Annotated in this window: 601 protein-coding genes, 5 tRNA genes, 2 rRNA genes, 2 other RNA genes, 3 pseudogenes and 3 riboswitches (1 of these 616 only partly in view); of the genes and pseudogenes, 345 read left to right on the forward strand and 268 right to left on the reverse strand. The window is 45.5% G+C overall.

From position 1 onward, the window contains the following. The 3 genes from BC343_RS01230 to BC343_RS01240 all read left to right on the forward strand — a co-directional run. Positions 1-285 carry the end of a hypothetical protein gene (locus BC343_RS01230; RefSeq protein WP_078345898.1) on the forward strand. The gene continues 366 nt to the left of window position 1, outside the view, so only the last 285 of its 651 coding nucleotides appear in the window; the start codon falls outside the window, past its left edge; it ends in the stop codon at positions 283-285. Positions 286-438: 153 nt separating this feature from the next. Then, a complete protein-coding gene (locus tag BC343_RS01235; RefSeq protein ID WP_078345899.1) occupies positions 439-1650 on the forward strand; it encodes an MFS transporter in 1212 nt (403 codons plus the stop codon). A 9-nt stretch (positions 1651-1659) separates the two neighbouring features. Beyond that, on the forward strand, positions 1660-2244 hold the full coding sequence (locus tag BC343_RS01240) for a Crp/Fnr family transcriptional regulator (protein ID WP_078345900.1): 585 nt from the start codon (positions 1660-1662) through the stop codon (positions 2242-2244). Between the two features lie 47 nt (positions 2245-2291). Here BC343_RS01240 and BC343_RS01245 read toward each other — a convergent pair whose 3' ends face one another. Beyond that, the gene (locus BC343_RS01245; protein ID WP_162276799.1) at positions 2292-3620 is read right to left on the reverse strand and encodes a L,D-transpeptidase; all 1329 of its coding nucleotides are present in this window, start codon (positions 3618-3620) and stop codon (positions 2292-2294) included. A gap of 455 nt (positions 3621-4075) precedes the next feature. On the opposite strand from BC343_RS01245, the gene BC343_RS30915 reads away from it, so the two are divergent. From BC343_RS30915 to BC343_RS01280, 8 genes are all read left to right on the forward strand, one after another. After that, positions 4076-4213, forward strand: a complete 138-nt coding sequence (locus tag BC343_RS30915) for a hypothetical protein (protein WP_156088731.1) — start codon at positions 4076-4078, stop codon at positions 4211-4213. Positions 4214-4219: 6 nt separating this feature from the next. Next, positions 4220-4297 (forward strand): potassium-transporting ATPase subunit F, encoded by a 78-nt coding sequence (locus BC343_RS31925; RefSeq protein WP_078346467.1) that lies wholly within the window; start codon positions 4220-4222, stop codon positions 4295-4297. A 15-nt stretch (positions 4298-4312) separates the two neighbouring features. Continuing rightward, the gene (kdpA, locus tag BC343_RS01255; RefSeq protein WP_078345902.1) at positions 4313-6031 is read left to right on the forward strand and encodes a potassium-transporting ATPase subunit KdpA; all 1719 of its coding nucleotides are present in this window, start codon (positions 4313-4315) and stop codon (positions 6029-6031) included. Positions 6032-6134: 103 nt separating this feature from the next. Continuing rightward, a complete protein-coding gene (gene kdpB / locus BC343_RS01260; protein ID WP_078345903.1) occupies positions 6135-8168 on the forward strand; it encodes a potassium-transporting ATPase subunit KdpB in 2034 nt (677 codons plus the stop codon). 12 nt (positions 8169-8180) lie between these two features. Continuing rightward, entirely contained in the window at positions 8181-8753 is a 573-nt protein-coding gene (locus tag BC343_RS01265) for a K(+)-transporting ATPase subunit C (RefSeq protein ID WP_078345904.1), read from the forward strand. A 173-nt stretch (positions 8754-8926) separates the two neighbouring features. Next, entirely contained in the window at positions 8927-9976 is a 1050-nt protein-coding gene (locus tag BC343_RS01270) for a porin (RefSeq protein WP_078345905.1), read from the forward strand. Between the two features lie 243 nt (positions 9977-10219). Next, positions 10220-11350 carry a histidine kinase gene (locus BC343_RS01275; protein WP_078346468.1) on the forward strand — a complete coding sequence of 377 codons (1131 nt, stop codon included), beginning with the start codon at positions 10220-10222 and terminating at the stop codon, positions 11348-11350. Next, entirely contained in the window at positions 11347-13083 is a 1737-nt protein-coding gene (locus tag BC343_RS01280; RefSeq protein WP_078345906.1) for a HAMP domain-containing sensor histidine kinase, read from the forward strand. The genes BC343_RS01275 and BC343_RS01280 overlap by 4 nt, the downstream gene beginning before the upstream one ends. A gap of 629 nt (positions 13084-13712) precedes the next feature. Here the strand turns inward: BC343_RS01280 and BC343_RS01290 are convergent. Beyond that, positions 13713-14636, reverse strand: a complete 924-nt coding sequence (locus BC343_RS01290) for a hydroxypyruvate isomerase family protein (protein WP_078345908.1) — start codon at positions 14634-14636, stop codon at positions 13713-13715. Positions 14637-14783: 147 nt separating this feature from the next. Continuing rightward, entirely contained in the window at positions 14784-15374 is a 591-nt protein-coding gene (locus BC343_RS01295) for a C40 family peptidase (RefSeq protein WP_078345909.1), read from the reverse strand. 260 nt (positions 15375-15634) lie between these two features. Between BC343_RS01295 and BC343_RS01300 the strand changes: the two genes are divergently transcribed. From BC343_RS01300 to BC343_RS01310, 3 genes are read left to right on the forward strand one after another with little or no spacing between them, the layout of a single operon-like run. Continuing rightward, on the forward strand, positions 15635-15964 hold the full coding sequence (locus BC343_RS01300) for an L-rhamnose mutarotase (RefSeq protein ID WP_078346469.1): 330 nt from the start codon (positions 15635-15637) through the stop codon (positions 15962-15964). 3 nt (positions 15965-15967) lie between these two features. After that, positions 15968-16795, forward strand: coding sequence for an amidohydrolase family protein (locus BC343_RS01305; protein ID WP_078345910.1), 828 nt, complete (start codon positions 15968-15970; stop codon positions 16793-16795). A 4-nt stretch (positions 16796-16799) separates the two neighbouring features. Continuing rightward, positions 16800-17585, forward strand: a complete 786-nt coding sequence (locus tag BC343_RS01310; protein ID WP_078345911.1) for an SDR family oxidoreductase — start codon at positions 16800-16802, stop codon at positions 17583-17585. Here BC343_RS01310 and BC343_RS01315 read toward each other — a convergent pair. Both BC343_RS01315 and BC343_RS01320 read right to left on the reverse strand, forming a co-directional pair. Continuing rightward, positions 17575-18222: an HAD family hydrolase gene (locus BC343_RS01315; protein WP_078345912.1), complete on the reverse strand. Its 648-nt coding sequence runs from the start codon at positions 18220-18222 to the stop codon at positions 17575-17577. The two genes, BC343_RS01310 and BC343_RS01315, sit on opposite strands and share 11 nt — an antisense overlap. Before the next feature lie 51 nt (positions 18223-18273). Further along, positions 18274-18753: a hypothetical protein gene (locus tag BC343_RS01320; RefSeq protein WP_078345913.1), complete on the reverse strand. Its 480-nt coding sequence runs from the start codon at positions 18751-18753 to the stop codon at positions 18274-18276. 503 nt (positions 18754-19256) lie between these two features. On the opposite strand from BC343_RS01320, the gene BC343_RS01325 reads away from it, so the two are divergent. Continuing rightward, on the forward strand, positions 19257-20213 hold the full coding sequence (locus BC343_RS01325) for a PD40 domain-containing protein (protein WP_078345914.1): 957 nt from the start codon (positions 19257-19259) through the stop codon (positions 20211-20213). A gap of 10 nt (positions 20214-20223) precedes the next feature. Here BC343_RS01325 and pdxR read toward each other — a convergent pair whose 3' ends face one another. Beyond that, positions 20224-21717, reverse strand: a complete 1494-nt coding sequence (pdxR, locus tag BC343_RS01330; RefSeq protein ID WP_078345915.1) for a MocR-like pyridoxine biosynthesis transcription factor PdxR — start codon at positions 21715-21717, stop codon at positions 20224-20226. Positions 21718-21800: 83 nt separating this feature from the next. Between pdxR and BC343_RS01335 the strand changes: the two genes are divergently transcribed. From BC343_RS01335 to BC343_RS01360, 6 genes are all read left to right on the forward strand, one after another. Continuing rightward, entirely contained in the window at positions 21801-22301 is a 501-nt protein-coding gene (locus tag BC343_RS01335; RefSeq protein WP_078345916.1) for a DoxX family protein, read from the forward strand. 132 nt (positions 22302-22433) lie between these two features. Then, the gene (locus tag BC343_RS01340) at positions 22434-23450 is read left to right on the forward strand and encodes an EamA family transporter (RefSeq protein ID WP_078346470.1); all 1017 of its coding nucleotides are present in this window, start codon (positions 22434-22436) and stop codon (positions 23448-23450) included. Positions 23451-23550: 100 nt separating this feature from the next. Beyond that, on the forward strand, positions 23551-24186 hold the full coding sequence (locus BC343_RS01345; RefSeq protein WP_078345917.1) for a hypothetical protein: 636 nt from the start codon (positions 23551-23553) through the stop codon (positions 24184-24186). A 110-nt stretch (positions 24187-24296) separates the two neighbouring features. Further along, entirely contained in the window at positions 24297-24677 is a 381-nt protein-coding gene (locus BC343_RS01350) for a hypothetical protein (protein WP_143822028.1), read from the forward strand. 84 nt (positions 24678-24761) lie between these two features. After that, positions 24762-29117 carry a CusA/CzcA family heavy metal efflux RND transporter gene (locus BC343_RS01355; RefSeq protein WP_078345919.1) on the forward strand — a complete coding sequence of 1452 codons (4356 nt, stop codon included), beginning with the start codon at positions 24762-24764 and terminating at the stop codon, positions 29115-29117. Positions 29118-29130: 13 nt separating this feature from the next. Beyond that, positions 29131-30273 carry an efflux RND transporter periplasmic adaptor subunit gene (locus BC343_RS01360; RefSeq protein ID WP_078345920.1) on the forward strand — a complete coding sequence of 381 codons (1143 nt, stop codon included), beginning with the start codon at positions 29131-29133 and terminating at the stop codon, positions 30271-30273. A gap of 70 nt (positions 30274-30343) precedes the next feature. Here the strand turns inward: BC343_RS01360 and BC343_RS01365 are convergent, their stop codons facing one another. Then, complete coding sequence (locus BC343_RS01365) at positions 30344-31003, reverse strand: hypothetical protein (RefSeq protein ID WP_143822029.1); 660 nt, start codon at positions 31001-31003, stop codon at positions 30344-30346. Between the two features lie 109 nt (positions 31004-31112). Then, a complete protein-coding gene (locus BC343_RS01370) occupies positions 31113-31862 on the reverse strand; it encodes a DeoR/GlpR family DNA-binding transcription regulator (RefSeq protein ID WP_078345922.1) in 750 nt (249 codons plus the stop codon). A 91-nt stretch (positions 31863-31953) separates the two neighbouring features. Here BC343_RS01370 and BC343_RS01375 point away from each other — a divergent pair, with 91 nt between their 5' ends. Further along, positions 31954-32499 carry a 5' nucleotidase, NT5C type gene (locus tag BC343_RS01375; protein ID WP_078345923.1) on the forward strand — a complete coding sequence of 182 codons (546 nt, stop codon included), beginning with the start codon at positions 31954-31956 and terminating at the stop codon, positions 32497-32499. Positions 32500-32510: 11 nt separating this feature from the next. Here BC343_RS01375 and BC343_RS01380 read toward each other — a convergent pair whose 3' ends face one another. Then, on the reverse strand, positions 32511-33215 hold the full coding sequence (locus BC343_RS01380) for a DUF4253 domain-containing protein (protein WP_078345924.1): 705 nt from the start codon (positions 33213-33215) through the stop codon (positions 32511-32513). A 116-nt stretch (positions 33216-33331) separates the two neighbouring features. Here BC343_RS01380 and BC343_RS01385 point away from each other — a divergent pair, with 116 nt between their 5' ends. Together BC343_RS01385 and BC343_RS01390 are read left to right on the forward strand one after the other, a co-directional pair. Further along, positions 33332-33658 (forward strand): metalloregulator ArsR/SmtB family transcription factor, encoded by a 327-nt coding sequence (locus BC343_RS01385; protein ID WP_078345925.1) that lies wholly within the window; start codon positions 33332-33334, stop codon positions 33656-33658. 4 nt (positions 33659-33662) lie between these two features. Beyond that, positions 33663-34109: an SRPBCC family protein gene (locus tag BC343_RS01390; RefSeq protein ID WP_078345926.1), complete on the forward strand. Its 447-nt coding sequence runs from the start codon at positions 33663-33665 to the stop codon at positions 34107-34109. A 128-nt stretch (positions 34110-34237) separates the two neighbouring features. Here BC343_RS01390 and BC343_RS01395 read toward each other — a convergent pair whose 3' ends face one another. After that, entirely contained in the window at positions 34238-35380 is a 1143-nt protein-coding gene (locus BC343_RS01395; protein ID WP_078345927.1) for a zinc finger domain-containing protein, read from the reverse strand. Next, positions 35381-36499, reverse strand: coding sequence for an SPFH domain-containing protein (locus BC343_RS01400; RefSeq protein WP_078345928.1), 1119 nt, complete (start codon positions 36497-36499; stop codon positions 35381-35383). A gap of 346 nt (positions 36500-36845) precedes the next feature. Between BC343_RS01400 and BC343_RS01405 the strand changes: the two genes are divergently transcribed. Then, entirely contained in the window at positions 36846-39122 is a 2277-nt protein-coding gene (locus tag BC343_RS01405; protein WP_078345929.1) for a PAS domain-containing sensor histidine kinase, read from the forward strand. Between the two features lie 218 nt (positions 39123-39340). Here BC343_RS01405 and BC343_RS01410 read toward each other — a convergent pair whose 3' ends face one another. From BC343_RS01410 to BC343_RS01430, 5 genes are all read right to left on the reverse strand, one after another. Continuing rightward, positions 39341-40039 carry a head GIN domain-containing protein gene (locus tag BC343_RS01410; protein ID WP_078345930.1) on the reverse strand — a complete coding sequence of 233 codons (699 nt, stop codon included), beginning with the start codon at positions 40037-40039 and terminating at the stop codon, positions 39341-39343. 191 nt (positions 40040-40230) lie between these two features. Then, positions 40231-42651 carry a TonB-dependent receptor gene (locus BC343_RS01415; protein ID WP_078345931.1) on the reverse strand — a complete coding sequence of 807 codons (2421 nt, stop codon included), beginning with the start codon at positions 42649-42651 and terminating at the stop codon, positions 40231-40233. After that, positions 42648-43982 (reverse strand): HTTM domain-containing protein, encoded by a 1335-nt coding sequence (locus BC343_RS01420; protein ID WP_078345932.1) that lies wholly within the window; start codon positions 43980-43982, stop codon positions 42648-42650. The genes BC343_RS01415 and BC343_RS01420 overlap by 4 nt, the downstream gene beginning before the upstream one ends. A gap of 3 nt (positions 43983-43985) precedes the next feature. Beyond that, complete coding sequence (locus BC343_RS01425; RefSeq protein ID WP_078345933.1) at positions 43986-45083, reverse strand: imelysin family protein; 1098 nt, start codon at positions 45081-45083, stop codon at positions 43986-43988. A 90-nt stretch (positions 45084-45173) separates the two neighbouring features. Next, positions 45174-46280 (reverse strand): DUF4856 domain-containing protein, encoded by a 1107-nt coding sequence (locus tag BC343_RS01430; protein WP_078345934.1) that lies wholly within the window; start codon positions 46278-46280, stop codon positions 45174-45176. Positions 46281-46504: 224 nt separating this feature from the next. Here BC343_RS01430 and BC343_RS31290 point away from each other — a divergent pair, with 224 nt between their 5' ends. Continuing rightward, complete coding sequence (locus tag BC343_RS31290; RefSeq protein ID WP_202909707.1) at positions 46505-46678, forward strand: hypothetical protein; 174 nt, start codon at positions 46505-46507, stop codon at positions 46676-46678. Positions 46679-46681: 3 nt separating this feature from the next. Here the strand turns inward: BC343_RS31290 and BC343_RS01435 are convergent, their stop codons facing one another. Next, the gene (locus BC343_RS01435; protein ID WP_078345935.1) at positions 46682-48370 is read right to left on the reverse strand and encodes a serine/threonine protein kinase; all 1689 of its coding nucleotides are present in this window, start codon (positions 48368-48370) and stop codon (positions 46682-46684) included. A 246-nt stretch (positions 48371-48616) separates the two neighbouring features. Between BC343_RS01435 and BC343_RS01440 the strand changes: the two genes are divergently transcribed. Both BC343_RS01440 and BC343_RS01445 read left to right on the forward strand, forming a co-directional pair. Then, positions 48617-49078, forward strand: a complete 462-nt coding sequence (locus BC343_RS01440; RefSeq protein ID WP_078345936.1) for a DUF1569 domain-containing protein — start codon at positions 48617-48619, stop codon at positions 49076-49078. Beyond that, positions 49075-49284: a helix-hairpin-helix domain-containing protein gene (locus tag BC343_RS01445; RefSeq protein WP_078345937.1), complete on the forward strand. Its 210-nt coding sequence runs from the start codon at positions 49075-49077 to the stop codon at positions 49282-49284. The genes BC343_RS01440 and BC343_RS01445 overlap by 4 nt, the downstream gene beginning before the upstream one ends. A gap of 15 nt (positions 49285-49299) precedes the next feature. Here the strand turns inward: BC343_RS01445 and BC343_RS01450 are convergent, their stop codons facing one another. Continuing rightward, complete coding sequence (locus tag BC343_RS01450) at positions 49300-49779, reverse strand: DUF4112 domain-containing protein (RefSeq protein WP_078345938.1); 480 nt, start codon at positions 49777-49779, stop codon at positions 49300-49302. Positions 49780-49898: 119 nt separating this feature from the next. On the opposite strand from BC343_RS01450, the gene BC343_RS01455 reads away from it, so the two are divergent. Next, positions 49899-50078 carry a hypothetical protein gene (locus BC343_RS01455; protein ID WP_078345939.1) on the forward strand — a complete coding sequence of 60 codons (180 nt, stop codon included), beginning with the start codon at positions 49899-49901 and terminating at the stop codon, positions 50076-50078. 228 nt (positions 50079-50306) lie between these two features. Further along, positions 50307-51014 (forward strand): DUF92 domain-containing protein, encoded by a 708-nt coding sequence (locus tag BC343_RS01460; protein WP_143822030.1) that lies wholly within the window; start codon positions 50307-50309, stop codon positions 51012-51014. Here the strand turns inward: BC343_RS01460 and BC343_RS01465 are convergent. The 4 genes from BC343_RS01465 to BC343_RS01480 form a co-directional block, all read right to left on the reverse strand. After that, the gene (locus BC343_RS01465) at positions 51007-52263 is read right to left on the reverse strand and encodes an aspartate kinase (RefSeq protein WP_078345941.1); all 1257 of its coding nucleotides are present in this window, start codon (positions 52261-52263) and stop codon (positions 51007-51009) included. The genes BC343_RS01460 and BC343_RS01465 overlap by 8 nt on opposite strands. Then, on the reverse strand, positions 52250-53080 hold the full coding sequence (locus tag BC343_RS01470; RefSeq protein ID WP_078345942.1) for a DUF3298 and DUF4163 domain-containing protein: 831 nt from the start codon (positions 53078-53080) through the stop codon (positions 52250-52252). Before BC343_RS01470 ends, BC343_RS01465 begins: the two co-directional genes overlap by 14 nt. Beyond that, on the reverse strand, positions 53080-53616 hold the full coding sequence (locus BC343_RS01475; protein ID WP_078345943.1) for a GNAT family N-acetyltransferase: 537 nt from the start codon (positions 53614-53616) through the stop codon (positions 53080-53082). Before BC343_RS01475 ends, BC343_RS01470 begins: the two co-directional genes overlap by 1 nt. Before the next feature lie 150 nt (positions 53617-53766). Further along, positions 53767-54462 (reverse strand): YggS family pyridoxal phosphate-dependent enzyme, encoded by a 696-nt coding sequence (locus tag BC343_RS01480; protein WP_078345944.1) that lies wholly within the window; start codon positions 54460-54462, stop codon positions 53767-53769. Between the two features lie 42 nt (positions 54463-54504). Here BC343_RS01480 and BC343_RS01485 point away from each other — a divergent pair, with 42 nt between their 5' ends. The 4 genes from BC343_RS01485 to BC343_RS01500 all read left to right on the forward strand — a co-directional run bounded on the left by BC343_RS01485 (position 54505) and on the right by BC343_RS01500 (position 59511). Further along, positions 54505-54891 carry a DUF4296 domain-containing protein gene (locus tag BC343_RS01485; protein ID WP_078345945.1) on the forward strand — a complete coding sequence of 129 codons (387 nt, stop codon included), beginning with the start codon at positions 54505-54507 and terminating at the stop codon, positions 54889-54891. Continuing rightward, positions 54872-57235, forward strand: coding sequence for an endonuclease MutS2 (locus BC343_RS01490; protein WP_078345946.1), 2364 nt, complete (start codon positions 54872-54874; stop codon positions 57233-57235). Before BC343_RS01485 ends, BC343_RS01490 begins: the two co-directional genes overlap by 20 nt. 62 nt (positions 57236-57297) lie before the next feature. Continuing rightward, positions 57298-58380, forward strand: coding sequence for an SGNH/GDSL hydrolase family protein (locus tag BC343_RS01495; RefSeq protein ID WP_078345947.1), 1083 nt, complete (start codon positions 57298-57300; stop codon positions 58378-58380). Positions 58381-58425: 45 nt separating this feature from the next. Beyond that, positions 58426-59511 (forward strand): SGNH/GDSL hydrolase family protein, encoded by a 1086-nt coding sequence (locus tag BC343_RS01500; RefSeq protein ID WP_078345948.1) that lies wholly within the window; start codon positions 58426-58428, stop codon positions 59509-59511. Between the two features lie 85 nt (positions 59512-59596). Here BC343_RS01500 and BC343_RS01505 read toward each other — a convergent pair whose 3' ends face one another. After that, positions 59597-60097 (reverse strand): hypothetical protein, encoded by a 501-nt coding sequence (locus BC343_RS01505; RefSeq protein WP_078345949.1) that lies wholly within the window; start codon positions 60095-60097, stop codon positions 59597-59599. 340 nt (positions 60098-60437) lie between these two features. On the opposite strand from BC343_RS01505, the gene BC343_RS01510 reads away from it, so the two are divergent. The 6 genes from BC343_RS01510 (at position 60438) to BC343_RS01535 (ending at position 66339) form a co-directional block, all read left to right on the forward strand. Next, on the forward strand, positions 60438-61136 hold the full coding sequence (locus tag BC343_RS01510; protein WP_078345950.1) for a CoA transferase subunit A: 699 nt from the start codon (positions 60438-60440) through the stop codon (positions 61134-61136). Positions 61137-61236: 100 nt separating this feature from the next. Beyond that, complete coding sequence (locus tag BC343_RS01515; protein ID WP_078345951.1) at positions 61237-61893, forward strand: 3-oxoacid CoA-transferase subunit B; 657 nt, start codon at positions 61237-61239, stop codon at positions 61891-61893. Positions 61894-61949: 56 nt separating this feature from the next. Further along, positions 61950-63242 (forward strand): glycosyltransferase, encoded by a 1293-nt coding sequence (locus BC343_RS01520; RefSeq protein ID WP_078345952.1) that lies wholly within the window; start codon positions 61950-61952, stop codon positions 63240-63242. A gap of 181 nt (positions 63243-63423) precedes the next feature. Then, the gene (rpe, locus tag BC343_RS01525) at positions 63424-64080 is read left to right on the forward strand and encodes a ribulose-phosphate 3-epimerase (protein ID WP_078345953.1); all 657 of its coding nucleotides are present in this window, start codon (positions 63424-63426) and stop codon (positions 64078-64080) included. A 150-nt stretch (positions 64081-64230) separates the two neighbouring features. Beyond that, positions 64231-65298: a 3-phosphoserine/phosphohydroxythreonine transaminase gene (gene serC, locus BC343_RS01530; RefSeq protein ID WP_078345954.1), complete on the forward strand. Its 1068-nt coding sequence runs from the start codon at positions 64231-64233 to the stop codon at positions 65296-65298. A gap of 90 nt (positions 65299-65388) precedes the next feature. Further along, positions 65389-66339 carry a D-2-hydroxyacid dehydrogenase gene (locus tag BC343_RS01535; RefSeq protein ID WP_202909708.1) on the forward strand — a complete coding sequence of 317 codons (951 nt, stop codon included), beginning with the start codon at positions 65389-65391 and terminating at the stop codon, positions 66337-66339. 96 nt (positions 66340-66435) lie between these two features. Here the strand turns inward: BC343_RS01535 and BC343_RS01540 are convergent, their stop codons facing one another. The 3 genes from BC343_RS01540 to BC343_RS01550 form a co-directional block, all read right to left on the reverse strand. Continuing rightward, positions 66436-67191, reverse strand: a complete 756-nt coding sequence (locus tag BC343_RS01540; RefSeq protein WP_078345955.1) for an HNH endonuclease — start codon at positions 67189-67191, stop codon at positions 66436-66438. A gap of 9 nt (positions 67192-67200) precedes the next feature. After that, positions 67201-67494, reverse strand: a complete 294-nt coding sequence (locus BC343_RS01545; protein ID WP_078345956.1) for a helix-turn-helix domain-containing protein — start codon at positions 67492-67494, stop codon at positions 67201-67203. Between the two features lie 136 nt (positions 67495-67630). After that, positions 67631-70444, reverse strand: coding sequence for an alpha/beta hydrolase family protein (locus BC343_RS01550; RefSeq protein WP_078345957.1), 2814 nt, complete (start codon positions 70442-70444; stop codon positions 67631-67633). Between the two features lie 143 nt (positions 70445-70587). Here BC343_RS01550 and BC343_RS01555 point away from each other — a divergent pair, with 143 nt between their 5' ends. Next, positions 70588-72153, forward strand: a complete 1566-nt coding sequence (locus BC343_RS01555; RefSeq protein ID WP_078345958.1) for a PAS domain-containing sensor histidine kinase — start codon at positions 70588-70590, stop codon at positions 72151-72153. Positions 72154-72180: 27 nt separating this feature from the next. Here the strand turns inward: BC343_RS01555 and BC343_RS01560 are convergent, their stop codons facing one another. Continuing rightward, positions 72181-72534 carry a hypothetical protein gene (locus tag BC343_RS01560; protein WP_078345959.1) on the reverse strand — a complete coding sequence of 118 codons (354 nt, stop codon included), beginning with the start codon at positions 72532-72534 and terminating at the stop codon, positions 72181-72183. Between the two features lie 66 nt (positions 72535-72600). Between BC343_RS01560 and BC343_RS01565 the strand changes: the two genes are divergently transcribed. The 4 genes from BC343_RS01565 (at position 72601) to BC343_RS01580 (ending at position 75500) form a co-directional block, all read left to right on the forward strand. Further along, positions 72601-73536, forward strand: a complete 936-nt coding sequence (locus BC343_RS01565; protein ID WP_078345960.1) for a cation diffusion facilitator family transporter — start codon at positions 72601-72603, stop codon at positions 73534-73536. Between the two features lie 50 nt (positions 73537-73586). Further along, the gene (locus BC343_RS01570) at positions 73587-74459 is read left to right on the forward strand and encodes an alpha/beta fold hydrolase (protein WP_078345961.1); all 873 of its coding nucleotides are present in this window, start codon (positions 73587-73589) and stop codon (positions 74457-74459) included. An 8-nt stretch (positions 74460-74467) separates the two neighbouring features. Beyond that, positions 74468-74896: a helix-turn-helix domain-containing protein gene (locus tag BC343_RS01575; RefSeq protein ID WP_078345962.1), complete on the forward strand. Its 429-nt coding sequence runs from the start codon at positions 74468-74470 to the stop codon at positions 74894-74896. Positions 74897-75086: 190 nt separating this feature from the next. Then, positions 75087-75500, forward strand: a complete 414-nt coding sequence (locus BC343_RS01580; protein ID WP_078345963.1) for a VOC family protein — start codon at positions 75087-75089, stop codon at positions 75498-75500. A gap of 108 nt (positions 75501-75608) precedes the next feature. On the opposite strand, the gene BC343_RS01585 is transcribed toward BC343_RS01580, so the two are convergent. Together BC343_RS01585 and BC343_RS01590 are read right to left on the reverse strand one after the other, a co-directional pair. Further along, positions 75609-77513 carry an OmpA family protein gene (locus tag BC343_RS01585; RefSeq protein ID WP_078345964.1) on the reverse strand — a complete coding sequence of 635 codons (1905 nt, stop codon included), beginning with the start codon at positions 77511-77513 and terminating at the stop codon, positions 75609-75611. A 40-nt stretch (positions 77514-77553) separates the two neighbouring features. Continuing rightward, the gene (locus BC343_RS01590; RefSeq protein ID WP_078345965.1) at positions 77554-78177 is read right to left on the reverse strand and encodes a 7-carboxy-7-deazaguanine synthase QueE; all 624 of its coding nucleotides are present in this window, start codon (positions 78175-78177) and stop codon (positions 77554-77556) included. A gap of 173 nt (positions 78178-78350) precedes the next feature. On the opposite strand from BC343_RS01590, the gene BC343_RS01595 reads away from it, so the two are divergent. From BC343_RS01595 to BC343_RS01605, 3 genes are read left to right on the forward strand one after another with little or no spacing between them, the layout of a single operon-like run. Beyond that, positions 78351-79112 carry a hypothetical protein gene (locus BC343_RS01595; RefSeq protein WP_078345966.1) on the forward strand — a complete coding sequence of 254 codons (762 nt, stop codon included), beginning with the start codon at positions 78351-78353 and terminating at the stop codon, positions 79110-79112. Positions 79113-79121: 9 nt separating this feature from the next. After that, the gene (locus BC343_RS01600) at positions 79122-79832 is read left to right on the forward strand and encodes a hypothetical protein (protein WP_078345967.1); all 711 of its coding nucleotides are present in this window, start codon (positions 79122-79124) and stop codon (positions 79830-79832) included. A gap of 3 nt (positions 79833-79835) precedes the next feature. Beyond that, a complete protein-coding gene (locus BC343_RS01605) occupies positions 79836-80174 on the forward strand; it encodes a Rieske (2Fe-2S) protein (protein ID WP_078345968.1) in 339 nt (112 codons plus the stop codon). A gap of 100 nt (positions 80175-80274) precedes the next feature. Here BC343_RS01605 and BC343_RS01610 read toward each other — a convergent pair whose 3' ends face one another. Genes BC343_RS01610 through BC343_RS01620 form a run of 3 tightly spaced genes read right to left on the reverse strand, consistent with a single transcriptional unit; the run spans position 80275 to position 85742 of the window. Continuing rightward, the gene (locus BC343_RS01610; protein ID WP_078346472.1) at positions 80275-83508 is read right to left on the reverse strand and encodes an error-prone DNA polymerase; all 3234 of its coding nucleotides are present in this window, start codon (positions 83506-83508) and stop codon (positions 80275-80277) included. Between the two features lie 13 nt (positions 83509-83521). Then, positions 83522-85018 (reverse strand): Y-family DNA polymerase, encoded by a 1497-nt coding sequence (locus BC343_RS01615; protein WP_078345969.1) that lies wholly within the window; start codon positions 85016-85018, stop codon positions 83522-83524. A 1-nt stretch (position 85019) separates the two neighbouring features. Next, the gene (locus BC343_RS01620) at positions 85020-85742 is read right to left on the reverse strand and encodes an ImuA family protein (RefSeq protein ID WP_078345970.1); all 723 of its coding nucleotides are present in this window, start codon (positions 85740-85742) and stop codon (positions 85020-85022) included. Between the two features lie 342 nt (positions 85743-86084). Here BC343_RS01620 and BC343_RS01625 point away from each other — a divergent pair, with 342 nt between their 5' ends. The 5 genes from BC343_RS01625 (at position 86085) to BC343_RS01645 (ending at position 91777) form a co-directional block, all read left to right on the forward strand. Further along, positions 86085-87419, forward strand: coding sequence for a sigma-54-dependent transcriptional regulator (locus BC343_RS01625; RefSeq protein ID WP_078345971.1), 1335 nt, complete (start codon positions 86085-86087; stop codon positions 87417-87419). A gap of 164 nt (positions 87420-87583) precedes the next feature. Beyond that, positions 87584-88486 carry a helix-turn-helix domain-containing protein gene (locus BC343_RS01630; protein ID WP_078345972.1) on the forward strand — a complete coding sequence of 301 codons (903 nt, stop codon included), beginning with the start codon at positions 87584-87586 and terminating at the stop codon, positions 88484-88486. Positions 88487-88567: 81 nt separating this feature from the next. Next, positions 88568-89404: an SDR family NAD(P)-dependent oxidoreductase gene (locus tag BC343_RS01635; protein WP_078345973.1), complete on the forward strand. Its 837-nt coding sequence runs from the start codon at positions 88568-88570 to the stop codon at positions 89402-89404. 72 nt (positions 89405-89476) lie between these two features. Beyond that, the gene (locus BC343_RS01640) at positions 89477-90325 is read left to right on the forward strand and encodes an SDR family NAD(P)-dependent oxidoreductase (protein WP_078345974.1); all 849 of its coding nucleotides are present in this window, start codon (positions 89477-89479) and stop codon (positions 90323-90325) included. Between the two features lie 210 nt (positions 90326-90535). Then, the gene (locus BC343_RS01645) at positions 90536-91777 is read left to right on the forward strand and encodes a sensor histidine kinase (protein ID WP_078345975.1); all 1242 of its coding nucleotides are present in this window, start codon (positions 90536-90538) and stop codon (positions 91775-91777) included. Positions 91778-91927: 150 nt separating this feature from the next. Here BC343_RS01645 and BC343_RS01650 read toward each other — a convergent pair whose 3' ends face one another. After that, the gene (locus BC343_RS01650; protein WP_078345976.1) at positions 91928-92806 is read right to left on the reverse strand and encodes an alpha/beta fold hydrolase; all 879 of its coding nucleotides are present in this window, start codon (positions 92804-92806) and stop codon (positions 91928-91930) included. Positions 92807-92925: 119 nt separating this feature from the next. On the opposite strand from BC343_RS01650, the gene BC343_RS01655 reads away from it, so the two are divergent. Beyond that, positions 92926-94140, forward strand: a complete 1215-nt coding sequence (locus BC343_RS01655) for an acyltransferase family protein (protein ID WP_202909709.1) — start codon at positions 92926-92928, stop codon at positions 94138-94140. 203 nt (positions 94141-94343) lie between these two features. On the opposite strand, the gene BC343_RS01660 is transcribed toward BC343_RS01655, so the two are convergent. Then, positions 94344-96491: an FUSC family protein gene (locus BC343_RS01660; RefSeq protein ID WP_078346474.1), complete on the reverse strand. Its 2148-nt coding sequence runs from the start codon at positions 96489-96491 to the stop codon at positions 94344-94346. 217 nt (positions 96492-96708) lie between these two features. Between BC343_RS01660 and BC343_RS01665 the strand changes: the two genes are divergently transcribed. Together BC343_RS01665 and BC343_RS01670 are read left to right on the forward strand one after the other, a co-directional pair. Further along, positions 96709-99282: a phosphoenolpyruvate carboxylase gene (locus BC343_RS01665; protein WP_078345977.1), complete on the forward strand. Its 2574-nt coding sequence runs from the start codon at positions 96709-96711 to the stop codon at positions 99280-99282. A 366-nt stretch (positions 99283-99648) separates the two neighbouring features. Next, the gene (locus tag BC343_RS01670) at positions 99649-100173 is read left to right on the forward strand and encodes a DUF4142 domain-containing protein (RefSeq protein WP_078345978.1); all 525 of its coding nucleotides are present in this window, start codon (positions 99649-99651) and stop codon (positions 100171-100173) included. A 150-nt stretch (positions 100174-100323) separates the two neighbouring features. Here the strand turns inward: BC343_RS01670 and BC343_RS01675 are convergent, their stop codons facing one another. Next, the gene (locus tag BC343_RS01675; protein ID WP_078345979.1) at positions 100324-100779 is read right to left on the reverse strand and encodes a DUF4268 domain-containing protein; all 456 of its coding nucleotides are present in this window, start codon (positions 100777-100779) and stop codon (positions 100324-100326) included. A 111-nt stretch (positions 100780-100890) separates the two neighbouring features. Between BC343_RS01675 and BC343_RS01680 the strand changes: the two genes are divergently transcribed. Both BC343_RS01680 and BC343_RS01685 read left to right on the forward strand, forming a co-directional pair. Next, entirely contained in the window at positions 100891-102366 is a 1476-nt protein-coding gene (locus BC343_RS01680; protein ID WP_078345980.1) for an alpha-L-fucosidase, read from the forward strand. Between the two features lies 1 nt (position 102367). Beyond that, positions 102368-103258 (forward strand): SMP-30/gluconolactonase/LRE family protein, encoded by an 891-nt coding sequence (locus BC343_RS01685; RefSeq protein WP_078345981.1) that lies wholly within the window; start codon positions 102368-102370, stop codon positions 103256-103258. Between the two features lie 52 nt (positions 103259-103310). On the opposite strand, the gene BC343_RS01690 is transcribed toward BC343_RS01685, so the two are convergent. After that, the gene (locus BC343_RS01690; RefSeq protein ID WP_078345982.1) at positions 103311-104486 is read right to left on the reverse strand and encodes a glycosyltransferase family 2 protein; all 1176 of its coding nucleotides are present in this window, start codon (positions 104484-104486) and stop codon (positions 103311-103313) included. Next, on the reverse strand, positions 104483-105406 hold the full coding sequence (locus tag BC343_RS01695) for a glycosyltransferase family 2 protein (RefSeq protein WP_078345983.1): 924 nt from the start codon (positions 105404-105406) through the stop codon (positions 104483-104485). The genes BC343_RS01690 and BC343_RS01695 overlap by 4 nt, the downstream gene beginning before the upstream one ends. A 72-nt stretch (positions 105407-105478) precedes the next feature. On the opposite strand from BC343_RS01695, the gene BC343_RS01700 reads away from it, so the two are divergent. From BC343_RS01700 to BC343_RS01735, 8 genes are all read left to right on the forward strand, one after another. Next, the gene (locus tag BC343_RS01700) at positions 105479-105979 is read left to right on the forward strand and encodes a hypothetical protein (RefSeq protein ID WP_078345984.1); all 501 of its coding nucleotides are present in this window, start codon (positions 105479-105481) and stop codon (positions 105977-105979) included. Between the two features lie 9 nt (positions 105980-105988). Further along, complete coding sequence (locus tag BC343_RS01705) at positions 105989-107119, forward strand: fused response regulator/phosphatase (protein ID WP_078345985.1); 1131 nt, start codon at positions 105989-105991, stop codon at positions 107117-107119. Then, positions 107119-107457: an STAS domain-containing protein gene (locus tag BC343_RS01710; RefSeq protein WP_078345986.1), complete on the forward strand. Its 339-nt coding sequence runs from the start codon at positions 107119-107121 to the stop codon at positions 107455-107457. Before BC343_RS01705 ends, BC343_RS01710 begins: the two co-directional genes overlap by 1 nt. A 6-nt stretch (positions 107458-107463) precedes the next feature. Next, positions 107464-108000, forward strand: coding sequence for an ATP-binding protein (locus BC343_RS01715; protein WP_078345987.1), 537 nt, complete (start codon positions 107464-107466; stop codon positions 107998-108000). A 29-nt stretch (positions 108001-108029) separates the two neighbouring features. Further along, on the forward strand, positions 108030-109184 hold the full coding sequence (locus BC343_RS01720) for an acyltransferase family protein (protein ID WP_078345988.1): 1155 nt from the start codon (positions 108030-108032) through the stop codon (positions 109182-109184). 60 nt (positions 109185-109244) lie between these two features. Next, a complete protein-coding gene (locus BC343_RS31860; RefSeq protein ID WP_078345989.1) occupies positions 109245-109709 on the forward strand; it encodes a response regulator transcription factor in 465 nt (154 codons plus the stop codon). A 297-nt stretch (positions 109710-110006) separates the two neighbouring features. Next, entirely contained in the window at positions 110007-110546 is a 540-nt protein-coding gene (locus tag BC343_RS01730; protein ID WP_078346475.1) for a DUF4199 domain-containing protein, read from the forward strand. Positions 110547-110555: 9 nt separating this feature from the next. Continuing rightward, on the forward strand, positions 110556-110945 hold the full coding sequence (locus BC343_RS01735) for a VOC family protein (RefSeq protein ID WP_078345990.1): 390 nt from the start codon (positions 110556-110558) through the stop codon (positions 110943-110945). Positions 110946-111119: 174 nt separating this feature from the next. Here BC343_RS01735 and rseP read toward each other — a convergent pair whose 3' ends face one another. From rseP to BC343_RS01770, 7 genes are all read right to left on the reverse strand, one after another. Beyond that, a complete protein-coding gene (gene rseP / locus BC343_RS01740) occupies positions 111120-112460 on the reverse strand; it encodes an RIP metalloprotease RseP (RefSeq protein ID WP_078345991.1) in 1341 nt (446 codons plus the stop codon). A gap of 15 nt (positions 112461-112475) precedes the next feature. Continuing rightward, the gene (locus BC343_RS01745) at positions 112476-113651 is read right to left on the reverse strand and encodes a 1-deoxy-D-xylulose-5-phosphate reductoisomerase (protein WP_202909726.1); all 1176 of its coding nucleotides are present in this window, start codon (positions 113649-113651) and stop codon (positions 112476-112478) included. 30 nt (positions 113652-113681) lie between these two features. Next, complete coding sequence (locus BC343_RS01750) at positions 113682-114203, reverse strand: hypothetical protein (RefSeq protein ID WP_078345993.1); 522 nt, start codon at positions 114201-114203, stop codon at positions 113682-113684. Positions 114204-114208: 5 nt separating this feature from the next. Further along, positions 114209-115711 (reverse strand): GH3 auxin-responsive promoter family protein, encoded by a 1503-nt coding sequence (locus BC343_RS01755; protein WP_078345994.1) that lies wholly within the window; start codon positions 115709-115711, stop codon positions 114209-114211. 2 nt (positions 115712-115713) lie between these two features. Continuing rightward, the gene (locus tag BC343_RS01760; protein WP_078345995.1) at positions 115714-116415 is read right to left on the reverse strand and encodes a hypothetical protein; all 702 of its coding nucleotides are present in this window, start codon (positions 116413-116415) and stop codon (positions 115714-115716) included. A 6-nt stretch (positions 116416-116421) separates the two neighbouring features. Next, on the reverse strand, positions 116422-117390 hold the full coding sequence (locus BC343_RS01765) for a glycosyltransferase (RefSeq protein ID WP_078345996.1): 969 nt from the start codon (positions 117388-117390) through the stop codon (positions 116422-116424). Between the two features lie 113 nt (positions 117391-117503). After that, positions 117504-118454, reverse strand: a complete 951-nt coding sequence (locus tag BC343_RS01770) for a glycosyltransferase family 2 protein (protein WP_078345997.1) — start codon at positions 118452-118454, stop codon at positions 117504-117506. Between the two features lie 149 nt (positions 118455-118603). Between BC343_RS01770 and BC343_RS01775 the strand changes: the two genes are divergently transcribed. The 4 genes from BC343_RS01775 to BC343_RS01790 all read left to right on the forward strand — a co-directional run bounded on the left by BC343_RS01775 (position 118604) and on the right by BC343_RS01790 (position 124355). Then, positions 118604-121204 (forward strand): M1 family metallopeptidase, encoded by a 2601-nt coding sequence (locus BC343_RS01775; RefSeq protein WP_162276800.1) that lies wholly within the window; start codon positions 118604-118606, stop codon positions 121202-121204. Positions 121205-121419: 215 nt separating this feature from the next. Further along, positions 121420-122274: an energy transducer TonB gene (locus BC343_RS01780; protein WP_162276801.1), complete on the forward strand. Its 855-nt coding sequence runs from the start codon at positions 121420-121422 to the stop codon at positions 122272-122274. 91 nt (positions 122275-122365) lie between these two features. Then, complete coding sequence (locus BC343_RS01785) at positions 122366-123325, forward strand: energy transducer TonB (RefSeq protein WP_078345999.1); 960 nt, start codon at positions 122366-122368, stop codon at positions 123323-123325. Between the two features lie 70 nt (positions 123326-123395). After that, complete coding sequence (locus BC343_RS01790) at positions 123396-124355, forward strand: energy transducer TonB (RefSeq protein WP_162276802.1); 960 nt, start codon at positions 123396-123398, stop codon at positions 124353-124355. A 26-nt stretch (positions 124356-124381) separates the two neighbouring features. Here the strand turns inward: BC343_RS01790 and BC343_RS01795 are convergent, their stop codons facing one another. Further along, positions 124382-125881 (reverse strand): malate:quinone oxidoreductase, encoded by a 1500-nt coding sequence (locus BC343_RS01795; protein WP_078346476.1) that lies wholly within the window; start codon positions 125879-125881, stop codon positions 124382-124384. 283 nt (positions 125882-126164) lie between these two features. Between BC343_RS01795 and BC343_RS01800 the strand changes: the two genes are divergently transcribed. Both BC343_RS01800 and BC343_RS01805 read left to right on the forward strand, forming a co-directional pair. Continuing rightward, a complete protein-coding gene (locus BC343_RS01800) occupies positions 126165-126674 on the forward strand; it encodes a hypothetical protein (protein WP_078346001.1) in 510 nt (169 codons plus the stop codon). Between the two features lie 286 nt (positions 126675-126960). Continuing rightward, complete coding sequence (locus BC343_RS01805; RefSeq protein ID WP_078346002.1) at positions 126961-127971, forward strand: glutamine synthetase beta-grasp domain-containing protein; 1011 nt, start codon at positions 126961-126963, stop codon at positions 127969-127971. A 59-nt stretch (positions 127972-128030) separates the two neighbouring features. Here BC343_RS01805 and BC343_RS01810 read toward each other — a convergent pair whose 3' ends face one another. The 3 genes from BC343_RS01810 to BC343_RS01820 form a co-directional block, all read right to left on the reverse strand. Next, on the reverse strand, positions 128031-128474 hold the full coding sequence (locus BC343_RS01810; protein WP_162276803.1) for a gamma-glutamylcyclotransferase family protein: 444 nt from the start codon (positions 128472-128474) through the stop codon (positions 128031-128033). After that, positions 128471-128872, reverse strand: a complete 402-nt coding sequence (locus BC343_RS01815; RefSeq protein WP_078346004.1) for a GxxExxY protein — start codon at positions 128870-128872, stop codon at positions 128471-128473. The genes BC343_RS01810 and BC343_RS01815 overlap by 4 nt, the downstream gene beginning before the upstream one ends. Before the next feature lie 128 nt (positions 128873-129000). Next, a complete protein-coding gene (locus BC343_RS01820; protein WP_078346005.1) occupies positions 129001-130359 on the reverse strand; it encodes a glutamine synthetase family protein in 1359 nt (452 codons plus the stop codon). Between the two features lie 184 nt (positions 130360-130543). On the opposite strand from BC343_RS01820, the gene BC343_RS01825 reads away from it, so the two are divergent. The 9 genes from BC343_RS01825 (at position 130544) to BC343_RS01865 (ending at position 140376) form a co-directional block, all read left to right on the forward strand. Further along, positions 130544-131587, forward strand: coding sequence for an aminoglycoside phosphotransferase/kinase family protein (locus BC343_RS01825; RefSeq protein ID WP_078346006.1), 1044 nt, complete (start codon positions 130544-130546; stop codon positions 131585-131587). Between the two features lie 305 nt (positions 131588-131892). Next, the gene (locus tag BC343_RS01830; RefSeq protein WP_078346007.1) at positions 131893-132744 is read left to right on the forward strand and encodes an HAD-IIA family hydrolase; all 852 of its coding nucleotides are present in this window, start codon (positions 131893-131895) and stop codon (positions 132742-132744) included. 11 nt (positions 132745-132755) lie between these two features. Continuing rightward, positions 132756-133811, forward strand: a complete 1056-nt coding sequence (locus BC343_RS01835; RefSeq protein WP_078346008.1) for a glycoside hydrolase family 43 protein — start codon at positions 132756-132758, stop codon at positions 133809-133811. A gap of 24 nt (positions 133812-133835) precedes the next feature. Next, positions 133836-135023: an aldose epimerase family protein gene (locus tag BC343_RS01840; protein ID WP_078346009.1), complete on the forward strand. Its 1188-nt coding sequence runs from the start codon at positions 133836-133838 to the stop codon at positions 135021-135023. A 388-nt stretch (positions 135024-135411) separates the two neighbouring features. Then, positions 135412-136401: a GTP 3',8-cyclase MoaA gene (gene moaA, locus BC343_RS01845; RefSeq protein ID WP_078346010.1), complete on the forward strand. Its 990-nt coding sequence runs from the start codon at positions 135412-135414 to the stop codon at positions 136399-136401. A gap of 7 nt (positions 136402-136408) precedes the next feature. Further along, positions 136409-137602, forward strand: a complete 1194-nt coding sequence (locus BC343_RS01850) for a molybdopterin molybdotransferase MoeA (protein ID WP_078346011.1) — start codon at positions 136409-136411, stop codon at positions 137600-137602. A gap of 93 nt (positions 137603-137695) precedes the next feature. Continuing rightward, positions 137696-138184, forward strand: a complete 489-nt coding sequence (gene moaC, locus BC343_RS01855) for a cyclic pyranopterin monophosphate synthase MoaC (protein WP_078346012.1) — start codon at positions 137696-137698, stop codon at positions 138182-138184. A 13-nt stretch (positions 138185-138197) separates the two neighbouring features. Next, a complete protein-coding gene (locus BC343_RS01860) occupies positions 138198-139346 on the forward strand; it encodes an NTP transferase domain-containing protein (RefSeq protein WP_078346013.1) in 1149 nt (382 codons plus the stop codon). Then, on the forward strand, positions 139336-140376 hold the full coding sequence (locus BC343_RS01865; RefSeq protein WP_078346014.1) for a HesA/MoeB/ThiF family protein: 1041 nt from the start codon (positions 139336-139338) through the stop codon (positions 140374-140376). The genes BC343_RS01860 and BC343_RS01865 overlap by 11 nt, the downstream gene beginning before the upstream one ends. Positions 140377-140415: 39 nt before the next feature. Here the strand turns inward: BC343_RS01865 and BC343_RS01870 are convergent, their stop codons facing one another. Together BC343_RS01870 and BC343_RS01875 are read right to left on the reverse strand one after the other, a co-directional pair. Further along, positions 140416-141777, reverse strand: a complete 1362-nt coding sequence (locus BC343_RS01870; RefSeq protein WP_078346015.1) for a sensor histidine kinase — start codon at positions 141775-141777, stop codon at positions 140416-140418. Next, the gene (locus BC343_RS01875; protein WP_078346016.1) at positions 141767-143125 is read right to left on the reverse strand and encodes a sigma-54-dependent transcriptional regulator; all 1359 of its coding nucleotides are present in this window, start codon (positions 143123-143125) and stop codon (positions 141767-141769) included. Before BC343_RS01875 ends, BC343_RS01870 begins: the two co-directional genes overlap by 11 nt. A 313-nt stretch (positions 143126-143438) precedes the next feature. Between BC343_RS01875 and BC343_RS01880 the strand changes: the two genes are divergently transcribed. The 13 genes from BC343_RS01880 to BC343_RS01940 all read left to right on the forward strand — a co-directional run bounded on the left by BC343_RS01880 (position 143439) and on the right by BC343_RS01940 (position 172145). After that, a complete protein-coding gene (locus tag BC343_RS01880; protein ID WP_078346477.1) occupies positions 143439-144701 on the forward strand; it encodes an efflux RND transporter periplasmic adaptor subunit in 1263 nt (420 codons plus the stop codon). A 132-nt stretch (positions 144702-144833) separates the two neighbouring features. Further along, a complete protein-coding gene (locus tag BC343_RS01885) occupies positions 144834-145511 on the forward strand; it encodes an ABC transporter ATP-binding protein (protein WP_078346017.1) in 678 nt (225 codons plus the stop codon). A 223-nt stretch (positions 145512-145734) separates the two neighbouring features. Continuing rightward, positions 145735-148092 carry an ABC transporter permease gene (locus tag BC343_RS01890; protein WP_078346018.1) on the forward strand — a complete coding sequence of 786 codons (2358 nt, stop codon included), beginning with the start codon at positions 145735-145737 and terminating at the stop codon, positions 148090-148092. Between the two features lie 110 nt (positions 148093-148202). Then, positions 148203-150578, forward strand: coding sequence for an ABC transporter permease (locus BC343_RS01895; protein ID WP_078346019.1), 2376 nt, complete (start codon positions 148203-148205; stop codon positions 150576-150578). Positions 150579-150716: 138 nt separating this feature from the next. Next, entirely contained in the window at positions 150717-153146 is a 2430-nt protein-coding gene (locus tag BC343_RS01900) for an ABC transporter permease (RefSeq protein WP_078346020.1), read from the forward strand. A gap of 136 nt (positions 153147-153282) precedes the next feature. After that, positions 153283-155679 (forward strand): ABC transporter permease, encoded by a 2397-nt coding sequence (locus BC343_RS01905; protein WP_078346021.1) that lies wholly within the window; start codon positions 153283-153285, stop codon positions 155677-155679. Between the two features lie 136 nt (positions 155680-155815). Next, the gene (locus BC343_RS01910) at positions 155816-158170 is read left to right on the forward strand and encodes an ABC transporter permease (protein WP_078346022.1); all 2355 of its coding nucleotides are present in this window, start codon (positions 155816-155818) and stop codon (positions 158168-158170) included. 123 nt (positions 158171-158293) lie between these two features. After that, entirely contained in the window at positions 158294-160690 is a 2397-nt protein-coding gene (locus BC343_RS01915) for an ABC transporter permease (protein ID WP_078346023.1), read from the forward strand. Between the two features lie 113 nt (positions 160691-160803). Then, positions 160804-163227 (forward strand): ABC transporter permease, encoded by a 2424-nt coding sequence (locus BC343_RS01920; RefSeq protein WP_078346024.1) that lies wholly within the window; start codon positions 160804-160806, stop codon positions 163225-163227. Between the two features lie 153 nt (positions 163228-163380). Beyond that, entirely contained in the window at positions 163381-165774 is a 2394-nt protein-coding gene (locus BC343_RS01925; RefSeq protein WP_078346025.1) for an ABC transporter permease, read from the forward strand. 298 nt (positions 165775-166072) lie between these two features. Then, entirely contained in the window at positions 166073-168460 is a 2388-nt protein-coding gene (locus BC343_RS01930; protein ID WP_078346478.1) for an ABC transporter permease, read from the forward strand. Positions 168461-168617: 157 nt separating this feature from the next. Then, a complete protein-coding gene (locus BC343_RS01935) occupies positions 168618-169637 on the forward strand; it encodes a DUF4097 family beta strand repeat-containing protein (protein ID WP_078346026.1) in 1020 nt (339 codons plus the stop codon). A 138-nt stretch (positions 169638-169775) separates the two neighbouring features. Then, on the forward strand, positions 169776-172145 hold the full coding sequence (locus BC343_RS01940; RefSeq protein WP_078346027.1) for an ABC transporter permease: 2370 nt from the start codon (positions 169776-169778) through the stop codon (positions 172143-172145). Between the two features lie 62 nt (positions 172146-172207). Here BC343_RS01940 and BC343_RS01945 read toward each other — a convergent pair whose 3' ends face one another. Further along, positions 172208-172498 (reverse strand): type II toxin-antitoxin system RelE/ParE family toxin, encoded by a 291-nt coding sequence (locus BC343_RS01945; protein WP_078346028.1) that lies wholly within the window; start codon positions 172496-172498, stop codon positions 172208-172210. Next, on the reverse strand, positions 172492-172743 hold the full coding sequence (locus BC343_RS01950; protein ID WP_238381685.1) for a hypothetical protein: 252 nt from the start codon (positions 172741-172743) through the stop codon (positions 172492-172494). The genes BC343_RS01945 and BC343_RS01950 overlap by 7 nt, the downstream gene beginning before the upstream one ends. Positions 172744-172977: 234 nt before the next feature. On the opposite strand from BC343_RS01950, the gene BC343_RS01955 reads away from it, so the two are divergent. The 8 genes from BC343_RS01955 (at position 172978) to BC343_RS01990 (ending at position 188253) form a co-directional block, all read left to right on the forward strand. Continuing rightward, positions 172978-175389 (forward strand): ABC transporter permease, encoded by a 2412-nt coding sequence (locus tag BC343_RS01955; RefSeq protein ID WP_078346029.1) that lies wholly within the window; start codon positions 172978-172980, stop codon positions 175387-175389. Positions 175390-175533: 144 nt separating this feature from the next. After that, complete coding sequence (locus tag BC343_RS01960; RefSeq protein ID WP_078346030.1) at positions 175534-177960, forward strand: ABC transporter permease; 2427 nt, start codon at positions 175534-175536, stop codon at positions 177958-177960. A 291-nt stretch (positions 177961-178251) separates the two neighbouring features. Next, a complete protein-coding gene (locus tag BC343_RS01965; RefSeq protein ID WP_078346031.1) occupies positions 178252-180618 on the forward strand; it encodes an ABC transporter permease in 2367 nt (788 codons plus the stop codon). 132 nt (positions 180619-180750) lie between these two features. Beyond that, a complete protein-coding gene (locus BC343_RS01970) occupies positions 180751-183219 on the forward strand; it encodes an ABC transporter permease (protein WP_078346032.1) in 2469 nt (822 codons plus the stop codon). Between the two features lie 206 nt (positions 183220-183425). Beyond that, positions 183426-185792 carry an ABC transporter permease gene (locus BC343_RS01975; RefSeq protein WP_078346033.1) on the forward strand — a complete coding sequence of 789 codons (2367 nt, stop codon included), beginning with the start codon at positions 183426-183428 and terminating at the stop codon, positions 185790-185792. A 204-nt stretch (positions 185793-185996) separates the two neighbouring features. Continuing rightward, positions 185997-186611 carry a recombination mediator RecR gene (gene recR, locus BC343_RS01980; protein ID WP_078346034.1) on the forward strand — a complete coding sequence of 205 codons (615 nt, stop codon included), beginning with the start codon at positions 185997-185999 and terminating at the stop codon, positions 186609-186611. 6 nt (positions 186612-186617) lie between these two features. Continuing rightward, a complete protein-coding gene (locus BC343_RS01985) occupies positions 186618-187454 on the forward strand; it encodes a glycosyltransferase family 2 protein (RefSeq protein WP_078346035.1) in 837 nt (278 codons plus the stop codon). Then, positions 187438-188253, forward strand: a complete 816-nt coding sequence (locus BC343_RS01990; RefSeq protein WP_078346036.1) for an SDR family oxidoreductase — start codon at positions 187438-187440, stop codon at positions 188251-188253. Before BC343_RS01985 ends, BC343_RS01990 begins: the two co-directional genes overlap by 17 nt. 206 nt (positions 188254-188459) lie before the next feature. Here BC343_RS01990 and BC343_RS01995 read toward each other — a convergent pair whose 3' ends face one another. Then, the gene (locus BC343_RS01995) at positions 188460-189341 is read right to left on the reverse strand and encodes a bifunctional 5,10-methylenetetrahydrofolate dehydrogenase/5,10-methenyltetrahydrofolate cyclohydrolase (protein ID WP_078346037.1); all 882 of its coding nucleotides are present in this window, start codon (positions 189339-189341) and stop codon (positions 188460-188462) included. A gap of 97 nt (positions 189342-189438) precedes the next feature. Continuing rightward, a complete protein-coding gene (gene lepA / locus BC343_RS02000) occupies positions 189439-191226 on the reverse strand; it encodes a translation elongation factor 4 (RefSeq protein ID WP_078346038.1) in 1788 nt (595 codons plus the stop codon). An 87-nt stretch (positions 191227-191313) separates the two neighbouring features. On the opposite strand from lepA, the pseudogene BC343_RS31930 reads away from it, so the two are divergent. After that, positions 191314-192175 (forward strand): annotated as a pseudogene (locus BC343_RS31930) (fructosamine kinase family protein). A 34-nt stretch (positions 192176-192209) separates the two neighbouring features. On the opposite strand, the gene BC343_RS02015 reads toward BC343_RS31930, so the two are convergent. The 3 genes from BC343_RS02015 to BC343_RS02025 are packed head-to-tail and all read right to left on the reverse strand — an operon-like array spanning position 192210 to position 193867. Next, on the reverse strand, positions 192210-192800 hold the full coding sequence (locus BC343_RS02015) for a hypothetical protein (RefSeq protein WP_078346041.1): 591 nt from the start codon (positions 192798-192800) through the stop codon (positions 192210-192212). Then, a complete protein-coding gene (locus BC343_RS02020) occupies positions 192787-193287 on the reverse strand; it encodes an RNA polymerase sigma factor (protein WP_078346042.1) in 501 nt (166 codons plus the stop codon). Before BC343_RS02020 ends, BC343_RS02015 begins: the two co-directional genes overlap by 14 nt. A 52-nt stretch (positions 193288-193339) precedes the next feature. Further along, the gene (locus BC343_RS02025) at positions 193340-193867 is read right to left on the reverse strand and encodes a hypothetical protein (protein ID WP_078346043.1); all 528 of its coding nucleotides are present in this window, start codon (positions 193865-193867) and stop codon (positions 193340-193342) included. 60 nt (positions 193868-193927) lie between these two features. Between BC343_RS02025 and BC343_RS02030 the strand changes: the two genes are divergently transcribed. The 4 genes from BC343_RS02030 to rpmA all read left to right on the forward strand — a co-directional run bounded on the left by BC343_RS02030 (position 193928) and on the right by rpmA (position 196889). Beyond that, the gene (locus tag BC343_RS02030; protein ID WP_078346044.1) at positions 193928-195328 is read left to right on the forward strand and encodes a dicarboxylate/amino acid:cation symporter; all 1401 of its coding nucleotides are present in this window, start codon (positions 193928-193930) and stop codon (positions 195326-195328) included. A gap of 65 nt (positions 195329-195393) precedes the next feature. Continuing rightward, positions 195394-195885 carry a hypothetical protein gene (locus tag BC343_RS02035; protein WP_078346045.1) on the forward strand — a complete coding sequence of 164 codons (492 nt, stop codon included), beginning with the start codon at positions 195394-195396 and terminating at the stop codon, positions 195883-195885. A 254-nt stretch (positions 195886-196139) separates the two neighbouring features. After that, entirely contained in the window at positions 196140-196448 is a 309-nt protein-coding gene (rplU, locus tag BC343_RS02040) for a 50S ribosomal protein L21 (protein WP_078346046.1), read from the forward strand. A 45-nt stretch (positions 196449-196493) separates the two neighbouring features. After that, the gene (rpmA, locus tag BC343_RS02045; protein WP_078346047.1) at positions 196494-196889 is read left to right on the forward strand and encodes a 50S ribosomal protein L27; all 396 of its coding nucleotides are present in this window, start codon (positions 196494-196496) and stop codon (positions 196887-196889) included. Positions 196890-197023: 134 nt separating this feature from the next. Here the strand turns inward: rpmA and BC343_RS02050 are convergent, their stop codons facing one another. From BC343_RS02050 to rnr, 7 genes are all read right to left on the reverse strand, one after another. After that, entirely contained in the window at positions 197024-199882 is a 2859-nt protein-coding gene (locus tag BC343_RS02050) for a glycosyl hydrolase (RefSeq protein ID WP_078346048.1), read from the reverse strand. A 207-nt stretch (positions 199883-200089) separates the two neighbouring features. Next, positions 200090-200527, reverse strand: a complete 438-nt coding sequence (locus tag BC343_RS02055; RefSeq protein WP_078346049.1) for an energy transducer TonB — start codon at positions 200525-200527, stop codon at positions 200090-200092. Positions 200528-200544: 17 nt separating this feature from the next. Beyond that, a complete protein-coding gene (locus BC343_RS02060; protein ID WP_078346050.1) occupies positions 200545-202143 on the reverse strand; it encodes a M1 family metallopeptidase in 1599 nt (532 codons plus the stop codon). Between the two features lie 54 nt (positions 202144-202197). Next, positions 202198-202620 (reverse strand): energy transducer TonB, encoded by a 423-nt coding sequence (locus BC343_RS02065; protein WP_078346051.1) that lies wholly within the window; start codon positions 202618-202620, stop codon positions 202198-202200. A 3-nt stretch (positions 202621-202623) separates the two neighbouring features. After that, entirely contained in the window at positions 202624-203043 is a 420-nt protein-coding gene (locus BC343_RS02070) for an energy transducer TonB (RefSeq protein ID WP_078346052.1), read from the reverse strand. Between the two features lie 189 nt (positions 203044-203232). Further along, the gene (locus BC343_RS02075) at positions 203233-204207 is read right to left on the reverse strand and encodes a polyprenyl synthetase family protein (RefSeq protein ID WP_078346053.1); all 975 of its coding nucleotides are present in this window, start codon (positions 204205-204207) and stop codon (positions 203233-203235) included. A gap of 82 nt (positions 204208-204289) precedes the next feature. After that, positions 204290-206431: a ribonuclease R gene (gene rnr, locus BC343_RS02080; RefSeq protein ID WP_078346054.1), complete on the reverse strand. Its 2142-nt coding sequence runs from the start codon at positions 206429-206431 to the stop codon at positions 204290-204292. Between the two features lie 299 nt (positions 206432-206730). Here rnr and trpA point away from each other — a divergent pair, with 299 nt between their 5' ends. Then, complete coding sequence (trpA, locus tag BC343_RS02085) at positions 206731-207501, forward strand: tryptophan synthase subunit alpha (protein ID WP_078346480.1); 771 nt, start codon at positions 206731-206733, stop codon at positions 207499-207501. Here trpA and nhaA read toward each other — a convergent pair. The 7 genes from nhaA to sucC all read right to left on the reverse strand — a co-directional run bounded on the left by nhaA (position 207491) and on the right by sucC (position 213860). Then, positions 207491-208660, reverse strand: coding sequence for a Na+/H+ antiporter NhaA (gene nhaA, locus BC343_RS02090; RefSeq protein ID WP_078346055.1), 1170 nt, complete (start codon positions 208658-208660; stop codon positions 207491-207493). The two genes, trpA and nhaA, sit on opposite strands and share 11 nt — an antisense overlap. A gap of 11 nt (positions 208661-208671) precedes the next feature. Next, positions 208672-209001 carry a DMT family transporter gene (locus tag BC343_RS02095; protein ID WP_078346056.1) on the reverse strand — a complete coding sequence of 110 codons (330 nt, stop codon included), beginning with the start codon at positions 208999-209001 and terminating at the stop codon, positions 208672-208674. Next, the gene (locus BC343_RS02100) at positions 208998-210176 is read right to left on the reverse strand and encodes a M50 family metallopeptidase (protein WP_078346057.1); all 1179 of its coding nucleotides are present in this window, start codon (positions 210174-210176) and stop codon (positions 208998-209000) included. The genes BC343_RS02095 and BC343_RS02100 overlap by 4 nt, the downstream gene beginning before the upstream one ends. 33 nt (positions 210177-210209) lie before the next feature. After that, the gene (locus BC343_RS02105; RefSeq protein WP_078346058.1) at positions 210210-210830 is read right to left on the reverse strand and encodes an L-threonylcarbamoyladenylate synthase; all 621 of its coding nucleotides are present in this window, start codon (positions 210828-210830) and stop codon (positions 210210-210212) included. A 160-nt stretch (positions 210831-210990) separates the two neighbouring features. Further along, positions 210991-211779, reverse strand: coding sequence for a hypothetical protein (locus tag BC343_RS02110; RefSeq protein WP_143822033.1), 789 nt, complete (start codon positions 211777-211779; stop codon positions 210991-210993). A gap of 147 nt (positions 211780-211926) precedes the next feature. Continuing rightward, complete coding sequence (locus tag BC343_RS02115) at positions 211927-212463, reverse strand: YceI family protein (RefSeq protein WP_078346060.1); 537 nt, start codon at positions 212461-212463, stop codon at positions 211927-211929. A 203-nt stretch (positions 212464-212666) separates the two neighbouring features. Further along, on the reverse strand, positions 212667-213860 hold the full coding sequence (sucC, locus tag BC343_RS02120) for an ADP-forming succinate--CoA ligase subunit beta (protein WP_078346061.1): 1194 nt from the start codon (positions 213858-213860) through the stop codon (positions 212667-212669). Positions 213861-214114: 254 nt separating this feature from the next. On the opposite strand from sucC, the gene BC343_RS02125 reads away from it, so the two are divergent. The 4 genes from BC343_RS02125 to BC343_RS02140 all read left to right on the forward strand — a co-directional run bounded on the left by BC343_RS02125 (position 214115) and on the right by BC343_RS02140 (position 217331). Continuing rightward, on the forward strand, positions 214115-214780 hold the full coding sequence (locus BC343_RS02125) for an ABC transporter ATP-binding protein (RefSeq protein WP_078346062.1): 666 nt from the start codon (positions 214115-214117) through the stop codon (positions 214778-214780). Continuing rightward, on the forward strand, positions 214777-215085 hold the full coding sequence (locus tag BC343_RS02130; RefSeq protein WP_078346063.1) for a hypothetical protein: 309 nt from the start codon (positions 214777-214779) through the stop codon (positions 215083-215085). The genes BC343_RS02125 and BC343_RS02130 overlap by 4 nt, the downstream gene beginning before the upstream one ends. Beyond that, on the forward strand, positions 215066-215683 hold the full coding sequence (locus tag BC343_RS02135) for an HAD family hydrolase (RefSeq protein WP_078346064.1): 618 nt from the start codon (positions 215066-215068) through the stop codon (positions 215681-215683). Before BC343_RS02130 ends, BC343_RS02135 begins: the two co-directional genes overlap by 20 nt. A 61-nt stretch (positions 215684-215744) precedes the next feature. Continuing rightward, positions 215745-217331, forward strand: a complete 1587-nt coding sequence (locus BC343_RS02140) for a S41 family peptidase (RefSeq protein WP_078346065.1) — start codon at positions 215745-215747, stop codon at positions 217329-217331. 84 nt (positions 217332-217415) lie between these two features. On the opposite strand, the gene BC343_RS02145 is transcribed toward BC343_RS02140, so the two are convergent. Continuing rightward, the gene (locus BC343_RS02145) at positions 217416-218009 is read right to left on the reverse strand and encodes a hypothetical protein (protein ID WP_078346066.1); all 594 of its coding nucleotides are present in this window, start codon (positions 218007-218009) and stop codon (positions 217416-217418) included. A gap of 278 nt (positions 218010-218287) precedes the next feature. On the opposite strand from BC343_RS02145, the gene BC343_RS02150 reads away from it, so the two are divergent. The 4 genes from BC343_RS02150 (at position 218288) to trxB (ending at position 223356) form a co-directional block, all read left to right on the forward strand. Then, positions 218288-219916: an acyl-CoA carboxylase subunit beta gene (locus BC343_RS02150; RefSeq protein WP_078346067.1), complete on the forward strand. Its 1629-nt coding sequence runs from the start codon at positions 218288-218290 to the stop codon at positions 219914-219916. A 263-nt stretch (positions 219917-220179) separates the two neighbouring features. Further along, positions 220180-221355 (forward strand): dipeptidase, encoded by a 1176-nt coding sequence (locus BC343_RS02155; RefSeq protein ID WP_078346068.1) that lies wholly within the window; start codon positions 220180-220182, stop codon positions 221353-221355. Positions 221356-221379: 24 nt separating this feature from the next. Continuing rightward, a complete protein-coding gene (locus BC343_RS02160) occupies positions 221380-222321 on the forward strand; it encodes a hypothetical protein (protein WP_078346069.1) in 942 nt (313 codons plus the stop codon). Between the two features lie 78 nt (positions 222322-222399). Beyond that, the gene (gene trxB, locus BC343_RS02165; RefSeq protein WP_078346070.1) at positions 222400-223356 is read left to right on the forward strand and encodes a thioredoxin-disulfide reductase; all 957 of its coding nucleotides are present in this window, start codon (positions 222400-222402) and stop codon (positions 223354-223356) included. A 130-nt stretch (positions 223357-223486) separates the two neighbouring features. Here the strand turns inward: trxB and purE are convergent, their stop codons facing one another. The 4 genes from purE to BC343_RS02185 all read right to left on the reverse strand — a co-directional run bounded on the left by purE (position 223487) and on the right by BC343_RS02185 (position 226922). After that, positions 223487-223978 carry a 5-(carboxyamino)imidazole ribonucleotide mutase gene (purE, locus tag BC343_RS02170; protein ID WP_078346481.1) on the reverse strand — a complete coding sequence of 164 codons (492 nt, stop codon included), beginning with the start codon at positions 223976-223978 and terminating at the stop codon, positions 223487-223489. Between the two features lie 147 nt (positions 223979-224125). Next, positions 224126-224971: a TlpA family protein disulfide reductase gene (locus BC343_RS02175; RefSeq protein WP_078346071.1), complete on the reverse strand. Its 846-nt coding sequence runs from the start codon at positions 224969-224971 to the stop codon at positions 224126-224128. A 110-nt stretch (positions 224972-225081) separates the two neighbouring features. Continuing rightward, a complete protein-coding gene (locus tag BC343_RS02180; protein WP_078346072.1) occupies positions 225082-225771 on the reverse strand; it encodes a hypothetical protein in 690 nt (229 codons plus the stop codon). 11 nt (positions 225772-225782) lie between these two features. Further along, entirely contained in the window at positions 225783-226922 is a 1140-nt protein-coding gene (locus tag BC343_RS02185) for a 5-(carboxyamino)imidazole ribonucleotide synthase (protein ID WP_078346073.1), read from the reverse strand. A 386-nt stretch (positions 226923-227308) separates the two neighbouring features. Between BC343_RS02185 and BC343_RS02190 the strand changes: the two genes are divergently transcribed. Further along, entirely contained in the window at positions 227309-228763 is a 1455-nt protein-coding gene (locus BC343_RS02190; protein ID WP_078346074.1) for an NADP-dependent isocitrate dehydrogenase, read from the forward strand. Between the two features lie 131 nt (positions 228764-228894). Here the strand turns inward: BC343_RS02190 and proC are convergent, their stop codons facing one another. From proC to BC343_RS02210, 4 genes are all read right to left on the reverse strand, one after another. Further along, positions 228895-229707, reverse strand: coding sequence for a pyrroline-5-carboxylate reductase (proC, locus tag BC343_RS02195; RefSeq protein ID WP_078346075.1), 813 nt, complete (start codon positions 229705-229707; stop codon positions 228895-228897). Between the two features lie 5 nt (positions 229708-229712). Then, on the reverse strand, positions 229713-230504 hold the full coding sequence (argB, locus tag BC343_RS02200) for an acetylglutamate kinase (protein ID WP_078346076.1): 792 nt from the start codon (positions 230502-230504) through the stop codon (positions 229713-229715). Between the two features lie 260 nt (positions 230505-230764). Beyond that, complete coding sequence (locus BC343_RS02205) at positions 230765-231139, reverse strand: hypothetical protein (protein WP_078346077.1); 375 nt, start codon at positions 231137-231139, stop codon at positions 230765-230767. 491 nt (positions 231140-231630) lie between these two features. Continuing rightward, a complete protein-coding gene (locus BC343_RS02210; RefSeq protein WP_078346078.1) occupies positions 231631-232503 on the reverse strand; it encodes a YitT family protein in 873 nt (290 codons plus the stop codon). Positions 232504-232753: 250 nt separating this feature from the next. Between BC343_RS02210 and BC343_RS02215 the strand changes: the two genes are divergently transcribed. From BC343_RS02215 to BC343_RS02240, 6 genes are all read left to right on the forward strand, one after another. Continuing rightward, positions 232754-236296, forward strand: coding sequence for a two-component regulator propeller domain-containing protein (locus tag BC343_RS02215; protein WP_078346079.1), 3543 nt, complete (start codon positions 232754-232756; stop codon positions 236294-236296). 160 nt (positions 236297-236456) lie between these two features. Next, positions 236457-237806, forward strand: a complete 1350-nt coding sequence (gene mgtE, locus BC343_RS02220) for a magnesium transporter (protein ID WP_078346080.1) — start codon at positions 236457-236459, stop codon at positions 237804-237806. Between the two features lie 138 nt (positions 237807-237944). Next, positions 237945-238961 (forward strand): biotin synthase BioB, encoded by a 1017-nt coding sequence (gene bioB / locus BC343_RS02225; RefSeq protein ID WP_078346081.1) that lies wholly within the window; start codon positions 237945-237947, stop codon positions 238959-238961. A gap of 4 nt (positions 238962-238965) precedes the next feature. Further along, a complete protein-coding gene (locus tag BC343_RS02230; RefSeq protein ID WP_078346082.1) occupies positions 238966-239646 on the forward strand; it encodes a DUF6624 domain-containing protein in 681 nt (226 codons plus the stop codon). Positions 239647-239794: 148 nt separating this feature from the next. Then, complete coding sequence (locus tag BC343_RS02235) at positions 239795-240694, forward strand: SAM hydrolase/SAM-dependent halogenase family protein (RefSeq protein ID WP_078346083.1); 900 nt, start codon at positions 239795-239797, stop codon at positions 240692-240694. A 295-nt stretch (positions 240695-240989) separates the two neighbouring features. Then, positions 240990-242597 carry a hypothetical protein gene (locus tag BC343_RS02240; protein ID WP_202909710.1) on the forward strand — a complete coding sequence of 536 codons (1608 nt, stop codon included), beginning with the start codon at positions 240990-240992 and terminating at the stop codon, positions 242595-242597. Between the two features lie 87 nt (positions 242598-242684). Here the strand turns inward: BC343_RS02240 and BC343_RS02245 are convergent, their stop codons facing one another. After that, on the reverse strand, positions 242685-243488 hold the full coding sequence (locus BC343_RS02245) for a hypothetical protein (protein WP_078346084.1): 804 nt from the start codon (positions 243486-243488) through the stop codon (positions 242685-242687). A 113-nt stretch (positions 243489-243601) separates the two neighbouring features. Between BC343_RS02245 and BC343_RS02250 the strand changes: the two genes are divergently transcribed. Continuing rightward, the gene (locus BC343_RS02250) at positions 243602-243946 is read left to right on the forward strand and encodes a phosphoribosylpyrophosphate synthetase (protein ID WP_078346483.1); all 345 of its coding nucleotides are present in this window, start codon (positions 243602-243604) and stop codon (positions 243944-243946) included. Between the two features lie 83 nt (positions 243947-244029). Here BC343_RS02250 and BC343_RS02255 read toward each other — a convergent pair whose 3' ends face one another. Continuing rightward, entirely contained in the window at positions 244030-244590 is a 561-nt protein-coding gene (locus BC343_RS02255) for a hypothetical protein (protein ID WP_078346085.1), read from the reverse strand. Between the two features lie 167 nt (positions 244591-244757). Here BC343_RS02255 and BC343_RS02260 point away from each other — a divergent pair, with 167 nt between their 5' ends. Beyond that, complete coding sequence (locus BC343_RS02260) at positions 244758-246020, forward strand: M16 family metallopeptidase (protein WP_078346086.1); 1263 nt, start codon at positions 244758-244760, stop codon at positions 246018-246020. 84 nt (positions 246021-246104) lie between these two features. Continuing rightward, on the forward strand, positions 246105-247388 hold the full coding sequence (locus BC343_RS02265) for a M16 family metallopeptidase (RefSeq protein ID WP_078346087.1): 1284 nt from the start codon (positions 246105-246107) through the stop codon (positions 247386-247388). An 83-nt stretch (positions 247389-247471) separates the two neighbouring features. Here the strand turns inward: BC343_RS02265 and BC343_RS02270 are convergent, their stop codons facing one another. Together BC343_RS02270 and BC343_RS02275 are read right to left on the reverse strand one after the other, a co-directional pair. Next, positions 247472-247894 (reverse strand): DUF4267 domain-containing protein, encoded by a 423-nt coding sequence (locus BC343_RS02270; RefSeq protein ID WP_078346088.1) that lies wholly within the window; start codon positions 247892-247894, stop codon positions 247472-247474. Between the two features lie 84 nt (positions 247895-247978). Then, positions 247979-248554 (reverse strand): Crp/Fnr family transcriptional regulator, encoded by a 576-nt coding sequence (locus BC343_RS02275; protein ID WP_078346089.1) that lies wholly within the window; start codon positions 248552-248554, stop codon positions 247979-247981. Positions 248555-248711: 157 nt separating this feature from the next. On the opposite strand from BC343_RS02275, the gene BC343_RS02280 reads away from it, so the two are divergent. After that, positions 248712-249365, forward strand: a complete 654-nt coding sequence (locus tag BC343_RS02280) for a hypothetical protein (protein ID WP_078346090.1) — start codon at positions 248712-248714, stop codon at positions 249363-249365. A gap of 22 nt (positions 249366-249387) precedes the next feature. Here BC343_RS02280 and BC343_RS02285 read toward each other — a convergent pair whose 3' ends face one another. Continuing rightward, a complete protein-coding gene (locus BC343_RS02285) occupies positions 249388-250950 on the reverse strand; it encodes a family 43 glycosylhydrolase (protein ID WP_078346091.1) in 1563 nt (520 codons plus the stop codon). A gap of 167 nt (positions 250951-251117) precedes the next feature. Here BC343_RS02285 and BC343_RS02290 point away from each other — a divergent pair, with 167 nt between their 5' ends. After that, on the forward strand, positions 251118-252749 hold the full coding sequence (locus BC343_RS02290) for an ABC-F family ATP-binding cassette domain-containing protein (RefSeq protein ID WP_078346484.1): 1632 nt from the start codon (positions 251118-251120) through the stop codon (positions 252747-252749). A gap of 254 nt (positions 252750-253003) precedes the next feature. Here BC343_RS02290 and BC343_RS02295 read toward each other — a convergent pair whose 3' ends face one another. From BC343_RS02295 to BC343_RS02325, 7 genes are all read right to left on the reverse strand, one after another. Continuing rightward, a complete protein-coding gene (locus BC343_RS02295; RefSeq protein WP_078346092.1) occupies positions 253004-253942 on the reverse strand; it encodes a hypothetical protein in 939 nt (312 codons plus the stop codon). A gap of 44 nt (positions 253943-253986) precedes the next feature. After that, positions 253987-254634, reverse strand: a complete 648-nt coding sequence (locus BC343_RS02300) for a DUF2971 domain-containing protein (RefSeq protein ID WP_143822034.1) — start codon at positions 254632-254634, stop codon at positions 253987-253989. Positions 254635-254637: 3 nt separating this feature from the next. Next, positions 254638-255444, reverse strand: a complete 807-nt coding sequence (locus BC343_RS02305) for an SIR2 family protein (RefSeq protein WP_078346094.1) — start codon at positions 255442-255444, stop codon at positions 254638-254640. 475 nt (positions 255445-255919) lie between these two features. After that, positions 255920-257104: an FAD-dependent oxidoreductase gene (locus tag BC343_RS02310; protein WP_078346095.1), complete on the reverse strand. Its 1185-nt coding sequence runs from the start codon at positions 257102-257104 to the stop codon at positions 255920-255922. A gap of 77 nt (positions 257105-257181) precedes the next feature. Beyond that, positions 257182-258039, reverse strand: coding sequence for a helix-turn-helix domain-containing protein (locus BC343_RS02315; RefSeq protein ID WP_078346096.1), 858 nt, complete (start codon positions 258037-258039; stop codon positions 257182-257184). A gap of 34 nt (positions 258040-258073) precedes the next feature. Then, positions 258074-258520, reverse strand: a complete 447-nt coding sequence (locus BC343_RS02320; RefSeq protein WP_078346097.1) for a GNAT family N-acetyltransferase — start codon at positions 258518-258520, stop codon at positions 258074-258076. A 115-nt stretch (positions 258521-258635) separates the two neighbouring features. Next, a complete protein-coding gene (locus BC343_RS02325; protein WP_078346098.1) occupies positions 258636-259007 on the reverse strand; it encodes a hypothetical protein in 372 nt (123 codons plus the stop codon). A 281-nt stretch (positions 259008-259288) separates the two neighbouring features. Here BC343_RS02325 and BC343_RS02330 point away from each other — a divergent pair. The 4 genes from BC343_RS02330 to BC343_RS02345 all read left to right on the forward strand — a co-directional run bounded on the left by BC343_RS02330 (position 259289) and on the right by BC343_RS02345 (position 263897). Then, positions 259289-259362: transfer RNA gene (locus BC343_RS02330), tRNA-Ile, on the forward strand. Between the two features lie 292 nt (positions 259363-259654). Continuing rightward, the gene (locus BC343_RS02335; protein WP_078346099.1) at positions 259655-260878 is read left to right on the forward strand and encodes a site-specific integrase; all 1224 of its coding nucleotides are present in this window, start codon (positions 259655-259657) and stop codon (positions 260876-260878) included. 127 nt (positions 260879-261005) lie between these two features. Continuing rightward, positions 261006-262397, forward strand: coding sequence for a Shedu anti-phage system protein SduA domain-containing protein (locus BC343_RS02340; protein WP_162276805.1), 1392 nt, complete (start codon positions 261006-261008; stop codon positions 262395-262397). Positions 262398-262685: 288 nt separating this feature from the next. Then, positions 262686-263897, forward strand: a complete 1212-nt coding sequence (locus BC343_RS02345; RefSeq protein WP_078346101.1) for a putative phage abortive infection protein — start codon at positions 262686-262688, stop codon at positions 263895-263897. Positions 263898-263913: 16 nt separating this feature from the next. Here the strand turns inward: BC343_RS02345 and BC343_RS02350 are convergent, their stop codons facing one another. From BC343_RS02350 to BC343_RS02370, 5 genes are read right to left on the reverse strand one after another with little or no spacing between them, the layout of a single operon-like run. Beyond that, positions 263914-264966: a carbohydrate kinase family protein gene (locus BC343_RS02350; protein ID WP_078346102.1), complete on the reverse strand. Its 1053-nt coding sequence runs from the start codon at positions 264964-264966 to the stop codon at positions 263914-263916. After that, positions 264959-266095, reverse strand: coding sequence for a hypothetical protein (locus BC343_RS02355; RefSeq protein ID WP_078346103.1), 1137 nt, complete (start codon positions 266093-266095; stop codon positions 264959-264961). Before BC343_RS02355 ends, BC343_RS02350 begins: the two co-directional genes overlap by 8 nt. Before the next feature lies 1 nt (position 266096). Further along, entirely contained in the window at positions 266097-268025 is a 1929-nt protein-coding gene (locus BC343_RS02360; protein ID WP_078346104.1) for an ORC-CDC6 family AAA ATPase, read from the reverse strand. Beyond that, positions 268022-269152: a phosphoribosyltransferase-like protein gene (locus tag BC343_RS02365; protein ID WP_078346105.1), complete on the reverse strand. Its 1131-nt coding sequence runs from the start codon at positions 269150-269152 to the stop codon at positions 268022-268024. Before BC343_RS02365 ends, BC343_RS02360 begins: the two co-directional genes overlap by 4 nt. Beyond that, the gene (locus BC343_RS02370) at positions 269149-271041 is read right to left on the reverse strand and encodes an HAD hydrolase family protein (RefSeq protein WP_078346106.1); all 1893 of its coding nucleotides are present in this window, start codon (positions 271039-271041) and stop codon (positions 269149-269151) included. Before BC343_RS02370 ends, BC343_RS02365 begins: the two co-directional genes overlap by 4 nt. A 319-nt stretch (positions 271042-271360) precedes the next feature. On the opposite strand from BC343_RS02370, the gene BC343_RS02375 reads away from it, so the two are divergent. From BC343_RS02375 to BC343_RS30675, 8 genes are all read left to right on the forward strand, one after another. Then, positions 271361-271690 (forward strand): helix-turn-helix domain-containing protein, encoded by a 330-nt coding sequence (locus BC343_RS02375; RefSeq protein WP_078346107.1) that lies wholly within the window; start codon positions 271361-271363, stop codon positions 271688-271690. Continuing rightward, positions 271687-272016: a hypothetical protein gene (locus BC343_RS02380; protein ID WP_078346108.1), complete on the forward strand. Its 330-nt coding sequence runs from the start codon at positions 271687-271689 to the stop codon at positions 272014-272016. The genes BC343_RS02375 and BC343_RS02380 overlap by 4 nt, the downstream gene beginning before the upstream one ends. Positions 272017-272183: 167 nt before the next feature. Then, positions 272184-272606, forward strand: coding sequence for a plasmid mobilization protein (locus BC343_RS02385; RefSeq protein WP_078346109.1), 423 nt, complete (start codon positions 272184-272186; stop codon positions 272604-272606). Further along, on the forward strand, positions 272561-273808 hold the full coding sequence (locus BC343_RS02390; RefSeq protein WP_162276806.1) for a relaxase/mobilization nuclease domain-containing protein: 1248 nt from the start codon (positions 272561-272563) through the stop codon (positions 273806-273808). The genes BC343_RS02385 and BC343_RS02390 overlap by 46 nt, the downstream gene beginning before the upstream one ends. A gap of 11 nt (positions 273809-273819) precedes the next feature. Then, the gene (gene mobC / locus BC343_RS02395; RefSeq protein WP_078346111.1) at positions 273820-275763 is read left to right on the forward strand and encodes a conjugal transfer protein MobC; all 1944 of its coding nucleotides are present in this window, start codon (positions 273820-273822) and stop codon (positions 275761-275763) included. A 39-nt stretch (positions 275764-275802) separates the two neighbouring features. Then, the gene (locus tag BC343_RS02400; protein ID WP_078346112.1) at positions 275803-276840 is read left to right on the forward strand and encodes a PDDEXK nuclease domain-containing protein; all 1038 of its coding nucleotides are present in this window, start codon (positions 275803-275805) and stop codon (positions 276838-276840) included. Between the two features lie 257 nt (positions 276841-277097). Further along, on the forward strand, positions 277098-277559 hold the full coding sequence (locus BC343_RS02405) for a MauE/DoxX family redox-associated membrane protein (RefSeq protein WP_143822035.1): 462 nt from the start codon (positions 277098-277100) through the stop codon (positions 277557-277559). A gap of 141 nt (positions 277560-277700) precedes the next feature. Continuing rightward, complete coding sequence (locus BC343_RS30675; RefSeq protein ID WP_143822036.1) at positions 277701-278000, forward strand: DUF6520 family protein; 300 nt, start codon at positions 277701-277703, stop codon at positions 277998-278000. A gap of 40 nt (positions 278001-278040) precedes the next feature. On the opposite strand, the gene BC343_RS02415 is transcribed toward BC343_RS30675, so the two are convergent. The 3 genes from BC343_RS02415 to BC343_RS02425 are packed head-to-tail and all read right to left on the reverse strand — an operon-like array spanning position 278041 to position 283964. Further along, positions 278041-279411 (reverse strand): RagB/SusD family nutrient uptake outer membrane protein, encoded by a 1371-nt coding sequence (locus BC343_RS02415; protein WP_078346115.1) that lies wholly within the window; start codon positions 279409-279411, stop codon positions 278041-278043. Positions 279412-279421: 10 nt separating this feature from the next. Then, positions 279422-282637: a SusC/RagA family TonB-linked outer membrane protein gene (locus tag BC343_RS02420; RefSeq protein ID WP_143822037.1), complete on the reverse strand. Its 3216-nt coding sequence runs from the start codon at positions 282635-282637 to the stop codon at positions 279422-279424. Between the two features lie 22 nt (positions 282638-282659). After that, complete coding sequence (locus BC343_RS02425) at positions 282660-283964, reverse strand: TlpA family protein disulfide reductase (RefSeq protein WP_078346117.1); 1305 nt, start codon at positions 283962-283964, stop codon at positions 282660-282662. Between the two features lie 539 nt (positions 283965-284503). Between BC343_RS02425 and BC343_RS02430 the strand changes: the two genes are divergently transcribed. Together BC343_RS02430 and BC343_RS02435 are read left to right on the forward strand one after the other, a co-directional pair. Continuing rightward, positions 284504-285025: a helix-turn-helix domain-containing protein gene (locus tag BC343_RS02430; RefSeq protein ID WP_078346118.1), complete on the forward strand. Its 522-nt coding sequence runs from the start codon at positions 284504-284506 to the stop codon at positions 285023-285025. A 17-nt stretch (positions 285026-285042) separates the two neighbouring features. After that, the gene (locus BC343_RS02435; RefSeq protein ID WP_078346119.1) at positions 285043-288090 is read left to right on the forward strand and encodes a lantibiotic dehydratase; all 3048 of its coding nucleotides are present in this window, start codon (positions 285043-285045) and stop codon (positions 288088-288090) included. On the opposite strand, the gene BC343_RS02440 is transcribed toward BC343_RS02435, so the two are convergent. Both BC343_RS02440 and BC343_RS02445 read right to left on the reverse strand, forming a co-directional pair. After that, on the reverse strand, positions 288087-288809 hold the full coding sequence (locus BC343_RS02440) for a LytR/AlgR family response regulator transcription factor (RefSeq protein WP_078346120.1): 723 nt from the start codon (positions 288807-288809) through the stop codon (positions 288087-288089). The genes BC343_RS02435 and BC343_RS02440 overlap by 4 nt on opposite strands. Then, on the reverse strand, positions 288803-289891 hold the full coding sequence (locus BC343_RS02445; protein WP_078346121.1) for a sensor histidine kinase: 1089 nt from the start codon (positions 289889-289891) through the stop codon (positions 288803-288805). Before BC343_RS02445 ends, BC343_RS02440 begins: the two co-directional genes overlap by 7 nt. 101 nt (positions 289892-289992) lie before the next feature. Here BC343_RS02445 and BC343_RS30680 point away from each other — a divergent pair, with 101 nt between their 5' ends. The 34 genes and pseudogenes from BC343_RS30680 to BC343_RS02605 all read left to right on the forward strand — a co-directional run bounded on the left by BC343_RS30680 (position 289993) and on the right by BC343_RS02605 (position 320506). Then, on the forward strand, positions 289993-290184 hold the full coding sequence (locus tag BC343_RS30680) for a hypothetical protein (RefSeq protein ID WP_143822038.1): 192 nt from the start codon (positions 289993-289995) through the stop codon (positions 290182-290184). Between the two features lie 16 nt (positions 290185-290200). Further along, positions 290201-291319 (forward strand): hypothetical protein, encoded by a 1119-nt coding sequence (locus tag BC343_RS02450; RefSeq protein ID WP_078346122.1) that lies wholly within the window; start codon positions 290201-290203, stop codon positions 291317-291319. Positions 291320-291323: 4 nt separating this feature from the next. Next, positions 291324-292190, forward strand: coding sequence for an RteC domain-containing protein (locus tag BC343_RS02455; protein ID WP_078346123.1), 867 nt, complete (start codon positions 291324-291326; stop codon positions 292188-292190). A 79-nt stretch (positions 292191-292269) separates the two neighbouring features. Beyond that, positions 292270-292875, forward strand: a complete 606-nt coding sequence (locus tag BC343_RS02460; protein WP_078346124.1) for a hypothetical protein — start codon at positions 292270-292272, stop codon at positions 292873-292875. A gap of 85 nt (positions 292876-292960) precedes the next feature. Beyond that, entirely contained in the window at positions 292961-293251 is a 291-nt protein-coding gene (locus BC343_RS02465; RefSeq protein ID WP_143822055.1) for a DUF4134 domain-containing protein, read from the forward strand. A gap of 11 nt (positions 293252-293262) precedes the next feature. Further along, positions 293263-293577, forward strand: a complete 315-nt coding sequence (locus BC343_RS02470; RefSeq protein WP_078346126.1) for a DUF4133 domain-containing protein — start codon at positions 293263-293265, stop codon at positions 293575-293577. Positions 293578-293579: 2 nt separating this feature from the next. Continuing rightward, positions 293580-296069: a TraG family conjugative transposon ATPase gene (locus tag BC343_RS02475; RefSeq protein WP_078346485.1), complete on the forward strand. Its 2490-nt coding sequence runs from the start codon at positions 293580-293582 to the stop codon at positions 296067-296069. 16 nt (positions 296070-296085) lie between these two features. Further along, positions 296086-296460, forward strand: a complete 375-nt coding sequence (locus BC343_RS02480; RefSeq protein WP_078346127.1) for a hypothetical protein — start codon at positions 296086-296088, stop codon at positions 296458-296460. 57 nt (positions 296461-296517) lie between these two features. Further along, entirely contained in the window at positions 296518-297201 is a 684-nt protein-coding gene (locus BC343_RS02485; protein WP_078346128.1) for a conjugal transfer protein TraI, read from the forward strand. Between the two features lie 4 nt (positions 297202-297205). Then, complete coding sequence (locus BC343_RS02490; protein WP_162276808.1) at positions 297206-297883, forward strand: hypothetical protein; 678 nt, start codon at positions 297206-297208, stop codon at positions 297881-297883. A gap of 10 nt (positions 297884-297893) precedes the next feature. Further along, positions 297894-298541 carry a hypothetical protein gene (locus tag BC343_RS02495; RefSeq protein ID WP_078346130.1) on the forward strand — a complete coding sequence of 216 codons (648 nt, stop codon included), beginning with the start codon at positions 297894-297896 and terminating at the stop codon, positions 298539-298541. 11 nt (positions 298542-298552) lie between these two features. Next, positions 298553-299764, forward strand: coding sequence for a conjugative transposon protein TraJ (traJ, locus tag BC343_RS02500; RefSeq protein ID WP_078346131.1), 1212 nt, complete (start codon positions 298553-298555; stop codon positions 299762-299764). A gap of 18 nt (positions 299765-299782) precedes the next feature. Next, complete coding sequence (gene traK / locus BC343_RS02505; RefSeq protein WP_078346132.1) at positions 299783-300400, forward strand: conjugative transposon protein TraK; 618 nt, start codon at positions 299783-299785, stop codon at positions 300398-300400. 2 nt (positions 300401-300402) lie between these two features. Then, on the forward strand, positions 300403-300744 hold the full coding sequence (locus tag BC343_RS02510; protein ID WP_078346133.1) for a hypothetical protein: 342 nt from the start codon (positions 300403-300405) through the stop codon (positions 300742-300744). A 6-nt stretch (positions 300745-300750) separates the two neighbouring features. Continuing rightward, on the forward strand, positions 300751-301881 hold the full coding sequence (gene traM, locus BC343_RS02515) for a conjugative transposon protein TraM (protein WP_078346134.1): 1131 nt from the start codon (positions 300751-300753) through the stop codon (positions 301879-301881). A gap of 111 nt (positions 301882-301992) precedes the next feature. Further along, positions 301993-302763, forward strand: a complete 771-nt coding sequence (locus tag BC343_RS02520) for a hypothetical protein (protein WP_143822039.1) — start codon at positions 301993-301995, stop codon at positions 302761-302763. An 865-nt stretch (positions 302764-303628) separates the two neighbouring features. Further along, a complete protein-coding gene (locus BC343_RS02525; RefSeq protein ID WP_078346136.1) occupies positions 303629-304237 on the forward strand; it encodes a hypothetical protein in 609 nt (202 codons plus the stop codon). A 194-nt stretch (positions 304238-304431) separates the two neighbouring features. Further along, the gene (locus BC343_RS31295; protein ID WP_202909712.1) at positions 304432-304605 is read left to right on the forward strand and encodes a hypothetical protein; all 174 of its coding nucleotides are present in this window, start codon (positions 304432-304434) and stop codon (positions 304603-304605) included. Between the two features lie 4 nt (positions 304606-304609). Beyond that, a complete protein-coding gene (locus BC343_RS02530) occupies positions 304610-305677 on the forward strand; it encodes a DUF932 domain-containing protein (RefSeq protein ID WP_078346137.1) in 1068 nt (355 codons plus the stop codon). Positions 305678-305990: 313 nt separating this feature from the next. Continuing rightward, a riboswitch (Fluoride riboswitch) is annotated at positions 305991-306056 on the forward strand. A gap of 177 nt (positions 306057-306233) precedes the next feature. Next, positions 306234-307511 carry a phosphopyruvate hydratase gene (eno, locus tag BC343_RS02535; RefSeq protein ID WP_078346138.1) on the forward strand — a complete coding sequence of 426 codons (1278 nt, stop codon included), beginning with the start codon at positions 306234-306236 and terminating at the stop codon, positions 307509-307511. Beyond that, complete coding sequence (locus BC343_RS02540) at positions 307508-308920, forward strand: voltage-gated chloride channel family protein (RefSeq protein ID WP_238381686.1); 1413 nt, start codon at positions 307508-307510, stop codon at positions 308918-308920. The genes eno and BC343_RS02540 overlap by 4 nt, the downstream gene beginning before the upstream one ends. After that, the gene (locus tag BC343_RS02545) at positions 308913-309278 is read left to right on the forward strand and encodes a DUF190 domain-containing protein (protein WP_078346139.1); all 366 of its coding nucleotides are present in this window, start codon (positions 308913-308915) and stop codon (positions 309276-309278) included. The genes BC343_RS02540 and BC343_RS02545 overlap by 8 nt, the downstream gene beginning before the upstream one ends. A 5-nt stretch (positions 309279-309283) precedes the next feature. Continuing rightward, complete coding sequence (gene crcB / locus BC343_RS02550; RefSeq protein ID WP_078346140.1) at positions 309284-309658, forward strand: fluoride efflux transporter CrcB; 375 nt, start codon at positions 309284-309286, stop codon at positions 309656-309658. An 11-nt stretch (positions 309659-309669) separates the two neighbouring features. Beyond that, positions 309670-310110 (forward strand): universal stress protein, encoded by a 441-nt coding sequence (locus BC343_RS02555; protein WP_078346141.1) that lies wholly within the window; start codon positions 309670-309672, stop codon positions 310108-310110. A 58-nt stretch (positions 310111-310168) separates the two neighbouring features. Next, complete coding sequence (locus BC343_RS02560; protein ID WP_078346142.1) at positions 310169-310858, forward strand: response regulator transcription factor; 690 nt, start codon at positions 310169-310171, stop codon at positions 310856-310858. Further along, on the forward strand, positions 310842-312101 hold the full coding sequence (locus BC343_RS02565) for a sensor histidine kinase (RefSeq protein WP_078346143.1): 1260 nt from the start codon (positions 310842-310844) through the stop codon (positions 312099-312101). The genes BC343_RS02560 and BC343_RS02565 overlap by 17 nt, the downstream gene beginning before the upstream one ends. A gap of 56 nt (positions 312102-312157) precedes the next feature. Next, positions 312158-313129 (forward strand): YncE family protein, encoded by a 972-nt coding sequence (locus BC343_RS02570; protein ID WP_078346144.1) that lies wholly within the window; start codon positions 312158-312160, stop codon positions 313127-313129. A gap of 5 nt (positions 313130-313134) precedes the next feature. Beyond that, entirely contained in the window at positions 313135-314418 is a 1284-nt protein-coding gene (locus BC343_RS02575) for a TolC family protein (RefSeq protein ID WP_162276809.1), read from the forward strand. Between the two features lie 5 nt (positions 314419-314423). Continuing rightward, positions 314424-315338: an efflux RND transporter periplasmic adaptor subunit gene (locus BC343_RS02580; protein ID WP_078346487.1), complete on the forward strand. Its 915-nt coding sequence runs from the start codon at positions 314424-314426 to the stop codon at positions 315336-315338. A 6-nt stretch (positions 315339-315344) separates the two neighbouring features. Continuing rightward, positions 315345-318464, forward strand: a complete 3120-nt coding sequence (locus BC343_RS02585; RefSeq protein ID WP_078346146.1) for an efflux RND transporter permease subunit — start codon at positions 315345-315347, stop codon at positions 318462-318464. An 11-nt stretch (positions 318465-318475) separates the two neighbouring features. Beyond that, on the forward strand, positions 318476-319093 hold the full coding sequence (locus BC343_RS02590; protein WP_078346147.1) for a phosphatase PAP2 family protein: 618 nt from the start codon (positions 318476-318478) through the stop codon (positions 319091-319093). 1 nt (position 319094) lies between these two features. After that, positions 319095-319508: an EamA family transporter gene (locus tag BC343_RS02595; RefSeq protein WP_078346148.1), complete on the forward strand. Its 414-nt coding sequence runs from the start codon at positions 319095-319097 to the stop codon at positions 319506-319508. A gap of 2 nt (positions 319509-319510) precedes the next feature. Further along, positions 319511-320146 carry a phosphatase PAP2 family protein gene (locus tag BC343_RS02600; protein WP_078346149.1) on the forward strand — a complete coding sequence of 212 codons (636 nt, stop codon included), beginning with the start codon at positions 319511-319513 and terminating at the stop codon, positions 320144-320146. A 27-nt stretch (positions 320147-320173) separates the two neighbouring features. Beyond that, a pseudogene (locus BC343_RS02605) lies at positions 320174-320506 on the forward strand (YnfA family protein). Positions 320507-320552: 46 nt separating this feature from the next. On the opposite strand, the gene BC343_RS02610 reads toward BC343_RS02605, so the two are convergent. Beyond that, on the reverse strand, positions 320553-321245 hold the full coding sequence (locus tag BC343_RS02610; RefSeq protein WP_078346150.1) for a VIT1/CCC1 transporter family protein: 693 nt from the start codon (positions 321243-321245) through the stop codon (positions 320553-320555). 101 nt (positions 321246-321346) lie between these two features. On the opposite strand from BC343_RS02610, the gene BC343_RS02615 reads away from it, so the two are divergent. The 29 genes from BC343_RS02615 (at position 321347) to BC343_RS02750 (ending at position 342994) form a co-directional block, all read left to right on the forward strand. Beyond that, positions 321347-321736 carry a YidH family protein gene (locus tag BC343_RS02615; protein WP_078346151.1) on the forward strand — a complete coding sequence of 130 codons (390 nt, stop codon included), beginning with the start codon at positions 321347-321349 and terminating at the stop codon, positions 321734-321736. Between the two features lie 46 nt (positions 321737-321782). Beyond that, positions 321783-322010, forward strand: coding sequence for a hypothetical protein (locus BC343_RS02620; protein ID WP_078346152.1), 228 nt, complete (start codon positions 321783-321785; stop codon positions 322008-322010). Between the two features lie 188 nt (positions 322011-322198). Then, entirely contained in the window at positions 322199-322723 is a 525-nt protein-coding gene (locus tag BC343_RS02625) for an NUDIX domain-containing protein (RefSeq protein WP_078346153.1), read from the forward strand. A 94-nt stretch (positions 322724-322817) separates the two neighbouring features. Continuing rightward, complete coding sequence (locus BC343_RS02630) at positions 322818-323924, forward strand: c-type cytochrome (RefSeq protein WP_078346154.1); 1107 nt, start codon at positions 322818-322820, stop codon at positions 323922-323924. Between the two features lie 13 nt (positions 323925-323937). Beyond that, a complete protein-coding gene (locus BC343_RS02635) occupies positions 323938-324396 on the forward strand; it encodes a DsrE family protein (RefSeq protein WP_078346155.1) in 459 nt (152 codons plus the stop codon). 32 nt (positions 324397-324428) lie between these two features. After that, positions 324429-325355 carry a molybdate ABC transporter substrate-binding protein gene (locus BC343_RS02640; protein WP_078346156.1) on the forward strand — a complete coding sequence of 309 codons (927 nt, stop codon included), beginning with the start codon at positions 324429-324431 and terminating at the stop codon, positions 325353-325355. A gap of 11 nt (positions 325356-325366) precedes the next feature. Further along, positions 325367-326005, forward strand: a complete 639-nt coding sequence (locus BC343_RS02645) for a peroxiredoxin (protein ID WP_078346157.1) — start codon at positions 325367-325369, stop codon at positions 326003-326005. Continuing rightward, positions 326002-326742, forward strand: coding sequence for a substrate-binding domain-containing protein (locus BC343_RS02650; protein WP_078346158.1), 741 nt, complete (start codon positions 326002-326004; stop codon positions 326740-326742). Before BC343_RS02645 ends, BC343_RS02650 begins: the two co-directional genes overlap by 4 nt. 171 nt (positions 326743-326913) lie before the next feature. Then, on the forward strand, positions 326914-327060 hold the full coding sequence (locus BC343_RS30920; RefSeq protein ID WP_156088732.1) for a hypothetical protein: 147 nt from the start codon (positions 326914-326916) through the stop codon (positions 327058-327060). A 17-nt stretch (positions 327061-327077) separates the two neighbouring features. After that, positions 327078-327752 (forward strand): MarC family protein, encoded by a 675-nt coding sequence (locus BC343_RS02655; RefSeq protein WP_078346159.1) that lies wholly within the window; start codon positions 327078-327080, stop codon positions 327750-327752. 10 nt (positions 327753-327762) lie between these two features. Then, a complete protein-coding gene (locus BC343_RS02660) occupies positions 327763-328656 on the forward strand; it encodes a LysR substrate-binding domain-containing protein (RefSeq protein ID WP_078346160.1) in 894 nt (297 codons plus the stop codon). 9 nt (positions 328657-328665) lie between these two features. Beyond that, a complete protein-coding gene (locus BC343_RS02665; protein WP_078346161.1) occupies positions 328666-329127 on the forward strand; it encodes a hypothetical protein in 462 nt (153 codons plus the stop codon). Positions 329128-329201: 74 nt separating this feature from the next. Then, positions 329202-329573 carry a hypothetical protein gene (locus BC343_RS02670; protein ID WP_078346162.1) on the forward strand — a complete coding sequence of 124 codons (372 nt, stop codon included), beginning with the start codon at positions 329202-329204 and terminating at the stop codon, positions 329571-329573. Positions 329574-329611: 38 nt separating this feature from the next. After that, a complete protein-coding gene (locus BC343_RS02675) occupies positions 329612-330277 on the forward strand; it encodes an FAD-binding oxidoreductase (protein WP_078346163.1) in 666 nt (221 codons plus the stop codon). A 74-nt stretch (positions 330278-330351) separates the two neighbouring features. Beyond that, positions 330352-330960: a Crp/Fnr family transcriptional regulator gene (locus tag BC343_RS02680; protein WP_078346164.1), complete on the forward strand. Its 609-nt coding sequence runs from the start codon at positions 330352-330354 to the stop codon at positions 330958-330960. A 59-nt stretch (positions 330961-331019) separates the two neighbouring features. Further along, entirely contained in the window at positions 331020-331823 is an 804-nt protein-coding gene (locus tag BC343_RS02685) for a sulfite exporter TauE/SafE family protein (RefSeq protein ID WP_078346165.1), read from the forward strand. Next, positions 331810-332370 carry a YeeE/YedE family protein gene (locus BC343_RS02690; protein WP_078346488.1) on the forward strand — a complete coding sequence of 187 codons (561 nt, stop codon included), beginning with the start codon at positions 331810-331812 and terminating at the stop codon, positions 332368-332370. Before BC343_RS02685 ends, BC343_RS02690 begins: the two co-directional genes overlap by 14 nt. After that, positions 332367-332777, forward strand: a complete 411-nt coding sequence (locus BC343_RS02695) for a DUF6691 family protein (RefSeq protein WP_202909713.1) — start codon at positions 332367-332369, stop codon at positions 332775-332777. Before BC343_RS02690 ends, BC343_RS02695 begins: the two co-directional genes overlap by 4 nt. A gap of 1 nt (position 332778) precedes the next feature. Continuing rightward, positions 332779-334116 (forward strand): MBL fold metallo-hydrolase, encoded by a 1338-nt coding sequence (locus BC343_RS02700; RefSeq protein ID WP_078346167.1) that lies wholly within the window; start codon positions 332779-332781, stop codon positions 334114-334116. Between the two features lie 2 nt (positions 334117-334118). Next, positions 334119-334736 (forward strand): class I SAM-dependent methyltransferase, encoded by a 618-nt coding sequence (locus tag BC343_RS02705; RefSeq protein ID WP_078346168.1) that lies wholly within the window; start codon positions 334119-334121, stop codon positions 334734-334736. Positions 334737-334818: 82 nt separating this feature from the next. Beyond that, entirely contained in the window at positions 334819-335790 is a 972-nt protein-coding gene (locus BC343_RS02710; RefSeq protein WP_078346489.1) for a YeiH family protein, read from the forward strand. Positions 335791-336080: 290 nt separating this feature from the next. Beyond that, positions 336081-337184, forward strand: coding sequence for a permease (locus BC343_RS02715; protein WP_078346169.1), 1104 nt, complete (start codon positions 336081-336083; stop codon positions 337182-337184). Positions 337185-337247: 63 nt separating this feature from the next. Beyond that, positions 337248-337691 (forward strand): hypothetical protein, encoded by a 444-nt coding sequence (locus tag BC343_RS02720; protein WP_078346170.1) that lies wholly within the window; start codon positions 337248-337250, stop codon positions 337689-337691. A gap of 82 nt (positions 337692-337773) precedes the next feature. After that, positions 337774-338316: a helix-turn-helix domain-containing protein gene (locus BC343_RS02725; protein ID WP_238381687.1), complete on the forward strand. Its 543-nt coding sequence runs from the start codon at positions 337774-337776 to the stop codon at positions 338314-338316. 11 nt (positions 338317-338327) lie between these two features. Then, positions 338328-338780: a DUF305 domain-containing protein gene (locus tag BC343_RS02730; RefSeq protein WP_078346172.1), complete on the forward strand. Its 453-nt coding sequence runs from the start codon at positions 338328-338330 to the stop codon at positions 338778-338780. A 25-nt stretch (positions 338781-338805) separates the two neighbouring features. Further along, positions 338806-339285, forward strand: coding sequence for a DUF3347 domain-containing protein (locus BC343_RS02735; protein WP_078346173.1), 480 nt, complete (start codon positions 338806-338808; stop codon positions 339283-339285). A 60-nt stretch (positions 339286-339345) separates the two neighbouring features. Beyond that, positions 339346-339915 carry a DUF3347 domain-containing protein gene (locus BC343_RS02740; RefSeq protein ID WP_078346174.1) on the forward strand — a complete coding sequence of 190 codons (570 nt, stop codon included), beginning with the start codon at positions 339346-339348 and terminating at the stop codon, positions 339913-339915. 5 nt (positions 339916-339920) lie between these two features. Then, positions 339921-340388 carry a heme-binding domain-containing protein gene (locus tag BC343_RS02745; RefSeq protein WP_078346175.1) on the forward strand — a complete coding sequence of 156 codons (468 nt, stop codon included), beginning with the start codon at positions 339921-339923 and terminating at the stop codon, positions 340386-340388. 2 nt (positions 340389-340390) lie between these two features. Then, positions 340391-342994, forward strand: a complete 2604-nt coding sequence (locus BC343_RS02750) for a multicopper oxidase domain-containing protein (RefSeq protein WP_078346176.1) — start codon at positions 340391-340393, stop codon at positions 342992-342994. A 25-nt stretch (positions 342995-343019) separates the two neighbouring features. On the opposite strand, the gene arsB is transcribed toward BC343_RS02750, so the two are convergent. The 6 genes from arsB to BC343_RS02780 all read right to left on the reverse strand — a co-directional run bounded on the left by arsB (position 343020) and on the right by BC343_RS02780 (position 347168). Then, entirely contained in the window at positions 343020-344090 is a 1071-nt protein-coding gene (gene arsB / locus BC343_RS02755) for an ACR3 family arsenite efflux transporter (protein ID WP_078346177.1), read from the reverse strand. After that, positions 344090-344509, reverse strand: coding sequence for an arsenate reductase ArsC (locus BC343_RS02760; RefSeq protein WP_078346178.1), 420 nt, complete (start codon positions 344507-344509; stop codon positions 344090-344092). Before BC343_RS02760 ends, arsB begins: the two co-directional genes overlap by 1 nt. Beyond that, positions 344510-344944, reverse strand: a complete 435-nt coding sequence (gene arsN2 / locus BC343_RS02765; RefSeq protein WP_078346179.1) for an arsenic resistance N-acetyltransferase ArsN2 — start codon at positions 344942-344944, stop codon at positions 344510-344512. Between the two features lie 11 nt (positions 344945-344955). Beyond that, the gene (locus BC343_RS02770) at positions 344956-345540 is read right to left on the reverse strand and encodes a DUF6428 family protein (protein WP_238381688.1); all 585 of its coding nucleotides are present in this window, start codon (positions 345538-345540) and stop codon (positions 344956-344958) included. Positions 345541-345576: 36 nt separating this feature from the next. Continuing rightward, entirely contained in the window at positions 345577-345909 is a 333-nt protein-coding gene (locus BC343_RS02775; protein ID WP_078346180.1) for an ArsR/SmtB family transcription factor, read from the reverse strand. Between the two features lie 314 nt (positions 345910-346223). Then, on the reverse strand, positions 346224-347168 hold the full coding sequence (locus tag BC343_RS02780; RefSeq protein WP_078346181.1) for an ion channel: 945 nt from the start codon (positions 347166-347168) through the stop codon (positions 346224-346226). 376 nt (positions 347169-347544) lie between these two features. Between BC343_RS02780 and trpD the strand changes: the two genes are divergently transcribed. From trpD to trpB, 3 genes are read left to right on the forward strand one after another with little or no spacing between them, the layout of a single operon-like run. After that, on the forward strand, positions 347545-348534 hold the full coding sequence (gene trpD, locus BC343_RS02785) for an anthranilate phosphoribosyltransferase (RefSeq protein ID WP_078346182.1): 990 nt from the start codon (positions 347545-347547) through the stop codon (positions 348532-348534). Positions 348535-348536: 2 nt separating this feature from the next. Continuing rightward, positions 348537-349163: a phosphoribosylanthranilate isomerase gene (locus tag BC343_RS02790; RefSeq protein WP_078346183.1), complete on the forward strand. Its 627-nt coding sequence runs from the start codon at positions 348537-348539 to the stop codon at positions 349161-349163. Further along, complete coding sequence (gene trpB, locus BC343_RS02795) at positions 349163-350344, forward strand: tryptophan synthase subunit beta (protein ID WP_202909714.1); 1182 nt, start codon at positions 349163-349165, stop codon at positions 350342-350344. Before BC343_RS02790 ends, trpB begins: the two co-directional genes overlap by 1 nt. A gap of 92 nt (positions 350345-350436) precedes the next feature. Here the strand turns inward: trpB and BC343_RS02800 are convergent, their stop codons facing one another. Then, complete coding sequence (locus tag BC343_RS02800) at positions 350437-351282, reverse strand: helix-turn-helix domain-containing protein (protein WP_078346185.1); 846 nt, start codon at positions 351280-351282, stop codon at positions 350437-350439. Positions 351283-351410: 128 nt separating this feature from the next. Between BC343_RS02800 and BC343_RS02805 the strand changes: the two genes are divergently transcribed. Continuing rightward, a complete protein-coding gene (locus tag BC343_RS02805; RefSeq protein WP_078346186.1) occupies positions 351411-352394 on the forward strand; it encodes a phytanoyl-CoA dioxygenase family protein in 984 nt (327 codons plus the stop codon). Between the two features lie 116 nt (positions 352395-352510). Here the strand turns inward: BC343_RS02805 and BC343_RS02810 are convergent, their stop codons facing one another. Continuing rightward, the gene (locus BC343_RS02810; protein ID WP_078346187.1) at positions 352511-354550 is read right to left on the reverse strand and encodes a tetratricopeptide repeat-containing sensor histidine kinase; all 2040 of its coding nucleotides are present in this window, start codon (positions 354548-354550) and stop codon (positions 352511-352513) included. Positions 354551-354853: 303 nt separating this feature from the next. Between BC343_RS02810 and BC343_RS02815 the strand changes: the two genes are divergently transcribed. Next, positions 354854-355090, forward strand: a complete 237-nt coding sequence (locus tag BC343_RS02815; RefSeq protein ID WP_078346188.1) for a hypothetical protein — start codon at positions 354854-354856, stop codon at positions 355088-355090. Positions 355091-355200: 110 nt separating this feature from the next. Here the strand turns inward: BC343_RS02815 and BC343_RS02820 are convergent, their stop codons facing one another. From BC343_RS02820 to lepB, 9 genes are all read right to left on the reverse strand, one after another. Beyond that, positions 355201-356262 carry a serine hydrolase domain-containing protein gene (locus BC343_RS02820; protein WP_078346189.1) on the reverse strand — a complete coding sequence of 354 codons (1062 nt, stop codon included), beginning with the start codon at positions 356260-356262 and terminating at the stop codon, positions 355201-355203. A 159-nt stretch (positions 356263-356421) separates the two neighbouring features. Next, the gene (locus BC343_RS02825) at positions 356422-356829 is read right to left on the reverse strand and encodes a hypothetical protein (protein WP_078346190.1); all 408 of its coding nucleotides are present in this window, start codon (positions 356827-356829) and stop codon (positions 356422-356424) included. A gap of 17 nt (positions 356830-356846) precedes the next feature. Next, on the reverse strand, positions 356847-357590 hold the full coding sequence (locus BC343_RS02830; RefSeq protein WP_078346191.1) for a hypothetical protein: 744 nt from the start codon (positions 357588-357590) through the stop codon (positions 356847-356849). Positions 357591-357634: 44 nt separating this feature from the next. Further along, complete coding sequence (locus tag BC343_RS02835) at positions 357635-357862, reverse strand: hypothetical protein (RefSeq protein ID WP_078346192.1); 228 nt, start codon at positions 357860-357862, stop codon at positions 357635-357637. 48 nt (positions 357863-357910) lie between these two features. After that, positions 357911-358735, reverse strand: coding sequence for a sterol desaturase family protein (locus BC343_RS02840; RefSeq protein ID WP_078346193.1), 825 nt, complete (start codon positions 358733-358735; stop codon positions 357911-357913). Between the two features lie 173 nt (positions 358736-358908). Further along, complete coding sequence (locus BC343_RS02845) at positions 358909-359688, reverse strand: LytR/AlgR family response regulator transcription factor (protein ID WP_078346194.1); 780 nt, start codon at positions 359686-359688, stop codon at positions 358909-358911. Beyond that, positions 359681-360697, reverse strand: a complete 1017-nt coding sequence (locus BC343_RS02850) for a sensor histidine kinase (RefSeq protein ID WP_078346195.1) — start codon at positions 360695-360697, stop codon at positions 359681-359683. The genes BC343_RS02845 and BC343_RS02850 overlap by 8 nt, the downstream gene beginning before the upstream one ends. 220 nt (positions 360698-360917) lie before the next feature. Then, complete coding sequence (locus BC343_RS02855) at positions 360918-361262, reverse strand: DUF1801 domain-containing protein (RefSeq protein WP_078346196.1); 345 nt, start codon at positions 361260-361262, stop codon at positions 360918-360920. A 3-nt stretch (positions 361263-361265) separates the two neighbouring features. Continuing rightward, positions 361266-362375 carry a signal peptidase I gene (gene lepB, locus BC343_RS02860; RefSeq protein ID WP_078346197.1) on the reverse strand — a complete coding sequence of 370 codons (1110 nt, stop codon included), beginning with the start codon at positions 362373-362375 and terminating at the stop codon, positions 361266-361268. A 126-nt stretch (positions 362376-362501) separates the two neighbouring features. Between lepB and BC343_RS02865 the strand changes: the two genes are divergently transcribed. Next, positions 362502-364136 carry an alpha-amylase family protein gene (locus tag BC343_RS02865; RefSeq protein WP_078346198.1) on the forward strand — a complete coding sequence of 545 codons (1635 nt, stop codon included), beginning with the start codon at positions 362502-362504 and terminating at the stop codon, positions 364134-364136. 157 nt (positions 364137-364293) lie between these two features. Here the strand turns inward: BC343_RS02865 and BC343_RS02870 are convergent, their stop codons facing one another. Beyond that, positions 364294-365037 carry a heavy-metal-associated domain-containing protein gene (locus BC343_RS02870; protein ID WP_078346199.1) on the reverse strand — a complete coding sequence of 248 codons (744 nt, stop codon included), beginning with the start codon at positions 365035-365037 and terminating at the stop codon, positions 364294-364296. 82 nt (positions 365038-365119) lie between these two features. Continuing rightward, positions 365120-365680: a helix-turn-helix domain-containing protein gene (locus BC343_RS02875; RefSeq protein ID WP_078346200.1), complete on the reverse strand. Its 561-nt coding sequence runs from the start codon at positions 365678-365680 to the stop codon at positions 365120-365122. A gap of 72 nt (positions 365681-365752) precedes the next feature. Between BC343_RS02875 and BC343_RS02880 the strand changes: the two genes are divergently transcribed. Then, positions 365753-366598 (forward strand): phytanoyl-CoA dioxygenase family protein, encoded by an 846-nt coding sequence (locus BC343_RS02880; RefSeq protein ID WP_078346201.1) that lies wholly within the window; start codon positions 365753-365755, stop codon positions 366596-366598. Between the two features lie 125 nt (positions 366599-366723). On the opposite strand, the gene BC343_RS02885 is transcribed toward BC343_RS02880, so the two are convergent. From BC343_RS02885 to BC343_RS02895, 3 genes are all read right to left on the reverse strand, one after another. Beyond that, positions 366724-367245 carry a GNAT family N-acetyltransferase gene (locus BC343_RS02885; protein ID WP_078346202.1) on the reverse strand — a complete coding sequence of 174 codons (522 nt, stop codon included), beginning with the start codon at positions 367243-367245 and terminating at the stop codon, positions 366724-366726. Between the two features lie 13 nt (positions 367246-367258). Continuing rightward, complete coding sequence (locus tag BC343_RS02890) at positions 367259-368896, reverse strand: hypothetical protein (RefSeq protein WP_078346203.1); 1638 nt, start codon at positions 368894-368896, stop codon at positions 367259-367261. A gap of 129 nt (positions 368897-369025) precedes the next feature. Then, a complete protein-coding gene (locus tag BC343_RS02895; RefSeq protein ID WP_078346204.1) occupies positions 369026-369559 on the reverse strand; it encodes a DinB family protein in 534 nt (177 codons plus the stop codon). A gap of 318 nt (positions 369560-369877) precedes the next feature. Here BC343_RS02895 and BC343_RS02900 point away from each other — a divergent pair, with 318 nt between their 5' ends. Further along, positions 369878-370666 (forward strand): SDR family NAD(P)-dependent oxidoreductase, encoded by a 789-nt coding sequence (locus BC343_RS02900; RefSeq protein WP_078346205.1) that lies wholly within the window; start codon positions 369878-369880, stop codon positions 370664-370666. A 135-nt stretch (positions 370667-370801) separates the two neighbouring features. Here the strand turns inward: BC343_RS02900 and BC343_RS02905 are convergent, their stop codons facing one another. The 3 genes from BC343_RS02905 to BC343_RS02915 all read right to left on the reverse strand — a co-directional run bounded on the left by BC343_RS02905 (position 370802) and on the right by BC343_RS02915 (position 373372). Further along, complete coding sequence (locus BC343_RS02905; RefSeq protein ID WP_078346206.1) at positions 370802-372103, reverse strand: DEAD/DEAH box helicase; 1302 nt, start codon at positions 372101-372103, stop codon at positions 370802-370804. A gap of 55 nt (positions 372104-372158) precedes the next feature. After that, positions 372159-372542: an SRPBCC domain-containing protein gene (locus BC343_RS02910; RefSeq protein ID WP_078346207.1), complete on the reverse strand. Its 384-nt coding sequence runs from the start codon at positions 372540-372542 to the stop codon at positions 372159-372161. 236 nt (positions 372543-372778) lie between these two features. After that, complete coding sequence (locus tag BC343_RS02915) at positions 372779-373372, reverse strand: acetate uptake transporter (protein WP_078346208.1); 594 nt, start codon at positions 373370-373372, stop codon at positions 372779-372781. Between the two features lie 108 nt (positions 373373-373480). Here BC343_RS02915 and gpmA point away from each other — a divergent pair, with 108 nt between their 5' ends. Both gpmA and BC343_RS02925 read left to right on the forward strand, forming a co-directional pair. Next, positions 373481-374170, forward strand: coding sequence for a 2,3-diphosphoglycerate-dependent phosphoglycerate mutase (gpmA, locus tag BC343_RS02920; RefSeq protein WP_078346491.1), 690 nt, complete (start codon positions 373481-373483; stop codon positions 374168-374170). 124 nt (positions 374171-374294) lie between these two features. Further along, positions 374295-374828 carry a DinB family protein gene (locus BC343_RS02925; protein WP_078346209.1) on the forward strand — a complete coding sequence of 178 codons (534 nt, stop codon included), beginning with the start codon at positions 374295-374297 and terminating at the stop codon, positions 374826-374828. Between the two features lie 280 nt (positions 374829-375108). Here the strand turns inward: BC343_RS02925 and BC343_RS02930 are convergent, their stop codons facing one another. The 4 genes from BC343_RS02930 to BC343_RS02950 form a co-directional block, all read right to left on the reverse strand. Continuing rightward, positions 375109-376503, reverse strand: a complete 1395-nt coding sequence (locus BC343_RS02930; protein WP_078346210.1) for an MBL fold metallo-hydrolase — start codon at positions 376501-376503, stop codon at positions 375109-375111. 187 nt (positions 376504-376690) lie between these two features. Further along, positions 376691-378523 carry an ABC transporter ATP-binding protein gene (locus BC343_RS02935; RefSeq protein WP_078346211.1) on the reverse strand — a complete coding sequence of 611 codons (1833 nt, stop codon included), beginning with the start codon at positions 378521-378523 and terminating at the stop codon, positions 376691-376693. Between the two features lie 579 nt (positions 378524-379102). Continuing rightward, a complete protein-coding gene (locus BC343_RS02945) occupies positions 379103-379495 on the reverse strand; it encodes a hypothetical protein (protein ID WP_078346213.1) in 393 nt (130 codons plus the stop codon). Positions 379496-379556: 61 nt separating this feature from the next. Next, positions 379557-380336 carry an SAM hydrolase/SAM-dependent halogenase family protein gene (locus tag BC343_RS02950; protein ID WP_078346214.1) on the reverse strand — a complete coding sequence of 260 codons (780 nt, stop codon included), beginning with the start codon at positions 380334-380336 and terminating at the stop codon, positions 379557-379559. 103 nt (positions 380337-380439) lie between these two features. Between BC343_RS02950 and BC343_RS02955 the strand changes: the two genes are divergently transcribed. From BC343_RS02955 to BC343_RS02970, 4 genes are all read left to right on the forward strand, one after another. Continuing rightward, on the forward strand, positions 380440-381405 hold the full coding sequence (locus tag BC343_RS02955; protein ID WP_078346215.1) for a PhoH family protein: 966 nt from the start codon (positions 380440-380442) through the stop codon (positions 381403-381405). 81 nt (positions 381406-381486) lie between these two features. Then, positions 381487-382431 (forward strand): phosphoribosylaminoimidazolesuccinocarboxamide synthase, encoded by a 945-nt coding sequence (locus BC343_RS02960; protein WP_078346216.1) that lies wholly within the window; start codon positions 381487-381489, stop codon positions 382429-382431. 155 nt (positions 382432-382586) lie between these two features. Continuing rightward, positions 382587-382964: an STAS domain-containing protein gene (locus BC343_RS02965; protein ID WP_078346217.1), complete on the forward strand. Its 378-nt coding sequence runs from the start codon at positions 382587-382589 to the stop codon at positions 382962-382964. Positions 382965-382982: 18 nt separating this feature from the next. After that, positions 382983-383900: a ribonuclease Z gene (locus tag BC343_RS02970; protein ID WP_078346218.1), complete on the forward strand. Its 918-nt coding sequence runs from the start codon at positions 382983-382985 to the stop codon at positions 383898-383900. A 120-nt stretch (positions 383901-384020) separates the two neighbouring features. On the opposite strand, the gene BC343_RS02975 is transcribed toward BC343_RS02970, so the two are convergent. Further along, a complete protein-coding gene (locus BC343_RS02975; protein WP_078346219.1) occupies positions 384021-384350 on the reverse strand; it encodes a hypothetical protein in 330 nt (109 codons plus the stop codon). Between the two features lie 239 nt (positions 384351-384589). Then, positions 384590-385222, reverse strand: a complete 633-nt coding sequence (locus BC343_RS02980) for a 2'-5' RNA ligase family protein (protein ID WP_078346220.1) — start codon at positions 385220-385222, stop codon at positions 384590-384592. 257 nt (positions 385223-385479) lie between these two features. On the opposite strand from BC343_RS02980, the gene dinB reads away from it, so the two are divergent. Beyond that, positions 385480-386664 (forward strand): DNA polymerase IV, encoded by a 1185-nt coding sequence (gene dinB, locus BC343_RS02985; protein ID WP_078346221.1) that lies wholly within the window; start codon positions 385480-385482, stop codon positions 386662-386664. A 37-nt stretch (positions 386665-386701) separates the two neighbouring features. Here the strand turns inward: dinB and BC343_RS02990 are convergent, their stop codons facing one another. The 7 genes from BC343_RS02990 to BC343_RS03020 form a co-directional block, all read right to left on the reverse strand. After that, positions 386702-387319 carry an FMN-binding negative transcriptional regulator gene (locus tag BC343_RS02990; protein ID WP_202909715.1) on the reverse strand — a complete coding sequence of 206 codons (618 nt, stop codon included), beginning with the start codon at positions 387317-387319 and terminating at the stop codon, positions 386702-386704. 43 nt (positions 387320-387362) lie between these two features. Then, positions 387363-388310, reverse strand: a complete 948-nt coding sequence (locus BC343_RS02995) for a Rossmann-fold NAD(P)-binding domain-containing protein (RefSeq protein ID WP_078346222.1) — start codon at positions 388308-388310, stop codon at positions 387363-387365. A 56-nt stretch (positions 388311-388366) separates the two neighbouring features. Next, positions 388367-389497 (reverse strand): aspartate aminotransferase family protein, encoded by a 1131-nt coding sequence (locus BC343_RS03000; RefSeq protein WP_078346223.1) that lies wholly within the window; start codon positions 389495-389497, stop codon positions 388367-388369. A 77-nt stretch (positions 389498-389574) separates the two neighbouring features. Beyond that, on the reverse strand, positions 389575-390624 hold the full coding sequence (gene argC / locus BC343_RS03005) for an N-acetyl-gamma-glutamyl-phosphate reductase (protein WP_078346224.1): 1050 nt from the start codon (positions 390622-390624) through the stop codon (positions 389575-389577). Between the two features lie 40 nt (positions 390625-390664). Beyond that, positions 390665-391015 carry a cupin domain-containing protein gene (locus tag BC343_RS03010; RefSeq protein ID WP_078346225.1) on the reverse strand — a complete coding sequence of 117 codons (351 nt, stop codon included), beginning with the start codon at positions 391013-391015 and terminating at the stop codon, positions 390665-390667. Then, positions 391008-392207, reverse strand: coding sequence for an argininosuccinate synthase (gene argG, locus BC343_RS03015; protein WP_078346226.1), 1200 nt, complete (start codon positions 392205-392207; stop codon positions 391008-391010). Before argG ends, BC343_RS03010 begins: the two co-directional genes overlap by 8 nt. Positions 392208-392304: 97 nt before the next feature. Further along, the gene (locus BC343_RS03020) at positions 392305-392958 is read right to left on the reverse strand and encodes an N-acetyltransferase (protein WP_078346227.1); all 654 of its coding nucleotides are present in this window, start codon (positions 392956-392958) and stop codon (positions 392305-392307) included. Positions 392959-393301: 343 nt separating this feature from the next. Here BC343_RS03020 and BC343_RS03025 point away from each other — a divergent pair, with 343 nt between their 5' ends. From BC343_RS03025 to BC343_RS03035, 3 genes are all read left to right on the forward strand, one after another. Next, complete coding sequence (locus tag BC343_RS03025) at positions 393302-393820, forward strand: 2'-5' RNA ligase family protein (RefSeq protein WP_078346228.1); 519 nt, start codon at positions 393302-393304, stop codon at positions 393818-393820. 94 nt (positions 393821-393914) lie between these two features. Continuing rightward, positions 393915-394013: signal recognition particle sRNA small type (ffs, locus tag BC343_RS03030), an RNA gene on the forward strand. A 109-nt stretch (positions 394014-394122) separates the two neighbouring features. Further along, positions 394123-395085 carry a YpdA family putative bacillithiol disulfide reductase gene (locus tag BC343_RS03035; RefSeq protein ID WP_078346229.1) on the forward strand — a complete coding sequence of 321 codons (963 nt, stop codon included), beginning with the start codon at positions 394123-394125 and terminating at the stop codon, positions 395083-395085. Positions 395086-395128: 43 nt separating this feature from the next. Here BC343_RS03035 and BC343_RS03040 read toward each other — a convergent pair whose 3' ends face one another. From BC343_RS03040 to BC343_RS03055, 4 genes are all read right to left on the reverse strand, one after another. Further along, a complete protein-coding gene (locus BC343_RS03040; RefSeq protein ID WP_078346230.1) occupies positions 395129-395548 on the reverse strand; it encodes a molybdenum cofactor biosynthesis protein MoaE in 420 nt (139 codons plus the stop codon). 3 nt (positions 395549-395551) lie between these two features. Further along, complete coding sequence (locus tag BC343_RS03045; protein WP_078346231.1) at positions 395552-395794, reverse strand: MoaD/ThiS family protein; 243 nt, start codon at positions 395792-395794, stop codon at positions 395552-395554. Positions 395795-395848: 54 nt separating this feature from the next. After that, a complete protein-coding gene (locus tag BC343_RS03050) occupies positions 395849-396271 on the reverse strand; it encodes a secondary thiamine-phosphate synthase enzyme YjbQ (protein WP_078346232.1) in 423 nt (140 codons plus the stop codon). A gap of 252 nt (positions 396272-396523) precedes the next feature. After that, positions 396524-397264, reverse strand: coding sequence for a DUF5020 family protein (locus BC343_RS03055; RefSeq protein ID WP_078346233.1), 741 nt, complete (start codon positions 397262-397264; stop codon positions 396524-396526). 113 nt (positions 397265-397377) lie between these two features. Here BC343_RS03055 and BC343_RS03060 point away from each other — a divergent pair, with 113 nt between their 5' ends. Beyond that, entirely contained in the window at positions 397378-398529 is a 1152-nt protein-coding gene (locus tag BC343_RS03060) for a hypothetical protein (RefSeq protein ID WP_078346234.1), read from the forward strand. A gap of 188 nt (positions 398530-398717) precedes the next feature. Next, on the forward strand, positions 398718-400085 hold the full coding sequence (locus BC343_RS03065; protein ID WP_078346235.1) for an APC family permease: 1368 nt from the start codon (positions 398718-398720) through the stop codon (positions 400083-400085). 13 nt (positions 400086-400098) lie between these two features. On the opposite strand, the gene BC343_RS03070 is transcribed toward BC343_RS03065, so the two are convergent. After that, a complete protein-coding gene (locus tag BC343_RS03070; protein ID WP_078346236.1) occupies positions 400099-401763 on the reverse strand; it encodes an ATP-binding protein in 1665 nt (554 codons plus the stop codon). 205 nt (positions 401764-401968) lie between these two features. Between BC343_RS03070 and BC343_RS03075 the strand changes: the two genes are divergently transcribed. Continuing rightward, positions 401969-402244, forward strand: coding sequence for a hypothetical protein (locus tag BC343_RS03075; RefSeq protein ID WP_143822041.1), 276 nt, complete (start codon positions 401969-401971; stop codon positions 402242-402244). Between the two features lie 147 nt (positions 402245-402391). Here BC343_RS03075 and BC343_RS03080 read toward each other — a convergent pair whose 3' ends face one another. Next, positions 402392-402748 (reverse strand): nuclear transport factor 2 family protein, encoded by a 357-nt coding sequence (locus BC343_RS03080; RefSeq protein ID WP_078346238.1) that lies wholly within the window; start codon positions 402746-402748, stop codon positions 402392-402394. 162 nt (positions 402749-402910) lie between these two features. Between BC343_RS03080 and BC343_RS03085 the strand changes: the two genes are divergently transcribed. After that, the gene (locus BC343_RS03085) at positions 402911-403303 is read left to right on the forward strand and encodes a BLUF domain-containing protein (RefSeq protein ID WP_078346239.1); all 393 of its coding nucleotides are present in this window, start codon (positions 402911-402913) and stop codon (positions 403301-403303) included. Between the two features lie 66 nt (positions 403304-403369). On the opposite strand, the gene BC343_RS03090 is transcribed toward BC343_RS03085, so the two are convergent. Further along, entirely contained in the window at positions 403370-403744 is a 375-nt protein-coding gene (locus tag BC343_RS03090) for a DUF779 domain-containing protein (RefSeq protein ID WP_078346240.1), read from the reverse strand. A gap of 194 nt (positions 403745-403938) precedes the next feature. Continuing rightward, positions 403939-405441, reverse strand: coding sequence for an aldehyde dehydrogenase family protein (locus BC343_RS03100; RefSeq protein WP_078346242.1), 1503 nt, complete (start codon positions 405439-405441; stop codon positions 403939-403941). Between the two features lie 165 nt (positions 405442-405606). Here BC343_RS03100 and BC343_RS03105 point away from each other — a divergent pair, with 165 nt between their 5' ends. The 8 genes from BC343_RS03105 (at position 405607) to BC343_RS03140 (ending at position 419905) form a co-directional block, all read left to right on the forward strand. Continuing rightward, on the forward strand, positions 405607-406539 hold the full coding sequence (locus tag BC343_RS03105; RefSeq protein WP_078346243.1) for an AraC family transcriptional regulator: 933 nt from the start codon (positions 405607-405609) through the stop codon (positions 406537-406539). A 168-nt stretch (positions 406540-406707) separates the two neighbouring features. After that, positions 406708-409134, forward strand: coding sequence for an ABC transporter permease (locus BC343_RS03110; RefSeq protein WP_078346244.1), 2427 nt, complete (start codon positions 406708-406710; stop codon positions 409132-409134). Positions 409135-409274: 140 nt separating this feature from the next. Further along, positions 409275-411680 (forward strand): ABC transporter permease, encoded by a 2406-nt coding sequence (locus BC343_RS03115; protein WP_078346245.1) that lies wholly within the window; start codon positions 409275-409277, stop codon positions 411678-411680. A 119-nt stretch (positions 411681-411799) separates the two neighbouring features. Further along, entirely contained in the window at positions 411800-414196 is a 2397-nt protein-coding gene (locus BC343_RS03120) for an ABC transporter permease (RefSeq protein ID WP_078346246.1), read from the forward strand. Between the two features lie 131 nt (positions 414197-414327). Next, positions 414328-416742 (forward strand): FtsX-like permease family protein, encoded by a 2415-nt coding sequence (locus tag BC343_RS03125; RefSeq protein WP_078346247.1) that lies wholly within the window; start codon positions 414328-414330, stop codon positions 416740-416742. A 342-nt stretch (positions 416743-417084) separates the two neighbouring features. After that, positions 417085-417762, forward strand: a complete 678-nt coding sequence (locus BC343_RS03130; RefSeq protein ID WP_078346248.1) for an ABC transporter ATP-binding protein — start codon at positions 417085-417087, stop codon at positions 417760-417762. A gap of 13 nt (positions 417763-417775) precedes the next feature. After that, positions 417776-419119, forward strand: coding sequence for a TolC family protein (locus BC343_RS03135; RefSeq protein ID WP_078346249.1), 1344 nt, complete (start codon positions 417776-417778; stop codon positions 419117-419119). A gap of 183 nt (positions 419120-419302) precedes the next feature. Beyond that, complete coding sequence (locus BC343_RS03140) at positions 419303-419905, forward strand: porin family protein (protein WP_078346250.1); 603 nt, start codon at positions 419303-419305, stop codon at positions 419903-419905. 139 nt (positions 419906-420044) lie between these two features. On the opposite strand, the gene BC343_RS03145 is transcribed toward BC343_RS03140, so the two are convergent. The 5 genes from BC343_RS03145 to BC343_RS03165 form a co-directional block, all read right to left on the reverse strand. Continuing rightward, the gene (locus BC343_RS03145; protein ID WP_078346251.1) at positions 420045-421169 is read right to left on the reverse strand and encodes a DUF3667 domain-containing protein; all 1125 of its coding nucleotides are present in this window, start codon (positions 421167-421169) and stop codon (positions 420045-420047) included. An 85-nt stretch (positions 421170-421254) separates the two neighbouring features. After that, the gene (locus BC343_RS03150) at positions 421255-422514 is read right to left on the reverse strand and encodes a nucleoside permease (protein ID WP_078346252.1); all 1260 of its coding nucleotides are present in this window, start codon (positions 422512-422514) and stop codon (positions 421255-421257) included. Between the two features lie 152 nt (positions 422515-422666). Then, complete coding sequence (locus BC343_RS03155) at positions 422667-423269, reverse strand: bifunctional nuclease family protein (protein WP_078346493.1); 603 nt, start codon at positions 423267-423269, stop codon at positions 422667-422669. A 27-nt stretch (positions 423270-423296) separates the two neighbouring features. Continuing rightward, positions 423297-424274, reverse strand: coding sequence for an electron transfer flavoprotein subunit alpha/FixB family protein (locus BC343_RS03160; RefSeq protein ID WP_078346253.1), 978 nt, complete (start codon positions 424272-424274; stop codon positions 423297-423299). A 30-nt stretch (positions 424275-424304) separates the two neighbouring features. Then, positions 424305-425045: an electron transfer flavoprotein subunit beta/FixA family protein gene (locus BC343_RS03165; protein WP_078346254.1), complete on the reverse strand. Its 741-nt coding sequence runs from the start codon at positions 425043-425045 to the stop codon at positions 424305-424307. Positions 425046-425120: 75 nt separating this feature from the next. Here BC343_RS03165 and BC343_RS03170 point away from each other — a divergent pair, with 75 nt between their 5' ends. Together BC343_RS03170 and chrA are read left to right on the forward strand one after the other, a co-directional pair. Beyond that, positions 425121-425465 carry a tetratricopeptide repeat protein gene (locus BC343_RS03170; protein ID WP_078346255.1) on the forward strand — a complete coding sequence of 115 codons (345 nt, stop codon included), beginning with the start codon at positions 425121-425123 and terminating at the stop codon, positions 425463-425465. 10 nt (positions 425466-425475) lie between these two features. Next, complete coding sequence (gene chrA, locus BC343_RS03175) at positions 425476-426675, forward strand: chromate efflux transporter (protein ID WP_078346256.1); 1200 nt, start codon at positions 425476-425478, stop codon at positions 426673-426675. A gap of 95 nt (positions 426676-426770) precedes the next feature. On the opposite strand, the gene dnaB is transcribed toward chrA, so the two are convergent. Continuing rightward, on the reverse strand, positions 426771-428324 hold the full coding sequence (dnaB, locus tag BC343_RS03180) for a replicative DNA helicase (RefSeq protein WP_078346257.1): 1554 nt from the start codon (positions 428322-428324) through the stop codon (positions 426771-426773). 301 nt (positions 428325-428625) lie between these two features. On the opposite strand from dnaB, the gene rlmB reads away from it, so the two are divergent. Beyond that, on the forward strand, positions 428626-429399 hold the full coding sequence (rlmB, locus tag BC343_RS03185; protein ID WP_078346258.1) for a 23S rRNA (guanosine(2251)-2'-O)-methyltransferase RlmB: 774 nt from the start codon (positions 428626-428628) through the stop codon (positions 429397-429399). Positions 429400-429523: 124 nt separating this feature from the next. On the opposite strand, the gene BC343_RS03190 is transcribed toward rlmB, so the two are convergent. Further along, positions 429524-430609, reverse strand: coding sequence for a mannose-1-phosphate guanylyltransferase (locus BC343_RS03190; protein WP_078346259.1), 1086 nt, complete (start codon positions 430607-430609; stop codon positions 429524-429526). A gap of 243 nt (positions 430610-430852) precedes the next feature. Here BC343_RS03190 and recQ point away from each other — a divergent pair, with 243 nt between their 5' ends. Together recQ and BC343_RS03200 are read left to right on the forward strand one after the other, a co-directional pair. Continuing rightward, on the forward strand, positions 430853-433048 hold the full coding sequence (gene recQ / locus BC343_RS03195) for a DNA helicase RecQ (RefSeq protein ID WP_078346494.1): 2196 nt from the start codon (positions 430853-430855) through the stop codon (positions 433046-433048). Between the two features lie 261 nt (positions 433049-433309). Then, complete coding sequence (locus tag BC343_RS03200; RefSeq protein WP_143822042.1) at positions 433310-433972, forward strand: autotransporter outer membrane beta-barrel domain-containing protein; 663 nt, start codon at positions 433310-433312, stop codon at positions 433970-433972. A gap of 59 nt (positions 433973-434031) precedes the next feature. Here the strand turns inward: BC343_RS03200 and BC343_RS30685 are convergent, their stop codons facing one another. The 3 genes from BC343_RS30685 to BC343_RS03220 are packed head-to-tail and all read right to left on the reverse strand — an operon-like array spanning position 434032 to position 435958. Continuing rightward, a complete protein-coding gene (locus BC343_RS30685) occupies positions 434032-434742 on the reverse strand; it encodes a hypothetical protein (protein ID WP_143822043.1) in 711 nt (236 codons plus the stop codon). A 25-nt stretch (positions 434743-434767) separates the two neighbouring features. Beyond that, positions 434768-435550, reverse strand: a complete 783-nt coding sequence (locus BC343_RS03215; protein WP_143822044.1) for a hypothetical protein — start codon at positions 435548-435550, stop codon at positions 434768-434770. Between the two features lie 18 nt (positions 435551-435568). Further along, positions 435569-435958 (reverse strand): hypothetical protein, encoded by a 390-nt coding sequence (locus BC343_RS03220; RefSeq protein ID WP_078346264.1) that lies wholly within the window; start codon positions 435956-435958, stop codon positions 435569-435571. Between the two features lie 219 nt (positions 435959-436177). Between BC343_RS03220 and BC343_RS03225 the strand changes: the two genes are divergently transcribed. The 3 genes from BC343_RS03225 (at position 436178) to BC343_RS03235 (ending at position 439513) form a co-directional block, all read left to right on the forward strand. After that, on the forward strand, positions 436178-437182 hold the full coding sequence (locus BC343_RS03225; protein ID WP_317043633.1) for a threonine aldolase family protein: 1005 nt from the start codon (positions 436178-436180) through the stop codon (positions 437180-437182). 149 nt (positions 437183-437331) lie between these two features. After that, positions 437332-438417 carry a DNA topoisomerase IB gene (locus tag BC343_RS03230; RefSeq protein ID WP_078346266.1) on the forward strand — a complete coding sequence of 362 codons (1086 nt, stop codon included), beginning with the start codon at positions 437332-437334 and terminating at the stop codon, positions 438415-438417. Between the two features lie 163 nt (positions 438418-438580). Continuing rightward, positions 438581-439513, forward strand: coding sequence for a sugar phosphate isomerase/epimerase family protein (locus BC343_RS03235; RefSeq protein ID WP_078346267.1), 933 nt, complete (start codon positions 438581-438583; stop codon positions 439511-439513). A gap of 78 nt (positions 439514-439591) precedes the next feature. Here BC343_RS03235 and BC343_RS03240 read toward each other — a convergent pair whose 3' ends face one another. The 9 genes from BC343_RS03240 to BC343_RS03275 all read right to left on the reverse strand — a co-directional run bounded on the left by BC343_RS03240 (position 439592) and on the right by BC343_RS03275 (position 445789). Beyond that, positions 439592-439873 (reverse strand): hypothetical protein, encoded by a 282-nt coding sequence (locus BC343_RS03240; RefSeq protein WP_078346268.1) that lies wholly within the window; start codon positions 439871-439873, stop codon positions 439592-439594. Positions 439874-439876: 3 nt separating this feature from the next. After that, positions 439877-440440, reverse strand: coding sequence for a DUF4251 domain-containing protein (locus tag BC343_RS03245; RefSeq protein ID WP_078346269.1), 564 nt, complete (start codon positions 440438-440440; stop codon positions 439877-439879). Between the two features lie 10 nt (positions 440441-440450). Beyond that, the gene (locus tag BC343_RS30925) at positions 440451-440603 is read right to left on the reverse strand and encodes a hypothetical protein (RefSeq protein WP_156088733.1); all 153 of its coding nucleotides are present in this window, start codon (positions 440601-440603) and stop codon (positions 440451-440453) included. A gap of 124 nt (positions 440604-440727) precedes the next feature. Continuing rightward, on the reverse strand, positions 440728-442611 hold the full coding sequence (gene htpG / locus BC343_RS03250) for a molecular chaperone HtpG (protein WP_078346270.1): 1884 nt from the start codon (positions 442609-442611) through the stop codon (positions 440728-440730). Positions 442612-442709: 98 nt separating this feature from the next. Further along, positions 442710-442955: a hypothetical protein gene (locus BC343_RS03255; protein WP_078346271.1), complete on the reverse strand. Its 246-nt coding sequence runs from the start codon at positions 442953-442955 to the stop codon at positions 442710-442712. After that, positions 442956-443177, reverse strand: a complete 222-nt coding sequence (locus tag BC343_RS03260) for a DUF2147 domain-containing protein (RefSeq protein ID WP_078346272.1) — start codon at positions 443175-443177, stop codon at positions 442956-442958. 46 nt (positions 443178-443223) lie between these two features. Beyond that, positions 443224-443769: an NADPH-dependent FMN reductase gene (locus BC343_RS03265; RefSeq protein WP_078346273.1), complete on the reverse strand. Its 546-nt coding sequence runs from the start codon at positions 443767-443769 to the stop codon at positions 443224-443226. 121 nt (positions 443770-443890) lie between these two features. After that, the gene (locus BC343_RS03270; RefSeq protein WP_078346274.1) at positions 443891-444835 is read right to left on the reverse strand and encodes an MlaD family protein; all 945 of its coding nucleotides are present in this window, start codon (positions 444833-444835) and stop codon (positions 443891-443893) included. A gap of 36 nt (positions 444836-444871) precedes the next feature. After that, entirely contained in the window at positions 444872-445789 is a 918-nt protein-coding gene (locus BC343_RS03275; protein WP_078346275.1) for an N-acetylmuramoyl-L-alanine amidase family protein, read from the reverse strand. Between the two features lie 52 nt (positions 445790-445841). Between BC343_RS03275 and BC343_RS03280 the strand changes: the two genes are divergently transcribed. The 3 genes from BC343_RS03280 to BC343_RS03290 are packed head-to-tail and all read left to right on the forward strand — an operon-like array spanning position 445842 to position 451556. Next, positions 445842-448556 carry a putative LPS assembly protein LptD gene (locus BC343_RS03280; protein WP_078346276.1) on the forward strand — a complete coding sequence of 905 codons (2715 nt, stop codon included), beginning with the start codon at positions 445842-445844 and terminating at the stop codon, positions 448554-448556. A 1-nt stretch (position 448557) separates the two neighbouring features. Next, the gene (locus BC343_RS03285) at positions 448558-449805 is read left to right on the forward strand and encodes a competence/damage-inducible protein A (RefSeq protein ID WP_078346277.1); all 1248 of its coding nucleotides are present in this window, start codon (positions 448558-448560) and stop codon (positions 449803-449805) included. Between the two features lie 44 nt (positions 449806-449849). Next, entirely contained in the window at positions 449850-451556 is a 1707-nt protein-coding gene (locus BC343_RS03290) for a dihydrolipoamide acetyltransferase family protein (RefSeq protein ID WP_078346278.1), read from the forward strand. 73 nt (positions 451557-451629) lie between these two features. Here BC343_RS03290 and BC343_RS03295 read toward each other — a convergent pair whose 3' ends face one another. From BC343_RS03295 to BC343_RS03315, 4 genes are all read right to left on the reverse strand, one after another. After that, the gene (locus BC343_RS03295; RefSeq protein ID WP_078346279.1) at positions 451630-452865 is read right to left on the reverse strand and encodes a homoserine dehydrogenase; all 1236 of its coding nucleotides are present in this window, start codon (positions 452863-452865) and stop codon (positions 451630-451632) included. After that, complete coding sequence (locus BC343_RS03300) at positions 452865-453920, reverse strand: homoserine O-acetyltransferase family protein (protein WP_078346280.1); 1056 nt, start codon at positions 453918-453920, stop codon at positions 452865-452867. The genes BC343_RS03295 and BC343_RS03300 overlap by 1 nt, the downstream gene beginning before the upstream one ends. 84 nt (positions 453921-454004) lie before the next feature. Then, the gene (locus tag BC343_RS03305; protein ID WP_078346281.1) at positions 454005-455318 is read right to left on the reverse strand and encodes an O-acetylhomoserine aminocarboxypropyltransferase/cysteine synthase family protein; all 1314 of its coding nucleotides are present in this window, start codon (positions 455316-455318) and stop codon (positions 454005-454007) included. 236 nt (positions 455319-455554) lie between these two features. Beyond that, positions 455555-455666, reverse strand: a riboswitch (SAM riboswitch). A 302-nt stretch (positions 455667-455968) separates the two neighbouring features. Then, complete coding sequence (locus BC343_RS03315) at positions 455969-457084, reverse strand: trans-sulfuration enzyme family protein (RefSeq protein ID WP_078346283.1); 1116 nt, start codon at positions 457082-457084, stop codon at positions 455969-455971. A 103-nt stretch (positions 457085-457187) separates the two neighbouring features. On the opposite strand from BC343_RS03315, the gene BC343_RS03320 reads away from it, so the two are divergent. The 5 genes from BC343_RS03320 (at position 457188) to BC343_RS03340 (ending at position 461263) form a co-directional block, all read left to right on the forward strand. Continuing rightward, a complete protein-coding gene (locus BC343_RS03320; protein ID WP_143822045.1) occupies positions 457188-457709 on the forward strand; it encodes a hypothetical protein in 522 nt (173 codons plus the stop codon). A gap of 120 nt (positions 457710-457829) precedes the next feature. Continuing rightward, positions 457830-459023, forward strand: a complete 1194-nt coding sequence (gene mqnE, locus BC343_RS03325) for an aminofutalosine synthase MqnE (protein ID WP_078346285.1) — start codon at positions 457830-457832, stop codon at positions 459021-459023. An 85-nt stretch (positions 459024-459108) separates the two neighbouring features. Beyond that, positions 459109-459759, forward strand: coding sequence for a histidine phosphatase family protein (locus BC343_RS03330; RefSeq protein WP_078346286.1), 651 nt, complete (start codon positions 459109-459111; stop codon positions 459757-459759). Further along, on the forward strand, positions 459731-460474 hold the full coding sequence (locus BC343_RS03335; protein WP_078346287.1) for a menaquinone biosynthetic enzyme MqnA/MqnD family protein: 744 nt from the start codon (positions 459731-459733) through the stop codon (positions 460472-460474). The genes BC343_RS03330 and BC343_RS03335 overlap by 29 nt, the downstream gene beginning before the upstream one ends. Before the next feature lie 108 nt (positions 460475-460582). After that, the gene (locus BC343_RS03340) at positions 460583-461263 is read left to right on the forward strand and encodes an SIR2 family NAD-dependent protein deacylase (RefSeq protein ID WP_078346288.1); all 681 of its coding nucleotides are present in this window, start codon (positions 460583-460585) and stop codon (positions 461261-461263) included. Positions 461264-461605: 342 nt separating this feature from the next. On the opposite strand, the gene BC343_RS03345 is transcribed toward BC343_RS03340, so the two are convergent. Continuing rightward, complete coding sequence (locus tag BC343_RS03345) at positions 461606-461854, reverse strand: hypothetical protein (protein WP_078346495.1); 249 nt, start codon at positions 461852-461854, stop codon at positions 461606-461608. 85 nt (positions 461855-461939) lie between these two features. Further along, entirely contained in the window at positions 461940-462647 is a 708-nt protein-coding gene (locus BC343_RS03350; protein ID WP_078346289.1) for a DUF3291 domain-containing protein, read from the reverse strand. Between the two features lie 73 nt (positions 462648-462720). On the opposite strand from BC343_RS03350, the gene BC343_RS03355 reads away from it, so the two are divergent. The 7 genes from BC343_RS03355 to BC343_RS03385 all read left to right on the forward strand — a co-directional run bounded on the left by BC343_RS03355 (position 462721) and on the right by BC343_RS03385 (position 468181). Beyond that, on the forward strand, positions 462721-463197 hold the full coding sequence (locus tag BC343_RS03355) for a GAF domain-containing protein (protein WP_078346290.1): 477 nt from the start codon (positions 462721-462723) through the stop codon (positions 463195-463197). Beyond that, positions 463197-463853 (forward strand): alpha/beta fold hydrolase, encoded by a 657-nt coding sequence (locus BC343_RS03360; RefSeq protein WP_078346291.1) that lies wholly within the window; start codon positions 463197-463199, stop codon positions 463851-463853. Before BC343_RS03355 ends, BC343_RS03360 begins: the two co-directional genes overlap by 1 nt. Then, a complete protein-coding gene (locus tag BC343_RS03365) occupies positions 463850-464452 on the forward strand; it encodes a DNA-3-methyladenine glycosylase (RefSeq protein ID WP_078346292.1) in 603 nt (200 codons plus the stop codon). The genes BC343_RS03360 and BC343_RS03365 overlap by 4 nt, the downstream gene beginning before the upstream one ends. Before the next feature lie 40 nt (positions 464453-464492). Then, complete coding sequence (locus BC343_RS03370; RefSeq protein WP_078346293.1) at positions 464493-464990, forward strand: pyridoxamine 5'-phosphate oxidase family protein; 498 nt, start codon at positions 464493-464495, stop codon at positions 464988-464990. 131 nt (positions 464991-465121) lie between these two features. Next, entirely contained in the window at positions 465122-466411 is a 1290-nt protein-coding gene (gene kynU / locus BC343_RS03375; protein WP_078346294.1) for a kynureninase, read from the forward strand. A 3-nt stretch (positions 466412-466414) separates the two neighbouring features. Then, entirely contained in the window at positions 466415-467272 is an 858-nt protein-coding gene (locus BC343_RS03380) for a bestrophin family protein (RefSeq protein WP_078346295.1), read from the forward strand. Positions 467273-467278: 6 nt separating this feature from the next. After that, the gene (locus tag BC343_RS03385) at positions 467279-468181 is read left to right on the forward strand and encodes a histone deacetylase family protein (RefSeq protein WP_078346296.1); all 903 of its coding nucleotides are present in this window, start codon (positions 467279-467281) and stop codon (positions 468179-468181) included. 253 nt (positions 468182-468434) lie between these two features. Here BC343_RS03385 and BC343_RS03390 read toward each other — a convergent pair whose 3' ends face one another. From BC343_RS03390 to BC343_RS03405, 4 genes are all read right to left on the reverse strand, one after another. Then, the gene (locus BC343_RS03390; protein ID WP_078346297.1) at positions 468435-469799 is read right to left on the reverse strand and encodes an MATE family efflux transporter; all 1365 of its coding nucleotides are present in this window, start codon (positions 469797-469799) and stop codon (positions 468435-468437) included. Positions 469800-469937: 138 nt separating this feature from the next. Continuing rightward, positions 469938-470561, reverse strand: coding sequence for an AlbA family DNA-binding domain-containing protein (locus tag BC343_RS03395; RefSeq protein WP_078346298.1), 624 nt, complete (start codon positions 470559-470561; stop codon positions 469938-469940). 13 nt (positions 470562-470574) lie between these two features. Next, positions 470575-471027 carry a GNAT family N-acetyltransferase gene (locus tag BC343_RS03400; protein WP_078346299.1) on the reverse strand — a complete coding sequence of 151 codons (453 nt, stop codon included), beginning with the start codon at positions 471025-471027 and terminating at the stop codon, positions 470575-470577. Between the two features lie 4 nt (positions 471028-471031). Beyond that, positions 471032-471511, reverse strand: coding sequence for a DUF4442 domain-containing protein (locus BC343_RS03405; protein ID WP_078346300.1), 480 nt, complete (start codon positions 471509-471511; stop codon positions 471032-471034). A gap of 175 nt (positions 471512-471686) precedes the next feature. On the opposite strand from BC343_RS03405, the gene BC343_RS30690 reads away from it, so the two are divergent. Next, positions 471687-471896, forward strand: coding sequence for a hypothetical protein (locus BC343_RS30690; RefSeq protein WP_143822046.1), 210 nt, complete (start codon positions 471687-471689; stop codon positions 471894-471896). 73 nt (positions 471897-471969) lie between these two features. On the opposite strand, the gene BC343_RS03415 is transcribed toward BC343_RS30690, so the two are convergent. The 3 genes from BC343_RS03415 to BC343_RS03425 all read right to left on the reverse strand — a co-directional run bounded on the left by BC343_RS03415 (position 471970) and on the right by BC343_RS03425 (position 474705). Beyond that, positions 471970-472764, reverse strand: a complete 795-nt coding sequence (locus BC343_RS03415; RefSeq protein ID WP_078346302.1) for an SDR family NAD(P)-dependent oxidoreductase — start codon at positions 472762-472764, stop codon at positions 471970-471972. 95 nt (positions 472765-472859) lie between these two features. Continuing rightward, positions 472860-473945: an acyltransferase family protein gene (locus tag BC343_RS03420; RefSeq protein ID WP_078346303.1), complete on the reverse strand. Its 1086-nt coding sequence runs from the start codon at positions 473943-473945 to the stop codon at positions 472860-472862. 235 nt (positions 473946-474180) lie between these two features. Then, a complete protein-coding gene (locus BC343_RS03425) occupies positions 474181-474705 on the reverse strand; it encodes a DUF6680 family protein (protein ID WP_078346304.1) in 525 nt (174 codons plus the stop codon). Positions 474706-474739: 34 nt separating this feature from the next. Here BC343_RS03425 and BC343_RS03430 point away from each other — a divergent pair, with 34 nt between their 5' ends. After that, a complete protein-coding gene (locus BC343_RS03430; RefSeq protein WP_078346305.1) occupies positions 474740-475618 on the forward strand; it encodes an IS1595 family transposase in 879 nt (292 codons plus the stop codon). Here the strand turns inward: BC343_RS03430 and BC343_RS31785 are convergent. From BC343_RS31785 to BC343_RS03440, 3 genes are read right to left on the reverse strand one after another with little or no spacing between them, the layout of a single operon-like run. Then, positions 475593-475715, reverse strand: a complete 123-nt coding sequence (locus BC343_RS31785) for a hypothetical protein (RefSeq protein WP_262493359.1) — start codon at positions 475713-475715, stop codon at positions 475593-475595. The genes BC343_RS03430 and BC343_RS31785 overlap by 26 nt on opposite strands. A gap of 24 nt (positions 475716-475739) precedes the next feature. After that, positions 475740-475976: a hypothetical protein gene (locus BC343_RS03435; RefSeq protein ID WP_078346306.1), complete on the reverse strand. Its 237-nt coding sequence runs from the start codon at positions 475974-475976 to the stop codon at positions 475740-475742. Positions 475977-476000: 24 nt separating this feature from the next. Next, complete coding sequence (locus BC343_RS03440; RefSeq protein WP_078346307.1) at positions 476001-476333, reverse strand: hypothetical protein; 333 nt, start codon at positions 476331-476333, stop codon at positions 476001-476003. A gap of 220 nt (positions 476334-476553) precedes the next feature. On the opposite strand from BC343_RS03440, the gene BC343_RS31790 reads away from it, so the two are divergent. Next, complete coding sequence (locus BC343_RS31790) at positions 476554-476676, forward strand: hypothetical protein (protein ID WP_262493360.1); 123 nt, start codon at positions 476554-476556, stop codon at positions 476674-476676. Positions 476677-476683: 7 nt separating this feature from the next. Further along, positions 476684-476908: a hypothetical protein gene (locus BC343_RS03445; RefSeq protein WP_078346308.1), complete on the forward strand. Its 225-nt coding sequence runs from the start codon at positions 476684-476686 to the stop codon at positions 476906-476908. A gap of 201 nt (positions 476909-477109) precedes the next feature. Here the strand turns inward: BC343_RS03445 and BC343_RS03450 are convergent, their stop codons facing one another. The 12 genes from BC343_RS03450 to BC343_RS03505 all read right to left on the reverse strand — a co-directional run bounded on the left by BC343_RS03450 (position 477110) and on the right by BC343_RS03505 (position 491056). After that, the gene (locus BC343_RS03450) at positions 477110-478357 is read right to left on the reverse strand and encodes a tetratricopeptide repeat protein (RefSeq protein WP_078346309.1); all 1248 of its coding nucleotides are present in this window, start codon (positions 478355-478357) and stop codon (positions 477110-477112) included. 60 nt (positions 478358-478417) lie between these two features. Beyond that, positions 478418-479527 carry a tetratricopeptide repeat protein gene (locus BC343_RS03455; protein ID WP_078346310.1) on the reverse strand — a complete coding sequence of 370 codons (1110 nt, stop codon included), beginning with the start codon at positions 479525-479527 and terminating at the stop codon, positions 478418-478420. Between the two features lie 2 nt (positions 479528-479529). Beyond that, a complete protein-coding gene (gene gyrA / locus BC343_RS03460; RefSeq protein WP_078346311.1) occupies positions 479530-482148 on the reverse strand; it encodes a DNA gyrase subunit A in 2619 nt (872 codons plus the stop codon). Positions 482149-482319: 171 nt separating this feature from the next. Continuing rightward, a complete protein-coding gene (locus BC343_RS03465; protein ID WP_078346312.1) occupies positions 482320-482727 on the reverse strand; it encodes a hypothetical protein in 408 nt (135 codons plus the stop codon). Positions 482728-482729: 2 nt separating this feature from the next. Next, complete coding sequence (hemF, locus tag BC343_RS03470) at positions 482730-483638, reverse strand: oxygen-dependent coproporphyrinogen oxidase (protein WP_078346313.1); 909 nt, start codon at positions 483636-483638, stop codon at positions 482730-482732. Between the two features lie 93 nt (positions 483639-483731). After that, positions 483732-484979 (reverse strand): MFS transporter, encoded by a 1248-nt coding sequence (locus tag BC343_RS03475; RefSeq protein WP_078346314.1) that lies wholly within the window; start codon positions 484977-484979, stop codon positions 483732-483734. A gap of 120 nt (positions 484980-485099) precedes the next feature. Beyond that, entirely contained in the window at positions 485100-485297 is a 198-nt protein-coding gene (locus BC343_RS03480) for a cold-shock protein (RefSeq protein WP_078346315.1), read from the reverse strand. A gap of 249 nt (positions 485298-485546) precedes the next feature. Continuing rightward, positions 485547-486017: a hypothetical protein gene (locus BC343_RS03485; protein WP_078346316.1), complete on the reverse strand. Its 471-nt coding sequence runs from the start codon at positions 486015-486017 to the stop codon at positions 485547-485549. Positions 486018-486308: 291 nt separating this feature from the next. After that, the gene (locus BC343_RS03490) at positions 486309-487118 is read right to left on the reverse strand and encodes an SDR family oxidoreductase (RefSeq protein ID WP_078346317.1); all 810 of its coding nucleotides are present in this window, start codon (positions 487116-487118) and stop codon (positions 486309-486311) included. Between the two features lie 205 nt (positions 487119-487323). Beyond that, a complete protein-coding gene (locus tag BC343_RS03495; protein ID WP_078346318.1) occupies positions 487324-487890 on the reverse strand; it encodes a DUF6580 family putative transport protein in 567 nt (188 codons plus the stop codon). A 49-nt stretch (positions 487891-487939) separates the two neighbouring features. Beyond that, positions 487940-489025 carry a YncE family protein gene (locus tag BC343_RS03500; protein WP_078346319.1) on the reverse strand — a complete coding sequence of 362 codons (1086 nt, stop codon included), beginning with the start codon at positions 489023-489025 and terminating at the stop codon, positions 487940-487942. A 9-nt stretch (positions 489026-489034) separates the two neighbouring features. Further along, entirely contained in the window at positions 489035-491056 is a 2022-nt protein-coding gene (locus BC343_RS03505; protein WP_078346320.1) for a TonB-dependent receptor plug domain-containing protein, read from the reverse strand. A gap of 103 nt (positions 491057-491159) precedes the next feature. Further along, positions 491160-491361, reverse strand: a riboswitch (cobalamin riboswitch). A gap of 44 nt (positions 491362-491405) precedes the next feature. On the opposite strand from BC343_RS03505, the gene BC343_RS03510 reads away from it, so the two are divergent. Further along, on the forward strand, positions 491406-492653 hold the full coding sequence (locus tag BC343_RS03510; RefSeq protein WP_078346321.1) for a serine hydrolase: 1248 nt from the start codon (positions 491406-491408) through the stop codon (positions 492651-492653). A gap of 70 nt (positions 492654-492723) precedes the next feature. Then, positions 492724-493584 (forward strand): SRPBCC family protein, encoded by an 861-nt coding sequence (locus BC343_RS03515; RefSeq protein WP_078346322.1) that lies wholly within the window; start codon positions 492724-492726, stop codon positions 493582-493584. A 255-nt stretch (positions 493585-493839) separates the two neighbouring features. Here BC343_RS03515 and rplT read toward each other — a convergent pair whose 3' ends face one another. The 5 genes from rplT to BC343_RS03540 form a co-directional block, all read right to left on the reverse strand. Next, the gene (gene rplT / locus BC343_RS03520; RefSeq protein ID WP_078346323.1) at positions 493840-494184 is read right to left on the reverse strand and encodes a 50S ribosomal protein L20; all 345 of its coding nucleotides are present in this window, start codon (positions 494182-494184) and stop codon (positions 493840-493842) included. Between the two features lie 76 nt (positions 494185-494260). Further along, positions 494261-494461, reverse strand: coding sequence for a 50S ribosomal protein L35 (rpmI, locus tag BC343_RS03525; RefSeq protein WP_078346324.1), 201 nt, complete (start codon positions 494459-494461; stop codon positions 494261-494263). A 105-nt stretch (positions 494462-494566) separates the two neighbouring features. Beyond that, entirely contained in the window at positions 494567-495133 is a 567-nt protein-coding gene (gene infC / locus BC343_RS03530) for a translation initiation factor IF-3 (RefSeq protein ID WP_078346325.1), read from the reverse strand. Positions 495134-495139: 6 nt separating this feature from the next. Beyond that, positions 495140-497065: a threonine--tRNA ligase gene (gene thrS, locus BC343_RS03535; RefSeq protein WP_078346326.1), complete on the reverse strand. Its 1926-nt coding sequence runs from the start codon at positions 497063-497065 to the stop codon at positions 495140-495142. 147 nt (positions 497066-497212) lie between these two features. Continuing rightward, positions 497213-497683, reverse strand: coding sequence for a hypothetical protein (locus BC343_RS03540; protein WP_143822048.1), 471 nt, complete (start codon positions 497681-497683; stop codon positions 497213-497215). Positions 497684-497825: 142 nt separating this feature from the next. On the opposite strand from BC343_RS03540, the gene BC343_RS03545 reads away from it, so the two are divergent. Next, positions 497826-498422 carry a hypothetical protein gene (locus BC343_RS03545; protein ID WP_078346328.1) on the forward strand — a complete coding sequence of 199 codons (597 nt, stop codon included), beginning with the start codon at positions 497826-497828 and terminating at the stop codon, positions 498420-498422. 40 nt (positions 498423-498462) lie between these two features. Here the strand turns inward: BC343_RS03545 and BC343_RS03550 are convergent, their stop codons facing one another. The 3 genes from BC343_RS03550 to BC343_RS03560 form a co-directional block, all read right to left on the reverse strand. Next, positions 498463-502098, reverse strand: a complete 3636-nt coding sequence (locus BC343_RS03550; RefSeq protein WP_162276810.1) for a carboxypeptidase-like regulatory domain-containing protein — start codon at positions 502096-502098, stop codon at positions 498463-498465. A gap of 155 nt (positions 502099-502253) precedes the next feature. Continuing rightward, positions 502254-502982, reverse strand: coding sequence for a (Fe-S)-binding protein (locus BC343_RS03555; protein WP_078346330.1), 729 nt, complete (start codon positions 502980-502982; stop codon positions 502254-502256). Positions 502983-502996: 14 nt separating this feature from the next. Next, positions 502997-504319, reverse strand: coding sequence for an MFS transporter (locus BC343_RS03560; RefSeq protein WP_078346331.1), 1323 nt, complete (start codon positions 504317-504319; stop codon positions 502997-502999). 267 nt (positions 504320-504586) lie between these two features. Here BC343_RS03560 and BC343_RS03565 point away from each other — a divergent pair, with 267 nt between their 5' ends. The 3 genes from BC343_RS03565 to BC343_RS03575 all read left to right on the forward strand — a co-directional run bounded on the left by BC343_RS03565 (position 504587) and on the right by BC343_RS03575 (position 506137). Further along, positions 504587-504862: a hypothetical protein gene (locus BC343_RS03565; protein ID WP_078346332.1), complete on the forward strand. Its 276-nt coding sequence runs from the start codon at positions 504587-504589 to the stop codon at positions 504860-504862. Between the two features lie 136 nt (positions 504863-504998). Then, positions 504999-505385, forward strand: coding sequence for a hypothetical protein (locus tag BC343_RS03570; RefSeq protein ID WP_078346333.1), 387 nt, complete (start codon positions 504999-505001; stop codon positions 505383-505385). A gap of 71 nt (positions 505386-505456) precedes the next feature. Next, the gene (locus BC343_RS03575) at positions 505457-506137 is read left to right on the forward strand and encodes a hypothetical protein (RefSeq protein ID WP_078346334.1); all 681 of its coding nucleotides are present in this window, start codon (positions 505457-505459) and stop codon (positions 506135-506137) included. Between the two features lie 87 nt (positions 506138-506224). Here the strand turns inward: BC343_RS03575 and BC343_RS03580 are convergent, their stop codons facing one another. From BC343_RS03580 to BC343_RS03610, 7 genes are all read right to left on the reverse strand, one after another. Beyond that, on the reverse strand, positions 506225-507592 hold the full coding sequence (locus tag BC343_RS03580) for a serine/threonine protein kinase (protein ID WP_078346335.1): 1368 nt from the start codon (positions 507590-507592) through the stop codon (positions 506225-506227). Then, positions 507593-508378 (reverse strand): FHA domain-containing protein, encoded by a 786-nt coding sequence (locus BC343_RS03585; protein ID WP_078346336.1) that lies wholly within the window; start codon positions 508376-508378, stop codon positions 507593-507595. Positions 508379-508441: 63 nt separating this feature from the next. Further along, positions 508442-512515 (reverse strand): FtsW/RodA/SpoVE family cell cycle protein, encoded by a 4074-nt coding sequence (locus BC343_RS03590; protein WP_078346337.1) that lies wholly within the window; start codon positions 512513-512515, stop codon positions 508442-508444. Beyond that, positions 512502-513977 (reverse strand): PP2C family protein-serine/threonine phosphatase, encoded by a 1476-nt coding sequence (locus BC343_RS03595; RefSeq protein WP_078346338.1) that lies wholly within the window; start codon positions 513975-513977, stop codon positions 512502-512504. Before BC343_RS03595 ends, BC343_RS03590 begins: the two co-directional genes overlap by 14 nt. 97 nt (positions 513978-514074) lie before the next feature. Then, positions 514075-515037, reverse strand: coding sequence for a hypothetical protein (locus BC343_RS03600; RefSeq protein WP_078346339.1), 963 nt, complete (start codon positions 515035-515037; stop codon positions 514075-514077). Between the two features lie 87 nt (positions 515038-515124). Continuing rightward, entirely contained in the window at positions 515125-516543 is a 1419-nt protein-coding gene (locus BC343_RS03605) for a serine/threonine protein kinase (RefSeq protein WP_078346340.1), read from the reverse strand. Between the two features lie 162 nt (positions 516544-516705). Next, positions 516706-518094 (reverse strand): serine/threonine protein kinase, encoded by a 1389-nt coding sequence (locus BC343_RS03610; RefSeq protein ID WP_078346341.1) that lies wholly within the window; start codon positions 518092-518094, stop codon positions 516706-516708. Positions 518095-518376: 282 nt separating this feature from the next. On the opposite strand from BC343_RS03610, the gene BC343_RS03615 reads away from it, so the two are divergent. From BC343_RS03615 to BC343_RS03630, 4 genes are all read left to right on the forward strand, one after another. Then, complete coding sequence (locus tag BC343_RS03615; protein ID WP_078346342.1) at positions 518377-519060, forward strand: response regulator transcription factor; 684 nt, start codon at positions 518377-518379, stop codon at positions 519058-519060. After that, positions 519057-520418 carry a HAMP domain-containing sensor histidine kinase gene (locus BC343_RS03620; protein WP_078346343.1) on the forward strand — a complete coding sequence of 454 codons (1362 nt, stop codon included), beginning with the start codon at positions 519057-519059 and terminating at the stop codon, positions 520416-520418. Before BC343_RS03615 ends, BC343_RS03620 begins: the two co-directional genes overlap by 4 nt. A gap of 258 nt (positions 520419-520676) precedes the next feature. Further along, positions 520677-521177: a hypothetical protein gene (locus tag BC343_RS03625; RefSeq protein ID WP_078346344.1), complete on the forward strand. Its 501-nt coding sequence runs from the start codon at positions 520677-520679 to the stop codon at positions 521175-521177. Positions 521178-521209: 32 nt separating this feature from the next. After that, the gene (locus BC343_RS03630; RefSeq protein ID WP_078346345.1) at positions 521210-522136 is read left to right on the forward strand and encodes a bestrophin family protein; all 927 of its coding nucleotides are present in this window, start codon (positions 521210-521212) and stop codon (positions 522134-522136) included. Between the two features lie 558 nt (positions 522137-522694). Here BC343_RS03630 and budA read toward each other — a convergent pair. Next, entirely contained in the window at positions 522695-523474 is a 780-nt protein-coding gene (gene budA, locus BC343_RS03635) for an acetolactate decarboxylase (RefSeq protein WP_078346346.1), read from the reverse strand. 112 nt (positions 523475-523586) lie between these two features. On the opposite strand from budA, the gene BC343_RS03640 reads away from it, so the two are divergent. Further along, the gene (locus BC343_RS03640) at positions 523587-524672 is read left to right on the forward strand and encodes an AI-2E family transporter (RefSeq protein ID WP_078346347.1); all 1086 of its coding nucleotides are present in this window, start codon (positions 523587-523589) and stop codon (positions 524670-524672) included. A gap of 99 nt (positions 524673-524771) precedes the next feature. Here the strand turns inward: BC343_RS03640 and BC343_RS03645 are convergent, their stop codons facing one another. From BC343_RS03645 to ribD, 7 genes are all read right to left on the reverse strand, one after another. Then, complete coding sequence (locus tag BC343_RS03645; RefSeq protein WP_202909716.1) at positions 524772-525815, reverse strand: adenylate/guanylate cyclase domain-containing protein; 1044 nt, start codon at positions 525813-525815, stop codon at positions 524772-524774. After that, the gene (locus BC343_RS03650; protein ID WP_078346349.1) at positions 525815-526198 is read right to left on the reverse strand and encodes a response regulator; all 384 of its coding nucleotides are present in this window, start codon (positions 526196-526198) and stop codon (positions 525815-525817) included. Before BC343_RS03650 ends, BC343_RS03645 begins: the two co-directional genes overlap by 1 nt. A 22-nt stretch (positions 526199-526220) precedes the next feature. Further along, positions 526221-528398 (reverse strand): sensor histidine kinase, encoded by a 2178-nt coding sequence (locus BC343_RS03655; protein WP_078346350.1) that lies wholly within the window; start codon positions 528396-528398, stop codon positions 526221-526223. Positions 528399-528408: 10 nt separating this feature from the next. Continuing rightward, positions 528409-529710: a sensor histidine kinase gene (locus tag BC343_RS03660; protein WP_078346351.1), complete on the reverse strand. Its 1302-nt coding sequence runs from the start codon at positions 529708-529710 to the stop codon at positions 528409-528411. Positions 529711-529953: 243 nt separating this feature from the next. After that, entirely contained in the window at positions 529954-530568 is a 615-nt protein-coding gene (locus tag BC343_RS03665) for an IMPACT family protein (RefSeq protein ID WP_078346352.1), read from the reverse strand. Continuing rightward, the gene (locus tag BC343_RS03670) at positions 530569-531441 is read right to left on the reverse strand and encodes a DMT family transporter (protein WP_078346353.1); all 873 of its coding nucleotides are present in this window, start codon (positions 531439-531441) and stop codon (positions 530569-530571) included. A 5-nt stretch (positions 531442-531446) separates the two neighbouring features. Further along, positions 531447-532496, reverse strand: a complete 1050-nt coding sequence (ribD, locus tag BC343_RS03675) for a bifunctional diaminohydroxyphosphoribosylaminopyrimidine deaminase/5-amino-6-(5-phosphoribosylamino)uracil reductase RibD (RefSeq protein ID WP_078346354.1) — start codon at positions 532494-532496, stop codon at positions 531447-531449. Positions 532497-532529: 33 nt separating this feature from the next. On the opposite strand from ribD, the gene prmC reads away from it, so the two are divergent. After that, the gene (prmC, locus tag BC343_RS03680) at positions 532530-533396 is read left to right on the forward strand and encodes a peptide chain release factor N(5)-glutamine methyltransferase (protein ID WP_202909717.1); all 867 of its coding nucleotides are present in this window, start codon (positions 532530-532532) and stop codon (positions 533394-533396) included. Positions 533397-533818: 422 nt separating this feature from the next. On the opposite strand, the gene BC343_RS03685 is transcribed toward prmC, so the two are convergent. Continuing rightward, positions 533819-534718 carry a site-specific tyrosine recombinase gene (locus BC343_RS03685; RefSeq protein ID WP_078346355.1) on the reverse strand — a complete coding sequence of 300 codons (900 nt, stop codon included), beginning with the start codon at positions 534716-534718 and terminating at the stop codon, positions 533819-533821. Positions 534719-534759: 41 nt separating this feature from the next. On the opposite strand from BC343_RS03685, the gene aroQ reads away from it, so the two are divergent. Beyond that, positions 534760-535176, forward strand: coding sequence for a type II 3-dehydroquinate dehydratase (gene aroQ, locus BC343_RS03690; protein ID WP_078346497.1), 417 nt, complete (start codon positions 534760-534762; stop codon positions 535174-535176). A gap of 137 nt (positions 535177-535313) precedes the next feature. Beyond that, positions 535314-537836 carry a mechanosensitive ion channel family protein gene (locus BC343_RS03695; RefSeq protein ID WP_162276811.1) on the forward strand — a complete coding sequence of 841 codons (2523 nt, stop codon included), beginning with the start codon at positions 535314-535316 and terminating at the stop codon, positions 537834-537836. A gap of 185 nt (positions 537837-538021) precedes the next feature. On the opposite strand, the gene BC343_RS03700 is transcribed toward BC343_RS03695, so the two are convergent. Both BC343_RS03700 and BC343_RS03705 read right to left on the reverse strand, forming a co-directional pair. Next, positions 538022-539062, reverse strand: a complete 1041-nt coding sequence (locus tag BC343_RS03700; protein WP_078346357.1) for a glycosyltransferase family 2 protein — start codon at positions 539060-539062, stop codon at positions 538022-538024. Further along, positions 539059-539973, reverse strand: a complete 915-nt coding sequence (locus BC343_RS03705) for a lysophospholipid acyltransferase family protein (protein WP_317043634.1) — start codon at positions 539971-539973, stop codon at positions 539059-539061. The genes BC343_RS03700 and BC343_RS03705 overlap by 4 nt, the downstream gene beginning before the upstream one ends. Before the next feature lie 11 nt (positions 539974-539984). Between BC343_RS03705 and BC343_RS03710 the strand changes: the two genes are divergently transcribed. Further along, positions 539985-540596 carry a WbqC family protein gene (locus BC343_RS03710; RefSeq protein WP_078346358.1) on the forward strand — a complete coding sequence of 204 codons (612 nt, stop codon included), beginning with the start codon at positions 539985-539987 and terminating at the stop codon, positions 540594-540596. Next, the gene (gene corA, locus BC343_RS03715; RefSeq protein WP_078346359.1) at positions 540597-541721 is read left to right on the forward strand and encodes a magnesium/cobalt transporter CorA; all 1125 of its coding nucleotides are present in this window, start codon (positions 540597-540599) and stop codon (positions 541719-541721) included. 15 nt (positions 541722-541736) lie between these two features. On the opposite strand, the gene BC343_RS03720 is transcribed toward corA, so the two are convergent. Together BC343_RS03720 and BC343_RS03725 are read right to left on the reverse strand one after the other, a co-directional pair. After that, a complete protein-coding gene (locus tag BC343_RS03720) occupies positions 541737-542105 on the reverse strand; it encodes a hypothetical protein (protein WP_078346360.1) in 369 nt (122 codons plus the stop codon). Positions 542106-542139: 34 nt separating this feature from the next. Then, positions 542140-543246, reverse strand: a pseudogene (locus BC343_RS03725) (acyltransferase family protein). Between the two features lie 290 nt (positions 543247-543536). Between BC343_RS03725 and BC343_RS03730 the strand changes: the two are divergent. From BC343_RS03730 to BC343_RS31305, 11 genes are all read left to right on the forward strand, one after another. Next, a complete protein-coding gene (locus tag BC343_RS03730) occupies positions 543537-543983 on the forward strand; it encodes a type II toxin-antitoxin system RatA family toxin (RefSeq protein ID WP_078346361.1) in 447 nt (148 codons plus the stop codon). A 112-nt stretch (positions 543984-544095) separates the two neighbouring features. Continuing rightward, positions 544096-545037 carry an MBL fold metallo-hydrolase gene (locus BC343_RS03735; RefSeq protein ID WP_078346362.1) on the forward strand — a complete coding sequence of 314 codons (942 nt, stop codon included), beginning with the start codon at positions 544096-544098 and terminating at the stop codon, positions 545035-545037. Between the two features lie 38 nt (positions 545038-545075). Continuing rightward, a complete protein-coding gene (locus tag BC343_RS03740; protein WP_078346363.1) occupies positions 545076-545300 on the forward strand; it encodes a DUF3820 family protein in 225 nt (74 codons plus the stop codon). Positions 545301-545430: 130 nt separating this feature from the next. Further along, complete coding sequence (msrA, locus tag BC343_RS03745; protein WP_078346364.1) at positions 545431-546078, forward strand: peptide-methionine (S)-S-oxide reductase MsrA; 648 nt, start codon at positions 545431-545433, stop codon at positions 546076-546078. 98 nt (positions 546079-546176) lie between these two features. Further along, positions 546177-546557: RNase P RNA component class A (gene rnpB / locus BC343_RS03750), an RNA gene on the forward strand. 217 nt (positions 546558-546774) lie between these two features. Further along, on the forward strand, positions 546775-548163 hold the full coding sequence (locus BC343_RS03755; protein WP_078346365.1) for a sigma-54-dependent transcriptional regulator: 1389 nt from the start codon (positions 546775-546777) through the stop codon (positions 548161-548163). A gap of 144 nt (positions 548164-548307) precedes the next feature. Beyond that, on the forward strand, positions 548308-548475 hold the full coding sequence (locus BC343_RS30930) for a hypothetical protein (protein WP_156088734.1): 168 nt from the start codon (positions 548308-548310) through the stop codon (positions 548473-548475). A 3-nt stretch (positions 548476-548478) separates the two neighbouring features. Then, positions 548479-548952, forward strand: coding sequence for a hypothetical protein (locus BC343_RS03765; RefSeq protein WP_078346367.1), 474 nt, complete (start codon positions 548479-548481; stop codon positions 548950-548952). 135 nt (positions 548953-549087) lie between these two features. Continuing rightward, positions 549088-550416: a BamA/TamA family outer membrane protein gene (locus BC343_RS03770; protein ID WP_238381690.1), complete on the forward strand. Its 1329-nt coding sequence runs from the start codon at positions 549088-549090 to the stop codon at positions 550414-550416. A gap of 137 nt (positions 550417-550553) precedes the next feature. Beyond that, positions 550554-550772, forward strand: coding sequence for a hypothetical protein (locus BC343_RS31300; protein WP_202909718.1), 219 nt, complete (start codon positions 550554-550556; stop codon positions 550770-550772). A 24-nt stretch (positions 550773-550796) separates the two neighbouring features. Continuing rightward, positions 550797-551006 carry a hypothetical protein gene (locus tag BC343_RS31305; protein WP_202909719.1) on the forward strand — a complete coding sequence of 70 codons (210 nt, stop codon included), beginning with the start codon at positions 550797-550799 and terminating at the stop codon, positions 551004-551006. 112 nt (positions 551007-551118) lie between these two features. Here the strand turns inward: BC343_RS31305 and BC343_RS03780 are convergent, their stop codons facing one another. The 4 genes from BC343_RS03780 to BC343_RS03795 all read right to left on the reverse strand — a co-directional run bounded on the left by BC343_RS03780 (position 551119) and on the right by BC343_RS03795 (position 555276). Beyond that, entirely contained in the window at positions 551119-552480 is a 1362-nt protein-coding gene (locus tag BC343_RS03780; RefSeq protein WP_078346368.1) for an OmpA family protein, read from the reverse strand. Positions 552481-552799: 319 nt separating this feature from the next. Further along, entirely contained in the window at positions 552800-553633 is an 834-nt protein-coding gene (locus tag BC343_RS03785; protein WP_078346369.1) for a maleylpyruvate isomerase N-terminal domain-containing protein, read from the reverse strand. A gap of 10 nt (positions 553634-553643) precedes the next feature. Continuing rightward, a complete protein-coding gene (locus tag BC343_RS03790) occupies positions 553644-554825 on the reverse strand; it encodes a trans-sulfuration enzyme family protein (RefSeq protein ID WP_078346370.1) in 1182 nt (393 codons plus the stop codon). A 22-nt stretch (positions 554826-554847) separates the two neighbouring features. Next, positions 554848-555276 carry an OsmC family protein gene (locus BC343_RS03795; RefSeq protein WP_078346371.1) on the reverse strand — a complete coding sequence of 143 codons (429 nt, stop codon included), beginning with the start codon at positions 555274-555276 and terminating at the stop codon, positions 554848-554850. 377 nt (positions 555277-555653) lie between these two features. On the opposite strand from BC343_RS03795, the gene BC343_RS03800 reads away from it, so the two are divergent. Next, complete coding sequence (locus tag BC343_RS03800; protein WP_078346372.1) at positions 555654-556130, forward strand: hypothetical protein; 477 nt, start codon at positions 555654-555656, stop codon at positions 556128-556130. On the opposite strand, the gene BC343_RS03805 is transcribed toward BC343_RS03800, so the two are convergent. Continuing rightward, positions 556131-557516: a hypothetical protein gene (locus BC343_RS03805; RefSeq protein WP_078346373.1), complete on the reverse strand. Its 1386-nt coding sequence runs from the start codon at positions 557514-557516 to the stop codon at positions 556131-556133. 328 nt (positions 557517-557844) lie between these two features. Here BC343_RS03805 and BC343_RS03810 point away from each other — a divergent pair, with 328 nt between their 5' ends. The 4 genes from BC343_RS03810 (at position 557845) to BC343_RS03825 (ending at position 562982) form a co-directional block, all read left to right on the forward strand. Continuing rightward, complete coding sequence (locus BC343_RS03810; RefSeq protein WP_078346374.1) at positions 557845-559353, forward strand: sodium:solute symporter; 1509 nt, start codon at positions 557845-557847, stop codon at positions 559351-559353. A gap of 117 nt (positions 559354-559470) precedes the next feature. Then, a complete protein-coding gene (locus BC343_RS03815; protein WP_078346375.1) occupies positions 559471-560178 on the forward strand; it encodes an LOG family protein in 708 nt (235 codons plus the stop codon). Between the two features lie 214 nt (positions 560179-560392). Continuing rightward, positions 560393-561655, forward strand: a complete 1263-nt coding sequence (locus tag BC343_RS03820; RefSeq protein ID WP_078346376.1) for a TCR/Tet family MFS transporter — start codon at positions 560393-560395, stop codon at positions 561653-561655. 52 nt (positions 561656-561707) lie between these two features. Beyond that, on the forward strand, positions 561708-562982 hold the full coding sequence (locus BC343_RS03825; protein ID WP_078346377.1) for a TCR/Tet family MFS transporter: 1275 nt from the start codon (positions 561708-561710) through the stop codon (positions 562980-562982). On the opposite strand, the gene BC343_RS03830 is transcribed toward BC343_RS03825, so the two are convergent. Both BC343_RS03830 and BC343_RS03835 read right to left on the reverse strand, forming a co-directional pair. Continuing rightward, positions 562966-563559: a DUF502 domain-containing protein gene (locus tag BC343_RS03830; protein ID WP_078346378.1), complete on the reverse strand. Its 594-nt coding sequence runs from the start codon at positions 563557-563559 to the stop codon at positions 562966-562968. The two genes, BC343_RS03825 and BC343_RS03830, sit on opposite strands and share 17 nt — an antisense overlap. Before the next feature lie 14 nt (positions 563560-563573). Further along, complete coding sequence (locus BC343_RS03835; protein WP_078346500.1) at positions 563574-566036, reverse strand: bifunctional UDP-N-acetylmuramoyl-tripeptide:D-alanyl-D-alanine ligase/alanine racemase; 2463 nt, start codon at positions 566034-566036, stop codon at positions 563574-563576. Between the two features lie 55 nt (positions 566037-566091). Between BC343_RS03835 and BC343_RS03840 the strand changes: the two genes are divergently transcribed. The 3 genes from BC343_RS03840 to BC343_RS03850 all read left to right on the forward strand — a co-directional run bounded on the left by BC343_RS03840 (position 566092) and on the right by BC343_RS03850 (position 566931). Next, entirely contained in the window at positions 566092-566574 is a 483-nt protein-coding gene (locus BC343_RS03840; protein WP_078346379.1) for a regulatory protein RecX, read from the forward strand. Positions 566575-566697: 123 nt separating this feature from the next. Further along, a tRNA-Gly gene (locus BC343_RS03845) sits at positions 566698-566770 on the forward strand. Positions 566771-566846: 76 nt separating this feature from the next. After that, positions 566847-566931 (forward strand) — tRNA-Leu (locus tag BC343_RS03850). Between the two features lie 118 nt (positions 566932-567049). On the opposite strand, the gene BC343_RS03855 is transcribed toward BC343_RS03850, so the two are convergent. Then, complete coding sequence (locus BC343_RS03855; protein WP_143822049.1) at positions 567050-567529, reverse strand: hypothetical protein; 480 nt, start codon at positions 567527-567529, stop codon at positions 567050-567052. Positions 567530-567615: 86 nt separating this feature from the next. Beyond that, positions 567616-568482, reverse strand: a complete 867-nt coding sequence (locus BC343_RS03860) for an ATP-dependent nuclease (RefSeq protein WP_078346381.1) — start codon at positions 568480-568482, stop codon at positions 567616-567618. Positions 568483-568737: 255 nt separating this feature from the next. On the opposite strand from BC343_RS03860, the gene BC343_RS03865 reads away from it, so the two are divergent. From BC343_RS03865 to BC343_RS03895, 7 genes are all read left to right on the forward strand, one after another. Continuing rightward, positions 568738-569007, forward strand: coding sequence for a DNA-binding protein (locus BC343_RS03865; RefSeq protein ID WP_078346382.1), 270 nt, complete (start codon positions 568738-568740; stop codon positions 569005-569007). A gap of 3 nt (positions 569008-569010) precedes the next feature. Beyond that, positions 569011-569421 (forward strand): hypothetical protein, encoded by a 411-nt coding sequence (locus BC343_RS03870; protein ID WP_078346383.1) that lies wholly within the window; start codon positions 569011-569013, stop codon positions 569419-569421. A 76-nt stretch (positions 569422-569497) separates the two neighbouring features. Next, positions 569498-570658, forward strand: a complete 1161-nt coding sequence (locus tag BC343_RS03875) for a hypothetical protein (protein WP_078346384.1) — start codon at positions 569498-569500, stop codon at positions 570656-570658. Positions 570659-571038: 380 nt separating this feature from the next. Then, positions 571039-572379 carry a tyrosine-type recombinase/integrase gene (locus BC343_RS03880; protein WP_078346385.1) on the forward strand — a complete coding sequence of 447 codons (1341 nt, stop codon included), beginning with the start codon at positions 571039-571041 and terminating at the stop codon, positions 572377-572379. 390 nt (positions 572380-572769) lie between these two features. After that, the gene (locus BC343_RS03885; protein WP_078346386.1) at positions 572770-573021 is read left to right on the forward strand and encodes a hypothetical protein; all 252 of its coding nucleotides are present in this window, start codon (positions 572770-572772) and stop codon (positions 573019-573021) included. Positions 573022-573215: 194 nt separating this feature from the next. Beyond that, positions 573216-574142 (forward strand): ArdC-like ssDNA-binding domain-containing protein, encoded by a 927-nt coding sequence (locus BC343_RS03890; RefSeq protein WP_078346387.1) that lies wholly within the window; start codon positions 573216-573218, stop codon positions 574140-574142. Between the two features lie 24 nt (positions 574143-574166). Then, positions 574167-575138 carry a toprim domain-containing protein gene (locus BC343_RS03895; protein WP_078346388.1) on the forward strand — a complete coding sequence of 324 codons (972 nt, stop codon included), beginning with the start codon at positions 574167-574169 and terminating at the stop codon, positions 575136-575138. A gap of 13 nt (positions 575139-575151) precedes the next feature. On the opposite strand, the gene BC343_RS03900 is transcribed toward BC343_RS03895, so the two are convergent. The 3 genes from BC343_RS03900 to BC343_RS03910 are packed head-to-tail and all read right to left on the reverse strand — an operon-like array spanning position 575152 to position 578705. Beyond that, positions 575152-576201 (reverse strand): hypothetical protein, encoded by a 1050-nt coding sequence (locus tag BC343_RS03900; RefSeq protein ID WP_078346389.1) that lies wholly within the window; start codon positions 576199-576201, stop codon positions 575152-575154. A 10-nt stretch (positions 576202-576211) separates the two neighbouring features. After that, on the reverse strand, positions 576212-576727 hold the full coding sequence (locus tag BC343_RS03905; protein WP_078346390.1) for a hypothetical protein: 516 nt from the start codon (positions 576725-576727) through the stop codon (positions 576212-576214). Between the two features lie 55 nt (positions 576728-576782). Then, complete coding sequence (locus tag BC343_RS03910) at positions 576783-578705, reverse strand: type IV secretory system conjugative DNA transfer family protein (RefSeq protein WP_078346391.1); 1923 nt, start codon at positions 578703-578705, stop codon at positions 576783-576785. Positions 578706-578837: 132 nt separating this feature from the next. Here BC343_RS03910 and BC343_RS03915 point away from each other — a divergent pair, with 132 nt between their 5' ends. The 3 genes from BC343_RS03915 to BC343_RS03925 all read left to right on the forward strand — a co-directional run bounded on the left by BC343_RS03915 (position 578838) and on the right by BC343_RS03925 (position 580741). Further along, a complete protein-coding gene (locus BC343_RS03915) occupies positions 578838-579086 on the forward strand; it encodes a hypothetical protein (protein ID WP_078346392.1) in 249 nt (82 codons plus the stop codon). 270 nt (positions 579087-579356) lie between these two features. After that, entirely contained in the window at positions 579357-579725 is a 369-nt protein-coding gene (locus BC343_RS03920; RefSeq protein WP_078346393.1) for a plasmid mobilization protein, read from the forward strand. 53 nt (positions 579726-579778) lie between these two features. Continuing rightward, on the forward strand, positions 579779-580741 hold the full coding sequence (locus BC343_RS03925) for a relaxase/mobilization nuclease domain-containing protein (protein WP_162276812.1): 963 nt from the start codon (positions 579779-579781) through the stop codon (positions 580739-580741). 452 nt (positions 580742-581193) lie between these two features. Here BC343_RS03925 and BC343_RS03930 read toward each other — a convergent pair whose 3' ends face one another. Further along, positions 581194-581694: a hypothetical protein gene (locus BC343_RS03930; RefSeq protein WP_238381691.1), complete on the reverse strand. Its 501-nt coding sequence runs from the start codon at positions 581692-581694 to the stop codon at positions 581194-581196. Positions 581695-581886: 192 nt separating this feature from the next. Here BC343_RS03930 and BC343_RS03935 point away from each other — a divergent pair, with 192 nt between their 5' ends. Genes BC343_RS03935 through BC343_RS03940 form a run of 3 tightly spaced genes read left to right on the forward strand, consistent with a single transcriptional unit; the run spans position 581887 to position 584108 of the window. Next, positions 581887-582561: a recombinase family protein gene (locus BC343_RS03935; RefSeq protein WP_078346395.1), complete on the forward strand. Its 675-nt coding sequence runs from the start codon at positions 581887-581889 to the stop codon at positions 582559-582561. Between the two features lie 13 nt (positions 582562-582574). Beyond that, on the forward strand, positions 582575-582769 hold the full coding sequence (locus tag BC343_RS30695; RefSeq protein WP_143822050.1) for a hypothetical protein: 195 nt from the start codon (positions 582575-582577) through the stop codon (positions 582767-582769). Position 582770: 1 nt separating this feature from the next. Continuing rightward, positions 582771-584108, forward strand: coding sequence for a radical SAM/SPASM domain-containing protein (locus BC343_RS03940; protein ID WP_238381692.1), 1338 nt, complete (start codon positions 582771-582773; stop codon positions 584106-584108). A 34-nt stretch (positions 584109-584142) separates the two neighbouring features. Here BC343_RS03940 and BC343_RS03945 read toward each other — a convergent pair whose 3' ends face one another. Further along, positions 584143-584478, reverse strand: a complete 336-nt coding sequence (locus BC343_RS03945; protein ID WP_078346397.1) for a hypothetical protein — start codon at positions 584476-584478, stop codon at positions 584143-584145. Positions 584479-584530: 52 nt separating this feature from the next. Between BC343_RS03945 and BC343_RS03950 the strand changes: the two genes are divergently transcribed. From BC343_RS03950 to BC343_RS03965, 3 genes are all read left to right on the forward strand, one after another. Beyond that, on the forward strand, positions 584531-584761 hold the full coding sequence (locus tag BC343_RS03950; protein WP_078346398.1) for a helix-turn-helix domain-containing protein: 231 nt from the start codon (positions 584531-584533) through the stop codon (positions 584759-584761). 447 nt (positions 584762-585208) lie between these two features. After that, positions 585209-585709 (forward strand): JAB domain-containing protein, encoded by a 501-nt coding sequence (locus BC343_RS03960; protein ID WP_078346400.1) that lies wholly within the window; start codon positions 585209-585211, stop codon positions 585707-585709. A gap of 120 nt (positions 585710-585829) precedes the next feature. Beyond that, positions 585830-586267 (forward strand): JAB domain-containing protein, encoded by a 438-nt coding sequence (locus tag BC343_RS03965; RefSeq protein ID WP_238381693.1) that lies wholly within the window; start codon positions 585830-585832, stop codon positions 586265-586267. Between the two features lie 12 nt (positions 586268-586279). On the opposite strand, the gene BC343_RS03970 is transcribed toward BC343_RS03965, so the two are convergent. From BC343_RS03970 to BC343_RS03980, 3 genes are all read right to left on the reverse strand, one after another. Continuing rightward, positions 586280-586858: a hypothetical protein gene (locus BC343_RS03970; RefSeq protein ID WP_143822051.1), complete on the reverse strand. Its 579-nt coding sequence runs from the start codon at positions 586856-586858 to the stop codon at positions 586280-586282. A gap of 214 nt (positions 586859-587072) precedes the next feature. Then, on the reverse strand, positions 587073-587906 hold the full coding sequence (locus BC343_RS03975) for an abortive infection family protein (RefSeq protein WP_078346403.1): 834 nt from the start codon (positions 587904-587906) through the stop codon (positions 587073-587075). Positions 587907-587926: 20 nt separating this feature from the next. Then, positions 587927-589132: a site-specific integrase gene (locus BC343_RS03980; RefSeq protein ID WP_078346404.1), complete on the reverse strand. Its 1206-nt coding sequence runs from the start codon at positions 589130-589132 to the stop codon at positions 587927-587929. A gap of 617 nt (positions 589133-589749) precedes the next feature. On the opposite strand from BC343_RS03980, the gene BC343_RS03985 reads away from it, so the two are divergent. Genes BC343_RS03985 through BC343_RS03995 form a run of 3 tightly spaced genes read left to right on the forward strand, consistent with a single transcriptional unit; the run spans position 589750 to position 591991 of the window. Continuing rightward, positions 589750-590580 carry a hypothetical protein gene (locus BC343_RS03985; RefSeq protein ID WP_078346405.1) on the forward strand — a complete coding sequence of 277 codons (831 nt, stop codon included), beginning with the start codon at positions 589750-589752 and terminating at the stop codon, positions 590578-590580. A 20-nt stretch (positions 590581-590600) separates the two neighbouring features. Further along, on the forward strand, positions 590601-590957 hold the full coding sequence (locus BC343_RS03990) for a hypothetical protein (RefSeq protein WP_078346406.1): 357 nt from the start codon (positions 590601-590603) through the stop codon (positions 590955-590957). A gap of 50 nt (positions 590958-591007) precedes the next feature. Beyond that, entirely contained in the window at positions 591008-591991 is a 984-nt protein-coding gene (locus tag BC343_RS03995) for a protein-glutamine glutaminase family protein (protein ID WP_078346407.1), read from the forward strand. 79 nt (positions 591992-592070) lie between these two features. Here BC343_RS03995 and BC343_RS04000 read toward each other — a convergent pair whose 3' ends face one another. Continuing rightward, positions 592071-592973 carry a helix-turn-helix domain-containing protein gene (locus tag BC343_RS04000; protein ID WP_078346408.1) on the reverse strand — a complete coding sequence of 301 codons (903 nt, stop codon included), beginning with the start codon at positions 592971-592973 and terminating at the stop codon, positions 592071-592073. 140 nt (positions 592974-593113) lie between these two features. Between BC343_RS04000 and BC343_RS04005 the strand changes: the two genes are divergently transcribed. Continuing rightward, positions 593114-594673, forward strand: coding sequence for a DHA2 family efflux MFS transporter permease subunit (locus tag BC343_RS04005; protein WP_078346409.1), 1560 nt, complete (start codon positions 593114-593116; stop codon positions 594671-594673). Between the two features lie 152 nt (positions 594674-594825). Then, positions 594826-596010 (forward strand): DUF1624 domain-containing protein, encoded by a 1185-nt coding sequence (locus BC343_RS04010; RefSeq protein ID WP_078346410.1) that lies wholly within the window; start codon positions 594826-594828, stop codon positions 596008-596010. An 8-nt stretch (positions 596011-596018) separates the two neighbouring features. On the opposite strand, the gene BC343_RS04015 is transcribed toward BC343_RS04010, so the two are convergent. Next, positions 596019-597146 carry an XdhC family protein gene (locus tag BC343_RS04015; protein WP_078346411.1) on the reverse strand — a complete coding sequence of 376 codons (1128 nt, stop codon included), beginning with the start codon at positions 597144-597146 and terminating at the stop codon, positions 596019-596021. Between the two features lie 261 nt (positions 597147-597407). Here BC343_RS04015 and BC343_RS04020 point away from each other — a divergent pair, with 261 nt between their 5' ends. From BC343_RS04020 to BC343_RS04050, 7 genes are all read left to right on the forward strand, one after another. Continuing rightward, positions 597408-598301 carry a helix-turn-helix domain-containing protein gene (locus BC343_RS04020; RefSeq protein WP_078346412.1) on the forward strand — a complete coding sequence of 298 codons (894 nt, stop codon included), beginning with the start codon at positions 597408-597410 and terminating at the stop codon, positions 598299-598301. A gap of 150 nt (positions 598302-598451) precedes the next feature. Then, positions 598452-598524 (forward strand) — tRNA-Gly (locus BC343_RS04025). Positions 598525-598723: 199 nt separating this feature from the next. Next, on the forward strand, positions 598724-601585 hold the full coding sequence (locus BC343_RS04030; protein ID WP_078346413.1) for a sensor histidine kinase: 2862 nt from the start codon (positions 598724-598726) through the stop codon (positions 601583-601585). Positions 601586-601637: 52 nt separating this feature from the next. Next, positions 601638-602270 (forward strand): response regulator, encoded by a 633-nt coding sequence (locus BC343_RS04035; RefSeq protein WP_078346414.1) that lies wholly within the window; start codon positions 601638-601640, stop codon positions 602268-602270. Positions 602271-602587: 317 nt separating this feature from the next. Then, complete coding sequence (locus BC343_RS04040; protein WP_078346415.1) at positions 602588-603160, forward strand: peptidylprolyl isomerase; 573 nt, start codon at positions 602588-602590, stop codon at positions 603158-603160. 130 nt (positions 603161-603290) lie between these two features. After that, entirely contained in the window at positions 603291-604535 is a 1245-nt protein-coding gene (locus tag BC343_RS04045) for a hypothetical protein (protein WP_078346416.1), read from the forward strand. Positions 604536-604652: 117 nt separating this feature from the next. Further along, complete coding sequence (locus BC343_RS04050) at positions 604653-605993, forward strand: FAD-binding protein (RefSeq protein ID WP_078346502.1); 1341 nt, start codon at positions 604653-604655, stop codon at positions 605991-605993. 88 nt (positions 605994-606081) lie between these two features. Here BC343_RS04050 and BC343_RS04055 read toward each other — a convergent pair whose 3' ends face one another. Next, positions 606082-608040 (reverse strand): glycoside hydrolase, encoded by a 1959-nt coding sequence (locus BC343_RS04055; protein WP_078346417.1) that lies wholly within the window; start codon positions 608038-608040, stop codon positions 606082-606084. Positions 608041-608133: 93 nt separating this feature from the next. Beyond that, the gene (locus tag BC343_RS04060) at positions 608134-608328 is read right to left on the reverse strand and encodes a hypothetical protein (protein ID WP_078346418.1); all 195 of its coding nucleotides are present in this window, start codon (positions 608326-608328) and stop codon (positions 608134-608136) included. Between the two features lie 259 nt (positions 608329-608587). On the opposite strand from BC343_RS04060, the gene BC343_RS04065 reads away from it, so the two are divergent. Further along, the gene (locus BC343_RS04065; protein ID WP_078346419.1) at positions 608588-608908 is read left to right on the forward strand and encodes a hypothetical protein; all 321 of its coding nucleotides are present in this window, start codon (positions 608588-608590) and stop codon (positions 608906-608908) included. A gap of 8 nt (positions 608909-608916) precedes the next feature. On the opposite strand, the gene BC343_RS04070 is transcribed toward BC343_RS04065, so the two are convergent. The 12 genes from BC343_RS04070 to BC343_RS04125 form a co-directional block, all read right to left on the reverse strand. Further along, complete coding sequence (locus BC343_RS04070; protein WP_078346420.1) at positions 608917-611514, reverse strand: MGH1-like glycoside hydrolase domain-containing protein; 2598 nt, start codon at positions 611512-611514, stop codon at positions 608917-608919. Between the two features lie 10 nt (positions 611515-611524). Then, a complete protein-coding gene (locus BC343_RS04075; RefSeq protein WP_078346421.1) occupies positions 611525-611935 on the reverse strand; it encodes a hypothetical protein in 411 nt (136 codons plus the stop codon). 12 nt (positions 611936-611947) lie between these two features. Beyond that, entirely contained in the window at positions 611948-613018 is a 1071-nt protein-coding gene (locus BC343_RS04080) for a dipeptidase (protein ID WP_078346422.1), read from the reverse strand. 96 nt (positions 613019-613114) lie between these two features. Continuing rightward, the gene (locus tag BC343_RS04085; RefSeq protein WP_078346423.1) at positions 613115-614224 is read right to left on the reverse strand and encodes a D-TA family PLP-dependent enzyme; all 1110 of its coding nucleotides are present in this window, start codon (positions 614222-614224) and stop codon (positions 613115-613117) included. An 8-nt stretch (positions 614225-614232) separates the two neighbouring features. After that, the gene (locus BC343_RS04090) at positions 614233-614703 is read right to left on the reverse strand and encodes a RidA family protein (protein ID WP_078346424.1); all 471 of its coding nucleotides are present in this window, start codon (positions 614701-614703) and stop codon (positions 614233-614235) included. Between the two features lie 165 nt (positions 614704-614868). Beyond that, a complete protein-coding gene (locus BC343_RS04095; protein ID WP_078346425.1) occupies positions 614869-615969 on the reverse strand; it encodes a hypothetical protein in 1101 nt (366 codons plus the stop codon). Between the two features lie 97 nt (positions 615970-616066). Further along, complete coding sequence (locus BC343_RS04100; protein ID WP_078346426.1) at positions 616067-616870, reverse strand: hypothetical protein; 804 nt, start codon at positions 616868-616870, stop codon at positions 616067-616069. A gap of 39 nt (positions 616871-616909) precedes the next feature. Then, a complete protein-coding gene (locus tag BC343_RS04105) occupies positions 616910-618457 on the reverse strand; it encodes a phosphatase PAP2 family protein (RefSeq protein ID WP_078346427.1) in 1548 nt (515 codons plus the stop codon). 15 nt (positions 618458-618472) lie between these two features. Further along, entirely contained in the window at positions 618473-619408 is a 936-nt protein-coding gene (locus tag BC343_RS04110; RefSeq protein WP_078346428.1) for a hypothetical protein, read from the reverse strand. A gap of 175 nt (positions 619409-619583) precedes the next feature. After that, positions 619584-620135 (reverse strand): hypothetical protein, encoded by a 552-nt coding sequence (locus BC343_RS04115; protein WP_078346429.1) that lies wholly within the window; start codon positions 620133-620135, stop codon positions 619584-619586. A gap of 255 nt (positions 620136-620390) precedes the next feature. After that, positions 620391-621506 (reverse strand): glycoside hydrolase family 130 protein, encoded by a 1116-nt coding sequence (locus tag BC343_RS04120; RefSeq protein ID WP_078346430.1) that lies wholly within the window; start codon positions 621504-621506, stop codon positions 620391-620393. Positions 621507-621623: 117 nt separating this feature from the next. Then, a complete protein-coding gene (locus BC343_RS04125) occupies positions 621624-622313 on the reverse strand; it encodes a class I SAM-dependent methyltransferase (RefSeq protein ID WP_078346431.1) in 690 nt (229 codons plus the stop codon). Between the two features lie 311 nt (positions 622314-622624). Between BC343_RS04125 and BC343_RS04130 the strand changes: the two genes are divergently transcribed. The 5 genes from BC343_RS04130 to BC343_RS04150 all read left to right on the forward strand — a co-directional run bounded on the left by BC343_RS04130 (position 622625) and on the right by BC343_RS04150 (position 628084). After that, positions 622625-623863 (forward strand): glycosyltransferase family 87 protein, encoded by a 1239-nt coding sequence (locus BC343_RS04130; RefSeq protein ID WP_143822052.1) that lies wholly within the window; start codon positions 622625-622627, stop codon positions 623861-623863. Next, positions 623860-624867 (forward strand): glycosyltransferase family 2 protein, encoded by a 1008-nt coding sequence (locus tag BC343_RS04135; protein WP_078346433.1) that lies wholly within the window; start codon positions 623860-623862, stop codon positions 624865-624867. Before BC343_RS04130 ends, BC343_RS04135 begins: the two co-directional genes overlap by 4 nt. After that, positions 624848-625639 carry a polysaccharide deacetylase family protein gene (locus tag BC343_RS04140; RefSeq protein WP_078346434.1) on the forward strand — a complete coding sequence of 264 codons (792 nt, stop codon included), beginning with the start codon at positions 624848-624850 and terminating at the stop codon, positions 625637-625639. The genes BC343_RS04135 and BC343_RS04140 overlap by 20 nt, the downstream gene beginning before the upstream one ends. A gap of 80 nt (positions 625640-625719) precedes the next feature. After that, positions 625720-626676, forward strand: coding sequence for an amidohydrolase family protein (locus BC343_RS04145; RefSeq protein WP_078346435.1), 957 nt, complete (start codon positions 625720-625722; stop codon positions 626674-626676). Between the two features lie 268 nt (positions 626677-626944). Next, positions 626945-628084, forward strand: a complete 1140-nt coding sequence (locus BC343_RS04150; RefSeq protein ID WP_078346436.1) for a DUF1624 domain-containing protein — start codon at positions 626945-626947, stop codon at positions 628082-628084. 282 nt (positions 628085-628366) lie between these two features. Here BC343_RS04150 and BC343_RS04155 read toward each other — a convergent pair whose 3' ends face one another. The 4 genes from BC343_RS04155 to BC343_RS04170 form a co-directional block, all read right to left on the reverse strand. Continuing rightward, positions 628367-629659 (reverse strand): carboxypeptidase-like regulatory domain-containing protein, encoded by a 1293-nt coding sequence (locus BC343_RS04155; RefSeq protein ID WP_162276813.1) that lies wholly within the window; start codon positions 629657-629659, stop codon positions 628367-628369. Between the two features lie 25 nt (positions 629660-629684). Further along, positions 629685-632174, reverse strand: coding sequence for a TonB-dependent receptor plug domain-containing protein (locus BC343_RS04160; RefSeq protein ID WP_078346438.1), 2490 nt, complete (start codon positions 632172-632174; stop codon positions 629685-629687). Positions 632175-632362: 188 nt separating this feature from the next. Then, on the reverse strand, positions 632363-632812 hold the full coding sequence (locus BC343_RS04165) for a hypothetical protein (protein WP_078346439.1): 450 nt from the start codon (positions 632810-632812) through the stop codon (positions 632363-632365). 91 nt (positions 632813-632903) lie between these two features. Then, the gene (locus tag BC343_RS04170) at positions 632904-633368 is read right to left on the reverse strand and encodes a DoxX family protein (protein ID WP_078346440.1); all 465 of its coding nucleotides are present in this window, start codon (positions 633366-633368) and stop codon (positions 632904-632906) included. A gap of 178 nt (positions 633369-633546) precedes the next feature. Between BC343_RS04170 and BC343_RS04180 the strand changes: the two genes are divergently transcribed. Then, a complete protein-coding gene (locus BC343_RS04180; RefSeq protein WP_143822053.1) occupies positions 633547-635424 on the forward strand; it encodes a PAS domain S-box protein in 1878 nt (625 codons plus the stop codon). 8 nt (positions 635425-635432) lie between these two features. On the opposite strand, the gene BC343_RS04185 is transcribed toward BC343_RS04180, so the two are convergent. Beyond that, a complete protein-coding gene (locus BC343_RS04185; protein ID WP_078346443.1) occupies positions 635433-635864 on the reverse strand; it encodes a CBS domain-containing protein in 432 nt (143 codons plus the stop codon). 189 nt (positions 635865-636053) lie between these two features. On the opposite strand from BC343_RS04185, the gene BC343_RS04190 reads away from it, so the two are divergent. Continuing rightward, positions 636054-637253 (forward strand): MFS transporter, encoded by a 1200-nt coding sequence (locus tag BC343_RS04190; protein ID WP_078346444.1) that lies wholly within the window; start codon positions 636054-636056, stop codon positions 637251-637253. A 288-nt stretch (positions 637254-637541) separates the two neighbouring features. On the opposite strand, the gene clpB is transcribed toward BC343_RS04190, so the two are convergent. Continuing rightward, entirely contained in the window at positions 637542-640133 is a 2592-nt protein-coding gene (clpB, locus tag BC343_RS04195; protein ID WP_078346445.1) for an ATP-dependent chaperone ClpB, read from the reverse strand. A 187-nt stretch (positions 640134-640320) separates the two neighbouring features. Between clpB and BC343_RS04200 the strand changes: the two genes are divergently transcribed. Beyond that, positions 640321-641652 (forward strand): sensor histidine kinase, encoded by a 1332-nt coding sequence (locus BC343_RS04200; protein WP_078346446.1) that lies wholly within the window; start codon positions 640321-640323, stop codon positions 641650-641652. Positions 641653-641750: 98 nt separating this feature from the next. Here BC343_RS04200 and BC343_RS04205 read toward each other — a convergent pair whose 3' ends face one another. After that, positions 641751-643160, reverse strand: coding sequence for an ATP-dependent DNA helicase (locus BC343_RS04205; protein ID WP_143822054.1), 1410 nt, complete (start codon positions 643158-643160; stop codon positions 641751-641753). 69 nt (positions 643161-643229) lie between these two features. On the opposite strand from BC343_RS04205, the gene BC343_RS04210 reads away from it, so the two are divergent. The 3 genes from BC343_RS04210 to BC343_RS04220 all read left to right on the forward strand — a co-directional run bounded on the left by BC343_RS04210 (position 643230) and on the right by BC343_RS04220 (position 647112). Continuing rightward, positions 643230-644042 carry a DUF3822 family protein gene (locus tag BC343_RS04210; protein ID WP_078346448.1) on the forward strand — a complete coding sequence of 271 codons (813 nt, stop codon included), beginning with the start codon at positions 643230-643232 and terminating at the stop codon, positions 644040-644042. Then, a complete protein-coding gene (rsmD, locus tag BC343_RS04215) occupies positions 644018-644563 on the forward strand; it encodes a 16S rRNA (guanine(966)-N(2))-methyltransferase RsmD (protein WP_078346449.1) in 546 nt (181 codons plus the stop codon). Before BC343_RS04210 ends, rsmD begins: the two co-directional genes overlap by 25 nt. A 200-nt stretch (positions 644564-644763) precedes the next feature. Further along, the gene (locus BC343_RS04220; RefSeq protein ID WP_078346450.1) at positions 644764-647112 is read left to right on the forward strand and encodes an alpha-L-rhamnosidase-related protein; all 2349 of its coding nucleotides are present in this window, start codon (positions 644764-644766) and stop codon (positions 647110-647112) included. 3 nt (positions 647113-647115) lie between these two features. Here the strand turns inward: BC343_RS04220 and BC343_RS04225 are convergent, their stop codons facing one another. Next, a complete protein-coding gene (locus BC343_RS04225; RefSeq protein ID WP_078346451.1) occupies positions 647116-647862 on the reverse strand; it encodes a DeoR/GlpR family DNA-binding transcription regulator in 747 nt (248 codons plus the stop codon). A 59-nt stretch (positions 647863-647921) separates the two neighbouring features. On the opposite strand from BC343_RS04225, the gene nudK reads away from it, so the two are divergent. The 3 genes from nudK (at position 647922) to coaD (ending at position 649411) form a co-directional block, all read left to right on the forward strand. Continuing rightward, entirely contained in the window at positions 647922-648500 is a 579-nt protein-coding gene (nudK, locus tag BC343_RS04230) for a GDP-mannose pyrophosphatase NudK (protein ID WP_078346452.1), read from the forward strand. After that, positions 648497-648871 (forward strand): DUF4406 domain-containing protein, encoded by a 375-nt coding sequence (locus BC343_RS04235; RefSeq protein WP_238381694.1) that lies wholly within the window; start codon positions 648497-648499, stop codon positions 648869-648871. The genes nudK and BC343_RS04235 overlap by 4 nt, the downstream gene beginning before the upstream one ends. A 78-nt stretch (positions 648872-648949) precedes the next feature. Then, positions 648950-649411 carry a pantetheine-phosphate adenylyltransferase gene (gene coaD, locus BC343_RS04240; RefSeq protein ID WP_078346453.1) on the forward strand — a complete coding sequence of 154 codons (462 nt, stop codon included), beginning with the start codon at positions 648950-648952 and terminating at the stop codon, positions 649409-649411. On the opposite strand, the gene BC343_RS04245 is transcribed toward coaD, so the two are convergent. Then, entirely contained in the window at positions 649386-649910 is a 525-nt protein-coding gene (locus BC343_RS04245) for an NUDIX hydrolase (protein WP_238381695.1), read from the reverse strand. The two genes, coaD and BC343_RS04245, sit on opposite strands and share 26 nt — an antisense overlap. A gap of 106 nt (positions 649911-650016) precedes the next feature. On the opposite strand from BC343_RS04245, the gene pyrE reads away from it, so the two are divergent. The 5 genes from pyrE (at position 650017) to BC343_RS04270 (ending at position 654247) form a co-directional block, all read left to right on the forward strand. After that, entirely contained in the window at positions 650017-650658 is a 642-nt protein-coding gene (gene pyrE / locus BC343_RS04250; protein WP_078346455.1) for an orotate phosphoribosyltransferase, read from the forward strand. Between the two features lie 3 nt (positions 650659-650661). After that, a complete protein-coding gene (locus BC343_RS04255; protein ID WP_078346456.1) occupies positions 650662-651057 on the forward strand; it encodes an orotate phosphoribosyltransferase in 396 nt (131 codons plus the stop codon). A gap of 503 nt (positions 651058-651560) precedes the next feature. Next, entirely contained in the window at positions 651561-653183 is a 1623-nt protein-coding gene (locus tag BC343_RS04260) for an ABC-F family ATP-binding cassette domain-containing protein (RefSeq protein WP_078346457.1), read from the forward strand. 112 nt (positions 653184-653295) lie between these two features. Further along, a complete protein-coding gene (locus tag BC343_RS04265; RefSeq protein ID WP_078346458.1) occupies positions 653296-654111 on the forward strand; it encodes a carboxypeptidase-like regulatory domain-containing protein in 816 nt (271 codons plus the stop codon). Between the two features lie 63 nt (positions 654112-654174). Next, a tRNA-Lys gene (locus BC343_RS04270) sits at positions 654175-654247 on the forward strand. A gap of 364 nt (positions 654248-654611) precedes the next feature. Here the strand turns inward: BC343_RS04270 and rrf are convergent. Then, positions 654612-654723 (reverse strand): 5S ribosomal RNA (gene rrf, locus BC343_RS04275). 180 nt (positions 654724-654903) lie between these two features. Further along, positions 654904-657780: ribosomal RNA gene (locus tag BC343_RS04280) — 23S ribosomal RNA — on the reverse strand. Positions 657781-658034: the final 254 nt, after the last annotated feature.

Genomic DNA, 658034 nt, shown 5'->3' on the forward strand with positions numbered 1-658034 from the left:
GATTTAGCACACATGTACTGGAATAACAAATTTATATCAGGCCACTATCATAAAATGATAGTTTTTGACACGCTTAAAGCCATTGCCCATGAAGAGGATGTTTATAAACTCGACTCTTTAAAGGGTAAAGAAAGATCTATTGAAATAATAACGCAATATGCACGGGATGGCAGAAGCGATTCGATATTTTATAGATATTATCAGACAGGCAGCGATATGCAAATTATAACCCATCAAAAGGCAGATAGCCTTTTAGATGCAGAAAAATTATCAAGGGATTATTAGTTATAGCTATCAGCAAGGCTTATTTTATATAGCCAAGCGTTCCCCATTATCACCCTCAAACGAAGCCTTATTTATTGACCTGTATCAATGGTTAAGCCTCGCGGTTATGTTACCTTTGCGGCAATATTTTTCGTTTACATATCTTTCAACTGAATGCCGGTAACTGCAACTACTCATACACCAACTACTCCGTTAACTAAAAACCTGTTCATCATTTTCACCATCGTATTCGGCGAGTTCCTTATCATGGGTATTTCGCTGGGTACATTACCTGCTTACGTGCACGATGCGTTAGGTGGTAGTAATGTTATAGTTGGCGTGGTTGTTGGCCTGCAATATTTAGCAACGCTGTTAACCCGGCATTTGGCAGGCCAATCTGCCGATGGGCGGGGCGGTAAGGTAACGGTTGCAGTTGGTTTAACGTTATCGGCTGTTTCGGGGTTGTTTTGTTTGCTATCGTTGTTTTTTAAAACCAATATCCTTGCTAGCCTTGTTTTGTTGTGCGCAGGCAGGATATTGCTCGGTGTTGGCGAAAGCTATCTGGTTATAGGCATTTTTGCCTGGGGGTTTGTGTTGGTTGGCCCTACTAATACAGGTAAGGTAATGGTATGGAACGGATTGGGTATGCACGCGGGCATGGCACTGGGGGCTCCGTTAGGTATTTTTCTGCAGAGCCATTTTGGGCTTGCTACGGCGTTCTCTGGTATTGTAATGATGCCGCTTCTTAGTTTTTTAGCGACAAATATGCTCCCTAATATACCGCTGCCTAAGTTGGAGAAACGTTTGCCGTTTTATAAAGCTATAAAACTGGTATGGCGCTCGGGTACGGGTTTGGCGTTGGCCAGTATTGGCTTCAGTGGTATTGCCTCATTCATCACCCTTTTCTTTTTACAACGCGGCTGGGCAAATGCATCGCTGGCCATCAGCGCCTTTGGGGCGGGGTACATTGTTATGCGTTTGTTTTTTGCCCACTATCCCGATAAGTTCGGCGGTGCGCGCGTTGCCATGGTTTGCCTGGTTGCCGAAGCTACCGGCCAATTGCTGATATGGCAGGCACCCGGCGGGTTTTACGCTATTGCGGGTGCGGTGCTAACAGGCTGCGGCATGTCGCTGGTGTTTCCTTCGTTCGGGCAGTTGGCCATTAAAAATGTATCGGTAGCCAACCGGGGTATGGCCATGGCGGCCTACAATGCCTTTTTTGATCTGGGGATGGGCATTACTGCACCCATAGCAGGGCTTATAGCTGGTGGTACTCATTACGAATACATTTATTTGCTGGGCGGTATAGCTGCCATAACCGGGCTGTTATTGGCCGTGCGCGAATATTTGGCGGCTAAAAAAACAAGCGTCCCGCTTAATGCGTAGTTTTGTGCCGTGAGCACAAAGCCAAAGCAGCAACTTGCCGAATATATTCAAAACGTTATACAACTAACCGATGAGCAACTGGACCTGGTGCTGAGTTATTTTAAACCGGTGCGCCATGCCCGCAACGAACTGTTGCTGAACATAGGGCAGGTAAACCGTTACATGAATTTTATTGAAGAAGGCTGCGTGCGCTTCTACTTTGTACGTGATGACGGGCAGGATACCACCCGCCATATAGCTTTCGAAAACCAGTTCGCTACAGGTTTGGCCAGTTTTATTTCGCAGCGCCCATCAATGGAGGCGCTGCAAGCCATGGAAGATACCAGCCTGTTGCGTATAAGCCGTGATGATTTTTACCATTTACTTGATGTGATCCCCACTTGGGAGAAATTCTTCAGGAGCTATCTGGAATATGCTTACATGAACAACCTGAGCATTTATCAACGCGAGATAATGAAGGATGCCGCCGATCGCTACCGCGAATTATTGAGCAACAACCCCGAAGTGGTAAAGCGGCTGCCCAACAAGATAGTAGCCTCGTACCTCAATATGTCGCCCGAAACCTTGAGCCGACTGAAGTCTAAAAACAAATAAGGCGAAGAGTAGCCCTTCACCTTATTTGTTAAGCCTGATATTTAAGCTTATTTCGTTGTTTCGCCTGTATTTAAGTTCACCGGCGCTGGGTAACCTTTACCTTGGAGCGCGGCAATAGGCACCGCAATTTCTGTTTCGCCTTTTATGGTACGGGTTACCTTGCCTTCTTTAGAGCGGGCCACTTTACTTGCTGCAACGCCATCTTTGGCAGGAGCAAGGCTGTCGGCGGCAATAGCATTGCCGCGCGGGTCGCGGTTCATTTCATCAAGGGCATTGCTCAAAGCTGTTTTCTCAGGCTCGGTCAGGCTGTTATAGTCGATGCCGTAGGTGCTCAGCAGTTGTTTGGCATTATCCAAAGTATTAGTGCCGCGTTCGTACACATCCCTGTAGATATGCAGCGCGCCGCCTTCAGCTACAATAGTTTCGTACCGCAAGTCAACAGGTATCGAATTTTTAAGCTTTACCGACTGCGTTTTGCTGCCTTTTTTGGCTTTGATGCCATCAGCGGTAATGTCAAGCCCACCCAATTGGGCAACCGTAGCGGTAAAATCCTGCACCTGTTTATTAGTAAGCCCCACACAGCCGTGTGAAGCGAAGTTGCCTATTTTTTCCAAGTCTTTACCGCCATGTATCAGCGAAGGCATACCTATTGGGATCTTTATCACGCCTAACGGGTTATCCTCATTAGCCCCCGAAACTTTTACGCCCGGCTGAAATTTACCACGAACCCAAGGTTCATCAGGCGGTGTCCAACTCGGGTTAAATATGATAGTGTCGGCACGGCGCATACCTGTTGGCAACGGGAACTCGGGATAGCCGATGCCAACTTTGTAGCTTTTGGTCAATTTACCATCCTGAAATACATCCATACGGAAAGCAGGGGCATTTACAACGATGCGCGTATCAGCGGGGACAAAGTTTGGTTTGGTAGGGGCTAAGCCTTCAAGCCCTTTGCTATAGCGTTCGTTCACCAATTGCTCTAATTGCTGTGCTCTATCGTCGCCAATAATTTCTTTCAGTTTTTCGCGGTATTGTTGCGATGCTTCGCGAGCCGAACGGGCATCGGGGCCATCTTCGGTAAGGTCGGCAACAGAAGTATGCGCCGCGGCTTTAAGCTTGGTTATTTGCTCGGCAGTTAGCCCAAGTTGTTCTTTTAGCGAAGTCGAAAAATCTTTCTCGTAAAAAAGCGCATCCAATGCAGGTAAGGTAAGGCTCGCCTGCGATGGAGCGGGTGTTTTCTTAGCGATAGTATCTTCCGTTGTTGTTTCGGTTTTATCTTTCTTCTGCCCGTCGCCGCAGCCGGTTATCAAGGCTGCTGCTATCAATGCAGGTAATGCCAGCAACAGGGTATTCTTTTTTATTTGGTAGATATTCATGTATAGGCAACAGGAGGAGATACCGAATTGTTTAAAGCACATTCATTTGTGAATAGCCATGAGCGACTCAAATTGCCTGTTATTTCGGTTAATTTTATCACGCAAAAACGCTAAGCCGCAAAGAAAAAGTGAAAAAAAACTCTTACCAGTTTGCAATGCTCTCTGTGTTCTTTGCGCTCGCCGTCTCGCTAATTCTTTGCGTCCTTTGCGTTAAAAAATCTACGCCAAGCTGGAAAGAAAATATCAGCAGATTGTTACAGTCCGTTCTGCAAACTCTCTAACCACATGCAAAGCTCTCCGCGAACCTCCGTGTAACCTCTGCGAACTCCGCGGTTAAATAACCACCAAATCAAACCACTCCACATTGATAACCAACCCTTCCAAAATGAAAGGGTTTTTTACCGCCATGTAATTCTTGCAATAAATCAAATATTTAATTATCAATTAGTTAAATAATGAACTTCAAAGTTGGTACCTCAATTGGCATACCCGGTGAAAATAATATTGAAATGATCACCATCATCCTATTCCTCGCCCTCCTCATCACCAGCTGGGTAATTTTTAAATCTATCGACTGGTTCGAAAAAATCTAACACACCATGATAGCATTATTCATCATCTCCATCGCAGTTTTCCTATACATGGTATACGTACTGCTTAAACCCGAAAACTTTTAATCCCCTAGCAACACCATGAACACAGAACTATTTGGGATCGGTGCCTCGTTTTTGCTGATGCTCATCATTGGCATACCACTGGGCAAATACCTGGCAAAAATGTTTGCCGGCGAAAAGGTATGGACCGATTTTATGAAACCCCTCGAAAACGGCATCTACAAACTATCGGGCATAAACCCTAACGAGGGTATGGACTGGAAACAGTTTTTAAAAGCCATGATGAGCATCAATATCGTTTGGCTGGCCTATGGCTTTTTTGTATTGATGTATCAGGACAAGCTGCCCCTAAACCCCGACGGCAACCCCGGCATGACGGCCGATTTAGCCTTTAACACTATCATAAGCTTTGTAGTGAACTGTAACCTGCAGCACTACAGTGGCGAAAGCGGTGCCAGCTATTTGATACAGCACTTTATATTCATGTTTTTGCACTTTGTAAGTGCGGCTACGGGTATTGCCTGCGCAGTGGCCTTCTTTAAAGCCTTCCGCGATAAAACAACTACCAACCTGGGTAACTTCTGGAACTATTTTGTAAAGGCCATTACCCGTTTACTATTGCCTTTATCTGTTGTAGTTGCCCTGATATTAACTTTCAATGGTACGCCAAGCAGCTACGCAGGTAAAGATCAATTCATATCCCTGCAAGGCGATACCGTAAACGTTTCGCGCGGGCCGGCTGCACAAATGATCGCCATTAAACACCTGGGTACTAACGGCGGTGGGTGGTTCGGTGCCAACTCGGCGCACCCGCTGGAAAACCCTAACTATTTAACCAACATCACCGAGATCGTTTCGCAAATGATCATCCCGATAGCGATGGTGCTTTGCTTTGGTTATTTCATCGGCCGTAAAAAGATCGGTTGGGTAATATTCGGGGTGATGATGATAGGTGCTTTAATGCTCCTCATTCCGAGTATCAGTAGTGAAACGGGTGGCAACCCTGCCATTGCCAAAATGGGTATAGCTCAGCCAACCGGCGCTATGGAAGGTAAAGAAGTGCGCATTGGCCCAACCGCCACTGCTTACTGGAGCACGCTTACTACCATTGTATCAACAGGGTCGGTAAATGGTATGCACGATAGTACCATGGCACTTACCGGTTTATGGCAATTGCTTGGCATGATGATCAACGGCTTCTTTGGCGGTTGCGGTGTGGGTGTGCTCAACTACTTTATCTACCTTATTATAGCCGTGTTTATTTCAGGCTTGATGGTAGGGCGTACGCCTGAGTTTTTAGGACATAAAGTGGAGGCCCGCGAGGTTAAGATAGCCGCTTTGATCACTTTGCTTAGTCCGTTTTTAATTATGGCGGGTACTGCATTGGCTGCTTATGTTTTCACCAGCCACGGCAATGCCGATTGGGCCATAAAGCCTTCTGCCTGGTTAAACAACCCCAGTTACCACGGCTTCAGTGAAATGTTGTACGAAATGACTTCTGCCAACGCCAATAACGGTTCGGGCTTTGAAGGTTTGGGCGATAACAACATCTTCTGGAACGTAAGTACCGGCGTGCTGATGATCTTAGGCAGGTTCCTGCCCATTATTGGCCCGGTAGCCATTGCCGGTTTATTGGCCAAAAAGAAATTCATCCCTGAATCTGCCGGTACCTTAAAAACCGATACCGTAACCTTTGGGCTAATGACCTTTGCGGTAATACTGGTACTGAACGCATTATCATACTTCCCTGCGCTGGCCCTTGGCCCAATTGCAGAATATTTTTCAATGATAAAATAAATAAACACGCCAGCCCGCCAAGCTGTATCCGCTGCTTAGAGGAAAGGTTTTAAAAGTCTCCCCCTTCAGGGGGAGATTTAGAGGGGGCTAATACTTTACTATCATGACAACCAGATCAAATAAATTATTCGAAGCGGCTTTAGTGCAATCGGCACTACGCGAGTCGTTCACCAAACTTAACCCTAAGGTTATGCTGCGCAACCCGGTAATGTTTACCGTGGAAGTGGGTACCGCCATAATGGCCTACATGTGTTACTATAGCTTTACACATACCGGGCAGGGTTCGTTCGCTTATAACCTGTTCATTTTTATTGTGCTGTTTTTAACTCTGCTGTTCGCCAACTTTGCCGAGGCCATTGCCGAAGCACGAGGTAAAGCACAGGCAGACAGCCTGCGCAAAACCCGCGAGGAAACCCCGGCCAAAGTATTGTTAAAGGATGGCAGCGTTGTGAGCAAATCATCTAACGAGCTACGCAAAGGTGATGTGTTTGTTTGCGAGGCAGGCGATACTATCCCAACCGACGGCGAGATCATCGAAGGACTGGCTACGATTGATGAATCGGCCATTACCGGCGAATCTGCTCCCGTTATCCGCGAGGCAGGTGGCGATAAATCATCCGTAACAGGTGGTACCAAGGTACTGTCGGACAATATTAAAGTAGTTGTAACCACCGAGCCGGGCGAAAGCTTTCTGGATAAAATGATCGCACTGGTAGAAGGTGCATCGCGCCAAAAAACGCCTAACGAAATAGCCTTGACTATTTTGCTGGCCAGCTTTACGCTCATCTTCATTATTGTGTGCGTTACGCTGAAACCCTTTGCCGATTATGCAAATACCCCCATCACTATAGCTGCGTTAATATCGCTTTTCGTTTGTTTAATTCCTACAACTATCGGTGGCCTGTTATCGGCCATCGGTATTGCGGGGATGGACAGGGCCTTGCGTGCTAACGTAATAACCAAATCGGGCAAGGCTGTAGAAACCGCAGGCGATATAGACGTATTGTTGCTGGATAAAACCGGCACCATCACCATTGGTAACCGTAAAGCCACACAGTTTTGGCCAGCCCCCGGCGTGTTACCTGCCGACCTGGTGAAAGCTGCCGTACTTTCTTCATTGGCAGATGAAACGCCTGAGGGTAAATCTATCATAGAATTGGCACAGCATGGTGATATGAAAGTATCGCTTGCAACGCCTAAAGATGCCGAGTTCATCAAGTTTACTGCCGAAACCCGTGCAAGCGGTATTAACACTCCCGACGGACTGCGCATTCGCAAAGGTGCTTTTGATTCTATCAGGAATATGTCGGTAAAAGCCGGTAACCAGTTCCCTGCCGATGTGGAAGAACGCGTTAAGGCCATTGCATCAAACGGTGGTACCCCGTTGGTGGTGGCCCAAAACGAAAAAGTATTGGGAACTATCGAGCTGCAGGATATTATAAAACCCGGCATTGCCGAACGTTTTGAGCGCCTGCGCAAAATGGGTATAAAAACCGTAATGGTAACCGGCGATAACCCTCTTACTGCCAAATTTATAGCTCAAAAAGCCGGTGTGGACGATTTTATTGCCGAGGCTAAGCCCGAAGATAAAATGAACTACATTAAACACGAGCAGCAAAACGGCCGACTGGTAGCCATGATGGGCGACGGTACAAACGATGCCCCCGCACTGGCACAGGCCGATGTTGGCGTAGCCATGAACAGCGGTACACAAGCTGCCAAAGAGGCCGGCAATATGGTTGACCTGGATAACGACCCAACCAAACTAATCGAGGTGGTTGAAATTGGCAAGCAATTGCTGATTACTCGCGGTACGCTAACCACTTTCTCGATAGCTAATGATGTGGCCAAGTACTTCGCCATTGTGCCCGCGCTATTCATTGCATCTATACCGGCGTTGCAGGCCATAAATATTATGCATCTGCACAGCCCGGAGAGTGCTATACTGTCGGCAGTGATATTTAATGCCATCATTATCCCGTTGCTGATACCGTTGGCGCTTAAAGGTGTGGAGTACAAACCTATTGGTGCCAGTGCCTTGCTTCGCCGCAACTTGCTCATATACGGTTTGGGTGGTGTTATAGCGCCTTTCATAGGCATCAAATTAATTGACCTTGTTATTTCCCTGTTCTTCTAATTAATTAAGAAAATGAAAAATTTAATGACATCTATACGCTTAACGCTGGTACTTGTAGTACTGCTGTGCGTAGTATATCCAATAGTAATTGCTTCTGCCGGTAAACTTTCAAAAGGCAAAGGTGATGGCGAAACCGTGTCTGTAAATGGTAAAGTAGTAGGCTATGCCAACGAGGGGCAAAGCTTTACCCAACAAAAATATTTTTGGGGCAGGCCATCGGCAGTTGGTTACAACGCGGCGGGTTCGGCAGGCTCTAACAAAGGCCCAAGCAACCCCGACTACCTTAAAGATGTGGCTGGCCGTATAGATACTTTATTAAAGTACCACCCATACCTGAAACGCAGCGATATCCCTGCCGAGATGGTAACCGCAAGCGGTAGCGGTTTAGACCCGGATATTTCGCCCGAAGCTGCCAAAATTCAAATAAAGCGTATTGCCGAAGTACGCGGCCTAAGCGTAGAGCAGGTTACCAAATTGGTTGATGCTCATACCGAAGCACCTTTATTGGGCATGTTTGGCCCGGCTAAAGTGAATGTGTTGAAATTGAATGTGGGTTTGGATGAATTAGCAAAACCTGCGAAGTAACTAACTGAAAAATTTTACCGCAAAGAGCACAAAGAAAAAACGCAAAGAGCGCAAAGCCTGTATTATGGTTATTGTTTAAGCTAAAACTTACTATTCAGTTTGCAAAGCTTTGCGATTCTTTGCGCTAACCACGATGCAAATCTCTGCGCCCTTTGCGGTTAATCGAACTATAGATGAAAAAACTAATATTACCGGCAATACTTCTTGCCTCCCTAACTGTAAAGGCTCAGGACACTACTAAAACCGACCCGCCATTAACCATATTCGGCTCGGTTGATACTTATTATAAATACGACTTCTCAGGCCACCGCAATGCAGCGGGTTATGGCAATATCCCTACCAGTTTTGCTTCCGATCAAAATTCGGTGTCGTTGGGTATGATAGACCTGGGTGTGAAAAAGAAAGTTGGTAAAGCCTCGTTCGTGGGCGAAATGTCTTTCGGCCCAAGGGGGCAAGCACAATCTATACCCGATGGGGGCAGCAACGGCCAATCGTACCATATCCAAAATTTATATGTAGGGTATGATGTTACCGATAAATTGAACTTAACTGCCGGTTATATGGCAACATTCGTAGGGTACGAAGTAGTATCGCCTGTAGGTAATTTCAACTACTCTACATCGTACCTGTTCACCAATGGCCCGTTCCAAAACGCGGGTATTAAAGCTACCTACTCCTTCAGTAGCAAAGTAAGCCTGATGGCCGGTATTTTTAACGATACATGGAACAACTACCAGTCGAGCCGCGATGTATCAACCTTTGGTGCACAATTATTTATAAGCCCTGTGAACGGCTGGACAGCCTACTTTAACATACTGAGCGGAAAAACATCGGGTACAATATTCGACCTTACCACCGCTTACCAAATTACCAATGCCTTTAAATTAGGTTTGAACGGTGCCACCTTTTCGGCACCTGATGCCATTGGCGGTGGTTTTGAAGGTGTAGCTTTGTACCCGCAGCTGGCTGTAGCTAAAGATGTTGTTTTAGGCTTGCGCGGCGAGTATTTTAAAACCAAAAACGGTGGTTATACACCTGCCGGCCCGGCAGCGCGGAAGTCGGTAATGGCGTATACGCTTACGGCTAACTTGAAAGCCGGCCCGCTTACGCTGATACCCGAGGTTAGGTTAGATAACGGCAAACAGGCACAATTTATAAACAGCAATGGCGGCCCAACAAAAACTGCATCGCAATTTTTAGTGGCGGCGGTATATGTATTTTAATAAACACGAATTTCACGAATTGAATCGAATTTCACATATCGTTTTGGCGAATTAACCACAGAGAACACAGAGAGAAAAGCACGGAGGTTCACAGAGAGCTTTGCAAACTGATCAAGAGTTTTTGATTCTTACTTTGCGGCTTAGCGTCTTTGCGTGAAGTAAAATATTGCGTAGAAAAAACTCTGCGAACCTTCGCGTAACCTCTGCGAACTCCGCGGTTAAATAACCACCATGCAAATAAAGATGGAACCAGATCAAAAAGACACCTCCGTAAAAGACTTCATCGAACTGGTGAAGAAAAGCAGGCGCGGCAAGCTGAAGATATACATTGGCATGAGCGCCGGTGTGGGCAAAACTTACCGTATGCTGCAGGAGGCGCACGCTTTGCTGAAAAACGGTATCGACATACAGATAGGTTACATTGAAACCCACAACCGGGCCGAAACGCATGCTTTGCTGGCAGGTATACCGGTTATCTCGCGCCGCAAAACCTTTTACAAAGGCCGCGAACTGGAAGAAATGGACCTGCAAGCCATTATTAACCGCCACCCCGAGGTAGCTATTGTTGACGAACTGGCCCACAGTAATATCGAAGGCAGCAAAAACAGCAAGCGCTGGCAGGATGTAATGGATATACTGGAGGCGGGCATCAGCGTGATAACTGCCATTAACATCCAACACCTCGAGAGCCTGAACGAAGAAATAGAAGATATTACCGGAATCCCCATTACCGAACGCGTACCGGATAAGATACTGGAGGTGGCCGACGAGATCGTGAACATCGACCTTACAGCAGATGAATTGATAGCCCGCTTGAAAGAAGGCAAGATATACGATAAGGCCAAGGTAGAAACGGCGCTGCAAAACTTCTTCCGGAACGAGAAGATACTGCAGCTGCGCGAGATAGCGCTAAAAGAAGTTGCCCACCATTTGGAGCGGAAGATAGATATTGAGGTGCCGAAGCAAATAAAGCTGCGGCCCGAAAGATTTTTGGCCTGTATATCATCCAATTCCGAAACGGCCAAGATCGTCATCCGCAAAACGGCAAGGCTGGCATCATACTATCGTTCGCCTTGGATAGTATTGTATGTGCAAAGCAGCAGCGAGAGTTTAGAGCGCATTAAACTGGATAAACAGCGGCACCTCATCAATAATTTTAAGCTGGCAACGGAATTGGGTGCCGAACTCATCAAAATAAAAAGCGACGAGATAACCAAAACCATTATGAAAGTAGCAGAAGAAAAAGAAGTAACCACCATTTGCATAGGCAAGCCACACTTAAATTTGTGGCAGGTGATACTAAGAACGGCTATATTTAACGAGTTACTAAACAAAATTGCAGCAACAGAAACCGACCTGGTAATACTATCATGAAAATAAAAACTAAACTCCGCCTGGGCTTCGGCTTTTTATTTGCCGTGGTGATGCTTTTTGGCGCAACTGCGTTGTTTTACCTGCGCGATGTTTCGGAGAGTTCTAAGATCATCCTGAAGGACAATTATAAAACGTTAGGCTTTGTACGTGAGATGCGCACAGTGCTGGACGATAATACGCTTCCGCTAAATGGTAAAGCCGTGAAAATTTTTGAGAACAACCTGGCAGCGCAGGAGAACAATGTTACCGAACCCGGCGAAAAGCAGTACACCCAAGACCTGCGAAAGGCATATACTGAGTTGAAAACCGCCACGGATGGTGCCGTTGCTACAAAGAAAGTAAGGCATTTCCTTGCCGAGATCGAGCGCGTAAACATGCAGGCGATAGTACATAAGGACGATGTGGCCCGCAAAAAAGTTGATAACGCCACCTTTATATTGGGTTTGGTCGCCAGTTTCTCGTTCCTCGTGCTCTTTAGTTTCAGTGTGAATTTTCCGGGTTTTATTGCTAACCCATTGAGGGCACTTGTTGATGGTATAAGGGAAATAGGCGAGAAGAATTATAATAAACGCCTGCACTTTGCCCATAACGACGAATTTGCCGAAGTGGCAATTGCTTTTAATAACATGGCCGAGAAGCTGAATGAGTGGGAAACAAGTAATCTGGCTACCGTAGTATCCGAAAAGCGCCGCATCGAGGCTATCATTGAGCAGATGCAGGATGCTATTATAGGGGTCGACGAAACGCGGGAAGTGCTTTTTATAAACGATGCCGCCCGCAAGGCCCTCAATATAACTGATGAAAAAGCCGTAGGCAAAACAACAGATGCCTTGCTAAAAGGTAACGATCTGTTGCGCTTTATCCTTCAGGACGATGCTACGGCCAAACCGATCAAGATAGTATTAGACGGACGCGAATTGTATTTTCAACTGCAAAGTAGCAGCATTGTAGTACCCAGCCTGAACGAACCTGCCGAAGTGTTGCGTATAGCCAACCGAAGCGCGGGTAAGGTTTACATATTAAAGAACATCACGGAGTTTAAAGAACGCGACGAGGCTAAGACTAACTTTATTGCTACCATATCGCACGAGTTGAAAACGCCTATCTCATCTATAAAAATGAGCCTTAAACTGCTAAACGATGAGCGCATTGGTATTATCAACCCCGAGCAGCAGCAATTGGTTGAGCATATTAAAGATGACAGCGACCGCCTGCTGAAAATAACCAGCGAATTGCTGGAGCTGTCGCAGGTAGAAACGGGTAATATTCAATTGAATTTTGTGCCTGTAGAACCGATGAAGATAGTGGACTATGCCATCACCTCCATCAAATTCCAGGCAGAGCAGAAGAAAGTGGAACTGCAGGTAATTAGTGCCGATAAACTGCCCGAAGTGCACGTGGATATCGAGAAAACGGCTTGGGTACTGGTCAACTTCCTGTCGAATGCTTTACGCTATAGTGCAGAAAAGTCGAGGATAGTGATACAAGTATCAGCACAAAAGAATGAAGTGGAGTTTTCGGTAAAAGATTTTGGTAAGGGGATAGAAGAAGCCTACCAAAAACGCCTGTTCGACCGTTACTTTCAGGTACCAACTGATGGGCAAAACAAATCAGGCTCGGGCCTCGGCTTGGCCATCTCTAAAGATTTCATAGGCGCACAAGGCGGCACCATAGGCGTGGAAAGCGAAATAGGCGCAGGCAGCAGGTTTTATTTTAGATTGCCGGTAGGGTAGTAGTCCATAGTCGATAGCCCATGGTCCATAGCCAAAGTGTTATTCAAGGTCACGTCATGCAGAATTTATTTCGGCACAGCACACGGCAGGTAACGGTTATGCAAAGCGGCTTAGCATTGTGGCTTGTATGATGGGGTTCTGAAACAAGTTCAGAATGACGTTGAGCGATGGGAAATCACCGCAGGGTCTCTTGAAAAGGCCCCCTGAGGTGACGAACTATCTGTATTTACCCTGAGCTTTTTTATCCAATTGCATATTGTAATGTTTGCGCGGCCTGCAAAATACTTTTTCTATGTGTTGGGCCGGCGTAAGGTCGCCGTCAAGTATATTTACATCTGCTAAAAGGCGAAAGGTTTTTATTTTCTTAAGCGAGTTCAAAAAACTGATTGAATCTATTTTGCCGCAATCCGTAAGTTTCAGTTCCTCTAAATTTACAAGTGCACTTAAAACCTGGTAGTTTTTTATAGCGCGGCAGGTATCAATATTAAGCGATCTAAGGTTAACCAAGTGAGATATATCCTCTATCGATGCCAGTAAGTAGCATGCACCTACGTCACCGCAGGGTCTCTTGAAAAGGACCCTGCGGCAACGGAATTTTTTTGGAAACGGAATCATCCGATTCCCATCGTTTACATAAAACTATCCGCTTCCCTGTACGCTTTTATCAGCGCCAGTTCGCCTTCTTTGCCTTTGCCGGCGTTGCCATGTTCCATACCTACCACGCCTTTATAGCCTTTATTGTAAATGTGCTTGAATATGTTTTTGTAATTAATTTCGCCGGTGCCGGGTTCGTTACGACCGGGGTTGTCGCCCACCTGGTAGTAGCCAATTTCACTGATGCAGAGGTTTAACGTTGGGATGATATTGCCCTGGTTACGTTGTATGTGGTACATATCGTACAGTGTTTTGCAGCTTGGGCTGCCTACGGCTTTGCAAATAGCGTAGCTTTGGTCGGCCGTGCGGAGGAACAAGTTAGGGTTATCGCTTAGTGGCTCCAAAACCATCATAATTCCGTGCGGCTCTAATATGGCTGTCCCTTTTTTAATGGCTTCTATTACATTGCCGGTTTGTACGCCAATAGGCAGGTTACGGTCGAAATCGCCCGGTACTACGGTTACCAGCTTGCTGTTGATGCGTTTGGCAACCTCTACCGCCTGTTGGCACGATTTGATGAAATTATCGATATGTTCCTGCTTGCCCGAAGCCAGCATATTGCCATCATTACTCAAGCCCGGCTGTACAAATACGCCCATGGCCATACCCAGTTTAGCTAATGTTTCGCCAATTTTGCTTTGCTGATCCACCGGGCGGCCGCTCATGCCGTTATCTTCAATAGCGCGGAAGCCCTGCTCGTAGGCAAATTTTATCTGGTCTATAAAATCGGGCCCGGCGTGGTTTTTAAACATGCCATCGTGTATGCCATAATTTAGGTTGAAGGGTTTGCCAGAGAGGGATGAATAGTCGTTATCGGAAGTAGCTGCTTTAGCAATACCGCCGCTTAGCAAAGCGCTGCCCGCTACCAACGAGCTTTGTACAAAATTTCTGCGTTTCATTAGGTTGCTTTATTTGGAGGAAGCAAGATAGGGGAAATGAACGGAATGGCAAACTGAGATGTTTTGAATGTCGAACACCGAATTTCGAATAATGAATGTCAAATTTTAAAACTTCATCATTCGAAATTGGGCATTCGATGTTCGATATTATTTCCCAACCTCAAACACCCTTACCGTTTTTACATACCGGCTTTTGTAATAGCTGTTCATGGGCGTTTCGGTAACGCCAAGGTTATCGTGGCCCGAGGTGGAGTGTATAAAACGCATTTCTTGCCCGGGCGTAGCTAAAACAATACCCATGTGCCCAACAACCCGTAACGTACTATCGGTGCCTGTAAAGAGGATCAGGTCGCCGGTTTGGGCATCTTTCAGGTCAACTTCGTGGTGCATGTAAGTAAAATCTACCGACGTACGCGGCACGGCAATACCGAAGTGGTTGAATACGTAGCTGATAAATCCCGAGCAATCGAAACCCTCGTTAGGGTCTACCGAGCCGTATTTGTAGGGTATGCCATTTAGTGTTTGTGCAAAGGCAGCCAGTTCGGTTGGCGTGGTTTGGCCGGTTACAATACGTGTGGTATGCCCGGCACTATCTGGCGTTGGCGGCTGTATAATGCCATACTTTGTTTTCTTTACCGTATCGCCCTCGCCGGTTATGATATAGGTAGGCTCTTTAGGCCCGTTGCAGGCGCAAAAAGCAAGTAAAAATAAAATAATATGCCAGTGCTTTATTTGCATAAGTAGTTGAATACAAATAATAAGCCAATAATTTTGAGCCGAGGTTGGTCGAGTCCGTTTTAAAATTCCCCTCTTGAGAGGGGGCGGGTGGGGAAGTGCGATTGCAGGGGGGGTAGGGAGCTTGTAAACGACGTAAATATTTATAAAAGGTATAGCTCAACGGCCATTACGCTGAACTTTTTGCCATAATAACAGAACTTATTTTTGCATAAAACCCAACGAAAATTCTTTAATTGCAGCCCGTTTACCAATTAAAAACCATGAAACGTTATTGCCTCACGCTCGACCTGCACGACGACCCTTTGCTTATTGCCGAATACGAGGCTTACCACCAAGCCGTTTGGCCCGAAATTTTGCAAAGCATCAGCGGTAGCGGCATCCACAACATGGAAATATACCGCTACAGCAACCGCCTGTTCATGATCATGGAGGTTGATGAATCGTTCAGTTTTGAGGCCAAAGGTGCGGCTGATGCCGCCAACCCAAAGGTGCAGGAATGGGAAGAATTGATGTGGAAATACCAGAAGCCGCTGCCAGGCGCCAAACCCGGAGAAAAGTGGATGTTGATGGATAAGATATTTCAGCTATAAGGTATGCTTAAGATAGATTCGCACCAGCATTTTTGGAAGTACCACCCGGTAAAGGATGCCTGGATAACCGATGATATGGCCGTTATACAGCGCGATTTTTATCCCGGAGATCTGCAGCCGGTTCTGAAGGAACACGGCATAGATGGCTGCATAGCCGTACAAGCCGACCAAAGCGAAGCAGAAACCGACTTCCTCGTCGGCCTGGCATGCAATAACCCCTTTGTAAAAGGTGTGGTAGGTTGGGTGGATTTGCGTGCAGACAATTTGGATGAGCGCTTAAAGTATTACAAAACGCAGGAACCTGTAAAAGGCTTCCGCCATATTTTGCAAGCAGAGCCCGGTGAATTTATGCTTGAGGAAAAGTTTATGCGGGGCATAGGTAAACTAAACGAGTACGGCTTTACTTACGATGTACTTATAACACACGAGCAATTGCCTTACGCCGAAAAACTGGTAGCGGCTTTGCAACAGCAAAAATTCGTGATAGACCATTTAGCCAAACCGCCTATAAAAGCGCAGGAGGTAGAAACTTGGGCGCAGGATATAGAAGCCGTGGCCAAGCACCCCAATGTGTATTGTAAAGTAAGCGGTTTTTGTACCGAGGCGGATTGGGATAATTGGCAGCTTAAAGATATCGAACCATACCTTGACGTGGTTTTTAATGCCTTCGGTATCAACAGGGTAATGTTCGGGAGCGATTGGCCTGTGAGTTTGCTGGCAGGCGGCTACAGCAAAACGGTTGAATGTTTAAAGGAATACCTGGATCCGTATACATCGGCAGAGAAAGATAAGTTTTGGGGTGGCAACGCCATATCATTTTATAATTTATAGAGAGATGGATCTTCAGTTAAAAGATAAAGTAATTATAGTAACAGGTGGCGCACGCGGTATAGGCAAAGGCATAGCGGTAGCATTGGCAGCAGAGGGCGCAATACCATTTATAGTAAGCCGTACCGAAGCCGAGAACCTGAAAACCGTTACGGAAATTGAGCAAGCAGGCGGCAAAGCTTACCATACCGTTGCCGAACTAAGTAACCCCGAAACATGTGAACTTGCCGTTGCCGAAGTATTGAAACAGGCAGGCCGTATAGATGGCTTAGTAAATAACGCCGGCGAGAACGACGGCGTAGGGCTGCAAAGTGGCAATTACGAACGCTTTATGCAATCGCTCCATAAAAACCTGGTGCATTACTATTTGGTAGCACACCATGCCCTGCCCGAACTGATAAAAAATCAGGGTAGTATAGTGAACATCACCTCTAAGGTTGCCGATACCGGGCAGGGGGGAACCTCGGCTTACGCGGCATCAAACGGTGGCCGTAACGCCATGACGCGCGAGTGGGCCGTTGAACTGCTACCGCACAACATTCGTGTAAATGCCGTAGCCGTAGCCGAGTGCTACACGCCGCTATACGACCGCTGGATAAAAACCCTACCCAACCCCGAAGAAATGCTGGCAACCATTATCGCGCGCATCCCTTTGGGCAAACGCATGACCACGGTGGAAGAGATAGCGCATGCAACAATATTTCTGCTATCGCCATTATCCGGCCATACCACGGGGCAAATAGTTTATGTTGATGGTGGCTACACGCATCTGGATAGGTCTATCAATAACTAATTTTACCGGCCAGCCAGGCTTTAAATTCTGAGACGGTATAAAAAAGCCAGTCGGGGTTTAGTGGTTTTAGTTGTTCAGCATCGGTGGTGCTTGCCCAGGCCGCAGCGGCAATAGGTATGCCTACCTGTTTGCAATAGGTAATATCGCTCGGGGCATCGCCTACGTACAGGCATTCGGCAGCATTCAACTCCAGCCTTTTTAACACATTACGAATGCCATTCACTTTGTTTGGCCCCTCGGGAGAGCCGGTTTCCAATACCTCAAAATACCTTTCGAGCCCGAATTGTTTTAACGATAAGTGGGTGCTGTGTATACCCTTACCGGTAACCATGGCTAATAATACGCCCGTACTTTCTAAATATTCTAACAGATCTTTAATACCATCAAAGGGCACAGGGCAGGTGTGGTGCAGGGCTTCGTAGTGTTGCAAATAGGCTTGCACTCCGGCTTGCTCGTGCTCGGGTATCAATTTGCGTATGGTGCCTTCTTCAGACGGGCCGAAGGTGGCGATAACCTCTGCTTCGCTTATTTCTTTCTTCAGTAGTGGTTCAACACTTTGTTTAAAGGCTGCTATACATAATGGTAGGGTATCGGCAATGGTGCCGTCGAGGTCGAAGATGATGGCTTTGAATTTCATAAGGCTCGCAAGTAACAAATTTTTGCCTCGCTATACAAGATAAATCAGCACCTACGCTGCCGTCCGCGTTTCGTACCAGCGCCTTGCCAATACAATAGGCAAGGCCACGCAAACAATAAGTGTGGCAATGCCGGCAAGCGCGCCGCCTAAACGGAACTGGTTAATATCTATTTTTAATTTAGATACCGGCAGTACCAGCAGGTTCATCACCGTCCATATTAATATGCCGTAAATGAAAGACACCGGCAAGGCGTTTTTCCTTAATACTTGTTCGCGGCCATAAAACACAAAAAAGACGACTGTAAAAAAGGCTGTGATAAGGTAGTGAAGGAATATGCCTACAAGAGTAGCACGCCCGCCATTTATTGAAGCCACATCGCGCCCAACAAGCCCCGCGGCAATATATCGAAACACCGCGTCAATGTGCCCGCCAGCAAATATGTAAATTGCTGCAAGTGCATCAAGCGTGCCGGCTATTAATGTGGCAACAATCCCGGTGAGCCATAAACCGGCAGTAGTGTTTTTTTGCATGTAGGTGGTATTATAAAGGTTAGGTAAATATGCGTATTTATTATAGTATTAAAAGGCCTAAAATAAACAAAGCCCCCGCACACTCGCTGTTTGGGGGCTTTAACCTAAACCTTATCACAATAGTGGCGGACGCCACCAGTAATAGATACGCCGAAAGTATTAAATAGTATTGACATATTTTTGACAAACAATCTTTTTATTGAAAATTTAACAGTGGTTAAAAAAAGTTTTTCGTTAAAGTAGTTTACTTTTCGTTAAAGTTGTGTTAACATAACGCAATAACATGCGGCTGCTCAAAAATGCCCCAAATGGGCGTTTAAACGTCTATTTTACGGTTAAACGTTGTAGTTGTAGCCTTTTTAGGCTGATTATTCCTGCACGGTTTAGAGCCGATGAATTGCAGGATATTTTTGATAAATATTATTTGGAAACATAAGCCGGATATAAATAGATGCGGTGCCTAATACTGTATTTTTATAAAGTATATCAATTAAATTTACAAGATGAGAAACCTTGCCGTTTTGCTTTTTTTATCATTAACCGGGCTTAACTACACCTTTGCCCAGCTGCATTACCCTGACGGAACTCCTCCGGCAGATACACCTAAGCTTTTTGCACGAGGCTTAATAAGTGATGGGCTGAGTAACCGAGATCTTACCATTTCGCCCGCCGGGGATGAGGTCTTCTTTACTATTCAACATCCTAAGTTTATTGCCAGCGTAATTATCCGCGTAGCTATAGTAAATGGCAAGTGGGGCAAGCCCGAGGTTGCGCCATTCTCGGGTATTAACCGCGATTTGGAAGCCAGCTTCTCGCCCGATGGGAAAACACTATACTTTAGTAGCGACCGCCCACTGGCTGACGGCAAACCGAAGCGCGATTTTGATATTTGGAAAGTAAGCAAAAAGCCGGACGGTAAATGGGGCACGCCCGAAAACCTTGGGCCGGTGGTAAACACCGGCAAAAACGAATTTTATCCGAGCGTAGCTAAAAACGGCAACCTTTATTTTACGGTAGAAGCAGCTTATGGCAAAGGCAGCGAAGATATTGTGCTGTGCAAATACACGCCAAAAGGCTACGAAGCACCTGTGAGCCTGCCCGAAGATATCAATACCAAATTTGATGAGTTTAATGCCTTTATAGATCCCGATGAGCGGTTTATCCTCTTCTCCTGCCAGGGCCGCGCCGACGATATGGGTAAAGGCGACTTATACCTCGCGCGAAAAGACGCAACAGGCAGCTGGCAACCTGCCGAGCATCTTCCAGCCGGCATTAACAGCTCCGCGCTTGATTATTGCCCTTACATAACACCCGATAAAAAATACCTTATCTTCAGCAGCAACCGGTTAAGTAAAAGCTGGTATGATGATAAGGCTGTTAACTATAAAACGTTGAAGGCCTTATTAAGCGATCCCGGCAATGGATTGGATGATTTGTATTGGGTGAAATGGGGGAAGTGAGAAAGTCATCTCATCCTCCCGCCAACACCTTCTTCACCGCCCTTGCTAAAATATCTACCGCTTCTTCCAGTTCTTTAGGGTTCATGGATGCAAAGCCGAGGCGTACAAAGTTGTGGCGCTGCAATGGGTCGTGGTAGTGCTCGCAGCCGCTGCCAATGGTTAGGCCCATTTCGGCGGCTTTTTCGGTTACCTTCAGTCGGTCTATGCCGTTTTTATATTCCATCCAAACGGCAAAGCCACCATTGGGTATGGTAAAGCTTACATTATCGCCCAGTTTTTCTTTCAGCAGGCGGCACAGTACATCGCGGCGTTCGTGGTAAAGTTTGTTGGCTTTTTTTAAGTGGCGGCCTATGTCGCCGTTCTTTAGCAGGTTGGCCATAGCCTCTTCCAGTAATTGTTCGCCTTGCCTGTCAATAAGGCGGCGCAGGCGTGTAGCTTGCAGAATGAGATTTTGCGGGGCTATCATAAAGCCGATGCGCAAGCCCGAAGCAATGGTTTTACAAAACGAGCCTACATATATAACACTGCCATGGTCGTCGGCACTGGCTAAGGGCAAAATAGGGCTGCTGGCATAGTGGAAATCGTAATCGTAATCATCCTCTACAATAGCAAATTTGTAAATACGCGCCAATTCCAGCAGGCGCATGCGCCTTTCGCTGCATAGGGTAACCGTTGTGGGTTGGTGGTGATGCGGTATCACAAATAGCATCCGTATCTTTTGCTTTTTGCATAGCGCTTCTACAGCATCTAGGCAAATACCAAATTCATCTACCGGTACCGGGGCAATGTTGGCACCGGCCTGCATAAAAACCTCGTTGGCCATGCTGTAACCCGGGTCGCCCACTATTACGGTATCACCTTTACTAAGCAGTACCATGCTTACCAGGTAGAGCGCCAGTTGCACCCCTTTTGTAATGATGATGTTGTCGGCGCTTACATGCATGCCCCGCGTTTCCGAAAAGAATTTTGCCAGCTCTATCCGCAGGTTTTCCGAACCTTGTTCGGGCCCGTAGGCCAGGTATTTGGTATTGAATTTTTGTGAGGCCAGGCGGCGGTATTCGCGTATCATCAGCTCCAGCGGGGCGAGGCGCGTATCGGGCGAACCGTTATTAAACACAAGGTTACCATCCGGAGGAGCCACAAACATGTCCTGGCAAATAACGCCCGTATCATCAACCTTGTAAAGCGTTTCTTTGGCGAAGCCGCGCGGTTGCTGCGCATTGGTAATAGAACGGGCGGCAACCGTGGGCAGGTTTTTAGCTACAAATATGCCTTTACGCGGTAGCACATCAACCCAGCTTTGTGCATAAAGCTCATCGTAAGCGGCCACAACTGTTTTGCGGTGCACGTTTAACGAGTGGGCCAGCACCCGGCTGCCGGGCAAAGCAACGCCCGGTTTCAGGATGCCTTTGCGTATAGAACATATCACTTCGTTGGCCACCTGCAGGTACACCGGCACGGGCAGGTTTTTATCAATGCAAACAAGGCTTTCCAATAATTCCATCTGGACTATCTGTATTGTTATTTCTGGACTATATGTATAGTCCACCAAGTACGTAATTTTATATCAATAAAACAAACCACGCCATGCAACTCGCCGGAAACTTTAAAGCACCATCTGTTTTTTTAAGGATAACACTTGCCGCAAGTTATTTGTGGGCATCTGCAGATAGGCTGGGCTTTATTGGCGCGCATGGCCAGCCGCACGTAGGCTGGGGCGATTGGCAACATTTTATGGACTATTGCCACCAGGTAATGGGCTTTCTGCCCGATGCTATGGTGCAACCACTGGCCGTAATAGCCACCACCGCCGAATTACTTATAGGGCTAATGCTGCTGGCTGGCGCATATACACGTATTGCAGCGGTTGCGAGCGCCTTATTAAGCATAAGTTTCGCCTTATCAATGGCTATCTCTTTCGGTATAGATGCGCCGCTGAATTACTCGGTATTTACCGTCTGCGGGGCCAGCCTGGTGTTGGCAACTGCACCTTTTTACGTTTATAGCGTAGATAATCTGAAACTTCTGCCCGTTTGCAGGCGTAATGGCTACTACGAAGGCGATGAACTGATCGATATAATTAGGTAGGTGCCTCACCCGCATCTTGCCTCTTTAAAGGGAACGGCCTCAACGGGTCAGGGCACCTTAAACAAGTTCATCTATCAATTTTTCTTTGCTTCCCGGTAGAAGCAAGGCTCACATGTATTTTATATGATCACAATGGAAACTAAATTAACCAATAAACCATCCACCTTATTAGTAGTGATAGCGTTTGCTGCGGTATACGTGGTTTGGGGTTCTACATACTTTTTTATACAAATGGCGCTACAGGGCGTACCGCCAATGATAATGGGCACTATGCGCTTTATTGCGGCAGGCATTTTATTGCTTGGCTGGTGCTACATAAAAGGCGACAAAATATTCGATAAACAAACCATCAAAACCTCGGCCATTGCAGGTTTATTCACGCTGTTTGTTGCTAATGGGATAGTGATATGGGTTGAGAAATTTCTGCCCAGCGCTATGGTGGCCATTATGGTATCTGCCAACCCAATTTGGTTTGTGATATTGGATAAAGCCAACTGGAGGCTGAACTTCAAAAGCCGCAACATTCTTTTGGGGCTTTTCATCGGCTTTGGCGGGGTAGTATTGTTATTTGGCGAAGCGTTCAGCAGATCTGTAGCAGGAGGGTTGGATACACAGCATTTAGTAGGCTTGGGGCTGTTAATACTCGGCCCGATAGGCTGGGCAGGCGGTTCGCTGTATTCTAAAAAAGCTGCTACGGGGGCACCGGCACGGGTAAACACCGGTTGGCAAATGATGGCAGCGGGGCTGGCCTTTTTACCCGCAGGTTTCATTAACCACGAGTATGCGGCTTTTGATATCACCGCCGTGCCCCTACAAGCCTGGCTGGCCGTGTTGTACCTCATCTTTTTTGGTTCGATAGCGGCCTTTAGTGCCTACGTATGGCTGCTACAGGTAAGGCCCGCTACACAGGTAAGCACACACTCGTACGTAAACCCGGTTATTGCCGTATTGCTGGGTGTGTTGTTTGCAGGCGAAGTGATAAGCGGCTTGCAGATAGTAGGCTTGGTTATCATCCTGCTAAGTGTATTGCTGCTTAATTTAGATAAATACGCTGCCGGTAAACCGCAAATGCTTAAGCCCGCCAAACCCGCCATTCCAAGCCGCGAAGAAGTAGTTATGACCGACAAGCTTTGCAGCGCAAATTCGTAAGATCAGTTAAATTAAATAGTGTGCGCTTGCAGCGCAAAGCCTTTGGTTGAAAAACCGAGGGCTTTTTTGATTTCATCGATTTGTGTTACTTTTATAAGACATGATTCCGAACGAAGATATACAGGCCATTTTATTTAAACCTATTGTTAATATTCAGGAGCTTATTGACTTCGCCGATGGCTGGGGACTTAATGCCGATGGTGATTTTAAGGAAATAGATTGGTTAAATACTCCCGGCCCTATTTATACAACATTTACTGATAACTGCGGTACCGGGCAGGTAGAGGCTATGAATAACGTTGGAGCAGATGAAGGTTATCACGAGGTTATATTTAAGCAGCCGATGAACGACTATGAGTTAAAAGAAACTTTAGTCGCAGCATTTGTTGACCCTTTCGGCGCATATTATTTTGATGGCAGTCGACATTGGAACATTAATTTGATTATTGAATGGTGGGAGAAAAGTGATGAGCGATTAAAATATATCCTCGAACGTTATCTTGACGAATTAAACCTGCCGAAGATTCTCAATAGGCCATTGTATGGGCCCAGGAGCCCAATTCCGGAGAATTATAAAAACTGGCTCGACTTCTACCAAAACGGTATGAAGGAGTATTTGGAATGGTATATCTTCAAGTTAAGTAAACAGGAATTGGTTTTAAAAAATCTTGATTTTGACTGGACGCGAAAGAAAGAACTGGACGAAATCTTAGCTTCTCGGTCGACAGGCTTTTAGCAATTTGTAATAGGGCATCGAGATTATCATCAATCACTCCCAACACAAAAGTTACAAACCTCCCAAACCCGCCTCTTGCTATTCCCCGCACTTTCTCTATTTTTGCAATATTGAAGAAGATAGGTATATACTTAATGCTGTTGTTGCTTACCAGCGATGTAGACGAACTGCATCAGCTGTTTAAGCTGCCTGTCCTTTTCGAGCACTTTTCGGAGCACAAGCAGCGCAGCAATGGCCGTGTTAGTTTTGTGGATTTCCTGGAGATGCACTACTGGGGCGACGATATGGACGATAATGATAACGACCGCGATATGGCGCTTCCGTTTAAAAAAGCCGATGCACATATCGTTCAAAACATCATTCTGCCGCCTGTACAGTTCACTAATATCACCGAATTTGTTTTGCCTGTAGAGCAGGTGTTCTCTAAATACACCCATCAATTCTGCCCGGATAGGGCATTGTCAGCCCCCTTTAGGCCACCCTGTGCCTGAATTGCACCCCTAAATTTTCTTAATTAATTGCCCGCGCTGCCCTAATTGGCGGTGTGGCATTTTGCAATTCATTTAACAGCAATTATGCTTAACAAGATCATTAGGTTCTCGGTAGAGAACAAACTGGTGGTTGGGTTATTTATAGGCCTTTGGATCATATACGGCATATTCCAGGTCACCCGGCTACCTATTGATGCCGTACCCGATATTACCAACAACCAGGTACAAATTATAACAACAGCGCCCGCGCTGGGCGCACAGGATGTGGAGCGGCTAATCACTTTCCCCATTGAGCAGGCCATCAGTAACATCCCCGGCATAAAAGAGAGCCGCAGTATGTCGCGCTTCGGGCTATCGCTTATTAGCGTGGTGGTAGATGATGATGCCGATATTTATTGGGCACGCCAGCAGGTTACCGAAAGGCTTGCCCAGGTAGAGATAGACGAGAACGCCAACAAGCCCGAATTGGCACCCGTAACCACAGGGCTTGGCGAAATTTATCAATATGTATTGAGGCCTAAAAAGGGCTTCGAACAAAAATATTCGCTGGCCGATTTGCGTACTATACAGGATTGGCTGGTGCGCCGCCAATTGCTGGGCACCAAAGGTGTTGCCGATGTATCAACATTCGGCGGCGAATTAAAGCAGTACGAGGTAGCAGTGGATCCTGCTCAACTAAAGGCCATGAACCTAACCATTGCCGATGTATTTGATGCCCTGCACAACAACAACCAAAACACAGGCGGTGCTTACATCGAAAAAGGGCCAACGGTGCTTTATATCCGCAGCGAGGGCTTGGCGGGTAATATCGATGATATCAACAATATTGTCGTGAAGAACTCGCCGGGCGGCACACCTATATTGATACGCAACGTGGCTAACGTAAAAATTGGCGCGGCAACCCGGTACGGGGCACTCAACTACGCCCCAATAGGCGAGGTAACCGGCGCTATAGTAATGATGTTGAAGGGCGAAAACTCATCGGCGGTTATTAAAAACGTTAAAGAGCGCATTGCCGAAATACAAAAAACACTCCCCGAAGGATTAGTGATAGAGCCTTTCCTCGACCGTACAAAAATGGTGAACAATGCCATTGGTACGGTAGAAAGTAACCTGCTGGAAGGAGCGCTTATCGTTGTATTTGTACTCGTTATCTTTTTGGGTAACCTGCGTGCGGGGCTTATTGTGGCTTCGGTAATTCCGTTGGCCATGTTGTTCGCCATTATTATGATGAACACTTTTGGCGTGAGCGGTAACCTGATGAGCCTTGGTGCGCTGGATTTTGGTTTGATAGTAGATGGTGCCGTAATTATTGTGGAAGCCATTTTGCATCACCTGCATTTCTCGCGCAAGTACGAAGACGTAAATGAGCTTTCGCAAGATGATTTGAATAAAGAAGTTACCGGCTCTGCATCGCGAATGATGAACGCCGCGGTTTTCGGGCAGATCATTATCCTGATTGTTTACCTGCCTATTTTGTCGCTCTCGGGTATCGAGGGTAAAATGTTCAAGCCCATGGCCCAAACGGTGGCTTTTGCCATTTTGGGTGCGTTCATTTTGTCGCTTACTTATGTGCCGATGGTGAGCTCCATGTTCATCAGCAAAAAGATATCGCACAAGCCAAATCTTTCGGATAGGGTGATGGACCGCATAGAGCGTGTATACCAGCGCTGGCTGGCCAAAGCTTTGCAGGCGCGCAAAACCATGGTGGCCGTAGCTTTCGGTCTGTTTGCTGTAGCGGTAGCTATTTTCGGCAGGATGGGCGGAGAGTTTATCCCGCAGTTGGAAGAGGGCGATTTTGCGGTAGAAACACGCCTGCTGGTGGGTACTAACCTGAGTACCACTATCGGCACTATTCAGCAGATATCAGCCTTGCTTAAAAATAAATTCCCCGAAGTTGAAAAGATCGTATCGCGTATTGGCAGCGCCGAAATACCTACCGACCCCATGCCCATAGAAGGTGGGGATATGATTATCGTACTTAAAGATAAGGCCGAATGGACGAGTGCCAAAAGCTTCCCCGAGATGGCCTCAAAGATGTCGGCCACCGTGCAGGAGGCTGTGCCGGGTGTAACGATGGGCTTCCAGTTCCCGGTGCAGATGCGTTTTAACGAGTTGATGACAGGTGCCAAGCAGGATGTGGTTTGCAAAGTGTTCGGCGAAGACCTGAACCAGTTGGCCCGCTATGCCGAGCAGATAGGCAACATCAGCAAAACGGTTGATGGCACCGCCGACCTGTATGTAGAAAAGGTAACCGGCATGCCCCAGGTAGTAATCAAATACAACCGCGCGGAAATTGCCAAATACGGGTTAAACATAGCCGACATTAACCGCACCGTAAAAACAGCATTCGCCGGTGCCGCCGCTGGCAAGGTTTACGAGGGCGAAAAACGTTTCGACCTGGTGGTGCGTGCCGGCAACGAAGGCCGCCGCAATTTGGCCGATGTACAAAACCTGCTGATAGCCGCACCTAACGGACAAGCCATCCCGCTTTACCAGGTAGCCAGTGTTGACGAGGTGGAAGGCCCTAACCAAATACAGCGCGAGAACGCCCGCAGGCGGATCACCGTTGGCTTTAACATCAGGGGTAGGGATGTACAATCGATAGTGGAAGAATTGCAGCAGAAGATAGAAGCTAAAATGAAGCTGGCTCCGGGCTATACCATTACCTATGGAGGCGCATTTGAGAACTTGCAACAGGCCAAAAAACGCCTGAGCATTGCGGTGCCGGTGGCGCTGCTGCTCATTTTTGTGATGCTGTATTTTGCGTTCTCGTCGGTAAAAGAGGGGGCTTTGATATTTACGGCCATTCCGCTTTCGGCTATTGGCGGTGTATTCGCGCTGGCTATGCGGGGTATGCCTTTTAGTATATCGGCAGGGGTGGGCTTTATCGCCCTGTTCGGCGTGGCGGTGTTGAATGGCATTGTACTCATCTCCGAGTTTAACCGCATAAAGCAGGAAGGCAAAATAACTGATGCGCTGCAACTGGTGATGCAGGGCACACGTAACCGCCTGCGCCCTGTACTCATGACGGCTGCAGTAGCTTCGCTTGGCTTCCTGCCTATGGCGCTTAGCAATGGTGCCGGTGCCGAGGTACAGCGACCGCTGGCTACGGTGGTTATAGGCGGATTGATCACCGCTACATTCCTTACGTTGTTCGTATTACCGGCGCTTTACCTTTTGTTCGATAAAAAGATGAAATTGAAACCCAATGCTACTGTTTTAGTTGCAGGTATGCTGTTGACCGGCGGGGTGAACGCCAACGCGCAATCGGTGCCGGTTAGTGCAGAGAATGCTATCAACATTGCCTTGAAGAACAACCTGCAAATGAAGGGCGCGCGGTTAGGCGAGCAGGCAGATAATATCCGCCAAAAAACTTACTTCGATATACCCAAAACCGAACTAAGTGCCGATTACGGGCAGATAAACACCGGGATAAATGATACCCGCTTTGGCGTAACTCAATCATTCAATTTCCCAACGGTTTACAGTAATCAAAAGAAGGCTTTGCAGGCAAGTTACCTGGCATCGCGCGCGCAAACGCAACTGGTGCAGCAGGATATCAGGGCGGAAGTAAGGCGGCTCTATTACGAGCTGGTTTGGCTGAACGAAAAACGGAAGCTACTGCAATATGCCGATAGTATTTACCGTCTTTTCGAGAACAAAACCAACCTGCGCTTTAAAGTAGGCGAGGCCAATGTACTGGAGAAAACCACGGCCCAAAACCGGCACCTGCAAATAAATAACCAACTGAACATGGTGCAAGCAGACGAGGAAATGGCCTTAACGCAGTTCAACGCCTTGTTGCAGGATTCGGTGCAGTACAGGCCTTTGCTGGATAGCGTAAAGATAAACGCGGGGTACGTAACCGTGGCGGATAGCACTACAGGGCTACCGCAAGTGCAGCTTTTTGCGCAGCAATCAGAAGCGGCGCGTTTCCGCTGGAAAACGGAGAAAGCCCGCCTGCTGCCCGATTTTTTTGTGGGCTACAATAACCAGAGCCTGGCAGGCCCGCAGATAATTAACGGGCAAGAAACCTATATAGGCACCAACCGCAGGTTCAATTACGTTGCGGCTGGCATCAGTATACCTTTGTTTGCCGGGGCGCAATCTGCAAAAGCATCTGCCGCCCGTGCCGATTGGCAGGCCGCGGAAGCGCGTACCAACCTTGCGGCAGTGCAAATGCGTACACGCATCAGCAATTCGCAGAAACATGTACTCAAATATGCGTCGGGATTAAACTACTATGAAAAACAAGGACTGAAAAATGCCGATGTTATCATTGGTACGGCCAACAAGCAGTTTACCGGCGGCGATATAGATTACCTGCAATGGGTGATACTGGTAGACCAGGCCGTGAACATCCGCAACGAGTATTTGGATATGGTGCACCAATACAACCAATCCATCATCGAACTACAAAAATTGAATAACCAATAGACCATCATATCTCATGAAAATATACAATATAGTTTTTTGTGCCGCGCTAATGCTGGCCGCCTGCGGCGATAAGAAGGCCAAAGAAGAGGATACAGCAGACAAAGCAATCGTTGCCGACACCACGCTTGTAAGCCTTACACCCGCACAGATGAAAAATGCCGGGATAAGCGTAGGGGCTCCCGTTTTAGGCAAAATATCGGGCACGCTTAAATTGCAGGGTGCTATTGATGTACCGCCGCAAAGCACCGTAAGCGTAAGCTTCCCGCTGGGCGGATACCTGAAACGTACCGACCTGCTGCCCGGTGTGCATGTGCGCAAGGGACAGGTACTGGGCGTGCTGGAAGATATGCAGTTCATCCAGTTGCAGCAAGATTACCTATCGGCAAAAGAGAAGTTTATTTATGCCGAAGCAGAGTTTAAACGCCAGCAGGAGTTGAATGCCAGCAAAGCCAGTAGCGATAAAGTTTACCAGCAGGCCCGTGCCGAAATGCAAACCCAGCGCGTGCTGATGCTGTCGCTGGCGCAAAAGTTGGAGTTGATAGGCATTAACCCGGCACGCCTTAGCGCAGGTAATATCTCTAAAAGCGTGAACATCATTTCGCCGATAGATGGCTTTGTATCAAAGGTGAATATCAATATTGGTAAGTACACTTCGCCTACGGATGTATTGTTCGAACTGGTGAACCCTAAGGATATACACCTGGCGCTTGATGTTTTTGAGAAGGATGTGGATAAGCTATCTATAGGCCAAAAGGTGATCACTTACACCAATAACCATCCTGAAGAAAAACACGAGGCGGAGATCATCCTCATCAGCAAAAACCTGAACGAAGACCGAATGGCCAGCGTGCACTGCCATTTTGAAGATTTTGATGCTAAACTGCTGCCCGGCATGTTCATGAATGCCGAAGTAGAGGTGAATAACGCCACTGCGCTTACCGTGCCCGAAGATGCCGTTGTGCGCTGGCAAAACAAGTATTACCTGTACGTGCAAACCGGCGGCAATAGCTTTAAAATGACGGAGGTAACACCCGGCAATAAACACGATGGTACCCTGCAAATAAGCGGCGCCGGTGTTAACGATAAGACCCCGGTTGTTACTAAAAACGCTTATGCTTTATTGATGAAAATGAAGAATAGCGGGGATGAGGAATAGTCTTTAGAGATAATATAGAGTTTTTAAAAGCGCCCTTCATGAGAGTGGGAGGCGCTTTTTTGTTAACGCACTAATTAACCCCGTTGTAGTTTTCTATCAGTTTATCAAAATCGGTATCGTCAGTTTGCAAATGCCCCGGCACTCCCATCTTTTTCATGTAATTCCATTTAGCTTTTTTATTTATAACTAATGGCTTTACAAGAGCGCTTAGCGGATAAATTTGTCTACCTATGAGCTTGTAGAAACGGTCCTCATAAACGTCAAATTCCAGGCACGGGAACTTGCCTCGCAAATTGTATTCATAATCCCAAAAGTATAGCAGTCTATTATCTGTAAGTTCTATAATAAACAGGTTGCCCTCGTCGTCATATTCCTTTGCGAGGGCAATTCGTTTAGCACTTACAAATGAAGTTGCTACTATCCCGCTTTCAATAAAATGATCTAATTCGTTTGTTATACCACGGGTTTTTCTACGTGCTTTAAAGATCTCGAACGGAACGAATACTATAAAACCAATGGCAAGAACAGCTATCGTGCCGAAAGGAAGTACCCAAAAACTTTTGGATGTTAAAGTAGCAAAGTAGGTAAAGGCGGCGCCGATACCAGCAGCTATCAAAAAGTGGTAATATTTGATCTGGTTAAGGCTTTGTTTCCCGATCGTGCTTTTAAGGCTTTTTAGAAGCCTTATTTCCTCGGGATGAAACTTTCTCGATCTAAATTCAATATCCATTATACCAATGCGTTTATCAAGAAGCGGCGGTTTCTTACTTACATGCTGGCCACAAAAAGACCAGCTTATCCGTACCCTAAATATAGCAATTGTTAGCGAAGCCATTTATTTAGACCACCGCAATCCCTAACTTCCTATACGCCACTAACCGCTCATCCACCGGCTCAACATCGGTTACAATTACATCAATATCAGTCATCGGGCTTATGTAGTAGCTCTCGGCAGTGTTTAATTTATCAATGGTGGATAGTGCGATGTTTTGGCCTGCCATTTCCATCATGGTGCGTTTTACCTGAGCCTCCTCGTGCTCTACGGTAGTTAAGCCCATGGTAGGGTGTATGCTGCAAACGCTGAATAGGCACAAGTCCGCGCGGAAGTTTTTGAAGGTTTGGATGGTTTCGTAACCTGTGGTGGTGAAGGCCAGTTTTGATAAGCGGCCACCTGCAAATATCACTTCGGCATTGGGGTGGTCTTCCAAAACGCTTACTACCGGGAAGCTGTGGGTAACTACGGTTATCTTCATTTCGGGCGGGATGATCTCCGCAAGAGCTTGAATAGATGTACCGCCATCCAAAAATATCACCTGCCCATCCTGTATAAATTGCAAAGCTTTTGCAGCCACAATGCGCTTTTGTGCCATATCGTGCTTTTCCCTTGCACGGTAGTGATGAGGAATGGGGGAGTGCGCTACCGCCCCGCCACGCACGGCCTTTAGTTGCCCTTTATCAGCTAATATCTTGATATCCCGCCTGATGGTATCTTCGGATACATTTAGTGCAGTGCTTAATTCGGTAAGCGACACGCTGCGTTGGCGGGTAACATGCTCTAATATTTGTTCGAGGCGTTCGTCTTTTATCATGCTTCTTTTTGCAATGTGTTGCAAATATAAAAAATAAAGTTTGCAATATATTGCAATAAATCATTTCCTTTGCATCAAATTATTGCAGATTATGAAAAGAAAAACTATAGCTATTGACATGGACGGCGTAATGGCCGACACCGAACCCCATTTTTTCGATTATTACGAACAGGAAACCGGCATCCGATTGACCCGGCAGGATATTGCAGGCAAAAGTGAGCACGATGCATTTAACGGCATTGGCCACCAAATGGTGAACAAGCCCGGCTTTTTCCGCACGCTGCCGCTGATGGATGGGGCAGTAGAGGCCGTGAAGTCGCTGATGGAAGACTTTGATGTTTACATCGTATCGGCAGCCATGGAGTTCCCGCTATCGTTGCCGGAGAAATACGATTGGCTGAAAGAGCATTTCCCTTTTATCAACTGGCGCAACATTGTTTTTTGCGGCGATAAAAGCATCATCAAAACTGATTTCTTGATAGATGACCACTGCAAAAACCTCGACTTCTGCCACGGTAAACCCATCATGTTCGATGCCTTCCACAATACCGAATTACACCACCACCAAAGGGTAAATAATTGGAAAGAAGTGCTGGAGTTGATGGAACCGTACAGGAGCGAAAAAGCTGAAGCTTAACTGAGTGGGCGCTAATCCCACCAAAGGTAAAGCCTTTTGGTTTTCTGCATTTCGCCGGCCATAGCTTCAACGCTTTCTGCGCCCTGGTCAACTACGTCGGGGCATACGGCGTATACGTCTTTAGCAAAGGCAAGCCAGTCCTTTGGCTCGTTGTGGATTACAAACTCGCACCAGTCGCCTGAGGCGGCAATGAGTTCGAGCGAATACCTTTTGTCGAATTTATGGATAATGGTTATCAGGCAGTCGTTTGTAATGTTATAATTAATACCATCGGTACCAATTTGCTTCAAAATAGCGTACTTATCTGTTGTCTTCAACACAGCAATGCGGTCGGGCTTTTTACCGATATTGAAATTAGTTTCTAATAGAAATATAGAGTAGCCCTGCCGCCGAAAACTGTCTTTCAAGTCAAAAACAAGTTTGTATGATTTGGGGCCTTGTTCGTCGAATACAAGGCCTTTTAAGTGAATAGGGTCAACTTCGGTTTCCTTTCCGTCGTCATAAAGCCGACCAAGCGAATAGTGGAAATCTTCAATTTTGGAATGGTTTAGCTTCTTGATATCTTTTACAATACCGGTATCTATCTGCAAGCTGTCGAAGAGTTTACGCTCTGCGGTAGTAAGCCCATGTGCGGCGTTTTTTACATTGCTTTCACAAGCAGAAAGTAGGCAAGGTATATAAGCCCAAAACAACCATTTATAATAATTTGCTTTCATAAAAAAATCCCGGGCTACTAAAATATGGTTCGTAGAAATGGATTTATGAATTAAACTCAAAAAATGTTTTGTCGTTATATGGCGACGTATTATATTTGTCGTTATATAACGACACGATGATATTACGCCGCGATATTTTTCAGGCCCTTGCCGACCCAACCCGCCGGACTATATTGGTGTTGTTGGCATCGCAAACCATTACAGCGGGTGCCATAGCTGGCCATTTTGAAGGTGCACGGTCTACCATATCCAAGCATATTGCCATACTCACCGAATGTGGTTTGGTAGAAGCCAAAGAGCAGGGGCGCGAGATCTATTACGCGTTGAAGATGGAAAAAATGGCAGAAGTAGATCTGTGGATGAACGAACTGCGGCAAATATGGGAGCAGCGTTTCGACAGGCTGGAGCAATACCTCGATAAAATTCAAAACCAACAAAAATAAACTTATGGAAGACATGGAATTGCGCACTATGCGTATTACCCGCATCTTTAAAGCACCTGTGGCCCTGCTATGGGAAGTTTGGACTAACCCCGAACACATCGTAAACTGGTGGGGGCCTAATGGTTTTACCAACACTATACAAACTATGGATGTAAGCGAAGGAGGCGAATGGCGCTTAACCATGCACGGCCCTGATGGTACCGACTATGCCAACCGCAGCGTATTTTTAGAACTTGTGCCGATGCAAAAGATAGTTTACGAGCATTTTAACCCGCATTTTATTACTACCGTTTTATTTGAAGCACGCGGAAACGAAACTTATATGGACTGGAGTATGCTGTTTGATACGGCTGAGATGCGCGATATAGTTGTGAAGGCTCACAAAGCGGAGGAGGGATTGAAACAGAATGTGGAGAAATTGGAGGAATATCTTCGGGCAAAGCAGATTTGATAATTTCTCACGCAACGGCGCAAAGCCGCAAAGAAATAAGCGCACTGTTTTGCGATATTTCGAGCGATATATCTACGTTATTGCAAAACTTTGCGTCTTCGCGTCTTTGCGTGAATATTTTAAGTTTGCTAATTCTTCTGTTGCATAAAAAAGAAAACCGCCGCTGCTATCAGCATCAACCCAATTAACACCGTCAATACAATTTTTATTACACTGTAAGGCCGTTGCCCTATTACCTCGCCCGTACTGGCGTTCACCGTAAACTGGTAAACTTTGCTGCCATAGTTATAAGCACTCACCCACACAGGCAGCATCAGGTATTTAATGCCTTTATTGCGATAGTTAGTGGCGGTATTGTCAACACGTTGTTCATCGCCGCCAATGTCTTCGCGTATCGCCGTATCTATATCGCGGCCCATTATATCTTTCGCTTTTTCTAACCCGTCTTGCGGCGGCAACTGGTAGGTTTCGGACCGGAAGCCGCTGAGGTACCGCTCATCAAACTTGGCCAGCATCTCCAGTTTCCAGGGCGTAAGCTGGTTCATTGTTTTCTCGGGTAAAGATTTGCTGGCTGATACCAGCACATCGCGGAAACGGCAATGCACCGTACCCGATGTGTACGACCAGCGGGTATGCCTTACCTGCCGTGTGCGCGTTTGGGTTTTTCCATCAACCGTTTCTGTATAGGTTTCTGTAGTGTAGTAATAGTCGCCCCGTTCGCCGGTATAGTCGGTAACGGTATTGGCATCGTAAGCCCAATGCGGTAGGTAAACGCCTTGCAAAATACTTCGCGTACCGCCAACCTTGCGCGCTAAATCATTAGGGGCAAACCAAAGCCCTTTTAGCCATTGCTGGAAATATTCAATGCCTTGTTTCTGTGTCACCTCAAAAGGCAGCACATAATGCGGTGGCAGGTAATTGTTGCCGGCCTGCTGGTTCAATACCAGTGGCGATGTACAAAAGGGGCAGCTATCTGATGTTACCGAAGCATTCAGCACCGTTTGCGAACCGCAGTTGCGGCAGTCTACTACCTTAATGTTATCCGTCGCGCGTGTTTCATCAATATTGGCTATAAAATTATCATAGTCAATGGGGGCGATATTGTTCGCTTCATCAGTAGTGGCAATTGCATTGCTTTGCCCGCAATAGCTGCATTGCAGGCTGCGCGTGCCCGGCGCAAATTGCAGCAAAGCACCGCAGCCTTCGCATTTAAGCGAATTGCCAATATTATCTGCCGGCTTTGGTAGCGGGCTCGTTTGTTGGGGCGGCATTTAGGCTAATGGTAGGGGCGGGGGCTCGTTATCAAACATCTCGGCAAGGTCGTGCGCCGTAGCAGCACTGGCCCAGCCTGGCATACCTTTTTTCCATACCAGGGTATCTTTTGTAAGTGTTTTTGCGCTTACCATATCCTTAATAGCGTCTAAAGCAAAAGGACCTTCGGCCTTACCGTTCACCGCTACATGGTATTGTATGGCCGGGAATGTTGGAGGTGCTGTTTCGCCGGAAGGGTTATTGCCATCAAAGTTAGCTTCGCGGAAAATGTTGCCGGTTTGCTTTGCTATACCTGCCGCAACACCGAGCCCCATACCCAGCGAAGCCATATTGCCGCCAGCTGTATTTTCGGCTGCTTTCACCATAGCTTCGGTGCCCTGCAGTTGAGCATAGGCGCCCAGGTTGCCCAATACGCTCATCTGGCTGCGTTTATCAAGCATTTCTTCTACCTCGGGCGGTAGCGATATATTCTCTACCAGTAATTTTGTAACCAGCAGGCCTATGCCTTTAAAATCGCCGTTCACGCTATCCTGTATTACTTTGCCCATTTCGCTGTAGTTGGCGGCAAGTTCGAGTATTGGTAGTTTCGATTCAGCTACTGCATCCATACCGTTAGTAACTACATTATCGCGTAGTTGGCTGCTCACATCTTCTACCGTATAGTAGGGGTTGGTGCCCGATACCTGCTGTATAAAAAGCTTAGGGTCATCTACCTTAAAGTTAAACGAGCCGAATGCCCGCAGCCTCAGGGGCCCAAACTCTTTATCGCGCAGCATCACCGGGTTTTTGGTCCCCCATTTTTGGTTCAGGAACTGGCGGGTGCTCACGTAATATACTTCGGCCTTAAAAGGGCTATTGAAGTTATGCGGCAAGTTGCGGAGGTTGGTTAGTATAGGTATGTTTTTGGTGGTTAGTTCATAGGTGCCGGGATAAAACACATCGGCTACCCGGCCTTCATCCATAAAAATAGCCACTTGCGATTCGCGCACCACCAACTGAGCGCCATTTTTTATCTCATCGTTATAACGCGGGAATTTCCAAACAATCGTGTCGGGGGTATCGTCGCGCCATTCAATTATATCAATAAACTGGTCAAAAAATGCATCTAATATTCCCATAGGTATGTTGGTTACGTTGGTTTTAAAGATGGCAAAAAAAATCCAATTGCTAAACGCGTATTCCTCTCATGCAATGCGTTGTAGGTTAGGGCTGTAAATTCTGTTCATTTTGTTCATTTTTTATTCAGAGCAAACAGTTGTGGCGCCTTTCATTTAATTAAAAGGTTATTAACTGTGAGGTATTCTTAAAGAAATATCGCGATTTTTTAAACTATGAATTTGTGTGGGTGATGTTTTATTTACTCGCAGGTTAAGCACCTTGTTGCCTGGTTGAATATTTGCCCTTAACTTAATATATTGCCTATTGTTAACCAATGCCCCTGTTTAACCCCTAAGCCGATTTGCTATGCCCAAGCCCGCACTAATACAAAACGAATTTGATGAGAGGCTGCTTCAGTTGCTCATCTCCCGTATAGAAGATTATGCGATTTATATGCTCGACCCTAACGGGTACATCCTGAGCTGGAACCAGGGCGGGCAAAACATAAAAGGCTACACTACTGATGAAGTGGTGGGCAGGCACATCTCCATGTTTTATACCACGCAGGATCGTCGTAAAAACCTGCCCAACGAAGAACTGGCCTCTGCCCTTAAAAACAATATACACGAAAGCCAGGGCTGGCGCGTACGTAAAGATGGTTCGGTTTTTTGGGCTGATGTGGTGATGACCACCTTGTACGATGATGACGGTTATTTAAAAGGTTTTGCTAAAATAACCCGCGATATTACCGAAAGGAAAAAACGCGAAGACCAAAAAACACTGGTAAATGCTGAGCTGGAGCGCCGCGTGAAAGCCAATACCGAAAAAATAATTGCCCGCGAGCGCCGTTTCCGGGCGCTCATAGAAAATAGTTACGATGGCATATCCCTGTTAGACCGTTATTGGAATGTGCTTTATCGCAGCAAATCCGCAGCGCGTATAAATGGCTGGAGTAATGAGGAACGCGCCGCCGAAAAATTTGAACACCTGATACACCCCGATGACCTGGGTATTGTGCGCGACCTATTTAGGCGTGTATTGGCGCAACCCGATAAACCGTTTGTGGGTACTTACCGCACCTTGCACAAACTTGGCCACTATATTTGGATAGAGTGCCAGCTGAATAATTTATTGAACGACCCCGATGTGGAGGCCATTGTTTGCAACTTCCGCGATGTAACGGGCCGCATATTGGCCGACGAACAGATACGCGAGAAAACCGGGCAGATAAGCAATATACTCGAAAGCATTACCGATGGCTTTATAGCGCTTGATAAAAACTACTGCTACACTTATGCCAACCACCGTGTAGGGGAAATGATAGGTATTGACGCTGCTAACATGATTGGCAAATGCGTTTGGGAGATGTTCCCCGATGCGGTGAACTCTGATACGTTTAAGGCTTTTAAACGAGCCATGGAAAACCAGGAATATGTAACCAATGAAGATTATTACGCACCGCTGGGCCTGTGGCAAGAAAACCATATTTATCCCTCGCCGGATGGCCTTTCGGTGTTTATTCGGGATGTAACCGAGAGTAAATTGGCGCAGGCATCTATGCAGCAATCAGAATCTAACCTGCGTTCGGTGTTCGAGAATACCGATCTTGCCATTGTGCTGTTTGATACAGAGACGCGTTTGTTATCGTTCAATAATAACGCGCGTAGCCTGGCCGACAAGTATTTTAAAACGGAATTGCGCATAGGCGAATCGGCGTTTTATTATTGCCTGCCCGAACGTGTGGATGATGTGCAACGTATTTTCAGGAAACTACGCCGCAAATCGCCTATTGTTTACGAGGTTTCTTATCCTTCGGCGCCCGGGCAGTTGCAATGGTTTGAGGTGCGTTGGGTAAATGTGCTCAACAGGCAAAACCAGCCCATAGGCGTTATACTCACCTTAAAAGATATCACCGAGAAGAAACAGGCAGATTTTGAACGCGACCATATTACTACCGATCTGATACAACGTAATAAAGATCTGGAGCAGTTTACCTACATCGTATCGCACAACCTGCGGCAGCCGGTGGCCAATATTAAGGGGCTGTCGGATATCCTATCGGACGAGATGGCCGCCGATGACCCTAACGCACCGGCATTGCAGGCACTTGGTATTTCGGTAAGTAACCTGGATAAGGTTATTATTGACCTGAACCATATTTTGCAGGTAAACAGCCAGGCTAACGATACGCTGGAAATGGTATCATTACCCGAACTTATTGAGGAAGTAAAAGCAGGTAACAGCCAGTTGATAGCCAAGCATCACGCCAAAATACACTGCGATTTTGATGCCGCAAGTAAGCTGAATAACCTGAAAACCTACCTTTACAGCATCTTCCAAAACCTTATTGTAAACAGCATAAAATACCGCCGGCCAGGTGTAGATCCGGTTATAAATATCAGCAGTAAAATAGCTGCAAACAAGGCCTGCCTGTATTTTGAAGATAATGGCAAAGGGATAGACCTGCAGCGCAACGGACATCAGCTATTCGGCCTCTACAAACGCTTCGATTTGAGTGTAGAGGGTAAAGGTATGGGCCTGTTTATGGTAAAAACGCAGGTAGAACGCCTCGGCGGGAAGATATCTGTAGAAAGCGAAGTGAATAAGGGGAGTACGTTTAAACTGGAATTTCCACTGAAATAAGAAATATAAACGAACGCTATACCATCATGTCATCCCGAACAAGCGGCGTAGGGTTGAGTGGTAGGGGCGAGGAGGGAACCTGTACGATTTGCAAGTCGCCGGGGCATTGTGGTTAGCTTTGCATGCGTGCCACAAGGGAGGACCCTTGCGGCAGCGGGAAAAAACAGAAGCGCCGTTTGAATAAGTTCAAACTGCGCTTCTGATAAATATTTTTTAACTCAATCAACCTTATTAACCCTACCCGAACCTGAAACATGGGTTTCAGTTACCCGTGCGCTGCCCGAATAATCGACACCGCCGCTGCCTGATATACTTGCCGAAACAGTTTTATTAGCCGTGATATTAACGCTGCCACTGCCCGAAATGCGTGCCGCAAGGTTTTGTGTTGTTACCCGTTTGGCATTTATTTCGCCCGAGCCTGAAATGCGAGCTTCGGTATCATTAGCCGAACCGCTAACGTTTATACCCCCCGAACCGCTAAGCGCCAGTTCCAGATTTTGTGCTTTTACGGCCGCTTGTAAGTTGCCCGAGCCACTGAGTGCTACTTTGGCATCGTTGCCGGTTATGGTACCTTCCAATACGGTGTTGCCTGAACCGCCATTACCCAAATAGCTTAACTGTTTAGCGGTAACGTAAATATTGCCGCGCTTAATGTTGCGGTGCTTCCACCAGCTGTTCTTCAGGTTTATTTTTAAAACGCCGCCGTCAACTTCGGTTTTAATATCGTTTGCCACATCGGCATCCACATCCAGTTTAAGGGTTTCGGTGCCATCAATTTTTACTTTAACGTTGAAAGGCCCATTACACTCGATACCGGTATAGCCCGATACATTGCGTGTTACAGTTTGTGCCGATGCGCTAAATGCAGCAAAAGTTGCCGCTATGGCCAAAGAGCAGAATATTGTTAGTTTTTTCATAATGGAGGTTTTTATATAGGACGCGCGGGAAAAGATTCCGTTACAGGGAAATTTGCATTAAAACTCAAATCCTCATAAGAAGTTTGTCATGCTGAACGAGAGCGAAGCATCTAATAGTCGATCTGCAATGTGGCGAAAACATTGTGGCCAATAGATGCTTCGTGCCTCAGCATGACAAAAAGGAACCTGAGTTAATACTTCACCTGTAAAGTCATGTAATACGCCCTGGGGTCCGACGGTAAAATGCCCGGACCGGGGTAGCCATCGGCGCGGCGGGTAAAGTACTTGGCGTTGGCCAAATTGTTTACACTGCCCGATAGCGTGAACCATTTCCAGTTATAGCTGGCGCTCAGGTCCATTACTTTATAGGCCGGTACCACGCCATCTATCGCCCTCGGCGAAAACTCAGCATTAGTAGCATCCGAATATTGCTTGCCCACATACGAGAATTGGTAGCTTACATCGAATCTTTTATTGCCAAATGACAAACCTGTTCGGAACAGTACCGGCGGAACAAATTCCACCAAATTATCGGGTTTTACCGAAGCGTCCTGGCTGTTGATGTATCTGGCATCTATCAGCGCGAAGTTGGTGTATACCGATAGCTTGTATTTGCTGGTGCCTTGCGATATGGCTTTTAATATATCCGCTTCCACCAAGCTCTCCAAACCTATATTGCGGCTGTCGCCAATGTTTTTGCGTAGGCGGTAGGTCTCTAAACCGTCGGGGCTCTTTACGTTTACTGACCCTATGCGTTTGTTGTATTTGAGGTAGAACACGCTCACATCGTAACGCATAAAGCTGTTCACATTGCCGCGCACGCCGCCATCAATGGTGTAGCCGCGCTCGTCGGTTAGTAAAGAATCTACACGGGCGTTGCGGTTAAGTACGCGGATATCGTTAAAGTTTACCGAACGATAGTTTTGCGATATGTTGCCGTATATCTCCACACCATTCACAGGCTTGTACGATGTACCCACACCGAAGAATACGAATGAACGGTTGTTCACCTTGTTCTCGTAATTCTGGATATAATAAAAATCGGGGTAGGGGCTGCTGCGGGTGGTGTAGTAACCATTTGCCTTGGTAGAGATGAACTCGAACCTTGCACCGGGTGTAACGCTCCACTTATCAGTCAGCTGGAAAATGTTTTCTGTAAATACTGCTACATTAGTACCGGGGAAGGTATAGTTGGAACTGCTGGGGAAAGCGCCTGTAAAATTAAAATCGGGGCCGCTTCCTGCATCCGATGCGCCTTGCGAGCGCAAGGTTTTGCCTTTGTAAACACGCACACCTGTAAGTAAACTATTAGTTTGCGTGCCGCCCAAATTGTATTGGTGCAACAGGCGTAGTTCCGAGCCGTAGTTGCTGTAGTGGTCGCTTAGCTGGTCGCGCGGGCCACCCGGATCGGGGCGGTCAATGTAATCTAATATGCCCAGTGCTTTGCGGCCGGCATCTAAATGGTAGCTGCGCCAGTTAATTTTGGTTTTCTCGCCCAGGCGGTAATCAAAACTGATGCTGGCAAGGTTCCAGTTCACTTTGAACCAGTTGCGGTCGCGCACGCTTTGGCTTGGGTCCGCGGCAAAATCGGCATCGGTTAGGCCGCCGGGCAGTTTGGCCAGGTAATACATGTAGGTGTATTCGCCGGTAATTTTCAGCCTGTCGGTAAGCGCATAATCTAAGTGGATGTAAGCACCGTCCTGCGTAAAATGGCTATTGGGGCGCCAGCCATCACCTCGTTTATGCTGATAATAGGCGTAATAATTCAGTTTTTTAACCGTACCGCCTATGCTATTGAAGGTATTGAAGAAGCCGAACGAGCCAGCGGTTTGCCTGCTTGTAATTTCAAGCGGCTTGTTGGCGGGACCCTTCTTCATCTGGAAGTTTATCAACCCGCCGAACTGTGTGCCGTATTGCAGGCTTGCCGCACCACGAATGATCTCGATACGGTCGACCGCCTCGGTAGTAGGCGTATAATAACTTTCGGGATAGCCGAGGGCATCGGCGCTGATATCGTACCCGTTTTGGCGGGTATTGAAGTTGGATACACGGCTGGGGTTTAACCCGCGGCCGCCAATGCCTAACTGTAAACCGCCACCATCGTACTCGATGATGTTGATGCCCGCAGCGCGGCTGTATATCTGGCGAGTGTTGTTGGTGGCAAGGTTAGCGTTAAGGTTGGCCACGTTTATTACTTCGGTTTTCTTCCCGGCATAAATAGCAGTTCCTTCTACTTGGCGCAGGTTGCCCGAGGCTTGTTTAAAGGCTGTATCCTGCACGGTAACTTCAGCCAGTTCGCGTGCGCTTTTTTCCTTAAGACCTATTGCTAAAAATGTATTAGCATCGAGTTTTATCTTTTTGCGGTAGGTTTCAAAACCCATCAGTTCTGCCTGTAGCTCATAATTACCAGGGTTGAGCAATGCGAATGCGAAGGCGCCGCTCGCATCGCTAATGGTTTTTAAATTGCCGGGCTGTAGGGTTATAGTAGCCCCTGCAACGGGCCCGCCATTGCCTTTAAGCGTACCGCTAAGCTGCAGGTTCTGCGCGAAGGCGTCGCAGGCAGTAAGGGTAAAAAGAACAGTGATTATAAATTGAAAAATTTTAGTTTTCATGGTTTGGAATAAGGTAAAACCCAACTGTAGTGCCGCCAGTTAAGCGGCTGCGCAGCCATGTTAACGGTAGTATCTACAAAAGGCCTGGAGCGTTCGCCATTGAGGGCAACATAAACCTGGGCATAAACGGCGGGCTCTTTTATCCCGCGTTGGGCGTAAACATCGGCCAGGTGATGGGCGTAGCGCAATATCATATCGGGCTGGGTGCTCATCATTTTATCTTGCAGGGGCGTTAAAAATTCGCGGTTATCTACTTCGTAGCTTTTACCTGTGGATGGTTCTTTAACGGTAAAAAAGGTATTGCCCGATTTTTCCATCAGCATTACCCGCCACGAGAAGCGGTAACCTTCTTCGTACCAAAACAAATGGCCGGGGTAGGCCAAGTACCGCATTGGCACGGCTATCTGCACCAAAAAGTAAAGTCCGAAAATGAGCGGTAGTACCATCTCTAGCTGCATAGGATAATGGTAAATAAGCCTGCGCCCGATGCCTGTATTGCCGGTAAAGTAGTTGAGTAGTTTTTGATGATACGTAGAACTGAAGAAAGCAAAGCTGCACACCATCATTACGTAAGGGAACATCCCTATGCCCGGGAAAAATATAGCAGTAGAAATATGGAAACCCAGTACAAAAATATAGTAGGCTATCGGGCGTGTTTTACGGTTGATAAGAAAAAATGCAATAAACAGATCGTATACCGCACCGAACCAACTGAACAGGTAAGCCACCCATGTTTTGTACATTAGCGCGCCCACAATAGGCAAATGGCTTTTAGCAGGCAACCATATTTTCATGGGGATGGCCTGCAGTAGCCAGTCAGGGTTAAGTTTGGCAATGCCTGCAAAAAAGTAAACAATGCCCACCTGTAAACGAATGATGCCAATAGTCCACAAAGGCACCTGCGTGCGTTTCAGCTTTGGCCAGATGCGCACATCGAGTGATAAATACCTATTTGCGGGCAACCATATCAGCAGGAAACTTACCAGGCTGATAAAGTAATAGTGGTTGAGGTAGTTGGTAACGTCTATCAGTTCTACGTAGGTAAAGGCAACAAAAAATAACATGGTTGCCAGCCTGTAAAAAAGCCCGAGGATGATCAGTGCAGTACATAGCGCAATAAGCCCGAAAATTACGTGCATACCCATTGCCCCGAACGGGTGAACCCATTCGAAACCCATATAGGTGAAGTAGAATTTCGGTGCTACGTATTGCTGAGTTATCCAGCCGTTGGCCCAAAAACGGATAGTGCCTGCAAGCATCATCAACCCAAAAAGTATCCGGAAAGTTACTAATGGGGCAATGGATACAGGGCGCTGCAATTGTTTAAACATCCTTTAGTCGCCGTCGGTATCCTGGTAAGTAATGCGTACGCCTGTTGCTGATGCTACGTCGGTTTTAATCAGCGTAAGCAATATCTGTATCTCGCGGTAAGCGGCTTCTATCTCAGGCTTTTTTGTTGTCATTGAGGTGGTGTACGGATCAGGTACTGCACGCAGGGCGCTCAATGCTTTATCAAACTGCGCCATTACATCGCTGTTCAGCGTCTGTTTGCTCAGCGATACCACATAATCAGACATGCCTTTGCCGCTACCGCCGCCGTTGTACATATTTTTAAGGGCTGTAAGGTTCTCTGTTGCCAGTGCTACCGATATACCTGTGTTAAAACCTTCGGTATTGTTGGGGTACTGCGTACCGCCCGATTGCTTGCCAAATGGCCAGCCAATGCGTGGGCCTTTCAGTTGATCCATCTCGAAAGCGAACTGGTTGATGAGGAAAGCAATAGGGCTGCCTGAATCTGACCGTGTGTTGGCAATAAACGTAGCACGGTAAGTGTTTTTCCAGCCGTTTAAAACGGTGCTTACCCTGGTTTTCATTGCGCTTACAATGTCCTGTACATATTTTTTGCGATTGGTAGCGGTTGTGCCTGTAAAATCGGTAACTGCATGCGGGTTAAACAGCAGGTAATCTAAAGCAGGCAGGCCTTGCTGCGATATACTAGCATTCGCACTCAAGTCGTAAGTGCCGCGTAATATATTACCTTCTATAACCGCCGAATCAGTAGGGAAGGTGTTGACAAAGTTATTGAACAAGGCCGTTTCTGCCGGGCCGAACTGATCTACCGATACATCTTCAAAACGCAGGTAGGTATCTTTAAAAACGGTTTTTAATGCTGCCTGTGTGGTGGCATTTGGCGTAGCCAAAAAGGTGTTTACAGAGGTTTCTAGCGCTGTCGCCTGGGTTTGCAGGTTGGTATATGCCGGTATGATGAGGGCATCGGCATAGTTGGTAAGCATTGCCGTTTTATCGAAACCCGTTGGGTTAGTAGGCTCGGGTGTGCCGCCACCGCCACCTTTTGAACATGCAATAACGAATGTAGCTACTGCTAATACCGTAGCTGCCGCGGCAGCCATTTTACGGTTCAATTTGATCATGATTGAAGGAGTTTTTTATGAACAAACAAGCTCTTTGGCGGATAATTACCACCAAAGAGCCCGAAAATTTAGAAGATATGCGTTTGTTGATTACAAACCGTAAGTAGCCTTTAATATAGTTTGCGCCTGCACCAATTTGGTAAAGCCCGCCTCATTAATTAAAGTGTAGAAGTTTGTATCAAAAATTGCTTTCAGGGTAGCGTAATCAGCAGCGTTTAATTTACTGCGGGTAGAGCGGTATTTAAGCGAGTGGATGAAACCAAAACCTTCTGACAAAGCGTGGAACTGTGTGGCAAAATTGCCAACATTCACCGAGTTGGTAGGGATGGTAGAGTACTCTAAAGCCGCAGCAGCGTTCAGTTGCTCCCATTTATCCTGAATGATCTCGGCCTGTGCTTTTACAACTGCATAGTCGCGGCTGCCAATAGCAGCACGGCCTTTCAGGAACGCGCCGAAGATGATCTCGCCTGCTTGTATAGCTTTTCCACGCTCGGCCAGGTACCCCCCCCACAGTAACGGACGGTTAGCGTCGGTATTAGCGTAAGTTTTATTGAAATCGTAATCGATAGGTACGCCTAAGTTACCAAATGCTTCGTCCCAGGCACGGGTCATGGCGGTACCACCATCAGCTACGGTTTTGTTATCAAGGGTAGATACGTTGGTTAACAAAGTCATTGCTTCTTTAAAGTATAAAGCGCCCATCATGCCTTTTGCAACCGCCTGGTTAGATTCTAAACCGGTTGCGCCCACAAGCCTTTTAGTAGTTCCGCTGGTATAAATACCTGCAGTACCGTTTGTTGCTGCAACGGTATTGCTGTTACTGTTGGTAGCTTGAGTAGCAAAGTGGCCGCGGAAGTAATCTGCTTCTGCAGTTTTCTCAACCAAAGTAACACCTGATGTATTCAGTGTAGCATCTGCAAAAACGTTGTTCTTGTTGTCGAGCATATCATTCGCTTTTTGCGCGGTGATAACAGTGTTGTTAGCCGTACCCAGGAAGCTGTTTAGCTCGGCACCCATTCTTACGCGCTGGTTAGCTTTTAGGTAGGCTGCGCCGGTAAAGTTGTAGGTAGTAGGTACAGTGTAAGGCAAAATAGTTTCGCCTTCGGGCGTGGTGTTTTTGTCTTTTTTGCAAGCCGTTAGTGCCAGTAATGAGCCTGTTAGTGAGAATAAAAAGGCTTTGGTAAATACTTTCTTCATTTGTTCGATGTTTGTTTTTGTAATTGTGCTGTTTGTTGTTTTTAATTAATTTGATTCTAAACACAGGGGCAAATCTATAAAAATAAGTCTTATTTAGACTAATTATTGATAATTACTGTCGTTGCGTTTCAGAAAAGTGTAGGGTTGCTTGTTGCAGGAAAAATATTTTCAACCTCAAACTATTGGAGGTGAGCGGCGTTTGCTCTACATATCAACCTTAGACTATGAATAACTTTTTCAGGGGAATTATTGCTGCATACGGCGCAAAGAAACTTGGTGGCGGCTGCTTTTCAACCGTTATTATCTTTATTATCATTTGGGTATTGCTGGGCAAATGCAATAACGAATCGCGCGCAAGCACACAACCTGTGCACCCAACAGTGGTGGTTGGCAAATAATAGCTATTGCCCTATTACGATCAGGTCTTTTTTACTGAGCCAACCCCGGCTTGTTTCGCCATTTTTATTGGTGAACACTACGTAAATAAAGCCATCGCGCTCTTCCAGTGCACGCAGTCGGGCGTTGTCCCATTGGGTAATGTAGGCGTTGCGCTTGGTGCCGGCATCGGGCTTGTTGTAAAAGTAGGCGTAGGTAGTGAATAGAGAATATACTTTACCGGTACCGCTGCTTTTGGCCGGTTCCGATGGTGTTGCAGGTGGGGTAGGCTTTGGTTTGGCAGGTGTTTTTACCGCTACCTTTTTTGCGGTGTCCTTCTTTGGTTTTTTGTGCACCGCCAAAGTTTCGGGTTTTGTTTCGGGTTTCTTCACCACCGCTTCCGAATCTTTTTTCGGCTCGACTACAGGTTTATCTTCAACTTCTGTATCCCTGTCGGGTTTTATTTCAGCCTGCTTATCAGGCTTGGTTTTATAGCCCGATGTGGTATCCGTTGCAGGTTGCGATACCCCCGCAACTTTGGGTTTAAACAGGTAGCGCCCTGCCAAGCCGCCTACGATAAGCATCAGTAAAGCAATTACCAATATGGGGGCTTTGGATGTTTTCCTGTCAGTTGCTGATGGAGGAACGAATGCTGGCGTTGCTGGCTTTGCCTGTGCAGCGGCAGTCCGTTTTAATTCCTCCACCTGCGATGATAAACTGCTATTCTTTTCCTGCTCGGCTTTTAGCAGGCCTTTCAGATTGGCGTTCTCATTCTCCAATATCAGTGTGCCTTCGGTATTGGTTTTTACCGTTAGCACGCTGTTTTGTATGGCCTGCCGTAGTTCGGTGCCATCGGTGAAGCGCTCGGCTGGGTTCTTTTGCAGGCATTTGTAAATAATAGTAAGCAGCCATTCGGGTACCTGCATTTCGCGTTGGCGCTGTTCGTCGGGCCAATTCAGAGGCATGTTTTTTTCGCGTAGTGCCAGCAGGTTGGGTGGTTCCTGCTCCAAATGCTCTATCATTACCGTGTTGCGGGCAGTTTGGCTGTCGCTGTTCAGTTTAAAGGGAACGGTGCCTGCCAGCAATTCGTACAGAATGATACCGTAACTGTACACATCGCTTTGGGGCAGTAAGTTCCCTTCGCTTTGTTCGGGTGCCATAAACTCTACGGCACCGGCTTGCCGCAGGCTGCTGCGGCGCTGCTCGTCGGTCATGATGGCGAGGCCGAAATCCAGCAATACGTAGTTACCCGTATTGGTATTAAATTTTACGTTGTTGCTTTTGATGTCGCCGTGTTTTACACCTACTTTGTGGCAATGGCTCAGCGCATTGGCTAATTGGTAGGCAACTTTTATAGCTTCGGGGACGGTAAAAACGGGCGTATCTTTTTCGGTGAGCAGTTCGGCAAGGTCGGGGCCTTCAATAAACTCCATTTCGATATAGGGGAGCGAGCCGCTTTCGGTAATGCCACTGCTAAGTATCTTCACCACGTTAGGGTTCGATACTTGATTCACTTTTTTCAGCTTCTCTACCTCATTCATAAAATCGTGGTAGTGCTTGTCGTCGTCGCTCTCGGCAGCAATAGGGGTGGGCAGCAGCTTCACGGCCACATATATCTCGCCAATACGCTTGCCCTTGTATACCGAACCCTGGCCACCGGTGTGCAGCGCCCCCATGTTCTCGAGCCCTTTTGTTATCGTAAAAACTTTCCCCATGTAGTATGCCTTAGCCTGAAAATACGCTCCTAAATATATCCAACTGAAAACTTAGCTGCAAGCAAATAGTTTGCCTGCGAATATAATATTAGAGCAGGGGCAGGGCTACGAGGTTTAACAGCCGATGTGGTTATTTATGAGTTGCAATTACATAACATCGCAAATACAGCAGGCTAACAAAAAAATGCTACCTTTTGCAGTGTAATTTTAAATGCATTTATATCCCGAAAGCAAATACAAAACACAATGGCATTACCCAATATCTTCACCAAACCGGTAGCGGATGGCGTTATTGAACGCATTAACAAACTAACGCCTCAGAGCACGCCACAATGGGGAAAAATGAGCGTATCGCAAATGATGGCGCATTGCTGTGTGGCCTACGAACTGGTTTACGAAGCCGAAAAGCACCCTACACCCAATGCTTTTATGAAATTAATACTGAAGCTTTTTGTAAAAGATGTGGTAGTGAGCGAAAAGCCTTATAAACATAACAGCCCAACGGCGCCCGCGTTCATTATTAAAGATGAGAAGAACTTTGAAGCGGAAAAAGCACGACTGATTGCCTATATCACTAAAACACAGGAATTGGGCGAAGCAGCTTTTGATAACCGTATGTCGCACTCGTTCGGCAGGTTAAGTATTAATGAGTGGAACAATATGTTCTATAAACATTTTGATCATCATTTAACTCAATTTGGCGTATGAGCGCTAAAACAACCGAAAGTCCCTTTGGCAAGATAGGGGCGCCAGCCACACGGGCATTGGCGAGCATAGGGGTAACATCGCTTGAACAGGTTACTCAATTTACCGAAGCACATTTTTTAAGCCTGCATGGGTTTGGCCCTAAAGCCATGCGGATATTAAAGGAAAAAATGGTAGCCAATAAACTGGAGTTTAATACAGGCGAGTAGTTCTTAATAACCTTGCTACCCCAAATTAAGCAGCCATTTCAATAAGATATAAGATACGTATATAGTGGCGGCCAGCGATATCAGCAGCAAAATGGTTATGAAAATGATGATGCCCTTACCATCGCCTTGGTGTTTACCTTCCTGGTAATGCTCCTTTAATAATTTGATGTTGCGCGTGTTGGCCTTAAAGTAGAAATCGGTTATTTGGCCAAGAACAGGAATGGCACCGATAATAGCATCTACAGAAATATTCAGGGCCATTAAGATCAATACCTTCCGGCTTACGCTGCCATTTTTAGCTATGATATAAAGCAACATTGCTGCAACCACAAAGCCCGATGCATCGCCCAAAAATGGAATGAAATTAAGAATAGGATCAAGCCCGAAACGGAATTGAGTACCGGGTACGCGAAATTTGTCGTCCATTACAGAAGCTATCTGCTCTACCCATTTTAGTTGGCCGGTAAGCGCGGTGTTTTTATTAGGCTGTTTCATTGCTATCAGGTTAAGCAATAACAGGAGTATTTGTTTTGCCGATGCCGGTGTTATTCGGTATGGTTATTGTTTTATCATGGCGGGCCGCAAGGCCAATTTTATAAACTAATACATTTGTTATGAAAAGCCATGATCTGAAGAACAACAACAGCGGGCAAGGGCACACCACCAGCGACCGCGCGTTCAACAACCAAAACGAAAAACTGAAAGAGCGGGGCATCAGCAATGCAGGCGGGCAACGGTCCGACCAAACCTCGAGCCGCGATAGTGCCCACAAACAAGAGCATAAGAAAGACTAACAAGAACATTAGTGATAAAAGAGCGCCCCGATAAGGGGCGTTTTTATTTAGGAAGAATTTTAACAGGATGACATGATGGGGAGGATGTGCAGGATTTCATTTTTTTCATTCCACTGATCTTATTTTTTGGGATTCCACTGATTTTAAATTGATTCCACCGATTATAGAATAGCATTTTTGTAGAGTGGCAAAATGTTGTCTCGCCTTGATGTTAACACACTTTAATTATTGACATTTGTTTTGATGTTCACGCCCGACTTGATATTTACCGCTGTACTTCTTATTGTACTGTTTTTAGTTTACAACCTGCGTAAGCTCACCATGTCGGGTACTATAGTTGCCGGGATGGTGGCGGTTTGTATTTTTAAGGGAAGCGGCTTTTTGGGGATATTAATGCTGGCGGTATTTTTTGTGCTGGCAACCGTGGCTACTTCGGTTGGGAAGAGTTTTAAAGGTAAAACCCATCAGGAAAGGCGCAACGCCGCGCAGGTGGTTGCCAATGGTGGCATGGCGGCACTAATAGGGTTGGTAATGTGGATTAACCATGCGCCGGGATATCCGCTTATCTTCTTCTTGGCGGCATCCTTATCGTCTGCTACGGCTGATACCTTATCATCAGAACTGGGGACGGTTTACGGGCGGCGCTTTTTCAATATCATCACGTTCCGGCGCGATGAGCGGGGCAGGGACGGGGTTATCAGCCTGGAAGGTACGCTTGCCGGCTTATTTGGCTCTGCCATAATAGGCGTTATTTACCTTTTGCTTATCGGCGGCAGCGGCGGCTTTTGGCTGATAATTATAGCGGGCACCGCCGGTAACCTGTTCGACTCGGTGCTTGGCGCTACGCTCGAGCGCAAAGGCATTATTCAGAATAATACCGTCAATTTCCTGAATACCGCTTTTGCCGTATTAATTGCCTGGCTGTTTACTATTTAAGCACTACCTGGGCCGTGTTACGGTTGGTTTGCTTCATCAGTACGGTTTTGCCTACAGTTATTTCGTTCAGCGCTTCATCGTTATAATGCCTTAAGGTTACCAGCGTAAGGTTATCGTTATATTTTACCTTGAAACCCGTTTTAAGCGATGCCAATAGTTTTTCAAAACGTTCGGGTACCAGATCGATACAGGCGGTAAAGCTCAGCGCCGAAGTCTGCATCACGTTCACTTTCACATGGTTTTTAGCGAACAGCCCGAATATTTCGCTGAGGTGGCTTTCTGAGATGAAAGAATAATCAGTTGCTGAAATGGATAATAGTACCTGTTTTTCTTTTACGATGATAACCGGTTTGGCAAAGTTGATGGTAACGCCATCCTTAATAACAGTTCCCGGCGCATCCGGCTGCATAAAGGGTTTTACCAGCAGGGGGATATTGGCGTTTTGTAGCGGCTTTATGGTTTTGGGGTGAATAACGCTGGCGCCATAATAGGTCATCTCTATAGCTTCCTGGTAACTCAGCTCATCAAACTTAATGGTATCGGCAAAGCGTTTTGGGTCGGCATTCAGTATACCGGGTACATCTTTCCAGGTAGTTACCGATTCGGCACCAAGGCAGGAGGCAATAATAGATGCGGTGTAATCAGACCCCTCGCGGCCCAGCGTAGTAGTGAAGTTCTCTGAGGTACCACCCAAAAAGCCTTGCGTTACTACAACGCTCTTCTGCAACAGGGTAGGGATATCCTTTTGAATGCTTTCGCGGGTTTTATCCCAATCTACCACGCCTTCGCGGTAGGTATTGTCGGTATGTATGTAGCTGCGCACATCAAGCCATTTGCTGCTGATACCCTCGTTGCCGAACCATGCGTTTACAATGCGGGTTGATACCAGTTCGCCAATGGAAACTATCTGGTCGTAAATAAAATCGTAGTCGTCGTGCGGCTCGTCTTCTATCATCCAGTCTATTTCTACAAAAGTGTTGGCCACTTCGTCGAAAACCGGGTCGTAAGGTTCAAAAAGCTCCGATAGAATATGGTAATGGTATTCTTTTATTTCCTCGAATATTTCGTGCACATCGCCTTCGCCGTTTACGTAGGCATTGGTTAGTTTTTCGAGCGCATTGGTAGTTTTGCCCATAGCCGATACCACTACCAGCAACTGTTGCCCTGTATAAAGGCTAACCACTTTGGCTAAATTTTTTACGCCTTCTGCATCTTTTACCGATGCGCCTCCGAATTTAAATACCAGCATTTTTTATTAAATAATGTGCAACCACCGAAGTGGGTTTTAGTAATGTTTTTAGTTCTGCCCAGGGGATAACCAGTTCGGTTTGCCCGGCAGCGTAGGGTTTTATTTCGTACTCGTTGTACAAAAACTTAATTCCTACCGGAGTGAACAGGTAATTTTCATTCAGCACGAATTTGGCATCCTCAAAAAAGTAATCCTGCTCCAACGATGCGGTATCTTTCAGGTTTTCGTTTTTACGGAAAATACGCTCGCCAATTTTGTTGAGTTGTTTTTGGGTATTGGGCTGCAATACATCTTCCAGGTAAAGCGCCTTTTTTGTTTTAGGGTCCCAGTTTAAAAAGCCCGTGAAGCTGGAGCCATGCGCACCTCCCTGGTAGGTGTAACCACCATATTCAATAGCAACCAACGCACTATCCTGGCTTACCACCTTGGCATACTCGGTAAGTTCGAAGAACATATCCTTACGCTCATCGTCCTTTTTAAACTCGTCATACTTGGTTAAGTAAGTAGCTACCATTGCTGATAGGGAAGAATCGGGTTTCTCGTCGCCGTTTACATACAGGTTTATCAACCTGCTTTGTAAGGTATCGTTCAGCGCATCCTGCCCTTTAAAAAGCGGATAGTTTATTGTTGCAGTGGTACAGGTGCTATCCGGGCGAGTTCCGCAATCTTTCGCCCGGTCGTGTATGGTTTTCATCTCATACCCAACCGTGTCGGTAAAACTATCCGGTTCTACCTTTTTTGCCGGTTTACCAAACTCGCAGCCCGCTAAAGCTATCAGCGTAACACACCCTAACCATATTCCCCTCATACCCGTCATCACTTAAAATTTATAACCTGTTCTTTTGATAAAGCCGCATTCAGCCAGCCCGCTTCAATATTAGCTTCGTATTTTTTGTAAAATTTAATAGCCGGTTCGTTCCAATCAAGCACCTGCCAAACCATACCCGAGAAACCCAGTTCGCGGGTTTCCTGTATCAATCTATCGAACAACAGCTTACCCAAGCCTTTACCACGGTAAGCTTCGGTTATCACTAAATCCTCGAGGTAAAGGCGCTGCCCTTTCCAGGTAGAGTAGCGTATGTAGTAAAGCGCAAAGCCTACTACAATGCCGTTATCTTCCACCACAAAAGCTTTCCAAACCGGTTTAGGCCCGAAGCCTGCTGCTTCAAATTCTTCTAAAGTAACCGTAACCGCATCCGGCTCTCGCTCAAATATGGCCAGTTCAATAATGAGTTCTAAAAGGCGCGGGCAATCAGACAAAGTGGCTACGCGGAGTACGGTCCCGAGCCCCGAAGCCCCCCCCGCCCCCTGAAGGGGGAGCTTTTGATCAGCAGTAGTGCTATTGTTATCCATTTATGCTGTAAATTCTTAAAATTCGTTTTACTCGAGTTCAGACAAAGGTGGAATCGGTGGAATCAATCTCAAAATCGGTGAAATCCCGAAAGCAAAAAATCCTGCCTAATCCTTCAATCCCTAATCCTGTCAAAAAACTTTGCAAGCCAATTAGTTCGTGTTATTTTTCCAGTGCTTAATAACTCGTGTGCCGAAAATAGTACTACCCAACCTCACCATATTGCTACCTTGCTCAATAGCCAGTTGATAATCTGCCGACATGCCCATCGATACCGTATCGAACGACTCCTCCTTACGGAAGAAGCTGGTTTTTATACCGTCGAAAAAGGTTTTTAGCTCGTAATATTCTTCTTTTATCTGTTTCTCGTTATCGGTATTGGTGGCAATACCCATTAAGCCGCGTATGCGTATATTTTTTAATTCGGCATACTCGGGGTTGCGCAATAGCTCAATGGCCTCGTCGAAACCTAAACCATATTTGGTGTCTTCATCAGCAATGTATATCTGCAGCAGGCAATCAATAGTGCGGTTGTTTTTTAGTGCGTGTTTATTTATTTCCTGCAACAGTTTAAGGCTATCAACCGATTGTATCATGGCAATAAATGGCGCAATGTATTTCACCTTGTTGGTTTGCAGGTGGCCTATCAGGTGCCATTGTATATCTTTTGGCAGGGTTTCTTGTTTTTCTACCAGCTCCTGCACCATATTTTCGCCAAATAAGCGTTGTCCTGCATCATAGGCTTCCATCAGGTCGGCAGCAGGTTTGGTTTTAGATACCGCAATCAGGGTAACGCCAATGCCGCCGGTTTCCTTTTTTAGGTTATTGATGTTATCTGCTATGCTCATTTATCCGTAAATTTGTAATTGTAAACGCCGCTAAATTAAGTAATGCGCAACTATATTATCTTGTTTTTTTCTGCTTTGGTTATTTTAACTGCCTGCAAAAGCAAAGTGCCGCCGGGTGTTATCCCGCAGGAGCAAATGGTAAGCCTGCTTACCGATGTGCATTTAACCGATGGCGGTATGTATAGCATACCCCAGGTGCCCGATAGTTTATACAGATACGGCAAAGCGCGGTATATAGCACTTTTTAAGCGGCACAAAACTACCAGTAAGGCTTTAGAAACCAGCCTTAAATATTATTCAACGCAGCCTCCGGAATTAATGGCTATCTACGAGCAAGTATCAAAAAATATACAGGCCAAGATAGATTCGTTAAATAAGGCCGGGAGCCCTGCCAAACCATCTAAACCTAATGCTGTACCCCCTCAATAGTGCCGATAAACTCGGCTTTACCGAAATAAAAGAACTGATAAAAGCACACTGCCTAAGTGTTATGGGCCAGCAAATGGTTGATAAGATACAGGTAATGAGCAATTACGACCTGATAGCCAAATTCCTGAACCAGGCGCACGAGTTCAAGAACATCCTGCAGAACGACGATGCCCTGCCCATTAATCATTTTTATGATATAAAAACACTGGCCAATAAGGCGAGGATAGAAGGCGCTTTCCTGTCGGAAGAAGAATTTTTCCAGGTGCTTACCTCGTTAACTACGGTTTTTGCTGTTATAGCCTACTTTAACGAGCGTAAGGATGTTTACCCCAACCTGGAGGCGCTTTTCGAGCACCTGCCGATAGAGAAGGCCATCATCAAAAAGATAGATATGGTGATAGACCCGAAAGGGAAGATACGCCATAATGCATCGCGTGAGCTGATGGAGATTACCACCGGCATTGCCAAAGCCGAGCAGGAGGCCCGTAAAAAAATAGACCAGATATTTAAGGCCGCCAGTGCCAGCAACTGGACGGCCGATGGCTCGCTTACCGTGCGCGACGGGCGCCTGTGTATACCATTACTGGCCGAGAACAAACGGAAGATAAAAGGCTTCATTCATGATGAATCAGCCTCGGGGCAAACGGTTTACCTCGAACCTGAGGAAGTGTTTACACTCAACAACCGCATCCGCGATTTAGAGTTTGATCGCCGCCGCGAGATCATCAAAATACTTACCGCTCTTACCGATGAGTTGAGGCCGTATGTGCCGCTGCTGCTATCGTACCACGGGCTGCTTACCAAGCTCGATTTTGTGCGCGCCAAGGCGCTTTTCGCTATCGAGATAGAAGCGGAGATGCCTAAAGTGGTAAACGAGGGGCGTTTTACGTTTTACAACGCACGCCATCCGCTTTTGTACCTCAATTTTAAAAAAGAGCAGAAAACGGTTGTGCCGCTGAATGTTTCTATTGACGATAGCACACGCATCATTGTGGTATCGGGGCCAAATGCCGGCGGTAAATCGGTTTGTATGAAAACCGTTGGGCTGCTGCAAATGATGGTGCAAGCCGGTTTGCTGATACCCGCCAGTGCCGATAGCGTTGCAGGGGTATTTAAGCAATTGTTTGTTGATATTGGCGATGATCAATCCATAGAAAGCGACCTGAGTACCTACAGTGCGCACCTATCAAAAATGAAATACTTTGTAGAAGGCGCCAACGGAAAAACGCTGATATTGATTGATGAGTTTGGTACCGGTACCGATCCGCAATTTGGTGGCCCCATTGCCGAGGCCGTGTTGGAAGCTCTGAACCACAAAAAGGTGCGCGGTATGGTTACCACGCACTATAGTAACCTTAAAATATTTGCCAGCAATACCGAAGGGATAGAAAATGCATCGATGTTGTTCAATAACACCGCCATGCAGCCGCTTTACATGCTGGAGGTGGGCAAACCCGGTAGTTCGTATGCTTTTGAGATAGCGCAAAAAATAGGCCTGCCGCAGAACGTATTAAACCTTGCACGTAACAAAGTAAGCGCCGGGCAAAAGCGGGTGGATAGCTTGCTGGTTGATTTGGAGCGCGAGAAGAAGGAAATATTTGATACCAAACAAAAGCTGGATAAGCAGCAGCGCCATGTAAACCTGTTGTTGAAGGAAAACGAGGAACTGAAAAGCTTTTTAGACGAGAACCGTAAGAACTTAATGCGCGAGGCCAAGCAGGAGGCTAAAAACATCATCCTGAATGCCAATAAGCTGGTAGAAAACACCATTGCCGAAATAAAAAGCAGCAATGCCGATAAGGAAGTTACCAAAACCCTGCGCGATAACCTCACCGCCGAGGTAAAAAAGAATACCATTAAAACCGAAGCCCCGAAACCTGCAGCCAAAACCGATGAGGAAATAAAAGCCGGCGATTGGGTGAAGCTGATAGATGGCGATACTACAGGCCAGGTGATGGAAATTATAAAAGACAACGTGGTAATTGCCATGGGCGAGCTGCGCACCGTAGTGAAACGCAAACGCGTAGAGAAGGTAAGCCGCGCGGAGGTACCTAAAGAGATACGCCGCAGTAATATTGGGCAAACCAACGATGTGGCGAGCTTTAGCCCCGAGATTGACGTACGCGGTATGCGTACCGAAGATGCGCTGTTTGCGATTGAAAAACTGTTCGATAGGGCATTGATGATGGGGTTCGGTACCCTGAAAATTTTGCACGGAAAAGGCGATGGCATATTGCGTAAAATGATACGCCAGTACTTGAAGAAGTATGAGCAGGTGGATAGGATGGAAGATGAGCACGCCGACAGGGGCGGGGCAGGGATAACTTATGTGTATCTGAAGTAGCATTTCACGAATTGAGTTAACACTAATTGTTTCGAATTGAATCGAATTTCACGAATTGAAAAATGAATAGAATTAAGGCTTTAGGTTTATTTACTGCGTTTTCCTTTTTTGTTGGGATAAGTTGCGTTGCCCAAACCGTTATTCCTTACAATGATCCCAACATCCACTATATGGGGCGTATTGGCGAAAAAGAGGGCGCGGCAGAATTAACCTGGACGGCATCATCTGCCATTATTAATTTCGAGGGTACAGGTGCAAAGGCTACGCTGGAGGATAATACCGGGTTCGATTTTGTGACCGTGGTGGTTGATGGTAAGGTGGTAAACAGCATACAGGTAAAAAACTACAAAACCGATTATGTATTAGCTACGGGCTTACCCGCAGGCCCGCATAAACTGGAGCTTTTTAAACGTACCGAGTACGAAATGGGCAAGTTGTTATTCTATAAGTTCACGCTGGAGGGCAATGGTAAAATATTGCCGCCGCCGGTTTATAAACACCGCATTGAGTTTTATGGTAACTCCATTACTTGCGGCTATGCGATAGAAGACCTGGAAGGGAAGGATAGGGGCACCTACCAGTTCGAGAATGGTTATAAAAGCTACGCCAACATAACTGCGCGCCATTTTGATGCCGATTATTATTGCATTGGAAAAAGCGGTATAGGTATTACAGTAAGCTGGTTCAATTACGTTATGCCCGAAATATATAACCGGGTATACGCCATGGATTCTACCAAACTATGGGACTTTAAAAAGTATACGCCAGAAGTGGTGGTGGTAAACCTTTTCCAAAACGACTCGTGGATAGTAACACATCCCGATAATCCAAACTTCCAGGCCCGCTTTGGCGATACCCCGCCAACGCCGGAGTTTATCATTAATGCTTACCAAAACTTTATAGCTAAAATACGGGCGCAATACCCCGATGCTAAGATTATTTGCGCCTTGGGTGCTATGGACGCCACTCGTAAAGGCTCGGCATGGCCGGGGTATATTGAGAAAGCGGTAGATAACCTGCGCGATAAGAAAATTTACACTCACTTTTTCCCTTATAAAGATACGCCGGGGCACCCTATCGAGCAGGAGCACAAAGTTATGGCAGCGAGCCTGATAAAATTTATAGAAAAGAAGATGAAATGGTAGTTGGCAAAAGCGGGAGGCTTTAGTATATTGCAGTGCCCCCTAATTATGTCAATAAAAGCTTTATTCTCCGTATTGTTGGCCTGCGTGCTTTTTGCTGCGTGCAAGCCTTCCACCGTCGTTAATTTTGACAATCCTAATATTCACTACAGTGGGCGCGTCGGCATAAAAAAAGATGCTGCGGAATTGATATGGACGGCTTCATCCGTAGTGGTAAATTTTGAAGGCACCGGGGCCGATGCAGTGTTAAGCGATAGCAAGGGTGCCGACATGATAACCGTGGTGGCGGATGGTAAGGTGGTACAAACCCTTAAGCCTAAAAAAAATAAGCAGAAAACTTACGAACTGGTTAGCGGTTTGCAGCCAGGAAAACACCGCCTGGAGTTGTTTAAACGTACCGAATACCAGGTAGGTACCCTATCTTTCTACGGGTTGAAACTTCATGACGAAGGAAAAATACTTCCCCCTCCCGTTTACAAACACCGTATAGAGTTCTATGCCAACTCCATCACCTGCGGCTTTGCGCTGGAAGATACAACGGGTAAAGACCGCGACGAGGGTTTTCAAAATGGCTATCGGTCATACGCCAATATAACTGCCCGGCATTTTAATGCACAATACCATTGCATAGCCAAAAGCGGCATAGGTGTGGTACTGAGCTGGTTGCCATATATTATGCCCGAAATATATGATAGAACATATCCCATGGACCCAAAAAGTAAATGGGATTTCTCGAAGTTTACCCCAGAGATTGTAATAGTGAACCTCTTCCAAAACGATTACCACACGCTAAGCAGTCCCACTCATCCCCAATTTAAAGCGAGGTTCGGTACTACGCGGCCATCGGCAGAAACAATCATTGCCAAATACCAGGATTTTATAAAAAGCATTAGAAACAAATACCCGGATGCCAAAATAATTTGTGCCCTGGGTAGCATGGATTCCGTCGAGCCGGGCTCACCTTTTCCGGGATACGTCGAAAAGGCTGTTGCTACACTTGGCGATAAAAATGTTTATAGCCAGATATTCCCATACCTGGGTGCCCATCGCCATCCCAACGCCCGCGAGCACGAGGCAATGGCCAAACAATTAATAAGCTTCATCGAAACAAAATTCGGCTGGAAAGGAGAATAGTGGATACGATTTCAGATTTGACAACTTTTAAAAAGTTGTCAAATCTGAAATCGTCGTGTGAATCGATAAATTCCTAAATCGTGTTCTATTCACCCACCTTCTGTTGCTCAGATACTTCATTTGGCCCCGGAATGTTTACTTCTTCCTCGTCAAGTGTTTCGCCTTCACCGTAATTTACTTCGGGTACTTCTTTGTCGCCCTCAGCATCTGCAACATCCGGGTCTTCTTTTGCCGGACCTGTATTTTCGGTGTCCGACTGCCCCGTTTTGGTGGCATCTGCCGCTGTTGTGTAATTAGGTTGTCCGAGCTGGTTAGGGTCTTTAAAGTTAATGTTTTCGGTAAACTCGTCAGATGGTTCGTTACGGCTTAGGTAGGCGTTGTTGTAGCCCACGTATTTCGACGGGTTGTTTTTATCGTCGCCGGCTGGCGTATTGTTTTCTTTGCCAAACTTATGCCCGCCCATAGGCTCGCCTTCCCGTACAGGCTTCGTAGCGTTACTATTGCGTGTCAGTTCCTTTTCCGACAGGTTTTTATCGTCCTTCACCTCATAGGCGTTGGGCGTATTTTCGTTTTCTCTGAGTTCCATTTTGTTTATAGTTTGATCTTTATATTAAAGGTTCCTGATTTCTAATTGTTTGCTTTTTTTTCTTATAAGTTAACTTTGTTATTTAACCACAGAGGGCGCAGAGATTTACACAGAGAGGCACAGAGCTTTTATTGCTGATAATTTATGGCATATGCCCTCCATAGTCAAATGGACATTATAAAAACTCTTTAACCGATTGCAAAGCTCTGCGAACCTCCGCGCAACCTCAGCGAACTCCGTGGTTAAATTAACCGTCATGCAAATCAATTCGTGAAATTCGAATCAATTAGCACCAATTCGTGTTTATTAATTTACTTTTACACTACCAATTATTTACCGAATGAACAAAGTAGTTAGCGGTGCCGACGAGGCCATCCGCGATATAAAAGACGGCATGACGCTGATGCTTGGCGGCTTCGGCATGTGCGGTCTGCCCGAGAAATGCATATTAGCCTTAGTGAAAAAAGGCGTTAAAGATCTTACCTGTATATCCAACAATGCCGGGGTTGACGATTTTGGCATAGGCCTGCTGCTGCACCAGCGACAGGTAAAAAAGATGATCGCATCATACGTAGGCGAGAACGCCATCTTCGAGAGCCAACTGCTTAGCGGCGAACTGGAAGTAGAGCTTATTCCGCAAGGTACATTAGCCACGCGCTGTATGGCTGCAGGTTATGGTATGCCCGCCATTTTTACCCCTGCCGGTATTGGTACCGAAGTAGCCATAGGCAAAGAAGTACGTAATTTTAACGGGAAAGATTACCTGATGGAAATGGCTTTTGATGCTGATTTTGCCATAGTAAAGGCCTGGAAGGGGGATAGGATGGGTAACCTCGTCTACCGTTCTACGGCTCGCAACTTTAACCCCGTTATGGCCATGGCGGGGAAGATAACCATTGCCGAAGTAGAGGAACTGGTAGAGCCGGGAGAACTGGACCCGGATCATATTCATACACCGGGGATTTATGTGCATCGGATTTTTCAGGGAGAGAATTACGAGAAACGGATTGAACAAAGAACCGTTCGTAAAAAGGAATAATTAATAAACAATTGCGAGCGATAACGAAGCAATCTCATAGCGTGCCCTACGATAATACAATCCCACGCTGCTCGTCGCAATAACAAAAAAATAGAATATCATGCTCGACAAAACAGGCATCGCAAAACGCATCGCGAAAGAAATAAAAGACGGTTATTACGTTAACCTTGGTATAGGTATACCCACACTGGTAGCCAACTATATACCCGATACCATGGATGTAGTACTGCAATCAGAGAACGGTTTGCTGGGTATGGGGCCATTCCCGTACGAAGGGGAGGAGGACCCGGATGTAATTAATGCAGGTAAGCAAACTATTACCATGCTGCCGGGCTCTGCCGTGTTCGATTCAGCCATGAGTTTTGGGATGATACGCTCTAAGAAAGTAAACCTCACTATACTCGGTGCTATGGAAGTATCCGAGAACGGCGATATTGCCAACTGGAAAATTCCGGGTAAAATGGTAAAAGGTATGGGCGGCGCCATGGACTTGGTGGCCTCGGCCGAAAATATTATCGTAGCCATGCAGCATGTAAATAAAGCGGGCGAGTCGAAGCTTTTGCCTCAATGTACGCTACCACTAACCGGCATTCACTGCGTAAAAAAAATAGTGACCGAACTGGCTGTATTGGATGTATTACCCGAAGGTGGTTTTAAACTGCTGGAGCGCGCGCCGGGTATATCCGTAGAAGAAATAAAGGCCGCGACTGCAGGGAAGCTTATTATTGATGGCGAGGTTCCGGAGATGGTTATTTAGCATAATAGTCTTTTTGTTATTTTTACAACCATTAGCTATTAAACCTTGCAATTATAATGCACTACGCCATTTGCACTTATGGTACACGGGGCGATGTACAACCCTACATAGCGCTATGCCTCGGGCTTAAGGACAGGGGGCATACCGTTACCTTATTAGCCCCCGAAAATTTTAAGGATCTGGTCGGAAGTTTTGGTGTTAACTTTTACCCGCTTCACGGAGATGCCGAAGCTATCCTGCAGTCAGACGAAGGGCAGCGTGTTTTAAAGAAAGGCAATATTGTTGCCATATTAAAATACATGCAAAAGGCAGGCCGCGAGGTGCAGCCCATTGTAAATCGCGACTTACTTGAGGGTTGCGCCGGGGCAGATGTTTTGATTGCCAGCGTACTAACCCTGATATGGGTACGCACCATTGCCGAAAAGCTGGAAAAGAAGTGGGGGATAGTGCAGCTTAATCCGCCATCGGCATCCACAAGCGAATTTCCGTTCGCGGGGATGGCGTTCATTAACTGGGGACCATACAATAAGTTCACTTATTGGCTGTTGGAAAAAATATATTGGAGGTTCAATAGTAAAGAGCTGAATAAATTTCGCGCTTCGCTTGGGCTGAGGGCTGTAACTATGGCCGATATCAGTAACGATGCGGCAGCCAATCATCTAAATCTCTACGCATTTAGTCCGCAGCTGATCAGGCAACCGGCCGACTGGAGTAGTAATACCCGTATAACAGGTTTCCTTACCCTGCCGCCAAAAGTCCGCGAAGCCAATGAAGCGGAAGCCTTGCCCGCCGGACTGAAAGAGTGGATGCAACACCCGCAGCAACCTGTTTATATAGGCTTTGGCAGTATGCCTGTGCCCGATGTGGATAAGGTTAGGGCTATTTTGCAGGAAATAATACGAGCAACCGATAAGCGGATCTTGTTTTGCAAGGGCTGGTCGCAGATACCCGATCTGCCGGAGCACCCCAGGCTGTTCGTAGTAGATAAAGTGAACCACCAATGGCTGCTGCCGCAATGCCAAACTGCTGTGATACATGGCGGTGCGGGCACGTTAGCGGCGGTGCTGAAAGCAAAGATACCGATAATTATAGCCTCGGTATTTGGCGACCAGGTTTGGTGGGGCGATATTATTCAAAAGAAAAACCTTGGCTTCCATATCCCGTTCGTAAAACTAACGGCCGCCAAGTTAATCACAGCAATTGACGGAACACAGTCGGCAGATACCAGGCAAAACGCATCAGCATGCGGAGAAGCAATGAATAAGGAAGATGGGCTTACAACTGCGTTAGATGCTTTTGACGAATATTTTGAAGCGCCGGTGCGTGTAGGAGATAGAATTGAGATATAATACCGAATAATGAATTTCGAATATCCAATATCGAAGTTTCTTCATTCATTATTCGGTATTCAGCATTCGGTGTTCGATATTAAAAAGGCAACTTTTCAAACTTTTATTACCTTTTCAAACCCTTCCAACCTTTTATAACTTTTCCCAACCTTTCCCATCAACAACCCCTATCTTTACCGCCATGAACCACCTCATAGCACCTTCAATTTTAGCTGCCGATTTTGCTAACCTGCAGCGCGATGTTGAAATGATGAATAATAGCACTGCCGACTGGATGCACTTTGATGTGATGGACGGCATGTTTGTGCCCAATATCTCCTTCGGTTTCCCGGTTTTAAAGGCAGTTAAGCAGTATGCCACCAAGCCTATCGATGTCCATCTGATGATCGTAGACCCCGACCGCTACCTGAAAGCTTTTGCCGATGGCGGTGCTTACAGCATTACCGTGCATTACGAAGCTTGCCCGCATTTGCACCGTACTGTACAAGCCATAAAAGAGTTGGGCTGCAAAGCCGCTGTGGCTATTAACCCGCATACGCCAGCCTTATTACTGAAAGATATTATTGCCGATCTGGATATGGTTTTGGTGATGAGCGTTAACCCGGGCTTTGGTGCCCAAAAGTTCATACCGCATAGTTATACCAAAATTGCCGAGGTGCGTGCCCTTGCAAATGAGTTTAACCCAAACCTGTTGATAGAGGTTGATGGGGGAGTAGATATTGGCAACGCTGCTAAACTGATAGCTGCAGGCGCTAATGTTTTGGTGGCCGGTAATTCGGTATTCTCGGCGCAAAACCCTACCGAAACTATTGCTGCACTTAAAAACGTAACCATTTAATAACGTTGTATTCATAGGGCGGACTTGCCTTATGTCAACTATTTTTAAAAAATGTAAAATTTGTCTACAGACTTTGTAGGAATTACTAACTTCGGCACTTCAAAATACAAAGTTGATAATTAACACATCAGCATTTTAAACCAACATAATATGAAACACAATTTCGGTGCCGGCCCCGGCATACTACCACACGAAGTTTTAAAACAAGCTGCCGCAGCAGTTATTGATTTTAATGGAACAGGTTTGTCACTGCTTGAGATATCGCACCGATCGCCGGAGTTTGAAGCAGTATTGAACGAAGCTGTTAAGTTGGTAAAAGAACTTTTCGAAGTTCCTGAGGGCTATTCTGTATTATTTTTACAGGGCGGCGCCAGCACTCAATTTGCATTAGCACCATTCAACTTGTTGCCTGAAGGCGGCAAGGCTGCTTATGTAGAAAGCGGCGTTTGGGCAAATAAAGCACTAAAAGAAGCTAAGTTTTTTGGCGACGTACAAGTTGTTGCAACTTCTAAAGAAGCCAACTTTACTTACATCCCTAAGGATTACGAGATCCCAGCCGATGCTGCTTACCTGCACTTAACATCAAACAATACCATTTACGGTACACAGTTACACGAGTTCCCTAAATCGCCAATACCGGTGGTTTGCGATATGTCGTCAGATATCTTCAGCCGCAAAGTAAATGTTGCCGATTTCGGTTTGATCTATGCCGGCGCACAGAAGAACATGGGCCCTGCCGGGGTTACTTTGGTAATTGTTAAAGATAGCCTGTTGGGCAAAACCGGCCGTAAAATTCCGGCTATGTTCAACTACGAAGTACAGATAGATGGCGGCTCGATGTATAACACGCCTCCTTGCTTCGCTATCTACGTATCAATGCTTACCCTTAACTGGCTGAAAGCAAAAGGTGGTGTTGAAGCTATCGAAAAAGAGAATGCTGCTAAAGCAAAAGTACTTTACGAAGAAATTGAGCGTAATCCGCTGTTCAAAGCTGTTGCTGTGCCAGAAGACCGCTCGCACATGAACGTTTGCTTTGTTGCCGAAAACCCTGAGCACGAAAAACCATTCCTGAAACTGTGCGACGAAAAAGGCATCGTAGGCTTGAAAGGCCACCGCAGCGTAGGTGGTTTCCGCGCTTCAATTTACAACGCATTGCCTATCACCAGTGTTTACGTGCTGATAGACGCTATGCGCGAGTTTGCTGAGAAAAATAAATAATTGTAAATGGTTGATTAAGTGAGTGGTGAGTGGTTAATGTCCGCTTTAAAACTATTCACTTAATCAACCACTTAACCTAATTAACCAACAATGATCAAAATATTAGCCAATGACGGCATCGACCCGATAGGCAAAAAAATGTTAGAAGACGCGGGCTTTTTTGTTGATACCAACAACATTCCGCAAGACGAATTACCTGCACGTTTAGGCGAGTACGACGCTATAACCGTTCGTAGCGCTACCAAAGTACGCAAAGCCCTTATCGACGCTGTACCAAGCCTTAAACTGATAGGTCGCGGCGGTGTGGGTGTTGACAACATCGACGTAGATTACGCAAAAGAAAAAGGCATTGGCGTGTACAACACCCCGGCCTCTTCTTCTTTATCAGTTGCCGAGTTAGTGTTCGCGCACCTGTTTGGTGGCGTACGTTTCCTGGCCGATAGCAACCGCAAAATGCCGGTAGAAGGTACCACCAAATTCAACGACCTGAAAAAAGCTTATGCAAAAGGCATCGAGTTGCGCGGCAAAACTTTAGGTATCCTTGGCTTTGGCCGTATAGGCCGCGAGGTAGCTAAAATAGCTATCGGTGTAGGTATGGATGTATTAGCGTTCGACGTATTCCCTTTCAACCCAGAGGTTGAAGTAGTATTAGGCGGTGGCTTTGTTGCTAAAGTAACCGTTAAAGCCGCTACTAAAGAAGAAATTATTGCTAACGCAGATTTCATTTCGTTACACACTCCATTTGTTGACAAACCTTTAATTGGTGCCGAAGAATTTGCCGCAATGAAAAAAGGCGTGGGCCTGGTGAACTGCTCACGCGGTGGTTTGATCAACGAAACTGACCTCATCGCTGCTTTGGATAGCGGTAAAGTAGCCTTTGCAGCACTGGATGTTTTCGACAACGAACCAACTCCACGTGCCGACATCTTAGCTCATCCAAAAATTTCGCTTACCCCGCACATCGGTGCCGCCACCAACGAAGCGCAGGAGCGTATAGGCGTTGAATTGGCAAGCTTAATTATTCAGCATTTTAAAGGATAATTCCTTTTTTGATATTAGCAGAACGAGCCCTTTACTGATGAAGTGAAGGGCTCGTTTTTGGTAGAATACTTACAATTAATTCATCATAAAGCATATTTAGGGTGACATTTTCTTATCTATTTTGAATTGCACGGCATTATCAATTACGTGTGTTAAGGTTGGAGCATTCTTATAAATTAAATGATTTTGAAATTGAAAGTCAACTCCAACTTTCTTCCATAATAATTTTCGGTCTACTTCCGTTATTCCTTCGTGACAGAGATTACATAAAGTAATAAGATTCGACGGCTCCGTTATTCCTCCTTCTTCCCATGGCTTAATATGATGGACTTCAAGTGTTAAATATCGCTCATCATCTGGGGATTTTCCGCAAACGCGGCAGCATAAACCATCCCTGGTCATAATCTCCATTCTTAGTTTACCTTTTGCGAACCTTGCCAACTGAGGCTTTGCAACGATATTATAATCTATAATTCCATGACTGTATGATTGGATAATTATTTTAGGTGCGAGTATTTCACTCCAATTTTCTTTCATAACGTCATCTTCAATTAGAAAGTGACCTCCAATATATAAAGAAGCTGTCAATTCTTTTTTATTGTCAATAATAGCAACCTGTTCCCCTGCACCTTTAAAATTACGCCTAATAATCTCTGGATCAACAGAACAGATTCTTCTCTCACTAAAACTTATGTTAGGTTTTATATCTTCACGATATCTAATCCAAAGGCTGAAAAACGCAGCATAGGTAATATCTTCTGATTGAGGCTTTACAGAAACAAAATAATATTCTCTACCATGAGCTTTTTTGTCAAATGCTGAAATATATAGTTCTAAAAATTCGTTTGTCACTATTTGGTGTTAAATTAATGGGTTTTCGTTAGAATATTTTATACACTTTTCAAGTTTCACTGCTGCATCGGTAAGCTTGGCGATATCTGAAGCTGTCATGCTTTTGTTAGCCAGCGCATCTGTAATTCGCCGTTGAATTTCTATACGTTGCTCAATATACCAAACAGAAGGTAGCGTTTTTTTCCAAACACCAGCAGTTTTTTCAGTTATGCCAATAATCAATGCGGCCTCTTTCTGCGTTTTGCCTGAACTCAACAACAACGCAAACTGGCGGCGCTGTTCAAGTGTTTTACTGTTTCCCATAAACTAATGTAATAACAATCCTGCAACAGTTTAGTTGCTTTATTATTTGTCCACAGTTATCTTAGAGCACATAAGGACTTGCAATTAGACAGAGCCGCACGGCGAATAGTATGAAAAGATTAATCTTTTGCCGCTACTACTGCCCATTCACTTCCAATCCCCAATCTTTCCCCTTATCCACAGCAGGCACCCCTTTGCTCATCCAAACAGGCATGGGGTCGCCTTTTAGGTAATGGCCGAAGAACTGCGCTTCGCGGATGCTGATGTCTTTGCGGTTTTGGCGTTTTACCAGGTTGTGTGCCTCGTCGTTGTATTGCAGCAGCCAAACCGGTTTGTTCAGTCGGCGCAGGGCGGTAAACATTTCTATACCCTGGTACCATGGTACGGCACCGTCGGCATCGTTACTCATTACCACTACAGGCGTTTGTACTTTCGGGAACTGGAATAGCGGGGAGTTCTCAATGTAGAGTTCCGGCTTTTCCCATAGCGTGGCGCCAATACGGCTTTGTGTTTTCTCGTACTGAAACTGGCGGTTCACGCCGCTTTCCCAGCGAATGCCGCCGTAGGCCGAGGTCATATTGGCAACGGGTGCACCTGCCCATGCTGCTGCGTACATGTTGGTTTGGGTAATGAGGTAGGCCACCTGGTAGCCGCCCCAGCTTTGCCCTTGTATGCCTATGTGCGCACCATCAACCCAAGGGTTCTTCTTCAAAGCTTCCACACCCGAGTTTACAAACTCTACCGCCGAAGCACCCGGATGCCCTTTGATGTAGCTGATATCCGGAGCGAAAACCAAATACCCATTACTCACGAACAACGAGATAGGCAGGCGCGATGGGGTAGGTGCCGGTGGAACGTAAGCATACAGCCCATCGCTCAGTTTCTCGTAGAAGTAAGCTATCATGGGATATTTCTTATTCGGGTCGAAGTCCTCGGGTTTGTAAAGGATGCCTTTTGATTTGTAGCCTCTCGGCGTTGTCCATTGCACCAGTTCGGCGGTGCCCCAGTTATATTCGGCCTGCTGCAGGTTTATGCTGCTTAGCTTGGTCTCCTTTTTCAAGTCGGCAGAAATGTACAGATCAGGCGATTGTGTGTAGCTCGATTTGGTATAGACGAAAGCCTCTGCATTTTTTGCCTTCAATAGGCCGCTATAGCTCATTGGTGCTACCACAACCTTCAGCGGGTCGCCATCTGTACCCAGGGTTTTGGTGTAATAACCCCATTGTTTGTTTTCGTCGTTTTGTGCTATCAGCCAAAGCTTCTTCTTAGGGTCTATAAATTTATCCTCAGGGTCGGTGGCATTATAGCGAAACTCTATTTTATTTTGCCTGCCATAGCGGTTAGTAAAGTTGGTGGCTCGGCCGGTTCCCGGATCAATGGCCCAGATGTCGTAGCGGTCGTATATCAGGACTGTTTTATCGTCTTTTTCCCAACCGCCCAGGCCATAAGCGCCCGGGTCATCGGGTACATCGTTTAGCTCATCGCCCAATTTTACACCCAGCGAGGCGGTCAGGTTCAGCTTTTTGCCTGTGGTAATGGCATAACAGTACCAGTTCTGGGTCTTCGCATCGAACCACACCACGTAGTTACCACCCGGCGAAATACGGTAGCTGGCTTTAGCGCGGGCATTGATGCGCTGGCGTTCGCCTGTTTTTACATTGATCAGGAAAGCTTCCTGCTGGCCGCCGCCTTCCCACTGGGTTTGTATGCGTGCGCCGGTATCGCTCAGTCCCAAAACATAGCCGCCATCGTTATTATCGGGCACCATTACTTCGCGGATGTTCTCGTCGCCCAGTTGTATAACTTTCTCTTCGGCGTACGACGGACGCACTACAGCGAGGTAGCTGCGCTTAAGCTCGCGCTGCAGGTTTTTTAGCTGGTAGGGTTGCAGGTAATCGTCCTGGTAATTCCATATATCGAGTTTGGCGTGTTCAAATTCCACCAGCGTGGTATCCGCAGGTTTGGGGATAGGGGCGGTGCCGAAGAACAGGTTGTTGCCATTCTTGCTGAAGTAAACGCGCCCGTCGCCGCTGGCGGCCCAATGGCGGCGCATACCCGCTGTGCCCTCTGCGGCAAGTACTATGGCGCTGTCTTTATCTGTATTATAGTAATAAAGCTTAAAAGGTTTCACCAGGGCTTTCTCGGGGTTCTTCTCGGCCGTGAAGGCCAGTTGCTTTCCCGCATCATCAAACGTAAGGTTGCGGTAATTGCCACGCCCGGTACTCACGGCTTTTAGGCTATCCTTTTCAATATCATAAACGAACAAGCCCGAAACCACGTTCTTCGACTTCTTTGGAGCCGTTACCGAGAAGGCCAGCAGTTTGCCGTTCTTACTCAATATGTAATCGCTCACGTTTTTAAACGTGCGCTGCTTACCGTTCGTTAATTGCTTAAGTGTAAGTTCGGCACCTTCTTTTACAGGTGGAGCTATTGTATTGGCAACTGCTTTTTTAGAAGTATCACCCGCTGCCGGTGTTTTTACACTATCAGCAGGGGAGAGGTAAGCAATTACCGAAGCCTTTTCTGCGATTTTGAACGACCGCACGGCCGGCACTTTCTCCACTGCTTTGCGGGCAAGCGTAACGATACCTAAAGTATCTTTAGGAAACTCCGCCGGCTTTTTCTTTTTAATTTTTGCCTGGCGGATGTCTTTATAAAATGGGCGTATCAGCATCACGGCATATTTTGAATCTGAAGTGAGCCTTGCCGTATCTGCCCGCGGGATGGTGAAGGGGCTTTTATTCTTCGCATCGGTAATTACTAGGTCTGCATCGCCTTCCTGCGGTTTTACTACGTAAAGCACCCATTTGCCATCGTTACTGATGCTTTGGTTGGCTATGTTCTGCCACCCATCGTAAACCGATTGATCGAGCGGTTTTTTGGATGTTTTTTGAGCGAATGCGGTAGAAAATGAAAACAGGAATATTGTCGGCAGCAGTAATTTTTTCATAGCGGGGTGGTAAACCTTAAAGATGCTAAAATTTGCTGCCGATAAGGGTTTGAAATGAAAAAGTTACAGGATAATTAAACTGCGTAGGGCTTTGCAACATTATAATATCTATCTTTATTCGCTTTAATTTTTAATTAAATTTCATGACTGATAATTCGTCCTCACAACGTTATGCCATGCACTTGCAAGGCGGCGGCGAGATGGGGAAATTGATACGCGAATTTGACTGGGCATCAACCTCTTTAGGTAGCCCCGACAAATGGCCGCAAAGCCTTTTAACTACCGTTAGCACAATTCTTAGGTCTAAATTCCCCATGTTTTTATGGTGGGGCCCCGAACTTATACAATTTTATAACGATGCTTACCGCCCAAGCCTGGGTGTGAACGGCAAGCACCCTACAGCGCTTGGGCAGGCCGGTGCCAAATGCTGGCCCGAGATATGGCCGGTTATTGGCCCTGTGGTTACCGGGATAATGGAGGGCGGCGAAAGTACCTGGGAGCAGGACAGCCTGGTGCCTATTTACCGCAACAACCGCATTGAGGAATGCTATTGGACCTTTAGTTACAGCCCTGTGATTGGCGAAGATGGCACACCGGCGGGCGTACTTTCGATATGCTTTGAAACTACAGACAAGGTACAAAGCCACAAGCAGGTTATAGATGCTAAAAAGGAACTGGAGTTTGCGGTAGAGGCCGGCGAACTGGCCACCTGGGACCTTAACCCCCGCACTAACCGCTTTGTGGGCAATGCGCGCATAAAAGAATGGTTCGGGCTGGATGCCCACGAGGAAATTGAATTGCCCCTTGCCATAAACGTAATGGCCGAGGAAGACCGCGAGCGTGTAAACAATGCGATAGCCCAGGCTCTAAAGAGAGGCTCGGACGGGAATTATAATGCCGAATATGCCATCATCAACCCGAAAACAAACGTGCGCCGCAGGGTAAAGGCTATTGGCAAGGCCGTATTCGATGACGAGGGTAATGCCTTGCGCCTGAGCGGTACCTTGCAGGATATTACTGAAGAGCACGGGCTGCAGCAACGTAAGGATGAGTTTATCAGCGTGGCCAGCCACGAGTTGAAAACGCCTATTACCTCGCTAAATGCGTCGATGCAAATATTGCAGAAGCTGATAAAGACCGAGGAGGTTAGCGATAAAATAAAGCTGTTTGTAGGGAAGGCCGGCAATAACCTTAGCAAACTGGTGCACTTGCTCGACGACCTGCTGAATGTGACCAAACTGCAGCAGGGCCAACTGGCGCTCAACAAAACCCGCTTTAACCTGGGCGACCTGATAACCGACAGTTGCGAACACCTCAGCCAAACCGACGACCATAAAATAAATATCAGCGGCGAGCAAGACGTAATGGTTTATGCCGATTACCGCCGTATAGACCAGGTGCTGGTGAACCTGGTGAACAATGCCATAAAATATTCGCCACAGGCCAACGAGGTGGATGTTACCTTTGGCCGCGAAAATGGTAAGGCCGTAGTACACATTCAGGATTATGGCATTGGCATCCATCCCGAAAAACTACCGCATTTGTTTGATAGGTATTACCGTGTTGATGGTTTGGGGCACCAGTTTTCGGGCCTGGGCTTAGGCTTATACATCAGTGCCGAAATTATCCAGCGCCATGATGGGGAGATAAGCGTAGAGAGTGAGCGGGGTAGCGGTAGTATATTTACGTTTACGCTTCCGCTGGATTAAGGCCTTTTTGTTTAAAAAATATTTAGATCACATAGGGCTGAACAGCGCTAATAATATAAATGCCAGCATTATCAACAGGCATATTTGTATAAACAAAAGGGCGGCAAAGTAGTACCAGCGGTATTTATTAGCAGGCTCTTTACTGCGCATACTTTTGATGATATAAATTAACCCAACCGGTACAGCAATGAATACTACCAGCCCCAATAAGGAGATAAGTATGTTGCGCGCCGTTTCGGCTGCATCTGTATCTGGTAGATAAGTAAATACCACCGACAGAAGCATTATTGCCACAAAGCTATAGGAACCAATATGGTAAAAACGCCTTCCCCTGTTATACAATGGGGTGGTGTGGTTATCTAAAGTGCCCTTTTCTTGCATGGGGCTAATATATAATTTTTAATTCCCTCCAAACAAACCGCTGCTTAGCTTATTATAGGCTATAGCATGGCAGCATCATCCCACAAAACCATATACGCGGCACTGGCGGCCAATTTATTAATAGCCGTTACCAAATTTATTGCAGGCGCTATAAGTAACAGCGCGGCAATGATAGCCGAGGGCGTGCATTCGCTGGTTGATACCGTTAACGAGCTTTTGCTACTGTTAGGCTTACACCGCAGTAAAAAGAAACCCGATGCCTCGCATCCCTTCGGTTATGGTAAGGAGCTTTACTTTTGGTCGTTCATTGTATCTATCATGATATTCGGTTTGGGCGGGGGGATATCTATTTACCAGGGAATAGCACACATTATTAAACCCGAAGAAATGGGCGACCCGACTGTAAATTACATCGTGCTTGGGTTATCTATCATCTTCGAGGGTACCTCGCTTATCATCGCCATCAAACAATTTAACCAGGTACGCGGCACCACGCCCTTTTGGGAGGCGGTTGTTAAAAGTAAAGATCCATCGAGCTTTTTGGTTCTGTTTGAAGATGCCGCCGCCGTGGCGGGATTGTTTATTGTAATGATATTCGTATACCTCAGTCACGCTTTTAATAAGCCTTACCTTGATGGCGTTGCCTCGTTATTGGTTGGTTTGATATTGGTGGTAGTATCGGCAATTTTGGCAAGAGAGAGCCGCAGTTTGCTGATGGGTGAGGGCGTTTCTTCTACCACCCGCGATAAAATATGCCATTTGGTAGAGGGTAACGAGCAGGTTATCAAAGTGCAACACATACTGTCTACTTATCAATCGCCAACCGAAGTACTGATGATGCTCATTGTTGCCTTTAAGGAAGATATGGACACTGGTGAGCTGAACGTGGCTATCGACCGCATACGCGACCAGGTGAAGGCGGAGTTTGAGTTTGTGCGCTTTATTATGATACAGCCCGAAAGCGTAGAACACCACATGCTCTGGAACGACGATAGCCATTGATGTTGCAACGTTTTGTTTAGCTTTGCCATACCCAACACGGGCATCGCCTCATGAAAAAACTCAAACAAATTATAGCCAATGTAAAGTCGGCCGATGAAGATACGGAAGGCTACAACGACTTGCTTTGGCAACTGATATGTTACTCGCCCAAAATGCCCCTGCGTTTGCAGCAGCAACAATTGCTTGATGATGCCGAAAGGTTTACCTTGCAGGCTTGCGATGAGCATTTTACCCATACCAACCTCAACTTCAATGGTTTTAAATGGGGGAGCGGGGCACGCAAAATATTCATCACCCATGGCTGGGGTTCTAAAGCTGCCGACTTTATTGACCTGATCACCGCCCTACGCGATATCCCCAACACCACTATTATTACCTATGATGTGCCGGGCAACGGGAGTTCGGAGGGAGAATTATCTAACGGAGCCTTGTTTATGGAGGCAGTTAAAGCTGTAATTGCCGAATACGGCACGCCCGATGTTTTGATCGGCCACTCGATAGGGGCCATGGCCAACGTAATGGCTTTGAATGCTGTGGGCGCTGTACCGAATTTGCTGGTGAGCATTACCCCGTTGATGCGCTTGAAAGAGAACTTTGAGATCAGTATGAATGCAGTGGGTGTACCTGCCGAAAAGCAGTTGGCTTACTTCGATGGTTTTGCAGCGCTGGTTGGCAACCCGGCATCGTTTTACGATACCGATAAGTTTTACAAATTTGATGATGGCTTGAAGCACCTACTGCTTTATGACGAAGCAGATACGGTTTCGCCTTTCGTTTTCATGAAGGCTTTTATAGATACCAGGCCCTTCATAAGTACATTAAACCACACAGGTGCCGGGCATGCGGGCATTTTAAAGTCGCCCCGGGCCGTTGCGGATATTGTTGCGGAGGTGCGACAAGCATTGAATGGCATAAATGCTTAAATTTGTGTATGCCCGATAGCTTAGCTGCACAATATCCAAAAATATACCTCTACCGCAGGGTGGTGCAGGCCAAGCTTTTTATAGATGAGCATCACGCCCAATCGCTCAACCTCGGCAACATTGCCAACGAGGCCTATTTCTCAAAATTCCATTTTATTCGGCTGTTCAAAGCTACTTATGGCAAAACCCCGCATCAATATTTAATGGCAGTGCGCATTAACCGTGCACAGGTATTGCTTAAGCAGGGGATGCCGGTAACAGAAGTTTGTTACGCCATCGGTTTCGATAGTATCAGTTCGTTCTCAGCCCTATTTAAGCGCATCACTAAATTATCACCATCTGCCTGGCAGCAAAAAGAATTGCAGCGAGATGCAGAGATGAAAAGCAAGCCAAGGAATTTTATACCGAATTGCTTTGCGGAGATGAATGGGTGGTAGGGAATGTCCCCGATAAAACTAATTGCCTAATGCAAGACGGTAATACTTAGCCGGGGATTGCCACGCCGCTCTTTCGCGCTTTTTCCTTCCCGCCGCGGCTCGCAATGACCGGGGGGGATATTTTCGCAATTTCCAACAACTCCATTCCGTTCTCAAATCCGACCTTTACCTTCATCAAAACAAAAACAATATGATCACCAAATTAAACCACGTCAGCATATTTGTGCTGGATCAGGACAGCGCCTACGATTTTTATGTGAATAAGCTCGGCTTTAAAGTACATACAGATGCCAGTATGGGACCAGGAATGCGCTGGCTTACGGTAACCCCACCCGAGCAACCCGAACTGGAAATAAGCCTGATGGCCATTGCCGAGGGCATGATGTTCAAAGCCGAAGCTGCCGAGCAAATGCGCAATTTGGTGAGTAAAGGTACTTTCGGTTTTGGCGTGTTCGAATGCAACGACCTGCTGGCTACCTACGAAGAGCTAAAAGCAAAAGGCGTGGAATTTACTAAAGAACCAACCCGGGAGTTTTACGGCTTCGAGGCCTTGTTTAAAGACGATTCCGGCAACTGGTTTTCACTGGGCGAAAAAGCTAAATAGTAAATAGGCGAGTGTCTGTAAAAAATAGTGGCTATAAAAGTATTTTCTTTGCGGTCTTTGCGCTTGTCACCATGCACATACTTTGCGCGCTTTGCGGTTAATTAACGCCTATTTCGCTATGATCTTAAACTCAGTGCGGCGATTCTTGGCGCGGTTATCGTCGGATGTATTTGGCACTATCGGGTCGGCTTTGCCGTAGCCTTTGTATACCAAGCGCGATGCATTGATGTTGCTTCCTGCAAGGTACTGGTAAACGGCCTTGGCCCGGTTTTCGGAAAGTAGCTGGTTGGCCTGGTCGTTACCTATATCATCTGTATAGCCCGATATCTCGATGCGTACGGTAGGGTTCAGCGTTAAAAACTCGATCAGCTTTTGCAGCTCAGATTTCGATTCTACCTTCAAATCGAATTTGTTGGTATCGAAGAAGATATTCTTTAAGATAACCTTGCCGCCAACTTCGATAGGGGAAAGCAGAACCGAAATATTGAAGGCCGTTTTTGGCGCATGCCCCACCAGCGAGAAGTTATCCGAATAAAATAAATAACCCTGCCGCGATATATTCAGCCCGTAGTTTTTGCCCGCTGCCAGCGTGGCCAAAAACTCGCCGGCATCTTCGCTGCTGTAATCCTGGTATACGGGCATGTTCTTTTCCAGGTCCATTATCTCTACAATAGCCTCCAGCGGTGCTTTGGTTTTTATGTCTTTAATATCGCCCTTTACATAGGTAACCACGTTAGGCCGCAGGCTTACGGGCAGCTCGAACGTGTAAATATCATAGCCGCCAAAGCCGTTCAAGTTATCCGAAGCAAAAAAGGCGTAGGCCCCGTTTGCGGTAAGCGTAAGCCCGTTCTCATCGCCGGCAGAATTTATGGGCGAGCCCAGGTTTACCGGCTTTTGCCATTTGCCATCTTTTGCTTTGCGGGTGATGAACAGGTCTTTATTTCCCATACCGGGCCAGCCGTTACTGCAAAAGTAAAAGGTGCTATCATCGGGGTGGATAAAGGGCGATTGCTCATCGTAAATGGTATTTACGTTTGGCCCCATATTCTCGGGTTCGCCCCAGCCCTTATCCGTTAATTGCGATTTCCATATATCGTAGCCTCCGTAGCCGCCTTTTCGGTTGCTTACAAAATAAATAGTACGGCCATCGGCACTGATCGAGGGTTGTGCTTCCCAACCGGTAGTGTTTAAAGGTGCTGCCAGGCTAAAGGGTTTTTCCCAGCCATCGCCTTTCTTCTGCGCTATATAAATATCGCAACGGCCCTGTCCATCGGGCCGGTTACAGCCGGTGAAGAACAGGTATTTGCCATCCTGTGATATCGACTGTGCGCCCTCGTTATAGCTGGGCGTATTGATGGCATCGCTCAGGTAAACCGCTTTTTTCCATTTGCCGTCCGCTTTATCGCTTTTATAAAAATCTTCGTTATTGTTTATTTTGCGGGTGAATATCAGTGTGCTTTCGTCGGCTGTAGCTACAGGCAGATACTCATCGAACGGGGTGTTGATCTCGGGGCCCATATTAACCGGCGTAAAGGGCACGGGGTGTTTCAATGCCTCGATACTAAACTCGCAATCGCGCAGCAATTTACGGGCAAAGGCCTCATTTTGCGCGGTCAGGTTAGGGTAGGTAATATATTTTTCGAGGTGAAGTTTGGCGGGTGCGTACTGTGCATCGGTAATTTCGGCCTCGCCCACTTTAAGGTATATGGCGCGGTTATGCTCCGGTTCCAGCTCAATAACCTTCAGGTAATGAGGGATGGCCTCTTTGCTGCGTCGTTTCAAGCGCAATACATCGGCTAACAGGGCATGCGCCTCCACAAATTTTTTATCGGCGCTTACGGCTTTCTCCAGTTGCATAATGGCATCGTCATACAAATGCTCATCAACACTTTCATTGGCCAGCGCAAAATTTTTAATGGCCTCCCTGTCCGTAGTAGAATACTGCCTTTGCTGGGCAATTAAACTTGCGGGGAAAAGTAAAACAATTAAAACGAGGGAATAAAAAAAGCGCATTAGGTAACTGATACGTTAAACCATACGCTAAGTTACACAATTAGGGAATATTTAGGTACTTATGTGTTTGTAAAGAAATTTCCCATTGCGGGTTGTTCATTACGTACTCTACAATAAGTGGCGACATCTCCTTATGCTTGCTCCACTCGGGCTGTAAAAATAGCTTGCAATCGGGCGCTACCAGTTTGGCATTGTGCTCGGCAAATTCAAAATCCGATTTATTGAATATGATCACCTTCAACTCGTGCGCTTTATCGGCCACGTTCTGCATGGGCGATTTGAATTTTTTTGGCGAAAGGCATATCCAGTCCCAATCGCCCGAAAGCGGGTAAGCGCCGGATGTTTCGATGAAGGTTTTAATACCTTCTTCGTGCAGTTTGGCCGTCAGATAGTCGAGGTTGTAAATAAGTGGTTCGCCGCCGGTTACTACCACCGCTTTTGATGGGTGCTTTTTGGCATTTTCCACTATGGTGTCAGCATGGGTGAGCGGGTGCATTTCGGCATCCCAACTTTCCTTAACGTCGCACCAATGGCAACCCACATCGCAGCCGCCAAGGCGGATAAAATACGCGGCCTTACCTGTATTGTAGCCTTCGCCCTGTATCGTATAAAACTCTTCCATTAAAGGAAGCAATGTGCCATCTTCCGGAACCTGGTGTGCCATAATTAAGGGTGCAAAAGTACGCTTTTAAGCCGAAAGCTTAAAGTGCAAAGCCAAAAGTGATATTGAGGTGATGAAAGAATATTTAAAACAAAGAAACATAATTACTTACGCCTCTTTTAAATATCATAAATAGCTTTTAGCTTTATATTGTCAGCTTTAACCATAAAAGGCCTATGAAGAAATTATACATCCCGTTTATTTTCTTGCTGTTAATGTGCTTTTCGTCGTGCGTGGATATTGAAGAACGTTACGATTTTAAGCCCGACGGTGCCTGCAACGTGGTTTATGGCTTCGATATGAGCAAGGCGGTATCGGTATTGACCAACCTGCTAACAGATTCGGTACGCGATACGCCGCAGTTCAGCCTCGCTAAAGATACCGTGCTAAATTATTACACCGCCCTGCCCGACAGTGTTACCCAAAAGATGAATGCCGACGAAGCCAAAATGGCACAGGGCAGCGAGCTTGGCGTAAAAATGGACCTGAAGAACAGCGTAATGAAGGTGAGCATTATGCACGATGCCAAAAACGCTGCCGACCTGCAATACTACCTGCAACATATCAACAGCCTATCGATGAACGGCGAACTTCGGCGCGTTACCAACTCTAAAGAAACCGCCAATTTTGACGCGCAGCCGCTATTGGCCGGCCAGGGTTATTACAATTATGAAATAACGCCGCACAAATTCTACCGCATTATTGATAAGGATAAATTCAACGCCTTCCTGAAAAAGGTGGGCAGTAAATTTGCCATGGCCAAAGCTATGCTGATAGATATGCCCTACAAGGTGGTTTTAAACTTTGCCAAACCCGTAAAGAAGGTAGATAATTCTAAAGCGGTACTATCTGCCGATAGAAAAAGCGTTACCCTGGTAACCAGCATGGATGAGGTGATGAAAAACCCCGCGCTGATGAATTTGAAGATAGATTTTTAGCTAAAAGTTTTGAAATCGGACCTCGACCTTATTATTGAATTTTACGAAGAAGAAAAACGGGCACTGGAGCAGGGGATAAAGGAAGCTCTTGCAGAGCGTGACTACGAAGAAGTTTATTATCGTGGTGAGGCTTTAAACAGCGTGGAGGGGCAACTCCATCGTATGAATTCGTTGAAGGATCCTTTGTACGAGAAAAAAATGCAAATCTCAAGACTAACCGAATCTGCGGAAGGCATGGGAATTGATGATCGTCTAAAAGAATATTTCATGGAAGCGATCATGCAAACCATAGCTAATAAAGAGCGGTCATTAGAAGAACTATTAGAGCGTAAGGCTGAGTTAATAGACACACAGGAGTTAGATGATGCCTTATTCTGGCTTTATGAGCAAAAATGCAGAGCCTTCGGGTTTTGCTTTCCTCATCGAGATGGTAGTTTATGCCTGTTATTTGAGTTAACAGCGCAGAAAGTTCTTTTGATATCTGTAGATGTAAAAGATATCACATCAGACTATGATCCTGAAGACCTGGAAGAAAAACAAATACACCTTTTTGAAAATTTAGGTTTCCGTTACGATCATCAAAAGGGCTCGTTGGTATATAAATATGACATGAACAATTTCAAAGGAGCTTGGGATATAAAGATCATGCTGAGCCGCATAGTTTATGATATTGGATATTTTGGGCAAGATAAACAAGGCACCATTGAGTTTTACGATTAGTGTATGAAGTGGCATTCCATTGAAGGCATCGTACCTAATTGCGAGCCATTTATAAAGAAAGTAAAGGTTGACGGCAAAAGTATTTGCCTGGTAGGGTATGAGGGGGAGGTGTTTGCCTTAGGTTCGGTATGCCCGCATGCGCGGGAAGACTTGAGCCGCGGCTGGTGTGCCGATGGTAAACTGGTTTGCCCCGTGCACCGTTTTTCGTACGACCTCCATACCGGCAGAGGTAGTCCGGGCCAGAACGATTACGTGGACAGTTACCCCGTTAAAATTAAAGGCGAGGTAGTTTATGTGGGTGTCGAATCCTTTTTTGATAAGCTAAAGCAAGCCTTTAAATAACGGAAATCAATGCTGCAATACGCGGCGATATTGCATTGTAATTGAAATACTTGTGCGAAGCGTGACGCTAATTAAAGGTTGATGCATTGGTTTTACCACATCAATGAAAATTCCTACCCTTATGGAATGCCCCTTCGGTTGATACAGCAGGCGAGCTGGAGCGCATATCGTATGGATGCGGTTTACTTGTTTCATCGGCGCGGGCAAGGGTTTGGGGGAGTATAGGTTCGCCGGTTTCGGTGAGGCTGCGCAGGAGGGAGGTAAGATTAAAACATTTCTGTACCACCAAATGCGTTACGCCATTGGCAATTTGCAGCTTCCCGGCCACCATCAACAGGCGCGATTGTACGATCTCTTTGCGGTATTTATCGAACAGTTTTTGCCATACCACCAAATTTGCAGCCCCGGTTTCATCTTCCAAAGTCATGAACAGTACGCCCTTTGCGGTGCCCGGGCGCTGGCGAACGGTTATCAGGCCGGCAATGCATACGTGGTCGCCATCTTTTTTACGGGCAATATCGCTTACGCGGATGTTGCGCATTTGGGTAAGCCGGGCGCGCAGCAAACCTACAGGATGGTCTTTAAGCGACAGCCCGGTAGAAATATAATCCTGTACCACGTGTTCGCCTCGTGTCATGGCAGGCAGATCGGGCAGGGTTTCTAAAGCTGTTTCCGATAACTGCCCGTCGAACAAACCAATTGGCCTATCCGCCAATGCGGATACTTCCCACAGCGCCATGCGGCGGTCGGCACCAAGGGAACGGAAGGCATCGGCATCCGCCAGTTTTTCTAATGCGGCTTCGGGTATGCCTGCGCTGCGCAGTTGGTCTATATGGGTATATTCAGGGTTGCGCATGGCTACAAGCAGCGTCATATCATCCTCTTTTAAACCTTTCACTTGCCTAAAGCCCAGGCGTACGGCGTGTTGTTTGCCATTGCCTTTTGTTTCGAGGGTATTATCCCAATCGGAGTAATTTACATCTACCGGCAATACCTGTACGTTATGTTCGCGGGCATCGCGTACTATTTGGGCAGGCTGGTAAAAGCCCATAGGCTGGCTGTTGAGCAGGGCAGCACAAAACACATCGGGATAATGGTATTTTAACCAAGAGGATATGTACACCAGCAACGCGAATGATGCTGCATGGCTTTCGGGGAAACCATAACCTTCAAAACCTTGTAGTTGCTTAAACACCCGGCGTGAAAAGTCCTCGTCATAGCCACGAGCCGTCATGCCGCTTACCATTTTATCTTCGTAGTGCTTTAGCTTACCATTAGCTTTAAAAGAAGCCATGCTGCGCCGTAATTGGTCGGCTTCTGCATCGGTAAATCCGGCCGCTTTAATAGCTATCTCCATAGCCTGCTCCTGGAATAGCGGAACACCCTTTGTGCGTCCCAATATTTCTTCCAGTTCGTCAGAAGGATAAACCACAGGTTCTTCACCGTTCCTTCTCCGTAGGTAGGGGTGCACCATATCACCCTGTATGGGTCCGGGGCGTACAATTGCCACTTCTATCACCAGGTCATAAAACTCGCGGGGCTTTAACCGTGGCAACATGCTCATCTGCGCACGGCTCTCTATCTGGAAAACGCCGATGGTATCTGCCCGGCATATCATATCATAAACTTCAGAATCGTTTTGAGGAACGTTTGCTAAGGTCAGTTTCTTGCCGTAATGCTTTAGCACCATATCAAAAGCCTTGCGTATCATGGTAAGCATGCCCAGCCCAAGAACATCTATTTTCAGGATGCCGAGGTCCTCCAGGTCGTCTTTATTCCACTCTACCTGGGTGCGGTTTTCCATACGGGCATTCAGTATGGGGCAAAAGTTGGATAGCTGCCCTTCGGTTATTACAAAGCCACCCGTATGCTGCCCTAATTGACGGGGGAAACCCATCAGTTCACAGGTGAGTTGCAGTACTTTTAATATCAGCGGGTCGTGCGGATTCAGGCCCTGGTCGCGCAGGCGTTTCTCGTCGAAACCTTCTTCCTGAAAATCCCAAATAGTAGCGCCAATACGTTTAATGGTATCTTCGGATACGCCCATGGCTTTGCCAATATCGCGTATGGCGCCTTTGTGCCTTTCCTGTGTTACGGTTGCTACAATGGCCGCCCGGTCGCGCCCGTAATCTTCATAGATGAACTGTATTATTTCTTCGCGGCGTTCGTGTTCATAATCCACATCAATATCCGGCCATTCGTCCCGCGCGTCCGACATAAAGCGCGAGAACAACAAGCGCGATTCATCGGGGTTAACGGCCGTTATTCCCAAACAATAGCAAACTGTAGAGTTTGCCGCCGAACCGCGCCCCTGGTGTAAAATACCCAGTTCTTCGGCCTTTTGTGTTTTTTTATGCACCCGCAAAAAATACCATGCCAGTTTGCGCCTTTCAATAAAGCCAAGTTCAAATTCGATTTGCTTGCGATGCTTTTCGGGTATAGTGTCGCCAAATTTGTGTTTTGCACCGGCCCAGGTAAGGTTCTCCAATCGCTGTTGGCGGGTAAGCCCATCTACCAACTCTTCGGGGGGAGCGAGGTACTTCAGTTCATCCAACGAGAACTTACAGGCGGCAGCAATTTCATTGGCATTATCTATGGCTTGCGGATATTTGCCGAATAGGCGTTCTATCTCTTCGCGTTCCTTCAAAAAGCGTTCTGCATTGCTGTGCAACTTAAAACCGGCGGTATGTATGGTGCATTTCTCGCGGATGCAGGTGAGTACGTCCTGCAGTTCGCGCCGTGCGGGTTCGTGATAATATACATCTCCGGTAGCTACCAAAGGTACCCCTGTTCGCGCCAGGCGGAAAAGGCGCTTATCGTCCTGCCCCTGGTAGTTAAATGAGGCGGCCAAATAAAGCGAGTTGCCAAAGTGCTGCTTGTATTCCTTTAAGTCGGTTAAAAACTGTTCATCAAACTCAAAACGGCTGTTCAGTTTATCCGGGGCAATAGCAATAAACAATATGCCCTCGCTATGCGCATATACATCGGCCTTGTACAATTCGCATTGGCCTTTTTCGGTACGCAGGTTACCTTTGGTGAGCAGGGCTGATAACCGCCCGTAGGCCTCAATATCAGTAGGGTAGGCCAGCAGGCTGTGCCCGTCCATTAGATCGAGCCGGCAAGCGGGGATGAATTGGATCTTCTTGCTTTCGTCTTTCTTTTGCAGGTCCTTTGCTGCCATATGGCCGCGTACGATCCCCGCCAACGAGTTACGGTCGGTAATGGCAATGGCCGAGTAGCCTAATTCGATGGCTTGTTCTACCAGTTCGTGCGGGTGTGAGCCGCCGCGCAGGAAGCTGAAATTAGATGTGGCCTGTAATTCTGCGTATTCCATCAAAATATCCTCCTTAAGCAAAATAGCCATGCAGGTACCATTGTGCATCCCCGCCATCGTAATACCCCGAACGGAATACCCAATAGCGCTGCCCTTCGGTATCTTCTACCACATAATAGTCGCGGTGCTCGCCGCTGTCGCGCCACCATTCGCGTCCTATGCGTTCGGGGCCGTCGGCTTTGTCAATGTTGTGGCGTTTGTTTTTGTGGACGAAAAACTTTGGTGGGTTATCGGGTACCAAGGCCATTACCTCTATCAGTTCGGGCGGGTTTAACAGGCGCATGGGGCGCAGTTGAGCAGGCCAGGCTGTGGTTGGTTCTTCTGTGATGCTGGCGGCTACCTTTACCGAACGTTCGGGCCAGTAATGCTCGGCAGGCAGGTAGCGCTTTATTACCTGCGGGCCAATTTTACCGGCCACGCGGTCCAACAGCTCGGCGAGGGTATTATCGGCAAGCCCTTTATCAAAAGCCCATAGTTGCTCTTGCGGGGCTTCCATTTCTTCTACGCGGGGCACTTCCAGCACAAACAGTTCGATACCCAAAGCCGGCTCTATTTTAGCGATCTGCAGTTCGAAAAGTTTTAAAAGATGCGATACGCTATGTGATCCCCGATTGGTAGTTATGCCCGTCTGCACCGTGCGCCCATCTATCCTGAAGCATTTCAATATCGCTTTGCGTGCCCCTTTGCCCTCGGCCTGCAGGCGTATACACAGGGCAGCTAATAATTTTTCGATAGCAATGGCAATACCCGGCGCGTTGCGTATAGGTTCCAGGCAGGGAAGGCGCTCTACGTAGGGGACGGGTACGGTTAACAGTTCGGGATGTTCTTCTATGGTGCCTAAGGCTTGGCCTAACCTTAATAACAGGTCGCTGCCGAAACGCCGCCTTAAAGCCTGCGGAGGCATAGCCAGTAAAGGGCCAATGCTACGGAAGCCCAGTTTTTTTAGCCTTTCCAGTATCTCATCGTTCAGCCTTAAAGCTGCAGGCGGCAAGCCCGAGATAGCTTTGCTTTGCTCGCCGGGTTTTACAATGGGGTTTGTGCGGGCATAATGTGCTACGGCCCAGGCAGCGCCAATGGTATCAGCAATGGCGGCGCGGGCATCAAAGCCGGCCTTGCGTAGTTTTAATACTATCTCTTTTAAATAGCCGCTTTCGCCACCCCAAAGGTGGGTGCAGCCGCTTATATCCAACAACAAACAGTCGGGCATATCTACGGCTACAATGGGGGTGTAGCGTATGCAGCCTAAGCCCAATAAACGCAATAGTTTGGCGGCTTTGCCGGGTACATCGTCAACTACTACCAGTTCGGCCACGGCTGCGCGGGCGTCGGCTACGGCCATACCGGTAAAGGCGCCTTGTTGCTCGGCAGCGGGGCTGGCGGCCGTAATAATAACGCGGTTTTTCACCGGCGCTGCCAGCACAAATTGCGCTTCCTTCAATTCAGGGCGGCGAAGCGCGAGTGCGTCCGTCAGTAAATGACGGAAAACAATGGCCATATAACGCTTTGCCATATCAACCCACCTGCCTTTCTTCGGTAACTGCAATTTCTTCTATCGGTATAAAGCGCCCTTGCTGCCACTCTAAAACCCAACTACCCGTTTGCCCGTTGCGCACTTTTAGCAGGTCTACCTGCCAGCGCATATAGCCTATACCGGGCAGCCCATCGGGAGGAGCGCTGGGTAAGGACCGTACTTGCCAGCGCGCCGCACATGAAGTAGAGCCCAGTTTATCGGCCGCATTGCGCAGTACAAACCCGGTTACCCGGCTTTGCTCAACGGCCAGTTGCAAGCGGCGCGATTGCTTAAAATCCATTTCCCGCAGTTCGCACACTACGGCTTTTAGTCCGGGGCATTTCAGGGCTTCCTCCATTACCCACAGGGCATCTTTGTCTTTATTCAGGCTGATGAATATTACCCGGTGCGGCTCCACGCCAAAAACGGCCAGTGCCGGGGCGAACAATTGTTTGGCTCGGCCTATCCAAACACAAACCCCGCCTTGCTGCATCAAAACCGAAAGGATGCCCGTAACTAATCCGCCCGAAGCAGCGGCTTGCTCGCTGCTGCTGCAAACCAACTCGTGAATAGCGCCTACCGGGAAAACGCCATTCGGAAAAGCGGCCTCCACCATTCCCAACCCAACTAAATTGCGTATGCCCACAGGCGGAGGCCTGTAACCTTCCCATTGCAGAATGTTTTTCTGCAGCCTCTCTATCATCTCTCTCTTTTCAACGGGCATGGCTACGGCTTTAATGATGTAAAATTATGCTAATATTTTTAGCATTGCAAATGTTTTTTAAATCTGATCGATGCCGTATTTATTATCGTTAATTGTTTATAGCAACCTCGTTAGAGGTTAAAGCTTTGTAGAAAAGGCAGTAATAAATAATACAACGCCGTTAGGTGTTGAACTCCATTTTGTTGAGTACCTACGGCACTCGAAGCTTTGGATGGTATATTTGCTACAAAGCTTTTAGCCCTACGGGCTAATAAAGCCGTTTACCCCATGTGTCAAGCAAGGGCTCTTTAAAAAAGAGCCCTTCGGTACCCAAAATTCCTGGCATCATCATACCTTTGTACCATGCAACAAAACATCCTCATTATTGATGACGAGAAAAAGCTGAACGGTTTGCTCACCCGCATTATCGAGTTGGAAGGCTATAAAGTTTTCCAGGCCTATACGGGTAAGGAAGGGCTGAAGCTGTTGGCGCAGGAGGATGTGCAGGTAGTAATAAGTGATGTAAAACTGCCCGACGCGAACGGTGTAGAGCTGGTGAAACAGATAAAGGAGAAAAAACCTTATGTAGAGGTAATAAACCTCACGGCATTTGGCACCATAGCTGATGGCGTGCTCGCCATTAAAAACGGTGCGTTCGACTACATTACTAAGGGCGACGATAACGACAAGATACTCCCCATGCTTGCCCGCGCTATGGATAAAGCTCAGTTGCAGCGCCAAGTGTTTAACCTGCAAAGCAAAGTGGTAAAGCGGTTTACTTTCGAGGGAATCATAGGGCAGTCGAAACCTGTTAAGGCAGCTATCGACCTCGCCAAAAAAGTTTCTGTTACCGATACCACCGTGCTGTTGCTGGGCGAAACGGGCACGGGCAAAGAGGTTTTTGCTAACGCGATACATTATAATAGCCGCCGCAATACGGCCAATTTTGTAGCGGTAAACTGCAGCTCGTTTAGTAAAGAGTTGCTGGAGAGCGAACTGTTCGGCCACAAAGCCGGGGCTTTTACAGGGGCTTTGAAAGATAAAAAAGGCCTGTTTGAGGAAGCCGACGGCGGTACCATGTTTTTGGATGAGATTGGCGAAATGGATATTAACCTGCAAGCCAAAATACTACGGGTGATAGAGCAGGGCGAGTTCATTAAAATTGGCGATACCAAAACCTCTAAAGTAAATGTGCGCATTATTGCTGCCACCAACCGTAAACTGGAGGGCGAGATAGCCAAGGGCAATTTTAGGGAGGACCTGTTTTACCGCTTATCGGTTTTCCAAATAAACCTGCCATCGCTAAACGAGCGCCGCGACGATATTCCGCTGCTGGCCAAATATTATTTGGCCGAATATACCCGCAAAGTAGGGCAGAAGCTCGATGGCATGAGCCCCGAGTTTTTAGCTGCGCTCGAAAAACATAACTGGAAAGGTAATATCCGCGAGCTGAAGAACGTGATCGAGCGCTCAGTAATTATTGCTGATGGGCCAATGCTCAGTACCGAGCAGTTGCCTATAGATTTTTATGATGCTTACGATAACTCTACACCGGCATCTTTCAGCCTGTCATCTATCGAAAAGCATCACATCCAAAAAATACTCCACTACACCAAAGGCAACAAAACCGAGACTGCAAGGCTATTAGGCATAGGTTTAACTACGCTATACCGTAAAATAGAGGAGTACGAGTTGTAGAAATAGAATCAGGTTAAAAGACCTTTCGAATCCTCATTTTATTGCTTCGTTTTTTCATCGCCCTAACGAAAATTGCGTTATTCAAACAATACGCTTCACTGTCTGTTATAATCGCGCAAAACAAGCACTTGCATCTTTTGGTTTGATTTGTGTAACTTTGCATTATGGCACATACCGAAACACTCGAGGATTTTTACAAAGAAAAGTTTAACTGGATGCCCGAGAAGCTGGGGCAGGAGATGGGGCACTTTAATGTTTTCCGTACCGAGGACTGCTATAAGCCCGATGCCAAGCCTGTGTTGTATACCCGCCGCGATTTTTACAAAGTAAGCCTTTTCCGCGGGAAAGGGGTGGTGCACTATGCCGATAAAAGTATTGAGATGGATGGAAGCGCACTGGTGTTCTTCAACCCCAATGTTCCTTACACCTTCGAGAATATGAATACTGAGCACTCGGGCAGGTTTTGTATCTATAAAGATTCTTTTTTGACTGAAATGCTTCGCGCCAGCATATTGGAACTGCCTATGTTCGCACCCGGGGCTAACCCGGTGTATGTATTAAACCAGGAGCAGGATGCTTACGTGTTCGCCCTGTTCGAAAAAATGTTGGCCGAGCTAAATTCTGACTACAAGTTTAAATACGACCTGCTGCGCAACTACGTTACCGAACTGATACATTACGCCATGAAGATACAGCCATCAGACAGGTTGTACCAGCATCCCGATGCTAATTCGCGCATTACGGCTGTATTCACTGAGTTGCTGGAGCGCCAGTTTCCTATAGAAGTGCCTTCGCAACGCTTCGAACTGCGTTCTGCTAAAGATTTTGCCGATCAGTTATCTGTGCACGTGAACCATCTTAACCGCGCCATACGCCATACTACGGGTAAAACCACAACCGAGCATATTATGGACCGTTTGGTGAGCGAAGCCAAGGCTTTATTGCGCCACACCAATTGGAACGTATCTGAAATTAGTTACTGCTTGGGCTTTGAGGAGCCCGCCCATTTCAATAATTTTTTCAAAAAACAAACCGCTGTTACCCCATCCGCTTTTCGTATTGTTTGAATTTTGCAATTAATGGTTTGATTAACGCAAACGCTTGCCCCGTGTTTGGCCATACCTTTGTTTCATCAAAGCAAACAATTTATGGAAAACAAAACATGGTTCATTACGGGCGCATCCAAAGGTTTTGGGTTAAGCCTGGTAAAACAATTACTAAGCGCGGGGCAAAAGGTTGCCGCAACCTCGCGTAACCTCGACGAATTGGTGAAAGCCGTTGGCGTAACAAGCCCCAACTTTTTACCTATACAAGTTGAGTTGGGCAACGAAGACAGCGTTGGCTGCGCTATCCATCAAACAAAAGCCGCTTTCAACAGCATCGATGTAGTTATCAATAACGCCGGCTATGGCATTGGCGGCAGCATTGAAGAACTTACCGACCGCGAAACCCGCGACAGTTTTGAGGTAAATGTGTTCGGTACGTTAAATGTTATCCGCATGGTGATGCCTTATATGCGTTACCAGCAGTCGGGCCACATTATCAACATCTCATCAATTGCAGGTATTACCGCAACCACTGGCTGGTCGGTTTATGCGGCTACCAAATTTTCGGTGGTGGGCTTATCGGAAGTATTGGCGCAGGATGTGGCAGAGTTTGGGGTAAAGGTTACGGTAGTAGCTCCCGGCGCGTTCCGCACCAGCTTTTTAACGCCCGAATCTGTCAATATTGCTAAGCATACCATTCCTGAATACACCGGGTTGCACACTGCCCAAGCTGCAATGCTGCAAAAAGACGGCCAGCAAGCCGGCGACCCCGAAAAAGCTGCCGCAGCAATAATTGAAGTAGCGCAAATGGAAAACCCGCCGCTGTATTTGCTGCTTGGCGAGGATGCCTACGACAGGGCAATGGCCAAACTTGACCGCCTGAAAAAGGAATACCAGCTTAACGAAGAAATTTCCAAATCGATGGCTTACCACGGTTAAGCCTCAAATGAATTCATCCCCTGAAGGGGAAATATTAACAAGTATCTATCTAAAATAAATAATAATAAAACAATGAGCACTCAAAAAACATGGTACGTTACCGGCGCCTCTAAAGGTTTAGGGTTTAGCCTGGTAAAAACATTATTAAATAAAGGATATAACGTAGCTGCCACAAGCCGCAGCCTTAACGATTTAACTGCTGTTGTTGGCGAACACGAGAACTTTCTGCCGCTTGCCGTTAATATTAAGGACGAAGGCAGCGTGAAGGCATCTATAGATGCAACCATTGCCCGCTTCGGTAAAGTTGATGTGGTGGTAAATAATGCGGGCTACGGATTGACCGGCGCTTTAGAAGAGCTGAGCGATGCCGAAGCCCGCGAGAATTTTGATGTGAATGTATTTGGTTCGCTAAACGTGATACGCGCGGTAATGCCTTACCTGCGTGCACAGCAGTCGGGCCATATCTTCAATGTATCATCAATAGGTGGCTTTAGCGGCAATTACCCCGGCTTTGGTATATACTGCGCCACCAAATTTGCGGTGCAGGGCTTTACCGAATCGCTTGGTGCCGAAGGAAAGGCCTTCAATATAAAAGCCACTATCGTTTCTCCGGGTTATTTTCGCACTAACTTCCTGGCTCCCGATTCGTTAAGCACCCCTAAGAACGAGATACAGGAATACAAAACTGTGCGCGAAGTACAGGCAGCCCACCAAAACGACATCAACGGCAACCAGGCAGGCGACCCCGACAAAGCATCGGAAGTGATGATAGCAGCCGCCGAAGCTGCCGAAGCGCCAATGCACCTTTTCCTGGGTGCCGACGCTTATGGCGTGGCCGCACAGAAAATAGCTGATGTACAAGCCGATATGGAAGCATGGCGCGAGCTTGCTACCGCTACCGGTTTTGAAGTAGAGGCTTAATATTTAGGGGTTTGCATTTGATAAAGGGCGGGTGAGCACATCACCCGCCTTTTTTGTGCGTTTATTTTTGAAGGTATTCCTGTGTTGGAATATTCTTTTAAGGGGTGCGATTTTTCGTATGCGGAAAGTAATTTTCGTTTGGATAGATTTGGCTGAAATGGTAAAACTGCTATATTTACCCTTATTTTTCGCATCTAAACTAATACCCGCTTGAGTAACCTGTCTTACCCTGTACCCGCCAACGAGGAGGAGCGCTTAGATTCGCTCGACTCATACGACATTTTAGATACCATGCCCGAAAACGATTTTGATGAGCTTACTCATCTCGCTTCGGAAATTTGCCAAACCTCTATTTCGGCCATCAGCCTGATAGATGACAAGAGGCAGTGGTTTAAGTCGATAGTTGGCTTGTCATCAACTCAAACACCAAGGGAACAGGCCTTTTGCGCCCATACCATATTAAAACCCGGTGAAATAATGGTTATACCCGATGCCAGGCAGGATAGCCGCTTTGCATCTAACCCATTAGTTACCGGTAACCCCAATATTGTTTTTTATGCAGGCGTACCATTGGTTAACGAAGATGGTTTTGCACTGGGTTCGCTCTGCGTGATAGATACCATGCCTAAACAACTTACGCCGCGCCAGCTAAAGTCGCTGCGTATTTTAGGTAAACAGGTAATCACCCAGATGGAACTTCGCCGCAAGCTTGCCCGTTTAGAGCGCAGCAACCAGGACCTGCTGGAAACGAATTCGTTCATCCAAAAATTTGCGTCTACAGCAGCGCACGATATTAAAAATCCACTAAGTAGTATGCTGCTTACCTCGCAGGCACTGCAACAACGCCTGGGCAAGGCGGCCGACGAAAAAAGCAAAGGCTTGTTGGAACTCAACGTTACCTCAGTAAAACGCCTTTTAACTTTGGTTGATGAGATGCTGGAGTATTCATCAAAACCGTCATCGCTGCTTACCAACCAGCAGTCGTTCGAGCTTGTTGCTTTGCTGAAGAATGTGGTAAATCTTATCGAAGTGCCTTATGGCATGAAGATAAACTTCCCACCGTTAGATCATGCGCTGATGTGCTCGGCAGTTGCTCTCGAACAGATATTCCTGAACCTGCTTACCAATGCCGTGCGCTATAATGATAAAGAGCAGGGCGTAATAAGCGTACAGTTCCGCGAGGATGCCGACCATTACTATTTTAAAGTAGTTGATAACGGGATGGGCATTGCCGAAAAGAACCTCGAAAAGATATTTTACAAAGAAGTTACCCTGAACGTGATAGACCGCTTTAACCAAAAAGGCACAGGCCTTGGCCTTTACACAGTAAAAGGACTGGTAGAAAAATTGAAAGGCACCATCCGAGCCGAATCACAAATAGGCTCAGGTTCAACTTTCAGCTTTTCGGTTAAGAAGAATGCCGGGGTTGATGAGGAGGATGACCTGTTGTAGGGGGGATTCGCGTCACTATTTAACTCACCCCGACGGCCCGCCATTCGCGGGCGTCGACCCTCTTTAACGAAGTTAGAGAGGGTCGGGCAGCGATAGCGAACCCGGGGTGAGTCAACTCGCCGAGCGGATATTCCACAAGGCACAAACATCTTATTTCAAATCCCGCAACACCACTTCCATCTGCTTATTAAATTCATCCGGCGCTTCCACCATTGGGAAATGGCCCACTTGCGGTACGATCAGTAGTTTGTAGGGTATCTTATTTTTTACCAGCCAGGTTATATCATTGGCTTGATAATCGCTGTTTATTAAATACAGTTTCTTTTTCCATTTCAGCAAGGCGGGTACATCATCGTAGGCTTGCTGTTCCATCGAACCTATGGCTGCTGCGGTATCGGAATGGACCACATCATTCAGTATGCGCTCGCGGATGGGCTTGCTTGTAGTTTTGTAGAACAGCCCCTCGTTGAACCATTGCGAAGCTACCTTTACAAAATCTTTCCGCATAGCACCAATAGCTTCAGCTATATCTTTCTTCTGAGCCTCGGTGGGGAGGGTGCCTTGTCCTTTAAAATTATCAACGCCAACAAGTCCAATCACCTTATCGGGCTGGTTTATGGCCGCCTGCAATACAATAGTGCCCGACATGGAATGCCCCACCAATACCACGTTCTTTAGATTTAACTGATCGATGGCCGCGTTCACATCCGTTGCGAAGGTTTTTACGTCCCATTGTTTACGGTTCTTACCCGAGTCGCCGTAGCCCGGCAGGTCGATAGCTACTACGCGGTACTTGTTGGCAAAGTGCTTGGCTTGGGATGCCCAGTAGCTTTTATTGATGCACCAGCCATGTACGAACAGCAGCGTAGTGTCGCCTTTACCGGTATCGGTATAAGCGATATTTAAGGCATTATTTTCGATGTGTGCGCGCACATTGTTGTTTTTATCCTTATCTTCACGCTGCGGGTTGCCACAGGCGAACCATAAAGTGCATAGCGCGAACAAGGTAGGGAGGCGGAGATTTTTCATGCGTTTTAGGTTTACCGGGTGCAAATTAGGTTTAAAAACGATAACGTCGAATTTGCCGCAGATGTTTAACTTTATTTAACAACCCGGCACTAACCATGCCACCCCTAAATTATAAACCATTGAAAACCAAAACCGACCCGAACGATGCCCCGGCAATTGCGCCCGTGGCAACTACCCGCCTCAATTCGCTTGATGCCTACCGCGGCTTTGTAATGCTGCTGATGATGGGCGAAGTGCTTTCGTTTCAGCATGTATCGGCTTCGTTGCCCGGCAATTCCTTTTGGAACTTCCTCGCTTTCAATCAAAGCCATGTGGCCTGGGCGGGTTGCTCACTGCACGATCTGATACAGCCTTCGTTCTCTTTTATGGTAGGCGTGGCCTTGCCATTTTCCATAGCAAGCAGGCTATCGCGCGGCTGCAAGTTTTGGGATCTGCTGAAACATGCGATAATAAGGTCGGTAATACTCATAGCACTGGGCATTTTCCTGCGGTCGATGTGGAGCGATCAAACTTATTTTACTTTCGAAGATACGCTGAGCCAGATAGGTATGGGGTATACTTTCCTGTTCCTGCTGGGTTTTTGTAAACCGCGTACACAGTTGATCGCCCTTGTAGTAATACTGGTTGGCTATTGGGCGGCCTTTGCACTATACCCGCTGCCCGGCCCTGATTTCGACTATGCATCGGCAGGCGTGACGGCCGACTGGGCGGGCAATTTTAAAGGCTTTGCCGCGCATTGGAACAAAAATACCAACCTTGCCTGGGGGGTAGATAAATGGTTTTTGAACCTTTTCCCGCGCGAACATTATTTTAATTTTAACGAGGGCGGCTACAGTACGCTTAGCTTTATCCCTACATTAGGCACCATGATTATTGGGTTACTTGCCGGCAATATGTTACGTTCAGGCAAGGCGCCATTTGTACTGGTTAGGCGCTTTGTTACCATAGGTATAGGTTTGTTAGCCTTGTCTGCGCTACTGCATTTCACCGGCATAGCCCCGGTAGTAAAACGTATCTGGACACCCGGCTGGGTTATCTTCAGCGGTGGTTGCTGCTTTTTGCTACTGGCATTGTTCTACGGCTTTATGGATGCCGGCGAGTATAAACGCAAGGCGCTGTTGTTGATGGTTATAGGTACCAATTCTATAGCTGCATACATACTGGCGGATGGTTTCGGCTCTTTTATCACCAAATCGCTTTATACCCACTTTGGCCATTACGATCAGATTTTTGGTGATGCTTATAGTACATTGGTTAAGGGCATCGTTGTATTAACTATTGATTGGCTGATACTCCACTGGATGTACAGGAAGAAAGTGTTCATCAAAGTTTAACACAATTTAGGGATGGAGCGATTGACACGATTTTTTAACAGGATGTCAGGACAGGAGGAGGATTAGCAGGATTTTTTTTCAAGGATTGTATTGATTTTTAGATTTCACAGATTAAATCAATCTGTGAAATCTAATTTAATCGGTGTAATCCTCTAAAAAAATAATCCTGTCAATCTTTTAATCCTGTCATCCTGTTAAAAAGACTACCTAAGTATTGTCTCCGTAACCTTGGCTATATCTACAGTTATCTTGTTAATGAAGCCTAATTGCTCCTTCATCAGGGCATCATCTGCACTGAGCAGGGTGGATGGTGTTTCTGCGGTTTTTACGCCTTCGGCGGGTTTTGCGGGGGCATCGCTTATTTCTCCGCTTATTTTTTTATTGGTTTCCTTTAAAACGGCCATGCTGCGTTTTACCAGTTTCAGCAGGTCGGCATGCGGGAATTGCGGTGCGGTGCGGATAAGTGTGGATGCAATATTTGCTGTGTATGAGGTGAGGATATGATTGAGCACCACAAACTTATGGATGTCTTTAATATTTCGCTGCTTGCTCTTAGGCTCGCTGGTCATGCGCTCGAAGGTGGCCGATAAGTTGGCCGATTGCACATATACATCCTTGCGGGCCAGCTTATAATCTGTTATTGCAACGGGCTTGCCGGCAATACTTTCTGATACCTTTTGCAGGTAGGCAATATTGGCAGTTATTACAGCCTTCAAATCATGCTGTATCTGCTCAAACTCCCATGTAGGGAAAATAAGGTAGCTGGCTATAAGGGCAATGGTAGAACCAATAAGGGTATCGATAATACGCTCCTGCACCACATTGCCTACCGATAGGAATTTGAACAGAATGAGTACAAAGGGCGTCATAAACGTTACGCTCACTACATAATTCAGCCTCAGGAAACTGTAGGTACCCATCATTAGCACTACTAAAAACACAAATTGAACGGTAGCGTTAGGAATGTACGTTAGTATTAATATACCAATAGCACCACCGGCAATAGTACCTATAAGCCTTTGGTAATTACGCTGTTTAGATAAGCTGAAGCCCGGCTTTAGTATCACAATAATGGTAAGCAGCACCCAATAACTATGCTGCCCCGGCGCAATAAACTTAGCCGTAACAAAGCCCACCAAACAAACTAAGCATACCCGCAGTGCGTGTTTGAATGTTGCTGAGCTAAGCGTAAAGTTATCCCAGAAAATATGCGGGGCAAAATCCTGGTGGGTTACAAATTTAGAGTACTCTACCTCGCGCGTATCGTTCATCAGCAGGTCTGATGCTTTGGAGTGGTAATACTTATAAATATTGCTTACGCTTTTTGATACATCGCGCAGGTTGATCAGTATCTTTTTGAGCACAAGGTTACTGGTACCCGGAAACTTTATGTCCACCTCATCAATCTTTTGCTTCAGTAGCTCCAGTTTTGCGTTAAGCCCGCTAAGCTTTTCGGGGCGGGTGTTGGCCAATACGGCAAAGCCAATATTATCCAGGTCGTCGGCCAGGGTGTATAAAAAGTCGGCTATTTCTTCTAATACGCCTGTATGCGCATATTTTTCGCGGATGTGGCGGTAATCATAGTGCGTGGCCATTATCTGCTCGAACATATCCACCAGGCCGATAAACGTAAGCACCAAAATGCGGCTGGCACCGGTCGATTCCTTTACCATCAAACGGCTTTTAAAGAGCATTTCGCGCACGGCGTCCTGGTGGTTGCTTACCGATATTTGTTGCAGTACCAATCGGCGGTAATTATCGTCTATATCGGTTTCTACCCGGTAAAAATCTGCCTTCAAGCGGAGGAAACGGGCAACATCGGCCACGTTTTCGCCAAGGGTTTGCTGGGCGGCACGATAGGGGCGTATACCAAAAAATATCAGGCTGAATATCATGTACCACAACCCGCCCATTAATATGGTAGCGCAGAAGATGGGCAATTCAGGCGGGGGCACGGCCTTATCCATCATAAATATCATGATGAGCAGGGCAGAAGTGCCTACCGATGCAGCACGGTTACCATACACGGTAAGCATGCTGAACAAGAAAGAGAATACTGTTATTTCGAGCCCGAGGGTAAATACGTTGAGCCTGGCAAAGCCGGTGATGAGCGATACAGCGAACAATAATCCGTTGGCAATGGCCATGGCATTACGTTTATGCTGTACCGGCCCGGGGCTATCTATGGTGCAGATACACAGCGCTCCCAGTGACATGGTCAGGCCTAACTCGAAATCGCCAAGCTGTAATGCCACCAGCGATGGGGTTAAAATACCGGCTGTAATGCGCAGTCCGTCAGAAAAATACTGGCTGTAAAAAAAGCTTTTTATTTCCCGTTGGTGGCTGTTCATGAGGTGGTTCTGTGGCAAATATTTTACCATCGCAAATTTAAACAAATAATATGGTTGCTGGTTGTAATAACCATAATTGCATCAAATAGCATTATCTGTTATTAATTATTCATATTTTAGTGTAAATTGGTTTTAGATAATTAAATTCACGCCGAAATAACGGCCAGCAATCTATATTCGGCCGATATACTATAAATTTTGCCAAACCTGTTTTATTATGCCATCAAACCAAAGGCTCAGTCAGAGAGAAACAACATTTAACCAGGAAGTTGTAACCCGTTTCGAGTTATATAACAGTTTGTTTCAAACGCTGCCTTTTTACCAGGTGAAAGATACTGGTATCCTGCTGCCATTCTTCAGCTCGCATTGCGAGAAGGGGGCACAGGCTGAATCATCACCCACCGAAATTATCGAGTCGTTCTTTAAAAACTACGTGCCGGGTATTGATAACCGCGAGCAGATCAACCGTATGTTCCGCTTTATACAATACATTGAGCGGCAGGTCGTATTGTTCGATGCTATTGAAGACTCCTCATTTGGTACCCTTAGCCGTACAGATGATACCGGCCCGCTGCAAAGCATGGTGCAGCAGGCTACATCTAACGAGAGTGCCCGCAAGCAAATAAGCAAACAGCTCGAAGATTTTTCGCTCCGATTGGTGCTTACTGCTCACCCTACCCAGTTTTACCCGGGCAGCGTGTTGGGTATTATGAACGACCTGATTGATGCGCTGAAGACCAACGATGTACCGGAGATAAACACCTTGTTGCAACAATTAGGTAAAACTCCTTTCTTTAATAAAACCTCGCCAACGCCTGTAGATGAGGCTGTTAGTTTGGTTTGGTTCCTCGAGAATGTGTTTTACCATGCCCTTGCCGGTATACAAGCCAAGCTGGAAGAAGAGTTTGAGCCGGAAAGCAAGCGCCCTGTTTTAGAGCTTGGCTTTTGGCCCGGCGGCGACCGCGATGGTAACCCTAACGTAACTACGCAAGGCACTAAAGAAGTAGCCACACTTTTGCGGAAGCACATATTCCGCAGCTACTATCGCGATTTCAGGATCTTAAAACGCCGCATCACCTTCCGTGGTTTTGTTGATAACATCGCCAAGTTGGAGAAGCTGCTTTATGATAACGCCTTTAGCGAACCTGAGAAACCGAAAGACCTGCAGGGCGAAATGCTGGAGATATTGACCTCGATGCACGAAACGCTGGTTAAAGACCACGACAGCCTTTTTGTGGATATTGTAGATAACCTTACGCAGAAAGTACGCCTGTTTGGTTCGTACTTTGCCACGTTAGATATCAGGCAAGATAGCCGCGTACTGCGCAGCGTATTTGATTACGGTACCAAGAAGATATACACCGGCGTGCCAAAAGGCTATATGGAAATGGACGAACAGGCAAAACTAAAAACGCTGCCGTTTACCGAAGCAGATTTTGTTTGCCCAGAGGACGCCGACCCGCTTACCCGCGATACGCTGGATACTATACGTTTGGTAAAGCAAATACAGGAAAGCAATGGCGTAAACGGTTGCCACAGGTTCATCATCAGTAACTGCCAGCAGGCATCGGACATTTTGCAGCTGATAGACCTGTTCTTATGGAGCGGTTGGAAAAAGGATAACCTTACCATCGATTTTATGCCACTATTCGAGACGGTGAACGACTTGAAACACGCCAGCGATGTGATGGAAACGCTTTACACACATCCATTCTATAAAAAGCACCTGAAGAGCCGGGGTAACAAGCAAACTATTATGCTTGGCTTTAGCGATAGTACCAAAGATGGTGGCTACCTGATGGCCAACTGGAGTATTTACAAAGCCAAGGTAGAATTAACCGCCATGGCCCGTAAATACGAAATAGACCTGGCCTTCTTTGATGGCAGGGGCGGTCCACCGGCACGCGGCGGCGGTAAAACGCACCGTTTCTATGCTTCGATGGGTAAGGAGATAGCTAACGACCATATACAGCTCACCATACAGGGCCAAACCATTAGTTCGCAGTATGGTTCGGTAGAAACAGCAAGGTTCAATACCGAGCAGTTGATAAATGCCGGTATCGTATCGGCGCTAAACCCTAACCATAAGGATCTGTTGGATGATAGCCATAAAGCCCTTATAGCCGAAATGGCCGAAGCAAGCCACGGCATGTTCCTGGCACTGCGCGAGCATCCGTTGTTCGTGGAGTATTTGGAGAAATTCAGTCCGCTGAAATTACTTTCTCAGATCAATATCAGTAGCCGCCCGACAAAGCGTAACGCTTCGGCCAAGCTAAAACTGGAAGATCTGCGTGCCATTAGCTTCGTAACCTCGTGGAGCCAGCTGAAACAGAGCATCCCGGGCTTTTACGGTGTAGGTACATCGTTAAAGAAAATGAAGGATAGTGGCCAGTGGGAAAAGGTGCAGGAATTGTACCGCAATTCGGGTTTCTTTAAAACCATGTTGGATAACTGTATGATGTCGATGTCGAAATCAGATTTCCGGGTAACGGCTTATCTCGAGAAGGATAAAAAGTTCGGTAAATTCTGGTTGGGTTTAAAGGCAGAATACGAACTCACCAAAGCCATGCTGTTGGAACTCACCGGCATGACGGTGTTGATGGAAGAGTCGCCGGTTGAACGCCGTTCTATCGCCATCCGCGAAAAGATCGTATTGCCTTTGGTTATCATTCAGCACTATGCCCTGCAATGCCTCAACCAGGAACACGACGAAGAACTGACCAGCGTATACAATAAACTGGTTATACGCACAGTATACGGTATTGTGAATGCCGGCCGTAATCTCGCATAAACGTTAAATAATATTTCACGCAAAGACGCTAAACCGCAAAGGTTAGCGTCTTTTTTTTGCCATACCAATCTGCCCGGTTCATTTTCAGGACCGCCGTTGTTGTGTGTTATCACCAACAACTCCAATGTTTGTATTTACGTGAGGCCGGTATAGTTACTCACCTCTAGTTTACATTAAGGTTTTCCATTTATATCGTATCTATAAATTCTGCGTTGCCTTGTTGGTGATAACACCAAACAAGGGCTGAATCGGTGAAATCAAATATAATCGGTGTAATCCCAAACACCAATCGGTGTAATCCCCCAATAAAAAAATAAACAGGAATAGCTTATGTTTGTTAACCCATTACACACTTAACCAATTATAATGAAATTATTCCCCGGCATAGTGATAGGCTTTGCCTTTCTTTTCAGTATTTGCGCTTGTAATAATAGGAAAGGCCGTAACTACAATAATGTAGTTGACGCCGAGGTGCAAAATTTTGTTACCAAAGGCATAGAAGGCGGTAATGCCGAAATACAGCTATCGCAACTGGCACTAAAGGTTTCGAAGAACAAGGCCATTACAGATTATGCTAACGCCATGATAGCGGCACATACCGATGCAGGCACCAAACTAAAACAGATAGCCACAGAGCAGAAAGCCGCCATACCTGATACACTAACCAAAGTGCATACCCTGGCTATTGAAACGCTGAGTAAAGATACAGGAAGCGCTTTTGACAGAGCCTACATACAAGCCATGGTGCAGGATTACGAACAAAGCATTGCGCTCTACAAAACTGTAACGGGTAACTCAAACAAAAAAATAACCGAATTTGCGGGGAAAGCTTTGCCGAAACTGAAAGAACACCTGGAGCAGGCGAATGCACTTTGTGCGCGATTACAATAGTTGATGATTTCACCGATTTTTAAAAGATTCCACTGATAGGACACGATTTAGGGATTCAGCGATTTACACGAAACCCTGATTGGAACTTCAAAAATCTGTGGAATCTGTCTTGATTAGGGTAATCAAACAATAATCGGTGGAATCCCAAAATCAGGCTTCGAACATCGGTTTCACGATGCTCCAAAATTCATCTAAAGCAATAATGCGGGGTTTAAAAAAGGAGATCAGTTTGGGCCAATCGTCTTTTTGAAAAACGCTGGCGGGGCGTAGTTCGGTGTAAATGCGGCTTATGGTTTTGCCATAATCGTCGGTGGTGTGTAGTGCCCAGTCCCAGTCTTCTTCCAAAGTGCTGTGGAGCATAGCTTTGTAAGTGGTAAACTGCTCGAAGAAGAGTTCCTGCAGTTCTACATCCGGGTGTGCTATCTCTATGGCTATGCTTGCTTTTTTGCCATCGGCCTGCATTTTAAAAAAGATGTGCTTTACGCCGGTTTTGTAGTTTACCCAGTTGGTGCGCAGGCCTTCGGCACTCAGCACGGGACCCATGTACTGCCCAAAGGCGGTCCAGAATGCTTGCTTTAGTTGAGTTGCCTGGTCTTTTGAATACATTTTTGTTGGTTGCCTATACTGCAAAATTGCCGGGTTGCAAAAATAGCTTATTATTTGGCCCGCCAAAACCCTGCCGAATGATTAAATTAGCCAACCATACATTCACCAGCTATGAAATATCTATCGTTGCTATTATTGTTGCCCTTCGCGGCCTTTGCTCAAAAAGCTCCCAAACCTTATGGGCCACTACCCACTAAAGGCCAACTGCAGTGGCAGGAAACAGGTATGTACTGCATTATCCATTTCGGGCCAACTACCTACATGAACAAGGAGTGGGGTTACGGTAACGAAGGTGCCGCCGTGGTAAACCCAACCGAGTTTAGCGCTATGCAAATAGTTGGAGCAGCAAAGGCAGGTGGTTTTAAAGGTATTGTGGTAGTGGCCAAACACCACGATGGCTTTTGCCTTTGGCCAACCAAAACAACAGATTATAATATTTCTAAAAGCCCTTACAAAAACGGCAAAGGCGACATAGTAGGCGAGTATCGCGCTGCCTGCAATAAACTGGGCATGAAGATGGGCGTATACTGCTCGCCCTGGGACCGTAACAGCGCGCTATACGGCTCGCCTGATTATGTAACCAAAGTTTACCGTGCCCAACTGAAAGAGTTGTACACCAAATACGGCCCGCTGTTTATGTCGTGGCACGACGGGGCCAACGGTGGCGATGGCTATTACGGCGGTGCCAACGAGGTACGCAAGATAGATCGCTCTACCTATTACGGTTGGGAGCAAACCTGGGGCATTACCCGCAAACTGCAACCCAATGCGGCCATATTTGGCGATGTTGGCCCCGATGTGCGCTGGGTGGGTAACGAGCGTGGCCAGGCGGGTGAAACCTGCTGGGCAACCTACACCCCTCATGCTCCCGAAGAAGGCAAAAAGCCCGGCAACGGTTATGTAAAAGACCAGGAAGGCACCGAGGGCCACCGCGATGGCAAATACTGGATGCCTGCTGAATGCGATGTATCGCTGCGCCCGGGATGGTTTTACCACCCTACGCAGGATGATTCGGTGAAAACGCCGGCTACCTTACTCAACTTATATTACCAAAGCGTTGGCCGCGGGGCATCGTTAGACCTTGGGCTTTCGCCGGATAAACGTGGTTTGCTTAACGACCATGATGTTGCCTCGCTGAAAGCCTTCGGCGATGTGGTTAAAAATACCTTCGCTGTTAACCTTGCCAAAGGCGCAAAGCTAACCGCAAGCAATACCCGCAGTGGCGATAAGGTAAAGTTTACGGCAGCCAACCTGCTGGATAACGACCGCTACAGCTATTGGGCTACCGACGATAAAGTTAAAACACCCGAGTTACTCATCAGCTTGCCTAAAGCCAAAACCTTTAACGTGATACGCCTGCGCGAAAATACTAAGCTGGGACAAAGGGTAGAGGAAGTTCAGTTTGATGCCTGGGTAGACGGGCAATGGAAGCAAATTGCCATGGCCACCAGCATCGGCGGTAACAGGCTGATACGCCTGCCCGAGGATGTCACCACCACAAAAGTGCGCCTGCGTGTAACTAAATCGCCGGTATGCGTGGCGCTTAGCGATCTTGGTTTGTTTAAAGAAGCACCCTTAGCCAATTAATATGAAACGAATTTGCTTTTTACTACTGGTGCTCGCTTCTGCATTTGGAAGAGCCGCCGCACAGGAACTTGCTTTATACGATACCACCGAAAAGCCTAAACTTATCTCTAAACAATTTGCCTTTACCGAAGGCCCCGCTGTAGATAAGAAAGGGAATATTTACTTTACCGACCAGCCCAATAATAAAATATGGAAGTATGACACCGAGGGTAAGTTATCGCTCTACATGGATAGTGCAGGCCGCGCTAACGGTACTTATATGGACAGAAAGGGCAACCTGATCGTTTGCGCCGATGAACATGACGAGTTGTGGCTGGTGAAGAACGGCAAAAAGCAAAAGGTACTCCTTGGCGACTATAAAGGAAAATTGTTGAACGGCCCTAACGACCTATGGATACACCCCAACGGTAATATCTACTTTACCGACCCATACTACCAGCGCCCCTGGTGGAGCCGCACCAAACCCGACCAGGACGGGCAGAAGGTGTATTACCTCCCCAAAGGGAAAGCCGAGGCGATAATGCTGGAAGACGGCTTGAAACAACCTAACGGCATAGTAGGCTCGCCCGACGGAAAGCTGCTTTACGTGGCAGATATAGGAGGAGGGAAGATTTATTTATTCGATATCAAAGCAGACGGCACGCTAACCGGCAATCGGGTATTTGCCAATAAAGGTGCCGACGGCATTACGCTGGACGAGCATGGTAACCTGTACCTTGCCGGCAATGGCATAACGGTGTTCAATCCCGAAGGCAAGCAAATAGCTCATATAGATGTGCCCGAACCATGGACGGCCAACCTTTGTTTTGGCGGCAAAAACAAGGATGTGCTTTTTATAACAGCATCAAAAGCTATTTATACTTTACAAATGAAGGTAAGAGGAGTGGAATAAGTCTGTAGTCGTAAGTCCTAAGCCTTAAGACTTAAAACTTCTGGCTTCGAACTTAACTCTTCCTCTGCGCTTTCTCCCATACCGCGCTTTGCTTTTTGGTGAAGTAGCGGATAATGCCTGCTAACACCGCATAGTTCATCACGCAGAAATAATAGGGCACAAATAGTGCTTTTATACGCACCTGCCTTTTTTCCATTATAAAGCCCAGGAAGGCAAGCAGGTAAAAGAATACCTGCCCGGCAAATAGTAGTTGGTATACCCATCCCATTTCGGCAAAGGCCAGGGCAAGGTTGGTGATGAATGCCAGTATCAGGAAGAAGGGCGTAACCGTCCAGCGTAATACGCGGTGGCTCACGTATTGAAAAGATAACAGCGGGTATTTGAAGGATAACAACAGCGGCACCAATCGCAGTATGGATTGCATACCACCCGCAGCAATGCGTATTTTGCGTTTCAGTTCTTCGCTTACATTTTCAGATGCTGTTTCCAGCGCATAAGCTTCAGGTTCGTATACAATGCGGTAACCTTTGGCGGCTATCAGCATCGATATCATAAAATCATCCAACACGGTATCGGGCGGAACATCCTGGTACAAATTGCGGCGTACGCTGAACAACTCGCCTGCAGCACCCACAACCGAATACAGTTCCGAATCCCATTTCTTTAAAGCCGATTCATACTTCCAGTAAAAGCCTTCGCCTGCTGCGCTGGCATCGGCATTTGCGTCTATCTGCACACGCTTTTCGCCCGCAACGCAGCCCACGGTTGGATCAGCATAGTGGCGGCAAATGCGTATCATGGCATCTTCGTTCAAAAAAGTATTGGCATCGGTAAACACCACGGCTTCCGTGGTAACATATTCCATAGCGCGGTGTACGGCGGCAATTTTACCGGCACGCTCGGGGCGGTGCAGTAGTTGAATTTGCGGGTATTGGCTAATAACGTCCATAGTGCCGTCGTTAGAGCCGTCGGTCACAAAAACGAACTTTAATTTACCCGCCGGATACTTTAACGCCAGGCAGTTGGCAATTTTATCGGCCATGTAGCGCTCCTCGTTATAGGCAGCTACAACAAGGGTACATTCGGGCAATAACTCTTCTGCTACATCGGCAATAATTTTACGGCCCTTTACAGCACGTTTTATTTTAATGATGATAAACAGCAATATGCCATAGCCAACAAAGGTGTAGAAGGCAATAAAAAGGCTGAACCAGAATGCAATTTTCATGAAACTTTATTTACTACCCAACCTAACTCTTCGCTTGTTTTTTTATGGGTGATGTTCCACCACACTGCGCGGAAAAGGATGCTTATGAAGTTGTATTTCTTTTCCTTAATGTAGTTGACAATATTACGCGGCACCACCATCAACACAAAGTAAATGTAGAATACAAATGCCTTAAAAGCAGGCGCATTATGGCGGATGAACAGGATGCGGTTACGGTTCATGAAGTACTCTTTAAACGGGCTGTTCTTGCCTACCGTCATCGATTCTTTGTGGTAAATGACGGCATCGCCACGTACCCATGCCTGGTAGCCCGATTTATTGATGCGCTCGCCCCAATCAACCTCTTCGTAATAAATAAAGAAGTTGTCGGCCATCAGCCCGGCTTTTTCGCAGGTTTCGCGTTTCACCATCATGGCGCCGCCGTGGCAGTAGCCGGTTTGGCCAAGCAGGTTATCGTATTGGCCGGTATCTTTCTCGCCTTTACCAACGGCGCGGTTGCGGCATGTATAATAATCTACCTGCGTAAAGCCTACATATTGTATAATGCTGCGGTCGAAATCGTAAACTAATTTTGGCGATATAATGCCCACTTCGGGGTGGGTATCTAATATATCAACCAGTTTTTGTACCAGTCCGGGGCTAAACTCAGTATCGTTATTTACCAAAAAGTAATAATCGCCGGTGGCGGGTTTTATTCCTAAATTGTTTCCTCCGGAGAAACCTAAATTATGTTCGGACCGTATAAACTTAACATTGGGGTATTTGGGTGCCCATTTGGGTACCGGGTTCACGGTGCTGCCATTATCAACTACTATAACCTCCAGGTTTTCGTAGGTGTTGGTTGCGGCAATCGAATCTAAAAGTTCTTCGGTTATCTTATCCTGGTTAAAGTTGATGGTAACTACGGAAACTCTTTTCATGCAAATAAAGTTGTTGACTGTTTTACGCTATAATATTAGCAAAAGTTAGGCATTTATAAGTAAATAATCGTTTTGAATACAGCAGAAGTTACCGACGAAGCCGCGCTTTTAGAATTAAAGGCCGATGAATTAGTGGTACTACTCCGTAAAGGAGTGGCCGAGCCCGGGCGTGTACGCGCTATTCAGCAAAAACTAATGCATGCTTTGGATGAAGCTTCGCTGCCCGAAAAAGTGGAAGCCTTCCGCGAAGTGAATGTTGAACAGGATAGGTTAGATATGCTCAATAGCTTCGAACAGCTACTGTCGCAGCATCAACTGGATAGCGAAACGGCCAAGAAGTATGTAACCCGCGAGCGTGTCCGCAAAACTTCGGTACTGATCATTGGTTTGGTGATGATAACCCTTGGCCTTGCCATGATCATTATGCCCGCGCCGCCTTACTTCGAAATGTTTACCATCTTTTATTTCAACGCTAACGATGGCATCACTATAATGGATATTATTTCGGTGCTTATCGTGTCAACAGGTATATATTTGTTCCTGAGTTCTATTTTAAAACGACAACAAATATAGGCCCTGTAAATGGCTGCTTCTGAGAAAATCTTACTGGTTGACGATAATCCCCTGGTGCTGGAGATGATGGGCCGTGCGCTTACCAAAGAGGGTTTCGAGTGTATGAAAGCGGGCTCGGCGGCAGATGCCCAGGCACTGCTGAAACAACAACGGCCGGATATCATCCTGTCGGACTACCACATGCCTGAAGTAAATGGTTTCGAATTCCGGCAGCAATTGATGGCAACTGATTTGAAGGACATCCCCTTTATGTTCCTGACCAGCGAGGTAGATAGTGGGGTAATGTTGGAGGGCATAAACCTGGAGGCGGTTGATTACATTTTGAAAGACACCCCCGTTGCGGTGGTGGTAAGTAAGATAAACAACTTTTTGAGTACCGTGCGCGAGCAGCACGAACGTGCTTTAAAAGAACTGAGCAAGGCCGCAATGGCACTTAACCTGCATTCGGTGCCCAAGCAATTACCTGCTATACAAGGTTTCGAGGCCGATATTTGGCATCAACCCTTTCAGAATTACCCCGGGGGAGATTTTATCGATTTTATAAAAATTGATGATCGATATACGTTTATAGTGCTGGGCGATGTGATGGGCAAGAAGTGGGCGGCGTGGTATTTCTCGTTCGGGTTTTTGAGTTATATACGGGCGGCGGTGCGTATTTGTATTGCGGAAGGTAATTTTTCTACCCAAAGCATCCTGCAAAAAATAAACTCGGTGGTTTATCACGACCCGGTGGTTGCTGATGTACTCTCGAGCTTGTCGTTGCTTTTGATAGATTCGGAACAGGGCAGTGTGATATACTCGGGTGCGGGTGATTTGCCCTTGTTGTATTATAAACATAGCACCGGCGAAACAGAACAAATACGTTCCGCAGGTATGCTGCTTGGGTTGATGCCCGATGGCGACTATGATGAGATAACTATGCAACTGCAAACCGGCGACCAGCTCTATATACTCACCGATGGTATTATTGATGCGGAAGGAGCAGATGGTAAGAGAACCGACTACCAAACTTTTGCCGATGCAGTAGCACCATTTTTAGGCAAACCATTCGGCGATTTTAAAAAGAGCGCCTTTATAGAGGAAAAAAAGCAAACGCATATTGACGATTGCAGCTTAATATTTTTACAAAAAACAACCTGATGATAGTACAAACCAAGCCCGAGGGTGCCGCTATTGTAGCCACCATACAGGTAAAAGAAGCAAATTTAACCGTAGCCGATGCTTTCAAGGCCGAACTGCTTGCCGTGATAGACGGCGGCACCAAATACCTTGTAGTTGATTTTGGCGAAGTGCTTTACGTAGATAGCTCATTTTTGGGCGCGCTGGTAGCATCGCTAAAGCATGCAATAGCCAACAAAGCCGAAGTGGTAGTTGCCGCACTTAATAAGGATATACTGGGGCTGTTTCAGTTGATAAGGCTTGATAAGGCCTTTAAAATATACCCTTCGGCAAGTGAGGCTGTAACAGCAAAACCCTGAGATGGTATGAGTACCGACGCGAAACAATTTCAATTCAACAACACGGCAGAAGAACTTTACCCGCTTACTATTGCCGTTGTTGAATTTTTGAAACAGCAAGGTGCCGGTGAGGATGCCATACGCACCATAAAGCTGGTGCTGATGGAATTGCTTACCAATTCGTTAAAGCATTGTGGTGGGGAACAAACTATTGTTGATGTTACCATTGCGGAGGGGAGCATAACTTTAATTAGGCATGATAAGGGCAACCCTATGGCTATCAACATTGATGGGCACCGCATGGAATGGCCATTAGCCGGAAACCACCAGGGGGGGCGTACCATTAACATCTACAGCGACCATATCGGTTTGTTACGCGGTGCGTTGGCGAATAACCGGCAAATAAAATTCTTTGTTGAAGAAATTGAACCTGAAGAAACCGACATGCTGCAACTGCCCGAGCATTTTGGTTTAATGATCATCACCCGCGCCTGCCGTAGTTTCGATTACGAGTTTGACATAGATACCTGCACCAATAAGTTTACAGCGGCAATAGCTTTTTAAAGCCGCTAATTTTTGTTAGGTTTGGTAACATGGGCGATAAAACTGCACAGGTTGCTAAAAAGGCATATTTGTATTTCGCCAATTTAGATGGCATCAGGGCTATTGCTGCCCTTATGGTAGTTGTATCGCACATACAATACCATAAACAGGTGCTGGGCCTGCAGCACCACGACTATATCAACCTCAAAAATTTTGGCAAAATAGGCGTTACTATATTTTTTACGCTGAGTGGTTTCCTCATTAGCTACCTGTTGCTCGAAGAAAAGAAGCGCTTCCAAAAAGTATCGCTAAAAGATTTTTACATCCGCCGCATCCTGCGTATATGGCCATTGTATTTCCTGCTCATTATTGTGGGTTTCTTTATCTATCCCGCCAAAGGGTCTATGCAGGCGCTTTGGTTAAGCCTTTTCCTGATGCCCAACGTTGCTTTCTGCTTAAAACTGCTGCCCGATATGTTCGACCCGATATGGTCGATAGGGGTAGAGGAGCAGTTCTATATTTTCCATCCGCATATCTTCCGGCAAAAAAAGGTGGAGCATATTTTTTATACCCTGTTAGGCTTATTGGCTTTTTTAGTAACTCTGAACCTGGTGGTTAGACACTACCAATATCAAAATCCCTTTCTGCTGCAGTTAGATAGTTTTTTGTACTTCAGCCGTTTTGATGATATGATGATTGGGGCGGTAATGGCCTTGCTGTACTTCAATTCCAAAAATCATGTGTTCCTGTTCAGGTTTCAGCGCCTTTTTAACTATTTGTTCAATAGCTATGTGCAATTAGTTATCGCTATTGCCTTCATCGCTTTCATCGCTGTTTTTCTGCATCGCGAGATAGGGCAGGGCGATCTGGTTATCTCGGTATGCTCGGCATGCCTCATGGTTTATCTCTGCGAACCCAAAGCCGCCAATTTGTTTTTAGGCAATAAAGTGCTTGGCTATTGCGGCAAAATATCCTACGGCATATACCTGTTGCATAAATACCCGCTGTTTTTAATGCTTTATTTAGTGCGGACTTATATCCCTCCCGCCAACACGTTTTTGCAGGTAGTTGTGTTGTACGCCGGAACCCTAATATTGGTTGTAGCGCTGGCATCCCTGTCTTACTATGGCTTCGAAAGGTATTTTCTTCGGTTGAAAACCCGTTTCCAAAAAATTACCCAAAGTAAAACAGAAGCGGCAGGTTAAAGCCACTTTTATATCAGCACCTATTTTTATAATTTTAAAACTTCAACAGCTAATTACGCTATGCCCCAAGGCTTTTTTGGTAAATACCACTCTATTATTTTGTACGGCTTGTCGTTAGGTGCCTTGCTGGTACTGATGAAATGGCTGGAGTGGCGGTTTATTATTATCGATTACGCTTTTGAGATATATGCCGGGCTCATCGCCTTACTATTTACCGGCCTGGGTATTTGGCTGGCGCTTAAACTGGCCCAGCCCAAAACTATCACTATTGAAAAACAAGTATTGGTTGCCAATACCGAATTTGTATTTGACGAAAACTGCCTGAACCAATTGGGCATGAGCCGCCGCGAACTGGAGGTACTGCAACTAATGGCCGATGGTTTAAGCAACCAGCAAATAGCCGAGAAACTTTTTGTATCGCTCAATACCATCAAAACGCATTCATCAAAAGTGTTCGAGAAACTGGAAGTACAACGCCGCACGCAGGCCGTAGAGAAGGCAAAGCGATTGAGTTTGATACCCTGAGAGAGTGCCGCGTGGGTTGGATGGGTGTGCATCAAACGTTCCGATGGAACGTGAAACCGGTGTTTGATTTTTTCTACCAACGAATCGTTCCTATGGAACGATCGTGTTTTCATCCCTTAGGGATGTATGGTTGGTAGAAAAATACATACACATACTGGGCGTTCCATCGGAACGCATGGTGTTTTAACACTCATTCTTTTGGGTGAAACGTGCTTTGAAAACCAAAATCACCCTAAAGTATGAGGGCTTTTATTTGCCGGATACACACCTTTGAACCATAAAATTAAAACGAACGAAATGAAAAAGAATGTACTTGTTTTCGGGTTGATCAGCGGCTTGCTGATATCTACCTTTATGGTTTTCGCCATGACCTCGTGCTATAAGTCGGGCACGTACGAGGGCAACATGATCATGGGCTTCTCGGCCATGATACTCGCGCTATCGCTAATGTTTGTAGCCGTGAAGAACTATCGCGATAAATACAACGGCGGTGTTATCAGTTTTGGAAAGGCTTTCCAGATTGGCTTTTTGGTAGCACTTATTGCCTCAACCATGTACATGCTTACCTGGGCGGTAGATTACCATTACTTTTTACCCGGCTGGATGGATGGTTACACCGCCCACATGGTAAAAGAACTGCAAAGCAGCGGCAAAAGCGCAGCCGAAATTGCCAAAGAAACCAAGAACCTGCAGGATATGAAGGAGGCTTATAAAAACCCGCTGGTATTTGCTGCTTATACTTACTTAGAGATATTACCGGTAGGCATCATTGTGGCCTTAATAACTGCACTGATACTGAAAAGAAAAAACGCACCGGCCGATTTCGCAACTGCATAAGTATATCCCATGAAAATAACCGTAACAAGCATACTGGTCGACGACCAGGAGAAGGCCCTGCAATTTTACACCGAAAATCTGGGCTTCATCAAGAAACAGGATATCCCAATGGGAAAACACCGATGGCTATCGGTAGTATCGCCTGAGGCTACGGATGGTGTAGAGCTGGTTTTGGAACCTGATGAGAACCCTGCATCAAAAGCATTTAAAAGCGCCTTATTGGAGCAGGGGATACCCTACACCATGTTCGAAGTAAAGGATATGAAAACCGAGTATGAGCGGTTAGTTTCACTTGGCGTAGAGTTTAAAACTAAACCGGATATGAACTCGCCGTTCATCATCGCCATATTTTATGATACTTGTGGTAATTTGATACAGATATATCAAATGCCGGGGTAGGGCTTGGCTTAGTCTCTTTTTAACCACAGAGGCCGCAGAGTTTTACACAGAGAGGCACAGAGCCTGTAAACGCTTTAAAACCACAGAGGCCGCAAAGTAAAAACTCTGCGGCCTCTGTGGTTTTCTCTCTGTGCCCTCTGTGGTTAAATCACCACTATGCAAAGAGCAAAAACTTTATTTATGCCTTGTAAATATCTTCACAATATCGTTCCCGAAGGCAAATACCATTAGTGATATTAACAGTACAAAACCTACTATCTGCGCGCGTTCCAAAAACTTGTCGCTTAGTGGTTTACCTTTTATCATTTCGATAAGCAGGAATACCGTATGGCCACCATCAAGCCCCGGGATAGGGAGGAGGTTGGTTAATGCCAACACCATAGATAGGAAACCCACCAAGCTCCAGAAACGGATCCAGTTTACGGTGCCGCCAAATTTTTGCGCTATACCCAATGGGCTCGATATAGCTTTATTAGCTTTTACCTGGCCGGTAAAAATCTTTTTAATACCCTTGGCATTGCTTACAAACATATCCCAGGCTTTATCGGCACCTACCGGGAATGCTGCAAAAACGCCGTATTCGATGGTCTTTTGTGTCGCCATCAGGTCTTTCTCCGAACGGAAGAAACCGATCTTTCCGTTGCTATCTACTTTTGCAGTAAGGGTAACGGTTGTATCGGGGCGCTTTACCGATAGCTGCACACTTTTATTTTTATTGGCTTGTACTGCTTCCTGAAACAGATCGAAGAAAGGTACGGGTTTGTTATTTACCGCCACTATACTATCACCTTTGCGCAGGCCGGCTGCTTTTGATGCACCATAAACCGAATCAACGCTGAATTTATTACGCGGGAAGTGGTTGATGAACTGCTCTATACCATCATCATAATCGGCAATATCGTTCAGGATGGTTGGCGGTATTTTCAGGTCGATGGTTTGCGAATCGCGTTTAATGGTAAGCACGGTATTATCCAGTAATACATTAGAGCTGCTCAGTTCTTCAAAGCGTTCAAATGGTTTGCCGTTGATGGCAGTAACCTTATCACCCGCTTTTAAGCCTATCTTTTTACCGATAACACCCGGTACTATACCGTACTTGGCATTAGCGTTTGGCGTGTAGGTTTCGCCGTAGCGTATAACCAGCACCCAAAATATCAGTATACCTACAATAATGTTAACGATGATACCGCCCAGCATTACAATAAGGCGTTGCCATGCCGGTTTAGCACGGAACTCCCAGGGCTGCGGCGGACCAGCCAATTGCTCGGTATCCATAGATTCATCTATCATACCGGCAATTTTCACATAGCCGCCAAGTGGCAACCAGCCTATGCCGTATTCTACACCTTTGTAATTGAATTTAAACAGGCTGAAATTCCAGGCGTCAAAAAACAGGTAAAACTTCTCTACTTTTATTCCGAAAGCGCGGGCCGCTATAAAGTGCCCGAACTCGTGCAGTATCACTAAAATTGAAAGGCCCAGTATTAATTGGCCTGCCATGATCAATATATCCATCAGTACTTATTTCGCTTAAATATGGTATGCCTTTAACGGCATTTGCTTTATTAAATTTTGCGCAAATATGCGCGTTTCTTTATCAGTATTCAAATAGTCGGCAAGTGTGGGCTGCTCCATGTATGGCAGGCTTTCCATGCAGCCTTCAATAATATCGCTCATCGCCAAAAAGCCCGTTTCGTCTTTCAAGAACGCTGCAACCGCCACTTCGTTGGCTGCGTTCACTATGCAGGCCATATTTCCTTTGCGGTTCAGTGCATCATAAGCAAATTGCAGGTTGCGGAAGGTACCCATATCCGGTTTCTCGAACGAGAGGTTAGGGTAGGCCGTAAAATCGAACCGTTTAAAATTGTTTTTGATACGGTTGGGGTACGATAGCGCGTATTGTATCGGCAGCTTCATATCAGGCAAGCCCATTTGCGCTTTGATAGAGCCATCCTCAAATTGCACCATAGAGTGGATGATAGATTGCGGATGCACAATAACATCTATCTGATCAGCCTCCAGGCCGAACAGCCATTTGGCCTCTATCACTTCCAGCCCCTTGTTCATTAACGATGCCGAATCGATAGTGATTTTGGCGCCCATTACCCAGTTAGGGTGTTTAAGGGCATGCTCGCGGGTAGCGCCTGCCAAAAAATCGCGGGTTTTACCACGGAAAGGCCCGCCTGAAGCCGTAAGGATAATCTTCTCTATCTTATTTTGCTCTTCGCCGGCCAGGCATTGAAATATGGCCGAGTGCTCGCTATCAACAGGTAATATTTTTACGTTGTGCTCTTTAGCCAATGCGGTAACCAGTTCGCCGGCAACAACCAGCGTCTCTTTGTTTGCTAACGCGATATCCTTGCCTGCCTTAATGGCATTAATGGTTGGTTCCAGCCCTGCAAAGCCTACCATGGCGGTTAGCACCACATCAATATCCGGGTGCGTAACCATCTCTTTAATGGCGCTATAACCGGCATGTACCTCAATGGGCAGGTGGACTAATGCTTGTTTTACCTCGGCATACTTATCCTCGTCGCAGATAATTACGTATCTCGGCACAAATTCAAGAGCCTGCTGAATAAGCAGGGAAGCGTTAGAGTGCCCGGTTAGCATAAACGCACTAAAAAGCGTGGGGTTATCTTTAATAACGTCCAACGTTTGAGTGCCTACACTACCGGTGGAGCCTAAAATGGCTACGTTTTTAATGTTGTTCAAAATCTGTTAGTACAAATAATTTTATTTCATCACCAGCTGTGCACCCTTAAATACATTGCTCCATTTGGTAGCGAATGCACCGGGTAACCATGCTGTTTTTTGTGCTACAAAGCTTACGTACAAAGTTTTATCGCCCTGCGTAGCATAATACAATTGCGATTCGGGCCTGGGCACGGTTGTAAAAGCCGGTGCTTCTATTTTAAATATCGTCCACTGCCTGCCATTTTTTGTACCGCTTTCCAGTACCGCCAGCCTTGCTTTGGGAGCGGTTTTTTTCATGTTGGCCAACAACATAGGCTGTACCTCGGCTATGTTGGCAACGCGTTTGTTTTTGTAAGATACCATGGTGGCCATTATGCTCCAATTGTTTAGCGTTTCGGCACCGGGTATCAGTTCTACCAGGTTCATGGCAGCGTTCGACTGGTTGCTCACCACTTTCCATTTATACTCGCCTGGCCAGGCTATCTGCAGGTTTTCTTGCTGAGCAAATACCCCAAAGCATGCCGTAAAGCATGCTACACACGTTAACATTAACTTTTTCATAGTATTTAGTTTTGTGTGTATGCTTTCAATTCATCGGCAATCTTCCTGTCGTTTGATAATCGTGGTACTTTGTTTTGCCCGCCGAGCTTGCCCTGGCTGCGCATGTAATTTATAAATGTATCCTTTTTTAAACTATTGACAATTAAAGGCTGCAAAATGTTACCCTCAATAAGGTCGAAATAGTAAATATTTTTTTTCTGTAAGACCTTATCAACCTTTAACGCAAACGCTGCCAAATCGTTCGGCTCTTTGCCAAATTCTATAAACCACTCGTGGTAAGGTAATTGCCCTTCGGCAGGGTTTACTTGCGGTGCTACGGTAAATTCTACAATATCTATGCCTTCCTCGTTGGCTACGCCCATTAGCGCCTGTTCTACTTCTTCGCCAATAACATGCTCGCCAAAGGCAGATATATAGTGTTTGATGCGGCCGGTAACAGCTATTTTGTACGGATTTTTAGATACAAACTTTATAGTATCGCCCAAACTATATCCCCAAAGCCCGGCGCTGGTATTCATAATAAGTGCGTAGTTACGCTCCAGTTCCACATCCTTCAGATTTATGCGGGTTGGGTTTTCGTTAAAGTACTCTTCGCTGGGGATAAACTCATAAAAAATACCTGCATCCACCATCAGCAGCAAGCCTTTTTCTTTCTGCGAATCCTGGAAAGCGATAAATCCCTCTGATGCAGGATATGTTTCTATCGAATCTATTTTGAAACCAATGGCTTCTTCCATGCGTGCACGATAAGGCTCGTAATTTACCCCGCCATGCACGAAAAGCTTAAAGTTGGGGAATATGTCCTTCACCTTTTTACCGCCTGATACGGCAGAAAGCCTGTCGAAATACATTTGGCACCAGGGCGGTATGCCCGATATCAGGCGCATATCTTCTTTAGCAGTTTCGCCTACAATGGCATCAACCTTTTCTTCCCAGTCCTCAATACAATTTGTCTCGTAGGAGGGAAGCCTGTTTTTTTGCAGATAACCGGGCACATGGTGTGCCACAATGCCCGAGAGGCGGCCGGTAGATATGCCAGCCTTTTCGCTCAGCACTGGGCTGCCTTGCAGGAATATCATTTTGCCATCTACAAAATCGGCTTTGCCGGTTTCGTGGATGTAGCTGAGCAGGGCGTTACGCGCAGCCTTAATGTGCTCGGGCATGCTCTCTTTGCTAATGGGGATATACTTAACGCCCGATGTAGTGCCCGATGTTTTAGCCAGATAGGCGGGTTTACCCGGCCACATTACGTCGGCTTCGCCATGGGTAACGCGTTCTATATAGGGGCGCAGCTCCTCATAATCGCGTACGGGGACAAGGCGCTTAAAATCTTCGTAGTTGTTTATAGAAGCAAATTTGTGGTCTTTACCAAAGGCTGTGTCCTTTGCGGCATGTACCAAGTCGGTAAAGGCTTTTTGCTGCAGGGTTACGGCGTTTTGGCGGATATTATCTAATTGCCGGTTAACAAAATATGCAAAAACCTTGCTCAGTGTTGCTTTAATGCCCATGCTTAGTTGGTTTCGGCAATATCATCGTCAATATCCTGGTGGCTGTAAACCAGTTTGCGGTAGGTCATGGCCAGGATGATGTTTACGATAGGGATAATAAGTATAAAACCCACAATGGTTAACGAGGCAATAACTATAAGCGCCTCTACCACAACAAAAAGCATAAAGTACTTAATGATGTTGCCTTTGATAAGGCCGAAGCTTTGCGATATCGATTCAAAGGGGCCCGATTGGTCGTCAACGATGTAGCAGGTACAAAGAGGGAAGTAAAACAACAGGAAGAACTGCGATACGTAACCCACAGCTATACCTAAAAAGTATTGCAGGTAGCTTTCGTCCATTTTTTCGATGGCCTTGCTAAGGAAAACGCTAAGTGCACTGATGGTGAGCAGCAAAGCAAGGTAGCTGGCCACCATTTTAACGGTTGGTACAATCTCGCTTAAGCTTACCTCGTGGTAGGCACTATCCATTAGCCTGAAAATAAGTTTATTAAATGCCAGGAAGTTGTAGCTGATAATGATGAGCAAGGCAAATACGCCCGCTACGCCAATTAAAGAATCATCGCGAAACACGTAAACCGCAAACGCAAAGATGCCCATCACCAGCAATGAAATAATAGAGTAAACAACAATGGTTGCGAGGTTCTTCACCAGGAAATCCCATGAGGATTTCAAGGTCTCGGCAACAGAAAATGGATGGTACATACGTTCTTAAGATCTTTTTAACACCACACGCTTCCAAAAATCCTGCATAAATCCTAACCCGTAGGCAGTCAGTTGAGTGAAGGCAGCAATTATGCTCAAAAATGCGATTTTTGCTGATTTGTTTTCCCACAGCGAATGAAAAAATATCAACAAAGTATACAGCGCAACTCCAAAATTACACAAAATAGCTATACCCCAGCCAAACAAATTAGCTATAATGGTAAATAGCACACCCAGCGTAAATACGGCAGGAAAAAAGTGTACGGCCTTAAGTTGGGCAGGGAAAAACTTGTAGATGTTGATACGCGCCCTGCCAAAAAAATGCAGCTGCTTATAAAACTTCAAAAAATCGGTACGGCGTTTATGGTATACAATAGCCTCGGGGATAAGGCCAATGGTATAGCCTAGGGAGTGGATGCGGATGCTGTATTCAATATCCTCGCCCAAACGGGTGATGATAAAGCCGCCTGCGTTTTCCCACACTTTGCGCGATATACCCATATTAAAGCTGCGCGGATGGAATTGCCCTATACCGTTTTTATTACCGCGTATACCGCCGGTAGTAAAAGGGGAGGTCATGCTGTAGCTAATGGCCTTTTGAATAGGGGTGAAAGATTCATGCGCACCATCGGGGCCTCCATATGCATCCAGCCAGTTCTTATTTAACGAATCATTAACTATTTGCAGGTAGTCTGCCGGTATTAAACAATCCGAATCGAAAACGATAAAGTAATCGCCTTTGGCGCGGGCAAAGCCGAAGTTACGGGTAAAGCCCTGGCCTTCGTTGGGTTTTTCGTAATAGGTTATGTCGAGTTTATCAGCATAACTTTTAACAATATCCTCGGCACGGCTGGTAGAGCCATCCTCAATCACCATCACATCAAAAGCCTTATACGTTTGCAGCGTAAGGCTACCCAACAGTTCGTTTATCTCTTGCGGGCGGTTGTATAAAGGTATGATGATGGAGAAGTGCATTCGCTTTTAGATGTGAGATTTTAGATATGAGATTTGAGAAAGCATAAAAACGAAAGAGAACAGAGGCAGACGGATAATTTTCTGTCTCATATCTAACGTCTCAAATCTCATATCTAAATTGAATCTTCTATTTGATAATGATTCCTGTCTGAAGAATTGCGCGAAACTAATTCGGCAACAAAGCCGGTTAAGAATAATTGCGAACCTAACACTATAGCCACCAGTGCGAGGTAAAAAAGCGGGTTGTCTGTAATATCCCTGTAGTGTTCGCCGTGTGCTATCAAATACAGTTTTTCACTAATTATCCATACAGCAATAACTAAACCCGTTAAGAAACTCAGTGTGCCCATAGTACCGAAAAAGTGCATGGGCCGCTTGCCAAATTTGCCTACGAAGAATATCGAAAGCAGATCTAAAAAACCATTTACAAACCTGCTCCAGCCGAATTTGGTTTTGCCGTATTTGCGGGCGCGGTGCTCTACCACCTGTTCGCCAATTTTGGTGAAGCCGGCCCATTTAGCCAGCACGGGTATGTAGCGGTGCATTTCGCCATATACCTCTATGTTTTTCACTACAGTGCTACGGTAGGCTTTTAGTCCGCAATTAAAATCGTGCAGGTTATTTATGCCGCTCATTTTGCGTGTGGCGGCGTTGAATAATTTGGTAGGGATGGTTTTACTCAGCGGATCGTAACGCTTGGCCTTCCAGCCCGATATAAGGTCGTATTTTTCTTCTTTTATGCGGCGGTAAAGCTCGGGTATCTCGTCGGGGCTATCCTGCAGGTCGGCATCCATGGTAATTACCACATCGCCTTTGGTAGCGGCAAAGCCTGTATTCAACGCGGCAGATTTACCGTAATTGCGGCGGAATTTGATGCCGTGGATATGTGGATTGCTTTCTTTGAGCTTCACGATCATGTCCCACGATCCATCGCGGCTGCCATCGTCAACTAATATTATTTCATAAGTAAAACGGTTCTCGCTCATCACCCGGGCTATCCATGAGGTAAGCTCGGGTAACGATTCTACTTCGTCATACAGTGGTACTACTACAGATATATCCATTTATCGGGAAAAGGTTGTGCCGTGTATAAAAGCCACCGGCACATTGGCGCAAAAATATAAAAAATAGGCGATGCTTTTTGGCAACGCAGCCATTACAACGCGGGTTTGGTAAAAAACAATATATTCGCCTTTAAATCATACCGCAAAAAATGAGAAATTACCAAAAAGCCCTTTTGTTGCTGCTTTCGGTTGGTACTTATGCGGCAAAGGCACAGGATGCCCCGCCCGCCTCTAAGTACGATCAGCATAAAGTTTTCAGCCCATTGTTTTATCCCGAAAAAGGCAACCTGTTCCGCTCGGCATCGGGCACGCCCGGGCCAAGATACTGGCAAAACCGCGCCGATTATAAAATTGATGTGGCGCTTGATACGTTGAAACACCGCTTGACAGGCAGTGTAACTATCACCTACACCAACAATAGCCCCGATAACCTCGACTTTTTATGGCTGCAGTTAGACCAGAATATTATCCGCCGGGATTCTCGCGGGCAGGCTACCTCGGTAGTAGAAGGCGGGCGCTTCGCTAATGTTGGATTTACTAATGGTTTTGAATTAAAGGGCGTCACAGTAATTAATAAAGGCAAAGCCGAAAAAGCCAATTATTTGGTGAACGATACCCGCATGCAGATACGGTTGAAAGATACCCTGCGTACCGGCGGTGCTAAACTGCAACTAAAAATAGATTATGCCTACGATGTAGCCGAATACGGTACCGACCGCACCGGCCGCCTCAAAACCCCGCAAGGCTGGATATACGACATAGCCCAATGGTACCCCCGTATGGAGGTTTACGATGATGTAAGCGGCTGGAATACTATCCCGTATATGGGCGCATCGGAGTTTTATCTGGAGTACGGCAATTTCGATTATACCATTACCGCCCCGGCAAGCCTGGTAGTAGTAGGCTCTGGCGAATTGCTTAACCCAACCGAAGTGCTTACGCCAACGGCCCTGAAACGCCTTGCCGCAGCACGCGCCAGCGATAAAACCGTGATGATAAAAGATTCGGCTGAGGTATTGGCCGGTAACGCTTACCTGAAAAAGCCAACGCTTACCTGGCACTTTGCCTGCAAAAACTCGCGCGATGTGGCCTGGGCGGCATCCAAAGCTTTTGTTTGGGATGCGGCACGCATTAACCTGAGCAACGGCAAAAAGGCCTTGGCACAATCGGTTTACCCTATTACCAGCGGCGGAGTGCGCGCCTGGGGCAGGTCTACCGAGTATGTGAAGGCATCTATTGAATTGTATTCGGGCAAATGGTTCGAGTATACTTACCCCGTAGCTACCAACGTAGGCGGCCCGGTTAGCGGTATGGAGTACCCCGGCATTGTATTCTGCAGCCACCAAAGCGTTGGCGGCGACCTGTGGAACGTTACCAACCACGAGTTTGGCCATAACTGGTTCCCGATGATAGTGGGCTCAAACGAGCGTAAATACGCCTGGATGGACGAGGGCTTTAACACCTTTATTAATAAGGTTGATACCAAGGTATTCAACAAAGGCGAATATTATACTAAAGATGATGTGCAGGGCGGCGCAGCATACATGTTTAGCCCTAATGCCGATGCGATTATGAATACGCCCGATGTTATCCAGAACGATTATTTGGGTAACGCAGCTTACGAGAAACCTGCACAAGGCCTAATGATACTGCGCGAGCAGATATTGGGCGAAGAGCGTTTCGACTATGCTTTTAAAAAGTATATAAAACGCTGGGCGTTTAAGCACCCTACACCATGGGACTTTTTCCATAGCATGGATAATGCAGCAGGAGAGGACCTGAGCTGGTTCTGGAACCAATGGTTTTTGCAAACCTGGAAGCTTGACCAAGGGGTAAAAGAAATAGGCTACCCTGATAACGACCCAAGCAAAGGATCGCTGATAACCATTGAGAATTTAGAGGAAATGGCCATGCCGGTTACTGCATTAATTGTAGAGGAAAACGGCAAAAGCAGCACCATAAAACTACCTGCCGAAATTTGGCAGCGTGGCGGCACCTGGACCTTCGCCTACAAATCAACCTCGAGGATATCATATGTAACCTTAGACCCCGAAGGCGTACTGCCGGATATTAACCCCGATAATAACTCGCTGAGCGGGCAGCCGGTACAGCAGGGCACCACCGCAAAAAGCGTGATAGATGCTTACCTGAATGCGGTTGGCACCGAGGCACGCTTAAAAGATGTGAGCGACCTTACGGTTAAATCAGACGGTACTTTCCAGGGCGTAGGCGTAAAGCTGGAGATGAAATACAAAACTCCTGATAAGTTTTACGAGAACATGATAGCGCCAAGCTATAACAACTTTGTGATAACCGGGTTAGTTATAAACGGCGACAGCGTGAGGATGAAGCAATATAATGCCGATGCAAAAGTAAGCGCCGATACTAAAAAGAGCATTATAAACCGCTACAAACTTTTCCCTGAATTGGATTATGGCAAAACGGGCTACAAGCTGGAACTTGCTCCCGATATGCAGGTAGTAAATGGTAAACTGGCCTACCTTGTAACCGTAACTACGCCAAACGGCATCCGCGTTAAACAATGGTACGACCCTAAAACCGGCTACAAGCTAAAACGCGTAACCGATAGCCCGGGTGCAACCCCAACCGAGTATGGCGATTACCAAACCATAAACACCGGCATAAAAATACCGTACTCCGAAAAAATATTTGTTGCCGGCGGCCTGGTAGAATTTAAAGTTACCGAAGCTACCGTGAACAAAGGATTGACTAACGAGGATTTTAAATAGGTTCCGCTTTTTAACAGTATTGAAAAAGCCGGGTGCAATACGCATCCGGCTTTTTTTTGGTGCATTACGCAGCCGAATATTTTGGCTATATTAGCACGCTAAACTCTTATCGCATGAGAATAAATTTACTTGCTGCCATATTTTGCTGTCTTATTAGTGCGGTGTGTTTCTCACAATCAAAAAAAGCCCGCCAACCCGACTCAGTTGCATATTATATGGCCAACAGTTACGATATGGCCAATGATGAGGGCAGTGCAAAGTTCTTGCGGTTAATTATCAAAGCCGATTCGGGGATGTTCGTGGTGCAGGATTATTACCTTGATGGTACGCTTAAACTTTTAGCGAGGTCTATCAACCAGGAAATGAATTTCGAAAGTTCTGCACATGGCATCTGTATGGATTATTATCCGAACGGTAAAAAGAAGGAAGTGAAGCATTTTTACAAGGGTAAGATAGTGGGGCCCGATACAACTTTTTTCTCCAATACCAACGCATATAACGTTACGCTGTATACCCAAGATGGCGAACGTTTAAACACATGCACGGACACTACAGGTAAAAAACTGGCCGAGAACGGCAACGGAACCTGGATAGAGTATGGCGAGCAAAACGATACTTTTATAGGGCAAATAGTAAATGGCCAAAAAGAGGGCGTTTGGATACGGCGCTACCCCGACGATAATACCCAATACAAAGCGGAATTTAAAAATGGCGTAGAACAACCCGGGACTCAACGCCGTAAAGAAGACGAGGTTTTAACGGCCGTAAATCAGCAACCCAGATTTGGCGGCAGCGAAAATGCTTTAAATTATTTTTTGGCCAGAAATGTTAGGTATCCCGATCACGCCCGTAAAAACAAGATAACCGGAAAGGTAATATTAGGCTTTGTGGTCGAAAAAAATGGCATGTTATCAAACTTTAAAGTATTGAGTTCGCCGGATGAAAGCCTGAGCCAGGAGGCCCTCAGGGTTACAAAACTTTTACCGGTTTGGATACCGGGAATGGTAAATGGTAAACCGGTGCGCGTAAACTTTACTATACCGGTGGCGTTCGCCTTGGCAGAAGACTGAAAACACCTCTGCTGATGCACCGGGTGGATTTTTTCGCTATTTTGATTAGACATAATATATAATACTTACCCCATTTTAAACAAGTTTACACATGGCAAAGCCTTTGTTTTTTTGGATATTTCTTTTTTCGGTAACATTGTCGTACGCGCAAAAGAAAGATACTACCACGTATTATATGCGTAATAGTGGTGGCTTAGCTTTAAACATCAACGTGGCGGACTTTATAAGGATTTTGTACCCGCCTGATTCCAGCATAACAGATAGAGAACTAATTGCAGTGAAGGACGTTTTTATGAATGGCAAGGTGAAAGCCACGGCATACACATACAGAACTACATGGGACGTGCAGTACGGATTAAACGGCCCTTATCTTGAGTATTTTCCGAATGGACGGCGTAAGTATTTTCGCAATTATCAAAATGGCAAACCGATTGGTGAGTGGTTAAGCTATTATTCGAACGGACAGCTTTATACTGTAGTAAAGTATAGTGATGAGTATAACGCAAGACTTGTGCAGTGCAACGATTCTACCGGAAAACTGATGGCTGAAAATGGCAATGGAAGGTGGATAAAGTATTCCGATGATCTTAAAAGGTATATTAGTGGCAACGTTGTGAATGGCCAGGAGGATGGCGAGTGGCAAGGCTTTGTTAACGACACTACCACCTGTACCAATATTTTCCGTAACGGCAATTTCTTATCCGGTGTTATACATTATAAAAACGGAAAAGAATTTCGTTTTACCGAAGCTAATATCGCCCCGACCTATCCGGCAGGCAATGCAGTGTTAGGACGAACTTTAGCAAGTAAGATAAGGTATCCTGAAGCGGCCCGGCAAAGCAATACAACGGGAAGGGTGATCGTATCATTTTATGTGGACGAAAATGGCCACTCATCAGATATACACGTTAGTCGCGGTATAGGTAGTGGGTGCGATGAAGAAGCCATCAGAGTTGTAAAAACGTTGCCAAATAAATGGACCATAGGGATACAAAATGGCATGCCGGTAGCTTCTATGTTGTCAATACCTATTCAATTCAGCCAAAATTAAACCCGCCGCGTTACCTTGCCTTTTTAGCATCAATATGTTTATTGATTTTTATAATACTAAAGTTTGTGAGATGAAGAGTACTTTACTTTTTCTTTTTTTTGTACTATCCGTAACCTTTGCCAGTGCGCAAAAGAAAGATACGTCGGCATATTACATGCTTAACAACGGGCAAGTGGCGGAAAACGCAGAAACTGCAGATTTTATCAGAATATTGCACCCGGCGGATTCAGAACTAAACGGAAAAGTACTTACTGCCGTAAATGATGTATTTAAAGATGGAACCCGAAGGCTCACCGCCTATACCTACCTTAATACGCCCCTGGCCGAAAATGGCTTTGAGGGGCCGTACATCGAATATTTCCGAAATGGAAAACGGAAACACTTCAGAACGTACGCTAATGGTAAAATTACCGGCCAAAGCATGAGCTACTACCCCAACGGAAAATTATACAGTATCACCGAATATAAAAGCGACGGCACAATAGCCTTGTTACAATGCAACGATTCTACCGGGAATGTTTTAACCGAAAACGGTAACGGTAAATGGATAAAATATAGTGGGATGTTCGCGAGAAGTGTTACCGGCAGCGTAGCAAATGGCAAAGAAGAAGGCGAGTGGGTCGGTTCGGCCGGTGATTCAGTATCATATAAAAACAACTATCAGCACGGCGTTTTCATTTCCGGCGATGCGCATTACAAGTCGGGTAAAAATATTCATTATACGCAGTTGGATACTGTGCCTGGTTTTGTTGGAGGGCAGAAAGAGGTTGGCAGGTATTTAGGCAAAGGATTAAGATACCCGGCAATTGCCCGCGAAAACAATATACAGGGAACTGTAGTAATTTCGTGTGTAATAGAATATGATGGTGCCGTATCGGATGTGAAATTAATAAGCGGAATAGGTGGTGGCTGCGACCAGGAAGCTATACGGGTGGTGCAAAATTCGCCGCAATGGAATCCCGGTATTGAAAATGGCATACCGATTAGGATGCAATTTTCATTACCTATTTCTTTTGCACTTGCAGATTAAGGCCGTGGTGTCGCCCGCCGTCGAAATTAAGCCAACCCCAACACCTTACTTGTTCTCGCCCTTGTGGCATCGGCCAAAGCTTCGTCTTTAGCCAACGATTGCCCGTAAGAAGGTATCATTTGCTTCAGTTTAGCTTGCCATTCAGGAGTTTTGGCTTTGTCTTTAAAGCAGCGCTCTATCAGCTCCACCATAATAGGTACCGATGTTGATGCACCTGGCGATGCGCCCAATAGAGCAGATATGCTGCCATCGGCAGCGGTAACTACTTCGGTACCAAATTGTAGTACGCCGGTAGTTTTAGGGTCTTTTTTGATTACTTGTACGCGCTGGCCGGCAATTTCTAAATGCCAGTCGGCCGCTTCAGCTTCAGGGAAGTATTCTTTCAGCGCGTTAAGCCTGTCGGTAGGTGATTGCATTACCTGGCCAATAAGGTATTTGGTCAAATCCCAGTTATCGCGGCCAACGGCCAGCAAAGGCAGCAGGTTATTGGCTTTTATCGAACCAAAAAGATCAAGCAACGAACCTTTTTTGAGGAAACGGGTAGAGAAACCGGCATAAGGGCCAAAAAGCAATGCTTTTTTACCGTCTATCATGCGGGTATCCAGATGCGGTACCGACATTGGCGGCGCACCAACCGATGCTTTACCGTATACTTTAGCATTATGCTTGGCAACAACCGCAGGGTTATTACACACCAGCCACTGCCCGCTAACAGGGAAACCACCAAAGCCTTTGCTCTCGGCAATGCCCGATTTTTGCAATAGGGGTAAAGCGCCGCCACCTGCACCTACGAATACAAATTTTGCGTTCAGTTTGCGTTTTTGGCCGCTGGCATTATCTTTTACTTTAATGCCCCAGGTGTTGTCTTTATTACGTTTTATATCTGCAACGTCGTGGTTCAGGCTTAGGTTAACATTGGGTTGTTTGGCCAGCCAATCAAATAAGGTGCGGGTTAGCGCGCCAAAGTTTACATCGGTACCAATATCCATGTAGTTACCCGCTACGCTTTGGTTGGCATCGCGGCCTTCCATTACCAGGGGCATCCATTTTTTTAATTGCTCATGGTTTTCAGAGTACTCCATGGCCTTAAAAAAGTGGTGCTTGCTCATGGCCTCGTAGCGCTTTTTCAGGTAGCTAACATTGTCATCACCCCAAACAAAACTAATATGCGGCACTTTGCTGATGAAGCCTTGCGGCGCCTCAACAAAACCACGCTCAACCAGGTGAGCCCAAAATTCTTTGCTTATTTCAAATTGCTCGGCAATTTGTACGGCTTTGTCGGCAGATACGGTGCCATCTTTCTTTTGTGGGGTGTAATTAAGCTCGCAAAAGGCAGAGTGGCCGGTGCCGGCGTTGTTCATGGCATCAGAGCTTTCGGCGGCAATGGTATCCAGCCTTTCAAATATGTCTATCGAAAGATCGGGTTGCAGCTCTTTAAGCATTACCCCAAGTGTTGCGCTCATTATGCCTGCGCCAACTAAAACTACATCAACCGTTGAATTTGAAACTGTATTGCCGTTACTCATGATAGTATTGAATGCTAAAGGTACATTCAATTGAATTATTTACCGGATAAAAACTCTGTTACCTATTAATAAATGATATAAATTTTACACGATGCAGCAGCTTTTTGAAATATCTGCAATGGGTAAGGCGTGTAAATATAAATCAGGCAATTTTAATAATTTTTGCCGAAAAAACCGCCATTAAAACGTTTAAACAAGTATTTTATTCCACTTTTTGGCAACGGGTGTGTATTTACCACACAAAACAAAATGCAGATGGTTAGTTATTAAAACTATACCAATTATGAACACCCGAATATTCATCATCCCGGCTATATTAGCGATAGCCCTATTCGCCTGCAAAGGCAATAAACCCCAACCTGTATCCGATAGTGGTAAAACCGCAGTTTTGGTCGATGGTAAAAAAGATAGCGTAATAAATAATCCCAATAAGAATTATGGTAACGCCACCATTGCCGAGCCTTGCGTAAAATGCGTTATTGAAACCGTTAAAGCCGACGAGCACTATAAAAAGGCTATAGTGTCAGAAAAGGATATAAAATTTGTGATCAACTATGTAAAAACGCTTGAACCGCAGGATACGGTAAGCGAAGTGAAGTCCACCAATGCATTAAGGGTAGATGTTATTGATAAAATGCCTGCTCCGCACAAAATATCATCATATATATACGATAATAACCTCGCAAAACTCTATTTTGTTAATGCAAATACTAAAACACAGCTAAAAACCGACTCTGTTTCTTTAAAAAAGATACGAAATAGCTGCTATTGGGGCGTTGCCTCGGGTAATTGAAGTTAAATTGTACTTATTTTATATGTGTAAAAGGGCAAATACTATGCGCACATAGTATTTGCCCTTTTGTTTTTACATTATATATAAATTAGTTATCTATTACTATAGAATTGATAGTTATTTAATTGATTTAGGAATTAAAAGCGGTGTTTGTTAAAATATTTTATATTTTTTGTAAAATTTACTATGATAATTATAAAAATGATTTAAATTCGCAATGTCTTAAATGGTTAAAGCCTCAATAAGAACTATAATTTAAACTCAAAAACTACAAAATTCACTTAAAATGGCAACTAAACTCGAGTACATTTGGCTTGACGGTTACAAACCAACACAAAGCTTACGTAGCAAAACTAAAATTGTTAAGTCTTTCAGCGGTAAAGTTGAAGACCTGGATAACTGGAGCTTTGATGGTTCATCAACTGAGCAAGCACCAGGCGGTTCTTCAGACTGTATCCTGAAACCGGTATTCACCGTTCCTGATCCGCAGCGTAAAGACGCTTACCTGGTAATGTGCGAAGTATTAGATTCAACCGGTGCTCCTCACGAGTCTAACGGCCGTGCGCTTATCCAGGATGATGATAACGATTTCTGGTTCGGTTTTGAGCAGGAGTACTTCCTGTGGGATCCAGCAACCAACAAACCGCTTGGTTTCCCGGCAGGTGGCTACCCAGGCCCGCAAGGCCCTTACTACTGCTCGGTAGGTGCTAACAACGCTTACGGCCGCGAAATTGTTGAAGAACACTTAGATGCTTGTTTAGAAGCCGGCCTTAACGTTGAAGGTATCAACGCTGAGGTTGCTGCTGGCCAATGGGAGTTCCAGATATTTGCAAAAGGCGCTAAAGAAGCCGGTGACCAGATCTGGGTTGCTCGTTACTTATTAGAGCGTATTGGCGAGAAATTTGGTGTTGCTGTTAATTGGCATTGCAAACCGTTAGGTCAATTAGACTGGAACGGTAGCGGTATGCACGCTAACTTCTCTAACACTACTTTACGTACCGCTAACAGCAAAGCTACTTTCGAAGCTATTTGCGAGGCTTTCCGCCCTGCAGTTGCTGAATGTATAGCTGTTTACGGTGCTGATAACGATCAGCGTTTAACAGGTAAACACGAAACTGCTTCTATCCACGACTTTAGCTACGGTGTATCTGACCGTGGTGCTTCTATCCGTATCCCTCTGTATGCTGTTGAGCACAACTGGAGCGGTTACCTGGAAGATCGTCGCCCTAACTCGGCTGCCGATCCGTACAAAGTTGCTGCAGTTATCATAAAAACTGTAAAAACAGCTAAGGTATAATATACCCCTCTCTAAACTATTAACTGATCTTATCCCCGGAGTAACTAACCGGGGATTTTTTATGCCTTAAATTTTAGGTATTCGGCATAATTACCCGAAGCTATAACGGGTAAACGATCTATCGGGCGATTGTAAACATATACCCATGCCTGCATGCTACCGCTATCGGTTTCAATAGGCAGGCTAAGCCTTAGATATAAATTAGGTTGTTCTTCATCCGGGCCCACGCCTTCGTAGATGTCTAATTCTTTTAAAACATCTTCTTTATCTATCTGGTAAATGTTGCCGAAAACGTAGCCGGTGGTATCATTCAATATTAAACCCGGGTATTCGCCAATATCATATAGAATGCCCTTGAGTTTACCACGGGTGATGAACTTGCAATGCTGGTTGAGGTAATCGGCAAATTCATTACCGGGTTGTAGGAGGGTGCCGTAAACGAAGAGGAGATGAGGAGGTGTTTTTTTAACCACGGAGGTATCGGAGGTTACGCGGAGGTTCACAGAGATTTTTTTAGTGGAGTAGGATCACTGTTTACCACTCGCCTGATTCCATCTTTCAGTATAAGCTCATTGAAGTTTATAAGAAGGCCCACTTTATAATTGCCGAGTTTTAAGTAGGTAAGTATTTGGGCTAAATGAATGTCATTTAAGGCCTCGACTGTTTTAGTTTCTATAACGATCTTATTTTCAACCAACAGATCCATCCTGTAACCACAATCCAATTTAACTTCTTCAAAAATTAAAGGGAGGGCTTTCTCTTTTTCTACATGCAGGCCGGATTTTACCAATTTGTAATGTAGGCATTCTTTGTATGCGCTTTCCAGCAAGCCTGGCCCCAAAACTCTGTGCACCTCAATGGCCGCGCCAATAATACTACCCGTAATTTCACTTTCTATCATAATCGATATGGTTAGGTTAAAAAACTTATAAATCTCTTAGTGCTTTCTGCTGAAAATTAAGTTATAAAAGTCTCCGCGAACCTCCGCGTAACCTCTGCTATCTCCGCGGTTAAAAAGACTCAGAAACCTCAAATTACCTCGAAATACCTCTTCAACTCCCAATCACTCACACTCTTCGCATATTGCCTATGCTCCCAAATACGGGTTTGCGTAAAGTGCTCCACAAATTCTTCACCGAATAATTCCTTAGCTACCGAAGACTTTTGCATAGCTGTTGCAGCATCAAATAAGTTGGCATGCAAGCTGCCGTTGCTTTTGTTTTCGTATCCGTTGCCAACGGTAGGGGCAACATCAAGCTTTAGTTTGTTTTTAATGCCATACAGGCCCGATGCAAGGGCGGCCGCAATAGCGAGGTAAGGGTTGGTGTCCGAACCGGGGATGCGGGTTTCTAAACGGGTGTAGTTTATGGCGGTATTAATAACACGCAGGGCAGTGGTGCGGTTATCTACGCCCCAGGTAATGGTGGTTGGTGCCCAGGCGCCTTCTACAAGGCGTTTGTAACTGTTTATGGTTGGCGCATACATAGGCAGCAGGTGTGGCATGCAGTAGAGTTGTCCTGCAAGGTATTGCTTATGCAGTTCGCTCATTTTATTGGCTTCGGTGCCGTCGTAAAACAGGTTTTCGGTTTGGCCTTCGTCCCACAGGCTTTGGTGTATATGGCCGCTGCAGCCGGGTAGGTTTTGGTTCCACTTGGCCATAAAGGTGGCGGTGATGCCGTGCATGCTGGCAATTTCTTTTACAGCGGTTTTCAGCAAGGCGGCTTTATCAGCAGCGGCCAATGCATCGCAATGCTCAATGGCAGCTTCGTACACGCCGGGGCCGGTTTCGGTGTGCAGTCCTTCTATGGGGATGTTGAATTTAGTAAGTAAATTGAACAGGTCGTAATAAAAGCCGCTGTTTTGCGAGGTGCGGAGTATCGAATAACCGAACATCCCCGGTGTAAGCGGCGTCATGTTGGCAAAGCCTTTATCCTGCAGGGTTTGCGGCGTTTCTTTAAAGTTGAACCACTCAAATTCCTGTGCAAATTCGGCATGGTAACCCATGGCTTTGCATTCGGCAACTATCTTTTTCAGCAGGCTGCGTGGGTCGGCGGGCACGGTATTGCCATGGGGGCCGCTGTAATCTGCCAAAAAGAAAGGGATATCATCTTGCCATGGCACATTACGGAAAGTCGACAAATCAATATAGCAGAGCCTGTCGGGGTAGCCGGTGTGCCAGCCGGTAAGTTGTACGTTGTCGTAGCAAACATCATTACTGTCCCATCCAAAAACCACATCGCAAAAGCCGTAGCCCGTTTTTAGCCCCTCCAAAAACTTTTTTGTACTGATCACTTTTCCCCGCATTACGCCGTCAATATCGGCAAAGGCAAATTTTACTTTAGGGATGTTGTTCTCTTTAATATAGTTGATGATGTTTTCGTGCTCCATGGGTATAAGGTATAAAACGCCAATTTAAGCAACATAAACTAAATGCAGCATAAATGGTTTTATTTTAGGGTAGATGCGGGGTATTGTAAAAAATCCGTTCCCAAACGCGTTAAACAATTAAATGCTTAAAAAATTTGTAACTATGCACCACCAATTATAACCCTCAGTGGTTAAGTATTAAAATATGAACTCGCCATTTTCTACCATCATAACAAAAGCATGGGAGGGGTATGATGCCTCCAAAACCATCAAAAGCATCGAGGATATCAGTGCAATGGTGTCAACCAACCATGTTTATCGCATCACTTTTGATGATGAGGACATCATCATCGCCAAACTATCGTTGTTCGGCACCTTCGAGCATTTTAAAGAGGATCACCGCATCATCCATTCGCTTAGCAATAACCTGCTGTACCCCTTCGAGAATTTACTGGCCAAATCGTTGCTGAAAAATAACCGGGTATACATTTATCATTATAAACATGCCGGTACCGATGCCTGGGTGGTGTTTTACAATCCAACCCGCATACTGGAGCGTTTGCCGCGCCGGCTTGATGATAACCTCATAAAAAAATTGGGACAACAATTGGGCAAGTTCCATAAAGCATGCAGCAGGGTGAAGAATGTACTGCCCAAATCATCAAAAACCCTGCGTACCGATATTTATGCCCTGCAGCAGCAGTTAGATAAAAACGAAGCAGATTTTGGTACCCACATGCAGGTAGATTTCCTGAAATACCATTGCGAGCAGTTTCTAAAGAACCGCTCTAAGTACAATATGTCATCTTTCGATATAATTCCGGTTTTTATCGACTGGAACATCGGGAATTTTTCGGTAACACCACAACATGAGCTATATTCACGCTGGGATTACGATTGGTTCAGGATGAGCTACCGCGTGCTGGATTTTTACTTCTTCAGCCGCGTGGTATCTGATATTGGCGATCGCACCGTGTTCAGCTACGTGATAGGCCCTATGATGGAGGATCGCTTTATTACTTTCCTGAAAGAGTACCATAAAGTATACCCGCTAACGGCCGATGAGGTTCGGTTTATGAAAGAGGCCTACCGTTTCTTTATCCTGAACTATGTGATAAAAGATGGCAAGCACTTTTTTAACGAGCAATACGCCAAAAAACTGCAGGCCGAAGCATTTGATGTGTACCTGCCATCGGTAGACCGCGATTTTGATGCCGAGAAAATAGTGGCGGCGCTGAAACTGAAATAGGTTTTGCAATGTTGGAGATGATGAGTATTTATTTAAAGTAGAGGAGTACTGTTTGGCGAGGTTTAAAAGGTTAAAAAAATATCAAAACATGTCATTAGCGTTAAAATTTGAGGCTCAATTTAACGGGAACTTTATGCCATGCACCTTTTTAACCTTTGCCCGGCCGAGATTGCCTTTCTCAACATCTCCAACCTTAACGGGCGCGCCAACTTTCTCCAACGCCTCTCAACTTTTCTCCAGTTTCTATCAACTTTATTTAACAGCAGCTAATTTTAATAACTTCTTTATAACCTTGACAAACCAATATGAGGCGCATTGACGATTTCCGCGAGATCATTGATAATTATGAGGTGGTATTTTTTGATGCGTTCGGCGTACTGAAAAATTACGGGGGGCTGGTGCCGGGTATCGAGCGTACGTTCGCCTATCTCGAAGAATCGGGTAAGGAGTACTACATTGTTACCAATGATGCATCGCGCAGCCCCACGCAACTGGCCGAATCGTATCACCGTAAGGGGCTAACCGCCATAACTGCCGATAGGGTAATATCAAGCGGGATGCTTACCAAAGAATACCTCGACCTGAAAGTGGACGATGGCATTGTAGCTTACCTGGGTACCGAAGATTCGGCGCATTACATCGAAAGCGAAGGCTTGCATACCTTACCGGTAAGCGCCATAAACGAGGAGAACTTCGATAAGGTAAATGCGCTGGTGTTTTTAGACGACGAGGGCTTCGACTGGTGTAACGACCTGAACAAGGCCGTGAACCTGCTGCGCCGCCGTACCATACCGGCTATTGTGGCCAATACCGATTTTGCTTACCCCGTAACGGTGAACGAAATAGCGGTAGCGATAGGGGGGATTGCCGCCATGTTGGAAACCATTGTAGGCAAAAAGTTCATCCGTTTTGGCAAGCCCGATTCGCAGATGTTCATGTTTGCTTACGACCTGATACGCGAGTACCGACCCATAACCAAACCCGAAATAGTGATGGTGGGCGACACTTTGCAAACGGATATATTGGGTGGTAACAAATTCGGGTTAGATACGGTGCTGGTGCTATCGGGCAATACGCTGCCTGCCGATGCACACAACCGCATGGTATCTACCGGGATAGTACCAACTTATATATGCGATTCGGCAGTAATTAAGTAAAATAGAGAATAATGAAGTTATTAAAGTTTGTTTTAGCGCTTGGCTTGTCGGTTGTGGTTTCCCAATCGATTGTTGCTCAGTCGCAGTCCGCGAAAACGTTTACCAACCCTTTGTTACCCTCGGGTGCCGACCCATGGGTGATATACCATAAAGGGTTTTACTATTACACCAATTCGCTGCAAAACAAACTGAATATTTGGAAGGTGAAAAACCTTGCCGACCTTGCCAAAGCCGAAAAGAAAACCGTTTGGATGCCGCCGCCAAACACCAATTACTCTAAAGAGCTTTGGGCACCCGAACTGCACTACCTTGATGGTAAATGGTATATGTATTTTGCTGCCGATAACGGCGATAACAATAATCACCGCATGTACGTGCTCGAAAATGCCTCGCAGGACCCAATGAAGGGCGAGTTTGTTTTTAAGGGCCAAATAGGCGATGTTACCAATAAGTGGGCCATTGATGGTTCGATATTTACGCACAAGGGGAAGCATTACATGATATGGTCGGGCTGGGAAGGCGACCAGAACGGGCAACAGGATATCTACATTGCCAAAATGAAGAACCCATACACTATTGAAGGCCCGCGCGTAAAACTGTCATCATCGCTTTATGATTGGGAAAAGTATGGCGACCTTGGCGATAAAAGTAACCCGCCCCACGTGAACGTTAACGAAGGCCCTGAGGTGTTACAGCATGGCGATAAACTGTTCCTGATATATTCGGCAAGCGGCTGCTGGACTGATTTTTATGCTCTGGGTATGCTTACGGCATCGGCCAATAGCGATATTATTGACCCTAAATCGTGGGTGAAATCAGACAAGCCGGTATTTAAAAAATCAGAAGAGAATGGCGTTTACGCGCCGGGGCATAATTCGTTCTTTAAATCTGCCGATGGCACCGAGGACTGGATAATTTACCACGCCAACTCTAAACCGGGGCAGGGCTGTGGCGGCTTCCGTTCTCCGCGCATGCAAAAGTTCACCTGGAATAAGGATGGTTCGCCAAACTTCGGTATCCCGGTTAAAGAAAATACCCCGCTGGCTATACCATCAGAAAGTAAATAAAACAACCAATTACCATAAAAAATTATGCGAAACACCTTTAAAAACCCAACTTTGGCACTGGCACTTGCCGGCAGCGTACTTATGGCTGCCTGTAACCAGTCTGCCCCAAAAAGCAACACCATGACCGACACTACCGCTACTGCTGCAACTACCGTAACCCTGCCGCCCGATTCGGCCTTTGCCAAAACAATTGATGGTAAAGAAACTAAACTTTTTACCCTGAAAAATAAAAACGGTATGATAGCCACGGTTACCAATTACGGTGGCCGTTTGGTGAGCCTGTTCGTACCGGATAAGGATGGTAAGCTTACCGACGTAGTGCTTGGTTTTGATAATGTAGATGGTTTTGTAAATTCTAAAGAGCCTTACTATGGCGCAACCATTGGCCGTTTTGGCAACCGCATTGCCAAAGGTAAATTTACACTTGATGGTAAGGAATATACCCTGGTAACCAACAATGGCCCTAACACGCTGCACGGCGGTAAGCCGGGCTTCCAGAGCGTGGTTTGGGATGGCAAACAGGTAGATAGCACTACATTAGAGCTTACCTATTTGGCTAAGGATATGGAAGGCGGTTTCCCAGGCAACCTGAATGTAAAGGTAGTTTATAGCCTTACCGATGATAACGCCATGAAAATTACTTACGAGGCTACTACTGATAAAGCTACCGTAGTTAACCTAACCAACCACGCCTTTTATAACCTGAACGGCGAAGGCAGCGGTACAACCGTATTGGGCCACAAAGTGCAGATAGATGCCGATGGTTACACCCCGGTAGATGCTACCCTTATCCCGACAGGAAAAGTAGAGCCTGTAAAAGGCACACCATTCGATTTCAATACTGCTACTACTATTGGCGAGCGCATTGGCGTAGAGAACGAGCAGTTGAAGAACGGTAAAGGTTACGACCATAACTGGGTATTGAACAAGCACGACCTGACCACCCCGATAGCTACTGTAGTGGGCGATAAAACCGGCATCAAAATGCAAATATTTACAGAAGAGCCTGCTATGCAGTTCTACAGCGGTAACTTTATGGCAGGCGCCAACGCCATGAAAGGCGGCAAAAAAGACGAGTTCCGTACTTCATTTGCTATGGAAACACAGCACTACCCTGATTCTCCGAACCAGCCAAGTTTCCCATCAACCGTGTTGAAGCCTGGCCAAACTTATAAAACGCAATCGCTTTACAAGTTTTCGGTAGAGAAATAAATTAGACATGAATTCTTCTAATTGATTCGAATTTCACAAATTTTGAAAAGGACTTCCGCTAATGGGAGTCCTTTTTTTGTTATATAGAAGTTTATTTAACCACAGAGTTCGCGGAGGTTTACACAGAGGTTCGCAGAGTTTGTTTTGTGGTAATTGATTTACTTATAGTATGTTATGATGGGGTAGGAAGATTAGCTATTTCCTCGTCCGGATTTCCGGCATTTTTTAAACTCTTTACCCATTTGCAAAGCTCTGTGCCTCTCCGTGTTCTTTCCTCTGTGTCCTCTGTGGTAAAATAGCGAATTCACCAACCATCGCTCCAAAATCTACATTCCCCAAACAATCTAAACCTTATATTTGCTATGCATCACCAATAATTAAAACGCACTTGCTGATAGATAACCACGGCCGACGAATTACTTACCTGCGCCTGGCGGTAACCGACAGGTGCAATCTGCGTTGTTTTTATTGCATGCCCGAAGATGGCCTTAACTGGCTCAGCCGTTCGGAGTTGATGACCTACGAGGAAATGCTGCGCGTGTGTACCTTGCTGGTGCGCATGGGAATTGAAAAGATACGCATAACCGGTGGCGAGCCTTTTGTAAGGCGCGATATGATGAAGCTTTTAACTGCCTTGTCAAAAATAGAGGGCTTAAAAGAGCTGAGTGTTACCACCAACGGGGTTTTAACGGCGCCTTATGTAGGGCAACTGAAAAGCATAGGCGTACGGTCGGTTAACCTGAGTTTAGATACATTGGATGCCGGGCGTTTCTTCGCCATCACCCGCCGCGATGAATTTAGTGCTGTGATGGAAACCATGCAGGCACTGCTGCAGCACGATATGGATGTAAAGGTAAATGCGGTAGTAATGGATGGCAAAAACACGCAGGACATTATCCCGATGGTGGAATTAACCAAAGAGCTGCCGGTAAGCATCCGCTTTATTGAGGAGATGCCATTTAATGGCGATGGGCATGGTTACAGCGGCATAGCCTGGGATCATGTGCGCATACTTGAAGAAATAAGATCGGCATATCCTAATATCCAAAAACTGCCCGACCCGCTGTATTCCACTGCGTACAATTACCATGTACCGGGCCATTTGGGTAATGTGGGTATTATTGCTGCTTATTCGCGTACCTTCTGCGGCACCTGTAACCGTATACGCATTACGCCCGATGGTATGCTGAAGAATTGCCTTTATGACGATGGCGTACTGAATATTAAAGATCTGATGCGTGCAGGAAATACCAACACCGCCATTGCCGATACCTTGCGCGATACTTTTAATAAGCGTGAAATAGATGGTTGGGCGGCAGAACGCAGTCGTGCCGAAAACCCGGGCTTCCGCGAATCGATGGCCACAATAGGAGGATAAGACAAACATGGTAACCGTAGCACAAGCCGAAAAAATAGTAATGGCCCAGCTAAAAAGCTACGGGCACGAATTGGTTCCGTTTCAAAATGCGCTTAACCGCGTACTTTCCGAAGATATAGTAACCGACCGCGACCTGCCGCCGTTTAACCGTGCTACTATGGATGGTATCGCTGTTTCGCATAAGGCGATAGCGGACGGAATCTTCACATTCCATATCAAAGCTACCCAAACCGCCGGCGATGAGCCCGTTGGTGTAGACGATGCTGATATTTGCATCGAGATAATGACCGGAGCTGCCCTGCATCCATCGGTAGATACCGTTATACCTTACGAAGCGTTGGAGATACGCAATAAGCTGGCGGCTATAACGGCAGATGGTACCAGGAAGGGGCAGAATATCCATTACAAGGGGGCGGACAAACGCCAAGGCGACATAGTTGCCGCGGCAGGCCAAACGGTAACGCCGGCTATTATGGGTTTGGCAGCATCGGTAGGAAAAGCTGAGTTGTTGGTTCAAAAACTTCCCCGTGTTGTGGTGATATCATCAGGCGATGAACTGGTTGATGTGGTAGATACGCCTGAGCCATACCAAATCAGACGCTCGAATAATTACACGGTGAAAGCGGCGCTGGCGAACCATGGCATAAAGGCAGATATGCTGCATATACCCGATGAAGCAGCAATAACGGAAATACAGATAGGCCAATGCCTGCAAAATTATGATGTTATACTGCTCAGTGGAGGCATCAGTATGGGCAAGTTCGACTATATACCAAAGGCGCTGGAGGCTTTGGGGGTAGAGAAGCTGTTCCATAAAGTTTTGCAGCGCCCCGGCAAGCCGTTTTGGTTCGGCAGGCATGCCGAAGGGCCGCTGGTGTTCGCATTTCCCGGTAACCCGGTGGCTACGTTTATGTGCCTGCATAGGTACTTTTTACTATGGCTGGATGCTGCACTTGGCTTGCCCGCTAAAAAGCCGGTATATGCCGCTTTAGGTACTGATTTTAAATTTCAGCCCGCGCTGCAATACTTTTTACAGGTAACTTTGAACTTTGATGAGCAGGGGCGGCAAATTGCAACGCCAATAGAAGGCAACGGCTCGGGCGATTTTGCTAACTTAGCCGATACCGAAGCTTTTATAGAATTACCCATGGAACGGTCGGATTTTAAAAAAGGAGAGGTGTTCAGAGTTTGGAAGTTCTAACAACACATCCTGAGAATCATTTAATCAGGAAAATCACGGTTCAGAAAATTAATCGGTGAAATCAATCCAATCGGTGTAATCGGTGAAAACACAATGGAATCCAATCAAAATAAATTAACTCATATAGACGGTAACGGCAAAGCCACCATGGTAGATGTATCTGCCAAGCAGCCAACACACCGTACGGCTACTGCCCAAAGTATTGTGGTATTACCGCATGAGGTGCTTGCCTATTTGGTAGATGGCGAACTGCAAACCAAAAAAGGCGCGGTGTTTCAAACAGCTATTATTGCCGGTATTATGGCCGCCAAAAAAACAGGGGAACTGATACCGCTTTGCCACCCCATAGGTATGGATAACTGCCAGGTAAATATCGGACTAAATGAAAATAATGAAGTATTGGTAGAATGCACAGCCAGCATAACCGCCAAAACCGGCGTAGAAATGGAGGCACTGGTTGGTGCCTCTATGGCGGCATTAACCGTGTACGATATGTGCAAGGCCATGAGCCACGATATAGTAATTAAAGAGACAAAACTGATCTCGAAAACAGGAGGGAAGCGTGACTTCAAACGAGCATAAAAAACATACCCATATGGTGCGGCCAATTGCGGGCAAATTCGGGCGTAACGAATGGGCTATTGTAGGCGGAACCTGTACTGCCATTAAATTACTTGCCGACAAAGTTATTGCCGCCCTGGCCATTGAATATAACTGTGCCTATGCCGATACCTCGCACAATGATGATATGATGAAGCCACCGGGCAGGCTTACATCCGGCGCGGCACTTGAGTATACCGACCAGATAAACTTTAGCCAGTTAAACTATAAAGCGCCCCTAACGCTATTTAAACAACGCGAGCTTTTTGCACAGGCAGATATAGTGTTAGTAAATGGCAACCATCAGCAAGCACAAGCCCAGGTGGTAATTGTGGATATCAATAAACGTTCTTCGTTAGAGCGCCGTGTGGGGCAACTCACCAATGTGCGGATGATCTTACTGGCCGATAATGTTACCGAACCTTTCGATTTTCTGAAAAAGGCCGTACCCAACTGGCATAGCCTGCCCATTTTTAGGTTGAACGATGGCTTGCCTCATATCATCAATTTCTTCAGGCACGAGTTACTGCAAAATGAGCCACAACTAAACGGATTGGTGCTTGCGGGTGGCAAAAGTACCCGTATGGGCATTGATAAGGGCACGGTAAATTGGCGTGGTAAAGAGCAACGCTATTACATGGCCGACCTGCTGAAAGAGTTCTGTAAAGATGTTTTCATTTCTTGCCGGGATGTTGCACAGCAGGAAGAGATAGACCCGCAGTACAATACCCTAACGGATACTTTTACCGGGCTCGGCCCTTATGGCGGTATACTGTCTGCTTTCCGCCAAAACCCTAACGCTGCATGGCTGGTAATTGCCTGCGACCTGCCCTTGGTTGACGAACAATTGCTGCATCACCTTACCGATCACCGCAGTGTAAAACACGTGGCCACGGCCTATCATAGCAAAGCAACGGATTTTCCGGAACCATTGATAACTATTTGGGAACCAAAAGCTTATCCTGTTATACTTCAATTTTTATCGCAAGGTTATTCTTGTCCGCGCAAGGTGCTCATTAATTCGGATATCAGCTTACTGCAAGTGCCCAACGCCGAATCATTGAGTAACGTGAATACACCCGAAGAGATGGATAGGGTGAAGCGTATCATCCACCATAAATTGGCACAAAGCGATGCATCCTGACCTGCAACGATACGCCTGCCAGGTGGCGCTCCCCGGTTTTGGTGAAGCGGCCCAGAAACAGTTGAAAGATGCTCGTGTGCTCATCATTGGTGCAGGCGGCTTAGGCTGCCCGGCGGCACAATACCTTGCAGCGAGCGGCGTAGGCGTATTGGGCATTGCCGACTATGACACCGTATCGCTCAGTAATCTGCACCGCCAAATATTATACGACCCGGACGACGTCGGTAAAATGAAGGCGCTGATAGCTTCCGAGCGTTTGCTGCGTCAAAACCCCGAGATAGAATTAATACCTCATGTAGATAAAATTACTTCGGATAACGTAGTGCAAGTTATTGAGGATTATGACATTATAATTGACGGTACCGATAACTTTGAAACCCGTTATTTAGTTAATGATGCCTGCGTATTGGCAGGTAAGCCACTGGTTTACGGTGCTATTTACCAATACGAGGGGCAGGCGGCGGTTTTTAACTTGCCCAATGCCGATGGTAGCCGTGGCCCCAACTACCGCGACCTGTATCCCCAAGTTGACGCCACGCAAATACCCAATTGCTCGGTAGGTGGGGTAATACCTACGCTGGCGGGTATTATTGGTACTATAATGGCCAACGAGGTCATCAAGTACATTACTCAGACCGGCGAACTACTCAGCGGTAAGGTATTGGTGTTTGATGCTCAAAGCCTGCAAAGCCGCGTCATCAGGATTGGTAATACATCTAAAACCAATATTACCACCCTGCAGCCCACGTTCGAAACTTCCACAATTACTCAAACAGAGCTGCAACAATTATTAGAAAATAACGATGTGCAACTTATAGATGTACGCACCATACAAGAGCGTGACTTGCACGACATTGGCGGCGAGCACATCCCGTTAGATGAACTGGAGGAAAACATAGGAACATTAGATGCCGATAAAACCGTAGTGTTTTATTGCGCCACGGGCAAACGCAGCGGCGAAGCAGTTAAGCTGGCAAAAAAGCTTATGCCTGAAGTCAAAGCGTTTTCATTAGCAGGTGGTATCGGGTAGCTTACCCTGCATATTTTCTTTTAATAAAAACCTCTCTGTTTAAGAACCTACGGGGCTAAACGTTAAAATAAATGCCGAACCTTTTCCTTCTGCCGATTGTACCTGGATGTTTCCCTTATGCAACAGCATGATCTGTTTACACAAACTCAAACCAATACCGCTGCCGGTTTTGCGGGTACTGAAGAAGGGGATAAATATCTTATCAAGCAATTCGTGCGGCATACCAACGCCGTTATCCATCACTTTTACGATGATCTTACTGCTTTGTACTTCGGCGGCGAGGGTTATTGTTGGTTCGGGACGGTCTTTTACGGCCTCTATGGCGTTTACCAGCAGGTTTATCATCACCTGATCGAGCAGGTTGATGTCAGCCTCTATGGCCAGTGCGGGATCGCGCAGGATGATGTCCAGTTCGATGTTCTTTTTCTCCAATGTAGGGCGCATCAGGCTGGCCAGATTCTCGAACATGTTGCGCACCAGTATTTTGTTCAGATCCAGGTGCGTAATTTTGTTGAGGCTGCGGTAACTTTCAGTAAACTTCAGCAGGCCTTCGCTCCGGCGTTTAATGGTATCAATACCCAGCTCAATATCCTCGAGGTCCGATGGGTCCAAGCCTTCGGTTATCTCCGGGCTTTGCAGGCGGTTCTTTAAGGTATCGGCTAATGAAGATATCGGCGCAACGGAGTTCATGATCTCGTGCGTCATTACATTCAACAGTTTCGACCATGCTTTCGATTCCGTTTCGTCCAGCGCCTCGCTCACGTTTTGGAAGGCCACCAATTTGTACAGCTTTTCGTCGCTGCGCATCAAACTTGCCGATACCAGCATTTTTACCTGCTGCTGGTTACGGGTTACGCTGAACACCTGCGCATCGCCGGGTTTTAGTTTGATGATGTTAGCGTATAGTTCCGGTTCGCGTTTCTCCAGCGAGTGGATGGTTTTCAGGTAGGGGACACCTATCAAATTTTTAAAAGCCTCGTTTATCCAGCCCGTTTCACCGGTTTCCTGTTCGTAGCTCATCAGGCCGGTATCAACCAATTCCAATATCTTTTGCAGGTAGTGGTATTGCGTTTCACGCTCGCGGCTAATGAGTTTAAAGGTGGAGTTGATCTCGTTAAAACCCTTACGCAGTGGCTTTAGTTCATTCGGTGCGCGGCGTACATCAAAGTGACGGCTAAAATCGCGGTAGTGAATAGATTCTACAAACTGGTTCACCTCATCCTGCGCCTTACGCTGAAAACGTATCAGATCCAATACCGAATAAACCACCATAGGTATGGTAATAACCCCGTAGATGTAGGCAGTACGACCGGCAACCACCACCATTGATGTAGCCGTAATAGCAATGAACAAGAAAACTATGCGCAGCAACAGCCGCCATTCGTAACGGTTAAATGTCATACTTGCTCAGTCTGCGGTAAAGGGCGGTGCGGGTTAGGCCAAGTTCCTTGGCGGCGCGGGTAATGTTGCCGTTATGTTTTTCTATTACACGCAAAATGGCGTTCTTTTCCATCGCGCTCAATGGGATGTTGCTATCGTCTTCGCTAACGGTTTCGCCGGGTGTTTCAAGTATCGAGAACAACAGGTCATCGGCAGTCAGGGTAGCATCGTCGGCCATAATAACCGCGCGTTCTATGGTATACTGCAACTCGCGCACGTTACCCGGGAAGTGGTACGATTTCAGTTTGTTGAGGGCAGTATTATCAAAATCTACCGTTGGTTTCAGGTATTTAGTAGCATACATTTTTGCAAAATGGCGAGCCAGCAATACAATGTCCTCTGCGCGGCGGCGTAGGGGCGGCATGTTTATTTCAACGGTGTTTATACGGTAAATTAAGTCCTTACGAAATTTGTTCTCATTTGCCAATTCGGATAGCGGTACGTTGGTAGCGCATATCAGGCGGATGTTCACGTCAACAGGCTTGTTGGTACCTAAACGCGTTACCTGCCTGTTTTGCAATATGGTAAGCAGTTTAGCTTGCTGTTGTAGGCTAATGTTGCCTATCTCATCCAAAAACAAGGTGCCTCCCTCGGCTTCTTCAAAGCGGCCCATACGGTCTTCCCGGGCATCGGTAAAGGCACCCTTTTTATGACCGAACAGTTCGCTCTCGAAGAGGCTATCGGTAAGTGCGCCTACGTCTACCTTAACAAAAGGCTTATTGGCACGCAGCGAACGCTCATGAATGGCCTTCGCCATCAGGTCTTTACCGGTACCGTTTTCACCCAATATCAAAATATTGGCATCGGTAGGGGCTATTTTATTCACCTTATGGAAGATATCCTCCATTACTTCCGAATCGCCGAGGATAGATGTACCCGTACCGCTTTTAGCAGCGGGTTTGCTGCTCTTGGTGCCACCATCTTTTTTATCCAGCAGGTCTTTTATGGTTTCTATCAACTTTTCGTTATGCCATGGCTTCACTACAAAATCGTTAGCGCCTTCTTTCAACGAACGCACGGCGAGGTCGATATGGCCATAGGCAGTTATCATGATCACGCAAACATTAGGCTTCCATTCTTTTATTTTGCGCAGCCAGTATATACCCTCGTTACCGGTGTTTATTGCGCTGTTAAAGTTCATGTCCAACAGTACCAAGTCAACCTGGTGCTTCTGCAACAGCCAGTTCAGGTTCTCGGGGTTCTTTTCGGTAATAATTTCCTGAGTTTCTGTTTTAAGCAATAACTTAACGGCCGTAAGTACATCCGGGTCGTCGTCAACAATTAAAACGGTCGCTTTTTTCAGTATCATATTGTGGTTTGGTAGTTCAATGGTTCATTAGTTCATTGGTACAAGTGTACGCAGAAAACAACCATGCAATTTAGTATTTGCACGCTAAATATCATACCATTAATATAGTAAAAGGTATAGTATTGATAATCAGTTATGAACCATAAACTATCATTTGCGTACACCAAAAAGCTATTGTATCAATACCGAACACATGCTGTAACAATAGCGTACGGTGTTTTTTAGTTAAATAGCTTTAATGTGCTGTAAAACAGTGTTTTAATTTATGGCATGTGTTTTTGTATCTATCAACCAAATATTAAGAAATACACAAGTGGACAGAGTTATACAAAAAAAGACGTGGGGTACCAAAAGGTTGTTAACCATAAGCGGTATTACAGCAGCAGTTTTATTTGGCGGTTGGATGATCATCAGCACCGCATCGAGCAAAAGCAAACTAAACGTAGATACCGAACGCATAACCATTAGCGAGATAAAAAAGGGTCCGTTCCAGGAGTTTATCCCGGTTAATGGTGTGGTAATGCCATATACTACTATTTACCTGGATGCTGTAGAAGGCGGCCGTGTTGAAGAGAAATATGAGGAAGACGGTGCCAACCTAAAAAAAGGCGACCCGATCATCAAACTCGCCAATACAGATCTTGAGCTGAACCTTGCTAACCAGGAAACTGCGGTGTACGCAGCGCAAACGCAAATGCAGATATCGCACAACAGCGCTCAGCAAAACACCATTACTAAGCTAAACCAAATGGCCGAAGTTGATAATGCTTACAAAGAGGCAGAGCGTGTTTACATACTTGATAAGAAACTGTTAGACCAAAAAGCTATAGGCTTGCAGGAATTTAAAGCAGCGGAAAATGCATACAACTACCAGGTAAGGCGCAAAAAGCTTACTACCCAAATATTAAAACAGGATACCGCGCTAATTCGGCAGGAAGACCTTCAGGCACGTGAGCAATACGCACACATGAAAAGCACCCTGGAACTAATGCGCAAAAAAGTGGCCGACCTAACTGTACGTGCACCTATAGATGGGCAATTAACATCGATGGATGCCGAAGTCGGCCAGAACAAAAACAAAGGCGAACACCTCGGCCAAATAGATGCGCAAAGCGGCTTTAAAGTACGTGTAGATATTGAGGAGCACTATTTATCGCGCATATTTACAGGTTTGATGGGAGATTTCTCCTTCGCAGGCAAGACCTATAAACTGGTTATTAAAAAGGTGTTTACTTCGATAGAGAAAACAGGCCGTTTCCAGGTAGATATGCAGTTTGTTGGCGAAGTGCCAAAAGGCATACGTAAAGGCCAAACTTTACAAATACGCCTGGCCCTTAGCGACGAAACAACCGCAACGCTTGTACCTAAAGGTGGTTTTTACCAGCAAACCGGCGGTAACTGGATATTTAAAGTAGCCGACGATGGCAAAACGGCTTACAAAGTTGATATACAAATTGGCCGCCAAAACCCTGATTACTATGAAGTATTGCAAGGCCTGAAACCGGGCGACAAAGTAGTAACATCGAGCTACGAGAACTATACCGATATACAGGAACTGGTGCTGAAGAAACCTTAAGCCCCACCCGGCCTCTCCTGAAGGGGAGGAGAAAAAATAAAAGAAGAAATAACTAATTTAAAATATAACGAATCACAATTAAATCAAAACAGCCCTTCCGCTTTAACCGGCGGGAGGGTTTAAGGAGGCACAATGATAAAGATTACAAACCTTGAGAAATTTTACCGCACAGAAGAGGTAGAAACTATTGCATTGAACAAATTATCTATGGAGGTGAACACCGGCGAATTTGTGGCTATTATGGGCCCATCGGGTTGCGGTAAATCAACCTTGCTGAACATTTTGGGTATGCTTGACGACCCGGATGCAGGCAGCTATGTGTTCAACGGCACCGAGATTGCGCATTTTAACGAGCGCAAACGCGCCGACCTGCGTAAACACAACATTGGCTTTGTATTCCAGAGCTTTAACCTGATAGATGAGCTTACCGTTTTCGAAAACGTGGAGCTGCCATTAATATACACCGGCGTAAGCAGTGCCGACCGTGTAAAACGTGTAGAGGAAGTGCTTGATAAAATGCAAATTATGCACCGCCGTAACCACTACCCGCAACAACTATCGGGTGGCCAGCAACAACGTGTGGCCATTGCCCGCGCGGTTGTTAACAAACCAAAATTAATTTTAGCGGATGAGCCTACCGGTAACCTGGACAGCAGCAACGGTAACGAAGTAATGGAACTGCTTACCGACCTGAACGAACAGGGTACTACCATCATCATGGTGACGCACTCGGAGCACGATGCCCGTTACAGCCACCGCATTATCCGCCTGCTGGATGGCCAAACCGTAATGGAAAACATTATGGTATAAGCCACTGAGCTATAGCCTTCTTTTGATCAGTTTATAAGTTTAAGTGTGCCTCCGGCATCACCCACCGCCAGTGCGAAATGGCGGTGGGGATGCTTGAGTATTGACTAAATTTTTGGTGTGTGGTGAGCAGTGAATGGTGAGTAGTTTGAAAAAATAATCGGTGGAATCGGTGCTAAAAATCGGTGAAATTACAAAAAATCTATCGGTGTAATCCTAAATTATCATGTTTAAAAATTATCTAAAAGTAACCTGGCGTAACCTGTTAAAAAACAAGGGTTTTACTGCTATAAATATTGCGGGGTTAGCGGTTGGTATGGCCAGCGCTGCCCTTATTTTGTTTTGGGTGCAAAACGAGGTAAGCTACGATCAGTTTCATGAGAAAAAGGACCGCCTGTACCAAATGTACAACCGCTCGGTATTCGACGGTAAACTATGGTGCTGGGGTACCACGCCTAAGGTTATGCGCAGCAGCCTGAAGCAAGATTACCCGCAGGTAGAGCAAGTGGCCCGTACCACTAATGCCAACTTTTTGTTCACCATAGGCGATAAACACCTCACATTGGCCGGTAACCATACCGACCCGGACTTTTTAACCATGTTCAGTTTTCCGCTGGTGAAAGGCAATGCCAAAACCGCGTTGAACGATATGAAGAACATTGTGCTTACCGAAAAAACGGCCAAGAAGCTTTTCGGTGACCAGGACCCAATGGGTAAAACCATTAAGATAGACAGTACCGATTACTTTACGGTTACTGCCGTAATGAAGGACCTGCCAAATAACACCCGTTTCGATTTTGAGTATTTAATGCCCTGGTCGTATTTAGAGAAGACCGACAATTATGTAGATAAAAATTGGGGCAATAATTCGGTACAAACCTGGGCCTTACTAAAACCCGGTGTTACCGAAGCAGCCGTGAATAGGCAGGTGAAAAACATCACCCGCTCGCATTCCGACATTAAAGACATTGATGTATTTATGCATCCCGCCACCAAATGGCACCTCTATTCAAAATTCGAGAATGGTAAAATTGTAGGCGGTAAAATAGAAGCCGTGCGATTATTTAGCATTATTGCCGGTTTCATTCTGCTGATAGCCTGCATCAACTTCATGAACCTGAGCACCGCCCGCAGCGAGAAACGCGCCAAAGAGGTTGGCATACGCAAGGTAGTTGGCGCATCAAAAACCAGCCTCATCAGCCAGTTTTTGGGCGAAAGCATTATGATATCTCTCATAGCGGGTGTGCTCGCGCTGGTTATCGTACAGGTATCTTTACCCGGCTTTAACAACCTTACCGATAAGAAGTTATTCATCCCATGGGAAAGCACCACTTTTTGGCTGCTGTGCCTATCGTTCATCATATTTACCGGTGTTCTGTCGGGCAGTTACCCTGCTTTATACCTGTCAGCCTTTAGGCCGGTTAAAGTGCTTAAGGGGACTTTTAAGGCAGCAAATGCTGCTATATCTCCACGCAAGGTGCTGGTGGTTACGCAGTTCACTTTCGCCATCGTGCTTATTATATCAACCATTATTGTGCGCGAGCAACTGGAGTACGCCCAAAACCGCGATACCGGTTATAAAAAGAACAACCTGGTGTACACCTTTATGTCGGGTAATATCGGCAAGAATTACGCGCTTATCCGTAACGAGCTGCTTACAAGCGGCGCAGCTACAGCCGTAAGCAAAACCAGCGCGCCCATGACGGAAGGCTGGAGCGATACCTGGGGCTTTAGCTGGGAGGGAAAAAACGAGAACGAAAAACTCGATTTTAACGTCTACAACACCGATGGCTCTTTCACCAAAACCATGGGGTTGAAAGTTATAGAAGGCCGTGATATTGATGCCGATAAATACCCTTCGGATTCGTTGGCCATATTGCTTAATGAGGCTTCGGTGAAAGTAATGGGCTTTAAACAACCTATTGGCCAGATAGTAAAGAACGGCGATACCAAACTTACCGTGGTAGGGGTGGTGAAAGATTTTATTTTGCAATCGCCCTACGAGCCTGTTAGGCCAATGGTGATACAGGGGCCAAAATCGTGGTTCAATGTTATCCATTACAAACTGAACGAGAAAAACACTACCGCCGCCAACCTTAAATTGGCAGAAGCTGTGTTCAAAAAATTCAATTCGGAATACCCATTCGATTACCACTTTGTTGACGACGAATACGCCAAGAAATTTAAAGACGAGCAGCGCACCGGTACCTTAGCCAGCCTGTTCGCCGGCTTAACCATTTTTATATCCTGCCTGGGTTTATTCGGCCTGGCTACGTACATGGCGCAAAACCGCATCAAAGAAATTGGCGTACGCAAGGTATTAGGTGCCAGCGTAATGGGCGTAACCTCTATGCTATCCAAAGACTTTTTAAAACTGGTAGGCTTTGCATTTTTAATAGCCACGCCGCTGGCCTGGTACTTTATGCACAGCTGGCTGCAGGGCTATACCTACCGCGTACCAATAAGCATTTGGGTGTTTGTTAGTGCAGCATTAGTAACAACCATCATATCCATCGTCACTGTTAGTTTCCAGGCCGTAAAAGCAGCACTGACTAATCCGGTGAAGAGCCTTCGTTCGGAATGATGTGCAGATTTCAGATGTGCAGATGAAAAATAGATATCAAAATTGATTGGTGAAATCAGAGTAAAATCGGTGGAATCACAAAAAATAAAATCGGTGTAATCCTAAATATCATGATAAAAAATTATATCAAAATAGCCTGGCGTAACTTGTATAAAAGCAAGATGTTTTCGCTGATACACGTGTTTGGCCTTACTATAGGCATTACGGTATGTATGATGATATTCGTTTACATCATGAACGAGTTCAGCATGGATAATTTCCATAAAAAGGGTAAGCAGATCTACCGCGTAATGCGCGCGTTCCCTGATATGAAAGAGGGCATTCCATACCTTTCCGGCCCATACGCGCTGGCCTTGCTGAACGATTTCCCCGGCGATATCAAACGCGCCGTACGCGTGCAGGGCAGCCAGGGGCTTATTTCATTTGGCGATCAGTCTTTTGTAGAAAAAAAATTATATAACGCTGATGCCGATTTCTTTAACCTGTTTTCCTTTAAGCTTTTAAAAGGCGATGCATCGCAGGTGTTAAAGGATCCATCGAACATCGTACTAAGCGAAACTACCGCCAAAAAATACTTCGGTAGTATTGATAAAGCCATGGGCCAAACGCTTACGCTGAATAAGCAAAAGCAAATGAAGGTTACAGGTATTTCGCGGGACGTACCCGCTAATTCGCATTTAAATTTTGATGTAGTGGTACCTATATCCAACTACACTAAGGAGGATTACTTTAATGTGTGGATAAACAATGCCATGTACACCTATGTGCAGCTGGATGAGCATAGCAACGCAGCCCAACTGGAAAAGAAATTCCCGCAGTTTGTTAAAAAATACATGGGCGAGGATATGGCCAAGTTCGGCTTTAAATTCACGCTTACGCTTACACCGCTGAAGGATATCTACTTCGAACCATCATCTGCTTTTGATGGCGTTAAGCACGGCGATAAAACGGTGGTTTATATATTCATTTCCATTGCGGCGCTCATCCTGCTTATTGCCTGCATCAACTTTACCAACCTATCAACCATACGCGCGGTAGAACGCTCTAAAGAAGTGGGCTTGCGTAAAGTGCTGGGTGCTTTGAAGAATCATTTGGTTTTGCAGTTCATAGGTGAGAGTATGCTGCTCACCATTATTTCCTGCGCATTATCAGTTGGGATATTGATGGCCGCCATGCCCTGGTACCGCGAATTGCTGGGTTACCATGTATCTGTAAGCTGGAATTCTGCGCCTATTTACCTGTTTTTGATTGGTGTGATATTGGTTATCGGCTTTTTGGCTGGTAGCTATCCTGCATTTTTCTTGTCGGCATTTTCGCCTATACAGGCGCTTAAGGGTAAGCTTCGTTTGGGGAAGAGTGGTGCGTTTTTCAGGCAGTCGCTGGTGGTGGTGCAGTTTAGTATAACGGTGTTGCTTATCATCGGTACCATTGTAATTATGAAGCAAATGAGCTTTGTAAAAGGCAAGGAGCTGGGCTACGATAAAGAGCAGGTGGTAATTGTGCCGATAGATAACGACGACATCTACAACCATATGGGTGTTTTCAAAAAGGAACTGGAGAATAAAGCTGGTGTAGCATCAGTATCGTTGATGTCGGGCGAACCGGGTGGATATTACGACAGGCATTTGTTCGACGTTGAGGGGCAGCACGATAGATTTCCGTCGCGTACCGAGTTTGCTGATTTTGAATTTGTTAAAACCCTTGGCTTGAAGATAGTTGCCGGCCGCGATTTTTCGCCCCAATTTGTAAGCGATAGCGCCGAGGCGGTACTGATCAACGAAACCGCCGCCAAAAAACTTGGCTTTACAGCGCAGCAAGCCATCGGCAAACAAATAAAAAACACTGTACGCGATGATAAGCCCCGCCGCGTGGTTGGCGTAGTTAAGGATTATAATTTCCTGTCGTTGAAAGAGAACCTGGACGCGCTCATCATATCACCCGCCATGGACAGGAGGGTAGCTGTTATCAAGCTAAAAGCAGGCGACCTGAAAAACTCCTTGGCTACCATAAAAGATGTTTACAGCGAAGTAGCGCCGGTTTACCCCTTCAACTATAGCTTCCTCGACCAGAAATTTGATACTACTTACAAAACGGATATCCGCCAGCAAACCATGCTGGCCATATTCTCGGGCCTGGCCATCTTTATTGCCTGCCTGGGGCTGTTCGGTTTAGCATCATTTACGGCGGTGAAACGTACCAAAGAGATTGGCGTTCGCAAGGTGTTAGGTTCATCGGTACCGAATATCCTGTTGCTGCTATCGGGCGATTTGTTGAAGCCAGTGGCCGTTGCTACGGCAATAGCCATCCCCTTAGGATATTATTTTATGAATGCCTGGTTGCAAAACTTTGCCTATAAAACGCCATTGCAATGGTGGGTATTTGCCGCAGCTGCGTTAATCACTTTTGGGATAGCATTGCTAACCATAAGTGTAAAATCGCTAAATGCCGCACTGGCGAATCCGGTGAGGAGTTTGAGGAGTGAATAGTCCATAGTCCATAGTCGATAGAAAAAAGTAACTATCGTCTATAAACAATCGACCATAGATTAAAAATAATCGGTGGAATCAGAGAAAATCTGTGAAATCCCGCAAAAATCGGTGTAATCAAAATTAATCGGTGAAATCATGTTTAAAAACTACATAAAAACAGCATTCCGTAGCCTCTTGAAGAACAAGGGCTTTACGGCTATAAATATATTGGGGCTCGCTCTGGGGCTTTGCGCCTGCTTACTCATCGTTTTCTACGTGGTAGATGAGTTGAGTTACGACCGCTACAACACTAAACACGACCGCATCTTCCGTGTAAATTCCGACTTAAAGCTGGGCGAGAACCGCAAGGATTACGCTGTTATCATGCCGCCGCTGGCCAAAACGCTGATAGCAGAATTTCCTTACGTAGAAGATGCTGTACGCGTTAAGAACGCTTATACCATTCATGTGAAAAAAGGCGATGTAAATATGGTAGAGAGCAAAGCTGCCTTTGCCGATCCTTCCTTGTTTCACGTGTTCACGCTGCCCATGCTTACCGGCGACGCCAAAACTGCCCTTGCCGAACCAAATTCGTTGGTGTTAACAGAAAGCACGGCTGTTAGGTACTTTGGCAAAACCGATGTGGTAGGTACCACCATGACGCTGAATGAGAACCAAAACTTTAAGGTTACCGGCGTAATAAAGGACCTGCCTAAAACCTCGCACTTTAATTTCGACTTCTTTTTATCGATGGCCACTTGGGAGGATAGCCGCTCGAACGCCTGGTTGCGCAACGACTATACCACCTACGTATTGCTGAAAGATAAAGCTGATGCCAAAAAGCTGTCGGCGAGTTTAAACCCCTTCCTGTACAAAGTGAGTGGCGACCAAATGAAAAAGGAAATAGGCATGAGCTACAACGATTTTGAGAAAAGTGGCAGCTATTTCCGCATGGACCTTATTCCGCTTACGGATATACACCTGAAATCTAACCGCATCGGAGAATTGGGCGCCAATAGTACCATTCAATACGTTTACATTTTTTCGGCCATTGCCATTTTTATATTACTGATAGCCTGCGTAAACTTTATGAACCTTTCTACAGCGCGCTCGGCCAACCGTGCACGCGAGGTTGGGGTACGTAAGGTGCTTGGCTCGTCACGTAGTTTTTTAGTAGCGCAGTTCCTGTCCGAATCTATCATGGTGACTTTTTTCGCCACCATCATAGCCCTGGTATTCGCCGTAGGGTTGTTACCGCAATTCAACCAATTAGCAGGTAAGGAGATGGCAGTTACCAGCTCTACGCTGATATGGCTGATACCTGCCGCTGTATTTACGGTACTTTTTGTTGGTGCACTGGCGGGCTCGTACCCGGCATTCTTCCTGTCGGCTTTCCAACCTATAGAGGTATTGAAAGGCAAATTATCTGCCGGCTTTAAGGGCGGCGGCTTGCGCAGCTTTTTAGTCGTGTTCCAGTTCGGTATATCGGTATTCCTTATTATGGGTACATTGGTTATTAAAAACCAGCTCAACTTTATACAAACCACCAACCTCGGCTTTAACCGCGACCAGGTGCTGGTGATACAAAATGCCTACGAGCTTAACAAAGAGACAAAAACCTTCAAGAACGAACTGACGCAGCTACCCGGTGTAACCAGCGCTACCATGACGGATTTCCTGCCGGTATCGGTAAACCGCCGCAGTACATCCATCTTTTTTAAAGATGCCACGCTCGATCAAAAGAACTCTATTTTCCCGCAGTCGTGGGAAGTAGATACCGAGTGGATACCTACGCTGGATATCAAAATGGCGGCCGGGCGCAACTTTGCAGCGGATAGGGTGAGCGATTCGTCTGCCATTATTATCAACGAGGCTGCCGCCAAATTCCTGGGTTATAAAAATGCCTTGGGGCAAACCCTGTACAAATCTAACGGCGGCAAAACCGAACTGAGCAATACTGTAAAGTACGAGGTAATAGGGGTAATGAAGGATTTTCATTACAGCTCGATGCACGAAAAGATAGAGCCACTGATCATCCGCCTTGCTGAAAATAACGGTTCTATCAGCCTGCGTGTGAATGCTTCGAACTTACCTGCGCTGATGTCGCAGATAAAAACCAAATGGGCCGGTTTCTCGCCGGTACAAATGAACTATTCTTTTATGGATCAGGATTTTGATGCCAGCTACCGCTCTGAGCAGCGCGTAGGTACCATCTTCATCATATTCACTACGTTGGCCATCATCATTGCCTGCTTGGGCTTGTTCGGTTTGGCGGCTTATGCGGCGGAACAGCGTACCAAAGAGATAGGCATACGCAAGGTATTGGGTGCCAGTGTAAGCGCTATTGTGGGTATGCTCTCTAAAGATTTTGTAAAACTGGTGGTAATATCCATTGTGTTTGCCGTGCCATTGGCCTGGTACTGCATGACGCTGTGGCTGCAGGATTTTGCCTACCGCGTAAACATACAATGGTGGGTAGTAGCAGTAGCGGGCTTAGCGGCCATTGCCATTGCGGTAATAACGGTAAGCTTCCAATCGGTAAAAGCCGCGCTGGCTAACCCGGTGAAGAGTTTGAAAAATGAGTGATGGGGAAGTCCATAGTCCATGGTCGATAGGCAATAGTAAAAACGTTTTCGGCTATGGTCTATGGACTATTGACCATGGACAAAATAATCGGTGAAATCATAAAAATCGATGCAATCGGTGATATAAAAAGATAATCATGATAAAAAATTATTTAAAAACGGCCTGGCGCAACATCTTAGGGAATAAGTTTTACGCCTCTATTAATGTGGCCGGCCTTACTGTGGGGCTGGTGGTTGGTTTGTTTATGTTGCTTTGGGTGCAGGACGAATTGAGTTATGACCGCTTTAACACCAAAGCCGACAAGATATATAAAATAGGTATTGTAGGCGGTACGGGCATCAGCAAGCAGATATTCAATAATATTATTGCGCCGGTGGCTACCTATGCCAAAGCTGAGATTCCTGATGTGCAGGATGCCGTACGCGTGATGAACATAGGCAGCGCACCTTTCCGCTATAAAGACAAAGTTTTTTACGAAGACAATTTTGCCTTTACCGATCCGTCGTATTTCAGCGTGTTCGATTTCAATTTGATCGATGGAGATAAACGGCACCCCTTTGCCGACAACAACTCGGTAGTGATAACTAAAGAAATAGCCGCCAAATATTTTGGAAAGGAAGATCCTATAGGTAAGGTAGTTACCCTGGGGCAGGACGAGCAATTGAAGGTAACCGGCGTAATACCCGATTACCCCGCAAACTCCAGCCTTAAATACCGCATCCTGCTGCCGCTTTCGCGCTTTAACGATCTGGCTTACATCAAAAACAAAAAGACCTACGATAACAAAACCTTCATCTCTACGATGGATGCCGATTGGAGCATGTTCGGTTTCCAAACCTTCCTGTTGCTGAAACCTAATGCCACCATGAGCGTAGCGGCGCTGGAAAAAAGATTGCAGGCCATACACGAGCGTAATAAACCCGAAGATGCTCCGGTGCCGTACCTGTCGCAACCCTTACCGCAAATGCACCTGTACCAGGCCGATGGTACCGATGGTGGTATGTCTACCGTGCGCACTTTTGGTATTGTGGCTATTATGATATTGGTTATCGCCTGCATCAACTATGTAAACCTCTCTACTGCCCGCAGTATGCTTCGCGCTAAAGAGGTGAGCATGCGCAAAATAATAGGGGCGGGTAAGTTCCAGTTGTTCCTGCAGTTTATGGCAGAAACTACTATGCTGTTCGTGATAGCCGCCGTGTTTGCTTTTGCGCTGATGTTTGTGCTGCTGCCATACTATAACCAGTTCTCGGGCAAGCAAATTACCCTGAGCCTCTCCAACTATAATATGTGGTTATGTATTGGCGTAACCTTGCTGGGGACGCTTACTGCATCAAGTATCTATCCTGCCTTATTGCTTTCGTCGTTTGAGCCTTTAAAAGCGCTGAAAGGCAAGGTCACCATCGGCATTGGCAATGCTGCTTTCCGCAGAATACTGGTGGTGTTGCAATTTGCGGTATCGGTAGTGCTTATTATCGGTACACTTATTATCGGCAAGCAACTGAAATTCATTCGCGAGAAGAACCTTGGCTACGATAAAGAGAACGTAATCGGTTTTACCATGCGAGGCGATATGGTATCTAAGTATGACGTTATTAAGAACGAGCTGGCCAAGAACCCGTCTGTTGTAAGCGTTACCCGTGCGGGGCGCGATTTGGTTACCGGTGGTAACTCTACCGGCGATAACGACTGGGACGGCAAACCCGCGAACTCTAATATGTGGTTCAACCAGATATATGCCGATAAAGATATACTGAGTTTCTTTAAAATGAAGCTGGCAGACGGCGCAGGCTTCACAGGCGCTGTGGCCGATTCGGCACACTTCCTTATCAACGAAACTGCGGTGAAAGAGATGGGTTTGAAGAACCCGATAGGCGCCAGGCTGCGTGTACAGACCGTTAACGGCACTATTATAGGTGTGGTGAAAGATTTCCACTTCAACACCATGCACCGCAAAATTGAGCCTGCAGTGTTCCAGTACAAACCTAACGACTGCTGGAAACTATACATTAAAACCACCGGCCGTGGTGCGCAAAGCGCCATTGCATCGGCAGAACAAGTATGGAAGCAATACAACGGCGATATACCTTTCAACTACGTTTTCCTTGATGATAGCTTCAAAAAACTTTATTCCGACGACCGGCGCACCGGCTCGCTGTTCAACATCTTCTCGGGCATAGCCATTATTATTTCATGCCTTGGGTTGTTCGGTTTGGCCACTTATTCAGCACAGGTAAAAACAAGGGAGATAGGCATACGCAAAGTATTAGGTGCAAGTGTGGCACGCATTATAGGCTTGCTGGCCACCGAGTTTATGGTATTGATAGTAATTGCTATTGTAATAGCCGTACCTATTGGCTGGTACGCCATGAACGCCTGGCTACAGGACTTTGCCTACAAGGTTAGCGTTACCTGGACGGTGTTTGTACTGGCAGGCTGCGGCGCAACATTAATTGCATTAGCCACCATCAGCATACAATCGGTAAAAGCTGCATTGGCCAACCCGGTGAGGAGCTTGAAGAATGGGGAATGAGGAAGTCCATAGTCGATGGTCAATAGTTCATAGCCAGAAAAGAGCCCATGATAGTAGCTTCTATGGACTATCGACCATGGCCTATGGACTAATTAATCGGTGAAATCAAAGCTAATCGGTGAAATCTAAATAAATCATGATAAAGAACTATTTTAAAATTGCCTGGCGGAACCTTGTTCGGAACAAGGGCTTTTCGCTAACCAACATCCTGGGGCTTACCATTGGGATGGTGTGCACTATCTTCATTTTTTTATGGGTGAAGGATGAGTTGCAGTTTGATAAGTTTCACCAAAACCACGACAACATTTACCAGGTAATGGCTACGCGCGATTTTAAGCCGACCATTTTCACCGACCCTAACATGGTGTTGCCGCTGGCCAAAACGCTTGAAGGGGGCAACCCGCAGGTATTGCGAACAGTGGTTACCACGCACCAGGAATCGCACCTGTTCCAGTACAATAACACCAAACTGAAAAAAACTTCGTACGATGTAAGCGATCAGTTCTTTAACATCTTCACGTTCAAATTTATTAAAGGCAATGCCAAAAGCGTTCTGAGCGATCTGCACTCTGTTGCCATTACCGAAAGCGCCGCCAAAGCCTTCTTCGGCAACGACGACCCGATGGATAAGGTATTAAAGGTGGATAACCAGCAGAACTATAAAGTGGCTGCCGTACTGGCCGACCCGCCTAACAATTCTACCTTCCAGTTCGATTTTATTGCACCTTTTGATGAATCGGCAGAGTGGTTCAAAAACCGCATGAAGGAATGGACAGGCTCTTCGCACAGCGTATTCATACAAACTACACCGAACGCCAATATGGCTGCGGTTGATAAGTACATCGACAAGGTAAAACACGAGCACGATCCGAAAGATAAGATAAGCACGTACTGGACCTTCCCGATGAACAAATGGCACCTTTACAGCGAATTTAAGGATGGCAAAAACGTTGGTGGGATGATAGAGTATGTGCGCATGTTTACCGTTATCGCTATCATTATTTTGCTGATAGCCTGCGTGAACTTCATGAACCTTTCTACCGCACGGTCGGAGAAACGGGCCAAAGAGGTAGGTATCCGTAAAACATTAGGCTCGGATAAAAAGCAACTTATTCTGCAATTCTTTTTCGAATCGGTAATACTGGCGCTGATTGCATTTGTGCTGGCTGTAGGTGTTGTTTATGTGCTGATGCCATCGTTTAACCTGCTGGTGAGCAAGCAGCTTAAACTGAGCATTATTGAGCCTTTCTTCCTTATCGGTGCGCTCATTATTATCTTATTCACAGGCGTAGTTGCCGGTAGTTATCCTGCGCTTTACCTTTCATCGTTCAACCCGGTGAAGGTATTGAAAGGCACTTTTGCCGCCGGCAAAAGTGCTGTGTTGCCAAGGCGCATTTTGGTGGTTGGGCAATTTGTAATGTCGATATTGCTGATATCGGCCACCATTATCGTGTACCAGCAGATACAGCATATTAAGGATAAAAGCATTGGTTATAACCCGAACAACCTTATCATGGTTCCGTCTTCGGACGATATCAATAAGAATTATGCTGCTATAAAACAGGATCTGGAGAATACCGGGCTGATAGCCGCCACTACGCGCACCTCATCGCCCATAACTGAGATCTGGTGGAAATCGGGTTCGCCTGATTATGATGGCAAAACAGCCAATGGTGACATCATTTTCTCGGGCTTGCAGGCAGATGTAGACCTCACTAAAACCATGGGCATAAAAGTATTGCAGGGCCGCGACTTCAACAAAACACCCGGCGATAGCGCAGTAATGCTGCTGAACAAAGCCGCTGTAGAGGCCATGAAGCTGAAGAACCCTATAGGGATGGAAATGCGTTACGGCCGTAAGTATACCGTTGCCGGCGTTATTGATAACGTGGTAATGGCCTCACCTTACGACCCTGTTGAACCGCTGATGATCTATTACTCCCCCAACAACTCCAGTGTAATAAACGTTCGCCTAAAAGCAGGCGTGCAACCGCAAACCGCTGTTACCGCGCTTGAAACCATCTTTAAAAAATATGATCCGCAGAACCTGTTCGAGTACAAATTTGTGGATCAGGAGTTCGGCAAGAAATTCGTGACCGAGGAACTCATCAGCCGAATCACCAACATATTTGCCGGCCTGGCCATTTTCATCTGCTGTATTGGTTTGGCCGGTTTGGCATCGTTCACCATCGAAAAACGCTTCCGCGAGATTGGCGTGCGCAAGGTAATGGGCGCATCGGTAAGGCAACTGTTGATGCTGATAGCCACTGAGTTTTTAAAGTTGGTAGCCATAGCCTTTGTAATAGCCGTGCCCGTAACCTGGTACCTCATGAGCAACTGGCTTAAAAAATATACTTACCATATCGATGTAAATGCCTGGGTATTTGCCACGGTAGGCATATTGATACTCATGCTAACCATGATCGTAGTAAGCCTCAACACCATGAAAGCCGCATTGGCCAACCCGGTGAAGAGTTTGCGGAGCGAGTAGTCAATAGTCCATGGTCGATAGTCCATAGCAAGAAGCTTTTTTTACTATGGTCTATGGACTATCAACCATGGACTAACTAATCGGTGGAATCAAAAGAATCTGTGTAATCGGTGAAACAATAAGATGATAAAGAACTATATCAAGATCGCCTTTCGCAACCTGTCGAGGCAGAAAATGTACAGCCTGATCAATATCAGTGGTTTGGCCGTGGGGCTGGCCGTTTGCATGACCATTCTGATGTATGTTTCGCATGAGATGACGTACGACAGTTTCCATAAAAACGGTGATCGTACCTACGGCATACACGCTACGCTGAACATAGGCGGCAACCAAATGAACATGGCATACATGAGTTATGCCACCGGCCCCATTGCCAAACAAACGCAGCCCGGGGTAGATGGCTACCTGCGCACCATGACCTATACTAAACCGCTGCTGGTAAACAACCCGGCCACGCCCGATAGAAAGCTTGCGGATGAGGGCCTGCTATATGCCGACGCCAATTTCTTCGATTTCTTTTCCTTCAAACTGAAAACGGGTAGTACGGCAGATGTGCTTACCAAGCCATACTCGGTAGTGCTTTCGCAGGAGATGGCGGATAAGTATTTTGCGGGGCAAGACCCTGTGGGTAAAACCATCGCCATAAAAACCGATAGCACCTATACTTACCAGGTTACCGGCGTTGCCGAGAATAGCCCTAGTAATTCATCTATTAAATACAACTTCATCGCATCTAACGCCAGCCTTGCCGCCATGAAAGAAGGTGCGAAATATACCGAAGGACAGGGCGTGGGCCCCGGCAGGTTCGATGTGTACCTGACGCTGAAGAGGGCTGCCGATACCGCCAAAGTAAAAGCAGGGATGGAGCAACTGGCTAAAAATGATAAGGACGCTTTCGATAATATCAAATTCAGCCTTTCGCCACTGGCAGATATGCACCTGAAAAGCAATTTCGGCGATGCCTCTAATACTAAATACCTGAAGATATTCCCGCTGGTGGCGGTGCTGATATTGCTGCTGGCATTGGTGAATTACATGAGCCTTTCTACCGCCCGCTCTACACTGCGCGCTAAAGAAGTAGGCGTGCGCAAAGTATCGGGCGCGGGGCGAAAAACTATTGCCATGCAGTTTTATGTAGAGTCGGGCATATTTACGCTGTTATCTTTTGTATTGGGCTACATACTTTGCTACGCTTTTAAGCCATGGTTTACCAACGTGCTGCAAATGAATATAGATAATTCGTTTTTATACAGTCCGCTGGTGCTTTTATTGCTGCTTGCATTATTTGTTATAACTGTTTTAATTGCAGGTAGTTATCCGTCATTAGTTCTGTCGGCATTTAAACCCATTGCTACGCTGAAAGGCAAAATGAGCAAACAAACCGGCGGCGTTGCCGTGCGTAAAGTGTTTACTACTTTGCAGTTCGCTATATCGGTCGGGCTCATCATCTGCGGCATCATCATCGACCGGCAGCTGTACTTTTTCCGCCATACCGATACGGGTATGGACCGCGAGAATATTGTAATGATACCCGTTGGCAATAGCTTCGGCAGCAATTACCCCGCCTTTAAGCAGGATATTGCCTCTTTGGGAGGAATAGCTAACACAGCTACCTCGCACTATGCCATGTTCAAAGGCTATGATATGAATTTTGTAGACGGTAAAACCAAAGGTGAAAGTGTTGCTTTGGCTGCATTATCGGTTGATAACCATTATATTAATACACTAAACCTGAAGTGGAAGATATCCCCGGTCTCTGAAGCCAGCATGATAGGCCCCGACAAGATGGTGATCAACGAGGAAGCAATTGAGAAGCTGCATTTAAAGCCCAACCCGGTAGGCAGCTACATACAGGCAGGCGACCAAATGTTTGAAGTAACCGGCGTGGTGAAGAACTTTAACTTCAGTTCGATGCAGTCGACCATTGAGCCTTTAGGCTTGTTCATCGCACCCGATACCACTACGGTTTGGGCAAAGTTGGGCTGCAGCCTTTTCGCCAAAATAAAACCGAATACCAATTTGCCAACCCTATTGGGCAATATGGAGGGCATCTACAAAAAATACAGCAACGGCACGCCATTCAGCTATACCTTTATGGATGATGCCTTTAACGAGCAATATAAGGCAGAAGACAGGCTATCATCTATCTTCAGCATATTCACCGGCATTACCATTTTACTGGCTACGATGGGGCTTTTCGGCTTAACCGCATTCACAATAGAGCAGCGCGCCAAAGAGATAGGCATACGCAAAGTATTAGGCGCGAGCCTGAGCGCCATTACGTCTTTATTAACTATCGATTTTGTAAAGCTTGTGACCATATCGGCAGTGATAGCCTCGCCGATAGCCTGGTGGGCCATGCACAACTGGCTGCAAAACTTTGCCTACCGCATAGCTATACCTTGGTGGGTATTTGCAGCGGCAGGTATAGTAGCGGTGATAACTGCGATCGTAACCATCAGCTATCACGCATTAAGAGCAGCAGTAGCAAACCCGGTGAAGAGCCTACGGTCGGAATGATATGCAGATGTGCAAATTTCAGATGTGCAGATGAAGGAAAAAATGGTGTAATCAAAAGAATCGGTTGAATCGGAGAAAATCTGTGAAATCGGTGCCAATAAATCGGTGTAATCATGATAAAAAATTATTTAAAAAGTGCCTTGCGTAATATTACCCGGCACAAATTCATCTCGTTCATCAATATCTTCGGGCTTACCGTGGGGCTTGCCTGCTGTTTGCTGATATTGACGTATATCATCAACGAGAATAGCTACGATAACTACAATACCAATGCCGATGATACCTACCGCGTAACGCGCACCTTTTATTCGCAGCCTGGGGTAGAGAGTTTGCATTTGAGTGCCGTTGCGCCACCGTTCGGTCCGCTGCTGCAAACGGCATTCCCGGATATTAAACAGATAACGCGGGTTATCCCAACCGGCACAAGTGCACTGCACTACAAAGAGAAACTGTTTAACGAGAAAGGCACCTTTGTGGCCGATGAGCATTTCTTTGATGTATTCGATGTAGCGTTAACCAAAGGCGATGCAAAAACCGCACTGGTTGACCCATATAGCATTATGCTGAGCGAAACTATTGCTAAAAAATACTTTGGCGACGAAGACCCAATGAACAAAGGTCTGCGCCTCGACGATAACAAACACGAGTTTAAAGTTACCGGAGTATTCAAAGCCTTCCCGCAAAATGCACACCTGCATCCGGAAATGCTGTTCTCATTCAATACCCTAAAAGATAGCACTATTTTCGGTAAGATAGACTTGGAGCACGATTTCGGTGGCAATTTTATTTATACCTATTTGCTTTTCCAAAAAGGTTATAATACCGCCCGCATAGAAGCGCAACTGCCCGACTTCTTGGATAAATACGTGAACCTGGGCGGTACGGTGAAAACACACCTGCAAACCAAGATCGACTTCCAAAAGCTGACCGATATACACCTGCGCTCGCATTTGGATGATGAGATAGAGCAGAACGGCGATATTAAACGCGTATACATATTCTCGGCCATAGCGCTGTTTATCCTGCTTATTGCCTGCATCAATTACATGAATTTGGCTACTGCAAGGTCAGTGCTGCGTGCGAAAGAGATAGGTATCCGCAAAGTGATCGGTGCACAAAGGGGCGAGATCATCTCCCAGTTCCTCAGCGAATCAGTATTGATCACCTGCGTGGCGCTGGTATTGGCCATTGCACTAACGGTGGTGTTGCTGCCATGGATAAACAGTATGTCGGAACTTAACCTATCATTTGGCAGCTTGTTAAATGCCAAAGTATTGTTGCCTGTACTGGCGCTGCCTTTTGTTATCGGGCTCATAAGCGGTATTTACCCGGCATTGTTCATGTCTTCGTTCATCCCGGCAAAGGTGCTGAAAGGTATATTAAAAGTTGGCTCGGGTAATGTATCGTTCAGGCAGGTGCTGGTGGTGCTGCAGTTTTCTATCTCTATTATTTTGATCGTAGCTACGGCGGTGGTTTTTCAGCAGTTGCAGTTTATCCAAAACAAAGCTTTGGGCTTTAATAAAGAGCATATCATCACCATGGGGTACGAAAGAGGGCTTACCCCGCAATATGAGGCCTTTAAGGATGACCTGCTGAAAAGCGGGCAAGTGAAGGAAGTGGGCCGCTCCTCACGCATACCATCCGGCAGGCTGCTCGATTCGCAAGGAGCTTCGCTGATTGAAGGCGGCAGCGAACAACCCGTAAAATTTGACTTAAAGTACCTTCACACCGACTATGGCTTTATACCTACCTACGGTATGCAGATGGCCGCCGGGCGTAACTTTTCGGTAGCTTTCCCTACAGATACCAATAACACCATCATTAACGAAGCAGCAGTACGCGCCTTCGGGTGGAAAAATAACGATGCTGCCATAGGTAAAGACCTGAGGTATGGCGGCATCAATGGCAAGGTAATAGGCGTGGTGAAAGATTTCCACTTCGAATCGTTACATCAAAAGATCATTCCGTTGGTGTTCCAGTTGCCTGCAGAAAGAGGCAATTTCGGAAGGATGTCCATCAAAATAAACGGAGCTAACCCTAAAGCAGCCATTGCCGCAGTAGAAAACATTTGGCGCAAATACCTGCCCGAAACGCCATTCGATTACACTTTTCTGGATGAACGCTTTGGCAAGTTATACAGCGCCGAGCAGCAGCAGGGGAAACTGTTCACCACGTTCTCTGTAATTGCCATATTCATAGCTTGCCTTGGGTTATTTGGTTTATCAGCATTTACCATTACCCAGCGTGTAAAAGAAATTGGTGTGCGCAAGGTATTGGGTGCAAGCGTGCCGCAAATAGTGGGCGTATTATCGCGCGATTTCCTGAAATTGGTGATAGTCGCGGCCATTATAGCTATACCCGCAGCCTGGTATTTTATGAACCAATGGCTGCTCGATTTCGAGTTCCGCATCAGTATCAGTTGGTGGGTGTTAGCTTCAGCAGGTGTAGTGGCACTGATCGTTGCATTTGCCACCATCAGTTTCCAATCCATCAAAGCAGCACTGGCCAATCCGGTGAAGAGTTTGCGGAGCGAGTAAGGAGAAGTCCATAGTCCATGGTCGATAGTCCATAGTAAAAATTATTTCCGACTATGGTCTATGGACTATCGACCATGGACTAACTAATCGGTGGAATCGGAGAGAATCTGTGGAATCGGTATTAAATAATCGGTGAAATCTTAAAAATAGAATATGATAAAATCAGCATGGCGCAGTTTGCGCAGCCACAAGGCAACCAGCATTATTAATATCGGCGGCTTATCTGTTGGGATGGCTGCGGCAGTGCTCATTTTTATTTGGGTGCAAAACGAGTTCTCGTTCGATAAGAACCAGGACGATGCGGCGAACATATACCGCGTAAAAAACTACCTGGCAGTTGATAAAACCTCGACCTGGATATGGGAGAATTCGCCATACGTTTTAGGCGAAGCAATGAAAAAGGAGATACCCGAGGTGGAGAATGTTACCCGTATTTCGCCGAATAAATACCGCTCGATGTACTTAAACATCAATGGCGAGTTTTTCAGCGAGAAAACAACCGCTTATGTAGATAACGAGTGGTTCAACGTTTTTAAATATGATTTTGTACGGGGTAATGCGGCGGCGTTTACGCACAACCCTTTCAGCCTGATACTATCCGAAACTAAAGCCAAAAAGTATTTTAATACCCTTGATGCCGTCGGCAAAACCATCAAGATAGATTCGACTAATTACCAGGTGCAGGCCGTTATGAAAGATGTGCCGGCAAACAGCAGCTTTCAATTCGATATTCTGATACCTGTTGCTGCCAAACAAATCAACAAGAGCAACAAGGATAACGATCTGCAATGGGGCAATTTTAACTACCTCACATTTGTGAAGGTCCGCCCGAACGTTCGTATGAAGCCGGTCTCAGAAAAGATCAAGCAGATATTATTCAAAAACCGTAAAGAGGCAAACCTCAATATAGGGCTTACGCCATTGGCTGCCCTGCATTTTGAGAACGACCTTCAAAACTCAGCCCTGCAACATGGTGATAAAAAGGTTGCCTACATTTTTGTTGCCCTCGGTGTTTTGCTTTTGCTGATCGCCTGTATCAACTATGTTAACCTAACCACTGCGCGGGCAAGCCTGCGTGCCAAAGAGGTAAGCGTTAAAAAGATAGTAGGAGCGGGCCGGGGGCAGCTGTTCATGCAGTTTATTGCCGAATCGGCTTTGGTAAGTGTTTTGGCTTTAATATTAACTTTGCTTATCATATGGGCAAGCCTGCCTGCTTTTAACCAATTCACAGGCCGCAACTTTTCGCTTATTGCTGGTTCCGGTTATGTTGGGTTGATATTGGTAGGTACTTTGCTCGCCGCCATAGCGCTCAACAGTATTTACCCTGCGCTGTTACTATCATCGTTCAAGCCTATGAGCATTTTCCGAGGCAGCAGTGTGCTTAAAATGAAAGACAGCTCCTTACGTAAAGGGCTTGTAGTAGTGCAGTTTACGTTCTCTATCTTTCTCATCATCGGCGTTATTATTATTTATCGCCAGCTTAATTTTATCAATTCGCAAAACCCGGGGTATAAGCGCGAGCAGGTACTTACAGTTTCGGTACCCATGAGTGTGTTTTATAAATACAAAGGCGATGCGCGTACAAGTTTGTGCATAAGCATTAAACAGTCGCTGCTGTCGCAGGCAGGTATCAATGGCGTATCAATGATGGGTACGCATTCGATACAGGATAACCAAAACCTGTCATCGGGCGGCACCGATTGGGATGGCCGCGCAAAGGATTTCGATCCATCGATAGCCTTTTTCAATGTGGACCCCGATTACACCAAAATTGTAAAACTTAATATGCTGGACGGCCGCTGGTTCAATAGCGGTGATAAGGCCGACGAGAAGAATGCAGTACTGAACGAAACAGCCGCTAAGGAGCTGCACCTGCATAAGCCCTACGTTGGCCAGCGTTTTGTATCACGTGGCGATACCGGGCAGGTAATTGGTGTGGTGAAGGATTTTAACTACCGCAGCATGCACGAAAAAATAAACCCGGCCATTTTCAAGAACAGCCAGGATTGGGTGAACACCTTTTTGATAGGCATTGCGCCGGGCAAACAGGATGATGCCATTAAAAAGATATCCGCCGTGTGGGGCCAATACTTCAGCGGTGAGCCGTTGGAGTACAGTTTCCTCGATCAGGAATTTGATAAGCTTTATAAAGACGATGCCAAATCATCGGGCCTGATGTCGGTATTTGCCGTAGTAGCAATAATGATATCTTCGCTGGGTTTATTTGGTTTAGCTGCTTTTACAGCAGAGCAACGTGGTAAAGAGATAGGTATCCGTAAAGTGTTGGGTGCAACCGTATCGGGATTGGTGACTTTACTATCCCGAGATTTTATTATGCTGGTGCTTGTCGCGTTGTTGATAGCCGCACCGCTTTCGGGCTGGCTAATGGGCAAATGGCTTGAAGATTTTGCCTACCGCATCAACATCAGCTGGTGGGTATACGCCGCCGCAGGTATCATAGCTGTGGTAATTGCGTTCATCACCATCAGCTTCCAGGCCGTAAAAGCGGCAATGGCTAACCCGGTGCGTCGCTTACGCTCGGAGTGAGTAGTTGATTAAGGGAGTAGTGAGTAGTTGAGCGTGTGGTAAATGGTTGATCCGTGAATGGTGAGTAGCTAGAAAATTGATTTTGGCTACTCATCATGCTATTTGAACGCGACGATAAAAACAACCATTCACCACTCTCTATTCACCACTCACCGCGGCCCAAGATGTATCATTACCGAACACCGCGCTGTAACACAGGCGTACACGCATAATTTATTAAAACTACTTAATTGGCTTATAAACAGCATTTTGTATGTTTGGTATATCTTTTACTATGAATATACCAAACCAATACATCATGCTTAGGAATTACTTTAAAATAGCCTGGAGGAACTTGCAGAAGCACAAAGCCTTCTCGTTCATCAATATATTTGGCCTGGCGGTAGGTATAGCTGCTTTTTGGCTGATAGCCTTGTATGTAACCGATGAGTTGAGCTACGACCGCTACAATACCAAAGCCGACCGTATCTTCCGCGTTGCACAACACGCCACCTGGAGCAGTGGTAAGTATGATTTTGCTATCACATCAGCACCATACGCCGCTGCGTTGAAGGCCGATTTCCCGCAGGTAGAAGAAACTGCCCGTATAGATGCCGAGGGCGGAGGTAAAATTACTATTGGCGATAAAACCATCAATGAGGGCAACATGCTGCTTGCAGATAATGCCATCTTCAAAATATTCAGCTACCAGTTTTTACAGGGTGATGCGCAAACCGCACTAAGCAAACCGCAAAGCATTGTACTCACCAAAACCTTTGCCGAAAACCTTTTTGGCGATGCAGAGAATGCCCTGAATAAAACCATATCGGTAGACGGGCAGGCAACTAATGTAACCGGCGTTATTGCCGATGTGCCTGTAAACTCGCACTTTACCTTTAAAGCGCTGCGCTCGTTACGTGAAGGTTTTACCAGCAGCTGGGATGATTCGGGTATATACACTTACCTGCTTCTTAAAAATGCCGATAGCAAAAATGCCATCGAAGCAGCAAGTGGCGCCTTCTACAACAAATACTTAAAAAACGGGCTGGGCGATTTGAAATTCAATTTAGAGCTGCAGCCGCTTACATCTATTCACCTGCACTCTAACCTGGGGTACGAATTAGGTGCTAACGGCAATATCACTTATGTATACGTGTTCACTATTACCGCGCTGCTGATACTTATTATTGCGGTTATCAATTATGTGAACCTGGCTACCGCGCGTTCATCTGTCCGCCTGAAAGAGATAGGCGTACGCAAGGTTATCGGGTCAGACAGGGCTCAGCTCATCGCCATGTTCTTTGCCGAATCGGTTCTGTTGACGTTTATCGCTACACTTATTGCGGCTACCATCATCCAATTTGCCTTGCCATATTTTAATCAATTATCCGGCAAAAACCTGGTATTGTTGCAGTTTGGTACTGTGCCTACAGTGGTTTTGTTTGCCGGCTTCTCTTTATTTACCGGGTTGCTTAGTGGGGCATATCCTGCCATGTTCTTGTCGGGTTTTGGTACCATCAGTGCCATAAAAGGGCAACTGGGCAACCAGATGGCAACTATTTTCTTTCGCAAGTCGCTGGTGGTGTTTCAGTTCGTTATCACTATCGTGATGATCGTTGGTTCATGTATTATTTACCAGCAACTGCGCTTTGCTATGGATAAAGACCTTGGCTTCAACAAAGCACAAACGCTTACCTTCCATATTAGCCAGGGCGTAAGGCCCAAGGCAGATGCTTTGAGGCAACAGCTTTTACAAAACCCCAATATTGAAGATGCGTCTACTGCAGGCAACCCTATTGGCAATAATAACCTGAATAGCGGTGGTTTCAACGTAGGCAGCGATGGCAAGTCAACAGCTGAATCTTTTATGGTGCAGCGCCTTTCGGTTGACGAAGATTTTATACCTACCATGCAAATTAAAATGAGCAAGGGGCGCAATTTCTCTAAGGATGTTACCAGCGATGTTGACGATGCCATTGTTGTGAACCAAACCCTAATAAACAAATTAGGACGGAAAAACCCGATAGGCCGCCGTGTAAATATCGGTACCGATAACGACGGAAAACTAATTGTGCGCACCATTATAGGTGTGGTGAAAGATTTTAATACCTACTCGCTTCAGCATAAAATAATGCCGTTGTTCATGTACCTGCCTAAGGAGGTGAATGATAAAGACAATGTGTACGTGCGCATTGGTAAAAACAACATCCGGGAGTCGTTGGCTTATATTGGTAAAGTTTACGGGCAGTTCGATATAGAAAATAAACCGGAGTTCCATTTCCTCGATCAAAACTTTGCCGCCCAATACCAAACCGAGCAAAAGCAAGGCAACATCCTGTTGATATTTACTATACTGGCTATCAGCATTGCGTGTTTAGGGTTATTTGGTCTGGTAACCTTCACCGCAGAGCAACGTATTAAAGAGATCGGCATACGCAAAGTACTAGGTGCCAGCGTCACCAGCATTGTAAGCCTACTGGGTACGGACCTGATGAAACTGGTTTTCGTTGCAACGATCATTGCCTGCCCGATAGCCTATTTTGCTATGGATAAATGGCTGCAGGATTTTGAATATAAAATAAACATCCACTGGTGGGTATTTCTGCTGGCCGGTGCAGGCGCAAGCGTAGTGGCCCTGGCAACTATTAGCATACAGTCGGTAAAAGCAGCGCTTGCTAACCCGGTGAAGAGTTTAAAAAGCGAATAGGGGACGGAGGGGGATTCAAGAGATGAGAGTCAAGAATCAAGACGCAAAAAAGCGTACGGCTTCTTAATTCTTGATTCTTGCCTCTTGGTTCTAAATTCTTTTCCCATGAGTGCAACTATTTAACAACAACAAGCATCTTATTATAAAACTAAGCAACATGAAAAAACTATTATTCTTTTTAGCACTGGCTTCGGTTACAGGCGTAGCATCGGCACAGGATTGGAAAACGCCATATATGACCAAATCGTTATCGGCAGATAACATCAAAAGCGTGTTTGTGAATACCAGCGGTGGCAGCATTTCGGTAAAAGGCGGCGAGGAGCCTCGCATTGAGGTTTACGTGGTTGGCAACAACAACCAAAACCTGAGTAAGGAGGAAATTGCCAAACGCCTGGAAGAAGATTACACCCTTGATGTTAAAGTAAGCGGCGGCGAATTGCACGCTACAGCTAAACAAAAACACAATATTACCAACTGGAGAAAAAGCTTGAGCATTGGCTTCCGTGTGTTTGTAAACAAAGCTACCGAAACCAACCTGAACACCAGCGGCGGCAGCATCAGCATTGCTAACTTAACAGGCAACCAAAACTTTGAGACCAGCGGCGGCAGCCTAAGCATCAGCGGTGTTGCAGGTGTTATAAAAGGCGAAACCAGCGGCGGTAGCATCAGCGTAGCTAACTCAAGCAAAGAGATAGACCTGACTACCAGCGGTGGCAGCATTAACGCCAGCAACTGCAGCGGCCGCATGAAACTGGAAACCAGTGGTGGCTCATTAAAACTGCAAGGCCTGAAAGGTTTTGTAAAAGCTGAAACAAGCGGCGGCTCGGTTAATGGTAACGGTATCGATGGCGAGCTGATCACCACCACCAGCGGCGGCAGCGTTAGCCTGAGCGAAATTGCAGGTAGCGTAGATGCATCTACCAGCGCAGGCAGCATACACGTGCAAATGACCCGCGTAGATAAATACGTAAAAATTGACGGTAACTCGGGCCATGTTGACCTGCAACTGCCATCGAACAAAGGCTTAGACCTTGATGTACGCGGCGACCGTGTTACCGTTGCCATGAACGGCAAATTTGAAGGCCAAAAAGAAAAAGAACGCGTTGTAGGCAAAGTGAACGGCGGCGGCTCGCTGGTAACTGTTCGCGGCGACGGCAGTGTTAATGTTTCGTTATAATAATTAGTTCATAGATGATAGTGCATGGTTCATGGCAGGCTTGCTGTTATGAACCATGACTTTGTAAATAACGGTTCGTAGGCAATCTATTGGTTTCTTACCATCAACTATGAACCATTATCCATCAACCCAAACCCTATGTTTAAAAATTACCTTAAAGTAGCCTGGAGAAGCATTGTAAAACACAAGGGCTTTTCGTTGTTAAATGCCGGTGGCTTAGCCCTCGGCATTGCCAGTTGTTTATTGTTAGTGCTGTATGTGGCCTACCATTTGGGCTACGATAAGCAATTTAACAACATCGAAAATATTTACCTGGTAGAGAATAACCAGCCCGGCGATGGTAAAATTTACACCTTTTCGGCTACTCCAAGGCAGGCGGCAGAGGCTATAAAAACCGAAGTGCCGGGTGTGGTACGTTCGGTCAGGATGATCAATTATACCGCCGAGGGTTTGCTGAGCTATAAGGATAACACCTTTAAAAAGCAGGGCATGTTCGCCGATGATGGTTTCTTTGATATTTTTTCATACAAGTTTATACAGGGTAATGCGGCGAGTGCCCTTAAACTGCCTAACTCGCTTATCATCACTAAATCGTTAGCTACCACATTATTTGGTAAGGAAGACCCGATGAACAAGATCGTTAAACGCAATAACCAATTGCCATTAACGGTTACGGGGGTAATTGAGGATCTGCCCGCAAACGCTACCTTTCAATTTGAATTTGTGATGCCCTGGGTAATGTTCGAAGATTCTAACCCCTGGGCTAAAGACTCGGGCTGGGGAAGTAACTATGCCCGCACGGTGGTGCAGTTGAAGGACAGTAAAAGCTTAGCCCGCGCCAATAATATTATGAAAGGCATGGTGGGCCGCCATAACGATGGCAACAAGAATGCTCTTTTTTTATACCCGTTTGCGAAACTGCATCTGTACGGAAAGTTTGAAGATGGCAAAGCTGTAGGTGGCATGATAGACCAGATACAACTCTTCATCACCCTGGCCATTTGTATTTTACTGATAGCCTGCGTAAACTTCATGAATCTTTCTACGGCACGGTCGGAAGAGCGTGCAAAAGAGGTGGGTATCCGCAAGGCCATTGGCTCGGGCAGGGGTTCGCTTATCGGGCAGTTCATTACCGAGTCAGTTATCCTTTCGGTGCTTTCTACTATAATAGGGGTTATCATCGTTGTTTTAAGCCTGCCTTATTTTAACCAATTACTCGGTATTACCTTAAAATTGCCCTACAGTGAAGGCTACGCTTGGGCCTTTATATTAGGTGTAGGGCTGGTGAGCGGCTTATTAGCGGGCAGTTATCCTGCTTTTTACCTCTCGTCGTTCGAACCGATAAAGGTTTTGAAAGGGATGTTCAAGGGTGGTAGTTCTGCATTGCCGTTGCGGAAGATCTTGGTGGTGTTGCAATTTGCCATAGCGGTATTCCTGATAAGTGCTACCATTATCATATACAGGCAGATCAAGTATGTGCAGGATATGCCTATCGGTTTCGATAAGAACAACCTTGTGGAGATACCTATGGAAGGCGATCTGCAGAAGAACGCACAGGTTTTTGTCAACGATCTGAAGAATAGTGGCGCTATTACCGGCGGTGCCATTATGTCGGCAAGTATTACTTCATCCGGCAGTAATACCTGGGGAGTAAGCTGGCCCGGTAAGCGCGACGATCAGCAGGTATTGATCGATATATTTTCGGTAGGCGAGGGTTTCACCAAAACTGCCGGTGTAAAACTTTTAGAAGGACGCGAATTTTCGAACAGTAATGCTTTAGACACAGCGCACAAAACCGTGCTGATAAATGAGAGCGCCGCCAAAATAATGAACCTTAAAACCCCCGTTGGAACAATTATCAAAAACGGCGATCAGCCGGTTACCATAGTAGGTGTTTACAAGGATTTTGTTTGGGGTTCGCCTTACGAAAAGACAAGGCCGATGCTTACCCAATTTTCGGGCAACTATGGTTCGGTAATTGGTTTGCGCCTAAACCCATCGCGCAGTATTTCTGCTAATGTGGATGCGATAACCAAATCGTTAAAGGCCATAAACCCATTCTTCCCGCCAACCATTAATTTTGTAGACGGCGATTTTGAGAAGAAATTCCAGAACGAAAAACTCATGGCAACATTGGCAAACCTGTTCGGCGGATTGGCTATCATTATTTCTTGCCTGGGTCTGTTCGGTTTAGCGGCCTATGCAGCCGAGCAGCGTGTAAAAGAAATAGGGGTACGCAAAGTATTGGGTGCAACTGTGTTTAACCTCACTACCTTATTATCAAAAGACTTTTTAATATTGGTTGCTATCGCGATAGTAGTAGCCACACCGGTATCGATATGGGGTATGGATAAATGGCTGCAAAACTACCAAACCCGTATCCCCCTAAGCTGGTGGATGTTCGTAGCAGCGGCAATGGTAACCGTTATTATCGCCTTAGCTACGGTAAGCTACCAGGCGGTGAAAGCTGCGTTGGCAAATCCGGTGAAGAGTTTGCGTTCGGAGTAAAGAGATCAGAGGTTAAAGAATAGAGGTTAGTTTCGAAAAGAGGCTAACCTTTTTTATAAAAATTAAAATTTGAGTGGCGACATTTTTGTGTGCCTTATCCGAACGATAATAATTTCGTCTCCCATTACACGATACGAAATGCGATACTTGTATTTTTCAAATGCTCGCCAAGTTCCGTCATTGTTTTTCTTGAATTTATCAAAGGTGTATTTTTCAGGATTTGCCGATAATTCGAAAGTGCAATCAATTAGCGTGTTTAACACTATTGTTGCATTTTGTAACGAAGTAAGCGCGATATATTTATAGGCTTTTTTCAAATCGGCTTTTGCTTCGTCACTCCAAACTACTACCACTTGGCTGCTTCTATTTTTAGGTCTTCAACAGTTGTGAATTCACCACGTTGAACTTGAGCATATCCTCTCTCTAAATCCTCGTTATATTCATCAAGCGTCTGCCGTTTTTCTTGGGTATCAAAACCGATACGCATTAACTTCAAAGAGTTTATAAGCCATTCTCTTTTAGAAGCATCCTTTATCTTATCAAGGTCTATCACAAGTTCCATAGCATCATATTTTATTACGAATTTACCGATAATCATAATAGAAAACAAAACTGTAGTTTAATAAGAAGAAGCGCTTTTTATTCGCAAACTCTTTCTGTAACCGAACACCCAACCGTCCGATTACGAACATCTTCGTTTATTGGTTTGATTCTTAAGTTGTTGATTTGTAATTTATTACAAAAGTGGCACAAATCTTATTTATCAAACTATAGCATCATCGGTGAAATCGGTGGAATCGGTGTAGCTAATCGGTGAAATCACAATAAAATAATGATAAAAAACTATTTAACCATCGCCTGGAGAAGCCTTACCAAAAACAAGGTATTCTCTTTTATCAATATGTTCGGGCTGGCCGTGGGGCTGGCTTGCTGCATGCTTATTAGCGGTTATGTTTACCAGGAGCTTACCTTCGATACCTATTCGGTAAACGCCAAACAACTGTACCGGGTCAACCTTGGTACGGTATCTAATGGGGGGACGGATACTTATCCCATTGTTGATATAGCCGTAGGTGAGGGGATGAAAAGCGCCGTACCGGGTATTGAAGCTTTTACGCGCCTGCAAAACAACCCGCAGGTATTTGTAAAGTATAACAACCTGCAATTTAAAGAAACCAATATCGCCCGGATAGATTCTAATTTCCTGCAATTATTTTCTATTCCGTTGCTGGAGGGCGATAGCAAAAATGCGCTGGTAGAACCCAATAGCATGGTGGTGACCAAAGCCTTCGCTAAAAAATACTTCGGCGACGAATCTGCTATGGGTAAGCTGTTAACATTTGGCGACAGGGCAGTAAAGATAACCGGAGTGATAGACCGTGTGCCCGAGAATTCGCATTTCCACGCTGATGCCTTTATCAGCCTGACCTCTTTTGTAGAAGGCCGCCGCAAAACCTGGAGCAACGTGGGTTTTTACACCTACCTGTTGCTTAATAAAAATGCCGACCCACGCAAGCTCGAAGCGCAGTTCCCCGCATTGGTAGAGAAATTTGTGGTACCCGAGGTGCAGGAGGATATGGGCGTAAGCCTGGCCGAAGCCCGCAAATCCGTAGGTACATTCCTGTTTACATTGATGCCGCTGGCCGATATCCACCTGCATTCGCACACCAAATTCGAGCGAGAGGCCAATGGTAATATCCAATACGTATACATCTTTGCTGCGTTGGCCATCTTCATTTTGCTATTGGCTTGCATCAACTTCATGAACCTTTCTACCGCAGCTTCAGCTAAACGCGCTAAAGAGGTAGGCATCCGCAAAGTAATGGGTTCGCTTAAAGGTAACCTGGTTACGCAGTTCCTCGCCGAATCTACCATGCTGACCATACTGGCCACCGGCATAGCACTACTTATGGTTTACTTGTTATTGCCATATTTTAACGATGTAGCGGGGAAACAGTTGGATATGACGTTCTACCTCAATTACAAAGCGTTAATTGTAGAAGTATGCCTGGCGCTGGTGGTAGGTGTTGCCGCGGGTATTTACCCGGCATTCTTCCTGTCGTCGTTCCAGGTGATAAAGGTTTTGAAGGGTAATAATAATACCCAAAACAACCGTAGTTTACTGCGCAGCGGGCTTATTGTATTCCAATTCGCTATATCTACCGCATTTATTGTGGCCACTTTTGTGGTATACCAGCAGTTACATTATATGCAGAATAAAAAACTGGGGTACGATAAAGAGCAGGTACTGGTAATAAACGATGCCTACACGCTGGGAAATAACCTGGATGCCTTTAAACAGCAGCTTTTGCAGGATAAACGCGTAATGAACGCCACCATCACCAGCGATGTGCCCGTTGCCTTTGCCGATGGTACCCAGGTTTACGTAAAACCGGAGAAAGAAACCGACGGCAGGCAGGAGGTACACGCCAATATTTACCACATAGACGAAAGCTATTTACCCACCATGGGCATGAGTATGGCCAAAGGCCGTAATTTTCTGGCAGCATACCCGGCAGATTCGGCATCGGTATTGGTGAATGAGGCGATGGTGCGCGACTTGGGTTTGGGTAAGTCGGACCCTATTGGGCGTACCATAGTGCGTTCGGGCCAGCGCGAATTTAAAATAGTAGGGGTGGTGAAAGATTTCCACTACTCATCTGCCAAAGAAAAAATTGCCCCGCTAATGATGCTTTACGGTCACAGCAACGGCTCCGTAATAATAAAAGCCAAAACCGCCGACTTGAGCGGCCTTATAGAAGTAGCTAAAAACCAATGGAACGAATACAAAGCCGAAGGCCCATTCAGCTACACCTTCCTCGATGATCAGTTTGCCAAATTATACGTTGCCGAGCAGCGTACCGGTAAAATATTTACAGGCTTTGCCGTTATCGCGGTTATTATCGCCAGCCTTGGCTTGTTCGGTTTGGCTGCCTTCAGCATACGCCAGCGGGTGAAAGAGATAGGTATACGTAAAGTGTTGGGCGCGTCATCGGGCACTATCACCGGCATGCTGTCTACGGAGTTTTTAAAACTGGTTATTATTGCCATTGTGGTATCGGTACCGGTAACCTGGTATGCTATGCATAAGTGGCTGCAGGATTTTGCCTATCGCATTGATATTTCGCCTTGGGTGTTTGTAATGGCGGGGATTATTGCGGTTGTGGTGGCTTTTGTTACGGTAAGTTTCCAGTCGGTAAAAGCGGCATTGGCCAACCCTATAAAAAGTTTGCGAAGCGAGTAACCTGGTAGCGAAAACAGGCGTCGAATATTTATCATTTATCCCGGTTTTTAAATAGGGGTAAACGTGCAACAAATTGTATCAAGTTAAACGGCAGCGCGGGCTGCCGTTCATTCAATTTATAAAGTACTTAAATTTCATCACGCTATGTTTAAAAACTACTTCAAAACGGCTTTCCGCAGCCTTAAAAAGAATAAGGGCTTTACAGCCATAAACGTATTGGGTTTGGCCCTTGGCCTTTGCGTTTGCATGCTCATTGTATTTTATGTGATAGATGAGCTGGGCTACGATACCTACAACAGCAAAGCCGACCGCATTTACCGCGTAAACAACGATATCAAATTCGGCGGCAAAACAACCCAGTATGCAGTTTCGCCGGCGCCATTGGCTCAAACCTTCCTGAACGATTTCCCGGAGGTAGAGCAAACCGTGCGTTTTAGGGAGCGCGGCGGCTTCAATGTGCGCAAAGACGGGCAGAATGTGCAGGAGGATCGTATGGTGTATGTAGATTCGACGCTATTTGATGTTTTTACTTTGCCGATGATACAAGGCGACCCCAAAACCGCCTTAACCGAACCGCGCACCGTGGTAATAAACGAAACCACCGCTCTAAAATACTTCAATGCGACCAATGTGGTGGGTAAAACGCTCACCTTTAACGATTCGATACCCTACAAAGTAACGGGCGTTATTAAAGATATCCCCAAGCAATCGCACTTTAGGTTCGATTTCTTTTTGGCGATGACCGCGCTTGACGAAAGCAAGGAAGATGCCTGGTTGAGCAACAACTTCAGCACCTACATTGTACTAAAAAAAGGTGCCGACCCTAAAGTGCTCCAAGCCAAAATACCGGCCATGATAGAGAAATATGTTGGCGGGCAACTGCAGGCGGCAACCAAAATGAGCTATGCAGACTTTGAGAAAGACGGCAACTATTTTAAAATGACGCTGATGCCTTTGCTGGATATCCACCTGCGCTCGAACGTTAACGACGAGCTGGGCCGCAATGGCAACATCCAATACGTGTACATATTTTCGGCAGTGGCGGTATTTATTTTGCTGATAGCTTGTGTAAACTTCATGAACCTGAGCACCGCACGTTCATCAAATCGCGCCCGCGAGGTTGGGGTGCGCAAGGCATTAGGTTCGCCGCGTAGTGCGCTTATCGCGCAGTTTCTGTCGGAGTCGGTATTGGTTACTTTCGCGGCAACTATTATAGCTATCATAAGCGCCTGGTTGCTGTTGCCGGTGTTCAATCAAATGGCAGATAAGCAACTGGCATTTACCGCGCAAACCGTGCTTTGGCTGCTGCCTGCGCTGTTGTTTATTGTAATAGTAATTGGCTGTTTGGCCGGTTCGTACCCGGCGTTCTTCCTGTCGGCATTTCAACCGGTTGATGTATTGAAAGGGAAACTTTCAACCGGTTTTAAAGGAAGCAACCTGCGCAGCTTTTTGGTGGTGTTCCAGTTCTCTATATCTATATTCCTCATCATCGGTACGCTGGTTATCTATCACCAACTAAAATATATACAGGCTAAAGACCTTGGCTACAACCGCGATCAGGTACTTATTGTGAATAACACAGGCGTATTAGGCCCGCAGGCAAAAGCCTTTAAAGAAGAAGTAAAACGCATGACGGGTGTGGTAAACGCCACCATGACAGGCTACCTCCCAACAGGAGGCTGGAATAACAATACAACCTTGTTTGAAAGCCCTACGCTGGATACTAAACACGCCGTGAACACCGCCATTTGGGACATAGACGAAGATTACGTGAGCACATTGGGCATGAAGATAAAATACGGCCGCAATTTCTCCGCCGAAATGAAAACCGATTCTACTGCCGTTATCCTGAATGAAGCTGCCGTAAAGGTATTGGGCTATAAAGATGCTTTGAATAAAGAGCTTTACCTGCCGCTGGATAACATGGCCAAGAAGCTGCAAAAACTGCATGTAATAGGCGTGGTGAGGGATTTTAACTTCAGTTCGCTGCGCGAAAATATCAGCTCGCTCGTGTTCATTCTCGACCGCAATTCGGGTGCGTTAAGCGTTCGCCTCACGCCCGCAAATGCTACTGCAGTGCTGGCACAGATAAAAGATAAATGGCACACCTTTGCACCTAACCAACAGTTCAATTACTCGTTTATGGACGAGAATTTTGAGAACGCCTACCGCACCGAGCAACGCATCGGCAGTATCTTCATCGCCTTTACCTCCATGGCCATCATTATTGCCTGCCTCGGCCTGTTTGGCTTAGCGGCTTATGCTGCCGAGCAACGTACCAAGGAGATAGGCATACGCAAAGTATTGGGCGCAAGTGTGGGCATTATTGTGGGCATGCTCTCAAAAGATTTTATAAAGCTGGTGGTGCTTTCCATCATCATCGCATCGCCGCTGGCCTGGTTCAGTATGCAGCACTGGTTCCTCTCGGGTTTTGCATATCGCGATACCATTAAATGGTGGATAGTGGCTGCAGCCGGCGGTGGGGCAGTGGTAATTGCCTTTATCACCATCAGCTTCCAATCCGTAAAAGCCGCGCTGGCCAACCCGGTGAGGAGCCTTCGTTCGGAATAGTTTTAAGTCTGAAGTCGAAAGTATTAAGTCCGAAATGGTGCGTGCCCTTCGGACTTTTTATTTTTGAAACTTAGGCTCCCGACTTAAACCTTAAGACTTTTGACTTCGCAAGGTGTATCATAACCGAACAATCGCTGTTACGCAGGCGTACAGTAAGTTATTATTGAAATCTATTTAAATATCTAACAATCAATGATTTGTAATTTTGGTATCGATTTTACTTGTTTCTAAATATCTGAACCTGAATTTTAGAATTTAGCGTTTCGATCTTAGGATTTAACTTCTACCATCATGTTAAAGAATTACTTCAAAATCGCCTGGCGCAACATCTACAAAAACAAATTATACAGCGCTATTAATATAGGCGGGCTGGGCGTGGGCATGGCTGTAAGCTTTATGCTGATGCTGTATGTTTATAACGAACTCACTTACGATAAACAATATAAAAACGATGAGCGCATATTTACGGTAATGCGCCATCAGCCGGCCAACGGCGAAATACAAAGCGGCAGCAGCACATCGGTACCTATGGCAGCGGCTATGCTGAAAGATTACCCTGAAATTGAGAAAGCCGCCCGTATGAACTGGGCTTTCGATAAACTCTATACCTACCAGGATAAATCTGTTAACATTAATACCGCCTCGGTAGATCCCTCGTTCCTCGATATCTTCTCCATCGAATTTGTAAAGGGTAGCGGGGCAACTGCCTTTTCAGAACTATCATCTATCGTTTTAACAGAATCGGGCGCCAAATCTTTATTCGGCACTGAGGACGCGATGGGCAAAATTGTGAAGATAAACAAAGAACGCAGCGCCAAGGTTACCGGCGTTATTAAAGATTTTGCAAGCAATGCTTCCTTTAAATTTAATGCAGTTGGCTCATGGGCCATGCTGGAGGCCGACCAACCCTGGCTGAAAACTTCGGGCTGGGGCAATTACTCGTTTAAAACGTATGTGTTGGTTAAGCCCGGTACCAATATGGCAAACCTTAATGCCAAAATATCAGGCTTCATCGCCAAAAACGACCCAAATAGTAAATCGACTAAAGTAAGCCTGTTTCAATATTCGCAATTGCACCTGCACAGCAAATTTGTAAACGGCAAAAGCGTTGGCGGCAGCATTGAGTATGTGCAACTATTTATGATACTGGCTATTGTGATATTGCTGATAGCCTGCATCAACTTTATGAACTTGTCTACAGCACGATCAGAAAACCGAGCTAAGGAAGTTGGCGTGCGCAAGGCAGTAGGCGCAGGGCGTTTCTCGCTGATCAAGCAGTTTATGGGCGAGTCGCTGCTGATGTCGGCGCTGGCATTTGTGCTCGCCATGATCTTAGTGAACAGGCTATTGCCTTATTTCAACGGCGTTATCGGCAAAAACCTCGAGGCGCCTTATGGCTCCGTTAATTTTTGGCTTATCGGTTTAGGTACCATACTTATTACCGGGCTAATAGCGGGTAGCTACCCGGCGTTGTTCCTGTCGTCTTTCAGGCCCGTGAAAGTGCTTAAAGGTGTTAATAAGGCAGGTAAAGCAGCTATGCTGCCAAGAAAGATTTTGGTTGTGGTGCAATTCGTTATCGCAACTGCGTTTATCTTATCATCGATATTGATCTATAAGCAACTGATGTTCATCAAATCGTTGCCGGCTGGTTACGATAAGAATAATTTGGTGGAGCTTTCGTTAGATGGCCGGCTTTATAACGATTTCGAGCTTTTCCGCAGGGATGCTATAGAGACCGGAGCTATTAGCGATGGGGTAAGTACATCGAGCAGTATTTCGAATACCAATAGTTCATCGTGGGGCATCACATGGCCGGGGCAACTGCCGGGCGAAGATAAAATACCTATAGACCAGTTGGTGACCACCTACCATTTTGTAAGCACCTTTAATGTGAAGCTGATAGAAGGGCGCGATTTTGATATGGGGCGCCCATCAGATTCTACCGCGATTATGCTAAACCAGGCAGCCGTGAAACTGATGCGCATGAAAGAACCGCTTGGTACCCAGGTATACTGGCAAGGCGCAAAACGAACCGTAGTGGGCGTAATGCAGGACTTTATACTTGGCGACCCAACAAGGCCTGTAGACCCGGTAATAGTAGGTTTTATGAAAGGCTGGGCCGGTACTGCAACTATTCGTCTGAATAACAAGCTTTCGGTATCCGATGCTATAGCTAAACTTAATACGGTTTACAAAAAGTATAAACCCGAGTACCCGTTCGATTATAAGTTTGTAGATGAACAATACGCGCAAAAATACAGTACCGAACAATTATTAGGCACATTGGCAAACTGGTTCACCATACTGGCTATTGTAATATCCTGCCTGGGCTTATTCGGGTTGGCATCCTTCTCGGCCGAACAGCGCCGTAAAGAGATCGGTATCCGTAAAGTATTAGGCGCATCCATCGCCAACCTATGGTTTAACCTTTCTAAAGAGTTTGTGCAGTTGGTGGTAATTGCCTTTGTTATAGGCGGGGCGCTTAGCTGGTACTTTATGAACCAGTGGCTGCAGAAGTATATTTTCCATACCAGCATTAGTGCATGGGTATTCGTAGCTACTATTATTATCAGCCTGGCGGTTACCCTGCTAACGATAAGCTGGCAAGCCATCAAAGCTGCGCTAACTAATCCGGTGAAGAATTTACGTTCGGAATGATGTGCAGATGGGGGATAGGGGTGCGGATGTGCAAATTTTAAATATGCAGATAGATATAAATTAAGTAACTAATAAATCGGTGAAATCTGAGCTAATCGGTGGAATCGGTGCCAATAAAATCGGTGTAATCATATGCTTAAAAACTACTTCAAAATTGCCTTGCGCGGGTTTCGCAGGCATAAGCTGTTTACGTTCATCAATATTATCGGGCTGTCTATTGGTATCAGTGCGGCATTGGTGATATACCTTATCGTGCATTTCGATTTTACATTCAACCAGTTCGATGGCAACACCAAAAGCATTTACCGTGTGGTATCTAACTACACCTTTGCCGGCGAGCCTGCTTACAATAGCGGGGTTTGCGCGCCTTTAACATTGGCCATTAAAAACGAGGTGCCCGGCGTAGAAAAGTCGGCACCGTTTTTTACGCTGTTCGAAAGCCGCGTGCTGGTGCCGGGTAAAGGCAATGCCGAAACCAAACTGAAAAAGGAAACCGGTATTATGCTGGCCGATGCGCGTTATTTTGATCTGTTCCCTTATAAATGGCTGGCGGGTAATGCCAAAACTTCGCTAAATACGCCGTACCAAGTGGTTCTTACCTCGGAGCGTGCCGAAAAATACTTCCCTAAAATGCCCTACGCCAACATTTTAGGCAAAGAGATAGTTTATGAAGATTCTATCCGCACCACCGTAACAGGCATTGTAGAAACCCCAAAACAGAACACCGATTTTGTATTTACCGATTTCGTCAGCTACAGTACAGGCTTGGCCAGTAACCAGCTGAAAGATAATTTCCAGATGACGCAGTGGGGTAACACCACCTCAGCATCACAACTGTTTATAAAACTAAAGGATGGTGCATCTGAAGCAGGCATCACCAAATTACTAACCGGTTTAATAAAAAAATATAACCCGCCTAAACCCGAAGACAAAGGCAGCACCCACGAGTTCGGCCTGCAAAAACTGGACGATATCCACTTCGATCAGCGTTACTACGCCTTCGATGGCGCACGCACGGCCAACCGCAGTACGCTGTATGGCCTGTTGGTTATCGCTGCCTTTCTGTTGTTATTAGGTTGTATCAATTTCATTAACCTAACCACTGCACAGGCATCGCAACGTGCAAAAGAAATTGGCATACGTAAAACCATGGGCAGCAAACGCGGGCAGCTGATAGCCCAGTTCATGAGCGAAACCTTTTTGGTAACACTATTCGCCGTTATTATTTCGGTAGCGCTGGCGCCGCTGATCCTGAAGCTGTTTAAAGATTTTATACCGGCGGGCATTACTATTGATCTGCTGGCACAACCCAATCTTATCCTGTTCCTAATTCTCTTAACTGTTTTAGTAAGTGTATTATCGGGCTTTTATCCGGCTTTGGTACTCTCGGATTATAAGCCGGTTACTGTACTTAAAAACCAGGCAGCCAGCAACAGCAGCAAAACCCGCAATTCCTGGCTGCGTAAATCGCTAACGGTTACACAGTTTGTTATTGCGCAGTTCTTTATTATGGCTACAATTTTGGTTAGCAAACAGATATACTACGCGTTGCATAAGGACTTGGGCTTTAAAAAGGATGCCATTGTGAACATCAGCACGCCATTTAAAAGTTTAAGTACCGATAAACAGCAGGTGTTTTTGAACCGCGTGAGGCAGGTACCGCAAATACAGCTGATAAGCGTTGGGGGCGCAGCGCCATCATCGGGTAATACCAATTCATCAACCATGGAGTACATTGATGGTAAAAAAGAGGTAAAAACCGAGGTGGAACTAAAATTTGGCGACGAAAACTACATCAAGGTTTATAACATAAAACTATTGGCAGGCCGCAACATCGCACCTGCAGATACCGGCCGTGCCTTTATCATCAATAATACTTACGCTAAAGTATTGGGCTTTAATAACCCCAATGCGGCCATTAGCAAACAGCTGAAGTACAACGATAAACTGTACGAGATAGTAGGCGTAGCGGCCGATTTTCATCAAAAATCGTTAAAGGCAGCCATTAAGCCGCTCAGCATTATGCAGCCCTACAAAAACAAATGGAACAACCGCACTTTCCATATTCAATTAAAACCGCAAACCGCAGGCGGAAACGAGTGGAAAGCGGCCATCGCCTCTTTCGAAACAATATGGAAAGATATTTACACCGAAGACGATTTTGAATACAACTTCTTTGATGAAAATATTGCTAAGTTCTACACCGCCGAGCAGCACACTTCGCAACTGCTTACCTGGGCAACAGGTTTATCTATATTCATCAGCTGCCTTGGTTTGTTGGGATTAGCCATTTACACTACCGGCCAGCGTACTAAGGAGATAGGCGTACGCAAAGTGTTAGGCGCATCGGTAGCGCAAATAGTCACCCTGCTTTCTACCGAACTGATATGGCTTATTGTATTGGCCTTTGTGCTGGTAACACCATTAGCTTACTACGCCATGAACAAATGGATGGAAGATTTTGCCGACCGAACCACCATCAGCTGGTGGATATTTGCCCTCAGCGGCGGAGCCATGCTGACGGCAGCGCTTTGCACCCTAAGCTTCCAAACCGTAAAAGCCGCTATTGCCAATCCGGTGAGGAGTTTACGTTCGGAGTAGTCCATAGAAGGAAGTCCATAGTAGGTAGTCCATGGTCGATAGTCCATAGTCCATAGAAAAACCATCTCGCTATGGTCTATGGACTATCGACCATGGACAAATAATCTGTGAAATCAAGCCCCATCGGTGGAATCGGTGTTAAGTAATGTTAAATCCCTTTGAACTCTTTATCATAGTGCTGATATTGTAGCTAATTACAAAAGCCTATGATAAAGAATTACTTAAAGGTTGCCTGGCGCGGAATAGCCAACAATAAAATATCATCCATTATAAACATTGGCGGGTTGGCGCTTGGTATGGCGGTTAGCTTTATGCTGATGCTGTACGTTTATAACGAGTACAGCTATGATAAATTCCACACAAACAGCGAGCGGCTTTACCAGGTATTTAAAAACCAGCCCACCAACGGCGAAATACGCACCAAGCCACTAACGCAGCAACTGCTTGCAGGAACCATCAAAAAAGATCTCCCGGAGGTTGAAGAAGTAGCACGGATCAACGAATCAAAAGATGCCTTGATAGCTTTAAAAGGGCAGGGGATAAAGGTGAATACAGTTGCTGCCGATCAGTCGCTGTTTAACCTTTTCGATTTTGAGTTTGTATGGGGTAATAAGCGCACCGCACTTACAGATCCTACCGGCATTGTTATTTCGGAGTCGACGGCTATTGCCATCTTTGGTAACCGTAACCCGATGGGAGAGATGCTGAAGTACGAAAACCAATTCCCCATGAAGGTGAGCGCGGTGATAAAAGACAATCCGCAAAACTCGAGCTTTACCTTCAAAGCCATTATTCCATGGGAAGCATTTCTAACGCAAAACCCATGGCTGAAGGGCGAAGGTTGGGACAACTACGCGTATTTTACTTACCTCCGTTTAAAACCCGGCGCATCTGCCGATGTACTTAACAGTAAGCTGAAAGATCTGATAGGCCGGCATTTTGCGAAAGATGCAGCAGTGAAATTGTTTATGTTCCCCTATGCCAAACTGCATTTATATGGCGAATTTAAAAATGGCGTAAGCGTTGGTGGCCGTATAGAGTATGTGCGCCTGTTCCTGTTGCTGGCTGTTGGCATATTGCTCATCGCCTGCATTAACTTCATGAATCTTTCTACCGCACGGTCGGAGAAGAGGGCACGCGAGGTGGGTATACGGAAAGCCATTGGAGCGCGGCGTGGTGCCCTCATTGCACAATTTATGGGCGAATCCCTGGTGATGGCCTTTCTATCCTTTCTGTTGGCAGTGGTATTGATGATGGTGTTGCTGCCCGTTTTCCGGAATATCATCAATATCAATTTAAGCCTGCCGTACGCTAACCCGGCCGCATGGGGCTTAGCATTGGCGGTAACTATTATTACAGGCTTAATTGCAGGTAGCTATCCGGCTTTATTTCTTTCATCATTTAAGCCGGTTAAAGTTTTAAAAGGGCAAATAGTGAGCAGTAATAATATCATCCGCCCGCGGCAGGTGCTGGTGGTGCTGCAGTTCACCTTCGCAACTTCTTTGATCATATTCAGCATATTCATTTATCGGCAGATCAATTTTATAAAAGACCGCCCCATAGGCTACGACCGCGACGGTTTGGTAGAGATAGCTGCCGATGGCCGCATGTACGATCAATTTAACCTTTTCCGCCGCGATATACTGGCCTCCGGCGCGGTTACCGACGCTGCCCTAATATCCGACCCCATCAATAATGCAACAGGTGCCACCTGGAATAACACCTGGCCGGGACAGCTCCCCGGCGAAGAGAGTATTTCCATAGATTGCCTTGCAGCCACGTATCATTTTATTGATACCTACCGCCTCAAGATACTCGAAGGGCGCGATTTTTCCTCCAGTCGCCCGTCGGATTCTACGGCTGTTATTTTGAACGAGGCTGCCGTGAACCTCATGCGTATGAAAGAGCCCGTTGGCCAGCAAATAACCTGGATGGGAGGCAAGCGAACGGTAATAGGCGTGGTGAAGAATTTTGTATTGGCATCTCCCTACGAACCTGTAAAGCCTGTAATAATAGGATTTATGCAAGGCTGGGCAACAAGTATAGGCATGCGCCTTAATCCTAATAAACCGGTATCCGCAAGCCTGGCGCAATTGCAAAGCATCTATAACAAGTACAACCCGAGTTACCCTTTCGAATATAAGTTTACCGACGATACCTACGCCACAAAGTTCCGCAACGAGAAGCTGCTGGGGGCAATGGCAGTACTATTTACAGGCCTCGCCATTGTACTTTCAGCACTTGGTTTATTCGGACTGGCGGCGTTCTCTGCCGAGCGCAGGCGCCGCGAGATAAGCATACGCAAAGTATTGGGCGCCGGAACCGCTGCCCTATGGCTAAAACTTTCGCAGGAGTTTGTGCTGTTGGTTTTAATATCCTTTGTAATAGGCTCGTTAATAAGCTGGTATAATATCAGCCAATGGCTGGCTAAATACACATACCATACCACCATAACCGTTTGGGTATTTGCCGCAACGCTGTTGCTTAGCATGGTTATCTGCCTCGCTGCGGTAAGCTGGCAGGCCATAAAAGCCGCGTTGGTTAATCCGGTGAAGAATCTTAGGAGTGAATAGGATGGTGAGTGGTTGATTAAGTGAGTGGTGAGTGGTTATGGTATTTGCTGCATTAGAATAAGTAGCGATGGGTTTGAAACCCATCGCTACGGTTTAAGGTATGCACAAAGTATTTTCGCCATCCTTACAAATATTACATTTCCCAACCATTCACCACTTAACTACTCACCACTTAACCATCCCAAAAATCCGTACCTTTGCACCATGAATTTTTCCTCGAAATTACTGGAGAGTGCTGTTGCGGAGTTTGCCAAATTACCGGGCGTTGGGCAAAAAACGGCCCTGCGTTTGGTGCTGCATTTGCTTAACCAGGATAAGGAGGAGGTAGCGCAATTCAGCAGCGCCATTAGCCGCCTGCGTAACGAAATTCAGTTTTGTGGTACCTGCCACAACATATCTGATAGCGCAACCTGTGAGATATGCAGTTCCCCAAAGCGCGACCATTCCATCATTTGCGTGGTAGAAGATACCCGCGATGTAATGGCCATTGAGAACACCAACCAGTATAATGGCGTATACCACGTGCTTGGCGGTTTAATTTCGCCGATGGACGGCGTAGGCCCAAGTGACCTGCAGGTTGATACACTTGTTGAAAGGTTAAAAGAGGGCGGTGCTAAAGAAATAATTTTTGCCTTAAGCGCAACAATGGAAGGCGATACCACTATTTTCTATCTGCATAAGCGTTTAAAGCAATTTAGCATAAATATATCAACCATTGCCCGTGGCATAGCTTTTGGTGGAGAGTTAGAGTACGTAGACGAAATTACCTTAGGCCGATCTATTGTAACCCGTGTGCCGTACCAACACTCATTATCCTGATAGCTTATGAAACTCTCTGTAATTGTAGTTAATTACAATATGTGCACCTTGTTAAAGCAGTCGGTTGGCTCTTTAATTAAAGCTTGTAAACATGTTGACTATGAGTTGATTGTAGTAGATGATAACTCTACTGATAAATCGGTTAAAATGCTGCGCACAGAGTTCCCAAAAGTAAAGGTTATCCGCAACGAAAAATCGTTGGGTATGGCGAAATGCCGTAACCTTGCATTGGAAAAAGCTACAGGCCAGTATGTTTTACTGGCCAATGCGGATACAATAACAGCCAGTAACGCACTGGAGGGGACACTAAGTTTTATGGATAACCACGGCAAGGCCGGCGCGGTTGGCATCAGGATGCTTACGCCGCAGGGCAGGTTCTTGCAGGTATCGCGCAGGGGCTTTAACCTTGCCTGGGAGTCGTTCTTCAAACTCACAGGTATGGCAAAACACTTCGTTAAATCGAGGCTGTATAAACGTAAAGATGAGAAGTGGGTGGATGAATTTGAAACCGCCGAAGTTGATGTGGTGAATGGAGCGTTTATGCTGCTGCGCAAGTCGGTACTGAACGAGGTGGGTGTGCTGGATGAGCGTTTCACCATGTTCGGGCATGATATCGACCTGTCGTACCGCATACGCCTTGCGGGCTACAAAAATTACTATTACCCCAAAACTTATATACTCAATTTCAGGAAGCAGCAGAGTGCTAAATTTACGTGGGCTTACATCAAGCACTTTTATGGTGCGATGATTATATTCGCGGCGAAATATATGTTCCGCATGCCGGAGATCAAGATCCCGGAAGTGGCGCCAATGTTTGCCCCTAAATATGAACTTGAAAAATAAAGTTGTCGTCATCACCGGTGCCTCCTCGGGCATTGGTAAATCCCTCGCTATAGAATTTGCAAACCGCGGTGCTAACCTCGTGTTGGGCGCACGCCAATTCGTAAACCTGTGCACCATTGCCCAAAATATTGAAACGCATCAAAAAGTGCGTGCCGTAGCCGTTCAGTGCGATGTTACTGTTGAAGAGGATTGCCGTATGCTCATTAAACAGGCTATGCTTACCTTCGGCAGGATAGATGTGCTCATCAACAATGCCGGCATCAGCATGCGTGCGCTATTCAAAGATGTTGACCTGAAAGTTTTAAAAGACTTGATGGACGTAAACTTTTGGGGCGCGGTTTATTGCACTAAATATGCCCTGCCCGAGATCATCAAAACCAAAGGCAGCATTGTAGGCGTATCATCTATTGCAGGTTATAAAGGGCTTCCCGGCCGTGCAGGCTATTCGGCCAGTAAATATGCCATGAACGGTTTTATGGATGCACTGCGTGTAGAGAACTTAAAAACCGGTGTACACGTAATGGTAGCATGCCCGGGTTTCACGGCATCAAACATCCGCAACACCGCATTAGATAAACATGGCAAGCAACAAGGCGAAAGCACGCTGGAAGAAAATAAAATGATGACCTCAGAAAAGGTGGCTACCCTAATAGCAAACGGCATAGAAAACCGCAGCCGCACCCTCATCATGACCGGCCAGGGTAAACTTACCGTGTTCCTCAGCAAGTTCTTTCCCGCATTTTTAGATACGCAGGTGTATAAAGTATTTGCCAGGGAGCGCGATCCGTTGCTTCGGTAGTTCATTGGTTCACAGGTTCAATAGTTCATTGGTGGGTTTGACATTAGCTGTTAGCGCGAATACTAACCATAATGTCATCCCGAACGAAACGGGGCGAGGAGGGAACTTGTACGGTATGCAAGGCAGATGCGCAAGCCTAAAAAAGCAAATCGGCATGGCGAAAAACGCCATGCCGATTTATATATCTTTAAGAAATTAGCTATTCTTTACGAATAAACCTCTTTATTAGCCGAAGCCAAGGTGTTTTTCAATAAGCCTACAATAGTCATCAAACCAACGCCACCGGGTACCGGGGTTATCCATGATGATTTTGGAGCAACGCCATCAAAATCAACATCGCCATACAGTTTGTAGCCCGATTTAGTGGTGGTTGATGTTTCGCGGTTCATGCCTACGTCAACTATTACCACGCCATCCTTCACCATATCGGCAGTAATGAAATTCTTTTTGCCGATGGCTACGATCAGGATATCGGCATCGAGCGTAAATTTTTTGATATCTGGTGTTCTGCTGTGGCAGATGGTAACAGTGCAATTACCGGGCTGGGTGTTACGAGCCATCAATATGCTCATAGGCGAACCTACGATGTTGCTACGTCCAACTACCACACAGTGTTTACCTGCGGTTTCGATACCGTACTCTTTCAGCATCAGCGTAATACCGTAAGGCGTTGCGGGGATGAACGATGGCAGGTTGCGCTGCATACGGCCCAAGTTTACGGGGTGGAAACCATCTACATCTTTACGGTGGTCTATGCGTTCGGTAACTTTCTCCGGGTCGATGTGTTTGGGTAGGGGGAGTTGAACAATGATACCGTCGATATCAGCATCAGCATTCAGTTCGGCTACTTTAGCAAGCAGTTCTTCTTCGGTTACGGTATCTTCATAACGCACCAAAGTTGATTTGAAGCCAACTTTTTCGCAGTTCTTCATTTTGCTGGCCACATAAGTTTCGCTGCCACCATCGTGGCCAACCAATACGGCTACCAAATGCGGCTTGCGGCCGGTGCGCTCCAATATTTTAGCCGCTTCTTCGGCTATCTCTACCTTAAGTTTTTCTGATACGTATTTTCCGTCGAGTAATTGCATAATCTCCAGCCCCCTAACCCCCTAAAGGGGGAACAATAATTTTATAATAAAGCCCTCCATGCTTTTAAAAAGCTCCCCCTTCAGGGGGCTGGGGGGCTTAGTCCAGTTTCAGCACCGCCATAAATGCGCTTTGTGGTATCTCTACGTTACCAACCTGGCGCATGCGTTTTTTACCGGCTTTTTGTTTTTCTAACAGTTTACGTTTACGCGATATATCACCGCCGTAACATTTGGCGGTTACATCCTTACGCATTGCTTTCACGGTTTCGCGGGCGATGATCTTAGCGCCGATAGAGGCCTGTATAATGATCTCGAACTGCTGGCGCGGTAAAAGCTCTTTTAGTTTTTCGCATATTTTCTTGCCAAAATCGTAAGAGTTGCTGCGGTGTATCAATGATGATAAGGCATCCACGGGTTCGCTGTTCAGGCGGATATCCAGTTTCACCAGGTCAGATTGGCGGTAGCCTATCTGGTGGTAATCGAAAGAGGCGTAACCTTTAGAGATGGTTTTCAGTTTATCATAGAAGTCGAATACGATCTCGCCCATCGGCATTTCGAATACCAACTCCACACGATCGGATGTTAGGTAAGATTGGTTTACGATCATACCACGCTTTTGTATACAAAGCGACATTACCGGGCCAACAAAGTCTGATTTAGTAATGATGGTAGCCTTAATAAAAGGCTCTTCCACAAAGTCGATCTTGCTTGGATCGGGCAGGTCTGATGGGTTGTTTACCGCGAAGGCAACGCCCTTGGTATCGTGCGCAATGTACGAAACGTTGGGAACGGTAGTAATAACCGTCATATTGAACTCGCGCTCCAAACGCTCCTGGATGATCTCCATGTGCAACATCCCCAGGAAACCGCATCGGAAGCCGAAGCCTAATGCTGCAGATGATTCCGGTTCGAAAACCAAAGAAGCATCGTTCAACTGCAGTTTCGCCATCGATTCGCGCAGCTCTTCGTAATCTTCGGTATCAACCGGGTAAATACCGGCAAATACCATTGGCTTTACCTCTTCAAAACCTTGTATACCTTCGGCGCAAGGGCGGTCTACCTTGGTAATAGTATCACCCACTTTTACCTCGCGGGCTTCTTTTATACCCGATATGATGTAACCCACGTCGCCGGTTTTTATCACATCCTTAGGTAATTGCTTTAATTTTAGCGTACCTACTTCATCAGCAAGGTATTCTTTTTCAGTCGCAACAAATTTTACTTTATCACCTTTGCGTATCTCGCCGTTGGTTACCTTAAAATAAGCGATGATACCGCGGAAAGAGTTGAATACCGAGTCGAAGATCAAGGCCTGCAGCGGAGCCTCAGGGTCGCCAACAGGGGCGGGTACGCGCTCTACAATGGCGCGTAAAATATCGTGAACGCCCAAGCCGGTTTTGCCGGATGCAGCTAATATCTCTTCGCGTTTGCAACCAATCAGGTCAACTATCTGGTCTTTCACCTCCTCGGGCATAGCGCCGGGCAGGTCCATTTTGTTGAGTACCGGGATAATTTCCAGGTCGTTCTCGAGTGCCAAATAAAGGTTAGATATGGTTTGCGCCTGTATGCCCTGCGCGGCATCTACAATAAGCAGAGCGCCTTCGCAAGCAGCAATAGAGCGCGAAACTTCGTAAGAAAAGTCTACGTGCCCGGGAGTGTCTATCAGGTTCAGGACGTATTTTTGACCGTCCAGTTCATAATCCATCTGTATAGCGTGGCTCTTGATGGTGATACCGCGCTCGCGCTCAAGGTCCATATCGTCAAGCAATTGCGCTTGCGATTCGCGCTGGGTGATGGTGTTGGTGTACTCTAACAACCTATCGGCAAGGGTACTTTTGCCGTGGTCGATATGTGCTATGATACAAAAATTACGTATGTGCTTCATTCAACCGCAAAAATAACTTTTTAAGCGGATAAATTGGCATGGTTTGATTGATTTGCTAACTTACTGAAAGCTAACTCATAATACCTGATGATAGATAAAGCTGTTACCGCCGCGGTAGAAGATATATTATTCGAAAAAATAATAAAGGCACAATCCGTCTCCGGCGGCGATATTAACGAAGCTTATTGTTTGCAAACTTCTGATAATAAATACTTCATCAAAGTAAATTCTGCGAAGCGCTTCCCCAATATGTTCGAACGGGAAGCAGAAGGCTTAAAGCGCATTGCCCAAACGGCGGCTATTAATGTACCGCTGGGAATTGCCTGCGGAGAAGCAGATGGCTACAGTTATTTTTTGATGGAATGGGTTAATGCCGCCAGGCCCGATGATAAAAGCTTTGCAAGTTTGGGAGAGGGGCTGGCAAGTTTACACCGCGCCACTTCTGAATTATTTGGATTTGATACGGATAACTATCGGCTCCCTGCATCAAAGCAATAGGCAACACAAAAGCTGGGCAGATTTTTACGCGGAAGAACGCTTGCAGCCTTTAGTGAAGATGGCCGTCGATAGCAGAGAGCTTGGCAAAAGCGATATACAGCAGTTCGATAAACTCTACGCAAAATTGCCGGAGCTATTCGATCTCGAACCACCAGCACTCATCCATGGCGACCTTTGGAGCGGTAATTTCCTAATTGATATAAAAGGCATACCCTTCTTAATTGATCCGGCAGTTTACCTCGGCCACCGCGAAATGGACCTGGCCTTGACTACTCTCTTCGGTGGTTTTGGCGCAACGTTTTACGAGGCTTACCAGCAACACTACCCGCTAAGCCCCGGCTTTCAGCAACGCATAAAACTGTGGTGCCTGTATCCGTTATTGGTGCATGTTAACCTGTTCGGCGGCGGGTATTCCAACCAGTTGCGTAGTCATTTAAATGCTTACCTGTGATTTTTTACTGAACCGAAATCGGTTTAGCATTAAATTAATCAAACTGGTTTTGTAACCTCACCAACCTGTCTATCATCAGGCTCAGTTTCTCTTGCTCACTGGCAAATATGCGGTTCTTTAAATAAAAGGTACAGAACAATAGCCATGCAGCGGTAAGCCCATATGCCAGGCATTTAAATGTAGCCGATGCGCTCTGCAACACTTCATAAAAATATAAGGCCAAACCTGTGCTCAACAGCAATACATACAGGTAGTACAACCAACCATAAATAGTAGCACGGCTGCGCTGGTATTCTTTAAGGCTTTCCAGATACAAGGTTGGGTTTATGGTAAGGTCCTGCTTATTAATAAGGCGGTAATCACGCATCATCATCAGCACATAAATTATCATGGTTGATAGGATGATAATGATACCCGCATATGTCACCCACGATTGAAATACGAAGAACAGGGTTACCAGGCCTACGCCAATAAGCGCCACAAGCATACCCGTTATACTCCAAAACAGGTTAGTAGTGAGGCTTCGCATCCCTTTCTTTATCTGTTTCAGCACCTCGTCTACCGCAGCCGGTTCCAGTTTTGGCTGTTTTTGCCAAACCATCATTAAATGATCAAAGTCTTTCATAATGGTTATATAGTTCTGTTAGTTTTTGTTTAATACGGTGTATCTTCACTCTCAAATTTCCTTCCGATATACCCGAAACATCTGCAATTTCCGGGTAGGGTACTTCGTCGAGCACCAGGGTTATTATAATTCTTTCCGATTCTTCCAGCTTCGATATACATTTATAAAGCAAAGCCACCTGTTCGTTCTTTTCAGAGAACTCCTCGCGTTTGGTTTCGGCAATTGCCGGGGTCAACTCATCTTTCGCCTGCCTTTTTTCCGATCGCAGGTACGTTAAACACGTATTTACCGCTATACGGTATATCCAGGTAGATATCAGTGCCTGGTTGCGGAACTTGTGCAGGTTTTGCCAAACCTTTAAAAAGGTTTCCTGCAAAAGGTCGTTAGCGGCATCATCGTCGCCGGTGTAACCGTAGCACAAATGGAAAATTTTCTTCGAATTGGCTTCGTATACCTTCCGGAAAGCTTCTTCTTTATTGTCGGCCACCTGTTAATAGTTTAGTAGATTTTACGTGTTTGACGAAAGTACACACTCATTGTTACAACATGTAACTTTTTTTATCGAACCATGGCAATTTACCCGCTGCTGTTTCTAAAACCGCCTCGTATTCCTGCCCGTAGTCGAACTGCAGGTCTTCGTGTAGTTTGACTATGGCCGTCTTAATTTTATCCAGCTGCCGTGTTAGTATCAGCCTGATGGGTTTATGCGATGCCTGGCGCACAACGTACTGTAAATAGTTTTGGCAAAAGCTGAGCAACAGTTCAATTTCGGCAGGTTTGCTGCCGATAAATTTGGTGTATTTACTAAGTAGTTTTAAAATTTTGCGTAATGCCTTTGCCGCAAAATAGGGCTGTACCGGCAACTGGCTAAACATAAAACCGGCTTCGGCTTTTATGCTTTCTATAAACTCCTGTTCGTTATTGGCATCAAAAAGCAGGTAGCCAAGCAAGTCCTTGTTTTCTTTTTTGTAGCGGATAAGGCGCAGGGTTAATTCGGCAAGCTGCTCGGCCGGCAGGTGCTGTAATTCTTTTTTTATTTGTTGTAAGCTGTAGGTAGCTATGCTCATATTTAAAATTGGGCAAACGGGGGTAAATTTCGTAGTTTAGCGGCAACTGATCTTACTCAAATGCCAAAAAACAAACTTACGCTATATATTTTTTTAGCGCTTGTGCTGGGTGTAATTGCCGGCTATATTTATAATGCCACGGTTATTAACGCCATTAATACCAAAATGAGCGCAGCCGAAGCGCAAATAAAAACTATCGACCAGCAAATCCTCACTATAAAAGATACCACCACAGCTGATTATAAAGCGCTAAAAACACAACGCACAGAGCAGGTAAAAGTTCGCAAAGAGAGCGATTCGGCACGCGAAGATAAATTGGTTGGCTTTACTGTGCTGAGCGATATATTCCTGAGGCTTATCAAAATGATAGTAGCTCCGCTTGTATTCAGTACATTAGTGGTGGGTGTTGCCAAGGTGGGCGATATTAAATCTGTCGGCCGAATAGGAGGGAAGACCCTGCTTTGGTTCTTGAGTGCTACGCTTGTATCGCTATTGCTGGGTATGGTACTGGTAAACTTTTTCCGCCCCGGCGAAACTATGCATTTACCCTTGCCGGATAGCCATTTGAGTACAGGCATCCAAAAAACGGCCCTTTCCTTGCGCGATTTTATTGGCCACGTGTTCCCGAAGAGTTTTATAGAGGCTATGGCCAATAACGAGATATTGCAGATCGTGGTGTTCTCGTTGTTCTTCGGCGTGGCTACTGCTGCCATAGGCGAGCAAGGTTACATTGTGATAAAAGCCCTTGATGCGGTAGCGCATGTTATATTAAAGATAACCGGTTACGTAATGCAACTGGCGCCATTGGCAGTGTTTGGCGCTATTACGGCTATTATAGCTAAACAGGGCTTAGGCATACTTTCTACTTATGCCATATTTATAGGCGAGTTTTATTTTTCATTACTGATACTGTGGCTGGTAATTGTGCTGGCGGGTTTTGCCGTTTTGCAGAAGAAGGCCTTCAATTTGGTTAGCCGTATAAAAGATGCTATGCTGATTGCCTTCAGTACATCTACCAGCGAAGCGGCTTACCCTAAAGTACTGCTTGAACTGGAGCGCTTTGGCTGTAACAACAAGATCGTAAGCTTTGTGCTTCCGCTGGGCTACTCTTTCAACCTCGATGGCTCGATGATGTACATGACCTTCGCTTCGCTTTTCCTGGCGCAGTCATACGGTATACACCTAAGCTTTAGCCAACAACTTTCTATGCTTTTGGTACTGATGCTTACCAGTAAAGGTATTGCCGGCGTGCCGCGTGCATCGTTGGTAGTTATTGCGGGCACCATATCGTTATTTAATATTCCCGAAGCCGGGCTGGCGCTATTGATAGGTATCGATCCATTATTGGATATGGGCCGCTCGGCAACTAACGTATTAGGCAATGCTATGGCAACTGCGGTAGTAAGCAAATGGGAAAGTGAACTAAAGGGTGCGCCAATTGATGACGACCTAAAAGATTAAACTTCTGTGTTAATCATTTAAAATTAAATATCCACTTTTGCGCCTTTAACAAATACTAAGTACTGATGTCTTCTGTTCGTTCTAAAAAGCTTTTCTTTATCTTCAGCGTTGCTATTCCTTTTTTGCTTTACTGTTTTTACTATTATGGTATGATGGTGAAGAACGCTCCGTATAAGTTTTCTGAATTTAATTACGTTTCTTTAGAGTTTGGCTACCGCGATAGCCTGTTGAATAAATATAACTCGCAAACCGGCGAATACCAATACGTTAACAAGAAAGACTCGGTAATAAAAATGCATATGCGTTTAAACGAAGCCGACTTGTTGTACCTGCACCGCAAAGCCGCCGACCTGGGTTTTTGGGATTTCCCCACTAACGAACTGGGCAGCGACAGTGCCAAGCATGTTGCACGCTACATTATTACCTTTAGCTATAAACGCAAAACCAAGAAAGTAACTTTTGATGCTAATTACGATGGCCCCGAAAAATTGGTTGATGCCAACGAACGCCTGATAAAAGAAATTCAGAAGAAGCTGGACGAAGCGGAGAAGAGGTAATAAATACGAATTGAGTGAACACTAATTTCACCGAATTAAGCTAATTTCACGAATCTTAGCTTCTGCTTTGCTTGCTAATACTTGCTATAAATTAGCCAAAATGATTTGTGAAATTCGCCTCTTTCGTATAATTCGCGTTCACTCAACAAAAGTATAGGCTTGGTATTCAAATAATATTCCTTCGCATTAATTGCTTTTGAAAAATATTAACTCTATATTTGCACCTCAAAATTTAAAACAATAATTAATCAACAATGTACGCAATAGTAAGTATAGCCGGGCAACAGTTTAAAGTTGCGAAAGACCAGCAGCTCTTTGTACACCGCTTACAGGGAGATGAAGGCGCTAATATTGAATTTGACAATGTGTTGTTAGCAGAGAACGAAGGTAGCTTTAAACTGGGTGCAGACCTGGCTGGCGCTAAAGTATCGGCTAAGATCGTGTCTCATTTAAAAGGTGATAAAGTAATCGTTTTCAAAAAGAAAAGAAGAAAAGGTTACAAAAAGAAAAATGGCCACCGCCAGCAATTTACCAAGATAGAGATCACCGGTATCACATTATAATTAAATTTTAACCGGGGTTTTATATCCCATAAAAAGAATTAAGAAATGGCACATAAAAAAGGGGCCGGTAGTTCAAGAAACGGCCGCGAATCACATAGCAAACGTTTAGGTATCAAAATTTTCGGTGGCCAGCCTGCAATTGCCGGTAACATCATCGTTCGTCAGCGTGGTACTCAACACAACCCTGGTTTAAACGTAGGTATTGGTAAAGACCATACTTTGTTTGCTTTGGTTGCCGGTAACGTAGTATTCAAAAAGAAAGCTGATAACCGCTCATACGTTTCGGTTATTCCTTTCGAAGCTGCACCTGTAGCTGAAGACTTAGCGCCTAAAGCAGCTGTTGCTGTTGAAGCTAAAGCCGAAGAAGCACCTAAAGCTGCAAAAGCACCAAAAGCTAAAAAAGAAGCTGCTGCTGATGCTGAAGAAGTAGCTGCTGAGTAATTCTCAATAGAGCTTTACAATATAGAAAGCCCTGTATCGAAATGATACGGGGCTTTTTTGTTTTGGATAACGTCGCGATTATTGATAAAGCTTGCCTGCCCGGCGCTGTATGGCCGGGACAGGGCGGCATATCCTTAATGATAAAGCCTTACCGGCCCCAATAACCCCGAGGGCAATATGGGGGTTTCAACATTGAGCATATCAAACCGGAAACTCTCATGGGTTTTAGTAAGGCGTTGCGAAACAGGCAGGCTAAGATCGTGTACCACACGGTTTGCCCACAGGTTAGTAACGGCTATTTCCAGCTTATTATCGCCAATCTTTAGCGCATCGCTTATTTCTATGCGCCATGGAGCGCACCATAGCACACCTAATTTTTTACCGTTCAGCTTAATCTCGGCTACGTTTTTGACATCGCCAAGGTCGAGGTAGAGGCGTTCTTTTTTTGCCACGCGGAAGGTTTTGTGATAGACCGCTGTACCCGAGTAATATTTTATACCTTCTTCTTTGTGTTCGGTCCAGCTATTCAGCGCTTTGAAGCTGGTACTTGCGGGGCCACCCCACTCAGGATCAAATGATATGAGCCATGGGCCGGCCAGTTCTGCTGTTTGGGTTAATTGCGGGAAATTGGTTGTTGCGCGGGATTTTCCTTCGGGAGCAGGTTTTCTGAAGATGATGAAGTACGAGCCGAACGGCGAAAACTCCAGCGGTACTTTTACCGAACCTTTGCTTACCTCATAAGCCTTGGCATCGACGATCTTACCGGTGTTTGCATCCCATATCTCTGGTTGTTTGCCCGCTACGCGGAATGTAAATTCGCTTGCCTGCTCCTTTTCTGTACGGTTTATCACAAAATAAATATCAGTGTCGGCAGTGCGGCGATGGATGTAGTCGAATCTCTCCGGGTCTTCATTTTGAGCCGCGAAAGTAAAGCCAGGGATGGTGCCGATTTGGGCCAATACCTTTCTGGCTGTTTTTCCCCAAATAAGCTTGCCTTTACCCAATTTACGTTCGGTACGGTTCGTGCCGTCTAAATCGCCCCATAACTCTGCGGCTATCTTTCTCACTTCAGCATCCTGTGCAGGGTAATTATCCAATAGGCCTGCATTCTCGGGGGGCGCACCTATCACGGTAGCACCCGCATAGATCATCTCTTTTAATTTTTTGATAACCGGTAGCGACATGGATTTTGAAGCCTCAGTCGGCACCGTTAATTGCTGGTAAGATCCTAGTGCCTTTGCTATATCCGGCACAGGCGATACACAGTTTTGTAATACCAATAAGCGGTAGCTCATGCCATCAGGCAACATAATGCGCCCGTTTTTAACGCTCATGCGGTTGAGTAAAACATCGGGGTTGGCGTAATCGCAATCGTAACCAGGGCCAAGGGTGGGGATGTTATATTTGGGCGGAGCCAGTAGCGGCGGCCTTTCGCCAAGGTAAAAACAAACATCGGCAACAAATTTGCCCTGCTGCAGCATATACTGGCAACGGTTGAGGTAATTAAAAAATGCGGGGGATTGTTCCCACCAGGTAATGTTTGGCGTAAAATGCGTACCCGCGCAATATTCATAGCCCGGCTTGCCATCTGATGGGGGCTGGCTGGTAGCCGAGTGCAGCATTAAGCGGTTTATACCCTCGCAGAAAGCATCGTTCGCGTAAGGTTTCAGGTCAGATGGCCCCAGCGTCCAGTGTGTAGCATCATGTTCCTGTTCGGTAAAGGCCTCGGCTTCTGCTTCAACTTTACCGTAAACATGCGCAGCGGTGGCAGTTTGTTTGAGGTTAAGGCGCGACATGCGGTTTTTATTATACCCGCCCGGCGCGTTACGGTGCCCGTTAACCCAAAACTCGCCGGCAATAATATCGGCTGTGCTGAAGTTTTTTAATACGTCCATGGGCGGGATGTCATTAGGGCCACCGGCTTCGGTACCCACGCGCATGCCATTTTTGTGGCAAAGTTCTGCAAAATGTCCGTAGCAGTTTTCGGCAATGAGGTCTTGAATGGTGCGGTCGAAATCCTCTTTAAATCTTTGAGAAACGTCTTTAGTTTGTACAGTGTAACCCGCCAATGCCGGGAAAAAGGGGAGGACATCATACCCGCGCAGTTTGCGGAACTGCTGGGCCATATCCTGAGTCCAGGTTAGTTTGCCGCATTCCCAGCTATCGCACCATAAGTAATCTATATGCGCCCCGGCCTTTTTAGCTTCGGCGATTACCGTTTTGCCCAGGTGATCAAAGTAATTATCCAGCGCACGCTTGCTTAGATAGTCTATTTCATAACCTTCGCCGCCTTTAAAAGTATCGCCTTCCGGGTATGCTTTCCACTTACTCCAGGGATGGCCCGTTAGCGTATAACCACTACGCATGATCACCCATTTACCTGCGGGCACATCCCAGTTAAGGGTGCCATCGTGGCTAAGCTTACTGCTAATATCGGTTAATGTGCCCGGTATAACTGTGCTATCTGCCGATAACTGAAAGGCCTGCACAATAATATCGTGGTAATAGCCTTCCACTGTTTCTGGGACAGGAAGTTTCGAGGAGGATTTTTTACCTCCATCGACGGTTAATTTCGACCATACAACCTTTTTCATGGCATCATCTTGTGTTACCGATGGGCCCATCAGCGTCCAGCCGCCTGCGAGATTAAAGCCAAATTCGATGTGCAAGCGGTTGGCTTCCTTCACGGCAAAACGGAACAGTTCGCGCCATTCTTTGCTTAAGAAATCCACTCCGGGAAGCGGCTCTTTCCCGGCATAGCCACCGTTGCAGATCATGTTTACGCCGCTGATACCCTTGGCTTTAAATTCGCGCAAATCGCGGGCGATGCTCTCTTTTGTAACGCGGTTGTATATCCAAAACCAATAAACCCTTGATTGGGTCTGTGGAGGCGGGGCATTAAAAAGCGCTCTTGATTGGGCTGATGCCGCAATGGGATTTAACAGAAAGGGTAATAAGATGCAAAGGAGGGCGAGAAGTTTACGTAAGCTCATGCGGGCGGTGTGATAGAACGCCCTAATATCGAAAGCATGCGGACAGGAACCATCCTGTACTGTCGGGGGTACGGAGAACTGTTTGCCTCGCTGAACTTAGTAATAGTACAAGAGGGGCTTTTGCCTATCTTGTGCTATACTTATGACGATAATATTTAGTAAATAGCGCTATGCTATAATATGGTGCTGTTTAAAACGAGCGGCCGATTATTTTGCACTGAAATTTATAGGCACGTTATACATTACCCTAACAGGTTTGTCGTTTTGAATAGCTGGCAACCATTTCGGAGAGGCTTTCACCACTCTCATGGCTTCTTCATCCAATTCTTTATCAACGCTTCTCAAAACCTTTACTTCAGCAACGCTTCCATCGGTCTCTACAATCATGGTTAATATTACGGTACCGCCTATTTTATTTTTGGCGGCATTTTTAGGATATTTAATGTTTGCTGCCAGGTATTGGCCAAACGCAGCATTGCCTCCGGGAAACTGCGGGTTGCGCTGCACAGCGGTAAAAACTTCGCCGCGTTGTGCTGCTTTTAACAAAGAATCGGGATGTAATTCTCTACCTGCGGGTGCCGGGCTTGTTTGGGCAAAACCTGTATAATTCATCAAAATAAAAGCAATAGATACTATAAGTTTCATAACGCGAATATGTGGTTTTATTCGTATATCACGCGCTTCAAATACCACCCGTCCGCATCAACCACCGGCATAGTTTTGCTGGTAATAGTAACTCCTTTGCTATCAACAACAAGGCGTTTAGTGCCTGCATCGGTGGTTACATCCAGCGGTAGCGGCATATCCATATTGTTCAGCTTTACCAGGTATTTATTGTCGCCACGTGTGGGGATAACGCTTATCTCCAGTTTGTTTACTGTAAGCAGGTACATATCGAACAACGGCTTCAGGCTTTTGCCGTAAGCTTTGCTGAAATATTGTTCTACGCCCTCGCTGTTGTTCAGGTTATCGTAGGTGTGCTCCGGCGATGTGGCAAAACCTTTCAGCGTGGCAAAGAAAAGGCTGTCGCCCATTACATAGTGCAACGTGTGCATAAAAAAGCCGCCTTTGCCGTATATGTCGCCATTGTAGGCGCTTTCCTCGTCGATATCTTTACCCAGCACCAACGGCAGTTTGTTTTGGAAGCCTTTTGCCGACTTTTTGAAATTATCTATATACGCCTGCCTGCCCGCAAATTCGAGCGTGAATAATGCATCTGAATAAGTATCGATACCCTCATGTATCCAGTAGTCGGCCCAGTCTATAGCCGTTACTTTATTGCCCCACCATTCGTGGCCGAACTCGTGGTGCAGCAGCCAGTCGTAATCCTGCGAGCCAACTTTAACGTATTTGAATTTATTGCCATAGGCTACCATGCTTTGGTGCTCCATACCCAGGTGCGGTGTTTCTACCAAACCTACTTTCTCTTTAGCCCATGGGTACTCACCAAAGTATTTTTCCTTTTCGTGGATGGTAACCTCGAAAATATCCATCAGCTTATCGGCCTTGTCGGCATGCTCGTTCAATACATAGAACCAGATAGGCACCGTATTGCCTGCAACACTTTTATAGCTGCGTTTTACCAATTTGTAATCGCCCACATTGAACAGGATGCTGTAGTTGTTGATAGTGTATTTGGTGCGCCAATGGAAAGTGCTCTTATTGCCTTTGTCCGACTGCTTAACCAATAAGCCCGGTCCGGCAACTACCAAACCTTTGGGTACAGTGATGATGAGGTCGGCACCTTCGTTAGGTTCATCGGATGGATGGTCTTTACAAGGGTAATATATTTTACCACCGGTACCTTCGGCAGTAACTGACAACCATGGGTGGCCGGTACTATCGCGGGTGAACGTAAACCCGTCGTCCCATGGCGGGCGAACGGCGATGTGAGGTTTGCCACCATAAACCACTTTTACGCTGGCCTTACCTGCGGGCAGCTCTTTCACCGTGTTTATGGTGATCATGTTGTTTTTATAAGTAAACGGCTCTTTTTTACCGTTCACTAAAACGTTGCTCACGTTCAGCGAATCAAGCAAGTCGAACAACAACACATGCGTTGGTTTGGCCGTGATGATATCTATGGTAGCATAACCATCAATGGTTTTCTGCTCCATGTTTACATCAAGCGCAATGGTGTAGTGCCTTACATCCATATTGGCTTGTTCGGGTTTGAGCTTGCCACCCGATGTGGTTTTTGTTTGGGCAGAGGCAGTGATAGCAACGGCCGTTAGAAATATGAGGGAGTATATCTTTTTCATTGGCTTGAATATAGCGAGGAGCGGGGGGATAGGCAAGTAAAAATTTTGTGTCAGTTAGTCATCGTATTTACTTGCCCAATGGAAGTGAATTGGAACTGAATATTCGCATCTAACGTAATATCCTTCATGTATAGCCGGTTGCTGCCACTTAGGTGCTGCTTTAAGCATATCTACGAATGCTTTCTCAAATCGGGTATTTTTAGGCCGAAGCACTTTTATATGCGAAACTGAGCCATCTTTTTCCACTATAAAGCTGGCGATAACACGCCACTGCAGTTCTTCTGTAGTATCTGGTTGGAAGTTAAGGTTCTTAACTATATACTTATTAAAGGCGTTCTCATCTATGCCAAACTGCGGCTGCTGGTCTACCGCCGAATATACCGTAGTGTCCTTAGGATTGATTTTAGGCAACTTTTGCTGTGCAGTGGCGAAATAGCCAAAACAAATTAATCCAACGAGAATAATTACTCTTTGCATTGTTTATTCCTCAACGTGAAATCTTATTGGAACAGTAGATCTGGATGCCACAGGCTTCCCGTTTAATTTTGCCGGTATCCAACGGGGTGATAATTTCATCACCCGCAACGCTTCCGCAGCAAATTCGGGATTTACTTCCCTATAAATTTTATAATCTGTCAATCGCCCGTTCTTCTGCACGACAAATCCTAAGATAACTGTGCCCTCACTTTCCATTTGTATTTCCGGCCAGCGTAAATTCTTTCCAATGAATTTTCTAAAAGCGGTATCGCCTCCCGGGAACTTGGGTTGGTTTTCTGCAACACTTAAAAATTGCGCCTTACCTGTGGTTACTATTTCTTGATTTGGTTTTGTTTGAGCGAATGCCGACCCGAAAATTAGGCTAAAATAAAAGGTTAATATATTAAGGATTAGGCGCTTCATAGTCTAAAGGTAAAATATATTTTCCCTTAAATCAATGATGTCGCTTTTTAATGTTTAATGGCAGAGCTGTAATGCTTAACTACAAGGTTGCCGCGCTATCGCTCATGAGTATTGGCAAAAAAAGCACTGCAGGCTCGATAATTCAAACTTTAGACTTACAACTCCAGACTTAAGACTTACAACTTCCCCCTAATATTCCCTCACCAGCAATCCATCAGCAAAATCGCGGAGGTATTGTTTACTGTCTTCGGGCAAGTTTATCTTTTCAAGCGCAGCGAAGGCTTTCTCGGCGTAGGTTTGCATTTCGGCTTCAGCGTAGGTGCGTACATCGGCACTGTTGTAAATTTGGGTTACAGCAGTTACTTTTTCGGCAGCGTCGAACTGTGTTTTACTTAGCCATCCCGCCAGTTCTTCGGCATTGGTGCCGGTGGCTAATTGCTGTGCTTTTAGCAGCAGGTAGGTTTTTTTATTCGAAATAATATCGCCGCCAACTTGTTTGCCAAATTTAAGCGGATCGCCGTATACGTCTAAAATATCATCCTGCAGTTGGAAGGCTATGCCCAGATTCACGCCAAAATCTGATAACAGATCGGCATCAGTTTCGCTGGCTTCGCCTATTAACGCACCAATTTTTAGTGCTCCACCCAATACCACAGCGGTTTTCAGGCGTATCATGTTAATGTAGTCGGCAATGTTGATATCGGTACTCGTCTCGAAGGTCATGTCCAGTTGTTGGCCTTCGCATACGCCAACTGCGGTTTCGTTAAAAATATCCAGCACGCGGCGTAGTATGTTATCGCGCACCTGCATCATCAGCTTGTAGCCTTCTATTAGCATTACATCGCCGCTTAGGATAGCCACATTTTGGTTCCATTTTTCGTGCACGGTGGCGCGGCCGCGGCGTAGGGGGGCCACGTCCATAATATCATCGTGCATCAGCGTAAAGTTGTGGAACACCTCAATGGCCAGCGCAGGGGGCAGGGCAGCTTCCACATCGCCACCGAAGAGGTCGCAGGCCATCAATAGCAGAGCAGGCCGCATGCGTTTACCGCCTATAGATAAAATGTAAGTGATAGGCTCGTATAATTCGGCCGGGTAAAGCGGGAATTTCAGCTGTTCTACCGAGGTAGCAATAAGCGCTTGCAGGTCTTCGAGTTTTCTCATGGGGTGGTTATTGGAGAGTGGTTGATTAAGAGAAATGGTTAACGCAACCACTCACCATTCAACCATTCACCACTCACTAAAGCTAATTCTGTACTAAAGTAAAATCTATTTGTTTCTTGGTCAGGTCCACATTTTTCACGCGGATGCTCACTTCATCGCCAAGTTGGTAAACCTTCTTTTTACGTTGGCCAATAATGGCGTAATTCTTTTCATCCAGGGTATAAAAATCGTCGGTAATATCGCGCAGGCGTATCATGCCCTCGCATTTGTTCTCGATGATCTCAACATACATACCCCATTCGGTAACGCCCGAAATAATGCCCGTAAACACATTGCCCACCTGGTCTTTCAGGTATTCGGCCTGTTTGTATTTAACTGACGAACGCTCAGCATCTGCCGCCTTTTTCTCCATGGCCGAGCTGTGCTTGCACAATTCTTCGTAGTGGTCGGCATTGGCGCTTTGCCCACCGTTTAGGTAGTGGAACAGCAAACGGTGCACCATCACATCGGGGTAACGGCGTATGGGCGAAGTAAAGTGGGTATAGTGGTCGAAGGCCAGGCCATAGTGGCTGCTGGTTTTGGTGGTGTAAATTGCCTTGGCCATACTGCGGATGGCCAAATGCGTAAGCACGTTCTGCTCTTTTTTACCCTCTACATCGTCCATTAAAAAGTTGAGCGATTTAGCAATTTCTTTATCGCTCTTGGTATTTATTTTATAGCCAAAACGTGCCGCGAATTGCGCAAAGTTGGCCAGTGCATCTGGCTTAGGGGAATCGTGAGCGCGGTAAACAAAGGTGTACTTGTGTTTGCCTTTGCCCATTTTGCTTACATGTTCGGCCACTTTTTTATTGGCCAGCAACATAAAGTCTTCAATCAGTTTATGAGCATCTTTACGCTCCTTTACATAAACGCCAATTGGTTTGCCTGTTTCATCAAGCTTGAATTTAACCTCGGTAGCCTCGAAACTGATGGCGCCTGCCTTAAATTTACGTTCGCGCAGTTTGTAGGCAAGGGCGTTAAGCTTCTCGATCTCTTCTACGTAGTCGCCGGTTTTGGTTTCTATTACGTCCTGCACTTCCTCGTAGGTAAAGCGCCTGTCGCTATGGATAACCGTTTTGCCGAACCATTGCTCTACCACATTGGCATTTTCGTCCATCTCAAAAACGGCAGCAAAACAAAGCTTATCCTCGTGCGGACGAAGCGAGCATAGCCCGTTCGATAGCCTTTCGGGCAGCATGGGTATCACCCTGTCTACTAAATAAACTGAGGTTCCGCGTTCGTAGGCCTCTTTATCCAAAGCCGAATCGGGGATGATGTAGTGCGACACATCGGCAATGTGCACACCAACTTCATAATGCCCGTTATCAAGCTTTTTAAACGATATAGCATCGTCAAAATCCTTGGCATCAAATGGGTCGATAGTGAAGGTGAGTGTATTGCGGAAATCCTTGCGTTTGGCAATTTCTTCGGCCGATATTTCTGCAGGTATCTCCTCTGCATCTTTTTCCACTTCCGCAGGGAAGGAGAGCGGGAAACCATACTCGGCCAAAATGGCGTTCATTTCGGTATCGTTCTCGCCCTGGTTACCCAATACGTGTTTGATGCGGCCGATGGGGTTTTTAGCGCCGGCGGGCCAGTCGGTAATTTCGGCAACGGCTTTTATACCGTTCTTGGCACCATTCAGGTCCGTAATAGGGATGAAAATATCGTGCATCATCTTGCGGTCGTCGGGGATGAAGAAGGCAAAACGTTCTGATAATTTCACCACACCGGTAAACTCCATTTTGTGGCGTTGTAATATCTCTATCACTTCGCCTTCCTGGCGTTTGCCCTTGCTTTTGGCGTATACGTAAACCTTTACGCGGTCTCCGTTGAGAGCGTTGCGCAGTTTGCGAGGAGCTATAAAAATATCGGTTTCGGTAGGATCGTCGGTAACAATAAAGGCCGAGCCATCATTGGTGAGATCTACTTTACCTTCCACAAAAGTTTTCAGTTCCAGTAATTGGAATTTACCCGCCGAGATCTCTTTTAAAACACCTTTAAATGTTTCTTCCTGCAGAATATCGAATATCACATCGCGGGCATCAGGGTCGCGCACGTTCAGTTTGGCCGATACCTGTTTATAGTTGAGCGGCGTATTGCCGTTTTGTTCAAATATATCCAACACCATTTGGGTGAGTACCTGGTTGATGGTGGAGTTTCCTTTTTTCTTCTTTTTTGACATAGGTAATATGTAACGCTGCTAAGATACGGAAAGAAGTGTTCTGTTTAGTGATTTCACCGATTGTGTTCGATTCCACCGATTATAAATTTTCTTTGAGCGAACACGAATTGATCGAATGTAACAAATCACAACCAAATGCAACTATGAATGAGTAGTATCAAAAATGGTATCCCACAAGAAAAAACTTTGCGCTATTTGCGAAAACTTTGCGGGCTTTGCGGTTAAATTAACCACCAAATCAATATAAAAACGGTACTTTTACCGCTTAGTATTATACAATGGCCGCCACAAGTACTCCCATGAACCGCTTAAACCAACTCTTCGCCAAAAAAAAGGAGAATTTATTATCTATATACTTCACCGCGGGGTATCCTACGCTCAACACTACTGTTGATGTTGCCGAAGCATTGGAAAAAGCCGGTGCCGATTTTTTGGAAATAGGTTTCCCTTACAGCGACCCTGTTGCCGATGGTCCCACCATTCAGCATAGCTCGGAGCAAGCCCTGGAAAACGGCATGACGCTTACCGTTTTGTTCGAACAGTTGAAAAACCTGCGCCAGTGTGTAAGCGTCCCTATTTTACTGATGGGCTACGTAAACCCTATTGTGCAATACGGTATAGAGCGTTTTTGCAAAGACGCTGCAGCGGTAGGGGTAGACGGCGTTATAGTGCCCGACCTGCCCATGTACGAGTACGAAATGCTGTACAGCAATTACTTTGAAGATAACAACCTCAGCAATATCTTCCTGGTTACGCCACAAACATCTGAAGAACGCATCCGCAAGATCGATGAACTGAGCAACAGCTTTATTTACCTGCTATCCTCGTCATCTATCACCGGTGGCAGTCTGAAACTTACTGACAGCATTGAAAGCTATTACAACCGCGTAAAAGCTATGGAGTTGAAGAACCCGGCCATTATTGGTTTCGGTATATCGGATAATGCATCGTTCAGCAAGGCTTGCCAATACGCTAATGGCGCTATAGTAGGCAGCGCCTTTGTAAAACTGTTAGGTACCGAAGGTTATATGGAAAAAATACCGGGCTTTATACAGGGCATTAAGGGGTAGTTGTTTTTCGCGTTAGCATAAAATAACCTAATGCCGCGGCGGACAGTGATGCTATCAGGATGCTGAATTTAGCCATGCTTTGTAAGCCGGCATCGGCAAAAGATAACAGTGCCATAAATACCGACATGGTAAACCCGATGCCTGCCAGTTGAGCTACGCCCCAAACCTGTGCCCAGCGCACCTTATTTGCCAGTTTAGATAACTTTAGTTTAACCGCAAGCCAGCTAAAGAGGGTAATGCCAATGGGCTTGCCTAATAATAGCCCAAACAATATACCGGCAGTAAGCGGGTTGAAAATATTCCCCGCCGCCAGGCTTTCGCCTATATTAATATTGGAGTTTGCCAACGCAAAAACCGGCACTATAATAAAGTTCACGGGGTTCTCCAGCAAGTGCATCAGTTTTTTTAGCGGCGATTGTTTGCTTTTCTTAATGGTGTTTGGTATAGCCAGCGCCGTTAATACACCTGCAACCGTGGCATGTATGCCGGTATGGTGAATAAAATACCACATAAAAATACCGGGGATAAGGTAAGCCCATATGTATTTTATATTGAGGTAATTGAATATCAGCTGCATGCCAAACATGCCAATTGCAAATAGCAGGTATTTAATATCCAGCCCGGCAGAGTAAAAGATGGCGATAACCAGTATAGCACCCAAATCATCTACTATGGCCAAAGCCTTTATAAACACTTGCAAAGCCTGCGGAACCCGCGAGCTTATAAGGCTTATTACAGCCACCACAAAGGCAATATCTGTAGCCATGGGTATTCCCCAACCCGTAATGGTAGGCGTATTGTAGTTGATGCAGGCATAAATTACAGCGGGCACAAGCATGCCGCCTAATGCTGCGAATACCGGCAAACTGGCCGACCGGATATCAGACAATGCACCTTCCGCTAACTCATATTTAATTTCGAGCCCCACCAGCAGGAAGAATATAGCCATTAATCCGTCGTTTATCCACTCCAGCATGGTGTATTGCAGGTGTATATTTTTAACTGAGCCGCCCAGCTGCGTTTCTAACAAATTATTAAAAGAATGATGCAGGCCGGTGTTGGCAATTAACAACGATAATACAACGCAGGCAACCAGCACAATGCCCGATGTAATATGGGTTTGTATAGTCTCTTTAAATAAGTCGATTTTTCTTTTCAATATATCCTGTTTTACTTTTCTACGGTGGAATAAAGGTTTACCAAAACCACACCAACAACAATAAATGCTAATCCAATAATTACCGGTACGCTGGGTATCTGTTTAAAAAATACCGCGCCAATAATGGTGATGCACACAATACCTATTGCCGACCAAATGGCATAAGCCACGCCAACGGGTATATGCTTTATAGCAATGCTTAAAAAATAAAAGGCAGCAACCATGGCTACCACCACGATGATAGATGGTACCAGTTTGCTAAACCCTTCCGAACGTTTTAAGAATGTGGTGCCCGTTAGCTCGCAGGCTATGGCTATTAACAAGTAAATGTAAGGCCTCATAAGCGGGCAATTTTTTCTTTTGCTAAGGTAATATACTCGTCAACCAAAACGGTGGTGTTGTTTAGCTTCTTAGCGGTTTCAAAATTAATTAATGCCGATGCCGGGTCGCCGGTTTCCAGTTGGTACATGCCTTGCACCAGGTATATGTACGAGTTGCCGTCGTTCAGTTCCATGGATGTATCGATATCCGTCAACGCTTCATCCAATTGCCCCAGTTTTAAATTGGCATATGCACGGTTCGTTACTGCGTAAGCCGATCTCGGGTCGAGCGCAACGGCTTTATCCAGGTCGGCCTTCGCTTCGGCATAATTGCCCAACAGGTTGTTTACAAAGCCGCGGTTGTTTAAAGCGTAATAATCCTCGTTCAGTTCAATGGCGCGGTTCAGCAGCACCAACGCTTCCTCGTATTCTTTCAGCTGGATGTTGGCGAACGATAGGTTGATGCAATTGTAGGAGGTAAGCGTAGCCAGCAAATGCGGCGTCATGAAATTATGCCTGAAAGCCGTAAGCAAGGCGTATTGCTTCAACTCAACATAGCTTTGAATGTACAAACTGCAGATATACTCGTTTAGGTACGCCTTATCAATTTTATCCAGTTCGGTTAACGTGGCTGCGAAGTCGTCATTATCGAAAAGTGAGGCGGCTTTAAAAAGATACTTGTTTATGTTGCGGTGCTTAATAATATCCAATAGCTGCTTCCCATCCGAATAGATAGTAGAATCATCGTCAAGCTTTCGCGGGTATAAGTTATTAATGAGGTTAAGCAAGGCAGCAATAAAGAAAATAGCGGCTACGCTTCTCATCAAATCCTGCAAAGTATCTCCGGCAACCAGGGCGAGTAATACAATTGCCAGGCATAAGGTAAACACCGGGCCGGCAAGCAGGATAACAACGTTTTGAAATACAGATGGCACGGCTTTATAGGTACATAAACCACCCGCCCGCAAATAAGAGAGGCGTGGTTTTATAGTTACGGTTAATTTACCTATGCTGAATTTTGGCCCAACATCTTCCCCGTACGAGCCGATATAAATAGTTGCAGGTTCCTTGCTGAACCACATTGCAGGCAAGGCATGGCTCAATTCGTGCAGGAAAATGATAACGAAGCTTACTACATTAAGGATGAGCAGCCCAAAAACGGCAAATAAGAATAGAAGCAGCCAATCGTGGTTCATGGGCGGCAAAGTAAAGCTTTTCTGCTTAAGATGCTACAAATAATCTTCCAGCACGCCTTTACCTTCGCGGATAATCTCGAAGTCGCCGCCTGTGCAGTCCACTACGGTAGAGGGGATATTTTCGCCGTAGCCGCCATCTATAACAATATCCACCAGGTCCTCATACTTCTCGTGGATGAGTTCCGGGTCGGTAGAGTATTCCAGTATATCATCTTCATCGCGGATGGAGGTGGATAGGATAGGGTTGCCCAGCACCTTTACAATTTCGCGGGCTATGTTATTATCTGGTACACGTATACCAACCGTCTTTTTATTAGAGCTTAATAACTTAGGCACCGCATGGCTGGCGTTGAATATGAAGGTGAACGGGCCTGGCAGCGCTTTCTTCAATACACGAAAAGTAGTGTTATCTATCGGTTTAATATAGTCGGAAATATGACTAAGGTCGTAGCAGATGAACGAGAAGTTATTCTTCTCGGGTTTGATGCCGCGTATCTTGCAAATGGCTTCGATGGCGCGATGGTTGGTAATATCGCAGCCAAGCCCGTAAACGGTATCGGTAGGGTAGATGATGAGCCCGCCCTTGCGTAACACTTCGGCAACCTGCTCAATAGCTTTTGGGTTAGGGTTCTCAGGATATATTTTTATTAACATAGTTTCGGATGTCGGAATTGGGATGTTCGATCTCGGATTTTCTTTCCCTGTTCCTGATGGTACAAGTATAAATACAAAAATGCCGGATAATTGTTATACCCGGCATTTTATGTACGTTAAGATTTGACAACTTTTAAAAAGTTGTCAAATCTGTCGCTCATCAGTCGGAGTACTGAAATGCCATTGCCCGTTCCAGGTAGAAGTAGTCAGTTATTAAACTGTTTATCTCGCTTACTATTTTTAACATCTCCTGTTTTTCGCTTTCCAAAACTTCGTTGTTCTTGTAGCATTCATCTATAATGTATTGCTTTAACGATCTAATGTAAAGCGCCTTTTGTTTGCTAATATCATACTTCTTTTTGTAGCGTCCCCAGTCACCGTCGTTGGCATATAATTGGATCGAGTATTCCGCCACGCCCATCGCCCTAAGGTAATTATGGTTGGGGATACTTCCGCCGTTCTCCATTTTAATAAAGGTACTTACCAGGTCCATATACAACTTCATTAGTTTATCACGGCGTTGGCGATATTTTTCCTGTCCGTTTTTCAGGCTTAAAAAATAGGCGTATAGCGTAAAATACGAATCCTGCCCGGCTTCGCTTCCAAAGTCGTCAATATGGTCTTTCTGTACCTTCATATTTCTTTTAGCATAGGCAGTATAGGGCGGATCCATATATTCTTCATTCAATTCCGGGTGGTATTTTAACGCCCAGGCAATATTTCCTTTTGTAGAAAATAAAGGTTCTTCGGGCATCGTGGAAATATTCACCCGGGTAGTATCAGCATACAGAGCGCTGTCGGCTGTTGATGTTTTGGGTTGAGCAGGAGTAGCCTTCGAAACCAGAGTATCCGGCTTCGGCGCAATTTTTTGTTCAACAGTGTTATTTTTTGGCGTGCTCTCGCAGGCTGCGATAGCTAAAATAAGGAGTAATAAGGCAGGTGTTTTCATGATCGATGGTTCACCATAAATATACATGTATTATTCTCCGAAAACCTTCGAAAAAATAAAACGCCGCCCGTTTTTAGGGGCAGCGTTCTTTAATATCAAGCCCCGCCAAACTCTAAGCAGTTGGCGGGGCTCGTCAGGAAGCAAAAATTATTTCTGTTTTGCGAATTGTACGTTGGCTATCAGTTTAATGTCTTCGCCAACTACTATCGAACCGGCTTCGGTTACGCCATCCCAGGTAAGGCCGAATTCTTTACGGTTAATTTTGCCGCTCACTTCAAAACCGGCTTTGGTGTTGCCGTAGAAATCGTCGGTGCTGCCGCCAAATTCTGCATCAAGGGTAACTGATTTAGTGATGCCTTTAATGGTAAGGTCGCCAACCAGTTTATATTCGTCGTCGCCTGTGCTTTTTATCGAAGTTGATTTGAAGGTAATTTTTGGATAAGTAGCTGCATCAAAAAACTCAGCGCTTTTCAGGTGGTCGTCGCGCATGGTTTGGGTAGTATCAATGCTATCTACATCAAGCGAGAAGCTGATGCTTGCATCTTCAAAATTATCGTCAGCGGTTTCCAGTTCGCCTTCAAAAGTTTTGAAAGAACCGGTAACGGTTGATATTACTAAGTGTTTTACTTTAAATTGTACTTCAGAGTGCATTGGGTCTAAAACCCATTTGGTTGCTGTTGCCATGATGTTTTATGTTTTATTGTTTGTTTCTCAATTAATTATGGCACAAATATAATAATAGATGTTTAAACATGTATTATTATATCGTTCATTTTACAATAGGTAGACAAATAAGAGTTGTAACGCTTATTCGTGTGTAATGTTTCCACAAATAAGCAACAAAAAAGGGGCACAAGGCCCCTTTCATACTTTATTAAAATGTTAAATTATAATGCTAACACTTCTTTAACGCGTTCTGCAGCTTCTTTCAGCAGGATAGCCGAGTAAACTTTCAGGCCCGAGTTATCGATCAGTTCTTTTGCTTCAGCAGCGTTTGTGCCTTGTAAACGAACGATGATAGGAACAGGGATGTTGCCGATTTCTTTGTAGGCATCAATAACGCCTTGTGCAACACGGTCGCAACGTACTATACCACCAAAGATGTTGATGAGGATAGCTTTAACGTTAGGATCCGACAGGATGATGTTGAAACCGGCTTTAACAGTTTGTGCGTTGGCAGTACCGCCCACGTCTAAAAAGTTAGCAGGCTCGCCGCCGGCCAGTTTAATAATATCCATGGTTGCCATAGCTAAGCCGGCACCGTTTACCATACAACCTACGTTGCCATCAAGTTTTACGTAGTTAAGGTTGCTTTTGCTTGCTTCAACCTCGGTTGGGTCTTCCTCATCGGTATCGCGCATTGCTGCGTAATCCGGGTGGCGGTAAAGGGCGTTATCGTCAAGGTTTACCTTAGCATCAACGGCCAATATTTTGTTATCAGATGTTTTTAAAACAGGGTTTATCTCAAACTGAGAAGAATCGGTAGCATCATAAGCTTTGTACAAAGCTGTAATGAATTTCACCATATCTTTAAAGGCATCGCCGCTTACGCCCAGGTTGAAAGCAATTTTGCGCGCCTGGAAGCCTTGTAAACCAACTTTAGGGTCAATTTCTTCTTTAAAGATAAGCTCGGGAGTGCTGTGTGCAACTTCTTCGATATCCATACCGCCTTCGGTAGAATACATGATAATGTTGCGGCCTTTAGCACGATCCAACAAAACGCTCATGTAAAACTCTTTGGTTTCGCTTTCGCCCGGGTAGTACACATCCTGTGCTACCAAAACCTTTTTAACCAACTTGCCTTCGGGGCCGGTTTGCGGGGTTACCAATTGCATGCCTAAAATTTTGCCTGCAATTTCTTTAACCTGCTCGTGGTTTTTAGCCAACTTAACGCCACCGCCTTTACCGCGCCCACCTGCGTGTATCTGTGCTTTAATAACCGTCCAGTCCGACCCAAAGTCTTCCTTCATTTTCTGTGCAGCTGCAACAGCCTCTTCGGGGGTGTCGGCAACTATGCCTTCCTGTACTCTAACGCCAAAGCTTTTTAATATCGCTTTGCCCTGATATTCGTGAATATTCATGTTGTTTGAAAGATTTGCGGTAAAGCTACACTTTTGTTTCTTTTTATAGTTGCGAAATGTTGGAAAGGTTGAGAAAAGTTTAAAAGCTTACTCAAGATGATAAATAAGTTACAAAACTCACGAGTCTTTGAACCTTATATATAGCACGTTTATCTTCAACCTCTTTAACGTCTCTAACCTTTCTAACTTTTCCAACATCTCCAACCTTTTTAACTTCTCCAACTTTTCCCAACCCAAATCACTACTTTTACCCCATGCTAAAAGCTACATCTATCCATAAATCGTACGGGCAGCTGCATATCCTGAAAGGAGTGGGGCTGGAAGTAAACCGTGGCGAAATTGTTGCCATTGTAGGTGCATCCGGTGCGGGTAAAAGCTCGTTGCTCAATATATTGGGCACGTTGGATAAAGCCGACTCGGGCCAATTGTTTATCGATAACATTGAAGTAAGTAAGCTGGACAATAAACACCTAAGCGATTTCCGTAACCGTAAGATCGGTTTTATCTTCCAGTTTCATCACTTATTGGTAGAGTTTAATGCGCTGGAGAATGTATGTATGCCAGCTTTCATAGCCGGCGTTCCGCGTGCTGACGCTGAGAAACGAGCTAAAGAGTTATTAGAAATGCTGGGCCTGGGCCACCGCATTACGCACAAACCTGCCGAACTTTCGGGCGGCGAGCAACAACGTGTTGCCGTTGCCCGCGCCTTGATCAATAAGCCTGCACTGATATTTGCGGATGAACCCTCGGGTAACCTCGACTCGAAGAATGCTTTAGAACTGCACGAGCTTTTTGTGCGCCTGCGCGATGAATTTAAACAAACCTTTGTTATTGTAACCCATAACGAAGAACTTGCCGCTATGGCCGACCGCACTATATTAATGAAAGATGGTTTAATAGTAGATACTTTAATAAGTTGACCGTATTGATAACCGCCGCTGCATCGGCAGGGGCACATAAACTGAAAAATAAGCTGAATGCCTGGCAGATATTGCTTGGCGACCATGCCGACCTGCCCGACTTTATGGTAAAGAATATGGGCCTGCTAAAACTGCCCAACCCCTCATCAGCCAGTTACCAGCACGAGATGCTTACCCTTTGCCTGGATAGGGGCATAGAGGCTGTTTACGCACTCAACACACAGGAATTTGAACAGTTGCGCCAGTCGGAACTGCTTTTTAAAGAATACAACATCGATATTATAGATGGCCAAACTCAATTATAGCGATATAGACCCGCGCAAAAAAGCCTTTATTTTTGAGCTGGATAACGTACTATTCCCCGAAAAAGATTACCTCTTCCAGATATACTACCAGTTTACCGCCATGCTGGAGTATGTTGAGCTGATAGATGCGAAACAAGCAACCAAATTGATGGTTGATACGTATATAAGCAAAGGGCACGATGCTGTGTTTGATGAATTGGTTACTGCGATGGGGGTTGATGCAAAATACCGCGAAAACTTCGACAGGCTGCTGGATACCGGCAAAGTGCATTTGAAGCTTTTGCTGTACCAGGGAATGCTGGAGTTTATGCAGGAGGCCGTTACCGATAGGAAGAAACTGTTTATAGTAACTAACGGCAACCCGCAGCGGCAGCTCAATAAAATAAAGCACATGGAGTGGCACGGGCTGCAACCTTATTTAACAGGTTATTTTGCCGATGAAAGCACTCCTAAGCCCGAGCCTGATGTGCTGCATTTGCTGATGAAAGAGCACAATTTGGAGCGAAGGGACCTGCTGATGATAGAAAATTCGGAAACGGATGTATTGTGCGCACAAACAACCGGTGTAGACTATTTAAATGTAAATGAGTTTTTGTAATTTAAGCGCTGTAATATTATATCATTATAGCCGTTAACCTCAATATTAAGTACCCCGTAACATGCGAAAAATATTTTACCTTCTTATAATCCCGGCTGTTGTATTATCGGCCTGCAAAAAAAGTAACACTCCCACACCGGGCGGCGGCGATGAAACCGGCCCATCAAAAACCGGTACCACGCTCGACCTAATACGCGACTCGGTTTTCTTGTATGCCAAAGAGGCCTATTATTGGAATGACGGCTTACCCGATTATGCTACATTTAAACCACGCAGCTTTACCGGCAGCGATGATATAACGGCCCTGCAAAACGAGGTGAACGCAATATCGCAATATAAAATAAACCCAAGTACCAGCAGGCCTTATGAGTACTATGCATCAGCACCCGGCGAAGCCAAGTATTCTTTTATTGATGATGGTAGCGTATCAGCAGAGTTGAATGGTATAAGCGGCGATTTTGGTTTTGCACCTATTTATAATGATAATAACGATTTGCGCGTGCGGTATGTATATCCTAATTCGCCGGCAGATTTGGCGGGCATAAAACGCGGATACCAAATTACCAGCATTAACGGGCGCACTAACCTTACCTATGATGGCAACGGCGGCTCGGGCACAAACCTTAACTTTGTAATAAATGCCTACGCCAACAGTAATACCATTACTATGGTGCTTAAAAAGCCCGATGCTACCACCATGAATGTTACGCTTAATGTAGCTACGTATACTATAAACCCGGTAATTGTGCATAAGGTAATTACCGATGCAACTACGGGGAAAAAGGTGGGCTATATGGTGTTTAACAGCTTTACTTCGCTGGCTAATGCAAAACCTAAAATAGATGAGGCCTTTGCTGAGTTTAATACACAAAATATTACTGATTTGGTGATAGACCTACGCTATAATGGTGGCGGCTATGTCGCAACAGCCGAATACTTGAGTAACTTAATCGCACCAGCATCTAAAAACGGATCGTTGATGTATAGTACCTATTTCAATAGTACATTAACTGGGCTTAATACAACAGAAAAACGTAATGCAAGCATACTGAAAAACCAGGTTCGTAAAGATGAGAGCAGCGGCGAGGTCTATAACTATTCCCAGTTCGACTATTCGGTATCGGGCAATGCAGTAAACTTTTCTAAAACAGGTGTGCCGTATTCGCTAACGCTAAGCCATGTGTTTTTCATTGTTACGGGCTCTACCGCATCGGCGAGCGAATTAACTATCAATAATTTACGCCCTGTAATGGATGTGCAGTTAATTGGCACCACCAGCTATGGCAAACCTGTAGGTTTCTTTGATATCGATATTAACAAATACCAAATGTACGTGCCCAATTTTGAAACAAAGAATTCAGCAAACCAGGGCGGGTATTATTCAGGCATGACGCCGGGTAGTACTGATTATCCGGGTAAAAGAGATATCGACGACGTGACTAAAGATTTTGGCGACCCAACCGAAGGCCTATTAGCCCATGCGCTCACTTACGTTAAAACCGGTACTTTCACTGTTGCAGGGCAAGTAATACAAAGCGTAGGTGGTAAAACCAGGACAATGTCTATCGATGAAAGCCACGATGCGGGCATAGCTGTAGACGGCGAGAAATTCCGTGGAATGGTGTATAACAAAAAACCAAAGCACTAATAGCTTTTACCATAATTGATAATGGCGTTTCGGGAAACCGGGACGCCATTTTTATTGAGCCATTAACACCAATTAGGTATAAAATTAGCGCGGTGCCGAGTAAATATACATCCTTACCCTATGGGTTGGCATAATGCTTACAATGCCGTTGGTTTCTTGCTTGTTTGATAATACAATGTACATTTCTACCGATGCGCCATCTTTTTCAAAATTATCCTTCCGTTTAAACCTGCCATTTTCAATCAGCGAAACATCGCTTACCGATCCCTCTGTTTCCGGTTTCCCGAAGACCGCTTCCGCCTGTTTTTCCACCAACACATATCTATCTATATAAGGTTGCAGCACAGATAGTGGCTTTTTAATAGCATCGCGGTTTTTGCTGAAGTTGGTTTCGTCCCATTCGTACAGGATGTAGTTGATGGTAGAATCTTTTGTGTTGGGGAAATAATACACCAGCAGATCGGGCAGAGATGTTTCCTTTCTGCGGAATATCTCGGGCTGGCCAATACCCTCGCCGCTTAAGTATTCGCTTGCTGGTTCAATAATAGTGCTTTTAGCGGCTTTCTCTACACCACGGGCATAGGCCATGGTTTTGCCTTTTATATCAAAGGTGTATTGCGCGAAAGCGTGTGCCGTAAATCCGACAGTTAGTATAAGTAGTAAAGCTGTTCTTTTCATATCAAAAACTCGTACATGAGTAAACGCTAAATTGTGCTTATTATGCCAATTCCTCCAATTAAAAAATCATTTGAGCTCAATAAATTCGCTTTATTGGCTTGCTTCATGAAATTAGTGTTCACTCAAGAAACTCTTGTGACGTTGCAAAGCTCTCTGTGAACCTCTGCGTGACCTCCGCGAACTCTGTGGTTAAATAATCGCAATGTTCAATCAATTTACTATGCATGCATATTATTGCATTTATTTTCCTAAACTTACCCAACCTATTATAAATACATATGGACTTGGAATTTAATAAGAATGAGGATGTTAACAAACAGCTCGTTTACCAATTCAATACCAAACTGCAAAAGATATTCCTTGGCGGCGGCGAAAAGGCGGCTGCCAAGCAAAAAGAAAAGGGTAAAATGCTTGCCCGCGAACGCATAGCTTACCTGATAGACGATGATAAACCATGGCTGGAGGTTGGCGCTTTTGTGGCGGACGGCATGTATGCCGAGCACGGTGGCTGCCCAAGCGGGGGCGTAGTTTGTGGTATTGGCTACATAAGCGGCAGGCAATGTGTTGTAGTGGCTAACGATGCTACGGTTAAGGCGGGTGCATGGTTCCCTATTACCGCTAAAAAGAACCTGCGCGCGCAGGAAATAGCTATGGAGAATCGGCTGCCTATAATTTACCTGGTAGATTCGGCAGGGGTGTACCTGCCCTTACAGGATGAAATTTTCCCTGATAAAGAGCACTTTGGCCGCATATTCCGCAACAATGCGCAGATGAGCAGTTTGGGTATTATACAGATAGCGGCTATTATGGGTTCCTGTGTTGCCGGTGGCGCTTATCTGCCCATCATGAGCGATGAGGCCATGATAGTAGAAGGTACAGGTTCGGTTTTTTTAGCGGGGTCGTATCTTGTAAAATCTGCCATTGGAGAGGATGTGGATAACGAAACCCTCGGCGGAGCAACCACCCAATGCGAAATAAGCGGCGTTACCGATTATAAACATCACAACGATAAAGCCTGTCTCGATTCTATCAAAAACATTATGAGCAAGGTAGGCGACTATAATAAAGCCGGTTTCGACCGTGTAAAGCCATCGGCACCTAAGCTAAACGAAAAGGATATATACGGCATACTGCCCGATAACCGCGAAAAGGCTTACGACATGCGCGAGATTATACTACGTCTGCTCGACGATTCGGACCTTGAAGAATACAAGGCAGGCTACGGTCAATCGATCATTTGCGGATTGGGGCGCATAGACGGATGGGCAGTGGGTATTGTGGCTAATCAGCGCAAAGTAGTGAAATCGAAAAAAGGGGAGATGCAGTTCGGCGGGGTGATCTATTCCGACAGTGCTGACAAAGCCACGCGCTTTATCATGAATTGTAACCAAAAGAAAATTCCGCTGGTGTTTTTGCAGGATGTTACCGGTTTTATGGTTGGCAGCCGCAGCGAACATGGGGGTATTATAAAAGATGGTGCAAAAATGGTGAACGCTGTTGCTAATTCTGTTGTGCCTAAGTTTACCATTGTGGTTGGTAACTCCTACGGTGCCGGCAATTACGCTATGTGCGGCAAGGCCTACGATCCAAGGTTGATATACGCCTGGCCATCGGCAAAAATTGCGGTGATGGGCGGCGCACAGGCTGCAAAGGTATTGGTGCAAATGCAATCGGCCGGCCTGAAAGCAAAAGGTGAGGAGGTAGACGAAGCCAAAGAAGCCGAATTGCTAAAGCAAACTACCGATAGGTATAACGCCCAAACCACGCCTTACTATGCTGCGGCGCGGCTATGGGTTGATGGTATTATAGACCCGCTGGAAACCAGAAAGGTGATATCTTTAGGTATTGAAGCGGCCAACCACGCGCCAATTGAGAAGGCATTTAATGTGGGGGTGATACAAACCTAACTTGGCTTCATTTTAACCGCAAAGCACGCAAAGAATTTGCAAATTCATTAGCGCAAAGAGCACAAAGACAAAGAAATAGTTGATCATGTCACGGGGAACACCCTCTAAGGCGCGCTGCAGAAACGAAACTTTGTAAAATCTTTGCGCCCTTTGCGCTGAATCGAAGCCCTCTATTAAGCTTCAGTTAAAAATCTTTGCGCTCTTTGCGTTTCTTCTTTGTGGACTTTGCGGTTAAAAAGCCAACTTATTCCTATCTTCCATCCATGAAGAAAATTCTAACCGCATTTTTGCTGCTATCTGCCTTAAAACTTTCCGCACAGGATGTACAAAAGCTCCATCAAAAAGCCATTTTAATAGATACCCATAACGACTTCATCTCCAATGAACTCATCACGGGGAATGATGCAGGGAAGCTTTTATCCACCGGTAACTTCGATTTGGTGCGTGCCAAACAAGGCGGATTGGATGTACAGGTATTTTCGATCTGGTGCGGCGACCAATATGGCAACGGAACTGCCTTTGCTTACGCTAACCGCGAGATAGATTCACTGCAGGTCCTTATCAAGCGCAACCCAGATAGGATGATGCTGGTTACCAACGCCAAGCAACTAAAGAAGGCAGTAAAACAACATAAGCTCGCCGCTATGGTAGGCGTAGAAGGCGGCCACATGATAGAGGACAGGCTGGATTATGTTGACAGCCTGATAAAACGCGGCATGTGCTACCTTACGCTCACCTGGAATAATAGTACAAGTTGGGCAACATCGGCGCGTGATGAAACCCTGCATGGTGATACGCTAAAACACAAGGGCCTAACCGATTTGGGCAAACAGATCGTAAAAAAATTGAACGACGAGGGCGTTATGATAGACTTATCGCACCCCGGCGAACAAACCTTTAAGGATGTAATGGCAATTACCAAAAAGCCGGTTATAGCTTCGCATAGTTGCGCCTACGCGCTCAACCCGCACCGCCGCAACCTGAAAGATTATCAGCTAAAAGCCATTGCAGATAACGGTGGCGTGGTGTTCCTGAATTTCTATAGTGGCTTTATTGATAGCACTTACGAAACAAAACATGCAGCTTTTATGGAAAGGCACAAACCCCAGTTCGATTCGTTGCGCGTGGTTTATAACGATTACGATCTCGCCAGCATCCGCCTTAACGAACTCAACAAAGCCGAAGCCGACCAATTGCGCCCGCCGCTGAGCATGCTCATCAAGCATATAGATTACATGGTAAAAATAATGGGTGCAGACCACGTGGGTATCGGCTCTGATTTCGACGGGGCAGAATCATATCCCTTGGGTTTGGATAGTGTAACTGATTATTATAAGATTACTGAAGAACTGGTGAAGATTGGCTATTCTGACAAGGATATCAAAAAGATACTGGGCGAAAATTTTATCAGGGTTTTGAAGGCGAATAAGGGAAAGTAGTATCTTTAGCGAAACCTTATCAAAATGAAATACCTGATTTTTATTCTGCTTTTTTGCTGCCTCAATGTCTCTGCGCAGGTTTCTAAGTATTACATTGCCGCAAACGGGCAACAAACTACTAAACCTAATAAAGCAACATCCTACCTTCTTATTGAAAAACTTGATCAGGATTCCGCATATCTGGTAACACAATATGATATGCTTGATACTATAATGTTTAAAGGTACCTACAAAGACAGTACAATGAAAATTCCTCACGGAAAATTTACAACGTATGCTAAATTTAGGATCCCGGCAGATTATAATGTATTTAAATCAACAACAGATACTAACACCTATGTATCAAGTTCGGGGTACTATTTAAACGGGCTTAAGTCAGGAGCCTGGGTAACTTATTACAAACGGGGAAAAAAATCGGACATTAGCTATTACCAGGATGGGAAGTTAAATGGTTTATTTCAGGCTTTTACTAAACCTGATGAAGATTTGATCACTGAAGGCTATATGGTAAACGATAAGCGAGAGGGTATTTGGCATATGCTTGAAAAAGGTGCTTATTACGAAGCTGTATTCGAGAACGATAAATTGAAGAAAAAGACTTTAGTTGAACAAAACGCTTATCCTGAAAACGACTTTTTAGAGTACGTTTTGGATAAGATGCGTCGTTTCCGCCAGGCTGGCCAACAGCAAGAGTTTTATTTTGAGGCAACTATCAATAGTAAAGGAGAAGTAAAAGATCCGAAGGTATTAAGCGAACCCTCGCCGGATGCGGACAAAACCTTGCGTATTGCTCTTTTACATGCACCCAGGTTTACTGCAGCGGTAAAGGACAGAGTTAAGGTAGAACAAAATGTAAAATTACGTATTACGTTTATACCCCCTACTTCAAAAACCGGACGAATGTTCATAACACAAACACTTAACGAGAGCGTTAAATTGCCACACGTGGACAGCCCGGCTAATTAAGTTAATAAGTTTTACTGGTAGTTGACCCTGCGGCCTGCACTTTTTATTAGATTTGCACCATAATTTCTAAAGAACAAAATGTCACAAGATATAGAACACGTAAAATGCCTTATTATAGGCTCGGGCCCTGCCGGTTATACTGCTGCTATTTATGCTTCGCGCGCCGACCTTAAGCCTGTTATGTATACCGGTATGCTGGCCGGCGGCCAACTTACCCAAACTACCGATGTAGAAAACTTCCCCGGTTACCCAAATGGCATTATGGGCCCCGAAATGATGGAAGATTTTCGTAAACAAGCTGAGCGCCTGGGTACCGATATCCGCTTTGGTTATGTAAGCTCTGTTGATTTTTCGTCGCTGCCGCATAAAGTGGTGGTTGATGAGGTTAAAACCATTTTGGCCGATACCGTTATTGTTTCTACAGGTGCATCTGCAAAATGGCTGGGTTTAGAGTCGGAGCAAAAATACAGCGGCTTTGGCGTATCTGCCTGTGCTGTGTGCGACGGTTTCTTTTTTAAGGGGCAGGATGTAGCCATTGTTGGGGCAGGAGATACCGCTGCCGAAGAAGCTACCTACCTGGCCAAATTGGCCCGCAAGGTTTACATGATCGTTCGCCGCGACGAGTTCCGCGCTTCAAAAGCCATGGTACACCGCGTACTGAATACCCCGAACATAGAGATATTATACAATACCGAAACTACCGAAATACTGGGCGACGGACAAAGCGTTACCGGCGTAAAGGTTTGCAATAATGTTACTAACGAAACCACCCAGTTAGATGTAACAGGTTTCTTTGTGGCTATTGGCCATAAACCAAATACCGATATTTTCCAGGGTTGGTTAAATATGGATTCTACGGGCTACATCATTACCCGTCCGGGCTCTACCGAAACAAACGTAGAAGGCGTATTTTGCTGCGGCGATGCGCAAGACCATATCTACCGCCAGGCCGTAACCGCTGCAGGCACAGGCTGTATGGCCGCTATTGATGCTGAGCGTTACTTGGCCGCTAAAGAACATGTGGTAACGGCATAAGCCTTAAGCCCAAAGTTAAAAGTCTAAAGTAGAAAGTCCGAAGCCTTGAGGTCATATTGATTCGAGGCTTCGGACTTTTGTGTTAAATTGATAACTCTTAACTTAAGGCTTTGGACTTTCGACTCGCGACTTAAGACTCCATTTCCTTTGCAGACTCGATCACTTTATTTGCCAATTCTTCTTTAAAGGCTTTCAAATTAGCTACGATATGCTCATCGGCTGTAGAAAGTATTTGTGCAGCTAATATACCTGCGTTTTTTGCAGCGTTGAGTGCAACAGTAGCTACAGGTATACCGTTCGGCATTTGCAAAATACTTAGGATAGAATCCCAACCATCTATAGAATTGCTCGATTTTACAGGAACGCCAATTACAGGCAAATGGGTTAGTGATGCTACCATGCCGGGCAAATGCGCAGCGCCACCGGCGCCGGCTATAATTACTTTTATACCACGGTCAGCAGCGGCACGGGCGTAGCTGAACATGCGGTCGGGCGTGCGGTGTGCCGATACCACTGTAATTTCATATTCAACACCCAGTTCTTTTAAAACATCCGCAGCATCCTGCATAATTACCAGGTCTGATTTGCTGCCCATAATAATGGCTATTTTAGCTTGGCTCATATCGTTTTTGATAGTTTTTTGCACGTCATGCCGAATTTATTTCGGCACCCCACATGCAAAGTTCTTGACTGTACATATTGGCTACCTGCCGTGTGGGGTGCTGAAACAGGTTCAGCATGACGTTACTTTTAATAAGCCGCAAAAATGCTAATTTTTATTCAAAGCCAAATATTTATCAAGCAGGTTATATATCACCTCTACATCGCTGGGGCGTGGGGCATTGTTATCGGCCACTTTTCCCGTTTTATCCATAATCAAATACCTGGGCATGGCTACCACTGTATCGCGGCTGCCGCGTATGGCCTGCTTAAACAGGTTTCGGTAATCGGTTTCGTTAAGAAATATGTGGCTGCCCTCAATATCGTATTTGGCTAACTGCTGGCGCCAAACAGATTCGTGCCCGCCGCACACGTAGAGATAAGCAATATCATTCCGGTTTTTGTACTTGGCTTTTAGTTGCTTGGTAAAGTTGCGGAACTCGGCCAGGCAGGGGCCGCAGGTGGTTCCCCAGAAATCTACATACACCACCTTGCCTTTAAAGTTTCGGTTATATATGCTCTGCAATGTAGTATCGGCACCCGATCGGCTGATGAGTTTTATTTTTTCGTTCCCCGTAAAACTATACCACGAAAATACCTTTAAGGCAATGCTTACCGCTACTAACAATATCACCGTGCCCGATGCCTGCCAAAACTCGAATGAGGGCTGCCTTTTGTACCGGCTGAACAGGTAAATGCCGGCGCACAAAAGTATCAGGCTCAGGAAGCTTTTAATATACATCATGGCCATCAGGTAATTATTAGCCGTCAAAATATGATCCAACACCTGCGTTTTCTGCGCTTGCGAAAGGTTGTAACTATTGTAAACCGTTTCGATGGTTTCGTCGTGCACCTCGCGGACCCAATCGATGTAATGTTTAGGGATATCCAGTACAATGAGGGGGATAAGCGCCAGCAGAATAGAGGCTGCCCAAAAGAGTTTAGATTTGATCATTTGTTGCGTTGTTTAGTATTTGCAACAATGTTACGGCACGGCTAACGCTTAGCTAAATGGATGGGACAAAACCGGCTATTTGTGTGACGAATGCAATAACCTCCCGCGTATTACTTAAAGTCTTCCTCGCCCCATTGCTTTTTACGCTTGCGGGTACTAAGTTTCACTATCAGGAAAACTATACCACCAAGTACAATTATTACAATTGCCACGCCGGTAAATTTGCCAATGATTTGCCCCGTTTTGAAAGCTACCTGTTCGTCGGCATCCTGAGATATTTCGTCGGCCTTTGCGTTCAACTTAAACGATGTGAAAAACTCCCGTATATTTTTATCATCCGGCTTTAGTTCTTTTGGCGAAACAACAGCATAGGTAAACAAGGTGTCGTTTAAAAACACCACCTGCTGGTAACCATAAAAATCTTCTTTGGAGGCAGGGGTTACACCCTTGTAAGAAAATTGGAGCCCTTTAAGCTTTTCTATCGGCACCTCTTTTTTATAGATCAGCTTGCCACTGGTGCTGTTGAGGTTGCCTTCTATAAAATCATCGTATAAGGCTTCAAGAGAGTTTCCGCTAATGGCATTCTTTAAACCGGAATTAGCCGGAGAGATGGCCGCAACGTAGGCAATTCCGCCGTGGGTTAATGTATACGCACTCATGCCCTGTGCGGGTGTGCTATACGATGGCGTATCCGGAAATTGTATTTGCGCAAGCCTGCTCAGTTGCTGCTGGTAACTAAGCTGTGCAAAAGACTGTACGGTAACTATTAAAAACGATAAGGCAAGGAGTACTTTTTTCATTGATGCCTAATTTAGGCAATAACTTTTAAAGTTTGCTGCACAAAGCGAGCCTTTTCAATAGCGCGCTCGCGGTCGTTATCTACAATAGTTACGTGCCCCATTTTGCGGAAGGGTTTAGTTAGGGCCTTGCCATAAAGGTGTACGTACACGCCGGCGCATTTCAATATCTTCTCTATTCCCTGGTAAACTGCGGGGCCTTCGTAACCTGGCTCGCCTAATACATTTACCATAATGGCATTGCTTAGGCAGGCAGTATCGCCAAGAGGCTGATTAAATATGGCGCGCAAATGCTGCTCGAACTGAGATACCACGTTACCCTCAATACTTTGGTGGCCACTGTTATGCGGGCGTGGCGCCAACTCGTTCACCAGTATTTTGCCGTTCTTGTCTAAAAACATCTCTACCGCCAGCAAACCAACAATATTTAATGTTTCGGCAATTTTCTTGGCGATGTTTTCGGCCTCCTGCTGTATCTCGAAAGAGAAAGTAGATGGCGATATCAGGAACTCTACCAAATTAGCTTCTGGGTTAAATTCCATCTCTACCAGTGGGAAGGTTTTTACTTCGCCGCTCTCGTTACGGGCAACTATTACGGCTATCTCTTTCTCAAAATCTACCATACGCTCCACCAGGCTTGGTTCGGTGAAGGCACCGGCCAGGTAACTTTCGTCAACTACTTTATAAACGCCTTTGCCATCGTAACCATCGCGACGGAGTTTTTGAATGTATGGAAAGGGGATATGCGTATCTTTTAACTGCTGCGCCGATGATATGATCTGGAATTCGGCAGTTGGTATTTCGTTCTCTTTAAAGAATTGCTTCTGCAGGCCTTTATCCTGTATCAAACGGATAATGCGCGATTGCGGGTAAACCACAACGCCCTCTTTCTCCAGTTGCTCCAGCGCATCTACGTTCACCTTCTCTATCTCTATGGTGAGCAGGTCGACCTTTTTACCAAAGTTGTAAACGGTTTCGTAATCGCTCAACGAGCCTACCACAAATTCGTTGCAGAGGCGGCGGCAGGGTGCCTCGCGGTCAGGGTCTAATATTTTAACGGTTACGTTGTAATTAATGGCTTGCTGTATGAGCATGCGGCCCAGTTGGCCACCACCCAAAATACCTAATCGAAGATCGCCGTAGAATGCTTTCATAGTTTAAAGGGCAAATTTAACCTAAATCTTCGGAAAATACGGTCACACAGACGTACAAATTGCGTTCGCGAAAAGGTGGCACCTAACGGAGCCATGGATTTTCGTTCAATTTTCTACAAACACGGGGCTACCCTGTAGCCTCAATTATCCTCCCATATATTTACACCATTCCAGACGCTCCGGTAGGAGCATCGTGTTTGTAGAATAGCTAAAAATGAATGTACGGCTCCGTTAGGTGCCACCTTTTGTGGTTTTTATTATCACAATTCGCTGAATAATTTGTTAACAGACATGGCTGACTTAGGTAACAATAAGCTATGCATACATAGATAAAAGCCCTCAAAACCGTACCTTTGCGCCGTTTTTTACTATTTTATATATTTTCTATGAGAACTAAAATTGCTGTTGCAAAGGGAGACGGAATTGGCCCCGAAATAATGGCCGCCGTGCTCCGTATTTTTGATGCCGCTGATGTACAACTCGATTATGAGTACGTGGAGATGGGCAAATCGTACTTCGATGCGGGCCACTCTACCGGGATGACCGCCGCCGCCAAAGAAACTATCGAACGCCTTGGCCTTTTGTTTAAAGGCCCAATGGAAACACCTAAAGGCAAAGGTGTAAAAAGCATAAACGTTACCGCCCGTAAGGTATGGAACACCTATGCCAACCAGCGCGATTTCCGCTCATTGAACGGCGTGGACACCGTTTTTTCAAAAGCCGGCATCCCTATTAACCTAACTATCGTTCGCGAAAATATTGAAGATACTTACGGAGGCATAGAGCACCTGCTTACCAGCGATGTTGCCGTTGGCCGCCGCATTATCACCCGCCCCGGTTCGGCGCAGGTGATACGTTATGCTTTTGAAATGGCGCGCCGCAAAGGCTATACTAAACTGGCTTGCGGCCATAAGGCCAACATCATGAAACTTACTGATGGTTTGTTCCTGGAAACGTTTTACGAAATAGCTAAAGAATACCCGGAGATAGAATCATCAGACATTATTGTTGACGACCTGTGCATGAAACTGGTTTCGCGCCCCGAAATGTTCCAGGCCATTGTGTTAACCAACCTGCAGGGCGATATCGTATCAGACCTTTGCGCCGGTTTGGTTGGCGGTTTGGGCTTTGCGCCATCGGCTAACATTGGCGATAATATTTCCATCTTCGAGGCTGTGCATGGTACCGCACCCGATATTGCCGGCCGTGGCGTAGCTAACCCAACGGCGTTATTGTTATCAGGTATTTTGATGCTGCGTTATTTAGGCGCTACCACAGCTGCCGCCAGCATAGAAAATGCTTTATTGTACACCTTAGAGCAAGGCATCCACACCGGCGATTTTGGCGACCGCAGCACACCATCGGCCAATACCAACGAATTTGCCGATGCCATTATAGCTAACCTTGGTCAGTTGCCACAAAAAGGCGTAGTAATTCCTCAGCCAGATTTTGAGTACAAAGCCAACCACGATCATCCATCAAAAAACAAACTAACCGTAAGCAGTAATGTAGAGGAAGAAATGGTAGGGGTGGATGTTTTCGTAGAATCGAACAAGCAGCCCGCGGAGCTTGCCGAAATAGCCAAAACCAAAACAACGGATAACCTGCAGTTGGTGATGATATCTAACCGCGGTACGCAGGTATGGCCGACTGGCTCCATTTTTACCGAACTGGTGAATGAGTACCGTATCCGTTTCGAGAAAAAAGACGGCACCAGGATTAGCCAGAAAGAGATACTCCATATAGCCGGCGAACTATCCGACGACTTTAAAGTATGCTCGGTAGAGTTCCTGATGAAATTTGGCGGAAAGATAGGCTATACCCTGGCGCAGGGACAGTAAAGAAGTCTTTAGTCTGAAGTCGGTAAGTCCGAAAGAAGATAAAAAGTCCATAGTCGATAGGCCATAGTCCATAGCAAAAGCAATTTCTGCTATGGACTATCGACCATGGACTTAAAACTTAGAACTTAAGACTACTCCTTATACAACACTCCCGCTTTCTCGGCAGAAGTTTTAATGCCTTTGATGAGCGCCGAGCTGAAGCCGTTATGCTCCATTTCGTTTAGGCCGGCAATGGTGCAGCCTTTTGGCGAAGTTACTTTATCAATTTCTTGCTCTGGGTGCGAAGCTAATTGCAGCAGCAGGTCGGCAGCGCCTTTGGCGGTTTGGGCGGCCATTTTCAACGCATCATGCGCGTGGAAGCCGATTTCGGTGCCACCTTGCGATGCTGCACGGATAGAGCGCAGGAAGAAAGCTATACCGCAGGCACAAAGCGCGGTTGCGCTGGTCATCAATTCTTCGTTTATCTGGATGGTAACACCTACTGTATCGAACATCGACTTTACCAGGCTCATATTTTCAGCAGATGCATTGTCGGTGGCAATACAAGTCATGCTATGGCCAATGGCAATGGCAGTGTTAGGCATGGCGCGTATCACCTGCACCTTCATGGCCAGTTGGTTACGTACATCGGCACAGCTCACGCCCGATACTACCGATATCAGCACATGTTTGCTTTCCTCGGTAGCGGGTTTTATTTCGTCTAACAGTTTGTTGAGTTGCTGAGGCAGTATGGCCAATACTACAATATCGGCGTTGCTCACGGCATCGGCATTGTTGGCAGTTACATTGTATCCTTCGGCAGCTAATGGGGCAAGGGCGGTTGTGTTGCGGCGGGTTAACGTAATTTGCTGGGGCGTGTAAATGCCTGCTTTTACTAATCCTTTGGCCAGCGCCAAACCAATGTTACCACTGCCCAAAATGGCAATATGTTGTTGTGTGCTCATGTATATTATTTGCTTAAGCGGGTACCAAAACCCTGTTCGTTCTTTAAATTACCCAAGTCGTCCGAGTGGCCTATGATTACTGCTTTCACCCCGCAACTAATGGCTGTAAAGGCATTATCCAATTTGGGCAACATACCGCTGTGGATTATCTTTTCGGCTTTTAACTGCTCGTAGCGCTCAGGATTTATCTCGCGGATGAGCGAGTCATCATCGTCCACATCCATCAGCACGCCTTTTTTCTCGAAGCAATAAACCAGCGTAGTTTCGTACAAGCCCGATAGTGCTAACGCAAGGGCAGAGGCAATGGTATCGGCATTGGTATTCAGCATCTGACCCTCACCATCGTGCGTTAAGGCACAAAAAACAGGGCTAAAACCTGCATCTATCAGTTTGCTGATATTGGCGGGGTTAATGGAATCATCATTGATATCGCCTACGAAACCATAATCTATCGTTTTAACGGGGCGTTTTTTAGCGCGGATAAAATCACCGTCGGCACCAGTAAGGCCAATGGCATTGGTGCCGTAGCACTGCAGTTGTGCAACTATGTTTTTATTGATAAGCCCGGCGTAAACCATGGTAACAATGCGCAGGGTATCAATATCGGTAATGCGCCGGCCATCTACCATTTGTGCTTCAATACCCATGCTTTCGCCAATTTGGGTGGCCACTTTGCCGCCGCCATGTACCAGTATTTTTGCACCTTCTAAAGCTGTAAAGTCTTTCAGGAAGCGGTGGAGATTTTCGGAGTTATCAATTACGTTGCCGCCAATTTTGATGATGTGCAGGGCTTGCATACAATTCTATATAAGTTCGATGGCAATTATAGGCATTTTTATCGGGTTTTATACTGGTGGCTAATTAACCACAGAGAATCGCAGAGGTTTACACAGAGATGCGCAGAGAAAAGAAAGTACGCCTTGCTACAAGTATTTGTTTGATATAAAGTATATTATACGATCTGTAGTGGTTTTAGTATTAAGGTCTAAGGTTTATTTTAAACAGTAAGGCCTCCCTGTTTTGCGGGGAGGCCTTCACTAATCACACTCACTACTGTTTACTGTAAAAACACATATGTTTTTTTACCAAACTCTTTGTAAACCTGTATTTGTTTGGTAATTACTTGTTTGTTCGATGCCACGGCCATGGTGTAAGTTCCATAAGGCAGTTCGGCAAGGTTGTATACTTTCTCTACCGAAGCATTTTTGGGCAGAAAATCGGTCATCACCTGGTTGTGGTTGTTATCGTAAAAGGTAACGTATGCGCGGCCGGCGGTTTCTTTTTGTATAGATACACCCACAAGCAAGTTTTTGGCAGATGATTGTACGGTTATTTCATCCTTTGCAGGCTCGGTAGTTTTTGCGGGAGTTGCAGCGAAAACGCCGGTAGTTGCTAACATTAAAAGGGCTGCTAATTTGATTGAATTTTTCATGATATCTTTAATTTTTGATTGTTAAATAATTGTTTTTGTTTGTTTCAATACCCAAAACAACAACATATTATTCAGCCCCAAAAACGTAATAGACAGCCACCGCTAATAAATAGACGTACGGGCTTTTTCAATCGTTAAAGCCTAATTATCAGTATTTAATGGCAAAAACAGGGTTTCGTCGATGGTTTTTACTGATCCATAGAACCATGTAGCGGGCTCCGTCGGGAATAATGGCAAATTCATCGGGAAAGTGTATTATAACACTGACGGAAGATCTCGAACTAAGTCCGCACCAGGGATTGAAAGGGGAAGCCGCGGCGGGGAGGGTAAAGCGCGCCGGAAACGTGGCCGTAGCAAAGCGCAGCCCGCCAAAGCCCGGCCGAAGGGGGTGCCACAAAAAAAATAATATCGAACACTGAATATTGAATAATGAATTTCGAAGGACTTCATCATTCGATGTTCGAAATTCATTATTCGATATTCAACATCTTTTAGTGCCTTGCTCTTTTCTTCAGTACACCACCGGCGGCTTCTTTAATAGTGCTGGTGAAGATGAAGGCTTTTGGATCTATATCATGCACCAGGTTACGCAGGCGGCGCACCTCGAGGCGGGTAACTACGGTGAACACGATATCTACCGGGTGGCTTACATCAAAGCTTTCTTTCAGGAAGCCGCGCTCGCCTTTATAAACGGTTATACCGCGGCCAAGGTCCATTACCAAGCGTTCTTTTATCAGTTCGTTTTGCGAGGATATAATGGTAACGCCGGTGTACTCCTCCAAGCCCTCTATTACAAAACTGATGGTTTTGGAGGCCGTGTAATAGGTCATGATAGAATATAATGCAGAAGGCAAGCCAAGTTCTACGGCTGCTATCAAGAAGATGATGATGTTTATTCCGAGAATAATTTCGCTGATGGTGAAGCTGATACGTTTGCCGGTGTAAAGTGCCAATACTTCTATACCATCCAAAGCGCAGCCACCACGAATGGCAAGGCCAACACCGATCCCCATAAACACCCCGCCGAAGATAGATACCAGTAGTTTATCTTCAGTAATCTTATCAGGATAGTGTACAAATTGAAGGCAAAGCCCAAGTAGTATGATAGCCACCAGTGTTTTTACGGCAAACATTTTGTTTACCTGGAAAGCCCCCATGATGATGAACGGGATGTTGAGCAGTACGATAACCACTGCAATGTTGAAGTGAGTAAGCTCGTGTACCAAAAGGCTCATCCCGGTAACGCCGCCATCAAAAAAAGAGTTGGGTATTAAAAAGCTTTTAAGGGCAAAACCGCAAAATAGTATGCCGGCTATAGTGTAGCCAATATCGGTTAACCAATGTTCTATCTTTCTTTTTTCCATTCAGTGCGCTGGTTTCCAGTGGGTTTAGCCACTAATATTTAAAGTAATACTGCAAAGGTAGTTTAGCCGGGGCGTGCTAAAACTTGTATGGGCTAAGATATTAAATGTTTGCTTGTTTGCTTTGTTAAGTTTGCAGTTTTAGCGAAATAGAAAAATATGGGTTGAATTGCAGCTATTTACGTTTTCGGGATTTGATAATTACCATATTAATTAGTTAATTAACCCAATTAAATTAATCCCTCGCTTTACGATGAAGAGAATTTTATTGCCGGCCCTGCTGCTTTTTGCCTGCTTATATAGTTCTGCACAAACCAGCCATGTATATTTTGAACGGCTTGATATAAAAGCCGGCCTGCCCGAATCTTACGTGCGCACCATGGTGCAGGATAGCGAGGGCTATATGTGGATAGCCACGCAGAACGGGTTGGTACGTTACGATGGCTATAACTATAAAATTTATAACCTGGGCAGCGATAAAATGAACCTCAAGGCGGTAACCAGTGTTGCAGGCATCATAAAAGGCGACGATAAAAGCCTTTGGGTAAGCGTAATAGGGAATGGCTTATTCAGGTACAAGCGTAATACCGATACCTTTGAGCAGTTTATACTGCCGGCTAAATATGCAAGTTCGATATTTGGGATAAGGCTGGTTGATAATAGTGGCAATGTTTGGGGATATGTAGACAATAATGGCCCCAAGGTTTTCAAATTTGACCCGTTGACAAAAAAGTACGAGTACTTTGGCAACAGCGAAAAAGGAAGCAATTATATTAATGCCGACATTATTATGTCGTTGCAGAAAACTGCCGACGGTAAAATATGGATAGGTACCGATAATGGGCTGTATAATTATACCGGAAATGGCAGGCCTCTAAAAGGTTACCTGGTTGCTACTGATAGCACCAAGAACATAGGTGTAAATCCCTTGTACGAAGCACCATCGCAACCAGGCTTGTTTTGGGTGAACCTATTCCACGGTAATAACCAGGACCTGCGTGTGGCCTGCCTTGATGCTAAAACAGGCAAAGTTGTTAAAGAGTACAGCCCATCGCGCAACCTGGATAGTATTTACAATGCCGCGGTGTATGATATATACGAAGATAAAAAGCAGCGCCTTTGGTTTGCTACCGAAACCGGGCTGGCCAAACTTGACAGGCAAAGCGGTAAGTTTACCAATTACCTCACCAATGATACTGCAGCAACACTGCTGAGCGATATTTTAGAAGATAAGAATGGCAAACTGTGGCTATCGCCCAAAAGTGGCTTGCTATACTTCGACCCCGAAAGTGGCCATTTTGAATATTATAAACGCAACCCCGATCAGCCGGGTGGTTTAAAATCTAACAGCATCAGCGTAAAATTGCTTGATAATAGCAATAACCTTTGGCTGGGGCTTGATTATGGCGGCATTAACAAAATAAGTAAAACCAAAAGCGCCTTTGAGGTCATCAACCAAAGTATAGATGGTTACAGCACGTATCCCGGTGGTACCAGTCATGTGGTATCATCATCTGCAACGCGCAGCAAAATAATAAACGCTAAAGGGCTGTTCCTGTGGGATGTTCCCAATCAACGCTTTACCCGTTTCTACGCAGAAGTACCCGGGCAGGTAATAAATGATGCCTGGGAAGATGGCGACATGCTTTACATTGGCACCAGCGATGGTTTTGTGGTTTACAACGTGGCCACGGGTGCCAAAAACACCTATCGCACAAATGTTAATGACGAAACCAGCATAGGTGGCAACCACGTTACCAAAGTTTATAAAGACCACACCGGCACCGTGTGGCTTGCCATTGGCGATGCACCGGGCAGGGGTATCTGCTCGTTCGACCCGGGGACTAAAAAGTTTACCCGTTACCCATACCATGGTGGTATGCGCACGCCGTTTACCGCTAATGATGGTTCGTTGGATGATGCACGCGTTATTACCATATACGAGGATATGCAGAATACCATTTGGGTAGGTACCAACTTGGGCGGGTTGAATAAATTCGACCGTAAAACGGGCAAATTCTTCTCGTACCTGCCGCAAAACCCTAAAATGACGTGTGTATCGGCCATTTATGAAGACCGCAGCGGCCGCTTTTGGGTTGGCACTTATCAGTTGGGCCTATTTGAGTTCGACCGTAAGAAAGGCGTTTATACTCACCAGTTGAATGAGCGTAATGGCTTACTTTACAACGGCGTGGTAGGTATAAAAGAAGATGCCGCGGGTAAAGTGTGGGTGGGTACAGATCGTGGCTTAACCCGTATTGATGCCAAAAATATGTCGTTCCGTAATTATAGGGTAGATGATATTTTGCCCGGTGCCGATATGTACAGCCTTGAAGGGATTACCATGGCCGACGGGCGTTTTGCGCTATCTATCAGTAACGGATTAGCCTTATTTAACCCTAAAGATGTTGACGACGACCAGTACGAGCCGCAGGTACACATAGAAAGCATTCGCTACAACAGCCCCGGCGCAAACGACAGCTTAGCGACTACGCAATTAGCCTATGGTCTAAATACCCTTGAGATAAGCTACGGTCAAAACAGTGTACAGTTCAATTATATTGGGCTGCAATACGAAGACCCGGGCAACAACACCTATGCCTATATGCTGGTAGGCTACGATAAGCAATGGGTACAGGCGGGTACCAACCGTTCGGTAACGTATAATAACCTGCCTGCTGGCACCTATACTTTTAAAGTGAAAGCGGCCAATAGCAGCGGCGTGTGGAGCGAAAAGATAGCCAGTATTGTGGTAGTGGTGAACCCGCCATGGTGGTTTACCTGGTGGGCATGGATACTTTGGGTAGTTATATTTAGCGGTTTGGTTTATAGTTATGTACGTTACCGCTCGCAAAAGCTTACTTATGAAAACCAGTTACTGGAAGAAAAAGTAGAAGAGCGCACCAACGAGTTGCAGGATGCCAACAAAGAGCTGAACGATAAACAACTGGAAATAACATCGCAACGCGATAGGCTGGCATCAACCGTTACCGAACTGAAAGCAGCGCAGAAGCAATTGATACAATCGGAGAAACTGGCATCGCTGGGCGAGCTTACAGCAGGCATTGCCCACGAGATACAAAACCCGCTGAACTTTGTGAACAACTTTAGCGAGGTAAGCATCGAGCTGGCCGTAGAGATGAAGCAGGAATTACGCAGCGGCAGTAAAAAAGAGGCTATTTCGCTGGCGGATGACATTGTACTGAACCTTGAAAAAATTATACTTCACGGCAAACGCGCCGACGGTATCGTAAAAAACATGCTGCAGCATAGCCGCACAAGTTCGGGCGAGAAACACCTGACGGATATGAATGCGCTGGTTGATGAGTACCTGCGCCTGAGCTATCATGGGCTACGTGCTAAGAACAAGAATTTTAACGCCGATATGGTACTGGACCTTGACCCCGATCTGCCAAAAATTATGGTGATACCGCCGGATATGGGCCGCGTAATGCTGAACCTTTTCAATAATGCCTTCTATGCAGTTCAGCAAAAGAAGAAGCCTGGACGCAGCAAATACAAACCATTGGTAGAGGTATCAACCAGTTTGTTCACCCCGCCAAATGGTAAGGCCGAGATACGTATTTATGTGAAGGATAACGGTATTGGTATAGCCGATGCCAACAAAGAGAAAATTATGCAGCCCTTCTTCACTACCAAACCAACCGGCGAGGGCACGGGTTTAGGCTTATCCTTAAGTTACGACATTGTGACCAAAGGGCACGGCGGCAAAATGGATATGAGCAGCAAAGAAGGCGAGTATACCGAGTTTACGATACAGTTGCCGGTTGGTTAGGCGGTTTAGGTACAGGGGATCATGGGAGATAACTACAATGTCTATTGTAGCTGCAGATTGTAATGTTGTGTAAAAAGCATTGAATTCAGCTCCGCTAAAACCTTTCTAAATTGCCTTTCAAGAACCTGTATCCCGGCAATTTTGCCTAATTTGCAAGCGTATGCAGTCTTTCGAAATAGATAAAAGCGACTTACAGCGCATTAAAACTGCGCTTGAGGGTGACGACGCCGGCTTAGAGGTGGTACTTCAGGAGTACCATGCTTCTGAGATAGCTATTCTATTCGAAAAATTACCGCAGGAGGATAAAGAGCGCATTATTAACCTGCTGCCGGTTGATGAAGCTTCGGAAGTGCTCTCGGAAATGACCGAGGAAGCGCACCCCGAAGAACTACTGCTGAACCTCGACCCCGAAAAACGTTCGGACATTGTTGAAGAACTCGATTACGATGATGCTACCGACATTCTTTCGCAACTGGAAGAGCACGAGCAGCATGAGATATTGCAGGACATTGACCAGGAGGATGCCCACAATATACGCGCACTTTTAAAGTACGACGAAGATACCGCCGGTGGTATCATGAACTCCGAGATCATTAAGGTGAATATCAACCTTAATAAAATGCAGGCACTGGACGAAGTTATCCGCCAGTCGGAAGAGATGGAGGAGTTTTATACCATTTACGTAGTAGACGACGCAGATATTTTACAGGGTATTGTTTCAATCAAATCCATCATCAAAGCCCGCCACGATGCCCGCGTAAGTGATCTGGTGATTCGTGATTTTGTATACGTGAAAGCCGAACTCGACCAGGAAGACGTGGCCAGCCTGATATCGCAATACAACCTTACTACTATACCTGTTGTAGATGATAACATGAAGCTGCTGGGCCGTGTTACGGTAGATGATATTATTGACGTAATGGAGCAGGAGAGCACCGAGGATATATTGAAAATATCGGGTGTATCGGAAGATGAGGAACTGAGCGGTAACTGGAAAGAGGCCGTTAAAAGCCGCCTGCCCTGGCTCATTGTCAACTTGGGTACGGCTTTCCTTGCCGCATCTGTTATCAGGCATTTTAGCGATGTAGAAGAACGCCTGCCCGTAATAGTTGCTTACCTGAGTATTATAGGCGGTATGGGCGGCAACGCAGCAACACAGGCACTGGCAGTAACCGTTCGCCGTATATCGCTGAGCGATTTGAGTGACAGGCAGGCTTACACCACGGTTTTTAAAGAGTTTTTGGTAGGGCTTATCAATGGCGCTTTCAACGGGCTTATTGTATTGGTATTTGCCTGTTTGTACGACGAAAACCCCTTACTGGGTGTTGTATTATTTCTGGCTATGACCGGTAACCTTGTAGTTGCCGGCTTAACCGGTGCCGGTATCCCGTTAATATTAAAAAGAGTAGGGATAGACCCTGCGGTGGCATCATCCATCATCATTACCACCTTTACCGATTGTATTGGCTTTTTACTGCCGCTGTGGCTGGCGAGTAGTTTATTGTTGTAGCTGGGCAAAAAAGGTGTTAACTTAACTCTTTGCGCCTTAGCGCCTTTGCGTGAAAATTTTTACCAGATAACAGAAATAGAAAATAATCTTTGAATATTTGTATTTTATCGCCTTGGCGAGATATAAAAACAAACACCCATGACTGAAGTACGACACAACTGGACACAGGACGAAATAGCCGAAATATACCACTCACCACTGCTCGACTTGGTTTACAGGGCAGCAACCATTCACCGCGAAAATAAAGATTACTCGGAGGTACAGATCAGCTCGCTGATATCTATTAAAACCGGCGGTTGCCCCGAAGATTGCGCCTATTGCCCGCAAGCAGCGCGTTACAATACTGGGGTTGATGTGCATGCAATTATGCCTAAAGAACAGGTATTGGCAGCTGCGCAAAAAGCTAAGAACGGTGGTGCAAGCCGCTTATGCATGGGTGCCGCATGGCGCGAAGTACGCGATAACCGCGACTTTGATAAGGTAATAGAAATGGTGCAGGCCGTAAACTCACTGGATATGGAGGTTTGCTGCACGCTGGGTATGCTTACTGAATCGCAGGCGCAAAGGTTGGCCGATGCCGGTTTGTATGCGTATAACCACAATCTCGATACTTCGGAAGATGATTACAAGCGCATCATCACCACCCGTACTTACGATGACCGCCTGCAAACTTTAGAGCATGTGCGCAAAGCAAAAATATCGGTATGCAGCGGCGGCATCATAGGCTTGGGCGAAACTGAGGCCGACAGGATATCGATGCTGAAGACATTATCGAACTTACCTAAGCACCCCGAAAGCGTACCAATTAACGCCCTGGTGCCTGTAAAAGGTACGCCATTGGCAGATCAGCCACGTGTATCGGTTTGGGAAATGGTGAGGATGATAGCAACTGCCCGCATTGTTATGCCAAAAACCGTTGTAAGGCTTTCAGCAGGCCGTACCGAAATGACCACTTTGGAGCAAGCGTTCTGCTTTATGGCTGGTGCTAACTCTATCTTCGCCGGCGAGAAATTACTGACCACACCAAACCCTTCATTTGATGATGATATGGCGATGTTCGAGTTGTTGGGTTTAACGCCGCGCAAAGCCTTCAAAAATGGCCGCCCTAACATTCCGAAGGAATTGAAGGAAATGAGCATTAACGAAGTAATATAAATTGATGAAACGGGTTGTTTGGCTCTTTTTATTCGCGTTGTTGGCAGTTGGCGCTCAGGCGCAGATAAACAAACCACTCAAACGCGAATTAGATAGCCTTTACGCCCTCGACCAAAAATATAGGGCGCTAACCTCGGGTAAACGGGATAGCGCCCTTACCGATTCTCTGGCGAAGGTTTACCATGTTTCGCCAACCGATGTTTCTGCCCATCTCTGGAAACTACAGAACGAGGCTGACTCGGCAAGCCTGAAAAGGGTAGAGGCCATTATTAAACAATATGGCTACCCCGGCAAAACTTTAGTAGGCGAGCCTACCAACCAGGCAGCCTTTTTTATTTTGCAGCACTCCAATAAAATAGGGCAATATATTGATGTGGTAAAAACCGCTGCCGAAAAGCATGAGCTCCCTTTTGCCCGCTATGCCATGATGCAGGACCGCTGGCTGATGTATAACAACGAGCCGCAAGTATACGGTACGCAGCTTAAGGGCATGAACATCAAGAACCCCGAAACCGGCAAGGTTGCCTGGAAATTCTTTATTTGGCCAATAGCCGATCCGCAGAATGTAAACCAACGCAGGCAGCAAGCGGGTATAGAAAAAACAATAGAGGAATATGCCAGGGGGGTAGGGCTAACTTACAAAGCTTACACGCTTGATGATGTGAAAAGTGGTAAGATAGAATAGTATTTCCTCAGCGCCTTAGCTTGGAAAGCTAACCACATTGCGACCCTCTGTGTACCTCTGTGTTTTTCTCTCTGTGCCCTTTGTGTTAAAAATAACTACGCGTGTTATCAATGCGATCATGTAAATTGCTTCACCGTAATCTACAACAATGCGCGCATTAAAATACTTTCTGCCACTTTTCCTGCTATTCAGCTTCAATAGAGCCATTGCCCAAAACAATATCGTAGTCCTCCAAACCGATTTTGGCTTAAAGGATGGCGCGGTTTCTGCTATGAAGGGTGTTGCTATGGGCGTATCGCCAAACGTCAAACTTTTCGACCTTACACACGAGATACCCAACTACAACATTTGGGAAGCATCCTACCGCCTGTATCAAACCATTAATTATTGGCCAAAGGGGACGGTGTTTGTTTCGGTGGTTGACCCAGGCGTTGGTACATCCCGCAAATCGGTAGTAGTAAAAACCAAAACGGGGCAGTTTATTGTAACGCCTGATAATGGTACACTTACGCATGTTGCCGAAGCTTTTGGCATCGCCGAAGTACGCGAGATAGACGAAGCCATAAATCGCCGTAAAGAATCGGGTAAATCATATACCTTCCACGGGCGCGATGTTTACGTATACACCGCATCCCGGTTAGCGGCCGGCGTTATTACTTATGAGCAGGTAGGGAAGGCCTTGCCCGCAAAAGTAGTAACCATCCCTTACCAGCACTCAGTTTTGGAGGCTGGTACTTTAAAAGGAACCATTGCCATACTCGATATACAATATGGCAACGTATGGACGGACATCAGCGACGAGATGTTTGCCAAACTTAACGTCAAATTCGGCGACGTACTCCACCTAAAAATATTCAACAAAGGCACCAAGGTTTACGAAGGCGATGTACCCTATAGCAAAACCTTCGGCGATGTTGCGGAAGGGCAACCTTTGGCTTACCTTAACAGCCTGCTGCAGCTTTCATTCGCCCTAAACATGGGCAACTTTGCCGAAACCCACAAAATAGGCAGCGGTGCCGATTGGAGTGTGGAAGTAACAAAGAAGTAAGAAATATCACTTTAATCAGACAGCCGCCCGAAAAGAGCGGCTTTTTTATTTACATCGATCCCAAAGCAGCGTGATCATCTCCCGCCAAAAATCAAATTGGTGAAATCACCCATTTGCATCGGTGTAATCACCCATTTGCATCGGTGTAATCACCCATTCAAATCGGTGTAATCCCCCTAAAGCAATATCTTAACAATAAGTTAATTAAATGTGTGTAGTTTAGTGAAACTTAACTCACATTTTTGTTCGTATAAACTTATAAACAAATTTTACTTAATCTACTTAACAAACACTTATGAATTATTTCTCTAAAAAGAAGTACACGCTGCTGCTTTTGGCAACAGCAGGCTTAATGGCAAGCAGCTGCCAAAAAAATGAAAGCCTTAAAACCGATGCGCCGGCTGTTGAAGCCGCTTCATCTTTGCAAACCGCTGCAGTAAGCCTTACCCAGGGCTTTGAAGTAGGTTCCACCAGCCCCAAAACGGCTTATGATGTGTCGCCAACTGGCTCATCAAGCGGCGACAATGTAACGCTGTCTGGCAATTCGTGGAATATGTATGATGCGCTTATCGGCAACTTGTCGGGTGATAAAAAGGCAGGCTCATGGTCGGCACGTATCCGCAATACCGGTAAAATTACCATGCTGTACAATTTAAGCACCGGCATCAGCAGCGTAACTATCAAACATGCTACCTATACAGGCGACGGCAACAGCACCTGGGGCTTGTTCTATTCTACCAATAGTGGTAGCAGCTGGACACAGGCGGGCAGCAATGTTACCACAAGCAGCACGCTTACCACACAAACCTTTACCTTTACGGTAAGTGGTACCGTGCGTTTAGAGATACGTAAACTGAGCGGCGGCTCCGACCGTATCAATATCGACGATATTACCGTTAACGATAACGCTGGCGGCGGCACCGGTGGCGGCACTGTTATAGCAGGCAAAAAATTCCTGTTCGATGCCAGCCATTTGGAAAATGCAGGTAGCGCCGATTGGCAGATAGATGCCGACGGTACCGAAGCTGTGCCAATCTATACAGGCGGTACTACTACCGAATTAAAAGCACAGCGCATACCTACGCCATCATACACCGGTATCACGGCCTCAACTCCTGAAACCTACTGGAAAGGCGCTATGTCGGCCTGGGCAGTTGAACTCGTGAAAAAAGGCGAACTGGTGGAAACCTTGCCCGTTGGTACGGCGCTTACTTACGGCAACTCATCAAACCCGCAAGATCTTAGCAATTACGATGTTTATGTGGTGATAGAGCCTAACCGCTTGTTCACTGCAGCCGAAAAAACCGCTATCATGAACTTCGTATCTGCCGGTGGCGGCCTTATTATGGTGGCCGACCATACCGCCGCAACAACTGCCGGTACCGATGCTAACGGTTACAACCCATCCGACCGTGATGGTGATGGTTACGATTCGCCACGCGTGTGGAACGATTTAATGACAAATAATGGAATTAATAACAACAATCCGTTCGGTTTTACCGTAAACTATGTTGATATCAGCGAAGGACCTTCAACAAACGTTTACACAGGCACTAATGCCGATGCTGTTAAAGTTTTAGGCGGCGCTGCCGGTACGGCCTCTAAGCTGGCATTTTACAATGGCTCTACCGCTACACTTACTCCGGGTACCAATTCAACGGTACAAGGCTTGTTCTGGAGGAATAGCGCTACCAATGGCGGCAACAGCAATGTAATGGCGCTGTTAGCAACTTACGGCAGCGGCCGTGTGTTCTTTATAGGCGATAGCTCGCCATCTGATGATGGTACCGGCGATACAGGCGATAACCTGTTCAACGGCTGGAGCGGCGACTCGCCATCAGGCTTTACATCGCACCCTGCCCTGCACCTTAATGCATCGTATTGGGTGGCTAAAGCGCAATAAATAAGCAGTTTTAGTTTTCGTTTATAGTTCCATAAAAAAAGCGGCGGGCATTAAAACCTGCCGCTTTTGTTGTTTATGTTGTATAAATTATTTTGCTTTAATGTAAGTGTATGTAATGGTAGAGGTGCTGGTGAAACCACCCGTTGTAGAAGCTTGTACCGAGATAGGATAGTTGTTGCTATCATATGTATTGGTGTAAGCGGTTACAGACCCGGTACCGGCGTTATTCACAGATGAGCTTTCTATCAATTCGTTTTTGTTAGCGTAGGGCATATCTGGTAACATCCATTTATAACCACTATATAAATAAGGGTTTTTCTTGCTGCCATACTCGCGGTTGAAATTCGCGAAAAAATCTTTAACGCCCGAACTGGTAAAATGAGAATTATTCTCAGCAGTATTGTTGCCTTTTGCATACTCCCACACCACAGTGGCTTTCCCTTCTGATGGCACAGTTGTTATTACATGGTTGGTAACTACCCCGTTTGCAGTAGTAATGGCAAGGCTATGAAAGTCGGATGCGTTGGCCGGCATAGTGTAAGCTACCGAGAACGGGGCACCGTCTTTGTAGGTGTAATCAAAAATCGATACTGTGCCTTCGCGGTTGATGGTAGATCTGGTAAGATTACCCTGCCCGTCATAAGTGTAAACATGGTCGGAGTTAGGGCCGGCGTGGTCGTCATACCTTTCATGTAAGGCGGTCATTCTGTTGCTGTTGTCGTATTCGTAAGTTAACACTGTACGGGTAGATTTGCCGGCGCTGGTCTCAACAGTGGTTACCGACTGAACAAGCTGTTTATCTTCTTCCTGAACAGGGGCGGGCTCATTGCTACCGCTTTGGCAGCTAAATAATGCAATAGAAATTAATGCGGATAATAACGTTTTCTTCATGTGATAAGGTTAAAAGTGTTGCAAAGTAGTAATAATTTACTTGGCCCGCCGAAACAAACTGTGGTTATTAAAGGTTGATGAAGAAGAAATACATCGCACCAAATAAAACCGTTATGAAAAACTTTGAAACATTAGTGGATGCCACTAACGACCTCACCAAACGCGGATACGAAGCCAACCTTAGCCTGGAAGGCGACACCATAGATGATAAAGAAAAAGGCATACACATGACTGCCGAAGACTTCGAGATAGATGAGTTTTACCGTTTCGAAGGGCAAAGCAATCCTTCAGATATGTCTATCGTATACGCCATCAGTTCATCAAAATATAACCTGAAGGGGATATTAATAAATGCCTACGGTACTTATGCAGATGATAGCTCTTCTGCCATAGAAGCAAAGTTGCACCATCACCAGGTAAGCCACAACTTGCACGGTAGTGATAGGCCGGTGGAATAGGTTTTAAGTCCGGAGTCTTAAGTCGGAAGTTGATCGGCTGGTCGCAAATTAAGACTCCTGACTTAGAATTTAAGACTTTCGACTTAAGACTTCTTCAACGCTGCCATTAATTTCTCTCCGCGGGATGTGATGAAAGGCTGCCCACTGCGCATCAATATCTCTGTTTGCAGGGCAAGTTCTTCGGCTACCCAATCGTATCGGCCGCTTAAGTTGTATAGGGTATCGGCCGCAAATATCTTTACGGCTATTTTTACTTTTGGGTCTATTATCCAATCGAAGAACTGCTCTACGGTAGGTTCCAGATCTATTTTTTGCAGAGCTGCTTTTACAGTATCGGGTGCTTTTGCATCCGTCATAAACATCATAATGCGTGCATAGTGCCGTTTGCAACTTTCATTGGTAACCTCTTTTACACGTGATAAAAAATATCCGAGATAGGCCGAGTAGCGTTCGAGGTCGCTCAACATCACACTGTCCAATAACCAAATAGCGCGAAAGCCAATGGTTTTATCGGCATTAAAGGTGAGGTCGATGAGTTGTTTTATATCAAACCCCTGCTCGTTTATTGCAGCCGTTAATTGGGCAACCTTTGTTTTGCTGTAGTTATTAAAAAAGTGTTTTATCAGTTCGTTTTGGCTCAGCATAGTGTGTTAAATATACGCCTCAAAGTTTATTCGTCAAAACCAATGCGGTGGTTCAAACCAATGTAATTGCGCTATCACAATTAGCTGTAATGAACCAAAATCGGTAGAATCAATTCACAAACCTCAACAAAAACAATACATTTGTCGGGTTAAACATTTGTTATTGCATGGTTAATTTCAACCGGTTCACGCTGGACAATGGCCTTAGGGTGCTTGTCCACGAAGATAGTACCACCCCAATGGCGGTGCTCAACATCCTTTACGATGTGGGCGCGCGCGACGAAGACCCCGAGCAAACCGGCTTTGCCCATCTTTTTGAGCACCTGATGTTCGGCGGATCTATAAACATTCCTAACTACGATGGCCCTTTGCAAAGGGTGGGCGGCGAAAATAACGCCTTCACCAGCAATGATATCACTAACTATTATATCACCCTGCCTTCGGCAAATATCGAAACCGCCTTTTGGCTGGAGAGCGACCGCATGCTTAGCCTCGCCTTCAGCAAAAAAAGCCTGGAGGTGCAGCGTAACGTGGTGATAGAAGAGTTTAAGCAGCGCTACCTTAACCAGCCTTACGGTGATGTTTGGCTGAAACTGCGCCCGCTGGTTTACAAGCAGCATCCGTACCGCTGGGCTACCATCGGTAAAACCATCAAACATATTGAGGATGCGCGGATAGAGGATGTAAAGGCCTTCTTTAAAAAGCACTACAACCCGCAAAACGCTATTATGGTAGTGGGCGGTGATGTAAAAACCGAAGATGTAAAAGCTTTGGCCGAAAAATGGTTTGGCGCTATACCGGCAGGAGAGAAGTACACCCGCGAGTTACCTGTAGAGCCTGAGCAGCACGAGGAACGCCGTGAAATAACCACCGGCAAAGTGCCGTTGAACGACCTGTACATCGCTTTCCAGATGCAGGGCAGATTGGACGAGAGTTTCCACACGGTGGACTTGATGTCGGATATCTTGTCGCGCGGTAATTCATCTCGCCTGTATAAAACCTTGGTGAAGGATAAGCAATTATTCAGCGAAATACATGCCTACAATACGGAAGCCTTGGATAAGGGCATGTTCGTTGTTCAGGGCAAACCCGTGGCCGGTGTAAGTACCGAAGATGCCGAGGCTGCCATTTGGGAACAACTGGAATTACTGAAAAACGAAGAGGTTTTTGCTGATGAACTTACCAAGGTGAAGAATAAAACCGAATCGACCATGGCTTTCTCTGAAATGTCGTTACTGGATAAGGCCATGAACCTTGCCTTTTACGAACTGATGGGCGATGCTGATAACCTTAACCACGAAACTCTGAAGTATCTGGCAGTAACGCCTGCGGCCATAAAAGAGCAGGCCAACAAGTTATTCAGGAAAGATAATTCGTCAACGCTGGTTTATTTGGCGGGGAAAACTGAAGAAGTTACAGAAGCTGTCTGAACTCGAATTTTAAGCAATTTAAAGAAATAACGGAATTTTCATTTTGCATTACGCTTAGTAATGACTCAATGCCCCAATGACTCAATGACAGCATTAAACAGAAAACAAGCGCCCCAGTTCAACGGGGTTGAGAATATAACTTTACTAAGGCCCGAACATAAAAAGCTGGCCAATGGCTGCAATGTGTATGCCTTCAACTCGGGCGGGCAGGATTTGGTGCGCATCGAATGGATATTCGGCAACCTGCGTTTTAACCCTACCAAGCCTTTGCTGAACGTAGCGGTAAACACCATGCTTACCGATGGTACCACTACTATGAACGCCGCACAAATTGCCGATACCATTGATTTTTATGGTGCCTTTTTGCAGGTCGATTATGGGTACGATAACTCGCAGGTTACTTTATACACGCTTACCAAACACTTGGCAAGCACGCTGCCGGTGATAAGAGATATTATGAGTAATTCGGTATTCCCGGAGAAGGAACTGGAAACTTATGTGCGTAACCAGCAGCAAAAGCTACAAGTGAGCCTGCAAAAGAACGATTTTGTGGCCCGCCGTGTTTTTAACCGCGCCTTGAACGGCGATACCATTTACGGACTTGCTGCCACGCCCGAAGATTTTAAAAGCCTGAAACGCGAAGACCTGCAACAGCATTTTAAAGAAATGTACCAGCCGGCAAACTGCACCATGATAGTAGCCGGTAAAATTGACGATGAAGCACTTGCTTTATTGACCGATACCTTCGAGACGGGTTGGGAAAACCAGTCGGTACCTGCAGATACCACGCAACCCGAACTTGTGCCAAGCGCCGAGCGTTTCTTCTATACCGAAAAACCCGAAGCATTGCAATCTGCTATTCGTTTGGGTATGCCTTTCATCAACCGTACGCACCCCGATTTTCCTGGTATGCAGGTGTTGAATACCGTACTGGGCGGTTATTTTGGTTCGAGGCTGATGGCTAACATCCGCGAGGATAAAGGTTATACCTACGGCATTGGCTCGGGTATGGGGACGTTTAAGCATGGCGGTTCGTTCTTCATCGCGTCAGAGGTCGGGGCCGATGTTTGCCGCAGTGCCGTGAGTGAGGTAGAAAAAGAAGTGAACCTGCTGAAGGCCGAGGTTATCCCCGACGAAGAACTTTCGCTGGTTCGCAACTTTATGCTGGGCTCGCTGCTGGGCAGTTTGGAGAACGTTTTTTCGCATGCCGATAAATTCAAAAACCTGCACTTTGCCGGTTTAGGGTACGATTACTACGACCGCTACACTACCACCGTAAAAAGCATCACTGCCGAAGAACTAAAGGCCCTGGCCAATAAGTATTGGGACTTTGATAACTTTTACAAGGTGATAGTAGGGAAATATTAATAAATGTGCAGATGAAGGTATATCGAAGATTTGAAAAATGCTTTTAGTTCATTTCCAAATCTTCTATTTCTTTTCACCCGGGCTTAGCTTTTAGCATCAACGGGCATCCTGAATAGCAGAACGCTGTTTACCATCATCACCAAAGCAGTAATGCCGTGTATCATCAGGTGCGCCATATCTCCGGCACCATTGGCGGCCAGCACGTTAAAGAAATCTCCAAGAGGCACCACAATAGTACTTGTGAATACCCATGCGGTGGCTTTGCGCATCCGCATGGCCAATAGGGGTATTAATACTATGCCCGAGAAAATATCTCTTATCCCTTTTATCTTGCCGTACGCAGCATCGCGCATATCGTTAAAAACAATGCCATAGCCCGTGGCACCAACCTGCGGAAATAAAATAAAACGTATGCCGATAAAGATGATGCCTAAGGCCAGCAGGAGGGTTAGCCAGTACGATACCGAGCGCCGGCCCCATGTTTGTTGTTTGATCTGTGTTTCCATTATTGTAAATATTTAATGGTACAAATCTCCCAAACCTAAGGCCCTATCTCGTTCACCCGGGTTAACTAATGCAGCAGGGGGAATTTATTTTTCGTTAGCCAACCGTTTACGAATACGGCTTAGCGATTGTGGTTTTATCCCCACGTACGAGGCTATGTAATATTGTGGTATGCGTTGTGCAAGGCCGGCGTAGGAGTGCAGGAACTGCTTATAACGCTCGGCCGGCGAATCTTTATAGAATGATTTTAGCTGCTGCATGCTGCTTAAAAACACGTCCTCAATGGCAACCCTGCCCAGTTTTTCGCCCTCGGTTAATTCGGCATACATGCGCTGCAGGTCGGTTTGTCTGATCACCTGCAGGTGGGTATCTTCAATTGCCTGTATGCTCATATCTGATGCCGTGCGGGGCAAAAAGCTTTGGTAGTTGCTTACAAATTCGCCCTCCCTACTAAAATAAAGCGTTTTTTGGTTGCCGTTATCATTCATGTAATAGCGCACCAGCCCCTCTTCAATAAGGCCAACATAGCGGCATAGTTGGCCTTCCTCCAAAAAATATTCGCCGGCTTTTAAATGGAGCGGTTTAAACAAGGTGCCAAGTAGTGCCTCGTCTTCGGCATTAAGCCGGATGAGATGTTTTACCGTTGGAATAAGCAGGCTCATAGCATTAATTTGAAAACGAAATATCGGCATTTATAAACCTTGAAGCCACCTCGTTACCATATTTTCTCTGGAACAGGGTTTTGATGTTTTTTTACACTTCAGAACAAAAACAACTTGCCGGGGTTTGAAAACTATAGCTTGCCATTAGCCGTATATCATGAAAAACCTTTACTGCCTCTTGTTCTGTTTAAGCCTGCTGGCTTGTAACTCGTCTCCGCAAAGTAATTCGGTAAAGAAGCCCGGGCATACCGGCCCGTTCGATCTTGCAAAATTATCATTGACCGAGCACATGCCTGATATATTGGCAATTGAGCACTTCGCCGTACAAGCCAAAGATACCACAGACGGCACCATGTTAGGTTACGAGTTGTTTAAAACGGGCGATAAGAAAGCCCTTAATTTTGGAGGTGCCTTCCTTTCGGGCCATAACGCACACGTGAGCTTTCATTACGAAGAAAAAAGCGGGCAACTTGCCGGTTACGAGTTAAAACTTTACAGCCAGCCACAAAGCGATACGCTCATCAGGCTGCTCGGCAATAACGCCACCCCAATTTTCAAACGCACCAAAATGCCTAAGGGCGAAATAGAGATCGACGTGAACGGTAACGAAGTAAAGCCCGGAAACAGCGTGCGGCAAACCTATCGGGTATGGGAGAATAGCGCTAAAGGCATAACTTATTACCTAACCGAAGATGGCACAGAGCCCAAACTAACCACCACACTTATCGCTTTGAAAAAAAATACCCCATTTAGTAAGGACATGACATCTCTTAAGCAACTCGACTGGTATAAAAATGAGAAGAGCGAATAGCGCCTATCCGCTCTTATTATCGCTACTTCCCGAAAACTTTTATCTCAAATATACTGAGTGCGTTATCGGCATCTTCGGGGTCTAACCTGTCGGCGCTTTTCGGTAGGTCTACTGCACCGGTTATGGTCAGCTTTACGTAACGCGCGGATGGTTTTAGTTTACTCTTATCGGTTACGGGAGACTGGGCAGCGCCATCGGTTGTGCGGTCGGTGTATAGCTTCCAGTCCGTTTGTTTAGCCGCCTTAGCCAAACCGGTGGCTTTGCTTTGCGGTAGGTACTCCAGTTTATATTTGTAAGTGCGGCTGGTGAATTCGAACATGGTTTCTATGCTATCTATCTGATGGTTTTTACCCAGGTCCACAATGATCCAGGGCGATTCGGCACCAAGGCCGGCATCCCAACGGGTGCTATAGTTATCGTCTACAGCGTATTTGCCTTCATACTTAAAATCGATACTCTCGGTACGGTAGCGTTTGGGATTATGCCCGCTTTGGTAAACGCGTGCTGACGATACCAGCGTAGGTTTGCCCAAAGCAAGGTTCTTAGCCATCGGTTTTGCTTTACCCAGGCTTACGCCACGATGTGTGGATATAACCTTTTTGATGCTGCCATCTGTATTAAAAAACACCTCGTCGATACAGGTTCGGCGCTTGCTGTCTACAAAAGGGTAGTGCTGCCTGTGGTAGGCAATATAGGTATGGCCTTTATAGTCGAATAGCGAATGATGGCCGGGGCCGAGGATGTGCTTACTGTCATCGCGCACCAAGATAGGTTCCGTCATGGAAGTACCTAGTTCGCGGTAGGGGCCGGCAACGTTCTCCGAAACAGCATAGCGCACGTTGTAATTCTCGCTGCCCTCGAAAGACCACATCAGGTAATAAAGCCCTTTGCGTTTATAAATGAACGAGGCCTCGAAGGTGTTTTTTAGCCCCGTGATCTGTACATAATTGTAATTCCCCGCAAATTCGGTAGAAGCCGTTTTGTTAAATCGCGCATCATCGTTATCAAAAAACAATTTACCATCCGCCCCGAACCTGAATTTCATGATCTTGAACTCCCGCGAATCAAAGCTGAAATACAGCTTTTGGTCGTCATCTAAAAAGAATTGCCCGTCGTACCCACGGTAAAACATTTTGCCGGGTGCCGCGCCATTGGCATCTTCCCAAGGGCCAAGCGGGCTGCCACTCATGGCTATGAATACCTTCGAATCTATACTGTACATCAAATAGTATTTTTTGGTGCCCGGGTAGTATACCACGCTTGGTGCCCAAACGTATTTCTCGCCGGCATAGTCGGTCCATGTTTGGGGCAGGTCTATCTGTTTGTTCTTCCAGTCCTTGCCATCTTTTGAATACCACATTTGCGCCGGGAAAACGTTCTCGCCGCTCGCGCCATCGTTAGTGCCGAATGCATAAAAAGCATCGGTGTTCTTATCATAAAATACTGATGCATCGGCAAGGTAGGCGGGGATAATAGGGTTACCGGTACCTTGTGCGAATACGTCAAGATCTTTAACGGTTTGCGCCTTTGTATACAGGCAGTTGATGGCCAGCAGGAGTATGGCGATGATTTGGAATTTTTTCACAGGATGTGGTTGTTATTGGCTCAATGCCAAATTAACGGCAATTGAAAAACAGACGCTCCACACAGGGCATCAAAAGGTATACAAATTGTATCAAAATGGGGGAGGCTGCTGTGCTTGCGATAGGGGATATTCGCTTATCTTTGCGCCCGAATCAAAATGCGCATACTGTGATCAATGTAAATAATATTTCGGTGTCGTTCGGCGGCACCACCTTGTTTAGCGATGTTACTTTCTCTATCAATGAGAACGATAAGATAGCCCTCATGGGCAAAAATGGGGCGGGTAAATCTACCATCCTCAAAATAATTGCCGGCGAGGCCAAGCCTACTACCGGTAACGTTACCGGTCCTAAAGAGGCCGTTATAGCCTACTTGCCCCAGCACTTGCTTACCGAAGATAAAGCCACCGTTTTTGAAGAGGTAATGAAAGCCTTTGCCGAGGCCAACCAAATGGAAAAGGAACTGGAGGAACTGAACGAGCAGCTGAATATCCGTACCGATTACGAGAGCGACGATTACATGAAGCTGATCGAGCGGGTATCTGAACTGAGCGAGAAGGTTTACACCGTTGAAGATACCAACTACGATGCCGAAGCCGAAAAAGTACTGAAAGGCCTTGGCTTTGAGCGCGAAGATTTTAATCGCCCAACATCTGAGTTCTCGGGCGGCTGGCGCATGCGTATTGAGCTGGCCAAGATACTGCTGAAAAAGCCCGACCTGATCCTGCTGGATGAGCCTACCAACCACATGGATATTGAGAGTATACAGTGGCTGGAAGATTTCCTCATCAATTCGGCCAAGGCGGTGATGGTGATATCGCACGACAGGGCTTTTGTGGATAACATTACCAACCGCACCATTGAGGTTACCATGGGCCGCATTTACGATTACAAGGCCAAATACACCCATTACCTGCAACTGCGTGCCGACCGCCGCCTGCACCAGTTAAAGGCCTACGAAGAGCAGCAACGTTTTATTGCCGATAACCAGGAGTTTATAGACCGTTTCCGCGGCACCTACTCTAAAACCCTGCAGGTACAAAGCCGCGTAAAAATGCTGGAGAAACTGGAGGTGATAGAGATAGATGAGGTAGATACTTCTGCCTTGCGCCTCAAATTCCCGCCATCGCCGCGCTCGGGCGCTTACCCGGTGATGGTAGAGGACCTGAGCAAAAGCTACGGCGACCACGTGGTGTTCAAAAATGCATCGATGGTGATAGAGCGCGGCGAAAAAGTGGCCTTTGTGGGCAAGAACGGCGAAGGTAAATCTACCATGATCAAAGCCATCATGAACGAGATCGACTTCGATGGCAGCATGAAGATAGGCCACAACGCCAAAATAGGCTACTTTGCGCAAGACCAGGCCGCCAAATTGGATGGCAACCTAACCGTTTTTGAAACCATTGACCAGATACCCCTAACCGACAATACCCTCAAAATACGCGACCTGCTGGGCGCTTTCATGTTCAGCGGCGACGATACCACTAAGAAGGTAAAAGTGCTATCGGGCGGCGAGAAAACCCGCCTGGCCATGATCAAACTCCTGCTGGAACCCGTGAACCTGCTGATACTGGATGAGCCCACCAACCACCTCGACATGAAAACCAAGGACATCATTAAAGATGCCCTCAAAGATTTCGACGGCACCCTCATCCTCGTATCCCACGACCGCGACTTCCTCGACGGCCTGGTAAAAAAAGTATTCGAATTTGGCAACAAACGCGTAAGGGAACACTTTGAGGATATCAAAGGGTTTTTGGCTTATAAGAAGATGGATAGTTTGAAAGAGATAGAGAAGTAATCGATTTCGCTTTGGAATTAAAAGAGCCGTTTCCTGATGAGGGGAGCGGCTTTTTTGGTTAGGGCGCCCACTTGGGTTCGCAACTATTTATCAGGTTAACTGATTTTTAGTTCATTACAAACTTATTCTTATGGTAATTACATAGCTAAAAGGTAATTACATAGCTAATGTGCCCTATAGACTACATAAAAGTAAATGATTAAAATGAATTCAATAAATATTTTCTTTAAAAATGATAGTTGAATCCTTCCTGATTAGATATGTAACTTCCGCTTAATAGTTTTTCTAAAAATGTTATAGGTGTCGTTAAGAGCATTAATGTTGACTTTCATCTGCTCAAATAATTCCTCCCATTCTCTGCGTTGTTCCATTGTTGGATTTACATAGCCGTTATGCCTTAAATAATGAGGCTTTAATTGAATACTGTAATTTTCAATATCTTGTTGATAAGGCCATAAATCGAAATGACAATCAATTATATCTTTTAGCGCAGGAATCGTTGCAATAAAATTCTCCTTGGCTTCATTGATTTCTTCATCTATAAATCCGTTCTCTGCTCTAGAAAAATGCGTTAAAACGTTATCTAACCGGTCAGAATCAAATTTTCTACAAGAGGCATCTCCTAATAAATCCTCTCGAAGTTTTACCCATTGTTCATTATTCAACACTTTTTCAGAAAGCCGAAAGTTCTCAATGTCATGTTCTTTAATCGGGTCTCTTTGGTTTTCAGTATTGGAAGTAATATTTACAACTTGAGCAATTATCCCCCCACGTTGACCATAGCTACTGACAGCAATAGCTGAAGTATCTGTTTTTGATTTATTAAGATTCTCCAAAACCCAGTTCTTATGTTGTGTTTTCCAATCGAACAACACTTCTTTCTTGTAATCGATTCCTTTATTTTTATCAATAAGATCTGCACAGTTAGAGCACAAAAAAATCGCGTTATTGATATTTGTTCGTTCAGCTTCGCTATAACTACTATCATATCTTGGCCCTCCTGGCGAAGCTGCTGTAATATGAGCCACTTTGCCCATATACTGAACTTTATTTTCATCTGTGAGTGATGGCGCTATTGTCAATTTGCGACAATCGGGATTAGAGCAAATATATGCAGCCTGTGTTTTAACTATATTTATAACGGTTGTCTCGAAATCATCCCGACCTTTTTTTTCAGTAGTATTTTGATCCATATCGTATCAGTTCAGGTTTAAAAAAGCAGTATGAATTAGATAGCTCAATCTGTTTTGAACCGATTGATCCAACGTTTATTCTCATATAAGGTAGATCGGTTAATTCTACTTTTGGGGTCACCACGTAATCCCTTGAGGTGATTTTTGAGCGTTGCGTATATTGGCTCGGGCATGTGCTGACTTATGGTGATCCGCTTGATTACATCAAGAGGTATATCAATTTCAAAAAAAGTTTCGTCTGTGTTCGATTCAACAATTATTCGATATTCTTCCTCACACCGGTAAGGCCAACGTTTAGTAAACGGCATCTTATCAACGTCAATTGGGGAATCTGCCTTTTCTACATCAGAAAGTTTCCTATAAATAACTTTGCCATGCTTCAAATTATCGACCTTATCAATGATTTCAAATAGCTTTTCAGCATTAAATTCGATTAGGCACCCACTTGTCCCATCGGAAAATGTTTTCCAATGGTGAATGGTTTCGTCGCCATGTGAAAGGCAGACCGCGAATAAATTTTTTATGTTTTTCTTTTCCTTGTAAGCAAGGATAACCTCAGAGTCGTTTTTATCATCCCATAATTTAGGGTTGAGCAAAGTAAGCTTTTTGCGTTGCAGCAAATCAAGGAGCACAGGCAACGTGGTAAACCTGTTCAATCTTTTTATTTTCCTTGTGCGTGATGTATTTTTCATGGCTTAATAGTGGACCGGTGTATCCAAGTCAGCGGGATGATATCCAACAATCTTTACTGGATACCTGTCATCTGTTAAGAACTTCACCCGATTGGCTACTTTAGCATGATCCGGGTCAATGATGATTATTTCTCGTATGTTGGGTGATGACCAACCAGCGGTCAATGTTTGTGATAATTCGGCATCCAGCGGATCAAGTGAAAGGCCGTACAGGACCGAGATATTACATTCCTCCAAGGTTCGCCAAATAGAACTATGAAGAGATCCCATTTTTTCATTCTCGCTTTTTGTTCTGTAGGCTTCAGCTACAATTTCAGATGGTAGATACATTTCTTGCGGTTCATCAAAATCGCCATGAATATGATAAGTTTGAATATCGCTTCCCGAATATGGATAGTTGCTTTCGCCCAGTTCATTGATTTTATGATCTATGACCTTATCCCAATTGGTAGTTATGAGTATAGCCTGATGATGTTCTGAAAATATGAACTTGTATAAGATGTCTTTAAATTCTTTTCTGGTCCTAAGCAATCCCGACCTCTGTGCGATTTTTAGTTCTCTGGCCATTGCCTGTTTTAATTTATTAAAGTAGGCAACAGCTTCTATTGCCCGTTCTTTTGCACCATCGTAAGTATTCGTTGCGCTGAAGCGAACTAAATAAACTAATCTTGCTAAGAAACAATAAGCCGCGTCACCATTCAGCTCCTGCTTATAAAATGGCTGAAGTGCTTTAATGATTGGTAACCAGGCGTTTTCAACTGCTCCTGCACCGACAATAAATGCTATTTTATCAGATTTTGGTTGCTTCATTTATAAATCAAAGGTTTAGATTTCTAATTAGCGAACGTAATTTTAAGCACAATTCGTCAATAATCATATATTACTATGCGAAATCAGGTTAAGAATTTTCAGGGATAATGAAATCCTGTGTTTAAAGAGAAGTTCCTTAATACTTGCTGTCGGGGACCTTCAACTTAAACCTTATAACAATTGACCAGCAAATAGCTGAATAGGTCTCGCTTTATTGAAGATTACAAGCAGGAAAATAATAACTATTGATTTATTGCAGCTCTTTCCCAGGTGATCTTTGCAGTTTTTAATTCACCGTTAAACATCATTGGTCCGTCTGTTTGTAAATTGAGGTTGTCCAGCATGGCGCGAGTATGCAGCATCGGGCAATATGCAGCGTACTGGTGACTAATCTCAACCAAAAAGCCGTTCTCTCACATTCGGAAACGGCTTTTTGGTTGTCAGTAAGCCTGATATACCTTATATTAGAAAATATTTATTCATCCCCCGCCAACATCCTAATCAACTCCTCCACCGATTCCTCATTTGGCGATGCAAAATCTGCTATCCCTTCAATTGTTTCGCGGCATAGGTCGGCGGAACGTTCGAACATGATTTTTTCGTAAGCTGATATTGCTTCCTGAAGTTCGCTGAATTTTGGATCGGTAAGGCATTCGCTTAGGTCTAAAGCATCCAGCATGGCTAAATTCACGCCCTCGCCGTTAGGGGGCATCAAATGTGCGGCGTCGCCGATCAGGGTTAGGTTGGCTTTTGTTTCCCAGCGTTGGTCGATCGGGAAATAGTTGAGCGGGCGTAGTACAAATTGCCCGCAGGCCTCGAGGAGTGAAAAAAACACGGGGCTCCAGTCTTTAAAGCGATCGGCCAGGTAACTGTGGACCGCTTCGGCATCATTGAAATCAATGCCGCTTGTTGCTCCCCAGTTCTCAGGATACATCGAGGCAACGTAAAAAGTTAAGCCACCATCGCCGCGCGGCTGCACAGCAATAGTTGCCCCGGCGCCCATCGCCATCAGGTTCGCCTGGTCAACCAGTTCATACATTTCCGGGCATGCGGTTTCGGGATGATCTATTTCTCCCTGGATGATGGTTGCGCCGGAATATTTTGCCTTCACATCCGTAACATAAGGGCGTATCTGCGAACGGTACCCGTCCGAGCCGATAACGATATCTGCGGTCGCGATCGTTCCGTTTTTAAAGTGCAGTTCCCATCCTTGGCCCACCTGTTGCATGGTTAAAAACTGGCTATCCCATATCACCGTATCAGGATAAAGCGCGGCGATCAAAATATCCCGCAGCGCGCCGCGGTCTATCTCGGGCCTGAACTTTTCGTCGCCAAAACTTGTCGCTCCGCTTTGGTTTCCATCGTCTAAAAGAATGTTCCCCTTAGGGTCAAGCAAGCGGTATTTATCAGCACCCCGCATATAGTTTGCTTTAAATTCTTCCAGTAATCCCGCTGCTTCGATCACTTTAAGCCCCGAATCGAAATGCAGGTCAATTATGGCTCCCTGCACGCGTGATGCCTGACTGAAGTCGCGTTCGTATACTTTTACGTCGACACCTTTAAGCTGCAAAAGCCGGGCAAGCGTTAAACCGCCCGGGCCACCGCCTACAATGGCGATCTTTTTATGATGTAGTAAATTTATTGCTGTTGATGTTTCCATTTGATATCTTTTTATGATAAAGCAAAGGAACAGGGAACGCGCAGGGCAAACAATGGCAGGAGGGAGCAAGTGTAGGACTATTCGCGGTTTTTATCCCGGAAAGCTATCGGCGTGCTACCGGCAACTTTTACAAATAGCCTTATGAAATAGGAGTGGTCGTGATAACCTAACTCGCCGGCTATCTCCTTTACCGACCGGCTGGAATGGAACAGCAAGCGCTTAGCTTCGAGCATAACACGTTGCTGGATGTGGGCGGACACCGACCTGCCTGTAGTGGCTTTTACACACTCATTCAAATAGGATGTGGAGATGTTCAGCAGCTCGGCGTAGGCTGCAGGTTCCTTTATTTTCCGGAAGTTTTTTTCTAATGAAGTTTTGAACGACCGGGTGATGATCTCGAACCTTGTAAAGTGCTCCGATGGTTGTGACTTTCCCAGGTATTGGGAGACGACCATCGCGACCAGCGTATTGCAACTTTCCTTTAAAATGGAATGGTATAATTTCTCCTCCTTCTGTTCCGAAAGCTTCAGGCATAAGGCAGCGGCTTGCGAAAGCGTGGCTAAAGTCCCCGGCTCAACAGCCAGTGGCTTCACGGGGGAAAGATTTTGCAGCGAATTCAGGTATTCCGACCGCAGGTCTTCCTCTGTAATGATCCAGGTGCTTATAGCAGCATGCTCAAATTTGATGAGGCGGTGCACCTGGTCGGGTTTTATAAAAACGATAGCCGGCGCCTGGATGCAATAGGTTTGAAAATCGATCTCGATGTGCGTGTTGCCTTCTTCCTGAATAATGAACGTATATCCGCCGTCGCGATGCGATCGCTCCACTTCATATGAATTGGGCGAACCGTCGAACGAGTCCCTCATCATCATGATGCCATGGTAGGCTCCCTCGGGCAGCTTATTAACGGGTATCTGCCGGCTCTTTTTGCTCATTTTAGTTATACATCTGTAGCTTATCGGTCTACGTTTATCCCCTCACCATCTCTATATGCTCTATCCCGTCTTCATCATAAGTTTCCCCATCTTCAACAAAACCTAACGATTTGTAAAACGGTAAGGCATAGGTTTGTGCACCAATTCGAATAGTTTGTTTGCCGAACAACTCCTCGCAGCCTTGTATAGCAAGCTCCATTAGTTTTCTGCCCAAGCCGGTGCCCCTGGCGGCGGGGCAGGTGATAACCCGGCCGATTGATATTTCTGCGTATGATAACCCTGCGGGTACCAGGCGGGCGTACGCTGCCAGTTTATCGTTGGTATATAACAGCAAGTGATGGCATTTTTGGTCTTTGTTGTCCTGGTCTAAAAACACGCAGTTTTGTTCTACTACAAAAACTTCGCTGCGCAGGCGTAGCAGGTCGTATAGCTCATCCACGGTAAGTTGGGCAAAGGGTTTTATTTGATGTGTAAGGGGCATGGGATATAGTTATTGCACAAACTTAATTATATCTGCTGCTGGAAGGAAGTATTGCATTATTTTATCGCTGTACTTTTTTATAACCTGGTATAAGTATGCTGGGCTGCGTAGCGTGTTAATTCAAGGTAGGGGTGCGAAATACAGGTACAAACAAACCCATGTAGGCCGTGAGGTGTACAATCATGTGGCGGCTAATGGCTTCGCCTACGGCTTGTATAGCCTGCGCGGTAAGCGGGCTTTGGTAATAAGGGTCGGTGGGTTCGGCATCGGGCGGGCGCGGGTAATCGTCATCGGGTAGGCGAGCGCTGCGGTCATACCAATGGCCGTCTTCCAGTTGCAGGGTTAGCGTTATAAACTCATTCCCATCGCGAAACTCGATAATGAACTGCGGCGTGTACGGCATATCCCATTGTTCGGGCGGTACCTCGTCCACCTGTATCCGGGTAAGCCCCCGGCTTAATTCCACGTCGATATAAAATTCTTCCATGCCAATTCCAAATACAATAATACTAATATTTTTAGTAATTTATATTGATGTGGGAAAATTCCCGAAAGAATAAATATCATGTTTCCACGGTAGTGAAACGCATGTAGCTGCATTTACCACTAAACTGTGGACGCACTTCAGCAAATGGTTGTCCGCTTTTGCCAGTTTAACTAAAAATAATTCGGCTATAAAACAGGCGATTATGGCTATATTGGAAAAAGTGAGACGATTTTTTGTAAATGCCGCTCTATTTTTACATATTTGCAACCTCAAAAATAACCGCGCCTATAGCTCAGTCGGTTAGAGTAGAAGACTCATAATCTTTTGGTCCCTGGTTCGAGCCCAGGTGGGCGCACAAAGTAGACCAGTTCTACACCTCGAAACCCTCTAAATAGCTTATTTAGAGGGTTTTTTCATTAATTATACCCTTCCTAACCCCAAAGAAAGCCAAACTTCTGAACACCTAACTGACTACCTGAGATTAGTTTTTACCTTAGGTGTTCAAAAGTTACTTAACGAGCTGATAAGTAATCTGTTAAGTGAACTAAAACTCACAAAACGAAAATTCCGTGGGCACCTTTTGAACACCTGAAAGCGAAGCTGAAACAGGATGCAACTAATTCATTAATCATTAAAAATGTTATTGTATGAAAACATCGCAGTCATTCCGCATTTACTTTACGATCAAAAGTGATAAGGAGAAGGATGGCAAAGCACCACTATATGTAGTGGTTACTATCAACAAGGAAAAATGCTTTATCGCCTTAAAGCAAAAAATGGTTGATATTAGTATTTGGGATTTCGGAAAAGGAGCCGCAAAAGGCACCAAGAATGAAATTAAAGAGTTGAATGCCTATCTGGAAGAGGTTAGGCTTAAGTTAGGTAACTGCTATAAGGAGTTGCAATTAAAAGGGAAGCTGATCAATACAAAATCGATCAAAAGTCTTTTCCTTGGTGAAAAAGAAGAAGCGTTTACGTTGAGCAGCCTAATGAGCTACCATAACGAAACGGCTAACAAGGATTTAAAGTGGAGTACGCTTAAGCATTATTATGTTACCCAGCGCTACTTAAAAAAGTTTTTGGAACAACACTATAATGCTACTGATATATACCTGCGAGAACTGAATTATAAGTTCGTGAAAGACTTTGAAGTCTTCTTGCGTAACCACAAACCGAAAGATCATCAAAAGCCGCTTAACAATAACGGCGTGATGAAACATATTATTCGGTTAAAGAAAATGACCAACCTGGCCTTAAATCTACATTGGATAGATGCGGATCCTTTTGCAACTTATAAACTTAAAATTCAAAAGGTCAATCGGGAGCAGCTGTCAGAAGTCGAATTGAAAGCTATTGAAGAGAAGAAATTTGGTATTGAGCGATTAGAAATGGTGAGAGACATGTTCGTCTTTTGCTGCTATACAGGCCTATCTTACGTTGATGTTAGCAACCTGGAGCCAGAACATATTGTGACTGGTGCGGATGGCGGCCGTTGGATTAGGACATGCAGAGAAAAGACGCTTATACCTGTGATAGTGCCGTTACTGCCTAAAGCATTAGCCATTCTTGATAAGTATAAAGACAATGAGCGCGCTTTATACGATGGCCGTGTATTTCCGAAGATATCTAACCAAAAAGTTAATAGCTACCTAAAAGAAATTGCTGATCGCTGCGATATTACAAAGAACGTCACTTTTCATATCGCCAGACATACATTTGCTACCACGGTCACATTATCTAATGGAGTACCAATTGAAACTGTAAGCAAGATTTTAGGGCATACTAAGATCACGACTACTCAAATTTATGCTAAAGTGGTTGAACGAAAATTAAAAGAGGATATGGATAGACTTCGGATGCGCCTCAAATAAGTTTGAAATTCAAAAGCCCGCATTACATAGCGGGCTTCCCCTTGGCTAGTCAATCTTCAAGAAAGGCGCTCCGTTCGCCAAATTTATGTGTTATTTTCTATCTTCAATCAAAAGAATGTCCACTTCAATGAATAAACCAAACCGAACTCAATTAGGGCTTTACCAAAACCATGCACTGACCACTATTTTGAACCACTATGACTCTAGCCGCGATGTCACTGTGGCGCTACCTGCCGGCTCAGGAAAAACTCTGCTTGCAATCTATGCAATGGAAGAATTAGGTAAGCGTCAAGAAGTTAATCGAATGCTGTATGTATCTCACTTCAATGCAGCCGTTGACAATTTTGCACGATTAATTGAACAAGATGATACCAGTGGTAAAGTTGATGTGATGACGTTTAATGCCCTCAACCGAATATTAAGTGAACATCAAATCAAACCCAATCATTATCAAGTGATAATTTTCGATGACATTGACCTCCGGCTTCAAGAAGTAAGTAATTTATTCCATCAAGTTGGAGGGTTCAAAATAAATTTTGTCCGAACAGAAGACGGAGATGTGGACAAGAAATTTGTTTATAGTGATTTATACATTTACACGTTAAATCAAGCGTTCAATGACGGTTATTTGGTCAAGTCGCAGGAGCTAGACCTTTCGCAACAAATTGACCTGCTAAAAGAAGAGGTCGCCAAAATTACCACCGGAACTGATTGGTCACAAGCGATTAGTGATACAATTGTCAGGCAAATTGACCAGCTCAAAAAGAAAAATACAGAATATTTCAAGGCCCAAGAATTATTGTTGTCAGGTAAGATCCAACATGACGAAATCATAGAAATGTCTTATAGAAAGGAGCAACTCCTTGAATTTAAGAAGCTGCTTGATGATAAAAGCTACTTTGACCGTCAGGTAGTTGATGGCAGTGCTACGGAATCTGTTTGGCAAAAGTATTTTGAGCGAAATCATTGGATTTTCGGTTTTGGACTAAATTATGTCTTTAACACAGCTTTGGAAGGAGGTGGCTTAGAGCGAGCCGTGTCTGGATTCAGCGTAACGGGACACGGCAAACGCAGCGACGCTTTACTTAGTACTACAGGTATCATCCGTTCACTTTGCTTTGGCGAGATCAAGACTCACAGAAAAGAAATCTTGAAAAAAGTTAATATTCCCTACCGGTCGGAATCTTGGAGTATTTCCGACGAACTTGCCGGAGGAATTGCACAGGTACAACGTACAATTCAAAAATCACTAATGAATATTGCCGAAGCACTGAATTTAAAAGATGCAAACGGTTATAGCACCAAGGAATCGATCTATTTGTTTAAACCAAAATCATTTCTAATTATTGGTTCATTGAATGAGTTTAAAAATGCTGAAGGGCAAGTACAGGAAGACAAGTTTAGCTCATTTGAGCTTTTCCGTCGATCCATTTCAGATTTAGAGATTATTACGTTCGATGAGCTTTATCAAAGGGCTGACGCTATTGTAAATAGGAAATGGAACATTTCAAATTCTTAGACGATTACAGAGCACCGAGGACGTCATCAATGATGATTGACTTTTTTTAAAACTGATTTGATACTAAGCAACTTTTGCGGTAAAAGCTACGCAATTACAATGGCGACTGAAATTCTGTATTTAACCAGATTACTTATAAATGTTTGCCTGAATTCGATCCACGTAATGTTGCTTGATTTCCTTTTTAAATAACCTAATCGAAAATTACATTTATACGTACTGTGAAAATAAATATTATTATCGCAGTTATTATATCGATTTCATTAAATTCGAGTATAACTTATCACAATGACAATATTCGTTTTATTGGTAACTTTTACCCTAATCGGCCTTCTAATAACAGTTGCATGGTTAGTATTTAGTAGAGTTACAGCCACAAAAAGCGGCATAATACCGATTGGCCATACTAGTAATGTTGGAGGCCTGAGTTGGAAAGTATATGTTTGCTTAATATTAGCAGGTCTAATTATAATAGGCAGTTTTTGGGCGCCCTTTCTCCTTACGAGGAAAGCCATTAATGAAGATTTTAATTTTAGTAACACCGGTCAAATTGGTGATACAATCGGAGGTTTAATGAATCCCTTTATTGCTATAGCTGGTGTAATTGTTACAGGGCTGGCTTTTTACATTCAATATAAGGCAAACGAACAACAAAGGGCACTATTTTTGGCGGAACAAGACGAAAATAAAGCACAGTTACAATTACAAATAGACGTTCAGAATCGGCAAAATGAATTAGCTCAGTTCGAATCGCAATTTTATGAGATGTTGAAATTGCACAGGGAAAATATATCTGAAATGGATGTTAGCGGTTATGATTTCAACGAGGTTGGGTCAACACTTGTCAGATTCGAAAAAACAACGTCCGGAAGAAAGATATTCGTGACTATGCAAAAAGAGTTAGAATGCATATTTGGGATTTATAAGCTTGTATCGGGAACCCTCACAAAAGATGGTTTAGACCATTCTTATCAAATCTTTTTCGAAGGGTTGGACGAATTTTCCAAAAAACACCCTGAACAAAAGCTTTTCGTCGACAAGTTGAATGAAGCTAGAAGAAGGCACCGTTATCCGGATGATTCAATAACGACCAATCAATCTCGAAAAGATTTTGGAAATGACATAAAGATGAATTTTAATTTCAAACCATTTTCAGGACACGCGTCGCGTTTAGGACATTACTTTCGCCATTTGTATTTAGCGGTTAAATCTATAGCCACTAGTGACATAGTTACAGATTATGATGATAGGATGAAGTACTTAAAGCTACTCCGAGCGCAGCTCTCTAATCACGAACAAATATTACTTTTTTACAACTGGCTAGCTGGATATGGTACTGATTGGGAAAATAACGAGCAACCTTTTTTTACTGAATATAAAATGATTCACAATTTATGGTATGATCGATTACCTAAGGATGAAATAATACAGCAAAATGTGAATTTTCTAAGAACTAAAAATGTAGAACATCGACAAGGGAAAATGTTTGAAATTGATTAAAAAGTTGCATCGTTCATCAACTTGCCGCGAATAGCGAGGAAATTTTTAAGTCATATTGTTTGATTTCATATTTGGTGTCTGGCTTGTTATGAATAATAGAAGATTGTGAATCAATTATATGTTCCACATACAACATCAATTCGGTCTTGGTGACGTTATACATGAGGCCTCTAGCACCTTCAAATGTACAATTTAGGGCACTTAGTGCTTGAGAGAACCTTAACGATTTCGCAACTATATTTTTCGTTAGATTTTCCAAGTCTTTTTGCTCACGATGCAAATACCAAAGCATGCCAGCGGTACACCAGTCACCGGCCCCCGCTGCATCGATAACATTCTCTATTTCATATCCCTCAAGAAAAGTCCAAGAAGATTCGCCTTTACACCTGAAGTGTAAACCTCCGCTACCTAATGTCTGTACCTCCAATTGGGCTAGGCAAACTGGATAATGATCATCGTAGCCTGATATACGATCAGACGAAAATTTAATAATATCGGCAATCTCAACGCATTGTCGAAATCCTTTTTCGTCTTTCATGTTAGACGGTTCAAAGACAACTAGCGTTTTTCTTTCCTTATAATATTTCGCTAAATCAATTGAAGACCTGTTTATTCGATCGAAGAAATAAACCACAGGGACAGGGGCTTTTCTAACAACGTCAGGAACATTTTTCGCCAAACAGGGCTTGTATCCCGGTAGATAAGTGCCATCTTCTGGATTTCTAAACTCATATCGATGTTTTGCTGCACCTTTATTATCTTTTAAAATTCTGTGAATAATAATTGGTGTGCTTCCATCAGCAGTATATGATATCAATTCTCTTTGAACATTCCATTTAGACAAATCCTCGTTAATCAGTTGAGAAGCCATGTTATTAGATAACCTAGCAACGGGAAATGCAGCCCAACCTAAATATGATAAAATGGTTAGCACATTCCCGCAAGAACCACCCGCCAGGAATTGGCTGGGCGTCGATGGGGTACTGCTAATAACCACGTCAAGGGCTAGTAACCCCGCACCAATTACTGCCGGTTTGTTATCGATTTTATATAGGTTTCGTCTAATCATTGTATGGTTCGCCGGTCAGCCAAATTTCGAACATTTTGTTGTGTTTATCAATGCTTATTTTCTCGTCATCGTAAGTCGGATCTAAATCATGGCCTAATGATTCGACATGCATTATTCCGATATTCGTGTTCTCGCTTTTCTTCTCAAAGACTGCTAAAAAAGTTCCCATCGTCAGAAGTTTACTGGACAGTGCTGATACAATTATTTTACAACCTTTAAGCAGGGCAAATGAATCATTATATCGCTTTATTGTTTGGCTTACCAATCTATAAACCTGAAATGGGTTCGATTCGTCAACGTATACAATGTTTTTAGCTTCGAAATCAGAGCCATTAAATAATCTATCTTGATATTCGACAATGAGGTTGTCGCCTCTACGAAGATTTTCAGAAGGAAATGGCAGGACAGGACATATTTCAACAGGGTTGAGTTTACCTCTAATTTTGTCGAATTGACCAAGCTGTTTTTCACCGAGAATAGGAATCCAAACCTCTTTCTGCTCATCTGTAAGTGCAATCTGTTTGAGATAAAATCCGTGAATGAAGGATGATTCTTCATCGGTTCCTCTGTCATTGATAATCGAGTCCAGTTTCGAATTTTCCGACACAACTATATGAAGATTTTTGCGTTGAGCATTTGATTTGTTATATCTATCGATAAGAGTCAAGGCCTTGTTAATTACAGGAATAAACACGCTCCTCGGCATTGCGCTAATATCAATTACAACATCGCTGTAACCATCAAAAAAACTTTCATTGGTTATAATATTCGTTGACTTTACCGATGCGATACTTTTATCATCGTCTGATCTCATCACCAATTTTTTTATGGTGAAATTGCTGTGTCCGTTTGTTTTTAAAAATGCACCGAGTCGTTCCAAATGTTTTGCAACAGATGGCTTGGGTGCTTCCTCCGTCTCTTCTTCATTTTTAAAGTATCGTATAACGACGGTGTCTCGTTTCTTACTTGTTTTAAAACTAAAAATTTCTTCAATAGCCATTAAAGTTCTAGGATCAAAACCAACACCCATTATAAAAAGTATATCAGGCTGGACGTCGTGTTGATAGCTTTTCCAAAATTTTCCGAAGTCATCACCAGACTTCAAGAAATAATTTTCCCATCGAAGCATATTATACTTTTAATTTTTTTTGGAAATTGACACCGCTATTTAACCACACCAGAAGGTCTTTTAACTTTCGCTCTTTGAATTTGCCATTGTTTAACGGTAATTGATATTTAACACAATAAATTCTATTGATATACAAAATCATCCATTCTTTGCCTTTGCATTTATAGTTGAGCTTAAAATCCAGTAAATTGTAAGCAATGCATATTGCCAAACATTTCGATAATTTATAATATGGATGGTTTTTGTCTTTTAGATACGAATCCTTTATCTCTTTTCTCTCGGCCATTGTGATTGCGATTCCATTGATTCCAGGGGAGTTCCAAGCGTTTGGAACATAAGTTTCACTAGAGCAATAAGTACCGATGGCGTCTAATAACTTCTTGACATCTTCAAATTGTGGGACGCTTGTGTTTAACTCCTTCCATTTTTTGTTTACAATCCGTTTTATCACCTCTTCCTGTTTATCAGGCGAGAGCATTAGTTCGTGATTTGCGTTAACAACATGCTTTACCCAGTTTTCTAATACAATGTCAAATAATTCGCCTGCGATGTTTAGAAACTGCTCTATATTGGAAGACGCCAGCCTACATAATGTAGATATGCCGAAGTAAAATGGTATCTTAAATTCTTCATTTAAAAATAATTGAGCAGCAATTTTAACATCGCTGCCATCCTGCAGCTCGACTGCTTCTGTTTCTAGGTCAGCGAAAGCTAGTGTAGTTTGGCTTTTATTCTTATCCCGAAATAGCAATATTTCTAATGTACGCCACTCAACTAATCGTTCGTAACCTTCTTCTGTCGACTCTTCACGGACTTTAATTTCTGCCTGATATTTTGTTATACTTCCGTACTTCTGTTTAACACGACTTGACACAGTTCCTATTGCATCTTCAATTATTCCGGTGTACTTATTGGACATCTTTGTAGGAAGAAATCTAGCAAATTCCTTTTTAGCGTCAAATGCAATTTCTACACGTAAGTTCGCCACTGATCGGGCAAACTTTTCAAATTGACTGTGTCGTTTAGCCCAGAAGTTTTCCAGAACTATGAAATTTATGTCACGTCCGGCCTTTGAGCCCTCAGACAACAATTCATCCATAGTTAACGCTTTTAGCCTTTCTGATATCCAAGTGTTTACATGTGGACGCTTATCTACAATTGTTTTAACAAGGAAGTCGCGTTGCCTAACGGACAAATTGTGTACGTCATCGAGCATAACAACGACTTTTACATCAAATGGCTTGTCATCGATTTTTAGATTATTTTGCGAAAAAAAATCTAAGGCATACAATGTGTCCCCGCCTTTTAGGTTAGGGTTTATTTCTGGATATATGCTGTCAATTTGATCACATATTTTTTCTTCTTCGGCCGTCGCCCATTCGTAAAGCTCATTAGCGGACTTTAGCTGTCGCAAGTTGATAGGTATATCTAAGCTATCCTCCTGATTTATCGATACTCTACGCAAATCACGCGGGAACCCTAGCTCTTTTATTTCGCATATGGCTTTAAGTGAGGATAAAATTATTCGAATGTTCAGCAAGGAGCAGAATAACCGAATTTTTTGAGTTTCATTTAAATCTAAGTATTCGAGGGTTGTGTATTGTGTGTTAAACGCTGTAAGTCCTGCGGCAATAATTGGTTGACCTTTTTTATCAAATATATCAAGGCTTTGTAACGCTCCAAATAGTTCCTTCGCATGATCATCATGACTCCTTGAAACTTTTATAGCATTTAAGACCTTCGGTGTAAAAATTTTAAATAGCGTCGTCTTTCCACCACCAGGTGAGCTTCTCAGAACATTAACAGCGTTCCAAATCGGGTATTCCTTGAAAATCTGAAGAATCTCTGAACTAAAAAGCTTAATAAAGCGATCCTCGGTGTCAATGTTGTCCGAAGCGCGAGTATAAAAAGGATTTACGTCAACTCTCATATCTCTTTGTGCCTTGGAATACGAGGGAACAGTCCCTTAAATTTTCTTGAAGTGTCATAAGACCATAGTAATGGAACAGCATTATTAGGTGTATTATGTGCTAAGACCAATGGTAGTGCACATTGCCCAAATCCAAGCTTAACATCCTTTCCTCCTTTTTTGATATGTTCATCTTCAATCTCTGCCGCATCGTAATATTGGTCATTGTTGCAAAGGTCAATTACCGCAGAATCATTGACACCATTCAATTTGTCGGTATTTGGTATAATGTGCATACAAATGAGTTCCGGCTTATTCTGATACTCCTTTTGTAATTCATTGAATTGAGACTCAATTTGGTTTTTCGCTTGTTCTGTACATAAGTAAATTACCACATAAACCTTAAGATTTGCAATGTCAAATACCTTTTGAAAATTTTCACCCTTGAATATACTCTTGTACAACGCAGCTATTTTGCCCTTAAGGGTCTTTTCCTCTTCACTGAACTTAAGATAAGAAGTACCACTTGCAGAAAAGTCATCCAATAAAAATATTCTTTTGAACTTTTGGTCCTGCTCAGGAAATGCTTCCTTACCAGTTAATTTCTTAAGATCTTTTAAAAGCTCCTCTTGCATTTTGCCAGCTCGAACGTCCGACAGTTCATAGGTTTGATATATTTGTTCGTGCGTTATAACTCCCGCGTTCGCTCTTCGGAATACTTCCATTTTGGCACCATCGCTCATTCCACAAAATAAAGACTGTCGTACCAGCATTCTATATTCGTTGGAACCCGTAATTGCAGTAACGGCATAAGCAGGTTTGTTCAACGCCATGGAAATATCTTCGATCAGGAATTCTCGGAGCAAATCAGGAAATACTGATGATATTAGCAAATTCATTTCGGCTTGAGAAACAAACACCAATTTCTCTCTAATGAATTTTAATGCCTGGGGCTTATCAGCGTCCGTAAATTGATTGAGCCAAAGAGCTAATCTTTCTATAAAACGCATGCCAGGCGAAAATTGTTGGTAGTCGTCGTATTTATAACGAGCCATCGTTTGGAAGTACTTTCTGCTTTCATCTACAACCTCAGGTGGCGAATTTTGCATTACGCTGAACAGAAAGGCTTGTGCTATTTCATTCTTCATAATTGGATTTGAAAGTACTTTTCGCTAAACTTGAGGGCCGACATGTAGCCAAGCATAGCGTCGGTATTTTTGATACTCGCTTGAGATAAATTCCAGCAGCTATCTGTTAGTGCTGTAACTTCGTCAACACTCAACGAATAACAAGTAGACAGCAACTGGTGATCGTTACCAGGCCACTTGCCTTTATCGCCAAAACAAATTACTTCTGGCATTAATCCATGTTTCTTGGCCAATGTCAGACAGTATTCCACGATATTCAGTTTATTTGTCTCTGCCTGATCAATGATATCCATTGAATGACTAGACTCGAGGATTTGAATGTTTGGAACATCTAAACGAATTACGAGCTGAATTATGCTTTGACGAACTTTTGCCCACTGACTTTTATCCTTGATCTCTATTACTAATTGGTTCGCTTTGAGTTCGGGGAAAATCTCAAATGGGAATTTGTACAGTTTTAATTGTTCATAAATGTAAATCAAACTTTGGTTTGCAACTTTTTTCTTATCTGGCAAAGTATTATCCGACAATAGGCCAATTTCTCCACAGTTGTAATAGCCCACAAGAACTCGCGGCCAAAACTTTTCATCGATAGCTTTCTGTAAATCTTCTCTCGCAGATTTGCCTCGGCCGGTTGCAATACCTATTATGAATCCTTTTTCAAGAATGATATTTAAACCACTAGCAATTTTTTCATCCACTCCAATAAACCTGTTAGAAGCTGAACATAATGTTCCGTCATAATCGAAAATTGCTGCGCCGAAATTTGCATCCTGGAGTTTTCGCACAAAGGCATCATACGCATTAGACCAATATGTTTGTTCAATGGGCGTCAGTGCATCAAACGATTGAACATCGGCCTTTCGTGTTATAGCAGTTTTTTTGAGAGTTTGGTCATTGACATTATATAACTTTTGGTAGCTAAGATGGTAAAGTTTACGACCATACTCCGGAACGCCGGGTCTGCCTGGGTCAATTCCTTGAAGCGTACCTAATTTTTCAACGAAGTAAAATGTTTTAATTAGCAGTTCAATGCTTGCGCTTGGTCCTTCTATATCGGTGGTTATGTGCAATACAGATATTCCCTTTGGTAATAGTGCAAGTGTTTTGTCGGCAAGCTGTTTTTCTTGAGGGGTTGTTATTGAAATGATAGCGGATGTTCCTCCTCTCTTATCAAACCAATGATGGCGCCCGTGTCCGAAGTTTCGCCAGTCAGCAATCAAAACATTACCTAGCGCTGCCTCTGCAAGTTTAGATTCAATATCGACAGCGACGGAGGTTCCCCAACCAGCGTGCAATACTAAAAATGTGTGATCACTAGAAACCTGCTCTAAAAAATGGTCAACATCTTGTTGGAATTCGAAACTATTAAAAGAGACCTTTTGGTGAGTGCCGGAAAAGATTCGGTTACTTAACGTAAAGAATGCAATCAAGCTGTTGGTCGCCAAAAAGCCATCCTTTCCACTAGGAAGGTTGAAATCGAAATGTTTCGAAATTGAAACTTTTGTAGCAAGCTTAGAGAGTGGCGTATTCCGCTTCATACATATGCTGTAAATTTTATTGGGCTCGTAAGCAATTGCTACTTTGTAACCGAATAAAATGTCAGTGTTTTTTCCGCTCGCGCTTACAAATAACACGTTTGAATCTCGAAGAGCGTGCCTTGAATAGTATAGCTCCAATGGTGTGACTGCCTTTGCCATCATGCCGTTAGATTGATAAAGCGCAGCTATGTGATGACAAACGCTTAATGAACCGCCAGAACCTACAATATAAAGAGGCTTTTTTATATTGTGCAGCAGATCTGACCTAATTTCGTCGACCTGTTGGTGAAGTGCCCAGTCATAGGTCTCCCATACTTGTTCAAGTTCGCTGTGAAAAGGTTTTCCCATAACTATGTAAATGTAAGATTAAACAACACAAAATAAACACTTATTTAAAACGGAAATATAATAATTTTACTAATTAAATTAGCTAATCGTGTCGGAACGAAGATGTTTGCAACAATATCTACCGGCGATGTTTATTCGCAGACTGTAAGCAGTTGAACCATAGCATAAGATAAGCACCTGGATTTTTTCCCGGGTGACAATTCGATTTACGCGTTACATCACGTGCCATGTCTTCTATAAAAAACGTCCTACCTTGTACATGAGGTGTGATAAATTTATTTTTCACTTCTTCACCTTTGCTGTTGCTAAATTTTAAGCTATGGCAAATCATAATGAAATCCAACATGACTTTCCTAAAGTAAACCGTGATCAGCTCATCACGGTTCAGGACTTGCTCGACTTCAAGCAACAGCTTATGGTTGACATCAAAAAGTTGTTTAAAGAACAATCCGGCCAGCCGGGCCACCAGTGGCTAAAGGCTTTCGAGATCAAAAAGATGCTTCGGCTATCTGAAAGCAAATTGCAATATCTCCGGGATAAGGGTCTGATACCTTTTAAAAAATTAGGTGGTATCACTTACTACAATTCAGAGGAAATTGAAAAACTGATGGCCTCCGGCAAGTTGAACGATCAGATGAAGATGGCATGAAACGCAAGGCCAAACGCACTGTTCCAAGACAGCCAAAGGAGGTTAGGAAAATCAGCACGAATACCATGCATAATCACGACGGCTTGGGGACGACCATGCCACCCGACAAAGACGTTTTGCTGATTTACTTTGACCAAAAAGGCGAAGTTGAATTGGCTGACAAGTTCTTCAATGAGCATGACGCCCGCCGATGGAAGACGCCGACCGGCGGCACGATTTACAACTGGAAGGTATGTGCAGCTGAATATATCTATAATTATCGGCAGGACGTGAAGCGGAGGTTTAGGCAGTCTCCTTTTTACAGTGAATCCCTAGTCAGTGATTGATGTTGGACAAATTTAAATCGAGGACTTTGCAAAAGGACGAGATTGCATTTTTGAGCAATCAGCAAGATAAACCGTTGTCCGACAACGGGATCTTGCCCTCCCTTCCAAAGTCAGTCCGGGGGCATGTTCAAAATCCTCCGAAGTCGGATTTTTAGATGATGTGAGTTATGGAAAATGAAGAGGAAAACAGATTACGAAAGATTACCACGAGGTTTAAACCTGGTGAATATTCGTTGATCGACGGGCGTTTCAAAAAGACACGGTTTCGCAAAATGAGCGAGTACATCAGGTGTGTTCTTTTGAAAAAACCGATTACGATTAATTACCGTGACAAGTCGATGGACGAGATGCTGGAAGAGCTCTCCTTGCTACGCCGGGAGCTCAATGCCATCGGGAATAATTTGAACCAGGCAGTCCGTCAGATTAATGCTGCGCATGGCTCCGCAGACAACCGGTTATGGCTGTCACTGATGTCCATCATCGGCACCAAAGTGGACCCGGCCATCGCGCAGATCAAAGACCGCATGCAAAAATTTTCAGAATTATGGTCGCAAAAATCAAAACCGGACGAAGCATCCTCGGCGCAATAAATTACAACGAGCATAAAGTTCGTTTGGGAAAGGCAGAATTGATCCTGGCACAGGGTTATTTAAAGGATCCGTCTGACCTGTCGTTCAGTGACAAGTTACACCGATTGACCGATCTTACAAAACGGAACGAGCGCACGCTGGTCAATGCACTGCACGTTTCGTTGAATTTCGCGGTCGGCGAAAATTTGGAAAAGGATACGCTTCAGCAAATAGCTGATGAGTACATGGACGGTTTAGGATTTGGTAGGCAACCTTACCTCGTCTACCAGCATCACGATGCCGGGCATCCACACCTCCATTTAGTATCCACCAACATTAAGCATGATGGTGAGCGGATCAGTTTTCACTTATTGGCTAACAGGGCGTCAGAGCACTCCCGAAAAAATGTAGAGATCAACTACGGATTAGTAAAAGCAGAAGATCAGCGGCAAGCTGAAAAAATTACGGGTAAGCTAATATTGGAACCGATCGTTTATGGAAAGTCGGAGACTAAAAGGGCGATCACCAACGTCATCAACGGACTAATAAAAACATATAAGTTTACCAGCATGGCAGAATTTAACGCGGTGCTCAACCTATATAATGTGCTAGCGGACCGTGGTGCCAAAGACACGCGGATCTATAACAAAAACGGGTTGGTTTATTGGGCACTCGATGCTAGTGGTAATAAGGCCGGTGTACCTATCAAAGCCAGCAGTATTTATGGTAAGCCGACGCTTAAAACGCTTTCGGATAAATTTCGACTGAACGAGGCCATGCGCAAGCCATTGAAAGCTTCGCTTATTAAAGCTCTTGAACACGCTTTACAAGATCAGCCTGGACAGTTACGATTTAAACATCTGCTCAGAGGGAAGGGAATCGATGCCGTGATCCGTAAAAATACCCGAGGATTGATCTATGGGGTAACTTTCATTGACCACAACACCGGAGGGGTATTTAAAGGCAGCGACCTCGGTAAAAAATATAGCGCAGCAAATCTGGGCACTATTTTCAGCCTGCCAGGCCATGCGCCAACCCAAAGATCATCTTTTTCTACTCAGTCGAAGTTTACAAATGATCAATTATCAGCACCGGCGCCAGGTAATAGTGCCGATTACGGCCTACTAGAAATACTTTATAAGGATGAATACACAGATTTTGGCGCGTTAGGCATGCTTAAACAAAATAAGCGAAGAAAGAAACGACGCGGCCGTTCACTTTAAAATTTATGGTTATGCAAACTGGAGAGAATGAACAAGCACTTAGAAAGATCATTGATTTTACCAGAATGATAAGTTTGGTGATTCTGATCATTCATTTTTATTTATTCTGTTATGCGGGATTTAAAAACTTCCATGTCACCATGCCGTTGGTTGACCGTATACTAGTGCCGGTCGCACAGCTTGGACTTTTCAGTCATACAATTTATGCTAAGGGTGCTGTGTTATTATTATTGGTCGTTTCACTGGTGGGCAGCAAAGGAAAAAAGGATGATAAGATAAGACTTCGTACCGCGGCCACATACATATTGCTTGGTTCATTACTATATAGCACCAGTTCATTTTTGCGTTTTGTTGTTGTTGATCTGGTATCTATCACCTTTGTTTATGTTATAATGACTACAGTTGGATACCTGTTGATCCTTTCCGGTGGTAGTATGATGATGCGGAAGTTGCGGCTCAAGCTGGATCAGGACATCTTCAACAAAGACAATGAGTCTTTCCCGCAGGAAGAACGGTTGCTCGAAAATGAGTATTCCTTTAATCTTCCGGCTAAGTATCAGATCCGGGGCAAGAACCGCAACAGTTGGATCAATATTATTAACCCCTTCCGTGGTACACTGGTCGCCGGTAGTCCGGGCGCTGGTAAGTCTTATTTTGTTATCCGGCACCTGATCACCCAGCATATCCAAAAAGGCTTTACGATGCTTGTGTACGATTTTAAATATGATGACCTGACCCGTATCGTTTATAACGCTTTACTGAGGTACGGCCACTTGTATCCCGTTAAGCCAGTTCAATATATTATCAACCTGGATCACGTTATGCACCGTGCTAATCCCCTAGAGCCGCAGACCATGACAGACATTACGGACGCTATTGATTCCAGCCGGACCATTATGCTGGGTCTTAACAGGGAATGGATCAAAAAACAGGGCGACTTTTTTGTGGAATCACCGATCAATTTTGTTACTGCCATAATCTGGTTCCTGAAAAAGTACGAGGATGGCCGGTACTGCACCTTGCCGCATGTGATCGAACTGGCACAGATCGACTACAAAGAACTGTTCGCGGTTTTATTACAAGAGCCAGAGGTCGAGGTACTGATCAATCCGTTCATCTCTGCCTGGAGAAATGAAGCTTACGAACAGTTGGAAGGCCAGGTGGCTAGCGCCAAGATCAGTTTGGCGCGGCTGTCTTCACCTCAGCTCTATTATGTGCTTAGTGGCGACGACTTTTCTTTGGATATCAATAATCCTAACGAACCCAAGATCGTTTGCCTGGCCAACAATCCGCAAAAGTCGCAGGTAAACGGTGCCGTACTTTCACTTTATGTGAATCGCATCAACAAACTGGTTAACCGTAGAGGTCAGCAAAAGTGTAGTATGATCTTTGATGAGTTTCCGACCATTTACTTCAACGGCATTGATAATTTGATCGCTACAGCAAGGTCTAATAAGGTTGCTGTTACCTTAGCGGTTCAGGACTATAGTCAGCTTAAAAAGGATTATGGCCGGGAACAGGCAGAAGTGATCATGAATATTGTAGGTAACGTGATCTGTGGGCAGGTGACCGGTGATACGGCAAAGCAATTGTCTGAACGGATCGGCAAGATCAATCAGCAAAAAGAAAACGTATCTATTAACAGCGCGGACACCTCCATCAGCAAATCGACCCATTTAGATTTTGCTGTACCTGCCTCAAAGATCGCCGCTCTTTCCTCTGGTGAATTTGTGGGGATGGTGGCAGATAACCCCGACGTTCCCATATCACTCAAATCGTTCCATTGCGCTATTCAAAACGACCATCAGGCTATCCAGAAAGAAGAGCTTACTTATCAGGATTTACCTTTGGTAAGAAGTGTAACCAGTGATGAGATTCAATACCAATACCAACAGGTCAAACTAGACGTCAGAAAACTCGTTGCCAAGATCAGCGTGTCCCAGCAATTGGATTAACTTTGTACCGCATCTACAGTCATCTTAATCAACACCCTTATGTCGATAGTGCCATCGAATTACCAGCTCACCCTAACCGATCTTAAGCAACGCATTAGTCAGGCGCGGTACCGAAGCTTGCTTGCTGTCAACCGTGAACTCATCGGACTATATCTGTACATGGGTGAAGTATTGTCAGTCAGGACGCAAAGCGGATGGGGTGACGGCATCATCGATACTTTGTCGAAAGATCTGCAGGCCGAGTATCCGGGTGTGAAGGGCTTTTCTTCCCGTAATCTCAGACGGATGCGTCTGGTTTATGAGCAGACAGCTGGCAATGAGATTTGGACACAGGCTGTGGCCAAAATTCCCTGGGGGCATACCAACACGATCTTTGCCAAAGTAAAAGAGCCCGAACAGCGTGGGTTTTACCTCCAGCAGTGCTTCGAGCGCGGATGGAGCCGGGGAATTTTGGAAGAAGAAATTAAATACGACCGCTACCATAAACAGCTTGATTTTCAGAATAACTTTTCACAAACGATCGACGAGACCCGCTTAAGTATCCACCGGCAGGAATTTCAGGATGAATACAATCTTTCCTTCCTGGGCTTGGATGACCAGCATACTGAGCGTGAACTGGAAAACGCCATTGTTCAGAATATCTCCAAGACACTTGGCCAATTAGGTAACGATTTTGCTTTCATGGGTCGTCAATTTCGCCTGGAGCTGGATGACAAAGAATATTTCATCGACCTGTTGTTTTACCATCGCAAGCTGAGATGTATGATCGCGCTGGAATTAAAGGCTTCGGAATTTAAGCCGGAACATAGTCAACAACTCAACTGGTATTTGCATCTGCTGGATAAAACCGTTCGCTATCCGGAAGATAATCCCAGTATCGGCATACTACTCTGCAAAAGTAAAAGTAAGCTGACCGTAGAATATGCATTGGAACTAATCAACAAGCCTATGGGTGTGGCAACTTACCATTATCGCCAGCTACCGGAAGACATTGCGCGCTATTTACCTACCGAGGATGATTTCAGTCGTATCATAAATGGTGCAGGTACTGCTGGTACCGATCAGGAACAGGATTAATGAATTTGGACACAGCCTGTGTCCAAATTGGCCAGCCTGGCCATGATCAATAAAATCTTTCATCCTGCTGGTGTAGTAAAAAAGTTGCCGGGAACAGATTCGAAAAGTGTTGGTCTGTCTTTGACATATTCCAGTTCATTAGCTGAGGCTTTCGATTTACGATCAATACCTGTCTTTCATGGCATTGTATAGACACTACCGTTTTACTACTGTTTTGCTATAGATGACCATCGTTCTTTTGTGTCGAGCATTATCCTATGAGAATCGATACAATACCTGCTTCACGAAACCATGAATGGCTGATGACGGCGATCAGTGCCTTATTGATCGTACTTTATACTTATACAGCGTTCAGTAAGCTGCTTGCCTTCGATATATTCAAACAGCAGATGTACAATCAAACCCTTCCAAAATGGGCAGCTGGGATCATCATCTGGACACTGCCGGGCGTTGAACTCGTAACAGCATTCCTGATCTTCAAAAATCGCAGCCGGCTATATGGGTACATTGCATCATCCATACTCATGACATTATTCACCGGCTATGTAGCCTTGGTACTGGCAGGTTACTTTGGCTGGATGCCTTGCTCATGTGGGGGCGTGATTCAATCGATGGACTGGAAAACGCACCTGCTGTTCAACATTTTTTTCTTGCTGTTAAGTTTGACCGGTATATACATCATTAACAGGGAAAGGAGATCGCTTGGCAGGAAGGATTAAACCAAATAGCGTTCTTGGATCAATATAGCCAGGTTCGCACAGGAGGTGCCGAAAACCCGACAAAAGAGTAGGCAAAAATCAAAGATCATTTTAATTAAAGTTTTTCTGAACGCTTTTTGATGTAATAAAGCGTTCGTCACCATGAGAAAGATCAAGTCAAATCTTACCCTGTTCGCCATGTTATTAGGAATCAGTGCAGCTTTCGCCTTTAAGACACCGGAGCCTAAAAAGTTCGCCAGCGTATGGCGCCGGATCGCTACTTCATCCACCCGCGAGACCAGTAATTCGTGGATGCAGGGAAGCGGTAGCGGCAACTGCGTGTCTGCCACCAAGATCTGTACCGCCTCCTTCGCCGATGGTTATGACCCTAACCAGCACACGTTGCAGGAAAACACTGACAATGCGGAAGGCACGGTCAACCTGGGCTACAAAGCTAACTAATACAACAAGAAAGCCGTATGATCCTCATACGGCTTTCTTGTTAGCGGTCATTCTGTTCTATTCCGCTTCGGGTGATCTCATCCATAGGGATAGGAAACGTGTAGCGCTTATCTTCGGGTGCCAGCGTTAAGGTCTTCCCTTCATAATTCCTGGTCAGCGTGGTCGCGAATCTAGGGTCCTGATTTAATCGACGAAGGTCGGTCCAGCGCAGGCCTCTGCCGACCAGTTCTTTCCGTCGTTCAATCAATATGATCTCCAACAATTTTTCTGCTTCGCTGATAGTGACCGGTCGATACGTACCGGCTTTCCATCTTTTGACCAGTAGTGCGTTCAGGTCTTTAAGCGCTTGCACCATGTTGCCTAACCTTGCCGAACATTCGGAACGAATAAGATAGAGTTCATCTGTCGCAGGGCCACCAAAAAGCGTGGCATAGGTACCGGAATAACTACCAATATAATTAAAGCCACCATTACCCTGGTCCGCGAAATAACAGGTTTTGCGAAGGTCATTGTCTGCATAACTCTGATACAATTGAGGGTCGATCACCACCAATGGTTCCAGAAAGAAAGAATAACCGACCAGATTATTGTAGCCTAACACCTCTTCGTTGCCAAAAGGCAGGATCATGGGGAATGGACTATCGGAGCCTGTAGGTGTTAGCGTATTATAATCGATCAAGGTGCCATTTTGGTGCAAGGCCTGATCGGCATAATCAAATGCTTCTGCGTAACGGCCCATGGTGATCGACACTCTCGCCAGCATGCCCAATGCGGCAATATTGGTAGGCCTTATCTTTACGTTCACATTTGCAGGTAACAGTCGAGCCGCCTCTTGCAGGTCAGCTAAGATACGGTCATAAGATTGCTGCAAAGTACCTCTGCTCACGATCTGGTTAACATCAGGATCGGTACGGATCGGGATGCCAGGCAAAATTGTGGCTGCCGCAGCATTATAAGGTACAGCGAACATTTGAGCAAGGCTGTAAAATGATTCTGCACGATAATAAAGTGCAGTTCCTTTGATCGCATTGTATTGCGACGCATTGATCTTCTCATCCAGTTTTTGCAAGCCGGAAAGTACGACATTACTGACAAAGACCTCCTGGTAAAGAAAGTTCCAGTCATTTACCGAATTGCCTTCGTAGATATCCTGAGACCAGAGATAGCTATTTCTTTCGATCACATCCAGCGAGCGTAACGTTGCTTCGTCCGCTTGAAAATTATCAGCAGCGATCTCGTTCAGGCCGGTGATTGTATTCAGGTTGGCCTCAAAGCTGGCGTCGAGTAGTTTTTGGAAATCATCAAGAGTTTCCGGCACTAACAATGCTTTATTCGGCCGTTTCTCCAGGTATTCTTTAGTGCAACCAGTGGACAATAGCAGTAATATGATTATAATGTATATATTTTTCATGATCTGAGATTTAAAGGTCAGCTTTGAGTCCCAAGGCAATGTTCTTAGTTAACGGTAGCGTATCGCCGTTCACGGCATCGGGGTCCAGGTCACCTTTCATCGCTTTCCACAGGATACCGAGATTATTAGCATAGCCGTAAATGCGCAAAGTTTTGAAAGGAAGTTTCCGCCAATGCTTCCGTGTCAGTTCATAAGATGCGGTGATATCCTGTAAACGGATATGGTCTCCCTTCGCTACAAGTGCTGAAGAATAGGTATAAAAATTATCGCGGTTAGTGTTGATCACTGAAGGCATCGACGGGATCTGCGTTCGTTGTTCATCGCCGGGTCGTTGCCAGCGGTCACTATAGTCCCCATGTCCGCCAAGTCCTGACAGCACCGTAGCATATTGAATGGAAGACCGGCGCACAAAATAGCCCAGTCGATAAGTGATATTGGCTGAGACGGAAAAATTACGCCAAGCAAAGGTATTACGCAATGCACCGTAAGTGACCGGGCGAGCCGAGCCATGGTACGTGATATTGTCCTTCGTTGAGGCTGCAATGATTCCACCATAGTCTTTACTTACCACGCCGTTCAGATATCCCTGCGGGTCTCCGGTCGACGGATCAAGACCGGCCCATGGATAACTGTAAACACCGTAAAGGGGCTTGCCTTCGGTCGGCATCGTACTGTAGAGGCCTGAAAGATAATCACGCGAGGTGTTCGTCGATCCAAGCAGGTATTTACTGACGATATCTTTGGACCAAGTGAACAGGTAAGTGGTATGCCATTTGAAAGCACCATCCAGATTCTTAGCCGTTAGCGTAAGATCGACACCTTTCCCTTGGGTATTCGCCGTATTTCCTTTGAACTGGGCCACACCGGTCTGCGGTGCCAGCGGTGCATTGCCGATCAGGTCCTTGCCCGCTTTGGTGTAGTACTCGACCGCACCGGTTATCCTAGCGTTCAGTGCTTCGAAATCAAGACCTAAGTTGGCGATATTCACTCTTTCCCAACGCAGTTCCGGATTAGGTGGATTAGCGATCACTGCATAAGGCAAATTGAGGTACGAATTGCTTGCGTTGTAATAGAATGCCGTCGTGTAAGCCGAAAGTGTGCGGTCGACATTCCCGTTGCTGCCATAGGTAAAACGCAGGCGAAGCGATGGTAGCCAGGTCACTTTATAGAACGGTTCATCGCTGATATTCCAGCTCAATCCTGCCGAATAAAGCGGGGTACCTTTTTGATTGGCCGACACGCCGAACAGATTACTCTGATCGAGCCGAATACTGCCCGTCAGAATATAGCGTTGCTGGTAGGTATACGAACCGTTGGCATAATAGGAAACAAAGCGGTCGGTCAGATCGGTCAACGCATCGTTGTTCTGTATCTTGTTACTTTTGGATGCCGGATTGACGAATGAAGTGAACGTACTGATGTAGTCGACAGGCTGGCTGCTGGCATGCTCATTATCATAGCCGTAATAACGGTAACTGCTTCCGGCGGCGTGAACATCACGTACCTCAGCCCCGGCAAGCAGGTTGAGCTGATGCGCAGATGTCCAGTTCCGGTAGTAATCCGTTTGAAAGCGGAGGTTATGGCTGTTGGTAGTACTGTGCCTGATGTCCAGGATCCCCCCTAAGGGAACGGGCCGGGTTATACTGCCGTCACTGTTCAGGATCGAAAGCCTGTTGATCTGATCGCGGGTATACCAGCTGGCTACAGATTGTAGATTCCGGTAATTCGAGTTAAGTTGATCGAACTGATATAGTAGTTGAGCACTCAAGCCTGTCGCTAAATTGTATTTCAGATTGATATTTGTTCGGATGTTCTGAAGACCCGTACGCAGATCTGCTACGGAGAGTTCTTCTAATGGTTTGTATTGCCAGTCCAGTAAACCGTTCGCATTTGCGGATCGCAGGAAGGCATCACGGTAAGTATGTGTGACCGCTAATCCGTTGCCTTGTTCATCGGCCAGGCTTGCATACGGGTAAAGTGATTTTCCGGTAGCATAGTTTAATGCGGAAAGAGCAAGGCCGTTTTGAGGAGTGTTGCTGTAGGAAATGAACACACCGGAATTGATCGTCAGTTTTTTATTGGCCAATAAGTAACTGTGATTAGCATCCAGGGTCATCCGTTCATAGCCGTTGCCAACGGTGCTGTTCCGGTTATGATCGTAGCCGGCAGACAAATAAAACTTCTGTCCGGCGGAACCACCGTTGATACTTAAGCTGTATTGTTGGTTGATGGATGGCTGATACAGGTATCGTTCGTAGTCGTTCCGGACATCTTTTGACCTTAACGCCTCTATGGCTGCATCCGTTTGAACGGCGCTCATCTTTCCATCACGCTTAGCGATCAGTAGTTCTACAACTGGGGTCAATGCGATCTTATTGGCATTGCGTTCCTGATTATTGTAATATCCTTTGGAAAACAGCGTTTTTTCAGTTTCTATGAAATCTGACACACTCATCACCGGCGAATAAAAGGCATCCGATCTTTGACCGACGGTCACGTTGCTGTTGAATGAGACATTGGTCGCCTGGTTATACCGGCCTTTTTTGGTCGTGATCACAATGACGCCGTTGCCCGCCCTGGCCCCCCATATGGAGGCGGCGGCAGCATCTTTGAGTATCGTGACACCTTCTATATCATTCGGATTGATATTATTAATATCTCCGTCATATGGATAATTGTCTAATATGATCAGCGGAGATGTTTGCGCAAAAAGAGTGCTTTGTCCCCTGATGGAAATGGCAGTCTGCTCCGATACCTTATTGCCTACTTTGTTAAAGGTCAGGCCCGGTACCACATCTGCCAGGCGATCGATCACGCTGGTACTGACGCTACGGTTGAGTAATGGCTGGTCTACCTGTACGAATGAGCCGGTCGCACGCTCTTTGGGCAATTCCTGGTAGCCGGTTGAAATGACGACTTCCTTTAGTTGTGCCGGGTCAGGTTGCAGGAGAAAGATCAGGTTATGGTCTTGACCGGAACGTACGACATATTCCAAGGGTTTAAACCCGAGATAACTGATCAGGAGCCTGCTTGACACTGGCGCATTGATCATGAATGCACCAGCATTATTGGTCACCGTACCCGCGCCTGTTGGCAGGACCTTGATCGTTGCACCGGTGAGTACGGTACTGTCGGGACCGCCGAGTACTTTACCGTTGATGATATGCTGTGCCTGAAGGGCGATGCTCCAGGATACGAAAATGATAGAAAATAGTATATATTTCATGTGAGTAAGGTTGATCAAGTAGTTAGCGATCTTCAACGATCAATAAGGGTACGGTTCGTGTACCTGCGATCAGCTGAAGTCCATAGCTCCGAAGTTCTTGGTTCAATACTTTGGTATCTTTGAAGCCGTTGCTGATCTTCAGGTCTATCCGGTCTTTTAATCCGGATCTGTCAAGTATGGGCAGTGTGGTCAACCGTTGAACATTGACCTGATCGACCCATTGTTTGAGATAGGCATTGTTGAGATCTGCACCGAAAGCGTCCACTGAAACGCGAGATTCACCGCCCTTAGAGCGGGACATAACGCCGGGGTCGATCTGCTGTAGGATAAGACAGGCTTCCGTCTTGCTTTGCATGGAAGGTGCATAGGCAGGGAATAATTTTTCCATTTCCTTTCTCATGATGGCGAAAGCATCTTTTTTAAGCGCCGCCGGGACGATAAGTTCGTAGCAATAGCCGTTACCCGACTGTAACCATTGGTCATAGGCCATGCCTATCGCATTGGAGGTGAGTTTTTGAGGGTCACGAACTTTTAGTTTGATATTGTCCAGGTTGAATAGATAATCCTTGCCTTGATCGGCGTAAGCTGTGGCCAGCAGTTGAAGCACGTTTAAATTCTTGCACAATATTTTGTAGCCGCCGTTCGGTTCTTTTTGTATCACGCGTTGCAGCGGCAAGCCGCTATTATATCCCGTCATTACGGAATGGTAAATCAATCCCTGTCCATCGCCGCCGTTACCATTCACGAGCAATGGCTTATCATTTTGATAGGCGATCGCGGGCTGATCTTCCTTCTCCTGTACATCGATCTGATTGGTTTCCAGGAAGGTCTGGATATGCGATGCTGTAATCTCATTGAATTCCGTGATCGCCCTGACGGTTGAAGATCCATCAATCCAGACATAATGCGGAAGGGTGCGGTGCGGAAACATTTCATCCAGTTGGCTGTCAGCAACGACCTGTACAGGCTTCAGGGCGGAGGATCGCTGGCGGTTGAACTTCTGGTAAAAGTTTTGAACGGTTTCTTTGCTTTGTGTGGTCACCGGTAGAAAGGATAACTTTCCCGCGAATTGCTTTTGTAAGCTATCCATTCTAGGGATCATGGCTACACATGGGGAACACCATGTAGCCCAAAAGTCGATGATCAATAACTGACCGCGATAATCAGAAAGTCGTAATGTTGATCCTTTGGCGTTGAGGACATTTTTGATCGTGATATCTGGTATGCGGTCACCTATCTTATAAGTAGGCGCTTTTAATTGTTGAGCTGAGGACTCAAAATTTAGGCAAAGCGCGGCCATGGCTATAATCAATATAGTTTTTTTCATGTGTGAGTAGCGTTGAGTGAGAATTTGATCAGTTAAAAACGGCAACTCAGCGGTGAACTATTAACTGATTAGAGTTGCCGTTCTAGTGAGGTCACTCGGGTGCCTTAAAAAGATTACGATAGAAGAATTTGGAACAGAGAAAGGGAAAATAATAAGCATGAACGATCTCTAACCATCGCTGGCGATCAACAAGTACTGGAAGATGGAGATCAACTGGTTTCATGCTCGTATGAAATACGAGTCTTGGGTGGTTTGCTAGATTAATAAATGTGAGGGCGGCAAACCATGGTCGCAATAAAGTTTCTGACGCCTTAAATGACATGGAATTACAGCAGCCCCCACATCTATCTCGACATACAAATATATGTATATCTACACATAGACATGGGTATCAACTGCTGTCTCACGTCACGGCGTCAGAATATGCGACCGCAAGACTCTTATTAATACCTTGTTACAAAATCAAATATAATAAAAATTATCTCATTAGTATAATTTTCGTAGTCAAATAGAAATGATATGCATTTTTCTATTTGTCCATGAAAGAAGTTTCAAGGACAATTATAGGAAGGAATGTAAAAGCTATTAGATTATCGTTGGGTTTGTCTTTGCTGAAATTCTCATTGGCAACCGGGATATCGAAAGCGAGTTTAGTGAATGTCGAAAGTGGGAAAAATGGATACAACCTAAATCTATTAGATAACATCCTCAAATTCACAAACTTCACATTGACCAAATTAACTAATGAAACATTTAAGCCTAACAAAAATTTAAGAGAAGAACTCCTTGAAAAGCATAAATTCAATAAAGACGTTCAGTCATATTTTTTCGACCAAGCTCCAGAGATCGTATATGCTATCAAGCATAAGCTTTTGTCAAGTGATTTTTTTCAGTCTCCGAGAGAGATAAGAGAAGTCAGAGCCTATTTCGATTCCCTTGGTTGGCATTACAAAGGCACTTCAATCTCAAATGCATTAAAGCGTCTTAATACGCAAGTACTTATTACCGCGCACCCTGTCAAGAAAAACACCTTCCTCTATAAGTCAAAACAAATCATGTAAAAGAAACAAAGTAGACGATGTATCAATACAATGTTTATCCAAAAATATTCATCAGAACCCCAACTCATGATTACAAAGGGTATAAACTGTCAACGGATATATCTCGGAAGCACGATTCTCATTTGCTAGTAGCATTCGCATTGGCAAATCCAATATTTTTTACTTTACGAAGTGACCAGCCAATCGATACAACATCTCCAAAAGAATTACTGAGTTATAATAAATATATCAATAGGTTAACCTTTAGGCCAACACCGTTTGGGGCTTTCGCATCCTTCTCAGTGGGTTCATGGGGTAAAGATAAGTCGATCGAATTAGTAAGCTTAGAACAAGCGCAACTGCATCTGAATTTAGACCAGCAGGTCGCTTTACAACTGGGCGCGAAGTTGCTACAGGAGCGATCAGTCGACGATCAGCGATTCAGTGTGAATCCGACCTTGTACAGGATGGGCAAGGAATACCGGTTTCTGACCACCAGACAGGTTTTCGGCAGTAGTAAGTTACTCTTTGAGCTGGACTCTTTCCAAGTAGATAAGCTGGTCGATCGGGTTGTTGAACTTTGTGTTCAAATTAGTCCTAAAGGTTCCGCGATCATCAAGCTGATCACCGACACGATCCAGTGTGATCTGGTTATGGCACAAGAGTATTTGAGCTTCTTGACCAATGCACAGATCTTGGTCAACTTAGATCGGCCTTATCTGGTCGGTCCGGATCATCTGACCACACTACTCGATAACAATACAATTCCCGGATCGCCTTTGAGGTCCAATTTAAAGGATCTGATAGATAGAATGAAGGATCTGACCATTGTTGATTTTAATCGCTTGCAGGATCTGAATCAGGAACTTCAAAAATTACGGGATAGCGAGATCTCCTATAAAAATTATTTTTATGCAGGTTTGGAGCGGCGGGTGATCAGCGGCAGCCTTGATCACCGATACCAGGACCAGATCAAAGCTTCTCTGGACGCGCTTCGTGTATTGAGTATCCCTTCAAGCCCGGAAAGACTGAACGATTTTATTCGGCAGTTCGAGGCCCGTTATGAGCGCCGCAAGGTGCCGTTACTGACCGCCCTTGACCCGGAGTCCGGGATCAATTATACCGATTCGGGTATACAACTGACCGGAGATGAACTGCTCAATGAGATCGTTTTCGAAAGTTCTGCAACCGGTCTGGTCACCCTCCAGTGGACGGCGGTACACCGGCTGTTGCTTCGAAAGTGGAATGCTTTGACGGACGGTGATCGTATCATCCGCATCACACCCGATGATATCACGGAACTGAATGAAGGACTCAGTGACACACTCCCTACACCCACCTCAATGTCGGTGATGTTCAGGATTTTAGATGACTACCTCTATATTGAAAGTGCCGGCGGCATTTCAGCCACCGCACTGATCGGACGCTTTACCCTATGGAACCCGGAGGTGCATCAGATTGCTCAGGAGATAGCTGCCCTTGAGCAGAAGTCGAACCCGGAGATGATCTTTGCGGAGTTAGGACAATTGTCAGATACGCATGCCGATAACATCAACCGTCGCCTGCCGGTCTATCCGTACGAGATACTTATCAATGCTGCTTCGGTTCTACCACAGGAGAATCAACTGCCGCTTTCTGACCTTTTGCTTTCGGTCGTGAATGGCCGCTTGGTTCTGGAATCCAGAAGCCTGGGCCGGCAGATCATACCGCGATTATCTTCCGCTTACAACTATAACCGCAATGAGTTCGCACCGTTTCAATTGCTCTGCGACCTACAGTATCAAGGCCTTCATAGTAACTTTGATCTGGACATGGCGCGATACTTTCCGGGGATGGGTCATTATCCACGGGTAATATTCGGCGATACTATATTTTATCCGGCCACCTGGACACTATCCACTGATGATATCCGGCAACTCACCACCGGCCAGGAAGATGCGACATTGCTATTGTTCGATCGATATCGCCAGGAACGGCATTGGCCCGCCGTGATCTCGTTAAGGCGGCATGACCAGTATCTGGTCTTTCATCTGGACAGAAGCAAGGAGGTTCTATTCTTACGGGAGTGTTTAAAAGGTTCCGCATCGGCGGTCATACAAGAGTTCTTTCTTCCGGTAAAACCGGTCGTAACAGCAGATGGTAAAGGTCTGGTAGATCAGTTCGTCACTTTCTTATACCGTTCTGACCAAATTTATCATCCGGTTCGAACGCCTTCGGAAGCCAGCAAACCAACTGTGGTTCGTAACTATTTACCGGGAAGTAAGTGGTTGTATCTGAAACTCTATTGTCAGCCGTCCTTAGCTAATGATCTACTCGCCCAAAAGATATCACCTCTATTGAAGAAGGTCCATGCGGGTCGACCGACCAACTGGTTCTTTGTACGGTACCGGGATAGCCAGTATCATATCCGTCTCCGCATCAAAGTTGACGAAGGTGACCTGGGTCGGGTATTGACCCTCTTCCAAAAAGCTCTTGCCGGAGACGTAGGACAACACCTGATACGCGAATACCAGGCAGATACCTATAGACGGGAACTGGAGCGGTATGGTGCCGATATGATAAATGAGGTCGAAGTTTTTTCCGGCTTGAGCAGTGCGCTGATCTTAAAGTACATTCACCAGTTGCAACAGAAACGCACGGAGGCCAGTTATCACAGCTTAGCTTTCTCCAGCGTGGAGAACTTGCTTGGAATATTTCTCCCCGACCTGAAAGACAGGGTCGGCTTTTGTGAAAAGATGTCGTTGGCCTTTCAGTCGGAATTCTCTGGTCAGAGATCACTGCGTGTAGACCTGGACCGCAAATACCGGGAACTGAGAACGGAGATAACGCAGGTCTTGTCGTCGCCTGATCACTACGCGAAACTTGGATTGCTTCAAGAACAACAAGAGCTGACAGATGGTGCACGTCGGTTCAGCAAAAAGATCAGACGCTTTGGACACGAACGTCGGATAGGCCTGATCGCTGACCTTGTACATATGCACCTGAACCGTTTATTTGTGGATGATCAGCGGCGTCAGGAATTGGTGGTCTATCATTGCTTATACAAACATTCGCTTTCCAGGTTAGCAAGGGGCCGTTCCGCTTAGTACTTACGTCTGGAGATGAGCAGATCGCCTTTGATCTTCTTCAGATAAGCATCTTTATAGTATCGGCCGATGTTCAGGGAATGATCATTGACCAAAATCACACGGCCTGGCTCTACGGCCTTGACGAATTCGTTATTTACGATAAAAGATTGATGGATCCTGGCAAATTGTGTTGAGGGTAAGTATTCCTCGATCTCATTGATCGTCAGGTAAGGCATCATGTTCCCCGTGGTCATGTGTATCTTGATGTAGTTCTGGGCACCTTCCACATAGATGATATTCTTGATCGCGACTTTGACCATCTTTCCCCGCACATCTGACTTTACGAAAAAGAACTCTCGCTGCTGCGAGGTGATCTTTTTTTCTTGTTCCCGTTGGATCCGGCTTATTGATTGCCGGAAACGCGCATAGCTGATCGGTTTCGGCAGGAAATCGAATGCCTCTTTCTCGAACGCCTCCACGGCGAATTCACGGAAGGAAGTAGTAAAGATCACCGTGGTATAAGGCTTTACCAAACCGGCCACTTCCATCCCCGAAAGTTCAGGCATCTCAACGTCCAGGAAGGTCACGTCCGGCGGGTGCACGCCGGTAATGTCGTTCAGCGCGGTCAGCGGATTCGTCGCATACCCTGCCAGTTCCAGCCCCGGCGTTTGCGCAATGTAACTGATCAATATTTCAACAGAGTGGTATTCATCATCAATGATATAGCATCTTAGCATAAGTGTACGGTCAAGTGTAATTCATAAGTATCTTCTCGGTTATTTATGGTTAGTTGGTATTGGTCGGGATAATAATGATCAAGCCGCTTGATGACATTGTCAATGCCCAGCGACCGCAGGCGCTTGACCGCACTTTGCTGACGTTTGATATTCCAGGTCCGGAAATGCAGCGTATGATCAGCGTCTATGGAAAGGTGGATCGTGGCGGGATGTTGCTGGTCTTTCAGGTAAGCATGCTTGAATACGTTCTCGGTCAGCGTAAGCAGGATGAGCGGGATCAGGCGGTTACGGTGAAGGTCACCATCGGTGGTGAACCGCAGGTTCAGCGTGTGGTCATACCGTACCTGGTTGAGTTCGATAAAATTGACGATCTGTTCTGCTTCATGGCTGACCAGGATCTTACCGTCCTTATCCTGATCTTCCAGTGCAAAGCGAAGTATCTCCGCCAGGAGTACGATACACTCCGACGCCTCTCTGGCGGTCTTGTAATAAGTGTTATGTATGAAGTTCAAGGTGTTGAAAAGGAAGTGCGGGTTGATCTGTAATCGTAAATGTGCGTTCTGTGCTTCGATGAGATCGCGTTCGAGTTCTGCTTTGTCTTTGAGCACTTTGAGTTTTTCGGTCTCGCTGATATGAGCGATCCGGATAAATCGGATCATCCTGCGGATCGCCCAATACAATGTGGCTATTCCCGAGATATAAATTCCCCTGAAAGTATTATAGACCAGAAAACGCTTGATGGCCAAGTACGAACTCCGGTCAGTGATGGATGGTTCCGAAAGCCATCGGTCAAGCTGATTCTTGATCAGCAGGTAGATCAGAAGTTCCGCCAGGATCAGCATAGGTAACAACAGATAAGGCCTCCTGCTAGCTATGCCCGTTGGCATGATCAATAGCGCATGGACATAGAATAAAGTGATATTCAAAGCATAGTAAACGACCAGCTCTTTCAATGCCAGTTGCGTTTGGGTAGACAAACTGATGAAACCTATTTCATAAGCGATAAACAGCAACCAGCCTCCCATGTGTATGAACAACAGAGAGGACCTATCCTGATCCGATTTAGGTAAGTTGAACATCATAAGCGGTTGTGTTTACCGGTGATCCCGTCGTTCGTGTAACAGATTCTCTATACCTTCTTTGTACTGGTAATTTAAGCTAAAAGTTAGCTAAATATTAAATTATGAACAAGTTATCAGCGAAATTCTTAAAAAAGAGAACACAAAAGGTCTATCGGTATGGCCATGCGGCCGGTCATGGTCAGGCACCATCTACTTTTGAGACCGATCCGACCAATACGACTATCACGGTACTAACCACCGTCAGCGGCAGCACTCATTTTCATTTACCGGGATCACTTCAAAAGAACAGGTAGAATAGCAGCTAAGATCATGATCATTAACGATGAACTCAAAGCGTTGCGCCTCTTGATAGCGGAGTCTCCCGCAGGCCCGGATCTTTTAAGAAAGATCTCTGAAGAGGTGGAGCGGATCAAAAGGGCCTGGCTTTCCCGCCTGGGTGACCAGGCGAAAGACCACATCATCAAGCGCTACACCGCTTATCAGCAGCGTTTGCTCCTGGAACTTTCAGACGGTCTCTATCGAACCTTCGATACGGCGAACCGACAGGAGCCCGAAGATGAGCTTGCTGTGCTGGACGTGTTGTTAGCGTTGGGACAGTATCAGATCCATCATTTTTCCAGGTACATGGATGAACAGGGAAAGATCCCGGATGCCATGACCGGTAAGATCCGCGCTAAACTCTCAGATGATGCTGACCGGCTGAGCGCGGCCTTGCAGCAGGTCGAATTGGAACCGGGACTTAAGACCGTTTTGCTTGACTTTCTTGGGACGATGGTCAGTTCTTCTCTTTCCAAAAAAATGATCTATGGACAGATGGAATACCTGTATCAATGGTTCGAAATGATGGAGGTCACGATCAGCTTTAACGACGATCGGGATCTGACCTACAGCGTTATTGAAGCGCTGTTCCAGTTGAATTTTAATTACGGCGGATTCTGTTATTGGTATGAACAGCGCATCGTGCAAAACACCGCACATACAGATCCGATAGGAAGACATGCGGCATTGCAGCAACAATCATTGATTATTCATTCTTTGCCGGTACGCAGGGATGTGCGCTACGATAATTCGCTGGCCTCGGTCGATGAACTGATCGGCGTCTGGCTGGAACAGTTCATGCGTACGGATACCGTCTCAAAGAATGATGATGAGTCGGACCGGTATGTCAAGACCGAACTTAAACTTACGGTTGCGCAACTGGCGCTATTGCTTCGGTTACTCTACGAGGAAGATGTTTTTGCCGTCAAGAATATCGCATCCCTCTTGAGGTTCTTTACCCGGCATTTCCGCAGCAAGTACCAGGAAAGGATCTCATATGGTAGTATGAATAAATTGTATTATGCAACTGACCAGTTCACGGCTGCGGCCATCAAAGATCTGCTGCAGCGAATGATCGACCGCCTCAATAAGATGTTTTTCCCAACCTAGGATCATGAAAATATTTGCTGAACGCCTATTCGGTGCCCTGGACAGGGAGCTGAATGAAGTGCCCCTGAACGTCCATACCACAGAAGAACAATATCGCGCGTCGATAATGTTATGTAAAAAGGCAATGGCTAAATTGAAAAATTATATTTCCAGCTACGCTTTTGAGGACAAAACAGAGGAAATGAACTTTTTCAAAGTGATCAAACCTCAGTTTTACAGCAAATACATCTTTTTTATAAACGTCTATAATTTCATCATGCAGAAACCGCTTGGCGGCGATGAGATCGTCAAAGATTATATCACCTACGAGCTGGCCGACCTCAAACGCTTCTTTGACCATAACCAGGCTTTTTATCAATATTACCGATCAGGATCGTCGCAAATGGACGAGATCTACTTTACACGTGGGGGCTTTGACGTACAAGCAGAACTCGAAGATTTTGAAGAAGATGAAATGTACTCCACCAGCCACGATTATAAACTTTCCAAGATCATTGCTAACGAAAAATATCAGGATTATTTAAATCTTGAATTGCAAAGGATCATCCTCCATGACGAGCAACCCCAGGAGCCGGCTTTCGAATCCCAATTGACCTGGACAGCCAACAAAACTGATCTGGTAGAATTGATCTACGCTTTGGTAGCGTTGGGGGTATTCAACAATGGTAATGCAGAGATCAAAACCGCAGTAAGTTTTTTCCAGGCCGCATTCCACGTTGACCTCGGTGCTTACTACCATAAATACACGGATATTACCCGCCGCAAAAAGGAACTTACCTCCTTTTTGGATAAATTAAAACTGGCGTTACTCCGGCGGATCGATGAGAAAATGGACGAAGATTTCTCTCTCCAACAAAAGATAAGGTTCTAAACCTACCCAATCATTTCTTGTGATTTAGGTATAAAACGCCAGTTTTAAAGAAAAAAAACACCTACCTCATGTACGAGGGGTGAAAAAGAAATTCAGGGTACTTCAACCTTTGCTTAAGAGATCGCCGCATGGTGCGGCGATCATTAAAACAAAGCTTATGTTGTCTTCAATATCCTGGCAGCAATTCCTCGCTGCCCTTGTCATCATTACCCTCGTTTACTATTTCTATATCGGATTACGGTACTATCAAAAAGACCTTCGGGCCATCGCCAACCGAAAGAAGGTCTCCGGGCTTAACCAAAGCGGAACCGATGGAACATCTTATCAGGTCATGGGAGTCGCTAAGCAGGAACATGGTGTATCTGTTTCCGATGCTGATCACTTGCATTTCGCTATCGATGACGAACCGGAAACGGAGGCCATTGCAAATGACGTTCACCCGGTCGTGAACACAACTGATCGAGGGCCGACAGAGGCATTACTAAATGATGTATCCCAATTGGTAAATGCTTTTAAGGAGGTTGACGACAAGGCTGAATTCCTTTCGCTGCTTCGTATCCAATATGATTCCTATCAAGCAGATGGTGATGCGATCGACTGGCCTGCTGTCAAGCAGCAAACGTTACAGCTATCCGATGAAAAGCTTCCTTTTTCAGTCTCCGAGGTAGACGTGCAACTCAGTTAGTAAAGGATCTCATTATAAACACTTTAAAAATTAAGTCATGAAAAATCAACAAGTAAAAATCGCTACGGATTGGAAATCAGTATCAATGCGCATGATCATGCTTTTTAGCGCATTGTTTCTAGGCTTGCCGCTCTATGCTCAGGATGGAAATGCGGGTATTCAGGAAGCTACTACACAGGTCAAAAGCTACTTCGAGACGGGAACCAGCTTGATGTATGCGATCGGCGCTATCGTAGGACTGGTAGGTGCGATCAAAGTTTACAAAAAATGGAACGATGGTGAACATGACACCGGTAAAGTAGCTTCCAGTTGGTTCGGCAGCTGTATCTTCTTGGTGGTCGTAGCCACGGTTTTAAAATCATTTTTTGGCGTTTAAAACTATCGGCCATGGCAATCTATCAGATCAATAAAGGCATTAATAAGCCGATTGAATTTAAGGGTTTGAAAGCGCAGTATATCGGCTATCTGGCCGGTGGCCTGGTCATCTTACTGGTTGTCTTCGCCGCCATGTACATTATGGGCGTACCAGTCAGTATTTGTCTGATTATTACTGCGGTTTTAGGTAGTCTGCTCTTTTATCAGGTATTTAAACTAAGCCATAAATATGGTGAATACGGCCTGATGAAAATTGCGGCTAAACGCTACCTGCCAAACCACCTTAAATTCAGTTCCCGGAAAATTTTCTTACGGTTAAAACGATGATCATGATCTCACACAGCAAAGCGGAACAAGTTTTCCCCATTTATAAGATCGAGCACAACTGTTTGATCTCAGCGCAGGGCGATATGACGCTTGGTTTCAAAGTGAAGCTCCCCGAGATCTTCACCTTGTCGAACGATGAATACCATGCTTTCCACGAGGTATGGATCAAAGCGCTCAGGCTCCTGCCAAAGAACAGTATTTTCCATAAGCAGGATTGGTTCATAGGCGACCGCTATCAGGCGGCATTTGCAAAGGATGGTAAAACGGTGTCAGATACATTCCTTTCCCATTCCAGCGAAGGCTACTTTAATGAGCGGGCCTATCTGCATCACCATTGCCATATCTACCTGACGAAAAAGCCGGATAAGTTTAAACACTATACCAGTGCGGTCAGTACCTTAATGCGTAAACGCATCGTACCGGTACAAACTACCTGTGATGAGCTGTTTTATGACTTTCAGGATAGTGCCGGGCAATTTTTAAAGGTGTTGGAAGATAGCGGGTTGATCTCACTGACCCGTTTAAATGATGACCAGTTAGCAGGTACGGCGAAACAAACAGGTTCTTTAGAACAATATTGCTTCCTGTTGAACGAACATCAGCCTCCGGTTTTGAAAGACCTGCATATCCAGGACGAGATCCGTATTGGTGATGACCACTGCCAGCTTTATACGCTGAGTGATGCCGAAGACCTCCCGCCTTTATGCGGGCCGAGGATCACTTACGATAAATACAGTACTGATAAAACAAAATTCAGTACCGGATTCGCCACACCGATCGGTGGGTTGCTGAACTGCAACCATTTGTATAACCAGTACATCTTTATCGAAGACAGCCAGCAAACTTTGAAAAAACTGGAGGCTAAAAAATTGCGCCTACAATCGCTATCCGCCTACTCGCGGGAAAATGCGATCGGCCGGGATGCCACGCATGACTTTTTGAATGAAGCCATCAGCCAGCAGCGTTTACCGGTAAAAGCTCATTTTAATATCCTGGCCTGGACAGATGACCCTGCCGATCTAAAGAACCTGAAAAACAAGGTCAGTTCATCCTTAGCGCAAATGGATGCACAGCCCAAACAGGAAACAGACGGTGCTGCACAGATCTGGTGGGCCGGGTTGCCGGGCAATGAAGCAACTTTCCCTATGAATGATTCCTTTGATACATTCGTCGAACAAGCCTCTTGTTTTCTTAATCTGGAAACGAACTACCGCTCAAGTTTAAGTCCTTGTGGATTGCGGTTAGGTGATCGACTTTCAGGTAATCCGGTTCATGTGGACATCAGCGATGACCCGATGAGCAAAGGGATCACCACAAATCGTAATAAGTTTATTTTAGGTCCGTCGGGCAGCGGCAAGTCATTTTTTACCAATCACTTGTTGCGTAGTTACTTTGAGCAGGGCGCGCACATCGTTTTAGTGGATGTGGGTCATAGCTATCAGGGTTTATGTGAGTTCGTTGGCGGATACTATTTTACTTACACAGAACAGAATCCGATCAGCTTCAACCCCTTCTATATTCCGGAAGGCGATTACCTGGATACCGAAAAAAAGGAAAGCATCAAAGCGATGATCCTTGCCCTCTGGAAAAAAGAGGACGAAGGTGTGCAGCGTTCAGAATATGTAGCTATCTCTGATGCTTTGTATCACTATTACGAAAAGTTAAAGGAGCAGCCTGATACATTCCCATGTTTCGACACTTTCTACGAGTTTTTGGCGGGTGATTTCTACGAGACGATGAAGCGATCCAAAGTAAAAGACCATCGTTTTGATATCGATAACCTGCTCTTTGTGCTGAAACCGTTTTTCAAAGGTGGCGAATACGCTTACCTGCTGAATGCGAAGGAGAATTTAAACCTCCTGCAAAAACGTTTTATTGTTTTTGAACTGGATAACATCAAAGACCATCCCATCTTATTTCCGGTCGTAACGCTCATCATCATGGAAACGTTCGTCTCTAAAATGCGAAAGCTTGATAAAGCCACCAGGAAGATGATCCTGATCGAAGAAGCCTGGAAAGCCATCGCGCGCGAAGGAATGGCCGAGTATATCAAGTATCTATTCAAAACAGTACGGAAATATTTTGGGGAGGCGCTGGTGGTCACGCAAGACATCGAAGATATCATTAGCTCTCCCGTGGTAAAGCAAGCGATCATAAACAACAGTGACTGTAAGATCCTACTTGACCAGCGTAAATACCAAAATGACTTTCCCAAAATACAACAGCTCTTAGGTATAACGGACAAGGAAACCGCGCTGATCATGAGTATGAACAGGAACAATGATGAGAACTTAAAATACAAGGAGGTTTTTATCAGTCTGAATGGCCAGCTTTCTAAAGTTTACCGAACTGAGGTGAGCCGGGAAGAATATTGGACCTATACCACCGAATCTTCGGAAAAAGCAAAAGTACACGCCTACGCGAAAAAATATGGAAGTATAAAGCGCGGTATTGCGGCTATCGTACGGGAAGAATTAGAACAGGCAGCATAAATAAAAAATTCTTGATATGAAAATAGCATCGATCGTAGCCATGTTTCTTGCTTTTTTACTCAGCCATTGCAGCAATACAAATCATACAGGAGGGGTTAGTGGAACTTACGTAAATCAATCGGAAAATGAATACACCAAAAGCTTTGACAATTTAGTTGTTACGCCTTTCGGATCCAATAGCACAACCTTCATTGTACTATCCAAAACGGGATATCAAAAAATAATAAACGGCGTGATACAACCCAAACTGTATAAACAGCACGTGTGGAGAACCCAATGGGATGCGCCGGCTAAAATTCTTTCTGAAGGAGAATTAGGACGAAAGTTCTATTACAATTCAGATAAAAATTCATTAACGATCCAGGGTTACGAATATTTTAAAATTAAGTGATCACGATATAAGCATTAAACATTTCATCGGCACTTATGCCGGAAGATTGGAGGTATTATGAGATACAGGAAAATGATCATTGCATTTTTTTTGATCGCCGGGTTTTTAACAACAACGGCTTATGAAACTAAAGCACAATTTGTCGTGACCGAGGTGATCAAGATAACGGTCACAAAGGTTATTAAAGCGATCGATCTGAAAGTTCAGCGAATGCAGAATAAAACCATTTGGCTGCAAAATGCCCAAAAGGTGATCGAGAACCAGCTTTCCAAATTGAAGCTTACTGAAATTTCGGGTTGGACGGATCAGCAGAAAAAGCTTTACAGTGAGTATTACACCGAACTCTGGAAGATCAAATCGACCATTGCTTACTACCAGCGGATCAAGGACGTAACACTCAAACAGGCCTCATTGGTCCGGCAGTACCACCGCGCCTGGACCTTGTTGAAACAGGATAAGCATTTTAGGCCGGAAGAATTGAGTTACATGGAAAATGTGTACAGTGGGATCCTGAAAGCCAGTATGCAAAACCTCGATCAGATCTTAATGGTCATCAATGGCTTTAAAACGCAGATGACAGATGAGCAACGCCTCGAACTGATCGAACAGGCCAGTGACCAGCTGGACGGCAACTATAATGATCTAAAGCAATTCAATAACCAAAACATTAGTATCAGCTTACAACGCGGTCGCGACTTAGCAGATACTAGATCGATCAAACAATGGTATGGGATCAATTAAAAAAATGAAGCATAAGGCCGATCAGATCAGCCTTAAGAGCAAGGTTTTGCTAACCTATACATTACTCACTTCAGCAGCAGCCTTGCTGTCCGCTCATGCGGATGCGCAAACATTTGCCGAATGGTTCTCGCAAAAGAAGACCCAGAAAAAATATCTTTTGGAACAGATCGCTGCATTACATATGTATTCCAGTTATGTCAAACAGGGTTACAACATTGCGCACAACGGCTTAGGCACGATCACCGGTGCGTTGGAACAAGAATTTGGGCTGCACAACGAGTATTACCTCAGGCGCAGTACCGTTAACCCCGTGGTCAAAAATAGCCCGCAAGTGAATCAGATCGTGACCTGGCAGAGTGAGATGTTAAGCAGGTTTGCCCGGATAGATCAAAACGGTGGGCTTACACTCGAACAAAAGGTTTACCTCGAAAAGGTCAAAAAGGCACTGTTAGCTGATTGTGAACACCAGCTAACCTTATTGCATGACCTGCTCAAAGATGGGAAACTGCAAATGAATGATGAGGAACGGATCAGCAGGCTTAACCAAGTCCATGCCGCCATGCAGGATAACTACCGTTTCACTTTCAGTTTTATTGGCCAATTACAAAGATACAGCCTCCAACACCAACAGGCTGATCGGGATAATAAAACGATCAAGGTACTTTATAGCGATCATTATTAAACTGAGCATTATGAAAAAGCACATCATCAAATTAGCCACCACGGTTTTGCTGTTTATTTCGATCAGCTTTTCGAGAACGGCCAATGCGCAGGGTCAGGAAATGCAGCAGTTATTACTGAATATAGAAAAGCTGACCCAGCTTAAAAGTATTCTAGCCGACATGAAGACCGGTTACCAGATCTATGAGCAGGGCTATGGTACAGTATCTTCTTTAGCTAAAGGCAACTTTAGCCTGCACAGCGTCTACCTGAACGGACTTTTAGAGGTCAGTCCGGTGGTCCGGAACTATGGACGGGTGGCGGAAATAATAAGCCAGCAAGCCAGTTTACTCCATGAATATAAGAGCGCCTTTGCCAAATTCAAGAGAAGCGGGAGTTTCAATGCAAAAGAACTGGACTACATGAGCAGCGTTTATTCTCATTTGGTCAAACAAAGCCTTAATGATCTAAGTGATCTGGCCAACGTCCTCACGGCGACCAAGCTGCGGATGAGCGATGATGAACGGATCAAAGCCATTGATCGGATATATACCGGCAGTAATGATAAACTGCAATTCATTCGCCATTTCAACTGCCAAGGCACCCTGCTCAGTTTACAACGGACCAAAGAAATGGGCCAGGTCAAAATGTTGAAACAACTTTACGGGATAAACAACTAATCTAAGTCTATATGAAAAAGAAACATTGGATAGCCGCGATGATCGCGGTTACGGCTATTGCTTTGCCCGGACTTTCCCAAGCCGAGGGTTTGGCGGGCGACATACAGGGTCTACAAGGCACGCTTAACGAGGTTTATAACGACATGCTGCCGATGTGCAGCCAACTGGTCGGTGTCGGAAGGGCTATCGCCGGATTTGGTGCCTTAGGTTATATAGGCAGTCGTGTATGGCGGCAGATCGCCAGTGCAGAGCCTGTTGACTTTTACCCGCTTTTAAGGCCTTTCGGTTTGGGTTTAGCCATTTTATTATTTCCGACAGTGATCGCGGTGGTGAACGGCATCATGCAACCCACCGTAAATGCCACCGGCAATATGGTCAAAAATTCGGATGCGGCCATTGCAGCACTGTTGAAAGCCAAGCAGGATGCGGTGGAAAAGACGGATACCTGGCAAATGTATGTAGGAACTGATGGAGATGGTGATCGGGATAAGTGGTATAAGTACACACATCCCGATGATAAGACCGGAGACGGCGAAGGCATGCTCTCTAGCATTGGTAATGATGTAAAATTTGCAATGGCGAAGGCGTCCTATAATTTTCGCAATACCGTCAAGCAATGGTTGAGCGAAGTTTTGCAGGTGCTCTTTGAAGCAGCAGCACTTTGTATCAATACCATCCGAACGTTTTACCTGATCATTCTGGCCATTTTAGGCCCGATCGTTTTTGGCCTCGCTGTCTTTGATGGATTTCAGCATACATTAACGGTTTGGCTGGCCAAATACATTAACGTCTTCTTATGGTTACCGGTGTCCAATATCTTCGGGGCTATCATCGGCAAAGTACAGGAAAATATGCTTAGACTGGATATTTCGCAGGTACAAACTGCGGGTGATACCTTCTTCAGTTCGACCGACACGGCTTACCTCATCTTCCTGATCATCGGTATCATCGGCTATTTCACAGTACCCAGCGTAGCCAACTACATTGTGAATGCGGGTGGCGGCAATGGCTTACTGCAAAAGGTCAATTCGATGGTCAGCATGGCATCCCATACTTCTGTGCAGGCTGGATCAGCTATAGGTAACCGGATGGCAAACGGAGCTATCAATCTGATCAATGCTCCGGGAAACTTTGCAGAGGGTTATTATAGTGCTGGTCAAAATGGCTCACCGAAAGCGAATGACATCCAGTCGCAGCGCATCACTGGTAGACAGGACTCATAAATTCAAATATCAAAGATCATGTTCACACATCTTAAAAACATCGAAACGGCTTTTAAGCATGTCAAAATGTTTACCTACCTGCTGATCGCAGCCTGTATGGTGATCTCTTGTTTTGCCGTGTACAAAAGCTACCAGGCCGCCGATATGGCTGGCCGGCATATCTACATTCTCGCCAACGGGAAAGCGCTGGAAGCGTTTGCTGCGGACAGGAAAGACAATATTCCGGTAGAGGCCAAAGATCACATCAGCATGTTCCATCATTACTTTTTTACGCTCGACCCGGATGAAAAAGTGATCAACGCCAACATCAGTAAAGCGCTCTACCTGGCTGACGAAAGTGCAAAGAACCAGTATAATGACCTGAAAGAAAAAAGCTATTACAATAATCTGATCTCTGGTAATATCTCTCAGCAGGTCATTGTCGACAGTGTTCGCCTGGACATTAACCAGTACCCTTACTATTTCAAATGTTATGCGACCCAAAAACTGATCCGGTCCACGTCTACTGTGAACCGCAGCCTGATCACTCAAGGGTATTTGAGGAACGTTACCCGTTCCGATAACAACCCGCACGGGTTCCTGATCCAGCACTGGGAAACGATAGCGAACAAGGACACGACCATTCAACGACCATAGCCATGAAGTTCTTTAAAGATAAACATACGTGTGTTTCCGAAAACCAGGCATCAGACCGGGCGGCAATGGCTATTGCTCATGGCATCCTTTGTTTGCAAAAGCGTTTGGCAACGGCGGTCAACCTATGGTTCAATGGATTCTCCCACAGGCAGCAAAAATGCATTCTAGGCTTGATCGGAGTGGCCTTAGCGACCTGGTTATTGACCACCATTAACGGACCGTTCAATGCTTTTTCGAAACAAAGTAAAGTACCGTATAGTGCGGTTCACATCGGGCAGCCCTCAGATCTGCCTAAACCGAAACACGGCCAAAAACAATTCACAGATTCGTTAACGATCAAATAAAAGATCATGGAAACAACAGTAAAAAGCGGCCAGCTGCCGCAACATAACCCCGATTTCTTAAAAGAACGGAAGTTCATGGTAATGATACCGGTACTCATTATTCCCTTTCTCCTGATGGCATTCTGGGCTTTAGGTGGTGGCCGTCACCATGATGATCCCAACGCAAATAAATCGGCGAACGGATTGAATACCACCTTACCGCAGGCGCAGTTCAAAGACGAGAAAGAAAAAGATAAAATGGGTATTTATCAAAACGCTAAAAAGGATTCCGTGGGTTTAAATGCCGATGGCGTAAGTCCTGCGTTCACTCAGGCTTTAGGGTTTGATGGCACCGATCCTGCCTCAAAAGATCCATCCTTGAAACTCAATGGCAATGTGTCAACGGATGGGTCTGCCAACAGTGCCGAAGCCAATGAAGTGCAGATCAGGGCAAAACTTGCACAGATCAACAGGCAGATCGATCAGCCGGAACCGGCACGATATGCGGGCGGCAGTTCCCTGGCTCAGGAGAATAATTCAGATGTCAAACGGCTGTCCAGGATGATGAAAAGTATGAACAGTGCGGGCGCGGAAGCTGATCCCGATATGAAACAGCTGAGCAAGATGCTGACGCAGATCCAAAATATTCAAAATCCTGAACGCGCTACGGAAAAGAAAAGCGCGATCAAATTGGAAAAACCATTTAAAGCCATTGCAGCTACTATCGATGGCAAACAAAAGGTGCGTGACGGCGGCGCGGTCCGGTTGAAACTGACTGATAGCGTTACGCTGAAAGGTCAGCATTTTCCAATAGGACAAGAAGTTTATGGGACCGGCCAGGTCACCAATCAGAGACTGGTGGTTCGCATCAGTAATATTCGTATCGATCAGCAGATCGTACCGGTAGACCTGATCGTTTACAGCCTGGACGGCATGCCTGGCATACCCGCACCTGAAGCAGAATTAGGTGCAGAGGTCGGCTCCAATGCCAATACGGCGTTACAGAACATGCAGATCCTAAGCATGGATCAATCCATAGCTTCGCAGGCCGCCGCCGGTGGGATCAATGCTGCCAAAGGCTTGTTCAGCAAAAAGATTAGGAAGATCAAGGTAAAACTGGATGACCGGTTTCCGGTCCTGCTCAAGATCAATAAGTAAATACCCTGCTTCGCTTAGTTGACAGTAGGGGATCATACCATAGCGCTTATTTTCAACCACCTTCATCGCATAGGATAAATGTTCGATTACTTAACATTAAACTCATTAAAGATGAACACACAAAATGCTGATTTTTTAAAGAAAAGCTTGCTGAACCTGGGGTTTGGCGAAAGCCTGAACGCGGAGCTGGACAAACAGATCGCCGCAAGGTCCCCGGAATTCAATTTGCAGACCCGGCATGAATTCAACCAAAAGGCTATTGACTACACGCTGCACTTTAAAGCCGGGAATGAGCAGGATATGTATTTTTTTAACAGATACGATGCCAAGATCCCGCATGAGAATGACCCAGCCAAAGATCTGAAACAGAGTTTCTTCATTAATAAAGGCAGCGGTATAACCGCGAAAGAAGCTTTTAACTTGATGGAGGGTCGTGCAGTTCACAAACAGCTTTATAATCTGGAAGGTCAGAAGTATCAGGCTTGGATCACGCTGGACAAAGATAATCTGACCGATAAGGGCAACATGAAACTCAAACACTACCATGAGAATTATGGCTATGATCTGAAGAAGGTGATCTCTGGTGTGGGCATCAAGGAAATGGATAACGTGCAAGGCCAGGAAAATTTGTTGCGCTCCTTAAAGAAAGGGAACGCACAGCAAGTGACGGTCACCCAGGATGGGAACGATACCAAATATTACATCGCAGCCAATCCGCAGTTCAAAACCATAGATTTTTACGATAGTAACTTGAAGAAGATCAAACGGGAGGCTTTGCTGGAACCTGAAATAAAGACGAATGATCGGCTAAAAATTTCGGAGCAGCATAAGGAGGATGTGCTTGAAAAAAAGCCGCGCAAAAATGCGAAGTTGAAAGTTTAAATCCTTACCATTGCAGTTCAACGAGGGAAACTTTCCCTCAATTGTGATAAGGTTTAGGTTGAATGCCTTCTACAGCGAGTGTGGAAGGCATTTATTTTTTCAGGACGCTTTGGCTGATCAGAACGTCATTCCCTTCCTCTGTATAAATACTTGTAATATAACGGTCGCTCTCTACTTACAAATTTTCAGATAGACCTTCCTGCCTGCCATGGTCAGGCATCTTTGGATCTTAGTAACAGGTACTGTAGTTTGTTGCTATCCTGATCCTCTTTGTCAAAGCTTGTCTAATAAAATCTTATTCGCACCCGAACCATTTCTGGTGACCTGTGGGCTGAATGATATTGCACTTTGTTCTATTTGCGATATGAGGCGTTCATCGCTTTCCTATACCTCTCCGCTATTAGACATCACTTAAAATATATTCGAGAACTTTATTTCCGCCTTTGAATTTTCGCTGCGCTGCAAACCCATCGGCTCTCATCATGAATTCTTCAATGTCCGATCAATAGCATCGCTCAGGACATCACTGGTTTACCCGCTGCATTGCATTTCGCAGGGAAAAGCTACGCTCGCCTTCGCTTTGCACTTGATCAACAAAGTAAGGCAAGGACCTTAGATACTATTTTCCAACGAAAACGGACAAAAGCGGCGTCAAGCTCGGTCAGCCGTCACGTACGAACGCATAATGTCCTCCGCTTTGCTGCGACCACCCTCCGGGACTTATAGTTCTCCCGCTCTGGCTCACGACCGCTTTTTTGACTTTCTTTTTTACCGTTTTTTCTTTTGGAAAATAGCTTTTAAGGGAAGTCTTCGGGAAAAGAGGGAAACGAAAAACAAATTTTTTAACCCTTTAAAATTCATTCAGATGAAAACAGCAGAAAAAAATGCGAACGATGTACAAGGTACAGCAGCAAAAGCGAATAGAACCGCGAACCGCCCCAGTTTAACAGGCAAAGAAGCTAAACAAGATGGAAACCGAGCCGATGAAAAACCAGCCCAAACTCCGCAGGCTGCGGAAGTTGCGCCTGTCGAGGTTAAGACCGATAGCACCGCTACAGTGGATGACCAACCCGCTCACCCTGCGAGCATACCAGCCACCGAAGAAGTGAGAACCGAAGCACAGTCCGAACCCGCTAAAACGGAAGAAGTAAAATTTGAGCCTAAAAAATTTGCGCTGAACTTAGAGCAAACCCTCAGATCAGTGAACGATCTGCACCGCTTGTCTATCCAGCGGTTAGCCCTGATCGCTCGTATCCAAACTTTAGAGGATTTCGAGGTCAAGCTGCAGGAAGAGAACGACGAGCTCGAAAGTAACCCTTACCAAGGCTGCAAATTGATCATTCAGGATGATAAACGCCGTGAATTCGTGACCAATACCCCGAATTTGATCCGCATGGTATCGCAGTTCATATTTGATGCTTGCCACGAAAAACTGGCCGACATCGAGGCCAACATCGTTTTTCCGAACGCCTGAACAGGTATTGCTCCCGGCATTTAGCCGGGGGCTTTTTGAAATTTTATAAAACACATTTCCTATGTACGAGCAATTTATAGCACTGACCAACCAATTCTTTTGGGAAGGTTACGTCGAACAGTTGGCGAAGGATAACCCCGGAAAATTTCAAAGGGAACTAAGCGATTTTTTGAACACCTATCAATGTTAAGGCAATGGACGACATGATCTTTTTACTGGTGAAGGTGAGCATTAAGACCACACACCCTATCATACACGATGCTATTGCAGAACTACAAAATAGTGACATAAAAATTACCAGCACTGAAAATGTACAGGTGCTGCGTACCGAGATCATTCCACTGAATACGAGAACTTCTAAAAATTAACTCAATGGCACATCAACTCAATTTCGATCAGAGAACAGGTAAACACAGCTTTATGAGCGTGAAGGAAAAGGCCTGGCACGGTTTAGGGCACATCATTGACCGTTACCCGACCAGCAGCGAAGCGATACAACATGCAGGTTTGGACTACATTGTAGAGAAACGCCCCTTGTTCACTTATGATACGGCAAACCATTTAAGCGAGGGTAGCGATGATGTCTTCATACCTGAAATATCAGTACCTAATTTTTTTGCAACCGTCAGAGCAGATACCGAGCAGATTTTAGGGGTGGTCGGCAATGATTACGAAGTGGTGCAGAACCGTGATGCATTTTCGTTCTTTGATGCGATCGTCGGTGGTGGTGATGGTATCTTGTATGAGACCGCAGGCGCATTGGGCAACGGTGAACGGGTTTTTATCACCGCTAAGTTACCCGATTATATCAGAGTTGGTGTCAAGGACTGGATAGAGCAATATTTGTTTTTGACCACATCCCATGACGGTTTAGGTAGTATAACCGCAGCATTCACACCTATAAGAATTTGCTGCAACAATACGCTCAATGCTGCCATGCGTGATCATTCAGGCGCTATCAAAATACGACATACCGCCTCTGCAGTCGAACGGCTGAAACAAGCACACACTTTAATGGGTATCAGCAGGGTTTTAAGCCATGAAATGGAAGGCTTGTTTAACCAGTGGTCAAAGGTGCGTATCACTGATGTAGAAGTGAAGAGATTGATACAGATCGCCATGGCACCTAACAAAGAAGTATTAGACCATTTATCCAGAGGAAAATTTGACCAGCTATCTACGCACTACACTAATATGGTAGACAGCGTTTATGAATACGCTTTAGCGAGTCCAACGCAGCAAATGGATACAACGGCCGGAACGGTGTTTGGTGCGTACAACGCAGTTACAGGTTTTTTTCAAAATGTACGAACTTTCAAAAGTGAGGAAGCAAAATTTAGATCTATCATGGGTGGTGTATCAAAGCAAAGAGCGCAAACCGCATTTGATTTGTGCAAAGATTTTGCAGCGAACGGAGCAGATGCATTGATATTTAAGTAAAAGGTCAAGGGGGATCATTCCCCCTTTTTTCGAAAATTGCCGGACGGCGGGCTATCGCCCGCCCATTTTAGGACGCCCCCTGTTTTCGTATTGTCGATGTTATGCGTTGAAAACAGGGGGCGCTAGATTTGGAAATTCATGCATATATCCCCTAATGAACAACTGTTCAGACCTTACCAGATCAATTTCCAAACTGAATACAAAACTGTGTCCGATTTGAAATCGCCCAATTACCGGGAGCTAAATAACGCTTTACTACAACATGCGATAGCATAAATATTTTTTAAAAACAAATCGCTGTTTATTTGTTTATGATTTAAACGGAAATGGTGTCTTCCGTTCAAAATAACCGCCTCGTGCTGATGACGCCTACAATTATAGCATAGATAAAACCTTGCAGGTCTTGTCGTGAACATTATTGTAGGTGAATGATCAGCGGTACACTAATCCCTTTTCTATTCCGTCTCGCATTTAGTCAGGTCACCTCCCTGCTCATTGTTCCGGCATCAGTTCATGGTTTTATCCATACGATTTAAACTTTTAAAAACAACATAAAATGAAAATCAAGAACATTATGGCCAGGGAAGTTTTGGACTCAAGAGGCAACCCGACCGTTGAAGCCGAGATCACTCTAGAAGATGGATCCACAGCAAGAGGGATCTCACCATCGGGTGCCAGCACTGGTGAGAAAGAAGCGGTGGAACTACGCGATGGCGACCAAAGCCGTTATCAGGGCAAGGGCGTTGAAAAAGCAGTGGCTGGAATCAATCAGGAAGTTAAGCGCACGGTTATCGGCTCTGCATTTGCGGATCAGGTAGCCTTTGACCAAGTGCTGATCGACTTGGACGGAACACCCAATAAGGCTCGGTTAGGCGCTAACGCCATTCTGGCCGCTTCGATCGCCTTTGCGCGGGTGAACGCTGTGTCCAAAAAGATCCCGCTTTACCGTCAGCTTATCGAACGCGATACGTATGTGATGCCGGTCCCGTGCATGAATGTGATTAACGGTGGACGTCATGCAGACAATAACTTGGATTTTCAGGAATTCATGATCGCTCCGCACAACGCGCCGTCCTTTAAGGAAAGCATCCGTATGGGCGAAGAAGTATTCCATAGCTTGCGCGGCTTGCTTAAAAGCAAAGGTTATTATACCGGTGTAGGCGATGAAGGCGGCTTCGCTCCAAATTTAAAATCTAACGAAGAGGCAATGGAGGTGATACTGGAAGCTATTCAAAAAGCGGGGTACAAACCGGGTGCGGATATCTCCATCTGCCTTGACCCCGCCACCAGCGAAATGTGGCAAGACGGTAAATACCTGTTTTATAAAAGCGATCAGCGCCAGCTTAGTACCGAAGAGTTGATTACGTTGTGGGATAAATGGATCAAACAGTATCCGATAGTATTATTAGAAGATGGATTGGGCGAGAATGACTGGAAAGGCTGGAAACAAATGACAGCCGCTTTGGGCAATAAAGTTGAACTGGTTGGTGACGATATTTTCTGCACTAATCCTGCTATCATTGCCGAAGGAATCAGGGAAGGTATTGGTAACAGTGTATTGATCAAATTAAATCAGATTGGCACCATTACGGAAACATTGGAGGCTGTGAAACTGGCCCAAGCTAATAATTACAACTGCTTTATCTCTCATAGGAGCGGTGAAACTGAAGACACTACCATCGCCGACTTGGTTGTTGCTACTAACGCCGGGCACATCAAAACCGGCAGCGGATGCCGATCCGAACGCATTTCCAAATTCAATCAGTTACTACGTATAGAAGAAGAATTAGGCGCTAAAGCGTCGTTTGCTGGCATAAAAACCTTTAAAATATGATCGGGAAAATGGATGACAATGCGATAAACCTGAAGGAACATTACGCCATCTTAAAACACCTGTTTAAATGGACGGTTTTGGTAATTCCTATAGCGCTGGTGATCGGCAGTATGATCGCTTTCTTTTTATGGATTTTGGGCGCCGCTATTCATTTCCGCTTCGCGCATTTCTGGCTGCTTTTTCTGCTGCCATTAGCGGGTGTACTTATTCATTTTATATATCAATCAGTTGGCAAATCTTCCGAAAAGGGAAATAATTTGATTATGGAGCAGATCCACGAAGCTGGTGGCGGTGTGCCTAAACGCATGGCTCCTATCATTTTGATTACAACGGTAATAACTCATTTATTCGGCGGCTCTGCCGGCCGTGAAGGCACGGCAGTGCAAATTGGCGGTAGTATCGCTTCTATGTTTGGTAACTGGTTCAGATTGAAAGGCCCGGATATGCGCATGGTATTAACCGCTGGCGTAGCCGCAGGTTTTGGGGCTGTCTTCGGCACTCCGGTTACCGGTGCAATATTCGCGATGGAAGTACTCACTATCGGGAAGATACAATATGACGCCTTAATTCCCGCTTTGATCGCCGCAGTTATCGGCGACATGACGGTGTCTGCCTGGCATATTACACATGTGCATTATCATATCGACACCTTACCGGCCTATGCGCCGCTTATGGTGTCCGATCTATTTCATTTTGATCTGTTATTGTTATTAAAGGTTATTGTAGCATCGGCAGCGTTCGGGTTAGCCAGTTATCTTTTTGCCGGTATGGTGCATGAGATCAAAACGATATGCGGTAAGCTTTTTAAGCATAAATGGATGATCCCGGTTTTTGGAGGCCTGCTCATTATCGGGTTTTATTTTATTAACGGCAAGCCCGATTATTTAAGTTTAGGTGTTGATGCGGAGCATGCAGGGGCAGTAACTATACCCTCAGCTTTTCACGCTGGCGGATCAGATACCTGGAGTTGGCTCTGGAAAACCATCTACACCACGGTAACATTAGGCACCGGGTTTAAGGGCGGCGAGGTAACACCATTGTTTTATATCGGCGCAACGCTGGGCAATACACTCTCTGTAATGATGAATGCCCCTGTAAGCCTTTTTGCCGCGTTGGGATTTACTGCAGTATTTGCCGGTGCTACAAATACACCTCTTGCCTGTACGTTTATGGGCATCGAGCTTTTTGGCGGCGAACATGCGCTATTATTTGCCGTGGCTTGTTTTACCGCTTATTTCTTTAGTGGGCATTCCGGCATATATAGTTCGCAACGGATTGCAGTCCCAAAGATATTTGAAGACGAGTATGCGGATGAGGCTACACTTTCAGAATCTATGAAGCGAAGAGGATATTTACATCAAAAGTTAAGTAAATACCACATCTCTTTAAAAAGTAAAAATCATGAATAAGGCAAGCATTGTTGAACAGACTTATGGCAAACTGCAGATATACGTGCAGCCAAAAGAAAAAGTACAGCCAATGGGATTTATGCACAGATTGCGATCCAGGCAATTGTACCGCGAACTGGTAAAATATGCAAAGGATGACCAATTAATGAATGCATCCGTTTACCAAACCCATCATGGATATTCCATGCATGGTAAGATAAGCAGTCATCATGTGGAACTGGCAAATGAGGAAGTGACTATGTGCGTGGAAATGATAGATGAAAAAGAAAAACTGGAGGAATTTTGCATTAAACATGCAGATCTTTTAAAAGGAAAAATGATCGTTTTCAAACCAGTGGAATTTTGGCAAATTAAGTAACGTAGATGAGGGCAGCACTATTAGTATTTTTAGGAGGGGGCTTTGGCAGTTTAGGGCGCTACTTTGTTAATCGTTGGATAGTCGGGCTGATTACCTCTGCCTTTCCCTACGGAACTTTCCTCGTCAATGTCACGGGTTGTTTCTTAATTGGTTTCTTTGTTTTTGCAGCTGATAAGGGAGATGTCAATTCGCAATACTGGCGGTTGTTCCTGGTTACAGGGTTATGTGGCGGCTATACAACATTTTCGTCTTTCTCTTTCGAAAATGTTCAATTAGTGAGTAATCATCAGTTGTTTATCATGCTCGTTTACACTATGGGTAGCATTCTGCTTGGCTTTGTTGCTACTTACATAGGAATATTATTGGCACGAAATATTTAAAATATCAGATAATGAATTATCATAGAATCTTGATCGTAACAGAAGATAACCCCTCAGCGCTGAAGGCTGCGCGGTGTGGTTATGAATTAGCTATGCAATTAAAGGCAAAGGTTGCTTTAGTTGGCGTGGTAGAACAAGGCCTTTTGGAAGGTGATGTTGATGCCGGGATATTTCCCGCGCAAGGAGCCCAATCTTTAAAAAAGGACATGGAAGTGTTTTTGGAGAAAATTGAAAAAGACTACAGCCAGGGTACAGATACCGAGCGTTTCGCACCGGCGGGCGAAATACAAGCCACCATTCTTCAATTGGCCAAAGAATGGGAAGCTGATCTGATTGTGGCAGGAACACATGGCCGCAAAGGACTAAACCGGCTGTTAATGGGGAGTATGGCTGAGGGTATCCTACGCGAATCCACCATCCCGGTATTTATTGTGCCTATGGATAAGGCTTGATGCATTTTTGTTCTTTAGGTAGCTTTCGGTTACTAATAATAATAAGATACTATTAATTATGAAAATATTGATCGTTGAAGATGAGCCGGAACTTTTGCAAAGCATGCGTTTGTTCCTAAATAGCCAGGGCTATCGTTGTGAAGTAGCGGAAACCTACGAAACCGCCAGTGAAAAGATCATAGATGATATTTTTGATTGTATCATACTTGATATCTCACTGCCTGGCGGTAATGGTTTTGATTTGGTAAAACTGGTCAAAAAGCTTAAAAAAGATGATGGTGTGATCATTGTTTCAGCCTTCAATGAATTGGATAATAAATTAAACGGTCTGAAGCTCGGCGCCGATGATTATTTGGCTAAACCTTTCCATCTAGCAGAGTTAAGCGCCAGGCTACATGCGATTATTCGCCGCCGGAATTTTAGTGGTGCCGAAGTTTTTGAGCATAACGAACTGCGCGTTCAAGTTGAAGATAAAATGGTATTTGTGCATAACAAAGCACTTTTATTAAACAAGAAGGAATTAGACCTGCTGTTGTTTCTGATCGCCAACAAGAAACGTGTCATCTCAAAATCCGCCATTTCACAACATCTTTCCCAAAATGAAAGTGGCTATTACCGTGGTTATGATGTGATATATGCTCATATGAAAAATTTGAAGAAGAAACTGACCGATGCAGGGTGCCGCGATTATATTAAAACCATTTATGGCGTAGGATATAAACTTGACTGTGATGAGGCTACTGACTAAAACCTCCAGGTTACTGCTGGGTTATGCGATTGTTGTACTATTGGTAAGTATCCCACTTTTTTATTTTGTAATTGAGCAATTGTATTATCAGGACATAGATGATGCATTAAGGTTACGGAAAGAGGAGTTGACCATCAGGACTAAAGAGTTAAAAAGCGATCGGGATGTTGCCCTATGGTTGGCAATGGATAATGATGTTAAGATCAGTTCATCTGCTCCACCACTCCGCGATTCTATTTACCCTAAACTGTATCAGGACACCTTAGCGCATGAAATGGAGCCTTACCGGGAGCTGGCTACAGCGCTGCAAGTGAATCACAAAATATATCATGCGACCATTCGCCGGTCCTTGGTTGAAAGCCAGGACCTCATTGTTGGCATTGCTGAAGTACAAGGAATTTTGCTAATCATCCTTTTCATCGGATGGCTGCTGATCAACAGGAATATATCTAAAAAAATATGGAAACCATTTGACCGGATCATTGACTGGCTGCAAAACTATCAGGTTGATAAAGAACAATCCTTAATCTATCCAAATTCCGGGATCGTAGAGTTTGACCAGTTGAATAGGGTAGTGAACGACTTGGTCAGTAAAAATAAAAAGACCTATTTAGATCAAAAGAACTTTATTGAAAACGCCTCGCACGAAATGCAAACACCTGTGGCCATTTTGCAGTCTAAACTTGATCTGCTGCTTCAATCTCAAGGTCTGACTGCAGAACAAGCGCATCACCTGCAATCATCGTATGAGGTAATTGAGCGTTTAACTCATTTAAATCAGAGTTTGTTATTGTTATCCAGGATTGAAAATCAGCAATTCCCTGATCTGGTTGAGATAAGTGTAAAAGCGACCGTTGCAAAAGTACTTAAACATCTTGAGGCGTTGATAGACGACAAACCAGTCAGCCTAAATGTCGAATTACATGGAGACAAAATGCTTCATGGGCATCCGGTCTTGATAGAAATATTACTCTCCAACCTCATCACCAATGCCGTTCATCATACGTCTGCGAACGGATATATCCATATTTCTAATACCGATCACTGTTTTTTGATCGAAAATTCCGGCACACCGCTTCCGTTTGATCAAAGCAAGCTATTTTCCCGGTTCGGAAAACAGAACATAAACCGCCATGGTGTTGGTTTGGGTTTGGCCATAGCGTACGAGATAAGCCAGCTTTACCGACTGAAATTAAATTATCAGTTTAAAAAACATATGCATCAATTTTCAATCAATTTTTAGCATTTCAGAAACTTTTCAGAATGTCCGGCCACATTTGAGGTGGTTAAAGCGACATCATGAAGAGATTAATATTACTTCCGGCTTTTTTATTATCAGTATATACAGGAATTGCGCAAGAAAAACTCAAATTAATCAATACCGTCCCCCTTCCGGCGGTTAGAGGAAGTTTTGACCTGATGGCCTGTGATATTGGTGGTCATCGCCTATTTCTTTCAGCTCAAGACGATCATTCAGTGCAAGTGATCGATTGGCAAAAAGGTAAATTGATCAGAAGTCTGCCTGGCTTTAACGAACCCAAGTGGTGCTTTTACGACCCCGAAACAGCCTTTCTTTATGTGGCAACAGGTAAAGACGGTAAGATTACTGCCCTTAATAGCCATAATTTTCAAATCGTAAAAACTTACACTTTCCGGGAAAAATGCAACAATCTAAGGTACGACGCGCAAACACGTCAGCTTTTTGTAGGCATTGGCGATACTTTCGGCTCTATCGGGATCATCGACCTGCGGCGGCAAAAGATCATTGGACAGATCCCACTGGCAGGTTACCCCAAACAGTTTGAATTAACCAGCCAGCGCATCTATGCTAATGTTCCGGGCGAAGGGCTGGTGCAGGTGATCGACCGCAAAACGTCAAGGATAGTCGCCAGCTGGAAGATATCGCCATCAAATGACAATGTGCCTATGGCGCTTGACCGCGAACATCAGCTACTCTACATTGGATGCACTGGTGGCCGTTTGGTAGTATACGATGTTTCATGCGGAAAACAAGCAGACGCGATATCCATAAATAAAGATGCAGATGGCATTTATTTAGACCCAAAGCGCCAACGGCTGTATGTGTCTTGTGGCGAAGGATTGATAGATATCGTTGGAATAGAAAAACAACGTTTGGCTAACATTGGCCAGGTAACAACGCGAGTTGGCGCAGGCACGTCTTTATTCATCCACCAACTTGACCGATATGTGCTCGCTTTGCCTCAGACGAGCGATCAGCCTGCGGCGATCCAGATCTATCAACCGATGTAATGGCCATGAGATATCTATTGATCTTTTTTATATTGATGTGCCTGTGCTCAGGATCACTGAAGGCGCAGTCGAAACTGGATGATTTCCTTGAACTGAGTTACACCAATAGCCCACTGCTCAATGATGCCAGGAATCAGCAGGTGGTCAATCAGGCAGAAGCAGAACGGATACGCGCATTAACCACCAAATCACAATTAAGCCTTAATGCCAATTATCTCTTTGCACCGGTATATGTTACCGACGCCGGACATAAGGGCTTTGATATTAATTCCGGCGGCGCTACCAATTATTACGGATACGACCTCGGTGCGACAAATGGCGGAAGCTTGCAAGGATTACTGGTGGCTAACCAACCTTTGTTCGCCGGCTGGCGGGCCGATATTTTAGCAGCACAATCGCTGGTTAACGCACAGATCAATCAAAACACCGCCAAGTTAACCCGTCACGATCTTGAAAAGGCCATTACCGACCAGTATATGTTCTGCCTGCTCGACAAAAAGCAGATTGGTAACTCCATGGCCAATATGAAGATCATCGATCAGCAGCGCTTGATCGTCAAAAAACTTGTGAATGCCAGTTTGCTTAAAAACTCCGACCTCATCCTATTAAATATCGAATACGAATACAACCAGAATATTTTACTGGCCTATCGGGCAGCTTATCACAAGGACCTGTTGGAGCTGAGGGTAATGAGCGGCAGCCGCGATACAGCGGAGGTGGAATTGGAGCCCTTGGAAATAAAGTTAAAAACGCGGGTTGACCGATCCGCCTACCTGGAAAAATTCAGACTGGACAGCCTTGGTTTAGTTGCAACCCAAAATGCTTTTGAAACCAAATACCGACCGCAGATAAGTGTTTTCGGCAATACGGGGCTTAATGCCACACATTTCAATAATCTTTATGATCGCTTCGGGTTGGGCGCAGGTTTAAGCCTGACATGGAGCATTCTGGATGGACATCAGAAAGAGATTACCCGTCGTAAAACAATGCTACAGCTGCAAACGGTTGCTTTTAATAAAAGTACCGCGCAACTGCAAAACGATCTTCGCAAAAAGCAGGCGCTGGATGAACTTATGTCCTACGATGGCAGGGTAAAAAACCAGCAAAAACAGCTGAGTGATTACGAGTCATTATTGAGCAGTTACCGCACACAGATCATCCAGGCCCAGCTGTCGGTGATCGATTTTATTAATGTTCTGAAGAACCGCACAACTGCACAGCGAGATCTGCTGCAACTGGAAACCAACCGAAACTTATTGATCAACGCCTATAACTACTGGAACTGGTAATGCTTATGAAAAATTATATCCTTCTTTTATGCGCTTTGCTGGCACTCGCCGCCTGCCACAGCAATAACACTACTCCGACTAATGAAGCCAAGCCAAAAACCGCTGTTCAGATAACCCAGATCGGCGTTGGTACCATAAGTGATGACCTAGTGCTTTCCGGCACTTCGGTTTACCTTAAAAGGAATCTGGTGACCTCCTCCATCGCCGCATTTATTACACACGTCTACGTTAAATTAGGTGATCACGTGCGGAAAGGGCAGCGGCTTTATTTATTGGAATCCAAGGAGCGCAAAGCATTGGGTAATGATATCACTAAGGTAGACCCTTCACTAAAAAGCTTCGGACTGATCACCGTCTCCGCGCCCGCCTCGGGTATCATTACCACGTTTGATAAGCAGCAAACTGGGGAGTACGTGCTGGAGGGCACCCAACTTTGCACTATAGCCGCAAGTAACGATCTGGCTTTCCAGGTCAACGTCCCCTATGAATATGCCGGTCTGGTTAAACCGGGGAAGAAATGTCTAATCACCCTTCCCGATAACACGGTACATAAAGCTACCATTACCACGCCGCTGGCTACCATGAACGTGACCGAACAAACCCAGGTGTTGCTGGCCCGGCCCGATCAGGATCTTTTCCTGCCCGAAAATTTGCTGGCGAAGGTTTCTTTTGATCGCTCTGCACCGGGAAATCAACAAGTACTCCCCAAGTCTTGCGTGGTTAGCGATGAGCTACTGAAAGATTTTTGGGTAATGAAACTGGTTAATGACAGCACGGCTATAAAAGTTCCGGTAAAGATCGGTAACAATAACAATACGTCTATTGAGATACTTTCCCCCACGTTTCAAAAAGGCGATAAGATCCTGATCACTGGTAATTATGGTTTAGCCGACACTGCCCTCGTAACCGTTACTAAATAACCGGACATGACAGAAAAGAAAAATTATTTCCGGAAGTTTTCCCGCCCGATCTTATTTGTTGGTGCCATATTGTTGGCTGCGGGCGTCTATTTCTATACGCATATGCAGACCAACCTCTTTCCCGAGGTGCTGTTCCCACGTGTGTCCATCATTGCCGAGGCTGGCCAGTTGCCCATTGACCGTATGATGCTGACGGTGACCAAGCCGTTAGAAAGCGCTGTCAAAAAAGTCCGGGGTGTAACTATCGTAAAAAGCAGTACCAGCCGGGGCAGCGTAACCATAGATGTGTATTTTGACTGGGGCCTGGATACCTATGCGCAAAAAACACAGATAGAAAGCCGGGTGAATGAGATCAAAAACTTTTTACCACCCGGTATAAATATGTCCATCGAAGCGATGAACCAATCGCTTTTCCCGGTTTATGGCTATACGCTGTCCAGCAAAACCCATGGGCAGGTGGCTTTGAAAGACCAGGCCTACCTAACCTTGCGTCCAATATTTTCCAGGATCAAGGGCATTGCTAATGTGGTGACAAGAGGCGGACGTTCCAAAGAGTTCGTCATCATACCCGATGCCGTTAAAATGTCTGCATTGGGTGTCACACCATCAGAAGTTAAAACAGCATTTGCCAACAATAATTACGTCCTTTCCAATGGTAACCTGGCTGATTTTAACCGGATGTACCTAACCCTCACGGATACCCGTGTAATGGACGTAGACGGCCTTTCTAATCTGACCATTCGCAACGATGGCGCAAGACTGATCAAACTTCGTGATTTTGCGACTGTAGACGTGCAGGAGCAGCAGGAATTTGTTATTGTCAACGCTAACGGAAAGAACGCCATTCAGATAGACCTGGTTAAGCAGCCCGGAGTAAACCTTATTGACTTTGCAAAAGATGCGGCTGCAAAAGCCGACGAAGTACGTAAAGCTTTACCCGACGATTATGAACTTACGCCATATTACGACCAAAGCGCTTTTGTAGGCGATAGTATTCACAGCGTGATCAAAACGATCTACGAGGGATTGATCCTTGCCGTTATTGTCATGATCTTCTTTTTAAGATCTTGGAGGTCAAGTTTGGCGGTGATGCTGTCCATACCTGTTACGTTGGGCTTTACCATCACGGTACTTTACCTGGCTGGGATCACCATCAATATTATGTCTTTGGGTGCCATCGCTGCCTCGGTGGGGCTGATCATTGATGATGCCATCGTTATAATTGAACAGATACATCGGGAACATGAAGAATATCCTGAAAAAAATATTTTTGATGTGGTGATAGATGCGATCAGGGCGTTGTTGCCCGCCATGATCGGCTCTTCACTCGCAACCATCGTCATCTTCTTCCCTTTCAGGCTAATGAGTGGGCTGGCCGGCAGCTTTTTTAAGGAACTGTCCGATACCATGCAGATCACTTTGGTTTGCTCTTTCCTGGTTACCTGGCTTCTTTTGCCGGTCTTGCACATTGTGGTAGGTTATCGTCCTCATGAAAGCAGTGAACGTCAGCATAATGACTTCACGAACGATAAGCTTTCCTGGCTAACACGCACCTTTAAAAAGCCGGTGTTTGCTTTGTTGTTTATTGCATTGCTGGGGCTGTCTGCTTACATCGCGTCCGCTAAACTGGAAACCGGTTTTTTACCGAACCTGGATGAAGGTACCATCGTGCTGGACTATTTTTCGCCCGCAGGCACTTCGTTAGAAGAAACAGACCGGTTATGCCGGCAGATGGAAAAGATAGTTACGGCACAGCCCGAAGTGGAAACCTATTCCCGTCGTACAGGTGTTAAGATGGCTTTTAAAACTACGCAGCCCAACTTTGGCGACTATTCTATTCAGCTTAAGAAAGATAGAAATAAAACTACAGACGAAGTGATCAGCGAGCTTCGGGATAAAATAGGTGCACATGTGCCGCTGATGCACATCTCATTTGGCCAGCGTATTTCCGACCTGCTTGGCGACCTGATGAGCACACCTGCACCGATCGAGATCAAGATATTCGGTGATGATTACACCAAACTTCAGGAACTGGATAAACAAGCAACTGGTATTTTGCAAAAGATCAACGGTGTAGCCGACCTTGATGACGGCTTGATCCCTGCCGGGCCCTCGCTGGAATTCGTTCCTGATCAGGACAAACTGGACTTGTTCAAGATTTCCCTCACCGACTTCCAAATGCAATTATCGGCATATACCGGGGGCGTGCCCTTGGGTATGAACGCTGCCATTGCCGAACCATCGGCTTCGCAGGCCGCCCTGACCGGGGGTATACAGATCGGTGATCTGCAGGATGGGCAGCAGATGCGCAAGGTATTGTTGCGCTTTACCAATTTTAAGGACAATGACCTTGAACACTTAAAAAAGCAGCTCATCTTTTTACCAAATGGACAAACCCGGCCATTGTCTTTTTTCTGCACAGTAAATGTCTTACCGGGCGAGGTACAGCAAACCCGGGAAGACCTTAAATCAAACATCATTTTAACTGCCCGGCTGGACGGCCGTGACCTCGGCAGCGCCATTGCAGAGATACAGCATAAACTTTCTGCCGGATTGAATTTACCTAAAGGTTATTTTATAAGCTATGGCGGCGCATACTCCGAGCAGCAGCAATCTTTTAATGAACTGCTACTGATCCTTGGGCTCGCGGTGGTATTGGTGTTTGCCGTTTTACTATTTCTTTTTAGAGACTGGTTTTTGGCAGCGCTCGTCATCCTGATCTCAGTACTTGGAATATGCGGCAGCATTTTAGCTCTTTACCTGGTCAATATTCCTTTAAATGTAAGTAGCTATACGGGCATTATCATGATCGTCGGCATTATTGCCGAGAACGCCATTTTTACGCTTAACCAATTCCGGTTCACTTTGGCAGATTCCGACAACGTAGACACTTCCATAAATTATGCGATTAGCCTGCGTATACGCCCTAAGTTAATGACGGCTATCGGCGCCATTCTGGCATTGATGCCGTTAGCCCTGGGAATTGGCTTAGGTGCACAGATGCAGCAGCCCTTAGCAGTTGCGGTTATTGGTGGATTTTTAGCAGCGCTGCCTTTATTGCTTTTTGTATTCCCTTCGTTGATCAGGCTTGGCTACCGTAAGCATCTTGAAACTAACAAAATTTAAAATCACCTGATATGATAAAAATACTGTTGTTAAATAGGATATGGCTTTCTCTTTTATTGTTGCTATCCGTAAGTTGTGCCCGTGCGCAAAGTCTTGACCTTCGTTTACTGGAAAGCATTAATGGCCCCGTAAACCCAGGGCCAGACGCCACTTGGCGCGCAGTGACCAATAGTGCGCTACCCATCGCAATTGCTACCCCTGTAACCCTTTTTGTGGCGGGGCAGATCGGTCATGATAAAAGCCTTAAAGAGCAATCATATGTCGCGCTGGGAGCCCTGGCTGGTTCGGCGATATTGAGCACTACAATCAAGGCTATAACTCATCGTGACCGGCCATTTGTAAACCATAGCGATGTGATTTTTGCCAAACAGCTCCCTTCAGACTATAGCATGCCATCTGGCCATACCACGGTTGCCTTTTCTACGGCTACCACCTTAAGTCTTTCATTCCCCAAGTGGTATGTAATTGTTCCTGCTTACAGTTATGCGGCAGCGGTGGGCTATTCGCGTATGTATCTTGGCGTGCATTACCCTAGTGATGTACTAGGCGGTGCGTTATTGGGATCCGCTTCAGCATACATAACTTACAAGGCCAATAAATGGTTAAGAAAACATAAAAAGATCAATTAAAATGTGGTGGATATACGCTTTATTATCAGCATTTTTTGCTTCCCTAACGGCCATCTTTGCCAAGATCGGCGTAAAAGATGTTAACTCGGACCTGGCAACTGCTATCCGTACGATAGTGATACTTTTTGTTGCTTGGGGGATAGCATTGGCGCGTGGCGAAGTCAAAGGCATGGCCGAACTATCTAAAAATACCTGGATATTCCTCGGGCTATCCGGGCTGGCAACTGGCCTGTCGTGGATTTTTTATTACAAGGCACTGCAGATGGGAAAGGTTTCTCAGGTTGCTCCCGTAGATAAATTGAGCGTGGCGCTAACCATTATCCTCTCGGTTATCTTCCTTAAAGAAACCGTATCCCTAAAAGCGGCCTTGGGTGCAGGCCTGATCATCTGCGGAACATTAGTGCTGATCTTTTAATCATGATCTCTCAAAATAAAATTTCCCTTAAAATTGTCGCATTGTTGTGCCTGTTCTGCGTCAGTTTATCCATTGTACTCGCCACCTTATTTTACAACGAGGATAAAACGATTGTGCTATCTTTAAATAACCTTCGTAGACCGGCAAGAGACTTATTTTGGCTAACTACCACCAACACAGCCGGTATAATTGCCTACGGAATAAGTTTCATCGCGCTGATTGTTTCCCAGTTTACTAAGGCAAAAGAGCTAAAATATAAATGTATGGTAATTGTGGCCGCCGCTGTCTTCTCTGCTACTGCATCTACCGTACTAAAATTCATCATTCAAAAACCAAGGCCTGTCCACATGCTGACAACCATTCATGTATTAGGCCCGGCTGGCGGGTGGTCATATCCTTCCGGACACACCTGCGACGCTTTTTTCCTAGCAATGGCTTTAGCTTTAACATTGCCGCAGTATAAGAAAACGATTTTCCTATTCTACACATGGGCAATACTTGTGGCCTTCAGCCGCCTTTATTTAGGTGCACATTATCTTTCCGATGTGCTTGGTGGTATTGGCATTGGGAGTGCGATGAGTTTATTAGCATATCTATTGGCTCAATTCGTGGCAAAAAAGCACCATATGCCACTATAGTTGTATAATCGTTATCTTTAAACGATGATGAATGTGCTTAAATCCATTACTGTATTTTTGCTCGCCGGCCTGTTCGAGATCGGCGGCGGCTATCTTGTTTGGCAATGCTTAAAAGAGGGCAAACCTATTTGGTATGGCGTGGCAGGCGCATTAATACTGGCCATGTATGGCGTTGTCGCAACCTGGCAAACAGTAAGCTTTGGTCGGGCTTATGCCTCATACGGAGGCATTTTTATATTAATGTCACTTATCTAGGCCTGGAAGGCCGACGGATTTAAGCCTGATCGGTGGGACATGATAGGTGCCCTGATAGCGTTAATTGGCGCACGTATGAATATTTATATGCCGCGAAACTGGTAATGCAATTTGTTGATCAAGGGACATCGTTTATATTCCTTTATGTTCTTTAATGATTATTATTAATAGCTCTTGCCAATAAAAAGGCCGCTCCGGCAGCTAACGCCCCGATAACAACAACTTTAATAGCACCGCTAACTGGTGGCTGCCCGGTTAGCTTACTTTTGAAGTACCCGAAAATAAATAAAGCGATCAGCGTTATTATGCATGAGCCGCTTAACGCTTCGGTAGCGTCATGGATAAAGATATATGGTGACAGTGGTATAATACCGCCGACGATGTACGATGCCCCTATAGTCAACGCACTCTTCTTAGCCCGTTTTGGATCAGGCCTTTCTAAACCAAGTTCGTAGCGCATCATAAATTCTATCCACTTATCCTTGTCTTTCGACATTTCATTCGCGATCTGCTGCTGTAGATCAGTTGACAGGCCAAATTCGGCAAATATCTGCTTAACTTCCTCTTGTTCCTGTTCAGGCAGGCGTTCTACTTCATCATATTCCCGTTTAAGTTCGGAGTGATAATGATCTAAGTCCGTCTTCCCGGCTAAAAAGCCGCCGAGGCCCATCGCAATTGAACCTGCCACAATTTCGGCCATACCTGCGGTAACGACGATGTCGGAAGCATTTACGGCACCGCTTAAACCTGCTGCTAAAGCAAAGGGTACAGTCAATCCGTCAGACATACCAATCACGATATCCCGTATAGTTTCTGAGCTGTTAACATGGTGTTCCTGATGCATTTTCAAAAATACCCATCATAGTATAAAAGCTTTATAATCATTGCAATTTATGATTGGTCTTAATACGCCGAACAAATTACACAAGCACTAGTTATTGAAGAATGAAGCCTGACGACATAGCAACCAAAACAATCAACCCCGGTGATCATCTGGCCAATGAACGCACCTTTTTGGCTTGGATAAGAACCAGCATAGCATTGATGGGTTTTGGCTTTGTAGTGGTAAAATTCAGTTTGTTCGTCAAGCAACTGTCTTTGGTCATCACAGACAAAGTCGTTCTCCCCGGCAAAGGTTTTTCCGCAACCATCGGGATCCTACTCGTTGCTATCGGTGCCCTGATGGCTTTATTAAGTTATTTAAGGTATCGGCGTATTGAAAAACAATTACTTAGAAATACCTACTTTCCTTCGTTCGCCTTGTCGCTTTTGCTGACCGTTGCGATAGTACTCGTCAGCGGGCTGCTGCTTTGGTATCTGTTACCCAATACCTGATCAAACTTTCGTCTGAACAATTGCAATAGTTTAAAGTTAATAGATCATGGGAGGCACACAATTTAATATAACAGCTACATTGGAAGGCGGATCCGAAATGCAATATAACGTAACGCACCAGGACGAGACATTTGTCGTGCAGACCGGCGCCGGAACGATCACGCTGATCAATAACGGTGATAATTCATGGAGCATTGTTAACGGCGAAATCTCGCAAGAGCTTGCCAATACTATTGGGCAGGCCATTGAAGACCACTATAATAGAAATTCTTAATAGATGTCTATTTAGTATGATAACAAGTATTTCATTTTCCCACCAGCATAATAGATCATAACCTTTAATAGTTGGTAGCTAAATTGAGACACACCTGATAGCGCACCCAATGAGGTCAGGTAGGTATTCTTAAAATTGAGTAACGCTGATTCAAAAATCGGCGCATATAGCTTTTAGCACCTTGTCATATGATCACAGCCCCTGAAGAATATTACAAAGGACTTCCGCGAAAAACAATAGCCGCCTGTGTATTGATCCCGCACAACGATCTCTATTTGATCATTAGAAAAAGATCAACTCAACAATGGACCTTACCCGGAGGAATTGTAGAATCTGGAGAAAGCCCAATGGCCGGTGCTATTCGTGAATGCTTGGAGGAAACCGGTATTAGGCCAAGTATTGAAGGCTTATACCATGTATATTATTCGGAGCCTGTAATAGGTGAAAAGATCAGCTATGGTGATAGCATACATCTGATATTCAAAGCTAAGCCCATAACCGCCGACCAGCTTGACCAAATTTGCTTTCCTGATCAGGAAGCAGATGAATATCAATGGGTAGCATTGGATGAGGTCGCGTCTTTTGTACAAAGTAATTTAGGCAAGGCAATCATCAGCGCTTCTGGCGGGAATTTATATTCTGTTTGGAAAAGAACTTTAGATTCCCTAATGAATGAAGATGAATATTACCGATCAAAAAAAGATAGCCTGTAAACTATCGATAACCACAGATTATCGATCATCATATTTTGTAATATAATTTCAGCCTTTTTCGCTTGTACTTTTGATGTATCAACCATCAAACAAAATGAAACAGGAAGACGAAAATAGAGAAGTCACGAAAGCTTTGGTCAAGGTATCAAAGGCCTTAATAACCGTAAGTGTTTTGTTTGCGGTTTGTATAATAGCAGTGATCGTGACATTGGTAGTGCCAACTGATCATAAACCGGGTGAAGTTTCCCAACAGGTATATGGAAGGTCTGATCAGCCTGCTACCATTCCATCTACCGAAGCCTCTGCCGGCACTACACCACGCCCTATTCCGGCTGATGCCTGGAAAGCCCCTGATGAAAATACCATACCTACCGGTAAAGATGGCGAGATGATCAAATATGGCAGGGAGCTGGTCGCACATACCGCCAAATATTTTGGTCCTCAAGGCAGCATCGCGAAGATAACGAACGGGATGAATTGTCAGAACTGCCACCTTGATGCCGGATCACGCCTTTTCGGTAATAATTATGCCAGCTTTATTGCCAGTTACCCAAAACTGAGCAACAGGAGTGGCCGGGTGGAGCAGCCCGAAGAACGTATCGCTGAATGCTTCGAGCGTAGTTTGGCCGGTAAAGTGCCTAACCCTTCAAGTAAAGAGATCCAGGCCATGCTGGCCTATATGAAATGGGTCGGTAAGGACGTAAAGAAAGGTCAGAAACTATTCGGAAATGCAACAGAAAAGCTGGCATTTATGGATCAGGCAGCAGACCCGGCCAAGGGTAAGGAAGTGTTTATGATGAAATGCCAAAGCTGCCACGGTGCTAACGGCGAGGGCTTGCTGAATGCTGATAAAAAAACCTACGCCAACCCGCCGTTATGGGGAAAGCATAGTTACAATGATGGTGCAGGTATGTACAGGCTGACCAATTTTGCAGGATTTGTGAAAAACAATATGCCATACGGCGCTTCTTATCATAGTCCGCAATTAACTGATGAAGAAGCATGGAACGTCGGTGCCTTCGTTAACTCCCAGCCGCGCCCTCATAAGGATCAACATAACGATTGGAAAGACCTGAAGAAGAAACCGATAGATTTTCCGTTCGGGCCTTATGCCGACCGGTTCAGCGAGAAGCAGCATAAATACGGGCCATTCAAACCCATAAAAGACGCTCAAAAAGAATTAACCAGTAAAAAATCATAAACAAATAGAAAACATGAAAAAGTACATCATCATTTTAGTAGCCTTTGCGCTCACTGCTTTTGCAAAAAATGTCAAAGCGCAACAAACCGATCCCGCCGCCTTCACCGGCGCAACCGCAAAGCTCAAGCATTACAACGCGCTTTATATCATCAATTCCGGCGATGATAAAAAGATCAAGGGGACATTAAGAAACATCAATAATGCGCTGGAAGACACAAGACTGAAAGGTAAACTCCATGTTGAGCTGATCGCTTTTGGCGATGGTGTGGCTGTTTACATGAAAAGTAGTACTTATGAGCAAACTTTAAAGGACCTTCAGGCAAAAGGAGTGGTATTGGCACAATGTGATAATACCATTAAGGAAAGGAAGATCGATAAAGCTGACCTGTTCCCATTTATCTCTTATGTGCCGAGCGGCAACGGTGAGATCATCATCCGCCAGTACGAAGGCTGGGCCACCGTGCATCCTTAATCAGTACCCTCATTCAATTTATATAAAACATCATGAAATATCTTCAGAAAATAACATTCGCAATAACAGCAATAATAGCTTTAGGAAGCCAGGCAAAAGCACAGGATCATCGTTTCGATCCGCCATGGAATACCCCACCTGAAAGTAAAGTACAGTTTACCGTCCCAGGAGTGGACAATGTACCCGACCTGTTCGGCGACATTAACGATCCGCAACTGGTGGTCTTCTTTGCCGGGAACCAGTTCATGTGTATCGATGACCTGATGTCCGCCTTCAAAAAACAATACCCGCAATACCAGCGTGTATTTGCCGAAACCCTGCCACCGGGCATATTGGCTAAACAGATCATGGGGGGTAGCATCGTTATCGGAAATATGCGTATTACGCTTAAGCCGGATGTTTACACCGCAGGAAAAAGTCGTATCGATCAGATGCCGGAATATTTCAGCAAGACCGCACCTTATGCTTACAACCGCTTAGCTATTATGGTGCAAAAGGGTAACCCCCAAAAGGTGAAAGGATTAAAAGACCTGGGACGTACTGATGTGCGTGTCAGCATGCCCAACCCGGAATGGGAAGGTATCGGTAAGCGTATCGAAGAGGCTTATGTCAAAGCTGGTGGTGAAACTCTGAAAAAGGAGATCATGGACACCAAGGTTAAAAACGGCAAAACCTTTCTTACGCAAATACACCATCGCCAAACGCCAATGCGTATTATGTACAAACAAAGCGATGCTGCGCCGGTGTGGTTTACCGAAGCCTATTATCAAAAAATGATCGGCCACCCGACAGATATGGTAGAAATACCAGACGGTGAAAATATCAGCGCGACTTATGTGGCCGGGCAACTAAAAACCGCACCACACGCACAGGCTGCGCAGGATTTTATGGACTTTTTGGTGAGCCCGACCGCAAAAGCCATCTATAAAAAATACGGGTTCATTACAAAAAACGACTAATAATTAAAGATATGTCATTACACTTAGGGGACCTTGCTCCCAATTTTACCGCACAAACAACTATCGGAGAGATCGATCTTTACGAATACCTTGGCGACAGCTGGGGAGTATTATTCTCTCACCCGGCAGATTATACACCTGTTTGCACAACCGAACTCGGAAGAACGGCTTTATTAAAAAGCGAGTTTGATAAAAGAAATGTTAAGGCGCTGGCTTTAAGCATTGATCCGCTTGATAAGCACTTGTCATGGATAAACGATATCAATGAAACTCAAAACTGTAATGTTGACTTCCCGCTGATCGCCGACGAGGATCGAAAAGTTTCGGAATTATACGACATGATCCACCCGAACGCATCAGCGACAGCTACCGTCCGTTCTCTGTTTATCATCGGGCCTGATAAAAAAGTTAAATTGATGATAACTTATCCGGCATCCACCGGCCGCAACTTTAACGAAGTGTTGAGGGTGATCGATTCTCTTCAGTTGACGGATGAATTCAGTGTGGCGACCCCAGCGAATTGGCAAGCAGGCGAGGATGTGATTATTGGTCTCGGTGTTAAAACAGAAGACATTGAATCAAAATTTCCTGAAGGATACCGCATTGTAAAACCCTATTTACGCTATACGCCTCAACCTGCCAAAAAATGAAACTTTTGATCACCACTATAATTGTTTTAAAGGCCATTGTATCATTTGGACAAACAAAGGATACCTTGCATATTTATGGCCCCGGCGGCCCCTTGTCGGCCATGCAGGATTGTGCAAAGGCATTCATCGCTAAAACAGGCATCCCGGTAAAAGTGACTGGTGGCCCGGAACCGAAGTGGCTTTCACAAGCGCAGAAAAACGGCGATGTGATCTACGGCGGGGCGGAATATATGCTTACGCAGTTCATGCAAACCCATCCAGGGATGGTTGATGCAGTTACACGTGTCGAACTTTTTAAAAGGCGTGCGGCTATTCTCGTCCGACCGGGTAACCCTAAGCATATTATGGCTTTAAAGGATCTAGCCAAAACCGGCGTTAAAGTGCTTGATGTAAATGGGGCCGGTCAGTTGGGCTTGTGGGAAGACATTGCCGGTAAGGAAAACCTGATCGGGGGCATTCAGAAAAATGTCGGCGACTCATTCGCCAATACCGCGCTGGGCATCGATGCCTGGAAGAAAGACCAAAGCTATGATGCCTGGATCACCTATGCATCTTGGCATGAAAACCTGAAAGATGTTACGCAGTTGGTGGAATTGCCTTTGCCATTGCGCTTGTATCGAGGTACACCGGTAGCACTGACATCCAATACCAAACACGCTGCGCAAGCCAAACAGTTCATTCAGTTCTTACAAAGTGCTGATGCCCATGCGATATTTAAAAAATGGGGATGGGAATAAAACGTTTAATTGCATGTTTTTAATTTTTGAACAGGCCGGTTATACTGGCCTGTTTGCGTTAGATACTTGAAATAAAAAAGTTATTTATAACTTTAAACTATCAACCATGTAGGTTAATGATAAAAAAGGCTTGGTTTTATAATTGATCTTTGAAGTATAAACACAAAGATCATGAACTCAATTCAACGCTTAGTAAAACATCAATTTACAGATAAAACAGTAATTACCGGCAATAAAATCATCGAAATCGCAGCAGTTATTACTGCATTAGGGAGTGCTGTATTTCCATTTCTACTGCTGCTTATCAGATTAAGTTAACACAGATACCATTACATATGCCTAAATTATATCACTCATTTGTTAATCTTATTTTCATAGGCATTATCGCCTTGTTTCCGGTTGTTAATCCTATTGGCTCAGCTTTCATCGTAAGTTCATATTTCAACGGGTTAAGTTCCGTAGAAAAAAGACGAGCCGTCGGTAAGATTACCTTATACGCTTTCCTGATTTGTACCGTATCACTTTTTGCAGGCCATTGGATATTGCAGTTATTTGGTCTTTCCATTCCCGTGATTCAGGTTGCCGGCGGCATTATGATCTGTAAAATGGGTTGGGAATTTCTGTCAAGCGACAAAGCTTCTGATGAGGAAAAAGAAAATACCCGACAAAGCGTGCAGCCATCGGGCTTCGATCATATTGCTAACAAACTGTTTTATCCCATTACCTTTCCAGTAACTACTGGTGCCGGTACTATATCCGTATTGTTTACACTCAGTGCGCATAGCGAATCATTCAGCCGGACAGATTACTATATGAATATCCTGGCCATATTGGTTTCCATTTCAGTGATGTGTGTGCTGATCTACATCTTTTACCTGAATACCAAGACTATCATACATTTTCTCGGCATCAATGGAGAGAACATTGTAAACCGGATCTCCGCGTTCCTTATTTTTTGCGTCGGCCTGCAGATAGCACTCACCGGCCTAAAGGTTATCTTTAAACTTTAACAACACGATCATGTTCGATTTCCGTCTACAGGTTTTTCATACGGTGGCCAAAAGGCTGAATTTTACCAAGGCTTCCACGGAACTTTTTATCAGCCAGCCTGCGGTGACCAAGCATATTAAAGAATTGGAGGAACAGTTCAAAACGACGCTGATAGAACGCAGTGGCAATAAAAAAATATCGCTTACACCAGCTGGTGAATTGTTAGTTGCCTATGCAGATAAGCTGGCCGCCATCTACAACGAGCTGGATTTTGATATGAACCTGCTGATCAAAAAACATTCGGGTACGTTGCGTATTGGTGGCAGTAATACGGTTGCGCAATATGTGATACCGCCGGTATTGGCCCGTTTTCACGAAAAGTTTAAAGACGTGCAGGTGAACTTGGTACCCGGCAATACCGAGCAGGTGGAACAGGCGTTGTTGAACAAAGAGGTCGATCTGGGTATCGTGGAAGGCATCCTGCGCAATCCGCAACTCAGCTATCAGGAATTTTTGAGTGATGAATTGGTACTGATCTGTAGTGCCTCGAATACTTTTAAAAAAGACAGCATTAAGCCGGAAGAATTAATAGAATTGCCTTTATTGCTCCGTGAACCCGGTTCGGGAACGTTGGACGTTATTACTCACGCTTTAAAGCCTTTCAATATCAAATTATCAGATCTGAAGATAGAAATGCAGTTAGGCGGCACGGAAAGTATAAAGTCTTATTTGCTACACAGCAAATGTTTTGCATTTGTATCGGTGCAGTCGATCTTGAAAGAGCTGAAGTATAACGAATGCCGGATCATCGACATTAAAGACCTAACTATTGAGCGGCCATTTTATTTTATCCTGCCACACGGTCAACCTTCATCATTAGCAGAAATATTTATGCGATTCGCTAAAAGCTATAAGAGCCTATAAGCATCTGATATGACTGAAAAGAAGAAAAAAGTCATTATCATGTTTATTGCCGAAGCACCTGGCTCTACCAACAACCATTTTTATTTAAAAAACACCAATTTATTCCGGGCAATGCGCGCGGCCTTTGAACAGGCTTTTGGTAAATTTAGTTCTGCTGACGATTTTCTTGATTTTTTTAACAAGTCCGGCAGCGTCCTGGATCATCTATATCCTCTGGGTAAAGAAACATCAGTTAACTTAACGCCTTATGCTGCCGAACAGTTAGCAGATCGTATGCGTTTGATTCAACCTAAACACGTTATCATTTTAATGAAGCGAATTGCTCCCAATGTCAGGAAAGCAGCTATCGATGCCGGTGTCTCTCCATCTGAAATTTTGACCACCGCATATCCCGCAGGAAGTGAAAAGAACAGGCAAGTCTTTATTCACGATATATCAACATGGTTAAGACACATACTCGATAATTTTTAGTTATCGTCAAGTTGGATTCGTGATAAAAATCAGCCCAAAAAGCTATCGATATTTGAATAACAAAATCAAATATCATGAAAACGTATCAATTGGTCATCGACCCCAAATTCAAAGAAAACGGCAAGGAATGTAAATTCGATCACAGCCCTAAAAATGCTGTGGAACACACCGCAGTAGAAGATACACCTGTGATCGGTGTCAAAACAAAGAAAGGCTGGTTCGACAAAGATGCCCCTCAAAATCTTACCAGTAAGGAAGCTATGATCAGGGGAATTTTGGTAGTAACCATGCCAGCACTCAGCGCCATAGATTGGTATTGCGGCACCCATACCATATATATTCTCGCTCCGGTGTTGTTTTATTTGGAGGTAACTGCACTAACCATGACATGCCCTATTAAATCAATATTTAGTAAATACAGACATACAAATTTGCCTGAATTGTAATTTAAAGTTAAATTCCATCACACTTAGTTTAACACATCATGAAACATACGGTTGAAATAATTTCTGTTAAACAGATCACTCACGATGTTAAAAGGTTCAGGCTAACAAAGCCCGCCGGTTATCGGTTTAACCCGGGACAAGCCACCGAACTTTCGATCAACAGACCGGAATGGACAGATGTCCTCCGCCCGTTTACCTTTACAAGTTTAAACTCAGAGAACTTTCTTGAATTTACCATCAAGATCTATCCGGATCATCATGGTATGACCGAACAATTAGACAAATTGGGAAAAGGTGATGAGTTGATCATTAATGACCCGCGGGGGGCAATTGAATATAAAGGCCCCGGATATTTTATTGCGGGTGGCGCAGGGATCACGCCTTTTTTAGCCATTTTAAAACAACTTCATCAATTTGGCCAGTTAAATGGGAACACTTTGTTCTTTGCGAATAAGTCAAAGGGTGATATTATTCTTGAGGATGATCTTAAAGATATGTTGTGCAGCAAAGTGACATTTCTTATTAGCGGGCAAACAGAAGATCCATATTTGAATGAAAGGATCGGGTATGCATTTCTCAAAGAAAACTTCAATGACCTTAAGCAATATTTTTATATATGCGGGCCGGAGCAAATGGTGAACGATGTAAACGACATCTTATTAAGTATGGGCGTATCGCCGGATAGATTGGTTTACGAGAAGTAAACATGGTGTATTCAACAGTAATACACAACTCTCTAAGATTTTATAATGCGCCGCAAGCCTGCTAAATTTACCGCATGATACAGTTTGGCCCAGCATTGCAATCAGCGTTAGAAGAGAACAGCCAGCGGAAGCAATTACCGGCCGGCACGGTGCTGATGTCATCCAACAGTTATGTGCGATCATTGCCGGTGCTTTTATCCGGCAGTATGCGGGTTATGCGGCAGGATGAGGACGGCCGCGAGATCCTTTTATATTATATCAAACCCGGCGAAAGCTGTATCATGTCATTCCTGGCCGGGATACATGAGGATACCTCGAAAGTACGCCTGGAGGTAGAAGAAGATGCCGACGTCTTAATGCTGCCCATTACCAAAGCCAGCGAATGGGTAAAAAGCTATCCCGAATGGGCCGACTTTATTTTTAAACTTTACCACCAGCGTTTCGAAGAATTGCTTACTGTGATCAATGAAGTTGCCTTTCAAAAATTGGATGACCGTATTGTAGAGTTGCTAAAAAAGAAAGCCGCGGTATTTAATTCACATGAGTTTCAGGTCACTCACCAGCAACTGGCAGAAGAGTTGGGCACTACGCGCGAAGTCATATCACGCCTGCTTAAGCAAATGGAAAAGAAGGAAATGATTACTCTTTCCCGCAATAAGATAACTTTAAATTTCCCTGTGTAACATAAGTCACCAATAACCAGGCCGAAAGCAAATAGCTTTGTTCCATCAATCATCAGGTTTTGGAAATAGCAGGTTACGCAGCTTCGGTTTTAATTGGTTTGTCCCTCGGTTTAATTGGCGGCGGTGGATCTATTCTCACCGTACCTATTCTCGTTTATTTTTTTGCTATCGATCCGGTGTTAGCGACCACTTACTCTTTATTTGTAGTTGGACTAACCAGTACCGCAGGCGCGGCCAGCCATTACCTAAAAGGCAATGTGGATGTTAAGACCGCGTTGATCTTTGGTTTACCATCCTTGGCCGCCGTATTTATCATGCGGAGATGGGTAATGCCAGTGATACCAATTCACTTATTTACGCTCGGACACTGGACTGTTGCCAAAAGCATGCTGCTGATGCTGGTTTTTGCCGGTTTGATGCTGGCAGCATCCCTTTCCATGATCCGGAATAAAAAGGAAGATCTTGGTAGTTCCCTAGAGCTTAGTTATCCAAGATTAATTTTCCAGGCCATAGCTGTTGGCCTTATCACTGGTTTTGTAGGTGTTGGCGGTGGTTTTCTTATTATTCCATCGCTGGTATTGCTCGCAGGTTTACCGATGAAAAAAGCAGTGGGTACTTCGCTTATGGTAATGACCATTAGCTCGCTGCTGGGTGTATTGGGTGATATCACCGGGCATGTAGTAATAAATTATGCGTTTTTAGCTGTCTTTTCGGGTTTTGCCATTGCCGGTATCATCCTTGGCAGTTACCTCACGCGGTTCATTAGCGATACTCGCCTGAAGCCTGCCTTTGGCTGGTTTGTATTGGCTATGGGTATCTTTGTTTTAATAAGCACTTTAACTAACTCACATGGACATCATTAAACAACCGTGGCCCTGGTATGTAGCCGGGCCTTTAATAGGCCTCATCGTACCGGCGCTATTAATATTAGGTAACAAAACATTCGGTATCTCATCAACCTTACGGCAGATCTGCGCGGCTTGTATCCCGGCAAATATTTCCTTTTTTAAATACGACTGGAAGAAGGACACATGGAATTTGTTTTTTATTGCAGGCATCGTTATAGGCGGATTCATCGCCGCGCATTTATTGTCTAATCCCGGGCCGGTGGGCATCAATCCTAAAACCATTGTTGCCTTGCAGCAGCAGGGCATTAAAGATTTCAGCGGTTTACTGCCACAGGATATTTTTAGTTTCAAGGCGCTTACCACTTTAAAAGGGTTTGTATTTATGGTAATTGGCGGTTTGCTGGTCGGCTTTGGTACGCGCTATGCCGGCGGCTGTACTTCCGGCCATGCCATTATGGGGATCTCTTCTTTACAATGGCCTTCCCTGGTAGCTACCTGCTGCTTTATGATTGGCGGCTTCGTCATGACCTGGCTGATCTTACCTTATTTATTACAGCTATGAAGAATCTGAAGTTTTTACTGGTAGGGATATGTTTCGGTATCATCCTGATCAAATCCGAGGTGATCTCATGGTTCCGCATACAGGAAATGTTCCGTTTGCAATCCTTTCATATGTATGGCATCATCGGCAGCGCCATTGTAGTGGCCATGATCGCTATAGTATTGATCAAGCGCTTTAATATCAAAACGATCTATCAGGAACCTATTGTTATCCCGGACAAGAAATTTAACTGGGGATACGTTTATGGCGGATTGATCTTTGGATTAGGCTGGGCGCTTACCGGCGCGTGCCCCGGTCCGCTGTTTGCGCAGATCGGCAGCGGTATTTTGGTTACAACTGTAACGCTGCTGAGCGCTCTTGCAGGAACCTGGGTTTATGGTTTATTACGTGAAAAACTCCCTCATTGATATGAAGATCGAACAATTTGAAGATAAAGGCCTGTCGCATTATTCCTATGCGATATTAAGCGAATGCGAAAAAAAGATCGTGCTGATCGATCCATCAAGGGATATTACCTCATACCTCTCTTATACAAAAGCGCACGATGCAACAATAATTGGTGTGATCGAAACCCATCCGCACGCCGATTTTGTGAGCGGGCACCTGGAATTGCAACAGGTTACTGGAGCGGTCATTTATTGCTCTAAACTATTGGGCGCTGAATATGCCCATCAAACATTTGACGATGGCGATGAGCTCTCATTCGGCAAAATAAAACTCAAAGCCCTGAACACACCAGGGCATTCGCCGGATAGCATCAGCATTGTTTTAGCACATAATGGCCAGGATAAAGCCGTGTTTACCGGCGATACACTGTTCATTGGTGATTGCGGTAGGCCTGATCTGCGTGAGCAGGCCGGAAACCTCACTGCGAGGCGTGAGGAATTAGCCAAACAGATGTATCATTCACTCCGCGACAAATTGTTGGTGTTGGACGATGCGGTTTGGGTTTACCCGGCACATGGCGCAGGTACCTTATGCGGTAAAGCGCTAAGCGATGCTAATCGCAGCACTATCGGCGCAGAAAGAGCGGGCAACTGGTCGTTACAGGAAATGAGCGAAACTGAATTTGTGCAGACCTTGCTGGGAGATCAGCCATTCATACCAAAATACTTTGCTTATGATGTTGCCTTGAATAAGCATGGCGCACCACCATTACAACCAGCATTAGCTGGCGTTCCGGCCAAAAAACCGGTCGAGCTGAACAGCGAAATGTTTATTATCGACGCCCGCCCTGAACAGGAATTTAAAAAAGGACATTTGCCAGGATCGATCAATATTCAGGATGGCGGCAAATTTGAAACCTGGCTGGGCAGCATCATTGCTCCCAAAGAAGCTTTTTGTTTAGTAGCTGAAAACGAGGAGAATTTAAATCAATTGATCAGCAAAACCGCTAAAATCGGTTACGAAGCTTTTTTAGAAGCCGCATTTGTGATTGACGGAGGCCACGAACAAATGGCAGAACTGAATTTTGCTCATTTTGCTGCGCACCCGGAGCAATACACGATAGTCGATATCCGAAACGAAGCTGAAGTAAAAGCGCAGCCGGTTTTCCGGAATGCTCTTCCTATTCCACTATATGAATTGCGGGAGCGTTTAGCGGAAATTCCTTTCAGTAAACCTATTGTGGTGCATTGCGCCGGAGGCTACCGCAGTGCTGCCGGCAGCAGTATTGTTGCTAACGCATTTGATTCGAAAACCAACGTGTTCGATCTTAGTGAAGCGATCAAAAAGTTTATATCTTAACAATGGCTGATAAAAAAGAACACTGGGAAAACGTTTATGCTCATAAAAAGCTGACCGAAGTAAGCTGGTACGAAGAAAAGCCGGAAACCTCGTTAAGCATCATCAACAGTTTTGATCTTCCCAAGGATGCCGCCATTATCGACATTGGTGGCGGAGACAGCTTACTGGCCGATCATCTGTTGGAATTGGGTTACTCCAACATTACCGTATTGGATATTTCTGCCAAGGCTATTGACAGGGCGAAGTTACGGTTGGGTGATAGAGCTTATGAAATTAAATGGAGTGTAAGTGATGTGCTGGATATTTCAACAGACAAACAATATGACCTTTGGCATGACCGGGCAGCTTTTCATTTTTTGACCGATTCAAAAGAGCAAATCAAATATGTGGCGGCGGCAGCTAAATATTTAAGCGCTAACGGAAAGCTTATCATCGGGACTTTCGGAGTAAATGGCCCTGAAAGATGCAGCGGATTAGCTGTTGAACGTCAATCCCCAGCTTCGTTATCGAATATTTTCCAGCAGCAGTTTCAATTAACCGGCAGCATAGAACATATTCATCATACACCTTTTGATACTGACCAGGTATTTAATTACAGTTGGTTTCAAAAACTACCATAACCTGTGGTTATCGTTCATCGCGGTTTATGATAAAAATCTTTACTGAATAAGGATGAATTTTGGGGTATCAAAACAAAGGATCATGAACACCCAACATCAGTTAACTAAGTCCGCAACTTTTTTTCACCTGAACGAAAACACTCGTAAGATCATATTTATACTTTGTGTGGCCTTATGCCTCACACCGTTCGTTAGTCCAGCTATAGCCTTAATGTTAGGTTTGGCGGTCGCTCAACTGTCCGGTCATCCTTACCTGCATTTAAACCATAAAGCAACCCATTTGCTATTACAGGTTTCGGTTGTGGGCTTGGGCTTTGGCATGAACGTACATAGCGCTATGCAGGCTGGTAAAGAAGGCGTATTGTTTACCATCGCGTCTATCGCAAGCACATTAGTTTTCGGTTTTCTGATCGGCAAATGGCTGAAAATTGAAAAGAAAACCTCATACCTCATATCAAACGGAACAGCTATTTGTGGAGGCAGTGCCATAGCGGCCATCTCCCCGGTGATCAAAGCGGAAGAAAAACAAATTTCTGTTGCGTTAGGCTGTGTGTTTATTTTGAACTCTGTCGCGCTGTTCGTGTTCCCGGTTGTCGGGCATTACTTCAACCTGTCGCAAACACAATTCGGTTTATGGTGCGCCATTGCCATTCACGATACCAGTTCAGTGGTTGGCGCTGCCAGCAAATATGGCACACATGCCTTAGAGGTCGCCACTACAGTGAAATTGGCCAGGGCGCTTTGGATCGTACCGATCGCTTTCCTTTCAACTTTCCTGTTCAAGAATAATTCTAAAAAAGTAGCTATCCCTTATTTTATCGGTTTATTCATCCTGGCTATGATCGCCAATACTTATCTGCCGATGGTTAAACTGATCAGCCCCTATATGGTAATGGTCGCTAAAGCGGGACTTACTTTGACTCTGTTCCTGATCGGCGCAGGTTTATCTCGTCAGGTATTGGCCTCGGTTGGAATCAAACCTTTGTTGCAGGGCGTGGCCTTATGGATACTGATCTCGGTGAGCGCTTTATACGCTATCATGCACTTGGCATAATTTCATAAAATAATCGCATAATCCCGTAAATAGCAAAATAGCTTTACAAGCTATTTTGCATTTAACCATTTCGGGTAAGTTTCCCCGCCATGGATTAGTCTCGGTCTTAATGACTTGGAGAGAACCAACAAATAGAAAGTAAAAAACTGCTGGCCTGCAAAAAAAATATTTAAATAATTGGCCGAAAGCACAGAAGCAGAACTAGCGACCGAAGCATTAAATGAAGGTTATAACGGGGAATTGCCTGATCTCAAACAAAGCTGGGGCATTCAAGCTTTAATGATTGATATATGATACATACTATCACACAGATCCTTACAGAATTTTTCCTCATGATGTGGGACATCGCTTGGGGGCTGTTGTTCGGCTTCCTGCTATCCGCAATTATCCGGGCTTTTATCTCAACAGAAACTATATCGTCGCGGCTGGGTAAAGACACTGCGGGGACCGTCGGGCTTTCTACATTTTTTGGAGCAATATCTTCATCTTGCTCTTACGCGGCAGCCTCTATGGCCCGTACATTACTCATAAAAGGGGCTACTTGGGCAAATTCTGTGTCGTTTATGATATCGAGCACTAATCTTGTTTTTGAAATATTTATTGTGATCGTTACGCTGTTGGGCTGGCCATTTTTTGGCGGTGAAGTGATCGGCGGTTTGTTATTTATCCTGATATCAGCCTTGCTGATCAAGCTCTTTTTTTCAAAGTCTCTGAGTAAAGTCGCAGATACATCACATCATAACGATGATCACGCTCACCATCACGGGCATGACCATTCAAATCAAAAGTTAGGTTTTCTTGATAAAATTAAAGCAGCCACAGGCCATTTTTATATGGATGTGATGATGGTTGGTAAAGATATTATCATAGGTGTGGCGCTCTCTGCTGTGTTAATGGTTTTAGTACCCGAAAGTTTTTGGAAAAGCCTTTTTCTCACCGGACAAAGCCATTTGCCGCATTTGTTGGTCTTAGCCTGGAACGCCATTGTTGGCATTCTGATCGCTGTTTTTGCGTTCGTTTGTTCGGTTGGCAACATCGTGCTGGCGGCGTTGCTTTGGCATGGTGGCATTTCTTTTGGCGGAGTAGTCGCCTTTATCTTGTCCGACCTCGTGACCATCCCGATGCTGATGGTTTACCGGCGCTATTTCGGATGGAAAAGGATGTGGCTTTTGTTGCTTATTTTATCAACCGGCATTTTCATTACTGCAATAAGCGTCGATTACCTGTTTGAAGCACTGAACTGGCTGCCGAAAACACATGGGCAACCCATGCAAATGGCACAGGCGCACTTTAAATGGGATTATGGTACCTGGCTTAACCTCCTATTTATACCATTGGGATTGTTTTGCTTTTTCTACGGAAAAAAGCAAATAGGTAAAGGGAATGATATGTAATTTTATAACATTTAATCAAAATTCTATAAATCAACTATTGTATTATATATTATTTTTGATATAATGAAGAGGACCGCTGTCATTGGCTTTGCTGCATTCTACCTGATGTTGACCACAGGTATGTTCGTTTGCATTGTCCATTGCCTGGCGCGCGATGTTTTCAAGGTAGTGGCAAATGCAGCTCAGCACCAAAGCCATAGCAAACCGAATATGGCTATAGCCCACTTGGGCAAGCAACAGGATCATCACAAAAAGGAGCCTTGCACAAGCGGGAAGGACTGCAAATGCTGCGACCAGCATGGCTCTTACGTGGTGAAAGAAAACATCAAGCCTTCTCTTGATCCTGTAAAATTTCAGTTGACCGCTTTAAAGCCCTCATCAATTTACCAGTTATCTGTCTTTCAAACTAACTACCATCTGGCGACAAATTTATGGACCGATAGCCATGCGCCACCCGGCCCGGCCGGAATTACCTATCTTATCCAGATCCGTACCCTTCTCATCTGATTCAAGCATTGCTGCAAAAGCGGCCCGGCATTTTATTGTCCATTAATTAGCTTGAATTAAAATGATATTACATATTAAAAATATGGTATGCGATCGCTGCATCATGGTCGTTCGCCAGCAATTTATTAGCCTTGGCCTCACCGCAGAAACAATTGTTCTGGGCCAGGCCACTATTCACCCCGATATAGATACTGAACAGCTGAATCAAATAGGTGCCGTTCTGAAAGTGCTGGGTTTTGAGCTGATCGACAGTGAAAAAGACCGTCTGATCGAACGCATCAAAAACCTGGTGATCGAAAAAGTGCACTACGGCGATCTAACCAATACCCATATCAACTTCTCCAATTACTTGTCTGATAAATTAAATAAGGAGTATACTTATTTAAGCCGTGCGTTCTCTGACGCCGAAGATATCACGATCGAGAAATTCATCATCCAGCAAAAGATTGAGAAAGTTAAAGAGTTGCTGTCCTACGGTGAGCTTAACCTTAATGAGGTCGCCTTTAAAATGGGCTACAGTAGCAGCGCACACCTTTCAGCGCAATTCAAGCAAACTACCGGAATGACACCGAGTCAATTTAAAGCCAGTGCATCCGTAGACAGGAAATCTATAAATAAAATATAAAAATCAAACAAATGGAAAAGAACAATTACCGGTCGTTCGCAATAATGCTGACGCTGTCTTTTATAATCATGTATGCGGTCATGTATCTCAATGTGGATCAGCCGGATCATATTTATCTCAACCTGACCCGTTTTTACATGACACTTTTGATGATATGCCCGATGGCGCTGCTGATGCTGGGCGGCATGCGGATGATGTATCAAAATAAAAAGCTGAACAGGGTTATCACTATAACCAGCATTGCTGTATTCGGGTTGGCGCTGGCAGCCGTCCGGACCCAGACACCAATCGGAGATGTACAATACATGAAGGGCATGATCCCGCATCATTCTATCGCGCTCATGACCAGCAAAAATGCTAACCTCAAAGACCCGGAAGTTAAAAAGCTTGCACAGGGAATTATTCAGGCCCAGGAGAAAGAAATTGCTGAAATGAAGCGCATTCTGGCCAGAATGGACAAGTAATAATTATAACAAACTATTAAGGAACATGAAAAAGATCGTTAAATCCATCCTATTCTCAATAAGCCTGTTCGCCGCCGCATTGGCTGCAAAAGCGCAGGCTACACCTCCAACTGTGTTAACCAGTTATTATGCGTTAAAAGACGCTTTGGTAGCGGATAACAGCACAGAAGCACAGGCTAAAGCCAAAGCGCTGCTTGTTGCCCTAAACAATATTCCGGCTGACCAGCAAAAGAATTGGAAATCCTATACCGATAAACTACAGTTTGACAGCCGCCATATCAGTGAAACTACGTCGATCGACCATCAGCGAGAACATTTTACCAGCCTTTCTAAAAATATGCTCGAATCCATAAAAGCTTTAAAACTTAACACCGACCCGGTTTATGCGCAGTATTGCCCGATGAAGAAAGCAACCTGGCTGAGCGACAGCGCCGACATCAAAAACCCTTATTACGGTAAACAGATGCTGACCTGCGGCAAAGTAACGGAGACTCTGAATAGATAATCAATCCCCACAGTTCAAGGTAGTCAACCGCCTTGAACTGTTAAAAACAATTTTAAGACCATGAAGAAACCGTTCATCATATTCCCCCTGGCCGTTACCGTGTTCGCTATTGCCGCCTGTAACCTGAGCGGCAGATCCGCTGATTCGGTAGCTGGCAATGATACTGCAAAAACGTCCGCAGCCGGTATTACCCCGTCAACAACAGCGAAGATACTGGTCGCACATTATTTAAATCTAAAGAATGCACTTGCTAAAGACAACAGCAATGCCGCGGCGACCGCGGGCAAATCGTTGGCTGATGGATTCGCCAAATTTGACCGTTCAACGCTAAACGAAGTACAAAAAAAAAATTTTGCGGATATCGCCGACGATGCGCAGCAAATGGCTAAGCATATTGGTGAAAGCGCCGGCAAATTGCCTCATCAGCGCGAACATTTTGATATGCTGAGTAAAGACATGTACGATATGGTCAAGCTGTTTGGGGCCAGCCAGCCACTATATGTCGACCGCTGCCCTATGTATAATGATAAAAAAGGTGCGATCTGGCTAAGTGAAACTAAAGCGATCAGTAACCCTTACTTCGGCACGGATATGCCAACTTGCGGAACTATCAAGGAAGAATTAAAGTAAATCAGATGAAAAGGCCATTAAAGATATCGTTCATTGCCTTATTGGCTCTATTCATTATTATTCAATTCATCCCACGGGGGCACAATGAAGGAATCGCACGCGGAGGTAATGATATTTCAAAGGCGACTATTTTTCCGGCGGATGTTAACATAATTTTACAAAGGTCGTGTTATGATTGTCATAGCAATCATACGGAGTATCCTTGGTATTCAAAAATTCAGCCTGTCCGGTACATACTGGATGATCATATTCGTAATGGTAAGAAAGAATTGAATTTTACGGAGTTCGCCAGTTATACCAAAAGGCGGCAAAGAAGCCGGCTGAGGGCGATCAGACAAAGCCTTTCCGAGGGCTCGATGCCATTGTCCTCTTATATTCTTATTCACCGCAATGCGATACTTTCCGAAAAAGAAAAACAGCGGCTCCAGCAATGGGCTAAAACTGCAGGTGATAGCCTGTCCTTAAAAAATTAGACATGAGAAAAATAATATATGCGATGCTGCTATTAGTAAGCCAACTTGCAGTAGCACAGGCTCAAATGAATGATATGCAGGATATGCAAAAAACGCAACCCATTACCTATACCTGCCCAATGCACCCGGAGATTCATTCCGGCAAACCAGGAAATTGCCCAAAATGCGGCATGAAACTGGTTAAAGAAAAAACAAAGGCCATGAGTAAAAAGCCGGTAAAAAAAGCGTCCGAAAAAGCCGGGATGCCAATGGATACGGCAAAGAAAACTGCAAAGCAAATGCCCGGAATGGATATGAATAGCAGCATGGATAAAGCTAAGGAAATGCCCGGGATGCAAATGGATAAAATGGGCGCTGAAATGATGAAGGAGGCCAAAGCCGATCTGGGGCCTATAAAAACTCTTCCGCCTGATGGTCCACCCAGGACAGTAAAATACAATCTTTTTGTTGCCGATACTACAGTCACCTTTGGTAAAAAAAAGAAACACGCTATTGCGGTGAACGGGCAAATTCCTATGCCGACCTTAACATTTACGGAAGGCGATACTGCAGAGATAGTGGTACATAATAACCTTGACGAACCTACATCTTTGCACTGGCATGGTTTGTTCCTGCCGAATAAAGAAGACGGGGTTGCTTATTTAACGCAAATGCCCATTCCGGCGCACAGTACTTACACTTACCGTTTCCCGATTGTTCAACATGGAACGCACTGGTATCACAGTCACTATGGCTTACAGGAGCAGATCGGCATGTATGGCAGCTTTATATTAAAAAAGCGAAGAGAATGGGATATCCCAACTATCCCGTTGGTGATCAGTGAATGGACGGACGTAAAACCTAAAGAGGTGGACCGTAGGTTGCATGCTGCTTCCGACTGGTTCGCGGTGCAAAAAGGCAGTACACAAAGCTATTCCGAAGCGATAAAACACGGGGCGTTCGGTACAAAGTTGGCCAACGAATGGAAACGGATGAACGCAATGGACCTGTCTGACGTGTATTACGATAATTTTTTACTAAATGGTAAAAATCAGTTGGAGGCCGCTCGGTTCAAAGCCGGAGATAAAGTAAGGTTGAGGATATCCAATAGCGGGGCATCCGATTATTTTTGGTTGTCCTATGCCGGCGGAAAGATAACCGTGGTAGCCAATGATGGTAATGATGTGGTACCGGTGGAAGTTGACCGCCTTATCATCGCAGTTTCTGAAACTTACGATGTAGTAGTTACTATTCCTGATAATAAAAGCTACGAGTTTTTGGTAACACCAGAAGACCGCAGTAAATATGCATCACTATGGTTAGGAAGCGGCACCAGGGTTTCTGCAAAGAAGATGGATCGCCCTAAATATTTTGCCGGAATGAAGATGATGAACGATATGATGGATATGAACGGCAATATGAAGGAGATGGAAGGTATGAAAATGCAGAATCAGGTCATGGATATGAACACGGTGATGTATCCCGAGATCACCGGTCCGGAAAAAAAGCCTATGCCAAAAGCCGATAATGGTAGTAAGAATACGGGCATGGGTGACATGAAGATGGGAGGCATGGACATGAGTGGGAACCATGATCTGGTAACCCTCAATTATGGCATGCTCCGCGCTCCACAAAAAACCAACTTGCCGAAAGGCCCCTGGCGCGAGTTAAAGTTCGATCTGACGGGTAATATGAACCGTTACGTTTGGACGCTGGATAACAAAACTATTTCGGAAACTGATAAGATATTGATCAAAAAAGGCGAGAATCTCCGGCTGATCCTATACAACAACAGCATGATGCGTCACCCCATGCACCTGCATGGTCATGATTTCCGGGTACTAAATGGACAAGGAGACTATGCACCGCTCAAGAACGTGCTTGACATACTGCCTATGGAGCGTGATACCCTGGAGTTTGCTGCCAGCGAACCGGGGGGCGACTGGTTCTTCCATTGCCATATCCTTTATCATATGATGAGTGGTATGGGCCGGATATTCAGCTATGAAAACTCGCCGCCAAACCCTGCTTTGCCTGACCCTAAGCTTGCCCAGCGTAAACTTTTTGGAGATGACCGCATGTTCCACCTAATGGGGCAGGCCAGTTTGGAAAGTAACGGTAGCGACGGGCAGTTTATGTACGCTAATACCAGGTGGCAGATCAGTACACTTTGGCATTTAGGCTTTGATGCACAAATGGGTTACGAAAGCGAAACGATGGTAGGAAGATATATTGGCCGTATGCAGTGGCTATTACCTTATGTCGGTTTTGACTATCATTATAAAAGGCCTGGCAAGCACGAGAAGAACATCTTTGGCGATGATTCCCGGAATATGTTCGGGCAGACGAGTAACAAAGAACAAAGGCGCACGGTGGTAGCAGGTTTAGCCTATACTTTACCGATGCTGTTTGTGGCCGATATGCGGGTGGACGGCAATGGCAAATTGCGCTTTCAGTTAGGGCGTGAAGATATTCCTGTTACATCGCGATTACGTTTTAGCCTGATGGTAAATACCGACAAGGAATATATGACAGGTTTCCGATATCTCTGTACCAAATATCTTGCTCTCTCAACACATTATGATAGCGATATGGGATTGGGTGCCGGATTAGCGTTTAACTATTAATGAAACAAGCATTATTGGCCACTTTCTATTTAGAGAGTGGCCAATATTTTTTTCTAAACCAAAACGCCAAATTCACTAACCCAATAAGCGCGGGAACTTCAACCAACGGACCAATCACCCCGGCAAATGCCTCACCTGAATTAATGCCAAAAACGCCGATGGCAATAGCGATAGCCAGCTCAAAGTTATTGCCGGTTGCCGTAAAGGCAATAGAAGTCGATCTTGAATAATCGGCTCCAAAGGATTTGCCGATAAAAAAGCTGGCAATAAACATGACGGTGAAATAAATCACTAAAGGGATTGCGATGCGCACTACATCAAAAGGAATCCGCACGATCAACTGACCTTTCAGGCAAAACATCACTATTATGGTAAATAATAAGGCAATTAATGTAATGGGCGATATGAATGGTACATACTTAGCATTAAACCAGGTTTCACCTTTCATTTTAATCAATGCATATCGGCTGATGACTCCTGCGGCAAATGGAACGCCCAAATAGATGCCTACCGATTTGGCGATCTCTCCAATGGTAATATTTATGGCTAACCCCTTTAAACCGAATAATGGTGGCAGGAATGTGATAAATACATAAGCGTAAACGCTGTATAGAAGCACCTGGAATATGCTATTCAGCGCTATCAAACCTGCTGCATATTCACGGTTACCTTCGGCCAGCTCATTCCAGACTACAACCATTGCGATACAACGGGCAAGACCAATGAGTATCAGACCGACCATATAATCGGTATGATCGCGTAGCAAAGTAATTGCTAATACGAACATTAGTATCGGGCCTACTATCCAGTTGAGAATGAGCGAAGCGCTCAATACCTTAGTATTGCGGAATACTTCGCCCATATTATCGTATTTAACTTTGGCCAGTGGCGGGTACATCATCAGGATCAGTCCAATGGCCAGCGGAATATTGGTTGTCCCGCTTGAAAAGGAATTGATAAAAGTGGCTGTTGAGGGGGAATAATAACCCAAGCCTACACCGATAGACATCGCAAGGAAAATCCATAGCGTAAGATAACGGTCTATAAAACCTAATCGCCGTCTTTCATGGGTCGGTGCGCAGTGATCGATACTCATTAGTCCTTTAGGTTTTCATTAACAAAATTCCTTGCGTATTTCCTGATCATTTCCCGCACTTCGCGAAACTGCTCCATAATTTGTTCGTCCGTGCCTGTAGCTTTGGCTGGGTCAGGAAAGTTTTGATGCAGTTTAATGGCCTTAGTTGGGAAATAAGGGCAATTCTCTTTCGCATTGTCGCAAACTGTGATCACGTAATCGAAAGGGATATCAGCATACTCATCTACATTATTTGATGTATGGTTTGAAATATCTAAACCATCCCGTTTCATGATCTCGATGGCTCTGGGATTAACGCCATGTGTTTCGATGCCGGCGCTATAAACAGTTGCTTTGTCGCCTGCAAAATAACGCAGGTAACCTTCTGCTATCTGGCTGCGGCAACTGTTTCCTGTACAGAGCACTAATATGTTTTTCATTTATAATTTAATTAGTGGTTTTGACATAACGACTGCCGAAACCGGGCAGACATGGGAAAATTCGGATGAAGCTTTTAACGGTTCGGGCACTTCTTCCCGGCTGATGCGTTTAAAGCCATGGTTTTCAAAATGACCAGGAGCTGTTTCTGTCAGCAGAAAAAGCTTGGTCATGTTTTGATCTAAGGCTGTAGCTTCAATTTTTTGCAAGAGTTGAGCGGCGATGCTTTGTTTTCGGAAATTGGGGTGAATGACCACCGAACGCAATAGGCCATTACTGCCGTAGATCTCCACTCCGGCGGCCCCGATGACTTCGCCATCGTTAATGGCGACAAAGAAATTGTTCAGTGTCTCCGGCAGATCTGCATAAGGTAGTTTGGCCAAACTTAAAAGTTCAACTACTTCTGCTTTGTAAGGTTGCGCAGCTTTGATCTCCATGATGAAGTTGTTTAACAGCAGCCCCCGCCCGGTGTGCAGCAGGCTTCAGCGGGTGCAGCCAAGTTCACTAATTGTACTTTTGGTTTTTCAACGACCGCAGGCGCACAACATTCCTCACCCTTATCATTCGTGCCGCAATTGCCGCCGCGACCAATAGCCTTGCATTGCACCGCATCCGGGCGCAGGTCAACGGTTAAAGCATTTTCACTCACGATCATTTCATTGGGGAACATTTGGCGGGTATCAAATTCAGAGTTACCGAACTCGATTTTTACTGTACCGTTGGGGTTCAGTGGCAGCATTTTCTCGACGATATCTACGATAGATAAAGCTTTGCCTACTTTCATCGATTGCTCTTGCTGTTCGCCCTCCGGCACCCAAAGCTGTACGATAATTTCTGTCCAGGCATTCATTACGCCGCCGCAATCCACGGAAGTGATCGGCGCTTGTTTGATCTCGGTGATATGGTAAGCTGGATCTACCAGTTTGCCTTCTGCATATTGGAATTGCAGGTCAAGGTCCGAATGCTGTAATAAGGTATCCTTAAAGGTTTTCCAGTCGATTGCTTCTATTTTATTCATGGCTGCATGCTTCATTTATTGCAATATTACGATAGATTAACTCAAAAAATTTTAACAGCAATTGTCTTGCTTTTCTTTGTAAGAACCAAACAGTACATTTAGTTCCAGTTGTAGTGCTTTCCAGGCTTTCGGCTCAATGCAGTAACAAACGCTAACACCCTCTATAGTGCCTTGTATAAGCCCGGCGTTTTTTAGCTCTTTCAAATGTTGTGAAATAGTTGCCTGCGCAAGCCCGAGTTCTTCAACCAAATCACCACATATACAAGCATTCGCTGCGATAATATGCTGCAAAATAGCAATACGTGCAGGATGCGCAATAGCTTTTAACTGCACTGCCAGCTCGTTTTGCTGCTTGTTGAATATGTCCGTTTTGGTGATGCCCATAATTAATATCGCAATATTACGATATAACAACAAATTTTCCAAATTTTATCATTTTACGTATATTTGAATAGTCAATAAAGTGGGCACCTAACTAAGCACCTGAAGATTGACTTTCTTTGTAATAAGCTGATAATAAGCACATTTTAGAAATAGGTTCGAGCCCAGGTGGGCGCACAAAAAAGTAAAAAGCCGTTCCTGATAAAGGGAACGGCTTTTTTGTTGGGATATATTTGGCGCAAATACACCGCGCTACTTTCAGAGAATTGACATGTAGGCTGAACCGCCTTGCACCAACGAACTAATGAACCAGTGAACTATTGAACTGGCAAAAACTCGTTTATCTTACTCATATCCAAAACTATCCTTCCTTCTTCATCGCGCTCAAACATCGGCACAAATTTGGCGTCCCAAACCATATCGGTGTAGGTGTATGAGGTGCGTGAATGTACCGTTTGAGAGAAGGTGTCGTCGAACGCTTTCATGAGTACCGAGAAGGAGGCCTGGGTGCGCTCGAGTTCATCCGGGGTGATATCGGCTAAAGGGCTGTTGCCGTCCAGCGGGTGTACTATCGTCCAATTGAGGGTGAGGATGCTTACTTTGCTGCGTTCCAGTTCGAGCGGGAAAAATCTTCGGATGGCTTTGCCATCAACAATTTCGTTGTAGGAGAACACTACTTCTACATCCAGATCTATCAGCACATTGCGGCGCAGGTTAGATATCCGGAACATCAGCCCTTTGCCATCTTCTTTATACGGGCTCACCAGCATGTTATGGCTATAAACTATCTTGGCCGATGGTTTAGAAAAACGCCCGTAAAGCAAACCGGTAGCCAAAGCAAATGCCAGTAAACCTATCATCGATTCGATTGCCGCCACGCTGTTAGCCACAATACCACGCGGACTGATATGCCCGTAACCCACGGTAGATATAGTTTGTGCCGAAAAGAAAAAGGCATCCAAAAAATGCTGAAAGGTATTGGTGCCGGTTGCGCCGTCGAGGCTGTCCATACCTATCAGTACGTAAACTGTTGCAAAGAACAAGTTGGCTACGAGATAGCCGCTAAGTACCACCACCCAAAACTTTGCCCAGCTCATGGTAATAAGCGTGTGGTAGTTATCAGCCGTATTGAAGAACGAAAGCCCCTTGCGCCGCACATTCACTGAGCCATCCTTATTAATTAGCGGCTGGCTTTTTATAACCGGCTGCGGGCCAAAGCCAAGGTCGTTCTCGGGGTTTACTTTTTGTTCTTTTATAGCCACCTGTTTATAGAGTGAATGAGTGAGTAGGGGGAATGAGTGAATGTATGCGAAGTTATGAAATAGCGGGGAGGTATTTTATGGTGTACCTTCTTCGATCATTAAATTTTCTTTCTCCTTGTATTTAGCAAAAAGTATTTCCATATTTGCCACAACGAATGAAAACTAACGCATTAAACAATAACTGGTGGTGGCTTAACGTAAACGCGTAAGGCAGCCTCATTTTTTGTTTTTGTTATACAGATATACAGAAGGGTTGCCGCAAGGTAACCCTTTTTTGTTATCGCCCCCAGCCCCCTGAAGGGGGAGCAGAAATTGGGGGAAGAGTATAGAAATTAAATAACGCTTAAAAAATTCCCCCTTTAGGGGGGTAGGGGGCATGAAACAGATACTTAACCATCTATTCGAACACAAAACATTCAGCAGGGCACAGTCGAAAGAGATTTTGACCAATATTGCTTTGGGTAAATACAATAACTCGCAAATGGCGGCCTTCATGACGGCCTATTGCATGCGCAGCATCACGGTTGAAGAACTGGAAGGTTTCCGCGATGCGATGCTGGAGCTTTGCCTGCCTATCGACCTGCAGAGCGGCCAACTCATCGACCTTTGCGGCACCGGCGGCGATGGTAAGGACACCTTTAATATTTCTACCCTTGCTTCGTTTGTAGTGGCTGGTGCTGGGTATAAGGTAGCTAAGCATGGCAACTATGGCGTATCGTCGGGTTGCGGCTCGTCAAACGTAATGGAGCATTTGGGGTATACCTTTACCAACGATACCGATAAACTGAAAAGCAGTATCGATAAAGCTAATATCTGTTTTCTGCATGCGCCGCTGTTCCACCCGGCCATGAAAACCGTGGCACCTATCCGTCGCGAATTGGGTGTAAAAACTTTCTTCAATATGTTAGGTCCCATGGTAAATCCTGCAAAACCGGGCAACCAGTTGGTGGGGGTATTCAACCTCGAACTGGCAAGGGTTTATGCATACCTTTACCAAAAATCGGGCATTAAATACACCATTCTGAATGCGCTTGATGGCTACGACGAGATATCCCTCACCTGCGATTTTAAAACCTTTTCGGCCGAGGGCGAGAAGATAAACAGCATAGAAGCGTTGGGTTTTGAAAAACTAAGCGAAAGCGAAATTACGGGCGGGCATACCGTAGCCGAATCGGCAGATATATTTATGAAGGTGCTGAATGATGAAGCAACAAGCGCACAAACCAATGTAGTATTGAGCAACGCTGCTTTGGCCATAAAAACCATAGCGCCAACTAAAAGCTTTGCCGATTGTTTTTATGAGGCTGAAGAGTCGCTTATCAGTAAGAAAGCGCTCATTAGCTTTAAAACACTCATAGCCAACTAACCATGAGAATAAAAGTTTGCGGTTTAAAATACCCGGACAATATAGCAGATGTAGCAGCACTATCGCCCGACTATATGGGCTTTATTTACTATAGCCGTTCGCCGCGTTTTATTGGTGAGCTGGATGAAGATGTGCTGGAAACCCTGCCCGACCATATCCTGAAAACCGGCGTTTTTGTAAATGCATCGGTAGAGCGGGTAAGCAAAACCATGAACAAATATGGCTTTGATGCCCTGCAGTTTCACGGAACCGAAACGCCCGACTACTGCGCATTGTTTCGCCCCAAAGTGCAGGTACTGAAAGCCTTTGGTGTGGATGAAGATTTTGATTTCGGACGGTTAGAGGCGTACGAAAATAAGGTAGACTACTTTCTGTTCGATACCAAAACGGCTGCGCATGGCGGTTCGGGGCAAACTTTTAATTGGAGCGTATTAAACAAGTATACCGGCAGCGTGCCTTTTTTCCTTTCGGGCGGGCTGAGCCTGGAGAACTTGGCAGAAGTGGGCAACATTAATCACCCGATGCTGTACGGGGTAGACCTGAACAGCAGGTTTGAATCGGCACCGGCAGAAAAAGATATAAACAAGCTTAAAGAGGCATTTAATATTATAAAAACATTTAGCAAATAATGAAGTACGGAGTTAACGAACAGGGCTATTACGGCGATTTTGGCGGGGCATACATCCCCGAGATGCTTTACCCAAATGTAGAAGAGCTACGCCGGGAATATAACAAAGTACTTGATGACCCTGCCTTTAAAGCCGAGTTTGAGCAATTGCTTCGCGATTATGTGGGCCGCCCTTCGCCGCTTTACCATGCCAAACGCTATTCGGAAAAATATGGTGCCAACATCTTCTTCAAACGCGAGGACTTAAACCACACGGGCTCGCACAAAATAAACAACGCTATTGGGCAAATATTGCTGGCGCAACGCCTCGGTAAAAAACGCATTATAGCCGAAACCGGTGCAGGCCAGCACGGCGTGGCCACGGCTACCGTTTGTGCCTTAAAAGGTATTGAGTGCGTAGTATACATGGGCGAGATTGATATGGAGCGCCAGGCACCCAACGTGGCCCGTATGAAAATGCTGGGCGCTACGGTAGTGCCGGCAACATCGGGCAGTAAAACATTGAAAGATGCTACTAACGAGGCCTTGCGCGATTGGATAGCTAACCCCGTTGATACCCACTACATCATTGGCTCGGTTGTAGGCCCATACCCATACCCGGATATGGTGGCCCAGTTTCAATCGATAATTTCGTTAGAAGCCAAAAAACAACTGCTGGAGCAAACCGGTAGCGAATTGCCGCAATACGTTATGGCCTGTGTGGGCGGTGGCAGTAATGCTATGGGCATGTTTTACCATTTTTTGGATGATGAGAATGTGCAGCTTGTAGCGGTGGAAGCAGCAGGTAAGGGTGTTGAAAGCGGGCATTCTGCAGCAACCACATCCCTGGGTAAAGAAGGCGTACTCCACGGCAGCCGCACCATACTCATGCAAACCGACGATGGCCAAGTAGTAGAACCTTATTCTATTTCGGCTGGGTTAGATTACCCCGGCATTGGCCCGCAACACGCACACCTTTACAAAGTAAACCGCGCTAAATATGTAAGCATTACCGATGATGAGTCGCTACAGGCTGGCTTGCTTTGTTGCCAGTTAGAGGGGATTATCCCTGCTATAGAAACAGCGCATGCCTTGGCACAATTAGAGAAAATGTCATTCAAAAAAGATGATAACGTAGTTATCTGCTTATCGGGAAGGGGAGATAAAGACTTGAATACTTACATAAAGCATTTTGGGTTTTAAGTAACCATTACCGTCTATTTAAACAAACGGTATATATAAGGAAGGGCGAAAAGAAATTTTCGCCTTTCTGCGTTATACAAACAAATAGCCGCTCACAACAACCTATTCTTTTTAAACTCTGAAGGGTTTTCGCCAACCACCTTGTTAAACAGTTTATTGAAGTAAGATAAGCTTTCAAATCCCACCGCATAGCAGGTTTCGGTTACGTTCTTATCCTGCATCAGCAGATTTTTCGCAATATCTATGCGGTATTGATTCACAAAATCCGTAAAGGTAATATTGGTTTGGCGTTTAAAGTAGCGGCAAAAGGCGGCTGTGGTTAAATTCACTTTGCCCGCTACCACATTTACATCGGGTTTACTGCTGTAGTTAGCACCGATGTATTCGTAAATGGCGCCCATGCGTATTTTATCTTTCAGGAAAAATTGGAGGCTGATATCATCGCCGTTCAGGATGGTATATTCTTCTGAGCGTGCAAGGATATCGAATACATTCATCAACTGCATCAATTGCTCAAAAGAGCTTAGCGCCGCCATACCTTTTAGCTTTTCGGTAACCACAGCTTTGGTTTCGCCATGGAAGGCAATGCCGTAAGCTGCTTTTTTGAACAGTTGGTTAATAACAGCGAATTCGGGCGAGATGCCAATGGCGGTGCCCATAAAATCCTCGCGAAGCTGGATCACGATCTGGTGGTAATCGCTACGGAGGCGATAATCAAAATTAAGATGAGGGAGGTTGCTACCGATGAAAACCAGGTCGCTTTGTGTGTAGCCTGATATATGCGAACCTACGTGCCTGATGCCGGCATCGGCCTCCACATACACCAGCTCAAATTCGGGATGATAATGCCACAGGAAGGTATTGCGCAAGCGTGGCGAAAACAGCTTGAATGATTTGCCCGGTTCAAAATCTACCCGCTCTAATTGTATCTCATTCATCCTTCATTGGCTTGTTAGTAGGTGTGAATTTAATACAAATGTCAATACAGAGCAAATTCTGGTCATTGTGCAGAATATTGGCCTTGCTAAGCCAACCTAACTTTGAATTATCAAAACCAATAGAAACCATGATAGCAGAACAAAAAACTATGGCACCTACCATGATGGCACCCGGACCGCAAAATGCACATAAAGAAATACCGGGCAACCCATCTACCGCAAAATCAAGCCAGCTGAAACTGAACGACCGCAGCAACGGAAAGCGCCTGCAGGTGCTGAGTGAAGACGACTGGAAATTCTGGATAGAGAACGGCTATGTAATAGTAAAACAAGCCGTAAGGCGCGAGCAAGCACTGGCTTTAGCTGATTACCTGTGGGAGTATGAAGGCAAGGACCCCAACGATATGGAGAGTTGGTATAAAAAGCCTAACGCCCAAATGCAGATGAAGGAACTCAACAACACCGGCATGGTAGAGATATACAACCACCAGTTGATGTGGGATAACCGCCAAACCCCGCGTGTACACCAGGCCTTTGCCGATATTTGGGGAACCGAAAAACTTTGGGCAACTATTGACCGTGCTAACCTCAACTTTCCGCTGCGTCCGGGTTTCGAATATAAAGGCTTCATCCACTGGGATTACGACCCCGAAACAAAACCGCAGAACGTGCAAGGAGTATTGGCCCTTGCCGACCAAACCGACGAAACCATGGGCGGTTTCCAGTGCATACCCGAACTTTATCGCACTTACGACACCTGGAAACTAACCCAACCCGAAGACCGCGACCACTACAAACCCGATACCACAGGTTTTAATATAGAAAAGGTAAAACTGGAAGCCGGCGACCTGCTGATATTTAACAGCCTGCAGCCACATGGCATACGCGCCAATACCAGCGGCAATAAAGTGCGCGTGGCCCAATATATTGCCATGATGCCCGCACAGGAGGATAACGAAGAATTGGTGAACTGGCGCATAAACAGCTGGCAAAGCCGCGAGGCCATGCAAGGCTATGCTTTCCCCGGCGACCCTTTGGAGCGCGAAAAACAAAACCCGGTTGCGGAATTGACGGACTTGGGTAAGAAGTTGTTAGGGTTGGAGAAGTGGTAAAATATTTGTTGTACTGAACGCAGTGAAGTACCTGAATCGTCGATTTGCAAGTTCGCCTTGCATCGTGTTCAATAGATCCTTCGCTGCGCTCAAGGATGACAAATTGTTTAAAATATTTACCCCGGCAGTTCTACAAAAAACACGGTACCCTCGCCGGTTTTGCTATCGAACCAGATGCGGCCACCGTGGGCCTCTATGATCTTTTTAGAGATAGATAACCCAAGCCCGAAAGGCTGCTCACCGTGTGTCCCGGCTTTTTTTGCGGACGTGAACATCTCGAATACATTGTCTTTATCCTTATCCGGTATGCCGATGCCATTATCAGCTACTGAGATAAGGATATTTTTTTCGTGCAGGGTAATGCCAACTTTTATAACGCCACCTTCGTGGCTGAATTTAATGGCGTTGATGATAAGGTTGTTGAATACACGCCAGATGTTCTCGTAATTCACGTTAGCCATAATGCTCTCGTCGATGCTGTTGAATACGATCTCCTGTTGCTTATCTTTTGCCTTAAATTGCAGCAGTTCTACCGAATCAAAAAGCAACGCACGTAGGTCATGCGGTTCTTTTTCCATGGGCTGGCTATCGTTGGTCAGTCCCGATTCCAACAGTTCGTTTATCATCTCCAGCGAACTGTTACTCGTGCTTTCGATGATCTTCAGCAGGTGGCGGTTCTCTTCGCTCAGGCTGCTTTCTTCTTCAAGCACCATGGCAGCTATACCCATAATGCCCGATAACGGGTTACGCAAGTCGTGCGCCATTACGCGCATTACGCGGATGTAGTTTTTATTCAGTGTTTCCAGTTCGGATAGTGCTGCCTGTAGTTGCTGGTTTTGCAAAACAGTGCCTTTGTTAATGGCCTTGGTGCGTTTTAAATTGCGGTTCACCAAAATAATGATGATCACAAACAGCACCACAATAACCACACTGCCTTCCAGGTATAGCTGCTTTACATCGTTCTTCTGCATCAGCTCGCCCAGCGACTGCTCTTGCTGCAAGGTATTCATCTCGCGCTCCACATCCAACCTGAATAATTCGGCAGACGTATTGTCGGACGAATCCTTTGTTGCTATGTACGCGTTTTGGTATTTATAAGCTTCGGCGTGCTTACCTGTCAGATCCAGGTATCGCGCCTGCAGCTTAATCCAGTTAAGTTGCGAAGCAGGGTTTTGTTTATAGTACTTGTTTAAATTGGCCCGGCCCTCGGCAAGGCTTTTTGCAGCTTTTGGATAGTCGCCTTTGATCAGATATACCTCGGCAAGTTTCAATAATGGGGGGATGCGTGCCCCGTCTGTTATGGTTGGGGGCAACAGGGCGAGGCTTTTGTTAAGATATTCTTCAGCTATAGCGATGTTTCCCCGTTTTAGGTACAGCCCGCCAAGGTTATCATATATCACGGCATAGGCACCGGGGAGATACAATTTGGCTACCAGGTTAAGGCTATCGGTTCTTTTGATCAGGTTAAGGTCGGCTATATAATAAATTGAGGCGCTATCCAACATGCCGGCGCGCTCGTATGAGAAACCCGCATTATTAAGCGCTCCTTGTTTTAAAAAGAAAAGCTTTTGCTGGTTTATCTCTTTACCGCATTGGCTGAGCCCTTTGTAGCTCTCGGCCCAATAGCGCGCGGCCAAAACAAATTTGCGCTGGTCGTAATAAATGCCGCCTATTTTGCTGGCGAGGTCGCCGTTATCGCAGTCGCCGCCGGGCAATACTTCGCGCGCCTGGTAGTAATAACGCAATGCGAGGGTGTATTTTTGCAGCTTTACACAAGCATCGCCTTTGGCAAGTAAAGCTTTAAAATAGTAGTTGGGGTAAGTGGTTTTGCGTTCGTCGCTTTTAAAAAAAGCCAGGGCACTATCGGCATAAACCGTCATCCCGGCTCCATTGTTAAAATAGTCCAATTCGCGTAAACCGTAGTAAGTTGTTATAAGAGGGTCGGTATTTTTTATCTGTGGGCGTAGTTTTATGAGCAATTTCTGCCCCTCTTGTCCGCGCCCGGCGTAGTAAAGGCTATCTGCCAAAACCAGTTGAGCTTTTATTTTGCTGCTATCCTGTTTAGGCTGCGTGCACGATGTTAAGCCGAATAGCAACACCACAAACAGCCAGAAGCCCGCTTTTAAACAATACAGGAATATGAAACGATGCAACATATCAGGGTGAGCAGATAACAATGCCAAAAGATAGAGCAAGTATTTTATATAAACAACATAAATATCAACTTGAAAGGCCGGCGTCGCGAACCAAAATTAACATCATGCCGATGTCAGAAAAAGCTTCGTAAAATAGTGGTATAACTTCAAAAGCTCTGAACAGCGCTGAAAGTCAATAATATGCTTTAAAGTGTTGCAAACGCGGTTTTTAACACAAATGTTAAATATCTTCCCGACGGCAATAATGCGTTTATGTGCACGTATAAATATCATATCTACACAAAAAACTACTGACCCCAAACTATGGAATACAAGATAAAACTCGCCGATGGCAAGGCCCACATTATTAATATAACCAGTGCTTATTTTAAATCGTGGCAGGTATGGCACGTTAAGTTTACCGACGGTAAAGTGGCCATGCTATTTAAAATGGGCAGCGAATGGATGCAGCGTAACGAAGATTTTTTAGAGGCCGAGGTGCTGGAGATATTGGGGCGTGCAATAGATAAGATCATTCATAAGCGAAACATAGCCTTCTGAATGATCATGAAATGTTCTAATTCTTGCGAATTTTACGAATTGGTGTAGTGCCATAATAGATTTGACAACTTTTTGAAAGTTGTCAAATCTAAAGGGAAGATATCGGGTCGCTATTTAAGCGCATCCTGCAACAGTCCCGTTAACTCTTTATAGCGCTCGCCGCGGCCATCGTTTTTGATGTAGTAGCATAGCAGGAAGGCGGTGTATTTTCCCTTGTTATCCACCATGGGGAAGCTGCCGAAAAGGCCGGGGCTGCTTACCACCGTTGGTCCCATAACCCACTCACCATAACCATAACCCATACTGCCGGCTTCGGCAGGAGAGTAGCCAACCTTTACATCGGCAGTTACACGGTTTATCTGCATTTCGGCAATGCTTTTTTCGCTCAGGATGCGCTTGCCCTTATAAGTGCCTTTGTTTAATATCATTACCAAAAAGTTGGTATAGTCATTAGCGGTGCTGTTGGCTCCGCCCGCGGGGAGGGCAACTTTGCTGGTGCCAAAATCGCTGTTCTTCATTTCCAACGGACCGGCAATACGTTCGGCAAAAAGGGTATGGAAATCCTTTCCGCTTATCTTTTCGATAATAGCCCCTGCTATCTGCAATCCTACATTACTGTAATGGAATACCGTACCGGGCTTGCCTTCCATCGGCATGGCGGCAATATCGGCAATGGCTTCGTCCATGGTGTTTACGCCGCGCATTTCCTGCAGGCTTTCTTTTAACGATGGAGAGAGGACGCCCGTAGTATGCGACAGGCACTGGCTAACCGTAATTCCGCCCTTGCCATGCTGCGAAAGCACCGGTAGGTATTTGCCAACGGTATCGGTAAGTTTTAGTTTGCCTTCGTCAACAAAGGTCATCACCAGGGCGGCGCTCAGCCATTTGCTACAACTGGCAATAGGCATTTTACTATCGGTGGTAAAGTCGTCGAGGTTGGCGGTTTTGTTTTGCCGCTTGGCCAAAAACTTATTCACCATTTTCTGCCTGCGCGATAGCTCGTTAACGGCATTGCTGTAAATCACCTTGCCATCTTTATAAACCACCAGCACACTACGCCCACCCATAGCAGGCGTATTATCGTTAAGCCAGTTATCTACCTTAGAAAAGTTTTGTGCATGAGCCCTGAAAATAAAAAGCAGGGCAAACGCGAGGAGGATATATTTTTTCATGATATTTTTTCTGAACCTTGATTCGCTTGATTTTAGGATTCTCAGGATAGGCTATCGGTGAAATCAATATTAGATAGGTGGAATCACTGCAAAAAAATCCTGTAATAATCTTGCCCATCCCTAAATCCTGTCAAAAATTTCAACCGACTTCATCGTGTTTTAGTCCATTATCACCTTCTTCAATTCCTGTCCCTTTTCCTTCACTATTTTCTTGTAGGTTTCGTACTGCTCGTCGCTCAGTATGTCTTGTAGCTTGGCATCCTTCTCTTTCATCAGCGAGCGGGCTTTCATGCCTTTGCTGAATTTGCTATCGGTAGAGGTGAGCAGCGGCTGCATTTTTTGGGCATATTCCAGGTTCAGTTTGCTTACCTGCTGGTATTGGGCATCGGTAAGTTTCAGGTCCTCCTTCATCATTTTGTTTTGCCAGTCGGCGCGTTGTTGCGGTGTCGATTTTTTCAAGGCCGCAGCATCCATGGTTTGCGCTTTGGCGGGTGCCGAAAACAAAATAGGTAACAGGAGCAGGATAGGGGCCAACCCGTATCCTGCTTTAGAGAGTATATTTTTCATAGCTGCAATTTAGCGTTTTACCATTGTACATTAAAGGTGGTGCCCGTGCTTAAAACAATGGTTGCTTTTTGGCCGCCAAGGAAGGTAATGGTGCCGCTAAAGCTGAACGATTCGCCGGTGGAAGCGGTGCCCGTTACGGCAATAGTGCCGGTGCCCGATGTTATCTGCTGGCTTACTTTACTAACCTTTACGTTGGTGGTAGTTATGTTTACCGTGCTGGTAAAATTACGATTGTTGCGCACCTTTGACTGTTGGGTGCCGTTGCGGGTGTAAGTTTGGTTTACGATGTATTCGCTGCTGGCCAATTCTAAGCCCGTAACGGTAAATGCACCCGTTGAGTTATCGTTGGATGACATTCTGGGCGCCACATAAGTGCTTGCGCCGGTGAACGAGAAATCGAGTTTAGAAGGAATACTGCCCGTGCCGCAGGTAAGCAGGCGGTGCCAGTTGAGGTTATAGGTGTAGCTGCGTGTTGAAGTGCCGCCCGAGCCGGTAATGGTGCTATCCTTTGCAATACCACATTTGCTGCTGCCGCTGCTGGTAACGGTAATAGTTGTTGCAGCGGTGGTCTGCAGTGCAAGCCCTCCGCTTGCCGGGTCTATCGATTGTACCATAATTTCTGCGGCTTCGTCTTCGGTTACGGCTGCTGTTGTAGTGCTGTCTTTTTTGCACGATGAAACAGTAAGCGCCAAACCAAGGGCGGGGACTAACATAGATTTAATAACGCGGGTTCCGTATGCGGTAATGGTTTTTGTTTTCATGGTTGTTTTATGTTGTGTGTTTTTGAATGATCTTGAATGTGTGTTTAGTGTACCACTACTACGCGGCGAACGGGCCTTGCCACTACTACGGGGCGCGCTACCACCACCGGCCTGACTACAGCTATGGGGCGGGCCACTACTACGGGTGCTATAACGGCGGGGCGTACAACGGCTACCGTACGGTGCGGGCGATGCCTTACTACTACCCTGGTTTGTGCCTGCGCAACTACTGCGCTAAAGGCTATCAGTAAACTTAAAATGATGGTTTTCATGTTCGTATTGTTTTATTTGGTGTTTGTTAATACTAATTTGATGGTATTTTATGAGGATGGTTGTTCAAAACCGGGCGAAGCTGCAATATCAGGGGGTGAAGTGTTGCCCGCTTTGTGACTGCGATTTCCTGAACAGATTGATGAGCCATAGAGCACCAGTTTAAATGGGTTGTGGCTGATAAAACCCGTTGTGATGCCGTATTTTACTTTGACAGTTTCGGCTTGGTAGGTTTTAAAAAGCCTGTCCCAGATGATGAACACGCCGCCGAAGTTTTTATCGATATACTCGGGGTTGCAGCCGTGATGAACGCGGTGGGCCGATGGGGTATCTATATAACCCTCCAATACGCCCAGTTTTCCAATTGCCTCGGTATGCAGGAAGAATTGGTAAACGAGGTTAAGCACGTACGATATAATGATAAAATCAACCGGAAAACCCAGTAGCGCCATCGGCACAAAAAATAAAGGGCTTACCAAAGCGCTAAACCAGTTCAATCGGTAAGCCGTGGTCAAATTCATGAATAGTCCTGAGTGATGGATGAGGTGGAAGGCCCAAAGCGGTTCCCAATAATGCGATGCGCGGTGGAACCAATAGTAAACAAAGTCGGCAGCAACAAAGGTGATGGCAAAGCCCCACCAGGTGTGCGGGATATTCCAAAGAGCAAAGGCTGCCGCAAAGTTCATGATGGCCAACTGGTAGCCGGCAAACACGAATTTAGATAGCTGGAAACCCGCCAAGATGGCCAGGTTACTAAAGGTTTCTTTCACCTGGTAAGCGTGTTTATCGTTCCGCCAGCTCCATATAATTTCGGCCAAAACCAGTGCGCCTACAAAGAGCGCTACCCACGGCCGGAGTTGATGTGCATGTTCCATAACGTAATTTTTTGTTGGAACAAAGGTGGGGAAGGGGCAGCGGGACGGTGGCGGAAATATGGGTGAAGCTGCGAAATTAGGGGGCGAGTTTTAAGTCGGAAGTCTTAGGTCAAAAGTCTGAAGGTTAGGAGTGGCTGACTTTCGACTTAATACTCACGACTTAGGGCTTCAACTCACCTGTTCATCCACCCCTTAAACTCGGGCACCCGGGCTTTGCTGATGAGGATGCGTTCGGTGGGTTCGGGTTTTACTTTTAGGGAAAGGCGGCCGTTGAAATAAAAATCGACCTCGCTGATGGCTGTACGGTTAACAATGAACTGCCGGTTAGCGCGGAAGAACTGCTCAGGGTTCAGTTGTTGCTCCAGTTGCTCCATGGTAAAGTCCATAATGTATTGCTGGTCCGCAATGGTACGGGCATAGACGATCTCGTTGGCAGTGTAAAACCAGGCGATCTTTGCGGCCTCTACAGGTATCAGCTTCTCGCGGAAATGTACCAAAAACGATCGTTTGTAAGGCGTGCTTAACTTTTGTAATTGTGCCAACAGGTTTTCTACCTCTAAAGCAGGGGTTAGTGGGGATGGAACGGCAGCAGTAAGGGTTTTGTATTTATTCAGCGCCGCGCCTATTTCTTCTTCGTCGAAAGGTTTCAGGATGTAATCGATGCCGTTATTCTTGAAGGCCGTGAGCGCATGCTCGTTATAGGCGGTTACAAAAATAACCGGGCGGGTTATTTTTACCTGTTTAAATATCTCGAAGCTCATGCCATCCGCCAGGCTGATGTCCATGAAAATAAGGCCGTAGCCAGTGTTGCTATTAAACCAAGCAACAGCTTCCTGTACCGAGGGCAGAGTACTTACAACTACTATATGCTCATCGATGTTTTGCAGGGTATAAGCAAGGTTGCGCGCTGTTGCTGCCTCATCTTCAACTATCACTATCCTTAATTCACTCATAGCGCAGGGGGAGTTTAACTTCGAAGGTATCAGTTGTTCGGTTGATGCTTATTTCTCTGCCCATCAGTATCCTGAAGCGTTCGTTCAGGTTGGCAAGTCCTATGCCGCTGCTTTCAGCCGCAACGGGTTGCAGGTTATTGCTTACGACTAAGTCGTCGCCCTCAATGTAAATGGTAACTTTTAGTGGTTTGGCAAAGGTTGCTGCATTATGTTTGGCTGCATTCTCTAACAAAGGCTGTAACGACAGGTGCGGCAGTTGCTGGCTCATATAATGTTTGCCCACATCCACCATCAACACAAAAGCATCTTCCAGCCGCATTTTCAATAATTCTGCAAAGGAGTTTACCATTTCTAACTCATCGGCAAGGGTAACTAAATTGCTGTTGGGTTTCACCATGCTATAACGGAATACTTTAGAAAGATGCTTGATATACTGTTGTGCCAGCGTTGGGTTCTCGCGTACCACACCCGATAAGCTGCTGAGCGAGTTGAACAGGAAATGCGGGTTCAATTGTTCTTTCAATAATTCCAGTTCGGCAACGGTATAGGCGTTTTTCAGGCGTTCGTTCTCCTGTATATGCTGCTTGGCTTCGCGCAGCAAAAGGATAATTTTTATCAGAATGCCCGATAATATTACCGCCAGCCCGAAGCGCGCCATATATGTGGCCCAGTAAATGTTTTTGAAATTGGTATCAATAAAAACCCTGCGCTGCAGCCCGCCGAAGAAGAACATAAAAACTAAACCCAACAGCAGGTTTATACTGATGTAGGGCAGATATTTGCTTTGCGCGCGCCAAACCGTAAGGCGATTGTGCCGAAGGTTGAGGTAGAAGACGAGGTGACAAAACACGAACTGCACCAGCACCTGGTAAATAAACTCGGCGGTGTTGAAGTGCCAGTATCGCGCCAGGATGCCGTTATCGCGCAGAGCGAGCAGTTTGCCCGCGTTCAGCAACAAAGCCAGCAGGGCCGAACTGTAAAGGCATATCTGTTTCTCGGTTTTATCCATTGGGTAAATGTACCCTAAAATACAAAGCCTTCAACAAAATAAGGGGCGAAGCTGAAAAATGTGGGGGTGAGTTTTTGGATGTGCACATGTGCGGATTTCAGATGTGCAGATGAACCTGGCCAATTTGTCATGCTGAGGGACGAAGCATCTATTCGCGGATTTGCATAGCGTTTATTGCATTGTGGCTATCAGATTCTTCGCTTCGCTCAGAATGACAAGGCTATTTGTAGAACTCCAACGCAGCTCTCAATATCTCGTCTACCTTTTCCACGGGTATATCCGCTTCTGCATCTATCAGCAGTATTTTCATTCTTGCGCGTTTCTCTTGCAGCAGATCGGGGTGGTTCAGGCGGCCGCCTTCTACTATTCCAATATAGGGTTGCTTGTATTTTTTATGAACCCACAGGTAGCAAAACATCTTACCCTTAAGGCAATACATAGGCATGCTGTATTTCCATTCTTCGGTAAGGCGGCTATCCAGTGCTAAAATGTGGTTACGCAAAAAAGCCAGAGCACTTTTATGGGGCTCCGGCTGATTTGAAAAGTATTGGTCGATGGGGCGCAAAGGTTATTGCTCCACGCTATGTATCGGGCGGAAAACCCTGCTCCAGCGTATTTTGCTCAGGAATGATTTGGTGCTATCAATGCTCATCCAGGTGATAACCGCTTTGCCTACTATATGGTCTTCGGGTACAAAACCCCAAAAGCGCGAATCTTCTGAATTGTGGCGGTTGTCGCCCATCATCCAGTAGTAATCCATTTTAAAGGTATAGCTGTCGGCTTTTTTATCGTTAACGTAAACGTCCTTACCTTTTAACTCAATTTTGTTGTGCTCGTATTTCTCAATAGCTACATGGTATTTTGCAAATGTGCTATCGTTCAGCTTTACCGTAAGTCCTTTTTTAGGAATTAGCAACGGGCCAAAGTTATCCTCATTCCATTTAAAGCGGGTAGTATCACTTGGGAACACACGGGGATCAGCTTCGCCGGGTTTTTGATTAGCGGGAACGACCGATTTAACGTTCGAGAATGTTTTCAACTGCGCAACGCCATCGGTAGGTAATATCATTTCATAAGTAACGCCGTCGTAGCCGCGTACCTCCGCATGCATTTCGTCTAACACATCCGGATTGATGGCTGTTCCATTTGTTGTAACCAGGTAGGAAGTTTGTGCCTGCGGTGCATTCTTAACCGCTTTACCATCGGTGAAAACTTGTCCGTTCACAATAGTTACGGTTTCGCCGGGCAGGCCAACGCAGCGTTTAATGTAGTGTACGCGCATATCAACCGGGCGTTCAACAAGTTCGGCAGGGTAGTTAAAAACCACGGCGTCTCCTTTTTTCACTTCGCCAAGCCCGGGCAAACGATGGTAGCCCAGTTGCCAGCCGTCATAATAAGTTTTGGTATCGCCCCAAATGGTCGATTCGAGGAAGGGGATAGAAAGCGGCGTCATGGGCATGCGCGCGCCGTATGATAGTTTGCTCACGAACAGGTAATCGCCCGTCATCAAACTGCCTTCCATAGAGGCCGAGGGGATGGCAAATGCCGAAAATAATAGCCCCCTGATAATAGTGGAGGCCACCAGGGCGAATAAAATGGCATCAACCCATTCGCGGGTTTTGCTTTTTTTAGGTTTAGGCGTATCGTTTTTTGTGCGCGAGAAGAATTTCCAATTCATAGCTGTTGCGGTATAATTTTATTATTCCTTGTGTTTTAGATTGCTGTGGTAATAATTTGTTACACTAAGCGGCTATAATTATACGGGTAATTATTAGTTTTATCGCAGCTATTTTATATCAAACCTATGTTACGCAGAAATTTTATTAAACTATCCGCCGCCAGCATGGCAGCGGTAATGTATAGCAGGCTCACTTTTGCCGATGCTTTTGGCAATGCCTTGATAAACCACCCCGACGAGGCATGGACCGAGATCAACGGACAATGGGTAAAATTATCACCTTCGGGTGCTTCGGCCTATACGCATAAAGATGTGAGGGTAGAGCTGAAGACCGCGGGCAACGCGCAGTCGGTTTATGTTTCATCGCCAAAAGATGAGCTGATGGGCGTACGCCTGAAATGGAAATACGAAAGCAAAAAATATTCGAAAGTATTGGGCGACCACTGGGAGCGTACCTACGGTGATCTGGGCTGGAAAACCGCCGATGCCAATGCACGTAACCCTTGGTATGTGCTGCTGCACGATGCCAAACAAACAGCGGCCTTCGGCGTAAAAACCGGCTGTAATACCATTTGTTACTGGAATGTTAGCCCCGATAGTTTAGAGCTGACGATGGATACCCACTCGGGCGGCTCGGGCGTAAAACTTGGCCAGCGCAAACTGCATGCGGCGGATATAGTAACCACATTGAGTAAGACAGGAGAGAACCCTTATGCTACGCTTACCCGTTTTTGTAAAGTAATGTGCCCAAAACCACGCCTGCCCAAACAGCCTGTTTACGGTATAAACGATTGGTATGTGGTTTACGGCAACAACTCGTACGAAACTATTAAAGCACAAACCACGCTGATGAGCACGCTGGTGAGCGATACCACTAACCGCCCGTTCTCGGTTATCGACGATGGCTGGCAGCAACCCGACGACTTTTCGATAGTGAACAACAAGTTTAAGGATATGCACAAAATGGCCGGAGAGATAAAAGCTTTGGGTATGCGCCCCGGTTTGTGGACGCGACCGCTGATAGCCCGTTTAGATGATAAAACCAGCCTGCTTGCCCCAAAGATCGCCGGCCGCGATGATGCTAAAACACCCATACTCGACCCCACCATCCCCGAAACTCTGGAACGCGTAAAACGCAACATGAAGCTTTACCAGCAATGGGGCTACGATATGGTGAAGCACGATTACAGCACCTATGATATCTTCGGCCGCTGGGGCTTTAAAATGACGGATGGCTTCACCGCACCGGGCTGGAAATATTACGACCAGACCAAAACCAACGCCGAGATCATCAACACGCTTTATGCTGCCATCCGCCAGTCGGCAGGGGAGATGTATATTATCGGCTGTAATACCATGAGCCACCTATCGGCAGGTGTATTTGAACTTAACCGCACCGGCGATGATACCAGCGGCAAGGAGTGGGACCGCACCAAAAAAATGGGCGTGAACACTTTAGGTTTCCGCCTGCCGCACCACAATACTTTTTACGCTGCCGATGGCGATTGCGTGGGCCTTACCAAAGATGTGCCTTGGGATAAAAACCGCCAATGGCTGCAACTATTGGCAGAAAGCGGCGCGCCGCTGTTCATCTCGGCCGAACTGGATATTTTGGATGCCGATAAAAAAGCCGCCATTAAAACAGCCTTCGCCCATGCCGCCAAAGTACAGCCCACAGGCGAACCGCTTGATTGGTTGACAGACCAATGGCCGGCCAAATGGAAACTGAATAACAGGGTGGTAGATTTTAATTGGGGATAAGTAAAATTCCCTCCTTGGGGAGGGGCGCGCAGGGAATGAGCGCAAATGCAGGGAGGGGTTAGTACGCATGCTAAAAGAATTTGCATGGGCACTAACCCCTTCCTCCTCCTTCCCCAAGGAAGGAATCGCACATTTCCGGCGCTTTTTTAATTATCCTTTATACTATCAACCCCAGCATTACCCCGCTCATCGCTATCATAAGCGCATCTTCAATAATGGTAACAGTGCTCATCGGCAGGTTGAAAACCGCACCAAGGCAGGCGCAGCGTATTTTGCGTTTGTTGAGTACGCTCTGCAAAACGCCAATTAGGCTGATACTCATTACCGCGAATGTAATGGCGTTGGTTACCACAGGCATAAAGTTTAACGCGAAAGCTATCCCCAACGCTAATTCGATAAAGGCATAAACAAATCCCCATGCTCGGAATTTTTTGGCAACAATATCATAAGTTGAATAGCTATCGGCAAAACCATTCAGATCCAGCATCTTAAAAAAGGAAAATACCAGGAAAAAGCCACTCATGAATACCCGCATGGCAAGCATGCCGTTGAATGTACCCGATAAGCTTGCTATTAACAGGGATAACAGCCCGACGTAGCCGAATATCAGCAGCACCGGTTTGTAAGTCGTTAAAAATGACTTTGCTTCTTCCGCATCATCAAGCATCGAGCTTATGGCGTGGTGCTGATGCGGCAACTCACTCAATTGATATTTGGGGTAGGCGGCCAGCGCAGCTTGTAATTCGCTTGTTGCAACGTGTTTGCTCATGCTGATAGCTGCTGTGCCATTGGGCAGGTCGATATCTAATTTGGTGATATTTTCTACCCCGCTAAGCAGGCTTTGTACTTTGGCCAGGCAGCCGGTGCAGGTCATGCCGGTAATTTTATAGGTATGTGTCATTGTGTTTGATGTTTTGATAACACAAAAGTACCCCGGCCACCGGCCCCGGGCTTTACACATTTATAGGATAGTTTTATGAGATTTACAGGTCCTCTATGTTTTGGCGCTTTTTATCCTTTAGTGATTTGTAGAAGGAGGGTGTCAGTCCCGTTTGCTTTTTAAATTGTGCCGATAGGTAGGCCACGCTGCTGTAGCCCATTTGGTTGGCAATTTCGGATAAGGTAAGCTCATCGTACATCATCAGTTCTTTTACCCGCTCTATTTTTTGGCTGATGGCGTATTTTTCGATGGTGCTGCCTTCTACTTCTGAGAATAAACTGCTGAGGTAGCCGTATTCGTAATTGAGTTTGGCCGCCAGGTAGTCAGACAGGTTGGTGTTGGGGTGTTCTTGTTGATGGTGAATGAGGTTAATAACCGCAGTTTTTATCTGCTCGATGATGCGGCTTTTGCGGTTATCAATAATTTCGAAACCGAGTTTGCGCAAGTTAGCGCCGAAGGTTTCCATGGTGGCTTTATCGGGTTCGACATCTAAATCCAGTTCGCCCAATTCAACCGTAGTGGGGTGCAGGGCCAGTTTTTCTGCTTCGGCCTTTACCACCATTTTGCAGCGGCTGCATACCATGTTTTTTATATACAGTTTCATCGGGCCAAATTAAATATTCTGTTTAAATTTACTTTCCCTGCCAACCACAGGATAAACCTACAGCTAAATTTTATGGAAAGCAAAGCACTAAGCCCCGAGCAGATGGCGCAGTACCATCGCGACGGTTATTTGGTACTGAAACAATTTTGCAGCGAAGCCGAAGTTGAAAAACTTTACAGCACTGCGCTGAACGACGATGCCATGCGCAAACATGCGCTCGACCTTAACGACCAAACAGGCAAAAAAACGCGCCTGTCGTTATGGTTTACCCCCGGGAACGATGTGTTCGGCTATCTCACCCGCAGCGAGAAGATGATAGCGCCCGTAGCCCAACTATTGGGCGAGCATTCGCCGGTTTGCCATTTTCACTCTAAACTGATGCAAAAGGAGCCTAAGGTGGGCGGCGCATGGGAGTGGCACCAGGATTACGGTTATTGGTATAAAAACCAGTTTATGTTCCCCGATGAAATGATGAGTGTAATGGTTGCCCTTACGCCCGCTAATAAACAGAACGGCTGCCTGCAGGTAATAACAGGTTCGCACAAACTCGGCAGGGTGAACCACGGCTTTTCGGGCGAGCAGGTAGGGGCAGATATGGTAATGGTAGAGAACGCCCTGAAAACAATGGAACTTGTTTATTGCGAACTGGGTGCCGGCGACGCTTTGTTATTTCACAGCAATCTGCTGCACCGTTCGGAAGCTAACCTGAGCGATAGCCCAAGATGGTCTATCATCAGTTGCTATAATTTACAGTCGAATATAGCTTACAACGAAACCTCCACCTCGTGGAAGGTTCCTGTAGAAATAGTGCCCGATGAAGCTATTTTAGAATGGGAAGCAGGCTCGTTATCCGATAGCGATTTCCTGGCCAAAGAGAACGACCCGGCTTTGAAGGATACGGGGTGGGAAGGGAAATAGATGTGCAGATATCAGATTTCAGATATGCAGATGCCGGGGTTAAGTGGCGACAATAACTATCAGGATTAGGAGCCTTGTGGACTCACAAATCAGCAGCTTCATCTGCACATTTGAAATCTGAACATCTAAACCAGCTCTTTCCTCATCAGCAGGTCGGTTTGCTTATCATTACCTACCATAAAAGCGTGGCTGCTGAATACCTCGAATCCTTGGCTGCGGTAGAAGCTGATGGCGCCGGCATTGTGCTCCCATACGCCAAGCCATACATAGCTAAACCCGGCGTCAAGAGCGGTTTGGATGGCAAAATCGATTAGTTGTTTGCCTATTTGCTTACCCTGGTGTTGTTGCAAAACGTAAATACGCTCAATTTCGAGAGCATCTTCATCCCGAAATTCGGTTTGGGCATCGCGGTAGTTTAATTTTATATATCCGGCCGGTGCGCCATCTATCATGGCATAATAAAATCGCGAATCTGGGTGGTTAAGTTGTTCCTGAAAAGTTTCCACGGTAAATGCTTTTGCAGCAAATGCAGCAAAGTCATCTGGGTTGTTTTGGTGTTCAAACGCATCGTAAAAGGTACGGCGGCTTAGTTCCATCAACCGCAGATAGTCATGGGCTTCAACAGGGAGAATATCAATAACAGTCATTTTGAAAATTAAATTACTCGCCCACCTGCAAAAACTGCGGCGTTTCGCTCAGCTGCAGCGTGAGTTTGCCATTTATTGCTTGCACGGTACTTTGGGCCATGTTATCGGCACCGGGTTTGGGTTTGTAAACCACAATGGGTGTTTCGGTACCAAAATCTAAGGTGTAGGTACGCACCTGACCTGTTTGCTCGGGTATAGTAAGAGCGTATACCACTTTGCCATCTTTCTCAAATTTATCGATCAGCGGGTTTTGGCCAATGGTGCCTTTGTATTGGTAGCCACGCAAAAGCTTCGTGGTTTGCAGTATATAATCGGCAGCGGGGCGGCGTTTTGGGCTTTGGGCCAACCCGGATGTTGCATATTGCTCTGCCTTACCCGGAAAAGCATCGAACAATTGATAAAAAAACAGCCTTTTAACCCCATGCCTAAGGTAAAGTAACGAACTGCGCAATATCCAATCGCCCTGCGTTTGCCTGGGGCCTTTGGTGCCTATTTCAGGTGCGCGTTGGTAGCTGCCGGGGTTTAGGTCGTACCCAACCTCGGTAACCCAAACTTCTGGTTTGCCGGGCAGGCTGTTGGCATATTTCACAAAGCCATCTGCAACAGCGCCCGATGCTGATAACTCGGGGGCAACACCCGTAGTGGCTTTTTTATGGCTGAAGATATCGCCATCGTTAGCATAAAAATGGTAATTGATCACATCGAAACATAGGTTTATACTTCCATCGGGCTTTAAACCGCGGTTGGTTTTGCACCAGGCAACCATACGTTTCAGGTAAGCGGTATCGGCAGTGGCCAGGCCGGTCATTACTACTAACATGGTAGAGTCGGCGGTTTTTACGCCTGCGTTTTTACCGAGGGTGCCTTTATGCCCATCGTAAAAAGCAGATAAATTTGCAGCATATTGCTCGGCTGTTTGGTTGGCCTTTTCGCCTTTCCACCAGCGGTCGTTCTCGTTGCCGCATTCTATGTACTTTACTAAACCCAGCCCTATTTTCTTTTCATTAGTTTTGGCACCAACCGGGTGCGGGTCAACCTTTACCAATGAGGTATCAACTGCCGTGTTATAACCATATCGCGCAGCAAACTGAAAGGCAGTGCGAGCCTGTATAACGTAGGATGCCGGGGTATTAAGGTCCGATAGGTATGGCGCGGGCACATTCTCATCATCGCGCTCGGTAGAGGGGTAGGTTTCCATCATCCAAACGGGCAGGTTTTTGAGGCAGGCCAATACCAAAATGCTATCCTGTTTGCAGCGCGTGTACATCAGGTCGTAATCCCAATTGCCATTGCGGGTAGGGTTAAAGGTGTAATTGCCTTGTGTGTATTCCAGTTTGTTCCAGTTGAGGTAATGCCGCATAGCACTAAAGGTTTTTATTAGCGCCATATTTGGCTCGTAAATACCCTTGCGTTCGTCTTTAGCTGCGGGATTCTCTTCAAAATTCCACTCGTAACTATTTATGCCGAACATATCCGTCAGCTGTGCCGGGTTAGGGGCATAAGCCAGTTGGCTGGTATCGGCAAGGTTTATGGTATCGCCTTCGGCCAGCGCATCGGTACTGGGGTGTGCCGAGGGGTTATAGCATTGGCTGAATAATACGGCAACACCTGATAGCAGGACGATAATTTTTATGGAACGGAATATATTCATGTATCTTCTGATAAAAATAATTTTGCTGGTAAAGCATTTAGCTATGGCTGATGACCCTCACATTACCCCTAAACAAAAATGCCGCCCTATGTTTGTTAGGACGGCATAATTATACGCTTAAATATTTTGTTAGAACAACATTTCCTGCGGAGGTGTAACACCTTTTAGGCGCAGGTATGGAGTTGTTTGGCCGCGGTGGTGGGTTTGGTGCTCAAATGCTTTAAACAACATTGCGCCGCGGGTAGTTTTCAGTTCTTTGCCCATGTTCATGGTTATGGTTTCGCTAAGCTGTGCGTCGGTCATGCCTTTTACGGCTTCTATTGCAAAGTCGTAGCTGTCCATTACTGCTTTAGTAACGGCCTCTTTGGTTGGCGCAACGGTTTTCTCTACCGAAACGTTTTTTCCCAGCGGGCTTTCTTTACCGGTAGCCATGCCTACTAAAAAGTAGCCGCCATCTGCCAGGTGAAGCATTTGCTGTGCAAAGCTGCGCATTTCGGGTGTTGGTTTAAAAGCATAACCATCGGCAGGCATAGCATCTAAATAGGCTTTGGTGTAAGCTTTAGCGCGTGTCCACTCAGCTATCGATTGTTCGCGGGTTATTTGTGCAAAGGCGGCAGTGCAGGTAAATGCAACTACCGTAAACAGTAGTACTAATTTTTTCATGATCGGTTCAATTTAGTTTGCTGCTAAGATAGGTTTAATTAGATAAAAAGCTGCGGATAGGTACGTTAAGGAAGTATTATTTATTCAGCTTGCCCGAGGCTCCAAAAAAAATGTAAAATAATTTATGGAATTGGTGTGGACGCTGCATCCTATGGTCGAACTTCAAACAAGTTCGGCCTAAACCATATCACCATACAGTGAACCATTCGGGCCCGGCCGCCAATATACGCGGCGGCCGGTATCCCGAATTTGCGTTTTGCATACCTGTTTTCCCAGCGGAATTGCCTACTATTACCAACTCATCATAACCAATTTTAAATGGCAAAGCTTTCTGGTAAAACGGCGCTGGTAACCGGTGCCGAATCGGGCATTGGGCAAGGTATCGCTATCGAATTTGCACTTAATGGAGCTAACGTAATTATCACTTACCTGCAGGATGAAATAGCTGCACAGCAAACTTTAGCCAAAGTGGAGGCAATAGGTAGTAAAGGCATAATTGTAAAGGTGGATGTTGGCGATGAACAGCAGGCATCGGCGATGTTCAGGGAAGTGTTAGGACACTTCCCCCAAATAGATATTTTGGTGAATAGCGCGGGCTTGCGCAGCGTGGATAAATACATTCATGAAATGAGCTTTGCCGAATACGAGAAAACCGTTCGTGTGAATTTATTCGGCACCTTTTTGTGCTGCCAAAATTTCGTGAAGCACCGTTTGCAGCATGGCGGTAATGGGCGCATAATCAATATCACCTCGGTACATGAGGAAGTGGTGAGCCCCGGAAAGATCGATTATTGTTCGTCTAAAGCTGCTCTGCGCGGGTTATGCCGCGCCCTGGCGATGGAAGTGGCTGATAAAAAGATAACCGTAAATAACATCGCGCCCGGCATGATACTCACACCAATGAACCAACAAGCAGTAAATGATTTGGAATACCGAAAGCAACTGGAACAACGTATCCCCGCCAAAACATCGGGCACGGTGCAGGATGTTGCTAAACTGGCTGTATTTTTATCATCTGACGATGCAGCTTATATTACGGGCACCACACAATTTATTGATGGCGGATTGATGCTGAGCAGGGCAAAAGGGGCGAAGTGGTCTAAATAAAACCCTTATCAAACCATTTATTGTTCATTATATACCGTTCGGTATGGTGTATTGATGCTTGGTTAAATATAATACCAATTGGTATTATATGATTGTTCGGACATTGATTTACGGATTCAACACGGCTGCAACACATTACCTCGATACCTCTATCTTGATTTTCTTTCCCTTCAACTTTTCATTCTTCAGTAAAGCCACTACATGCTCCGCCTTTTCGCGTTTAATGGCGGCATAAGCCGAAAAATCTAATACCTCAATCAAACCCACTTCGTCTTTTTCCAGTCCGCCTTTTTTGAGCAGCAGGCCCACAATATCAACTTTATTCACTTTGTCTTTTTTACCTGCGGCGAGGTAAATAGTGAGCCATGGCGAAGGTTGCGGAATGATAATTTCTCCCGACAGGTCTTCAACTTCCGGCATCTCTGCAATGTATGTTGGCTTCTCGCCCGGCGATAGCATCAGGTAGGAAGTGCCCGAGGCGTGCATCCTTGCTGTGCGGCCGTTACGATGCGTGAAGGCTTCTTCGGTATGAGGGAGCTGGTAATGTATAACGTGTTCTATTTCCGGGATATCAAGCCCGCGCGATGCTAAATCGGTAGTGATGAGGATACGGTGGCTGCCGTTGCGGAATTTGATTAAAGCGCGCTCGCGGTCTTCCTGTTCCATACCGCCGTGGAAAACATCGTTAGGTAGGCCGTTGTCCCAAAGCACATCACTAATACGTTCTACCGCATCGCGATGGTTGCAGAAAACAAGGGTAGGGGTATCGCCAATTTTACAGATGAGGGCAAATAGGGCTTCTAGTTTATCGGCAGGTTCGGCTACTACTACCTTCTGTTTCAGATTGGCAGTTGGCTCGGTATCGCTTAAATAATTTAGTTTAATAGGTTTGTATATGCCCGTAAAGCCCGGTATCTCGTCCATTTGTGTAGCCGAAGTGAGGATACGCTTACGAATACTGCGCAATTGCCCAATGATATAAGCCATATCTTCCTGGAAACCAAACTCCAGCGATTTGTCGAACTCATCCAGCACCAAAGTAGTAACGTTATTTGTATCGAAACTTTCGCGGCGCAGGTGGTGCCCAATGCGGCCGGGCGTACCTATTAGCAGCGCTGGTGGCTGCGATAGGTTTTTCATCTCCACCCTAACGGGATGCCCGCCATAGCAGCAGTTCACCTTAAAACCCGTACCCATGCTGCGGAATACCTGCTCTATCTGCAAGGCTAATTCGCGCGATGGTACTAAAACTAAAGCTTGTACGCCATCTATATCTGCGCGCAATAAATTCAGTACAGGTAGCAGGAACCCCAGCGTTTTACCCGATCCGGTTGGCGAAAGCAATATCAGGTCGCTTTTTTCAGCAGCGCTGATAGCAGCCTCCTGCATGGGATTTAATTTTTCAATGTTGAGTTTTTGGAGCGCCTGCTGTATCATGCCCCAAAGATAGCAGTTTGCAGTGGGCTGTTTGCAGTTAAAAGCCTTGCAAGTTTTAGCCTTCCGAGAAGAAATCGATCAAGCTACCTACATAGGCGTCGTTCCAACCTTCGGTTATATCGGTGTAGGCTTCGTCGGGGATGTTGGTGTGCTTCAGTTCGAATGAAGTGCCCTGCTTATCTTTATGCAATTTAATGGTAACGATAGATTCTTCGGGCTGCCCGTCGAAATACCATTGTTGCACTATCTTTTTGTTTTCTTCAAACTCCAGGTTTTTACCCACAATGCTGCCTTCCCACATCGAAAACTCGGTGCCGGGCGTGGTAGACATTTCGGCTTCTTCGCCCGTCCATAACCTGATGGTGATGGGGTTGGTAAGCGCCATATAAATTTCTTCGGGCGTAGCCGGGATGAGGTAGTATTTTTTAAGGTCTTTCACGGCTGCAAAGGTAGAGAATTTGACAGGATTTGCAGGAATTTAATGATTAGCAGGATTCGTCGGCTGCACTAAATATTACCCCCAAAGATCGGTCAAAATAATGAGTTCCTAACTTAGCTGTGCAATTGTAGTGTAGGGCATACCACTGCGTCGGTTAAAACCGACGGCAATGAAAGTGGGGTGCTGATATTTTGATCAATCCACCTTCATTGCCGTCTCATTTATAACACGGAGCGTTATTTACTCTCCACCGGGCCAACAGGCATTACAACTCGGCCGTAAACTTCGTTCATTACGCCGGCGATGCCGGTATAAACAGCCGAAAGCCCGCACACGATGCCTTCATAGCCCGCAAAGGTGGTGATGCTTTTATTGCCTGTAGCATCGCCAATAGCAAGCAGGGCGAACAGTATGGTGAGCGATGCAAATACAAATTGCAATGCACGGTTTAGCTTCAGCGTACCGAAGAACAGGCAGAAGGTAAAAAAGCCCCAAATGCCTAAATAAGCTACCATAGCACCCTCGGTAGGTTTGGTACCCCAACCCAGTTTTGGCATTACAATAAGCCCCACCAGCGATAGCCAGAAAAAGCCGTAGGAGGTAAATGCCGTAAGCCCGAAGGTATTATTCTTTTTTGCTTCGATAACGCCGGCAATTACCTGCGCCAGCCCGCCGTAGAATATACCCATACCCAATATCATGGTGTTGAGTTCGTAGAAGCCGGCATTGTGGATGTTAAGCAAAACGGTTGTTAAACCGAAGGCGCATAGGCCAAGGGGTGCAGGGTTGGCAATGCCATCCTTCACCGCTACTGGTGTAGTGGGGATCATTTGCTAAAAGGTTTTATAAATGGTTTATGCCTGCAATCTAAATTAAAAACCCATCAAAAGCAAGTATATTTAAACCGAATTGTGCCGCTCACGTTAATACTACTATCTATGCAGAAACTCGTTTTACTTCGCCACGGCGAAAGTGTTTATAATAAAGAGAACCGCTTTACCGGCTGGGCGGACGTTGACCTATCCGAAGAAGGCTTTAAACAAGCACGCCGGGCAGGGCAGGTGCTTGCCAAAAATGGTTACACCTTTGATATGGGCTTTACCTCGGTACTTAAACGCTCCATAAAAACTATGCACTTTGTGTTGGAAGAACTGGAGCACCTTTGGATACCCGTAGGCAAATCGTGGCGGCTGAATGAACGCTTTTATGGTGCCCTGCAAGGTTTAAACAAAGACGAAACCGTTGCCCAATACGGCGAAGAACAAGTACACAAATGGCGGCGCGACCCGCACGAACACCCGCCAGCCATAACTGAAAGTGATGAGCGCTTCCCCGGCCATTACCTGCGCTATAGCGATCTTACTTACCGCGAGCTACCCTTTACGGAAAACCTGAGCGAAACCATGACGCGTGTTTTACCCTTTTGGCACGAGCATATTGTACCCGCCATCCGCGAAGATAAAAAGGTGATCATATGCGCCCATGGCAACAGCTTGCGCGCGCTGATACAATACATAGAAAACCTGAGCGACGAGGAAGTAACCAAACTGGATATCCCAACCGCCACACCATGGGTTTATGAGTTGGACGACAGGCTGAACAGCATCCGCCATTATTATTTGGAGTAGGAGTGGATAGTGTTAGGAGCGATTCAATATTTGAAAACTTTTAAAAAGTTGTCAAATCTATTCGGTAATTCTTTTGGCAACGTTAATGGCATTGTTTATCTTGCAATTAACCTATTGAAAACCAATGAGAATTATACCAGCCCCTCAACCCGGAGAATACCCCGCTAACACTGCCGAATATTTAAAACTGATACCCACCGATGGTACGGTGCTGAAGTGCCTGCAGAATAATATTTTCAGGATAAAAGACCTGGTTTATTCGCTGCCCGAAGAAAAGCTGCTCTTCCGCTATGCGCCCGGCAAATGGAGCATAAAAGAAACCCTTGTACATATTATGGATGATGAGCGCATTTACGCTTATCGCGCTTTATGCTTCGCCCGTAAAGAAAAGCAGGGACTTCCGGGGTTCGACCAAAATGTTTACGCCAAGTACTCCGGTGCTGATAAGCGAACGCTCGATAGCATTTTTGAAGAATACGAAGCTGTGCGCAAAGCCACTATTACGCTTTTTAATGGATTGCCCGATGACGCTTTAGAACGTAAAGGCATCGGTACTGGCAGCTTCGATGGTGGTTCAGTACGTGCATTGGCTTACCACATAGCCGGGCACGAGATGCACCATTACTTTGTTATAAAGAATAAGTATTTGGTGATGTGATAGAAAAAACTCCCTCCCACGTGGGAGGGGCGCGGAGGTGACGAGCGCAAAGGCGGGGAGGGGTCGCGGTCGTAACGCTTCACCGATATGCGATAACTCTTTGTCAGAACCCTGATTCGCTTGATTTGAGGATTCTCTGATGCTATTCAATTCACGTCATGCTGCAACTTGTTTCAGCACCCCACACGGCAGGTAGCCACAGCATTAGCCATCTGCAAATTCGCAAGCTTGTATGATGGGTTCTTGAAACAAGTAATCAAGATGACGGTTGAGGTATTACCTACAACTCGTAAGCCACACCTTTCTCCGGTATCGTCACCTTATATCCATCAGGTTCCAAAGCATCGGCTAAAGCCTGCATGCTGGTTTCCTCGCCATGCACTAAAAAAACGCCTTTCAGTTTAGCTGCATCCTGTGTTTTTATGTTGTTCAGCAGGTCTTCGTGGTCGCCATGAGCGCTGAGTACGTCGGTTTGCTTAATAGTGGCGTAAACGGCCAGGTCGCGGTCTTTTACGTGTACAATAGGGTCGCCGCGCAGCAGGCGGTAACCTAAGGTGCCTTTGGCGCAATAGCCGATGAATAGTATAGTACAGTAATAATTCTGGATGTTGTAAAAAAGGTGGTCTTGTATACGCCCGCCTTCCAGCATGCCCGCCGATGAAATGATGATACAAGGCTCGTAGTAATTAGATACCTGCCTGCTATCCTTCAGCGTTTCCACATAAGTGAGGTTCTCAAATTCGAACTCATCGCCCTGGCGGTTGTAAAATTCCTGCGCTTCGGGGTTCACCTGGCTGTGATGCTTGCGGAATATCTCAGTAGCGCGCGTAGCCATTGGGCTATCAACAAAAATGGCCACAGGCGGCAGCAAACCATTGCTGAATATTTTGTTCAGTGCAAACACCAACGATTGTGTGCGACCGATACTAAATGCCGGGATAATCAAACGCCCTTGTTCTTTAACGCAAACCTTATCAATAATCTCCACCAAGGTTTCCTCCACCGATTTGCCTTTGGTATGCATACGCCCGCCGTAGGTGGCCTCGCTAACGATATAATCCACCGGAGGTAGCGCCTCAGGGTCGTTCAATACCGGGTAGTTCTTGCGGCCAATATCACCGGTAAAAGCTATCGACTTTTCTTCGCCGTTCTCAATCACCTTAAATACAGCTGCCGCTGCGCCCAGTAAATGCCCTGCAGGAACAAAGGTAAGCTCGATATCGCCATTGATGCGAAAAGGACGGTTAAAGCCAATGGTTACGAACCTGTCTACCGTATCCATCACATGTTTTTGCAGGTACAAAGGCTGCGGACCGCCACCGCGTTTGTGGCGTTTGCGGCTGTGCTTGCCTTTATCGGCCTTGCTCAGGAAGATATTCACTGAGTCGATAAGCAATAGTTCGGTAAGGTCTGCAGTGGGTGGAGTGCAAAGTATTTGTCCTTCAAACCCCATGCGCACTAAAGTTGGCAAGTTGCCCGAATGGTCGATATGCGCGTGGGTAAGTACCACAACATCAATATCTTCGGGGTTAAAGCCAAAGTCTTCGTTCACCTGTATATTGTGCTCTTTCTCGTAATCGAGCCCGCAATCTATCAGTATCTTATATTGGCCAACCTGCAATAAATGCATGCTGCCGGTTACCTGCCGGGCCGCCCCGTGTATGGTTAATTTCATTCGTTAGTTCGTTGGTTCATTAGTTCACCGGTTCATTTGTGTAAGGGTGGTTACCTTGGAAATGACCGTTGAACTAAGAACGATCTGTTGGTCACAAAATAGGGAAATGTTCAATATTGTTTGTTCGGTTTCAAAGAAATCATCAGCTATCCAACCAATGACCAATGAACCGGTGAACAAATGAACACTACTGTACTTCGTATTGCAATTGGCTCAGGTATCGGTACAGGCCCTGCTCGTTAGCAACCAGTTCCTGGTGGGTGCCGCTTTCTATTATATTGCCTTTCTCCAAAACGATGATCTTATCAGCCTCGCGGATGGTGGATAGGCGGTGGGCAATGATGATAGAGGTGCGCCCTTTCATCAGTTCCTCCAAAGCCTCCTGTACCAAACGCTCCGATTCCGAATCGAGCGAAGACGTGGCTTCATCCAGGATCAATATAGCAGGATTTTTTAACAATGCACGTGCAATAGCTATGCGCTGCCTTTGTCCGCCCGAAAGTTTTACGCCGCGCTCGCCCACAACGGTTTCATAACCTTCGGGGAACGAGGTGATGAACTGGTCGGCATTGGCGCGTTTAGCGGCCTGTATAATTTCTTCTTTAGTGGCGCTCAATTTACCATAAGCAATGTTTTCCATAATAGTGCCGCCGAACAGCATTACATCCTGCGGCACAATAGCTACCTGGTTGCGTATGTCGGTTAACGCATATTTATCAGCCGACTTGCCATCAAATAGTATCGTTCCGCTTTGCGGATGGTAGAATTGCAGAATCAAAGCAGCAGTGGTGGATTTACCTGACCCACTCGGCCCAACTATAGCTATCTTTTGCCCTGCAGGTGCATCAAAAGAAACACCATTTAAAACAGTTAGTTCCGGGCGGGAAGGATAAGCGAAAACCACATCCGAGAACGATAAGTTACCCTGTATTTTCTGTTTAACCTCGTTATCAACCGCATTGATGGATACGTCTTCACCTTTTTCGTCCAATATTTCCAGTACTCGTTCTGTAGCACCGATGGCTTTTTGCAAGTTGGCATATAAATCAGGCAGGCTTCCCATGGCAGCACTAATGAATGCTGCGTAAACAATAAAATTGGTAAGTTGGCCAAACGTTAAGCCATTATCATGTATCGACAGCAAATAAGAGCCATACCATATTTCGCAAAAAACGGTACCAAAAAGGCAGAACACAATGAACGCACCAAACATGCCACGATACTTAGCACCCTTCACGGCAATACCAACCACGCGCTGTAGTGTTTTATCGTAGCGGCCGGCTTCAAAAGCTTCGTTCACAAAAGCTTTTACGTTGGCTATACCCTGTAGGGTTTCTTCTACAATTGTGTTCGATTCGGCCAGTTGGTCTTGTGCTTGTCTTGATAATTTCCTGATAAATTTCCCAAACACGATGGCGATCAAAATTAAAACCGGCAGTACTACCAGCAAAGCTATTGTCAGTTTCCATGAAATAACAATAAGTAGGGTAATACCACCTACAAGAATAATTATCTGGCGTATAAATTCAGCAAAGGTTGTTGTAAGTACTTCCTGTATTTGCGAAAGGTCGGCGGATATTCGACTGTTTAGTTCACCAACCCTGCGGTTAGCGAAAAAGTCCATTTGGAGGGTGATAAGCTTAAAATAGGTATCGCGGCGCAAAGCAGCAAGGGCGTTTTCTGCCACCTGTACGAACCATGTGATGCGGAAGAACGAAACAAAACCTTGTACAAATAATACCACGATGGCGATCTTACCTATCTGCGATAGGTCGGCCGGGAAAAATTTATTGTGCTGAACACCTTTTGCCGCATCTATTAATGCACCAAAAAAGCCAGGGAAAGCCAAGCCAACCAAACTGGATAGTATAAGGAAAAGCAAGCCACCAATAAACTTGATCCGGTAAGGTTTTATATATTTTAAAAGCTTGCCTACGTTGCGCAAACTTTGCTTATTTATTTTCGCTTTAGGTAATTCAGCTTCCGCTTTCGCGCCACTGTTCAATCGTCCTCTTGCCATGTATCAGTATATGCTTATCAACCTGCAAAACTAAGGGTTTACAGTGGCGCTTGCACTATATGTGGGAAAATTGACTTTGGAGTGAAGGGGGAGGAGGTTTTTCACGCAAAAGGAAAATTATTGGAACTTTAAAGAATTCAAATATTGTGCTCAAATAGGTTTCGGGTGGTTATTTCTGCAACTGGTTTTAAATTATAGTAAAACGAACATCGAAATCGAACGGTTGTTATCTAAAAAGTTCCAATTTTTAATATGATATTTTTGAAATCATCGACAATTATATGATACCCAATAGTCGGTTCACCACCAATGTCAGGGGCAATGAAGCGGTTCCATACCCATTCTTTTTAAGAAAATAGTCCAATTGCTGGCTGAATTTCACGGCGTTAGTGGTGTTGTCATTTTTTATCACAATGAATTTTTTATTCGCATCAATGCCATTCACAGACTTCGCAGAATCTATAGATTTTAAAATGCGTATTCCGTCTATAGGAGTGAACGTTTTGGAGACTACCATTGTGTTTTGGTCTCCTACTTGTTGATTGCCATAATTTGGAGCGGTCACTACGTTTTTAGCTGTTACAGGCGTTGTGGTATTCTTCGAGTATTCTTGGCTGTAGTCCTTTCTAACAGTGTTCTACGGTCTTTAAATGATTTCTTTGGAATCTTTTTGTAGAGTTCGTCAGTATCAGTAGTGTCTTTAATGGGGATTACTGCGCTGTGTTGTAATTTCGATTTTTTTTCGACGATAATAGTATCGTGCTTTGCTGCTGGCATATCTCCGTAATGTAATTTGCTCCAAGGAAATAACAATATAAACGTGAATATTATGGAAATTGTCAAAATACCACATTCTGGAGTGTGTATAGCTTCTTTGAAAGTTTTCCCTTTAACCATATCATAAATTATCTTAATAAGCGAGTATATTCCGCCTATACAAGATATAATTAACAGGATTATTTCAACAGACATGATAATAGATTTAGACTCCTAATATAAGAATCTTTTATTTTGAGGTAAAGCGAGATGTTCCCTACCGCTGAAAATCAATAATAACACTATCCCCAACATTTAAGCCCAGCAACCCGCTGGCGTTGCCTTTGTTTATGGCTATTTCCAGGTGGTCGCTGATGCCGAAGAGGCAGAGTTTTTCGCCTTCGGGTACTTCGTTGTAGTGCCAGCTGAGGTGGGTAATGGTTTCGTTACGCTTAAAGTATAACGTAAAACGGCGGCCCTGCTGTACGCGGTTAAAAAACTCCTTGGTAACGTTCGTGATCACGTTCTGGAACGAATCGATATAGATCACCGCCCCGCGGATAAGGTTGCCATCCATTACCGGTTGCAGGTTCATTTTGTGCTCCACCTCGGTAACGGGCAGGCCGATATCTGCCAATGAACCACCATTAGCTAAATGGCATGCCGCCTTCACAAAAATATCCGCCAGCGGGAAGTGCAGGAATTTAAGGTCCTGCATAATGTTTATTTCCACCATCTCATCGGGCTGGCTGTTAAACATCAGCGAAAAGATGCCGTTATCGGCCCCAACAAAATAATGGTTTTTGTGGCGCACGGCCAGGTAGCGGGTAGCATTATTGTAAACGGTATCAATACCAATTAAATGCACCGTATTATCGGGGAAGTAGTAGTAGCTGTTTTTGAGGATGAATGCCGCCTGCTGCACATTGAAGGCCTGCACATTGTTAGTAATATCTACAATATTTACGGTGGGCAGCAGCTTTAAAATACTACCTTTAAGGGCGGCCTGATAAATATCCTTATCGCCCAGGTCGGTAGTTAAAGTTATAATTGCCATTAATTTTGTAAATATTTATTACTAACCTTGTATGAGTATTTAAAGGTGCAAATATTCAATTTTTAATTCATAAAAATCTGCCAACTGAAAAAATCAATTAGTATTGAACGAGCTAAAATTATCAATTGAACATGTTAACCCCGCCGTTTTGTGGGGTCCCAACAACGATCATTTCGAGATACTGAAAAAGCAATATCCTAAGCTTAAAATAGTTGCGCGCGGCAGCGAGGTTAAAGTGTTAGGCGACGAGGCCGAGTTGAAAACTTTCGAAGAAAAATTTGGCCGCTTAGTTGAACACCTCGAAAAGTACGAAAGCCTTAATTCTATTGACGTAGAACGTATACTTGGCGCCAAGCCTACGCCGGCATCATCTACCGGCGAACCAGCTGCTGCCGATAAATTTGCCAGCGGCGAGGTTATTGTTTACGGGCCTAACGGCATTATGGTACGTGCACGCACTACCAACCAGCGCCGTATGGTGGATAGCATCCAGAAGAGCGATATCCTTTTCGCCATTGGCCCCGCCGGTACCGGTAAAACGTATACCGCTGTAGCACTGGCTGTTCGTGCGCTAAAGAACAAAGAGATAAAACGCATCATACTTACGCGCCCGGCGGTAGAAGCAGGGGAGAACCTGGGCTTTTTACCGGGCGATTTAAAGGAAAAAATAGACCCGTACCTGCGCCCGCTATATGATGCGCTGGACGATATGATACCTGCCGAAAAGCTGAAGACTTACCTGGAGAACCGCACCATAGAAATAGCCCCATTAGCCTTTATGCGCGGCCGTACGCTGGATAACTGCTTTGTGATATTGGACGAGGCGCAAAACGCTACCGATATGCAGCTAAAGATGTTCCTGACGCGTATGGGCCCGTCGGCAAAATTCATTGTAACCGGCGACGTAACACAGATAGACTTACCTAAAAAACAACAGTCGGGCTTGTACACTGCGCTGCGCATCCTCACCGATATAAAAGGTATAGACATTGTATACCTAAGCGGCGAAGACGTAGTAAGGCACAAACTGGTACGCAGGATATTGGAAGCCTACGGAGACATTCAATAAGTAATTAGTCTAAAGTCTTTAGTCTGGAGTTATTTCATATTTCGACTTTAGACTATAAGCTTTCGACTTAAGACTCAACACATGGACGCTATAAAAGAAACACATTTCGAATTTCCGGCGCAGACGGCTTTTTACAAAGGCAAGGTGCGCGATGTTTATACTATCGATAATAAATACCTGGCTATGGTAGTTACCGACCGCATTTCTGCGTTCGACGTAGTACTGCCCGAGCCTATTCCATACAAAGGGCAGGTGCTTAACCAAATTGCTGCAAAATTTTTAAAGGCTACTGAAGACATTGTACCTAACTGGGTGATCAGCGTACCTGACCCAAGTGTTACCATTGGCCGCATTTGCGAGCCGTTTAAGGTAGAGATGGTGATACGCGGCTATTTGGCCGGCCATGCGGCCCGCGAGTATGCTTTGGGTAAACGCCAGGTTTGTGGCGTTACACTGCCCAAAGGTTTAAAAGAGAACGATAAACTGCCCGAGCCCATCATCACCCCAACTACCAAAGCATCGGTAGGGCACGATGAGGATATATCGCGCGAGGATATTTTAGCACGCGGTATTGTAAGCGAAGATGATTACATCAAGCTTGAAAATTACACGCGCCAGCTTTTTGCCCGGGGCACCGAAATTGCGGCAGGGCAGGGGCTGATATTGGTTGATACCAAATACGAGTTTGGCAAAGTGGGCGATACCATTTATTTGATAGATGAGATACACACGCCCGATTCGTCGCGCTATTTCTATAGCGATGGCTATCACGAGCGCCAGGAAAACAACGAGCCGCAAAAACAGTTATCTAAAGAGTTTGTTCGCCGTTGGCTGATAGAGAATGGTTTCCAGGGTAAAGACGGGCAAGTGGTACCGGAAATGGACCGCGAGCGCGTTCTGTCGATATCAGAGAGATACATTGAACTTTACCAGCAAATTACGGGCGAAGCCTTTGTAAAACCGGGTGAAGAGGACGTATTGCAGCGCGTAGAACGCAATATTAAAACCGCTTTGGCAGAGCTTTAATAAAAGCGCGCAAGGGCAGGTGCGGTTCCCCTCTTGAGAGGGGCGAAGGGGTGTGTTGGAGACTAATATCCGAAACACGATTTACTTTCACACGAGCTGTAAAATTTTTAATTAAACATAAATAAGTTATATCTTAGCTTTCTAAATATCCCAAAATGAAATATACGGTTGATAAGCACGAGAAATACATCCTTATTAAGCTTAACGAATCGAAACTGAATTCGCTGATAACACCACAGCTGAAATCAGAACTGATCCTGATCAATACCGAAGGCCAGCGCAATATTGTGTTGGATCTGTCGCAGGTAAAGTTTGCAGATTCGTCGGGCTTAAGCAGCTTATTGGTTGGGCATCGCCTTTGCAAAAATGCGAATGGCTCCTTCATTTTAGCGGGACTGAATGATGCTGTAGCACGTTTAGTTACTATTTCGCAGTTAGATAATGTACTTTCAGTTGTTCCCTCTTGCGAAGAGGCTATCGACCTTATTTTTATGGAGGAGATAGAGAAAGAACTGAAAAGAGAAATGAAATAATAAGGCTGTTTTCCCGGTATGAAATTCGAAGTAACTATACTGGGCAGCAGTTCTGCAACACCCATATTTAACCGCAACCCAACCGCACAGGTGCTCAATATAAACGAGAAACTGTATTTGGTTGATTGCGCCGAAGGAACGCAGCAGCAAATGCTGCGTTTCGACGTTAAGGCCAGTCGTATCGACTATATCTTTATCAGCCACCTGCATGGCGACCATTACCTTGGCCTGGTTGGTTTATTATCATCTATGCACCTCAACGGCCGCAAAAAGCCCTTGCAGTTGTTTTGCCCGCCGCAGTTGAAAGAGATCATAGACCTTCAACTGAAGTACTCCGAAACCACGCTGCATTACCCCATCGAGTATGTATTTACTTCGGATGAAAAGCGCACAGTGATACTGGATAACCAGGATATTGTGGTAGAAACCATCCCGCTGGATCACCGCATACCCACAACCGGCTTTTTGTTTACGCAGAAGAAGCGCCTGCGCAAACTCATTAAAGAGCGCATAGAAGAACTGAATATCCCTGTAGCATTTTATAGCGCGTTAAAGAAAGGACGCGATTACGAAGCGCCGGATGGCACCATTTACAAAAACGATACGCTGAGCATAGATTCTGATGCGCCTAAAAGCTATGCCTATTGCTCGGATACTATTTATACCGAAAAGTATTTCGAGCAAATATATGGTGCCGACCTGCTATACCACGAGGCTACCTTTTTGCATGATATGCTCGACAGGGCAAACCAAACCCACCATACCACTGCATGGCAAGCCGGCGATGTGGCTTTAAAGAACAATATAGGTAAACTCATTATCGGGCATTTCTCTGCCCGTTATAAAACCCTTAACGAACTGCTGGACGAAGCCCAAAGCGTATTCCCAAATACCGAATTGGCCGTTGAGGGGAAAACGTTTGTGATATCGGAGTAATTGTCTGAATCAGAATTTCCAGAATATACAAATAAAATTCGCTGCCGCGAGATTAGCGAAGCGTATCTCGTGGTGTAGCATCAAGTAAGCTTCCAGCTTACGGTATAGAAATGCTAAAATTTAGCAATCAGATTTTGAAAAAGCTATTTTCCTAAATGGTAACATCGGACAGTAGTAATCACTTATCTCTTGCTCAAGTATATCTAAATGGTCCATGATAAAACGATCGTTATACTCAAGCTTTTGAAAATATGGCCATAATATATTGAAGGATTCAATAGGAATATCTCTTGCAATCGTAATATGTGGGCGGTTTATCTTTTTACCGGGGGCAAGGATATTCATTACTTCATTAAACCACCCTTTTGTTTCTGCGTCGAGCTTTAATGCCGCGCAAATTGAACGTTTATTTTTACCATGAGTAAGAAATTCGAAGTCAGTTATCTCCATGGTGATGGGCTTAATTTGCGTTAGGCAATTCTCAATATATTGGTAATAAACATCAACGTCGGATATTTTATTATGCTTTAAGCCGGAGGATAGAGGTTTGCAATTAAACGATATATGCCCCTCTGATTTCTGGCTTGGAAACTTTCCGATATGTTTGAAACAAGCTCTTTTATAGCGGCTTATCTCGATTAATATGTTCGGGAACAGTGATTCTATTGTAGTACAGCCTAATATTCATTTTAAAATAATTTTATTTGTTTCCTATCTGCTATGTCTGCTTTAGCCTGTTGCGCAGTTTTCCAATCCGCTTTACCTGCAAGTGCTTCGGTGTTTTTAAATGGTATGGTTTTATAAGGCTCCCATTTGCCGGAAGTGGTGCCGAAAGTTTCTCGCTGTAATACTTTTAGTTCGTGTATCCAAAAGGGCTCCAGCAGTTTTTTGTGGTGGAAGTGCGGCCACAGCTTTTTAAAGTCGACCTCGGGGATGTTTCGTACCACAGTGATGTGTGGCACTAACGCTTTTTTGATTTTCAGGTTTTTGCGTAACAGGGCAAACCAATCTTCCATGGCCGGTGTGCTGCGGATGTAGCCATAAATGGTATGTTTACCGTGCAGGTGCTCAAAGTATTTAAAGCCATCCAGGTGGAGCAATATGGGAGGCATTGCCTGCAATATATTTTCGACACGTTCAAAGGCAGTATCCATCATAAATGGCTTTTGCCGCTCTAACTGGTTAATAGTGATATGGGCGGGAGAGTTCATACCGCCAAATTCGCCAATGTGCTTTACCGAGGCCTTTTTATAGCGCGCTACCTCGTGCCTGATGTTCTCGGGCGGCGAAAGCAGGAAAAGGTAGTCGGCGTAGCCTGTCATTTTGTTTTTAGTTAAGGTGGCTCCTACGGAGCCGGAAAAATTGATATTATGTTTTCTATAAACACGGGGCTACGCTGTAGCCAAAACAAGAGCTGACTATTAAATCTGCTTTGCGCATACGCTCCGGCAGGAGCACCGTGTTTGTAGAAAGTGCCAAGGCTGTAAAATGGCTGCAGCGTAGCCTCCTTCAACCATATTTATAACACAAAATTTGCTAATTATTTTAGCATTTCAAATTATATTTTCATATTTGTGATATGGATTCGCCAAGACATATCGTGCATATCGACCTCGATTCGTTCTTCGTTTCGGTGGAACGTAAGTTCAATCCCGAACTTATTGGCAAGGCCGTTATAATAGGCGGTTCGGCGGACAGGGGCGTGGTATCATCCTGTAGTTACGAGGCACGGGCCTACGGCGTTCGGTCGGCAATGCCTACAAGGCAGGCATTAAAGCTATGCCCGCACGCTATTGTAATACACGGCACACACGGGCGTTACGGCGAGGCATCGCGCGAGGTTACCGAGATCATCCATAAATCGGTACCGCTCTATCAAAAAACGTCGGTCGACGAGTTTTACATAGATCTGTCGGGGATGGAACGTTTCCATAACCCATATCAATTGGCAACCGACCTGCGGCAGCGCGTTATCCGCGAAACCGGGCTGCCCATTTCCTTTGGCATGGCGAGTAGCCGAACAGTTGCTAAAATGGCTACCAACCAGGCGAAACCCAATGGCCAATTGTGGGTGAAAGCAGGAGAGGAGAAAGATTTTTTGGCGCCGCTTAACATCCGCAAAATACCGGGAATGGGCGAGCACACCTGCCAAAAACTATATCAATATGGCATCGAAAAAATAGGCGACCTGCAAAAGGTAAACATCAAGTTTTTGCAGGCTGTATTTGGCAAGGCGGGTGCTTACATCTACAACAAAGCACATGGGATTGATGAAAGAGAAATAGTTGAACATACGGGCCGCAAATCAATCTCTACCGAAACTACCTTCCATAACGATGTGAAAGATATCCGCACGCTGGAAAATATGCTGGTAAGCATGACGGAGGAACTCGCCGGCAAATTGCGCCGTGAAAATAAAGTAAGCAGTTGCCTGGCCATAAAACTGCGCTACGCCAATTTTGAAACGCACACCCTGCAACAAAAAATACCGCTTACAGCAGCAGAACACATCCTTATACCGGGTGTGAAAAACCTGCTTAAAAAAGCCTGGAACCAGCACCGGCCCATCAGGCTTATTGGTGTAAGGCTAAGTGACCTGTGTGCCGGCAGCTACCAGATAAATTTGTTCGAAGATAACGAAGAACGTATTCGCCTTTACCAGGCCATGGATACCATAAACTTTAAATTTGGCGAGAAAACGGTTTGCCGGGCCGCCGGTATGGAAATAGGCGCGAGGACTTTTAACCCGTTTATGAAGGGCTAATGAGTTGAGGTGTGTATGCTAAAGCTTATAATTGCGTTTAACCCTTCATATACCCCGCAATATCGCGCTCGTTTTGGTCGGCAGAGTTAGTAAACGACTTGATGATATTCTCCCTTTCCAGCTCGCTGCGGTTTTGGCTGAGTTTCTTTTTACCCTGCAAGTCGGTTACTTCAATCTCGAAAGCCACGATGCCATTCATCATCTTAAACTTATAATCATCAGGCAATTGCGCCCATTGTTTTAAGTAAGCGGCTTCGTAAAAACCTATCATTTTTTCCAACAATTTGGCAACTTCGGCCTTGTCATCTATCAGTGTGGCTTTACCATAGGCATGCACAGCAAGATAATTCCAGGTGGGTACGTTAAGGGCTTTTTCGTAATGTGCGGGGGAGATGTAGGCGTGCGGCTCCGTAAATATCACCAGCGATGTTTGGTTGAATATCGCGCTTGCCTGCGGATTGGCTTTTGCGAAATGCGATACCAGCATTAACTTATCGCCCCTTTGCTCAACTATAAAAGGCAGGTGCGTAGCCTCGGGTACGCCATTAATATTGGTAACAATAGTGGCGAAGCTATACTTTTGCATAAAGCTGATAACTTCATCATTATCTGTTAGTTGAAAATACTTTGGCGTATACATAAAGCGCAGAGTCAAGAAGTTAGAATCAAGAAACAAGACATTAAAACTACGCGCTTTGTTACAATGCTTCCAGCATTTGTTTTAGCACGGCTTGTGCTGCCCAAACGCGGTTACCGGCCTCGTGTATCACTACTGATCTGTCGCTGTCCAGTATCTCCGAAGAAAGCTCCAGATCGCGCCTTACGGGCAGGCAGTGCATTACTTTGGCGTTCGGTGCATCTTTCAGCTTGTCGAAAGTTAGCATCCAATCTTCGTTGCCGGGTAGTACTTTACCATAGGGCTCGTAGGCGCTCCAGTTTTTTACGTAGATGAAATCCGCGTCCTTTAACGCTTCATCCTGATCGTGTGTGATGGTAGCACCTTGCGTAAACTCTTCAGAAAGCTCGTATCCTGCCGGTTGAGCAATCACAAAGTCTACGTCACCCTTGCACATCCATTCGGCAAAAGAGTTGGGTACAGCCTGCGGCAGAGGCTTTATATGCGGCGCCCAGGTGAGTACTACCTTAGGGCGTGCTTTTGTTTTTAGTTCTTCAATGGTCACCAGGTCGGCAAGGCTTTGCAGAGGGTGGCGCGTAGCCGATTCGAGGCTTACGATAGGCACTTTACAAAACTCAACGAATTTGTTGAATATCAATTCGCTATAGTCTTCATCGCGGTTCTTCAAGCCCGGGAACGAGCGCACACCGATGATGTCCGAATATTCGCCCATAACGGCGGCTGCTTCGCGGATGTGTTCTACGGTAGTACCGTTCATTACCACGCCATCGTTTAGTTCAAGCGCCCAGCCTTCTTTATCAATGTTGAGCACAATTACGTTCATGCCCAAATTTTGCCCGGCCTTTTGGGTGCTAATGCGGGTACGCAAGCTTGGATTTAAAAAAACGAGGCACAGGGTTTTATTCTCGCCCAAATGCTTGTGCGCAAAAGGAGTTTGTTTTAGCGTTAATGCCTCGGCAACCAGCGCCGCAACATCCGTAACATCATTAACAGAAGTAAATAATTTCATGGCCTCGTTTTTTCCCCTGTCCCGCCATGTAGCGGGGTAGAGTTCGTATTTTTATGTTATGAATTTTTTAAAGTAGTATCAAATGCTTGCAGGAATTTATCGGCATAAGCTTTTGTTAAGTTAAGTGCCGGTAAAAGCCTCACTACGTTCGGTTTTGCTTCGCCGGTAAATATCTGGTGCTTAAACAGCAGGTCCTTTTTTACGTTAGATAATTCGGCAGGCAGGTCGATGCCTATCATCAGGCCCCGGCCACGTACTTCGGTAACCTTGTCGAACTTTTTCAGTTCGCTGATCAGGTATTCGCCTACTTCGGCAGCGTTCGCCATCAGGTTATCCTGCTCAATGGTTTCCAATACCGCTAAAGCGGCAGCGCAAGCCAAATGGTTACCGCCAAAAGTGGTGCCCAGTTCGCCGTACCATGGTTTTATTTTTGGCGATATGCTAATGGCACCTACCGGGAAGCCATTGCCCATGCCTTTTGCCATGGAGTAGATATCGGCATCGATACCCGCAAAATCGTGCGAGTAGAATTTACCGGTACGCCCGTAACCACATTGTACGCTATCTGCAATAAACACTGCATTGTGCTCATCACATAACGTACGTATTTTTTGCAGGAAAAGGATGGGAGCCACCTGTATACCCCCCACCCCCTGTATACCTTCGATGATCACTGAAGATATTTCGTTATCGGCAAATGCCTGCTCTAACGCAGCTTCGTCCGCCCATGGCAGAAAAATAGCGTTCTCTGTTTCGTTTACCGGCGCTACGATCTTAGGGTTATCGGTAACCGCAACTGCCAGCGACGTACGCCCGTGAAAAGCATTTTTAAAGGCGATAACCTTCTTTTTGCCATTGTAGAACGATGCCAGCTTCAGCGCGTTCTCGTTGGCCTCGGCACCCGAGTTGCACAGGAAAAGCTGGTAGTCTTCTTTACCAGATACCTGGCCCAGTTTTTCAGCCAGTTGTTTTTGCAGGGGAATCTCTATAGAATTGGAGTAAAAACCTATCTGATGCAATTGGTCTTCTAAACGCTTTACGTAATGCGGATGGGTGTGCCCGATAGAGATTACTGCGTGGCCGCCATAAAGGTCGAGGTATTCGGTGCCTTTGTCGTCATACACAAGGCTGCCAATGCCTTTAACAATATTGATTGGATTGATTGGATATACGTCGAATAAATTCATATGCCCCAAACCCCTAAAGGGGCTTTTAAAAGTTAAAAATTTTGTTAATTCTGCTCCCCCTTTAGGGGGCTGGGGGGCTAAAAAGCTACCCCCTTAAGTCGTAATCCTGCGCGCTCATCCAGTCCAAACATCAGGTTCATGTTCTGAACCGCCTGGCCCGAGGCGCCTTTCAATAAATTATCCATAATACTGATAATGAATATCTTATTATCATGTTTCTTCACCTGCACAAAGCATTTATTAGTGTTCACTATCTGTTTCAGGTCGATATCCTTGCTGGTAACATGCGTGAAAGCGTGGCCAGCGTAATAGTGTTTGTAAAGTTGCAAAGCTTCCGCTTCCGACAGGTCGCTTTCGGTGTAAATAGAAGCAATGATACCGCGGGTAAAGTGGCCACGGTAAGGCACAAAGTTTACGGCCTCGGCAAAAGCGGGCTGCAATTGCCTAAGCGATTGGCCTATCTCGTTCAAGTGCTGATGGCTAAATGCCTTGTAAACAGATAGGTTATCGTTCCTCCAGGTGAAGTGCGTGGTAGGCGATAAGCTTTGCCCCGCACCGGTAGAACCTGTAGTAGCGGTAATGTGTACCTCATGAGTAAGCAAACCTTTGCTTGCCAACGGCAACAGGCCCAGTTGCAAGCAGGTAGCAAAGCAACCCGGATTAGCAATATTATCAGCGGTTTTAATAGCCTCTCTATTTAGCTCAGGCAAACCGTAGACGAAGTTCTTAGTCTTAAGTTTTGAGTTCTGAGTCAGGCGGAAGTCTTGGCTCAGGTCTATAACCTTTACGCTATCAGGTATTTCATTAGCCTCTAAAAACTTTTTGGCATCGCCGTGGCCAACGCAAAGAAACATTACGTCGATAGCGTTAGACAATTCCGAAGCAAATTGCAGGTCGGTATCGCCAAACAAGTCGGTATGTACTTCGTATACGTGTTTACCCGCGCTGCTGGTGCTATGCACAAATACGATATCCACGTTGGGGTGGTTGATGAGTATCCGCAGCATTTCGCCGCCGGTATAGCCCGCACCGCCAACAATACCTACCCTGATGGTATCTCCGGCCCCCCGGCCCCCTGAAGGGGGAGTAGAAGTTGAATTATTTTGATCTATATTTTCAATACTCATGATATTCAAGTTATTGTTCCCCCTTCAGGGGGTTAGGGGGCTATACGTTAACCCTATCCTGTTTTGTAGATGGTGCAGAGTATAAAATAAATTCCAAGTCCGAGCTTTCTTTGTTTGCAATGAAATGCTTTTGACCGGGTTTTATCTCGATGCCCTGCTCTGGTTTTAAAACATAAGTTTCGCCGTCGATGTTGAATGTTGCCCTGCCTTTCAGTATGAAAAAGAATTGCGAGGCACTTTCGTGATAGTGCAGCTGTTCGGCAGTATCGGGCGGCATTAGTTCCTGTTTTATCGATAGCGCGTCGGTATCCACGTAGTTCCAGCCGTAGCAATCGTCGCCCCAGCGGTAGTGGCTCAAACATTCGCTCCGCGAAAAAACGGGATTACTCATTGCTGCCGTTCACTTTATGATATATCATCACCTGGTTGCCGAATATCTTCGAGAAGCCTTTTACATCTTCGCCGCTCCATGCGTTGTTCATTTCGCCGTAGCTGCCAAATTTGTTCGACATCAAATCATGATCCGATTCGATACCCACTACCTGGAAACGGTATGGGTTAAGCTGAACGAACACTTTACCGCTAACCTGTTTCTGCGTATCGGTCAAAAAGGCCTCGATGTTGCGCATAATAGGGTCGTGGAACTGCCCTTCGTGCAACCAGTTACCGTAGAACATCGATAGCTGGTCTTTCCACGATAATTGCCATTTGGTCAATACGTGTTTTTCAAGCGTGTGGTGTGCTTTGATGATGATCATTGGGGCAGCCGCCTCAAAACCAACACGGCCTTTAATGCCTATGATAGTATCACCAACGTGTATATCGCGGCCTACGCCGTAGGGCTGTGCAATGGCCTGCAATGCCTGAATGGCTTTGGCAGGGTGATCGTATTTTTCACCATCGATAGCAACCAGTTCGCCTTGTTCAAAAACAAGCTCCAGGTCGCGGGTGCCGGTTTCGGTAACTTGGGTTGGCCAAGCATCTTCGGGTAAACCAAGGTGCGATGTAAGGGTTTCTTTACCACCTACCGACGTACCCCAAATACCTTTATTGATAGAGTACTTCGCTTTCTCGAAGTTCATCTCTACACCGTGTTTCTTCAGGTATTCGATCTCCTCTTCGCGGCTCAGTTTCAAGTCGCGAATAGGCGTGATGATCTGCACATCCGGTACCAGGATATTGAATATCATGTCGAAACGAACCTGGTCGTTACCGGCGCCGGTGCTGCCGTGAGCAACAAATTCGGCACCGATCTCTTTGGCATAGTTAGCAATAGCAGTTGCCTGGCTTACACGCTCGGCACTAACCGATAACGGGTAAGTGTTATTCTTCAATACGTTTCCGTAGATGAGGAAACGCACGCAAGTGTTATAGAAGTTCTCAGTTTCGTCAACCACGTGGTGGCTGGTTACGCCCATTTGGTAAGCGCGTTGCTCAACGCCTTTCAGCTCTTCATCGCTAAAACCGCCGGTGTTCACAATTACCGAGTGTACTTCGTAACCCAGATCGCGGGTTAAATAAATGCAGCAAAATGAGGTATCTAAACCGCCGCTGTATGCTAAAACTACTTTTTTCTTTGCCATTTTTTATTGTGTATCGGGTAAAAGACGGGAAGTATCGCGTCTCTACGTGTCGTTTATTTTAATTGCAGAGACGCGATACTTCGCGTCTCCTATAACGTTAATGGAACGCGATAACGTGCTCGAGTCGCTTTTTAATAGCCGCCTCAATTCGCTCTAATAGCGTCGCTTTGTGCGTTATCTTCTTCATTTTCTCTTCGTACTGTTTCTGCACTTCGGCCGGATCGAACAGCATGGCGGTGCACATGCAATTTTTGCGGCCTTTAGCGGTAAGGATGTCGAAGTTTACGCAGCTGGTGCAGCCTTTCCAGAAGGCCTCGTCCTGTGTCAGTTCCGAATAGGTCACCGGTTCGTAGCCCAATTCAGAGTTTATCTTCATCACGGCAAGGCCCGTAGTTAAACCGAATATTTTTGCATCGGGATATTTTTGGCGCGATAACTGGAATATTTTATGCTTAATAGCTTTGGCTAAACCCGCCTTGCGGTAAATAGGGTTTACAATAAGGCCCGAGTTGGCCACAAAGTCGCCGTGGCTCCAGGTTTCTATATAGCAAAAGCCTGCCCAGGTGCCGTCTTTATGCAAAGCGATAACCGCTTTGCCTTCCAGCATTTTATTGGCAACATATTCGGGCGAGCGCTGGGCAATGCCGGTGCCGCGCGCTTTAGCAGATTCTGCCATTTCCTCACATATCATGGCTGCAAAATCTGCATGTTGTGCAGTAGCTACCTGTATGTCAAAATCTTGTATGGTCATTATAGTAGAAAAATTACCGTTAAATTATTGGCGGTTAAGCCATTAATAATTAGAGTGGGTTTGGGTAAAGAAGTTTAAAGGCTCCTTTGAGGGCGCGGGAACTAAAACCTAATTCAAACGCGTGGGATAAAAACCCGTCGTCGGCAGGGAAGAGATAGCAAAACAAACGAAACTAAAGCAGCAGCAACCGGGGCAAATATTGCCTTGGCTACCGTCATGTTTGAGTTTTTTGTATTCATTTTTTGATGAATTTTACTTGCTTTTAAAATTTGTGCAAAGTATCGCATAATAATTTATTTATGCAAGAAAAAACTTTGATTATGAGATTAAGGTTAGGAAATAAATGGCCATAGAAAATCCGTTACTTTTAACACTTAGTTTAGATGCCGAAGCGAAGCTGTATTTCAATAAGTTACGTAAAAAGTATTTCCCTGCCGAAAGGAACTTTTTAGATGCTCATTTGATGCTGTTTCATCAGATACCGGCCGGTGAGGAAACTATCATTGAAAATATCGCCTCTGCGGCATCAAAATTTGGGCCGATGGACTTACAAATAACGCAGGTGGTTTGCATAGGTAGGGGAGTGGCCTACAAGGTTGAATGTGCAGCATTAATGCAATTGCATAAACACCTGCAACAGCAATGGCAACATTGGCTCATCCCGCAGGATAAACAAAAGCTTTGGCCGCATATAACGGTACAAAACAAAGTAGAGCCTGCGGTTGCCAAACAACTTTCCGCAGAACTTTCGGCAAGCTTTTCGCCGTTTACGGCGTGCGGAACAGGCTTAACTTTGTGGGAATACCTTGGCGGCCCATGGCAATTTGTACAGCAATTCGACTTTACAGGGGCTGCGCAGTAAATTTTTCCTCTTGATAATCAAGCCGTAGGCGCGATAATTGCCAATTTTAACAATTTGTTAATTGTAAACACATCATTTTTCTATCTTTGCGCCGGGGTAAGTCTTTTACGGCCAGCTCCTCTTGAACTCCCCCAGGGTGGGAACACAGCAAGGGTAGAGAGTTGAGCGGCGCGATAAAAGTAGCTTACCCTTTTTTATTTTCTTATTTTTCCAAATCATTTCTTTCCTTCATCATTTGACATTCGAAATTCATTATTCGATATTCATTTACCGTTGCACGCTTGTTTCCCTATCTTCGCACTATGCTCGATATACTCATTATTGGTGCCGGCCCTATTGGTTTGGCTTGCGGACTGGCAGCGCAAAAAGCAGGGCTTAGCTTTGTTATAGTAGAAAAAGGCTGCCTGGTAAATTCGCTTTACAATTACCCCGCTACCATGACCTTCTTCTCTACCAGCGAACGGCTGGAGATAGGCGGCGTTCCCTTCATCAGCGTAAACAAACAACCCAACCGTAACGAAGCATTGGAGTATTACCGCCGTGTCGCATTGGATAACAAGCTGCCTATAAATTTATTTGAGGAAATTACCGGTATCAGGCACGACGGCGAAGCTTACACCATCACCAGCGCCAAGCGAACCTACCGTGCAAAAAGAGTGATACTTTCTACGGGCTTTTACGATATAGCCGTTAACCTTGATATCCCCGGCGAGAATCTGCCTAAGGTAAAACACTACTATAAAGACCCGCATTATTACGCCATGCAAAACGTAGTGGTGGTAGGCAGCAGCAACTCGGCTATTGATGTGGCTTTAGAAACCTACCGCAAGGGCGCTAATGTAAGCCTCGTTATCCGCGGCGAAGATGTAAGCCACCGCGTAAAATATTGGGTTAGGCCGGATATTATTAACCGCATAAAGGAGGGAAGCATTAAAGCCTATTTTAATTCGAACCTGGCCGCTATACGCGAAAGCGAAGTAGATATACAGACGCCCGAGGGCTTAGTAACTATCCCTAACGATTTTGTAATGGCCATGACGGGTTACAAACCCAATTTCGATTTCCTGGCCAAACTGGGTATCAACCTTACCGAAGATAAATTTATCCCTCAATACAATCCCGAAACCATGGAGACCAACTTACCCGGTATGTATCTGGCGGGTGTAGTTTGTGGCGGGCTGGATACGCACTTGTGGTTCATCGAAAATTCGCGCATACATGCCGAGATGATCATTGGCGATATTGTGAGTAAAGAGCAACGATAAGTAACGAAGCATTTTTACACTACAAAAGGGTTACTTGTTGCTGTTAGGGATGAGCAGCCACCCAAACCTCGCCGTCGTCGAACACCTCTTTTTTCCAGATGGGGACGGTTTGTTTAAGGGTATCTATAATATAACGGCATGCCTCAAAAGCTGCTGCACGGTGCGCTGCCGACACCGCAATAACTACTGCTACTTCGCCAATTTGCAACACGCCGGTGCGGTGATGGACCAATACTTTTTGCACGGGCCATTGGGCAAAAACTTGCTGTGTAATTTTATTGAGTTCGCTAATGGCCATTGGTTCATAGGCTTCAAACTCTAAGCGCTGTACCGTTTTACCTTGAGTTGCATTTCGTACGGTGCCTATAAATACATCAATACCACCCGATTCGGGCGACATTACCCAATCGATGCAGGCTTGCACGTTTAGCGCTTCGGTATGTAATTCTATTTGGGTATTCATGGCTTATCCTCCACTTACTGGTGGAATAATAGCAATTTCATCGCGTTCCGATAATGGCAAAGTATCATTGGCATATTCGTTGTTCACGGCAACCATATAGCTTGCCAATTGTTTCAGTCGAGGGTAGGCGGTTTCTAAAGTGCTTTTTAAGTTCGCTGTGGTATCATCCCCGGTGAGTTCAACAGCAATGCTGCTGCCGCCGAAGATATCTTTGGCAATGCCAAATGCAAGTACATTAACTTTCATAAGCTTTACTACAAATATGCAGATTTATAGGATCAATAAAGGCTTACTTATTGGTTATTCGCCCCAGGCGGTTATCATAATGCTGCGCTGTCCGCCGTGGTTGCGGTGTTCGCAAAGGTAAATGCCCTGCCAGGTTCCCAATGCCAACCGGCCGTTACGAATGGGTATGGTTATCGAACAGCCCAGCATAGCTGCTTTAAGGTGCGCTGGCATATCATCGCTGCCTTCGTAATCATGTATGTAATCGGGGTCGTTTTCGGGCACGGCCTTGTTGAAGTACATTTCAAAATCCTGCCGAACGGTTGGGTCGGCGTTTTCGTTAATGCAAAGCGAAGCAGACGTATGCTGAATAAATACCTGACATATCCCCATCCTTATCTCGGCCAATTGCGGCAAGGCATGTTCAACTTCATGGGTAATAATATGGAAACCGCGCCTGCGTGCCTGTAAGCGAAGCCCCTGCTGGAATATCTTCATAAGCTGATAACTACCGAACCGGATAGAAGTTCGGACTTGCAGGCAATATTAGTAAAGGCGGGGAAATATATTTGCAAAATATCAATCAGAAAAAACAGCCGGCCAACAAGCAATTTACTCACTTAACCCAATGTTGAGCACCTTACCCAAGGCACGCTTTTGCTACCACTTAACAAATAGCAAAGGCACCGGCTGCTTTATATTCCCATTGACGGATGTTTTTGCGGCAGTGTTACACCTGCCTGCAAATAATTATAGTTTTATTTTCATGGCAATGGTGGGGTAGGCTTCCACCACGTTATCGGGTGTGTTTACATGGTAGTAGATGTTCAGTTTGCTACCTGCGTACAGCCCTCCGCTTAAGCGGTACCAAAACTGCGGCTTGGCAAACACCGAAAAACGCTTACCCTGCAGCCCCGCGGTTGCATCGTCGCCATGGTTTTTATTCTCCGTCCAGCCCGATAGGCTGCCTGCCAATTCTGCCCGGTAGTTTAAAAAGCCTCGGTAAAAATACAGGGTATATAAAAAATCTTTGCTGGGTTTAATGTAGGGGGTATAGCGGTAGTTGAGTACGCTGCTCAAAAAGGCGTTTCCCAATTTAAACGGGTAGCTAAGGCCAATGCAAAAGGTATTGTTAATGTAGTAACTGTATTGTCTTGGTTCGGTAATGCCCAAGCCACCGCTGTATTGCAGGTTGATGTATATTTTAGGTTTCCAAAACCTTACCTCCTGCGATACCTGCATGTAGTATTTACCCATATTACCATTTTTGCCCAACATGTCGGCCTGTAGTTTTAGCAGGAAGCTTCCGGGCTTAACAAAGGCTCGCCCGCTATCCGGCTGCTTAAAATATTCGAAGTAAAGGGTAGGGTAATTTTTGCTGTAACGGCCCGGGTTTAAGCTATGCCGCACATCATAATGTAGTTGCAGTTGTTGCGCATTTGCCCTGTTGGCGAGAACTATGGTGATAAATAAAAAAAACAAATATTTCATGTTTGATAAAGTGGATGAGAATGCGATATTGCGCTACCAAAGGTCAGCTAAGGCACCGTTTTTAAGCGGTAGCGGAGCGGAAACCTAACGGAATTGTATTTGCCGACACGATCATGGAGAATGCCGACCTGCAAGTTTTTTGTTTACTATACCGGGAAGCCTATTCCCGCTGTTTTGGCGGCCCACTTACACAACCATTAACCGAAACAGAAGGCAAGCTTTTTCAGCAACAACTGCTGGACCATACAGGGCTCACCGTAGGTTGGCGGTCATTAAAAAATTACTCGATATTTATTTTAAACGATAACGGGCAGGAAAACCCCTCTGTGGCATCTATGGATACCCTTGCGCGTTATGTACTTAAAGCACCCTATACCAACGAGATACAGCGCAAGGATACCGAAAGCCATCACCCATATTGGTTTTTATACCGCGAACGGCACCTTGCCGCCCCCGTTTTGCCCGAGGAACCCAAAAAAGGCAAGAGCCTGGTATGGGCTTTCCTGGTGGCTTTACTGTTACTTGTTGCCGGTTACAGTTCATTTAAATGGCGTAATTATATATCCGTTCACGAAGATTTTAAAGATGTTAGTGAGCAGGTGCTATTGAGGGAATGGCAAGTTTTAAACAAGCAAGAACAATACTGGGCCCGCCGTAACGATGTACCCGGCCTGCTTACCATGTTTACCTTAAACGGCGATAATTGGCCTGATAGTAGTTCAGCATTACCTAAAATAAGCAACCTGTTAGTACGTAACCTCCCGGCCGGCTGCTTTATGGCCGAGCTATATATGGAGGACTTTATACCTATGGCCGAATGGCAGCAAGCCGGTATTTTGTTGCTGGAGGATACCACGCTTACCAGTAAAGCCATTAGGGTATCCTTAGCGTATAACGATTTTTTTGGCGGCTATAAGCGCCCGAAAGAGATATTGGTGCAAGGTATAACCACCAGCGGAAGTAATAAACCCGAAGAGTTTGTGCACAACACGGTGCTTACTTTAGATAGCCTGGCCAATAAGGACATTATTGCGCAAAACATGAAGCGTACGGCGCTGCGTATAGAAAAGCAAGGCAGCCATTTCCGCTTGTTGTATGCCGGTGGTGCCGGTGCCAATGCTGCCTATAAAGAGATAGGGGTAAAGGAACTAAACATTGAACCTCGGTTTATTGCCCTTTTTGCCCTGAAAGGAAACATAGACAGCACACCCGTGGTGCCCGTTAAAATGAAGAAATTTAAGTTGGAAAGTATAGAGTGTGAGTAGTTGAGTCTGAAGACCGGAAGTCCGCAAGACAGGAAGTCCGAAAGTCCGAAAGTTGGTAGTTTGATCTGATAAACACAATGCAACTTTCGGACTTGCCGACTCACCGACTTTCGGACTACATCAACATTTACAAACTGCTGACCCAATAAATTTTAGCGCGTGCCCGCGTACATTTATTTTTGCAGGCTATGGCTGAAGAAACACTCGCGCGCCGCCTTACCCTTACACAGGCAACAGCCATTAACATGACCGATATGGTAGGCATTGGGCCTTTTATAACCCTGCCTATGGTTATTGCCACCATGAACGGCCCCTGGTTTTTATATGCCTGGCTTGCAGGGGCGCTGCTATCAATGGTTGATGCCATGATTTGGAGCGAACTCGGCGCAGCATTCCCCATGGCCGGCGGGTCATACAATTTCCTGAAAGAAACTTACGGCAAAACCAAACTGGGCAAGCTGATGAGCTTTTTGTTTGTTTGGCAAACCATGATACAGGCGCCATTGGTAATAGCCTCAGCGGCCATAGGCTTCGCCGATTACTTTTCGTACCTGATGCCATTATCATACATCGAAGGTAAAATAATGAGCGGTGCCGTAGTGGTGCTTATTGTAATACTACTTTATCGTAAAATAGAGGCCATTGGTAAAATAAGTATGGTGCTTTGGGTAGGGGTACTGGTTACTATGCTCTGGATAATATTTGGTGGTATAGCCCACGGCAATTTCTTTCACCCAATTGCGCATATTAATGATGGTATTAACCTCAATTATGGCTTTGTGGCGGCTATCGGCTTTGCCAGTGTAAAAAGTGTTTACAGCTACCTCGGTTACTACAATGTTTGCCATTTGGGTGGCGAAATTATTAACCCCTCGCGCAACATTCCGCGCAGTATGTTTTTCTCAATAGTGGGTATTGCTCTGTTATACATGCTGATGAATGTAAGCGTGGTAAGCGTTATACCCTGGCAGCAGGCTATGGGCAGTAAATTTGTTATCAGCGAATTTATGAACATGCTAATGGGGCCCGTTGCTGCAAAAGTGGTTACCTGCCTGATACTGCTGGTAGCCTTTTCCTCAGTATTCTCGGCAACTTTGGGTTACAGCCGTATACCTTATGCCGCCGCGGCCGATGGCGCTTTTTTTAAAGTATTTGCGCGACTGCACCCCACAAAAAACTTCCCATATGTGTCGCTATTGGCACTGGGCGGTATTGCCTTTGTGTTTAGCCTGCGTTTAAAATTGGTAGATGTAATACACGCAATTTTAGCTATGCGTATACTTACCCAATTTATAGCCCAGGCAATAGGTTTATTATTATTGCGGAAACAGCGCAAAACAAATCTTTTCCCGTACAAAATGCCTTGGTTCCCGGTGCCGGTTTATGTGGCTATTGCAATGTGGTTTGCCATATTGGTATCTACCGGGCTCGAAATGGTTTCCGGGGGATTAATTGCTATTGCTGCCGGCTGTGTGGTTTATTTCATCAAAGCCAAAATAAATAAGGAGTGGCCATTCAAGCCTTCTGCAGCGGCCGTTACCAAACTAAAGAATTAAGCAAGGCCGCCTCTTATTCCAAAGGCAAACTGAAGTAAAAGGTAGAGCCTTTGCCAATTTCGCTTTCTGCCCAAATTTTGCCATCGTGGCGTTGGATGATTTCGCCGCTGAGGTATAACCCTATCCCAAAGCCGCTTATATGCTGGGTATGTTTAGTTTCTACACGGTAAAAACGGTCGAACAACCTGTCCAGGTGTTCGGGTTTTATACCCATACCTTCATCGCGAACGCTCACTACAACCTTTCTACCTTCAGTTTTGCATTCCACTTCTATAATGTTGCCACGAGGGGAATATTTGATTGAATTACTGAGCAGGTTGCTAACTACACTGCCTATTTTATCGCGGTCGGCCACAATACTTATTTGTTCGCCCGGCAGTAAGGTGATGGTGTGGTGTGCTGTGGTAACCCTGGCTTCCTGAATCATTTCTTCAAGCAAAAGGTTCAGTACAAATTCTTGTTTTTCCAGTTGTATTTTACCCGAATCTAAACGCGATACATTCAGGAATGCGTTTATCATGCCCGTCATTTTTTTTACCTGCGCTCCAACTTTATCTAAAGCATTATTGGTAAAATCATCGGCATTGTTTTGTGCGCGGCCGCGCAGCATTTGTATATAGGCGCTAAGGGTTGTAAGGGGCGTTTTAAGTTCGTGGCTCACCATGCCTATAAAGTCGTTCTTGCGCAGGTCGTCGAGCTTGCGTTCGGTGATATCCATGAACAAGCCCGAATATTCCATAGGCTTACCGTCTGCTGTGCTGAATACCCGCCCAGTAGCGCGCACCCATTTTGTTTCGCCTGTTTGCTGGTTGGTGATGCTGTATTCGGTATCGCTGCTTTCGCCTTTAGCAATAGCGTTGCTTAATACGGTTGTAAGCATTTGGTGGTATTCCGGATGGATCGCATTCATTATTTTCTCCATCGAAACGTTTTCGTCCAACGGAAAACCGAACATTTCTTTAATAAACCCCGAGATGGTAACCTCATAGGTCTCCGGGTTAATGCTCCATGTACCCATGTGGCCGGTTTCTATAGCTTGCTTCAGGCGTTCCTCACTATCCATTAGCTTGCTTATCACGTTTTCGAGGTGCCCCTGTATCAGGTTCAGCTCGTCGTTGGCGCTCTCCAAATCGCGGTTAAGCTGTTCACTTACTTCTACGTTCCTGCGCTCGGTAAGCAAGTTTTCTTCAGAAGCAGAGAGTTGATCGGATGCGGAAAGGTGGAAGGCTATCAATTCGGCAAACAACGTAAACATGCCGGTTGTCTGCGGCGTCTTCAGAATGTTGGGCTTGGGGTCTATAGCGCAGAGCGTACCAAAAAAGGCACCATTCTTTAAAAAGATAGGTACCGAAATATAGCTTTGGAAGCCATACATAGCGGGGGTATGGTGTTGGGCGAAGGCAGGGTCGAGTGCCACATGGTCTATAATAACGGCTTCACCGCTTTGCCTTATTTCGTTACAAATGGTGGTTTCGAGTTTTAATTCGCCACCCGGTACCAGTCCGAAGTTGATCTCGTCGCGCACGCTGCAGGCTATCCAGCGGTCTTCCGTAACGCGCGCCACTGCCGAAAAGCCCATACCCGTACTGCGGCAAACCACCTCCAGTATCGATTGTACGATGGGTATCCGGCTTACGGCTTCAATATCGGCCTTTATGTTTTCAGGCAGTTCGCTCATTTTTGGGTGGCTTAGCGTTGTTGTACAAATTACTAATATTTCATTTATATTGAAAAAATAAATTAGGATCTGGGTTGGTGGCTATTTAACCGCGGAGAACGCGGAGGTTACACGGAGGTTCGCAGAGGGGTTTGCAAGTTTGTTAGAGATTTTTATGATGTTGAGTTTATTTTATGCGTACTTTTATAACATAAAACCTACCTGTATGCGCTTGATATTGATAACCTTACTGCTGATACCGGCTTTGTGCTTTGCCCAGCGCGACCCTGCCGAGCCTGATATGAGTAAACTGAGCTGGCTGATTGGCAAATGGATACGTACCAATGCCCGTGCAGGCACATCGGGCTATGAGCAATGGGAGCAGAAAAGCCTTACCGAATTAAAAGGTTTTGGCGCGCGCATAAGAGGTACCGATACCACCATTACCGAACGCACAACTTTGTTGATAAAGGATAAGGCCATTTTAAACTTACCCAAATAAGCGACAATAGCTTTACCTGCGAAAACCCCGAGCACGATTTTCCTAAAAAGATAGAGTACGTACTAACAGGCGACAAACTAAAAGCCACGATATCTGCTGATGGGAAGGCCATCGATTACCTTTTTGTAAAAGCGGAGAAGTAAGAAGCTATTCCTTTATTTCGATGATGTAGCTATCCATGGTTTGCACCTTGCCATTTACAAATTTATATACGTCGCAAAAGCGGCCTTTGTACGGGCTGCCATCGGGGTTTTTCATTTCCATACTGCCGGTGCAGGCGGCGTTGTTGCCATCAACCACGATTACGTCTTCGTGTAAAATAGGTTCGCAACCGGCGGGGGCATCTTTCATAAAATCGAGGATGGCTTGTTTGCCGTTCAATAACACGTGCCCTATCATATTCCAAACCACATCATCGGCGCAGTGGCCTACAAACTTATCCATCTCGTTGGTTTCGAATGCCTTGTTAATGCTTTTTACAATATCTCTAATGCTTTCCATCATTATTTATGTTTTGGTTGGATGTAAAGATGGGGGCTTCTTGTTAAGTTGCGCACGAGTAAATACGCCAATACCGCAGTGCTTTTGCGGCATGTTTATTAATTACCTTAACCCAATAAGGAATAACGAGCCTAAAGCTGGCACGTGGTTGGTATATTAGTACTAATGTATTATCTAATTTACAGTAGTTACGCCAGTATTCCGTTTACCGATGAGGATTTAACAGAATTGCTTGTACCATCGCGACAGCGGAATTTATTTATGGGGGTAACCGGTGTTCTGTTTTATTTCGATGGCAAATTTGTGCAGTTGATAGAGGGTAAAGAAGCTAACGTAAAACTTTTGCACGAAAAATTATGCCGCGACGAGCGCCATAATGATCTGCAGTTGCATAAAGAGGGCGAATTGAAAAAACGGTTGTTCCCTAACTGGTCGATGGCTTTTAAACCAATTGCTATAGAAAACATTAAAGGGGTGCATGGCTTTAACGATATGACTTTACCCAATGCGGTAAATATCGATTCGGTGATGACTTTATACCGGGCACTGGGAAAATAAAAAAAGAAACCCGGCGCTTAAAGCAACCGGGCTCCCATCATTAAAATATAAACCTGAGTAAAAAGCCTAATCTTCAATAAAGCTAACGGGTTCTAAATCGGCCAGCTCGTCGTCAGTAAACATACGCGATTGTATCATGAACCTGTAGCCGGTAGGTATCTCGATAGAGAAACTGGAGCCGCGGCCCTTTACAATGGTAACGGTAAGCTGAGTATGTTGCCAGTATTCAAATTGGTCCTTACTCATCCAAAACTCGCAGCCGTCTATCTCGCCCAGTTTTACATCGGCACCGCCCAGCTTAAAATCGCCCTTCTCAAAACACATCGGCGACGAGCCATCACAGCAACCACCACTTTGGTGGAACATCAACTCACCGAAGCGGGTTTTTAGCTCGGCTATCAGGGTGGATGCTTCGGGGGATACTAATACGCGCTTTACCATATGTTACGTTGTTGCTTTAACGGCGATTTTTTTACCGCAAAGTTCGCAGAGTATCTGCATGTCGGTTAACGCAAAGGGCGCAAAGATTTTTTTATCGCTTTCAACCAACTTTCTCTTAAAACCTCCGCGTCCTTTGCGCTCGTCAATTTGCAAATCCTCTGTGCACTTTGCGGTTAAATAGCCACTAACATCCATTAAAAGAACCCTAATTTATTCTTATTATACGATATCAGCATGTTTTTATGCTGGCGGTAATGATCAAGCATCATTTTGTGGTTCTCGCGGCCAAAGCCCGATTTTTTGTACCCGCCAAATGGTGCGTGGGCAGGGTAGGCGTGGTAATTATTTACCCACACCCGCCCGGCCTGTATAGCGCGGGGCACCTGGTAAACTTCGTGTGCGTCGCGGGTCCACACGCCGGCACCCAGGCCATACATGGTATCGTTGGCAATAGCAATAGCTTCTTCGGTTGTTTTAAAGGTGGTAACGCAGGCAACCGGGCCAAATATCTCTTCCTGGAAAATCCGCATCTTGTTATTGCCCTTAAACAGCGTAGGTTGAATATAGTAGCCGCCTTCCAGTTCGCCATCCAGTTTGTTTACATCGCCACCGCAAAGCACCTCGGCGCCTTCTTCTTTACCAATTTTAAGGTACGATTGTATTTTTTCGTACTGGTCGTTACTCGCTTGCGCGCCCATCATGGTACTATCGTCAAGCGGGTGCCCCATTTTAATGGCTTTAGTACGCTCAATAACGCGGGCCATAAATTTATCGTAAATGTTCTCGTGCACCAATATCCTCGATGGGCAGGTACAAACCTCACCCTGGTTCAGGGCGAACAACACGGCGCCCTCAATGGCTTTATCAAAAAACTCATCATCAGCATCAGCAACCGATTCGAAGAAGATGTTTGGCGATTTACCTCCCAGTTCTATAGTAACAGGGATCAGGTTTTCTGACGCATACTGCATAATTAAACGCCCGGTGGTTGTTTCGCCGGTGAACGATACCTTGGCAATACGAGGAGACGATGCCAATGGTTTACCCGCCTCGGGGCCAAAACCTGTTACGATGTTTAGTACGCCCGCGGGCAATACATCTTTTATCAGGTCCATCAGCACCATAATGGATGTTGGTGTCTGCTCGGCCGGTTTTACTACGCAGCAGTTACCGGCTGCAAGTGCAGGGGCTATCTTCCATGTGGCCATTAGCAGCGGGAAGTTCCACGGAATGATCTGGCCAACAACGCCCAGCGGTTCGTTGATTACTATAGAAACGGTGTATTCGTCGTGCTCGGATATGCTGCCTTCTTCGGCGCGTATAACACCGGCGAAGTAACGGAAATGGTCTATCACCAACGGCAGGTCGGCATTTTTGGTTTCGCGAATGGCTTTGCCGTTATCAATAGCTTCTACCGTTGCCAGGTAGTCTAAGTTGGTTTCAATGATATCGGCTATCTTATTTAATAAGCCGGCACGGTACGCGGCCGATGTTTTGCCCCAGGTTTTGAAGGCCTCGTGTGCGGCATCTAAAGCCAGCTCAATATCCTCTTTGGTAGAGCGGGCAGCTTTGGTAAACACTTTGCCATCAATGGGCGATACGTTATCGAAATATTCTCCTTTAACGGGGGCAACAAATTTGCCGCCAATAAAATTGTCGTACTTCTCCTGAAAAGAAGGTTTTGAATTAGTGCTCATGATAATTAGTTTTTTGTTTCGAATTGGTAAAGGCTAAGGTAGGCGGGGGCATCATCGGGCATTTGCACGATGTTATCAATTGATAGCACAATGGTGTCAAAAAATATTTGGCGTTTGCAGATGCTTTAAAATACCCCTACTTTTAATTTACCAAATTATAAGCCCATGACAAACGGGAATTTATTGTCGCCGCTCAACCTTTCCACCGGGAAAGAACTTAACACACTGGTAGAAAACCGCAAAGCCTACACGCTTAACCATTGCGAACTGAATGTTTTTGAAACTTATCAGCGTAGCGAACTGGTGCCGCTTACTTTTACGGACCTGGTGATAACCAGCATGCTACGCGGTAAAAAGGTGATGCATTTGTTTGATAAGCCCGGCTTTGATTACCTGCCCGGCGAAACGGTGATTGTACCGCCCAACATCACCATGAAGATAGATTTCCCCGAAGCCACCGCTAATCAACCTTCGCAATGCACCGCGCTGGCTATCAACCAGCAGGAGATATTGAATACACTTGATTTTTTGAACGAAAACTATCCGCGCGAAGACAAGCACGACTGGCGGCTGAACTATAATCAGTTCCACTTCTTCAATAATTACGAACTGGCGCAGCTTATTAATAAGCTCATCCGCATTAGCACCGGCGATGCGCTAACCAAGGACGTATTGGCCAATCTGACGCTGAAGGAATTGCTCATCCGCATTATGCAGATGCAGAATTTTAACGAGCTGAAGGATAGCGCACACGAACTCAGCGGCAATAACCGCTTCGCTTATGTGCTGGAATACATCAAAAACAACCTGACCAGCAAACTTAGCATCGATGCCCTTTGCCGTATGGCCTTTATGAGCAAGGCGAGTTTTTTTCGCGCCTTTAAGCACGAGTTGGGCATATCGCCGGTGGATTATATCATTAAGGAGCGCCTGCAATTCGCCAAACAACTGATGAATAACCCATACAACAGTATATCCGAAGCTTGCTTTAAAGCAGGGTTTAACAATCTCAACTACTTCAGCCGTGCCTTCAGGAAGATAGAGGGCATTACGCCAAGCCAGTATAAAATGCGGGTGAAGCATACAGGGTTAAATTGAGAGCCACTATTTTCTCGTTGTTTACTATCGCCACTGTATCGTAACCGAACACCCACTGTTACACATGCGTACATTCCGAACAACTTGTTAAATAAATAAAATATTAATAATGAGGCATTTGTGAATATGGTATAGCTTTTAACTACGTTAGGTACAAAAGATCTTACCATGTTAAAAAACTACTTCAAGATAGCCTGGCGTAATATCATTCGCCATAAAGGTTATTCTGCTATAAATATTTCGGGCTTAAGTGTGGGCATTGCTGCCTCGTTGCTCATTTTCGTTATCCTGCAGTTCGAGCTAAGCTTTAACACTAATTTTAGCAATTACAAAAACATTTACCATGTGGTAACCCAGCAAATGGGCGAGGATGGTACTACCTATAACCCGGGCGTGTCTGTCCCCGGGCTGGATGCTTTGCGCATCGATTTTCCGCAGGTAAAATTTGCGGCGTTAAACTCCAGTTATGGTAGCCAGTTAACCGTACCCGGTAACGACCCGACCAACGCCGTTAACGATAAAAAATTTTCCGAACCTCTGGGGGTGGTTTTTATAGAACCGCAATTCTTCGATATTTTTCAATGGGATTGGCTGGCCGGCGACAAAAAAGCCCTATTGCAACCTAATATGGTGGTGATAGATAAAAGTACCGCTACCAAATACTTTGGCGATTGGACAACTGCCATGGGCAGAACGCTAAAAATGGATAACGTTTTAACGTTAAAAATTGCCGGTGTAACAGCTGATGCACCGGGCAACAGCGATTTTCCTTTTAAAGTGATGGTATCTTACATCACCTGGAAACAACACCCCAACGATTATGATTACTCGAACGTATGGGGATCGTTAAGCAGCAACCACCAGATATTTGCCGAATTACCCGCAAATATGTCAGCCGCAAACATGGATAAACAGTTGGTTGGCTTCACTGCTAAGTACTCAGAAGATAAAACGAAAGTAACCCGTGCACACTTTTTGCAAGCCCTTAAAGATCTGCACTTTGATACCCGTTTCGGCAATACCCTCGGCGATCATAGCACCAGCATGGCAACGCTGCGTATTTTAGGGCTTATTGCAGTGCTCATCATCGTTATGGCATCTATCAACTTTATCAATCTTTCTACAGCACAGTCGGTAGGGCGTTCAAAAGAAGTGGGTATACGCAAAGTGTTGGGTAGCAGCCGTAAACAACTTATATTGCAGGTAATTGGCGAAACAACATTGATAGTATTATTCTCGGTTATAATAGCCATCGCCATAGGCCTGGTAGCGCTTCCTCATTTAAAAAACATTGCCAGCGTACCCGAAAATATGGGTTTGTTTAATTGGGGTACCGTTGCATTTTTATCGCTCACAGTAGTTGCGGTTATTCTGTTATCGGGTATTTATCCGGCGCTTATCGTATCGGGCTTTAAACCTATACTGGCCATCAAAAATAAAATTACCGCTGCATCTGTTGGCGGCATACCCTTGCGCCGGGCGCTGGTAGTTGGGCAGTTTGTTATTGCGCAATTACTCATCATAGGCACATTGGTAGCCGTAAAACAAATGAATTATGTAAACGAAGCCGATTTAGGTTTCAATAAAAGTGCGGTGTTAATACTGCCCGGTTATACCGACAGCATTAGCCTGAGCAAAATAGAAACCTTTAAACAGCAATTGCTTCAAAACCCTCAGGTAAAATCGGTAAGCTTTGCTTCAGATGCGCCATCGTCAGAAAACAACTGGGCCTCGAACTTTTATTATAACAACGACCCTAAAGGTGCCACCTTCGCCACCTTCCTGAAATATGGCGATGCGGATTATTTTAAAACCTTCGGGTTTAAATTTGCAGCCGGCAAAGGGTACGACCCAAGCGATACAGTCCGCCAGGTAGTGGTTAACGAAACATTGATACACAAACTGGGGGTTAACAAAGCCGAAGATGCTATTGGCAAAACACTGAAAGTTGGCGGTGCCAAAACCTGGGCAACTATTACCGGCGTGGTTAAAGATTTTAAAACAAATTCTTTGCGCGATGCCGTTAAGCCTATTACCATCTCGCCCCGCAAACAATTTGAAAGCCTGGCAGCAGTGAAGATAGAAACAGCACACCTTGCCCAAACCACCGCAGCTATTAAATCACTATGGGAACAAACCTATCAGGAGTACGCTTATAATGGGTACTTCCTCGACGATAACATTGCTAAATTTTATGAGCAGGAAAACAAGCTGGCACTGGTTTACAAAATATTTGCAGGCATAGCCATCTTTATTTCTTGCCTGGGCTTGTATGGGCTGGTATCGTATATGGCGGTGCAGCGTACCAAAGAAGTAGGTGTGCGCAAGGTATTGGGCGCTTCGGTGGCAAACATCGTGTTCATGTTCTCTAAAGAGTTTTTACTGCTGATAGGGGTAGCCTTTATGATAGCTATGCCGATAGCCTGGTATGTAATGTCGGAATGGCTGCAAAACTTTGCTTACCGCATACCGCTTACAGCTGGTGTATTCATTATGGCAATAGTAGGCTCAATGGGTATCGCCTGGCTAACTGTAAGCTATAAAGCCATTAAAGCTGCATTGGTAAACCCGGTGAAGAGCCTGAGGAGCGAGTAAGTTCATAGATGATGGTTCATGGCAGTTAATTGCGTGCAGCTACCATGAACTATCATCCATCAACTATTAACCAATAGAATCGGTGAAATCAGAGAAATCTGTGGAATCGGTGCAAAAATAAATCGGTGTAATCCCAGAAAATGAATAACATAAAAATAGCCTGGCGGAGCATATGGAAACATAAAGCTTATTCGCTTATTAACATTATAGGTTTAACCACCGGGCTTACCGCCTGTTTAATTGTTGCCGCGGTTGTTATCGACGAACTATCGTACGATAAACAATGGAGCAAGGGCGACGATATTTACAGAGTAATATCCATCAACTCGGCCGTTAAAGGTGAGGAGCGGCAGGCTGTTACTTTTTCTGGTCTGGGGCCATCGCTAAAAAAAGACCTGCCCGAGGTGGCTGATTATTGCCGCATATCCGTTGTGAAAAATCGGCTTAGGCTCGGCGAAGCCAAAGATGGAGTAGCCTTTGAAAGCATGCGTGCCGAACCGACGCTTTGGAACGTGCTCGACCTTAACATAGTACAGGGCAACCCCAGGAAGTTTGTAAAAGGCTATACCAACCTCATCATCACCCAAAAAATACAACAACAATACTTTCCCGGCCAAAGCCCGATAGGTAAAGTAGTATACACCGTGCCTGATTTTGGCGAAAAAAAGGCATGCCTTATTACCGGCGTTGTAGATAAGATACCTCAAAACACACACCTGCGGTCGGACATTATTACGCTCGACGAGTTGCCGCCAAGCTATGATGAGATGCCTAAACCCGACGGCGCTTTTACATTTATGGCACAATACATTTTGTTGAAACCCGGCACATCGGCTTCTGCTTTTACCACCAAGGTAAATAACTGGTATAAAGCAAAGGTTACACCTAAAAAACCTGATTACCTGTTTCAATTTCAGCCCATAAAAGATGTTTATTTAAGATCTGATCTGGCGGGCGGACAAAGAGTACAGGGCAGCATGCAAAACGTGTACATTTTTGGTGCAGTTGCTGTTTTTCTGTTGCTTATTGCCTGTATTAATTTCATCAATCTTACTATATCAAGGGTATTTACACGTGCAAAAGAAACAGGCGTACGCAAGGTGCTTGGAGCAGGTACCGGCCAACTCATGATGCGCTTTTTGTCGGAGTCGGTTTTGTTTTTTGCCATATCGTTTACCCTCGCTATTGTACTTTACCAGTTTTTAATAAAACCGGTAGAAAGCTATTTGGGGCATGCCTTAACCGTTAGTTTGTACGATTCTGTATTTCTGTTGGTAGCAATAGTAGTTGTATTGGTGGTAAGCATCGGTACGGGTATTTATCCGGCCTGGTTTTTATCGCGCCCGCAACCAAGCGTTATATTCAGGGGGAAAGCTTCCGGACATATCCAGCTTAATTTCCTGAAGAAGGCATTGGTTGTTGGCCAGTTTGCCATATCGGTTGCCATTATATTGGTTACGCTGATTGTGCATAACCAACTCGATTTTATTGGGACAAAGGACTTAGGTTTCGATAAAAATAACCTCATAAGTATAGCTTTTACCGACTGGGGCAAAACCGGGCAGGTATTTAAACAAGCGGTAAAGCAATTACCGGGTGTAGAAAATGCAAGCATCAGCAATTGGTACCCAACAGGGGGAGCGGGCAATATGTCTACAACCATAGAGGTGAAGGGCGAAAAGGTAAACGTATTTTTTATACAGGCGGATGCCGATTTGAGTGATGTGTTAAAGCTTCAGCTTAAATCGGGCAGGTTGCTTGACGCAGGCACACCATCAGACGTTATCAATGCAGATTCAGCAATGTGGGGGAGTAGTAAAGAAACAAAAGATAAAGCTGCGATACAGCCCCTGGTAATCACTTCTTACACGGCCGGTTTCCTGAACGCAAAACTGAATGTACCTGTAAACTTTAAAGGCATGCCGGTGGGCATAGTAAAAGATTTTTACAGCGAATCGTTACGCACCAAAATCAAGCCCACGTTAATTATGGGGCTGGATAATCCGCAATATGGTTATATGCTGATAAGAGTTATACCGGGTGCCGAAAAGCAGGTACTTACGGCAATGAGCAAACTTTATAAACAGTTTTATCCCGAGAGAGCCTTCGATTATAACTGGATAAACGACCAGGTGGACGAGCAATATAAAGCAGAATTTAAGCTTCAGCAATTGTTCACTTGTTTTAGCGTGTTCATCATTTTCCTGGCATGCCTTGGGCTTTTTGGCTTGGTTAGTTTTACGGTAGAGCAGCGCGTAAAAGAGATTGGTATACGTAAGGTGCTTGGTGCAGGCGTAAGCAGTATTGTTACCCTGATAGCTAAAGATTACCTATGGCTCATCATCGTAGCGGTAGTAATTGCTTCGCCGGTGGCCTGGTACGCCATGGATAAATGGTTGCAGGATTTTGCTTACCATATAACTATACAGTGGTGGGTATTTGCCCTTGCAGGTGGCTCTGCTGCGCTAATTGCATTTGCTACCATTAGTATGCAATCGGTAAAAGCTGCATTGGTAAATCCGGTGAAGAGCCTTCGTTCCGAATGATGTGCAGATGAGGAAAAAAAATCGGTGAAATCATAGAATAAAATCTGTGAAATCGGTGAAATAGAATCGGTGAAATCAAAAGAAATCTGTGAAAACAGTGCAATAAAATCGGTGTAATCATGATAAAGAACTACTTTAAAATCGCCTGGCGTAACTTGTGGAAGAACAAGGTATCTTCTGTAATTAACATTGTAGGGCTGGCTGTGGGTATGGCGGCCTGCATCGTTATCCTGCTGTTTGTATCGTACGAGAAAAGCTTTGATAGCTTCCACGGCGAGGATATTGTAAGGCTAAACGAGGTGCAAAAATTCCCTGGTATGGCGGCATCGCAAAAGGTAGCGCTATCTATGTACCCTATGGCACCCGCACTAAAGGCCGATTTCCCCGAGGTGAAAGATTATACCCGCGTTAAATGGGACGATAAATACCAGCTTACCTACAACGAGAAAAGAATTTTTGTACCGCAGGTACTCGCGGTGGATTCATCGTTCTTTAACATCTTCAATTTCAAGGTAGTTAAGGGCGATGCGCTGGCGGCAATACAAAAACCTAACAGCGTTGCCATTACCGAAGAAACTGCGGAAAAGCTTTTTGGCAAGGAAGACCCTATAGGCAAGATCATTAACCACTACGGTGGCGATACAGTTAAGTTCACCGTAACAGCCGTAATGGCTAATGCACCAAAAAATTCGCAATTGCAATTTGATGCGTTATACTCTTTAGCCGGTATCCATCAAAAATGGATGGATAACTGGGGCGGCAACTGGCTGAACACCTACCTAAAATTGACACCGGGTACCAACCTGAAAGCGTTTAACGGCAAAATGGAGGGTTTCCTGAAAAAGCATTTACCCCGCGACAATTGGAAGTATTACGAGGTGTTTTACCTGCCGCTGAAAGATGTGCACGCGGGCTCTACCGATATCGGGTTGGATTACCTCAACTTCCAGAAGTTCGACCAAAAGTCTACCAATCTTTTCGCTATCATAGCCATTATCGTACTGGTGATAGCCTGCGTAAACTTCATGAACCTATCTACCGCTCGCTCGGCAGATAGGGCAAAAGAGGTGGGTATTCGCAAATCTATCGGAGCCAACAGGCCGCAGCTGGCTTTGCAATTTTTAGGCGAAACCATTTTGCTATCGTTATTGGCATTGGTATTTGCTATTGTGTTGGTAGAGGTTGGTTTGCCATACGTAAACAACCTTAGCCTGCGCGATATATCGTTACCGGTTTTCAGCAAGCCATTATTCTTGCCGCTTATCCTTTTGGGTACTATTGCAGTTGGCTTTGTATCGGGTATTTACCCGGCTTTGTTCCTGTCATCTTTCCAGCCGGTTAAGGTTTTGAAAGGTTCGATAGAGACAGGAAAAAACAAAGGTACGCTGCGCAACGTGTTGGTTGTTGGCCAATTTACAAGTGCGGTTTTTCTGATGATAGCTACCGTATTTGTAGTAAAACAGCTCGATTTTATGCAGAAGAAAGACCCGGGTTTCACCCGCGAGCAAATGGTTACCATTCCGCTCGACAGGATATCCGGCCAAAAATACCAATTGTTTAAGCAGCAGTTATTGAATAATACACTTGTTGCCGGGGTAACCGCCTCGCAAGATCAGTTGGGCAGCCATTTAGACCAATCTGGCGTGAATTTTAAGTATAAAGATTCGCCAGAGAGAAATATGGCAGCTACGCAACTTATTGTTGATAACGATTATTTAAAGGTTTATAACATTAAGATGTCTGAGGGGAAAAACTTTTCAACTGAAAAATCGCAAAATGGCCGCGAGTATATTGTAAATGAGGCTATGGCCGACGAGTTGTTAAAAGACCACAAGGGCGCTACACGTGCCTCATTGATAGGTCAACGTTTTGGATACGATTCGTTAGGCGTAATAACCGGCATCTCTAAAAATTTCAATTTCAATTCGATGCATTATAAGGTGGAAAACCTGTTCATCGTAAACCAAAGCGAATGGGGCTTCCGTACAGTTTCGGTGAAGATAAAAGCCGGTAGTTCAAAAGAGGCTATCGAGTTTATAAAAGCCACCTGGAAACAGGTTAACCCCGACCATCCATTTGAATACGAGTTTTTAGACGACCACTTTGCCGAAGTTTACCGTGCCGATAATCAGGTAAGTAAAATTGTGGGCATACTGGCGGGCTTAGCCATCCTGATATCTTGCCTTGGCTTGTTCGGGCTCGCATCGTTCTCTGCTGAAAAACGCATCAAAGAAATAGGCGTACGCAAAGTTTTGGGCGCATCGGTACAAAATATCGTGGTGCTGTTATCAACCCATTTTATAAAATTGGTTTTGATAGCCAACCTGATAGCCTGGCCGCTTGCCTGGTATGCCATGAATTTATGGCTGAAGGATTTTGCCTTCCATATAGATATAACCTTAGGCACATTTATATTCGTAGCAGCGCTGTCAGTGATTATCGCATTGCTAACCATCAGCTTCCAGTCCGTAAAAGCAGCAATTGCAAACCCGGTGAAGAGCCTTAAAACGGAGTAGTTGGAAATTCTAAAAACTAAGATCTAAATTCTAAAAGAGAATAAGGTTATAAGAACAGCGACCCACAGAATCCAAAAACAAAATCAATCGGTGGAATCGAGCTAATCGGTGAAATCGGTGCAAATAAAATTATGATAAAGAACTACCTAAAAACCGCGTGGCGAAACATTGTACAAAACAAAGCCACCTCCTTAATAAGCGTTGCCGGGCTGGCAGTGGGCATTTGCTGCTTTTTGCTATTGGGCACATACCTGATAAACGAACTCCGGTACGACCGCTTTCATGAAAAGGCCGATCGCATTAGCAGGCTTACGCTAAGCTATAAATCGAGTGGCGACCCTGAGCCGGTTAAAACTCCTGTAACCCCAACTGCGCCGGTTCCTGTTTTTAAACAGCAAATTGCCGGGATAGAAGATGGCGTACGCATTTACAATTACACCGGCGGCAGGCCTGCTGCAGTGCAATATGGCGACAAGTTGTTTTCGGAACAGAATATGCTGGTTGCAGATGCCTCTTTCTTTAAAATATTCACTTTTAAATTTGTAAAAGGCGATGCAAATTCTGCACTGTCCGGTCCATCATCAATCGTAATAAGCCAAACTACCGCTAAAAAGTATTTTGGCGACGAGGACCCCATAGGCAAAATATTAAAGGTGAACCAAACCCGCAACTTACTGGTGAGCGGTGTTATAGCCGATATACCGGAGTATTCGCAAATAAAGTTCGACATGATGGGTAACTACGCCATGCTTGATAGGTCGAAAACCAATGCCTGGGATTCAGCGAACGATTTTTCGTACTTCCTGCTAAAACCGGGTGTTGATGCAGCGGCAGTTCAAAGCAAGATAGATGCGTTTACCAAAGACCTTTTTAAGAGTGCTAACAACAGCGATGGCGGCGTTCACTTTACTTTGGAGCCGCTTACCGGCGTGCATTTATACTCCGAGGTTGGCGGTGGTTTAGAGCCATCGGGCAATATCAAATACATTTACATTCTGGGCGTTGTTGCATTTATTTTGCTTACGCTGGCTTGCGTCAACTTCCTGAATTTGGTTACCGCGCGTTCGTCTGAAAGGGCAAAAGAGATAGGCGTACGTAAAGTAATGGGGGCTCAGCGCAACCAATTGTTCTTCCAGTTTATTACCGAAGCTGGCATTATTACACTGGTATCGCTACTGGCGGGTGTTGCCTTTACCGGGCTCTTGTTCCCATCGTTTAGCAATTTTAGTGGACAGCACTTAAATTTTAATACCTGGAATATCACATGGCTTTCGGGCGCGTTGGTAGCTTTATTTGTGCTGGTTACCTTATTGGCAGGCACTTACCCGTCGCTATACTTATCCGCTTTTAAACCTATCCATACACTTAAAAGCAATAGCAGCGCCGGGCAAGCAGGGGGGAATACCTTGCGTAAATCTTTAGTGGTGTTCCAGTTTGTGGTTTCAGTTTTCTTCATCATCAGCACGCTGATAGCCGGAAACCAACTGAACTATATGCAAACGCTTAACACCGGTATGAACCGCCAGCAGGTGATGGTGCTTAGCGTGGGCGGCATTCCTTACGAACAACTTGGTGCTTTTAAAAACGAACTTAGCCAACAAGCGGGCATAACAGGTGCCACAGCTTCTTATAACTCGCCGGTTAACATCACCGGTGGCTACTCTATAAATAGCGCCGACGGTAAATCTGCAGACTTCAGCTTATCGGTAACCGCTATGCCGGTAGAACGTAGCTTCATAAAAACCATGGGCATAAAACTAATAGCCGGCCGCGACCTGGAACTTAGCGACGAGCAACAGGTAATGAGGCCCGATAGCTTGCGCAAGTTCAGCTTTATTTTAAATGAAACTGCGGTTGCCGCAATGGGATGGAAGCCCGAGGAAGCCATTGGTAAAAACATAGGCATTAACGGGCGCATGGGCACTGTTAAGGCAGTAGCTAAGGATTTCAACTTTGCATCAATGCACGAGAAAATAACGCCTATTGCTATTTTCCCGGAGTATGATTGGTTTGGTAAACTATTGGTGAAAACCGACGGCAAAAACACGGCGAACGCCATTAAAGCCGTACAAGCCAAATGGCACGACTTTTACCCGAACACGCCTTTCGAGTACCACTTCCTGGATCAGGAATTTGAAGATATGTACAAAACCGACCAGCGCACAGGCTCTATTTTACAGGCATTCACCTTTGTTACCATATTTATCTCTTGCCTTGGCTTATTCGGCTTAGCAGTATTTAGTACTCGCCAGCGTGTAAAAGAGATAGGTATACGCAAAGTATTAGGCGCAAATGTGATGAGCATAGTAGGCCTTATCTCGTCAGATTTTCTGAAACTGGTTGTAATTGCCGTGATAATATCATCGCCATTAGCTTACTACGCCATGAGCCGCTGGCTGGAAGATTTTGCCTTCCGTGTAGATATATCATGGTGGGTATTTGCCATGGCTGGTGTGGCGGCTGTTGTGATAGCTTTTGTTACGGTAGGCTACCAATCGTTCAAAGCGGCACTTAGTAATCCGGTGAAGAGTCTTCGTTCGGAATAGTTTTAAGTCGTAAGTCTTAAGTTCAAAGCCTTAAGTCGCGAAGCTGTTTTTCAGCTTTGGGGCTTAGGGCTTTTTCATTATTCAAACACGTTCAACAGACGATGCTTTTAAAGCCCAAAACTCCGTCTTCGGACTTCCGACCAAAGACTTCCGACTTCCCCCACTGTATCATTACCGAACGCCCAGCTGTACATAAGCGTACAGTAAAACAATTGATTTTAATTATAAAATACTGTATTTCAATTGATTAAAACTTTGGTATGTTATTGATACTTTAATGCCAAAATCAAATTAAGAAATTGCAGCCAGTAAACAATTATTCATTGATCTTAAACCATTAAAATGTTATCACTACAGCATATTTCGAAGTACTACCAGGTTGGGGGCAACAAAAATTACGTTATCAACGATATCAGCCTCGATGTTGACCAGGGCGAATTTGTATCTATCATGGGCCCATCGGGTTCGGGTAAATCTACCTTGCTCAATATCATTGGTATGCTTGATGAGCCATCTACCGGATTCCATTACTTCGCCGACCAGGCCGTGCATCAGTTAAAAGAAAAACAGCGTTCGGCTTTGTACAAACAGTACATCGGCTTCGTTTTCCAGGCGTACCACCTTATTGATGAGCTTACCGTTTACGAAAACATCGAAACCCCATTGATCTATCAGGATGTGAAAGGCAGCGAACGCAAAGCTATGGTGGCCGATATGCTCGATCGTTTTAACATCGTTGGTAAAAAAGACCTTTTCCCGGCGCAGCTTTCGGGCGGGCAGCAGCAATTGGTGGGTATAGCCCGCGCGCTGATAGCCAAACCAAAACTGATATTGGCCGATGAGCCTACCGGTAACCTTAACAGTAAACAAGGTGAAGAGATAATGGAATTGTTCCGCAAATTGAACAAAGAGGACGGTGTTACCATCATCCAGGTAACACACTCCGAAAAAAATGCAGAATACGGCTCGCGTATTATTAACCTGTTGGATGGAAGGGTAGAATCTTCAAAAAAATTCTGAACCATAACTCAAAATGCGATACTTTAAATACTTAGTTTTTAGCTTAGCCCTAACTATACCCGCGTTGGCAAATGCCCAAAGCGCCGATACCACGCTTTCGTTGCAGCAGTGCATTGATATTGCTATAAAAAACAACCTCGATGTAAAAAAGAGCGAACTTGCCTTGCAAACCGCACAGGTAAACTCTAACCAGGCCAAAGAATACATGCTGCCCACCATTAACGGGCAGGTTGACCATAGCATCAGCAGCGGCCGCGGTATCGACCCATCTACCAATACATACGTAAACCAGTCGTTCCGCTCGGGTAACTACAATTTAAATAGCAACCTAACCCTGTTCAGTGGTTTACAAAACCTAAATAGCATTAAGCAAACTTCGCTGGCTTACCAGGCCGGTAAAATGGACCTGCAACAGGCTAAAGACCTGGTTACCATCAATGTTATTACTGCCTACCTCTCGGTATTAAACAATACCGAACTGCTTAACCAGGTAAAGAACCAGCTGGAGGTATCGAGGCAACAGGTAGACCGCCTTACCGTACTGGAAAAAGAGGGAGCCAACAAGCTACCATCAGACTTATACGACTTGAAAGGTACCTATGGTGATAATCAACTGAACGTGGTAAACACCGCCGCCACCCTTAAAACTTCAAAACTGAGTTTATTGCAGATACTCAACATTCCATACAAGGAAAGCATTACGCTGCAACCTATTACCAATGCAGAAGAATTGGGCAAACAAACCGGCGATTCCGCAGATGAGGTGTACAACACAGCGCTTGCTCAATTGGCTTACGTAAAAGCTGCTACTTTAAGGCGCCAGAGTTCAGAAAAAGGGGTGAGCGTAGCCCGTGGTTCGTTAATGCCTACCATATCGTTATATGGCGGTTTAAGTACCAACATTTCCAGCTCGGCAAAGTTTAACGGGCAAAGCATTCCGTATTGGGATCAGTTTAAAAATAACTACGGTAAAGCTGCCGGTATCAGCCTGCGTATCCCGCTGTTGAACTACATGCAAAACCGCAACAAGGTGGCGCTGGCCAAAATTCAATTGCAGAACGATATTTATGTAGAGCAAACAACCAAAGTGCAATTGAAGCAAAATGTAGAGCAGGCCTACCTAAACATGACCTCTGCCTACGAGAAATATAATGTATTGATAGAGCAAGTAAAAGCCTATGCCGAATCGTTCCGCACGGCCGAGATAAGGTTTAATGCAGGCGTGCTTACCTCGGTAGATTTCGTAGTGGCTAAAAACAACCTCGACCGCACAAAAATAGGCCTGATCAACGCTACTTACAGTGTTTACATTTATAACAAAATTTTAGATTACTACCAGGGTAAATTATCATTATAATAAAATTTGCATTATTAAATGTAATTATATTACATTTATCGCAGAAATCACCCGGTACCCGGTACACCATTGTCAACGGTGTACCGGGTATTCCCAATTTAGGGGCTTTGTATTTTTCTCCGCATAAAATTTCCAAACACAAAAGCTTAGCTTTGTTGTTAAATCCTAAAATTTTAAAACCTTATGAAAAAGTTAATACTTGTACTTTCTGTTTTTTTAACGGGTGCTTTAGCTGCGCAGGCACAGGTTATCCCCAGCGTTCAGTTCGGCCTTAAAGGCGGTGTAAATTTAACCAGCCTGTCTACGGGTGGCAGCTCGCTTAGTGCCGATAACCGCGCCGGTTACCTTGGTGGTTTTTATGCACGCTTTGGTGCATTGGGTTTCAATTTTCAACCGGAAATATACCTCACCAGCAAAAATGTAGACATTAACACCGGTGCCTCAACCAAAGGCAGCGCAAAATTTACCAGTATTGATGTACCGTTGTTATTGGGTGCAAAAGTTGGTGCATTAGGCATTGGCGGCAGGTTCTACGGCGGCCCATTGTTGTCGTTCGCAGTTAATAAAGATAAAAGCGTATTTAATGCGATAGGCAGCGCATCAAGGTTCGATTATAAAGACTCTAACGTAGCCTTCCAGGTAGGTGCGGGTTTAGACATCCAGCGCTTGGGTATAGATCTTCGTTACGAAGCAGGCCTTACCAAACAAACCTATTTTGATGGCAGCAGCGAATATAAAACCCGCGTAAGTTTATTTAATTTAAGCCTGGCTTACAGGTTGTTCTAACCTTTAGAGAGTACGGCTAAGTGGCTATTTAACCGCAAAGGACTCGGAAATTTAACAGAGGTTAACAGAAAAGAATTTAGAAACAACAAAGCCGCAGAGGAAACTTTGCGGCTTTACTGTTTTGCTTGGTTTTATAATTTTATACAGAAGTAAGCGCAATAATAATAAGGAACACAAAAAAGCAGGCAACCGAGGTGATGAGGTACATTATTGATACCCCGATCATTTTGCTAACCGTGCGCCAGCGGCTACGTTGGTAAAATACCCTGAATGACCGGTAAACGTACCATATTATGCCTATAAAAGTTAGCAGCTGCACCCAATCCATTACCGGTTTCTCCCAACTTTGTGGCAAAATAAGCGCTAATAGTAGGGTAGCAGTTAAAAACAAAAACACAAAGCAGTGCAGATGTATGGAGTAAATAATATGTTCCACATACAGCTTATGGTTTTTTCGGAAAGCCACCTTTAGTATCAACGCGAACAACGGCAATATTACAAACATAATTTTGGGCGAATTATGCGTAACCGCTTCCTTCACAATTTCCTGCGGATGGCCTTGTTTGTTCCAGTCGTACCCTTTTTTAATAATGTAGCGCATCAGGAAGCCGTTGCGTTCAGCCACCGGTAATTTAGCTTGTTCAACCAAATATTCTTCGTAGGTTTTGGCTTTGGTATCGCCGCCTACAAAGTTGAAGTTGCCGCGTTCTTCGCCTTCCTCACTATCAGCATTGGCTTCTCCGTGTTGAGCTTTTGCGCTGGTGTCTTTAACTGTTTTTTCACCTGCGCCGGGAAGATAATTGGTTACCAGTCCTTTTAGTTTCTTTTTCTCCTCGGCATTCAGGCTGCCATCGTTATTAATGTCGGTAAGCAGGTTGTGTTGTAAAGTGTCTTTTAATTTTACACCGTGTTCAGCTTTCTTTTTGCCCTCGTCTACCTTCACCACATGGTTACCGTTCACTTTAAAAAACAGCACAAAGAAAACTAACGAAATAAAAATGTACATTTTAACCGGATGCAGGTATTGCGCACGGCGGCCGGCAAGGTAATCAACCGTAAGTTTGCCGGGTTGGGTAAACAGCGGTTTTAAGGTATGGAAGAACTGGTAATCGAAGTGAAAGTAATCGCTAACGGCATGGTTAAGCATGTGGCCGAAGCTTTCCTTCATCTCCAGGTTTTCCTGCCCGCAGTTATGGCAAAAGTTGCCCTGCAGGTCGGTACCGCAATTGAGGCAATTCTTCTCGTGCCTGTAATGTTTCTTCATAGCTTGTTGGTAAGGTAGGGTTTTGTTAAGCTATTGCGTTTTGATCTTATTCCTGATTCTTAACTCTTAAATCTTGACTCTAAACCTAAGCGTGCTGTATAGCGTGCTCCAGTGCCTTATTATGCTTATACCTGAAAACGAACGGGAAGATGATGGCAATAACCAAAGCATAGCCGGCAAAGCATAGCCAGATGCCGGTCCAGTTTTTTGTTTGATCGGGCAGGGTGAAGTACTTATCTATCAGCCAGCCGCTTATGTTACTGCCAAAAAAGGCTCCGAAGCCGTTCACCATCATCATGAACATACCCTGCGCACTGCCGCGAATTTCGGGCGAGGCCTGTGTTTCTACGAACAGCGATCCGGAGATGTTAAAGAAATCGAATGCCATGCCGTAAACAATGCACGATAGGATGATCATCCAAAGCCCATCGGCCGGGTTACCGAACGCGAACAAGCCAAAGCGAAGCACCCAGGCCAGCATACTGAACAGCATTACATACTTGATACCGAATTTACGTAAGAAGAATGGAATGGCAAGGATGAATAAAGTCTCGGATATTTGCGAGATAGACATAATGATGGCCGGATATTGCACCACCTTTAAATCCTTGTATTGCGGCATAGTAGCAAAATCGTGCAGGTAGGTATCGCCATAGGCATTCGTTAGCTGTAAGGCAGCGCCAAGCAACAAAGAGAATGCAAAAAATATGGCAAATTTAGATTGCTTGAACAATGCAAAAGCATCTAAACCTAACAGGGTATAGAAGGATTTATTACCGGTGCGTACCGCGAATGGACGGCATTTGGGCAATGTAAATGAATACAGCCCCAGTATCAATGAAATGAATGATGCAATGTAGAACTGATTGGCAGATGTTTCGTTATGTGTTAGGCTTACTACCCACAGTGCCACTATAAAACCTACCGTTCCCCAGGTGCGGATAGGCGGGTATTCTTTTACAACATCTATATTCTGATTTTTTAGTGCCGAATAAGCTACTGTAATGGATAGCGAAAGTGTTGGCATATAGAAAGCCATGTTAAGAAGGATAACCCAAAAAAAGGTGCCCGGATCCTGAACCATGGGCAGGCAGAACAATACACAGGCCCCGCAAATGTGCATTATGCCGTAGAGTTTTTCCGCGTTAATAAGCCTGTCGGCAATAATACCGGTAATGGTGGGCATAAAAATAGAAGCTATGCCCATGGTGGAGAAGATTACCCCGAACTGCGCACCCGACCAATGTTTGTTTTGAAACCAATATGCACCTATCGTAAGCAGCCAGGCTCCCCAGATAAAAAATTGCATAAAATTCATCAGTATTAAGCGGAACTTAATATTCATACAGCACAGTTTAAGATCAGTATTAGAAACGTGTTAAAAAAACTCCTGAAAGTAGGGAAATTAATTTAAAGCATGCTGCTGAAAATCAAAAAAGCCCGAATTTCATTCGGAAATTCGGGCTTTAAATGCAATTATCTTGTGGCAAGTAATCGTTACGATGCCTTCCGCTTATTTAGTTCGTCGCGAATTTTGGCCGCCTTCTCATAAGCTTCTTCAGAAAGTGCTTGCTGCAGGCGTGTTTTCAATTCATCATCACTTAATGAGTTGAATGAACCGGATGGGGTAGAAGGCGTACTTTTCTCTTCGGCGGTTTCGTTAATGTTTTCAAGGTAAACAAAATCGTTACCCTCTATCACGATGCCTGCTGTTGAAAGAATAAACTCGTAAGTATAAATAGGGCAATCGAACCTTACCGATACGGCAATAGCATCCGATGTGCGGGCATCTATCTCTACGGTCTTTTTGCCATCGAAACATACCAGTTTGGCATAAAAAATACCATCAACCAGGTTGTAAATTATAATCTCCTGTACCGAAATGTTGAAGGCCTGTCCGAGGCTTTTGAATAGGTCGTGGGTAAGGGGGCGGCTCGGGGTCATTTTCTCTATCTCGATAGCAATGGCCTGCGCCTCAAAACTGCCTATGATGATAGGCAAACGGCGGCGGCCGCTTACTTCGCCCAAAACCAATGCATACGCGCCGGACTGTGTTTGGCTGTAGGACAGGCCTACAATATCCAGCTTTATCTTTTTCATATCATTACCCATCACAACAAAATAGTTTTATGCCGAAGCTTTATATGCCTTTACGGCAGCAATTAATTTAGGGAGCACTTCAAAAGCGTCGCCAACAATACCGTAATCTGCCACCTTAAAGAACGGCGCATCGGCATCTTTGTTGATAACCACAATAACTTTCGACGAGCTAACGCCCGCCAGGTGCTGTATAGCCCCCGAAATTCCTATGGCAATATACAAATTTGGGCTGACAGCTATACCCGTTTGACCAACGTGTTCACTATGTGGGCGCCAACCGGCGTCTGATACCGGTTTTGAGCAGGCTGTAGCTGCGCCAAGCAGTTCGGCAAGCTCTTCCACCAATCCCCAATTCTCCGGGCCTTTTAAGCCACGTCCACCCGATACCACTATTTCGGCATCAGGCAACGATACCTTATCGGCAGAGCGAACGATATCTTTTATCATCGCCTTAAAATCCGATTCTTTAGTTTCTACTGCAAAGTCTTCCACTGCGGCATCGGCACCGCCGTCAACCACTTTGTAAGAGTTAGGTGTGAGCGACACTACTTTAATGGCCGATGTTAACTCAACCGTAGCAAAAGCCTTGCCCGAAAAGGCGGTCTTCTTTACAGTGAACTTGCCACCCTCAATTGATGGAAGCGCAACTGCACCGTCGGCAACCCCTGCCTGTAGTTTCACGCCAATACGCGGCGCTAAACCACGCCCGCTGAATGAGTTGGATAATACTACAATATCGGCACCTTCGGCTTTTGCGGCTTCGGCAATAACCGAGGCGTAGGCCTGGTTCACAAAGTTCTTTAATTTATCGTTGGCTACGTTTAGCACCTTTTCGGCGCCGTAGTTACCTAATGCAGCTAAGTCGGCTGCGGCTACATCGCCTATTGATATTGCGGTAAGGCCGGTGTTTGTGGCATCGGCAATGGCCTTTGCATAACTAACCGCCTCGAAAGTTGATTTTTTGAATTTGCCGCCGGCATTTTCGGCGTATACTAAAACTGGCATAATTTTCTTCTTCTCAGGTAAACCAAATAATTAAATAACCCTTGCTTGTGTGTGCAGCAATTCTACCAATTGGGCAGGGTCGCCGGCATCAACCAGTTTAACCTGGCCACGTGGGGCCGGAGTTTCATAACTCAGCACTTCAGAAAAGGTTTTTACTTCGGCAGGTTCAACCACTGTAAGCGGTTTGGTGCGCGCCCCCATGATGCCACGCATGTTGGGTATTTTGGGTTCGGCAACACCTTCGGCAGTACCGGCAACAAAAGGCATTGGTATGCTTAGTACTTCTTTACCGCCTTCAATTTCGCGCTCAACGGTAGCCGTCGAGCCATCAAGGTCAAGCTTTTTTATGATAGATACTGATGGAATGTCCAGCAGTTCGCCCAGCATACCGGCAACTTTAGAGCCGTTGTAATCGATAGATTCGCGGCCGGTCAATATCAGGTCGAAAGGGTTTGCTTTAACGTACTCAGCTATCTGATAAGCTACGTACCATGCATCGTGAGGTTTGGCGTTAATGCGTACGGCATCGGTAGCGCCAATGGCCAGCGCCTTGCGGATGGTAGCATCGGTAGCGGCCTCGCCAACGTTTATAACTGTAACGCTGCCTTTGCCGCCGTCGGTAAGTTCGATGGCGCGGGCCAGGGCTATCTCATCGTAAGGGTTCAGGATGAACTGAACGCCATTTGTATTAAATTGGGTGTTGTTATCTGTAAAGGTTATTTTTGTTGTCGTATCCGGAACATTGCTGATACATACCAGGATCTTCGTCATAAAAGATGGGTTAATTCACAGGTTTTGTTATGTAATGGTAGGGGCAAATTTAGTTAAATAAAGAGAGAGTTTAAAATGGAGACAAGCAGATTAGATAAGCTGTTGGCATTTCTGCAGAACGAACCAGACGATGAGTTTTTGAAATATGCGCTGGCTACTGAGTACCTGCGGCTTAACGATACCGAAAAGGCGTTAAGCTATTACGAGGACCTGGTTACCAACCACCCCGGCTATACAGGTACCTATTACCACCTGGGTAAGCTATACGAGGCACTTAACCGTAAGGATGATGCCATACGCACCTACGAAACGGGGCTTAGGATAACCAAGGAGAAGCGCGATAACCACGCCTATAGCGAACTGCAGGGCGTATACATGGCCGCTAAGGGTTATGACGATGATGACGACGACGATTATTAGTTGATAAGCAATGCGCCGGCGCGAGCTTTTATTCCTGAGGGATGTTTTCCTTTATACGTTTACGGCTTTCGGTGGCCCGCAGGCGCATATTGCCGTTTTGCTACGCGAATTTGTGCAGAAGCGCGGCTACATCACCGAGGAGGAATTGATGGAGCTGAACGCCCTCTCTCAGATAATGCCGGGCCCGTCGTCCACCCAAACACTGGTTGGTATTGCCTGGAAGGTGGGCGGTTTGCGGCTGGCCATTATTACCTTTTTGATTTGGATATTGCCCTCGGCCGCATTAATGTGCATGGCGGCCATCAGCTATAAATTATTTGCCGATAGGGCGCGTTTTACCGCCATCCTGAAATTTGTACAACCTATGGCTGTAGGCATTGTGGGGTATGCAACTTACACTTTCGCAACCAAATTTCTGCGCACAAAAGTAACCATTATGCTGGCGGCCGCCTCGCTGGTTGCCACGCTAATACTGCAAAACCCGTATGCCTTCCCATTGCTTATACTCATGGGGGGCATTATATCCTCGGCACTGGAAACGCAGCCGCAGGAGAACGAGTTGCGCGTGAAACTATTCAGCAACGTTAACCCCAACAAAATGGCATACTTTATCGGCATATTACTGTTTTTTGCTGCGTTGGGTGCCATTATTAACCGTACGTCGCCATTTAGTTTGCCCATACGTTTATTCGAAAACTTTTACCGTAATGGTATTTTGATATTTGGTGGAGGGCAAGTGCTGGTACCACTGATGTATACCGAGTTTGTGGAGCTGAAGCATTACCTGAGCAGTTCCGAATTTTTGAGTGGCTACGCATTGCAGCAGGCCTTGCCGGGGCCAACTTTTTCGTTCACTTCGTTCGTTGGCGGCATGGCCATGGGCGATAAGGGCTACGGCATTGCCGGCCAAATAGTAGGCAGCCTGGTAGCGGTAATAGGCATCAATTTGCCGGGACTGATACTGATCCTCTTCATCGTCCCCTTCTGGAACGACCTGAAAAAGATAACCCGCATTAAAAACTCGCTAAGCGGCATCAACGCGGTTGCGGTAGGTTTTATGGCTACAGCATTTATTATGCTGATGAAACCATTCAGCTTAAACCCGCTGGCTTATGGGTTAATGGTGGGTACCTTCCTGCTGCTACAATTCACCAAGATAAAAGCGCCGCTGGTGATATTGATAGGGGTGGTGTTGGGGCTTGCTTTATAGTAAAGGAAAAATACAAAATGTAAAAAAGCCCGAATAGATCAACTCCATTCGGGCTTTTTCTTGACTCTTGATTCTTAAATTCTTGATTCTCCGATTTAAAACGGTGCCTCATCATCCATATCATCCATCCTTGATGGGCGGATGATGAAGTTACTTTGCTTCTCAAAATCTTGCGATGGTGCTAAGCCTGTAAAGGCATTGCCGGCAGGAGGGAAACCATCCATGCTCGTCTCCAAATCCTGGAACTTCACGTATTTACCAACGAATTTCAGCCTCACGCGGCCCGTTTCACCGTTACGGTGCTTAGCTATGATTACCTCGCCCACGCCTTGTGTTGGGTTATTATCCTCATCCACATCCAAACCGTAGTATTCGGGGCGGTATAGGAACAGTACCATATCCGCATCCTGCTCAATCGAACCCGATTCACGCAAATCCGAAAGCATTGGCCTTTTAGAACCACCGGGGCGGCTCTCCACCGCACGGCTCAACTGCGATAGGGCAATTACCGGTACGCTTAATTCTTTTGCAACGGTTTTCAGCGCACGCGATATACTACCAATTTCCTGCTCGCGGTTACCACCCTTACCGTCGGATTTACCGTGCATCAACTGCAGGTAGTCAATGATGATAAGTTGTATGTCGTGCTGCGATTTCAAGCGGCGGCATTTAGCGCGGAACTCGAATATATTCAGTGATGGGGTGTCATCTATAATTAATGGAGCTTGCTCCAGGCGGCCTATCTTAGAGTGTATCTGCTGCCATTCCCACTCTTCCAAAGTTCCCTTACGTATCTTCTCCTGCTCAATTTCGGTTTCGCCGGATATCAAACGATTAACCAACTGTACCGAGGACATCTCTAAGGAGAATACTACCACCGGCTTGTTAAAGTCAACCGCAGCGTTACGCGCGCAACTTAGTACGAAGGCCGTTTTACCCATCGCCGGACGTGCCGCAATAATAACCAAGTCGGATTTTTGCCAGCCCGAGGTCATGCGGTCGAGCTCGGTAAAGCCCGAGGCAACACCCGTTAAACCATCCTTTTTATCTTTCAGTGCCTCGATATCTTTCAGGGCTTCGTGCACCAGGTCATCCATCAGTCGCGAATCGCGGCGGAGGTTGTTCTGTGCTATTTCGAATAAGTTCTTCTCTGCTTTATCCAGCAAGTCGAACACATCGCTGGTATCTTCGTAGGCCGAGTTAACAATATCAGTAGAGATACGGATCAGCTCGCGCTGGATGTATTTTTGGATGATGATACGCGCGTGGTATTCAATGTTCGCCGCTGATGCTACACGATTGGTTAATTCGGTAATGTAGTATGCGCCGCCTATCATCTCCAATTCGCCGGTTTGGCGTAATTGGGAAACTACAGTAAGGATATCTACCGGAGATGTTTTCTCGAACAGTACCGCAATGGCATTAAATATTTTCTGATGCCTGGTCTCATAAAAAACCTCAGGTTTCAGCACGTCAATAACTGATGAAAGAGCATCTTTCTCCAGCATTAAAGCGCCCAATACGGCTTCTTCAAGGTCGGTAGCTTGTGGTGGTAATTTGCCCATCCCGGCGTAGGGGTTGGGGTTGCTAATACGGCTGCGGCGGTCGGTATTTGGCTTAAAGTTGGTAGAATCGTTATCGAACATCATAGCCTACAAAAGTATACAAATAATTTTCGCATTATCACCATAATCGCTAACATAAAAATTTAAAACTTAATCAAATCGTTATCAGCGATATAAATTTCGGGCTTGGTTATCAACGCCACTTGTTAATAACGTGTTAGTTACTTTATAAGTACCTAATTTACAACAATGTTAATAAATGTTGATAAAACTTCGGTGGTGTTAATTTCACAACAAGCCATTTTTTAAAATACCGTTTCGCCAAATAGTTCAATATGCCTTAAATCGGTTAATATGGTTACTTTTGCATCATATTTTTAAGAGAATGACATACGATAAGAAGCCCGCACGCGAGGGGAACCAAATGGTATTTGGCATAAGGGCGGTAATAGAAGCCATACGTGCAGGTAAGGATATTGAATCGCTTTACACCCAACGCGGGCTTGGCGGCGGCTTACTGAATGAGTTGCGCGACGTAATGAACGAGTTTGGCATTATTGCTCAGCAGGTGCCGGTTGAAAAGCTGAACCGCATTACCATGAAGAACCACCAGGGGGTAATAGCCTTTATTTCGCCTATTACTTACCAAAAGGTAGAGAACATAATACCCGAGATATTTGAAAGGGGAGAAGTGCCGCTGATATTGGTACTTGATGGCGTTACTGATGTGCGCAATATGGGTGCCATTGCCCGCACAGCCGAGTGCGCAGGCGTACATGCCATTGTTATACCGGCAAAGGGTTCAGCGCAAATAAACCCCGATGCTATAAAAACATCGGCAGGCGCATTATACAAAATACCTGTTTGCCGTCACGATAATTTTATGCAGACCGTAAAATTTTTGCAAGAGTCGGGCCTGCAACTGGTAAGCTGTACCGAAAAAACCAACGACTATATTTATGCGCCCGATTATACGGTTCCTACAGCCATTGTAATGGGCTCGGAAGAAGATGGCATCCGCAACGATATCATCCGCATATCCGACCATCTGGCCAAAATACCCATGTTCGGCGAAATAGAATCCTTGAACGTATCGGTATCAACAGCGGTTATTATTTATGAGGCGATAAGACAACGATCAGCCCCCCCCGCCCCCTGAAGGGGGAGCCTTTGATTTGCGGAACCGCAAATGTTATAAACACAAAACGCCGCGCAGTAGCGCGGCGTTTTGTGTTTAGCTTTCAAAAGTTCCCCCTTCAGGGGGCGGAGGGGGCTCGGGCTTACTATATATATTTCGCTCCAAACTTGTTCTTCACATCGGCCACAACTTGTTTCACGTTTTGCTCCTGGTCGCGTGGGCAAACGAGTAGGGTATTGTTGCTTTCTACTACAATATAATCGTGCAGGCCTTGCAATATCACCAGCTTTTCGCCGGGCACGTTCACCATGCAATTGCTGCTATCGTACATAATTACCTTTTCTGACGGGATAACCGCGTTACCTACGTAATCTTTATCGGCTAATTGATAAATAGATGCCCAGGTGCCCAAATCGCTCCATCCAAACTCTGACGGCAATACGTACACGTTAGATGCCTTTTCCATAATACCGTAGTCGATAGAGATATTGATGCAGCGCTGGTATATTTTGTGCACAAAAGTTTTTTCTTCGTCGGTGTTGTAAACCGACCGTGCCTCGGCAAATATCTCGTGCATCTCGGGCAGGTAGTTGTTAAAGGCATTTACAATAGCTTTTGCCGACCATACAAATATCCCCGCATTCCACAAAAAGTCGCCGCTTTGTATAAAGGTTTTGGCAATATCAAGGCTTGGCTTCTCGGTAAAGGTTTTTACTTTATGAAAATCCTCGTTAATGGTTTGGTCGGTGTATTGTATGTAGCCATAACCGGTATCCGGGCGCGATGGTTTAATACCCAAGGTAACCAGGCATTGCTTTTCGGAAGCTGTTACGAGGGATTTTTCTATTGCTGTTATAAATGCAGCCTCGTCCAATATCAGGTGGTCTGATGGGGCTACCACAATGGCAGCGTCGGGGTTGATACTTTCTATCTTAAAGCAGCCGTAAGCAACACAGGGTGCGGTATTGCGCATTACGGGCTCGGTCAATATCTGTGAATCGGCCATGGCTGGTAGTTGTTCTTTCACCAGGCCGGTGTAAATTTCGTTTGTAACTACAAAAATGTTTTCGGGCGGGCAAACCTTCAGGAAACGGTCGTAAGTGTTTTGGATAAGCGTTTTGCCGGTTCCTAAGATGTCGATAAATTGTTTAGGGTGCGAAGTTCTGCTTATTGGCCAAAAACGACTGCCAATACCGCCTGCCATTATTATGGCGTAGTAGTTTTTATTCATGCTTAGGGTAAAGAATTTTTATTTGGTAAACATTGGTTTAAATGTGTACATTAATTTGTAAATTTAGTATTAAATGAAACTAAATATTTCAGCACCAAAATTACACTCTTTTAAAGCGATAAATAAACAAATTGTTTTTAGAACAATGATCATTTTTGTATAAAATTTTATACTAAACCCGTCGTTTATTTATAAAATTTTGTTATTTTGAACCATATTTTTAAAACGTATTAAGTACTGATGATAGAAGCTAAAAAGTCGCTTTTTGACAATCTGCAAAATTTCTTTGGGTTCGATAACTTCAAGGGTGAGCAGGAAGCGATAATTACGAACATTTTAGCAGGCAACGACACATTTGTAATTATGCCCACCGGTGGCGGCAAATCTATGTGTTACCAATTGCCTGCATTAATGAGCGAAGGCACAGCGATTGTGATCTCTCCGCTTATAGCATTAATGAAAAACCAGGTAGACCAGTTGAGAGCCTTCGGCGGGTCGGACAGCATAGCACATTTTTTAAACTCCTCGTTAACAAAAGCAGAAATTTTAAGGGTAAAAGACGATGTACTCAGCGGCAAAACCAAATTGCTGTACGTTGCACCCGAATCATTAACCAAGCAGGAAAACGTCGACTTTTTACGCCTTAACCACGTATCATTTGTAGCGGTTGACGAAGCGCACTGTATATCTGAATGGGGGCACGATTTCCGCCCCGAGTACCGCAAAATACGCCAGGTAATAAGCAATATTGGCGAAGGTATCCCTATCATCGCCTTAACGGCAACGGCAACACCGAAAGTACAGCAGGATATCCAAAAGAACCTGCACATGAACAACGCTACGGTTTTTAAATCGTCGTTTAACCGTTCAAACCTGTTTTATGAGGTTCGCGCTAAGCGCACCGCTATAAAAGAGATCGTAAAATTTGTAAAACAAAACCAGGGTAAATCGGGCATTGTATATTGCCTTAGCCGCAAAAAGGTAGAGGAGGTTGCCGAGGCGCTTAACCTCAACGGCGTACGTGCCTTGCCATACCATGCAGGCTTAGACCCCAAGGTACGTGCTGATACACAAGATAAATTCCTGATGGAAGATGTGGAAGTTATTGTAGCTACCATAGCCTTCGGGATGGGTATTGATAAACCCGATGTGCGCTACGTAATACACCACGACATGCCAAAAAGCATGGAAGGTTATTACCAGGAAACCGGCCGTGCGGGGCGCGATGGTGGCGAAGGCGTTTGCGTTGCTTTTTACAGCGGCAAGGATATTGATAAACTGCAGAAGTTTATGAAGGATAAGCCTGTTGCCGAGCGCGAAATCGGTACGCAGATACTGAAAGAGGTTATCGATTACGCCGAATCGTCAGTATGCCGCCGTAAACAGCTGCTGCATTATTTTGGCGAGAACTTTAACGAAGCAGGCTGCAACTGCATGTGCGATAACTGCGCAGCGCCTAAAACACATTTTGATGCCGAGGCACAGCTGCATAAAGCATTGAGCCTGATAAAACTCATCGGTGAGAAATTCGACGATTGCCACATCATCAACATCCTGATGGGGAAAGATGATGCTCAGGTTAAAAACTACGAGCACGATAAGCTTACGGATTACTTTGGCACAGGTATAGAAGACGGCGAGAACCTTTGGAATTCGCTGATGCGCCAGGCGCTGCTGAACAACTTCCTGTCGAAAGATATCGACCATTACGGCCTTCTTCACCTTACCAAAAGTGGCAATGCCTTTATAGAGAACCCATATAGCATCCGTTTCATCCTGAACCGCGAAATGGGCCCAACCGATGATGACGAGGCAGAAGACGGCCCCAAACAAGCCGGAGGTGCCTTAGATACCGAATTGCTGCAGATGCTGAAAGACCTGCGCAAGAAGTTGGCCAAGCAAAAGGGTTTGCCACCGTTCGTGATATTCCAGGATCCGTCGTTAGAGGAGATGTGTACACATTACCCTATCAATAACGAAGAACTGAAACAGATATCGGGTGTGGGTGCAGGTAAGGCGTTAAAATTTGGTAAGCCGTTTACCGATCTGATACAAAAATATGTTGAGGATAACGATATTGACCGCCCGGTTGATATGGTGATCAAAAGCGCGGCCAACAAGTCGGCATTGAAGGTATTCATTATCCAAAATATCGACCGTCACCTTAACCTTGACGATATTGCAGCCTCTAAAGGCCTTACTTATGAGGAGATACTGAAAGAGGTAGAAACGATAGTAAACTCTGGTACTAAATTGAACCTGAATTACTACATCGACGAGATCATAGACGAAGACAAGCAGGAAGAGGTTTACGATTACTTTAAAACTGCCGAAATAGACTCGATAGACCACGCCTTGATGGACCTTGGCCCGGATGATTACACCCGCGAAGAAGTGCAATTAATGCGCATTAAATTCATGTCGGAAGTAGGGAATTAAGTTGAAGCCCTAAGTCTGAAGCTAAAAGCCTAAAGCCCCGACGAGTTGAAACTTGTTGGGGCTTTTCTTTTGGTTCAAATTTAAGATTTGCCAAGTTGATTTTCTGTCACGGAAAAACCAACTAAAACGCCGTTTTTAATGTTGTAGTACGTTTTTTTGCATTTAGTTTAAAGCATTTAACATATATGTTAAATATGCCCATCCTGCGAAATATCGGGTGTTTTTCCCCGTTCAAAGGGCTTAATCTAAACACCAAAAAACATGAAAAAAATCGTCGTAATGGCAGCACTGTTAATCGCTACCCAGTTTGCCAAAGCCCAAACCGAAAAAGGTAACCAAACGCTCGGCCTGAACTTTCAATTTCAGCGCTCAACAAACACCTCCAGCTACATCGATCCGGTGAGCAACGCGTTTAGCGTACAGGATCAGAAATTCACCAATTTTTACATCGGCCCCATCTACAGCTATTTTATTGCTGATAATTTAGATTTGGGTGCCTCTGCACAGTACGGTTCAACCCGCAGTACCATAGGGGCACTGGCCGGCGAACAAAAACAAGTTAACGAAGGTTTTAGCGGTACTGTATTTCTTCGGAAGTATTTTATGTATCAAAACAAATTCGGGTTGCGTGCAGGCCCTTATGCTTTCTACGGGCATTCAAAATCCGACTTCACACAGTCAAACAATTCGGTGTATGACCAAAAAACTACAGGCAATAGTTATGGCGGAGGGATTAATGCAGAGCTTTTGTTCTATCCTTCAAAACAACTTGGGGTATCGCTAAGCCTGGCAAATTTGAATTACACCCACTCTGATAGCAAAAATAACAACGGAGCAACAGGCAAGAGCAGTGGCGATTCGTTCAATGCATCGTTTATAAACAGTGGGTTGGGCTTATCAGTTTTTTATACAATCGGCCATTAAACATAACAATCAACAAAAAAGAAAGCCCGGCTGCTATTTTAGCGCCGGGCTTTCTTTTGCTATTTGTGCGAAGCCTTTAATTTATTAAAGTATTCAACCAGCTTATCTATATTACCTAAGGCATAATGCCCGGCGCGCAGGTGCTCTACAATTTCGGGCTCATCGCCCATTACCTCGGTCATTACATCTACAAAGTTTTCTTCGGTGAGGTGCTGCATGGTGGCTGTATTTTCGCCGTAGTAATAATACATTTTGCCTTTATCTACCTTGCCACTGCCGCCTCCGCCGCCAATGGATACACCCAAACCGCCCCCAATCCCGCCGCCATATCCGCCACCGCCGGTGCTTAGCCCAACAGCGGGAGAGAAGCGAACTTTACTGCCACCCATGCCACTGCCGCTGCCTGCGCCGCGTGTAGCGTATATTTTGGTTTCCTCGTTTACCACCACGCGCACAAAATCAAATTCGTTTTTGGCCCAGGTTTCGTTGCCGGGTGCGTGCGCAACCACAAAACTGTCCTTGCCCACTACGTAACTCTGCAAATCGCTTGTGCTGAGTTTATAGGGCTCGGCTTTTTCAGCATCCTTAAATTCAATAAAGCCCTCGTTTTTTATGGGGCCGCTGCCGCCGGGATTAGGTATTATAAAACCATCGTAACGCACGCCTTTCACGTCAATAAAATGTCCTGGAGTCCATTTCTGCGCATGGGCTGCGGGCGCCATCAAACAAAGGCAGCCCGCAAGTAAAGTGTATCTTTTAATATCAAGCATTGTTTTTATATCCTTACAAAGGCTATTAATTGCTCTTTGCTTTTTCTTTGTTAAAATACGCAATAAGCTCTTCAATATTATCCAGCCCAAAGCGATTACCGATGATATAGTCGGCAACTTTTGGGCTGGCCTGCATGGTAGCCTTTATAGCGTCATTAAAATTCTCGTCGGTGATGTAGGTAAGATCATTTGGCCCGATGCCATAATAATACGATTTTTTGTAATTACTGCCCCTGTTAGTTGGGCCTGTTTTGTATGTGGTAGGGGCTGTAGGTACCGTATAGTTTGGCGCATTCTTAACAAGTCCATCTTTGGTTAGGGTGGGGTTTTGTGCTATCGCGCTGTTTGGGTCGGCCCTGTACCCGCCAAGCAGCAGCCGCGCCGTGTTAGAGATCTTGTGCGTTTTGCCGCTGCCCTTGTAAGACGCGGGCGATCCATCGGCTACGCGTAAGGAATAAAGTTTTACTTCTTCGTTCATTACAACCCGTACAAAATCGGTTTGCAGTTTGCTCCATTTGCCCCCGGCAGGGGCTTTAGCCACTACAAAACTATCCTGCCCAACTACGAACGACCGCAAATCGCTTGTGCTGAGTGGAATAACTTCACCTTTTTCCGAATCTTTAAATTCGATGTACCCTTCGCCTTCGAATGGCCCCTTACCGCCGGGAGAAGAGCGAATGATACCGGCATATTGCTTCCCCTGCGCATCGGTATAGTGGCCGGGCGCCCAGGTTTGAGCTTTTGTAACCAACGGAATTGACAGGTAGACGATAATTGCAACAAAGGCAAAGTTTAGGTTCTTTGGCATATTAATTAGGTTTAGGTTTTATTGCTGAGTATCTGTAGCAGCCCACCACTCTTCGTAATGCACATAATAAGATACCAGGTCGGCCATCTCACCAAACGCCCAGTGTTTGTTATTTATTTTCGCCAACACTTTTGGCTTATCTGCCATTAGCTTATTTAAAACCTCAATGTAATTCTTCTTGGTGAACTTGGTTAACATATCCGGGTTTGATCCATAATACCATTTATCTTTATAATAGTGTTGATAGATGTTGCTGGTGTCCTTATGTAAAGCCACGCGGAGAAAAGGTTCGGAACTTAGTGCTTTGTTTTTTGATACTACAAAACTATCAGCTTCTAACGAGAACGACAGGAAGTCGGCTGGCTTAAGTTTGGTTTTATCAGCACTTTTAGTCGGCTTGTAAAACAATTTATCTCCTCAGTTTTGTATAAGTCCAATGTGTTTTGTGCCGTTCAGGTCTTCATAACTTCCCGAGACCCATAAAGGGGGCGGTGGGATATTATTAGTAGTAAACCCGAAACTGACATTTTGTGCTTTGGCTGCTATTGTAATACTTAAAATACAAAGCAAGAGTAGTGTTTTGCGCATAAGATTTAGATATTTGGCACTCAAATATAATAGATTTTTATGATGACTGTTGACTTGCGCAGCGATACCGTAACCAAACCTACCCCCGGTATGCTCGAAGCTATGTGGAGCGCCAAAGTAGGTGACGATGTTTTTGGCGAAGACGAAACTGTAAACGCCCTGGAGGAAAAAGCAGCCGCTATGTTTGGTATGGAAGCTGGTATTTACTGCCCATCCGGCACCATGACCAACCAGATAGCCATTAAATGCTTTACCCAACCTTTGGACGAATTGATAGCCGACCAAACCGCACACGTTTACCGTTACGAGGGTGGGGGCATTGCGTTTAACTCCGGCGTATCTACCCGTTTGCTCAATGGTTACCGCGGCATCATCACCGCCGAAATGGTAGAGCCGGAAATAAATGCCGAAAACATTCATTACCCGCGCACCAGCCTGGTGGTTTTAGAGAACACCGTGAACAAGGGCGGCGGTAGCTGCTATACTTTAGCAGATATAAAACCTATTGCCGATTTATGCTGCGCAAAAGGGCTTAAATTACATTTAGATGGCGCCCGTATATTCAACGCCCTTGCTCATACAGGGGATAAGGCGGTTGATTACGGAGCATACTTTAACGGCGTTTCGGTTTGCTTATCTAAAGGATTAGGTGCGCCGGTAGGTTCAGTTTTACTGGCCGATAAAGAAACTATTAAGTACGCCCGCCGTATACGCAAAGTTTTAGGCGGAGGCATGCGCCAGGCAGGCTTTTTGGCAGCGGCAGCAATCTACGCGCTCGACCACCATGTAGAGCGCTTGAAAATAGACCACAAACACGCGCAAATATTAGCCGAAGAACTGGCAAAAAAAGATTGGGTAACCAATGTATTGCCCGCCGAAACCAATATTGTGCTTTTTGATACCTTAGAACCTGCCGAAACAGTATTGGCCAAACTGGAAGCCAAAGGTATTAAAGCAATGAGCACAGGCAGCCATCGCATAAGGTTTGTGTTACATTTAGATGTGCATGCCGAGCAGGTGGAGTACGTGGTAGCTTCTTTATAGTCCGAAAGTCGGGGAAGTCCGATAAGTCCGAAAGATGGAGGAACTGGTTGTATGCCATACCGATCAATCCTTCGTCTTTCGGACTTATCGGTCTTCAGACTTTCCGACTCCAACAAAAACTTATCTTAAAAAGGCGTGTTCTATCTTTCATGAACCGCCTCTTAAAAAAACTTCAGAAGATAGGCCGCGACCCTAAAGTGACTGCAAAAGCAGTGGGGCTGCGGTATGTATCCGACTCGTCGCCGGGTTATACGCGCAAAAAATCGGGCAAAGGCTGGAGTTTTTATAACGCTGATGGAGAACTCGTTAAGGATAAAGCTCTCATAAAACGCTTTATGGCTTTAGTGATACCGCCGGCCTATACCAACGTTTGGATATCGCCACATGAGAACGGGCATTTGCAGTTTACCGGCACCGATGCTGCCGGGCGCAAACAGTACCGCTACCACCCATACTGGAACAAAATACGCAACCAAAGCAAATACCACCGCATGCAAACCTTTGCAGCCCATTTGCCCGCGATACGTGAACAGGTTGACCATGATCTGGCCCGCCGAAACCTCGGTCATGAAAAAGTAGTAGCCTTGGTTGTACGCCTGATGGAATTAACCAGCATTAGGGTAGGGAACGAATCGTACAAGAAGCTGTACGGCTCTTTCGGTTTAACTACTTTGATGAATAAGCACGTAAAGATAGAGGGCACCAAAATAAACTTCGAGTTTAAAGGTAAAAAAGGTGTGTTCCATAAAGTGGCCCTGCAAAGCCGTAAGCTGGCTAACCTGGTAAAGCAATGCCGCGATATACCGGGGAAAGACCTGTTTCAGTATTATAACGAAGATGGTACCCGTTGTACTATTGGTTCGGGCGATATTAACGATTACCTGAAAGAGATAACCGGCGAAGATTTTACCGCTAAAGATTTCCGTACCTGGGCAGGCAGCGTGAGCGCTTTGTATGCCTTTAAGGAAGCGGGCGAGTTCCACAACGTTACCGAATGCCGCAAAAAAATAGTGAGTGTTTTGGATGAAGTAGCCATAAACTTAGGTAACACCCGCACGGTTTGTAAAAAGTATTATGTGCACCCAACCGTTATTAAAAGTTACGAGGAGGGTACCATCTTCAAGTACATCAGCGCATTGGATGAGAAACAAGATGTAAAATCGGTAGAGCTAAACATTGCCGAGAAAGCCTTGCTAAAATTACTTGAGAACGAGAAGCTTGCCGAAGCGAGTTAAAATGAAGCAAGATCTTACATCGGCACTATTCGACCATCATTCTTGTCTAATATCTCATGTTTCAAATCCAATATCTGGCTTAATGCGTTAAAAAGACACAATAAATTTGCTTTAATTCATTTTATTGGTTTAGATTTACTTACCAACTAAAACCAATAAAATTATGACGATTAACAACAGGCGTAATTTCCTAAAAACTGCCGGCACTTTGGCCATTGGCGGTATCGCCTTATCAAGCAAGGCGGTTTCCCTATTAAACTTCAAACCCAAACATGCGGTAGGCATACAGCTGTTCACGTTTTTTAATGTGATGGATGCCGATGTTAAAGGTACGCTTACCAAAGTTTCGGCAGCGGGTTATAAAGAAATTGAATCAGCTTTCAGCACAAAAGGCGGTTATTATGGGCTAAAACCAAAAGAATTTAAAGCACTGGTAAACGGCGAAGGCCTTGCCTGGAAAAGCCATCACGTGTTGGGCGCACCCTTCAAATTGCCTCCCGGGTCTAAAATGCCTGCGGGTGCCGATGGCAAACCTATTACTATACCGCCCATGCTAAACCTGCGCGACAATGCTCAACAACTGGTTGACGAGGCTGCGGAAGGTGGGGTAACTTACCTGGTTTGCGCCAATACACCTATTGGCAGTTTAGATGAGATAAAACAATCGATAGAAACACTGAATAAAAGCGCCGAACTGGCCACCAAAGCCGGTCTGCAGTTTTGTTACCATAACCACGATGCGGAGTTTAAAGCTGTAGAAGGTAAAATACCTTACGATTTGATGCTTGCCGAAACAGATCCGAAGCATACCAAATTCGAGTTGGATTTAGCCTGGGCAATAAAAGCAGGCAAAGATCCTGTGGAGATGTTTAAGCAACACCCCGGCCGCTTCCCGCTTTGGCATGTGAAGGATTTGGATGCGGCCCGCGAAACCATTTTACCGGTAGGTAGTGGCACTATCAACTTCAAACCCATATTTGCGGCAGCGGCATCGTCGGGCATGCAACACTTTTTTGTGGAACACGATATGCCTAAAAACCCTTATGCAAGTATGGCGAGCAGCATTGCGTATATTGACAAAAAATTATTGGCTTAATAAAGCGGTATAGCCAACTACCAACAAAGGGTTTAAATCACACGATTTAAACCCTTTGTTTCGCTATAGCAAACTTGATTACTCGCCTGCGTCTATAAAAGCCTGTACAAAGGCATCTTCGGTAATCGCTGTGATCAATGCCGTTATGACATCTTTTCCCGGCGATTCGTCATCCAAATCATCAGCATGCTCTTCAAGTTTATCCAAGTAGGCAACCGCTTGTTCCTCGTCGTCAAACAGTAATACAACATCTTCATTTATTTCTGTGTTTGTTCCGTTTGGCGGCTTTGGGATATTGTAGTCGACAAACATGTCTTTGTTGATCAGCGCCGAACTTTGCGGGATGTCTATTCGTAGCATAGTTTATTTATTTGCGTTCATTTTGGGCTTCTCGGGTTTTTCTATAAAACCGTAAAACCTGATCGATTGCCTGTTGGCACTTATTACAGATAAATCACCGGTACCATTGGCGGTTATCGTAAGAATCATTTGATTGGTATATTTAGCATCCTTCAACCTGAGGGTAACAATTGAGCTACCATTTTTCTTTGCAGTTGTGACATACTCAAAATTGGTAGATGTAAATTTTATGCCGTTATCACTTGGCGAATTATACCCAACAGCAAAGTAGGCTTCGCCAAAATAGGGTAGGTAAGATGTAACGGTATCCGGCGTAACAGTTAGGTCGTAATTGCTGTTTAAATAGCGCGGATTAGTAGACCCCGGGTTGTTCAATAATTGTATTGCAGTGTTGTTTATCGGAAAAACGTACTGCGCCTTAAAAACAAAGTTTTTTGATTGAATAAGTTGTTTTATTTCAGCTTCCTGCGCGGCTTTTTTCTCGGCTTTGCTATTTTGCGCCATTACCGGCTGCAGCGCAGCACACGATAAAATAGCGGCAAATAATATTTTGGCTAAAGTTTTCATTGCTAAAGTATTATGGTATAAATATAACGCTTGTTTGTTGTATAACCGTATAGTTATCTATCAGTTTAAATAGTATTGGGGCGTGTATCTGTTTAGACACTTTTGCCGCCCCTTGGTTTAAAGGTATTGGCCCATAAACTTTGTTGGTGATCGTTCTTTTCATGCTTTCTGTTGTTTGTAGTTAGGATGCAAAACGCGAACAGATTCCATAAAGCAATTGAAAAAATGCAAATAAAAAAGCCGCTCGTTTGCACGGCGGCTTCTTTTCTTTAAATCCGAAATCCGAATTAAATAAGGCTTACGCTTCTGTTTACAAACTCTGTTAACTCTGCACCTGTTAACAAGCCTTGCGAAAGCAATGCCAGGTCGAACGCTTGTTTAGCTAATTGAGCTTGTGCGTCGGTGTTATCGTCTGCCAATATTTTAGAGATAAGCTTGTGGTTTCCGTTTACAATTACATTGTAATTATCGGGCATGTTGCCGTAGAAGCTCATGCCGCCGCCCATAGCTGCCATATCTTTCATACGGCGCATAAACTCGTCCATGGTAACGGTTACCGGTAACTCATCCGGGCTAAGGCTTTCCAGTTTTACTTTGTAAGCCGGTTTATTAATAGCCGCATCGAATATCTCTTTTATTTTGGTTGATTGCTCTTCCGTTAAAACAGATTCAGGGTTCTCGTCCTTTTTGATCAGTTTATCGGCAACATCGGCATCAACGCGTTTCAGTTGAGTTTTCTCCAGTTTCTGCTCCAACTGGCTCACAAAGTGGGTATCAATAGGCGAGTTCATTACCAATACATCGTAACCTTTTTTACCTGCCGACTGGATGAAAGCATCCTGTTTGTCGGGGTCGTTGGTGTAAATGTATACAAGGTTACCGTCTTTATCGGTTTGTGTCGGCTCAACTTTATCTTTGTATTCGGCTAAAGTGAAGTTCTCTTTTTTGGTGTTGGTAACCAAAACGAAATCTTTTGCCTTATCGTAGAATTTGTCTTCGCTGATCATGCCGTATTTCACAAACAGGCCAATATCGCCCCATTTTTCTTCGAAGCCTTTGCGGTCGGCTTTAAACAGGTCTGATAATTTATCAGCTACTTTTTTTGTGATGTAAGTGTTTATTTTCTTCACGTTCCCATCGGCCTGCAGGAAGCTACGCGATACGTTCAGCGGGATGTCCGGTGAATCGATAACGCCGTGCAACAGCATCAAAAACTCAGGGACGATATCTTTCACCTCATCGGTAATAAACACCTGGCGGCTGAAGAGTTTGATCTTGTTTTTGCTCATCTCAAAATCGTTCTTCAGCTTAGGGAAGTACAATACACCGGTAAGGTTGAAAGGGTAATCAACATTCAGGTGTATCCAGAACAGCGGGTCTTCGCTGTATGGGTAAAGCTCTTTGTAGAATTTCAGGTAATCTTCGTCCTTCAGTTCGCTTGGTGCTTTTGTCCAGATAGGGGTGGTATCGTTAATAATGTTATCAGTTTCTACCGATACATATTTTGGTTTGCCTTCTTCGTCAACTCCATCTTCTTCCTCTTGGGTAGTAGTGCCAAATTTGATAGGTACGGGCAGGAATTTGCAGTACTTATCCAGAATCTCCTGCAATTTGTGCTTGCTCAAAAACTCTTCGCTTTCGGCGTTGATGTGCAGGGTAATTTCGGTACCGCGTTCTTCCAGGCTGCCTTCGCTAATTTCAAATTCGGTGCTGCCATCGCAAGTCCAGCGGGCAGGTTCGGCACCGTCCTGATAGCTTAAGGTTTCAATATCCACACGGTCGGCCACCATAAATGCCGAGTAGAAACCTAAACCGAAGCGGCCGATGATCTCGTTGGCATCTTTAGCTTCCTTAAATTTCTCTACGAATTCGGTAGCGCCTGAGAAGGCTATCTGGTTGATGTATTTTTTTATTTCCTCGGCCGTCATACCCAAGCCATTGTCGGATATGGTGATGGTCTTTTTGTCTGCATCAAAAGCTACTTCAACACGCAGGTCGCCAAGTTCGCCGTTATACTGGCCTAAAGAAGATAAGCGCTTGATCTTTTGCGTCGCATCAACGGCGTTAGAAACCAGCTCGCGCAGAAATATCTCGTTATCAGAGTATAAAAACTTTTTAATGATAGGGAAAATGTTTTCGGTGTGTATCGAAATAGATCCTTTTTCTTGCATCGTTTTATGATTTTATAATGATTTACAATTTATGGTAAACCAATGAACAAGCGGCGTTCCAAAAGGGGAGGAGGTGACGAATTGGCAGGGAGGAGAACTCAATGGTCAGCTTTTTTCACAAAGGTGGTTCTGCGGCCTTCCCGTTCCGTAATAGTTAACTTATCGGACGTTAACTCAATCACTTCCGTTGTTACTATTTCGTAATAATCGCCATTTTTATCCTTTTTAGCATGTCCGGTGTTGATAAGGTATTGAGCGGCGACGCTATAGGGCTTGTTGTAATACAAAAGATGAATGATCGCATTTTTTTTTGTTGTCGAAATACCATTTGCCGTTATCGGCATTTACTTGCGTAAACTGTTTTGTATATGTACCATCGTTTCGATAAGTGGTGAGAGCCCTGTGGCTATCTCAAATCCGAAAGGATGCTTGATTGTGTCTATCTTTTTACCGTTGCTATCCATCATAGCAGAAAACTCCCACGTTCCAACAAGTTCTGGCTTTATTTGCGCAAAAAGAGAGGCCGATACGAACAAAAATATACTTATTAAAAATAGCTTTTTCATGATAATTGTTTAGGTTGAAGTTCAAAGGTATTATTTATCGTTGATGTTATTGTTCTGATAGCGTTCCCAGTTTGTTTATTATTTCATTCACTGATTTTATGACCTCACTTTTTGTCTCCTCATCCGTAATCTCCCCATCAGCCCCAACCTTCGACCTCACAAACTTTACCAGCAAAGTAGCCTCAGGTATCAAAGTAGCATTAATAGCCCCCAATATCAGCTGCATAGCTGCATGGCAAGCCTCGCCGCCTAATGATGCAGTTATTAGCGCGGTAGGCTTTTCTACAAAACTGCCGCTGCTTACCGTCCAATCCAGCGCGTTCTTTAATTGGCCGGGTACGCCAAAGGCATATTCGGGCGTGCAAAAAATTACCACATCGGCATTTTTAATGAAGCTGCGAAACTCGGCTACATTTTCATCAACATGCTCGTGATCATTCCCCGGGTCGAAGGGAGGGATGACCGCAAGGCGATCGTAAATAAAGTAGTTTACATCTGGCGGTAATAATGTGCCTATGAATTTCAGGATGTGATGATTGCTCGAACCCGAGCGAAGGCTGCCCGGGATAGCGAAGATGGTTTTGTTTTTCACTATTAAAAAATAAACCCGGCACCTGTGTTTGATGCCGGGAGTTTTATCTGTTGAAATTCGTTGTGTTAAAGTGTCAGATTATAAAACCAATCTCTAACCTCAGTCCTCTAACCTCTAAAGCCTAATTCCCTTTCTTCCCAAATATAGAGAAGTGTACGTAACGGCTTGGATGAGCCTTCAGGTCGATCATCAGGTTATCCAGGTTTTTTGATGCATTGTTCAGGTTATCGTAAAGCTTGGTATCATTCATCAATAAACCTATCGAACCATCGGTACTGTTTACTTTAGCCATGGTAGCTTGCAAATCGGCAACGGCTTTGTTGGCGTTCTCCAAGGTTTGCTTGATGTTTGAGTTAGCCAAATCGCCGCTAAACTTGTTAAAGTTGCCGGCAATGCCATCCAGCTTAGCAGTGCTGTTTTTTAGATTGGCCGATGTTACTTCGGCGTTTGCCATTATTTGGTTTACGTGGCCGGTTTGCGCGGCCAGCAGGGCATCAAGCTTTTTAGTAGTGCCTTGCAAAGTTTCCAGAGAAACCGCTATGGCAGCAAAGCTGCGGTCAACATTCTTCTGGAAGTTAGGGTTCAGTATTTGGTTAATAGCTCCCATTGCCGAGTCTACCTTTGTCATTAATACCTCTGCCTTGCGCTGTATAGGTTGCAGGCTTTCTGCCAGGCTGCCCTGTATATCGGCACGCAGGGTATCCTGGTCTTCGGCAAGTTTCGGGCTGTTGCCCAGTTCAAATACGATTGCTTTACCACCAAGCAGGTCGGTGCTTTCCAGTTTGGCAAGGGTGTTATCGGGCACCGCGTACTTAGAGTTTACTTTAAACTCTACTATACTGCGCCCGTCGGGCTGTAGTTCCATTTTAGATACAAGCCCAATCTGGAAGCCATTTACCAATACGGGTTTAGATACGGTTAAGCCTTCTACACTGCGGTACACAGCGTAAAACTTGTTTGATCCCGAAAAAACGTCGTTACCTTTTAAAAAGCTGTAGGCAAGTATAAGTATAGTGATGGATATGGCCGTAAGGGCCCCGATCTTGGTTTCGTTTGATATTTTCAAGGTAGGTATATGTTTTTGTTATAGATGTATGCTTTGTTAGTTTGTTGTAACGCCTTCTATCTGGCTTTTGTAACTCTTAATAGCGCGCACAATAGAATTTACAATATCATTTTGCCCTTCTTCCGAGTTAAGGTATTCCTCTTCTTCGGGGTTATTAATGTAACCTGTTTCTACCAGTACCGATGGCATTGCTGCGTGGCAAAGCACATAAAGCCCCTGCTCGCGTAAGCCCTCGGTGCGCCTTCCATCGTTCTGAACAAGTTCATCGTTAATAAAGTTTGCAATATTCACACTTTGTTTACGGAATTTGCGCTTATACTCGTTGGTAAGGATGATAACTACCGGGTCGTCAGGGTCTAAGGCCGCACCATTCATTTCCGAATCTTCCTCTACCTGGTTGTTTTTAATAGCATTCTCTTCCTCACGCGAGCGGTGCAAACCGTATATCAGCATCAGCACGCCTTTGCCTGAACGATCGGGAACACGCACGCTTTTATAAACTGCTTTGCCGCGTTTGGTGCCTACGCGTTCGCGTACTACCCTGTCGGCAAGAGAGTTGCAGTGAAGCGAAATAAACAGTTGCCCCTTATTTTCATTGGCTATTTGCGCGCGCCTTTCCCAGGATACATCGTCGGCTGTAGAGCGGGTTAAAACCGCTTTCACGCCATTAATATCTTTTTCAATTGCTTTCTGCAATTTAAGGCCAAGGGCCAGCGTTACATTCCTTTCTGAAGAAAAAGAACCATCGGCGCCGCGCGAATAATGCCCCGGAGGAGAACCCTCAGCTTTGGCACCGTGACCGGGGTCGATAATGACGGTTTTTAGCTTGAATGAGTTTACTATGGTATCTTTTTTAGTAGAAGCTTCTAACTTTAATGAAAACAACGATAAGCACATAAACAATGCCGCCGGACCCGAAATCAATTTCAACCTGTTCAATATTTTATTTTTCATTATGTTTGAACGCTGTTAACTGTACCTGCAAAAATACTATTCATAATCAATTTTGAAATTAGTTAGCCTCTTTTTTCTGTTTGCAATCGCCCTAACAGCAAGCTTAGCAGCCCATGCTTTTAGCGCGCCGGGCAAAACTCCTGTTAAAGATACAATTATAAAACTCAATGCAGCGCGCGACAGTAAACTCCTTAAAATAAAGAAACCCGCCAACGCTCCATTGGGTGCCGGTTACAAGGCCGGACAGGATACAACGCCAAAATCGGGCATAAAGTCTATCATCAAGGCCACTGCCGAAGATTCGTCGTATACTGATAGGGTGAATAAAATGTCGTACCTGTATGGCCGTGCCCGCGTGGTTTACGAGGATTTTCAGTTGGATGCCGATTATATACGTATTGACGAAAAGAACCACCTTATTTTTGCCCGCGGACGTATCGACCCTAAAAAGCGCTATAAAGAGGGTAGGCCTATATCGAAATCTAAGGATGAAAAACCGGTAGAGTCCGACTCGCTTTTATTTAATTATGACACAAAAAAGGGAAAGATATGGAACCCCGCCACCACGCAGGATGGTAACTACATATCAGGCGGGCAGGCTAAAGTGCTGCCGCACGATGAAGTAGCCTACCGTAACGTAATATTCAGTACCTGCGATCTGCCATTCCCGGAAACACACTTTGGTATAGTAATAACCAAGGGTATCGGGCAAAAGAAACGCATTATATCCGGCCCGGCTTACCTCGAAATAGAGGGGGTGCCGCTGCCTTTTGCTATACCTTTCGGCTTTTTCCCGAAGCCAAACTCGCGTACATCGGGGGTAATATTACCCACTTTTGGTGAGGATAACCGCCTTGGCTTTTACCTGCGCAACCTGGGTTACTACATTGGCCTTAACGATAATATGGACGTTACGTTCAACACCTCGTTATACTCAAAAGGTTCGTATGAGATAAGCGCCAACTCGCGTTATTTAAAAAGGTATAAATACGGCGGCAACCTAACGCTTAGCTATGGCTCGCACAACTACGGGCTGGTTGGTGACCCGCCGCGGAAGGATTTTAATATCACCTGGTCGCACTCGCAAGACCCTAACGCGCACCCGGGTACAACATTTAGTGCTTCCGTAAATGCCGGTACATCAAGTTATTATCAAAACAGCCCCGGGCTTAACAATTACAACCTTGAGGCCTTAACGCAAAACAACCTCCGTTCGAGTATCAACTACGGCCGCACCTGGGCGGGTACACCGTTTAACTTAAACGTGAGTTTAGGCCACTCGCAGGACCTTACCAAGAAAACCGTTACGCTGGAACTACCTACCGTAAGCTTCAACATGGCTACCATAAGCCCGTTTGACCGGGCCGACCGCGTAGGCGAGCAAAAATGGTATCAGAAAATAAACGTGGGCTACAGCATGGTGGCTACAAATAAGGTAAACGCTGTGCCCGAGTCGCAACTTTTCACCAGCGAAACGCTTACCAAAAGGCTGCAGAATGGTATGCAACATACCATCCCTGTATCTATGAACATGAACCTGCTGAAATATTTTCAGTTTAGCACAGGTGGTACTTATATAGAGCGTTGGTATTTGCAAACTATAAAAAAGAGTTACGATAGGGGGAGCATCAGTGGCTCGCTTACACCAATTACCGATACCATACCAGGTTTTAAACGTGCCGGCGAGTATAGCTTAAATGCCAGCATGTCTACCAAGGTTTACAGTACTATCCAATTTAAAAAGGGAAACCTTACGGCCATACGTGCAACAACTACACCGCAGTTAAGCTTTAGCTACCGCCCCGATTTTGGCGACCCAAGCTACGGTTACTGGCAAACTGCTGTGAGCACCGCCAGTGTGCCTTATCCTTATACGTCGTTACCTTACTCCATCTTTGAGCAGGCTGTTTATGGCGGGCCATCGCGCGGTAAGCAGGCGGGTATAGGTTTCTCGCTCGATAATACTATAGAGGCAAAATTGAAACCGAAAAGCACAGATACATCTGGCGTGCCGCGCAAGGTGCCGATTTTACAGGGGCTTTCCATATCGTCGTTCTATAACTTCGCAGCTGACTCTATGAGGCTTGCCAACATTAGCATGTCGGGCCATACCTCTATCCTTAATCAAAAGGTTAACATCAACTTTTCCGGCACTTTCGACCCTTATTTGACACTCATCCGCGACTCGATATCAGGAGGCGTAAAGCAAAATTATATCCGCAGGATAAACAAGTTAAGCTTTAGCGAGGGTAAGTTTCCGTTGCTGCAAAACTTCAGCCTTTCGATGAGTGCGGCGCTAAATCCGTCAACCTTTAGGCCCAAGCAGCAGCAAAATGTAAACGGCGCTACACTGGCCGCCATGACGCCCGACCAGCAACAACGCCTGGCATTAATTAACAGCGACCCAAGTGCCTATGTTGACTTTAATGTACCATGGAACCTCTCGCTGAATTATAGCTTCAGTTATTCTAACAATATAATTAACAGTAACTCGAGCAATACCATGATGCTTAGCGGCGACGTAAGCATCACCAAAAAATGGAAGGTACAGTATAATACTACATACGATTTAAAGGCACAGAAACTGAGTAGCGCAACATCGTTTGCTATTTACCGCGATTTGCACTGCTGGGACCTTTCGATACAGTGGCTGCCTTTCGGGTTTTACAAATCGTACAATGTTACGCTGAAGGTGAAGGCCTCGATATTACAGGATTTGAAGCTGAGCAAACGTAACGACTACACCAACAACCAATCATTTCAATAACATGCTTGCAGAGATAATAACTATTGGCGACGAAATATTGATAGGGCAGATAGTTGATACCAACTCTGCCTGGATGGCCGAAAAGCTAAACCATGCCGGTATCCGCATCAAACAAATATCATCGGTATCAGATAACCGCGAACATATATTAACCGCACTTGCAGAAGCTGCGGGCCGCGCCGATATTATTTTGATAACAGGCGGGTTGGGGCCAACTAAAGACGATATTACTAAGAAAACGCTGGCTGAATATTTTGGCGTAGGCATGGTAATGAACGATGCAGCGTTGGAAAATGTTAGCCGGATATTTAAAAAATACAACCGTCCTTTATTAGAGGTAAACCGCCTGCAAGCGCAGGTACCCGAAAATTGCGAGGTGATATTGAACAAAAACGGCACAGCACCGGGCATGTGGTTTAATCATGAGGGGAAAGTATATGTATCTATGCCGGGCGTACCCTTCGAGATGAAGTATATGGTAGAGGAGGAGGTGATCCCCAAACTACAGGCAACCTTCAAATTGCCCGTTATTATCCATAACACTATACTTACGGCAGGCGAGGGAGAATCATTCCTGGCAGAAAAGATAGCCGATATTGAGGATTCGCTGCCTGCGCACATAAAACTTGCTTACCTGCCAAAGCTTGGGCAAGTACGTTTACGCCTGAGCGCCTTTGGCGATGACGCTGAAAAACTGCAAGCCGAGGTAAATATTTATGCCGATAAAATTGCCGAACGTGCAAGCTACGCTGTAATGGCCCGCGAAGATATTCCGCTGGAAAAAGTGCTGTTGAACACCATGGCCGAACGCGGGCTGACCTTATCAGCCGCCGAAAGCTGTACAGGTGGGTATTTATCGCATATGTTAACCCAGCATGCAGGCTCGTCTAAGGTATTTTTGGGTGGGGTGGTATCGTATGCTAACCAGTTGAAACAGGATATTTTGGGCGTGAATCCGGCTACTATTTCGGTCTTTGGCACGGTAAGCGGCGAAACGGTGACGGAGATGGTTGAGGGGGCATTAAGGAGATTTAAATCGGATTATGCGGTGGCCTTAACCGGAATTGCCGGCCCCGACGGTGGTACTGCCGAGAAACCGGTGGGCACTGTGTGGATTGCGGCGGCAAATGCAAATAAAACGGTTATAAAGAAATTCACATTTGGGGAAAAGCGCCTGCAAAACATCGAAAGGAGCGCTGTAGGGGCATTTTTTATGTTAATTACTTTACTTCGCGAAAACGGAAATTAACATCCGAAATCAATAATTTTGACCAAACCAACTGATACTTGTGTATGGCCAAATACCAATTGTTACTGCCGAAGATGGGGGAAAGTGTTGCAGAGGCAACAGTAATTAAATGGACGAAAGCTCCGGGTGATTACATCGAAATTGACGAGGCGGTGATGGAAATTGCGACCGACAAGGTAGACTCTGAAGTTCCTTCCCCGGTTGCTGGTAAACTAATAGAACAACTTTACAAAGAGAACGACGTAGTACAGGTAGGTGCACCTATAGCTATTATAGAAACCGAACCTGATAAAGCAGAAGCTCCGGCGCCAACGCCGCCGCCTGTTGCTACTTATACACCACCATCATTCGCGCCTGCTACGCCAACACCGGCACCGCCGCCTGTTGCAACGTATACGCCACCATCTTTTGCTAATACGCCGCCGCCAACACCTGCGCCTATTGTACCGCCGCCTGCTCCTGAGTATGTAGCGCCGCCAATACAAGCACCGGTAGTGCCGCCTTATACGCCGCCGCCTGTTGTTGAGCAGCCACCGGTGCCTCCTGTTCAGGATATCCCGGGAATCAGCCAATTGCAACAGCGCCCGGCTTATGGCAGTGTTAAATTTGACAACCGTTTTTACTCGCCGCTGGTTAAGAGCATTGCTGTTCAGGAAGGCATTAGTAATGACGAACTTGACTATATACCGGGTACCGGGGCAGATGGCCGTTTAACAAAAGACGACCTGCTTGATTATATCAAAAACCGCCCTGCAAAGGTGGAAGTTGCGCCGGCACCACAACCGGAGCCTGTTGCGCCTGTTGCCGAGCCGCAAAAGCACGAAGAGCCTGCTATTACTTATACCGCAGCTATCCCGCCGCCATATACGCCACCACCTGCACCGGTTGAAGAGCCTGTAGCAGCGGTAGCCGAGGAAGCGGAAGTAGAGGATGAGCCAGTGGCTGAAGCTTCTGCACCAGAACCGGTTGCTGAAGCATCCAAAACTGCACCTGCACCCGAAGCACCTAAGGCCACGCCGAAACCTGCTACATCGGTATCGGGCGGTGACGAAATTATAGAGATGGACCGTATGCGCAGGTTGATTGCCGACCACATGGTTTACAGCAAGCACACCTCGCCGCACGTAACATCGTTTGTTGAAGCAGACGTTACCGACCTGGTAAACTGGCGCGAAGCTGTAAAAGGGCCATTTGAAAAACGCGAAGGGCAAAAGTTGACCTTTACGCCGATATTCATCGAGGCGGTTATCAAAGCTATTATCGAGCTGCCAATGATAAACGTATCGGTATCGGGTACGCAGATCATCAAAAAGAAAAACATTAACATTAGCATGGCAACCGCCTTGCCGAATGGTAACCTGATAGTACCGGTAATTAAAAAAGCCGACGATTTGAGCCTTACCGGTATAGCCAAAGCAGTGAATGATCTGGCACACCGCGCACGCATTGGCAAATTACTGCCCGATGATGTGAAGGATGGTACGTTCACTATAACCAACGTAGGCTCGTTTGGTAACGTAATGGGTACACCTATTATTAACCAGCCTCAGGTAGCTATTTTAGCAGTGGGTGCAATTAAGAAGAAACCTGCTGTTGTAGAAACACCGCAAGGAGATGCTATAGGTATAAGGCACATGATGTTCCTGTCGTTATCTTACGACCATAGGGTAGTAGATGGCGCATTGGGTGGAACATTTGTACGCAAGGTGGCCGATTACCTCGAAAACTGGGACGTTAGCCGTAATATATAGTTAATTAAATGTGAATTTCTACAAAAAACAAAAGGCCCGAAAGGGCCTTCTGTTTTTGCTGCCAAAGAATCTACTATAAAACTTCGGCGTTCAGTATTTTTGCCGGGGCTAAACTGACCCCTGTTAGCTGATCGGCAAAGGCTACGAATGCCTTGTTATCTGATATACGCTGCTTGTTGTCGATCAGTTTTTGCAGATTAATCTTTCCGATAACAAATTTATACTCCCCTGAGTAGTAACGTTCCTTTATCGACTCAAAGCCAAGTGCTTCCACCAGTGCTTCGTCTTCATAACGCAGGTAAATATTTATTTCTATATCGTTGGTAAAGTTCAGTCCTTTTACGGCTTTGGCTTTTTTGTATTCGTAGCCGTAATCGTAACGCAGGGCGGCAATGTCTGATAATACTGCCGAGCCGGTAGGGTGGCCACCGGCACCTTTCCCGAAGAAGAATTGCTGGTCTGCAAAGGCGGCTTGTACAGTTACGCCATTGTATTCGTACTCTACGTTGTATAAAAATTCGCTTTCGGTAACAAATTTTGGCAGCACAAACATGGCCATGTTGCGGGCATCAAGTTCTTTGGCAACCGGTACCAGTTTTATTTTCAGGTTCTTTTCGCGGGCGTATTGCAAATCATTAGCGCTCAGGTTTTGTATACCAATATTCAGCACTTCTTGCGGGTCAATGATCACACCGTAAGCATGTGTTGCAGCAATAATGAGTTTGTATTTGGCATCGTAGCCACCAACATCCATAGTAGGGTCGGTTTCGGCGAAGCCCAGGTCCTGCGCTTGTTTAAGTGCGCTGGCGTAATCCAAATTCTCTAAAAATCCTTTCGAGAGGATGTAGTTTGATGAACCATTGAATATACCGCTGATAGAATGCAATAGCTCGTTATCATAGTATTCTTCCAGGTTACGGATGATAGGGATACTGCCACAAACCGCGCCTTCATATAACAACGAGGTACCGTGTTTCTCCTGCAGCTCTATCAACTCATTCAGGTAGGTGGCTATCATTTTCTTGCTGGCCGATACTACGTTTTTGCCCGAAGCCAGCGCACGCGAAACAATTTCGAATGCAGCCTCGGTATCGTTTATCAGTTCAACAATGGTATTTATCTCGGGGTTGTTCAATAGCTCATCGCGGTCGGTAGTAAAAAGCTCCTGCGGCAGCGTGCGTAGCTTGCCCGGGTTTTTAATGGCTATTTTCTTTATTTCGAGGTTGAGGTTTTTAGTGCGGATAATATCATAAAGTCCCTGGCCTACTACTCCGAACCCGAATAGGCCTATATTCAATTTCTTACTCATTAAGCTATTTTTTGCAATTCTATAATTTTTCCCTTTACGTCTGTTTTAAAAAAGGATTTGATAATATTTGTTAAATCTTGTGTTTCAATTAAAAAGCCGTCGTGTCCGTAAAACGAATCCAGTTCGGCAAAGGCAGCTTTGGGTATATGCCTGAACAGGTATTGCTGCTCTTCAATAGGGAACAATACATCCGATTTGATGCCAATAACCAGCGTGCGAGCTTTCACCTGGGCAAGCGCTTTATCTACACTGCCGCGGCCACGGCCCACATTATGCGAATCCATAGCTTTGGTTAAATAATAGTAGCTGTAGGCATTGTACCTGTTCACTAATTTCTGTCCCTGGTAGTTTTGGTAGCTCGATGCTTTGAAGTTGCCGGTAAGGTCGTTACCGTCTTCCTGCTGGGTAATATCGTAGGTTTTGTAGGTGCGGTAAGATAATAGTGCAATGCTGCGCGCGGCCTTTAAGCCATTGCTGCCGCCATCCGGCGTGTTGCTAAAAAAGGTAGGATCGGCAGCCAGGGCCAGACGCTGCGATTCGTTAAAGGCAATGCCCCATGGCGAATGTTTAGCATTCGTTGCTATCAGTATCAGGTTTTTGATACGCTGCGGGTCTACGATACTCCATTCTAATGCCTGTTGTCCGCCAAGTGAACCACCAAGCAGCATTTCTATTTGATCGATCTTTAAGTGGTCGGCCAGCAATTGATGAGCCTTCACCATATCGCGTATGGTAACCTCGGGGAACGAAAGATAGTATGGTTGCCCGGTAGTAGGATTAGTATCCAGCGGACTAAGCGTACCATAAGGCGATGCCAGCACATTAGCGCAAATAACAAAATGCTCTTCGGGGTTAAAATGGTCGGTAGCGCCAAAAAGGCCTTTCCACCAATCAAAAACATCCGAATTGGCGGTGAGTGCATGGCATACCCAAATCACGTTATCGCGGTTGGCATTTAAGGTGCCGTATGTATTATAGCCTATTTGCAGCCCCTGTAATTTGGTGCCGTTCTCCAGTTCGAAAGTACCTGTATACGTAAAAGTTTGTAAACTCATTTGTGTCCTTTTGTTATTTCGGGAGCGGTAACCTACAACCGCTCCCTGATAACATCACTTAAAAAAACTAAAAAATAAAGATCGTTATGTTAGTTCCAACTCGGCCACCTTGGCAAATGCCTGGGCAAAGTCGGCTTTAATATCATCAATATGTTCAATACCTACAGCAACGCGCAGCAGGGCAGGGGTAACACCGGCGCTTAATTGCTCGGCATCACTCAGTTGTTGATGCGTAGTTGCCGATGGCTGAATGATCAGCGTTTTGGCATCGCCCACGTTAGCCAAATGGCTTACCAGTTTAAGGTTATCTATCACTGCCGATGCCAGTTCTTTATCGCCATTTAGTTCAAAAGACAGTACTGCACCAAAGCCATTTTTTAAATACTTTTTGGCAAGCGTATGCTGCGGCGATGATTCGAGCCCCGGGTAATTTACTTTGGTCACTTGCGGATGCTGCTCCAGCCATTTGGCCAGTTCAAGCGCATTATCTACATGGCGCTGTACGCGTAACGACAGCGTTTCTAATCCCTGTATATTCAACCACGAATTGAATGGCGATTGCGAAGGGCCTAAGTCGCGCAAACCTTCTACACGGGCACGTATAATGAACTGTATATTACCAAAAGGACCGTTAACGCCAAATACATCGGCAAAAACCAAACCGTGGTAACCTTCGGATGGTTCGGTAAATTGCGGGTATTTACCGTTGCCCCAGTTGTAATTACCACCATCAACAATAACACCGCCAATGCTGGTGCCATGGCCGTTTATCCATTTGGTGGTAGATTCTACCACAACGTGCGCACCATGTTGCAGCGGGCGGAACAAATAACCGCCTGCAGCAAAGGTATTATCTACTATAAGCGGCAGGTCGTGCTTGTTGGCCAGGGCTGCCAGCTTTTCAAAATCAGGGATATTGAAACCGGGGTTGCCAATGGTTTCTACATAAATAGCCTTTGTTTTATCGTCTATATGTTGCTCAATGCTTTCGGCCATATCATCGGCAGCAAAGCGCACATCTATACCCAGGCGTTTAAAGGCAACCTTGAATTGATTGTAGGTGCCGCCGTACAGATAGGGTGAGGTAACAAAGTTATCGCCGGCCTGTAAAATATTGTTTAATGCGATGAATTGCGCCGCCTGGCCCGATGATGTTGCCAAAGCTGCCACGCCACCTTCGAGCGCAGCAATGCGTTTCTCAAAAACATCAGTAGTGGGGTTCATCAAACGGGTATATATATTGCCAAATTCTTTCAGGGCGAACAGGTTGGCGCCGTGCTCGGCGTTATGAAATACATATGAAGTTGTTTGATACAATGGCACAGCGCGTGCGCCTGTAGTGGCATCAACTTCCTGGCCTGCGTGTAGTTGTAGTGTTTCGAATTTTAAGTTTGACATGATGTGTAGATCTAAAAGGTTTTGTGATTTGAAAATGTGTAATTACGACAGGATACTGCTATCCCTGAGGGTACCACGCGTTTTTCGGGAAATGGAAAAAGAGGACGTGTACGGGGATCAACAGCAGCAACACATGCAAATACAGCCAATAATTTGGTTGTATGTAGCAGTTTGGCCCGGGTAGGGTTGCTGTAAAGACTGTTGAGATACGTAAGCTGTAATTTTCATGATCTTAAAATTTATATCCCCCGGGTATACTTTTTCCGGGACAGGAATTGGCACCTTCTCCACTTTGGAGGGTTGCCAGCGGGTTTTCGAGCCTGATCTCTCGCCGCTTCTTTATAAATCAAAATCCTTTTGAAGGGAATTGATTATGGAATGATCTACCGATCAACAGGGGCAAATATATGCGAATGCAGTTTTATTATGCAAATTATATTTTAATTTTATTGTAAAGATGCAACAGTGCAGTGTTTTTTTCACGCAAAGACGCAGAGGCGCAAAGAAGGGAAGGGGATTATATTTTCGCTGCCGCGAGATTAGCGAAGCTTATCTCGTGGTACCGCATTGAGGAAGCTTTCAGCTGATGGAAGCTGAAAGCTGACTTTATGCGACACCACGAGTTGAAAACTCGTGGCAGCAAAGAAGAATTACCCCAACGCCCTCTCCATATCCGCTATCAGATCATCAATATGCTCCAACCCAACCGATACCCGCAATAAGTTAAAAGGCGTTTTAGTATCCGGTCCTTCAACGGAAGCGCGGTGTTCTATCAAACTTTCCACTCCGCCCAGGCTTGTTGCTTGTGTAAACAATTGTCCTGCATTAACCACACGCTTGGCTTCTGCCTCGCCGCCTTTTAGTTGGAAGGATAATACTGCACCAAAACCGGCCATCTGCGCTTTGGCAATGGCGTGTTGCGGATGCGAGGGTAAACCGGGGTACATTACCCTTTCAACTTTGGGATGTGCCTCTAAATATTCGGCCAATAGCTGCGCGTTGTTCATATGCCCGCGCATACGATAAGGTAGCGTTTTTATACTGCGGGTAAGGTAATAGCAATCAGTGGGCGAGGGTACTGCGCCGCCCATGGTTTGTACGGTACGCACCTTCTCCCAAAAAGCATCCTTTTTGGCCGTGATAAGCGCACCACCCAGCAGGTCACTGTGCCCGCCGAAGTATTTGGTGGTGGAGTGCATTATCATATCGGCACCCAAAGCCAATGGCTGCTGGCAAAGCGGGGTAGCAAAAGTATTATCGCAAACTACCCTGATACCGTGGTTGGCTGAAATGGCAACCACTTGTTTAATGTCGGTTATTTTCAGGAGGGGATTGGATGGCGTTTCCAGCCATATCAGCTTAGTGTTAGGGCGAATGTGTGCCTGTAGCACTTCACTATCGTTCACATCAATAAAATCGACCTCCAGTATACCCGCGAACAGCAGCTTAAGTTGGTTGCGCAAGCCGTGGTACATATCATCAGGCGCAATAATATGGCTGCCCGGCTCCAAAGCCTGGAAAACCGACATACCCGCTGCATTGCCTGACGAAAATGCCGCAGCATCTTCACCACCCTCCAGTTTGGCCAGCAGTTGTTCTAACGAAGTACGGTTGGGGTTTGATGCACGTGTATAAATATGCCCGCCGGGGAAGCCGCCGTCTTCGCCACGCTGAAAGGTAGTAGCTGTTATAATGGGTTGCACAACGGCGCGGGTGCCCGCATCTATATGGTTTCCGGCGTGTATAGCAATAGTTTCTATTTTCATAATGAGAGAGAGGCTTGGTGTTGTTGCCAAATTAAATGGAATTTTTTCGTATTTGCTGTAGCGTATGCGTAATTGCCTGCGTAATAAGTTAAAATCACAATTAATGAGAAACCTATCCTTACTAATAATTATAGTGGCACTGGGCTTATCTGCCTGCAAAAAAGAAGAAGTAGTTACCGGGTATGATGATAGCTACGCTGCCTGGCAATCATTTAAAAAATCGTCAAATAACTCTTATAGCTATGTTACCTACTATGGTTCGTGGACAGGTATTTATGCAGAATCGAAGATAACGGTGCTGAACGGCAAAGTGGTAGGGCGCGATTTTTTCCGTACGCGTACAACTGCGGTGCCTATGGTTGCAGATACAATAACAAAATGGACGGAAAGCGGCGTAACTTTGAATACGCACGATGATGGCTTTGAAACGCTCACGCTCGACCAAATATATACCAAAGCAAAAACCGAATTGCTTAACGTAAGCAGAGCCCAAAATGAAGTGGTTTTCCGTGCTGATAATAATGGTATAGTTTCGGCCGCCGGCTTTATCCCTAACAACTGCGCCGATGATTGCTTTACCGGCGTTTATATAAAAAACGTGAAAGTGTACGTAAAATCTATCTGATAGTGGGCTCGCCTTACACTGTAAAGCCACGGTCATTTTAGGTGTTTAAACACCGGTAGCAAAATACAGCCCTGCATAATTGCTGCATTTTGCTACCTTTGCCGAAACTATTTTTCTAAAATGGAAGTATCAGAAAATTTCGGGATGTTGTTGAACAACCCGCAGCTTTTGCCTGAACTTAAAGCCATCGCCCAAAAGGTACTCCATAACCAGCGTATAACTTTTGACGAAGGCGTTCTGCTTTACGAGAAGGCCGAACTGGGTTACTTGGGCGTGCTGGCTAACTACATCCGCGAACAAAAACACGGCGATAAAACTTACTTCAACCGTAATTTCCATATCGAGCCCACCAACCTGTGTGTGTATGATTGTAAATTCTGTTCCTACTCGCGCCTGATTAAACAGCGCAGCGAAGGGTGGGAGTACACCATGGAAGATATGCTGAACATGGTGAAAAAGTACGACGGGCAGCCTGTTACAGAAGTGCATATCGTCGGCGGTGTATTGCCGCAATACGATCTGCCTTTTTATACCGAACTTTTCAGCAGCATCAAGCGACATCGCCCCGACTTGCACGTAAAGGCACTTACGCCAGTAGAGTATCATTACATCTTCAAGAAGGCTAAAATTGATTACGCCACGGGCATGCAACTGATGAAAGATGCAGGCCTGGAATCGATGCCGGGCGGTGGTGCCGAGATATTCCACCCCGAGGTGCGCGACCAGATAGCTAAAGACAAATGTACCGGCGACCAATGGTTGGCCATACACGAAGAATGGCATAAAATAGGTATGCGATCTAACGCTACCATGCTTTATGGCCACATAGAACAATTTTGGCATAGGGTTGACCACATGGAACAACTGCGCCAATTGCAGGACCGTACCGGTGGTTTCCAAACATTTATCCCGCTGAAATTCCGCAACCAGGATAATCAGATGAGTAACGTGCCCGAGTCTACCGTGGTAGAGGATCTGCGCAACTACGCCATAGCCCGTATATATCTGGATAACTTCGACCACGTAAAAGCCTATTGGGCCATGATAAGCCGCACCACAGCGCAACTATCGTTAAACTTTGGTGTGGATGATATTGACGGCACGCTCGACGATACCACCAAAATATACTCTATGGCAGGTGCCGAAGAACAGCACCCCGCCATGAGCACCAAGCAATTGGTAGAACTCATTAAAAACGCTGGCCGCCACCCCATAGAGCGCGATACGCTTTACAATGTGGTAACCGACTACAAGGACTACCAGTTCGAGGAAACAGAAAAGCCAAAGTACTATAAGTTGCCGGTAATAAATTAGGTCATTTTATCATTGGGTCATTGAGTCATTATTTTGTTTGGCGCAATAACCCGATATGCCGATGACTCAATGACCCAATGACTCAATGAATAAAACTCTATACATCGTCCGCCACGGGCAAACCGAACTGAATAAGCTGGGCATTATACAAGGCCGCGGTAAAAACACCGATCTGAATGATGAGGGCCGTGTGCAAGCTGCGCAGTTTTATAACGCGTATAAAGATGTGCCGTTTGATAAAATATACATTTCAGCTCTGAAGCGTACGCAGCAAAGTATACAGCCTTTTATTGATACAGGCATTCCCTTTGAGAAATTACCGGGTTTAGATGAGTTAGCCTGGGGCATTCACGAAGGGCAGGCATCATCGCCCGAACTGAAGGCTGAGTTTTTGCACGTAATGCGCGAATGGGTGGCCGGCAACCTTGATGTTAAATTTGAAGGCGGCGAAAGCCCTAACGAAGTTAAGGTACGCCAACTGGAGGCCATGGATGTGATCATGAGCCACCCCGAAGAAAAAACCGTATTGGTATGTATGCATGGCCGTGCGTTGCGCTTGTTGCTTTGCATCCTTACCGAAAAACCACTATCCGAAATGGATACCTTTCCGCACCAAAACCTGGTGCTTTATAAGCTCACTTACGATGGCAGCAAGTTTACTATTGTTGATTTCAACAATGCCGACCATCTAAAAACACCCGAAGATTTTGAACAAGATCAGAATATCCGCCGTTAGTTATACCAATACCAAGCCCTTTTTATACGGACTACAAGATTCAGCAATAATGGACAAGATCGAGCTAAGCCTCGATATGCCCTCAGACTGCGCACAAAAACTGATAGATGATAAGGCCGACATTGGCCTGATACCCGTTGCGGCCACGCTAAGCTTGCCTCACTGGGAAATAGTATCTAATTACTGCATTGGCACTTTAGGTGCTGTTAACTCTGTTTTCATTTTCAGCAATTGCGATATTAAGGATGTAAAAACTGTGCAGTTAGATCCGCAATCGCGTAGTTCTAATAACCTGGCCAAAGTACTGATGAAGAACTTTTGGCAGGTACAGCCAGAATTAATTGTTGGTGCCGAAGATTATTCCACATCAACTGACCCGAACACCGCCTTTGTACAGATCGGTGACCGCACTTTTGGTAAAGCCGAGGCTTACCCCTTTGTTTACGACCTATCTGCCGAGTGGCTAAAATTCACCGGCTTGCCATTTGTATTTGCTGCCTGGATAGCCAACAAACCTATCCCTGCCGATTTTATGCAGGAGTTTGATAATGCCCTACGCCATGGGCTTGCCCACCGCCACGAGTTACTGAAAGAGTTACCCCAACGCGCAGACTTCGACCTGGAAGATTACCTGATGCATAAACTGGATTTTGACTTGACAGAGGAGAAGAAGAAAGCACTTTATTTATTTCTGGATTATATAAAGGCGTTATAGTTCTTATTGGCTATTTAACCAAAAGCTCTGCATTCTTTGCGCTAATAAACAAGCCAATCCTTTGCTTTCTTTGCGGTAAAATATTAAGTTCGTTTAATCATTATCACAATGAAGAAGATAGTTATCCTAACCGGTGCCGGCATTAGTGCCGAGAGTGGCTTGAAAACATTCCGCGACAGCGACGGGCTGTGGGAGGGCTACGATATTGAAGACGTAGCCACGCCCGAGGCCTGGCGCCGCAACCCCGCACTGGTGCAGCAATTTTACAACGAACGCCGCAAAACCGTCTTAGAAGCACAGCCCAACGCTGCCCATTTTGCATTGGCCCGACTGCAGGAAAAATACGACGTACGCATCATCACCCAAAATATCGACGACCTGCACGAGCGTGCCGGCTCTGCCAATGTTATGCACCTGCATGGCATTATTACCCGCTCACAATCGAGCATGAATCCGCGGCTTACTTACCCTATTGACGGTTGGGAAATAAAGATGGGCGAGAAGTGCGAACTGGGCTCGCAACTGCGCGCGCATGTAGTATGGTTCGGCGAGGCAGTGCCGATGATAGAACCGGCCGCGAGGCTATGTGGCGAGGCCGATATCTTTATTTTAGTAGGCACATCGCTGGCAGTGTACCCCGCAGCCGGGCTTATTGACTATGTACCCCGCGAAGTAACCCGCTACATCATTGATCCTAATATTCCTGTATCTCCGGGCAGCAGGGTAGTGGCTATGCCATTTAAAGCTACGGTAGGGGTTCCGATGTTAGTTGACGAATTGATGAGCTAACCCTGTTATATTTAGAAACAGAAAATGCCATCCATGATTGGGTGGCATTTTTTGTTTTGAATCAAACACGTCGCGTTAATTTCTTATCCTTAACTTAGTACCTCCACCCATGAAAACTGCGCCTATTGCTTCCGACTTCTCATTAATTTGGTAGTTTCAACCACAGAATATAATTTTTCCTATTGCCTTAATTTACATGATTATCAGATTGTTGTATTAAAATAGAGGCTTTTTTAGTTCGCTGCGATCCTTTTTATAGGCTAAAACAGCGCTGTTTTGCCAAATATAATTCTGATGTTGAATTGATTTGAAATTAACTATCTATTTATCAGTATATTATAATTAGTAATTGTAGCGATAGTACGCATCTTTGTAATCTTTACCCATTTGTGTAAAGCGCTCCGAAACGGTTTTTAAAAATGCTTCATCAAGTATCTCGAATACGCTGTTTACGCCGTCGGTAAGGTCCATTTCGGGGATCTTGAAACTTTGTTCGAGAGTGCCTTTCTCCATCTTCACAATAAACTTTTGGTTCATGCTCAGGATAGATATTTTAAAATCAGGGTGGGGTAGCTCTGCTATTATTCTCATGGTATGTATTTGTTTAATGTCGAACATCGAATGTTAAATATCGAATGATGAAGGATGCTCAACTTCGATATTCGTTATTCGAAATTCATGATTCGTTATTCCAAATTCCCTCCAGTGGGTTCTTCCCGTTTATTGTTCCGTGGCTCTCCATAATGGCGAAACGCGCAAAAAGTTCTTCGCTGTACCAGCCTTCGCTACGCGTTTTTTTGATCACCTCGGCATGTTGCTTACTGCCGTAGGCGAAAGATTTCATGTGCTCCATGCTTTCCCAAACCGAAAACGTGGCTTGCCGGTAAACAGGCGCTTCGCCAATACCTATAGATGTAATGTAGCCTGGTGCTTTAGACATGAGTTCGGCTACTTCATCCACATGGCTCCAGAAGTTTTTAAGTCGGCTCATTTTAATGGTGGCGCGGGTGAGTACCGCAACAGGGCCTTCGGCTATCTTGCCTTCGGGTTTACCAAAAGGTTCTTTTCCATCCCATTTACCATGGCTGGCTATGGGGTGGCATAGTACCGTCCATTCCTCTTTCGCAAGCAAACGCCACCATTTGCTCACTGCCGATTTCTGACTGAAGGCATCGTAGTCCTCCCGGCTTTCCCAAACAGCTAATAGCCCCCATTGCTGCCAGTCGGGCTGCAGGTCGAAGGTGCCATTACGGCCGCTGCCCAGCAGTTTCCAAAAGGTGCAGCCTTGCTGCAGCCACATAGGTAGCCGATGCAGTGCCATAGCAAGCAGGGCGAACGGGACAAATGCCTTACGGTAACGAACGATGGTGAGGCTAATGATCATCAATTGCGAAGTAAAATATTAAATATGATATTCGTCTTATTTAGTTTTGCACCTTCATCACTACTTTTACACCATGGCAGAAGACCTGAAAATAATAACCTCGGTAGATAAGGCCGAACAATACACATCACTCATACCGCAAATAGAGGCTTTGCTATACGGTGAACCCGACTTGGTGGCTAACCTGGCCAACGTGGCTGCAGCGTTAAAAGAGCAATTTAAATGGTTTTGGGTGGGTTTTTATTTGGTTAAGGATGGCGAGTTGGTATTGGGCCCTTTCCAGGGGCCGGTGGCTTGTACACGTATTGGCAAAGGCAAAGGCGTTTGTGGTGCCGCATGGGAGCAGGCTAAAACACTTGTAGTGCCTGATGTGGAAGAGTTTCCGGGGCATATTGCCTGTAGCTCGCTATCCCGCTCGGAAATTGTGCTGCCATTGTTTAAGGATGGTGAAGTAGTAGGGGTATTGGATGTGGATAGCAGCGAGCTGGCGGAGTTCGACGAAACGGATGCACAGTATTTAGGCGACATCATTAAACTCATCAAATTTTAATGACGAAGGTTTTTTTACTGCCCGGCCTGGGTGCCGATAGCCGAATCTACAAGAAGATAAAACTGCCCGAGAATTACGAATGCACAAAGGTTGAATGGGTGCTACCCGATGCGGAGGATACTTTAACCACCTACGCGCAAAAGCTTATAAAACAATACAATATACAGGATGGGGCAATAGCCATTGGCAACTCGCTGGGTGGTATGTTAAGTGTGGAAATTGCCAAACAAGTAAAGTTGCAAAAGGTGATACTTATATCGAGCATTAAAACAGCCGATGAAGCGCCATGGTATTTCAGCGTTTTTCAGAAGGTGCCGGTTTATAAACCTATCCCGGCTGACATCATGACTAAAGTAGGCTTTATGGCGAGGCCGTTCTTCGGTGCTATGGAGCCTGATGACCTGGCGGATTTCCAAAGCATGCTGGCTAACTCATCGCCTGTATTTCTAAAATGGGCCATGCACGCAGTATTGTATTTCAACAACACCGAACCAATTGCCAACCTTTATCACATTATAGGCGACAAGGATACTGTTTTCCCCTGGAAAAATATAAAGAACCCAACAGCCATTATCAAAGGCGGTACGCACATTATGATATACGATAGGGCAGATGAAGTAAATGCCCTGCTTGCCGATATACTGCAAAAGCCATGAAACTACCCGAAAGCTATTACCTCGGCAGCGATGTGGTCGCCCTCAGTCGTGACCTCATTGGCAAATACCTGTTCACTAAAATAGATGGTGTAGTTACCGGTGGATATATTGTTGAAACAGAGGCTTACAACGGCATTGTAGATAAAGCATCGCACTCGTATGGTAACCGTATTACGCCCCGCACCAAAACCATGTTCGCGCAGGGCGGCATTGCATATGTTTACCTGTGTTATGGCATTCACGAGATGTTCAATATCGTTACTTCTGTTGAAGGGCAGCCGCATGCCATCCTTATCCGCGCTGTGGTACCTACTGATGGTGTGGATGTAATAATGGCCCGCCGCAATATGGAAACACTGAAACCCAACATCACCAAAGGGCCTGGTTCGGTGGCTAAAGCTTTGGGTATCTCGCGTGCCATAAATGCCTTTAGCCTTCAAAGCGATACCATTTGGGTGGAAGACAGGGGGCTGAGTTTCCCGGACGAAGAAGTAGCGACCGGTCCTCGAATTGGTGTTGATTATGCAGGCGAGGATGCTCTATTGCCGTACCGATTTTATGTGCGCGGCAATAAATTTGTGAGCAAGCCAAACAAATAAAATTCGCGTCCGTTAAAATTCATCTAAAGCTCCTAAAAAGATGAGTGGACACCCAACTACCGAAAGCCTGAAATTCTTCAGGGATGAAATAAACGAAGTAAAAACCGCCATGCTTACCACCTATACTGCCGACAAGGGTTTCAGCAGCCGCCCTATGGGGACTGCCGAGGTTGATGAGCAGGGCGATATCTGGTTCTTTACCAGCGAACATTCTGAAAAAGCAAGTGATATATCGGTCGAGAACACCGTATCGTTAACCTACAGCGACCCCAAGAACCATACCTACCTCAGCATAATGGGCGAGGCCGAACTGGTGAACGATAAAGCCAAAATGCAACAGCTTTGGAATCCGTTCGTAAAAGCCTTCTTCCCCGAGGGATTGGAGGATCCAAAACTAACCCTGCTAAAAATCACCCCGACAGATGCCGAATACTGGGACGGCAATAGCAGCAGCATGGTGGTGTTGTTCAACGTGCTAAAAGCTGCCGTAACGGGCAAGAAGTATGATGCGGGCAGGCACGGGAAGATAGCATTTTGATATACGGAGACGCGAAGTATCGCGTCTCTACAAAAAAAACCCTGTGAACCTCCGCGGAAGCTCTGCGTTCTCCGTGGTTGAATCGCCACAAAGAATAATGAACTTTGCCTCAAAATATTTATTATTGGCTGATGATCTACCAAAACACATTAGCCTTTGCGTTGGAGCAGGACGAGCATGACCCGCTGAAGAGTTTCCGGCAAGAGTTTCTTATCCCGCAGCATAATGGTAAAGATGCCATATACCTTTGCGGCAACTCGCTTGGGTTGCAGCCACGTTCAGCAAAACAACACCTGAAGGCACAATTGGATGCCTGGGAAACACATGCCGTAGAAGGCTGGTTCACCGGCGATGCGCCATGGTTGAGCTATCATAAACAGCTTATCCCAACATTGGCAGACATCCTCGGCGCAAAACCTGCCGAGGTAACCATCATGAATTCGCTTACAGTGAACCTTCATTTATTGATGGTAAGCTTCTATAAACCAACTACTAAACGATATAAAATACTAATGGAAGCAGGAGCTTTTCCGTCCGATCAGTATGCGGTGGAAAGCCAGGTAAAGTTTCATGGCTATTCGGTGGAGGATGCCGTGATAGAAGTAAAACCCCGCGAAGGCGAAGTAACTTTACGTACCGAAGATATCCTGAGACAGATCAATGATAATGCCGGTGAGTTAGCGTTGGTGCTGTTCAGCGGTATCAATTATTACACTGGTCAGTTTTTTGATCTGGAGGCCATCGCCAAAGCCGGGCATGAAGCAGGCGCTTACGTTGGGTTCGACCTGGCGCATGCGGCGGGTAATGTACCGTTGGAGTTGCATAACTGGGGTGCCGATTTTGCCAGCTGGTGTTCCTACAAATACATGAACTCCGGGCCGGGCGGTATCAGCGGGGCCTTTGTGCACGAAAAGTATTTCGCAGATGATGCGCTGAGCCGTTTTGCAGGCTGGTGGGGTTACCGGCAGGATAAACGCTTTTTGATGGCACCGGGCTTTCAGCCGGAGATCGGCGCAGAGGGCTGGAACGTGAGCACAGCGCCCATTTTACTCCTTGCGCTGCACAAAGCCTCGTTGGAAATTTTTGAACGCGCAGGAGGGCTTAAAACGCTTCGTGCAAAAAGCGAGCGATTGACAGGATATTTCGAATACCTTGTCAATGGTATCAACCAAAAAGCAGGCACCGAGGTGTATAAGATCATCACCCCGGCAAATGCCGCAGACCGTGGTGCACAGCTTTCGGTAGTTTGCAAAAACAATGCGCGCGCTATTTTTAATTACCTGGAACAAAATGGCGTTATGGGCGATTGGCGCGAGCCGGATGTGATACGCCTGAGCGCTGTACCGCTCTACAACAGCTTCACCGATGTGTACAACGCCGCTGAATGCCTTTTTAAAGCCCTTGAAGCAACAAACTCTTAACCGATGATATACTACAACCCCAGGCAGTGGTTCTCGCTTATATTCCGGTTTAGCCGGGCCGATACCCTGCGCGAGCTTTTACCGCTAATGACTTGCGTTGCCCTTTATGCCGGCGCGGTTACTTTTTTTTTGATAGACGTACTGAAGGTGCCCGATACAAGCCTCTTACGCAAAGTGAGTTACATACATCAAACTATTGGTTTTGTATTCTCTTTATTGCTGGCCTTCCGTATCAATTCGGCATACGACCGCTGGTGGGAAGGGCGAAAAATTTGGGGCAATATGGTAAACAACAGCCGCAACCTGGCCATTAAACTCAGGCACCTGGTAAACGAAAAGGATTTTGCTTTCTTCAGTTATGTGATCCCGCTTTATTCGCGCTGCCTGCGCGACCACCTGCGCGATACCTATCGTTCGGAAGAGCAAAGCTTTGTGGCCATTGACCCATTAAAGCACGTGCCCAACCAAATCGCCTCAGACATGATCAAACGGATATACGAACTAAACCGCGAAGGGCAAATAAATCCGGAGCAATTAATTAGCATAACCACCGAAATAACTTCATTTACAGATAATTGTGGTGCATGTGAGCGTATCCGAAAAACGCCTATACCGTTCTCTTACAGCGTATTCATCAAAAAATTTATCTTCACTTACATCATGACGCTGCCCTTTACCTGGGCATTCGATCTGAAGTATTTCATCATCCCGATAATAGCTTTTGTACTGTTCGTATTCGTGAGCATAGAGCTTATAGCGGAAGAGATAGAGGACCCGTTCGGTTACGACCCTAATGATCTGCCGCTGGATAACATTTGCGAGAACATTCAAAAACACGTGGGCGAGATATTTGCCCGCTAAGTACTGATGCTGAAAATAGCTTACGATCCTATCTACGCGCATCCCTTGCCGGCGGGCCATCGATTTCCTATGCTGAAGTATGAGCTGATACCCGCGCAGCTTTTGCACGAGGGGCTGATAAATGAGGAGAATCTGTTCTCGCCCACAGAATTGGACGAAGAAACTATCCTATTTACCCATAATAAAACTTACTGGGAACAATTGCGAGATCTAACCTTACCGCCTAAGGAGCAGCGCCGCACAGGTTTCCCGCTCTCGGCACGATTGGTGGAGCGGGAAATACGCATCGCCAAAGGTACTATTGATGGCTGCCATTACGCTTTAGAGCACGGCATTGCCTTCAACGTAGCGGGCGGCACTCATCATGCCGGCAGCAATTGGGGCGAAGGTTTCTGCTTATTGAATGATCAGGCTATAGCTGCTAACTGCCTGTTAAATAAAGGTATATCATCATCTATCTTAATAATAGATCTGGATGTGCACCAGGGTAATGGCACCGCCGAAATATTTCAGCAGGAGCCAAGGGTATTCACTTTTTCGATGCACGGCGATAAGAACTTCCCGTTCCGCAAGGAGCGCTCTGATTTGGATATTCCCTTAGATGATGGTGTGGAAGATGAAGAGTACCTGCGCATTTTATATGACACACTTCCCCGCTTAATTGAGCAGCAAAAACCTGACTTTATCTTTTACTTGTCCGGGGTAGATATCCTGGCTACAGATAAACTTGGTAAACTATCCCTTACCAAAGAGGCTTGCAAAGCCCGCGATCGCTTCGTATTGGAGCAGTGCAAATCCAGGGGGATACCGGTGCAAGTTAGCATGGGCGGCGGTTACTCACCCGATATTAAGGATATTGTGGATGCCCATTGCAATACATTTAGGGTGGCAGATGAGTTGTATTTTTAAATGTTAGCGGCTATTTAACCACAGAGGGCGCGGAGTTTTACACAAAGGTTCACAGAGTTGGATCGTGGTTATTTTGGCACGCAAAGGCGCAAAGCCGCAGAGAAAAGATCGGGATTATCAGTTATACTTTCTGCCCTTCGAGGCTTAAAGAGAAATTCTATTCGGCCAGATCTTACTTTTTAGATCGCATGCAAAGCTCTCTGTGAACCTCTGCGTTTTTCTCTCTGTGTGCTCTGTGGTAAAAAATAACGGCCTATACTGTCACCTTCAAGTTATTCTTTTTACTAATTGCCTGAAATCTCAAAAACAACATCACCGAAGCAGAGGCCAAACCCGCCACCAGCCCGAACCAAACCCCGGTTACGCCATATTGCAGGTGTTTACCGAGGATGTAACCGATGGGTAGACCAATTACCCAGTAAGATATAAAAGTGATAATTGTTGGGATCTTTACATCGCTCATGCCACGCAAAATACCCAGGCCCACAACCTGCGTACCATCAAACAGTTGGAAGAATGCAGCTACGATAAGTAACTGTGCTGCAATGGATATCACCTGCTTGTCGGAAGTATAAATGTAGGGCATCCACTGGTTAAAGGCCGTGAATATGAATGCAGTAATGCACATAAATGCGATAACAATGTGGTAATTAGAAATGGCCGAGAGCCGCAGTTGATGATGATCGTTAGCGCCAAAGTGGTTACCCGACCGGATGGCCGCTGCCGACGACATGCCCGCTGCCATCATGTAAGTCATGCTCGCCAGGTTTAATGCGATCTGGTGAGCCGCCTGTGGCACCGCGCCAATGGTGCCGATAATGATAGACGCTCCGCCAAAAGCGCTTACCTCAAAAGTGGCCTGCATAGCAACCGGCATACCAATTTTTAAAAGCTGAGCGATGCGTTGCCGTTCTATGTTTTTAAAGGCGAAATCGGTAAGGTATTTTTTAAAATGGGGTGAGCGGAACACATAAATACTCATGGCAACGGCCATCAGGCAGCGGTCGATAAGTGTGCTATAGCCAACACCTTTTATGCCCATAGGAGGGATGCCGAACATTCCTTTTACCAACACAATGCCCACCAATATATTCAGCACGTTGCCGGCAATAGTAATGTACATGGCCTGCCGGGTAAGGCCGAGCCCTTCGGCAAATTGCTTAAAGGTGTTGAATACCATTAATGGCACTAACGATGAAACCAACAACGTAAGAAAGGGCTTTGCCTGCACAACCACCTCTGGCGATTGGTTAAGCTTACCGATAAAAAACACGATTCCAAAGTAAAATACCACGAACAGCGCTATGCCCGAAAGTACATTCAGGAACAAACTATTGCTAAGCAACCTGCCGCACTCTGCGTAGTTTTTACGACCGTTGTGCTGGGCTATCAACGGCGTAATACCGTAGCTGATGCCCATGGCCATAACAAAGGGAACTATAAAAAGGCTGATAGAAAGTGCCACGGCCGCTAAAGCAACAGTACCCGCAAAATGCCCGATGATAATGGTATCTGAAAAGTGTACGAGTGTATGCCCGATCTGTGAAAGCACGATGGGTATAGCCAGCTTAAGGCTGTCGTTGTAGTAGTATCGGTATTTTAAAAAGATGGCTTTCATTACAATTGGCGGGCAAAAGTAATGAGTTTAAATGAGGGGGACTATATCGTCAGAGATAAGTTGACATAAGATAAGTCCGAAAGATGAATATGAGCGAATCTTTCTTCCGGACTTTCCGACTGCGGACTTCAGGCTTTACTAACTCGCCGTGTAAAACTCTTCCTTCTCTGTAGTATGCACCCTAATTACACCGCTTAGTACCAGGTTTACCAGTATGCGCTGGGCACGGCGGCGGCCAATGTTGAGCAGTTCGCAAAACTGTTTTATGGTGATGCGTTCGGTTTTATCCAGGTGCTCCAGCAGGGCTTTTTCTTTTGACGAATATTCTATCAGCACGCCTTGATCGCTTGATGATTGCTTCAGTACATCCACCACAATTTTGCTGGCCAGTACGCTTTTATCTTTTACGCGGATGTAAACCCACCATTTGCCATCTTCGGCAAGTGAGTAATGCGGCTTCTCGTCACTTGCCGGAATGTCTACAGCGAGCACCAGTTTATCGTCCCAATAGATCTCTTCGAAAATGGGTTCGAGGGCGGGGCGGCAATAAAAGTGTGCCGCCTTGGTTATCATGTAGCGCTCTTCTTCTTCTTCCTTTACGCCTTTGATGGTGCCGTCATCTAAAACGCCTATCAGCAGCCTTCCGCCAACATTATTGGCGAAGGACACCATGGTTTTAGCTATTTTCTCGCAGCTTGTAATGGTTTTCTTGAAGTCGAGCGAAACGCCTTCCCCTTCAAGTATCTGTCGTTTTAAGTTCATGCCGCAAGGTTATTTAATCGGCTTTATAAGGCCTGTGTATCTGCATCCAGTTCTCCGGTTTATTAATTGGCTCAAAGCCAAACTGGCTATATAGCCCATGTGCATCGGCAGTGGCCAGGCTCCAGCGGCGCAACCCCTGCAATTCAGGATGTGCCAGTATGGTTTGCATCATCCATTTTGATAGCCCTATGCCACGGTGCGCATCCAGTACGTAAACATCGCACAGATAGGCGAATGTAGCTTTATCACTTACCACTCTCGCCAGCCCAACCTGCGCACCGTTATGGTACAATCCAAAGCACATCGAGTTTTCTAAAGCGGCCTTCAACTTTTCCACAGGCATGCCTTTTGCCCAGTAAGTTGTGTTAAGATAACCATAAATGGCATCAAAATCAAGCTTTGCTTTGTCTAAAGATATTTCGTAGCCTTTTTTAAGGAAGGCGGCATCATTCATAAAAACGGCCATAGGTTCATATCAGGGTTTTAGGCAGGTCCAGGTCGCGAACGTAAACTTCGTTCAACAGCGAAGCGCAAACTTCGCCTGCTTTATTATAAATATCAATGGGAAAAAGCTTCTCATATTTCCCTGTTACAATTAACGTTTCGTTGGCTTCGGCAATATCAGCTTCGGTAAGTTTTATTTCGAAGAAGAGGTTGCCAAGCGCGGGTTTTAAAAAATCAATTTTAGCCGATTTAGACCATATTGCCAAACGTCTTTTGCCATCTGCATTTAATATTTGATGAAAAAGCACAGGGTAGAAGGGGTCGGCAGCGGCGAAAATGGTACCGCCGAAGATGGAGCCATTGTAGTTTTTATTAAGCCAGCTTTTGCTCACTTTAACCTTTACACCGGCAAAACCTTTGTGGAAACCGAGCACCCAAATTCGCTGTAAAAGGAGAGGGGGGTAAAAACGCATTACCCATTTCAGCGCATTTTCTGATAGTACCATGGTGGTTAAATATCAGAAAAATATTGCGGAGAATGTTGTATCTACAGCACGAATTTTACTGTTTGAACAACTTTTTAAGTATAAATTATACTTTCATACAAAACAACTTATAGGTTAGGCGGTTATAATATTCGAATACGAGGTAAAATTCATCAACACAAAACTTATATCTATTATGAAAAAGCAGATCTTGAGCTTCGCGTTAGTCGCGACAATTGTTGGAGCCGTTGCAGCGGGTTGTGGTTCAGAGAAAAAAGCAGGTGATGGTACCGACACCACCAAAACCGATTCGGCAGCTGTAATGAGCACACCATCTACCACGCCGGCAGATACCATGAAAAAAGACACCATGACCAGGGACACTACTAAAAAAGTGCCTCAATAACGGTTCAATTTAAGACATAAAAAATGCCGGGTGCTATTGCGCCCGGCATTTTTTATTTAGAGATGATTACTTGTTAAAAGGCTGTTTTGATAACGCCACCATCAACTCTAAGGGTAGCGCCGTTAGTGGCTGCCGAGAGCGGACTGGCCAAATAAGTTACCATGTTGGCAATCTCCTCGGTAGTAATAAAGCGCTTAAGCAGCGATGTGCCGCGCATACTCTTGAAAAATTCTTTCTCCATTTCGGCAGGGGTGATGCCTTGTTGATCGGCAACGGCTTGCACAAAACCGGTAACACCTTCTGATGCTGTTGGGCCCGGTAATACGGTATTTACCGTAACGCCGGTGTTTACGGTTAGTTCGGCCAAGCCACGCGCTACGGATATTTGAGCTGTTTTGGTAACGCCGTAGTGTATCATTTCGGCAGGTATTTGTACGCCCGATTCGCTGGAAACGAAGATGATGCGACCCCAGTTTTTCGCCAGCATATTACCAAAATACGCCCTTGATAAACGCACGCCGCTCATTACATTCACCTCGAAGAATTTAAACCATTCCTCGTCGGGAATATCCTTAAATTCCTTCGGGTCGAAAATGCCGATGTTGTTTACTAATATATCAACCTCGGGTAGTTCTTTTATCAAATTATTTACCTGGTCAACATCGGCAAAGTCTGCTGCAATGCCTTTTATATTGCTATTGCCTGTTTCGGCTTTTATTTTCTCAACCGCTTCGGTTACGCGTTCAGCCCCACGGCCATTTACAATTACGCTTGCGCCTTCGGCGGCCAATAGTTTGGCAATGGCGTAACCAATACCCGCAGTAGAGCCGGTTACCAGCGCTGTTTTGTTTTTAAGTTGAAGATCCATAGTATGTGATGTTTTTAATGAGGCAAGTGTAGATATTCTACAAATCATCTCCTAAAACATCCTCATAATATGGTGCTTAACTGACATTTAATATACTATTGCACAATCCATTTACGCTTTAGGTATTTGCGGATGGGCTCATCAATGTAAACCAATATCAACCAGGCCATTATTATTAATATGATTGTGCTGATTGCCATGATCAGCATCATCTCGTTATGCATTGGCTTTTTTGCTTCCACATAGCTTTGAAATAACCAGATGATAGGGTAGTGGATCATGTAAAGCGGGTAGGAGATATCCCCCGAAAATTTGCAAAGCGGGCGCAAACCATTGCGTAAAGTTGCCCCCGCGCCCAAGGCTACCAATACAGGGAATATAAATATGGCGATGAAAGGGTCTACAAAAGGATTTGTTTTTTCGTTAAACGGTATCATGAATATCAGCAATAACAGTGCAGCGAAAGGCAAAAAGCCTATGCGCGATTTGATGATCCATTTAGAACGATACGCCAAAATACCGGCTAAAAACGAATAAAATACCCTATAAGCACCGCCCGCAACGTTATCTCCGCCCCAGCCAACGCCTAAAAACCCAGAACGGTGCGCCTCCATAGCAAGTAAAACGGCTGCAACAGCAACCAATATCCATAATACCTTATTCGGAATTTTTACAAGTATAAACGCATAAACCACATTGGCTATGTATTCCCAAAACAACGACCATGTGGGCGGATTAAGGTGAAACAGGTTAAAATAACGCTCGTGTACCAAAGGATACGGCACCATAAAACACGATGCTAAAAACATGAGCAAAGAATTGCCCGAGTATTTGGTGAATAGATCGGTCAGCGGATCAAACGCGAATGCCAGCAGCCCGATAACCGATCCAATAATCACCAAGGGATGCAATCTTATCAACCGTAACTTAAAGAAATTCCATAAGCCGATACCTTTGAGTTTTTCATCGTAAGCATAAGCAATTACAAAGCCCGATAAACAAAAAAAGAAATCGACCGACAAGTACGCATGTGCGATAAAACTCTCGGGGTATTTAGGCACTGCAACTTCCATGAAATGAAAAATCACAACTGATATGGCGGCGACGCCACGCAGCCCGTCTAAAATTTGAAAATGTTGTTTGGTTTGAATTTTTGGTGCTGAAATGTTCGCGTCGGGCATTATATAAGAATATCGTGGATGTTAAAAGTTTTACAGCATCGTTGATTGAAGCTGTATTGCGTTGTAATAATTGGTGCAGCGAATATGACTGTTTTATGCTTATCATGGTTCCTGATATTGTATTAATCACTCTACGTTTCTTCTCATTCTTATTTTTCTCATAATTAACATTATGTTAAGTAAAGAGGCATATATCCCCACACCACAGTTAGGTTATCATGGGGATGTGATTATGTTATGCCTTTAACTGTTTTTTCTTCATTCTCTTTTTATACTCTTTCTTTGAAAATCCCTCGGCATTGCTTTTTGAATGCTGTAGCACCCTTAGTAATTCCTGCGAAATCACATTTTGATTTACAATCTGGTTTTCAAAGAAAACAGGTTGATAAAACCTGTCTATCTCGGTTTGCTTCAAATTCTTATACCCCAAAGAAATTGCTATCTCTGAAAGTAAGTCCAATAAGAAAGTATTTGCAGTTGCTTGGTGTTGTGAATGCGGGTGCAATGCATCAAACAAAGCCCTCCACGCGGTTCTTACCTTATTGTCATCTTGAAATACCACATCGATTTGATTTAACGCATCAGCCATTTCAACGGATGGAGGGTATTTCTTTCTGTCAGCCATCAGCCTCAAAAAAAGGTCAACTTTCTCTTTCCTCTTTGAATACCGTATTTGGAACTGTACTCCCAACACCCAAATAAAGATTGGTATTAATGTTACAGAAATCAATTCTCCGTAATCCTTTAAAAATTGTTGCATAAAATTTAAGTTTTTCTAAATCTACAAATCTCACATGAAATATACTATTAACCAATTCCGCAAAGATTACCCGAACGACGATGTTTGTTTAGATATGATATTTAAGATGCGGTATGCAAAGCAACCGTGCTGCCCGCAATGCTCACAGGCAACCACGTTTAAACGTATTACAGGGCGCAGGGCTTATCAATGCTCTGATAAGGATTGCCAGTATCAGTTATACCCTACTGCAGGTACAGTATTTGAGAAAACTAAAACATCGTTGGTTGATTGGTTCTATGTTATCTATTTGATGACAAGTACACGCAATGGCGTAAGCGGTAAAGAGATACAAAGGCAATTAGGTGTTACTTATAAATGTGCGTGGCGTATGGGGCATCAGATACGTAAGATAATGGCATCAGGCGGCGATTTGCTTACAGGTGTTGTAGAGGTTGATGAGACGTATATTGGAGGGCTTGACAAGAATAAGCACGCTAAGGACTTAAAGCCTGAAAACATGGGGCGTGGCAAGGCTAAACAGCCTGTTATATCCATTGTACAGCGTGGTGGCGAGGTTAGGACATTTGTGGTTGATAACGTTGGCTCAGGCAATATTTACAGCCTTATTACAGGCAATGTAGAGAAACGTAGCAAGCTTATTACAGATGGCTTTAATAGCTATAAATGGGTTGGTAAACAGTATGACCATGTGCCTGTAAAGCACAACAATAACAGGGTTACGCATGGCGAAAAACATACTAATACCGTTGAGGGCTTCTTTAGCCACTTGAAGCGTACAATAAGTGGTACACACATTCATGTAAGCCCTAAACACCTGCAAAAGTATGCCGATGAATGTTCATTCAGGTATTCGCACCGTGATAAGGGGCAATTAATGTTTCACACTATTTTGAACCGTGTTGTTGTTTAGGCTGTAATGCTTTCGATAATAGTTTCAGAAAATCTTCTTTGTGGTTTGGGTTAGGCTGTTCTTTCGGCTTAACCTCTTTTTGTTTCTTTGCTGCCATACTACAAAGTTAGGTATATTTTACCTATCTCGGTTCAGGTTCTTCAACAGGTAGCGGATCATAATATTGGCTATCTATTTTAACCTTAAAAACATACGTAGTGTCGTTGGCGTATATACTGTACTTTCCGCTCTTTCTAACAGATTTTAAAAATCGTTGATCTTCTACTTGTGGTTGAAAAAATACCCACCAAGCAACCATCATTAGGAAAGCTACAAACCAAAAATAGGTGTATAGTTGTTGTTTATCCTTACTGCTCATAGTACAACACAATAAAAATACCCCTTACTTAACAAGTATGTTAGAAAACTGCTCTGTTAAATACTTCATCATTGACATGGCAATTAACGCCAATATCCAAAGCAGTATTTTTACAGTTTTGGTTTCTCTTTGTGGGCCCTGGTTTGTTTTTATTTTAGACTTTAAATCGTTGAAGCCACTATTTGCCACATCGATTTCATGTTGAGACACGCCACGGCTTATTAAAATATCTTGCATGGCTGAGACTGCTAAGGGGTTGTAATCGTCCTGAGAAAACGATAGAATATCGAGCAACCTATCTGTGCTCAATTTTTCCAAATTGCCCCTTACGAGGTTTAGGTCAATAGAACTGTTCATTGTGTGGTAATTGAGGATAAATAAAATAAGCGTGACTGCCTTAATCTTCGCTATCCTCGGCTTACCACAGCCTTACACACAAAGAGACACAGCCACGCTTTATCAGCGTACCATAATCTCGGTGTGTGCATACTATTTGTGGTAATTCAGGATAGCACTCCGATTTTGTACAATAACTTTAACAGCACTAATGTAAGGAAAGAATTATTATTTTTAGAAGATGGAAACAGAAATAACAGAAAACGGGACAGTATACCCGTATGTGTCTTTTTTAGAAATAGGAGGCAATAAAACCCTCTTATTAACTTATCAAGATAAAGAAACCGCTGAATTTGAGTTATGAACGGTTCATGTCTTATGTTGATGTAGATTTGTTGTCTAATGATGAGGGCTTTAGAATAATAATAATGTTAAGTGGTGGTTATGATTTTAAAATTAAACTCGTTAAACCGATAATTGAGTATAAAAATATAGATTGGATTACTGGAAAAAGCTTAACACATATCACAACGGGTTTTCAAGGCTATGGCGCACTGGATAAAACCCCTCTAATGCTTCCCGTTCATAAATCTTAGCCCACAGCCTTTTAGCATGCTCAGGAGAGGGCGCGCCATTTTCATCAAAATCAGGTTGCTTTTTTTCAGGTTCTACGCTTAACTGTTCTAAGGGTACATTTGCCAGTAAAGAAATCAAAACACATAATGTGACAGCTTATACAATGCAAAAAGCCACCCCTTTTGAGGATGGCCTTTTGATATGCATTTAGCGGCACTAAATTAATCTTCTTTAGCGCTGGCAAGCAGTTTGGTGTATTTATCTACATTAGGCTGATCGCGTTTTGCAATGTAATATGTTTTCAAGTTTTCCAATGCGGTTCTTGATGTTGGTTTCAACTCAGCAGCTTTTACCAGGTATGGTTTTGCTGCATCAAATAAAGCATCAGATTTTGCAAGCGCTTCGTTGTATTGTTTTTGAGTTGCGTTTGCAGGCAGGTTACGTACGCTGTTATAAGCTTCAGTAGCCGGAGCTAACAAAACGTAGCCCATGTTCATGTTAGCCTCAAAATAATTAGGATCTATCTCCAGGCCTTTTTTGTACATGTCTTTTGCTTTGGCCAGGTTCTCATCGCGTTGAGTTTTTAAAGTAGCTTTTGCAGGGGCTGCTTTGGTTTTTGCCATTTTTGCGGTAAGGGCATCGGCAGTTTGTGAGTAAACTAAACCTGCATAGTAATACAGCGTTTTGTTTTTGCTGTCTTTTTCAATAGCAGCGGTAATTTTCGACAAAACTTCATCTGATTTGCCTGTTTGTAAAGCTATTTCAATTTCTTTCCTGCGCAAGCCATTGTTGTTCGGGTATTTTGCAAGCCCCTCTCCTATAGATTTTAAAGCACCTACAGTATCTTTATTCATTAGGTACATGCCCGAAAGATCGTCGTAAGCAGCTTCTGCACCCGAATATTTGGTGGCAACAAGTTTGTTATAGGTTTCAATAGCGGCAGGGTAGTTTTTAGAGTTGTAAGCTGATATACCGGCATTAAGCAAGCCTGTAGTATCGCCCGGAATTATAGCATTGTAGTTGCTGAATGCTTTGTAGGCAACATCATATTTACCTGCCTGGTAGGCTTTCACACCGGCGTTCATTTGGTATTGAGCCAATGTTAGGCCGGCTTCTTCAATTTGCTTTTTAAATTCGCCTTTGGTATCAAGTTCTTTAGCTTTAGTAAGTGCCTCGCTTGCAGTAGCAAAAGCCTGTGCCGAAGCCTGTGTGGTATCTGTAACGGCAAGGCCGCCATAAATAAAACCTTTATATACAAAAGTTTCCGCTAATACACTGGTTTTAGCGTCAGCCGCAGCTTTATCAATAGCTATTTTAGCATTTGCCAGGCCAGTAACTGCTAATGGGCCCTGCCTGATAGCAGCATATTTCTCATACTCGGATTTTGCCGTGCTCAACTCCTTTTTTTGTGCAAACGTTGTTGCAGAAGTAAGGGCCAACAGGCCAGCCATCAAAAATTTAATTTTCATTTTAAATAGTTTTTGTATTTAAGTGTAATGAACCTGCCACCATCCGGGCGGCTATTCATATTAGTTTGTTACTTGCAAAAGTTTATTGGTTACCCTATCCAATTGGCTTTGGTTCCCTGTTTTTTTATAGGCTAACTGCAATAACGCCAAACAGTTTTTATCGCGCGGCGACATTTCATTAGCTTTCTCGAGCCATAAAATAGCGTTGGTGATATTTTTTTCGTCGTTATCTTTTTGCGCGCTGCTTTTCAAATATAGCAAACCAAGGTTAAACACCGGCTCGTAGGCAGAACCATTCAATTCAATGGCCCTAAGGTATAACGATTCCGCTTTGTCGTGCTGGTTTAAATTATCGTAGCAATTTGCGGCTATAAAGGCTATATCAGCATTGTTGGGGTTATTATCTATCAGTTGCCCAAGCAATGGTTCTAACGATTTATAATCCCTTTTGTTATTATAAATATTAGCCTCATCCTGCAGTAATTGTTTATCGGCGGGTAAAATTTTGCGGGCGCGCTTTAAAACTTGCAAGGCTTTTGCGGTATCGCCCATTGATTTGTAAATGGATGATGCTGTTTGAAAGTACTCTATCTTAGTACTATCGGTATTGATCAGGTTGCTGAAGTTTTTGGCTGCCTCCTGCAAATTGCCCTGCTTGTTGTTAGCAAAAGCCATGTATGCACTAACCGGTTTAAAGGTTGGTGCATAAAGCCGCGCTTTTCCAAAAGCATCAGCTGCTTTTACAAAATCGTTGGCGGTAGCTGCGGCAAAGCCTTTACGTATATAAGCGTTGGCCAAACAACGCTTGGCATAATCTAACTCGGCCTGGAAATTAAAAGCCTTTTGTTTAGCAGAAAGCTTCTCGTACAAAGCGGCAGAAACGTCGGCAAAGTTCTCGGGTTGGCCAAGTTTATTTAGCGTATCTGTATTCAATATGCTTGAGTAAACAATTAAACGGTACATATTTTTGGTCAGGTCGCTGGAATCAGACTTGGTGACGATCAAACTGTCTGCCGATTTTTTGGCGCGGGCCAAATACGCGATATCATTTTTTTGCTTATAAAAAGCAAGGTTGTTTACCACTGCCTTTAACGCTTCTGATTGACCAAAAGCTAAAGATGTAGTAAACAACCCTAAAACCAGTAATATTAACTTACGGTTATGCTGCATGCTTATTCTGTTTTATCGTCAGCTTCAGGCTCCTCCCCTTCCGCATCAGTATTATTATCAGTTGGTTCTGTAGTTTCTGTTGATGTTTCCGTTGCAGGAGCGGTTTCGGTGCCCGCATCAGCAGCAACTGCCGAGCTGTCAACTTCTTCGTCCTCATCGTGGTCTACCTGTGCTACCGAAGCTATCTCATCATTACCTTTTAGTGTGATAAGCCTTACCCCTTGCGTAGCGCGGCCCATAGTGCGCAGCTCGCTTATGGCTATACGGATAACAATGCCCGATTTATTAATGATCATCAGGTCTTCTTTATCTGTAACACCTTTTATAGCTACAAGGTTTCCGGTTTTTTCGGTAATATTTAAGGTTTTTACGCCTTTACCGCCACGATTGGTAACACGGTAATCGTCGATGTCGGTACGCTTGCCGTAGCCTTTTTCCGATACCACTAACACAGTAGTTTCTTTATCGTCAACGGCTATCATACCTACCACCACGTCGTTATCGCTATCCAGGCTTATGCCGCGCACACCGGTTGCGGTGCGGCCCATTGGCCTAACGGTAGATTCGTTGAAGCGGATGGCACGGCCACTTTGCAGCGCCATTACAATTTCGCTGCTGCCGGTAGTTAATGTTGCCTCTAACAGCGAGTCGCCTTCGTTGATGTTGATGGCGTTGATACCATTTGCACGCGGGCGTGAATATGCCTCTAAAGATGTTTTTTTGATAACACCTTTTTTGGTACACATAATAATGAAGTTGTTCTCGAGGTATTCTTTATCCTTAAGCGATTTCAGCTTGATGTAAGCCTTAATGTTCTCTTCCTTAGGGATATTGATGATGTTTTGGATAGCGCGGCCTTTTGAAGTACGCGTACCTTCCGGAATTTCGAACACCCTTAGCCAGAAGCACTGCCCGCTTTCGGTGAAGAAGAGCATGTAATTGTGGTTAGAGGCTATCAGCAGGTGCTCAATGAAATCCGCATCGCGGCTGTTGCTGCCTATGCTGCCTTTGCCACCTCTGCCCTGCCTCCGGTACTCGGTAAGCGAAGTACGCTTGATGTAACCCTCGCGCGAGATGGTGATAACCACATCCTCATCCTCAATAAAGTCTTCGGTTTGCATTTCTGCAGATGAGTGTACGATCTCGGTTTTACGTGCGTCGCCGTATTTTTCTTTTATTTCGGTAAGCTCATCTTTAATGATTTGCATACGCATGCCTTCATCCGCCAAAATAGCTTTTAAGTGCTCTATGGTTTTCATCAAAGCATCGTACTCGTCGCGTATTTTGTCGCGCTCCAGTCCGGTTAACCTCCTTAAGGTCATATCCAGAATAGCGCGTGCTTGGATGTCGCTCAAACCGAAGGTAGTTATTAAGCCTTCACGAGCTTCATCTGGCGATGCAGAGGCACGTATCAGGCGGATAACTTCTTCTATATGGTCTAAGGCGATCAATAAACCCTCGAGGATATGGGCGCGTTTTTCAGCCTCGGCCAATTCGAACTTGGTACGGCGGATAACCACCTCGTGCCTGTGCTCCACAAAGTGGTGTATCAGGTCCTTCAGGTTTAGCAGCATTGGGCGGCCGTTAACCAACGCAATGTTGTTTACACTGAAGGAAGTTTGCAGTGAGGTGTATTTATACAGGTTATTCAGTACGATAGCAGCGTTGGCATCGCGCTTTATCTCGTAAACCACGCGTATGCCTTCGCGGTTACTTTCGTCGCGAATGGCAGTAATGCCTTCAATTTTCTTTTCGTTAACCAATTCGGCAGTACGCTCTATCATCAGCGCTTTGTTTACCTGGTAAGGTACTTCGCTCACAATAATACGTTCGCGTTCGCCATTGTAGGTTTCAATTTCAGCGCGGGCACGTATAACCACTCGGCCACGGCCTGTTTCCAATGCCTGGCGCGGGCCTTCGTAACCGTAAATAATAGCGCCGGTAGGGAAATCGGGGCCTTTTACGTGCTGCATCAATTCAGTTATCTCAATGCTGCGGTTGTCTATGTAAGCAACTGTAGCATCAACAATTTCCGATAGGTTGTGCGGGGCCATATTGGTGGCCATACCTACCGCAATACCACTGGCACCGTTAACCAAAAGGTTAGGGAATTTTGCCGGTAACACGGTTGGTTCTTCCAGCGAGTCGTCGAAGTTCAGTTGGAAATCGATGGTATCTTTATTGATATCTGCCAACATCTCTTCGGCAATTTTCTCCAGCCTGGCTTCTGTATAACGCATGGCCGCGGGTTGGTCGCCGTCTATAGATCCGTAGTTGCCCTGGCCCTCTACAAAGGGGTAACGCAGGCTCCAGTCTTGCGCCATACGTACCATGGCATCGTATACCGAAGTATCACCATGCGGGTGGTATTTACCAAGAACCTCGCCCACTATACGGGCCGATTTTTTATAGGGTTTGTTGTTGCTCAAACCAAGATCGAGCATACCGTAAAGCACGCGCCTGTGTACTGGTTTTAAACCATCGCGCACATCGGGCAATGCCCTCGATACAATAACCGACATCGAATAATCGATATAGGCAGATCGCATCTCCTCGTCAATATTTATCGGAATTATTCTGTCTTCTTTGTGAGAGTTTTCGTTTTCTGTCTCTTCAGCCATCTGTTTTTCTTAATGGAAAGGTATGATCTGTGTTGCGTGTAAAATTGGTTTTTATACGATTTGCGAAGTTAAGCATTTATATGCCAACAGGGTAATTTTTTACTAACAATTGCCCTGTTTTTCCACCTTTTGCGCACAAAAACGAGCAAAAAAGCTGTTACAACAAATATCCTATTTGCTTACTTTTTTCCAGTATTCCTGCACGGTTGTGCCATTGGGTAAAACGCCGCTAAATACAAGCGTATCGTGCTGTAGTTTGTACTTGTAGGCAACCGTAATATTTAGCGTTTTTGAAGGCTGCTTGCTATAGGTTTGGGTTTCCAGGCAGGTGGTGTCGGTTGGTAGCTTGTATTTGCCTTGCTCGTACACGATGGTATCCTGCCCGGGCTCAATAAAAGTCGACTCGTATTCTTCGTCGTTATAGCGGCGCTGTAAGGTATAATCTTTCGATGCGGCTTCGGCTTTGTTATTGTAGATGCCGCCCGTGTAGATGTAAGTGCCTTCGAGCGATGAAATATAGGTGAATGACATCAAACCCGCGAAAAGAAGCGCGGCGGGTATAAACAACTTCCTGGCCATAGTTACACCCAATTTACACCCTTCTTTAACAAACTCATAGTACGCTCTTCCTCGCTGCCGGGTTGGGCATGATAATCGTACACCCATTTGGCTGTTGGCGGCAGGCTCATCAATATAGATTCGATGCGGCCATTGGTTTCCAGCCCGAAGCGGGTACCGGCATCGTACACCAGATTAAACTCGGTGTAACGGCTGCGGCGCTGATATTGCCATTGCTGCTGCTCGGGCGTAAATATTTTATAGCGGTTACGGTTAACCAGTTCGGTATAGGTAGGGATGAACGAGCGGCCCAACACTTTCGAAAACTCAAATATCATCTCCCAATTCATCTCGTCGGTAGCTGCCAGGCGGTCGTAAAAAATGCCGCCTATGCCACGCGTTTCGTTACGGTGTTTAATGAAGAAGTAATCATCGGCCCAGGTTTTAAAACGGTGGTAAAATCCATCGTTAAAATGGTCGCATACGTTCTTTAATTGCTGGTGGAAGAAACGGGCGTCTTCATCAACCACATAGTGCGGTGTAAGGTCTATCCCTCCGCCGAACCAATGTACCGGTGTTTCACCTTTATCATTCGGCATCTCAAAATACCGGATGTTCATGTGGATGATGGGCACCAGCGGATGGTTGGGGTGGATCACGATAGATACGCCGGTAGCGAAGAAATCTTCCTGCTCTACATTCAGCGCCTTTTTCATGGTATGGGGCAACTTGCCGTGTACGGCAGAAAAGTTAACGCCCCCCTTCTCAAATATATTTCCGTTTTGGATAATGCGGGTGCGGCCACCGCCTCCACCCTCGCGTTCCCAAAGTTCTTCTTCAAATTTGGCCTGCCCGTCGCACTGCTCCAGCGCGGCACATATCTCATCCTGTATTTGGCGGTACCCGGCGGCTATTTGTTCTTTACTGATCATCGCGACAAAAGTAATGAATGCTTAATAATGTTAATACGTGCCCGCTTGTTTTAACGTTGCGTTAATATTAAACCAAGCAAAATTTGGACTTGATTAGCTTATCCCGGCTTCTTCTTCTACGTAGTTGAGGTCTTTCCCGAAAGTTTCTTTTAGCTGGCTTAGAGAAATTAAAGATATTAAGGTAAGTATCCCCATCATAATATAGCCACTGGTAAGCACACCGTAGTGAGCTTTAAACGTATTAAAAGCGGCTACAATAGGGATGAGTGCCCCGCGCACAAAGTTGGGTACTGTTGTGGTAACGGTTGATCGGATATTTGTGCCAAATTGTTCTGAAGCGATGGTTACAAATGTAGCCCAATACCCAACCGAACACCCCATTACAAAGCAAACTAAGAAGAAATGCTGAACAGTAAGACCTTTGGCATTAAGGTAATAAGCAACACATGCAGCCGAGAAAACAAGGAATACGGCCATTGTAAGTTTACGCGACTTGGTTATTTGTGCCAATAAGCCTGCAAAAATATCACCAACAGAAATCCCTATATAAGTGTAAAATACACCTTCGGCAGGATTTAACAATGCCGGGGAACCTAAGGCAACACCAAATTGATCGGAAAAGGAAACTAACACACCCACTACATACCAAAGCGGCGCGCCAATTAATATGCAAAACAGATATTTTTTGAAACGGCTAAAACTGGTGAACAGCATAAAGAAATTACCCTTAGACACCTTGCTTTGCTCAACATTTTTAAACATGCCCGATTCGAAAGTGCCTATCCGTAGGAATAACAACAGTATACCAAGCCCGCCGCCCACAAAATAAGCATTGCGCCAGCCAAATTTGGCTACCCCAAAAGCGGCTGCCGCACCCAATAAGCCAATAACCGCAACCATCATGGTACCGTATCCGCGTTTTTCTTTACTCAAGGTTTCACTAACCAAAGTAATTCCTGCTCCAAGTTCACCGGCAAGCCCAAGGCCTGCAATAAAGCGAATAATGGCGTAGGTGTTTACATCATTTACGAAACCATTGGCAAAATTTGCTATAGAATATAGAAGTATCGACCCGAACAATACCTTTATACGCCCTAACTTATCGCCTATCACGCCCCACAGTATCCCACCGAATAACAAACCTGCCATTTGTAGATTCAGGATATCCTGACCATGTTTTGTTACCATAACCGGGTCGGTAATGCCTATTTCTTTGAGGCTTTTTAGCCTTACAATGGAGAATACCAATAGGTCGTATATATCAACAAAGTAACCCAGCGAGGCTACTATCACTAAAAAAACAGCGTTCTTAGAAAGCTTTTGGGGGGCGGCGGCGGTCATGTTATATTGATAGTTTAAAATTGGATGGGCTAATGTAGATAAAGCCAATAATGTTGCCTAATTTTTTTAAACAAAAAACCCCTGTTTTTGCAGGGGTTTATAGGGTAGGCAACAGTGCGCTTATACTTTTTTTACATTAACTGCTTGAGGGCCTTTCCGGCCATCTTCTACTTCGTATTCTACGTTGTCGTTATCTTTTATAGCGTTTACACCGCCCTGCACATCTTTAAAGTGCACAAACAGGTCTTTCCCTTCTTCGGTAACAATAAAGCCGTAGCCTTTTTGAGTGTTAAACCATTTTACTTTTCCAGTCTTCATAATTGTTGGTAATAATCGTATTAAAATTGGGTTTTGCCGATCAGTAAGTAATTCAACTGAATATATAATGGTTTAATAATCAAGTATGAAATGTACAACTATCTATCCAAATATATAAAATTATTAATATCCAAATAAAATTATTTATATGACTGAAAAATGTAAAATGTGTGTTTAAACACAAAAGCCCACCCGCTTATCAGCAGATGAGCTTTTACAAAGAAGCAGGCATTAAAACCTGCGCCGTAATTATTTTACGTTTTGGAAGAAGTAAACACCTGCACCAGGAGTTACGCGTACCAAAAGTTCTTTACCGTCTTTAGCAAGGTCAACAAAGTAAACAGTGTTGTCGAAGCTATCTTCGCCGGTTTCTAATTTGATAACTTCTTTAGCGAAGTAACCTTCGTATTTAGCAGCAATTTCTTTACGTGCTTTTTCAGGCAAAGCGTTGAATTGTACATTTTGGGTTACGCCCATAACTTCGCCACGCAGGTTGTAGAAAGCCGACATTTTGGTACCATCCAAAGTGAAAGTTACTTTTTGGAAGTTGTTGCTTACTTTCCAGCTAACGTTTTCAGCACCGGCGTAATCGTTGTTAAATTTAGTAAGAGCAGCGTAAGAAACATTTTCTGTACCGTCTTCTGCTTTAAAAGTAGCAGCATATGTGTTAACAGTTAATAAACTGGCAGCAAGGGCGATGGTTAAAAATATCTTTTTCATGGGGTTTTAATTTTAATATTTTGTACTGTGTTGTTTTAAATTTTACATAACAAAAGTACGTTAGTATTGAATATATTCAAAATAATAGCCAATTTTTATGAATATTTAATAATTAAAGCAGCCAAAATGATAAAATGTAAAAATTACGGTTAATACTTAGTGTATAATTTACATTATCTCAATGAAATGCTGAATATCTTATTGTAAAAAGTACACTAAGTAATTTTCAAATAGAAAAATCCATTGTTTGTGACATTGGCCTGACAAAAGGCAAGGATTTAGCTTTGTTTTTTAACCATTATCGGCAAAGCCGGGATATAATGCCATGCCACCATCAATAAAAACGGTATGCCCGGTAATGTAATCTGCATCATCGGAAGCAAGCCAGGTGGCCAGTTTACCTATATCTTCGGGTTGGCCTATGCGGTTATAGGGAATTAGCTCTAACAGTTTGTTTAACGCTGCGGGCGTTTCCCAAGCGGGCTTGTTTATAGGCGTTTGTATAGCACCGGGCGCTATGCCTACTACTCTTATTTTGTGCGGGGCAAGTTCCTGCGCCAGGGTTTTCATCATCATGCTTATACCGCCCTTACTGGCTGCATAGTTTACATGCCCTGCCCATGGGATAACCTCGTGCACGCTGCTCATGCAAATAATTTTACCGGCGGCAGTACTGCGCTTTTTAACTACTCCCCTTTTTATGAACTCGCGTGCAGCCTCGCGCGAGCACAGGAACTGCCCGGTAAGGTTTATGCTGATCACTTTGTTCCACTGTTCCAAAGTCATGTCAACCAATGCCGCATCTTCCTGCAGGCCGGCATTGTTCACCAAAATATCTATACTGCCGTACTTTTTTATGATGGCCGCAAACATGGCTTTCACTTCATCCTCTTTACTTACATCGGCATGAAACTCAAATGCTTTACCGCCGGCTTTGGTGATCTCATCAACTACTTTATCGGCTTTATCGTGCTGACCAATGTGGTTTATCAGCACCTTAGCACCTGCCGCTGCTAACGCAATGGCCACGGCCTTACCAATGCCACTATCGGCACCGGTAACAATGGCAGCCTGGCCTTTAAGTTTTTGGGGAGTTTTCATTATAGATGAATTATATATTTGCTATTAACCACAGAGCACACAGAGGTTACACGGAGGTTCACGGAGCCATGCATCCGTCCAATGAGCTTCTCTCGAATGGAAAGAATAATTTTAAGCAAAAGTTTTCGGTACTTGGCATTGGGCAAATAAAAAGCGGTTCCGTTTATTCAGAACCGCTTTCAAAAAATATCAAAACAGGCTATAGTTACAGTGCCAGTTGTTTTTTCCCTTGCAAGGCCACGTATTTGGTTTTAGCCAGTTCGAAACCTCCGAAAAGGATGGCGCCATATAAGGCATCACTTATCAGCATATTGGTTTCGAAGGGGTAAATGGCACGCATCAGCAGCATGCTGTAATTATCCCAGGTAGTTGGCAAGCCGTATACAATTGGCAGATCCATTACCAGCCAGTGTATAAGCACCGTTACTACCGATGCGGTTGCCAGGCTGGCAACGCTAACTCTTTTAATTAGCGTGCCTACAAAGGCCATCAGCACAAAGCAGCCGTACATCCACAGCGAGCTTGCAAAAAAAGTAATGCTTGAGGTGTAAATGTAATTGATCACCAAATCGCTGATGAACAGCGCAACAAGTGGCACCAAAAATGCTTCCCACTTACGCGTAAAATAAACACCGCCGAACAATGCAACCGCACCTACCGGCGTAAAGTTGCTTAAAGCAGGCACTTGTGTGTTAACAATGCGCATGGCAATAGCGCCAAGCACCATTAAAACGAGTACAATAAAACGGCTGTTATTTTTTTCCTGTGGCATAGTTATGTCTGTTGAGCAAATTTATTAAATAATCGTTGCAATAGAAAACCTATTTATTTACGAAGGCTATCGAACCCGGGTTAATACCTACCGTAAACGAATATTCCTTTTTACCGGTTTTGTCGAATGCATAGAGTGCGCCATTAGAGCCGTAACTTACAGCATCGGTCACAAATAATTCGCCGGTGGTACTATCAATGGCCAAGGCATAAGGTAAAACCAAAGCTGTACCATCACTTATAAAGTTCTCCTTGGATACCACATCGGTTTTTACATCATAAACCTTCACTTTACCGGCATCTGTTATGTAATAAGCCAAATCTCCATTCACCACAAAATCAGCTGCGTAACCGGCATCAATACTTGCGCTGCTTTTTACCACATCGGTTGAATTGTTGATAATAGTCAGGACAGGTTTTGCAGGATAATCAGTTCCGTAGGATATCACGTAAACATCACCATAGGCATCCGCTGCTATATTGATAGGATTAAGCCCCACTTCTATTTTTTTCGTTTCGGTAAGCGTGGCTAAGTCTATAACCGATACTGTTTTATCAGGGCCTATTGCGGTAAAGGAATCCAGTCCGCCTGAATTGGCAACATACAGCTTACCGTTTGCTATCACCATCTGCTCGGGGTTGCGGCCCACGTTAATGAATTTCTCGACAGCCAGGCTTGCTGTGTCCAACACGGCAACCTTACCATCGTAGGTGCTAATAAAAGCTTTGTTTTTATTGAATACTATAATTCGGGGTTGTCGTCCAACACCTGCATCACGCAGTTCTATCTGTTTGATGGACTTAGCAGTTTTAGGATTAACCACCTCAATTGTACTTGAATAATTTACAACGATGTACATTTTAGAGCCGTAAACCTGAACATCGTTGCCGGTATCCCCCAATTCTGCACCCGCATTGGTGACAGAAAAGATATTTGGTATGATTGCTTTGGATGCAAAATCGTAGTAAGTAAGCGTACTGTTATTTGAACGAAAACCACCTTCGTTAAGCACGTAAATACCGGCTCTTTCTGCAGCGGGTATTTCCGGCGTTGGGGTTTTGTCTTTACTGCACGATGCCAATATAGCAGTTAACGTTGTTGCAACCAAAAGGGCTTTTAAGTTGAATTGTTTCATGTTGATTTTTTAGATGGATATTTGAATGGATAGCCTGTACGAGCGCCCCGGCATAGGGAAGCTGCGCACCACGGCGTAGTTTTTATTATAAAGGTTGTTTATCTCGGCAGCGGCTTGTACCGGCAGGCGGTTAAGTTTGAAAGTGTAAGTGGCTGAAACATCGCTGATACTATAACCAGGCACCAGGTATTCAGGCTGGTTATTCACCGTGTAATACCTGTCCGACGATAGAATATAATTGTAATACAGCCCGAGTTTATTATAGCTGATACCTGTATTTGCTGCTACGGTATGCTTAGGCGTATAGGGTATTTGATTGAGATATGATGAAGACGAGGGGTTAGTTACATCCTGCGCCTGTTGGTAGGTATAGTTGGCCGTAAGGTATCCCGTAAAACCGTTGACGGTTTGGGTTTGCGTTTTAATCCCTATATCAATCCCCTTAATATTCACCTTGCCGAGGTTACTATATGAAAAAACAACCGGGTTTTGATTAGGGATGGCAATGATCTTATTACTTACATTGTTATAATAGGCATCAATATTTAAAACGATGTATTCCAGCAAGTTACTTAGATTCTTATTCCAGGTAAGCCCAAGGTTATATTGCTTCGCCGATTCGGGCTTTATCGTTCTTGGCACGAAGGCAAAAAAATAAAGTTCATCTAACGTTGGCATCCTGAAAACGCTTTTATAAAATGCCCGTAGTTTAAAATTCGCGCTACCAAACGGACTTACCGAAGCCATGAGCGTCGGCGTAAGTACCGATTGCCCTTTTGATGCTGTGCCCGTTTCTACGCTTTCGTAGATGTTGCTTTGCAGCAGGTTTCCGTCAAACTCCCAGTTGCCGGTGGTGAACTTACTTGCCAGTACATTCAGTAAGGTGGTTCGGCTCGGGTAGGCGTAGTTGTATATATCGGCATCCACTTTGGCAATGGAAACATCTGCCGAATAGGATACTTGCCAATTATCCATTAATTGATAAGCAACCGCTGCCGACTGGTAAAACTCTCGTTGCTTATAATGCTGATCCAGCTTGCCCTGCGCATTCAGGAAGTTGGGGTCGAGGTAGTGGGTTTTCAGTTGCGATGCTTTGGTGTTGACTAATATAGAAAGGCTGCTTGCCCATATCTTTTGATAAGTAGCTTGCGCAAATATGTCGTCATTCTCCAACCGCTGACCGGTTTGCGGATTATAGTAGATCACCGCGCCCGGCAGGCCGCGGTCGGCATTATAATAATTTATGCGTGCAGTAAACTTATTGCTGTCGGTTTTTGCCCAGTAAATGGCAGCATCCGTTTGTACCGACTTTACATCGCTATTTCGGCGGATAGCTAACGTATCAGAGCGGTCGCCATCTACTTTATATTTATAGCACCCATTAGCGTTAATGTAATTGGCGTTCACAACTGCGTCCCAATTATTACTAATGCGTTGCTGCCATTGCAGTGTGGGGTTTACCAGCCCGAAGCTCCCTCCTTTTACGCCGAGGGTAATTTTATAGGGCTTATCTAAAGTAAGTTCGGGCTTAACCGAGCGGATATCCAGCACACTCGCCGAAGCGAATGCACGAGCGGGTTGCAGCAATGCGGACGGCTGCCCGTTGTATAACGTAATTTGCTGCACATTGGCCAGGTTGAATTTGCTAAGATCAATCTGCCCGGCTTGCGCATCGTTAACCTGGATACCATCAAACATTACGGCCGTGTGTGCCGCGCCCAGGCTGCGTACCGAAACGGTTTTGAGGCCACCAATACCGCCGTAGTCTTTAATATTTACCCCGGCAAAATTGCGTACTGCATCGGCAACATTAAAGGCGCTGTAGCGGGCAATATCTTTTGCGTTGAATTGCTGGGCAGGTGTAATAGTTTGCAATCCGGGGGCTACGGTTGCTTTTATATCTACCTGTTTTAATTTTTTTGTGGTATCGGATTGGGCATGTGCCTTCATGCAAAACGTAAGCGGCAACAGCAGGCAGGCCCTTTTTGCAAAGGAACTGATATTGTAAAATACCGGGTAAAGTTTCTGCATGCCTTAAACCAAAAGCATAGCTGCAGGGAATGTAAAAGAATGAGAAACACAGCGCCTATGGCGAAGGGTGGTCACATCCAGGCTTCAATCCGCGAAAGCTATGAATAATTATAATGCCGAGGCAGGTATTCTGACTTGCTCCCCTCTGCCCTGCCTTCCCACCCCGACTTTACGTCGGGACAGTGGCCAAAAGAATGGGCATTGGTTTAACGGAACTTACAGCTGCGGGACAGTTACAGATTTACACTGCATTCCCTTTTAATCCCGATGGCAAGCACCAGGAACCTTAAGCGCTGTAAAAGTACAACAACGTTTACCATCCGCCAACAAAAGCTTATATATTTATCCTATGGCAAGTCGCATATTTCTCTTTTTGATGCTGATAACGGGCATGGCAACAGCCCAGCAAACCGATACTACCTTTTTAAAGAAGCTATTAGCCTCCCATCCCGAACTTTTCAGTGGCATCCTCAACCACCCGACCCAAAACGAGGTACAGATATTGTATACCCGGATAGATCGCGATAAAAACAATGTACCGCACTTCAGCAGCTACAGTTACCGGCTAAATGCCAACCGCTACTTCTACCCTGCCAGTACTGTAAAATTGCCAACAGCCATTTTTGCGTTGGAGAAAATAAATGAAATAGGCCTTAAGAAAATGAAGTCGGCAACTATGATAACCGACAGTGCATTCGCGGGGCAGAGCAAAGTGCTAAAGGATACGTCTTCGCAAAACGGGCTACCCTCAGTTGAAAACTACATCAAGAAGATATTGCTTGTGAGCGATAATGATGCTTACAACCGCCTGTATGAGTTTATTGGGCGCGAAGAAATTAATAAAAAGCTAAAGAAGTACGGCTTGAATAACACCCGCATAGTTGGCAGGCTTGCCGTTGGCGATGGCGGCGAGAGCGCCCGAAATACTAACCCCGTGAGTTTTTACAATGGCAATAAACTGCTCTACAGCAAACCCGCCATACGCGATAGCGCCGACTACCCCATGGTGCTGGATAATATGGTACAAGGCAAAGGCTACCTGGACCGTAAGGACAGCCTTATTATGCAACCCTTCAGTTTTGCAAACCTGAATGTTTACACCATCGAAGATCAGCAAATGGTGTTGCGCCGCTTGCTCTTCCCCGAAACCTTCCCCAAAGAACAACGCTTTAACCTAACTGCCGACGACTATAAGTTCATTTACAAATACATGAGCATGTACCCAACCGAAAGCAACAAACCCACCTATCAATCGCCCGAATACTCACCTGCCTACTGCAAGTTTTTATACTATGGTGCCGATAGCCTGGCTGTGATGAACCCCGATGTACGGATCTTCAATAAAATTGGTGATTCGTACGGGTATGATATCGATAATGCCTACATAGTTGACTTTGCGCACAAGGTGGAGTTTATGCTGACTGCTGTTGTCAAATCTAACGAGGACGGCATACTGAACGATAATAAATACGAGTACAAAACCGTTTGCCTGCCTTTTATGAAGAACCTTGGGCAGGTAATTATGCAATACGAATTAAGCCGCAAGAACAAGCATGTGCCCAACCTCGCTAAGTTTAAATTTATTTACAAAAACTAAATTTTGTTTAATTAAAAGCAAACCACAGGCTACCCATGCTGTTAAATAAGGTAAACAATTATTAACCTATATGGCAACAGTAGCAATAAACAGATATAAGGGCCCGGCGCAATACCAGGGCGATAGCATCAATTTATCGGGTGTAGAACGCACCATTTCTATAGCCGGCGGTGTTAAACTGGCATTATCAGGCTTAAAGGGGATTTTTAAAAGCCCCTTTGCCAGCATCATTAAATTAGGCGCAAGCGGTTACCTCATCAACCGTGGGCTAACCGGGCACTGCGACCTGTACTCGGCCATTGGCCGCAACTCTACCGAACCGGTTAACGTTAATATCCGTTCGAGCTATTTCATCAACAAACCAAGGCACGAGATATACGATTTTTGGCGCAAGCTTGATAACCTGCCGCTGTTTATGAAGCACTTGAAGAGTGTAGAAATAATAGACAGCAAACGCTCGCATTGGGTACTGCAATTGGCCAACGGCACGCCAACCATCAGTTGGGATGCCGAGATAGTGCACGACGAACCGGGCTATATGATAGGCTGGAGTTCGTTACCTAACTCGCTCATTGATAATGCAGGCAAGGTACGCTTTCAGGACGGGCCAGATGGTGAGGGAACCCTGGTCGATATCACCATTTCTTATCTGCCACCGGCGGGCGGGTTCGGCGGCAGCATAGCGCACATCCTTAACCCGGTTTTCAAAAATATGGTTGATAATGATGTACGCAACTTTAAACAGTACATGGACTTATCCGACGGGTATACCCATTACGACGAACCGGATGCCTACGTGGTTGAAGGTATTGTTATTGAAGAAGTAGAACCCAGCTACCAGGAGCAAGCTGAGCAAACCGAACAACCTGCAGCCCAACAAGAGGATAACACAGAAAGAAGGAATTGGGAGAATGTTGGGAGTAATGTTTAGTACACCTTACCGCCGTTATGTCATTTCGACGAACAGCGTGTAGGGAAAGTGTGGGTGCGTGAGGAGAAATCCTGTTCATTATGCAAAGCCGTTATGCAAAGCGCTCGTGTCGTATCCAACAAGATTTCTCACCCTCTTCCGCCCTCCCCCTCGCTTCAGGGTTCGAAATGACATGGGGACTAAAGAAATAAACTTCACAAACAAAAACGGCCCCGAATTTTCGGGGCCGTTTTCTATATAAGAACCTTTGGTTTCTTATTTCACAGCATCAATAACAGCTTTGAAAGCGTCAGGATGGTTCATGGCTAAGTCAGCTAATACTTTACGGTTCAAACCGATTTCTTTAGCGGCTAATTTGCCAATTAATTGTGAGTAAGAAATGCCGTGCTGGCGTGCACCTGCGTTGATACGTTGTATCCACAAAGCGCGGAATTCTCTTTTTTTGGTTTTACGGTCGCGGTAAGCGTACTGTAAACCTTTTTCTACTGTGTTTTTAGCAATGGTGTAAACCTTGCTGCGCGAACCCCAATAACCTTTGGCGAGGTTCATGATCCTTTTGCGGCGGCGTCTTGATGCTACTGCATTTACTGAACGTGGCATGTGTTGTTGTTTTTGGTAGTGAGTGTCCCTTTACGGAAGCTTGTTACTCTAATACCTGGTTAAAAAAATTGTTTAATTACTTTCCGATACAAAGCATACGTTTTACGTTACCAAGGTCAGCAACAGACACTAAGCTGGTGTGGCCTAAGTTACGCTTACGTTTGGTCGACATCTTGGTTAAGATGTGGCTTTTGTATGCGTTTTTACGGGCAATTTTACCGGTTCCAGTAAGCTTAAAGCGCTTTTTGGCACTGGAATTGGTTTTCATTTTTGGCATAACTCTCTATTTGTTTGTTTTTTAGATATTCACGTTTCTCAACGTTTTATTTTAAACTGCCTTTTTCATCTGCACATTTGCACATCTGAAACCTGCACATCTATTTTACTTCTTCGCTGCCTTAGGCGCTACGGTCAGGAACATTCTCTTCCCTTCCAGCTTTGGCAATTGTTCTACCTTGCCTACTTCTTCCAAAGCTTGTGCAAAACGCAGCAGCAATATCTCGCCCTGCTCTTTGTACACAATGGCACGGCCTTTAAAGTGTACGTATGCCCTTACCTTTTCGCCTGCTTCCAAAAAGTTGGTAGCGTGTTTCAGCTTAAAGTTAAAGTCGTGGTCGTCGGTGTTCGGCCCGAAGCGTATCTCCTTAATAACCGTTTGCTTGGCGTTGCTTTTTATCTCTTTTAGCTTCTTCTTTTGCTCGTAAATAAACTTATTGTAATCAGTTACTTTACAAACCGGTGGGTTAGCGTTGGGAGATATCTCAACAAGGTCGAGTTCCAGCTCATTGGCAATGGCAAGTGCATCCCTTAAAGAATACACACCCTGCTCAATGTTATCACCCACAAGGCGAACTTCCTGAGCTCTGATGAACTGGTTGATGTTATGTTCGGCTTCTTTTTTCTTAAAGGGGAGCCTGGGTCCTCTGTTGAAAGGTTTGTTTAATGCCAAGTTATGTTATACTGTTATTTCTTTAATTATCTGTTGTTTCAGTTCCTCAATGCTCATGCTGCCCAAATCGCCCTGGCCATGTTTACGAACCGAAACCTGCCCTTCAGCCTCTTCCTTTTCGCCCACAATAAGCATGTAAGGGATCTTTTTAACTTCAGCGTCGCGTATTTTACGCCCGATTTTCTCGTCCCTGAAATCAATTAGCCCGCAAATATCGGAATTTTTCAATTCATCTGAAAGTTTTTTCGCATAATCTTCATATTTTTCAGATATAGGCAAAATAATGAATTGCTCCGGAGATAACCACAGCGGGAAATTACCCGCGCAGTGTTCTATCAACACCGCAATAAAGCGCTCCATTGACCCAAACGGCGCACGGTGGATCATTACCGGGCGGTGCTTCATGTTATCGCTGCCGGTGTATTCCAATTCGAAACGCTCCGGCAGATTATAATCTACCTGTATGGTACCCAATTGCCATTTACGGCCAAGGGCATCTTTCACCATAAAGTCGAGCTTCGGGCCGTAAAATGCAGCTTCGCCAGTCTCAACAACAGTAGTTAAACCTTTTTCGGCTGCCGATTCTATTATTGCCGCTTCGGCAAGCGCCCAGTTTTCGTCGGTACCAATGTATTTGGTTTTGTTCTCCGGGTCGCGTAAGGATACCTGTGCAGTATAGTTCTCAAAGCCAAGGGCGTTGAATACGTATAACACCAGATCTATCACCTTCTTAAACTCTTCCTTCACCTGGTCGGGGCGGCAGAATAAGTGGGCATCATCCTGCGTAAAGCCACGTACGCGGGTTAAACCATGTAACTCGCCGCTTTGCTCGTAACGGTAAACTGTACCAAACTCAGCAAAACGAACCGGAAGGTCCTTATACGAGCGTGGTTTTGTTTTATATATCTCGCAGTGGTGCGGGCAGTTCATGGGTTTCAGCAGAAACTCCTCCCCTTCCTGCGGGGTACGTATCGGCTGGAACGAATCGGCACCATACTTTTCGTAGTGGCCCGAAGTTACATACAGGTTTTTGTGGCCAATATGCGGAGTTATCACCTGCTCGTAACCTGCTTTTACCTGTGCACGTTGCAGGAAATTTTGCAAGCGCTCGCGCAACGCAGTACCTTTTGGCAACCACAATGGTAAGCCCATGCCTACCTTTTCACTGAAAGCAAAAAGCTCCAGCTCTTTACCTAATTTACGGTGGTCGCGTTTTTTAGCTTCCTCAATTAAAGTAAGGTACTCGGTAAGTTCGCTTGCTTTAGGGAAGGTTACGCCATAAATACGGGTAAGCTGCTTGCGGCTTTCGTCGCCACGCCAGTAAGCACCGGCAAGGCTCATCAGCTTAGCAGCCTTTATAAAACCTGTGTTAGGGATATGCGGACCGCGGCACAGGTCGGTGAAATTACCCTGGGTATAAAAAGTTATAGCGCCATCGGGCAGGTCTTTTATCAGGTCGAGTTTGTACTCGTCGTTCTTTTCGGTAAAGTACTCTATCGCATCAGCTTTACTCACCGGCTTGCGGATGTATTCGCTTTTGGTTTTGGCCAGCTCGATCATCTTATCTTCGATCTTTTTAAAATCGTCGGACGAGAGGGTTTTGTCGCCAAAATCTACATCGTAATAAAAACCTGTTTCAATAGCAGGGCCGATACCGAATTTAGTACCCGGATACAATGCCTCCAGCGCCTCGGCCAATAAGTGGGCCGACGAGTGCCAGTAGGTAGATTTACCTTTAGGGTCGTTCCAGGTTAATAATTTAACGGCAGAATCTTCTTCTATCGGGCGGCTTGCATCCCATACTTCGCCGTTTACTTCGGCGGCTAAAACGTTACGGGCCAAACCTTCGGAGATAGACTGCGCTATCTGCATGGGAGTGATTCCCTTGTCGTACTGACGAACGGAACCATCAGGGAGAGTAATACTAATCATCTACAACTATGATCTAAAAGTTTATAAAAATGAACCATCGAAAATCGCATACTAACGCGATTTAACATTTGCGCAAATGTAGGAAAATTTATGTGGAGGGAAAGTAAATTGTGGGATTTGAGCAACGAGAGAAAGATTGATAGTTTATCATTCGAAAATGATCATATTTTTACTTTGGCGATAATCCAATTTACCATTATCGACATTATCGAAAACAATGTACCGACCTCGTGAGGTATTTATTATGAACTCCTGTTTTCTATTATTAAAATTTAATTCCACATAAACAATTTCAGATTTGATCTTAATGTTCTTGATCGTTTTACTTTCAGATGTATGCACAAAATATCTGCCTTTTTTTTTCGAGATGAGTATTTCTGGCTGTGCAAGCCCAATTATCGAGCTTGTTAATTGCGCTCCTTTAAAAATGAGGGAATCATTAATGGACACATCTACTGTGTCGTTTTTAAACCAGTCTCCAAACAAAACATTAAGATACAGGCTATCGGGTGGTTGCCTATGCGATTGAGCCTGGCAAGTACCGCTCCAATACAAAGGCAAGATCAACATGGCGATAAAAACAGCCAGAGCCCGGTAATTAGAGTATCTGTTAATCATATTTATATATGTTGATTATGGGCGTTGGGCATTAATCAAATTTAACCCATAAATTAAAACTTAACAAAAAGATAATTACCCATTTCATTCTTTTCCTTACTTTCACCACAACCAAATCGCACAAAAGCCCTCATTAAAAACCATGATCATTTACGGTACCAAAGCCAAAGTTTTATTAACCGAAGCAGTGAACGATAGCTGCCCCAACTGTAATACACATAACCTGTATATGAATGTGCTGCAGAAATGGGCGCATATTTTTTGGATACCCACCTTCCCTATTGGCAAAACGGGTGTTTCGCAATGCACGCATTGCCAGCAAACGTTGCAGTTGAAGCAAATGCCGCCATCATTAAAATTGAGCTACGATAACCTGAAACTGCAAACCAAAACCCCGGTGTGGACGTTCTCCGGCATTGTTGTGATAGCGGGCATTTTCATATTTGCCACTATACACGGTAAGCAAAATGCTGAGCGTATAACCAAGCTTATCCCGGCCTTGCAAAAGAATGATGTGCTGCATTTAAAATTGACCGATAACGCCTACAGCCTATCAAAAGTTACCCGTATAAACCGAGACACGGTATTTTTTGTGAACAACAAATATCAAACCGACCGCGCAAGTGGGCTGAACGACCTAAAAACAAAGGAATACGATACCGAGGAACGCTTTCTTACAGTTGCCGACTTAAAGGCCATGAACAGTAAAGATGAAGTTTTAGATATCGACAGGGATTAACCTGCTACGGCTTATGTAATACAGCTGGTCTTCCAGCTTTTTATTTAACGGTATACCTATAAACCTGCCGGCCAATGTTTCCGTCGGCATCTATACCTTCTATCACCACACGGTAGGTACCTTTACCATCTGCATTGAAATACTCCAGCGTGGCGTTGCCCCGTGTGTCGGTTGTTAACTCGGGTTGCCAATAAATGGTGCTGCGCAAATCGGCCATGGTACTATTGGTAGTTGCGGCTTCGTATTTAGGTGCGTAAAACTCGCGTGCTTTATAAAATCCTGTGGCCGTATAAGTAACAATACCCGGGGCATAGCCGGTGTATAAATTATTTCCACGGGCAGTTTTGGTAGTTACAATTACAACGCCGCCCTTTGCTCGCGGCCCGTAGGCGGCACCATAAGCTGTACCCAGCCCTACTTCTACACTTTCCACATTCTCTACCTGTAGTTGGGTTAAAAACTGCGGATAGTCATCCATGGTAATGCCATCCACAACGATCAGCATATTGTCCTTTGCAGCATCAATTTTGCTTATCCCTGCGCGTCGTGATACCATAACGTTATTCATAAACTGAACGCCAACCACCTTTGCCCGTAACGCGTCATACAAATTTGCATAGCCTTGAAGTTTTTCCAGATCTTTAGGGCCAACAACCTGGTCGGCATTGCCGGGGCCATTCAAATTTTGCGAGTGTATTAATCCTGCAGCGGGGTCTTTCTTTTCTTTTATAGTTACAGTTTTTAGCGCATTTACCTTGTTAAAACCAAATTTACCTTGCTCCTCAGTGTATTGTTTATTGTTTTGCAGGTAAGCTTGCATATCCTTCCCCGCAAAAATTGCATCATCGGTTTTAAGCCCGGCCAATGGCAAAAGTACTGGCGCGGTGGGCTTATCCAGCTCTATCTTAACATTACTGCCGTTGGTCGCCGTGCGCGCTTTTACCACAAACCTTACGGTATCTGCAAAACTCAAACGGTCGAAAACGAACCTGCCGTTGGCATCGGTAAGTGTGTCCAGCATCATCAATCCGTTTATTTTTCCCAGTAACGATACTTTCCCATTGGCTACAGGCTTACCGCTGTTAGTGGTTACCCGGCCGGATATTTGCAGGCCTTCTTCGGGCGTCTGCGCATTTGTTGGATAGCCATTATTGAGCAACTTTTTCCATTCGAACCGCCTGTAACCGTGCGTAAGCATCACCAGGTCAAGGTCTGCTGCGGTTTTATCATTGGGGTCGGTAAAATAATAGTTCGGTTGCTCTATGTGGCCTTTAAGGTCGGAAGTAAGCAAAAGATCGGTCAGGATTGTAGCTTCGTTATTTTCGTCAACTTTAACAACATCCTCGTTTATTACTGATGCTGAAAAGTGGCCCTGCGCTACTTCACCTTTACCATTCACCACATTCATGCTGATGGTTATTTTTTCGCGCGGCTGGTAGTCCTGCTGGCTGCGGGTTAAGTTAAGCTTCAGTTGGTCGTCGTTTTGCACAAATGCTAAACGCTCGCAAAGCGGCTCGCCGGTTGCTGTAAAAAGGGTAATAGTGGCCACACCTGTGCGTAACTCGTTCTTTATTACCTCCAGGGTCAACTCGGGTTTGTCTAACTTACATACATAGCTGGTTAACTCGCCGCCCGACACTACCATCAGCCTGAATATTTTATCCCTATTGTCTTTGTAGAAGGCCTTGTTAGCGTTAATTTTTACCGTGAACGCCCGAGTAACATCGCCTACGTTAATAGCTATTCCTTTTTCGGTGCTTTTGGGCAACTGCAGCGTATCAACATTACCATTAGCAAAAGTTACAACCGCTTTGTAGGAAGCCCCCTCTTTAGCATCCAACATAAAATAGCCCATTCCTAAATGGGTGGTGCTAAAGCTGCCTGCTTCTTTATTTTTATCATCAAATACTACGCCTTTAGCGCCGGCACCTAAGCCGTCCGGGGCGAGGGCCTTAAATGCTACTTTAGATTTTATCCCGGCCACAATGCTTCCGCCTTCCGGGAAAAACTGAATAACCGGCCTTGCTTTTTTAACAAGCCGGTTTGCAGAATTTGCAGCAGGCAGACTATTGTTTGCCGATACTATCGGGATAACCCTGTCGAAGGCATATTCGGGAGCGTTACTTTGGGTTAGCTGCGTGTAAGCATGCAGGCGATAGTTGCCTTGTTGTAATGTAGCCGGTAAAGCAATATCGCCGCGGGCCATACAATTACTAAGCTGTAATTTTATGGAGGTGATAGTTTTGTTAGAGGCATCGGCCAGGTCAACATACAATACGCCGCTTAACTGCGATGGCCGGTGTGTTTCGGCTTGTGTTACGTAGGCTTTAAAATATAAGGTATCGTTGGCGGCATAATAAGGTTTATCGCAATGCAGGTAAATTTTTTCTACAACATTGGTATCTGTAAGCTTTTTTAGTTTCGAAGTTAAATTATTCACCAGGCTGCTGTCGCCATCAGCTATTGCCGAACCAGCGGGCTCATAATCTACAGGTAACAAGCCGGCCAGCCTGTTTTTTAGCCACGCCCCATCAAAGGAAAGGCTCCGCGGATTGTAAACAGAACCATTACTGTCAAAAAATGCTTCGGGATCATTAAACGTTACTACAGTAGTGCTTTTATTGGCTGCCTCTGAGAGCCTGCCCATCCCTACACGATCAAAGTGGCGGTGTTTGTTATAGGTGATGTACAATGCGTCGTTACTGCACTCGAGCGAGAATTTCCCCCGCTGCGCGGTGTTATTAACGATATCTGCCTTGTTTAACTGAAATTCGATCAGTGTAGGGTAAAACCTTGGCATTTTTTGCCGTCCTAACCATACCGATAACGAATCTTTGTACTTCTTATCATCTTTTTTAAGGATGTTGTAAACCCGTATCTTCTCGTTGATGATGCTATCGGCCGGGCGCTTCATGTTAGCCGCCAGGCGCCAAACCCTAAACCCATCCTCCTCTATGCGGTTGTTTAGTGCCGAGCGTAAAAAATGCATTTGCGAGCCTTCGTAAACTTCTTGCCTGCGTTGCTTCCATTGCTCCTGCTGCTCGGCGGTACCGGCCATATTCTCAAACAACACCGTGCCCGAATAGGCAAAGCTCTTATCGTTCGGGTCGGCATTATTCAATACAAAATTGGTGAGCAGGTATTTCAGGCGGTAGCCTAAAGCATTGTTCTCAATGGTTAAAAAATCAACTGATGAAGCAGTAAGTGTGCCGGTTTTAACATCATAGTCAAGGTCGAGCAATTCCGGATTAATTATTTTGCACTCTGCTGCAAGTTTGGTGTTTCCTAAAAACTCCGCCTTAAACATATCGTAATTACGCTGCCGTTCGTAATCCACTTTGGGTGCTCTTACGGTTACCTCGTTCAAGCCAATGGCTTTAGGGAAAATAGTAATATCAGGCACCTGGATATTCTCGTTCGAAACTACTATCACCCTCTTTTCTATATCATACCCTAGGGCCGAAACAACCAGCTCGTATTTACCGGGTTTAACATTATTTAGGGTAAAACGGCCCTCGGCGTTAGTGTTATCGCCTATGGTGGCGTTGCTTAAAAATACGCTAACATTAGGTACAGGCTTTGTTGTAGGCTGGTTTAATATGCGGCCGGTGATAGTAACCTGCGAGAATGCGCATATTGGGAATAGCAGGAGTGCAACAATAAACGATAGTTTCATGAATAAGGGGCTTGCTTTAATAGTAGCCGTAAGGTAGTTAATAGGCACTAACAGCGCAAACCGGCAAACGCGGCAAAGCCTTAATTCGGCTTTTATAACTTAAATGTTACGGTATTATAAAGACTGGCACTAAAAAGAATGATGATGTAAGTCAATTACACATTACCCCAACCATGCGCCAGTACATCGGCAATGTGCAGGGTTTGTATGGGGAGGCTATTTTTGTCGATATAACTTTGCAGGTGCAGCAGGCACGAAGCATCGGTAGATATGATATAGTCGGCTTTAGCGTCAATAGCATGGTTCACCTTTTGCTGTGCCATGGCCGAAGATATGGCATCGAACTTAACAGAGAACGTACCGCCAAAACCGCAGCAGGTTTCTCCGTCTTTCAGGTCTACAACATCAAGGCCGTGTACTTTGGATAATAATGCACGGGGTTCATCCTTTATTTTGCATTCGCGCAGGCCGGCGCAGCTATCGTGGTAAACAGCGCGGCCATCCAATTCGGCACCAAAGTAGTCTACCTGCAATATGTTCACCAAAAAATCGCTCAGCTCGTAAATGTTGCTTTGAATGTTGCGGCACTTGTTGTGGGCGGTGGTATTGGTGAACAGGTCGTTATAGTAGTTGCGCACCATACCCGTGCACGATGCTGATGGCGAGACGATAACGCTATCTTCCTTAAAATCGTTCAGGAATTTGCTGCCTACGGTTTTGGCATCATCCCAAAAACCGGCGTTGAAAGCAGGCTGTCCGCAGCAAGTTTGTTCGGGATTGTATTTCACCGTGCATCCGGCTTTTTCCAATACTTTTACAGTATTAAAAGCAGTTTCGGGGTACAATTGGTCAATAAAACACGGAATAAACAACTCAACGGTCATTAGCACACAGGTATTTAAGCCGGGCTAAATTCCGAATTTTTATTTACTTTCTTATCCGTATTGAGCAACAAAAACAAAAACACCAGCCCTATCACAAAGAAAACACATAGCGCAAGTGTAGAATTACGCATGCTACCGGTAAGTTCTTCTATAAAAGCAAAGATGAACAGCCCCCCTACTATCGAAAGCTTTTCGGTAACATCGTAAAAGCTGAAGAACGATGCTGTATCGGGAATATTTTGCGGCAGGTATTTAGAGTAAGTAGAGCGCGAGAGCGATTGAATGCCTCCCATTACCAGCCCTACAATTACAGCCAGAATGTAAAACTCGGTAACGGTGGTGGTGAAATAAGCGGCTATACAAACCACTACCCATATACCAACCGTTAGTATAAGTACTTTGGCGTTGCCGTATTTGCCCGATAAACGCGACATGAGCGTAGCGCCGACGATGGCTATTACCTGTATAATTAATATAATGGTGATGAGTTCCGTAGTGGTCATATTCAATTCCTTGGCACCAAATTCGGTAGCCACCAACATGATTGTTTGCACACCCATGGAATAGAAAAAGAAGGCAGGCAAAAATCTCCTGAGTACCGGCATGCCTTTTACTTTCTTCCATACTTTCCCAAGCTCTATAAACCCGCCACGTATAATATCCTGGTTATGAGATTTTGCATTGGGGCTGCCTTTGGGTAGTACTTTAAACGGTATCATGGCAAAACCAATCCACCAAACACCAACTAACAGGAATGATAGCCTCGAGGCTCCGCCTGTAGTCATGCCAAATTTCTCAGGCATCAATACAAATACAAAACATATCAATTGCAATAATACGCTGCCTACGTAGCCGTAAGTGAAACCCTTAGCACTTACGGTATCCTGCATATTCACCGTAGCAATTTCGGGAAGATAAGAGTTGTAGAATACAAAGCCGCCGCTGTAACCTATAGCGGCTATTGCGAAGCAAATTATTCCACGCTCGATGTGCTGCGGGCCTTCAAAGAAGAATAGGCCGCAACATGCCAGCGAACCTAATGCAGTAAAAAACTGCATAAATACTTTCTTATTCCCCCTATAATCGGCAATGGAGCTGAGTATCGGCAGCAAGATTACCATAATCAGGTATGCGAATGATAAGGAATAGTTTTGCAGCGCAGTATTAATAAAATTGTGTCCAAAAAAACTCACCATATCGCCGGTGTCCTTATTCTCTGTAATGGCAACATAATAGGCCGGAAAAATAGTGGTGGTGATAACCAGGTTATAGGCCGAGTTTGCCCAATCGAACATGGCCCAGGCGTGGATGGTTTTCTCGTTGTTTTTAATTTGCATGGCGCTTAAAAGTATGCAATTTTTAGGGTTTATAACTACAACCTACGGTCCTGATTTAAAAAACAGGTGCGGCTACTATCAGATAGAGGGCTATTTTATCAAATGTAGCTAAGGTTTGTGTTAGAGGTAAAAGTAGGCAATAAATAGATGTGAAGGATGCCGTTGCTACAGTTTTTTGATTAAAAATTCTGATGTTAAAAACCGCTGGGCGGGGATATAATGCCTGCATTAATTGTATATTTACCCAAACATAAACCATCACATATCATGAAATTAAAAAGATTAGTATTACCCGCACTGTCATTATTAATTTTCCTGTCTGCATGCAGCAGCCCGCTCGACAAAAAATACAGCGAAGCCACTTTAAAGGAAGATATGGTAGCCATACGCGAAAGCAATAAGCTTGACACCACGGAGATTGCTGCCATGGCCCTCTATGTTGTTGGCGCTAAATTTACAGGGAAGAACCTTGAGGGGAAAACGTATAAAGAGATTTTAGACAGCGCAAAAGTAATGAGGGATAATTTGAAGAATGCCAAATAATTTGATCTAAATACCCTCAAAGACTTAAACGATATCGTTACAGCAATCCCCAACGGCAAAAATGCCTTGGGGATTTTTGATACAATATTTAAACCAATGGCTTATAGGTTGGTTATACCTCCAAAATTATTCTGTTATGAGAACCTTTGTTAGCCTGCTTTTCCTACTCACAACTACCGCTGCAACCAGTCTTGCACAGGTACCTCCCGCCTCCAAACCCGAACTTTGCATTTTAGATATAAAAGCTGCAACTGCCCTCGTTGGCAAGCATGCCAGGATCAGCAGTGCCGGCAGCGTATATTCTACCTTCAATGATAGCGACAGCCAAAGCTGGCCCAGCACCGAAATGAAAAAACTTGGCGGACGAAGCGGCTGGAAAAAATATGTGCCCGCAGCAGGCGATGCAGGAACCATTGTACATGTTTTTATGAGCAAAGGCAGCAAACCACAGCCGATATATTTATTAAAGGTAGCTGATAAGTACGTGCCGGTGGCTTGCAGCGGAATAGAAATAATGCCATAAGCGATCTATGTTACTCATCCTTTTAACTTGAATAAGTTTTTATATATTTATAAGGTCTTAAACCTAACACAATGAATATTAAAAAACTCTCGATCTTATCCATCGCACTGGCTATCTTTTTATCTTCGTGCAGTAACCCTTTAAACAGAAAATACAGTGATGCTACTATGATAGATGATGTAAAGGCAATAAGGGAAAGCAACAAGCTTGACACAGCCGAACTCTCTGCAATGGCATTATATGTAGTGGGCGCCAAATTTACCGGCGAAAACCTCGAAGGGAAAACTTACCAGGAGATATTGGACAGCGCTCGCGAAGCCAAAAAGAAAAGGGACAAACAGGAAGCCGAGGAGAAAGCCTTAGCCGCTAAAGCCGAAGCGGAGGAAAAGGCAAAAGCCGAGCAATTCAATAAAATATTAACCGTTGCGGTGTACGATAAGGGCTACGAGGAGGCCGATTATGAGGACTATATCACCTACAAAATATCCTTTCAAAATAAAGGCAGTAAAGATATAAGGGCATTTAAAGGCTCGCTTACCGTAACCGACTTGTTTGACAGCGAGATAAAATCATTTAATATGACAATGGATGATGGTGTGAAGGCCGGTGCAACCTTTAGCGACACCTACACCACAAAGTACAACCAGTTTATGGATGAAGATGTGCGCCTTAAAAACAAAGATTTTAAAGACTTGAAATTCTCCTTTAAACCCCTGAAAGTAATTTTTGCAGATGGTACCACTTTGGAATAGCCACACTACCTGTATTAGTAAAAAACAAGGCAGCCGTACTACACGGCTGCCTTGTTTTTTTGGTAAAATCCAGCAATATTACGCGGACTAAAATATCCCCAAAAACTTCTTCCTCTTTTTCTTCGGCTTTTCGGTAGGTTGAACTGTAGCCAGCGAATCTGCTTTCTTTTTTATGGCCCGCATTTTGGCTTTTGCTATCGAATCGGCTTTGAGGCGAAGCAATTGCTGCTGCCTTGCGCGGCGAGCGCTATCTGCGTTGTACGAATTAATAAACAGTACCGACTTGTAGGGTTTCAAATTCGCTTCTGCCGCTACCGGGTCGTATGGTGCGGATGAGCTATGTGTTAGGCTTGCCCAGGCGAACAGGCCCATAAACAGCACCACTAAAACCAGTAGCCCGCCAAACACAGTTTTGTGCATGTGCACTACGCCGCTATCCATTTTCAGGATGCCAACCTTTTCGGGGTCGGTAGTGTTTTGGAGTTGGGTTTGCAGTTTTTCGTTCTCGCTGAGCAAGGTGGCGGGGCCAATGCCTTTGCCTTCGCTATCACCAAGGCTGCCGTTCACTATGGCATTGTGCAAGGCATCGCCATCGGCAAAGCGGTTCTCCGGCTTTTTCTCCAGGCATTTGTCTATTAGGTTGAGTAGCCATGCCGGTACCTGCATTTCTAAGGCACGCTTATCTGCGTCCCAGTTCTCGGGCAGGTTGGCTTTGCGCAGTTTCATCGCATCGGGTAAGGGACCTTCGGTATGGCCAAGCATTACGTTGTTGCGCCCGGTGTCGCCATCGCCCTGTAAGGGGAAAGGTACCTGCCCGGTAAGCAATTCGTACAAGATAACGCCATAGCTGTACACATCGGTCTGCATCAGCATTTTACCTTCGTGCTGTTCTGGTGCCATAAACTCAATGGCGCCCGCGTTGCGTATGCTACTGCGGCGCTGCTCTTCACTCATAATGGCCAGCCCAAAATCGAGCAGTACGTAATTGCCTGTATTGACATTGTGCTTTACATTATTGCTTTTTACATCGCCATGCTTTACCCCTACTTTATGGCAATGTGCCAGAGCACAGGCGAGCTGGTCGGCTACTTTTAGCAACTCCTTCAGCGTAAATATTTTATCGTGCGGCGGATGCAACAGTTCGCTCAGGTCGGGCCCCTCAATGTACTCCATCTCAATGTAAGGGAACGAGCCGCTCTCGGTGATACCGAAACTGAGTATTTTTACAACGTTGGGGTTCGGTATCTCGTTAACTTTCTGAAGCTTGGCAACTTCACTTTGGAAGTTTCGGTAGTTTTTATCGTCGCCGCTTTCGGAGTATACGGGCGTGGGCAATAGTTTCACGGCGGAGTATATCACACCCGTTCGCCGGCCTTTGTATACCGAACCCTGGCCGCCCGTACGCAGGGCACCCAAATTCTCTAATCCATCGGCTATGGTAAAAACTTTACTCATTTAGTTTTCGGGTTGATAGCTAAACTCCAGCACTGCCGACTCGCCCAGTATCACCTGGTCGCCTTCCTGCAGCGGGTGGCCAATACTCAGCGAATGCAGTTTGATCACATTCTCGCTTTTATCGGCACGTATCTTTATCTTATTGCGTGGCGGCAGGCCCCCTTCATCGGCAAAAAGTATAAACTTTTGCGCTTCTACATTCCAAATAATATGGGCATGCTGGCGGCTTACGTATTTATTGGCTGCATCGCCACTCTCCGAGGGGAAGGCGATATGGTTGGTGCGGAAAAAGCCATCATCGGCCTGTGCTTTTTTATCACGGCCAATGTTCACCTTATCAGGACCCGAAGTAAGGGTATATTCTTTCTGTTCGGTCTCTCCGCTTAGTACGCGCACGTAAGCTGTTGCTTTTTGTTGGATAAAGTGCTTGCTGGTTTTTATGAAGAAAGCTGCATCCAGGTTCGGCATTTTGGCGGCCTCGTCCGGCACTTCGGCATCGAACAGCACATCCAGTGTCCAGCGGTCGGGCAGGCCAAGGTCAAAGTCGTCGGCTATACGTTGTACTTCATCCTTAAACAACTCGGGCTGTTCGGCATACACTGCCGATTCGTACATATGCCTGTCGGCGGCGCTGCAATTAAGGTAAAGGGTAAGGCCTTTTATATTGGCACCTTCTCCCCCCTCGGCTTTCTGGAGTTCCTGTTTTATAAATTGAAGCAAAGTATGGCGCACACCCTTCACATCGTCGGGGCGGTTAGCTTCGCTGCTGAACAAATTAAATAACATCCTATTTGCGATAATTTTTATGTATTAATGCGCTGCGGAAGCGCTAATTTTCTAACCCAGCCATTATTGATTTGTTTGCTCAACAATGTTTTTAATATAACCCTTTTTCAACAGAAAAGGTATTACGTGCTTACCGGCCAATTTAACGGCATCTGATGAACCTTTTGTGGACTCGATACGCACGCAAACCACAATATTGCCGCTGCCTTTTTGCTTCGGCGCGAAGAATACGTACCAGCCATCGTTTATCTGCTGTTTCTTCCAGATACGTTCTGGCGTACCGGTTTTACCGGCTACCGACATGCCGAGCGTGTAAACCTTTGGTGCGCTTTGCTCTATCATATAATGGCGCATCAGTGCAGCGTATTTAGGGTCGTTAGCGAGCTTAATACCCGGCTTAACCGAAGTAGCAGAATCGCTGAATTTAAGTACATAGCGGTTAGTTGGCATCGTGCCCGCATTGGCAATACCCGCGGCCACCCTTGCCACAGCGGCAGGCGTGGCTATCAGCTCGCCCTGCCCCCAGGACATACCCGAGATGCCCTTAGCGCGCGTGCGGCGGATATTATTCGGGTCGTACCGGGGCTTGGTGTTGAACTCGGTTTTGCGCCACAATTCGCGCCATTTTTCTTCCTGCGCGGCATTTTCCTGCTGCCTGCCATAATAATAACCTCCCACGCCATGTAAAAACATACCGGTTTTTAGGTACAGCGTAGCCATTTCTTCCTGTAAATGCTCCTCGTTGGCCAGTTTGATAAAGTAAACGTTGTTGGATTTAGCTACCGCAGCTTCCAGCGTAATAGTACCTGTTTCATCCGGCTCGATGCCTTTGGTACGGATACGTTCGCCTTCGCTTACGTGGAAAGTACGTTTTTCTGCCGCCATGCCTAATTTATTGAACGACGCCAGCGAAGTAACCAATTTAGCGGTAGAACCCGGCTGCGTTGCCAGGGTAAAGCCCAAGTCCGTTGTAGTCATCCAATTGGCCAACTGGTTTTGCTCGTAGGTGCTCATGGTTAGTTTTTCCCAATCGTGTATAGGCGGCAGCGGGTACATAGATGATGCCAGCACATCGCCGGTGTTCGATTCCATCACTACTACTGATACACGGTTGTCCAGCAGCGAGGTATCGGTTTCCATCGACTTTTGAATACTGGTTTGTAAGCCCGCGTCCATGGTCAACTGCACATCGCGGTTACGGTTCTTGAAGGAATCTACGGCGGTGCTATTTAATCCTGCTAATAACAAAGGCGACAACGCGCTGTAATCGCGTTTTACCACCGTCATTTCTTTTACGCCGCGAGCCAAAAAGCGGTCCTCGCGGTATCGGTTAGCGGTTACATTGTAATTGGTTGTGGGCAGTTTAAAGCCCCGCAATTCGGCGGCATGCTCGTATTCCGCAAAGTAGCCGTTAGGGCTGCCGTTGAACACGCCGGAGTTATCATCTCCCGTCCAAAAGAACATTTGCTCTTCGAAGGGGTAATAGCGGCTCAGCCTTTTGTGCATCGCCGAATCGATATTGTAATTGCCCACACCTGCCGTTTCCAGTTTTGCCATTTGTTTTTTCACCAGTTCAGGTTTGCTGGTAGCCAGCAAAACACCATCACGGTCGTAAATAGAACCAGCCTGCAGCCTGTTCATCAAGATAGCGATACGTGGGTTATAGCTGAACATACGTGCACCGCTTTTATCGGCAACCAAAGCCGGCTGCACCACCCACTTTTTGTTATTGAACAAGTAGCGGGATACGCTTACTGTAAGCAATGTAACACCCATTATGGCTGCTATCAAAGCTGGTACAAGGTTTTTATCCTGCTGATTAGAGATATATTTCATTTGCACGGGCGTACCGCGGACTAAGGATGCCGAGAGCAAAAAGCCTGACGCCAAAAGGTTAGCCACCAACGACGAACCACCATAGCTTTGAAATGGCAATGATACCCCCGACAAAGGCAATGCCCCTGTAGAGCCACCAGCAATAAGCAGGAACTGTACAAAGGTTGATACCCCCACCCCTGCGCATAAATAAAACAGGAACGGCGTGCCCGTGCGCCGCCCAATGATGATGGAGCGGTGCAGGTAAAGCAGGAACAGCAGGAAGATACAAACAATACCCGTCCAACCGAACTCCTCGCCCATAGAGGGCAATATCATATCCGTATGTGCCTCGGGTATGGTTTTGGCGAAACCTTCGCCTACACCCTGGCCGGATACGCCGCCGCTGCTCATGGCCCATAATCCGTTGGCTACCTGGTCGCCGCCGTACACTTCGTTATTCCATGGGTCGGTCCAGATGGCTTTACGGTCAACCAAACGCTGCACGGGGCCGGGGAATAGTTTTCCTAAGTATGGTATTTGGTCGATAGTTAAGAACGCAGCCATAATAACCAGCACCATAATGGCCGATTCGCTGAGTTTGCGGCGCTGAAATATCATCAACAAGGCAACAATTCCCGCGGTAACCAAAGCCGATAGCCAAACATTCTTTAATATCCAAGAGCATAGTACGTATATCACCACCGCTATGGCCATGAACATAAAATCGCCACGCGAGAACGAGAACAGGGCGATGAAGGTAAAACATACCACCATTGCCGGCCCAAGGTCACCCAGCAGCAGGAAAAGCATGAGTGTTACCAAAATGGCTATCAGCGCAAAGGCGAAGAACGAGCCGCGTTTTGTCCAGGTGGTATATTCGCTTATCATCTTCTCGTTGGCAGCAAAAAATCCCGCCAGGAAAAGGATGATGAGGTATTTAACAATTTCGCTGGGCTGAAAACCGAAGAGGTTAACCTTCACCCCGCTCCCCTCAGGACCGGTACCGAATACGATGGTGAGCGCCAGCAAGCCAGCGGCTATTACCACCCATGGCCAGCCATTTGCAGCACGCTGGTTGTTTTTGAAGATAACCAAACGGTACAACCAGGAATCGACAGTAAAGCGGCGCATCTTGAAGAACAGCATTACCAGTAACGCGCCTAATCCGATGCCTAAATATGTTAAGGAATCCTTAGCCAGGAAGCGGTCGCGCAGTGGGTCTTGAAGGCTTAGCAGGGTAATAAAAGATAACCCCGTGAGTATCATCACTACGGGCAGAACTATCTGGTCGGCAGCAGGGAAACGCCATGAGAGTATCAAATGCACGAATAGGAAAGCTGCAATAAAGCTGCCTGCGATGATCCAAAACCAGGTATTAAACTCGGCAGGTGTACGGATGATGAGCGATTTCTCTTTCTTCAGGATATTAAAATCGCGGGTAGAGAACAACCGGATAGTATGCGGGGCCTGCGAGAAGTTAAATACAGCATCCTCATCCAAATTCTCTGTTCCTTGAGATGTACCGAACTGGAAACCCGGCTGCAAGGGCAATACTTTGAATGCTTTGCCGGCAGGCAAATGGTTAAAGTGGTAAGTACCCGAGCCGTCGGTACGGGCGTAAGATGTAAGCTCCTGTAGTTTTTTGCCCGTGATATCAGTAAAGAAAGTTTTGCGGAAACCTTCGCCCTGCTCGGTTTTGGTTTTTACCTCGTCGGTTTCTTCATCCGTGTAAATGCTATCTTGCGGCAATATCATATCCAACCGAACCAATACGCCGGGTACGGGCTCCTTTTTGTTGAATATGCTGCCGCTAATGTTCAGCTCACCCAGGCCAAGGTCGGTTTGCGCGGGCAGATGCATGGCGGTATTACGTTCGCTTACAAATAGCAACGAATCTTCGCCGGTATAGCCCAGCAGCGAGCGAGAGGCTGTTACACGTTTCTTGAAAGACTCGCCCCCTGCTTCAAAAGCATCATCGGCAACTACGTAGTATTTCTTTTTATTCAGCTCGCCAATGTTGTCAATTTTATCGCCTGTGCCGATGTTATCGCCTACGGTTTTGGTGATCAGGTCTATGTCTTTTTTATCGTCGAAGTAATAGCCGCGGGTTAGCAGTTTATGGATATTGCCGGCAGGGTCTTTATCGTTCAGGTTCACCATGGTGCCATCGGCAAGACGTTTTTCTACATCCGCAAAGCGCAATTGCAATACGGTATGCAGCCTGAAAAACAATGCACCAAAAAATATGGCTACGAGTAATAAAAATACCCGCTCTTTGCCGCGGCCGGGCTTAATTTCTTGCGGCTTACCTTGTTCCATTGGCGGGTTTGGGGGCTTTACTTACAGAATCGGCATACAGCACCGTAATAGGGAAACCTTCGGTAACGGGTTTATTTGAAGGCAAAATGAATGAGCGCAACACGGGCGTAACACAATCTACGAACTGCACATTACGCAGGTGAAAGTCGGTGTTATAAGTGCTTATACCCACGTTGAAGCCTTGCAGTTTAACATTCTCTAAACCAATAGCTTTTGCGCTTTTATTTACAGCAAATGCGGGGCCATGGTAAGCCGTATCGCATTGTAGGGTAAGGCCGCTTTTGCCTTTCACTTTAATGAATACACGCGGTTTGCTAATGTCCAACGTATCGCTAATAATAACGGGTTGTTTAAACAAGGTATCTACTAAGGTGACAGTATCGCCCTTAGCCATATTTATGGCGTTCTGAATTTTTATCTCCTGCTCGTTACGTGACTGTTTTTCGGGCTTTATGGCTACAGTGTTGTCTACGACGGGTTGCTTATCCAGTTCTTTTTGCCATTGCATGTAGTAGTACAGCGCTGCGCCTGAAAAAGCAAGGCACAAAATGGTGATGAAAACACTGTACAAACTGCTTCTTTTTTGGGGCATAGCTTTTTGTTTATCAGTCTCAATAGCGGCTTTTGCTGCCTTGTATTCTTTCTTTACCTCGGCTACCGGTTCAGTGTTTTTTTTTATGTCGACCGTTGGGGCAACCTGCGGGCGGTTTTGCGATGCCTTGTCGTTATACACCAATACCACGGTAACATTATCGTGCCCGCCGTTTTTATTGGCGGCATTTATGAGTTGTGTAGCCTTTTCTTCCAAAGACGTATTCTGCGTGATAATTGCAGTAATATCAGCCTTGTTCACCATATCTGTTAGCCCGTCGCTGCAAAGCAATAGCATGTCACCGGGCAAAAAAGGCGACTGGCCGGTTTCTATAAAACTCTCATCTGCATCTATTTGCGTAGTAAAACCTAAAGCCTTATTTATCTCATTCCGCTTAGGGTGGTCCATCGCCTCTTTCTCCGTCAGCCTACCCGAATCTTCCAGAAAACCCACGAAGGAATGGTCTTTAGATATCTTCACCAGCGTGGTATCGCGCAGCAAATACAAACGGGTATCACCTACATGAGCGTAGTAGAACAAGTTGTTCTGGATATCAACCACCGCCATAGTAGCCACGCAGGCCATGCCATCCAACTCCTTCACCTCCGCTTTTTTTGCCGAAATAGCGTTATTGGCCAGCTTGAAGGAATCTATCATGGCCGGGATAACCTGCGTATGGTTCTCGTTCAGGTAATCTATCATTTGCTGGCGGGCGATGGCCGCTGCGACTTCGCCCCCGTTATAGCCGCCAACGCCATCAATTACTGCGGCTAATGTTAGCTGCCCGCTGAGGCGCTGCGCAATAAAGGTATCCTCGTTATTGCTGCGTACCTTGCCGGTATCGGTCAGTCCAAAAAAGTTTTCAGCCATTTGTTTTACCGGAGTTTTTAATATCGATAAAATGTGTTGCCAGCAGGCAAACCACCATTACCAATAAGCCTATGGATAATATTTGCGACATACCTTTTTACGCTTTAAACAGGTTTAAACCAATAATGCCGTTCAGTAATATGCGCGAGTTTACGGGCAACTCTACCCATTTTGGTGCGTTGATATCGCTGGTGGGTACCGCCATCTCGTTCAATGTGGTCATCTCGCCAAAGGATGCTAAATAAAATTTACCATCCGCTTTGTTGTAGCGCACCTGTAAATGCGGAGTGTTCACCCATTCGCTGGGTACTTTAAAAATGCTTTGCTCTTCGCGGGTTTCGTCGCTGCCCGATACAATCATGTCGTCATCCTTCATCAAATATTCCACCTTTTTACCGGCGAATTGCTTATCGGGTATAATGGTTTCGAAACGGGCGATGCTTTTGCTTTCGGGTTTGATGGCTTCCTTCTCGCTGTATTCCAAGTCTTCCTGGTAAGGTATTTCAAAGTAGCCCTCGCTGTAATAGATAAAGCCTTTCAGTATATCCTGGTTCACATCAAAAGTTTGGGCTATACCGGTTTGGCGGGGAATGAAGGTTACTCTTAAATTCTCTTCCTTTTTGGCGGGCTGGTTATTGTTACCGGGCAGCAGTTTGCCCATAAAGCCTTTATCACCGCGCTGGTAATCGGGGTGCGATACGAGGCGGAAAACCCATTTAGAGCCCGATGGCTCTACCTTTTTGCCGGCTGTTCGGTATTCCTGCAATATCTCGTAAAACTTCTTTACGGTTTCCTGCACGATCAACCCGAAAAGCCCCTGCTTATTCTCGATGAACTCTTTGTAGTCCTCGGCATTAAAACTGATGATGAACTCGTGGTAAAATACCACGCGGTCGGCAAAAGAAAGGTCCTTTATCGAGTCGCGGAATTTCTCTACAATGTAGGTGTAAACACTATCGGGCGTAAGGGGCGGTATTTTGCCGTTAACGCCTGTGCTCTCTTTGGTTAAAAACCAATCCTGTATACCAATACGCTGCCAAAAACTTGGTTTCGCTTCCATTTATTGCTTTAAGATTCGAATATGGTTACTGAACATACACCCCAACCAGATGTTTTGATGCTGCCCGGCTATAATTTTAAACGTTTATTACTGGTTGCCCGATGTATCTATCGTTGCACTATCTTTTGCTGCCTGTGCAGCCCTTGCTGCGCGCGCCGTACTATCAATGGATGCTTTTATCAAACTATCGCGTACATGCTTCAACGAATCGGCGCGGCGCTGGCGTTCTTCGTAAAAACCATTCGCCGGCATATCTCCCTGCGGGTTCTCCATACGGGCGGTATCGCCGGTGTTTTGCTGCGTTGTATCCTGCTGGGTAGCGTTATTTGGTAAACGGGCATCCTTTTTATAAAATGCAGCATACACCGAAAAGCCCACGAACAGCACCAACAGAGCCACTAGCCCATTGAAAGCCAGTTTTGATATCAACATTTTTGATGGGTCGGCAGGTACGGATTCTGCTGAAATAACTTCCGTTGAGACTTCTGCCGATTGTAACTCCAATACCTGTTCCTGCAAGCGTTTATTCTCTGCCTTTAACGCGTCAATATTTGCTTTTGATATACCTGCAATGCCCGTACCAACCGTGCCCTGCGCTGCCGATATACTACCGCTTATAATGGCATCGTGCAATTCCTGCCCGTCGGCATAGCGGTCTTCGGGTTTCTTTTGCAGGCATTTGCTTATCAGGTTAAGCAACCATGCCGGCACCTGCATTTCCTGGCGCATCTTCTGCTCGGGCCATTCTTCGGGCAGGGCAAGCTTGCGGGCTTTTATAGGGTCGGGCACCTCGCCTTCCATGTGGCCCAGCATTACGGCATTGCGGCCAGTATCACCCTCGCCGGTTAGCGGGAATGGTACGTCGCCGGTAAGTAATTCGTAAAGGATAACGCCGTAACTGTACACATCGGTTTGCATCAGCATTTTGCCTTCGTGCTGCTCGGGTGCCATAAACTCGGCAGCTCCTGCATGGCGTATGCTGGTGCGACGCTGTTCCTCGCTCATGATGGCCAAACCAAAATCGAGCAGTACGTAATTACCAGTATGGATATTATACTTTACGTTGTTGCTTTTAATATCGCCATGCTTTACCCCTACATTATGGCAATGCGCTAAAGCACAGCTCAATTGGTCGGCTACTTTAAGTAATTCTTTTATGGCGAATATTTTATCATGAGGCGGGGCCAGCAACTCGTTAAGGTCGGGCCCATCGATATACTCCATCTCGATATAGGGGAAAGAGCCGCTCTCGGTAACGCCCGAGCTTAATATTTTTACGATGTTGGGGTTAGGTATCTCGTTTACCTTTTGCAGTTTGGCAACCTCGTTCTGAAAATTGCGGTAGTTTTTATCGTCGCCGCTTTCGGTATGTATGGGGGTTGGTATCAGCTTCACGGCCGAGTAGATGGTACCCGTTCGCTTACCTTTATATACCGAACCCTGGCCGCCTGTGCGCAGTGCGCCAAGGTTTTCTAAACCCTCTGCTATTGTAAATACTTTACTCATGTATGCTGTTAAAATAACCGTTGCCCGTATAACGGTATACCTGCTATGAAATTACAATAAAGCGGGCCGATTGTTGTGTGTAATTCAAAAAATGTTGCAGTGAATATAAGCTTTGCCTGCTTGAGAGACGGCAAAAAGTGAAAGTACCCACGCTTTTGAAAACTATTTTTTCGAGCCGAAAATGCTTTTTGCTATGGTTAAAAACAGATTCATCAGTTTTATGGCGGTGGCATTGTGGCGGTATACTTCCCATAAAAATATTGTGGTAAAAAGCAGTGCACCCAAAGCGGTGAGCAGCGCATAAAGCGTAGTTTTGGGTATGTATAGTTTAGATGGATGCGCCAGTAACTCGGTTTCCTGTATTTTATCCAACGCTGCTTGTATATCTTTATCGCGGCCATATTCGTCCTTACCGTTTTCGCGTAGCAATTCGTTCAGGCGGCTGTGGTGAAGTTTCACCTGGTCGTTAAGGTAATAGGCCTTATTCTCGTCGGCAAGGTTGGCGGCGGGTTGGGCGTTGTACAGCAATATCATTTCAGATATCAGCCTGTCCTGCAGTTGGTTTTTTATGAGTTGCAGCTTCAGGCTCCACTCTATTTCGGCATATTGCTTATCGCTCTCTACCACGGGGGCGATAGGCTCCATTCGGGTTTGGTGTACCGACAATGCATCGTACAGCTCCAAAGCATCGGCAAAGCGGTCGGCCGGGTTTTTCTCCAGGCATTTGGCCACAACCTTCAGCATCCAGTCGGGCACCTTCAGTTCTGCGGCCATTTTATCCTTTGCCCAGTTATCCGGCAAATTGGTTTTGCGCTTTTCCAATAAGTCGGGCACAGGGCTTTCCATCTGCTTTAGCATTAACGCATTTCGGGCAGCTTCGTTATTGGCTTTTAACACAAACGGCACTTCGCCTGCCAACAGTTCGTAAAGGATAATGCCGTAACTGTAGATATCGCTTTGGGGCAGCATCTTGCCATCGTACTGTTCCGGCGCCATAAACTCCACCGCGCCTGCGTTGCGCATACTGCTGCGGCGCTGTTCTTCGGTCATGATGGCCAGTCCGAAATCGAGCAGTACATAGTTGCCGGTATGGAGGTTATATTTTACGTTGTTGCTTTTCAGGTCGCCATGTTTTACGCCCAGGCGGTGGCAATGGGCTAAGGCACTGGCCAGTTGGTCGGCAACTTTTAGGGCTTCTTTCAGGGTGAATACCTTATCGTGAGGGGGCAATAGTAGTTCGCTCAGGTCGGGCCCGTCAATAAACTCCATCTCAATGAAGGGGAACGAGCCACTCTCGGTAAGTCCGGAGCTTATTATTTTTACGATATTGGGATTGGGTACCTCGTTTACCTTTTGTAGTTTGGCTACCTCGTTCTCGAAGTTGCGGTAGTTTTTATCGTCGCTGTTCTCGGTATAAATGGGCGTGGGTATCAGTTTCACTGCCGAGTATATTGGCCCCATGCGCCGCCCCTTATAAACCGAACCCTGGCCGCCGCTGCGCAGCGCACCCAAATTCTCCAGCCCCTCTGCAATGGTAAAAACTTTGCTCATTTATTGTGCTAATATAATTAACCGACGGGAATATAGACTATGGCGGAGGGAGAATGTAAAAGCATCAACAAGTATTATTGCACTGATTTTAGATAAGCACGTCATGCCGAAATTTTTTCGGTACCCCACACGGCAGGTAGCGTTCATGCAAAGCGGCTTAGCATTGTGGCTTGTATGATGGGGTGCTGAAATAGGTTCAGCATGACGTTTTTATACAATTAACTCCGCTGCAAAATTCAGGCACCTATTTTTTCTTCAGCCTGTTAACATATATTTGCCCAAATGAAGATACTCCTGGTAGAAGACGAAGCAAAGCTGGTTTCCATTATTCAGCGCGACCTTACCGCCGAAGGGCATGAGCTAAGCGTTGCTTTGGATGGCACCACGGGCCTGCAAATGGGGCTTAAGGGCGACTTTCAAGTCATCATACTGGATGTTATGCTACCCGGCATCAACGGAATAGAAGTTTGCCGGCGGTTGCGGCAATCTGAAGTAACGGCCTCTATATTGATGCTTACCGCGCTGGGGACTACCGAAAACGTGGTATCGGGTCTGGATAGCGGTGCTGATGATTACATGGTAAAGCCCTTTAGCCTGGCCGAACTGAATGCACGCCTGCGCAGTTTCGCACGCCGCAGCGGCATAGGTGCCCCCACTCCCAACCTGCTGCAGGTTGCCGATCTTTCCATCAATACCGATGAGCGTGTTGTAAAACGTAGTGGCAAAATCATCGCCCTGTCGGCCACCGAATACCGCCTGTTGGAGTTTTTACTACGTAACCGCAATAAAATGCTCTCGCGTATTGAGATATTGGAGAATGTTTGGAATATCGACTTCAATATGGGTACCAATGTGGTGGATGTATACATCAATTACCTGCGCAAAAAAGTGGATAAGGATTTTGAACCAAAACTAATACACACTGTAGTGGGCATGGGTTACATCTTTAAAATCCAGGAAGGATGAGCATACAGCGAAAGGTTGCCTTGATGTTTTTGGGGCTTACAGTATCTATCATCCTGATGCTCAGCAGCGCTATTTTCTATTTCGCTCACCAATTTGCTTTCGACGACTTTTATAAAAGACTGGAGGCCAGGGTTAATATAGCTTCGGAAATATACCACAGCGATGATAAAGATAGCGTTAGTATGGTAAAAGGTATACGCCAACGCTATCTGGAGGTGCTATCTTCCGAAAAGGAATACACCATAAAACCGGCCGATTACAAAAAGTCGCATATACATGGCGTGCCACAGGAATTGGCCAACAGCATCATGGCCGATGGGCGTACAAGGTTCAAGAAAGATAATGTTTTTTATGCCGGTAATATTTTCCGTGTAGGCGATGATGAGGTAATGATCATAGTATCGGCAAGGGACCCATACGGCTTGAACGAGTTGAATAACCTGGAGCAGGTGCTTATTATCGGTTTCCTGGCATCTATCCTGTTGGCTTATTTTGTTGGTACGCGATTCTCTTATCATACTTTTCAGCCGGTACGCAAGATCATCAAAAAAGTAAACGGCATTACCGCAAGCAACCTGCACATGCGGCTGGAACTTTACGCGGGCAAAGATGAAATTGCCGAGCTTACCCAAACCTTTAATGATATGCTCGACAGGCTGGAGACCGCCTTCGAAACACAGAACAATTTTGTGAGCAATGCCTCGCACGAATTACGCACCCCACTTGCTGTAATAAAAGGCGAAGCCGAACTTGCGCTAAAGCAGTTGAACACACCCGGTGCCGATGCTAAAAAAACCCTGAACGAGATATTAATTGGTGCACAAAGCCTGCAGGATATTCTAACCAGTTTATTAGGGTTAGCTCAAACCGGGTTCGATGGTAAAAAACAAAGCTGGGAGCAAATACGTGCCGACGAGTTGGTTTGGATGATCAAAGAATCGGCAGATAACATTATCCCCGAGAATAATATAAATATCGATCTGGCAGCATTGCCCGAGGATGAAAACCGCCTGGTTATTATGGGTAATATTAACCTGCTGCGGTTGGCGCTTAGCAACATAGCCTTAAATGCCTGCAAGTATTCGGATAATAAACCTGTAACCATCTCTATATTTGCCGAGAATAAAAGTGTTATTATCAGCATTAAAGACGAAGGTATTGGCATACCCGAGGGCGATGTGCAGCATATCTTCGAACCATTCTTCCGGGCATCTAACACCGGCAAGTTTGAAGGGCATGGTGTTGGGCTGCCACTGGCGCTAAATATTGTAAGGCTCCACAAAGGGAGTATAGCTATTGCATCTAAAGTGGATAAGGGGACTACTATAAGGGTGATGTTGCCGGTGTACGCAGGGTAGTTTGATCTATATAAAATTTGCTTGTCATCCTGAGCGATAGCGAAGGATCTGTTAGCCACAATGCATTAACCAATTTGCAAATCGGCGATCAGATGCTTCGTCCCTCAGCATGACAAAGGCCCGATATTTCCAGCACCTTTTACAATATTCCTAATTGGTTTACAGATATTTAAAACTCTAATCAGTTTCTAATCTTCCTCTTATATCGTTCTAATGGCCGGTGCCGAATATTGTATCAAACAATAAATAAGCATTACCATGAAAACAACAAACATCCTAATCCCAACCGATTTTAGCTTAGAGTCGTTACAGGCTGTACCAGCATTGATACAGCAGCAACCGGGGCAGAAGTTTAACATCACAATGGTAAATTTCCTTGGTTTGTCTGATTCTATTTCCGACTTGCTGATGCTATCGCGCCGCAGCCGCGAATACGAATATGTTACACAAGAGTTTTTAGACGAGCTTACTCGCCTAAGCCGCGAATACGGCGAATACATTGAAAGCCTGCAAACGGAGTTTTTTTACGGCAACACCGTGGCGCTTTTCAAAAACTACCTGGAGGCAAGGGATATAAACCAAATTGCACGCCTTAAACAGTTTAGCTACATTAAGCTTACACCAATGAGCAACGAGCCGGACGCGTTTTTAGACCGTGCCAAATGCCCGATAGTTGACCTGATACCTTACATTACGGTACAGCCAACAAAAATTAAAGCGCTGCACAGCACCGACCAGTTAGAGCTTGAGCAGGTGTAAGCTATTGTTGCACATCTTTAAACATTACACCTATGTTACTCAAAGATAATATCCCTGTAAAATACGTGGTAGGCAAAATAAAAGGCGAGTTGTTGCTGGTGGCCGCATACGCTGTATTAATAGCTGCGTTCCACCATTATTTCCCAACGCTGCGTATATCCATACCCATAGCGGTGCCTTCTATACTGGCAACTATTATATCGTTGCTGCTGGCCTTCCGCTCTAACCAGGCGTATGACCGTTGGTGGGAAGCCCGTGGCATTTGGGGGGCCATTGTTAACGATTCGCGTTCGCTTACCCGCCAGCTTATCACTTTTTTGGATAGCGGTAACGAAGAAGCCGAGCATTTTAAAAACCGATTTGTTAAAAGGCAAATAGCCTGGTGCTACGCGCTAAGCCAATCGTTAAGGGGGCAAAATGCTTACGTACGCAGTGCCGAGCTGTTGGTAGACGAAGAAGTGAAATTTACACGCAGGTACTCTAATATGCCCAACAGCCTGATGAAGTTACATGGCTTGGATACCCGCTTGGCTTACAAAAATGGATGGCTTACCGATTACCAGCAGGTGGAAGTTGACCGTACGCTAACCCGCCTTTGCGATGCCATGGGTAAATGCGAACGCATCAAAAACACGGTGTTTCCGTCTACCTATAGTTTGTACATCCATTTTTGCTTGTACTTATTTATTATGCTGTTGCCATTTGGGTTGATAGAGTATTTCGGCCTGTTTGAGGTACCGCTGATCATTGCTATAGCTGCTGCATTTTTACTTGTAGAGAAAATGGCGATCCATTTGCAGGATCCATTTGAGAATAAACCAAGCGATACGCCCACAACAGCCATATCGCAAACCATTGAACGCGACCTGAAACAAATGTTAAACGACAGTAACCTGGAGGCCGTGTCTCTCCCCAACAAAACAGTGAGAGACGAGGCTAAAGTGTTTTACATCCTTTAACTCGGTTTTAATTTCAATGTAAAGGCCTTCCTTGGGGGCTTGGAAGGCCTTTTTTTAAACTTAATTGAATGCGCTACCGGAAGCAAAAGTTAAACGATAGTACCCCGGCGGCCGTGTCTCTTTCTCCTTACAAAGCGGAGAGAGACGAGGCTAAGGTGTACATACTTTAACTCGGTATTTAAATTCAATGTAAGGCCTTCCTTGGGGGCTTGGAAGGCCTTTTTTAAACTCTTAATTGAGTTGCCCCGCAGACTTGAAAAATGTACGGTAGTACTGTCGCCGTGTCCTTCGCCCAAAATATTAGCGCGAGAGACGAGGCTAAGGTATTAAGTACTTTAACTCGGTCTTAATTTCAATACAAAGGCGTTCTCAGGGGGCTGGAACGCCTTTTTTAAACTCTTAATTGAGTTTGCCCCACGATCGGAAAAGTACGGTAGCACCGTCGCCGTGTCTTTCGCCCTAAATATTATGGCGAGAGACGAGGCTAAGGTATTACGTACTTTAACTCGGTCTTTAAATTCAATACAAAGGCGTTCTCAGGGGGCTGGAACGCCTTTTTTATTTTATCTGCGTTTCTGCTTTTATAGCATCGCCCTTTTTAACAGTGCTAAAATCAAAGTTTTGATAGTATTTATCCTGCGGAATTTCGATGTTCATACCCGTAAGGTTAGCTATCTCTACCATTACTTTTGCAACCTTCACATCAGTAACATGCCCGCCTTTGCTTTTATCTGCACTCAGGAAGTGAAAATGAAAATAGGCAATGGTAACGCTGCTTAAATACGCGGGCAGTTTAAAACCCATTAGCGTGCCCTTTACATTCTCCGTAGTAAAGAATTTCTGTTTGTCCAGCATGCTCGCCAGTGGTAAAAACGGTTCCGTAGTTACCGGCGGAAAGGCACGTGTTTTCACCAAAGCAAATTCACCGGTGATGCGTACGGCATAAAGGCCATTGGCTTTGGTTAGATATTGGTTTATCTGCGCGAAGGCATCTTTTTTATCGGCAGGCGTGTTAATGTAAAAAACGGTATCTGCTTTAAAGTTAGTTGATAATACCAATGGCACTTTAGCGGTATCGGCCATAACGGTGGTTTGGCCTGTAGAGCGGCTTTGGTAGGCTTTACCATCCAGTATCATTAATTCGCCGTCAAGCATATCCGGAGCGCCAAGGCCAAAATCGCCATGCGGTTTCATATCCTTTACGGTAAGCGTACCATGGTAAAGCCCGGCTAAAAAGGCATCGGCAATGCCGTACTGGTAAAATTGGTTGTACTGTTTCTTTTGGGCGCTGAGTTGCAGGCTTAGCAAACACAGCAGGCACGCGAATAAGGTTTTCATGAGGGATGTAAAATATTGCGTAAGTTATTCATAAAACACACTTTACACAACAAATTTACCGCGCCCCAAACATTTGTTAACAAACATTGTCCTTTACACTTTAAAGGAATATATGGATACAGCTACACCCAAACCGGCGCCACGCCCCAAACGCGAGTTAAATTATATACAAAAAGTATGGTATACCGTAGGTATAGTGGCCCTGCTGGTTATTGTGGTTTTAATAGCCCGGGTGGCCTTTAATGTATTGTTGATGGTGCTCTCAGCAACGCTTATCTCCACATACTTTCATGGTTTGGGTAATATAATCCAACGCAAATTAAAATGCGGGCGCAAAGCGGCCATGATACATTCGGTAGGCGGTTCGTTCACTATCATTGGTGTGCTTTTATGGTTTATGGGTACCAAATTACAGGCGCAGGTTGCGCAATTGAGCCATTCGTTGCCCGGCACTATTAATTCGGCACGGGCCAAACTTGCTGAAACACCCATAGGCCAGCAGGTGCTAACTTACCTTGATGATAATTCGGGCAAAATATTTATCACCGCCCAACACTTCTTCAGTACCAGTTTTGGTGTGCTGGGCAACATTTATATCATCTTATTCCTGGGGATATTCTTTACCGTAAGCCCGTCTGTGTACAAAGACGGCTTTATGATCATCATCCCGCCTGAAAAAAAGGAGCTTTGGGCCTGCATTATGGACCGCATCAACTTTTCGCTTAAAGGATGGCTTAAAGGCATGCTGTTATCAATGGTGCTGATATTTATTATGCTCACCATCGGGCTTACCATTATGGATATACCTGCTGTGTTGGTGCTGGCGCTTTTTGCAGGTATGCTGAAGATCATCCCCAACTTCGGGTCAATGGTAGCTATGATACCGGGCGTGTTGCTGGCGCTTACTGTGAGCACCAATACCGCCATTATTGTAGCGCTCATTTACATGGTATCGCAAACCATTGTAAGCAATATTGTAACACCAATTATCCAAAATAAGATCATCAACCTCCCTCCCGCTTTAACCATCATCAGCCAGGTAATAATGGGGACGCTATCGGGGGCATTAGGCATTATTTTGGCCGTGCCGCTATTGGCTATAGTAGTAATATTAGCCGACGAACTTTATGTTAAAAAAATAAACGAAGGCAACCCAAAACCGGAGATAGATGCGAAGCATGTGCCACTGGCGGATTAATTGGAAGTCCGAAAGTCTGAAGTCCGCAGTCCAAAGAAGAAAAGATTGATAAGAATGTTCGTCTTCTGACTTTCCGACCTCGGACTTCCGACTTAAAACCTACTCCACCACCTCGTAAATGGTAACCATATTGGCTTTGTTCTTCAGCTTTACTTCGCCTATTTTTTGGCAATTGAACGATTCTTTTGCTTTCTCGTAAGTAGCTTCAGAAATAATGATTTGCCCGCCTTTTGCTGCCGATTGCAGGCGCTGTGCCATGTTCACGGCATCGCCTATTACGGTGTAATCCAAGCGTTTTAAAGAAGCAGAACCAATATTGCCCGATACCACTTCGCCTGAATTAATACCGATGGCTACCTGTGGTTGGTATGTTTTATCGCCCGCAGTAACAGGCTGCATTTCGGCTATGTGAGAGCGGGCGGCTAATGCAGCATCAATTGCCCTATCTAAATGGTATTCGCCACGGAAAACAGCCATTACGGCATCGCCCATAAATTTATCAACCAAACCGCCCTGGGCCACTATCTCTTTTACAATTTTATCGAATATGTTGTTGATGAGCGTAACCACTGTATTAGCCGGAACGTTCTCAGTAATAGCGGTAAAACCACATACGTCAACAAACATCATGGTAGCCTCCAGCACCTCGTTTTTTAGCAGGCTGGTTTCAAACTCTTTATGCGTCATAAAGTTGAGAACGTTCTCGTCAACGTACATCTTCAGTATGTCGTTCTCTTTAATGGCTTTAATGGTTTCCTGCAGTTGCCTTACATGCTGTATGGTTTTTTCCATGGTAAGGTCAAGGTCCTCAAAGTCAACGGGCTTGGTCACAAAATCAAATGCGCCGCGGTTCATGGCCACGCGGATGTTTTGCAGGTCACCATATGCCGAAACCACTACTGCCTTCAGCATAGGGTTAGCTTCGGGCAGGCGGCTAAGCAGGGTAAGCCCATCCATTACGGGCATGTTTATATCGCTCAGGATAATATCCAGGTCGGGGTGCTCTTTTACTTTCTCGAGGGCTTCTTCGCCATTCTGGGCAAAAACAAATTCGTAAACGTTCTCCCGTATCTTCTTGCGGAACTTCTGTTTTACCAGCAGTTCCAGGTCAGCCTCATCATCTACTACTAATATCTTGGCCATTATTGCTCCGTAAAGGTTTTAAGTTTTTCTTTTAACAGGTTAAAATCAAGCGGCTTGGTCAAAAAGTCGTCGGCGCCTTTCTCCATGGCCTGGCGATGGTTCTCTTCGTCGCCATAGGCAGTTATCATCATTACTACAGGTGGCGGCGGGGTATCAAAATCTTCACGAATGTGCGTAAGCAATTCCAACCCGCTCATGCCCGGCATGTTAATGTCACTAAGAATGAGTACTACTTCTGATTGTTTATCGTGCAGGAAAGTAAGCGCTGCCTCGCCCGACTGGGCAAAATTAAATTCTATCTCGTTGTTGCGTATCTCTTTACGGAAACGCTGTAAAAAAAGCGGTTGTACATCCGCCTCATCATCTACTACCAGTATTTTCATAAGCTGTGTAAATATAATTCTTTTAGGTTGTGGCGGGGATAGAAATTGTAAATTCGGTGTATTCGCCCTCCACACTGTCTATCTCAATTTTGCCATTGTGCGCCTTTACCACAATATCGTAACTTAATGATAAGCCCAATCCGGTACCCTCGCCTGTGGGTTTGGTGGTAAAAAAGGGCTGTAATATTTTATCGCGAATGGCTTCTGGAATACCTGTGCCGTTATCACGGACAGAAGCCCCCCAGCCCCCTGAAGGGGGAGTAAAAGTTTTTATGATAAGGATTGGCTTGTACCCGGCTCCCGCTGTTTTCTGCTTTTGCTGCATGGCGTAAAAGGCATTGGTGAACAGGTTGAGCAGTACCCGGCCTATGTCTTGAGGCACCACTTTTACCAATGGCAAACTATCGCCAAATTTGGTTATCAGTTCCGCATTGAAGCTTTTGTCTTTTGCGCGCAGGCCATGATAGGCCAGGCGCAAGTACTCATCCGTAAGTTGGTTAAGGTTTGTGGGCTCTTTGGCGCTACTGCTGGCACGGCTATGCTGTAGCATGCCTTTTACAATGCCATCGGCGCGTTTACCATGATGCAATATCTTTTCCAGGTTTTGTTTTACATCGCCGGCTATTGCAATGGCTTCTTCTTTATCGCCATTGGTAAGTTCTATCTCCAGTTCATCTAACAGCTCGGCGCTTACTTCCGAGAAATTGTTAACGAAGTTTAGCGGGTTTTGTATCTCGTGCGCAATGCCGGCGGTTAACTCACCCAGCGATGCCATTTTTTCGGACTGGATCAATTGTGCCTGCGTTTGTTTCAGCTCATTTAACGACTGATGCAATTCGGCGGTACGTTCGGCCACCTGGTGCTCCAATACTTCTTTTTGCGATGCGATAAGTTGCAGGCGTTCTGCCTCAGCCTCCCTTTCGATGCGTTCTTTCTCCAGCGCTTCTTGCAGTACCTGTTTTTGCAGGGTTTGAAAACGTTGAATCATCTTCCACAAAAACAGTATCACCAACCAGTAAAAGCAAAGCAAGGTAATATCCGACCCACTGTCGTGAATAAACATCACGAACCAGTTGCGCGATGCGCCGCTGCCATAAGCAATATCGGCCACCAAATAAATAAGGCCAATAACAAGAAATGGCAGCGCGGTAACCAGCTTAAACATTTTATCCTGCCTGCTGCGGAAGAGGCTGAATGACAATACGGCCAATGAGTTGAGGATAAATACCGATACTATCGTTGATGTAATAATGGATACCCAGGCCATACCTATCCTTTGCGGCCATAGCATGATCAGGAAAGCGGGGAAGATGCAATAACTAAGGTAATTGCTCCACTTATGCCATCGAGGAAAAAGGGCTGCCGAATCATAAAAATCTGACAAGAACTTCCATAAAAAGAAACCGGCGAACATAGCCAATTCGGCATTGTAACGTGCCAATTCGGGCATCTCCCTTAAAAACACATCGGCTATAGGGAAGTTACCTGCCAGCAAGGTATAGCACAGGCCGAACAAGGCAAAGTACAGGTAAACCTTTTCGCGGCTTACAAAAAAGAAGAAAACATTCACCAGCGACGCCAATATCAGTATCCCGCATAAAAACGCAATAATGCTTATATCAACAAGATGCCCCTCATAAAAATCGATGGCATCCTGCGCTTCGTTATGTAACAGTTTAAACACCGGCTGAGTACTGGTACGCCTTTCGAGCCGGAAGTTGATGTATTGCCTTTCGTAGAACGTGAGTTCTTCCCCCGGAGCCAAGGTGAATACCGCCCGCCGGAAGCGTTTAAGCCCCGAACGTTGCGAGAACGGTACATTGTACCCGGTGGTTTTTTGTGTAACTCGCCCGGCACTGTCTATTGCAAAAACGTCGAAACGCGATATCGAGCTACCGATGGCCACATTAAGCGGTTTCGCCATGGAATTTTTGATGCGGTAATTGAGCCAGTAAACATTTATCGAAAAATCCTTCATACGGAAGAATTCTTCCTTCAACTGCGGGAAGGCCATTGCCCTTACCTGCTTTAAGGTAAGTTTTTCAGATGGGTCGGGCAGGATCTTATAGTACGGGCTATCGAGCCAATAGATGGATGCCGTGTCGGTTTTTATTTCGTAAACAGGTGGTTGCCCTGTTTGCGCATGGGCACCGGCAGAAAGCAAGATGAAAAGTAAACAGAAATGTAAAAATATCTTCATCAACCTTGGTTTACAGTGGTAATTTAACAATAAAAACGGTGTATTCGCCTTCTTTAGAGTCGATGTCTATTTGCCCGTTATGGGCTTTTACAATGATATCGTAACTTAATGATAACCCAAGGCCTGTACCCTCACCCGTTGGCTTAGTGGTGAAAAAGGGCTGTAATATTTTATCCTTTATTTCGTCGGGGATACCGGTGCCGTTGTCTTTTACGCGTATCTCCAGCCATTTATCAACCTTTTGGGTGCTTACTTCGATAGTTGGTTTATACCCGGCCAGCCCGCTTTTCTGCTTTTGTTGTACGGCATAAAAGGCATTGTTGAACATATTGAGCAGCACACGGCCAACATCCTGCGGAACGATGTTCACCACAGGCAGGGCATCGTCAAAATGCGTAACCATTTCGGCGTTGAACGATTTATCTTTTGCACGCAAGCCGTGATAGGCCAGGCGCAGGTATTCGTCGGCCAAATTATTTACATTAGTAGGTTCTTGCACGTCGCTGCTGGCACGGCTATGCTGCAGCATGCCCTTTACAATACCATCGGCGCGTTTGCCATGATGGCGTATCTTCTCCAGATTCTGTTTTATATCATTAGCAATGGCCATGGCCTCTTCGGCATCGCCTTTTTCCAGCTCCTCGCCCATCTCGTCTATCAATTCCATACTTACCTCGCTGAAGTTGTTAACGAAGTTTAGCGGGTTTTGTATCTCGTGTGCAATGCCGGCGGTTAATTCACCCAGCGAAGCCAATTTTTCTGATTGGATGAGTTGTTGTTGGGTGGTTTGCAGCAATTTTACGGTTTCCTGCAATTCGTCGCGTTGTTTTTGAAGCTCAGCGGTGCGTTCGGCTACCAGTTTATCGAGAACGATGTTTTGCTGGTTAACAAGTTTAAATTCTTCCTCCTGCTTTTTTGATGAGGCCCAACGGGCAAATATCCATGTAAAACCTACTAATATGGCTAACTCGAAATAGTCATCGTTCTCGCTGTAAAATTTGGATGAAACAAGTTCTACCAAGCCCGAAATAGCAGTAATACCAACAAGCGGGTAGTGCGCTATTATATAGGGCCTTACTAATTTAAAGTCGGGCTCTTGCAGGAAGTAATAAAGAATACCGCCTAATAACGCTGCCGACACCAAGGCATCCAAGCCATCGGGCAGTTTGCTAAGTGCAATAAAAAGCACCCAAATTATGCCGCTCGCAATATTGAGTATACTACCCCATTTAACGTGTAGCGGAGTAAGCTTTACGGTTTTAATAATACGCCGCAATAACAAAAAGCCGGCGAGGTAAATAAAAAAATACATAGGCAGAAAATAGCTTTATGGCATTAAAGATAATATTTTATGGGGATGGTTGTGCAATGCCGCCTCAAAATGAATAATGAGGCACCCCTTTAGAAAAGTCGAACTATTGAAACAATTTGGTGGAATGAAAAACCACTGACCTAATCCCCAAACAAAAATCTGTGAAATCAAAAGAGCATCAGTGGAATCCACAAAAGAAATCCTGTCTTAATCCGTCAATCCTTTAATCCTGTTAAAAAGGCTTTACCCAGAATAGTTATATGCCGTTTGAATCTTGTCCAGCTTACCCATCTTGTACATTACCTGCTCCACCTGCGTTTTGCGGATAGATAGTTTAATGCTGCAGTTCAACTCGGATGTTTGCTCCAATACCTCCAGTTGCTCATCCTTAATAATGCGCATTACATCATTCATTTGCGGGTATTCAAAGGTGATGGTGTAAACATCGTTCACTGTTTTATGAATCAATTCGGCTTGTTCAAGCGCTGCTTCAGTAGATAACTTGTAGGCATTGATAAGCCCCGGCACCCCCAGCAAAGTACCGCCGAAATAGCGTACTACCACTACCAACACATTGGTAATGTCTTTAGAGAGCAGCGTGTTTAATATAGGGCGGCCGGCAGTTCCCGAGGGTTCGCCGTCATCGTTCACGCGGAAAACAGAGCGGTCTATCCCCAGCCTGATGGCCCAGCAATGGTGGTTGGCCTTGGGGTGTTCTGCTTTAAGTTTGGCTATGATAGGTTTTATATCATTATCGGAGGTAACGGGATAAGCGTAGCCCAGGAATTTGCTGCCACGGTCGCGGAAGATGCCCTCCGCGGGGCGGGCAATGGTTTTATAAGTATCGTCGAACAGCATTTAGTTTTGCGAAAGGGTGAGCACTATAATGGCAGCAATGGCCAGTACGATGCCAATTTTGTTAAGCAGGGTAAGTTTTTCTTTAAATACCACCAGGCCGACTAAAGCGCCGGCGGTAATTACACCGATATTCATGGCCGAAAACACTGTTGATGGATTGGCCGAAAGTTGCCTGTGGGCTTTGAGGTAGAATAGGATGTTACCGAAATTTGCCACGCCAATTATCCAGCCGAACATAATATGAGGCCAGGAGATGCGCGTGCCTTTGGTTACTACCCTGAAAATTAAACCGATAAGTGCTATTATGAAAGCCAGTATAAATATCAAAAACAGCGATGTAGTGTAGGCAACTTCTTTATGTGTGGCTACTTGTTTGAACAGGATATCAATAGCGCCAAAGCCAAAGAAAACTACCAGCAAATAAAACCAGGCATTGCTAAGCACCTTGCGATTAGCCGTTTGTTTTTGCCATGGTATGGAGCAAATGATGGCCGCAAACCCTATAGCTATACCAACGGCCTTCATAGCGGTAAGCGGCTCGTTAAGCAGCCAAAAGGCGGCGCTAAGCGAAACCAGCAGCGACAGGCGCTGCGCAACATCGGTACGCACAATACCAGCTACCCTTACTGCTGAAGCCATCACCATAAAAACAACCGGCAATAATATACCCACTGCAAAATAGATAGCCGGCAGATGGAAGGTTTCGATAGAAGTAAGATCTACTACCGGCCTGAAAAAGAACCAGGTAAGGAGTATGGCGATGGAGTAGTTCCAGGTAATGGCCTGCGAAATATCAATACTGTAGCGGCGGGCCAGTTTCAATAAAACCGACACGATTACGCTGCAGCAAACACTGAGGAAAACGTATAACATTAGTTTTAGGTAGATCTATAATAAAGTTGTAATTGGTCGTTCCCAACGGCATAACTGCCGCCATTTTGGCCGCTTATTTTAGGGGCTGCAATGCCGCTGCCCAAAACACTTTGGCCGGTAAAAATACGCGCTTCGTCCCACAAGCCATTCTGTATAAATGCATTCAGGGTCTTGGCGCCACCCTCCACTATAACCGATTGAATATCTTGCATATACAACTGATACATAATGTACTGAGGCACATAGCGCTCAAAGTCTTCCAGGGCGATGTACTTTATATTTCCGTCAATATCGGTTTTTATTTCGTTAAATATCAAGGTTTCAACCTTCCGGTTGTAAATATGCATATCGGCTGACAATTCCAGCCTCCTGTCGATAATAACACGTTTGGGCGACTTGCCCTCTGCATACCGGTTATCCAGTTGCGGGTTGTCGGCCAATACGGTGTTCTTGCCCACCAAAATGGCGTCTTCCTCTGCCCGCCATTGGTGTACCAGTTTGCGCGCTTCTGTACCGGTTATCCAATGCTGGCTGCCGTCTGCAGGGGCAAAAAAGCCATCGGCAGTTTGTGCCCATTTCAGGATAATGTAGGGGCGGTGCTGTTGCACGTGGGTAAAAAATCGGCGGTTCAGCCAACGGCATTCTTCTTCCAGCACACCAACTTCTACCTCTACGCCGGCGGCTCGCAGCTTCTCAATGCCTTTGCCATCTACCTGCGCAAATGGGTCGCGGCAGCCTACTACAGCTTTGGGTATACGGTGTTTAATGATCAGGTCGGCACAGGGCGGGGTTTTGCCGTAATGGGCGCAGGGTTCCAGTGAAACGTAGATGGTGGCTTGCTGCAATAGTTCGGCGTAGTTAACATAATTGTTTACCACCATGTTAACTGCATTTACCTCGGCATGTGCTTCGCCGTGTTTACGGTGGTAGCCCTCGCCTATTATTTTATCGTTATGTACAATTACCGCGCCTACCATAGGGTTCGGGCTTACCGATCCTGCGCCTAAAGCGGCAAGTTCCAGGCAGCGCTGCATATATATTTGGTGTTGGGGCATGGCACAAAAGTAGGTTTTATGTTACTTTGTTGCATGAAAACTATCAAGGAGGTTTTCCTCAATTTTCACAACGCGCTTGACGGACTTTACGGTCCACAGGAGGCAGAAGCCATAACCCTTATGGTGCTCAGCGAGATAAGCGAATTATCGCGTGCAAAAATAAAAGCCTTCCCGGATGATGATGTACCTGCTGAAGCTTTGGAAAATCTGCCCGCCATACTTACCGAGCTAAAAACCGGCAAACCCGTACAGTACATTTTGGGCAGCATCGAGTTTTACGGACTAGCCTTTTTGGTTAACCCAAGCACGCTAATACCCCGCCCTGAAACGGAGGAATTGGTGGAATGGGTTTTATCAAGTCAAAAGTCAAAAGTTGAAAGTCAAAAAAACGTTTCGATACTGGATATTGGCACGGGGAGCGGGTGTATCGCTATCAGCCTGAAGAAGAATTTGCCCGCCGCCACGGTTACGGCTGTTGATATTTCTGTGGATGCCTTAAAAACAGCAAAACAGAATGCGGTTATAAATGAGACGAACGTGGAGTTCGTTGAGATGGATATTTTGCACCCTAACCACTCACTACTCACCCCTCACTATTCACTCATTATCAGCAATCCTCCTTACGTTACCCTGCACGATAAAATACAGATGCATACCAATGTAACGGATTTTGAGCCGCATTCGGCGTTGTTCGTACCCGAGGATGAGCCGCTGTTGTTCTACAAAGCTATTACCGATTTCGCCGTTACGCATCTTAGTCCCGGCGGTATGCTTTTCTTCGAGATAAACGAAGCCTTTGGGCAAGAAACAGTTGAACTATTGGCTGATAAAGGATTTAAAGACACTGAGTTAAGGAAGGATATGAGCGGCAGGGACAGGATGGTGAAAGGGGTAAAATAGCCCCATTTGTCATTGCGAGGAGCACGCGGGAAGGCTTGGCGCGATAGGGCGACGTGGCAATTTCGTCGCAAAGCATTAACGCCATCTTTGCATAGTTGCCTGTCCTATGAGATTGCCGCGTCGCGCCCCCGCACCGTCCAGCCCTGCTGCTCCTCGCAATGACAAATCGTTTATTTACTCAGTTACGCGGGTGATAACTAATAATCAGTGACAAGGATAGGATGGTGAAGGGAATAAAATAGAGAACTTGTCATTGCGAGGAGCACGCGGGAAGGCTTGGCGCGATAGGGCGACGTGGCAATCTCGTCGCAAAGCATTACCGCCATCTTTGCATACTTGACTGTCCTATGAGATTGCCGCGTCGCGCCCCTGCACACTGTCCAGCCCTTCTGCTCCTCGCAAATGACAAATCGTTTATTTACTCAGTTACGCGGGTGATAGCTTATTATCGTACTCCGCAAAAACTCTCTGTCCAAATGCGTGTATATCTCCGTTGTGGTTATACTCTCGTGCCCCAGCATTTCTTGTACGGCGCGCAGGTCGGCGCCGCCTTCTACCAGGTGGGTAGCAAAGGAATGGCGGAAAGTGTGGGGACTTATCTTTTTTTGTAAACCTATCGTGGCTGCCAAATCCTTTATCATCATAAACACATACACCCGGCTTAGCCTGCTACCACGGCGGTTCAAAAAAACCAGGTCTTCCTCTCCTTTTTTAATGGGGTTGTGCACCCGCACAAGTTCTATCCAAATCTTTAACGCCTTTATAGCCTCGCCACCAATAGGTATCAAGCGTTCTTTGCTGCCTTTGCCGGTTACTTTAATAAACTCTATTTCGGGGAAGAGGTTGGATAGCCTCAATTCGGTTAATTCAGACACACGCAGGCCGCAGCCATAGAGTACCTCCAGCATGGCCTTGTTGCGCGGGCCTTCGGGTTTGCTGAGGTCAATGGCACCAATAATTTTGTTGATATCTTCCACACTCAGCGTATCGGGCAGCTTGCGTTGTATGCGCGGCGTTTCCAGTAATTCGGATGGATCGGCGGCAATATAGTCTTCCATCATCAGGAATTTATAAAAGGCTTTGATGCCCGAAATAATGCGCGATTGGGTGGAAGGTATCATGCCCAATTCGTTCACCCAAGCTATAAAAGCCCGCAGATCTTGTAAAGAAAAATCTTTAGGTGATTTTTTATCTATCAGTGAATCAGCGTATTGATAAAGTTTATTCAAATCATCGCTATATGCTTCTATAGAATTTACTGACAGCCCCCTCTCCAGCCGCAGATACCCTTTAAAACCTTTTATTGCCGTTGCCCAATTCAACCAATTTTACTTTTGATGATTTATACCTAAGTTTGAAACAAATGAATATACAAATTATAAACGGCCCAAATTTAAACCTGCTCGGCGTTCGCGAAAAGTCGATCTACGGCGATAGCAGTTTTGAAACTTATTTAACTGAATTGCAAAAGCATTTTGCCGGTGTAAATATCAGCTATTACCAAAGCAATGTGGAGGGCGAAATTATCAACAAACTGCACGAAGTTGGTTTCAGCGCCGATGGTATAGTACTTAACGCCGGTGCCTACACGCATACCTCTATTGCCATTGCTGATGCAATTGCAGCGATTACCACGCCGGTTATCGAGGTACATATCTCTAATGTGCATAAGCGCGAGGCCTTCAGGCATAAATCAATGATAGCAGCAAGCTGTAAAGGGGTTATTGCCGGGTTCGGGATGCATTCTTACAGGTTAGCTATAGAAAGCTATCTTCTTTAAATTCTAATTGCTAAACACTAAATTCTAAAGGGGAGCGGGCTTTCTATTGTTAAATCGAAAACAATAAAAACAATATGGGGCGAACAGGGTTAAGGCAACAAATCCGAAGTCGAACATCCGAAATCCGAAATTCGCGCATGAAGCCCCTAAAAATAGCCACTCCTCTCCTGTTCATCATTTGCTTATTTACAGTGAGCGCTTTTGCGCAATCCGGTAAAAAGCACCTGAGTGTGCGCGATTCATTGCGGCAAACCATCCTCAGGCGCGATTCGATGATGCGGAGCTTTAAACGCTCAGATACCTCCATCAACAGCCTGCTGCAAAAGATCGAGTATTACACATCTTCCTTCAACCAAATAAAAACCAGCCTTTCGCGCAATATCGATACGGTGGATATCAGCCTGAAGCTTCCCCGTTACGAGAAGAGCGTAAGCCTGATAAAAACCCTGATAGACAACGACCGCAGCAGTACCCTGCGCTATCTGTACGCCATTCGCGATATTATCACCCGCAGCGATAAACAATTGGACATTTGGCAGGACAGGCTTGCGGTGATCAACTCCAAACTGGTACAAAACCAAAACGAGTTATCGTCCATGGGCAGCGACCAATCGCTGAAGATACTCCCTTCTGATACCAGCCTGGCGCGGCAATACATAGCCCAAAAAATGGCTATAGATGCCAAGTATAAACGACTGGATACCACCAATAAAAAGCTACTGCTTAAAGTAGGCGCAATGCAAAACCGGGTAACATCGGTGTACATTGCCCTGATAGACCTGCGTGACCAGATAGACCTCAAAATACGCGAGTTCAGCATATCTGCCCTCTCCGACGAAGATAATAGCATTTGGGAGATGGATAAGAATACCGACAGCACGTTTGGCACCGCCCTCAGCAAAAGCTGGACGATGAACACCAAATTGCTCACCTTCTTTTTAACCCGCGATCCGCTCATCCATTTCGCAGGATTCCTGGTTTTGGGCTTGTTCTATTTCTGGATATTCAGCACGCACCGCAAACTGCGCCGCATAAAAGAGTCGCCGGAAACAGTACTTACACACGCACGGTTCGCGGCATACTACCCTATCGTATCAACGTTTATTGTGGCATTTGCCATTGTCCCCAATTTTTATGATCACCCGCCGGTGGTGGTATTAGAGATATTTTTCACGGCGCTTATAGCCTCCATCCTTTACCTGGTTCATAAAACAGGGCCGCAGCCGCTATTCAAGTTTTTGGCAACGCTGTTCGGGCTTACCATGGTTTATAGCTTCAGCAACCTTTTTGTTGAGGTAAGCAATACCGATAGGGTTATTGTGCTGCTGTTGGCTATTGTAACCGGCATAATCAGCCGCCACTTCTATAAGGTGGTAAAACAAAACCCTACCGACTACCTACCGCATACCAAAACCGTTTTGCGGGTTTTTATTATACTGCTTATCGTATCGGCGTTGTTCAATATTTTCGGACGGGTAACGCTATCCAAGATCATTGGTGTAACAGCAGTTTACAACCTGTGGCTGGCGTTGGGTATGTACTACCTGGTGCAAATTGTAATGCAAAGCCTGTTTATGCAGTTGGAGGCCAATAAAGATAGCAACACCTTCACCTCGTTCATCGATTTTAAAATGCTGCAAACCAAATTCCGCAGTATTTTAACCGTATTGGCGGGGCTGCTTTGGTTGGTTATGCTCACGCAGAATTTGAGTGTGGAGGATGTGGTTTTCACAGCAATTAAAAACTTCCTGACCGAGAGCCGCAGCATTGGTGGTACCAGTACGCAGTTCACCTTTCAAAGCATCATTATATTTATTGCTGTAATATGGCTATCATCGGTAGCGGCCAAAATTATCAGTTATTTGTACGATGTGGCGGGCAAAAGCAGTACCGACATTAGCGTACTTAAAAAGAAGAACCGAACCTCTACCCTGCTCATTAAACTGGCGGTATTTGCCATAGGCTTCCTGCTGGCGGTGACGGCTTCTGGCTTCCCGCTGGATAAAATTACCATCATCATTAGCGCCTTTGGTATCGGTATCGGTTTCGGCTTGCAGAACATCGTGAACAACCTGGTATCGGGCTTGATACTGGCCTTTGAGAAACCGGTACAGATAGGCGATATTATTGAGGTAGACACCCGCAGCGGCACCATCATGGAGATAGGCATCCGAAGCAGCAAAATAGCCACTGCCGATGGCGCCGAGGTAATTATCCCCAACGGCGACCTGATAGCCCGCCACGTAATTAACTGGACGCTGAGCAATAACAACCGCCGCATCGAACTCATTATTGGCGTGGCCTACGGCTCGGACATAGACAAGGTAAAAACCCTGCTTACTAACCTGCTCTGCAACCGTAAGGATATTATGGATAACCCCGCCCCGCTGATATTTGTGCACAACCTCAGCGCAAGTTCGGTAGATTTCAGGCTATTGTTCTGGGCGGCAGATATCAGCACCTGGTTATCGCTCAAAAGCCATGTACTATCTGATATTTACACCATCTTCGCCAAAGAAGGCATCGAGATACCATTCCCTCAGCAGGATATTCACGTAAAGGTAGATAACGTAGTGGCAGAAACAGCCAAGAAAAACACCAAGCCACCGGGCGAAGAAGCACAACCAACAGATACGGATGTGACGGATACGAAGGAGTAGTGTGGCAACAGATTCCCTCCCTCGGGAGGGGTGAGGCTGACAAGTGCAAAGGCAGGGAGGGGTTAGGGACTATGCTAAGCGGATTTGCATTTTCGCAAACCCCTACCTCCTCCTTCCCTCCATCGGAGTCCTCCGCCGGACCAAGGAAGGAATCGCACGCGCCCCTCGCTTCTATTTTACCTGCTCTATCTCAACGCCTTCTTATCCAACTCGCTGAACTTCCTCTTCTTCCCCACAAAAAAATCCCACACAATGCTGCGCGAGTAATAACCGGTTAGGTTTTGCCAGGCAATGCCTTTTACCTTTAAGCTATTGGGCTTTGTTTTCCAAAACAACCGGCGTACAAAGTTTTGGTGTGCTCGGCTAATGGCCCAGGCATTTTTACCTTTCCCTTCAGCCAGGAATTTCGCAAGTGCCAGCAGGTCCAGCCAGAAGCGGATGCCTATTACCCATAATGCGCGCCAAAAGCTAAGGTTATTCTTCAGCATCAGCAGGTTGTTGCGGAAGTTGAGGTAAGTTTTAAAAGGGCTTTCGGCATTGAGGGTACCGCCGCCCACGTGATAAACTACCGAATGGGGACAATACATTACTTTGTAACCCATATTCTTCAATCGCCAGCAAAGGTCAATCTCCTCCATGTGGGCAAAAAAGGTTTCATCGAGCCCACCGGCAGCATGCCATAAATCTTTGCGGATAAATAGTGCTGCGCCCGATACCCAAAATACTTCCTGCTGTGTGTCGTATTGCCCTTTGTCCTCTTCCAATTCATCAAATATGCGGCCGCGGCAAAACAGGTAACCAAATTGGTCCATAAAACCACCTGCGGCACCTGCGTATTCAAAATGCGTTTGCTGCGCGAATGATTTTAGCTTCGGCCCTGCCGCGCCTATCTTCGCATCGCTTTCCATCAGGGCAATAACCGGCTCTATCCAGTTAGGCGTAACTTCCACATCGGTATTCAGCAGTACGTAGTAATCTGCCTCCACCTGTGTAAGTATGCGGTTATAGCCACCTGTAAAGCCGTAATTTTCGTTATTTTCTATTATCCGCACCAATGGGTAGCGCGATTGTACAAATGCCACAGAGCCGTCTGTAGAGGCATTATCAGCCACTACAATGTCCAAGTTGGTGTAGGTTGATGCCAATACACTGGGCAAAAACTGCTCGAGGTGTTTAATGCCGTTCCAGTTGAGTATTACAACGGCAACTTTGGGGGCAGTACTCATTTCTTGTAATCCTCCGGCTTAAACTTCCAGCGCCTGTGGCTCCAAAGCCAGTATTGCGGGGTTTCCTGTATCTGCTTTTCCAAATAAGCTACGTGGGTGTTAGTAATTTCGTATTGGGCGGTTTCTTTCGGGTTATCTATCAGAGGCACCAGTTCATAGGTATAATGGCCGCGTTTAACGCATTCAATACGGTAGAACATAACGGCGGCATCTGTCATTTTCGCTATTTTCTCAATCCCTAAAAAAACCGCTGTTGGTTGGTTTAAAAATTGGGTAAAATAAGTCACCTCGTTCACGCCCGGCGTTTGGTCGGACGCCAGCACGCTTACCGTAAGCTCATCCTTCAGTGATATCATGGTGCGCAGGGTTTGCTTCATGGTTACCAGCATAGAGCCGAAACGCGCGCGTTGCTTATTCAAAAACGCATCGAAATTGGGGTTATTCAATGGCTTGTATACAATAATGGTTTTCTTATCGGTAAGCATGCCAAAGGCCAGGGCCGACATTTCCCAGTTACCATAATGCCCCGCTGCAGCAATAATGCTTCTCCCTTTTTTGAAGTATTCTTCCACAATTTCGGGGTTCTTCATGTGCATGCGTTTGCGCAGCTCTTTTTCCGAAATGCTTATCATTTTCACCGTTTCTACCAGCAAATCGGCCATGTAATGGAAGTATTGCTTCTCTATTTTAAGGCGTTCGGCATCGCTTTTTTCGGGGAAGGCATTTTGCAAATTGGTGCGCACTACATGGCGGCGGTACTTAATGCCATGGTACAGCAACAGGTAAATACCGTCGGCCAATAAATACATAAACCAAAAGGGCAATAGCGAAAATAGGTACCAAAAAAATATCCCTATGTTGTCCGCCGCTTTTTTTAACATTATTTTAACCAATTTTGCCGGCACAAACATAAAAAATATATATGATTGAGAATGGTGCTGTTTTCCCCCTCTTCTACCTGCCGCCGGTTGAGTACTTTAGCCGCCTAACGCAGTTTAAACCCAATGTGCTGATAGAAAAGGAAGAACATTTCCCCAAGCAAACTTACCGCAACCGCGCTACCATCTATTCGCCCGATGGCCCGCTTGACCTTACCGTGCCGGTAATAAAGGGTGCCAAAAACCACACCAAACTAAAGGATGTGCGCATCAGTTACGATTTTAGGTGGCAACGCCTGCACTGGATGAGCCTGCAGGGATGCTACCGCCGCTCGGCCTATTTTGAATATTATGAAAGCGATTTTGCCCTGTTCTACGAAAAGCAATTCGACTTTCTGCTCGAATACAATACCCAACTCCTCGAGCTATTACTGCGCCTGCTGAAGATAAAAATGCCCCTGCAGTTTACCGAAACCTACGAGGCCGAATACCCTACCCTTACCGACCTGCGTAGCGCCATGAGCGCAAAAACTCCTTCGGCGGTGGAACAAAAGCCCTACTTTCAGGTTTTTGAGGAGCGTGGAGGCTTTATAAAAAATCTGAGCATTGCCGACCTGCTGTTTAACCAGGGGCCGCAAGCCATAAACTATCTGTAAATGGGCAACTTTAACCGGAGGGTACACTTAAAACGGCATAAAGAGAAATTTGAAGTGGGCGCCCGCCCGGGTACTATTGCTATACCCGAAGGTGCGCTAAAACCGCAGATCATCATCTATTCGTTTAACGAAACCGACCTGCAAACCACTAAAAACTGCGATATGAAAGACATAACGCAGCAAATAAAAAAGTGCAGTAACCACACCCACTGGATAAAGATAAATGGCCTTGGCGATGCTAAACTGATCGAAGATATTGGCACCTTTTTGGGCATAAACCAACTGGTGCTGGAAGATATTGTAAATACCCACCAGCGCCCCAAATTTGATGAGTATGAGGGCTACGTTTTTGGCACCAGCCGCATTATCTACTTTAACGATGATGGCGAATTGGTGAACTGCCAATTTAGCGGCATAGTAAAGGACAACATAGTGATCAGCTTTGAGGAAAGCCATCTTGATTACTTTGAGCCGATAAAGATTCGGCTGAAGGCCGGTAAAGGCAGCATCCGCACGGCCGGGCCTGGCTATATATTTTATGCCCTTACCGATACCATACTGGACAATTACTTTGTAGTACTATCTGAACTGGGCGACCGCATAGACCAAACCGAAGATAAGCTTTACGAGCGCCCCGATAAGAGCATTATGTTTGATGCGCAGCAACTGAAGCGTACACTCATCATCATCCGCCGAAGCTGCTGGCCCGAGCGCGATAAGATAAACGATATGATACGCAGCGAAAGCGAACTCATCACCAAAGATGTAAAGCTTTACCTGCGCGATGCTTACGACCATTGTATACAGGCCATGGATATGGTAGAGAGCTACAAAGAGGTAACCAGCAGCATTATAGACCTTTACCTGAGCATGGTAAGCAACCGCATGAACGAGATCATGAAAGTGCTCACCATCATTTCGGTAGTGTTTATCCCGCTAACCTTTATTGCCGGAATCTACGGAATGAACTTTAGCCGTACCGATGATAAAGGGCACCTAATACCTGATAATATGCCGGAGTTATACTGGCCACACGGTTATATCTACGCGCTCATCCTGATGTTCGGCATCGGCTTTGGCTTGCTTTTCGTTTTCTGGAAAAAAGGGTGGTTTAATAAGTTGTAAAAGATACTTTTAGAATCAATCAGAAACTATTGGGAACATTACTGGTATTGCGAATGTCAGTTTATTATTCACTGATGTATTGACTTCATTTTTCCCACCTGCTCCGATACCAACAACACCAGCCATTACTTTCAATCGACCACCTATTTCTGATTTTTCATTTGCATCAATAATCAAGTCGAATTTTAGAACAGAGACTGTCCCGCTATTTTGTCCTCCGGAATCGATTTTATATGTTATTCCGTCAGGTGCGCCTATCGTTTGAATTATTTTCGGATTAACTATGCATCCTTTATCCGCATTCAAACTTTGAGCTTGAATTATCCCCTCCGTTATCTGAGTTATAGCCTCTGATATAAAGTCTTTTAAATTAATGCTACCCATACTTGTTTGTCAAAATTTATTAACACAAAAGACATTACGCCCACTTCTCCTTCAACCACTTCCTTACCGGCTCATCGTACAACTTCAGCGCAGCATAGGCCAACACAAAAAAGAATACGAACAGCCCAATAGCTACAGGTATAACCACTGATGCTTCGGGTTTGGCTTTGGCTATCCAGAACGTGTAAACGTAGATGAAAGGATAATGTACGATGTAGATGGGGTATGAAATATCGCCGGAGAATTTGCAGAGCTTTGCCCAGCGTCCCTCTATAGTCCCCCCAGCCCCTGCCGCTACAATGATAGGGAAAACAATAATGATACAAAGCGCATCGTAGTAACCGTTCCAGCTATATCACGGGAAAAAGAACGCCGCTGCCAATAACAATGAGCAAACGGTATAAGCCATAGGCACACGTATCATTTTACCGGTGCGGTACAACAGCAAACCGGCAAAGAACGGAAACATCATGCGCACCGGTGCTATGAAAATATTGGGGTACCCCGTTGCGCCCTCGCCCTTGAACCATTTGGCAATAAAAGCCGACTGTACATCGCCATAGCCCCAGCCGGTACCAACATCGCCATGATCTACCGATACTACCAACAGCACTACACCACTGATAAATACCAAAGCCCACAAGGCAGTTTTCTTTAATTTACGGCCTATGATGGCGTAGAGGATATTGGCCAAATACTCCTGCATCAGGCTCCAGCACGGGCCGTCAAGCGGGTGGCTTTCGCCCCAGCCGCGTACATCCGTGGGTGCCGGCAGCAGTGTAAGCCCGAAGAGTATTACTATGGCGAACTTACCAATATCGACCACCTGCATATCCTTATAAGGGTCGAACCAGAAAACTATCGCCCCTATCACAGTGCCCAATATCACCAGCGGATGCAAGCGCATTACCCTTATTTTAAAGAATTGCCCAATGGTCATACCTTTTGCCCAACGGTCGTCGTAAGCGTAGCCTACCACAAAGCCCGATAACAGGTAGAAAAAATCTACCGCCAGGTAGCCGTGGTGCATAGGGTGTTTGGGTAATTCGGGGAAAAAGCCCTCCAGCAAATGGAAAGCAACAACTAAAATAGCAGCAGTGCCGCGCAGCCCATCCAGGATGGGGTAATGGGGTTTACTCACAAAAGTTTAATAAATGGTTTATAGGCGGAAGATACTATTCGATGTGCAGATGTGCAAACTAATCGATGTGCAAATGTGCAGATTTCACATGTGCAGATGAAGTTGCTATGAACGATGAACTATCATCCACGAATCACTCCCATCGGTGAAATCAAAATAAATCAGTGGAATCGGTGAAAAGAGAATCGGTGGAATCTAATAAAATAATATCGTTCAAGTTAATTTTATCTAACTCGTTAAAATTCAGCCATAATAGTAATATCTTTACCGAAACCCTACACAATTCCCCTATGGCCGCCTTTCACTTCTCTGAAAAGATAATTATTAATAAATCCGCCGAAACAGTATTCGATTATAGCCAGGATTATAACAAACGTTTAGAATGGGATACTTTCCTGAAAAAAGCCGAATTGGTTAACGGAGCTACGGAGGTCGACAAAGGTGTAAAGGCATGGTGCGTATCAAAAAACGGCATAGGTATGGAAACCCGCTATGTAACCTACAGCCGCCCATGGACAACCGCTATTAAAATGACCAAAGGCCCCTACATGTTCAAAACCTTCGCCGGCTCGTGGACGTTCAGGAACACCGAAGATGGAAAATCAAAAGTCACCTTCTTTTACAACTACAGGCTGCGGTTCCCGTTTACCATTATCGGCCCGTTTATAAAAAACAACCTGCGCAGTAACGTGCGCGAACGCCTGCGCGGCCTCAAAAAATGCGTAGAAGCGGCGTAACATCGTTGCTACCATTTTTCAATCGGTGAAATCATATAACATCGGTGAAATCGGTGCCAATAAAACTATTTAACCGCGTCGCCTGTTACCATAGCAACCATTATAACAAAATATGTTTGCTACAAAAGATCATCAATATTTCCAGGTTTCGCAGGGTGTATGGGGGCTTAGGCTACTGTATGTAAATGTGTATATGATAGCCAACCGCCGCGGCGCGGGTAAAGGCTGGGTTTTGGTAGACACCGGCCCCAAAGGTTCCGAAGAAAAGATCATAGATATGGCCGAAGCTTTATTCGGTCCCGGTACGCGCCCATCCGCCATAGTGCTTACTCACGGGCACGCCGACCATGCCGGCTCTGTTACCGAACTGCTGAAAGTTTGGCGGGTGCCGGTATACGCCCACCCGATGGAAACTCCCTATTTAACAGGAAGGTCAGAATACCCACCTGTTGACCCACGGGCAGGTGGCGGGTTAATGACCTATTTATCGGTATTATTCTCTACCAAACCTATCAACATCAGCCGCAGCCTGGTAGAGATAGACCCATACGACGGCATCCCCGAACTACCCGAGTGGAAAGTGATACACACGCCGGGCCATACCCCGGGGCATATATCGCTGTTTATGCCGCTGAATACAACGCTTATAGCCGGCGATGCCTTTACCACCACGCAAGCCGAATCAGCCTGGCATTTGGCGCTTTACAAAAAGAAACTGAGCGGCCCGCCAAAATATATTACTACCGATTGGATAGCCGCGGGTAAATCGGTACGTAAACTCGCTTCGCTACAACCACGAATAGCGGCAACAGGTCACGGCCCCGTAATGCGCGGGCGCGAATTAACTACAGAACTTAGCCTGCTGGCCAATCGTTTTGAAGAACTTGCCGTACCCAGCGAAGGGCGTTATGTGGGCCGCGCTGCCGTAAGTGATGCACGAGGTGTGCGCTTTATTCCGCCTGCACCAAACAGTAAACGCACCAAAGCAGCATTGGGTATTGCCGCGGCGTTATTCGGCTTTTTAGTGGTAAGCAAAGCGGTAAAATTGTGGTAGCCCCGCGGTAATTTGGCTATGTTTGCCCCGTGGAAAACATGATGCCCGATCCGCAGGTGCTTGTGGATATTGTAAAAACGAAAATGCCTTTTGGCAAATACAAAGATACGCTGATATGCGACATGCCTATCAGTTACCTGGAATGGATGAACCGCAAAGGCTTCCCTCCCGGCAAACTGGGCATGCTGATGAGCACCGCTTACGAGATAAAACTGAACGGGCTGGATAAGTTGCTGTGGATGATAAAAAATAAGTTGAAGTGAGTGGTGAGTAGAGAATAGTGGATGGTTGTTTTATCCTATTATCAAACCACTCACCATTCTCTTATTCAACCATTCTCCAACCCACTGTAAGGTTTCTTCGTTTATTACGACAAAGGGATAAAACGATAATATGAGAAACTTAATGATATGCCTGGCCGCCATGCTGTTATTTGCAGGTTGCGCCGAAGGGCAGCCGAAAGGCATGGCGGTATTACCAAAACCTGCCACAGGCGAAGCCATAGCTACCTTTGGTGGGGGCTGTTTTTGGGCCATGCAAGAAGCCCTGAGCGAGCTAAAGGGCGTTAATAAAGTAATATCGGGCTATGCCGGCGGTAACACTGCCAACCCAACCTACGAGGAGGTAAGCAGCCGCACCACCAACCACGCCGAAACCGTACAGGTTTATTACGACCCAAAGGTAATAAGCTACGCAACTTTATCCGAAGCTTTCCTGAGCGCGCACGACCCTACCCAACTTAACCGCCAGGGACCGGATGTGGGCACCGATTACCGCTCGATAGCCTTTTACCGAAACGACGCGGAAAAGGCCGCGCTGGAAGATGCTATTAAAAAAGTAAATGTCTCTAAGCATTACGCTAACCCTGTGGTTACCCAAGTGGTGCCCTTTAAGATATTCTACCCTGCTGAACAATACCACCAGGGCTACTACCGCAGCCACAAAGACAGCAACCCTTACATCGCATCGGTATCTAAACCCAAAGTGATGAAAATGCGCAAAGCAATGGCGGCGTATTTGAAGCCGGAGTTTATGAAATAGTTCATAGCTGATAGATGATAGTTCACAGTAAAAGAAGCGCATTGAAAGTTTTCTATGAACTATGAACCATCATCTATGAACCAAAAGCTTACCTTTGCATCGCAAAACGTTCTATCGCTGCCACGATACGTCGGGGCGGAGGAAAGTCCGGGCAACATAGAGCATCCTGCTTCCTAACGGGAAGGCGCCCGCAGCGGGCGACAGCAAGTGCCACAGAGAATATACCGCCGGTTTTACAACTGGTAAGGGTGAAAACGTGAGGTAAGAGCTCACGGCCTTCGTAGGCGACTGCGATTGCGGTAAACCTCAGGAGTTGAAAAACCAAATAGGTCCTGAAAGCGGAGTTGCTCGCTCCCTCCTCTTCACAGGGGTGTCAGGATGGGTAGGTTGCTTGAACCTGCCGGCAACGGCAGGGCCAGATCAATGATAGAAGTTTCGGAAACGGAATACAGAACCCGGCTTACAGGTTTGCAGCTGACGAATCCCCTCTTAGGAGGGGATTTTTTGTGAATAGTTGATTAGGTTGCCTGGTGAATGGTTTTTATATAGACTACCCCATTTAGACCAAGCGAAGCATTCACTACATAACTGCTCACAACTCACCAATCACTACTCACCAAAAAAATGTTTATTTTTCTATACATTTTTTAAATTGCGCGCAAACATATCTACCTCAATTCCGTTTTAAGAACACACATGGCAAAAATTTTAATAATTGACGACGAGCGTGCTATCCGTAACACGCTGCGCGAAATACTGGAATACGAAGACTACGTTGTTGAAGATATTGACAATGGCGTAGATGGCCTCGAACTTATCCGCAAAAATGATTACGATCTGGTACTATGCGACATTAAAATGAACCGCATGGATGGCATGGAAGTGCTTACTGAAGGCCTTAATATAAAACCCGACCTGCCCTTTATCATGATATCGGGCCATGGCACGGTAGAAACAGCCATCGAGGCCAGCAAAAAAGGAGCGTTCGACTTCATTTCTAAACCACCTGACCTTAACCGCCTGCTGATAACCGTACGCAACGCGTTAGACCGCGGTAGCTTGGTTGTTGAAACCAAAGTATTAAAACGCAAGGCATCAAAGGTTCGCCCTATCCTCGGCGAATCGCAGGCCATTGTGAAAATAAAAGAAACGATAGATCGCGTAGGCCCTACCGATGCCCGCGTACTGGTTACCGGCGCCAATGGTGCGGGTAAAGAACTGGTGGCCCGCTGGCTGCACGAAAAATCGAACCGAAACAATGGGCCTATCATCGAGGTGAACTGCGCGGCAATTCCGTCAGAACTCATCGAGAGTGAATTATTTGGCCACGAGAAGGGTTCTTTTACCTCGGCTATTAAGCAACGTATAGGTAAGTTCGAATCGGCAAGCGGCGGCACGCTTTTCCTTGATGAGATTGGCGATATGAGCCAAAGCGCCCAGGCCAAAGTATTGCGCGCCCTGCAGGAAAGCAAAATTACCCGTGTTGGCGGCGAAAAAGAGATCGATGTAGATGTACGCGTAGTAGCGGCAACTAACAAAGACCTGCTGAAAGAGATAGAGGTCGGTAACTTCCGCATGGACTTGTACCACCGCCTCAGCGTTATATTGATACACGTACCGCCATTGGTGGAGCGCCGCGATGATATCCCGCTGCTTACCCAATCATTTTTAGAGGAAATATGCAACGAGTATGGCATGCCTACCAAGAAGATATCTGAAGCGGCGCTGGAGGCATTGAAAGCCCTACCGTGGACAGGTAACATACGCGAGTTGCGAAACATGGTGGAGCGTTTGATTATCCTGAGCGACAAGATCATTACCGATGGCGATGTGCGCGCCTTTGCTAACCCGAGTGCGCCTGTAGCAGTGGGTGCCGCAACAGCCGCCGCTGCCCCTGCCCCGCAAACAGATTTCGACCAGTTCACCAATTTCCAGGAGTACAAGGATTTTGCCGAACGCGAGTACATCAAATTCAAACTCGAAAAAAACAATTGGAACGTATCAAAAACTGCCGACGATATCGACATCCAGCGCAGCCACTTGTATAGCAAGATAGAGAAGTTTGGATTGAAGCGAGGGGAGTAAAGTTTCAATGCTCAAATTATAAAAACAACAAAGGCCGCCGAACATTCAGTGGCCTTTGTTGTTGAGTTGAATATTAACCCGCTGTTCAAATACCATTCAGCATATGATGCATTTTACTTAATTTTGGATATAACTCTGAGTACTATGGATAATGAAAAAATGCCATCGTTAAGCGAAAGTGAGATTCAATATCTGAAAGAGGGGTTGAAAAGAACCTACAAAGAGCGCTTTGAATTTGCTACAAGTTTGTATAAGACCCATTTAACCATGAAAAAAGCGGTAATTACGCACAAGCCCGCTACCAAAAAATAACAAGTGGATATCTTTGACGACTACATTCTTGACCTCTGGAAAGCACTTGAAGAATTCAAAGTGAGGTACATATTAGTTGGCGGTTATGCAGTTACATTACATGGTTATCAGCGTTTTACCGGCGACATGGATATTTGGCTTGACGACACACCCTCTAACAGGAAGGCATTGAGAAAAGCTTTTTCGAAATGCGATATGGGTGACTATCCCATGATAGAGACGATGCAATTCGTGCCCGGCTGGACCGATTTTCATTTGAACAATGGCTTCACCGTAGACATTTTGATCGGGATGAAAGGCCTGGAGGGGTTTACGTTCACTGAATCTTTAGAAATGGCATCTATTGCTGATATTGAGGGTACCCCCGTACCTTTTTTACACATAGATCAACTTATCGAAAATAAAAAAACGGTAAATAGGCTTAAAGACCAACTTGATGTACAAATGCTCGAAGAATTAAAAAAACTACGCAACTAGGAATAAGCATCCCTGCTATATTAATTATTGTTACTTATTCCTCGCCTGCCTCTTTACTCATCCCAAACATTTCTCCCCCAAATTAAGTTATAGAACTGACCTACTGAATTAAGTAGTCGATTTATAACAGAAGTTTTGAAGAAGATACAGCACTACTACAAGGCGGCCGCAATGGTAGCCGGGATATTTTTGAGCACAGGATATGCGTTCGGGCAGGTTGCGCCTACACCTGCCGATACTGTAAAAGGAAAAAAAGCCGAGCGTTTAGAAATTAAACAGCAGAAAGGCCAAGCAGATGAGTTTGCCGGCCAGTATGATGTAGGCGATTTATTTAAAGCGATATTCCACCCACACCGCAAGCCCGATACCGTATTTAAAAAACCTTCCGGCATAACTATTATACCGAATGTGGCATCAAACCCTACCATCGGTTCGCAGATTGGTATAAAGGCCGTAGCGGGGCGCAAACTGGGTAACGACCCGAATACGCTTTTATCGGTAGCGGCCACTTCGGCATCTATCACCACAAAGGGCATCATATACTTTTATCTGAACCACAACATTTACACGCCGGGTAACGATTGGAATTTCCAGGGAAGTTTGGTGGTGGCCAAAATGGTTTCGCCCGATTATGGTTTAGGTATTGGTCGGGGCAACAATGGCAGCACCGAAGACCAAATATTGGCTAACGCTGCGCGAAAAGGCCGGGCTCTCCACTCCTACTATTACAACCTGCGCGAGAAAGTTTATAAAGAGGTGCAAAAGAACCTCTTCGTTGGTGCGGGCGTATCATTTGATATGCGCAGCCACATTGAGGACCGCAATTCTACCACGCTTACACCTTACGAGATATATAACGATCGACACGGTTTCAGCAATGGCAGTTACCAGGCCAATGGTTTGTTGTTCAACGTGCAATATACTAGCCGCGATAACCAAAACCGCGCCTACAAAGGGATTTATGTAGATGCCGGTTTCCGTGTAAATCAGGAATGGATGGGCAGTTCGCGCAACGCGCTACAATTCACGACTGATTTCAGGAAGTACATCAGCTTATCCAGCACTCACCCCGAGCATGTTATAGCGTTCTGGAACTGGGGTTCGTACCTGCTGGCGGGTAATGTGCCTTACCTCGAATTGCCGGGTACCGCACGCGATGGTAGTTTCCGTAGCGGGCGTGGTTATGTGGGGCAATACTTTAAAGGCACCAACTACAACTATTCGGAAGCGGAATACCGCTTCCCCATCACCCGCAATAAATTCCTGAGTGGCGTGGCCTTCTTCAACCTGCAAACAGCTAACGACGAAGCAGGAACTAAGTTATTCGAAGTTTGGCAACCCGGTTACGGCGGCGGTTTGCGCGTATTGTTCAATAAGGCAACCCGCACCAACCTCTGTTTGGACTATGCATGGGGTAAGTATGGTGCACGCGGTTTCTTTTTGGGGTTAAATGAAGCGTTTTAAGCAACTCACAAACAAACACTTATATTTTATTTAAAGCACGGCGCTTTTAGACATTTGTCTATCAGCGCCTTTTTTTCATTGGGGAGATTTGCATCGTCAAAAACAAATAAACAACACGACGATAAAATAACCTCATCATGAAAAAATTACTATTAGCAGCACTTTTACTCATCACAGGCGGCGCCTTCGCGCAATCAAAATTCAACGGGCAAGAATTTAGCCTCAACGGTTTCCGCAGCCACTCTATCGGTTTAGAGTACCGTTACCATGCCGTTTCGGTACACGCGGGATATTACATCACCGCATTTAAAGCCGGCGAAACTACCGAGTTTTTTAAAGTGGGCATTACCACCTGATTTTGGCCCGTTGGCGATAAACCGGTGCCCTCTTCCTTCTACAGCAGCACATCATATGCCCGCGGCCTTACGCGCGATTACAAAAACAAAAACGCGCTAATGAGCGAAATTGGCTTCCGCTGGATGGCCTACAAAGGACTAAACCTTCGTTTAGGCATTACCACCACAGCAGCCAAAGGCCAATCATTTAAAGTAAACCCGGCGCCCGGCATCAGTTATGGTTTCTTCTTTTAACAGCATGCACCTCACCGTATAAAAGCAAAGCGCCCCGACCATAACAGCCGGAGCGCTTCTACTGAAGTTTAAGACAACTAACCTCTAATTGTTAGCCTCTAAACTCTGATTATTAATACAGCGTAAATTCAACCCTGCGGTTAGCCTGACGGCCTGCTGCAGTGGCGTTAGTTGCTATTGGCTGGCTTTCGCCGTAACCGGTAGCTTCTATACGCGATGGGTTTGCGCCTTTACTCACTAAGTATGATTTGATCGACTCGGCACGGTCTTTTGATAACCTCAGGTTCAACGCATCGGAACCGGTATTATCTGTGTGGCCGGCTAATTTCAAGCTGAAGTTTTTATCGGTAAGCAATCTTGCTACTCTATCTAAACTTGGGAACGATTTAGGGCGAATAGTTGCTTTACCCAAATCAAATTCAAGGTTGTTGATAGCATCTTTCACAACGCGTTTATCCTCCTCGGTGACAATAACAACCGGTTTGGCCAATGGGCAGCCTGAGCCATCTACCTTAGTACCGGCAGGCGTGTTAGGGCATTTGTCGTACAGATCGGGTACGCCGTCGCCGTCGCTATCCGCAGTAAATTTGGCTAAATTAGCGTTGGTAGCATCCAAATCGGCGCGCAGTTTGGCGTTAGCCGCGTTCTGTGCATCAATTTGCGCCTGTAAGGCTTCTTTAGTTTGTTGGTTTTGCCACAGGTACTCGGTACGCATGCTGTTAACCGGGTTATGTGTAGCTAACTGTGGTTTTTTGCTTTTGCCCAGGGCAAACTCTAAACCAATGTGGCCGTAAGAAAATTTATCGCTTCCGCCACCGTAATTGTAACCATCAAAGTTATCCGAGGCAACAAAGCCAACGGTGTAACCCATATCCAGGTTGACACCACTGCCCAAATTGAATTTTAAACCGGCACCTACCGGGATATAAAACTCGCGTATACTTTCGTCATTTGCTTTAAAATTTTGCGAAACACCCGCCGTGTTAGTTACAACAGGCTTGTAATTTAATATACCACCACCAAAGGTTACATAAGGCTGTATCACACCCTTTTTGTGGCGCCAGTTAATGTTGGCCAGGGTAAGGTTACCACTTAAGGCTGCCGACCATTGCATTTTGGTTTCGAAGCTGCTTAAACCGGCACCTGCCTGGGCGTCTTTACCTTTCACTTTACCGGCCAGGAAATCGGCCTGTAAGCCAAACGATGGAAGGATTTGTTTTTTGATGTAGCCACCGTAACCGAACTCGGCTTGCGGTGTGCGGAAATCTTGCTGACCTTTTGTACCGAAAATGGTGTACGGTGTTAAAACGCCGCCATGAACGCCTATTGACCAGGTACGGAACGAATCGCCGCCTGAGAATGGTTGTACGTAATCTTTTGTAGTACCGGTTGTGTCGGGGGTTTGGGCAAACAATTTACTGCCAACCATTAGCCCGGTGAGCAGCATTGATGCTTTTTTTAAATTTGTTTTCATGTCGAATGATTTTGGTATCGCCCATTATAAAGTACAACGGACTTACACCCCTGCTTTCAACATTGGTGCCAAGGAGCAAATTACAGGCGACAAAAAACGTGTTACAACACAGGTGTGTGGGCGCGCACAAAAGTAGCGCACTATTAATCAATAGTTTATAAAATTACCAATGCAAATCCGGCGCAAATAACTTTGAGCACATTTCTACATTGCCAAGTTTTAAATTATGAATTTAATAGTGGACGTTTTTTTATGAAAATGGCAAAAAATTAGCAATTTGAATACATATTCCCACACAGGAATATTGGGTGGCGCGGTACTAAGCCATTACGGTAACCATACTAAAGAATGGCTCAATGAGGCGTGCATCGCCCGCTATTGTTGCAGATTTGCGGGCATCATCGGCAGTAATAGCTTTGGTAAAAAGCTTCCAGGCAACGTCGGGCGTTATACTTACAGAAGCATTTGCATCATTTAGGCACTTAGCTAATTCCCATTTACCTGATGTACGTGTTAAAAACCAATCGCCCCCGGCCTCGGTACTCACGGTAAATTTAATAACCGTACCGTCCCCTGCCTCAGCGTTAAGATAAGTATGCGGCAGCGCATACATAAAAGTATCTATTAGCGGATAAAACAATTCAGGAGTCAGCAAGCCGGGTTTACCAACAGCATCGCGTATTTGTTGCTGGTGATGCCATTTCTCAGTGTACTCGCGAGCAATGTGGAACCAATTGAGCGATGTATCTTCTCCTGCCCATGCAACAGAATACATGGCCGGTGCGAATGGATCAAGCGTTTGCAGGTATTCGGTGTATTGTTTACCCGTAGCCTCCAACTGCGCCATCAGCAATTGCGGGCTTACGCGCATCATGGCCTTAACCCAAACGGCATTCAACTCGTTCAGGTAATTTACCAAATCGCGGTAGCTGTTTATTTGGGGTAACGGCTCGTTGCTTTGATAGCCGTTGAGGGCAGCTATGGCGCGTATGTTACCATCCAGCAGGTGGGCGGCAACGTCTTTTACATCCCAAAGTTTAGCAACGGTAGGTTTGTGCCATTCTTCGGGAGATAAGGAAGCGAGTAATTCCAGCAACATTTTATCAAGCACCGGGAAAAGGTGCAGGGTTGGTACCGGAATTACTCGTTCCATGGTTTACTATTTATACAAGGCTTTTTTCTAAAGCCTGTACAATGTCGTTTATTACGTCTTCGGCTTTCTCTAAACCGGCAGATATGCGTATCAGGCCGGGAGTTATACCTACTGATGCGCGCTCTTCGTCGGTTAGTTTGCTGTGCGTAGTGCTTGCCGGATGCGATGCAATGCTGCGGCTATCGCCCAAATTGGCAGTTACCGAAAGCAGCTCCAGCGCATCCAAAAACTTACGGCCAGCAACAACGCCGCCTTTTATCTCAAAGCATAATACACCGCCACCGGCTTTCATTTGCTTTTTGGCGATATCAAACTGCGAGTGCCCTTCCAAGAACGGATATTTTACCCAGCTTACGTTAGGATTGCTTTGCAATGTTTTGGCAATCTTGAGGGCATTGGCACAGTGGCGCTCCATGCGTACATCCAAAGTCTCCAGGCTTTTGCTCAATACCCAGGCGTTGAATGGCGACATGGCCGGCCCGGTGTTGCGACAGAACATGTAGATCTCTTTGATCAGGTCCTTACGGCCAACAATAATACCACCCAAAACGCGGCCTTGTCCGTCTATCCATTTAGTTGCCGAGTGCACAATAATGTCTGCGCCAAAATCTACCGGGCGTTGCAACAGTGGCGTAGCAAAGCAATTATCTACATTGAATATCAGGTTATGCTTTTTGCAGAACTGCCCTGCCCATTCCAGATCTATAACTTCCAACTGCGGGTTGGTAGGCGTTTCCAGGTAAAGCATTTTGGTGTTTGGCTGTACGGCGGCTTCCCATGCTTCTTTATCATTAGCAGGCACCAAGGTGCAGGTGATACCGTAGCGTGGCAGGTATTTGTTTACGATAGTAAATGTGCTGCCGAAAACAGAGCTGCTGCATAACAGGTGGTCGCCGCTTTTCAGCAGGCCCATAAAGGTGCTGAAGATGGCGCTCATGCCGGTTGAAGTGGCAAAGCCATCGTCGCAGCCTTCCAGTGCACACATTTTAGCAACAAATTCATCAACTGTTGGGTTGCTGAAACGGCTGTAAATGTTTTCGTCGTTCTCGTCGGCAAAAGCCGCGCGCATGGTTTCGGCCTCATCAAAGGTGAAGCTGCTGGTTAAATATAATGGTGAAGAGTGCTCGTTCTGTAAAGTTTTTGGCGCTCTTATGCGTATGGCCTGGGTTATCGGGTCTAATTCCTGTGACATTATTATATTGTAGTAGTATAAATTATTTAGCAGGATGTATAAACACCTGCCATTTGATATCGGCTTCGGCCTTGTACAAAGTAGCCGCTACCGAACAGTATTTACCAAGCGAGAGTTCAACGGCTTTTTTGGCTTTATCCTCGTCAACCTCGCCATATAAATGAAACTCTAAAGTAATGCTTTGCCAAAGCGATGGCTCTTTGCCGGCTTCGCGTTCGCCGCTGATCACCATTTCGTAATCAACAACGTTTTGGCGCTGTTTGCGCAGTATAGCAATAACATCAATGGCCGAGCAGCCGCCCAGGCCCATCAGCAGCATTTGCATGGGGCGTACACCAAAATTCTCGCCGCCGCTTTCGGGGCTGCTATCCATCCGCACGGTGTGCCCATACTCGTCGTGGGCCTCAAAGCCGTATTCGCCGCTTACGCGGGCTAATTTAATTGTAGGCATGGTAGTAAAAATATAATTGCGCTAAGGTAGTAATAATACTACCAATGCGGTAGTATTTAGCAGGAATGACATTTTAATGAGCCGCGTGGTATTTGAGTGAACACTAATTTTCTCGAATGGAATCGAATTTCACGAATTTTTATTTGCGATGCGGCTTGGTATCTCTCGCAAAGACGCCAAGGCGCAAAGATTTTTTAACTGCGGCACTAAGTCGTTAATGCATTGGCAACTATAGAGCCTGCTGTCTTTTTCTTCTTTGCGTCTCTGCGCCTTTGCGTGAAAATAACAGCGATGCTGTAATAATTCTGTGGCTATAATATTTAACCATTTTAATTTGTGAAATTCGTTTCATTCGAAATCATTCGTGTTCACTCAAAATGAAGAAGCTGTTTTTAACCGTCATATTATTCTTATCAACCATCACCTGTTTCGCCCAAAGCAACCTGGTATCGTACGACGACCTCAGTTACCTCCTGCGCAACAACATCAACCATGCCGATACCTTTTTTATATCGAAAGGTTATACGTTGGCTGAGAAGAATATCAAAAAGAATACACGCAAATACACCCTCGCTATCCCCGGAGGCACGTATAATAATGTGAATGTGCGGATAGATGGCAGGCGCCTCTTTATAGAGATAGAAACCAACGAATTACAGCAATACAACCTTATTTATAACTCCATTGCCGATTACCTTAACAAGGCCGGCAGTACCGCTGATGTGCAAACCTATGTTGTAAAGGACTTGGGTAGCATCTATATAATGGTGAATGATGCCGTACCTTACAACCCACTACGCCGGGTTTATGATATACAGATAGTATCTGACAGGGTGGTAACCGCGTATAATTAGTTACTCCCCTTTCGCCTCTTCCTCCACATGCGTAATAATAGAACGTATGGCGGTATCCAATTCCCCGCCGGCCTGTTCGAGTTTACTGAGAGCATCTTTATCTATTTCTTTGTCAGACAGTTTTATAACACTGATCAGCCCCAGTATAGATGCCAGTGGCTTACGCAACTCGTGCGATTGGATGAAGGCGATCTGTTCCAGCGCCCTGTCTTTACGTTTGTTGCTTAAAATACGCAATTGGTTATCGCGCCTAATGATGCGGTATTGTAGCAGCAGGATGATGGTAAACACAATAAACAGTACGCAACCGGCCACAGTTACTATCAGCTGCCGTTTTTGCCTTGCCTGCCGTTCGTTCATTTCGGCAAGTTCTTTATCCTTGCGGGCGGTTTCGTACTTTATTTGCAGTTCGCTCAGTTTCACTTCGTTTACCCGCACCCGTACCGAGTCGCGCATTTCTTTGGCTTTGCTCAGCAGCCCGATGGCGGTTTTGTAGTCGCCCGCAAAAAGGTAGCAATCGTACATATGCTCGTACATTTCCATTTCGCGGTAGGGCTCTTTAATTTCTTTGGTTATGGCCAGCGCTTTGTTAAGGTACTCCATCCCGCGCTCTCGCTGCCCGGTATAAAACAAGGCTTGCCCTAACCAGCAATAACCATATGTAAGCGAGCGCTTGCGGCCATTCTTTTCGGCAAGTGCCACACCCTTGCCTGCGTACTCAATAGCTCGGGAGTAATCTCCGGTATCTAAATAGAATTGCCCCACATTATCGTAAAGCGGTATACGCATTAACTCATACTTCGGGCTGGCCTGGGCTACCTTCAGCGCCCGAAGTTGAACGTTTATGGAGGTATCGGGCATCGAAGTATCAGCCCCTGCCCCCTTGCGGTAACTATGTATAAACATCGCCTTCAAGCTAAGCATGTTAATAATAGCGGCAGTATCTTTATTGGTACGAGCCCATTCAAGTGCCTTTTGCTGGGCCTCGAAGGCCATCTTAAAATTGGTGCTTTCTTTATGCAGGTTGGCTATCAGCCCGTATATTTCGGGATAGGCCTCTTTTACGCCATACTTCTCTATATCTGCCAAACATTTCACAGCCGCCGCCATCGATTCTTCGTGCCGCGACGACATCCACAAATAATGCGCAGTAAAGAGGCCACTGTATACGATACCCGTTTTATCGCCTGTTTTTCTTAGCTGTTCGGAAATTACAGGCAAGGAATCGATATGCGCATTTTGCAACCGCTTGCCCTGTGTTATCAATTGCTGTACATCGGGGTTATTTGCTTTAGCGGCAGGTTTTTCGGCAACTTTCTCGCGGCACGATAAAAGGCAGCCCACCACGCAAAAAAAGAAAATTATAAGTTTTGCGATAGCGGCCATAGGTGATGTATTTTGCACACCAAATTAAGCAAATATGTTCGTATTAATTAATGGGCGGGAATGCTTTGATTTTAATTTTACAGCAGAGAACACAGAGAGAAAAACGCGGAGGTGCGCAGAGCTCTGCAATCGCACTATTCGAGTGAACACTAATTTTATCGGATGAGGGCGAATTTCACGAATTTGAATGACCAATATTAACTCCACCTCAAAAACCTCTGTGCACCTCCGCGTAACCTCTGTTATCTCCGTGGTTAAATAACCACCAGTAATTCAATTTTGTTTATAACCCTCAAACCCCTACATTCGGTAAAATACATCGCAAACTATGTCGTCGGGAATATTGCTCACATTTATAATAGGTTACTTTTTGGTGCTGATGGTTATCTCGTACCTCACCTCAAAAAACTCTGCCAACAACGATACCTTTTTTGTGGCCAACCGCAATTCCAAATGGTACCTAGTGGCCTTCGGGATGATAGGCACGGCATTGAGTGGCGTAACCTTTATATCGGTGCCCGGCAAAGTAGGCGCCCCAAGTGGCGACCAGTTCGCGTACTTCCAGTTCGTACTGGGCAACGCTGCAGGTTTTATCATTATTGCTACTGTATTGCTGCCCTTATACTACCGCATGAAGCTTACTTCTATATATAGCTACATAGAACATGCTTTAGGTACCTGGAGCTATAAAACGGCAGCCGCTATTTTCCTGCTTAGCCGTACCATCGGATCGTCATTCAGATTGTATTTGGTGGTTATAGTGTTGCAGAAATTTATCTTCGATACCTATAATGTACCGTTTGCGGTAACCGTGCTGATATGCCTGGCATTGATATGGAGCTACACGTTTAAAGGTGGCTTAAAAACCATCATTATTACCGATAGCCTGCAAACTTTCTTTTTGGTAACATCGGTTTTCCTCTCGATATTTTTCATTTGCCGAAGCCTCGATTACAACCTTTTCGAAGCTGCCGAAGCCATCAAGAACAGCAGTTACTCTAAAATATTTTTCCTCGACGACTTTTTGGGCAGCAAGTTTCATTTGACAAAACAATTTTTAGGAGGCGTGTTTATCACAATTGGCATGACCGGCCTCGACCAGGACCTGATGCAGAAGAACCTGAGCCTCAAAAATATCAAAGAGGCGCAAAAGAATATGTTCAGCTTTACCGGGGTGTTCGTGGTGATCAATATCTTCTTCCTCAGCGTGGGTGCCTTACTGTATATGTACGCCGCCAAATACGGTATCACCGTAGAAAAAACCGATTACCTCTTCCCTACCATTGCCCTAAAATATTTAGGGGTAATACCAGCCATGGTATTTATGCTGGGCTTAACGGCAGCAACGTTTGCTACTACCGATTCGGCATTAACCGCGCTCACTACTTCGTTTTGTGTAGATTTTCTGGGCTTCAACAAAAAGAACGACCTTAACAGCAAAAAGAATGTTGCCACCCGCCATTGGGTGCATATCGCCTTTTCGGGGCTGATGTTTTTAACTATCATTATTTTCAATGCTATTAATAACGATGCTGTGGTGGGCGCTATTTTCAAAGTAGCCTCTTATACTTACGGCCCGCTTTTGGGCTTGTATTCGTTCGGCTTGTTTGTAAGTAACAGGCAGGTGCGCGATAAGTTGGTGCCCTTTATTTGTTTGATATCGCCTGCGGTTTGCTTCTTTTTGAGTACCGAAAGCAAGGCCTTATTAGGCGGCTACGTTTTCGATAACGAGTTGATCATCGTGAACGGGCTGATAACCTTTATTGGGTTGTGGGCTACTTCGAGTGCGAAGTCGGAAAGTCCGGAAGTCGGAAAGACAGAGGTGGTAGCTGCTTAGCATATTAATAGTTTAATATTGGCGTTAAAACTTAAGCAACTAATTATTGTAATATTTGCACATCATTTTACTCTTTCGGAATCCCGTCTTACGGACTTCCGGACCAAATAAACATCTATGACAAGTGAGGATAAAATAAGACAGGCATTCGAGAACAAGAACTGGCAGGAAATAAAGGTTACCGATTCGTGGCAGATATTTAAAATAATGGCCGAGTTTGTGGACGGCTTCGAGAAGCTGGCCAAAATTGGCCCATGCGTTTCCATCTTCGGTTCGGCACGTACCAAAAACGATAACAAATTTTACAAACTGGCCGAAGATACCGCCCGCCTGCTTACCGAGCGCGGTTATGGTGTAATATCGGGTGGTGGCCCGGGCATTATGGAGGCTGCCAACAAAGGCGCCTACGAGGCCGGTGGTAAATCGGTAGGCTTGAACATCGAGCTACCCTTCGAGCAGTTCCACAATAAATATATCGACAGGGATAAGATACTCGAGTTCGATTACTTCTTCATCCGTAAGGTAATGTTTATGAAGTATTCGCAGGGCTTTATCATCCTGCCCGGCGGTTTTGGTACTATGGACGAATCCTTCGAGGCCATCACACTGATACAGACCGGTAAAATTGCCCGCTTCCCTATCGTATTTGTGGGGCTTGATTACTGGGGCGGACTATTTAAATGGGTAGAAGAGCGTATGCTGGCCGAAGAGCACAACATTAGCCCCGACGACCTTAACCTGTACCGCCTGGTAGATACGGCAGAAGAAGCCGCGGAGCACATCTTCCGTTTCTATGACAAGTATGTGTTGAAACCGAACTTCTAAGGGTTGCCTTTGTGTTTAATTAACCGCAAAGTGCGCAAAGATTTGCAGCTCAACTAACGCAAAGAACACAAAGCTTAAATAAACAATTTGCAAAGCTTTGCGCTCTTTGCGTTTTTTCTTTGCGCACTTTGCGGTAAAATGTGCCAACAATTCGACCTACCTGTGAAATTCGATTTAATTCGTGCAATTCGTGTTAATTTCACATCTTTACGGTATGGACGCTTCAGCCCAAACCAAAAAACCTGCAGCCTTAGGCTTTATTTTTGTTACGCTGCTTATTGATATCACCGGCTTTGGTATCATTATACCGGTATTCCCAAAACTGATAGAAAACCTGATTCACGGCGATCTGAGTGCCGCCGCGCAATGGAGCGGTTGGCTGCTGTTCGCCTACTCAGTAATGCAGTTTCTGTTCGCCCCGGTGTTGGGTAACCTGAGCGACCGCTACGGCCGCCGCCCGGTTCTGCTTGGCTCGTTGCTGGGCTTCGCTATCGATTACGCTTTTTTGGCCTTTGCTCCTACCATTTGGTGGCTGTTTTTGGGTCGTATTATTGCAGGTATTACCGGTGCCAGTTTCACTACGGCTTCAGCTTACATTGCTGATGTTAGTCCGCCCGAAAAGCGTGCGCAAAACTTTGGTATAATTGGTGCAGCATTTGGGCTTGGGTTTATTATAGGCCCGGTTTTGGGTGGTGTATTAGGCCAATACAGCACTAAACTACCCTTCCTTACCGCAGGCGCATTGGCGTTGATCAACGCTGCGTATGGTTACTTCGTACTCCCCGAATCGTTAGATAAAGCCCACCGCCGCCCATTTGAATGGCGCAGGGCAAACCCGGTAGGTTCGCTAATGCAATTAAAAAAATACCCATCAGTAAGCGGGCTTATTGCATCGCTGATACTCATATACCTTGCTGCCCACGCCGTACAAAGCACCTGGACTTTCTTTACTATGCAACGCTTCCAATGGACCGAATCGCTTGTGGGTTACTCGCTTGGTTTGGTTGGTGTACTGTCGGGTTTGGTACAGGGGCTACTCATTAGGGTAACTATTCCAAAACTTGGGCAAAAGAAAAGTATTATTTACGGCCTGCTGCTTTACACACTGGGCTTATTCCTGTTCGCATTTGCAGATAAAAGCTGGATGATGTTTGCCATACTGGTAGTATACTGCCTCGGTGGTATAGCCGGACCAGCATTACAGGGTCTCATCAGCGGACAAATACCAGCTAACGAACAAGGCGAACTACAGGGCGGGCTTACGAGCTTGATGAGCGTTACTTCTATCTTCGGGCCAATTATGATGACTAACCTGTTCTCGTATTTCACGGGGCAAACCGCTCCCGTGCATTTCCCCGGTGCTGCATTTTTTGCTGGTGCTTTGCTTATGTTGTTGAGCACCATATTAGCCGTTTTGAGTTTTAAACGTGCTAAAGAGAGTAAAAACGCTGCCCCTATTGATGTTGTTGCCCATTAATTATAGCCCGATGGTAAAACTTTCCGCCAATTATCTGTTCTAAGCAATATACATGGCAGATACAAAGCAGCAAGCGCAAAAACGGCCGGGCGCGTTAGGGTTCATATTCGTTACGGTACTGATAGATACCATGGGGCTGGGCATCATCATACCCATACTCCCTACCCTTTTGGAGCAATTGGGCCATGTGGGCGTGAGCATGGCCAGCCAGTATAGCGGCTACCTCACCTTTACCTACGCCACCATGCAATTTGTTTGCGCGCCCATATTGGGCAACCTGAGCGACCGCTACGGTCGCCGGCCTGTGCTGCTTATCTCGCTGGTGGGTTTCGGTATCGATTATTTGTTCATGGGCTTTGCCCCCTCTATATTCTGGCTGTTCATCGGGCGCTTTATTGCCGGCGTGGCAGGCGCCAGTACTACCACGGCTACAGCTTACATTTCTGATGTTAGTAGCGGCGATAAACGTGCCGCCAACTTCGGGCTGATCGGTGCTGCGACAGGGCTTGGTTTTATTTTAGGCATTGGACTGGGTGGTTTTTTGGGTGGCGTATTCATTCGTCTACCCTTCTTTGTAGCGGGCGGGCTTGCCTTCATCAATGCCATTTACGGCTACTTTGTATTACCCGAATCGTTGAGCGTTGAAAACAGGCGAAAATTCGAGTTCGAGAGGGCCAATCCCGTTGGCTCTTTGCTGCGGTTGCGGCATTATTCCCTTGCCGTGAGTACTTTGATAACCGCTTATACTATTGTATACATTGGCCAAAAAGCAGTGGAGAGTGTGCTGCCCTTTTATGTAGTGGAGAAATTTCACTGGAGCGAATCGAGCATCGGGGCGCTGGGGATATTCCTGGGTCTGCTTATCGTTGGCGTGCAAGGCGGTTTAGTAAGATGGACGATACCCAAATTCGGCCTGCGGAAGAATATCCTCGCCGGCATTGCCTTTTACGGCATTGGATTGGTGCTGATATCTTTCAATAATATCCCCTGGATGATGTATTTGGTAATGATACCTTATTGCATGGGCGGTATTGGCGGCACGGCATTGCAGGGCTTTATATCTGAGCACGTATCGCCCAAAGAACAAGGCGAACTACAGGGCGCTTTAACAAGTTTGGTGAGCGTAACCACCATCATAGGACCGCTGATGATGACCTCCATCTTCCACCGTTTCACCAGCCCGGATGCAAAAGTTCATTTCCCCGGCGCGCCTTTTTTATTAGGGGCAATAATGATGGGGCTGGCTATTATCCTCACTATCCGCAGCTTTAAAAAGAAGGATCCGAAATTACTGACGGAAAAGGCGGGGACTATTCCAAACCACTAACCCCACCCGAAATAACGAATTTCATTACATCGGCAGCGCTTTTATCAATAGGTTTTACTTTATCCGCAGCTACAATAACCACCTGGCCGGCAAAGGAGTACGACCATGGAAAATACACAGCAACATCGCCGGGCAAGCCGATGGATGCCATATCCTTCTGCACCATAAAGCCTATCTTTTTCAAGCCGTAAGCGTTCATTTCTACCAGTACGGGTTCGTTGAATTTCTTTTCGTCGCCTACCAGGGCTTCGGTAAGGTCTTTTATAGACGAGTACAGGAATTTGAAAATAGGCAGCCTGTTCAGCCAGCGGTGGAACCAGCCTTTTATCGGGTCGGTTATAACATTGGTAACCAAAATACCTGCTACCAAAATGATGACGATAACATTGAGGATACCCAAACCGGGGATGTAGATGGGTTTACCATCCTTATCTACCCAAAGTTCGGCACTGAGGTTAAGCGCGTTATCAACCGTAGATACCGCCCAAAATATCAGGAAAAACGCGGCACCCAGCGGCACCACAATAAGCATCCCCTTGATGAAATAATTTAGCAGGACGCGGAACAACCTTTTCATGCCGCAAATATACGCTATTCGTAAAAGTACACCCGCTTTACCCGCTGCGAAATATTTGTTAAAATTTCATACGGGATGGTGCCTATCTGCTTTGCCAGTTCTTCTATCCGCAGTACATCGTTAAAAACGATAACCTCATCGCCCTCGCGTAGGTTGGGTACATCGGTAACATCAATGGCGCACATATCCATAGAGATATTGCCCACGGTAGGCACTTGTACGCCGTTCACCAGCATACGACCAACGCCATTACCAAAGGCGCGCAGGTAGCCATCGGCATAGCCAATACGTACCGTAGCAATTACACCGTCGCGCTTTAAACTGCCGTTGCGGTTGTAGCCAATGGTATCGTTAGCGGGCACCTTGCGTACTTGCGATACGGTGGTTTTCAAGGTAGCAACGGGTTGCAGCCCGGCATCGTCGGCAGGTACGGCAGCATCTACCCCGTAGAGGCCAATGCCTAAACGCACCATATCATACTGTGCATTAGGCCAGCGGGTTATGCCCGATGTATTACTGATATGCTTTAATACTTTATAACCAACGGCTTGCTCTATTTGCGCAGCGGCTTTGTCGAAAACGCCTATCTGGTGCAGGGTAAACAGATCGTGTTGGGCGGCATCGCTGGCGGCCAAATGCGAGAACACCGAGGCTACTTTTACATACTTGTTTACCTCCAGCATATCGCAAAGGGTGTCCACATCCTGCGGCTCAAAACCCAGGCGGTGCATGCCGGTATCTATCTTAACGTGTATGGGGTAATTGCTTACATCGTTCTCCTGCGCAAACTGCACAAACTCATCCAGCAGCCCGAAGCTGTATATCTCCGGTTCTAAACGATAAGCTACCAATTTATCATAAGCCAACGGTTCGGGGTTCAGCACTACGATGGGCAGGCTAATGCCGCCCTCGCGCAGCGCAATACCCTCGTCGGTATAGGCCACGGCCAAATAATCCACCTTATTGTATTGCAGCATGTTTGCCACCTCGAAGGTGCCGCTGCCGTACGAGAATGCCTTCACCATAGCCATCAGCTTAACGCCCGGCTGTAGTTTAGCCTTATAATAGTTGAGGTTGCTCAGCAGCGTATTCAGGTTTATTTCTAAAATGGTTTCGTGCGCCTTTTGGCTCAGTACGCGGCTCACCCGTTCAAATTCAAAACTACGCGAACCTTTTATCAAAATAGTTTCTTCGCGGAAATGCAGCTTGCCAATATCCTGCAGCAAAGCCATAGTATCGGCATAAAAATGCACCTCGGGCACGCGGAAATATTGCTGATGGGCTACCAGTGCCGCACCAACGCCGATAAAGCGCTCAATACGTTTATCGCTTATCAATTGAGCCACCTGTTTGTACAAGGCTTCTTCCGACAACCCCGACTGGTAGATATCCGACAGGATGACCGTCTTCTTACTGTGCTGATTCTGCTGCCCCAAAAAGTTCAACGCTATCTCCAGCGACTGTACATCGGAGTTGTACGAATCATCAATAATAGAGCAATCGTTTATGCCATGCTTCAGTTCCAGCCGCATACTTACGGGGCTAAGGCGCTCAATGCGGTCGTCGGCATTAGCGGGGCTGTAGCCCATGGCCAGCATGGTGGCCCAGCAAACAATGGCATTCTCTATCGAAGCATCATCGCGGAAAGGCACCAGGCACTCTATCTCCTGCCCTTTGTATTTGCCGCGCAGGTAATATTTATCGGCAATGGTAGTTTCGCTGAATACGTACAGGTCGGCAATTTTGAATTTGCGGCTCCAGGTGAAGCACTCGGTGGTGCTTAGAGCGGCTTCATGATCGAGCAGTACCTCGTAGTTATAAACCAGCAGGCGGCAGTTCTTAAACAGCTTCAGCTTTTCCTCCAGCTTGGCGGCGGGCGATGAGAAGCCTTCATCATGCGCGGTGCCCATGTGGGTAAGCACGCCTACCGAGGGCTGTATAATAGCCTCCAGCCGCTCCATTTCGCCGGGGGCAGATATACCTGCCTCGAAGATACCGAGGTTATGCCCCTCGTTGAGCTGCCAAACCGACAGCGGCACCCCTATTTGCGAGTTATAGCTTTTAGGGTTGCGTACAATGTTTTTCTCGGGGCAGAACAGTTGGTACAGCCACTCCTTCACAATGGTTTTGCCATTGCTGCCCGTTACCCCTATCACCTCCAAATTAAACTGCCTGCGGTGATGTGCGGCTAATTGTTGCAGGGCGGCCAGTACATTGGGTACTACCAAAAAGCTGGCATCGGGCATTACGGTATCGGGCTGTGCGTTCACCACAAAGCTGCGCACGCTGGCAGTATAGGCATCGGCAATAAACTCGTGCCCGTTGCGGCGGGCGCTCAGCGCAAAGAAAAGCGACGATGCCGGGTAGGTAATGCGGCGGCTATCCGTCAGCAAAACGCTGATGGCGCTATCGTCTGCAAGGTTACCTTCGGCACCAATAATGCCCTTTATTTCGCTTAACCGGTAGATGTTCTGCATGGCACGAATTTGCTTATATTTCTGCGAATAGAAGAATTTTAACGAATTTTGGTTGATGGATAACCCCCAAAAACCGAAGATAACCGACCCGGCCACGGGCCTTAAAAAAGCCGAACACTACTGCGCCTACCAGGAACGCTCGCAGCAGGAAGTGCGCGACAAACTGTATGAATGGGGCCTGTACACCACCGCCGTAGAGAACATTATTACACAACTGATAGAAAGCAACTTTTTGAACGAGGAACGCTTTGCCAAGGCCTATACAAGCGGCAAATTCAACCAGAAGCATTGGGGGCGCATTAAAATAAAGCAGGGGCTAAAGCAAAAGAACGTATCACCGATACTCATAAAAAAGGCACTGCAAACCCTCGACCTCGACGATTATATAGCCACCCTCACCCGCTTGATTACCAAAAAAGCCGGCACCGTGGCCGAAAGCAATACTGCCAAACGCAATTATAAACTGCAGCAATACGCCCTGAGCCGTGGTTTTGAACCCGAGCTTACCATGGAGGTTTTGAAAAACAGCGGTTTATAAAAAACTTTAAAAAAAGTTAAATTTTTACTTGCAGAGCACCTAATTCTGTCTATATTTGCACTCCCGCAAACGAGATAGGCAAACGGACAAAAACGGAAGCCGAAGTTTAAAGGAAATACCAACGCGAAAGTAGCTCAGTTGGTAGAGCACGACCTTGCCAAGGTCGGGGTCGCGAGTTCGAATCTCGTCTTTCGCTCAAATCCCTTCCCTCAACCCGAAGGGATTTATTTTTGAAAGGTTAATTTCCCGCACAAGGCCGGGAAAACCTCCAGGCTCAGATGGTGGAACTGGTAGACACGCAGGACTTAAAATCCTGTTCCCGTTAACGGAGTGCGGGTTCGATTCCCGCTCTGAGTACTTGAAAATGAGGCAGTTACGCGAAAAAGCGCTAACTGCCTTTTTGCTTGGTCGAACATTGGCGGAACATTTCATGTGATGCGCCTTGTTACGGCAAAATTTGTACTTCTTAAGTATTTTAATGCAATTCTGAACCGATAATTGAAACCAGTTCTGCGAAAAATCCTTCTCCTTTGGTTCTGATATATTCGACAATTGCTTGGTTTTCTAAAACTTCTTTAGGGCAATGGGCTTTTAAGGAAAGGTACTCTGAATATTTATGATGGTCTAAATCGGCAACCGATAATATTTCTCTAACGTCGATATTATATTTAGATCCTAATTCGTTTTGTACCTCTGATGTCAAAAACACTTCCTTTTCAGGTGGAAGGGTGCCAGGAAACTTAAAAAGTTTGGTAGATTTATTTTCGCCTTGGTCCGCATCTCTGATTGCTATAGCTCTATGTCCAGCGTCAATCAAATACTCTGTCAATTGTCGAACAGCGGTAGCATCACCAACAGGATGTATTCCGATCGAGGAAATCAGTTCTGGAAACCGTTGCCTTAAAATTTCCGTCAATAAAGATTTTGCAAATTTATCTTCGACTAATATTTCCATGGCATGTTCACGCCCGTCGCTTAACAATGACTTGGCTCTATAGGCACTCACGCGATCTATTACCTTCACGCCCGACCTATTTCTTATTAAAAACTTCGTAATGCTTCAAGCATTGTACTTGAATGCGTTGATAAAATAACCTGATGCCCTTTTCTAATACAGATATCCATTAAGTACTTAATAAATTTATATTGGGCATCACCATGGAGTGAAGTTTCAGGCTCTTCGAATACAAATAAGCTATTGTTTGGTTCATTCTCTAAAAGATCTATCATATACAATAATCGACCTTCACCAAAACCCATGTTATTTTCCGAATAAGTGTAGCCATAGCGAGAAAGCATTCCAATCTCGTTGGTTTTACCATCGGCTTGCATACCTTGAAACCAAACTTCGTCATAATCTGAATTCAAGATTTGTTTTACGTGTAAATGAATTTCAGGCGTTATAACTCGTTTGGCGGTAAGAACCATTCTTTCATTTTTATAAATTTTATTACCTCTACTTTCAATCTTAGGTATATATGCTGCAAATCCCACGTAGAAACAATGTCGTTCAGGTTGTCTTTTGTACCCAGACCATTCAACTCTTTGACGTGATACCGTCAGATTTTGAAGAGTAGAAGTATTTGTAGAATATTTATAAATGACTTTCGCATTCGAGATAAATGGTGCTGGATCTAAGCTTGCTGATTGAGGAAAGAAATCCTTTATGTACTTTCTTTTGTAAATCCTATCCGTGCTTGGGGTCTTATAAGCACAAACGGCAATTTGCCCGATAGTACTTTTACCAGCGCCGTTAAATCCACTTATTGCAGTAATTGGGAATTCAAAGTTTATCGTTTCAGTTATACCTCTAAAACCTTCAATAGTTATTTCTTTTAAAAATGCTCCAAAATTCCGATAAATACTGCTATTGAATTTACTGAGTAGCGCGCTTCTGACGTCCGACATATTAGTTTCTCTTAGTTAAATACAATGAACAAATTTTTTATTACTCATCCCAATAAGGATAAATGTAGATATTTTTCCTTTAGGCATGATCTGTATATTATTCTATATTTTTAGCAGAATACTTGATTATCTCTTAAATATCAACAAATCTTGTTAATTCTTGGGGACATTTATTACCATATAATCGCGTAGTTCTACGTATTTTTTCAAACACCTCTATTTTTTATTTTGCTGGTCTAAATCATCACAATAAGCATGGAGGTTATTTGCCTTGAAGAACCCGCATTCTATCAACTGATCGAAAAAGTTGTCGCTCGCATCCAGGACGAAAAATATATCAAAGAGGAACTTTGGCTGACAGGCGAACAAGCCATGAAAAAACTTGGCATCTCCAGTAAAACCACATTGTTTAAAATCCGCGATAGCGGGCAAATAAGGTTCGTCTACGCATCTCCGCGTGTAATCCTGTATGAAACCGCCTCAATTAATGAGTATCTCTCTAACAACGCAAAAGACACCTTTTAAGCCATGGCAGCAAGTGAAGAAGAAAAACGTATCGCCCGTGCATATAATGTTGGTACAATCCTAAGCATCTATGAACCTAAATTGCTGGAGCAAATCATTCGGAACAACAAAAATAACGCGTTTGTCCGGACGATGGCGATTGCCAAAGATCACAACGAGTTTAGTCAAGGCATCCCTCGCAAAGACTTTAACACTGAATACAAAAACGGTTTCAATAATGCTCATGCCCTTTCCAAACAAGACCCAAAACTGCTTGATAAAATGTTATCATCAAAAGAACTGCACAATGATTTTAAAAGGGGTTTGGCGGACGGCAAACACGAATACAAAATACGTGAGAGCATGAACCGCATGAAAGAGGAACGCGAAGCAAAGCAGAGGAATATCGATAAAGATTATGGGATCGGTTATTAGTTTATCCGTGTATTGCATTTAGTATATTCGCTTCAAGTCAGTCTAAAAACGACAGATAATCTCGCGACCATCCTTTATGAATACAAAAGAATTATTTGACCATCCAATATTCGATTTCCCATCGAAAACTAAATCTTCATTTCAAAGTCATCTGATTGCATCATTTGAAACGTATTTAGGGTTACTCAAATTAGTCGACGACGACTATTCATCGTTAATTGCACAGGATTTAGATAAAATAATAGAAGCCTGCAACTTGCTCGAAGAAGTGGTGGATAGTTATTTGCATGGAAAACTGGCAAGTGCGTATCACATTTTTGCCAAGTTGATGGAGAACATGCCTGATTATCTGATCCCACCTAATAAAAACCTACATATTGACACACATGATAATTTTTTATTTAAGGCTCGCCAGGAATTTACAAAAGACTTAGGCATTAAGGAAATGTTTCACATTCCTTTCGAAAAAAGGCATATCGTTAAAACCAATAGATTTAGCTTGAGTGGCTTGCCATGCATATATCTATCCAATTCGGTTCATACGTGTTGGGAAGAATTAGATCGACCTGTATTCTCTCAAATGGCTGTATCTCGATTTAAAACAAATCATTTCAAATACCTTGACCTATCCGTTAACTATAAATTTCTAAAGATGTATTTTGTTCCTAAATGGAAAGAACAAGAAAAAATAATTAGTGATGGTGTTGCAGGAGCTCACAAACTTGCCTTTGTTAAATTTATAAACCTATTTCCTTTGTATATAGCTTGTTATACAAAAGTTCGATACGGAGATGCCACTTTTAAACCGGAATATATAATCCCTCAAATGCTCATGCAGTGGGTCGCTGAAACATCTGAATTTCAAGGCGTAGTTTATAATTCTACAAAAACTAAGGCGATTAATAATGACGAGCTGTTCAACAACCAATTTTTAAATTACGCCATTCCTGTAAAAACGAGCATGAACGAAGGTTTTTGCGAATATCTTTCCAAGAATGTTTATTTAACTAGTCCGATAAGTTGGGAAATGTTAAACATTAGCGAGCCAAAATTCACGATCGAAGACTTAGACTTTACTAAGGAGATCCTCGGCAAAGTAATGCCCCCTCCACCAATTTTACATCTCAATTTGATCGATACCCAGCGTCAGTTATACTGGAATACTGCTTTTGGTAAATTAGAACAGTTTCTATTCAAAATGTCTTTGAAGAATGTGGAAGGGCATCCTATAAGCTAAAATCAAACTTGCTTGTTATTGCGTTATGCTTATTTTATTGGTATTGTGGGAAACGTTCCACGGTTGGTGCCTAAATTAAAGGGGACACAAACGGGGGGACCAAGCCGAACCAGCAACCAAATTTCTGCAACCAAATTAAGAGTATAATTTATGTCTAACCTCTCCCGCAAGGGGAGCAATCCTAAAGACCAAGGAAGCACAAAAGCGAATGAAAGTCATGTTTTCGTTCAAAATATTGCCTACTTGACAATTAGGAATAAATGCCTATACTCGGGTACAATCAGCAGTTTTGGGGGAACAAATCGCGATAGCTATGCAGCTATCGGGCGCGTTCTTGCTGTTTCTTTTTTTAACCAACAATTCGAAAAGGAACAAGAGCAATGCCTCTTAACGATCTGCAATGCCGCAACGCCAAGCCACAACCTAATAAATACCGCCTCTATGACGATGGAGGACTCTACCTCGAAGTCATGCCCAATGGCAGCAAATACTGGCGGTACAAGTACCGTATCGATGGCAAGGAGAAACGCCTGGCGTTAGGCATCTATCCTGAGGTGCCGCTGATGCAAGCCCGTAACCTGCAAGAGGTTGCAAAGAAACAAAAACAGAAAGGCTTTGATCCGGTGTTTTTAAAGCTGGCAGACAAGCAACGCGCAAAGGACGACCGCAGCCAAACACTGGAAGTATTAGGGCGCGAATGGTACGAACTGAACCGCGCAAAATGGAAACCCGGATTTGCGCGCGAGGTACTGAAACGTTTAGAAAACCACCTGTTCCCCAAACTGGGTAGGTTTCCAATGCGCCAGCTAACGACCGGCGAATTATACGATTGCATCAAAGGTATTGAACAAAAAGCGCCGCATATGGCGAAACGTTGCCGCCAGTACCTGAGCCAGATATTTTGCTTTGGCGTACAGACAGACCGCGCTGAGCGAGATATCACGATTGAGCTTAAAGGCGCTATTACCACCCCAAAGGTAAAGCATCGCCGTTCGATGGATATTGACGAGCTGCCGGCGTTTTTAAAGGTGCTTGAAAGCCGCAAAGACGAAATATCCCCTGTCGCTTATTACGCCGTGCGCATCATGCTTAAAACGTTTGTACGGCGTACAGAATTAATGACTGCCGGTTGGTGTGAGTTTGATTTTGATAACGCGATGTGGACGGTGACGGCATTGCGTATGAAAATGCAGCGCGAGCATCTGGTGCCATTATCGAGGCAGGTTATTGCCGATTTAAAGGCTTTACACGCACTTACTGGACATACGCCGTATTTGTTCCCGAGCCTTATTGCACGTGGAGAATTCACCAGTATGAGCCTTATCCAGGAAAGCCTTATTACACTGGACTATGGCGATAAAATGAGTTGCCACGGGTTCAGGGCGCTTGCCATGGGCGTGTGCAAGGAAAAGCTCAAATACCAGCATGAGATTCCCGACCGCCAACTGGCACACGTTCCGCAGAGTGAGATCGACCGGGCGTATGATCGGGCGAAGTACCTCGACGAACGTACAGAGATGATGCAGCGCTATGCTGATTATCTCGACCAACAATTAAGAACAACCCCATCCCCTACCGATACACAACAAAGGACTATTTATCACCATGACTACCGACCACAACAACCAACCTATGCAACCATCCAATACGCAAGCCAACCCGCCTCATTTAGGGTACTGGCAGCTTCCTTCGATCCTCAAATTCCTGGACAATCTGGGTAAGACTACATTTGAGGCGGAAGTGAAAGCCGGGCGTTATCCGAAGCCCTTTAAGCTGAGCAAGCGCATTAATGGCTGGCGTATCGCCGATATTATCAAAGGCGTGGAAAGCCCCGGAAAAATTGAGTAACCAAGCTTTCACGTGCCGATGAAGCCCTGCACCTCGCATGTGGGGCTTTCAGTTTTCAGCCGGTGCATCAGTCATATTTGTTTCTACCTGTTAAGATCGAGCCGACGGTTTCAATACAGGGTCTTAGCCGAAGCCACTCACGTCACTAACTATTAATTTTCTCTGCTTCGCATTCACAGCCCAACCAAATTAACAGCCGTTCGCTCGCTAAGGCTCCAGCTTATCCATCCCCTGTAACCATCAACTCTTACAGGAGAAAACAAATGAACAACTTTTACACCAAAAATCTATCAGACTTTGGAGACCGCGAAATCGCAATGCTTTACGACACGCTTGCAGCATGGGAACAACAGGGCTTGCCAAACGGCTTTGAAAATTCCGGTGTAAAGCCTGCCATGAATTTGAGTAGCGGTTATGTATTCCTTGTTAACGATGAATACCAGGTTGCCATGCTCAACAATCAGGACTGGAAATTTTCCACACGCTGCCTTACAGCGGCAAGGAAGGATTTTTAATTGAATTGATTGATGAGAATGCGCCGGACGCACTGCATAAAGATGATCTCGAATATCTCCTGAATGTCCTACAAACCACCGACATCGAACTTCACGGTGACTGGTTCGACCTGAAATACGACCTATAACTCGCCACCGTATGATATTAACCAGTGCCGTAGCGAAAGCTGCGGCATTTTTCTTAGGAGAACGCCTTGAATAAACCTAATTCCACCGGCAGGCAGCCTGGCACCGCTATTACTGACGAAATTGAAACCATTGTCATCGTCATTGATAACCAAATCAAAAAAGGCGTTTCTCCTTTAGATGAAACATATACAAACTTCAACAAGCCGTTCATTCGCTTTGCGCGGCATGCTTCTTCGGGAAAGTTGTACCAGGGAACGAACCACCTGCTTTTGACGAAAATAGCCAGCAATAATTTTTATATGCTCGAAGATTGGGCAAGCGCAAAAGAATGGCAAACGCTTGGTGAAACGGTACGCGCAGGAGAAAAGCCACATCTTGCGTTACAAAGGCAATATCGTTCGACGGGTTCGACGGGCACGTTTAAAACCGTTCCAATGATGACGACCGTTGAGGTATTCAACCGTTGCCAGCTATCAAGCTATCAGCGCCCGGAATATTTCCCTTGGCAGATACCGCCCACGACATTCGAGCGGCTTGCCATCATTGATACATTCGTGGAAAACACCAAAGCCGTATTTGAATATGGCGAGTTTTGTCCGAACTACAGCACCCGTATCGATACCATCAGAATGCCATCAGCGGCAATGTTCATCGACACTGAGCAGGCAAGTTCCCGGGAGAATTTTTACGCCATGCAGTTTCAGCAGCTTGCTAAATGGGCGATGTATCAATTGCGTCTCGTCCAACAAACCACCATGGGCAATGTGCATGCAAATATTGCTGCTGAACTGTGTGCAGCGCTACTGTGTGAACGTTTCCACCTGAATACGCTTGATACGGCAAGGCATGCCGCATTTATTGGCGAGATCACTTCCACTTTAAATGAAAACGAATTCGACGTTACGCAATGTAAGATCTTGGCTGAAAGTGCTATGAGGCATCTTTATTCGATGCAGCCTTTTGATTGTTCATACTCAGTTGATTTCCCGTAAATTGCACTCAGAAAGACCTAAACCATGAAAATTATCGAAGCTAAATCCATCCCGTTAAAGCACATCGTCGAATACCTTAAAGGCAGATTTCATGAAACCGACCGAAAGGGTGATGATTGGTATTTTTCTCCATTCCGCCCGGAAGAAAAAACGGCATCGTTCAAGGTCAACACCAAACTTAATACCTGGCATGATTTCGGAACCTGCAACAGCGGCGTTAACAGCCGACACGGTAGCGGTGGCGATGGTTTAGATCTATGGTGTGACTATCATTTCAACGACAGGCGCAGCGGTATCCCCGATGCATTGGAGGGGCTGGAAGCCTTAAGCCAATTTGCTCAGCGTGGGGAAGATTACGGCACGGTTAGGAGTAAAGAAAAACCAACGTTACAAGTACCAAGTGCCACCTTTAAAATATTGAAGATCTCAGACCGGATTACGCATTACGGTTTATTAGATGAACTGCAACGCAGGAAAATATCGTTAGAGCTGGCTAGTCTGTATTTAAAGCAGGGGCACATCCTCAATACGGTTTCCAATAAACAATATTATGGGTTCCTGTTTGCCAATGATCGGGGCGGTTATGAGTTAAGCATCCCAAACCCAAACAAAGGCACCAGCTTTAAAACTTGCATTGGGACCAAAGCAATTTCTTATGTGCCACCAGCAAAAGAAAAGCACAGCGCGGATATTTTCGAAGGGTTCTTTGATTTTTTGTCGTGGCTTGAGATCAAGAAAATCAAGCAGCCTATGCATCACAGTTATATTCTGAATTCAAATTCACTTGCAGGCGAAGCAAACGGACGGCTGATCGAAATGAAAGATAGAATTGGGTATGTTTTTCTTTTCTTGGACAATGACGAAAGCGGGTGTCAAACATCGCACTCAATCGCCTTGGCATTGGAGCCGGAGGGTTTTCAGATGGCGGGAATGGAGGGGTTTTATAAGGGGTTTAAAGATCTTAGTGCATATATTAAACAACATTTTACAATTTAAAAACTGCCTCATGCTACAAAGGAGGCAACAAACCAATACGTTTAAAGAAAATTATTAAAATTTCTATTTCCCGAAAGTCAATTTGTTTTAGTTCCTTATGTTTTAAGTCTTCCTTCAATCTTTCCTGATTTTTCAAATTTGGTTTCTTATCAATTAACCAAGGCGTGACTTTAATACAATCGATATAGTTTGAGGATAGTCTGTTTTCTAAAGTTTTAAACTCAGCAAAAATATCGTTATCGCGAATTTTATAAATAGCAATCACTGCAGATACAATTCGCCGAAATATTTTTTTCCCTTCATGTTTGGATAAGTATTCATTTAAAAAAACATCGCCATTATATTCGCAAAAAAAACCTAAGACTTCTATAACAAGTTCATTTAAAAACTTACTAAGTTTCATTTTATCAAACTTGATTTGATCAATAAGTTTGGTATTTAAAATATTTTCAATTAATGTGAAAAAATCTACGGGATATATATTAAAATCAGACTTACATATATGCCACCTACCGGAGATGTTTTCGACTACAGCGGTTAACTCATCGTTGACCATTCTTGTTTTATAGGTGAAAACATCAAAAACGGATTTTAAATATGGCACTCTTAGTTTATCACAAAGAACCTCTATAGAATCGACGTATTTGGCACCCAAAAAATGTCGAAAATCCCGAGTGGATAAAACTACAGTTAGCTTGTTATTTTTCTTTCTCCAAAGTAGGGTTTCTTCAACAATTGTTATATATCTTTCAAAATCGTTACTTTCAAAATCAAGACAAACCAACAAATCTGGAGTTGTCAAAAATTTTGCCTGGAAGTCTTGTTTGTTTTCCAGATAATAAAAATCTGTTATTTCGCAAATCGTTTCAGTACTGCCTTTAGTATCTCTTGTGAAAAAGTATTTTTTATTTTTTAACGAACGATTATAACGAGTCGAAGTTTCAGAATCCTTTTTGTCAAAGTCACAAATATAAGTATCCCAGCTTTCTGATTTAGAAAACTCAGGTATTACAACCCCTAAACCTATTGATGAAACTCCTATATTTAGTAAACTTGGCCTCATGAAATAAATATTATTGGCCGTAGATATATTTCAACTTTTCAATATTTGCCTGGCATTTTTTACAAAATTCTAAATGTTCTTGAATTTCGCTTAAGTCACTTCTCATAAGTGTATCCGCATTATAAAGAAAGTTGTATAAATCACCAGCGAGGGGGTGATCTCCATTTGCTTGCTTACTGCTTAATAACTCTAACTCAAGTTGTGATTCAAAATTTACTACCATTTTATCACTCTCAATCCTATCAAGCTTTTTTTGACGTTGCTCTTTTTTGCCCTTTATTACTTCTGCAAGTTCTTCATAATTTATAATGTAAGTTTGATTATCTCTTAGCACAAAAACTGAAGGCAGTAAATCGTGCAACGCCTCAAATACCTTCAATGTGAAAAACTTTTCAGACGGAAGCTTAACCAAATCACTTACAAAACGAGGCAGATAGGCCCTATTTGTTGAGAGAAGTTTATATAGATTTTCTTTATTGTCGAAATACTTACCCTTAATATTCAACAACATCTTAATCTTACTCATAATTAACGGCAACACGACGTTGCATAGGTCTAAAATAGTTATTTTTGACTAAAAATTAAATATTTAGGTATGGATTGTTTTTTGCCCTATCATTCAATTCATTCGCTTGATAGTAAGGCTTTTTCTCCAGCACCGCCGGCGGCAAATCATCAATAAACGTAAATATCGCCTTGCCTGATTCGATGCGTACCTCATCGGGGTTCATCAAATCGCGGCGGCTTGCAAAATCTTCACGTTCGTTATTCCTGCCCTTAACTGTAGTTATGTGCGATGTCTTGCCGATGGCTTTGCTTACGTATTCGGCATCGTTATTATTGTGGATGCCGAAAAAATGCCGCACGGCTGAACTGCCGATAAATATTTCCCAATTCCTGTTGTACAGGTTTTGCAATTGCACAAGGGACTGCAGGATTGGCCAGACGGTTACATTAAAGCCCGCATAGGCACCGATAGCGGTTTCTATTTCCGGCAGATAACCCAGGGCTGCAAATTCATCGAGAGCGAACACAACCCGTTTATTGGGCTTGCGGATCACGGCACGCATGCAGGACGTAATTACAAGCCGCAGCCAGCGTGAATGGCTGTTCAGTTTATCGGCAGGGATAATCACATAGACGGTCGTATTCTTTTGCGAAAGAACGCGGGGATCGAACCCCGATTGCAGCGATTGTTGCAGCGCAGGCGACTTTAAAAACTCTGTTGCCTGTAGAGCAGTTGATAAAATGCTGCCCCAAGTATTTTCGCCGGACTTTGCCAGCTTTTGGATTTCACTGGAGGCGTAAACGAGATTTTCAGCATTGGGATCCTCGTAATCGCTATTTGTTTCAGCTTCGCTATCGCTGGCATCTTCACTGTGCTTGCCGTTCCAGTTTTCCATCTGCGCAAGCAGCCTGTCCCATTCGTTTTGGGGGTAACGCAGCATCTTCCACAGGGTTTTAAGGCTGCGCTCCTCTCCTTCCTTATCGACAGCGATAAACAGGATAAGTCCGACCACAATCGTCCGCGCAGAATCGGAGAAAAACTTATTCCGGTCATTCTGGACAGGCACCAGCATTTCTGCCAGCATATAGCAATCATCGACTAAATGCTGGCTTGCGGCATCCAGTATATCCATCGGGTTAAAGCGCTGCGCATCGCCCACATGCGCATGCAGTAAATCCCAGGGATTGAGCAGCACCACATTCTGCCCGCTTTTGCGCTGATAATCGCCCGTCACGGCGGCGATCTCGCCTTTAGGATCAACCACCACCCAAGAGCCATCAATATTGCCCCAGCCTAACAGATTAGGTGCAATCAGGTTGGTAAACTTCCCCGAGCGGCTACCCGCCACCGTAAGGATATGCCCTTGCTTGGAATAATTGTAATCGCCACCGATAAATATGCCCTGTTTGTGGTGGTAAGGCATTAGTTCGTCTGAAGTCGCAAATCGGGCGGTTCCGTATTTCTGCGCCTCCTGTTGCGTTTTAAATAGCCGCCAGCGCCATATCTGAAAACTTGCAAAGGCTATCAGCGAGATAGTGGTATTGACGAACAGATACGCCCAAAACTTGGGCGAACCTTCTTTCAGCAAACTGAAAAACGGCGTACCAATCGCCAGTATTAAAATCACTGCACCCCATGCGGCGATCACGCCAAGCACCATCGCCAGCCGCAGGATCGGTGACAACGGGTGAAACAACGGCAGCCTGTTGGCTGGACGGAGGAAACGGTTAAAGCCCCGGATATAGCCGAGGATTGCTCCCACCAGGGTAATCGGGGTCAGGATAACGCCGCTAAGAAATAGCCAAACCTGATTGCGGGTTTCATGGTTGGCATAGAATTGCACCAAATGGTCGAATTCGTCTTGCGTTACACCAAAGCGGTCTAACAGCTCATTGCCTGATGGCGACTGTAAATGTTGTTTTGCAGGTGCCTGGGGATTGTTTGTTGTCGGATTGTGAGATTGTTTGCTTGCTGTATTATTCGTTTCCTCTGCCATCGTGATAAAGTAAGGTTTGGCTGTAAGGTCAGAAAACGCCGCATAAGCTGCAATACGTAGAACTACCTGATTTTCATTTATTTTCGTTTGGCGAAATTTTTGCGTTGTACCTTGTAATAATACTTATGAGAGATGGACGGGAAAACACCGGAACAACAGCAAAAGGCTGAAAACGGTTTAGAGCGCCGATCAGCCAGGGAACATGCAGATGAGCAAATCGCAAAAATAAACCAGCGTTTCGCCGACGAAGAAAAACGCATGACGCGATTTGTAACGTTCCTGTTTTTATTCTTGCTGGCGATTATGCTGATCTCTCTTGCCTGGTATTATTTTTCCGGAGGCAAGTTCCCTGTGCAATCTGAAATGTATAAGCTGCCATAGTTTTTGCCTGTAATTTTTTCTTTTCATGGCAATTATTTTTCTGTGCGTTACTGGTGCCAGCCGATAGCTGTTGTGCGCAGGCGGGTATTGCCGGTAAGTACCTGGTATGATTGACTTATTATGTGTTTTTGATATAGTGGTCATGGAGTTGCAAGACGTGGCTTGTCCGGACAAAAACGCTATCGCTGTTTGTCCGGACAAGCCGTCTTGCAAGGGGGCGTTGCCCCCGCTTGACCCCCCAAAAGTAAACCTACAACCCATGACCACAATATGCCGAGACCCCAAAAACAGGGCGAGGATAAACGCGACTACTCTATCGAGATCCGCGTAACCTTCGCAGAAAAAACCGCCATACAGATTGCTGCCAAAGACAGCCGCTTGACTGTAAGCGACTTTGCGCGTGCGCGTCTTATCGAAGCCAAGCCCCTGCGCCATGTTCCGAATGCCGACCGGGAACTGCTGCTAAAGCACCTTGCCGAAACCAACAAACAGGGCAGCAACCTGAACCAGATCGCCCGGGTGTTGAACATGGAGGGCAACAGCAAGGTCGTTTCACAACAACTGATGAAGTCTATCGAAACCGCCATCGCCAAATATGAGGAAGCGCACAACACCCTAATGGAATTGCTCGTATGGTAATACGGGGCGGCACACGCGGCAATGGTCGGCAGCTATCAGAATATCTGCTAACGATGGCTGAAAACGAAAACATCCAGATCCTGGAAGTTGCCGGGCGCAGAAACGCGGAAGAACAGTATTTGCACCAAACCATCCACAGCATGGATTTAATGTCCGAACTCACCAAGAGCGAGAAAGGCATGTACCACGCCCAGATCAATCCCGCCTATGGCGAGGATAAAAATATAGATTGGTTCAAAGCCGCCGATATGCTTGGCACCGAACTTGGCTTGGAACACCAGCGCCGTGTGATTGTCTTGCACGAGAAGAAAGGTCGCACACATGCCCATGTCGTTTGGGAACGTTATGACTACGAAACCGGTACCATGAAATCAGACAGCTTCAGCCGCCTTGCACAAGATCGGGCAAGGCAGAACATGGAAGTTGCGTTCGGTCACAAACAAACGCCGCGCCGCAACCAGCACAAGCCTGAACTGAAAGCATCCCTTACACAACTTTGGAACCAAACGGGCACGGGAGCGCAGTTTATCACCGCCTGCAAGAATAATGATTATATGATTGCCCAGGGATCGGGGCGAAATCCGTTTATCGTCGTCGATCTAAACGGGCATTCGTTCGACCTGACGCGCCAGCTTAAAGGCGTGCGGTTAAAAGACGTTCGCCAGCGCTTACGCAACGAAACGCTAATCACGGAAAAAGAAGCCATCGTTATCATGCGCAATAAGAAATCCGAACGTGACGCAGGCGGCAGGGAAAAACAAAAGGCGCAGTTCAATGCGACGATGAAAGATGTGGCAAAAAACATCCGGCACGAGTTTTCGGCAAGCGGTGCTGAAGCGACCAAAGAGAAACAGCCTGCCTCCATCCCGAGCGAAAAACCGATTGCTACGCAGTTCGCAGAAAACAGGCAGGAAACCGAATTACAACGCATGCGCAGGGCGTTGGCGGAACAGCGCAAGAGCGATGCGCAAAAACAACATGACCGCAGTCGCGATAAAGGTATGGATTACGGTTAAAAACAAAGCCCCGTTACACTCGCTGTATTGGGGCTTTAACCTAAACCTTATCACAATAGTGGCGGAGGCCACCAGTAATAGAAGCTGCGAAGGTAATATTTTCTTTTTAATTTAATTCTTTCACTTCGCCCAAAACCATTTTTTCCTGTCGCAGACGTAGCATTGATAGTATTTAAGAGGTAGCCAAAATAGTAGCGCTTTAAATAATATTGGCCGGGGTGTTCGTATCCAATGTGTGTTTCCACAAACACAAGGGCGTTTTTGAATGGTCAGTTTGGGGGAATTTGCCATGAAAACTTTTTGTTTAAGTTCCCACAATATTGGCGTTAATCGGTACTCAAATATAGCAAACTAAAACTTTGGATTAAATTAAAAGTTAAATTAATGAGGCATATTATTTCAAGAACTTTAGATTGCAAAACAGCGCTACTAACCAGATATAAATTCTCGCATTATCCGTTTTTACTATGCCGTGCAAACCATGCAAGGCTTTTTTCGATCGAAATTTTGTTGTCGTAAATATCGCGCCCCTCGACTTGCAAATGCACCGCAGAAAGCTGTTGCCGGAATAAAGCGATCATTTCTTGGTTATCGCTTGGATCGAGTTGTTCAGAAAAGACTAATAAAAACCCGCCTGGGATAATTACTTTCTTATTCGTATCGGTAACTTCTACGTGGTGGTATCTTTCAGGAGCTATATCTAAACAATCCTGTATTCTGTGCGATTTACCCCCGTTTTTGCTAAACGTCAATTTATCAACGGTCATTGGACCGACACCATTGTTTTGCACATGGACGAACAACAGCCCATCGCGGTCCATCAAATCGATCTGCGGCAGAGGCTTGACAGATTTTTGGTTATGGACGCGCTGTTGGCGCGCCTGGTCAAATGTAGCCAGTAGTGCAAGGAAAGAAATGACGAGCGGAAAATCCAAAACCATTGCGGTCTCCATAAATAAATATTCGCTTCGATTTGCTTATTAGCAAACCATCCTCAACGCATGAGTAAAAAGCCCCAATATTTCAAAAATCGAAAATTAAAAATTGCTGGGCTACAACGCTTTAAAAACTTGCCTTAAGCGATATTTAATCATTTTCTACTCAAATATAAACGATGGTTTAGTAGTGAGCAAAAGAGGGCGCATATGGAACAGGCAGTTGCATATTACAGGGTATCAACTGGCAGGCAAGGCAGGAGCGGCTTAGGTTTAGAAGCGCAACAATACGCAGTCGAACAATATTGCCGAAATAACGGCTACGTATTGTTGGCGCAGATAATCGAAGTGAAATCAACCCGCAAGGAGCGTACAGGTTTATTCGAAGCACTCGACCTGTGTAAGCGTAACAAGGCAACGTTAGTGGTTGCTAAACTTGACCGTTTGGGAAGGGATGTTGAACAAATCGCCGGGTTGTTTAACCAGAGATCGAAAGTTGAGGTTAAGGTAGCTGATAATCCGCATGCGAATAAGTTCACCATCCATATCCTTGCAGCGGTTGCAGAAGAACAAAGGCAACGAATTAGCGATACGACGAGAGAAGCACTAAAGGCTGCAAAGCATCGCGGCGTAGAACTTGGCAAAAATGGCAAAAAATTCTTATCGGTTGCTAATAAACAAGCAGCCGAAGACTTTGCCCTTAAAATGTCCCCTGTCATCCAGCGATTGAATAAACGCGGGATATTCACCGAGCGGGCGGTTTGCAATGAATTGAATAAAAAAGCTGTGCCTACATTTTACGCCACCGGAAAATGGCATCCAAGCTCGGTGCATTCATTACTGACAAGAATAAATAAACAGAAAAACGAAGTACAAATTAATTAAACTCAATTTTATCATGGCAACAGTACAAAACAACGACATTCTATTTGACGATTTAGCAGCGATCCGTTCAGTGGGCAATTCAAACGCATCTGCCGATCATTCTATCTCTTACGGAGATTGCAGCAATAGGTTTGAGATACAGACCGGCAATACCAATAGCACAAGCTATTCGGGAACAGCACTTAGCTACGGTGATTGCAGCAATTAACATGTGCACGTCGAATAATACCACACTCATGCGCCATGTGCCGAGCAAATCGCCTGATCTATTGCTTCGCCCTGTTGGCGATGGTTTTGCCTATGCAGTGAATTGTAGTTACCCCAACTCGTTCCGCTTGCTGAACCAGCGCCAGCAGGAGATTTTACAGGCGGTAAATGGTATAGATGATATGCAAGCTATCGCAGGCAAGCTATCTATCCCTCCCGAAACATTGGAGCAATTTCTTTCGATGCTTGGCAGGACGGAGATCGTCAGTTTTGATAAGTTTTCCATGCCGGAAAAACCAGCCGTGCCAAAGTCGCTGAACTTTTGGATTCACACCACCAATGCCTGTAACCTGGGCTGCAGCTATTGCTATATCTCAACGCTGAATACTGGCAAAGGCATGGCGGAAGCCGTCAGGCGGCAATTGCTTCATAAGATGGTGGAGGCAGCGCAAAAAGACGGCATACGGCACATCCGGTTGCGGCTTGCAGGCGGTGAACCGTTAGGGCAGTTCAGTAGCTGGAAAATATTCATCCCGCAGGCAAAGCAAGCTTTGGTCGCCGTTGGCTGCAAATTCGATGCAGGGTTTGTTACAAACCTAACCATGCTTAATGATGAAATTATCGCCTTTGCCAAAGAATACGGCATTGGCTTTGGCGTGTCACTCGACGGCGTGAAAGCCATGCACGATGCAACACGCAGTTTCCGGTCGGGCTGTGGTTCATTCGGCATCGTAGATACTAATTTACGCAGGCTAATTGCCGAAGGCATCTCAGTATCAATAAATACTGTTGTAACAAATTTAAACCTTACAGGCTTACCGGATTTAACGCGGTATCTTATCGCGTTGGACATTCCGTTTCGCTATTCTATCGTAAAGGGCGAAAAAATACACGCCGAATTACTGGATGAATATTTATCGGCATCTTATGCTATCATGCAGGAAGCTATTGAATGCGGATGGCAGTTTTCCAAACGCTTCCAGTTTTGCGACCTAAAACCGAATGAACTCGCTTTCCAAACCTGCGCATCGGGGTTTTCGGGTGGTGCGATCTACACCGATGGCACCTTAAAATATTGCCATGTGCAATTCGGCGATGATAAATCGCAAGGCATGTCGATATTCAATGAAGAATTAAGCCTTGTGGATATGATTGCAAGCGGCGAACACCACGAAGATAATAGGTCCGACGATTGCAAGAAATGCCGCTACCGTTCGATATGTACCAGCGGCTGCCCCGTTTACCGCGTTGATGGCAAAGACCCGCAATGTAGCTTGTATCATCGGTATATTCCTAAATATTACGAGTTGCAGGCAATAGAGCGGTTGCGCCTATTGTAGAATAATTTAGCGTTACAGCACTGTATCGATTATCTTAACGGTAAGCGAAGCGGTTATGCTGTTTATTGTGTTTTGGACAATCCCTTCTGATACGCTTACGTTCGATCTCCGAAGCCAAAGACCGCTGTTTTGCGTCGTCATATTCGCAGTAGTCAAATTTCAAACCATTCCTTTCATGTTCGCACAGCCTTTCGTCTAATCGATATTCAAAGGTTATGCCGTGATAGACGAGTTTTCGCTTATAATATAGTTTGTAGTTTACCGTGTTGTCTGGCTCATTCAGCGAACCGATTGCTTTTATCACAAACCAAGCTAATCCGCCTACGATCAAGGCTTTTTCAAGGTTAATTTGATTGGGTTGTTGTTCCATAGGTTTGGTTGATTTTAATTCTAATGTAGGGAATAATTTTCACTTTTGCAGAATGGAAATTAATCAAAATACAGCCAATAAAGCTTTGGGTGACCGTGTTTATACCTTGCGCGCTGCAAAAGGCATGACGAAAGGCGACCTTGCTAAAGCCGCAGGCCTTTCATTATTCGAAATAAAAGAAATTGAAAACGGCAAGGGTAATCCCTTTATTGAGCAGCTTATTTCATTGGTTGGTGCGCTTGATACTACCATGTCGGTATTTTTTGAAGATTTCCCCTCTTGACGATAGAGATGGCTTGATAGCTGTCCGTATGCGTCTTTAGATTGCTAATTTATTTAGCAATTCGGTTCTCTTTTATAAATTTGCCTAACACAAATTTATAGTATGGCAGCCCGGACAAAGCGTTTTTTTAGTGAGCTTGATAAAAGGGAATTGTTGAACGATTTAAAACTTTGCCGGGATGCTTGCATTCGAACATTAGCCAAGGCACCTATACAGGGTAATGTTTACAAAGGCGCACACAGACTTATTAACGAGGTTGATACGATGGCAGAATGCTTAACGGGTGACAGGAAGCATTTGCACCAGAAACAGCATTCGACGTAAAGCCATAAGACTGGCAGCGCCTACATACAACGGCATGCGTTTTGTTCTCTTTCCGGCTTTAGGCGTATTGACAATACGCTCCTTTCATATTAGGAATATATACCTATATAAACCGGAGGGAATATGAGCGCATACGAAATTACCGAGATCGAAATTGTTTATAAAAACCCGGTAGCGCCGCAAGATATGGCGCAGGTTAAGCATTCGGGCGGTGCATTCAATGTGTTTATAGATGAATGGAACCTGGATAGGCTCCACCTGTTTGCCGAAGCAAAATTACTTTGCCTTACTGGTGCCGGGCGGGTATTAGGAATAGCCAACTTACCCAGCGGCGGGGCAAGTGGTCATGTGGTCGATACCCGTGTTGCATTTATGACCGCATTAAAAGCCAATGCCACCTCTATCTATATTGCTCATAACCACCCATCGAATAATCTAAAGCCGAATGATGCAGACAAGCAAATGTACCTGCAATTAAGCGAAGCAGCTAAGCTTCTTAATATCCAGTTATTAGATTACCTCATCCTCGACTATAACGGCTTTTATTCGTTTGCGGACGATGAGTTGATCGCCCGTGTCATCCATAACGATGATTACTATTTTGAAAAAATGTTGCCGTTTTAGATTTTTTCACCATGAAAAGAAAAAATACCACCCTTTGCCTTTTTCGAGGTTCAAATGCCTAACCCTTATTGCGTTAATGAAATTCAGGTCAGTTATAAATCCCATATGCCGCTGCGGGATATGGTGTCGATTAGTACCTCGGAAACGGCATATAAATTACTGCACAGTGTTTGGGATCAGAACCGTATCGAACTGGTGGAGGATTTTAAAGTGCTGCTGTTAAACCGCGCTTGCAAAGTCCTCGGCGTTTTTAACGTCGGCAGCGGCAGCACTACAGCATGCGTTGTGGACACCAAACTGATATTTGTTGCCGCATTGAAAACAAATGCTGCAAGCATTATCCTGGCGCATAACCACCCATCCGGCAACCTTAAGCCAAGCAGGCAGGATACCCACTTAACAAGCAAAATGCAGGCAGCAGGGGAAATTCTGGATATTGCCGTAAGCGACCACATCATCGTTACTAATGACGGGTATTATTCTTTCGGCGAAGGCATGGCGTATGAGAAAGTGAAATACGGCGACAGGATTTATTTTGAAGCCCAAGTGCCTTTTTAATAACTATAAGGTTTAATTTGCCCTGCTTGTCCTTATTTCTTCATAGTCCAAGAACTCACTAAACTTTTCAGAGTTTAAAAACAAATTTATATCCTTCTGCCGAGATACTGTGTTGTACAGTTTGTATTCGTTGCTGGTTAAGTTTCCAAAAAGAATTTCGCCAATGAATTCTTTTTTTGATAGTGGTTTGGTGTCTGTAATTTCGCACGACTCCTTATATTCACTATAGTCAATAAGTTTAAAATCTTGGTAAAGTATATCGCCGTAATTTTCAAGATTATCAAACGTAAGATATTTCGATGTACCTTCTTCGTGTATAATAAAAAAATACGGATTATTGCCTTCAAAATACTCACCCAATTTTAGGGTAAACACATCTTCTTTATATTTAAATGAACCCACTACTATATTTTGCACTCGTTTAAAGCAATACTCATCGTAAGGTGTTGTTTCCTGTCCTTCACCCAATCCGCATACCTGCGCGTAGTTTATGAATACAACAGTTAAATCTTTGGGCTGATAAGAATAATCTACCGTGATATTTACACGAACTTCCTGTTTGCTTTGAGTGTTAGTTAATAGCAAATTCATAAATGTATACTGTGTTATTTTTACTTGCTGTTTGGGGATTTGTCGTCTTAATCGGAATTGATATTTAAAAATATCGCTGTATCTATTATATCTAATATTGGACTACAAACATTAGCTAATATAATTCATATTAAATATCAAAAAATGGATGTTGAAAACTAAAACAATGTACCCCAACCGCCTCCAGCGAATTAATCAGTAGATAGATAAATACTTAAGCAGTCTCCATTTGATCAAATCCTCCCCAATTTGGTTCAGCTTCCGCAACAGCCTGATTTTCATGTTTAGCTTCTAACGCCATTATAAATTTCACCATAGCTGTAACATTACTAAATATTAGTACACTTTCATCGTAATTCAGCACAGGATTGTCGTGGGCGAAGCTATTATTGTTCCTTATATCGTTAAAGGCTTGCATGATTTGATGACTAAATTGTACGATTTTAAGAGTCATCTGCGACGCTAAGAAACCTTTAGCTTCAATTGCTTTTATATATTTACCATACAATCCATTAACAGTTTCTTCTTTCTTAAATTCTACTCCGTGAGACGAACAGAGTTCTTTAAGAAATTTAATCATGTAAACATGCAAACGATCTAAAGCTGCCTCGGGCTCTTTTTTTTCAATGCTCTCCCGTATCAACTTCGCCAAGGAGTGAAAATCTTTATCTTCATTAATGGCTTGTATCGCATCTATGTGTTCAACTATGCTACCGCCGTTCAATAACCGTTGATATATTTGGACGTAAGGCTGATACTTCGCAACAGAATTAACTTTGCCGCGGCGTTTGTGATATTCTACTATTTCATCATGAAATGCCTCCAACAACCTTCCGATTGTGTAGTCTGGTTCCAAAGCAATGAACTGCATCAAAGGTTGTCCTTTGGAGCCTGAATTATTTTCAGAGTATTTTCGGTTTTCGATATCTAAATCCGTTACTTGGGCGACAAACTCTTGAAACGATCTGTTCCCAAAATCTAATACATAGCCACCTTGGATTAAATAATCTGAAATGATTCTTTTTTCTTTGAATGAAATTTCTGCCATGTTCTAAGATATAACATAATTTAAAATCCAACAATATTGTCTAATGCCTCATCCTCTTTATCATGGATGAAATTAGCTTGGTAACCCATCGTCGTGGTGATCGATGTATGGCGATAAAATTTCTGCAGCATTTGCACCGGTATTTTACTGCCGGAGATATTACCGAAGCTGTGACGGGCAATGTGCATGGTGACGGTTTTTGTTATACCGGCTTTTTCCAACACCTTTTGCAGTTGCTCGTTATTCTTACGCACGCGCGTTTTGATGCGGGTTTGTACTTCGATATCGTCGTCTAAATCCTTTAATGACTCCAGGTCAGGAAATACCAAATCATGGATTGGCTTTTCGCGGCGGTATTGTTCAATGATTGCCAGGGCTTTTTCTGGTACTTTCAATGAGTCGGCTTTGGCGTTCTTGCCCATCTTGTAATATAGCCGCCCGTTGTGGAAATCAGACCATTTCAGGCGCATCACATCTGATATGCGCATCCCGGCAAGGTAAAACGAGAACAGCCACAAATTACGCGCATGATGTGGCTTCTCTCCTACCTGCGCCAGTTCAATCGCTTTCACATCGCCAGCGCTTAAGCCGATTTTCAGCGATTCAGGGAATTTGATTTTTATCTTCCCTTTGCCGAACGGGTAATGCTTGCGGTCGACAAGATTATTTTCGATGGCTTGGTTGTAAATCGTGCGGATAACCACCAGATGATTTACAATGGTACGCTCTGTAACATCACGCGTGCCTTTCAGGTACGATTGGAATTTCTTTAAAAGCGGTACATCGATTTCAGAGAAATTAATATCCGATCCGCCCAGGAACTCTTTGAAGCGTTCCACGCGGGAAGTGTCGGCAGAAAGCTGATTGCCTTTGCCGTTATCTTTTAAGCGCTTCAGGTAAAGGGCGGCTTGCTTTAAAAACGTACTCTCTTTTGTCGCTTTAAAAGCCCGGCTGATTACCCTGGACGAGGTGTCGGTGTTATTCGTCTCAAGCTCAATTAGTTTGTCGGTTGCTTCGCTGATTTTCTTTGCGATCAGGTTATTTAGCCACGCAGAATTCGGGTGAGATTTTTTAACCCGCTGCAGCTTTTCGTCCCATTCTTTCAAAAAAATGTTGTGCCCAAGGGTAATAATGGATTTTTTTCTATCTTTGGTTATTTGAATGAAGATAGAATGTTTGTTCTCTGATGTCGCACGTTTGCGTAAGCAAGCCCTAATTGAAGCCATGATTTCGATGATTTATTGATATAAATATACGAAATTTTGGTCGAACATTGGTCGAACAAATGATGTTTTTTGATAATTTTTGTTGTATCCTAATAAAACAAAAATGCGGTTTAAAGCACATTAGGGCACATTTTGGTTTCAAATGGTGCCATGATGGTAAGACTTAAAATCCTGTTCCCGTAAACGGAGTGCGGGTTCGATTCCCGCTCTGAGTACAAAATCCCGCTGCAAACGCAGCGGGATTTTTTTTGTGACAAAATATTAAGGTTATCTGCCCTGAAGATTCTATCAACTGACCGAAATAATCTTCACCCGAATAAAATATAGAGATTTTGTTGAATGCGACTACCTATTCCCAATTAAACTGAATCACGCCGCCTCCCGTTTTAGATTTTTCCCTTTTTGTAGCCAAAAACGGAACTATTCTGATTAAAGTCTCACACTGCAGATATTTTTTTTCAACTCTTTGACAATTTACAAAGGTTATTTCACACTCATAATATCACTCTTATAGTCCGAAACATTCAGTTTCCTAATAATATTTATATTATTGTTGTTATTTTAATATATATTATTTTTTTTTCACATATATTAGCATAAAACTAAATCTTAACGCAATGAAAAATAATATAATTGCCATAATTGGTCTGCTTCTTCTCATTAATGTAAAATGTGTTATGGGGCAAACGCTGCCTACACAACAATCAGTAACGGATTCCGCGACGATAAAAAACCTAATTAAAGAAGTCAGCGATTTAAAAAGTCGAACTGAACGCAACTCCACAAGTATAGATATTATATTGGCTAGCAAAGTGCTCGACTCAAAAAATCAGTATGGCATATTAAAAGTAAACATAGTGGAAAGTATCGGAAGCTATCAAATGCTACACGAAAAAGTTGCTGCTTTTATAGCACGGAATTCGTCAGATAAATTAGATGCTTTTATTAAGGACTTAAACAATCCACAGAGTAATAAACTAGGTTTTAAATTAGATGAAGAAATTATAAAAATAGTTAACAACAGAATAGCACCAAAAGAGAAAAATGTGGCGAAAAAAATCATTGAAAATATTGCTAGCATTTCTTCCAGTCCGCTTATTAATAGTATACCCGCCATATCTCCAGCTCTTAGCATTACAAACTCCGTTATCGGTCTGCTTAGAAGCACGAGTATAATGAAAGATAAGATAGATCAAGTAGCGATTACAGGCTTTGAAACAGATTTGAATAAATTCACGAAATACTATGAAATCTTAAACGAGGCAAATGCTGGTTTAAGGTATAACATAAAAAATCGAGACCAAAGCCTGTCAGTCTTACAGCAAAGAATTGCCGATGCAATTGGATATCAAGCTAAAACGTTGGGTGTTTCAATTCCCACGAGAGGGCCTAACGAGGAATTAACCAACTACTTAATAGTGTGTTCTCTGTCTTTAATAAAAATTTAATTCAAAGAAAGTTAACAGAATTGGAACAAGCTAATACTCAGAATAGCACTATAAACTATGCCTCTATTTTAATTGCCAATAATGGGAACTTAAAGGATTCAAATAATCATTTAGATGAACTTTCCGATTTGATCAACGCGTTAGTTGTGTATCATGACGACTACTTTAACATATCGTCTTTCTACTATTCGAAAGTAACAGAGGCTTTAGTGTTAGCTAAAGATAGCGGTATTGCTACGGCTTCTACCGTAGAAAGTCAAGCGATAGAATTTAAGAAACTATCAAATGACGCTAACAATGCTTTTAAGGCTGCAATAAACTTGCCTGGACTGATTGATTCCAAACAGTTGATAAGATTTTCGGCCAAAGTACTTTAATAGATCACCGGATATCAACTACTATTGAATAAACCTAAATCATTCCAATCATGAAATTAAAAGTTACCTTAGTAATCTTTCTTTTAATCAATTCCCTCGCATCACATTCCCAATCATTCATTAAAATTGATGCCAAGAAAATAATGCAAAGCAATAATCTTGACGCTGCACGTCCTAAATTCAATTATGATAATTACAAAATTGAGGACTATGAGAAAATAAAACAAGAGTTCAAATTTCTTCGCGAAGAAACGCAAATACAATTTAATTATCCACAAGGAAATTGTCATAATCGTGCGGAACTAATGAGTATGTATCTCAAAAAACACCATATTTCCCATTTTAAGATATGGAATTTCGCTCCTTCAAAATTTTCATTGCTTAATGCGTTGATGTTGGAGGTAAAGGATAATAACGATTTTGCTCCAACAGGGGTAATAAAATGGGGATATCACGTAGCCCCAACTGTTTTGACGAAAATACATGGGAAACTTGATACTGTTGTTTTGGACCCCTCCTTGTTTGCAGAACCGGTTAATTTCAAAAAGTGGCTAGCCGTGCAAAATTGTAAAGAATCTTTTTACACTTTTTTGAATCCTGATTGGTATTTATTTTATACCATGAACGGCTTGACGGTAAGTGACTATGAAGATTATGACTTGAATTGCAAAAAAGATATTGATATGCAATTGCCTGGATATTTACCTAAGTTGATGACTGGCGATTTTTATTCGTACAATCCAACGAGTAAATGGCTTGAAAAGGGCATGGCTATAAACGAAATGGCATATAAATTTTATCTAAACGAATTACTCCCGTTAAAAAAAGACCCCACCAAGCAAGACTTAATAAAAGAATACAAAACGCTTTTTGGGAGTGTCAATAATATTGAGTCTATCATGCTCGGTTATGAATCTTATTGTAAAATAGATAAAATGCTTCTTGAAAAACACAAAGCACTGATAGAAAAATATCGAAAAATTTTTGAAGACGAAACAAATAAATGGCTGGAAAGAACTAAAGACCTCTATTAAATTGCGTATTTTACAATTATCGCGCGAGTATATGAGTTAGGGTAAACGGTGTACTGTTTGCACGTAAATCGTCCCCGTCCTACCTCCCCCTCACCCCACCCGGCGCTACCCCGGTCAGCTTCTTAAAAAAGTTTGTAAAATACGCAGGTTCGTCAAAGCCGAGGCCGGTGGCTATTTGGGCTATGCTCCAGTCGGTGTGTTTGAGGAGGGCCTGGGCTTCGCGGAGGATGCGTTCGGAGATGAGGCGGCTGGTGGTGTGGCCCGTTATAGTTTTTACGGAGCGATTGAGGTGGTTGGTGTGCACGGCCAGGCTTTCGGCAAATTCGGCGGGGCTGCGCAGCCCAAAGGATTGCTCGGGCGAATCTATGGGGAATTGTTCTTCCAGTTTGTTCAGGAATAGCGCCGTAATGCGGGCAGCAGCACCGGCGTGGCTTTCGGCCATCAACACGGGCGACATCATCAGCGCTTCGTGCATCAGTACACGCAGGTAGCTGCGCAGCATATCGTATTTAACGCGATAGTCGGAGGCTATTACATCGCGCATGCGGTCCATAATGCCCGATATCAGCGCCAGTTGGGTGTCGTCCAGTTCCAGCACATGCCGCTCGCCGGGTTGGAATAAAGGGAAGTCCGGCAATCGGCCTTTGTATTCGCCGGCTTCTATAAATGCCTGGGTAAACAAACAAAAACAACCCGTTTGCGGCCCCGGGCCCGATTCCCATGCCGAGGGCACCGCCGGACTGGAGAATACCAACGCAGGGCGGTTGATGGGTACCTCGCGGTCCTCATATATCATTTTGCCTTTGCCGATGATAAGCGTCACCTTATAAAAATCGCGCCTCCCAAATGGCGAACGCTGCAAACAAGGCTGGCGCAAGAAAACGTTGAAGTGCCCCTGCCCCGTGTTGTTCTCGGCAAATTCGGTTTGGTTGTTTACCGGGTGGCGGCGGTAAAAATCGGCAAGTGTTTCTATGGGTTGCATATAGCAAAGTTAAACAGTATTTGATTATTATAATCTTTGTGACAAATTTATGATGATAAAACAACACAATGTTTGATTATTATAAATTCCTGCTTGAAAACTATAAAGGCCCTGCGCAAGCACCCCGCTAATTTTGCGGCATGGAAACCGGATTCAGAAAGTGGATCATCGTTATCACGATCATCACCTCAACAATAATAGAACTCATCGATACCACCATCGTTAACGTATCGATAAACACCATGAGCGGCAATTTGGGAGCCTCGCTGGAAGATACCGCCTGGGTGATCACCTCCTACGCCATCGCCAATGTGATTATCATCCCCATGACCAGCTTTCTGGCCGAAAAGATAGGCCGCAAGCAATACTACATCGGGTCGATACTGCTGTTCACGCTCACTTCCGCCCTGTGCGGCTTCTCCACTAATTTATGGGAGTTGGTAGCTTTCAGGTTTTTGCAAGGCGTAGGCGGCGGTGCGCTGTTATCAACCTCGCAGGCCATCCTGTTCGAAACGTTCCCGCCAAAAGAGCGCGGACTGGCAAGCGGTATCTTCAGCCTGGGTATCATCATTGGTCCCTCAATAGGGCCGGTAATGGGCGGCTACATTGTAGATAACCTCAGCTGGCAATGGATATTTTACGTGAACATCCCCATCGGGCTCATGGCGGCGCTGCTATCGTACATGTACCTGCGCCCCAGCGAAGGCTCTAAGGATAACCGTCGAATAGACTGGCTGGGGATTTTCTTACTAACCGTGGGCGTTGGTGCATTACAAATAGTACTGGAACGCGGCGAAACCGACGACTGGTTCGCGGCCAATTACATCATCGTGCTAAGCATTGTATCGGCTATAGCCCTCTCTGCTTTAGTTTGGTGGGAACTGACTACCGAGCATCCCGTGATCAATTTCCGGGTATTAAAAAGCGCTACGCTATCCATATCCGCTATCATGACCTTTGTATTGGGCTTCGGCTTGTTCAGCGCGGTGTTCGTGTTTCCGCTTTATGCTCAGCGCATTATTGGCTACTCGGCATTCCAAACAGGTACCATGCTGCTGCCGGGCACGCTGATGGCGGCAATGGTATCGCCGTTTTTGGGGCGCATGTTGCAGAGCGGGTTACGTCCTCAATACCTCATTATTGCCGGCTTCCTGTTCTCGGCCATCTTCGGCTTCTTCATGTCCAGATCCAACCTCGAAACAGGGAATGCTTACTTTTTCATCCCTCTTATCTTCCGTGGTTTGGGTGCTGCATTGCTCATTGTACCATTAACTGCACTTGCCGTTTCGGAACTGAAACCACAGGATATTCCGCAGGGAGCGGCACTAAACAACATGATGAGGCAAATGGGCGGCTCGTTCGGTATAGCGCTTATCAACACCTATATTGCTAACCGAGCCGCCGCTAACCGCACGGCACTCATAAGCCATGTAACCGCAAGCGACCCGGCCACGCAAACAAGGCTGGATGGTTTTGTGCGCAACCTGATGGCGCACGGGGCTACCTACCTTAATGCACTAAAGCAAGCCATTGGCGGGTTGGAGAATACCGTTGTAAGGCAAACCTACCTATTGAGTTATATGGATGCCTTCCTGCTGCTGGCCATGATGAACGCCTTGTGCATTCCGCTGGTAATCATTACTATTAAAAAGCGCAAGGCCAACCAACCTCAACAAAAGGTGGTAGTGTCGGATCATTAATAACTGAAAAGGAAGCCCCGCAAAGGCTTCCTTTTCAGTTAGCCCCTCCTGCTAACTGGCCTATTTAATTTATTATTTGTGGACTACACTAATAGTCCAACCCGGCGCGTAACTTTGTGGCTGTTAGCAACATCACAATTACGCCCCCTACCATGAGTACCATCACTAAAAACCGTATTACCGCTATCGACCTGTTACGCGGCACCATTATGATCATTATGGCGCTGGATCACGTTCGGGATTACCTCTATTCAGGCTCCTTCCTGTTCGATCCGCTTGATCTTACCCAAACCAACGGTACGCTGTTCTTCACTCGCTGGATAACACATTTTTGCGCGCCCATATTTATGCTGCTGGCAGGTACCTCTGCATATTTGATCGGGCAAAAGAAAAGTAAAAGGGAGCTGTCGGTGTTTTTAATGAAGCGTGGTTTATGGCTCATCTTTTTAGAGATGGTGGTAGTTAACCTGGGCTGGAATTTCAACCTCACGTTCCCCATGTTTTTGTTCATTACCATTTGGGCGCTTGGGGTAAGCATGATTCTGTTGGCTGCCTTTATTCATTTGCCTGTTAAAGCTATTTTTATAGGAAGCATAGTCATCATAGCCGGGCATAACCTGCTGGATGGCGTGCATGCGCCGGGCAATACCTTACCGGCCTTCGGTTGGGCCTTGGTGCACGATCAGCAATTCTTTTTATGGCAGGGCAAGCAATTTTTAGTGGGCTACCCCATTGTACCGCTTATGGCCGTTATGCCGCTTGGGTATTGCCTGGGCACCTGGTATAAAGCAGGGTACGATATACAGAAGCGGCAAAAGAATTTATTGCTATCAGGCGGGCTGGCATTAGCGTTTTTTGTTGTACTGCGCTACGCCAACGTATACGGCGACCCTTCGAAATGGGCGGTACAGAAAGATGGCTTTCTCACTTTCTTATCCTTCCTAAACGTGAGTAAATACCCTCCATCCTTATTATACCTGTTGCTCACTTTAGGTGCGGCTTGCGTATTCCTCTCCGTTACCGAAAAGCTACAAGGGAAACTGGTGGATGTAGTTTCAGTATACGGCAGGGTACCCATGTTTTATTACCTCATCCACATTTATATTATCCATGCTATCGCGATGGCAGCTTCGGCACTTACACCGGGGCAAGATTGGCACAGATGGATCCTCAGCGAACCCATTTGGTTTACCCGCGGGCTTAAAGGTTATGGCTTCTCGCTGCCGGTTGCCTATTTAGTGTGGGTGGCCATTGTGGTGGGACTTTACCCGCTATGCAAATGGTACGATGCTTATAAGCAAGCCAATAAAAGCAAGTGGTGGTTGAGCTATTTGTAAGTACCGCTTCAAACCACACCCCGCTCATGGATATAGCCTTTCTCGCGAAGTGGCTGGGCATCCTTATTGTTCATCACGCCCTGTATCTGCGCAATAATAGATAAGGCAATTTCTCCCGCGTCCTCAGAACCCAGGTTAAGCCCGGCAGGCCCGTAAACGTTAGCAGGAATGGCTATTTCATCTTCTGCCTCAACTCCCGCCAGTTCTGCCAGCATGCGACTCAGGCGTTTTTTAGGGCCGAGGATGCCGATGTATTTAACGGCGAGAGGCAACAGGTTTTTCAGCAGTGACATATCGTAATTGAAGTTATGCGTCATTAGCATAAATACGGTGCGGGCATCAATAGTAAGCTGTGGCAGCAGTTCATCGGGGCGGGCGGTGATCAGTGTATCTGCCGAAGGGAAACGGGCGGCAGTAACATAATTCGCCCTGCCATCGGCAAGGGTAACATGCCAGCCCAGCACTTTGGCCATTTGTATAAGCGGCAGGGCATCGTTACCCGCACCTGCTATCACCAGCGCAATTGCAGGCTGCAGCAGTTCTATAAAGCAGGTATAGCCATTGGCGTTGCGGTAAATTTTGTTATACTGATCGCCAAATTGCAACACCTGCAAGGCGTAAACGGCCAGCTCATCGGTAACTATACCCTGCGGACGGTTGCCGGTGTAGGTGCCATTAGCGTTTACCAGCATACAGGTGCCGTATTGGCGCTGCTGGCGGTCGTTCATATTAAAAACGGTTATCACTACAGCATTTTCGCGGTTAGCTAAAATGGGGCGCAGCAACGCGATGGGGTTATTACTGTCTTCAGGGTTAATTGGCTCTATCAATATTTGGATGATGCCATTGCAGCCCAGCCCTACGCCCAGTTTGGCATCGTCATCGTCGGTGGTATCATAAGTAACCAGCATGGGCTTTTGCTCGGCCATTACCAGCCGGGCCTTGCGCAGGGCATCGCCTTCCAGGCAGCCGCCGCTAATAGCGCCTGTAAGTTGCCCGTCGTCGGTAACCAGCATACGTGCCCCTGCCCTGCGGTACGATGATCCTTCTACATGCACCACCGTTGCCAATGCGGTTTGCTTGCCATGGGCCTGTGCTGCGTCAAATGCGTTTATTATTTCCTGTAGTTCTTTCAAGATAGATGTACAATTGCTGGTTTACGATACCGTCCATACCCGACGTATTTGGCAATCGCTATGTTACCAAATTTGCATAAAATAATGCTCAAAACAGCCCAAATACGCCTTATTTGCTATTGAACGCTAAAATAGCCCCCGGGTTTTTCCTGTAAGTTATACATATTACGGTTTTGCTTACCAATTTTACTGAAAGCGTTATCTGTATTTAAAGAGAGGCATTTAAAAAACTAAATTTGATAAAAGTAAATTTAATGCCCCATGGAAAACCTCGTTAGGTTTGATAATGTAAACCAGTATAACCAGTACAACAAAAACGAAACTTTACACCCGCTCATTAATGTGGTGGACCTTTCTAAAGCCGACCCGCGCACGCACCGCAGGCAGTACTTTGGCCTATATACCATCTTCCTGAAAGAGATAAAATGCGGCGACCTGCGTTACGGCTGCAATTATTACGATTACGAGGAAGGCACACTGGTATTTTTAGCCCCGGGGCAGATCATCGGTATCGAAAACCCCGAAAAGTTTCAGCCACAGGGTACGGCACTGGTCTTTCATCCCGATTTTATACGCGGTACCTCATTGGGCAGGCATATACAAGAGTATAATTTCTTTTCGTACGAAGTGCACGAAGCATTACACTTATCGCAAGCGGAGCGTGAGTTGATACGCGATTGCCTGAACAAAATACAACAGGAACTGCAGCACGCTATTGATAAGCACAGTAAAACACTTATTGTAAACAACATCGAACTGATGCTGAACTACTGCACCCGTTTTTACGACAGGCAATTCATTACCCGCGAAACAGCCAATAAAGGTATACTGGAGCGCTTTGAGGCACTGCTGAACGGCTACTTCGAATCGGATAAGCCGCGAACCGAAGGCTTGCCTACCGTGGCTTACTGTGCGGAGCAATTGCACCTGTCGCCCAATTATTTTGGCGACCTGATAAAAAAGGAAACCGGCCGCACCGCGCTGGAGCACATACAAGCGAAAGTGATGGATATGGCTAAGGAACGCATATTTGAACCCGGCAAATCGCTCAGCGAAATTGCTTACGGCCTCGGGTTTAAATACCCGCAGCATTTTACGCGTCTGTTTAAGCAGCGCACCGGCCAAACGCCGCAGGAATACCGGTCTTTGAATTAACGGCAAAAAATAAATTGGCTTGTTAACAAGGCTTTAAGAAAATAATAAGATAAATATTACCATAAGGCTTTACATATATATGCCTAAATACTATCTTTGTACCACAAAACCGATGCAGCTTTGCACCGGTTTTTAAATTAAAAAGCCAACGCGAAAGTAGCTCAGTTGGTAGAGCACGACCTTGCCAAGGTCGGGGTCGCGAGTTCGAATCTCGTCTTTCGCTCATCAAAAAATCCTGCCCGTTTTCGGGTGGGATTTTTTATTTCCCCCGAATATTCTATTCCGCCTTCTCCCTTGCCTTTTCCTGTAATTCCTTATTAAAATATCTATTTATTAGCATTTTTAAAACGCTTTTTGCTGCTTAACTTAGGAGGCATAACATAACGCAGCTATAATACGCCGCCCCATACCTTAACCCTTTAATGCGCCATCGTTTTTTTGTTAGTTTTTTACTGGGTTGCCTGTTTTGTTGCAGGGCTAATGATACAATTGCCCAACAGCAACCTTATCAGCACATTGCTTTAACCAATTACAGCCTGCCGCAAGGTTTGCCAAGCACTCTTGTTTATTATTTATACCAGGATTCAAAAGGATTTATTTGGATTGCTACCGACCGTGGCGTAAGCCGTTTTGATGGCCGGCAGTTTCAAAATTTCACATCGGCCGAGGGGCTCGAAAGTAACGAGGTTTTCCGCATTGCCGAAGACCGCTACCATCGCATATTTTTTTACTGCGATAACTACCGTGTTTGCTATTACGAGAATGGGCGCATAAACCGGCTTGCCTCGCGCGATAAAATACTTTGGCCACCAACGGCATCTATGTGCTTTAATCGCTACAATGAGCTTTGCGTAATTTACGGCCTGCGTCCCATCATTTACCGCTTCCCCGAACTAAATGTAAAACCACACAACATGCGCGATACCGCAAACACAGTTTATGGTGCCAATAACGAGGCCGTAACACTAACCGGGCGTGACGATAAAATGATAAGGGAAACACTGGCTGCCGATAGCTTCCCCGCTTCACCTAATTACATCAAGCCTTACCGCTTGGAAGTTAAAGGCAAGTATGTTCTGCTGATCTGTAAAAAATGGGTTCAGGTATACTACAGCACCGCGTCGGGGTTAAAACCACTGCACCGTTACGATATTGAAGGAGAGGTAAATGCCGTGAATCTTATAGGCGGCAATAAATTTTGTGTATCCACATTTAAAAAAGGGCTGTATGTTTTCGATTTTGAGAAGCATACGCGGGTTAATTACCTCAACGGCAGCATCACTACACATGCATTAACCGATAGCGAAGGCAACCTGTGGATGGGCACCTTCGATAAAGGGTTATATCTTGGCGTAAACCCCGGGGTGCAATTACTCGATGCGTCATCAGGGCTTGCCAATGATCATATATTGAGACTTGCAGTACTTAACAACCGCCTTTTTGCAGGCCATATACTTACGGGCGTAAGCATCATCCAAGCTACAGGGCCGCAAACCTACGCCATAGACACACTCAACCTGAAACAAGGGAGGTCGGACTTTAATCGCATAACTTCTTTTTTGCCCGTGAAAAACAAATTCATGGTAATAGGTACCGATAATGGTATTTGGAAGTTAGATGCATCAAAGACCTCCTCGCCGGCATGGCCGCGGTTAATGTACACCTTAGGCCCGGTAAAAGATATCATCGAACATAACGATACAGTATCCTACATCAACCATAACGCCATCAGGGTGATATCCGACTGGAACAAGATGTTCGGGTGGTACTTTGTTGAGGGCTTGCGGCCAACCTCCTTTGCCCTGTATCGAAACTATAAACTGGTGGGCACTATGTACGGGCTTTACCGTGTAGATTACCATAAAGGCAACGATAACTCTACCCGTACGCGCCTGTTCGAAAAGGATGGCGTGAGAGCGGTGCGCTCGCTTGCCGTCAACGGAGCGCGCTATGCCATCGCCACCGAAGATAACGGACTATTTATTTTCGACGGGTCGGAGTTGCAGCATATCAACACCCCAACCCTACCTTCTTCCGATGTACGCCGTGTAGTGTGGACGGATGCAAACACCTTATGGGCCTGCACTTCATCCGGCGCGGTTATGCTTCGCTTCAGGGCCGATGGTGCTTTACAAAAGCATTTAACTTTTAATACCAGTTTAGGCCTGCCCTCAGACAACGTTGCCGATATTGCCAAAACGAATGGCCACTATTTTTTGGCCACCGACCAAGGTATAGCCGTTGTTCCCGAAAACCTGGAGCCGAGCAAATTATCGCCCATACTTATTGCCGAATCGAAAAAAGAAAACGATCAATATCATTTCGGCGAGGCTATAAAGCTGCAGTACTATGCCATCTCCTACAAAAGCCTTGGTACTGTTAGTTTCCGGTACCGCTTAAAAGGAGTTGACACCAATTGGACAGCCAGCACATCGGGCGAGAAAGAGTTTATCAGGCTTAGCCCGGGTAGTTACCAGTTAGAGGTGGTTGCAATAGACAGGTTTAACCACTACAGCCCTCCTATTATTACACGTTTCGCGGTGCTTCCCGCATGGTACCAGTACGTGTGGTTACAGGCGCTTGCGGCACTGGCTATGCTGTTTTTGCTTTTTGTGCTGGTGCGCCGCTACTACCTATCGGTGATAAGGCTGCAACGGCAGGACTTTGAACGCGAAATGGCCCTGCAGGCCGAACGCCAGCGTATAAGTACCGAAGTGCATGACGACCTTGGCGCAAGCATTTCGGGCATTAAACTGCAAACCGAGTTGTTAACCCATAAAGCGGCCGACAAAGATGTGCAGTTGGAAATAGCCGCTATATACGAGGCTATTACCGATATATCTACGCAGGTGCGCCTTATTATCTGGAGCCTGGATATGGAAAACGACGACGTGAGCAGCCTCATTATATTCATTCGGAATCAGGCCAAGAAACTGTTCGCCCATAAAAACATCCGGCTGGAAGAGCAAATTACTGATGAAAGCAGCGGTTTAGTTTTGCGGGGCGAGTTGCGGCGGCAGGTTTTCCTTTTCGTGAAAGAAGCGTTCAACAATATTATCAAGCATGCCAATGCCGATGAGGTAAACCTGCAAATTTCGGTGATCAAACGGACGTTTACCATCACCATCCGCGATAACGGGCAGGGTTTTGAAGTGGCAGCCGCGCGCTCTGCCGCAAATACCGGGTTGCGTAATATGCGGTCGCGCGCTGCAGGATTAAAGGCCACATTCAAAATCAGCTCTGATAGCAAGGGCACCACCATTGTATTGAAAGTGCCGCTTTAAATCATCCTTAATAGGTATTTTTAATATCCCGCCAAAATCACACTTTAGCCCTATGTTACGCATCGCTTTGGTTGAAGACAATATTTATTTCCGGCAGGGCCTGGAGAAGATCATTGCGGCCATGCCCGAGGCAACGCTCGAAGCATCGTTCCGCAATGCCGAGGCCGCTTTGGCCGATATTGGTAAGATAAACCCGGATGTATTTATTGTAGATATCAATTTAGGCGGGCTAACCGGTATCGAATTCATCAGGCAGGCAAAAGGCATACTTAAAACCACCGAATTTCTCATCTGCACTATACACGATGATAACCCCACCATTATTGATGCTTTAAAAAGCGGGGCCACGGGTTATTTACTGAAAGAATCTACCGCCGAAGAAATGCGCGCGGCCATTACCGAAATAAAAGGCGGCGGCTCGCCCATGAGCCCCTATATATCGCGCAAAGTGATATCGTTATTCAACCAAAGCCAACCACCCGCTGCCGGCGCAACCGACTACCGCCTTTCGCGCCGCGAAAAAGAAATACTCGACCTGCTTGCCCAAGGGCTCATTTACAAAGAAATAGCCGAAAAACTCTTCGTGGCCGAAGGAACCATCAAAAAACACTTCCGTAATATTTACGAAAAACTACAGGTACAAAATAAGGTAGAGGCGCTGAATAAGTATAGGGGGATAAGGTGATGTTGCAAAGGCACCTTCCCAGCTAACAGGTACTCTCAGCACGGAAGTCACTTTTAAATTGCTTCCGCTTCAAATTTGGCTGAAGCCGCCTTTATTAGTTCATAGGCCGTTGGCTGAAGCCGAACGGCAATAAATTTCAGTTTTTAAATCCTCATTGCCGTCCCATTTATGGAACGGTTTGGTATTGAAATTGCAAAGGCCTTAGCCAAAATTCAGTGTATGTTTCAAAAGCAGATCTCCCCGGCTCTGTTAACAGTAAATACTTGCTTTGAGAGAAATTCATTACCTTCCGTGATATTTTCTTCACAACGCCTGCAATGAAAAAGTTTCTCGCCCTATGTTTGTTTTCGGTCATAGCTTCTTCGGCTTTTGCTGCCCCTCCTATTCGCTGCATTATTAAAACATCCCTTGGCGATATAGCTATTGAACTTTATCCCGATAAGGCTCCCGTTACCGTAGCTAATTTTATGCGTTATGTAGATAAGCAAGCTTACAAAGGCAGTAGCTTTTTCAGGGTTTGTACGCCTGCTAACGAAGCCGACCGGAAAGTAAAGATACAGGTGATACAAGGCGGTAACGTACCCGATAGCCTTGCGCTGGATAACATCCCCATGGAAAGCACCAAACAAACCGGGCTGAAACACCTCGATGGCACCCTATCAATGGCGCGCAGCGGACCTAACTCAGCAACTTGCGAGTTCTTCATCTGTGTAAACAAGCAACCGGCATTAGACTTCGGTGGAGCCCGCAATCCCGACGGGCAGGGCTTCGCTGCCTTTGGTAAGGTTACCGATGGTATGGATGTGGTGAGGGAAATACAGGCCCAGAAAGATAAGGACCAATATCTACTCAAGCCGGTCATTATCAATAATATCACAAGGCTTCAATAGCTCTTTTCTTACCTATATTCTAACTATTAAACCCTTCAAAAAATATTTCAAAATAAAACTTTGAAATACAAAGTACTTTATATTAACTTTGTATCACAAAGAACTTTTGAGCAATTATAAATTTTAAATCATGATGGAGCAGATATTAGAAAACCAAAACCGGCCTGCGGTGCTCGAGAAGCTTTACCGCAGCAACAAAGCGCTCTTTAAACGCGATTTTGCCACCCTTTACCCCCAACTACAGGGCAGCCCCTCTGCAGAATTTTGGCACGAACGCCTCAACTACGAAAGCGAAGAGATCAGCTGGGGCAGCGCCCGCGAAATTGGCTTGGTTGTAATAGCGGCTTTATTTGCCGGCTTGTTGGCTAAACTGCCAACCATCTTTAATATAGATCAGGATATTTTTTATCCGCGCAACTTAGGCTTCATTGTCCTACCATTGCTGACCGCTTACTTCGGCTGGAAAAGCAATTTGTCGGTAGGTAAAATAGCTTTCGCGGCCATTGCGTTGCTGGCAGGTTTGGTTTATATTAACGCTATGCCTTTTGCTGCCAAAGCAGATACGTTGATCCTATCGTGCATTCACCTCGTTATTTTTGAGGGTTGCATTTTGGGTTTCGCCTATGCAGGTGGAGCAGGCTTTAACGAAGAACGTCGCCTTGGTTTCCTCAAATACATTGCCGACCTGGTGATCATGACGGGGCTTATCCTGCTTGCAGGCGCGCTTACATCGGTTATCACCGTCGGGCTTTTCGAGCTCATTGGCTTCAACATCAAAGATTTTTACTTCGATAACATAGCTGTAATGGGGCTTGCGGCAGCACCTATTTTAGGTACTTACCTTACCCAAACCAACCCGCAATTAGTAGGGAAAATATCGCCGGTTATAGCTAAAATATTTACGCCGCTTGTGGTGGTAATGCTTTCGGCCTATTTGGTTGCTATGATCTATTCGCGCAATAATCCTTATAACAACCGCGAGTTCCTGCTCATGTTTAACGTATTACTGGTGGGCGTAATGGCACTGATATTTTTCTCGGTGGCCGAGGGAAATAAAGGTAAAGCAAGCGGGCTGCAAACCTGGTTGTTGTTTACCTTATCGGTACTTACCATTATTGTAAACAGCATCGCGCTATCGGCCATCCTGTTCAGGATAACCACCGGGGGCTTTACGGCTAATCGCACGGCTGTTTTGGGCGGCAATTTGGTGATACTGGCCAATTTACTTACGGTTGCATTTCAGTTATTCAGGGCGGCAACCAAACGCGGCGACATTGCAGGCGTGGGTAAAGTAATAGCAGCGTATCTGCCGGTTTATTTTGTATGGGCCATCATTGTAGCTTTCCTGTTCCCGCTCGTATTCGGGGTCAAATAAATGTGTGTTTTAAAGTTTAGTTTTTTGTTTAGGAACCCCGGGCTGTTTGCGCCGGGGTTTTCTTTTTTAAAAAACTTTAACATTATATTGCATTCACCAATTACCCGATGCCAATTTATGAAAAGAAAAACCTTTATACAGCTGGGCGGTACTTTTGCTGCCGCTTCTGCATTATCGCCAATAACAGCGTGGGCGCAAGCGCCACGTTTGCAAAACTGGGCAGGCAACGTTACTTATAGTACCGGCAATGTGCAATACCCAAAATCGGTTGCCGAGGTGCAGTCCCTTGTGAAAAAATACCCCAAACTAAAAACGCTGGGTACCCGCCACTGCTTTAATACCATTGCCGATAGTAAAGACGACCTGCTATCCACCCGAGACCTCAATAAGGTAGTTGCTATAGACCGCAAAGCAAAAATCGTTACCGTTGAGGCCGGCATTAAATACGGTGAGCTTGCCCCCTATCTGCATCAACAAGGTTTTGCGTTGCCCAACCTGGCCTCGCTGCCGCATATTTCGGTAGGAGGTTCTATCACCACCGCCACGCATGGTTCGGGCGTAAAAAATGGCAATTTGGCTACTTCGGTAAGCGGATTAGAGGTAGTAGTTGCAGATGGTTCCGTAGTACATTTTTCTAAACAAACAGATGCTTCCAAACTTAATTCGGTAGTAGTGGGTTTGGGCGCTATAGGAGTTATCACCAAAGTAACGCTGGATATTATCCCTACCTTCCAGATAAGGCAGCGCGTGTTCACCAATATGCCGCTGGCCCAGGTGAAACAAAATTTTGATAAGATAGTATCGGCAGGTTATAGCGTTAGCCTGTTTACCAACTGGGCAAGCGATACCGTTAGCGAAGTTTGGATAAAAAGCCGTTTAGACGAAAAGGACCATACCGAAGCTGAGTTTTACGGCGCAAAGGCCGCTACTAAAAACCTGCACCCGGTAATAGCCCAATCTGCCGAGAAATGTACCGACCAAATGGGCGTGCCCGGAGTATGGTACGAGCGCCTGCCGCATTTTAAGATGGGCTTTACGCCCAGCACCGGGAAAGAATTACAGTCGGAGTTTTTTATACCGATGAAACATGCTGTGGAAGCTATATCGGCTATCTCGAAACTGGGCAAGCAAATAAGCCCGCACCTCTTCATCACTGAAATACGCACCATTGCGGCCGACGAATTATGGATGAGCCCTTGCTACCACCAACAATCGATAACCATCCATTTTACCTGGAAGCCCGAAACGGAAGCCGTAATGCGCCTACTCCCCATTATTGAAAAAGAACTGGCACCCTACAACGCCAAACCACATTGGGGCAAAATATTTACCATCGCACCAAAAGCATTAGCGTCGCGTTACGAAAAACTGGCCGGCTTTAAAAAGGTTGTTGCCCAATACGACCCCAAAGGCAAATTCAGGAATACCTTCTTAAGCCATAATATTTACGGGGTTTAAAAACTATCATGCAGATTTGACAACTTTTTGAAAGTTGTCAAATCTCTTTTATCGTGAACATCGCTCCATCGCTAAATTGCGTCTCTGTCTACTTAGTCATCAAGCTCACAAAGCTTACCGCCGGAAGCTTAAATTTGGCAACGCCATCCTTCACCTCAACGTCCTCTTCTTTCATATTCATCTTAGTATTGGTGATATAATAGCGCAGGTGTGTAATGCTGGCGGGCAATCCGCTTAGCACCACATCGCGGGTGCTGCCGTTGTTTACCAGATGCAGGGCATAGGTAGTAGTACCATTATCGCCCATGGCGGCAGCGGAAATACCCGGCCTATCTGCACTTACCGGCATAGCAAACAAACCCTTAGGCGTGGTAGCCAGTTGTTTTAGGTTCCAGAAACGCTGACCGGGGTGTAAAGGTTCATTGTTACCAAAAATGCCTCCACCTATCAGTGGTGAATAATCTGCAGTAAGTTGCCATTGTAGTATGGTTTCGGGTTGGCAAATGGCCAGCATGCGGGCATACAGGTTTATTTCTTCTAAGGCATAAGTTGTTTCCTGGAAAATACCGGGGTAGTTCCATGCAGCAGCATCAATACTGCCCTCGCCTACTATTAGTGGCAAGTTTAGTTGCGTGGCGGCATCAGCCCATTTTTGCAGCGTTTCGGTTTCCCAGCCTCTCCACGAATGGAAGGAAATAGCGCCGATATATTTCCTCGCTTCAGGGTCGGCCATGGCGGGATAGATAAAGTTATAGGTGGTCGCGTCCGAATTATCGCCTAGCATAACCTTGGTTCGTAAACCTTTGGAAGCCATGTATGCGCCCAGCCCTTTTATAAAATTGCGGTGCTCTTCGGCCGTTTGGCGGATGTTTATACCCAAGTCCGACTCGTTGAACGAAAACATTTTCACCTCGAAGCCGAAGTGGCTTTTCATATACAATATATAGTCGGTAATAGATTTGTAGATCGCCTCATCATTGTCGTGGTTCAGCGGGTTACCCCAAACGCCTTCGGGCGTAGGCTGAAAACGCGGCTCGCCTACTACGGCCCATGCCGGTGGTGCCCATGCCGAAAGGATAATAGGCATGCCCGCGCTATCCAGCCTTTTGGCCATCTGCATAGATTTTAACACGAAGGGGGTTAGCTCGCCACCCGCAGGGTTTACATCCTTATTGGGCTGCCAAAAGCGCCATGGCAACTCAACCCTACCCCATGCAACGCGCAGGTTTTGCAGGCTGTAGTCAATCACTTGCGGGTCGGTTTTGGGGTTTTGCAGGCGGAAGTTACCGCCAAGACCCGCAAAGGCACGGCCCCGTTGGGTGGTATTAATGGCGATGTTTACAGGCTGCTCATCTACATCGCCCTGTGCTTTAATAGTAAACTCTTTGCGCAGGGTGTCACCGCGGTGTACCATTCCCATAGCCAATGGGATGTATAGTTCGATATCGCCCGATGCATCAACACGCGCGACAATACGTTGAAGTGATTCGAAGTCAACATTCAGCTTTCGCGTGGCAGCAACAGCTTCTACAGCTTTAGCATCGGTATTGATAAATGTATTGGGAAGTACAGATGTACCCTGGTTCAGCTCATCACTTTTGGTGCCCGATAACAGCACGGTGGCACCGGTGTACTCGGCAGCAGGCAGCGTAATACAAAAGAAAAGGCCTTGCAGAGTGGTATCCTGTTTTACAATTGTCTCTACTTTAACCTTCGCTTTTCCGGGCCCGGCCTCGGTAATGGTTTGTTTAAAAAACAGGCTATCTATACGGGTAACTACGCTTTGCGCATCGCCAAGGCGGCTATACTTTGGCGACTGCTTTTCTTTAGCAGTAAAGGCTTTGTGCTTACCATCGGCACCAAACACCCGCAGGCTGCTGCCAAAAGTATATAACTGGCCTTTGTTACGTATGCCCACCATATTGCCCCAGGGCTGCACTTCTGCCTGCGCATGGGCGTTGTGGGTGAATAAAACACCGGATATTAATAATAAGGTGCAGACAACTAAACGCAGTGCATTACTAAAAAAAGTAGGGTAAGCTTTCAAAATGAAGGTATGGTTTATAGCCGCCTAAATTACTGCGCAAAAAGCTATCTGCTGCAAGCAAATGTTAACATCTATACAAAAAATGTAAATACGTTACCTGCCGGCCACAGGCATAGCCGAACCTTTAGCCGCCATAGCATCCTGCTCACAAAAATGGCGCAGTTGTGCCTTGAAACGGAAATACCGCTGTTTCTCGAATAAGGCCAGTTTAGGTTTCAGATCATCGAGCATATCTACCGCTTCGGCAAGGTATTGCCTCAGCTGCTGTGTTTCCTGCATGTTTTCCATAACCGTTGAATTTGATGTTCAAAGTTAAGTATAAAGCTTTTAAATTACTAAATATTTTAGCAATAAATATTCTTACATTAGTAATTCCGACTTCCTAAACCAGTATTCTAAAAGCCTCTCTTCCCTATTCCAAAACCGAACACCCCACTGTATCACTACAGCACACTGAACAATTTTACACCATCACAAAATACTAAAAATCAACGCCTTAAAAGCATGGCATTTAATTTGACGCATAAAAGGCATATTGGGTCATGATATGAAAACTAACCGGCCATTGATCAGGCGTACTTTCAGCCAGGAGCGCTTTGAAATATTGATTAAGAAACAGCTAAACGGCGATGCCAACTTTAACGACCTTACCGAACTGGACGAAATTGTTAACCGCGACCCAAGTATCCGCGAAAGCATTTTGGAGGAAATGCAGGAACACAATTCCCCCACCCAAGGCCCAAAACAGGAAGAATTGGTAATAGCCGAAAAGCCAAAACAACAAAGCCTGCTGGAGCATTTGAAGTCCTTTATCAGCAGGCTATTCAGTACAGGTGCATCGGGCTTAGAAACGCCGGCGTTAACTTAAAGCGATTATTAATGATATAGGCAATTGGCTATCAGCCCAGTCCAGCCGGTTTGGTGGGCTGCGCCTTTACCGCTGCCATTATCGCCATCGAAATATTCGTAATACAATATATGGTTGCTAAACTCGGGGTCGGTTTGTAGTTTTTCATAACTTCCGTACACGGCCCTTCTACCCTTTTCGTCTTTCAGGAAAATGCGCGAAATGCGGGTATAAAGCTCATTGGCCACTTCTTTCAGGTTCATCATGTTGCCGCTGCCTACGGGGCACTCTACCTTAAAATCGTCGCCATAATATTCGTAATACGTATTCAGGCTTTCAATAATGAGGTAATTCATAGGTATCCAAACGGGCCCACGCCAGTTGCTGTTGCCGCCAAATACACCACTATCGCTTTCGGCAGGGATATATTTAATACTGAAGTTATTGCCGTAAAGGTTTACGCTGTACGGATGCTCGAGATGGTATTTTGATAGCGAGCGTACGCCGTAAGGGCTTAAAAACTCCTTCTCATCAAGCATGTAGCGCAGCAGGCTCTTCATACGGTAACCACGCAGCAGGCTAATAAGGTGCATGCCTGTACCGCTTTTTTCGCCCCAGCGCGATACCAGCGAGGCCAGGTCGGGCCGGTTGGCCGCAAACCAGTTCATGCGGTTACTGAAGATGGTATTGTTGTTAATAGCATCGTCATCCAACACTTCCACAGCAAACAGCGGTATCAACCCTACCATGCTGCGCACACGCATTTTTTCGGCGTGCCCGTTGGGCAGGCGCAGTTGGTCGTAAAAAAAGCCGTCGGCATCGTCCCAAAGGCCAACGTTATCGGTACCGAGCGTGTGCATAGCACCGGCTATATAAATAAAGTGCTCGAAGAATTTAGAAGCAATATCGCGGTAGGCGCTATTGGTTTCGGCCAGTTCGGTGGCAATGCGCATGAGGTTTAGTGAGTACATGGCCATCCAACTGGTGCCGTCTACCTGCTCCAGGTGCGTACCATCGCCAAAGCGTGTGTTGCGGTCGAACACGCCAATATTATCCAGCCCCAAAAAACCGCCTTCGAAAATGTTGTTGCCTGCCTCGTCCTTGCGGTTTACCCACCAGGTAAAGTTTAGCATCAACTTATGGAAGATGCGTTCGAGGAAATAGGTATCGCCCTGCCCCTGGTTATTCTTTTTATCCATCAGGTATATCTTCCAGGTGGCCATGGCATGTACGGGCGGGTTGGTATCGCTAAAATCCCATTCATAGGCGGGCAGTTGCCCGTTCGGGTGCATATACCAATCCTGCACCAATAAAGTAAGCTGGCGTTTAGCGAAGGCCATATCCACACTGGCTAATGGTATACAATGGAAAGCCAGATCCCAAGAAGCAAACCATGGGAATTCCCATTTATCGGGCATTGAAATAATATCGCCACGATTATTAAACTGCGGCCATTTGCTGTTGCGGGCGTGCAGGCGTTGGGCGGGCGGCACGGGTTGGGCCGGGTCGCCTTTTAGCCATTGGTGTATATCGTAGTAATAAAACTGCTTGTTCCACAGCATACCGGCAAATGCCTGCCTTTGTATCATGCCCCTATCGGCATTATTACCAGATTGCAGCCCTTTATAAAATTCGTCGGCTTCGGCCTTGCGGGTAGCAAAAACCTCATCGAAGCCATTTAGATCCGCTTGTTGGTTATCAGATAAGCGCAAACGAATAACATACTCACCACCTGCAGGGATGGTAATATCATAATTAGCAGCAGCTTTGGTGCCTCTCTTATCGGGATTAACGCTATCAGCACCGTTTACAATGTGGTTGTTTATACCATCCTTATAAAAACGCTTGCCGCTATCGTAATTATTAAAACGAATAGTATTGGTTTCGTTGTTACAGAAAAGGAGTTCGGGTTTGCCATCGGCAATCAGATACTGTTCGCCCAGTTCGTGATGCTGCAGTTTAAGTTGGTTGACCGATGCTGAGCTTATAGAAGGCACCAAATTGTCGTAGCCCAACGCCCAGGTATTGCGGTACCACAAGGTAGGCAGCACGTTCAGGCTTGCCGCTGTGTTGCTTCGGTTGTGGATGGTTATTTTTATGGCAACGTCGTCCTGATCCCGCTTCGCATATTCTACAAAAACATCAAAATATTGGTTGTTATCGAAAATGCCGGTATCTACCAGTTCAAACTCCGGGTCCTGGCGGTTGCGGCGCCTGTTCTCTTCTACCAACGCGGCGTACGGAAACTCCTGTTGCGGATATTTGTACAGCATTTTCATGTACGAGTGCGTAGGCGTACTATCCAAATAATAGTAAAGTTCTTTTACGTCCTCGCCGTGGTTACCTTCGTTATTACTCAGCCCGAAGTAGCGCTCTTTCAGTATAGGGTCTTTTTTATTCCACAGAGCAATGCCGAAGCAGAGGTATTGGTTGCGGTCGCAAATTCCGGCAATGCCTTCTTCGCCCCAGCGGTAGGCCTTGCTGCGGGCCATATCGTGCGTGGTGTAGTTCCAGGCATCGCCGTTGGCGCTATAATCTTCGCGTACGGTACCCCATTGGCGGTCGCTTACATACGGCCCCCACTTTTTCCAGGCCGCATCTTTTAAGCGTTCCTTCTCTTCGTTCATATCTGCTTGTTTATTGCCCCCAGCTGTGGTAAAGCGACATACGCTTATGGTCGTCGCTGATGAGGATGTAGCCATAAGCTATCTTATCCTTACCATCCACCTCGGTTGTCCATTCCGAATTAAAAATGTACAGCTTGCCGGGATACTTTATCCATTTGTCCATCTCAACGGCCGGGTCTATCACGTTGCGGGTGTTCAGTAATATCCACTCATTCTCATGGGCAAACTTCAGCATATCGGTATCTTTTATACCGGCTTTGTTTTCCCAATAAATTGTGCGGTTACCGCCCCATGGGCCCTGGTCGCTATTTTTATCTGTAATGTGGGGGCTGTCAAAATCTGTCCAAAAACCTGCAGGCGGCAACTTCTTGCATCCCGTCAGGCAAACCATTAACAATATAAACAGGTGTTTATGTTTCAATTTTGGTAAATATTATTTCCAGGCGTTTCGCAAAAAACGGAGCCAGTTGCCGTGCATCATGTTGGTGATATCTTCGTCGGTATAACCGCGTTTCATCAATAATTCGGGCACTTTCTGCAGATCGGCAATGGTTTCCAAATCGTAAGGGCATTGCTCTTTACCAAAAGCGCCATCTAAATCGGTACCCATACCTACATGTAAGGCATTGCCGGCAATCTGGCATATATGGTCAATATGGTCAACCATTACCTCCATATTGCAATTGGTTCCTTTCGGGGTCGATTGGCCTCTCACCCATCCGGGCACCATCATCCAGGCATCAAGCGCAACGCCAATAACGGCTCCGCGTTCTACAAGGGCCTTTATCATTTCATCGCTATACTGGCGGTTATGATCTACCAGAACGCGGCAATTGTTGTGGCTTGCCCAAATGTGGCCATTAAAATTATCCAACGCCTGCCAAAATGCATCGTCGCACAGGTGGGTGGCATCCAGTATTATGTTCAGGCGCTCCATTTCTTTCAGCAACGCAATACCGTTCGGCCCCATTTGGCCGGTGGCATCGGTGCCATTGGCATAACGGCCGGGACCGTAGTGCGCTGGACCCAAAGCACGCAAACCGTAATTATAAGCGCGTTGCAGGTAGCTTACATCAACAATAGAATCAGCCCCCTCTAAACTTAAAATATAACCAACGGGATTTTTGCTGCTATCTGCACCGTCATTCCAAAGGGCCAGGTGTTGCTCTAACGAGGCAAGATCATTTACCTGCACCATCTCCCCGGCATCTTCCATGGCTTTGTACCAGGCCAGTTGCCCCTGTGTTTGTGCCCATGCCTGTTGCGGCGAATGCCAACCCGGCAAATTGTTATCGGGCGCTACGTAGCGGCCAATTTGCGTAGCTACTACCAGGCCGATGTTGCCTTTACGCAGCTCGGGCAAGGCTACTACGCCAAGGCCACGGTCGGGTTTATCTGTTAGGCCGGCCTCGCGTGCATTAATTGCTGCAATGGGCTGCGTAAGGTCGCGGTTCCATTCCAGGGCGTTCATACTAAGGTCGAGATGGGCATCTACTATAAACATATTTATCTTGGATTACACCGATGGGGTGTGATTCCACCGATTTTATTAACACAGATTACATCGATTGAAAATGATTTAATCGATGAAATACAGGTTTTATATAGTTATTTTTCTGTCTCTCGCCGTGTTTAGCCATTCGCCGTTAACTTCATGGTTATCAATAACTATTGCTCGTTCATATAAAGCTATGGTTGGGCAAATATGGTATGGCAGGCCGTATAAAATATCGCCCACCTGGTACTGATGGCCCGCCCCTGCATCAGCAACTAAATGTTCTTCGCTGTGGCCTTTAAACACCAGTTCGGGGGCGTTTAAAAAGTAAATGCGTTTACTCAATTCGTTCTCGGCCGACACCGATTTATGGCCAACATCAATACATAGTTTGGTTTCATCGGGCAGCGATATTACCCTTGCCATAATCAAAGCCGCTGTTTGGAAGGGCTGCTCTTCATAGGCCAACTCGTAGCCCCTATCCCAATAAGCAAACGTACCGGGGCTGCATTCTAAATTTTCGCGTGCCGCGATGATAGGGAACGTTGGTGAGCCGCCCGCAATAATTATTGGTGCAGGATAGCCTTCGTCGTAAATGGCTTCGGCAAGTTCCAGCACAGGCTCTATCGACTCGTCCGACCGCATTTGCCTCACGGCGTAGTCGGCATCATGAATATGCCCATCATAGGCATGCAGGCCTTTTATGGTAATGCCTGTTTTCTCGGCGCAGGCCAGGTAAAGCTCCAGTGCATCCGAGGGCGCAATGCCGGTACGGTTCATGCCGATGTTCAGGTCGATATAAACCGGGATGATGATACCCTTTTCCGAAGCCGCTTCGGCTATAGCATCGGCCGTTGCTTGGTTATCGATCAAACACGAAAATTCGGTATCAGGATAAACCCCGATAAGCTTTATAAACCGGTTAAGCTTCGGCGCATTTGGCTGGTAGGCCAGCAACACATCAGGTGCTTTGGCCATACCCAGCATTTCTGCCTCGGCAATGGTGGCACACTTATATTTACTTATACCCGCCCCCAACATCAGTTTGCTAACCTCGGGGCTTTTATGCGTTTTTACATGCGGGCGCAGGCGGCTAACATCATCAACCATGGTTTTAACCAAAGCGATGTTATATTTTACCCTATCGGGATAAACTACTAAAGCCGGTGTATCCAGCTTGTCGACATCTTTGATGATATACCAGTCTTGCAGCATGCTAATAGTTATTCGTCTTCTAATTCAAATAAGGCCTCTATCTCAACAGGGATATTGTCCGGTAACGATCCCATGCCTACCGCACTGCGTACGCCAATGCCATTCTCTTCGCCCCAAACGGCAGCGAACAACTCGCTTGCACCATTAATGATGAAAGGGTGTTTCTCAAAATCGGGTGTGCAGTTCACCATACCCAATACTTTTATTACGCGCTTAATTTTATTTAAGCTGCCAATATTAGCTTTAATAGTGGCCAACATTGCTAAACCTACCTGGCGGGCAGCAAGCTTGCCTTCTTCGGGTGTCATATCGGCACCAATACGGCCAATAATAAGGCTTCCATCGCTTTTAACGGTACCGTGGCCAGATAGGTAAAGGTACTTTCCGTCAACCAAACAAGGCTTGTACACGCCCAGCGGTTTTGGTGCCGGCGGTAATATTAAGCGTAATGCTGTGAAGTTTTGTTCTGCGTTATTCATGCTGTAAAACTATTAAAGAGTTGGCAATAATTTTATGAATACTGCAAATAAAGACATTGCCGGGACATGAAATTTTTAAAGTTTAACACTGAGCATATTTTTAATTAATAAAGGCCGGGGTCACTACGCCCGGCCTTAACCAATTAATTAAACACGTATAGAAAATTATAATTTGAATGATACGCCAAGGTTTACCGAGTAATCTGCAAAGGCAGCATCGCCATGTGCATTTACGCCGGTTAATTGGGTAGTAATTTTATCAGAAATGCTTTGGGTACGGTTACGCGCAATAGCTACCGGTACAAATGTGTAAATGCTGAACTTGTGCACGCGGTAAGAAACTCCCGGCTCGATAGAGCTGATATAACCCGGCCTGCGGAAACCGTTGCTACCGCCAACCAAATCTTTTACAGGAAGGCACTCGTAGCGGATACCGGCCGACAGGTCGAATTTACCAACGCCGTAGTTGGCGCCCATACGCACCATCATTTGGTCGGGCACGCTCATAATATCACTGCCATTGGCAACCGCTTTTGCACTTGGGGTGCCGCCACGGGCGCTCGATACACCGTTAAGCTCGCGCGGGCTTATCATGTAGTAAAAGGTACCGTAAAGGCCAAAACGGTGTGAGAAGTTGTAGTAGGTATTGATCTCGGTAATAATGCCTGTACCGCCATCACCCAATTGAATAGATTGGTCTACCGGGCCTAAAGTTTTGGCGCCATTAGCGCCTGTGTTGTAAAAATAATCGGTATAAGTATAACTACCTGTAGGCAATTTAAGGCCTAAACCAGCCTGGATATTACCTTTTTTAGCTTTAGCAGGGTTTAATAACCAGGCATATGCCCTAAGGCTAACATCGCCGAGGCCATTAGAATGTGTTAAACGGCGCTCTTTGCCACCATGTTCGTACAACGATGAACGGCTGTTTACCAAATACGGCACATCGATAGAGAACGACCAGCGGTTATTGAAAATGCGGGTAAGGGTAAGATCCTGCGCGTACGAGTGATTAATTACGTTGGTACCTAATTCGATACGCTCGTGCTGCTCTTGGTTGCCCACAAAGTGTTTGTAAGAGCGGTAGTAACGGCTGTTGCTATTAAATAGCCAGCCACCATCAGAAGTTACGCTATCAGGGTGTTCGGCCATACTGCACAGGCCACCTGTACTGCGGATGGCTACACAACCTTGAGCATTTGCATTAGTTTGTGCCAGAAAAAAGCAAATAGCTGTCCCGGCAAGGAATTTCAGGGTGAATTTCATTGTAATTTGAGGGCTTAAAATGGTAAATGTAAAATACTGCCGGCCAACGCTTTGGCCGGCAATAACCCGCATTTTTTTTGCGGGGTTTATGATTGGTTTAGTTTAGTGCGTTTTTATTTGTTTTAAAGAGAGATGTTATACTAAATGTTGATGGCACCTGTTTAAGTGCCGCCCATAATGCCAATATAGCGCCATAGCTACCGCCGCGCTCTATCCACTCGAATAGCTCCCATTTTGGGTAAAACAGTTCAGTAGCTATTTTCCAGGCGAAGAACACCAGCAGTATGGCGCGAATGGGTTTTATGAGTACTATAAAAGCCGCCGTTATTTCGAAAACGCCCACCATTATCGCGGTTTTGCCCGGCTGCGAAAAGCCAAGCGAAGCGTACTGGTTTAACAAGCCCTTTTTCTCGATAACGTTTAGCCAGCCATGCCCTATCAGCAGTAAAAAAACAACCATTTGCAAACAGTGGCTTACCGTTTCCATCGTTTTTTGGCTCACTTGTACTGAAGGATCTATCGGCACAAAAAATTGTTTCCAGTTTTTCACCTTGCCCGATAGCAGTAACAAAGCCAACGGAGCACCAAAATTGCCGGCACGTTCTATTACCTCCGCAACGGGCTCGCCTGATAAAGGGCGTAACAATGCTGTAAACACGCCCCATACCACCAGCCATAAGGCAATGGCGCGTACCGGTAAAAACAGCATAACAACACCCATCAAAATATCAAAGGCACCAACCCAGGGCATTAATGTGTAAGCCGTTGCTTTGCCAATACCAAATACGGCAAAATAGTTGCACCATACCTCTTTGGTAATAATACCAAAAGCACCATGCCCAATAAAACACATGGCTACGGCTATGCGTAAAATATAGTGCACTGTTTTAGAAGTATTCATTAGTATATCCTCTCTCCTCTTATCCTTTTATAAAATTTATTAGTTAGCGCCGTCGGTTTTGCCGCGGTTTACAGCGTAGGTACCTACCTTAACGCCTGTTGCTAAACCAACAGTACAGTCGTTACGGTAGTGTATACCGCCATACAGCCTTGACATACCCGCCTCATTGGCCATAGCCATAAACTCTGTGGCGCGCTCCGGCACAAGATACCCTAAAACCGTGGCAGCCGCGCCGCTAAATGTAGCATGGCCCGATATGTACGAAGGGAAATTTGGTATACCGGTCAAGGTTTTTATGCCCGCTACCATTTGTGTTGGGCGTGGGTTAAAATAAAAGTACTTGGTATCCCAGCATACAATAGCGGCATCCATTTCGGCCATGTTCAATAGGGCCAAGTTGCGTGCCCAGCGTACTTCGCTCCAATTGTGTTTCACAAACTCTTCGGCAGCTATGCTGTTCCAGTGGCCCGGAGGCGTTACTGTACCCACACCATCGGCCCAAAATGCTACAATGCGCTCGTGCTCGCGGTCGTGGTTATCGCTCATAGCCATTACCTCTGTCATGTCCTTTTCGTACTCAGCGCTACCTTCTTTAAAAGGTGCAGCCGGGCGCACGGCAACCACATCGGCAGCAGGCATTAAAATGGGGTTAACATTGGGGAACAAAGGCAACATTGGCGGGCGGCGTGGCAATTCAAGGCTTATCCATGGTGTTCTGCCTGCTGCTTTTGCATCGGTTTCAAACTTGTCCCAAACATCCTTATTACCTGCTGCTGCACCTGCCCTATCGGCACGGGCACGCGCTAAAAACACGTTAGCAACTTGCTTGCCCAAGCTTTCGCCGGCATCCCAATCGCTACGGGTGTTGGCGCCCGACATTAAACGATACAGTTTTTCTTCGGCAACTTTCTTTTGGATAAAGTCCAGATCGCCGGGGAATAACAATATCATCATTTGCGCGGTAGCGCCTGCAACGGCGGCATTTTCGCTTGGATAAGAAGGCAATGCCGATCTTGGTATCAAAGCCTGCACATTTGCATCATCAACATAAGGCGCTTTCCGTCGGTAGGCCGCGTTATACTTATATTTAAATGTTTGCACTAATGCATCATACTGGGCAGCGCTAACATACGCATAAGCACGGGCAGCATATGGTGGGTTTGAGAACGGAAACAGCGGGTATGCCAAAGGATTAGCCGCGTTCGGGAATGGGTAAGTACCATCATCATTTTGGTACGGTGGCAGGTTATGTTTGGAAACCAATTCGCGTAGTATCTCGTTCCAGCGCAACACCGAGCCTGCGCTCCAATATTTAATAATTTCCTTTTGTTCGCTGGTTAGGTTTTTTTGGTAGCTTTTTATCTCATTAATATCGGCCACATAATTAGGCGAGGTTTTGGCTTCCGGCAAGGCAACAGTAAAAGTTGACGAACCTGTTAATATAGGGGTCCAGCTGCCTGCGGTAGAATCAGGGTTTGCCGGAGTTAAAGCCGGTAACTCCTGGTTACGCTCGGTGATATCTTTTTTACACGATGACGCAAAAAGCGCCACCGCCATTAATGAAGTATATAATATCCTTGTTTTCATGATCTCTCTTCTTGCTTAATTCTTTTCCTTTTTTACCGAAAAAACATAATCGATACCGCCCATGAGCTGGGTGTTTTGGCCAACGTTCCGGCCCGATGTTACATAGCTGCCGCCGATAGTGAACTCGAGGCCTTTTATTTGCTGCGGCATGTATTTTATTAAACCGCCAACAGCTGTAGCATTCATGCGGTTACTTGGGAAAGGCATATTATTGCGGGTGATATCGAAACCGCCCAAAGTAGTGTATTTTGTGGCGATAGCTTCAACATTGAGCAACAAGCTACGGAAACCGGCGCTAACTAAAAAGTTGGTAGCGTTTGGCAAAGCCACCTGGTTGGTGTAATGCATTTCGGTAGTGTAGTACGAATCGCGATCGATAGTAATATTGCTTCTGCGGATATATTGGCCTGCACCGGCAACAAAAAACCTGCCGTACTGGTAGTTAATTAAACCACGCAGGGCAACGCTTTTGCTGCGGCTACCTAAAGCAAACGGCAGGTAATCGCCCTGGTAATTGCCAACCGGGATAGAACCAGTGGCAATTGCATGTACGCTTAATATACCGGTACCTATTTGCTCGCGCACGGCCATCCATTTAAAGGCCAGGTTTACATCCTGAAAACCACGCTGCCCGCGCAGCGTACCTGCACTTGCCTTGGTAGTTATATAAGGCACAAAAGCCGAAACGTTAATGGTATTGCTTAAACCGTATACTACACCGGCGTTGTAAACATTGCTGCTGATGGTACCCAGGTTAAGGTTCTCGCGCTTTAGCGTACCTTCCCAATAGTGGTCCCAGCTGTTATGGGCATACATACCGGCCACGCAGACGAAGTTTTTTGGAATCATGATAGCATCGCTCTCTGTTTGCGCACAAACTGTTTGTGACAAGGCAACAAAAGCAGCAACACCAACACAATACCTGTAGGCATTTTGTAGAAAGTGTTTCATAAAAGAAATTAAAGTGAAGATTTAAATTGGTTAAAACGTTTATAGGTGCTTTTTAGAAACTGCATCAAATATTAGGTACATATAAACTATCCATTAAACCCCAAGCACGAGATCAAAACAGCTTGCAGGAAAAGGTAATAGAATTGTACGCAATAAGTAAGATGAAGTACTTTAATTAAGCGCCGAAATTGGGCGGTTTGCCCGGAGATTCGATATAAGGATGGGTTAACTTTGTAGATATAGGGTTTGAGTATCCTTTTAAAGTTGTAGAAAAAGCAACATAGCTGTAGTTTGATGCGGGCAACTGGTATTCATAGCCGGCTGCGGCTTTTTTAACCTGTGCATCTGCACCCTTTTTGTTCAGCGGCACATCGCTCATGTTTTTGGCAACAATAAGGTTAGCACTCACCAATCGAGCTTTAAGGCTATTGGCCACACACACCAGGTACATGGTGTCCTTAGTCATTTTTACGCCAACGTAATTGTAATAACCGCCCTTAAGCTGTACCTGCCCTTCAAGTTTTTTGTAATCGGCCCAGTTTTGCCCGTTTTTATTTTTTACAGGAACTTTTATTTGTACCAGTTGCGTAGCATCTACCTTGTTTTCGTAGATCTGCTTTACTATTTGGCTTTCGGACTGTTTGATGAAATATTGGAAGAAAAGGCTATACCCCCCTGTGTAAAACAGGTGAACACTTAATAAAAGTATTGCAAACAGCCTCTTCACTAAATTTATTCCAATCAGGGGTATATAATCTCGCTTGTAAAAATATATTAATTAATTGTATTTGCAAACATTTCGTCGCAATTATTGTATTGGCACTAAATTGTTACGGAGAGATCAAATGTGCAGATTTTCTTTCCTGAATCTTGATTCGCTTGATTTTAGGATCCTTGGATTCGCATCTCTTGGATGTTCAAATCCTATATGTGCATCCTTTAGCATCATCTGCACATCTAAAATATGCACATTTGCACATCATCAGGGCTTAAAAATTGCCACCGCTACCTTAGAATCTGCACAGCCGTAGTATAAAAACCATTGGCTTTTAAAATATACCAGGCCTTCCATAAACACCGTACCTGCCGGGTATTGCCCGCTTTTTTCGAAGGGTTCCTTCGGCACAAAAAATGGCTTATCTAAACGACCGATGGCTTTGGTTGGGTCGGTAGTCGAAAACATTACCTGCCCGCCGCAGTACGAATTTGCTGTGTAGTTTTTATCGCCATAGGTTGGGTTATTTTTGCCGTTATATAAAAGCACAATACCATTTTTGGTAATAACCGCCGGCGGGCCGCATTCGGTAAGGTCGCTGTCAAAGAAGTTTTTACGGGGCGATATCAGAGCTCGCAAGGTGCTGTCTTTATTTATTAGCGGCTTCCAGTTCACCAGGTCGGTTGATGTGGCGGCATAAACACCGGTTTCGCCCCAATATATCCAATATTTGCCATTTATTTTGGCTATAACCTGCTTACCGTTTACCAGTTTGGTAATGATGGATGCCGATTTACTGGCTATCTTATGGAATTTGCCATTATAGGCTTTTTGAAATATCGGCCCGTGCTTTACCCATGTTTTCAAATCTTTAGAGGTGGCAACGCCAAGGCGGGGCAGCTCGTGATTCCATTGCGTATAGAAAACTACGTAAGTGCCATTGGCTGTCATGGCTACACGCGGGTCTTCGCAGCCGCCTGTCCATTCAAAGTGCTTTTGGCTGTCGTTAGCCGGGTATAATACCGGCACCGGCGAACGCTTTACCGATAGGCCATCGCTGCTTTCGGCAAGGCCCAAACGCGAGGTGCGCCCCCCTATCCCCACACCCGATTTATCTTCGGCGCGGTAGAGGATATATATTTTGCCGTTTTTTATAGTGGCCCCGGGGTTGAAGGTATCGTTGCTCTCCCAATCAACACTACGTTTATACATAGGGTCGTTAAAACGAGTGGTGGTATCGGGGCTTATCAATGGGTTTACACCGGCGGGGCGCACAAAGGGGCCAAATGCCCAGTTGGGCAATTTGGTTTGTGCTTGTAAAGTGCCCGTGGTAAAAACCAGCAGGCAAAGGGTTTGTAAGGTTTTATAAATGGTGGTTCTCATAATTAATCCATAAAAAGCGAATGCTTGCAAAGCCGGCTAACACACGCCTGCAGCCGCACAGTCCTACCCGCCCCCTCTCAAGATGGGAATTTTTAGCTCCCGCTATCCACTCCTCACTTATTCGGTCACCATAAGCCTGGCCAAATAGCCATCCATTCCATCTTCATCCAATATCTCAATGGCCCAGCCTTCTTCGGCGGCAATTTGCATCAGCGTGTCAGCATCAATGTACAACCATTGGAACCAATCGGTTTTTTGGCCCTTGTAGCCATACTGGTACCATACCTCGCCATAATAATGACCCTGCGGCAGGTTGCCCTGGTACAAATAAGCAATATCAGATGAATCGAATAATAATTGGCCGCCCGGTTTCAGGAGCATTTTGGCATGCTGTAAAAATACGCGTAATTGTTCAATATTCCCACAAAGCCCTATCCCATTCATTAACAATAAAAGGGTATCGTACTTTTCTCCATTGTAGGTAAATATATTATGCACTATTGCCTGCGTTACACCACGCTCGCGCATAACATCTACCGCGCCGGCCGATATATCCATCGCTGTAACATCTAAACCACGCTGTTGCAGTAACAAAGCATGCCCGCCTGCCCCTGCGCCAATATCCAGCACGCGGCCATAGCATCTGCTCAGGGCCAAGAGTTCAGCATCGGGCATAGCATCGCCGCTACGGAAGTAAACCTCAACAGGCATTTCCTCCTTAGGCCCGTATTTATTGTAGATAAAAAGCTTGGCAGGGCGGTTATTTTTATAATGATCCCAAAGGGCGGCACCGAAAACGTCTTTCACAAATAGTTAGAATTTTATCCGCCAAAGAAAGCAATTAAACTAAAGAAAATAAAGCCTTAGGCGCGCGTTAGCTATTTCGGGCATATCAAGAAGCGGCAGCCATCAGTCCTAAGACTACTCTGCGCATAATTCTCGCACACAGAAGCTTTTACATAGTAAATACCCAACTGTTAAACAACCTGAGTCGTCGCATTTTTTTGTAACAATTAAAATACAAATCACAAAAAAAAGTTAATTTTGTGGTGTAACTAATTTAAACTATTGTTAAAACCCCTGTTTCATTCTGCCGGAACGTTCCGTATAGGGTGAAATTGAACAACAGTACACTAATGGCCAACGGGCAGCAAAACGTTTTTTACAAGGTTATTGGCTCCAAATATTTCACCCTATCCGCATGGGTGCTTATCGCCGTCTTTTTTACTTATAAGTTTATTGGCTACCACGCCATCAACAATTACCTCATTTTTAAATACACTTATTTTAATGCCCGCTTGGGGCAAAATTTGTATTTACAATACCCGCAATACTACGGCGACAGCAACCACTACGGCCCCATATTCTCGGTAATAATGGCGCCCTTTGCGCTGCTGGGGACTTTTGGTATTTACCTGTGGCAGGTTTGCAATGTTGTGTTCCTGTTTTTGGCTATCAGGCAGTTGCCATTAACCAGCCTCCAAAAAAATCTCATCTGCATTATTTGTACCGAAGAACTTATTCTCTCGCTCAAAGAGTTTCAAACCAATGGTGCTATTGCCGCCCTACTAATATTTACCTGGGTGCTGGTTGAAAAACGGAAAGATTTTTGGGCCACACTTTTCATCATGCTCGGCCTGTTTATTAAGCTTTACGGCGTTATAGGCGTGGTTTTCTTTTTGCTTTCTAAACAAAAGAAACAATTTATAGCCGGTATGGCGGTTTGGGCCGCGGTGCTGTTTGTGCTGCCCATGCTGTTCTTCGGCCCGCTGTTTGTGGTAAACAGTTATGCCGATTGGTACCACTCGCTGGTGGCTAAAAACGCTGAAAACACCGGCATGGGTGCCCCCAATCAAGATATATCTGTTATGGGGATGATGCGCCGCATTGTTGGGCACCCGATAAATATATTACCGCTGCTGCTTGCCGGGCTGGGGCTGTTCGGCATATCAAACCTTAAAAATTATATGGCTCCCGACGTACGCACGAGGTTGCTGATGCTGGCATCGTGCCTGTTATTTGTGGTGCTTTTCAGCACCGGGTCTGAGCAGTGTACTTATATTATTGCTTTTGCGGGCGTTGCCATATGGTTTATTTCGGCTCCAAGGCCTTATGCCACATGGCAGATCGTACTATTTGTGTTTGCCTTATATTTCGGCAGCTTGTTCCGCACCGATATTTTCCCGGGCTATATTAAAACTAATTTTATGTTGCCCTATGCCCTTAAAGCGCTGCCCTGCCTGCTGGTATGGCTCGCCATTACAGGTCAATTGCTGGTTAAAAAGACCGCCAACCAACTACTATCGCCGCAAAGTGTGGCTGCCCCTAACGTGAATCCTACCCACCAAACTATATGAGATACCCCCACCAACGCAAAACCGCAGCGGCCAACCTTCAAAAAAAGGTTTCGATTGTTGTGCCTGCGTTTAACGAAGAAAAAAACCTGCCCGTTTTAATACAAGGGCTGCGCCGGGTGTTTGATACCCAACCCTACGATTACGAATTTATTTTTGTGGACGATGGTAGTAAAGACGATACCGCCCGTGTACTGAAAACCCTGAACGCACAGGACGGCCGCATCCACTACATAAAACTGAGCCGCAACTTTGGCCACCAAAACGCCTTGAAAGCCGGCTTAGACTTTGCCGACGGCCATTGCGTTATTTGCATGGACGGCGATATGCAACACCCGCCCGAACTGATTCCCGCCTTTTTATCTAAATGGGAAGAAGGATACGATATTGTTTACAGCCGCCGCACTTCTACCGATGACAGCTCGTTTTTTAAACGCACTACCTCTAATATGTTTTACGCGCTGGCCAACCGCCTCAGCGAAATAAATATGGAACCCGGCACCGCCGATTTCCGCCTGATAGACCGTAAAGTTGCCGATGCGCTGCTGCAGTTTAAGGAGATAGATCCTTTTCTACGCGGCATTATCAAATGGCTGGGCTTTTCGCAATACGGCATCAACTACACTGCCGACCCGCGCTTCTCGGGCAAAAGCAAATATTCGTTTGTGAAGATGATCAAGTTTGCTTTTCAGGGTATTACTTCGTTCAGCATACGCCCGCTTTACTTTGCGGTTTATTTGGGCTTTGCTTTCTCTACCCTTACGGGTATATGCCTGCCTTATGTATTGTATAGCTACTACATGGGTAATGCAATTGTGGGGTATGCTTCGGCGGGCTGGGCGTCTATCCTCATGTCGGTATTCTTTTTAGGGGGCTTGCAGCTTATTATTATGGGTATTATTGGTATTTACGTGGGTAAAATATTCCTGCAGACCAAGTTAAGGCCAAATTATGTAGTAGAAAGCAGCAGCATCAACCAGCGCCAGTATGATCTTGTTGAGTTTTGATGTTGAGGAATTTGATATGCCGTTTGAATACGGCAAACAAATTTCATTCGACGACCAGATAAGTATATCCACTACGGGTACGGAGATTATTTTGGATATGCTGCAACGGCACCAGGTAAAGGCTACCTTTTTCTGTACGGCCACCTTTGCTATTGCCCGGCCTGACATCATCAAACGCATGGTAACCGAAGGCCACGAAGTGGCCTCGCACGGCTATTACCATTCGGATTTTCAGCCCGAGCATTTGCTCAGCTCTAAACTGGCACTGGAAGCTATTACCGGCCAACCCGTAACCGGCTACCGCATGGCCCGCATGATGCCCGTTGACGAAAAAGAAATACACAAAGCAGGCTATTACTACAACAGCTCGATAAACCCCACCTACCTGCCCGGCCGCTACAACAACCTGAAGGTATCGCGCACCACATTTTGGAAAGATGGCGTACTGCAAATTCCCGCATCGGTAAGCCCCATGCTGCGCCTGCCCCTGTTTTGGCTGGCCCTGCACAACTTCCCCATGTGGCTGTACAAACACCTATGCCACCGCACTTACAAAACCGACGGCTACCTGAACCTATACTACCACCCCTGGGAATTCACCGACTTGCACGATAAGGAGCGCTTTGGCTTTCCGGGATATGTGAGTAAGAATAGTGGTAAAGCGATGTTGGAAAGGATGGAGAGTTTGATTGTTGGGTTTAAGCGGAAAGGATTGGTGTTTGGGGGGATTGGAGAATGGGTGGAGCAGGGTGCCAAAACACTGCATCAATAGCGCCCGTTAATAGTATATAAGCGCCCAACTTATGCCAACTCTTCACAACTCTTTTCACGCGAAATAACTATTTTGCATTAATGAAGCGCATTATAATCCTTCTTATATCACTTGCATTCGGCGAAATAAGTCTACACGCCCAAACATACACCGACCACCACATCCACCTCCAGGATTCCGAAACTGTACAATTAGGTTTCCGGATGTTGAAGGCTTTTAAGGAAACGCCTAAGCATATCGATTCGCTGGTTTTGAATGCGGATACCGTTATTAAGCGGTTGGATGGGGCAAAGTTTCAGTCGGCCTGGATATTGTCTAATGCTTATTGGTTTGGTTCGCCGATGACGCCGGTGGAGGATGAATACACCGTGGTAAAACGGCAGAACGACTGGATAGCTGCCGAGGCGAAGCGCTACCCTACCCGGTTGAAGGCTTTTATGAGCATTAACCCGCTGAAGCCTTACGCGCTGGAGGAGATAAAACGCTGCGGGGAAAGCAAACGCTTTGCGGGACTAAAAATGCACTTTGCCAATAGCAAGGTAAACCTGCAGAATAAGGCAGATGTAGCGAAACTAAAACAGGTTTTCGCGGCTGCAAGCCAATACCATTTGATGCTGTTGGTGCACTTCCGCAGTGCGAAAAAATGGAGCGGTACTACTAATACCACGGTGCTGCTGAACGATTTGATGCCCTACGCAAAAAACACCAAAGTAATTATAGCGCACATGGCAGGCTGGGGCGGGTACGATAGGCCAACCAACGCCGCCCTAAAACTCATTGCCCAATGGCTAAAGCAAAGCCCGACCCATCGCAAAAACCTGTACTTGGAACTAAGTGCAGTTTTGGAAGCAAAAGCAAGTAAGGATGATTTGCCTATTGCCGTGCTAAAAAAACGTATAAGTGAAATTGGCACCGGCAATATCCTCTTCGGTACCGATTACCCGCTGATAGATATAAAGCCTTATGTGAGTTTATTAGAGCAGAAATTGGGGAAACCTCTCGTGCAGCAAGTATTAAATAACCCTTCACCCGAGTAGCAGAACGTATTCGACAACTTACACCAGACGTTCCTATGGAACGTAAAAAACGATGTGTTCATTTTTCCTACCAACCAATCGTTCCTATGGAACGAAGCATTTTTCATCCCTTCGGGACGCATGAAAAATTTAACGTCCAGGCGGCGTTCCATAGGAACGCATGGTGATGGAGAGTTATACGGCACTACTATTACCCTGACCCGTGCTTTTTTTTTTACAGAGTTACTATTTTTCAAAGCAATTAACTTTCTCTATCTTAATCGCTTAAATGAAAAACCGTATCCACTCCATTGATATTGTTCGCGGGCTCATCATGATCATCATGACGCTGGACCATGTGCGCGATTTTTTGCATACGCCATCGCAGCCAACCAATATGCAAACCACCACGGTGGTGCTGTTTTTCACGCGGTGGATCACCCACTTTTGCGCGCCTACCTTTGTGTTTCTCAGTGGCGTTTCGGCATATTTAGCCGGGCAAAGGCGCAGTAAGGGCGAGCTAAGTGCTTTCCTGCTCAAACGGGGGCTGTGGCTGGTAGTGTCGGACCTCGTTTTTATTACGTTGTTGTTCAGTTTCAACCCCAAATTTCAGTTCATTACACTGGAAGTATTGGCGGCTATTGGCGTGGGGATGATATTGCTGGCGGCATTAATACGCTTACCTGTATGGCTCATTGGCACTATTGGGTTCGTTATCATCTTCGGACACAACCTTGCAGAAACCCTTTTACCCGATAACCCCGTTACGGGCATTTTGTTAAAGGCACGCCCGGCGGTTATACCGCTAAGCAGTACACATACCATATTCGAGCTTTATGCCTTTATCCCCTGGGCGGGCCCGTTATTGCTTGGCTATGCATTCGGGCAGTTATATGCTAATGGCTTCAATGGCATCAAACGCCGAAAGATATTGTTACTAAGCGGACTTGCCGCAACCTTGCTGTTCATCGCCTTACGCTATATTAACCAATACGGCGACCCTGCACCATGGGCCGTTCAGCGCAATGCCGCCCATACCCTACTTTCTTTTTTAAACACCACCAAACAAACACCATCGCTGTTATACCTGCTCATGACATTAGGCCCGGTAATGGTTTTGCTATCGCTTACCGAGAATATCAGCAACCGCTTTTCGGCCATTTGCGAGGTGTTTGGCAATGTGCCATACGCCTATTTCATAGGGCATATGGCTTTTATCCGCCTCATTAATGTGCTTTTGATCTTCATCGACGATATACCCTTCAAATCAACCGGTTTCCCGCTGGTTTGGCAGGCCGATGGTTTTGGGCACCCGCTGTGGCAGGTTTATTTGCTATGGCTGTTTGTATTAATTGTGTTGTACTTCCCGGCACGATGGTATGGTAATTACAAGCGCGGGCATAAGCAATGGTGGCTGTCGTATTTATAAGATTAGAAACGCGAATCAGGAAACCCGATAGATTTGGTGCGAGAATTTCTGTTGAGCTTCGTTAGGTGAGGCAGCAGCTTATGTAAGCTTGTGGATGTTACTTTTCTTTGGCAGCAAAGAAAAGTAACCAAAAGAAACTGCCGGCTGCGCCCTGTTCTTTGAAAGGTAATGCTTTAGCAAATGTAGTGGCTGCCGAACAGGCCAATGCCGGTTTTTGAGCGCAATATCAGGTTCGGCGCAGTATATGTATTATAAAGTTCTCTTTTAAAAATGCCGGCGAACTTAATCCGGGTAATATTCATAAGGCAATTTGGTAGCTATTTTCTCCCACCAACCCCAAAAACCATGTATATACAGGTTGGTGTTGTTTATGCGTCCGTTCTCTTTTATATCTACCGGGGTACCGTTGGTGAGCCACATTTCGGTAAAGGGGTATAGCTTGGGTGGCAACAAGGCCTGGCTGGTATTCATGCCGTTGCCGCCTACGCTTACTATTTGAATGTTTTTTAAAGATTGGGTACGGTAAGTGTAATACTCCTCAGGCTCACGTATCTTTTTATAAACTACCTGTAGGGCATCTTTAAAATTGAGCGACAAATTACCTTCTGTTTTAGCCGAAATATCGGGCTGTTTAAGAGGAGCGCTCATTTTAATATCTTCTACCTGCTTGGCCAGCATCTTTCTATAATACGCCAACGAATCCGCGCCGTAATGCTTTTCTACCAACATTGTAACTTGTTCTTCGGTATTCTCTTTATCCTTCAAGTAGTCGGCATTTTTTATGCGTTCATCAGCAAATATTTTTGTTACGCGCTCTTTTTCGCGGATGTCTTTCATTGAGAAGCGGCGCACCTCGTAACCTTCTTCTTTCAGCTTATTAGCGTACAGTGCCCGACTAAAATGCATCATAGATAATGCATAGGCCTTGCGCCTGTTTTGCTCCCAAAGCTTTTGTTGGGCAGCATCACCCTTCATTTCCTCAAAGAGATAATAAGCCTGGTAATCAACATCATTATCGGGGGTGTACAAAACAAAATCTACCAGGTTTATGGTAATGAGGTAGCCCAGGCTTTCGTTTTTTATTTTAAGGGGTACCGAGGTGTAGGCGTTTAGTACTTGCTCATCATTATCATACTTAAAGCCTATTTCGCGGTAGTTCTCAATAGTGCAGTTTTTTGCAAAAGCCGAGTTACCAATAAAGGCGGCTAAAAAGGCGGCGCCCCAATGTTTCCAGTCATCATTAGCGCGCGAGCTGACTATCACATCCTTCAACTGCTTACTAACGGGTTTCAGCATAAACAAAAGCGTAGAATCGGCCGCATCTGCTGATATGGCCTTCACCTGCGCTTCGTAGCCTACGTGTGATACAACCAATTTGAGGTTACCGCCGCCGGGAGATGTCAGCACAAAATTCCCCAGCGAATCGGTAGCTGTACCATGTTTAGATTCTGATATAAATACGGATGTACCGGGGAGCGCCATGCCATTCAAGTCGGTTACACGCCCATGCAGGCGATGCTGGCAAAAGGCCCGGCCGCAAACAAAAAGCAATATAAAGGTCAACAGTTTTCTCATACAATTTTCCAATTTGCGTTGGCAATTAGTTTTGATGGCTGTATACGTAGCCGGTTTTACCTTCATCAGAAAGCCCCTCTACAATAATGGCCAGCTTTTTTGTACCGGGAGCCGTCGCAAATTCAAAAGATGCTTTGCCATCATCGTCGGTTTTTACGCGGGCGTTCCAATAAATGGTTTCGCGGGGTTTCACTTTCTGCGGTGGCTGAGCGTTTACCGGCGGGTTATAAAACTCGCGGCTGGTATGGTAACCCGGGTAAGTATATACGGCAAAGTTAGTTACCGTAGGGTCGCGGCGGCGGCCATAACGGTCAACAGCGCCATAATCTATCCCGCCTTGCTTAGTAGTAATTATCAGGGCGCCGCCACTTGCATTCATGCCATACATAACCAATTTGGCGCCTGTGCGCAGCACTTCTATAGTTTGCACATTACTGGCCGGGATATTATTCAACCGCAACTCGTTTGGAGGCACTACGGGTACACCGTCGAGCACTATCAACATACGTTTGCCCATACCGCCTGTTGCGTACGGGATCTTTTTAAACTCGTTACTATTTTTATCTACCTCGGTTTTAAAATAAACGCCCGTAAGTTTACCCTCCAGGCAGGTTTCCAGCAGGTTACAATTCTCCAGATCGTGATAATCCACCACCTGATCGGCGTTACCCGGCCCGTTAAGGTTGCTGGATGCTTCCAGGGCTTTCTCTCTTGGGGTAGGTTGTTTCGCTTTAATTTCCACCACTTTCAGTTGCCTTACGTTTGGCGGCAGGCGCAAACCATCCTTAATGTATTGCTTACTGGTAGTTAGGTAGTTGCTAAGGCGGTTTGCGATACCTACATCGCTAAAGCCGGGAACAACACTTTTTTCGTACTCCGGGTCTTGCGCATCGGGCAAAATCCTCACCAAATTACTTCCAGATGCCGAGTTACCGATGATAGAGAACTTTCTTTCGGCCAGGGTAACAGGCAAATCAAACACAAAGCGGCCCATACTATCGGCAACGGTAGTAATGGTATAAGCAGAATCGCCCTTGGCAACCAGCATTACCTTGCCGTTGGGCAGTGGTTTACCCTTGGTTGATAACAGCACCCCGGATATAACCTGGTTTTTCTCAGCCGAATGCAGGGCCTGCGGATATTTGCGCGACAGCACATCTGCCCATTTAAAACGGCGCCAGCCCTGGGTAAGCATCAGGTTATCAAGCGAGGCTGCCGCATCTGCTGCACCTTCGTTAAAATAATGGTTTGGGTTTTCTATGGTACCTTTAAGGTCGGATGTTAACAGCAGATCGGCCATTATCGATGGCATGCTTAAACTATCGGCATACCGGCTTTGGTCTACTACCGACACCGAAAACTCGCCTTTTACCGGGTTCAACAAGGCATCAGTGGCTTCCAGTGTTACCTTATGGCTGCCGTTTGTTGCTGCGTCGGCTACGTTCAGCTTTAGTTGATCGTTGCGGTTAACAAAAATTAAACGCTCTGCCAATGGCGCACCCGAAGCCGCAAACAATGTTAGCTGCACCACTCCCGTAGGGAAATCGCGGCGTTTTAACGCTACCGAAGCCGAATTACCCGCAAGCGTGGCTGTGGCCGATGTAATGTATTTGTTATTGGCCTGCGCCACCAACAAAACAGGCTGGGTTGCAGCGGGGCCGCTATAGCTAATGCCTACTTTTATTTGCTGTTTATCGGTATTATCAACTGCCAACACATAGCCGGTTGCCAGCGCGGCAGGCAATGGCACCTTGGTTTCGGCACCGCCATTTAGCTTAATAAGTGCAAAATATTTATGTGCACTTTCGGGCTTAAGGTTCAGCCTGCCCATCCCCGCAAAACCGGTTTGGAAAGTGGTGATGCTTTTACCGCTTTCGTCAACTATACTGCCTGATGCAGCTATACCTTTCCCATTGGCATCAATGGCCTTTACCCCAACTACCGAAGTCAATTTTTCTACCAGGCTCCCTCCTTCCGGAAAGAAATAAATATGCGGCGTGCCGGTGGTTTTTTTTTGCGGCGCGGTATTGGTGCCGTTTAGCAGGCCAACACTTATAGTAGCATGATAAAAAAAGCCCTCGCCAAAATTCTTCATCCAACCGGTGTAGGCGGTAAGGTTATAATTGCCCGCCTTCAGGCTATCGGGCAGCTCAAGTGTACCTGCCACGGTGCCCCCTTCCAGGGGGTATTGCAGTGTGGTGCTGTACCCGGCGGTGGTATCGGCAAGCGTTATATAAAGCACACGGCTGGTGTCTGATAAATGGTTATCCGCCGCGGTAACTACATAGGCTTTAAAATTAAGGGTATCGCCGGCGGCAAAATAATTCCTGTCGAGGTGTAAGTGTACCTTTTCCTGCGGGAATTTTGCGGAATAATCGGCCAGCAGCGTAGCTATTTTATCACCAGGATCGACACGCCAAACAAATGCAAAACATAATAAAAGCATAGCAGGAATAATAGCCGCACGGAATTTCCGCAGCCGGCGTAGCACAGCAGGTACAACCTCGTTTTTCATTGGGCAGAACAGGTTAAGGTTAGTAAACAGGCACAGGCGGCAAGGCGGCCGGCGCAATGCTATAAACTAATGTTGGTTATAAACAATTGGTTGCTTATTGAAGCGCCGTAAATATCCGCTTGCTTATTGGTTAATTTATATCATTATTTAGCGCTTTTGTATCAGTTTTATCGTAATACATTAAACGGCTATGGCTTTACTGCTCGCCAGTCGGTCAATTTCTCATCTGCCTGCAACTCAAACAACATGCGCTTAAGGGTATCTGCATATATCCAGCTATCGGTAACAAAACGCCGGCCGTCGGTATCTGCCACATCGTGCCCAACCTGGTACACATAATAGTTGGCAGTATCGGCATGCAATTCCTGGTCGAACAGCCACTCCTCTTTTAGGTTTTTATCGGCAATGGCTGTGCGCACCAAAGGATTATTGGTATTGGCATTATAAACTACCACCATGGAATCGAACCATCGCGACACGGCGGGTGATACACCACTTTGCAGCGTGTCGGAACCGGCCGATTTAACAGCTTGTTTTTTGACAGTTATTGGCGCAGCTTTAACAACACCAGGCTTGTGCGGTTGGCGGCAAGCCAAAATGAATAATGATAAAAGAATTATGTATGACGATGTTTTCATATTTAGGCAGCATAGGTTTGGTGCGCCCAATATAAAAACAAAAACCCGCATCGCAGCCACGATACGGGTTCTCAATATAGATCAGTTAATGTTAATGCTGTTTATGCTGGTGGTCGTTGTTTATCCTGATCCAGTTATCGGCCGAGAACCTGCCCGAACCTACTATCCAAAATAATACCAGTAGTAAAAACACAACTACCGATAGCCATAGCTCGGTATTGAGGAATGTTAGCCCGCGTGTGCTGTTAACAAAAAATATAGCGCCCAATAGTATGGGCATCTGCATTACAGCAACCATGCGGGTAAGCAGGCCGGCAGCTATCATCATGCCACCTATTACATGCACAAAGGCAATAACGTGGATAAGCACAACGGCCAACAACCCAAGCCCGTCGAACGTTCGGTTCTGGAATATCCAATCTTGCTGCACGCTTGTGCTGCTGATGAAGATAAGGCCTTTACTAAAAATGATCAACCCTAATACAATGCGCACCATATCCAGCCACCGCGGGTGATGAAGATCGCCCCAGTGCTCTACTTTTTGCACCATGTTCATATTACCTCCTGTTTTTAATGTTTATAATTGGTACTAATGAAGTTACGCATAAATAAATTGAAAAACGCAAATAAAAACGCTTGATTTTTAACCGTAGAAATACCTGTTTTTGCGTTTGGCTTTTACAATTGTTTTTACGTAGTATTGTGTAACAACCTTAGCCGATACCCTATAAGCCGTGAGTTCAGCAATCAGGATATTGCATATTGTAAAAGCCGATGGCCCTACGCCATCGCCGGGCCGCCTTTTTGAAGATGCCGGGCTTTTTTGCGATATAAAAACGGTTGCTGATAAGCCGGCTTTCCTCACCGCATTGCAAAACTTTTCACCGCAGGTAATACTGGCTTCCGAAGCTGCCGAATTAAGACCTGCCGACGCACTTTTGCTGCTCACCGAAAGCAGTATGCCCCTGCCCTTAATTGTTTTGGGCGATATACCCGCTATAAACCCTGCACCCGCCATTGTTGCGGCAATTAAACAGGGCGCGTACGATTTTATCCCGATGGCTCATATTGCCGAAAGCCTGCCTGCTGCTGTTAGGGCTGCCATTGGGCCACAAAAACAAACCGGCGACAAACACTTCGCGCTATCGGGACAGAACTACAGGCAGATCGTAGAAACCGCGCAGGAAGGCATCTGGATAATTGACGAGAACTTTGTAACCACTTTTGTAAACCGCAAAACCTGTGAGTTACTGGGCTACCCTGCCGAAGAAATAATTGGTAGGCGTAATGTAGATTTCAGAGAGGATAAAAACCCTTTTTACACCATTGCCCGCGCCGAAGAGCGCAAAACCGGCATCACCGAAACGCACGAAAGCACTTTTGTAAAAAAGAACGGCGATCTGATACACCTTATAGTAGCCACTAACGGACTTTTTGATACAGATGGCAAGTATATTGGCACTTTGGCCATGCTTACGGATATTACCGAACGTAAGGCTCACGAAAACGCTTTAAAACACTCGGAAGCTAACCTATCGGCCATTATTGAAAACACTACCGACCTGGTATACTCGCTTGACCGCGACCTGAAGGTGATTACCTACAACCAGCTATTCAAAAACACCATTAAGCATGTTTATGGCTTTGATGTGGAGACAGGTGTGAGTACGCTTGACCTTATCACCGGCTTTGATGCCGAAATGGGTAATAAGTGGAAAAACATTTACCGCCGCGCCCTGGATGGCGAAGCCCAGCAATTTATAAATGAGTACACCTTTGGGCCGGGGCGTGTTTTCCTGAGTTATTCTATTAACCCTATTATTGAGGCGGGTAGGGTGATAGGCCTCTCCTGCTTCTCGCGCGATATCACTAAACAAAAGCTGGACGAACTGGAGCGCGAACGCATCACTGCCGACCTGCTGCAACGTAACAAGGCATTGGAGCAGTTCACCTATATCATATCGCACAACCTACGTGCACCGGTGGCCAATATTATCGGGCTATCGTCGCTGTTATCGGTTATGGGCAGCGAGGATGAAGACACCCTGCAAATAACCAACAGTATCAGCCACTCGGCAGGTAAACTGGATGAGATCATTTCTGATTTGAACCAGGTGCTGCAAATTACCCAAACCGCTAATGAAAACATCGAGGCCATATCGCTATCGCAGATAGTGAAGGATATCACCTTCAGCATAGGGCATTTAATGGAAAAAGAGCAGGTGAATGTTACTACCTTTTTTGAAACAGATGAAATATTCTCCCTGAAGAGTTTTATTCACAGCATTTTATACAACCTTATCGTCAATAGCATAAAGTACCGCAACCCGGGCGCTACACCTGCTGTGATCATTAGTACTGAGATAACGGATGGTAAACTTGCCATCACCTACCGCGATAACGGGCGGGGCATTGATACTTCTAAGTATGGGGAAGAAATATTCGGGCTTTATAAACGCTTTGATACCAGCGTAGAAGGTAAAGGCATGGGCCTGTTTATGATAAAAACCCAGGTGGAAAGCCTTGGCGGAACCATTGCGGTAAACAGCATTTTAGGCGAGGGTACCGAGTTTTTGATACTGTTGCCTCAAATGCTGCTTACCAAACAATAGTTTAAGTTTTATTGATGAATATAGCTATGTAGCTGGTCTATCTGTTCGCGCTGCGAGTGGATGGTTTCGTACACCACATCGTTAATGGATACGATGCCGCAGAGGTGATCGGTATCGTCAAATACGGGCAGGTAGCGGATGTTATTCTCGCTCATTAACAGCATACAATCATCCACAGATGTTTTTGGCGTGATATGGGGCAGATCGTTGCTGATAATGTCGCCGGCAGTGGTATCGTCGGAGTGCCTTCCCATCAGTATTATTTTACGGGCATAATCGCGTTCGGTAACCAGGCCAAGGTAGTTGCCATCTTCGGTAACCACTACCGACCCGATGTTTTTTTCGGCCATTAATTGCAGCACATTAAATACTGTGGTAGTTGCGGGCACGGCAATAACCGCACTCCCCTTACGGGCTAAGATGTGTTTTACGCTCTTCATAAAATATAAAAGGTTTATAATTGGGTTTATGAAGTTACAAATAACTATTTAGAAAACAATAGCTTATACCTCATAAATAAAAATAATATTGGAGGTTACAACACTCAATATCCGAAATTGGGAGAGAACACCTTGCGTTAATTAGTACAGAAGTTTTAACTTGCGCGCCATTAAATCCCTCCCGCGCTCATGACAAAACCCGCCACCTCTATCTATAATGTTCAATTCGGGTTGGTGTGCCTAAGTTCGCTGTTGTTCTCGGCAAGTTATAATATGCTGATACCGGAGTTGCCCGCCTACCTCAGCAGCATGGGCGGCGGCGAATATAAAGGGCTTATTATTGCCTTATTTACGCTTACGGCCGGTATATCGCGCCCATTCAGTGGCAGGCTTACTGATAGATTAGGGCGCGTGCCCGTAATGGCCGTAGGCTCGATAGTTTGTTTCATTTGCGGCTTTTTATACCCTTTGCTCAGTACTGTTGCAGGCTTTTTGTTCCTGCGGTTGATACACGGCTTCTCTACCGGCTTTAAACCTACAGCAACTTCGGCTTACGTAGCCGACCTGGTACCTAAAGAACGCTGGGGCGAGGCATTGGGAATGCACGGTTTATTCTTCAGCACCGGCATGGCGGTTGGGCCCGCAATTGGCAGTGCTATACGAATGTCGCACTCGCTTAATACGTTGTTTTACTCGTCCTCTGTATTCGCATTGCTTTCGATAGTGATACTAATGAATATGCGAGAAACATTGCAAAACCGCGAACGCCTCAATATTGATATGTTTAAAATATCGCGTAAGGATATTATTGCGGTTGAAGTGTTGCCGGCGGCCATTGTTACACTGTTATCTTACCTTTCCTATGGCGCTATGCTCACCTTAATACCCGACTGGAGCCAGCACCTGGGAATTGCCAATAAAGGCTTGTTCTTTATGGTGTTCACCAGTGCTTCGCTCATCATTAGGTTTGTGGCGGGCAAGGTTTCTGATAAATACGGGCGCATACTGGTTATAAAAGTTGGCCTGGGCTTATTGGTTTTGGCATTGCTGGTGGTTGCGTATGCACACTCTGTGCCCGGGCTAATGATTGGTGCGGTATGCTATGGTGTATCGCAGGGTATCCTCTCTCCCGCCCTCAACGCCTGGACGATAGATATGAGCCAGCCAAGCCATCGCGGTAAGGCAGTGGCCACCATGTATATTTCACTGGAAGCGGGTATTGGTTTAGGCGCATTGTTTGCCGGCTGGTATTATAAAGATGTGCTGGTGCACGTGCCCACCATCATCTACGCTACTGCAGCAGTTACCGTAATAGCCATTGCTTACATGTTTATGCGCCGCGAACCTGTGAAGAAGGAAGAAGCTGTGGAGAATGAGGTGTTGGCGTAAGAAGATATTTCCGCTGCCGCACAATTGAACCCACGTCTTGCCGAATTAATTTCGGCACCCCACACGGCAGGTTACTGTAATGCATTGCAGCAATGCTTTGTGGCTCGTATGATGGGTTCCTGAAACAAGTTCAGGATGACGTTTCGGGCAGGACATCAAACAAAAAAAGCCACCCGTAAAAACGGGCGGCTCTCATTCTGAACTATATTCTAAACTTTGGTTTATGCGGCTAAAGGGTTTTCCTGCTCACAAAACGCGTTCACTAACCTTCAACCTCTCATCACTAACTCACGAATTCATAAACACAAAGTTGTTATCAAACATATCCAGTTTTATCTTGCTGTCGCGGTCTACTTTGCCGGCCAGTATTTGTTTAGATAATTCGTTCATTATCTTTTTCTGTATCACACGTTTTAGCGGGCGTGCACCAAATTGCGGATCGTAACCCAATTGAGCCAGCCAGTCTAATGCTTCTTCCGATGCTTCGATAGTGATACCCAAGTCGGCCAGTGTGGCTTGCAACTGTTTAAATTGCAGTTTCACAATATCGGTTATTTCATCGCGGCTTAACGGGGTGAACATGATGATCTCGTCTATCCGGTTCAAAAACTCTGGGCGGATGGTTTGCCTCAACAGGTTGAACAGTTCGTTCTTGGTTTTGGCTATCACCTGCTCTTTGTTGCTGTCTTCAAAATCCTGGAAGTTCTCCTGGATAATGTTGGAGCCAATGTTCGAAGTCATGATAATGATGGTATTTTTAAAGTTCACCACACGGCCTTTGTTATCGGTAAGGTGCCCGTCGTCCAACACCTGCAGCAATATGTTGAATACATCCGGGTGAGCTTTTTCTATCTCATCCAGCAGCACCACGCTATAAGGTTTGCGGCGCACGGCTTCGGTTAACTGGCCGCCTTCATCGTACCCCACATAGCCCGGAGGCGCTCCTATCAGCCTGGATACCGCATGGCGTTCCTGGTACTCGCTCATATCTATACGCACCATCGAGTTCTCGTCGTTGAACAAGTATTCGGCCAATGCCTTGGCCAACTCTGTTTTACCAACGCCTGTAGTACCCAAAAAGATGAACGAACCTATTGGTTTACGTTTATCTTGCAAACCTGCACGGCTGCGGCGTATAGCATCGCTAATGGCTTCAATAGCTTCCTGTTGGCCGGCTACACGGTTGTGCAGCTCTTCTTCCAAATGAAGCAATTTTTCGCGTTCGCTTTGCACCATTTTGCTTACGGGGATGCCTGTCCAGCGGCTTACCACACCGGCAATATCGTCTGCAGTAACCTCCTCTTTCAGCATGCGGCTATCGTCCTTATTTTCGGCAAGGGCAGCTTTTAGTCGTTCAACCTCCTGCTGAGCCTGTACAATGGTACCGTAGCGCAATTCGGCTACTTTACCGTAATCGCCGGCACGCTCGGCCTGCTCGGCTTCCAGTTTGTAGTTCTCTATCTGCTCAACCTTTTGGTTTATGCCATCAACAATATCTTTTTCGCCCTGCCATTTAGCACGTAACGAATCGCGCTCGCCGGCCAGGTTGGCAATTTCTTCGCTTAACTCGGCAACCCTGCGCTCATCTTTTTCGCGCTTAATAGCCTCACGCTCAATTTCCAGCTGCATAATACGGCGCTCCAGCTCATCAACCGCTTCGGGTACCGAATCCATTTCGATGCGTAGTTTTGAAGCTGCTTCATCCATTAGGTCTATCGCCTTATCAGGCAAAAACCTGTCGGAAATATAACGCTGGCTCATTTCTACCGAAGCAATAATTGCCTCATCTTTAATACGCACCTTGTGGTGTGCTTCGTAACGCTCCTTCAATCCACGCAGGATAGATATCGCATCGGCGGTATCCGGCTCATCCACCATTACCTTTTGGAAACGGCGTTCGAGTGCTTTATCTTTCTCAATATATTTTTGGTATTCGTTCAGGGTAGTAGCGCCTATCGAGCGCAGTTCGCCACGTGCAAGGGCAGGTTTCAGGATGTTTGCGGCATCCATGGCTCCTTCGCCACCGCCGGCACCAACCAAGGTGTGTATCTCATCGATGAAGAGGATGATCTCACCATCGCTTTGGGTAACTTCCTTTATGACCGCTTTCAGGCGTTCTTCAAACTCGCCTTTGTATTTGGCACCGGCTACCAGTGCACCCATATCCAACGAGAAAACGGTTTTAGTTTTCAGGCTTTCGGGAACATCGCCTTTAATAATACGGAAGGCTATACCTTCGGCAATAGCGGTTTTACCTACTCCGGGCTCACCAACCAATATCGGGTTGTTTTTGGTGCGGCGCGATAGTATTTGTATCACACGGCGAATCTCTTCGTCGCGGCCAATAACCGGGTCAAGCTTACCGCTTTCGGCGTACTCATTAAGGTCGCGGGCGTATTTGTTTAAGGCATTGTAAGTTGCCTCGGCGTTTTGGTCGGTAACTTTGTTATCGCCACGAAGTTCTATAATGGCTTTTTTCAGGTCTTTCCCGTTCACGCCGAAGTCTTTCAGCGCACTTGAGGTTTTATCGCCGGCGGCTAAAATGCCCAACAGCAAATGCTCAACCGAAACAAACTCGTCTTTAAATTCTTTGAGGTAGCCCTGCGCTTTTTGCAGAGCGCTATTTAGCGACGACGACAGGTACACATTGCTGCCACTCACCTTAGGGTAAGAAGCTATCTGCGTATCCAGCGTATCGTTAAGCCTGTTTATGTTAACATTCAGTTTTTTTAACAGGTAGCTTATTACGTTTTCATCAACCAAAAGCAATGCCTTTAGCAGGTGCGCAGTTTCTATGGCCTGCTGCTGGTTGCCGGTTGCTATTTCGGAAGCCTTTTGCACGGCCTCCTGTGCTTTTATGGTAAAGTTGTTAAAATTCATAGTACTCAGTTATAATCAAATCTGTTGCCATGTACCGATACAGGAAATATTGACATTTAGTTTTGCTGCGAACAGCCAAATTGACAAGTAAAATTGTTGCTTTCAGCCATTTTGTACCGCTTTAACTCAAAAGCTGTTTTTTTTAATTGCTAAATGTTATTTTTGGTGAACCCTTACTGATTGAACCTTGGATACGCATTATTTCTCTAAACTCCCGCCAAAGTATAGCAATGCTTACCGCAATTACTATACATACCAAAACCTGCTTGGCGTGCGCACGGCCAGCGGCATTTTCCTGCTGTTGAATGTGATCATCAGGATATTGTACCACATTTTCCCGGAGAGTTTAACCAAGGCCCAAAACTTTCCCGAATTTAGCTTTACCAACTGGATATACATTTTTGTAACACCCTTTTTTTATTTGGGCAGCCAGTTGCTGATAGGCACGTTTCAAAACACCAAGCGCGGCTCGGCGGGTATGGCCCTGTTCGTGTTCTTTTTTTCGCTGTACATTATCGTTTGCGGTATGTACTCCAGCTTTATAGCCACTGCCGACCCGAGCAACGCCCTCACACTTTACCTGCTGGCGCTGAGTATGATCAGCGTACTTTTTGTGTTCGAATATTACGAGGTGATCATACTTCTGGTAAGCATCGAGGTACTGTTCACTATATTGCTTTTCCATGCCCAGGCCGATGCTACGGAGATGACCTATAACCAAATGATATCGATGATATTGTTATCGGGCTTCTTTTTGACATCGCGCTACTTTTTCTCCTACAAGGCCAGCTATTACCGCCAAATTGTAGAGATACGCGAGCAGAACGCCGTAATCGAAAAAGCTAATAAATTCAAAAACCAGGTACTGGGCACCGTCGCGCACGATCTGCGTAACCCTATTGCAGCGGTAGAATCACTTGCCATGATGATGGAACTGGAAGACCCTGATGAGGAAACCCAGGAGAACCTGACGATGATGCGCGACAGCTGCGTAAAGGCACGCACCATTATTGACGACCTGCTGGAAGCAGCCAAAAACGACGGCAATACCAATTTCGATACCCACCGCACCGAGATGAACCACTTTTTACAAGGCATTGTAAATACCTGGCGCATCACTTTAAAAGGCAAAAGCCAAGTAGTATTGGTGAGCGATGTAAAAAGCGTTCATGCGCTCATCAATCACGAGAAATTCCCGCGGGTAGTTGATAACCTGGTAAGCAACGCCCTTAAATTCTCTAAAGAGACCGACAAGGTTGAGATACACCTCAACCGCATAAAAGAGCGTGTAATTATTAAGGTGGTTGACCATGGCCTGGGCATCCCCAAAGAAATGCTCCCCAAAATATTCGACCGTTTCAGCGGTGCAGGGCGTACAGGGCTGAAAGGCGAACAATCTACCGGGATAGGCCTCAGCATTGTGAAAGACATTGTAGAAGGCCACAACGGGAAGATAAGCGTAACAAGTATTGAAGGGAAAGGAAGCACCTTTGTGATAGAATTGCCGCAGGCTGAATAGTTCATTGGTTCAGTTGTTAATTAGTTCATTTGTACAAAAGCTTGTCACATTTATCGACACAAAACCACCAATGAACTAATGGCTAATGAACCAGTGAACTAAACATAGAACTTTTCATTAAAATTCACCAAATACAATTTTTCCGTGGCCCTTGTACATGCCGTATAAAACCATCTCAGGAAATCGGTATTCACCATTTCTTCGGTTAGGTAACCCTGGTCTACAAACACGGCTTCCCATTGGCCGCCCTGGGCTTTGTGGCAGGTGATGGCATAGGCAAATTTTACCTGCAGGGCGTTGTAATAAGGGTTCTTTTTCAATTCTTCGTGCTTGGCGCGTTTGTTGGGGATATGGTCGTAATCCTTCATGGCCTCCAAATAAAGGCGCTTTTGATTATCGGGCGTTAACGCCGGCGATTCGGAATAGATGGTGTCCAGCAGTATCTTACAATCCAGTACCGGGTCTTCAGCATAATCAATAAACTCCAGTTGCACATCGGCAAACCTGAAGCCGTACATTTCTTCCATGCGGCGCACTTTGCGCAGTTTTACAATATCTCCGTTGGCAATAAAAGCCGTGCTTTGCTCCTCCTCAGTTTGCAACCAAAAGTAATTGTTGCGTACTATCATGAGTTGGTCGCCGCCGGTGAGTTCTTCCTCCCGCATCAGGATGCGGTTACGTATTTGGCCGTTATATTGGTTAGCGTTTTTGTTGCTTCGGCATATCACCAACGTGCCATCGTATCCGTATTTATAATAGGCATTGTTCAGGGCTTCCTCCAGGTCGGCACCGTTCATACGGATCACATCTTTAAAGCCATCGGTAACAATCTGCGGGTAGCTTTCTTCTTCGCGACGGATGATGTCGCGCACCTCGGTAACGTTATATAATATGCCCGAGTCGCGTTGCTGGCGCAGCACGTCGGTAAGTTCGTAGCTGTGCACATCCAGCAGAAACTTGTCGCGCAGCAATTTTACGTCAAGCGCCGGGCTTTCTATAGAGCCTACCGGCGGTAATTGCGCGGTATCGCCCACCAGCATCAGTTTGCAGTTGCGGCCGTTGTAAACGTACATCAGCAGATCTTGCAGCAGGGTGCTGCCATTAAAACCGCTGGCTTCGTCGGATATCATGGAGGCCTCATCTACAATAAACAGGGTATTGGTTTGCAGGTTATCGTTCAGTTTAAAGGCCTCATCCATATTCACTGCCGACTTTTTACGGTAGATACGCTTGTGGATGGTGAATGCCTTGCGCCCGCTATAATTAGTAATTACCTTGGCTGCACGGCCGGTGGGCGCCAGCAACACCGATTTAAACTGATAATTCTGCAATGCCTTTACCAGCGCCCCTACCACGGTAGTTTTACCAGTACCGGCGTAGCCACGCAGCACAAAGCACTCGTCGCCTTCCTCGCTCAATAAAAAGCGGTGCAGCTTGCCAAATAGTTCGGCCTGCTGGGCGTTGGGCTGGTGCGGAAAGGATGAGGATATGTATTCTGAAGGCGGCACACACAAAAATGGTGATAAACATGTTAATTAAGTAGTGCGAAAAAATATTACTTTTGTTCAAACCCCGGCATGAGCGAACATAACTACAAATACACCAACGAGCAGTTGAACCTTGGCGATGCTGCTAATTACATTTTGTTACTACAGGTAGACCAGCATAACTTTAGCTATGCGGTTACCGAAGGGAAAAAACTAATGGCCTGGGCCGAAAATTGCCCGCTGAGCGAACTCAGTAACCCCAAAAGCCTAAGAGAGATTTTGACCGCTCCCTATAAAGAAGTGGTTACCGGCCTCACCGCAGGTGGCTTTACTTTAATGCCCGAGGCCTTGTTCGATAACGAGTATGCTGCCAATGTGGCCCGCCTGTTGGATGTTACCGAAACCGATAAAGTATTTGCCCAGCCTTTAGATGGCAAGAACACCATCATTTACAAAGTTGACGAAACAGTGGGTACCCCGCATGATACCTTTGCCAACGAGAAATTGATATACCGTGCCAAAGGCTGGATAACCGCTATTGCCAACAACTACCCTACCAGTACCGACATTTACCTGAACATTGAGAACGGTACCGTAGAGATACTGAACTTCACTTACAACCGCCTGCGTTTTTACAACACCTTCCCGTATAAAAGCCACGAAGAACTGGCCTATTTTGCCGCCTTTGTTGCCGATGAGTTGGGCATGAGCCCCGAAAACCTTACCCTGGTTTTAAGCGGAGATGTAAATACATCTGATAAAGGCTTTACTTATTTAGCTGAGTTTTTTGGCAAAGTGCGCCTTAACGATATCCGCGTACTTACCCTGCCCGAACAGGTAGCGCCTCACAAAATACTTAGCCTTGCTGCACTTTCGCTATGCGCATCATCGGAGGGAAATTAAAAGGATTGCGGTTAAACCCGCCAAAAAACCTGCCCGTACGCCCCACTACCGATCTGGCAAAAGAGGCGCTGTTCAATATCCTGCTTAACCAGATAGAGTTTGAAGACATTACCGTGCTCGATCTTTTTAGCGGCACGGGTAACATCTCTATGGAGTTTGCATCGCGCGGTGCCGCGCAGGTTACCAGTGTCGACCGCAGCCAGCAATGTGTATTTTACCTGAAAGATACCAGCCGCCAGCACGGCTTGAAGCAAATACAAACCTTCAAGGCCGACGTATTTAAATACCTGGCCATGGAAACCGAGCAATACGACCTTGTATTTGCTGACCCACCGTACGACCTTAACAAAATACCCGAGATACCTAAAATAGTATTCGACAAACAACTGCTGAAACCCGGCGGCTTGCTCATTGTAGAGCATCAATCCATGCAAAATCTATCTTCCCATCCTGCTTTTGTGGAGCAGCGACGGTACGGGCATTCATCGTTTTCTTTTTTTAAGGCGGAAGAAGCTGTTTAATTATTCATGCAAAGCCGCCAAGACGCAAAGTTTCTGTACTGGCTGATTTATTTTAACTCGCCAAGCAAAAAGAAATCTCGTGATGGCTTAACTTCTTTGCGCCTTAGCGTCTTTGCGTGAGAAAAGATAAAAATAAATTATTTGCTAAATCGATTTATTAAAAGTTTTATCTATACTTGCTCAACCAATTTTCTGTTGAAATGAGAGCCTTATTTACCTGCCTTTTACTGATATTATCACAAGCATTTGCTTTTGCCCAAAACAAACAACTACCTTCTGCACCAAGGGAATGGAAAGCCGAATGGATAGCCGTACCCGGCGATCCGGGGAATACTTACGGGGTGTTTTACTTCCGCAAACAAGTAACCCTGCAAGCTAAACCTGCTACTTATTTTGTGCATATATCGGCAGATAACCGCTATAAGCTTTATGTGAACGGTACACTGGTATCATTAGGCCCCGCCCGTGGCGATACTTATAATTGGAATTACGAAACCGTTGACCTTGCACCTTACCTGCAGTCCGGGCAAAATACCGTTGCCGCGTTAGTTTGGAACGAAGCCAACCTTGCCCCTGCAGCGCAGATAACCGTGCGTACCGGTTTTATTTTACAGGGCAATACAACGGCAGAAGATGCCCTGAATACCAACAAAAGCTGGAAATGCTGGCGCGATGCAGGCCATCAACCTGTGCCGGGTTACTTCTTCGCAGCAAGCAAAGGCGAAATAGTTTATATGGCACAAGCCGTAAAAGGCGACTGGACGGCTCCTGCTTTTGATGATAAGGACTGGCACGAAGCCGCCAAACTTACCGAAGGCAGGCTAAAAGGCAACGCCTGGGGTATTGAATGGGCACTGGTGCCCTCTACACTTCCCGCTCGCGATATGGTGTACCAGCGCCTGCAAAAACTGCCTAGCGCAACGGGTATTGAAGTTCCCGCAGGTTTCCCCGAGAAAAAAACACAGGTAACCATCCCGGCGAATACTACTGCTGTTTTACTGCTCGACCAGGGTTTTGAAACCAATGCTTACGTTACCTTCAACTTTAGTGGCGGTAAGGATGCCGGTATATCATTGGGCTATGCCGAATCGCTTTATGCAAAAGGCAGTCGTGGTGTGGTTAAAGGCAATCGGAATGAAACCGAGGGGAAAGAATTTGTGGCGCGGATAGATAGTATAATCGCTGATGGCAGCGCGGGGCAATCGTACACCACGCTGAATTACCGCACCTACCGCTACCTGCGTGTTATTGTAAAAACCAAAGATGAGTCACTTACTATTGACGACCTGTACGGAACCTTCACGGGTTATCCCTTCCGCGAAGCATCGGTACTGAAAGCCGAAAACCCCGAGATGCGCCAAATGCTGGATATTGGCTGGCGAACCGCAAGGCTAAACGCCTGGGAAACCTATACCGATTGCCCATATTACGAGCAACTGCAGTACATAGGCGATACCCGCATACAAGCCATGATAAGCTATTACAACAGCACCGACGACAGGCTGGCCCGTAACGCCCTCACCCAAATGGATCATTCGCGCCTGCCTGAGGGTGTTACGGCAAGTTGCTACCCCTCGCGCGGTACGCAGGTGATATCGCCTTTCTCGCTTTGGTACATTGGCATGCTGCACGATTACTGGATGTACCGTGGCGATAACCAATTTATAAAAGACAAACTGCTTGGCGAACGCGGGGTGCTCGATTTCTTTAGCAAATATCAACAGGCGGATGGCTCGTTAAAAGATACTCCGTACTGGGCCTTTGTAGATTGGGCGGGCAATATGGCCGGCGGCATCAATGGCAGTGATGGTAGCGCAGCCGTGTACGACCTGCAATTGCTTTGGGCCTACCAGTGGGCTGCAGGTATGGAAAGCAAAATAGGCATGCAGGACTACGCCAAGCTTTACAACCAAAAAGCCGCACAGTTAAAGGCCACCATACAACGCAAGTATTGGGTAGCAGGTAAGAATCTGTACGCTGATAATATCGAGAAAAAGACCTACTCGCAACACGCTAATTCGCTGGCGATATTAACCGGTATGGTGAACGGCGCAGCCTCGAAAACAGTAGCCAATAATATGCTCCGCGACACCAGCCTAACGCAATGCTCTGTTTACTTTAAATACTATTTAAATATGGCTTTGGTAAAAGCCGGCCTGGGCGAAAACTATATGGATTGGTTGGGCATTTACCGCGATAATATAAAAATGGGCCTAACTACCTGGGCTGAATACTCGGACATTAACACTTCACGATCGGATTGTCATGCATGGGGTGCCAGCCCTAATATCGAGTTCTTCCGTACCGTGTTAGGTATAGATAGCGATGCGCCGGGTTTTGGTAAAGTGAAGATCACACCGCACTTGGGTAAAATAACATCCATCAGCGGCGAGATACCACACCCTAATGGAAAGGTATCGGCAGGTTATAAACTGGAGAACGGCAAATGGAAAATCAGCATCAGCTTGCCAAAATCCACAACCGGCGTACTGGTTTGGAAGGCTAAACAATACCATTTAAAAGCCGGCAATAATTCGCTGATTATCTGATATTTACTTAACTTTTAATATAGTAATCCCCTGTTCTTCAAAAGCAGTTAATTTATCAGCCGGGGCATTGGTTACTATAGCATTAACGGCATCGGCTTTGGCGAAGTTGAGGTAAGTTTCCTTCCCAATTTTTGCAGCATCGCAAAGGAGGTAGATATAAGCGCTGTGTTTGATGAACGCCGTGGTTATGTCTGCCTCCTTTTCGCTATTTGCGAACAGCCCGTTAACAGATAAGCCATCCACCCCTAAAAAAGCTTTATTGGCGCGGTAACGGGCAATATGCTCATTGGCTGTACTGCCATGCACGGCCTGCCTTCCGGCATCCAACTCCCCTCCTATAATATTAATGCCAACAGCGCTATCATGTAATTCATAAATAACAGGCAAAGAGTTTGTTATCACCTTTATCTTTCTGTTTTTAATGAACTGGCAAAGCCGAAAAACCGTACTGCCGCAATCCATAAAAATAATATCGCCATCCTGAATTTGGGAAGCAGCTACGCGGCAAATAGCGTCCTTTACGGCAGCATGCTGTTCCGTTTTAGCGGCGAAGGTATACGGGCGTTCGGGCTGATGCTTTACGGCACCGCCATGTGTACGATAAAGTAGTCCGTCGGCAGCCAGTTGGTTTAGGTCGCGGCGGGCGGTTATTTCGGAGATGCCCAATTCGGCAGCTAACTTTTTGATATCCACCTCTCCCTGTTGCTCAAGCTCCTCAAATATTTTTTGCTTTCGTTTTTGAAAGTTCATTTTATTATTCGTTATTTGTTCAAATATAATCAATATCAATCAAAAACAATCATTTATAAGTGAAAAATATCCAGATACTTAATACTGAAATACTCTCTAATAATTGGTATACCCTAAAAAAGGTAACGTTTGAGGGCACACAAAATGATGGCACAACCATCACCCAATCGCGCGAGGCATACGACCGTGGGAACGGCGCGGTTATCCTGCTTTATAACAAAGCGCAGGTTACCGTTATCCTCACCAGGCAATTCAGATTACCAACTTATATCAATGGGAATGAGGATGGTATGCTGATAGAATGCTGCGCAGGTTTATTGGATAACGATAACCCCGAAGAATGTATCCGCCGCGAAACCGAGGAAGAAATGGGCTATAAAATATCATCGGCACAAAAGGTCTTTGAGCTTTATATGTCGCCGGGGTCGGTTACAGAGATACTGTATTTCTTTGTTGCAGAATATGAGCACGCTATGAAAGTGAACGATGGCGGCGGCGCTGAGCACGAGCACGAGAATATCGAAGTAATAGAACTGCCATTTGCCGATGCACTTGAAATGATCAAAACCGGCGAAATACGCGACGCCAAAACCATAATCCTTTTACAACACGCAAAACTCAATAACCTTTTATCATGACAAAACCCATGACCATCCTCATAGCCGGCCCCTATCGCTCAGGCACTAATGACGACCCAATTTTAATGGCGCAAAACCTGCAACGCATGGAAGAAGCCGCGCTGCCATTATTCCGCGCCGGGCATATCCCTGTCATTGGTGAGTGGTTTGCCCTGCCTCTGTTAAAACAAGCGGGCTGTAAATATGCGGGTGATGAAATTTATGAGGAAATATCATATCCCATTGCCCGCCGCCTCATAACCCGTTGCGATGCCATACTACGCATCAAGGGCGCATCGAAAGGTGCCGATGGCGATGTGGAGCATGCAAAAGCTTTGGGTTTGAAGGTATATTATAGGTTAGAAGATTTGTTAAGTGCAGGCGAAGAATAGAGCAAACTACTGTTTGCTGCAAAATTTAAAACTACCTTAATAAAGTATCGCCTATATTTGGTGCTATAAACATCGCTTATGAAAATAGCGCTATTCCCCGGTTCGTTCGATCCTGTTACCAAGGCCCATGTGGATATTGTGAAACGCAGCGTTGGCTTGTTCGATAAGTTTTACATTGGCGTTGGCTATAATGCCAGCAAACAAGGCTTGCTAAGCGTAGCCAAACGCGAGGATATGCTGCGAGCCGTCTTCGGGCACGACGAACGCATACATGTGGTTGCTTACGAAGGGTTAACTGTAAATTTCTGCAAAACCATTGGGGCCGATTATATGATACGCGGCATACGCACCGTAAGCGATTTTGAATACGAAAAGGCCATAGCGCAGATGAACCACGCACTGGAGCCCGACATTGAGAGTATATTTATTGTGAGCAAACCTGGCTATTCATCTATCAGCAGCAGCATTGTACGCGAAATTATCCGCTACAATGGCGATGTGAGCCAGTTTATGCCTAAAGAGGCAGTTCCCTTTCTTTGATCAGTTCTGATACCTCCAGCACATCAATAATTGACGGGTAGGTATTGGTAATAATGGCGGCCACCTGTTCGCGGTTAAAAAAGCGGACGGCGGTTATGCCCTCCTCTATCTGCGGCACCAGTTTGGCTTTGCCCTTATGTTTCATGTAGTACCAATGCGTCTTTTTGAGCACTATCTTGCCGCGCCACTCGTACATATGGTAGGTTTTACAGATCTTATCTTCCCGCTTAGCTACTTTAATGCCACACTCCTCCTCCACCTCGCGCACGGCGGCTATTTTGGTTTTCTCGCCTTTTTCCAGCTTGCCTTTTGGCAGGTCCCATTTCTCGTTGCGGTAAATGAACAGGTGCGTACCATCCTCGTGCTGCACAAGGCCTCCCGCCGCTTCTACCAGCTTAACCGTTTTCATGGCTTTCTTCATGGCGGCCTTTGGGTCGGGGCTTAAAACGTAAAATAAGTCGCCGGGCTGGTTATACACCCACGGATAAATTAATTTCAAATCAAAGTGCTCTGGGTCAATCCGTTGAAATTTTTCAGCCTGCTCAGGCAGTTCAGAGGTGAGCAAAATCGCTTTCTGGTTAATATAAATTCTGTATTTTTGAGCCATGTTTACCAATAGTGAAACCGAACAGCAAGTAGCCGAGTTCCTGCTGCAAATTAAAGCAATTAAATTGCAACCTAATAATCCTTTTACATGGGCATCAGGCTGGAAATCGCCTATTTACTGCGATAACCGCATCACGCTTTCGTTCCCTACTATCCGCACTTACATCAGGCAACAGCTATCATCTGCCATACAAGAAAAATTTGGCGCTGTGGGCTGTATTGCAGGTGTTGCTACAGCAGGTATACCGCAGGGAGCATTGGTTGCCCAGGAATTGGGCTTGCCATTTATTTATGTACGCTCTAAAGCAAAAGAGCACGGCACAGGCAGTTTAATTGAGGGCGAAATATCAACCGATAAACGCGTAGTGGTTTTAGAAGACCTGATATCTACCGGTAAAAGCAGCCTGCAAGCCGTTACCGCCCTGCGCGATGCCGGTTATAACGTTGCGGGCCTTGCCGCCATCTTCAGCTACGGTTTCGATGTGGCCGAAGAAAACTTCAAAAACGCCAAATGCCCTTACGTTACGCTATCAAACTACAACGCCCTTATTAAATACGCCGGCGAAAAACAATACATCTCTGAAGGCGACATTGAGTTATTAAAACAATGGCGCGAATCACCATCTACCTGGGGACAATAAATCATGAGCGTATTTGAAAGCAAGGCAACCATTGCCAAGCCTATTGGCGAGGTTTACGCCTTTTTAGCCGTTATGAATAACCACGGGCAACTAATGCCTGATAATGTTATTGGCTGGACCTCTGATGCTGATGTGGCGAGTTTTGAGATACAGAACATCACCAAGCTGAGCCTCAAAATAAGCAGCCGTGTTGCTGACAAAGAGATTGTTATCATCCCGGCAGAAAAGCCGCCATTTGATATGGAGTTGAAATGGGTGCTGGAAGAAGCCAACGGCGCAACTACCGCTACTTTTACCATTACAGCTAACCTTAATATGCTGATGAAGATGATGGCATCGGCACCTTTACAAAAGCTTACAGAAAACGAAAGCCAAAAATTAGCCGAAATACTCGGTTAACTTTTGGCTTTGTTGGGGGCATAAGTGTATTATATATACTTAATATACTTCGCTTTCCTGGTTGTTGCGTAAGGCCATCACTACATTAATGACAACCAAACAAATGATAACTGATCCCATAACTTTTGACAATTAGTTTAAATAAATAAGTTCCTGCAAATACTCAAGTCAAAGGTTGTTCCAAAATAGGTAGAATTGGTTTTTGTGTGTATCAACGCTCTAAAATTGCATTTAGTTTCCATATTCCAAAGTATTTTGGGTAATAGTTTACACACCAATTGGGGAGATTTTGGGGAATGTCATTTATACACTTCAAATGTTTTTTTCTTGGCAATTTATAGCTGAAATAGCTATAAAACCCACAATTTTTAGTTGAATTTTTACGGAATTTTTAATGGCAGATGTTGTAACGGGTAATTTCTGAAGACGTTAACAATACACTAAGTATTTTCATGCTAAAAAATTAAGTATTTAACCGTATTTTTGCGGAAATTATAACTGTCATGATAACGGTATCTAATCTCTCCCTTCGTTACGGTAAGCGTACGCTGTTCGAAGACGTAAATTTAAAGTTCACGCAGGGCAACTGCTACGGTATAATCGGCGCCAACGGTGCGGGTAAATCAACCTTCCTGAAGATATTATCTAAAGAAATTGAGCCAACAACCGGTTCGGTTGCCTTTACTCCCGGTGAACGTATGGCGGTTTTAAGCCAAAACCACTACGCCTTTGACGAGTTTACCGTTTTGGAGGCCGTTATGATGGGCCACAAGGAGATGTACGCTGTAATGAAGGAAAAGGACGCCATTTACCTGAAAGAAGATTTTACCGATGCAGATGGCGAACGTGCAGGCGAACTGGAAAACCTTTTTGCAGAAATGGATGGCTGGAATGCCGAAAGCAACGCCGCTACCCTACTGAGCAACCTCGGCATTAAAGAAGAGTTCCATTACCAATTGGTGAAAGACCTGGATAACACCCAAAAAGTACGCGTGTTGTTAGCTCAGGCACTTTTCGGCAAGCCGGATATACTGCTGCTGGATGAGCCTACCAACGATTTGGATATACATACGGTAAGCTGGCTGGAAGACTTCCTGGCGTCGTACGAAGCCATTGTACTGGTAGTATCGCACGACAGGCACTTCCTGGATACTGTTTGTACGCACGTTGTGGATATTGATTTTGCCAAGATGACCATTTATACTGGTAACTACACCTTCTGGTACGAATCGAGCCAATTGGCACTGAAACAACGTGCCGACCAAAACAAGAAGATGGAAGATCGCGTGAAGGAGTTACAGGAGTTCATCCGCCGCTTTAGCGCCAACGCATCAAAATCTAAACAGGCAACCAGCCGTAAAAAGGCCCTGGATAAAATTAACCTGGATGAGATACAGCCATCTAACCGTAAATACCCGGGCATCATTTTCAACAACCTGGGCCGCGAGGCAGGCGACCAAATACTGCAGGTTGAGAATTTGAGCAAAACGCTTAACGGTGAGGTACTTTTTGCAGGTATAAATATCCACGTAAACAAAGGCGATAAAATTGCTATTCTATCTAACAACAGTTTGACCAGCACAGCCTTCTACGATATTTTAACTGGCCGCGAAACTGCCGATAAAGGAACCTTTAAATGGGGCGTTACTATAAACTATGCCGACATACCTATCGATAGCGCGGAGTACTTCAAAGGCAAGAACGAGAACCTGATAGACTGGCTGCGCGAATACTCGCCGGGCGAGAAAGACGACCAGTTTATCCGTGGCTTTTTGGGCCGAATGCTGTTCAGTGGCGAAGAAGTACTGAAAAAAGCCAGCGTGCTATCGGGTGGCGAAAAAATGCGCTGCATGTTCAGCCGCATGATGCTGCAGCAAGCCAACCTGCTGATGTTTGATGAGCCTACCAACCACCTGGACCTGGAATCGATCACGGCCCTCAACAACGGCATGAAAGATTTCCGTGGCACTATCCTGTTCACCTCACGAGATCATGAACTGGTAGAAACCGTTGCCAACCGTGTTATTGAGTTAACGCCGGGCGGTGTTATTGATAAACTGATGAGTTACGACGAATACATCAGCAGCGAAGCCGTGCAAAAACTACGCGACGAAATGTACGCATAAGCCAAAAGCTTAAAGAATAAAGTTTAAAGCCCGGAGCATACGTAGCTTCGGGCTTTTGTTTTTTGCGTATTTTAGTGCGTAACCATTTGCCACATAACACCGTCTTGCTTATATGAGAAACCTTTTCTTAACTGCCTTATTCGCGTCTGTTAGCTTATTCGCCAAAGCACAATTGTTTGATGGTATAGTAAAAGATGCGAAAACCAATGAGCCCCTGCCCTATGTTAACGTAGGTATAATTGGCAAAGCCGAAGGTACTGTTACCGATGCCACAGGTAAATACAGCATATCCTTTACCAATCACGATGCGGATAGCCTGCGTATATCTATGATAGGCTATAAGCCGCAAGCCTACCTGGTATCAGAATTCAGGAAGAGTTACAACAGCTACAAAACCATCGCCCTGCAGCCCGATGTACGCGAAATAAAGGAAGTAAAAGTGAGCAACCATAAATGGAAGCAAGTGGTGTTGGGCAATACCACTACCTCACAAGGCACCAACGCGGGCTTCACCAGCAACAAATTGGGCAACGAGATAGGCACCATCATCAAAATAAAAAAATCGCCAACCTACCTTAAAAGGTTCAATGCTTCTATATCCGGCGATGTAACCGATTCGGTAATGATGCGCCTTAACTTCTACAGCGTTGAAGATGGTTTGCCCGGCAAGCCTATACAACAGGAAAGCATATTTGTAACCGTACACAAAGGCGACAAAAGCGTTAGCGTAAACCTGGAGCCTTACTTTATAGTGGTAGAAGATAAATTTATTGTTACGCTGGAATGGATAAAAAATTCGCGCGGGCACGGAATTATGTTTTCGGCCAAATTTTTAGCGGGCTCGGTAATTGCCCGCGAAACCAGCCAGGCGAAGTGGGAAAAAATTGGCATAGCCGGCATGGGGTTTAATATACTGGCAGAATATTAAGCCACGCATTTTGCGAAATACAATAAAACCGTATATTTGCAACCCGCTAAAAATAACACACCCGACTCCGTAGCTCAGCTGGTAGAGCAAATGACTCTTAATCATTGGGTCGAGAGTTCGAATCTCTCCGGGGTCACATAAAAAAGCCTTGCATCAAAATTGATGCGAGGCTTTTTTATGTGATTTTATTTGATATGCTACCCTAATCTTAACTGTGATCCCTGATAAGAATACAGCTGTTGGGCTACAAACGGAGTAAATTATAAACTCCAAAACACTCCACTCAACCTCATGAGATTTTAATATTTAAGAGCCGCAAGTACCTTGTAGGTCTATATAGAATTCTGAATGCTTTACATGAACGGTAAATTTCTCTTAGATGTCCATCGAATTGTGGAGCAATAGCTTTGGGATAGCTATCCTCACCGTAAAAGATGGCGACTCGGAAAACCTTATAAAACAACAAAGCCTCATGTATTACTACACAAGGCTTGTTTAAAGGTTGGCACCGACCTACTCTCCCACATTTTACTGCAGTACCATCGGCTCTGGCGGGCTTAACTTCTCTGTTCGGAATGGGAAGAGGTGGACACCGCCGATATAGGCACCTGAATATTTTTAGTTAGTAGTGAGGGGTTAAGCGGTGAGTGGTTGTAGAGTTCAATAACTACCCACTCAATCAAGTATTCTCCATTCACTATAACTTGACATATTATTGAAAGAAGTAATTTCGAGAGAAAACAACAGCTTTGTGTTCGGGCAGCGGCAGAGCCGCCACCCTATTTACCTGCTATGAGAAAGCTTCGGATTATTAGTATTACTCGGCTTTGATGTCGCCATCTTTAGACCTGTAACCTATCAACGTAGTAGTCTGCTACGATCCTCAATGGAAGTCTCATCTTGTGGCTAGTTTCGCACTTAGATGCTTTCAGCGCTTATCTATTCCCAACGTAGCTACTCTGCAGTACACCTGGCGGCATAACAGATTCACCAGAGGTTAGTCCAACCCGGTCCTCTCGTACTAAGGTCAGCCCCACTCAAACTTCCAACGCCCACAACAGATAGGGACCGAACTGTCTCGCGACGTTCTGAACCCAGCTCGCGTGCCACTTTAATGAGCGAACAGCTCAACCCTTGGGACCTTCTCCAGCCCCAGGATGTGACGAGCCGACATCGAGGTGCCAAACCTCCCCGTCGATATGAGCTCTTGGGGGAGATCAGCCTGTTATCCCCAGCGTACCTTTTATCCTTTGAGCGATGGCCCTTCCATGCAGAACCACCGGATCACTATATCCGTCTTTCGACCCAGCTCGGCTTGTCTGCCTCACTGTCAAGCAAGCTTATGCTATTGCACTCCGCGTACGGTTACCAAGCGTACTGAGCTTACCTTTGAAAGCCTCCGTTACCTTTTTGGAGGCGACCACCCCAGTCAAACTACCCGCCAAACAATGTCCTCCGCTTTGCAGAGTTAGACACCAAATACAGAAAGGGTGGTATTTCAACGTTGGCTAACTGAATCCTAGCGAATCCAGATCACAGCCTCCCACCTATCCTACACATCCTGTATCCGATATCAATGTTAAGTTGTAGTGAAGGTGCATGGGGTCTTTCCGTCCCGTTGCGGGTAACCGGCGTCTTCACCGATACCACAATTTCACCGAGCTCATGGCTGAGACAGCGCCCAGATCGTTACACCATTCGTGCAGGTCGGAACTTACCCGACAAGGAATTTCGCTACCTTAGGACCGTTATAGTTACGGCCGCCGTTTACCGGGGCTTCGATTCAATGCTTCGCCTTGCGACTAACATCCCCTCTTAACCTTCCGGCACCGGGCAGGTGTCAGGCCATATACGTCATCTTTCGATTTTGCATAGCCATGTGTTTTTGTTAAACAGTCGCCTGGGCCTTTTCACTGCGGCTGATATTGCTACCAGCGCCCCTTCTCCCGAAGTTACAGGGCCATTTTGCCGAGTTCCTTAGCCATGATTCACTCGAGCACCTTAGGATCCTCTCCTCGACTACCTGTGTCGGTTTACGGTACGGGTTTTTATAATCTGAAGCTTAGCAGGTTTTCTTGGAAGCCTGGTTACCTGGGCTATCACCTTACCCGAAGGCTCGGTGTACTATCAGCGTTCAGCAAATCTGGCGTACTTAACTACCAAACCTATACCTACAGCCTTTAACGTGCTATTCCGTCAGCACGCGCCAGTTTCACTACTCCGTCACTGCGTCGCAATTATAAAAAGTACTGGAATATTAACCAGTTGTCCATCGGCTACGCCCTTCGGCTTCACCTTAGGCCCCGACTAACCCTGATCCGATTAGCGTTGATCAGGAAACCTTAGTCTTTCGGTGGGCGGGTTTCTCTCCCGCCTTATCGTTACTTATGCCTACATTTGCTTTTCTAATTCCTCCACAGTCAGTTGTCCTTCCTGCTTCTCCGGCAATTAGAATGCTCCCCTACCAGTACAATTAATTGTAATCCATAGCTTCGGTATAACGCTTAATGCCCGTTTATTATCCATGCCCGGCCGCTCGACTAGTGAGCTGTTACGCACTCTTTAAATGAATGGCTGCTTCCAAGCCAACATCCTAGCTGTCTGTGCAGCCGGACCTCGTTAGTTCAACTTAGCGTTAATTTGGGGACCTTAGCTGATGGTCTGGGTTCTTTCCCTCTCGGCCATGGACCTTAGCACCCATAGCCTCACTGCAATGTATATTATATAGCATTCGGAGTTTGTCTGGATTTGGTAGGATTTGACTCCCCCGCACCCAATCAGTAGCTCTACCTCTATATAACTTTACCATCACGCTGTTCCTAAAAACATTTCGGGGAGTACGAGCTATTTCCCAGTTTGATTAGCCTTTCACCCCTACCCACAAGTCATCCGGAAACTTTTCAACGTTTATCGGTTCGGTCCTCCAGTACCTGTTACGGCACCTTCAACCTGCCCATGGGTAGATCACAAGGTTTCGCGTCTACCTCCTCTGACTATACGCCCTATTCAGACTCGCTTTCGCTTCGGATCCGTGCCTGAAGCACTTAACCTTGCCAGAGAAGAGTAACTCGTAGGCTCATTATGCAAAAGGCACGCCGTCACACTTTACAGTGCTCCGACCGCTTGTAAGTACACGGTTTCAGGTTCTATTTCACTCCCCTGTTCGGGGTTCTTTTCACCTTTCCCTCACGGTACTGGTCCACTATCGGTCTCTCAGGAGTATTTAGCCTTACCGGATGGTGCCGGCAGATTCCCACAAGGCGTCTCCGACCTCGCGGTACTCAGGGTACCACTATCTTACTATTACTTACCCGTACGCAGCTCTCATGCTCTATGGCCGGGTTTCCCACCCCGTTCCGGTTCATTTTAGTAGTCATGTTGTGGCCCTACAACCCCATATATGCCGTAACATATATGGTTTGGGCTTCTTCCATTTCGCTCGCCACTACTCTGGAAATCATTATTATTTTCTCTTCCTCTGCTTACTTAGATGTTTCAGTTCAGCAGGTTTGCGCTATTGCAACTATTCTTCAAATAGTTAGGTTGCCCCATTCGGAAATCCCCGGATTAAATCATATTTGCTAATCCCCGGGGCTTATCGCAGCTTATCACGTCCTTCATCGCCTCTGAGAGCCAAGGCATCCCCCGTGTACCCTTATTTACTTTCTTCTATACTTGTGCTGCTTTTGCTCAGCACTGTATGCTTTTTGATTCGTGTTGCCGTCTTCATGTCATTGCTAACAATCTGAGCCTGCAACAGCCCTCTACTGTTGTTTTCTCTTCAATTTTACTTCTTCCAATATGTCAAAGAACGTTTCTTCAGTTTGCAGTTCCCGGTTCGCAGTGTGCAGCATAAAACTGCTTACTGTTAACTGTATACTGCCTACTGAAAAGCGTGGAGAATAACGGATTCGAACCGTTGA

This window comes from Mucilaginibacter pedocola (assembly GCF_002013915.1).
GTDB classification, from domain to species: domain Bacteria; phylum Bacteroidota; class Bacteroidia; order Sphingobacteriales; family Sphingobacteriaceae; genus Mucilaginibacter; species Mucilaginibacter pedocola.

Coding starts and splice junctions, on each gene's coding strand:
- BC343_RS01235 (WP_078345899.1), top strand. CDS start 439: ATGCCGGTAACTGCAACTACTCATACACCAACTACTCCGTTAACTAAA.
- BC343_RS01245 (WP_162276799.1), bottom strand. CDS start 3,620: ATGAATATCTACCAAATAAAAAAGAATACCCTGTTGCTGGCATTACCT.
- BC343_RS30915 (WP_156088731.1), top strand. CDS start 4,076: ATGAACTTCAAAGTTGGTACCTCAATTGGCATACCCGGTGAAAATAAT.
- BC343_RS31925 (WP_078346467.1), top strand. CDS start 4,220: ATGATAGCATTATTCATCATCTCCATCGCAGTTTTCCTATACATGGTA.
- kdpA (WP_078345902.1), top strand. CDS start 4,313: ATGAACACAGAACTATTTGGGATCGGTGCCTCGTTTTTGCTGATGCTC.
- kdpB (WP_078345903.1), top strand. CDS start 6,135: ATGACAACCAGATCAAATAAATTATTCGAAGCGGCTTTAGTGCAATCG.
- BC343_RS01265 (WP_078345904.1), top strand. CDS start 8,181: ATGAAAAATTTAATGACATCTATACGCTTAACGCTGGTACTTGTAGTA.
- BC343_RS01270 (WP_078345905.1), top strand. CDS start 8,927: ATGAAAAAACTAATATTACCGGCAATACTTCTTGCCTCCCTAACTGTA.
- BC343_RS01275 (WP_078346468.1), top strand. CDS start 10,220: ATGGAACCAGATCAAAAAGACACCTCCGTAAAAGACTTCATCGAACTG.
- BC343_RS01280 (WP_078345906.1), top strand. CDS start 11,347: ATGAAAATAAAAACTAAACTCCGCCTGGGCTTCGGCTTTTTATTTGCC.
- BC343_RS01290 (WP_078345908.1), bottom strand. CDS start 14,636: ATGAAACGCAGAAATTTTGTACAAAGCTCGTTGGTAGCGGGCAGCGCT.
- BC343_RS01295 (WP_078345909.1), bottom strand. CDS start 15,374: ATGCAAATAAAGCACTGGCATATTATTTTATTTTTACTTGCTTTTTGC.
- BC343_RS01300 (WP_078346469.1), top strand. CDS start 15,635: ATGAAACGTTATTGCCTCACGCTCGACCTGCACGACGACCCTTTGCTT.
- BC343_RS01305 (WP_078345910.1), top strand. CDS start 15,968: ATGCTTAAGATAGATTCGCACCAGCATTTTTGGAAGTACCACCCGGTA.
- BC343_RS01310 (WP_078345911.1), top strand. CDS start 16,800: ATGGATCTTCAGTTAAAAGATAAAGTAATTATAGTAACAGGTGGCGCA.
- BC343_RS01315 (WP_078345912.1), bottom strand. CDS start 18,222: ATGAAATTCAAAGCCATCATCTTCGACCTCGACGGCACCATTGCCGAT.
- BC343_RS01320 (WP_078345913.1), bottom strand. CDS start 18,753: ATGCAAAAAAACACTACTGCCGGTTTATGGCTCACCGGGATTGTTGCC.
- BC343_RS01325 (WP_078345914.1), top strand. CDS start 19,257: ATGAGAAACCTTGCCGTTTTGCTTTTTTTATCATTAACCGGGCTTAAC.
- pdxR (WP_078345915.1), bottom strand. CDS start 21,717: ATGGAATTATTGGAAAGCCTTGTTTGCATTGATAAAAACCTGCCCGTG.
- BC343_RS01335 (WP_078345916.1), top strand. CDS start 21,801: ATGCAACTCGCCGGAAACTTTAAAGCACCATCTGTTTTTTTAAGGATA.
- BC343_RS01340 (WP_078346470.1), top strand. CDS start 22,434: ATGGAAACTAAATTAACCAATAAACCATCCACCTTATTAGTAGTGATA.
- BC343_RS01345 (WP_078345917.1), top strand. CDS start 23,551: ATGATTCCGAACGAAGATATACAGGCCATTTTATTTAAACCTATTGTT.
- BC343_RS01355 (WP_078345919.1), top strand. CDS start 24,762: ATGCTTAACAAGATCATTAGGTTCTCGGTAGAGAACAAACTGGTGGTT.
- BC343_RS01360 (WP_078345920.1), top strand. CDS start 29,131: ATGAAAATATACAATATAGTTTTTTGTGCCGCGCTAATGCTGGCCGCC.
- BC343_RS01365 (WP_143822029.1), bottom strand. CDS start 31,003: ATGGATATTGAATTTAGATCGAGAAAGTTTCATCCCGAGGAAATAAGG.
- BC343_RS01370 (WP_078345922.1), bottom strand. CDS start 31,862: ATGATAAAAGACGAACGCCTCGAACAAATATTAGAGCATGTTACCCGC.
- BC343_RS01375 (WP_078345923.1), top strand. CDS start 31,954: ATGAAAAGAAAAACTATAGCTATTGACATGGACGGCGTAATGGCCGAC.
- BC343_RS01380 (WP_078345924.1), bottom strand. CDS start 33,215: ATGAAAGCAAATTATTATAAATGGTTGTTTTGGGCTTATATACCTTGC.
- BC343_RS01385 (WP_078345925.1), top strand. CDS start 33,332: ATGATATTACGCCGCGATATTTTTCAGGCCCTTGCCGACCCAACCCGC.
- BC343_RS01390 (WP_078345926.1), top strand. CDS start 33,663: ATGGAAGACATGGAATTGCGCACTATGCGTATTACCCGCATCTTTAAA.
- BC343_RS01395 (WP_078345927.1), bottom strand. CDS start 35,380: ATGCCGCCCCAACAAACGAGCCCGCTACCAAAGCCGGCAGATAATATT.
- BC343_RS01400 (WP_078345928.1), bottom strand. CDS start 36,499: ATGGGAATATTAGATGCATTTTTTGACCAGTTTATTGATATAATTGAA.
- BC343_RS01405 (WP_078345929.1), top strand. CDS start 36,846: ATGCCCAAGCCCGCACTAATACAAAACGAATTTGATGAGAGGCTGCTT.
- BC343_RS01410 (WP_078345930.1), bottom strand. CDS start 40,039: ATGAAAAAACTAACAATATTCTGCTCTTTGGCCATAGCGGCAACTTTT.
- BC343_RS01415 (WP_078345931.1), bottom strand. CDS start 42,651: ATGAAAACTAAAATTTTTCAATTTATAATCACTGTTCTTTTTACCCTT.
- BC343_RS01420 (WP_078345932.1), bottom strand. CDS start 43,982: ATGTTTAAACAATTGCAGCGCCCTGTATCCATTGCCCCATTAGTAACT.
- BC343_RS01425 (WP_078345933.1), bottom strand. CDS start 45,083: ATGATCAAATTGAACCGTAAAATGGCTGCCGCGGCAGCTACGGTATTA.
- BC343_RS01430 (WP_078345934.1), bottom strand. CDS start 46,280: ATGAAGAAAGTATTTACCAAAGCCTTTTTATTCTCACTAACAGGCTCA.
- BC343_RS31290 (WP_202909707.1), top strand. CDS start 46,505: ATGAATAACTTTTTCAGGGGAATTATTGCTGCATACGGCGCAAAGAAA.
- BC343_RS01435 (WP_078345935.1), bottom strand. CDS start 48,370: ATGGGGAAAGTTTTTACGATAACAAAAGGGCTCGAGAACATGGGGGCG.
- BC343_RS01440 (WP_078345936.1), top strand. CDS start 48,617: ATGGCATTACCCAATATCTTCACCAAACCGGTAGCGGATGGCGTTATT.
- BC343_RS01445 (WP_078345937.1), top strand. CDS start 49,075: ATGAGCGCTAAAACAACCGAAAGTCCCTTTGGCAAGATAGGGGCGCCA.
- BC343_RS01450 (WP_078345938.1), bottom strand. CDS start 49,779: ATGAAACAGCCTAATAAAAACACCGCGCTTACCGGCCAACTAAAATGG.
- BC343_RS01455 (WP_078345939.1), top strand. CDS start 49,899: ATGAAAAGCCATGATCTGAAGAACAACAACAGCGGGCAAGGGCACACC.
- BC343_RS01465 (WP_078345941.1), bottom strand. CDS start 52,263: ATGCTGGTATTTAAATTCGGAGGCGCATCGGTAAAAGATGCAGAAGGC.
- BC343_RS01470 (WP_078345942.1), bottom strand. CDS start 53,080: ATGACGGGTATGAGGGGAATATGGTTAGGGTGTGTTACGCTGATAGCT.
- BC343_RS01475 (WP_078345943.1), bottom strand. CDS start 53,616: ATGGATAACAATAGCACTACTGCTGATCAAAAGCTCCCCCTTCAGGGG.
- BC343_RS01480 (WP_078345944.1), bottom strand. CDS start 54,462: ATGAGCATAGCAGATAACATCAATAACCTAAAAAAGGAAACCGGCGGC.
- BC343_RS01485 (WP_078345945.1), top strand. CDS start 54,505: ATGCGCAACTATATTATCTTGTTTTTTTCTGCTTTGGTTATTTTAACT.
- BC343_RS01490 (WP_078345946.1), top strand. CDS start 54,872: ATGCTGTACCCCCTCAATAGTGCCGATAAACTCGGCTTTACCGAAATA.
- BC343_RS01495 (WP_078345947.1), top strand. CDS start 57,298: ATGAATAGAATTAAGGCTTTAGGTTTATTTACTGCGTTTTCCTTTTTT.
- BC343_RS01500 (WP_078345948.1), top strand. CDS start 58,426: ATGTCAATAAAAGCTTTATTCTCCGTATTGTTGGCCTGCGTGCTTTTT.
- BC343_RS01505 (WP_078345949.1), bottom strand. CDS start 60,097: ATGGAACTCAGAGAAAACGAAAATACGCCCAACGCCTATGAGGTGAAG.
- BC343_RS01510 (WP_078345950.1), top strand. CDS start 60,438: ATGAACAAAGTAGTTAGCGGTGCCGACGAGGCCATCCGCGATATAAAA.
- BC343_RS01515 (WP_078345951.1), top strand. CDS start 61,237: ATGCTCGACAAAACAGGCATCGCAAAACGCATCGCGAAAGAAATAAAA.
- BC343_RS01520 (WP_078345952.1), top strand. CDS start 61,950: ATGCACTACGCCATTTGCACTTATGGTACACGGGGCGATGTACAACCC.
- rpe (WP_078345953.1), top strand. CDS start 63,424: ATGAACCACCTCATAGCACCTTCAATTTTAGCTGCCGATTTTGCTAAC.
- serC (WP_078345954.1), top strand. CDS start 64,231: ATGAAACACAATTTCGGTGCCGGCCCCGGCATACTACCACACGAAGTT.
- BC343_RS01535 (WP_202909708.1), top strand. CDS start 65,389: ATGATCAAAATATTAGCCAATGACGGCATCGACCCGATAGGCAAAAAA.
- BC343_RS01545 (WP_078345956.1), bottom strand. CDS start 67,494: ATGGGAAACAGTAAAACACTTGAACAGCGCCGCCAGTTTGCGTTGTTG.
- BC343_RS01550 (WP_078345957.1), bottom strand. CDS start 70,444: ATGAAAAAATTACTGCTGCCGACAATATTCCTGTTTTCATTTTCTACC.
- BC343_RS01555 (WP_078345958.1), top strand. CDS start 70,588: ATGACTGATAATTCGTCCTCACAACGTTATGCCATGCACTTGCAAGGC.
- BC343_RS01560 (WP_078345959.1), bottom strand. CDS start 72,534: ATGCAAGAAAAGGGCACTTTAGATAACCACACCACCCCATTGTATAAC.
- BC343_RS01565 (WP_078345960.1), top strand. CDS start 72,601: ATGGCAGCATCATCCCACAAAACCATATACGCGGCACTGGCGGCCAAT.
- BC343_RS01570 (WP_078345961.1), top strand. CDS start 73,587: ATGAAAAAACTCAAACAAATTATAGCCAATGTAAAGTCGGCCGATGAA.
- BC343_RS01575 (WP_078345962.1), top strand. CDS start 74,468: ATGCCCGATAGCTTAGCTGCACAATATCCAAAAATATACCTCTACCGC.
- BC343_RS01580 (WP_078345963.1), top strand. CDS start 75,087: ATGATCACCAAATTAAACCACGTCAGCATATTTGTGCTGGATCAGGAC.
- BC343_RS01585 (WP_078345964.1), bottom strand. CDS start 77,513: ATGCGCTTTTTTTATTCCCTCGTTTTAATTGTTTTACTTTTCCCCGCA.
- BC343_RS01590 (WP_078345965.1), bottom strand. CDS start 78,177: ATGGCACACCAGGTTCCGGAAGATGGCACATTGCTTCCTTTAATGGAA.
- BC343_RS01595 (WP_078345966.1), top strand. CDS start 78,351: ATGAAGAAATTATACATCCCGTTTATTTTCTTGCTGTTAATGTGCTTT.
- BC343_RS01605 (WP_078345968.1), top strand. CDS start 79,836: ATGAAGTGGCATTCCATTGAAGGCATCGTACCTAATTGCGAGCCATTT.
- BC343_RS01610 (WP_078346472.1), bottom strand. CDS start 83,508: ATGGAATACGCAGAATTACAGGCCACATCTAATTTCAGCTTCCTGCGC.
- BC343_RS01615 (WP_078345969.1), bottom strand. CDS start 85,018: ATGGCAAAGCGTTATATGGCCATTGTTTTCCGTCATTTACTGACGGAC.
- BC343_RS01620 (WP_078345970.1), bottom strand. CDS start 85,742: ATGCCCGTTGAAAAGAGAGAGATGATAGAGAGGCTGCAGAAAAACATT.
- BC343_RS01625 (WP_078345971.1), top strand. CDS start 86,085: ATGCAACAAAACATCCTCATTATTGATGACGAGAAAAAGCTGAACGGT.
- BC343_RS01630 (WP_078345972.1), top strand. CDS start 87,584: ATGGCACATACCGAAACACTCGAGGATTTTTACAAAGAAAAGTTTAAC.
- BC343_RS01635 (WP_078345973.1), top strand. CDS start 88,568: ATGGAAAACAAAACATGGTTCATTACGGGCGCATCCAAAGGTTTTGGG.
- BC343_RS01640 (WP_078345974.1), top strand. CDS start 89,477: ATGAGCACTCAAAAAACATGGTACGTTACCGGCGCCTCTAAAGGTTTA.
- BC343_RS01650 (WP_078345976.1), bottom strand. CDS start 92,806: ATGAAAAATCTCCGCCTCCCTACCTTGTTCGCGCTATGCACTTTATGG.
- BC343_RS01660 (WP_078346474.1), bottom strand. CDS start 96,491: ATGAACAGCCACCAACGGGAAATAAAAAGCTTTTTTTACAGCCAGTAT.
- BC343_RS01665 (WP_078345977.1), top strand. CDS start 96,709: ATGCCATCAAACCAAAGGCTCAGTCAGAGAGAAACAACATTTAACCAG.
- BC343_RS01670 (WP_078345978.1), top strand. CDS start 99,649: ATGAAATTATTCCCCGGCATAGTGATAGGCTTTGCCTTTCTTTTCAGT.
- BC343_RS01675 (WP_078345979.1), bottom strand. CDS start 100,779: ATGTATTCAAAAGACCAGGCAACTCAACTAAAGCAAGCATTCTGGACC.
- BC343_RS01680 (WP_078345980.1), top strand. CDS start 100,891: ATGAAATATCTATCGTTGCTATTATTGTTGCCCTTCGCGGCCTTTGCT.
- BC343_RS01685 (WP_078345981.1), top strand. CDS start 102,368: ATGAAACGAATTTGCTTTTTACTACTGGTGCTCGCTTCTGCATTTGGA.
- BC343_RS01690 (WP_078345982.1), bottom strand. CDS start 104,486: ATGAAAATTGCATTCTGGTTCAGCCTTTTTATTGCCTTCTACACCTTT.
- BC343_RS01695 (WP_078345983.1), bottom strand. CDS start 105,406: ATGAAAAGAGTTTCCGTAGTTACCATCAACTTTAACCAGGATAAGATA.
- BC343_RS01705 (WP_078345985.1), top strand. CDS start 105,989: ATGGCTGCTTCTGAGAAAATCTTACTGGTTGACGATAATCCCCTGGTG.
- BC343_RS01710 (WP_078345986.1), top strand. CDS start 107,119: ATGATAGTACAAACCAAGCCCGAGGGTGCCGCTATTGTAGCCACCATA.
- BC343_RS01715 (WP_078345987.1), top strand. CDS start 107,464: ATGAGTACCGACGCGAAACAATTTCAATTCAACAACACGGCAGAAGAA.
- BC343_RS01720 (WP_078345988.1), top strand. CDS start 108,030: ATGGGCGATAAAACTGCACAGGTTGCTAAAAAGGCATATTTGTATTTC.
- BC343_RS31860 (WP_078345989.1), top strand. CDS start 109,245: ATGCCCCAAGGCTTTTTTGGTAAATACCACTCTATTATTTTGTACGGC.
- BC343_RS01730 (WP_078346475.1), top strand. CDS start 110,007: ATGAAAAAGAATGTACTTGTTTTCGGGTTGATCAGCGGCTTGCTGATA.
- BC343_RS01735 (WP_078345990.1), top strand. CDS start 110,556: ATGAAAATAACCGTAACAAGCATACTGGTCGACGACCAGGAGAAGGCC.
- rseP (WP_078345991.1), bottom strand. CDS start 112,460: ATGGATATATTGATCATGGCAGGCCAATTAATACTGGGCCTTTCAATT.
- BC343_RS01750 (WP_078345993.1), bottom strand. CDS start 114,203: ATGAAAAAGTTAATGTTAACGTGTGTAGCATGCTTTACGGCATGCTTT.
- BC343_RS01755 (WP_078345994.1), bottom strand. CDS start 115,711: ATGGGCATTAAAGCAACACTGAGCAAGGTTTTTGCATATTTTGTTAAC.
- BC343_RS01760 (WP_078345995.1), bottom strand. CDS start 116,415: ATGTACCATCCATTTTCTGTTGCCGAGACCTTGAAATCCTCATGGGAT.
- BC343_RS01765 (WP_078345996.1), bottom strand. CDS start 117,390: ATGCACTTCTCCATCATCATACCTTTATACAACCGCCCGCAAGAGATA.
- BC343_RS01770 (WP_078345997.1), bottom strand. CDS start 118,454: ATGGATATATCTGTAGTAGTACCACTGTATGACGAAGTAGAATCGTTA.
- BC343_RS01775 (WP_162276800.1), top strand. CDS start 118,604: ATGAGAAATTACCAAAAAGCCCTTTTGTTGCTGCTTTCGGTTGGTACT.
- BC343_RS01780 (WP_162276801.1), top strand. CDS start 121,420: ATGGCCAACAGTTACGATATGGCCAATGATGAGGGCAGTGCAAAGTTC.
- BC343_RS01785 (WP_078345999.1), top strand. CDS start 122,366: ATGGCAAAGCCTTTGTTTTTTTGGATATTTCTTTTTTCGGTAACATTG.
- BC343_RS01790 (WP_162276802.1), top strand. CDS start 123,396: ATGAAGAGTACTTTACTTTTTCTTTTTTTTGTACTATCCGTAACCTTT.
- BC343_RS01795 (WP_078346476.1), bottom strand. CDS start 125,881: ATGAGTAACGGCAATACAGTTTCAAATTCAACGGTTGATGTAGTTTTA.
- BC343_RS01800 (WP_078346001.1), top strand. CDS start 126,165: ATGAACACCCGAATATTCATCATCCCGGCTATATTAGCGATAGCCCTA.
- BC343_RS01805 (WP_078346002.1), top strand. CDS start 126,961: ATGGCAACTAAACTCGAGTACATTTGGCTTGACGGTTACAAACCAACA.
- BC343_RS01815 (WP_078346004.1), bottom strand. CDS start 128,872: ATGATAGAAAGTGAAATTACGGGTAGTATTATTGGCGCGGCCATTGAG.
- BC343_RS01820 (WP_078346005.1), bottom strand. CDS start 130,359: ATGGAGCACGAAAACATCATCAACTATATTAAAGAGAACAACATCCCT.
- BC343_RS01825 (WP_078346006.1), top strand. CDS start 130,544: ATGAACTCGCCATTTTCTACCATCATAACAAAAGCATGGGAGGGGTAT.
- BC343_RS01830 (WP_078346007.1), top strand. CDS start 131,893: ATGAGGCGCATTGACGATTTCCGCGAGATCATTGATAATTATGAGGTG.
- BC343_RS01835 (WP_078346008.1), top strand. CDS start 132,756: ATGAAGTTATTAAAGTTTGTTTTAGCGCTTGGCTTGTCGGTTGTGGTT.
- BC343_RS01840 (WP_078346009.1), top strand. CDS start 133,836: ATGCGAAACACCTTTAAAAACCCAACTTTGGCACTGGCACTTGCCGGC.
- BC343_RS01850 (WP_078346011.1), top strand. CDS start 136,409: ATGGTAACCGTAGCACAAGCCGAAAAAATAGTAATGGCCCAGCTAAAA.
- moaC (WP_078346012.1), top strand. CDS start 137,696: ATGGAATCCAATCAAAATAAATTAACTCATATAGACGGTAACGGCAAA.
- BC343_RS01860 (WP_078346013.1), top strand. CDS start 138,198: ATGGTGCGGCCAATTGCGGGCAAATTCGGGCGTAACGAATGGGCTATT.
- BC343_RS01865 (WP_078346014.1), top strand. CDS start 139,336: ATGCATCCTGACCTGCAACGATACGCCTGCCAGGTGGCGCTCCCCGGT.
- BC343_RS01870 (WP_078346015.1), bottom strand. CDS start 141,777: ATGACATTTAACCGTTACGAATGGCGGCTGTTGCTGCGCATAGTTTTC.
- BC343_RS01875 (WP_078346016.1), bottom strand. CDS start 143,125: ATGATACTGAAAAAAGCGACCGTTTTAATTGTTGACGACGACCCGGAT.
- BC343_RS01885 (WP_078346017.1), top strand. CDS start 144,834: ATGATAAAGATTACAAACCTTGAGAAATTTTACCGCACAGAAGAGGTA.
- BC343_RS01890 (WP_078346018.1), top strand. CDS start 145,735: ATGTTTAAAAATTATCTAAAAGTAACCTGGCGTAACCTGTTAAAAAAC.
- BC343_RS01895 (WP_078346019.1), top strand. CDS start 148,203: ATGATAAAAAATTATATCAAAATAGCCTGGCGTAACTTGTATAAAAGC.
- BC343_RS01900 (WP_078346020.1), top strand. CDS start 150,717: ATGTTTAAAAACTACATAAAAACAGCATTCCGTAGCCTCTTGAAGAAC.
- BC343_RS01905 (WP_078346021.1), top strand. CDS start 153,283: ATGATAAAAAATTATTTAAAAACGGCCTGGCGCAACATCTTAGGGAAT.
- BC343_RS01910 (WP_078346022.1), top strand. CDS start 155,816: ATGATAAAGAACTATTTTAAAATTGCCTGGCGGAACCTTGTTCGGAAC.
- BC343_RS01915 (WP_078346023.1), top strand. CDS start 158,294: ATGATAAAGAACTATATCAAGATCGCCTTTCGCAACCTGTCGAGGCAG.
- BC343_RS01920 (WP_078346024.1), top strand. CDS start 160,804: ATGATAAAAAATTATTTAAAAAGTGCCTTGCGTAATATTACCCGGCAC.
- BC343_RS01925 (WP_078346025.1), top strand. CDS start 163,381: ATGATAAAATCAGCATGGCGCAGTTTGCGCAGCCACAAGGCAACCAGC.
- BC343_RS01930 (WP_078346478.1), top strand. CDS start 166,073: ATGCTTAGGAATTACTTTAAAATAGCCTGGAGGAACTTGCAGAAGCAC.
- BC343_RS01935 (WP_078346026.1), top strand. CDS start 168,618: ATGAAAAAACTATTATTCTTTTTAGCACTGGCTTCGGTTACAGGCGTA.
- BC343_RS01940 (WP_078346027.1), top strand. CDS start 169,776: ATGTTTAAAAATTACCTTAAAGTAGCCTGGAGAAGCATTGTAAAACAC.
- BC343_RS01950 (WP_238381685.1), bottom strand. CDS start 172,743: ATGATTATCGGTAAATTCGTAATAAAATATGATGCTATGGAACTTGTG.
- BC343_RS01955 (WP_078346029.1), top strand. CDS start 172,978: ATGATAAAAAACTATTTAACCATCGCCTGGAGAAGCCTTACCAAAAAC.
- BC343_RS01960 (WP_078346030.1), top strand. CDS start 175,534: ATGTTTAAAAACTACTTCAAAACGGCTTTCCGCAGCCTTAAAAAGAAT.
- BC343_RS01965 (WP_078346031.1), top strand. CDS start 178,252: ATGTTAAAGAATTACTTCAAAATCGCCTGGCGCAACATCTACAAAAAC.
- BC343_RS01970 (WP_078346032.1), top strand. CDS start 180,751: ATGCTTAAAAACTACTTCAAAATTGCCTTGCGCGGGTTTCGCAGGCAT.
- BC343_RS01975 (WP_078346033.1), top strand. CDS start 183,426: ATGATAAAGAATTACTTAAAGGTTGCCTGGCGCGGAATAGCCAACAAT.
- recR (WP_078346034.1), top strand. CDS start 185,997: ATGAATTTTTCCTCGAAATTACTGGAGAGTGCTGTTGCGGAGTTTGCC.
- BC343_RS01985 (WP_078346035.1), top strand. CDS start 186,618: ATGAAACTCTCTGTAATTGTAGTTAATTACAATATGTGCACCTTGTTA.
- BC343_RS01990 (WP_078346036.1), top strand. CDS start 187,438: ATGAACTTGAAAAATAAAGTTGTCGTCATCACCGGTGCCTCCTCGGGC.
- BC343_RS01995 (WP_078346037.1), bottom strand. CDS start 189,341: ATGCAATTACTCGACGGAAAATACGTATCAGAAAAACTTAAGGTAGAG.
- lepA (WP_078346038.1), bottom strand. CDS start 191,226: ATGAAGCACATACGTAATTTTTGTATCATAGCACATATCGACCACGGC.
- BC343_RS02015 (WP_078346041.1), bottom strand. CDS start 192,800: ATGAAAGACTTTGATCATTTAATGATGGTTTGGCAAAAACAGCCAAAA.
- BC343_RS02025 (WP_078346043.1), bottom strand. CDS start 193,867: ATGAGCATAGCTACCTACAGCTTACAACAAATAAAAAAAGAATTACAG.
- BC343_RS02030 (WP_078346044.1), top strand. CDS start 193,928: ATGCCAAAAAACAAACTTACGCTATATATTTTTTTAGCGCTTGTGCTG.
- BC343_RS02035 (WP_078346045.1), top strand. CDS start 195,394: ATGTCTTCTGTTCGTTCTAAAAAGCTTTTCTTTATCTTCAGCGTTGCT.
- rplU (WP_078346046.1), top strand. CDS start 196,140: ATGTACGCAATAGTAAGTATAGCCGGGCAACAGTTTAAAGTTGCGAAA.
- rpmA (WP_078346047.1), top strand. CDS start 196,494: ATGGCACATAAAAAAGGGGCCGGTAGTTCAAGAAACGGCCGCGAATCA.
- BC343_RS02050 (WP_078346048.1), bottom strand. CDS start 199,882: ATGAGCTTACGTAAACTTCTCGCCCTCCTTTGCATCTTATTACCCTTT.
- BC343_RS02055 (WP_078346049.1), bottom strand. CDS start 200,527: ATGAAACTTATAGTATCTATTGCTTTTATTTTGATGAATTATACAGGT.
- BC343_RS02060 (WP_078346050.1), bottom strand. CDS start 202,143: ATGAAAAAGATATACTCCCTCATATTTCTAACGGCCGTTGCTATCACT.
- BC343_RS02065 (WP_078346051.1), bottom strand. CDS start 202,620: ATGCAAAGAGTAATTATTCTCGTTGGATTAATTTGTTTTGGCTATTTC.
- BC343_RS02070 (WP_078346052.1), bottom strand. CDS start 203,043: ATGAAGCGCCTAATCCTTAATATATTAACCTTTTATTTTAGCCTAATT.
- BC343_RS02075 (WP_078346053.1), bottom strand. CDS start 204,207: ATGAGAAAACTCGAAGACCTGCAAGCGCTTATTGCTACCTCGGTAGAA.
- rnr (WP_078346054.1), bottom strand. CDS start 206,431: ATGTCAAAAAAGAAGAAAAAAGGAAACTCCACCATCAACCAGGTACTC.
- trpA (WP_078346480.1), top strand. CDS start 206,731: ATGAACCGCTTAAACCAACTCTTCGCCAAAAAAAAGGAGAATTTATTA.
- BC343_RS02095 (WP_078346056.1), bottom strand. CDS start 209,001: ATGAGGCCTTACATTTACTTGTTAATAGCCATAGCCTGCGAGCTAACG.
- BC343_RS02100 (WP_078346057.1), bottom strand. CDS start 210,176: ATGAACCACGATTGGCTGCTTCTATTCTTATTTGCCGTTTTTGGGCTG.
- BC343_RS02105 (WP_078346058.1), bottom strand. CDS start 210,830: ATGTTAATAAAAATATATCCTGAGAACCCTAACCCAAAAGCTATTGAG.
- BC343_RS02110 (WP_143822033.1), bottom strand. CDS start 211,779: ATGAAAACACCTGCCTTATTACTCCTTATTTTAGCTATCGCAGCCTGC.
- BC343_RS02115 (WP_078346060.1), bottom strand. CDS start 212,463: ATGGCAACAGCAACCAAATGGGTTTTAGACCCAATGCACTCTGAAGTA.
- sucC (WP_078346061.1), bottom strand. CDS start 213,860: ATGAATATTCACGAATATCAGGGCAAAGCGATATTAAAAAGCTTTGGC.
- BC343_RS02125 (WP_078346062.1), top strand. CDS start 214,115: ATGCTAAAAGCTACATCTATCCATAAATCGTACGGGCAGCTGCATATC.
- BC343_RS02135 (WP_078346064.1), top strand. CDS start 215,066: ATGGCCAAACTCAATTATAGCGATATAGACCCGCGCAAAAAAGCCTTT.
- BC343_RS02140 (WP_078346065.1), top strand. CDS start 215,745: ATGCGAAAAATATTTTACCTTCTTATAATCCCGGCTGTTGTATTATCG.
- BC343_RS02145 (WP_078346066.1), bottom strand. CDS start 218,009: ATGAAAAGAACAGCTTTACTACTTATACTAACTGTCGGATTTACGGCA.
- BC343_RS02150 (WP_078346067.1), top strand. CDS start 218,288: ATGGACTTGGAATTTAATAAGAATGAGGATGTTAACAAACAGCTCGTT.
- BC343_RS02155 (WP_078346068.1), top strand. CDS start 220,180: ATGAAGAAAATTCTAACCGCATTTTTGCTGCTATCTGCCTTAAAACTT.
- BC343_RS02160 (WP_078346069.1), top strand. CDS start 221,380: ATGAAATACCTGATTTTTATTCTGCTTTTTTGCTGCCTCAATGTCTCT.
- trxB (WP_078346070.1), top strand. CDS start 222,400: ATGTCACAAGATATAGAACACGTAAAATGCCTTATTATAGGCTCGGGC.
- purE (WP_078346481.1), bottom strand. CDS start 223,978: ATGAGCCAAGCTAAAATAGCCATTATTATGGGCAGCAAATCAGACCTG.
- BC343_RS02175 (WP_078346071.1), bottom strand. CDS start 224,971: ATGATCAAATCTAAACTCTTTTGGGCAGCCTCTATTCTGCTGGCGCTT.
- BC343_RS02180 (WP_078346072.1), bottom strand. CDS start 225,771: ATGAAAAAAGTACTCCTTGCCTTATCGTTTTTAATAGTTACCGTACAG.
- BC343_RS02185 (WP_078346073.1), bottom strand. CDS start 226,922: ATGAAAGCATTCTACGGCGATCTTCGATTAGGTATTTTGGGTGGTGGC.
- BC343_RS02190 (WP_078346074.1), top strand. CDS start 227,309: ATGAGAACTAAAATTGCTGTTGCAAAGGGAGACGGAATTGGCCCCGAA.
- proC (WP_078346075.1), bottom strand. CDS start 229,707: ATGAGCACACAACAACATATTGCCATTTTGGGCAGTGGTAACATTGGT.
- argB (WP_078346076.1), bottom strand. CDS start 230,504: ATGCAAGCCCTGCACATCATCAAAATTGGCGGCAACGTAATTGATAAC.
- BC343_RS02205 (WP_078346077.1), bottom strand. CDS start 231,139: ATGAAAAATTCAATCAAATTAGCAGCCCTTTTAATGTTAGCAACTACC.
- BC343_RS02210 (WP_078346078.1), bottom strand. CDS start 232,503: ATGGAAAAAAGAAAGATAGAACATTGGTTAACCGATATTGGCTACACT.
- BC343_RS02215 (WP_078346079.1), top strand. CDS start 232,754: ATGAAGAGAATTTTATTGCCGGCCCTGCTGCTTTTTGCCTGCTTATAT.
- mgtE (WP_078346080.1), top strand. CDS start 236,457: ATGCAGTCTTTCGAAATAGATAAAAGCGACTTACAGCGCATTAAAACT.
- bioB (WP_078346081.1), top strand. CDS start 237,945: ATGACTGAAGTACGACACAACTGGACACAGGACGAAATAGCCGAAATA.
- BC343_RS02230 (WP_078346082.1), top strand. CDS start 238,966: ATGAAACGGGTTGTTTGGCTCTTTTTATTCGCGTTGTTGGCAGTTGGC.
- BC343_RS02235 (WP_078346083.1), top strand. CDS start 239,795: ATGCGCGCATTAAAATACTTTCTGCCACTTTTCCTGCTATTCAGCTTC.
- BC343_RS02240 (WP_202909710.1), top strand. CDS start 240,990: ATGAATTATTTCTCTAAAAAGAAGTACACGCTGCTGCTTTTGGCAACA.
- BC343_RS02245 (WP_078346084.1), bottom strand. CDS start 243,488: ATGAAGAAAACGTTATTATCCGCATTAATTTCTATTGCATTATTTAGC.
- BC343_RS02250 (WP_078346483.1), top strand. CDS start 243,602: ATGAAAAACTTTGAAACATTAGTGGATGCCACTAACGACCTCACCAAA.
- BC343_RS02255 (WP_078346085.1), bottom strand. CDS start 244,590: ATGCTGAGCCAAAACGAACTGATAAAACACTTTTTTAATAACTACAGC.
- BC343_RS02260 (WP_078346086.1), top strand. CDS start 244,758: ATGGTTAATTTCAACCGGTTCACGCTGGACAATGGCCTTAGGGTGCTT.
- BC343_RS02265 (WP_078346087.1), top strand. CDS start 246,105: ATGACAGCATTAAACAGAAAACAAGCGCCCCAGTTCAACGGGGTTGAG.
- BC343_RS02270 (WP_078346088.1), bottom strand. CDS start 247,894: ATGGAAACACAGATCAAACAACAAACATGGGGCCGGCGCTCGGTATCG.
- BC343_RS02275 (WP_078346089.1), bottom strand. CDS start 248,554: ATGAGCCTGCTTATTCCAACGGTAAAACATCTCATCCGGCTTAATGCC.
- BC343_RS02280 (WP_078346090.1), top strand. CDS start 248,712: ATGAAAAACCTTTACTGCCTCTTGTTCTGTTTAAGCCTGCTGGCTTGT.
- BC343_RS02295 (WP_078346092.1), bottom strand. CDS start 253,942: ATGGATCAAAATACTACTGAAAAAAAAGGTCGGGATGATTTCGAGACA.
- BC343_RS02300 (WP_143822034.1), bottom strand. CDS start 254,634: ATGAAAAATACATCACGCACAAGGAAAATAAAAAGATTGAACAGGTTT.
- BC343_RS02305 (WP_078346094.1), bottom strand. CDS start 255,444: ATGAAGCAACCAAAATCTGATAAAATAGCATTTATTGTCGGTGCAGGA.
- BC343_RS02310 (WP_078346095.1), bottom strand. CDS start 257,104: ATGGAAACATCAACAGCAATAAATTTACTACATCATAAAAAGATCGCC.
- BC343_RS02315 (WP_078346096.1), bottom strand. CDS start 258,039: ATGAGCAAAAAGAGCCGGCAGATACCCGTTAATAAGCTGCCCGAGGGA.
- BC343_RS02320 (WP_078346097.1), bottom strand. CDS start 258,520: ATGCCCCTTACACATCAAATAAAACCCTTTGCCCAACTTACCGTGGAT.
- BC343_RS02325 (WP_078346098.1), bottom strand. CDS start 259,007: ATGGAAGAATTTTATATCGACGTGGAATTAAGCCGGGGGCTTACCCGG.
- BC343_RS02335 (WP_078346099.1), top strand. CDS start 259,655: ATGAAAACATCGCAGTCATTCCGCATTTACTTTACGATCAAAAGTGAT.
- BC343_RS02340 (WP_162276805.1), top strand. CDS start 261,006: ATGAATAAACCAAACCGAACTCAATTAGGGCTTTACCAAAACCATGCA.
- BC343_RS02345 (WP_078346101.1), top strand. CDS start 262,686: ATGACAATATTCGTTTTATTGGTAACTTTTACCCTAATCGGCCTTCTA.
- BC343_RS02350 (WP_078346102.1), bottom strand. CDS start 264,966: ATGATTAGACGAAACCTATATAAAATCGATAACAAACCGGCAGTAATT.
- BC343_RS02355 (WP_078346103.1), bottom strand. CDS start 266,095: ATGCTTCGATGGGAAAATTATTTCTTGAAGTCTGGTGATGACTTCGGA.
- BC343_RS02360 (WP_078346104.1), bottom strand. CDS start 268,025: ATGAGAGTTGACGTAAATCCTTTTTATACTCGCGCTTCGGACAACATT.
- BC343_RS02365 (WP_078346105.1), bottom strand. CDS start 269,152: ATGAAGAATGAAATAGCACAAGCCTTTCTGTTCAGCGTAATGCAAAAT.
- BC343_RS02370 (WP_078346106.1), bottom strand. CDS start 271,041: ATGGGAAAACCTTTTCACAGCGAACTTGAACAAGTATGGGAGACCTAT.
- BC343_RS02375 (WP_078346107.1), top strand. CDS start 271,361: ATGGCAAATCATAATGAAATCCAACATGACTTTCCTAAAGTAAACCGT.
- BC343_RS02380 (WP_078346108.1), top strand. CDS start 271,687: ATGAAACGCAAGGCCAAACGCACTGTTCCAAGACAGCCAAAGGAGGTT.
- BC343_RS02385 (WP_078346109.1), top strand. CDS start 272,184: ATGGAAAATGAAGAGGAAAACAGATTACGAAAGATTACCACGAGGTTT.
- BC343_RS02390 (WP_162276806.1), top strand. CDS start 272,561: ATGGTCGCAAAAATCAAAACCGGACGAAGCATCCTCGGCGCAATAAAT.
- mobC (WP_078346111.1), top strand. CDS start 273,820: ATGCAAACTGGAGAGAATGAACAAGCACTTAGAAAGATCATTGATTTT.
- BC343_RS02400 (WP_078346112.1), top strand. CDS start 275,803: ATGTCGATAGTGCCATCGAATTACCAGCTCACCCTAACCGATCTTAAG.
- BC343_RS02405 (WP_143822035.1), top strand. CDS start 277,098: ATGAGAATCGATACAATACCTGCTTCACGAAACCATGAATGGCTGATG.
- BC343_RS30675 (WP_143822036.1), top strand. CDS start 277,701: ATGAGAAAGATCAAGTCAAATCTTACCCTGTTCGCCATGTTATTAGGA.
- BC343_RS02415 (WP_078346115.1), bottom strand. CDS start 279,411: ATGAAAAATATATACATTATAATCATATTACTGCTATTGTCCACTGGT.
- BC343_RS02420 (WP_143822037.1), bottom strand. CDS start 282,637: ATGAAATATATACTATTTTCTATCATTTTCGTATCCTGGAGCATCGCC.
- BC343_RS02425 (WP_078346117.1), bottom strand. CDS start 283,964: ATGAAAAAAACTATATTGATTATAGCCATGGCCGCGCTTTGCCTAAAT.
- BC343_RS02430 (WP_078346118.1), top strand. CDS start 284,504: ATGAAAGAAGTTTCAAGGACAATTATAGGAAGGAATGTAAAAGCTATT.
- BC343_RS02435 (WP_078346119.1), top strand. CDS start 285,043: ATGTATCAATACAATGTTTATCCAAAAATATTCATCAGAACCCCAACT.
- BC343_RS02440 (WP_078346120.1), bottom strand. CDS start 288,809: ATGCTAAGATGCTATATCATTGATGATGAATACCACTCTGTTGAAATA.
- BC343_RS02445 (WP_078346121.1), bottom strand. CDS start 289,891: ATGATGTTCAACTTACCTAAATCGGATCAGGATAGGTCCTCTCTGTTG.
- BC343_RS30680 (WP_143822038.1), top strand. CDS start 289,993: ATGAACAAGTTATCAGCGAAATTCTTAAAAAAGAGAACACAAAAGGTC.
- BC343_RS02450 (WP_078346122.1), top strand. CDS start 290,201: ATGATCATTAACGATGAACTCAAAGCGTTGCGCCTCTTGATAGCGGAG.
- BC343_RS02455 (WP_078346123.1), top strand. CDS start 291,324: ATGAAAATATTTGCTGAACGCCTATTCGGTGCCCTGGACAGGGAGCTG.
- BC343_RS02465 (WP_143822055.1), top strand. CDS start 292,961: ATGCGCATGATCATGCTTTTTAGCGCATTGTTTCTAGGCTTGCCGCTC.
- BC343_RS02470 (WP_078346126.1), top strand. CDS start 293,263: ATGGCAATCTATCAGATCAATAAAGGCATTAATAAGCCGATTGAATTT.
- BC343_RS02475 (WP_078346485.1), top strand. CDS start 293,580: ATGATCTCACACAGCAAAGCGGAACAAGTTTTCCCCATTTATAAGATC.
- BC343_RS02480 (WP_078346127.1), top strand. CDS start 296,086: ATGAAAATAGCATCGATCGTAGCCATGTTTCTTGCTTTTTTACTCAGC.
- BC343_RS02485 (WP_078346128.1), top strand. CDS start 296,518: ATGAGATACAGGAAAATGATCATTGCATTTTTTTTGATCGCCGGGTTT.
- BC343_RS02490 (WP_162276808.1), top strand. CDS start 297,206: ATGAAGCATAAGGCCGATCAGATCAGCCTTAAGAGCAAGGTTTTGCTA.
- BC343_RS02495 (WP_078346130.1), top strand. CDS start 297,894: ATGAAAAAGCACATCATCAAATTAGCCACCACGGTTTTGCTGTTTATT.
- traJ (WP_078346131.1), top strand. CDS start 298,553: ATGAAAAAGAAACATTGGATAGCCGCGATGATCGCGGTTACGGCTATT.
- traK (WP_078346132.1), top strand. CDS start 299,783: ATGTTCACACATCTTAAAAACATCGAAACGGCTTTTAAGCATGTCAAA.
- BC343_RS02510 (WP_078346133.1), top strand. CDS start 300,403: ATGAAGTTCTTTAAAGATAAACATACGTGTGTTTCCGAAAACCAGGCA.
- traM (WP_078346134.1), top strand. CDS start 300,751: ATGGAAACAACAGTAAAAAGCGGCCAGCTGCCGCAACATAACCCCGAT.
- BC343_RS02520 (WP_143822039.1), top strand. CDS start 301,993: ATGAACACACAAAATGCTGATTTTTTAAAGAAAAGCTTGCTGAACCTG.
- BC343_RS02525 (WP_078346136.1), top strand. CDS start 303,629: ATGAAAACAGCAGAAAAAAATGCGAACGATGTACAAGGTACAGCAGCA.
- BC343_RS31295 (WP_202909712.1), top strand. CDS start 304,432: ATGGACGACATGATCTTTTTACTGGTGAAGGTGAGCATTAAGACCACA.
- BC343_RS02530 (WP_078346137.1), top strand. CDS start 304,610: ATGGCACATCAACTCAATTTCGATCAGAGAACAGGTAAACACAGCTTT.
- eno (WP_078346138.1), top strand. CDS start 306,234: ATGAAAATCAAGAACATTATGGCCAGGGAAGTTTTGGACTCAAGAGGC.
- BC343_RS02540 (WP_238381686.1), top strand. CDS start 307,508: ATGATCGGGAAAATGGATGACAATGCGATAAACCTGAAGGAACATTAC.
- BC343_RS02545 (WP_078346139.1), top strand. CDS start 308,913: ATGAATAAGGCAAGCATTGTTGAACAGACTTATGGCAAACTGCAGATA.
- crcB (WP_078346140.1), top strand. CDS start 309,284: ATGAGGGCAGCACTATTAGTATTTTTAGGAGGGGGCTTTGGCAGTTTA.
- BC343_RS02555 (WP_078346141.1), top strand. CDS start 309,670: ATGAATTATCATAGAATCTTGATCGTAACAGAAGATAACCCCTCAGCG.
- BC343_RS02560 (WP_078346142.1), top strand. CDS start 310,169: ATGAAAATATTGATCGTTGAAGATGAGCCGGAACTTTTGCAAAGCATG.
- BC343_RS02565 (WP_078346143.1), top strand. CDS start 310,842: ATGAGGCTACTGACTAAAACCTCCAGGTTACTGCTGGGTTATGCGATT.
- BC343_RS02570 (WP_078346144.1), top strand. CDS start 312,158: ATGAAGAGATTAATATTACTTCCGGCTTTTTTATTATCAGTATATACA.
- BC343_RS02575 (WP_162276809.1), top strand. CDS start 313,135: ATGAGATATCTATTGATCTTTTTTATATTGATGTGCCTGTGCTCAGGA.
- BC343_RS02580 (WP_078346487.1), top strand. CDS start 314,424: ATGAAAAATTATATCCTTCTTTTATGCGCTTTGCTGGCACTCGCCGCC.
- BC343_RS02585 (WP_078346146.1), top strand. CDS start 315,345: ATGACAGAAAAGAAAAATTATTTCCGGAAGTTTTCCCGCCCGATCTTA.
- BC343_RS02590 (WP_078346147.1), top strand. CDS start 318,476: ATGATAAAAATACTGTTGTTAAATAGGATATGGCTTTCTCTTTTATTG.
- BC343_RS02595 (WP_078346148.1), top strand. CDS start 319,095: ATGTGGTGGATATACGCTTTATTATCAGCATTTTTTGCTTCCCTAACG.
- BC343_RS02600 (WP_078346149.1), top strand. CDS start 319,511: ATGATCTCTCAAAATAAAATTTCCCTTAAAATTGTCGCATTGTTGTGC.
- BC343_RS02610 (WP_078346150.1), bottom strand. CDS start 321,245: ATGCATCAGGAACACCATGTTAACAGCTCAGAAACTATACGGGATATC.
- BC343_RS02615 (WP_078346151.1), top strand. CDS start 321,347: ATGAAGCCTGACGACATAGCAACCAAAACAATCAACCCCGGTGATCAT.
- BC343_RS02620 (WP_078346152.1), top strand. CDS start 321,783: ATGGGAGGCACACAATTTAATATAACAGCTACATTGGAAGGCGGATCC.
- BC343_RS02625 (WP_078346153.1), top strand. CDS start 322,199: ATGATCACAGCCCCTGAAGAATATTACAAAGGACTTCCGCGAAAAACA.
- BC343_RS02630 (WP_078346154.1), top strand. CDS start 322,818: ATGAAACAGGAAGACGAAAATAGAGAAGTCACGAAAGCTTTGGTCAAG.
- BC343_RS02635 (WP_078346155.1), top strand. CDS start 323,938: ATGAAAAAGTACATCATCATTTTAGTAGCCTTTGCGCTCACTGCTTTT.
- BC343_RS02640 (WP_078346156.1), top strand. CDS start 324,429: ATGAAATATCTTCAGAAAATAACATTCGCAATAACAGCAATAATAGCT.
- BC343_RS02645 (WP_078346157.1), top strand. CDS start 325,367: ATGTCATTACACTTAGGGGACCTTGCTCCCAATTTTACCGCACAAACA.
- BC343_RS02650 (WP_078346158.1), top strand. CDS start 326,002: ATGAAACTTTTGATCACCACTATAATTGTTTTAAAGGCCATTGTATCA.
- BC343_RS30920 (WP_156088732.1), top strand. CDS start 326,914: ATGAACTCAATTCAACGCTTAGTAAAACATCAATTTACAGATAAAACA.
- BC343_RS02655 (WP_078346159.1), top strand. CDS start 327,078: ATGCCTAAATTATATCACTCATTTGTTAATCTTATTTTCATAGGCATT.
- BC343_RS02660 (WP_078346160.1), top strand. CDS start 327,763: ATGTTCGATTTCCGTCTACAGGTTTTTCATACGGTGGCCAAAAGGCTG.
- BC343_RS02665 (WP_078346161.1), top strand. CDS start 328,666: ATGACTGAAAAGAAGAAAAAAGTCATTATCATGTTTATTGCCGAAGCA.
- BC343_RS02670 (WP_078346162.1), top strand. CDS start 329,202: ATGAAAACGTATCAATTGGTCATCGACCCCAAATTCAAAGAAAACGGC.
- BC343_RS02675 (WP_078346163.1), top strand. CDS start 329,612: ATGAAACATACGGTTGAAATAATTTCTGTTAAACAGATCACTCACGAT.
- BC343_RS02680 (WP_078346164.1), top strand. CDS start 330,352: ATGATACAGTTTGGCCCAGCATTGCAATCAGCGTTAGAAGAGAACAGC.
- BC343_RS02690 (WP_078346488.1), top strand. CDS start 331,810: ATGGACATCATTAAACAACCGTGGCCCTGGTATGTAGCCGGGCCTTTA.
- BC343_RS02695 (WP_202909713.1), top strand. CDS start 332,367: ATGAAGAATCTGAAGTTTTTACTGGTAGGGATATGTTTCGGTATCATC.
- BC343_RS02700 (WP_078346167.1), top strand. CDS start 332,779: ATGAAGATCGAACAATTTGAAGATAAAGGCCTGTCGCATTATTCCTAT.
- BC343_RS02705 (WP_078346168.1), top strand. CDS start 334,119: ATGGCTGATAAAAAAGAACACTGGGAAAACGTTTATGCTCATAAAAAG.
- BC343_RS02710 (WP_078346489.1), top strand. CDS start 334,819: ATGAACACCCAACATCAGTTAACTAAGTCCGCAACTTTTTTTCACCTG.
- BC343_RS02715 (WP_078346169.1), top strand. CDS start 336,081: ATGATACATACTATCACACAGATCCTTACAGAATTTTTCCTCATGATG.
- BC343_RS02720 (WP_078346170.1), top strand. CDS start 337,248: ATGAAGAGGACCGCTGTCATTGGCTTTGCTGCATTCTACCTGATGTTG.
- BC343_RS02725 (WP_238381687.1), top strand. CDS start 337,774: ATGGTATGCGATCGCTGCATCATGGTCGTTCGCCAGCAATTTATTAGC.
- BC343_RS02730 (WP_078346172.1), top strand. CDS start 338,328: ATGGAAAAGAACAATTACCGGTCGTTCGCAATAATGCTGACGCTGTCT.
- BC343_RS02735 (WP_078346173.1), top strand. CDS start 338,806: ATGAAAAAGATCGTTAAATCCATCCTATTCTCAATAAGCCTGTTCGCC.
- BC343_RS02740 (WP_078346174.1), top strand. CDS start 339,346: ATGAAGAAACCGTTCATCATATTCCCCCTGGCCGTTACCGTGTTCGCT.
- BC343_RS02745 (WP_078346175.1), top strand. CDS start 339,921: ATGAAAAGGCCATTAAAGATATCGTTCATTGCCTTATTGGCTCTATTC.
- BC343_RS02750 (WP_078346176.1), top strand. CDS start 340,391: ATGAGAAAAATAATATATGCGATGCTGCTATTAGTAAGCCAACTTGCA.
- arsB (WP_078346177.1), bottom strand. CDS start 344,090: ATGAGTATCGATCACTGCGCACCGACCCATGAAAGACGGCGATTAGGT.
- BC343_RS02760 (WP_078346178.1), bottom strand. CDS start 344,509: ATGAAAAACATATTAGTGCTCTGTACAGGAAACAGTTGCCGCAGCCAG.
- arsN2 (WP_078346179.1), bottom strand. CDS start 344,944: ATGGAGATCAAAGCTGCGCAACCTTACAAAGCAGAAGTAGTTGAACTT.
- BC343_RS02770 (WP_238381688.1), bottom strand. CDS start 345,540: ATGAAGCATGCAGCCATGAATAAAATAGAAGCAATCGACTGGAAAACC.
- BC343_RS02775 (WP_078346180.1), bottom strand. CDS start 345,909: ATGGGCATCACCAAAACGGACATATTCAACAAGCAGCAAAACGAGCTG.
- trpD (WP_078346182.1), top strand. CDS start 347,545: ATGAAACAGATACTTAACCATCTATTCGAACACAAAACATTCAGCAGG.
- BC343_RS02790 (WP_078346183.1), top strand. CDS start 348,537: ATGAGAATAAAAGTTTGCGGTTTAAAATACCCGGACAATATAGCAGAT.
- trpB (WP_202909714.1), top strand. CDS start 349,163: ATGAAGTACGGAGTTAACGAACAGGGCTATTACGGCGATTTTGGCGGG.
- BC343_RS02800 (WP_078346185.1), bottom strand. CDS start 351,282: ATGAATGAGATACAATTAGAGCGGGTAGATTTTGAACCGGGCAAATCA.
- BC343_RS02805 (WP_078346186.1), top strand. CDS start 351,411: ATGATAGCAGAACAAAAAACTATGGCACCTACCATGATGGCACCCGGA.
- BC343_RS02810 (WP_078346187.1), bottom strand. CDS start 354,550: ATGTTGCATCGTTTCATATTCCTGTATTGTTTAAAAGCGGGCTTCTGG.
- BC343_RS02815 (WP_078346188.1), top strand. CDS start 354,854: ATGGAATACAAGATAAAACTCGCCGATGGCAAGGCCCACATTATTAAT.
- BC343_RS02820 (WP_078346189.1), bottom strand. CDS start 356,262: ATGAAAAAATATATCCTCCTCGCGTTTGCCCTGCTTTTTATTTTCAGG.
- BC343_RS02825 (WP_078346190.1), bottom strand. CDS start 356,829: ATGAAAAATATACTCTCTAAAGCAGGATACGGGTTGGCCCCTATCCTG.
- BC343_RS02830 (WP_078346191.1), bottom strand. CDS start 357,590: ATGAAAACAAAAACCATTACCGCATACGGAACCCGCGTTATTAAATCT.
- BC343_RS02835 (WP_078346192.1), bottom strand. CDS start 357,862: ATGAAAACCATCATTTTAAGTTTACTGATAGCCTTTAGCGCAGTAGTT.
- BC343_RS02840 (WP_078346193.1), bottom strand. CDS start 358,735: ATGGAACATGCACATCAACTCCGGCCGTGGGTAGCGCTCTTTGTAGGC.
- BC343_RS02845 (WP_078346194.1), bottom strand. CDS start 359,688: ATGAGTGAATTAAGGATAGTGATAGTTGAAGATGAGGCAGCAACAGCG.
- BC343_RS02850 (WP_078346195.1), bottom strand. CDS start 360,697: ATGGATAAAACCGAGAAACAGATATGCCTTTACAGTTCGGCCCTGCTG.
- lepB (WP_078346197.1), bottom strand. CDS start 362,375: ATGAATTGGAAATTCTTCTCGCGCACAAAAAACGATACGCCTAAACCT.
- BC343_RS02865 (WP_078346198.1), top strand. CDS start 362,502: ATGTTACGCAGAAATTTTATTAAACTATCCGCCGCCAGCATGGCAGCG.
- BC343_RS02870 (WP_078346199.1), bottom strand. CDS start 365,037: ATGACACATACCTATAAAATTACCGGCATGACCTGCACCGGCTGCCTG.
- BC343_RS02875 (WP_078346200.1), bottom strand. CDS start 365,680: ATGAAACTGTATATAAAAAACATGGTATGCAGCCGCTGCAAAATGGTG.
- BC343_RS02880 (WP_078346201.1), top strand. CDS start 365,753: ATGGAAAGCAAAGCACTAAGCCCCGAGCAGATGGCGCAGTACCATCGC.
- BC343_RS02885 (WP_078346202.1), bottom strand. CDS start 367,245: ATGACTGTTATTGATATTCTCCCTGTTGAAGCCCATGACTATCTGCGG.
- BC343_RS02890 (WP_078346203.1), bottom strand. CDS start 368,896: ATGAATATATTCCGTTCCATAAAAATTATCGTCCTGCTATCAGGTGTT.
- BC343_RS02895 (WP_078346204.1), bottom strand. CDS start 369,559: ATGAAAAAATTAGTACTACTGTTTACGGTAGTTGCATTTACCTGCACT.
- BC343_RS02900 (WP_078346205.1), top strand. CDS start 369,878: ATGGCAAAGCTTTCTGGTAAAACGGCGCTGGTAACCGGTGCCGAATCG.
- BC343_RS02905 (WP_078346206.1), bottom strand. CDS start 372,103: ATGATACAGCAGGCGCTCCAAAAACTCAACATTGAAAAATTAAATCCC.
- BC343_RS02915 (WP_078346208.1), bottom strand. CDS start 373,372: ATGATCCCCACTACACCAGTAGCGGTGAAGGATGGCATTGCCAACCCT.
- gpmA (WP_078346491.1), top strand. CDS start 373,481: ATGCAGAAACTCGTTTTACTTCGCCACGGCGAAAGTGTTTATAATAAA.
- BC343_RS02925 (WP_078346209.1), top strand. CDS start 374,295: ATGAGAATTATACCAGCCCCTCAACCCGGAGAATACCCCGCTAACACT.
- BC343_RS02930 (WP_078346210.1), bottom strand. CDS start 376,503: ATGAAATTAACCATACACGGGGCGGCCCGGCAGGTAACCGGCAGCATG.
- BC343_RS02935 (WP_078346211.1), bottom strand. CDS start 378,523: ATGGCAAGAGGACGATTGAACAGTGGCGCGAAAGCGGAAGCTGAATTA.
- BC343_RS02945 (WP_078346213.1), bottom strand. CDS start 379,495: ATGTCTGTTGAAATAATCCTGTTAATTATATCTTGTATAGGCGGAATA.
- BC343_RS02950 (WP_078346214.1), bottom strand. CDS start 380,336: ATGGCAATTATAACTTTAACTACCGACCTGGGCGATAAGGATATTTAT.
- BC343_RS02960 (WP_078346216.1), top strand. CDS start 381,487: ATGGACGCTATAAAAGAAACACATTTCGAATTTCCGGCGCAGACGGCT.
- BC343_RS02965 (WP_078346217.1), top strand. CDS start 382,587: ATGAAATATACGGTTGATAAGCACGAGAAATACATCCTTATTAAGCTT.
- BC343_RS02970 (WP_078346218.1), top strand. CDS start 382,983: ATGAAATTCGAAGTAACTATACTGGGCAGCAGTTCTGCAACACCCATA.
- BC343_RS02975 (WP_078346219.1), bottom strand. CDS start 384,350: ATGGAGATAACTGACTTCGAATTTCTTACTCATGGTAAAAATAAACGT.
- BC343_RS02980 (WP_078346220.1), bottom strand. CDS start 385,222: ATGACAGGCTACGCCGACTACCTTTTCCTGCTTTCGCCGCCCGAGAAC.
- dinB (WP_078346221.1), top strand. CDS start 385,480: ATGGATTCGCCAAGACATATCGTGCATATCGACCTCGATTCGTTCTTC.
- BC343_RS02995 (WP_078346222.1), bottom strand. CDS start 388,310: ATGAAATTATTTACTTCTGTTAATGATGTTACGGATGTTGCGGCGCTG.
- BC343_RS03000 (WP_078346223.1), bottom strand. CDS start 389,497: ATGAATTTATTCGACGTATATCCAATCAATCCAATCAATATTGTTAAA.
- argC (WP_078346224.1), bottom strand. CDS start 390,624: ATGAGTATTGAAAATATAGATCAAAATAATTCAACTTCTACTCCCCCT.
- BC343_RS03010 (WP_078346225.1), bottom strand. CDS start 391,015: ATGAGTAATCCCGTTTTTTCGCGGAGCGAATGTTTGAGCCACTACCGC.
- argG (WP_078346226.1), bottom strand. CDS start 392,207: ATGGCAAAGAAAAAAGTAGTTTTAGCATACAGCGGCGGTTTAGATACC.
- BC343_RS03020 (WP_078346227.1), bottom strand. CDS start 392,958: ATGACCATACAAGATTTTGACATACAGGTAGCTACTGCACAACATGCA.
- BC343_RS03025 (WP_078346228.1), top strand. CDS start 393,302: ATGGCCATAGAAAATCCGTTACTTTTAACACTTAGTTTAGATGCCGAA.
- BC343_RS03035 (WP_078346229.1), top strand. CDS start 394,123: ATGCTCGATATACTCATTATTGGTGCCGGCCCTATTGGTTTGGCTTGC.
- BC343_RS03040 (WP_078346230.1), bottom strand. CDS start 395,548: ATGAATACCCAAATAGAATTACATACCGAAGCGCTAAACGTGCAAGCC.
- BC343_RS03045 (WP_078346231.1), bottom strand. CDS start 395,794: ATGAAAGTTAATGTACTTGCATTTGGCATTGCCAAAGATATCTTCGGC.
- BC343_RS03050 (WP_078346232.1), bottom strand. CDS start 396,271: ATGAAGATATTCCAGCAGGGGCTTCGCTTACAGGCACGCAGGCGCGGT.
- BC343_RS03055 (WP_078346233.1), bottom strand. CDS start 397,264: ATGAAATATTTGTTTTTTTTATTTATCACCATAGTTCTCGCCAACAGG.
- BC343_RS03060 (WP_078346234.1), top strand. CDS start 397,378: ATGGAGAATGCCGACCTGCAAGTTTTTTGTTTACTATACCGGGAAGCC.
- BC343_RS03065 (WP_078346235.1), top strand. CDS start 398,718: ATGGCTGAAGAAACACTCGCGCGCCGCCTTACCCTTACACAGGCAACA.
- BC343_RS03070 (WP_078346236.1), bottom strand. CDS start 401,763: ATGAGCGAACTGCCTGAAAACATAAAGGCCGATATTGAAGCCGTAAGC.
- BC343_RS03075 (WP_143822041.1), top strand. CDS start 401,969: ATGCGCTTGATATTGATAACCTTACTGCTGATACCGGCTTTGTGCTTT.
- BC343_RS03080 (WP_078346238.1), bottom strand. CDS start 402,748: ATGATGGAAAGCATTAGAGATATTGTAAAAAGCATTAACAAGGCATTC.
- BC343_RS03085 (WP_078346239.1), top strand. CDS start 402,911: ATGTATTATCTAATTTACAGTAGTTACGCCAGTATTCCGTTTACCGAT.
- BC343_RS03090 (WP_078346240.1), bottom strand. CDS start 403,744: ATGGTAAAGCGCGTATTAGTATCCCCCGAAGCATCCACCCTGATAGCC.
- BC343_RS03100 (WP_078346242.1), bottom strand. CDS start 405,441: ATGAGCACTAATTCAAAACCTTCTTTTCAGGAGAAGTACGACAATTTT.
- BC343_RS03105 (WP_078346243.1), top strand. CDS start 405,607: ATGACAAACGGGAATTTATTGTCGCCGCTCAACCTTTCCACCGGGAAA.
- BC343_RS03110 (WP_078346244.1), top strand. CDS start 406,708: ATGTTAAAAAACTACTTCAAGATAGCCTGGCGTAATATCATTCGCCAT.
- BC343_RS03115 (WP_078346245.1), top strand. CDS start 409,275: ATGAATAACATAAAAATAGCCTGGCGGAGCATATGGAAACATAAAGCT.
- BC343_RS03120 (WP_078346246.1), top strand. CDS start 411,800: ATGATAAAGAACTACTTTAAAATCGCCTGGCGTAACTTGTGGAAGAAC.
- BC343_RS03125 (WP_078346247.1), top strand. CDS start 414,328: ATGATAAAGAACTACCTAAAAACCGCGTGGCGAAACATTGTACAAAAC.
- BC343_RS03130 (WP_078346248.1), top strand. CDS start 417,085: ATGTTATCACTACAGCATATTTCGAAGTACTACCAGGTTGGGGGCAAC.
- BC343_RS03135 (WP_078346249.1), top strand. CDS start 417,776: ATGCGATACTTTAAATACTTAGTTTTTAGCTTAGCCCTAACTATACCC.
- BC343_RS03140 (WP_078346250.1), top strand. CDS start 419,303: ATGAAAAAGTTAATACTTGTACTTTCTGTTTTTTTAACGGGTGCTTTA.
- BC343_RS03145 (WP_078346251.1), bottom strand. CDS start 421,169: ATGAAGAAACATTACAGGCACGAGAAGAATTGCCTCAATTGCGGTACC.
- BC343_RS03150 (WP_078346252.1), bottom strand. CDS start 422,514: ATGAATATTAAGTTCCGCTTAATACTGATGAATTTTATGCAATTTTTT.
- BC343_RS03155 (WP_078346493.1), bottom strand. CDS start 423,269: ATGAAAAAGATAAAGCTGGATATTGTAGGCCTGTCCTACAGCCAAACA.
- BC343_RS03160 (WP_078346253.1), bottom strand. CDS start 424,274: ATGCCAGTTTTAGTATACGCCGAAAATGCCGGCGGCAAATTCAAAAAA.
- BC343_RS03165 (WP_078346254.1), bottom strand. CDS start 425,045: ATGACGAAGATCCTGGTATGTATCAGCAATGTTCCGGATACGACAACA.
- BC343_RS03170 (WP_078346255.1), top strand. CDS start 425,121: ATGGAGACAAGCAGATTAGATAAGCTGTTGGCATTTCTGCAGAACGAA.
- chrA (WP_078346256.1), top strand. CDS start 425,476: ATGCGCCGGCGCGAGCTTTTATTCCTGAGGGATGTTTTCCTTTATACG.
- dnaB (WP_078346257.1), bottom strand. CDS start 428,324: ATGATGTTCGATAACGATTCTACCAACTTTAAGCCAAATACCGACCGC.
- rlmB (WP_078346258.1), top strand. CDS start 428,626: ATGACATACGATAAGAAGCCCGCACGCGAGGGGAACCAAATGGTATTT.
- BC343_RS03190 (WP_078346259.1), bottom strand. CDS start 430,609: ATGAATAAAAACTACTACGCCATAATAATGGCAGGCGGTATTGGCAGT.
- BC343_RS03200 (WP_143822042.1), top strand. CDS start 433,310: ATGAAAAAAATCGTCGTAATGGCAGCACTGTTAATCGCTACCCAGTTT.
- BC343_RS30685 (WP_143822043.1), bottom strand. CDS start 434,742: ATGCTTGATATTAAAAGATACACTTTACTTGCGGGCTGCCTTTGTTTG.
- BC343_RS03215 (WP_143822044.1), bottom strand. CDS start 435,550: ATGCCAAAGAACCTAAACTTTGCCTTTGTTGCAATTATCGTCTACCTG.
- BC343_RS03225 (WP_317043633.1), top strand. CDS start 436,178: ATGATGACTGTTGACTTGCGCAGCGATACCGTAACCAAACCTACCCCC.
- BC343_RS03230 (WP_078346266.1), top strand. CDS start 437,332: ATGAACCGCCTCTTAAAAAAACTTCAGAAGATAGGCCGCGACCCTAAA.
- BC343_RS03235 (WP_078346267.1), top strand. CDS start 438,581: ATGACGATTAACAACAGGCGTAATTTCCTAAAAACTGCCGGCACTTTG.
- BC343_RS03240 (WP_078346268.1), bottom strand. CDS start 439,873: ATGCTACGAATAGACATCCCGCAAAGTTCGGCGCTGATCAACAAAGAC.
- BC343_RS03245 (WP_078346269.1), bottom strand. CDS start 440,440: ATGAAAACTTTAGCCAAAATATTATTTGCCGCTATTTTATCGTGTGCT.
- BC343_RS30925 (WP_156088733.1), bottom strand. CDS start 440,603: ATGAAAAGAACGATCACCAACAAAGTTTATGGGCCAATACCTTTAAAC.
- htpG (WP_078346270.1), bottom strand. CDS start 442,611: ATGCAAGAAAAAGGATCTATTTCGATACACACCGAAAACATTTTCCCT.
- BC343_RS03255 (WP_078346271.1), bottom strand. CDS start 442,955: ATGCCGATAACGGCAAATGGTATTTCGACAACAAAAAAAAATGCGATC.
- BC343_RS03260 (WP_078346272.1), bottom strand. CDS start 443,177: ATGAAAAAGCTATTTTTAATAAGTATATTTTTGTTCGTATCGGCCTCT.
- BC343_RS03275 (WP_078346275.1), bottom strand. CDS start 445,789: ATGAAAAATAAAATATTGAACAGGTTGAAATTGATTTCGGGTCCGGCG.
- BC343_RS03285 (WP_078346277.1), top strand. CDS start 448,558: ATGCTTGCAGAGATAATAACTATTGGCGACGAAATATTGATAGGGCAG.
- BC343_RS03290 (WP_078346278.1), top strand. CDS start 449,850: ATGGCCAAATACCAATTGTTACTGCCGAAGATGGGGGAAAGTGTTGCA.
- BC343_RS03295 (WP_078346279.1), bottom strand. CDS start 452,865: ATGAGTAAGAAATTGAATATAGGCCTATTCGGGTTCGGAGTAGTAGGC.
- BC343_RS03300 (WP_078346280.1), bottom strand. CDS start 453,920: ATGAGTTTACAAACTTTTACGTATACAGGTACTTTCGAACTGGAGAAC.
- BC343_RS03305 (WP_078346281.1), bottom strand. CDS start 455,318: ATGTCAAACTTAAAATTCGAAACACTACAACTACACGCAGGCCAGGAA.
- BC343_RS03315 (WP_078346283.1), bottom strand. CDS start 457,084: ATGAAAATAGAAACTATTGCTATACACGCCGGAAACCATATAGATGCG.
- BC343_RS03320 (WP_143822045.1), top strand. CDS start 457,188: ATGAGAAACCTATCCTTACTAATAATTATAGTGGCACTGGGCTTATCT.
- mqnE (WP_078346285.1), top strand. CDS start 457,830: ATGGAAGTATCAGAAAATTTCGGGATGTTGTTGAACAACCCGCAGCTT.
- BC343_RS03330 (WP_078346286.1), top strand. CDS start 459,109: ATGAATAAAACTCTATACATCGTCCGCCACGGGCAAACCGAACTGAAT.
- BC343_RS03340 (WP_078346288.1), top strand. CDS start 460,583: ATGAAGAAGATAGTTATCCTAACCGGTGCCGGCATTAGTGCCGAGAGT.
- BC343_RS03345 (WP_078346495.1), bottom strand. CDS start 461,854: ATGAGAATAATAGCAGAGCTACCCCACCCTGATTTTAAAATATCTATC.
- BC343_RS03350 (WP_078346289.1), bottom strand. CDS start 462,647: ATGATCATTAGCCTCACCATCGTTCGTTACCGTAAGGCATTTGTCCCG.
- BC343_RS03355 (WP_078346290.1), top strand. CDS start 462,721: ATGGCAGAAGACCTGAAAATAATAACCTCGGTAGATAAGGCCGAACAA.
- BC343_RS03360 (WP_078346291.1), top strand. CDS start 463,197: ATGACGAAGGTTTTTTTACTGCCCGGCCTGGGTGCCGATAGCCGAATC.
- BC343_RS03365 (WP_078346292.1), top strand. CDS start 463,850: ATGAAACTACCCGAAAGCTATTACCTCGGCAGCGATGTGGTCGCCCTC.
- BC343_RS03370 (WP_078346293.1), top strand. CDS start 464,493: ATGAGTGGACACCCAACTACCGAAAGCCTGAAATTCTTCAGGGATGAA.
- kynU (WP_078346294.1), top strand. CDS start 465,122: ATGATCTACCAAAACACATTAGCCTTTGCGTTGGAGCAGGACGAGCAT.
- BC343_RS03380 (WP_078346295.1), top strand. CDS start 466,415: ATGATATACTACAACCCCAGGCAGTGGTTCTCGCTTATATTCCGGTTT.
- BC343_RS03385 (WP_078346296.1), top strand. CDS start 467,279: ATGCTGAAAATAGCTTACGATCCTATCTACGCGCATCCCTTGCCGGCG.
- BC343_RS03390 (WP_078346297.1), bottom strand. CDS start 469,799: ATGAAAGCCATCTTTTTAAAATACCGATACTACTACAACGACAGCCTT.
- BC343_RS03395 (WP_078346298.1), bottom strand. CDS start 470,561: ATGAACTTAAAACGACAGATACTTGAAGGGGAAGGCGTTTCGCTCGAC.
- BC343_RS03400 (WP_078346299.1), bottom strand. CDS start 471,027: ATGGCCGTTTTTATGAATGATGCCGCCTTCCTTAAAAAAGGCTACGAA.
- BC343_RS03405 (WP_078346300.1), bottom strand. CDS start 471,511: ATGGTACTATCAGAAAATGCGCTGAAATGGGTAATGCGTTTTTACCCC.
- BC343_RS30690 (WP_143822046.1), top strand. CDS start 471,687: ATGAAAAAGCAGATCTTGAGCTTCGCGTTAGTCGCGACAATTGTTGGA.
- BC343_RS03415 (WP_078346302.1), bottom strand. CDS start 472,764: ATGGATCTTCAACTTAAAAACAAAACAGCGCTGGTAACCGGCTCTACT.
- BC343_RS03420 (WP_078346303.1), bottom strand. CDS start 473,945: ATGCCCGACGCGAACATTTCAGCACCAAAAATTCAAACCAAACAACAT.
- BC343_RS03425 (WP_078346304.1), bottom strand. CDS start 474,705: ATGCAACAATTTTTAAAGGATTACGGAGAATTGATTTCTGTAACATTA.
- BC343_RS03430 (WP_078346305.1), top strand. CDS start 474,740: ATGAAATATACTATTAACCAATTCCGCAAAGATTACCCGAACGACGAT.
- BC343_RS31785 (WP_262493359.1), bottom strand. CDS start 475,715: ATGGCAGCAAAGAAACAAAAAGAGGTTAAGCCGAAAGAACAGCCTAAC.
- BC343_RS03435 (WP_078346306.1), bottom strand. CDS start 475,976: ATGAGCAGTAAGGATAAACAACAACTATACACCTATTTTTGGTTTGTA.
- BC343_RS03440 (WP_078346307.1), bottom strand. CDS start 476,333: ATGAACAGTTCTATTGACCTAAACCTCGTAAGGGGCAATTTGGAAAAA.
- BC343_RS31790 (WP_262493360.1), top strand. CDS start 476,554: ATGGAAACAGAAATAACAGAAAACGGGACAGTATACCCGTATGTGTCT.
- BC343_RS03445 (WP_078346308.1), top strand. CDS start 476,684: ATGTCTTATGTTGATGTAGATTTGTTGTCTAATGATGAGGGCTTTAGA.
- BC343_RS03450 (WP_078346309.1), bottom strand. CDS start 478,357: ATGAAAATTAAATTTTTGATGGCTGGCCTGTTGGCCCTTACTTCTGCA.
- BC343_RS03455 (WP_078346310.1), bottom strand. CDS start 479,527: ATGCAGCATAACCGTAAGTTAATATTACTGGTTTTAGGGTTGTTTACT.
- gyrA (WP_078346311.1), bottom strand. CDS start 482,148: ATGGCTGAAGAGACAGAAAACGAAAACTCTCACAAAGAAGACAGAATA.
- BC343_RS03465 (WP_078346312.1), bottom strand. CDS start 482,727: ATGGCCAGGAAGTTGTTTATACCCGCCGCGCTTCTTTTCGCGGGTTTG.
- hemF (WP_078346313.1), bottom strand. CDS start 483,638: ATGATCAGTAAAGAACAAATAGCCGCCGGGTACCGCCAAATACAGGAT.
- BC343_RS03475 (WP_078346314.1), bottom strand. CDS start 484,979: ATGACCGCCGCCGCCCCCCAAAAGCTTTCTAAGAACGCTGTTTTTTTA.
- BC343_RS03480 (WP_078346315.1), bottom strand. CDS start 485,297: ATGAAGACTGGAAAAGTAAAATGGTTTAACACTCAAAAAGGCTACGGC.
- BC343_RS03485 (WP_078346316.1), bottom strand. CDS start 486,017: ATGAAAAAGATATTTTTAACCATCGCCCTTGCTGCCAGTTTATTAACT.
- BC343_RS03490 (WP_078346317.1), bottom strand. CDS start 487,118: ATGAAAACTCCCCAAAAACTTAAAGGCCAGGCTGCCATTGTTACCGGT.
- BC343_RS03495 (WP_078346318.1), bottom strand. CDS start 487,890: ATGCCACAGGAAAAAAATAACAGCCGTTTTATTGTACTCGTTTTAATG.
- BC343_RS03500 (WP_078346319.1), bottom strand. CDS start 489,025: ATGAAACAATTCAACTTAAAAGCCCTTTTGGTTGCAACAACGTTAACT.
- BC343_RS03505 (WP_078346320.1), bottom strand. CDS start 491,056: ATGCAGAAACTTTACCCGGTATTTTACAATATCAGTTCCTTTGCAAAA.
- BC343_RS03510 (WP_078346321.1), top strand. CDS start 491,406: ATGGCAAGTCGCATATTTCTCTTTTTGATGCTGATAACGGGCATGGCA.
- BC343_RS03515 (WP_078346322.1), top strand. CDS start 492,724: ATGGCAACAGTAGCAATAAACAGATATAAGGGCCCGGCGCAATACCAG.
- rplT (WP_078346323.1), bottom strand. CDS start 494,184: ATGCCACGTTCAGTAAATGCAGTAGCATCAAGACGCCGCCGCAAAAGG.
- rpmI (WP_078346324.1), bottom strand. CDS start 494,461: ATGCCAAAAATGAAAACCAATTCCAGTGCCAAAAAGCGCTTTAAGCTT.
- thrS (WP_078346326.1), bottom strand. CDS start 497,065: ATGATTAGTATTACTCTCCCTGATGGTTCCGTTCGTCAGTACGACAAG.
- BC343_RS03540 (WP_143822048.1), bottom strand. CDS start 497,683: ATGATTAACAGATACTCTAATTACCGGGCTCTGGCTGTTTTTATCGCC.
- BC343_RS03545 (WP_078346328.1), top strand. CDS start 497,826: ATGATCATTTACGGTACCAAAGCCAAAGTTTTATTAACCGAAGCAGTG.
- BC343_RS03550 (WP_162276810.1), bottom strand. CDS start 502,098: ATGAAACTATCGTTTATTGTTGCACTCCTGCTATTCCCAATATGCGCA.
- BC343_RS03555 (WP_078346330.1), bottom strand. CDS start 502,982: ATGACCGTTGAGTTGTTTATTCCGTGTTTTATTGACCAATTGTACCCC.
- BC343_RS03560 (WP_078346331.1), bottom strand. CDS start 504,319: ATGCAAATTAAAAACAACGAGAAAACCATCCACGCCTGGGCCATGTTC.
- BC343_RS03565 (WP_078346332.1), top strand. CDS start 504,587: ATGAAATTAAAAAGATTAGTATTACCCGCACTGTCATTATTAATTTTC.
- BC343_RS03570 (WP_078346333.1), top strand. CDS start 504,999: ATGAGAACCTTTGTTAGCCTGCTTTTCCTACTCACAACTACCGCTGCA.
- BC343_RS03575 (WP_078346334.1), top strand. CDS start 505,457: ATGAATATTAAAAAACTCTCGATCTTATCCATCGCACTGGCTATCTTT.
- BC343_RS03580 (WP_078346335.1), bottom strand. CDS start 507,592: ATGAGTAAAGTTTTTACCATAGCCGATGGATTAGAGAATTTGGGTGCC.
- BC343_RS03585 (WP_078346336.1), bottom strand. CDS start 508,378: ATGTTATTTAATTTGTTCAGCAGCGAAGCTAACCGCCCCGACGATGTG.
- BC343_RS03590 (WP_078346337.1), bottom strand. CDS start 512,515: ATGGAACAAGGTAAGCCGCAAGAAATTAAGCCCGGCCGCGGCAAAGAG.
- BC343_RS03595 (WP_078346338.1), bottom strand. CDS start 513,977: ATGGCTGAAAACTTTTTTGGACTGACCGATACCGGCAAGGTACGCAGC.
- BC343_RS03600 (WP_078346339.1), bottom strand. CDS start 515,037: ATGGAAGCGAAACCAAGTTTTTGGCAGCGTATTGGTATACAGGATTGG.
- BC343_RS03605 (WP_078346340.1), bottom strand. CDS start 516,543: ATGAGTAAAGTATTTACAATAGCAGAGGGTTTAGAAAACCTTGGCGCA.
- BC343_RS03610 (WP_078346341.1), bottom strand. CDS start 518,094: ATGAGCAAAGTTTTTACCATTGCAGAGGGGCTGGAGAATTTGGGTGCG.
- BC343_RS03615 (WP_078346342.1), top strand. CDS start 518,377: ATGAAGATACTCCTGGTAGAAGACGAAGCAAAGCTGGTTTCCATTATT.
- BC343_RS03620 (WP_078346343.1), top strand. CDS start 519,057: ATGAGCATACAGCGAAAGGTTGCCTTGATGTTTTTGGGGCTTACAGTA.
- BC343_RS03625 (WP_078346344.1), top strand. CDS start 520,677: ATGAAAACAACAAACATCCTAATCCCAACCGATTTTAGCTTAGAGTCG.
- BC343_RS03630 (WP_078346345.1), top strand. CDS start 521,210: ATGTTACTCAAAGATAATATCCCTGTAAAATACGTGGTAGGCAAAATA.
- budA (WP_078346346.1), bottom strand. CDS start 523,474: ATGAAAACCTTATTCGCGTGCCTGCTGTGTTTGCTAAGCCTGCAACTC.
- BC343_RS03640 (WP_078346347.1), top strand. CDS start 523,587: ATGGATACAGCTACACCCAAACCGGCGCCACGCCCCAAACGCGAGTTA.
- BC343_RS03645 (WP_202909716.1), bottom strand. CDS start 525,815: ATGGCCAAGATATTAGTAGTAGATGATGAGGCTGACCTGGAACTGCTG.
- BC343_RS03650 (WP_078346349.1), bottom strand. CDS start 526,198: ATGAAAATACTGGTAGTAGATGATGAGGCGGATGTACAACCGCTTTTT.
- BC343_RS03655 (WP_078346350.1), bottom strand. CDS start 528,398: ATGAAGATATTTTTACATTTCTGTTTACTTTTCATCTTGCTTTCTGCC.
- BC343_RS03660 (WP_078346351.1), bottom strand. CDS start 529,710: ATGTATTTTTTTATTTACCTCGCCGGCTTTTTGTTATTGCGGCGTATT.
- BC343_RS03665 (WP_078346352.1), bottom strand. CDS start 530,568: ATGCTGTTCGACGATACTTATAAAACCATTGCCCGCCCCGCGGAGGGC.
- BC343_RS03670 (WP_078346353.1), bottom strand. CDS start 531,441: ATGTTATACGTTTTCCTCAGTGTTTGCTGCAGCGTAATCGTGTCGGTT.
- ribD (WP_078346354.1), bottom strand. CDS start 532,496: ATGCCCCAACACCAAATATATATGCAGCGCTGCCTGGAACTTGCCGCT.
- prmC (WP_202909717.1), top strand. CDS start 532,530: ATGAAAACTATCAAGGAGGTTTTCCTCAATTTTCACAACGCGCTTGAC.
- aroQ (WP_078346497.1), top strand. CDS start 534,760: ATGAATATACAAATTATAAACGGCCCAAATTTAAACCTGCTCGGCGTT.
- BC343_RS03695 (WP_162276811.1), top strand. CDS start 535,314: ATGAAGCCCCTAAAAATAGCCACTCCTCTCCTGTTCATCATTTGCTTA.
- BC343_RS03700 (WP_078346357.1), bottom strand. CDS start 539,062: ATGAGTACTGCCCCCAAAGTTGCCGTTGTAATACTCAACTGGAACGGC.
- BC343_RS03705 (WP_317043634.1), bottom strand. CDS start 539,973: ATGTTTGTGCCGGCAAAATTGGTTAAAATAATGTTAAAAAAAGCGGCG.
- BC343_RS03710 (WP_078346358.1), top strand. CDS start 539,985: ATGATTGAGAATGGTGCTGTTTTCCCCCTCTTCTACCTGCCGCCGGTT.
- corA (WP_078346359.1), top strand. CDS start 540,597: ATGGGCAACTTTAACCGGAGGGTACACTTAAAACGGCATAAAGAGAAA.
- BC343_RS03720 (WP_078346360.1), bottom strand. CDS start 542,105: ATGGGTAGCATTAATTTAAAAGACTTTATATCAGAGGCTATAACTCAG.
- BC343_RS03730 (WP_078346361.1), top strand. CDS start 543,537: ATGGCCGCCTTTCACTTCTCTGAAAAGATAATTATTAATAAATCCGCC.
- BC343_RS03735 (WP_078346362.1), top strand. CDS start 544,096: ATGTTTGCTACAAAAGATCATCAATATTTCCAGGTTTCGCAGGGTGTA.
- BC343_RS03740 (WP_078346363.1), top strand. CDS start 545,076: ATGATGCCCGATCCGCAGGTGCTTGTGGATATTGTAAAAACGAAAATG.
- msrA (WP_078346364.1), top strand. CDS start 545,431: ATGAGAAACTTAATGATATGCCTGGCCGCCATGCTGTTATTTGCAGGT.
- BC343_RS03755 (WP_078346365.1), top strand. CDS start 546,775: ATGGCAAAAATTTTAATAATTGACGACGAGCGTGCTATCCGTAACACG.
- BC343_RS30930 (WP_156088734.1), top strand. CDS start 548,308: ATGGATAATGAAAAAATGCCATCGTTAAGCGAAAGTGAGATTCAATAT.
- BC343_RS31300 (WP_202909718.1), top strand. CDS start 550,554: ATGAAAAAATTACTATTAGCAGCACTTTTACTCATCACAGGCGGCGCC.
- BC343_RS03780 (WP_078346368.1), bottom strand. CDS start 552,480: ATGAAAACAAATTTAAAAAAAGCATCAATGCTGCTCACCGGGCTAATG.
- BC343_RS03785 (WP_078346369.1), bottom strand. CDS start 553,633: ATGGAACGAGTAATTCCGGTACCAACCCTGCACCTTTTCCCGGTGCTT.
- BC343_RS03790 (WP_078346370.1), bottom strand. CDS start 554,825: ATGTCACAGGAATTAGACCCGATAACCCAGGCCATACGCATAAGAGCG.
- BC343_RS03795 (WP_078346371.1), bottom strand. CDS start 555,276: ATGCCTACAATTAAATTAGCCCGCGTAAGCGGCGAATACGGCTTTGAG.
- BC343_RS03800 (WP_078346372.1), top strand. CDS start 555,654: ATGAAGAAGCTGTTTTTAACCGTCATATTATTCTTATCAACCATCACC.
- BC343_RS03805 (WP_078346373.1), bottom strand. CDS start 557,516: ATGGCCGCTATCGCAAAACTTATAATTTTCTTTTTTTGCGTGGTGGGC.
- BC343_RS03810 (WP_078346374.1), top strand. CDS start 557,845: ATGTCGTCGGGAATATTGCTCACATTTATAATAGGTTACTTTTTGGTG.
- BC343_RS03815 (WP_078346375.1), top strand. CDS start 559,471: ATGACAAGTGAGGATAAAATAAGACAGGCATTCGAGAACAAGAACTGG.
- BC343_RS03820 (WP_078346376.1), top strand. CDS start 560,393: ATGGACGCTTCAGCCCAAACCAAAAAACCTGCAGCCTTAGGCTTTATT.
- BC343_RS03825 (WP_078346377.1), top strand. CDS start 561,708: ATGGCAGATACAAAGCAGCAAGCGCAAAAACGGCCGGGCGCGTTAGGG.
- BC343_RS03830 (WP_078346378.1), bottom strand. CDS start 563,559: ATGAAAAGGTTGTTCCGCGTCCTGCTAAATTATTTCATCAAGGGGATG.
- BC343_RS03835 (WP_078346500.1), bottom strand. CDS start 566,036: ATGCAGAACATCTACCGGTTAAGCGAAATAAAGGGCATTATTGGTGCC.
- BC343_RS03840 (WP_078346379.1), top strand. CDS start 566,092: ATGGATAACCCCCAAAAACCGAAGATAACCGACCCGGCCACGGGCCTT.
- BC343_RS03855 (WP_143822049.1), bottom strand. CDS start 567,529: ATGGAAATATTAGTCGAAGATAAATTTGCAAAATCTTTATTGACGGAA.
- BC343_RS03860 (WP_078346381.1), bottom strand. CDS start 568,482: ATGTCGGACGTCAGAAGCGCGCTACTCAGTAAATTCAATAGCAGTATT.
- BC343_RS03865 (WP_078346382.1), top strand. CDS start 568,738: ATGGAGGTTATTTGCCTTGAAGAACCCGCATTCTATCAACTGATCGAA.
- BC343_RS03870 (WP_078346383.1), top strand. CDS start 569,011: ATGGCAGCAAGTGAAGAAGAAAAACGTATCGCCCGTGCATATAATGTT.
- BC343_RS03875 (WP_078346384.1), top strand. CDS start 569,498: ATGAATACAAAAGAATTATTTGACCATCCAATATTCGATTTCCCATCG.
- BC343_RS03880 (WP_078346385.1), top strand. CDS start 571,039: ATGCCTCTTAACGATCTGCAATGCCGCAACGCCAAGCCACAACCTAAT.
- BC343_RS03885 (WP_078346386.1), top strand. CDS start 572,770: ATGAACAACTTTTACACCAAAAATCTATCAGACTTTGGAGACCGCGAA.
- BC343_RS03895 (WP_078346388.1), top strand. CDS start 574,167: ATGAAAATTATCGAAGCTAAATCCATCCCGTTAAAGCACATCGTCGAA.
- BC343_RS03900 (WP_078346389.1), bottom strand. CDS start 576,201: ATGAGGCCAAGTTTACTAAATATAGGAGTTTCATCAATAGGTTTAGGG.
- BC343_RS03905 (WP_078346390.1), bottom strand. CDS start 576,727: ATGAGTAAGATTAAGATGTTGTTGAATATTAAGGGTAAGTATTTCGAC.
- BC343_RS03910 (WP_078346391.1), bottom strand. CDS start 578,705: ATGGCAGAGGAAACGAATAATACAGCAAGCAAACAATCTCACAATCCG.
- BC343_RS03915 (WP_078346392.1), top strand. CDS start 578,838: ATGGACGGGAAAACACCGGAACAACAGCAAAAGGCTGAAAACGGTTTA.
- BC343_RS03920 (WP_078346393.1), top strand. CDS start 579,357: ATGCCGAGACCCCAAAAACAGGGCGAGGATAAACGCGACTACTCTATC.
- BC343_RS03925 (WP_162276812.1), top strand. CDS start 579,779: ATGGCTGAAAACGAAAACATCCAGATCCTGGAAGTTGCCGGGCGCAGA.
- BC343_RS03930 (WP_238381691.1), bottom strand. CDS start 581,694: ATGGAGACCGCAATGGTTTTGGATTTTCCGCTCGTCATTTCTTTCCTT.
- BC343_RS03935 (WP_078346395.1), top strand. CDS start 581,887: ATGGAACAGGCAGTTGCATATTACAGGGTATCAACTGGCAGGCAAGGC.
- BC343_RS30695 (WP_143822050.1), top strand. CDS start 582,575: ATGGCAACAGTACAAAACAACGACATTCTATTTGACGATTTAGCAGCG.
- BC343_RS03940 (WP_238381692.1), top strand. CDS start 582,771: ATGTGCACGTCGAATAATACCACACTCATGCGCCATGTGCCGAGCAAA.
- BC343_RS03945 (WP_078346397.1), bottom strand. CDS start 584,478: ATGGAACAACAACCCAATCAAATTAACCTTGAAAAAGCCTTGATCGTA.
- BC343_RS03950 (WP_078346398.1), top strand. CDS start 584,531: ATGGAAATTAATCAAAATACAGCCAATAAAGCTTTGGGTGACCGTGTT.
- BC343_RS03960 (WP_078346400.1), top strand. CDS start 585,209: ATGAGCGCATACGAAATTACCGAGATCGAAATTGTTTATAAAAACCCG.
- BC343_RS03965 (WP_238381693.1), top strand. CDS start 585,830: ATGGTGTCGATTAGTACCTCGGAAACGGCATATAAATTACTGCACAGT.
- BC343_RS03970 (WP_143822051.1), bottom strand. CDS start 586,858: ATGAATTTGCTATTAACTAACACTCAAAGCAAACAGGAAGTTCGTGTA.
- BC343_RS03975 (WP_078346403.1), bottom strand. CDS start 587,906: ATGGCAGAAATTTCATTCAAAGAAAAAAGAATCATTTCAGATTATTTA.
- BC343_RS03980 (WP_078346404.1), bottom strand. CDS start 589,132: ATGGCTTCAATTAGGGCTTGCTTACGCAAACGTGCGACATCAGAGAAC.
- BC343_RS03985 (WP_078346405.1), top strand. CDS start 589,750: ATGAAAAATAATATAATTGCCATAATTGGTCTGCTTCTTCTCATTAAT.
- BC343_RS03995 (WP_078346407.1), top strand. CDS start 591,008: ATGAAATTAAAAGTTACCTTAGTAATCTTTCTTTTAATCAATTCCCTC.
- BC343_RS04000 (WP_078346408.1), bottom strand. CDS start 592,973: ATGCAACCCATAGAAACACTTGCCGATTTTTACCGCCGCCACCCGGTA.
- BC343_RS04005 (WP_078346409.1), top strand. CDS start 593,114: ATGGAAACCGGATTCAGAAAGTGGATCATCGTTATCACGATCATCACC.
- BC343_RS04010 (WP_078346410.1), top strand. CDS start 594,826: ATGAGTACCATCACTAAAAACCGTATTACCGCTATCGACCTGTTACGC.
- BC343_RS04020 (WP_078346412.1), top strand. CDS start 597,408: ATGGAAAACCTCGTTAGGTTTGATAATGTAAACCAGTATAACCAGTAC.
- BC343_RS04030 (WP_078346413.1), top strand. CDS start 598,724: ATGCGCCATCGTTTTTTTGTTAGTTTTTTACTGGGTTGCCTGTTTTGT.
- BC343_RS04035 (WP_078346414.1), top strand. CDS start 601,638: ATGTTACGCATCGCTTTGGTTGAAGACAATATTTATTTCCGGCAGGGC.
- BC343_RS04040 (WP_078346415.1), top strand. CDS start 602,588: ATGAAAAAGTTTCTCGCCCTATGTTTGTTTTCGGTCATAGCTTCTTCG.
- BC343_RS04045 (WP_078346416.1), top strand. CDS start 603,291: ATGATGGAGCAGATATTAGAAAACCAAAACCGGCCTGCGGTGCTCGAG.
- BC343_RS04050 (WP_078346502.1), top strand. CDS start 604,653: ATGAAAAGAAAAACCTTTATACAGCTGGGCGGTACTTTTGCTGCCGCT.
- BC343_RS04060 (WP_078346418.1), bottom strand. CDS start 608,328: ATGGAAAACATGCAGGAAACACAGCAGCTGAGGCAATACCTTGCCGAA.
- BC343_RS04065 (WP_078346419.1), top strand. CDS start 608,588: ATGAAAACTAACCGGCCATTGATCAGGCGTACTTTCAGCCAGGAGCGC.
- BC343_RS04070 (WP_078346420.1), bottom strand. CDS start 611,514: ATGAACGAAGAGAAGGAACGCTTAAAAGATGCGGCCTGGAAAAAGTGG.
- BC343_RS04080 (WP_078346422.1), bottom strand. CDS start 613,018: ATGTTTATAGTAGATGCCCATCTCGACCTTAGTATGAACGCCCTGGAA.
- BC343_RS04085 (WP_078346423.1), bottom strand. CDS start 614,224: ATGCTGCAAGACTGGTATATCATCAAAGATGTCGACAAGCTGGATACA.
- BC343_RS04090 (WP_078346424.1), bottom strand. CDS start 614,703: ATGAATAACGCAGAACAAAACTTCACAGCATTACGCTTAATATTACCG.
- BC343_RS04095 (WP_078346425.1), bottom strand. CDS start 615,969: ATGAAATTCACCCTGAAATTCCTTGCCGGGACAGCTATTTGCTTTTTT.
- BC343_RS04100 (WP_078346426.1), bottom strand. CDS start 616,870: ATGAATACTTCTAAAACAGTGCACTATATTTTACGCATAGCCGTAGCC.
- BC343_RS04105 (WP_078346427.1), bottom strand. CDS start 618,457: ATGAAAACAAGGATATTATATACTTCATTAATGGCGGTGGCGCTTTTT.
- BC343_RS04110 (WP_078346428.1), bottom strand. CDS start 619,408: ATGAAACACTTTCTACAAAATGCCTACAGGTATTGTGTTGGTGTTGCT.
- BC343_RS04120 (WP_078346430.1), bottom strand. CDS start 621,506: ATGAGAACCACCATTTATAAAACCTTACAAACCCTTTGCCTGCTGGTT.
- BC343_RS04135 (WP_078346433.1), top strand. CDS start 623,860: ATGAGATACCCCCACCAACGCAAAACCGCAGCGGCCAACCTTCAAAAA.
- BC343_RS04140 (WP_078346434.1), top strand. CDS start 624,848: ATGATCTTGTTGAGTTTTGATGTTGAGGAATTTGATATGCCGTTTGAA.
- BC343_RS04145 (WP_078346435.1), top strand. CDS start 625,720: ATGAAGCGCATTATAATCCTTCTTATATCACTTGCATTCGGCGAAATA.
- BC343_RS04150 (WP_078346436.1), top strand. CDS start 626,945: ATGAAAAACCGTATCCACTCCATTGATATTGTTCGCGGGCTCATCATG.
- BC343_RS04155 (WP_162276813.1), bottom strand. CDS start 629,659: ATGAGAAAACTGTTGACCTTTATATTGCTTTTTGTTTGCGGCCGGGCC.
- BC343_RS04160 (WP_078346438.1), bottom strand. CDS start 632,174: ATGAAAAACGAGGTTGTACCTGCTGTGCTACGCCGGCTGCGGAAATTC.
- BC343_RS04165 (WP_078346439.1), bottom strand. CDS start 632,812: ATGAAAACATCGTCATACATAATTCTTTTATCATTATTCATTTTGGCT.
- BC343_RS04170 (WP_078346440.1), bottom strand. CDS start 633,368: ATGAACATGGTGCAAAAAGTAGAGCACTGGGGCGATCTTCATCACCCG.
- BC343_RS04185 (WP_078346443.1), bottom strand. CDS start 635,864: ATGAAGAGCGTAAAACACATCTTAGCCCGTAAGGGGAGTGCGGTTATT.
- BC343_RS04190 (WP_078346444.1), top strand. CDS start 636,054: ATGACAAAACCCGCCACCTCTATCTATAATGTTCAATTCGGGTTGGTG.
- clpB (WP_078346445.1), bottom strand. CDS start 640,133: ATGAATTTTAACAACTTTACCATAAAAGCACAGGAGGCCGTGCAAAAG.
- BC343_RS04210 (WP_078346448.1), top strand. CDS start 643,230: ATGAGCGAACATAACTACAAATACACCAACGAGCAGTTGAACCTTGGC.
- rsmD (WP_078346449.1), top strand. CDS start 644,018: ATGCGCATCATCGGAGGGAAATTAAAAGGATTGCGGTTAAACCCGCCA.
- BC343_RS04220 (WP_078346450.1), top strand. CDS start 644,764: ATGAGAGCCTTATTTACCTGCCTTTTACTGATATTATCACAAGCATTT.
- BC343_RS04225 (WP_078346451.1), bottom strand. CDS start 647,862: ATGAACTTTCAAAAACGAAAGCAAAAAATATTTGAGGAGCTTGAGCAA.
- BC343_RS04235 (WP_238381694.1), top strand. CDS start 648,497: ATGACAAAACCCATGACCATCCTCATAGCCGGCCCCTATCGCTCAGGC.
- coaD (WP_078346453.1), top strand. CDS start 648,950: ATGAAAATAGCGCTATTCCCCGGTTCGTTCGATCCTGTTACCAAGGCC.
- pyrE (WP_078346455.1), top strand. CDS start 650,017: ATGTTTACCAATAGTGAAACCGAACAGCAAGTAGCCGAGTTCCTGCTG.
- BC343_RS04255 (WP_078346456.1), top strand. CDS start 650,662: ATGAGCGTATTTGAAAGCAAGGCAACCATTGCCAAGCCTATTGGCGAG.
- BC343_RS04260 (WP_078346457.1), top strand. CDS start 651,561: ATGATAACGGTATCTAATCTCTCCCTTCGTTACGGTAAGCGTACGCTG.
- BC343_RS04265 (WP_078346458.1), top strand. CDS start 653,296: ATGAGAAACCTTTTCTTAACTGCCTTATTCGCGTCTGTTAGCTTATTC.